Annotated in this window: 738 protein-coding genes, 27 tRNA genes, 3 rRNA genes, 1 other RNA gene, 26 pseudogenes and 2 other annotated features (2 of these 797 running past the window's edge); of the genes and pseudogenes, 461 read left to right on the top strand and 334 right to left on the bottom strand. The window is 49.1% G+C overall.

Features of this window, described 5'->3' with window-relative positions; genetic code table 11:
* Both lptE and leuS read right to left on the bottom strand, forming a co-directional pair.
* Positions 1-381: the 5' portion of an LPS assembly lipoprotein LptE gene (gene lptE / locus OK023_RS12690; RefSeq protein WP_317693074.1), read on the bottom strand. Its footprint begins 177 nt before the window's first position; the window shows 381 of its 558 coding nt (coding positions 1-381); the start codon lies at positions 379-381; the stop codon falls past the left edge of the window.
* Positions 382-395: 14 nt separating this feature from the next.
* Positions 396-2,978, bottom strand: a complete 2,583-nt coding sequence (gene leuS, locus OK023_RS12685; RefSeq protein ID WP_317693073.1) for a leucine--tRNA ligase — start codon at positions 2,976-2,978, stop codon at positions 396-398.
* A gap of 370 nt (positions 2,979-3,348) precedes the next feature.
* On the opposite strand from leuS, the gene OK023_RS12680 reads away from it, so the two are divergent.
* Both OK023_RS12680 and OK023_RS12675 read left to right on the top strand, forming a co-directional pair.
* A complete protein-coding gene (locus OK023_RS12680) occupies positions 3,349-3,831 on the top strand; it encodes a zinc ribbon-containing protein (RefSeq protein WP_317693071.1) in 483 nt (160 codons plus the stop codon).
* Positions 3,832-3,930: 99 nt separating this feature from the next.
* Positions 3,931-4,014, top strand: a pseudogene (locus OK023_RS12675) (IS6 family transposase); the annotation flags it as partial.
* 66 nt (positions 4,015-4,080) lie between these two features.
* Here the strand turns inward: OK023_RS12675 and lnt are convergent.
* The 6 genes from lnt to miaB form a co-directional block, all read right to left on the bottom strand.
* Positions 4,081-5,610, bottom strand: coding sequence for an apolipoprotein N-acyltransferase (gene lnt / locus OK023_RS12670; protein ID WP_317693070.1), 1,530 nt, complete (start codon positions 5,608-5,610; stop codon positions 4,081-4,083).
* A gap of 7 nt (positions 5,611-5,617) precedes the next feature.
* Entirely contained in the window at positions 5,618-6,496 is an 879-nt protein-coding gene (corC, locus tag OK023_RS12665) for a CNNM family magnesium/cobalt transport protein CorC (RefSeq protein ID WP_317693069.1), read from the bottom strand.
* A gap of 80 nt (positions 6,497-6,576) precedes the next feature.
* A complete protein-coding gene (ybeY, locus tag OK023_RS12660) occupies positions 6,577-7,050 on the bottom strand; it encodes an rRNA maturation RNase YbeY (protein WP_317693068.1) in 474 nt (157 codons plus the stop codon).
* The gene (locus OK023_RS12655) at positions 7,047-8,102 is read right to left on the bottom strand and encodes a PhoH family protein (protein ID WP_317693067.1); all 1,056 of its coding nucleotides are present in this window, start codon (positions 8,100-8,102) and stop codon (positions 7,047-7,049) included. Before OK023_RS12655 ends, ybeY begins: the two co-directional genes overlap by 4 nt.
* A 232-nt stretch (positions 8,103-8,334) precedes the next feature.
* Positions 8,335-8,670, bottom strand: a complete 336-nt coding sequence (locus OK023_RS12650; RefSeq protein WP_317693066.1) for a zinc ribbon domain-containing protein YjdM — start codon at positions 8,668-8,670, stop codon at positions 8,335-8,337.
* 402 nt (positions 8,671-9,072) lie between these two features.
* A complete protein-coding gene (gene miaB, locus OK023_RS12645) occupies positions 9,073-10,497 on the bottom strand; it encodes a tRNA (N6-isopentenyl adenosine(37)-C2)-methylthiotransferase MiaB (protein WP_317693065.1) in 1,425 nt (474 codons plus the stop codon).
* 251 nt (positions 10,498-10,748) lie between these two features.
* Between miaB and ubiF the strand changes: the two genes are divergently transcribed.
* Positions 10,749-11,930 (top strand): 3-demethoxyubiquinol 3-hydroxylase, encoded by a 1,182-nt coding sequence (ubiF, locus tag OK023_RS12640; protein WP_317693064.1) that lies wholly within the window; start codon positions 10,749-10,751, stop codon positions 11,928-11,930.
* Positions 11,931-12,069: 139 nt separating this feature from the next.
* On the opposite strand, the gene OK023_RS12635 is transcribed toward ubiF, so the two are convergent.
* The 7 genes from OK023_RS12635 to asnB form a co-directional block, all read right to left on the bottom strand.
* Positions 12,070-12,144 (bottom strand) — tRNA-Gln (locus OK023_RS12635).
* A gap of 22 nt (positions 12,145-12,166) precedes the next feature.
* Positions 12,167-12,243: transfer RNA gene (locus OK023_RS12630), tRNA-Met, on the bottom strand.
* Between the two features lie 38 nt (positions 12,244-12,281).
* A tRNA-Gln gene (locus OK023_RS12625) sits at positions 12,282-12,356 on the bottom strand.
* A 41-nt stretch (positions 12,357-12,397) separates the two neighbouring features.
* Positions 12,398-12,472: transfer RNA gene (locus OK023_RS12620), tRNA-Gln, on the bottom strand.
* A gap of 29 nt (positions 12,473-12,501) precedes the next feature.
* Positions 12,502-12,586 (bottom strand) — tRNA-Leu (locus OK023_RS12615).
* 6 nt (positions 12,587-12,592) lie between these two features.
* A tRNA-Met gene (locus OK023_RS12610) sits at positions 12,593-12,669 on the bottom strand.
* Between the two features lie 297 nt (positions 12,670-12,966).
* Positions 12,967-14,634, bottom strand: a complete 1,668-nt coding sequence (gene asnB, locus OK023_RS12605) for an asparagine synthase B (RefSeq protein ID WP_317693063.1) — start codon at positions 14,632-14,634, stop codon at positions 12,967-12,969.
* 595 nt (positions 14,635-15,229) lie between these two features.
* On the opposite strand from asnB, the gene OK023_RS12600 reads away from it, so the two are divergent.
* Complete coding sequence (locus OK023_RS12600) at positions 15,230-15,376, top strand: DUF4431 domain-containing protein (RefSeq protein ID WP_317697688.1); 147 nt, start codon at positions 15,230-15,232, stop codon at positions 15,374-15,376.
* 29 nt (positions 15,377-15,405) lie between these two features.
* On the opposite strand, the gene OK023_RS12595 is transcribed toward OK023_RS12600, so the two are convergent.
* The 4 genes from OK023_RS12595 to nagB all read right to left on the bottom strand — a co-directional run bounded on the left by OK023_RS12595 (position 15,406) and on the right by nagB (position 19,500).
* Entirely contained in the window at positions 15,406-16,158 is a 753-nt protein-coding gene (locus tag OK023_RS12595; protein ID WP_317693062.1) for an HAD-IIA family hydrolase, read from the bottom strand.
* 136 nt (positions 16,159-16,294) lie between these two features.
* Positions 16,295-17,515, bottom strand: coding sequence for a DNA-binding transcriptional regulator NagC (gene nagC / locus OK023_RS12590; RefSeq protein ID WP_317693061.1), 1,221 nt, complete (start codon positions 17,513-17,515; stop codon positions 16,295-16,297).
* Positions 17,516-17,541: 26 nt separating this feature from the next.
* The gene (gene nagA, locus OK023_RS12585; RefSeq protein ID WP_317693060.1) at positions 17,542-18,681 is read right to left on the bottom strand and encodes an N-acetylglucosamine-6-phosphate deacetylase; all 1,140 of its coding nucleotides are present in this window, start codon (positions 18,679-18,681) and stop codon (positions 17,542-17,544) included.
* An 18-nt stretch (positions 18,682-18,699) separates the two neighbouring features.
* A complete protein-coding gene (gene nagB / locus OK023_RS12580) occupies positions 18,700-19,500 on the bottom strand; it encodes a glucosamine-6-phosphate deaminase (RefSeq protein WP_317697685.1) in 801 nt (266 codons plus the stop codon).
* 335 nt (positions 19,501-19,835) lie between these two features.
* Here nagB and nagE point away from each other — a divergent pair, with 335 nt between their 5' ends.
* The 3 genes from nagE to OK023_RS12565 all read left to right on the top strand — a co-directional run bounded on the left by nagE (position 19,836) and on the right by OK023_RS12565 (position 26,635).
* The gene (gene nagE, locus OK023_RS12575) at positions 19,836-21,869 is read left to right on the top strand and encodes an N-acetylglucosamine-specific PTS transporter subunit IIBC (protein ID WP_317693059.1); all 2,034 of its coding nucleotides are present in this window, start codon (positions 19,836-19,838) and stop codon (positions 21,867-21,869) included.
* 188 nt (positions 21,870-22,057) lie between these two features.
* The gene (gene glnS / locus OK023_RS12570) at positions 22,058-23,722 is read left to right on the top strand and encodes a glutamine--tRNA ligase (protein ID WP_317693058.1); all 1,665 of its coding nucleotides are present in this window, start codon (positions 22,058-22,060) and stop codon (positions 23,720-23,722) included.
* 249 nt (positions 23,723-23,971) lie between these two features.
* On the top strand, positions 23,972-26,635 hold the full coding sequence (locus OK023_RS12565) for a family 20 glycosylhydrolase (protein WP_317693057.1): 2,664 nt from the start codon (positions 23,972-23,974) through the stop codon (positions 26,633-26,635).
* 196 nt (positions 26,636-26,831) lie between these two features.
* Here OK023_RS12565 and fur read toward each other — a convergent pair whose 3' ends face one another.
* The 4 genes from fur to ybfF all read right to left on the bottom strand — a co-directional run bounded on the left by fur (position 26,832) and on the right by ybfF (position 29,716).
* Complete coding sequence (gene fur, locus OK023_RS12560; RefSeq protein ID WP_317693055.1) at positions 26,832-27,278, bottom strand: ferric iron uptake transcriptional regulator; 447 nt, start codon at positions 27,276-27,278, stop codon at positions 26,832-26,834.
* 246 nt (positions 27,279-27,524) lie between these two features.
* A complete protein-coding gene (fldA, locus tag OK023_RS12555) occupies positions 27,525-28,064 on the bottom strand; it encodes a flavodoxin FldA (RefSeq protein ID WP_317693053.1) in 540 nt (179 codons plus the stop codon).
* 303 nt (positions 28,065-28,367) lie between these two features.
* Positions 28,368-28,655, bottom strand: a complete 288-nt coding sequence (gene ybfE / locus OK023_RS12550) for a LexA regulated protein (RefSeq protein WP_317693052.1) — start codon at positions 28,653-28,655, stop codon at positions 28,368-28,370.
* Positions 28,656-28,945: 290 nt separating this feature from the next.
* The gene (gene ybfF / locus OK023_RS12545) at positions 28,946-29,716 is read right to left on the bottom strand and encodes an esterase (protein WP_317697682.1); all 771 of its coding nucleotides are present in this window, start codon (positions 29,714-29,716) and stop codon (positions 28,946-28,948) included.
* A gap of 426 nt (positions 29,717-30,142) precedes the next feature.
* Between ybfF and seqA the strand changes: the two genes are divergently transcribed.
* Positions 30,143-30,682: a replication initiation negative regulator SeqA gene (gene seqA / locus OK023_RS12540; RefSeq protein ID WP_317693051.1), complete on the top strand. Its 540-nt coding sequence runs from the start codon at positions 30,143-30,145 to the stop codon at positions 30,680-30,682.
* 76 nt (positions 30,683-30,758) lie between these two features.
* The gene (gene pgm / locus OK023_RS12535) at positions 30,759-32,402 is read left to right on the top strand and encodes a phosphoglucomutase (alpha-D-glucose-1,6-bisphosphate-dependent) (RefSeq protein WP_317693050.1); all 1,644 of its coding nucleotides are present in this window, start codon (positions 30,759-30,761) and stop codon (positions 32,400-32,402) included.
* 62 nt (positions 32,403-32,464) lie between these two features.
* Here pgm and kdpE read toward each other — a convergent pair whose 3' ends face one another.
* The 6 genes and pseudogenes from kdpE to OK023_RS12505 all read right to left on the bottom strand — a co-directional run bounded on the left by kdpE (position 32,465) and on the right by OK023_RS12505 (position 40,384).
* A complete protein-coding gene (gene kdpE, locus OK023_RS12530; RefSeq protein ID WP_317693049.1) occupies positions 32,465-33,154 on the bottom strand; it encodes a two-component system response regulator KdpE in 690 nt (229 codons plus the stop codon).
* 18 nt (positions 33,155-33,172) lie between these two features.
* A pseudogene (gene kdpD / locus OK023_RS12525) lies at positions 33,173-35,865 on the bottom strand (two-component system sensor histidine kinase KdpD).
* Between the two features lie 11 nt (positions 35,866-35,876).
* On the bottom strand, positions 35,877-36,446 hold the full coding sequence (gene kdpC / locus OK023_RS12520) for a potassium-transporting ATPase subunit KdpC (protein WP_317693047.1): 570 nt from the start codon (positions 36,444-36,446) through the stop codon (positions 35,877-35,879).
* Between the two features lie 65 nt (positions 36,447-36,511).
* Positions 36,512-38,581 (bottom strand): potassium-transporting ATPase subunit KdpB, encoded by a 2,070-nt coding sequence (gene kdpB / locus OK023_RS12515; RefSeq protein WP_317693046.1) that lies wholly within the window; start codon positions 38,579-38,581, stop codon positions 36,512-36,514.
* Positions 38,582-38,606: 25 nt separating this feature from the next.
* Entirely contained in the window at positions 38,607-40,295 is a 1,689-nt protein-coding gene (gene kdpA, locus OK023_RS12510; RefSeq protein WP_317693045.1) for a potassium-transporting ATPase subunit KdpA, read from the bottom strand.
* Positions 40,295-40,384 carry a K(+)-transporting ATPase subunit F gene (locus OK023_RS12505; protein ID WP_317693044.1) on the bottom strand — a complete coding sequence of 30 codons (90 nt, stop codon included), beginning with the start codon at positions 40,382-40,384 and terminating at the stop codon, positions 40,295-40,297. The genes kdpA and OK023_RS12505 overlap by 1 nt, the downstream gene beginning before the upstream one ends.
* Before the next feature lie 403 nt (positions 40,385-40,787).
* On the opposite strand from OK023_RS12505, the gene OK023_RS12500 reads away from it, so the two are divergent.
* The 12 genes from OK023_RS12500 (at position 40,788) to nei (ending at position 51,577) form a co-directional block, all read left to right on the top strand.
* A complete protein-coding gene (locus tag OK023_RS12500; RefSeq protein ID WP_317693043.1) occupies positions 40,788-40,994 on the top strand; it encodes a YbfA family protein in 207 nt (68 codons plus the stop codon).
* 473 nt (positions 40,995-41,467) lie between these two features.
* Complete coding sequence (locus tag OK023_RS12495; RefSeq protein WP_317693042.1) at positions 41,468-42,421, top strand: 2-thiouracil desulfurase family protein; 954 nt, start codon at positions 41,468-41,470, stop codon at positions 42,419-42,421.
* 16 nt (positions 42,422-42,437) lie between these two features.
* A complete protein-coding gene (phrB, locus tag OK023_RS12490; RefSeq protein WP_317693041.1) occupies positions 42,438-43,862 on the top strand; it encodes a deoxyribodipyrimidine photo-lyase in 1,425 nt (474 codons plus the stop codon).
* 22 nt (positions 43,863-43,884) lie between these two features.
* The gene (locus tag OK023_RS12485; RefSeq protein ID WP_317693040.1) at positions 43,885-44,865 is read left to right on the top strand and encodes an MBL fold metallo-hydrolase; all 981 of its coding nucleotides are present in this window, start codon (positions 43,885-43,887) and stop codon (positions 44,863-44,865) included.
* A 15-nt stretch (positions 44,866-44,880) separates the two neighbouring features.
* Positions 44,881-45,624 (top strand): type 2 GTP cyclohydrolase I, encoded by a 744-nt coding sequence (locus OK023_RS12480; RefSeq protein WP_317693039.1) that lies wholly within the window; start codon positions 44,881-44,883, stop codon positions 45,622-45,624.
* A gap of 179 nt (positions 45,625-45,803) precedes the next feature.
* A complete protein-coding gene (gene pxpB / locus OK023_RS12475; protein ID WP_317693038.1) occupies positions 45,804-46,460 on the top strand; it encodes a 5-oxoprolinase subunit PxpB in 657 nt (218 codons plus the stop codon).
* Complete coding sequence (gene pxpC, locus OK023_RS12470) at positions 46,454-47,380, top strand: 5-oxoprolinase subunit PxpC (protein ID WP_317693037.1); 927 nt, start codon at positions 46,454-46,456, stop codon at positions 47,378-47,380. The genes pxpB and pxpC overlap by 7 nt, the downstream gene beginning before the upstream one ends.
* The gene (pxpA, locus tag OK023_RS12465; protein ID WP_317693036.1) at positions 47,377-48,144 is read left to right on the top strand and encodes a 5-oxoprolinase subunit PxpA; all 768 of its coding nucleotides are present in this window, start codon (positions 47,377-47,379) and stop codon (positions 48,142-48,144) included. The genes pxpC and pxpA overlap by 4 nt, the downstream gene beginning before the upstream one ends.
* A gap of 57 nt (positions 48,145-48,201) precedes the next feature.
* Complete coding sequence (locus tag OK023_RS12460; RefSeq protein ID WP_317693035.1) at positions 48,202-48,933, top strand: DUF969 domain-containing protein; 732 nt, start codon at positions 48,202-48,204, stop codon at positions 48,931-48,933.
* Positions 48,930-49,937, top strand: a complete 1,008-nt coding sequence (locus OK023_RS12455; protein WP_317693034.1) for a DUF979 domain-containing protein — start codon at positions 48,930-48,932, stop codon at positions 49,935-49,937. The genes OK023_RS12460 and OK023_RS12455 overlap by 4 nt, the downstream gene beginning before the upstream one ends.
* A gap of 8 nt (positions 49,938-49,945) precedes the next feature.
* Positions 49,946-50,590: a pyroglutamyl-peptidase I gene (gene pcp / locus OK023_RS12450; protein WP_317693033.1), complete on the top strand. Its 645-nt coding sequence runs from the start codon at positions 49,946-49,948 to the stop codon at positions 50,588-50,590.
* A gap of 195 nt (positions 50,591-50,785) precedes the next feature.
* Complete coding sequence (gene nei, locus OK023_RS12445) at positions 50,786-51,577, top strand: endonuclease VIII (RefSeq protein WP_317693032.1); 792 nt, start codon at positions 50,786-50,788, stop codon at positions 51,575-51,577.
* Between the two features lie 80 nt (positions 51,578-51,657).
* Here nei and OK023_RS12440 read toward each other — a convergent pair whose 3' ends face one another.
* Positions 51,658-52,947 carry a citrate synthase gene (locus tag OK023_RS12440; protein ID WP_317693030.1) on the bottom strand — a complete coding sequence of 430 codons (1,290 nt, stop codon included), beginning with the start codon at positions 52,945-52,947 and terminating at the stop codon, positions 51,658-51,660.
* Between the two features lie 632 nt (positions 52,948-53,579).
* Here OK023_RS12440 and sdhC point away from each other — a divergent pair.
* The 26 genes from sdhC to aroG all read left to right on the top strand — a co-directional run bounded on the left by sdhC (position 53,580) and on the right by aroG (position 77,266).
* Positions 53,580-53,969 (top strand): succinate dehydrogenase cytochrome b556 subunit, encoded by a 390-nt coding sequence (sdhC, locus tag OK023_RS12435; protein WP_317693029.1) that lies wholly within the window; start codon positions 53,580-53,582, stop codon positions 53,967-53,969.
* Positions 53,963-54,310, top strand: a complete 348-nt coding sequence (gene sdhD, locus OK023_RS12430; protein WP_317693028.1) for a succinate dehydrogenase membrane anchor subunit — start codon at positions 53,963-53,965, stop codon at positions 54,308-54,310. The genes sdhC and sdhD overlap by 7 nt, the downstream gene beginning before the upstream one ends.
* The gene (gene sdhA / locus OK023_RS12425; protein ID WP_317693026.1) at positions 54,311-56,077 is read left to right on the top strand and encodes a succinate dehydrogenase flavoprotein subunit; all 1,767 of its coding nucleotides are present in this window, start codon (positions 54,311-54,313) and stop codon (positions 56,075-56,077) included.
* A gap of 16 nt (positions 56,078-56,093) precedes the next feature.
* Positions 56,094-56,810 (top strand): succinate dehydrogenase iron-sulfur subunit, encoded by a 717-nt coding sequence (locus OK023_RS12420; protein ID WP_317693025.1) that lies wholly within the window; start codon positions 56,094-56,096, stop codon positions 56,808-56,810.
* Positions 56,811-57,081: 271 nt separating this feature from the next.
* On the top strand, positions 57,082-59,889 hold the full coding sequence (gene sucA / locus OK023_RS12415; protein ID WP_317693024.1) for a 2-oxoglutarate dehydrogenase E1 component: 2,808 nt from the start codon (positions 57,082-57,084) through the stop codon (positions 59,887-59,889).
* 17 nt (positions 59,890-59,906) lie between these two features.
* Positions 59,907-61,115, top strand: a complete 1,209-nt coding sequence (gene odhB, locus OK023_RS12410) for a 2-oxoglutarate dehydrogenase complex dihydrolipoyllysine-residue succinyltransferase (RefSeq protein WP_317693023.1) — start codon at positions 59,907-59,909, stop codon at positions 61,113-61,115.
* A 119-nt stretch (positions 61,116-61,234) separates the two neighbouring features.
* Entirely contained in the window at positions 61,235-62,401 is a 1,167-nt protein-coding gene (gene sucC, locus OK023_RS12405) for an ADP-forming succinate--CoA ligase subunit beta (protein WP_317693022.1), read from the top strand.
* Complete coding sequence (sucD, locus tag OK023_RS12400) at positions 62,401-63,273, top strand: succinate--CoA ligase subunit alpha (RefSeq protein ID WP_317693021.1); 873 nt, start codon at positions 62,401-62,403, stop codon at positions 63,271-63,273. Before sucC ends, sucD begins: the two co-directional genes overlap by 1 nt.
* Positions 63,274-64,315: 1,042 nt before the next feature.
* A complete protein-coding gene (gene cydA / locus OK023_RS12395) occupies positions 64,316-65,884 on the top strand; it encodes a cytochrome ubiquinol oxidase subunit I (protein ID WP_317693020.1) in 1,569 nt (522 codons plus the stop codon).
* Positions 65,885-65,899: 15 nt separating this feature from the next.
* The gene (gene cydB, locus OK023_RS12390) at positions 65,900-67,039 is read left to right on the top strand and encodes a cytochrome d ubiquinol oxidase subunit II (protein WP_317693019.1); all 1,140 of its coding nucleotides are present in this window, start codon (positions 65,900-65,902) and stop codon (positions 67,037-67,039) included.
* A gap of 17 nt (positions 67,040-67,056) precedes the next feature.
* Complete coding sequence (gene cydX, locus OK023_RS12385) at positions 67,057-67,170, top strand: cytochrome bd-I oxidase subunit CydX (RefSeq protein ID WP_317693018.1); 114 nt, start codon at positions 67,057-67,059, stop codon at positions 67,168-67,170.
* On the top strand, positions 67,170-67,466 hold the full coding sequence (gene ybgE, locus OK023_RS12380; protein WP_317693017.1) for a cyd operon protein YbgE: 297 nt from the start codon (positions 67,170-67,172) through the stop codon (positions 67,464-67,466). Before cydX ends, ybgE begins: the two co-directional genes overlap by 1 nt.
* A gap of 130 nt (positions 67,467-67,596) precedes the next feature.
* The gene (ybgC, locus tag OK023_RS12375; RefSeq protein WP_317693016.1) at positions 67,597-68,001 is read left to right on the top strand and encodes a tol-pal system-associated acyl-CoA thioesterase; all 405 of its coding nucleotides are present in this window, start codon (positions 67,597-67,599) and stop codon (positions 67,999-68,001) included.
* A complete protein-coding gene (gene tolQ, locus OK023_RS12370; protein WP_317693015.1) occupies positions 67,998-68,681 on the top strand; it encodes a Tol-Pal system protein TolQ in 684 nt (227 codons plus the stop codon). Before ybgC ends, tolQ begins: the two co-directional genes overlap by 4 nt.
* Before the next feature lie 12 nt (positions 68,682-68,693).
* Positions 68,694-69,122 (top strand): colicin uptake protein TolR, encoded by a 429-nt coding sequence (gene tolR, locus OK023_RS12365; protein WP_317693014.1) that lies wholly within the window; start codon positions 68,694-68,696, stop codon positions 69,120-69,122.
* Between the two features lie 78 nt (positions 69,123-69,200).
* Entirely contained in the window at positions 69,201-70,349 is a 1,149-nt protein-coding gene (gene tolA, locus OK023_RS12360; RefSeq protein ID WP_317693013.1) for a cell envelope integrity protein TolA, read from the top strand.
* A 126-nt stretch (positions 70,350-70,475) separates the two neighbouring features.
* A complete protein-coding gene (gene tolB / locus OK023_RS12355) occupies positions 70,476-71,768 on the top strand; it encodes a Tol-Pal system beta propeller repeat protein TolB (protein ID WP_317693012.1) in 1,293 nt (430 codons plus the stop codon).
* A 44-nt stretch (positions 71,769-71,812) separates the two neighbouring features.
* Entirely contained in the window at positions 71,813-72,328 is a 516-nt protein-coding gene (gene pal / locus OK023_RS12350; RefSeq protein ID WP_317693010.1) for a peptidoglycan-associated lipoprotein Pal, read from the top strand.
* Between the two features lie 9 nt (positions 72,329-72,337).
* Positions 72,338-73,126: a cell division protein CpoB gene (gene cpoB, locus OK023_RS12345; protein ID WP_317693009.1), complete on the top strand. Its 789-nt coding sequence runs from the start codon at positions 72,338-72,340 to the stop codon at positions 73,124-73,126.
* Positions 73,127-73,300: 174 nt separating this feature from the next.
* Positions 73,301-73,376, top strand: a tRNA-Lys gene (locus tag OK023_RS12340).
* Positions 73,377-73,402: 26 nt separating this feature from the next.
* A tRNA-Val gene (locus OK023_RS12335) sits at positions 73,403-73,478 on the top strand.
* Positions 73,479-73,482: 4 nt separating this feature from the next.
* Positions 73,483-73,558, top strand: a tRNA-Lys gene (locus tag OK023_RS12330).
* An 89-nt stretch (positions 73,559-73,647) separates the two neighbouring features.
* A tRNA-Lys gene (locus OK023_RS12325) sits at positions 73,648-73,723 on the top strand.
* A gap of 347 nt (positions 73,724-74,070) precedes the next feature.
* Positions 74,071-75,138, top strand: a complete 1,068-nt coding sequence (gene nadA / locus OK023_RS12320) for a quinolinate synthase NadA (protein ID WP_317693008.1) — start codon at positions 74,071-74,073, stop codon at positions 75,136-75,138.
* 130 nt (positions 75,139-75,268) lie between these two features.
* Positions 75,269-75,994 (top strand): nicotinamide riboside transporter PnuC, encoded by a 726-nt coding sequence (gene pnuC, locus OK023_RS12315; protein ID WP_317693007.1) that lies wholly within the window; start codon positions 75,269-75,271, stop codon positions 75,992-75,994.
* A 219-nt stretch (positions 75,995-76,213) separates the two neighbouring features.
* A complete protein-coding gene (gene aroG, locus OK023_RS12310) occupies positions 76,214-77,266 on the top strand; it encodes a 3-deoxy-7-phosphoheptulonate synthase AroG (RefSeq protein WP_317693006.1) in 1,053 nt (350 codons plus the stop codon).
* Positions 77,267-77,396: 130 nt separating this feature from the next.
* Here the strand turns inward: aroG and gpmA are convergent, their stop codons facing one another.
* The 9 genes from gpmA to modE form a co-directional block, all read right to left on the bottom strand.
* Positions 77,397-78,149 (bottom strand): 2,3-diphosphoglycerate-dependent phosphoglycerate mutase, encoded by a 753-nt coding sequence (gene gpmA, locus OK023_RS12305; protein ID WP_317693005.1) that lies wholly within the window; start codon positions 78,147-78,149, stop codon positions 77,397-77,399.
* A gap of 260 nt (positions 78,150-78,409) precedes the next feature.
* Positions 78,410-78,748, bottom strand: coding sequence for a PsiF family protein (locus tag OK023_RS12300; RefSeq protein WP_317693004.1), 339 nt, complete (start codon positions 78,746-78,748; stop codon positions 78,410-78,412).
* 204 nt (positions 78,749-78,952) lie between these two features.
* Complete coding sequence (gene galM / locus OK023_RS12295; RefSeq protein WP_317693003.1) at positions 78,953-79,999, bottom strand: galactose-1-epimerase; 1,047 nt, start codon at positions 79,997-79,999, stop codon at positions 78,953-78,955.
* Positions 79,993-81,144 (bottom strand): galactokinase, encoded by a 1,152-nt coding sequence (gene galK / locus OK023_RS12290; protein WP_317693001.1) that lies wholly within the window; start codon positions 81,142-81,144, stop codon positions 79,993-79,995. The genes galM and galK overlap by 7 nt, the downstream gene beginning before the upstream one ends.
* The gene (gene galT / locus OK023_RS12285; RefSeq protein ID WP_317693000.1) at positions 81,144-82,193 is read right to left on the bottom strand and encodes a galactose-1-phosphate uridylyltransferase; all 1,050 of its coding nucleotides are present in this window, start codon (positions 82,191-82,193) and stop codon (positions 81,144-81,146) included. Before galT ends, galK begins: the two co-directional genes overlap by 1 nt.
* 256 nt (positions 82,194-82,449) lie before the next feature.
* Positions 82,450-83,271 (bottom strand): CPBP family intramembrane glutamic endopeptidase, encoded by an 822-nt coding sequence (locus OK023_RS12280; RefSeq protein WP_317692999.1) that lies wholly within the window; start codon positions 83,269-83,271, stop codon positions 82,450-82,452.
* Positions 83,272-83,666: 395 nt separating this feature from the next.
* Positions 83,667-84,239, bottom strand: coding sequence for an isochorismatase family cysteine hydrolase (locus OK023_RS12275; RefSeq protein ID WP_317692998.1), 573 nt, complete (start codon positions 84,237-84,239; stop codon positions 83,667-83,669).
* A gap of 168 nt (positions 84,240-84,407) precedes the next feature.
* The gene (gene modF, locus OK023_RS12270; RefSeq protein ID WP_317697680.1) at positions 84,408-85,886 is read right to left on the bottom strand and encodes a molybdate ABC transporter ATP-binding protein ModF; all 1,479 of its coding nucleotides are present in this window, start codon (positions 85,884-85,886) and stop codon (positions 84,408-84,410) included.
* Between the two features lie 137 nt (positions 85,887-86,023).
* The gene (modE, locus tag OK023_RS12265; RefSeq protein WP_317692997.1) at positions 86,024-86,815 is read right to left on the bottom strand and encodes a molybdenum-dependent transcriptional regulator; all 792 of its coding nucleotides are present in this window, start codon (positions 86,813-86,815) and stop codon (positions 86,024-86,026) included.
* Between the two features lie 224 nt (positions 86,816-87,039).
* Between modE and OK023_RS12260 the strand changes: the two genes are divergently transcribed.
* The 4 genes from OK023_RS12260 to modC all read left to right on the top strand — a co-directional run bounded on the left by OK023_RS12260 (position 87,040) and on the right by modC (position 90,071).
* Positions 87,040-87,183, top strand: coding sequence for an AcrZ family multidrug efflux pump-associated protein (locus OK023_RS12260; RefSeq protein WP_317692996.1), 144 nt, complete (start codon positions 87,040-87,042; stop codon positions 87,181-87,183).
* A gap of 363 nt (positions 87,184-87,546) precedes the next feature.
* Positions 87,547-88,320 (top strand): molybdate ABC transporter substrate-binding protein, encoded by a 774-nt coding sequence (gene modA, locus OK023_RS12255; protein WP_317692995.1) that lies wholly within the window; start codon positions 87,547-87,549, stop codon positions 88,318-88,320.
* The gene (gene modB, locus OK023_RS12250; RefSeq protein ID WP_317692994.1) at positions 88,317-89,006 is read left to right on the top strand and encodes a molybdate ABC transporter permease subunit; all 690 of its coding nucleotides are present in this window, start codon (positions 88,317-88,319) and stop codon (positions 89,004-89,006) included. Before modA ends, modB begins: the two co-directional genes overlap by 4 nt.
* On the top strand, positions 89,007-90,071 hold the full coding sequence (gene modC / locus OK023_RS12245) for a molybdenum ABC transporter ATP-binding protein ModC (protein WP_317692993.1): 1,065 nt from the start codon (positions 89,007-89,009) through the stop codon (positions 90,069-90,071).
* Positions 90,072-90,226: 155 nt separating this feature from the next.
* Here the strand turns inward: modC and OK023_RS12240 are convergent, their stop codons facing one another.
* Positions 90,227-91,057: a pyridoxal phosphatase gene (locus OK023_RS12240; RefSeq protein WP_317692992.1), complete on the bottom strand. Its 831-nt coding sequence runs from the start codon at positions 91,055-91,057 to the stop codon at positions 90,227-90,229.
* A 161-nt stretch (positions 91,058-91,218) separates the two neighbouring features.
* Here OK023_RS12240 and pgl point away from each other — a divergent pair, with 161 nt between their 5' ends.
* Positions 91,219-92,214, top strand: a complete 996-nt coding sequence (gene pgl / locus OK023_RS12235; protein WP_317692991.1) for a 6-phosphogluconolactonase — start codon at positions 91,219-91,221, stop codon at positions 92,212-92,214.
* 286 nt (positions 92,215-92,500) lie between these two features.
* On the opposite strand, the gene OK023_RS12230 is transcribed toward pgl, so the two are convergent.
* Together OK023_RS12230 and mutH are read right to left on the bottom strand one after the other, a co-directional pair.
* A complete protein-coding gene (locus OK023_RS12230; RefSeq protein WP_317692990.1) occupies positions 92,501-93,217 on the bottom strand; it encodes a TerC family protein in 717 nt (238 codons plus the stop codon).
* Positions 93,218-93,371: 154 nt separating this feature from the next.
* The gene (gene mutH / locus OK023_RS12225; protein ID WP_317692989.1) at positions 93,372-94,058 is read right to left on the bottom strand and encodes a DNA mismatch repair endonuclease MutH; all 687 of its coding nucleotides are present in this window, start codon (positions 94,056-94,058) and stop codon (positions 93,372-93,374) included.
* 694 nt (positions 94,059-94,752) lie between these two features.
* Here mutH and rppH point away from each other — a divergent pair.
* The 12 genes from rppH (at position 94,753) to recD (ending at position 113,638) form a co-directional block, all read left to right on the top strand.
* Positions 94,753-95,280, top strand: a complete 528-nt coding sequence (gene rppH / locus OK023_RS12220; RefSeq protein ID WP_317692988.1) for an RNA pyrophosphohydrolase — start codon at positions 94,753-94,755, stop codon at positions 95,278-95,280.
* 12 nt (positions 95,281-95,292) lie between these two features.
* Entirely contained in the window at positions 95,293-97,539 is a 2,247-nt protein-coding gene (ptsP, locus tag OK023_RS12215) for a phosphoenolpyruvate--protein phosphotransferase (protein WP_317692987.1), read from the top strand.
* 168 nt (positions 97,540-97,707) lie between these two features.
* Complete coding sequence (gene lgt, locus OK023_RS12210; RefSeq protein WP_317692986.1) at positions 97,708-98,577, top strand: prolipoprotein diacylglyceryl transferase; 870 nt, start codon at positions 97,708-97,710, stop codon at positions 98,575-98,577.
* Positions 98,578-98,583: 6 nt separating this feature from the next.
* Positions 98,584-99,378, top strand: a complete 795-nt coding sequence (gene thyA / locus OK023_RS12205) for a thymidylate synthase (RefSeq protein WP_317692985.1) — start codon at positions 98,584-98,586, stop codon at positions 99,376-99,378.
* A gap of 285 nt (positions 99,379-99,663) precedes the next feature.
* A complete protein-coding gene (locus OK023_RS12200; protein WP_317692984.1) occupies positions 99,664-100,167 on the top strand; it encodes a prepilin peptidase-dependent protein in 504 nt (167 codons plus the stop codon).
* Positions 100,168-100,180: 13 nt separating this feature from the next.
* Positions 100,181-100,795 carry a prepilin peptidase-dependent protein gene (locus tag OK023_RS12195; RefSeq protein ID WP_317692982.1) on the top strand — a complete coding sequence of 205 codons (615 nt, stop codon included), beginning with the start codon at positions 100,181-100,183 and terminating at the stop codon, positions 100,793-100,795.
* Positions 100,768-101,244 (top strand): YgdB family protein, encoded by a 477-nt coding sequence (locus OK023_RS12190; protein WP_411569357.1) that lies wholly within the window; start codon positions 100,768-100,770, stop codon positions 101,242-101,244. The genes OK023_RS12195 and OK023_RS12190 overlap by 28 nt, the downstream gene beginning before the upstream one ends.
* The gene (locus tag OK023_RS12185) at positions 101,234-101,590 is read left to right on the top strand and encodes a prepilin-type N-terminal cleavage/methylation domain-containing protein (protein WP_317692980.1); all 357 of its coding nucleotides are present in this window, start codon (positions 101,234-101,236) and stop codon (positions 101,588-101,590) included. Before OK023_RS12190 ends, OK023_RS12185 begins: the two co-directional genes overlap by 11 nt.
* A gap of 29 nt (positions 101,591-101,619) precedes the next feature.
* Complete coding sequence (gene recC, locus OK023_RS12180) at positions 101,620-104,991, top strand: exodeoxyribonuclease V subunit gamma (RefSeq protein ID WP_317692979.1); 3,372 nt, start codon at positions 101,620-101,622, stop codon at positions 104,989-104,991.
* A gap of 363 nt (positions 104,992-105,354) precedes the next feature.
* A complete protein-coding gene (gene ptrA / locus OK023_RS12175; RefSeq protein WP_317692978.1) occupies positions 105,355-108,246 on the top strand; it encodes a pitrilysin in 2,892 nt (963 codons plus the stop codon).
* Entirely contained in the window at positions 108,243-111,794 is a 3,552-nt protein-coding gene (gene recB, locus OK023_RS12170) for an exodeoxyribonuclease V subunit beta (RefSeq protein WP_317692977.1), read from the top strand. Before ptrA ends, recB begins: the two co-directional genes overlap by 4 nt.
* Positions 111,791-113,638, top strand: coding sequence for an exodeoxyribonuclease V subunit alpha (gene recD / locus OK023_RS12165; protein WP_317692976.1), 1,848 nt, complete (start codon positions 111,791-111,793; stop codon positions 113,636-113,638). The genes recB and recD overlap by 4 nt, the downstream gene beginning before the upstream one ends.
* A 46-nt stretch (positions 113,639-113,684) precedes the next feature.
* On the opposite strand, the gene argA is transcribed toward recD, so the two are convergent.
* A complete protein-coding gene (gene argA, locus OK023_RS12160) occupies positions 113,685-115,010 on the bottom strand; it encodes an amino-acid N-acetyltransferase (RefSeq protein ID WP_317692975.1) in 1,326 nt (441 codons plus the stop codon).
* Between the two features lie 371 nt (positions 115,011-115,381).
* On the opposite strand from argA, the gene amiC reads away from it, so the two are divergent.
* On the top strand, positions 115,382-116,632 hold the full coding sequence (amiC, locus tag OK023_RS12155) for an N-acetylmuramoyl-L-alanine amidase AmiC (RefSeq protein WP_317692974.1): 1,251 nt from the start codon (positions 115,382-115,384) through the stop codon (positions 116,630-116,632).
* A gap of 95 nt (positions 116,633-116,727) precedes the next feature.
* Here amiC and OK023_RS12150 read toward each other — a convergent pair.
* From OK023_RS12150 to OK023_RS12140, 3 genes are all read right to left on the bottom strand, one after another.
* A tRNA-Met gene (locus OK023_RS12150) sits at positions 116,728-116,804 on the bottom strand.
* A 64-nt stretch (positions 116,805-116,868) separates the two neighbouring features.
* A tRNA-Met gene (locus OK023_RS12145) sits at positions 116,869-116,945 on the bottom strand.
* Positions 116,946-117,003: 58 nt separating this feature from the next.
* Positions 117,004-117,080: transfer RNA gene (locus OK023_RS12140), tRNA-Met, on the bottom strand.
* 221 nt (positions 117,081-117,301) lie between these two features.
* On the opposite strand from OK023_RS12140, the gene mltA reads away from it, so the two are divergent.
* Positions 117,302-118,450: a murein transglycosylase A gene (mltA, locus tag OK023_RS12135; protein ID WP_317692972.1), complete on the top strand. Its 1,149-nt coding sequence runs from the start codon at positions 117,302-117,304 to the stop codon at positions 118,448-118,450.
* A gap of 78 nt (positions 118,451-118,528) precedes the next feature.
* Positions 118,529-119,335, top strand: a complete 807-nt coding sequence (gene tcdA / locus OK023_RS12130; RefSeq protein ID WP_317692971.1) for a tRNA cyclic N6-threonylcarbamoyladenosine(37) synthase TcdA — start codon at positions 118,529-118,531, stop codon at positions 119,333-119,335.
* On the opposite strand, the gene csdE is transcribed toward tcdA, so the two are convergent.
* Together csdE and csdA are read right to left on the bottom strand one after the other, a co-directional pair.
* Positions 119,326-119,778: a cysteine desulfurase sulfur acceptor subunit CsdE gene (gene csdE / locus OK023_RS12125; protein WP_317697676.1), complete on the bottom strand. Its 453-nt coding sequence runs from the start codon at positions 119,776-119,778 to the stop codon at positions 119,326-119,328. The genes tcdA and csdE overlap by 10 nt on opposite strands.
* A gap of 5 nt (positions 119,779-119,783) precedes the next feature.
* Positions 119,784-120,989, bottom strand: coding sequence for a cysteine desulfurase CsdA (gene csdA, locus OK023_RS12120; RefSeq protein WP_317692970.1), 1,206 nt, complete (start codon positions 120,987-120,989; stop codon positions 119,784-119,786).
* 758 nt (positions 120,990-121,747) lie between these two features.
* Here csdA and OK023_RS12115 point away from each other — a divergent pair.
* From OK023_RS12115 to rlmM, 3 genes are read left to right on the top strand one after another with little or no spacing between them, the layout of a single operon-like run.
* Positions 121,748-122,665 carry a transcriptional regulator GcvA gene (locus OK023_RS12115; RefSeq protein ID WP_317692969.1) on the top strand — a complete coding sequence of 306 codons (918 nt, stop codon included), beginning with the start codon at positions 121,748-121,750 and terminating at the stop codon, positions 122,663-122,665.
* Between the two features lie 52 nt (positions 122,666-122,717).
* Positions 122,718-123,113, top strand: a complete 396-nt coding sequence (locus OK023_RS12110) for a DUF423 domain-containing protein (protein WP_317692968.1) — start codon at positions 122,718-122,720, stop codon at positions 123,111-123,113.
* Complete coding sequence (gene rlmM, locus OK023_RS12105) at positions 123,106-124,209, top strand: 23S rRNA (cytidine(2498)-2'-O)-methyltransferase RlmM (RefSeq protein ID WP_317692967.1); 1,104 nt, start codon at positions 123,106-123,108, stop codon at positions 124,207-124,209. Before OK023_RS12110 ends, rlmM begins: the two co-directional genes overlap by 8 nt.
* Before the next feature lie 56 nt (positions 124,210-124,265).
* On the opposite strand, the gene xni is transcribed toward rlmM, so the two are convergent.
* From xni to queF, 3 genes are all read right to left on the bottom strand, one after another.
* The gene (xni, locus tag OK023_RS12100) at positions 124,266-125,030 is read right to left on the bottom strand and encodes a flap endonuclease Xni (RefSeq protein ID WP_317692966.1); all 765 of its coding nucleotides are present in this window, start codon (positions 125,028-125,030) and stop codon (positions 124,266-124,268) included.
* Positions 125,031-125,107: 77 nt separating this feature from the next.
* A complete protein-coding gene (ppnN, locus tag OK023_RS12095) occupies positions 125,108-126,472 on the bottom strand; it encodes a nucleotide 5'-monophosphate nucleosidase PpnN (protein ID WP_317692965.1) in 1,365 nt (454 codons plus the stop codon).
* A gap of 259 nt (positions 126,473-126,731) precedes the next feature.
* A complete protein-coding gene (gene queF / locus OK023_RS12090; RefSeq protein ID WP_317692964.1) occupies positions 126,732-127,577 on the bottom strand; it encodes an NADPH-dependent 7-cyano-7-deazaguanine reductase QueF in 846 nt (281 codons plus the stop codon).
* Between the two features lie 63 nt (positions 127,578-127,640).
* Here queF and syd point away from each other — a divergent pair, with 63 nt between their 5' ends.
* Complete coding sequence (gene syd / locus OK023_RS12085) at positions 127,641-128,189, top strand: SecY-interacting protein (RefSeq protein ID WP_317692963.1); 549 nt, start codon at positions 127,641-127,643, stop codon at positions 128,187-128,189.
* Between the two features lie 724 nt (positions 128,190-128,913).
* Here syd and OK023_RS12080 read toward each other — a convergent pair.
* On the bottom strand, positions 128,914-130,152 hold the full coding sequence (locus tag OK023_RS12080; protein WP_317692962.1) for an MFS transporter: 1,239 nt from the start codon (positions 130,150-130,152) through the stop codon (positions 128,914-128,916).
* Positions 130,153-130,462: 310 nt separating this feature from the next.
* On the opposite strand from OK023_RS12080, the gene OK023_RS12075 reads away from it, so the two are divergent.
* From OK023_RS12075 to OK023_RS12060, 4 genes are all read left to right on the top strand, one after another.
* Entirely contained in the window at positions 130,463-130,792 is a 330-nt protein-coding gene (locus OK023_RS12075; RefSeq protein WP_317692960.1) for a YqcC family protein, read from the top strand.
* Positions 130,793-131,003: 211 nt separating this feature from the next.
* Positions 131,004-131,801 carry a DUF6933 domain-containing protein gene (locus OK023_RS12070; RefSeq protein WP_317692959.1) on the top strand — a complete coding sequence of 266 codons (798 nt, stop codon included), beginning with the start codon at positions 131,004-131,006 and terminating at the stop codon, positions 131,799-131,801.
* Between the two features lie 295 nt (positions 131,802-132,096).
* Positions 132,097-132,864 carry a tRNA pseudouridine(65) synthase TruC gene (gene truC, locus OK023_RS12065; protein ID WP_317692958.1) on the top strand — a complete coding sequence of 256 codons (768 nt, stop codon included), beginning with the start codon at positions 132,097-132,099 and terminating at the stop codon, positions 132,862-132,864.
* Positions 132,865-132,897: 33 nt separating this feature from the next.
* Complete coding sequence (locus tag OK023_RS12060) at positions 132,898-133,347, top strand: flavodoxin (protein WP_317692957.1); 450 nt, start codon at positions 132,898-132,900, stop codon at positions 133,345-133,347.
* Between the two features lie 86 nt (positions 133,348-133,433).
* Here the strand turns inward: OK023_RS12060 and OK023_RS12055 are convergent, their stop codons facing one another.
* The 5 genes from OK023_RS12055 to map form a co-directional block, all read right to left on the bottom strand.
* Positions 133,434-134,177: a 6-phosphogluconolactonase gene (locus OK023_RS12055; protein WP_317692956.1), complete on the bottom strand. Its 744-nt coding sequence runs from the start codon at positions 134,175-134,177 to the stop codon at positions 133,434-133,436.
* Positions 134,178-134,432: 255 nt separating this feature from the next.
* Entirely contained in the window at positions 134,433-134,822 is a 390-nt protein-coding gene (locus OK023_RS12050) for a DUF3461 family protein (RefSeq protein ID WP_317692954.1), read from the bottom strand.
* 204 nt (positions 134,823-135,026) lie between these two features.
* Positions 135,027-135,851 carry a 2,3,4,5-tetrahydropyridine-2,6-dicarboxylate N-succinyltransferase gene (gene dapD, locus OK023_RS12045; protein ID WP_317692953.1) on the bottom strand — a complete coding sequence of 275 codons (825 nt, stop codon included), beginning with the start codon at positions 135,849-135,851 and terminating at the stop codon, positions 135,027-135,029.
* Between the two features lie 42 nt (positions 135,852-135,893).
* A complete protein-coding gene (gene glnD, locus OK023_RS12040; protein ID WP_317692952.1) occupies positions 135,894-138,572 on the bottom strand; it encodes a bifunctional uridylyltransferase/uridylyl-removing protein GlnD in 2,679 nt (892 codons plus the stop codon).
* 68 nt (positions 138,573-138,640) lie between these two features.
* A complete protein-coding gene (map, locus tag OK023_RS12035) occupies positions 138,641-139,435 on the bottom strand; it encodes a type I methionyl aminopeptidase (protein ID WP_317692951.1) in 795 nt (264 codons plus the stop codon).
* A 366-nt stretch (positions 139,436-139,801) separates the two neighbouring features.
* Between map and rpsB the strand changes: the two genes are divergently transcribed.
* The 21 genes from rpsB to OK023_RS11930 all read left to right on the top strand — a co-directional run bounded on the left by rpsB (position 139,802) and on the right by OK023_RS11930 (position 164,445).
* A complete protein-coding gene (gene rpsB / locus OK023_RS12030) occupies positions 139,802-140,527 on the top strand; it encodes a 30S ribosomal protein S2 (RefSeq protein ID WP_317692950.1) in 726 nt (241 codons plus the stop codon).
* A gap of 117 nt (positions 140,528-140,644) precedes the next feature.
* The gene (gene tsf / locus OK023_RS12025; protein ID WP_317692949.1) at positions 140,645-141,496 is read left to right on the top strand and encodes a translation elongation factor Ts; all 852 of its coding nucleotides are present in this window, start codon (positions 140,645-140,647) and stop codon (positions 141,494-141,496) included.
* 152 nt (positions 141,497-141,648) lie between these two features.
* Positions 141,649-142,374: a UMP kinase gene (gene pyrH, locus OK023_RS12020; protein ID WP_317692948.1), complete on the top strand. Its 726-nt coding sequence runs from the start codon at positions 141,649-141,651 to the stop codon at positions 142,372-142,374.
* 311 nt (positions 142,375-142,685) lie between these two features.
* Positions 142,686-143,243, top strand: coding sequence for a ribosome recycling factor (gene frr, locus OK023_RS12015; RefSeq protein WP_317692947.1), 558 nt, complete (start codon positions 142,686-142,688; stop codon positions 143,241-143,243).
* A gap of 196 nt (positions 143,244-143,439) precedes the next feature.
* The gene (gene ispC / locus OK023_RS12010; RefSeq protein ID WP_317692946.1) at positions 143,440-144,636 is read left to right on the top strand and encodes a 1-deoxy-D-xylulose-5-phosphate reductoisomerase; all 1,197 of its coding nucleotides are present in this window, start codon (positions 143,440-143,442) and stop codon (positions 144,634-144,636) included.
* A 385-nt stretch (positions 144,637-145,021) separates the two neighbouring features.
* Positions 145,022-145,780: a (2E,6E)-farnesyl-diphosphate-specific ditrans,polycis-undecaprenyl-diphosphate synthase gene (gene ispU, locus OK023_RS12005; protein WP_317692945.1), complete on the top strand. Its 759-nt coding sequence runs from the start codon at positions 145,022-145,024 to the stop codon at positions 145,778-145,780.
* 9 nt (positions 145,781-145,789) lie between these two features.
* Positions 145,790-146,638, top strand: a complete 849-nt coding sequence (cdsA, locus tag OK023_RS12000; RefSeq protein ID WP_317692944.1) for a phosphatidate cytidylyltransferase — start codon at positions 145,790-145,792, stop codon at positions 146,636-146,638.
* 32 nt (positions 146,639-146,670) lie between these two features.
* Positions 146,671-148,026: a sigma E protease regulator RseP gene (gene rseP, locus OK023_RS11995; protein ID WP_317692943.1), complete on the top strand. Its 1,356-nt coding sequence runs from the start codon at positions 146,671-146,673 to the stop codon at positions 148,024-148,026.
* A 35-nt stretch (positions 148,027-148,061) separates the two neighbouring features.
* A complete protein-coding gene (bamA, locus tag OK023_RS11990; RefSeq protein WP_317692942.1) occupies positions 148,062-150,485 on the top strand; it encodes an outer membrane protein assembly factor BamA in 2,424 nt (807 codons plus the stop codon).
* 162 nt (positions 150,486-150,647) lie between these two features.
* Positions 150,648-151,145, top strand: a complete 498-nt coding sequence (skp, locus tag OK023_RS11985; protein WP_317692941.1) for a molecular chaperone Skp — start codon at positions 150,648-150,650, stop codon at positions 151,143-151,145.
* A gap of 3 nt (positions 151,146-151,148) precedes the next feature.
* Entirely contained in the window at positions 151,149-152,171 is a 1,023-nt protein-coding gene (lpxD, locus tag OK023_RS11980) for a UDP-3-O-(3-hydroxymyristoyl)glucosamine N-acyltransferase (RefSeq protein WP_317692940.1), read from the top strand.
* Positions 152,172-152,331: 160 nt separating this feature from the next.
* Entirely contained in the window at positions 152,332-152,787 is a 456-nt protein-coding gene (gene fabZ / locus OK023_RS11975) for a 3-hydroxyacyl-ACP dehydratase FabZ (RefSeq protein WP_317692939.1), read from the top strand.
* A 3-nt stretch (positions 152,788-152,790) separates the two neighbouring features.
* Positions 152,791-153,579, top strand: a complete 789-nt coding sequence (gene lpxA, locus OK023_RS11970; protein WP_317692938.1) for an acyl-ACP--UDP-N-acetylglucosamine O-acyltransferase — start codon at positions 152,791-152,793, stop codon at positions 153,577-153,579.
* A 3-nt stretch (positions 153,580-153,582) separates the two neighbouring features.
* Entirely contained in the window at positions 153,583-154,731 is a 1,149-nt protein-coding gene (lpxB, locus tag OK023_RS11965) for a lipid-A-disaccharide synthase (protein WP_317692937.1), read from the top strand.
* Positions 154,728-155,321, top strand: a complete 594-nt coding sequence (gene rnhB / locus OK023_RS11960) for a ribonuclease HII (protein ID WP_317692936.1) — start codon at positions 154,728-154,730, stop codon at positions 155,319-155,321. The genes lpxB and rnhB overlap by 4 nt, the downstream gene beginning before the upstream one ends.
* An 83-nt stretch (positions 155,322-155,404) precedes the next feature.
* The gene (gene dnaE, locus OK023_RS11955) at positions 155,405-158,893 is read left to right on the top strand and encodes a DNA polymerase III subunit alpha (protein ID WP_317692935.1); all 3,489 of its coding nucleotides are present in this window, start codon (positions 155,405-155,407) and stop codon (positions 158,891-158,893) included.
* 12 nt (positions 158,894-158,905) lie between these two features.
* Positions 158,906-159,865, top strand: a complete 960-nt coding sequence (accA, locus tag OK023_RS11950) for an acetyl-CoA carboxylase carboxyl transferase subunit alpha (protein ID WP_317692934.1) — start codon at positions 158,906-158,908, stop codon at positions 159,863-159,865.
* Positions 159,866-160,110: 245 nt separating this feature from the next.
* Positions 160,111-162,255, top strand: a complete 2,145-nt coding sequence (locus tag OK023_RS11945; protein ID WP_317692933.1) for a lysine decarboxylase LdcC — start codon at positions 160,111-160,113, stop codon at positions 162,253-162,255.
* A gap of 77 nt (positions 162,256-162,332) precedes the next feature.
* Positions 162,333-162,722, top strand: coding sequence for a VOC family protein (locus OK023_RS11940; protein ID WP_317692932.1), 390 nt, complete (start codon positions 162,333-162,335; stop codon positions 162,720-162,722).
* A gap of 76 nt (positions 162,723-162,798) precedes the next feature.
* Entirely contained in the window at positions 162,799-164,109 is a 1,311-nt protein-coding gene (tilS, locus tag OK023_RS11935) for a tRNA lysidine(34) synthetase TilS (RefSeq protein ID WP_317692931.1), read from the top strand.
* A 21-nt stretch (positions 164,110-164,130) separates the two neighbouring features.
* Entirely contained in the window at positions 164,131-164,445 is a 315-nt protein-coding gene (locus tag OK023_RS11930; protein ID WP_317692930.1) for a cytochrome c, read from the top strand.
* Between the two features lie 79 nt (positions 164,446-164,524).
* On the opposite strand, the gene rof is transcribed toward OK023_RS11930, so the two are convergent.
* Both rof and OK023_RS11920 read right to left on the bottom strand, forming a co-directional pair.
* On the bottom strand, positions 164,525-164,788 hold the full coding sequence (gene rof, locus OK023_RS11925; RefSeq protein WP_317692929.1) for a Rho-binding antiterminator: 264 nt from the start codon (positions 164,786-164,788) through the stop codon (positions 164,525-164,527).
* On the bottom strand, positions 164,775-164,975 hold the full coding sequence (locus tag OK023_RS11920; protein ID WP_317692928.1) for a YaeP family protein: 201 nt from the start codon (positions 164,973-164,975) through the stop codon (positions 164,775-164,777). The genes rof and OK023_RS11920 overlap by 14 nt, the downstream gene beginning before the upstream one ends.
* A gap of 210 nt (positions 164,976-165,185) precedes the next feature.
* Between OK023_RS11920 and OK023_RS11915 the strand changes: the two genes are divergently transcribed.
* The 3 genes from OK023_RS11915 to nlpE are packed head-to-tail and all read left to right on the top strand — an operon-like array spanning position 165,186 to position 166,880.
* The gene (locus OK023_RS11915; RefSeq protein ID WP_317692927.1) at positions 165,186-165,734 is read left to right on the top strand and encodes a YaeQ family protein; all 549 of its coding nucleotides are present in this window, start codon (positions 165,186-165,188) and stop codon (positions 165,732-165,734) included.
* Positions 165,735-165,737: 3 nt separating this feature from the next.
* Complete coding sequence (arfB, locus tag OK023_RS11910; protein ID WP_317692926.1) at positions 165,738-166,151, top strand: alternative ribosome rescue aminoacyl-tRNA hydrolase ArfB; 414 nt, start codon at positions 165,738-165,740, stop codon at positions 166,149-166,151.
* Positions 166,152-166,193: 42 nt separating this feature from the next.
* Entirely contained in the window at positions 166,194-166,880 is a 687-nt protein-coding gene (nlpE, locus tag OK023_RS11905) for an envelope stress response activation lipoprotein NlpE (RefSeq protein ID WP_317692925.1), read from the top strand.
* A 75-nt stretch (positions 166,881-166,955) separates the two neighbouring features.
* Here the strand turns inward: nlpE and proS are convergent, their stop codons facing one another.
* The 6 genes from proS to metN form a co-directional block, all read right to left on the bottom strand.
* Positions 166,956-168,674 (bottom strand): proline--tRNA ligase, encoded by a 1,719-nt coding sequence (gene proS, locus OK023_RS11900; RefSeq protein ID WP_317692924.1) that lies wholly within the window; start codon positions 168,672-168,674, stop codon positions 166,956-166,958.
* Positions 168,675-168,794: 120 nt separating this feature from the next.
* Positions 168,795-169,502, bottom strand: coding sequence for a tRNA (N6-threonylcarbamoyladenosine(37)-N6)-methyltransferase TrmO (tsaA, locus tag OK023_RS11895; RefSeq protein ID WP_317692923.1), 708 nt, complete (start codon positions 169,500-169,502; stop codon positions 168,795-168,797).
* On the bottom strand, positions 169,499-169,903 hold the full coding sequence (rcsF, locus tag OK023_RS11890) for an Rcs stress response system protein RcsF (protein ID WP_317692922.1): 405 nt from the start codon (positions 169,901-169,903) through the stop codon (positions 169,499-169,501). The genes tsaA and rcsF overlap by 4 nt, the downstream gene beginning before the upstream one ends.
* A gap of 115 nt (positions 169,904-170,018) precedes the next feature.
* Complete coding sequence (locus OK023_RS11885; RefSeq protein ID WP_317692921.1) at positions 170,019-170,834, bottom strand: MetQ/NlpA family lipoprotein; 816 nt, start codon at positions 170,832-170,834, stop codon at positions 170,019-170,021.
* Between the two features lie 73 nt (positions 170,835-170,907).
* A complete protein-coding gene (locus tag OK023_RS11880) occupies positions 170,908-171,561 on the bottom strand; it encodes a methionine ABC transporter permease MetI (RefSeq protein WP_317692920.1) in 654 nt (217 codons plus the stop codon).
* The gene (gene metN, locus OK023_RS11875; protein ID WP_317692919.1) at positions 171,554-172,585 is read right to left on the bottom strand and encodes a methionine ABC transporter ATP-binding protein MetN; all 1,032 of its coding nucleotides are present in this window, start codon (positions 172,583-172,585) and stop codon (positions 171,554-171,556) included. The genes OK023_RS11880 and metN overlap by 8 nt, the downstream gene beginning before the upstream one ends.
* Positions 172,586-172,771: 186 nt before the next feature.
* Between metN and gmhB the strand changes: the two genes are divergently transcribed.
* The 6 genes from gmhB to rrf all read left to right on the top strand — a co-directional run bounded on the left by gmhB (position 172,772) and on the right by rrf (position 179,001).
* The gene (gene gmhB, locus OK023_RS11870; RefSeq protein WP_317692918.1) at positions 172,772-173,335 is read left to right on the top strand and encodes a D-glycero-beta-D-manno-heptose 1,7-bisphosphate 7-phosphatase; all 564 of its coding nucleotides are present in this window, start codon (positions 172,772-172,774) and stop codon (positions 173,333-173,335) included.
* 401 nt (positions 173,336-173,736) lie between these two features.
* Positions 173,737-175,278, top strand: a 16S ribosomal RNA gene (locus tag OK023_RS11865).
* A gap of 73 nt (positions 175,279-175,351) precedes the next feature.
* Positions 175,352-175,428 (top strand) — tRNA-Ile (locus tag OK023_RS11860).
* Positions 175,429-175,577: 149 nt separating this feature from the next.
* Positions 175,578-175,653 (top strand) — tRNA-Ala (locus tag OK023_RS11855).
* Between the two features lie 204 nt (positions 175,654-175,857).
* Positions 175,858-178,767: ribosomal RNA gene (locus OK023_RS11850) — 23S ribosomal RNA — on the top strand.
* 118 nt (positions 178,768-178,885) lie between these two features.
* A 5S ribosomal RNA gene (gene rrf / locus OK023_RS11845) occupies positions 178,886-179,001 on the top strand.
* Together the 16S, 23S and 5S rRNA genes with 2 tRNA genes alongside form the textbook arrangement of a ribosomal RNA operon.
* A gap of 94 nt (positions 179,002-179,095) precedes the next feature.
* On the opposite strand, the gene OK023_RS11840 is transcribed toward rrf, so the two are convergent.
* The 5 genes from OK023_RS11840 to trxC form a co-directional block, all read right to left on the bottom strand.
* Positions 179,096-179,428 (bottom strand): YfiM family lipoprotein, encoded by a 333-nt coding sequence (locus OK023_RS11840; RefSeq protein WP_317692917.1) that lies wholly within the window; start codon positions 179,426-179,428, stop codon positions 179,096-179,098.
* Between the two features lie 73 nt (positions 179,429-179,501).
* On the bottom strand, positions 179,502-180,857 hold the full coding sequence (pssA, locus tag OK023_RS11835; protein WP_317692916.1) for a CDP-diacylglycerol--serine O-phosphatidyltransferase: 1,356 nt from the start codon (positions 180,855-180,857) through the stop codon (positions 179,502-179,504).
* A 151-nt stretch (positions 180,858-181,008) separates the two neighbouring features.
* Positions 181,009-183,663 (bottom strand): bifunctional acetate--CoA ligase family protein/GNAT family N-acetyltransferase, encoded by a 2,655-nt coding sequence (locus OK023_RS11830; protein ID WP_317692915.1) that lies wholly within the window; start codon positions 183,661-183,663, stop codon positions 181,009-181,011.
* A gap of 73 nt (positions 183,664-183,736) precedes the next feature.
* The gene (locus OK023_RS11825) at positions 183,737-184,441 is read right to left on the bottom strand and encodes a tRNA-uridine aminocarboxypropyltransferase (protein WP_317692914.1); all 705 of its coding nucleotides are present in this window, start codon (positions 184,439-184,441) and stop codon (positions 183,737-183,739) included.
* Positions 184,442-184,576: 135 nt separating this feature from the next.
* Positions 184,577-184,996, bottom strand: a complete 420-nt coding sequence (gene trxC, locus OK023_RS11820; RefSeq protein ID WP_317692913.1) for a thioredoxin TrxC — start codon at positions 184,994-184,996, stop codon at positions 184,577-184,579.
* Positions 184,997-185,193: 197 nt separating this feature from the next.
* Here trxC and OK023_RS11815 point away from each other — a divergent pair, with 197 nt between their 5' ends.
* Both OK023_RS11815 and OK023_RS11810 read left to right on the top strand, forming a co-directional pair.
* A complete protein-coding gene (locus OK023_RS11815; protein ID WP_317692912.1) occupies positions 185,194-186,270 on the top strand; it encodes a tRNA/rRNA methyltransferase in 1,077 nt (358 codons plus the stop codon).
* A 320-nt stretch (positions 186,271-186,590) separates the two neighbouring features.
* The gene (locus tag OK023_RS11810) at positions 186,591-186,845 is read left to right on the top strand and encodes a hypothetical protein (RefSeq protein WP_317692911.1); all 255 of its coding nucleotides are present in this window, start codon (positions 186,591-186,593) and stop codon (positions 186,843-186,845) included.
* A 47-nt stretch (positions 186,846-186,892) separates the two neighbouring features.
* Here the strand turns inward: OK023_RS11810 and emrB are convergent, their stop codons facing one another.
* The 7 genes and pseudogenes from emrB to OK023_RS11775 form a co-directional block, all read right to left on the bottom strand.
* Entirely contained in the window at positions 186,893-188,431 is a 1,539-nt protein-coding gene (emrB, locus tag OK023_RS11805) for a multidrug efflux MFS transporter permease subunit EmrB (protein WP_317697673.1), read from the bottom strand.
* A 14-nt stretch (positions 188,432-188,445) separates the two neighbouring features.
* Positions 188,446-189,618, bottom strand: coding sequence for a multidrug efflux MFS transporter periplasmic adaptor subunit EmrA (gene emrA / locus OK023_RS11800; RefSeq protein ID WP_317692910.1), 1,173 nt, complete (start codon positions 189,616-189,618; stop codon positions 188,446-188,448).
* Between the two features lie 76 nt (positions 189,619-189,694).
* Positions 189,695-190,964: pseudogene (locus OK023_RS11795) on the bottom strand (TolC family protein).
* Between the two features lie 22 nt (positions 190,965-190,986).
* Positions 190,987-191,508: a transcriptional repressor MprA gene (gene mprA, locus OK023_RS11790; RefSeq protein ID WP_317692909.1), complete on the bottom strand. Its 522-nt coding sequence runs from the start codon at positions 191,506-191,508 to the stop codon at positions 190,987-190,989.
* Between the two features lie 907 nt (positions 191,509-192,415).
* Positions 192,416-193,615, bottom strand: coding sequence for an MFS transporter (locus OK023_RS11785; RefSeq protein ID WP_317692908.1), 1,200 nt, complete (start codon positions 193,613-193,615; stop codon positions 192,416-192,418).
* A 200-nt stretch (positions 193,616-193,815) separates the two neighbouring features.
* Positions 193,816-194,616 (bottom strand): DeoR/GlpR family DNA-binding transcription regulator, encoded by an 801-nt coding sequence (locus tag OK023_RS11780; protein ID WP_317697670.1) that lies wholly within the window; start codon positions 194,614-194,616, stop codon positions 193,816-193,818.
* Positions 194,617-194,652: 36 nt separating this feature from the next.
* Entirely contained in the window at positions 194,653-195,549 is an 897-nt protein-coding gene (locus tag OK023_RS11775; protein ID WP_317692907.1) for a sugar kinase, read from the bottom strand.
* A 223-nt stretch (positions 195,550-195,772) separates the two neighbouring features.
* Between OK023_RS11775 and yihU the strand changes: the two genes are divergently transcribed.
* From yihU to ompL, 8 genes are all read left to right on the top strand, one after another.
* Positions 195,773-196,663, top strand: coding sequence for a sulfolactaldehyde 3-reductase (gene yihU, locus OK023_RS11770; protein WP_317692906.1), 891 nt, complete (start codon positions 195,773-195,775; stop codon positions 196,661-196,663).
* A 47-nt stretch (positions 196,664-196,710) separates the two neighbouring features.
* On the top strand, positions 196,711-197,574 hold the full coding sequence (locus tag OK023_RS11765) for a class II fructose-bisphosphate aldolase (RefSeq protein WP_317692905.1): 864 nt from the start codon (positions 196,711-196,713) through the stop codon (positions 197,572-197,574).
* Between the two features lie 47 nt (positions 197,575-197,621).
* Positions 197,622-198,665 carry an aldose epimerase family protein gene (locus tag OK023_RS11760; RefSeq protein ID WP_317692904.1) on the top strand — a complete coding sequence of 348 codons (1,044 nt, stop codon included), beginning with the start codon at positions 197,622-197,624 and terminating at the stop codon, positions 198,663-198,665.
* A gap of 27 nt (positions 198,666-198,692) precedes the next feature.
* Positions 198,693-200,036: an L-fucose/L-arabinose isomerase family protein gene (locus OK023_RS11755; protein ID WP_317692903.1), complete on the top strand. Its 1,344-nt coding sequence runs from the start codon at positions 198,693-198,695 to the stop codon at positions 200,034-200,036.
* Positions 200,037-200,092: 56 nt separating this feature from the next.
* Complete coding sequence (locus OK023_RS11750) at positions 200,093-202,132, top strand: alpha-glucosidase (RefSeq protein ID WP_317692902.1); 2,040 nt, start codon at positions 200,093-200,095, stop codon at positions 202,130-202,132.
* A gap of 78 nt (positions 202,133-202,210) precedes the next feature.
* Positions 202,211-203,602, top strand: a complete 1,392-nt coding sequence (locus OK023_RS11745) for an MFS transporter (RefSeq protein ID WP_317692901.1) — start codon at positions 202,211-202,213, stop codon at positions 203,600-203,602.
* 209 nt (positions 203,603-203,811) lie between these two features.
* A complete protein-coding gene (locus tag OK023_RS11740) occupies positions 203,812-205,248 on the top strand; it encodes an MFS transporter (protein ID WP_317692900.1) in 1,437 nt (478 codons plus the stop codon).
* A gap of 296 nt (positions 205,249-205,544) precedes the next feature.
* The gene (gene ompL / locus OK023_RS11735; protein ID WP_317692899.1) at positions 205,545-206,240 is read left to right on the top strand and encodes a porin OmpL; all 696 of its coding nucleotides are present in this window, start codon (positions 205,545-205,547) and stop codon (positions 206,238-206,240) included.
* A gap of 92 nt (positions 206,241-206,332) precedes the next feature.
* On the opposite strand, the gene OK023_RS11730 is transcribed toward ompL, so the two are convergent.
* Positions 206,333-207,925, bottom strand: a complete 1,593-nt coding sequence (locus OK023_RS11730) for a sensor histidine kinase (protein ID WP_317692898.1) — start codon at positions 207,923-207,925, stop codon at positions 206,333-206,335.
* 364 nt (positions 207,926-208,289) lie between these two features.
* Here OK023_RS11730 and asr point away from each other — a divergent pair, with 364 nt between their 5' ends.
* Positions 208,290-208,634: an acid resistance repetitive basic protein Asr gene (gene asr, locus OK023_RS11725; protein WP_317692897.1), complete on the top strand. Its 345-nt coding sequence runs from the start codon at positions 208,290-208,292 to the stop codon at positions 208,632-208,634.
* Between the two features lie 238 nt (positions 208,635-208,872).
* Here asr and OK023_RS11720 read toward each other — a convergent pair whose 3' ends face one another.
* Entirely contained in the window at positions 208,873-209,316 is a 444-nt protein-coding gene (locus tag OK023_RS11720) for a DUF1198 family protein (RefSeq protein ID WP_317692896.1), read from the bottom strand.
* 63 nt (positions 209,317-209,379) lie between these two features.
* Positions 209,380-209,718, bottom strand: a complete 339-nt coding sequence (locus OK023_RS11715) for an MbeD/MobD family mobilization/exclusion protein (protein WP_317692895.1) — start codon at positions 209,716-209,718, stop codon at positions 209,380-209,382.
* Between the two features lie 197 nt (positions 209,719-209,915).
* Between OK023_RS11715 and smrA the strand changes: the two genes are divergently transcribed.
* Positions 209,916-210,488 (top strand): DNA endonuclease SmrA, encoded by a 573-nt coding sequence (smrA, locus tag OK023_RS11710; protein WP_317692894.1) that lies wholly within the window; start codon positions 209,916-209,918, stop codon positions 210,486-210,488.
* A 100-nt stretch (positions 210,489-210,588) separates the two neighbouring features.
* Here smrA and OK023_RS11705 read toward each other — a convergent pair whose 3' ends face one another.
* A complete protein-coding gene (locus OK023_RS11705; protein ID WP_317692893.1) occupies positions 210,589-210,951 on the bottom strand; it encodes a DoxX family protein in 363 nt (120 codons plus the stop codon).
* A 28-nt stretch (positions 210,952-210,979) separates the two neighbouring features.
* Positions 210,980-211,685: pseudogene (locus OK023_RS11700) on the bottom strand (IS1 family transposase).
* 38 nt (positions 211,686-211,723) lie between these two features.
* Between OK023_RS11700 and OK023_RS11695 the strand changes: the two are divergent.
* A pseudogene (locus OK023_RS11695) lies at positions 211,724-212,422 on the top strand (IS1 family transposase).
* A gap of 149 nt (positions 212,423-212,571) precedes the next feature.
* Here the strand turns inward: OK023_RS11695 and OK023_RS11690 are convergent.
* The 9 genes and pseudogenes from OK023_RS11690 to smpB form a co-directional block, all read right to left on the bottom strand.
* Positions 212,572-213,369: an MltR family transcriptional regulator gene (locus tag OK023_RS11690; protein WP_317692892.1), complete on the bottom strand. Its 798-nt coding sequence runs from the start codon at positions 213,367-213,369 to the stop codon at positions 212,572-212,574.
* Between the two features lie 199 nt (positions 213,370-213,568).
* Positions 213,569-213,970 (bottom strand): hypothetical protein, encoded by a 402-nt coding sequence (locus tag OK023_RS11685; RefSeq protein ID WP_317692891.1) that lies wholly within the window; start codon positions 213,968-213,970, stop codon positions 213,569-213,571.
* Between the two features lie 33 nt (positions 213,971-214,003).
* Positions 214,004-214,534 carry a YPO3983 family protein gene (locus tag OK023_RS11680; protein WP_317692890.1) on the bottom strand — a complete coding sequence of 177 codons (531 nt, stop codon included), beginning with the start codon at positions 214,532-214,534 and terminating at the stop codon, positions 214,004-214,006.
* Between the two features lie 334 nt (positions 214,535-214,868).
* Positions 214,869-215,564 (bottom strand): IS6 family transposase, encoded by a 696-nt coding sequence (locus tag OK023_RS11675; protein ID WP_317692889.1) that lies wholly within the window; start codon positions 215,562-215,564, stop codon positions 214,869-214,871.
* 384 nt (positions 215,565-215,948) lie between these two features.
* Positions 215,949-216,254 carry a hypothetical protein gene (locus tag OK023_RS11670; protein ID WP_317692888.1) on the bottom strand — a complete coding sequence of 102 codons (306 nt, stop codon included), beginning with the start codon at positions 216,252-216,254 and terminating at the stop codon, positions 215,949-215,951.
* Positions 216,255-216,672: 418 nt separating this feature from the next.
* Positions 216,673-217,176 (bottom strand): annotated as a pseudogene (locus OK023_RS11665) (primase-like DNA-binding domain-containing protein); the annotation flags it as partial.
* Positions 217,151-217,363, bottom strand: a pseudogene (locus tag OK023_RS11660) (integrase arm-type DNA-binding domain-containing protein); the annotation flags it as partial. The pseudogenes OK023_RS11665 and OK023_RS11660, both read right to left, overlap by 26 nt.
* A gap of 193 nt (positions 217,364-217,556) precedes the next feature.
* Positions 217,557-217,920, bottom strand: a transfer-messenger RNA (tmRNA) gene (ssrA, locus tag OK023_RS11655).
* Positions 217,921-217,969: 49 nt separating this feature from the next.
* The gene (smpB, locus tag OK023_RS11650) at positions 217,970-218,452 is read right to left on the bottom strand and encodes an SsrA-binding protein SmpB (RefSeq protein ID WP_317692887.1); all 483 of its coding nucleotides are present in this window, start codon (positions 218,450-218,452) and stop codon (positions 217,970-217,972) included.
* A gap of 159 nt (positions 218,453-218,611) precedes the next feature.
* On the opposite strand from smpB, the gene OK023_RS11645 reads away from it, so the two are divergent.
* Entirely contained in the window at positions 218,612-219,058 is a 447-nt protein-coding gene (locus tag OK023_RS11645; RefSeq protein WP_317692886.1) for a type II toxin-antitoxin system RatA family toxin, read from the top strand.
* A complete protein-coding gene (locus OK023_RS11640; protein ID WP_317692885.1) occupies positions 219,039-219,323 on the top strand; it encodes an RnfH family protein in 285 nt (94 codons plus the stop codon). Before OK023_RS11645 ends, OK023_RS11640 begins: the two co-directional genes overlap by 20 nt.
* Positions 219,324-219,433: 110 nt before the next feature.
* Here the strand turns inward: OK023_RS11640 and bamE are convergent, their stop codons facing one another.
* From bamE to nadK, 3 genes are all read right to left on the bottom strand, one after another.
* Complete coding sequence (gene bamE, locus OK023_RS11635; protein ID WP_317692884.1) at positions 219,434-219,772, bottom strand: outer membrane protein assembly factor BamE; 339 nt, start codon at positions 219,770-219,772, stop codon at positions 219,434-219,436.
* Positions 219,773-219,885: 113 nt separating this feature from the next.
* Positions 219,886-221,547, bottom strand: coding sequence for a DNA repair protein RecN (gene recN, locus OK023_RS11630; RefSeq protein WP_317692883.1), 1,662 nt, complete (start codon positions 221,545-221,547; stop codon positions 219,886-219,888).
* 86 nt (positions 221,548-221,633) lie between these two features.
* Entirely contained in the window at positions 221,634-222,512 is an 879-nt protein-coding gene (gene nadK, locus OK023_RS11625) for an NAD(+) kinase (protein WP_317692882.1), read from the bottom strand.
* A gap of 124 nt (positions 222,513-222,636) precedes the next feature.
* Here nadK and grpE point away from each other — a divergent pair, with 124 nt between their 5' ends.
* Positions 222,637-223,221 (top strand): nucleotide exchange factor GrpE, encoded by a 585-nt coding sequence (gene grpE / locus OK023_RS11620; RefSeq protein WP_317692881.1) that lies wholly within the window; start codon positions 222,637-222,639, stop codon positions 223,219-223,221.
* Positions 223,222-223,268: 47 nt separating this feature from the next.
* Here grpE and ung read toward each other — a convergent pair whose 3' ends face one another.
* On the bottom strand, positions 223,269-223,952 hold the full coding sequence (gene ung, locus OK023_RS11615; protein ID WP_317692880.1) for a uracil-DNA glycosylase: 684 nt from the start codon (positions 223,950-223,952) through the stop codon (positions 223,269-223,271).
* 359 nt (positions 223,953-224,311) lie between these two features.
* Between ung and grcA the strand changes: the two genes are divergently transcribed.
* Positions 224,312-224,695 carry an autonomous glycyl radical cofactor GrcA gene (gene grcA / locus OK023_RS11610; protein ID WP_317692879.1) on the top strand — a complete coding sequence of 128 codons (384 nt, stop codon included), beginning with the start codon at positions 224,312-224,314 and terminating at the stop codon, positions 224,693-224,695.
* 235 nt (positions 224,696-224,930) lie between these two features.
* On the opposite strand, the gene srmB is transcribed toward grcA, so the two are convergent.
* Positions 224,931-226,247, bottom strand: a complete 1,317-nt coding sequence (gene srmB, locus OK023_RS11605) for an ATP-dependent RNA helicase SrmB (protein WP_317692878.1) — start codon at positions 226,245-226,247, stop codon at positions 224,931-224,933.
* Between the two features lie 131 nt (positions 226,248-226,378).
* Here srmB and trmN point away from each other — a divergent pair, with 131 nt between their 5' ends.
* The gene (trmN, locus tag OK023_RS11600; protein ID WP_411569356.1) at positions 226,379-227,128 is read left to right on the top strand and encodes a tRNA(1)(Val) (adenine(37)-N(6))-methyltransferase TrmN; all 750 of its coding nucleotides are present in this window, start codon (positions 226,379-226,381) and stop codon (positions 227,126-227,128) included.
* Positions 227,129-227,164: 36 nt separating this feature from the next.
* On the opposite strand, the gene nadB is transcribed toward trmN, so the two are convergent.
* Positions 227,165-228,766: an L-aspartate oxidase gene (gene nadB / locus OK023_RS11595; RefSeq protein ID WP_317692876.1), complete on the bottom strand. Its 1,602-nt coding sequence runs from the start codon at positions 228,764-228,766 to the stop codon at positions 227,165-227,167.
* 234 nt (positions 228,767-229,000) lie between these two features.
* Between nadB and rpoE the strand changes: the two genes are divergently transcribed.
* The 11 genes from rpoE (at position 229,001) to acpS (ending at position 238,726) form a co-directional block, all read left to right on the top strand.
* On the top strand, positions 229,001-229,576 hold the full coding sequence (gene rpoE / locus OK023_RS11590; protein WP_317692875.1) for an RNA polymerase sigma factor RpoE: 576 nt from the start codon (positions 229,001-229,003) through the stop codon (positions 229,574-229,576).
* A gap of 30 nt (positions 229,577-229,606) precedes the next feature.
* Positions 229,607-230,266 carry an anti-sigma-E factor RseA gene (gene rseA, locus OK023_RS11585; RefSeq protein WP_317692874.1) on the top strand — a complete coding sequence of 220 codons (660 nt, stop codon included), beginning with the start codon at positions 229,607-229,609 and terminating at the stop codon, positions 230,264-230,266.
* Complete coding sequence (gene rseB / locus OK023_RS11580) at positions 230,266-231,225, top strand: sigma-E factor regulatory protein RseB (protein WP_317692873.1); 960 nt, start codon at positions 230,266-230,268, stop codon at positions 231,223-231,225. Before rseA ends, rseB begins: the two co-directional genes overlap by 1 nt.
* A complete protein-coding gene (rseC, locus tag OK023_RS11575) occupies positions 231,222-231,698 on the top strand; it encodes a SoxR-reducing system protein RseC (protein WP_317692872.1) in 477 nt (158 codons plus the stop codon). Before rseB ends, rseC begins: the two co-directional genes overlap by 4 nt.
* A 349-nt stretch (positions 231,699-232,047) precedes the next feature.
* Entirely contained in the window at positions 232,048-233,844 is a 1,797-nt protein-coding gene (lepA, locus tag OK023_RS11570) for a translation elongation factor 4 (RefSeq protein WP_317692871.1), read from the top strand.
* 31 nt (positions 233,845-233,875) lie between these two features.
* Positions 233,876-234,853 (top strand): signal peptidase I, encoded by a 978-nt coding sequence (gene lepB, locus OK023_RS11565; RefSeq protein ID WP_317692870.1) that lies wholly within the window; start codon positions 233,876-233,878, stop codon positions 234,851-234,853.
* A gap of 313 nt (positions 234,854-235,166) precedes the next feature.
* A complete protein-coding gene (gene rnc, locus OK023_RS11560; protein ID WP_317692869.1) occupies positions 235,167-235,847 on the top strand; it encodes a ribonuclease III in 681 nt (226 codons plus the stop codon).
* The gene (era, locus tag OK023_RS11555) at positions 235,844-236,752 is read left to right on the top strand and encodes a GTPase Era (RefSeq protein ID WP_317692868.1); all 909 of its coding nucleotides are present in this window, start codon (positions 235,844-235,846) and stop codon (positions 236,750-236,752) included. The genes rnc and era overlap by 4 nt, the downstream gene beginning before the upstream one ends.
* A 5-nt stretch (positions 236,753-236,757) precedes the next feature.
* Positions 236,758-237,489: a DNA repair protein RecO gene (gene recO / locus OK023_RS11550; protein WP_317692867.1), complete on the top strand. Its 732-nt coding sequence runs from the start codon at positions 236,758-236,760 to the stop codon at positions 237,487-237,489.
* A gap of 125 nt (positions 237,490-237,614) precedes the next feature.
* Positions 237,615-238,346 (top strand): pyridoxine 5'-phosphate synthase, encoded by a 732-nt coding sequence (gene pdxJ / locus OK023_RS11545; protein WP_317692866.1) that lies wholly within the window; start codon positions 237,615-237,617, stop codon positions 238,344-238,346.
* Positions 238,346-238,726 carry a holo-ACP synthase gene (acpS, locus tag OK023_RS11540; RefSeq protein ID WP_317692865.1) on the top strand — a complete coding sequence of 127 codons (381 nt, stop codon included), beginning with the start codon at positions 238,346-238,348 and terminating at the stop codon, positions 238,724-238,726. Before pdxJ ends, acpS begins: the two co-directional genes overlap by 1 nt.
* Before the next feature lie 15 nt (positions 238,727-238,741).
* Here the strand turns inward: acpS and OK023_RS11535 are convergent, their stop codons facing one another.
* Positions 238,742-239,002, bottom strand: coding sequence for a YfhL family 4Fe-4S dicluster ferredoxin (locus OK023_RS11535; RefSeq protein ID WP_317692864.1), 261 nt, complete (start codon positions 239,000-239,002; stop codon positions 238,742-238,744).
* 237 nt (positions 239,003-239,239) lie between these two features.
* Between OK023_RS11535 and yfhb the strand changes: the two genes are divergently transcribed.
* Complete coding sequence (yfhb, locus tag OK023_RS11530) at positions 239,240-239,896, top strand: phosphatidylglycerophosphatase C (RefSeq protein WP_317692863.1); 657 nt, start codon at positions 239,240-239,242, stop codon at positions 239,894-239,896.
* 117 nt (positions 239,897-240,013) lie between these two features.
* Here the strand turns inward: yfhb and yiaY are convergent, their stop codons facing one another.
* Complete coding sequence (gene yiaY, locus OK023_RS11525) at positions 240,014-241,165, bottom strand: L-threonine dehydrogenase (protein ID WP_317692862.1); 1,152 nt, start codon at positions 241,163-241,165, stop codon at positions 240,014-240,016.
* A 423-nt stretch (positions 241,166-241,588) separates the two neighbouring features.
* Here yiaY and tadA point away from each other — a divergent pair, with 423 nt between their 5' ends.
* Complete coding sequence (tadA, locus tag OK023_RS11520; RefSeq protein ID WP_317692861.1) at positions 241,589-242,095, top strand: tRNA adenosine(34) deaminase TadA; 507 nt, start codon at positions 241,589-241,591, stop codon at positions 242,093-242,095.
* Here the strand turns inward: tadA and mltF are convergent.
* Complete coding sequence (mltF, locus tag OK023_RS11515; RefSeq protein ID WP_317692860.1) at positions 242,085-243,545, bottom strand: membrane-bound lytic murein transglycosylase MltF; 1,461 nt, start codon at positions 243,543-243,545, stop codon at positions 242,085-242,087. The genes tadA and mltF overlap by 11 nt on opposite strands.
* A 274-nt stretch (positions 243,546-243,819) precedes the next feature.
* Here mltF and purL point away from each other — a divergent pair, with 274 nt between their 5' ends.
* The 6 genes from purL to glnB all read left to right on the top strand — a co-directional run bounded on the left by purL (position 243,820) and on the right by glnB (position 254,658).
* Entirely contained in the window at positions 243,820-247,713 is a 3,894-nt protein-coding gene (purL, locus tag OK023_RS11510; RefSeq protein ID WP_317697667.1) for a phosphoribosylformylglycinamidine synthase, read from the top strand.
* A gap of 1,036 nt (positions 247,714-248,749) precedes the next feature.
* A complete protein-coding gene (locus OK023_RS11505) occupies positions 248,750-250,186 on the top strand; it encodes a HAMP domain-containing sensor histidine kinase (protein ID WP_317692859.1) in 1,437 nt (478 codons plus the stop codon).
* Between the two features lie 3 nt (positions 250,187-250,189).
* Complete coding sequence (gene qseG / locus OK023_RS11500; protein WP_317692858.1) at positions 250,190-251,122, top strand: two-component system QseEF-associated lipoprotein QseG; 933 nt, start codon at positions 250,190-250,192, stop codon at positions 251,120-251,122.
* On the top strand, positions 251,119-252,459 hold the full coding sequence (gene glrR / locus OK023_RS11495; RefSeq protein ID WP_317692857.1) for a two-component system response regulator GlrR: 1,341 nt from the start codon (positions 251,119-251,121) through the stop codon (positions 252,457-252,459). The genes qseG and glrR overlap by 4 nt, the downstream gene beginning before the upstream one ends.
* A gap of 224 nt (positions 252,460-252,683) precedes the next feature.
* The gene (locus OK023_RS11490) at positions 252,684-254,306 is read left to right on the top strand and encodes an NAD+ synthase (protein WP_317692856.1); all 1,623 of its coding nucleotides are present in this window, start codon (positions 252,684-252,686) and stop codon (positions 254,304-254,306) included.
* A 13-nt stretch (positions 254,307-254,319) separates the two neighbouring features.
* Positions 254,320-254,658, top strand: coding sequence for a nitrogen regulatory protein P-II (gene glnB, locus OK023_RS11485; protein WP_004847623.1), 339 nt, complete (start codon positions 254,320-254,322; stop codon positions 254,656-254,658).
* A gap of 186 nt (positions 254,659-254,844) precedes the next feature.
* Here the strand turns inward: glnB and hmpA are convergent, their stop codons facing one another.
* Positions 254,845-256,035: an NO-inducible flavohemoprotein gene (gene hmpA / locus OK023_RS11480; protein ID WP_317692855.1), complete on the bottom strand. Its 1,191-nt coding sequence runs from the start codon at positions 256,033-256,035 to the stop codon at positions 254,845-254,847.
* A 472-nt stretch (positions 256,036-256,507) separates the two neighbouring features.
* On the opposite strand from hmpA, the gene glyA reads away from it, so the two are divergent.
* Both glyA and OK023_RS11470 read left to right on the top strand, forming a co-directional pair.
* On the top strand, positions 256,508-257,761 hold the full coding sequence (gene glyA / locus OK023_RS11475) for a serine hydroxymethyltransferase (protein ID WP_317692854.1): 1,254 nt from the start codon (positions 256,508-256,510) through the stop codon (positions 257,759-257,761).
* Between the two features lie 160 nt (positions 257,762-257,921).
* Positions 257,922-259,070: a 3-phenylpropionate MFS transporter gene (locus tag OK023_RS11470; RefSeq protein WP_317692853.1), complete on the top strand. Its 1,149-nt coding sequence runs from the start codon at positions 257,922-257,924 to the stop codon at positions 259,068-259,070.
* Here the strand turns inward: OK023_RS11470 and csiE are convergent.
* Positions 259,067-260,338, bottom strand: a complete 1,272-nt coding sequence (gene csiE / locus OK023_RS11465) for a stationary phase inducible protein CsiE (RefSeq protein WP_317692852.1) — start codon at positions 260,336-260,338, stop codon at positions 259,067-259,069. The two genes, OK023_RS11470 and csiE, sit on opposite strands and share 4 nt — an antisense overlap.
* A 174-nt stretch (positions 260,339-260,512) precedes the next feature.
* Here csiE and OK023_RS11460 point away from each other — a divergent pair, with 174 nt between their 5' ends.
* The 3 genes from OK023_RS11460 to OK023_RS11450 all read left to right on the top strand — a co-directional run bounded on the left by OK023_RS11460 (position 260,513) and on the right by OK023_RS11450 (position 262,572).
* Positions 260,513-261,148 (top strand): DUF1007 family protein, encoded by a 636-nt coding sequence (locus OK023_RS11460; RefSeq protein WP_411569355.1) that lies wholly within the window; start codon positions 260,513-260,515, stop codon positions 261,146-261,148.
* The gene (locus OK023_RS11455; protein WP_317692850.1) at positions 261,139-262,161 is read left to right on the top strand and encodes a nickel/cobalt transporter; all 1,023 of its coding nucleotides are present in this window, start codon (positions 261,139-261,141) and stop codon (positions 262,159-262,161) included. The genes OK023_RS11460 and OK023_RS11455 overlap by 10 nt, the downstream gene beginning before the upstream one ends.
* Positions 262,162-262,353: 192 nt before the next feature.
* The gene (locus tag OK023_RS11450; RefSeq protein ID WP_317692849.1) at positions 262,354-262,572 is read left to right on the top strand and encodes a helix-turn-helix domain-containing protein; all 219 of its coding nucleotides are present in this window, start codon (positions 262,354-262,356) and stop codon (positions 262,570-262,572) included.
* Positions 262,573-262,748: 176 nt separating this feature from the next.
* On the opposite strand, the gene suhB is transcribed toward OK023_RS11450, so the two are convergent.
* The gene (gene suhB / locus OK023_RS11445; RefSeq protein WP_317697665.1) at positions 262,749-263,552 is read right to left on the bottom strand and encodes an inositol-1-monophosphatase; all 804 of its coding nucleotides are present in this window, start codon (positions 263,550-263,552) and stop codon (positions 262,749-262,751) included.
* A 125-nt stretch (positions 263,553-263,677) separates the two neighbouring features.
* On the opposite strand from suhB, the gene trmJ reads away from it, so the two are divergent.
* The 22 genes from trmJ to OK023_RS11335 all read left to right on the top strand — a co-directional run bounded on the left by trmJ (position 263,678) and on the right by OK023_RS11335 (position 284,221).
* Positions 263,678-264,418 (top strand): tRNA (cytosine(32)/uridine(32)-2'-O)-methyltransferase TrmJ, encoded by a 741-nt coding sequence (gene trmJ / locus OK023_RS11440; RefSeq protein ID WP_317692848.1) that lies wholly within the window; start codon positions 263,678-263,680, stop codon positions 264,416-264,418.
* A 181-nt stretch (positions 264,419-264,599) separates the two neighbouring features.
* Entirely contained in the window at positions 264,600-265,094 is a 495-nt protein-coding gene (gene iscR / locus OK023_RS11435; protein ID WP_317692847.1) for a Fe-S cluster assembly transcriptional regulator IscR, read from the top strand.
* Positions 265,095-265,150: 56 nt separating this feature from the next.
* The gene (locus OK023_RS11430) at positions 265,151-266,365 is read left to right on the top strand and encodes an IscS subfamily cysteine desulfurase (RefSeq protein ID WP_317692846.1); all 1,215 of its coding nucleotides are present in this window, start codon (positions 265,151-265,153) and stop codon (positions 266,363-266,365) included.
* Between the two features lie 24 nt (positions 266,366-266,389).
* Positions 266,390-266,776, top strand: a complete 387-nt coding sequence (gene iscU / locus OK023_RS11425) for a Fe-S cluster assembly scaffold IscU (protein ID WP_004952090.1) — start codon at positions 266,390-266,392, stop codon at positions 266,774-266,776.
* Between the two features lie 176 nt (positions 266,777-266,952).
* Complete coding sequence (gene iscA, locus OK023_RS11420) at positions 266,953-267,276, top strand: iron-sulfur cluster assembly protein IscA (RefSeq protein ID WP_317692845.1); 324 nt, start codon at positions 266,953-266,955, stop codon at positions 267,274-267,276.
* 68 nt (positions 267,277-267,344) lie between these two features.
* On the top strand, positions 267,345-267,866 hold the full coding sequence (gene hscB / locus OK023_RS11415; RefSeq protein WP_317692844.1) for a co-chaperone HscB: 522 nt from the start codon (positions 267,345-267,347) through the stop codon (positions 267,864-267,866).
* Positions 267,867-267,901: 35 nt separating this feature from the next.
* Positions 267,902-269,752 (top strand): Fe-S protein assembly chaperone HscA, encoded by a 1,851-nt coding sequence (hscA, locus tag OK023_RS11410; RefSeq protein ID WP_317692843.1) that lies wholly within the window; start codon positions 267,902-267,904, stop codon positions 269,750-269,752.
* A gap of 2 nt (positions 269,753-269,754) precedes the next feature.
* Entirely contained in the window at positions 269,755-270,090 is a 336-nt protein-coding gene (fdx, locus tag OK023_RS11405; protein WP_317692842.1) for an ISC system 2Fe-2S type ferredoxin, read from the top strand.
* 156 nt (positions 270,091-270,246) lie between these two features.
* On the top strand, positions 270,247-270,447 hold the full coding sequence (gene iscX / locus OK023_RS11400) for a Fe-S cluster assembly protein IscX (RefSeq protein WP_317692841.1): 201 nt from the start codon (positions 270,247-270,249) through the stop codon (positions 270,445-270,447).
* Between the two features lie 78 nt (positions 270,448-270,525).
* The gene (gene pepB / locus OK023_RS11395) at positions 270,526-271,821 is read left to right on the top strand and encodes an aminopeptidase PepB (RefSeq protein WP_317692840.1); all 1,296 of its coding nucleotides are present in this window, start codon (positions 270,526-270,528) and stop codon (positions 271,819-271,821) included.
* Positions 271,822-271,894: 73 nt separating this feature from the next.
* Positions 271,895-272,728 (top strand): enhanced serine sensitivity protein SseB, encoded by an 834-nt coding sequence (gene sseB / locus OK023_RS11390; RefSeq protein WP_317692839.1) that lies wholly within the window; start codon positions 271,895-271,897, stop codon positions 272,726-272,728.
* Positions 272,729-273,034: 306 nt separating this feature from the next.
* Complete coding sequence (ndk, locus tag OK023_RS11385; RefSeq protein WP_317692838.1) at positions 273,035-273,460, top strand: nucleoside-diphosphate kinase; 426 nt, start codon at positions 273,035-273,037, stop codon at positions 273,458-273,460.
* Between the two features lie 317 nt (positions 273,461-273,777).
* Positions 273,778-274,974, top strand: coding sequence for a bifunctional tRNA (adenosine(37)-C2)-methyltransferase TrmG/ribosomal RNA large subunit methyltransferase RlmN (locus OK023_RS11380; RefSeq protein ID WP_317692837.1), 1,197 nt, complete (start codon positions 273,778-273,780; stop codon positions 274,972-274,974).
* Between the two features lie 96 nt (positions 274,975-275,070).
* Positions 275,071-275,820, top strand: a complete 750-nt coding sequence (gene pilW, locus OK023_RS11375; RefSeq protein WP_317692836.1) for a type IV pilus biogenesis/stability protein PilW — start codon at positions 275,071-275,073, stop codon at positions 275,818-275,820.
* Positions 275,810-276,781 (top strand): cytoskeleton protein RodZ, encoded by a 972-nt coding sequence (gene rodZ, locus OK023_RS11370; protein WP_317692835.1) that lies wholly within the window; start codon positions 275,810-275,812, stop codon positions 276,779-276,781. Before pilW ends, rodZ begins: the two co-directional genes overlap by 11 nt.
* Before the next feature lie 47 nt (positions 276,782-276,828).
* Positions 276,829-277,953, top strand: coding sequence for a flavodoxin-dependent (E)-4-hydroxy-3-methylbut-2-enyl-diphosphate synthase (ispG, locus tag OK023_RS11365; RefSeq protein WP_317692834.1), 1,125 nt, complete (start codon positions 276,829-276,831; stop codon positions 277,951-277,953).
* Between the two features lie 196 nt (positions 277,954-278,149).
* Positions 278,150-279,424, top strand: a complete 1,275-nt coding sequence (hisS, locus tag OK023_RS11360; RefSeq protein WP_317692833.1) for a histidine--tRNA ligase — start codon at positions 278,150-278,152, stop codon at positions 279,422-279,424.
* Between the two features lie 13 nt (positions 279,425-279,437).
* Positions 279,438-280,058, top strand: a complete 621-nt coding sequence (locus OK023_RS11355; protein WP_317692832.1) for a YfgM family protein — start codon at positions 279,438-279,440, stop codon at positions 280,056-280,058.
* A gap of 11 nt (positions 280,059-280,069) precedes the next feature.
* Positions 280,070-281,251 (top strand): outer membrane protein assembly factor BamB, encoded by a 1,182-nt coding sequence (gene bamB, locus OK023_RS11350; protein ID WP_317692831.1) that lies wholly within the window; start codon positions 280,070-280,072, stop codon positions 281,249-281,251.
* Positions 281,252-281,431: 180 nt separating this feature from the next.
* On the top strand, positions 281,432-282,922 hold the full coding sequence (gene der / locus OK023_RS11345) for a ribosome biogenesis GTPase Der (protein ID WP_317692830.1): 1,491 nt from the start codon (positions 281,432-281,434) through the stop codon (positions 282,920-282,922).
* Positions 282,923-283,026: 104 nt separating this feature from the next.
* Positions 283,027-283,983 carry an AEC family transporter gene (locus OK023_RS11340; protein WP_317692829.1) on the top strand — a complete coding sequence of 319 codons (957 nt, stop codon included), beginning with the start codon at positions 283,027-283,029 and terminating at the stop codon, positions 283,981-283,983.
* Between the two features lie 13 nt (positions 283,984-283,996).
* Positions 283,997-284,221, top strand: coding sequence for a zinc ribbon domain-containing protein (locus OK023_RS11335; protein ID WP_317692828.1), 225 nt, complete (start codon positions 283,997-283,999; stop codon positions 284,219-284,221).
* A 61-nt stretch (positions 284,222-284,282) separates the two neighbouring features.
* Here OK023_RS11335 and OK023_RS11330 read toward each other — a convergent pair whose 3' ends face one another.
* Positions 284,283-285,365, bottom strand: a complete 1,083-nt coding sequence (locus OK023_RS11330; protein WP_317692827.1) for a LacI family DNA-binding transcriptional regulator — start codon at positions 285,363-285,365, stop codon at positions 284,283-284,285.
* A gap of 345 nt (positions 285,366-285,710) precedes the next feature.
* Between OK023_RS11330 and OK023_RS11325 the strand changes: the two genes are divergently transcribed.
* Positions 285,711-287,018 (top strand): MFS transporter, encoded by a 1,308-nt coding sequence (locus OK023_RS11325; RefSeq protein ID WP_317692826.1) that lies wholly within the window; start codon positions 285,711-285,713, stop codon positions 287,016-287,018.
* An 11-nt stretch (positions 287,019-287,029) separates the two neighbouring features.
* Entirely contained in the window at positions 287,030-289,393 is a 2,364-nt protein-coding gene (locus OK023_RS11320) for a glycoside hydrolase family 31 protein (RefSeq protein ID WP_317692825.1), read from the top strand.
* Positions 289,394-289,635: 242 nt separating this feature from the next.
* On the opposite strand, the gene OK023_RS11315 is transcribed toward OK023_RS11320, so the two are convergent.
* Positions 289,636-290,088, bottom strand: coding sequence for an IS6 family transposase (locus OK023_RS11315; protein ID WP_411569422.1), 453 nt, complete (start codon positions 290,086-290,088; stop codon positions 289,636-289,638).
* 376 nt (positions 290,089-290,464) lie between these two features.
* On the opposite strand from OK023_RS11315, the gene OK023_RS11310 reads away from it, so the two are divergent.
* Both OK023_RS11310 and OK023_RS11305 read left to right on the top strand, forming a co-directional pair.
* The gene (locus tag OK023_RS11310) at positions 290,465-294,724 is read left to right on the top strand and encodes an RHS repeat-associated core domain-containing protein (RefSeq protein WP_317692824.1); all 4,260 of its coding nucleotides are present in this window, start codon (positions 290,465-290,467) and stop codon (positions 294,722-294,724) included.
* A gap of 373 nt (positions 294,725-295,097) precedes the next feature.
* A pseudogene (locus tag OK023_RS11305) lies at positions 295,098-295,391 on the top strand (IS6 family transposase); the annotation flags it as partial.
* Between the two features lie 101 nt (positions 295,392-295,492).
* On the opposite strand, the gene xseA reads toward OK023_RS11305, so the two are convergent.
* Positions 295,493-296,869, bottom strand: coding sequence for an exodeoxyribonuclease VII large subunit (gene xseA / locus OK023_RS11300; RefSeq protein ID WP_317692823.1), 1,377 nt, complete (start codon positions 296,867-296,869; stop codon positions 295,493-295,495).
* 169 nt (positions 296,870-297,038) lie between these two features.
* Between xseA and guaB the strand changes: the two genes are divergently transcribed.
* From guaB to OK023_RS11265, 7 genes are all read left to right on the top strand, one after another.
* Complete coding sequence (guaB, locus tag OK023_RS11295) at positions 297,039-298,502, top strand: IMP dehydrogenase (RefSeq protein ID WP_317697663.1); 1,464 nt, start codon at positions 297,039-297,041, stop codon at positions 298,500-298,502.
* 97 nt (positions 298,503-298,599) lie between these two features.
* Positions 298,600-300,177, top strand: a complete 1,578-nt coding sequence (gene guaA, locus OK023_RS11290; RefSeq protein WP_317692822.1) for a glutamine-hydrolyzing GMP synthase — start codon at positions 298,600-298,602, stop codon at positions 300,175-300,177.
* Positions 300,178-300,667: 490 nt separating this feature from the next.
* A complete protein-coding gene (locus OK023_RS11285) occupies positions 300,668-301,573 on the top strand; it encodes a hypothetical protein (RefSeq protein WP_317692821.1) in 906 nt (301 codons plus the stop codon).
* Between the two features lie 816 nt (positions 301,574-302,389).
* A complete protein-coding gene (locus tag OK023_RS11280; protein ID WP_317692820.1) occupies positions 302,390-304,831 on the top strand; it encodes a glycogen/starch/alpha-glucan phosphorylase in 2,442 nt (813 codons plus the stop codon).
* A 130-nt stretch (positions 304,832-304,961) separates the two neighbouring features.
* Positions 304,962-306,251: a PP2C family protein-serine/threonine phosphatase gene (locus tag OK023_RS11275; protein ID WP_317692819.1), complete on the top strand. Its 1,290-nt coding sequence runs from the start codon at positions 304,962-304,964 to the stop codon at positions 306,249-306,251.
* A gap of 13 nt (positions 306,252-306,264) precedes the next feature.
* Entirely contained in the window at positions 306,265-306,603 is a 339-nt protein-coding gene (locus tag OK023_RS11270) for an STAS domain-containing protein (protein ID WP_317692818.1), read from the top strand.
* Between the two features lie 32 nt (positions 306,604-306,635).
* The gene (locus tag OK023_RS11265; protein WP_317692817.1) at positions 306,636-307,088 is read left to right on the top strand and encodes an ATP-binding protein; all 453 of its coding nucleotides are present in this window, start codon (positions 306,636-306,638) and stop codon (positions 307,086-307,088) included.
* Between the two features lie 92 nt (positions 307,089-307,180).
* Here OK023_RS11265 and OK023_RS11260 read toward each other — a convergent pair whose 3' ends face one another.
* The 5 genes from OK023_RS11260 to OK023_RS11240 all read right to left on the bottom strand — a co-directional run bounded on the left by OK023_RS11260 (position 307,181) and on the right by OK023_RS11240 (position 314,073).
* Complete coding sequence (locus OK023_RS11260; RefSeq protein ID WP_317692816.1) at positions 307,181-309,874, bottom strand: response regulator; 2,694 nt, start codon at positions 309,872-309,874, stop codon at positions 307,181-307,183.
* Positions 309,864-310,316, bottom strand: a complete 453-nt coding sequence (locus OK023_RS11255; RefSeq protein WP_317692815.1) for a Globin — start codon at positions 310,314-310,316, stop codon at positions 309,864-309,866. Before OK023_RS11255 ends, OK023_RS11260 begins: the two co-directional genes overlap by 11 nt.
* Positions 310,317-310,952: 636 nt before the next feature.
* Positions 310,953-311,849, bottom strand: a complete 897-nt coding sequence (locus OK023_RS11250) for a glutaminyl-peptide cyclotransferase (RefSeq protein ID WP_317692814.1) — start codon at positions 311,847-311,849, stop codon at positions 310,953-310,955.
* Positions 311,850-311,913: 64 nt separating this feature from the next.
* Complete coding sequence (locus OK023_RS11245; RefSeq protein ID WP_317692813.1) at positions 311,914-312,912, bottom strand: hypothetical protein; 999 nt, start codon at positions 312,910-312,912, stop codon at positions 311,914-311,916.
* A 498-nt stretch (positions 312,913-313,410) separates the two neighbouring features.
* Positions 313,411-314,073, bottom strand: coding sequence for a GntR family transcriptional regulator (locus tag OK023_RS11240; protein ID WP_317692812.1), 663 nt, complete (start codon positions 314,071-314,073; stop codon positions 313,411-313,413).
* 432 nt (positions 314,074-314,505) lie between these two features.
* On the opposite strand from OK023_RS11240, the gene OK023_RS11235 reads away from it, so the two are divergent.
* From OK023_RS11235 to OK023_RS11210, 6 genes are all read left to right on the top strand, one after another.
* Positions 314,506-315,747: an NRAMP family divalent metal transporter gene (locus tag OK023_RS11235; protein WP_317692811.1), complete on the top strand. Its 1,242-nt coding sequence runs from the start codon at positions 314,506-314,508 to the stop codon at positions 315,745-315,747.
* A 54-nt stretch (positions 315,748-315,801) separates the two neighbouring features.
* On the top strand, positions 315,802-316,002 hold the full coding sequence (locus tag OK023_RS11230; protein WP_317692810.1) for a hypothetical protein: 201 nt from the start codon (positions 315,802-315,804) through the stop codon (positions 316,000-316,002).
* Complete coding sequence (locus tag OK023_RS11225; RefSeq protein WP_317692809.1) at positions 315,999-317,606, top strand: 5-oxoprolinase/urea amidolyase family protein; 1,608 nt, start codon at positions 315,999-316,001, stop codon at positions 317,604-317,606. Before OK023_RS11230 ends, OK023_RS11225 begins: the two co-directional genes overlap by 4 nt.
* Entirely contained in the window at positions 317,587-319,320 is a 1,734-nt protein-coding gene (locus OK023_RS11220; protein WP_317692808.1) for an acetyl/propionyl/methylcrotonyl-CoA carboxylase subunit alpha, read from the top strand. Before OK023_RS11225 ends, OK023_RS11220 begins: the two co-directional genes overlap by 20 nt.
* Positions 319,321-319,829: 509 nt before the next feature.
* Positions 319,830-320,417 (top strand): DUF2913 family protein, encoded by a 588-nt coding sequence (locus tag OK023_RS11215; RefSeq protein WP_317692807.1) that lies wholly within the window; start codon positions 319,830-319,832, stop codon positions 320,415-320,417.
* A gap of 225 nt (positions 320,418-320,642) precedes the next feature.
* Positions 320,643-321,650, top strand: a complete 1,008-nt coding sequence (locus OK023_RS11210; protein WP_317692806.1) for a hypothetical protein — start codon at positions 320,643-320,645, stop codon at positions 321,648-321,650.
* A 356-nt stretch (positions 321,651-322,006) separates the two neighbouring features.
* Here the strand turns inward: OK023_RS11210 and OK023_RS11205 are convergent, their stop codons facing one another.
* Together OK023_RS11205 and OK023_RS11200 are read right to left on the bottom strand one after the other, a co-directional pair.
* Complete coding sequence (locus tag OK023_RS11205; RefSeq protein WP_317692805.1) at positions 322,007-322,447, bottom strand: hypothetical protein; 441 nt, start codon at positions 322,445-322,447, stop codon at positions 322,007-322,009.
* A gap of 92 nt (positions 322,448-322,539) precedes the next feature.
* Complete coding sequence (locus tag OK023_RS11200; protein ID WP_317692804.1) at positions 322,540-322,893, bottom strand: hypothetical protein; 354 nt, start codon at positions 322,891-322,893, stop codon at positions 322,540-322,542.
* A 417-nt stretch (positions 322,894-323,310) separates the two neighbouring features.
* On the opposite strand from OK023_RS11200, the gene OK023_RS11195 reads away from it, so the two are divergent.
* Both OK023_RS11195 and OK023_RS11190 read left to right on the top strand, forming a co-directional pair.
* Positions 323,311-323,628 carry a hypothetical protein gene (locus OK023_RS11195; RefSeq protein ID WP_317692803.1) on the top strand — a complete coding sequence of 106 codons (318 nt, stop codon included), beginning with the start codon at positions 323,311-323,313 and terminating at the stop codon, positions 323,626-323,628.
* 4 nt (positions 323,629-323,632) lie between these two features.
* Positions 323,633-323,818 (top strand): hypothetical protein, encoded by a 186-nt coding sequence (locus tag OK023_RS11190; protein WP_317692802.1) that lies wholly within the window; start codon positions 323,633-323,635, stop codon positions 323,816-323,818.
* Positions 323,819-323,943: 125 nt separating this feature from the next.
* Here the strand turns inward: OK023_RS11190 and OK023_RS11185 are convergent, their stop codons facing one another.
* The 4 genes and pseudogenes from OK023_RS11185 to OK023_RS11170 all read right to left on the bottom strand — a co-directional run bounded on the left by OK023_RS11185 (position 323,944) and on the right by OK023_RS11170 (position 327,009).
* Positions 323,944-324,402 carry a DUF943 family protein gene (locus OK023_RS11185; protein ID WP_317692801.1) on the bottom strand — a complete coding sequence of 153 codons (459 nt, stop codon included), beginning with the start codon at positions 324,400-324,402 and terminating at the stop codon, positions 323,944-323,946.
* A complete protein-coding gene (locus tag OK023_RS11180; protein ID WP_317692800.1) occupies positions 324,392-325,264 on the bottom strand; it encodes a YPO3983 family protein in 873 nt (290 codons plus the stop codon). Before OK023_RS11180 ends, OK023_RS11185 begins: the two co-directional genes overlap by 11 nt.
* A gap of 338 nt (positions 325,265-325,602) precedes the next feature.
* Positions 325,603-325,758 (bottom strand): annotated as a pseudogene (locus OK023_RS11175) (integrase); the annotation flags it as partial.
* 54 nt (positions 325,759-325,812) lie between these two features.
* Positions 325,813-327,009, bottom strand: coding sequence for a tyrosine-type recombinase/integrase (locus tag OK023_RS11170; RefSeq protein ID WP_317692799.1), 1,197 nt, complete (start codon positions 327,007-327,009; stop codon positions 325,813-325,815).
* A 241-nt stretch (positions 327,010-327,250) separates the two neighbouring features.
* Between OK023_RS11170 and thiM the strand changes: the two genes are divergently transcribed.
* Both thiM and thiD read left to right on the top strand, forming a co-directional pair.
* Positions 327,251-328,063: a hydroxyethylthiazole kinase gene (thiM, locus tag OK023_RS11165; protein WP_317692798.1), complete on the top strand. Its 813-nt coding sequence runs from the start codon at positions 327,251-327,253 to the stop codon at positions 328,061-328,063.
* Complete coding sequence (gene thiD / locus OK023_RS11160) at positions 328,042-328,842, top strand: bifunctional hydroxymethylpyrimidine kinase/phosphomethylpyrimidine kinase (RefSeq protein WP_317697661.1); 801 nt, start codon at positions 328,042-328,044, stop codon at positions 328,840-328,842. The genes thiM and thiD overlap by 22 nt, the downstream gene beginning before the upstream one ends.
* Positions 328,843-328,865: 23 nt before the next feature.
* On the opposite strand, the gene gutQ is transcribed toward thiD, so the two are convergent.
* From gutQ to yegS, 7 genes are all read right to left on the bottom strand, one after another.
* Positions 328,866-329,837 (bottom strand): arabinose-5-phosphate isomerase GutQ, encoded by a 972-nt coding sequence (gutQ, locus tag OK023_RS11155; RefSeq protein WP_317692797.1) that lies wholly within the window; start codon positions 329,835-329,837, stop codon positions 328,866-328,868.
* Between the two features lie 248 nt (positions 329,838-330,085).
* Entirely contained in the window at positions 330,086-330,859 is a 774-nt protein-coding gene (locus OK023_RS11150) for an FkbM family methyltransferase (protein WP_317692796.1), read from the bottom strand.
* 203 nt (positions 330,860-331,062) lie between these two features.
* Positions 331,063-331,749 carry a GntR family transcriptional regulator gene (locus tag OK023_RS11145; protein WP_317692795.1) on the bottom strand — a complete coding sequence of 229 codons (687 nt, stop codon included), beginning with the start codon at positions 331,747-331,749 and terminating at the stop codon, positions 331,063-331,065.
* Positions 331,750-331,970: 221 nt separating this feature from the next.
* Positions 331,971-333,368 carry an MFS transporter gene (locus tag OK023_RS11140; RefSeq protein ID WP_317692794.1) on the bottom strand — a complete coding sequence of 466 codons (1,398 nt, stop codon included), beginning with the start codon at positions 333,366-333,368 and terminating at the stop codon, positions 331,971-331,973.
* A gap of 93 nt (positions 333,369-333,461) precedes the next feature.
* Positions 333,462-334,475 carry a Zn-dependent oxidoreductase gene (locus OK023_RS11135; RefSeq protein ID WP_317692793.1) on the bottom strand — a complete coding sequence of 338 codons (1,014 nt, stop codon included), beginning with the start codon at positions 334,473-334,475 and terminating at the stop codon, positions 333,462-333,464.
* Positions 334,476-334,489: 14 nt separating this feature from the next.
* Complete coding sequence (gene manD / locus OK023_RS11130) at positions 334,490-335,704, bottom strand: D-mannonate dehydratase ManD (protein WP_317692792.1); 1,215 nt, start codon at positions 335,702-335,704, stop codon at positions 334,490-334,492.
* 182 nt (positions 335,705-335,886) lie between these two features.
* On the bottom strand, positions 335,887-336,786 hold the full coding sequence (yegS, locus tag OK023_RS11125) for a lipid kinase YegS (RefSeq protein ID WP_317692791.1): 900 nt from the start codon (positions 336,784-336,786) through the stop codon (positions 335,887-335,889).
* Positions 336,787-337,534: 748 nt separating this feature from the next.
* On the opposite strand from yegS, the gene OK023_RS11120 reads away from it, so the two are divergent.
* On the top strand, positions 337,535-337,903 hold the full coding sequence (locus tag OK023_RS11120) for a hypothetical protein (protein ID WP_317692790.1): 369 nt from the start codon (positions 337,535-337,537) through the stop codon (positions 337,901-337,903).
* A 48-nt stretch (positions 337,904-337,951) separates the two neighbouring features.
* Positions 337,952-338,665: a fimbrial protein gene (locus OK023_RS11115; protein WP_317692789.1), complete on the top strand. Its 714-nt coding sequence runs from the start codon at positions 337,952-337,954 to the stop codon at positions 338,663-338,665.
* 549 nt (positions 338,666-339,214) lie between these two features.
* On the opposite strand, the gene yegQ is transcribed toward OK023_RS11115, so the two are convergent.
* The 9 genes from yegQ to yegD all read right to left on the bottom strand — a co-directional run bounded on the left by yegQ (position 339,215) and on the right by yegD (position 353,308).
* Positions 339,215-340,552, bottom strand: a complete 1,338-nt coding sequence (gene yegQ / locus OK023_RS11110) for a tRNA 5-hydroxyuridine modification protein YegQ (protein ID WP_317692788.1) — start codon at positions 340,550-340,552, stop codon at positions 339,215-339,217.
* Positions 340,553-340,681: 129 nt separating this feature from the next.
* Positions 340,682-341,389 carry a two-component system response regulator BaeR gene (gene baeR / locus OK023_RS11105; protein WP_317692787.1) on the bottom strand — a complete coding sequence of 236 codons (708 nt, stop codon included), beginning with the start codon at positions 341,387-341,389 and terminating at the stop codon, positions 340,682-340,684.
* A gap of 11 nt (positions 341,390-341,400) precedes the next feature.
* Complete coding sequence (baeS, locus tag OK023_RS11100) at positions 341,401-342,771, bottom strand: two-component system sensor histidine kinase BaeS (protein WP_317692786.1); 1,371 nt, start codon at positions 342,769-342,771, stop codon at positions 341,401-341,403.
* Between the two features lie 112 nt (positions 342,772-342,883).
* Complete coding sequence (gene mdtC, locus OK023_RS11095; RefSeq protein ID WP_317692785.1) at positions 342,884-345,964, bottom strand: multidrug efflux RND transporter permease subunit MdtC; 3,081 nt, start codon at positions 345,962-345,964, stop codon at positions 342,884-342,886.
* The gene (locus OK023_RS11090; RefSeq protein WP_317692784.1) at positions 345,961-349,080 is read right to left on the bottom strand and encodes an MdtB/MuxB family multidrug efflux RND transporter permease subunit; all 3,120 of its coding nucleotides are present in this window, start codon (positions 349,078-349,080) and stop codon (positions 345,961-345,963) included. Before OK023_RS11090 ends, mdtC begins: the two co-directional genes overlap by 4 nt.
* A complete protein-coding gene (locus tag OK023_RS11085; RefSeq protein ID WP_317692783.1) occupies positions 349,080-350,333 on the bottom strand; it encodes an MdtA/MuxA family multidrug efflux RND transporter periplasmic adaptor subunit in 1,254 nt (417 codons plus the stop codon). Before OK023_RS11085 ends, OK023_RS11090 begins: the two co-directional genes overlap by 1 nt.
* Positions 350,334-350,623: 290 nt before the next feature.
* Positions 350,624-351,097 carry a DoxX family protein gene (locus OK023_RS11080; protein WP_317692782.1) on the bottom strand — a complete coding sequence of 158 codons (474 nt, stop codon included), beginning with the start codon at positions 351,095-351,097 and terminating at the stop codon, positions 350,624-350,626.
* A 280-nt stretch (positions 351,098-351,377) separates the two neighbouring features.
* Positions 351,378-351,914: a GNAT family N-acetyltransferase gene (locus OK023_RS11075; protein ID WP_317692781.1), complete on the bottom strand. Its 537-nt coding sequence runs from the start codon at positions 351,912-351,914 to the stop codon at positions 351,378-351,380.
* A 41-nt stretch (positions 351,915-351,955) separates the two neighbouring features.
* Entirely contained in the window at positions 351,956-353,308 is a 1,353-nt protein-coding gene (yegD, locus tag OK023_RS11070) for a molecular chaperone (protein ID WP_317692780.1), read from the bottom strand.
* Between the two features lie 265 nt (positions 353,309-353,573).
* Here yegD and alkA point away from each other — a divergent pair, with 265 nt between their 5' ends.
* Positions 353,574-355,082 (top strand): DNA-3-methyladenine glycosylase 2, encoded by a 1,509-nt coding sequence (gene alkA / locus OK023_RS11065; RefSeq protein ID WP_317692779.1) that lies wholly within the window; start codon positions 353,574-353,576, stop codon positions 355,080-355,082.
* On the opposite strand, the gene OK023_RS11060 is transcribed toward alkA, so the two are convergent.
* Together OK023_RS11060 and mgtE are read right to left on the bottom strand one after the other, a co-directional pair.
* Positions 355,050-358,391 carry a diguanylate cyclase gene (locus tag OK023_RS11060; protein ID WP_317692778.1) on the bottom strand — a complete coding sequence of 1,114 codons (3,342 nt, stop codon included), beginning with the start codon at positions 358,389-358,391 and terminating at the stop codon, positions 355,050-355,052. The two genes, alkA and OK023_RS11060, sit on opposite strands and share 33 nt — an antisense overlap.
* Before the next feature lie 195 nt (positions 358,392-358,586).
* Positions 358,587-360,020, bottom strand: a complete 1,434-nt coding sequence (gene mgtE, locus OK023_RS11055) for a magnesium transporter (RefSeq protein WP_317692777.1) — start codon at positions 360,018-360,020, stop codon at positions 358,587-358,589.
* A 1,184-nt stretch (positions 360,021-361,204) separates the two neighbouring features.
* On the opposite strand from mgtE, the gene OK023_RS11050 reads away from it, so the two are divergent.
* Positions 361,205-363,454: an EAL domain-containing protein gene (locus tag OK023_RS11050; RefSeq protein WP_317697658.1), complete on the top strand. Its 2,250-nt coding sequence runs from the start codon at positions 361,205-361,207 to the stop codon at positions 363,452-363,454.
* Between the two features lie 86 nt (positions 363,455-363,540).
* Here the strand turns inward: OK023_RS11050 and ppx are convergent, their stop codons facing one another.
* The 7 genes from ppx to purM all read right to left on the bottom strand — a co-directional run bounded on the left by ppx (position 363,541) and on the right by purM (position 371,016).
* Positions 363,541-365,091: an exopolyphosphatase gene (gene ppx, locus OK023_RS11045; protein WP_317692776.1), complete on the bottom strand. Its 1,551-nt coding sequence runs from the start codon at positions 365,089-365,091 to the stop codon at positions 363,541-363,543.
* A gap of 16 nt (positions 365,092-365,107) precedes the next feature.
* On the bottom strand, positions 365,108-367,165 hold the full coding sequence (ppk1, locus tag OK023_RS11040) for a polyphosphate kinase 1 (protein ID WP_317692775.1): 2,058 nt from the start codon (positions 367,163-367,165) through the stop codon (positions 365,108-365,110).
* A gap of 546 nt (positions 367,166-367,711) precedes the next feature.
* Positions 367,712-368,272 carry a polymer-forming cytoskeletal protein gene (locus tag OK023_RS11035; protein ID WP_317692774.1) on the bottom strand — a complete coding sequence of 187 codons (561 nt, stop codon included), beginning with the start codon at positions 368,270-368,272 and terminating at the stop codon, positions 367,712-367,714.
* A gap of 1 nt (position 368,273) precedes the next feature.
* Positions 368,274-368,402 carry a hypothetical protein gene (locus OK023_RS11030; protein ID WP_317692773.1) on the bottom strand — a complete coding sequence of 43 codons (129 nt, stop codon included), beginning with the start codon at positions 368,400-368,402 and terminating at the stop codon, positions 368,274-368,276.
* A 266-nt stretch (positions 368,403-368,668) separates the two neighbouring features.
* Positions 368,669-369,226 (bottom strand): spermidine N1-acetyltransferase, encoded by a 558-nt coding sequence (gene speG, locus OK023_RS11025; RefSeq protein WP_317692772.1) that lies wholly within the window; start codon positions 369,224-369,226, stop codon positions 368,669-368,671.
* A 114-nt stretch (positions 369,227-369,340) separates the two neighbouring features.
* Entirely contained in the window at positions 369,341-369,979 is a 639-nt protein-coding gene (gene purN / locus OK023_RS11020; protein WP_317692771.1) for a phosphoribosylglycinamide formyltransferase, read from the bottom strand.
* Positions 369,979-371,016: a phosphoribosylformylglycinamidine cyclo-ligase gene (purM, locus tag OK023_RS11015; protein ID WP_317692770.1), complete on the bottom strand. Its 1,038-nt coding sequence runs from the start codon at positions 371,014-371,016 to the stop codon at positions 369,979-369,981. The genes purN and purM overlap by 1 nt, the downstream gene beginning before the upstream one ends.
* A 406-nt stretch (positions 371,017-371,422) precedes the next feature.
* Between purM and OK023_RS11010 the strand changes: the two genes are divergently transcribed.
* From OK023_RS11010 to uraA, 3 genes are all read left to right on the top strand, one after another.
* The gene (locus OK023_RS11010; protein ID WP_317692769.1) at positions 371,423-374,230 is read left to right on the top strand and encodes a glycoside hydrolase family 3 protein; all 2,808 of its coding nucleotides are present in this window, start codon (positions 371,423-371,425) and stop codon (positions 374,228-374,230) included.
* 357 nt (positions 374,231-374,587) lie between these two features.
* Positions 374,588-375,214, top strand: a complete 627-nt coding sequence (gene upp, locus OK023_RS11005; RefSeq protein WP_317692768.1) for a uracil phosphoribosyltransferase — start codon at positions 374,588-374,590, stop codon at positions 375,212-375,214.
* A 134-nt stretch (positions 375,215-375,348) separates the two neighbouring features.
* Complete coding sequence (gene uraA / locus OK023_RS11000; RefSeq protein ID WP_317692767.1) at positions 375,349-376,638, top strand: uracil permease; 1,290 nt, start codon at positions 375,349-375,351, stop codon at positions 376,636-376,638.
* Positions 376,639-376,778: 140 nt separating this feature from the next.
* Here the strand turns inward: uraA and OK023_RS10995 are convergent, their stop codons facing one another.
* Complete coding sequence (locus OK023_RS10995) at positions 376,779-377,840, bottom strand: haloacid dehalogenase-like hydrolase (protein WP_317692766.1); 1,062 nt, start codon at positions 377,838-377,840, stop codon at positions 376,779-376,781.
* Positions 377,841-378,208: 368 nt separating this feature from the next.
* Positions 378,209-378,505: a hypothetical protein gene (locus tag OK023_RS10990; protein WP_317692765.1), complete on the bottom strand. Its 297-nt coding sequence runs from the start codon at positions 378,503-378,505 to the stop codon at positions 378,209-378,211.
* On the opposite strand from OK023_RS10990, the gene hda reads away from it, so the two are divergent.
* Positions 378,421-379,122, top strand: a complete 702-nt coding sequence (gene hda / locus OK023_RS10985) for a DnaA inactivator Hda (protein WP_317697656.1) — start codon at positions 378,421-378,423, stop codon at positions 379,120-379,122. The two genes, OK023_RS10990 and hda, sit on opposite strands and share 85 nt — an antisense overlap.
* A 213-nt stretch (positions 379,123-379,335) precedes the next feature.
* Here hda and OK023_RS10980 read toward each other — a convergent pair whose 3' ends face one another.
* The 3 genes from OK023_RS10980 to OK023_RS10970 all read right to left on the bottom strand — a co-directional run bounded on the left by OK023_RS10980 (position 379,336) and on the right by OK023_RS10970 (position 382,986).
* Complete coding sequence (locus OK023_RS10980; protein ID WP_317692764.1) at positions 379,336-381,051, bottom strand: SulP family inorganic anion transporter; 1,716 nt, start codon at positions 381,049-381,051, stop codon at positions 379,336-379,338.
* A 90-nt stretch (positions 381,052-381,141) separates the two neighbouring features.
* Positions 381,142-381,495, bottom strand: coding sequence for an arsenate reductase (glutaredoxin) (gene arsC, locus OK023_RS10975; protein ID WP_317692763.1), 354 nt, complete (start codon positions 381,493-381,495; stop codon positions 381,142-381,144).
* Positions 381,496-381,516: 21 nt separating this feature from the next.
* Complete coding sequence (locus OK023_RS10970) at positions 381,517-382,986, bottom strand: M48 family metallopeptidase (protein WP_317692762.1); 1,470 nt, start codon at positions 382,984-382,986, stop codon at positions 381,517-381,519.
* 399 nt (positions 382,987-383,385) lie between these two features.
* Between OK023_RS10970 and OK023_RS10965 the strand changes: the two genes are divergently transcribed.
* Entirely contained in the window at positions 383,386-384,450 is a 1,065-nt protein-coding gene (locus tag OK023_RS10965) for an AI-2E family transporter (RefSeq protein ID WP_317692761.1), read from the top strand.
* Positions 384,451-384,508: 58 nt separating this feature from the next.
* Here the strand turns inward: OK023_RS10965 and bcp are convergent, their stop codons facing one another.
* The gene (gene bcp, locus OK023_RS10960) at positions 384,509-384,973 is read right to left on the bottom strand and encodes a thioredoxin-dependent thiol peroxidase (protein ID WP_317692760.1); all 465 of its coding nucleotides are present in this window, start codon (positions 384,971-384,973) and stop codon (positions 384,509-384,511) included.
* A 2-nt stretch (positions 384,974-384,975) separates the two neighbouring features.
* Positions 384,976-385,581 (bottom strand): glycine cleavage system transcriptional repressor, encoded by a 606-nt coding sequence (locus OK023_RS10955; protein WP_317697653.1) that lies wholly within the window; start codon positions 385,579-385,581, stop codon positions 384,976-384,978.
* 109 nt (positions 385,582-385,690) lie between these two features.
* On the opposite strand from OK023_RS10955, the gene dapA reads away from it, so the two are divergent.
* The 6 genes from dapA to ypfH all read left to right on the top strand — a co-directional run bounded on the left by dapA (position 385,691) and on the right by ypfH (position 392,731).
* On the top strand, positions 385,691-386,572 hold the full coding sequence (dapA, locus tag OK023_RS10950; protein ID WP_317692759.1) for a 4-hydroxy-tetrahydrodipicolinate synthase: 882 nt from the start codon (positions 385,691-385,693) through the stop codon (positions 386,570-386,572).
* A gap of 16 nt (positions 386,573-386,588) precedes the next feature.
* Positions 386,589-387,641 carry an outer membrane protein assembly factor BamC gene (gene bamC / locus OK023_RS10945; protein WP_317692758.1) on the top strand — a complete coding sequence of 351 codons (1,053 nt, stop codon included), beginning with the start codon at positions 386,589-386,591 and terminating at the stop codon, positions 387,639-387,641.
* Positions 387,642-387,953: 312 nt separating this feature from the next.
* On the top strand, positions 387,954-388,667 hold the full coding sequence (purC, locus tag OK023_RS10940) for a phosphoribosylaminoimidazolesuccinocarboxamide synthase (protein ID WP_317692757.1): 714 nt from the start codon (positions 387,954-387,956) through the stop codon (positions 388,665-388,667).
* A gap of 336 nt (positions 388,668-389,003) precedes the next feature.
* Positions 389,004-389,879, top strand: a complete 876-nt coding sequence (locus OK023_RS10935) for a neutral zinc metallopeptidase (RefSeq protein WP_317692756.1) — start codon at positions 389,004-389,006, stop codon at positions 389,877-389,879.
* A 56-nt stretch (positions 389,880-389,935) separates the two neighbouring features.
* Positions 389,936-391,948 carry a tRNA(Met) cytidine acetyltransferase TmcA gene (locus OK023_RS10930; protein ID WP_317692755.1) on the top strand — a complete coding sequence of 671 codons (2,013 nt, stop codon included), beginning with the start codon at positions 389,936-389,938 and terminating at the stop codon, positions 391,946-391,948.
* Between the two features lie 99 nt (positions 391,949-392,047).
* Complete coding sequence (gene ypfH, locus OK023_RS10925; RefSeq protein ID WP_317692754.1) at positions 392,048-392,731, top strand: esterase; 684 nt, start codon at positions 392,048-392,050, stop codon at positions 392,729-392,731.
* 127 nt (positions 392,732-392,858) lie between these two features.
* Here ypfH and OK023_RS10920 read toward each other — a convergent pair whose 3' ends face one another.
* The 4 genes from OK023_RS10920 to OK023_RS10905 are packed head-to-tail and all read right to left on the bottom strand — an operon-like array spanning position 392,859 to position 395,207.
* Entirely contained in the window at positions 392,859-393,044 is a 186-nt protein-coding gene (locus OK023_RS10920) for a YpfN family protein (RefSeq protein WP_317692753.1), read from the bottom strand.
* Between the two features lie 2 nt (positions 393,045-393,046).
* Positions 393,047-393,721: a M15 family metallopeptidase gene (locus tag OK023_RS10915; protein ID WP_317692752.1), complete on the bottom strand. Its 675-nt coding sequence runs from the start codon at positions 393,719-393,721 to the stop codon at positions 393,047-393,049.
* Positions 393,718-394,845, bottom strand: a complete 1,128-nt coding sequence (dapE, locus tag OK023_RS10910) for a succinyl-diaminopimelate desuccinylase (protein ID WP_317692751.1) — start codon at positions 394,843-394,845, stop codon at positions 393,718-393,720. The genes OK023_RS10915 and dapE overlap by 4 nt, the downstream gene beginning before the upstream one ends.
* Positions 394,842-395,207: an ArsC family reductase gene (locus OK023_RS10905; protein WP_317692750.1), complete on the bottom strand. Its 366-nt coding sequence runs from the start codon at positions 395,205-395,207 to the stop codon at positions 394,842-394,844. The genes dapE and OK023_RS10905 overlap by 4 nt, the downstream gene beginning before the upstream one ends.
* A 362-nt stretch (positions 395,208-395,569) precedes the next feature.
* On the opposite strand from OK023_RS10905, the gene ypfM reads away from it, so the two are divergent.
* Positions 395,570-395,629 (top strand): protein YpfM, encoded by a 60-nt coding sequence (gene ypfM / locus OK023_RS19215; protein WP_138106377.1) that lies wholly within the window; start codon positions 395,570-395,572, stop codon positions 395,627-395,629.
* A 116-nt stretch (positions 395,630-395,745) separates the two neighbouring features.
* Here ypfM and acrD read toward each other — a convergent pair whose 3' ends face one another.
* Positions 395,746-398,883, bottom strand: coding sequence for a multidrug efflux RND transporter permease AcrD (acrD, locus tag OK023_RS10900; protein ID WP_317692749.1), 3,138 nt, complete (start codon positions 398,881-398,883; stop codon positions 395,746-395,748).
* A gap of 260 nt (positions 398,884-399,143) precedes the next feature.
* On the opposite strand from acrD, the gene OK023_RS10895 reads away from it, so the two are divergent.
* The gene (locus tag OK023_RS10895; protein WP_317692748.1) at positions 399,144-399,422 is read left to right on the top strand and encodes a helix-turn-helix domain-containing protein; all 279 of its coding nucleotides are present in this window, start codon (positions 399,144-399,146) and stop codon (positions 399,420-399,422) included.
* 26 nt (positions 399,423-399,448) lie between these two features.
* Here the strand turns inward: OK023_RS10895 and narL are convergent, their stop codons facing one another.
* Positions 399,449-400,081, bottom strand: a complete 633-nt coding sequence (gene narL, locus OK023_RS10890) for a two-component system response regulator NarL (protein ID WP_317697651.1) — start codon at positions 400,079-400,081, stop codon at positions 399,449-399,451.
* A gap of 197 nt (positions 400,082-400,278) precedes the next feature.
* Complete coding sequence (gene narQ, locus OK023_RS10885; protein ID WP_317692747.1) at positions 400,279-401,961, bottom strand: nitrate/nitrite two-component system sensor histidine kinase NarQ; 1,683 nt, start codon at positions 401,959-401,961, stop codon at positions 400,279-400,281.
* A gap of 423 nt (positions 401,962-402,384) precedes the next feature.
* Here narQ and napF point away from each other — a divergent pair, with 423 nt between their 5' ends.
* From napF to nudK, 6 genes are all read left to right on the top strand, one after another.
* On the top strand, positions 402,385-402,882 hold the full coding sequence (gene napF / locus OK023_RS10880) for a ferredoxin-type protein NapF (RefSeq protein ID WP_317692746.1): 498 nt from the start codon (positions 402,385-402,387) through the stop codon (positions 402,880-402,882).
* Entirely contained in the window at positions 402,869-403,135 is a 267-nt protein-coding gene (gene napD / locus OK023_RS10875; RefSeq protein WP_317697648.1) for a chaperone NapD, read from the top strand. Before napF ends, napD begins: the two co-directional genes overlap by 14 nt.
* Positions 403,132-405,618 (top strand): nitrate reductase catalytic subunit NapA, encoded by a 2,487-nt coding sequence (gene napA / locus OK023_RS10870; RefSeq protein ID WP_317692745.1) that lies wholly within the window; start codon positions 403,132-403,134, stop codon positions 405,616-405,618. The genes napD and napA overlap by 4 nt, the downstream gene beginning before the upstream one ends.
* A 262-nt stretch (positions 405,619-405,880) precedes the next feature.
* Positions 405,881-406,330 (top strand): nitrate reductase cytochrome c-type subunit, encoded by a 450-nt coding sequence (napB, locus tag OK023_RS10865; RefSeq protein WP_317692744.1) that lies wholly within the window; start codon positions 405,881-405,883, stop codon positions 406,328-406,330.
* An 11-nt stretch (positions 406,331-406,341) separates the two neighbouring features.
* Positions 406,342-406,959 carry a cytochrome c-type protein NapC gene (gene napC, locus OK023_RS10860; protein WP_317692743.1) on the top strand — a complete coding sequence of 206 codons (618 nt, stop codon included), beginning with the start codon at positions 406,342-406,344 and terminating at the stop codon, positions 406,957-406,959.
* A gap of 125 nt (positions 406,960-407,084) precedes the next feature.
* Positions 407,085-407,660, top strand: a complete 576-nt coding sequence (gene nudK, locus OK023_RS10855) for a GDP-mannose pyrophosphatase NudK (RefSeq protein ID WP_317692742.1) — start codon at positions 407,085-407,087, stop codon at positions 407,658-407,660.
* A 127-nt stretch (positions 407,661-407,787) separates the two neighbouring features.
* On the opposite strand, the gene tal is transcribed toward nudK, so the two are convergent.
* A complete protein-coding gene (gene tal, locus OK023_RS10850; RefSeq protein WP_317692741.1) occupies positions 407,788-408,738 on the bottom strand; it encodes a transaldolase in 951 nt (316 codons plus the stop codon).
* Positions 408,739-409,209: 471 nt separating this feature from the next.
* Here tal and maeB point away from each other — a divergent pair, with 471 nt between their 5' ends.
* Positions 409,210-411,489, top strand: coding sequence for an NADP-dependent oxaloacetate-decarboxylating malate dehydrogenase (gene maeB / locus OK023_RS10845; RefSeq protein WP_317692740.1), 2,280 nt, complete (start codon positions 409,210-409,212; stop codon positions 411,487-411,489).
* A 91-nt stretch (positions 411,490-411,580) separates the two neighbouring features.
* Here maeB and mmuM read toward each other — a convergent pair whose 3' ends face one another.
* The 5 genes from mmuM to amiA form a co-directional block, all read right to left on the bottom strand.
* The gene (gene mmuM, locus OK023_RS10840; protein ID WP_317692739.1) at positions 411,581-412,519 is read right to left on the bottom strand and encodes a homocysteine S-methyltransferase; all 939 of its coding nucleotides are present in this window, start codon (positions 412,517-412,519) and stop codon (positions 411,581-411,583) included.
* Positions 412,509-413,924 carry an S-methylmethionine permease gene (gene mmuP, locus OK023_RS10835; RefSeq protein WP_317692738.1) on the bottom strand — a complete coding sequence of 472 codons (1,416 nt, stop codon included), beginning with the start codon at positions 413,922-413,924 and terminating at the stop codon, positions 412,509-412,511. Before mmuP ends, mmuM begins: the two co-directional genes overlap by 11 nt.
* A 93-nt stretch (positions 413,925-414,017) precedes the next feature.
* Positions 414,018-414,473 carry a YaiI/YqxD family protein gene (locus tag OK023_RS10830; protein WP_317692737.1) on the bottom strand — a complete coding sequence of 152 codons (456 nt, stop codon included), beginning with the start codon at positions 414,471-414,473 and terminating at the stop codon, positions 414,018-414,020.
* The gene (hemF, locus tag OK023_RS10825; RefSeq protein ID WP_317692736.1) at positions 414,473-415,393 is read right to left on the bottom strand and encodes an oxygen-dependent coproporphyrinogen oxidase; all 921 of its coding nucleotides are present in this window, start codon (positions 415,391-415,393) and stop codon (positions 414,473-414,475) included. Before hemF ends, OK023_RS10830 begins: the two co-directional genes overlap by 1 nt.
* A gap of 69 nt (positions 415,394-415,462) precedes the next feature.
* Positions 415,463-416,353 carry an N-acetylmuramoyl-L-alanine amidase AmiA gene (gene amiA, locus OK023_RS10820; RefSeq protein ID WP_317692735.1) on the bottom strand — a complete coding sequence of 297 codons (891 nt, stop codon included), beginning with the start codon at positions 416,351-416,353 and terminating at the stop codon, positions 415,463-415,465.
* A gap of 307 nt (positions 416,354-416,660) precedes the next feature.
* On the opposite strand from amiA, the gene OK023_RS10815 reads away from it, so the two are divergent.
* On the top strand, positions 416,661-417,086 hold the full coding sequence (locus OK023_RS10815; RefSeq protein WP_317692734.1) for a GNAT family acetyltransferase: 426 nt from the start codon (positions 416,661-416,663) through the stop codon (positions 417,084-417,086).
* A 120-nt stretch (positions 417,087-417,206) separates the two neighbouring features.
* Here OK023_RS10815 and OK023_RS10810 read toward each other — a convergent pair whose 3' ends face one another.
* Positions 417,207-417,593, bottom strand: coding sequence for a YgiW/YdeI family stress tolerance OB fold protein (locus tag OK023_RS10810; RefSeq protein WP_317692733.1), 387 nt, complete (start codon positions 417,591-417,593; stop codon positions 417,207-417,209).
* 269 nt (positions 417,594-417,862) lie between these two features.
* On the opposite strand from OK023_RS10810, the gene OK023_RS10805 reads away from it, so the two are divergent.
* The 8 genes from OK023_RS10805 to cysM all read left to right on the top strand — a co-directional run bounded on the left by OK023_RS10805 (position 417,863) and on the right by cysM (position 425,196).
* The gene (locus tag OK023_RS10805; protein WP_317692732.1) at positions 417,863-418,327 is read left to right on the top strand and encodes a DUF2919 domain-containing protein; all 465 of its coding nucleotides are present in this window, start codon (positions 417,863-417,865) and stop codon (positions 418,325-418,327) included.
* Positions 418,328-418,430: 103 nt separating this feature from the next.
* Complete coding sequence (locus OK023_RS10800; RefSeq protein ID WP_317692731.1) at positions 418,431-419,015, top strand: RpoE-regulated lipoprotein; 585 nt, start codon at positions 418,431-418,433, stop codon at positions 419,013-419,015.
* A 169-nt stretch (positions 419,016-419,184) separates the two neighbouring features.
* Complete coding sequence (locus OK023_RS10795; protein ID WP_317692730.1) at positions 419,185-420,084, top strand: Dyp-type peroxidase; 900 nt, start codon at positions 419,185-419,187, stop codon at positions 420,082-420,084.
* 342 nt (positions 420,085-420,426) lie between these two features.
* Entirely contained in the window at positions 420,427-421,449 is a 1,023-nt protein-coding gene (locus OK023_RS10790) for a sulfate ABC transporter substrate-binding protein (protein ID WP_317692729.1), read from the top strand.
* A complete protein-coding gene (cysT, locus tag OK023_RS10785) occupies positions 421,449-422,282 on the top strand; it encodes a sulfate/thiosulfate ABC transporter permease CysT (RefSeq protein ID WP_317692728.1) in 834 nt (277 codons plus the stop codon). Before OK023_RS10790 ends, cysT begins: the two co-directional genes overlap by 1 nt.
* Positions 422,282-423,157, top strand: a complete 876-nt coding sequence (gene cysW / locus OK023_RS10780) for a sulfate/thiosulfate ABC transporter permease CysW (protein ID WP_317692727.1) — start codon at positions 422,282-422,284, stop codon at positions 423,155-423,157. The genes cysT and cysW overlap by 1 nt, the downstream gene beginning before the upstream one ends.
* Positions 423,147-424,235, top strand: a complete 1,089-nt coding sequence (cysA, locus tag OK023_RS10775) for a sulfate/thiosulfate ABC transporter ATP-binding protein CysA (RefSeq protein ID WP_317692726.1) — start codon at positions 423,147-423,149, stop codon at positions 424,233-424,235. Before cysW ends, cysA begins: the two co-directional genes overlap by 11 nt.
* 79 nt (positions 424,236-424,314) lie before the next feature.
* Positions 424,315-425,196, top strand: coding sequence for a cysteine synthase CysM (gene cysM / locus OK023_RS10770; RefSeq protein WP_317692725.1), 882 nt, complete (start codon positions 424,315-424,317; stop codon positions 425,194-425,196).
* Between the two features lie 149 nt (positions 425,197-425,345).
* On the opposite strand, the gene crr is transcribed toward cysM, so the two are convergent.
* The 5 genes from crr to cysZ all read right to left on the bottom strand — a co-directional run bounded on the left by crr (position 425,346) and on the right by cysZ (position 430,642).
* Positions 425,346-425,855, bottom strand: coding sequence for a PTS glucose transporter subunit IIA (crr, locus tag OK023_RS10765; protein ID WP_317692724.1), 510 nt, complete (start codon positions 425,853-425,855; stop codon positions 425,346-425,348).
* A 49-nt stretch (positions 425,856-425,904) separates the two neighbouring features.
* A complete protein-coding gene (ptsI, locus tag OK023_RS10760; protein WP_317692723.1) occupies positions 425,905-427,632 on the bottom strand; it encodes a phosphoenolpyruvate-protein phosphotransferase PtsI in 1,728 nt (575 codons plus the stop codon).
* Between the two features lie 46 nt (positions 427,633-427,678).
* Positions 427,679-427,936 carry a phosphocarrier protein Hpr gene (gene ptsH, locus OK023_RS10755; protein ID WP_024912576.1) on the bottom strand — a complete coding sequence of 86 codons (258 nt, stop codon included), beginning with the start codon at positions 427,934-427,936 and terminating at the stop codon, positions 427,679-427,681.
* A 399-nt stretch (positions 427,937-428,335) separates the two neighbouring features.
* Positions 428,336-429,304, bottom strand: coding sequence for a cysteine synthase A (gene cysK, locus OK023_RS10750; RefSeq protein WP_317692722.1), 969 nt, complete (start codon positions 429,302-429,304; stop codon positions 428,336-428,338).
* Between the two features lie 576 nt (positions 429,305-429,880).
* Entirely contained in the window at positions 429,881-430,642 is a 762-nt protein-coding gene (cysZ, locus tag OK023_RS10745; protein ID WP_317692721.1) for a sulfate transporter CysZ, read from the bottom strand.
* Between the two features lie 222 nt (positions 430,643-430,864).
* Here cysZ and zipA point away from each other — a divergent pair, with 222 nt between their 5' ends.
* The 4 genes from zipA to OK023_RS10725 all read left to right on the top strand — a co-directional run bounded on the left by zipA (position 430,865) and on the right by OK023_RS10725 (position 435,987).
* Positions 430,865-431,812 (top strand): cell division protein ZipA, encoded by a 948-nt coding sequence (gene zipA, locus OK023_RS10740; protein ID WP_317692720.1) that lies wholly within the window; start codon positions 430,865-430,867, stop codon positions 431,810-431,812.
* A gap of 204 nt (positions 431,813-432,016) precedes the next feature.
* Positions 432,017-434,038 (top strand): NAD-dependent DNA ligase LigA, encoded by a 2,022-nt coding sequence (gene ligA, locus OK023_RS10735; protein ID WP_317692719.1) that lies wholly within the window; start codon positions 432,017-432,019, stop codon positions 434,036-434,038.
* The gene (locus tag OK023_RS10730) at positions 434,038-434,253 is read left to right on the top strand and encodes a DUF3820 family protein (protein WP_317692718.1); all 216 of its coding nucleotides are present in this window, start codon (positions 434,038-434,040) and stop codon (positions 434,251-434,253) included. Before ligA ends, OK023_RS10730 begins: the two co-directional genes overlap by 1 nt.
* A 135-nt stretch (positions 434,254-434,388) precedes the next feature.
* Positions 434,389-435,987, top strand: coding sequence for an ABC transporter substrate-binding protein (locus OK023_RS10725; RefSeq protein WP_317692717.1), 1,599 nt, complete (start codon positions 434,389-434,391; stop codon positions 435,985-435,987).
* 56 nt (positions 435,988-436,043) lie between these two features.
* On the opposite strand, the gene OK023_RS10720 is transcribed toward OK023_RS10725, so the two are convergent.
* Positions 436,044-438,320: a TonB-dependent siderophore receptor gene (locus OK023_RS10720; RefSeq protein ID WP_317692716.1), complete on the bottom strand. Its 2,277-nt coding sequence runs from the start codon at positions 438,318-438,320 to the stop codon at positions 436,044-436,046.
* A 420-nt stretch (positions 438,321-438,740) separates the two neighbouring features.
* Here OK023_RS10720 and fes point away from each other — a divergent pair, with 420 nt between their 5' ends.
* From fes to OK023_RS10705, 3 genes are read left to right on the top strand one after another with little or no spacing between them, the layout of a single operon-like run.
* Positions 438,741-440,087 carry an enterochelin esterase gene (gene fes, locus OK023_RS10715; protein ID WP_317692715.1) on the top strand — a complete coding sequence of 449 codons (1,347 nt, stop codon included), beginning with the start codon at positions 438,741-438,743 and terminating at the stop codon, positions 440,085-440,087.
* Between the two features lie 10 nt (positions 440,088-440,097).
* On the top strand, positions 440,098-440,304 hold the full coding sequence (locus tag OK023_RS10710; RefSeq protein ID WP_317692714.1) for an MbtH family protein: 207 nt from the start codon (positions 440,098-440,100) through the stop codon (positions 440,302-440,304).
* Between the two features lie 41 nt (positions 440,305-440,345).
* Positions 440,346-444,287: an enterobactin synthase subunit F gene (locus tag OK023_RS10705; protein WP_317692713.1), complete on the top strand. Its 3,942-nt coding sequence runs from the start codon at positions 440,346-440,348 to the stop codon at positions 444,285-444,287.
* Between the two features lie 33 nt (positions 444,288-444,320).
* Here the strand turns inward: OK023_RS10705 and OK023_RS10700 are convergent, their stop codons facing one another.
* From OK023_RS10700 to fepD, 3 genes are read right to left on the bottom strand one after another with little or no spacing between them, the layout of a single operon-like run.
* On the bottom strand, positions 444,321-445,121 hold the full coding sequence (locus OK023_RS10700) for an ATP-binding cassette domain-containing protein (RefSeq protein WP_317692712.1): 801 nt from the start codon (positions 445,119-445,121) through the stop codon (positions 444,321-444,323).
* On the bottom strand, positions 445,118-446,143 hold the full coding sequence (gene fepG / locus OK023_RS10695; protein ID WP_317692711.1) for an iron-enterobactin ABC transporter permease: 1,026 nt from the start codon (positions 446,141-446,143) through the stop codon (positions 445,118-445,120). The genes OK023_RS10700 and fepG overlap by 4 nt, the downstream gene beginning before the upstream one ends.
* Before the next feature lies 1 nt (position 446,144).
* Positions 446,145-447,218, bottom strand: a complete 1,074-nt coding sequence (fepD, locus tag OK023_RS10690; RefSeq protein WP_317692710.1) for a Fe(3+)-siderophore ABC transporter permease — start codon at positions 447,216-447,218, stop codon at positions 446,145-446,147.
* 290 nt (positions 447,219-447,508) lie between these two features.
* Here fepD and entS point away from each other — a divergent pair, with 290 nt between their 5' ends.
* Positions 447,509-448,777: an enterobactin transporter EntS gene (gene entS, locus OK023_RS10685; RefSeq protein ID WP_317692709.1), complete on the top strand. Its 1,269-nt coding sequence runs from the start codon at positions 447,509-447,511 to the stop codon at positions 448,775-448,777.
* On the opposite strand, the pseudogene fepB reads toward entS, so the two are convergent.
* Positions 448,764-449,722: pseudogene (fepB, locus tag OK023_RS10680) on the bottom strand (Fe2+-enterobactin ABC transporter substrate-binding protein). The gene entS and the pseudogene fepB overlap by 14 nt on opposite strands.
* Before the next feature lie 192 nt (positions 449,723-449,914).
* On the opposite strand from fepB, the gene OK023_RS10675 reads away from it, so the two are divergent.
* From OK023_RS10675 to OK023_RS10655, 5 genes are all read left to right on the top strand, one after another.
* On the top strand, positions 449,915-451,123 hold the full coding sequence (locus OK023_RS10675; protein WP_317692708.1) for an isochorismate synthase: 1,209 nt from the start codon (positions 449,915-449,917) through the stop codon (positions 451,121-451,123).
* 7 nt (positions 451,124-451,130) lie between these two features.
* Positions 451,131-452,759: a (2,3-dihydroxybenzoyl)adenylate synthase gene (locus tag OK023_RS10670; RefSeq protein WP_317692707.1), complete on the top strand. Its 1,629-nt coding sequence runs from the start codon at positions 451,131-451,133 to the stop codon at positions 452,757-452,759.
* Positions 452,760-452,766: 7 nt separating this feature from the next.
* Positions 452,767-453,621 carry an isochorismatase gene (locus tag OK023_RS10665; protein WP_317692706.1) on the top strand — a complete coding sequence of 285 codons (855 nt, stop codon included), beginning with the start codon at positions 452,767-452,769 and terminating at the stop codon, positions 453,619-453,621.
* Positions 453,621-454,379: a 2,3-dihydro-2,3-dihydroxybenzoate dehydrogenase gene (gene dhbA, locus OK023_RS10660; protein ID WP_317692705.1), complete on the top strand. Its 759-nt coding sequence runs from the start codon at positions 453,621-453,623 to the stop codon at positions 454,377-454,379. Before OK023_RS10665 ends, dhbA begins: the two co-directional genes overlap by 1 nt.
* Positions 454,380-454,828: 449 nt before the next feature.
* Positions 454,829-460,771 carry an Ig-like domain-containing protein gene (locus OK023_RS10655; RefSeq protein WP_317692704.1) on the top strand — a complete coding sequence of 1,981 codons (5,943 nt, stop codon included), beginning with the start codon at positions 454,829-454,831 and terminating at the stop codon, positions 460,769-460,771.
* 228 nt (positions 460,772-460,999) lie between these two features.
* On the opposite strand, the gene OK023_RS10650 is transcribed toward OK023_RS10655, so the two are convergent.
* The 4 genes from OK023_RS10650 to OK023_RS10635 form a co-directional block, all read right to left on the bottom strand.
* A tRNA-Lys gene (locus tag OK023_RS10650) sits at positions 461,000-461,075 on the bottom strand.
* A gap of 7 nt (positions 461,076-461,082) precedes the next feature.
* Positions 461,083-461,158 (bottom strand) — tRNA-Val (locus OK023_RS10645).
* 40 nt (positions 461,159-461,198) lie between these two features.
* Positions 461,199-461,274 (bottom strand) — tRNA-Val (locus tag OK023_RS10640).
* A gap of 22 nt (positions 461,275-461,296) precedes the next feature.
* Positions 461,297-461,372 (bottom strand) — tRNA-Val (locus OK023_RS10635).
* A 304-nt stretch (positions 461,373-461,676) separates the two neighbouring features.
* Between OK023_RS10635 and gltX the strand changes: the two genes are divergently transcribed.
* From gltX to OK023_RS10610, 5 genes and pseudogenes are all read left to right on the top strand, one after another.
* A complete protein-coding gene (gltX, locus tag OK023_RS10630; protein ID WP_317692703.1) occupies positions 461,677-463,092 on the top strand; it encodes a glutamate--tRNA ligase in 1,416 nt (471 codons plus the stop codon).
* A gap of 220 nt (positions 463,093-463,312) precedes the next feature.
* Positions 463,313-463,388: transfer RNA gene (locus OK023_RS10625), tRNA-Ala, on the top strand.
* A gap of 61 nt (positions 463,389-463,449) precedes the next feature.
* A tRNA-Ala gene (locus tag OK023_RS10620) sits at positions 463,450-463,525 on the top strand.
* Between the two features lie 91 nt (positions 463,526-463,616).
* Positions 463,617-464,313, top strand: a pseudogene (locus OK023_RS10615) (IS1 family transposase).
* 126 nt (positions 464,314-464,439) lie between these two features.
* Entirely contained in the window at positions 464,440-465,678 is a 1,239-nt protein-coding gene (locus tag OK023_RS10610) for an Nramp family divalent metal transporter (RefSeq protein ID WP_317692702.1), read from the top strand.
* Between the two features lie 324 nt (positions 465,679-466,002).
* On the opposite strand, the gene mgrA is transcribed toward OK023_RS10610, so the two are convergent.
* Complete coding sequence (gene mgrA / locus OK023_RS10605) at positions 466,003-466,992, bottom strand: L-glyceraldehyde 3-phosphate reductase (RefSeq protein WP_317692701.1); 990 nt, start codon at positions 466,990-466,992, stop codon at positions 466,003-466,005.
* A 568-nt stretch (positions 466,993-467,560) separates the two neighbouring features.
* Here mgrA and OK023_RS10600 point away from each other — a divergent pair.
* The 3 genes from OK023_RS10600 to glk all read left to right on the top strand — a co-directional run bounded on the left by OK023_RS10600 (position 467,561) and on the right by glk (position 471,395).
* Positions 467,561-469,222: an alpha-keto acid decarboxylase family protein gene (locus tag OK023_RS10600; protein ID WP_317692700.1), complete on the top strand. Its 1,662-nt coding sequence runs from the start codon at positions 467,561-467,563 to the stop codon at positions 469,220-469,222.
* A gap of 306 nt (positions 469,223-469,528) precedes the next feature.
* The gene (locus tag OK023_RS10595) at positions 469,529-470,221 is read left to right on the top strand and encodes an aspartate/glutamate racemase family protein (protein WP_317692699.1); all 693 of its coding nucleotides are present in this window, start codon (positions 469,529-469,531) and stop codon (positions 470,219-470,221) included.
* 160 nt (positions 470,222-470,381) lie between these two features.
* Positions 470,382-471,395: a glucokinase gene (gene glk / locus OK023_RS10590; RefSeq protein WP_317697646.1), complete on the top strand. Its 1,014-nt coding sequence runs from the start codon at positions 470,382-470,384 to the stop codon at positions 471,393-471,395.
* Between the two features lie 95 nt (positions 471,396-471,490).
* Here glk and OK023_RS10585 read toward each other — a convergent pair whose 3' ends face one another.
* The gene (locus tag OK023_RS10585; protein WP_317692698.1) at positions 471,491-472,735 is read right to left on the bottom strand and encodes a DUF1479 domain-containing protein; all 1,245 of its coding nucleotides are present in this window, start codon (positions 472,733-472,735) and stop codon (positions 471,491-471,493) included.
* A gap of 200 nt (positions 472,736-472,935) precedes the next feature.
* Here OK023_RS10585 and OK023_RS10580 point away from each other — a divergent pair, with 200 nt between their 5' ends.
* Both OK023_RS10580 and alaC read left to right on the top strand, forming a co-directional pair.
* Positions 472,936-473,436: a GNAT family protein gene (locus tag OK023_RS10580; protein WP_317697644.1), complete on the top strand. Its 501-nt coding sequence runs from the start codon at positions 472,936-472,938 to the stop codon at positions 473,434-473,436.
* A gap of 116 nt (positions 473,437-473,552) precedes the next feature.
* Positions 473,553-474,785: an alanine transaminase gene (gene alaC / locus OK023_RS10575; protein ID WP_317692697.1), complete on the top strand. Its 1,233-nt coding sequence runs from the start codon at positions 473,553-473,555 to the stop codon at positions 474,783-474,785.
* Between the two features lie 239 nt (positions 474,786-475,024).
* On the opposite strand, the gene OK023_RS10570 is transcribed toward alaC, so the two are convergent.
* Positions 475,025-475,465: a hypothetical protein gene (locus tag OK023_RS10570; protein ID WP_317692696.1), complete on the bottom strand. Its 441-nt coding sequence runs from the start codon at positions 475,463-475,465 to the stop codon at positions 475,025-475,027.
* A gap of 413 nt (positions 475,466-475,878) precedes the next feature.
* Between OK023_RS10570 and OK023_RS10565 the strand changes: the two genes are divergently transcribed.
* The 3 genes from OK023_RS10565 (at position 475,879) to pip (ending at position 478,196) form a co-directional block, all read left to right on the top strand.
* A complete protein-coding gene (locus OK023_RS10565) occupies positions 475,879-476,088 on the top strand; it encodes a glycogen synthesis protein (RefSeq protein ID WP_317692695.1) in 210 nt (69 codons plus the stop codon).
* 606 nt (positions 476,089-476,694) lie between these two features.
* Positions 476,695-477,132 (top strand): TraR/DksA C4-type zinc finger protein, encoded by a 438-nt coding sequence (locus OK023_RS10560; protein WP_317692694.1) that lies wholly within the window; start codon positions 476,695-476,697, stop codon positions 477,130-477,132.
* Between the two features lie 110 nt (positions 477,133-477,242).
* Complete coding sequence (gene pip, locus OK023_RS10555) at positions 477,243-478,196, top strand: prolyl aminopeptidase (RefSeq protein ID WP_317692693.1); 954 nt, start codon at positions 477,243-477,245, stop codon at positions 478,194-478,196.
* Between the two features lie 28 nt (positions 478,197-478,224).
* On the opposite strand, the gene OK023_RS10550 is transcribed toward pip, so the two are convergent.
* Positions 478,225-478,455, bottom strand: a complete 231-nt coding sequence (locus OK023_RS10550; protein WP_317692692.1) for a DNA polymerase III subunit theta — start codon at positions 478,453-478,455, stop codon at positions 478,225-478,227.
* A gap of 525 nt (positions 478,456-478,980) precedes the next feature.
* Between OK023_RS10550 and ftnA the strand changes: the two genes are divergently transcribed.
* Together ftnA and OK023_RS10540 are read left to right on the top strand one after the other, a co-directional pair.
* Positions 478,981-479,490 carry a non-heme ferritin gene (gene ftnA / locus OK023_RS10545; RefSeq protein ID WP_317692691.1) on the top strand — a complete coding sequence of 170 codons (510 nt, stop codon included), beginning with the start codon at positions 478,981-478,983 and terminating at the stop codon, positions 479,488-479,490.
* A gap of 608 nt (positions 479,491-480,098) precedes the next feature.
* A complete protein-coding gene (locus OK023_RS10540; protein ID WP_317692690.1) occupies positions 480,099-480,446 on the top strand; it encodes a YebY family protein in 348 nt (115 codons plus the stop codon).
* Positions 480,447-480,721: 275 nt separating this feature from the next.
* Here OK023_RS10540 and OK023_RS10535 read toward each other — a convergent pair.
* Together OK023_RS10535 and OK023_RS10530 are read right to left on the bottom strand one after the other, a co-directional pair.
* Positions 480,722-481,191: pseudogene (locus OK023_RS10535) on the bottom strand (tyrosine-type recombinase/integrase); the annotation flags it as partial.
* Between the two features lie 175 nt (positions 481,192-481,366).
* Positions 481,367-481,441: transfer RNA gene (locus OK023_RS10530), tRNA-Arg, on the bottom strand.
* A 315-nt stretch (positions 481,442-481,756) separates the two neighbouring features.
* On the opposite strand from OK023_RS10530, the gene ccmA reads away from it, so the two are divergent.
* The 10 genes from ccmA to mlaA all read left to right on the top strand — a co-directional run bounded on the left by ccmA (position 481,757) and on the right by mlaA (position 489,618).
* On the top strand, positions 481,757-482,389 hold the full coding sequence (ccmA, locus tag OK023_RS10525) for a cytochrome c biogenesis heme-transporting ATPase CcmA (RefSeq protein ID WP_317692689.1): 633 nt from the start codon (positions 481,757-481,759) through the stop codon (positions 482,387-482,389).
* A complete protein-coding gene (gene ccmB, locus OK023_RS10520; protein WP_317692688.1) occupies positions 482,389-483,048 on the top strand; it encodes a heme exporter protein CcmB in 660 nt (219 codons plus the stop codon). The genes ccmA and ccmB overlap by 1 nt, the downstream gene beginning before the upstream one ends.
* A gap of 113 nt (positions 483,049-483,161) precedes the next feature.
* Positions 483,162-483,896, top strand: coding sequence for a heme ABC transporter permease (locus OK023_RS10515; RefSeq protein ID WP_317692687.1), 735 nt, complete (start codon positions 483,162-483,164; stop codon positions 483,894-483,896).
* A complete protein-coding gene (gene ccmD, locus OK023_RS10510) occupies positions 483,896-484,141 on the top strand; it encodes a heme exporter protein CcmD (protein WP_317697642.1) in 246 nt (81 codons plus the stop codon). The genes OK023_RS10515 and ccmD overlap by 1 nt, the downstream gene beginning before the upstream one ends.
* Positions 484,138-484,632: a cytochrome c maturation protein CcmE gene (ccmE, locus tag OK023_RS10505; protein ID WP_317692686.1), complete on the top strand. Its 495-nt coding sequence runs from the start codon at positions 484,138-484,140 to the stop codon at positions 484,630-484,632. The genes ccmD and ccmE overlap by 4 nt, the downstream gene beginning before the upstream one ends.
* Positions 484,629-486,599 (top strand): heme lyase CcmF/NrfE family subunit, encoded by a 1,971-nt coding sequence (locus tag OK023_RS10500; protein WP_317692685.1) that lies wholly within the window; start codon positions 484,629-484,631, stop codon positions 486,597-486,599. Before ccmE ends, OK023_RS10500 begins: the two co-directional genes overlap by 4 nt.
* Entirely contained in the window at positions 486,596-487,147 is a 552-nt protein-coding gene (locus tag OK023_RS10495) for a DsbE family thiol:disulfide interchange protein (protein ID WP_317692684.1), read from the top strand. The genes OK023_RS10500 and OK023_RS10495 overlap by 4 nt, the downstream gene beginning before the upstream one ends.
* Entirely contained in the window at positions 487,144-487,611 is a 468-nt protein-coding gene (locus OK023_RS10490; RefSeq protein WP_317692683.1) for a cytochrome c-type biogenesis protein, read from the top strand. Before OK023_RS10495 ends, OK023_RS10490 begins: the two co-directional genes overlap by 4 nt.
* A complete protein-coding gene (ccmI, locus tag OK023_RS10485; protein ID WP_317692682.1) occupies positions 487,611-488,822 on the top strand; it encodes a c-type cytochrome biogenesis protein CcmI in 1,212 nt (403 codons plus the stop codon). The genes OK023_RS10490 and ccmI overlap by 1 nt, the downstream gene beginning before the upstream one ends.
* Before the next feature lie 34 nt (positions 488,823-488,856).
* Positions 488,857-489,618 carry a phospholipid-binding lipoprotein MlaA gene (gene mlaA, locus OK023_RS10480; protein WP_317692681.1) on the top strand — a complete coding sequence of 254 codons (762 nt, stop codon included), beginning with the start codon at positions 488,857-488,859 and terminating at the stop codon, positions 489,616-489,618.
* A gap of 114 nt (positions 489,619-489,732) precedes the next feature.
* On the opposite strand, the gene fadL is transcribed toward mlaA, so the two are convergent.
* Positions 489,733-491,010 (bottom strand): long-chain fatty acid transporter FadL, encoded by a 1,278-nt coding sequence (gene fadL, locus OK023_RS10475; protein ID WP_317692680.1) that lies wholly within the window; start codon positions 491,008-491,010, stop codon positions 489,733-489,735.
* Positions 491,011-491,541: 531 nt separating this feature from the next.
* On the opposite strand from fadL, the gene OK023_RS10470 reads away from it, so the two are divergent.
* The 4 genes from OK023_RS10470 (at position 491,542) to sixA (ending at position 496,631) form a co-directional block, all read left to right on the top strand.
* Entirely contained in the window at positions 491,542-491,838 is a 297-nt protein-coding gene (locus tag OK023_RS10470; protein WP_317692679.1) for a YfcZ/YiiS family protein, read from the top strand.
* 319 nt (positions 491,839-492,157) lie between these two features.
* The gene (gene fadI, locus OK023_RS10465) at positions 492,158-493,468 is read left to right on the top strand and encodes an acetyl-CoA C-acyltransferase FadI (protein WP_317692678.1); all 1,311 of its coding nucleotides are present in this window, start codon (positions 492,158-492,160) and stop codon (positions 493,466-493,468) included.
* On the top strand, positions 493,468-495,633 hold the full coding sequence (gene fadJ, locus OK023_RS10460; protein ID WP_317692677.1) for a fatty acid oxidation complex subunit alpha FadJ: 2,166 nt from the start codon (positions 493,468-493,470) through the stop codon (positions 495,631-495,633). Before fadI ends, fadJ begins: the two co-directional genes overlap by 1 nt.
* Before the next feature lie 515 nt (positions 495,634-496,148).
* Positions 496,149-496,631, top strand: coding sequence for a phosphohistidine phosphatase SixA (gene sixA, locus OK023_RS10455; RefSeq protein ID WP_317692676.1), 483 nt, complete (start codon positions 496,149-496,151; stop codon positions 496,629-496,631).
* Between the two features lie 175 nt (positions 496,632-496,806).
* Here the strand turns inward: sixA and smrB are convergent, their stop codons facing one another.
* Positions 496,807-497,337: an endonuclease SmrB gene (smrB, locus tag OK023_RS10450; protein WP_317692675.1), complete on the bottom strand. Its 531-nt coding sequence runs from the start codon at positions 497,335-497,337 to the stop codon at positions 496,807-496,809.
* A gap of 388 nt (positions 497,338-497,725) precedes the next feature.
* Here smrB and prmB point away from each other — a divergent pair, with 388 nt between their 5' ends.
* From prmB to OK023_RS10420, 6 genes are all read left to right on the top strand, one after another.
* On the top strand, positions 497,726-498,658 hold the full coding sequence (gene prmB, locus OK023_RS10445; RefSeq protein ID WP_317692674.1) for a 50S ribosomal protein L3 N(5)-glutamine methyltransferase: 933 nt from the start codon (positions 497,726-497,728) through the stop codon (positions 498,656-498,658).
* A gap of 129 nt (positions 498,659-498,787) precedes the next feature.
* A complete protein-coding gene (aroC, locus tag OK023_RS10440; RefSeq protein ID WP_317692673.1) occupies positions 498,788-499,873 on the top strand; it encodes a chorismate synthase in 1,086 nt (361 codons plus the stop codon).
* 5 nt (positions 499,874-499,878) lie between these two features.
* Entirely contained in the window at positions 499,879-500,706 is an 828-nt protein-coding gene (mepA, locus tag OK023_RS10435) for a penicillin-insensitive murein endopeptidase (protein WP_317692672.1), read from the top strand.
* A gap of 204 nt (positions 500,707-500,910) precedes the next feature.
* A complete protein-coding gene (locus tag OK023_RS10430) occupies positions 500,911-501,711 on the top strand; it encodes a sulfite exporter TauE/SafE family protein (protein WP_317697640.1) in 801 nt (266 codons plus the stop codon).
* Positions 501,712-501,846: 135 nt separating this feature from the next.
* The gene (locus tag OK023_RS10425; RefSeq protein ID WP_317692671.1) at positions 501,847-502,392 is read left to right on the top strand and encodes an elongation factor P hydroxylase; all 546 of its coding nucleotides are present in this window, start codon (positions 501,847-501,849) and stop codon (positions 502,390-502,392) included.
* A 30-nt stretch (positions 502,393-502,422) separates the two neighbouring features.
* A complete protein-coding gene (locus OK023_RS10420; RefSeq protein WP_317692670.1) occupies positions 502,423-502,704 on the top strand; it encodes a YfcL family protein in 282 nt (93 codons plus the stop codon).
* Positions 502,705-503,020: 316 nt separating this feature from the next.
* On the opposite strand, the gene mnmC is transcribed toward OK023_RS10420, so the two are convergent.
* The gene (mnmC, locus tag OK023_RS10415; protein WP_317692669.1) at positions 503,021-505,042 is read right to left on the bottom strand and encodes a bifunctional tRNA (5-methylaminomethyl-2-thiouridine)(34)-methyltransferase MnmD/FAD-dependent 5-carboxymethylaminomethyl-2-thiouridine(34) oxidoreductase MnmC; all 2,022 of its coding nucleotides are present in this window, start codon (positions 505,040-505,042) and stop codon (positions 503,021-503,023) included.
* Positions 505,043-505,212: 170 nt separating this feature from the next.
* Here mnmC and fabB point away from each other — a divergent pair, with 170 nt between their 5' ends.
* Entirely contained in the window at positions 505,213-506,427 is a 1,215-nt protein-coding gene (gene fabB, locus OK023_RS10410; RefSeq protein WP_317692668.1) for a beta-ketoacyl-ACP synthase I, read from the top strand.
* 96 nt (positions 506,428-506,523) lie between these two features.
* Here the strand turns inward: fabB and apbE are convergent, their stop codons facing one another.
* Complete coding sequence (apbE, locus tag OK023_RS10405; RefSeq protein ID WP_317692667.1) at positions 506,524-507,555, bottom strand: FAD:protein FMN transferase ApbE; 1,032 nt, start codon at positions 507,553-507,555, stop codon at positions 506,524-506,526.
* 180 nt (positions 507,556-507,735) lie between these two features.
* Here apbE and OK023_RS10400 point away from each other — a divergent pair, with 180 nt between their 5' ends.
* Positions 507,736-508,851 (top strand): SLC13 family permease, encoded by a 1,116-nt coding sequence (locus OK023_RS10400; protein WP_317692666.1) that lies wholly within the window; start codon positions 507,736-507,738, stop codon positions 508,849-508,851.
* A 51-nt stretch (positions 508,852-508,902) separates the two neighbouring features.
* Here OK023_RS10400 and pepT read toward each other — a convergent pair whose 3' ends face one another.
* Together pepT and OK023_RS10390 are read right to left on the bottom strand one after the other, a co-directional pair.
* Positions 508,903-510,132, bottom strand: a complete 1,230-nt coding sequence (gene pepT / locus OK023_RS10395) for a peptidase T (RefSeq protein WP_411569354.1) — start codon at positions 510,130-510,132, stop codon at positions 508,903-508,905.
* An 89-nt stretch (positions 510,133-510,221) separates the two neighbouring features.
* On the bottom strand, positions 510,222-511,721 hold the full coding sequence (locus tag OK023_RS10390; protein WP_317692665.1) for a PLP-dependent aminotransferase family protein: 1,500 nt from the start codon (positions 511,719-511,721) through the stop codon (positions 510,222-510,224).
* A gap of 25 nt (positions 511,722-511,746) precedes the next feature.
* Between OK023_RS10390 and OK023_RS10385 the strand changes: the two genes are divergently transcribed.
* The 6 genes from OK023_RS10385 to OK023_RS10360 all read left to right on the top strand — a co-directional run bounded on the left by OK023_RS10385 (position 511,747) and on the right by OK023_RS10360 (position 517,792).
* Positions 511,747-512,199, top strand: a complete 453-nt coding sequence (locus OK023_RS10385) for a rhodanese-like domain-containing protein (protein ID WP_317692664.1) — start codon at positions 511,747-511,749, stop codon at positions 512,197-512,199.
* Positions 512,200-512,819: 620 nt separating this feature from the next.
* A complete protein-coding gene (locus OK023_RS10380; RefSeq protein WP_317692663.1) occupies positions 512,820-513,194 on the top strand; it encodes a copper resistance protein in 375 nt (124 codons plus the stop codon).
* A 50-nt stretch (positions 513,195-513,244) separates the two neighbouring features.
* Positions 513,245-515,275 (top strand): protein-disulfide reductase DsbD family protein, encoded by a 2,031-nt coding sequence (locus OK023_RS10375; protein WP_317692662.1) that lies wholly within the window; start codon positions 513,245-513,247, stop codon positions 515,273-515,275.
* Positions 515,275-515,991, top strand: a complete 717-nt coding sequence (locus tag OK023_RS10370) for a DsbA family protein (RefSeq protein ID WP_317692661.1) — start codon at positions 515,275-515,277, stop codon at positions 515,989-515,991. The genes OK023_RS10375 and OK023_RS10370 overlap by 1 nt, the downstream gene beginning before the upstream one ends.
* Entirely contained in the window at positions 515,984-516,484 is a 501-nt protein-coding gene (locus OK023_RS10365) for a protein disulfide oxidoreductase (RefSeq protein ID WP_317692660.1), read from the top strand. The genes OK023_RS10370 and OK023_RS10365 overlap by 8 nt, the downstream gene beginning before the upstream one ends.
* A 219-nt stretch (positions 516,485-516,703) precedes the next feature.
* Positions 516,704-517,792 carry a hypothetical protein gene (locus OK023_RS10360; RefSeq protein ID WP_317692659.1) on the top strand — a complete coding sequence of 363 codons (1,089 nt, stop codon included), beginning with the start codon at positions 516,704-516,706 and terminating at the stop codon, positions 517,790-517,792.
* A 179-nt stretch (positions 517,793-517,971) separates the two neighbouring features.
* On the opposite strand, the gene OK023_RS10355 is transcribed toward OK023_RS10360, so the two are convergent.
* The 3 genes from OK023_RS10355 to OK023_RS10345 are packed head-to-tail and all read right to left on the bottom strand — an operon-like array spanning position 517,972 to position 520,930.
* Positions 517,972-519,492: a tripartite tricarboxylate transporter permease gene (locus OK023_RS10355; protein ID WP_317697635.1), complete on the bottom strand. Its 1,521-nt coding sequence runs from the start codon at positions 519,490-519,492 to the stop codon at positions 517,972-517,974.
* A gap of 11 nt (positions 519,493-519,503) precedes the next feature.
* Positions 519,504-519,935, bottom strand: coding sequence for a tripartite tricarboxylate transporter TctB family protein (locus OK023_RS10350; protein WP_317692658.1), 432 nt, complete (start codon positions 519,933-519,935; stop codon positions 519,504-519,506).
* Positions 519,936-519,949: 14 nt separating this feature from the next.
* Positions 519,950-520,930, bottom strand: coding sequence for a tripartite tricarboxylate transporter substrate binding protein (locus OK023_RS10345; protein ID WP_317692657.1), 981 nt, complete (start codon positions 520,928-520,930; stop codon positions 519,950-519,952).
* A gap of 122 nt (positions 520,931-521,052) precedes the next feature.
* On the opposite strand from OK023_RS10345, the gene tctD reads away from it, so the two are divergent.
* Both tctD and OK023_RS10335 read left to right on the top strand, forming a co-directional pair.
* Entirely contained in the window at positions 521,053-521,727 is a 675-nt protein-coding gene (gene tctD / locus OK023_RS10340) for a transcriptional regulator TctD (RefSeq protein ID WP_317692656.1), read from the top strand.
* Positions 521,714-523,126: a sensor histidine kinase gene (locus tag OK023_RS10335; RefSeq protein WP_317692655.1), complete on the top strand. Its 1,413-nt coding sequence runs from the start codon at positions 521,714-521,716 to the stop codon at positions 523,124-523,126. Before tctD ends, OK023_RS10335 begins: the two co-directional genes overlap by 14 nt.
* Before the next feature lie 261 nt (positions 523,127-523,387).
* Here OK023_RS10335 and OK023_RS10330 read toward each other — a convergent pair whose 3' ends face one another.
* Positions 523,388-524,266 (bottom strand): DMT family transporter, encoded by an 879-nt coding sequence (locus OK023_RS10330; protein WP_317692654.1) that lies wholly within the window; start codon positions 524,264-524,266, stop codon positions 523,388-523,390.
* 108 nt (positions 524,267-524,374) lie between these two features.
* Here OK023_RS10330 and OK023_RS10325 point away from each other — a divergent pair, with 108 nt between their 5' ends.
* From OK023_RS10325 to hisP, 15 genes and pseudogenes are all read left to right on the top strand, one after another.
* Positions 524,375-525,148, top strand: a complete 774-nt coding sequence (locus tag OK023_RS10325) for a helix-turn-helix transcriptional regulator (RefSeq protein WP_317692653.1) — start codon at positions 524,375-524,377, stop codon at positions 525,146-525,148.
* 73 nt (positions 525,149-525,221) lie between these two features.
* Positions 525,222-526,343, top strand: a complete 1,122-nt coding sequence (pdxB, locus tag OK023_RS10320; protein ID WP_317692652.1) for a 4-phosphoerythronate dehydrogenase PdxB — start codon at positions 525,222-525,224, stop codon at positions 526,341-526,343.
* Positions 526,344-526,471: 128 nt separating this feature from the next.
* Positions 526,472-527,482, top strand: a complete 1,011-nt coding sequence (locus tag OK023_RS10315; RefSeq protein WP_317692651.1) for an aspartate-semialdehyde dehydrogenase — start codon at positions 526,472-526,474, stop codon at positions 527,480-527,482.
* Positions 527,482-528,303: a tRNA pseudouridine(38-40) synthase TruA gene (gene truA, locus OK023_RS10310; RefSeq protein WP_317692650.1), complete on the top strand. Its 822-nt coding sequence runs from the start codon at positions 527,482-527,484 to the stop codon at positions 528,301-528,303. The genes OK023_RS10315 and truA overlap by 1 nt, the downstream gene beginning before the upstream one ends.
* Before the next feature lie 79 nt (positions 528,304-528,382).
* Entirely contained in the window at positions 528,383-529,045 is a 663-nt protein-coding gene (locus tag OK023_RS10305; protein ID WP_317692649.1) for a DedA family protein, read from the top strand.
* Between the two features lie 234 nt (positions 529,046-529,279).
* Positions 529,280-530,188 (top strand): acetyl-CoA carboxylase, carboxyltransferase subunit beta, encoded by a 909-nt coding sequence (gene accD / locus OK023_RS10300; RefSeq protein WP_317692648.1) that lies wholly within the window; start codon positions 529,280-529,282, stop codon positions 530,186-530,188.
* Between the two features lie 152 nt (positions 530,189-530,340).
* Positions 530,341-531,604: pseudogene (gene folC / locus OK023_RS10295) on the top strand (bifunctional tetrahydrofolate synthase/dihydrofolate synthase).
* A complete protein-coding gene (gene dedD, locus OK023_RS10290) occupies positions 531,605-532,363 on the top strand; it encodes a cell division protein DedD (RefSeq protein WP_317692647.1) in 759 nt (252 codons plus the stop codon). It abuts the pseudogene before it with no gap.
* A gap of 188 nt (positions 532,364-532,551) precedes the next feature.
* Positions 532,552-533,052 (top strand): colicin V production protein, encoded by a 501-nt coding sequence (gene cvpA, locus OK023_RS10285; protein ID WP_317692646.1) that lies wholly within the window; start codon positions 532,552-532,554, stop codon positions 533,050-533,052.
* A 21-nt stretch (positions 533,053-533,073) separates the two neighbouring features.
* The gene (gene purF / locus OK023_RS10280) at positions 533,074-534,591 is read left to right on the top strand and encodes an amidophosphoribosyltransferase (protein WP_317692645.1); all 1,518 of its coding nucleotides are present in this window, start codon (positions 533,074-533,076) and stop codon (positions 534,589-534,591) included.
* Between the two features lie 136 nt (positions 534,592-534,727).
* Positions 534,728-535,300, top strand: a complete 573-nt coding sequence (locus OK023_RS10275; RefSeq protein ID WP_317692644.1) for a UbiX family flavin prenyltransferase — start codon at positions 534,728-534,730, stop codon at positions 535,298-535,300.
* Positions 535,301-535,732: 432 nt separating this feature from the next.
* Complete coding sequence (argT, locus tag OK023_RS10270) at positions 535,733-536,515, top strand: lysine/arginine/ornithine ABC transporter substrate-binding protein ArgT (protein ID WP_317692643.1); 783 nt, start codon at positions 535,733-535,735, stop codon at positions 536,513-536,515.
* Between the two features lie 105 nt (positions 536,516-536,620).
* Positions 536,621-537,307 (top strand): histidine ABC transporter permease HisQ, encoded by a 687-nt coding sequence (gene hisQ, locus OK023_RS10265; protein WP_317692642.1) that lies wholly within the window; start codon positions 536,621-536,623, stop codon positions 537,305-537,307.
* Complete coding sequence (locus tag OK023_RS10260; protein WP_317692641.1) at positions 537,304-538,011, top strand: ABC transporter permease; 708 nt, start codon at positions 537,304-537,306, stop codon at positions 538,009-538,011. The genes hisQ and OK023_RS10260 overlap by 4 nt, the downstream gene beginning before the upstream one ends.
* Before the next feature lie 16 nt (positions 538,012-538,027).
* Positions 538,028-538,801 (top strand): histidine ABC transporter ATP-binding protein HisP, encoded by a 774-nt coding sequence (gene hisP / locus OK023_RS10255; RefSeq protein WP_317692640.1) that lies wholly within the window; start codon positions 538,028-538,030, stop codon positions 538,799-538,801.
* 41 nt (positions 538,802-538,842) lie between these two features.
* On the opposite strand, the gene OK023_RS10250 is transcribed toward hisP, so the two are convergent.
* The 5 genes from OK023_RS10250 to OK023_RS10230 form a co-directional block, all read right to left on the bottom strand.
* Positions 538,843-539,748, bottom strand: coding sequence for a TIGR01777 family oxidoreductase (locus OK023_RS10250; protein WP_317692639.1), 906 nt, complete (start codon positions 539,746-539,748; stop codon positions 538,843-538,845).
* Between the two features lie 159 nt (positions 539,749-539,907).
* On the bottom strand, positions 539,908-540,285 hold the full coding sequence (gene folX / locus OK023_RS10245) for a dihydroneopterin triphosphate 2'-epimerase (RefSeq protein ID WP_317692638.1): 378 nt from the start codon (positions 540,283-540,285) through the stop codon (positions 539,908-539,910).
* A 138-nt stretch (positions 540,286-540,423) separates the two neighbouring features.
* On the bottom strand, positions 540,424-541,047 hold the full coding sequence (gene yfcG / locus OK023_RS10240) for a GSH-dependent disulfide bond oxidoreductase (protein WP_317692637.1): 624 nt from the start codon (positions 541,045-541,047) through the stop codon (positions 540,424-540,426).
* A 423-nt stretch (positions 541,048-541,470) separates the two neighbouring features.
* Entirely contained in the window at positions 541,471-541,794 is a 324-nt protein-coding gene (locus tag OK023_RS10235; protein WP_317692636.1) for a cupin domain-containing protein, read from the bottom strand.
* Positions 541,795-541,814: 20 nt separating this feature from the next.
* The gene (locus tag OK023_RS10230) at positions 541,815-542,981 is read right to left on the bottom strand and encodes an oligogalacturonate lyase family protein (protein WP_317692635.1); all 1,167 of its coding nucleotides are present in this window, start codon (positions 542,979-542,981) and stop codon (positions 541,815-541,817) included.
* A gap of 616 nt (positions 542,982-543,597) precedes the next feature.
* Here OK023_RS10230 and OK023_RS10225 point away from each other — a divergent pair.
* From OK023_RS10225 to OK023_RS10175, 11 genes are all read left to right on the top strand, one after another.
* Positions 543,598-545,172, top strand: a complete 1,575-nt coding sequence (locus OK023_RS10225) for an MFS transporter (RefSeq protein WP_317692634.1) — start codon at positions 543,598-543,600, stop codon at positions 545,170-545,172.
* 152 nt (positions 545,173-545,324) lie between these two features.
* Positions 545,325-547,388, top strand: coding sequence for a right-handed parallel beta-helix repeat-containing protein (locus OK023_RS10220; protein WP_317692633.1), 2,064 nt, complete (start codon positions 545,325-545,327; stop codon positions 547,386-547,388).
* Between the two features lie 282 nt (positions 547,389-547,670).
* Entirely contained in the window at positions 547,671-548,432 is a 762-nt protein-coding gene (gene kduD, locus OK023_RS10215; RefSeq protein WP_317692632.1) for a 2-dehydro-3-deoxy-D-gluconate 5-dehydrogenase KduD, read from the top strand.
* Between the two features lie 43 nt (positions 548,433-548,475).
* On the top strand, positions 548,476-549,117 hold the full coding sequence (locus OK023_RS10210) for an RpiB/LacA/LacB family sugar-phosphate isomerase (protein ID WP_317697632.1): 642 nt from the start codon (positions 548,476-548,478) through the stop codon (positions 549,115-549,117).
* A gap of 111 nt (positions 549,118-549,228) precedes the next feature.
* Positions 549,229-549,780, top strand: a complete 552-nt coding sequence (gene yfcE / locus OK023_RS10205; RefSeq protein WP_317692631.1) for a phosphodiesterase — start codon at positions 549,229-549,231, stop codon at positions 549,778-549,780.
* Positions 549,781-549,896: 116 nt separating this feature from the next.
* The gene (gene yfcD / locus OK023_RS10200) at positions 549,897-550,472 is read left to right on the top strand and encodes an NUDIX hydrolase YfcD (RefSeq protein ID WP_317692630.1); all 576 of its coding nucleotides are present in this window, start codon (positions 549,897-549,899) and stop codon (positions 550,470-550,472) included.
* An 810-nt stretch (positions 550,473-551,282) separates the two neighbouring features.
* Positions 551,283-552,173 (top strand): sugar ABC transporter permease, encoded by an 891-nt coding sequence (locus OK023_RS10195; RefSeq protein WP_317692629.1) that lies wholly within the window; start codon positions 551,283-551,285, stop codon positions 552,171-552,173.
* The gene (locus OK023_RS10190) at positions 552,166-553,080 is read left to right on the top strand and encodes a carbohydrate ABC transporter permease (RefSeq protein ID WP_317692628.1); all 915 of its coding nucleotides are present in this window, start codon (positions 552,166-552,168) and stop codon (positions 553,078-553,080) included. The genes OK023_RS10195 and OK023_RS10190 overlap by 8 nt, the downstream gene beginning before the upstream one ends.
* 14 nt (positions 553,081-553,094) lie before the next feature.
* Complete coding sequence (locus tag OK023_RS10185; protein ID WP_317692627.1) at positions 553,095-554,222, top strand: ABC transporter ATP-binding protein; 1,128 nt, start codon at positions 553,095-553,097, stop codon at positions 554,220-554,222.
* A gap of 17 nt (positions 554,223-554,239) precedes the next feature.
* Positions 554,240-555,529 carry an ABC transporter substrate-binding protein gene (locus tag OK023_RS10180; protein WP_317692626.1) on the top strand — a complete coding sequence of 430 codons (1,290 nt, stop codon included), beginning with the start codon at positions 554,240-554,242 and terminating at the stop codon, positions 555,527-555,529.
* 480 nt (positions 555,530-556,009) lie between these two features.
* Positions 556,010-556,705, top strand: coding sequence for an oligogalacturonate-specific porin KdgM family protein (locus tag OK023_RS10175; RefSeq protein WP_317692625.1), 696 nt, complete (start codon positions 556,010-556,012; stop codon positions 556,703-556,705).
* Positions 556,706-556,874: 169 nt separating this feature from the next.
* On the opposite strand, the gene pta is transcribed toward OK023_RS10175, so the two are convergent.
* Positions 556,875-559,022, bottom strand: a complete 2,148-nt coding sequence (gene pta / locus OK023_RS10170) for a phosphate acetyltransferase (protein ID WP_317692624.1) — start codon at positions 559,020-559,022, stop codon at positions 556,875-556,877.
* A 272-nt stretch (positions 559,023-559,294) separates the two neighbouring features.
* Positions 559,295-560,497 carry an acetate kinase gene (gene ackA / locus OK023_RS10165; RefSeq protein WP_317692623.1) on the bottom strand — a complete coding sequence of 401 codons (1,203 nt, stop codon included), beginning with the start codon at positions 560,495-560,497 and terminating at the stop codon, positions 559,295-559,297.
* 407 nt (positions 560,498-560,904) lie between these two features.
* Between ackA and yfbV the strand changes: the two genes are divergently transcribed.
* The 3 genes from yfbV (at position 560,905) to OK023_RS10150 (ending at position 564,192) form a co-directional block, all read left to right on the top strand.
* The gene (yfbV, locus tag OK023_RS10160; protein ID WP_317692622.1) at positions 560,905-561,360 is read left to right on the top strand and encodes a terminus macrodomain insulation protein YfbV; all 456 of its coding nucleotides are present in this window, start codon (positions 560,905-560,907) and stop codon (positions 561,358-561,360) included.
* Between the two features lie 348 nt (positions 561,361-561,708).
* Positions 561,709-562,203, top strand: a complete 495-nt coding sequence (locus OK023_RS10155) for a YfbU family protein (protein ID WP_317692621.1) — start codon at positions 561,709-561,711, stop codon at positions 562,201-562,203.
* A 156-nt stretch (positions 562,204-562,359) separates the two neighbouring features.
* Positions 562,360-564,192 carry an SLC13 family permease gene (locus OK023_RS10150; protein WP_317692620.1) on the top strand — a complete coding sequence of 611 codons (1,833 nt, stop codon included), beginning with the start codon at positions 562,360-562,362 and terminating at the stop codon, positions 564,190-564,192.
* A gap of 156 nt (positions 564,193-564,348) precedes the next feature.
* Here the strand turns inward: OK023_RS10150 and yfbR are convergent, their stop codons facing one another.
* Complete coding sequence (yfbR, locus tag OK023_RS10145; RefSeq protein ID WP_317692619.1) at positions 564,349-564,948, bottom strand: 5'-deoxynucleotidase; 600 nt, start codon at positions 564,946-564,948, stop codon at positions 564,349-564,351.
* Between the two features lie 111 nt (positions 564,949-565,059).
* On the bottom strand, positions 565,060-566,274 hold the full coding sequence (locus OK023_RS10140; protein WP_317692618.1) for a pyridoxal phosphate-dependent aminotransferase: 1,215 nt from the start codon (positions 566,272-566,274) through the stop codon (positions 565,060-565,062).
* A 1,058-nt stretch (positions 566,275-567,332) separates the two neighbouring features.
* Between OK023_RS10140 and lrhA the strand changes: the two genes are divergently transcribed.
* The 15 genes and pseudogenes from lrhA to OK023_RS10065 all read left to right on the top strand — a co-directional run bounded on the left by lrhA (position 567,333) and on the right by OK023_RS10065 (position 586,443).
* The gene (lrhA, locus tag OK023_RS10135; protein WP_317692617.1) at positions 567,333-568,268 is read left to right on the top strand and encodes a transcriptional regulator LrhA; all 936 of its coding nucleotides are present in this window, start codon (positions 567,333-567,335) and stop codon (positions 568,266-568,268) included.
* Between the two features lie 784 nt (positions 568,269-569,052).
* On the top strand, positions 569,053-569,493 hold the full coding sequence (locus tag OK023_RS10130) for an NADH-quinone oxidoreductase subunit A (RefSeq protein WP_317692616.1): 441 nt from the start codon (positions 569,053-569,055) through the stop codon (positions 569,491-569,493).
* A gap of 15 nt (positions 569,494-569,508) precedes the next feature.
* Positions 569,509-570,183 (top strand): NADH-quinone oxidoreductase subunit B, encoded by a 675-nt coding sequence (locus OK023_RS10125; RefSeq protein ID WP_317692615.1) that lies wholly within the window; start codon positions 569,509-569,511, stop codon positions 570,181-570,183.
* Positions 570,184-570,277: 94 nt separating this feature from the next.
* Positions 570,278-572,074 carry an NADH-quinone oxidoreductase subunit C/D gene (nuoC, locus tag OK023_RS10120; protein WP_317692614.1) on the top strand — a complete coding sequence of 599 codons (1,797 nt, stop codon included), beginning with the start codon at positions 570,278-570,280 and terminating at the stop codon, positions 572,072-572,074.
* Between the two features lie 2 nt (positions 572,075-572,076).
* The gene (gene nuoE, locus OK023_RS10115) at positions 572,077-572,607 is read left to right on the top strand and encodes an NADH-quinone oxidoreductase subunit NuoE (protein WP_317692613.1); all 531 of its coding nucleotides are present in this window, start codon (positions 572,077-572,079) and stop codon (positions 572,605-572,607) included.
* Positions 572,604-573,955, top strand: a pseudogene (nuoF, locus tag OK023_RS10110) (NADH-quinone oxidoreductase subunit NuoF). The gene nuoE and the pseudogene nuoF overlap by 4 nt, the downstream one beginning before the upstream one ends.
* Positions 573,956-574,053: 98 nt before the next feature.
* Positions 574,054-576,789 carry an NADH-quinone oxidoreductase subunit NuoG gene (nuoG, locus tag OK023_RS10105; protein ID WP_317692612.1) on the top strand — a complete coding sequence of 912 codons (2,736 nt, stop codon included), beginning with the start codon at positions 574,054-574,056 and terminating at the stop codon, positions 576,787-576,789.
* A complete protein-coding gene (gene nuoH / locus OK023_RS10100; protein WP_317692611.1) occupies positions 576,786-577,763 on the top strand; it encodes an NADH-quinone oxidoreductase subunit NuoH in 978 nt (325 codons plus the stop codon). Before nuoG ends, nuoH begins: the two co-directional genes overlap by 4 nt.
* A gap of 14 nt (positions 577,764-577,777) precedes the next feature.
* Complete coding sequence (gene nuoI, locus OK023_RS10095) at positions 577,778-578,320, top strand: NADH-quinone oxidoreductase subunit NuoI (RefSeq protein WP_021178518.1); 543 nt, start codon at positions 577,778-577,780, stop codon at positions 578,318-578,320.
* Positions 578,321-578,333: 13 nt separating this feature from the next.
* A complete protein-coding gene (nuoJ, locus tag OK023_RS10090) occupies positions 578,334-578,894 on the top strand; it encodes an NADH-quinone oxidoreductase subunit J (protein ID WP_317692610.1) in 561 nt (186 codons plus the stop codon).
* The gene (gene nuoK / locus OK023_RS10085) at positions 578,891-579,193 is read left to right on the top strand and encodes an NADH-quinone oxidoreductase subunit NuoK (protein ID WP_317692608.1); all 303 of its coding nucleotides are present in this window, start codon (positions 578,891-578,893) and stop codon (positions 579,191-579,193) included. Before nuoJ ends, nuoK begins: the two co-directional genes overlap by 4 nt.
* Positions 579,190-581,037: an NADH-quinone oxidoreductase subunit L gene (gene nuoL / locus OK023_RS10080; protein WP_317692606.1), complete on the top strand. Its 1,848-nt coding sequence runs from the start codon at positions 579,190-579,192 to the stop codon at positions 581,035-581,037. Before nuoK ends, nuoL begins: the two co-directional genes overlap by 4 nt.
* 209 nt (positions 581,038-581,246) lie before the next feature.
* Positions 581,247-582,776 (top strand): NADH-quinone oxidoreductase subunit M, encoded by a 1,530-nt coding sequence (gene nuoM, locus OK023_RS10075; protein WP_317692604.1) that lies wholly within the window; start codon positions 581,247-581,249, stop codon positions 582,774-582,776.
* A gap of 6 nt (positions 582,777-582,782) precedes the next feature.
* The gene (gene nuoN, locus OK023_RS10070; RefSeq protein ID WP_317692603.1) at positions 582,783-584,240 is read left to right on the top strand and encodes an NADH-quinone oxidoreductase subunit NuoN; all 1,458 of its coding nucleotides are present in this window, start codon (positions 582,783-582,785) and stop codon (positions 584,238-584,240) included.
* Between the two features lie 628 nt (positions 584,241-584,868).
* Positions 584,869-586,443 (top strand): BNR repeat-containing protein, encoded by a 1,575-nt coding sequence (locus tag OK023_RS10065; protein ID WP_317692602.1) that lies wholly within the window; start codon positions 584,869-584,871, stop codon positions 586,441-586,443.
* Between the two features lie 177 nt (positions 586,444-586,620).
* On the opposite strand, the gene OK023_RS10060 is transcribed toward OK023_RS10065, so the two are convergent.
* The gene (locus OK023_RS10060; protein ID WP_411569421.1) at positions 586,621-595,197 is read right to left on the bottom strand and encodes a GH36-type glycosyl hydrolase domain-containing protein; all 8,577 of its coding nucleotides are present in this window, start codon (positions 595,195-595,197) and stop codon (positions 586,621-586,623) included.
* A 341-nt stretch (positions 595,198-595,538) separates the two neighbouring features.
* Here OK023_RS10060 and menF point away from each other — a divergent pair, with 341 nt between their 5' ends.
* The 6 genes from menF to menE all read left to right on the top strand — a co-directional run bounded on the left by menF (position 595,539) and on the right by menE (position 602,779).
* Complete coding sequence (gene menF / locus OK023_RS10055; protein WP_317692600.1) at positions 595,539-596,822, top strand: isochorismate synthase MenF; 1,284 nt, start codon at positions 595,539-595,541, stop codon at positions 596,820-596,822.
* A 289-nt stretch (positions 596,823-597,111) separates the two neighbouring features.
* A complete protein-coding gene (gene menD, locus OK023_RS10050) occupies positions 597,112-598,785 on the top strand; it encodes a 2-succinyl-5-enolpyruvyl-6-hydroxy-3-cyclohexene-1-carboxylic-acid synthase (RefSeq protein ID WP_317692598.1) in 1,674 nt (557 codons plus the stop codon).
* Entirely contained in the window at positions 598,785-599,573 is a 789-nt protein-coding gene (gene menH / locus OK023_RS10045; RefSeq protein ID WP_317692596.1) for a 2-succinyl-6-hydroxy-2,4-cyclohexadiene-1-carboxylate synthase, read from the top strand. The genes menD and menH overlap by 1 nt, the downstream gene beginning before the upstream one ends.
* Positions 599,557-600,414, top strand: a complete 858-nt coding sequence (gene menB, locus OK023_RS10040; RefSeq protein ID WP_317692593.1) for a 1,4-dihydroxy-2-naphthoyl-CoA synthase — start codon at positions 599,557-599,559, stop codon at positions 600,412-600,414. The genes menH and menB overlap by 17 nt, the downstream gene beginning before the upstream one ends.
* Positions 600,414-601,397, top strand: coding sequence for an o-succinylbenzoate synthase (gene menC, locus OK023_RS10035; protein WP_317692591.1), 984 nt, complete (start codon positions 600,414-600,416; stop codon positions 601,395-601,397). The genes menB and menC overlap by 1 nt, the downstream gene beginning before the upstream one ends.
* Positions 601,385-602,779 carry an o-succinylbenzoate--CoA ligase gene (menE, locus tag OK023_RS10030; RefSeq protein WP_317692590.1) on the top strand — a complete coding sequence of 465 codons (1,395 nt, stop codon included), beginning with the start codon at positions 601,385-601,387 and terminating at the stop codon, positions 602,777-602,779. The genes menC and menE overlap by 13 nt, the downstream gene beginning before the upstream one ends.
* Positions 602,780-602,852: 73 nt before the next feature.
* Here menE and OK023_RS10025 read toward each other — a convergent pair.
* Positions 602,853-603,161, bottom strand: a pseudogene (locus OK023_RS10025) (catalase-related domain-containing protein); the annotation flags it as partial.
* Positions 603,162-603,294: 133 nt separating this feature from the next.
* On the opposite strand from OK023_RS10025, the gene OK023_RS10020 reads away from it, so the two are divergent.
* On the top strand, positions 603,295-603,837 hold the full coding sequence (locus tag OK023_RS10020) for a YfaZ family outer membrane protein (RefSeq protein ID WP_317692588.1): 543 nt from the start codon (positions 603,295-603,297) through the stop codon (positions 603,835-603,837).
* A gap of 40 nt (positions 603,838-603,877) precedes the next feature.
* Here OK023_RS10020 and tyrP read toward each other — a convergent pair whose 3' ends face one another.
* The gene (tyrP, locus tag OK023_RS10015; protein ID WP_317692586.1) at positions 603,878-605,026 is read right to left on the bottom strand and encodes a tyrosine transporter TyrP; all 1,149 of its coding nucleotides are present in this window, start codon (positions 605,024-605,026) and stop codon (positions 603,878-603,880) included.
* A 298-nt stretch (positions 605,027-605,324) separates the two neighbouring features.
* On the opposite strand from tyrP, the gene OK023_RS10010 reads away from it, so the two are divergent.
* Entirely contained in the window at positions 605,325-606,521 is a 1,197-nt protein-coding gene (locus OK023_RS10010) for a nicotinamide mononucleotide deamidase-related protein YfaY (protein WP_317692584.1), read from the top strand.
* Positions 606,522-606,550: 29 nt separating this feature from the next.
* Here OK023_RS10010 and yfaE read toward each other — a convergent pair whose 3' ends face one another.
* The 4 genes from yfaE to ubiG form a co-directional block, all read right to left on the bottom strand.
* The gene (gene yfaE / locus OK023_RS10005) at positions 606,551-606,811 is read right to left on the bottom strand and encodes a class I ribonucleotide reductase maintenance protein YfaE (protein WP_317692582.1); all 261 of its coding nucleotides are present in this window, start codon (positions 606,809-606,811) and stop codon (positions 606,551-606,553) included.
* On the bottom strand, positions 606,812-607,942 hold the full coding sequence (nrdB, locus tag OK023_RS10000; protein WP_317692580.1) for a class Ia ribonucleoside-diphosphate reductase subunit beta: 1,131 nt from the start codon (positions 607,940-607,942) through the stop codon (positions 606,812-606,814).
* A gap of 69 nt (positions 607,943-608,011) precedes the next feature.
* Positions 608,012-610,300: a class 1a ribonucleoside-diphosphate reductase subunit alpha gene (gene nrdA / locus OK023_RS09995; RefSeq protein ID WP_317692578.1), complete on the bottom strand. Its 2,289-nt coding sequence runs from the start codon at positions 610,298-610,300 to the stop codon at positions 608,012-608,014.
* A gap of 415 nt (positions 610,301-610,715) precedes the next feature.
* Positions 610,716-611,441, bottom strand: coding sequence for a bifunctional 2-polyprenyl-6-hydroxyphenol methylase/3-demethylubiquinol 3-O-methyltransferase UbiG (ubiG, locus tag OK023_RS09990; protein WP_317692577.1), 726 nt, complete (start codon positions 611,439-611,441; stop codon positions 610,716-610,718).
* Between the two features lie 233 nt (positions 611,442-611,674).
* Between ubiG and gyrA the strand changes: the two genes are divergently transcribed.
* A complete protein-coding gene (gene gyrA, locus OK023_RS09985) occupies positions 611,675-614,323 on the top strand; it encodes a DNA topoisomerase (ATP-hydrolyzing) subunit A (protein WP_317692576.1) in 2,649 nt (882 codons plus the stop codon).
* A gap of 141 nt (positions 614,324-614,464) precedes the next feature.
* On the top strand, positions 614,465-617,344 hold the full coding sequence (rcsC, locus tag OK023_RS09980; protein WP_317692575.1) for a two-component system sensor histidine kinase RcsC: 2,880 nt from the start codon (positions 614,465-614,467) through the stop codon (positions 617,342-617,344).
* A gap of 120 nt (positions 617,345-617,464) precedes the next feature.
* Here the strand turns inward: rcsC and rcsB are convergent, their stop codons facing one another.
* From rcsB to OK023_RS09965, 3 genes are read right to left on the bottom strand one after another with little or no spacing between them, the layout of a single operon-like run.
* On the bottom strand, positions 617,465-618,118 hold the full coding sequence (gene rcsB / locus OK023_RS09975) for a response regulator transcription factor RcsB (protein ID WP_317692574.1): 654 nt from the start codon (positions 618,116-618,118) through the stop codon (positions 617,465-617,467).
* Positions 618,111-620,816: a phosphotransferase RcsD gene (gene rcsD / locus OK023_RS09970; protein ID WP_317692572.1), complete on the bottom strand. Its 2,706-nt coding sequence runs from the start codon at positions 620,814-620,816 to the stop codon at positions 618,111-618,113. The genes rcsB and rcsD overlap by 8 nt, the downstream gene beginning before the upstream one ends.
* Positions 620,817-620,834: 18 nt before the next feature.
* Entirely contained in the window at positions 620,835-621,989 is a 1,155-nt protein-coding gene (locus OK023_RS09965; RefSeq protein ID WP_317692571.1) for an MFS transporter, read from the bottom strand.
* An 899-nt stretch (positions 621,990-622,888) separates the two neighbouring features.
* On the opposite strand from OK023_RS09965, the gene ompC reads away from it, so the two are divergent.
* Positions 622,889-624,001 (top strand): porin OmpC, encoded by a 1,113-nt coding sequence (gene ompC, locus OK023_RS09960; protein WP_317692570.1) that lies wholly within the window; start codon positions 622,889-622,891, stop codon positions 623,999-624,001.
* Positions 624,002-624,251: 250 nt separating this feature from the next.
* Positions 624,252-624,339: transfer RNA gene (locus OK023_RS09955), tRNA-Ser, on the top strand.
* Between the two features lie 561 nt (positions 624,340-624,900).
* On the opposite strand, the gene OK023_RS09945 is transcribed toward OK023_RS09955, so the two are convergent.
* Positions 624,901-625,920 (bottom strand): LacI family DNA-binding transcriptional regulator, encoded by a 1,020-nt coding sequence (locus OK023_RS09945; RefSeq protein WP_317692569.1) that lies wholly within the window; start codon positions 625,918-625,920, stop codon positions 624,901-624,903.
* 301 nt (positions 625,921-626,221) lie between these two features.
* On the opposite strand from OK023_RS09945, the gene ascF reads away from it, so the two are divergent.
* The 5 genes from ascF (at position 626,222) to OK023_RS09920 (ending at position 639,713) form a co-directional block, all read left to right on the top strand.
* Positions 626,222-627,658 carry a PTS cellobiose/arbutin/salicin transporter subunit IIBC gene (ascF, locus tag OK023_RS09940; RefSeq protein WP_317692567.1) on the top strand — a complete coding sequence of 479 codons (1,437 nt, stop codon included), beginning with the start codon at positions 626,222-626,224 and terminating at the stop codon, positions 627,656-627,658.
* A 35-nt stretch (positions 627,659-627,693) separates the two neighbouring features.
* Positions 627,694-629,124 (top strand): 6-phospho-beta-glucosidase, encoded by a 1,431-nt coding sequence (locus tag OK023_RS09935; RefSeq protein WP_317692566.1) that lies wholly within the window; start codon positions 627,694-627,696, stop codon positions 629,122-629,124.
* A gap of 321 nt (positions 629,125-629,445) precedes the next feature.
* On the top strand, positions 629,446-631,083 hold the full coding sequence (locus tag OK023_RS09930; RefSeq protein ID WP_317697628.1) for a ShlB/FhaC/HecB family hemolysin secretion/activation protein: 1,638 nt from the start codon (positions 629,446-629,448) through the stop codon (positions 631,081-631,083).
* A gap of 231 nt (positions 631,084-631,314) precedes the next feature.
* Complete coding sequence (locus OK023_RS09925) at positions 631,315-639,435, top strand: hemagglutinin repeat-containing protein (protein WP_317692565.1); 8,121 nt, start codon at positions 631,315-631,317, stop codon at positions 639,433-639,435.
* Between the two features lie 14 nt (positions 639,436-639,449).
* Positions 639,450-639,713 carry a MafI family immunity protein gene (locus OK023_RS09920; RefSeq protein ID WP_317692564.1) on the top strand — a complete coding sequence of 88 codons (264 nt, stop codon included), beginning with the start codon at positions 639,450-639,452 and terminating at the stop codon, positions 639,711-639,713.
* Positions 639,714-639,746: 33 nt separating this feature from the next.
* Here OK023_RS09920 and OK023_RS09915 read toward each other — a convergent pair whose 3' ends face one another.
* The 3 genes from OK023_RS09915 to OK023_RS09905 all read right to left on the bottom strand — a co-directional run bounded on the left by OK023_RS09915 (position 639,747) and on the right by OK023_RS09905 (position 640,823).
* On the bottom strand, positions 639,747-640,091 hold the full coding sequence (locus tag OK023_RS09915) for a hypothetical protein (protein WP_317692563.1): 345 nt from the start codon (positions 640,089-640,091) through the stop codon (positions 639,747-639,749).
* A gap of 22 nt (positions 640,092-640,113) precedes the next feature.
* A complete protein-coding gene (locus OK023_RS09910; protein ID WP_317692562.1) occupies positions 640,114-640,401 on the bottom strand; it encodes a SymE family type I addiction module toxin in 288 nt (95 codons plus the stop codon).
* Between the two features lie 77 nt (positions 640,402-640,478).
* Positions 640,479-640,823, bottom strand: coding sequence for a helix-turn-helix transcriptional regulator (locus OK023_RS09905; RefSeq protein WP_317697625.1), 345 nt, complete (start codon positions 640,821-640,823; stop codon positions 640,479-640,481).
* Between the two features lie 130 nt (positions 640,824-640,953).
* Between OK023_RS09905 and OK023_RS09900 the strand changes: the two genes are divergently transcribed.
* From OK023_RS09900 to OK023_RS09885, 4 genes and pseudogenes are all read left to right on the top strand, one after another.
* A complete protein-coding gene (locus OK023_RS09900; protein WP_317692561.1) occupies positions 640,954-644,163 on the top strand; it encodes a CHC2 zinc finger domain-containing protein in 3,210 nt (1,069 codons plus the stop codon).
* Positions 644,147-644,770, top strand: a complete 624-nt coding sequence (locus OK023_RS09895) for a tyrosine-type recombinase/integrase (protein ID WP_317692560.1) — start codon at positions 644,147-644,149, stop codon at positions 644,768-644,770. The genes OK023_RS09900 and OK023_RS09895 overlap by 17 nt, the downstream gene beginning before the upstream one ends.
* 631 nt (positions 644,771-645,401) lie before the next feature.
* Positions 645,402-647,228 (top strand): annotated as a pseudogene (locus tag OK023_RS09890) (VENN motif pre-toxin domain-containing protein); the annotation flags it as partial.
* Between the two features lie 4 nt (positions 647,229-647,232).
* On the top strand, positions 647,233-647,538 hold the full coding sequence (locus tag OK023_RS09885; protein ID WP_317692559.1) for a hypothetical protein: 306 nt from the start codon (positions 647,233-647,235) through the stop codon (positions 647,536-647,538).
* A gap of 316 nt (positions 647,539-647,854) precedes the next feature.
* Here the strand turns inward: OK023_RS09885 and OK023_RS09880 are convergent, their stop codons facing one another.
* The 3 genes from OK023_RS09880 to OK023_RS09870 all read right to left on the bottom strand — a co-directional run bounded on the left by OK023_RS09880 (position 647,855) and on the right by OK023_RS09870 (position 648,931).
* Complete coding sequence (locus OK023_RS09880) at positions 647,855-648,199, bottom strand: hypothetical protein (protein ID WP_317692558.1); 345 nt, start codon at positions 648,197-648,199, stop codon at positions 647,855-647,857.
* Between the two features lie 22 nt (positions 648,200-648,221).
* Positions 648,222-648,509 (bottom strand): SymE family type I addiction module toxin, encoded by a 288-nt coding sequence (locus tag OK023_RS09875; RefSeq protein ID WP_317692557.1) that lies wholly within the window; start codon positions 648,507-648,509, stop codon positions 648,222-648,224.
* A gap of 77 nt (positions 648,510-648,586) precedes the next feature.
* Positions 648,587-648,931 (bottom strand): helix-turn-helix transcriptional regulator, encoded by a 345-nt coding sequence (locus OK023_RS09870; protein WP_317697625.1) that lies wholly within the window; start codon positions 648,929-648,931, stop codon positions 648,587-648,589.
* 130 nt (positions 648,932-649,061) lie between these two features.
* On the opposite strand from OK023_RS09870, the gene OK023_RS09865 reads away from it, so the two are divergent.
* From OK023_RS09865 to OK023_RS09850, 4 genes and pseudogenes are all read left to right on the top strand, one after another.
* Positions 649,062-652,262 (top strand): CHC2 zinc finger domain-containing protein, encoded by a 3,201-nt coding sequence (locus tag OK023_RS09865; protein ID WP_317692556.1) that lies wholly within the window; start codon positions 649,062-649,064, stop codon positions 652,260-652,262.
* 158 nt (positions 652,263-652,420) lie between these two features.
* Positions 652,421-653,586 (top strand): IS3 family transposase gene (locus tag OK023_RS09860; protein WP_317692555.1). Its coding sequence is split into 2 segments (ribosomal slippage): positions 652,421-652,685 and positions 652,685-653,586, totalling 1,167 coding nucleotides; the frame shifts between segments, so codons are not numbered across the junction.
* A 398-nt stretch (positions 653,587-653,984) separates the two neighbouring features.
* A pseudogene (locus OK023_RS09855) lies at positions 653,985-654,809 on the top strand (hypothetical protein); the annotation flags it as partial.
* Entirely contained in the window at positions 654,810-655,193 is a 384-nt protein-coding gene (locus OK023_RS09850) for a hypothetical protein (RefSeq protein WP_317692553.1), read from the top strand.
* 214 nt (positions 655,194-655,407) lie between these two features.
* On the opposite strand, the pseudogene tnpC reads toward OK023_RS09850, so the two are convergent.
* Positions 655,408-656,175 (bottom strand): annotated as a pseudogene (tnpC, locus tag OK023_RS09845) (IS66 family transposase); the annotation flags it as partial.
* A 282-nt stretch (positions 656,176-656,457) separates the two neighbouring features.
* Between tnpC and OK023_RS09840 the strand changes: the two are divergent.
* Together OK023_RS09840 and OK023_RS09835 are read left to right on the top strand one after the other, a co-directional pair.
* Positions 656,458-657,420: a DUF6862 domain-containing protein gene (locus OK023_RS09840; protein ID WP_317692552.1), complete on the top strand. Its 963-nt coding sequence runs from the start codon at positions 656,458-656,460 to the stop codon at positions 657,418-657,420.
* A gap of 9 nt (positions 657,421-657,429) precedes the next feature.
* Positions 657,430-657,792, top strand: coding sequence for a hypothetical protein (locus OK023_RS09835; RefSeq protein WP_317692551.1), 363 nt, complete (start codon positions 657,430-657,432; stop codon positions 657,790-657,792).
* Between the two features lie 42 nt (positions 657,793-657,834).
* On the opposite strand, the gene OK023_RS09830 is transcribed toward OK023_RS09835, so the two are convergent.
* On the bottom strand, positions 657,835-657,975 hold the full coding sequence (locus tag OK023_RS09830; protein WP_317697843.1) for a hypothetical protein: 141 nt from the start codon (positions 657,973-657,975) through the stop codon (positions 657,835-657,837).
* A 150-nt stretch (positions 657,976-658,125) separates the two neighbouring features.
* Between OK023_RS09830 and tnpA the strand changes: the two genes are divergently transcribed.
* From tnpA to OK023_RS09820, 3 genes and pseudogenes are all read left to right on the top strand, one after another.
* Entirely contained in the window at positions 658,126-658,344 is a 219-nt protein-coding gene (gene tnpA, locus OK023_RS19210; protein ID WP_411569353.1) for an IS66 family insertion sequence element accessory protein TnpA, read from the top strand.
* Positions 658,298-658,447, top strand: a pseudogene (locus OK023_RS09825) (transposase domain-containing protein); the annotation flags it as partial. The gene tnpA and the pseudogene OK023_RS09825, both read left to right, overlap by 47 nt.
* 105 nt (positions 658,448-658,552) lie before the next feature.
* Positions 658,553-658,750, top strand: coding sequence for a hypothetical protein (locus OK023_RS09820; protein ID WP_317692549.1), 198 nt, complete (start codon positions 658,553-658,555; stop codon positions 658,748-658,750).
* 572 nt (positions 658,751-659,322) lie between these two features.
* Here OK023_RS09820 and yrIlm read toward each other — a convergent pair.
* From yrIlm to cstA, 6 genes and pseudogenes are all read right to left on the bottom strand, one after another.
* Positions 659,323-666,654 carry a YrIlm family inverse autotransporter adhesin gene (gene yrIlm / locus OK023_RS09815; RefSeq protein ID WP_317692548.1) on the bottom strand — a complete coding sequence of 2,444 codons (7,332 nt, stop codon included), beginning with the start codon at positions 666,652-666,654 and terminating at the stop codon, positions 659,323-659,325.
* 916 nt (positions 666,655-667,570) lie between these two features.
* Positions 667,571-667,645 (bottom strand): hypothetical protein, encoded by a 75-nt coding sequence (locus tag OK023_RS19205; RefSeq protein ID WP_411569420.1) that lies wholly within the window; start codon positions 667,643-667,645, stop codon positions 667,571-667,573.
* A 17-nt stretch (positions 667,646-667,662) separates the two neighbouring features.
* Positions 667,663-667,865: pseudogene (locus OK023_RS09810) on the bottom strand (IS1-like element transposase); the annotation flags it as partial.
* A gap of 136 nt (positions 667,866-668,001) precedes the next feature.
* Complete coding sequence (locus OK023_RS09805; RefSeq protein ID WP_317692547.1) at positions 668,002-669,030, bottom strand: GTP-binding protein; 1,029 nt, start codon at positions 669,028-669,030, stop codon at positions 668,002-668,004.
* 49 nt (positions 669,031-669,079) lie between these two features.
* A complete protein-coding gene (locus tag OK023_RS09800) occupies positions 669,080-669,277 on the bottom strand; it encodes a YbdD/YjiX family protein (protein WP_317692546.1) in 198 nt (65 codons plus the stop codon).
* Between the two features lie 78 nt (positions 669,278-669,355).
* Entirely contained in the window at positions 669,356-671,458 is a 2,103-nt protein-coding gene (gene cstA / locus OK023_RS09795) for a pyruvate/proton symporter CstA (RefSeq protein WP_317692545.1), read from the bottom strand.
* A 652-nt stretch (positions 671,459-672,110) separates the two neighbouring features.
* On the opposite strand from cstA, the gene OK023_RS09790 reads away from it, so the two are divergent.
* From OK023_RS09790 to OK023_RS09780, 3 genes are all read left to right on the top strand, one after another.
* Positions 672,111-673,205, top strand: coding sequence for a succinylglutamate desuccinylase/aspartoacylase family protein (locus OK023_RS09790; RefSeq protein WP_317692544.1), 1,095 nt, complete (start codon positions 672,111-672,113; stop codon positions 673,203-673,205).
* A gap of 277 nt (positions 673,206-673,482) precedes the next feature.
* Positions 673,483-673,558, top strand: a tRNA-Thr gene (locus OK023_RS09785).
* A 709-nt stretch (positions 673,559-674,267) separates the two neighbouring features.
* Positions 674,268-675,038 carry an N-acetylmuramoyl-L-alanine amidase gene (locus tag OK023_RS09780; RefSeq protein ID WP_317692543.1) on the top strand — a complete coding sequence of 257 codons (771 nt, stop codon included), beginning with the start codon at positions 674,268-674,270 and terminating at the stop codon, positions 675,036-675,038.
* Between the two features lie 939 nt (positions 675,039-675,977).
* Here OK023_RS09780 and OK023_RS09775 read toward each other — a convergent pair.
* A complete protein-coding gene (locus OK023_RS09775; protein WP_317692542.1) occupies positions 675,978-676,385 on the bottom strand; it encodes a GIY-YIG nuclease family protein in 408 nt (135 codons plus the stop codon).
* 593 nt (positions 676,386-676,978) lie between these two features.
* Positions 676,979-677,488: pseudogene (locus tag OK023_RS09770) on the bottom strand (IS5 family transposase); the annotation flags it as partial.
* On the opposite strand from OK023_RS09770, the pseudogene OK023_RS09765 reads away from it, so the two are divergent.
* The 3 genes and pseudogenes from OK023_RS09765 to OK023_RS09755 form a co-directional block, all read left to right on the top strand.
* Positions 677,478-677,582, top strand: a pseudogene (locus OK023_RS09765) (site-specific DNA-methyltransferase); the annotation flags it as partial. The pseudogenes OK023_RS09770 and OK023_RS09765 sit on opposite strands and share 11 nt — an antisense overlap.
* 280 nt (positions 677,583-677,862) lie before the next feature.
* Entirely contained in the window at positions 677,863-678,033 is a 171-nt protein-coding gene (locus OK023_RS09760; RefSeq protein ID WP_317692541.1) for a putative holin, read from the top strand.
* 219 nt (positions 678,034-678,252) lie between these two features.
* Positions 678,253-678,513, top strand: coding sequence for a tail fiber assembly protein (locus OK023_RS09755; protein ID WP_317697623.1), 261 nt, complete (start codon positions 678,253-678,255; stop codon positions 678,511-678,513).
* A 270-nt stretch (positions 678,514-678,783) separates the two neighbouring features.
* Here the strand turns inward: OK023_RS09755 and OK023_RS09750 are convergent.
* The 3 genes from OK023_RS09750 to OK023_RS09740 form a co-directional block, all read right to left on the bottom strand.
* A tRNA-Pro gene (locus OK023_RS09750) sits at positions 678,784-678,860 on the bottom strand.
* 77 nt (positions 678,861-678,937) lie between these two features.
* A complete protein-coding gene (yejM, locus tag OK023_RS09745) occupies positions 678,938-680,722 on the bottom strand; it encodes an LPS biosynthesis-modulating metalloenzyme YejM (RefSeq protein ID WP_317692540.1) in 1,785 nt (594 codons plus the stop codon).
* Between the two features lie 9 nt (positions 680,723-680,731).
* Positions 680,732-680,959, bottom strand: coding sequence for a YejL family protein (locus tag OK023_RS09740; RefSeq protein ID WP_317692539.1), 228 nt, complete (start codon positions 680,957-680,959; stop codon positions 680,732-680,734).
* A 169-nt stretch (positions 680,960-681,128) separates the two neighbouring features.
* On the opposite strand from OK023_RS09740, the gene yejK reads away from it, so the two are divergent.
* Positions 681,129-682,136 (top strand): nucleoid-associated protein YejK, encoded by a 1,008-nt coding sequence (gene yejK / locus OK023_RS09735; RefSeq protein ID WP_317692538.1) that lies wholly within the window; start codon positions 681,129-681,131, stop codon positions 682,134-682,136.
* 87 nt (positions 682,137-682,223) lie between these two features.
* Here yejK and rplY read toward each other — a convergent pair whose 3' ends face one another.
* Positions 682,224-682,508 carry a 50S ribosomal protein L25 gene (gene rplY / locus OK023_RS09730; protein WP_317692537.1) on the bottom strand — a complete coding sequence of 95 codons (285 nt, stop codon included), beginning with the start codon at positions 682,506-682,508 and terminating at the stop codon, positions 682,224-682,226.
* Between the two features lie 163 nt (positions 682,509-682,671).
* Positions 682,672-684,429: a DEAD/DEAH box helicase gene (locus OK023_RS09725; RefSeq protein WP_317692536.1), complete on the bottom strand. Its 1,758-nt coding sequence runs from the start codon at positions 684,427-684,429 to the stop codon at positions 682,672-682,674.
* A gap of 374 nt (positions 684,430-684,803) precedes the next feature.
* Here OK023_RS09725 and rsuA point away from each other — a divergent pair, with 374 nt between their 5' ends.
* The 3 genes from rsuA (at position 684,804) to OK023_RS09710 (ending at position 687,821) form a co-directional block, all read left to right on the top strand.
* Entirely contained in the window at positions 684,804-685,517 is a 714-nt protein-coding gene (gene rsuA / locus OK023_RS09720; RefSeq protein WP_317692535.1) for a 16S rRNA pseudouridine(516) synthase RsuA, read from the top strand.
* A 30-nt stretch (positions 685,518-685,547) separates the two neighbouring features.
* Complete coding sequence (locus OK023_RS09715; protein WP_317692533.1) at positions 685,548-686,744, top strand: Bcr/CflA family multidrug efflux MFS transporter; 1,197 nt, start codon at positions 685,548-685,550, stop codon at positions 686,742-686,744.
* Positions 686,745-687,476: 732 nt separating this feature from the next.
* A complete protein-coding gene (locus OK023_RS09710; RefSeq protein WP_317692532.1) occupies positions 687,477-687,821 on the top strand; it encodes a YejG family protein in 345 nt (114 codons plus the stop codon).
* Positions 687,822-687,834: 13 nt separating this feature from the next.
* Here OK023_RS09710 and yejF read toward each other — a convergent pair whose 3' ends face one another.
* The 8 genes from yejF to OK023_RS09670 form a co-directional block, all read right to left on the bottom strand.
* The gene (gene yejF, locus OK023_RS09705; protein WP_317692531.1) at positions 687,835-689,439 is read right to left on the bottom strand and encodes a microcin C ABC transporter ATP-binding protein YejF; all 1,605 of its coding nucleotides are present in this window, start codon (positions 689,437-689,439) and stop codon (positions 687,835-687,837) included.
* A gap of 1 nt (position 689,440) precedes the next feature.
* The gene (locus OK023_RS09700; protein ID WP_317692530.1) at positions 689,441-690,466 is read right to left on the bottom strand and encodes a microcin C ABC transporter permease; all 1,026 of its coding nucleotides are present in this window, start codon (positions 690,464-690,466) and stop codon (positions 689,441-689,443) included.
* Positions 690,463-691,557, bottom strand: coding sequence for a microcin C ABC transporter permease YejB (locus OK023_RS09695; RefSeq protein ID WP_317692529.1), 1,095 nt, complete (start codon positions 691,555-691,557; stop codon positions 690,463-690,465). Before OK023_RS09695 ends, OK023_RS09700 begins: the two co-directional genes overlap by 4 nt.
* Before the next feature lie 9 nt (positions 691,558-691,566).
* Positions 691,567-693,375, bottom strand: coding sequence for an extracellular solute-binding protein (locus OK023_RS09690; RefSeq protein ID WP_317692528.1), 1,809 nt, complete (start codon positions 693,373-693,375; stop codon positions 691,567-691,569).
* Between the two features lie 95 nt (positions 693,376-693,470).
* Positions 693,471-695,060 carry a cyclic di-GMP phosphodiesterase gene (locus OK023_RS09685; protein ID WP_317692527.1) on the bottom strand — a complete coding sequence of 530 codons (1,590 nt, stop codon included), beginning with the start codon at positions 695,058-695,060 and terminating at the stop codon, positions 693,471-693,473.
* A 378-nt stretch (positions 695,061-695,438) separates the two neighbouring features.
* Positions 695,439-696,014 (bottom strand): bifunctional murein DD-endopeptidase/murein LD-carboxypeptidase, encoded by a 576-nt coding sequence (gene mepS / locus OK023_RS09680; protein ID WP_317692526.1) that lies wholly within the window; start codon positions 696,012-696,014, stop codon positions 695,439-695,441.
* 395 nt (positions 696,015-696,409) lie between these two features.
* Positions 696,410-697,384 (bottom strand): GTP-binding protein, encoded by a 975-nt coding sequence (locus OK023_RS09675; RefSeq protein ID WP_317692525.1) that lies wholly within the window; start codon positions 697,382-697,384, stop codon positions 696,410-696,412.
* Positions 697,385-698,050: 666 nt separating this feature from the next.
* Entirely contained in the window at positions 698,051-699,532 is a 1,482-nt protein-coding gene (locus OK023_RS09670; RefSeq protein WP_317692524.1) for a fructuronate reductase, read from the bottom strand.
* A gap of 350 nt (positions 699,533-699,882) precedes the next feature.
* Between OK023_RS09670 and uxuA the strand changes: the two genes are divergently transcribed.
* Positions 699,883-701,073 carry a mannonate dehydratase gene (gene uxuA, locus OK023_RS09665; protein ID WP_317692523.1) on the top strand — a complete coding sequence of 397 codons (1,191 nt, stop codon included), beginning with the start codon at positions 699,883-699,885 and terminating at the stop codon, positions 701,071-701,073.
* 98 nt (positions 701,074-701,171) lie between these two features.
* On the opposite strand, the gene yeiP is transcribed toward uxuA, so the two are convergent.
* Together yeiP and mtr are read right to left on the bottom strand one after the other, a co-directional pair.
* The gene (gene yeiP, locus OK023_RS09660) at positions 701,172-701,744 is read right to left on the bottom strand and encodes an elongation factor P-like protein YeiP (RefSeq protein ID WP_317692522.1); all 573 of its coding nucleotides are present in this window, start codon (positions 701,742-701,744) and stop codon (positions 701,172-701,174) included.
* A gap of 179 nt (positions 701,745-701,923) precedes the next feature.
* Positions 701,924-703,168, bottom strand: coding sequence for a tryptophan permease (gene mtr / locus OK023_RS09655; protein WP_317692521.1), 1,245 nt, complete (start codon positions 703,166-703,168; stop codon positions 701,924-701,926).
* 329 nt (positions 703,169-703,497) lie between these two features.
* On the opposite strand from mtr, the gene OK023_RS09650 reads away from it, so the two are divergent.
* Positions 703,498-703,752, top strand: coding sequence for a YkgJ family cysteine cluster protein (locus OK023_RS09650; protein ID WP_317692519.1), 255 nt, complete (start codon positions 703,498-703,500; stop codon positions 703,750-703,752).
* An 8-nt stretch (positions 703,753-703,760) separates the two neighbouring features.
* Here OK023_RS09650 and OK023_RS09645 read toward each other — a convergent pair whose 3' ends face one another.
* Complete coding sequence (locus OK023_RS09645) at positions 703,761-704,939, bottom strand: sugar efflux transporter (protein WP_317692518.1); 1,179 nt, start codon at positions 704,937-704,939, stop codon at positions 703,761-703,763.
* Positions 704,940-705,386: 447 nt separating this feature from the next.
* Here OK023_RS09645 and fruB point away from each other — a divergent pair, with 447 nt between their 5' ends.
* From fruB to fruA, 3 genes are read left to right on the top strand one after another with little or no spacing between them, the layout of a single operon-like run.
* Complete coding sequence (gene fruB / locus OK023_RS09640; protein WP_317692517.1) at positions 705,387-706,520, top strand: fused PTS fructose transporter subunit IIA/HPr protein; 1,134 nt, start codon at positions 705,387-705,389, stop codon at positions 706,518-706,520.
* Positions 706,517-707,455 (top strand): 1-phosphofructokinase, encoded by a 939-nt coding sequence (fruK, locus tag OK023_RS09635; protein WP_317692516.1) that lies wholly within the window; start codon positions 706,517-706,519, stop codon positions 707,453-707,455. The genes fruB and fruK overlap by 4 nt, the downstream gene beginning before the upstream one ends.
* A gap of 15 nt (positions 707,456-707,470) precedes the next feature.
* Positions 707,471-709,147, top strand: a complete 1,677-nt coding sequence (fruA, locus tag OK023_RS09630; protein WP_317692515.1) for a PTS fructose transporter subunit IIBC — start codon at positions 707,471-707,473, stop codon at positions 709,145-709,147.
* Between the two features lie 55 nt (positions 709,148-709,202).
* Here fruA and nfo read toward each other — a convergent pair whose 3' ends face one another.
* Entirely contained in the window at positions 709,203-710,042 is an 840-nt protein-coding gene (gene nfo, locus OK023_RS09625; RefSeq protein ID WP_317692514.1) for a deoxyribonuclease IV, read from the bottom strand.
* A gap of 106 nt (positions 710,043-710,148) precedes the next feature.
* Positions 710,149-711,228 carry a YeiH family protein gene (locus tag OK023_RS09620; protein ID WP_317692513.1) on the bottom strand — a complete coding sequence of 360 codons (1,080 nt, stop codon included), beginning with the start codon at positions 711,226-711,228 and terminating at the stop codon, positions 710,149-710,151.
* 362 nt (positions 711,229-711,590) lie between these two features.
* On the opposite strand from OK023_RS09620, the gene yieE reads away from it, so the two are divergent.
* Both yieE and OK023_RS09610 read left to right on the top strand, forming a co-directional pair.
* Positions 711,591-712,463, top strand: a complete 873-nt coding sequence (yieE, locus tag OK023_RS09615) for a DNA-binding transcriptional regulator YeiE (protein ID WP_317692512.1) — start codon at positions 711,591-711,593, stop codon at positions 712,461-712,463.
* A gap of 138 nt (positions 712,464-712,601) precedes the next feature.
* On the top strand, positions 712,602-714,080 hold the full coding sequence (locus OK023_RS09610; RefSeq protein ID WP_317692511.1) for an amino acid permease: 1,479 nt from the start codon (positions 712,602-712,604) through the stop codon (positions 714,078-714,080).
* 66 nt (positions 714,081-714,146) lie between these two features.
* On the opposite strand, the gene OK023_RS09605 is transcribed toward OK023_RS09610, so the two are convergent.
* Positions 714,147-716,132: a ligand-gated channel protein gene (locus tag OK023_RS09605; protein ID WP_317697427.1), complete on the bottom strand. Its 1,986-nt coding sequence runs from the start codon at positions 716,130-716,132 to the stop codon at positions 714,147-714,149.
* Between the two features lie 132 nt (positions 716,133-716,264).
* Here OK023_RS09605 and OK023_RS09600 point away from each other — a divergent pair, with 132 nt between their 5' ends.
* On the top strand, positions 716,265-716,411 hold the full coding sequence (locus tag OK023_RS09600; protein WP_317697425.1) for a hypothetical protein: 147 nt from the start codon (positions 716,265-716,267) through the stop codon (positions 716,409-716,411).
* A gap of 283 nt (positions 716,412-716,694) precedes the next feature.
* On the opposite strand, the gene puuR (OK023_RS09595) is transcribed toward OK023_RS09600, so the two are convergent.
* Entirely contained in the window at positions 716,695-717,252 is a 558-nt protein-coding gene (puuR, locus tag OK023_RS09595; protein WP_317697423.1) for an HTH-type transcriptional regulator PuuR, read from the bottom strand.
* Between the two features lie 383 nt (positions 717,253-717,635).
* On the opposite strand from puuR (OK023_RS09595), the gene OK023_RS09590 reads away from it, so the two are divergent.
* A complete protein-coding gene (locus tag OK023_RS09590; RefSeq protein WP_317697420.1) occupies positions 717,636-719,051 on the top strand; it encodes a glutamine synthetase family protein in 1,416 nt (471 codons plus the stop codon).
* Between the two features lie 545 nt (positions 719,052-719,596).
* Entirely contained in the window at positions 719,597-720,967 is a 1,371-nt protein-coding gene (locus OK023_RS09585; protein WP_317697418.1) for an APC family permease, read from the top strand.
* A 248-nt stretch (positions 720,968-721,215) separates the two neighbouring features.
* Here the strand turns inward: OK023_RS09585 and OK023_RS09580 are convergent, their stop codons facing one another.
* The 4 genes from OK023_RS09580 to OK023_RS09565 form a co-directional block, all read right to left on the bottom strand.
* Positions 721,216-723,504, bottom strand: coding sequence for an autotransporter outer membrane beta-barrel domain-containing protein (locus OK023_RS09580; protein ID WP_317697415.1), 2,289 nt, complete (start codon positions 723,502-723,504; stop codon positions 721,216-721,218).
* 234 nt (positions 723,505-723,738) lie between these two features.
* Positions 723,739-724,740, bottom strand: coding sequence for a transporter (locus OK023_RS09575; protein WP_317697413.1), 1,002 nt, complete (start codon positions 724,738-724,740; stop codon positions 723,739-723,741).
* Positions 724,741-724,881: 141 nt separating this feature from the next.
* Positions 724,882-726,243 (bottom strand): glucoamylase family protein, encoded by a 1,362-nt coding sequence (locus tag OK023_RS09570; protein WP_411569402.1) that lies wholly within the window; start codon positions 726,241-726,243, stop codon positions 724,882-724,884.
* A gap of 62 nt (positions 726,244-726,305) precedes the next feature.
* A complete protein-coding gene (locus OK023_RS09565; protein WP_317697412.1) occupies positions 726,306-727,721 on the bottom strand; it encodes a glucoamylase family protein in 1,416 nt (471 codons plus the stop codon).
* Between the two features lie 317 nt (positions 727,722-728,038).
* Between OK023_RS09565 and OK023_RS09560 the strand changes: the two genes are divergently transcribed.
* The 8 genes from OK023_RS09560 (at position 728,039) to OK023_RS09525 (ending at position 739,746) form a co-directional block, all read left to right on the top strand.
* Positions 728,039-729,148, top strand: coding sequence for a sn-glycerol-3-phosphate ABC transporter ATP-binding protein UgpC (locus OK023_RS09560; RefSeq protein ID WP_317697410.1), 1,110 nt, complete (start codon positions 728,039-728,041; stop codon positions 729,146-729,148).
* Between the two features lie 129 nt (positions 729,149-729,277).
* On the top strand, positions 729,278-732,643 hold the full coding sequence (locus tag OK023_RS09555) for a cellobiose phosphorylase (RefSeq protein ID WP_317697408.1): 3,366 nt from the start codon (positions 729,278-729,280) through the stop codon (positions 732,641-732,643).
* A gap of 127 nt (positions 732,644-732,770) precedes the next feature.
* Positions 732,771-733,757 carry a LacI family DNA-binding transcriptional regulator gene (locus OK023_RS09550; protein WP_317697406.1) on the top strand — a complete coding sequence of 329 codons (987 nt, stop codon included), beginning with the start codon at positions 732,771-732,773 and terminating at the stop codon, positions 733,755-733,757.
* 137 nt (positions 733,758-733,894) lie between these two features.
* Entirely contained in the window at positions 733,895-735,139 is a 1,245-nt protein-coding gene (locus OK023_RS09545; RefSeq protein WP_317697404.1) for an extracellular solute-binding protein, read from the top strand.
* 179 nt (positions 735,140-735,318) lie between these two features.
* A complete protein-coding gene (locus tag OK023_RS09540) occupies positions 735,319-736,197 on the top strand; it encodes a sugar ABC transporter permease (protein WP_317697402.1) in 879 nt (292 codons plus the stop codon).
* A gap of 2 nt (positions 736,198-736,199) precedes the next feature.
* Positions 736,200-737,018 carry a carbohydrate ABC transporter permease gene (locus tag OK023_RS09535; protein ID WP_317697400.1) on the top strand — a complete coding sequence of 273 codons (819 nt, stop codon included), beginning with the start codon at positions 736,200-736,202 and terminating at the stop codon, positions 737,016-737,018.
* Positions 737,015-737,527: a hypothetical protein gene (locus OK023_RS09530; RefSeq protein WP_411569419.1), complete on the top strand. Its 513-nt coding sequence runs from the start codon at positions 737,015-737,017 to the stop codon at positions 737,525-737,527. Before OK023_RS09535 ends, OK023_RS09530 begins: the two co-directional genes overlap by 4 nt.
* Before the next feature lie 53 nt (positions 737,528-737,580).
* Positions 737,581-739,746, top strand: coding sequence for a glycoside hydrolase family 3 N-terminal domain-containing protein (locus tag OK023_RS09525; RefSeq protein ID WP_317697394.1), 2,166 nt, complete (start codon positions 737,581-737,583; stop codon positions 739,744-739,746).
* Between the two features lie 196 nt (positions 739,747-739,942).
* On the opposite strand, the gene sbcB is transcribed toward OK023_RS09525, so the two are convergent.
* Positions 739,943-741,370 carry an exodeoxyribonuclease I gene (gene sbcB / locus OK023_RS09520; protein ID WP_317697392.1) on the bottom strand — a complete coding sequence of 476 codons (1,428 nt, stop codon included), beginning with the start codon at positions 741,368-741,370 and terminating at the stop codon, positions 739,943-739,945.
* Between the two features lie 588 nt (positions 741,371-741,958).
* Between sbcB and OK023_RS09515 the strand changes: the two genes are divergently transcribed.
* The 7 genes from OK023_RS09515 to OK023_RS09485 all read left to right on the top strand — a co-directional run bounded on the left by OK023_RS09515 (position 741,959) and on the right by OK023_RS09485 (position 749,296).
* Positions 741,959-743,068: an SDR family oxidoreductase gene (locus tag OK023_RS09515; protein WP_317697389.1), complete on the top strand. Its 1,110-nt coding sequence runs from the start codon at positions 741,959-741,961 to the stop codon at positions 743,066-743,068.
* Between the two features lie 199 nt (positions 743,069-743,267).
* Positions 743,268-743,585 carry a PTS system regulator TmaR gene (gene tmaR, locus OK023_RS09510; RefSeq protein WP_317697387.1) on the top strand — a complete coding sequence of 106 codons (318 nt, stop codon included), beginning with the start codon at positions 743,268-743,270 and terminating at the stop codon, positions 743,583-743,585.
* 353 nt (positions 743,586-743,938) lie between these two features.
* Positions 743,939-745,084, top strand: a complete 1,146-nt coding sequence (locus OK023_RS09505; protein ID WP_317697385.1) for an ABC transporter permease — start codon at positions 743,939-743,941, stop codon at positions 745,082-745,084.
* Positions 745,078-745,878 (top strand): ABC transporter ATP-binding protein, encoded by an 801-nt coding sequence (locus OK023_RS09500; protein ID WP_317697382.1) that lies wholly within the window; start codon positions 745,078-745,080, stop codon positions 745,876-745,878. Before OK023_RS09505 ends, OK023_RS09500 begins: the two co-directional genes overlap by 7 nt.
* A 3-nt stretch (positions 745,879-745,881) precedes the next feature.
* Positions 745,882-746,820, top strand: coding sequence for an MlaD family protein (locus OK023_RS09495; protein WP_317697380.1), 939 nt, complete (start codon positions 745,882-745,884; stop codon positions 746,818-746,820).
* Positions 746,820-747,455, top strand: coding sequence for an ABC-type transport auxiliary lipoprotein family protein (locus OK023_RS09490; protein ID WP_317697377.1), 636 nt, complete (start codon positions 746,820-746,822; stop codon positions 747,453-747,455). Before OK023_RS09495 ends, OK023_RS09490 begins: the two co-directional genes overlap by 1 nt.
* A gap of 509 nt (positions 747,456-747,964) precedes the next feature.
* Positions 747,965-749,296 (top strand): D-serine ammonia-lyase, encoded by a 1,332-nt coding sequence (locus tag OK023_RS09485; protein ID WP_317697374.1) that lies wholly within the window; start codon positions 747,965-747,967, stop codon positions 749,294-749,296.
* A gap of 120 nt (positions 749,297-749,416) precedes the next feature.
* On the opposite strand, the gene OK023_RS09480 is transcribed toward OK023_RS09485, so the two are convergent.
* The 5 genes from OK023_RS09480 to puuD form a co-directional block, all read right to left on the bottom strand.
* Complete coding sequence (locus OK023_RS09480) at positions 749,417-749,578, bottom strand: YnfU family zinc-binding protein (RefSeq protein ID WP_317697372.1); 162 nt, start codon at positions 749,576-749,578, stop codon at positions 749,417-749,419.
* 257 nt (positions 749,579-749,835) lie between these two features.
* A complete protein-coding gene (locus OK023_RS09475; protein ID WP_317697370.1) occupies positions 749,836-751,116 on the bottom strand; it encodes an FAD-binding oxidoreductase in 1,281 nt (426 codons plus the stop codon).
* A 10-nt stretch (positions 751,117-751,126) separates the two neighbouring features.
* Positions 751,127-752,623 (bottom strand): aldehyde dehydrogenase PuuC, encoded by a 1,497-nt coding sequence (puuC, locus tag OK023_RS09470; RefSeq protein WP_317697368.1) that lies wholly within the window; start codon positions 752,621-752,623, stop codon positions 751,127-751,129.
* Positions 752,624-752,638: 15 nt separating this feature from the next.
* Positions 752,639-753,196 carry an HTH-type transcriptional regulator PuuR gene (gene puuR, locus OK023_RS09465; protein WP_317697366.1) on the bottom strand — a complete coding sequence of 186 codons (558 nt, stop codon included), beginning with the start codon at positions 753,194-753,196 and terminating at the stop codon, positions 752,639-752,641.
* Positions 753,193-753,954: a gamma-glutamyl-gamma-aminobutyrate hydrolase gene (gene puuD / locus OK023_RS09460; RefSeq protein ID WP_317697364.1), complete on the bottom strand. Its 762-nt coding sequence runs from the start codon at positions 753,952-753,954 to the stop codon at positions 753,193-753,195. The genes puuR (OK023_RS09465) and puuD overlap by 4 nt, the downstream gene beginning before the upstream one ends.
* 238 nt (positions 753,955-754,192) lie before the next feature.
* On the opposite strand from puuD, the gene OK023_RS09455 reads away from it, so the two are divergent.
* The 4 genes from OK023_RS09455 (at position 754,193) to OK023_RS09440 (ending at position 759,743) form a co-directional block, all read left to right on the top strand.
* Positions 754,193-755,611 (top strand): glutamine synthetase family protein, encoded by a 1,419-nt coding sequence (locus OK023_RS09455; RefSeq protein WP_317697361.1) that lies wholly within the window; start codon positions 754,193-754,195, stop codon positions 755,609-755,611.
* 128 nt (positions 755,612-755,739) lie between these two features.
* Positions 755,740-757,110, top strand: a complete 1,371-nt coding sequence (locus OK023_RS09450; RefSeq protein WP_317697357.1) for an APC family permease — start codon at positions 755,740-755,742, stop codon at positions 757,108-757,110.
* A gap of 532 nt (positions 757,111-757,642) precedes the next feature.
* On the top strand, positions 757,643-758,533 hold the full coding sequence (gene yddG / locus OK023_RS09445; protein WP_317697355.1) for an aromatic amino acid DMT transporter YddG: 891 nt from the start codon (positions 757,643-757,645) through the stop codon (positions 758,531-758,533).
* Positions 758,534-758,867: 334 nt separating this feature from the next.
* Positions 758,868-759,743 carry a nucleoside-specific channel-forming protein Tsx gene (locus OK023_RS09440; protein WP_317697353.1) on the top strand — a complete coding sequence of 292 codons (876 nt, stop codon included), beginning with the start codon at positions 758,868-758,870 and terminating at the stop codon, positions 759,741-759,743.
* Positions 759,744-759,834: 91 nt separating this feature from the next.
* On the opposite strand, the gene hutG is transcribed toward OK023_RS09440, so the two are convergent.
* The 3 genes from hutG to hutC form a co-directional block, all read right to left on the bottom strand.
* Positions 759,835-760,638: an N-formylglutamate deformylase gene (gene hutG / locus OK023_RS09435; RefSeq protein WP_317697351.1), complete on the bottom strand. Its 804-nt coding sequence runs from the start codon at positions 760,636-760,638 to the stop codon at positions 759,835-759,837.
* On the bottom strand, positions 760,638-761,855 hold the full coding sequence (gene hutI / locus OK023_RS09430) for an imidazolonepropionase (protein ID WP_317697349.1): 1,218 nt from the start codon (positions 761,853-761,855) through the stop codon (positions 760,638-760,640). The genes hutG and hutI overlap by 1 nt, the downstream gene beginning before the upstream one ends.
* Positions 761,856-762,049: 194 nt before the next feature.
* Positions 762,050-762,766, bottom strand: coding sequence for a histidine utilization repressor (hutC, locus tag OK023_RS09425; protein WP_411569418.1), 717 nt, complete (start codon positions 762,764-762,766; stop codon positions 762,050-762,052).
* Positions 762,767-762,981: 215 nt separating this feature from the next.
* On the opposite strand from hutC, the gene OK023_RS09420 reads away from it, so the two are divergent.
* Positions 762,982-764,352, top strand: a complete 1,371-nt coding sequence (locus OK023_RS09420) for a formimidoylglutamate deiminase (RefSeq protein WP_317697343.1) — start codon at positions 762,982-762,984, stop codon at positions 764,350-764,352.
* On the top strand, positions 764,352-764,924 hold the full coding sequence (locus tag OK023_RS09415) for a HutD family protein (RefSeq protein WP_317697619.1): 573 nt from the start codon (positions 764,352-764,354) through the stop codon (positions 764,922-764,924). The genes OK023_RS09420 and OK023_RS09415 overlap by 1 nt, the downstream gene beginning before the upstream one ends.
* A gap of 28 nt (positions 764,925-764,952) precedes the next feature.
* On the opposite strand, the gene OK023_RS09410 is transcribed toward OK023_RS09415, so the two are convergent.
* Both OK023_RS09410 and yniD read right to left on the bottom strand, forming a co-directional pair.
* Positions 764,953-765,162 carry a hypothetical protein gene (locus tag OK023_RS09410; protein WP_317697340.1) on the bottom strand — a complete coding sequence of 70 codons (210 nt, stop codon included), beginning with the start codon at positions 765,160-765,162 and terminating at the stop codon, positions 764,953-764,955.
* Positions 765,163-765,487: 325 nt separating this feature from the next.
* The gene (gene yniD, locus OK023_RS09405) at positions 765,488-765,595 is read right to left on the bottom strand and encodes a small membrane protein YniD (RefSeq protein ID WP_317697337.1); all 108 of its coding nucleotides are present in this window, start codon (positions 765,593-765,595) and stop codon (positions 765,488-765,490) included.
* 569 nt (positions 765,596-766,164) lie between these two features.
* Between yniD and OK023_RS09400 the strand changes: the two genes are divergently transcribed.
* The gene (locus tag OK023_RS09400) at positions 766,165-766,551 is read left to right on the top strand and encodes an ASCH domain-containing protein (protein WP_317697334.1); all 387 of its coding nucleotides are present in this window, start codon (positions 766,165-766,167) and stop codon (positions 766,549-766,551) included.
* A 7-nt stretch (positions 766,552-766,558) separates the two neighbouring features.
* Complete coding sequence (locus OK023_RS09395) at positions 766,559-767,164, top strand: hypothetical protein (protein ID WP_317697332.1); 606 nt, start codon at positions 766,559-766,561, stop codon at positions 767,162-767,164.
* Here OK023_RS09395 and rsmF read toward each other — a convergent pair.
* The 3 genes from rsmF to yebS form a co-directional block, all read right to left on the bottom strand.
* Entirely contained in the window at positions 767,161-768,612 is a 1,452-nt protein-coding gene (rsmF, locus tag OK023_RS09390; protein ID WP_317697329.1) for a 16S rRNA (cytosine(1407)-C(5))-methyltransferase RsmF, read from the bottom strand. The genes OK023_RS09395 and rsmF overlap by 4 nt on opposite strands.
* 121 nt (positions 768,613-768,733) lie before the next feature.
* Complete coding sequence (locus tag OK023_RS09385) at positions 768,734-771,367, bottom strand: PqiB family protein (protein WP_317697326.1); 2,634 nt, start codon at positions 771,365-771,367, stop codon at positions 768,734-768,736.
* On the bottom strand, positions 771,336-772,583 hold the full coding sequence (yebS, locus tag OK023_RS09380) for a membrane integrity lipid transport subunit YebS (RefSeq protein ID WP_317697616.1): 1,248 nt from the start codon (positions 772,581-772,583) through the stop codon (positions 771,336-771,338). Before yebS ends, OK023_RS09385 begins: the two co-directional genes overlap by 32 nt.
* A gap of 230 nt (positions 772,584-772,813) precedes the next feature.
* Here yebS and OK023_RS09375 point away from each other — a divergent pair, with 230 nt between their 5' ends.
* From OK023_RS09375 to htpX, 4 genes are all read left to right on the top strand, one after another.
* A complete protein-coding gene (locus OK023_RS09375) occupies positions 772,814-773,311 on the top strand; it encodes a GAF domain-containing protein (protein ID WP_317697323.1) in 498 nt (165 codons plus the stop codon).
* A gap of 84 nt (positions 773,312-773,395) precedes the next feature.
* The gene (gene proQ / locus OK023_RS09370; RefSeq protein WP_317697319.1) at positions 773,396-774,109 is read left to right on the top strand and encodes an RNA chaperone ProQ; all 714 of its coding nucleotides are present in this window, start codon (positions 773,396-773,398) and stop codon (positions 774,107-774,109) included.
* A 19-nt stretch (positions 774,110-774,128) separates the two neighbouring features.
* Positions 774,129-776,177 (top strand): carboxy terminal-processing peptidase, encoded by a 2,049-nt coding sequence (gene prc, locus OK023_RS09365; RefSeq protein WP_317697317.1) that lies wholly within the window; start codon positions 774,129-774,131, stop codon positions 776,175-776,177.
* Positions 776,178-776,442: 265 nt separating this feature from the next.
* The gene (gene htpX, locus OK023_RS09360; RefSeq protein ID WP_317697315.1) at positions 776,443-777,321 is read left to right on the top strand and encodes a protease HtpX; all 879 of its coding nucleotides are present in this window, start codon (positions 776,443-776,445) and stop codon (positions 777,319-777,321) included.
* Positions 777,322-777,401: 80 nt separating this feature from the next.
* Here htpX and OK023_RS09355 read toward each other — a convergent pair.
* A pseudogene (locus OK023_RS09355) lies at positions 777,402-778,203 on the bottom strand (MFS transporter).
* Positions 778,204-778,556: 353 nt separating this feature from the next.
* Between OK023_RS09355 and kdgR the strand changes: the two are divergent.
* Positions 778,557-779,348 carry a DNA-binding transcriptional regulator KdgR gene (gene kdgR / locus OK023_RS09350; protein WP_317697313.1) on the top strand — a complete coding sequence of 264 codons (792 nt, stop codon included), beginning with the start codon at positions 778,557-778,559 and terminating at the stop codon, positions 779,346-779,348.
* A gap of 181 nt (positions 779,349-779,529) precedes the next feature.
* Here kdgR and OK023_RS09345 read toward each other — a convergent pair whose 3' ends face one another.
* From OK023_RS09345 to hxpB, 3 genes are all read right to left on the bottom strand, one after another.
* Positions 779,530-780,921: an L-cystine transporter gene (locus OK023_RS09345; RefSeq protein WP_317697310.1), complete on the bottom strand. Its 1,392-nt coding sequence runs from the start codon at positions 780,919-780,921 to the stop codon at positions 779,530-779,532.
* 180 nt (positions 780,922-781,101) lie between these two features.
* Positions 781,102-781,650, bottom strand: a complete 549-nt coding sequence (locus tag OK023_RS09340; RefSeq protein ID WP_317697307.1) for a metal-dependent hydrolase — start codon at positions 781,648-781,650, stop codon at positions 781,102-781,104.
* A 519-nt stretch (positions 781,651-782,169) separates the two neighbouring features.
* The gene (gene hxpB / locus OK023_RS09335) at positions 782,170-782,835 is read right to left on the bottom strand and encodes a hexitol phosphatase HxpB (protein WP_317697304.1); all 666 of its coding nucleotides are present in this window, start codon (positions 782,833-782,835) and stop codon (positions 782,170-782,172) included.
* Between the two features lie 411 nt (positions 782,836-783,246).
* Here hxpB and OK023_RS09330 point away from each other — a divergent pair, with 411 nt between their 5' ends.
* Positions 783,247-783,807, top strand: coding sequence for a YniB family protein (locus OK023_RS09330; protein WP_317697302.1), 561 nt, complete (start codon positions 783,247-783,249; stop codon positions 783,805-783,807).
* A 52-nt stretch (positions 783,808-783,859) separates the two neighbouring features.
* On the opposite strand, the gene OK023_RS09325 is transcribed toward OK023_RS09330, so the two are convergent.
* Positions 783,860-784,729 (bottom strand): fructosamine kinase family protein, encoded by an 870-nt coding sequence (locus OK023_RS09325; protein ID WP_317697301.1) that lies wholly within the window; start codon positions 784,727-784,729, stop codon positions 783,860-783,862.
* Between the two features lie 235 nt (positions 784,730-784,964).
* Between OK023_RS09325 and OK023_RS09320 the strand changes: the two are divergent.
* A pseudogene (locus OK023_RS09320) lies at positions 784,965-785,367 on the top strand (N-acetyltransferase).
* Positions 785,368-785,391: 24 nt separating this feature from the next.
* Here OK023_RS09320 and OK023_RS09315 read toward each other — a convergent pair.
* From OK023_RS09315 to OK023_RS09300, 4 genes are read right to left on the bottom strand one after another with little or no spacing between them, the layout of a single operon-like run.
* A complete protein-coding gene (locus OK023_RS09315; protein WP_411569401.1) occupies positions 785,392-786,240 on the bottom strand; it encodes a metal ABC transporter permease in 849 nt (282 codons plus the stop codon).
* Complete coding sequence (yfeC, locus tag OK023_RS09310) at positions 786,240-787,103, bottom strand: iron/manganese ABC transporter permease subunit YfeC (RefSeq protein WP_317697299.1); 864 nt, start codon at positions 787,101-787,103, stop codon at positions 786,240-786,242. The genes OK023_RS09315 and yfeC overlap by 1 nt, the downstream gene beginning before the upstream one ends.
* A complete protein-coding gene (locus OK023_RS09305; RefSeq protein WP_317697297.1) occupies positions 787,096-787,992 on the bottom strand; it encodes a manganese/iron ABC transporter ATP-binding protein in 897 nt (298 codons plus the stop codon). The genes yfeC and OK023_RS09305 overlap by 8 nt, the downstream gene beginning before the upstream one ends.
* Positions 787,989-788,921: a metal ABC transporter substrate-binding protein gene (locus OK023_RS09300; RefSeq protein WP_317697295.1), complete on the bottom strand. Its 933-nt coding sequence runs from the start codon at positions 788,919-788,921 to the stop codon at positions 787,989-787,991. Before OK023_RS09300 ends, OK023_RS09305 begins: the two co-directional genes overlap by 4 nt.
* Before the next feature lie 480 nt (positions 788,922-789,401).
* Here OK023_RS09300 and OK023_RS09295 point away from each other — a divergent pair, with 480 nt between their 5' ends.
* Entirely contained in the window at positions 789,402-790,064 is a 663-nt protein-coding gene (locus OK023_RS09295; RefSeq protein ID WP_317697293.1) for a transglycosylase SLT domain-containing protein, read from the top strand.
* A gap of 219 nt (positions 790,065-790,283) precedes the next feature.
* Positions 790,284-791,168 carry a PHP domain-containing protein gene (locus tag OK023_RS09290; protein WP_317697290.1) on the top strand — a complete coding sequence of 295 codons (885 nt, stop codon included), beginning with the start codon at positions 790,284-790,286 and terminating at the stop codon, positions 791,166-791,168.
* A 117-nt stretch (positions 791,169-791,285) separates the two neighbouring features.
* On the opposite strand, the gene OK023_RS09285 is transcribed toward OK023_RS09290, so the two are convergent.
* Together OK023_RS09285 and OK023_RS09280 are read right to left on the bottom strand one after the other, a co-directional pair.
* Entirely contained in the window at positions 791,286-791,972 is a 687-nt protein-coding gene (locus tag OK023_RS09285) for a MarC family NAAT transporter (RefSeq protein ID WP_317697287.1), read from the bottom strand.
* 77 nt (positions 791,973-792,049) lie between these two features.
* On the bottom strand, positions 792,050-793,414 hold the full coding sequence (locus OK023_RS09280) for an MATE family efflux transporter (RefSeq protein ID WP_317697284.1): 1,365 nt from the start codon (positions 793,412-793,414) through the stop codon (positions 792,050-792,052).
* A 308-nt stretch (positions 793,415-793,722) separates the two neighbouring features.
* Here OK023_RS09280 and thrS point away from each other — a divergent pair, with 308 nt between their 5' ends.
* The 21 genes from thrS (at position 793,723) to OK023_RS09175 (ending at position 814,760) form a co-directional block, all read left to right on the top strand.
* On the top strand, positions 793,723-795,651 hold the full coding sequence (gene thrS / locus OK023_RS09275) for a threonine--tRNA ligase (protein WP_317697281.1): 1,929 nt from the start codon (positions 793,723-793,725) through the stop codon (positions 795,649-795,651).
* A gap of 3 nt (positions 795,652-795,654) precedes the next feature.
* Entirely contained in the window at positions 795,655-796,206 is a 552-nt protein-coding gene (gene infC / locus OK023_RS09270; RefSeq protein WP_317697613.1) for a translation initiation factor IF-3, read from the top strand.
* Positions 796,207-796,304: 98 nt separating this feature from the next.
* A complete protein-coding gene (gene rpmI, locus OK023_RS09265) occupies positions 796,305-796,502 on the top strand; it encodes a 50S ribosomal protein L35 (protein ID WP_037399812.1) in 198 nt (65 codons plus the stop codon).
* Between the two features lie 44 nt (positions 796,503-796,546).
* Entirely contained in the window at positions 796,547-796,903 is a 357-nt protein-coding gene (gene rplT / locus OK023_RS09260; RefSeq protein ID WP_004931417.1) for a 50S ribosomal protein L20, read from the top strand.
* Positions 796,904-797,015: 112 nt separating this feature from the next.
* Positions 797,016-797,141 (top strand) — a sequence feature (Phe leader region).
* The gene (gene pheM, locus OK023_RS09255; protein ID WP_317697611.1) at positions 797,022-797,066 is read left to right on the top strand and encodes a pheST operon leader peptide PheM; all 45 of its coding nucleotides are present in this window, start codon (positions 797,022-797,024) and stop codon (positions 797,064-797,066) included. (Overlaps the previous feature by 45 nt.)
* Positions 797,142-797,340: 199 nt before the next feature.
* A complete protein-coding gene (gene pheS, locus OK023_RS09250) occupies positions 797,341-798,324 on the top strand; it encodes a phenylalanine--tRNA ligase subunit alpha (RefSeq protein WP_317697276.1) in 984 nt (327 codons plus the stop codon).
* Between the two features lie 14 nt (positions 798,325-798,338).
* Complete coding sequence (gene pheT / locus OK023_RS09245) at positions 798,339-800,726, top strand: phenylalanine--tRNA ligase subunit beta (protein WP_317697274.1); 2,388 nt, start codon at positions 798,339-798,341, stop codon at positions 800,724-800,726.
* Positions 800,727-800,730: 4 nt separating this feature from the next.
* Positions 800,731-801,027, top strand: a complete 297-nt coding sequence (gene ihfA, locus OK023_RS09240) for an integration host factor subunit alpha (RefSeq protein WP_004943604.1) — start codon at positions 800,731-800,733, stop codon at positions 801,025-801,027.
* Between the two features lie 287 nt (positions 801,028-801,314).
* On the top strand, positions 801,315-802,322 hold the full coding sequence (btuC, locus tag OK023_RS09235; protein WP_317697265.1) for a vitamin B12 ABC transporter permease BtuC: 1,008 nt from the start codon (positions 801,315-801,317) through the stop codon (positions 802,320-802,322).
* Positions 802,323-802,393: 71 nt separating this feature from the next.
* Positions 802,394-802,945 carry a glutathione peroxidase gene (locus OK023_RS09230; protein ID WP_317697262.1) on the top strand — a complete coding sequence of 184 codons (552 nt, stop codon included), beginning with the start codon at positions 802,394-802,396 and terminating at the stop codon, positions 802,943-802,945.
* 16 nt (positions 802,946-802,961) lie between these two features.
* The gene (gene btuD / locus OK023_RS09225; protein WP_317697259.1) at positions 802,962-803,717 is read left to right on the top strand and encodes a vitamin B12 ABC transporter ATP-binding protein BtuD; all 756 of its coding nucleotides are present in this window, start codon (positions 802,962-802,964) and stop codon (positions 803,715-803,717) included.
* Between the two features lie 335 nt (positions 803,718-804,052).
* On the top strand, positions 804,053-805,207 hold the full coding sequence (arnB, locus tag OK023_RS09220; RefSeq protein WP_317697257.1) for a UDP-4-amino-4-deoxy-L-arabinose aminotransferase: 1,155 nt from the start codon (positions 804,053-804,055) through the stop codon (positions 805,205-805,207).
* On the top strand, positions 805,194-806,174 hold the full coding sequence (arnC, locus tag OK023_RS09215; RefSeq protein ID WP_317697254.1) for an undecaprenyl-phosphate 4-deoxy-4-formamido-L-arabinose transferase: 981 nt from the start codon (positions 805,194-805,196) through the stop codon (positions 806,172-806,174). Before arnB ends, arnC begins: the two co-directional genes overlap by 14 nt.
* Complete coding sequence (gene arnA, locus OK023_RS09210; RefSeq protein WP_317697608.1) at positions 806,174-808,156, top strand: bifunctional UDP-4-amino-4-deoxy-L-arabinose formyltransferase/UDP-glucuronic acid oxidase ArnA; 1,983 nt, start codon at positions 806,174-806,176, stop codon at positions 808,154-808,156. Before arnC ends, arnA begins: the two co-directional genes overlap by 1 nt.
* A complete protein-coding gene (gene arnD, locus OK023_RS09205; RefSeq protein ID WP_317697252.1) occupies positions 808,153-809,061 on the top strand; it encodes a 4-deoxy-4-formamido-L-arabinose-phosphoundecaprenol deformylase in 909 nt (302 codons plus the stop codon). Before arnA ends, arnD begins: the two co-directional genes overlap by 4 nt.
* Complete coding sequence (gene arnT, locus OK023_RS09200; protein ID WP_317697249.1) at positions 809,061-810,725, top strand: lipid IV(A) 4-amino-4-deoxy-L-arabinosyltransferase; 1,665 nt, start codon at positions 809,061-809,063, stop codon at positions 810,723-810,725. The genes arnD and arnT overlap by 1 nt, the downstream gene beginning before the upstream one ends.
* On the top strand, positions 810,725-811,066 hold the full coding sequence (gene arnE, locus OK023_RS09195) for a 4-amino-4-deoxy-L-arabinose-phosphoundecaprenol flippase subunit ArnE (RefSeq protein WP_411569400.1): 342 nt from the start codon (positions 810,725-810,727) through the stop codon (positions 811,064-811,066). Before arnT ends, arnE begins: the two co-directional genes overlap by 1 nt.
* On the top strand, positions 811,063-811,461 hold the full coding sequence (arnF, locus tag OK023_RS09190) for a 4-amino-4-deoxy-L-arabinose-phosphoundecaprenol flippase subunit ArnF (RefSeq protein WP_317697246.1): 399 nt from the start codon (positions 811,063-811,065) through the stop codon (positions 811,459-811,461). Before arnE ends, arnF begins: the two co-directional genes overlap by 4 nt.
* Positions 811,462-811,606: 145 nt before the next feature.
* On the top strand, positions 811,607-812,065 hold the full coding sequence (locus OK023_RS09185; RefSeq protein ID WP_317697243.1) for an NlpC/P60 family protein: 459 nt from the start codon (positions 811,607-811,609) through the stop codon (positions 812,063-812,065).
* 57 nt (positions 812,066-812,122) lie between these two features.
* Complete coding sequence (locus OK023_RS09180; RefSeq protein WP_317697241.1) at positions 812,123-813,136, top strand: lipoate--protein ligase A; 1,014 nt, start codon at positions 812,123-812,125, stop codon at positions 813,134-813,136.
* A 181-nt stretch (positions 813,137-813,317) separates the two neighbouring features.
* Positions 813,318-814,760 carry a protein adenylyltransferase SelO gene (locus tag OK023_RS09175; protein WP_317697239.1) on the top strand — a complete coding sequence of 481 codons (1,443 nt, stop codon included), beginning with the start codon at positions 813,318-813,320 and terminating at the stop codon, positions 814,758-814,760.
* A gap of 27 nt (positions 814,761-814,787) precedes the next feature.
* On the opposite strand, the gene OK023_RS09170 is transcribed toward OK023_RS09175, so the two are convergent.
* From OK023_RS09170 to ydiK, 11 genes are all read right to left on the bottom strand, one after another.
* Entirely contained in the window at positions 814,788-815,558 is a 771-nt protein-coding gene (locus tag OK023_RS09170) for a heme ABC transporter ATP-binding protein (RefSeq protein ID WP_317697237.1), read from the bottom strand.
* 7 nt (positions 815,559-815,565) lie between these two features.
* Complete coding sequence (locus OK023_RS09165) at positions 815,566-816,570, bottom strand: iron ABC transporter permease (protein WP_317697235.1); 1,005 nt, start codon at positions 816,568-816,570, stop codon at positions 815,566-815,568.
* A complete protein-coding gene (locus tag OK023_RS09160; RefSeq protein ID WP_317697233.1) occupies positions 816,570-817,400 on the bottom strand; it encodes a hemin ABC transporter substrate-binding protein in 831 nt (276 codons plus the stop codon). The genes OK023_RS09165 and OK023_RS09160 overlap by 1 nt, the downstream gene beginning before the upstream one ends.
* A complete protein-coding gene (locus tag OK023_RS09155; RefSeq protein WP_317697604.1) occupies positions 817,397-818,434 on the bottom strand; it encodes a hemin-degrading factor in 1,038 nt (345 codons plus the stop codon). The genes OK023_RS09160 and OK023_RS09155 overlap by 4 nt, the downstream gene beginning before the upstream one ends.
* Positions 818,435-818,500: 66 nt before the next feature.
* Positions 818,501-820,528: a TonB-dependent hemoglobin/transferrin/lactoferrin family receptor gene (locus tag OK023_RS09150; RefSeq protein ID WP_317697231.1), complete on the bottom strand. Its 2,028-nt coding sequence runs from the start codon at positions 820,526-820,528 to the stop codon at positions 818,501-818,503.
* 88 nt (positions 820,529-820,616) lie between these two features.
* The gene (gene hemP, locus OK023_RS09145; protein ID WP_317697602.1) at positions 820,617-820,787 is read right to left on the bottom strand and encodes a hemin uptake protein HemP; all 171 of its coding nucleotides are present in this window, start codon (positions 820,785-820,787) and stop codon (positions 820,617-820,619) included.
* Positions 820,788-820,961: 174 nt separating this feature from the next.
* The gene (locus OK023_RS09140; protein WP_317697229.1) at positions 820,962-821,447 is read right to left on the bottom strand and encodes a glutathione peroxidase; all 486 of its coding nucleotides are present in this window, start codon (positions 821,445-821,447) and stop codon (positions 820,962-820,964) included.
* 188 nt (positions 821,448-821,635) lie between these two features.
* On the bottom strand, positions 821,636-822,682 hold the full coding sequence (locus OK023_RS09135) for a 3-deoxy-7-phosphoheptulonate synthase (protein ID WP_317697227.1): 1,047 nt from the start codon (positions 822,680-822,682) through the stop codon (positions 821,636-821,638).
* Between the two features lie 776 nt (positions 822,683-823,458).
* Entirely contained in the window at positions 823,459-836,154 is a 12,696-nt protein-coding gene (locus OK023_RS09130) for an Ig-like domain-containing protein (RefSeq protein ID WP_317697225.1), read from the bottom strand.
* Positions 836,155-837,009: 855 nt separating this feature from the next.
* On the bottom strand, positions 837,010-838,218 hold the full coding sequence (locus OK023_RS09125) for an inverse autotransporter beta domain-containing protein (RefSeq protein WP_317697223.1): 1,209 nt from the start codon (positions 838,216-838,218) through the stop codon (positions 837,010-837,012).
* An 880-nt stretch (positions 838,219-839,098) separates the two neighbouring features.
* A complete protein-coding gene (ydiK, locus tag OK023_RS09120) occupies positions 839,099-840,199 on the bottom strand; it encodes an AI-2E family transporter YdiK (protein ID WP_317697220.1) in 1,101 nt (366 codons plus the stop codon).
* A gap of 244 nt (positions 840,200-840,443) precedes the next feature.
* On the opposite strand from ydiK, the gene OK023_RS09115 reads away from it, so the two are divergent.
* The gene (locus tag OK023_RS09115; RefSeq protein ID WP_317697217.1) at positions 840,444-843,500 is read left to right on the top strand and encodes an FAD-binding and (Fe-S)-binding domain-containing protein; all 3,057 of its coding nucleotides are present in this window, start codon (positions 840,444-840,446) and stop codon (positions 843,498-843,500) included.
* The gene (gene menI / locus OK023_RS09110; protein ID WP_317697215.1) at positions 843,497-843,913 is read left to right on the top strand and encodes a 1,4-dihydroxy-2-naphthoyl-CoA hydrolase; all 417 of its coding nucleotides are present in this window, start codon (positions 843,497-843,499) and stop codon (positions 843,911-843,913) included. The genes OK023_RS09115 and menI overlap by 4 nt, the downstream gene beginning before the upstream one ends.
* A 36-nt stretch (positions 843,914-843,949) precedes the next feature.
* Here menI and OK023_RS09105 read toward each other — a convergent pair whose 3' ends face one another.
* Positions 843,950-844,354: a hypothetical protein gene (locus OK023_RS09105; protein ID WP_317697212.1), complete on the bottom strand. Its 405-nt coding sequence runs from the start codon at positions 844,352-844,354 to the stop codon at positions 843,950-843,952.
* Between the two features lie 355 nt (positions 844,355-844,709).
* Between OK023_RS09105 and OK023_RS09100 the strand changes: the two genes are divergently transcribed.
* Entirely contained in the window at positions 844,710-845,738 is a 1,029-nt protein-coding gene (locus OK023_RS09100) for a L,D-transpeptidase family protein (protein ID WP_317697210.1), read from the top strand.
* A gap of 134 nt (positions 845,739-845,872) precedes the next feature.
* On the opposite strand, the gene OK023_RS09095 is transcribed toward OK023_RS09100, so the two are convergent.
* The 6 genes from OK023_RS09095 to OK023_RS09070 form a co-directional block, all read right to left on the bottom strand.
* Entirely contained in the window at positions 845,873-846,109 is a 237-nt protein-coding gene (locus tag OK023_RS09095; protein WP_005165631.1) for a major outer membrane lipoprotein, read from the bottom strand.
* A 304-nt stretch (positions 846,110-846,413) separates the two neighbouring features.
* Positions 846,414-847,826 carry a pyruvate kinase PykF gene (pykF, locus tag OK023_RS09090; protein WP_317697125.1) on the bottom strand — a complete coding sequence of 471 codons (1,413 nt, stop codon included), beginning with the start codon at positions 847,824-847,826 and terminating at the stop codon, positions 846,414-846,416.
* Between the two features lie 430 nt (positions 847,827-848,256).
* Positions 848,257-848,562, bottom strand: coding sequence for a cupin (locus OK023_RS09085; protein WP_317697123.1), 306 nt, complete (start codon positions 848,560-848,562; stop codon positions 848,257-848,259).
* Between the two features lie 112 nt (positions 848,563-848,674).
* Positions 848,675-848,751, bottom strand: a tRNA-Val gene (locus tag OK023_RS09080).
* Positions 848,752-848,771: 20 nt separating this feature from the next.
* Positions 848,772-848,848: transfer RNA gene (locus OK023_RS09075), tRNA-Val, on the bottom strand.
* Between the two features lie 192 nt (positions 848,849-849,040).
* Positions 849,041-850,417, bottom strand: a complete 1,377-nt coding sequence (locus OK023_RS09070) for an MATE family efflux transporter (RefSeq protein ID WP_317697121.1) — start codon at positions 850,415-850,417, stop codon at positions 849,041-849,043.
* A 494-nt stretch (positions 850,418-850,911) separates the two neighbouring features.
* On the opposite strand from OK023_RS09070, the gene OK023_RS09065 reads away from it, so the two are divergent.
* A complete protein-coding gene (locus tag OK023_RS09065) occupies positions 850,912-851,562 on the top strand; it encodes a riboflavin synthase subunit alpha (RefSeq protein WP_317697119.1) in 651 nt (216 codons plus the stop codon).
* A 111-nt stretch (positions 851,563-851,673) separates the two neighbouring features.
* Here OK023_RS09065 and cfa read toward each other — a convergent pair whose 3' ends face one another.
* Together cfa and punC are read right to left on the bottom strand one after the other, a co-directional pair.
* Entirely contained in the window at positions 851,674-852,825 is a 1,152-nt protein-coding gene (gene cfa, locus OK023_RS09060) for a cyclopropane fatty acyl phospholipid synthase (protein ID WP_317697116.1), read from the bottom strand.
* 321 nt (positions 852,826-853,146) lie between these two features.
* A complete protein-coding gene (gene punC, locus OK023_RS09055; protein WP_317697114.1) occupies positions 853,147-854,337 on the bottom strand; it encodes a purine nucleoside transporter PunC in 1,191 nt (396 codons plus the stop codon).
* Positions 854,338-854,457: 120 nt separating this feature from the next.
* Here punC and punR point away from each other — a divergent pair, with 120 nt between their 5' ends.
* Positions 854,458-855,402 (top strand): DNA-binding transcriptional activator PunR, encoded by a 945-nt coding sequence (gene punR / locus OK023_RS09050; protein ID WP_317697112.1) that lies wholly within the window; start codon positions 854,458-854,460, stop codon positions 855,400-855,402.
* A gap of 161 nt (positions 855,403-855,563) precedes the next feature.
* On the opposite strand, the gene purR is transcribed toward punR, so the two are convergent.
* On the bottom strand, positions 855,564-856,589 hold the full coding sequence (gene purR, locus OK023_RS09045) for an HTH-type transcriptional repressor PurR (RefSeq protein WP_317697109.1): 1,026 nt from the start codon (positions 856,587-856,589) through the stop codon (positions 855,564-855,566).
* A 289-nt stretch (positions 856,590-856,878) separates the two neighbouring features.
* Between purR and OK023_RS19200 the strand changes: the two genes are divergently transcribed.
* Both OK023_RS19200 and OK023_RS09040 read left to right on the top strand, forming a co-directional pair.
* On the top strand, positions 856,879-857,004 hold the full coding sequence (locus OK023_RS19200; protein WP_411569399.1) for a YnhF family membrane protein: 126 nt from the start codon (positions 856,879-856,881) through the stop codon (positions 857,002-857,004).
* A 196-nt stretch (positions 857,005-857,200) separates the two neighbouring features.
* Positions 857,201-857,275 (top strand): annotated as a pseudogene (locus tag OK023_RS09040) (IS200/IS605 family transposase); the annotation flags it as partial.
* 478 nt (positions 857,276-857,753) lie between these two features.
* Here the strand turns inward: OK023_RS09040 and sodB are convergent.
* A complete protein-coding gene (gene sodB, locus OK023_RS09035) occupies positions 857,754-858,335 on the bottom strand; it encodes a superoxide dismutase [Fe] (protein WP_317697107.1) in 582 nt (193 codons plus the stop codon).
* A gap of 341 nt (positions 858,336-858,676) precedes the next feature.
* The gene (locus OK023_RS09030) at positions 858,677-859,492 is read right to left on the bottom strand and encodes a C40 family peptidase (protein ID WP_317697105.1); all 816 of its coding nucleotides are present in this window, start codon (positions 859,490-859,492) and stop codon (positions 858,677-858,679) included.
* A 538-nt stretch (positions 859,493-860,030) separates the two neighbouring features.
* On the opposite strand from OK023_RS09030, the gene OK023_RS09025 reads away from it, so the two are divergent.
* Positions 860,031-860,375, top strand: a complete 345-nt coding sequence (locus OK023_RS09025) for a Grx4 family monothiol glutaredoxin (RefSeq protein ID WP_317697103.1) — start codon at positions 860,031-860,033, stop codon at positions 860,373-860,375.
* A 118-nt stretch (positions 860,376-860,493) separates the two neighbouring features.
* On the opposite strand, the gene rnt is transcribed toward OK023_RS09025, so the two are convergent.
* The 4 genes from rnt to OK023_RS09005 form a co-directional block, all read right to left on the bottom strand.
* The gene (gene rnt, locus OK023_RS09020; protein WP_317697100.1) at positions 860,494-861,141 is read right to left on the bottom strand and encodes a ribonuclease T; all 648 of its coding nucleotides are present in this window, start codon (positions 861,139-861,141) and stop codon (positions 860,494-860,496) included.
* A gap of 103 nt (positions 861,142-861,244) precedes the next feature.
* The gene (gene gloA, locus OK023_RS09015; protein WP_317697098.1) at positions 861,245-861,652 is read right to left on the bottom strand and encodes a lactoylglutathione lyase; all 408 of its coding nucleotides are present in this window, start codon (positions 861,650-861,652) and stop codon (positions 861,245-861,247) included.
* 161 nt (positions 861,653-861,813) lie between these two features.
* Complete coding sequence (locus tag OK023_RS09010; protein ID WP_317697096.1) at positions 861,814-862,911, bottom strand: alkene reductase; 1,098 nt, start codon at positions 862,909-862,911, stop codon at positions 861,814-861,816.
* Positions 862,912-862,990: 79 nt separating this feature from the next.
* Positions 862,991-863,596, bottom strand: coding sequence for a TetR/AcrR family transcriptional regulator (locus OK023_RS09005; protein WP_317697600.1), 606 nt, complete (start codon positions 863,594-863,596; stop codon positions 862,991-862,993).
* Between the two features lie 345 nt (positions 863,597-863,941).
* Here OK023_RS09005 and OK023_RS09000 point away from each other — a divergent pair, with 345 nt between their 5' ends.
* The 4 genes from OK023_RS09000 to slyA all read left to right on the top strand — a co-directional run bounded on the left by OK023_RS09000 (position 863,942) and on the right by slyA (position 867,393).
* On the top strand, positions 863,942-864,181 hold the full coding sequence (locus OK023_RS09000; RefSeq protein WP_317697094.1) for a DUF1289 domain-containing protein: 240 nt from the start codon (positions 863,942-863,944) through the stop codon (positions 864,179-864,181).
* Between the two features lie 96 nt (positions 864,182-864,277).
* Complete coding sequence (locus tag OK023_RS08995; RefSeq protein WP_317697091.1) at positions 864,278-865,174, top strand: aldo/keto reductase family oxidoreductase; 897 nt, start codon at positions 864,278-864,280, stop codon at positions 865,172-865,174.
* A gap of 571 nt (positions 865,175-865,745) precedes the next feature.
* The gene (gene sodC, locus OK023_RS08990) at positions 865,746-866,267 is read left to right on the top strand and encodes a superoxide dismutase [Cu-Zn] SodC (protein ID WP_317697598.1); all 522 of its coding nucleotides are present in this window, start codon (positions 865,746-865,748) and stop codon (positions 866,265-866,267) included.
* 694 nt (positions 866,268-866,961) lie between these two features.
* On the top strand, positions 866,962-867,393 hold the full coding sequence (gene slyA, locus OK023_RS08985; RefSeq protein WP_317697089.1) for a transcriptional regulator SlyA: 432 nt from the start codon (positions 866,962-866,964) through the stop codon (positions 867,391-867,393).
* 78 nt (positions 867,394-867,471) lie between these two features.
* On the opposite strand, the gene OK023_RS08980 is transcribed toward slyA, so the two are convergent.
* Positions 867,472-867,936, bottom strand: a complete 465-nt coding sequence (locus tag OK023_RS08980; protein ID WP_317697087.1) for a glycine zipper 2TM domain-containing protein — start codon at positions 867,934-867,936, stop codon at positions 867,472-867,474.
* A 505-nt stretch (positions 867,937-868,441) separates the two neighbouring features.
* On the opposite strand from OK023_RS08980, the gene anmK reads away from it, so the two are divergent.
* From anmK to pdxY, 5 genes are all read left to right on the top strand, one after another.
* Complete coding sequence (gene anmK / locus OK023_RS08975; protein WP_317697085.1) at positions 868,442-869,563, top strand: anhydro-N-acetylmuramic acid kinase; 1,122 nt, start codon at positions 868,442-868,444, stop codon at positions 869,561-869,563.
* 43 nt (positions 869,564-869,606) lie between these two features.
* The gene (locus tag OK023_RS08970; RefSeq protein WP_317697083.1) at positions 869,607-869,912 is read left to right on the top strand and encodes an MliC family protein; all 306 of its coding nucleotides are present in this window, start codon (positions 869,607-869,609) and stop codon (positions 869,910-869,912) included.
* A 91-nt stretch (positions 869,913-870,003) separates the two neighbouring features.
* Positions 870,004-870,657, top strand: coding sequence for a pyridoxamine 5'-phosphate oxidase (gene pdxH, locus OK023_RS08965; protein WP_317697081.1), 654 nt, complete (start codon positions 870,004-870,006; stop codon positions 870,655-870,657).
* A gap of 139 nt (positions 870,658-870,796) precedes the next feature.
* Entirely contained in the window at positions 870,797-872,074 is a 1,278-nt protein-coding gene (tyrS, locus tag OK023_RS08960) for a tyrosine--tRNA ligase (protein ID WP_317697077.1), read from the top strand.
* A 93-nt stretch (positions 872,075-872,167) separates the two neighbouring features.
* The gene (gene pdxY, locus OK023_RS08955; RefSeq protein WP_317697075.1) at positions 872,168-873,028 is read left to right on the top strand and encodes a pyridoxal kinase PdxY; all 861 of its coding nucleotides are present in this window, start codon (positions 872,168-872,170) and stop codon (positions 873,026-873,028) included.
* 58 nt (positions 873,029-873,086) lie between these two features.
* Here pdxY and gstA read toward each other — a convergent pair whose 3' ends face one another.
* The 8 genes from gstA to rsxD form a co-directional block, all read right to left on the bottom strand.
* Positions 873,087-873,692 carry a glutathione transferase GstA gene (gene gstA, locus OK023_RS08950; RefSeq protein ID WP_317697073.1) on the bottom strand — a complete coding sequence of 202 codons (606 nt, stop codon included), beginning with the start codon at positions 873,690-873,692 and terminating at the stop codon, positions 873,087-873,089.
* Between the two features lie 337 nt (positions 873,693-874,029).
* Complete coding sequence (locus OK023_RS08945) at positions 874,030-874,293, bottom strand: DUF3811 domain-containing protein (protein ID WP_317697071.1); 264 nt, start codon at positions 874,291-874,293, stop codon at positions 874,030-874,032.
* A 163-nt stretch (positions 874,294-874,456) separates the two neighbouring features.
* Complete coding sequence (gene bla / locus OK023_RS08940) at positions 874,457-875,350, bottom strand: class A beta-lactamase (RefSeq protein WP_317697069.1); 894 nt, start codon at positions 875,348-875,350, stop codon at positions 874,457-874,459.
* A 260-nt stretch (positions 875,351-875,610) separates the two neighbouring features.
* A complete protein-coding gene (dtpA, locus tag OK023_RS08935; RefSeq protein ID WP_317697067.1) occupies positions 875,611-877,125 on the bottom strand; it encodes a dipeptide/tripeptide permease DtpA in 1,515 nt (504 codons plus the stop codon).
* 539 nt (positions 877,126-877,664) lie between these two features.
* Positions 877,665-878,306: an endonuclease III gene (gene nth, locus OK023_RS08930; protein ID WP_317697065.1), complete on the bottom strand. Its 642-nt coding sequence runs from the start codon at positions 878,304-878,306 to the stop codon at positions 877,665-877,667.
* Positions 878,306-879,010, bottom strand: a complete 705-nt coding sequence (locus tag OK023_RS08925; RefSeq protein ID WP_317697063.1) for an electron transport complex subunit E — start codon at positions 879,008-879,010, stop codon at positions 878,306-878,308. The genes nth and OK023_RS08925 overlap by 1 nt, the downstream gene beginning before the upstream one ends.
* Positions 879,007-879,636 carry an electron transport complex subunit RsxG gene (gene rsxG, locus OK023_RS08920; RefSeq protein ID WP_317697061.1) on the bottom strand — a complete coding sequence of 210 codons (630 nt, stop codon included), beginning with the start codon at positions 879,634-879,636 and terminating at the stop codon, positions 879,007-879,009. Before rsxG ends, OK023_RS08925 begins: the two co-directional genes overlap by 4 nt.
* Positions 879,637-879,645: 9 nt before the next feature.
* Complete coding sequence (rsxD, locus tag OK023_RS08915; RefSeq protein ID WP_317697059.1) at positions 879,646-880,719, bottom strand: electron transport complex subunit RsxD; 1,074 nt, start codon at positions 880,717-880,719, stop codon at positions 879,646-879,648.
* A 465-nt stretch (positions 880,720-881,184) separates the two neighbouring features.
* Between rsxD and OK023_RS08910 the strand changes: the two genes are divergently transcribed.
* Positions 881,185-882,078 carry a helix-turn-helix domain-containing protein gene (locus OK023_RS08910; protein ID WP_317697057.1) on the top strand — a complete coding sequence of 298 codons (894 nt, stop codon included), beginning with the start codon at positions 881,185-881,187 and terminating at the stop codon, positions 882,076-882,078.
* A gap of 35 nt (positions 882,079-882,113) precedes the next feature.
* Here OK023_RS08910 and rsxC read toward each other — a convergent pair whose 3' ends face one another.
* The 6 genes from rsxC to OK023_RS08880 form a co-directional block, all read right to left on the bottom strand.
* A complete protein-coding gene (gene rsxC / locus OK023_RS08905) occupies positions 882,114-884,375 on the bottom strand; it encodes an electron transport complex subunit RsxC (RefSeq protein WP_317697054.1) in 2,262 nt (753 codons plus the stop codon).
* Complete coding sequence (gene rsxB / locus OK023_RS08900) at positions 884,368-884,943, bottom strand: electron transport complex subunit RsxB (protein ID WP_317697051.1); 576 nt, start codon at positions 884,941-884,943, stop codon at positions 884,368-884,370. Before rsxB ends, rsxC begins: the two co-directional genes overlap by 8 nt.
* Entirely contained in the window at positions 884,943-885,524 is a 582-nt protein-coding gene (gene rsxA, locus OK023_RS08895) for an electron transport complex subunit RsxA (RefSeq protein ID WP_317697048.1), read from the bottom strand. Before rsxA ends, rsxB begins: the two co-directional genes overlap by 1 nt.
* 145 nt (positions 885,525-885,669) lie before the next feature.
* Positions 885,670-886,107 carry a DUF2569 domain-containing protein gene (locus tag OK023_RS08890; protein ID WP_317697596.1) on the bottom strand — a complete coding sequence of 146 codons (438 nt, stop codon included), beginning with the start codon at positions 886,105-886,107 and terminating at the stop codon, positions 885,670-885,672.
* A gap of 148 nt (positions 886,108-886,255) precedes the next feature.
* Positions 886,256-887,668 (bottom strand): glycoside hydrolase family 1 protein, encoded by a 1,413-nt coding sequence (locus OK023_RS08885; RefSeq protein ID WP_317697046.1) that lies wholly within the window; start codon positions 887,666-887,668, stop codon positions 886,256-886,258.
* A 545-nt stretch (positions 887,669-888,213) separates the two neighbouring features.
* Positions 888,214-890,922 (bottom strand): tannase/feruloyl esterase family alpha/beta hydrolase, encoded by a 2,709-nt coding sequence (locus OK023_RS08880; protein WP_317697044.1) that lies wholly within the window; start codon positions 890,920-890,922, stop codon positions 888,214-888,216.
* 265 nt (positions 890,923-891,187) lie between these two features.
* On the opposite strand from OK023_RS08880, the gene OK023_RS08875 reads away from it, so the two are divergent.
* Complete coding sequence (locus OK023_RS08875) at positions 891,188-892,243, top strand: oxidoreductase (protein WP_317697042.1); 1,056 nt, start codon at positions 891,188-891,190, stop codon at positions 892,241-892,243.
* Between the two features lie 35 nt (positions 892,244-892,278).
* Positions 892,279-893,277, top strand: coding sequence for a bile acid:sodium symporter family protein (locus OK023_RS08870; RefSeq protein ID WP_317697040.1), 999 nt, complete (start codon positions 892,279-892,281; stop codon positions 893,275-893,277).
* A 165-nt stretch (positions 893,278-893,442) separates the two neighbouring features.
* On the opposite strand, the gene add is transcribed toward OK023_RS08870, so the two are convergent.
* Positions 893,443-894,450: an adenosine deaminase gene (add, locus tag OK023_RS08865; RefSeq protein WP_317697038.1), complete on the bottom strand. Its 1,008-nt coding sequence runs from the start codon at positions 894,448-894,450 to the stop codon at positions 893,443-893,445.
* A 493-nt stretch (positions 894,451-894,943) separates the two neighbouring features.
* Here add and OK023_RS08860 point away from each other — a divergent pair, with 493 nt between their 5' ends.
* Positions 894,944-895,435 carry a Dps family protein gene (locus OK023_RS08860; protein ID WP_317697035.1) on the top strand — a complete coding sequence of 164 codons (492 nt, stop codon included), beginning with the start codon at positions 894,944-894,946 and terminating at the stop codon, positions 895,433-895,435.
* Between the two features lie 82 nt (positions 895,436-895,517).
* Here OK023_RS08860 and trpA read toward each other — a convergent pair whose 3' ends face one another.
* The 5 genes and pseudogenes from trpA to OK023_RS08835 all read right to left on the bottom strand — a co-directional run bounded on the left by trpA (position 895,518) and on the right by OK023_RS08835 (position 902,076).
* Positions 895,518-896,324: a tryptophan synthase subunit alpha gene (trpA, locus tag OK023_RS08855; protein WP_317697033.1), complete on the bottom strand. Its 807-nt coding sequence runs from the start codon at positions 896,322-896,324 to the stop codon at positions 895,518-895,520.
* Positions 896,324-897,517, bottom strand: a complete 1,194-nt coding sequence (gene trpB, locus OK023_RS08850) for a tryptophan synthase subunit beta (RefSeq protein ID WP_317697593.1) — start codon at positions 897,515-897,517, stop codon at positions 896,324-896,326. Before trpB ends, trpA begins: the two co-directional genes overlap by 1 nt.
* Positions 897,518-897,552: 35 nt before the next feature.
* Complete coding sequence (gene trpCF, locus OK023_RS08845) at positions 897,553-898,914, bottom strand: bifunctional indole-3-glycerol-phosphate synthase TrpC/phosphoribosylanthranilate isomerase TrpF (protein WP_317697591.1); 1,362 nt, start codon at positions 898,912-898,914, stop codon at positions 897,553-897,555.
* Positions 898,915-898,917: 3 nt separating this feature from the next.
* Positions 898,918-900,514: pseudogene (gene trpD, locus OK023_RS08840) on the bottom strand (bifunctional anthranilate synthase glutamate amidotransferase component TrpG/anthranilate phosphoribosyltransferase TrpD).
* Positions 900,514-902,076 (bottom strand): anthranilate synthase component 1, encoded by a 1,563-nt coding sequence (locus tag OK023_RS08835; RefSeq protein WP_317697031.1) that lies wholly within the window; start codon positions 902,074-902,076, stop codon positions 900,514-900,516. The pseudogene trpD and the gene OK023_RS08835 overlap by 1 nt, the downstream one beginning before the upstream one ends.
* Positions 902,077-902,100: 24 nt before the next feature.
* Positions 902,101-902,205: a sequence feature (Trp leader region), on the bottom strand.
* Positions 902,206-902,438: 233 nt separating this feature from the next.
* On the opposite strand from OK023_RS08835, the gene rnm reads away from it, so the two are divergent.
* From rnm to rluB, 3 genes are all read left to right on the top strand, one after another.
* Positions 902,439-903,326 (top strand): RNase RNM, encoded by an 888-nt coding sequence (rnm, locus tag OK023_RS08830; protein WP_317697028.1) that lies wholly within the window; start codon positions 902,439-902,441, stop codon positions 903,324-903,326.
* A 48-nt stretch (positions 903,327-903,374) separates the two neighbouring features.
* Positions 903,375-903,995, top strand: coding sequence for an L-threonylcarbamoyladenylate synthase (locus tag OK023_RS08825; RefSeq protein WP_317697026.1), 621 nt, complete (start codon positions 903,375-903,377; stop codon positions 903,993-903,995).
* A gap of 152 nt (positions 903,996-904,147) precedes the next feature.
* Positions 904,148-905,053 (top strand): 23S rRNA pseudouridine(2605) synthase RluB, encoded by a 906-nt coding sequence (gene rluB / locus OK023_RS08820; protein WP_317697023.1) that lies wholly within the window; start codon positions 904,148-904,150, stop codon positions 905,051-905,053.
* A gap of 107 nt (positions 905,054-905,160) precedes the next feature.
* Here the strand turns inward: rluB and cobO are convergent, their stop codons facing one another.
* Positions 905,161-905,751, bottom strand: a complete 591-nt coding sequence (gene cobO, locus OK023_RS08815; protein WP_317697589.1) for a cob(I)yrinic acid a,c-diamide adenosyltransferase — start codon at positions 905,749-905,751, stop codon at positions 905,161-905,163.
* A gap of 13 nt (positions 905,752-905,764) precedes the next feature.
* Positions 905,765-906,526, bottom strand: a complete 762-nt coding sequence (locus OK023_RS08810; protein ID WP_317697021.1) for a YciK family oxidoreductase — start codon at positions 906,524-906,526, stop codon at positions 905,765-905,767.
* A gap of 466 nt (positions 906,527-906,992) precedes the next feature.
* Between OK023_RS08810 and sohB the strand changes: the two genes are divergently transcribed.
* Positions 906,993-908,039, top strand: a complete 1,047-nt coding sequence (gene sohB / locus OK023_RS08805) for a protease SohB (protein ID WP_317697019.1) — start codon at positions 906,993-906,995, stop codon at positions 908,037-908,039.
* A gap of 142 nt (positions 908,040-908,181) precedes the next feature.
* Here sohB and OK023_RS08800 read toward each other — a convergent pair whose 3' ends face one another.
* The gene (locus OK023_RS08800; protein WP_317697017.1) at positions 908,182-908,433 is read right to left on the bottom strand and encodes a YciN family protein; all 252 of its coding nucleotides are present in this window, start codon (positions 908,431-908,433) and stop codon (positions 908,182-908,184) included.
* Between the two features lie 419 nt (positions 908,434-908,852).
* Between OK023_RS08800 and topA the strand changes: the two genes are divergently transcribed.
* The 3 genes from topA (at position 908,853) to acnA (ending at position 915,681) form a co-directional block, all read left to right on the top strand.
* On the top strand, positions 908,853-911,450 hold the full coding sequence (gene topA, locus OK023_RS08795; protein WP_317697015.1) for a type I DNA topoisomerase: 2,598 nt from the start codon (positions 908,853-908,855) through the stop codon (positions 911,448-911,450).
* 300 nt (positions 911,451-911,750) lie between these two features.
* Complete coding sequence (cysB, locus tag OK023_RS08790; RefSeq protein WP_317697012.1) at positions 911,751-912,725, top strand: HTH-type transcriptional regulator CysB; 975 nt, start codon at positions 911,751-911,753, stop codon at positions 912,723-912,725.
* A 283-nt stretch (positions 912,726-913,008) separates the two neighbouring features.
* Positions 913,009-915,681, top strand: coding sequence for an aconitate hydratase AcnA (gene acnA, locus OK023_RS08785; protein ID WP_317697010.1), 2,673 nt, complete (start codon positions 913,009-913,011; stop codon positions 915,679-915,681).
* Positions 915,682-915,728: 47 nt separating this feature from the next.
* On the opposite strand, the gene ribA is transcribed toward acnA, so the two are convergent.
* Complete coding sequence (gene ribA, locus OK023_RS08780; RefSeq protein ID WP_317697007.1) at positions 915,729-916,322, bottom strand: GTP cyclohydrolase II; 594 nt, start codon at positions 916,320-916,322, stop codon at positions 915,729-915,731.
* 363 nt (positions 916,323-916,685) lie between these two features.
* On the opposite strand from ribA, the gene pgpB reads away from it, so the two are divergent.
* From pgpB to lapB, 3 genes are all read left to right on the top strand, one after another.
* On the top strand, positions 916,686-917,450 hold the full coding sequence (gene pgpB, locus OK023_RS08775) for a phosphatidylglycerophosphatase B (RefSeq protein WP_317697005.1): 765 nt from the start codon (positions 916,686-916,688) through the stop codon (positions 917,448-917,450).
* Positions 917,451-917,908: 458 nt separating this feature from the next.
* Positions 917,909-918,211, top strand: coding sequence for a LapA family protein (locus OK023_RS08770; protein ID WP_317697003.1), 303 nt, complete (start codon positions 917,909-917,911; stop codon positions 918,209-918,211).
* 6 nt (positions 918,212-918,217) lie between these two features.
* Positions 918,218-919,387, top strand: a complete 1,170-nt coding sequence (gene lapB, locus OK023_RS08765; RefSeq protein ID WP_317697001.1) for a lipopolysaccharide assembly protein LapB — start codon at positions 918,218-918,220, stop codon at positions 919,385-919,387.
* A 29-nt stretch (positions 919,388-919,416) separates the two neighbouring features.
* On the opposite strand, the gene OK023_RS08760 is transcribed toward lapB, so the two are convergent.
* Positions 919,417-919,710, bottom strand: coding sequence for an Arc family DNA-binding protein (locus OK023_RS08760; RefSeq protein WP_317696999.1), 294 nt, complete (start codon positions 919,708-919,710; stop codon positions 919,417-919,419).
* 158 nt (positions 919,711-919,868) lie between these two features.
* On the bottom strand, positions 919,869-920,129 hold the full coding sequence (bhsA, locus tag OK023_RS08755; RefSeq protein ID WP_317696997.1) for a multiple stress resistance protein BhsA: 261 nt from the start codon (positions 920,127-920,129) through the stop codon (positions 919,869-919,871).
* A gap of 326 nt (positions 920,130-920,455) precedes the next feature.
* Here bhsA and pyrF point away from each other — a divergent pair, with 326 nt between their 5' ends.
* Together pyrF and yciH are read left to right on the top strand one after the other, a co-directional pair.
* Complete coding sequence (pyrF, locus tag OK023_RS08750) at positions 920,456-921,184, top strand: orotidine-5'-phosphate decarboxylase (RefSeq protein WP_317697586.1); 729 nt, start codon at positions 920,456-920,458, stop codon at positions 921,182-921,184.
* Positions 921,185-921,194: 10 nt separating this feature from the next.
* Positions 921,195-921,521 (top strand): stress response translation initiation inhibitor YciH, encoded by a 327-nt coding sequence (yciH, locus tag OK023_RS08745; RefSeq protein ID WP_317696995.1) that lies wholly within the window; start codon positions 921,195-921,197, stop codon positions 921,519-921,521.
* Positions 921,522-921,581: 60 nt separating this feature from the next.
* Here yciH and osmB read toward each other — a convergent pair whose 3' ends face one another.
* Both osmB and OK023_RS08735 read right to left on the bottom strand, forming a co-directional pair.
* A complete protein-coding gene (gene osmB / locus OK023_RS08740; protein ID WP_317696993.1) occupies positions 921,582-921,797 on the bottom strand; it encodes an osmotically-inducible lipoprotein OsmB in 216 nt (71 codons plus the stop codon).
* 353 nt (positions 921,798-922,150) lie between these two features.
* Positions 922,151-922,746: the 3' portion of a DNA-binding transcriptional regulator YciT gene (locus OK023_RS08735; protein ID WP_317696991.1), read on the bottom strand. It continues 151 nt past the right edge of the window; 596 of the gene's 747 nt are visible here — the last part of the coding sequence; its start codon lies off the right edge, out of view; its stop codon occupies positions 922,151-922,153.

The raw sequence follows: 922,746 nt of genomic DNA, 5'->3' as shown, positions 1-922,746 counted from the left end.
AAACGAACGGAATACTTTGACGTTTATTGGATAAAGATCATGCCCAGGGATGAGCACCTGAGCTTGAACTGACATTATCATCTGGTATTCCGCTGTTTTACCATCTTGAAAGATGGAAACCGTATCTTGGCCTTGTGACGAACTGACAATGCGCAGAGAAGGGACATCCTTCTGTTGAGCATTGTAGTTGACGATCTTGGCACCGCTGAGGCGCAATTGTTCACGTATTGCGCGTGTCAAGGGGCCAAAAGGATCGTAACTATCCAACATCAGCGTCTGCAATTCAGTGGGCACCTGCGTGTTACCGCGCAGGTGAAAACCACAGCCAGCGGTAACCAGCACCGCCAACCCCAGCAACAACGTTATAATACGAAGCTGCACATAGCCTCCTTGGGTTAACCCACGACCAGATTAAGCAATTTGCCTGGAACATAGACCACTTTTCGCACTGTGACCCCTTCCAGATATTTAGCCACCAGATGTTCTTGGGAGGCGTATTCACGAACTTGTTCTTCTGTAGCATTGGCAGGTACAGTGATTTTGGCGCGTACTTTGCCATTAACTTGAACCACAACCAGTTTGGAGTCTTCAACCATCGCTGCATCGTCTGCCACCGGCCACGCAGCAGTATCTACATCTCCTCCGCCATTCAATGCTTGCCACAGATTGAAGCAGACATGTGGAGTAAACGGATACAACATACGGACGACTGCCAGTAAGGCTTCCTGCAACAGTGCACGATCCTGTTCGGTTTCCTGCGGTGCACGGCCAAGTTTGTTCATTAACTCCATCACCGCGGCAATCGCGGTGTTGAACGTTTGGCGGCGGCCGATATCGTCAGTGACTTTAGCGATAGTTTTATGCAAATCACGGCGCAAGGTTTTCTGATCTTCATTCAATCCAGCAACATTAAGCGGCTGAACGTCTCCTTTTGCTACATGATCGTAGGCCAGTTTCCAGACGCGTTTCAGGAAGCGGTTGGCGCCTTCAACGCCAGACTCCTGCCATTCCAGGGTCATTTCTGCCGGAGAGGCAAACATCATGAACAAGCGAACGGTATCAGCACCGTATTTCTCTACCATAACTTGTGGGTCGATACCGTTATTTTTCGATTTCGACATTTTACTCATGCCAGCATAGACCAGCTCATTGCCGTGAGGATCGGTTGCTTTGATAATGCGACCTTTCTCGTCACGTTCTACGTTGGCATCAACGGGGGAAACCCAGATACGTTCACCATTTTTACCGGTGTAGTAGAAGGCATCTGCCAGAACCATTCCCTGACACAACAAACGTTTGGCAGGCTCATCAGAATCAACCAGCCCAGCATCGCGCATCAGCTTATGGAAGAAGCGGAAATACATCAGGTGCATGATGGCATGTTCGATGCCGCCGACATACTGATCGACAGGTAACCAGTAGTTTGCCGCAGCGGGGTCCAGCATTCCTTCGTCGTACTGTGGGCAGGTATAGCGTGCGTAGTACCAGGATGATTCCATGAAGGTGTCGAAGGTGTCGGTTTCACGCAGTGCAGGCTGGCCGTTAACCGTGGTTTTTGCCCAATCGGGATCGGCTTTGATGGGACTCGTGATGCCATCCATTACCACGTCTTCCGGTAGGATCACGGGCAGTTGATCCTCTGGTGTAGGAATAACGGTACCGTCTTCCAGCGTTATCATCGGGATTGGCGCACCCCAATAGCGCTGACGTGAAACACCCCAGTCGCGTAGGCGATAGTTGACTTTACGCTGGCCAACACCTTTGGCTACCAGCTTATCGGCGATGGCGTTGAAACCAGCCAGATTATCCAGACCGTCAAATTCAGCGGAATTAAAGAGATTGCCCTTTTCGGTCATCGCTTCTGAACTAACGTCTGGTTCGCTGCCGTCAAGGTTGAGAATAACCGGTTTGATTTGCAGCCCGTATTTGCTGGCGAACTCCCAATCACGCTGATCGTGGGCCGGAACAGCCATCACTGCACCGGTGCCATATTCCATCAAGACGAAGTTGGCAACCCAGATTGGCAGTTTCTCTCCACTCAATGGATGTATGGCAAACAGGCCGGTAGCCATGCCTTTCTTTTCCATTGTGGCCATGTCTGCTTCAGCCACTTTAGTGTTGCGGCACTCATCGATGAATTCGACCAACGCTGGATTGTTTTTCGTACCAAGCTGCGCCAGCGGATGACCAGCGGCAACAGCGACATAAGTCGCCCCCATGAAGGTATCTGGTCGGGTGGTATAAACGGTGACTTTCTCATCGCTATTGGCCACATTGAAGGTGATCTCCACCCCTTCTGAGCGGCCAATCCAGTTGCGCTGCATGGTTTTAACCTGCTCTGGCCAACTTTCAAGCGTGTCCAGATCGTTTAGCAACTGATCGGCATAGTCAGTGATTTTAATGAACCATTGCGGGATCTCTTTACGCTCGACTTTGGTGTCGCAACGCCAGCAACAGCCGTCGATAACCTGCTCGTTAGCCAGTACGGTGAGATCGTGTGGGCACCAGTTAACCGCTGAGGTCTTTTTGTAAACCAACCCCTTTTCATACAGTTTGGTAAAGAACCACTGTTCCCAACGGTAGTAATCAGGCTTGCAGGTGGCAATCTCACGATCCCAGTCATAGCCGAAGCCCAGCAGTTTGAGCTGGTTCTTCATATATTCAATATTGTCGTAGGTCCAGGGCGCAGGGGCAGTATTGTTTTTCACCGCTGCCCCTTCTGCAGGCAAGCCAAAAGCATCCCACCCGATCGGTTGCAATACGTTTTTACCCAACATACGCTGGTAGCGGGAGATCACATCACCAATAGTGTAGTTACGAACATGACCCATGTGCAGGCGACCTGAAGGATAGGGCAGCATAGATAGGCAGTAATACTTTTCTTTGCTTGCGTCTTCGGTAACCTTAAAAGTTTGCTTCTCTTGCCAGTGAAGCTGTACGTTCGGCTCTATATCTTCGGGGCGGTATTGCTCTTGCATGGCGGCTGGTGGTCCTATAGGTGTAAACAGCTATCCTTTTATCTTTCAAGTTACAGCATGATTGGCTGTGTACGCTCAACCTGGTCGCGAATTTCACGTACTGGCGACCTCACGTGATTTGAAATCTAGCGGGGATATACCGTAGCACTTTGTTGATTACTGATAGATTCGCATAGCATAGCTGATAAGACCTCTCGGCAACAACACCAAGCCCCCAGACTCGGCGTATTAATGCAAAACCTTGGCATGATATGACTCACAATCTGCCGATCCCTCACCTTGTGAACGGCATCAGCGATTTACGGCTAAAGTTATAAAGAGTAGTTTGATATAACAAGTCCTGTCACTGTAGCTTATCAGGGGAGACGCTATGCATAAGGTTGCTCAGTATTACCGTGAGTTAGTGATATCACTGACAGAACGTTTGAAGAATGGGGAACGAGACATTGACGAACTGGTCGCCAGCGCAGAAAAGCGATTGCACGAGTTGGGGGAGTTGACCCAGACGGAAGTAGAACAACTGACCCAGGCTGTTCGTCGCGACCTGGAAGAGTTCGCTCGTAGCTACGGAGAAAGTCATGAGAAATTCACCGACAGCGTGTTCATGCGAGTAATTAAAGAAAGTCTGTGGCAAGAGCTTGCAGATATTACTGATAAGACACAGTTGGAATGGCGTGAGGTGTTCAAAGATGTTAGTCACCATGGCGTATATCAAAGCGGAGAGGTCGTCGGGCTAGGTAATTTGGTCTGCGAGAAGTGCCACCATCGCCTTGCTTTCTACACGCCTGAATTTTTACCACTCTGTCCCAAATGCGGGCACGATCAGTTTCATCGCCGGCCTTTCAAGCCTTAATGGCATTCGGGAGTAATCTATGCAGATAACCCCGCAGTGACGGTTGTGTCGCATTAAGGCACCGGCGCGTAATATACTGTTTTTTGATGTTACTTTCCGATGCCTTTGATCCGAAATGCCGTTAGTCGCCTGCATTCCCCCGCGGATGTCATCGCACAATGTGTTCGTGGATATCTGGCTTACATTTTTCAGCCATTGCAATAGATCGGGGAAACTTGGCATAAGGTCCCCCGATCTGCAGAATGGTTTTTATCTGCGGCGTAAACCAGCAAACAACACAATGACACCTAACAGAAAGGTAATTATCCATACCGGTATAGAGCCAAAACGGGCATAAGGCGTGACACCGGTGGTTGGTGTGACCTTCACTTCTAACACTTTCCGGGCGAATTGCGGGATGATTGCGATAACGTCACCTGTTGGTCCAACGGCTGCAGTGATGCCATTGTTGGTGCTACGTAATAGTGGTCTGCCCAGCTCCAGAGCGCGCATGCGTGCCATTTGGAAGTGTTGCCATGGGCCTATGGAGTGCCCAAACCAGGCATCGTTCGAAATGGTCAGTAGGAAGTTGGTATCTGGCCGGAAATTATCACGTACCTGCTGTCCAAGCACAATTTCATAGCAGATGGCTGCAGTCAGGTTGTAACCCCGCACGCTGAGTTGCGGTTGTATATAGCTACCGCGGCTGAATGAGGACATCGGTAAGTCAAAGAGCGGTGCTAATGGGCGTAATAGCGTTTCCAACGGGACAAACTCACCAAATGGAACCAAGTGGTGTTTGTCGTAACGATTGGCAGCAGGATAGCTATAGGGTGTTTCTTCACCAAGCACGATCATGCTGTTGAAGATTTTTGTCCCTTGAGGCGTGGCGCGAGCATCAACAATGCCCGTGATCAGGCTGCTATTATTGGTTCGCATCAGACCGTCCATCATGGTTAGAAACCCGTTCTGATTACCTTCAATATCCGGGACAGCTGACTCAGGCCAGATGATAATGGGAGCCTTGCCCATAAACGGACGGCTTTCATCCAAATAGGTTTGCAGTGTGGTCAGCAGCGCTTTTGGATCCCACTTCATCGATTGTTCAATATTGCCTTGGACCATGGCAATGTTTACCGCTTTTTCCTGTTGCGGTGTAAACCACTGCAGTTGGCGCAGTGGCCAAGGCAAGAGCAACATGGCTATGGCAATGATAGCTGGTGTGATGCGGCGCTGATGGATGGCAAAGACCAGCAATCCACTGAGAGACATCAAGATAAATGTGATGGCATCAACACCCAATAAAGGTGCAATACCTTTCAATGGCCCGTCTATCTGGCTATAGCCAAACTGTAACCAAGGGAAGCCGGTAAGCACCCAGCCACGTAGGAATTCGGTCAGTTGCCACAGAACGGGGGCGGCGATCGCCAGTCGCCACCAAGTGGTGCGCGGCCAGAACAATGCCAGTAAACCGGCAAACAGGCCGGTATAAAGTGAGAGATAAGCTGCCAGTAAAATGACCAGAAAGATATTTACGGCAAACGGCATGCCACCGAAGTCAGCAATGCTAACGTAAACCCAGTTTACCCCTGTGCCAAATAGCCCCATTCCCCAGCAGAAACCGAGTACGGCGGATTGTTTGGTGGTGCGGTTGAGAGTTACAGCCAGCAGGCCAAACAGGGAGACAATAGCCGCTGGCCACATATCGTACGGAGAAAACGCCAGCGTTCCGCAGGCACCTGACAATAACGCCAGCAGGGCGCGAACCCGCTGGCGTTCCAGTAATGAGGCTTTAGCCATGTGAGATTTAATCTTCCAGTTTCGGTTGTGGAGAATCGTCCGGAATTTTGACATGGACTTGGATGATGCGTCGACTGTCAGCTACTGCAACCTTAAACAGGTAACCTTCGATTTCAATGGATTCTCCGCGCGCAGGAAGATGGCCGAAGGCCTGCATCACTAGACCGCCAATGGTATCTACTTCATCGTCACTGAAGTTGGTACCAAACGTTTCGTTGAAATCTTCGATTGGTGCCAGTGCCCTTACGGTGAACATATGGCGGCTCAGTTGGCGAACATCGCGATCTTCTTCATCATCGTATTCGTCTTCAATTTCACCGACAATCAGCTCCAGAATATCTTCAATGGTGACCAGACCGGATACGCCGCCGAATTCATCAATAACGATCGCCATATGATAACGCTGGGAGCGAAACTCCTTCAGCATACGGTCAACCCGTTTGCTTTCTGGAACCACTACGGCAGGGCGTAATACTTTGTCGATGCTGAATGGTTCAGAATCTGTGCGCATAAACGGCAGCAAATCCTTGGCCATCAAAACGCCCTCGATGTGATCTTTATCTTCGCTAATCACCGGAAAGCGTGAGTGGGCGGATTCGATGATTACGTCCAGACACTCTTCCAGTTGTTGGTTACGCTTGAGCGTTACCATCTGGGAGCGCGGGATCATGATGTCGCGCACGCGCTGCTCGGCGATATCCATCACGCCTTCCAGCATGTCTCGGGTATCGGGATCGATCAGATCGTTTTGCTCGGAATCACGGATCAGCTCCACCAAATCGCCACGGTTTTTGGGCTCACCATGGAACAACTGGTTAAGGATTAGAGTAAAGAACCCCTTTTTGGGACTGGGGTTGTCATTGTTTTGTGAATGGTCGTCGCTCATGGCGTTTTAGTTAATATCACTCATGTCAGAGTTGTTAAAGTTAGCGGCAGCCCATGGGGCTGTGGGGTACTCAGCTAACATCAGAGAGGATCTTTTTCCGCGAGGTAAGGGTCGGGATATCCCATTTCCTGCATAATCTCGGTTTCTAAAGATTCCATTTCTTCGGCCTCATCATCTTCGATGTGATCATACCCTAGCAGATGAAGGCAGCCGTGAACAACCATATGCGCCCAGTGTGCTTCCAGCACTTTCTGTTGTTCAATCGCTTCGAGTTCAACCACCTGACGGCAAATGATCAAATCGCCCAGCAAGGGTAATTCGATTCCTGGCGGAGCCTCAAAAGGAAATGATAGCACGTTGGTAGGTTTGTCTTTGCCGCGGTAGGTTAAATTCAACTCGTTGCTTTCCGCCTCATCCACCACACGGATAGTCACCTCTGCCATTTCCTGAAACTGTGGCAACACGTTTTCCAGCCAACGCTGGAACGTGGTTTCAGCCGGTAATCCTTCCGCGTTGGCGCAGGCGATTTGCAAATCAAGAATGACCTGACTCATGGTATTTCCTGCCCTGAGGGGGATTGTGCTTCGTGTTTGCGCTGTTCTGCAATAGCATCTTTGCGTTTCTGTTCGGCGGCCTCCCAAGCTTCATAGGCGATAACGACTCGAGCGACGACCGGATGGCGTACAACGTCTTCGCTATGGAAGAAATTAAAACTGATCTCTTCGACTTCAGACAACACTTCCACGGCATGACGCAAACCGGATTTCTGGTTACGTGGCAGATCGATCTGGGTCACGTCCCCGGTGATTACCGCCTTTGAGTTAAAACCGATACGTGTCAGGAACATTTTCATCTGTTCAATGGTCGTGTTCTGACTTTCATCAAGAATGATAAAAGCATCATTCAGCGTACGGCCACGCATATAGGCCAAGGGAGCGACTTCTATCACATTACGTTCGATCAGCTTTTCCACACGCTCGAAGCCTAGCATTTCGAACAATGCGTCATACAGTGGGCGCAGATATGGGTCAACTTTCTGGCTTAAATCGCCCGGCAGGAAGCCCAGCTTCTCACCGGCCTCAACGGCTGGACGGGTTAAAAGAATACGCCGTATTTCCTGGCGTTCTAGTGCATCAACGGCTGCTGCAACGGCCAGATAAGTTTTGCCTGTTCCCGCTGGCCCAATGCCGAAAGTAATGTCGTGGGCAAAAATATTGGCGATGTATTGTGCCTGATTTGGAGTGCGGGGTTTGACCATACCGCGTTTGGTTTTTATGGTTACCGCTTTACCGTAATCGGGAATGCTATCGGCGGCTTGCTCCAGAACACGGCTCTCTTTGATGGCCAGGTGGATCTGTTCTGGATCGATATCTGGGATCACACCTCGGATGGGAGCGGTATCCACATACAGATGGCGAAGGATATCAGCGGCAGCGACGACACAAATGTTTTTGCCAACCAATTTAAAGCGGTTATCGTGGCGATTGATTTCAATCCCCAGCCGGCGCTCAAGTTGTTTGATATTGTCATCAAATGGGCCACACAGGCTAAGCAGGCGGTTGTTGTCTGCGGGCTCTAACAGAATTTCTTGTGTTGCGACGTTCAAATGATTCCTCAAGGCTCAAATAGGGCCTGGTTGATGTCACGTAACGCGTTTTCGTTACGTACGGTCAGGGTAAACCTGAAGCTCTCTATCTTGAATTATTCATGGAGTACTGCGTGGGCGCAAGTACACCCTGAACTATCTGTGCGTCTGAGGCGGAATTCAAGGGTAGGAAGTGATAACAGGCCAAATAGGTTGGCCTGTAGGTATGAAGTAACGTGGCGATCAGATGAGATCAGTTCTTTTTAACAAACTCGGATTTCAGCTTCATCGGGCCAAAACCATCGATTTTGCAATCGATGTTGTGATCGCCTTCTACCAGACGGATGTTCTTCACTTTGGTTCCGATTTTCAGCATTGAAGAACTGCCTTTGACTTTCAGATCCTTGATTACCGTTACGGCATCGCCATCGGCCAGCAGATTTCCGTTAGCGTCTTTCACGATCAGAGAGTCAGTGTCTTCCGCAAGTGAACTATCACCCCATTCATGAGCACACTCAGGGCAAATAAACAGGTCGTTATCCTGATAGGTGTATTCGGAATTGCACTTAGGGCAGTGTGGGAGTTGCATTATTGTGTTGCCTCATAAACAAAATAAAAAAGAAAATATACCCGTCATACTTCAAATTGCTTGGTTGTTGGCTGCCTTCGTTCACCCTAGTCACTTACCTGAGTAAGTGACTAGGGATCCGCTCAGTTGCCGCCTACAAGCAACTCGAATTATTTTGGGTATAGATATCCACAATAACCCGCGTTGCATGAAAGCAGAAAGACTGTGACAAATCTATCGCTAACAGATTTGAACAGCGCTTGCATTGGCCCTTAGGATGAACCTCATGGATGAGTCTCATCGTCCCCAGGAGCACAATCACTATGTGACTGGGGGAGCAAACAACTTGAACTATGGCGGGGCGCCGGACAGAAACTGTCCGGCAGAAAAAACGCGAAGGGACACAGCCTGGCTAAATTAGCCTTAAGGCTGGAAGGTACCGACGCCCAACTCATCTTCCTTACGAGTACGTGCGATCACTGATTGGGGAGATTCATGCACCCGCAGTTCCATTTGTTGTTCGGTACGTATCACCGTACCGCTCAGTGAATTGGTTCGAGCTTCGGTAATTTCGATATCCACAAACTGACCGATCATATCGGGTGTACCTTCGAAGGTGATCCCACGGTTGCACTCGGTACGACCAAACAGCGCCATGATGTTTTTGCGCGCAGGCCCTTCGACTAAAACGCGTTGCACGGTACCAAGCATGCGACGGCTATATTGCATCGCTTGTTGGTTGATTCGGTCTTGCAGAATGTGCAAACGCCGTTTTTTCTCCTCTTCGCTGACGTCATCGACCATATCTGCCGCTGGCGTACCAGGACGTTGAGAGAACATGAAGCTGTAACTGTTATCGAAGTTGACTTCAGCAATCAGATTCATGGTCTGTTCAAAGTCTGCCTGTGTTTCCCCAGGGAAGCCGACAATGAAGTCTGAACTGACTTGGATATTGGGCCGCGCTTTGCGCAACTTGCGGATAATGGCTTTATATTCCAGCGTGGTATGCGCACGTTTCATCATGGTCAGGATACGATCCGAACCGCTTTGTACTGGCAGATGCAGGAAGCTGACCAACTCAGGAGTATCTTCATAAACCGCAATGATATCGTCGGTAAATTCGATAGGATGGCTGGTGGTAAAGCGAATGCGGTCGATACCGTCGATCGCCGCTACCAAGCGTAATAACTCGGCGAACGAGCATATCCCACCGTCGTAGGTTGCCCCCCGATAGGCGTTAACGTTCTGACCTAGCAGGTTCACTTCGCGCACACCTTGTGCTGCAAGTTGGGCCACTTCGAACAGCACATCATCGCTTGGGCGGCTCACTTCTTCACCACGGGTATAAGGGACCACGCAGTAGGTACAATATTTGTTACAACCTTCCATAATCGAAATAAAGGCAGTAGGGCCGTCTGCTCGTGGTTCGGGCAAACGATCAAATTTTTCGATTTCCGGGAAGCTGATATCAACGATTGGACTGTGTGTGCCAGTAACGTGGTTGATCATTTCCGGCAGACGATGCAGCGTTTGTGGGCCAAAAATGATGTCGACACAAGGGGCTCTGCTACGAATAAGCTCACCCTCCTGTGAAGCTACGCATCCGCCAACACCGATGATTAGTGCCGGGTTCTTTTCTTTCAGCTGTTTCCAGCGACCAAGCATATCGAAAACTTTTTCCTGTGCTTTCTCGCGTATCGAGCAGGTATTCATCAGCAACACGTCAGCTTCTTCGACGTTTTGGGTCCATTCATAACCGTGTGTGCTTCCCAGTAAATCTACCATTTTTGATGAGTCATACTCATTCATCTGGCAGCCCCAGGTTTTGATATGTAGTTTTTTCGTCATTGACTTGCCATCACTCAGTGCGGAGAGGAAATTGCGTTACATGTCATGTAGGAGGCACATTGTAAACATTTGACGCGGTTGTGACCAGCGGGGTGAAAGCAGTATGCGACCTGAAGCCAGATTAAAAATCCGTTACACTAGGCTGTCTCTCTCAATTGCCAGCGGCGTTTGTGCGTAGTTGAGGGTGACAACCTAACAGACACGCCGTAACCAGTAGCACGGTTTTCAATTAACGAACAAGTATAACCAAAATGATGACTTATCAAAAACAGGTTGATGCCGTTGTAGTTGGCGGTGGGATGGTTGGTGCTGCAGCTGCGTTAGGATTGGCTCGTGCGGGGCTTTCGGTAGCGCTGTTAGAACATCAGGCACCTCAAAACTTCGATGCTCAAAGTCCTCCGGATCTGCGTATTTCCGCGATTGGTTGTGCTTCTGTTGGTTTGTTGAAGCAACTGGATGTTTGGTCGGCAGTGGAACAGATGCGAGTAGCACCTTATCGCAGGCTGGAAACTTGGGAATGGGAATCTTCACGCGTCGTATTTGATGCCGCGTCTTTAGGGTTGCCTGAACTCGGGTGTATGGTTGAGAACCGTATTTTACAACTAGCGCTGTGGCAGCAAGTTGAACAGTGCAAAAATATAGCGGTGTATTGCCCAGCCAAACTGCAATCTATGCATCGTGAGCCAGAGCACTGGCAAGTAACATTGAGCTCTGCAGAGGTACTTCAGGCACGTTTGGTAGTGGGTGCTGATGGTGCTCATTCGCAAGTACGGCAGATGGCGGCTATTGGGACGAGCGGTTGGCAATATCGTCAAACGTGTATGTTGATTACCGTGGAAACAGCAGCCCCGCAGCAGGATGTCACTTGGCAGCAATTTTTTCCTTCAGGACCACGGGCTTTTTTACCCCTTTATGATCAATGGGCGTCGCTGGTTTGGTATGACACACCAGAACGCATCCGCCAGTTGCTGGCGTTGTCCATGACGCAGCTTGAAAAGGAGATTGCTGCTGCTTTTCCCCCCCGCTTAGGAGCTGTAAAAGCTCATGCTGCTGGAGCGTTTCCTCTGGTGCGTCGTCATGCGCAACGTTATGTACAAACGGGACTAGTATTGCTCGGAGATGCAGCGCATACCATTAATCCACTCGCTGGGCAGGGGGTAAATCTTGGTTATCGTGACGTGGATGCGCTATTAGACGTTGTAACCGTTGCACGTGAGAAAGGCGAGGATTGGGCTTGTGAAGATGTTCTGATGCGTTATCAGCGTCGTCGTCGCGCAGATAACTTAGTGATGCAAAGTGGTATGGATCTTTTCTACGGCATATTTAGCAATAATTTGGCGCCGTTAGGGGTTGTGCGCAATCTGGCACTTATGGCAGCGCAACGGGCAGGTAAGCTAAAAGAGCGCGCGCTGAAATATGCACTCGGCCTGTAATAGGCTTGAGTCATCATTACTTAGAGCCTACCCCATGGCGAGTGAAAACGTCTTAATGAGGGAGTTTTATATAATATGGCTGATAGTGTTTGCAGGACCAACAAAGCAAAAAGCTCGCTTGAGCGAGCTTTTTTGAACTTGGCTGGGGTGCCAGGATTCGAACCTGGGTATGCTGGTATCAGAAACCAGAGCCTTACCGCTTGGCGACACCCCAATTGTAGTACAAATTTAAGTCATGGTGGCTACGACGGGATTTGAACCTGTGACCCCATCATTATGAGTGATGTGCTCTAACCAGCTGAGCTACGTAGCCATTATCTTGAATTATTTTTGTGGGTCAAGCGTGCTGTATGGCTGGGGTACCTGGATTCGAACCAGGGAATGCCGGTATCAAAAACCGGTGCCTTACCGCTTGGCGATACCCCAATAATACAATTGACTAGCAGCGTATCATTTTTATGAAAAAATGGCTGGGGTACCTGGATTCGAACCAGGGAATGCCGGTATCAAAAACCGGTGCCTTACCGCTTGGCGATACCCCAACTGCTGTATGCATGACAATGAAGGAAAATGGTGCGGGAGGCGAGACTTGAACTCGCACACCTTGCGGCGCTAGAACCTAAATCTAGTGCGTCTACCAATTTCGCCACTCCCGCAAATTATGGTGGCTACGACGGGATTCGAACCTGTGACCCCATCATTATGAGTGATGTGCTCTAACCAACTGAGCTACGTAGCCATCTTTTTTGCTCTACCTTCATCGGTGTTGCGGGGCGCATTATGCGTATATGGTCGTTTTGCGTCAACAAGTTTTTTCCCGAAAAAGCGACTGAACGTTCCATTTGTCTGGGTTGTGAACAGTGTGTCGATAAAATCATCAAATTACGCGACCGCTGGTGGTGAATATCAACAAAAAAGCGGGCCAGTAGGCCCGCCGAGTATTACACCCTATACCTTTTGTTTTTCAAGTTGCTGGGACTGTGTGACTGATCCCTGTGAAACCGGTGGCAGCAACAGTCTACCTGCATCTTGATATTTATTGATTATAGGCCGACTGATGTACGCCCACAGCTCGACCAGAAGGATCGTCCATTCTTTTGAAAGATTCGTCCCATTCGATGGCTTTCGCCGAAGAGCAAGCTACCGATGGGCCACCTGGGACACATTCTGCAGCGCTTGGCAGCGGGAACAGCTCTTCGAAGATCTCACGATACAGGTAGCCTTCTTTAGAGGTTGGTGTGTTGTATGGGAAACGGAAACCTGCAGTTTCAAGCTGTTTATCGCTAATCTGCTGCGCAGCGACTTCTTTTAAAGTGTCGATCCAACTGTAACCGACCCCGTCGGAAAACTGCTCTTTCTGACGCCAAGCCACGCTTGCTGGCAGGTAAGATTCAAAACACTCGCGGATAATATGTTTTTCCATTTTACCGTTACCGCACATTTTGTCCTGTGGGTTGATACGCATGGCTACATCAAGGAAATTCTTGTCCAGGAAGGGAACACGCGCCTCCACTCCCCAGGCAGACATGGCTTTATTGGCACGTGCGCAGTCGTACATATGTAGCGCGAGCAGTTTACGTACGGTTTCTGCGTGGAATTCTTTGGCATTTGGTGCTTTATGAAAATACAAATAGCCACCAAACACCTCATCAGCCCCTTCGCCAGATAACACCATCTTGATGCCCATAGCTTTAATTTTACGTGACATCAGGTACATCGGTGTTGAGGCACGGATAGTCGTAACATCATAGGTTTCGATGTGATAAATCACATCACGGATAGCGTCCAGACCTTCCTGCACGGTGAAATGGATCTCATGATGTACGGTGCCAAGGTGATTAGCCACTTCCTGTGCCGCATGCAGGTCCGGTGAACCCTCAAGGCCAACGGCGAAGGAGTGAAGCTGTGGCCACCAGGCTTCGCTACGTTCATCATCTTCTACCCTGCGTGCAGCATATTTTTTTGTGATGGCGGAAATGACGGAGGAGTCTAACCCACCAGAGAGCAGCACGCCGTAGGGCACGTCAGACATCAGGTGGCTTTTCACTGACTCTTCCAGCGCGTTACGCAAGGCGTTGGCATCGGTGACATTATCTTTGACATTGTCAAAATCAAACCAATCGCGCTGGTAATATTCACGGATTTCACCATCCTGGCTCCACAGGTAACTGCCAGCAGGGAATTCTTTGAGGGTACGGCATACAGGAACCAACGCTTTCATTTCGGAGGCGACAAACCGGTTACCGTGCTCATCAAAACCCATGTATAGCGGGATGATGCCGAGATGATCGCGGCCAATCAGATAGGCATCTTTCTCCGTATCGTACAGCACAAAGGCGAACATGCCCTGTAGCTCATCCAAGAAGCCCGGACCTTGCTCCTGATACAGCGCCAAGATGACTTCACAATCTGAACCTGTCTGAAATTCGTAACGATCCCCCAGCTTTTGACGTAATGCCTGGTGGTTATAAATTTCACCGTTAACGGCTAAAACATGCGTACGTGCAGCGTTGTAAAGCGGTTGGGCACCGTTATTCACGTCGACAATCGATAACCTTTCATGGACTAGAATGGCTTTGTCGCTAGCATAAACGCCGGACCAGTCCGGGCCGCGATGGCGCATCAGCCGAGACAACTCCAACGCTTTTTTACGCAGTTCAACAGAATCGGACTTCAGATCTAGCACACCGAAAATAGAACACATACAAACTCTCCTAGCGACTTTTTGTGGCTGTAATGTTGATGTGCAACATGCCAGTTTTAATCATAAAAGCGCGGCTTTGTTGCCTTCTGATTATGAAAATGCGGCAAAACATAAGGAGGATGCAAGCGATTTAGCATTGAGATGAAAAATAGTCAGAGGGAAGCCAGTAAAAATTAGGGAATATTCATTTTCCTACAACTTTTTTTGTTAAAAATTCATTTTTCGAATCATTGAGTTGAGCGACGAGGAAATTTTCTGGAAATTTACTGTATTCGCAGCGCGTGCTGGTGCATATCTTCGGCGCCAATAAATGCGCCTGCCCTCGCAACGGTTATTGACGAGGTTAAGTCAATTTGCATGACTGATACTTTGTCAGTTTATTGGGGCCGGATTAATTAGGTGAGCGTATATACTCGTCATACTTCAAGTTGCTTGGGTGTTGACTGCCTTCGTTCACCCCAGTCACTTACCTGAGTAAGCTCTTGGGGCTTCGCTCAGTTGCCGCCTACAAGCAACTCGAATTATTTTGGGTATATATATGATGCTGATAAACATCAACCGACATCAAGCAAATTGGAATGTGCAATGACAGCTTCTGCTAACGGTACAGGAGCGGGGATCGTTAAAGCGATTGTTAGGGGAAAAAGTTACCGTCGGTGGCGATATTCTATTAGCGTTAAGCCGTGAACATCACACACCGATGTTGTTGAATGCTATTTTTCGGTTGAATAACGGCTTCTGAAACCAGGTATCGATGCTGGCTGCTATAGATTAAAAAATCGTAATATCTGCAACAGAAGGGTAAATATGGCTGGGGCGGAACGGCATCTTTTCAACATCGTCGAGCGTAGAAACGCCTGATAGAACCAGAATGGTTTCCAGCCCGGCTTGGAAGCCCGCCAGAATATCGGTGCGCAGGTTATCACCGACAATCACTGTTTCCTCGGAATGTGCCTGCATCTTGTTTAGGGCGGCACGAATGATCCATGGGCTTGGTTTGCCGACGTAGAAAGGTTGACGGCCAGTGATTTTTTCAATCGGGGCGCATAGCGCACCACAGGCAGGAACCAATCCGTGGCCATGGGTATCTGGGTTGGTGGCGATAAAGCGCGCTCCTTGGTTCACGAAGTAGGCTGCTTTATGCATCATATCCCAGTTATAGGAGCGCGTTTCGCCGACGATGACGAAATCTGGATTGATGTCAGTAATAGTAAAACCGGCTTTATACAATTCGTGTATGAGCGCACCTTCACCAATAACATAGGCTTTTTTGCCTTCCTGACGACGCAGAAAATCGGCAGTCGCCATGGCAGAGGTATAAAACGCACTTTCTGGCACGTTCAGCCCAGCAGCCAAAAAGCGATTAGCCAGATCCTGCTCGGTTTGAGATGGGTAATTTGTCAGCACTACCAACGGCATCCCTTGTTCTTGGACCCGTGCGAGAAACTGGTCTGCGCCTGGAACCGGGGTATTGTCATGCAGTAGTACACCGTCGATGTCACATATTACGTTCTTAATAATCATTGTCGCGGTTTCTCATGATGAAAGCAGAGCAGCAAACACTGAGTGAGCCTCTACCAAAAAATAGCTTAACTACTTCTTAATAGCCTTAGTCCTGAGGGGCTGCGGCACAGCATTAAGTGCAATTGAGGTATGCAGCCTAGCCTTCCAGCAGTTGCTGTAAAAGTACACCGTTTAGCATTGCCTGTTTGACCAGGGCAAAAGCACCAATTGCCGAGCGATGATCGAGTTCAGAAGTTACTACTGGCAGATTCTTACGGAATTCTTTCAGAACCTGATTATTAATACAGCTTTGGATGGCGGGTAACAATACCTTATCTGCTTCGGTGATTTCACCCGCAATCACCACTTTTTGTGGATTAAACAGGTTAATGGCTATCGCTATCGCTTTCCCCAGATAACGCCCAACGTGCTCTATCACCTCGCTTGCCAATAAGTCACCCCGGTTGGCGGCTTTGCATATCGCATCAATGCAACAGTTTTCCAGTGTCATTTTGCTTGGATAGCCTTGAGTTAACAGGCGACGCACACGTTGTTCAATAGCGGCGTTTGCTGCCACGGTTTCCAGACAGCCAAAGTTACCGCAATGGCATCGTTCCCCTAGAGGATCTATTTGTATGTGGCCAATCTCACCTACGTTACCATTATTACCTATAAGTATCTGACCGTTAACGATGATCCCTGCACCCGTTCCCCGATGCAAGCGTACCAGAATCGAGTCTTCACAGTTACGCGTGGCACCGAAGTAATGCTCCGCCAATGCTAAGCTGCGGATATCATGGCCGACAAAACTGGTGACGTTGAAATATTGTTGAAGCTTATCGACTAATGCCCAATTGTTGACATCAATGTGTGGCATATAGCGTACGACACCCAAAGTTGAATCCACCAAGCCTGGTAGAATAACGGCAATGGCGATCAGTTCGCGCAGTTTGCGCTGATAGTTTGCGATAAACTGCGTAATGGCGTTGAACAATGCATTTTCCAGCGTTTCTTGAGTGCGCTCTGGTAAAAGGTAATGTTCCTCACCCAACGATTTGCCACTCATGTCATACAAAGTAATGGTGGCATCGCGACGGCCAAGACGAACGGCGACAGTATGGAATGGGCGTGTTTCTGAGACAATAGAGATAGCGCGGCGACCACCGGTGGAGGCTTGCTGATCGACTTCTTTGATCAGCCCGCGCTCCAACAGCTGGCGAGTAATTTTTGTGATGCTGGCGGGGGCAAGCTGGCTGAGTTCTGCAATTTGAATGCGCGAGATAGGGCCTTGTTGGTCTATCAGGCGATAAACTGCGGCGCCATTAAGTTGTTTAACTAAATCAATATTCCCTATTTGTGCTTGTCCGCTGGTACTCATCAATAATTTTGCTCGCTATTTTTGATTTAAACCTCGTCGCCATTCACGAAGGTTTTTATGATTTTGTAATCACGGGTAAATGCTGTCAGGTTAGCGACTTTACCGGTTTCTATTGTACCTAAGCGTTTTTCAACACCGATCGCTCGCGCTGGATACAATGAAGCCATCCGTAGTGCCTCATCCAGTGCGATCCCCGCGTATTCAACGCTGTTTTGCACCGCCTCGATCATGGTCAGTGCAGAACCGCTGAGAGTACCTTGTTCGTCAACGCAGAGCCCATCACGATAGTATATTGTTTTACCAGCGAAAATAAATTGGTCAATATCAGCTCCTGCCGGAGCGGTGGCATCGGTAACCAGAACCAACTTATCACCTTTTAGCCGCTTGGCATTACGGATACTCGCCCAGGCTACATGGTGCCCATCGGCAATGATGCCGGTATAGACCTCTGGCGCATCAAAGATAGCCCCTATCAGACCCGGTTCGCGGCCAGAAATGTAAGGCATCGCGTTGTAAAGGTGGGTGGCGAAGCGGATCCCCGCGGCGAAGCCGATACGTGCCTGATCGTAAGTGGCGTTGGAATGGCCTGCGGAGACCAAGATACCCGCTTGGGTCAACTGTTGGATAAAGTGTGGTTCTACCATTTCTGGCGCCAGTGTCACTTTGGTGATCACATCAGCATTGGCACACAGGTGCTCGATCATCTCACGGGTAGGTTTGCGGATAAAGGCAGGGTTGTGCGTGCCTTTTTTCGCTGGGCTGAGATATGGCCCTTCCAAGTGGAGACCAAGCGCTTGATTCGGATTGTTTTTCAGATATTCACGCATCACATCGATGGCATGCTTCATAACGTCGTCACTGCATGTGATCAGCGTGGGTAGATAACTGGTACAACCGGATTTTTCGTTGGCGTGTTGCATTATTTGCAGCGTTTTTTCCGATATGTCTTCCAGTGAATCGTTGAATTGTACGCCGCCGCAGCCATTAAGTTGAACGTCGATGAAACCAGGGGCTAGGATGGCACCACCCAGCTCGCGAGTTTCGATGCCAGCGGGCAATTCAGCCAATGTGCAGACGCTGTCAATCAGACCATCAGCAATCACAACCGCATGATTATCCAGCACATCGTAGCCAGTGAAAATCCTGCATTGGGTTAAAGCGAACATGTAGCCCCCTGAAAAAGATTAAAGACTATTAACGCTTGCCGCTTCTAATTCGCGGAAATATTTAACGGTTTTGACTTTCAGTTCCATAGTGGAAGGTTCATCACAAACGACCACGGATTTAGCGTGCAGTTGTAAACAACTGATGGTCCACAAGTGGTTGATGCAACCTTCAACTGCAGCTTCCAGGGCCAGAGCCTTACCACGGCCCGTTACCAGGATCATTACCTCTTCTGCATCCAGCAGAGTCCCTACACCTACGGTAAGAGCGAATTTGGGTACTAAGTTGACATCACCACCGAAGAAACGGGAATTGGCGATGCGTGTTTCTTCGGTCAACGTTTTGATGCGGGTACGTGAAGCCAGAGAGGAGGCGGGTTCGTTAAATGCAATGTGCCCGTCAACGCCGACGCCGCCCATGAAAAGGTGAACCTTGCCGTAGGATTTTATTTTCTCTTCGTAGCGTCGACATTCTTCATCAACGTCAGGTGTATTGCCGTTTAGCAGATTGATGTTTTCATGCGGAATATCCACGTGATCAAAGAAGTTGTGATACATGAACGTATGGTAGCTCTCTGGGTGTTCCTGCGGTAGGCCAACATATTCGTCCATATTGAAAGTCACAACGTGCTTAAAGCTGACTTCACCAGCTTTATGCATCGCAATCAGGTGCTTATAAGCTTCTAGCGGTGTGCCGCCGGTTGGCAGACCAAGCACAAAAGGGCGATCAGCTGTGGGTTTGAACGCATTGATACGCTGAACGATATGGCGTGCAGCCCATTTGCCAACTTGTGTAGTGTCTTTCAGTGGGATAAGTCTCATCATACACCTCTAGGTAGAATAAACTGTGGCTATACTGTAGCGAGCAATAACTTGAATTTTAAACGACACGCAGCTTTGCCGAGTTTGTGTTAGGTATTATTACCGGTAATTATTTTTAATCATAAAATAAGTTTTGTGCAATGGCTAGCATAGTGACGAATCAAGACTGACTTTTAGTGATTTAAATCACAGAATATAAGGTTTTAATTTGCGATACGAAATAATTTTTTTACACTCCACATGAGTAATTCGTGCCATATGCTATTTCTAAAAGGTAGTAAGCTTTCAAATAAACTACTTACAAAGGTCCGTTCGCGGACGAATAAGGGGAAAAGGTGAACATTCTTAGCTATTTACAAAAGGTGGGCCGGGCCTTGATGGTTCCGGTAGCCGTACTGCCCGCTGCCGCTATTCTAGTGGGCATCGGTTACTGGATTGACCCTGTCAGTTGGGGGGGGAGCAATGCCCTGGCAGCGCTGTTTATCAAATCGGGTTCCGCTATTATCGACAACATGGCCGTGCTGTTTGCCGTCGGTGTCGCTTATGGTATGTCAAAAGACAAAGACGGTGCGGCTGCATTGACCGGTTTTGTTGGCTTTCTGGTTTTAACCACCCTATGTTCACCTGCTGCTGTGGCAATGATCCAGAAAATCCCGGTTGATCAGGTTCCTGCTGCTTTCAGTAAAATCCAGAACCAGTTTGTCGGTATCTTGGTCGGTATTATTTCTGCTGAAATCTATAACCGCTACAGCGGTGTTGAGTTGCCGAAAGCCTTATCGTTTTTCAGTGGTCGTCGTTTGGTGCCAATCCTCATCTCTTTCCTGATGATCTTGGTTGCCTTCATCATGATGTACATTTGGCCACTCGTCTTCAGCGTTTTGGTGAGCTTCGGTGAGCACATTCAGAAACTGGGTTCTGTTGGTGCAGGCATTTACGCCTTCTTCAACCGTCTGCTTATTCCTGTTGGTTTGCACCATGCGCTGAACTCCGTATTCTGGTTTGACGTGGCAGGCATTAACGATATCCCTAATTTCTTAGGTGGACAACAGTCTATCGAAGCTGGCAAAGCGGTTGTTGGTGTTACGGGACGTTACCAGGCAGGATTCTTCCCAATCATGATGTTCGGTCTGCCTGGCGCAGCATTGGCTATTTATCACTGCGCGCGTCCAGAGAATAAAGCCAAAGTGTTGGGGATTATGATGGCGGGTGCTTTTGCCGCTTTCTTCACGGGTATCACCGAACCGCTGGAATTCTCCTTTATGTTCGTTGCGCCAGTGTTGTATGTGATCCACGCTGTGCTGACCGGGATTTCCGTATTCATCGCTGCCAGTATGCAGTGGATTGCTGGTTTTGGTTTTAGTGCTGGTTTTGTTGACATGTTCCTGTCAACCCGCAATCCGTTGGCGACTCATTGGTATATGCTGATCCCGCAAGGATTGGTGTTCTTTGTTATCTACTATGTTGTGTTCCGTTTTACGATCAGGAAATTCAATCTGATGACCCCAGGCCGTGAACTGGCGGTTGATGGTGACGAATCTGACGGTTATGACGTCAATACGAGTGCAGGTACAGATCACGAGGAGAGCGAAACGACTTCACTGGCTCGCCGTTACGTTTCAGTTATCGGTGGTTCTGAAAACGTGACCGGTATTGATGCCTGCATCACCCGTCTGCGCTTGAACGTGAAAGATTCCTCGCTGGTCAACGATACGCTGGCTAAACGCCTAGGGGCATCCGGCGTAATTCGTCTTAATAAAGAAAGTGTGCAAATTATCGTTGGGACACGTGCCGAACTGATTGCTAGTGCCATGCGCAATATTGTGGCTTCAGGCCCGATCGCAGCGGCTTCAGCGAACTCTAGCGTAGCGCCAAAAGTAACACCACAGGCGGTTGCTAATGCGCCTAAAGCCGTTTTCCAGACGTTAGTCGCACCGGTAACAGGTGATGTTGTGACTCTGGAACAGGTTCCAGACGAAGCTTTTGCCAGCAAAGCTGTGGGTGACGGTGTGGCGATTCGTCCAACCGAAAAAACAGTTGTAGCACCTGCTGATGGCACTGTCGTGAAGATCTTCAACACTAATCATGCTTTCTGCCTGGAAACAGTTAAAGGTGCCGAAATTGTGGTACACATGGGGATTGATACCGTCGCGCTGAAGGGCTTAGGTTTTAAACGCCTGGTTGAAGAGGGGGCAGAAGTCAAAGCAGGCCAACCGATCCTGGAAATGGATCTGGAATACCTGAATGCTAATGCGCGCTCCATGATCAGCCCAGTTGTTGTCAGCAATTCCGATGACTATGCCGGGCTTACAGCGTTGGCAACCGGTAAAGTGATTGCTGGCCAAACGAAACTGTTTGATATCCAAAAATAGGTCGCGCTTGGTGTTAAGCGATTAATGAAGTGATATGACCATAGCTGGCGGGAAAAGAGCGATCTTTTCCCGCTTTTTATTTTTGTACGGTAGCGGTGTGTTTTCGTGAAACTAACGGTTGTTTCCTGACGTGGCTTGTTGGAACATAGACGATTATGTGAAGCGCTTTGCATTTGAGGAAGAGTGATATGAGTGAGGCCGCAGCCCGCCCAACCAATTTTATCCGTCAGATCATTGATGAAGATCTGGCATCAGGGAAGCACACGTCAATACAGACGCGTTTTCCACCGGAACCTAACGGCTATTTGCATATTGGCCATGCCAAATCCATTTGTCTGAACTTTGGTATTGCTAAAGATTATCAAGGCCAATGCAATCTGCGCTTCGATGACACCAACCCGGCGAAAGAAGATATCGAGTTTGTTGACTCCATCAAACACGACGTAGAGTGGTTGGGCTTTAAATGGAGCGGTAATGTTCGTTATTCTTCTGATTATTTTGACCAGTTGTATCAGTATGCCGTTGAACTGATTAGTAAAGGTTTAGCCTATGTCGATGAGCTGACTGCTGAACAGATCCGGGAGTATCGCGGTACGCTGACGGCTCCGGGTGAGGACAGCCCTTACCGTAACCGTACGGTAGAAGAAAACCTGGCGCTATTTGAAAAGATGCGTAACGGTAAGTTTGCCGAAGGTGCTGCCTGCCTGCGTGCAAAAATCGATATGACATCGCAGTTTATCGTTATGCGCGATCCGGTGATTTATCGTATCAAGTTTGCAGAGCACCATCAGACGGGTAATAAGTGGTGTATCTACCCAATGTATGATTTTACCCACTGTATTTCCGATGCGTTGGAAGGGATCACCCATTCGTTGTGTACGTTGGAGTTTCAGGATAACCGCCGTTTATACGACTGGGTGCTAGATAACATCACTATTGCGTGCCATCCGCGTCAGTATGAGTTCTCGCGCCTCAATCTTGAATACGCCATTATGTCCAAGCGCAAGCTGAGCCAATTGGTTACAGAGAAGGTAGTGGAAGGTTGGGATGATCCGCGTATGCCGACCGTTTCGGGCCTGCGTCGCCGTGGCTATACCCCCGCTTCTATCCGTGAATTCTGCCTGCGTATCGGTGTGACCAAGCAGGAGAATAACGTCGAGATGATGGCGTTGGAGTCCTGTATTCGTGACGATCTTAATGAGAATGCACCGCGGGCCATGGCGGTATTGGACGCGGTGAAGGTGGTTATCGAGAATATGTCGGATGAAGTGGAAATGGTGTCCATGCCTAATCATCCTAACAAACCGGAAATGGGGAGTCGTCAGGTCCCTTTCAGTCGCGAAGTGTACATCGATCGTGCAGATTTCCGTGAAGAAGCCAACAAACAGTACAAACGTCTGGTGTTGGGTAAAGAGGTTCGTCTACGCAACGCCTATGTCATCAAGGCCGAACGTATAGAGAAAGATGCTACTGGTGAGATCACCACCATCTTCTGTACCTATGATCCAGAGACGTTGAGCAAAGATCCTGCCGATGGCCGCAAGGTAAAAGGGGTTATCCACTGGGTATCTGCCGCCCATGCCATACCAGCCGAAATCCGTTTGTATGATCGTCTGTTCAGTGTGGCTAACCCAGGGGCTGCTGATGACTTCCTTTCCACGATTAACCCGGAGTCACTGGTTATCAAGCAGGGTTTTGTCGAGCCAAGCCTGGCAGCAGCACAACCGGAAAAAGCCTACCAGTTTGAGCGCGAAGGCTATTTCTGCGCCGATAGTCGTTATTCTTCGGCCGAACGTCTGGTATTCAACCGCACCGTTGGATTACGCGATACCTGGGCGAAAATTAGCGAATAGCACTAATACAGTATTGTCCCAAAAGCAAGCGCAGCTTAGGCTGCGCTTTTATATCTGCTAAACCAGCCTCACTTTTCCTGTTTCTGAATAATCCAAAATAGCATCTATGCCCGAATTGGAGCGACTGCTACGGCGACATATTTCAGGATGAGAAAGATGTTAAATTCATCGTTACCGCTTTATTCACCGTCTTCTGATTTTGAAAAAATTTGTACTTACAACAACTGATCACACTATAGGTTGAAGAAGATGAACAAGTTTAAGATGAGTGTCTTTGCCGCCCTGATGGCAAGCGTTGAGTTCCTAGGAAGTACAGGACCGGCTATGGCGAACCCGCAGTTGGTTGACCGACTCAGTCAGTTGAAAGTAAACCTCAAGATGCAAGATAACCGTGCGGGTGAACGGGGTGTCGATTGCGCTAAGCTGGGGGCAGACTGGGCATCCTGCCATAAAGTGCTAATGACCTTGAGTAATGATGGGCAGGAAATCAAAGGTAAAGACTGGGCGATCTATTTCCATAGTCCACGTCAGACGCTGAAAGTGGATAACGAACAATTCAGAATTACCCACCTGACTGGCGATCTTTACAGACTGGAACCTACCGAAAAATTCACTCATTTCCCGGCGAATCGAGCGGTTGAAATCCCGATTACTGCTGAATATTGGCAACTGTTCCGCAATGACTTTATCCCTCGCTGGTATGCAACCTCAGGTGATGCCAAACCGAGGGTCTTGGAAAATACCGACACGGAAGATATAGAGCAGTTTGTATCCCCGTTCACCGGCGACCAGTGGAAACGCACCAAGGATGACAACAATATCCTGATGCAGCCGGAAAGCCGTTTTGCTAAAAACCAGGATTTGAGAGTGATGCCAATGGCGGCACTGCGCGGTCAGATCATACCTACCCCGATGGAGATCAAGATCCATCAACATGATGTTGATTTGGGTAACGGTGTTGCTTTGGAACCGAGTGCGTTACCCAGACCAGCTGCTGACGTAATCAGAGAGCGTTTTGAATTACTGGGTATTACCAATAATGTAACTGGTTATCCGATAAAAACCGATATTCAGCCTGGTATCTTTAAAGGTAATGTTGCAGTGTCGGGGGCTTATCAGCTCAAGATTGGTGAGCAAGGGGCCATGGTTACCGGTTTCGATCAGGCTGGGGTGTTTTATGGCCTGCAGTCCATCCTCTCTTTACTGCCATCTGATGGCAGCAAGAAGATTGCTACGCTAGAGGTTAAAGACGCCCCACGCTTCCAGTATCGCGGTATCTTCCTCGACGTTGCGCGTAACTTTCATCACAAAGAGACGGTATTGCGCCTGTTGGATCAGATGGCTGCATACAAGCTGAATAAATTCCATTTCCATTTGACGGACGATGAAGGCTGGCGCATTGAGATCCCAGGTATATCGGAGTTGACTGAGGTGGGAGGGCAGCGTTGCCATGATTTAAGCGAGACAAGCTGCCTGTTGCCACAGTATGGTTCCGGTCCAGAGCCGCACGGTGGTTTCTTCTCTCGCCAAGAGTACATCGACATCATTAAATATGCTCAGGCGCGTCAGATTGAAGTGATCCCCGAGATTGATATGCCGGCACATGCTCGTGCAGCGATAATCTCAATGGAAGCGCGTTATAAGAAACTGCATGCCGAGGGTAAAGAGAAAGAGGCGAATGAGTTTCGCCTGATTGACCCGACCGACACCTCCAATACCACCTCTGTCCAGTACTTCAACCGTCAGAGTTACTTAAACCCATGTCTGGATTCATCGAAGAACTTTGTCGACAAAGTGATCGGTGAAATCGCTCAGATGCACAAGGAAGCTGGGCAACCGCTAAAAACCTGGCACTTTGGCGGTGATGAAGCAAAAAATATCCGTTTGGGCGCTGGCTATACCGATGTTAAGAACCCAGAGGCTGGCAAAGGTATTTTGGATCTGAGCAAGCAAGATAAACCTTGGGCTAAATCTCAGGTGTGCCAGCAGATGATCAAAAACGGCAAAGTGGAAGACATGGAACATTTGCCTAGTTACTTCGGGCTGGAGGTCAGCCAACTGGTGAAATCACACGGCATCGACAGAATGCAGGCGTGGCAGGATGGGCTAAAGGATGCGAAAGATTCGCAGGCATTTGCCACCAAGCATGTTGCGGTGAACTTCTGGGATACGCTGTATTGGGGAGGTTTCGACTCGGCTAATGATTGGGCGAACAAAGGTTATGACGTGATTATCTCCAACCCCGATTACGTCTATCTGGACTTTCCGTACGAAGTTAACCCGAACGAGCGTGGTTATTACTGGGGAACTCGTTTCAGCGATGAACAGAAAATCTTCAGCTTTGCGCCAAATAACCTGCCGCAGAATGCTGAAACCTCGGTTGACCGCGACGGTAATTATTTTGCTGCCAAGAGCGACAAGCCATGGCCGGGCGCCTATGGTCTTTCTGCCCAGATGTGGAGTGAAACACAACGCACCGATCAGGAAATGGAATACATGATCTTCCCACGCGTTCTGTCCGTTGCTGAAAGAGCTTGGCACCGTGCAAATTGGGAACAGGAATATAAAGCTGGCCGTGAATATAAGGGTGGAGAAACCCATCTGGTGGATATCCGAACGCTGGAAAAAGACTGGATGCGCTTTGCCAACCTGATCGGGCAACGTGAACTAGCCAAGCTGGATAAAAGTGGTGTGGGCTATCGCTTGCCAGTACCAGGGGCACGTATCATCGGTGGTACACTGGAGGCAAATATTTCTCTGCCAGGCTTGGGTATTGAATACTCAACTGATGGGGGAAAACAGTGGCAGCGTTATGATGACAAGTCGCGTCCTGCCGTGGTGGGTAAGGTGATCATCCGTGCGGTTAGTCCGGATGGCAAACGCTTCAGCCGTGCAGAGCCAATTAAGGCGTAATACTCTAACCTAACCCATCTGCACCCTGGCGGTTGGGTTAGGTTGTAGTCGTAACAAGTATTGTATGAGCGCGCTGTTACTTTGTCAGATTTTTACCATCGCTATCCCAAGGGGGGCCGGGGATTTTTGGTAACTTGTAAAAACAAAAAAGCCGCCATGCAATGAAGGCGGTTTTCTCAATACGCTTGGCGTGAAGTTATTTTTTATCGTGTAGTGACTCATCTGCACGGCAGTCACCTGTTTCACAGTGGCCGTACAGATACAGACTGTGGTTGGTCAACTTAATACCGTGTTGTTTGGCGATATCACGCTGGCGTACTTCGATAGGCTCATCGCTGAATTCGATCACCTTGCCACAATCAAGGCAAATGAGGTGATCGTGGTGGTCCTGCTGTGTCAGTTCGAATACAGACTTGCCACCTTCAAAGTTGTGACGAGTGACAATGCCGGCGTCATCGAATTGGTTCAGCACGCGGTATACGGTTGCCAGACCTATCTCTTCACCCATGTCTATCAGTTTTTTGTACAGATCTTCCGCACTGACGTGATGGCATTTCGGGTCCTGCAATACTTCCAGGATTTTGAGTCGCGGAAGCGTGACTTTTAAGCCGGCCTTCTTCAATGCGTTGTTGTTGTCAGTCATGCGGGTTCAGTCCTGTTACTATGCAAATCAAGTTAAGGCGTTATCGCCTGTGGCAATCGGTTGGCACAAAGAGTTAACTGCGTCTCATTATAGAACCGGTTACTGTAAATAGTAACCTTTAGCCACTAACAAAGCTATCTTTGCACTGTCGCAGGCTGCTTTGTGGGGTTTGGCTGCGCCCCTTAATTGACCGACAGCGGTACAATTAAGGGGAAGGGGCTGTACGGTACAGGCCAAATGGCGTATTTATCCGACGATATCAGCCAAGCTCAGTTCTTCGCTGATCTGTTTAACCCAGGCTTCAACACGTTCGTTGGTCAGTTCAGGCTGGCGATCTTCGTCAATGGCAAGACCAACGAAATGATGGTCATCAGCCAGCCCTTTAGAGGCCTCGAAATGGTAGCCTTTAGTCGGCCAGTGGCCCACGATAGCAGCACCGTGTGGTTCAATGATGTCCCGAATCGTCCCCATGGCGTCACAGAAGTATTCCGCATAGTCTTCTTGATCGCCACAGCCGAATAAGGCAACCAGCTTACCGTTGAAATCGATATCTTCCAACGTTGGGAAGAAGTCATCCCAATCACACTGTGCTTCCCCGTAGTACCAGGTTGGGATACCAAGCAGTAAAATATCAAATGCTTCCAGATCTTCTTTGCTGCTCTTGGCAATGTCGTAAATTTCGGCGACATCGTTGCCGTATTTCTGGCGAAGAGTTTTTTGGATCATTTTGGCAATGTTTTCGGTATTGCCAGTATCGCTGCCAAAGAAAATGCCTACATGAGCCATATTACAGATAACCTTTTAATTCAATGGATTGTATTGCGTAAACGCGGTATGAGAACGTGCTTTCATCGTTCAAATTATCTGGGGTTGGCTGCGCACTACCTGTCGACATTGCATCTTAAGGCTAGCGTTTGCCGCCTTTATACACCCGGATTATCTTAAACATAAGGCACGGTTTCTCATCCGTAAATGCGTATCATGCCAGAAATTTGCCTCAAGGTTTTATCATGTTTATGCGATGCCTTGACTTATCTATACGTGCTGATTAGGCATGGCACCATCCTTAACGCCATGCCTTTAACAAGATCATTGTTCAGGATACTCTTCCGCCAACTGTGCTAACAGCATCTGTTCAATTAACTCACTGCGGCTGATATTGCGCTGACCAGCCAGTTGGTTAAGGGCATCTACCGCATCAGCGTTAATTTTTAGCTCCACACGCCTTAAACCACGTACTTTGTCACGCCGCAGTTGATTGCGCTTATTGATTCTGAGCTGTTCATCACGGGAGAGCGGGTTGGTCTTCGGGCGCCCCGGACGGCGCTCATCCGCGAACAGATCTATCGTCGTGCGATCCGTTTGTTCTTTTGCCATAGTAGGTAGCGGTACTGCAAGGGAGTTTGCATCCCAAAAATGCTATATCCGGAGCCTGTCAAATGGCAGGTTCTCAAGTGTATCGCGTTGTTGGAAAGCTTGATTAACACAATTCAGGCCAAAAAACCCTAACCAAATTCACCCCCAGCCTGCGCTGACTCACACGTTGGACTGGGCGGCAAAATTATAGCGCGTCATCTTACCCTAGCGGAGGGCGCACCGACAATGCCAAACTTGGCCACAAGCACGCTAAGCCATTATCTTTAGCACGTTTTTTCGCCATTACACGTTTATGAAACGTCAAGGAAGCGACGAATAACCCGTAATACGCTCTCTGGTTTCTCTGCATGAACCCAATGACCGGTACCAGCAACAACATGAGCACGAGCTTGTGGGAATTGGCGGATGATGCCTTCGCGATAGTTATCCTGTACGTAAGGAGAAAGCCCACCACGGATAAACAACGCTGGACGTGGCCAGGGAGGAATATCCTGCCAGCCGATAATATTTTCGTATTGTTCAATCAATACCGGCAGGTTGAATCGCCAGGTTCCCGCATGGAAGGACTTCAGCAGGAACTGGATCACGCCTTCTTCATCCAGATATTGGCGCATCAATAGGGCTGCTTGTTGACGTTGTGTGATGCCTGCATCGCTCACAGCTTGCAGAGCAGCAAAAATCCGATCATGACGACGGGTGTTGTATGCCACGGGGGCTATATCGATCACTATCAGTTTTTCAATGCGCTCGGGGGCTATTGCTGTTAATGCCATTGCCGCTTTCCCTCCCATAGAATGGCCAATAATGATGGCTTTATCTATCCGTAACGCATTCAACAGAGTTAACAAATCTTCTGCCATCGCTCGATAAGTCATCTCGGTAGAGTGCGGGGAAAGCCCATGATTGCGTAGATCGACTTTCAACACATCATAGTGTTGGCTCAGATCGCGTGCTAGCACGCCCAGGTTGTCCAGATTGCCAAAGAGGCCATGGATCAAGACGATGGGTAATGTTGCCGTGGTGGAAACCTCTTGGGGCAACAATTGATAATGTAGTTTCATGGTTAAGTTCATGACGTTGAGATATTTGGTTAAGGTATCATGATATTGATCTACTTGATGAGTCATGTGGGCTCTTCATGCCAAACCCAGAGTTCGCGAGTGCTGAAGTAGGAAACCTGAACTTGGATTTTCTTGTTTGATCGCCATCGCCGTATTGTTGTTCTCTGCTCTAGATGACCGTTCAATAGTGCTGGTGCGTAATTAGCGGATACAGCCTGATGTTAGATTTGCAGTTATCTGTACCAGCCACCCTTTTTCTAAACATTCCCCAAAGTCATAGCGGTAAAGTTGGCGGGTCCTCTAGAGTCTGTTAATCTAGCCAAAGGCAGTGAATTACAGTAAAACCAGATATATAAATATGTAGGTGAAAATTAAGTTTTTCTTTAAATACCATAAAAATCAATTGCATTATCGTTTTGGATAAAGATGAAAACTATAGAAGTTGACGAAGAACTTTACCGCTACATTGCCAGCCATACGCAGCACATTGGTGAAAGTGCGTCTGATATTTTACGGCGCATGCTGAAATTTACCGCAGGCATTCCTGCACGTAACATGTCAACTGTTGTTGAGGCGGCTCAGGCTAATATGCCTGTTGTTGCCGTTCCAGCAAAACTGTCGCATGAGCGTGTTGTGCATGAACTACTGTTGTCGAATGAGTATACCGAACAGAATAAAGCGATAAATCGTTTTATGATGATACTTTCCACTTTATATTCTATTGATCCAAAAGGGTTTTCAATAGCAACCGATGCGTTGCATGGGCGCACTCGTACCTATTTTGCTGGCGATCAGCAAACGTTGTTGGCAAACGGAACGCATACTAAACCCAAGCAGGTTTCAGGTACGCCTTATTGGGTGATTACTAACACTAATACTGGCCGCAAGCGTAGCATGATCGAACACATCATGCAGGCTATGCAGTTCCCGGCGGAACTGATCGAGAAAGTTTGCGGTACTGTCTAATTTAGCAAACAGCCTGTGACGGTGGTCGTAAGCGATATGTTGCCCGGCCGCGGTACTGGCATAAGGGAGAGAGTCGATGGCGAATGACCCACGTGCCGGGCAACCCGCTCAGCAAAGTGATTTGATCAACGTAGCTCAACTAACGTCACAGTATTATGTGCTTGAACCGGAAATCGGTAATGCGGCTCATGCTGTAAAATTCGGCACATCAGGGCACCGTGGCAGTGCTTTACGCCAGAGTTTTAATGAAGCGCATATCCTGGCGATAGCACAGGCTATCGCCGAAGTTCGCCGCGAGCAGGGCACCACTGGCCCTTGTTATGTAGGCAAGGATACTCATGCTCTCTCTGAGCCCGCCTTCATTTCCGTGCTGGAAGTTTTGACTGCCAATGGTGTTGAGGTTGTTGTACAAGAAGATAATGGCTTCACACCAACACCGGCTGTGTCACATGCTATCTTGTCGCACAACCGTAAAGGCGGAGCAGTCGCTGACGGCATTGTTATTACGCCTTCGCACAACCCGCCGGAAGATGGTGGTATTAAGTATAATCCGCCAAACGGTGGCCCCGCTGACACTAATCTAACTTCGGTGATTGAAAAACGCGCCAATGAGCTACTGACACTTAAATTACAGGGTGTTCAACGTCAATCGTTGGAAAAAGCCTGGAATAGTGGCTATCTTCATGCTCAGGATTTGGTACAGCCTTATGTCACTGGGCTGGTGGAAATTATTGATATGCCAGCTATTCAGCGGGTGGGGCTGAAGCTTGGTGTTGATCCACTCGGTGGTTCTGGCATTGCATACTGGCAGCGGATTGCCGAGCATTACAAACTTGATTTAACGTTGGTTAATGATTCGATCGATCAGACTTTCCGTTTCATGCACCTTGACCATGACGGTATCATTCGCATGGACTGTTCTTCTGAGTCGGCAATGGCCGGTTTGTTGGCTCTGCGTGATAAATTCGATCTGGCCTTTGCTAACGATCCAGACTATGACCGCCACGGTATTGTCACGCCAAAGGGCCTGATGAACCCGAACCATTATTTGGCGGTAGCCATCAATTATCTTTTCCAACATCGTCCGCAGTGGAGGGAGGATGTTGCTGTGGGCAAAACTTTGGTATCCAGTGCGATGATCGACCGTGTGGTTGCCGATCTGGATCGCCAACTGATAGAAGTCCCCGTGGGTTTCAAATGGTTTGTTGAGGGGCTGTTTGATGGTTCTCTTGGATTTGGTGGTGAGGAAAGCGCTGGGGCTTCATTCTTGCGTTTTGACGGTACGCCTTGGTCTACAGACAAAGACGGTATCATCATGTGTCTGCTGGCGGCAGAAATAACAGCAATCACCGGAGAAAATCCGCAGCATCATTATGATGATCTGGCTAAACGCTTTGGGGCACCGAGTTATAACCGTCTACAGGCACCAGCAACGTCAGCACAGAAGGCCGCCTTGTCGAAGTTGTCGCCAAAAATGGTAACAGCCAGCACGTTGGCAGGCGATCCGATTACTGCACGTTTGACCACCGCGCCGGGTAATGGAGCTTCGATTGGTGGCCTGAAAGTGATGACTGATAATGGTTGGTTTGCTGCTCGCCCTTCAGGCACCGAAGAAGCCTATAAGATCTACTGTGAGAGTTTCCTCGGGGTTGAACATCGCGAAAAGATAGAGCACGAAGCCGTTGAAATCGTCAGTGCAGTACTGGCCTCCGCAAAATAGTGTTTTCTTTTTATGCTCGCGCGAGTGGCTCCCTAGATCGTTGTTAGTAGCGTCCACATGAGTTATGGCATAAACCGGTAACCAACGCCGGTTTCTGTCAGTAAATGCTTTGGGCGTGCCGGATCTGTTTCCAGCTTTTGTCGCAGATGGCCCATATAGATCCGTAGATAATGGCTGTGTTCAACGTAATTGGGTCCCCAGACATGGCTCAGCAATTGGCGCTGGGTAATTACTTTGCCGGAGTTTGCCAGTAATTCTGCCAGCAAACGAAACTCGATAGGTGTCAGGTGCAGGTCTTCACCATCACGCAGTACCCTGCGGTTGATCAGATCGACAGTGATATCCGAGAAGGTTACCACAGGATTTTCTTGTGAGTTACCGGAGTGGCGACGTAGCGCAACTCGCACTCTGGCCAACAATTCCCCAATGCCAAAAGGTTTGCACAGATAGTCATCAGCACCGGCATCCAATGCGGAAATTTTGTCTTCTTCTGCATGGCGTGCTGAAAGCACGATCACCGGAATTGTGCTCCATTGACGCAAATCGCGGATGTAGTTTAATCCATCGCCATCAGGCAACCCCAAATCAAGGATGATCAGATCTGGTTTACGCGTGCCGGCCTCGATCAGCCCACGTTGCAGCGTTTCACTTTCAAACACCCGCAAACCCTCGCTCTCCAGCGCGGTTCTTACAAAGCGCCGGATCTCTTTTTCGTCTTCAACAATCAAAATATTGGTTGGCGATGTGGTCACGGGGCCTCTATCGTTCGATCATAGGTCAATATCATCTCCCTCCAGCTCAGGGACTTTTTCCAGCGGCAGCATAAAGCGGAAGCTGGCTCCGCCTTCTTTGCGATTTTCTGCCCAGATACGACCGCCGTGAACTTCAATAATGGCACGACAAATCGCTAACCCCAAGCCCACGCCAGGAATTGCTGACTCTTTATTGCCGCGAGAGAATTTATCAAAGATAAGCTGTGTTTGCTCAGCCGGAATACCTGGACCGTTATCCCAAACCTCGACCTCAAGCCATTCTGGTAGGCAATGCGCACGTATACCGATAGTTGCTTCGGAACCTGCATATTTATTGGCATTTTCCAACAGGTTAGTGAAAACGCGTTCAAGTAGGCTTCCGTCGCAATTGACCAGCACCATCTCTTTGGGTAGTTCAACTTTGATTTGATGCAGCATGAGTAGTGGTTCCAGCATATGCAGAGACGCCCCGACAATCTCCTCCAAGGATTGCCACTCTTTGCGCAGGTTAAAACCGCCGGATTGGATGCGTGCCATATCTAGCAGGTTGTTCACCAGGCGAGTAGTGCTCAACACCTGCTGGCGGATTTGGCTGGCTTGCGTTGCGTGCTTAGAGCCTTCAGCCGCCAAATCCAGTGTGAGTATTTCCGCCTGGCCAAACAGGACGGTGAGTGGTGTTCGCAAATCGTGCGAGAGTGCAGCCAGCAACGAATTGCGTAGCTGCTCCCGTTCCGCCTCTAGTTTGGCGACTTCTGCACTGCGCGCCAGGTGCAGACGTTCTAAAGCACTGGCAATCAGCACAGCGAAAGTCTGTAGCAAGCGCTGTTGTTCCGGCACCATAAGTTGGCGCAGATTATTTGGCTCAATAGCCAACAGACCAAACGTCTGTTTGGAGGTGCTTAGTGGCATCAATTGGTAATGGACACCGGGCAAGGTGTCGGTGCCCGCACCGGCAGGTAGACCTTTGCCATAACTCCAGCGTGCGATGGCTTCATCCACCGACAGTAGACCCCCTTCTTCAGCTACCACTTGTTTTAAAGAACCGTCTTCTTGTGGCAGTAGTAATGCGGCTTTCGCCTGAAAGCTGCTGGAAAGAAAATAGCGACTGGTTTTAGCAATATCTTCACTGCTTAATGCTTTACTGAGCCCACGCGACATTTCATACAAATGTCGTGCTCGTTGTTCGCGATAACGCGCAACTCTGGCTTGGTAGCGAACCCCAGCTGTCAGATTTCCTATAGTGATACCCACGGTTAGCATAACGGCAAACGTCAGCAGGTACTGCATATCGCTAATGGCAAACGACCATTTGGGTTGGACAAAAAAGAGATCGAAGCTGGCAACGTTGATGACTGCCGCCAGTACCGAAGGCCAGCGGCCATAGAATAACGCGATAATAGCCACACCCAACAGATAGACCATCACCAGATTAGCTTGATCAAAGCCTGGGAGTAACCATTGCGACATCAGCGTTATGATGGCGCATAGCGCTACGGCCACGCCACATCCTCGTAATTGAAAACGCCATTTTTCGCTAAAGGTACGGCTATCATGCTCTTTGATTTGTGGCAGCGGTGCATCGTTTTCCAATGCCACGATCACCAGATCGAGATCTGGTCCAAGGTGGCCAAGGCGATCGGCAAAGCTGCCACGTAACTTCCAACGTTGTTCACCTCGGCGGCCAATAATGATTTTCCCCAGATTATGTTCCCGCGCATAACGTAATACCGCGCGCTCTTCCGAGGGATCGGAAAGGGTGGCTGTTTCTGCCCCCAGCTCTTGTGCCAGTCGTAAAGCCCGCAGAATAGCTCTCCGCTGATTTTCCGGCAGGCGATGTAGTTTAGGTGTTTCGACATAGACCGCGTGCCAGTGGCAACCAAGGCGAGCCGCCAGCCGCGCAGCGATACGCACCAGTTTTTCGCTGCCGCTGGTATGGCCGACGCAGAGCAAGATACTGTCGCGCGTATGCCAGACTTTTTCACGCCCTTGGGTTTCGCGGAAGGCTCGCATTTGATCGTCGACGCGGTCAGCGGTGCGTCGCAGTGCCAGCTCGCGCAAAGCAATCAGGTTACCTTTGCGGAAGAAATGCTCAATGGCACGTTCTGCCTGGCCAGGAATATATACCTTCCCTTCATTTAACCTTTGACGCAGGTCGTCAGGGGGAGATCCACCAGCACTACTTCTGTTGCCTCATCAAAAACATGGTCGGGGACCGTTTCTCTTACTCTCACACCGGTAACACCGCCAACGATGTCGTTAAGGCTTTCCAGATGCTGGACGTTAACCGTAGTCAATACGTCGATACCGGCATCCAGTAACTCCTCCACGTCTTGCCAACGTTTCGGATGACGAGAACCGTGGGCATTGCTGTGTGCCAGCTCATCCATGAGGATCAATGCCGGATGGCGTGCTAGGGCAGCATCAAGATCGAACTCATGCAGCAGACGACCGCGGTGTTGGATGCGTTTTTGTGGCAGGATCGTCAACCCATCAAGCAGAGCTGCGGTTTCGCTGCGGCCATGTGTTTCCACCACGCCAACCAGAACATCAAGCCCCTGTAACCGCAGCCGTTGCGCCTCTTGCAGCATGGCGTAGGTTTTGCCAACACCGGCACAGGCACCAAAGAAAACCTTCAGCTTGCCACGCGGTTTTTCATTGGCTAATGCTAATAGGCTGTCAGGATCGGGGCGTAGCTGTTCCTCATCCACCATAAGGGTTCCCTTTATTTCAGCGCATCCAAGGCCATATTGAGTTTAAGCACGTTCACCACCGATTCCCCCATAAAATTTGGCGTCGCCTTATCTGTGTTTTCTTCTATCAGCTTGGCGACCTGTGCCTCAGGGAGTTGACGTGCTTGGGCGATACGGGCCAATTGGTATTGCGCGGCAGCAACGGAAATCTGAGGGTCAAGCCCACTCCCTGACGCGGTCAACAGATCAACAGGAATAGGGCCGCTCATTGTCGGGTTAGCCTGACGGAGTTGTTTAACCCGTTCGGCAATCGCTTTATCCAAAACCGGGTTGGTGGCAGCTAGATTGCTGCCGCCGGATGCTAAGGCATTATAAGCCGAGTCACCGATCGCGGAAGGGCGCCCCCAGAAATAGCCCGGTTGGGAAAAATTCTGGCCAATCGAAGCTGATCCTACCACTTTATCGCCCTGGTAGAGTAGTGAACCATTAGCTGCTCCGTTGAAGAGCAATTGTGATAACCCGGTGGTTAGCAATGGGTAGGCGATACCGGTGATCAGCGTTAGCAGGACCAACATAACCAGTGAAGGGCGCAAGTAAGACATGATGATTTCCTCGTTATTTTCTTCATACCTGCAAGTTGCAGGCTGATTGCCACGGCCTGAAAGCGTTAGTTCGCCATATTTATCGCGGTTAACAGCAGGTCGATCAGCTTGATCCCCACAAACGGTACCAGCAATCCCCCAGCGCCATACAGCCACAGATTTCGCCGCAGCAGTGCTGCGGCGCTCATCGCCTTATAACTCACGCCTTTCAACGCCAGTGGAATTAGGAACACGATCACCAATGCGTTAAAGATCACCGCCGACATAATGGCGGAGGAAGGGGAGTGTAGCTGCATAATGTTCAGCGCATTTAACTGTGGATAGGTTGCCGCGAAGGCTGCGGGAATAATGGCAAAGTATTTCGCTACATCGTTGGCAATACTGAAAGTGGTGAGTGAGCCGCGCGTCATCAGCATTTGTTTGCCAATATGCACCACTTCAATCAGCTTGGTAGGGTTGGAGTCAAGGTCAACCATGTTACCTGCTTCTTTTGCAGCTTGAGTGCCAGAGTTCATGGCAACCGCCACGTCGGCTTGTGCCAAAGCGGGGGCATCATTTGTCCCGTCACCGGTCATTGCCACTAGGCGACCCTCCGCCTGGTACTGCCGGATCAGCGCCAGTTTGGCTTCAGGCGTGGCCTCTGACAGAAAATCGTCTACGCCCGCTTCGGCAGCGATAGCAGCAGCGGTCAAACGATTGTCCCCGGTGATCATCACCGTTTTGATGCCCATTTTACGCAACTCGGCGAAGCGTTCTTTAATCCCACCTTTAACGATATCTTTCAGTGCGACCACGCCGAGCACCCGTGACCCTTCGGCCACGACCAGCGGTGTGCCACCGGTACGCGCGACGCTTTCCACCAGATCGTCTACGGCACGGGGGAAATGGCCATGATTGGATTCTACGTGGCGACGAATGGCATCTACCGCGCCTTTACGGATCAAGCGATCCTGCACGTTGACACCACTCATACGCGTTTGTGCCGAGAAAGGAACAAAGGTCGCGTTCAACGCCTGCAAATCACGTTCACGTAAATTGAAGCGTTGTTTTGCCAGTACCACAATACTGCGGCCTTCTGGTGTTTCATCAGCCAGTGATGAGAGTTGTGCGGCGTCTGCCAGCTCTTGCTCCTTGACACCTGGTGCAGGTAGGAACTCAGAAGCCTGTCGGTTACCAAGAGTAATGGTCCCGGTTTTATCCAACAGCAATACGTCTACGTCACCAGCCGCCTCCACTGCCCGTCCACTGGTGGCGATGACGTTGGCACCCAGCATCCGGCTCATTCCGGCGACACCAATGGCAGACAGTAGCCCTCCGATGGTGGTCGGGATCAGGCAAACCAGTAAAGCAACCAACACGGTGATTGATACTATGGTGCCGCTACCCGCGGCTTCTACGCTGTATTGTGAGTAAGGGAACAGCGTTGCCGTTGCCAGTACGAACACAATGGTCAACGCAACCAGCAAAATAGTCAGGGCAACTTCGTTAGGTGTTTTACGACGTTTGGCACCTTCTACCATAGCGATCATGCGATCGAGGAAGGTTTCTCCCGGATTGACACTGCATTGTACGATCAGCCAATCAGACAGGACGCGGGTCCCCCCCGTGACTGAAGAGAAGTCACCACCCGATTCGCGAATAACCGGAGCAGATTCGCCAGTAATGGCACTTTCATCGACCGAGGCACCCCCTTCAAGCACCTCGCCATCGCAAGGGATGGTGTCACCAGCCTCAACCAACACCATATCACCTTTACGCAGGCTTTCTGCCGATACTCTCTCGGTAGGGGCACCGTGCTTTGGCGAGACGAGTTTCTTCGCCCAACTGGTTTTTTTGGTTCCTTTCAGACTTTCTGCCTGAGCTTTGCTGCGCCCCTCTGCCAGGGCTTCGGCGAAGTTGGCGAAGAGTACGGTAAACCACAACCACAGTGAGATGCTGCCGGTAAACGCAGCGTTACCCTCGGTTTTACCTATCAAGATCGTCAGCCAGATGGCAGTGGTTAGGATACTGCCAATGTACACAACAAACATCACTGGGTTGCGCCACTGGACACGAGGCTCCAGTTTTTTCACCGCATCGATCAGTGCGGTACGCACCAGTGCAGGTTCAAATAGCGCACGTTGTTTGCGAGTCATCGTCTTTTTCTCTCTATTGTGACGGTTAGTTGGCCAACCAAAGCTGTAAATGTTCGGCTACCGGGCCCAGCGCCAGTGCTGGAACAAAGGTTAGTGCCCCGACCAGCAGGATGCTGCCGATCAACAGGCCGATAAACAGCGGCCCATAAGTTGGCAACGTTCCGTTACCTGCAGGCTGGCGTTTTTTGACACATAAGGAACCCGCAATGGCCAGAACCGGCAGGATCACCCCGAAACGGCCTACGAACATTACAAAGGCCAATAATAGGTTGTAAAACGGGGTATTCACGCTTAAGCCAGCGAAAGCGCTGCCGTTGTTGTTAGCGGCAGAGGAAAGGGCATACAGCACTTGACTGAAACCATGCGCACCTGGGTTGAGAATACCCGCGCGGCCGGCATCGGTGGCGATGGCTAATGCGCTTCCCAGTAGCACGAGAGTGGGTGTTACTAGGATGGCCAGAGCGGTCATTTTCATGTCATAGACATCAATTTTTTTGCCGAGGTATTCTGGTGTCCGGCCAATCATTAACCCGGCAATAAACACGGTCAGCAAAACGAACAACAGCATGCCATACAGACCGGAGCCCACGCCGCCGAATACCACTTCGCCAATCTGCATCAGCCACATAGGTATCATGCCGCCTACTGGCGTAAAGGAGTCGAGCATGGCGTTAACGGCACCGCAGGAGGCTGCGGTGGTTACTACCGAGAACATACTGCTGGCGAGAATACCGAAACGGGATTCCTTACCTTCCATATTGATGTTGCTACTACTACCTAGGGCACTTAAATGCGGATTGCCTGACAGTTCAGCGTTCATAACGACAATCACGGCAACGATAAAGATCAGGGCCATCGCCCAGATCAGGGCATGACCTTGGCGGTTCTCACCGGCAACCTGACCGAAAGAGAAGCAAAGTGCACAGGGGATCAGAAATATCGCTAACATTTGCACAAAATTGGTCAGTACCGTTGGATTCTCAAATGGATGTGCGGAGTTAGCGCCGAAGAATCCCCCGCCGTTGGTGCCCAGCATTTTGATTGCTTCCTGAGAAGCGACTGGCCCCATAGGTAAGGTTTGTTGCGCACCTTCTAATGTATTCAGATGCAGATAAGGCAGAAAGTTTTGCAATGAGCCTTGGCTGACAAAAAACAGCGCAATAATGAATGAGAGAGGCAACAGCACATATAAAGTAATACGTAGAATATCTATCCAAGGGTTACCAATAGTTGCGCTTGAATGACGTGCAAAAGCCCTGATCAGAGCGAATGCAACAGCGATACCGGTCGCGGCGGACAAGAAGTTCTGCACTGTCAGCCCCACCATTTGGCTGAAGTAACTCAGTGTACTTTCACCGCTGTAAGCCTGCCAGTTGGTATTAGTCACAAAACTGATGGCGGTGTTCAGTGCCAGGTCCCATGACAAACCAGGAAACCCCTGCGGGTTGAGTGGCAATGAACCTTGTGCCATCAACATTAGAAATAGCAGCACGATGCCAAGTAGGTTGAACCACATGATGGCCAGTGCGTACTGCCACCAGTTCATTTCTGCGGTGTCATTACCACAGCAGCGCCAGACAGCGTTTTCCAAATGGCGTAAGACTGGTAACAGTTCTCCATCGATCAGGCGCGCTAAAAAGGCACCGAGTGGGCGGGCCAGTAAAAGAAGCACCAGCATAAAACTGGCGATCAATAAGAAGGCTGAAGCTGCCATTAAAAGTCCTCCGCGTTAAACAGGGCATAAATCAGATAGCCCAGTAGTAAGAGAACCAATAGCGCGCCACCGATAACGCTGAGACTCATGGGACACCTCCCTTGGTGTGGTTTAGATAGTCTGAGTCTAGAGGCTAGATTGGAAAGAAACTGAAAAAATAGCAGCGATAGGTGTAAAAAAAGTATAAAAATGGCTGATTTTTAAGCTAAAAATAGCGTTTTTGTTCGCAGGATGAATGGAAGTGCCCACTTAATAAAAACCGTCTAAAAGACACGCTGCAACCAATGTTGAGTTTTTTATTAACCTATTTGTAACAAATTTACCTGTTCATGGGTATTTTTGCGATTTTTTTGTGCAATTTAGTGGTCGGATGAGTAGTAAAATTACACGAAATACGATAATATTTTGTTCAGTTTCCAATTTATCTTGTTTAACCGTTCATATTGCACTGTGCTTTGACAACACAGTGCGAATATTTTGAAGGAGGTTCGTATGTCTAACTATCACGCCTACCCGCTGCATCGGATCCTCTTGCGCCGAAGCGCAGTGATTCTGGTCGGTATTGTGGCTTTACCCGTGATGCTGTTCCGTAACGATCGTGCACGTTTCTACAGCTACCTGCACCGAGTATGGTCCAAAACGAGCGATAAGCCTGTCTGGTTGCAACAGGCAGAAATGGCAGCCTGCGACTATTACTGATTTTTACTTGCCGTCGTTTTTTCTAAACCCCTCGCTTCTATAGCGAGGGGTTTTTTATTTAGTATCCTCCCTTTATCCTTGCACTGTATGGTCGTATCCGCCTCCAATCTCTTCTATACTCGTTGCCATTCAAGCAGCAGTGCTGGCTATGGGAACTCGCGAAGTGTCGCTGTTAGCGGTGTTCAAACCTGCTACCTGCAGGTTTGAGGTTGATGACAAAGTCGCCTTCTAACCTGATATACCCAGGCTTGGCGCACTGAGGGGCACTACGGCGGCTTACGCCGTTACGACGCCATCGGTACGTTCTACCTAATAATGGGCTTTGTGAGCAGTCTGAAATCTGCGACCGGCAGGTTTGCGCTGCACCAGCTATATAGTGAGCTGAGTAGTTGTCACCAGTTGGCTACCTACCTGCAACTTGAATGAACTTGGGGATATACTCTCGACATTATCTGTGTTGCTGGAGGCGGGATATGAGTGACAAAATTACCATCGGCATCAGTGCTTGCCTATTGGGCAGCTCTGTGCGTTTTGATGGTGGGCATAAACGGTGTGAGTTTGCCGTTGAACAACTAGCGCCCTATGTACAATTTGAACCCATTTGCCCCGAGATGGCAATTGGTCTACCTACCCCTCGGCCTGCGCTAAGATTGATAAAAAGCGGGCAACAGACATTGCTGTGTAATAGCAGTGACCGTAATGTTGATTTGACCGATAAAATGCAACAATTCTCAGAGCAACGAGTGAGTAGCCTGCAACATTTATGTGGTTATATCGTTTGCGCCAAATCACCCAGTTGTGGGATGGAACGAGTCAAAGTCTACGATGAAAACGGTGCCGGGTCGCGCAAAAGTGGCGTTGGGTTGTTTACTGCCGAGTTGATGCGGCAGTTCCCTTGGTTGCCAGTGGAAGAAGATGGGCGTCTCAACGATCCTGTATTGCGGGAAAACTTTGTCGAACGCGTATTTGCCCTTTATGAACTGAATACGCTTTGGCATAAGGGGTTAACGCGTGGCGGGTTAATCGCGTTCCATAGCCGCTACAAGTTATTGTTGTTGGCGCACTCGCAGCCAGAGTATCGGGAGTTGGGGCGCTTTGTCGCGGGTATTGAAAAGTGGGATTCACTAGACGCGTTTGCCGTGGAATATCGCCAGCGCCTGATGACCTTGCTGGCGCACAAAGCCACTCGCCGTAATCACACTAACGTATTAATGCACGTTCAGGGTTATTTCCGTAACCAACTTAGTGGGGCACAACGCCAAGAACTGGCTCAGCTGATCGAACGCTATCGTCAAGGAGTGCAGCCACTGTTGGCACCGATTACATTGTTGAAACATTATATGGCTGAATATCCTGATAGTTATCTCGCACAGCAGCGCTACTTTGAGCCTTATCCAGAGGCGCTGCGTCTGCGTTACGGTCACTAAAACAGCAAGGAATGTTATGGCCACTCATCTGGTCTGGTTACGTAACGATCTGCGTATTACCGACAACAAAGCACTTCACGCCGCTTGCAGCGATCCTGAAGCTATTGTGTTAGCTGTGTTTATTGCAACACCTGACCAGTGGCAGAGTCATCATATGAGCAGCCGTCAAGCTGCCTTTATTTACGCCAATTTATTGCAGGTTCAACATGCCCTTGCGGAACGGGGGATTGAACTGATTACTCATCAATGTCACGATTTTGCTGAATCTGTTACTTGGCTATCAGCATTTTGTCAGCAACACCAGGTCACCACACTGTTCTACAACCGGCAATATGAAATCAATGAATTGCAACGTGACAGCCAACTCGAGAAGGCATTGACAGGGTACGTTACGTGCTACGGTTTCGACGATAGCTTGTTGCTACCACCAGGTAGTGTGCAGACAGGTAGTGGCGAGATGTACAAGGTTTATACGCCATTTCGTCGTGCCTTTCTCCAACGCTTGGCCGAAAGCGATGTGACCTCCTTACCAGCACCCCGCGCAAGGGGAAATGCTATCGAATATAGTGTCCCCAAAGTATTCGACTACCCATACGCTGAAATCGGTGATGCGTATCCTGCAGGTGAAGAGTCTGCGCTACACAGGTTGCGTACGTTTTGCCGTGAACAGGTACAAAACTATGCGAAACAGCGCGATCTGCCTGCTATCGCAGGGACCAGCAACTTATCACCGTATCTGGCGATCGGCGTACTCTCCCCCCGGCAGTGTTTTAACCGTCTGTATGTAGAATGTCCTGATGTGTTAGAAACACCGGAAAGCGGGGCGTTTTGTTGGTTGAATGAACTGATTTGGCGCGAATTTTATCGTCACTTGATGGTGGCATATCCATCACTATGCAAGCATCGTCCTTTTATCGATTGGACAGATAATGTCTGTTGGAACAGCAACGATGAAGCCTTACAAGCATGGCAAGAGGGGAAAACCGGTTATCCCATCGTCGATGCTGCCATGCGCCAACTGAATAAAACGGGTTGGATGCATAATCGGTTGAGGATGATCACTGCCAGTTTCCTGGTAAAAGATCTGTTGATCGATTGGCGTGCAGGTGAACGTTATTTCATGTCTCAACTGCTGGATGGTGATTTAGCTGCTAATAATGGCGGTTGGCAGTGGGCCGCTTCTACCGGTACGGATGCTGCGCCTTATTTCCGCATTTTCAACCCGACAACTCAAGGTGAGCGTTTTGATCCGCAAGGTGTTTTTATTCGTCAATGGTTACCCGAACTGGCGGAAATACCCGAAAAATATATTCATCAACCTCACCTCTGGGCGGAGAAACAGCGACGTGTGCTTGACTATCCGTTGCCGATTGTCGATCACAAGCAAGCCCGTTTGGATACGCTAGCGGCTTTCGAAGTTGCCAAGCAAAAGGGATCTTAGCGCAATAGCAAGGAACTTCCTGATGATGAAAAAAATACTGGCTCTTTGTTTAGGGGGATATTCCGCATGGGCATTGGCCGGTTTTGACGTAGTGGCACTCGGTGTTGATGGTGGTGTCAGTGATGGCAACCTGACCTCTTATCTGATCCGCAGTGACAGTCAGACACAGTATCTGGCATTGGATGCAGGGACACTGTTGCCTGGAATTGCCAGAGGGCTTGAAAAGGGCAGCTTTCCGCAGGTAACGCCTGAACTGGCGGCTCCCTATACGCCACAAGGGTACATATTTCGTAAATTAATCGACAGTTATTTTATCAGCCATGGACATCTTGATCATGTCGCGGGGTTGATTATCGCTTCACCGGACGATGAGAAAAAGACCGTGTATGCGCAGGCCGATACCGTACTGACTTTGCGTAATCATTACTTTAACTGGAAATCCTGGCCGAATTTTACCGATGCGGGTAATGGTACTCGACTCGGCACTTATCGCTTGCAGACTGTGCGGCCACAGCAACCTGTGACTCTGGGGCTGACTGGCTTGAGTGGGGTGTTGTACTCACTCAGCCACGATAATTACTCTTCCTCTATGTTGTTGGTTTCTGACCGTGAAGGGGCATTTGCTTATTTTGGTGATACCGGCCCTGATGTGTTGGAGAAATCGCGCAATTTGGACACCATCTGGCGCGTGCTTGGCCCACTGATTGAGCAGAAGAAGCTGAAAGGAATGATCATAGAAACTTCTTATCCTGACAGAGCGGAAGATCAGCATCTTTATGGGCATTTGACACCAACATGGTTACTGAAAGAGCTTAAAAATCTGCAACAGTACAGCGGCGGCGAGGGTTCATTGAAAGGTCTGCCGGTGGTAATCAGCCATATAAAACCAACCCTTAAACAAGGTGAGGATGTGCGAGCTATCATCAAGCAGCAACTGGAACAGGGTAATGATCTGGGCGTTAAATTTATCTTGATGGAACAGGGCGAACGGCAACAATTTTGAAAAAGTGAGATAAGTATGCGTAACATCGAACTGGAAAATCTGATCAATATCGAACTGAATTGTGCTGCTTTTCAGGACTATGCGCCTAATGGCCTGCAGGTGGAAGGGCGAGCGCAGGTTCAGCGTATTGTCACAGGGGTGACCGCGAGCCAAGCGTTACTGGATGCGGCGGTGGAACATCAGGCGGATGCTATTGTGGTGCATCACGGTTATTTCTGGAAAAACGAAGCGCCTGCCGTGCGCGGTATGAAGCGTAACCGGCTGAAAACGTTGTTGAGTAATGATATCAATCTTTATGCGTATCACTTACCCTTGGATGCGCACCCGGTGCTGGGGAATAACGCACAACTGGCGCAACTTTTGGGGATCCGTGTGCTCGGTGAGGTTGAACCTTTAGTGCCCTATGGTGAGTTTGAGCAACCGTTGGGCGGCAGCGAACTGCAAAGGCGCATAGAAAGCCGTCTTGGTCGTGCAGTATTGCACTGTGGCGATAATACCCCTGAGCATATACGCAAGGTCGCCTGGTGTACCGGTGGCGGTCAGGGATTTATCGATAGCGCTGCGTGTTTTGGTGTGGATGCTTTTATCAGTGGTGAGGTGTCTGAACAAACCATCCATAGCGCTCGTGAGTTGGGGGTACACTTTTTTGCTGCGGGTCATCACGCCACGGAACGTGGAGGTGTCAAGGCGTTGGGCGAGTGGTTGGCAGATCATCACGGTTTTGACGTAACCTTCATCGATATCCCTAATCCTGCCTGATCGCCTTCGGGTTCGGTTTGTTGAACCCGTTAATAATACTAACCCCCTTATTTACCAATAAGTTATTCTCTTGACAGTGGGCATGGTGCCACACATAACAGATAAACCTTACAAATAATAAATGTCAGATTAAGCCAACTACGCTGTGGTATGAAAGACGACGTTATAAGGAGATTAGGGTGCAACGAGCACGATATTATCTACTGGGGGAACGCGCTGTAGTGCTTGAATTGGCACCACCCGTGACGTTACACAGCCAACAGCGCATCTGGGCATTGGCGGAAAAATTAACCCAACACAGCGATGTGCAGGAAGTGGTTCCTGGCATGAACAATCTGACGTTACTGCTGCATACGCCAAAAGCAGATGCCGATGCGATGATTGCACTTTTGCGGCAGGGTTGGGAAGGAAGCGAAAGTCTGGAGCTCGAATCTCGTAATGTGGATATCCCGGTTATCTATGGCGGTGAGTATGGGCCTGATTTGGATGAAGTGGCTCAGCATACTGGCATGACGGCGAAGCAGGTTGTTGAATGCCATTCGTCGGCGCTCTATGTGGTTTACTTCCTCGGCTTCCAGCCTGGATTTACTTACCTTGGAGGAATGCCTGAAAGGCTTGCTACCCCACGTCGTGCAGAGCCACGTTTGTCAGTTTCTGCTGGTTCGGTAGGCATAGGCGGAGAACAGACGGGTATCTATCCATTGGTGACTCCTGGTGGTTGGCAATTGATTGGCCGTACCTCTCTGGCGTTGTTTAATCCTAAAGAAATGCCGCCGACGCTGCTGCGCCCGGGCGATAACGTGCGTTTTGTGCCACAGAAGGAAGGCGTATGTTGAAAATTTTGCGCGCGGGTATTTACACCACGATTCAAGATCTTGGGCGGAACGGTTTCCGGCAGTTGGGGGTCAGCCAAGGAGGTGTTCTTGATGTGCCTGCAATGAAAATCGCTAACTTGCTGGTGGGGAATGCACCTGATGCGGCAGGTCTTGAGATTACGTTAGGGCAGTTTAGTGCCGAATTTACCCGCCCCGGTTGGATCGCGTTAACGGGGGCAGGCTGCGATGCACAACTGGATGATAAGCCTGTGTGGACCGGCTGGCGTTATCCAGTGAAAAAAGGCCAACGGCTGACGCTGAAATTACCTAAACATGGGATGCGCAGTTATTTGGCGCTTTCCGGTGGGATCGCCGTCCCAAAAGTATTGGGGTCCTGCAGTACCGATATCAAAGCAGGTTTTGGCGGATTTGAAGGTCGGCAATTAAAAGAAGGCGATAGTTTGCCGCTGGGCAAGTCGCAAAAATTACCATCGCGCAGTATCGGCGTTAAACAACTACTGTCTAGTAACCGTATCCGTGTCATTCCCGGGCCTGAATATGATGAATTTAGTGTGAAAGCGCAGGAGGACTTTTGGCGAACGGCTTGGCAGCTTAGCCCCCAGAGTAACCGAATGGGTTATCGTCTGTATGGCAGCAGTACCCTAACGCGCACGACTGAACGTGAAATGCTTTCCCACGGCCTTTTGCCGGGAGTGATTCAGGTTCCCCATAATGGTCAACCTATCGTGCTGATGGCTGATGCGCAAACGACCGGTGGTTATCCGCGTATTGCCTGCGTTATCGAAGCCGATCTCTACCACTTAGCTCAGATCCGTCTGGGCGAGACAATTCGTTTTGTCTCCTGTACGTTAGTTGAGGCGCAGCAAGCCAAAGCTGAGCAGGACCACTTTATTCAACAGATTGCCTGGGGGATTAAATGATCGTCGATTTAAATGCCGATCTCGGTGAAGGTTGTGCCAATGATGAGGCGCTGCTGCAATTGGTGAGTTCTGCCAACATTGCCTGTGGTTTCCACGCGGGAGATGCTCAGACCATGCGTCAGTCAGTACGCTGGGCGATGCAGTACGGTGTAGCAATTGGTGCACATCCCAGTTTCCTCGATCGTGAAAATTTTGGCCGTACCCGTATGCAATTACCTGAGGAGACGGTTTATGCACAAGTTGTCTATCAGCTAGGCGCGCTGGCTGCGATTACGCATGCAGAGGGGGGAGTCATGACCCATGTTAAACCCCACGGTATGCTTTACAACCAGGCTGCAGTGGAACCTGCATTAGCCGACGCGATTGCCAGAGCTGTGCTGGCGGTCAGCCCGGCATTGTGTTTGGTTGGGTTGGCTGGCAGTGAGCTTATCCGGGCTGGCGAGAAACTGGGGTTAGCAACCAGGCAAGAGGTTTTTGCCGATCGCGGTTATCAGGCTGATGGCACTTTGGTACCTCGTGGGCAGCCTGGGGCACTGATCGCCAGTGACGAGCAGGCGCTGGAGCAAACCTTAGAGATGGTGCGTCACCATCGGGTGCGAACCATTAGCGGAAGTTGGGCTGCTGTTCAGGCAGAAACTGTCTGCCTGCACGGGGATGGCGAACATGCTTTGGTTTATGCTCGTAAACTGCGAGCGAGCTTTGCCCAACATAAAATTACTGTCAGTGCAGAATTAAGAAATACTCAAAGTGAAAATAAAATATAACCCAATGAATTTTAATTAATTGATTGGAAGGGAAAGGGATAATAGAGGGATAGTCATATGGAGCAAACCGTAAATCTCTGGCCGCTGATTGGTATTGTCGCGATAGTGGTTGGATTTCTTTTACGCTTTAACCCGGTGTTGGTGGTGATCGCTGCGGGTATTATCACCGGATTGTCGGCGATGATGCCTTTGGATGTGATTTTGGAAAAGCTGGGTGAAGGGTTTCTCAATACTCGCAACTTGCCTTTGATCTTGTTATTACCCCTGGCTGTTATCGGTCTGTTAGAGCGCCACGGATTGAAAGAACGGGCGCAGGCTTGGATTGCCAAAATCAAAAGTGCTACCGCAGGGCGTTTACTGATCGTCTACCTGTTTGTCAGGGAAGTGACAGCCGCAATGGGGCTGACAAGCCTGGGTGGGCATCCGCAAATGGTGCGTCCGTTATTGGCTCCGATGGCGGAGGGGGCAACTGAAAGCCGTTATGGTCAGTTGCCGGAAGCAGTACGCAATCGCTTGCGTGCGATGTCTGCCGCAACGGATAACATCGGGCTGTTTTTTGGTGAAGATATCTTCGTCGCTTTTGGTGCGATTATCTTCATGCATAACTTTATGCTGGAATCTGGTGGTATTCAGACTGAACCGTTGCATATTGCACTTTGGGGGATTCCAACGGCGATCTTTGCGTTCTTGATCCACGCTTTCCGTTTGTATCGTATGGATAAAAAATTATCGGTTGAACTTGCCAAACTCAACCGTGCTGCGCTGCAGGCGAAAGGGGATGGCCAATGAATTTCCAGCAGCAGTACTTATACTGGTTGGCGGGGATTGTATTACTGATCGTTGCTGTGATGTCTTTTCGCGATCGCGCTAACCCACGCCGTATTACAACAGGCCTGTTCTGGGCATTGTATGGACTGATTTTCCTGGTGGGAGATTGGACTTATGAACTACTGGGAAGTGGTGTAGAAGCTAAACGTCAATTGCACATTGTTGTGGGTGTATTTGTGGTGGCAATGGCCTTGATCGCCGGTTTTGGTGGCGTTCGTCTCGGCAGTTACCACCAACGTAGCCCACAAGAGAGAGAGGCTAGTGCCAAACGACTGGGGAATCGGTTGTTTATTCCAGCGCTGGCGATCCCGATAGTGACTGTGATCGGTGTGCTGTTGTTCAATAATATTCCAGCGTTGCAACTTGCCGTCTTTGGCAGCGGTAACCATGCGACATTGATAACGTTGTTCTCTATGACCGTGGGTTGCCTGTTGGGGCTAATTGTTGCAGTGAAGATGACCCATGAAAATGCATTACAACCGGTTCAGGAAGCTCGCCGCCTGTTGGACTCCATCGGTTGGGCATTTATCCTGCCACAGATATTGGCTACTCTCGGTCTCCTATTTACTACCGCTGGTGTTGGTACCGCTATTTCTCATTTGACGCAGGAATATCTGGCAGTAGATAACCGCTTTATTGCTGTGGCTGTGTATGCCGTTGGTATGGCAGTGTTGACGATGGTGATGGGGAATGCTTTTGCGGCCTTTCCGATTGTTACGGCGGGCATTGGTATTCCTATTCTGGTGCTGCAACACGGTGGTAACCCGGCGGTGATGGCGGCAATAGGTATGTTTTCCGGCTATTGCGGCACGTTAATGACCCCAATGGCAGCCAACTTTAATATTGTACCGGCGGCATTATTGGAGTTGCCGGACAAGAATGCGGTTATCAAAGCGCAGATCCCGACTGGGATCACGTTGTTGTTGGTTAACGTGTTCCTGCTTTATTTCATGATGTTTCTATAGGTGAACACATGCGGAAGGTATTGATTACCGGTTTTGAACCCTTTGATGGTGAGCATGTAAACCCTTCCTGGGAAGTGGTGAAACGGCTTAACGATCTGGAGCTTGCTGGTGTGCATATTGTTGTGCGTCAGTTGCCTTGTGTTTTTGGTGAGGCATTGGTGGTATTAAACGCGGCCATTGATGAGGTACAGCCGGCAATGATCCTGGCGATTGGCCAGGCAGGTGGGCGTACCGATATCACGCTAGAAAGGGTAGCGATTAACATTAACGATGCTCGTATCCCAGATAATCAGGGGCAACAGCCGATCGATCAGGCTATTGTAGAGGGTGGCCCCGCAGCCTATTTCAGCACGTTGCCCATCAAAGCGATGGTCAACGCCATGCGTGATGCCGGCATTCCTGCTACGGTATCGCAAACGGCGGGGACTTACGTTTGCAACCACGTCATGTACGGTCTGTTACACCGCTTAAGCGGGCAGAAACAGGTACGGGGTGGTTTTATCCATATCCCTTATCTACCTGAGCAGGCCACGTTACATCCCGGTGCACCAAGTATGTCTGCCCATACGGTATTAGTCGCTCTGGAATTGGCGATTTCTGTCGCTTTGCAGGTAGAGCAGGACCTAAAGCTAGAAGGAGGAGCCACACACTGAAGAATTGGAACCTATTCCAGTGGGTGCTGTAAGCGTTAGGCAGTTTGGATACAGCAGCATATAAGAACCGTTGCACACACAGTTTGCGAGGATCCTGGGTTATGTTCAGGAGCCAAATGAGTAGCGATATATCGCACTTAATGGATAGGTTTTTGTTTTTCAGTAAATTGGGCCTATGAATCAAGGAGCTACCCTATGCCGGAAGGACCAGAAATCCGCCGGGCTGCAGACCAACTTGCGGCGGTGATGATTGGTCAGCCGCTCACTACAGTCTGGTTTGCCTTTCCACAGCTGAAGCACTATCAGGCTGAATTGATCGGCGGCACTATTACTTCCATACAACCGCGTGGTAAAGCCTTGTTAACTCACTTTTCCACTGGGCTGACGATGTACAGCCATAACCAACTTTATGGCGTATGGAAGATTGCATGGGCAGGTGAAACGCCGCAAACCAAACGTGACCTGCGTGTTAGATTGGAAACTGCCGAGCGGGCAATCTTGTTGTACAGTGCTTCTGATATTACTCTCGCACCGAGAAGTGAGATCGAACAACATCCGTTTTTACAGCGAATTGGCCCAGATGTGCTGGATAGCGCTGTTACCGAGCAACAGGTGGAACAACGCCTGCTGTCTGCGGCATTTTGCAAGCGGCAACTGGGTGGCATGCTGCTGGACCAATCTTTTCTGGCGGGGTTGGGTAACTATCTGCGAGCAGAGATTTTGTGGCAAGCGCAATTGGCACCCGCGCATAAACCGCAGGATTTATCGCTGGATCAACGGCATAAATTGGCGCAGGCGTTACTGGAAATTCCTCGTATTTCTTACCATACTCGCGGGCAAGTGGATGGTGGCCATCATCATGGGACGGTGTTCAGTTTCAAAGTGTTCCATCGCAGTGGTGAGCCCTGCCTACGTTGTGGCGGTATGATAGAAAAGATATCGCTGTCGTCGCGGCCATTCTATTGGTGCCCGCTATGCCAGAAATGACTGATAAAAAACGCCGCCCAGTTGGGCAGCGTTGAGTTGGCGGTAAACCCTGTGGGGAAAGGGGGTTACCTCAGAACGGTTTATTTTTTAACCTGAGAAACGAACTCACGTTCTGCATACCCGGTGTACAGCTGGCGTGGGCGTGCGATCTTGATGCCTTCATCGTGCATTTCGTTCCAATGAGCAATCCAGCCAATGGTGCGGGCAATGGCGAAGATAACGGTGAACATTGAAGAAGGAATACCCATGGCCTTCAGAATAATTCCTGAATAGAAATCGACATTTGGATACAGTTTTTTCTCGATAAAGTAAGGGTCGTTGAGCGCAATGTGTTCCAGCTCCATCGCAACGTCTAACAGATTGTCGTCTTTCTTGTTCAGCTCTTTCAGTACTTCATGGCAGGTTTCGCGCATTACGGTAGCACGCGGATCGTAGTTCTTGTATACACGGTGGCCAAAGCCCATCAGGCGGAATGAGTCGTTCTTGTCTTTGGCACGTCTGATGAATTCCGGAATGTGTTCAACGGTTTTTATCTCTTCCAGCATTTTTAATGCGGCTTCGTTAGCACCGCCGTGAGCTGGCCCCCAAAGGGATGCGATACCCGCTGCAATACAGGCAAACGGGTTGGCCCCGGAAGAACCTGCAGTACGTACGGTCGATGTTGATGCGTTTTGCTCGTGATCGGCATGCAAGATCAGAATACGATCCATGGCACGTTCCAGTACTGGATTCACCACATATTCTTCACAAGGTGTTGCAAACATCATGTGCAGGAAGTTACCTGCATAGGATAGCTCGTTACGCGGGTAGACAAATGGCTGCCCTTGGGAATATTTGTAACACATTGCTGCAACGGTAGGCATTTTGGACAGCAGGCGGAACGCAGTGATTTCGCGGTGACGTTCGTTATTGACGTCGAGAGCATCGTGGTAGAAAGCAGCTAGCGCACCGGTCACACCACACAGGACCGCCATGGGATGTGAGTCACGGCGGAAACCACGGAACAGATGGGTGATCTGGTCATGGATCATGGTGTGGCGCGTCACGGTAGTTTTAAAGGTTTCGAACTCTTCTGCCGTCGGGGTCTCGCCGTATAAAAGGATGTAACACACTTCTAGATAGGAAGATTGCTTCGCTAACTGTTCGATAGGAAAGCCGCGGTGCAGCAAAATGCCTTTGTCGCCATCGATGAAAGTGATTTTGGATTCGCAGGAAGCGGTAGAAGTAAAACCGGGGTCGAACGTGAAGTAACCTTTAGAACCTAGTGCCCGTACGTCAATAACGTCGGGGCCCAGTGTTGGGGTGAGTACGCCCAGTTCGATCATAGCTTCGCTATTATTGATATGTAGCGTCGCTTTCTTATCAGTCATTTACAGTCTCCTTAAGCGCCTTATTTAAAAACCTCTAACAACTGAAATACCTTAAATCTCTGTAGGTTGCCCACAATAAAGTGGTACGGACGCTAACTCTGTGAGGAACAGCGCAAATGCGCAAAGTAAAATACAGAGTGCTACCCATGTAAATGAGACGGGTTACCAGCCGTTAATGATCCATCGGAATTCATTATTTTCTGTTAATCATTGCCTACGATAATTTTAGAGTTTTAACCAAATACACTGTTGCATAACTTGTGCTTAGGGGGAAGTGTACTGTTGACCGGTAGCGCATCATAGGATTGATTGCCATGCTATTTGTAATGTAAATGTTGAACTCTTGTCAAATCAGATAATTAATTTTGTATTAATTGTGGTAATCGTGATCTGAATCACTGTTCGAGGGAAATGTTACTAAAGGGATTGTATGGGAATTGTAATGGGAATGTGAACCTCCTATACTGCCGCCAGGTCTCCGGATTACCCTGAAGTAGGAGCACCCAGCGTATAAAACGCGCCGTTTGAACTCAAGGGATATTGATGTTTAAGCGTGTGACGTATGAGTGTTTTACTCTTGACGCTGTCTGATCCCCACCCAGGCCCGGAGGAAGGAAAATAATAAGAGCTGTGTGGGCAAAACTGTGAAAAAACAAAGACCTGTCAACCTGAATCTGCAAACGATTCAGTTTCCTGTAACTGCGATAGCGTCCATCTTACACCGAGTCTCTGGCGTAATCACTTTCGTCGCTGTGGGTATTCTTCTCTGGCTGTTGGGTATCTCTCTCTCTTCTCAGGAAGGTTTCCTCCAAGCTGCCGCCATCATGAATAGCTTCTTCGTGAAATTTATCTTGTGGGGAATACTCACCGCGCTCGCCTATCACATTTGCGGTGGCATCCGTCACCTGTTGATGGATTTTGGCTATATCGAAGAGAGTTTAGCCGCAGGTACCCGTTCTGCCCAGATAGCGTTCGGTCTTACCGTTCTGCTATCAATTCTGGCTGGAGTGCTCGTATGGTAAGCAACGTTTCTGCGTTAGGACGTAACGGCGTACACGACTGGTTGTTAATTCGTGCTTCCGCAATCGTTATCACCCTGTATGTTCTTTATATTCTGGGCTTTGTTGTTATGGCTCCAGATATGACCTATGAAATTTGGCGTGGTTTCTTCGCCGCTCCTATTACGAAAGTATTCACCTTGCTGACGTTGTTGTCGATTCTGGTTCATGCCTGGATTGGAATGTGGCAGGTGCTGACGGACTATATCAAACCACTGGCGTTACGCTTGGTGCTGCAACTGGTCATCGTTGTCGCATTATTGGTCTATTTACTGTACGGAACAATCGTAGTGTGGGGGGCTTAAATGAAACTGCCAGTCAGAGAGTTTGATGCAGTTGTGATCGGTGCGGGCGGCGCAGGTATGCGTGCAGCGCTGCAGATTTCTCAAGCGGGCTCAACCTGTGCTTTGCTTTCCAAGGTATTTCCTACCCGTTCCCATACTGTGTCTGCACAGGGGGGTATTACTGTTGCCCTAGGTAATAACCATGAAGACAACTGGGAATGGCATATGTATGACACGGTGAAAGGTTCCGATTATATCGGAGACCAAGAAGCCATTGAGTATATGTGTAAAACCGGCCCGGAAGCTATTTTGGAACTGGAACACATGGGGCTGCCGTTCTCACGCTTGGACGATGGCCGTATTTATCAGCGCCCGTTCGGTGGCCAATCGTTAAACTTTGGTGGTGAACAGGCGGCACGAACCGCAGCAGCGGCTGACCGTACCGGGCATGCGCTACTACATACGCTTTATCAGCAAAACCTGAAGAATCACACCACTATTTTCTCCGAATGGTATGCACTGGATCTGGTGAAAAATCAGGATGGTGCAGTAGTCGGTACAACGGCCATCTGTATCGAAACCGGTGAAGTGGTGTACTTCAAGGCTAAAGCAACCGTGTTGGCGACAGGCGGCGCAGGCCGTATTTATCAATCCACGACCAATGCCCATATTAATACCGGCGATGGCGTCGGTATGGCATTGCGCGCTGGTGTGCCAGTACAGGACATGGAAATGTGGCAGTTCCACCCAACGGGGATCGCGGGTGCCGGTGTATTGGTAACCGAAGGTTGTCGTGGTGAAGGTGGCTACCTGCTGAATAAACATGGCGAACGTTTCATGGAGCGTTACGCACCAAACGCCAAAGATTTGGCGGGTCGCGATGTAGTCGCTCGCTCAATAATGATCGAAATTCGCGAAGGCCGTGGCTGTGATGGTCCTTGGGGCCCGCATGCCAAACTGAAACTGGATCACTTGGGTAAAGATGTTCTGGAATCGCGTCTACCAGGTATTTTGGAACTGTCACGCACCTTTGCACACGTTGATCCGGTGAAAGAACCGATCCCGGTTATTCCAACCTGTCACTACATGATGGGCGGTATTCCAACCAAAGTGACCGGTCAGGCGTTGACCGTGAATGAAAAAGGCGAAGATGTAGTGATCCCTGGCTTGTTTGCCGTTGGGGAAATTGCCTGTGTATCAGTACATGGTGCTAACCGTCTGGGCGGTAACTCGTTGCTGGATCTGGTGGTGTTTGGCCGTGCCGCCGGTATGCACTTGCAGGAATCTTTGGCAGAACAGGGCGAAAGCCGCGATGCCAGCGAATCCGATGTGGAAGCCTCTCTGGAGCGTCTCAACCGTTGGAATAATACTCGCTCGGGTGAAGACCCGGTAGAAATTCGCAAGGCATTACAAGCCTGTATGCAGAATAACTTCTCTGTGTTCCGTGAGGGTGATGCGATGGCAAAAGGTTTGGAAGAGCTGAAAGTGATCCGCGAGCGTCTGAAGAATGCTCGTCTGGATGATACTTCGAGCGAGTTTAATACTCAGCGTATCGAATGCCTAGAGCTGGATAACCTGATGGAAACCGCTTATTCCACTGCGGTTTCTGCCAACTTCCGTACGGAGAGCCGTGGTGCGCATAGCCGCTTCGATTTCCCTGAGCGTGACGACGCGAACTGGTTATGCCATTCGCTGTATTTGCCGCAATCAGAGAGTATGACGCGTCGTGAAGTGAATATGCAGCCTAAACTGCGTGCGGCATTCCCGCCGAAAGTGCGTTCTTACTAATTGCGGAGCTCGATTGATGAAACTTGAATTCTCTATCTATCGCTACAATCCGGATGTTGACAACGCGCCGTATATGCAGGACTTCACTCTGGAAGCGGCAGAAGGTCGAGACATGATGCTGTTGGATGCGTTGATCCAACTGAAAGAAGGCGATCCGACGTTATCGTTCCGCCGTTCTTGCCGTGAAGGTGTGTGCGGTTCAGACGGTCTCAACATGAATGGTAAAAACGGTTTGGCCTGTATTACTCCGATCTCGTCATTGCGTAAGGGCAATAACAAGATCGTAATTCGCCCGCTGCCGGGGTTACCCGTTGTGCGCGATCTGGTGGTTGATATGGGGCAGTTTTATACCCAATACGAAAAGATCAAGCCGTTCTTGCTGAATGATGGTAAGAATCCGCCTGCGCGTGAGCATCTGCAGTCGCCGGAAAGCCGGGCCAAACTGGATGGTTTGTATGAATGTATCCTCTGTGCCTGCTGTTCAACTTCTTGTCCCTCTTTCTGGTGGAACCCTGACAAGTTTGTGGGGCCGGCTGGCCTGTTGGCAGCATACCGTTTCCTGATCGATAGCCGTGATACGGAAACGGAAGCACGCTTGGATTCTCTGGACGATGCATTCAGTGTTTTCCGCTGCCATAGCATCATGAATTGTGTCAATGTGTGTCCAAAGGGCTTGAATCCGACGCGTGCGATCGGTCATATCAAGTCTATGCTGCTGCAAAGAGGCGCATAAATAGCATGAGTTCGCGCCGGATATTTTCTTCCGGCGCAGTTCTCTTGGTGGAGGGAGTCTCTAAAAACTGACCCGTGATTGTGGCAATAAACAGTCAGGTTCGTCCCGCCAGTTTTTAGAGGTTCCTTGTAAGGGACCGCAAGGTCCAAAACAGAACGTGCATTTAAGGTTTTAAGCACGTCGAGTGAACCGTTTTTACGGCAAACCGTACCATTACGGTAATTATGTCAACCACGGCGAAAACTGAAGCTTTAAAGCTTAAGGGATCATAATGCAGAACGGCGCAATGAAGGCCTGGCTGGATTCCTCCTATCTGGCGGGCGCGAACCAGTCCTACATAGAGCAGCTCTATGAAGACTTTTTGACCGATCCGAGTTCCGTTGAAGATAGCTGGCGTTCCATTTTCCAACAGCTACCCACTGCGGGTGTTAAACCCGATCAGCTCCACTCCCAAACGCGAGATTACTTCCGCCGCATGGCGAAAGACTCTGCTCGTTACAGCACCACTATTAACGATCCTGATACCGATGCCAAACAGGTAAAGGTACTACAGCTGATCAATGCGTTCCGCTTTCGTGGGCATCAGCATGCAAATCTTGATCCTCTTGGGCTATGGAAGCAAGAGAGAGTTCCAGATCTCGATCTTGCCTATCACAATCTGACCGAGGCCGACTTCCAGGAAACCTTCAATGTGGGGTCTTTTGCTATTGGCAAAGAAACCATGAAGTTGGGTGACTTGTATGCAGCATTGAAGCAGACCTACTGTTGTTCGATTGGTGCAGAGTATATGCACATCACTAATACCGAAGAGAAACGCTGGATCCAACAGCGTATTGAATCGGTAGCGGGGCAAGCTAGCTTTACTGTTGATGAGAAACGCCGTTTCCTGAGTGAACTGACTGCTGCTGAAGGGCTTGAGCGTTACTTAGGGGCCAAGTTCCCTGGTGCAAAACGTTTCTCACTGGAAGGTGGTGACGCACTGGTGCCGATGCTTAAAGAAATGATACGGCATGCAGGTAAAAACGGCACACGTGAAGTGGTATTGGGTATGGCCCACCGTGGTCGTCTGAACGTGTTGATCAACGTTCTGGGTAAAAAACCAGCAGACCTGTTCGATGAGTTTGCCGGTAAACACAAAGAACACCTTGGCACCGGTGACGTGAAATACCATCAGGGTTTCTCTTCCGATGTGGAAACCGAAGGCGGTATGGTTCACTTGGCGCTGGCATTTAACCCATCGCATCTGGAAATCGTGAGTCCGGTTGTTATGGGGTCGGTCCGCGCTCGTCGCGATCGTCTTGATGAAGCACGTAGTAACATGGTGCTGCCAATCACTATCCATGGTGACGCAGCCATTGCCGGTCAGGGGGTGGTTCAGGAAACGCTGAACATGTCGCAGGCCCGTGGTTACGAAGTCGGCGGGACAGTGCGGATCGTCATTAACAATCAGGTTGGCTTCACCACTTCCAATCCGCTAGATGCACGTTCTACACAATACTGTACCGATATCGGCAAGATGGTACAGGCACCTATTTTCCACGTAAACGCTGACGATCCTGAAGCGGTAGCCTTTGTCACCCGTTTGGCATTGGATTTCCGTAACACCTTTAAGCGTGACGTCATGATCGATTTGGTCTGCTACCGCCGTCATGGGCACAATGAGGCCGATGAGCCAAGTGCAACCCAACCGGTGATGTATCAGAAGATAAAGAAACATCCGACGCCACGTAAACTCTATGCTGATGTTCTGACCGGCCAGAGTGTCATCAGTCTGGAAGATGCCACGGAAATGGTCAACCTGTACCGTGATGCGCTTGACCGTGGCGACTGTGTGGTTGACGAGTGGCGGCCAATGAATCTGCATTCCTTTACTTGGTCGCCTTACCTCAACCATGAGTGGGATGAGGAGTATCCAAGCAAGGTTGAGATGAAGCGCCTTCAGGAATTGGCTCGCCGCATCAGTAGTGTGCCAGAGGCAATAGAGATGCAGTCGCGTGTCGCCAAAATTTATGGTGACCGTGCTGAAATGGCCGCAGGTAACAAACCGCTTGACTGGGGAGCCGCTGAGACATTGGCTTATGCCACACTGGCAGATGAAGGCATTCCGATCCGAATTTCGGGTGAAGATGCTGGCCGTGGCACCTTCTTCCATCGCCATGCCGTTATACACAACCAGCAAAACGGTTCTGTCTATGTGCCGCTATCTAATATCCACAGTGGTCAAGGCGAGTTCCGCGTTTGGGACTCAGTGCTGTCGGAAGAGGCCGTGTTGGCATTCGAATATGGGTACGCTACCGCAGAACCGCGCACTTTAACCATTTGGGAGGCGCAATTTGGCGATTTTGCTAACGGCGCACAGGTGGTTATCGACCAGTTCATCAGCTCTGGTGAACAGAAATGGGGCAGGATGTGCGGCTTGGTTATGTTGTTACCACATGGTTACGAAGGGCAGGGGCCTGAACACTCCTCTGCACGTCTTGAACGTTACCTGCAACTGTGTGCTGAACAGAACATGCAAGTGTGTATCCCATCTACCCCTGCGCAGGTTTACCACATGCTGCGCCGTCAGGCATTGCGTGGTATGCGCCGTCCACTGATTGTCATGTCACCTAAATCGCTGTTGCGTCATCCGCTGGCTGTTTCCTCATTGGATGAACTGGCAAGTGGCACTTTCCAACTGGCTATCGGTGAAATAGACGATCTGGAGCCGAAAGCGGTCAAACGAGTGGTGTTGTGTTCCGGTAAGGTTTACTACGATCTGCTGGAACAGCGCCGTAAGAATGACCAGAAAGATGTGGCGATTATCCGTATCGAACAACTGTATCCGTTCCCACATCAGGCTGTTCAAGCCGTATTGGAACAGTATGCCCATGTGCATGATTTTGTCTGGTGCCAAGAAGAGCCGCTGAACCAAGGGGCATGGTATTGCAGCCAGCACAATTTCCGTGAAGTGATTCCGTTTGGCGCTTCTTTACGTTACGCCGGGCGTCCAGCTTCCGCCTCTCCTGCGGTTGGTTATATGTCCGTACACCAGAAGCAGCAACAGGCCCTGGTGAGTGACGCATTGAATATTGAATAAAAATTAAGGGAAAGCTGATGAGTAGCGTAGATATTCTGGTGCCAGATCTTCCTGAATCAGTTGCCGATGCAACAGTGGCCACTTGGCATAAAAAGCCAGGTGATACTGTGAATCGTGACGAAGTTTTGGTTGAAATTGAAACTGACAAGGTTGTTTTGGAAGTCCCCGCCAGTGAGACGGGTGTCCTTGATGCGCTTCTGGAAACTGAAGGCGCGACCGTTACTTCACGTCAGATCCTTGGTCGTATCCGTCCGGGTGATAGTTCTGGCAAGCCAACCGAAGTGAAAAGCCAAAGCGTTGAATCTACCCCTGCGCAGCGTGCCACCGCGAGTCTGGAAGTTGGGAGTAATGAAGCACTCAGCCCGGCTGTCCGCCGCTTGCTTGCAGAACATGATCTCGATGCCGCCGCGATTAAAGGCAGTGGAGTCGGCGGCCGGATTACGCGTGAAGACGTAGAAACTCACATCGCCGCTGACAAAAAGCCTGCCGCTGCTCCTGCCGTTGCACCACAGCCGGTCTTGAGTGGTCGTAGTGAAAAGCGTGTGCCAATGACGCGTCTGCGTAAACGCGTGGCTGAGCGTTTGTTGGAAGCGAAGAACAGCACAGCAATGCTGACGACCTTCAACGAAATCAACATGCAACCGATTATGGATCTGCGCAAGCAGTATGGTGAGGCTTTCGAAAAACGTCATGGTGTGCGTCTGGGCTTTATGTCCTTCTACATCAAAGCCGTAGTCGAAGCGCTGAAACGCTTCCCTGAAGTTAATGCCTCCATCGACGGTAGCGATGTGGTTTACCACAACTACTTTGATATCAGTATCGCGGTATCTACCCCGCGTGGCTTGGTAACGCCAGTATTACGTGATGTAGATGCGCTGGGAATGGCTGATATCGAGAAAAAAATCAAAGAGCTGGCAATAAAAGGCCGTGATGGAAAATTGACAGTGGAAGAGCTGACTGGTGGAAACTTTACTATTACCAACGGCGGCGTATTCGGTTCACTGATGTCAACTCCGATCATCAACCCACCACAGAGTGCCATTCTTGGCATGCATGCGATCAAAGATCGCCCGATGGCGGTTAATGGTCAGGTTGTGATCCAGCCAATGATGTACTTGGCTCTGTCTTACGATCATCGTCTGATTGATGGGAAAGAGTCTGTGGGTTATCTGGTGACGGTAAAAGAAATGCTGGAAGATCCGGCTCGTTTGCTGCTGGACGTTTAATTCCTGCACGGGCGCGGCGATGCTGCGCCCACTCAGTGTGCTATGTAGCCGACAAGTGATGCGGGCATTCCGCTAAAGTGACTCGGCTGAAATTTTCTGACCTGAATGGATACAACATCATGAATTTACACGAATATCAGGCAAAACAGCTGTTTGCTCGGTATGGTATGCCTGCACCAACCGGTTACGCCTGTACCACACCGCGTGAAGCAGAAGAAGCTGCATCTAAAATTGGTTCCGGCCCGTGGGTAGTGAAATGTCAGGTTCATGCTGGCGGCCGTGGCAAAGCGGGTGGTGTTAAGGTCGTTAACAGCAAAGAGGATATACGTGCTTTTGCTGAAGCTTGGCTGGGTAAACGCCTGGTGACTTATCAGACGGATGCTTTGGGGCAACCTGTTCATCAGATCCTGGTGGAAGCGGCAACCGACATCGATAAAGAACTCTACTTGGGTGCAGTGGTTGACCGTGCAAGCCGCCGTGTCGTGTTTATGGCTTCCACCGAAGGTGGTGTTGAGATTGAGAAAGTTGCGGAAGAAACCCCGGAACTGATCCACAAAATGGTTATTGACCCGCTGGCAGGTCCACAGCCTTATCAGGGACGTGAGCTGGCATTTAAACTGGGTCTGACGGGCAAGCAAGTTAGCCAGTTTGCCAAGATTTTCATGGGGCTTGCCACACTATTCCTTGAGCGCGATCTGGCTATGGTTGAGATTAACCCGTTGGTGATCACCAAGCAGGGCGATCTGGTGTGTCTGGATGGTAAACTGGGCGCTGATGGCAACGCACTGTTCCGTCAGTCTGAACTGCGTGAAATGCGAGATCCTTCTCAGGAGGATGAGCGTGAATCTCGTGCAGCTCAGTGGGAACTGAACTACGTTGCACTCGACGGTAACATTGGTTGTATGGTTAACGGTGCCGGCTTGGCCATGGGTACCATGGACATCGTTAAATTGCATGGTGGCGAACCAGCTAACTTCCTCGATGTGGGCGGTGGTGCAACCAAAGAGCGTGTGACCGAAGCCTTTAAAATTATCCTGTCTGATGACAAGGTGAAAGCGGTACTGGTGAATATTTTTGGTGGTATTGTACGCTGCGATCTGATCGCTGACGGCATTATTGGCGCAGTCGCTGAAGTGGGCGTGAATGTCCCGGTGGTGGTGCGTCTGGAAGGAAACAATGCCGAGCTGGGAGCCAGAAAACTGGCAGACAGTGGTTTGAATATCATTGCTGCGACCAGTCTGACTGATGCTGCTCAGCAAGTTGTTGCTGCAGTGGAGGGGAAATAATGTCCATTTTAATTGATAAGAACACCAAAGTAATTTGTCAGGGTTTCACCGGTAGTCAAGGGACCTTCCACTCTGAGCAGGCTATCGCGTATGGCACCAAAATGGTTGGAGGCGTAACGCCTGGCAAAGGTGGCACTAAACATTTGGGCTTACCGGTGTTCAATACCGTGCGTGAAGCCGTCGAAGCAACGGGCGCTACCGCATCGGTGATTTATGTGCCAGCACCTTTCTGTAAAGACTCCATTCTGGAGGCAATCGATGCTGGTATTAAACTGATCATCACGATTACTGAAGGTATCCCAACCCTGGATATGCTGACGGTGAAAGTGAAGCTGGACGAAGCGGGTGTACGCATGATTGGCCCGAACTGCCCAGGTGTGATCACCCCAGGTGAATGCAAGATTGGCATCATGCCAGGTCACATCCACTTGCCAGGCAAGGTGGGTATTGTTTCGCGTTCAGGCACACTGACTTATGAAGCGGTTAAACAAACGACCGACGCTGGATTAGGGCAGTCTACCTGTGTTGGTATCGGCGGCGACCCGATTCCTGGCTCTAACTTTATCGATATTCTGAAGATGTTCCAGGAAGACCCGCAGACAGAAGCGATTGTCATGATCGGTGAGATTGGCGGGAGTGCGGAAGAAGAGGCGGCAGCCTATATCAAAGAGCATGTAACCAAACCGGTTGTTGGTTATATTGCTGGCGTAACTGCGCCTAAAGGTAAGCGTATGGGCCATGCTGGAGCCATCATAGCGGGTGGGAAAGGGACCGCAGATGAAAAATTTGCGGCTCTTGAAGCGGCAGGCGTTAAAACGGTTCGTAGCCTGGCTGACATTGGTGACGCAGTGAAGGCGATTCTGAGTCGTTAATCCGCGTTACAAGCAAACTAGGCCATGTCCCTCAATTTACCGCCAGTGGCGCTTGCGTGCAATTGAGGGACACAGCCTAGAACGATACGTTTGGCCACCTTTAGGGTGGCCTTTCTATACCAACGAAATAGCAAAACAACGGTGGTAATACAAAATTGTCGTATTTGCTCCAAAGTATCGACCACACCCATCGCCTTTTAAGCGTCATCTGTGTTGTCTACCTGCTGTTACCCCAATCACTTTGTCTATCAAGCATCTGGAGGTTGCCTACACGTAACTTGAAGTCACGTGGGTACAACGATACGATTAAATTTTTAATTTGATTTATGAATGCTTAACAAATAATGAATTGGGCATTGAGCTGCTGAAATTTCCTTGAGGAAATAAAAAGTTAATAAATATCGAGTAAATAAATTTAATTAATACAGTTAAGGTTATATTTAATTACATATCATTAACACAATGATATTGATAAAAAATAATTAAACTTTCGTGTAACATATTCTTAGATGAATTATGCAGAAATATGCAATGAATCTGGAAATAATACGCGGATAATATTAAATTGTTTGAGATCAAAATAAACCAAAACAGCTATCAGGGCCGTTTCTTGACCTATAGCCAGAAGTCTAACCCACTTCACACAAAAACCTATTTATCGTGTGGGATTTGACGAGTATCATGCCATCGTGTAATTAGGGATGGTTTATCTTGTTGCATTTCTTACCCGCTCTCGGTTTTCATTGGTGCATTTGCGTTGGGTCTCTGCGGCCCTGCTAAGAATGTGTGGTTGAAAGCAGAGAGTTTGAAAATTTGTTGTGTTTAAGAGCATTCACTGCGGGACGTTACTGGTTACTCCATACAGGGCTTTATCCTTGATAATTTGAGTTGCAGAATGGTGGCAGGTTCGTAACCTCTAAAAGCATATAAAAACATGCGGTTGGAGTGAGCGAATACGGTCATCATATGCAAATTTAAGTATGAGGGGGTAAATACCGATAACCGCAAGTCGGAGTCTTCCTGCGAGGAGCAAGGAGTCAAGATGTTTGATATTGTCGAACTGTCACGTTTACAGTTTGCTTTAACGGCGATGTATCACTTCCTATTTGTCCCATTAACGCTCGGCATGGCGTTTTTGCTGGCAATCATGGAAACGGTATATGTGTTGTCTGGCAAACAAATTTATAAAGATATGACCAGATTCTGGGGAAAGTTATTCGCAATCAACTTTGCTCTGGGTGTGGCTACCGGGTTGACCATGGAGTTCCAATTCGGGACTAACTGGTCATATTTCTCTCATTACGTCGGTGACATCTTTGGGGCTCCATTAGCCATCGAAGGTTTGATGGCGTTCTTCCTTGAATCGACACTGGTCGGCCTGTTCTTCTTCGGTTGGGATCGCCTAAGCAAGATACAGCATATGACGGTTACTTGGCTTGTGGCTCTCGGTTCAAACCTTTCTGCATTGTGGATACTGGTTGCTAACGGATGGATGCAGAACCCGATCGCATCTGATTTTAACGTTGAAACCATGCGTATGGAGATGGTGAGCTTCTCTCAACTGGTTCTCAACCCGGTAGCTCAGGTGAAGTTTGTTCACACCGTAGCTTCAGGCTATACCACTGGTGCTATGTTCATTCTAGGTATCAGTTCCTACTATCTGCTGAAAGGGCGTGACGTTGCTTTTGCTAAACGTTCGTTTGCCATTGCTGCCAGTTTCGGTATGGCGGCGATACTTTCCGTTATTGTGCTGGGTGATGAATCCGGTTACGAAATGGGCGACGTGCAAAAAACCAAACTTGCTGCCATTGAAGCTGAATGGGAAACTCAGCCACCTCCGGCTGCTTTTACGCTGTTTGGTATTCCGAATCAGGAAAGGATGGAAAACTCCTTTACGATTCAGATCCCATGGGCACTTGGCCTGATTGCAACTCGTTCCATTGATACACCGGTTATTGGCTTGCGGGATCTGATGGCACAGCACCAGGTACGTATTCGCAACGGCATGAAGGCTTACCAGCTTCTGGAAGAGTTACGCAGTGGTAATACTGATCCAGCAGTTAGAACCGCGTTCAACGATGTCAAGCAGGACCTGGGCTATGGGATGCTGTTGAAGCGTTATACTGATAACGTTCCCAATGCAACAGAAGAACAGATCCAGCAGGCAACCAAAGATTCGATCCCGCGCGTTGCTCCGCTGTACTTTGCTTTCCGTATCATGGTGGCGTGTGGCGTGATCATGCTGTTCATTATTGGTATGTCATTCTGGAGCGTAATGCGTAACCGGATCGGTGAGAAAAAATGGCTGCATCGTGCTGCGCTGTACGGCATACCATTACCGTGGATCGCAGTAGAAGCTGGTTGGTTCGTAGCTGAATATGGCCGTCAGCCGTGGGCTATTGGTGAAGTATTGCCAACTGCAGTTGCAACCTCTTCACTCACCACCGGGCATGTTCTCTTCTCGATGGGGCTGATTTGTGGTTTGTATACCCTGTTCCTGGTGGCTGAATTGTACCTGATGTTCAAATTTGGGCGCATGGGGCCAAGTAGCCTGAAAACTGGCCGCTATCACTTTGAACAACCGACTGCCCACGTGCAGGAAGCTCGCTAAACAGGAGTCCACGATATGTTTGAATATGAAGTACTACGATTTATCTGGTGGGTTCTGGTTGGCGTTTTGCTGATCGGTTTTGCGGTTACCGACGGTTTCGATATGGGGGTCGGTATTCTGGTGCGCATTATCGGTAAAACCGATACCGAACGCCGGATAATGATCAACGCTATCGCTCCACATTGGGACGGTAACCAAGTGTGGTTGATTACTGCAGGTGGTGCATTGTTCGCCGCTTGGCCGATGGTTTATGCTGCTGCGTTTTCTGGCTTCTACGTTGCCATGATCTTGGTACTTGCCGCTTTGTTCTTCCGACCGGTCGGTTTTGATTACCGTTCCAAGTTGGAAAACAGCCGCTGGCGTAACATGTGGGACTGGGGCATCTTTGTCGGCAGTTTCGTGCCAGCACTGGTATTTGGTGTAGCATTCGGCAATTTGCTTCAAGGTGTGCCATTTCATATAGATGAATACCTGCGTCTGTTCTATACCGGCAATTTTTTCCAGTTGCTTAATCCGTTCGCCTTGTTGGCCGGTATCGTGAGCTTAACTATGTTGTTGACTCAGGGGGCGACCTATCTTCAGATGCGAACCACGGCTGAGATTCATCTGCGTTCGCGCGCGGCTGCGCAGATTTCTGCCTTAGTGATGGCAGTATGTTTTCTGTTGGCAGGGATCTGGCTGGTGAAAGGCATTGACGGTTTTGTTGTGACTTCAGTTCTGGATACAGCGGCGGAATCTAACCCACTGCGTAAAGAAGTCGCACATCAGGCTGGCGCTTGGCTAATTAACTACAACAAGTATCCGATCCTGTGGGTGTTACCGGCGTTAGGCGTTATTTTGCCATTCGTCACAATCCTGTTCTCTCGTTTGGAGAAAGGGGCGCTTGCATTCTTGACTTCATCACTAACGATCGCCTGTGTGATTTTGACGGCAGGGGTAACCATGTTCCCGTTTGTGATGCCTTCAAGCACTGTGCCTAACGTTAGCCTGACAATGTGGGATGCGACTTCCAGCTTACTGACGCTGAAAGTGATGACCATTGTCGCGATTATCTTTGTGCCTATCGTTCTGGCGTACACCATCTGGTCGTACTACAAAATGTTTGGGCGTCTGGATAAGAACTTCATTGAAAACAACAAGCATTCACTGTACTAAGCCAAAGGAGCTAAACCATGTGGTATTTTGCCTGGATCCTCGGAACGCTTCTTGCCTGCGCGTTTGGTATTATCACTGCGCTGGCACTTGAGCACAGTGAAGATTCAAAAGCACAGCACGACGGTAAGTGATGAGTTCTTCGCTCGCTGATAAGCTCTACGCGCTCACTGATAAGGGCCCTGTGCGGGCCCTTTCATTGGTGATGGCATTAACTTTGGCTGGGTTTGTTTTTTGGGACCCTACCCGTTTTGCAGCGCGCACCAGTTCATTGGAGATATGGCAAAGTATATTCCTTATCTGGGCGGTGTGTGCTGGCATGGTTCACGGCGTTGGGTTTCGCCCACATAGCCCGTTCTGGCGAGCGTTTTTTGCGCCATTACCTGCCATTGTCATCTTGGCAGCAGGATTACTTTACGTTTCTTTATAATCTGCTGTACGTGCCATTCTATGGGCCATTCTGGCCCATAATTATTTTCATTACCATCTGGTTACCCATTCCCAACCCGATCTGTCTTGCGTATAGTAACAACGTTAAATCGCATTGGTTTGGAAGTATCGTGAGTAATACGTTGTTTCGATGGCCGGTCCGTGTCTACTATGAGGACACCGACGCCGGAGGTGTGGTTTACCATGCCCGCTACGTCGCTTTTTATGAAAGAGCGCGCACAGAGATGCTGCGTCAACATGATTTTCATCAACAGCAGTTGCTCAGTGAACATATCGCTTTCGCCGTCCGGCGTATAACGGTGGATTATCTGCTTCCGGCTCGCCTTGACGATATGCTGGAAGTGCAGAGCGAAATCACCTCAATACGTGGGGCATCTCTTACGTTTGCTCAACGCATTGTTAATTCTGACGGTACTCTTTTGAGTCAGGCCGATGTATTGATTGCATGCATTGATCCACACCAAATGAAGCCGATAGCGCTTCCTAAGTCTATTGTCGCGGAGTTTAAGCAGTGACTGACATGAACATCCTAGATTTATTCTTGAAGGCGAGCCTGCTGGTTAAGCTTATCATGTTGATTCTGATATGTTTCTCAGTGGCGTCCTGGGCGATTATCATTCAGCGTACTCGCATCCTGAATGCGGCAACGCGCGACGCAGAGGTTTTTGAAGACAAATTCTGGTCGGGTATCGAGCTTTCGCGTCTATATCAAGAAAGTCAGGCGCGTCGAGATAGCCTGACGGGTTCTGAACAGATTTTCCATGCCGGTTTCAAAGAGTTTGCCCGCCTGCATCGTGCTAACAGTAATGCACCTGAATCGGTGATCGAAGGTGCTTCACGTGCTATGCGCATCTCTATGAATCGTGAACTGGAAACATTGGAAACCCATATTCCTTTCCTTGGAACCGTCGGTTCTATCAGCCCGTATATTGGTCTGTTTGGAACGGTGTGGGGGATTATGCACGCCTTTATCGCACTTGGTGCCGTTAAGCAGGCTACTTTGCAGATGGTAGCGCCAGGTATTGCTGAAGCGTTGATCGCAACAGCGATCGGTCTGTTTGCCGCAATCCCTGCCGTTATGGCCTATAACCGCCTTAACCAGCGTGTTAACAAGCTTGAGCAGAATTACGACAACTTTATGGAAGAGTTTACCGCTATTCTGCATCGCCAGGCTTTCTCTAGGGATAGCAAATAAGTAGGAGGTTGCATGGCGAAAGTTCGTGGTCGTAACCGTCGTGAGCTGAAGTCGGAAATCAACATTGTTCCCTTGTTGGACGTATTGCTGGTGTTGTTGCTGATTTTTATGGCAACTGCCCCCATCATTACGCAAAGTGTTGAGGTTGATTTACCTGATGCCACCGATTCAAAAACGGTATCTAGCAGCGACAATCCCCCAGTCATTCTGGAGGTTTCAGGTGTGGGGCAATACACACTGGTAGTAGATCACAATCGTATGGAGTGGTTACCGCCAGAACAGGTTGCCGCCGAAGCCAGATCGCGTTTGGCTGCTAACCCTAAGACGATCTTTTTGATCGGTGGAGCAAAAGAAGTTCCTTATGATGAAATTATTAAAGCATTGAATATTCTTCGTGAGGCAGGTGTCGCTTCCGTTGGGTTGATGACCCAGCCAATTTGACAGTAAGGTGAGTGGCAATCCGGCTTCAGTATCTCTGATGCTGAAGCCTATTTAAGCACCAGTTTTTGGGACTCTATTTTGGTAAAGGCAACTGAACAAAACGATAAGCTGAACCGCGCCGTTATTGTTTCGGTAGTTCTGCACTTCATATTGATTGCCCTGTTGATTTGGGGATCGCTGCATGAAAACGCTGAAATGAGCGCAGGTGGAGGAGGCGATGGTTCCGTCGTTGGTGCAGTGATGGTCGATCCTGGTGCTGTGGTGGAACAGTATAATCGCCAGCAGCAGCAGAGCAGCGATGCAAAACGAGCCGAAAAGCAGCGCCAAAAAAAGGCGGAGCAACAGGCGGAAGAGCTACGACAGAAACAGGCTGCAGAGCAGCAGCGTCTAAAAGAACTTGAGCAAGAACGTTTAGCTGTGCAGGAGAAAGCAGCACAGGACGCTAAATTGCAGGCGGAGCAGCAAAAGAAAGCGGCAGAACAGCAGCGGCAGGCTGTAGAGCAGCAAAAAGCAGCAGAAGCAGCTGCAGCGAAAGCTAAAGAACAGCAGAAAGCCGCTGAACAGGCGTTAGCTAGCGCTAAAGCTGAGGCGGAAAAAATAGCCAAAGCGCAGGCTGAGGCACAGAAACAGGCCGAAGCTGAAGCCAAGAAACAAGCCGCAGCCGCTGCAGCTAAGAAACAAGCTGAAGAGGCTAAAAAAGCCGCGGAAGCTGCCGAGAAAAAAGCTGCTGCTGAGGCTGAAAAGAAAGCCGCCGCAGCAGAGAAAGCCGCTGCTGCCAAGAAAGCTGCTGAAGAGAAGAAAAAGGCCGCCGCTGAAGCAGCCAAACAGTCTGCGGAAGTGGATGATTTGTTTGGTGGTTTGGCGGATGGTAAAAATGCACCAAAAGGTGGTGGAGCCAAAACCCAAGGTGATGGCAAGCCTGCTGGACAAGGTAATGCTAAAACTGCAGGGGCAAGTGGTGCTGATTTGGACAGCTATGGTAGCCAGATACAGAATGCGGTGAAAAATAAATTCTACGACTGGACGTCCTATAAAGGGCGTACGTGCAGATTGAGAATCAAACTTGGCCCGGATGGTTTCTTGATCGATGCGAAAGTTGAGGGCGGAGATCCTGCACTTTGCCAAGCGGCTCTGGCCGCTGCTCGGCAAGCGAAAATACCTAAACCACCAAGTAATGAAGTGTATGAAGCATTTAAGAATGCACCAATTGACTTTAATCCTCAGTAAGTTGTAGAAGTTGTTTGAGTAAAGTTTACACGACGCCGCCAACAGGGAGCAGGTAGTTTTGTTGGCGTTGATTTGTTAAAATTCTGCTATTTATCGTAGGCATCCTGCCTGGGTAAGGGAGATGAGATGAAGCAGGCATTTCGAGTAGTGCTAGGTTTTTTAGTACTGTGGGCCGCAGTGTTGCACGCGGAAGTTCGCATTGAAATCACCCAAGGGGTCGACTCAGCTCGCCCGATTGGTGTGGTACCGTTTAAATGGGCGGGGCCAGGCACCCCTCCTGAAGACATTGGTCAGGTTGTCGGCGCAGATTTGCGCAACAGCGGAAAATTCAACCCAATTGATGTTGCACGTATGCCGCAGCAACCCGCAACCGCTTCTGAAGTAACGCCAGCAGCTTGGACTGCACTGGGTATTGATTCTGTCGTTGTTGGTCAGGTGCAACCTGGTGCTGATGGTAGCTACCTTGTTTCCTACCAACTGGTAGATACGTCAGGTTCTCCGGGTACTGTTCTGGCACAAAACCAGTATAAAGTCACTAAACAGTGGTTACGTTATTCCGCGCATACCGCCAGTGATGAAGTGTTTGAAAAGCTGACAGGCATCAAGGGGGCATTCCGCACACGTATTGCGTATGTTGTACAGACCAACGGCGGGAAATTCCCGTATGAGTTGCGCGTCTCTGATTACGATGGTTACAACGAGTTTGTTGTTCATCGTTCACCTGAACCACTGATGTCACCAGCTTGGTCTCCAGATGGCAGCAAATTGGCTTATGTCACCTTTGAGAGTGGTCGTTCAGCATTGGTGATCCAGACGCTGGCCGATGGTGCTATTCGTCAGGTTGCTTCATTCCCGCGTCACAACGGAGCACCCGCTTTTTCACCAGATGGAAGCCGCCTTGCTTTTGCATTGTCGAAGACCGGTAGCCTTAATCTGTATGTGATGGATCTAGGCTCAGGCCAGATTACGCAAATCACCGATGGTCGCAGCAACAATACGGAGCCAACTTGGTTCCCGGACAGCCAGTCTCTGGCATATACTTCTGACCAGGGAGGACGCCCGCAGATTTATAAAGTCGGTGCTGGCGGCGGTGCACCGCAACGTCTCACTTGGGAAGGGTCTCAAAATCAGAACTCTGATGTGAGTTTCGACGGCAAGTTTCTGGTGATGGTCAGTTCTAATAATGGTAACCAGCACATCGCCAAACAAGATCTTGGATCGGGGGCCGTTCAAGTATTAACGGATTCGTTCCTAGACGAAACGCCTAGTATTGCGCCAAACGGCACGATGGTGATCTATAGCTCCACGCAAGGTATGGGCTCTGTGTTACAGTTGGTATCGACTGATGGGCGTTTCAAAGCGCGTCTTCCGGCGACAAATGGACAGGTCAAATTCCCTGCTTGGTCGCCGTATCTGTGATGCATGTGTGAATATGTATGGCAAACTCTAAAAGGATCAAAGAAATGCAACTGAACAAAGTGCTGAAAGGGCTTATGCTGGCACTGCCAGTTCTGGCTGTAGCAGCTTGTAGTTCTAACAAAAGCGCAAACAATGATCAATCTGGTATGGGCGCTGGCGCTGGCACTGGTATAGAAAATGGCAGCAGCAATCTCTCTTCTGAAGAACAAGCCCGTTTGCAGATGCAAGAACTGCAGAAGAGTAACATTGTTTACTTCGGTTTTGACAAATATGACATCAGCTCTGAGTTTTCTCAGATGCTGGATGCTCATGCTGCATTCCTGCGCAGCAATCCATCTTACAAGGTGACCGTTGAAGGTCACGCAGATGAGCGCGGTACACCAGAGTACAACATTGCTTTGGGCGAACGTCGTGCAAACGCAGTTAAAATGTATCTGCAAGGTAAAGGCGTTTCAGCCGATCAGATCTCTATCGTTTCTTACGGTAAAGAAAAACCAGCAGTACTGGGCCATGACGAAGCCGCTTATGCTAAAAATCGTCGTGCCGTTCTGGTTTACTAAGAGAATTGCATGAACAGTAACTTCAGACATCACCTGTTGAGTCTGTCGTTATTGGTTGGCGTAGCGGTCCCATGGGCCGCTACTGCCCAAGCGCCAATCAGTAATGCCGGCTCTGGCTCGGTCGAAGACCGTGTCACATCACTTGAGCGTATCAGTAATGCTCAGGGGCAGCTTTTAAACCAACTCCAGCAGCAACTCTCCGACAATCAACGCGATATTGATACTCTCCGCGGGCAGATCCAGGAAAATCAATATCAGTTGAATCAGGTTGTTGAACGTCAGAAACAGATCTATCAACAGATAGATAGTATTAGCCAAGGTGGTAAACAGAATGCTACAGGTGCCACGGTGGATAATACCGGTGATTCTGCCAAGGTGCCTGCTGAAAGCGCTGTAGGTGCAACAACCGCGCCAGCGAGTGCCGGGGATGAGAACAGTGACTACAACGCAGCTGTTTCTTTAGCACTGGAAAAGAAACAGTATGACCAAGCTATTTCTGCTTTTCAATCCTTTATAAAGCAGTATCCGAATTCGACTTACCAGCCTAATGCCAACTATTGGCTTGGTCAGATGTACTACAACAAAGGCAAAAAGGATGATGCTGCATACTATTATGCCGTAGTGGTGAAGAATCATCCAAAATCACCTAAGGCGCCGGACTCTATGTACAAGGTCGGCGTGATTATGCAGGAAAAAGGCCAGCTAGATAAAGCTAAAGCCGTTTATCTGCAGGTAGTAAAACTCTATCCGAACAGTGATGCAGCTAAGCAGGCAAAGAAACGCGAGGCTAGCTTATAAGTATAAAATGAGCCTAGAAGTTAGTCGATTTGACCGAGTTCTGGGCTCATTCGAGTGAAGAACAAGCAGTTGAACCAGTATATCCAAAATTTAGGTTGCGCTGTCGGGAGAAGTTAGTAATATATGCCGCCGTTGCCAAGACATCTTGCGAGATGCTAAAGCAACAAGAAAATTGGGTCGTTAGCTCAGTCGGTAGAGCAGTTGACTTTTAATCAATTGGTCGCAGGTTCGAATCCTGCACGACCCACCAGTTTTCTATGTAGTACCCACGACTGTGGGTGATTAGCTCAGTTGGTAGAGCACCTCCTTTACACGGAGGGGGTCGGCGGTTCGAGCCCGTCATCACCCACCACTTCGGGTCGTTAGCTCAGTCGGTAGAGCAGTTGACTTTTAATCAATTGGTCGCAGGTTCGAATCCTGCACGACCCACCAATTTTAAAGAATCGGAAACGCCAAGGTGATAGAACCCTGGTTAATAGAGTAGCCAATTCTGTGTTTGTCGTTCGGTAAATCCCATCAATGGGTCGTTAGCTCAGTCGGTAGAGCAGTTGACTTTTAATCAATTGGTCGCAGGTTCGAATCCTGCACGACCCACCAATCTTAAAGAGTTTCCACGTGATAAAATCGTGAATGGTAATAACCTTATAGGTTTGAACCAAACGATGATTGAAAGTTGCAAAATCCATTCTATCGTTTTGCCTTTTTTGACAGCACTGAGACAAATATCCCCTGCATCTGTTTTTGAAAGTGATCCTGGAAGTTTTTCGACAATCATCTGAGTGTTAAATTTTTAATAAATTAAACAATTTATTTGTTAAAAGAAAAATAACGGCGACTTTTTAGTTTTATTTCTGTATTTTGTTTAGCATATAAAACAAAGGTGTTTGCAAAAGACGCGATGTGTCTGAGTTACAGGTAAACAGCCTAGCACAGAGATGACAGCGATGAGTGAAATGTTTGATGCTAATGCATTGATATACCCGTTCCCGCCGAAACCGACGCCATTAGATGAAAAAGAGAAGTATTTTTATCGGCAGAAAATTAAAACTCTGCTTAAACAGCGTGATGCCGTCATGGTGGCCCATTACTACACCGATCCAGAGATCCAGGCTCTGGCTGAGGAAACCGGTGGTTGCGTAGCCGATTCACTTGAGATGGCTCGTTTTGGCAGCCAGCACCCTGCCTCGACTCTGTTGGTGGCTGGTGTCCGTTTTATGGGAGAAACAGCCAAAATACTCAGCCCAGAAAAGCAAATCCTGATGCCGACACTGAAAGCCGAATGCTCGCTGGATATTGGCTGTCCTGAGGCTGAATTTACCGCGTTTTGCGATAGCCATCCAGAGCGCACCGTAGTGGTTTATGCTAATACCTCTGCTGCAGTTAAAGCTCGGGCTGATTGGGTAGTGACCTCCAGTATTGCAGTTGAATTAATTGAACATCTCGACAGTTTGGGTGAGAAAATTATTTGGGCTCCTGATCGGCACCTCGGACGTTATGTACAAAAGCAAACCGGAGCGGACGTATTGTGTTGGCAGGGAGCGTGTATTGTTCACGACGAATTTAAAACACAAGCGTTGATACGTATGAAGGCTTTGTATCCTAGTGCTGCAATACTGGTACACCCTGAATCGCCACAGGCTATTGTCGAGCTGGCAGATGCCGTCGGTTCTACCAGCCAGTTGATTCAGGCTGCAGTAACGCTACCTAACCGGCAACTTATTGTCGCTACAGACCGAGGTATCTTTTACAAGATGCAGCAGGCCTGCCCAGACAAAGAATTATTCGAGGCTCCAACAGCAGGTGAAGGAGCCACTTGCCGCAGTTGCGCTCATTGTCCTTGGATGGCTATGAATGGTTTGAAGGCGATTGCCGAGGGATTGGAACAAGGTGGAATCAAACACGAGATTTTTGTTGATAGCGTATTACGCGAAAAGGCACTTGTTCCACTTAATCGCATGTTGAATTTTGCTGGTAAATTGAAGCTGCAGGTGAAAGGGAACGGGGATAGTTGACAGGAATTGTCAGTGTGGGACGTTTAACCGTACGTCGATGCTCCGCATTTTTTGTACCTGTCTGAAATTTAAAGTGGAACCGTGTTAAGCGCTATTTAGGCGTTTGGAACATAAAGTTAAGGAAAGCAAGATGAGTTTTTTCAGCACTGGCAACATATTGATTCATATTCCGCTGGGGGCAGGGGGATACGATCTATCGTGGATTGAAGCCATTGGGACACTGTTTGGATTATTATGCATCTGGTATGCCAGTAAAGAAAAAATCATCAACTACCTGTTTGGCTTAGTTAATGTCACACTGTTTGCCGTGATTTTTTTCCAGATTCAGCTTTATGCCAGCCTGTTGTTGCAACTGTTTTTCTTCGCCGCAAATATATACGGCTGGTATGCTTGGAGCCGTCAGACCCTGTATAACCAGGCAGAACTGAAAATTCGTTGGTTATCGCGTTCTAACGTATTGTTATGGGGCACGGTATGCGTAGTTGGTATTGCGTTGATGACGTATAACATTGACCGCGTATTTGCCTATCTGACGCAGGTTGCGGTTGTTGTGATGCAGGGGGTGGGTCTTAACGTACAGATGCCAGAGTTACAACCTGATGCTTTCCCGCTATGGGATTCAACAATAATGATCCTGTCTATGGTCGCTATGCTCCTGATGACGCGTAAATATGTTGAAAACTGGTTATTGTGGGTTGTTGTTGATGTTATTAGTGTGGTTATCTTTGCCTATCAGGGCGTGTACGCAATGGCTCTGGAATACGTTATTCTCACCCTGATTGCGCTTAACGGTTCTTGGTTATGGGTTCGCAGTGCTGCCCGTAACCACTCCCGGCCATTATCCTCTGTGAAATAAGGTGAACAGAGTAACTGCCAGGCTTGCTATGCCGATAAATCAATAAAAAGTACTAATTGGCTATAGGTTAAGAACTGGGCCGTAGTACCTTCCATAGGATGGATATGATGGTAATCCGCGCCTTAATCTAAAGGTGATTTACAGCACTAGCTTCACAGGCTAAATTGGTAAAAATTATTTGCTGCGAATTGCACTTACTGAATACCGAATGGAAAAGTTATGAATTATCAAAACGACGATTTACGTATTAAAGATATCAAGGAGCTTCTGCCTCCAGTGGCTTTGTTAGAGAAATTTCCTGCTACGGAACAGACTGCACAGACGGTCTCACAGACTCGCAATGCTATACACAAAATTCTTAGTGGCAATGACGATCGCTTATTGGTTGTGGTTGGGCCTTGTTCCATCCACGATACCCAATCAGCAAAAGAGTATGCTGCGCGTCTGTTAAGATTACGCCAGGAATTAAGTAGTGAGTTGGAAGTGGTAATGCGCGTCTACTTTGAAAAGCCGCGTACCACCGTTGGCTGGAAAGGTTTGATCAACGATCCTCATATGGATAATAGCTTCCAGATTAACGACGGTTTACGTTTGGCGCGTAAACTACTGCTGGATATTAACGATAGTGGCTTACCTGCAGCGGGCGAATTTCTGGATATGATCACTCCGCAATATATGGCAGATTTAATGAGCTGGGGGGCGATTGGTGCGCGTACCACTGAGTCCCAGGTACACCGTGAACTTGCCTCCGGTCTGTCGTGCCCTGTAGGCTTCAAAAATGGTACTGACGGTACGATCAAAGTTGCGATTGATGCTATCAATGCTGCCAGTGCACCGCACTGTTTCCTGTCTGTCACCAAGTGGGGTCATTCCGCGATTGTTAACACCAGCGGCAATAGTGATTGCCATATTATCCTTCGTGGTGGCAAAGAACCGAACTACAGTGCTGCGCATGTGAGAGAAGTGAAGGATGGGCTGACAAAAGCTGGCTTACCTGCGAAACTGATGATTGATTTCAGCCACGCCAACAGCTGTAAACAGTTCAAAAAACAAATGGACGTAAACGAGGACGTTTGTAAGCAAATCCGTGCCGGTGAGAATGCTATTATTGGTGTGATGATCGAAAGCCATCTGCTAGAAGGTAATCAGAATCTGGAAAGTGGCGAGCCGCTGGTTTACGGTAAAAGTGTTACCGATGCTTGCATTGGCTGGGAAGATACTGAAACCGTACTGCGTGAACTGGCCGCTGCAGTGAAGGTGCGTCGCGGGTGATCGTTCGTTCTACTAGACCATATTAATGGTATAGACTCACCTTCTTCATCTGAGCCTCATCCGTGAGGCTCACCTCTCAGTACAACGTTTGCTGTGCAGCAACTTGAGTTGTTTTATTTCCTGAGTATGATTATTTTGCCTTGCCTTGGTTTGCTACTGCGGCTGCTTTTGCTGCGATTTCATCGGCATTACCCAGGTAGTAACGTTTAATGGGTTTGAAGTTCTCGTCGAACTCATATACCAATGGTACGCCGGTTGGGATATTCAGCTCAAGGATTTCATCTTCGCTCAAATTATCCAAGTATTTAACCAGCGCACGCAGTGAGTTGCCGTGAGCTGCAACGATGACTCGTTCGCCGCTTTTTATGCGTGGCAAAATTTCTTGGTCCCAGTAAGGGATCACACGATCAATAGTGAGTGCCAAGCTTTCTGTTAGTGGCAGTTCCTTTTCTGTCAGTGCAGAATAACGTGGATCGTGACCTGGATAGCGTTCATCTTCTTTGGTTAGTTCTGGAGGCGTTACTGCGAAACCGCGACGCCATTGCTTAACCTGCTCGTCACCGTATTTCTCAGCGGTTTCTGCTTTGTTCAGGCCTTGCAGAGCGCCGTAATGGCGTTCGTTCAACTTCCAGGATTTTTCTGTTGGCAGCCAAGCTTGATCCAGCTCGTCCAGAATGTTCCACAGCGTATGGATAGCGCGCTTCAGTACGGAAGTATAAGCGAAATCAAAAGAGAAACCTTCATCTTTCAAAAGTTTGCCCGCCGCTTTAGCTTCGGTACGGCCTTTGTCAGACAGATCGACATCATACCAACCGGTGAAGCGGTTTTCGTTGTTCCACTGGCTTTCGCCGTGACGCACCAGAACCAGCTTAGTTACAGCCATAGCTTAACTCCTTAATAATCTGATATTTCAATGATAACGCAAATCATTATATTACCGCAGCCTGTAACTCGGCAATCGATATACCCGTGAGTGTAACCCGACCAAAATGCCCTGCCAAACAGACATTGGGTGTCGTGTTTAACCATAGTCAATTTATGGTAACAAGGTAAATACGGTTGTAAGGTGATGGTTAATCGTTCAATCGGATTGAGCAGTGAATAAGGACGCGAATGAGATTAATACAATCGCGCCAGGGAGAATCAAGAGGTTTTTTTCAAACAGTGACTCATAAAGGTTTTACGTTCGTCACCTTTCAGGCTCTGTTTAGCGGCATCAGCGTTACAGTTTTTCATTTTCTGCTGCTGTGGAGTCAGGTTTTTTTCTGGTTGATGGCTTTCCGCCTTCAGGCAGGCACTCATGAATGTGCTGCGGTCAGCGCCTTTTAATGATTGGCTGGAGGCCTGTTTATTACAATCGGTCATTCGCTTCTGTTGTGCGGCTTGAGCCGGAGAGGGGGTTTTTGCCGTGTTTTCTGCGGCCATAAGATTGGTGCTAAGTATGAAACCTACCAGTAATGGAAGTGCGGTAATCAGACGCATAGGTGTTCCTTCAGCTATTGTTCGGCCCGAATGGCCGAAAATTATGACATTGCACAGCATGTTGTGCTTATCACACTAGGCTGATTTTAGTGCGGGGTTTGGAATAAGGGAAGGGTGTTTACAGTGATAACCGTTTGTAAAACAGTAATCATTTATATCCACCCGTCTCCTTTCCGTACAGCAAAAGAGCGACAATTCAGAGAATCAAAGGGTTTCTCTGAATTGATAATGCGTTGCGCTTCGGTAATGTTGGCCGGGTTGCAGCCAACAGTCTGGCTGAGGCCATTCGGGATGGTGCGGGCTATCGGGCAGAAATTCACTTTCAAGCGCTACTCCCGCGTAATTGTCGTAGGTACCACCGTTACGCGAAGGGGTCCCCTTAAGATAATTGCCGCTATAAAATTGTAGGGCTGGGGCTGTGGTAAAAACCGTTAGTTCAATGTGGCCATCAGCAGACCACAGATAGGCTGCCGGGGTCGTCAATTCGTTACAGGCTGAATGCAACAGATAAGCATGGTCATAACCATTAACGCACTGTTGATCGGCGTCACGTAATAAATCTAGGTACAGGGGTTTCGGTTGACGGAAATCCATACCGCTATCCGCAACGGTCGTCAGAGCGGCGCAGGGAATACCTTCACTGTCTACCGGCAGATAATAGTCTGCAAACAGCTGCAACCGCTGTTGCATTGCGTCATGCCCCGTACCATTCAGGTTAAAGTAAGCATGATTGGTCAGATTAACCGGGCAGGCGCGATCGGTTTGAGCCTGGTAGCTTATTTCCAGTCGGTTATCTGGGGTTAGCAAGTATGTCGCTGTCACATCAAGGTTACCCGGAAAACCTTGATCGCCATCAGGCGAATGCAGCTGATACACTACCTTCCGCTCATCATGGGTCACAATCTTCCAGCGCCGAGCATGGAATCCGCCTGGCCCACCGTGTAGCTGATGTAATCCTTGATTGGGTACTAGCGGATGATGTTTACCGTCTACCAGTAGACTGGCATGTGCAATTCGGTTGGCGTAACGCCCGACGGTAGCTCCTAGGTAAGCCCCTTGACGTAAGTAATCCGCAGCGGTGCTACAACCAAGCAGCAATTCACGTTTTTCGCCCGATCTCAACGGCAATTTGGCGGAAAGCCAGGTAGCCCCCCAATCCATTAATGTGATAGTCATTCCCTTGGTGTTACATAGTGTAGTAAGAATCAAGGGCTGGCCGTCAGGGGCAAGTGTAGTTGTGTCCGTTAACATAGGCCCGACCCCTGAGATGCTTTGCACAGGTAGAAAGTTTCTTTCAGTCCATTGGTTTTCAAAGGGTACTGTTGGGCTACGGCTACCCGAACAGGCTCAACCAAATTGAGAGGCATCAGTGCAACGATGCAACCGCCAAAGCCTCCACCGGTCATGCGCACACCTCCCCGATCGCCAACAACACTTTTAACAATCTCAACCAGCTTATCGATAGGGGAGACGGTGATCTCAAAATCGTCACGCATTGAGGCGTGCGATTCGGCCATAAGTTCCCCCATTAATTTTAGGTCACCAGCGGCCAACGCATCGGCAGCAGCCAGGGTACGTTCGTTTTCGGTAATCACATGGCGTGCTCGTTTGGCTATAATGGGGTCGAGTTCATGTTGATTCTGCAAGAATAGCTTTAGACTAACGTCACGTAATGACTTGACACCAAAGAAGCGTGCAGCGTCCTCACATTGTTGGCGGCGGGTATTGTACTCACTGTCTACCAAACCACGTTTCACATTAGAATGTATGATCACCACCGCCGCATCTTCGGGCATCGGCACTGCGCGGGTCCTCAGCGTTAGGCAGTCGATCAGCAAGGCGTGATCCTTTTTGCCCAATGCTGAAATCAACTGATCCATAATTCCGCAATTACAGCCAACAAACTGGTTTTCCGCTTCCTGACCATTCAGCGCGAGTGCGACGCCGTCTAACGGTAGCTGATAGAGTGCCTGTAATGCCTGTCCGACAGCGACTTCCAGGGAAGCAGAAGAACTTAGCCCTGCTCCCTGTGGTATGTTACCGGTGATCACTAAATCTGCTCCGCCAAAGTTATTGTCGCGCGCCTGTAGGTATTTCACTACGCCACGCACGTAATCAGCCCAGCGCTGAGTGGGATGGTTGACGATAGGGGCATCCAAAGAAAAAAAGTCCTGTTGCTTCTCATAATCTGCTGCTAGAACACGGATCTGCCGATCGTTACGAGGGGCGCAACTGATGACAGTCTGAAAATCGATCGCACAGGGTAAGACAAAACCATCGTTGTAATCGGTATGTTCACCAATCAGGTTGACCCTACCTGGAGCTTGCACGGTGAGGGCAGGCGCGTAGCCAAAATGATCGGTAAAGATAGTTCGGGTATGTGCTTTCAAACTCATTATTTCACTCCGGCTTCACGATAATGGATGTCGCTGACCGCTCTCAGACGCTCAGCTGCCTGTTCTGCTGTGAGATCCCTCTGTGTTTCTGCCAGCATTTCGTAGCCCACCATAAATTTGCGCACCGTAGCTGAACGCAGTAACGGTGGGTAGAAATGGGCGTGTAACTGCCAGTGGCGATTATCTGCATTATTGAACGGTGCCCCGTGCCAGCCCATCGAATAGGGGAAAGAGCATTTAAACAGATTGTCATACCGGCTGGTGAGCCTCTTTAGTGCGAGGGCCAGGTCGCTGCTTTGTGCCTGTGTGAGTTCTGTAATACGCTGTACAGCTATTTTCGGCAGTAACAGGGTTTCAAATGGCCAGGCTGCCCAATACGGGACTACGACTAGCCAGTGCTCGGTTTCCAGCACTGTCCTGTTGCCATCTGCCAGCTCCCGCAGTGCATAGTCGAACAGCATTGCAGAGTTATGCTGATTAAAATAGTCCCGCTGTAGGCGATCTTCCCGTTCGGCTTCATTAGGTAAAAAGCTGTTAGCCCATACTTGACCATGCGGGTGGGGATTGGAACACCCCATTGCAGCACCTTTATTTTCAAAGAGTTGTACCCAAGGGTAATGGCGACCCAGCTCGACCGTCTGCTCCTGCCAGGTGGCGACGACCTGCTCCAATTCGGAGAGCGAAAGTTGCGGTAGCGTTTTGCTGTGATCAGGGGAAAAACAGATTACTCGGCTGGTACCGCGTGCGCTTTGGCAACGCATCAGTGGGTCATCACTTTCTGGTGCCTGCGGGGTATCTTGCATCAGAGCCGCAAAATCGTTGGTAAAAACGTAGGTACCTAGATAATCAGGATTGTTATCTCCGGTTACGCGTGCGTTACCTGGGCAAAGGAAGCAGTCGGGATCGTGTGCAGGAAAAACCTCTTGCGCGGGTAATTCTTGCTGTCCTTGCCAAGGACGCTTGGCGCGATGAGGTGATACGAGTACCCATTGACCACTGAGCGGGTTAAAACGGCGGTGTGGGTGATCTATAGAGTTAAAATTAGGCATTATGCTTCCTTCATCCATCTACCTGCTTGGTTAATTGTAATCGTTTTCACTTTTTTCATGGCAGCCTCAGGCTCGGCATGTTAAAGAAAATATTTGTGATAAAGATAGCATGGCAGTGGTTATGAAAAGGTGATCTAGTGCGAAAAATGGAATCGTTTACACTAATTGATACAGTGGATTGGAAGCATCTGCAGGGAAGATTATTGGTAACGCTTTCAAAGTTCTGACCGGCATAATAATACGCCGGCCATAAGCATTATGGATGTTGATAAAGCGGGTAGGTAAAAAACAGTAGGTGGATCAGATTCAGGCCAAAATGAAAACAAATCGGTACCCAGAGGCGTCTGCTCCACATCCAGGCCAGACCATAAATCAATCCGGCTAATGCAGCAAATGCCACCATCAGTATGCCACCAGCAAGATGGGCTGCTCCAAACAGCAAGGCCGTAATAATCAGTGCCGGATAAGCTCCCAACCACTGATGGAGACGTTGCTGTAAATATCCTCGAAACAGAGCCTCTTCGGCCATAGAGACAAAAAATAAATTGGCCATCATGAATGCCAGCATCCAGTGGGGCATGTGCAGTTCAATTTTTAGCCCCCCCAATAGCACTGCCAATAACAACAAGGCTGGTACACTCAGTGCCAGAGTTACCCATGCGCGGACACCGACTTTTCTATCACGTTTGCCTGCATTGAACAGCGTTGGTAGGCAGATAAACAATAGGAATGGCACCAGTGCTTTATCGAAGTTGTAATACAAAGAATAAGGAGAACTCAGTGGCCCTAACTTATCTTGATTAACCATTAAGGGATTATTAAATCCAGGTATCAGGTGATAAAACAGGGCGATTGAACAGGCAACTAAAAATATCTCTACCAGCAACCTGATAATGCGTTGATGGCTATATTGGTGGCGGAGCCAAATGCTAATAGCGATGATTGCCAGGCAAGCTAAACTGAGAGGAGTCAGTACTTGATGGTAAACACCCATTCCAACGGCGGCGACTAATATGACCGAAGCAATAAGCCGATTAAATGGCAAAAAAAACAAGGAAGCCGAAAGTACGCCCCACATAATGGTTATCCCTTAAAATAGACACACGATACTTATACCCATTGCCATTCAAACTACTTCAGTGTTGGCTAGGTTACTTGGCCCGTCAATAGGGCTATTTCACTGGTCATTTTGGTCTTGGCAATAGGCGTTTACTTTGTGAGTTCCGCGTATTGCCTGTGTCAAACTGACTGTGCCAACAGCATTCGTTGGAATAGGTTCTTAGTACCGAAAATCTGAAGTGTTAAAGATTCGTAAAGCGAGTAATTGACCGCCAGCAGTGCTCATTTGAAATTCAGAGGCACAGTCTGAGTGAAATATTAGCATACGCAAAGACAAATATAAGATCGGGCCAGTTGCTTAAAAATCTTCCTATCATCAATGATGCTGCCGTTCACTTGTGAAACACAATCTAACTAGTCTTTCATCCAGCTTCGTGAGTGGATAATTTCCCCTAGGTTCTGCAACGTGTCCAGGCTTTGTTGATGGATCTCTTCGGTTTGAGCAGCGCACAGGTCCTGTAACACCGTCACTTTAAATCCAACATCGTGCGCCTGCCGCACCGTACCTTCTATGGCAAACGATGTACTGACGCCACACAGCAACAGATGATGGCAGCGGTTTTGTTGTAACCATACTAACAAATTGTTACCCGCAAAAGCGCAAACTGCCTTTTTTTCGAATTGCAGATCCTCCGTTTTCATCTCTAATCCCTCCAGCCAACGACAACCCCCGTTACTTAAACGGAGCGCACCGATTTGTTTAAGGTGAGTGAATAACGGTGAGTGTGCTGGAATATCGTGGTAATCATCGGCAAAACCTGTACGAACCCAAATCACTGGAATTTTGCGTACTCGAGCGTAGGCAGTAGCGGTATTGATGCGCGCTACCACGCCCCGCTTGACTATCTGTTCACGGCAGTAATTGGCTCTCCCTTTAGGGCCTGCCAGGTCTTCAATCAAGTCAATAAGGATCAGTGCTGCAGTCATACCTTACCCCAGAAAACAACCCTGCATGCTTTAATGATAAAAGACCAAATGTGATGTGCTGCGGGGAAGTGTTGCTGGATATGTCCTCGGTTGAATAATGATGTTTCCAACAGAGGGCATTTAGCCTGCAAAATTGCACGTTGACTCCACCCATAGGCTCATAGGCAATTAAGAGATACAGCCTAATTTCTCCTGCTGATAGCGATAACCATCATCTTCCGGTACGAAAGTCAGGCGGTGAGTAATACACTGCGGGGCATCTTCTGCATGATGAGAAACAAAAAGCAGCTGAGTTGCGCCTTGTCGAATTAAGATATCAACGAAGCGCCGCACCAGTTGGCGATTAAGCGGATCCAAACCTTGTAAAGGCTCATCGAGAATTAATAGCGCAGGGTGCTTGACCAGCGCTCTGGCGATTAGGGCTAGCCGCTGTTGGCCCCAGGAAAGGCTGTGGAAGGGGGTTTCTCCCTGCGTATTCAAACCGAGCAATGTCAACCATTGTGTTGCTAACTGTTGTTGGCGTTCTGAAACAGCCTGATAAATACCAATCGAATCAAAAAAGCCAGAAAGGATAACGTTACGAATGCTGCTTTTGACACGGTAGTCCAGATGTAAACTGCTACTGACGTAGCCGATATGGCGTTTGATGTCCCAAATTGTTTCACCGCTTCCGCGTCGGCGGCCAAATAGCGTCAGGTCATTACTGTACCCCTGTGGGTGATCGCCGGTGATCAGGCTGAGAAGCGTGGATTTACCCGCACCGTTTGGGCCGACTATTTGCCAGTGTTCGCCGGGATTAACCTGCCAGGTAAGCGGGTGCAGTATCGGACGATCGTCATAGCTCACTACGCAATCCCGCAAAACGATCAAGGGTTGTTGGGGGGGAAGCTGAGTGATTTGCGCCGGGTCTTCGGTTTCGGGTAGCGTCAGCCCGACCAGGCTTTCACTGTGTGCTAATTGAGCGACGAGTGCATCGGCCATGACTTGCTCTTTTGGCCCTTGGTGGGTAAGGATACAATCCGCCAGTACGCCAACCTGTTGGACAAACCCCGGTATTTCATCAAAGCGGTTGAGCACCATTACCAGCGTATAACCTTGCTGTGAAAGTTCCGCGAGCATTGTGGCCAGTTGAGCACGTGAGTTCACGTCCAATCCATCGAATGGTTCATCGAGGATCAACAGATCGGGTTGAGGCATCAGTGCACGGCAAAGCAGAGTTTTGCGCGTTTCACCGGTAGAAAGATATTTAAAACGGCGTGAAAGTAACGGGAAGATACCAAACAGGGCGGCAAGCTGTGCGCAACGGGCGGGATCATTAATTTCCTCCTGGATGATGTCTGCCGCAGTACGGCCAGTATCTTCTTCATCAGGGCTGAGCATGTCAGTGTTGTTACGTTGCCATTCATCACTGACCAGTTTTTGCAACTGCTCGAACGAAATCCGAACGGTGTTGCTGAAGTGATTGTGGCGTTCACCTTTCAGTAAAGTTAACTCATTGGCCAAAGCTCGAGCCAGAGCAGATTTACCGCTGCCGTTAGCTCCGACGAAAGCCCAGCTCTCTCCTGACTGAATGTGCAAGTGGTCTAGCGTTAGTGTACGTGTGTCACTTAAACGAAATGAACCTTGCGAAATTTGCAACGACGACATCATTTATTCCCTGTTCAGTTATGATTTGTTTAGGCCACCCTCAATATGCATCGTAGAAAAGCCACCGTGCATAGCCTAGAGAAATAGGCGTATCAAAAAAAGATGTCAATCGGTAATACTGCAACGTGACATTGCGTTTAACACAATGTAGCGATAATCACCCGGTCGGCATTGAAAAAAGCCTGTACTTCACAGCCAGGACACAGTTTTAACTGTGCAAGTTCCTGGTTTCTGAGTGTGGAGCACAGCGTTTCTCCACTGCTTATTGTGACCAGAACCTCGCTGTGTTCAATGCCTGGCTGAATGCTGGCCACGCTGCCCTCCAACACATTATCCACCAAGCCGGTCATCATTGAGGTGGTAGTCAGTTTCACCCAAGGTGCTTTTATGAGTGCTAAAACCTCTCTCCCTGGCGTCAGCCGCAACCGTTCGGCACTTTGCTGAGTGACGGCGGCGTTAATACGGGTTTGACCATCGGCCAGTAATAGGCTGATATGCTGCTGTACTCGTTGATGGTCGCGTTCAATAACGGTGCCGAAGAACTGGTTGCGTGCGCTGGTTTGCAGTGAGAAACGGGCAATTGCCGCAAGCAGGCTGTCGAGCGGTAAATTATCCTGCTGCAATATGTCGAAGGCCTTTTGCTGGATTTGGCCCATTAAGTCATAAAGCTGGATCAGTCGCAGCCCGTAGTGGGTAACCTGTGCGCCTCCCCCCCCTTTACCCCCCGTCGCTCGTTCCACCACTGTCTGGTCAGCCAGCAGGTTCATCTCATTGATGGCATCCCAGGCGCTTTTATAGCTGATCCCCGCCAGTTTAGCTCCCTGACTGATTGAGCCGGTATGCACAATCTGTTTAAGCAGCGAAATACGGCGCGGGTCAGCGAATAGCTTCTGCTGAAGTTTTAAGGTAAGAAGGATCTCTGCCTGCATAATTAACCCCGATTAGTAGTACGCCGTTCGTTTTTCAAGCCGCAGTTTGAAACTCATGGTGATAAAACCCGTTATTGTCGCTGATTTCGCCAAAAGCACCAAATGAGCACGTTTAGCAGGTTACAAATTTCACACTGTCCTTAAAATAAACACGTTTTTGCCTGCATTTTGGTTTAGAGTAAACTTAATGTAGTCGTTTAAATAGGCCGTAAAAGAGAGGTTCCATGTTGGAATTATTGAAAAGTCTGGTGTTTGCCGTAGTGATGGTACCCGTTGTGATGGCTATCATCTTAGGCTTGATTTATGGCTTGGGGGAAGTGTTTAACGTGTTCTCCAAAATTGGCCATCCAAAAGAAAAGCGTAGATAATTCCCTCAATCTCAAAGCTCCGTCGATAGCGTTTGGGGCTTTGTCGCGTTAAGCGCACGTCGGGTAACATTCTGTTTTATGGTGTTACCTGTCATGTTTCTGATAAAAAGCGTTCAAATGTCCGCACGATCATTCCATTTATACCAGCACACAGTTCGCTTGTTGGTACCTGACTTGTACCCTACGTTTTCTCGCCAGGATTTTTGTCAACAGTGTAACGAGTGATAAAAGCGGGGCAAATATTGCCACCTTGGCTCAGTTCAATAAGCAATGTGGTTATAAATTGCATGACAAGCTTTCACATTGCGTTATATTATAAAATATATAACGATCGATAGTATTGGCTAACGTGCGGAGAAAATAATGAAAAAGCAATGGTTCAAGTGGGGTGTTGGCGTCGCGCTGGCTTCAGGGCTGATGGCACAGGCGTCTGCGGCAGAGAAGATAACTGTTTTTGCCGCCGCCTCACTGACTAATGCGTTGCAGGAGATCGCCACTGAATATCAGAAAGATCATGATGTACAGGTCGTTTCTTCTTTTGCATCCTCTTCAACTCTGGCACGGCAGATTGAGCAGGGTGCTCCGGCCGATCTGTTTATCTCTGCCGATCAGCAATGGATGGATTACGTCATCGATAAGCAACAGATGGTGAAAGACACGCGCTATACCCTATTGGGTAACAAGCTGGTACTGATCGCAGCCAAATCCGTTCATCAAGACAAAATCGACGTTAACAAAAAAACGGATTGGGTCAGATTGCTCAATGGCGGTCGTCTGGCGGTTGGAGACCCGGATCATGTTCCTGCGGGGCTCTATGCCAAGGAAGCGCTACAGCACCTAGGTGCCTGGACGGCGCTGGAATCACAGTTAGCGCGTGCCAACAACGTGCGCAGTGCCATGGCGCTGGTTGAACGTGAAGAGGCTCCTTTAGGAATCGTTTACGGCTCTGATGCTATCGCCAGTGATAAAGTGAACGTTGTAGGCATATTCCCTGAAGAGAGCCATAAGCCAGTCGAATATCCAATGGCGATAGTTAAAGATCACCACACACCTGCTGTCACTGCTTTCTATAGCTATCTGAAAAGTAAAGAAGCGGCGGCTATTTTCGAACGTTATGGATTCGCTCCGCATAAATGATATTGAGTGAGTATGAATGGCAAGCGATTGAGCTTAGCCTGAGAGTTTCCAGCCTGGCAGTGATCTGCAGTTTACCTCTGGGGATCTTGATGGCTTGGATCTTGGTGCGCTGCCATTTTCCTGGCAAATCACTGTTGGATAGTATTATTCATCTGCCGTTGGTACTGCCACCGGTAGTGATCGGTTATTTACTACTGATTGCTATGGGGCGCCGAGGTTTTATCGGCGAAGGGTTGTATGCGTGGTTTGGATTCAGCTTTAGTTTCAGTTGGCGTGGTGCAGCGCTTGCCTCCGCCGTAGTGGCATTTCCGCTGATGGTGCGAGCTATCCGTTTAGCCCTTGAAGCGATAGATATTCGCTTGGAACAGGCAGCTCGCACCTTGGGTGCGCATCCGTGGCGAGTGTTTTTCACTATCACTTTACCGCTTTCACTCCCCGGTATTATTGTTGGCACCGTATTAGCATTTGCCCGTTCTTTAGGGGAGTTTGGCGCGACTATTACCTTTGTTTCCAATATTCCCGGTGAAACTCGAACCATTCCTCTGGCAATGTATACCTTGATTGAAACTCCGGGGGCTGAAACGGCGGCGGCACGTTTATGCGTGATTGCCATCCTTCTTTCGCTAGCGGCGTTGATGGTTTCCGAATGGTTGGCTCGCTGGGGCCGCAAACGTATGGGCCTGTAAATGTTAGAACTGGATTTTTCCCAGCAGCTTGGCGAGCTCAGTCTGAATGTGCAGGCTAATCTGCCTGCACAGGGCATCACTGCACTATTTGGGCTTTCCGGTGCGGGTAAAACCTCGTTGATCAATGCCATCAGTGGCCTGACGCGTCTGCATCAGGGGCGGATCGTACTCAATGGCCGCACGTTGGTAGATACCTCCAGCGGTGTGTGTTTACCCCCGGAAAAACGCCATATTGGCTATGTTTTTCAGGACGCGCGTCTGTTCCCGCATTATCGGGTGCGAGGTAATCTGCAATATGGTATGGCAAGCAGCATGCATAACCAGTTCGATAACATTGTTGAACTTTTGGGGATCGCGCCGTTGCTCAATCGTCTGCCATTGACCCTCTCTGGTGGTGAAAAACAGCGCGTGGCTATTGGTCGGGCGTTGCTTACTGCACCTGAGTTGTTGCTGATGGATGAGCCTCTTGCTTCGCTCGACCTACCGCGTAAACGTGAGCTGTTACCCTATCTGGAACGGCTGGCACAAGACGTGAGTATCCCGATCCTTTACGTTAGCCACAGCCTGGATGAGATCCTGCGGTTGGCGGATCAGGTAATGATCCTAGATAATGGCCAGATAAAGGCGTTAGGAGGGCTGGAGGAGGTCTGGGCCAGCAGTGCGTTGCGGCCATGGCTGCAGCGTGAGGATCAGAGCAGCGTGGTGAGTGTTAGTGTGATCGCACAGCATCCGCACTATGCCATGACGGCCTTGGCTCTTGGCGATCAGCGCTTGTGGGTTGGCGGCATAGACGCTCCATTAGGGACAAAGCTGCGTATTCGTATCAACGCTGCCGATGTCTCTTTAGTGCTCCAACCACCGGTTAACACCAGTATTCGCAACGTTCTGCCAGCCAAAGTGCTTGAGTGTCTAGACGTTGACGGTCAGGTTGACGTGAAATTGGCGGTAACGGGAAGCATTCTCTGGGCACGCATTTCGCTTTGGGCGTGCGACGATCTGGCTATCAAGCCTGGTCAGTGGCTTTACGCACAGGTCAAAAGCGTCTCTATCAGCCGTGAAGGTTAAGGGGAACGGGTTTCCTTTTCTAACGTGAGCACGTTGCTGCGTTGTTCGCGGAGCAAGCTCCAAAACTGGACCTTGCTCAACATCCAAATAACCGCCAGCGGCGATAGCGCGCCACTAAAGGACAATAGCGGCCTGAAGCTTAAAGTTAAGCAACATTAAGTGTAGCTATTTAGAATCCTGGAGTGGATCACCTCTGCAATACCCGGCTGCTGGTTATCGGCGATCACCATATCTGCACGCTCCTTGACGGCGTCATCGGCGTTACCCATAGCAACCCCTAACCCAGCGGCTTCGAGCATGCTCAGGTCGTTATAGTTATCGCCAAACGCGACCACTTGATCCATGCTTAACCCCTGAGATTCGACCCATTGTTGCAAGCGCTTGCCTTTGCTATTACCCGTTTGTGCAATGTCTACCTGATCGTGCCATGACCATTCACAAGCCAGCCCTAATTCTTTCTCAACCGTTTCGGCAAAGTCACGTAGCGCTGGAATATCGGCATGCGAAGTGGCGAACTTCCAAATGGACTGCGCTTCATCCGCTGCTTGAACCAAGCTGCTCACTTGTTGAAGTATTGGGCGTTGGGCTAGTGGCAACGTTTCTGCCCAAGCTAATGAACGGGTCACATGTCCATTGGTTTGCTGGTACAACATAGCGTCATCCACGTACATAAGACCGTGAATATTGTTTTGCTTGAGCATCTGTAACACCAGCTTGGCTTGCTCTTTTGCCAGCGGGTCGGCAGCCAGTACCTTTTTCTGTTCGAAATCATAAAGGTAGGTTCCATTACAGCAGATGGCAGGAGTGTCGATCTGCAACGCTTGATAGAAAGGGTGAATAGCAACGTGATGGCGGCCAGTGACTATCACCACCTTCACTCCTGCGGCGCGTGCTTTGACCAGTGCGGTCAGTGACTGGGGCAAGATTTGTTTTTGGTTGTCCAACAGGGTGCCGTCTAAATCGAGGGCAATCACACGGTAGCTCATAGCATTCTCATAAGGGTTAGCAAGGAAATTAATCTGATGGTACACCTGATGAGCGTTTGATAAAACAGCATAGCCTAGGGTTGTTATGGCGCAGATGTCAGGTAAGCTAGCACAAACAGCAAAACTGAAACCGGTTACTCTTTCTCAGTTAAGGAGAGAAAATGAAGCAAATCGTTTATGTCGCTAGCCCTGAAAGCCAGCAGATCCATGTTTGGCAGTTAGACGGCAATGGAGCATTGACACTATTACAAACGGTCGACGTACCTGGGCAGGTGCAACCTATGGTCATCCATCCTGACCGAACCCATCTTTACGTCGGGGTTCGCCCGGTATTCGGTATTGTCAGTTACCGTATTAAAGCTGATGGCCAGTTGGAGCAAGCGGGTATGGCACCGCTCCCTGGGAGCCCGACCCATATTTCAACCGATTTGCAGGGCCGCTATTTGTTCTCGGCTTCTTACAGCGGTAATTGTGCGAGCGTCAGCCCGATTGGTCATGATGGCGTGGTTGTAGCACCTATTGAGCAAATAGAAGGGCTGACTGCACCCCATTCGGCAAATATTGATCCAACCAATCAACTGCTGTTGGTACCTTGTCTAAAAGAAGATCGCATTCGGTTGTTTAACCTGAGTCTGGAAGGCAAGTTGACGCCACACAGTCAGGATGCCGTATCAACGGCTACCGGCGCAGGGCCACGCCATATGGCATTCCATCCGAACAGCCAGTTTGCTTACTGTGTTAACGAACTAGATGGTACGGTGGATGTTTTTGCCATCAGTAAAAACGGTGGCAAATATATGCTAGTACAAACTCTGGATGCGATGCCTGCTGATTATAGCGACACTCGCTGGGCTGCAGATATTCATCTTACGCCGAATGGCCGCTTCCTTTATGTCAGCGAACGTGCTTCCAGTACCCTAACGATTCTCAGCGTGTCTGCAGACGGAGGGAAAATTGAAGTGATGGGGCATCACGCCACAGAAGCACAACCACGTGGTTTTAATATTGATCATAGTGGTCGTTTCGTGATTTCAGCCGGTCAGAAATCCGATCATATTGAGGTCTGTGAGATTGACCAGAACAGTGGCGAGTTGACAACATTGGCACGTTACCCAGTGGGTAAAGGTGCCATGTGGGTGAGTATTCTGGCGAAGTAATATATCTATACCCAAAATAATTCGAGTTGCTTGTAGGCGGCAACCGAGTGAAGCTCTAGGAGCATATAGATAAACTGTGTGACTAGGGTGAGCGAAGGTAGCCAACACCCAAGCAACTATGTAGCCCTTTAACATGCAGGGGAGGTTGATCGACTGGTTATTGCTTTGCTTCTTACCTGCAATTTGAACTAAGGGCGGGTATCGAGTCATGCTTGGTGAGAGTAGGATGTCAAGCACAATAGGACGCAGTAAAACAGGGGCACTGTAGGTGTGCCCCAAGGTAAAATCAGTTCGCGGTGCGGTTTTTCTTGCCGCGCATCAGATTGAGCACTTCAACAGCCATTGAGAAGAACATGGCGAAGTAGATGTAACCCTTCGGTATATGGACCTGAAAGCTTTCCAACATCAGTGTAAAGCCAACCAGGATCAGGAACGCCAATGCCAGCATTTTCACCGAAGGATGGCGGTTGACAAACTCGCCAATCGGTCTTGCGGAAAACATCATCACGCCTACGGAAATAATCACTGCAGCCATCATGATGAACAGATGGTCTGAAAGGCCCACAGCGGTAATCACAGAATCTAGGCTAAAGATAATATCAAGCAGCATGATCTGCACAATAGCGCCAAAAAAACTGTGAACTTTCGTGCTCTGCTCTTCAGCCGAACCTTCGATCGTTTCATGGATTTCTTTACTGGCTTTCCAAATCAGGAACAGACCACCCAGCAGCAAAATCAAATCGCGGGCCGAGATGCTGTGCTCCATCACGGTAAAGAGTGGATTAGTCAGGCTGATCACCCAGGAGATTGATGCGAGCAATCCTAAGCGCATTAGCATTGCTGCAGCTAGGCCGATACGACGCGCCTTGTTCTGTTGTGCTTTTGGTAGTTTTGCGACCACCAAAGAGAGAAAAATAATGTTATCAATACCCAATACAATTTCAAGAATAGTTAGCGTAGCTAGTGCTAACCAAGCATTCGGGTCCACAATCCATTCGAACATTGCCGTAACACCTAAATAAAAAATAAAGCGGGATTATACGCCTTTATTCAGCATGCGATAGCGCTAGTTAAACCTTGTCTAAACATATTGCTAAACGTGCGAAAAATTCGATTGTTTCACTTGCAAAATAGTGAGGGCAGTCATTGGGATGGAATCAAATCGTAAAGTGCCTGGCGAGTAACGCACCAGTGAAGTTTTTCTTTAAATAAAACCCGCGCGGCAGCGTAAGAATGGGTTGTCCTTGCTCTCCGATGGCTTCTGTCAAAGCCCGGCTGTTAGCAGCTTTGGGCCGTAATTGTAATACTTCGCCATGGCGTGCGGTGATGCGCTCAACTTGCCCAAGAACAATCATGTCCATCAGTTCTTCCCAATCGCAGCGAAGCAACTCTTCCTCTTGTTGACTGGGTTGCCACAATAGCGGTGAACCTATGCGGCGCTGTGACAAAGGAATTTGTCGTTCGCCTTCAACCGGGATCCAGAGTACACGAGCCAGTTTATGGCGCACATGGCTGCTTTCCCAGGTTACGCCGCAGTTACCGGTGAGTGGTGCCACACAAACGAAGGTCGTTTCCAGTGGTTTCCCGGTGGTATCGACAGGGATCGTTTTCAACTCAATACCTAACTCAGGGAAATCTTGTTCAGGTTTGCTGCCAGCCATAGCCCCTAGGTACAACTCCAGCAGCATCCCCACCCAACCTTTATCACGTTTTAGATCGTTTGGAATGGGAACCTGTGCACGTACTGCCAACTCGCCAAGGTTAAAGCCGGACAGTGCCTGTGCGCGTTCAAACAGCTGTTGTTCAGTTTTTGGCGGGAGGGAGAGCGAGGTTAAAAACGCCATAAATCAAGCCCATGAATTCTGATTAAAAAACATACCACACATACCCACAACCCAATGTATTGATGTGAAGCAGGGGGAAATAATAATAGTAGCATGATTTTACATGACTTTTTTTTGCAATCAGCAGTATAAAAAAAAACCGTGTGGTGCTTGTTCACCTATAGCCACCGACAATGAACAGGATCTTACCCCTATTTATCCACAGATTTATGGGATAACCCAGCTTTTTGCCGATCACTGGTTTGATTTACAGCCTTGACGTAAGGGTTTTTTTACGAATTTGCTGATTTTATGCGTCACAATGACGAGGAAGCTGTGGATAAAATCCTTGTTGATGGATCTTTCACCAGGAAAAGATCTAAATCGTACATAGGCCATATCCCCCCCTTGTTTACAACTGATTATAATGATCTATCTTTATGTATTTAATGATTTTTTATGAATATAAAAATACGGGTGCTTTTAACGTCCACCGAGTTTTACAGGCTTATCCCTGGAGTTCTTCACACACCTATCCACAGAAAAAGTGAATAAAACTGCCATAACAATTCGCCATGTGTTTATAACTTTGCCTTTATCTGTGAATTATCCCAATGTTATTCGGAGTGCGCTCTGTAAAGCAGTGGTTTACCGACTCTAGCTTGTGTGAAACAATCAGGTAATCAATACAATTTATGCTTATCGAGGTAGTCCGGTGATCGATGATGATGGCTACCGCCCGAATGTTGGTATCGTAATCTGTAATCGTCAGGGGCAGGTCCTATGGGCCCGCCGCTTTGGTCAGCACTCCTGGCAGTTTCCCCAGGGAGGAATAAACCCTGGCGAAACGCCTGAGCAAGCAATGTACCGTGAGCTGTTCGAAGAAGTCGGGTTGAGTAAAAAAGATGTCCGTATTCTTGCTTCAACTCGTAGCTGGTTGCGCTATAAATTGCCAAAACGTTTGGTGCGTTGGGACACAAAGCCGGTTTGTATCGGCCAAAAGCAGAAGTGGTTTCTATTACAGTTAACTTGTAATGATGCGGATATCAATATGCAACGCAGCAGCACGCCAGAGTTTGACGGCTGGCGTTGGGTGAGTTTCTGGTATCCAGTGCGCCAGGTGGTATCGTTTAAACGTGACGTTTACCGTCGGGTAATGAGAGAATTCGCCGCGACCGTTATGCCAATGCATGAGCAGACAGCACAGCGGCAGCTACCCGCTTATCGCCGAAAAAGAGGTTAAGTTAAACGGATTATGCTCACGCGTTTGCGAGAAATTGTTGAGAAAGTGGCCGCTACAGCTAGTCTTTCAGAAGCCTTGGATCTTTTGGTCAATGAAACCTGTTTAGCGATGGGCACAGAAGTCTGTTCCATTTATCTAGCAGACAATGATCGTCGTTGTTACTACCTAATGGCGACGCGTGGCTTGAAGAAACCACGGGGTAAAACTATTGCGCTGGCTTTTGACGAAGGCGTTGTCGGTTTAGTGGGGCGCAGAGCAGAGCCAATCAACCTGGCTGACGTGCAAAAGCACCCCAGCTTCAAATATATTCCGCAGGTAAAAGAAGACCGTTTCCGCGCCTTCCTTGGCGTGCCGATTATCCACCGTAGACAGCTACTTGGTGTATTGGTCGTACAGCAACATGAGCTGCGCCAGTTCGATGAGAGCGAAGAGTCTTTTATGGTTACCCTGGCTACGCAACTGGCCGGTATCCTCTCTTTATCTCAGCTGAATGCCCTTTTTGGTCAGTATCGCCAAACTCGAATTCGAGCACTGGCGGCTTCCCCTGGAGTCGCGGTTGCACAGGGTTGGCAGGATTGTAGCCAACCCTCGCTTGAGCAGGTGTACAAAGCTTCTACGTTGGATACCGTCAGTGAACGCGAACGGCTCACTCAAGCATTGGAAGAAGCAGGGGCGGAGTTCCGTCGTTTCAGCAAACGATTTGCTGCCAGTTCACAAAAAGAGAGCGCTGCGATTTTTGATCTCTATTCCCATCTGCTCAACGATGCACGCCTCAAGCGTGAGCTTTATGCGGAAATAGATGCTGGCTCGGTGGCAGAATGGGCAGTAAAACAGGTGATTGAAGCTTTTTCAGCCCAGTTTGCCTCTTTGAAAGATACTTATATGCGCGAGCGGGCCAGCGATCTGCGCGCGCTTGGTCAACGCTTGTTATTCCATCTTGATGATACTACGCAAGGGGCAACACAATGGCCTGCGCGTTTTATTCTGGTCGCCGATGAGTTGACGGCGACCCTGTTGGCTGAAGTACCGCAGGATCGTCTGGCTGGCGTCGTGGTAAGGGATGGTGCCGCCAACTCTCATGCCGCGATCCTGGTGCGTGCAATGGGCGTTCCGACGGTTATGGGGGCGGATATTCAGCCCGCTCTGCTGGCTCAGCGGATGCTGATCGTCGACGGTTATCGTGGCGAATTGCTGGTGGACCCAGAACCGGTTCTGGTGCAGGAATATCAACGCCTGATCAGCGAAGAACTTGAGCTGAGCAAACTGGCAGAGGATGATGTTGAGCAACCCGCACAGTTGAAAACCGGAGAACGGATCCAAGTGATGCTAAATGCTGGGTTGAGTCCTGAGCATGAGCAGTTACTCGGTGGGCGAGTTGACGGGGTTGGTTTGTACCGCACAGAGATCCCGTTCATGCTGCAAAGTGGTTTTCCGTCTGAAGAGGAGCAGGTAGCGCAATATCAGGGTATGTTGCAGCTTCATCCGCAAAAGCCGGTAACGCTGCGTACGCTGGATATTGGTTCAGATAAGCAGTTGCCTTACATGCCGATCAGTGAAGAAAACCCCTGTCTCGGTTGGCGTGGGATTCGTATTACGCTTGACCAGCCAGAAATTTTTCTGATCCAGGTTCGTGCCATGTTGCGTGCCAATGCGGGAACCGGCAATCTGGGGATCTTGCTGCCAATGATCACCAGCCTGGAGGAGATTGATGAGGCTAAGCGCCTGATCGATCGTGCTGGTCGGGAAGTCGAGGAGATGCTGGGATATGAAATTCCCAAGCCCAGGGTCGGCATCATGTTAGAAGTGCCTTCGATGATCTTTCTGATCCCGCATTTGGCAACGCGTATCGATTTTATCTCTGTGGGTACTAACGATTTAACCCAATATCTGCTGGCAGTAGATCGCAATAATACCCGCGTAGCTTCGCTTTACGACAGCCTGCATCCGGCCATGTTACAAGTACTCAAGTTGATTATCGTGCAAAGTACAGTTGCTGGATTACAGGTTGGTGTGTGTGGTGAACTGGCCGGAGACCCGATGGGAGCAGTGCTGTTAGTAGGGATGGGGTACCGTAATCTGAGCATGAATGGTCGTAGCGTAGCGCGTATTAAGTACCTATTGAGACATATAGAGCTTGCTGACGCGCAAACTCTTGCTCAACGGGTGCTGAGTGCTCAGATGACCACGGAGGTGCGTCATCTAATGGCGGCATTTATGGAACGCCGTGGCATGGGGGGATTGATTCGTGGCGGACGATGATCAGACCTACTTTTTACAGAACTTTTCCCAGTTGGCAAGCTTGGACGCGGGCAAGCCTATGCTATGATGCGCAACCTCGATGCGGTGTTCGCGTTTATGGGTTTTGCACAGCGTTTGGCACCTGCCGCCCCCTAATGGGGAAGAATAACAGACATGTTGTGGTGATAGATGAGTAGCTATCTGGCGTTTCCTGAATTTGATCCGGTAATTTTTTCTATCGGTCCAGTCTCTTTACACTGGTACGGCTTGATGTATCTGGTTGGCTTTGTGTTTGCCATGTGGCTTGCGGTACGCCGCGCCAACCAACCGGGAAGTGGTTGGACCAAAGATGAAGTTGAAAATCTGCTTTATGCGGGTTTCCTCGGGGTATTTGTTGGTGGTCGTGTCGGTTACGTGCTGTTCTACAACCTGCCGCTGTTCCTTGATAACCCGCTCTACCTGTTCAAGGTTTGGGATGGCGGTATGTCGTTCCATGGTGGACTGGTCGGTGTGATCCTCGTGATGTTGTGGTTTGCCCAGCGTACTAAGCGCACTTTCTTCCAGGTTTCTGATTTTATGGCTCCCCTCATTCCATTTGGTTTGGGCGCCGGGCGTTTGGGTAATTTTATCAACGGTGAACTTTGGGGGCGAGTGACTACTGATACCCCTTGGGCGATGCTGTTCCCTGGTTCACGTACAGAAGATATTGCTCTCGCAGCAGCAGACCCCAAACTGCTGCCGTTGCTGAATCAATATGGTGTGCTACCGCGCCACCCTTCGCAACTGTATGAAATGGTGCTGGAAGGCATCGTGTTGTTTATTATCTTGAATCTGTTTATCCGCAAGCCACGCCCGACGGGGGCTGTATCTGGCCTGTTCCTGATTGGCTACGGTGCATTTAGGATTATCGTAGAGGCATTCCGTCAGCCGGATGCTCAGCTTGGCCTGTTTGAAGGCCTTGTCAGCATGGGGCAAATCCTGTCTGTACCAATGGTAATAGCCGGTATTATGATGATGTTTTGGGCGTACCGTCGTCGTCCACAGCAACAGTTATCGTGAGGAAAAATGAAACAGTATCTGGATTTGATGAAGAAAGTGCTCGCCGAGGGAACCCCAAAAGCCGACCGTACTGGCACCGGCACATTGTCGATTTTCGGCCACCAGATGCGTTTCAATTTGCAGGAAGGTTTCCCGCTGGTAACCACTAAAAAATGTCATCTTCGTTCGATTATTCATGAACTGTTGTGGTTCCTGAATGGCGATACTAATGTGGCCTACCTGCGTGAAAATAACGTCACTATCTGGGATGAATGGGCCAATGAAAATGGCGATCTGGGTCCAGTTTACGGTAAGCAATGGCGATCATGGGGAGCCGCAGATGGTCGTCAGATCGACCAGTTAAGCTCTGTGTTGCAACAGCTGAAACAGGACCCAAACTCACGTCGGATCATAGTATCGGCCTGGAATGTAGGGGAGTTGGATAAAATGGCGCTGGCACCGTGCCACGCTTTTTTCCAGTTTTACGTGGCTGAGGGCAAGCTTTCATGCCAACTGTATCAACGCTCGTGCGACGTATTCCTTGGTTTACCATTCAATATTGCCAGCTATGCCTTGTTGGTACATATGATGGCGCAGCAGTGTGATCTTGGCGTGGGTGATTTCGTCTGGACGGGTGGAGATACTCATCTTTACAGCAATCATATGGAACAGACACAGTTGCAATTAACACGTGAACCGCGCCCGCTGCCAACGCTTGTGATTAAACGCAAACCGGAATCGTTGTTCGATTACCGTTTTGAAGATTTTGAGATTGAAGGCTACGATCCACATCCGCCAATTAAGGCACCTGTAGCAATCTGATTTATTGTTGTATTGGGCTGTGTCCCTCTGACCGCAGTACCGTCGTCGACCCAAAAACTCGCCAGCGGTGCTCGCGTACAGTTAAAGGGGCACCGCCTAGGTAAGTTAAGACTCAGCGTCCGCTGGGTTTTTGGTTCTTTGCTCCTTCCTCGTTAGTGCCAACAATGCGCTGCCGCTCGCAATTTATCTTGCTGGATTACTCTGTGGGATAAGTTTTTGCTCGCTATTTTCCAATCTTAATAAAAGCGACTCACACCATCTTGTTCAGCGAATTACACTCATCCGATGAACAAGCATCGAGATAACCCCGATTGCCAGCAAGGTCTGACGCTGATCGAGTTATTGGTTGTGATCCTGCTGGCCTGCATGTTGACGTCCTGGGGGGTTGGCCAATGGCATCAATACCAGCAGGCACTGCGGTTAGAGCAAACGGCGCAGCAATTGCTGGCATTCCTGACGCGCCTACAGGCAGATGCCAACTGGCGCAATCGCAATGCCTTGCTGTGGTTTCGGCCAGGAAAAGACTGGTGCGTAGGAAGTGGTGTTCCAATCACATCCTGTAGCGTTCAGGAAAACTGGGTGTTTAAGCCTGAGTATCATGATGTGGCGTTGCGTGATTACACTCAAAAAGAGATGGGATTCTATGGCGTGCGTAACAATGCTCAGGCAGGGAGTATTCTGCTGGGAAATCAGGCGGGTCAGATACGTTTAGTGCTGTCCGCGAAGGGCCGTTTACGATTGTGTAGCCAAGGGACAGTGATTAGGAGTATTGCCTTATGCCAACCTTAGGCGGTATGACGTTATGTGCTTAAATCAACGCTCTTGTCGCTCAGATGGAATAGAGAGAAACCGCCTGGAACGAGGTTTTACTCTACCCGAAGTACTGCTGGCGATGACTTTTGGCAGTCTGATTGCGCTGGCAGCGGCAAAGTTCATGCCTATTTTACGTCAGCAAACCGTGGATATGGGCCGCTATTACCGCTTGGAGTTGGTTCTGCGCCAGTTGGCATTCGCTATTGAAAAGGATCTGCACCGTGCCGGTTTTTGTGCTGGTCAATGCCAGGGAACAGCCATGCTGATCGCGGGTGCTGTGGGTGAATCCTCCGATAGCTGCGTGATCGTTGCTTATGACCTTAATCTGAACGGGCGTTGGGAAATGGCTGGTGAAGCAGAATATTTTGGCTACCGTTTGCGCGCAGGAGCCTTAGAGGGGCAGCGTGGCGTCACTCACTGCCGTGGTACCGGCTGGGAACGACTACTCGACCAGGAAGAAGTGAGAATTGAGTCTTTTTCTGTCAGCCATCAGCCACAAAGCAATGGAAAATCTCTGGTGACGTTCCGTTTAAGCGGGCGTTCAACGGTACAACAGAATATACAGCGGAGTCTGGAATGGGCGGTGAGTATCGAAACGCCATAAACAGGCGAAAACAACAGGGCGGAAGTACATTGGTTGTCGTTATGATGCTGCTGGTTGTGGGGTTGATGATGCTTACTGCCCAGCATCGGCAATTAGACAGCGCATTACTACTGGCAGCCGATCAGCAACGTTATCTGCGTGCTTACAATCAGGCGGCTTCAGCATTGAGCTGGGGGCTGGCACAGTCGTGGCCTCGTACTTCTTTGCAAACTCGCCACTGGCACTGCCAAGAGTGGCAGGATGAAGCTCTACTCGCTTGTGTCAAGCGTTTGGGACTTGGTGGTGTTGTGATGGTGCGTGGTGCCGGGCAAATCCCTGGTGCAGAGCCACTGTGGTTATATCAACTGGCTACAGAATTTGGTGGTGAAGGCGGTATTAATCTGAAAGCTCAGAAAGGGGGTTGGTTAGATTTTTGTCCGGCAAAGAGAGAAAGCGATTGTGTCGAATAACCAGGCTAAGCGATGCCATCAACAAGGTTTTAGTTTACTGGAAGTATTGATCGCTGCACTGTTGTTCGCTGTGTCATTGCTGGGGCTGTTGCACTATCATCAGGTTTTATTGCAGTCTTTCCAACGGCAATGGCAATATCAGCAGGCATGGTCTCTGGCGCACCTGCAGTTGGAAATGCTTGATGCCAATTTACAAAAGCCAGGCGATAGCTCGGCATTGCCGCTAGGTTGGCGCAGCGAAGTTGATACCCTGATGGCCCTACAGTCTTGCCTTCGGTACGCCGTAATAATAGAAACGCCGCTGCAGCAACGGGCTGAACTCAGCCGATGGTATTGTAGTCGGTAACGTGCACTTTTTCGGTTTAAAGGAGCCTCATGTTTACGGTTTACCATTCCAATCAGTTGGATTTGTTAAAAACGCTGACGAGTGCGTTAATAGCCAGAGAGCCCTTGGCCGATCCATTCCAGCAAGAGGTCGTGCTGGTACAGAGCCCTGGTATGGCGCAATGGCTACAGATGCAACTGGCCGATCAATTTGGTATTGCCGCCAATATCCTGTTCCCATTGCCAGCGACATTTATCTGGGAGATGTTTACCAGGGTATTACCGGGGATACCTAAAGAAAGTGCCTTCAGCAAAGACGCTATGACCTGGAAGTTGATGTGGTTGTTGCCAGAGATGCTGGTACAGCCTGAGTTTGCTCCTTTGCAGCATTACCTGCGTGATGATGGTGACAAGCGTAAGATCCACCAGCTTGCTGGACGGGTTGCTGATCTTTTTGACCAATACCTCGTTTACCGTCCACAGTGGCTTGAAAGCTGGCAACGAGGGGAACAGCTTGAGGGATTGGCGGAGGCCCAGGTTTGGCAGGCTCCTTTATGGCAACGATTAGTAGCGTATACCCATGAGCTTGGTCAACCGGAATGGCACCGGGCCAATTTATATCAGCATTTTATCAACACGCTGGGAAGTACCACTCAATGCCCCTCCGGTTTACCTACACGGGTATTTATCTGCGGAATTTCCGCTTTGCCGCCTGTCTATTTGGATGCCTTACAGGCACTTGGCAAGCATATTGATATTCATCTGATGTTCACCAACCCTTGCCGTTACTACTGGGGAGACATTCAGGACTATGCTTTTCTGGCACGATTACAGAGCCGCAAACGTCGTCATTATCATCTGGCTCGCGAGCAGGGATTATTCCGCAAACCGGAGCAGGCTGCCGCTTTGTTTGATGCGGAGGGGGAACAACAGTTGAGTAATCCACTGTTGGCTTCATGGGGTAAGTTAGGGCGTGATCATTTGTACCTGCTGTCTCAGATGGAAGCGGTACAGGAAGTCGATGCATTTGTGGATATTCCGGCAGATAACTTGCTGCATGCTATCCAACACGACATGCTGGAGCTGGAGGATCATGCGGTTATCGGTACAACGCCAGCAACGTTGGAACGCAGTGACAATAAACGTCGCCTTGATCCTCTTGATCGCTCACTCAGTTTTCATGCTTGTCATAGCCCGCAGCGCGAGGTTGAAGTGTTGCATGATCGGTTGCTTTCCATGCTGGCTGAAGACGCACAACTGACAACACGCGATATTATTGTCATGGTCGCCGATATCGACAGTTATACCCCCTATATCCAGGCTGTTTTTGGTAATGCGCCAACTGCGCGTTATCTGCCCTTTGCTATTTCTGATCGTAAAGCTCGTCAGGCACATCCTGCATTGCAGGCATTTATCTCTTTGCTGGATTTACCACAAAGCCGCTTCACTTCAGAGCAGGTTTTGGCATTGTTGGATGTGCCAGCGCTGGCGGCTCGTTTCTCTATTCAGGAGGAAGGATTGACGTTGCTACGGCGCTGGACTGGGGAATCAGGGGTGCGTTGGGGGCTGGATGATGAAAACGTACGCGAGCTTGATCTGCCAGCAACAGGCCAGCACACCTGGCGATTTGGTATTACTCGTATGTTACTCGGGTATGCAATGGACAGTAACGCCGGCGAGTGGCAGGGGGTATTGCCCTACGATGAATCGAGTGGTCTGGTAGCCGAACTGGCTGGTCAGTTGGCCGATTTGTTGGCGCAACTCAGCCGTTGGCGGCAAATATTGAGCCAGGATCGTCCTGTGACCGAATGGTTGCCGCTGTGTCGTCAATTGTTGGAAACCTTCTTTAAGGCAGACGGAGAAACAGAAGAAGCGTTAGCACTGATAGAAGATCTGTGGCAGAGAGTTAACAGCTTTGGTCTGGAGGCCCGTTATCCAAATGCGGTGCCATTGACGTTGCTGCGCGATGAACTGGCAGCTCGGCTCGATCAGCAACGTATCAGCCAGCGTTTTCTTGCTGGTCAAATCAACTTCTGTACTCTGATGCCTATGCGTTCCATCCCGTTCAAGGTAGTGTGTTTGTTAGGGATGAACGACGGAGTATATCCACGAACTCTGCCACCGCTTGGTTTTGACCTGATGGCCCAGCAGATTAAACGGGGCGATCGTAGTCGTCGCGATGATGACCGCTACCTGTTTCTGGAAGCTATTCTTTCTGCCCAACAGCGGCTGTATATCAGTTTTATCGGTCGTTCTATTCAGGATAACAGTGAGCGTTATCCCTCAGTGCTGGTCACTGAATTGCTGGAATACCTAGAGCAGAGTTATTGTTTGCCTGGTGATGAAGAACTTGATGCAGATAGCAGTGCACGAAGGGTAGGTGAGCACTTGCTTAATCAGCATGCCCGTATGCCGTTTGCAGCTGAAAACTTCCTGCCAGCAACAGAGGAACAGAGCTATGCTGCGGAATGGTTACCTGCCGCAGATGGTCGCGGAGCCGTTCATCTTTCATTTAATCAACCGTTAGCCGTAGAAGAGAAAACAGAGGTTTCTCTAGATGAATTGTTGCGTTTTTATCGTCATCCGATCCGTGCTTTTTTTCAGCTTCGTCTCGGGGTTAACTTTATTCTAGAGGAAACTGAACTGCCTGAAGAGGAGCCTTTTACGCTTGATAATCTCAGACGTTATCAGTTGAGCAACCAATTACTGAATACGTTGATTGAGGGAGAGGATGCTACGCGATTATATCAGCGGGTGCGTGCATCCGGTGAATTACCCTACGGTGCTTTTGGTGAAATTTTTTGGCAAAAACAACAGCAAGAAATGGCTGAACTGGCTGAGTTGGTGCGCGAGCAACGCCAGGAGAATGGTAGTTTGGAGCTGGATATTCATGTCGCAGATATGCACATTACCGGCTGGTTGCATCAGGTCCAGCAGGATGGGTTGCTGCGTTGGCGCCCAGCCATACTCTCAGCCGTAGACGGTATTTCGCTTTGGTTGGAACATGTGGTGTATTGCTGTGCAGGGGGGCAGGGAGAAAGCCGCATATATGGTCGCAATAACTCAGTATGGCGTTATGCCAAGCTTTCTTCTGAAGAAGCTTATGAACAGTTAGCTGAATTGATTGCCGGATACCGTCGCGGTTTGTCACAACCGTTGATGTTGCTGAATAAAAGCGGTTGGTCATGGTTGAGCCAGTGTTATCAGACGGAAACGCAGCAAATTGATTGGGATGACGCTGTGCAGGCCAAGGCGCGTGCCAAACTGTTGCAAACCTGGCAAGGGGATCAGCGGGTACCGGGGGAGGGAGCCGATCCCTATGTACAGCGCGTTTTACGGCAGATGGATAATACATACCTTGAGCAAATTCTAAATGAAACCGAACGTTATCTGTTACCGTTGGCACGCCATAACCTTGGGTAACGTTTCTTTGTAGTGTTGTTTTATTCAGGGATGATAAAAATAAGCTGCTTCATACTCAACCATTCCGGCTATCCCCGGTCATATATCTCGTACAGATATCTATCCGCTGTTTTCAATCTGTAGCTAGGTGGTTAGCTTGAAATACGTCGTAGATACGTAGAGTTGAGTGTTTATCACCGTAAGATAAGCAAGCGCAGCATATAATTTTACGGGTATGACTTCTACTACGTTGCTATGTACAGAGTATTAGGCGGTCCCCCTCCGTAGTCCAAACCCAACGGACATCAATACGGTAATTAAGGGGCCCAGCCTAGACTTCAGGTATTAACCTGACAGTAAAAGAAAAAGGGGTTTATTTTGGATATGCGTAGATGGCTGGCCCGCATGACCGGGTTTGCGTTATTAATTATGTTTTGGGTTCCGTTAAGCTTCGCTTCGCAAGGATGGCAACCGTTGGCGGAAAAAATCAACAAAAGCGAACGTGACCCACGTCAGTATCAGGCAATCACGTTAACGAATGGAATGACCGTGTTGCTGGTTTCCGATGCAAAAGCGCCCAAGTCATTGGCTGCGTTGGCGTTGCCTGTTGGTTCGTTGGAAAATCCTGACAGCCAACTTGGCTTGGCCCATTACCTTGAACATATGGTGCTGATGGGCTCAAAGCGTTACCCAGAACCCGAAAGCTTCGCTGAGTTTCTGAAAAAACACGGCGGCAGCCATAACGCTAGCACCGCTTCTTACCGCACAGCTTATTATTTGGAAGTGGAGAATAATGCATTTGACTCGGCAGTCGATCGCCTTGCTGATGCTATTGCAGAACCTATTCTGGACCCCGACAATGCCGATCGTGAACGTAATGCGGTCAATGCCGAATTAACCATGGCACGCTCCCGTGATGTCATGCGTATGGCACAGGTTGGATCAGAAACGCTCAATCCTGCCCACCCTAGTGCCCGTTTTTCTGGGGGTAATCTTGAGACATTGAAAGATAAGCCTGGCAGCAAACTTCATGATGAATTGACGGGTTTTTATCAGCGCTATTATTCCGCCAATCTGATGGTAGGTGTGTTGTATGGCAACCAGTCGTTGCCTGACCTAGCCGCGCTTGCGGCCAAAACCTTTGGTCGTATACCTAATCGCGACGCTAAAGTACCACCGATAACTGTACCTGCGGTCACACCCGAACAACAGGGCATCATTATTCATTACGTACCAGCCCAGCCGACGAAACAGCTGAAAGTTGAATTCCGGATTGATAATAACAGCGCCGAATTTCGTAGCAAAACAGATACCTTTATCAGTTATCTGATTGGTAACCGCAGTAAGAATACGCTTTCGGACTGGTTGCAACAGCAAGGGTTGGCTGATGCCATTAGCGCGGGTGCCGATCCGATGGTAGATCGTAACGGGGGCGTATTCGTTATTAGCGTTTCATTGACCGATAAAGGACTGGCAGAAAGAGATCGAGTGGTTGCAGCCATCTTCAGCTATTTACAAATGCTACGTACAGAAGGGGTTAAGCAAAGTTACTTTGATGAGATTGCTCGCGTTCTGAATTTGGGTTTTCGTTATCCAGCGATTACGCGCAACATGAACTACATTGAGTGGTTAGTGGATACTATGCTGCGGGTGCCGGTTCAGCACACGCTTGATGCCTCTTATCTTGCAGACCGCTATGATCCGAAGGCCATTTCGCAGCGTCTGGCGCAGATGACACCGCAAAATGCACGGATTTGGTTTATCAGCCCTAATGAACCGCATAATAAAACGGCTTATTTTGTTGATGCTCTCTATCAGGTAGAGAAAATCACCTCGGAGCGCTTTGATAAATGGCAGCGGTTAGGTCAAGGCATTACGCTTTCTTTACCTGTGCCGAATCCCTATATTCCCGATGACTTTAACCTCAATAAGTCCTCACGTGAACTCAGCAAACCGGAAATAGTGGTAAATCAACCTGGGTTGAGGGTGTTATATATGCCGAGCCGCTATTTTTCTGATGAGCCTAAAGCCGATGTTAAGGTGGCTTTCCGTAACGCTAAAACCCTTGATTCTGCGCGTAATCAGGTTCTTTTTTCTTTAATGGATTACCTGGCGGGGATCTCACTCGATCAGTTGGGATATCAGGCTTCGGTTGGGGGGCTTAACTTTTCAACTTCTTCTAACAACGGTCTGATGTTCAGTGCCAATGGCTTTACGCAGCGCTTACCGCAGTTGTTGACTTCGCTGATTGAAGGATACTCCAGTTTTACTTCAACTGAAGAACAATTTGAGCAAGCCAAATCATGGTATCTGGAGCAGTTGGATGCTGCGGAGAAAGGTAAGGCTTATGAATTGGCGATCCAGCCGGTGCGGGGGCTTTCCCCTGTGCCTTATTCAGAACGCAGTGAACGTCGTGAGGTGCTGAAAACCCTGACGCTGAAAGATGTTCTGGCTTACCGCGATAGCTTGATAGTTGGGGCCACGCCAGAGTTATTGGTAGTGGGAAATATGAGCAAGCAACAGGTCGAATCACTGGCATCTTCTTTGAAGCATAGTGTGGGTTGTACCGGCGTTGACTGGTGGCATGGTGAAAATGTGGTGATCGCGAAAAACCAATTTGCCAACCTGCAGCGCCCTGGTAGCAGTACTGACTCTGCGTTGGCGGCAGTGTACGTACCTATTGGTTATGATGAAATTACCAGCATGGCGTACAGCTCTTTGTTGGGGCAGATCATTCAGCCCTGGTTCTACAGCCAACTGCGCACGCAAGAACAGCTTGGTTATGCGGTGTTCGCTTTTGCAGAGCCTGTTGGCCGCCAGTGGGGTATCGCTTTCCTGTTACAAAGCAATAGCAAACAGCCAGCTTATCTTTACCAACGCTATCAAGATTTTTACCAGAATACTGAAAAGCGTCTGCGTGAGATAAGTGACTCAGATTTTACCCAGTACAAACAGGCAATGATCAATCAGCTAAAACAGCGTCCTCAAACACTGAGAGAGGAAGCTGGCCGTTTCAGCAACGATTTTGATCGTGGCAATTTTGCCTTTGATACCCGGGAGAAGCTGATTGCTCAAGTAGAGGCGCTGACGCCAAGCAAACTGGCAGATTACTTCCATCACGCGGTAATACAACCACAAGGGTTAGCCGTATTATCCCAGGTGAGCGGTAACAACCAAGAGAAAGCAGACTTCGCGACACCGGGTGAAGGCTGGGTAACTTATCCTAATGCATCTTCGCTGCAAAAAACGCTGCCACGTGAAGTCGCTATGCCATGACTGGGTGCATTCCTCAACGGCTAGAACCATTGGCATTGCCGCTGTTTGGTGAACGGTTGATTGAAGCCTCGGCGGGGACGGGTAAAACCTTTACCATCGGGGCACTTTACCTGCGTTTGCTGCTAGGTTTGGGTCAGGCTGCTGCTTTTCCACGGCCGCTGACGGTGGAAGAAATTCTGGTGGTGACTTTTACCGAGGCCGCCACCGAGGAACTGCGTGGGCGTATTCGCAGCAATATCCATGCGTTACGTATTGCTTGCGTACGTGGCTGTAGTAAAGATCCGCTGTTCGCTGCTTTGATAGCGGAAATTGATGATTTGTCTGAGGCCGCAGCGCAATTATTGGCTGCGGAGAGACAGATGGATGAAGCGGCTATCTACACGATTCACGGCTTCTGTCAGCGCATGCTCACACATAACGCATTCGAGTCCGGTATTCTGTTTGAGCAGACACTGGTACAAGATGAGTTGCCGCTGCGTCGTCAGGCCTGCGCGGATTTCTGGCGACGTCACTGTTACCCGTTGCCGATCGGTGTTGCCCGCGCTGTCAGTCAAGAGTGGGATGGCCCGGAAGCGTTGCTTAAAGATCTTTCTGGCTATCTGCACGGTGAATCGCCAGTTTTGCGTCAATCGCCAAAAGACGACGAAACTGTGTTGATGCGTCATGAGCAGATTGTTGCCCGCATTGACGACATTAAGGCGCAATGGCGTGAGGTAGCCAGTGAGCTAGAAGCGTTAGTGAGCCAGTCTGGTGTCGATAAGCGCAGCTATAGCAGCAAACACTTGCCCAACTGGCTTAACAAAGTCGCTGAGTGGGTAGCGCAGGAAACACAGGATTATCAGCTACCTAAAGAGCTGGAAAAGTTCCGCCAGTCGGCGTTACTTGAGAAAACCAAGAAAGGTGAAGCACCGCGTCACAGTCTGTTTGTGGCAATTGATGCGTTGTTCTCTGAACCGCTGACGCTACGTGATTTGATTATGGCGCGGGCACTAAGCGAAATTCGTCATTCCATTCAGCAAGAAAAACGGCAACGCGCCGAGTTGGGGTTTGACGACTTGCTCAGCAGGCTTGATGCTGCACTGCAAAGTGCTTCAGGTGAACAACTGGCTTTGGCTATTCGCCAGCGTTACCCGGTGGCAATGATCGATGAATTCCAAGACACCGACCCACAGCAGTATCGTATTTTCCAAAAACTTTATGTTGGTCGGTCAGAATGCGCATTACTACTGATTGGCGATCCTAAACAGGCCATTTACGCTTTCCGTGGCGCGGATATTTTTACCTATATGCGAGCGCGGTCAGAAGTAGACGCCCACTATACGTTGGAAACCAACTGGCGTTCATCCCCCGCGATGGTTAGCAGCGTAAACAGACTATTTACGCAGGTTGAAAAACCATTCCTGTTCAGCCAGATCCCTTTTGTCAATGTTGCGGCTGCCCCTAAGAATCAGGGGCTGGTTTTTGAGTTGTTCAATAAACCGCAACCGGCGATGAAATTCTGGCTGCAGCAAGGGGAAGGCGTTGGAGTCAGTGATTATCAACAACTGATGGCACGCCAGTGTGCCTCACAAATCCGTGATTGGCTCAGTGCTGGGCAGGCAGGTAAGGCATGGTTGGTTGCTGGAGAACAACGCTGTTCCGTACAAGCATCGAATATTACCATTCTCGTACGCAGTCGTGCTGAGGCTGCGTTGGTGCGAGATGCGCTTAGCGCTTTGGCTATCCCCTCGGTTTATCTTTCCAACCGCGACAGTGTCTTTGATACGCCAGAAGCCAAAGACGTGCTGTGGCTGCTTCAGGCTGTTTTGGCCCCAGAACAGGAGCGTACTTTACGCAGTGCAATGGCGACCAGCTTGCTGGGGCTGGATGCATTGACATTGGACGAGCTGAATCGTAATGAGCGAGCCTGGGATGCATTAGTCGATGAGTTTGATGCATATCGCACCCATTGGTTACGCCGTGGGGTCTTGCCGATGTTACGTGAAGTGATGTCCCGGCGGCATTTGGCAGAGGATCTGCTGGTCAGCCCCGGGGGGGAGCGCCGTTTGACGGATGTTATGCATCTGGGAGAGTTGTTACAAGAGGCTTCTGCTCAACTTGACGGTGAGCATGCTCTGGTACGCTGGTTGGCACAACAGATCGCACAGCCAAACCGTCAGGCGGATAACCAACAGTTGCGACTGGAGAACGATCGCCATCTGGTACAGGTGATTACCATCCACAAGTCGAAAGGGCTGGAGTTCGATCTGGTATGGTTGCCTTTTATCGGCAATTTCCGTCAGCAACAGCAAGGGATTTACCACGATCGCCAAACGTTCCAGGCGTTGTTGGATCTTAATGCCAACGAAGAAAGTATCGCCTTGGCAGAAGAGGAGCGATTGGCAGAAGATTTGCGTCTGCTGTATGTGGCACTGACTCGTTCGGTTTATCACTGTAGCATTGGTATTGCACCGCTGTTCCATGGGACGCGTAAAAAGCAGGGAGAGACCGATCTGCATCGGAGTGCGCTGGGATATCTGGTGCAAGCAGGCCAGGCGGGGGATGCTGTCTATCTGGAAGACTGTTTACGGCGCTTGGCAACGCAAGATATCGCGCTGTCGCTGGTGGATGCCCCTGATGAAGATGTCTGGCAACCATCACAGGTATCAACGGCTGCGCTGGCTGCTAAACAGTTCTCGCGGCAGATGCAGGATTTCTGGCGGGTAACCAGTTATACCGGCTTACAACAGCAGGGCTCAGGCAGTATGCAGGAGCTGTTACCGCGCTTGGATGTTGATGCGATTGGTGAGCAGGCGCAGGGTATGGTTCCTGCCCTAACACCCCATACGTTCCCACGTGGTGCTGCACCTGGGACTTTCCTGCATAGTCTGTTGGAAATGTTGGATTTTGCCAAGCCGATTGACGAACTTTGGTTGCAAGAACAGTTGCAAACGCAAGGGCTTGAAGAGCATTGGTTGCCAGTATTGCGCGACTGGATGCATGTGTTACTGAATACGCCGCTAAACGATAGTGGGGTAGCGCTTTGCGCTCTGTCAGCCGAGAGCAGGCAAGCCGAACTGCAGTTTTACCTTCCTATCAACGGCCTGTTACAGGCCAGTGAGCTTGATAAACTGATAAAGCGTTACGATCCTCTTTCTGCAATATGTCCGAAATTAGACTTTCAGCGAGTGCAGGGCATGCTGAAAGGATTTATCGATCTGGTATTCCGCTGGCAAGGGAAGTATTACCTGTTGGATTACAAGTCCAACTGGCTGGGGGAAGGCAGCAGTGCCTATACCCAACAGGCGATGGCACGTGCGATGGCCGAACATCGTTACGATCTGCAATATCAGCTTTATACCCTGGCGCTACATCGTTATCTGAAGCATCGGTTGGCTGATTATGATTACAGCCGTCATTTTGGTGGCGTAATTTATCTGTTTTTACGTGGTGTTGATGCTGAGCATGCCGGTAACGGTATTTTTGCTTGCCGTCCCGAAGAAGCGCTGGTCGATGGTATGGACCGTCTTTTCAGCGGCGAAACGGTAGAGGCGAGGAACGGGCAATGATTGATATTTTGGAGCAGGCACTGGCGCTGGGGATACTACGTCCATTAGATGTGCAGTTTGCTCAAGTGGCCGCAAGTAATGAACAGCCTGAAATCCTGTTGGCAGCTGCTTGTCTAAGTGCGGAGGCGAGGGCAGGTCATGTTTGTCTGCTGCTCGAACAGTTATTGCCGGAAAACCTGTTTCAGGGGCGTTATCCCGAGTTGGCAATGGCCGCATGGCAAGCTTGTGGGCAACTGGATCTTGCTGGTTGGCAGCGGCGTCTGATGGCAAGCCCTGCCGTGAGCGATGGCAGTATGGCAACACCGCTGGTACTGTGGCAGCAACGGTTATATTTACAACGGATGTGGCAGAGTGAGGGTGAAATTGCCGATTTCATCAGCAGCGGCAGCGTTCCCCACATGATTGACGAAGTGCAACTGCGTTCCATCCTCGACCAGCTTTTTGGTGAAGCGGTTGGTGAGACGGATTGGCAAAAAATTGCTGCTGCGGTTGCGGCAACTCGCCGTATCGCGGTGATCTCCGGTGGCCCCGGTACTGGTAAAACTACCACCGTGGCTAAACTGCTGGCAGCCTTAGTGCAGTTGGGGGAAGGAGAGCGCTTACGTATCCAGCTTGCAGCACCTACTGGCAAAGCAGCGGCACGCTTGACCGAGTCTCTGGGTACTGCCAGCCGCCAATTACCGTTAACGCCAGAGCAACGAGCACTGTTCCCCACCGAAGCCTCAACCTTGCACCGTTTGCTCGGTGCGCAGCCCAATAGCCAACGTATGCGCCACCACCGGGGTAATCCGTTACATTTGGATGTGCTGGTGGTCGATGAGGCTTCAATGGTGGATTTACCCATGATGGCACGTTTGATTGCCGCCTTACCGGCCAAGGCGCGGGTCATTTTTCTGGGCGATCGCGATCAGTTGGCTTCGGTGGAGGCAGGGGCTGTGTTGGGTGATATCTGCCGTTTTTCTGAACAAGGGTATAGTGAGGTGCGTGCGGCGCAACTGGCTCGTTTGACCGGTTACTCATTGCATGGGCAGGCGGTTGCAGCTGGTACAGCCGTGCGCGATAGCCTCTGCTTATTACGCAAAAGCTACCGGTTTGATGTGACCTCTGGAATTGGTCAATTGGCTTTGGCTGTTAATGCTGGTGACGGTAAATGCGCTATGGCGGTCTTGAAAGAGCGTTATGAGGATGTATCCTGGTATCCATTGGCTGAGACCGAAGATTACCAACAGCTGTTGGAAGCTTGTGTTGAAGGTTATCGTGACTATCTCGCTAAGGTCATTGAAGGTGCTGATGCGGTTACTGTACTGGCTGCATTCGGTCGTTTTCAAGTGCTATGTGCCCTGCGTGAAGGGCCATTTGGTGTTGCCGGGTTGAACGAGCGTATTGAAAATGCTTTACAGCGCGCAGCGTTGATCCGGCGTAACCCCGGCCCAGCCGGGCGCTGGTATTTAGGTCGCCCGGTCATGATTGGGCGCAACGACAGTGCGTTAGGATTGTTTAACGGCGACATTGGCATAGCTTTGCCAGACGAGGGGGGCGATCTGCGAGTGTATTTCCAATTACCTGATGGCAGCATTAAATCGGTGCAGCCTAGCCGTTTGCCAGCGCATGAAACCGCCTTGGCGATGACGGTACATAAATCTCAAGGCTCAGAATTTGAGCACACGGCGTTGGTGTTACCTAATCAGTTTCTCGCGGCGCTGACTCGTGAACTGGTTTATACCGCTATCACTCGGGCGCGCAAACGACTTTCACTTTACGCTACAGAGAAAGTGTTAATCAGCGCTATTCGTACCCCTACCCAGCGCCGCAGCGGGCTGGCAGAGCGTTTGCAGGTTAGTTGATATACAAAAAAATCATAAGCGCTGGCTGAAGCCAGCGTCTTGCCGACTACAAATCTGCCAACAGAATTTTTGAACGGCGTTGGTAGTTGTACAGTGCCTGTTTTTTCATCGGTAGCACTTCGACTTCTGCAGGTGAAAAACCTCGCTCTTGAAACCAGTGAATGCTACTGGTCGTCAATACGAACAGTTTCTGCAGCCCCATTTGGCGAGCTTGGCTTTCTACGCGCTGCAATAGCATTTCTCCGCGCGATGAACTGCGGTAATCAGGGTGAACAGCCACACAGGCCATCTCGCCAATCTTCTCTTCCGGGAACGGGTAGAGTGCTGCACAGGCAATGGTCAGGTTATCGCGCTCGATAATCGTGAACTTGTCGATTTCCATTTCCAGTTGTTCGCGCGAGCGGCGTACCAAAATACCTTGTTGCTCGAGGGGACTGATTAACTCGAGTATCCCACCGATATCGTTGATCGTCGCGCGGCGAACCTGCTCGGCGCTTTCCATAACGATCTGAGTACCGATACCATCACGCGAGAATAGCTCTTGTACTAAAGAGCCATCTTTCTGGTAGCTGAGCAGGTGGCTGCGGCGCACCCCGCTGCGGCACGCTTTTACTGCCCCACGTAGAAATCTCACTGTACCGGAATAGTAGTCGCCAGACTCTTCCAGTTGATCGATTCGTTTTTGTGCGTCGTTGGGGAACATTTCGGGAATGATATTGCCTTCCTCGTCAGTGACCCCTTGTGATGAGCAAAAACCAATCATCTTCTCTGCTTTCAGTTTGATCGCCAATTGGGTAGCAACCTCTTCCGAAGTTAGGTTAAAACTTTCACCAGTGACCGATACGGCCACCGGGCCAATCAGCACGATGGCATTGCTGTCTAACTGACGATGGATCGCTTCTTCATCGATGCGACGGATACGGCCGCTGTGGCAATAATCGATGCCTTCATCTACACCCAATGGTTGAGCAATAATAAAGTTGCCGCTAACCACGTTGATATGAGCACCTTGCAACGGGGTATTGTTCAGACTCATTGACAGCCGTGCGGTAATATCCAGCTGTAACAGCCCAGCAGCCTGTTTGACTAGCTCCAAGGTGGCGGCGTCGGTGACACGAGTATGCTTATGGTAAATTGGCTGGTACTTATGCAGTGCAATGTTGTTATCAATCTGTGGCCTTGCACCGTATACCACCACTAAACGGATACCCAGGCTGTGTAACAACCCGATATCGTTGACGATGTTGGAAAAATTCTCATGCTCGATGGCTTCACCACCCAACATGACGACAAATGTCTTGCCACGGTGGGCATTGATATAGGGAACTGAGTGACGGAATCCTTGGACCAGCTCTGTACTACGCTCCTTCACGGCATATCCTCTTTTGCATATTTATACGGTATTTATGTATTTTTATTCTTTTGTTGCTAAAAAGGCAAGCGGGAAGTGATGCTAATCTATTTGCTGAGAAGGTTATGCTGGTCATACTTCAAGTTACCTGGACGTTGACTGCGCGCGGTTACTCTGCCCGTCCATAGAGCTTGCCCTTCGGGAGCAGCACAGGCACTGTTCAAAAACGCATTGCGTTTTTGTCATGTAACTCGCGCTATTTCGAGTATAAATAATTAATAAATTGAAAAATCATAAAATGATTTTCTAATGACAGCGCCGTAGGGATTCGTTAAAGTTTTCCATTCTCATTTCTTTGGTGTTTTTATAATCTTTACCGTTGCTGGAGCTGCATGTCTAACGCCGATCACAATCTGGGGCGCCGCCGGTTTTTGCAAGGGGTAGCCGCAACCTGGTTGCTAAGTGTGAGCCGCGTCGGGTTCGCTGCGGCTTCCCATGTGATTGCCGTACGCGTTTGGCCCTCTTCAACCTATACCCGGGTAACGCTGGAATCCAATGTTCCACTCAAATACAAACAGTTTGCTCTGACTAATCCAGACCGCATTGTCGTCGATGTGGAAGGCGTTCAGCTCAACAGTGTGCTCAAAGGAATTGCCGGGAAGGTTCGTAAGGAAGACCCTTATCTGAAACAGGCTCGAGTCGGCCAGTTTGATAAAAATACCGTTAGGTTGGTACTGGAACTCAAGCAAGCGGTGAGTCCGAATATGTTTACCCTGAAGCCGGTTTCTGAATATCGCAACCGTTTGGTGGTGGATCTTTATCCTGCTAATAGGCAATCCGGTGAAGACTATGATCCATTATTGGCGTTATTAGAGGATTATAACCAAGGCGAGCTGGAGCGTTCGTTACCATCTGAAGTACCGCAGGCAGGTAAAGCGGGGCGCGATCGACCTATCGTTATCATGCTTGATCCTGGGCATGGAGGTGAAGACCCTGGCGCTATCGGTAAAAATAAAACGCGAGAAAAAGATATCGTATTGCAGATTGCTCGTCGTCTAAGCGCGCTCATAAAGCGTGAGCCAAACATGAAAGTCTTTATGACGCGTAATGAAGATGTGTTTATCCCGCTTAAAGTTCGTGTTGCCAAAGCGCGTAAGCAGCGGGCTGATTTGTTTGTCTCGATCCACGCTGATGCCTTTACCAGCCGTTCGGCAAGGGGCTCTTCTGTCTTTGCTCTGTCAACCAAGGGGGCAACCAGCAATGCTGCCAAGTTTCTGGCTCAGACCCAAAATGCTGCTGATGAAATTGGTGGGGTTAGCAGAAGTGGCGATCGCTATCTTGATCACACCATGTTTGATCTGCTTCAGACAGCAACAATTAATGACAGTCTGAAGTTTGGTAAGGAAGTGCTGAGCAGAATGGGTAAAATAAACCGTTTGCACAAAAATCTTGTCGATCAGGCAGGTTTTGCAGTGTTAAAGGCACCAGATATCCCATCAATTCTGGTAGAAACCGCATTTATTAGCAATATTGAAGAAGAACGAAAGCTGCGAACCAGCCATTTCCAGCAGCAGGTAGCCGAATCAATTCTAGCAGGGATTAAAGCCTATTTTGCCAATGGTGGAGCACAGGCACGTAGGTAAAACAGATTGTGATATAAGGAAGTGTTAAGGCAGCGACAGGGAATTTCAGATACAAAAAAACACCCGCTAAGGTGTTTATCTGTGTCTATCAAGTTTGGTTGCGGAGGCCGGATTTGAACCGACGACCTTCGGGTTATGAGCCCGACGAGCTACCAGGCTGCTCCACCCCGCGTCCGTCTTGATACTGGCATTATTGAGACTCCAACCTTGCATATGATACTGCTTATAGTATCGGTTGGTTGCGGAGGCCGGATTTGAACCGACGACCTTCGGGTTATGAGCCCGACGAGCTACCAGGCTGCTCCACCCCGCGTCCGTATAACACCTTTTATCGAATCCAACTTTTTATCTGATACTACTTTAGTATCGATTGGTTGCGGAGGCCGGATTTGAACCGACGACCTTCGGGTTATGAGCCCGACGAGCTACCAGGCTGCTCCACCCCGCGTCCGATGGAAGCGCACTATACTCTCCAACTACATTGTTGCAACCCCTTTTTGCAAATTATTCATCGAAAGCTATTTTTCTGCTGAATTAGTCCTCAATTTGTTCTCTTTTTCAGCGTCATCATCCCGTCGAGAATTTTTTTCCTCACCGATTCCTTTATCAATAGCCGTTTGTTATCTTTCGGCATTAGAACTGGAACATACCTGTCGAAGAGAGTACGTGATGAAAGGACGTTGGGTTAAATACTTGCTGAGTGGGGCTGTGATTGCTGTACTGGCTGGGTGCTCATCGAAACCGACCGATCTGGGGCAACAGTATAAAGATGGCCATCTGGATCAACCACTAGAGTGGGTTAATCAGCCCAATGCGCGTGGGGTACCGGTCAACGGTAAGGATTACTCTGATCAGTTGATGGAGATTAAGTCTGCTTCCCCATCGTTATTTAACCGCAATAATAATACTTATCAGGCGGTACAAAACTGGATGGCTTCAGGCGCAGACACCCGCCAACTGAGTCAGTTCGGCCTCAGTGCTTACCAGATGGAGGGCGTGGATAATTACGGAAACGTGCAGTTCACGGGATATTATACTCCTGTGGTGCAGGCGCGTCGCACCCAGCAAGGTGAATTCCGTTATCCCCTGTATAGAATGCCGGCCAAAGGTAAACGGCGTTTGCCGGAGCGTGCAAGTATCTACGCTGGGGCGCTCGATAGCCGTTACATTATTGCTTACAGCAATTCCCTCATGGATAACTTTATGATGGAAGTGCAGGGTAGCGGTTATGTTGATTATGGTAATGGACAACCGCCTGTGTTCTTCGGTTATGGTGGTAAGAATGGCCACGCTTATCGCAGTATTGGTAAGGTGCTGATTGATCGTGGTGAAGTGGCCAAAGAAGATATGTCTATGCAGGCCATTCGTCATTGGGCAGATACCCATAGCGAAGCCGAGGTCCGCCAACTGTTGGAACAGAATCCGTCGTTTGTATTCTTCCGCCCAGAATCCTCAATGGCCCCGGTCAAAGGAGCCAGCGCGGTTCCATTGATTGCAAAAGCTTCTGTGGCTTCCGATCGCTCCTTGATACCCGCAGGTACGACGTTGTTAGCCGAAGTGCCGCTACTAGACAATAAGGGTAAATTCACGGGAAAATATGAAATGCGCCTGATGGTCGCTTTGGATGTCGGCGGTGCGATCAAAGGCCAACACTTTGACATGTACCAAGGAATTGGGCCTGAAGCGGGTCACTCTGCAGGTTATTACAATCACTATGGTCGGGTATGGGTGCTGAAAGGGGCCAACGGTGAAGCACCAATGTTTAGTACTTACCAACCAAAATCTTCTTCTGGTGGTTCGCAACTGGTCACTCGTTGAAGAGAAACGGCATTTCTGCCAACAAGGGCCGGATCTTCCGGCCCTTGCCATTTGCAACGTTAAGGTAATGAAAAAGAGATGAGTACGCCCTATTCAGAGGCTTATTTACAGCGTTTCGGTGGTACGGCACGTTTGTACGGACAATCTGCACTAGCTCTGTTTGCTCAAGCACACGTTTGTGTGATCGGTATTGGCGGAGTGGGCTCGTGGGCAGCTGAGGCGCTGGCAAGAACCGGTATAGGCGCTATTACACTGATCGACATGGATGACGTTTGTGTCACCAATACCAACCGTCAGATCCACGCATTACGCCAGCATGTCGGCCAGTCTAAAACCGAGGTGATGGCTGAGCGGATCTTAGCGATAAATCCAGAATGCCGCGTGACCTGCATTGATGATTTTATTACCCCAGACAATGTGGCTGAATTACTCGATGGTAGCTTCAGTTATGTCATTGATGCCATCGATAGCGTACGGCCAAAAGCCGCGTTGCTGGCGTATTGCCGCCGTTTCAAAATCCCGGTAGTGACAACCGGTGGAGCAGGAGGCCAGATCGACCCGACACGTATTGAAGTTGCTGATTTGGCGAAAACCATTCAAGACCCACTGGCTGCCAAGCTGCGTGAAAGATTGAAAAATGAGTTTAACGTAGTGAGAAACAGCAAAGGCAAATTGGGGATCGATTGCGTTTTTTCCAGTGAGCCCTTGGTCTATCCTCAGCCTGATGGCTCAGTCTGCGCATCCCGTAACACGGCTGAAGGCCCCAAAAGAATGGACTGTAGTGCCGGTTTTGGCGCTGCAGCCATGGTCACTGCCACCTTTGGTTTTGTTGCCGTTTCCCATGCGCTGAAGAAGATGCTGGCAAAAGCTGCGCGTCAAGCATAGTGAGCTGCGATAGCGTTGATCCTGTCAGCCAGCGCAGTTAGACCGTTGGCTCGGGTAGCACTGAGCTGGGCACGAAGCGCCAATTGGTCAAACAGCACTAATGGATCGCTGGCTAATAGCTGTTGTGGCGTTTTGCCTTCCACTGCGGTGAGTAAGATCGTCAGCAGGCCGCGTACAATTCGGCCCTCGCTATCACCATAGAAATGTAGTGAACCATCTGCCAGCAGTTGGTGCCCCAGCCAGACACGATTTTCGCACCCTTTCAATTCTATCTCCGCCTGTTTTAGTTCGTCTGGTAGCGGTGGTAACTGTTTTGCCAACATGATCAACTGGCGGTAGCGCTCTTCCCACAGTTTTAACGCGCTAAATTTTTCGATCAATTCAGTGGCGCAGATCTCTTTGCCGAAAAGGTGGGGGACCAGTACGTTTTCTTCGCTTTTCATCATAGTCATTCTGCCAGCAGTGTGATGGCATTCTCCAGCGCCTGTATCAAGGCATCGACATCTTGTTGTGTATTGTAAGGTGCAAATGAAGCGCGCAGCGTTCCACTAACACCTAAGGCTTTCATCAAGGGTTGTGCACAGTGTTGGCCAGCGCGCACAGCGATGTTTTGTTCTGCTAACAATGTGACGATATCGCTATGGTGGATCCCGGCAATATCAAACGCCAGCAGGCTAGAGTCGGAACAGCGGAAACTTCGGGAACCAGGTAACTGTAATAGTTGTTGCTCGGCGTTTTGTGCCAACTTGCGGCTGTGGTTTTCGGCAGCGATCTTATCTTGAGTATCTAACCAGCTCAGTGCGGCAGAAAGCCCAATTACGCCAGCAATATTAGGCGTGCCTGCTTCAAAACAGTGTGGGGGCTTTTGTGCCGTAAAACCGTTAAATGAGGCCTGAGTCAGCATTTTACCGCCACCTTGCCAAGGCCCCATTTCAGCCAAGAGCGCAGTCTTACCATACAATGCGCCAATTCCGGTCGGCCCATATAATTTATGCCCAGAGAAAGCATAGAAATCAATATCGAGCCGTTGGACGTCGGCTGGGCAATGCACAATTCCCTGTGCTCCGTCGATCATTACCACTGCGTTAACCGAATGTGCCCAGTTAATCGCCAGAGACAGATCGGGGCAGCCCCCTGTAACGTTCGACATTTGGCCAAGGGCTAGAATGCGGGTTTTTTTGTTGAGCAGGTGCGGTAACTGAGTCAAATCCGGCAAGCGGTCTTCACCCAAAGGTAGTTTAACCACCTGGGCACCGGTCTGTTCTGCCACCATTAGCCAGGGGATCAGGTTGGCATGATGTTCGGCTTCGCTGACCACGATCTGATCGCCGGGCTGCAAACGGGGGCGGGCATAGCTTTGTGCGACAAGATTGATGGCTTCCGTGGTACCTCGCACCCAAACGATATCATCCGAGCTGGGAGCATTAATCAACGTGGCGACCTGCTGGCGGGCCTGTTCAAAACGGTGGGTCAGTTCCTGTGCTGCACGATGCTGACTACGATGCACCGTAGCGGCATTGGCGCTGTAAAATTGTTGTGTGGCGTCAATCACTGCTTGTGGTTTTAGCGTGGTGGATGCACTGTCCAGATAAACTCCCTCTTGTTCAAGAGCTGGAAACTGGCTGCGAAAAAAGATGGGGTTAAAAGGCTTCATAGGTCGTCCATTACTGGCTTTTGCAAAAAGCGATCCTGTCTTATTTTTTTCGTTGAGACAAGGTTTACCCATTCAGTACTTTGCAATTGCCATTAACCCCGATAGGCACTTGGATAACTGTGTGGAGTAGACCTATCAGAATCTAAATGAGGGAAATTACCGACAAAAAAAGCACCACAATAAGTGCGGTGCGACATAAATCACCATGGACAGACAGGGTAAAATGTACAGGAAGTGAAAAATAGTAGTCTAGCTACCGTGTCCGGACAGTCGGACAATTGCAAACACAACATCACAACCACGAAGCCAAAAGTTCATCGGTGCTTTTGACACCCAATCCCTTTTCGTTCCGGCTCGGGAAGTGGGGCTACTATAGGTATTTACTGGCGTACGCTCAACGGACAATTTATAATGTCTCGGATTAAAAAAACTAATGACGAATGTTCATTCAATAGTCCATATCACATTATTCATAAAGTTAATTTATCTGCCATGTCAGGCCGTTGAACAAGGATTACATGAATAGGGCTAAGCTCAATAGAGTACTAGTTATACTCTAAATAATTCGAATTGCGGGAACGCTGCTTACAGTTGCCACAAAAGAGAGGGCTCACCGACATGCCGAGTAACAAAGCCCATAGATATGCAACTTGAAATATGACGTGTGTATAACCAAACAAAAACCGCTAAGGCAGCGCTAAGGTTAACGGGACATGGCCTAAGAACCGCAAGTAGCCAACAATACTAAGGTATGATTGATGTCCAAACGTTTACCACCACTTAACGCGCTGCGAGTTTTTGATGCGGCTGCACGTCATTTGAGTTTTACCAAAGCGGCAGATGAATTGTTTGTTACTCAGGCTGCGGTCAGCCACCAGATTAAGTCACTGGAGGATTTCCTTGGGTTGAAACTGTTCCGGCGGCGCAATCGTTCGCTGCTGTTGACAGAAGAAGGGCAAAGCTATTATCTCGATATCAAAGAGATTTTTACTTCAATCAATGAGGCTACGCGAAAACTTCAGGCGCGTAGTGCCAAAGGGGCACTGACGGTCAGCTTACCACCCAGCTTCGCTATTCAGTGGTTGGTGCCACGCCTTTCAGGTTTTAACTCAGCTTATCCAGGAATTGATGTTCGTATACAGGCCATTGATCGTGAAGAGGATAAACTGGCGGATGATGTGGACGTAGCTATCTTTTATGGGCGTGGCAACTGGCCTGGGGTACGAGCTGAACGCCTGTATGCCGAATATCTGCTGCCTGTTTGTTCGCCAAGCCTGTTGACTGGCGATCATGCTCTAAAAGTGCCGGGCGATCTGGCTTATCATACGCTGTTACACGATACTTCACGCCGAGATTGGTTGGCTTACACGCGCCAATTAGGATTACAAAATATCAATGTGCAACAAGGACCTATCTTTAGTCATAGCGCCATGGTGGTTCAGGCTGCAGTGCATGGTCAGGGAATTGCTTTGGTTAATAACGTAATGGCGCAAACCGAGATGGAAGCCGGTCGGTTGGTGTGCCCTTTCAACGATGTGCTGGTGAGCAAAAATGCTTTTTATCTAGTATGCCATGACAGCCAGGCAGAACTGGGTAAAATAGCCGCTTTTCGGCAATGGATCCTGGCGCGTGCAGCCAGTGAACAGGAAAAATTTCGTTTTCGCTATGAACAATAAAGCAGTTAGCGGTAATGCTGTGGCTGGTTAACCTCGATTAAGGTGAATACCTATGGGTACTCGTTCTATGCTGGTCTTTGCCGCTATCAGCGGTTTTATATTTGTTGCTCTTGGGGCGTTTGGCGCTCACGTTTTTGCCGGTGCCCTTGGGCCGAATGAAATGTCCTGGCTCCGAACCGGGCTTGATTACCAGGGGTTCCACACTCTGGCGATCTTTGCCTTGGCCGTTGCGATGCAGCGTCGGATCAACCTCTGGTTCTACTGGAGTGGAGCGTTGTTGGCACTCGGCACGGTTTTATTTAGCGGCAGTCTGTATTGTCTGGCGCTGTCACACCTGAAGTTCTGGGCCTACATCACGCCTGTTGGCGGCACGTGTTTCCTGGTCGGTTGGGTATTGATGTTGATTGGCGCTTTGCGTCTGAGGAAAAAGGCCGAGGGCCATGAATAAAATCGCGTTGTATTGCCGCCCTGGTTTTGAAAAAGAGTGTGCGGCGGAAATGACTGATAGGGCTGCTCAGTTAGAAGTGTTTGGCTTTGCCCGCGTGAAAGATAACAGCGGTTATGTGCTGTTTGAATGTTATCAGCCAGATGATGCCGATCGTTTGGCGCGGGAAATTCCGTTTCGTGAGTTGATCTTCGCGCGTCAAATGATTGTGGTCGGTGAGTTGTTACGTGATCTACCGCCAGAAGATAGGGTTTCTCCGATTGTCGGTATGTTGATTGGCGTTGTCGACCGCGGTGGTGAATTGCGTGTGGAAGTGCCGGATACTAACGAGAGTAAAGAACTGATGAAGTTCTGCCGTAAACTGACGGTGCCATTGCGCGCCGCCATGCGCGAGCAGAAAGTGATGATGGCACGTGAAAATCCGACTCGCCCGGTAGTTCATGTATTCTTTATTGCCCCTGGCTGTTGTTATGTTGGTTATTCTTACAGCAATAATAACTCCCCGTTCTATATGGGTATTCCGCGTTTGAAATTCCCTGCTGATGCACCAAGCCGTTCCACACTCAAATTGGAAGAGGCTTTTCACGTTTTCATCCCCGCTGATGAGTGGGATGAGCGTTTGGCGAGTGGTATGTACGCGGTTGATTTGGGAGCCTGCCCCGGTGGCTGGACTTATCAATTGGTCAAACGCAGTATGATGGTACATTCAGTGGATAACGGTCCTATGGCGCCAAGCTTGATGGATACTGGGCAGGTCACCCATCACCGAGTCGATGGTTTTAAATTCGAACCAGATACCAGCAAAATCTACTGGCTGGTATGTGATATGGTTGAGAAACCAGCACGAGTGACCGGTCTGATGATTAAATGGTTGGTTAAAGGTTGGTGCCGTGAGGCGATCTTCAATCTGAAGCTACCGATGAAAAAGCGTTACGAAGAGGTGGCTCAGAATCTGCAAAGTATCCGCGAGGCATTAGCCGCAGCGGATATTAGTGTAGAAGTGAATGCCAAGCAGCTTTACCACGATCGTGAAGAGATAACTGTGCATGTGCGGCGAATGTGGTCGGCGATACCTGGCCGCCGAGACGAGCGAGAATAAGATAAGTGGACGCTGTTTACAGCGATCCGTTTATTGATCGTTAGCTGTCAAATTAATCAAGCCTGGTTCGACGGCAGGCGCAGTTGTTGCAAGTTGCCGTTTAGCGCCAGGTCTGTACGCAAGCTGGCCACTCGTTTGCTGATATAGGCCAGTTCACGGTGCTGCAATAGCTTACCTTGCCACTTTTCAGGTACTTCTTCCAGATGCTGATACAGACTATCCAAATCCTCCCTCTGCTGTAAAAGCAATGTCGCGGTTTTCGGCCCAATACCTGCGACGCCGGGGATCTTGCTACTACTAATCCCCACCAGCCCCCAATAGTCAGGCAATTGTTGCGGTAACACCCCGAACTCCTCTTGTACAAAGGGCATATCCAACCAGCGTTTCTGGAAGTAGTCGCGTATCTGTATGTTGGGAGCCAATAACTGGCAGTAACCTTTATCCGTTGAAATAATCGTTACCTGATGGCCAGCACCTGCAATTCTCATTGCCAGTGTGGCGGCCAGATCGTCAGCTTCGTTTCCTGGCGAATGCCAGCTTTCAACGCCCAGTTCGGAAAATGCCTGACGCAGTAGCGGCATTTCCTGATGCAGGTTTTCCGGCATAGGTGAACGCCCGGCTTTGTAATCAGGCAGAATTTGGTGACGCCAACTTGTGCTGCGATCATCTTCGTCGAACACTGCCACGGCATGGGTGGGCAGGCTGTGCTGGATCAATTGTTGTAGTGCATGTCGACAGGCATTCAAACAAGGTGTTCCCTGTACCGCATGAATGCGGCGAATCAGATTTAGGGCATCAACAATCAGGAGATGTATCGGCATAGACTTATTGGCTTTCAAACTGAGACAGTGGTATCAACAAAAGAAAGGCGGCAAACAAGGCCGCCCGGAATTGGCAATCAGGCTACGATTTCGTAGCAGGGAACGTAGGCCGTTCCTGGCAGTTTCATGCGGTGCTGGGCAACAAAGCCCTGCAACAGGCTATCCATCTGCTTCATCATCCCCGGTTCGCCATGCAGTTTGTACGGGCCGTACTGTTCAATTGCATGAATACCATTTTCTTTTACGTTACCCGCTACGATCCCTGAAAAAGCACGCCGCAATGCCGCCGCTAACTGCTCTGCGGGTTGATCTGGGTAGAGGTTGAGATTAGCCATATTTTCATGGGTTGGCTCAAACGGTAACTGCAAGTCTGGTGCGATACGCATAGACCAGTTGAAGCTATAGGCATCGCCGGTATTGCGGCGATTCTCTTTCACCAGTGGCATGGCTTTCTTCATCTGACGTGCCACCTCTGCCGGATCGTCGATGATGATGGTGTAATGACGACGAGCTTCATCCCCCAGCGTATTCATAATGAACTCATCCAACACGCGGAAATAATCTGCACTTTCTTTTGGCCCAGTTAAGATAAGAGGCAGCACCTGCTCGCTGTTTTCTGGATTCATCAGGATGCCAAGCAGGTAAAGTAGCTCTTCTGCAGTACCGACCCCGCCAGGGAAAATGATAATTCCGTGAGCGATGCGCACAAAAGCCTCCAGACGCTTTTCGATGTCTGGCATGATCACCAGTTCATTCACCAGTGGGTTTGGTGGTTCAGCGGCGATGATAGAAGGCTCCGTCATACCGATAAAGCGGCTATTGTGATAGCGCTGTTGGGCATGGCCAACGGCTGCACCTTTCATCGGCGCTTCCATCGCACCCGGCCCACAGCCGGTACAGATGTTCAGTTCACGCAGACCCAGTTGGCTTCCCACCCTTCGAGCATAGAGGTACTCATTCTCATTGATTGAGTGGCCTCCCCAGCACACCACCAGATTAGGATCTTCATCAAGGTGTAGGATACGGGCATTGCGCAGGATGGAAAATACCAGGTTGGTAATGTGGCTGGGGTTTTCTAGATTGAGATGCTGGAAGCGCCCAGGACTGACAAACAGGCTATGAACGAACAAAATATCGCGCAGAACGGCAAACAGGTTTGCCTGCAGTGAACGAATGATACGGCCATCGACAAAGGCTTCTTCTGGTGGATTAACTAACTCTAGCTTTACGCCACGTTCGCGACGGAGAATATTGATATCAAAGTTTTCATAGCGTGATAATAATTGTTTACTGTTATCTGTCTGGCTGCCCGAGTTCAATACGGCTAAAGAGCAGTTACGGAATAATCGATATAGATCGCTGCTGGCAGTGCGTTTCAGCATGTCGACTTCAAGCTGAGACAAAAGATCCATTGAGCCAAGCGGACTGACATGTGTAATCAAAGTAGCTCCTTTGCGCTGATTGTGAGCGCTGTAATAGACCGTGTGGCTGCAGGTTAGCCTTTTAGCTTTGTGTGTATTTCCCTTTCGCGCCCGACGGTTAGAATATTGGAGTGTCTGCCAATGTAGCAGAGGCTCTTGATTTAACCTTACCGCTGTATCCGGTTTTTTACCAATATAAACCGTTTGTTAGCTCAGATGTTGAGCAGCTATCCAGGTCTAAGATTGCGGACAGTGCTTTCATGCACAGCTAAAAGCCCCCTTATTGACGAGCCAGGCGGCCAGAAGCTGGTTCAAACGCCACATTGCTGCGCCATGGATTGATATCCAGGCCACCGCGGCGAGTATATCTGGCGTAAACACTCAGTTGTTCCGGTTCGCAGAACCGTAGTAGGTCGTTGAAGATACGTTCAACACACTGTTCGTGAAATTCGTTGTGGTGGCGAAAGGAAACCAGGTAGCGTAACAGAGACTCACGGTTTATCTGCGGCCCACGGTAGCAGATTTGCACCGAACCCCAATCAGGTTGGTTGGTGATAAGACAGTTAGATTTGAGCAGATGACTCACCAGTGTCTCTTCAACCAGGCGTCCACTTGTTGAATTTTGCAGATAGTCGGCATTGAACTCATAGCTTTCAATGCTTATATCTTGCTGATCAAGACACTCACCTTCCATACTGACGATTGGCTGTCCTTCAATTTGGTCGAGACTAAACAAGGTAATGTTGACATCCCCTTGCGCGCAGTCTGAGAGATCTCTCAGTAGCGTAGTACGGACACTCTCCCAGTCAGGAAAAATCGTTTGGTTAAAGCTATTGAGATAAAGTTTGAAGCTTTTGGATTCAATCAGATTGATACTGTTGGCATTCAGGCTGATTTCGCCTACGGCGACCTGGGGTAGGCCTTTGGCATTGAGCCAGGACAGTTCATACATTGTCCAGATGTCGGCACCATGAAAAGGCAAGTTGTCTGGGTAGAGACCAAGAGGTTCCCTATTCATACTGCGCGGAACCGCCTGTAACAATGTGGCATTGTAGCTGTCATGATAAGCGGTTGGTTTACCGAGAGTCAGCGTTGACAGAGCCTGATGATCTTGATAATTGGGCATGGGCTGTCACCTTGGTTTTAGATAGGTACAATGGCAGTCAGTTTACCGTATGTGAGAAAAAATATGGAACATGATGTATCGAGCGCGTTGCGGGAGTTTACTCAACGCTATGTTGATGTTTGGCAACTGCAACGCCAACATGCTCCCCTCAGCCAGGAATTGTATGGTGTCGCTTCCCCCTGCATAATCGAAAATCGTGATGATGCCGTATTATGGTTACCGCAACCCTTTACACCAGCAGCAACCTTGGAAAGGGTAGAAAAGGCACTGGAAATACAGTTACAACCGGATAGTCATACTTTTTATACCCGGCAATATGCGGGCGACATGGCCGCACAGTTTGCTGAGCATCACCTGACGCTTTTACAGGTTTGGAGTGAGGATGATTTTATTCGTTTACAGGAAAACCTGATCGGGCATCTGGTTACCCAAAAGCGCCTTAAATTATCCCCAACGATTTTTTTGGCAACTACTGAGTCAGAAATGGCGCTGGTGTCATTATGTAATGTCAGTGGCAAGGTAGTTCTTGAGCAGTTTGGCACTAATAAAAGAACGGAATTATCCGCTTCTTTGGCGAAGTTCCTCGATGGTTTACAGCCAACATTAGGATAGGCACCGTTTTTTTCTTCAGATTGTGTGAGAGATCTCTCACAAAAGCTGTGAGAGATTGCGCTTAATTTTTTAGAGTAGGTGGCTTAGATTGGACTTATTGCTATCCAGATCAATTGGTTAAATCGAGCTAAAGATAATGTTTGATTGAAGTTTGTCGCAATCTTTTCTACATGCTCTTGTGATCAAGAAGGAATTAAGCGATCTTATACCTACCGGACAGGAGTCGGGTGGAGCAGGAAAGCATCAGGATGATGCAGCTTCAGGAAGAAGAAAGGGACGCACTCAGGAAGAGTGGAAAGGATTGGTGTCAGGATGACGCTCAGGATGTTTCAGGATTGAAACCAAGGACACCTCCAGGAAGGAGATTGGGAGCCGGTACTGGATTGCTGGTGGGTCAGGAAGACTGAGGAACCGCGTAAGGAATACGCTATAGGATTTAGCAAGGATTGTTTGGTCAGGATGGCCGAAGGAAAAGTTTTCAAGGATTGAGCAGGGAGCACACTTTGTAGCAGGATAGCTATAAAACGAACTGGGGGCACTGTTAACGCAGTGCCCCTACTTTTTTATCTGGGTATAACCAATCAATAACCCGTTTAGCCAATATCACTTTCTTGGCGTAAAAGGCTTCACCTTGCTGGCAAAGCGACTGACTTCGAGTGACTGAGTCTCCGAAGGGTTAAACGGTGTAATCAATAATTCAGTAACTTGAAAGATGGCGTGCAACTCAACCAATCGCCCCCAAGGTGTCACCCATGGTCTGTTTCTTCGGTAGCAAGAACAGCGTAGCGTAAATATCCAACAGATAAATGCCAGCAAGCAGGCTGATAGCCGCAGTAAAAGAAACCTGCGTGACCAAAGCCCCTATCACTAATGGTCCCAGCCCACCGACACCACGACCAAGATTGAATAGGATATTCTGTGCCGTCGCACGCGCTTGTACTGGATAAGTGTCAGAAATCAGTGCACCGTAGCCCCCAATCATACCGTTAACAAATACCCCCATCAACGCACCTGCAAACAGCATCAGGGTAGGATCACTAAGTTGCGCGTAGCAAATAACCATCACTACAGCGCCACTCTGGTAAATCACAAAGATGATCCAACGAGGAAAACGGTCGGCGAGTATTCCGAATAGCCAAATACCAAAGGTCATTCCGATGACCGTAACGCCAGTCCAGATGCCAGATTTAGTCAACGAAAAGCCAAAATTTTTTGCCAGGTAGGTTGGCATCCAAATCATCAACCCGTAATAACCAAAATTTTGCACCGAGCATAGAATAAAAATCCCTATGCTGGCCCTTCCAGTAGCACGATCCTTGAATAACAGCTTTATTCGTTGGATGAATGACAGGTGTAGTTCACCGGTTATTTGCTGAGTAAATTCTTCGGTCTCTCCCATTGTACGGCGTATCAGGAAGGAGATAAGTGCTGGCAGTAAGCCAACCAGGAACATGCCACGCCAGCCGATATAAGGTAACAATAATGGTGTCAGGAAGGCTGCGGCGAGTACGCCGAGCTGCCACCCCATACCTACATAGGCTGAAGCACGGTTACGTTTATCGGCAGGCCAGGCCTCTGCGATGAGAGCCATACCGATACCGAATTCGCCACCCAATCCTATGCCAGCCAATGTACGGTAAGCGAGGAGATCCCAATAACCAACTGCTAAGGCACATAGGCCAGTGAAGAGAGAGAACATAAGAATGGTGATTGTCAGTACTCGTATGCGGCCAAAACGGTCGCTGAGATGGCCGAAAATCACGCCGCCAATTACTGCACCGATGAGTGTCCAGGTTACCAGAGAACCGGCTTCCGATGAGGTTAGGCCCAACTCAGAGGTGATCACCGGCAACATAAAACCGAGAATCAGTAAATCGAAGCCGTCCATAGCATAACCGGTCACCGAAGCCAGCATGGCTTTACCGGGTGTTGCGTAATTTTTAGTTGGTGAGATTACGGGCATGTCTTTCATCATAGGTTGTTTATTAGAGGCACGTATTTTGCCGCGCTAGGCGCAGCAGTACCACCAAATAAAATATGCAGATATACTCGCTGCCTTTCAATTTGCAGTTAGATGGCAAGCGAGCCAGTCCCAAGGAGCATAGTTAGCTATGTGTTCTGGGCGTTACGCAGGGTAATGGAGATAGCTACATCTTGATGTAATTTGGGTGGATAACCATAACCAACACGGTCTGTGCTGAGAGCGTTTAAGCGTTATGCTCTATCCCATAACCCTTAACCGATAATCCGTGATAAACAGTTTGAGAACACGAATGAATATAAAAAACCAGGTTCGTCAGATTTTACGAGCGATTGAGAAGTCAATGCAGGATTTAACTTTGTGGCAGGCTTCACCGCCTGAGCCAGCCGCTTTTTCCAGCACGGAACCTTTTTGCGTTGATAGCATGCTGGCTGAAGAATGGTTGCAGTGGGTGTTGTTACCACGGATGTATGCACTGCTGGAAAGTGATACGCCTTTACCCACGCGTTTTGTTATTGCGCCTTACTTTGAGGTGGCGTTGAAAGACAGGCAACCGAGCAGTATGCGATTGTTAGTCTTGCTACAACAGTTGGATTCATTGCTGAATAAAGAACCACAATAGTCAATCTGGTAGATTGCCGCTAGATTACGCTGCCCATTTTATCGTAGGTGGCTCAGTACTATTTCACTCAACATGCAATCGTTGTACTAATCAGAGGCAAGCAGCGAGATACCGTTGACATATCGAAAAGCAATAAATTGATTTATCCTATAACAACAAAATCACGATATTGAACGAAGTGCTCGTTGATAGCATGGAAGGGCGTTGATCAATGATTACCATTAACTGTTCTCTGGCGGCGGCAGAGCATCTGTGCAAAGGCTTCAAAAAAGGCAGCAAAGAGGGATTTTTTGAGCCTGTTACACCTCAGAGTATTGCTGAAACGCAGGCAGAACGGGAAAACGCAAATCAACCCTGTTTTCAGTGGGTAGTACATGCCATAAAACTTGGGCGCTCAATCTGCCTGATTGCTGTGGAGTTTGAGACTCGCTATTGTCATGTGATCCACCAGGTCAAAAAAGGTGATATGCAAGGCTTCTTCAGTCGGTTGCAAGAACGCCTGATGAACGGTTTGGAATGGCAAGGTCAAGACTATTCACTGTTTGACTCGATGCAGATGGAACAAGGGATCGAACGCTATTTCTCCCAGCACGAAGATATTCGGTTCTACCAACGCACTGACAGAAGCGTTATGGGCCATGTCAGCCAGATCGCCGCTGAATACAGTGATGTTTATCATAATACTGGATGCTTTCCGCCCGATGAGGAAACCGCGTTAGAGTTTGATATCAGGCTCAATCAGACTTGGCGAACCCGTAAAGGTGAGAAATGCGCTCTACAGGCCAACGAGAAAATGCTCCAACACTGGCTGACTGAGTATCTACGTTTTGCTCCTCAGAAGATCACTGATGCAATGGCAAAGATAAAAGCCGTACAACAGGAACAGTTGAATACGCGTCTAGCGGCTATGGCGGCGACTCGTCAGCAGTTGGAGAGTGCCAACATCATTGATGCTGACAGCCACGATAATGTCATTGATTTTAGCCGCTATCAACAGAGGAAAAAGTGATCCAGGTACACCAGTGCAGGGGGCAAACACTCAGGCGTTCAATGTATCGAGATAATCCGCCCATTTTTGCAGCCAAACCTTACACTCAGTCTCGTAGCGGTAGAGATCGTAGGTGCCTTCGTACCCTTGCGGGAATGGCCTAAATACCATTTAGGCCTACATTAAAATGTAGGATTTAGCGGTTTCAAATGGGATTGGATGAGACAACAAGAAACAATAACTATATGATTAAATTTAATAAAATTAAATAGTTATTTTTAGTGTAATCACTAAAAACAGATGGAATTGGTTATATATGATAGTTTTGTATCAGGATGAACACCTGATTGCCGTCAACAAGCCCGCTGGTTGGTTGGTACACCGTAGTTGGTTGGATCGGCATGAAAAGCAGTTTGTGATGCAGACCGTACGGGATCTGATTGGTCAACACGTATTTACCGTTCACCGCCTCGATCGCCCCACTTCTGGCGTATTACTTATGGCGCTGTCCAGCGATGTCGCGCGTTTGTTGTCGCAGCAGTTTGAACAGCATAGGGTAGAAAAAACTTATCATGCAGTGGTACGTGGTTATGTCTTGCAGGGGGGGACTATTGATTACGCGCTGACGGAAGAGCTCGATAAGCTGGCAGATAAACATGCTAACCCTGATAAAGGCCCCAAAGCGGCGGTCAGTCATTATCAGCCCCTAGCAACGGTTGAAATGCCAGTGGCTATTGGCCGTTATGCTACTTCACGCTATAGCCTGGTTGAACTAAAGCCCGAAACGGGTCGTAAACACCAGCTACGCCGTCATATGACGCATATCCGTCATCCTATTATTGGTGATACTGCTCATGGTGATCTACGCCAAAACCGCGGAATGGCTCAACATTTTTCTTGTTCTCGCCTTATGCTACATGCGACCCATGTTCAACTGACTCATCCTGTTACCGGTGAACTTCTGAATATTTCTGCCCCGTGGGATGCTATTTGGCAAGATGTTATGGTTCAGTTCGGCTGGCCTGATGTTGCCCCTGAATTTGTCGGGGTTGAGTTTCCTCTGGCTAACGGTCAGGATAACTGAACACTATTCGCTATGCTCAAAGGAGCAGATTAGATGGCTCAGATCGGTATTTTCGTAGGAACGGTTTACGGTAATTCGTTGCTGGTTGCAGAAGAAGCAGAAACTATCCTTCAGGAGCTAGGCCATGAGGTCAAGGTATTCGAGGAAGGTGCGTTAGAAGCTTGGCAGTTTTATCGCCAGCATTATGCATTGGTGATTACTTCCACGACCGGGCAGGGGGACTTACCTGATAGTATTGCACCGTTATTCCATGCGATCCGTGATCGTGTTGGTTATCAACCGGAACTGCATTATGGCCTAATTGCTCTTGGTGACAGCAGCTACGATAATTTCTGCGGTGCCGGGCGCGCTTTTGATGCGTTGTTGCAAGAGCAAGGGGCAACGCGTGTAGGTGAAGTATTAGAGATCGATGCGATGGAACAGCCAGAGCCTGAATTGGTCTCTCGCCCATGGATAGAACATTGGGGGACATTGTTAAAGTAATGCCCTCTAACCTTGTGCTTGGTGGCCTGCAATCAAGCACATTTCAAATTCCCCCTAAGGCATTGATTTTATCGTCTGCTTATAATTCAAAGCCTTTGTATTGAATCGACTTCCTGTAAGCGTTGCGCTGCAGTAATATCAGCAAACAGCGTGCATGCTGGATGAAGGCGAAGTATTGAAGCGGGAATATCTTCCGTCAGTGGGCCTTCCAGCGCCTGCTTGAGTATTTGCGCTTTTTTCTCCCCTGTCACCAGCAGAAGAATATTTTTAGCCTGCATGATGGTTTTGATACCTAATGAGAAATAGGCGTCAGGGACTCGTTCTTCATCACCAACTTCATTTGCCAATAGTGCCATCAGTGCGGAATTTTTACGATCGATGGCAATTTTGTGTGCTTTGCTGTCAAAGGGGGTACCAGGCAGGTTGGCAGCGATATGTCCATCGCTGCCAAGGCCAAGCAATAACAGATCGATGCCACCATTCTTCGCTATCTGCCGATCCGCATGAAGATAATTACTTCCGTTCAAGGCGTGGATACGTTCATCAGGTATACCGGCAGGTGCGAAAAGATGACGTTGCAAATGGTGATAAATAGCACCTTTATCGTTTTCGAAAGGATGGAAAGGAACTTCATCCTGAGTGTAGTAATGAACGTGTTGGTAGCGTTGGTCTTTACGCAGGTTGGGAATGAGTAACTGGTACAAAGCTAAAGGCGACGAACCACCTGTGGGTGCAAAGTTGAAGTGAGGATATTGGCGCATTGCGTGTAGTATGTGATTTGCCGCTTGCCGATTGAGCTGTTCTACATTGGGAAATATTTCTATTTTCATCAATTTTCCTTAGGTGGTTCGGGTTCCTCGTTGCAAAGGCAAAAAAAAACCTAATCCGTTAACGACTCAAAGTTATAAGCGTTAAGGAATTAGGTCTTGCCTGCGTGAGCAGTAACAATCCATTTGGGCTATCCCCCCCTTTAATGACTCGTTTATTACGTCATTGAGGGCGGCAGCCTGACTACCAGCTCACCCTATCACAGAGTCGATAAGTAAAAATGTGAGTCTCTTGGCACACAGTAAACAAGTCGCCTGTTATCTACTGCGAGTCAGTTTTTCCAGGTCGGACTCGATCTCGGCAATTTTGTTGGAAACGACGCTTTCCAAATGGCGGAGGTCATCCAGGATCTTACGTTTCAAATCTACTTCTATCTGGTCTCGATGGCATAGCTGATCAAGTTCATCAATCACATAACGCAGGTTTGGGTTGATTTCATTGATTTCTTTATAACCCTGACCGGCATTGTCAGCCACAATGGTCTTACGTTGGCGCGGATATTTGAATTTCACGCTTTTGGCAAAGAATTCGCCTTTGTCTTTGCGAAAGTAAATTTTAAGTATGTCGTTATTGGCCTCCTGACGCAGGCTATAGCGATCAATATCTTCCGGTTGGTTGATTCCTAAGCTTTTCAGGTTGTCATACATAATCGCGCCACCTCTTAATTAACTTTACATCGCTGCTGTTTTTTCAAGCTGTAACGATGTTGACTTTTTCCATTCAGCCTAGTCACTTACACAGGTAAGTTTATAGTGCCCCTACATTTGGCACCGCATACCGTTACCAAAAATGGTGACAGTTCGCGTACTAGAAGGTAAAAGAATGGCGGATGATTAACCCGCCATTTCATATTAGTCGATTGAGCGTAATAACTCGTTAATCCCGACTTTTCCGCGCGTTTTAGCATCAACCTTCTTGACGATAACCGCGCAATACAGACTGTATGAACCGTCTTTGGAGGGGAGATTGCCAGAAACCACTACTGAACCAGCAGGCACTCTGCCATAGTGAACTTCCCCCGTTTCACGATCGAAAATACGGGTACTTTGCCCTAGGTAAACCCCCATGGAAATCACGGATCCTTCTTCAACGACCACCCCTTCAACCACTTCTGAGCGAGCACCGATGAAGCAGTTGTCTTCAATGATCGTTGGATTGGCCTGTAGTGGTTCCAACACGCCACCGATGCCAACACCACCAGACAGGTGAACGTTTTTACCAATTTGTGCACAGGAACCGACGGTTGCCCAAGTATCTACCATGGTGCCTTCATCTACATAAGCCCCAATGTTGACGTAAGATGGCATCAGTACACAATTGCGAGCAATAAATGCGCCCTGACGAACGGTGGCTGGCGGCACCACACGGAATCCCTCTTTCTGGAAGCGTGCTTCGTCGTAGTCAGCAAACTTCATCGGTACTTTGTCGTAATAGCGGGTTTCAGAACCCTCCATGACTTTATTGTCGTTGATGCGAAAAGAGAGCAGCACGGCTTTTTTCAGCCACTGATGCGTTACCCACTGATCGTCGATCTTCTCGGCAACGCGCAGAGCACCGCTGTCCAGTAGAGCAACCACCTGGTTTACCGCTTCACGCGTCACAGTGTCTACGTTAACCGGAGTAATATCTGCACGGCGTTCGAAGGCGCTTTCAATAATGTTCTGTAATTGCTGCATTCTGATCTCTGTCCTGATTTTATTTACGAAAGGTTGCTTGTATCACATTTTATCGGTTGGATTGAGGGCCTGTGTCAACCGTTGTTCCAAGTTTATGCGCATTTCAGGGCTTAGAGCACGCCGATCGCCGTCGGCGAGGATGAACAAATCTTCAACACGCTCACCGATAGTAGTAATGCGAGCACCATGTAATGAAATTCCCAGGTCGGCAAAGACTTCCCCTACTCGAGCCAACAGCCCAGGTTGGTCGAGGGCCGTCAATTCCATATAGCTGCGACGTTCGTTGTGGGTTGGCAGAAAGCTGACGGTGGTTAACACACTGAAATGGCGCAGCTTGGATGACGGACGACGCCCTCGTGGTGGCTGGTACTCTCGTTGGGTGATGACCTGTTCCAGGGCATGGCGTATGGTTGCATGGCGGTCTTGTGCCAATGGGTTGCCATCTGGCTCCAGTACAATAAATGTATCCATGGCCATACCATCACGGTTGGTGAAAATTTGCGCGTCATGCACGCTGAGGTTTCGCCGATCCATTTCACCGGCAACGGCGGCAAACAGGTAAGGGCGATCAGGACTCCAAATGAAGATCTCAGTTCCTCCGCGCGTTGCCTGATGGCTGACTAATACGAGAGGTTTAGTCAGGTCATGAGCCAGCAGGTGGCGCGCGTGCCACGCAAGCTGGTTAGGCGAATGCCGCAGGAAGTAATCGGCGCGGCAACGGCTCCAGATATGGTGCAGCGCTTCTTCATTGATATTATCCATGCGCAACAGAGCCAGTGCCTGCAAACGATGATGACGGACGCGTTCGCGCAGATCCGGGGTGTTTTTCATGCCACGGCGCAGCTGTTTCTCTGTGGCAAAATACAGTTCGCGTAACAGGCTCTGCTTCCAACTGTTCCACAATGTTTCGTTGGTGGCACAGATGTCGGCCACTGTCAGACAAATAAGATAGCGCAGACGTGTTTCACTTTGCACTTCGCTGCTGAATTGCTGAATAACGGCAGGATCCTGAATATCGCGTCGCTGTGCCGTTACAGACATCAATAGGTGGCTGCGCACCAGCCAGGCGACCAACTGAGTTTCACGCGAGTTCAAGCCATGTAATTCCGCGAACTCTAAGGCATCCTGAGCACCAAGTATGGAATGATCGCCATCACGACCTTTGGCGATATCGTGAAATAAAGCAGCCAGCAACAGCAATTCAGGCTGAGGCAGACGAGGATAAAGCTCTACACACAAGGGGTGGTGAGAGCGTGTTTTTTCATCGGCAAAACTTTCCAGTTTTTGCAACACGCGAACGGTATGTTCATCAACGGTGTAAGCATGGAACAGGTCGAATTGCATTTGGCCGACAATATTGCCCCATAGAGGCATGTAAGCCCACAGTACACTGTGGCGATGCATCGGAACGAGTGCTCGTGAAACCGCGCCGGGGTGGCGCAGAATGGCCATAAATAATTCTCTGGCTTCAGGAATAGTGCATAAAGGTTGCACCAAGTGGCGACGTGCATGGCGTAACTGACGCACGGTTGTGGAGTAGATACCCTTGATCTCACGGTGGCGTACCATCAGGAAAAACATGCGCATGATGGATTCAGGTTGACGTATGAACAATGTTTCATCGCGCAGATCGATCAGATCGCCACGTAATTGAAACTCATCGTTCAGCGGGCGTGGTTTTTCCGTGGTCTCCAGTGCCAGGATCGCTTCATCAAACAGTTGAAGCAGCATGTGGTTTAACTCGCTGACACGGCGCGTCATGCGATAGAAATCCTTCATCATACGCTCTACCGGCGCATTGCCTTCCCCCTGATAACGCAACAGTTGGGCTACGCTGAGTTGGCGATCAAATAACAGGCGATTGTCATAACGTGTTAATACCAAGTGAAGCGCAAAGCGAATTCTCCAAAGGAAACTCAGGCATTCGTTCAATTCGCCGCGCTCAGTCTGAGTCAGGAAACCAAAACCAACCATTTCATCCAGAGACGTTGCCCCGAAATGACGACGAGCAACCCAAAGCAAAGTATGGACATCGCGGAGCCCTCCTGGGCTGCTCTTGATATCGGGTTCAAGGTTATAGCTGGTACCGTGGTAACGTTGGTGACGTTCCTGTTGTTCAATCACTTTGGCATCAAAAAATTTTGGTGAAGGCCAAAATCCGTCGCTGAAAATGTGCATTTGCATCTGTAGAAACAGGGCAACATCGCCACAAATCATACGTGACTCGATCAGGTTGGTGGCGACAGTCAAGTCAGCTAACCCTTCCAGTAGACACTCTTCTAGCGTTCTGACACTGTGGCCAACCTCCAGTTTCAGATCCCATAGCAGAGTAATGAGTTCGCCAACGCGAGCAGCTTGCTGTTCATTCAGATGAAACTGGCTGAGTACCAGTACATCAATGTCAGACAGCGGGTGCAATTCTCGTCGGCCATAACCGCCCACCGCAACCAGCGCGGTTTCAGGAAAATCCTCAAAGCCGTAGAACAACCATAACCGCCGTAATAATCGATCGATAAACTCGCTGCGAGCTTTGACCAGATTCTCTACGCTTAAATCCGCCTCGAAAGCCGCCGCTAACCATTGTTGGAACTGTTCGAGGCGTTGTTTCAGCGTAATCAGGTTAATTTCTTCGTCGCTGTAAGCCGTGGGATATTCCGGTTGCGGAGGAACGGTCTGTTGCACAATGACGGTTTTTTCTGGCTCATGATGATTTTCAGACATGATTTTCAGCCCATAAAAAAGCCGGCAGAAGCCGGCTTGTCACAAGAGTGGCAGCATTAGCTGCGTTCTTACTGTTCGTGCGTAATGATATTGGGGATAGTGTCATCCTTGCGCAATGTCATTATTTCGCAGCCGTTATCAGTGACCACAATAGTATGCTCATACTGTGCCGACAAGCTGCGATCTTTGGTTTTCACCGTCCAGCCATCTTTCATGATGCGGATGCGGTAGTCACCAGCATTGACCATCGGTTCGATAGTAAAGGCCATGCCTGGTTGCAACACCACGCCACCATCATCAGCGTCGTAATGCAGTACCTGTGGTTCCTCATGGAACACTTCACCAATGCCGTGGCCGCAGTACTCGCGTACTACGGAGAATTTCTCGGCTTCAACATATTGCTGAATTGCCTTACCCAAGGTCCGTAACCGAATACCTGGTTTTACCATTCTCAGTGCCAGATAGAGACTTTCCTGAGTAATACGGCACAAGCGCTCCCCAAGAATAGTGGGTTTGCCGACGATGAACATCTTGGACGTGTCGCCATGAAAACCCTCTTTGATCACGGTGACATCGATATTGACAATATCTCCATCTTTCAAAATTTTGTCGTCGCTCGGAATACCATGGCAAACAACTTCGTTTACCGAAATGCATACAGACTTGGGGAAACCGTGATAGCCCAGACAGGCGGATATGGCCTGTTGCGTATTGGTGATATGTTCGTGACAGATTCTGTCGAGTTCACCGGTTGTTACGCCTGGTTTAACGTACGGTTCGATGATTTCCAGTACTTCCGCAGCCAGCCGGCCCGCAATGCGCATTTTCTGAATGTCATCGGGTGTTTTAATTGAGATTGCCATGAAATTAGTCCACAGGTGCCTGTATCGTCGACAGTATAAGGAAGGGCTTTTGCTTATGGTATCAGCCCTTCTCAAGGCTGCCAAATTTCATTTCTGAATACCATACTTAATACAACAAAAATTGGTGCTGAGGGCTGATTTATGGTATAAAGCGCGCCGGCAGATCCGCATCTTTGTTTTGTTGGCTCTTAAAAAGAGCTGGGTTCGGATACAGCCAAAGTACTTTAACTGCACTCACATTGTGTAAATAACACACACGTATCGACACATCCGCCGGGGTGCCTTGAGGTGGTTCATACCATTATCCGGGTCGGCGTTATGGGATACGTGGAGGCATAACCCCAATCAATCTATAGAGGTTTAATCATGGCAACTGTTTCCATGCGCGACATGCTCCAGGCTGGTGTACACTTTGGTCACCAAACTCGTTACTGGAACCCGAAAATGAAGCCTTTCATCTTCGGTGCTCGTAACAAGGTTCACATCATCAACCTGGAAAAAACCGTACCAATGGCCAACGCAGCACTGGCTGAACTGACCAAGATCTCTTCCCGTAAAGGCAAGATCCTGTTTGTTGGTACTAAGCGCGCAGCAAGCGAAGCGGTAAAAGAGTATGCTAACAGCTGCGATCAGTTCTTCGTGAACCATCGTTGGTTAGGTGGCATGCTGACTAACTGGAAAACTGTTCGTCAGTCAATCAAACGTTTGAAAGATCTGGAAGTTCAGTCTCAAGACGGTACCTTTGACAAGCTGACCAAGAAAGAAGCGCTGATGCGTACCCGTGAGTTGGAAAAACTGGAAAACTCTCTGGGTGGTATCAAGGACATGGGTGGTCTGCCAGACGCTTTGTTTGTTATTGATGCCGATCACGAACATATCGCGATCAAAGAAGCCAACAACCTAGGTATCCCGGTATTCTCTATCGTTGATACCAACTCCGATCCAGACGGCGTTGACTTCATCATCCCTGGTAACGACGACGCAATCCGTGCAATCAAACTGTACCTGGATGCTGTTGCTACCGCCGTCCGTGAAGGTCGTTCTCAAGATCTGGCCGTTCAGGCGGAAGAAAGCTTCGTAGAAGCTGAATAATAAGGTCAAGCCCTTATTAACCAGGTATTGAATATGTTGGTTAGGGGGGCCTGTAAAGGCCCCTTTTGCTTATCTGAATGAGAACTATCTCTGCGTGAGATAACCGAGGAAAAATAAATGGCTGATATTACTGCTGCTCTGGTAAAAGAACTGCGTGAGCGTACTGGCGCTGGCATGATGGATTGTAAAAAAGCCTTGATCGAAGCCAATGGCGACATCGAGCTGTCAATCGAAAACATGCGTAAGTCTGGCGCTATCAAAGCGGCTAAAAAAGCAGGCAACGTTGCTGCTGACGGCGTCATTAAAACCCGTATCGCAGGTAACTACGCCATGATCTTGGAAGTTAACTGCCAGACTGACTTCGTTGCCAAAGATGGCGGCTTCCAGGCCTTTGCTGAAAAAGTGCTGGATGCTGCTGTTGCAGGCAAAATCACTGACGTTGAAGTACTGAAAGCGCAGTTCGAAGAAGAACGTATAGCCCTGGTGGCAAAAATCGGTGAGAACATCAATATCCGCCGTGTTGCTGCCCTGGAAGGCGAAGTGCTGGGTAGCTACCTACACGGTGCGCGTATCGGTGTCCTGGTTGCAGCTAAAGGCGCTGATGAAGAGCTGGTTAAGCAACTGGCTATGCATGTTGCGGCAAGCAAGCCTGAATTCGTGAAGCCTGAAGATGTGTCTGCTGAAGTGGTAGAAAAAGAGTATCAGGTTCAGTTGGACATCGCCATGCAGTCTGGTAAGCCGAAAGAAATCGCAGAGAAAATGGTTGAAGGCCGTATGAAGAAATTCACCGGCGAAGTTTCTTTGACTGGTCAGCCTTTCGTTATTGACCCGAATAAAACCGTTGGTCAATTGCTGAAAGAGCACAATGCTGATGTGGTCAACTTCATCCGCTTTGAAGTGGGTGAAGGTATTGAGAAAGTTGAAACCGATTTTGCTGCTGAAGTTGCAGCAATGAGCAAACAGTCTTAATACCTGTTAATGGAACCGCCGTTAGGGCGGTTCCATTCTATCTAGCCAGAGATAAACCGATGACCGTCTTGTGCGACTATACTGAGCATAGTATAGCGTATTGCATAACCTGAACCCTCAATACTATTACTGCTTCATTAGGACAGAACACCATGGCAACCAATGCAAAACCCGTTTATCAGCGTATTCTGCTCAAACTGAGTGGTGAAGCCCTGCAAGGGGAGGAAGGTTTCGGAATCGACGCCAGCGTTTTGGATCGCATGGCTCAGGAAATCAAAGAGCTGGTCGAATTGGGCATTCAGGTCGGTGTAGTTATTGGTGGTGGTAATCTTTTCCGTGGTGCAGGTTTGGCTCAAGCCGGCATGAACCGCGTAGTGGGCGACCACATGGGAATGCTGGCTACCGTGATGAACGGCTTGGCTATGCGTGATGCACTGCACCGTGCCTATGTGAACGCCCGCCTTATGTCTGCAATTCCATTGAATGGTGTGTGTGATAATTACAGTTGGGCAGAGGCGATTAGCCTATTACGCAATAACCGCGTGGTGATTTTCTCTGCGGGTACGGGTAATCCGTTTTTTACCACCGATTCCGCGGCTTGCTTGCGTGGGATAGAAATTGAAGCCGACGTGGTATTGAAAGCAACTAAAGTCGATGGTGTATACTCCGCTGATCCGATGAAAAACCCGGATGCAACGCTGTTCGAGCAGTTAACCTATCAGGATGTACTGGAGCGGGAACTGAAAGTGATGGACTTGGCTGCTTTCACGCTTGCGCGTGATCACAGCTTGCCAATCCGCGTGTTCAATATGAACAAACCCGGTGCGCTGCGTCGTGTGGTAATGGGTGAAAACGAAGGCACGCTGATCACCAAATAACGGCTGTTCGGCCAAATTTAGCGGGAGCAGATAACGCCAAGCGAAATTTGCTCCTCTTGAGTAAAATATACTCTAAATAATTCGAGTTGCGTGAAGATGGCGACGCGGCGAGTCCCTGGGAGCTTACTCCAGTAAGTGACTTGGGTGAGCGATTAAAGCCAGCGTACAGGCAATTTGAAGTATGTTGAGTATAAACGGGTTGTACTTTAACCTTATGAATTTCAAACTGTTGTCAACAAAGCAGTAGTTTGAAAGTCGAAGGGAATATTGAGTATTACCTGCCAAGTAACCAGCTTCCAAGGGTTCGCAACGTGATTAATGAAATCAGAAAAGATGCCGATACACGTATGGAAAAAAGTGTAGAAGCATTCAAAAACCAAATCAGCAAGATCCGTACTGGCCGTGCTTCTCCAAGCATCCTGGATGGCATTATGGTTGAGTACTACGGGTCTGCGACGCCATTGCGCCAATTGGCTAACGTGACCGTAGAGGATTCCCGTACTCTTGCGATCAACCTGTTTGATCGTTCTCTGGGTTCAGCAGTAGAAAAGGCGATTATGTCTTCCGATCTTGGTCTGAATCCTAGTTCTGCTGGTAGCGTGATCCGTGTTCCGCTTCCTCCGTTGACGGAAGAACGCCGTAAGGATTTGATCAAAGTCGTCCGCGGCGAAGCTGAGCAAGGCCGTGTTGCTGTGCGTAACGTACGTCGTGATGCTAACGATAAAGTTAAAGCGCTACTGAAGGACAAACAAATCAGTGAAGACGAAGACCGTCGTTCGCAAGAAGACATCCAGAAAATGACAGATGCCTACATCAAGCTGCTTGATGCAGCTCTTGCAGATAAAGAAAAAGAGCTGATGGACTTCTAAGTCTTTATCGCGCATGAATAAAGCGTCGCTTGAGCGGCGCTTTATTTTTTGTGCGTATACCCGTCATACTTCCGATTGTCTGTACGCACAGATAATAGGGTTGCAGTTTGAAGGACAAGAGGTATGGACAAGCGGTGATTACAGTTACACACTGGAGCACCTCCGACCTCATTATACAGTGATTCAGAGCGAACTCATGAAGCAACTGACTATTCTGGGCTCCACCGGTTCTGTGGGCACCAGCACTCTGGCTGTTGTCAGGGCGAATCCCGACCTTTTTGCGATCAAAGCGCTGGTAGCTGGCCATAATGTGGCGGCAATGGCGCAACAGTGCATCGAGTTCCATCCTGACTATGTGGCAATGGCCGATGACAAATCCGCGAGTGAGTTACGAGCAGTGCTGGCGGAATACGGTGTGAAAACTGAAGTGCTGGCGGGGGAGCAGGCCGCCTGCGAGCTGGCTGCGTTAGATGATGTTGACCAAGTGACTGCGGCTATTGTAGGTGCTGCGGGTCTTTTGCCTACGTTGGCGGCTATTCGTGCCGGAAAACAGGTCCTGTTGGCAAACAAAGAATCATTGGTCACCTGTGGTCGTCTTTTTATAGACGCGGTACAAAAAAGCCAAGCACAATTGCTGCCGCTCGATAGTGAGCACAATGCCATATTCCAGAGCCTACCGGAAAGTATCCAGCGTCAATTGGGTGCCGTCTCACTGGAAGAACATGGCGTCTCGCGTATTGTTTTGACAGGGTCGGGCGGCCCATTTCGCACCACACCGTTAGAGCAATTGGTGACGATGACACCGAATCAAGCCTGTGCTCATCCTAACTGGTCGATGGGGCGAAAAATCTCCGTGGATTCAGCCACCATGATGAATAAAGGTCTGGAATATATAGAAGCACGTTGGTTATTTAATGCCTCTGCTGCACAAATGGAAGTTATCTTGCATCCTCAATCGGTGATCCATTCCATGGTGCGTTACGCTGACGGTAGTGTCTTGGCTCAACTGGGAACGCCCGATATGCGTACTCCGATTGCCCATGCCATGGCTTATCCGCAGCGGGTCAATTCCGGTGTTGCCGCGCTAGACTTCTGCCGCATGGGGGCGTTGACTTTTTGTGAACCAGAACGTGAGCGCTATCCTTGCCTGTATTTGGCGATTGATGCTTTCGAAGCTGGCCAAGCTGCAACAACGTCGCTTAACGCTGCCAATGAGATCGCTGTAGCGGCATTCTTACAAGAACAAATTCGGTTTACTGATATATTCGTAGTTAACCAAAAAGTTGTTGAATGTTTGGCGCTGCAAGAGCCGACAGGTATTGATATGGTTTTAGATATCGATCGTCAGGCTCGTGAGGTGGCTAGCGGTTTTGTTCGTTCATTACGTCGTTAATCAAAAAGCTGTGTTTTGTTATACCTGGGGTGTGAATTTTTGTAGCACGGTTTGATACATTGTCTGAATTTGCTTGCAAAGTGCGCGCACGGCAGTGGGGCCGTTTGTTCAGCCTTCTCGGAGGTGATATAGTCTGTCTCATCTCTCAGCGGTATACCGTTGAATAATGGCTTGATTGGTGTCCTCGTCCATCTTGCAAACTGCGGTTAACGAGGTTCGTAGTGTGTCAGATAACAAGGATACTTATGCTAATCATTTTCGGCAGTCCTCAGGGCGCAAGGCGAGCAGACTGAAAAGCTGTGTCAGGCACACGGCTTTTTTTGCGCGTAAGGTCCGATGTTCCGGAAAGGCTGTTGCGTTTACATTGAGGAAATAAGTACCAGTTATGTCGTTAGCAAACCAGCAAGAAGCTAATCTATTGTCTCAAGGGCCACGGCATGTTGCCATTATTATGGACGGCAATGGACGTTGGGCCAAGCGTCAGGGCAAGTTACGTGTCTTTGGTCATAAAGCAGGAGTGAAATCGGTTCGGCGTGCGGTTAGTTTCGCTGCCAGTAACCATTTGGATGCACTCACGCTTTATGCCTTTAGCAGCGAAAACTGGAACCGTCCTGCCCAAGAGGTGTCCGCCTTGATGGAGCTTTTTGTACGTGCTCTGGACAGTGAAGTAAAAAGCTTGCATAAACATAATGTCAGGCTTCGCGTGATTGGCGATATCAGCCGTTTCAGTATGCGTTTGCAAGAGCGAATACGCCGTTCAGAACAATTGACAGAAAATAACGATGGTCTGACACTCAATGTTGCCGCCAATTATGGCGGACGTTGGGATATCATTCAGGGTGTAAGAGAACTTGCTGAGAAAGTTCGGCAAGGCATATTACGCCCGGAACAAATCAATGAAGAGTTGCTGAGTGAAAATGTCTGTATGAGCGATCTGGCACCCGTGGATTTAGTGATCCGCACAGGGGGCGAACATCGCATAAGTAACTTCCTGCTCTGGCAAATTGCTTATGCTGAGCTTTACTTTACTGATGTACTCTGGCCAGATTTTGATGAACTTGTCTTTGAAGGTGCGCTGAATGCATTTGCACAACGTGAGCGCCGCTTCGGGGGAACAACACCTATTGACGCCAATGTGTCCTAGGGGGAACTTTTGCTGAAGTATCGCCTCATAACGGCTCTGATTTTAATTCCGATAGTTATTGTTGCGCTGTTTTTCCTGCCACCGCTGGCTTTTGCCTTGGTTACACTCGCTGTGTGCATGTTGGCTGCCTGGGAATGGGGGCAGTTGGCTGGGTATGCTGCACGTTCCCAGCGCATCTGGTTAGCAATAATATGTGGCTTTCTGCTGGCGTTAATGATGCTCAGCATTCCTTCTTATCACCACTCTGTTCACCAAATGATGATTGGCGGCCCACTGTGGCTGTCATTGATATGGTGGCTGACTGCTTTACTATTAGTGCTATTCTATCCGGGTTCCACAGCACTATGGCGTGATTCACGCCCTTTGCGATTGGTATTTGGTTTGTTGACGATTGTGCCGTTTTTTTGGGGGATGTTGGCATTACGTCAGCTAGATTATGCGAACAATCATTTTACCGGTGCATGGTGGTTGCTGTACGTTATGGTGCTTGTGTGGGGGGCTGATTCTGGCGCCTATATGTTTGGCAAGCTGTTTGGTAAGCATAAGTTGGCACCGAATGTCTCACCAGGTAAAACCTGGGAAGGGCTGATAGGGGGATTAGCGACTTCCGCGGTAATTTCTTGGTTATTTAGTCATTATGCTCCATTGAGCATAGAATCTGTGCAGCTGTTGGTCTGTTCAATTATCGCTGTGCTCGCTTCGGTTTTGGGTGATCTCACTGAGAGCATGTTCAAACGTGAAGCAGGGATCAAAGATAGCGGTCACCTGATCCCCGGACATGGCGGAATACTGGATCGTATTGATAGTCTGACCGCTGCAGTGCCTGTATTTGCCTGCTTGATGTTGTTAGTGTTTTAATCCGTCATCGGCGGGGGGAGTGAAAGGATTATATGATCGGCGTACTCTGGAACTTGGTCGCATTTATTATCGCTCTTGGGATATTGATTACTGTACATGAGTTTGGACATTTTTGGGTAGCTCGCCGCTGTGGTGTTCTTGTAGAGCGTTTCTCGATTGGTTTTGGCCGCGCTTTGTGGCGACGAACCGATCGCCAGGGTACAGAGTTTGTTATTGCCATGATCCCTCTTGGTGGCTACGTAAAAATGCTGGATGAACGTGTAGAAACGGTCGCACCGGAGATTCGGCATCAAGCATTTAATAATAAAACGGTTTGGCAGCGTGCGGCGATTGTTAGTGCTGGTCCTATCGCCAACTTCCTGTTCGCCATTTTTGCTTATTGGATTGTGTTCGTAATCGGAGTGCCTAGTTTTCGTCCGATCATTGGTGAAATCGTCCCGCAATCAATTGCTGCGAAAGCAGAAATTTCTGCAGGTATGGAACTTAAGTCCGTTGACGGTATCGAAACGCCTGATTGGGAATCAGTTCGTTTGGCGCTGGTTAGCAAAATTGGTGATGCGCAGACCGAGGTTGGCGTTTCAGCATTTAGTGCCTCGGCAGTAGCGAAGAAAATCCTGGATTTACGTCAGTGGAGCTTTGAACCGGATAAAGAAGATCCAGTCCGTTCTTTAGGTATGATACCGCGTGGCCCACAGATAGAATCGGTGTTGGCGGAAGTGCAACCAGGCTCTGCTGCACAAAAGGCGGGTTTACAAGCAGGGGATAGGATCGTTAAAGTCGATGGTGAGTTGCTTGGGCGTTGGGCAACGTTAGCCAAGCGGATCTACAATGGACCCGGTCAATCACTTGTTTTAGGGATCGAAAGAAACGGAGCCCCCTTGTCTTTAACGCTGATACCGGATACAAAACCGGTGGGAAAAGATAAAGTAGTGGGCTTTGCTGGTATCATTCCGAAAGTGTTGCCTATACCGGACGAGTATAAGACGATTCGCCAGTATGGACCGTTCTCGGCGCTTTATGAGGCTGGGGAGAAGACCTGGCAACTGATGCGGCTTACGGTCAGTATGCTGGGTAAATTAATTACCGGTGATGTAAAGCTGAACAACCTGAGTGGCCCGATTTCCATTGCACAGGGAGCAGGGGCGTCAGCAGAGGGTGGGTTTATCTATTATGTGATGTTTCTTGCGTTGATTAGTGTCAACCTTGGTATCATCAACCTATTCCCATTACCGATATTAGATGGTGGGCATCTTCTCTTCCTGGCGATAGAAAAGCTGAAGGGAAAGCCAGTTTCTGAGCGGGTACAGGACTACAGTTACCGCATTGGTTCGATCTTGTTGGTACTGTTAATGGGTCTTGCACTTTTCAATGATTTTTCTCGCCTTTAGCGGCGGGAACAGGTTAGGAAGAACGCATAACAACGATGGCGATTAAAAAGTTGCTCATAGCGTCGCTGCTGTTTGGCAGCGCCACCGTATACGGTGCAGACGGGTTCGTAGTGAAAGACATTCATTTCGAAGGCCTGCAACGAGTCGCCGTCGGTGCGGCGTTACTCAATATGCCGGTTCGCGTAGGCGATACCGTCTTTGATGATGATATCGGTAATACCATTCGTGCCTTGTTTGCCACTGGCAACTTCGAGGACGTTCGTGTATTGCGCGATGGTGATACGTTGATTGTTCAGGTTAAGGAGCGCCCTACCATTGCCAGCATCACTTTCTCCGGTAACAAGTCGGTGAAAGATGACATGCTCAAGCAAAACCTCGAGGCTTCAGGCGTACGGGTTGGCGAAGCACTCGATCGCACCACCTTATCTAGCATTGAAAAAGGGGTGGAAGATTTTTATTACAGTGTAGGCAAATATAGTGCCTCGGTGAAAGCTGTTGTTACGCCATTACCGCGTAACCGTGTTGATCTAAAGCTGGTTTTCACTGAAGGGGTTTCCGCCAAGATTCAACAAATCAACATTGTTGGCAACCATGCCTTTACTACCGATGAACTGATTTCACGTTTCCAACTGCGTGATGAGGTACCGTGGTGGAACGTGGTTGGTGATCGTAAATATCAGAAGCAAAAGCTGGCAGGGGATCTTGAAATCCTGCGTAGTTTCTATCTTGATCGCGGCTATGCACGCTTTACCATTGATTCAACACAGGTGAGCTTGACGCCTGATAAAAAAGGTATTTACATCACTATCAACATTACCGAAGGTGAGCAGTACAAGCTTTCCGGTGTGGTGGTGAATGGTAACTTGGCTGGTCACTCGGCTGAAGTGGCTCAGTTGACTAAAGTTGAACCGGGTGAGCTGTTTAATGGCACCAAAGTGACCAAAATGGAAGACAACCTCAAGAAGATGTTTGGCCGTTATGGTTATGCTTACCCCCGTGTACAGACTCGTCCTGAAATCAACGATGTCGATAAAACCGTTAAACTTTTCATCGACATTGACGCGGGTAATCGCTTCTACGTTCGTCGTATCAAGTTTGAAGGTAACGATACCAGTAAGGACAGCGTATTGCGCCGTGAGATGCGTCAGATGGAAGGTGCTTGGCTGGGGAGCGATCAAGTTGAGCAGGGTAAAGAACGTCTAGACCGCCTAGGTTACTTTGAAACTGTTGATGTTGAAACCCAGCGTGTTCCAGGAACTGCCGATCAGGTCGATATTGTCTATAAGGTCAAAGAGCGTAACACCGGTAGCCTGAACTTTGGTGTTGGCTACGGTACTGAAAGTGGTATCAGCTTCCAGGCTGGCGTTCAGCAAGACAACTGGCTAGGCACAGGTTATTCTGTGGGCATCAGCGGCACCAGGAACGACTACCAGACTTACGCTGAACTTTCGGTTACCAACCCTTACTTCACCGTTGATGGTGTAAGTCTGGGTGGCCGTATCTTCTACAATGACTTTAAGGCCAATAACGCTGATCTGTCAGACTATACCAACAGTAGTTACGGTGTAGATGGAACGTTAGGCTTCCCGATCAACGAAAACAATTCGTTGCGTGCTGGCTTGGGTTACGTTCATAACTCCTTGTCCCAAATGCAGCCGCAGATTGCCATGTGGCGTTATCTGAATTCAGTCGGTGAGGATCCTGATTATCTCAATCGTGCCAGTTATACCTCAGACGATTTCACGTTGAATTTGGGGTGGTCTTATAATGACTTGGATCGTGGTTTCTTCCCAACCTCGGGTAATAAGAGCTCGTTTAACACCAAGGTAACTGTCCCTGGTTCGGACAACTCGTACTATAAGTTCACGCTGGATAGTTCGCAGTACTTACCAATCAATGAGGATAAGACTTGGGTGTTGTTAGGTCGTGGTCGTTTGGGCTATGCCGATGGCTTTAGCGGTAAAGAAGTTCCGTTCTACGATAACTTCTACGCGGGGGGCTCAAGCACTGTGCGTGGCTTCCAGTCGAATACCATTGGTCCTAAGGCTGTGTACTATAACTCCAACTCGTATACCTGCCAGAATGCACCAGGTAGCAGCACGCCTCAGGCAATTTGTAACTCGAATGATGCTGTCGGCGGCAACGCTATGGCGGTGGCAAGTCTTGAATTGATTACGCCGACCCCATTCCTGAGTGAAAAATATGCCAATTCGGTTCGTACCTCACTGTTTATCGATGCGGGTACCGTATGGGATACCAAATGGGAGAATACGGATCAGACACGTATGTTTGATGTGCCAGACTACAGCAAAGCAGGCAATATCCGTTACTCAGCAGGTATTGCTCTGCAGTGGATGTCACCGTTGGGGCCGTTGGTCTTCTCTTATGCTGATCCGCTTAAGAAATTCGATGGCGACAGATCTGAACAATTCCAATTTAATATAGGGAGAACCTGGTAATAGGGTTCACTTTTGGGCATAACGAGTAAGAAAGCATCACAAATGCCAGACTGACCTCAAATCAATAGAGAGAGCATTCTCATTGTGTTATGTGATAAGTCTGGCAAATTGTGTAATTCAAAGTGTCATATGACACAAACGAGTGATGGTAAGGAGTTTATAGTGAAAAAGTTGTTGTGTGCCGCAGGCCTTGGTTTAGCAATGGCTGCTTCAGCCAGCGTTCAGGCAGCTGACAAGATTGCTGTTGTCAACGTTTCCAGTATCTTCCAACAGCTGCCAGCGCGTGAAGCTGTGGCTAAACAACTGGAAGATGAGTTTAAAGGCCGCGCGAGCGAACTCCAGAAAATGGAACGCGACCTGCAAACTAAAATGCAGAAATTGCAGCGTGACGGTTCTACCATGAAAGCCAGCGATCGCTCTAAGATGGAAAAAGATCTGATGGCTCAACGTGAGCAGTTCTCTCAAAAAGCGCAGGCTTTTGAGCAAGATAACCGCCGTCGCCAGATGGAAGAGCGTAACAAAATCCTGAGCCGAATTCAGGATGCAGTTAAAGCCGTTGCCAGCAAAGAAGGTTACGACGTAGTCATCGACGCAAACGCGGTTGCTTATGCAGACTCTGCCAAAGACATTACTGCTGCTGTGCAGAAACAGGTTAAATAAGGCATGCCTTCGATTCGACTGGCTGATTTAGCGCAGCAGTTGGATGCACAATTGCACGGTGATGGCGATATTGTCATCACCGGCATTGCTTCTATGCATTCTGCACAGTCTGGGCAAATTACTTTTTTGTCAAACAGCCGCTACCAAGCTCAGTTGGCCTCTTGCAAGGCAAGTGCTGTTGTGCTCACTGAAGCAGATTTACCGCACTGCCGTTCTGCTGCTCTTGTAGTTAAAAACCCTTATCTGACCTATGCGCGCATGGCGCAATTGATGGACACTACTCCGGCACCTGCGGTCGATATCGCGCCAAGTGCAGTGGTGTCACCCGACGCTCGGCTGGGTAAAAATGTTGCCGTAGGGGCCAATGCGGTTATCGAATCCGGTGCGGAATTGGGCGATAACGTCATCATTGGTCCTGGTTGTTTTATAGGTAAACATGCCCGGATTGGCGTGGGGACTCGTCTATGGGCGAACGTAACGATTTATCATGAAGTTGAAATTGGCCAGCATTGTCTTATCCAGTCGGGAACGGTGATTGGTGCAGATGGCTTTGGCTATGCTTTTGATCGTGGTAACTGGATCAAAATCCCACAGTTAGGGACGGTCATTATTGGCGATCGTGTTGAGATTGGCTCCTGTACCACTATCGATCGCGGTGCGTTGGATAACACCCGGATTGGGAATGGTGTTATCATTGATAACCAGTGTCAGATTGCACATAACGTTGTGATTGGTGAGAATACCGCGGTCGCGGGTGGTGTGATCATGGCAGGTAGCTTGAAAGTTGGTCGTTATTGCCAGATTGGTGGTGCCAGTGTGATCAATGGTCATATGGAGATCGCTGACAAGGTTGTCGTTACTGGGATGGGGATGGTTATGCGACCAATCACCGAACCTGGGGTATACTCCTCTGGCATTCCGTTACAACCCAATAAAGTTTGGCGCAAAACAGCTGCGTTGGTGATGAATATCGATGAGATTAGCAAACGCTTGAAAGCTGTCGAACGAAAAATCGGGAAAGACTAATCACCACTGCCCGCCATGCTGGGTATAAAACGAAACGCGTTGGCGATAACGCCAAAAGCGCAGAGAGTTATATATTTGCGGCCTGCCTGATGATCTCCTTTTTGGGTCAACGCAGGCCGTGTTGTTGATGCCATCAGTTTTTAGAAACAGGAAGAGTATTTTGACTACTGACACTCATACTCTGGATATTGCAGAAATTTTGGAGTTACTTCCTCACCGTTACCCGTTTTTGCTGGTCGATCGTGTGTTGGAATTTGAAGAACACAAGTATCTGCGGGCGGTGAAGAACGTAACTGTTAATGAGCCGTTTTTCCAGGGGCATTTCCCTGGTAAACCGATTTTACCAGGTGTACTGATTCTGGAGGCGATGGCCCAGGCCACTGGTATTCTAGCATTCAAGAGCGTGGGTAAGCTTGAGCCAGGTGAATTGTATTATTTTGCTGGTATTGATGAAGCCCGCTTCAAACGCCCTGTAGTACCTGGCGATCAGATGATTATGGAAGTCACTTTCGAAAAAACTCGCCGTGGCCTGACGCGCTTTAAAGGGGTAGCAACCGTTGACGGAAAAATTGTCTGCGAAGCAACCATGATGTGTGCCCGCAGCCGGGAGGCATAATCTGTGATTGATAAAACCGCCTTTATCCATCCTGGGGCAATCGTTGAGCAAGGTGCCGTAATTGGCGCTGGTGCGCACATTGGTCCTTTCTGTTACGTCGGATCCCAGGTGGAAATCGGCGCGGGTACAGTACTGAAATCGCACGTTGTAGTGAACGGTATCACTAGGATTGGCCGCGATAACGAGATTTATCAATTTGCCTCTATTGGAGAGGCGAATCAGGATCTGAAATATGCGGGCGAACCTACAAAAGTTGAAATCGGTGATCGCAACCGTATTCGTGAAAGCGTGACTATCCACCGCGGCACCGCTCAAGGTACAGGTGTGACCAAAGTTGGCAATGACAACTTGCTGATGGTTAACGTACATGTTGCTCATGATTGTGTGGTGGGGAATTCCTGTGTACTTGCGAACAACGCAACGCTTGCTGGACACGTGGAGATTGATGATCATGCCATTATTGGTGGTATGACCGCTATTCACCAATTCTGTATCATCGGTGCTCATGTCATGGTCGGTGGCTGTTCCGGCATAGCACAAGACGTACCTCCTTTTGTTATCGCCCAAGGTAACCACGCCACTCCATTTGGTATAAATGCTGTTGGTCTGAAACGCCGTGGTTTTGACAAGGATGAAATGCATGCGATCCGTAATGCATACAAAATCCTTTATCGCAGCGAGAAACCCTTGGAGGAAGCTAAAGAAGAAATTAAAGCTATGGTGAAAGAAAACCCTGTGCTAAAGCAATTTATTGATTTCTTCGCTCGTTCCACCCGAGGGATCATTCGCTGATATATGATAAATCGTCCATTAACTATCGGGCTGGTTGCCGGTGAAACTTCCGGTGATATTCTTGGTGCCGGATTAATCCGTGCACTCAAGAAGCAACATCCTGACGCACGTTTCGTTGGCGTAGCAGGTCCGCTGATGCAGGCCGAAGGGTGTGAAGCCTGGTATGAGATGGAAGAGCTGGCGGTAATGGGCGTGGTCGAAGTGCTCGAGCGTCTACCACGCCTGTTGAAGATCCGTAAGGAGCTTACCCGCCGGTTTAGTGAATTGAAGCCTGACGTATTTGTTGGTATTGACGCACCTGATTTCAATATCACACTCGAAGGCCGCCTCAAGAAACGTGACATTCGCACTATACACTACGTCAGTCCTTCAGTGTGGGCTTGGCGACAAAAGCGCGTTTTCAAAATTGGTAAAGCGACCGATCTGGTCCTGGCGTTTCTCCCTTTCGAAAAAGCGTTTTATGATCGTTTCAACGTTCCCTGCCGCTTTATCGGCCATACCATGGCTGATGCGATGCCATTGCAGCCAGACAAACAGGCCGCACGCATGATGCTGGGTATCCCCCTTGATGTACAGTGTTTGGCTTTGTTGCCAGGAAGTCGCGCTGCTGAAGTGGAAATGTTGAGCGCTGATTTTCTCAGGACTGCACGTCTACTGCGTGCGCATTACCCGGAGCTGGAGGTGGTAGTTCCACTTGTTAACGCTAAGCGGCGCGAGCAATTCGAACGTATCAAAGCTGAGGTTGCACCAGAACTTCATGTTCATCTGCTGGATGGCAAAGGGCGTGAGGCGATGATTGCCAGCGATGCTGCTCTGTTGGCTTCAGGTACTGCAGCGCTGGAATGCATGTTGGCTAAGTGTCCGATGGTCGTGGGATATCGCATGAAGCCATTGACTTTTTGGTTGGCGGAACGCCTAGTGAAAACGCCGTATGTATCGTTACCGAATCTTCTTGCCGGGCAAGAAATCGTCACGGAGTTGCTACAGCACGATTGTGTACCAGATAAGCTGGCTGCGGCTTTATTACCGTTGTTAGAAGAGAGTCAGGAAACGGCACTGTTGAAACACACTTTTCTTGAACTGCACCACAGCATTCGCTGTGGTGCCGATGAACAGGCCGCTCAGGCTGTATTGGAACTAGCAGTATCATGATACAACCCTTTGTTTACCCCTCTGCGCTGCTGATCGCTGGTGTGGATGAAGTAGGGCGAGGTCCTTTGGTTGGTGCCGTAGTGACCGCTGCAGTGATACTTGATCCAGCAAGACCTATCGCTGGTTTGGCTGATTCAAAGAAACTTAGCGAGAAACGGCGTTCGGCGTTGTACGACAAAATTGTTGATAACGCACTATCATGGAGCCTGGGACGCGCTGAACCTTATGAGATTGACCAACTTAACATCTTGCATGCTACCATGTTGGCGATGCAGCGTGCGGTTGCTGGTTTGCATATCGAGCCTGACATGGTGCTAATTGATGGCAACCGTTGCCCAGCACTGCCGATGCGTTCTATGGCGGTGGTGAAAGGCGACAGCCGGGTTGCAGAAATTAGCGCGGCATCTATTCTGGCAAAAGTCACACGCGATCGGGAAATGACCGAGTTGGATCGGTCTTTTCCCGAATATGGTTTTGCCAAACATAAAGGCTATCCCACCGCATTTCATTTAGAAAAACTGGCGGTGTTGGGAGCAACCAAACACCACCGACGTAGCTTTGCACCTGTAAGACAGGTGCTGGAGCGGTAATTGACTTCTTGGCCCTGCCGGGCTGCTCAACTCGAGTTAACCCAAGTTCATTAAGTTGAACCCCAACACCTTGGTATTTGGATATGGCTGAACCTCGTTTTATTCATCTTCGCGTCCACAGCGACTACTCCATGGTTGATGGATTAGCCAAGGTCGGCCCGCTGGTGAAAAGAGCCGCTGCGCTTGGTATGCCTGCTTTGGCAATCACCGATTTCACCAACCTGTGTGGCTTGGTAAAATTCTATGGCAGTGCACATGGAGCAGGGATTAAGCCGATTATCGGTGCTGATTTCAATGTGCAAAGCGAAGTATTGGGTGATGAGCTTGCGCAACTGACCATACTGGCTGCTAATAATGACGGTTATCAAAATCTTACCTTACTGATCTCAAAGGCTTATCAACGTGGTTATGGTGCTGCAGGGCCGATTATAGACCGTGATTGGTTGATTGAACACCGAGCTGGGTTGATCCTGCTTTCTGGTGGTCGGATGGGGGATGTCGGTAAGTTTTTGCTACGCGGTAATCAGGTTCAAGCAGAACAATGCCTTGCGTTTTATCAGGAGTACTTTCAAGACAATTATTACCTCGAATTGACCCGCACCGGTCGTGCAGACGAAGATAATTATCTGCATGCAGCCGTTGCGCTAGCAACCGAACTTAGGTTACCTGTGGTTGCGACCAATGATGTACGTTTCTTGGAAGAAGATGATTTTGACGCCCATGAGATCCGTGTCGCGATTCATGATGGTTTTACACTCGACGATCCGAAACGCCCACGAAATTACAGCCCACAGCAGTACATGCGTAGCGAAGATGAGATGTGCGGGCTGTTTTCTGACATCCCTGAGGCACTGATCAATAGTGTTGAAATTGCTAAACGTTGTAATGTGACTATTCGCCTTGGTGAATACTTCCTGCCTCAATTCCCCACCGGCGATATGACTACTGAAGATTTCCTGGTGGCCAAATCTAAAGAGGGATTGGAAGAACGTCTTGAATTCCTGTTCCCAGACCCTGAAGTTCGTGCCCAGCGTCGTCCTGAATATGACGAGCGTCTGGACGTTGAACTTAAAGTGATCAACCAGATGGGATTCCCGGGTTACTTCTTGATCGTAATGGAGTTCATTCAGTGGTCGAAAGATAACAACGTCCCTGTTGGACCGGGACGAGGTTCAGGTGCCGGTTCATTGGTCGCGTATGCGCTGAAAATTACCGATCTTGACCCACTGGAGTTTGACCTGCTGTTCGAACGCTTCCTAAACCCGGAACGTGTCTCGATGCCTGATTTTGACGTCGATTTTTGTATGGAGAAACGCGACCTGGTAATCGAACACGTGGCGGATATGTATGGCCGCGAAGCGGTATCGCAGATCATCACTTTCGGCACCATGGCGGCGAAAGCGGTTATTCGCGACGTGGGTCGTGTTCTGGGGCATCCTTATGGTTTCGTTGACCGTATTTCCAAACTGGTGCCGCCCGATCCCGGCATGACGCTGGAAAAGGCCTTTGCCGCCGAACCGCAACTGCCGGAAATTTATGAGGCTGACGAGGAAGTTAAAGCGCTGATCGACATGGCGCGTAAGCTTGAAGGCGTAACGCGTAACGCCGGGAAGCATGCTGGGGGTGTGGTGATTGCACCAACCAAGATCACTGACTTTGCGCCGCTCTATTGCGATGCTGAAGGCAACCACCCGGTAACCCAGTTTGATAAGAATGACGTTGAATATGCTGGGCTGGTGAAGTTTGACTTCTTGGGCCTGCGAACGCTGACCATTATTGATTGGGCACTGGCGATGATTAATGCCCGCCGTGCCAAGAGTGGTTTGGAGCCGATCGATATTGCGGCAATTCCACTCGATGACAAGAAAAGTTTCGACATGCTGCAGCGCTCAGAAACCACAGCGGTGTTCCAGCTTGAATCACGCGGCATGAAAGATCTGATCAAACGGCTGAAACCTGACTGCTTCGAGGATATGATCGCATTGGTGGCTTTGTTCCGCCCGGGCCCACTGCAGTCTGGTATGGTGGATAACTTTATTGACCGCAAGCACGGGCGTGAAGAGATCTCCTACCCTGATATCCAATGGCAGCATGAGTCGCTGAAACCGGTATTAGAACCAACTTACGGTATTATCCTGTATCAAGAACAGGTGATGCAGATCGCCCAAGTACTCGCAGGTTATACCTTGGGAGGCGCGGATATGTTGCGCCGTGCGATGGGGAAAAAGAACCCAGTCGAGATGGCTAAACAACGTGGTGGTTTTGAAGATGGGGCCAAGGCACGCGGTATTGATGGTGAACTGTCGGTAAAAATCTTTGATCTGGTAGAGAAGTTCGCTGGATACGGTTTTAACAAATCACACTCAGCAGCTTATGCGCTGGTGTCATATCAGACGCTCTGGCTGAAAGCGCACTACCCGGCAGAATTTATGGCCGCAGTGATGACTGCCGATATGGATAACACTGATAAGGTGGTTGGGTTAGTTGACGAATGTTGGCGCATGGGCCTGAAAATACTGCCGCCGGATATCAACAGTGGGCAGTACCATTTCCACGTGAATGATGAAGGTGAAATTGTCTACGGTATTGGGGCAATCAAAGGTGTTGGGGAAGGGCCGATTGAAGCCATTATCGAGGCTCGCAATGCCGGAGAACAAGGATACTTCAAAGATCTGTTTGACCTATGCGCACGTTCTGATATCAAAAAACTGAATCGTCGCATACTGGAAAAGCTGATCATGTCCGGGGCATTTGATCGCTTGGGGCCGCACCGTGCTGCGCTGATGAACTCCCTGGGCGATGCGCTTAAAGCGGCGGATCAGCACGCCAAGGCTGAAGCGATTGGGCAGGCGGATATGTTCGGGGTATTGGCTGAAGCCCCCGAACAGGTAGAACAGTCTTATGCTAATGTTCCCCCTTGGCAGGAGCAAGTGGTACTGGATGGGGAACGTGAAACGCTAGGGCTGTATCTCACTGGCCACCCAATTACCCAGTATCTCAAGGAAATTGAACGCTACGCCGCTGGCCAGCGTTTGAAAGATATGCACCCGACGGAACGGGGAAAAATGACTACTGCCGTAGGACTGGTAGTTTCTTCGAAAGTTATGATGACCAAACGGGGTAATCGTATCGGTATTTGCTCGCTGGATGACCGTTCCGGCCGTCTGGACGTTATGCTTTTCACCGATGCTTTGGAAAAATATCAGCATTTATTGGAAAAAGACCGTATCCTGATTGCCACTGGACAGGTAAGCTTTGATGATTTTAACGGTGGGCTTAAAATGACGGCCCGCGAATTAATGGATATCAGTGAAGCTCGTGAAAAATACGCTCGTGGGCTTGCTATCTCGCTGACGGACAGGCAAATTGATGACCAGCTTTTGAACCGTCTCCGTCAGTCTTTGGAACCCCATCGCTCGGGGACGATTCCAGTGCATCTCTACTATCAACGGGAAGATGCACGGGCAAGATTGCGCTTTGGTGCAACTTGGCGTGTAACACCGACTGACCGTTTGTTGATAGACTTGCGGACCCTGGTAGGTAATGAGCAGGTGGAACTGGAATTTGACTAAAATAGGAATACTATGAGTCTGAATTTTCTTGATTTTGAACAGCCGATTGCAGAGCTAGAAGCGAAAATTGATTCGCTGACCGCAGTTAGCCGTCAAGACGAAAAATTAGATATTAATCTGGACGAAGAGGTTCGGCGCCTGCGTGAAAAAAGCGTTGAGCTGACGCGCAAGATTTTTTCCGATCTTGGGGCTTGGCAGATTGCCCAATTGGCACGCCACCCACGCCGTCCTTATACCCTGGATTATATCAAATATATCTTTACCGACTTTGAAGAACTGGCTGGCGATCGCGCCTATGCTGATGACAAAGCCATTGTCGGAGGTATTGCGCGCCTTGATGGCCGTCCGGTGATGATCATCGGCCATCAGAAAGGTCGTGAAACCAAAGAGAAAATCCGTCGCAATTTTGGTATGCCTGCGCCAGAAGGTTACCGCAAAGCGCTGCGTCTGATGGAAATGGCATCACGTTTTAAAATGCCTCTTATTACTTTCATTGACACACCTGGTGCTTACCCTGGTGTTGGTGCTGAAGAACGTGGTCAGTCTGAAGCGATAGCTCGTAACCTCCGTGAAATGTCTCGCTTGAATATTCCGGTGATCTGCACCGTGATCGGTGAAGGCGGCTCCGGCGGTGCATTGGCGATTGGCGTGGGCGATAAAGTGAATATGTTGCAATACAGCACCTATTCGGTTATTTCGCCGGAAGGTTGCGCCTCGATCTTGTGGAAAAGTGCCGACAAGGCGCCGATTGCCGCAGAAGCAATGGGCATCACAGCACCGCGTTTGAAAGAGCTGAAGCTGATCGATTCTGTCATCCCTGAACCTCTGGGCTCTGCGCACCGCGATGTACCGGTGATGGCTGCTTCGTTGAAGGCGCAACTGTTGGTGGATCTGGCAGAATTGGATGCGATGAGTAATGAAGAGTTGCTCAACCGCCGTTATCAGCGCCTGATGAACTACGGTTACTGCTGATACTGTGATACTCAAGTAACTTCAAGTTGCAAGTGGGCGGCAACTGAGAGAAGCCCGAGAAGCTTGGTAAAGCAAGTGACTGGGGGATGAGGGCAGCCACTACCGCTGCAGCTTGAGGCACAACGAGTAGACCTGCTTTATGTGAGATCCCCTGCCGGTTAATACTAGCGGGGGATTTTTTGTTTCTGCAATCTTTATCCGTGACTTTTCTCTTTATATAAGAGTTCACTGACAGGAATAGCCCAATGAATATTATTGCGATCATGAGCACGACAGGTGTTTATTATAAAGACGAACCTATCCGCGAACTCCACGACGCACTAGCCTCAATGGGCTTTCAACTGGTATATCCGAAAAACAGTGGTGATCTGCTGAAGCTGATTGAGCACAATGCGCGTATCTGTGGGGTAATTTTCGACTGGGATGATTACAGTCTTGAATTATGCAGCGAAATTAACGATCTCAATGAGTATCTCCCTTTATATGCGTTCATCAATACGCATTCCACATTTGATGTAAATCTGCATGAAATGCGAATGGTGTTGTATTTCTTTGAGTATGGTCTTAATGCTGCTGATGATATTGCCCAACGGATTAGGCAGTATACTGATGAATACATTGATACCATCACTCCTCCGCTGACCAAAGCATTGTTCACCTACGTGAAAGAGGGAAAATACACGTTTTGCACGCCAGGCCATATGGCTGGCACCGCGTTCCAGAAAAGCCCGGTGGGTTGTCTATTCTATGATTTCTTTGGTGCCAACACCTTAAAGGCAGATATCTCGATTTCGGTGACCGAATTAGGTTCACTGCTTGACCACACGGGGCCACATTTGGAAGCGGAAGAATACATTGCCCGCACGTTTAACGCAGAGCAGAGTTATTTGGTCACTAACGGGACTTCAACAGCCAATAAGATTGTCGGTATGTATTCATCCCCCGCAGGAAGTACGGTGCTGATAGATCGCAATTGCCATAAATCCCTGTGTCATCTGCTCATGATGTGTGACATTGTTCCGATCTATCTACGCCCGCTGCGTAATGCTTACGGTATTCTAGGGGGGATCCCTCAAAACGAATTTACCCGCGATAGCATTGCTAAACGCGTAGCGGAAACCGCTAATGCCAGTTGGCCGATTCATGCGGTGATCACCAATTCAACTTACGATGGTCTGTTATATAACACTGATTACATCAAACAGACGCTTGATGTCGCATCAATTCATTTTGATTCCGCCTGGGTGCCTTACACCAATTTTCATCCGATTTATGAGGGGAAAAGTGGCATGAGTGGCGATCGCATTGCGGGCAAAGTGATCTACGAAACGCAGTCGACACATAAATTGTTGGCAGCATTCTCACAGGCTTCGATGATCCACATAAAGGGTGATTACGATGAAAACACCTTCAATGAAGCCTATATGATGCATACCACCACCTCACCGCATTATGGCATTGTTGCTTCTATGGAAACGACAGCAGCGATGCTGCGTGGTAATTCCGGGCGGCGCATGATCCACCGCTCGGTAGAGCGTGCATTGCATTTTCGCCGTGAAATGCAGCGTTTGCGTGATGAAAGTGACAGCTGGTTTTTCGATATCTGGCAACCGGAGGTCATTGATGAGGCAACGTGTTGGCCTCTGGACCCAGATGATAACTGGCATGGTTTTGGCCATACCGATAGCAACCATATGTATCTAGACCCGATAAAGGTTACGATATTGACGCCGGGTATGAACGAGCTGGGAGAATTAGAGCGTTCAGGTATTCCCGCTGCATTGGTGGCTAAGTACCTGGATGAACGCGGGATCGTGGTGGAAAAAACCGGTCCATATAATCTGTTGTTCCTATTCAGTATAGGGATAGATAAGACGAAGGCGATGAGTCTGTTGCGTGGCCTCATTGATTTCAAACGCGCGTACGATCTCAATCTGCGGGTAAAAAATATGCTGCCGGATTTGTACGCTGAGGATCCGGATTTTTATCGTAATATGCGCATTCAGGACCTTGCTGCCGGGATCCATCAGTTGATCGCCCAGCACGATCTGCCGCGCTTGATGTTACGTGCGTTTGATGTATTGCCAGAAATGAAGCTTACCCCCTATGAAATGTTTCAACAGCAGGTACGCGGTAATGTTGAAACCTGCGAGATTGGTCAACTGATTGGTAAAGTTGCCGCAAATATGATCCTGCCTTATCCACCAGGAGTGCCGCTGGTGATGCCAGGTGAAATGATCACCGAAGAGAGCCGTGCCGTACTTGATTTTCTGTCGATGCTTTGTTCCATTGGTGAACGTTATCCTGGTTTCGAAACCGATATTCATGGTGCAAAACTGACTGAGGATGGACGTTATCTGGTAAAGGTGTTGAAAGTATCAGACGTTTGATGCTGTATCGAATAAAATTCAGGTATTGGGGTAGGGCAGCTCACTGTTTTTATCCGCAAAAATAACGGGGTCCACTTATGTTGGGATTACGGCAGATTCATCATATTGCGGTGATCGGGTCTGATTATGCCGCCAGTAAACATTTTTATTGCGATATTCTCGGGTTTACCCTGCTCGCAGAGTTTTACCGTGAAGAACGGGACTCGTGGAAAGCCGATTTGGCGTTGAATGGCCAATACACGATCGAGCTATTTTCGTTCCCTTCTCCGCCAGCCAGGAGCAGCAGTCCAGAAGCTTGTGGTTTACGCCATCTGGCGTTCAGCGTGGAGGATATTGAAGCATCAATTATGTATCTACAAAAGGCGGGTATCATGTGTGAACCGATAAGGGTCGACCCATATACCCAATCTCGCTTCACCTTTTTTAATGATCCTGACGGACTGCCGCTTGAGCTATACGAGGCCTAATTCCGGTGTTTACGGCCTGAGTTTTGGGCCGTTGATTTTAACATGCTGTTATGCAGACAGGTCTCTAAGCTAATAAATGAAAAGCAATCAACTTATTGCGCATGTTACCGAACAATTGGCGGGTGAAAACCAACTGCTGGTCGCGTTTAGCGGTGGATTGGATTCCAGCGTGCTGTTGCATTTGCTGATGCTTTTACGTCAGCAGCAGCCAGATATCACGTTACGCGCGGCACACGTTCACCATGGACTGAGCCGTTTTGCTGATGATTGGATGGTTCATTGCCAGCAGCAGTGTGCGCAGTGGCGGATACCGCTGGTGGTGCATCATGTCAAACTTGATGGGCACTCGGGGGGGATAGAAGCAGCGGCCAGGGCCGCCCGTTATGCCGCTTTTAATAAGACACTGGTTGCGGGAGAGGTTTTGCTGACAGCACAGCATCTCGATGACCAATGTGAAACTTTCCTCTTGGCACTGAAACGAGGCAGTGGCCCAGCGGGTTTGTCTGCGATGGCCGCACAAACCAGGTTGGCTAAACATTCTTTACTCCGTCCCTTGTTGGCGATCTCTCGTCAGCAATTGGAAGAGTACGCCATGCTGCATCAACTTCACTGGATCGAAGACGATAGCAATCAGGACTCCCGTTTTGATCGCAATTTTTTGCGTTTGAACATCCTACCTTTACTCAATCAACGTTGGCCGCATTTCGCGTTGGCAACGGCACGAAGTGCCAGCTTATGTGCCGAGCAAGAACAATTGCTTGATGAATTATTGGCAGAACAATTGGCCCAATTGCTGGATCATGAAAACACGTTGTCAATAAATGAGTTACAAGCTTGCTCAGTAGAAAAACGTTATGCGTTGTTGCGCCGCTGGATTGCGCTGTTTGATGTACCTCTGCCTGCGCGTGATGGTTTGCACCGGATTTGGCATGAAGTTGCCCTTAGCAGGGAAGATGCTGAACCGCAATTACAACTTGGTGATTATCAAGTTCGCCGTTTTCGGCAACGCCTATATTTGTTGCCATTGATGGAAGACCTTAGCGGCGTAGAGTTATCCTGGATGATCAGTGCTCCTTTGATATTACCTGATGGGCTAGGGACTTTACTTACAGATGAAGGTGACTTTTTGATACGGGCACCGCAGGCTAATGAACAAGTCAATGTTCGTTTTACTGCCAGTGGCAGAGTGCGTATTGTTGGCCGTGCAGGTTCAAGGCACATAAAGAAATTATGGCAGGAATTGGCGATCCCTCCCTGGCAGCGTGGGCGAATTCCACTAATCTACTATGGCGAGCGTTTGATCGCTGCCGTTGGTGTATTTGTGACTGAAGATGGGCGAGTGGCTGGCAGCGAACCTGGTTGGCAATTGGGCTGGAAAAAACAATAGCAGCTGTTGTGAGGAGTATTCATGAAATTTTCTGGTGTAATTCTAATGATGGCGGCATTGCTGAGTTTTTCCGCTTGGGCTGTTGGCGATCCGGCCGCAGGTAAAGACAAGTCGGCACGCTGTATGGCTTGTCATGGAGTCGATGGCAAAGTTTCTGTGCCGTTGTATCCTAATCTTGCTGGGCAGAATGCTGCGTATCTTGAGCACTCTTTGCAGGCTTATAAAAAGGGCGAACGTTCAGGAGGACAGGCTGAAGTGATGAAAGCTTTTGTGTCAGGACTATCCGATCAGGATATTGCCGACCTGGCTGCTTATTACGCCAGTCTAAAACCTTAAGCCAGGGCGGTTAATCCTGCATCTCAAATGACGAGGGCAGCTATTGAGCTGCCCTGTAAAGATGGGGTTACCGAGGTTATTAGTCGGAAAGACTCACAACGATGGTACCAATGTCCGGGTGGCTAAAACTGCCGATGTGGTCCAGCCGCACATCGCGTTGGTTACCATTCAGCTCGATTGTTAGGTATTCAACACGTTTTTTTTGCAGCAGATCGATGGCTTTTGCTTCAATCACTTCTCCGTCGCGTAATTCCAGCTTCAGGATCAGTTTATGCTGACAGGCGAGTTCCAGGTTGTCATAGTCATCGCAATTGATGGGTTGATATTCATCATTCATCAACATAGTCGCTCACCAATAAGTTAGCGGCGGCAAATGCCGCCTGTTCACTAACGGAGGACGGCAGCGTACTATTCGCTGCAACCTCGTCCAATGCCTTTAAAACACATGCCAGTGGGTCAGAGACGTAGCCTCGATTTCCACTGCCAATCTCGGCGTAAAAACGGCGTACTAACTCACAGTATTGCTGCACAATTTCCTCCCTTCGGGATCTTTGCCTTGCTGTCAAAATTGATAACCTGACAAAGATACTCGGGCTTAAATCCAATTGTAGTCGACTATATCACAGGTGTTATGGAGTTATTAGCTCCTCTTATTGGCTTTCATTGCTTACATCCCCCTAGTGCTGGCTGTAGACCAATCTTATCAAGTACACTGTTGCTTGCTAATAATGAGGTTACCCATGGCGCTGAAAGCAACAATTTACAAAGCCACGGTCAATATCGCTGATATGGACCGTCATTTCTACCACCAGGCAACGCTGACACTGGCTCAACATCCCTCAGAAACCGAACAGCGCATGATGCTTCGTTTGTTAGCGTGGATTTGCCATGCAGATGAACGTCTGGTGTTTACCAAGGGACTGAGCGCTGAAGATGAGCCGGAAATCTGGCAGCGTAACGATCATAATGGATTGGAAATGTGGATTGAGCTGGGTCTCCCAGATGAGAAAAGGATTAAAAAAGCGTGTAATCAATCGCCACGAGTTATGCTCTATACTTATGGTGAACGCGCTGGACATGTCTGGTGGCAGTCGATGCAAGGGAAGTTGGCAAACCACAAAAATTTAAGCATTCGCTTTCTCGGCGATGAACAATTATCCCGCTTAGCGGCGTTTGCCAGTCGTAATATGACATTGCAGGCAACGCTGCAGGAAGGGACTATCTGGCTTTCTGATGATAAGAATAGTCTGGAAATTCAATTCATCGAATGGCAACAGGCACAGGAATAGTCAGTGCTGGAATTATCAAAAAATGTAGCCATAGCGGACTATGAGATAGAATTGACGGCGATTCGCGCTCAAGGTGCTGGTGGGCAGCATGTAAACAAAACCTCTACAGCGATTCATTTGCGCTTTGACATCCGGGCATCTAGCCTGCCAGAGTATTATAAGGAAAGGCTGTTGGCGTTTAATCATCATCTGATGACCGGTGAAGGTGTGGTGATTATCAAAGCGCAAGAATATCGTAGTCAGGAATTGAATCGTGAAGCAGCGCTTGCCCGTCTGGTAGCGTTGATTAAACAGGCGATGGTGGTTGAAAAACCACGCAGGGCAACCAAGCCCAGCAAAGGGGCTAAATTACGCCGTCTTGAAGGTAAGGTACGTAAAGGCGTGACCAAAGCGCTGCGTGGTAAGGTTCGTCCTTAGGGCACTCTGTGAGTACAAATACAACACAGCAGGAGAATATGTGTGCAGAAAATTATAATCGCCCTGTTATTGGTGGCAGGTGGCCTTTCATTGCTGGGATGCAATAACCAATACCAGCCAAAAGAATTGTCTCTGCAGCCGATGCAGCAGAGTTATCAAGGCGTACTACCTTGTGCTGACTGTAGTGGCTTAGATACATCGTTGTTTCTGGATGAAGACGGAACATTCGTTCTGCAGGAAATATATCGCGATACCAAAGAAGGGGATAAAACTTTTGCCAGTTATGGCAAATGGGCGCGGACTGCCGATAAACTGGTGCTGACAAATGCCGACGGTGAAAAACGCTATTTCCGCCCGGTAGGTAAAGACCTACAAATGCTCGATCAGAACGGTTTACCGATTGAGTCAAAGCTCAATTATGTTTTGTCTGCGGTGAGTAAACCGTTACCAAAAACGCCTATGCCGCTGACAGGCCTCTATACCTACATGGCCGATGCGGCAGTCTTCCAGGACTGTGCCACCGGTAGAACTTTCCCTGTCGTGAACAATATCGCGTTGGAGAAAGGCTATTTGCAGGCTCGCGTTGCTCCTGGGGAACCGGTATTTTTGATGCTGAATGGTCATTTCAGTGTGCAACCGTCGATGGAGGAAGGGCTGATGCAAAAAGCGTTGGTGCCAGAGCCAGAAGGGAAAATTGTTTTTGATCGTAACAAGGATTGTGGTAAGTAATGTGATTGGATTAAAACGCGTTTTATCAAAAAAACACCCTGCTTGACAGGGTGTTTTTGATTGTTATTGATAATTTCAGCGTTTGATTTGTGCTAACAGGAAATTTACGATTTCGCTGGTTCTAATCATCTGCTTCTCACCAATACGGCGGTTTTTGTACTCGATTTCTTCACTGTCAAGGTTACGATCGCCGATGACAATGGAATGAGGAACGCCGATCAGCTCCATGTCTGCAAACATCACGCCTGGGCGTTCTTTACGGTCATCGAGGATAACGTCGATACCATGTGAACGCAGCGTGTCATATAACTCTTCAGCCAGCGCATGCACACGGAACGATTTGTGCATGTTCATTGGCAGAATGGCAACTTGGAATGGAGCAATAGCGTCTGGCCAGATAATGCCACGTTCGTCGTGGTTTTGCTCGATGGCTGCAGCAACGACGCGGGTAACACCAATGCCGTAGCAGCCCATGGTCAGCACTTGGTTGCGTCCATCCTCACCCTGAACCGTCGCTTTCATTGCTTCCGAGTACTTGGTACCCAGTTGGAAAATGTGTCCAACTTCGATGCCACGTTTGATCAGCAACGTCCCTTTACCATCCGGGCTGGCATCACCTGCAACCACGTTACGAATATCGGCAATTTGGGGCAGCGGCAGGTCGCGTTCCCAATTGATACCAAAGTAGTGTTTACCATCGACATTGGCACCCGCGCTGAAATCATTCATAGCGGCTACGCTACGATCTATGATCACAGGAATTGCCAGGTTTAGTGGGCCAAGAGAACCAGGACCTGCACCCACGATCGCACGGATCTCTTCATCAGCGGCGAAAGTCAATGGCGCAGCCACTTGTGGCAGCTTCTCAGCCTTGATTTCATTAAGTTCGTGGTCACCACGTACCAACAAAGCAACCAGCTTGTGGCCACTTTCTTCATGAGCGTGAACTATCAGAGTTTTCACCGTTTTCTCTACCGGCAACTGGAATTGTTCGACCAGCTCGGCGATAGTTTTGGCATTTGGCGTATCGACAATCCGCAGTTCTTCCGTAGCCGCGCCGCGAGATTGAGCAGGGGCCACCGCTTCCGCCAGCTCGATATTGGCGGCATAGTCTGAATCAGTAGAGAATACGATATCGTCTTCACCGCTGTCTGCCAGTACCTGGAACTCGTGTGAAGCACTGCCACCGATGGAGCCGGTATCGGCGAGCACTGGGCGGAAATCCAGCCCCATGCGATTGAAAATTTTACTGTAGGCATCGTACATTGCATCGTAGGTTGCCTGCAGAGACTCCTGGGATGTATGGAATGAATAAGCGTCTTTCATCAAGAATTCACGTGAGCGCATAACGCCAAAGCGTGGACGAACTTCGTCACGGAACTTGGTTTGGATTTGGAAGAAATTCAACGGTAATTGCTTGTAAGAACTGATTTCGTTACGGATTAGATCGGTGATCACTTCCTCATGCGTTGGGCCAAGCACAAAAGGACGTTCGCCACGATCGACAAAGCGCAGTAACTCTGGACCGTATTGTTCCCAGCGGCCACTTTCCTGCCACAAATCAGCAGGCTGGACTACCGGCATGGAAACCTCGATCGCATTAGCATTGTTCATTTCTTCGCGAACGATATTTTCAACCTTCTTTAGAACACGCAGGCCGGTTGGCAACCAGGTATAAAGGCCTGAGGCCAGCTTGCGGATCATCCCGGCGCGTAGCATCAACTGGTGGCTGATCACTTCGGCATCGGCAGGAGTCTCCTTTAGAGTGGAGAGCAGATATTGGCTAGTACGCATGGTGTTCGGTTCCGTTAGGACTGCAAATTTCTTCGTGCTACCAAGGGCGGCAGTCAAAGTTGATAAAAGTGGTTTAGTTTACCAGCGTGAGCCAGTTGTCAAAAGAGAGAGGGTGGAATTTTAACGGGTATCAAGCGATAACACCTCTGTCTGATCCCCAACGATACGCCAGCATACGTTGAACTCCAACAACCACACTGCGTATTGTCGGCTACTTTTTTCCTCTTTTTGATAGGCAGGACGTGGATCTTGGGCCAAAACCTGGGTCACAAAGCGGCGTAGATTCGGGTAACGACGCTGGTGTTGCTGTAGTTGTTGTTCCGCTTGTGTAGAAAAGAATACAGGCATATCCCCTGCCGGCGCGGTTTGTGCAAATCCAGCTCGCGCCTGTGGATGACTTTCGGCAAACGGCAGGTAGGGTTTGATATCAACTACCGGAGTACCGTCAACAAGATCGAGGCTACCTAATTCCAACACCACTTCACCTCCAAGAGTACGTATACCTTTTAGTTCGATCAGTGACATCCCGATAGGGTTAGGGCGAAAGGTCGAGCGTGTAGCAAAAACACCCATGCGCATATTGCCTCCCAGACGTGGGGGACGTACCGTCGGGCGCCAGCCTCCTTCCATGGTTTGATGGAAAATAAACATCACCCACAGATGGCTGAATTCATTAAGACCACGCACGGCTTCTGCCTGGTTGTAGGGCGGCAGTAGCACCAGTTCTCCGTTACCGTCTTCAACTAACCCCGGTTGGCGGGGAACGGCGAACTTTTCTTTATAGGGTGAGCGTATAGTGCCGATCTGGTTAAAGATAAATTCGCTCATTTATGCGAGACGTTAAGTGCAGAACCTTGGCAAATACCCTGTTGATAACAGCCAGCTAAACCCCTGATCATCTGACAATCATGCAGTAATACGGCATTGGCCTTCATCTGTGAAGCACGGACTTGCATCTGCCTGCGTGCGGTTGCCAGATTTGGTGGTGGATCCTGAATGCTCAGCTGGCAGACACTACCAGCAACTTCCCCTAAATCTCGGAATGGTTTACCCACTAATTCTTCTGCATTTCTGTATAGGGTTGCTGGTGCTTGACGTGCTGCCGGTTCAGCTTTTACCTGTGTTGCAGGTGCTTGGGTGCTGATGCTTTCTGTTGTGGGTGGAGCAGTATGCTGCGTAGAACATCCAGCCAGCGCAAGCACTAACATACAGAGAGGTAAAACACGCATTTAAATTCCCCTAGCTCATAGTAAAAGTGGCGCTATTGAAGCAATCTCTTGCATAAATAACAAGACGGGCATTAACGCCCGTCTTATTTTTATCAGGAAAAAAGCAGATTAATCTTTACCAGCCCTTGACTGCACCACCGTTGAAAATTTTGTTGGCTGCTTCGCTAACCTCATCAGATTGATAAGCCTGAACGAGTTTCTTGACGTTATCGGCATCTTTGTTGTCTTCACGGGCGACCATGATATTGACATAAGGTGATTCTTTATCTTCCACAAACAGGCCGTCCTTCGCTGGCGTTAAACCAATCTGGCTGGCGTAGGTGGTGTTGATGACGGCCAAGGCGATTTGTTGATCATCCAAAGAACGAGGTAATTGTGGGGCTTCTAGTTCGACCAATTTCAGATTTTTAGGATTTTCTGTCACATCTAACACGGTTGGTAGCAAGCCAACGCCGTCTTTCAACTTAATCAACCCATGTTTCTCTAACAGTAACAGCGAGCGACCCAGGTTAGTCGGGTCGTTAGGCAGGGCGATTTGTGAACCTTCCTGTAGTTCGTCCAAGGATTTAATCTTTTTAGAATAACCTGCGATAGGGTAAACAAAAGTGTTGCCGACTGAAACCAGCTTATAGCCACGATCTTTGATTTGTTGATCCAAATATGGTTTGTGCTGGAAAGCATTAACGTCGATATCACCTTTGCTCAAGGCTTCGTTTGGCAGAACATAGTCGTTGAACGTTACCAATTCAACATCCAAACCGTATTTCTCCTTAGCTACTTTCTGTGCAACTTCGGCGACTTGCTGTTCAGCGCCAACAATAACACCTACTTTGATGTGGTTCGGATCTTTTTCATCCTGACCGCAGCCAGCGAGAGCCAGAGTACCGATCAGTGCGCCGATTGCCGCAATGGATTTAAATTTTAACGACATATCTCTTCCTCTATTGGGCTTGCTTAGGTATTGCGCTTGCCGCAGGGCAAATTGAAGCGCGTTGCAGTAAAAATTATTTATGTGTAACGGCCTTAACAATACGGTCGCCGCAGAACTGAATAAGATAAACCAAAACGACCAGCAATATTAATACTGTATTCATAACGGTTGCGTTATAACCAATATAACCGTACTGATAACCAATCTGACCTAAGCCGCCGGCACCTACAGCGCCGCCCATCGCGGAATAACCTACTAGCGTAATCAATGTGATGGTGGCGGCGTTGACTAAACTAGGCAGCGCTTCCGGCAGCAATACTTTTTTGATGATTTGCATTGGCGTTGCTCCCATGGCGCGTGCTGCTTCAACTAACCCTGATGGGATTTCCAACAGCGCGTTTTCAACCATACGCGCAATAAACGGTGCAGCACCCACGGTTAACGGAACGATAGCTGCCTGCAAACCAATAGATGTTCCTACGATCATTCGAGTGAATGGGATCATCCATACCAGCAAAATAATAAACGGGATGGAGCGGAAAATGTTCACCAAGCCGGACAGTACCTTATATAAGGTATTATTAGCGATAATTTGCCCCGGACGAGTAACATATAACAATACGCCGACTGGCAGACCGAGTACAAAGCCGAAAAAGCCTGAGACAAAGGTCATCGTGACAGTTTCCCACACGCCACGCGCCATTAACCACATCATTGCCTCAGACATAACCTAAAACCTCTACTTTTACTTGATTTTCCTGAAGGAACTCGATTGTTGCTAGTGCATTTTCGGCGGAGCCATGCAGTTCGGCCAACATTACGCCGAATTTTACACCGCCAGCGTAGTCCATTTGCGCACTGATAATATTGTTATTGACATTAAAGCGCCGAGCAGCTTCGGATAACAGCGGGGCGTCAACAGATTGACCCGTGAATTCTAAGCGTAATAGCGGCTGAAGACCAAGCGTCTGGTCTGCAACCAGACGCTTGGCGTAATCATCAGGAATGTCCAAATGAAGAGTAGATTGAATAAATTGCTGTGCTAGTGGTGTTTTGGGATGTGAGAACACTTCGCTAACACTGTCTTTTTCAATCAGTTTGCCCTGGCTGATTACTGCAACCTGATCACAGATACGTTTAACCACGTCCATTTCATGTGTGATCAACAAGATGGTCAGCCCCAGACGGCGGTTAATGTCTTTTAGCAGCTCTAGAATAGAACGCGTCGTCGCCGGGTCTAATGCGCTGGTTGCTTCATCACAAAGTAGAACCTTGGGATTGCTGGCCAAGGCACGCGCGATAGCTACTCGCTGTTTCTGCCCACCAGAAAGGTTCGCTGGGTAAGCATCGTGCTTATCTGACAGCCCAACCAACTCTAGTAATTCGGCGACACGTTTTTTGATTTCTGCACGTGGTGTGTTATCCAACTCCAGCGGTAGGGCAACGTTGCCGAATACCGTGCGCGAAGACAGTAGGTTGAAGTGTTGGAAAATCATACCAATCTGACGGCGTGCGCGCGTCAGTTCGCTTTCAGACAAGGAAGTCAGTTCTTGCCCATCGACCAGAACGGTACCTGATGTTGGGCGCTCAAGCATATTGGCGCAACGGATAAGCGTACTTTTACCGGCACCAGAAGCACCGATAACGCCATAAATCTGCCCGGCAGGAACGTGAAGAGTCACATCAGAGAGTGCGCTGATAGTGCGAGTTCCCTGCTGGAATACCTTGGTGATGTTAGAAAGTTTAATCATATTCTTCTTATTTTTAGTGTTATTTCCGCGGCTGGATAAAAAGTAAACCTTGGCAAGGCCAAGGTCTTAATCAGATGTTAAGGTGTCTAGACGTCCAAGTCAACGTTAACGCAGTTCTTTGCCGTTCTCAGTCGCCGCTAAAACATGCGATACTGTGCAGGTTTTCAGGTCTTTAGGAGCATACCGGTGACAGAACGCGTTCCAGCAATATTCTTAGATCGTGACGGCACGATTAATATCGATCATGGGTACGTCCATGAAATAGATGACTTCCAGTTTATAGATGGTGTGATTGACGCATGTCGTGAACTGAAAAAAATGGGTTTTGTATTGGTGCTTGTCACCAACCAGTCCGGTATTGCTCGTGGCAAATTCAGCGAAGACCAATTTATGCGACTGACTGAATGGATGGATTGGTCATTAGCCGATAGAGATGTCGATCTCGACGGCATCTATTTTTGCCCACACCACCCTGACGCAGTAGTAGCTGAATACCGTCAAGTGTGTGATTGTCGCAAACCGCAGCCCGGTATGTTGTTACAGGCGCAAAAAGAATTGAATATCGATTTGGCGGCTTCTTATATGGTGGGTGACAAAATTGAAGATATGCAAGCCGCTATTGCAGCAGGTGTTGGGACCAAAGTATTGGTACGTACTGGCAAACCGGTGACGGAAGAAGGTGAGAAGGTGGCGGATTGGGTTCTAAATAGTCTGCAAGACTTGCCAGAAGCCATTAAAAAGCGGGTTTAGTAGACGTTATGCGCGAATAGTGAGCGGTTGGCAGGAAAATGAATATTATCTCTTGTTATTCTGAAAGCGCTCCCTATAATGCGCCTCCATCGACACGGAACAGGTGAATAAGTTCACAATTTTTCCGAAGTCAGCAGAAAAAACCTAAAAATAAGGTTGACTCTGTAAGAGGAAAGCGTATTATACGCCACCTCGAGTTAGCAAGCGAAAGCGCGTAACTCACTGCTCTTTAACAATTTATCAGACAATCTGTGTGGGCACTCACAAGACGATATCCAGCTGCTTAGGCAGCAAAAAAATATCAAGTCTTGAAGAGTGACCAAGCAGTAATTCATGCGAATGAATTATTACGAAAGTTAATTTTCGAGCATCGCTTCACGAGTTGAAGCAAATCAAGCTTTTAATTGAAGAGTTTGATCATGGCTCAGATTGAACGCTGGCGGCAGGCCTAACACATGCAAGTCGAGCGGTAGCACAGGGGAGCTTGCTCCCTGGGTGACGAGCGGCGGACGGGTGAGTAATGTCTGGGAAACTGCCCGATGGAGGGGGATAACTACTGGAAACGGTGGCTAATACCGCATAACGTCGCAAGACCAAAGTGGGGGACCTTCGGGCCTCACACCATCGGATGTGCCCAGATGGGATTAGCTAGTAGGTGGGGTAATGGCTCACCTAGGCGACGATCCCTAGCTGGTCTGAGAGGATGACCAGCCACACTGGAACTGAGACACGGTCCAGACTCCTACGGGAGGCAGCAGTGGGGAATATTGCACAATGGGCGCAAGCCTGATGCAGCCATGCCGCGTGTGTGAAGAAGGCCTTCGGGTTGTAAAGCACTTTCAGCGAGGAGGAAGGGTTCAGTGTTAATAGCACTGTTCATTGACGTTACTCGCAGAAGAAGCACCGGCTAACTCCGTGCCAGCAGCCGCGGTAATACGGAGGGTGCAAGCGTTAATCGGAATTACTGGGCGTAAAGCGCACGCAGGCGGTTTGTTAAGTCAGATGTGAAATCCCCGAGCTTAACTTGGGAACTGCATTTGAAACTGGCAAGCTAGAGTCTTGTAGAGGGGGGTAGAATTCCAGGTGTAGCGGTGAAATGCGTAGAGATCTGGAGGAATACCGGTGGCGAAGGCGGCCCCCTGGACAAAGACTGACGCTCAGGTGCGAAAGCGTGGGGAGCAAACAGGATTAGATACCCTGGTAGTCCACGCTGTAAACGATGTCGATTTGGAGGTTGTGCCCTTGAGGCGTGGCTTCCGGAGCTAACGCGTTAAATCGACCGCCTGGGGAGTACGGCCGCAAGGTTAAAACTCAAATGAATTGACGGGGGCCCGCACAAGCGGTGGAGCATGTGGTTTAATTCGATGCAACGCGAAGAACCTTACCTACTCTTGACATCCACGGAATTTGCTAGAGATAGCTTAGTGCCTTCGGGAACCGTGAGACAGGTGCTGCATGGCTGTCGTCAGCTCGTGTTGTGAAATGTTGGGTTAAGTCCCGCAACGAGCGCAACCCTTATCCTTTGTTGCCAGCGATTCGGTCGGGAACTCAAAGGAGACTGCCGGTGATAAACCGGAGGAAGGTGGGGATGACGTCAAGTCATCATGGCCCTTACGAGTAGGGCTACACACGTGCTACAATGGCGTATACAAAGAGAAGCGACCTCGCGAGAGCAAGCGGACCTCATAAAGTACGTCGTAGTCCGGATTGGAGTCTGCAACTCGACTCCATGAAGTCGGAATCGCTAGTAATCGTAGATCAGAATGCTACGGTGAATACGTTCCCGGGCCTTGTACACACCGCCCGTCACACCATGGGAGTGGGTTGCAAAAGAAGTAGGTAGCTTAACCTTCGGGAGGGCGCTTACCACTTTGTGATTCATGACTGGGGTGAAGTCGTAACAAGGTAACCGTAGGGGAACCTGCGGTTGGATCACCTCCTTACCTAAAGATATTAGTTGAGTGCAGTGTCCACACAGATTGTCTGATGAAAAGTAACGAGCAGAAATACCTTTATAGGCTTGTAGCTCAGGTGGTTAGAGCGCACCCCTGATAAGGGTGAGGTCGGTGGTTCAAGTCCACTCAGGCCTACCAAATTTCTTCTCATGCTGCGTTATGTGCGCGGTCGTTTACGCCAGTAAACTTCCCTTCCACATGCCTTGCGTGAAAAGAAATTACATTCGCACTTCAAATCGAATGTAACTCTCCGAGTGGTACATAAAGGTCTCTGCGAGTGACTGTATGGGGCTATAGCTCAGCTGGGAGAGCGCCTGCCTTGCACGCAGGAGGTCAGCGGTTCGATCCCGCTTAGCTCCACCATACCGTCCTTGATAATACTTCAGAGTGTACTGGCAACAGTATGCTGCGAAGTATTTTGCTCTTTAACAATCTGGAACAAGCTGAAAATTGAAACCTGACAGCTGAAACTTATCTCTCCGTAGAAGTATTGAGATAAGGACTAACCTGTCAGAGAGTCTCTCAAATGTTTGCAGCACGAACGATGGAAACATCTTCGGGTTGTGAGGTTAAGTGACTAAGCGTACACGGTGGATGCCTAGGCAGTCAGAGGCGATGAAGGGCGTGCTAATCTGCGATAAGTGTCGGTAAGCTGATATGAAGCGTTACAACCGGCAATACCCGAATGGGGAAACCCAGTGCAATTCGTTGCACTATCCTGTCATGAATACATAGTGGCAGGAGGCGAACCGGGGGAACTGAAACATCTAAGTACCCCGAGGAAAAGAAATCAACCGAGATTCCCCCAGTAGCGGCGAGCGAACGGGGAACAGCCCAGAACCTGAATCAGGGTGTGTGTTAGTGGAAGCGTCTGGAAAGTCGCGCAGTAAAGGGTGATAGCCCCGTACACTAAAATGCACATTCTGTGAGTTCGATGAGTAGGGCGGGACACGTGACATCCTGTCTGAATATGGGGGGACCATCCTCCAAGGCTAAATACTCCTGACTGACCGATAGTGAACCAGTACCGTGAGGGAAAGGCGAAAAGAACCCCGGCGAGGGGAGTGAAATAGAACCTGAAACCGTGTACGTACAAGCAGTGGGAGCCTTCTTAATGGGGGTGACTGCGTACCTTTTGTATAATGGGTCAGCGACTTATATTTTGTAGCAAGGTTAACCGAATAGGGGAGCCGTAGGGAAACCGAGTCTTAACTGGGCGTCTAGTTGCAAGGTATAGACCCGAAACCCGGTGATCTAGCCATGGGCAGGTTGAAGGTTGGGTAACACTAACTGGAGGACCGAACCGACTAATGTTGAAAAATTAGCGGATGACTTGTGGCTGGGGGTGAAAGGCCAATCAAACCGGGAGATAGCTGGTTCTCCCCGAAAGCTATTTAGGTAGCGCCTCGTGAACTCATCTTCGGGGGTAGAGCACTGTTTCGGCTAGGGGGCCATCCCGGCTTACCAACCCGATGCAAACTCCGAATACCGAAGAATGTTATCACGGGAGACACACGGCGGGTGCTAACGTCCGTCGTGAAGAGGGAAACAACCCAGACCGCCAGCTAAGGTCCCAAAGTCATGGTTAAGTGGGAAACGATGTGGGAAGGCACAGACAGCCAGGATGTTGGCTTAGAAGCAGCCATCATTTAAAGAAAGCGTAATAGCTCACTGGTCGAGTCGGCCTGCGCGGAAGATGTAACGGGGCTAAACCATGCACCGAAGCTGCGGCAGCGACGCTTAGGCGTTGTTGGGTAGGGGAGCGTTCTGTAAGCCGTTGAAGGTGGACTGTGAGGTCTGCTGGAGGTATCAGAAGTGCGAATGCTGACATAAGTAACGATAAAGCGGGTGAAAAGCCCGCTCGCCGGAAGACCAAGGGTTCCTGTCCAACGTTAATCGGGGCAGGGTGAGTCGACCCCTAAGGCGAGGCTGAAAAGCGTAGTCGATGGGAAACAGGTTAATATTCCTGTACTCGGTGTTACTGCGAAGGGGGGACGAAGAAGGCTAGGCTAGCCGGGCGACGGTTGTCCCGGTTTAAGCGTGTAGGGGGTGTGACCTGGTAAATCCGGTTGCATATCAACCCTGAGGCGTGATGACGAGTCACTACGGTGGCGAAGTAGTTGATGCCCAGCTTCCAGGAAAAGCCTCTAAGCATCAGGTAACACAGAATCGTACCCCAAACCGACACAGGTGGTCAGGTAGAGAATACTCAGGCGCTTGAGAGAACTCGGGTGAAGGAACTAGGCAAAATGGTGCCGTAACTTCGGGAGAAGGCACGCTGGCACGTAGGTGAAGAGACTTGCTCTCGGAGCTGAAGCCAGTCGCAGATACCAGCTGGCTGCAACTGTTTAATAAAAACACAGCACTGTGCAAACACGAAAGTGGACGTATACGGTGTGACGCCTGCCCGGTGCTGGAAGGTTAATTGATGGGGTTAGCGGCAACGCGAAGCTCTTGATCGAAGCCCCAGTAAACGGCGGCCGTAACTATAACGGTCCTAAGGTAGCGAAATTCCTTGTCGGGTAAGTTCCGACCTGCACGAATGGCGTAATGATGGCCAGGCTGTCTCCACCCGAGACTCAGTGAAATTGAACTCGCTGTGAAGATGCAGTGTACCCGCGGCAAGACGGAAAGACCCCGTGAACCTTTACTATAGCTTGACACTGAACATTGAGCCTTGATGTGTAGGATAGGTGGGAGGCTTTGAAGTGTGGACGCCAGTCTGCATGGAGCCAACCTTGAAATACCACCCTTTAATGTTTGATGTTCTAACTCTGCCCCATAATCTGGGGTGAGGACAGTGTCTGGTGGGTAGTTTGACTGGGGCGGTCTCCTCCCAAAGAGTAACGGAGGAGCACGAAGGTTAGCTAATCACGGTCGGACATCGTGAGGTTAGTGCAAAGGCATAAGCTAGCTTGACTGCGAGAGTGACGGCTCGAGCAGGTACGAAAGTAGGTCTTAGTGATCCGGTGGTTCTGAATGGAAGGGCCATCGCTCAACGGATAAAAGGTACTCCGGGGATAACAGGCTGATACCGCCCAAGAGTTCATATCGACGGCGGTGTTTGGCACCTCGATGTCGGCTCATCACATCCTGGGGCTGAAGTAGGTCCCAAGGGTATGGCTGTTCGCCATTTAAAGTGGTACGCGAGCTGGGTTTAGAACGTCGTGAGACAGTTCGGTCCCTATCTGCCGTGGGCGTTGGAAGATTGAGAGGGGTTGCTCCTAGTACGAGAGGACCGGAGTGAACGCACCACTGGTGTTCGGGTTGTCATGCCAATGGCACTGCCCGGTAGCTAAGTGCGGAAAAGATAAGCGCTGAAAGCATCTAAGCGCGAAACTTGCCTCGAGATGAGTCTTCCCTGGGCCTTTAAGGTCCCTGAAGGAACGTTTAAGACTAAGACGTTGATAGGCTGGGTGTGTAAGTGCAGCGATGCATTGAGCTAACCAGTACTAATGATCCGTGAGGCTTAACCTTACAACACCGAAGGTGTTTTGGATTTGAGAGAAAAGAGTCGGTTTCAGCGAAAGTTCCGGATTGGTTCTGATGGCTGCACGTGAGAGAAGCGTGAGCGGTTGGGATGAAACAGAATTTGCCTGGCGGCAATAGCGCGGTGGTCCCACCTGACCCCATGCCGAACTCAGAAGTGAAACGCCGTAGCGCCGATGGTAGTGTGGGGTCTCCCCATGCGAGAGTAGGACACTGCCAGGCATCAAATAAAGTCAAAAGCCCCATGCGAAAGCATGGGGCTTTTTGCTTTATGAAAAATATAAATTCTGCTGGCTAGCGCATATTTATAAATCTCTTAGCGAGCGAGATGATAGATACTGTAACCCGTGGCAGCACCTGCAACATCCCAGGCAAAATCCTTCCAACTCCAGCCTGTACCCCCTTCGCGACTGTCATACAGTTCTTTAGCTGCCCCTAGACCAATCGAAAACAGCAGGCCAAAGCTGCGGCTACGAGCCTCGTTCCAGTTCTGATGATCGCCATAGGCGGTGCCAACTGCAGCAAGCGCTGCAGAAGCAACAAAGTGCTGGGCTTTGTCCTTACCCGTCCAACTGTCATTGGCCATATGTGCGCAGCCACTGGAGAAAAACAGAACCGGAACGAGGGGCAGTACATGGAGTGAGCGCATAATGAAAACACCTGTTATTACGTACGAAAAAGCCCGGCAAGTGCCGGGCTACGCTGGAAGTATTATAGCGATGCTACAAAATACGGCTAATTAATCGGTCAATACGGATACGGAGTAGGCGGCGGATCAGCTTGCGGACTTTAACCGGATATTGCTGAATACTTTGTAGTTCGAGATAGTTACCGACCACGGTAGTATGCGTGCGGATCGTCTCAAGCTCTTTGTGGCGCTGCTCTCGCAACTCCTGCTTAGGGTCATGGATCAGAACAGCGTTCTCGAGATCCAGACGCCAGGCACGGGGATTAAGGTTGTTACCGGTGATCAACTGCCATTCGTCGTCTACCCACATCCCCTTCAGGTGATAGCTATTATCGCCATCTTTCCACAGACGCACAATCAATTGACCTGTATCCACATAACGCTGCAAACGGCTTAAAAAGCGACGCAGGTTGATCTCATAAAGATAAGGTAATGCACCGATAATTTTGAATGGCTCATCTTCAGGAATATAAAAATCATTGGCTGTCTTATCACCCACGATGATTTCTACCTGCTTCCCTTGGCGCAACAGATAAATAATATTACGCACCAGTAAGGCTGGCAGATTGAAATAAGGCGTACATAGCGTCAGTTTTTGATCTGCGCTAGCCATCAGATGATGAATGGTTTTGTTCAGTATGCTCCGCTTGCCCAGCCCAACTAGAGGGGTTACCGCCAACTCATCGTTACCCGCACTACCATGGAATTGGTACCCTGCATGGCGTAGACCCAAACGGAACATACGGGTTTCGCTTTTGATTTCTGGGCTTTTGGGCCTGTCATTACGATCGAGGCGTTGCACTGCACCGGCAGTTAAAAGATGTTGTTTGATGTAATCGCACAAGGTTACAGCCAGTACAGCGTTCGTGATTAACTGGTAGCGGTCATAGCGGTATTTATCGTGCCGGTGCAGATAAACATCATTAATACTGGCACCACTGTAGATAACGGTATCGTCAATAACGAAGCCCTTTAAATGCAAAACGCCCAAGGCTTCACGCGTATTGACTGGAACCCCGTAAACTGGCACGGAAAGATGTGGGTGCTGTGCCGCCATTTCACAATACCAGTCCGCATTGGTATTGGCAGTGGCGGCACCGATGCGCCCGCGTTGAGCACGATGCCAGTCAACCAATACATAGATCTCTAACTCTGGGCGACGCTGCTTTGCTTGGTATAGTGCGTTGAGTATATCCCTACCCGCATCATCATGCTCTAAATAGAGTGCAACCAGATAAATACGTGTTGTGGCGTTAGCAATCGAGTCCAGCAGTGTGGTACAGAACTCGGAGGGCGCATATAGGGTGCGGATATCAGCACCCGTCTGTTGGAGTTTGGGCAGTTGTGCAAGGTGTTGTTGATGTTTGCTACGTTTAAAATTTGACAACATCACAGTGCGCTTCTTCTCTCATATTAGAATGGCTGGAACGCCACTTACAATAAAAATTCTTCGAATAAGCTGGTGATAATACCACTAGTTGTAAAGATTGTGCGTATGTTTTGATGTTAAGTGGAGGATTGTCATTGCATTGCGACTAATCTTACTGAATTACGTCATCTTGCTGCAGTGGCAGGATCAAATTGACAATTCCTTCATCAATTTGCACATCTACAACAAAACCTAGTTTTTGTGCTAATGTGACCATGCCCCGGTTATTCGGCATAGTAATTCCAGTTAACCTGTCCAAGCCATGCGTGCGGGCATAACCGATCAATTTCACCAGCAGTTGTCTTCCTAACCCAAGGCCTTTCAGATCGGAACGCACCAGAACGGCGAATTCAGCGTCGGTGTTGTCGGGGTCAGACAGAGCACGCGTTACACCAATAATCTCATCACCATTACGCACTGCCACGAAAGCCATTTCTCGATCGTAGTCGATTTGAGTCATATTAGCCAAATCATCGTGGCTAAATTCGTTGATCTCACTAAAGTAGCGATAGTAGAGATCTTCCTTGGTGACGCGATCAATAAAGTGCTTCAGCGCCGGTTCATCTTCTGGCAGGATCGGCCGGAACAAGCACTGAGAACCATCTTTCAATTTGATTGTTTCTTCAAGCTCATGGGGATATGGGCGAATGGCTAACCGTGCTTGTGGATCACCGCAGAAAGTGGCTATTTGCATTGAAACATCCAGCAGAGTGAACTCGCTACCGGATGCTAGAACTGGATGAATATCCAGACGTGAGATCTCCGGGCAGTCGAGGATAAGGTTGGAAACTTGGACCAACAAGCGGCTCAAACCGAGAATGTCGAGCGGACGTTGTGCACTTTGGTCACGGATCTTTCCGCCTTTAACCGCCTGTAACACAAGATAACGGGCCAACGCCATATTAAGTGGAGGTAGTGCCACTGCAACCTGATTCTCTTGCCGCCATTCGATTCCCCCTTCACCTAGCATGATCAGTGGGCCGAAAATGGCATCTTGTTCGACAGCAATTCGCAGTTCCTGGGCTCCAGCGCGGTTGGCCATACTCTGTACCAGCAGGCCATGTATACGTGCTTGCGGATAGGTGCGTTTTACCCGGTCGAGGATGGCCTCTGCGGCGCGCTGAACTTCAGTCGCGGTACGTAGATAGAGCATTACCCCTTGAACTTCGGATTTGTGTGAAATATCCGGAGAACGCAGTTTCAATGCGACCGGATAACCAATTTGTTCGGCAATATGTACCGCTTCGGCGCTGTCACCTGCGATCCAGGTGGGCAAGGTGCTTAGGCCATAGGCTTGCAGGATAGGCTGAACCTCATGTGTATCGAGCTGGCTAGCTCCTTCTGCCAGAGCATCGCCGATCAGCTTGTGCGCATCTGCAGTATTGGCGGTCAGCCCAATCGGTAGCGCAGGGGTTTCTTTCAGCTGTTTCTGGTTACGGCGGTATTCCACCATATGCATAAATGCGGTTATCGCGCCTTCTGGTGTGCGGTAAGTCGGGATCCCAGCTTCGGTAAACAGACGGCGAGCTTCCTGCGAAGAATATTCGCCACACCAGTTTGTCAGCAGAGTAATACGTTTGCCACGCGGGTGCTGACGGATGGCTTCGATCAGACATTCAGCAGTTGGCGTTCCTGGCGAGGCTGCACTCGGCGCATGGATCAGTAACAGGGCATCGTAGTCGTGGCTGTCGAGCAAGGGCTGAAGAGCTGCCAGATAGCGCTTGGGGGTCGCGTCATCGCGCAAGTCGATAGGATTACTTACATGGATAAATTCGGGCAGCAATGTGCTAAGTTTTTTCTGCGTTTCTTCAGTCAGTACCGCCAGTTTGCCATTGCGGGAAAGCAGTTCATCCAGCGCCATTGCAGCAGGAGCAGCACCATTGCTGATGATCATTAGCCGTTCGCCACGAAGTGGCTGCATATGGCTCAAGGTTTCCACGGCAGAGAATAGCTCATGGGTATCTTGCACGCGTAGTAAACCGGCCCGCTGAATGGCGGCATCGTAGGCGGCGTCCAATCCCTGCTGGCTGTTAAGCAGCAACTGCGCTTGCTTACTCCGGCCACTTTTAATAACCAGGATGGGTTTGTTGCGGGAGGCGCTTCGGGAAGCGGAAAGGAAACGCCGGGCATCACTGATGTTTTCCAGATACAACAGGATCGCACTGGTCTTGCTGTCACGGGCTAAGAAATCGAGCAGGTCGTCAACGTCGATATCCAGGCTGTCGCCCAGCGCGATGAAATAAGAGAACCCAACTTCCCTCTGTTGCGCCCAGTCTAAAATAGTATTAGCTACGGCGGCAGACTGTGAGATAAACGCCAACTTACCTTTCTGAATGGGAACCGGAGAAAAGCTGGCGTTGATGCCTTGCCACGGGGCTAATAACCCAAGGCTGTTTGGCCCGAGCAGACGCATCGAGTAGCGTTGTGCGGTGGCCTTAAGTTCGGCAAATTGCTCTTGGGGAGAGGAAAGCACGATCGCGGTTTTACAGCCAAGTTCTCCCAAAGCCTTAATCAATGACAGGTTGCGTTGCTGATTGGTGCATAAAACGGCTAAATCCGGGGTCAGCGGCAGGCTGGCAACATCGGGATAAGCCATCACGCCGCACACCGCCTTATAGCGTGGGTTCACCGGCAGAATTGGGCCGGTAAATCCCCCGGCTAACAGATTACGCATCATCAGATAGCCTGCACGGCCAGGTTGTTGCGAAGCACCGAGTACGGCAATCGATTTGGGGCGTAACAGCGCTTCTAACCCTCTCTGGCTCATGTACTGCTCCTATTGCTGATGGGCCTTCCTCTTCCAAGTCGTAAACCTGAAAGAGGCAAGTTATAGTCTGATTTTAGGCACTTTGTGGTGTGTTTGTTGTGACCGGTGCCTCTGGCCGATAAGGTTTTCCGATCAGATACTGCTCGCGGAAATAGCTAAAGTGTTCACTAAGCCCTCTAGCTGCCTGCTCGTCTCCTGCCTGTTGCAGTAGTGCTGCGGCCACTTCTGCCGTGCAGTGCTGCTCGGTGCGGCTTGCTTCACGTAGTTGATAACCGGATGCCGCCAATACATTCAGCGAAAACACTGGAAACTGATCCAGATAGGGGCTCTTACGGAACATCTTACGAGCTTCAGACCAAGTACCATCGAGCATGATAAACAGTGGGGCTTTCCCATTGGTTGGCAGGCTGCTGAATACAGGGCGTTCAGGATCGGCATAGGATGCTGGGAATACAACGTAAGGCTGACGTGAGGGATCGTTGATCACGTCCAGCAGGTCGGGGGCAACGTGGGTGCGGGACCAAATAAATGCCTGGGTATTTGGCAGAATGTCTGCGATCAGACGGCCTGTATTACTGGGCTTCAAGGGTTCAGTGCCGAACATGATCAGGCAGAAACGGCTGTTGGCGTGCTGGGGTTTGATCGTGGCACATAAGCAATTTTGCTGCGGCAGTAAGCAATTCTGACAGCGCACTACGCGACAGCCACGAGCCCGATAGGGGCGGGTAGCATTATCTAAACGGAATTGGCGCAGACGGAGTACGGCATTGTCAGTCATAACGATCCTGAGAAAAGGCGCCATTGTAGCGCAGAAAAAAGCCCGACGGGAGAGTCCCTCGGGCTTTTACCGCCGTCGCTGTTTATGGTTCTAGCCTACCAGCCAATAAGCAGCGGCATCATAACCGTTTTTGCGTTAGACTTTCTGATTGAGCCAGTCATCAAATGGGCCTTTCGGCATTGCACCATTAAGCATATTGACCATTTTGCCGCCGTGAAACACCATTATGGTCGGGATGCTACGAATATTGAATCGTGCCCCTAGTTCTGGTTCGGCTTCGGTGTTGACTTTGACAAACCGCATCTTGCCTGCACGCTCTTCAGCCACGTCTTCAAAGATTGGGGCGAAGTTGCGGCATGGGCCGCACCATGGAGCCCAAAAATCGATCACTACCGGCAAATCATCCTGTAGCAGTTGGTTCAGAGTAGTGGCAGTCGCATTTATGACTTCTCCGTGAAACAATTCATGGCCGCAGCGGCCACATTTAGCGCCATCAGTGATGCGCTCGTCAGGAACGCGGTTGGTGGCATGGCAAGCAGAGCAAACTGTATTCATGGTGACCTCAGGGGCTAACGCAGCGTTACAGGCTGCAAATATATATCATCAATGTTGCTTATTATCGGTAAAAGCGTAGCACTCGACTAGGTGATTTATTCGATGAATTTGATAGTTGCTAGCTTTTATTGCAAGTTGGTGGCTTAGCGCACCAACATCAGGTACTCTTCGCGCCCAGCGCGTTGGTGGAGAAGACAATGAACGATTCATTTAGTGGCAAGAACGGTAAAGTCAAAGTGATGTACGTCCGTAGTGACGACGACAGCGGTGACAATCGTAGCAAGAATAAACGTACGGACGGTAAAGGCCGTCCTACAGACAATACACGCTCTGGCCAGAATAAGTCACGGGGTGGCGATCGTCGGGGCTCTGATCCCCGCCGCAGTGAGAGCGATCGCCCTCGCCGCTCAGCGCGCACGGAAGAACGAGGTGGTTACGATTCACCCTGGAAAACCGTATCCCGTGGTCCCGAAGAAGAACCCGCGTTCGATCATGGTGGGATCAGTGGTAAAAGCTTTATCGATCCGGAACAGTTGCGCCGTCAGCGCGCTGAAGAAACCCGGGTTTACGGTGAAAACGCCTGCCAGGCATTATTCGCCAGCCGACCGGATGCCATTGTGCGCGCCTGGTTTGTACAATCGGTCACCCCGCGTTTCCGTGAAGCGCTGCGCTGGATGGCTGCAAATCGCAAGGCTTACCATGTGGTGGATGAAGAGGAACTGGCGAAAGCGTCCGGTACTGAACACCATGGAGGCGTGTGTTTCCTGATCAAAAAACGGCAGGGCCTGGATGCGCAGGCTTACCTGAAAAATGCACCAGCCAAAGATTGCGTGCTGGCATTGGAGGAGGTAGGTAATCCCCATAATCTGGGCGCAATTGTTCGCTCTTGCGCGCACTTTGGTGTGAATGGCGTGTTGCTGCAGGATCCAGCGGTTCTTGAGTCTGGTGCTGCTGTACGAACCGCAGAAGGTGGCGCTGAACATATCAAGGCGATTAATGCCGATGATTTCCTGTCAGTGCTGGATACGTTCCGCAAGGCTGGGTACACCATTGTGACGACATCCAGTCACAAAGGTACTCCGTTGGCGAAAGCCGAACTCCCAACCAAGATGGTATTGGTGCTGGGGCAAGAGCGCGATGGTTTGAGCGACAGTGCCTGGCAACAGGGCGACATGAGCGTGTCCATCGGTGGTACTGGCAAAGTAGAAAGTCTAAACGTTTCCGTTGCGACCGGCATTCTGTTGGCCGATTGGTGGCGTCAGAATCAAGCGTGATTTATTACGCTACAGACGGACACATTGTGCCTAATGTTTGTCAGTCAAGTTTTGGGTGGAAGTCGCAACGGAAAACGTTGTGACTGAGCCTGCATACAAAATTGTGTCATTGCCTGACTTTGATATGTTCAATATCACATTAAAAATCAGGTTAACTGACGGGCGAAAATAATTATAGGCTCCGGCTAGCAGGGTAAAAACACGATCATTTCAATTGGTTGATTTTTCAACTAAGCTGCTCGTTATTCTCAGATAAACCAAAAACGGGCGATATCTCACCGAAAAAAACGTGGTGGCGGTACAATTATATTTATCCTGCCGTGTCGTGGATCAGTGGTCAGATAATATCACCTTCAGGCTATTCCTTAGCGCTACTCTGGTGGTTTGAAGTTGCATCTCTGCTGGCCTGCAACTTCAAACTTGATATCGATTCCAACATTTGCAACATCAACCCGCAGAGTTATCGGGGGCGCGTGAGTGCACTAAACCTGCTTTCAGATACGGTCGCCACGCTAGAAATCACCCTGGACGAGGGATCGCCGGAACTGCGCTATCGTCAACTGATCCTAAATTAAGGCGCTCACTCTGGACATATTGAGCAGCCCTTTTGTTTACTGTTCGATCAGTGGGCACCGCTCCCGCCGCCGCCAGAGCTAAAAGGCGGTTTGGCGAACCACACGAGTGCCAACAGGATCAGGAACACTCCCGCAGAGAGCCAGAAAATCTCGTTCGCCGAGATAATCAACCCCTGCGCGGTGATTTCCTTAGCGATATACGCTGAAGCTTGTTGCTTGTCCATGCCAAGATTTTCCAGCTTGGTGTACATCTCTTGCGTCTGCGGATTGAACGGATTAACAAACTCTGACAAATGCGCATGGTGCATGGATTCACGCTGAGTCCATAACGTTGTTGTGATCGAAGTACCGATAGAACCCGCTAATGTTCGCAGAAAGTTTGATAGACTCGAAGCTGCCGCCATACGTTCGGGGGGCAGTCCGGACAAGGTGATTGTGGTCAGTGGCATAAAGAAGCAGGCGATAGCAAAGCCCTGAATAAACTGCGGCCATGCTGAAGCACCAAAGTCCATTCCTGGTTCAAAGGTATAGGCCCGCCAATAGAAACACACGGCATACATGACAAAGCTAAAGGTTACCAAACGGCGCATATCCAGCCGGTTGCCAAAGCGGCCGATAATCGGTGACAAGACTATCGGTATTAACCCCACTGGCGCGGAAGCGAGGCCTGCCCAGGTGGCGGTGTAACCATAAACCTCTTGCAATAATTGGGGCAAGAGGACGATTGCCCCGAAATACAGCATATAGGCCAAGCTTATACATAGACAGCCAATGGTAAAGTTACGCGATTTGAACAGAGATAGATCCACTACCGGATGGTCATCGGTCAATTCCCATACCACCAGGAACACCAGCGCCACCACCGCCACAACGGTAAGGACGATGATCTCGGTAGAGTTGAACCAGTCTAACTCTTTCCCTTGATCAAGCATGATTTGCAGTGAGCCAATACCTACAACCAGCAAAACCAATCCGACAGTATCGATGGGTTTGATCTCTGTTTGCGTTTCCCTGCCTTTAAGCGTCGACCTGGCTACCAGGATCACGAACAGCCCAATTGGAATATTGATGAAAAAGATCCAACCCCAGTGATAGTTGTCACTGATATAACCGCCCAGGATTGGGCCAAAAATAGGCGCCACAATCACGGTCATCGACCATAGCGCCAGGGCCATTGCGCGCTTGGCTGGAGGGTAGTTGTTCAGCAGCAAACTTTGCGATAGGGGTATCAAAGGCCCTGCGACCACACCCTGGATCACCCGGAAGAAGATCAACATTCCCAAGCTATTGGAAATACCGCACAACCAAGAAGCCAGGGCGAACAGCGCTGTGGACCATAGAAACAGGCGTACTTCACCTACGCGTTTTGCCAACCAGCCGGTGATCGGAATCGAAATGGCATTTGCCACACCAAATGAGGTGATCACCCAAGTGCCCTGTGAGCTGGAGGAACCAAGGTTACCTGAAATGGTCGGTATCGCAACGTTGGCAATGGTTGAATCCAGTACCTGCATAAAGGTCGCCATCGCCAGCGCGACCGTCATCCAGGCGAGCTGGGCACCTTCAAGCGGTTTTTGTGCCAAGATAACCTCCCGAGCGCTTAACCGGCATTTGCATGGATCACATCGGCGATCATCTGATTAACCGGTGTCAAGTCCAGCGCCAGTGCACTGGTTTCATACCGAGGTTTTTCACGCACTGTATTAGCCAGTACCAAACCTTCCTGATCCGTGGTGTCTACAGTAACACGTGTGGAAAGACCGATGCGTAGAGGATGCTCGGCAACCTGTTGTGATTCCAACTCGATGCGCACTGGCAAACGTTGAACCACTTTTATCCAGTTTCCTGTTGCGTTCTGCGCTGGCAGCAGTGAGAAGACGCTGCCTGTTCCCATATCAATACCGACTACTTTACCTCTGAACACCACATCGTTACCGTAAACGTCAGTGATAACCGTTGCTGGTTGCCCGATCCGCATATTAGCGATCTGCGTTTCTTTAAAGTTGGCATCTATCCAGATAGGGTCAGCAGGTACCACGGCCATCAGAGGCATTCCCGGCGATATTTGTGCTCCTACTTGCACACTGCGACGTGAAACAAAGCCGGTGATTGGACTGACTACTCGAGTGCGCTGTAACGCCAACCAAGCATCACGCATGTGGGCTGCCGCTTGCAGAATGGCAGGCTGTTCTGCCAACGGGGTATTGAGCACCATTGCCTGATTGGCATTGTATTGCTGTACCGCGACTTCCAGTGCCGCTTTGGCATTGTCTACCGCCTCTCGGGCGTGTTGCAACTCTTCACGACCAATCGCATCTGCATTCCCCAGTATGACGCGACGTTTGAGATCGTTTTCGGCTTTACTCAGATCTGACTTGCGCAACGCAATATTCGCCTGATACTGCTTACCATTTATCACCAATTGATGCGTTTGGCGCACGCTATTGGCCAGTGCGGTTTTAGCTCGCTCTAACGCCTGTTGTGCATCGGTAGGATCGAGCGTTAACAATACGTCGCCTTTCCTGACGAAGTCTGTATCGTCAAATGTCACACTGTTTACGCTGCCGGATACCTGTGCCATGATTTGTACTTGATTACCTGACACATAAGCATTATCTGTTTCCTGATGATGACGAAGTACCTGAAACCAATACACTAAATAGGCAATTCCAATAACAATAAAAATAATCGTCAGTAGCGATAGCCAGAACTTACGCTGTTTTTTTCTGCCTGTCGGTTGCTGCGAGGTTTGAGCTTCCGCGCCTGTACTCATGGCGTTCTCCACGTATAAACTTTGAATAGTTCGAGTTGCAGGCAATACGCATGCAGCTTGTAATATGATGAGAATGTTATGCTGTTAAATCCGCTGCAGTAGGGGCCTGATAGCCGCCTCCTAGTATGCGTATCAATGCTATTTTTGCCTGTATAAGAGTGCTGTTGGCATTCAGTTCCGCCTGTTGTTGCTGTCGTAATTTTGTTTGACTGCTCAACAGTTCGTCACGTCCAATAATTCCTGCCCCAACGTGCGGCGTAACGCACCAGCATGGAAAATTGGCAGTGAAATAGCGGGGATTACCCCCATGCCTGACTGGTTGCTTCCAGTAAGTTAGTGCTGGTACCAGCAACGTTGGTCGTTGCCAGCCCAGCAAAGGCTGATATAGACAGGCTAGGATAAAATGCTTTGCGCTCTGCACTCACCCGCTGATTGTACGACCCCACTAACTGTCGCTGAGCGGCCATATCTGGGCATTTACCCAACAAATCGGCGGTCAGTTCACTTTTGGGAATCAAGATGCCTTCTGCGGGAAGGGTTACTGGGTGCAACGATTGCATCGCATTAAAGCCAAAGCCTGCCAACGAGGCTAATTGGTGCTTAAGTTGTTCAACGCGGGGTTGTAACTGAATGAGCTGCTGTTTGGCACCGTCTGCTTGCGCCTGCGTTTGCTGAGGGACTTCGTTCCCATAAAGCCCGGCCTCATATTGTCGTTGACGTAGTTCAGACAAGTGTTGATTGTTTTCTACCTCCTGTTGTAGAACTTTTTCCAATGCATAATTCGCCTGCAGTTGGTAATAAGTTAAGGCTACAGTATTCGTCAGTGCTAAAGCCGTCTGAGCCTGTTCGGCACGAGCGGCGTTAACCTGAGCTTTTGCTGCATTCACCTGATTACGATATTTACCGCACCAATCAAACTCATAGGTCAAATTGCCCCCTAATGAGTTTGAGGATTCAAATATTGGGTTGAGGGGATAACCAAAACCCTGATTGGTATTTTGCGCAATACGCTGATGGTTGATGCTGGCATTCATATCCAGATTCGAGCCATTGGCAGCACTGGGCTCACCGACAACACTCTGCGCTTCCCGCACGCGGGCGGCAGCCTGTTTCAGCGAAGGTGAGCTTTGCAGTGTCTGGGTCATCAAGGCATCAAGCTGCGGATCATTAAGCGTAAGCCACCATTGATGTCTTAATGACAGCGAGCTGACTTTAGATTGTCCAAGTTGCAAGCTTTGTGGACCCAACAACTCGGATTGGGATGTTATAGGGTCAGTTGATGCGCACCCTACCAGCAATTCGACGGTGAACAGTGGGGGGAATCTCCAGTTTAACGGGGATTGCATAAATTAATTACCCGAACAGAAATTATTGGGATAACTGTTCTGAAACTTCCATGTGTTCCAAACGTGCCAAAAGCTTACGCATCAGTACTTCAAGATGCTGCTGTTCCTCTTGGCTCAGTGTAGACCACAGGAAATGCAGAGATTTGTGCTGCGGTGGCAGCATTTGTTCCAGAAACGCTTTGCCTGGCTCGATCAGATGAAGATGGAGGCATCTACGGTCATTCTCGCTTTCACGGCGCTCAATCCAGCCGCGCTTCTCAAGTTCGTCGGCAATACGTGTTGCATTAGTACGCGATGAACCCAATGCTGAGCTTAGCTCAGAGGGTTGAATACTATGGTTTTCTTGCGCATCTAATGTAATTAGAGCCATAAACAATGTTTCGTTGATTCCTTGTGCTTTGAGCATTTTATTGCGATTTTCCAGCAATTTGCTCTGCATATGCATACAAAGTCGTGTCAGTAGAATTTCCTGGTAAGGGAAGTTTTTCTGGCGCTTGGCGCGGAAATTAAGCATGTCCTCTATGGGTGTAAAAGAATTTTCCATAATTTATGGCCTCATTAATTTCATTTGTTATGATAACTATGGTTACTAAAGATGTAAATCTTTAGTGAAGGATTAATTTAGCGATTTGTGTCATTTGTAAGTTTGGAATGGTACAAATCGTGTGTTTCTGCCAGTTATTGCAAAAGCTTATGTTTTTATATAGGCCTGAGGAAGAATATTGAATCATTACTTCAATGGGTTATTTGTTATTTATATGTCGATATATAAAGTATAAGAAAAAGAAACACAAGGTAACTATAGATTTAAATTTACAATGCTGTGAGTGGGAAATATACAGGAACCCAGTCTCTGTTGCTAATCAGATTATCAGGGGTTGAGTTAAAATATTTTTATACCCTTCATTCTTCAAGTTGCCTCGGTGTTGGCTTCGTCCGTTCTCACCCGTCACATAGTGAGCTATGTAACGGGTGACTCTCAGACTTGGCATCTGCATGCAACTCGAATTATTTTGGGATATACCTGTCGTCATTCAAGCTAAAGTGATGTTTGTTGATACGGGCTGTACAAGCGCTGTTCCTGATCGATTTTTCGCTCAGTTGCCGCCTGCTAAAATTTGAATGGGCTTAAGTATATATCTGTTGCTATTTAATCAGCTGTAATATCTGATGAGCTCAGTGACTTGGCTCAAGTCTGTACCTTGCCCTTCTGCGGTTACACACTTACTATTGAAAAACATTGCATTTTCATCATGTAACTCAAATTATTAAAATTCTGCAATCAGCATATTAAAAATAAATTCCCCCATCATTGATTTGCTAATTGGATATATAAATACCATTACGTATAATTACCTCTGGCGGTTATTTAGGTGTGCGGCAAGTGCATAAACTAAGTGATATTCCTCAAATAACCACCATCAGCACTTGCATACAACGGGGAATACAGCCTAAAGGGAGGAAGCCTCTTGTGGGTCATGTTGTTTTCCGCGCCACCAGGTCAGCAGATTTAAGACGCACAATACGCCTCCTGTAGCAGCTACACCGTTCCAGCCTGTGTGTTGGTAAGCCGCAGCAGAAAGTACCGATCCCAAAGCTCCGCCAACGAAGTAACTGGTCATGTAGCCTGCGGTCAGGCGGTTACGTGCTTCGGGCATGATCCGGTAAATCACACTCTGGTTGGTAACATGGACCGCTTGGACGGCCAAGTCCAGCACAAGAATACCCATGATTAAAGCCCAGAGAGAGTGTTTGGCCAGCGAGATAGGGATCCATGATAACAGCAGCAGTATCAGCCCGACACTGGTTGTCAACCCAGCTTTACCTTTATCGACAAGATGACCCGCGCGTGATGCTGCAAGTGCGCCAGCCGCACCGACTAAACCAAACAACCCGATTACCCCTTCCGAATAATTGAATGGTGGGGAAGCGAGCAAAAAAGCCATTGATGTCCACAATACGCTGAAGTTGGCGAATGACAGCGCACCGAGGAGCGCACGCGTGCGCAATAACGGAGTGAAGCAGAACAGGGAAAAGATCGATTTCAGCAGTTGCGGATAATTCAGTCCTGAATGCACTTTGTAGCTTGGCAGAGCTCGCCATAGGATCACTGCCATCATAATCATCAACACGCTGGCAACCCAATAAATAGTTTGCCAACCGCCAATAGCGGCCAGAGCACCGGAAATGGTGCGTGCTAGTAGAATGCCGAGTAACAGCCCACTCATGATCATGCCAACAGTTTTACCGCGTTTTGCTGGATGTGCTAGCGTCGCGGCAAGGGGGACCAACAATTGTGCTACGACAGAAAAGAGCCCGGTAAGAGCTGTGCCAAGGATCAACATTGATAACGTACTGGAGGTGGCCGTGACCAGCATACCGCCAGCGGCGAGTAGGGTCATAAATACAATCAGACTACGGCGTTCAAACATATCGCCTAAAGGAACCAGTAACAGCAAGCCGACGGCATACCCTAGCTGCGCTGCCGTGACGATAAAACCAGCTTGGTTAACCGACAGATTAAAATTTTGTGCGATTGTCTCCAATAGCGGTTGTGCGTAGTAGTTACTGGCCACTGCTAGCCCGGTAGCAGTGGCGATAATAACAGTGAGTAAAGGGCTAAGGCCTGAGTGTTCGGGTTGTTGTTTCATGAGTTTTCAATAACAAAAAAGGTAGGCGTAGGCAGAGTATCGGGCAGAACGCTATGTTAAGCCAAGGTATAATTTTCATCTCTAAATAGTGGTGCGCAATAGTGCTACGGGTGTGAGTGATGCAGGTTAGCCGACCGTTGAACGCAGGGATGCGCGATACGCCCCCTCAGGGTGGGGGGCACGGCGTGTCGGGTTTGTGCTCAAAGAGTGGGCTCCTCGTTGCCTGTTGAAGCAACGATCAATTCCACCTGCTGCTGTTGCAGTAGGGTTGCCAATGCTGCGGGTGGCGGCGAATCGGTAAATAATGCGGTGGCCTGCCGAGTATTGCCAATTTCAACTGCTGCAGAGGTATGGAACTTGGTGTGGTCTGCTGCCAAAAGAATGTGGCGTGAGTGTGCCATCATTGCTTTCACTACGCTGGATTCATTCACATCGAACTCCAACAGGTCGCCATTAGGCTCAATTGCGCCAATACTCGTAATGAGATAGTCAGCGCGGAAGCCCTCTACAAAAGTGACTGCACTAGGGCCAATGATGCCGCCGTTATTGGGGCGCAGTGTACCACCGGGTACCATGACCTCAAACTCGGTGTTTTTATACAAGATATGCGCCACCCGTAAACTATTGGTTATGATGCGCAGGTGGCTATGGCCCATCAGTGCCCTGGCTATATGTTCAACGGTGGTGCCGATGGTGATGAATACCGTGGAACGGTCTGGAATATAATCGGCAATGGAGCCGGCTATGGCGACTTTTTCTTGCGTATAAGAGAGTTCCCGCTGCTCAAAGGCAGTATTTACCACGCTTGAGGCACGACCTGCTCCACCATGATGACGAGTAATCAACCCCTGTTCGCTCAGTTTACGAATATCACGTCTTACCGTCTGTGTTGAAACCTCCAGCAATTGTGCCAGTTCGTCGATATTCATGTAGCCACGCTTGGCGATCAACTGAATCAGCTGATCGTGGCGTGGGTTGCCGGTAAGTTCAGTCAGACTCATGTTCAGTTCTCTTAATATTGACATCAGTTGATCATTTTATACAAAACTGGCCAGGAAAGAGTTTGTTTGATCACAATCGGGGATGCCAGCTCGTCCTCCAGGACGCGTACACTTCAGCGCGGCAACTGCATTTGCATAACGTACCGCTTCGGCAATATCAGTATAAGATCCCAGAGTTACTGCCAATGCACCATGAAAAACATCTCCTGCTCCTGTGGTATCGACCACTTTTACCTTAAAGCCAGGCTGATGTTTCAGTTGACCATTTTCCAGCCAGAAGCAACCTTGTTTTCCTTGAGTGACATAAACGTGTCCATTTTTGTCATTTTTGGCTGCTCGAAGACTTTTCTCGACATTGTTTTCTCCTGTTATGCGTAGTAAGCCGGGTTCGGAGAAAGCCGCATGATCGGCCAGAGCTACCAATGGGCGGATATCCTGCGGCGTCACGTCAGCATCTAACAAGGTTGTAACCCCTGCCTGACGGGCCAGGGTAAAGGCGGTTAGTGCCCCATGATGCCAGCGTACGTCAGCCAATACCACGTCGTATTGGCTGAAGTCGATCTGGTTTAGCCAGCCGGCTTCTTCTGGCAAGTCAGGACTGGGGTGGTTGACAATAATGCGTTCCCCCTGTGCATCCACCAGCACTGCTGATTGTGACGAACGGGCTTGCGGGTAGCGGCGTGTGTAACCGACATTAACGCCATAACTGGCTAATTCATCCAACAGCGTTTGCCCGGTATTATCCCCCCCGACACGGCCAATAAAGTCCACTTTGGCCCCTAGTTTGGCTGCAGTTACCGCTGCCGTTGCCGCTGGCCCTCCGCCTATTTCTCGATAATCGTTAGCAACATATTTGCCGCCGCCTTGCGGTAGTTTCTCCACGTAATACAAACGGTCCTGCACTGTAATACCTACACATGCGATTCGAGTCATGGTCTGGATCCTTGTTGTTCATTTGCTGTTGCCAAAACGGTTTTCACCAAAAAGTGGTGGCCGATCACGATGCAGCCATTTTAATTTTCTTAAATGTTAAAAGAGTGATGGTTGTCAATTTTTTGACTATAAATTACAAATACGATCAAAAACAGACAAGTAATTCTATTATTTACCGTTTGATTGTCATAAAGATGACACTCTAAACCAACAGGAGAACACCATGGCACAGATCGCATTTATCGGGCTAGGGCAAATGGGGGCGCCTATGGCCAGCAATCTGATCAAACAAGGTCATCGGTTGAGCGTTTTTGATATCAGCTCGGCGGCGGTCAGTAGCCTGGAAGCACAAGGGGCTAAAGGGGCCGCCAGTCCGGCACAGGCAGCGCTGGATGCCGAGTTCGTGATTACCATGTTGCCTAACGGCGATTTGGTACGTGAAGTATTGTTCGGTGCTGACGGGGTGTGTTCTGCGTTATCACCCGAGGCCCTCGTGATTGACATGTCCACTATCCACCCACTGCAAACCGACCGCTTGATCGCAGAGATGCAGGCGCGTGGTTTTAGCCTGATGGATGCACCGGTAGGGCGTACTTCAGATCACGCACAGGCTGGCACATTGTTGATCCTGGCTGGTGGTAACGCCAAGCAGGTAGAACGCGCTACGCCAGTGTTGATGGCAATGGGCTCTGAACTGATTAATGCCGGCGGGCCAGGCATGGGTATCCGCGTAAAACTGATCAACAACTACATGAGTATCGCTCTGAATGCATTGTCTGCTGAGGCAGCCGTGCTGTGCGAGGCTTTGGGGCTATCGTTCGACGTAGCGCTGAAAGTAATGAGTGGCACACCGGCAGGTAAAGGCCATTTCACCACAACGTGGCCTAACAAAGTGTTGAAGGGCGATCTCAGCCCGGCATTCATGATCGATCTGGCACATAAAGATTTAGGAATTGCGCTGGATGTGGCCAATCAGCTTCATGTTGCGATGCCTATGGGGGCAGCTTCACGGGAGGTTTACAGCCAGGCGCGTGCCAGCGGGCGTGGAAAACAGGATTGGAGCGCCATTCTGGAGCAGGTTCGTTTTACTTCAGGCAGGGCGAACACTAAGTAGGTTTACTGCAGAAGCGCCTGATATTCAGTGCGCAAAGGGGAGAGAAAATGCCTTATTTATCCGGTAATAGCATGATTCAGCACGCATGGGAAAACGGCTATGCCATTGGCGCGTTTAGCGCACATAACGCTGAAACTATTCGCGCCATCTTGCTGGCGGCAGAACAGGAGCAAGCACCCATCATGATACAGGTCGGCCAGAAAGTGATCAGTGTGATGGGGTTAGAGCCGATGAAAAAAATGATCGATGCGTTTATGCACGACATTACCGTGCCGGTATGTATTCACCTCGATCATAGCCGCAGCTTTGAGCAAACCCTGCGGGCAGTGCAGGCTGGGTTCCAATCGGTAATGTTCGACGGCTCACATCTGCCGTTCGAAGAAAATGTTCGCGTAACTCGCGCTGTAGCGGATGTCGCCCATGTGCTGAATATCGGTGTGGAAGGTGAGATCGGCAAAATTGGTGGCACCGAAGATGATATTTCGGTTGATGAAAAAGATGCACTTATTACCAGCAGTGATGAGGCTCTGAAGTTTGCAGAATTGACGACTGTGGATTATCTGGCTGTATCCATTGGAACAGCCCATGGACTGTACAAGCAAGAACCCAAGCTGGCTTTTGAACGCCTGCAGGAGATCCGAGAGATCGTCAAGAAGCCGATTGTGCTGCACGGAGGGTCCGGTGTGCCGGACGAGCAGATCCGCAAAGCGGTCTCGTTGGGGGTAGCAAAAATAAATGTGGATACCGAACTGCGGCAGGCTTTCACTCAAGGGATAGCTGAAGTACTCAACAAGGATCCGCAAGAGTTCGTGTTGGCTGTTTCACTGGGCAATGGCCAAAATGCGATGCAAGCCAAGGTAGCCGAAAAAATCAGATTGTTCGGCAGCAATGGTAAAGCCGCTCAATTTTAACCCTCTGTTGCGCGGTAATATGCCACGCTGATCATAAGGTTCAGATTATGACAACCATCCAACGCCAACATTTTGGCGAACATCAAGGACAGGCCGTTTCCCTTTTCACGCTGACTAATGTGAACGGTATGCGGTTATGTGTGACTGATTACGGTTGCATCATTACTCAACTCTGGGTGCCTGATCGTCACGGGCAGACGGAGGATATCGTATTGGGTTTTGACGAGCTGGCTTCCTATCAGGCCGGGCATCCATTCTTTGGTGCGATTGCCGGGCGCTGTGCCAATCGTATTGCGGGTGGACGTTTCAGCATTGATGGCGATGAGCATATTTTAGCCACTAATGAATTGACGACAGGGCAGCACTTACACGGAGGACTTCGGGGTTTTGACAAATATATCTGGCAGGCGCAGCCAGATGGTGACGGTATCATCTTCAGCCGAACTTCTGCCGATGGTGAAGAGGGTTATCCAGGGAATCTACGGGTTTGCCACCGTATTGGTCTGACCGAAAACAACGTAATGACGCTGAGTTTTTCAGCGGAAACGGATAAGCCGACATTGGTCAATCTGGTCAATCACAGTTACTACAATCTGCTGGGCCACACGCACCTGATCCATAACCAACAGCTCAAGATCGAAGCCGATTTCATTACGCCAGTGGACGAAGTCACCATGCTGCCAACCGGTGAAATTCGCCGTGTTGCCGGAACGGCATTTGATTTTCGCAATGCCCGTCGCTTAGGGGACGCCATGCTGCATCGGCCAGCACAGGATTTTGATATGAATTATGTGCTCAAGCCAGGGCAAGGTGAACTGCATCCTGCCGCGACGCTTATCTGCCCGCAGAGTGGACGTGTGATGGAAGTTCATACCTCGCTGCCAGGTGTGCAGTTCTATAACGCCTTCAAACTTTCCAACAAGGTCTGGAACGGTAAGGCCGGTCATCGCTATCAGGCCTTTTCCGGCCTCTGCCTTGAAACACAGGCATTCCCGGACAGCATCCACCATGCCCATTTCGGCAATGTTGTGTTGCGCCCAGGGGAAAAATACCACAGCCGGACTGAGCACCGTTTCAGTACTGTTGCATAGATTTATTCGATCACTGGAAGTCATAAAATGAAAAATAAAGCAAAAGTTGGTGTGCTGGCACTGGGCCGCACAACCTTTGATGTTCCCTACGCGCAGGAAATGCTGGCACAGGCTTGGCAAATACTTAACAGCATGGATTTTGATCTGGTTGGTGACCCGGTGTTGCAGTTTGATGCGGAGTCGGCCCTACAAGCGTTACCCGCACTCAAACAGGCCGATCTCGATCTGTTAATGATCTTACAGGTCACCTTTACAGATGCTTCACTTACCCTGGAAGTGGTGCGTGATTTTCCCGTACCTACGGCAATGTGGTCATTCCCGGAAGCGCGTACCGGTGGCCGTTTACGTCTGAACTCATTCTGCGGTGTGAATCTGGCGTGCCACGCATTGAGCCGTGAAGCGCTCAACGTGCAGACATTGCATGGTTTACCGGACGATAGCCGTGTGGTTCACGAACTGCTGCAGTTGGCGCAGGCGGCAGCGATAGTCAAACGCTTCAAACAGGCCAAGGTGATGGTGATTGGCGAACATCCGTTGGGTTTTGATGCCTGTAACTATAATCAGCAACAGTTGAAGCAGCACTTTGGTGTTGAAATCACCCGTCAGCCGGTGTTGGAGTTTATCGATGAAGTGAAAGAGCTACCCGACAGCGTAGCCGATGCGCCTTATGCCCGCCGAGCCAAAGATTTCTCCAATCTGGCGGAGATGGACCAGACCGCCACCCGCAAAACCCTCAAGGTTTATTCTGCCCTGCGTGAAAAAGCGCAGCGTGAAGGTTACACCGGCATTGCTGTGCGTTGCTGGCCGGATTTCTTCACCGACTACGGCTGTGCTGCCTGTGGTGCATTGGCACTGATGAATGAAGACAAAGTGCCGTGCGGCTGTGAAGCCGACATGTTTGGCGTGCTCTCTTCACTGATGGCGCAATGGGCGTCTGGCAATGCGGCATTCAATACTGACCTGGTGGATATCGATCCGCAAGATAACAGTGTGGTGTTCTGGCACTGTGGACAGGCACCGATCGAAATGGCCGATTGCGACGGCCCAGTGCAGGCCACCATCCACTCTAACCGTAAGCTCCCACTGCTCTCCGAATTCGCCCTCAAACCGGGGCGCATCACGCTGTGCCGCATCACTCAGGGCGAAGGCAAACTGCGCCTGATGCTGGCGGGTGGCGAGATGATCAAAGCCCCGTTGGCCTTTTCTGGCACTGCGGGGACGGCACGACTGGATGTGGATGCTGACACTTACCGCCAGAGGCTGATCGCGGCGGGCATGGAGCATCACACCTCACTGGTATACGGCGAACACCGGCCGCTACTGCGTAAAGTCGCCAATCTGCTTGGCCTGGACGTGATTGAGCTAACCTGAGCCTGATGTAAACGTTTGGGGAAAATACGGCAATTAACCTTTTGGGAGAATGGAGTATGGCTTCTCAGCAAGGCGGCCTGAATGGCCTGGAACTGACGCAGCACCAAGGTGGATTTACGCTGAGGTTTCACAATAGAGTGCTGTTGCAACACAGTACACAGGCTCCCTGCCTGTGGATCGGACGTGGTAAAGCGGATATTGATATGTTCCGCGGTAACTTCAGCATCAAAGATCAACTTAGTGAAAAACTGGCACTGACAGAGGCCTGCATTACCCCACAAAACGGGGGCTGGGTGATCCGCTTCAGCCGGGGTGATGTGGCACAAAGCACGCTGGAAGTCGGCACAGATAGCGCCGGGCGGTTGGAGATGCAACTGCGCAATGACGATGAGCATAACAACCGCATGTGGCTGCGTCTGTCTGCTCAGCCTGAGGATCACGTTTATGGCTGCGGCGAGCAGTTTTCCTATTTCGATCTGCGTGGAAAACCTTTCCCACTATGGACCAGCGAACAGGGTGTTGGCCGTAACAAGCAGAGTCTTGTTACCTGGCAGGCTGACTGCAAAGAAAATGCGGGTGGTGATTACTACTGGACCTTCTTCCCACAGCCGACGTTTGTCAGCAGCCAGAAGTATTACTGCCATGTCGAAAACAGCTGTTATATGAACTTTGATTTCTCTGCACCAGCCTATCATGAACTGGCGATCTGGCAGGATCAGGCGGTGCTGCGTTTTGACTGTGCTAGCACCTATATCAGCCTGTTAGAAAAGTTGACCGCATTGTTGGGGCGCCAACCTGAACTGCCTGACTGGGTTTACGACGGCGTGATCCTCGGTATTCAAGGGGGAACCGAAGTCTGCCAACATAAGCTGGATCTGATGCGTGAACATGGCGTCAAAGTCAGCGGTATTTGGGCACAGGACTGGGAAGGCCGTCGTATCACCTCTTTCGGCAAACGTCTGATGTGGAACTGGCGCTGGGACAGCGAGCTGTACCCGGATCTGGATAAGCGTATCCCGCAATGGAAAAAACAGGGCGTGCGCTTTCTCGGTTACATCAACCCGTATGTCGCCATCGAGAAAGAACTGTATGCCGAGGCCGCTGAACATGGCTATCTGACCAAAGATTACAGCGGTAACGATTATCAGGTCGAATTTGGCGAGTTCTATGCAAGCGTGGTGGATCTCACCAAACCTGAGGCATATGACTGGTACAAAAATGTTATCAAAAAGAACCTGATCGAGTTTGGTCTCGACGGTTGGATGGCCGATTTTGGTGAATATCTACCCACTGATACTGTGATGTATAACGGTGTAGATGCAGAAATTATGCATAACGCCTGGCCAGCACTATGGGCCAAGTGTAACTACGACGCACTGGTAGAAAGCGGCAAACTGGGTGAGATCCTGTTCTTTATGCGTGCAGGTTACACCGGTAGCCAGAAGTATTCGGTGATGATGTGGGCGGGCGACCAGAACGTCGATTGGAGCCTAGACGACGGACTGGCCTCGGTGATCCCGGCAGCACTGTCGCTGGCGATGACCGGCCACGGTTTACACCATAGTGACATCGGCGGTTACACCACGTTGTTTGATATGAAGCGCAGTAAAGAACTGTTGATGCGCTGGTGCGAGTTCTGCGCCTTTACCCCGCTGATGCGTACCCACGAAGGTAATCGCCCGGATGATAACTGGCAGTTTGATCATGATGTGGAAACGATCCGTCAGTTTGCACGTATGAGCCAGGTGTTCAGCACCCTTAAACCCTACATCAAACAGGCGGTAGCACTCAACGCACAGTCAGGTTTGCCGGTAATGCGCCCACTGTTCCTGCATTACGAAGACGATGCCCATACCTACAGCCTGAAATACCAATATCTGTTCGGCCGCGATCTGTTGGTGGCACCTGTACACGAAGAGGGCCGCACGGATTGGACGCTCTATCTGCCAAGGGATAGCTGGATCAATCTGTGGACCGGTGAAGCGCACGAGGGTGGGAGCGAAGTGACGGTTGCTGCACCTATTGGCCAACCACCGGTGTTCTACCGCGCGGGTAGTGAGTGGGCGGCGCTATTCGCTTCTCTTCGTACATTGTAATAACCCACTGTCAGCCGCTATTGCCTGTTCGGCGTGGCGGCTATCTCTGGGAACGGGTGTTTTCCAAGGAGAAGTACTATGAGTGAAACCAATCAGGACCCGGTCAAACTGATATTGCCGTTGCGCGAGAAATTTGCCTACGGTATGGGAGATGTCGGTTCCAACCTGCTGTTATGCGTGGGAACCTTGTATTTGCTTAAATTTTATACCGATGTGCTGGGTATCCCGGCTGCGTGGGGCGGGGTGATCTTTCTTGTCTCGCGCTTTTTTACCGCGTTTACCGACATGGGGACTGGGTTGATGCTGGATTCCCGGCGCAACATTGGCCCGAAAGGCAAGTTCCGTCCATTTATCCTCTATGCTTCGATGCCGGTGGCCTTGCTGGTGGTGGCCAACTTCGTCGGCACCTCGTTCGATATCACCATTAAAACGGTGATCGCTACGTTGCTCTTTATGGCATTTGGCCTGTTCTTCAGCATGATGAACTGTTCCTACGGTGCCATGGTTCCTGCGATGACTAAAAACCCGCAAGAGCGCGCGCAGCTTGCCGCTTGGCGTCAAGGGGGGGCAACGGTTGGGCTGCTACTGTGTACCGTAGGTTTTGTGCCGATCCTATCGCTGTTTGAAGGTCGTGCGCAGGTGGGTTATCTGGTGGCTGCGGCAATCTTTGCTTTCGCAGGGATGTTGTGCATGTGGTGGTGCTATTCCGGGGTAAAAGAACGCTATGTTGAGTTGCCTAAACCAGGAGCACCAAAACCGGGCTTGCTGCAATCTTTTAAAGCGATCACGGGTAACAAACCGCTGTTCGTTCTTTGCGTAGCCAATCTTTGCACGCTTGCCGGGTTTAACATCAAGCTGGCGATCCAGATTTACTATACCCAATACGTACTCAACGATATTACTTTACTGTCCTACATGGGGTTTTTCAGCATGGGTTGCATCCTGTTGGGGGTACTCCTCGTGCCGACGGTCGTAAAGCGTTTTGGTAAAAAGAATGTCTATCTCGGCGGTTTGTCATTATGGGTTCTTGGCGACGCCATGAACTACCTGTGGGGCAGTACCTCAACGCTCTTCGTGTTGTTCTCTTGCTTGGCATTCTTTGGCACGGCGTTCGTCAATAGCCTTAACTGGGCGCTGGTATCGGATACCGTGGAATACGGTGAATGGAAAACCGGCGTGCGTTCAGAAGGCACGGTTTATACCGGTTTTACTTTTTTCCGCAAGGTTTCTCAAGGATTAGCCGGTTTCTTCCCAGGGGTAATGCTGGCTTATATCGGCTATATCCCGAATGTAGAACAAGCGGCCGGAACGTTGGAAGGTTTGCGGCAATTGATTTTCGTCTACCCGTGCGGACTCGCGGTGCTGACCGCGTTGACCATGGGGTTGTTCTATCAACTGACAGAGACAAATTATCTCAAGATTGTCGGTGAACTGGAAGACAGAAAACGTACCGTAAGCCCGGTAATGTAAAAAGGTAATAACCTATAACCCGTTTATGGCAGGCCATGAACGTAATGGATATACCCAAAATAATTCGAGTTGCTTGTAGGCGGCAACTGAGTGAAACCCTAGGAGCATAGATAAGCTATGTGACTAGGGTGAACGAAGGCAGCCAACACCCAAGCAACTTGAAGTAGGAAGGGTATAAACGTGTTAAAACAATAATAAGGACCTGTCAAATGGCTAACGCTACATCCTACGAAAACCCCGTTACGCTTCGATTGCCGCTGCGTGAAAAATTTGCCTACGGAATGGGGGATTTCGGCTCTAACCTGATGCTGTGCATCGGCACACTTTATTTGCTGAAATTTTATACCGATATCCTGGGTCTACCTGCTATCTACGGCGGGATAATCTTTTTGATTGCAAAATTCTTTACCGCCTTCACAGATATACTGACCGGTGTATTGCTGGACTCACGGCGTAATATCGGTGCCAAAGGTAAATTCAGACCATTTATCTTTTACGCCTCACTGCCGGTAGCATTGCTAGCGGTGGCAAACTTTTTGAATAGCGACTTCGGCCTGAATATCAAAACCGTACTGGCAACCGTGCTGTTTATGCTGTTTGGGTTGTTCTACAGCTTAATGAACTGTGCCTATGGGGCGATGTTGCCAGCAATCACCAAAAACCCACAGGGGCGTGCACAATTGGCTGCATGGCGACAAGGAGGGGCAACGTTGGGCCTACTACTTTGCACCGTAGGCTTTGTACCGATTCAAATGCTGTTCATATCATCGCCAGAAATAGGATATCTGGCTGCCGCAGTCGTATTTTCGACCTTTGGCCTGTTTTGTATGTGGTGGTGCCATGCTAACGTTAAAGAACGTTATGTTGATGTAGTGCCCGCACATCATAAACCGGGAATTTTTAAATCTTTCCGCGCCATTTTCCAAAATCCGCCACTGTTGGTGTTATGCATTGCTAACCTGTGTACGCTGGCGGCGTTTAATATCAAGCTGGCGATCCAGGTTTATTACACCCAATACGTATTGCATGATATTCACTTGCTGGCATACATGGGTTTCTTCAGCATGGGGTGCATTCTGATTGGTGTATTGATGGTTCCGGCAGCGGTGAAACGTTTTGGCAAGAAGAACGTTTACCTCGGTGGCTTGCTGCTTTGGTGCTTAGGCGATCTGTTCAACTATGCTTGGGGCGACAGCTCAGTTTCTTTCGTTGCATTTTCCTGTATGGCATTTTTTGGTACGGCTTTTGTCAATAGCCTTAACTGGGCATTGGTGCCTGACACAGTCGATTACGGTGAATGGAAAACGGGTATCCGTGCGGAAGGTTCTGTTTATACTGGATACACCTTTTCTCGCAAAATTTCTGCCGCGTTGGCGGGATTATTACCAGGTATTATGTTAACGAAAATCGGTTATATTCCGAACATTGAGCAGTCTGATGCGGTGTCGGAAGGCCTGCGCCAGTTAATTTTTATTTACCCCTGTGTATTAGCGATATCTGCTGCCGTTATGATGGGCGCTTTCTATAAGTTAAATGAGCAGCTATTTATGAGAATAATAGAGGACATTAATATGAGGAAAATTAATCCAAGTAAGAATTCAGCATTTCTCCCAAAAATTGATACGGAAATAATAAAAGAAACTTAATTGTAATATTAGAGCTGTTAGTGTAATTTTTATACTGGCTGCCTCGCAGTGTGTCGTGCTTTCCATATTTATTATTGTGTATAGGTCGATGGTTTGTCTTTTTGTAATTCAAATTCATTATGGTGTATTTGATAATTAAATACATAATGAGGTTATGCTTTGTAAATTCCTTGTAACCTGATGGTTATACCGTAGCCCTTACTTTAAAATAAAAACATGGAGTGCTTGACCTTGCTTTTTTATCAAGGTTAATGTCATGAAGGAAATAATAATACATGCTTAATTAGGGACGACTAATGAATAAATTATATTCAATTCTATTGATTTCAGCGTTGGCAACATCAGTCAGTGCTCAAGCTGGGAGTGCTTTTCTGGAAGCGCGTCAAGCCTACAATACGGTTTCTGAATTAAGTGAAATCGCCTTGCGTGGTGGTTACAACTTTGATATCGGCGCTGGGATAATGGTGACTAATGCCTATAATATTGGCAAGTTCGATCAGTTCAAGCACAGTTTTAACGAACTGGAAGGTTGGTATCCACTGTTTCACCCTACTAATGAATGGACAATTTCGTCTGGCGGGTTGATAAACTCTAACAGTAATGGTTCAGGTGGTGCACTCTACTTGGACAACAACTATAAATTCCTGCCTTCTTTCAACTTGACGATACGCTATCGTTATAACCGTAATAACTATGACTCAATCGATTTTAACGGGCAGCCGGCGCGTAATGATACGCATGAAATTGCCAGCTATCTTAATTTTAGCGTCACCGATAAGTTGAGTTATACGCTTGAACCTCATTATTTTATTCGTGTGAATGATTTTCAAAGCAAAAACGGCAAAAGCCACCATTGGGAACTCACTAATAAGTTCAGTTATAAAGTAGACGCGCATTGGATGCCGTATTTAGAACTGCAGTGGTTGGACCGTTGGAATGATTACAACAAAGAGCAGTACCGTATTCGTTTGGGAGCGCGTTATACCTTCTGATATGCAGTAGGAAAACTCGGCCGTATAAATCGGCCGGGTAAAGTTTTCAGCTTAATACTAGGAATAATTACCAGAGTTGTGAAAGAGGTTACTTAAGCTTTTGGTATAAACAGTGAAAAAATAGCACCTCGTGGGTCGTTATCCGACACTTCAATGTTGCCGCCTGCTTGGGCTACGTAGTTTGCCACTAAGTGCAGACCAATACCGTGGTCGCCTTTTTCTTTGGTTGTTATGCCCTGTTTAAACAACGTGTCACGGATCTGTGGCGCAATACCGGTACCGTGATCGGCAACCTCGATGACCAGTTCTTTTCCACTATCATTGATATAGAACTCCACCACGCCATGCGGTGCAGCGCAGCACAATGTCGCATCGACAGCGTTATCCAGTAGGTTGCCGATAATCGACATCAGTTCAGTTTCATTCAAAGTTGGCGGGATTTGACGCAATTGGCAGGCAGGATCGAAGCGTAAGATGATACCTTTTTCACGTGCGCTAGCATATTTACCCAACAGCAGACCGCACAGTGCGGCATAACTGAAACGTTGCGAAATAAAATCGAGGATCTCCTGAGCACCTTCAGACTGGGCTTCCACGTAACGGATAGCTTCATCATAGCGCTGCATATGCAATAAACCTGCGAGGGTGGCGGTCCAGTTTAACTGTTCATGGCGCATGATACGCAGGCTATCAGCATAACGTTTCACCTGGCTTAGTTGGCTACTGAGCGTGTTAATGTCGTTTTTGTCACGGAAGCTGATTACCCAGCCTTGTGGTTCATCATCCTGCATAATACGGACTCGGCTGGCAATCACTCGGATATGGTTGAAACGGCATACTTCATCGTGAATATCGTGATCCCGCTGTGAAGCCGCAAAGAAGTCAGGTTGGGCTCGGATCACTTGGTTGATAGGTTGTCCTAACAAGTTATTGGCTGGTTGGTGTAGATCCAGGCGCTCACGGGCAGCATGATTGATGGTGGTAATGCGTAATTGTGGGTCTACCGCGATTACCCCTTCATAAATAGCTTCTAGCAGAGCTTTTTGTTGACGTACTAACAGAGCAATTTCTTTAGGTTCCAATGAGAACATCTGACGCTTTAGATTTTTCGATAGCAGCCAGGAAAAAATAAACAAAGCTATCAATAACAGAACGATGGAGCCAACAATCTGTGTCAGGATACGAGAATTTAAACTATCGATGTGTGATTTGAGATAACCAACAGAAACAATGCCAATAACCTGGTTATTAGCATCGAGAATCGGTGCTTTGCTGCGTAATGAAATACCGATCCCACCTTCACGGATGGAAATAATGCTTTTACCTGCCAACACGTCTTCATTATCGCCCCCAACCATCGGTTTGCCGAGTCGTTCTGGGTGTTCGGAATGATAAAGATGGATAGTATGGCGATCGCCGATCACGATATAACTTGCGTCACTGCTGGCACGAATTTTTTTCATCAATGCAGCAATTTCACTGGTATTTTTATTCTCTACTGCGTTGACGAGCGTTGGGATCAATGCAATCTCACGGGCTTGCACTTGAGCTCGAACCCCCAGATCGCGGTGTAACTGGGCATCCAATTGGTAATAGGTGTAACCCCCAATCAGCGATAATAACACACAGGAAAAGGCCACCAGATATAGAAATAGTTTGATTTGAAACGAGAGCTTGATCTGCATGGTCTGCTATTGATCTCAAAGTTTTCACAGAGGCTAACCCTATCATAATAACCCTTGAAAATAATATGGGTTATGGTCGAACGGTAGCGGCATCAGCAGTGGTGTTTGTTGCTATTTACTGTGATTGAATGCGGCCATGGATAGTTAAAGGACACAGCCTAGGGTCCAAATCGAGCAAGACATCTTACGCCACGATAAAAGGTATCTAGGTGTATGACCTCTCGATATCGACCGCGATCACAAGTTATGTACATTTGGTTACTCAGCGAAACCAATCACTCACGGAAGCCTGCGATTGATTCCTTTATTATTTTTTCAACGGCCCAATCGGGGCTTACCGAAAACACTCTCTGAGGATTTAAAAATGAAAAAAGTATTAGCGCTGATCGTTGTTGCCACTATGGGTCTGTCTTCTGTTGCTTTCGCTGCTGATACTGCAGTGAAAACTGCTGCACCGGCTGCGACCACTGCAACAACAATGACTGCTGCTCCAGCTAAAGCGACCCATCATAAGAAAGCAACCAAAAAAGCCCCGGAGCAAAAAGCTCAGGCTGCTAAAGAGAAAAAGCACGACAAGAAAGCCCCAGAGCAGAAAGCTCAGGCCGCTAAAGCTAAAAAGCACGACGAGAAAGCCCCAGAGCAGAAAGCCCAGGCCGCTAAAAAACACCACAAATCAAGCAAAAAAGACGCTGCTCCAGCTGCTAAATAAGTGAATGTAGCGGAGTGATAAAAGAGTTCCGCATTATTGGTACATACTCTGACACCCGGAAATCCGGGTGTCTTTTTTTTTGGGGGGGCTACCATAGTAGCCAATCTACTCAACCCGGAAGTGGGTTTAGTGAAGATAGAGTCAAATAGAATTGTTAACCAGAATTAATCCCCACACGGCCTTGACCTCATGATAGTATTACAACATGAATGCCACATCAAAAAGTGGCGCGTAATCATCAGTTGGCAATCGCTTCCTGGTTGTAGCGTTCGTTATAGGCGCGGCGAAACTGTGCCAATTCAAACGCATCCAGCTCGAAATCCGCAAAATAGAACAGTGCCGCTTCGGTATGCTCGGCATGCAGTTCCGGCGATAACCCAGCGCGCAGCAATGTTTCACGCCATAAACCGATCTGTCTATCATCTGCCTGTTTGATAAAGGTCAAATAGATAAACAGCAAATATGCTGCCTGGTGCATCTCATCGGTATAACCATTGTTCAGCATACGTGTAAACGTTTGGCTGTGGCGGCTACCCATTTCCTGCAACATTGATTCGACCAACATCGGCTTTACTTTCAAAAAATGTGCCAGCGAGTCTATCGCTTTCCGTGTATCGGAGGTCAGAATGCGATAACCAATAATAAACACCACGATTAGAGCGGCGATGATGATCCATGTCATTTATGATGTCTTTACCGTCTTAGTTAGCTAGTGCCTGGCAGAAACGCTGTAGCCTTGAAATCATCAGCGTTGCTCGCCGCTAAAATTGCCTGTGGCACGCTGTTGATTACTGACGTAGTGATTGAAAGTGGCAGCATCCTTTGCCAGCGCATCCAGATGTGCGCCCAGCATCCTGATTTGCTTAATCAGAGCATGTTGTTCTGGCAACGAACTGGCGGTATCCAGTTTATGTGCTAATTGTTCATTCTGCACGCGCAGCGACATTTCACGCTGCCTGGCTTCCGCTAACTGCTGTTGCAGAAGCTGATAGCCTCGCTGCCATTCACGGTGCTGCTTTTCAAAACTGGCTTGTAACTCATTCATTGCATTCTGAAACTGGATTTCCAGCTCACGCATAGTCATGGGTTCGATCCTCTGCGGCACTCAATAATATTCTGCAGTATAACGAAAACTGCTCATAAGCTCACCCGTTGCCGTAAACTCTGCTGAGAATCACGACTTGCAACCTTGCCACTGCGTCTTACAATCAACCCAACCCCCTGCAACAGAAAATCCCTAGTAAGTTTTAGGCCGGCATAATCTCCTGAGAGTGGCGCGAAATGAGCAACGAAGAAAAAGGTTTTTTTGAGCAGGCAATGGCCGATGTAATCCCATTATCGGATAGGCAACAAACGCTGTACCTTAAACCACAGAACCCTATTGATAAAAGTGCGCGCCGTGAAGCGCGGGTTTTGCAACTGGATAATTTCCTCAGTACTGACTTTCTTGACATCATTCCGTGCGATATCACATTGGAATATAAGGGCGAAGGCATTCAACAAGGTGTATTAGACAAATTGCGTAATGGGCACTATCCGCCGCAGGCGAGTTTGAATCTACTGCGGCAACGGGTAGAGACCTGTCGCCAGATGTTATTTCGCTTTATTGTGCAAGCACAGCAAGAGAACCTAAGGTCGTTGTTAATTGTTCATGGTCGCGGCCGAGAAGATAAGAGCCATCCGAATATCATTCGCAGCTATGTTGCTAAATGGCTTGGGCAGTTTGAGCAGGTACAAGCATTTTGCCGGGCTTTGCCACGCGATGGGGGAGAGGGCGCCTGTTATGTGACTCTGCGTAAGTCTGCAGAAGCTAAGGCCGATAATTTCGAACGTCATGCGAAACGCAGCCGTTAACCTTCCATTTTCTTTACAAAAACAATTGATTGATCAGCTGCAGCACAATCGTGATGTCAAAAAAATGGCGGCGCTTTGCACCGCCGCCATTATTGTTGAATTAGCGGCTCAACCACTTATAATCCAGAAAGAAACGCCCGGCACCGGTGACTGAAAGCAGCAGTAGCCCTGCTACTATGCTGATATTTTTGAAAAAATTAATCTCGTTACCGATCATTTCTGCCCCATCCATTCTCCAGAAAGGATGACCGATAAAGGCTGTGCCTAATACATAGACAGCATAAATGATGGCCAATGGTTGTGTGAATGCCCCAAGTATAATGGCGATACCGAAAATAAATTCCACCACCACAGAGATAATTGCTGCCAGATAAGGGAACGGCGTAGCGTAGCCCTCCATCGACGTCACTGTGGCACCGAAGTTTGTTAATTTCATCCAACCGAAAATAATAAACAGGATCATCAACAGAATTCTGGGTCGTGACGCAGATTTATTGATAGTGATGAATAGTAAAATACCCACCGATGATCTTATCGTACATTTCGTCTGACTTCGAAAAGCAAAATGTTCTGCGGGTCAGTCGTTTGATATATGTACGAAGATTAAGATTATGTCATTCTATCCTTTGGGTATATTTCTTGCTCACCTCGTGGCTGGTTGCACTTAACAGGACCTTATAAACCGGCCAGGCATCTGTCATATAAAAGGCAATATTAAATTTGCTTAGCAGGGCCAGCAATCGTTGCAGAGTCGAGGCATTTCTCGGGCCGAAGACGTGGGCCAGAGCCCGTTTGCTGATACGGTCATCAGCGTAGAACAGCCACCGGGGATTGGCTTTACACCGCACGTAAGACCACTGTTGATCGGCTTCACCGCAGATAACAACTTCCGCTTTGGCGGTCGATATTCTCAGCTACCTGTTTTGGCAAAATTTTTTAAGGGTCTCAGAACCGTGTTGAGGCTGATGCCGAGACCCCGTGCGGTATCGCGACATCCGGAACCGTTCATCGCCATATTAACAATGCGTTGGGTGTGTTTGGTTTGGCACCAGAGTAGCTAAAGTTGAGCTGAAAGGTCTTTGAGCAGCGCTTGCAGATGTCACGTTGGGCACTGGATACTGAATGTCCTTTACATCGTACCCTCTGAGTTTCATTGCACTGAGGGCAGACGACATCAACTTTTGGGTCGTGACTCAGATTTAGTGTTGTTGTATTCTTTGCCCTTTGGATGATTGATGGCAAAGATTGATGTGGTTTGTCCCCGTTGCTCTGACACTCAGGGGGTTATCCGAAACGGCCATTCCCGTTCAGGATCGCAGCTCTATCGCTGTAAGCAGTGTCTGAAGACCTTCCAGCTCCACTATCGCTACAACGGAGCTAAACCCGATATCCATCAAACCCTTGTTGATATGGCGATGAACGGCTCCGGATGCCGTGATACGGCGAGGGTACTGCGGATAAGTCTCAACACCGTTCTCCGTCATCTAAAAAACTCGCACCGCATCAGGTAGCGCAAAACGTTGAGCCAGGGGGCAGAAGTCGTTATTTGCTGTGAAGCCGATGAGCAGTGGTCGTATGTCCGCCGTAAAGGCAATCCACGCTGGCTGTTTTATGCCTATGTTCGTATCCGAAAGCGCGTCATCGCCCACGTATTTGGCCCGCGCAATGCACTGACACTCCAGCGTCTTCTGGTTTTGCTGGACCCGTTTACCCTCGCCTTCTACATGACAGATGCCTGGCCGGTATACCGGACTTTATTGTCTTCAACCAGCCATGTTATCAGCAAGAAATACACGCAGCGGATTGAGCGACATAATCTGAACTTGCGGACCCATCTTAAGCGGCTTACCCGCAAGACCATTTGTTTCTCAAAGTCAGAAGAGATGCACGATAAGATCATCGGATGGTATCTGACAATCAACCACTACCACTAAATCTGCGTCACGACCAAAGATATTCTCTCTAAATGCCTTAATACTAAAACTGATAACCATTGGTGTAAGTACTAATTTGGTAATGAATATTTTTAAAGTAAAGTCAATAAAACACTACCCATTAACATATAGATTAATGGGTGATGTTTTTATTTTGCTCTATCTTTGTTTTTTTCAATAAACTCTGCTTGCTCTATAATGCTCTCTATTTCTTGCTTTATCTTAATGCTTTCTAATAATTCATTATTGAAAGACTCTGAACTTTCATCACTAAAATTAACCAATACTCTTCTGTTACATAATTCTCTAGCCTTGTGCAAGGTGAATTTCCTTAGTTCACTGTTGTCTGATAGTAAATCTTTCTTAATATCTTCAATACTTTTCCATATATGTTCAATCTGAGATGTATAATCTCTAGTGCTGAATCCAGAGACAAGATGTGTTCCTATCAACTTAACTTTTTGATTTTTTTTCACTATTTGAGAAGAAATAACCCTCAATTCAATTAGCAACGAACTTATGGACGTTCTTACTTTTTTTAACTCGGAATCAGGAAATTCAAAGTTCAAGCTACTATAATTAAGTTTTGATATCTGTTGCGATATATCTTTATCAGAAAATGATACCTTCTCCCAAGTATGAGAGAATTTGTTTCTTATTTTCCTGAGAATTTCCAAATCAGAATATTGCTTTTCCGTTATTAGCCCAAGAGAATAGCAAGCTTTAATTCTAGAGGAAAAAGTACCTAATGGAGAGTTAAAACCCTCAAGTAATTGTTTTGATGCTTTATTGTCTAACATAAAGTTAGATAGTATTATCCTCAAGGAATCTTCGGAGAAAGCTGATAATGATAATATCAAACCTCTTTCATCAAGACTATCTAAATAAGAGGTCAGCCTATTTAGACTTCCAAACTCTTCATTATTCATCGCTTCAGCGTTTCCCATGCCCTCTCCATATATAATAATTAATATTAAAAAGTAATCAATATATATGCTAGTAGTTAATTTTTCAACCAAAGAGCGAAAAAACATGCTTAGAATGTGTTGTTAAGTTAATATCCCTTTGTAATCAATGTGTTATTCTGTTTCTTAAATAAGAATCTCTTTATATAATTGTTAGCCATGTACCGTATGTGAAATGTTTTTATATAAAAATATAATACTTTCCATCTACTTTCTCCAATTTATTTCCCTTCACTAATGATGCCAATGCTACCTTCAGCACCTTGTTTAATACCTTTACTTCATCATCTACTATAGATTTGACTGTTGCTATCTCTTGTAATAATTCATCATAATCCATACTCTTAATTCGTACAGTTTCTAATACCAATTTACTTAACTCCCCACGTGCAAATAATTTATTGTTTTTATATACTCGTTTACCTCCTAACTTCCGTAAATCAATGTCATTATCGAAAATCTTTAACGCTACATCCAACGCAGATACCTGTTCTTCTAATAACTTGATCTCTTTCTGCTTTAATTCAATAATACCTACCAACTCACTACGCTTACTCAGTATCCCAGAGACTACATGACTCATAAATCCCTCCAACTATCTGTTAATATTGAAGTATTATACAGGGATAGGGCGGAAAATTATTGTGCTACTGGTGCATAATGCCGCCTTTTTCAGCAGTAAATACGTACTATTGTCTGAGCTGTCATCAAGTATTTGCTCTTTTAAGGCTGCATTTAACAACATATCCCTAAACGGCACACCATTACCTTTCTGCATATGGTCAATCATCTTTCCGATAAGTTTCTGGTAGGGACCGTAAAAAGAAACTTGCTTTGAGAGGCTACGAAACTCATCAAAAAGGATATTCGCGCATTCCTGCCGTGTTATCTTCTTGCTTTCCAGATCCGTATCAGCTTCAAAGCCATAACCATAAGATCGGAGTTTTAGCTGTTTAGCCAACGTTAGGGTGTACGGGGTAACCTTGCTGGACACAGCATTCAGTTTAAAATCATTTTTTAACTGCGTTTCGCTGAGATCACCACACCGCATATCATCAGCACCGTAATCATCCATGCGTCTTTGCGTTCTGAATACAGTACAAGGAAAGCGCAACGCTTCTACAGTTGATTGGGCGGTTTCCAACATAGAAAATTCCTTTTTGTTGTTAACGGCTTCCCATCTTCCAAATCAGACCAAGGGTTTAACTTAAACTGGGCTGTGGGAATGACTAGAAATGGAGTTTTATCAGGATATTATAATAAAAAAATAGTTCAAGTTGCAGGAAGGTAAAGAAATTGTACATGCAGCTCGAAGTATGAAAATTATATACCTGCATCCATCCAATGCAAGAATATTCAATCTTTCCATCAACGCCTTGTGATAAGAACTACTGAAGGGCTAATGGTGTGCTTAACCCATTAAATTAAAGGTTCCGTGGCATTAACGACAGTGGGTCAGCAGAAGTTGCGCTGCCTGTTTTTCAGGCAGCCAACAAATAGAATTGTTCCGCTGGCGATAAACTCCCTCCAGCCGGAGGCTGATATTGTCCTTTGCGTATCATGTGGATCAATTCTATACCCGCCAACACGGTCTGTGCCCGTAGAAAGGATTTGAATCCCAGCATCGGTCGACTTCGGCATTTGATGTTCCTATGGTCTTGCTCAATCAGGTTGTTCAGATACTTGCTCTGCCTGATGGTAATCGCTTCCTCATCAGGTTTGTCGGCGTTGAGTGTGGCGAAAGCCGCGGTGTTGGCACCATTTTTATCAAGGGTCACGACCTCCGGTTCGCCGTGATGACGAATGGCCTTGCGAAAAAAGCGCAAGGCGGCTGCCGCATCCCGTTTGGCCGTCAGCAGGAAGTTGATGGTCTGGCCTGAAGTATCCACCGCGCGGTACAGATATTTCCACTGGCCTTTGACTTTGATATCGGTTTCATCCATTCGCCACCGCCGACCCACTGTGCGCTTATGTCGGCGAAAGGCCTTATCAAGCAAGGGCACCAGACGGATAACCCTGCGATGAAGCGTGGAATGGTCAACGGCAATACCGCGCTCGGCCATCATTTCTTCCAGGTTGCGTAAACTCAGTGAGTAAGCCAAATACCAGCGTACACACTGAGCGATAATATCGACGGGATAATGCAGGCGACAGAAGGCTTTTCGGATAAGAGACATGAGCAGGCAACATCGTAAAAAAAACAGCATATTACCTGACCAAGCCTTAATGCGACACAACCGCCTAAAAGGTTCGGATTTAATTAGTTCTCTTCGGACTTCGCGGGACAAATTTAAGGCACAAAAAAGCCCGCAGGGCTTGCGCCATGCGGGCTTCTAGGAATTCGTTGGCGGTTGGGAATCTGAATAAAATGATTAGTTGATTGTATTTATTGATAAAAATTGAATTCAGATTTGTCGTGTATACCTAAACGTATACCAATGCGGAAAAGTGATGGTCTTGTGCGACTGATTTTTAAACAAATATCTCTGTGCATGAATGCGTAGGAAAAACCATCAGGAGCATTGCTGGAATGGTAACCCCTTCATGCTGATGCACATAGTTTAATTAGTAAAACTTCCAGATTGGAAAATAACTTTTTGCTTGTAATTCGTTTCTTCTATGACGCGATAAACACTACCTGACTTGCTTGCAAGAATGTTATTAACTGCCATTGATGCACAGTTTTTCTCATAAGCTATTTGACAATCAGCCTTATCGAAGAAGCGGCGTAGATAATGTTTTATTTGTTCAATAACCACTTGGTGGGGGCACTTGATATAAAAAGTGACATTATCCACCTGATCGGTCATTTCACGATACAGATCTGCAATGAAGTAGGTATCTGTAAGTTGTGATGATTTGAACACCAGAATGTCGCCAGTCCCTACCGCAATATCGTCAAAGTAGTAATCGCATAGACCACAGAGATTAAGATTGATGTGTATGGCTTCCAGCGCTGCTTTTAAATCGGCATTGGGGAAGAAAGGGCCGTACTCGTCAGGGCAACATGTTCAGTCAGTCATAGAGACACAGACAGTAAAAACTGTGCTTGGTATTTGTGCTGTCATCATCAATCCTTGGGGATGGGACGTTAATATTACGTTACGGTAAAACTGCCAAGAAAAAAAGATTTATAGAAAAACTAGTCATACTGTTCACCGAGTTGTTTTATCCAGTAAATTCATATTTTTACGTCGTGAAGGGTCTGTGAACAGTGAACACTTTACTGTTCATTTTTGATGATTGGCAGGCAAAAAAAGACCGGCAAGCGCCGGTCTGGGTAGGTTAGTTCGCGGTGGGGGCATCACATTTTGGCAGCCAGTCGGCGTTGCTTTCCTCCCTGAGCGCAAGATTGGTCTGCATCCCCTGATTAGTCCGTCGCTTCTCGTAATTCAGCCCGTACTCTTTCAGCATGGCCGACAGCACCTTACCGAACATGGTCAGGCTGAGGGTGTTTTTATAGCCGTGGGCCTCCATATAGACCAGATAGGCGTGGTACAGGTAAACACGCGGCTGGCGCGGGATAATGTTGCCGTTCCCCATATACATTCCATCAGGCCTCGGTAACGTCTCCAGATAACCGCAAAAATCAAAGGCCGGGTCGGCATCACGCTTGATACTGAGCGCCTCATCGGAGTTCTGCTGCGACTGGAGTAGCGTGCGGGCGTTCATCGGGTCGCTGAACCGCTGCATAAGCTGGCGCACAATCACAGCCAACTCACGGGCGATTTTGTCCTTAAGTTGCGGGTCGCGCTCCTCAGGGGCTATCTGCTCGGGAAAGTGCAGGATATGCGCCAAGGCCGATCATGGTGCGTGAACTGGTGCCAGGGCGAAGGTAACGGAAACGCCAGAGTTTCTTTCCAGAGGTTTTTACTAACAGGAACAAGCCGTCACCGTCGTGTAGGGTGAGGTCTTTATCGGTGGTTTTGGCTTTTTGTACTTCGGTATGTGTGAGGGGGCGTGTAGTGCGCGCCATGCGTAGATTCTTCCGTCTATTGGTATACGTCATTGGCATACATTTTAGCGTATACCTAAACGTATACCAATAAGCACCGGATTCAGCCGGACATGCTCGGATTGTTACAGACACAAAAAAGCCCGCAAACCTAGGTGGGATGCGGGCTTTCCGTACTTCTCCGGACTTATCTGGTAATACCCGGATCATCATTTGGTGGAGCTGGGGGGATTTGAACCCCCGTCCGAAATTACTACACCGTCGGCACTACATGCTTAGTCCAATCTTTACATTCGCCTGCCAGCTGCGGATGGACACGCTACTAACAAACTAGCCTGATTAGGTTTAACGCTTCAGCCCCAGGCAAGGCATCCACGCGATCTCTTTTAGTTTTGACCTCTCTTGATCCCCGTCCTAAGAGCGGAGGCTAGGGAGAGAGGGCTCTGAGCAGGTTATTAAGCTGCTAGTGCGTAGTTTTCGTCGTTTGCGACTATTTTTTTGCGGCTTTTAACGAGGCCAACCGCCCCTCGGCATGCTCCTTGGGCTTCGCAAATCCCGTCGAATCCAGAATCAGCCCCAAGTAACTTTGTGCAGTATACCAGAAGGATAACCTGTTAAGCCAGCAACTTAACGATTGGCATGCTTCATGATACGAGCTTTCGCTGTCTGCCACTCGCGATCTTTAATGTCATCGCGTTTATCGTGTTCTTTTTTACCTTTGGCAACACCAATTTTCACTTTGCTCCAGGCATTTTTCCAATACATGGAAAGCGCGACTACGGTGTAACCTTCGCGGTTAACGCGGCCAAGCAGTGAGTCCAGCTCACGTTTTTTTAGCAGCAGTTTGCGGGAACGTGTCGGATCGCATACAACATGAGTTGAAGCGACGTTCAACGGCGAAATAGTAGCGCCAAACAGATAGGCTTCTCCGTCGCGGAACATCACATAACTGTCGCTGATGTTAGCTTTGCCAGCACGTAGTGATTTTACTTCCCAACCTTGCAGAGCCAACCCCGCCTCGATCTCTTCTTCAATGAAGTATTCGAAACGTGCTCGCTTGTTTTGTGCAATGGTAGCGGAACCGGGTTTGTATGCTTTTTTCTTTGTCATAGTCTGTTCATTATACTGGATGCCGCCACGAAAGAAATCCTTTCCCGTTCAGCACCTGCGCAATTTTTCGTATTTTTATCTGTCAAATGAATAGCAGATTTTTGTCTGAAGACAGATAAATGGTATTATCTATACGTTTTATGCCTCTCAGGAAATGATATGCCCCAGATCCATCGGTCTGCATTGGTGCCTTTTAGCGCCGAGCAGATGTACCAGTTGGTTAATGATGTTAATTCTTACCCCGAGTTTTTGCCTGGTTGTACTGGCAGCAGGGTGCTTACCTCTACCCCTAACGAAATGACAGCCGCTGTTGAAGTGGCTAAAGCTGGTATCAGTAAAACTTTCACCACGCGTAATACTTTGCTTAATAACCAAAGTATTAATATGCAATTGGTTGATGGTCCGTTTCGTAAACTGATGGGGGGATGGCAGTTTACCGCGTTAAGTCCAGAAGCGTGTAAGATTGAATTTCATCTGGATTTTGAGTTTACCAATAAGCTTATCGAACTTGCCTTTGGTAAAATTTTTAAAGAGCTTGCGGGCAGTATGGTGCAAGCCTTCACTCAGAGAGCAAAAGAGGTCTACAGTGTCTGTAATACGCGTTGAAGTTGTCTACGCGTTACCGGAACGTCAGTATGTTCGCCAAGTCCAATTGGCCGAAGGATGTAGCGTTGAGCAGGCCATAAAGGTTTCAGGTCTGTTAGAGTTGCGTAGAGATATCGATTTAGCCAATAACAAAGTGGGTATCTACAGTAGGCCAGCCAAACTGGACGATCTGTTAGCTGATGGTGATAGAGTAGAAATTTACCGGCCATTAAGCGCTGACCCTAAAGAGTTACGCCGTCAGCGAGCGGAAAAGGCAAAAAAATAAGGCGCTCAATGCGCCTTATTTCATAAGAAAACCCTCTCCCGAGTTGCAGCCTTTGACTGTCATGAAGAGTTCTATATATCCCCACGGGCCGGAAGACCGTTCCTGTAAGGCTAGTTATCCAGCGTTTGTTTGTTCTGTATATCGGTTAAAACACCAGAACTGTCGAATGTCAGAGTCAGCGTTTGCTGAGTGATCTTTTCGTGGCCTGGCTGTTGGCGGAAAACATAGAACCATGTCTGAGTACCAAATGGATCTTGCATCATTGGTGTACCCAATGTGTAAGCAACCTGCTGTTGTGTCATCCCTTTGTGGATTTTCGCCACGTCGGTTGGGGTCAGGTAGTTACCCTGATTGATATCAGGCCGGTAAACCAATTTCTCAAAAGTAGAACAGCCTGCAGTCAGCATCACAACAACCACAGCAGCAGCTGCCAGTATTTTACAGCGCATAGTAATCATATTCCTTTAGGGCATAGGGTACCGATGATAATAGACCTTGCAGCAGTTGGGAACCTTTACAGGGCTTCAATATGACCTCAAGGAAGCAAAAAAGTTGTTCTTTTTTATGCGGCAAGCAGTTCTTTTGCATTTGCCAACGTATTTTTAGTCACTTCACTGCCACCAAGAAGGCGTGCCAGCTCATGCAATCGAGCACGTTTGTCTAATGGTAACATTTGTGTTTCGGTTTCTGTGCCATCGGTTTGTTTGCTAACAAAGAAATGCTGGTGACCACAACCCGCAACCTGCGGTAAGTGGGTAACACACATAACCTGGGTTGATTCACCTAACTGACGCAACAGGCCCCCGACAATAGCGGCTGTTGGACCACTGATGCCAACGTCAACTTCGTCGAAGATAAGCGCTGGGGTTTCCATTTTTCGTGCGGTGATCACCTGAATGGCCAACGCAATACGGGAAAGTTCGCCACCAGATGCGACCTTTGCCAGAGATTGTAACGGTTGCCCAGGGTTGGTTGAAACGCAGAACTCTACGCGGCTGGCGCCCTCACTGCTTAAATGTTCTGGTTCAAAACGCACGTCGATATTGAATTTACCGTGTGGCATGGAGAGGGCGTTCATACTTTCAGTAATCAGTGTTGTTAACTCAGCTGCGTAATGTTGCCGCTTTTGATGAAGTTTTTCTGCAAGACTTAACGCGTGTTGGTGATGCCGTGTGACAGCTTCCGTCAAATGTTGGTGATCGTTTTCTTGCTGGGAAAGAAGTTGCTGCTCTACCAACAGTTGCTGATGAAGGTGAGGTAGTTCTTCTGGTGACACATGATGCTTGCGTGCCAGGCTGATTTGGCGCGATAAACGTTGTTCCAGTTCATACAGACGGTTTGGGTCGAGATCCATGCGGTCTGCGTAATGACGTAACTCATCACTGGCCTCACTGATTTGGATCGACGCTTCTTCAAGCATATCCAGCAGTCCGCTCAGATTTTCATCCATACTCACAAGCTCAGCCAACAGGTGCTTGGCGCTATAGAGTTGGCTGAGCATGTTGTGTTCATCGTTGTCTGCCAGGAGTTGTAGAGCTTGCTGGCTGATAGTCAATAATTGGCCGCTGTTGGCAAGACGTTTGTACTCTGCGTCAATTTGTTCGAATTCACCAGCCTGTGGAGCGAATTCATTTAACTCTTTCAACTGATACTGCAACAGTTGTTTACGGGCATCACGTTCGATGGATTGTTGTTGATGATGCGCTAACTCTCTGCAGCTCTGGTGCCATTGTTGATAAGCCTGGTGCATGGATGTTTGCAAGGTAGGTTGACTTGCATAGGCATCCAGCAACTGTTTTTGGTGTTCGGGTTTTAGCAACAACTGATGAGCGTGCTGGCCGTGGATTTGGATCAAGTGTTGGCCAAGTTCACGCAGCTGAGAAAGAGGAACGGCTGTACCGTTGATAAAACCACGAGAGCGGCCATCTGCGCCAATCACCCGGCGCAAGAGGCATTCATTGCTATCGTCTAGCTGATTGTGCTCTAGCCATGCGCGAGCGGAAGGGGTATCTGTCAGTGAGAAACGGGCACAAATATCGGCTCGTGTGGCACCAAGGCGAACGACATTACCGTCTGCACGGTTGCCAAGGCATAGACCCAAAGCATCAATGGCAATCGATTTACCGGCACCCGTTTCACCGGTAATCGCTGTCATACCAGGTTGAAAGTCGATCTCCAACTCACGAACGATAGCAAAATTGCTGATGGTTAACTGTGCCAGCATAGTGTTTTCCCTGTTTATAAATACATTACTGTAATTTAATACAGTATAAACTGGTTTTATACACAGTAAAGTGGCTGGCACCATTTTTAGAATAATTTTTTTGACCACCCTAATTTGCTACTTAATGTATTGAAATAGCTATAGTCCTTCGGATGAATCAAATTCAGATAGAAATCACTGCGCCGAATCAGTACTTCTTCCCCGTCCTGAATAGGCAGTGCTATTTGACTATCACAACTAATTTCAAGGTCACTGCCAGTACGGGAAAATTTTAATCGAATGGTACTGTCGCCATTGATTACCAGTGGCCTTGCGGAAAGTGTATGCGGGAACATCGGTACTAGAGCAATGGCCTCCAAGGAGGGCGTTAATATTGGTCCGCCTGCGGAAAGTGAATAGGCGGTTGAGCCTGTAGGTGTGGCAATAATCAAGCCATCTGAACGTTGGGAAAAAGCGAAACTATCGTCAATGTAGACTTCGAATTCGATCATGTGTGCTACCTTGCCAGGGTGCAAAACAACCTCGTTGATTGCCGTGCTGACACGACACTGTTGATGCTCCTTATGAACGATAGTTTCCAGTAGAAAACGCTTCTCGTCGATATACTCGCCTTCAAGAACGTCTGCCAACTGCTGGAGAGCATTATCTGGATCAAGGTCGGTCAGAAAGCCCAGATTGCCACGGTTAACCCCAATAACCTTAATATCATAGCGCGCCAGTACGCGTGCAGCGCCAAGCATATTGCCATCACCACCGACAACAACGGCCAGATCGGCTTGTTGACCAATTTCTGCCAGGCTACCTGTTCTCACATCCTTCAAGCCAAGCTCATGGGCAATTTGGTTTTCAAGGATCACCGGATAACCGCGTGCGACTAACCACTCAAATAACATCTCATGTGTTGCCAGAGCAGAAGGGTGGCGCGGGTGTCCAACTATGCCAATACAGGCAAATTTTTTCTTCATTGCTGTGTTTTTCCTCACTGGGGGCGCTTTATGCCCCACATTGTGACTGCTCGACTTGAAACCCCGATTTTGATCCCCATAATAAGCGAAGTTGCGAGATTAATGCTAAAACGCGGAGATATTCATGAGTAGTAAAGAACAGAAGACGCCAAACGAGCAAGTCTCGGAAGAAATGGAACAGCAAGCACAGCGCGCGGAAGCAACGCCAGAGTTAGCGGAAAGTGTCGATCTGCGCGATGAACGCATTGCCGAACTGGAAACCCAACTGGTCGAAGCTCAGCAACGTGAACGCGATAGTTTGCTGCGTTCCAAGGCCGAAATGGAAAACGTCCGCCGCCGCAGTGAGCTTGATGTCGAAAAAGCACACAAGTTTGCGTTGGAGAAATTCTCTGGCGATCTGTTGCCAGTAATCGACAACCTTGAGCGTGCACTTGAGTTGGCGGACAAGAACAACCCTGAACTGGTTTCAATGATCGAAGGTGTTGAACTGACACTCAAATCGTTGCTTGATGCTGTTCGCAAGTATGGTATCGAAGTGGTCGGCGATACCCATGTGCCTTTTAACCCTGATGTTCATGAGGCCATGAGCATGATGGAATCTGCCGAACATCAGCCAAACCACGTAATGATGGTTATGCAGAAGGGCTATACCTTGAATGGCCGTTTACTTCGCCCAGCGATGGTTGCGGTATCTAAAGCGAAGTCCTGATTAGGCTTAGCGAATAAAAGGCACTTTCCAGTGCCTTTTGAGTCATATCACTCCTGTGGCAATCTTGGCACCCAGTCTATTGGGGTCAATCCTTGTCGTTCAAGCAACTGGTTAGCCTGAGAAAAGTGCTGGCATCCGAAAAAGCCGCGATGTGCCGAGAGCGGTGACGGGTGTGGTGATTTCAGCACGTGATGTCGATGGCGATCGATAAAATTCCCTTTCTTTTGCGCATGTGAACCCCAAAGCAGGAATACGACTCCTTCACGGTTTTCATTTAGTGCGGCTATAACACTGTCGGTGAAGGTTTCCCAACCTAGATTGGCATGAGAGTGTGCCCTACCAGCTTCTACCGTTAACACTGTATTGAGCAGCAGAACGCCTTGCTCAGCCCAACTTTGCAGGCAACCGTGGCTGGGGCGCTCAAAGCCAGGGATATCTGTCACCAACTCTTTATACATATTGACCAGTGAAGGTGGAGCTGGGATTCCCGGACGCACAGAAAATGACAGGCCGTGAGCCTGATTAGGGCCGTGATAAGGATCTTGACCGAGTATCACCACTTTGACATCCATAAACTCGGTAAAACGGAAGGCATTAAAGACGTCTTTCTGTGGTGGGTAAATGGTCTTACCAGATTGACGTTCTGCGGCAACAAAGGCGAGCGTATCAAGAAAATAGGGCTGCTCTTTCTCTTTGCCAATAACGTCATGCCAGGTGAGAGGGGTGGACATAAACGCTCTCCTTTGTTTTTTTTAGCATTTCATTACGTATAGCTTACCGTTAACTATCGTTCGACGAAACCTACTTCTGTGGTCAATCAACTAAAGCACTATTGGCACTTAATATAAATTTTTTTGAAAATTTACAAAAATATTTTTAAGTCATCAGAATGAGAAAATTGATGTAAAACATAAATTTGCCTTTGAAGGCTAAAAAAACGCACCTAGAAAATTGACTTCAATCAAAGAATCGACCAGTTCACACTGGTATACAGAACAACAAGATAGCATTGGTTTTACCAAATAGCCGGAACACCAACTGGGTTTTCGGTGATGTAGAGATTTTTCTTCCCTATTACGGAGGTAACAAAATGATTACAGGTATTCAAATTACTAAAGCGAACAACCAAGCACTGGTGAACTCTTTCTGGTTGCTGGATCAAGAGAAGTCAGAAGCGCGTTGTGTATGTGCCAAAGCGGACTATGCAGAAGATCAAATCGTACCTGTCAGTGAGTTGGGGCAGATCGAATACCGTGAAGTACCCATGGAAATGCAGCCTACCGTTCGTGTAGAAGGGGGTCAGCATCTGAATGTGAACGTACTGCGCCGTGAAACTCTGGAAGATGCTGTTAATAATCCAGAAAAATATCCGCAGTTGACTATTCGCGTTTCTGGCTATGCGGTACGTTTCAACTCACTGACGCCTGAGCAGCAGCGTGATGTGATCGCTCGTACCTTTACAGAAAGCCTGTAATCACGAGCCAGCTTAAAAGTTCCCTTCAGATTATCCAAGAGCCTCACTTTATTGCTGGGGTTCTTTTTTGGGGTGTCTATCACCAATTATGCCACGAGGTATTGCTAACGACTTTATTACATGATCTGGCTGAATTGGTTGATGTGGTTCAACCGGTCAAAATAGTGAAAAGTCCTGGCGAGTTGCCAGGACTTTGCGGGTAGTATGAAGAGATGATTTTCGGAGGCTGAAGGGATTACTCAGTGCCGGGTTTGGCATTCGGCTGGCGACGTTTGCCGACGTTTTTTGCATCACGGTGGCGAACCTTCACTTTAGCCTTTTCTTTACTTTTCATTTTGTCTTCAGCGCGTTTGGCCATCACTTTCTTCGAAGGCTTACCATTACTCTTTTCGCTTGGGACTTTTGTCGTTGGGCGCAGTTCGTCAATTACTCGTGCTTTCAGTGGTTCATTGAGGTAACGCCCCACTTTTCCTAGCAGCAGATGATCGTGTGCCTCAACCAGAGAAATTGCTGTCCCCTTACGCCCGGCACGGCCTGTACGGCCAATTCGGTGCAGGTAGGTATCTGCTGTGCGTGGCATGTCGAAGTTGAATACGTGGGTAATATCCAAAATGTCCAATCCGCGAGCAGCGACGTCTGTGGCAACCAGTACGTTTACTCGACCATCCATCATGCGTTTTACGGCTTCATTGCGCTTGGCCTGCACCATTTCGCCTTCAAGATAGCAAGTGTTGATACCCGCTTCGCGCAACCAGGCTGCTAATTCATGCACGCGCTCGCGTTTGCGGACAAAAATTACCGACTTCTGTACATCCGGTTGTTTAAGCAGGTGGACCAGGAGGGCGGTTTTATGCTTTACATCATCAGCCCGATAGTACCATTGGAGAATTTTTTTACGCTCGCGACGTGATGGATCGGCTTCAACCTCAACCGGGTCTTTCAAGATTCGCTCGGCGAACTCGCGGATGGCTTCACCTTCCAGCGTGGCGGAGAACAGTAAAGTTTGTGTGCGCCAGCGCGTTTCGGCAGAGATTGTTTCGATATCCTGTGCAAAGCCCATATCGAGCATGCGGTCGGCTTCGTCAAGGATCAATGTTTCAACGGCGCGGCAGTCAAAGTTTTCTTCTTTGATGTATTGAAGCAAACGGCCGGTCGTGGCAACGACCACATCCTGGTTCTCGCTGAACACTTCGGCATGGTTCATATAAGCCACCCCGCCGGTGATAGTGGCAATATCCAGCGAGGTATGCGCAGCCAATTCACGCGCCTGATCGGCCACCTGCATTGCCAGTTCACGTGTTGGAGTGAGGATCAGTACACGTGGTGGGCCAGACTTCTTACGTGGAAAATCCAGCAGATGCTGTAATACAGGGAGCAAGAAAGCGGCCGTCTTGCCAGTGCCGGTTGGCGCCGAACCTAATACGTCACGCCCATCCATTGCCGGCGGGATCGCTTCGGCCTGAATAGCCGTGGGTCGATCATAGCCTTTGTCACGTAGTGCAGTGATCAGACGTTCATCGAGTTCGAGTTCGGAAAAATTGCTTGCTGTCATGGTCTACCTCTACTTGGGGCACCGATTATAGACGGGTTAGCTTCAGGCTTCACCTTTTTTAAAGAAAGCATCGCTTTTCCCCTGAATCAGATTGCCTTATGCTACGCCAGTTTTGTTTTCAGGTGGTCATTGTGAGTAATCAATCCAGCATTAAACCGAAAATGCGTCGTGGCGGTTTTACTTTTAAACAGTTCTTTGTTGCCCACGATCGTTGCGCCATGAAAGTGGGGACCGACGGCGTGCTTCTCGGCGCATGGGTTGCAGTGGAGGGTAAGCAACGAATGCTGGACATTGGATGTGGCAGTGGGCTGATCGCTCTGATGTTAGCCCAGCGCTCGGCAATGGGAGCGCTCATCGATGCCGTTGAACTTGACAGTGATGCTGCCGCTCAAGCACGGGAAAATGTCCAGGAGTCACGCTGGCGGCAAAAAATTCAGGTACATCATCAAGATATTCACCTTTTTGCTCAGCAGCATGCGCATTGTTATGATCTGATTGTCAGTAATCCCCCTTATTTTGAACCGGCTGTTGCCTGCCGCGATCTGGCACGAACCAACGCGCGTTATACGGAAACGCTGACTCACGATGCCTTACTGAATTGCGCTGAACGGCTGATAACGGAGAATGGTCATTTTTGTGTGGTTTTACCTTACGAGATCGGTAAAGCATTTGAAGTGAACGCGCATCAACGTGGTTGGCACACTTCTCGACGGTTGAATATCAGCGATCGTGCTGATACGCCAAAACATCGTCTTTTGCTGGCATTGACGCAGGGAGGGGGGAGGCATAAAGAAGAGGCTGAGTTAGCGATTAAACTGGCCGACGGTAGTTACACCGCCGACTTCTGCCAGTTAATCACGGACTTTTACTTGAACTACTGAGTTTGTCCCTTTCTAAGCACGGAAAAGGGGATAGATTCAGGGGTGCAGAATAGTTGGCTTTGCTTCTGGTAACATGTGTGGGTAGTCTAGTGTGTAGTGTAATCCCCTGCTTTCTTTGCGCTCCATGGCACTGCGAACGATCAATTCGGCCACCTGTACCAGATTGCGTAATTCCAGCAGGTTGTTGGATATGCGAAAGTTAGCGTAATACTCGTCGATCTCCTGTTGTAGCGTATTGATACGGCGCAAAGCACGCTCCAGACGTTTGGTGGTACGCACGATGCCCACGTAATCCCACATGAATAACCGCAATTCATGCCAGTTATGCTGGATCACGACACGTTCATCTGAATCATCCACCCGGCTTTCATCCCACTGCGGCAGTTGTTTGGTCAGTTTGATTGTAGGGAGGTGCGTCAGAATATCTTCTGCAGCAGCCCAGCCATAAACCAAGCATTCCAGCAGTGAGTTCGATGCCATTCGATTGGCACCATGTAGACCGGTATAGCTGACTTCGCCGATAGCGTAAAGGCCGTCTAGATCGGTACGACCATGCTGATCGACCATCACTCCGCCACAAGTATAATGTGCGGCAGGGACGATAGGTATTGGCTCTTTGGTGAGATCAAACCCTAACGTCAGCAGTTTTTCGTAGATCATTGGAAAATGCTGGGTGATGAATGCTGCAGGTTTATAGCTAATATCCAGATACATGCAGTCAGCACCTAGACGTTTCATTTCATGGTCAATGGCTCGTGCGACGATATCGCGTGGAGCAAGTTCTCCGCGTGGGTCAAAGTCTGACATAAAGCGGCTGCCGTCGGGGCGTTTCAGGTAGGCACCTTCACCGCGTAAGGCTTCTGTCAGCAGGAAATTACGCGCATGTGGATGAAACAGGCAGGTTGGGTGAAACTGGTTGAATTCTAGATTGGCAACCCGACACCCGGCACGCCATGCCATTGCGATCCCATCACCTGAAGAAATGTCCGGGTTTGTCGTATACTGATAAACCTTAGCAGCACCACCTGTAGCCAGAACCACTGTTTTGGCGCGATAGGTCTCCACTTGTTCACGTTTTCGGTTCCAGACGTAAGCACCGACCACTCGTTTTGTGCCAGCTAGACCGATTTTATTAGAGGTAATCAGGTCTACCGCATTGTGACGTTCCATAACGCAAATATTGGGATGAGCGTTCGCCTTTGCGACAAGCGTCGTCTCTACTTCTTTACCTGTTGCGTCGGCTGCATGCAGAATACGGCGGTGGCTGTGCCCCCCTTCTTGCGTTAGGTGATAACGTTTTTGACCCAAGGCGTTAGTTTCTGTATCGAATAATACGCCTTGATCGATCAACCACTGTACACAGTGGCGTGCATTGTTGGCAATAAACTCGACGGTGTTTTTATCGCATAGGCCGGCACCAGCGATCAACGTATCCTCAACGTGTGAGGCGATGCTGTCAGTTTCATCAAATACTGCGGCGATACCGCCTTGAGCATAGAAGGTCGCACTTTCATTAAGTGGGCCTTTGCTCAGTACTGTAACCTTGCAATGTTGCGCCAGGCGCAACGCCAGTGACAACCCAGCAGCGCCGCTGCCGACGATCAGTACATCGCTAACATATTCAGATAATGGTGGCATAACGTATGATGTGTGCAGAAGAAGAGTGAAAATCATGTTAGCCTACTTGCCCTGGCAAAAGCCACGGACAAGATAACATCAACAGAAAAACAATGGCGATATGGAACTTTATGTTCTATATGGAACTTTAATGTTCTATATGAACTCCAAGCGAGTGCTTGCTCAGGAAAATAATGTTATGGCTGGCAGTACAATTTTACGCGTGGAGACAGGTTTGGGGAGAGTTTACCTCGGATGAGCGAGCAGTTGACGGATCAGGTTTTGGTAGAACGGGTCCAAAAGGGCGATCAGAAATCGTTTAACTTACTGGTAGTGCGCTATCAGCATAAAGTGGCGAGCCTTGTTTCGCGTTATGTACCGCAGGGCGACGTACCGGATGTGGTGCAGGAGTCGTTTATTAAGGCCTATAGAGCACTGGAATCATTCCGGGGTGATAGCGCTTTTTATACCTGGTTGTACCGAATCGCTGTGAATACAGCAAAAAATTATCTCGTTGCTCAGGGGAGGCGTCCACCATCAAGTGATGTTGATGCCAATGATGCTGAAAATTACGAAAGTGCTGGTGCGCTGAAAGAAATTTCGAACCCTGAGAATTTAATGTTGTCAGAAGAACTGAGAAAGATAGTTTTCCGTACTATTGAGTCACTTCCGGAGGATCTTCGCATGGCGATTACCTTGCGGGAGCTGGATGGTTTAAGCTACGAAGAAATAGCAGTCATCATGGATTGCCCCGTAGGAACGGTACGTTCGCGTATTTTCCGCGCTCGGGAGGCTATCGATAATAAAGTTCAACCGCTGATCCAACGTTAGCGATGGCGGACACTGGAAGGGTACTTAGGCATGCAGAAAGAAAAGCTTTCCGCTCTGATGGACGGTGAAATGCTCGACAAGGAGCTGTTAGGTTCGTTGTGTAGAGATAGAGCACTTCAAAAAAGTTGGCAGGGCTATCACCTGATTCGTGACACATTGCGAGGTGATATTGGACAAGTAATGCATCTCGATATTGCAGATCGTGTTGCAGCTGCGTTAGAAAAAGAACCGGCTCGATTGGTTCCTTTGGAAGTTTCTGAGTCTCAGCCTCATCCCCACACTTGGGAAAAACTGCCGTTCTGGCACAAGGTTCGTCCTTGGGCAAGTCAGATTACACAGGTGGGCATTGCGGCTTGTGTTTCTTTAGCTGTGATTGTCGGTGTGCAACACTACAATCAACCAGATGTGTCGCCTGGAAACATTGAATCGCCAGTGTTTAATACGTTACCTATTATGGGACAAGCTTCTCCAGTTAGCCTTGGTGTCCCTGCTGACAGTTTCTCGACGGGTACTGGTAGTGGCCAACGGCAGCAGGTACAAGAACAACGTAAGCGCATTAATGCTATGTTACAGGATTATGAACTACAGCGCCGTTTACATTCTGAACAGCTGCAGCTTGAGCAAAGTCCGTCAAAACAGGCGGCTATTCAGGTTCCTGGAACTCAGTCTTTAGGAATTCAGCAGCAGTAATGAAGCAAATCTGGTTTTCTGCTTGTTTACTAACAACGGTCAGCTTGTTCAATTCAAATATCGCCTCGGCGCAACCTGCGTCCGGGGCGATATTGCAACAGATGAGCATTGCCAGCCGTTCACTCAATTATGAACTCGCCTATATCAGTATCAGCAAACAGGGCATCGATTCGTTACGCTATCGTCATGCGGTAATCGACAACCAGCCTTTAGGCCAACTGCTGCATATGGATGGCCCACGCAGGGAAATACTGCAACGCGGCGGGGGCATCAGCTATTTTGAACCCGGATTAGAGCCTTTTACGCTATCTGGCGATCATATTGTCGATGCAATGCCAGCTATCGTTTTTGCTGATTTTGACTATCTTGCAAAGTATTACGACTTCATTTCCGTCGGGCGCACCCGCATTTCCGATACACCATGTGATGTCTTTCGTGTCGTGGCTCGAGATGGTTCCCGTTACAGCTATATTGTCTGGATGGATATTGAATCCAAGCTGCCGTTGCGTGTTGATTTGCTTGATCGTGATGGTGAAACACTGGAGCAATATCGCGTTATTTCGGTATTAATAGGCGATCAGGTGAAGCACGTTATGCAAGGTTTACTCAAAGCTAACCTTCCACCGTTACTGTCTTTACCCGCTGCTGAAAATGTGAAGTTGGCTTGGGATACCGGTTGGCTTCCTGAAGGGGTAAATGAAGTTGCTCGAAATCGCCGTAAGTTGCCAAATGTGGCAGATCCGGTAGAGTCGCGCTTGTATAGTGATGGCCTATTCAGTTTCTCGGTCAATGTTAGCCCTTCGGGCAATAATGTTGGGCAACAGTTTTATCGTCAGGGGCGCAGGACAATCCAGACTGAAAGTCGTAATGGCAATGAAATTACCGTCGTTGGTGAGTTGCCACCGTCAACGGCCAAACGTATTGCCGACAGCGTTTCCTTCAAGGTATCACCGCAATGATGAAAGAGTGGGCGACTGTTGTTTCGTGGCAACAGGGTGTAGCTTTGCTGCGCTGTGAACCCAAATCTGGGTGTGGCAGCTGTTCCGGGCGTTCAGGGTGTGGCGTTCATGCACTGAACGAGTTAGCTCCGGGAAGTGAACATTATTTGCAGCTACAAATTGCACAACCTCTTGAACCTGGTCAGCGTGTAGAAATAGGCATTGCCGAAGGTAGTTTGTTACGTTCAGCAACGTTGGTCTACATGGTACCGCTCTTCGCTGTCATTCTGGGGGGGGGACTATTACAGTGGTTGTTGGGCAGTGACGCCGCTGCCTTACTTGGTGCTGTCCTGGGAGGAATGGGCGCTTTTACGGTGGTTCGCTTGTTGACACCGTATTTTGATAAACAAGCCGATTTTCAACCCGTTGTCTTGCAGATTGGTTTGCCGCCTGGAGCCATACGTTTGCATACTCAAACAGAAGACCCCGTTTAAACTTGCTGCCACCTTTAGATTCCCAAAATTATTTAGCGAACGGTGGCCGTTTACTCATGTTTATCAAGCTGTTGTCTCGTCTATACTTTATGCAATAAGTTTAAATCACATTAAAAGTATGGTTTTTATCATATAAAGATCTGCTTTCATAAACTGTGTCTCTCTGTAACACTAAAGCATGCATAATTGAATGCCTTCACTGAACCGATCTCTAGGTTTTCAGTGTCATGGCATGTAGAATGCAGCGATTCAGGCGAAAGACGGCCGAACCCATTCACTGTCGCTTTATGTCCATGCGGGTTTCCATAGGCGAGTAATTCAGAAATACCAAGGCAGAAAAACATTTATAATGAAGCATATACGAAATTTCTCCATTATTGCCCATATTGACCACGGTAAGTCGACGTTGTCTGACCGTATTATTCAAATTTGCGGTGGCCTGACCGAACGTGAAATGGCTTCCCAGGTGCTGGATTCGATGGATCTGGAGCGTGAGCGTGGTATTACTATCAAAGCGCAAAGCGTAACACTCGATTACAAAGCGTTAGATGGCCAGACTTATCATCTGAACTTTATCGACACGCCTGGACACGTTGACTTCTCTTATGAGGTTTCCCGTTCATTGGCTGCCTGTGAAGGTGCGTTGCTGGTGGTGGATGCAGGGCAGGGGGTAGAAGCACAGACATTGGCCAACTGTTATACCGCGCTAGACATGAATCTGGAAGTTGTCCCGGTCTTGAACAAGATTGACCTGCCAGCCGCCGATCCGGATCGTGCCGCACAGGAAATTGAAGATATTGTGGGCATAGATGCTACTGACGCTGTGCGTTGCTCAGCGAAAACCGGCCTAGGCGTACCTGATGTGCTTGAACGTTTGGTACGTGACATTCCTCCACCGGAAGGTGATCCGGATGCACCGCTGCAGGCACTGATTATTGACTCATGGTTTGATAACTACCTTGGTGTCGTTTCCCTGATCCGCGTGAAAAACGGTACGTTGCGCAAGGGAGACAAAATCAAGGTAATGAGTACTGGCCAAACCTATAACGCCGATCGTCTGGGGATTTTCACCCCTAAACGTATCGATCGCGATGTATTGAACTGTGGCGAAGTGGGTTGGCTGGTTTGCGCTATTAAAGACATTCTCGGCGCACCAGTTGGTGATACTTTGACATTGGCACGTCAGCCAGCAGACAAAATGCTGCCAGGTTTCAAAAAGGTAAAACCACAGGTCTATGCTGGCCTGTTTCCAATCAGTTCTGATGATTATGAAGCGTTCCGCGATGCCTTGGGTAAGCTGAGCCTGAACGACGCCTCTCTGTTTTATGAACCGGAAAGTTCCACTGCGTTGGGCTTTGGTTTCCGCTGTGGTTTCCTGGGGTTGTTGCACATGGAGATCATTCAGGAACGTTTGGAGCGTGAATACGATCTGGAATTGATCACTACGGCACCAACGGTGGTGTATGAAGTGGAAACCACCAGTAATGAAACCATCTACGTCGACAGCCCTTCCAAGTTGCCAGCCTTGAATAACATTGCCGAGTTGCGTGAGCCTATTGCTGAATGTCATATGCTAATGCCACAGGAATATCTGGGTAACGTTATCACGCTATGCGTTGAGAAGCGCGGTGTGCAGACCAATATGGTTTACCACGGTAATCAGGTGGCGCTGACCTACGAAATTCCAATGGCTGAGGTGGTGCTCGATTTCTTTGACCGTCTAAAATCTACATCGCGTGGTTATGCTTCTTTAGATTATAACTTCAAACGTTTCCAGGCTTCGGATATGGTGCGTGTCGACGTATTAATCAATAACGAGCGTGTTGATGCACTCGCGCTGATTACTCACCGTGATAATTCGCAGTATCGGGGTCGTGAGTTGGTTGAAAAAATGAAAGACCTGATCCCACGTCAGCAATTCGATATTGCCATTCAGGCAGCGATAGGCAACCATATTATTGCTCGCTCCACGGTGAAACAGCTGCGTAAAAACGTTCTGGCAAAATGCTATGGCGGTGACGTTAGCCGTAAGAAAAAGCTTTTGCAGAAACAGAAAGACGGTAAGAAGCGTATGAAGCAGGTGGGTAACGTTGAGTTACCACAGGAAGCGTTCCTGGCTATTCTGCACGTTGGTAAAGACAAGTAAGAGCGAGAGCTCACGCAACTAGGGAGTTTGCATGGCGAATATGTTTGCCCTGATCTTGGCAATTGCAACGCTGGTGACTGGGATCATCTGGTGCTTTGAGCGCTTTAAATGGGCGCCTGCACGTCGGGCGAAAATTGCTGCGGTCAATGAACAGGCCGCAGGTGCAGTTGACGAAAAAACGCTGGCCAATATTGCAAAGCAGCCGGGTTGGGTTGAAACCGGTTCTTCGGTCTTCCCTGTATTGCTGCTGGTATTTGTGGTGCGTTCATTTATTTATGAACCATTCCAAATCCCTTCTGGCTCGATGATGCCGACGTTGTTAATTGGTGATTTTATTTTGGTGGAAAAATTTGCTTACGGCATTAAGGATCCTATCACCCAAACGACGCTCATTGAAACGGGGCATCCTAAACGTGGCGATATTGCCGTATTTAAATATCCACTGGATACGAAACTGGATTATATCAAACGTGTTATCGGCCTGCCTGGTGATCGTGTCACCTATGATCCCGTCAGTAAGCGCGTGACTGTCCAACCCTCTTGTAATGATGGGCAATCATGCGATAACTCGTTGGCAGTTACCTACAGTGATATGCAGCCAAGTGATTTTGTGCAGATGTTTAGTAGCACCAATATGGGGGAAATCAGTAAAGGTTTCTTCCAGACCCCATTGAATGAGAACGTGCCACAGGGAGGCGTTCGCTTGGTCGAGCGCAAAGAGACGCTGGGTAACGTTACACATCGTATTCTCACTGTGCCAGGCGCACAGGATCAGGTCAGGGGCTACTACCAGCAACCGGGAAAACCATTTGCCGAATGGGTCGTTCCGGCAGGGCATTACTTCATGATGGGTGATAATCGCGATAATAGTGCGGATAGCCGTTATTGGGGCTTTGTTCCTGAAAGGAATCTGGTGGGTAAAGCCACGGCCATCTGGATGAGTTTCGAGAAACAGGAAGGTGAGTGGCCAACGGGCGTAAGACTTAGCCGTATCGGCGGGATTCATTAATAGATTTTATTAGCCTTCGTTTTTACTGCAGCCAGTAATGGCTGCAGTTTCAAAATCCAGAGCCCTACGCGGTCTTCTAATCTGTTGTAACTCCAGTGTTAAACATCACTTGCCTGCAACTTGAAATACATCCGGTATATATATAAACGCAGCATTATATTTCCACTCGTTGTAGAATAGCCTCTCGAGCGATAAAAGTTGGCTCCCTTTTGGGCGCTACTGCAAACGAAACAGCTTTGAGTTGATTTTTGGCGAAGCAGGCCTGTTCCGTATGCTGCAAGTTTTTGGCGCATTATTGAACTATTGGTAACTCATGAATCCCATCGTAATAAATAGGTTGCAGCGTAAGCTGGGCTATACTTTTCAACAGCAGGAGCTCTTACTGCAAGCGTTAACTCACCGTAGCGCCAGCAGCAGACACAATGAACGTCTTGAGTTTCTGGGCGACTCTATTCTTAGCTTTGTCATCGCTAACGCGCTTTATCAACGTTTTCCTCGTGTTGATGAAGGGGATATGAGCCGTATGCGTGCCACCCTGGTGAGAGGGAATACGCTGGCGGAGATGGCGCGTGAGTTTGATCTCGGTGAATGTTTGCGCCTGGGGCCAGGTGAGCTTAAAAGCGGTGGATTCCGCCGTGAGTCAATCTTGGCGGACACTGTAGAAGCATTAATCGGCGGCGTGTTTTTGGATAGCGATATTCAAACCGTCGAGCGCCTGATTTTGGATTGGTATCGCAGTCGGTTAGACGAAATCAGCCCCGGTGATAAACAAAAAGATCCAAAAACTCGCTTGCAGGAGTTTTTACAAGGTCGTCATCTGCCGTTGCCATCCTATCTGGTGGTGCAGGTTCACGGTGAAGCGCACGATCAGGAATTTACTATCCACTGTCATGTGAGTGGGTTGAACGAGCCCGTTGTGGGAACTGGTTCAAGCCGCCGTAAAGCCGAACAGGCAGCAGCAGAACAGGCGCTGAAAAAGCTGGAGCTTGAATGAGCGAAGAAAAACAATACTGTGGTTTTATCGCGATCGTTGGTCGTCCTAACGTGGGCAAATCGACGCTGTTGAACCAGTTGCTAGGGCAAAAAGTCTCTATCACCTCGCGTAAACCACAGACGACACGTCACCGTATTATGGGGATCCATACCGAAGGGCCTTATCAAGCCATCTATGTAGATACCCCTGGGCTGCATATTGAGGAAAAACGAGCCATCAACCGTTTGATGAACCGCGCTGCCAGCAGCTCGATTGGTGATGTGGAATTGGTGATCTTCGTGGTGGAAGGCACTCACTGGACTGCCGATGATGAGATGGTGGTCAATAAACTACGTAGCCTGAAGTGCCCGGTACTGTTGGCAATTAACAAGGTCGATAACGTTACCGATAAATCACGTTTGTTGCCGCATATCTCTTTCCTCAGCCAGCAGATGAATTTCCTTGATGTGGTGCCAATCTCCGCTGAAAAAGGAACGAACCTGGATACGATTGCTGCTATTGTTCGTAAACTCCTGCCGGAAGCAGGACATCACTTCCCTGAGGATTATATTACCGACCGTTCCCAGCGCTTTATGGCTTCGGAGATTATCCGCGAAAAGCTGATGCGTTTCCTCGGTGAAGAACTGCCGTACTCGGTCACGGTGGAAATCGAACAGTTCGTTGCCAACGATCGCGGAGGTTACGATGTCCACGGTTTGATCTTGGTAGAGCGTGAAGGTCAGAAAAAAATGGTCATCGGCAACAAAGGCTCGAAGATCAAAACGATTGGTATCGAAGCACGTCAGGATATGGAACAGATGTTTGAAGCCAAGGTACATCTGGAACTATGGGTTAAAGTAAAATCCGGCTGGGCGGACGATGAGCGTGCGTTGCGCAGTCTGGGCTATGTTGACGATCTGAAGTAACTTCGATGGAAGGCTGGGAACGCGCTTTCGTCCTGCATGGGTGGCCGTACAGTGAAACCAGCTTGATGCTGGATCTATTCACTGAAAGCCAAGGGCGAGTACGTTTACTGGCAAAAGGCGCGCGTAGTCGCCGTTCCAATCTGAAGGGCTGCTTGCAGCCCTTTACCCCTTTGCTAGTACGCTGGGGCGGGCGTGGTGAAGTAAAAACGCTGCGTAACGCCGAAGCGATCTCTCTTGGTTTACCCCTCACTGGCACGATGCTTTATAGCGGCCTTTATGTAAACGAACTGCTGTCACGGGTGCTGGAGCAGGGAACCAACTATTCAGTCCTATTCTTCGACTACCTGCAGTGTCTACAGGCACTGGCAGCAGAGGAGAGCTCACCAGAGGTGGCCCTGCGACAGTTTGAGCTGGCCTTGCTAAGGCATCTGGGGTACGGGCTCGATTTTCTCCATTGTGCTGGCAGTGGTGAGCCGGTAGATGACGGAATGACGTATCGCTACCGTGAAGAGAAAGGGTTTATCGCCACGTTGGTCGTGGACCATCACAGCTTTACCGGTCGTGAGTTACGAGCGCTGGCCGCACGTCAATTCCCTGATGCAGAAACTCTGCGTGCCGCCAAACGTTTTACCCGCATGGCGCTAAAACCCTATCTCGGTGGTAAACCACTAAAGAGCCGTGAGCTGTTTCGCCAATTTGTGCGTAAACAACCTAATCACCTTGTTGATGAAACCTAGGTCGTAACCTAATTGCCCATGGTGTTCGCTCGCAATGAAGGGATACAGCCTGCTATCTTTCTGCTTTTGTCGATTTCGGCTGGCGTGTAAACTGCGGCTACTGAAATCACTTTCTAGAGGTCGTCATGGCTGATTTGCTGCTGGGTGTTAATATCGATCATATTGCCACGTTACGTAATGCGCGTGGAACCAACTACCCGGACCCGGTGCAGGCGGCGTTTATTGCTGAGCAAGCGGGGGCTGATGGTATCACCGTTCATTTGCGTGAAGATCGTCGTCACATCACCGATCGTGATGTACGTATTCTGCGCCAGACCATTCAAACGCGTATGAATCTTGAAATGGCCGTCACCGACGAAATGCTTGATATTGCGATTGAGCTGAAACCCCAGTTCTGTTGCCTGGTTCCGGAAAAGCGTCAAGAGGTTACTACTGAAGGCGGATTGGACGTTGCGGGGCAATTGGACAAAATGACCGTAGCGGTTGAACGCTTATCACAGGCCGGTATCTTGGTATCATTGTTTATCGATGCCGATCATCGCCAGATTGATGCTGCTGTTTCCGTAGGTGCCCCCTATATTGAAATTCATACTGGCGCCTATGCTGAAGCTGAGGGCGAACTGACCGTTCAGGCTGAGCTGTCGCGCATTGCCAAAGCGGCGACCTACGCAGCTGGTAAAGGGCTGAAAGTCAACGCAGGTCATGGTTTGACCTACCACAACGTGCAACCGATCGCTGCTTTGCCAGAGATGCACGAATTGAATATCGGCCATTCTATTATTGGTCAAGCGGTGATGACTGGCTTACCTGCGGCGGTGGCCGATATGAAACTGCTGATGCGGGAAGCACGGCGCTAATGGCGGTTCTTGGTTTAGGCACCGATATCGTTGAGATAGCGCGCATCGAAGCGGTGGTCGAACGTAGCGGTGATCGTTTGGCCCGTCGGGTGCTGAGCCAGCCAGAATGGGAGATATATCAACAGCATCAGCAACCGGTGCGCTTTCTGGCTAAACGTTTTGCGGTGAAGGAAGCGGTAGCTAAAGCATTTGGTACCGGTATCCGTAATGGTCTGGCATTCAATCAGTTCGAAGTTTTTAATGATGCTTTAGGCAAACCGAATATCCGGTTACATGAGCGTGCTGCCGAAACCGCTAAGGAAATGGGGGTCAAGTCAATCCACGTTTCTCTGGCGGATGAACGGCGTTATGCTTGTGCGACGGTGATCATGGAGGGATAAGGCCTAATAGTTGATTTACAGGCTATCGGCGTGATGCAGTACAACAAACTTTTCCCACAGTTGTTCCTGGCTCTCTATATGTTGTGGATCGATAATGATGGTGTTATCGATCGGGCACACTTGCTGACAGGTTGGAGTATCGTAGTGGCCTACGCACTCGGTGCAGCGGTTAGCATCGATGTGGTAAATATCATCTCCCATCGAAATGGCCTGATTTGGGCATTCTGGTTCGCACATATCGCAATTGATACATTTATGTGTGATTAGCAGGGCCATGATGACTCTCTCATTATCTCTAGGGATATTTTTTGGAGCGCAGATTATACGCCTTGAAACCATTTTTTCACTAGCTGTTTGACCTTACCGCAATAGTGCAATAACCAGCGGATCTAACCGGATAACTGTGTCGTGATAAAGGTAGCGTTCTACAAAAAGGTTATAGCGGGCTTATCACTTGGCTGAAACTGATATTTCCCCAAATAATGGGGGCTTAACGATCCTAAGGAGTAACGCTTGACAGACAAACCAAACCAAGAGGCCGAGCACGGCTGTCGGGTAGTGTTTTTCGATCTGGATGGCACCTTGCATCAGGAAGACATGTTTGGCCGCTTCCTACTTTATTTGATTTGTCATTTACCATTAAATCTGCTGTTGGTTGTGCCGTTACTGCCGGTTGTTGGTTTAGGCATGTTGCTTGGCGGAAGAGCAACGCGCTGGCCGATGAGTTTGCTGCTATGGTCTATGACTTTTGGCCGTTCGGAGAGCAAGCTGAAAGCGCTTGAATCGCAATTTGTGACTCATTTCCGCAACAAAGTGACCGCATTTCCTGTGGTACAGATGCGATTGCGCCAGTATCTTGATGCAAAAGATACGCAGGTATGGCTGATCACCGGCTCACCTGAAAGGTTGGTGACGCAGATTTATCAGGATTCGGCGTTTCTATCACGTGTGCGTTTAGTGGGAAGCCAAATGGCACGTCGCAATGGCGGCTGGGTGTTGCCGATGCGCTGTCTCGGGGTGCAAAAGGTTGTGCAACTTGAGCAACGTTTGGGTGCACCACTCAAACTATTCAGTGGCTATAGTGATAGCAAACAGGATAATCCGTTGTTGTATTGCTGCGAGCATCGTTGGCGTGTCAGTAAAGAAGGTGAGTTACATCAGTTGGAATAAATGCATATTTCCCACATCCTAGCCAGGCTGTGCCCCTTAATTGCACGCTAGCGGCACTTGCGTAAAATTAAGGGACACAGCCCAAGTTTTTTAGAGCACTCTGGACAGAGGGGAGGATTACATTGCTGCTTTAAAGATAGCAACAATCTGTTCGTGGCTAGCCTGGATCGGATTGGTGAATCCGCAGGCATCTTTTAATGCGTTAGCAGCAAGCACATCAAAATCCTCCTCTTTGACGTTCAGTTCGTGTAAACCCGCAGGGATGCCCACGTCTTTTGCTAACTGGCGGATGGCAGCGATACACTGAGATGCTCCTTGCTGATCGTTTAGCTCTGTAACATTCACTCCCATAGCAGCGGCAATGTCTTTCAAACGTCCTGCGGCGACGGTCGCATTGAACGTTTGTACGTGCGGCAACAAGACGGCATTACATACGCCGTGTGGCAAATTGTAGAAACCACCGAGTTGGTGCGCCATGGCATGTACATAGCCTAGCGAGGCATTATTGAAGGCCATACCTGCCAGGAATTGGGCATAGGCCATATTCTCTCGTGCCTGCATGTTCTGCCCATCGGTAACGGCATCACGGAGTGACTCCGCAATCATGGTCGCGGCTTTCAGTGCGCAGGCGTCAGTAATAGGGTTCGCCGCACTGGATACATAGGCTTCGATAGCGTGTGTCAGCGCGTCCATACCGGTGGCTGCGGTAAGGCCTTTTGGCATGCCAACCATCAGATCCGGGTCGTTGACCGAAATGATTGGGGTGACATGTTTATCAACAATTGCCATTTTGATATGGCGTGTTTCGTCAGTAATAATACAAAAACGCGTCATTTCGGAAGCAGTGCCCGCGGTGGTATTAATAGCGACCATGGGTAACTGTGGCTTGGCTGAACGATCAACCCCCTCATAATCCCTGATTTCTCCACCGTTGGCAGCGACTAGAGCAATCCCTTTAGCGCAATCGTGAGGTGAACCACCACCGAGTGAAATCACGCAATCACAGCGATACTCATGCAGTAAAAGGAGACCTTGTTTTACATTCTCTGTTGTTGGATTGGGGTGAGTACCATCATAGACACAACTTTCGATTTGTTGTGTTGCCAGTAGCTGTTGTACTTGAGCAACGACACCAATACCGTTCAAAACCTTGTCGGTAACAACCAGCGCGCGACACAGACCATGCTCTTTCATGGTTTTTACTGCGTCTTCCAGACAGCCGGAACCAATCATGTTAATGGAGGGGATAAAAAATGTTGAGACAGCCATAAACAACTCCTTATAAAGGCTTTTATGTACATAAAACCTACCCTGCTAATCATTAACTTAATATGATCTACCTCAACTTTGTTAGTGAAAGCCATTAATATATTATATATTGATTATTAACGTTTTTTTAAATTTCTAGCATGTTGATTGCAAAATGTTCTCTTTTTAATCATCACTTAATTTAATGTTATCTGTCTATTGTTGTTTGTATGTGACGTGGTTCCTGCAAGCCGATTTTTCCCAACAGGTTTGGTCGTAACAAAATGAACGTTGAGCATGCGGCTTGAGGAACGCTGGAACAAATTGCAATGCAAATGAGTTGCGAATAAGCCAAAACAAAGCCGCATAGCATCTCTCATCACGCTTCAGTCATAGGCAGATGCTCAGTATAATGCTCGCCGCTAAGCGCACGAGGATTGAGCAATGAACGAATATAATGATGAGTATTGGATGCGTCAGGCGTTAAGTCTGGCTAAGCGTGCGCAGGAGGAAGGTGAGGTACCGGTAGGGGCGTTACTGGTACTCAACAATCAGGTCATTGGTGAAGGGTGGAATCGGCCGATTGGGCGTCATGACCCAACTGCTCATGCAGAGATCATGGCGTTACGTCAGGGGGGGAGTGTGCTGCAGAACTATCGGTTACTCGATGCGACACTTTATGTCACTCTTGAACCTTGTGTGATGTGTGCCGGTGCGATGATACATAGCCGCATAAGTCGCTTGGTGTATGGCGCGGCTGACGAAAAAACCGGTGCGGCTGGCTCGCTGGTTGATATTTTGCGCCACCCAGGAATGAATCACCAGGTGGAAATTGTCTCAGGAGTGTTGGCTGAAGAGTGTTCAACAACCCTGAGTAATTTTTTTCGCTTGCGTCGTGAACAGAAAAAAGCGCTTAAACTGACGCAACAAACCGGGATAATTAAAAGTTGAGTGCCAGTTTGGCATCGACTGCTGGGTATCCCTTATTTGACTCTGTGTGTTTTGATGCATTTAGCGTTGCCTTTTTCTCTTTTTCCTGCAAATAACCTACGAGGCTGACCTGATAACGGCGGATATTTTCCACATACTTATAAGCTTCGTGGCCACGCGCATAGCCGTAGGTGAGTAATCGGGAATAGCGTTTTTGGCTGAGCATCGGCAACCGTTGTTTCACATCGACCCAACTGTCAGGGTTACCTCGCTGACTTTTAGTTAGTTTGCGGGCATCCAACATATGGCCCCAGCCCATATTGTAGCCAGCGAGGGCGAACCAGATACGCTCATCTTCCGGTACACTCGCAGGAACTTTTTCCATCAAGTGTTGCAGATAACGTGCTCCACCTTGAATACTCTCTTCTGGATCGAGCCTGTCGCTAACGCCAAGACCGTCAGCCGTGGCCCGTGTCAGCATCATCATACCTCTTACACCCGTTGGAGAAGTGGCTTGGGGGTCCCAGTGTGACTCTTGATAGGCGATAGCCGCCAAGAGTTTCCAATCAATCTCTTTGGCATGTTTTTCAAACAGCGAGCGGAAGCTGGGTAATACAGCGTCTATTGCCGAAAGAAACGTTTTGGTATCGACGTAATCAAAGCTCCTTACGTGGCCAAGGTATTTCTCTTCCAGCCTGGCAAGCGTACCGTCCTCTACTTTTTGACTATAAAAATCCAGTAATGCGGCATAAAGACTGTCATCATGCCCACGTTTCAAATACCAGGTTACCGGCTCTTCTTCAGTCACATCAAAGGCGACTGCCAGTTGCGGATTGATCCGTTGCTGGAGAGCAACGGTGACGGAATCTCCGATAGTGTAATCCAGTTTACCCTCGGTCACTTTTTCTAATAGTTCTTTGGATGTGAGTTCGTTTGAGGATTCCCAACGGAGGTTTGGATATTTCTCCTTCTGGAGTTTTTTTAGCGTGCTGACGTGCGCTGAGCCTGCAGCAACCGCTAACTTGCCTTTCATATCTGCGAAGGTTTTAGGTCGCGGAGTTCCTAAGCTGTAGACGACCTGCTGGGATACAGAGTAATAAGCTGGACCTGCTTTGAAGCGATGAAGACGGTCCCGGTTGTAGATCAAACCAGCGGCAAGCAGGTCGGCATTACCATCTTCTAAAGCGTCAAACAGGTCATTGATATTTTTATGCGGTATCACCACCAGTTTTACCCCGAGATAATTGGCAAAGCTTTTGGCCAATTCATAGTCAAAGCCACGTGGCCCCCGCTTGGTACTGAAATAGGTCAGCGGTGAGTTTAGTGTGCTGATACGCAGTTCTCCCCGTGATTTTATGGCTTCAAGTTGATCTCCTAAACCACCACGCCAGGCAATGTTAGACCATAGGGCAACAGCCAAAAGTACGGTGGCAATACCGATTAGGATGTAACTTATTTTAAATATTTTCAAATAGTTATCTCAAATAAGTGCACGCTTCATGCTGGTCGGAATCTTAGTTTTATCATGGTTAAATCACCAGTGTCAGGGCATTTTGCTCAACAAAATGGCAGCGTGCAACTTTATTGACAGGCTATGGCAATTCGGTGGAGAGAATAGCTTTTATGAATAATAGCCACGCAAACGGTTTCGTCGGCGGTGAGGATTATCTATAATGGCGCGCGTTTTCCCCTGTTGCGCCCAATGAAGCACTGAGTTCAGTGGCTTCGAAGACGAGAGAACTCTGATTATGGAAATACTGCGTGGTTCGCCCGCTTTGTCGGCTTTTCGTATTACCAAACTACTGTCACGCTGCCAGGAGGCTCAACTGCCGATTGGCGATATCTACGCCGAATACGTTCATTTTGTCGATATCAGCGCACCACTCAGTGCTGAAGAACGCGCAAAATTGCAACGGCTACTAAAGTATGGCCCTTCTCTCGCTACACATGCCCCTGAAGGCCGTTTGATGCTGGTTACGCCGCGCCCGGGTACAATTTCCCCCTGGTCTTCTAAAGCGACAGATATTGCTCACAACTGCGGTTTGACTCAGATCGTCCGTATTGAGCGCGGCTTGGCATTTTATGTTTCCGCACCAGAGTTAGGTGATGCTCAGTGGCGGACATTAGCCTCGTTACTACACGATCGCATGATGGAAACGGTATTCAGCGAACTGCAACAAGCAGAAAAATTATTTTCTCACCATCAGCCCGCCCCTTATCAGGAGGTCGACGTGCTCGGCCAAGGTCGCAGCGCCTTGGAGCAAGCCAATAGCAAACTGGGCTTGGCACTGGCACAGGACGAGATCGACTACCTACTGGCAGCCTTTACCGGCTTGGAACGTAACCCGACGGATGTCGAACTGTATATGTTTGCCCAGGCTAACTCTGAGCATTGCCGGCACAAAATTTTCAACGCTGATTGGATCATCGACGGCGAACAACAATCCAAGTCGCTGTTCAAAATGATCAAGAATACCTTTGAGCAAACGCCGGACTATGTACTTTCTGCCTATAAAGACAATGCTGCGGTGATGGAAGGCTCAAACGTTGGGCGTTTCTTCCCCTCACCGGAAAATGGCCAGTATGACTATCATCAGGAAGAAACACACATCCTGATGAAAGTAGAAACGCATAACCACCCGACAGCAATTTCCCCATGGCCGGGTGCTGCTACTGGTTCCGGTGGTGAGATCCGTGATGAAGGCGCGACGGGGCGTGGTGCCAAGCCGAAAGCCGGTCTGGTGGGCTTCTCGGTTTCCAACTTGCGCATTCCTGGTTTTGAACAGCCATGGGAAGAGGATTTCGGTAAGCCGGAACGTATTGTTAGTGCTCTGGATATCATGACTGAGGGGCCATTGGGGGGGGCTGCATTCAACAACGAATTTGGACGCCCAGCGTTGCTAGGGTACTTCCGTACTTATGAAGAACGCGTCAATAGCCACAATGGTGTTGAACTACGTGGTTATCATAAACCCATCATGCTGGCAGGCGGACTGGGCAATATCCGTGCTGACCATGTGCAGAAAGGGGAGATCAGCGTAGGTGCCAAACTGGTTGTGTTGGGTGGCCCGGCGATGAATATCGGTTTAGGCGGAGGAGCGGCATCCTCTATGGCTTCAGGGCAGTCTGATGCCGATTTGGATTTTGCCTCTGTGCAGCGTGATAACCCGGAAATGGAACGCCGTTGTCAGGAAGTGATTGACCGTTGCTGGCAGCTAGGAGATCACAACCCGATCCTGTTCATCCATGATGTTGGTGCGGGGGGACTATCGAACGCCATGCCAGAACTGGTCAGTGACGGTGGGCGAGGTGGCCGCTTTGAACTGCGTGAGGTTTTGAACGATGAACCGGGCATGAGCCCGCTGGAAGTGTGGTGTAACGAATCGCAAGAGCGTTATGTCCTGGCTGTTGCGCCAGAACAGATGGCTCAGTTTGATGCTATTTGTCGTCGTGAACGTGCGCCCTATGCGGTGATTGGTGAAGCGACGCAAGAACGTCATTTAACGCTTAACGACCGTCATTTTGGCAATCAACCTATAGATATGCCGTTAGACGTCCTGCTGGGTAAAACGCCTAAAATGACCCGCGATGTTCAGAGTCAGCAGGCACGTGGCGAGGCATTACAGCGTTCAAATATTACCCTCGCCGACGCGGTGAAACGCGTGTTACATCTGCCAGCCGTGGCGGAGAAAACCTTCCTAATCACCATTGGTGACCGTACCGTCACCGGAATGGTGGCACGCGATCAGATGGTTGGTCCATGGCAGATCCCGGTAGCAGACTGTGCGGTGACGGTAGCCAGTCTTGACAGTTACTACGGTGAGGCGATGTCGATAGGTGAACGAGCGCCTGTTGCATTGTTGGACTTTGCTGCTTCAGGGCGCCTAGCGGTGGGCGAAGCGCTGACCAACCTGGCTGCGACGAATATAGGTTCGCTCAAACGTGTCAAATTGTCCGCCAACTGGATGGCAGCAGCCGGCCATCCCGGGGAAGACGCCGGCCTGTATGAGGCTGTGAAAGCGGTGGGTGAGGAACTGTGTCCAGCGCTCGGTATTACCATTCCGGTGGGTAAAGACTCAATGTCGATGAAAACTCGCTGGCAGACAGGTAATGAGCAACGTGAGATGACTTCACCGTTGTCGTTGGTGATCACTGCATTTGCCCGTGTTGAAGATGTTCGTCATACCGTAACGCCGCAGCTGCGCACCGACAAAGGTGATACGGCGTTAATGCTGATCGACCTGGGTAATGGCCATAATGCTCTGGGGGCAACGGCACTGGCGCAGGTGTATCGCCAACTCGGTGACACACCAGCCGACGTGCGTAATGTCGGACAGTTAGCGGATTTCTTCAATGCCATGCAGCAACTGGTGGCAGATGGCGCGCTATTGGCTTATCACGATCGTTCAGATGGTGGTCTGTTGGTCACCTTGGCTGAAATGGCGTTTGCAGGACATTGTGGCGTCGATATTGATATCCAGGCTTTGGGGCAAGATTCTCTTGCTGCATTATTCAACGAAGAGTTGGGGGCAGTGATCCAGGTGCCTATTGCACAATTGGAAGCCGTAACTCAGGTATTTGCGCTTCATGGCCTAACAGACAACGTACATCATTTAGGCCAAGTCCAGCATGGAGATCGGTTTGTGATCACTTGCGGTGGCGAAACGGTATATAGCGAAAGCCGTAGCACCTTGCGTACCTGGTGGGCTGAAACCACCTGGCAGATGCAGCGTCTACGTGACAACCCTGATTACGCCGATCAGGAACACCAAGCCAAGCAGGACGAATGCGATCCGGGTCTGAACGTTAAACTGACTTTTGCTCCGGATGAAGATATTGCGGCCCCTTATATTGCCAAGGGAACACGTCCTAAAGTTGCCATACTACGTGAACAAGGGGTTAATTCTCATGTAGAAATGGCAGCCGCGTTCCACCGCGTCGGCTTTGATGCGGTTGATGTACACATGAGCGATTTGCTGGAAGGACGCAGCGACCTGCAAGCCTTTCATACTTTAGTTGCCTGTGGCGGTTTCTCTTATGGTGATGTATTGGGCGCGGGTGAAGGTTGGGCAAAATCTATCTTGTTTAATGACCGAGTGCGTGACGAGTTCGCTGCGTTCTTTCATCGGCCACAAACTTTAGCATTGGGTGTTTGCAATGGTTGTCAAATGATGTCCAATCTGCGTGATCTTATCCCTGGAGCTGAACACTGGCCACGCTTTGTGCGAAACCTGTCTGAGCGTTTTGAAGCTCGCTTCAGCCTGGTTGAAGTGGATAATAGTCCATCTCTGTTCATGCAGGACATGGTGGGTTCGCGCATGCCTATTGCTGTTTCCCATGGTGAAGGTTATGTAGAAGTGCGTGATGCTGCTCATTTGGCTGCCTTGGAACATCATGGCCTGGTTGCTCTACGTTTTGTTGATAATCGTGGCCAGGTGACTGAAGTTTATCCGGCTAACCCTAACGGTTCACCAAATGGCATCACGGCAGTGACCAGCATTGATGGTCGTGCCACGGTGATGATGCCACATCCAGAACGTGTCTTCCGTACCGTCAGTAACTCCTGGCATCCGAAAGAGTGGGGCGAAGATAGCCCGTGGGTGCGTATGTTCCGTAACGCCCGTAAGCAACTGGGATAACTTTCCGGTATTGATGAAGCAAGACATGTTGGGGCACAGCTATTGTGCCCTTTTTATTGTCTTATTTTTTAATGTGTTACAAGTTTGTCGGTTTTCCGCGACAATCCCCTAACAGCCTGTCTCTAATAGGTGACATTTAACTTATTGATTTAAATGTTAATTAATGCATTCATCTTATCTTGTCGGTTATTGGCGACGGTGAGGCTGATTATTATCCACCGTTGGCCATTTTTGAAGAGGCTATAGCGAAGTGTTGTTATAAAAATATAATAAAAACATATGTTTAATTTTAATTTAAAAAGTTGGCACGGATAGTGCATTTATATGGCAAGTTGCTCATTCAACTTTTTATGATCGGCCCCGTAATAGACGGAACAGCGCCTCATAAGCCCCGAATGATGCCAAAGTAATGGTGCCTATCGTCCAACTAAACCGATAACAGGAGCGTAAGCGACTTTATCAAGCATCGGACGACACGTTGAGTGAGGCACCGCCTTGTATCCAACTGTGATGAAGTGTTCATCAATCCAGGATACATATGGATGCTATTCGTCCTGATTCGATGCCAGCCTTATGCTACATCACCCTGGGGACGACGCGTAAGGGCATCCGCATTTTCCTTGCGATGGGGCGAAAGCCCCAGCGTCAAAGTCATTATCAACACTTTCATCCCCCATTAAAGCTTTGGCACATAGGTTAGCGTGAAAATAAAGCTAAATACGCCTGCTAAGGGATACTCAAATTTCTTTTTGTAATACATCTGTTTTTTATTGGCAGTTAATACTTATTGATTTATCGAGCACTGAGTCTTGTGACCAGTGCTTTTTTTTTTGCCCTTGATGCAGCGTTTTGCGAATTGACTCGAGGATTATCACCCGACGGGCTTTTTTCTCCTCGTCGTCTCAGTTAGCATCACAGCAGAGAATAAGATGGTGCCGCTAACTTTGCAGATCCCAAAGCCTATTGTTGAAGCACGGGACAGAGTGTGATCACGCTCGCTTTGTACATGACGAGCCATTACCCGATAGAGAATGAGATGATTTTTTTGAAAAGATGGCGTCTATTTCCGCGTTCGTTGCGTCAGTTAGTGATAATGGCATTCCTGCTGGTACTGTTGCCGCTATTGGTATTGGCTTATCAGGCCTATCAGAGTCTGGATCATCTCAGTGCTCAGGCAGCAGATATTAACCGCACTACGCTGGTTGATGCCAGACGCAGTGAAGCGATGACCAGTGTGGCGCTGGGAATGGAACGCAGTTATCGACAGTATTGTGTACTCGTGGACCCAACGCTGGAACGCTTATACCAAAACCAGCGCAAACAATATTCACAGATGCTAGATGCTCACGCCCCTGTCCTTCCAGATGAACGCTATTACCAAAAATTGCGAAATCTGTTGACTGAGCTTGCGATTGTCAAGTGTCAAAGCAGCGGTCCAGATAAAGACGCTTCTAAATTATTAGAATTATTCTCAATATCGAATGCTGAAATGGTTCAGGCTACTCGTAACGTTGTCTTTTCCCGTGGTCAGCAGCTACAGCGTGCGATTGCTGAACGTGGCCAATACTTTGGCTGGCAGGCGTTGATACTGTTTCTGGTCAGTGTGCTGTTGGTTATGCTGTTTACCCGCATGATTATTGGGCCAGTCAAAGCGGTTGAGCGTATGATTAACCGTCTGGGAGAAGGACGAGCTATCGATATGACTGTTTCTTTCAAGGGACCACGTGAGCTGCGCTCGTTGGCTCAGCGGATTATCTGGTTAAGCGAGCGTTTGGCATGGCTGGAATCACAGCGTCATGAATTTCTGCGCCATATCTCTCATGAATTGAAAACACCCTTGGCCAGTATGCGTGAAGGAACCGAACTGTTGGCCGATGAAGTCGCGGGTTCGTTGACCTCTGACCAAAAAGAAGTGGTGGCAATCCTCGATCATAGTAGCCGCCATCTGCAACAACTGATCGAACAATTGCTGGATTACAATCGCAAACTGGCAGATGGCCCCGCGCAGCACGAGAATGTCGAACTGGAAGAGTTGGTTGATATGATCGTCGCTGCCCATAGTTTACCTGCGCGAGCCAAGATGATCCGCACAGAAGTAAAACTTGAGGCGGAAATCTGCTGGGCAGAGCCGACCTTATTAATGCGTGTACTGGATAATCTCTACTCCAATGCGGTGCACTACGGCATGGAATCCGGTAACATTTGGATCCGTAGCCGTCATATTGGTCAACAGGTGCAGATCGACGTCGCTAATACCGGTCCACCGATCCCTGAAACAGAACAAGCCATGATTTTTGAGCCCTTTTTCCAGGGAAGTCACCAACGGAAAGGGGCTGTTAAAGGAAGTGGGCTGGGATTGAGTATCGCGCAAGATTGTATCCGTCGCATGCGCGGAGAATTGAAACTGGTTAACATTCCAGATGCCGATGTTTGCTTCCGAATTGAATTGCCATTAACTGCCGAGAATGAATAAAAAATGCACACAGAGTCTAAATGCACTCATCTACCAGAGAACGAAGGTTTACCGTGCTCCTCTCAACGCGAAACGCTTGGCAAATGTCCGTTTACTTTCATCAGCGCGATCCTGTTAGCGCCATTTCTACTGATAGGGTGTGCCGATCGCTCCGTCAGCAGCGGTTTGACACAGCTGCAGGAGAGCATTCCTGAAACTAAAGTTGTGGACTACCGTATTGCCCGTTGCGACGTGCTATGGGGGCTTGATGATGAAGAAGTATTGGAAAATTCACTTTATTGGCTTAGAGCAATGGATTGTTCTGAGCGCATCGGTACCACGGATGCTCGCGCACTGGCAAAAAACTTTCCAGAGAGCAACTGGTACAATATTTTCAAACAAAGTATTTTGCTCGATAGCGCCGAACCGACACTGGCCGAACGTCGGCAGATGGTTGAGCGCCTAAGCAGCTATCGTCTCGAATCCCCTAGTGTACTACGCCCGTTGCTGCAATTGTGGCGTCAGCAGCAGATGTTACAAATTACTTTGTCCGACGAACGTGCACGTTATCTGCACCTGCAGGAAGCCTCAGACAGTCAGATAGATGTATTGCGTCAGAGTAAGAACCATTTGCAGGAGCAACTGCGTGAAACCTCGCGTAAGCTGGAAAACCTGACGGATATCGAGCGTCAGCTCTCGTCACGTAAGCCGATTCAGAGTGAAATGCCGGAAAATAGTGCCACACAATCCAAAATAGATGCAGCAGGCAAACCCGCAGCTCCAGCTAAAATGGCTGAACCAGAACCTGAAACCCCTGCTGAACCCAAGCCCGTAGCCCCTGCTAAATCGCCTAAACCGGGATCCACACCGGTAAAAGAGTCAGGAACCGCTTTGCCTGTGGAGCCGGAAGACACCTACGTTCCGCTTCCCGTTCATAAGGAGTCTCCAGCACAATGACAGCTCGCAAACCGGCCAACCTTTTGTTGGTTGATGACGATCCCAGCTTGCTCAAATTGCTGGGAATGCGTCTGACCAGCGAAGGTTTTCATGTTACAACGGCAGAAAGTGGCCAAGAGGCTTTACGCTTGCTGGTACGAGAAAAAATAGACTTGGTGATCAGCGACTTGCGTATGGATGAGATGGACGGCATTGCGCTGTTTGTTGAAATCCAGAAATATCAGCCGGGAATGCCGGTGATTATTCTGACCGCGCATGGTTCAATTCCGGACGCGGTTGCGGCAACCCAGCAGGGCGTTTTCAGCTTCCTGACTAAGCCCGTCGATCGTGATGCATTGTATAAAGCGATCGATGAAGCGCTATCGCTTTCGGCACCTGCCGCCGGAGATGACAGCTGGCGTGAGGATTTTGTCACTCGTAGTCCGATCATGTTGCGGTTGCTTGAACAAGCAAAGATGGTGGCACAATCGGACGTGAGCGTGCTGATCAACGGCCAGAGTGGTACCGGTAAAGAAGTATTGGCGCAGGCCATCCACAGCGCCAGTCCGCGGGCGAAAAAAGCATTTATCGCCATCAACTGCGGTGCGTTGCCGGAACAACTGCTGGAGTCGGAACTGTTTGGACATGCCAAAGGGGCATTTACCGGCGCTGTCAGTAGTCGTGAGGGGTTGTTTCAGGCGGCGGCAGGGGGCACGTTGTTCCTGGATGAGATTGGCGATATGCCACTTTCGCTCCAGGTGAAGCTGCTACGCGTGCTGCAAGAACGTAAAGTACGCCCTTTGGGCAGTAATCGCGATTTAGATATTGATGTACGGATCATTTCCGCCACTCACCGTGACCTGCCCAAAGCGATGGCAAAAAACGAGTTTCGGGAAGATCTCTATTATCGTCTGAACGTGGTTAACCTGAAAATCCCTGCACTCAATGAACGTGCCGAAGATATTCCGCTGCTGGCAAACCATCTGCTGCGTGGTTCGGCGCAGAGGCATAAACCGTTTGTGCGCAGTTTTTCCTCCGATGCCATGAAACGCCTGATGACCGCCAGTTGGCCAGGAAACGTTCGTCAGTTGGTTAACGTTATCGAACAGTGCGTAGCATTGACCACTGCACCGGTAATCAGCGAGGCGCTGGTTGAACAGGCGCTGGAAGGGGAAAATACTGTACTGCCAACCTTTGTCGAGGCACGAAACCAGTTTGAATTGCACTATCTGCGTAAGCTATTGCAGATCACCAAGGGCAACGTAACCCAGGCCGCACGCATGGCTGGCCGTAACCGTACTGAATTCTATAAATTGTTGTCGCGCCATGAACTGGATGCCAACGATTTCAAAGAATGATGTTTTCTTTTCCGAGCCTGTATACACAGGTTCTCAACAAATTAACCGGGATGATTTATACCCAAGTTCATTCAAGTTGCAGGTAGGCGGCAACAGAACGAAGCCCCAAGAGCTTACTCAAGTAAGTGACTGGGGTGAGTGAAGGCAGCTAACAACGCTGTAGCTTGAATGGCGACGGGTATACACTCCTCTTTCTTTGTTGTGGCATGGCAGACCATAGAGATATGAGCAGATCACTTTCCATCGCATTAGCCCAACTGAATTTGCTGGTGGGCGATATTGAAGGCAACAGCGAGCGCATGTTGCAAACGGTGCAAGAGCAGCAGAAGGCAGGGGCCGATCTGGTTATGTTCACAGAGCTGGCGCTGTCTGGCTATCCGCCGGAAGACTTGCTGTACCGTGATGATTTCTATCAGCGTTGTGATATTCAACTGAACCGTTTGCAGCAGGCCTCTGTCGATGTGGCTATTCTGGTGGGCCATCCGTGGCGTGAAGATGGCAAATTATACAACGCGCTATCTCTGTTTTCCGCAGGGCAGTTACAGGCGCGTTATTTCAAACAACAGCTACCGAATTATGGCGTTTTCGACGAGAAGCGCTATTTCCACGCGGGTGACAAAAGCGGTGTGATTGAACTGAAAGGCTATCGTCTGGGGCTGTTGATTTGTGAAGATCTTTGGCTTCCGGGGCCAGTGGATGCAGCAAAGGCTGATGGGGCAGAAATCCTGCTGGCGATCAATGCTTCCCCCTATAACCGCGAAAAACCGTATATCCGCAAAACCCTGATGGCTGGGCATTGCCAGCGCACCGGTTTACCACTGGTATATCTTAACCAGATCGGTGGGCAGGATGAGCTGATTTTTGACGGCTGCTCCAAAGTGTTTGATGCTGCCGGTAATATGACCCATCGCCTTGCGGCCTTTGCCGAACAGGTCACTTTGTTGAAATTCAACGGCCTGGAAGTGGTGCCTATGACGGCACCTGCGGCGGAATTACCGCAGTTGGCGCAGATTTATGAAGCGCTGGTGCTGGCGGTGCGTGACTATGTGACCAAAAATGGTTTTAAAGGTGCGGTACTTGGCCTGTCTGGTGGCATCGACTCGGCGCTGACTCTGGCGATTGCCGTTGATGCACTGGGTAAAGACAAGGTACAGGCCCTGATGATGCCGTTCCGCTATACTGCGGATATCAGCATCATTGATGCTAAAGAAGAGGCGGACATTCTCGGGATAGAATTTGATATCGTTTCTATTGAGCCGATGTTCGATGCCTTTATGAATCAACTGTCACCGATGTTTGCCGGTAGCGAACGCGATACAACGGAAGAAAACCTGCAGGCTCGTTGCCGTGGTGTGGTGTTGATGGCTCTGTCTAACAAACGCCGTAGCATCGTACTGACTACGGGTAACAAAAGCGAGATGGCGGTAGGGTATGCCACGCTGTATGGCGATATGGCCGGTGGTTTTGACGTATTGAAAGATGTTCCCAAGACGCTGGTATTTAAACTGTCGGAATATCGTAATACCGTCTCCTATGTTATCCCACAACGTGTAATTGACCGTCCGCCTTCTGCCGAATTAGCGCCGGATCAGCTCGATCAGGATAGCCTGCCACCGTATGACATTCTTGATGCAATACTGGAAGGCTATGTCGAGCACGACAAGTCTGTTGCCGATCTGGTTGCTGATGGTTTTGAAGAGGCTGTGGTGCGTAAGGTGATCCGCCTGGTGGATATCAACGAATACAAACGCCGTCAGGCTGCCGTTGGGCCGCGTATTACTGCACGTAACTTTGGTAAAGACCGCCGCTACCCAATCACCTCCGGCTTTGGCCGTAAAAATTGGTAATTAAGGAACAACGATGAAAAAGATTGATGCCATTATCAAGCCGTTTAAATTGGATGATGTGCGTGAAGCGCTGGCCGAAGTCGGTATTACCGGGATGACGGTGACCGAAGTTAAAGGCTTTGGTCGCCAGAAAGGCCATACCGAACTTTACCGTGGTGCGGAATATATGGTCGACTTCCTGCCCAAGGTAAAAATCGAAATTGTAGTGGCTGACGACATCGTGGATACCTGCGTGGAAACCATCATGCAGACAGCCCAGACCGGCAAGATTGGTGACGGTAAGATCTTTGTGTTTGATGTTGCACGCGTGGTGCGTATCCGTACCGGTGAGCAGGACGAAGAAGCGATTTGATCTGAATCCTTCCTGGTTAATTATTCAATATTTCGATTGCAGTGTAAAATCTCCGAACAGGTGAAAGCTGCCCGAGCGCTGAAGCTGCAGTAACGCTTCAGGAAGACAGGCTGACGGGCGCCCATCTCGATAAAAAGATGGGCTCCCTAAGCATTACAATTTGCTGCTGTCTTAGTCTTTCGATCTTTACAATACTTTATATGGGCCGAAACATTCGTAATGGATCTGTTCGGCTTGTACGCCAATAGCCAGCAATTGTTTACCAACCGATTGCATAAAGGGGACCGGGCCACACATGTAGTAATGCATCTGCGGGTTGTTCAGCATGCTGCGCATGGTGCTGAGGTTCATTAGCCCCTGGCTGTCATAGTCGCGGCCTTTTGCATCATCGGCGTTTGGCTCACGGTACCAGACGTGGCTACGCAAGGCAGGCATATGCCCAGCGATAGTAGTGACTTCGTCGCCAAAGGCGTGCACTGCGCCGTTCTCAGCCGCATGAAGCCAATGAATTTCAGCCTGATGCTGATTTTCATGCAAGGTATTCAGCATCGCCAGCATTGGCGTCTGGCCCACGCCAGCCGAAATCAACGCCACTGGAGCGGTGGTTTCCACCTGTAAGAAGAAATCACCGCGAGGTGGCATGATTTGAATGACATCGCCTTCTTTGGCTGTTTGGTGCAGGAAGTTAGATACTACACCCTGTTCCTCACGTTTTACGGCGATGCGATAGGACTTCCCGTTAGGTGAGGTAGTGAGTGAATATTGACGGATCTCCTGATGTTCTAGGCTGCTGTCGTTAATGCAGACTGCCAGATACTGGCCCGGTTTATAGTTGGCTACCTGGCCACCGTCAACGGGGGCCAATACAAAGCTAACGATCGCCTCGCTCTGCCGCTGTTTTTTTATAATGCTAAACGCACGTAAATCGCGCCACCCCCCCTTACTTTGTTCACTTTCCTGATAAATTTGCTCTTCGCGTTGGATAAACACGTTTGCTAGCACCCCGTAGGCTTTTTCCCAGGCATCCAGTACTTCCTGACCCGGGCTGAACATTTCATCCAACGTTGCTAGCAGGTGATGGCCAACAATTTGATACTGTTCGGGTTTGATATTAAAGCTGGCGTGCTTCTGGGCAATGCGTTCCACTGCTGGGAGCAAGGCACTCAGGTTTTCCAAGTTGCTGGCATAGGCACAGATAGCATCAAACAACGCTTGGCGCTGATCGCCATTGCGCTGGTTACTCATATTGAAGATATCTTTTAATTCTGGGTGATGCACAAACATGCGCTCGTAAAAGTGGGCCGTCAGTTTGGGACCGGTTTCCGTTAGTAAAGGTATGGTGGATTTTACGGTAGCGATAGTATGACTATCCAGCATGGCGGGGGCTCCTTTTAATAGATGTACAATGCCGCTCTTTAAATTGCATTTAAAATGCATATTATAGGGTTATTTTAAACCTGTAAATGTTCTTGCCTTTGTCACAGCGCTTTCAATCCAAGGCTACGCTTGCTGAACATGAATAAACCGTATTACCACCATGAGTAAATATCCGTTGCAAAATTAGGGGTAAAAAACAAGGGAAAGCCTTGTGCTATCTGTAGCCAATCGTTTGCGTAAAAACCTCTGTCAAGACCTATCTTCGATGGGGGTAAACGGTTTACACTGTTACCCAGAGCCCCAGAGGGTGATTTTATATCCGTCGTTTTTCAAGCCGCAGCGTTGTTACCTACACTCGCTCATCTCAGTCACTGACTTGAAGTCAGCGGTTGACCATGAACGAACTGGGTGTCTGGGTGCAGTTCGAAATCCATAGGGTATAGTGAGCCGATTTAAGTCAGGAGATGCCGGGATGTTAAAGCGTGAAATGAACATTGCTGATTATGATGCCGAACTGTGGCATGCAATGGAGCAGGAAGTCGTGCGTCAGGAAGAGCATATTGAGCTGATTGCGTCTGAGAACTATACCAGCCCACGTGTAATGCAGGCTCAGGGTTCTCAACTGACCAACAAATACGCAGAAGGCTATCCGGGCAAGCGTTATTATGGCGGCTGCGAGCATGTTGATGTTGTTGAGCAACTGGCTATCGATCGTGCCAAGGAACTGTTTGGTGCCGATTATGCTAACGTGCAGCCGCATTCTGGCTCCCAGGCCAACTTTGCCGTCTATACCGCCTTGCTGCAGCCGGGTGACACTATTCTGGGGATGAACCTGGCGCATGGTGGTCATCTGACGCATGGTTCGCCGGTAAACCTGTCCGGCAAGCTGTATAACGTGGTGCCTTACGGTATCAATGAATCTGGGCAGATCGACTATGACGATCTGGCTAAACAGGCGCAAACCCACAAGCCTAAAATGATCATCGGTGGTTTCTCTGCATACTCTGGCCTGGTTGACTGGGCAAAAATGCGTGAAATTGCCGACAGCATTGGCGCTTACCTGTTTGTGGATATGGCGCACGTTGCTGGCTTGATTGCCGCTGGCGTTTATCCGAACCCGCTTCCCCATGCGCATATCGTAACCACCACTACCCACAAAACGCTGGCTGGCCCGCGTGGTGGTCTGATCCTAGCCAAGGGCGGTGATGAAGAACTGTACAAAAAACTGAATTCTGCCGTATTCCCTGGTGGCCAGGGCGGCCCTCTGATGCACGTGATCGCCGGTAAAGCGGTAGCACTGAAAGAAGCGATGGAACCAGAGTTCAAGATTTACCAGCAGCAAGTAGCTAACAATGCGAAGGCCATGGTAGACGTATTCTTGGCGCGTGGTTACAAAGTGGTTTCTGGCGGTACCCACAACCATCTGTTCTTGCTGGATCTGGTGGATAAAAATCTTACCGGTAAAGAAGCCGATGCGGCGTTGGGACGTGCCAACATCACTGTTAACAAGAACAGCGTACCCAATGACCCTAAGAGCCCATTTGTGACCTCGGGGATCCGTATTGGTACTCCTGCTGTGACTCGCCGTGGTTTCAAAGAAGCAGATGTGCGTGAACTGGCGGGTTGGATCTGTGACGTGCTTGACAACGTCAATGACGAAGCGACGATTGAACGCACCAAGAAGAAAGTGCTGGATATTTGCGCTCGCTTACCTGTCTACGCGTAATTCGCCCTTCTTCTGTACTCCAAAACCCGCTACGGCGGGTTTTTTTATCCTGCATATAGCTAAACTGTGAACTGCTTTGTACTCCAGTGCTTTAAGTTTGAATGATCATTGCTGCGCAGTGTGATGTATGTCAGGGTGTTGCGCTTATTCAGGAGGGGATATGGTTCTACAATCAACGCATTGGCTGGCTCTCAGCTATTTCACCTACTTCTTTTCTTATGGCATTTATCTGCCGTTTTGGAGCGTTTGGCTGAAAGGTGAGGGTGTTTCCCCTGAAACTATCGGCATTTTGCTCGGTGCTGGCTTGGTAATGCGCTTTTTAGGAAGTTTGTTGATTGCGCCACGCGTTAAAGACCCCACGCATTTAATCACCGCGCTGCGTCTTCTCGCGCTACTCTCTCTGGCTTTCGCTATCGGGTTCTGTTTCGGTAACGGTTGGGCCTGGCTGATGTTGGTTATTGCCGGTTTCAACCTGTTTTTTTCGCCGTTGGTGCCGTTGACCGACGCGTTAGCGGCCACATGGCAGCGGCAAATTACGTTGGATTATGGCCGGGTGCGGCTGTGGGGATCGCTTGCTTTTGTGATTGGTTCTGCGTTAACCGGTAAACTGGTTTCCGTTTGGGGCCATAATGCCATTTTGTTCAGCCTGTTGGTCAGTATCCTGGCTATGTTACTGGGGATGTTACTGAAACCTAGCGTAATGCCGCAAGGGTATATCAGTGTCCAGAATGACTCCAACCGTTCTTGGCGTGAATTGCTCAGCGAGGGGGCAGTCTGGCGCTTTTTGCTCTGCGTCACCTTACTGCAAGGTGCGCATGCCGGGTATTACAGCTTTGCCTCAATTTATTGGCAGGACGCGGGTTACTCTGCGGCGACCATCGGCTATCTATGGTCATTAGGCGTCGTGGCTGAGGTGATCATCTTTGCCAGCAGCAATTTTCTGTTCCGCCGATGGAGCGCCCGTAACCTGTTGTTACTTTCGGCTGTCTGCGGGCTGTTGCGTTGGGGGCTGATGGCCTCTTCGACCGAAATGAGCATGCTACTGTTAGCTCAAGTGCTGCACAGTGGCACTTTCACCGTATGTCATCTGGCAGCGATGCGTTTTATTGCGGCACGCCAGGGAGCTGAAGTGATCCGTTTACAGGCGGTCTATTCTGCACTTGCAATGGGAGGTGGTATTGCCATTATGACTGTGTTGGGCGGTTTCCTGTTCGAACTTTTGCAAGGGGGAGTATTCTGGGTGATGGTTGCGGTGGTAGTACCTGTATTCTTTGTTCTTCCCCCCGCGGTAGCTGACCGTCGTCGTTAGTGTTTTTCCAGCAGCGCGCACAGCACTTGGCGCTGTTGGTGCGTTAATGGGAGTTCGGTCTGCATCAGCGGTGGGTGTTGCCCATAGGGTATTGATACGTAAGGAGTGATGACCACAGTGATACCTGGTGGTGCGCCAGATCGCTGATAGTCACTTAAGGGGAGATATTTGATATTGAGCGGTAAAAGCGTAAGTTCCCGGAGTTGATCTTCCACCTTTGCTTCCAATTGCGGATTGTCCCGGGTAAGCAATAGTATCTGTGTTTCCTGTACGGCATTGTCTTGCATCATCCAGGCACCAAAACTGATCGCCAACAACCCGACTTCTTCACGCGAAAAGTGGATTTCGTACTCTTGTTCAAAGGGGAGCAATGCTTTCTGTGTGGTTCGCATTAGACGCGGATACTTGCGTAACAGCTCCTCCAGTACCGAATTGTCTACACCGATATTAAAACGGCAGCGCTCTAGCGCGTGTGCAAGATGGGCAAACAGTTGGTTATTCAACTCTTCTTGGCTGTTAAAACTCATCCCTGAGATCTGCTGGAAATAAGCCACCATTTTCTCGATTGTGGCCATCAGCCGCCTATCTTCTGGCGAACCGTTGGTCTGATAACTGTGGTTTTTTAATAGGGTAAACATCAAGGTCAGAAAATTACCTTCACGAATATTGGCATGAAAATCAAATGATTGGCTTAGCGTTTGCTGTAGTTTAGCCGCTGCTCGTTGTTCCGGTTTACGCCGTAGCCACTGACGTTGGGTTTGATCAAAATGGAGAGGGGGCTGATGTTGGCGAGCCCAAACGCAGTAACACAAATAGTGATACAAAAATTGCCGATCGCGTTGGCTAAAATGGCGGTTAAGCTGTTGTTCACATTCGTTGATGCACAATTCCAGTGTTGCAATCTGCACCTGATTGAGTGATAAGGCCTGCTGATACCGTAGGGCAAAATTTTGTTCAACAAACTGTGGGCTGCAGCGTAAAGTGCGGCGCAGCCACTGAAACAGGCAGAGTCGCTGATTCAGTGCGCTTCCCTGAATTTGCAAGGTATCTTCGGCGCTACTGCTAATTTTTAGATGGTAGAGCCGCTGGATTTCAGTGGCAACCTCAGCTATATCTTGCCGGGTGACAGATTGCCCAACACCATTGATTTGGCTGATTGTCTCTAGTTGAACCTTGGGCTTGGGCGTCGGTGCAAACAGCATCAGCAGCAGATGACAGCGTCGCTGTTGGCCGGAGAGCGCAGGCGCAGAAGAAATATCCGTGCTCATATCACCTCAGGCAGGTCATGTTTAAATTATCTTAAGCATAGCAAAGGGCTTTGTACTAAGGCCGTGCTGCCTCTGTTTTTGCTTGGGCTTATAACTTTCGTCACATTTATTTCACTCTCAAAGTTTGTTTAGATGAGATATATGTTACTTTATAACAATGTTGAGTATGCTTTGATGACGAGATTACGCTTACTGGCGGCCTTTTTGTTCATTCTTTTTAGCGTTGGAGTGGGAGCGCACCCACACAGCTTCATTGATATGAACACCACTTTTGTCGCCAAGGATCAGAAATTGATGGGTTTAAAAATGGTTTGGGTTATGGATGAAATCACCTCTGCGGACCTTCTGTATGATGCGGAAAATGCTAAAAGCGATTCCGAAATCTGGAAAAAATTGGCGGCAGAAGTGATGGCCAACGTTTTGGGGCAACATTACTTCACTGACATTTACCGTGATGGCAAGCCACTGAAATATCTGAATCTGCCAACCGAATATCAGCTTTCACGTCAAGGCCATAAGGCGGTATTGGAGTTTGTGTTGCCATTGGCTCAAGCGCAGCCGTTGGCCGGTAAACCGTTTGAAATCTCAACTTACGATCCTACCTATTTTGTTGACATGAGCTATCAGGATAAAAAGGCACTGCACCTGCCACCTGAAATGAATAAACAATGTAAAGTCAGCCTGATGACACCAAAACCGGACAAATCATTGCAGGCTTATGCTCTCTCGCTCGATAAGAATGACTCTCCTGGCGAGGATTTGGCCTTGGGGCAGCAATTTGCACAACGGGTGATGCTGTCATGTCAGTAGTGTTTAGTCAGTACCCTGCGAATAAGCGCCATTGGGTGCTCAGTTTGTGGCCATTGCTGTTGTTTTTTATTGCGCTAGTGGCAGGTGTGCAATTGGTATGGCACTACTGGCCGCAATTAGTGATGCAGAGTGTGGTGTGGCAGAAAGATTTACACCAGCAGATGGCAACATTGTTGCAACAGGTAAAATCGGCACCTCACGAGGCCGGCGCGGCGCTGATGTTGTTCAGCCTAGGCTACGGCATATTACATGCTCTTGGTCCTGGGCACGGTAAAGTGGTGATTGCAACCTATCTGGCCACTCATCCTTCCCGGCTTAAAAGCAGCCTGAAATTAACCTTTGCTGCTTCATTGATGCAGGGGATCGTCGCTATTGCTTTGGTAACGATGGTATTAGTAGTGTTACAACTCTCTTCGCGCCAATTACATCAGAGTGGATTCTGGTTGGAAAAAGGCAGTTTTATTCTGGTGATGCTGCTTGGTGTGCTACTAAGTTGGCGGGCGATTAAACGCTTGTATCTGGCAGTAAAAGCGATGCGGCCAACTCCTAGATTGCGGATCAACGGTTTACAACCGTTGGCGGTGGCTCACGTACATAGCGCTAGCTGTGGCTGCGGCCATCGGCACATGCCAAGTGACGATGAATTACAGGCGGGAAATGACTGGCGTACCAAAGCGACGATCGTGCTGGCTATGGGGATGAGACCCTGCTCTGGGGCACTCCTGGTGTTGCTGTTTTCCAAAGTCATTGGCGTTTTTATCTGGGGCGTATTTTCTGCGCTTGCGATGGCGCTGGGAACGTCAATGACGATTTCTTTGTTGGCGCTGTTGGTACACCTCAGCCGCAAGCTGGCGGTCCGTATCAGCCGCCAACGCGCCCCGGCAGCCTGGAGCAGCGTTGCATGGGGATCGCTGGCGTTGGCGGGCGGGTTGATTCTGTTGTTTGCTGGTGTGTTGCTATATTTCAGTGCCCAACCCGAGTTTGGCGGCGGGATCCGCCCATTTGCCCGCTAACTCTTCCGTTGCTGGCCCCGAATGCAATACGAGAAGACGATAATCGCTGTCAAAACAGCTTCGCTTGTCAACATAATGCCACCACCGTGACTTAGCCAGGTTCCACCGATGATCAACACATTCATCACAATGGCAAAGCCCGCCAGCCAAGGGAACAGCGGCGATCGGAACGGAATGGACTCTGGCGGATAGGTGCTTACGATACAAAAGCAGGCGGAAAATTCGGTGGTTGAACTGCCGCATGGTGAGCTGAATCAACTGGTGGAAGAGTATGAAAGGCAACTGATAGTGAATGCGCTGAACCGTTCAAATGGTCGCGTAGTTGGAGCGGCCAACTACCTACGTATTTCTCGCACCACACTACATTATAAAATCAAGAAATATGGCATTAAGCTGGGGGTGATGGAGTAATAGCCGCCCTAGGCGTATGGGCGGCTATATTCGTCATATTTTCAAGTTGCCTGAGTGTTGGCTTGCCGCGTTAGTCGGCTCAAGTCTATACCGCGGTCTTTCGGGGCCAGCGTAAGGGCTGTTCAAAAACGCCATTGCGTTTTGTCCTGCAACTTAAATGAACTCGGGAATATAAATTAACGCTTCAGTGCTTCACTCAGTTCTTCACGCATGGCGGAAAGTAAAGATTTCACTACGCGTGGGTTTCCGGCAACCACGTTGCCAGAACTTAAGTGGTTGTGCCCGCCTACAAAGTCGGTGACCAAACCACCGGACTCACGAACCAGAAGTTCGCCAGCGGCAAAATCCCACGGCTTCAGGCCAATCTCAAAGAAACCATCAACGCGACCAGCGGCGACGTAAGCCAGGTCTAGCGCGGCAGAACCGGTGCGGCGGAAGTCTGCGCACTGGGTAAACAGTTTGCCAAGCAGGGTGATATAAGCCGGAGCATGTTGTTTGACTTTGAATGGGAATCCGGTAGCAAGGATGGTACCGTCCAGATCTTTGGCATTGGTACCGCGCAGGCGATAACCGTTGAGCTGCGCACCTTGACCACGGGTAGCGGTGAACAGTTCATTGCGCATCGGATCGTAAACTACAGCGACTTCTGTACGGCCTTTGATGCGTACGGCGATAGAGACAGAGAAGTGTGGGAAACGTTTTATGAAGTTAGCAGTGCCATCCAGTGGATCAATTACCCATTGCACATCTTGATCTTCGCCCACCAACTCACCGCACTCTTCACCAATAATGGTGTGTTTTGGGTAAGACTTACGGATGATTTCGATAATTAGACGCTCTGCATCGCGATCGACATTCGTAACAAAATCATTTAACCCTTTTTGGGTCGTTTCTACAGCGTCTGGTGTCTCGTAATTTTTGGCAATCAGGTTACCAGCCTTGCGCGCAGCGCGCACGGCGATAGTCAGCATCGGATGCATGGGTATCTTCCACAGAATGTTAAAGAACAGGAAACGGCGCGAAGTATAGCAGGTGTTCGGCAAAATACCTAATACCTTCCTCTTGTGTTAAGATACTATGATTTTCCGCAAAACTTAGAGTTTGTATGTTGCACAATATCCGCATTGTCCTGGTTGAAACCTCTCATACCGGTAATATGGGCTCGACGGCCCGTGCCATGAAAACCATGGGATTAACCAATCTTTATCTGGTCAATCCACTGGTTAAACCCGATTCTCAGGCGATTGCCCTAGCTGCAGGTGCCAGCGACGTTATTGGTAACGCTACTCTTGTTGATACCTTTGATGAAGCCATTGCAGGTTGTCGTCTGGTGGTTGGCACCAGTGCCCGTTCGCGCACTTTGCCCTGGCCGATGTTGGAACCTCGCGAATGTGGAGTGCGTGCGGTACATGAAGAGGTGCAGGGGCCCGTTGCCTTGGTTTTTGGCCGCGAGCGTGTTGGTTTAACGAATGATGAATTGCAAAAGTGTCACTATCATGTCGCCATACCTGCCAACCCGGACTATAGCTCGTTGAATTTGGCTATGGCGGTGCAGATCCTGGCGTATGAAGTGCGTGTTGCTTATCTTGAGCGTCAGCAGGCAAAAGAGCCAGTATTGGAAGAGCCAGATTATCCGTTGGTAGACGATCTCGAACGCTTTTATCAACATCTGGAGCAGACGCTTGTCCATACTGGTTTTATCCGAGCTGCGCATCCCGGGCAGGTGATGAGCCGTTTGCGCCGTCTTTTTGCCAGGGCTCGTCCGGAGACGCAGGAATTGAATATTTTGCGTGGTATGCTGACGTCGATTGAAAAGCAGGACAAACAGCAGGGTAATGGATTTTAGAGCTCTCAGAAGAGGGTTAGCATTAGTTGTCCGCTAATTGTAAGATGTATTTTATATGCATCGATTGTGACAAAGCATAAAAGCGCTAATACTTGAGTAAATTACTAGGGTAAATAGTTGACTGTTTTACTCAGGAATGTCAAACTTTCTACATATTTGACCAACTGGTAACCATTTAGCTATGAGATTGACATCCAAAGGCCGTTATGCCGTAACCGCAATGCTCGATGTGGCATTACATTCCCAGGAAGGGCCGGTACCACTGGCAGATATTTCTGAACGCCAAGGTATTTCGCTCTCTTATCTGGAACAACTGTTTTCGCGTCTGCGCAAGAATGGCTTAGTGGCCAGCGTACGTGGGCCAGGTGGTGGTTATCTGCTGGGTAAAGACGCTGGTGAGATCGCCGTTGGAGCGGTTATATCGGCTGTTGATGAATCTGTAGATGCTACCCGTTGCCAAGGCAAAGAAGGTTGTCAGGGAGGTGATCGCTGCCTGACGCATACACTATGGCGCGATCTGAGTGAGCGCATTAGCGGCTTTTTGAACAACATTACGTTGGCTGAACTGGTGAACAACCAGGAAGTGTTGGACGTGGCAGATCGTCAAAACAACGACACACGCCGCACGGCCAAAGGGCGCCAGCAGGAAACGATCAACGTTAATCTGCGCGCATAAGTCGCTGGCGATAAATCTTACTCGTTTTTGGAAGTGATGTACGGAGCAAAAGAGCAATGAAATTACCGATTTATCTGGACTACTCGGCAACAACTCCGGTCGATCCGCGTGTAGCCGAGAAGATGATGCAGTGTTTGACCCTGGACGGTACTTTCGGTAACCCAGCTTCCCGTTCCCACCGTTTCGGGTGGCAGGCGGAAGAGGCTGTCGATATCGCCCGTAACCAAGTCGCAGAACTGGTTGGGGCAGATCCGCGTGAAATTGTTTTCACCTCCGGGGCAACCGAATCCAACAATCTGGCGATCAAAGGCGCTGCCAATTTCTATCAGAAGAAAGGCAAGCACATCATCACCTGCAAGACTGAACATAAAGCCGTGTTGGATACTTGCCGCCAGCTTGAGCGTGAAGGTTTTGAAGTGACCTATCTGGCACCACAGAGCAACGGGATTATCGACCTTAATGTGCTCAAAAGCGCAATGCGTGAAGACACCATTCTGGTTTCCATCATGCATATAAACAACGAAATTGGCGTGGTACAAGATATTCAAACGATTGGCGAAATGTGCCGTGCGCACGGGATCGTTTTCCATGTCGACGCCACCCAGAGCGTAGGTAAACTGCCAATTGACCTGAGTACTCTGAAGGTTGACCTGATGTCCTTTACCGGCCACAAGATTTATGGTCCGAAAGGCATTGGTGCTCTCTATGTGCGCCGTAAACCGCGCATCCGTATTGAAGCCCAGATCCACGGCGGTGGTCATGAGCGCGGTATGCGTTCTGGAACATTGCCAGTTCACCAGATTGTCGGCATGGGTGAAGCCTACCGTATTGCAAAAGAAGAAATGGCGACTGAAATGCCACGTCTGCGTGCCTTACGCGATCGTCTGTGGAACGGCGTGAAAGATATGGAAGAAGTGTATCTCAACGGCGATCTGGAACACGGTGCACCGAACATTCTCAACGTTAGCTTCAACTATGTTGAAGGCGAATCGTTGATCATGGCGCTGAAAGACCTCGCGGTATCCTCTGGTTCTGCTTGTACTTCTGCCAGCCTCGAACCTTCCTACGTGTTGCGTGCATTGGGTATGAATGACGAGTTAGCACACAGCTCGATCCGTTTTTCTCTGGGGCGATTCACCACCGAAGAAGAGATCGATTACGCCATTTCGCTGGTGCGTAAATCCATTGGCCGTCTGCGTGATCTTTCCCCATTGTGGGAAATGTTCAAACAGGGCGTGGATATCAACAGCATCGAATGGGCACATCATTAATTCTCAGTATTCAGGAGTCACGTTATGGCTTACAGCGAAAAAGTAATCGATCACTACGAAAATCCACGCAATGTGGGATCTTTTGATAACGAAGATCCTACCGTCGGTAGCGGCATGGTGGGTGCACCAGCCTGTGGTGACGTAATGAAGCTACAGATCAAAGTCAATAATGAAGGCATTATTGAAGATGCTCGCTTTAAGACCTATGGTTGTGGGTCAGCAATTGCATCCAGTTCTCTGGTGACCGAGTGGATGAAAGGCAAATCACTCGATCAGGCCGAAGCAATCAAAAACACTCAGATCGCTGAAGAGCTGGAATTGCCACCGGTTAAAATTCACTGCTCAATCCTGGCAGAAGACGCTATTAAAGCAGCTATCGCTGACTATAAGAGCAAACACAGCGCCAAGTAGTTATACTCGTCGTACTTCTAGTTGCATGTGCGTTGGCTGAACCTGTTCACCCCAGTTGCCTAGTTTATCTATGTTACTGGGGACTCACGACTTTGCCATCTTCCTGTAACTCGAATTGCCTAGAGTCTATTCATGAGCTATTTAGCCCGGCTAAACGGGCTTTGAATGAGGTTGTTATGTCGATTACCATGAGCGACAGCGCCGCGCAGCGTGTTCAGGCATTTTTGCATCACCGCGGCAAAGGTCTCGGCCTACGTTTGGGTGTACGAACTTCCGGTTGTTCAGGAATGGCGTATGTGCTCGAATTTGTTGATGAAACGAACGATGACGATGTCGTTTTTGAAGACAAGGGTGTCAAGGTGATCATTGACGGCAAGAGTCTGGTCTATCTTGACGGTACCGAGCTTGATTTTGTCAAGGAAGGTCTGAACGAAGGCTTCAAGTTCAACAACCCGAACGTCTCAAGCGAGTGTGGCTGCGGCGAAAGTTTTAACGTCTGACAGTCCGTCGTGCTCCCCCGTGGTGTACGGGGGAATCTTAATCATCACGATAACGCCCAGAGCACGCTATGGATCACTTTACCTTATTCGGGTTGCCAGTTCGCTTCAGTGTAGATGGCAGCCTGCTTACCTCGCGCTACCAGGATTTGCAACGTCAATTCCACCCCGATCGTAATGCCCTCCAACCTGAGCGTGAACGCCTGATGGCGTTACAACAGGCAGCAACCATAAATGAAGCCTATCAATCGCTGAAGCACCCATTAAAACGCGCCGAGTATATGTTATCTTTGCACGGTTTTGATTTGGGTAATGAGCAACATACAATGCGCGACACTACATTCCTTATGGAACAACTGGAGTTGCGTGAAGAACTTGATGCTATTGAACGTAAGCCAGATGCCGAAAGTGCACTGGCCGCTTTTTCTGCGCGCTTGGATAACTCGTTTAAACAGCGTAGTACACAGATGGTTCAAGAACTGGACAGCCAGCAATGGTCACAAGCGGCCGATACTGTACGTAAACTGCGTTTCTTGGACAAACTCCGGCAACAGGTTGAACAACTCGAAGAAAAACTGCTGGGTTTTGAGTAACACGTTTTTGAATCTGATTTTGGAAGTTTCAATATATGGCTTTATTACAAATTAGTGAGCCTGGCCTCAGTGCAGCACCACATCAGCGTCGTCTGGCTGTGGGGATTGACTTGGGCACTACCAATTCGCTGGTAGCCACGGTGCGCAGCGGGCAGGCTGAAACGCTGGCTGATGCTGAAGGGCGGTATTTGTTGCCCTCCGTTGTGCACTATCAGACCACCAAACGCGACGTCGGTTGGGCTGCACGTGCGCAGGCTGCACAGGATCCTACTAATACGATCAGTTCCGTGAAACGAATGATGGGCCGCTCTCTGGTTGATGTACAACAACGCTATCCAAATCTGCCTTATCAGTTTCAGGCCAGCGAAAATGGTTTGCCGATGATCGCAACTGCCGCGGGTTTGCTTAATCCGGTTAGCGTGTCTGCCGATATTCTCAGAGAACTCGCCTCACGCGCCACCGCCGCTTTGGAAGGCGAACTCGATGGCGTTGTGATCACCGTGCCTGCCTATTTTGATGACGCTCAACGGCAGGGAACCAAGGATGCCGCACGTCTTGCGGGTCTGCATGTATTGCGTTTGTTGAATGAACCAACGGCAGCGGCGATTGCTTATGGGTTGGATTCTGGTCAGGAAGGGGTCATTGCTGTCTACGATCTGGGCGGTGGTACCTTTGACATTTCTATACTGCGTCTCAGCCGTGGTGTGTTTGAAGTGCTGGCTACCGGTGGCGACTCTGCACTTGGTGGTGATGATTTCGATAATTTGCTGGCTGACTGGTTACGTGAACAGGCGGAGATTGTGGATCGCAGCGATCACGCTCTGCAGCGCCAATTGCTGGATGCGGCAGTGGCAGTCAAGATTACACTCAGTGAGGCGCAAAGTGCACAGGTCGATATTGGCGGTTGGCAAGGTGACGTCACCCTTGCGCAATTTGAAACGCTGATCGCTCCGTTAGTAAAACGCACCTTAATGGCTTGTCGCCGTGCGTTAAAAGATGCAGGAGTCAGTGCCGAAGAAGTGCTGGAAGTGGTTATGGTTGGTGGCTCCACGCGTGTTCCCTTGGTGCGTGAACAAGTCGGTGAGTTTTTCGGCCGTATGCCGCTGACGTCAATCGATCCGGATAAAGTGGTGGCTATCGGTGCAGCTATTCAGGCAGATATTCTGGTAGGTAATAAGCCGGATAGCGATATGCTGCTGCTTGATGTGATCCCGCTATCGCTCGGGTTAGAAACTATGGGCGGACTGGTAGAAAAAGTGATCCCACGTAATACCACTATTCCGGTTGCACGTGCCCAAGAGTTCACGACCTTTAAAGATGGCCAGAGTGGCATGATGATCCACGTATTGCAGGGCGAAAGGGAACTGGTACAGGACTGCCGTTCACTGGCTCGTTTTACTCTGCGAGGTTTACCCCCACTGCCTGCGGGCGGTGCACATATTCGGGTGACTTTTCAGGTAGATGCAGACGGTCTGCTGAGCGTCACGGCGATGGAAAAATCTACCGGCGTTGAAGCCTCTATCCAAGTGAAGCCGTCTTATGGTCTCTCCGATACCGAAATTGCCAGTATGCTCAAGGATTCCATGGCTAATGCACAAAGTGATATTGGGGCACGCAAACTGGCTGAACAACGGGTTGAGGCCTCGCGTGTGCTGGAAAGTTTGCAAGGGGCTCTAGCCAGTGATGCCGCTCTGCTGAGTGAAGAAGAACGTCAGGCGATCGACGGCGCGGTAGCAAATCTGCAAGCGAGCATGCAGAGTCATGAGCCTACAGTGATCGAAGACGCAATAAAGAAAGTTGATGCAACAACCCAAGATTTTGCCGCGCGCCGTATGGATGCCTCCATTCGCCGTGCGCTGGCTGGCCATTCTGTGGATGAGGTTTAACCATGCCTAAAATAGTTTTCCTACCCCATCAAGATCTTTGTCCTGAAGGGGCTGTACTGGAAGCGGAGAAAGGGGAAACCATCCTCGATGTTGCGCTGCGAAACGGTATTGAAATCGAGCATGCTTGTGAGAAGTCATGTGCATGTACCACCTGTCACTGTATTGTACGTGAAGGGTTTGATTCCCTTGATGAAAGCAGCGAACTGGAAGATGACATGCTGGATAAGGCTTGGGGATTGGAACCGGAAAGTCGCTTGAGTTGCCAGGCTCGCGTCACTGATGAAGATCTGGTGGTGGAAATGCCGCGTTACACCATCAATCACGCGCGTGAGCACTAAAAAGTATCTCATTAGGCTGCTGCGCTTAGCATTTTAGCCTAGGGCAGTGCTCTGGAGCCTTTTGTACTTGCTGTACACCCCGGTTCCTTTGCGCTGCCTATGGTAAAACAGCTTTCGCTACGCCACTGAAGCACTTTCCTTGAGGAGATGACTATTATGGGACTGAAGTGGACAGACAGCAGGGAAATCGGCGAAGCACTCTACGATGCCTATCCAGATACCGATCCGAAAACCGTACGTTTTACCGATATGCACCAATGGATCTGCGATCTCGAAGAGTTTGATGACGATCCGCAAGCATCCAATGAAAAAATATTGGAAGCGATCCTGCTGGTCTGGTTGGATGAAGCGGAGTAACTAACTTAATGGGCTGCCTATGGCGGCCCATTTATTTTTTTAGGAAAGATTAGGAAAATAATATTCCGGAGTAAGGCTATGACAACTGAAATCATGCAGATCACGCTATCACTGCAACCCGCTGATGCTCGCTGGGGTGAAAAGGCAATACTGAGTAGCCAAGATAAAGGCATGACTATTCATCTGACAGCTAATGACAAATTGAGCACTATACAGCGTGCAGCTCGTAAGATTGATGGTCAGGGGATCAAAAAAGTGAAACTGGCCGGAGAAGGCTGGGGGCTGGAGCAAAGCTGGGCATTCTGGCAAGGTTTCCGTGGGCCAAAAGGGCTGCGTAGCGTTGATTGGGCAGAATTGCCGGAAGTTGAACGCAAAGAGCTGGAACAGCGTTTGAAAATTATCGACTGGGTACGCGACACTATCAATCTGCCAGCCGAAGAACTGGGGCCAGAGCAATTAGCCACCCGAGCTATTGACTTGATGTGTGATGTTGCCTGTGATGCGGTCAGTTACCGGATTACCAAAGGTGAAGATCTGCGCGAGCAAAACTACGCCGGTTTGCACACCGTGGGCCGTGGTTCTGATCGTTCACCTGTTCTGCTGGCGTTAGACTTTAACCCAACGGGGGATCCTGATGCACCGGTGTTTGCCTGCCTGGTCGGTAAGGGTATTACGTTTGACTCTGGTGGCTACAGCCTAAAACAGAGCGCGTTTATGGACTCGATGAAGTCTGATATGGGTGGGGCTGCGACTATTACTGGTGCGCTGGCATTGGCTGCAGCACGTGGCCTTCAGCAACGCGTTAAACTCTATCTGTGTTGTGCAGACAATCTGGTAAGCGGGAACGCGTTCAAACTGGGTGATATTATTCGCTACCGCAATGGCAAGACTGTTGAGGTGATGAATACTGATGCGGAAGGGCGTTTAGTGTTGGCCGATGGTCTGATCGATGCCAGTGAGCAAAATCCGACGCTTATCATCGACTGCGCAACGTTGACCGGCGCGGCTAAAATGGCTGTTGGCAATGACTACCACGCGTTGTTCAGTTTTGACGATGCATTGGCGCAACAAGTGTTGGCCAGTGCCGATGTTGAACACGAGCCATTCTGGCGTTTGCCGCTGGCGGAGTTCCACCGTAACCAGTTGCCATCCAATTTTGCCGATCTGAACAACGTTGCCGGAGCTGCTTATACCGCAGGTGCCAGTACCGCAGCTGCATTCCTATCGCATTTTGTGAAAAACTATCAAACAGGCTGGTTGCACATCGATTGCTCCGCAACTTACCGTAAAGGCGCTGTTGAACAGTGGTCTGCGGGGGCTACCGGATTGGGTGTGCGCACCCTGGCTAATCTGCTGTTGAGCAAAGCCAGATAATAGCAGGCAGGTTAAAACAACATTTCCCCATAAGGGTTCAGCATGCTGAACCCTTAATATATTGGAGTTGGCAATGAGTTCCCACCACCACGATGACGCCGTTCCGGGCGAAAATGAGCTTGAACGCCTTCTGAAACTGGCGGTTTCGGGGCCGGCACACCGTCCGGCATTTTTCCGCGAGTTATTGGATTCAACGGTATACATTCTGGGTGACAGTGAGCAGGTGCAGCAGGAAGCTGAGACTATCTTGAATGCTGAAACGCCGGTGAATATTCAGCACTGGGAAAAGCAGGATGGTAGTAGCATTATTCCTTTTTTCACTTCGCTGAAAATGTTGCAAAAAGCGGTCGAAGATGAGCAGCCTTTTATCGCTATGCCCGCGCGCGTCCTCTTTGAGATCACGCAAGGGGCTGATCTGTTCCTCAACCCTAAGGCAGAGTACGGTAAAGAATTCTTTCCAGATGAAATTACCATGCTGTTGGCTACAGGAGGCGTTATAAAACCGGGAGAGCGTTATATCGACAAGGAAACCCAGATCCTGCTGGGGCAGCCGCAAGAGTATCCTTCAGCGATGGTAGACGCGCTCACCACCTTGTTCAGCCAACGTAAGCCGGTTCGTCGAGCTTTTCTAGCGTTAATGCACGATCGTGCCGTTGACGAGAAACCGAATCTGCTGGTCGGGCTGGAAGTGGATGGTGAACAGGCCGAAATTGAAATCCTGATCAACGAAGCGGGTAGCGTAGCCAGCGAGACAGCGCCGAACGATGAGCCGGTTGATTTTTGTTTGGTCTCCGAAAAGGATCGCGGCGTCAGCCACTATATGATCACTCACACCCAGCCTTTCTACCAGCGCCGCTGGGGAAGCTGGTTGCGTAATGTGATCCCATCGACCGATACCACTCAGTAACTGTTGCAAAGACCTATACTCGTCATACTTCAAGTTGCTTGGGTGTTGACTGCCTTCGTTCACCCCAGTCACTTACCTGAGTAAGCTCTTGGGGCTTCGCTCAGTTGCCGCCTACAAGCAACTCGAATTATTTTGAGTATAGATCAGCAATTGTCACCGAATATAACGACTTCAGATAGTTTTTTTAATGAAATGTTGATTTTCCCGTAGGCAAGCGTTAACAGCACACATATAATCTGCGTCAATTGAGAAGGCCGGCACACCACTTTTCGTCCGGCCTGTTTTGGAAGTCATATAGAGGCCATCATGACCGTAGAACGTACCTTTTCCATCATTAAACCAAACGCTGTTGCTAACAATGATATCGGCGCCATCTATGCTCGTTTCGAGCGCGCTGGTTTTAAAATCATCGCTGCTAAAATGCTGCGTCTCACTCGTGAACAAGCCGAAGGCTTTTATGCCGAGCACAAAGGCCGTCCTTTCTTCGATGGTCTGGTTGAGTTCATGACCTCTGGCCCGATTGTGGTTCAGGTTTTGGAAGCGGAAAACGCAGTACAGCGTAACCGTGACATTATGGGGGCAACCAACCCGGACAACGCACTGGCAGGTACGCTGCGTGCTGACTATGCAGATAGCTTCACTGCTAACGCCGTTCACGGTTCAGACGCAGTGGAATCTGCTCAGCGCGAAATCGCTTACTTCTTTACCGAAAGCGAAATCTGCCCACGTTAATCGTCCTAACGTTTTTCAAACTGTATAGGGTTTGAAATTCATCAGGTTCGAGAGGTTTTTACCCAGTAGAGACGGTCACTTACCGGCTGATGAAATATAAATGCCGTGAAAGGCGTTAAGACGTGGAAACCTGCTCACAAAATTTGTACAATGCTGCGCCCCGGGTGAGTCATCTTATCTGGGGCGTGTTTTATACTCGCCATGTAGCTTGAATTGTTTAGAGTATATCACCGTTGCTATTCAAGCCGCGGGGAGTAACACACTTACTTTCCATTCCTTTGAGCCATAACGTGTAACAACGAGGCCAAGAGATCATTATGTTAGAAACCATCGCATCCGAGCACACCTTGTCTGAAGATCATTCACTGACTGAGCAATCCGCTCAAACGGAACAACCGGCTACGGCCAAAATTAACCTGCTGGATTTGAATCGTCAGCAAATGCGTGAGTTTTTCGCCAAGATGGGTGAAAAACCGTTCCGTGCCGATCAGGTCATGAAGTGGATGTATCATTACTGCTGTGATGATTTCGAGCAAATGACCGATATCAATAAAGTCCTGCGCAATAAATTACAAAGCGTGGCTGAAATTCGTGCGCCGGAAGTGGCCGAGGAGCAGCGTTCTGCCGATGGTACTATCAAATGGGCTATCAGAGTTGGCGATCAACAGGTCGAAACCGTATATATCCCTGAGGCTGATCGTGCTACCTTGTGCGTTTCATCGCAGGTGGGATGTGCCCTAGAGTGCAAATTCTGTTCAACAGCACAGCAGGGCTTTAACCGCAATTTGCGAGTGTCTGAAATTATCGGCCAGGTATGGCGTGCTGCTAAAATCATTGGCGCCCTGAAAGTGACGGGTCAGCGCCCAATCACCAACGTGGTGATGATGGGCATGGGAGAGCCGTTGCTCAACCTGAATAATGTGGTTCCGGCCATGGAGATCATGCTGGACGACTTTGGTTTCGGTCTGTCAAAACGCCGTGTCACCTTGTCGACTTCTGGCGTTGTTCCTGCACTGGATAAATTGGGTGATATGATTGATGTGGCGTTAGCTATTTCACTTCATGCACCGAATGACAAAATCCGCGACGAGATCGTACCGATCAACCGCAAATATAATATTGAAACTTTCCTGGCTGCTGTACGCCGATATTTAGATAAATCCAATGCCAATCAGGGTCGTGTTACCGTAGAGTACGTGATGTTAGACCACATCAACGACAGCACCGACGATGCGCATCAATTGGCGGAAGTATTAAAGGATACGCCCTGCAAGATCAACCTGATCCCATGGAACCCGTTCCCTGGCGCACCTTATGGCCGTAGTTCCAACAGTCGTGTAGATCGTTTCTCTAAGGTGTTGATGGAATATGGCTTTACGACTATTGTTCGTAAAACCCGTGGTGATGATATTGATGCAGCTTGCGGGCAGTTAGCGGGAGATGTGATCGATCGTACCAAACGCACCCTGAAAAAAAAGATGGTCGGGGAACCTATCAATATACGAACGGTCTGATTCCTATATTGTAAATTTTTGTTATCTAACAGCCTGTTATGTGAGAATTATTCCTCAGGGTAATCGGGTAACATTAGGTGAGGAAGTGAGTGCAGCATGAAGCTGAAATGGTGTTGTGTGTTATTGGCATCCAGTTTGCTTGCAGGTTGTTCGAGCTCGGTGCCGGATAAAGACGCGTCATCGGTAGCCGCTGGCCAGACGCGATTACAATTGGGGCTGGAGTATCTGAAACAGGGAGATATGCAGGCAGCGTTACCGAATCTACAAAAAGCGCTTGATGCAGCTCCCGAGGATTATCGAGCCCAGCTGGGTATGGCACTCTACTCTCAGCAGATAGGCGATGATGTTGCTGCTGAACAACGCTATCAACAAGCACTTAAACTTGCGCCAGGTAATGGTGCAGTATTGAATAATTACGGTGCGTTTCTCTGCAGTTTAGGGCAGTATGTATCGGCACAACAGCAGTTTAGCGCTGCCGCACAAGCGCAAGATTATAACCATGTTGCCGACAGTCTGGAAAATGCAGGTTACTGTTTCCTAAAAGCTGGTCAGAACGATGAAGCACGCAAATTATTAACGCGTGCTTTGAAAATCGATCCGGACAAAGGGGCACAACTGCTTCTAGAAGCAGAAAAGCAATTTGGAGAAGGGAAACGCGCGCAGTCGCAACTTTTATTAGACAGTTACCAACATGTACTACCGGCCAGTGCCGATAGTTTATGGTTACAGATTCGTTTCGCCGCGTTAGCGGGCCGTCAGGATAGCGTTCAGCGCTATGGCAAACAGTTAGCGCGAAGTTTTCCACAATCCAAACAGTACCAGCAGTTCTTAGCTAATGAATACTGAAGACTCTCAAGATAAAACCGTCTCTATGACGACAGGCCAACGCCTGCGACAGGCTCGTGAACAGCTCGGGCTGAGTCAACGAACTGTTGCGGAACGTTTGTGTCTCAAATTGTCTACCGTGCGTGACATCGAAGAAGACAACATTGAAGCCGACCTTGCTTCAACGTTCTCGCGTGGTTATATCCGCTCCTATGCCAAACTGGTGCATTTACCCGAGGATGAATTGTTGCCGGCTATTGCCGGGTATGCACCTGTTAAAGTCGCTAAAGTGGCTCAGATGCAGAGTTTTTCTCTGGGCAAGCGCCGTAAAAAGCGTGATGGTTGGCTGATGAGCTTTACCTGGCTAATTTTCCTTGTAGTTATAGGATTAACAGGTGCTTGGTGGTGGCAAAATCATAAGGTTCAGCAGGAAGAGATCGCCACCATGGCCGATCAATCTTCGGCTCAGCTTTCCCAGAATAACGAAGGACAACCCGTTTCTTTGGCTAGTAATAGCCTTGATAACGATGCTGTTACGGTTGATTCCCATACTGCATCAGAAAGCCCTGTAGAGGCCAGCGCTAGCGCTGCGACGCCTCAACAGATACCCGCTGCGTTGGCGCAGCAACCGGACGTCGTTGCACCAAGTCAGGCCACTATTCCAGAGATAACGGCGCCAACGATCCAGACTCAGTTGCCTACCGGCGAGGCTGGCGTAGCTGCTTCTGCGGAAGATGCCAATGGATTGATGCTGGATTTTTCTGGCGACTGTTGGTTGCAGGTGACAGACGCGACGGGCAAGACCTTGTTCAGTGGTATCCAGAAAGGGGGGGCAAGGCTGAATTTGTCGGGAACTGCACCTTATAAACTTACAATCGGTGCACCGGCCGTAGTACAGATCCAATTTCAGGGTAAGCCGGTCGATTTAAGCCGGTTCGTTAGTTCAAACCGTGTTGCTCGTCTAACCATTCCCGCGCAGTAATTGGGTGGCAATTGTCGTTATGTCAGAGCAGCAGTGGAGAGTGAGTAATGCATAACCAAGCTCCCATTAACCGTCGCAAATCAACACGCATTTACGTCGGTAATGTACCTATTGGAGATGGTGCGCCGATTGCAGTGCAATCGATGACCAACACCCGCACCACCGATGTTGAAGCGACGGTTAATCAGATCAAGGCGCTTGAACGTGTGGGTGTCGACATCGTTCGCGTTTCAGTTCCTACCATGGACGCCGCCGAAGCGTTTCGTTTGATTAAGCAACAGGTAAATGTGCCGTTGGTTGCAGATATCCATTTCGACTACCGCATTGCGCTGCAGGTTGCCGAGTACGGCGTTGACTGCCTGCGTATCAACCCCGGTAATATCGGAAACGAATCGCGCATTCGTTCAGTGGTTGATTGTGCGCGTGACAAAAACATTCCGATTCGTATCGGCGTAAATGGTGGTTCGCTAGAAAAAGATATTCAGGAGAAATACGGCGAACCTACGCCAGAGGCGTTGCTGGAATCAGCCATGCGCCACGTTGATATTCTTGATCGTCTCAATTTCGACCGGTTCAAGGTGAGTGTAAAGGCGTCTGATGTGTTTCTGGCCGTGCAATCATATCGACTGTTGGCCGCACGTATCGATCAACCGTTGCATTTGGGCATAACTGAGGCCGGTGGTGCCCGCAGCGGCTCTGTAAAGTCAGCGATTGGCCTTGGTATGCTGTTGGCTGAAGGGATTGGCGATACGCTGCGCATTTCGCTAGCGGCCGATCCTGTAGAAGAAGTAAAGGTGGGTTTCGATATTCTGAAATCATTGCGCATCCGCGCCCGTGGTATCAATTTTATTGCATGCCCAACCTGTTCACGTCAGGAGTTCGATGTTATAGGCACCGTCAATGCTCTTGAGCAGCGCCTGGAAGACATTATTACCCCGATGGATGTTTCCATCATTGGCTGCGTGGTGAATGGGCCGGGCGAAGCGTTGGTGTCTACTCTGGGTGTGACGGGGGGACACAAGAAGAGTGGTTTTTACGAAGATGGCGTACGCCAGAAAGATCGCTTTGATAACGAACAGATGATCGACCAATTGGAAGCCAAGATCCGTGCCAAGGCAACGATGCTCGACGAATCAAATCGTATAGCGATTAACCTGCTGGAAAATAAATAAGCCATAATTAACTGCATTCGCGATACAGGCAGTTCTAACCCTGTAGCGTTTGAAAGCGATATATAATCGGTACTGCGGTTTTTTTAGCCCTCCGATTCATGTGTCCGGGGACTTTAACTGCGCATCCACGTTGAACAGCGGATGAAAAAGTCCCTATAATCAGATTCATTTTATTTAAAACGGACAGAGAACTCACGTGGCAAAAAACATTCAAGCCATTCGCGGCATGAACGATTACCTGCCGGAAGAAACGGCACTGTGGCAGCGGATTGAAGGCACACTTAAGCAAGTGCTGAGCGGCTATGGGTATAGCGAAATCCGGTTGCCGATTGTAGAGCAGACTCCGTTATTTAAACGCGCCATCGGTGAAGTAACCGACGTAGTTGAAAAAGAGATGTATACCTTTGATGATCGCAATGGTGAAAGCCTGACGTTGCGTCCAGAAGGAACGGCTGGTTGTGTACGCGCCGGTATCGAACATGGTCTGCTGTACAATCAGGAACAGCGTCTATGGTACATCGGCCCGATGTTTCGTTATGAGCGCCCGCAGAAGGGGCGCTATCGTCAATTCCATCAGTTAGGAGCAGAAGTTTTTGGTTTGCAGGGGCCTGACATTGACGCTGAACTGATCCTGCTGAGTGCTCGTTGGTGGAGAGCATTGGGCATTGCTGAACACGTCAAATTGGAGCTGAACTCCATCGGCTCGCTGGATGCGAGAGCCGAGTATCGTGAAGCATTGGTCGTTTTTCTGGAGCAGCATCAGGAAAAACTGGACGAAGACTGCAAGCGTCGCATGTATAGCAACCCGTTGCGCGTACTAGACTCTAAAAATCCCGAAGTGCAAACCTTGCTAAACGACGCACCACGTCTTTCCGAATATTTAGACGAAGGATCTAAAGCTCACTTTGCCGGATTGTGTGAACTTTTACGGCATGCCGGCATCCCATATACCGTTAACGAACGTCTGGTGCGTGGCCTGGATTATTACAACCGCACGGTCTTTGAGTGGGTAACGACCAGCTTGGGTGCTCAGGGGACAGTTTGTGCCGGTGGTCGTTATGATGGTTTAGTCGAACAGTTAGGAGGGCGTGCCACACCTGCTGTTGGTTTTGCCATGGGGATGGAACGCCTTGTGCTGCTTGTTCAAGCCGTGAACCCAGATTTCAAAGCAGCTGCAACGGTCGACGTTTATATGATCTCTTCCGGTGCGGGTACTCAGAGTGCTGCTATGCTCCTGGCAGAGCAGGTGCGTAATGCAATACCGCAGATTAAGTTGATGACCAACCACGGCGGCGGCAACTTTAAAAAACAGATCACCCGAGCGGATAAATGGGGGGCGCGCATTGCCCTGATCCTGGGTGAAAATGAAGTGGCAGCGCAGCAGGTTGTGGTTAAAGACCTGTGCAGTGGTGAACAAGAAACGCTGGCGCAAAGTGAAATCGCTGCGCGTCTGGCTTTGATGTTAGGTTAAGGAGAAGGACACCGTGGAAGTCTATACCACTGAAAACGAACAGCTTGACGCCGTGCGCCGGTTCTTTGCTGAAAATGGCAAAGCCTTGGCTGTGGGGGTTGTGCTCGGTATTGGTGCCCTGCTTGGCTGGCGTTATTGGCAGAGCCACCAAAACTCCAGCATGATAGCCGCCTCCCAGTCTTTTGAACAGGCGAGCACTGCACTGGGATCCGGTAAGGCCGAAGGTGTTGCTGTAGCAGAGACGTTTATCCAGGCTAACAGCAACAGTTATGGTGTATTTGCTGCATTGCATTTGGCGCAGCATTTTGCCCAGCAAAATGATTTTGCCAAAGCGGAGCAACAATTGGTGATGGCGCAAAGCCAGGCCAAGGATGAAAACTTGTTGGCTATGGTTAACCTTCGCTTGGCTCGTGTGCAGTTGCAGCAGAAAAAACTGGATGAAGCCCTGAAAACGCTGGATGGCGTGAAAGGTGAAGGCTGGATAGCAATGCTGCAAGATGTGCGTGGAGACGTACTGCTGGCGAAAGGCGATGTCAAAGGTGCGCGCGAGGCTTACAGCAAGGGTATTGAATCCAATAACTCTCAGGCGCTTACAGCAGTAATGCGCATGAAACTGAATAACTTGTCCAGCTAAGGGGAATTCCCATGCAATTGCGTAAAACACTCTTGGTCGGGCTGATTTCCGTTGCCATGCTAAGTGGTTGTTCGCTGTTCGGCGGCGAAGAAGATGTGGTTACCATGTCACCGTTGCCAAAAGTTGAAAATCAGTTCACACCTAACAAGGTGTGGAGCACGTCTGTTGGTAATGGTGTTGGTGAGTATTATTCCCATCTACGTCCAGCCTATCAGAATAACACCGTTTATGCAGCCGATCGTCGTGGCATAGTGAAAGCATTGGATCTAACCGACGGTAAAGAAAAATGGAAGGTTGACCTTTCTGAAAGTAAAGGGATGCTTTCCAGTAATCAACACGCACTGCTGTCTGGTGGAATGACTGCTTCTGGTTCCAACGTCTATGTCGGCAGCGAAAGAGCGATAGTCTATGCGCTTAATGCTCAAGACGGTAAAGTGGCATGGCAAACCAAAGTAGCCGGTGAGTCGATTTCTCGTCCGGTGGTTGCCGATGGCATGGTATTGATCCATACCACTAATGGTCAACTTCAGGCATTAAATGAGGCTGATGGTACCATCAAATGGACGGTCAACCTGGACACTCCTACGTTGTCATTGCGTGGTGAGTCAGCTCCAGCAGTCGCCTTTGGTGCCGCAGTTGTCGGTAGTGATAATGGTCGCGTTAACGCCGTGCTGATGCAGCAGGGTCAGTTGATCTGGCAGCAACGTATTTCCCAGCCGAGTGGTGCAACTGAAATTGGTCGCTTGAACGATGTTGATACAACCCCAGTAATTGTTGATAACGTCGTTTATGCAGTGGGTTACAATGGTAACCTTGCCGCGTTGGATCTGCGTTCAGGCCAAATATTATGGAAGCGTGACATGGGTTCCATTAACGATTTTATCGTTGATGCGGGCCGTATCTATGTAGTCGATCAAAATGATCGCATCGTTGCTTCCAATGCCGAAGGTGGGGTGAATCAGTGGACTCAGAGTGATCTACTGCATCGTAATCTGACCGCGCCTGTGTTGTTTAACAGCTATCTGGTGGTTGGGGATGCGCAAGGCTATCTGCACTGGGTCAATACGACAGATGGCCGCTTTGTGGCACAGGTGAAAGTGGATAGCTCCGGTTTCCTTTCTGCACCAATCGTTGCGGGCGACAAGTTGCTGATCCAGGCGCGTGGTGGCAAAGTTTATGCCTTCAGTCGTTAGCAGGTTGTATACCCGGTAGATCGCAAATTTGTGGCTCCTGATTCATTGGCGCTGCAATTTGGAAGATTTAGGGGATAACGGCTCCTGACATTCAGGGGCCGTTTCGTATTTAAAACTATGTTGCCGTTGCCTATTGCGCTGCATAGTAATGCTTTGATTATCAAGTAATGAGGCTTCAACATGATACCTGTCGTCGCGCTGGTCGGGCGCCCGAATGTGGGTAAATCCACCTTGTTCAACCGTTTAACACATACGCGCGATGCGCTGGTGGCGGATTTTCCCGGGCTAACACGAGACCGCAAGTATGGTCGTGCTGAAGTAGAGGGCAACGAATTCATCATTGTTGATACTGGTGGTATTGACGGAACGGAAGACGGCGTAGAGACCCGAATGGCTGGCCAATCGCTGTTGGCGATTGAAGAAGCCGATATAGTGCTGTTCATGGTGGATGCCCGTGCCGGATTGATGCCCGCAGATCTGGGCATTGCACAGCATTTGCGTAGCAGAGAGAAAGCGACGTTTGTGGTCGCCAACAAAACCGATGGTATTGACCCTGACACAGCTACTGCTGACTTCTACTCACTGGGGTTAGGAGAGGTTTATGCCATTGCTGCTTCCCATGGTCGAGGTGTCGCGCAACTCATTGAACATGTTTTGGTGCCCTTTATCCCCGCAAAGCCAGAAGAAGTTGAGCTGACAGAAGAAGAGGCTAATGCTGCCTACTGGGCAGAGCAGAATGGCGAAACCGATGAAGATGATGAAGGCGAAGAACCTGAGGATGATTTCAACCCACAGGATCTGCCGATCAAACTGGCGATTGTAGGCCGCCCTAACGTAGGCAAATCTACACTGACTAACCGCATTCTTGGCGAAGAGCGTGTTGTGGTGTATGACATGCCGGGTACCACTCGCGACAGTATCTATATTCCGATGGTTCGTGATGAGCGTGAATACGTGTTGATCGATACTGCAGGGGTGCGCAAACGTGGCAAAGTGACCGAAACCGTTGAAAAGTTTTCTGTCATTAAGACGTTACAGGCGATTGAAGACGCTAACGTTGTTTTGTTAGTCATTGATGCACGCGAAGGTATTTCCGATCAGGATCTGTCATTGCTTGGTTTTATCCTCAATAGTGGGCGTTCACTGGTGATTGCGGTCAATAAATGGGACGGCATGAGTGAGGAAGATCGTGAGCACGTAAAAGAGATGCTCGATCTGCGTTTGGGCTTTGTCGACTTCGCTCGTGTGCACTTTATTTCCGCGCTGCATGGCAGCGGCGTGGGTAATTTGTTCGAGTCGGTACAGGAAGCCTACGAGTGTGCGACTCGTCGTGTTAATACCTCGATGCTTACCAAAATTATGCAGATGGCTACTGATGACCATCAGCCGCCGTTGGTACGTGGCCGCCGCGTGAAGCTGAAATATGCACATGCTGGTGGATATAATCCGCCGATTGTAGTGATCCACGGTAATCAGGTAAGCGATCTTGCTGATTCTTACAAACGTTACCTGATGAATTACTTCCGTCGTTCACTTAATGTGATGGGTACACCGATCCGCATTCAGTTTAAGGAAGGTGAAAATCCGTTTGCGGGTAAGCGCAATACCTTGACTCCGAATCAAATGCGTAAGCGTAAACGTTTAATGAGCCATTTGAAAAAGTCAAAATAATAAAAACAGGGCGCAGAAATAATTCTTCGCCCTGTTTTTATCCGGTTTAATTCGTTCTATTATTTGCCGATTATTAACTCTTTATTACCTCACGAAGGAACGTAATGTCCTGGGAAACATGGAGTTTTGCATTCAACGTTACCGTCCCTAATTTATTGATGATGTTATTGGGTATTCTGCTGCGCCATTTGCGGCTGATGGACGACCTTTTTATCGATGGGGCCACCAAGCTGGTATTCAATATAGCTTTACCTTGTCTGCTATTTTTCGGCATTGCTACCAACCATCCACAGCTGAGCGATAATCTTTTTCTGGTGATTTATGGCGCTATAGGGACGATTGTTACCTTCCTGTTGTTGGAAGTATCTGCCAAGTGGTTGGTGGCAGATCCACGTGAGCGCGGTGTGTTTGTCCAGGGGGGATTTCGCGCCAATACCGGAATACTTGGTTTGGCTTATGCAATGACTGCCTATGGCGATGAGGGCGTTGCCATAGGTTCTCTGTATCTGACAGTGACGGTACTCTTGTTTAATGTGCTGTCGGTTATTACGCTGACACGCAGCCTGCATAGTGGTGAGGGTAAGAAAATACAGCACCTTCCGCTGCTGCGCAGTATCGTGACTAACCCGCTTATTTTGGGGCTGCTCAGCGGATTGGTGTATTCACAAACCGGGCTTGGTATTCCACAGATGATTGAACAGACGGGCGGTTATATCTCCGGTCTTTCATTACCTTGGGCTTTATTGTGCACGGGAGCCAGCCTGGATCTGCGAACTTTTCTCCGCTCTTCTAACGTCGCAATGTTGTCGTCATCCGCTAAACTGTTTTTTGTGCCAGCGTTCATGACGCTCGGTGGATGGTTGTGTGGTTTCCATGGTGTTACGTTGGGGATCATTTTTATGTTTTCAGCGACGCCAACCGCAGCGGGCAGCTACGTGATGACACGCGCTATGGGTGGGAATTCAGCACTGGCGGCGAATATTATTGCAATCACCACCGTGGGTTCATTTTTTACCACCGCATTGGGGATTTACTTTTTACGCTTATGGAACCTAATTTAGAACGGGATGAAAAATGAACGTCTTATGCCCGGTGTGCGCTCATCCGATGAATTGGGTGAATGACCATTACCATTGCCAAAGCTGCAACTGCGATTACCGGCAGTTTGCCGACTGCCCCGACTGTGGTCAGCCATTGCAGGTGTTGAAAGCCTGTGGGGCTGTGGACTACCTATGCCAAAATGGCCACGGGCTGATTTCCAAAAAACGGGTGAAGTTTAGGTTAGATTGTCTCCCTTAATTGTTCATGCTGTTAGCATCTAGCTCAGGGGCAAAGTCTATCACCCGCCATGCTGAAAGCATCAGGCGTCATAAAGCTTGTGGTGGTGCGTGCTCACTGCGGGGGTCACTCTATTCGGGCTGAGGCGTTTGACAGAGGCCTGCACCACTAGCCTCCCGTGTAATAACATATTGCACGGTGGTGCGTTTGGGCGCAGCATCCGACGCTGCAGGAGAGCGATAGCCTCAACGCCTAACTCATCACGGGGTACATGGACGGAGGTTAGCGCGATATCGTGGATCTCTGCCAGATTAAAGCCATCGGTACTCATGACGGAAATATTCCCAGGCACGTTAATTTGCATTTTCCTCAGTGCATTGACTGCACCAACAGCCATATAATCGCCACCAGCCAGGATTGCTGTGGGTAATTGTGCACGATCGCTAATACCGTTAATAAAAGTGTTAATCGCCTGTTCGGCTTCTTCGCTGCCAAAACCGGAAGTCGTCACCAGATATTGGCTATCGTCAAACGGAATATTATGCCGAGCATAGGCTTGCTTGATACCTGCCAGACGCAGTTCCATCGTGTTACGCCGTAGGCATTGCAAATTAAGGATACGGCTGTGGCCCTGTTGGAAAAGATAGTTGGCCGAGTATTCTCCAATCAGCTGGTGATCCGGCGAAACACTATCCAGCCGCATTTGGCTGTCAGTGCAGTTAATCAGGATACAAGGTTTATTCAGGTCTGCTGCGAGGGTGTGAATGTGTTCATCATCAATGCCGATGATAAGCACCGCTTCAGTTTGCGGATCATTCATTTTTTCCAGAAACAGTGCGCTATTACTGTGCATTTCTTCTAACCCGCAATAGCGGATCCTCACATCATGGTCTGCCAGTGCTAACGCGATACCCTGGATCACTTTGTAGTAAAAGATATCGGTACGCACGTCGAAGGCACGTTGAGGAGCAAATACTGTTACGTTGTTCAACATCAGTCTACCGTTAGAAATGCCTTGCAGAATACCGTTCTGCTGCGCGCACATCAGTACCTGATGCCGTGCTTTTGCACTGGTATTGGATTTGCCTGCCAGTACACGTGAAACAGTGCTGATTGAAAGCCCTGTCTGGCGGGCAATTTCTTTTATTTTCAGCTTTCCGTTCATTTTGTGATCCCCTTCAAATTAGGCTGTGAGAATATTTTCATGTTGCTCATCTACACTACAGACGGCTTTCTATGGCCATAATGATGAGATTTTAACTCGCTTGTGAAAATTTTTGCAAAAATCGCCATTTCGCTTGTTCATTCCGCTGGTTAGGCTGCTTTGGTACACCAATTTTATAGATTTATCAGTCCAATCCCTGGTCTGTAATACAAATAAAACAATATTAAATCATAGGGTTGTCATAGCAATTGACGTCGCATCTTTGACTGTTGTTGCCAAAACGCTGTTAACACAACCTAAAAGTGTGCTCTACCTAAAAGGCGCATCGTCGCCACGGAGAAAAATATGAGTGTAGAAATCAGTCAAACGGTTGCACAAAGCACCCGGCGTAAATTTAAATCGCTACGCTGGTGGATGTTGGCTTTATTTCTGTTGGGCGTGACGGTCAACTATATTACCCGCAACTCACTGGGTATTTTGGCTCCAGAGCTGAAAACTAGCCTCAATATGACCACCGAACAATACTCTTGGGTGGTTGCCTCATTTCAACTGGCTTATACCGTGTTTCAACCGATCTGCGGCTGGTTAATCGATGTTATCGGTCTGAAAATGGGGTTCCTGATTTGTGCCAGCATTTGGGCCGTAGTGTGTATGTTGCATGCCGGAGCGGGAACCTGGTTTCAACTGGCAATCCTGCGTTTTTTCATGGGGGGAGCGGAAGCGGCCGCTACACCCGGCAACGCCAAGGCGATCTCTGACTGGTTCCCGAAAAAAGAGCGGCCGATTGCCGCTGGCTGGGCGGGTGTGGGTTTCTCGATTGGCGCTATGTTGGCACCGCCAATTATTGTTATTGCTCATGTTTCTTTTGGTTGGCAGGGGGCTTTCCTGTTCTCCGGTGGTTTGGCGCTGGCTTGGGTCGTTCTGTGGTGGGCGTTTTATCATTCACCACAGCAGCACCCGAATCTGAGCCAAAAAGAATTTGATCTGATTAATGAGGATAACGAACCGGTACTGCCAAAACTGCCTTTCTTCAAATCTTTAGCGATCTTGTGCAAAAACAAAAAATTTTACGGTATTGCTATCCCGGCATTTCTTGCCGAACCGGCCTGGGCGGTTTTCAGCTTCTGGGTACCGCTGTATCTGGCCACCGAGCGCGGTATGGATCTCAAGCAGATCGCCATGTTTGCTTGGCTGCCGTTCCTGGCAGCAGACATCGGTAGTGTTGCCAGTGGCTATCTCACTACCCTGTATCGCAAATGGTTTGGCTGCTCCCGTGTTAATTCGGTGGTGGCCAGCTCGGTAACAGGGGCTTTCATGATGGTATCACTGGCATTTGTGGCGATCACTAAAGACCCTTACATTGCCATTGCGCTGATTTCCGTTGGTGGTTTTGGTCATCAGGTGATCTCCTGTATGTTGAGCGCGCTGGTAGTGGAATCTTTCGATAAGAACCAAATGGCAACGGTGAACGGTATGCGTGGCTCCAGTGCCTGGATCGCCAGCTTTCTGTTTACGCTATTGATTGGTGCTGTCTCTGACACCATCGGCTTCAATCCACTTTTCGTCGCTATGGGTTTCTTTGATCTGATTGGTGCTCTGTTCCTGATTGGTTTGATCGCGGAACGCGGCAAAAAACCATCACCTTCTGTTTAAGTTGGATGCATATGAAAACGTTAAAAAACTGGACATTGGCGGGGGAGTACGCCGATCGTGTAGAACTGCTGGTGGATGAGCGCCACCTGTTCTGCCTGTATGTCCTGGAAAACAATCTGTTCCGCGTGCTGATTAAGCGCAATGGTGAGTTAGCTCTGGACCGAACCTGGAGTATCGCTCCGCAGGAGGATGTGCCATGGGAAGGGCGTGAACGTCTCAGTGTGGCTGGTTTCGGCTTACCGGGTTACCACCTGCAACAGCAGGGTGAAACCATGACGGTGGCAACTGCGCAGCTGCGGGTGACCATACACCAACCGCTGTGGCTGGAGTGGGAATATTGTAACCCTGCGGGAGAATGGTTGCCGTTGGCGGCGGACCGTCCAACCAGCGCTTACTTGCTTAATGCGCATGGCGACGGTGTGGCGCACTACCAGCGTCGATTCAACGGTGAGCGTTACTACGGGCTGGGTGAGAAAACCGGCGATCTGGAACGTTCTGGTCGCCGCTTTGAGATGCGTAATCTCGATGCTATGGGGTATAACGCCGCGAGCACCGACCCGCTGTATAAACATATTCCGTTCACTATCACGCACCGTGAAGACGTCAGCTTCGGGGTATTCTACGACAACCTGAGTAGCTGTTGGCTGGATCTGGGTAATGAGATCGACAACTACCATTTGGCTTACCGCCGTTATCAGGCCGAAGCGGGCGACCTGGATTATTACCTGTTCCTTGGCCCACGTGTACTCGATGTGACTAAAGCGTTTGTGCGCCTGACCGGTAAAACGCATTTTGGGCCCAAATGGAGCCTGGGTTATAGCGGTTCCACCATGCACTATACCGATGCACCGGATGCGCAACAGCAACTGCAAAAGTTTATTCAGCTTTGCCGTGAACACGCTATCCCGTGTGATTCGTTCCAGCTCTCTTCCGGTTATACCTCGATTGCTAACAAGCGTTACGTTTTTAACTGGAACTACGACAAGGTGCCGCAGCCGAAACAATTGAGCAAGGCGTTCCACGATGCCGGACTGAAACTGGCGGCGAATATCAAACCCTGCCTATTGCAGGATCACCCACAGTATCAGCAGGTGGCTGAACAGGGCTTGTTTATCCGTGATTCAGAAAGTGATAGTCCTGAGCGTTCCAGTTTCTGGGATGACGAAGGTTCACACCTCGACTTTACCAATCCGGAAACGGTGCGTTGGTGGCAGCAGGGGGTGACTGAACAATTGCTTGAAATGGGGATTGATTCAACCTGGAACGACAACAACGAATACGAAGTATGGGACGGTGAGGCACGCTGCTACGGTTTCGGCAAACCGATTGCCATCAAACATATTCGCCCGGTTATGCCGTTACTCATGATGCGTGCTTCCCTTGAGGCGCAGCAACGTTTCGCACCGCACTTGCGGCCTTATCTGATCTCTCGTTCAGGCTGTGCCGGTATGCAGCGCTATGTGCAGACCTGGAGCGGCGATAACCGTACCAACTGGCAAACCCTGCGTTACAACACCCGTATGGGGTTGGGGATGAGCTTATCTGGATTATATAACGTCGGGCATGACGTAGGTGGATTCTCCGGCGATAAACCGGATGCGGAACTATTCGTACGCTGGGTACAAAACGGGGTAATGCACCCTCGTTTTACCATCCACTCGTGGAATGATGATGCGACCGTTAACGAACCCTGGATGTATCCATCAGCAACACCAATGGTCCGCGAAGCGATCAATCTGCGTTACAGCCTAATGCCTTATTTTTATACGCTGTTATGGCAAGCCAGTGCCGACGATGAGCCAATGCTGCGGCCAACGTTCCTCGATCATGAACACGACAAGCGTACTCTGCGCGAGTGCGATGATTTCCTGATTGGCCGCGATCTGCTGGTGGCCAGTGTGGTAGAGCAGGGACAGCGCCAGCGTGAGGTTTATCTACCCGATAACGGTGACGGTTGGTACTGCTTCTATAGTGGCCAATGGTACAGTGGTGGTCAGAGCATTGTTCTTGATGCGCCACTGGAACGCTTACCACTGCTGGTTCGCGCCGGAGCTGGCGTGCCGCTGTCACAACGTTTAGGGCATGTGGATAACGCCGCAGATGATAGCCGCCAGTTACGGCTGTTCCCCACCAAGGGGGCTGGGCGCTCTTCAGGGTTATTGTTTGAAGATGACGGTGAAAGCTATGATTGGCAGCAGGGTAACGCGCTGTGGCTGCGCTGGGAGGCGGTGAGTGACAATCAGCGTATTACGTTGAGCATCACAACCGAGGGTGACTTTAAGCCAGCGTGGCAAACGCTGAGTATTGTTCTGCCCGATGGCGAGACGCGTGAATTGTGGGTCAACGGCGTTTGCCGGGATGTCTATAGGCTGTGATTTAGGTTGATTCACAACTCTACTATTGAGCAGTCTCTGAATATACCACGTCTTACGTATGCAACGCTTTCGTCTATGTCAGGCTGATATAATGGGAATTGCCGTAAAGATGGTAGTGTTGTCTGAAACCACAATTAACGGCGGGGGGAGGGATCAAGGAGGAGCTCTGCACCTGCCGTCTATGCTTACACGCTCTGTCCACTACGTGGATACCCTCGCTGAGTCAGCCCGCCAATGATAGGTCACCATCCTTTTACTGAAACATAAAATAACGTTAGGCTGTGTCCCTTAACTGTTTGGGTTCGTCGAAAGGATTTGAATCCCAGTATCGGGCGTATCTGCCGTTTAATATTTCGGTGATCTTGCTCAACCAGGTTGTTTAGGTATTTACTCTGCCTGTCCGTAATCGTTTTCTCATTGGGTTTGTCGACGTTGAGCGCAGCCAACGCTGTGGTGTTGGCACCACGTTTATCGATAGTGACCACCTCGGGTTCGCCATGATGACCAATAGCTTTGCGAAAGAAGCGCAATGTAGCTGCAGCGTCCTGTTTGGCGGTTAGCAGGAAGTCAATGGTCTGGCCGGTGGAATGGTCAACGACAATACCGCGTTCGGCCATTATCTCTTCCAGGTTACGCAAACTCAGTGAGTAAACCAGATACCAGCGAACACATTGCGCGATACCGGCAAGTGAAATCGCAGATCAACATATTCGTATTCAGATCCCGGTAGAAACCGTGTTTATTTTTTCAATATAGAATTTAGGCTTGGAATTACCAAGGATAGGATACTTGATACGATAATTATCGACATGAATGCCCGCAAAGTGTTCTTATCGAATCACACTGGCAGAAGAACTTAATGTTACGGAGATTCAGTTGCACTATATCGCAGCGGACCATTATGACATTCTCCTTCAGTGGGCTGCAGAATATTCCAGAGGGTAAGAAAAAATGAGTATGGGTGAATGAAGTTATACCCCCGGTGTAATAATACCAAATTGGCAAAATATGTGATATGTGAGAAAAACCTGTTCAACATAAACAGCAGTTTCAGAGAGAATAATTGACAGTATGGCTGAAGGAAACACAATAGGAACACTTGTCAACCAATCCAGCCCCAACTCATCGGGCGGTGACACTAATCCTCCTGTAGGCAGAGAAGACCTCCATGTTCCGTACTCTAATATCATGAGGATACCGCCCAGTACAAAACCGAAATTAACACGAGCGGAACAAGACTCGCTTGCACGGGATCGTCAAGCAGAGATACAGGCACAACTCTCTAAAATTCCAACGCCAGAGGAAGTGACAGACCCTATACATACAGGGTTGGATCTCGCTTCTCTTATTCCTGTTGCAGGCTCTGTCGCCGACATTTTCAACGGTTCACTTTATTATGGAGAGGGTCGCTATGGTGAGGCTACCTTGTCGTATCTTTCCGCACTGGTGGATTGGTTTCCAGGTGCGGCAGAGATAACAAAAGGTGTTAAGTATGGCTATAAAGGGATTAAAGCAGGGATCAAGACATTCGTAAAAGAGGAAAAGTTTGTTGTAAAAGAGGAAAAGTTTGTTGCAAAGGCAGTGAGAAAAACGGAAAGAAATACTAAGAGTAAAACCAGCAGAACAGATGAGGGCTTTCAGGTCAAGGATAACAAGAAGGGAAAACCCGGTAACCGCAAGGACTGTCCGAGAGCTGGCAACCCGGTCAACCCGGTGTTGGGCATCAAGTTTATGGCGGGTGAAACCGAACTTGATTTTTTTTTACCGGCCGCCTTACCACTTTTCTGGCAGCGTAGTTACTATTCTGACCAAATCGGTAATGGCTGGTTCGGGCAAGGTTGGTCGTTACCCTTCTCAATGCGTTTACTACGCAAGGATAATGACATAGTTTTAGTGAATGAGCAGGGGAGAAAAATTAAATTACCTCATCTTGACATAGGGCAAAATCGATTCGACCGCCATGAGCAATTCTTTTTTGCACGGGAAGAGAATGGCTGCTATTGTGTCACAACGTCAGACCGCCAACTACAATATCTATTTTCTCCACTTGACTTAGGAGAAGACGACCCACAGGGAAATAGAGCACCATACCTTCCTCTGATTGCCATACAGGACACCAATGGCAACCTTATTCGGTTATTCTATAACGATGTCGGATTGCCAGTGATAATTCAGGATGCCGCAGATCGCTGGCTAGAGCTGCGGTTTATCACGCTTCAACTGTCTGATGGCAACAAAACGCATCGCCTGCAAAGCGTCGTTTTATTAAGTGACAGGGTGAACCCGGCAGAAAAGAATAATAAATCACAACCAGAAACATTGGTAAGTTATCAGTATTCAGCCGAAGGCGATCTAATCGGGGTTTATGATGAACGAGGGCAGATTAGACGCAATTTTTCATATTTTAATCACATGCTTACCGAACATAGCCAGCCTGGTGGTCTGGTTGCCCGTTACGAATATGATGTCTATACCCTTAAAGGCAAGGTCGTTCGGCATACCACTAATTTGGGACAAGTCTGGCTGTTCGATTATCGTGATGGGGAAACAAGAGTTACTGACCCCCTACAACGTGTTACGTGCTATCAGTACAATGCCGATCAGACATTCACCGGTTTTGTCGATGCTCAGGGGCATGTTACCCAAGCAAAGCTGGATAATCTCAACCGCCCCGTTACTTTTATTACACCCGGTGGGCAGCAGACACACTATACTTATAATCAATACGGCAAAGTAACTACCTTTACCGACACTGCTGGTCACCGTACAACCTTCTGCTACAATTCTCAACAACAACTCACGACCATAACCGATGTGATGGGCCATACTACTTATTATGAGTATCACCCAGAAAACAACTCGAAAAGTATTATTAACCCACAAGGGCAGCGCACGAAATATATTTATGAGCACCGGGGATTAGCTACGGCAATAAAAAGTAGTCAGGGTTTATTACGTCAGATGAGCTATAACTCTGCAGGGCTGCTGACTTCTTGGACCGATTGTTCCGGCAATACGACACACCTGACTTATGACGCCAGAGCGTGTATCGCTACTATTACCTCCCCAGATGGCACATTGGCGGATTTTACCCATAATCTTCAGGGAAAACGGCTCACGAGTTTATTTGCTGATGGTTCGAAAGAGTATTGCACCTATGACTCATTGGGTCGTCTAATAGGACGACGGGATGCATTGGGTGCACAGACTGCCTGGCAATTGGATATTGATGGACTACCGCTTAAACGTATTAATGCTAGTGGTGAAAGCTTTCATTATCAATACGATCTCGCTCGCCGATTGGTTAAGTTAATCAACGAAAACGGGTCTGAATATCGTATTAACTATGATGAAAATGATAACATTATTTGTGAAAAAACCTTTGATAACGCGGTTATCCGCTACCGTTATAACGCTAATGGGCAATTGATTGAAAAAAAAGAACTTGGTTTGCCAGTACCAGGAAAACAAGAGAAAGGGATACTTACAACCCTGCGATATGATGCATTGGGGCGTGTTGTTGAGAAAATCATCTGGAATGAAGCCCTAAATTCCAAGGTTCATAACTATTTCGAATATAACGCCGCTGGGCTACTGACACGAGCTCAAAATGCCCACAGCATTATCAAGCGCCACTACAATACATTGGGGCAATTAGTATCGGAAACCTGTGAAGTCATGGGGCAAAGTCAAACTATACAGCATGAGTATGATGATAATGGCCAACGCAGTCGAACTCTGCTGCCCGACGGGACACAATTAGATTATCTCTATTATGGGCCCGGCCATTTGCTTCAAATTAACGTCGATGGGGAGATAATGTGTGAAATTGAGCGGGATAACATGCACCGTGAAATCAATCGTACCCAAGGAAAGCTGACGAGCCATTTTCGTTACAGTCCGACAGGACAACTAATTAGTCAGCACGCTGTAGCTAACATCGGCGACACAGATTTTATATCCCCGAGCATATTGCGGCGCTATCAGTACGATAAAGCAGGAAATTTAAAAATAATGTCCGACATGTACGGAGGAGAAACACTCTACCAATATGACTTGTTAGGCAGATTAACTAAATGTGGCGAAGAAAGCTTTGCATTCGATCCCACGCATAATCTGATTGATTCTAGTGCTAAATTTGATAATCAAAAACTGGAAAATAACCACCTCATTCGCTATCAAAACAATCATTATATTTATGATTGTTTCGGAAACCTTAGTGAAAAAATTACAGATGGCGGGAAGTATGTTTACTTATATTATAATCCTGAGCATCAACTTGAACGCATCGAGGTAATTGAGGACGGAAATCATAACCGTACAACAGAATACGGTTATGATGCATTAGGAAGACGGATTTACAAGAAAAATCAAGATAATCTGTTTATATTTTTATGGGATAACGATCATTTGGTGAATGAGAGTAGCGCGGATCAAACTATCACATATTTGTATGAAAAAGACAGCTTCATACCGCTGGCACAAATTGTAACACACCCCAAAATGGCGAAAAAAATTTACTATTATCATAACGACCAAATCGGTACCCCGCGGGAAATGACGACGCAAGATGGTCAAATAATTTGGAGAGCATGCTACAAAGCATGGGGAAAAATGCAGCAGCAGGAATTACCATGGCAGAAGAACCCTAGCGTGTCACTGCCTCAACCGCTGCGTTTCCAGGGACAATATCACGATGAAGAGAGTGGATTACATTACAACCGATATCGTTACTATGATCCAGATATTGGACGCTTTATTACTCCTGATCCCCTCGGCTTAGTTGGCGGCGAAAACCCTTATCACTATGCGCCTAATCCCACTGTATGGGTTGATCCCTTAGGGTTGATGAATGAACCGGGTAGATCGTCAGGCATAAGCTCAGGAAATATCGGGGCAGCAAGCTATGCATTTGATCAGCGGACTAAAAATATGACGGTAAAAACGCACGGTATGCCTTTTGCTACCCAAACTGACAAACTGGCATCCGGTTCATCACTGACAAAACAAGTTCAAGACGTTGTTAATAAAAATGGCGGCCATGTTAACCGAGTCACCTTACAGAGTTGTTATAGCGCAGTCGGAGGTCCAGCATCCCAAGCTCAACAATTAGCCAACAAACTTGGTAAACCGGTTACCGGTTATACTGGAAAATACACCGATGAGATTAGGGGAGGTGCTACCCGAGCACTGGACGGTTCAGGTGGAAATACCAAAATGTTTCAACCTTCAAGCTCAGACATTGGTAAAACTATGAGTTCCGCCTTAAATAAGGCAGGAAATTCTGTATCGAAGGGAGTTTATAACGCTTCCAAGATATTTAAAGGGTAAATACTGATTCTGTCGCATTAACGCGTTGTTAGGGAATATAAAGCTAAGTGATATCATTGGCGCTAACAACGACAAACAATGGTTCGGTTCCGGTGATAGCGTCATCGATGTTTGCTGAAGATAGGCGATTCATTGGGGTTCAGGATGTGCGCCTGGTACAGGCGGGACTTTGCCCGCCACCGGCGAATTGGAACAAGGTCATTACCCGGGGTTCCAAGCTCAGCATGCTATAGCTGAAGAGCAACGTCGGTTTGATGCTGGATAGGATAGGCAATCGGATGACAACCATGACGCCTGGCAGGTTTATATAGCAGTTGTGTCGTATTAAGGCATCGTCGGGTAACATGCCGTATTTTTATGGTGTTACTTACTCATGCCTTTGATCCGAAATGCCTTTAGTCGCCCACGTTACCCTATCTATGTTATCGCGCTATGTGTTCGCTGGTATCTGGCTTACTCACTGAGCTTGCGTAATCTGGAAGAGATAATGGCCGAACGCGGTATTGTCGTCGACCATTCCACGCTTCACCGATGAGTAATTCGCAAAGCTATTTGTCATCATGGCTAACCCAAGGTGATCACCATCGATAAACAAGGTGCCAACACCACGGCGTTGGCTACGCTCAACGTCGACAAACCCAATGAGAAAACGATTACGGTCAGGCAGAGGCTTTGTTGAATAAATCGAACTTCTGACTGCAATCAGGATCAGATCACCACATTTCTGATCCTTAGGCACTCTTAATGTCCGATTCATTGAGTAGGTTCTTATTTTACCACACGTTTCTTGCGCGTTTTTTTCGCTACTTTGATGCTTTTCACTTCGCTTTCTACCCAACCATCCTGCAGGCGGGTGGTTAACATTTCCCCGACCTGTGCCTGTTTGGTGGTTTTCAGCAATTCCCCCCGCGGCGTTTGCGTCACGCTGTAACCCCGCGCTAATGTCGCCAATGGGCTGACCGCTTCCAATTGGCTACAGGCGACGCCAAAGCGCTGGCGATAGGCATTGAGCTGACGTTCCATCCCTTGCTGCAAGCGGTATTCCTGCTGCTGAATACGCTGTTGCAAACGGTGAATTCTGTTCATCGGCTGTGACTGCGCCAAACGTTGCTGAACGCGCTCGCTTCGCCTTGATGAGAACCGCAGTTGCTGCTGCATGCTCTCTTCTAGGCGGCGCTGTAACTTTAATAACAGTGTCTGTTGCCGAGCCAGTCGTAGGTGAGGATGTTGTTGCTGTAAGCGATGATTGAGGCGGGTGAAGTGCTGTTGGCGTTGCGCCAGATAATAGTCCATCACCATTTCCAGCCGCTGTTGTTGTGACTGCAACTGTCGCAACAGCTCCAACTGATTGCGGCTCACCAGTTCAGCGGCGGCAGAAGGGGTTGGCGCACGCAGATCGGCAACAAAGTCGGCAATGGTAACGTCGGTTTCGTGGCCGACGGCGCTGACAATGGGAATACGGCTGGAGAAAATTGCCCGTGCGACGCGTTCGTCGTTAAAGCTCCACAAGTCTTCCAGCGATCCCCCACCGCGGCCAACGATGAGTACATCACATTCAGCACGGCGGTTAGCGGTTTCTATCGCTTTCACAATCTGCAATGGCGCTTCTGCACCCTGCACGGAAGTGGGGTAAATCACAATTGGCAGGGAAGGATCACGCCGTTGTAACACCTGCAAAATATCGTGCAGTGCAGCACCGCTGGAGGAAGTAATGACCCCAATGCACCTAGCCGGGCTTGGTAACGGCTGCTTGAATTGCTGATCAAATAGCCCTTCTGCGGCAAGATGCTGTTTAAGCTGTTCGAACTGCTGTTGTAAGAGGCCGTCACCGGCAGGTTGCATGCTTTCGGCGATCAGTTGGTAATCACCGCGGGGTTCATACAACGTGATACTGGCACGAACCAGAACCTGTTGGCCATTTTGTGGGCGAAAGGTGGTGCGGCGATTAGTGGTGCGGAACATGGCACAACGCACCTGAGCACGGTCATCTTTCAGTGTGAAATACCAATGGCCTGAGGAGGGCTGAGAGAAGTTAGAGATCTCGGCAGAGAGCCAGATCTGCCCCATTTCCATTTCCAACAGTTGTCGAACCGTCTGGTTAAGGCGGCTTACGGTAAAAATGGACGGCGAAGTAGGTAGTGACATGTGACTCAGGTCAAATTCCGAAACAACAACTTAATTTTTCGATACTACAGCGCTTTTGAAGGTAATCAAGAAGTTTTGCGAGAAAGTGCTGGAGGCAATCGATTACGCTCTGTATAATGCCGCGGCAATATTTTATCTTTTCCGCATCCACCCTGGTGAGATATTGCCCATGCTACGTATCGCTAAAGAAGCTCTGACGTTCGACGACGTTCTCTTGGTTCCAGCCCACTCTACTGTCCTGCCTAACACGGCAGATCTCGGTACTCAACTGACCAAAACCATCCGCCTGAATATCCCTATGTTGTCCGCCGCCATGGATACCGTAACCGAATCTCGTCTGGCTATTTCGCTGGCGCAGGAAGGTGGATTGGGCTTTATTCATAAAAATATGCCGATTGAGCGCCAAGCGGAAGAAGTTCGCCGCGTGAAAAAGCATGAAAGTGGCGTAGTTACGGACCCACAGACCGTAACGCCATCAACTACGCTTGCAGAAGTTAAAGAACTTACCGTGCGCAACGGTTTTGCGGGTTACCCGGTGGTGACCGAAGACAATGAACTGGTTGGGATCATTACTGGCCGTGACGTGCGCTTCGTGACCGACCTGAACCAACCGGTTACTGCGGTGATGACGCCTAAAGAGCGTTTAGTGACCGTCAAAGAAGGTGAGGCACGTGAAGTCGTGCTGCAGAAAATGCACGAAAAACGTGTTGAAAAAGCGTTGGTGGTAGACGACAGCTTCCACCTGCTTGGTATGATCACCGTAAAAGATTTCCAGAAAGCAGAACGTAAACCCAACGCTTGTAAAGATGAGCATGGCCGCCTACGTGTAGGCGCAGCGGTAGGGGCTGGTGCCGGTAACGAAGAACGTATCGATGCTTTAGTTGCTGCGGGTGTTGATGTCCTACTGATCGACTCTTCCCACGGCCATTCCGAAGGTGTGCTGCAACGCATCCGCGAAACCCGCGCCAAGTACCCCGATTTGCAAATCGTTGGTGGTAATGTTGCCACCTCCGCCGGAGCTAAAGCTCTGATGGAAGCCGGTGTTAGCGCGGTAAAAGTGGGGATCGGCCCGGGTTCTATCTGTACTACACGTATCGTGACTGGCGTGGGTGTTCCCCAAATCACCGCGATTGCTGATGCAGTGGAAGCGCTGGAAGGAACCGGTATTCCGGTCATTGCTGACGGTGGTATCCGCTTTTCTGGCGATATCGCTAAAGCCATTGCTGCCGGAGCTTCCTGCGTGATGGTCGGCTCCATGCTGGCAGGTACAGAAGAGTCCCCAGGTGAAATCGAACTGTATCAAGGCCGCTCATTCAAGTCTTATCGCGGTATGGGTTCTCTGGGCGCGATGTCCAAAGGTTCCTCCGATCGTTACTTCCAGACCGATAATGCCGCTGATAAATTGGTACCTGAAGGTATCGAAGGCCGAGTGGCTTACAAAGGCATGTTGAAAGCGATCGTACACCAGCAGATGGGTGGCCTGCGCTCCTGTATGGGCTTGACCGGTTGCGCTACCATCGATGAGTTGCGTACCAAGGCTGAGTTTGTTCGCATTAGCAGTGCCGGTATTCAGGAAAGCCACGTGCATGATGTGACCATTACTAAAGAATCACCTAATTACCGCATGGGTTAATGCTCTGCTCCCCTGAGGGGAACATGGGATAAGAGAACGTATTCTTGTCCCAAAAATCTTTTTTGCTCTTTTTATCTGTTGCTGGAATTTGCCCCACATGACAAAAAATATTCATAAACATCGTATCCTTATCTTGGATTTCGGTTCGCAATATACCCAACTGATTGCCCGCCGTGTGCGTGAGATCGGTGTTTACTGTGAACTTTGGGCCTGGGACGTCAGCGAAGAGCAGATCCGCGAATTCAATCCTAGCGGCATCATCCTTTCCGGCAGTCCGGAAAGTACCACTGAGCTAAACAGCCCACGGGCACCCGAATATGTGTTTACCGCCGGTGTGCCAGTGTTTGGTATCTGCTACGGCATGCAGACCATGGCGGTGCAACTGGGTGGCCACGTGCAGGGTTCCAATGAGCGTGAATTTGGTTATGCGCAGGTAGAACTCATCACACAAAGTGCGCTGACCCGTGATATTGAAGACGCTATCGGTTCGGCAGGAAAACCTGTATTGGACGTATGGATGAGCCACGGTGATAAAGTCACTGCTATTCCATCTGACTTTGTGACCATTGCCAGCACCGATACTTGCCCGTTTGCCATTATGGCCAACGAAGAAAAACGTTTTTACGGTGTGCAGTTTCACCCAGAAGTTACGCACACCCGCCAGGGGCAGCGTCTCTTAGAACGTTTTGTCCTGGATATCTGTGGTTGTGAAGCGTTATGGACGCCAGCTACCATCATCGAAGACGCTGTTCAGCGCATTCGTGAACAGGTTGGCGAGGATCACGTGATCCTCGGTTTGTCTGGCGGTGTAGATTCTTCTGTTACCGCTATGCTGTTGCACCGTGCCATCGGTAAGCGTCTGACCTGTGTGTTTGTGGATAACGGTCTGCTACGCCTTAACGAAGCCGACCAGGTACTAGCAATGTTTGGCGATCATTTCGGCCTGAACATTGTTCACGTTGCGGCAGAGAATCGTTTTTTGAGCGCCTTGGCTGGGGTTGATGAACCTGAAGCTAAACGCAAGATCATTGGCCGCGTATTTGTCGAAGTGTTTGACGAAGAAGCGTGCAAGCAAAGCGAAGTGAAATGGTTGGCACAGGGGACAATCTACCCGGATGTGATTGAGTCGGCCGCTTCTGCTACCGGTAAGGCGCATGTGATCAAATCACACCATAACGTGGGCGGTTTGCCGAAAGAGATGAAACTGGGTCTGGTTGAACCGCTGAAAGAGCTGTTCAAAGATGAAGTGCGCAAGATTGGTCTGGAACTGGGCCTGCCATATGACATGCTCTACCGTCACCCTTTCCCAGGGCCGGGTCTGGGCGTACGCGTATTGGGCGAAGTGAAAAAAGAGTACTGCGATCTGCTGCGCCGTGCCGACGCGATCTTCATCGAAGAATTGCACAAAGCCGATCTTTACAACAAGGTGAGTCAGGCTTTCACCGTGTTCCTGCCGGTGCGTTCTGTTGGCGTGATGGGCGATGGCCGTAAATACGATTGGGTGGTTTCACTGCGTGCAGTAGAAACCATCGATTTTATGACCGCTCACTGGGCACACCTGCCTTACGATTTCCTAGGCCGCGTCTCTAATCGTATCATCAACGAAGTGAATGGCATTTCCCGCGTCGTTTATGATATCAGCGGTAAACCACCCGCGACGATTGAGTGGGAGTGATCCTGAACTCGGCATAGACCGTAACATGATTGCAGTTGGCGACCAAACGGGATACCTCAGCCGCCTTGCGTTTCTTCCGCAAGGCGTTTTGTCACTAGGGTCGATACGAGATCTCGTCACTAAAAATAGTGTTGTCTTGATGAAAATCTACACACCGAAATGTCAAGTGGCGAATACGCCTGATCCGGAGATTCAACTTCTTTTCGGCAAGCCTAAACGGTATTGACCGGGGCGAAGTGGTTAATATGCTATGTAAAGAGCAAATTAAGTATTCGGAAGAAGAAGTGGTATCTTCGGCAGACATGTTTTATCTTCTGGTAGCTTAAAAAATCCACCAAATTTTCGCTAAGTCAGGTGCCTTAGTAGGAAAAAACAAAATTCGATTAATTATTAAATAATTGGTTCACCTATCTGAAATATACTTCAGTAAGTATCTGATAAAAATATTGTTATACGGAAAGGCGACGAATGCAAATGAGGAAAGTCAGCAATGACCATGCAGGATAAAAATTTAGGCATCATGATGTATATTGACAACTCGCAGAGGATGCTAAAAGAATTTGACTGGATTTATAAAAGCTGGATTTATAGTGGTTGTTGGGCAACATCAGACCTGATTGTGGTTCATCATCCTGCACTGAGTGAGCAACTGCCGAAAGAACCCGGTATTATCTTGATCCCTCAGGAGCCATTTTCACAAGGCTCTCCCCAGTTTCATGGTTATAATTTTATCAATTCCATTGCTTGTCTCATAGGCCCACACATTGATCCGATACTGAAACAGTATCAATGGTTGCTACGCACAGATGCCGATGTTTTCCTAACCCCTAATATGGCAAACTTTAAGCCGAATTTTCCGGTATATGGCCGAGGTAATTACTATTTCTTGGCAGAGTTCCGTGAAAAAATGCTCGATTTTTGCCACCGACATGGCGTTGAACATAGGCACCGCTTTGGGTGTGGTCACTCAGTAATCCTAAGTACTGAATTAATGATTCCATTCCTGCAACGCCAGATGTATTGGTGTCAACAGTTAGTTGAGGAGTTTGGAACCGATAAAACAAACTGGGGGACTTGGCCAGGATGGTACCGTGGTGTGTTATCGATGTATGCTGCTGAAATTACTGCCAACGAACGTTGGGAAGACTATCTGAGAAACAGTCGCGAGCGCATTTTAGATATGGAAAGCTTCAACGATAATGTTATCGATACTCTAACGCTACATATTCATGCATCCCAAGTCGACAATGATTTTTCCAAGTACCGTTACTTCGAGGGTAAATATGACGGTATCGACCCCGACACGCTTGATCGTAACCGTATCCCCCAATACTGTATGTGGATCTGTCTGACATCTATTGAAGACATCAAAGCACAGGCTGGTTATCCTTGGTAAAAGTCTAAATCACTTTTCACAATAGTGGTCCACTTTACGCTATGCCTTGAACTGTGAGAATTCGCAGCCTCAAACCACAGAGGCAAGTATTTGCACAGTTTTTAAGTACATAATAATGGTTTTATAAAAAAACTAAAATTATCAACGGCATAGCTATGGTGAAGTGGACACTATGCTGTCAGTGTGTGCCAACAGAAAAATGAAAGAGGTGTTCAACGGATAATTATCGGTATTCATCTGATAAAGCCAATCTTTCAGGTTTATATCGTTTCTCTACAGGGTGAGGATAAAGCTAACAACATACTTACCCGTGAGAAACTGATGGATTGTATCGTTCAACCGCCACCGTCCATGGTGATCAAGTATTCATATGTTGATCACTGGATGGTTAGGAGACTGGAAAGGAGTTTTAAAAATTACCTGACCATGAATTCTGTTACTCTGTTGTACCGAACCCTATCCAATGAGGGTGAAAAGTCTGATGCCTTTTGTAGGTAAAATACCTTTTTTGCCTATTTTTTAAGCTTAAATCCATTTTCCAGACCAACGTGCAAAGCATAGGCGATCAGCCAGTCTGGTTCACGAGCGTTTTTTTGATTTTTACTCTGTGGTTTTGCATTCTGTCGGGCAGCGCGAACACCCCGGTAATGCAAAATGTGACGAACTTATATACGTCTGAATTATTTCAACTTGATGTTTCGCAAATTCACCCTTGAAAACTGAAAGCCGTCTACACTTGACAGAGAATTTTTCCTGTTACCCATCTTCACGTGTCATGGATAACGACTCGGATATCCAGCTTAGATAGGGATTACCATGAATACAAAGCAAACGCCTGTTGAAATGCCCGGAGTTGAAGAGATTAAAAATAATTTAATCAGCAAGCTGCGATACAGCTTATGTCTTGAGCTCAAAGATGCAACTCATGCCGATATTTTCAATGCGCTAGCCTTAACGGTAAGAGATTTCCAGTTAGACAGTTTCTTTACTACCAAGAGTAGCCAGAAAGAAGCGAAATCGAAGCGGCTCTATTATCTCTCCATGGAGTTTCTACTGGGTCAGTCGTTGCGTAATAACTTAATGAATTTAGGGCTTTTTCCTGCTGCTCATCAAGCGCTCAGCGAGTTAGGGTTTGATTTTGGGGATATTATCGCAGAGGAACCGGACGCTGCATTGGGTAATGGGGGCTTGGGCCGTTTGGCTGCCTGCTTTATTGACTCTATGGCAACGTTGGATATTGCGGCTTCGGGGCACGGTATTAAATATGAATACGGGTTATTTAAACAGTCCATCCATAATGGCAGGCAGGTTGAACAACCAGACGATTGGCATTCTATCCATTCACCTTGGCTGATTGATCATTATTCGCAATTGATGTTGATCCCTATTGGTGGGCATATAGAGGAAAGCAAAGATATTGACGGCAATTACAATCCCATGTGGATGGACTGGAAGGTGATTGTTGGCGTACCTCATGATTATTTTGTGACAGGCTACGGTGGAAAAACGGTTAACAAGCTGCGCTTATACAGCGCAAGCGCCTCTGATTCATTCGATGTTCATATTTTTAACCGTGGAGACTATTTGCGAGCAGTGAGCCAAAAAATAGCCTCTGAAAATATCTCAAAAATATTGTATCCGGCAGATGAGATCCAATCGGGAAAAGAATTACGCCTGACCCAAGAGTATTTTTTAGTTGCTTGTACCTTACGTGATGTTTTTCAGGAATTTGCCGAGAAGTCAGACGATATTACTGCATTGCCAGATGCGGTTGCGATACAGTTAAATGATACGCATCCTGCTCTGGCGATTGTAGAGATGATGCGCATTCTGGTTGACGAACATCGCTTGGATTGGTCTACCGCCTGGGATATTACACAGAGAACCTGTGCATTTACCAACCACACACTGATGCCTGAAGCACTCGAAACCTGGCCAGTCACCCTGTTCGAGAAACTATTGCCGCGCCACCTGCAAATTATCTACGAAATCAATCACCGGTTCCTTGCCGATGTGGCCAAAAAATGGCCAAAAAAACCAGAGTTGCTGACGTCATTATCGCTGTTTGAAGAGCAGGGGGAAAAGAAAATTCGCATGGCACATCTTGCTATCGTTGGCAGCCATAAGGTGAACGGAGTCGCTAAATTGCACTCTGAGCTGATTAAGCAGGAACTGGTGCCAAACTTTTATTTTATCTCGCCTGAGAAATTCACCAATCAGACTAATGGTGTCACGCCAAGGCGTTGGATACAACAAGCTAACCCGAGACTGGCAGCGTTTCTCACTCGTCAGTTAGGCGCTGGCTGGGTGACCGACCTTGATAAATTGCAACGGCTGAAGAAATTAGTGAACGATAGCGGTGCCGTGGAAGAAATTCAAAATATCAAGCTTCAGAATAAACAGGCACTTTGCCAGCTTATCTCCTCTCGCCAAGGTATTAAAATCGATCCGCTTGCGATGTTTGACAGCCAAGTGAAGCGTATTCATGAATACAAACGGCAATTGCTGAATATTCTGCATGTTATACATCTCTATCTGGGGATCGTGGAGTCAGGTAATACGTTAATACAGCCGAAGGTACATCTGTTCTCAGGAAAAGCGGCACCAGGTTATGCAATGGCCAAGCTGATCATTCAACTGATTAACGAAGTCGCGAGAACGGTGAATAACGATCCACGTACCAAAGGGCAACTGCGAGTACTCTTCCTAGAAGATTATAAAGTTTCCCTGGCTGAACATATTATTCCCGCCACCGATCTTTCTGAACAGATCTCGACTGCCGGAACGGAGGCGTCGGGGACAAGTAATATGAAGTTTTCCATGAATGGTGCTTTGACCATAGGCACCATGGATGGAGCGAATATTGAGATCCGTGATGCTGTGGGCGCTGAGAATTTTTACCTGTTTGGGGCCACTGCGGCTGAAATCAGCGCCAACCGGGCTTCAGGTTGCCATAACCGAATTTACCACAGCAACCCGATTATCCGAGAAACCGTGGATGCGCTGGTATCGGGCAGGTTCAATCTTGATACTTCTCTCTTTCAACCGATTTATCGCATGCTGGTAGAAGGGGATCACTATTGTCATCTGCTCGACTTTGACAGCTATTGCCTTGCCCAGCATCAGGTGCTCACCGATTTCTCTCAACCACAACAATGGCACCAAAAGGCACTGTTAAATATTGCAGGTATGGGGGGATTCTCGAGCGATCGTACAATCAAAGGGTATGCATCGGAAATTTGGGGGATTAGCTGTTGAGGCTAAGTACCACTTCTGCAAGGTCGTCGAACGTTAAATCGATACTCTTGGCGGGGCGAATAGCGTTCTCTGTCAGAGGTATCATCAAGCTGAGCTGAATACAGCCTTTTCAGGTAAAGGATCATCATGTATGGAGCTACTTACTCAAAGTCCTCCAGCGGAACCGCTGCAGGTGACCGTGCTGATTGTTGATGATTCAAAAAGTTATCGACATCTGATGGCGGCGGCGTTGATAAAATGGGGGTTTAATGTCTGTGAGGCGGAAGATGGCCAACAGGCATTGCAAAAGCTGGCGCAACACCCTATCCATATCGTTATCAGTGACTGGGAAATGCCCGTTATGGACGGCGTGGCATTGTGTCGAGCCATACGCAGTGGCGATTTTGGTCATTATATCTACTTGATTTTACTGACGGCCAGACAATCCATTGAGGATTTGCTGACAGGGATGGAGTCCGGTGCCGATGATTTCTTGTCAAAGCCGGTTAACCACAGCCAGCTTCGTGCACGGTTGCATGCGGCAGAGCGTGTATTGTTATTGGAAAGCACGTTGGCGGCTCGTAATGAAAAACTCTCCTATGCTTACCGCCAGATAGAATCCGACCTGCAAGCCGCGGCCAAACTGCAACACAGTTTTTTGCCAACCCACAATCTGTTTTTGTCCGGGTTTGAATTCGATTGGATGTTTTTACCTTCGGCTTATGTGTCGGGCGACTCACTGAACTATTTTCCTTTAGGGGAGCAACATATTGCTTTCTTTAGCGTTGACGTTGCAGGCCATGGCGTCAGTGCAGCCATGCTTTCGTTGGCGGTGGCCAGGGAGTTTCTTGCGGGTCGTATTAGCAACCATCTGTTGCTGAATCAAACGGCGGATGGTGAGCGGATGCCGGTTGCGCCGCATCGAGTTGTTGAGGAATTAAATCAACGTTTCTGTTTGGATAATGAACAGGTGGTCAGCTACTACACGCTGATTTATGGCGTGATCCATACTGCGACGGGTGACGGCGTTCTCTGCCAGGCAGGACATCCGACCCCCTTTATTATCCGCGCTAACGGTGAATTATCTTCTGTTGGGGAAGGGGGAATGCCAGTGGGGTTGTTTGCTGATGCGGAATACCAGGACACTCCTTTTACCCTTGAGATGGGAGATAGGCTCTATCTTTATAGCGATGGGATTATTGAATGTGAAAATCACCTTCAGGAACTTTACGGCGAGCAGCGTTTGCAGGCGTTGCTGATTGAATGCCGTGACCTAGCGAAGGATCGGGTATTCGCGCGGGTGGAAAATGCGCTTAATGCCTGGTGCTGTAGTGAATATGAGAATAGTCGGGAGTCAGGGGTAATATCACCCCAACCTTTTGCTGATGATATTTCGCTGATGGCGATTGAACGTATCAGCCTTTCAACGGTTGCACAGTAAATAAGGAGCTGTCATGAACTTTGAGATCCAGTCTGAGAACGGCGTTGAAATTATTACTCCTCTAGTACGTCGCTTGGATGCCTCGGTGGCGGGGATATTCAAACAGGATATCTTATCTTTTATCCAACAGGGAAAAAACAGTATTTTGCTGGACTTCAGCCAGGTCGATTTTATTGATAGTAGTTGCCTCGGTGCTCTGGTTTCCATGCTCAAAATGCTCAACGAACGTGGTGATTTAGCCCTTTGTTCTCTTAACAGCAATATTCAGAACATGTTCAAACTGACGCGAATGGACCGCATTTTCACGATTGGTAGCGATCGCGAAGCGGCGCTTGAAATAATGAATCGCTAAATATCGCTAACGGTGTATTAAGGAGAAACCGTATGGCAAGTGCCAACACTACGCTGTGTTTACCGGCATCATTGGCGAGTCTTGCGAAACTGAGTGAAGGGCTGCATGATTTTGTGGCACCTTTCTCATTGGATCCAGCCGTTGTTTTTCAGGTTGATCTGGCTTCAAGCGAAGCATTTACCAATATTGTCAGGCATGCCGTGAATTATGATGATAATCAGAATGTTATTGTTAATTTGACCCTTGATGGTCAACAACTGATATTAACGCTTTCCGATCCGGGCTTACCGATCCCTGCTGATATTTTACAGAATTCGGCAAAATCCCCCGGCTTTTCTCTTGATCCGCTTAATCCCTCTGGATGGCCAGAAGGGGGAATGGGGCTAATATTTATCCAGTCGGTAATGGATAGTGTGCATTATGAAACCGTGAATGGGCGAAACCTGCTCACGTTGAGCAAAAGTTTAGCAAGTAACAGCGTATGAGATTACGGCCATGGCCTTTTAAGCACTTGGGGGACCACCGCTTAGGTTGTGCCCCAACCTATCACAGGGTAACGTTATCACCATGCTGCTGGTCACCTTTGCTGTTTTAGCGCTATCAGTGCCGCCTGCAACCGCTGGCATAATTCATTTAGACCATGATATTGCTCTAAGATATCGTCCATCCTCCCTAGCGCAGCTGCTTTTTCGATATGGTCCAGTTTACTTTCCAATGGTTGACACACAAAATGGAGACATTCCCCTTTGAGTCGGTGTGCATTACGCCGAATGGCTTCTATATCCTGTTTTTCAATAGCCTCATTCAGCGCGGCTTGCAGGGAAGGGAGTTCCTCAAGGAAAATGGTTGTCAATTCATCGAACAACGTCTTATCAGCCCCTAACTGAGCCAGTGCCTGAGCATAGTCAAAAATATCTTCATCAAGAGGCTGCGGACTGTTAGTCATCATCCGCTGGATTTCGCTGCCCAGATTATCTAACAGGATAGGTTTACTGATATATCCATCAAATCCCTGAGACAGACATCTTTCCCGGTCGCCTTTCATGGCATGTGCCGTCATGGCAATAATCGGTAGATGCTTGCACGATTGCTGCGATTCAGCGGCGCGTAGATGTTGGACGGCTTCAATACCATCCATCTCGGGCATTTGTAGATCCATTAAAACCACGTCGTAATGGTTTTGCTGAAGTTCTAATAGCGCCAGTTTACCATTTCCCACCACTTGGCAAGTATGGCCGAGTTTACGGACAAAGTTGATCGCCAATTGTTGATTTATAAGATTATCTTCGGCAATCAGAATATGTAAACCATTACTTGGAGCTTGTACTGGTGCGTCAATAATGGGTTTGGGAAGTGGGACGTCTTCGGGGTTAAAAGCTGAAATGATAGCCTCTAATAATTCTGCGCCATCAATGGGCTTGGTTAAAAAACTTGAAACACCGACTTTTCGCAGAACACCTGTATCAATTCGGTTTCCCATTGAGCTTAACATGATCAGTTTGCACTGACGTAAACTTGGCGTGGACATGATTTCCAACGCAAGCGCCATGCCGTCCATTTCTGGCATTTGCGAATCCAGTAAAATTAACGGAAAACGCTGGCCTGTGTTCAATAATTCAAGAGCGGCTTTACCTGAATTGACCGTATAGGGTTTAAGCCCAGTATTGCGCAACATATCAAACAGCAAGCGTAAATTGGTTTCGTTGTCGTCCACCACCAAAACATCCATTCCCTTTAACCAGTCAGGCAATGCGATCGCCGGACGGGAAGATGAAGTGCCGTTATCGGCATTGATGGGCAGAGAAAAATAGAAACGGCTACCGTGCTGAGGCTGGCTGGAAACCTGTAATTTGCCCCCCATCATTTCAACCAACCGGGCTGAAATGGTCAATCCCAGCCCTGTCCCACCATATTTGCGAGTCGTTGAGCTGTCTGCCTGGCTGAAAGATTCAAAGATGATTGCCTGTTTATCTTCCGCGATACCAATTCCCGTATCGATAATACTGAACGTCAGCATATCCGGTGCGGAGAGGGCCGGTGCAACGCGCAAAACGACTTCACCGGTATGGGTGAACTTAAGGGCATTACCAATCAAATTGGTAATGACCTGCCGTAGGCGCAGTGCGTCACTGTGTAGAAGTGTGGGTACGTTCGGATCAATATCGACAATCAGCTCAAGCCCTTTCTCGGAGAATTTAGGCATCAAAGGACGTGTAATTTCGTGTATCAGGGTGCGCAGAGCAAAGTCTTCAAGCTCAAGGACGATTTTACCCGCTTCAATTTTCGAAAAATCGAGAATATCATCGATAATCTTTAATAAAGCGCGCGCTGATGAGTACACCATATTGATGTAATCACGTTGTTCTTTATTAAGATTAGTTTCCAGGCACAACTGTGTCATGCCTAGAATACCGTTCATTGGTGTGCGGATTTCGTGGCTCATGTTAGCCAGAAACTCACTTTTGGCCTGATTGGCGGCGTGGGCCAGTTCGACTGCCTGTTGAGATGAGGCTTCTGCCTCTTTACGCTCGGTGATGTCTTGTAGGGTACCGATGGCTCGCTGTACTTCCCCTTTGATTCCCAAGCTGACGATTTGCCCTTGTATTAGAACCCATCGTTCGTGCCCGCTTTGGTGTTTAACGCGCACCTCACAGGCAAAAACCGGCAATACTGCATTATTGGCTTCATGAACGCAGTTTAGTATCAGGGATAAGTCATCGGGGTGGATCACTTGTTGCCAAAGTGCCGAGGAAAACTCGCCACTTTGACGGTTAACTCCTAACAACAATAACAGTGCATCATTAACCTGCAACTTATCCTGAGAGCATTCCCAATCCCAAATCCCGATACGTGAAGTTTCTGCTGCCAGAATGAAGTTGTTATTTAACACTTGTCTGGCGCTGTTCATATCAGCGAAATGGGTAATATCGGTATGCAGACTGATGATGCCACCATCGGCTATCCGATGGTGCTGAATGTAAAATGTACGTTTGGCTAGGTGACGGACCTCAGAGTGCGCTTCCTGCCGATATTGATGAAATAAAGCCTCTGCAAGTTTCGACTTTCTTTGTTCGTCTAAAGCGGGATGGTCGGTTTCGAGAATGAAATCGATCATCTCTTTCAGAGTAACACCTTGCCTGATCCTGCCATGTAAATCAGGATAATACTCTGTAACTTTGCTATTCCAATAACGCAACCGTTCATCCGCATCGTAGATTAGCAATGCTGCATTGGCTGCATCCAGCGCAGGCAACAACAGATTAGCGTTCATTATACCTGCCTTTATTGGCATCATGGTGCAACTCAGCCTGACGCCGCATGAATTCCAATCCAGGGGCCATAAAAATAGCCCATGCAGTGAGCACCTCTTCATTCCACAGCGGATCGAGTTCACGCACTGTCTGCAATACTGCCCTACGCCAGTAGGCAAAAACCGAGGCTGGAAGATTCAGCCCTTCGGAACTTTGTTCTCTGGCAACATGCTCCAGATAGTCGGAAACGATATGGGTGTTTGCCACCGAGAGCATGTAGAAAAAGGATTTATAGATAATTTTTTGTTGCTTTTGATGAAGCTCGGCGTTGGAAAGGATTTTCAGTTCCTGCGTGCTTTCAATAAACAATCTGTAGAAATGAGAGAAAAAAGCGTCTCCGTGATCTTTGGCTGTGATCCGATCGTAACTGTTATTGAATAACGCTTCATAATTGGTACTCACATCATTCTCTCTTAGCCTCTCGAAGGCATGGCCCTGAGGATTTGGCCAAATTACAGCAAATATTTTGTTGCCGTTCTTTTGATTTTCAAGCGATGAAAAAACTGTCAGTACATTTGTTGTGACGCATAGGGAAAATGCAGTTTTTCTCAATCAAGTCTAGTTAACAACAAGGGAAGCGCAAGGCTTGAATACCAGGGATAGCAAACCCTGAATGAAGAGGGCACGGCGTATCGGCGTTTCTCATCACTGCCACCCGTCAGAAGCGTAAAATGCAGCGGTGTGGAGCAGCTTAATTAAGAGGAGGTATGTTAAAAGGGGACTGTGATGCGCGCCATAATCCTCAGAGCGTGAGTTCAAGGTGTCTTGGGCTAAAAAATGGCTTAACACGGTGCGCAATGACCTCGGCCTTGAGGGATACTACCCTTAGGGCTGAGGTCATTTGGACATATTACGGCGCTGCTTTGTTGACCGTTTTATTTAGCCCACTAAACTTTACGGTTAACGCCTTGCCCGCACTAATCACCAGCGGTTCTCGCGTGCAATAAGGAGGCACTGTTAGGACTATTATTGGACTTTTGGCATATAGTTTCCGGCAGTTGCTGATTGAAAAATGGCAGAGTACAGATCAAATAAATCCTATTGACCTGGACATTTCGCTGGCAAAAGTTCTGGATCAGCGGGATTTGTTGCGTTAGATAAACATATTTCAAAAAGATTAGGCCAGAGTTTCCCTGTTACAAATAATCTGTTCTCTTTTGCATCGTAGGCAATACCATTAAGAACTTCATTTGTCCTCTCGATTTCTCCGGTATACATTGGCAGGCCAGCCATATTAATCCAACGTTTAATATTACCGTTATCCCGCGGGTCAATAATGACGATCATATCTGTTTTCCAGACGTTGGCATATATTTTCCCATTTATCATTTCTAGCTCATTGAGTTTACCTACCTCAATGCCATTGATTTTTGCATTGATAGCTTTGGAGGGGTTCTCTGTAATCGTTATTGTCTCATCATTAACGGAAAAATAACGTACCGTGGAAGAACCATCGGTAGTGATAAGGTCAGTACCATCCGTTGTTATTCCCCAGCCTTCATAAGGGTAATCTATTTCTTTTATTTTTACACAATCTTTACCGTAGACGTATAACTTCTTTTCTGTATAAGTGAGTACGTAAATTTTATCTCCTAATACTGTCATGCCCTCACCAAATGCCTCATCGGGCATCTTGGCTTCGCATATTTCATCTCTGTTATTGCCTATTCTATATTTAACCAGTCTTGCGAATCCATTACGTCCAGTTGTTTCATACATATAACCCTGTTCTTTTCCTTCACGGTCTAGCTCATAGACATATTGTAAACCTTGCGTGTAATCATTTTTATCATGAAAAAATGTATTAAGGGCTTTGTAATTAAAGCTTGGAATAGGAACACTTGCAGCCAGCGTATTCTGACTGTAGGTTGTTATAATGCAGGAAAACAAAACAAAGCGTACGGCAGTTATGGTACTTGTATGTAAAAAAGTCATAGATATCATCCTAAAAATAACCGAGTTTGTATATATGCGATAAGCAAATGAATGACTTCAATGATTATTTTTTAGAGAGTGGGGTAATACTAACCCCATGCAAACTCAGAAATCTTTCATCCGTTATCCAGAAGTTATTGGTGTTCGCGTCATACGATAACGTCCCCAGAAAACCATCTGATTTCACTATTGGCTTATCATATTGATAAAGATCCTCAAGATGGAAACCAGCGAAGTTTGCAAAGTCAGTGACTCTGTAAATCTGTGCTTCATTGGTTTTAGACCATTCCCATGCTAAAACCATGTCTGATTGCCAGACCTGTCCATAAGCTTTGTACCTATCCCCCCCTTGGGGAACAATCTGTATTGCGCTAAATTTTCCTGCTTTTGTCTCTGGCGTTCCGACGCCTCTATAAACAACAACGGTACTTGGTGTCGTTTGTTGTATGCCATCAAGCCTCATCAAGCGAATACCATTACCATTAAAGTCACTCATCACTAATGGATAACTAGAGGCCGTATCCGGGTTTGGAGATAAAGCCATTCCATTAGATAATAACGGAGCAGATTCTCTAATAAAACTGAGCGTATTTTTGTTATAAAATACGAGTTTTTGCCGAACAATGTCATTAATTTTAGAACCTACTAGTACTATTACCTCGTTACCGACTACGGCCATGCCTTTGATAGGGTCTTTTTCAGGCGGAAATATTTCTCTATAATCGTTTATTTGCGACTCTTGCAAAAAAACAACCCCGCCACTACTGTTTAATTCATATTTTTCTAAAAAAGAAATCCAATTATTATCAGGTTGTTGTCTAAGAACGCGTAAGTATATTTGTGTGACGCCGCTCTCATTAACGTATTGTGAGGCTAAGACTCTTCTAAGTTTTCCATCATTTTGAGCGTTTACACGATTCAGTATTTTATATCCGTACTCAGCCACTTGAGGCACAGGAGCCTGACCTTGTGCTAATGAACTTTGTTGCCATGCAATAGAAATGAGAGATGAGTAAAACATATATCTCACGAAAATCATTGAATTATGACAAAAGCGCTTCATGCAACTCTCCTTGAGAAAGGTTATGATATTTCTTCCCCTTTAACCTTCAAGCCGCATTATATCTGCATTCTAAAGGTTGCAGAGGTAGAGTGTGATACATTTTTCTTGCAAACTACTCTTACTATTTTTTTTGATAGAAATATTCAAAAAATAATGGATAAAAATATGTACTTTGGTTGTGTCTGGGCATAACTATTGCTGAAAAAAAAGAATAAAACAAATAAATAAATAAAAAATTAAGTTAATTAAAAAATAATTAGAGTGCTAATTGTTTTTTGTGGTGCTCAATCAATACCCGCATTACTCGGAAATATTTAAATTAATTCAGGCTTATATGGTAATTCAGGAATTGAATGTAGATGGTTTTTTATGGCATTATATAGTGTTTAATGCGGGAAATGAGAATGTAGCCAAGGGACATAGTCTAAAATACAAGCCGTCACTCAGTTGGCAGTGTTTTGATAATAATAAACTGTTTGAAAACCATGCAGTTTGAACTCACGTGGACTGTTTTTGGCGTGCCCATGCAGCGAGTACTGTTCGCTCAGAAAGCTCGATATATTCTGCCATCGCCTTGGCGGCTTTTTCATTTTGCCCTTCTTTCAGTAAAGTCAGAATATGGGCATTTTTCTCAACGTAGGGCGCGTAGAATAATTCTAAATCGTTAAGATAGCTGAATGCCAGACGCAACTCGGCAGAAATATTGCAATACAGCCGTGTAAGCCGCTCGCTATCGGCAAGTTCAACAATCGCAATATGGAATTTCATATTGGCTGTGCCGACGTTTCGCCAGTCACGGGCATGGCTGTATTCTCGGGCTTCCTCAAGAGTTTTTTCCATTTGCGTTACTGATGGATGAAAAGGGTATGCGTGTATCAGGGCATCACACTCAATCAAACGGCGAATGCGATAGATATCACGAATAGCAGCCATATCCGGCACGGCGACACAAACGCCACGATTGGGTTCGTAATGTAACAATCTTTCCTGAGTTAACAGGCGAAACACTTCACGCAATGTATTGCGTGAAATATTGAGTTGTTCACTGAGAGAAGTTTCAGATAACCGAATACCTGGTGTCAGCTCACCCGCGATGATTTTTTGGCGGATGGTTTCTGCCATTTTCTCGTTCAGCAACTGCGGGGGGGCATCTTTTTTCATGAAGTTTTACACGACACTGTGATTATATGAACGGCGATTTTTGCATATTAATTTATTTAATTCAATGGGTTATTGCTTATTTTGATTGTTTTTTTGAACGAGAGTTATCCATTTCTGTGAGATAAGAAATGACAAAAAGTGATCAACATCAATTTTTAATTCCCTGCCGCCTGATTGGGCTTGCCTAATTGATTAACAATGCATAGATTATTGTTCAACAATAATTAAATAAATGATTAACAAAATGCATTAACCAATGATTCGCTGGCTACATGCTGTGTCTCTCAAATGCCTTAGCTCCGCGGATCAGCCCCCAAAAGCTTGTGTCTGTGTTTTTGAACTTGAACATAAGGCCGCTTTGCTCTCAGCGTGGATGACAGATTTTGGGGACTGCGGTGACACCAGTCTAAATAAAAACCGGAGTGAGTTCAGATGGCAGAACAAGAAATCGAAATTAAATCCTTTGCTAAGAAACGACGCTCATCGTTGATTGCGGCAGTTTTTTTAATGGCAACCTCGGCCATTGGTCCTGGTTTTATCACCCAGACAGCGGCTTTTACCGCTGTCATGGGCGCATCATTTGCCTTCGGTATTTTGGCTTCGATCATTATCGACTTTGTAGTCCAGCAGAATATCTGGCGTATGGTGACGGTAACGCAGATGCGAGCTTCGGATATTGCCAACGAAGCCCTACCAGGTAGTGGTTACCTATTGGCCGTGTTGGTAATTTTGGGGGGGCTGGTGTTTAACGTCGGGAATATTGCCGGTGCAGGGCTGGGACTAAACGCCATGTTTGGCCTCTCCCCAAAATGGGGTGGAGGACTTAGTGCGCTGTTGGCCGTTTATATTTTCTCTTCACGAAGTGTCAGTACTGCCATGGATCGTCTGATGATTGTTCTTGGGTTAGCCATGATCGCTCTGACACTGTACGTAGCTTTTGTCTCTCATCCCCCGGTTGGTGAGGCGCTTCGCCAAAGCATACTGCCCGATGAGATTAATTTCGCCATGATCACCACTATCGTCGGTGGTACGGTTGGTGGGTATATTTCTTATGCGGGCGCGCATCGACTGTTGGATAAAGGCATGGGGGGCGTGGAAAATATTAAGGCCGTTTCCTCTGGCGCGACCAAAGGGATACTGGTGGTTGGCTTGATGCGTTATATCCTTTTCCTTGCGGTACTGGGTGCGATGTCTAGCGGTGTGGTATTGGATCTTTCAAGCCAAGAGTCTAACCCTGCTTCGCAGGCTTTTGAGTACGCAGTAGGTTCCTTCGGCGTCCGCATTTTTGGTTTTATTTTCTGGGGAGCAGCGATCACCAGCGTGATTGGTGCCGCTTACACTTCGGTTACCTTCATGACGGTATTTCACAAGCAAATGACTGAACGTCAGCGGAATATGGCCACAGTGATTTTCATTGCCATTTCGTTGGCTATTTTTCTGATGCTTGGCACTGCGCCTGCTGGGTTACTGGTCTTTGCTGGCGGTTTCAATGGGTTAATTCTTCCTCTCGGTATGACCCTATTTATTTATGTGGGCTGGAAACGTGCTGATTTGATGAAGGGTTACCGCTATCCGCGCTGGTTATTGTGGGCAGGACTAATAACTTGTGCGTTCACCTGGTACATGGGTGTGCAATCCGTTAGCGCGATTTTCGATTTCCTTAACATTGTTTAAAAAATACAAGATATTGATTTGTTTTTACCTTCGATAGGTAAGTCATGGTTCGTGATGCCTCAATACCAAAACGGGTTAGTGGCGCCGAAGCGATTCTGCCGTTTTCACTTGTGTTCGCCAGCACAATTTCCTGAAACCTTGTGCAATTGGTATCAGGTAAGCCTGTTTCCTACCCGGACGGACCTGCTTGATTTGGCGAACGATCATATGACCGCTTTCGATACACCTGATGCGTTTGCTCTGGGGGAAGAATGAGATTTTTAACGGTAAACTTAAGCAGTTTTTTAGTAGAGCTCGTGTCTCTTGACGATACCTTGGCGCTGTTCGAGTCTCTCACGACACTTCCTGAGCCTGGTATTGAGGAAATTATTCCAGCAGCGCGCACATTGCTGATTTGTTTTCATCCTGAACAAACCAGTATGTTCAAGCTGTCCAAACGGATCGCCAGCCGACCACTGACGCCAGGTAATTCGCATAGCTCCCAACTTATGGTGATCCCGGTTCATTATAATGGTGAGGATCTCCCCTTTGTTGCCGAAGAAATGGGTATCAGCATCAGAGAGGTGATCTGCCGACATCAGGAAGCGACTTGGCGTGTGGCATTTACTGGATTTGCACCAGGCTTTGCCTATATGGTCTCAGATTCTGGAGGATGGCAAATACCTCGCCGCCGTATCCCACGTACTCGTATACCTGCCAGTTCTGTCGCTCTGGCAGGGGAGTTCAGCGGCATCTATCCGCGGGCCAGTCCTGGAGGCTGGCAACTTATCGGCCAAACGCTGTTAAAAATGTGGGACATGGCACGCCAACAACCCGCGTTGTTGCTACCCGGCATGCAGGTGCAGTTTGTGAGTAATAACTCTGGAGGAAAAACAGTTTTCTTACCTGTACAAACTGTCCCGAATGTTCAGTCCATTGTGGAAGGCCCAACGCTTACAGTGCTTGCTACTGGTCTGCAAACCTTATGGCAGGATGCGGGACGCGTTGGCAAATCATCAATGGGATTGTCAAGATCTGGGGCGACAGATACAAGAGCGTTACACACGGCCAACCGTATTGTAGGAAACCCAATTAATTCTCCATGCCTGGAAATCACTCAGGGGGGGTTCCAGGCACGTGCTAACGGCGATGTAGTAATCAGTGTCACGGGGGCTCCTTGCCCTTTAACTCTCTATGACTCATACGGCAAATGTTATCCCGTTGACAGTTATCGCCCACTTAACTTGGCCGACGGGGACGAGATCCATTTTGCTACACCACCTAGTGGTTTACGTAGCTATCTCGCGGTGCGTTATGGGTTTGTAGTGCAACAAAGCCTGGGCAGCGCATCGCGGGATACGCTGGCTCAAATTGGTCCTGCTCCGCTTTGCACTGGAGATATTTTGCCGGTTTGCCCTCGTCAGCATGATACAGCGGTACTACTCGATGAACATCCTATAACGGAGCTGCCAGCCATTGATGAGACTGTCACACTGGATATTATCCTTGGCCCACGCACCGATTGGTTCACTTCGGAGGCTGTTGAATATTTGCTTACGCAAGCTTGGCTGGTGACACCACAGTCCAATCGCATAGGTTTGCGCCTAACAGGGGAACAACCATTGGTACGCAGTCAACGTCAGGAGTTACCGAGTGAAGGGGCCTGTTGCGGGGCAATCCAGGTGCCGCCAAGCGGTCAGCCAGTTTTGTTCCTTCGCGATCATCCCCTTACTGGTGGTTATCCGGTCATCGCTACCGTAGCAGAATATCATCTCGACTTAGCCGGGCAGATCCCTCCTGGAGCGGCAATCCGGTTTAATGTTATTCAACCCTTTATCGAATTAACAAGGAACAACATCAGTGACTACCTCTCCGCATAAAGTCCTGATCGCCAATCGTGGCGAGATCGCTGTCCGTATAATTCGTGCCTGCTGGGACTACGGCGCTAAAGCTGTGGCTGTGTATGCCGATCCAGATGCCGAAGCGTTACATGTCAGCATGGCCGACGAAGCTTGGGCTTTGCCTGGGGTCAGCCCGGCAGACACTTATCTGAATATCGATGCACTGTTGGATATTGCCAGACGTAGCGGTGCGACCATGGTACACCCTGGTTATGGGTTCCTTTCCGAGCGGGCAGAATTTGCTCGTGCGGTACAGGCCGCTGGGCTTATCTGGGTTGGTCCTCAGCCGGAAACGATCGAAAATCTTGGCGATAAAGTACAGGCTCGAAAAATCGCTATGGCGGTTGGTGCGCCTTTGGTAACGGGTACGCCTGGCCCGGTAAGCGGCGTTGCTGAAGTATTGGATTTTGTTGCGATGCATGGTTTACCGGTAGCAATCAAAGCGGCTTTTGGCGGAGGTGGGCGCGGCCTGAAGGTTGTCTGGCAGCGGGATGAAGTGGAGGAGCTTTATCATTCTGCTGTGCGTGAAGCACAGACTGCTTTCGGACGCTCGGAATGCTATGTGGAACAATATCTTGATCGCCCACGCCATATTGAAGCACAAGTTATTGCGGATAAGCAGGGTAACGTTGTGGTTCTCGGCACGCGTGATTGCTCTTTGCAACGCCGTAATCAGAAGTTAGTTGAAGAGGCTCCCGCTCCCTTTATTAGTGATGAGCTGCGTCTAAAAATCCATAATTCGGCGCGAGATATCTGTATTCGGGCCGGTTACATAGGTGCGGGAACGGTGGAGTATTTGCTGAGCCGCGACGGTACTCTATCATTCCTCGAAGTGAATACTCGTCTGCAGGTTGAACACCCGGTCACGGAAGAGACCACCGGATTTGATATTGTCTTAGAGCAGCTCCGTATTGCCGAAGGATTGCCGCTCAGTATTCAGGAAACCCCCAAGCCGAGTAGCCATTCCTTTGAGTTTCGCATAAACGCTGAAGACGCTGGGAAAGGCTATTTACCAACCCCTGGTATAGTCACGCGGTTTCGCGCGCCGAGCGGTCCAGGTATTCGTTTTGATAGCGGCGTTAGGACGGGTTCAAATATCCCAGGTAGCTATGATTCATTGATGGCCAAACTGATTGTTACCGGCAGTACCCGCGAACAGGCGATAGTCAGGGCACGCCGTGCACTACGTGAGTTTGAAATTGAGGGGGTAGCTTCGGTGCTGCCATTCCATCGTGCAGTGATGGCTGATGCCGATTTCACGGAACAATTTGCTGTCCATACCCGCTGGATTGAAACCGATTTTGCGGAACGTATCGAATTTGCTCCGCGTCAAATACCAAAATCTGATGAAGCTTTAATCCGTAACTGGATTGAACTGGACGGTCGTCGTGTTCAACTAGGGTTACCTGCAAACTGGTTCCGTGGTCTAACATCAATGCCATCAAGTAAAGGGGAGGATATATCCACAACGACCCTGAATAATGAAACCCATATCAAGGCCCCTATCTCCGGTGTATTTCACAGCTGGATTGTAGAGGAGGGTAAAACGGTTCAGGAAGGGCAAGCGATCGCCGTTATGGAAGCGATGAAAATGGAAGTTCAGGTCATAGCGCATTGTGCCGGGTTACTGAAGCAACAAGCTGAGATAGGGAAGAGCTTGGTAGCGGGCGCTTCACTGGGTGAGATAACTTGATTGTGATCCTGTTATCTTATTCAAAAGCCTTGATTGACCTAAATCGTTACAGCTCTAATAATAGCAAGCATTGACTCGGGGTGCCCTTCTTCGTGAAGGCTGAGAAATACCCGTACCACCTGATCTGGATTATGCTCTAACTAGTGTTTATAAAGGTTAGGAAATACATGTACCCATCTGCGTACCCAGATCGATTTTTATGCAAATTATCCATCATGCTTTGCTCAATTCCAAGCTACTTACCCAGTAAGGATGTATAGGAGCTTAGGTTTGCATTACTGACGCCTTAAATTTTTATCTTTGATTTTAATAGTGTTTTTAGGATCTTTAGTTGAAAGTTGAATTTTAACCTACACTTTATTAAGTGTCTGATTTTCAGATAGTTACTAATAGCACCAGCTTAACAGCTACCAGTAGATGCGCCTAGCTTACCCTCACTCATTTGAGGTTGCCACTGCCACCAAGCCTAGATACCATTAACATCAATTTTAACCCGTTTAGTGGCATAAATGGTAACACCTCCTGACCAAACCACCCACGACCTTGCTCACCTTGCTTTCTGTGCTCTCGTTGCATTACAGACCGCTATTCAGGACGGTGCTGTAGCTTCTCCAATGGCAGAGCACCTTTTTATCGTTCGTTGGCTAGCGACTGCTCAAAAACAGAAGCGTTTTCCCAAAACAGTGGCGATTGATATTCAACTGTTGTTGGACAAAGGCCGTAAACAAGGCTTAGGAGCCAAGCTTAAATCTCATCTTGAGTATGTTTGGCGCTCATGCAGTGGCGATCTGCGGCAACAAAATGATCTCTTTAGGCTGACTTATACACTTGAGAGCCTAAAAACGTTGGGTTGGCGTAATGAGTTGGTAACGTCTGTTGAATGGGATTCCGGGACTCTTGATGACGTTGAGCCTGCATTGTGTGTAGTCAAGGTCGCGTTACAATCAGCTTTCACAAGTGATGGGCGTCTAATTACACAGCTTGCATTTAAGGTCACTGGTGATACACAGATCGTTGTTGATGCGCTGACAGCCAGCAGTCTAACCGCTGATTGCAGAGGGAATGTGGTAACGTTACTACCTCAACATTGTCAATGAGGTTTTAGCTTAGATTGGACTTGTATAGCGCCTGCAAGCCAGTTAGACGTGTTAAACCTGTCAACGAATGCAACTGACAACGCAATGTAGATCAACACTACTCGGTTGCATATGTGTACATAAATGATAAAACATGTCCTCAAGTTACCCAAACCCATCAACAAATTTAATTCAATCGACACCATTGATACGACTGATTTCAAATTTTAGGAGTACGAGTATCCCATGTTGCAGCAGAAAAAACATGAGCAAGAAATTGTTGCGGCTGTAAAGCAATTTGCCAACTCAACCAATTCGAATGATAGCGTTGTAATAGACATATCTATGTTGGTGGCTGCAACCTCGAAGCTACCTTTAACAAACCTGGAAATTTGGGAACGTTTGATTCGCTGGCAGCTCAATACTGCACTTCAAGTTCCTAAACAGTCAAACTGGAAATTTTGGGACAGACCTAAGCTTTCTTTCCCTTGGGTAGACCTATGCCACGGTGATGGCTTCATACGAGAAAAGGCATTAAAAAACCTATCAGAAGCCGCGCCAAATAGTTTTTTCTTTGCTTTGGCTGTGCGTCGCCTTAATGATTGGGTTCCCGAGATAAGAAAAGCCGCATGTGACGCACTGCCATTGATAGCAAAAACCTCAAATCCAGAGATCATCGTCGATGTATTATTTATAACACTCCCCTATTGGGACTCTTGGGGCAGAATGGGCGATGCTGAGAAACAGGTGCTAATGCAGATTATATCATTAGAAAAAGTGGCAACATCTCTTAAGAAGCGGCTTATAACATCCACATCAGGACCAATGTCTTCTATACTGGCACAAGTTGGTCGTACTAATGCACTAGATCATTCTCTAATAGATATTGCGGAATCAGCTATTCAACCATCCTTGCGGGCAAAAGCATATCGCTGCCAATTTGAAGGTAGATTCGTTTGGAGTAATGGAAAAAAATGGCTGTGGACAGATAAAGTATACGGCGAAGGAAAGTTCATTCCTTCATTAGAAGAACGTTCAATTCCTGTTTTAAAACCGTTCATGGATAACTTAAAAATGGCAACAATTGACAGATCACCAATTGTACGCCGTGTTGCTGGAGAAATGCTTATCAGGGAGTTGGAAAACCTGGGGGATCAAGCCATTATATTTGCCAAAATACTGGCGTCCGACCCATCACCTTCAGTAGCTGAACGAGGCAAATTTGCACTTAAAGAGCTCGGTACTTCCTTGTAATCGGTTTACTCATTAATTTTAATTGAAAAATTTATCGGATCATTATATTTCTTGGGTGGTATAAAAACACTACCCAGATACTTTCTATTCAAACTGGATCGTTGACTTCTTTGATCATGGTTGTACTTTGCAAGGGATTTCAGTAGATGCCGACTTTTTACTGTCCAATATAGGCGTAATAATCGCCCGACATTCACCGGGGGAGTTTGATTGAACGTAGAGGGTACTATTGTCTGTATGTGGTGCTTTTGGCGCTTCATCGTCTGATTGAAATAACCATAATAAAACAACAATGATAAGCGTGATGAGAACTGCGATTATGGCTTTTACTTTTATTGAGAGCATAGTGTTTCACCTTAATCAATATTGGATACTTTCTTAAGCACACCAGCATAAAATGCAACACAGACAGCATGATACAATACACTCGATGTATTATCCCAACATTTGATTACATATGTACCCTTAACATCTCTATTGAAGTCATAACCTTTACTTACCAGAATAAAACTGATGGCTTTCGATGCGTCGACAAGATCAATAAAAACCTCACTTTCTTTGCTGTCTATGACGATAACATTTAAATCCACGTAATAATCATAGGATGTATACTCGTCTGCGGAAGATATTTTTTCATATAAAACACCACTATTGATACCGGGTAGCTGGCTTTCATCTATCATTTCTGGGTTACAAGTGAATATATTCACTTCAAGATCGCCCCCTGGAATTTTTAGTGACGTAGGTAATCGAAAATCCAAATAGCAAACATTACCATCCACATAATAGGTTTTCATAGGATTTATCTCAACATTACTAGAAAAAGTGAAATGAAATTCAGAGGGGTATAAATGAACTGACGGCTATCCAATGGACAGCCGCCTATAAACTATAATCCTAATACGTTAATATAAAACTGACCGTTATTGTCATCGGTCTTTTGAATACGGTAGGTTATCGGTTTAGATGAGTTAAGCGCGGTGTATTTTGCATAATTTAAACTAATATCAGCCTCACACAAGTAAATATCTAACTTGGCGTTATACTGTTGTGTCCTCATATTATTAATGGTGATTGATGGCATATCATAGTCAGATTCCCGTTGACTGGCTGCTATGTAGGGTTTTCTGGCAATATCAACCACCAGATTTTTAGCATCATCACTGTTGCATTTAGGTGTGGCGGTATCGCAGCCAGACAGAGCAAGGATAGCAATACAGCTCAAAAATACCCTCATCATCATGATATTGACTCCAGATAAGCGTCAAATTGCTTATGAAACACATCTAAAAGCAATACAAGTAAATTGAATAGCAAGGAAGTAGTAATAACGATTAACGCGGTTATTCGCCATTTCTTACTCTCTGTCACCACGTTCTTGATAGCAATAAGAGCCGTTGCACTGACGTAAGTAGGCGTAGATCTGATTTCAGACACGCCCTTGGTTGTTGCGTACCGACAATCATACAAATCAGCTAAAATTGGCGGTCGCTCGTTCGAAATCGGGACTGGCTTCCAAAACCTACCATCCAAAATGAAATGGGCGTGTCTTGCCAAGGGTTACAACTACGATATAAAGGGGTGCCAGCTTGAGATCCTGCGCCATGAACTGCGGTCTATCGACTTTTCAGACCGTAGCTTACGGCTTCTGGATTCAAAAGTGATCTGCAAGAAATTGAGGGTAGATGAAGCGTTGGTTAAGCAGTTTAGGTATGCCAGTGTGTTCAACTCTGGGTATGTCAGCCTTTCCTTCAAAAGTGCGACTGTCCGCCTGTTAACAAAGGAGTTCGGACGCTCTAAAGCCAAACGTATGATCCTGCGCTGGCGTGAGCACCTAGAGCCACTCAAGCACGATCTGGCTAGATTACTGGACACTTATGAAGCTACTGGTAAAACTAACCGCTACGGGCGCTGTGTTACAAATGCGGTGGAGCAGACCTTACAAGTGCGTGGCAACGGGTACACGGCGGAGGAGTGATGTAATGCGCCGTAAGCTGCTGGCTCATATGCTGCAAGGCTTGGAAAGCTTGGCGGTCTACCAATTTGTACGCGATCATCCAGGTCTGATATGCGCGTTAGAGCATGATGGGTTTATTTCTTACCGCTTGATTGATGAAAGTTGGCGGCATCCATATTTGAAGATTGTCTTGAAAAATCAAGCATCGTAGCAATTTACCTTGGATGAGCAGCGGCTGGTGCATCTATTGTCGCTTAGCCGCTTTTAATGGCATTATGATACAATAAAATTTCGTATATTTAGTATTATAATATTGTTGAAATAAGCAGCCTATCCTTAATTTTCATATGATTGTATCTTGATTAGTTTACTATCTTCTTGCAGCAAATATTTCCCATCATCCAAAATAAAAATAAGACCATTATCCCTAGTGCTCCTTACAGAGAAAATCGAATTTTTATCTATGCAGTTTTTATCGGTTTTCATATCATCGAAACATAGTCTATCATATTTATCTTCTTTATAACCATCACCATAATCCCAAAAAGTAACAGAAAAGAAGCCTTCCTTATCAGGATTAGGGATATTATATTTATCTTTTAAAATACTTTTATTTTCTAACCACCAATCGATTTTCCCTTTATTTGTAAAGGGAAAGCTTCTTACCAAAACATCACTATACTTATTTCTTTGATGGACATCGACAATATCTACCGGGCGTCGTAATAACCATAACCACGTAGCCAACAGAACACTACCAATAAGTAATGCGCTAATATAAATTTTACCTTTCATTACGAACTCCTGTAATCTCTACAGTGGCTTCCATGTTAGTCATGAATGGTTTATAAGCAAACTGATTGAATCGCTGTAGTACGAACCAAATACGAAATAATAAAGAGTAATTGCGAAATTTTTTAATATCATCGTCATCTAGTCCAAAGTGATCTTGAACATTATAATGGACAACAGCCCGGTAACGGTCATTATCAATCTGTAGAGATCTTATAGTGATATGTGCTGCATATATATCGTGTACGGTAATACCTAGTCCGTTAACTCTATCCTGCAACCTGTCAAATTTTGGCAGCATACCACCACTTATAGCTCCTGTGATGTCGATCTTATTATCTGCCGGATAACACTTGTTTTTCCAATTAATATGTTCACTTAGAGCATCTTTGATACGTAGAAAGGAGCTATTTTTCGTTTTATCCTCAAGAATTTGCTCTTTTAACGCTGCATTTAACAACATATCCCTAAACGGCACACCATTACCTTTCTGCATATGGTCAATCATCTTTCCGATAAGTTTCTGGTAGGGGCCGTAAAAAGAAACTTGCTTTGAGAGGCTACGAAACTCATCAAAAAGGATATTAGCGCATTCCTGCCGTGTTATCTTCTTGCTTTTCAGATCCGTATCAGCCTCAAAGCCATAACCATAAGATCGGGGTTTTAGCTGTTTGGCCAACGTTAGGGTGTACGGGCTAACCTTGCTTGACACGTCATTCAGTTTAAAATCATTTTTTAACTGCGTTTCGCTAAGGTCACCACACCGCATATCATCAGCACCGTAATCATCCATGCGTTTTTGCGTTCTGAATACAGTACAAGGAAAACGCAACGCTTCTACAGGTGATTGGGTGGTTTCTGACATAGAAAATTCCTTTTTGTTGTTAACGGCTTCTCATCTTCCATATCAGACCAAGGGTTTACCCTAAACTGGGCTGAGGGAATGACTAGAAATGGAGTTTTATCAGGGTATAATAATCAAAAGCAATTCAAGTTGCAGGAAGGTAAAGAAGTTGTACACGCAGCTCGAAGTATGAAAATTATATACCTGCATCCATCCAATGCAAGAACATTCAATCTTTCCCATCAACGCCTTGTGATAAGTACTGCTGCGAGCCAATGACGTGCTTAACTCATTGACTGAGGCATATCGACAGAAAATCACGCTTTCAACGTATCGAGATAATCAGCCCATTTTTACAGCTACTCTTTACACTCAGCCTCATAGTGGTGGAGGTCATAGGTGCCTTCAATGCCCTTGCGGGAATGGCCTAAAACGGCCTCTGCGACCTCACTGGGGCATCCAAGACGTGCCAAGCCAGTACGCACTGTTCGGCGCAGGTCGTGCGGTGTCGAGTGATACGTTGCAAGAGAAAAAATGCTCTCATATCAAGTGGGAGCGTTAATACATTATTATTCATCTTGGTTATGTTTTTTTTCTATAATATTAATCTGAAACCACTTAAACCAAACAGGCCAAGCAGCATTAACATTATCCTGAAAAGCCTTCGGCTGATAAGTCGCAAGAATCTTGGACGTTACTGCCTTAACACTATGCCCCAGCAGCAAATCAACAACCATCGGATCAATACCTGCCTCACCACTCATCAATGATGCCGCGCTGCGGCGAATATCATGTGTCGTGAAATCATTGTTAACCACCGGGCGTAAGCGTTCTGCTGAATGTGCCATCGTTGTCTCACCAATGTAGCCCCAAACAAGGCTATCGCTGCCTTTTCGAGTCCAAGACCATTCCTTTAACAACTCAATGAGTACCGCTGGGAGTGGATAGATGCGTTCTTGCCGGGTTTTTGTCCTCGTGGCAGGCAGAGTCCAGATTTGAGCGTCCAGATCCAGCTCGGACCATGTCATCTTCGTTACTTCACTCTTCCTCGCCCCTGTAACCATCAGAAAACGCATTGCTGCATGTGATGGAGTATCACCAAGGCTGTGCCAGAGAGTGTAGTACTGCTTTGTACTCAGGCAGTTTTCACGAACTTTACCGATAACGGCAGCCACGGTTTTTCGATCATGTGCTTCAGATAATTTCTGAGGAACGTATACTGGCTGCCCTGGTTGGCCTTCTATACCATGAGCTTGGAAGGCGTATAACATCATGGCACGAACAATCTGGCATGCTCTATGTGCCGCATTGGTTGGCCCCAGAGCGATGAGCAATGAGTACACATGCTGATAGGTCAGGTTGTTAGGCGGAAGTTCGTAAAGGGGTTTACAGTGCTTGTTCCAGATGGATTGCCTATTTGCTTTCGAGGCTTCTGGGCATTTTGTTTTCAGCCAGTCAGTGAAGAGGGCATTCATGTCTACTGGTAGACTAGCGTCTCCTCTGCCCGGAGCTATGCCTCGTTTCACTTTAGCAACTTGCAGGCAGTGCCATTGGCGAGCGTCTTCTAGAGTATTTGCAGGGAAGGTGCCTAACGTAATGTCGAACTTGCCATGAATGTATCTCCAACTTTTGGTGATAACGCCAGAGGGGTTTCGGCGAGCGACCAGATACAAACCGGTTAGCCCGTTGTTGAACACGTTTTCCTTTTTCATGGTTTTGCTTTCTGGAACAGAGAAACGCTGAACTTCGGTTTTTGTTTTTAGCATTGGTATAATCCAGTTTTTCCTATGTACCCAAATTATACCAAAAGGCTGTTGGGATTTTTAGAGTTCTCATGAGACACATTGATATAGCATCTATCTGTTTTAGTGTTGATTTTATTGGTATTTGAGACGTTTTGGTGTTTCATGAGACAACGCCAAATGACTTGATCTGGATAATGCCAGCGTAGGGAAGTCTTGGTGTCTCAACCGATACCTGCCTTCTTGAACGCCGGTTGGGAGAAACATGTTTATTCGACCCGATGAATTGCCCCGTACCCGCGCTACGGCCTGCTTTAGTCTATTTAAAAAACACGCCCCGTTAATACACTGTCTAACCAATGAAGTGGTACAGGAACTGACCGCCAATGTGCTGCTTGCATTAGGTGCTTCTCCCGCAATGGTAGTAGAGCCCCAGGAAGCAGCGCAGTTCAGTCGCGTGGCTGATGCTCTATTGGTTAATATCGGCACCCTACATCAGTCTCGAGCCGAAGCCATGCTAGCTGCGATAGACGCAGCTAATCAGGCGAAGAAGCCCTGGGTACTCGATCCGGTTGCTGTTGGTGGTCTCGAGTATCGCACTCGCTTTGCCCAACATCTGCTCACTCTGAGGCCAGCGGCAATTCGTGGTAATGCCTCGGAAGTGATGGCCTTGAGTGGTTTGCCAACCCAGGGGCGTGGTGTCGATAGCCAAGATGATCCGCTGGAGGCATTACCTGCAGCACGTGCATTGGCACTCAGCAGTGGGGCGATAGTGGCAGTGAGCGGTGCTGTGGATTATATCACCGACGGTGAGCGCGATTGGGCCTTCACCGGCGGTGATCCGTTGATGACGCGCGTGGTTGGAACGGGGTGTGTTTTGTCAGCCGTGGTAACGGCCTTTTGTTGTTTGCCGGGAGAACGGCTGGACAACGTGGCGACCGCCTGCCGCGTGATGGCGTTGTGTGGTGAAAGAGCAACGGCCAGTTGCTCTGGACCAGGAAGTTTTACTGCTGCTTTTCTGGATGTGCTTTACCAATTACGAGAGGAGGATTTGTCATCAAACGGATTAATGCCTTAACCATTGCTGGTACCGATCCAAGCGGCGGAGCAGGAATTCAGGCAGACTTGAAAGCCTTCTCTGCGTTAGCGGCTTACGGCACCAGTGTGATCACAGCTTTGGTTGCACAAAATACCCGTGGTGTGCAGTCGGTATATCATATCGATCCAGCGTTCGTTGCTGCCCAGTTGGATTCTGTACTTAGTGATGTTCGTATCGACAGTATTAAGATAGGCATGTTGGCGAACGCAGATATCGTCAGGGTTGTGGCTGAACGGTTGCGTCACTACTTGCCTCCTTATGTGGTATTGGACACCGTCATGCTGGCAAAAAGCGGTGATGCATTGCTAGTGCCTGAAGCGGTTATATCGATCCGTCACGAACTTTTGCCTTTGGTTTCTATTATTACCCCTAACTTGCCGGAGGCTGCCGCGTTGTTGGGCTGTCGGCCCGCGGAGAATGAACGACAAATGCGTGAGCAAGGGCAAGCTTTGCTGGCAATGGGCTGCCAGGCGGTGTTAATGAAAGGAGGGCATCTCAGCCAAGAGGAAAGCCCCGATTGGTTATTCACATCTGATATCGAGCAGCGCTTTAGTGCGCCTCGTGTGGCAACTCGGCATACACATGGTACGGGTTGTACTTTATCGGCTGCACTGGCTGCTCTACGCCCGCGCTATAATGATTGGGCAGAAACTGTCGCGGCAGCCAAAGACTATCTGCAGCATGCTCTACAACAGGCAGACAGTCTGGAAGTTGGGCAGGGGATTGGGCCGGTGCACCACTTTCATGCCTGGTGGTAGGGCCGTTTTCAGTGAAGCCAAGCCTAGCTAATTCCGGCCTGATGCAGATCGTGCAAGTTGATTGCGCCTACCAGAACGCCGTCGATGTTGACAACTGGAGCTGCGCTGATGTGCTGTTCATGCAGTGCTTCTAGCGCTTCTCCGGCTCGCCATTGCTCGGGTAAATGGTAACCGGGGCGGGTGATCGCCAGATCCAGGCGGTCATTGAGGCTATTGCCCTTCACCAGCCAGCGGCGCAGGTCACCATCGGTAAATACGCCGACCACTTTTTGCCCAGAATTGCATACAGCCACTAATCCTAAGCCGGTTCGGCTTAATTCCAGCATCGCATCCACCACATTGGCATTCTCACTGACCACAGGTAGGCGATCGCCGGTACGCATCAAATGATGTACGCGATTGAGTAGCCGAGCGCCTAAGTTTCCGCCCGGATGGGAGCGAGCGAAATCTTCTGCGTTAAATCCCCGCTGACGCATCAGTGCCATTGCTAGAGCATCCCCCATCATCAAGGTGTTGACTGCACTGGACGTTGGGGCTAAACCCATTGGGCAGGCTTCACGCTCAACGCTGATATCTAACGTACAGGCTGCTCCTAATGCCAGTGGTGATTCTTTACCACCAGTGAGGGCGATCACCGGGACCTTGCTTTCTGCTAGTAGAGGAAGGATCAGATCCAGCTCTTTGGCGCGGCCAGAATAAGAGATGAAAATTACCACGTCATCACTGCCAATCATGCCTAGATCGCCATGTAACGCTTCCGCAGGGTGAACAAAGAATGAGGGTGTGCCTGTGCTGGCAAGCGTTGCGGCTATTTTCTTGCCAATATGACCAGATTTGCCGATACCTGAGATCACCGCTTTACCACGGCATGCAAGCAGTAACTCGCAGGCATGGACAAAATTGTCATCCAACCGAGCCAGCAGGCGCTGTGCTTCGGCCAATTCAATCTCCAACGTTTCACGGGCGAAACTGAGCAGAGCTGTGCTGTTACTCATCAGAGTCTCCTGCCTGAATGTTCTTGTGACCTTGTCCCTGTCGTGTGGCAAGGTCATCTGGACTGATATACTTACTGTGTGACCAAGTTATCTCCATCGGCCTTTGACTGTGATATGCGTGTTATTTGTGCGTATCCCCAGATGATGAAGTGCGGGGTAGTCGACGATACTGCCGAGTAAAATTCGGCAGGAGGTTTGAACCCTGACTTCCCTGATCGCGCTAAGATGTTTATCAAGCCGGTGGCAATTTATTCCAAGGATAATTCCTGCAATGTATCAGTGACGCCTTCAATTGAGTCCGTTGACAGTAACAAATTAAATGAATACGTATTATCAAATACATTTTCTGTATTTTTTCGGTAATTTTCTGGCGAAAATAGAGGTTCATCGAATGTCCAAGCACGGTAAGGAAAAAGCCTGAGTACTTTGTTAATCTCTTCCCTCATGTGATGGTTATACTCAAGAAATATTGGAGGCAAAAGTCGTTCGATGGTTTCGTAAGCACCTAGTAAAACCTGGGGTTCATAATCTTCTGCATCAATTTTCAGTAAATCTATCTTTTCTAGCTCGAGTGAGTCCAGCGTGACTATAGGCGTTTTTGTACCATTCTTGGAACCTACTCGAATGCAACCGAAATTACACGTGGCCCCAAGATCAATTTCAGGCACTGTTACTGTACCCGTCGCTCTTCCGACCGCTGAGTTATATGCCCAGACATTCGTCAATCCATTGTTGACCAAGTTGGCACACAGTAATTGAAAAATCATTCGTTGTGGCTCAAAAGCAATAACGGAACCACTCTCTCCCACCATCCGTGCCAGGGGGACTGTATGTGTACCTAAATTACTCCCAACCTCCACAACGCAATCTCCGGGTGAGATAAGGCGCGACATCATCGTTACCTCACCCTCACTCCACTCGCCATATAAATCCATCGATCGGCCGACGTAAAGATCATTAGCAGGAAAAGAAAACGAACCATGACGACATTTGTTTGATTTGATTTTTACCATAGGTTCCATCTAGTACACCTTTTCATTTACTCTGTGCTTGATACGCCAAGACTATATACCAAGTTCACTCAAGTTTCAGCTAGGCGACAACGTAACGAAAAATGGGTCGTAGACCGATTTGAACAGCACTTGCGCCGGCTATCTGGAAGCTTGTTATCTCTTGCCTCTCGTCTGAACCAGTTTGCTCCCGGTCAACATGCCCTATAAAGTCGTTATTCAGCCTCAAACCAGTCGCTATTTTTCAGGGTAATCGGCGCTATCGAATAAATCATTTCCTGCAAATGTTCATGAATAGCGCGCTCTGCTGCATCTGGTTCGCGTGCTTTCAAGGCTTCAAAGATAAGGTAGTGTTGCTGAATCAGACCGTCAGGGGGGGATACTTCACTGAGACTGAGGAAACGGACTCGGTCCATCGTCGCCTTGATGGTTTCGATAGTGTCCCAAGCCAATGTGCAATTGGCGATCTGCGTCAGTAGACGATGGAATTCATCATCCAGTGCCAAAAACTCTTTGATCTGAGCATTCTGCGCAGCCAACGTTTGGCGATGCAGGTTATGTTCCAGTACCATCAATTGTTCTGGTGTGATATTCGTGGCCGCACGTCGTACGATGGCACACTCCAGCGCTTGGCGAATGAAGCGTCCATCAGCCACCCTTTTGGCAGAAATCTTCATCACAAAAGTACCGCGCTGGGGTAAGATTTGCACCAGTCCAGCTTCTGCCAGTTTGATAAATGCTTCCCGTACCGGCTGACGCGATACGCAAAATCGAGTAGAGATCTCTTTTTCTGAAAGCAGCGTGCCCGGAGGAATAGTGCAATCGACGATATCTTTACGCAATAAATGATAGATTTGTTGATTGATGGGTAGGCTATTCGTGAAGTTGTACGGTTCTGACATGGCGACAATCTGAGTAGGCTTAAGAGATAAGTTCCACCATACTAGCAGATAAGTAATAAACTACGCAGTAACGTCTTTCAAATTGCCTTGCTAGGTGCCGTTATGGCACCTAGTCTAGCCGGGTTAGCCCTAAAAGTCCGGCCTCGGGCTTGAACAGAGAGCCATTCCGCATTATCTCATCTGTCTCAAGCGTAAGGTGAAGCGCTATTAAGCGTAGCTATTTAGAGGCTGTGCAGGCTGGTCGCTGCCGTTAACACTGTACTTTCTGCAGCATCTTCAACCTCGCTCAAATCACGGTCTTTTACTTCTGGCATCATAATCGCTGCTAATAAACCGATAATTGAATAAGCAATTATCATTATCGCGATTGGCCACCAAGAACCGGTGACATTGCAGAAAATACCGGCTAAAACGGGGCCGAAGCCGACAGCAACCAAACCACCGGCTTCTTTGGAAATTGCCATGCGAGTAAAACGGTTACGTGAGCCAAACATTTCTGCCATGGTGATGTTTTCCAGCGCAAACAGGCCGAGTACCGCGATATTATGAATGACAATAATGGAAACCATAATCGTGCTCACGCTATGGCTTTTGTCCACAATCATCGAAATCATTGGATAAGCTAAAATAATGGCCGAGAGGTTAATCAAAATATAGGGTATCCGGCGGCCGAACTTGTCTGAAAGCCAACCGAGTAAGGGTATGGTAATAAAGCCGATAATGGAGCTGATCATTAACGCATCGGTAGGGATGGCTTTCTCAAACAGCAGTGTTTGAACCAGATAGCCGGCCAGGAAAGTTTGTATCAAACCGGAATTGCCAGCCTGCCCAAAACGCAGCCCGGTGGCTAACCAGAAAGATTTACTGCTGAACATTGCCGATAGCGAATAGGTGTTGTCGGTTACAGTGGCGTGCTGACTGGAGATGGTTTTATCGTCATTGACTTTCTCAAATACTGGACTTTCTTTCAGATTCATCCGTAACCAGATGGCAAACAGCATGACCACCACGCTGGCCAGGAAAGGGACGCGCCAGCCCCAGACCAACAGATCTTCCTTGGTCAGGAAGAAGAACATCATGGCCCAGATCGCGGTTGCGGATAACGTACCGCAGTTGGTGCCCATCGCCACCAATGAGGAGATAATCCCGCGTTTACCTTTAGGGGCATACTCCGCCAGCATAGTCCCGGCACCAGAGATTTCTGCCCCAGCCCCCAGCCCTTGGATAATGCGCAGTAACACCAACAGTAAAGGGGAGAAAATCCCGATCTGGGCATAGGTCGGCAGTGCACCGATCAATGTGGTGCAGATCCCCATCAGGGTAATGGTAATAAACAGGACTTTCTTACGGCCGATGGTGTCCCCCATGCGGCCAAAGATAAACGCACCGATAATTCGGGCAATATAACCTGCTCCGTAAGTCCCCATTGCCAGTATTAATGCCATAGCGGCCGACTGCTCAGGGAAGAATATTTCATGAAAGACCAATGCCGCACCGAGTGAGTAAAGTTGGAAATCCATAAATTCCAGTGCAGTGCCCAACCAGCCAGAAACGGCTGCCTTGACCAGATCCGAAGTACTTCTTTCAGGCTGAATATAATCAGTGTGAGTATTTATCATTATTCTGTTCCCGCAATGGTTGTCCTGAGTACAGCAAGTTTTGGCAGCGCCGTTCCCCGTTAGGTTAAGGCGCAGGCAGGTAAAAGTGGTTGACTAGAACTTCAATAGAACCTTGCAGCACTGCCTTTGGTCATTTTCGAAAATCTTCATTGCATCAAGTACCTGAGAAAAGTCGAACCGGTGAGTGATCAGTTTCTCAGGGTGGACCTTGTGGTTAGCCATCCACTCGATGACTTGTGGAAAACGGTTACTGTTGAGCCGTGAACTGTAAATAGTGATTTCTTTACTGGTGATCGCTTGTTGGCTAAGGACACAAGGCTCGGCAGAGAAGCCCATAATGCCGATACGCGCAGCGGGAGAGGCGAGGGCAATCGCTTCAGGCAGAATGGATGGGTGGCAGGCGGCATCAATGATTAACGTTGGCTGAATAGCAAACTTATTGAGTTCGCTGGCCAAGTCGATATGGCTGTTGTTGATCGCCCGATCGGCACCGTTGGTTGTTGCCATAGCAAGGCGTTCGTCAATGCGATCGACAGCGATAATCGTTTTTATGCCGTAAACGCCGCGTAAGGCCTGTATGGTAGTTAACCCCATCGGCCCTGCGCCATAGACCAAGGCAACATCCAGCGGACTGGGTGCCATCTGCTGGCAAATGTTGGCAGCAATAGTGAAGGGCTCAACCATAGTCGCATTATCGTCAGGGATACTGTCCGGTATCCGGTGTGCATTTTTGGCCGGAAGAGTTATATATTCGCTGAAGCCACCATCACGGTGTACCCCGATAACGCTCAGTTCGCTGCAAACATTCGGGCGGCCTACCTTGCAGGGGTAGCAGTGGCCGCAACTGACCACCGGGTCACCGACAACCCGCTCACCGATACGCGAAGGTGCAATCCCTTCGCCAGTGGCATCAATATGGCCGAAGAACTCATGGCCGATAACGCGTGGATATTTGGCAAACGGATTATGACCATGATAGATATGCACATCAGAGCCGCAGATCCCGGCGCTAACAATGCGAATACGCACTTCTCCTGCTTGCGGTTGTGGCAGCGCACGATCTTCGATAACCAATTGTTCTGGCTGTTGAATGGTAATACTTTTCATTGTTACTCCTCGATTTACCAGTTCCATAGGGTGCCGTCTTCCAGGCGTGCGACAGGCAGGTAAGCGGGATCATACGGATACTTAGCCGCCAGCTTTTCGTCGAACTCGATGCCTAACCCTGGTTTTTCCCCTGGATGCATATAGCCGTTGTCAAAGGTCCAACTGTGTGGAAAGACTTCCAGCATTTGTTCGGAGTAACCCATGTATTCCTGAACGCCAAAGTTCGGCACCCAGAGATCAAAGTGCAACGCGGCGGCCATACAGATGGGGGAGAGATCTGAAGGACCGTGTGAGCCGGTACGAACCTGATAAAGTGAGGCAAAGTCGGCGATGCGGCGCATCCCGGTGATACCGCCGGCGTGGGTGATGGTGGTACGGATATAATCGATCAACTGTTCTTCAATCAGTTGCTTGCAATCCCATATGCTGTTGAATACTTCACCAACGGCAATCGGAGTGACCGTATGCTGGCGGATCAGGCGGAAGCATTCCTGATTTTCTGCTGGGGTGGGATCTTCCATCCAGAACAGGCGGTATTGTTCGACGCTTTTACCAAAACGGGCGGCTTCGATAGGCGTGAGACGGTGGTGCATATCGTGCAGTAAATGTTGTTCAAAGCCGAATTTTGTGCGTACGGCTTCAAATAGCTTCGGGGTGAAATCGAGATACTTTTCTGTCGACCAGCTTTGTTCTTCTGGCCATAGGCCTTTAGCTGCGGGTTCATACGCCAACCCTTTCCCTTTGGCCATACCATAGGTGGTTTTCATTCCTGGAACAGCACACTGCACACGGATGGCCTTGAACCCCATTTCCTGGTGTTTGGCATAATCGTCCAGCACTTCTTCTATCGAGTGACCCGTAGTGTGGCAATAGACCATGACGCCGGAGCGGGAAGCGCCACCTAGTAGCTGGTAGAGCGGCATATTGGCCGCTTTGGCTTTAATATCCCACAGCGCCATATCTACCGCTGAAATTGCCGACATGGTGACTGGACCACGCCGCCAGTAGGCACCCTTGTAAAAAAATTGCCAAATATCTTCAATCTGATGGGCGTTACGCCCGATGAGCTGCGGGCAGAGATGGTCTTTCAAGTAAGATGCAACCGGCAGTTCACGGCCATTCAAGGTGGCATCACCAATACCGATCAGACCATTTTCTGTGGTGATTTTTAGTGTGACAAAGTTCCTTCCCGGGCAAGTGACAAACACCTCGGCTTTAATGATCTTCATGACATCCTCATCCTGTTTTAAGGCGATAAGCTATACCCGAAAATAAATGTGATATTACTACCATACAAGTATGATTTTTGAAATTTGCCAATGAGGATCACATTAATGGCTTGATCGGTAGGAGAATAGAAATAAAGGAAAGAAAGGACAGCCCGTGTTTCTGTGCTGCGCTTAAGCTGTCATTATTTCAATAAGGCACAGTCTGGAGGTAGGCGGCACGCGATGGCATTGGGCAGCACTTCAATACGAAAATGTTTGCCTTTTAGGGGTTCACCATCTAGGTTGAAGGCGATTTCATGGGGAGCATTGATCTCCAACCAGGGCAGCGAAACATCAATTATGTTGCTGTTCTCTTCACCGCTGAATAGGGAGTTGACCAGTGCAGGCAGCAGTTCTTCGGTGGTCAACAGGCGCACTTGCAGTAAACCATCGTTAATCAGGGCGCCGGGACATAGCTGCTGCCCACCTCCTGCCTGCTTGCCGTTGCCGATACCGATGACCAACGCTTCTCCAGACCAATAGAAATCTGGGCCTTTGATCTCGCAGCTATCGGCTTTTAGCGCATCCAGACGCAGCAGGCCATGAATAAAGTAGGAGACGGCTCCTAAAGTTGATTTGAGTATTTCTGGGGTTTCGGTGGTGATGCGTGTACCAAAACCTCCGGTCGCCATATTGACGAAGCAACGATCGTCGTTCACTTTTGCCAAGTCGATGGGGACTGCCCGGCCCTTGATAGCCAGTGCGAGTGCCAACTCGGGCTGTGCGGGAATTGAGCAGGCAGTGGCAAAGTCGTTGGCTGTGCCAAGCGGCAAGATACCCAGTTTGGGGCGTTCTTCTATCGGCAGTGTTAGCAGCGCGGTAGCCACTTCGTTAATTGTGCCGTCACCGCCACCAGCAATCACGGTTTCCGCTTTCAACCGTTGGGCTTCTATGACAAAGCGGGCTGCATCCCCTTGTTCCCAGGTTACGCGAACATGCAAGATCAGGCCTTCACTCCGAAACTTGTTCACAGCGGCTCGGACTTGCTCGTTGCTGGCTCCTTTACCATTGATGATAAGCAGTGAAGGGGGGTATGGGTTCATTCCTGACCGCCTCTGGTGAAGAACTGTGTGGTATTTAATGGGTTCATATAGCCTATCCGGGTGAGTTATCTCAATGGGCGTGAGTCATTGTAGATCATTTTTAGGGCACTCAACCTGGTATTAGCTAACTGGACGATCGCTCACTCCGCAAACGGCACGTAGCATGGATGCCGATTGCCTTCATTATTTATCGAATCAGTCACCTAGGCCGTGTCCCTCAATTACCGGTGGTTCCGTCGAAGACCCAAAAACCCGTTATCAAGGCGGCTCACGCCTTGCTCTGCGCGCAAATTACCGCCAGCGTGGCTCGCATGCAATTGAGGGACACAGCCTAGCTTACCTATGTCACTCAACTGTCTACCAGTAACCCAAACTTTTTGGGTATATACCCTTCAGTCTTCAAATTGCATGGGTGTTGGCTTTATCCGTTCGCACCCGTAACATAGTGAGCTATGCTCCTGCCGACTCTCAGACTTACCGCCTACATGCAACTCGAATTATTTTAGGCATAGCTGTTTATATTTAATTTATGGACGGTGCTATTCATTTTTTAATGTACTATTTTTATTGGATACGGTAATTTTTTTTGTTATTATGCAATTTATATTTATTCATATAACTTCAATTTTCATATGGGGCACTAAACAAAGCTGTTTTAGTTCGGTAAACTAAGCGATTGAGCTAAGTGAATTCGATTAACCTTCATGTGACTTGACGAATAATGGAAATATGTATGCTGAGGATGATTATGCTGATTCCGTTAGGGAATTATAGAATATTCTGTGGGATGAAAATAGAAAAGTTCTTTATTTATTTTATAGTGTTTTACTCCCTATTAGGTAACATAAAAAATGTTCGTTCAGTTGAGGTGCCATTCACATATTATGGGGTTGATAATGTTGATGCTATTGTAGATCTTAGCGGTCTTCCCATTCGTAGCCTGAGTGCTGGTACAATAATTTTGGATAATGTGAAACCTTATTTTAATTATACAGTAAAATATTATTTCCTTAGTAATCCTAGAGATAGAGATAGAGATAGAGATAGAGATAGAGATAGAGATAGAGATCAGTCTGTGTATTTTTACCTAAATGGGGAAACAAGTTTACCGCCCTAAAATATTAACCCAGGGTATTTGAAACTTAATGACGATATTGATGTGAAAATGGAATTCATTATTCCTAATGGGCTCACTGTGGCGAAGACTCAGCCCCTGCCAGCAAGCTGGTTTTCAATAGGTCGCTCGATTCCAGCAAGCTTTTACTTGCAAGCACCTATCAAATTTATAGTATTTGTAACGGTTCATGTGATGGTTAAGCTAAGACGGGATATTATCGGTGGAGCGATAATGACGCCGACAAATCTAACAATTTTAACCATGTATGGTGGATTGGTAACTGAAAGTAATCCATTGCCTCAAAATAAAAATCCGCAACCGGTTGTACGTGTTATTTTAACAGGGAGAATATTACCAGTTCCGGCGAAATGTGTTATTAGCATCAATAATAAAAATGAATATAATATAGACTTTGGTGATGTGAATAGCGCTGAAATTAGTAGCGATGATAACCGATATGGTAAAAGCATAGCAGTCGATTACCGTTGTGATCAAAACTACAATATACCTGTGAAAATCAACTTGGTTGCTGCGCAAAGTGCTTTTTCCAGTAATTATATTGCCAGCAGTAATCGTGATTTAGGCGTGGTAATGAAGTACAATAAAAATATTGTGAGGCCTAACAGCAGTTTTAATACCCGATTACAAAATGGACAAGGTCATGACGTTATTTATTTTGCGCCTGTCAAAAATCCAGCACAAAAAAAGGCCATTGATGGTAATTTTACCGCAAACGCAGTTTTGATTATATCTATGCAATAATTGTCTTTTTCACACCAATCTGTATGGACATTGGCAGAGTCCGTTACTCGCCCCAAATCCCTTAGTGCAAGGATAACTGGTATTCAAAAATGTACTTAAAATATAAAGGGTATATAAATTTTACGTTTTTATGTGGACTGGATTTTTAATTTTCCGCCATACGGTATTACCACTATGAAAACATTTATCCAGCGGACATGAATTGTGATGGTAGTATTTTTTAGTAATAGGAAAATGTTCCTATCAGGTGACCCGTTAACTGTTATTACTTAATTAATATATGGCAAAAAATCACCAAATCATTCAACGGGTAATTACCCCATTAATTAATCTCAATTGTGTGATTAATAATTTATTTAAAATAAAAAGAAAATGCCAACCCAAGGGAGATTGGGTTGGCTAAGGAGGTGGTTCCTATTATTGCTATGTAAATACTTTTATTCTTAATTTTTAAGCAGCATGATAATAACCAAGCTATCCTAAGATTGATGTGATCAGATTCTAATATTTGTTAAAATCTGCCGCCTTAAAAATTTCACTGAATCTACGTCAATCTTGCGGCAAATTACGGAGCAACAATGCGTAATTGAGGTCTATGTCCTCTGGGATCGGCAAATAAACGATATGGCCATTACCGGGTGCGACGTCGATATCTGCACCTTTCTTGCTTTTCATATTTTCTATAGTAAACATTATGTTACCTGAAGGTGTCATTATCTCCACGCTATCACCGAGCAGGAATTTGTTTTTAACATCAACCTCGGCAAAGCCGTTGAGACGAACGCCGGTGAATTCACCAACGAATTGCTGACGTTCAGAAATCGAAGAGCCGTAATCATAATTCTGATGCGTTTCATGCGTATGGCGGCGCAGAAAGCCCTCGGTATAGCCACGATGTGCGAGACCTTCCAGCGTGGTGAGCAGGCTTGGATCAAAAGGCTTCCCGGCAATGGCATCATCTATAGCTCGGCGATAAACCTGTGCAGTCCGTGCGCAGTAGTAAAATGATTTGGTGCGGCCCTCTATTTTCAACGAATGTACGCCCAACTGGGTAAGGCGTTCAACATGCTGGATGGCGCGTAGATCCTTTGAGTTCATGATGTAAGTGCCATGTTCATCTTCAAAGGCGCTCATGTACTCGCCGGGTTTCTGTGCTTCAGAAAGCATAAACACTTTATCGGTTGGGGTACCTATCCCCAGCGTTGGCTCAACGTTTTGCACCGCGACAGGTTCATGCATGTGGACAATGTTACCCGTATCATCCTCTTTACCTTCTTCCGCCTTGTACTGCCAGCGGCAGGCGTTAGTACAGGTTCCCTGATTGGGGTCACGCTTGTTGATATAGCCTGAAAGCAGGCAGCGGCCTGAGTAGGCCATGCAGAGTGCGCCATGAACGAAAATCTCCAGTTCCATTTCTGGCACTTGGCTACGGATTTCCGCAATTTCATCCAGTGACAATTCGCGGGAAAGAATGACGCGCGACAGCCCCATTTGTTGCCAAAACTTAACCGTGGCCCAGTTGACCGCATTGGCCTGTACCGAGAGATGAATGTCCATATGTGGGAAAGCTTCCCGCACCAACATGATTAAGCCGGGATCGGACATAATCAGCGCATCTGGCCCCATATCGATGACGGGCTGCAGGTCACGCAGGAAAGTTTTCAGTTTGGCATTGTGCGGCGCGATGTTCACGACTACATAGAATTTTTTGCCCAGCGCATGGGCCTCGTTTATTCCTTGCGCCAGATTCTCGTGGTTAAACTCATTGTTACGTACCCGCAGACTGTAGCGTGGCTGGCCAGCGTATACCGCATCTGCGCCATAGGCAAAGGCATAACGCATGTTTTTCAAGGTTCCAGCAGGGGAAAGCAGTTCTGGTGTAAACATAATCATTCTCGGTCTGATTTCAGGTCAGTGCTGCGTCACTCAATGGCGCAGTGAAAGCGTGAAATTGTAGCGGTAGAACGGCAGGAAATCAGCAATTAACCGGGGTTTTTTAGGGGCTATTGATGTTCATCATGTCAGTTTGCATTTCTCAGCCTCCCAACGGTAACCCACGCCGTACACGGAGCGGATAAACGCTTTATCGCCTTCGAGCAGTTCCAACTTACGGCGCAGATTCTTGATATGGCTGTCTATGGTACGATCGGTGACCACGCGATAATCGTCGTACAGATTGTCTAGCAACTGCTCGCGTGAAAATACGTTGCCCGGTTGGCTGGCCAATATTTTCAGCAATCGAAACTCTGCTGGCGTCAGATCCAGAATTTGGCCCTGATAGCTAGCTTGAAAGCGCGGTTCATCAATATGCAGCGGGGACTCGTCATTGGCCTGTTCCTGACGCCGTAAGCAACGACGTAAAATAGTTTTTACCCTAGCGACAACTTCGCGCGGGCTATAGGGTTTGCAAATATAATCATCTGCACCGATTTCCAGCCCCAGTAGCCGATCGATTTCCTCAATTTTGGCCGTCACCATCATAACCGGAATATCGGTAAACCGACGCAGTTCGCGGCAGATCGTCAGTCCGTCACAGCCTGGTAGCATCAGGTCAAGCAAGATCAATGCGGGTGGATGCGCATGTACAGCGGGGATAACGTCGTTGCCGTTGGTTAGCCAGTGTGTGGTGTACCCTTCAGCCTGAAGATAATCGACCAACAGTTGGCCTAACTTGGGCTCATCTTCCACAATCATAATCTGCTGGGGCTGATTGATATTTTCCATCAAAAACCTTGTTATTCTCCCGTATTTGGGAAGTCTACCGTAACGCGCACACCACCGAAAGGTGAGTGTCCTGCCTGGATCTTACCACCGTGTGCTTCGACGATGTTTTGACAAATCGCAAGCCCCAATCCCGAGCCGCCACTAGCGCGGTTACGCGATCCCTCAGTACGGTAAAAACGTTCGAAAATGCGAGCGAGTTGTACATCGCTTACGCCAGGGGCACTATCCTGCCAGTAAATTCGAATGCTTCCTGGCAGGTGCTCAAGACCGATCTCTAGCTTACCGCCTGCATCGGTATAGCGCAGACTGTTTTCCAGCAGGTTATTGAACAACTGATTCAGGCGGTCAGGATCACCAAACAGCGTGGCCTGTTGCGGCAACTGTGTGATGATCGTCAACTGTTTAGCGTGAAAACGCTCACGAAAGGCGGCTACGGCGATCTCCAGCAGATGCACGCAATCAACCTGTGATTTGCGGTAGGCGAGAGCGCCAAGGTCGGAAAGGGAAAGCTGGTGCAGATCGTCAACCAGTTTAGTGAGTGTTGAGACTTCCGCTTGCAGTGAAACAAGTGAGGCAGGCGTAGGCTGGCGTACTCCATCTTGTAATGCTTCTAGCTCGCCGCGCAGGACTGCTAATGGAGTCCGTAACTCATGGGAGATATCCGCCATAAAAGCTCGCCGCATCTGTTCGTTTTTTTCCAGTGAGACAGCGAGATGATTGAAGTCTTGCGCTAGTCTGCCTAGTTCATCTTGGCTGCTCACGGCAACCCGCGTGCTGAAGTCTCCCGCAGCTAACCGGTGTGTTCCTGCCACCAGCCGTTTGACCGGGGCCAGCAACCCGCGCGACATCAGCCAGGTGACGGCTGCAGCCAGTAATGTGGACAGCGCAACGATCATCCAACTGGTCTGGCGTTGCTGGCGATCAAAATTGATATCGGCGTTACGTGTCAGTTTCTCTGGAGGCGTCGCCATTACCCAGCCGACGATTTGATCGTTATAACGGATAGGGTGGCGGGTCGTCTCTTGGGGAATAGGGCCACCATGCCCAACCAATCGATTGTATTGGTCATCCACCACCCAGAACTGGGTTCGCCACCCTTTGGGCGGTAGGCTCTGGTTACTGTCATTGCTCCGTTCAAAAGAGCGCATGATCCGGTAGATCACCTGATCGTTGTTACGCAGAAATGCCCAGCTACCGTGTTGGTGATATTGTTCCTCCAGCGCATCGCCCAGCATCGAGATACGTTGTTCATTGCTGTGCTTGATATAGTCGATGAAACCGCGCTCAAAGCTGATACGCACCCCCCAATGCATGGTAAGCAAGGCCAGCATGCAGGTAGCGAAAATGGCCATGAAAAGCTTACTGGTGATAGTTAGTCTCATTGCGTCCTCGTTGAGCCGGTGTCCAGTTCTTTTTTAAACTTGCGATTAGTGGCGGTATCTGGCTGCTCGTACTCGCCCCAGTCACTTGGCTAGAGTAAGCTCCTAGGGACTTTTACTCAGGCAGCGGTGCCAGTTTCTTGCCACGTCGCAACTTCATCTGCAACCGGTCGAAGTAGAGATACACCACCGGAGTGGTATACAGCGTTAGTAACTGGCTCATGATCAGTCCACCTGCGATGGTGATCCCTAAAGGTTGACGTAATTCAGCACCATCCCCGCTGGTTATCACTAAGGGCAACGCGCCAAACAGTGCTGCCAGCGTGGTCATCATGATCGGGCGGAAACGCAGCAGGCAGGCCTGGAAGATGGCATCTTGAGCGCTAAGCCCGCCATTGCGTTGTGCGTTCAAGGCAAAGTCCACCATCATGATGGCGTTCTTTTTGACGATGCCAATCAGCAGCATAATTCCAATTAAGGCGATCAGGCTGAACGGGGCATTAAACAGTTCTAGCGCCAACAATGCGCCCACGCCAGCTGAAGGTAGCGTAGACAGAATAGTCAGCGGATGGATGTAACTCTCGTACAGCATACCCAGCACGATATATACCGTAGCTATAGCGGCAGCGATAAGAAACAGTTGCGAGTTCAGCGTTTCCTGGAACAACTGAGCGGTGCCAGCAAACGTGCCGCGCACGGTAGACGGGACGCCAAGCTGGGTCATGGCACGTTCGATAGCCGCCGTTGCCTCAGAGAGACTTCCACCGTCCGGCAGATTGAATGAGATGGTTGACGCGGCCGATAACCCCTGATGATTAACCGCCAGTGGCGCATTGGCCGGCCGCCAATGGGCAAAGTAAGAAAGTGGGATCGCTTGGCCGCTGCCGTTAATCACAAACATTTTTTCCAACGCACTGACATCCTGGGTATAAGGTGGAGCCACTTCCATGACCACTTTGTACTGGTTCAACGGCTGATAAATAGTGGATATCTGGCGCTGACCGAAGGCGTTATTGAGCAGGTTGTTGGCATCGGTGACTGAAATGCCCAAACGAGACATGGTTTCACGATCATAGGTCAGATCCAGCTCAGACCCTTTATCCTGCTGGTCGGAGTTAACGTCGGCCAGTTCTGGCAACGCGGAGAGTGCAACACGGATTTTCGGCTCCCATTCACGGAGTTCGCGAAGATCGTCTGCCAATAGCGTGTACTGATAACTGGCATTAGATTGCCTTCCACCAGCGCGGATATCCTGTACTGCAATCAGGAACAGGCTGGCACCAGGTTCTTTAGCCAGTTTGGCACGCAGCCGTGCGATCACCTTTTGTGCATCATCGCTTCGTTCCGAGAGAGGTTTTAGTGAGATAAACATCGAACCGCTATTGGTGCGTGAACCGCCGGTAAAACCGGTGACGTTATCGACATCTTTGTCATCCTGCACGATCTTCATAAAGTCTTCCAGTTTACCGCGCATCGCCTGGAACGAGATGCTTTGGTCAGCCTGGATAAAGCCCAACAGACGGCCGGTATCCTGTTCCGGGAAGAAGGTTTTCGGGATACTGATATAAAGCCAGACGTTGAGCGCGATGGTGGCTAAAAACAGTGCCAACACCCAGCGAGCATGTCCCAAAACCCACTTGAGCGAACGCCCGTAGCCCTGTTGTAAGGCGATCAGTACTCGTCCAAAACCGCGCTTGCGTCGTGGCTCACGAGTTGGTTGATAACGTAATAGATAAGCGCACATCATCGGCGTCAGCGTCAGCGAAATCAGGAGTGAAAGCCCGATAGAAACCGAAAGCGTGACGGCAAACTCGCGAAATAACCTGCCGGATAATCCGCCCATAAACAGTAATGGAATAAATACCGCGACCAGCGAGATACTCATGGAAAGGACGGTAAAACCGACTTCACCCACCCCTTTCAGTGCGGCGTTAATCGGTTTCATACCGGCTTCAACATGGCGCGAAATATTTTCCAGCACCACGATGGCGTCATCTACCACGAAACCGGTGGCGACGGTGAGTGCCATCAGCGACAGGTTGTTGAGGCTGAAACCGCACAGGTACATGGCAGAAAAAGTACCGATCAGCGAAACGGGAATAGCCACCGCCGGGATCAAGGTTGCGCGGCCAGAACGCAGAAAAATAAAGACTACCAGGATCACCAGACCGATGGCGATCATCAAAGACTGCTCCACCTCAGCCAGCGATGCACGAATGGTGGGGGAACGATCCTGGGCGATATTCAACTCAATGGATGCAGGGATATTCTCCCTTAGAGTTGGCAATTCCGCACGGATACGGTCGACGGTTGCAATAATATTGGCAGCAGGCGCACGGCTAATGGTCAGAACGATTGCCGGTTTGGCGTTGGTCATCCCAGCGTTACGCACATCCTGTACCGAGTCGATAACGTTCGCTACATCACCGAGGCGCACTGCCGCGCCGTTATTATAGTGAATAACCAATGGCCGGTAGGCGTCAGCCGTTTTCAGTTCATCATTAGCCTGTATTTGCCAGCGCTGTTGCGGGTCATCCACCGCACCTTGCGGGCGGCGCACATTGGCGTTGGCAATAGCTTTGCGCACCGTATCCAGCGAGACCCCCTGATTAAACAGCGCCCCAGGGTTAAGCTCCACACGTACAGCAGGCAAGGAACTGCCGCCCACAGACACATCGCCCACCCCTTCGGTTTGGGCAATTCTCTGTGCCAGCTGGGTGGAGGCGAAATCATAAAGCTGACCCTGGCTATAGGTATCCGAGGTTAACGTCAGGATCATGATCGGCGCATCAGAGGGATTGACCTTACGGTAGGTGGGTCGGTTAGGCATGCCGGTGGGTAAAAGACTCTGGGCGGCGTTGATGGCAGCTTGAACGTCACGTGCTGCGCCGTTGATATCGCGGTCGAGATCGAACTGTAAAATCACCCGTGTGCTGCCAAGGGAACTGGTCGAGGTCATTTCATTGACCCCCGCGATACGGCCTAACGCCCGCTCCAGCGGCGTTGCCACTGAAGAGGCCATGGTTTCCGGATCCGCCCCTGGTAATGCTGCGCTAACGACTATCACTGGCAGGTCAATCTGTGGCAGGGGTGAAACCGGCAGAAGCCGAAAGCCAATCATTCCAGCGATAGTGATGGCCAGCGTTAGCAGGGTTGTTGCCACTGGCCGATGGATAAATAGAGCAAAAAATTTCACGGCAACTCCTGCTGAGCCGCTTGCCGGCGGGTATTACGTGCCAGTTTGTCAAACAGCAGGTAAATCACCGGGGTGGTAAACAGCGTGAGAATTTGGCTCACTACCAGACCGCCAACCATACACACGCCCAGTGGTTGACGCAGTTCTGCCCCTACGCCAGTGCTCAGCATCAGAGGCAGCGCCCCCAGCAATGCCGCTAGCGTGGTCATCAGGATCGGGCGAAAACGCAGTAGGCAAGCCTGATAGATAGCATCGTAGGGCGTTAGCCCTTGTTCACGCTCGGCGGCCAAAGCAAAGTCGATCATCATGATGGCGTTCTTTTTGACGATGCCGATAAGCAAAATGATACCGATGATGGCGATCACATCCAGCTCATGCCCAGAAATCATTAGAGCTAGTAAGGCTCCTACACCTGCGGTCGGCAAGGTGGAAAGAATAGTGACTGGATGAATAAAGCTTTCATACAGTACGCCCAACACAATATACATCGCCACTATCGCTGCCAGGATCAGCCAGAGCGTATTACTCAGTGAGGCTTTAAAGGCTAGCGTTGCCCCTTGGAACTGGGTGGTAATGTCTTTCGGCATATTGAGGTTTTTCTCGGCCAGCGTAATCGCATCCACGGCTTCACCTAGCGAATAATTATCGGCAACGTTAAACGACACGGTAGCCGATGGGAACTGAGCGAGATGGTTGATCGACAGAGGGCCAAAGCGTTCTTCCACTTTGGCAAGGGTACTCAGTGGCACAGTGGTGCCGTTACTGCTGGTCAAACGAATATCGTTTAATGCCGCCAGCCCAGGCGTGTGGGTAACATCATGTTCCAGCACTACCCGATACTGATTGGCCTGGGTGTAAATGGTGGAGATCAGACGCTGACCAAAGGCGTTGTAAAGCGCGTTATCGATATTGCTCATGGAGATCCCCAGCCGGCTGGCACTGTCACGATCCACATTGACATAGGCAACCAATCCTTGATCCTGCCAGTTGCTGGTGACATCCGACAGTTGCGGGGCCTGTTGTAATTCAGCCATCAATCTGGGCACCCATAGGCTGAGTTGATCAAGCGACATGGCCTGCAAGGTGAACTGGTATTGCGTTCTGCTGACCTGGGTGTCGATGGTCAGGTCTTGAACCGGTTGCAGATACAGTTTTACGTCGGGGAATTGCGATGTCTGTTGCTGCAGGCGGGTAATAATCGCCGGAATACGCTCGCTGCGTTCACTGAGAGGCTTCAGGTTGATCTGCAAGCGTCCGCTGTTGAGGGTGGCATTGCTGCCATCAACCCCGACAAATGAAGTCAGGCTGGCAACTGCCGGATCTTTCAGAATTTCAGCGGCTACCTGCTGCTGGCGTTCCGCCATATTACTGAATGACACGCTTTGCGGCGCTTCCAGCGTTCCCTGAATGATGCCGTTATCCTGTACCGGGAAGAACCCTTTCGGGATAAGCAGGTACAGTAAAACCGTTAGCACTAGCGTGCTCAGCGCCACGGTTAGCGTCAGTCTAGGGTGGTTCAGTACCACTTTCAGCCAAATACCATAGCGTGCAATTACGCGTTCAAAGAATCGCTCAGAGGCACGGGAGAAACGGTTTTGTTTACGTAATGACTCGTGGCTTAGCATCCGTGCGCACATCATTGGTGTTAGCGTCAGTGATACCAGGGCGGAAATCAGGATAGCAACTGCCAGGGTTACGGCAAATTCGCGAAATAAACGTCCAACGATATCACCCATAAACAGCAAGGGGATCAGCACGGCTACCAGAGAAAAGGTGAGCGATATAATGGTAAAACCGATCTCTCCAGCCCCTTTTAACGCGGCATCAAGCGGTTTTTCCCCTTTCTCTATATAGCGTGAGATGTTTTCGATCACCACGATGGCATCGTCCACCACAAAGCCGGTGGCAATAGTGAGCGCCATTAACGTCAGGTTATTGATCGAGAACCCCAGAAAGTACATGGCAGCAAAAGTGCCCACCAGTGATAGCGGTACCGCTACGCTCGGGATAATCGTCGCGGGTATGTTACGTAGGAAGACGTAGATCACCATAATGACCAGCACAACCGCCAGTAACAGCTCGAACTGCACGTCGCTGACTGACGCCCTTATGGTGGCGGTGCGATCGGTTAATATTTTTACATCTACCGACTTGGGCAGGCTCTTGATCAGTTCCGGTAACATTTCGCGGATACTGTCGGCGGTGGCGATCACGTTTACACCAGGTTGGCGCTGAATATTCAGCACAATCGCCTGTTCTTTATTGGCCCATGCGGCCAGACGGTTGTTTTCTGCTCCCTGTTCGATAGTTGCAATATCTTGCAGACGAATTGCAGCACCGTTGCGGTAGGCGACAATCAGTTGCCGGTAATCCTCGGCGGTTTTCATCTGATCGTTGGCAGAGAGCGTGACTGAACGTGTCGGGCCGTCCAGATTGCCTTTCGCTGAATTGACGTTGGCATTGCTGATGACGGTACGAATGGTTTCACTGTCGAGCCCGTAGGCGGCCACCGCATTAGGGTTGAGCTTCACGCGAACTGCCGGGCGCTGGCCACCGGAAAGGGTCACCAGGCCTACGCCGGTTACCTGCGAAATCTTCTGCGCTATTCGGGTTTCCACCATGTCTTGCACTTCGGTCATCGGCATGGCGTTTGAGGTAACGGCCAGCGTCAGGATCGGCGGATCGGCCGGGTTGACCTTGCTGTAAATCGGTGGGTAGGGCAGATCGTTGGGTAACAGGTTGGTGGCGGCATTAATTGCGGCCTGCACTTCCTGCTCGGCAACATCCATTGGCAGTTCAAGCTGAAACTGGAGTGTAATAACGGACGCGCCGCCGGAACTCTGTGATGCCATCTGTTTTAGGCCGGACATCTGCCCGAACTGGCGCTCCAACGGGGCGGTGATCGCCGAAGTTACCACATCCGGGCTAGCGCCTGGATACAGCGTGACTATCTGAATGGTGGGGTAATCCACTTCCGGCAGAGCTGAAACCGGCAATGAGCGGTAACCGATAATCCCCGCTAGCAGGATGGCCAACATAAACAGCGTGGTGGCGACCGGGCGTAGAATAAACGGGCGAGAAGGGCCACCGCCGCTATGGTGAGGCATCGATGACATCAAGATTTCCCCTGAGCTTTGACTTGGTGTCTGGGGAGTGGTGCTACAGCGGGGGACAGTGGTTCAAGAACTTCAACCTGCATGCCTTCTGTCAGACGGTCAATACCGTCGGTTACGACACGGTCACCAGCGTTGACTCCTGCACTGATGACCACTTGCTGGCTGTCTTGAATACCCGCTGTAACCGGATGTTTGCTGACTTTGTTGTCTTCGTTCAGTATCCAGACAAAGTGGCCCTCATTCCCCATTTGCAGAGCAGCGCTTGGGATCACAATTGCGTCATGCAGAGTGTCTACCTTTAGCCGGGCGTTAACAAACTGGTTTGGGAACAGCGTATCTTCTTGGTTGTCAAAACGGGCTTTCAGTTTAATGGTACCGGTAGTGGTATCGATCTGGTTATCCAGGCTTAATAAATTGCCACTGGCTAATTGCTGCTGATGGGTACGATCCCAGGCTGTGACGTTGACTACACCGGCTTTCTGCGCTTTCACCAGATCGGCAATATTGCTTTCCGGTAGGGTAAATATGACATCAATGGGATGGGTTTGGGTGATAACGACAATGCCAGTACTGTTGCCACTGGTAATGTAATTCCCCACATCGACCAGCTTCAGTCCTACTCGTCCATCGATAGGTGCGGTGATTTTGCTATAGGTAAGTTGCAGTTTTGCACTGTCGACGGCACCTTGATCGGCCTTGATCGCTCCCTCAGTCTGTTGTACCAGCGATAATTGGGTATCAAGCTCCTGCCGCGACACCAGATTGTTTTTTACCAGTTGTTGGTAACGGGCCAAGTCTCGTTTTGCATTGGCTAATGTGGCCTGATCTTTTGCCAGTTGCCCCAAGGCTTGGGTTAATTGTACTTGGTAAGGGCGTGGGTCGATCTCTGCCAGCAAATCACCGGCTTTTACCTGCTGGCCTTCGGTGAAGTGGATCGCCATCAATTGGCCTTCAACGCGGCTGGTGACGGTGACAGTATTGGCCGCGATGGCCGTTCCTAAGCCAGAAAGAAAGCGTGGCACGTTTTGCTGCTTGGCCGTTGCCGCTTGCACAGGTGACATGAAGGCGTTACGTCTGCCACCCGCTCTTCCGTCAGGACTAGCGCTTCCTGAACCCATATGACGCGCACCTGGTGCCGTATCAGCAATCTGGGGTGTGCTGAAATGACGCCAAATCAGTATGGCTGCAGTGACCACAACAACGGCAGTTATCAGGCGGAGCATCAGTGAACGGCGTTTTGGTTTTGCATTCATAGTGGTGAACATTCTCTCAAGAGGCTGGCGTGTAGGCAGTTATTGCCAACAGTGATACTCCTCACAGGATACTATTTTAGCGAATGTTAGAGAGACAAAAGTGAAGGAAATATGGAATAAATGTCAGGTTTTTTAGGAAAGGATATCTTTGCGCTGCGGTAAGCTATTTTGAGTCGGTGGAATAACGATGCCAGGTGCCCATCCTTGGCGCGTTTCTCTCCGTTTGTTTAAACAGTTTATAAAGAAAATGGCGTAATGTCTGAAGCGCTTTGTAAGTTGAAAATCCGCTATTATTTTGCACTGCTGCAATGTTTTGCGAAGGTGCGATCGACTCCCCATGGCCCGCAACCCTGTACGATCAGCATAATGCACATAAGGATATAACATGATTCTGGCAAGTAGAGCAGCCAACTATACCAAGTGATAAGATTCAAGCCGCTGGGAATGTGGTGTAGCCCAACGGTAAATAATGCCACCAGGTTGATAACCAGAAGTACCAATGCGCTTAAACGGGTGAATAAACCAAACGCTAGCAAGAGACCAAACAGCGTTTCGCAGGTTGCGACAAAAACGGCCATAAACGCCGGGAAGAAAATACCTGCCTCGGTAATGGTTTCCAGCATTATCGCTTGATTGGCTGGCACAAACACTTTGTTAAAACCTGAGGAGAAGAAAAAAAGACCAAAGGCGATCCGCATGAGTGTGAGCGGCAGAAAGCTAGCGTTTCCGGGGGAACGGAACAACAGTGACAAGTATTGTGACATAGAGAACTCCTTATTTTTCAGTAAGTATCAGCTTATAGGAAAATCATGCGAGTTGCATCAAGACGTCAGCTCGCAGATCGGTTCTCTAGGCTGTGTCCCTCAATTGCGCGCCAATGGCCCCAGCCCGAAGGGTCGCGCCCCAGAAGCACGTTCTCTTTGTTGTCGGGCTTGGCTTGAACAGAGGGCCACTCTGCCCTTCACCCTCCGCCTTGATAACGGGCTTGTGGGTCTGCGATGGTGCCACCGGCAATTGAGGGACACAGCCTAGTGATTAAGGTGTTTACCGTTTTTTGCGATACAGCACATGTTTACGCAGGGGGTGACCTGGTGGCAAGCGAGGGTGCTCGAAGGTTTCACCGCTGAACGTCATGCCGATCCGAGTCATCACCCTGCGAGAGGGATGATTGCTTTCGGCGGTAAAAGCGACCACTTCTGCCAGATTAAGCGTATTAAAAGCCACTTCCAGTGCGCAATTTGCCGCTTCGCTAGCATATCCTTGGCCCCAATGCTCAGCGGCCAGCCGCCAGCCAATTTCTACACAGGGTGAACAGGGCAGGTCATTGCTAGGGATAGTCAACCCGACAAAACCAATAAAAGGGCTGCCGCCCTTTACCTCTATGGCCCAAAACCCCCATCCCTGTTGCTGTATCAATGTACGGATACGCTCGGCCATTGTGTCACTTTCTGCGCGGCTCAGAGGTGCTGGAAAATATTTCATTACGTTGGGGTCGGCATTGATTGCGGCAAAGGCTGGCAGATCGCTGTCTTGCCAGCTTCGTAGCAGTAGTCTTGGTGTTTCGCGGAAAATGCTAGCCATGGTGTTCCCTTATCAGGGACGTAATCGCCCCCTGGTTCAAATTAACGAAACAGTGTTTGCGCCCAGCGGCCCAAACCGGCTGTAACCGAACCAAAATCGTTACCGCCAACGATCGGTATTCCCGGCAGTTGTTGTTGCAGCGCACTGCGCAGCAAAGGCGAACGCGCGCTGCCGCCTGTCAGGTAAATGACCTGCGGCGTACTCTTGCTGGTAGTCAATGCGGCGCTAACCTGTTCCTGAATACGCATCAACGGCTGAGTAATCGCATCGGCTAGTTGATCCTGACTGAGCGTTATCGCCAGTTCCGGTTGCACAAAAGCCAATTGAGCACGAAAACTCTCTTGCTCTGACAGCGCGATTTTACTCTCTTCCGCTGCCCGTACCAGCCTGTAGCTCAGGCGTTGCTGGTAGACTTTCATTAGCCGTTTAACTTTCTCTGGTTCAGCAGCATCGCGGATCAGGTCACGTAATAGGCGGCCATTGGCAGAGCTGTAAAAATCGTTTTGTGCGGGAACATCGTTAGTTGCAACCGCATTCCAGTAAGGCAGTGCAGGCAGAGCGATGCCTTTATCAGTTTCTCCGCCCATGCCGAACAGAGGCATCAATTGTTTGAAGGCTAACATGATGTCCAGGTCGTTGCCGCCCACGCGGCAACCACTGTGCCCTAGCAGACTGTGTTGACGATCGACACGATCGCGCCATTGTGGGCCCATTAGCAGTAATGAACAGTCGGTGGTCCCGCCGCCGATATCGACCACCAGTACGGTTTTTTCTTCGCGCAGGGTTGCTTCAAAGTCCAACCCGGCGGCAACCGGTTCGAATTGGAACACGATCTCTTTAAAACCGGCTCGTTTTGCGGCACGTTGCAGAATGCCGAGGGCTTGCTGGTTGGCTTCTTCCCCGCCCATGCCTTGAAAGTTGATGGGCCTGCCAATCACGGTCTGTTCGATGCTGTCTTGCAATATTTCTTCGGCCTGATGCTTAATGTGAAACATCATAGCGCACACCAAATCCTCAAACAGCGCGATTTGCTGAGGCTTCAGACCGTTAGCCCCCAGGAAAGATTTTGGCGAGCGTACGAAATAGACTTCTTGCGGATCTTCAATATATTTTGCCAGAGCCTGCAGGCCAAACATCACACTGCCGCCGTTAACCGGAATATCTTCTTCACGATTGAAGGTTATGGCACGTCTTAATAGCTGTTGGTTTTCTTCGCTGCCGGTTGGGATCTGCCAGTGGCGATGCAGCCATTCACTGACTGCCTCACGGGTTGGTGCGCAAAGCATTGAAGGCAGATACGGTTGGTTATTTTCCAAAGTGAGTAATTCCGGGATGTTGTCCCGCATTACCGCAACAGAACAGTTAGCTGTTCCATAATCGAAGCCAATAAACATGTTATTTATGTTTCCCCATGCCAATGAAGGGAGGCGACTTTACCCGAGACGGAAGCGGTGAGCAACGTGTGTGCTCGTAACCGATGAAAAATTTACCGGTAGATGTTTGGGCATGCTTTGCAACCTAACGCCTCTTTAACGCCTATTCTAATTGGCACAATCTCTTAAAGGGGATATTTCAGATAGATGACGGTAGCACCTGAATTTTGAAGGTGATGGATCTATGTCCGATTTCCGCACGTCAGGCACAAACGCGAGTTACATAATGAAGAAAAAACCGACGCAGAGCGATACCATGAATAATCAAAACCAAGCGCTATATGCTGCGCTGAGCGCGCGTGACCGTAAATTTGATGGGCGTTTTTTTGTCGGCGTTTCCTCTACCGGTATTTATTGCCGGCCTGTATGTAGCGCCCGTACACCCAAAATCGAAAACTGTACCTTCTACCCCAGCGCTGCAGCTGCCGAATTAGCTGGTTTCCGGCCTTGTTTGAAGTGCCGCCCAGAATTGGCACCGGGATTGGCACTTATCGATCTGGGTAATCGTTACGCCCAGGTAGCCGTGCAGTTGATTGAGCAGGGCTATTTGTCAGAATATAGCTGTGAACAGCTTGCAACCCGGTTAGGTATTTCCGATCGTCATCTGCGGCGCATTTTTGCCGAGCAATTTGGCGCCTCGCCTATTGATTACGCCCAGTCACATCGGTTGTTACAAGCCAAGCGCCTGTTGGTTGACACGGATTTGCCACTGAGTGAGGTGGCATTTGCTGCCGGTTTTCGCAGCCTGCGTCGTTTCAATGAACTGTTTAAGGCCCGTTATCGTTTGATTCCTTCGGTGTTGCGCAGCACGGCAGGGCGGCATGAGCAGGCCACCCATGGGGGATTGGTTTTTCATCTAGGGTATCGGCCTCCCTACGATTGGCCACGTATGCTCGGCTTTTTACAGGCCCGTGCTGTCAGCGGCGTCGAAAGTGTGGTTGATCAGCAATATCAGCGTTCAATTGCCGTTAATCAAGGAGGGATTGAGTATCGCGGTTGGGTCAGTGTGCAGCCGGAGGCGTCACATAACCGGGTGCGCGTCGAGATTTCCGCCTCGTTAAGCCGGGTCACGACCGAAGTCTTACGCCGCATTCGTCAATTATTTGATCTGGATGCCGCTCCTGACCACATTGTTGATACGTTAGGAGAGCTGGCCGCAGGGACACCTGGTTTAAGGTTGCCAGGCTGTGTTAACAGCTTTGAACAGGCTGCAAGGGCAGTGTTGGGGCAACTGGTCAGTGTCAAAATGGCGGCGACCTTTGCAGCTCGGATGACCGAACGTTGGGGAACGACTCTGGAGCAGCCTTATGGTCACGTTACTCACTTGTTTCCCGATGCGGCGTGTGTGGCACAGCTGCAACCTGAAGAACTACGTTTAGCTGGGGTCCAACTAAAACGCGCCGCCGCATTGATTGGCATTGCGCGAGCAATGACGGAAGGACGTTTGCAGTTGGATAACGTGCTAGATATTGGGCAGGGTATTCAGGACTTGACCTCCCTGGCGGGTATTGGCAGTTGGACGGCTAACTACATCGCGATGCGAGCCTGGTCGTGGCCGGACGTTTTCTTGTCAGGCGATTATCTTATCAAACAGCGTTTTCCCGGAATGACCCCACGTCAAATTGAACGTTATGCCGAACGTTGGCGGCCATGGCGTTCTTACGCCACTCTACATCTTTGGCACAACGATCGCTGGGTTCCTTCATCGGATACCAAAGTAACCACTATCGAGTAAATGGTTTAATGGCTGTTCAACCGCAACGGTGTCGCCATCTACCAGATCGACACCAATCGTTCTCAGTGCTTCCAATGTGACCTGCTGATGTGCCGGGCCTGCTAGCGTTTGTATCTGAATTCTGTGTGCTGCGCCATTGAGCATAGATACCATCAGTTCATCCATTTGGTTACAGTGCACATCGGTGATGAAGCGCTCGTCGATGCGGATGTAATCAACCGTTTGGCCGTTCAATTGTTCGAACACATGCAGATTGCTTCCAAAGCCGTTGACGATGAGTTTGCAACCCATCGCTTGCAAACGACGGATAAAGGCAGCGCCATCGTGAGGGTGATCGAGAATGACCGTTTCATCCACCATCAGATACAGTGCTTGGGCCGGAAGTTTTGAGGCGGCCAGTGTTTCCTGCATAAAGTGTTGAAAGTCAGCGTCTATTACGCTGTTTGTTGCCAAAGGCAACGAAATAGAAATCCCTTTGAGGCGAATGGCTTCGGCGTATCTTTCCAAAATTTGGCTAACTACCCAGCGATCAACGTTGGGTAGCAGACCGTAAAGTTGCGCTGCAGCAAAAAAAGCCTCGGATGTCAGCATACGTTCGTCTGAATAGGTGATACAGGCCTTGACCTGATAAAAACAGATTGCCTGTGGGGTTTTTGGGGGGGAGACTGCGCTGACGCGCAGTTGTAATTGTTGTTTGCCAATAATATCGAGAACTTCCTGCTGCGTTAGCAATTCATGCCGATGTGCCATTTGCTGTTTCTGCCGGCCCTCATAAACATGAACTTGTCCACGGCCACGGTGCTTGGCGGTATAGCAGGCGATATCTGCCTGAGCCAGCAACTCGCTACTCTTATTGCTTGTGGCATTAATCTGTGTGATACCGGCACTGGCACCCACACGGTAAATTTTTCCCTCCCAATAAAAAGAATATTCGCTTATCAGTGTAACCATTTGCTGCATCAGCGTTTTGGCTTGTGTTAATGAACAATCGAACAGGATCAGACCAAACTCATCGCCACCCAGACGAGCCAGACAGTCGCTGTTACGGAGTTGTCGCTGCATTAGCTGGCTTATTTCCTTGAGCAATGCGTCACCGGCGGCGTGACCCGCTGTATCATTGACCGCTTTGAACCTGTCGAGATCGAGGAATACCAAGGCGTGTTGCTGCTCGTTGTCTATCAGGTTGGTAATGGCAGTCTTCAACCGCTTTTCAAAACTGGTTCGGTTTAGCAGATTGGTCAGGGCATCGTGAGAGGCGTTATAACTGAGTTTCTTCATCAGTTCCCGCGATTCAGTGACATCTTGCAGCACCATGACGACACCCATAACTTCACCCTCAAGTGTTTTCAATGGTGATATCGATTCTTGGACATCAAAATAACGGCCATCACGATTGTGGAGTACCAGAGCATAATCTTGTGGCAAGTGTTTACCTTCTTGTAAACATTGTTGCACCAGGTTTTTGATCTCAGGACCCTCTTTACCATCGGTCATGCGCACAACGTCATTGATCTGCATCCCGAGCACCTGTTCTAACTGCCATCCACACATCTTTTCAGCAACCGGATTCATAAAGGTAATACGCATTTCTTTGTCAGTAGAAATCACGCCTTCACCGATGGCATCAAGTGTGATGTGTAAACGTTCTTTTTCTTCATGCAGTGCTTCGGTCAGTGATTTGATTTCCGTCATGTCGATATTAGTACCTATAATCCTGATGGCTTTGCCGTGCTCATCAAAAATAGTATTCCCTTGGCCTCGAATATGACGTATGCCGCCAAAACGGGTTTTGATGCGAAACTCCATCACAAATGGTCTAGGGCTGACGATAATGGCAGACATATGTTGTTCGACACGTTCACGATCATCTGGCAACAGCAATGAACGCCAAAACTTTATGGTAGGAGTCTGGTCTTGACTTAACTCGTATATTTCAAACATACGCTTGTCCCAGGTGAGGTGTTCTCTATCCAGCACCCATTCCCATACGCCAATCCCGCCCGCTTCATTAGCCAGCGTAATCCGCTCCATCAGTCGATGGTTTTCTGCTTCAGTACGTTTTAATTCATTGATGTTTTCTATCTGAATAATAAAGTATAAAGGTTGTGTTTGAGCATCGCGCACCAGCGATACCGCTAACAGTGTCCACACGCTTTCACCATCGCTGCGGATATAACGCTTTTCCATTGAATAGCTACTAATATTGCCATCCAGAAGATCGTGCAATTGCATCTGGTCGGTATCTAAATCATCAGGGTGGGTTATAGCTTGTAACGTTAGGCTGCTAAGAGCTTCGGGTGAATAATGCAATAATTTGCAGAGTGCTTTGTTGACCTTTAACCAGTTTCCAGTAGGGGAGACTAAAGCCATACCGATAGCCGAGTATTCCAATGCGTTGCGGAAACGGGCCTCGCTTTCGACAATACGCTCCTTTTCCACTCTGAGGGTATGCATGAGCATTGTCATGGCGTGTGCAGGGATCAGAATCAGTAGTAGAGGCAGGTAGATTTCAACGTTAGGGAAATAATGCCCACTTTGTTGAAAACGCAACAACCCAAGTGAGATCATGACCGTGATCATCAGTGTGGTGGTAAAGTAAGTAATGAAGGCTTCTAGCCTTTTCAGGCTGATTGCTGCCCAAAGCAGCGGCAGAATAACAAAATTAAATGGATATGGCATGCTGAACAGCGCTAGATAGCTGAAGGTGAGTGTGCCTGTCAGCACGAACAACAGTTTCAGCATGTTCAGATTTTTTAATGTCGAACGGCGGTAGAGCAGCCCAACCGGGGCGAGAGCAAGCACGCCTATCGCCTCAGAAATAAACCAGGTGGCAAAGGGTTCCCAGAATGATTTCCCCGGTTCAAGTACTAGTGATGTTGCAAGTAGTGCACTGAACATAGGGGTAAAGATCACGGCGCAAAACACAAACTTCAGCCAGTTTGTCAAACTGCCAAGAGGATCGTTGGGAGGCAAAGTTTGCCTTAACAGCAAGGTGCAGACAATGGCTTCCAGTAAGTTAATCAGCGTAAGTTTGACCGGGAACCAACTGAAACCGAATAGCACGAAGCTGGCTGTACAGATACTGAGCCCACTTAATAGTAACGGTACTGACCAACTGTGGGGTGGCCGATGGTACAGTATCATTATAATGGCGGCGGTAGGGAACCATAATGGCGTAAAGTGGTTGGATTTTGCCGCCAGTGACAAGCAAAGATAGGCTAGCAGGAATATCATCATTACGGTCAGTAGCGAATGAGCGAACACGTAGCCTCTTGGGCTCGTTGGGTGATTCACTGTGCTGATGTCCATGGGTAACCTTACTTGTGCAGCCATTGGTAAACATTGGGCAACGGATGGTCGAGAACTTTCTTTATAGAGGGTAGTACAGTGTTTGGCGAATTCCTATGCATATATATTCATCATGTTATGAACCATAGTCCTGTTACTGGGATGATGAGATCGCCCATCAGTGCTCCCCACTCCCTCATTCGTGGATTTGCTATTTTAAAGCAGGAAGAGGGTGGCTAATCCAAGAAAAATAAAAAAACCACCGGTATCAGTCAGAGCGGTAATTAATACGCTGGAACCTACAGCAGGATCCCTGCCTGTTTTGAGCATAACCATCGGTATGACGACACCCATCAAAGCCGCTACCAGCAGATTTAGCAGCATGGCCAACATCATCACGCCTCCCATCGCCAGATTACCGTACAACAAATAGGTGACCAGCCCCATAATACTGCCCCAGACGATGCCGTTAATTACAGCGACGCCGAGCTCTCTGAGTAACAGCCTAGAAATATTACCCACTTCGATTTGGTGCAGTGCCAGAGCACGCACAATCATGGTAATGGTCTGATTACCGGTATTACCGCCAATACCCGCAACAATAGGCATCAGGGTTGCCAGCGCCACCAGTTGCGAAATTGTGTGCTCAAATAGACCAATCACTCTTGAGGCAATAAATGCAGTGCAAAGGTTTATCGCCAACCATGCCCAGCGTGTTTTTACGGCTTTACTGACAGGGGCAAAAACGTCTTCTGCCGGGCTTAATCCCCCCATACGGCGCAGTGTGGTATCGCTTTCTTCGTTAACGGCATCGACGATCTCTTCAATCGTCAGACGGCCTAGCAGTTTGCCTTTTGCATCGACGACCGGTGCGCTGATCAGGTCGTAGCGTTCGAAAGCGCTTGCCGCTGCTTCTGCTTTGTCTTCTGCCTGGAAAGTGGTGGGATCGCTGTCCATAACGGCGGAAACGGGGGTTTGTGGATCGTTGAGCAAGATCGCTGTTAGCGGCAGCTCGCCTAACAATGTGTTTTTGCGATCGGTAACGAAAAGTTTGTCAGTGGCATCTGGGATCGTTTTGCGTTGACGCAGGAGCTGATGTACATCCCCCAACGTCACCTCCGGACGTACCGAAATCAGTTCGAAGTCCATCATCCAGCCGACGGTATCCTTAGCATAATGGACCATCTCACGGATCTGAGCGCGTTTATCCTGCTCAAGGGAAGTGAGCAGGCGCCCCATTAGATTACGTGGCAGGTATTGAGCCAGATAGGCCTGTTCGTCAACATCCAGCGTTTTGATTGCCTTGAGAAGGTCTTTATCGCTCATCTCTTCAATCAAACTATCCCAGACAGGTTCTGCCACCTCAACCAGCGTTTGACCGCGTTTGCTAGTATTGACTAATCGCCACAGTGCCAGTCGCTCGTCCCGAGGTAATGCTTCTAGCAAGTCTGCTAGGTCAGCAGCGTGCATGCTTTGCAGCAGATGAGTGATTTCTTCGATACGATTCAGCAATTCCTGTTTGCTGAGTTCTTTTTCATTCCCTGTATGGCCGAGAATACCCTCTACCAGCGGTTTATTATTTAGCAGCAGGTTAAGGACACGCTGACGATATTCAGCGACTTTTTTAACGTTATGTGTTGCGGCAAACATGGTATTCCTTAATGCTGATTGGAGATACAGGGCGTTGGTTCAACTCTCTTTTCAAGATAGAGCATAGCCGTGATTAAGGTCATTTTTATCAGTTTTACACATGAGATATGAGGCCAGTAATAACCACCTGCGTTATGCCTACGTTACCTCGTGTTGCCGGAGCGGCGGTAACTGAGTGACATATAGGGCAGTAAGCGATTTTAATGTAACTAACACTGATGCAATTTGAAGGGCATAGGTATATTTGTGGCCTTTGCTATCACAGTGGCAAAGTCAAGATTATGCTCAGTCTGTGTCTCTCAATTGCCTATCGTGCCGTCGTAGTCCCAAGAGCCCATCATCAAGATGGAGATTTAAGGGTTAATGTTTTTCAACCTCTTGATGGGGCTTTGGGATGCTTCTCTTCAGACTGGGGGCATTGAGCGTATAACTGCTTTTGTTGCTCAATTATCACCTCTCTGCAACTTGAAGTCACTTGGATATATACCCAAAATAATTCGACTTGCGTGTAGGCGACAAGATCGCGAGTCGCCAGGAGAATAGTTCACTATGTGACTGGTACGAAAGGACGTAGCCAACACCCAAGCAACTTGAAGTATGACGGGTATAAAACGGTTCAGCAGTACTGTCTTTGTCATGCACTTGGTTATTTTTTCTCATATTGTGTAATTTGCAATTACTTATTTTGCTACCAGGAAATGACAGTACCTATTTTTTTGAGTATGTTTTCGGCAATCCATCCATTAGCATATTGAATGTTATATGGTGATGACGAGAAGTGACCATACCTGCTGACTTTCAAGTTTTTATGGTATTGATGGCTCTTATGCCGCAATTTGCCGTTTTACCCTCATCATTAGGGTATGTTTATTTCATCCTATTGATAAATCTATTTAATCATTTTATGGAATTTATCTGATTTTTTGTTGTGTATTAATAGGTTATTATTAAGATGAAAGTGTCATAACCATGCTTATTCGTCTTTTACTTATTAATAGCCGGTGGTCAAATCTTAAGCTGTCGCAGTGAATAACATTCACAGCCATTCTTGATGCTGGATCCGCAGTGTCTGCTGACTTTTTGAATGGTTTGGGGCCGGTTTGCAGCTAGCCTTGTCTGCGATGTCAATACGCTTGAGCGACTAGATGAATCACGCCTTAGCGGATAGCGGATACAGTATCTTGATGGGTATTTTAAATTTCTGGAATAAATTACGGGACCGTTGGTGGGGGCAGCCTATGTTGCTGAGCCTGATATTGTTGCCCATTGCGGGGTGGCTCTCGCCACGTCTGATGCTCCCTGAGGGAAAAGCTTACCTCGTCTTCCTACCTCTGGCTGTCTGCTTTTCTTTGTTGATGGTATATGACTGGCGTGCTCTGCCAGGCCTTGCCGTTGCCATTATTATCCGTTACTCAGATGGTAATATGGCCTACGACGTTATCATGACCTTGATTTACCTGTGGTGCTTGAGCGTTTGTTGGTTAGGGTACCGTTGTCAATCACAACGCCGTTGGAGTGCTGGGCTGACTGAGCTGAAACTCGGCAAATACCGGCTTATTTGGCTAACGCTAATGCCGCCTACGCTGTTTATTTTTACTTTACAGTTGGTGATTAGCCTTGATTTATTGCCTGATGAATTTGGCTTTCTTACTGGCAGAGGGGTTAACCTACATACATTAATCAACTTTCAGGCAGTTTTGATTGGCTGTCTGTCTTCCATGAAGCTGTTTTACTTTGCGTTGCGCATTATTAATAATCCCAATTTCGCCAAAGTACTGTTAGGGCGCATTCGCCGGGAGATGGCGCCATCAGTTAAAAAAGGCGAGTTACAGCTGTGGTTTGCCGTCCTCAGTGTGCTGATCTTGGTGCTTGGCTACCACACGGCAGATACTAACTCGATGCAAGTACCTGATTTTACTCTGACGCTAATACTGCCAGTTATGCTCTATAGCGCCATGCGCTTCGGTTTTCAGTTCAATAGCATCATTTGGGCTATAGCCCTGCTGGTGTTGTTCTTTAATTATCCTGGTTACGTGCAGTGGAATAATTTGTTGCATAACCTGACGATGATTTCTTCAATGATGCTTGCTTTCACGCTTAGCATCCTTTTGGCTTCAGCGATACACACTCGCCAGCGTATGGATCATGCCAAGGCTCAGAACGCATCGTTGAAGGATCCGGTCATCGGGTTGCCAAACTTGCTTGCTTTGAAACGCGATATAGCGAAATCCCATCGTTCCATACTCTGTTTTCTGCGTGTTTCAGAGTTGGATTTGCTCAGTCGTAACTATGGCATGCAGTTGCGTATCCGCTTTAAACAGAAGCTGGCAGAAGCCTTGAACACGTTGCTAGAAGAGGGGGAAAGCGTTTACCACCTGCCTGGTTATGACTTGGTGTTACGCATGAATGGTTCTGATAGCGAGGCAAAGGTCGCTAATATCCAGAGTGTGCTTGAGAAGTTCCGGCTGATGTGGAATGGTTTGCCCATTCATCCCCCATTGGGGATAAGTTACTGTGGCATTTATTCGGAAGTGGAACATCTGCATTTATTGCTGGGTGAATTGAGTTCGTTGGCAGAAATGTCACTGACCAGTGGCCGGCCAGAGAACATGCTCAACGATCATCACGTTGCACAAGGTGAGATTAAGCGAAAAGTTTCATTATTACATTGGGTTCAACGTTCGCTGGATAACGATAGTTTTGTGCTGATGGCACAGCCTATTGTGGGTGTTCGAGGTGATACCTATCATGAGATCCTTTTGCGGATGCTGGATGATGAAGGTAATACACTATTACCAAACGAGTTTATGCCGGTTGTACATGAGTTTGGTTTGGCTTATCAGCTAGATCGGTGGGTGTTGCAGCAAACCCTTCAGTTTATGGAATGTAACCGTGAAGTTTTGCCCAGTGCGCGTTTTGCCGTTAACTTTTCTCCGTCTTCGCTATGCCGTCCTGGCCTTTGTCATGACGTGCGTGATGCGTTGCGAAAATACCAGATTGAGCCTTATCAACTCATTTTGGAAGTGACTGAGTCGCACCTGGTTCAGGATATTCGGTATGCCAAAAATTCGCTGAAAGAGCTACATGAACTGGGTTGCCGTATTGCCTTGGATGATTTTGGTACAGGCTATGCCAACTACGATCGTCTAAAAACGTTGCCAGTGGATACGCTGAAGATCGATGGCAGCTTTGTGAGTAGAATGCTCACCAATAAAGTGGATTACCAGATTGTTTCGTCAATCTGTAAAGTTGCTTTAATGCAACGACTATCAATTGTGGCTGAGTATGTGGAAACGGCTGAGCAACGCGATGTGCTTAAAAGCTTCGGGGTGGATTATATGCAAGGATATTTTATTGGTGAACCCCGACTGCTCACATCGTTGCTTCCCATGGTTTCATCTTCCAGGCAAGTTATAGTGCCAAAGTCTAGCTAACACTGGGAGAGATGCCTGGTTTTAGTTCGGGGCATCATGAAGGATGCTGGGTAACTCGGCCTGTAAACAGGCCGAGTACGGCTCTGCTATGCGAGGGGGTCTTCGCTTTGTGTAATCTCTTCTTCAATGATCAATTTCCAGCCGACAACATCATTCCAGTTCGCCTGTTCTTGCTCTAAATCCAATTGAACCAGGTTGTTTTGGGTCAAGTAGCCGGCAGGGAAGCGCAGCGTCCAGTGGTTATCATCGGTGTTCAGGCGCAGAGTCTCAGGTGTGGTGGTAGCTTGCCGCTGGTTGTTAAGCAACGTACTTAAGCGCAACAGTTGAATCAACGGCAGATAATGTTTTTTCTTGAACAGATTCAGCCTTGGTAATTCCTCAAGTTTTATTGCTTTACGATGGAAACGTACAAGTGTGGCCAACAATGTTTGCTGCTCCTGATTGAAGCCAGGCAGGTTGGTATTTTGCAGAATATAGGCAGAATGGCGATGCATGCCGCTATGATTGATGCTCAACCCGACCTCGTGCAGCATAGCGGCCCATCTTAATAGTGCTGCGAGTTGTGGCTGTACTAATTTGGTATTTTGCGCCATCCACTGAGCGTACAGTAGTTCGGTTGTTTGCAAGACGCGTTTAGCTTGTTCACGGTCGATATTATAGTGTTCAGCCAGACTTATTGCCGTGCGACTACGAATATCCTGATGGCGGAAGCGGCCTTCCATCTCGTACAGCACACCTTCACGCAACGCACCATCGGACAGCCGCAAATCGCGAATGGCCAACGCATCGAATACACCGCACAAAATTGCCAGCCCGGATACAAAGACTGATTGACGTTCTTCAGACAGCCCTGGCAGGCTGATGGCACTGAAATTTTTAAACTGCAACACTTGCTCTACCAGCATCTCAAGGCGGTCAAGGGTAATCAAACCGTCTTTTTCGCCTATTGCTACCAGAACCTCATAGGTCGCTTTGATGGTGCCAGAAGCGCCTAATGCATATTGCCAGCCTTGAATGCGATACTGCCAGGCCAAGGTTTCCAGCTTTTGTGCCGCAGCCAGACGAGCGCGCTTGAAGTTGGTCTTATTGATTTCCCCTGTAGGGAAAAACTGTTGTGCAAAGCTCACACAACCCATGCGCCGGCTTTCCGCCAGCAAAGGCTCAAAGTCTTCACCAATCACCAATTCAGTAGAGCCACCACCGATGTCTATCACCAATTTACGGCCTTTCTCTGGTTGAGTGTGTTCTACTCCCATAAAGATAAGGCGAGCCTCTTCCTGACCTGCAATAATCTCGATCGGATAAGGGATCACTTTTGCTGCTCGTTTTAGAAACACCTCTGCGTTGACTGCCTGGCGCAAAGTATGAGTACCGACTATGGTGACGTTTGCAGCGGGAAAACCTTGTAGCCGTTCAGCAAACAGCGTCAGGCAGGCCAAGCCTCTTTCCATTGCCTCTTCACTAAGCACATTATTGCTGTCTAAACCATCGGCAAGGTGTACGCGCTGTTTTAAACGGCTTAATACCTGTAAAGCGCCGTTCACGATCCGTGCGATCACCATGTGGAAGCTGTTTGAACCGAGATCGATGGCAGCGATCTCTAACGGTTTATTGGTTGTGGTGTTTTTTAGTGGCATAGTTGCTGGCCTAGTTTCATGGTTGTTCCAGAGCTTTTAAATACTCATAAATAGCCACCTGTGCACGTACTTTGCGGCGATTACCGCGCGGCACATACTGGTTGCTCAGTTCTTTATCAATGTAACGGGCTTTTACTGTATCGCTGAACAGGATCTCCAAAATATCAAGAACACGCTGTCTTAACGTTGGGTCCAACAGGGATACGGCCACTTCGATGCGGTAATCTATATTTCGCGTCATCCAATCTGCAGAAGAGAGATAGACCCGCTTGTCACCTTTGTTTTCAAATACATAAACCCGATCATGTTCCAGAAAGCGATCTACGATGCTGATTACTTGAATATTTTCGCTGACTCCTGCTTGGTTAGGGATCAAAGAACACATGCCGCGAACTAACAGACGGACTTTAACGCCAGCGGCGGAGGCGGTATATAACCTATCTACCAGCCCAGTATCCACCAGATTATTCACTTTCAGCATAATGCTGGCATTTTCACCCGACAATGCGTTGGCAATTTCGCGGTCGATCAGCTCATATAACATCCGGCGTGAATTCTGTGGTGAAACCATCAAATTATCGAAAGTGACTGGTCGGTATGGATTTTCAATGAAATTGAATACTCGACGTACCTCATTAGTGATGCGCGAATCAGCAGTAAGTAACGAGTAGTCGGTATAAATACGGGCCGTTTTCTCGTTAAAGTTTCCGGTACCTATATGAGCGTAGCGCACAATATCATCGCCTTCACGGCGGGAGATCAGGAATAGTTTGGCGTGGATCTTTAGCCCTGGTGCGGAGAAAATGACATGTACGCCAGCCTCTGTCAGTCGTTTCGCCCAATGGATATTGGCGGCTTCGTCAAAACGTGCCTGCAGTTCTACTACAACGGTCACCTTTTTGCCGTTATGCGCAGCGTGGATCATCGACTCAATGATGCGTGAGTCTTTGGCTACGCGGTAAATATTGATTTTGATTGCTAACACGCTCGGATCGAATGATGCTTGGCGCAGTAGTTCCAGTACGTGTTCGAAAGTATGGTACGGATAGTACAGTAATACATCCTTTTCGCGGATTGCATCGAAGCCATTACGGAATTTATCGAACCAGATATGGCGCAGACGGGGCATTGGCGGATTGACAAGATTGGCTTTGCCAACGTTAGGGAAACTGATGAAGTCTTTAAAATTATGGTAACGGCCACCAGGAATGACGGAGTCATAGTTGGAGATGCCTAATTTATTGCGTAACAGTTCCACCATTTCATTTGGCATGTCGCGCTGATAAACAAAACGTACCGGTTCGGCGGTCAGACGCTGTTTCAGGCTGGAGGACATAAGTTCCAACAGGCTGGACTCCATTTCAGTCACCAGGTCGTACTCCGCATCGCGGGTCATTTTCATCGAATAGGCGTTGAGTGCATCGTAATCAAAGAAGCCTTTGAAGATATCACCTAAGCAATAACGAAGGATATTATCTAAAAGAATCATTGGTTTGCGGCGGCGGGGGGCTTCTGGTGGCAAATTAACGAAGCGAGGTACTTTATCGGAAGGAATTTCCAGTAATGCATAATCGGTGCGTATACCACGAATAATCTCTACCGCAAGATAGGTGTAATCGTCTTTCAGGAACTGTACCAGGTTAGTATCGTGGTTGATCACAATCGGGGTTATGTGTTGGCGCAGATGTTGCTTAAAGTATTGCCGCAACCAGATTTGCTGGTTCTCAGACACTTGGCGTTCGTTGATCAGGAAGATTTGATTACGAGCCATTTCTAACAGCAAATCGTTATACAGGCTGTCGAACTCCTGATCGGTTTTTAATACTTTGGCCTGGATTTTTTTCAGCAAATGACGTGAAGTACCGGCTGAGCCTTGTTCTTCGTTGATCAATATACGCCGCTTCAGGTCGGCAAAACGGACTTTGTAGAACTCATCGAGGTTATTGGAGTAAATACCCAGGAATCTCATCCGCTCTATTAACGGATTACCTTTATCAGCGGCCTCCTGTAATACTCGTTCATTAAAAGATAACCAGCTTAATTCTTTGTCGATATAGCGCTTTTCCTGACCCATTGCCACTCCAGTTCAGTTTCAGAAAAGGATCCGGGACATGGCGCCCGAATACTGCTCCAGGTTGTGTTCCTTAGACTGCCTCACTTTATTATGGTCTGGAGTGCTGTCGCAGACCTAACAGCCTGTTATCAAGTTGAAAGGCACAACCTAATCTCTTATTTCATTATTGCGAGAGATTGACTGGAATGTCCAACATATCTCCGGTGTTATCAATGCAGGCTTCACAGCCTGGCGTTATTAATTTTGCCGGTAGTAACAGAAGAGACCGTCTATCGGATACCGATTTCACGGCGACAAAGTTCGTTAGCGCTGTGGGCTTACTCATGCACAGATGCTGTAGTGGATTGTGTTGTCGAGTTTTACGTCGCTGCGCAACGGCGAACGGAAGATGATATTGTGGCTGAAGGTGTGTTATCTCTGTTGCCATGCCGTTGAAAGCGGCTGCATTATTCGGCCCATCCATGGGCCCGCTACAACGAGCGGCCCCAAATTGGTCTATCGCTCAGAGACCGTTTTTTATCGGCGTCTGAAGTTACTCGGGTGTCGTTATTTTGATGGTTTGTTTTGCAAAATATCCAGTATTTCGACGGCATCGCTGGCAGTTTTGAGTGAAGTAACTTTTGTTGGGGCAGGTTGAGACTGTTGGGAGGTTTTTTGCATGAGTTGTGACTGGCCAATGAAGATACCACCTTTTTCAATGGAGATTTCGTCGGCAAAAATATCACCACGGATGCTGCCTTTGGCTTGAATTGACAGTGTATCAGCGTAGCAACGCCCCTCGACTGAACCATTAATCGTGATCTGTTGAGCACGGATTTCGCCTTTGACATGGCCGCTGTTTTCAATGCGAACCATATGCGTGCAAATGATATTTCCTTCCACCTTTCCTTCTACAACAATGTTACCGTCGCCTTCTATCACACCGGTGAACTGGGACCCATTAGAGATAAACGTGTCTTTTTTGGCGCGAACCGGTTTGATAGCGTCAGCAATCTCTGCCAAGGCTACCGTTTCGGCAGGAGAGATGGGTTGTGAGGCAGGATTTTCAAGCGTTTCCTGTATATTGGGTTCATTAATGGCTTTTTTTTGCTTACTGAATGACAACATTTTATTCATCCTTGCTATTTTGTAGATAATCACGATGGTCACCAACAGCAAAGCTGCCGGTAACACGCTGTTTAAGTTGTACTCGGTGAAGCTGAACCCCGTCAGCCAGAGTATTATAAACAAGGCCCATAATACCCATAGACACCATAATAAGTTGTAATTGCGCATGTTTTCAGGCCGTTTGGATTCCATTCTGCAACAAATTGCGGTATGCCTGCGTTATCTGCTAGCAACCAACATCATTGTTTCTTTGGAGCGAGCCGTCTTGCACAGGATGATACTCAATAATATGCACTAATTCATCACTCAGTTTACTCATAAAGGTTAGTGAGTAGCGAGGGTGAGAAATCGCAACGTCACTGTGCTCCTAGAGAGGCTATCCTCCTTGTCTTTCTGTTACTGACCCCGAGGATTACCGCCTTGCTGTCGGGGTCTGAATTTTGCCATATACTGTGGTTGGAAGATGCACATACGCAGTACGGTACGGTATTCACCATTCACAAAGAATTCGTCAATCAACTCGCCTTCCACTTCAAATCCCAGTTTACTGTAGATATGAATGGCTTTCGGGTTCTCTTTGTCGACTATCAGATACAGTTTGTAGAGGTTTAGCACCGAGAAACCGTAATCCATCGCCAGTTTGGCGGCAGTGCTGGCATAGCCTTTGCCTTGATGTGCCGGGTCGATAATGATTTGAAATTCGGCACGGCGATGAATATGGTCTATCTCTACCAGTTCAACCAGCCCTACCTTGGCATCCTCATGTTCAATGATAAAACGCCGCTCACTCTGATCGTGAATATGTTTGTCATATAGGTCGGCAAGCTCAACAAAGGCTTCATACGGCTCTTCAAACCAGTAACGCATAACACTGGCGTTGTTATCCATCTGGTGGACGAAAGACAAATCATCGCGCTCCAGTGGGCGAAGTCTGACGCTGGCATTGCTGGGCATGCATGTTTCTCCATATCGTAAAAGTGTGAAAAGTATAACTTCAGATAATAGATTCTGGTGAAAAAAAACGGTGCCTTGCAGGACACCGTTTGATAAACCTTCAGAGTACAGCCATTAGTCCGCTGCATATCCTTGCAAGGGCAAGCGTTTTCCGTCCAACCAGGCTGCGTTGTCACGCATTGCTAATCTGCCCTCAATGAACCAATTTACTACTAATGGGTAAATAGTATGTTCCTGAGTTTGCACCCGCTCAATCACGTCATCTTCTTCATCGTCTTGGAAGATAGGTACTTTGGCCTGCAGGATCACTGGGCCACCGTCGAGTTGCTCAGTGACGAAGTGCACTGAAGTACCGTGCTCACTATCGCCATTGTCAATAGCCTGACGGTGCGTATGCAATCCAGGATATTTTGGCAGCAGAGAAGGGTGGATATTCAGCATGCGCCCTTGGTAGTGCTGCACGAAGGCGTTACTGAGGATACGCATATAACCAGCCAGTACCAGCAGGTCGGGTTGGTATTGATCAATGGCCTGTGCCAGCGCGCTGTCAAACGCTTCGCGATCGGCAAAGGTTTTGGCATCCAGGGTATGGGTGGCAATACCTGCTTCCTTGGCGCGCTGTAGTCCGTAAGCTTGAGCCTTATTGCTGAATACCGCCATAATGTTGGCGGCAATACGGCCTTGCTGGCAGGCATCAATCAGTGCCTGGAGATTGCTCCCTTGGCCAGAGATCAATACCACAATATTTTTCATCACTGAATAACCACTTGTTGCTCGTCTGAAGAAGCCGACAGTTTACCGATCTTCCAGGCTTTTTCACCTGCAGCAGTCAATAAGGTAAGCGCTTTTTCTACTGATTCTTCTGGCAGCGCAATGACCATACCGACACCACAGTTAAACGTGCGATACATTTCGTGGTGGCTGACGTTACCGGTTTGCTGTAACCAACCGAAAATGTCAGGCCACTGCCAGCTTGATTCGTCGATCACCGCTTGTATTCCTTCTGGTAGCACGCGCGGGATATTCTCCCAGAAACCGCCACCGGTCAGGTGTGCTATGGCGTGAACGTTGACGTTTTCAATCAGTTTAAGTATGGATTTGACATAAATCTTGGTAGGTGCGAGCAGATGGTCGGCTAACGGTTTGCCAGAAAGCATTACCGTGCTGGGGTCGGTATCGCTTACTTCCAGAATTTTGCGTACCAACGAGTAGCCGTTAGAGTGTGGCCCCGACGCTCCCAAGGCAATCAACACATCACCAGATTGTACTTTACTACCATCGATAATTTCGGATTTCTCAACCACGCCCACGCAGAAACCTGCCACGTCGTAGTCTTCCCCGTGATACATTCCCGGCATTTCAGCGGTTTCTCCCCCCACTAATGCACAGCCGGCTTGTTTACAGCCTTCGGCAATCCCCGTTATGACGCTGGTAGCCGTCTCTACATCCAGTTTGCCTGTGGCATAGTAATCTAGGAAAAACAAGGGTTCTGCACCTTGAACTACCAAGTCGTTAACACACATCGCCACCAGATCGATACCGATGGTGTCATGGCGTTTTAGATCCATTGCCAAGCGCAGTTTGGTGCCTACGCCGTCGGTGCCTGAAACCAGTATTGGTTCGCGGTATTTCTGCGGTAGTGCACATAGAGCACCAAACCCTCCAAGACCACCCATAACTTCTGGACGGCGGGTCTGTTTTACTACACCTTTGATGCGATCTACCAATGCGTTGCCAGCATCGATATCGACACCTGCGTCTTTATAGCTGAGAGTGGTTTTGTCGGTCACTGCGCGATCCCCACGACGGTTTGCGGTTTGAAAATGGTGCTTCCGGTGGTGATACCGGAACAAGGCGCAGCAATTCTAACAGTGTAAGCAAACGTTTGCGAGAACCTTGTGGAACAGCGCTAATTTTCAGACTGCCCTCTGTAGCGCATGTCTCGCGGGCAAGTAGATTGCTGGCAGAAAGTTTGGTCATAGGGTTCGGCTGTGCCCCTGAGGAAAATCACACGTTCTCACCGGAATGAGGACTTGCTGAAATTCGATTTATTTAATTAAAACTAAAAACGTATTTATTTCGATCTGTGAAATATATCTTAGTATTTTTTTTTGTGTGTTGTTAACGTTATTCACGAATTTTAAAGGTTAGGAACATTCTGCTTATAGCTATATTTTTCACTCAGAGAGGAACGTCGTGATCAAAACGAATAATGTATTTATTGGTGTGTTTATTTCTCTTGCGCTAGTTGGTTGTGACGGTGGTAGCAATAATATTGGAAGTGCTACTAACAGAAACAGTACTACCTCACCAAATAGTACTACTTTACCTTACTTCTCCGATTGGGAAAATGTTAATAGCGTAATCAAAAAAGATCCTGCTATGGAGGCGGAAATACAGCGTATTGTTTCTATGATGACGCTAGAGGAAAAAATAGGGCAGATGGTACAGCCAGACTTACGCGATGTTACCCCCGAAGAGGCTGAGAAATTTAAACTGGGTTCGATCTTGAATGGTGGCGGTGCATTTCCTGCAGGCAATAAGTACGCTACGGCTGAAGACTGGGCGAAGGAAGCAGACAAATATTGGTTAGCGATCGAACGTGCTTATGAAGGGCGTGGATTCAGGGTTCCATTTATGTGGGGAACCGATGCGGTACACGGCCATAACAACGTATTTATGGCGACTGTTTTTCCTCACAATATTGGTTTGGGAGCAGCCCGTAACCCAGATCTGATTGAAAAAATCGGTGAAGTGACAGCGCGAGAGGTTGTTGCTACCGGGTTAGACTGGACTTTTGCACCGACGGTTGCCACGCCGCGTGACTACCGTTGGGGACGGGTATATGAAGGGTATTCTGAAGATCCTGAAATCGTTTATGAGTATGCAAAACGCATGGTCCAAGGTATTCAAGGGGGCGAGGAGGGATTAAAGGGGGAGTATAACGTTATTTCTAACGTGAAACATTGGCTCGGCGATGGCGGAACGCTTCACGGTGTCGATCACGGGCAAAACCGCTATACAGAAGAGTATCTGCGTAATATCCATGCCATGGGATATATCGGTGGTTTGAATGCAGGTGCGCAGGTTGTGATGAGTTCCTTTAACTCTTGGTGGAACCCTGCCAACTACGATCCAATGGTGGGTAATAAAGATTATCAGGCTTCAAGTAATGGGTCTGACTATATGCAAAACCAGAAAATCCATGGGTCTAAGTACCTCATCACTGATGTTCTCAAAGGTAAAATGGGTTTTGACGGTTTGGTCGTGACTGACTGGAATGGCCAAGCTGAAATTAATGGTTGCTCCGCTGCTAACTGTCCGCAAGCCGTTATTGCAGGCAACGACATTTTCATGGTGACATCTCGTAATGATTGGCATGCCTTTTATCAAAACGTTATCGATCAGGTTAAATCGGGCATTATCCCGATGGAGCGCATTGACGATGCGGTAACGCGTATTCTACGTGTGAAGATGCGTGCAAATTTGTGGGAAAAACCGATGCCAAGCCAGCGTGCTTTGGCTGGTAAGCAGGAAATACTCAGTGCTCCTGAACACGTTGCGATAGCGCGTCAAGCGGTCGCTGAATCGCTGGTACTGTTGAAGAACGAAGCACAAACACTGCCTCTTAAGAGAGGGGGGAAATACCTGGTTGTGGGGTCCGCTGCCAATGATATCACCAAACAAACAGGAGGATGGTCACTATCTTGGCAAGGGGATGGTAACACCATTGAAAAAGACTTCCCGAATGCGCAAACCATGCTTATGGCAATGAAAAGCGTGGTAGGTGAAGATAATGTCATTACCGATATTGCAGCTGCCAAGCCTGAAGAAGCATTGGCAGTAGTGGTTATTGGTGAAGATCCCTATGCTGAAATGTTTGGCGATATTACAAAATCTCAGTCACTTGAGTTTGCTTCACTCAAATCGGAGTATAAGCAAGATTCAGAACTGATTCACTCCCTCAAAAAGCAGGGGTTTAAAGTGGTCACGGTGTTCTATTCCGGGCGCCCTTTGTATATCAATGAAGAGATCAATAATTCTGACGCTTTTGTCGCGGCATGGTTACCCGGCACGGAGGGGTTGGGAATTACGGATGTTCTTTTCGGTGACAAAGATTTTAAAGGCAAATTATCCTATACATGGGGAGCCACCAAGTGTTCAACTACGATTAACCGTGCGGCTCCAAATATTAAAAATTATGCTACGCCTGTCGATGGGATCACAGGAGAAGTGATAGAGCAAGAACTTGATGGTGAATATAGACAACTCTTTCCATACGGTTATGGTCTGAACTATGCGGGCAAAACAGACGTTTTGGCAACGGAAAAGGACTTAAATAATCTTCCACTTGATCCACGTGATTACGGCTGCGGAATGTCTGCTCCAGATATAGGGACAGCCGATACTCCCTTGGAGATCTACGGTAAGGATGCTAAAGGCGAGTTTGTGGCTGCCATGTCAGGCGATATCAACGGTTGGTCTAAGGTCGAGATAACGAAAGGCGAAACGACCATTGGTGCCGTTACGACCAAAGGTATCGACTATCAAGGTATGCAACAATCAGCACTTAACGTTAATTTCACCGGGGAAACCGGAGAGTTTGTAGGTAAGTCGGCTGCTCAAATCTATATGCAAACACCTGACGGCAAGGGGGCTGATTACAGCCGCTATGTAAATGCTAACGCGACTATCGAGTTTGATATGCGTGTCAATTCGGGTCACCCAGCGCTTGTGAATTTGTCTACGCATTGTGAGTACCCTTGTCGTGGTGAAGTGAACATAGCCGATGTTCTCCCTGAACCCTCAAGCAACTGGTCTACAATTAAGATCCCTGTTCAGTGTTTGGTAGAAACGGGTATGTCTTACCAAATGATGAGCACACCTTTCCTCATTTATACTGCCGAGGCGATAAATTTCGACATAGGGGCAATCCGTTATGTCCCTCAACCGAACGGTTTACCTAAAGATGCGATCTCATGTGAGACTTTCCACAAAGGTTAATGCTATGACTGGAAGGTGTGGTCTAGAGACGCTAATTTTATCAACGGGTTGGTAACGTCGGTAAAACTGAACCCATTGCCTGTTCCTGTCCTGGTGATTGCTATGAAAATTAGGCTCAAAAGGAACAGGCATTAACTTCAATAATGTTTCATTTCGTTAAACGTTGCCAATAGGGGAACCTCAAAGCCTCTTGGCGCAGGCAATTTGAGTACTCCACCGTCTGACCCGTATAAGGAGCGCACTGGATAGTCAGCGTTTTGTTGATCTTGATCCGGCTAATGGTAGTGGCGTGATGACAAAAAGGCGTTATAATCCCGCGGTTTTTTGGCCGTCAATCGCCTTAATAGGAGAAAAATAATGAAGATCGTTGAGGTGAAACACCCGCTGGTTAAACACAAGCTTGGTCTGATGCGTGAACATGATATTAGTACTAAACGCTTTCGTGAGCTGGCTTCCGAAGTGGGTAGTTTGCTGACCTATGAAGCGACTGCCGATCTGCTGACGGAAAAAGTGACCATCGAAGGTTGGTGCGGGCCAGTTGAAGTTGAACAGATAAAAGGGAAAAAAATTACCGTTGTGCCAATTCTGCGTGCAGGGTTAGGCATGATGGAAGGGGTACTTGAGCACGTGCCGAGCGCACGCATCAGCGTGGTTGGTGTGTATCGTGACGAAGAAACCTTGGAGCCGGTGCCGTATTTCCAGAAACTGGTATCCAATATTGCTGAACGCATGGCGTTGGTTGTTGACCCGATGTTGGCTACTGGCGGTTCGATGATCGCGACTATCGATCTGCTGAAAAAAGCCGGTTGTAGCAGTATCAAGGTATTGGTATTGGTTGCTGCTCCAGAAGGGATCGCTGCACTGGAGAAAGCACACCCTGATGTTGAGTTATATACCGCCTCTATTGACCAGTGCTTGAACGAAAAAGGTTATATCGTTCCTGGTTTAGGCGATGCGGGCGATAAGATATTTGGGACTAAATAAATATAAGCCGACCAGAGAGTCGGCTTTTTTACGTTCTTTTTTCAGGTTTCTGCACCATTGGTGGCGCCCTGAAATTAGTAGAACATTTATTACTACGTTTACACGACTGAAAATAACTCAGAGGAAAAGACAACATGACCCGTCGCGCCATTGGCGTTAGCGAACGTCCGCCGCTGTTACAGACAATTCCACTTAGCTTCCAGCACCTCTTCGCCATGTTTGGCGCGACGGTACTGGTGCCAATCTTGTTCAAGATCAACCCGGCGACCGTCCTGCTGTTTAACGGCATTGGTACGTTGTTGTATTTATTCATCTGTAAGGGCAAGATCCCGGCCTATCTCGGTTCCAGCTTTGCATTTATATCACCAGTGCTGCTGCTGTTGCCGTTGGGTTATGAGGTTGCTCTCGGCGGCTTTATTATGTGCGGTGTACTGTTCTGTCTGGTAGCTCTGATCGTCAAGAAGGCGGGTACAGGCTGGCTGGATGTGATGTTTCCACCTGCGGCGATGGGCGCAATTGTTGCCGTGATCGGTTTGGAATTAGCCGGTGTGGCAGCCAATATGGCCGGATTGCTGCCTGCTGAAGGTACAGCAGCAGACAGCACTACTATCACAATTTCACTGGTGACGCTGGGCGTAACGGTATTAGGTTCGGTGTTGTTCCGTGGTTTTCTGGCCATTATCCCGATCCTGATTGGCGTATTGGTGGGTTATGGGTTGTCGTTCTTTATGGGCGTGGTAGATCTAACGCCAATTCGTGAAGCACACTGGTTTGCCTTGCCAACCTTCTATACGCCGCGCTTTGAGTGGTTTGCTATCTTTACTATCCTGCCAGCGGCACTGGTAGTGATTGCCGAGCACGTTGGCCATCTTGTAGTAACAGCAAACATCGTCAAGAAAGATTTGCTGCGCGATCCTGGTTTGCATCGTTCAATGTTCGCTAATGGTATCTCGACCGTGATTTCCGGTTTTTTTGGGTCAACCCCCAATACTACCTATGGAGAGAATATTGGTGTTATGGCGATCACCAAAGTTTACAGCACCTGGGTGATCGGCGGTGCGGCCATTCTGGCTATTCTGCTTTCTTGTGTGGGCAAGCTGGCGGCGGCGATCCAGGCCGTACCTGTGCCGGTTATGGGCGGCGTTTCTCTTCTGCTTTATGGTGTGATTGGTGCTTCGGGGATACGTGTCTTGATTGAATCCAAAGTAGATTACAACAAAGCACAAAACCTGATCTTGACTTCGGTGATCCTGATTATCGGCGTTAGCGGTGCCAAGGTGCATATTGGTGCGGCAGAATTGAAAGGTATGGCGCTGGCAACGATCGTTGGGATTGGGCTGAGCCTGCTGTTTAAACTGATCAGTCTGTACCGTAAGGAAGAAGAGGTAATCGATGTGCCAGAAGAGCGGTCAGATCATAAATAACGTGTAACATTGGCATATTAACGGCGGGTATATATAAAAATAATTCGAGTTGCTTGATGAAAAACGCAATGAAATTTGTCAAGCAACTTGAATTATGACAAGTATACAGCTAAAAAAGGTGAATGCCCGCCTTTATCGATTTATTCAATATCTTGTTGGTTAACGATGATCCAGTTTTTATCGGCGGTGGGTTGTTGGCCTAATGTTTTTTGCTGTTTTATCGCTTCCTGCTGTAATTGCGAGAGTTTTTTCAGGGTTTCTGGATTTCTGCTGATCCACAACCGTTTCCCAATTTGAGCATCGGTGCTGTTCAATAGCATATAGGTATCGGAGTAAAGCGTATCACCACCCACTAAAACCGGTTTTTTCCATTGGTCAATGTAGCCGATAATACTACCAGCTTTGCCTTCGAACCAGGTCATTGGGTTAACAATATAAGGTGTGATAGTCAGGTCTTGGTTTTTTTCCGGAAGGTAATTGTTCGTTTTTATCTGCTTGCGTGCGGTGGTCAGCTCGCCTGTTTTTGGGTTGAGCAACAGGGTATTGATGCCGATAACATTTTGCGGTTTTACGTTATAGCCATATTTAGGGTTGCTGGCTACCATGCGTACTAACTCTTCGTGCGCAGCGCTCATAATGTATACTTCAATACCGTTTTCCTGCAATTTTGCAAAGAGTTGCTGCATACCTGGTAATGGGCGTGGAGGTTCAACATTCTTTTCTTCTAATTTATTTTTTTTTATGTATTTAACGGGTATTTTACCCTTAAGTGACATAAGCTCATCAACCTGCTGATTTAATTCCCTTAAGGTAAAACCTGAAAAAATCTGCGCAGCCCAAGGGTAACAGATTAAATCATCCATTTCACAAAGGCGATGATAGTAGCTATATAAGCTTTCTGCCTCACCGAGACTGTCATTAAATGGTATTAATATTAACGAAGGATCTATTTTCTCTCTTTTCAAAATACCTTTGTTTTCCATGTAGGGAATGAGCGACTCCTCCAAGTCATTTTTATAAGTGGTATTATCCATATCGAAAACGGCAAAGTCACCTTTATTAGCCCTTTCACCGATCATTTCACTCAGCTGTTTGGCTTGTTCCTTAGGCCAATGAGTTAACTCTGTTGTGTGTGCGGTGAAGCTGAAAAAAGCCGTTAAAAAAGCTATCGACAAATACATTCTTTTTTTGATTTTAAACATGAATACTCCCTCTTTTATTAATTTAACATTTTAGTGATTATATATAGAGATTTAGACGAAATGTGGGGGTGGATCGCAAATTTAGTGACTTAATCGTTCGGTGATTTAATATTAAATTGAGCGTGTGAATATGTTTGTTTTAATATATATACCCAAAATAATTCGGGCCGCATGTAGGCGGCAAGTCTGAGAGTCGCCAAGAGCATAGTTCACTATGTGACTGGTGCGAACAGGACGAAACCAACCCCCAAGCAACTTGAAGAGTGAAGGGTATACTCAGGTTTGCTCAATGTGTTAACCGGACGACAAACCGGTCAAGGCCGATTTGAATAGCACATGTGATTTTCCAAGCGCCGCCGCCGAGTAACTCAGCTTACACCGCTGTAGCTTGAATAGGATATCGCTGAAATATAGTTGGGTGGTGGAAGAGCGAACGAGAACCGGGATTGTTTTAGCTGGATAGGCAGGTTTTGGGGTAAAAATTGTATTGGTGTCATTGTTCTCACTGCGGGTTCAACAGCACTTGGTTTATGTGGTAGACTTGCCGTGTTTTTATGCCAGTTTTGGTTGAGGTGCTTTTCTGAATACGCCGGCACAGCTTTCACTGCCACTTTATCTTCCTGATGATGAAACTTTTGCCAGTTTTTATCCGGGCGAAAACCCATCCTTATTAGCTGCGCTTCAATCCGCCATCCATCAGGAATATGGCGGCTATATCTATTTCTGGTCACGCGAGGGCGGGGGACGCAGTCATCTGTTGCATGCATCCTGTGCCGAACTTTCGCAACGTGGTGATGCGGTAGGTTATGTTCCTCTGGATAAACGGGCTTACTTCGTGCCAGAAGTACTGGACGGCATGGAACAGCTGGCTTTGGTGTGTATCGATAACATCGAGTGTATCGCCGGTGATGAAGCGTGGGAAATGGCGATTTTCAACCTCTATAACCGTATTTTAGAGACAGGCCGCACCCGCTTGTTTATTACTGGCGATCGCCCACCTCGCCAGTTAAATCTGCATCTGCCCGATCTGGCTTCACGTCTTGACTGGGGGCAAATCTATAAGCTTCAACCTCTGTCCGACGAAGAGAAACTTTTGGCATTGCAATTGCGTGCCAAGTTACGTGGTTTTGAACTGCCTGAAGACGTTGGGCGTTTTTTGTTAAAGCGCTTGGATCGTGAAATGCGTACGCTATTTATGACACTGGATCAACTTGATCGGGCCTCTATTACCGCTCAGCGCAAATTGACTATTCCGTTCGTAAAGGAAATCTTGAACTTGTAAGCGCCCTGCTTATGGCCGTTTCAGGTATTCACCTTTCTTATTATACTCGTCATACTTCAAGTCGCATGGGCGTTGGCTTTTTTACTCCGCTCCTTCGAGCTCAGCACAAAAGACGATGTCTGACATCTTGTTGGGGCAAACTGCCCCTCCCATTGTAGGGATTTAAAGGGGGCAGTTCAGCCAACAGGCTTCACCGGCAGGAGTTGCAAAGAGTTATTCCGGGTTTGTTTCCCCTTCCTCCTTGCTCTCTTTGCTTTGAATAAGCCCTAATGCCAGATACAGGTCAGGAACCAGGATCAGATCCTGTTCCTTATCTTCTGAACGATTAATGCGAAACCACCGGGTCAATTCGGTTCGACGACCTGCAAGTACCAGGCTGATACCACGTAATTTGAGATCTTGTTTCAACTCGTCGATAGCCGCGAGCACGCTGACATCGGCATGGGTGAAGCTGGCTACGGCATCAATCACCACCCAGCGAGGTTGCAAAGGTGAGCTTTCCACCAGACTGATGATCCGCCGTTTGAAATAGGCGACGTTAAAATAAGTTAATGGGGAATTAAAGCGGTACATCATGACGCCGTCGACCGGTTTAATGCCGTTACTGCTGTCAATCGAGTGGATCAAGCCTTGATCATTTACCCCAAGCAACTGTTCTGTAGGCCGGAAGACAGTCTGTAGAAACTGCAGCAAACCCAGTAGAACCGCCAATCCAATGCCGGGAATGATCCCCACCAAAAGTACGCTCAAGAAAGTAAACAGTGCAAGACTGAACGCGCGGCGATTGCGCTTACGTAACCGGAAGATGCTACGCATATCCAACAGCGACCAAGAGGCGTAAATCAGAACCACCCCGAGCACGGCAATAGGAATAAATTGCAGCGGTTTGCTAAAAAAAACGACCACCAGAGAAATTGCCAAAGCAGCAATCACCGAAACTAATTGGCTCTTGCCCCCGTTGGCATCGTTCACGGCGGTACGGGAATTGGCTCCACTAATAGCAAATCCCTGTGAAAGCCCGGAGACGATATTCACTAACCCTAGAGCCCGAAACTCATGATCAGCATCAACCTCATAGCCATTTTTTGCCGCAAAGCTGCGTACGGTCAGCATCATACTGACGAAACTAACGACCGCGAGGTTTAAAGCGGGGATTACCAAATCACGCAGTAACCCTGGCTTAAAGTCTGGCCATTCCACCATTGGCAACCCTCCACCGGTATAGGCTGAAACCGTTTCTACACCAAAACGCGGTAAATTAGCGCCCCAGGTCAAACAGGTAATCAGCACAACGGCGAAGAGGGGGGCTGGCCAGTTGGGCCGGCAATAACGAACACCAAGCAGGATCAGCAGTGTCAGCAGCGAGACTCCGACCGTCGGTAAATGGCTGTTGAGTAAGTTTCCTGGTAGCGCGTAAATGCGTTCAATCAACTCACTTGAAGGGGATGCATACCCAAACACCTTGCTAATCTGGTTAACGATAATCGTCAATGCCACGCCGTTCAATAACCCGTTCAAGATTGGACGTGACAGTAGGTCGGCAATTGCTCCCAGTTTGAAGCGGCTGGCAATCAGGCACCATGTTCCCATCATCAGGGTCATAACGATAGTCAGTTGCCAGTGGAGTTCGGTATTGCCAGCGGCAAGTGGCGCCACAACGGCGGCAATAACTGCGCATGTTGCTGCGTCTGGGCCGACGATCAGTTGACGTGAAGATCCAAAAATAGCGTAGGCGATCATCGGCAAAATGCAGGAGTAAAGGCCGACAATTGCACTCACACCGGCCAACTCGGCGTAAGCAATCGCCACTGGCAATGCAACCGCAGCCACCGAGAGGCCCGCGCGGATATCAGGTTTCAACCAACTACGTTCATAAGCCAACAGGTTCATCAGGCCTGGGGCAATACTTTCAAGGGATTTCCGCTGCATATATCTTCCATCAGACAAGGTAATAGGAATGTATACTCGTCACCATTCAAACTGCAGCGGTGTTGGCTGCGTTACGCGTCCCCTGCGTAGTTAAATAATTTCCAGCACTTGCTCCGGTGGCCTTCCAATACGCACTTTGCTACCGTTCACAACAATAGGGCGTTCAATCAGTTTTGGATTTTCCACCATCGCAGTAAGCAGTTGCTCTTCGTTCAGGGTGTCATCAGCCAGTTTCAGCTCTTTGTAGAGCTCTTCTTTTGTGCGCATAAGCTGTCGTGCCGTGTTGAAACCCAGTTCTTTCAACAAATTCTTTAATTCACCTACCGAAGGAGGTGTTTCAAGATATAAAACCACTTGTGGTTCTATACCATGTTGCTCTAGCAACGCCAGCGTTTCACGGCTCTTTGAACAGCGAGGGTTGTGGTAAATAGTGATGTTGTTCATTTCAATCATTCCTTGTTCAAATCAGTTACGCTGGAATTTACTGAAGGCCATTTGCAACTGGCGCAGTTGGTCTATGCGTGCATCATAACGAGCCTGATTAAGGCTACCGAGTTTTTGCAATGAACTGGCGTTGCTGAGTAAGTCGATCGCCTGATCAAAACGCCCCTCTAATGCTAGGCTTTCTGCTCGAGCAGACAGTTCTTCGTCGCGTAATCCTTGCGCGGCATTAGCCTGAGCCAGCAGGTTCCAACCGTTGGGATCGTCCGGGTAGGTAAAGGTGTAGCGGTTGAGGATCTTTGATGCCTGAGCAGGTTGATTACTCTCAACGTAAGCATTGGCCAGGTTGAGCAGTAACACCGGATTTTTGCTTTGTGCGGCGTTGACGGCTTCCAGGCGGGCAACTGCCTGCGAGGACATATTCTGACCGAGATCGATGTCGGTCATCAGATCTAGCAACCAGACGTTTTTCGGATCTTTTGCCAGCAAGGGTTGAATAGTATTACGTGCTTCAGCGTACTTTTTCGCATCGTAGAATTGGAGCGCACGGCCATACTTCGCTGCCATTTGCTCTCTTACATTACCTTTGCTGTATCTTTCCAGTCGTTCATCGGTCAATCCGTAGTCTTTCGAACTGTACATGCCAAGAGTACGTACCTTGGCCAGCAGGTAGTCCTGGCTGGATTGCACGATATTGCGTGTCATCTGATTAGCACGGTTCCGCGCGTCAGAGAGGCGGCTGTCAGGCAGAGGATGTGTCAGCAACATCTCTGGCGGTTTTGAAGAATAACGGGACTGATCGGCCAGTTTTTGCAGGAAGTCAGGCATGGCTTCCGGATCAAATCCTGACCGCTGCAATACCTGAATACCAATACGATCGGCCTCTTGCTCATTGGCTTGGGTGAAACTGATAGCGCCCTGTTGCGCTCCAGCCAAGGTACCACTCAAGGCGGCGATTCCCATGGTAGGATTCGCCATCGCCAAGAATATAGAACCCAGCGCACCAACCCAAGTCAGTGGCGCATTACGCTGCTGATCCTCTATGGCTCGAGCCAGGTGGCGTTGGGTTACGTGTGAGATTTCGTGTGCCAGCACCGAGGCCAGTTGGCTCTCGGTGTCGGTTTCACGAAATAATGCCGAATGCAGTACAACATTACCGCCGAAGAAGGCGAAGGCATTTATTGCATCGTTACGCACCAGAAAGAAATGAAATGGTGTTCTTACCGAATAGGCATTTGCCACCAGCCGTTTACCCAACTGGTTGATATACTGGGTTAATAAAGGATCGGTGATTAATGGAGCATTGGCACGCATTTGGCGTAAATAAAAATCACCCATAACTTGTTCTTGTGCAATGCTCAATGTTCCTCCGGCGGTTGTACCTATATCCGGTAGCTGGTCTTGTGTTTGTGCATTAACCGGCGCCAGTGCAGAAGCACTCAGGGTGCCGAGCAGTAAAACGACTAAAACTGTTTGGGTGAACCGGGTGTCCATAGTTAGGAGTTTCCCTCAAATAAATCATCAACTACCAAAGTGTCATCATCACATAAGAGTTATTCTTCCGTGCCTGACTCTCTAGTACAATCCGTGCGAGAGTGCATTAGCTCACCAGATAATCTTCTTGTGGGCCTTACGCCTAAGTGGCGCTATCAGATCATAATAGCCAGCCACCGCCGACAATGAAATGTTTGTCCGGCGATATAATTGTCGTCTCTCGAACTGGCTACTTTGCGGTCTCTTTCAGCTCACGGGTATAAGCTATTTGAAATTGTGTCAAAACAAACAAATAGGGCAACATAATAAATCGCCGTGCGTACATAGAGGCACAGGCTGGAGTGATGCCCCTAAACGGCAGTCGCCCACTTGTATTGATAAAATAAGGAGTAATCTCTGATGTTAGAGATGTTGTTACAGTGGTATCGGCGCCGTTTTACCGATCCGCAGGCCGTTGCATTGTTGGTCATCCTGATAGCCGGTTTCTGCATTCTCTATTTTCTGCATGGTATCTTGGCACCTTTGCTGGTGGCGATTGTGCTCGCTTACCTGCTGGAGTGGCCTACGGCGCGCTTGCAGCGACTGGGTTTTTCGCGTACTTGGGCGGCGAGTATGGTGTTGATCGTGTTTGGCGGAATTACCTTATTGTTGGTCTTTGTGGTTGCGCCAACTGCTTGGCAGCAGGGGATCAATCTGATGACCGACTTACCCAGTATGCTCAACCAGTTCTATGACTATGCGACGACCTTGCCGAAACGTTATCCGGCACTGGTGGATGTAGGCATTATTGATATGATGGCAGAAAACCTGCGTGGGCGGTTGTCTGGCATGGGGGAGTCAGTGGTGAAATTCTCGCTGGCCTCCTTGGTAGGGTTACTGACCTTGGCTATCTATCTGATCCTGGTGCCGTTGATGGTGTTCTTCCTGTTGAAGGATAAAGAACAGATGATCAATGCGTTACGCCGGGTCTTGCCGCGTGACCGTGGGCTTGCCGGACAGGTATGGACCGAGATGAATCAGCAGATCACCAACTATATTCGCGGTAAGGTGATGGAGATGCTGATTGTAGGCGTTGCAACCTATCTGGTGTTCTTCATCTTGGATATGCGTTACTCCTTGTTACTGGCCGTGCTGGTGGGTGTTTCTGTTTTGGTCCCTTATATCGGTGCCGTTCTAGTGACGATACCGGTGGTCGTAGTGGCGATGTTCCAATGGGGGATAGGTGCTGATTTTTGGACGCTGATTATTGCTTATCTGGTGGTGCAGGCATTGGATGGTAATCTGTTGGTACCGATCCTGTTCTCTGAAGCGGTCAACCTGCACCCGTTGGTGATTATTCTTTCGGTTATTATTTTTGGTGGTTTGTGGGGATTCTGGGGAGTTTTCTTTGCTATTCCTTTGGCAACGTTGGTGAAAGCAGTGATCCACGCGTGGCCGGATGAGTTGCTGGTTGAAAGTCATTAAGGTGCACAGCCTAAAATAAAGCGCAGCAAACCTGTTTGCTGCGCTTGGGATAGGATTATTACTGTTTGAGGTAATCCATCACGATATCGTGATGGTTAGTGGTCTTGAAATCATCAAACACTTTTTCAACTTTGCCGTTGGCGTCGATCAGGAAGCTGATACGATGGATGCCATCATAGGTTTTGCCCATGAAGGTTTTTTCACCCCATACCCCAAACTGCTGTGCGACCTGATGATTTTCATCAGATAACAATGTGAAGTTGAGCAATTCTTTCTCGGCAAAACGTGACAATTTTTCAGGTTTATCGGTACTGATGCCAAGCACTTCGACACCCGCCTTTTTAAACTCATCCATGTTGTCCCGCAACCCACAGGCCTGTACGGTGCAACCCGGCGTCATGGCTTTAGGATAAAAATAAACAAGGACTCGTTGTCCTTGGAAGTCTGCCAAACTAATTTCCTCGCCATCCTGGTCTGGTAAACTAAAGCTTGGCGCTGTATCACCGGCTTTCAATGGGCTCATCACTACTCTCCATCTTTTTCGTCATGCTGCGGATAATTCGCAACGCTAATACTGCCTTGTGCATTCAATTCTGTACATAGGCGATAGAAAGCTTGTTCAATATTTGATGCATTCTGGTCCCCAGAACTATGGGCGGTGATCTGGATATAGAGTTGGGGAGGCAAGCCTTTTTGTGCCGGTTGGGTTCGAGACACTAATTCAGCGATGTTCATCTGTTTAGTGTCAAACAGACCGGTAAAACGCTCAATAATATGCGGGGAGTCTCTAACTTCGACTTGTACCCATACCGTTGCCGGCATCGGTGGCCTTTCTTGCGAGTTTGTGCGTTTCATCACGATCAGTAAATCCAACTCTGCTCCTTTTTGCGGCAAAGTTGACTCAATCAGGGTGATTGCGTTCCAACCGCCGGAGAGCAGCATGATGAAGGTAAACTCTTCACCCAGCATGGCCAGACGGCTATCTTCGATATTGCACCCACAGCTGCTGACGTGGCGGGTGATGGTATTGACGATACCGGGGCGATCCGCACCCAGTGCAGTAATCACAAGATAGTGTTCATCTGGCTTAGGCAAAATATAGCTTCCTGTCGTGCTCAATGGGGTTATCATGGTAAACATAAAAAAAACCGCCTGCCAAGCGCTTACAACACGTTGTTTGCTTGCTTTTGGATAGGTGTCAAAAGTACCATGAGTAACTTGTTTGTAGAGGAGACGGCCAATGTTTACGGGAAGTATTGTTGCACTAGTGACGCCGATGGATGACAAAGGTGCTGTCGATCGTGCGAGCCTCAAAAAACTGATTGATTACCATGTAGCCTGTGGGACTGCAGCTATCGTTTCCGTCGGGACTACCGGTGAGTCTGCTACGCTTGCCCATGATGAACATATCGATTTGGTATTGCAGACTCTGGAACTGGCCGACGGCCGAATTCCAATCATTGCCGGGACCGGCGCCAATGCCACCAGCGAAGCCATTTCACTGACTCAACGTCTCACTAATACGGGCGTAGTAGGTTGCCTTACGGTAACTCCTTACTACAACAAGCCTACTCAAGAAGGTCTGTATCAGCATTTTAAAGCCATTGCTGAAAGTACCGATCTGCCACAAATCCTTTATAACGTGCCTTCACGTACCGGTTGTGATCTGCTCCCGCCAACCATCGCACGTTTAGCCAAAATCAGAAATATTGTCTCTGTGAAAGAAGCCTCAGGGAACTTAAGTCGTGTTAGTCAGATCCAACTGCTGGTTGATGATGAAGATTTCACTTTACTGAGCGGTGACGACGCCAGCGGTTTGGACTTCATGCAACTGGGGGGCAAAGGGGTGATCTCAGTGACTGCCAACGTGGCCGCGCGCGAAATGGTGGAACTTTGCCGCTTGGCAGCGCAAGGCAACTTTGCCGAAGCTCGCCGCTTGAATCAGCGCTTGATGCCGTTGCATCAGGATTTGTTTGTAGAAGCAAACCCAATTCCGGTGAAATGGGCCTGTAAAGCATTGGGATTGATGGCAACAGATACGATGCGTCTGCCTATGACGCCGTTGACTGACGCTGCTCGTCCTGTTGTGGAACGTGCGTTGAAAAGCGCCGGTTTGCTGTAACTCTTAGGAAAATTTGATGGCTTATTCATTGCAAAAGTCGATGGTAGCAAAAGTCGTGGGCATAGCGCTTGTCATGACGCTGGCGGCGTGCTCTTCCGATCAGCGTTACAAACGCCAGGTCAGTGGGGATGAATCATACCTTGATGCTGCCCCCCTAAAACAGTTAAACGCACCGTCCGGCCTTATTCTGCCGGTACAAACGGGTGACTATAACGTGCCGGTAAGTGCGCAGAAAGGCCAAACAGGCAAGCAACTGGATATTCGTCCTCCTGTACAGCCGCTTGCTCTATTGAGTGGTTCTCGCGGGCAAAATACGAGTGATAGCGGTACGTTGCTGTTTGAAAATAGCCCGAAAAACCAGAATCTATGGCCACGCGTAGCCAGTTTGATTCAGGCGAAAAATATGCCTATTGCTTCTCGCCAGGACGCTGACCAGACGTTGACGACCGATTGGGTCAAGTGGAGCCGGCTGGATGAAGATGACCAGTACGAAGGCCGCTATCAGATCACGGTGGAGCAACAAGGCTATCAACAGGCGCTGGTAGTGAAAACCCTCGAACTTCGCCAACAGGGCAAGACCGATAAGGTGACTAACCCTGTTGAAGTTCAGCGTTACAATAGCATGATGATTAATACTATTGTTGAAGGTTTGGACAAGCAGGAAAATCTGACCAGCAGCCAGACAGCCAAGCGTACAGAAACGCTGGATGTACAAAATGGTACTAACGATGCTGGCCTGCCGATGCTCATCGTGCGTGCACCGTTCCCGGTAGTATGGGAGCGCCTGCCAGCAACACTGGAAAAACTCGGTATGAAGGTACGCGACCGTAGTCGTTCCAAAGGCTCTGTTTCTGTGACCTATAAATCTCCGAGCGCTAAAGATTGGGGTGCAATGGGCGTTAAAGCTCCTGGACTGAAAGATGGCGATTATAAACTGCAGCTCGGTGATTTGAATAACCGTGTCAGTTTGCAATTGCTCGACTCCAAAGGTAAACCGTTGTCTCAGGCGCAAAATGATGCACTGATGCCGGTATTCCAGGCGGCTTTCAGTCAAACAAGCGTTAAATAGTTATCTTGAAGGGGCTATGGCCCCTTTTTGTTTTTTTGCTACGGTATCGTTTGCGTTCCTGATTTATCACAATCTATCCGTTGTTTTTGAAGACGCAGAGTTGATGATTGCATTAATCGCGCCCTTCCAACGGCTGCTTGCATTCATTGGGCAAGTTGGTTTCTGACCGCTTCAGCATTGGGTTGCCGTAAAGCGATTGGGGATAATGATCAGCACGCTAAAGAATTAAATCAGTCAATTTCATACCCGGTAGGTAAGCCATCGACCCACCTTTTGGCCACCGGAAGGTATAACCTTATTGGAGTCACTAAGATGCAAAAGCTAGCTGAGCTGTATCGCGGAAAGGCAAAAACTGTCTACACCACTGAAAACTCGGATCTGTTGGTGTTGGAATTCCGTAACGATACATCAGCATTGGATGGTCAGCGTATTGAACAGTTCGCTCGCAAAGGGATGGTGAACAACAAGTTCAACCATTTCATTATGAGCAAACTGGAAGAGGCGGGGATCCCCACGCAGATGGAGCGCCTGCTGTCAGACAATGAAGTGCTGGTAAAAAAACTGGATATGGTTCCGGTTGAGTGCGTGATCCGCAACCGTGCTGCGGGCTCACTGGTGAAGCGTCTTGGTATTGAAGAGGGTTTGCCACTCAATCCACCGCTGTTTGATCTGTTCCTGAAAAATGATGCCATGCACGATCCTATGGTGAATGAATCCTACTGCGAAACTTTTGGCTGGGTGAGTAAAGCGCATCTGACACGCATGCGTGAGCTGAGTTACAAAGCCAACGAAGTTTTGAGCAAACTGTTTGATGATGCTGGCCTGATTCTGGTCGATTTCAAACTGGAGTTTGGATTGTTCAAGGGAGACGTTGTGTTGGGGGATGAATTCTCGCCAGATGGTTGCCGCCTGTGGGACAAAAAAACGCTGAATAAAATGGATAAGGATCGTTTTCGTCAGAGTCTCGGGGGCTTAATTGAAGCCTACGAAGAAGTCGCTCACCGTATAGGTGTCAAGCTCGACTGATGGTCGTTTAGGCGTTGTTCGCTTATTGCACGCGAACAACGCCGTAATACGCTCAAATACCTGCAATCCTCCGGAACGTTTCCTAAAAGCTTGACCTTTGTATGGTCTGGCTTGATGGTGGACGACGTTATCATTGGTAATTAAAGGGCGCAGACAGGGTGGTCTCTTGTGCGGATATTCTGAGCAATGAGCCTCTAGTGGGTGAAAATCATCCAAGCGCGTCCTTCGCAGCATCGTTTCTGACTATTTCGCTGAATTACTCTCTTTCCGCTGTCTACAACACCTTATAATGATAATCAGTGAGCGATTGTTAGAAATCTAATTTGGAGTTTATGTATGCGTTGGCAAGGGCGTCGGGAAAGTGACAATGTTGAGGATCGTCGCGGTCAGTCTTCTGGACTTGGCGGCGGTATAGGCGGGGGCCGTGTTCCGATCCGCGGCAAAGGGGGGCTCGTCGTCCTGGTTGTGGTACTGGTTGCTGGCTATTATGGCGTCGATCTGAGCCCATTGCTGAATGGCGGCGATCTACCACCGCAGCCACAGCCACAGCAGCAAAGCGTTAGGATCAGCCCGAAGGATGATGAACAGGCTAAATTTACCTCGGTGGTACTGGCATCTACCGAAGATACTTGGCAAGAAATATTTCAGCAGATGGGGAAACGTTATCAAGATCCCAAGCTGGTGATGTACCGGGGAGTTACGCGTACCGCTTGCGGGACCGGCCAATCTGTTATGGGACCATTCTATTGCCCTGCGGATGGTACGGTATACATCGATCTGTCTTTCTATCAGGATATGAAAACCAAACTGGGAGCTGGGGGCGATTTTGCTCAAGCTTACGTGGTGGCGCACGAGGTTGGGCACCATATTCAGAATCTTCTGGGGATTGAGCGTAAGGTACGCCAAATGCAGCAGGGTGCGAGCAAGGTGGACATTAATCGTCTATCGGTGAAAATGGAGTTGCAGGCTGACTGTTTTGCTGGCGTTTGGGGCCATTACGCAGAGAAGCAACAAATGCTGGAAGCCGGTGACTTGCAGGCTGCACTGAATGCTGCGCAGGCGATTGGCGATGATCGCTTGCAGCAACAGAGTCAGGGGCGCGTTATACCAGACAGTTTCACCCATGGCAGTTCAGAACAGCGATATACGTGGTTCAAGCGGGGATTCGACAGTGGCGATCCTAATGTCTGTAATACTTTTGCTTACCGCTGATCCTTCTAAGTGCCGGTATTTATTATCGGTACATTTCTTTCAGGTCTGACATTCCAATGTTACAGGCAATGCAAAAACGTATGCAGCGACAGGGCATACGCCGCTTGTTGGTGATGAGTGGTGAAACACAATGGAGCCATGCTCAAGCTCGGCAACTCATGGCACTGTTGCCTGGTGATTGGCCATGGGTGGGGAGCGATGCTCCTGCTGACGTTAAGGCCGGGCCAAGCAGCAGTGTGAAAACGCTATTGGGGCAAGAGCGGTTACATGCGGTTTTTGACGCATCACAAGCGCTGGATGTAGAGGCGCTGGCTCAGCTTTGCGGAACGTTACGTGCTGGCAGTTGGTTACTATTACTCGTGCCAGCTTGGCGGCATTGGGCGCACCAACAAGATGGAGATAGCCTGCGTTGGAGTGACTGTTCGCAACCTATCCCGACACCGAATTTTATCCACCATCTGCAAAGGCAGCTTTCGGCTGACAGTGAAGTGTCTGTTTGGCATCAAGGTCAACCATTGCAGTTGGCGCCTTTGCCAATACGTCCAGACTGGCAAGCGCCACAGGGCGAGCCTAGCGAGGAACAACAGAAAATATTGGCCCGGCTGCTTGAGGCAGAGAAGGGGATCTGGGTACTGACTGCTGCACGTGGTCGAGGGAAATCAACGTTGGCAGGCATGTTGATGGCCGCCAGCAAGTCGACCTGTTGGATCACTGGGCCGAGTAAAGCGGCTACCGAAGTTGCCGCTGAGTGGTCTAAGGGCAAGGCACAATTTTGGGCTCCTGATGCGTTATTACAACATTGTGCTGAACACGCGGCGGCTGATGCCGATTGGTTGCTGGTGGATGAAGCTGCGGCGATCCCTAGCCCTCTGTTACAACAACTGGTTAGTTATTTTCCGCGCGTATTGTTGACTACAACGGTGCAGGGGTATGAAGGCACTGGACGAGGGTTTCTATTGAAATTTTGTGCTGCTTTGCCGCAGTGGCAATCGCTAAGCTTACAGCAGCCAATGCGTTGGGCCGCAGGGGATGCTTTGGAACGTATTATCGATAATGCGCTGTTGTTCAATGAAGAATCCGTCTGGCGAGCCACCAGCTCCTCATTGGCTATACAGCATATTGAACAGGCCGAATTGTGTGCCATCCCACAGCGTTTGCAGCAATTTTATGCGCTGCTTTGCAGTGCTCATTACCGCACCTCGCCACTGGACTTGCGTCGATTGATGGATGCCCCAGGCATGCATTTCAGCGCGGCATCGCAAGGGGAAGATATTGTGGGGGCGTTGTGGTTGGTGGATGAGGGCGGATTATCTGATGAATTAGCCCACGCGGTGTGGGCGGGCAGAAGAAGACCGCGTGGTAGTCTGGTGGCGCAATCCCTTGCTGCGCACAGTGGGCAATGGTGGGCACCGACGTTACGTTCGCGTCGTATAACCCGCATTGCGGTATTACCTGAATTACGCCAGCAAGGGGTTGCCAGCCGTTTAATTGAACAACAAAAACAACGCTCACAGGGGCTAGATTTTCTCTCTGTCAGTTTTGGCTATACCGAAGCTTTGTGGCGTTTCTGGCAATCTAATGGGTTTACCCTGGTGCGCATTGGTAATAAACCTGAAGCCAGTAGCGGTTGCCATACAGCCATGGCACTGCTGCCACTCAGTGAGCAAGGGGATAATCTGTGTCGTGCGGCGAGCAAACAGCTGGCGCGTGACTGGCGGTGGTTGCAGCAGCACAGTAGCCTCCAACTCACTGTTGTTGATGATAATAGCGATCACTATTTGAATCAGGAAGACTGGCGGGAACTGGCTGGCTTTGCTTTTGCTCATCGGCCATTAGAAGCCAGTCTAGGGGCCCTACAGCGCTTGCTGATGGCAACTGAATTGCACTGCGCGGCATTGCGCAACTATTTGCAGCAAAAGCAGACTGTCGCGCAATGTGTTGTCTCTCATGGTTTAAGTGGCCAAAAAGCACTGTTACATCTCTGGCGGCAAGAGACAGCCCAGGCTTTGCAACAACTCAATGCTCAACATTGTCATTATTGGTATCAATGGTCGCAGTCATTGCAATAAATGGAACGAGTTGTTCAATAAAAACCGATTTTCCGGATTTGTCAGTGGCGTATAGTTACCGGCAGACGCTTGGTATACGGTCCGGCATAAGGAGTTTCCATGAAACATGAATATTTTGTTGTCCAAAGCCCTGCCACACCGGCGGAACAATTGATCCTGCTATTTCATGGTGTTGGGGATAATCCGGTGGCGATGGGCGAGATAGGCAGTTATTTCGCCAAAGAATTCCCACAGGCATTGGTTGTGAGCATTGGTGGTCCTTTTGTTTCCGGTCCTGGCCGTCAGTGGTTTTCTGTTCAAGAGATCACGGAAGCCAACCGTGTGCAACGCATAACCGAGGTAATGCCAACGTTTGTTGAAACCGTGCGTTACTGGCAACAGTACAGCGGTGTGAGTTATGCAGGAACGGCACTGGTAGGGTTTTCTCAAGGCGCGATTATGGCGTTGGAAGGTTTGAAGGCGGAATCGCAACTGGCTGGGCGCGTTGTGGCCTTTAGTGGCCGGTTCGCCCAACAACCAGAAACGGGCTTTGGCGAAACAGTGGTTCACCTTATTCATGGTGAAACAGATACCGTCATTATGCTGGAGCATGCCCGCGCGGCAGCTGCCGGATTACAAGCGGTTGGCTGTGACTTTACTTTAGATGTTGAGGACGGAGTCGGCCATGCGATTAATCAGGGAATGATGAACAAGGCTTTGGAACGTTTGCATTACTATGTGCCACAGCGTTATTGGGAAGAGGCAATGTTTGGCAAGCGTGGTGATTTGATCGCATTCAGATAAACGTCAGGGCGCAGCAGGCGCCCTGACATTGATGACAGAATCGTTTTCTAACCCGAGATACATTGGAGTGGGCTCTCCCTCATCATGGGTTTCGTCACAAACTGAGAGTGCAATATGCGTCCTAAGGTTATTTCTTCTTCGGCCAATCGTCCTCATCATCCCATTGAGCATTATTATCGCGGTGAGGCGGGATTTTGGGTTTATGAGTGAGAAATTTTTTATGGTCAAGGCGGCGTAATTCCTTGATCCCATTCAGGACCATGCCAACCAATATAACCAGAATGATCCACCAATAGTCAGCTAACCATTGCATATTTATGCCTTTCCCTCATGGTGTATAAAACGCGTAAATATCGATGGTAAATGCTCTTCGAGCCATTGTGCACCGGCCACGTCCTTGTCCCGCCAGGATGCTAGCAGTAGCTCAGGCGTTAATAAATGCTCGGCCTCCTTTGCCAGTGGGCGGTAGCTCAGGTGCCAAGGTTCTACGGCGACGCCACCTTGGTTTTCGGTAAATGGGCGGTAGAAACCAAACTCGGCCATATGCGCAGCCATCCACTGATCCAGTAGATGGAAATAGCCGCCTTCTTGATATTCCCAAGGCTCTAACTGCAATTTTTTCCCTTCCGGCAGTAATGATGGGGCGTAGACATCCAGATCGCTGCCCCAGTGATGGCGGCTTGCGCCTGGCAGTGCCGACCAACGCAGGATAGCTTCACAACGCTCGGCCACCGGTAGCTGCATAACATCTATTGGTCGGCAATGTTCATTTAACACAGGGCGTTTACCGCAGAACTTGTCGTTCCAGATGGCCAATTGCCTGTCGAAATCACGAAAGGTACTGGCCGGTTGCAGATCCAAACCGGCTGCCTTTGCCGCCTGCTGCATGTGTTCAAAGGCGGCGACGGCAGCGGGTTGCAACCGATGGTGACCACTCAGCACGGCCAAGTGTTCCGTTGACTGGCCGGTCAGCATTTCCGGTGTCATCATGCGACCAATTGCTCCATGATACGTTGATACATGCGGCTGAGCAGTTGCAGATCTGCAGCGTGCACACACTCATTCACTTTATGGATGGTGGCATTAACCGGCCCCAACTCAACCACTTGGGCTCCCATTTGTGCGATGAATCGGCCATCTGAAGTTCCGCCAGTGGTCAGCAACTGCGGGGCTATTTCCCCATAGTGCTCCACCGCATTGACCACAGCGTCGACCAGAGCACCGCGTTCGGTAAGGAATGGTTGACCGGACAACCACCATTCGAGGCTGTAGTTTAATTGGTGGCGATCTAGCAGCTCCTGCACACGTTGTTTGATCATGCTGTCGGTGAGTTCAGTACTGAAACGGAAATTAAACTGAACAAGCATCTCGCCAGGGATCACGTTATTACTGCCAGTACCTGCCTGCACGTTAGCAATTTGCATGCTGGTTGGTGGGAAAAACTCGTTCCCTTTATCCCATTCAATAGCAACCAGTTCGTTTAGTGCAGGTATTGCGCGATGTACTGGATTATCTGCCAATTGTGGGTAGGCCACGTGCCCTTGAATGCCATGAATACGCAGATTGGCGGTGATAGAACCACGGCGGCCATTTTTCACCACATCCCCTACGCGCTCGGTGCTGGAAGGCTCGCCTACCAGACAATAATCAAGGCGCTCATTGCGTGCCATCAGGGCTTCGACCACTTTTACGGTACCGTGAGTGGCGCTGGCTTCTTCATCTGATGTGATCAGGAATGCCAGGCGGCCTTTGTGGTTGGGATTTGCTGCAACAAAACGTTCAGCGGCAACCAACATGGCAGCCAATGAACCTTTCATATCGGCAGCACCACGGCCATACAGCATGCCGTCTCGGATTGTTGGTTCAAACGGCGGGTGATCCCACTGCTTTTCATCCCCGGCTGGCACGACATCGGTGTGGCCGGCAAACGCCAGCGTTGTGCCATGACCACGCCAGGCCCAAAAGTTTTGTGTATCGCCAAAGTCCATCGGCTCAATGGTAAAACCAATAGCTTGCAGGCGAGCGATCATCAGTGCCTGACAACCTTCATCATTCGGACTAAGTGAAGGGCGCTTGATGAGTTGCTGTGCCAGTTCAATAACAGGGCAAATCATGAACTAACCTCGGAAATATATTGCTGATAGCTATCGGTACTGAATCCTAGCAGGGTATTGCTCTTGCCATCATCCAGCAGGGGACGTTTGATGATTGCCGGGTGTTCCAGCATTAGGGCAATGGCAGCATCGGGATTATTACACGCGGTGCGCTGCGCTTCGTCCAGTTTGCGCCAAGTGGTGCCACGTGTATTGAGCAGCGGCTGCCAGCCAAGACGTTCAACAAAACGCCGTAGGCGCTGCTCATCCAGGCCATCTGCGCGATAGTCGTGAAACTGGTAAGCAACTCCCTGTTCTTCCAGCCAACGGCGTGCTTTTTTAATGGTGTCACAATTTTTGATACCATACATGGTTAATGTCATAAGAAAAGCCTTCTGTGCATAAAACACCGGTAATGGCCGATGATAAACCGCGCGTGGCGGAAAAATGAAAACCAGCGGTCAGCATGCCGAAAAAAAGCAATGAGTTCCATACAGAATGACTTCGTTACGAGCTAAAAGCCAAAAATCATGACCGAGGAGCACAATTAATGGCGATACTCACCATTTTTCGAATGTTCCTGGCATTGACCACATGAGGGGATTAAATGCGTCTAGCTTGCTGATCAATCTAAAAAGGTACGTCATCCACGTTTTAATGGCGGGTATGGTTCCTAAAATGCTTCTTTTGGTTAAAAAAACAGCGTATAATTCTAGCCTCCAATGAAGGAGGTAGTTAAATTATTATGGTTGATCGTGAGTTAACAAACTGGAAAGACTTCATCGATGAGATGTTAGGCAACTAACACCGCGTTGGAGCTTAAATCAAGGCTGATTGTTTTTTATTTTAAACACCTTGGGTACAAAATTAAGTTTGTAATAAAGCAGCACCGGTTCCCCGATGCTGCTTTTTTTACGTCTGCTATTTGGCTTTTTTATCGTTAGATAGCGTTATCGCCTGTTTGCCTGGGAAACGTCGGCGTACTAAAACAAAGAATAGCGGTACGAAGAAAATAGCCAGTATGGTTGCAGAAATCATCCCCCCCATCACACCGGTTCCTACCGCATGTTGGCTGCCTGAACCTGCACCAGAACTGATCGTCATCGGTAATACCCCGAATATGAAAGCGAGCGAGGTCATCAGTATTGGCCGTAAGCGCATGCGCGAGGCCTCTAGCGTTGCTGCCATCAGATCCTTGCCTTTGTGGTTGAGTTCGCTGGCAAACTCAACGATCAGGATGGCATTCTTGGCTGACAAGCCAATGATCGTCAGCAGCCCAACTTGGAAATACACATCGTTTTCAAGCCCGCGCAGCCAGGTTGCGGTTACGGCCCCAATAACGCCTAACGGAACGACCAGCATGACCGAGAATGGAATGGACCAGCTTTCATACAGCGCGGCCAGGCACAAGAAAACCACCAGCAGTGAGATAGCGTAGAGGGCCGGGGCTTGGGAACCTGACAGACGTTCCTGGTATGACATTGCTGTCCATTCCAGGCCAAATCCGGCTGGCAGTTGGTGGACAAGTTTTTCCATTTCGTCCATGGCGGTTCCAGTACTGACACCGGCAGCTGCCTCCCCCACAATCTCTACGGCTGAACTGCCGTTATAGCGTTCCAGACGTGGCGAACCATATTCCCAGTGTGAAGAGGCAAAAGCGGAGAAGGGCACCATGCCACCGTTACTGTTGCGTACATACCATTTGTTAATATCTTCCGGCAACATGCGGAATGGAGCAGCAGCCTGCACATACACCTTTTTTACCCGACCACGATCAACAAAGTCGTTAACGTAACTGGAACCCCAGGCTGTTGACAGGGTGTGATTAATATCACTGATGGAAACACCTAAGGCTTGTGCTTTGCGCTGATCGATATCGATTTGCAGCTGTGGGCTATCATCAAGGCCGTTATGACGAACGCGTGACAGTTGGACGTTTTGTCCTGCCAGCCTTAGCAATTGATCCCGAGCTTCCATAAGCTTGGTGTGCCCCAGACCAGCGTGATCTTCCAACTGCATGTCAAAGCCAGAAGCATTACCCAATCCGGTTATTGCCGGTGGACTGCTGGCGAAAACCCGTGCTTCATTGATTCGGCTAAAAGCTTTGGTAGCTCGCTCTATAATATCGAATGAGCTATTGGCACCCGAGGTACGAAGCTCCCAATCTTTGAGACGAATGAACATTCGAGCAACGTTTTGCCCATTGCCTCCAGGTCCAGATCCGATAGTCGCGAAGACCGACAATACGTCTTCTTTTTCTTCGTTTGTGAAGTAGTGCTCAATTTTTTCCACCACTTTTGTGGTTTGTTGCAAAGTGGAGCCGACAGGTAACTGTACTTGTACAGTGAATACTCCGCGGTCCTCCTGTGGCAGAAATGAGGTTGGCAACTTAAGGAATAGCAGTGCCATACCGCCAAGCAGCAACAGATAAATGATCATGTAGCGTATACTGTGGTGCAGTACTCGTGCAACGCCCCGTTCATAGCGTTCGGTATTGCGTTGAAACATACGATTAAACCAGCCAAAAAAACCACGCTTGCCATAATGGTGGCCCTGAGCGATAGGTTTTAAGAGGGTGGCACACAGGGCGGGGGTGAGGATCACCGCCACCAGTACCGAAAGCACCATGGTAGACACGATAGTGATCGAGAATTGACGATAGATAGCTCCAGTAGTGCCGCCGAAGAAAGCCATAGGAATGAATACCGCGGAAAGCACTAGGGCAATTCCCACTAACGCGCCCTGGATCTGCCCCATGGATTTACGTGTTGCATCCCGTGGAGAAAGGCCTTCCTCACTCATCACTCGTTCGACGTTTTCTACTACCACAATCGCATCGTCCACCAACAGGCCAATGGCTAACACCATGGCAAACATCGTCAAGGTATTAATACTGTACCCGAAGATTGCTAGGATAGAGAAAGTGCCCATCAGTACCACAGGTACGGCGATGGTTGGGATCAATGTAGCACGGAAATTTTGCAAGAACAGGTACATCACCAGAAACACCAATACAATGGCTTCCAGCAGGGTTTTTACCACATCCTTAATTGAGGCTTTGACGAATGGCGTGGTCTCATAAGCAATTTTTGCCTCTAATCCAGGAGGGAAGTATTGTGAAAGTTCGGCAATTTTATCTTTAACCAATTGGTCGGTACGCAATTCATTAGCGCCAGAGGCCAGCTTGATGTTCATCCCAGTGGCCTGGAGCCCGTTATAGCGGCTGAGAAAATTGTAGTTTTCACTCCCCAATTCAATTTTCGCGACATCATCCAGCGTCACCAGGGAACCATCCTGGTTAACGCGCAGTGTAATTTGACCAAACTGCTCCGGTGTTTGTAATAGGGTTTGGGCGTTGATGGTGGCGTTGAGCGCCTGCTTATCGACAGAGGGGGTACCTCCTAACTGGCCCACTGCCACCTGAGCATTTTGTGCGTTGATGGCATTGACAATATCCTGTGTTGTGAGTTGATAACTGATGAGCTTGTCAGGGTCCAGCCAAATACGCATTGCATATTGCGAACCGTAAACGTCCATACTGCCAACACCATCGATACGGCTGAGTGGGTCCTGCAGGTTAGAGACGATATAATCTGCGATGTCTTGTTTGTCCATACTGCCGTCAGTGGAAACAAAAGCCAACATCATCAGCGTGGTATCGCCAGATTTAGATACTGACACGCCTTGTTGCTGAACCGCTTGAGGCAGGCGCTTTATGGCTGTCTGCAACTTATTTTGTACTTGTTGCATAGCTTGGTTGGGGTCGGTGCCGGCTTGGAAAGTCAGCGTGACTGAGGCCTGACCGGTATTGGTGCTTTGTGACGACATATACATCAGATCGTCGAGGCCGGTCATGTTCTGCTCAATAATCTGGGTAACCGTGTTTTCCAGCGTTTGCGCTGATGCCCCAGGGTAGGTAGCACTGATCCGCACGTTCGGCGGTGCCAGGTTCGGATACTGTTCAACAGGCAGAGAAAAAATCGCCAACGTTCCTGTAAGGCAAAGAATAATTGCCAAAACCCAGGCAAAAATCGGGCGGTCAATAAAAAAATTGGCCATGCGGCATGAACCTCGTTATGACTTGTTCTATCTTTGTCAGCATCAGTTAGGGGAATATCCATTGCCTGGAACTATCCAGACACTATTGCACTTTACTCGGGATACCAAGTGAAAGCGTGGAGAAAAAAAGGAGATAGTGTAAATAACCGTAGTAGAAATGCACACTTGCATACCCTATACAGAGAAAAAAATAACGTAGCTCGCGTTTTGCGTGCTCTGTGGGGAAATCGTCATGAAGTTCTGTCCAGCAGGAGTTTCGCATGGAAATTAACCCGGTATTTGCCCGTCGTCTTTATCTTTGCTGGCTTATCAGCCATTGCGAACGGCCCAATGTTCCTCACTTGATGGAGCTGACTGGTTGGCCGCGTCGTACTTTGCAGGATGTATTGAAAGCGTTGCCTGGTCTTGGTGTAGAGTTACAATTTGTTCAGCAAGGTATTCGTAACAATGCCGGTTATTATCAGTTGGCAAACTGGGGGCCGCTAAACAGAAGCTGGATTGACCAGCATCATCAGTATCTGTGCGCGGCCATCGGATAAATGTTCCCCGGCAAGCCGGGGCAGCATTATTGACTTTTATATTGCAGATACATCACCGTTGCTGCCACGCGTGAGCGCACGTCGAGTTTGCGCAACATATTGCGGATATGCACTTTCACCGTTTCTTCAGAAATATGCAGTTGTGTCGCGACCTGTTTGTTTGACAAACCACGTGCGACTTCCTGCAACACGTCGAGTTCACGCTCGGTGAGATCGGCAAAGGGATTGTGCTGTTCAGTGCGTGATGAAAGATAATCCGCGATTGCGGAGCTTATTACGTTCTTGCCTTCGGCAGCCGCACGGATCTGTTGCAGCAGTTGTTCAGGTTCGCTGTCCTTCAGCAAATACCCGTCAGCCCCAGCGTCGAATAACGCATAGACATCGTTGCGTGAATCAGAAACCGTTAATACGATAATGCGTGCATCCACGCTTTCGTCGCGCAGGGCTTTTAAGGTATCCAATCCTGAAAGGCCTTTCATATTCAGATCGAGCAAGACGATATCCGGCGTCAATTGCCCAGCCAGAGCAATGGCTTCGGTACCGTTGGTGGCTTCAGCCACCACGGTAAAAATCGGATCTAACCCAAGTAACTGCTTGATGCCTTGTCGCATCAGTGGATGGTCGTCAACGATCATGACTCTGTAATTTTTCATCACAATGAAACATGCCCCTTTAGCGAGTAAGACGAACCTGTGCCTATAAAGCGGAACCCATGAGTCCCTTAATTACCTCAGCCCTGAAGCATGCATACAATTAAGGGACACAGCCTAGTAATACTTATCGCAGCGGATCTGCTTGGCTGGGTACGGCACTGGTAATGAATAATAATCAGTGATAAACCATGCTGTAGGTGCTTTTATGGCGGAAAGTTCAGGCAAACTTCGGTGCCTCCTGCATTGCCATGCCTGATACTTAACGTTCCACCGAGACGAACAGCCCGTTCGTTCATAATGGTCAATCCATAATGGCCTTGCGGCTCGTTGAGATCCTCTATGCCAGAGCCATCGTCGCAAATTGTGACTTGATTATCTCCTGTCGGTGAGGCTTGGCAGTGGATGATAATGTTCTGCGCGTTGGCGTGTTTAATGGCATTGAGCACTGCTTCACGTACGATTTGTAACGTATGAACCTGTTGTTGTGCATTCAGTGCTTGCGAAGCGAGCTGACAGTTTACCTGGATCCGAGCACGAGTAAGAAGCTTTAATGGCTCTAACATCTGTTGCAATGCGGTGTTTAGATTAGCATCCTGAATGTTTAGGCGGAAGGTAGCCAGCAGTTCACGTAATTGGCGATAGGCGTCAGCTAATGCTCGATCAAAGTCATCAATAATCTCTCCTGCTTGTGCGGAATTTCCAGCCATAGTGCGTTTTAGCAAGGTTAGCTGGATACGAAGGAAGGTGAGCGCTTGTGCCAGTGAGTCATGTAGTTCACGGGCAATGGTGGCTCGCTCCTCCATCAGTAAGAGTTGCATATGCTCTTTCTGCGCTCGGTTAAAGTAAATTCCCCGGCTGAGCATATTTGCCACGCTTTGCATCAGATGTGGGTGTGGCGGATGTTGGTCATGTTGCCAACTCATGTTGCCCAGCAGTTTATTGTCCTGTGTAATGGCTAACTCATGCCAAGGCCAGTCATACTGTGGTTCACCAATGCTGAATTGCCATTGGTTGAGGTTGTCTTGCACATTTAACCGAATGCATTGCAGTTTTTCGCTTGCTCGAACGATATCCAAGACTTTTTCGAATGCAGATTGTTCGAGCTGTCCAGCTGTCAGTGCCTGAGAACATCGGAACAGAACTTCCAGTGTACGGTTGGCTTGCTGTAAACGTTCGGTTTTTTCCTGCACCTTTTGCTCTAGTGATTGATACAGTTTGGCTAACTCACCGGACATGGCAGTGAATGTCTGCGATAGCACACCCAGTTCATTGGGTAATGAAACATAAAGCGTTGGATGATTGAAATCGTGTTGTTGCATGCGCAGGCTAGCATCGACCAGATGTTTCAGCGGCGTAACGACCTGTCGGCGCATAAAACGAATACAAAACAGTACTAGGGCAATGATCGCAACGTAGCCCATTACGCTGATTGCCGCCACAATAGTCAGTTTACGTTCAGAATAACGCTGTAGTGCCAGCACAAAATGGTCGATCTGATTGACATAACGGGCTACGTTCTCTTGATACTTTTCTGGTGGGCCTTGTTGAATCTGCTTTTCCAGCGCTAGCCAGGATTGACGAAGCAACAGATATTTCTGTCGTACCTCCGCAGGGACGTAAAACCGATCTAGCTTGACCAGAGCAGGTGCCAGCAACGATTGCTGATATTGTACCAGATGTTTACGCAGTTCGCTGGAGCCGTTGGCGAGTTCATAAGCTAGACGATAACTCTGCATACGTAGCGAACCGGCAATATTTACTGCTTCAGCATCACGCAGGCTGCCGGCTACGGTAGTCAGCGCCAGCCCCGTAGACAGCACCGAAAGTATGACGATGCCGATCAGTGCTTTCGCCAGACTGCTGGTCACTGAACGTTTTACGAGCAAGGTATGTTTCCTTATTCTGTTGTCGGACTCAGTTTACAGGATTTTATTCGACGCAAAATTATAATGTTTGCAACCGAAATGTACCGTGATTTTCTCCAAATAGTCCTTAACCGAACAGTTGAGCCTCCGTTATATGGTTACGTAAATAACGAGGGGACGGAATAAAGTGGCTATAAACCTGCCAGAGGTTGATCTGGCGCAACTTCTCCTACTATTTACCTATTAAGAGTGATTATCGCTATTCGAGTTTTCAGCCTATTTTATATTTACCCATATTAGACTGTGTCCCTCAATTGACACCCATTGAGCGTCAGCGGCGCTCGCGCATAATGAAGGAACACAGCGTGGTGATCAGAGAACAATAAAAAATTATCGCTTTACTTTATACATCCTATATGTTCCTAACATTTAAGGAAAAACCCTATGGCCGAATTGTCGCGACGCAGATTGCTCAGCGGACAATGGCGTCATCGTTCCGATGTAATCCGCCCCCCGTGGTCGTGCGAACCCTCCCTTTTTACTGCTGGCTGCACCCGATGTCAGGATTGTATTAATGCCTGTGAAACTGGCGTGTTGATCGCAGGCAGTGGTGGTTTTCCCGAGATCAATTTTCAGCTTGCCGAATGTACTTTTTGCCGAAAGTGTGCAGATGCCTGTGAGGTTCAGCTGTTTTATCCGCCGCAGTATCAACCCTGGCAGCATGTGGTGACCTTTACCGCCCTTTGTCTGGCGTTGCAGGGGGTAGAATGCCGGAGCTGTCAGGATAGCTGTGAAACGCAGGCAATCCGTTTCCGCCCTCGTTTAGGGGGCATCGCCCAACCAACCTTGGATACGGCAGCATGCAATGGCTGCGGTGCTTGTGTTGTCGGTTGCCCAACCATGGCAATAGTCATAACCCGGAGTGAGAATAATGAGCAATGAATGGCATGTCAGTGGGTTGATGGTCCAGGCCCGGTCAGAAAAATTCCCCGCGCTTATTCCAGCGCTGTTGGCGATCCCTGAGACCGAAATTCCGGTTTCAGACCAGCAGCAGGGCAAACTGGTCGTGCTTATGCAGGCAGAACGCTCTCAGGCGCTGTTGGAAAAAATTGAGTCGGTACGCAACCTTGACGGTGTGCTGGCAGTGTCGCTGGTTTATCACCAGCAGGATGAGCAAGGTGAGGTAACACCATGAAACTCAGTCGTCGAGACTTCATGAAAGCCAACGCAATAGCTGCGGCTGCGGCAGCTGCCGGGCTGACGATCCCAACGGTGGCACAAGCCGTGGTCGGCAGTGCCGACGAAATTAAGTGGGATAAAGCGCCTTGCCGTTTCTGCGGCACTGGCTGCGGTGTTCTGGTTGGTACGCAGAATGGTCGTATCGTTGCCTCACAGGGCGATCCTGAATCTCCAGTAAACCGTGGCCTCAACTGCATCAAAGGCTATTTCCTGCCCAAAATCATGTACGGCGAAGATCGTCTGACGCAGCCTATGTTGCGTATGAAGAACGGCCAGTACGATAAAGAAGGCGAATTTACGCCTATTAGTTGGGATCAGGCTTTTAATGTTATGGCCGAAAAGTTCAAAGGGGCACTGAAGGAGAAAGGCCCTGGGTCAGTAGGGATGTTTGGCTCCGGTCAGTGGACGGTATGGGAAGGCTATGCTGCTGCCAAGCTGTTCAAAGCCGGTTTTCGTTCGAACAATATTGACCCGAACGCACGCCATTGTATGGCTTCTTCAGTGGTTGGCTTTATGCGTACCTTTGGTATGGATGAGCCGATGGGTTGCTATGATGATATCGAGCACGCCGATGCATTTGTGCTTTGGGGCTCCAATATGGCGGAAATGCACCCTATTCTGTGGTCGCGTATTACCAATCGCCGTCTTGGTAACGATAAGGTCAACGTTTCGGTACTTTCTACCTTTGAACACCGTAGTTTCGAACTGGCGGATAATGCCATGGTGTTTACCCCACAGACCGATCTGGTGATTATGAATTATATCGCCAACTACATTATTCAGAATAATGCGGTCGATCAGGCGTTTCTCAAACAACACGTCAATATCCACAAAGGTGCCACCGATATTGGTTATGGGCTGCGCCCAGCGCACCCTTTGGAAAAAGCAGCGAAGAATCCAGGCAGCGATGCTTCGGAGCCGATGAGTTTTGAAGACTACAAAGCGTTTGTAGCGGAGTACACGCTGGAAAAAGCCTCAAAAATGAGCGGAGTACCCAAAGATCAACTGGAAGCGCTGGCAAAACTGTATGCCGATCCCAAAGTGAAAGTGGTCTCTTACTGGACCATGGGTTTCAATCAGCATACTCGCGGCGTCTGGGCTAATAACCTGTGTTACAACCTGCATCTGCTGACCGGTAAGATATCTAAACCTGGTAGTGGACCGTTTTCTCTCACTGGACAGCCTTCCGCCTGCGGTACCACGCGTGAGGTGGGAACTTTCTCACACCGTCTGCCGGCGGACATGGTAGTCACCAATGAGAAACATCGCCAGATTGCTGAACAAAAATGGCAGCTGCCTGCCGGTACTATCCCGGACAAAGTCGGGCTGCATGCGATCGCACAGGATCGTGCGTTGAAAGACGGCACGTTGAACGTTTATTGGGTGATGTGTAACAACAACATGCAGGCTGGCCCAAATATCGACCAAGATCGTATGCCTGGCTGGCGCGATCCTCGTAACTTTATTGTGGTCTCCGATCCCTATCCCACGGTGAGTGCGTTGTCTGCTGACCTGATCCTGCCAACGGCAATGTGGGTCGAAAAAGAGGGTGCTTATGGGAATGCCGAGCGCCGTACTCAGTTCTGGCGTCAGCAGGTGAAGGCACCAAGCGAGGCTAAATCTGACTTATGGCAACTGGTGACATTCTCCAAGCGTTTTAAAGTGGAAGAGGTTTGGCCAGATGAGTTACTCAATAAAAAGCCAGAATACCGTGGCAAAACGTTGTACGACGTCCTGTTTGCCAATGGTGAAGTCAATAAGTACAAGCTAGACGAGATACCGGCTGAACAGCTAAACGATGAATCGCGTGAGTTCGGTTATTACATCCAGAAAGGGCTGTTTGAGGAGTATGCCGGTTTTGGGCGCGGCCATGGTCACGATTTGGCACCGTTCGATATCTATCATCAGGTGCGTGGTCTGCGCTGGCCGGTGGTTGATGGTAAAGAGACGCTGTGGCGTTACCGCGAAGGTACCGATCCTTTTGTGAAGGTGGGGGAAAGCGTGCGCTTTTACGGTAAACCAGACGGTAAGGCAGTGATCTTTGCACTGCCGTACGAACCCGCAGCGGAAAGCCCGGATCAGGAATATGATTTATGGCTGTCAACAGGCCGTGTACTGGAACATTGGCATACTGGGTCAATGACCCGCCGCGTACCGGAATTACACCGGGCCTTCCCTGAAGCGGTGCTGTTTATCCATCCGCTGGATGCCAAGAGTCGCAACCTGCGCCGCGGTGACAAAGTTAAAGTCGTCTCACGCCGTGGTGAAATGGTGAGTATTGTCGAAACTCGTGGCCGGAACCGCCCACCGCAAGGATTGGTGTTTATGCCATTCTTTGATGCGGCGCAGTTGGTTAACAATCTGACGTTGGACGCAACCGATCCTCTGTCTAAAGAAACTGACTTCAAGAAGTGTGCCGTAAAACTGGAGAAGGTTTAAGTCTTAGAAGGTGCCAGCAACGAGATAAGGCATCAGCGCGGTGAGAAGCCGTTGCAGTCATTGAGGGATACGGCCAGTCGCGGATATTGCTGCAAAGTCTGCTGGTTGTGTGCATCGCTGATGTGGCCATTTTGCCACATCAGCACCTTGTATTGAGTGTTTGGCAGAGGTGCTTGCGTTGCCTGCAGACGTTGTGTCCGCGGTTGTGCTGAACACACGTATGCGAAATCAAGACCAAATTTTATTATTCGGGAGCCAAAAAATGAAAAGCCCTGTCCTGAAAAAGCACCTTTCCCTATGGGGGGCGCTGTTAACACTGGTGGTTGCCAGCATCGCTTTTGCTGCCAGTGATGTGGACCTCCAGAAATCGCCTGAGGTTTCCGGTACCGCAGAAGGGAAAGTTAACATGCCGAAACAGCAAGAGAAAATGGCGCTGAACTACGTGAATCAGCCACCGTTGATCCCGCACAGTATTGACGGCTATCAGATCAGTAGAAACACCAACCGCTGTTTACAGTGTCATGGTGTTGAACACTATCGCACCACGGGCGCACCACGGGTCAGCCCAACACACTTTATGGACAGCGATGGCAAGGTGTTGGGAGAGGTGTCTCCACGTCGTTATTTCTGTCTGCAATGCCACGTACCACAAACCGATGCTGCACCCATCGTCGGTAACAATTTCAAGCCGATGCCTGGCTTTGGTCACTAAGCGGGGGAGCTATGGCCGAACGTAATAATGAAACATCAGAGAAAAAGGTCGGGCCGATCCGCCGTTTATGGCGTTGGTGGCGTAAGCCAAGCAGGCTGGCTCTGGGGACGTTGTTGTTGATAGGGTTTGTTGCGGGGATCGTCTTTTGGGGCGGTTTTAATACTGGAATGGAAATGGCTAACACTGAAAAATTCTGTATCAGTTGCCACGAAATGCGTGAAAACGTCTATCAAGAGTATATGCACACGGTGCATTACAGTAACCGCAGTGGTGTGCGTGCAACCTGCCCGGATTGCCACGTACCCCATGAGTGGGGGCCGAAGATGTTACGTAAGATGAAGGCCAGTAAAGAACTGTATGCCAAGGTGTTTGGCCTGATTGATACGCCGCAGAAATTCGAGGAACACCGTTTAACTATGGCCAACAATGAATGGGCCCGCATGAAAGCCAATAACTCGCAGGAATGCCGTAACTGCCATAACTTTGAGTATATGGACTTTACCGCGCAGAAAACGGTGGCGGCTAAAATGCACAACAAAGCGATCGATGAAGGTAAAACCTGCATTGACTGCCATAAAGGTATAGCGCACAAGTTGCCAGATATGCGCAATGTTCCTACCGGCTTCTGATGCCTGACTCATAAAACCCCCGCAGTGCTGAAGAGCCTGCGGGGGTTTTTGTTGCAAATCACTCTGTGCTGCGTTTTGCTATCAGCATTCGGTTGATCGCCCTCAAGCAACGGAAGATAAATTTTATGCCATCAAAAATTACAAATATCAGAAAACAGCTGTTATCGAACAATTGGTATGTACTGAACAAATACACCTTTGATTTAAAACGCAAGGACGGTGGATGGGTTGAACAGGAGCGTGAGGTTTATGACCGGGGCAATGGAGCAACGATCCTGCTGTATAACCGTGCTATGGGAACGGTGGTGTTAACCCATCAATTCCGCATGCCAACCTATTTGAATGGCAACGCCAATGGCATGCTGTTGGAAGCCTGTGCAGGGTTGCTGGATAATGATTCACCGGAGCAGTGTGTCCGCCGTGAGGCGGTAGAGGAAACCGGTTTCCAGGTATCACAGGTGAAGAAAGTTTTTGAAGCCTATATGTCGCCGGGCGGGGTTACGGAGTTGATACATTTCTTTATTGCTGAATATCAGAGTAATGAACGCCAAACGCCGGGAGGCGGCATTGAAGATGAAGATATTGAGGTCGTAGAATTGCCATTCAGCGAAGCGGTAGCGATGGTTGCTGATGGCCGAATCAAGGACGGTAAAACTATTATGCTGTTGCAGTATTTGCAGATCCATCGGGTGATGGAATAGGTTTTCTCTTTCGGCATCAGCGAACTCCGTTGTTACACCCTAACAGACATTTGCCGATTGTCTTTAGCAAAAAGCCCTCGTCAGAGGGCCGTAAACTCAACGTAGGGGAGCGGGAAACCGTCCGGAATTACAGCTCAGCTGCCAGCATGTCTTCCAGTTTTTGCTGGTCGACGGCAAACAGACGGATACCTTCGGCCAGCTTTTCTACTGCCATAGCATCCTGATTATGCAGCCAGCGGAACTCTGCTTCAGCCAGCGGTGCCGGTTGGTAAAACGCTTCGGTTGACGGTGTGAGTTTACGCTCAACCGGTTGTTGATTTTGTTTGAGTTGTTCCAGTAGATTCGGAGCGATCGTCAAACGGTCACAACCTGCTAGCGCCAGGATCTGCTCTACTTTACGGAAGCTGGCACCCATGATCACGGTTTGGTAACGATGCTGTTTGTAGTATTCATAAATGGCGCGAACAGATTTCACACCTGGGTCCTGCTCTGCATCGTAGTCAGTCATCGGTTGCTTTGCCTGATACCAATCATAGATCCGGCCAACGAATGGAGAGATCAGGAAGACACTCGCTTCGGCACAGGCTCGAGCCTGAGCAAAAGAGAACAGCAGCGTCAGATTGGTATTAATACCTTCTCTTTCCAATTCTTCAGCGGCCTTGATGCCTTCCCAGGTTGCTGCCAGTTTGATCAAAATACGGGATTTATCGATCCCTTGTGCTTTATACATCCCGATCAGCTTACGCGCTTTTGCTACACACATACCGCGATCGAAGGACATACGGGCATCCACTTCAGTGGAAATACGCCCTGGAACGCTTTTCAGGATTTCTACACCGATATTCACTGCCAATTTGTCACAGGCGTTAATCAGTTGAGTTTCTTTGCTACCGCCCTGCTGGCGTGCGTAGTTCAGTGCTTCAGCAATTAGAGGTCTGTATTGAGGCAGCGCGGCTGCTTTTAGGATCAAGGACGGATTGGTCGTGGCGTCTTGCGGTTCGAACTGGCGTATTGACTCAATATCACCGCTGTCTGCTACCACGACGGTTAGCTGTTTGAGTGCGTCTAATTGGTTCATTTGTAAGCTCCTTGCCCAACGTCATTACAAGTAAATGAGAACAATTTTCATCATAGGGATTACACTGCACCAAATGTTCAATAAATGAAATGATCCTTTCTTGATTATTACAATTGGTAACATCAATAAACACTATTCGGAAGTGTATTCAAACTGCAGCTAGAGGGCAACTGAGCGAAAAATCGGTCAGGAACAGATTTAACGCGGTTTGGGTGACACGCTGGTTTTTGTCTGAAATATCGGTTTTTGCAGCAAAGAAATGTGGTACAGCAACTGACAGCTGACGATTTTTTGTTCTGTCCAGCTTTGTTTAAGGGGGCATCTGCAAATTTCGCTCAAGGTTATGGCGCGCTTCAAAGTTTGTGATTATTCCCCCACTATACTAGTTTGGCGTTATTTACCGCCATATTTCGAATTATCTAGGGTATAGCCTTACCTCAACATAAAAGCAGAAAAGCAAAGGAATCCATAATGGACGAACAGCTCAAACAGAGTGCTCTTGATTTCCATCAGTTTCCTGTCCCAGGGAAGATACAAGTGTCACCAACCAAACCGTTGGCAACCCAGCGCGATCTGGCTTTGGCCTATTCGCCGGGTGTGGCAGCGCCCTGTCTGGAAATTGCTGCCGACCCTCTGGCTGCCTATAAATATACGGCAAAAGGTAACTTGGTTGCGGTGATCTCCAACGGTACGGCCGTGTTGGGGCTGGGTAATATAGGGGCACTAGCCGGTAAACCGGTGATGGAAGGCAAAGGTGTTCTGTTTAAGAAGTTTTCCGGTATTGACGTGTTCGATATCGAAGTTGATGAGCATGATCCTGACAAACTGATTGACGTGATTGCGGCGCTGGAACCGACTTTCGGCGGTATCAACCTCGAAGATATCAAGGCGCCAGAGTGTTTCTATATTGAGAAAAAATTGCGCGAACGTATGAATATTCCGGTATTCCATGACGATCAGCACGGGACAGCCATTATTACGACCGCCGCGGTGCTGAACGGCCTGCGAGTGGTGAAAAAGAATATCTCTGACGTTCGTCTGGTGGTTTCTGGGGCGGGTGCTGCTTCTATTGCCTGCCTTAACCTGTTGGTCGCACTGGGCTTGGGCAAGCATAACATTACCGTTTGTGATTCCAAGGGCGTTATCTACAAAGGTCGTGACGCCCAAATGGAGGAAACCAAAGCGGCGTATGCTATCGCGGATAATGGCCAGCGTACGTTAGGGGATGCTATCCCAAATGCCGATATTTTCCTGGGATGCTCAGGCCCAGGCGTATTGACGCAGGATATGGTGAAAACCATGGCGCGAGATCCGTTGATCATGGCGCTTGCCAATCCAGAACCAGAAATCCTGCCACCGTTGGCCAAAGCAGTACGCCCGGATGCGATCATTTGTACCGGGCGTTCCGATTTCCCAAACCAGGTGAACAACGTTCTCTGCTTCCCATTCATTTTCCGTGGTGCACTGGATGTTGGGGCAACGACCATTAACGAAGAAATGAAGCTGGCTTGCGTACATGCGATTGCCGATCTGGCGTTGGCAGAGCAGAGTGATGTAGTTGCTTCGGCATATGGCGATCAGGATCTCTCCTTTGGCCCAGAATACATCATTCCTAAACCCTTCGATCCACGTCTGATTGTTAAAATTGCGCCTGCGGTGGCCAAGGCCGCTATGGATTCCGGCGTAGCGCTGCGTCCAATCGAAGACCTCGATGCTTACGTTGAGAAACTGACAGAGTTCGTCTACACAACCAACCTGTTCATGAAACCGATCTTCTCGCAGGCCAAGAAAGAGATGAAGCGCGTAGTGATGGCTGAGGGTGAAGAAGAGCGTGTACTGCATGCCACGCAGGAAATGGTATCACAAGGGTTGGCTTACCCGATTTTGGTTGGGCGTCCGAACGTGATCGAAATGCGTTTGAAGAAACTAGGCCTGCAATTGACACCGGGCAAAGATTTTGAAGTGGTGAATAACCAATCTGATCCGCGTTTCAAGGAATACTGGGGTGAGTATTACCAGATTATGAAGCGTCGTGGCGTTTCACAGGAACAGGCCCGCCGTGCGGTGATCGGCAACCCAACGCTAGTCGCTGCCATCATGTTGCACCGTGGGGAAGCCGACGCCATGATCTGTGGCACTATCGGTAGCTACCATGAACATTATGAGGTGGTCGAAAAAGTGTTTGGTTTCCGCGAAGGATCGAACGTTGCTGGCGCAATGAATGCTTTATTGCTGCCTAGCGGCAATACATTTATTGCGGATACTTACGTTAATGACGACCCGACTCCGGAGCAACTGGCAGAAATTACGCTCATGGCGGCGGAAACGGTACGCCGCTTTGGTATTGAACCTAAAGTAGCGCTGTTGTCGCACTCAAGCTTTGGATCATCCAACGGTGCGTCGGCGAACAAGATGCGCAGAACGCTGGAGCTGGTAAATCAGATGGCTCCGAATCTGGAGATCGACGGTGAAATGCACGGCGACGCTGCGCTAGTGGAAAGCATCCGTCATGATCTGATGCCGGACAGTCCGCTGAAAGGGGCTGCCAACGTGCTGATCATGCCGAACGTGGAAGCAGCACGTATCAGTTACAACCTGCTGCGCGTCTCATGTTCTGAAGGGGTAACAGTCGGACCGGTATTGATGGGGGTAGCCAAACCAGTACACATTCTGACGCCGATCGCTTCGGTGCGTCGCATTGTCAATATGGTGGCTCTGGCGGTGGTAGAAGCACAGACTCAGCCACTCTAAATAACGGTATGAAAAAGCCCCCAGCAACCGTGTCCGAAGGGGGCTTTTTTTGCTTACTTTTGATTCTGACGCTACAAACGGTTGGGATATTTTATGCCTTGCAATGTTCGACAATGGCTCGAATGTCAGCCGGTGTGGTGCGGCAGCAACCACCGATTAATCGGGCACCTGTACTTTGCCACCCTGCAATCTGACCAACCAGATGGCCCTGTTGATTGTCACATTGATGCCAGGTTTTACTCACCGGATCGTACTGCTCACCAGAATTAGGGTAAACCAGTAACGGTTTCTTACTCAGCGTAGCGAAGTGCTGCAAGGCAGAGGCTACGTTTTCCAAGGCAATGCAGTTGATCCCGATGGCTAATGCTTGCGGGTTGGCTTCCAACACGGTCACCACGTTTTTCAGTGGTGTACCGTCACTCAGATGTTGACTATCTCGCAGCGTGAAAGAGAACCAGGCACCCAACGTCGGAAATTCTTTTAATAGCGCCAGCAGAGCAAGCAACTCCGCAAAAGAAGGCAGCGTTTCGCATGCCAACAGGTCAACCCCGGCCTTGGCTAGCGCATTAATTCGTGGGCGATGGAAAGCCATCATCTCTTCTTGTGGCAAGTGATAATCACCGCGATACTCGGAGCCGTCAGCCAGATAGGCCCCATAAGGCCCAACAGAACCTGCGACTAACAAAGGTGATGTTTGCGGGTGTAGAGCCAGATAATCGCTACGTGCCTGTTGCGCCAGTTGTACACTCTTGGCGATCAGGGTTAATGATTGTTGCTCATCCAGGCCACGGGCTAGAAAACCTTGTGGCGTTGCTTGATAGCTGGCGGTAATGGCGCATTGGGCACCAGCTGAGAAGTAATCCAGATGTACCTGATAAATTAACTGTGGGTTTTCAATCAGTACTTTTGCCGACCATAGCGGGTCGGTGAGATCGCAACCGCGAGCTTCCAGTTCGGTAGCTAATGCGCCGTCTAAGATCAAGGTGCGATTATCAGCCAGTAGTGGGATTAGGGGATTATTAACCGACATGCTTTTCTCCAGTATTCAGTGGTTTTCTCTCCCCGACGCTGCGGGTTAAGTAATAGGCTAGATAACAAATCGCAATAAATGGCAGGCCACAGTACAACGCAATGCGTTGTTCAGGATCGAACGCCAGGCCAATACAGGCCAGTAAACACAGGACAAAACCGACGATTGGCGTCAACGGGTAACCTGGAGCACGGTATTTCAGCCCTGTGATGGGTTGACCGCTGCATAGATATCGGCGGCGGAAGGCGTAATGCGCAGCACAGATACTTAGCCAGACGGCAACAACCGCAAAGCCGGAAATAGCGGACAGTGCCACAAATACCGTGTCGGGAGCAATCACGCTGGTCAGCAGAGCCAACACGCCACCGAGCATACTGAACGTCAGTGCATTAATTGGGATACCGCGTGCGTTTATGCGGGAAAAATAAATCGGTAGCGTGCCTTGATTTGCCAGTGACCATAGCATGCGTCCCGAAGCGTAAAGTCCTGAGTTAGCAGCTGAGAGAATAGCCGTTAGGATCACGAAATTGAAAATATCGGCGGCGTAAGGAACCCCGATACGTTCAAATACCAACACAAAAGGACTTTTGACCACCCCGGCCTGTTCCATTGGGATGAGAGCAGCAAGCACAAAGACCGTGCCAATGAAGAACAGCATCAGGCGGACCACTGTGGTACGGATGGCTAAAGGCACGACCTTCTCAGGATTTTTGGTTTCGCCTGCTGCAATGCCGATCAGTTCGGTTCCAGAAAAGGCAAAATTGACGGCTACCATGGTCATCAGGATTGGCAGTGTGCCATTTGGCAACCAGCCCGATGCCATAAGATTATGCAGGAAAGGGGCGGGTGTGCCGTCCTTCATCGGTATCAGGCCAAATATGGCACATCCCCCCAAGACAATAAATGCCAGGATAGTGATGACCTTGATCAGGGAAAACCAGAATTCGCTTTCGGCAAAGAATCGGCTGGTCACGACATTCAGCAGGAAAATGGTCAGGCAGAAAATCAGGCACCACAGCCATACTGGGGATTGTGGAAACCAGTATTGCATGCAGAAACCGGCAGCGGTTAGGCTGGAGCCTAGCGCAACGGTCCAGGTCAGCCAATACAGCCAGGCCACAGTATAGCCGGTTGCAGGGCCAAGATAACGCGCTGCATAGACGTGAAAAGCCCCGGTTTCTGGCATAGCGACAGCAAGCTCACCCAGACATAACATCACCAGATACACCACCAACGCGCCGATTAAATAGGCTAACAGGGTGCCCAGCGCTCCGGTGGTGGAAATAATATAGCCAGTGTTGAAAAATAGCCCGGTGCCGATCACGCCGCCTAACGACAGCATTACCAAGTGCCGTGCTTTCATGGTGCGTTTGAATTGACCTTCAGAGGGAGCAGCCGATTGCATAACATTCTATCTATGTAGACGTCTAAATGGCTAACTTTATACCCCTAATCCTACTTGAAATCAACGCAAGTATCGCAATGATACGATGGGCCATTAAGTGGCTTGTTTCGCCTGTTGCAACCATTTATCTAATTCATTGGCGAACTGCTGACGGTCGCGTTGGTTAAGCGTGTTTGGCCCACCGGTCTGTATCCCGCTGGAACGTAGGGTATCCATAAAGTCACGCATATTCAGGCGTTCACGAATAGTGTCTGGCGTGTAACGCTCACCGCGCGGATTGAGTGCAATGGCGCCTTTTTCTATCACTTCTGCGGCCAGAGGAATATCAGCGGTGATCACCAGATCGTTGGGTTGACAACGATGCACAATTTCATTGTCTGCCACATCAAAACCTGCGGCGACCTGCAACGTGCGAATAAACTTAGACGGTGGCGTACGCAGCGGCTGATTGGCAACTAACGTTACGGGTATGGAGGTACGCTCGGCGGCACGGAACAGCACTTCTTTAATCACGTTCGGACAGGCGTCTGCATCTACCCAAATCTGCATTATTTTTGCTCCTGTAACCAGTCGCGTACGGGAAGAAAATCACGGTACAGCGCTGCTTCATGGCTGTTTTCATCAGGCTGATAGTTGTATTCCCAACGAACCAGTGGGGGCATCGACATCAGAATGGATTCGGTGCGGCCACCGGTCTGCAGGCCGAACAAGGTACCGCGGTCCCAGACCAGATTAAACTCTACGTAACGGCCACGGCGGTATAATTGGAACTGGCGTTGGCGATCGCTCCAGGGTAGTGCCCGGCGTTTCTCCACGATAGGTAGATAAGCATCCAAGAAGCCTTCGCCAACCGCGCGGGTAAAGGCAAAACAGGTATCAAAATCGGGAGTATTCAGATCGTCAAAAAATAGTCCCCCTATGCCGCGTGCTTCGTTGCGGTGTTTGATAAAGAAATAATCGTCGCACCATTTCTTGTATTTGGGGTAAATATCGTTACCAAACGGTTCACAAAGTTGATGTGCTGTGTGATGCCAGTGTATGGCGTCTTCCTCAAAACCATAAAACGGTGTCAGATCGAATCCACCACCAAACCACCACACAGGTTCCTCCCCCGGCTTTTCGGCAATAAAGAACCGCACGTTAGCATGACTGGTAGGAATGTAGGGGTTGAGAGGATGGATCACCAAGGAAACCCCCATGGCTTGGAAACTGCGACCGACCAGCTCGGGGCGATGTGCGGTAGCAGAAGCGGGAAGCGTACTGCCGGAAACGTGGGAGAAATTCACCCCTGCCTGCTCGAACACGGCACCCTGGGTAAGCACCCGACTGCGGCCTCCACCCCCTTCTTCACGCGTCCAGCGATCTTCGTTAAAACTTGCTCCGCCGTCGGCTAGCATCAATTGGTCACAAATGTGATCTTGCAGCGCCAGCAAAAAGGATTTTACTGCAGCAATGGAGGGGAAACTCATACGGTTTATTCACAACATATGACTGAACAGGGCAACAAGTATATATGTTTCACCCGGCAAATAGCAGGATTAGCGTGGTTTTCGTTGGTGTGCATCGTAATAATGGAGAAAATCGATCACGCCGTCGGCAATGGCGCGTGCGATTTTTTCGCGAAAAGCCGTCGTACCCAGCAAGCGTTCTTCATGGGGATTGGTAATAAACGCCGATTCAATCAGCACTGAAGGAATAGAAGGGGATTTCAATACTGCAAATGCAGCCTGTTCGGTATATTCACTGTGCAGATGATGTACTGGGCGGATTTGCCCCAGTACATGGCGACCAAGCGTCAGGCTGTTATTGATGGTGTCGGTTTGTACCAAATCAAATAGCACCTGTTGCAGGTAGTTGTCCTGGTGTTTGTATTTGCTGCCCGCTATCTGGTCGGCGGCATTTTCTCGTTTGGAAAGGTAACGTGCCATGGTGCTACTGGCACCGCGATTGGAGAGAGCAAAGACCGAAGCCCCCGTAGCTTCTGGGCGGGTAAAACCGTCGGCATGAATCGAAATAAACAGATCTGCCTGATGGTGGTGGGCGATCTCTACTCGCTGGAACAGCGGAATAAACTCATCCTTTTCCCGTGTTAGACGAGCTTCCACATGGTTGTGCTGGTGTAAAAAACGGCGCACGTGGTTAGCGATTTCCAGTACTACGTGTTTTTCCTGCGAGCCTTCGTGCCCAACGGCACCGGAATCTATACCTCCGTGACCGGGGTCGATCATCACTAATCTCTTACTGCCGCTGGTTTTCGGTGCTAGCTTATCGTGTGGGCTATGCAACATATTGCCGTGGTGGGCGGCAAGGGCTTTTGGCATTTTCCCCGCTAGCAAGGTGAGCGCTATTGCTGACGTTAAAAACTGACGGCGTGTTGTTGACGCAGTGAAGGGGAGGAAATTGAGAAAAGATTGACTCTTTTTGTTCATTACATACGTTTTCCACACAATAAGCTTACTTTTCTGGTTATAACGTATAGAACGCGATTAATCGACGTGATAAATATTGCTATTTATTACTTCATCACTCAATACAGTATGGAAATCGGCGGCCTGAAGGGAAATCACAACGATGTGATTTCAAATAGATTTGATGCGGCTAGCGGCAGCCTCGAATCAGGTAGCTACTACCCTACAGCTTGAAAGGCAACGGGTATAAATGACAGTTTGATATTGCGTAACGGAATAATCCCGTGATAATCACATAATCCTATTAAAAGAACATTGGCGAACATGAATGGAAATTCGCATATTTAGACAAGACGACTTTGAAGAGGTCATTACCTTGTGGGAGCGTTGTGACCTACTGCGGCCATGGAACGATCCTGAAATGGATATTGAACGGAAACTGAATCACGATCTGGACTTATTTTTAGTTGCTGAAGTAGGGGGCGAAGTCGTGGGTTCCGTGATGGGGGGCTACGATGGGCATCGTGGTTCGGCCTATTATCTCGGTGTTCACCCTGACTACCGGGGGCGTGGTATCGCCAATGCATTGATTAGCCGGCTTGAGAAAAAGTTGATTGCTCGAGGTTGCCCTAAAATTCAGTTTATGGTGCGTGAAGATAACGACGCCGTTATCGAAATGTATGAAAAACTTGGCTATGAAATACAGGGAATGACAAGCCTGGGTAAACGCTTGATCGAAGATCAGGAATACTAAATAGCCTGATAAACGTGAGTGATGCAGAGGCGGTATTATGCATCACTTTCGTCTGCCTGAAGCGTAAATAAAGCGCTGCTAAAGGGTTCAGGCGGCCGTTTTCACCGCCTAGACAATCAGTTAGTTTACTTTTTTAATGTTTTTTACATCGATTTCCACATTGCTCCACTCTTTATCTACTTTCCCTTCTATCTGTACCTTGTCTTTTGGGCCGACGCTCAGACCGTTCCAACGCTTTTGATCGATCTCTACCGTGATCGTACCGGTAGCATCACGGAAGGTATAGAGTTCATCGCCGACACGCTGTTCGATGTTGCCTTGCAACATTACCCAAGTATCATCGCCCATGGATTTAACCTTATCCACGGTGGTCAGTGTTGCACTTGGGCCGGAAAACCCGCCTTGTTGCTGTGCTTGCGGTGCGTTGTTATCGACGAAGCCGCCTTGCTGGGCGAAAACCGCCGTACTGCACAGCGCAAGCAGTGTTACTAAAGCTATTTTTTTCATCTGAATATTCCTTATCGATGGATAAAAACAATTCCTTCGCGTCCAGTATGGTTCAAACTGACAGCGATGTAGGATTTACTGGGTAAGTTAAGACATAACGGAATTAAAACATAAAGTTCTTAAGAACATCTTAAGTTAAGCAGAAGATTGAAAACCGGGAGAATCGTCTCCATCTCTGACCAGGCTATGCTCCTGAATTGCCAACGGCGCCGCGTACAATTTTGGGGCAGAGGCTGCCACCTATATATAGTATGAGCAAGGAATAGTTTTTGAAGGCATCTGCACACCGGTTTTCACCGGACGATTATGATCAACATGGTTTACTGCGTTTGCCGCTGTGGTTTTGGGCGGTGTTAATTCTGCAGGCCCGTACCTGGATACTGTTTGTAATAGCGGGGGCATCTCGCGCACAGGGTGCCGGTTTGTTGCAACTGTTTTACCCCGATACCCTACGTTTTTGGTACGGTATTTTACTGGGGCTTCCCGCTTCGCTGGCCTTTCTTATTTGTGGCCGTCGGCAGCATTGGCCACGCCTGTGGCGGTTTTGGCGTTGGGGGCTGGCAATGTCCCTTGGGGTAGCATTATTGGTTTCACTTTACACGCTATGGCATCAGGACAGCAACGAGCCTCCCGTCGATATCATATTGGTAATGCTGGATGCACTGGCTCTGAGATATTTGCTACTCAACCAACGTCTGAAAGCCTGTTTTATGTTGCCGGAAGATCGGGATTAATTGCCTGGACGAATGGCACTTTTTCTAATGTATGGACTCCAAGTTGGCAATTAATGACACCGCCTAGAGGCATGCTAACCATTTTGAACTTAAGGAGTTATAAATGAATATTCGCCCGCTGTTATTAGGGCTACCGTTGCTACTGACAGGGTGCTCGACCATATCGAATTTCTCTTGGTCCAGCTTATCGCCCTTTAACTGGTTCGGCAAAAGTGTGCAGGTAAGTGCCAAAGGGGTTGGTGGTATCAATGCGGAAACCCCGATGGTAGAAACGGCGATCGGCGAAGGGCTGCATAACAACTATCGTATGCGCAGCGGGATGGCGACCAGCAAGGGCCAGATTATTTCTTACTACCAGGCAATGCGCGACAGTGATGTGAAGCTGGTGATCTCGGGGGAACCTAAGGGTTATGTTCAGCGTGTTGAGGTGTTGGATGCTAAGGTGGCCACCGAATGGGGCAGTAATCTAGGCACGCCGTTCAGTGATTTATTCAGTAAAGCTTATGGAGCCTGCAAGTTGACGGAGGGTGATGATGCCGGGCATGTGGAATGCGTGGCTCCACAGAGCCGCCATGTTAGCTATATCTTCAACGGAAAATGGGCAGGCCCACAGGACATCATACCGCCAGACGATACGTTGCAAGGTTGGACGGTGAGTAAAATCATCTGGTATGCCAAAGCACAGTAATCTCTGTTTCGGGCATGCGTTTTGCGTTGTGCCCGGTTTTCTCTGCGACCCCTTTTACCTTTGCGTTCTTGCAAGGTCATTTTCTTCTCATACGCTATGATAATGCGCGTTTATAACAGGAAAGCCACTGCTTAACCTGTTACCCGATTAAGGTAATGAGGATAACAACATGATACAGGTTCAGAGCGGTATTCTGCTGGAACACTGCCGGTTCGGTATTTTTTTGGAAGCCATCGTACAGGGCGAATTTGCTGGGTTGCGTCAGGGGTGCAAGCAGTTTTGTGAAAAGCTTGCCGATCTACAACAGCAATTTCCAGATGCTCGCTTAGGCGCAGTGATTGCTTTTGGTGCCGACGTCTGGCATGACCTTTCCCACGGTCAAGGTGCCAAAGAATTGAAACCTTTTACGCCGCTGGGTAAAGGCCTGGCACCTGCTACCCAACGTGATGTGCTGATTCATATTCAATCACTGCGACACGACGTCAATTTCTCACTGGCGCAGGCTGCGCTGGCTGCGTTTGGCAATACCATCCGTATCGAAGAAGAGACACATGGTTTTCGCTGGGTGGAAGAACGCGATCTCAGCGGTTTTATTGATGGGACTGAAAATCCACAAGGGGAACAGCGACCGTTGGTTGCGGTGATCGGCGAAGGTGAAGAAGACGAGGGGGGGAGTTATGTACTGGTGCAGCGTTACGAGCACAATTTGCGCCAATGGCAACGTTTCACCACCGAGCAACAGGAGCAGATCATTGGCCGCACTAAACATGATAGTGAAGAACTTCCTCCTGAACAACGACCAGAGACTTCGCATGTCAGCCGTGTTGATCTGAAAGAAGAGGGTAATGGACTGAAAATTTTGCGTCAGAGTCTGCCTTACGGGAGCGTCAGCGGAAAACATGGCCTTTATTTTATTGCCTACTGCGCACGTTTGCACAACCTCGAAAAACAGTTGTTAAGCATGTTTGGTGAACTTGATGGTAAACATGATGCCATTTTGCGTTTCAGCCGTGCAGTTACCGGGAGTTACTACTTCGCCCCTTCATTGACACGTTTGCTGTCACTTTGATACCGGAGTGTGTCTTCTAAATGAGTCGCGAGGTTTAGTAGACTAAATAAACGGCGAATAATACAACCTTGCCCTTAATGGCCCTTGCCAAGGGGCTGAGAGAAGGCTTCCAACGTTTGTCATCGGGGGCTATGGCTGCCAGTTATAGGGGATAATGCCGCAACTCGGGGCCAGTGATACTGGCTCTGATGTCGCCTCCCTCCTACCTTATAGCATTTGATGCTTGAAAATCACTAAATGGTATATAAAAGCGTTACAGTTCTGCATCAAGTTATAAATACACTGGTCACTGTTAAGGCGCTAGCCTGGCTGTTTGGCTGAGTGATAATAATAAGGTGCAGAATGAAACATATCCTGGTTAGAAATCGTATTCTTAAAGGCTGGCTAGCAGCAATGTTATTAGCTAGTGGCACCGTTTCTGCAACGGAATTGCTCAATAGCTCTTATGATGTCTCCCGTGAATTATTCAGTGCGTTGAATCCTGGTTTTCAACAGCTTTGGGATCAGCAGCATCCGAATGATAAACTGACCATTAAACAATCTCACGCAGGCTCGTCTAAACAAGCTCTCGCCATCCTTCAAGGTTTGCGTGCCGATGTAGTGACCTATAACCAGGTGAGTGATGTGCAGATCCTGCACGATCGTGGTCAATTTATAGCTGCCGATTGGCAGCAACGCTTGCCAAACAATAGTTCTCCTTTCTATTCCACCATGGCGTTTCTGGTTCGCAAGGACAACCCAAAAGCTATCCATACTTGGAACGATCTGGTTCGTGACGACGTGAAGCTGGTATTTCCGAATCCCAAAACATCCGGTAATGGCCGCTATACCTATCTTGCGGCCTGGGGGGCGGCCAGCCAAGAGAATGGTAACGATGAGGCTAAAACCCGTGAGTTTATGACGCATTTTCTGAAAAACGTTGTCGTTTTCGATACCGGAGGGCGCGGTGCAACCACAACTTTTGTAGAACGTGGTCTGGGGGATGTACTGATTAGTTTTGAGTCTGAAGTGAACAATATTCGTAAGCAGTATGGTGAGGATAAATATGATGTGATCGTCCCGCCGGTCGATATTCTGGCAGAGTTCCCGGTGGCTTGGGTCGATAAAAACGTTGAGAAAAACGGCACTGAACAAGTGGCTAAAGAATACTTGAACTACCTCTATAGCCCGGCAGCGCAGCAGATAATCACTAACTTCTATTATCGGGTCAATAATCCGCAAGCGATGGCAGCGGCGAAAAGCCAGTTCCCTGACACCAAGTTGTTCCGAGTTGAAGAGCAGTTTGGTGGTTGGCCGCAGGCCATGAGTACACATTTTGCGACCGGCGGTGAGTTGGATCAACTATTAGCGGCAGGGCATAAGTAATGTTTTTATTGGCTAGCAAGCGTGTTTTGCCCGGATTTACCCTTAGTTTGGGCTGTAGCCTGCTATATACCTGCCTGATTTTATTATTACCGCTCAGTGCATTGGTGATGCAACTCGCACAAATGAATTTGGCACAATATTGGTCAGTCATATCCAATCCACAAGTGGTAGCCGCTTATCAGGTGACGCTGCTTGCAGCGGGTGTTGCTAGCATTTTTAACGCGGTATTTGGCATGCTGATGGCCTGGATACTGACTCGTTACTCGTTCCCAGGCCGTACGTTACTGGATGGTCTGATGGATCTGCCATTTGCGTTGCCTACAGCCGTGGCTGGGCTGACGTTGGCTGGGTTGTTTTCAACTACCGGTTGGTATGGTCAGTGGTTAGCCCAATTTGACATCAAGGTCTCTTTCACCTGGTTAGGCATTGCGGTGGCTATGGCGTTTACCAGTATTCCGTTCGTGGTGCGCACGGTGCAACCGGTTCTGGAAGAATTGGGGCCAGAATATGAAGAAGCTGCCGAGACACTCGGGGCAACACGTTGGCAGACTTTTCGCCGGGTGGTACTGCCGGAAGTTGCGCCGGCTCTGATTGCGGGTACGGCACTTTCGTTTACTCGCAGCTTGGGTGAGTTTGGCGCAGTGATCTTTATTGCCGGTAATATTGCTTGGAAAACAGAAGTAACCTCGTTGATGATTTTTGTTCGTTTACAGGAGTTCGACTATCCGGCAGCCAGTGCGATTGCTTCGGTGATCCTGGCGGCATCACTGTTACTGCTGTTTGTGATAAATACCTTGCAAAGCCGTTTTGGACGAAGGATTGGAGGGAACTGATGGCCGATATGACCACCTTTCACGGTGCGGAGCGTCCACGTATCAACTGGGGAAAATGGGCGCTGATTGCTATTGGTGTTCTGTTCTCATTCTTACTGTTGGTCGTGCCGATGGTAATGATTTTTATCGAAGCATTTTCCTCTGGTCTAGGGGCTGTGTGGCAGAACTTATCTAACCCGGACATGCTGCATGCTATCTGGTTGACCGTGTTGGTGGCATTGATCACCGTGCCGGTCAATCTGGTGTTTGGTACTTTGTTGGCCTGGCTAGTGACACGTTTTGATTTCCCTGGCCGTCAGTTGTTGCTGACGTTGTTCGATATGCCTTTTGCGGTTTCGCCAGTGGTCGCCGGGCTGCTTTATCTGCTGTTTTACGGCAACAATGGGCCAATTGGTGGCTGGCTTGAAACCCATAACATCCAACTCATGTTTGCCTGGCCCGGCATGGTTTTGGTAACGATGTTCGTCACTTGTCCTTTTGTAGTCCGTGAACTGGTACCACTCATGATGAGTCAAGGCAGCCAAGAAGATGAAGCCGCCGTATTATTGGGCGCATCAGGCTGGCAGATGTTTCGCCGGGTTACCTTACCCAATATTCGCTGGGCGCTTCTGTACGGTGTCGTGTTGACTAATGCTCGTGCAATTGGTGAGTTTGGTGCGGTATCGGTAGTTTCCGGCTCTATTCGCGGAGAAACCTATACCTTGCCACTGCAGGTTGAATTACTGCATCAGGATTATAATACCGCAGGGGCATTCACCGCCGCTGCATTGCTTACTCTGATGGCGATAGTGACCCTATTTCTGAAAAGTGGACTGCAATGGCGTCTAGCGCGGCAGAACGTGCGTCTTGAGCGGGAGGAAAATAATGAGCATTGAGATTAATGGTATCAACAAATTTTTCGGTCGTACCAAGGTATTGAACGATATCTCGCTCGATATTCCTTCCGGCGAAATGGTGGCGTTACTCGGGCCATCTGGTTCGGGTAAAACGACGTTGCTGCGGATTATTGCCGGACTGGAAAGCCAGAACGGGGGTAAATTAGGCTTTCACGGTACGGATGTGAGCCGTATGCATGCGCGCGATCGCCGGGTGGGCTTTGTGTTCCAACATTACGCTTTGTTCCGTCATATGACCGTATTTGACAATATTGCTTTTGGTCTAAGCGTATTGCCACGCCGCGAGCGGCCCAACGCCCCCGAAATCAAACAGAAAGTTGAACAGTTACTCGATATGGTCCAATTGGGGCATTTGGCGAATCGCTATCCTTCGCAACTTTCCGGTGGACAAAAACAGCGTGTTGCCTTGGCTCGGGCATTAGCGGTTGAACCACAAATTCTACTGTTAGATGAGCCCTTTGGAGCCTTGGATGCTCAGGTTCGCAAGGAGTTACGCCGTTGGTTGCGCCAACTGCATGAAGAGCTGAAGTTCACCAGCGTATTCGTGACTCACGATCAGGAAGAAGCCATGGAAGTGGCCGATCGTATCGTGGTGATGAGCCAGGGTAATATCGAGCAGGTTGGTTCACCTATCGAGATCATGCGCGAGCCAGCGACTCGCTTTGTTCTGGAGTTTATGGGGGAAGTGAACCGCCTAAATGGTGAAATCCGTGGTTCGCAGCTTTTTGTAGGGGCACACCAATGGCCGCTATCATTCCAGCCAATGCATCAGGGCAGCGTAGAGCTGTTTCTGCGCCCCTGGGAAATGGAGATTAGCACTGAAAGTAGCGCCCGTTGCCCATTACCGGTGCAGGTGTTGGAAGTGAGCCCACGCGGCCATTTCTGGCAGCTGACCGTACAACCTATTGGTTGGCATCAGGAACCGATCAGTGTGATCTTATCAGAGGATAACGCTGCGCCGGTTCGCGGCAGCCGTTATTACGTTGGTAGCCTCAATGCACGCCTTTACGCTGGTGAACAACGCTTACAACCTGTTGCGTTAGCCAAAAGTGCCTGATAGTTTCTAGTCTATTATTCCCATTTTAAGGCAACCTTCCTTGGGTTGCCTTTTTTACATTATGTACAGGCAATAGAACGTGACAACCTTGGAACAATGCATCGGTAATACGCCATTAGTAAAACTACAACGGATGAATGACGAACTGGACTGTGAGGTCTGGGTCAAACTGGAAGGCAATAACCCGGCGGGTTCGGTAAAAGATCGCGCTGCGTTAGCGATGATACAACAGGCAGAGTTGCGTGGCGAAATCAAGCCGGGTGATACCTTAATTGAGGCGACCAGTGGTAATACCGGCATCGCTCTTGCAATGATCTGTGCGATGAAGGGCTATACGCTTAAACTATTGATGCCGGAGAATATGAGCTCTGAACGTCAGGCCGCGATGCGTGCTTATGGTGCCGAGCTTATTTTGATCAGCCGTGAGCAGGGGATGGAGGGCGCTCGCGATCAGGCGTTGGAATTGCAACAACAGGGGAGAGGCAAGGTACTAGACCAGTTTAACAACCTGGATAACCCTTTTGCTCACTTTACCACCACTGGTCCGGAAATCTGGCAACAAACTGCCGGTCGTATTACTCATTTCGTTTCCAGCATGGGGACTACCGGCACCATTACGGGGGTGGGTGGGTACCTGAAAAGCCAAAATCCGCAAGTCAAAATCATTGGGCTACAGCCTGCTGAAGGCAGTAGTATTCCAGGGATCCGTCGTTGGTCACCGGCCTATTTGCCAGGTATTTTCCGCCCTGAACTGGTAGATCAGGTATTGGATATGTCCCAGTCGGTAGCAGAACATACCATGAGGCTATTGGCTCAGCGTGAAGGTATTTTCTGTGGCGTCAGTTCTGGTGGTGCTGTGGCTGGCGCGTTACGTGTCGCTGCGGTTAACCCAGGCAGTGTGATTGTGGCGATTATCTGCGATCGTGGCGATCGTTATTTATCTACTGGGGTATTCAACTAACGTTGTTATTTTCGACAATATGGCAGGGGGATTTGGGGCACGGGATACTGCGGTTTTGTTGGTTTCATCGTTTTTAGTCGAGTAACAAACAACGTATACCAAGTATAAAAACGGCGCATAAAGCGCCGTTTTTGATGTTCAAACCACACTTACTTCTTGATGCGGATAATCGGGGTTTCGCCAACGGTAACGCTGCCAGAGAGTTTGGTCATCTCTTTGATCTCGTCCATGTTGGAGATAACGACCGGAGTCAACGTTGACTTAGCTTTTTCTTCCAGCAACGCCAGGTTGAACTCAATAACCACATCACCTTTCTTGACGCGTTGGCCTTCTTCAGCGATACGCTTGAAGCCTTCACCTTTTAGTTCTACGGTGTCGATACCAAAATGTACAAACAGTTCAATACCACTGTCAGATTCGATAGAAAATGCGTGGTTGGTTTCGAATATTTTGCCGATAGTGCCGTCAACCGGAGCAACCATTTTGTTGCCTGAAGGTTTGATAGCAATACCATCGCCAACGATCTTCTCTGCGAATACTACGTCTGGTACATCTTCGATATTGACGATTTCGCCAGAAAGCGGAGCGACGATCTCGATACTGCCTGTGTCTTTTTTGTCATCAGAAACCAGAGACTTCAGTTTATCGAACAAACCCATGATCTTCTCCTAAGCATTTAATTGGGCGGCGTTCCAGTGTCGTGGGAGTTTAGCAGAGAGTCTTTTCTTCGATGAATTTATTTACGCAATTCATCAAATCTTCAGCCGTGGGTTGTTCCAAAGCTTGCACTGCTAACGCCTTCACATCTTCGAAGTTGGTATTACGGATAATTTTCTTGATGCGCGGGATTGAAATCGCACTCATGCTGAATTCATCCAGTCCCATGCCCAATAACAATAGTGTAGCACGTTCATCGCCAGCCAGTTCACCGCACATGCCGGTCCACTTGCCTTGCGAATGAGATGCATCAATAACCTGCTTGATCAGGCTAAGTACCGATGGGGACATTGGGTTGTAGAGATGAGAAATCAGCTCGTTACCGCGATCTACCGCCAGAGTATACTGGGTAAGATCGTTTGTCCCAATACTAAAGAAGTCGACTTCTTTCGCCAGATGGTGAGCAATCACTGCCGCAGCGGGGGTTTCCACCATTACGCCTACTTCGATCGATTCGTCAAAGGCTTTGCCTTCTTCACGCAGTTGGGCCTTCAGCGTTTCTAACTCGCCTTTCAGATCGCGCACTTCTTCAACCGAGATAATCATTGGGAACATGATGCGCAGTTTGCCAAACGCAGAGGCCCGCAGAATAGCTCGCAGCTGGGCGTGAAGGATTTCCCGACGGTCCATGGCGATACGGATTGCACGCCAGCCAAGGAATGGGTTTTCTTCTTTTGGTAGATTCATGTACGGCAGGTCTTTGTCACCGCCGATATCCATAGTTCGAACGATAACTGCCTGCGAGCCCATGGCTTCCGCAACGGCTTTATAAGCCTGAAACTGTTCGTCTTCGGTCGGTAGAGAATCTCGGTCCATGAACAGGAATTCGGTGCGATACAGGCCGACACCCTCAGCGCCATTGCGCTCTGCACCGGCTACGTCACGCACGGTACCGATGTTGGCGCACACCTCAACCTGATGTCCGTCGAGCGTGATTGCTGGTAGATCTTTCAGTTTGGCCAGTTCGTTTTTTTCGTTGACGTATTGGGTTTGAGCCGCTTTCAACCGCTCGATAACGTCAGGGGTTGGATTAACATGAATCTGGTTGTTCACAGCATCAAGGATCAGGTAATCACCATTTTTTACCTGTTTTGTTACGTCGCTGGTGCCTACGATAGCGGGGAGTTCCAGTGAACGCGCCATGATTGAGGTGTGAGACGTACGTCCACCTAAATCGGTGATGAAACCCAGCACTTTATCCAGATTCAGTTGTGCTGTTTCTGATGGGGTCAGGTCGGACGCAACCAGGATGACTTCATCTTGGATGGCGCTCAGATCGACGATCGCCATACCTAGAATGTTTTGCAACAAACGTTTACCGATGTCACGCACGTCAGCTGCACGTTCCTTCAAATATTCGTCATCCAACTCTTCTAACGCTTTAGCCTGACCTTCAATCACAGTGTAAGCTGCGCTATCGGCAGATGCCAAGTCGTCTTTTATATGGGCTATGATTTCCTGCTCAAGCTCTTCGTCTTCCAGCAACATGATGTGGCCTTCGAAGATAGCTTCTTTCTCTTCGCCAAAGGTTTCGCCCGCTTTGGTCTTGATCACTTCCAACTGTGCAGACGCCTTGGCACGACCTGCCAGAAAACGTGAAATTTCCTGCTCCACAAGGTCAGCGGAGATTTTTTTCCGGTTGATGACAATCTCGTCTTCTTTCAGTAGGAGAGCCTTACCAAAAGCGAAACCCGGTGATACTAAAATGCCTGAAATCATAACCCTACCTTACTCTTGACTGGTGTTAACTAAAAAGACGGGCCTATTATTCAAGCTCTGCCATCAGTTTTACCAAGTGCTCAACGGCTTTTTGCTCGTCTTCACCAACAGCCTCAATGGTTACTACGGTCCCTTGGGTCAGGCCCAGCGTTTGCAACTTGAACAGGCTTTTGGCGCTGGCGCTTTTGCCATTAGACGTCACAGTGATATCAGACACAAAGCCTTTGGCTTCTTTGACAAACTGAGCAGCTGGACGAGTATGCAGACCATTCGGAGCGGTGATAGTAACTTCTTGCTGGAACATTAATGTTTCCCCGACTTATTCGATTTAAGGTTATGGAGCTAAAGTTTAGCGCAAGGGCGTGATTTTAGCTTGTCCGGTTAGCGCCTGACTATGGTACAGGGGCGAGCGTTGATGCAACATAAAACGACACTTTAGGCATTTCAGATCAAAAAAAACAGGCTTCTGACGTCGTTTCAACCAGCTTCCTATTATGCCGTGTTTTTTAGCTTGGCGACAAACGAGTAAATCGATTCAGCTCAAACAATAGCAGGATGTGATTAATTTTGTGCACCGAAATAATTTTCCGCTTAAATACTAAAGCCAGCAGCTAAAATCAATCTGTAAGTAGAGTAAACTTTGATCCAGTCCACAAAAAAACACCCCGAAAGGTGCTTTTTAGCTTTTTATGCACGGTTTGCATCATTGCTGTAACTCTTGTTCCGTGAACAGATTGGCAAACAGCGCTGTGCTTAAATAGCGCTCACCTGAGGACGGCAGAATAACTACAATAGTTTTATCAGCAAAGTCCGCTTCTTCTGAAAGTCTAACGGCTGCTGCAACGGCAGCACCTGATGAAATTCCAGCCAGTATCCCTTCTTCTTCCATTAACCGGCGTGCCATGCTGATGGCCTCGTCGTTGGTGACTTGCTCAACGCGGTCAACCAGACCAAGGTCTAGGTTATCAGGAATGAAACCTGCGCCAATACCCTGTATTTTATGTGGGCCGGGTTTGATTTCAATACCCGCTAATGCTTGGCTGATGACGGGGGAATCCGTCGGTTCAACGGCGACGGTGGTAAGGTGTTTTCCTTTGGTGTTCTTGATAAAACGGCTCACGCCTGTCAGCGTACCGCCGGTACCGACACCTGCAATAAACACATCTATGTCACCATCGGTATCTGCCCAGATTTCCGGGCCAGTGGTTTTTTCATGGATTTCCGGGTTAGCTGGATTGCTGAACTGTTGCAATAGGATATAACGGTTTGGATCGGTGGCGACGATTTCTTCTGCTTTTACGATGGCACCTTTCATCCCTTTCGCACCTTCCGTCAGGATCAGATTAGCGCCCAGTGCCTTGAGCAGTTTACGTCGTTCGATACTCATGGTTTCAGGCATGGTCAAGGTCAACTTATAGCCACGAGCTGCGGCAACAAAGGCCAAGGCAATACCGGTGTTGCCACTCGTTGGTTCCACCAACTCTTTACCTGCGCTAAGAATGCCACGTTTTTCGGCATCCCAGATCATACTAGCACCGATACGGCACTTTACGCTGAAGCTCGGGTTACGAGATTCAACCTTGGCGAGAATGCGCCCGTTGCCGATACTGTTCAGACGAACCAGCGGCGTATGGCCGATTGTTAATGAGTTGTCTTCATATATCTTGCTCATAACCCGTCCTTTAACTCTATGAAAATGTAGAGAACATCGAAAGCATACGCGAACCGGTTCTGCAGGGAAGTAAGGAATTAGTATATCTATATGTTATTAGGAAATAAGTAGATTGAAGATGAGCTTGGTTGTTTTATAGTCAAATTAAATTGACTATGGCGATCCCGAATTCCTTCTGCAAAACAGTATAAACAACAACTTGGGGTACAGGGTTGACATTGTGAACATGGACAACACGGGTAAAGCGGAGCGTACACGCAGTTCGTGAGGATGACTTATTACGTTTGCTTTTCGGGATCGCCCGTGCTGGTACTTAAAGCTGAAAGCCTTGTCTGAGACATTTCAGCCCAGTTTTTGCCACATATAAAGTAACTTGACCTAAGACGTACATAGCTATGGGTGATTATAACTGTATCCACAAGCCTGTGCTGGCAAATACCTTTGACCCAAGAAATCATTAGGTGAGGAGGTCGACAATAACTACTCCATAAACAATTAGTTATTGTCGAAATATTATCACTTTTGTGCAACTCGGTGTATTTAGAGTATCAAGCACCGTATGGGTAATGAATTCAATTAATGGGGTACAAATTGCAAACGGTAACGATCTACCCACATTGCTGTTGCACCACAAACAGCGACGGGCAGGATCACCAGATTAACGATGGGGATCATGGTGAACAGGCTGATAAGAGCACCAAACTGAAGGTTGGGGCCTTTGTGTTCACTTAAAGCACGGCGCATATCGGCGAAGGCGACTTTGTGGTTGTCAAACGGATAATCGCAGTACTGAATAGCTAGCATCCACGCGCTGAACAAGAACCACAAGACCGGTGCCAGCGTTTGTCCGATTCCCGGTATAAAATAAAGCAACAATAGTACCAGTGCGCGTGGTAGGTAGTACATCAGCTTTCGCCACTCGCGTGACATGATACGGGGAAGGTCTTTGATAATGCCTGCAATGCCAGTGTCCGGTAGCGCTTTACCGGTCAGACTGCCTTCAAGCTTCTCGGCTAGCAGCCCACAAAATGGCGCGGCGATCAGATTCGTGATGGTGCTAAATAGATAACTGAACACCAACAGCACAGAGATGACTGCTAATGGCCAGAGTAAATAGCTCAACCACTGTAGCCAGTCTGGTACATGGCTCATTATGCGTGGGATCCAATCGCCCAGTTGATTGAACAGCCACCAGAAGGCAGAGCCCATCAGCAGCACGTTTACTAATAGCGGCAAAATGACGTAGCGTCTGATCCCCGGGCGCGAAATCAGTCGCCAGCCTTCGGCAAAATAATGAATGCCGTTAGCGGGTTTTGAAGGAGGCTGCATATAGGACATATCTTAAGGTTATCTCATTGTCTGAACAGGCTTCACCATCATATAGGTATCACTAACCACTGGCTAGGGTGTCATTGGCTGAAAAAACAGCAAAAAAATGCACTGTAATCATCTTTATTGGTATAAAGTTCAGTGCGGACTTGCACTTGTGCGTTCTGGCAAATAGAGTTACAGAGTGAATGTTTGCCGCGGTGGCAATGTATCGGAACAACAGAGATAGCAATGATGCAAGATTTGCGTCTGATATTAATCGTTGTTGGCGCGATCGCCATAATAGCGTTGTTATTGCATGGCCTTTGGACCAGCCGTAAAGAACGCTCTTCGCTCTTTCGCGATCGCCCAGCCAAACGCTCGAAAATAGACAGTGAAACAACTTCACTTAATGATTCTGCTGAAGGCGTGGGAGAAGTGCGTGTTCGTGCCATTCGTCCCCTAGATGAACCGTCATTAGGTAATTTTGAAACTTCACGCGAAGAGCCTGCTTTGGCGTGCGAAGTTCAGCCAACGCTCCTCTCGCAGCGTCAGGATTACGATGACATCCTGCTTGAGGATTATGAGCAGGATGTAAATGACGATGAGCCGCAACAATCAGATTTGCGTCGTAAACCGCAGACTGAAAAAGTTGTGCCGTTTCAGGCTGATGAGCATAAGCCAGTGGTGCAGTCGTCAGAGCATTTGCATCAGCCTGAGTCTGCGGTAGCTGTTCGGCCTGTACACGAAACTCAGGTAGACAGTGAACCGGTGAAAACGAATGAAACCGTGTTGGTGTTGCATGTTGCTGCGCATCATGGCTGTGTAATCGGTGGTGAGGTGTTGTTACAGAGCGTCCTGCATGCGGGCTTTCAGTTTGGTGAAATGAGTATTTTCCACCGTCATATTAGCCCAGCAGGCAGTGGCCCTGTGTTGTTTAGCCTTGCCAACATGGTCAAGCCGGGTTCGTTTGATCCCGAAACAATGTCTGATTTTTCAACACCGGGGGTATCAATGTTTATGATGGTGCCGTCTTATGGCGATGCCAATCAAAACTTCAAGTTGATGCTTCAGTCTGCTCAACGTATTGCTGATGATGTCGGGGGTGTGGTACTTGACGACGAGCGTCGCATGATGACGCCGCAGAAGCTGGAAGCCTACAAATCACGTATCCGCGAAGTGTTGGAAAAGAAGGCTTGACCCATCATCTGCTCGATGGATTCCAAGAGGGGTCTTTAGGTCTTACTCAATTCTATTGGCTGATGAGGGAGATAGTCATCAGCCTCTTATATCCTGCTAATTTGAAGGGTTTAGGTATCTAAAAAGTTGGAGTGTGTCACACTCCTCAAATCCGCCAAACTACACCCCCCGCTAGCCGGGGTTTTTTATCTTTGATGATGAGCCATGAAATCGATTAACGAAACAATCAATCAACTGCGAACTTCACTGCGCCATCACGAATATCAGTATCACGTGCTCGACGCACCGGAGATCCCGGATGCGGAATATGATCGTTTGATGCATGAATTGCGTGAACTCGAAGCGGCTCATCCTGAACTGGTAACGGCAGACTCTCCAACACAACGAGTGGGTGCGGCTCCTTTGCCAGCATTTGAGCAGGTACACCATGAAGTACCGATGCTATCGCTGGACAACGTATTTGATGAAGAGAGCTATCTGGCATTTTACAAACGCGTTCAGGATCGTTTGCAAAGCAGCGAGCCTTTAACGTTTTGTTGTGAGATGAAACTTGATGGTTTGGCAGTCAGCCTGCTTTATGAAGACGGTGAGTTGAAACGCGCAGCGACACGTGGTGACGGTACTACAGGGGAGAATATTACCGCTAATGTGCGTACCATCCGAGCAATCCCGCTGCGATTAATAGGGAAAAATATCCCTCGGCGGTTGGAAGTGCGTGGCGAGGTATTCATGCCACAAGCCGGTTTTGAAAAGATGAACGAAGAAGCGCGCCGCAAAGATGGCAAAATCTTTGCTAATCCGCGCAATGCTGCCGCAGGGTCGATCCGTCAGCTTGACCCGCGTATTGCAGCCAAACGGCCATTGACTTTTTTGTGCTATGGCGTCGGTCTGCTTGAGGGCGGAGAATTGCCGCGTAGCCATTGGGAACGTTTGATGCAGTTTAAAACCTGGGGGTTTCCGGTAAGCGATCGCATCAAACGTTGTACAGGTAGTGATGAAGTGCTGGCATTTTATCGTCAGGTAGAGCAAGACCGGACTCACCTCGGTTTTGATATTGACGGTGTGGTGGTGAAGATCGACGATATCGATCTGCAGGAGGCTCTCGGTTTTGTCGCGCGAGCTCCGCGTTGGGCGACAGCATTCAAATTTCCCGCACAAGAACAGATCACGCTGATTCGAGATGTTGAGTTCCAGGTGGGGCGGACAGGGGCGATTACTCCGGTTGCACGTTTGGAACCTGTACAGGTTGCTGGTGTGGTTGTCAGCAATGCCACGTTGCATAATGCTGACGAAATCGAACGCCTTGGCCTGCGTATTGGCGATACAGTGATTGTGCGCCGCGCCGGTGACGTGATCCCAAAAGTGGTTGGCGTGTTGGAAGAACGTCGTCCGCAGGATGCGCGGGTAGTCGAGTTTCCTGTTCATTGCCCAGTTTGCGGTTCTGATGTGGAGCGTATTGAAGGCGAAGCGATCACTCGTTGTACCGGAGGATTGTTTTGCGGTGCTCAGCGCAAAGAAGCGTTGAAACACTTTGTTTCTCGCCGTGCCCTGGATGTTGATGGCATGGGAGACAAAATCATCGAGCAGCTCGTTGACAAAGAATATGTTAAAAATCCGGCAGACTTGTTCCGGCTTTCCCCTGGCATACTTACCGGGTTGGATCGGATGGGGCCAAAGTCCGCTCAAAACCTTGTCAACGCGTTAGAAACGGCTAAACAAACAACGTTTGCGCGTTTCCTGTTTGCATTAGGGATACGTGAAGTGGGTGAGGCTACGGCGGCTAACCTGGCTGCACACTTTGGTTCATTGGATAAATTGCAAGCTGCCCATGTTGATGAGCTAAAGCAAGTGCAGGATGTGGGTGAAGTGGTTGCCAAGCAAGTTGTGAATTTTTTTGCAGAAGCCCATAACCAACAGGTGATTGCTGAGCTGATTAGTCCAGAAGTGGGGATCAACTGGCCTGCACCGGTTGTGGTGATGGCTGAAGAGATAGATAGCCCCTTTGCAGGTAAAACCGTGGTGCTGACTGGCTCCCTAAGCCAACTTTCCCGTGATGAAGCTAAAGATCGCTTGACCGCGCTTGGTGCTAAAGTCAGTGGCAGCGTTTCCAAGAAAACCGATCTGGTGATAGCGGGTGAAGCTGCTGGCTCCAAGCTAGTAAAAGCACAGGAGTTAGGTATCAAGGTGATCGACGAGGCAGAAATGATTCGTTTGCTGGGTGTTTGATGGAAAAAGAGAACCTGATAGAGATCGCCAATACTGTGATGCCTTTTGGAAAATACCAGGGCAGGCTACTGATTGATTTACCAGAGGAGTATCTGTTGTGGTTTTCTCGCAAAGGCGAATTCCCCAACGGTAAATTGGGAATGCTAATGGAAATGACACTGGCAATCAAAATTGAAGGGCTTGATCATTTGGTCAAGCCACTCAAACGCAGTTAATTAATACGGCCTGGTATTTTCCCCTTGGTTATCCTTTGCAGGAACAAGGGGTTGTAATTTGTGCTTTACATCCCTAACTGGCTGATTTATTAGTGTTGATGCAGTAAATAATTCAATACAACTGGGGATGGAGCAATGCATAAAAAGGTAGCCAAGATTACGCTGGGCCTGTTGGCTCTGGCGGTCATAGGAAGTGCACAGGCCAGTACGTTAGTCTACTGTTCTGAAGGTTCGCCGGAAGGGTTTAACCCGCAGTTATTTACCTCTGGTACCACGGTGGATGCCAGCTCAGCAGCAATTTACAACCGCCTGGTGGATTTTAAAGTAGGAACGGTCGATCTGATCCCCAGCCTGGCGGAACGTTGGGAAGTGAGTGACGACGGTAAAAACTACACTTTCCATTTGCGCAAAGGTGTGAAATTCCAAAGCAATAAATTCTTCGTGCCGACACGCGATTTTAATGCAGATGATGTGATCTTCTCTTTTATGCGCCAAAAAGACCCTAATAACCCTTATCACAAGGTATCCAATGGCGCTTATACCAACTTTGAGTCAATGGAGTTTGGTTCACTGATTAATAATATCGTCAAGATCGACGATCACACCGTCCGCTTTGAACTCTCTCGCGCTGAAGCGCCTTTTGTTGCCGATTTAGGTATGTATTTTGCCACTATTTTGTCGGCGGAATATGCCGATGCAATGTTAAAAGCGGGAACACCGCAGCGTGTTGATAACGATCCGATTGGTACCGGGCCTTTCCAATTACAACAGTATCAAAAAGATTCGAAGATCCTCTACAAAGCGTTTGATAATTACTGGGAAGGTAAACCGAAAATCGACCGGTTGGTGTTTTCTATAACGCCAGACGCGGCTGTCCGTTACGCCAAGTTGCAAAAGAACGAATGTCAGGTGATGCCATTCCCGAATCCGGCTGAGCTAGCGCGTATGCGCGAGGACAGTGACCTGAAGGTGATGGATAAATCTGGCTTGAACATCGGTTTCCTGGCATTTAATACGCAAAAAAAACCGTTGGATAATGTCAAGGTACGCCAGGCATTGGCTATGGCCGTCAATAAATCGGCTATTATTGAGGCTGTTTTTCACGGAGCAGGCCAGCAGGCTAAAAATCTGTTGCCGCCAACCCAATGGGGTAATAATGCCGGGATAGAGGATTACCCTTATGCCCCGGAAAAAGCCAAACAGTTACTGCAGGAGGCAGGTTTAGGGCAGGGGTTTACCATAGATTTGTGGGCGATGCCGGTGCAACGGCCCTACAACCCGAATGCCAAGCGTATGGCCGAGATGATCCAGGCAGACTGGGCCAAAATTGGCGTACAGGCCAAGATTGTCACGTTCGAATGGGGGGAATACCTGCAACGGGTGAAAAACGGTGAGCATCAGGCTGCACTCATGGGTTGGACTACCGCGAATGGCGATCCGGATAACTTCTTTGGCCCGTTGTTTACCTGCACCTCAGCCAATGGCGGTTCTAACTCGGCAAAATGGTGTTATAAGCCGTTTGATGAATTGATCACTCAGGCAAGGGAAGAGAATAACCATCAGAAACGCGTGGCAATGTATGAACAGGCACAGGTGATGATGCATGAGCAAATGCCTGCGCTGATGATTGCGCACTCCACCATTTTTGAACCGGTGCGTAAAGAAGTGAAAGGCTACGAAATCGATCCGTTTGGTAAACACATTTTTAAACAGGTTTCGCTGGAGAAAGAGTGACACCTGCAAGTGAAGAAGAGCGCGGCCAAGTGCCGCGCTTGTTCAACGCTTAATCATCAGAACTGGGTGTTCAGACTCATAAAGTAAGTGCGCCCTGGTTCGTTAAACGTAGCCGCACCTGCGCCATACATATAGGCACCGGTGTTGACATTACCGGTAGTCTGGGCGTTACCGGCACGGAACTGGCGCTTGTCAAACAGGTTTTCGATACCTGCCGTTAAGCTCACGTGTTTGGTAAACTCATAGGTACCGCTCAAGCCAAAGACAGCATAAGGGCTTACTTCGTGCTTCTCGCTACCGGTGACGGGTTCCTCTTTATAGTTGTACTTCTTCGGTTTCTGACGGCCATACCAAGTAGCAGTAGCCTGCATCGACAGCGCTTGAGTTGCTTGCCAGCTCAAGGTTGAGTTAAGGGTAAATTTGGGAATAATAGACAGGTAATCTCCTGTGGTCTTATTCTGGTTCTCGATCATATAGGTGGCGTTGTTGCTCCAGGTCACAGTTTCGCTAACCGGCACATTCAGCGTACCTTCCAGACCTTGGATCACCGCCTTGGGTACGTTATCCCAGCGGTAGATATCGGTGCCCTTGGCGGTTTTTCCTGTTGGTGTATAACCCGCTTCGATCTTGTTTCGATAATCGTTACGGAAATAGGTTAGCCCCGCCAGCCAGTCGTCATAGTGGAATTCCAGCCCGATCTCTTTATTGATGCTGTTCTCGGCCTTAAGATTGTCGTTGCCGATTAGATAGCATGCACCTCCGCTGGCGGCACAACCCTGACCACGACTATACAGCACGTAGTTGCCGTTGTTCTGGAACAGGTTAGGCGCTTTGTAAGCACGTGCGATGCCCATTTTAAGGGTGAACATATCCCCTAATTCCTGCGATAGATTGAGGGATGGGCTCCAGTTATCGCCAGCTTCCGAATGATGATCAAAACGTAAACCCGTTGTGAGCGTTGTGCTGTCGGTTACCTCGGCGTTGTTCTCGGCAAACAGTGAGAAAATTTTTGCTGAAGAGTAAGGGCTACGATTGGTCGCATCAATACCCGGTACTAAACCGCCTTCCGTTAACGATTGGGTTGAAGAGGAAGGATCTTTCATACGCTGCCTGTTCCACTCGGTGCCCAATGTGGCCGTCTGTGGTACCCACATATCGAAGGGAATACTTACTTCACTGTGTGCCAGGATGTTATCCAAACGCGTGGTATTAAAATCGTCGCTGGCGAAGATCCCCTCCGTTCCTCCTGCTAGCCCTTCGGCCAAACGGGTATTACGCGTGCGCTCTAATTGTACGTAGTTGGTGGTGCTGACACCGTTATCCCACGCACCACGATAGTTGAGCGTATAGGATTGACGGTAAATACGGTTGGTTTCCTTGCCGTAATTTTTGAGTACCAGCGGATTGGTATTGGTGTTCTGGGTATCTCCGGCATACAGGTTACCCTGGCGACCATAGGTATATTGGAGCTCTAATGACTGCATGGGCGCAAAGTCCCAATGCAGCAACGCGTCGATATCTTTTTTGATTACCCCTTCGCGTCCGGCGGGTAGAGTATTGGCATAGTTGCCAGTGCGTTCGGACTGATGACCCTGATTAATATCCCAGGCGTCTGCCTGTGTTTTGCTGTATCCCCCAAACAGGCGGAAGCTTAACTGGTCGTTCAGCGGCCCGGAGAGACTGAAGTTGGTGCGCTTAGTTGCCCCTTCTTCTTTGTGTTGCGGCACATTGAAATATCCGCTTAATGTACCATGCAGATCTTTGTTAGCTTTCTTGGTGATGATATTGACCACACCGCCCGCTGCACCGTTGCCGTAGCGCGCCGCGGCAGGACCACGCAGCACCTCAATACGTTCGATCATCTCTGGTGGTACCCAAGCGGTGTCGCCACGGGTATCGCGCTCGCCGCGCCAACCTTGACGCACTGCGTTACGGCTGCTGACAGGAATACCGTCGATTAGGAGCAGGGTATTTTCAGGCCCCATACCGCGTATATCAAGCTGGCGATTGTTGCCGCGCTGTCCGCTGGTAGAATTACCCGTGAGGTTAACGCCTGGCATAGTACGTATTAGTTCGCTGATATCACGAGAAGGGGGGCGTCTTTGGATTTCTTCGGCTGTAATGGTGGAAACGCCGGGGGCCTGAAGGTTTTGTTTAGCAGCCGTTACCACAATCACATCTTTGGCTGCGGTTTCTTTTGGGTTTTTCTCTGGCAACGTAGCGCTTGATGTGCTGGTGGTTTGCTGTGCGTGAACAGCGCTGACGAAGGAAGATGAACCCAGTCCTAACCCGATAAGTGTTGCTAAAGAATAACGCGATAACTTCCGATTCATTTTAAGATCCCTACCTGACGACCATTCGTTACTCGGTGTTGTGTGATCTCCCCTTCGGGCTGTCGCTTTGCGGCACTCAAAGCAGTTCCCGCCCGATTTGGCACTCAGTTGTCGCCTACCTGCAATGTGAAGCCACTTTCGGTATCGCGAGCTGCAGAATGGCCAGTCGTAGTTTTATTGTGTGGTCGAAAATAACTGCGATTCCAGAGGAACCATGGCAAGCCCGTTTGTGGTTATGGCTTTATACAAGAGATTAGGCATCGCTCCCTGTTGAATAATACCAGTCCTGTTTCCGAGCCAAAACAGACTATTGCAAATACAAATAATTATCAATAGTATTCGTCATTGCGTTTTTTTTGACACGGCACGGCGCAACACGCCGTCCGGTGCGTTCTGGCAATTACAACGGTGGGTGGTGTATTGAAAACAGAACAACAGTTAGAAAGCAGTCAGTTATTAACGAGCAAATATGCCGGTAACCCTAGCTGGTGGCTGGATATTGCGCGCCGTGGAACACCGTTAGTGGAATCACTAGCAAACGGAAAATGGAGAGTCACATTTCTCTGGCGCGATCCTCAGGGAAGTGAATTAACCTCAGCTTATCGACGCGTTTGGATCCATATCAATTGCCTTACCGATCACCATCAATCCTCCTTGCCGCAAAGCTTGCTGCGGTTGAGTGGGTCGGATGTCTGGTATTGGCAAACCGAGCTGAAAGGCGATTGGCGTGGCAGCTATTGCTTTGTTCCCTCTCTCGACGATTGCCCATTAGAGCGGCATGAAGAAAATGAGCACGCCAATATGCATGCCACCCGCAACTGGTGGCAGCGGGTTTTTGCCAATGCTACACACGATCTGCTTAATCCTTACCGCGCTTGGCGTGGTTTTGGTGAGCATTTCCTTTCCGGCCTGCATATGCCCAAGGCACCGCTCCAGAATGCCTGGCGAGGTTTTGACAATTACGCTATCGCCAGCGCGCGCTGTACGCCTCCGCCTCCGGCTAAACTGCAACGGCATACTTGGCACAGTCCACGGTTAGGCAATACGCGTCGGGTCTGGGTTTATTCCACCGGAGAACGTCTTCCTGCATCCCGTCCGTTAGCGATACTGCTGGATGGCCAGTTCTGGGCTGGGCAAATGCCAGTGTGGGAACCTCTGATGCAACTGACTCGTGAAGGCAAGCTACCGGAGGCGGTCTATTTGCTGATTGATGTTATTGATCAGAAACACCGAACGCAGGAACTGACCTGCAAAGAGGAATTCTGGTTGGCGTTACAGGAAGAACTACTTCCTCAGCTTGCTGCCTGGGCACCATACAGTCGTGAGGCCAAGAACACAGTGGTTGCCGGGCAAAGCTTCGGTGGTCTGTCATCGCTCTATGCTTGTCTACGCTGGCCTGAGCGTTTTGGTGCGGCGATCAGCCAGTCAGGTTCCTTTTGGTGGCCTCGCCGTGACCTGCAGCACTTACCCACGATCCCGGATGACGCTTGCTGGTTGATTCGCCAAATAGAACAACACCGATTAGGGGAACACGGCAAACTGAAGGTGTTTTTGGAGGCAGGAGTGCATGAAGCGCTTGTCCATCAGGTCAATGAGCGTATGGCTGAACTTTTAAGTCAGTTCGGGCATCACGTTCGGTACCGTACTGTTGAAGGCGGGCACGATGCACTGTGTTGGCGAGGAGGCTTGCTGGATGGTTTACAGGCGCATTGGATGAGCAAAACGGATAACTATCATGGAATAAAACCGATCTCTATTCATGCCTAAGGAGCCTGTTATGCAATCTCTCAACCCATTCGACGACGAGCGGCAAACGTTCCTTATCTTGCGTAACCACGAACAGCAATACAGCCTGTGGCCAGATTTTAGCCCAGTTCCTCGGGGATGGACCCACGTTTTTGGCCCTGCACCGCACGGACAGTGTGTCAGTTGGCTCGAACAGCATTGGCAGGATATGCGGCCTGCATCACAGCGTAAGGCGTGACGTTACTGGCGAAGCGATTAGCGACCACGGGAGTGAATACTGTGTCAAAAACTTCTATTTTACCCACCGAGCAGCAGGCGATTATTGAGCTGCCGCTGGTGGCAGCACAACCCGGCATTTGGGTAGCCGATCAAATCTCACCTTATGGCAATGCCTATGCTGTGGCTCACTTTATTGAATTCAATGGCAAGATTGACCAAGAGATCATGCTGCGGGCGATTACGCTGGGACTGGCAGAGGTCGATACGCTACGGTTGCATTTTGAAGAGCGTGATGGTGTACCGATGCAATGGTACGACGTCAAAATGCCGATAATGCCACCGGAATCGATTGATTTGCAGGGTTATGCTGATGCGGAGGCGGCGGCCAATGCGTTGATGCAGATCGACCTCGATGCCGAGTTGCGAGTAAACAGCGGTAAACCATTGTACCGTCATATATTGATGCGCTTGGCTGACGATCGTTGGTTCTGGTATCAGCGCTATCATCATCTGGTCGTCGATGGCTTCAGCTTTACCGCGATTGCCCGTCGCATCGCCCATATCTACACCCGTTTGACTAAGCACCAGCAGCCTGAGCCCACACCGTTCACGCCGTTCAGTGATGTGGTTGCTGAATATCAACAGTATCAATACTCTTCGGGCTATCAGCGGGATGCCGATTTCTGGTTGAATAAGGCACAGCAACTGCCTACCGCTGCCTCCCTTTGCCCACAACCACTGGCCGGCCAGGTCCCCTCTGCGCGTATTCACCGGTTGGCGCAGTTTTGTCGCGCTCAGGATTTTGCACTGCTGGTCAATGCTGGTCAGCAGCAACAGTTGAGTGCTGCAGATATGGCAATGGCGCTGGTTGCCGTATGGGTTTCACGCCTGAGTGGCCATGCCAGTTTCAGTGCCGGGTTTATATTTATGCGTCGTATGGGTTCAGCGGCACTCTGTGCCAATGGGCCAGTGATCAATGTGTTACCTGTAGAAATACATGTGTTGCCATTGGCAACGCTGGTTGATATTGCTGAACAAATCAGCCGCGAACTGAAGATTGCCCGTCGTCATCAGCGTTACGATGCCGAACAGATACAGCGCGATCTGGGGCGTGTGGGTGATAACCAGCCGCTTTATGGCACCGTATTCAACTTCAAAATGTTCGATTATCAACTCGACTTTGCTGGCATCAATGGTATTACCCACGATCTGGCCTCCGGCCCGGTACGCGATCTTGAAATTGCGTTGTTTATCGATCAGTCCGGCGAACTGAAAATTGAATTACTGGCTAATGTCGAGCGTTATCAGCGGCAGGAATTGCAAGAACACTTGCAGCGTCTACCGCTGTTGCTGCGACAGTTCGCCGCACAACCTCAGTTGCCGGTCGGTGAGGCAAATTTGCTGACCGCGAAAGATCACGCCTTGCTGGAGCGAGTGAATGATACCGCGTACCCCGTGGCGGCACAGACGCTCAGTAGCCGACTGGCGAAACAGGCGCATAAAACACCGGCTGCCCCGGCGCTGGCGGATAAACATTATCAATTCAACTACCGTGAAACCCGTGAGCAGGTTGTTGCTCTGGCTCAGCGTCTGCTGGAATACGGCGTGCAGCCGGGGGATATCGTTGCCGTTGCGCTGCCGCGCTCGGTTTTCTTGTCGTTGGCACTGATGGCGATTGTCGAAGCAGGGGCGGCCTATCTACCACTGGATACCGGCTACCCTGATGAGCGCCTTGGCATGATGCTGGAGGATGCCAAACCGCGTCTGATCGTGACTGAGGCACTTCGACGATCACGCTTTACCGACTTTGGGGACGTGCTGGTATACGATGCCCCCTTGCAACCAGTGACCTCTGCAAATATTCAAGGCCCTACGCCGCATCATCCTGCCTATGTCATTTTTACGTCCGGTTCAACCGGCCGGCCAAAAGGCGTGCTGGTCGGGCATCAGGCCATCGTCAACCGTTTGTTGTGGATGCAGCATCAGTATCCGCTAGCGGCAGACGATGTTGTGCTACAAAAAACACCATGCAGTTTCGACGTTTCGGTTTGGGAGTTCTTCTGGCCGTTAATGGTGGGTGCACAATTAGTGATGGCCCCCCCAGAGGCTCACCGCGACCCTCAGCAGTTGCTCGCGCTGATAGCTCATCACAAGGTGACTAACTTGCACTTTGTACCGTCTATGTTGGCAGCTTTCGTTAGTGCGTTAGACAGTGAACAGGCGACGGCTGATTGTCAGCCGCTGCGGCGCGTGTTCTGCAGTGGTGAAGCATTGCCCGCTGAGCTGTGTCGACAGTGGCAGAGCCGCACGCGTATACCCTTGCATAATCTGTATGGCCCAACCGAGGCGGCTGTCGATGTAACTTGGCATTCGGCCTCCGGGGGATCACTGGCGGCCGTTACCGGGGCGAATGTGCCAATCGGCCAGCCAGTGTGGAATACCGGTTTACGTATTCTGGATAACCGCTTGCAGCCTGTGCCACCCGGTGTGGCGGGGGATCTCTATCTTACCGGGGTTCAACTGGCCCATGGTTACTTGGCCAGGCCGGATCTGACCGCCAGCCGTTTTGTGGCCGATATTGCCGGCAATGGTGGCCGGATGTATCGCACCGGCGATGTCGCTCGTTGGTTACCCGATGGTACGGTGGAATATCTTGGCCGTAGTGACGATCAGCTGAAAATTCGTGGCCAGCGTATTGAATTAAGTGAGATCGACCACGCCTTATTATCACTACCGGGGGTCTACCAGGCGGTTGCCCATGCATTGGTAATTGAAGGCACGGTTGCCGATACCCTGGGTAGTGATGCGCGCCAACTGGTGGGCTACCTGGTGGCGCAGCCCGGCGTTCGGTTGGATAGCGAAGCACTGCGTACAGCATTGGCAGAGCGTCTGCCACCGCATATGGTACCGGTTGCGTTGGTGGAAATGGCGGCTTTGCCATTAAGTGCTAACGGTAAGTTGGCACGTAACGCCCTACCGCAACCACTAACCCGTGTCAGGAAAGCTGGGCGAATGGCAGAGCCAGGGCTGGAAAGTGCGATTGCAGCGGTATTCGCCCGCTTGTTGCAACGTGAGCAGGTGTTTGCCGACGACGATTTCTTTGCCTTGGGCGGTCATTCATTATTGGCTATGCGACTGGCGGCGGAATTGCGTCGGGATCTGGGTAAGGCGGTGTCGGTAGGGCAGGTGATGGTTGCGTCAAAAGTGGAACAATTGGCGCGGCTACTGGCGGAGGAGCGCTCGCAGGAGGAGGCTGACCAATGTGGTTTCGACAGTATATTGCCCCTGCGTGTTACCGATGGCCCGACGCTGTTTTGCTTGCATCCCGCTTCTGGGTTTTCCTGGCAGTTCAGCGTCCTAACGCGTTATATCGATCAACATTGGTCGCTTGTAGGCATTCAGTCCCCACGGCCTCACGGGCCTTTAGCCGTGAGCGAAGAGATGGATCAGGTCTGTGAGGCGCATCTGGCCACGGTCTTGCAGGTGCAACCACACGGCCCATATCATTTCATTGGTTACTCGCTGGGAGGAACGCTGGCGCAGGGCATCGCGGCTCGTTTGCAGGCACGTGGTGAGGAGGTCGCTTTCCTCGGCTTGCTGGATACCTATCCGCCAGAAACCCAGAATTGGGACGTGATGTTGGACGACAATGTGTTGAAAGAAGTACAACGCGAACGTGAGCAATTCCTGGCGGTATCGGAAGATACGCTCGATCCGGCGTTGGGAGAAACACGGGTGGCGATGTTCGATAATATAGAAGCTAATTATGCGGATTCGGTCAGGCTGTTAGCCCATACCCACACCGCGCGTTTTAACGGTAAGGCGACGTTGTTCGTGGCCAAACGCACGTTGCAGCAAGGGATGGATGTACAAAAAACCTGGGCGAGATACGTCGATGGACTACAGGTGCATGAGCTGGATTGCGCACATGTGGATATCGTTTCACCGGCATCGTTCAAAGTGCTCGGCCCGCTGTTGAACCGGGTACTGAGGGTACTTTGATGCTCGTCAGCAGCTCTATATAGGCGCTGCTGGCTACTTACCTAACGGTACCACCAACGGGGTGTGAGAGACCGGATCATCAATAATCACGCATTTGAGCCCGTAGACTTCCTCGATGAGTTGTGGCGTTACGATACTTTTCGGTGCGCCCTCTGCAATGACTTTTCCTTCACGCATGGCGATCAGATGTGTGGCATAGCGGCAGGCGTGGTTGAGATCGTGCAATACCACGACCAAGGTATAACGGCTCATTCGATTCAACTGGCGTAGTAGTTCCAGTAGATCGATTTGATGGGTGATATCCAACCAGGTCGTAGGTTCGTCTAGCAGCAGAAGAGGCGTTTGCTGAGCCAGAACCATGGCGATCCATACCCGCTGCCGTTGCCCACCGGATAGGGTATCTACAGGGTATTCTGCGAACTGGGCCACACCGGTTGAGCTCATAGCCTGTTCAACCGCTTGCTGATCTTCTTCCCGCCAACGGCTAAACAGGCGTTGATGGGGATAACGACCACGGGCAACCAGATCGAATACGGTAATATCCCCTGGGGCGATTGAACTTTGCGGTAGCAGCCCTAATTGACGTGCTATTTCTTTGGTTGGGTATTCACGAATTTGTCTACCGTTTAACCACACAGAACCTGCTTGTGGCTGCATTAATCGGCTAAGGGTACGCAACAGTGTTGATTTACCACAGCCGTTTGGCCCAATAATCACCGTTAGTTCACCTTCAGGGATGGAAACGGAAAGATCTTGTGCGATGATTTTTTTGTCATAACCCAGTGTCAGGTTCTCGGCACGCAGTGGTGCAGTTAACAATGATCCAGTATTCATTTTTTTCGTGACTCACGAATTAACAACCAAATCAGATAGATGCCGCCTAGGCTGACGGTCAATACACCGACTTGCAGTTGGTAGGGGGAAAATATACGTTGTGCTGCGACATCCGCAGCCAGCAGTAATAAGGCACCGGTTAATCCAGTCAACAGAAGGACGTTTTTGTTTGCACATAAGCGGCGGGCAATCTGCGGAGCAACCAGGGCAATAAAGGAGATTGGGCCAGCTACGGCGGTGGCCGCAGCGGTGAGCACTACCCCGATCATTAACAGCAGCAGGCGCGAGCGTTCAACGTTAACACCCAGAGCGCGGGCAGTGTCATCGCCCATTTCCAGCATATGCATGCGGCGAGTCAGGGACAGCAACAGCAGTACTGCCAGCAATATCACCGCCAGTACTGGTAAGCTTTTGGCCCAGGTAGTACCGTTGAGGGAGCCTGCACTCCATAAACCAGCGGACATGGCAGACTCCAGCGAAGCTTTGACAATCATCCAGGTATTCACGGCTACCAGCAGGGCGCGCACTGCGATACCGACAATAATCAGCCGAAAGGTTTCTATGCCGTTGTTCCAGGCCAGTAAATAGACCAATCCGGCGGTCAGCATGCCACCAGCCAATGCGCCAGAAGTGATGCCGACAATGCTGCTATTGAAGAGCACGATAGCGGTCAGGACACCGCAATAGGCGCCGGTATTAAAACCGATAACGTCTGGGCTGCCGAGGGGGTTACGCAGCAGGGACTGAAAAATAGCACCACTGAGGCCTAATGCCGCTCCCAAAAGCATAGCCATGGTGACCCGTGGCAAACGCCACTGGGTAACAATCACCGACAGATTAGCCGGACCTTCACCGCGCACTGCATCGATAACTTGCGCAATGCTCAACTGCAATGTACCCGAGCCAAGGGCGTACACGGCTAATGCCAGGCAGGCGAGCAACAACATCAGTGCAGTAATCAATGGACGTGTCAGTCGAAAAGGTGCTTTGACTCGAGGCAGTCGGGAAACCAGTTGGCTCATTTCATCCCCTCCGCTGGAACATGCGGCGCTGACGTACCAGCATAATTAACATCGGTGCGCCAATGAGTGAAAGCACGATAGAAACCTGTAGTTCACCTGAAACCAGAAAACGGCCAATCAAATCGGCGCTTAACAGCAGGATCGGGGTTAAGACCAGGGTCCAGGGAAGTATCCATTTCAGTTCTGACCCCGCCAACCACCGAGCGATATGAGGCATCATCAACCCGACAAAAGCGATTGGCCCCACTGCGGCGGTGGCAGAACCACACAGTAAGGTGATCGCTAATAAACCCAGTAACTGGGTGCGAATAATCCCGGTTCCTAATGCTGCTGCTAGCTCATTCCCCATATTCAGGCTGTTGAGTGCTTTGCTAAGCCACAGGGTAATCAGCGTGCCTAACAGGATTGGCAGCGCCACGGTGCGCACGATAGCCATGTTTTGAATATCGAGCGAACCGGCTTGCCAGAAACGCAACTGATCGAATACCAACGGATTGAGCAAGGAAATGCCGGATGTCATTCCTTCCAGCACGGCGGCAAGCGCAACCCCTGCCAGTGTTAGACGGACGGGGCTGATGCGGCTACCTCCCAGAGCACCAACCAGTGCCACGACCAGTGAAGCAAACAGCGCACCGGTAAACGCGAACCACAAATAATGACTGATGTTGGTGGCACCAAAAAAAGTGATCCCCAATACCACGGCGAAGCTGGCACCGAAGTTAACCCCAAGAATACCGGGATCGGCCAACGGGTTACGTGTGAGAGTTTGCATCAGCGTGCCAGCCAGACCCAGTGCGATACCTGCCAGTATCCCGATCAGCGTTCGCGGTAATCGGGCATCGATAATGATGATGCAGTCTGCACTGGTACATTGGCCGCTCAGTGCTTCGACTATGTGAGCAAAAGGAATGGATTTGGCCCCGAGAGAAAGGCTAAGTATCACCACGAACAACAGCACGACAATAGCACACAGAAGAGCGAACAGACGCGACCAGAATGAGGGGGATAAACCCGATAACAATGAACCCTTTGTGGAGAGTAATGACGGCGAGCCATTACGTATAAGTCTGAACATGACAATCCGCTATTAAATGAATATAAATGATATTTATTATCATTATTGATTGTATTCGTCTATGGTAACATGGCAAAAACAGCAGCGCCAGCGCTGTTGTTGATGAGTTTAATTTGTTGTTTATTATAGTTATTCGATCGTTATCCTTCAGGTTGCATAGGTGCTTGCTGTATCCATGAAAGGGGGCGTTTAGGGGCTTTTCCCCCTAGGGGTTAGCACTAGTACTATTCGAAAGCTGTTATGCAACTCGAATTATTAGAGTCCAGGAGTTAAGTCGTGGTGGTAATAAGATGAATAAACCCTCTATTTTGCTCGATGTTGGTTTGCTGAAGACCAATCCCGCTTTTCGCGCCGTCTTTTGCGCGCGCTTTATCTCCATTATCGCATTAGGGCTGATGGCGATAGCCATTCCGATACAAATTCAGGCGCTAACCGGTTCAACCCTATTGATCGGTCTTGCGGTAACTTTGGCTGGTAGCGGTATGTTTGCCGGGTTGTTAATGGGCGGCGTGTTGGCAGATCGCTACGAGCGCCGTCGCCTGATTTTGTTTGCCCGTTCTACCTGCGGTCTCGGGTTTGTTGGCCTTTGCCTGAATGCTGTCTTGCCTGCACCGTCACTGACTGCCATTTACCTACTGGCAGTATGGGACGGTTTTTTTGGCGCAGTGGGGGTGACCGCATTACTGGCGGCGACACCGGCTATCGTTGGCCGCGAAAATGTCGTTCAGGCTGGGGCGATCAGTATGCTCACGGTGCGCTTTGGCTCGATCCTGTCGCCAGCGCTTGGCGGTGTGGTGATCGCTAGCGCCGGAGTGAGTTGGAACTACGGGTTGGCCGCTTTGGGGACGTTGTTAACATTGATCCCGCTATTACAGTTACCGCAGTTACCTCCACCGCCACAGCCTCGGGAGCACCCGTTACGTGCGTTGATTGGAGGTTTCACTTTTCTTTTTCAGAACAGAGTGATCGGCATGGTGGCGCTGATTGGTGCGCTGATGACGATGGCGAGTGCGGTGCGCGTGTTGTATCCGGCAATATCGAGCGTATGGCAGGTTAACACCAGTAGCTTGGGGATTATGTATGCGGCGGTGCCACTAGGCGCAGCGATAGGGGCATTCACCAGCGGACGGGTGGCACGGGTGGCGCGGCCGGGGTGGATCATGCTGTTGACGGCGATTGCAGCTTTCGTTGCCGTGGGGCTGTTTGGCCTGATGCCGTGGTACGGTATGGCGCTCTTGTGTCTGGTGGTGTTTGGTTATCTCAGTGCATTGAATTCCCTGCTGCAATACGGCTTGATACAAAACCTGACACCGGATGCGTTTCTAGGCCGCATCAATGGATTATGGACCGCTCAAAACGTAGTGGGGGATGCTCTTGGCGCACTACTGTTGGGAGCAATGAGCGCATTTATGTTGCCAGCAGTGACTTCAAGCAGTTTTGGCTTTGGCGCCGCGATATTGGCCGTAGCGCTGGCGTTTGCCATGCGAGGTTTGCGCAGGGTGAGTATGGGCGGGAAGAATGAGGAGTTGCAACCCGCCACGGCATCTACGGGGAAATAAATAACTTTTCCAGACGCGTCAGCAGATTGTTGGCGCTGTAATAATCTAGGCGAAAAGTATCGTTACCGAGTGCATAAACCCGTTTGTTTTGTACCGCAGGCAGATGAGCAAGGAAATTGTTGCTCATCAATTGTTGAACATCACTTTCATCATTGGCGAACAACAGTAAGGTTTCGCCATTCAGACCTCCGGCGAGGTTTTCGCCCCCAGTTGGACAATATCGCTGCGTGTTCCCTGGCTGGTGCTGGCGTTAAATTTCTCAGGCAAGGTTGCCAGCGTAAAGCCTAATTGTTGTAGGAATTGTCCCTGCGATGAGTTGGCTGTCCAAAGGTTGGCACTTTTACCATCGCTACGGAATACCAGTGCTGATACAGGTTGAGGCGGTAATGCTATCTGCTGCTTCAGTGCGGTTTCCCGCCGTTTAAATTCGGTGACGATTTTTTCCGCCTGCGCTTCATGGCCAGTCGCTATTCCCAGTGTTGTGGCAAGCTCCTGCCAGCTTTTATCGTCGTAATTAACCACTAAGACGGGGGCGATAGCTGATAACTGATCGTAAAGGCGGATCGCTGAGTCGGCACCGTTTGCCGACATCACAATCAAGTCCGGTGCAACACTGGCAATAGCTTCTGCATTGGGTTCACCGATGTACAGCTGTTGCACTCCGCGTTTTGCGGCTATATCTCCCCACTGAAGAAAGAAACCTTGCTTATCAGACAACCGGTTATTTGGCGTTGTCGCCCCACTGGCGATTACCGGCGCATCAATGGCCAACAGCGTACCGGTGACCGTCACGCTAGTGGAAACAATTCGCTCAGGAGGATGAGCAATGGTGATCACACCGTGTGAGGTTTCAATACTGCGCGGCCATGCCTCAGTGGCTGCTTGAGCCTGACTCAGGCCTAGCATTCCCAGCAGCATTAGGCAAAGTCGTAGGGTATTCTTCATCGTTCCGCCCCTCTTTACATTAATAATTATCATTTACTTTAAGGTGCTGCTGAGTTTATACGCAAAAATTCCCGTAAAGAAGCCTTGATCTTTATTGACATAGAAAATGGAGGGGGCTAATTTATCGATATTGAATATAAATGATAATCATTACCATAATTAATTGTGTTTAATGATCGAGAGGAAGTGCCGATGGACCTTGCTGTTAAGGGTGCCGAACAGAAGAATGTGCAATACAGTGATAGCCAGCAAGCCGGTACGCTAATGCCAACTTCCGGTTTCTTTTTTACGTCTCCTTTTCATAGCCTGAATACTCAGGGATGTTTTGCCAAAATCACTCTTCCAGCCGTTGACGGTGATGACCTGCAAGGTCAATTTCAGCAGGCAATCTGGCAGGCTTTTGCGCAAGCACGATTGGCCGGTATCAAGACGCCTATCTTATGTGGCGCACTTCCTTTTGATACCCGTCAACCCTCTGCACTCTTCATTCCTGAAAAGACACAATGGTTTGAACGTGAAGCATTTATGGCGGGCATCGACCCAGATGCCGGTGTGATCCCCGATATTGTCCAGCGAGTAGAGCTGCCAGAGCAGCCGCAGTTTATCAAAATGGTTACTGATGCCGTGCAAGCCACCGCAGGTGAGAAACTGGATAAAGTGGTACTTTCACGCTTGCTGGATATAAAAACCCGTGAACCGATAGACCGCCAGGCATTGATGGCGTGCATTATTGCTCAGAATCCACACAGCTTCCATTTCCATGTACCACTGGAGCAGGGTGCGCTGGTAGGAGCCAGCCCAGAGTTACTGTTGCGCAAATCTGGTCACCAGTTCCATTCTAATCCGCTGGCAGGATCGGCTCGGCGCGAAAATGACCCGCTACGTGACCGCCAAGCTAGCGAACGACTGTTGGCTTCAAACAAAGATCGTTACGAACACCAGATTGTGACCGAGAGCATGCATCAGGTATTGGCTAATCGTTGCAGCCATTTGCACATTCCGGCTAGCCCGGAACTGCTGAGCACCTCGACGCTATGGCATCTCTCTACGCCGATAGACGGCGAGGTGGCAGATCCAGCGGAAAATGCCCTCTCGCTGGCCTGTCTGTTGCATCCAACACCCGCATTGTGCGGGACACCTACCTTGGTAGCTCGCGATCTTATCAGACAACTTGAACCCTTTGACCGTGGCCTGTTTGGCGGCATCGTCGGATGGTGTGATACCGAAGGCAACGGTGAATGGGTGGTGACTATCCGCTGTGGCATCGTCAATGCCAACCGGGTACGTCTGTTTGCTGGTGCAGGCATCGTCAAGGATTCTTCTCCGCAGTCTGAATGGCTGGAAACCGGCACTAAACTCAGCACTATTCTGCGTGCTTTTGGTCTTAATCAAGGACAATGAAATCCCCATGAACATTGCTTTTACCCCTTGGCCTGAAGAGTTCGCTCGCCGCTATCGTGAGCGTGGTTATTGGATCGAACGGCCATTGACCGACATTTTGTCCCGCCAGGCAGAAAACGACGACGTTGCACTGATTGATCCGCAACGTAGTTTGAGTTACCGCCAACTGGAACAACTTTCCAATTGCCTGGCAGCTGCTTTGGTGCGCCGTGGATTACTACCTGGAGATACGGCATTGGTACAACTAGGCAATGTCGTTGAATTCTACGTGGTGTTTTTTGCTCTGCTGAAAATTGGTGTTGTTCCTGTCAATGCCTTGTTCAGCCATCAGCGCAGTGAACTTAATGCTTATGCCAGCCAAATAAAGCCTGCGTTACTGATTGCAGATCGTGAACATACGCTTTTTGCGCAACAACAGTTCTTGAATGTGTTCAGAGAACAACATCCTTCTTTACGCGTGGTGGGGTTGCATAACCAGGCAGACGGTGAACAGGCTTTGTCTCTCTGGCTGGAAGAAGAGAGCGGTGCCTTTGAGCCAACGCCCACCGCTGCCGATAGGGTGGCTTTTTTTCAGCTTTCCGGGGGTAGCACGGGCATCCCGAAGCTTATCCCGCGTACCCATAATGACTATTACTATAGCATTCGTCGCAGCGTAGAGATTTGCCGCTTCGACAGTACTACCCGTTATCTGTGCGCCTTACCGGTTGCCCACAATTATCCAATGAGTTCGCCGGGTGTTCTGGGGGTGTTCTACGCGGCTGGCATGGTGGTCTTCGCCACCGATCCGGCAGCCGCACAGTGCTTCAAACTCATCGAACAATATCAGATCACGGTAACGGCATTGGTTCCTCCTGCAGCGGCGCTATGGTTACAAGCACTCGATGAATGGGAGTGTAAACATCAATTAGCTAGCCTGACGTTATTACAGATTGGCGGTGCCAAACTGGGGGAAACCTTGGCTGCTCGAGTCCGCAATGAAATTGGCTGCCAGTTGCAACAGGTATTCGGTATGGCCGAAGGGTTGGTCAACTACACCCGGCTTGATGATGATGACCCGCATATTCTTACCACCCAAGGTAAACCCATGTGCCCGGATGATGAACTCTGGGTAGCCGATGAACAAGGCAACCCGCTGCCGATTGGTGAAACGGGCCGTCTGATGACTCGTGGGCCCTATACGTTTCGCGGATACTATCAAAGCCCTGTTCATAACGCCGAGGCTTTTGATGAGGACGGTTTCTACTGTTCGGGCGATCTGATCAGCCTGACGGAAGACGGCTATGTTCGCGTTGAAGGGCGTCAAAAAGACCAGATTAATCGTGGTGGGGAAAAGATCGCCGCTGAAGAAGTGGAGAACCTTTTGTTGCGCCATCCACAGGTGATCAACGTTGCGCTAGTTTCAATGCCGGACGTGTTGATGGGGGAAAAAAGCTGTGCCTTTGTGGTGGCACACAGCGTGGTGAAACCCGTCGTTTTTCGTCGTCATTTGCGTGAACAGGGAATTGCCGAATTTAAATTGCCCGACCGTTTTATTCAGGTTGAATCGCTGCCGTTAACCCCGGTCGGTAAGGTTGATAAAAAACGGCTGCGTGAACGTTTAGAAGCGCAACTGCAGGCTCAGGCCCAGGGAGAATAAGTTTGCTATGACCATTCCTAAACTTAATGATTATGCTCTGCCTACGCAGGGGGAATTGCCCATCAACAAAGTAAGTTGGGCTTTTGAACCACAACGGGCGGCACTACTGATCCACGATATGCAGCAGTATTTCCTTAATTTCTGGGGAGCGGACAGCACGCTTGTTAAGCAGGTGGTCGATAACATCGCAGCTCTACGCAGTTACTGCAAGCAGCAGGGGATCCCGGTGTTTTATACCGCACAACCCAATCAACAAAGTGATGAAGATCGTGCCCTGTTAAACGATATGTGGGGACCTGGATTGAATAAGCATCCAGAGCAGCAGGCTGTCGTCAGCGCTTTGACGCCAGATGCGGAGGATATGGTATTGGTAAAATGGCGTTATAGTGCCTTCCATCGCTCACCGTTGCAGGAAATTTTGCAGGAAAGCGGCCGTAACCAACTGATTATCTGTGGTGTATATGCTCACATTGGCTGCATGACCACGGCTATCGACGCATTCATGCGCAATATCAAACCCTTTATGGTGGCTGATGCTCTAGCGGACTTCTCTCTGGATGAACATCTTATGGCGTTACGCTATACCGCAGGGCGTTGTGGCCGTGTGTTGATGACTGCCGATCTGCTACCGGGTATTGCCAGTATTGAGGCTCTACGCCAACAGATTATTCCGTTACTTGATGAAGGTAGCGAGGATATTGGTAACGACGAAAACCTGATCGATTACGGTCTGGACTCGGTGCGAATGATGGAACTGGCAACCCGATGGCGCAAAGTGCGTGAAGATATTGACTTTATTATGTTGGCAAAATCACCCACGATCGACAACTGGTGGGCACTGCTTTCCGAGGGTAAATCCTGATGGCAACTATGGATGATTTTACCGGTAAGCGTGTTTGGGTGACCGGCGCTGGTGCGGGGATCGGTTATCAAACCGCTTTGGCATTTGTGAAGAACGGTGCTGAAGTGGTCGGTTTCGACTTACGCTTTGGCGATCTTGACTATCCATTTCATACTGTAGTGCTGGATATTTCCAATGGTACGCAAGTGGATAGCGTCTGCCAGCGGTTGTTGGCTGAGCAACAACGGTTAGACGTGTTGGTCAATGGGGCAGGTATTTTGCGTATGGGGCTGACCGATGAAACCAGCAGTGCAGATTGGCTGGCCTGCATGGCGGTAAACGCGGGGGGCGCATTTAATATGTTTCGCCATACGTTGCCGATCTTCCGCAATCAACGGCGGGGCACTATCGTGAGTGTGGCATCTAATGCGGCCCATGTCCCTCGCGTTGGTATGGCGGCATATTGTGCTTCCAAAGCCGCTTTGCGTAGCCTGTGTCAGACGGTGGGGTTAGAGATGGCACCCTTTGGCGTGCGTTGCAATTTGGTGTCTCCCGGTTCAACCAATACGCCGATGCAGCGAGGTATGTGGCAGGATGAAAGCGGTGAATGCGCGACCATCAATGGATCCCCAGAGCAGTTCAAGCTAGGTATTCCGTTAGGTAAAATTGCGCAACCGCAGGAGATTGCCGATGCAATCCTGTTTTTGGCATCAGATCGTGCCAGCCATATCACCATGCAAGATATTGTGATTGACGGTGGGGCGACGTTGGGAGCTTAGGCGTGCCCATTGATTACCCTCGGTTTCACCTATCCCGCGGTTTAAGCTCGACAAGGTCTAAGGTGGGCTTTGATAAACACCCTATCGTGTTAGGTGCAATAAAAGGGGGGATATACCTCCCTTGTCCTGCCACCTTTAATCGATTCAATCTGCTGCTTCACATCGCACTTGGGTACAGCGTTACCGTAGGGTGCTTACCGCTTAGGACGACCAGAAGTCCTTCAAGCCTGTCATAACTCTATTTACAACTAGTAACAATGCAAAAATGTAAAATTCTGCTCTAAATGAATTCGAGGTTACGTGTGTTCGACTACACTGAAAACTAGCACTTATTGCTATTGTTTTTTCAGTAAGTCCGATTTGAAGGAAGATTTTGACTGCAAATTACGCTGTTCTACAATGGATATGAATGACGGTGCCTGTTTACCTTAAGCGATAGGATAAGCAAGATGAAAAAACGCCGCATATCAGCATTTAACGCTAAGAAAAAAGCGTTGTTCAACGAAAAGAAAGCTCACTTCAAGGCTAAAAAAGCACAATTCAGAAAGTCAAAACTGTCGGTTTCCTTGGCTTGGGCGAATATCCTGACGCAGGCGCTATTTCCTATGGGGATCGCTTTCACCCCTGCTGTTATGGCGGAAACCTCCGATAGAAAACGCGTATCTGCATCTACAGCATCAAAGGGCGAGCAGCAGACCGCAACGGCTGCTACTCGTTTGGCAGGTGTGTTGTCGAGTAATGATGCAGCACAGTCGGCTGAATCGATGGCGCGTGGTATCGTGACCAGTAAAGGTAATCAAGAGGTGGAACAATGGCTGAATCAATTTGGTTCATCCAAGGTGCAACTGAATCTTGATGATAAGATGAACCTCAACGGTAGCCAGGTCGACGCACTGTTTGCCCTCGAAGATACCCCTAGTGCTCTGCTCTTTAGTCAGATGGGGGTGCGTGTACATGAGGACGATAATGATCTCACCGTCAACCTGGGGGTGGGGAAACGCCATTTCTTTGAGCATCAGACATTTGGCTATAACGTTTTCCTTGACCGCGATATTGACGGGCAACATACCCGAGGGGGGCTGGGTGCTGAATACATGCGCGATAACCTGCGTCTCTCCACCAACAGCTATCTCTCTTTAGGGGGCTGGAAGAATTCACACCATCTAGATGGTTATGATGAGAAAGCCGCGAATGGGTTTGATGTACGAGCTGAAGGCTATCTCCCCAGTATGCCCCAGTTAGGGGGCAAACTGATGTACGAAAAATACTTTGGCGATAATGTGGGATTGTTCGGCAAAGACAAATTACAAAAAGATCCTTCCGCTATCACCCTGGGGGTAAACTATACCCCAATCCCCTTGATCACTATGGGCGTGGATCGTAAACAGGGTAATTCTGGTGTGGGAGATACGCATTTTAATCTTTCCTTCAATTATGCTTTCGGCACGCCATTCTCAAAACAGATCAGCGCATCAAATGTTGCAGCCAAACGCAGTCTGGCAGGTAGCCGTTATGATCTGGTTGATCGTAATAATGAAATCGTCTTGCAATATCAGGAACAGACACCGCTAAAGGTATCGCTACCCGCTACCCTGCAGGGTAGCGCTGGTCAGGCACTGTCGTTACAGGTTCAGATCTACAGTAAAAATGGCATAGATCGTTACGAATGGGATGATGCTCTGCTGACCGCGGCCAAGGGTAAAATTATCGGTAGTGGTGATAATTGGCAGGTAGTCTTGCCTTCTTACTCTTTCGGAGGGAACAACAGTTATCCTGTCAGCCTGGTCGTCTACGATAAAGCGGGTAATAAATCTCAAGTTGCTCAGACCATGGTTACAGTGACGGGGTATGGGATCAACGGGCAATATTCTACTTTGCAATCAAGCAAAAGTACTATGGTCGCCGACAAGCTTTCTACAACCACTATTGAATTGGTGTTGAATGATGCCAATCAAAAGCCTATCAGCGGAATTGCCGATCACATCCAGTTTGTTACCGAGCAGGCGTCGGCAGCTGCGCCCGTCGCTGCCCTCGCCAGTCGGCAGAGTAAAGCCATTATTCCGGGAAAACAACCACATACACTCAGCAATATTACCGAGTTGAAAGAAAAGCCTGGAACCTACCAAGCTACGCTAACAAGCGGTAGTGAACCTGGGATGATCACCATTACGGCAAAAGTGGATAACACCGTTTTGGGCAGCATCAGTAGCAAAGTTATGCTCACTTCCATAATGGATACTGCCAATATCGACACCAACGGGCTTAAGGCTAATAATGATGGCAACACAGTGGCGGATGGCAAGACCAGTAATACCGTCGAATTGCCGGTCAAAGATGCTAATGGCAATCCATTACCCGGTTACGATGTCACTTTTGTTGTCACCGATGCTAACGGTAATAAAACGACGGTCGTCGTACGGACCGACGAAAATGGTGTGGCAAAATTACCTGTTACCAGTGATAAAGCAGGCAAAGTGAATGTCAGTGTCAGTATAGGTGGCAACACCTCCAGCATTGATATGAACTTTGTCGCCGACAGTAGCACTGCCACCATTGCTGAAGGGGCTTTTGTGGTGGTGAGTGATGGTGCCGCTGCCAATGCTTCAGCGACTAACAGCGTTCGGGTGACCGTCACTGATGCGCAGGGCAATGTGGTACCGAACCAGACCGTCACTTTTGCAGCAGATAACGGTGCCATTATTACCGACAGTGTATCAACCGACGATCAGGGGGTTGCTACTGTTACCTTGACTAGCCCAAAAGCGGGCACCAGCCAAGTCACTGCCACGGTGAACGGCAACGCATTCAATCTCGATGTTAACTTTGTAGCTGATAGCGCTACTGCCACCATTGCAGAAGGCGCCTTTGTGGTGGTCAACGACGGAGCCGCCGCCAATGGCTCTGACACCAACAGTGTCCGCGTAACCGTTACCGATGCGCAGGGCAACCCAGTACCCAATCAGACCGTCACCTTTGCTGCGGATAATGGAGCCACCATAACAGGTAGTGCCTTGACCGACGATCTGGGGGTTGCCACCGTTACGCTGACTAATCCGAAATCGGGTACCAGCCAGGTCACTGCAACCGTTAACGGCCAGTCGTTTAATATCAATGTGAAATTTGTCGCTGACGCGGCTACCGCAACGATTGCAGAAGGTGCTTTTGTGGTGGTAGATGATGGAGCAGCGGCTAACGGAAATGCGACCAACAGCGTTCAGGTAACCGTTACCGATGCACAGGGTAACCTGGTACCAAACCATATGGTAACCTTCTCAGCAGACAACGGTGCCACGATAACCGGCAGCGCGTCTACCAACGATCAGGGTATTGTCACCGTCACGCTGACCAGTCCGAAGGCCGGTACCAGTCAGGTCACCGCAACAGTGAACGGCCAGTCGTTTAATATCGATGTGAAATTTGTGGCCGACACCGCCACCGCTACGATTGCTGACGGTGCCTTTGTGGTGGTCAACGACGGAGCCGCCGCCAACGGTACTGCCACTAACAGTGTGCGAGTGACTGTCACCGATGCACAGGGTAATCCGGTACCAAACCAAACAGTAAGCTTTGCTGCAACTAATGGTGCTGCGATTGTCGGCAGTGCTGCAACTGACGATATGGGTGTAGTGACCGCTACCCTGAGCAGTCCAAAAGCGGGTGTCAGTCAGGTTACCGCAACGGTGAACGGCAAACCGTTCAATATTGACGTCAATTTTGTGGCTGATACAACGACCGCTACCATTGATGCAGGAGCCTTCGTGGTGGTGAATGACGGGGCTGCCGCCAACGGTAGTGCCACGAACAGTGTCCGTGTTACCGTTACCGACGCACAGGGTAACCCGGTGCCGAATCAGACGGTGGCCTTTGCAGCAGATAACGGTGCCATCATTACCAGCAGTGCTTCGACCAACGATCAGGGTATTGTTACCGTTACTCTGACCAGTCCAAAAGCGGGCACCAGCCAGGTCACTGCAACGGTGAATGGTCAGCCGTTCAATATTGATGTTGAATTTGTGGCTGATACGACGACTGCCACGATTGCTGACGGTGCCTTTGTGGTGGTCAACGATGGTGCTGCTGCCAACGGCACGGCTACCAACAGTGTTCGTGTCACTGTTACTGATGCACAAGGTAACCTGGTGCCGAACCAGACCATAACCTTTGCTGCAGATAACGGTGCTACCATTACTGGCAGTGCTTCAACCAACGACCAGGGTATCGCCACCGTTACCTTGACCAGCCCAAAAGCCGGTACCAGCAAGGTCACTGCAACGGTGAACGGTGTTCCGTTCGACATTGACGTCAAATTTGTGGCTGACACGACGACAGCCACCATTGCTGCTGGAGCCTTTATCGTTGTGGATGATGGGGCTGCAGCCAATGGTAAAGCGACTAACAGTGTCAGAGTGACTGTTACCGACAAACAAGGTAATCCTGTACCAAATCAGGCAGTGACCTTTGCGGCAGATAATGATGCCACCATTACCGGTACTGCTTCAACCAACGACCAGGGTATCGCCACCGTTACCTTGACCAGTCCAAAAGCGGGTACCAGCAAGGTCACGGCAACCGTGAACGGTAACCCTTTCAATATTAATGTGAACTTTGTGGCCGACACCGCCACCGCTACGATTGCCGAGGGTGCCTTCGTGGTGGTCAACGATGGGGCAGCGGCTAACGGTACGGCAACTAACAGTGTCCGTGTCACCGTTACCGATGCGCAGGGCAACCTAGTACCCAACCAGGCGATAACCTTTGCGGCAGATAACGGTGCTACTATTGCCGAAAATGCATCGACAGACGATCTGGGCAAGGTGACTGTTCCCCTTAGTAGTCTAAAGGCGGGTACCAGCCAGGTTACCGCTACGGTGAATGGACAGTCGTTCAATATCAATGTCAAATTTGTGGCTGACACCACCACGGCCGCTATTGCTGCAGGTGCCTTTGTGGTTGTGGATGATGGTAGGGCTGCCAATGGTACGGCAACCAACAGTGTCCGAGTGACTGTCACTGATAAGCAAGGCAACCCTGTACCAAACCAGGTTGTGGCCTTTAAGGCAAATAACACTGCGACCATTACCAGTAGTGCTTCGACAGATGCGCAAGGGGTTGTGAACGTTACCCTAACCAGCTTGAAAGCGGGCACCAGTCAGGTCACTGCAACGGTGAACGGCAAAGCATCCAATGTCGATGTTAGCTTTGTGGCTGATACGGCTACTGCCGCTATTGCCAGCGGTGCTTTTGTGGTGGTAACTAACGGGGCTGCCGCTAATGGTTCTGCGACTAACAGCGTGAAGGTAACTGTCACAGATAAACAAGGCAATCTGGTGCCAAATCAGACCGTCACTTTTGTCGCAGACAATGGCGCTACCATTGCCAGTAGTGCAACGACAAACGATCAAGGTATCGCTACCATCACTTTAATCAGTACCAAAGCAGGCACCAGTCAAGTGACCGCGACGGTGGGGGGGAATGGACAAACTATTGCGACGAATTTTGTTGCAGATACGGCGACAGCTGAGCTTACGGCTGATAATTTTACGGTAGAAGTGGATGGTCAGGTGTCTGGAGTTGGGAAAAACAAAGTACAAGTCCTTGTTACCGATAAGTATGGTAATCCTGTCCCTAACATGGCAGTGACTTTTGCCGCCACCAATAGTGTGACAATCAGCGCCAGTGCAACAAAAACGGATAGTGCAGGTAAAATAACCGCCGATCTCTCTCTCGCCAACACGGTAGGCACGGTTAGTACAATAACGGCCACGATGACCAACACAGCGAGTGTGAAAAGCGTTCAAAATGCTACAGTGACGTTCTATCCAGACTTTACTAAAGCAGCCTTGAATACGCCGACAAATACGACTACTGCATTGAGTATCAGTAGCGGCTTTCCTACGACCGCATTCAAGAATGCAAATTTCCAATTATCACCACACGGGGTTGCCGCGACTAACACTAATTATGACTGGGAAAGCAGTGATGCTAATGTGGCAGTGAGTTCCGCAGGATTAGTGACTTTTGCGGATAACCCAAGCGGAGAAGTGACCATTACGGCAACGTGGAAACAGGACAACAGCAAAGTTTTCACCTACAAGTTTAATGTAGGCCTCTGGGTTGTGTCCTCCAGTAATGCTGCAGTGAGTCAAGCTGCTGCCATTACGGCGTGTCAAAGTGCTGGCGGGAGATTGGCCACTAGCAGTGAGTTGGCATCTGGTGTTTCGGTCCGTGGTACGGGATCTTTATTCGCCGAATGGGGTAATTTAGGGAGCTATTCAGGAATGGTAGTTGCAAGCACTGTTTGGACTGCGGAAACGGGCTATGATTTCCACCCCGCTGATGGCACAGTTCATAGTGTAGGCAATGCTACATCTGGTTATATATGCGTCAAGTAAAGACGGGATAAAAATCAATGCTTGGTGGCTTAAATGAAACGCGCGGACAGGCCTTGCTTTTGTAACTTTAATAGAAGTATGGAGCATGGGCAAAAGCAGAGTGATATCCGCAATTGCCCATAGTTCCAAAATTGCAGGGTTGTGATGAGCAGTTGGTCTTGTTCTCGGCAGAATTCTGTGTTGCAGAACTTCAAACGAAAAAGCGCCGTAAGGCGCTTTTTTCTATATTGGTGGGTCGTGCAGGATTCGAACCTGCGACCAATTGATTAAAAGTCAACTGCTCTACCGACTGAGCTAACGACCCGCAGAAGTGGTGGGTGATGACGGGCTCGAACCGCCGACCCCCTCCGTGTAAAGGAGATGCTCTACCAACTGAGCTAATCACCCACTTCAGGACTTCCAGATTGTTACTAAACAAGATAATGGGTGGTGGGTGATGACGGGCTCGAACCGCCGACCCCCTCCGTGTAAAGGAGGTGCTCTACCAACTGAGCTAATCACCCTCATTTCTCTCATTTAACAAGATGGTGGGCGATGACGGGCTCGAACCGCCGACCCCCTCCGTGTAAAGGAGATGCTCTACCAACTGAGCTAATCGCCCCGTCTTGTTGGAGTCGCATTATAGGGATAGTTGAAAGTGAGTCAACGCTTTTTAAAACGTTTTCATCTGTTCGCCGCAAATTTAGGCAGGCGCGATTTAAGGGACATTGCTGAACTGTCAGCTATGCTGATTTTTTACACCTTATCATGCGAAACGTGCCGCCAACTTCTCCTAATGCCGCTTGGCAATAGTGTGTCAGCGTTGAGGAATTGCTATGGAGTGGTAGAATGTAGGCCACTTTTCCAATTCCTGGCAATCGTCGGCACCCTGCCGATACGCATTGTGTAATAAGGCAGTGAGCTTAATGAAAATAAAAACCCGTTTTGCACCAAGCCCAACCGGCTATCTTCATGTCGGCGGAGCTCGTACTGCGCTGTATTCCTGGTTATTTAGCCGTCATGCTGGCGGTGAGTTTGTACTGCGTATCGAAGATACCGATCTCGAACGCTCAACCCAGGATGCGATCGACGCAATTATGGATGGCATGAACTGGTTGAATCTGGATTGGGATGAAGGCCCTTATTTCCAGACCAAGCGTTTCGATCGTTACAATGCAGTGATTGATGAAATGCTTGAAAAAGGGACTGCCTATAGATGCTATTGCTCTAAAGAACGCCTTGAAGCCTTACGCGAACAGCAGATGGCGAATGGCGAAAAGCCACGTTATGACGGCCACTGCCGCGATAGTCAGTGCAGTCATACCGAAGGTCAGCCGCATGTGGTGCGCTTTTGTAACCCGCAGGAAGGCTCGGTAATTTTTGATGATAAAATCCGTGGCCTAATTGAATTCAGCAATCAGGAATTAGACGATCTAATCATTCGCCGCACTGACGGTGCGCCAACCTATAACTTCTGTGTGGTGATTGACGATTGGGATATGGAAATTACCCACGTGATCCGCGGTGAGGATCATATCAATAACACGCCGCGGCAGATTAACATCCTGAAAGCACTGGGGGCTCCAGTACCGGAGTATGCCCATGTATCTATGATTCTGGGTGATGATGGTAAAAAATTGTCTAAACGCCACGGTGCGGTTGGGGTAATGCAGTATCGTGACGATGGCTATTTGCCGCAGGCGTTGTTGAACTATCTGGTTCGTCTGGGTTGGTCCCACGGCGATCAGGAAATCTTCACTGTTGATGAAATGAAAGCGTTCTTCACGCTGGATGCAATTAGTAAGTCGGCAAGCGCATTCAATACCGAGAAACTACAGTGGCTGAATCATCATTATATCAACCATATGCCAGCAGAAGAAGTCGCAGTGTATCTTGCTTGGCATATTGAACAGCAAGGTATTGAAACCCGTAACGGCCCGGAGCTGAAAGACCTGGTTAAACTGCTGGGCGAGCGTTGTAAAACGCTGAAGGAAATGGCGCAATCCTGCCATTACTTCTATCAGGATTTTAGTGAGTTTGATGCGGATGCGGCTAAAAAACACCTGCGCCCTGTAGCACGTGAGCCGCTTGAGGCTGTACGAACCAAGTTGTCAGCAATCAGCATCTGGACACCTGAAAATGTTCATAACGCTATTCAGGGTACTGCCGATGAACTGGGTGTCGGCATGGGTAAAGTGGGGATGCCTTTGCGTGTTGCTGTTACCGGTGCCGGGCAGTCACCGGGTATGGATGTTACCGTGCATGCCATAGGGCAGGCCCGTTCTTTACAACGTATTGATCAAGCGTTGGCCTACATTGCAGAGCGTGAAGCTCAGGCTTGATCCTACGCGACCCTAGTGAAACAGGCAGAGCCCCGCTAAGTAATTTGCGGGGCTTTTGCTTAGCGGTTTACTTCTACCAAAAAAGGCGTTTTTTTAGCTTTAAACGTGCTGACTTGGCGGCTTTTTCAGCGCTTGATCGAGGAATTCAATTTAGCCGTTGACAGGGTTTCAGGGGTTTCATATTATGCGCCCCGTTCACAAGCTTTTGTGATTGTGGATCGGGGCTATAGCTCAGCTGGGAGAGCGCTTGCATGGCATGCAAGAGGTCGACGGTTCGATCCCGTCTAGCTCCACCAACCAAATGTAACATAAGGTTGGTTTGTACCGTAACGCGCGGTTAACGCGTGCTACTTTTGTGGGGCTATAGCTCAGCTGGGAGAGCGCTTGCATGGCATGCAAGAGGTCGACGGTTCGATCCCGTCTAGCTCCACCACCATTTAAAAAGCCGATCTTATTAAAGATCGGCTTTTTGCCGTCGTGACGCAAACTTAGTGTTGTTGTACTCTTTACCCTTTGGATAATTGATGGCAAAGATTGATGTGGTTTGTCCCCACTGTCCTGAAACTCAGGGGTTATCCAAAACGGTCATTCTAGTTCAGGGGCGCAACTCTATCGCTGTAAGCAGTGCCTGAAAACCTTTCAGCTCCACTACCGCTACAACGGGGCGAAACCTGAAACCCATCAAACGATTGTTGATATGGCGATGAATGGCTCTGGATGCCGCGATACGGCAAGAGCACCGCGGATAAGTCTCAACACCGTTCTTCGTCACCTAAAAAACTTGCACCGCATCAGGTAGCGCAAAACGTTGAGCCAGGCGCAGAAGTCGTTATCTGCTGTGAAGCCGATGAACAGTGGTCGTATGTCCGCTGTAAAGGCAATCAGCGCTGGCTGTTTTATGCCTATGACCGCATCCGAAAGCGCGTCACCGCCCATGTATTTGGCCCGCGAAATGTTTTGACATTAAAGCGTCTTCTGGTTTTGCTGAGCCAGTTTAGCATTGCCTTCTACATGACCGATGCCTGGCCGGTATACCGAACTTTATTGTCCTCAACCAGTCATGTTATCAGCAAGAAATACACTCAACGGATAGAGCGACATAATCTGAACTTGCGGACCCATCTTAAGCGGCTTACCCGCAAGACCATTTGCTTCTCAAAGTCAGAAGAAATGCACGATAAGATCATCGGCTGGTATCAGACAATCAACCATTACCACTAAATTTGCGTCACGCCCCCTTTTTTGGCTATTACAACGATAAATATCACCGCTTTAAATGCACTTGATAATTATTATCATTTAATTAAGGATAAAGGTAAGCTTAATACTTGGTAAGGGGTTTGCAGTATGCTGAACAGCCGTATGGCCAACAGTACAATTTCTAGTCGCTCATCCGGGAAGATTAAACTTTCTTTGATGGGACCTGCTTTTATTGCCGCTATCGGTTATATCGACCCCGGCAATTTCGCAACTAATATTCAATCCGGCGCTTCTTTTGGCTATACGCTGCTTTGGGTGGTGGTCTGGGCCAACGTTATGGCGATGTTTATTCAACTGCTTTCCGCCAAGCTCGGCATTGCTACCGGTAAAAACCTGGCTGAACATATCCGTGATCGTTTCCCGCGTCCAGCCGTATGGGCCTATTGGGTACAGGCGGAGATTATCGCTATGGCGACCGATCTGGCAGAATTTATCGGTGCTGCCATTGGTTTCAAATTGTTGTTAGGCGTCACGCTACTGGAAGGTGCGATCCTCACCGGTATTGCCACCTTGCTGATCTTGACGCTGCAAAATCGTGGGCAAAAGCCACTGGAGTTAGTGATTGGCGCTCTACTGGTGTTCGTGGCGGCAGCCTACATTGTCGAAATGGTCTTTTCCCAACCACAATTGAGCGGGTTGGTGAGAGGGATGGCAATACCGGATTTGCCAAATGGTGATGCGGTGTTTCTTGCTGCCGGGGTGCTGGGAGCAACTATTATGCCCCATGTGATTTACCTCCACTCTTCATTGACTCAGACTGCAGATAAGAACACCAAATCGGAGCGCTATGCATCGACAAAATTGGATGTTGCGATTGCGATGACGATTGCCGGTTTCGTTAACCTAGCGATGATGGCAACGGCTGCTGCCGCTTTCCATTTTAATGGCTATACGGGTATTGACGATCTCGATCAGGCTTATTTGACGTTGCAGCCTTTGCTGGGTAATGCCGCGGCCACGATATTTGGCCTGAGTCTGGTAGCAGCGGGGTTGTCTTCCACTGTGGTGGGAACTTTGGCAGGGCAAGTGGTAATGCAGGGGTTTGTAAGCTTCTATATTCCCATCTGGGTTCGTCGCGTTGTTACCATGATGCCCTCTTTTATCGTCATTATGCTCGGTATGGATGCAACACGTATTCTGGTGTTGAGCCAGGTATTGTTGAGTTTTGGTATCGCACTGGCATTGGTACCACTGCTGGCATTTACTGCTAACCGTGAGCTAATGGGGAATATGGTCAACAGTCGTACCATGCAGAACATGGGCAAATTGATCGTGTTGGTGGTAGTAGGGCTGAATGGCTATCTATTAGTAACCAGCCTGTTCTGATATCCAACTAAGCGAAATAATAGGCCTGTATTTTACTGGCCTTAGGCTGTCACAAAGTCACCTTCTAGCCTGAGATACCGGGCCTAGCGCACCAAGGGGGCTATTATGGAGCACATGCCTGTGCTCCCATCCTCAAGGCAGACGTAACGTCGTTACGACCCCATTGGTACGTTCTCCCTAATAATGGGCTGTTTTCCTCAATTACATGTGAGTGCCGTTGCAGGACTTGATGACGTGTTTGGGGGGCTGCGACAGTTTGAGACACACATCCTCGTATCTGATAAAAAAGAGATATGTTAGGTGAAAGCAGACTTTTGTAAGCCGTTACAGCAAAATCTGCTCGATTTGTGCGATCTCCTCGGCAGTGAAAGTACGATGGGCAAGCATACCTACCGCATCCTCGATCTGGTTGCTTTTGCTGGCACCGATCAACACCGAAGTAACCCTGTCATTACGAAGTACCCAAGCTAACGCCATTTGTGAAAGTTTCTGCCCACGTTGTTCAGCTAATGCGTTCAACAGGCGAACTTTGTGCATTTTCTGCTCTGTAAGATGTTCGGGCGTCAGGAATTGGCTGCCGTTGGCAACACGGGAATCTTGCGGAATTCCATGAAGGTAACGATCGGTTAATATTCCCCCGGCTAGCGGTGAGAAGGCGATGGAGCCTACTCCATGTGTTTCTAACGTATCCAACAGTTCAGCTTCAACCCAACGTTCTAACATGGAGTACTTTGGCTGATGGATCACACAGGGGGTTCCAAGCTGTTTCAGAATGGTGAATGCTTGCTTAGCTTGCTCTGTAGGATAATTTGATAGCCCCACGTACAGCGCTTTTCCCTGACGCACCAGTAAATCGAGTGCAGTCATGGTTTCTTCGAGAGGAGTATCTGGGTCCGGCCGATGATGATAGAAGATATCGACGTATTCGGTCTGCATACGTTTTAAGCTTTGATGCAGACTGGCGACCAGATATTTTTTCGAACCCCAATCACCATAAGGGCCCGGCCACATGGTATAGCCTGCTTTGGAAGAGATAATCAGCTCATCGCGATAGGGTTTTAGATCGTGTTGAAGAATACGGCCAAAATTCTCCTCGGCTGAGCCCGGCGGTGGTCCGTAGTTATTCGCTAGATCAAAATGAGTTATGCCGAGGTCGAAGGCACGAAGTACCAGGTTGCGTGCATTGTCATTGAGCGCGTTATCTCCGAAGTTGTGCCACATACCAAGTGAAACAGCGGGGAGTTTTAGCCCACTGTTACCACAGCGGCGGTATTCCATACTCAAATAACGTGCAGAGTCGGCTTTGTAGACCATAAAAATCCTTATCGGTGCAAGAAAACGGCGTTGTTTTGTTTGCTTTTAATTAGCTGCCCGTGGTTAGGTTATCTCCCTTCACTTTCCGTGGCGCCGTTGCAACCCCAAAAGCCCGTTATCAAGGCGGAGGGTGGGGGCAAAGTGGCCCACTGTTCAAGCTCAACAACACAGACAACGGGCTTTTGGCGCGCTCCTCCGGATTGGGGCCACTTACGCGCATTGCTGCGTTGCTCACCGTTTATTGGGCCCACTAAACCTGGCGGTTTACGCCTTGCTCTGCACACAAATGATCGGCAGCGGTACTCGCGTGCAGTTAGGGATACAGCCTAGTGACGATTAAAAAGAATACAGACGTCTAGTGTATGCGCTTCCATTTGATCTGTCAGAGTGCACGATCACGCAAGTAGCACTCAAATTACAAATACTACTTATGGGGTATCTTTCTTATCTGCTGGTGCTTGGCAGATGTAAAGCTGGGTTTCCAGTGCCTTTTTAGCGATTAAGTTCGAAATTTGTACCGCACATTCAATACTTAGGCTGTATCCCTACTTTTTTGCAGGTGATGATCATGAGCAGAAACTACACCGTCGCAGATTACCTCCTTGACCGTTTAGCCCAAATTGGTATTCGACACTTTTTCGGTGTACCAGGGGATTATAATCTGCAGTTTCTTGACCATGTTATCGACCACCCACAAATAACCTGGGTAGGGTGCGCAAATGAATTGAATGCGGCCTATGCAGCTGATGGCTATGCGCGTTGTAAACCCGCAGCGGCATTGCTGACCACTTTTGGTGTCGGGGAGTTGAGCGCGATAAACGGCATTGCGGGCAGTTATGCCGAATATTTGCCGGTGATCCATGTTGTTGGTGCTCCCGCCTTACGTGCCCAGCATGCGGGAGATTTACTTCACCATTCTTTGGGTGATGGCGATTTTGGTCATTTCGCGCGAATGGCGAAAGAGGTTACTGTCGCTCAGGCAAGCCTGACTGCCAGCAATGCTGAGGCAGAAATCGATCGTGTATTAACCTCTGCACTGTTTGAACGTCGTCCGGTTTACCTGCTGTTACCGAGCGACGTAGCAGAAGCTCCGCTAGCTTCAAGACCTTCCCCTCTTATATTGCGGCAGCCTGACCTCTCTGACGATTCGCTGCAGGCGTTCATTATTGCTGCGCAGGAAAAATTACAGGCCGCGCAACGCGTTTCTCTATTGGCGGACTTTCTTGCCGAGCGATTTGGTGCAGAAACCGTGCTGGAAACTTGGATGAATGAAGTGAATATCCCCCATTCAACATTATTACTGGGGAAAGGGGTGTTGGATGAATCTCATCCCTGCTTCACTGGCACCTACGCCGCTGCTGCCAGCGCTCCACAGATAAAACAGCTGATTGAGGGGGCTGACGTCATCATTAACGTTGGTGTGCGTTTTACAGATACGATCACAGCAGGGTTCAGCCATAATTTACCCCGTCAAAAATGTATCGAGATACAACCTTTTGAGGCTAGAGTTGGGGAGCAGGTGTTCAGTCAGATACCGATGTGTGACGCAGTAAAGGCGCTTCATCAGTTGACGTTGCCGTTGACTAGGTTTTGGTCATTACCTTCGTTCAAGAGTCCATCGCTGCCTGACTCGAGTGGGGGAAGTCTGGATCAACATAGTTTCTGGCAGCAGATACAAAGCTTTCTGCAACCGGGGGATATTCTGATTGCCGAACAGGGAACCTCATGTTTTGGTGCCGCCGCGTTGACATTGCCAAGTGGGTGCCGATTTATTGTACAGGCATTGTGGGGCTCGATCGGCTATACGTTGCCAGCCGCTTTTGGGGCACAGACCGCTGAACCTCTTCGCCGTATTGTATTGCTGATAGGTGATGGTGCTGCCCAACTGACCGTTCAGGAATTGGGAACCATGTTGCGCGATGGTCAAAAACCGGTGATCTTCCTGTTGAATAATGATGGTTACACTGTTGAGCGGGCAATCCACGGGCCAGAGCAGCGTTACAACGATATTGCTCAATGGGATTGGACGCGGTTGCCGCAGGCACTGGCAATCGATCATCATATGACCTGTTTACGTGTGAGCGAACCAGAACAGTTACGCCTGGCTCTTGAAGATATTGGCGGTCGGGAACAATTAATTTTTATAGAAGTTGTGTTGCCGAAGATGGATATCCCAGAACTACTGGATACGGTTTCCAAAGCTCTCCAATCACGTAATGCAGCAGCTTGATGGGCGGCGTTTTCAATAGTTGAACCAATCATTGCAATCCCGCAGGTTTGAACTGCACCTCAAAAGTTGGATACCAACTGATTAAGGTGCAGTTTTTTATGTTCAAACTAAAGAAATCTCTTGAGCTAAGACTGGCAGTCGTCAATGACTAGCTGTCAGATAATGGTGGTGCACGGCGTCGAGCATTTTGATATTGAACGCATGTCTGTTAGGTAACATCACAGCGAGTAAAATAACCTATCGCCAGTTGGCAGGTTCTCAGATAATGTCTGGTCGACGAGATTAACCTGCGTAGGGAGAACAAGGATGAAAGTGTTGGGCTTACTGGGAGGAATGAGTTGGGAGTCAACCATTCCTTATTATCGCATCATCAATGAGCAGGTAAAACATCAGTTAGGTGGGTTGCATTCAGCTAAAATCGTGCTCTATAGCGTTGATTTTCAGGAAGTAGAGCGTTTTCAACACCAGGGAGATTGGGAAAAGGCTGGCTGTCTATTAGCCAGTGCTGCCGTTTCACTGCGCGCTGCCGGTGCTGAGGCAATCGTTATTTGTACGAATACCATGCACAAAGTGGCTGATGTTGTGGAGCAAGCCAGTGGTTTGCCGCTGATTCATATTGCCGATGCTACTGCAGTGCAGGTAGGTCAGCAAGGTCTACGCCGTATTGGGCTTCTGGGCACACGTTTTACCATGGAGCAGGATTTTTACCGTGGGCGTTTGCAGGAGCGATTTGGCATTGAAGTGTTCACTCCGCTGGAGGCCGATCGCGAGATTGTACACCGTATCATTTATGAAGAACTGTGCTTGGGCAAGATCCTCGATGCTTCCCGTGATGAATACTGCAGAATTATCAGTAATCTTGAACAACGGGGTGCACAAGGGATTATCTTTGGCTGTACCGAGATAGGTCTGTTGGTTGGCGCACAAGATGCTGCGGTACCTGTTTTTGACACCACGGCAATTCACGCACGTGCTGCTGCGGAGTTCGCGCTGGCTTAACTGACACACTGAGGTGTGTGTGCTCGGCAGTATCAGTTCCTCTATTTTGTAATCCAGAAGAAATAAATCTGCAAAAAATACATGTTCTTAAATGTTTTTGTGACCAGGCTCGCTATTGTACTGTGGACAATAGAATGGTGATTGTTGTTTTAGTGGCGTGATTTTAAAGTGTACGCCGTTTTGCATTATTCATCTTATGGAGAAAACAGCGATGACCTATGCTCTCGTAGGCGATGTTGGCGGTACTAATGCTCGCTTTGCTCTGTGCAGTATCGAGACGGGTGAAATCACTCAGTCAAAAACCTATTCCGGCCTGGAGTTTGATAGCCTGGAAGCGGTGATCCGCCAATACCTCGGTGAGCAACAGCTTCAGATCCAGGATGCCTGTATTGCTATTGCTTGCCCGGTAACTGAAGATTGGGTTGCAATGACCAACCACTCTTGGGCTTTCTCTATCAGTGCAATGAAAACCAGCCTTGGGCTGAAGCATCTGGAAGTGATTAACGACTTTACTGCGGTTTCGATGGCCATTCCAATGTTGTCTGAAGCCGATGTGCTTCAGTTCGGTGGAGCAAAAGCGCAAAAAGATAAACCAATAGCGGTTTATGGGGCAGGTACTGGCCTTGGCGTTGCTCATCTTGTCCATGTTAACCGCCGTTGGGTAAGCTTACCGGGTGAAGGGGGGCATGTGGATTTTGCGCCAAACAGTGAAGAAGAGGATATCATTCTCAAAGTACTGCGCAGTGAAGTTGGGCATGTATCCGCAGAGCGCGTGCTGTCAGGCCCAGGACTGGTAAATCTGTATCGTGCTATCGTCAAGGCAGATAACCGTTTACCGGAGAAATGGGCACCTAAAGATATTACAGAACGTGCGTTGGCTGAAAGCTGTACGGATTGTCTGCGTGCCTTGTCACTGTTTTGTGTGATTCTGGGGCGTTTTGGCGGAAATCTGGCGTTGAATCTTGGCACCTTCGGTGGTGTATATATCGCTGGTGGGATTGTGCCGCGCTTTATGGAGTTTTTTAAAGCATCCGGGTTCCGTGCTGCTTTTGAAGATAAAGGCCGGTTTAAGGACTACGTTAAGCCGATCCCGGTGTTTATGATCACCCATTCCCAACCGGGGTTATTGGGAGCAGGAGCCCACCTGCGTCAGACGATGGGCATAGATCTGTAAGGCACAGACACTCAGCATGCCAAGGGCTGGTCATGACAGCAGATTGGTAAAAACCGGAATGTGCGGTGGCTTGGTGCCACCGCAGAATGCTGACCTTATTTGATACCGAGTTGCGTTTTACCTAATGGGGTGAGTATTTCGGCAGTTGCACGGCCGCTAAAGTCCACCTCAAAATCATCTGGGGCGAAGTCTGGCGGCGTTTTTCCCGATAAGAAGCTGGGTAATTGTCGTTCCAGATAGGCGTCATTCTTGTCGCAACCCGGTGCTGCAGCGATGTACATCACGTTGCTGTCAAACTCGCCATTATGCTCGTTTTCCACCGAGTGGATCACATCGCAATGCCAGAACACGGTATCCCCTGGCTCCAGATCGGGAATAGGGGATAATCCTTGTAATAAAAGCGGATGCCATTTTTCCGAGATGGATAAAGCGCGGCCAGGCGCAGCACCACAGAGATCATCTTCAGCCACATCATCCTGCAGCGCGCGCAACAGAATATAGGCCATTGCGTTAGCAATCGGTACCACATTGAGCGTACCGGCGTTAGTTCGCTGTGGCGTTAGTGCCGTCCATCCTTGGAAAGTACGGAACATAGAACAGACGGCGGGTGAGGCGATTTCACGCACTTCGGTACGACCATCTGCAGCAAAGGGGTCATATTGTTGCCAGTTACCGGAGAAGACGTGGCGATATACATAGCGGAAATTTTCATCCAGCCAGCGTTCAATTGTTCCACTGTCTACATGTGGCGAAAGGCCCAATGAAGACGAGTTTGGCGGGCGGCGGCGAGTACGATCGGCATAAGAGGCTACACGTGTAGGGTCAAAATGCTGCTTACCGTTACTTTCGGTATCCCAAAGACTGTTAAGAAACACCTGCACAGCGTGCATGCGTTGATCTTGGCGGGCTTCAACTTGCGGCTTGGACCAGTAAATGCCATATATCTGCGGTTTACTGGCTGCCAATTTGCCAAAGTAGTTATCTTCGGCGGCATTTTTCAGATGTTCGATGAAATTATTGCGTTCGAGATAATTACCGATTTCCTGGTTCCAGGCTTCTGCCTGACGGCGAGGGAATACACCGCGAATAGCGCAGGTGCCACGTTGTTTTATGATGGCTTTTTGTTGTTCACTGACACGCTGTAGCAGAATATCCTCGGCATCAATCTGCGGTACCGGATCCTGACCGTTAGCTAATTCCAGGCGGATTTGTTCAACCTGCTGACGAATATTTTCTTCTAGGGCTAGGAATACTTGTTGATAATTGGGTAGTGTTCGGCGCAGTTGCTGTTTAACGCTTTTTATTGCGGAAGGAATATCATTGATAACTAATGAGGCCATGGTGTTCTCCTGATACCGCTATTGGGTAACCGTTGGGTAGGGCTTAGGTTGTTTTATTGTTTTAAAGACGTTAAAGATTATCTGTGTTTGAAAGGGATAAATAAAGGATTAAGTTTCATTCGAAACTTATTTGTTTTCGTTTTTCGGAGAAGACTGTGTTAAAGCTAGAAACCGCTCGCTTGCGACTTAACTCTCTTACAATGTATGACTGGCCATTATTTCTGCGCTTATATCAAGATCCTCAGGTAATGCGCTATATCGCAGATTCGCTGTCAGAGGACGAGATCCGAGCTCGCTTTGAGGCCCGATTGCCCGAATGGGATAAACATGGGGAACGTTGGTTGTGTTTGGTACTGAGAGAGAAGACTACGGGAAATGCTGTGGGGATAACGGGTTTTCGTCCTGAGTGGCATCCTTTTCGGCAGGCCGAAGTCGGTTTTGGCAGTTTGCCTGAAGAGCAGAGGAAGGGGTACGGTAAAGAGTCACTTTTGGCTTTGTTGGACTTTGCTTTCAATACCTGCGGTTTTCACAAAATGACAGCGACCGTTACGGAAGGAAATATCGCGTCAAGGTCTTTGCTAGAGAGCAGCGGTTTCCAGTTGGAAGGGACGCTGCGTGATAATTATCGCCTGGCAGGCCAATGGTGTGATGATTGGCGACTGGGGCTATTGCAAGCCGAGTTCGTGGCGCAAGGCCGGTAAAGATTGTTATCAAAAGTGCTCGACAGCCAGATAGGGCTGCGCTATTTTCGAGATCTGGCCACAAACTGGCCAACGTCGCTCGGATGGTCCGGGCGCTAACGTCTCTTGAGGGATCTATGTCTGATAACAACCCACGCCGTTTCACGCGAATTGAACGTCTTCCCCCTTACGTTTTTAATATCACCTCTGAACTGAAAATGGCTGCGCGCCGTCGCGGTGAAGATATTATCGATTTCAGTATGGGCAATCCGGATGGTCCAACTCCGCCACACATCGTTGAAAAACTCTGTGCAGTAGCACAACGCGAAGATACTCATGGTTACTCCACGTCGCGCGGTATACCTCGTTTACGCCGCGCAATCTCGCAATGGTATCAGAAACGCTATCAGGTCGACATTGACCCAGAAAGTGAGGCAATTGTCACCATCGGTTCCAAAGAGGGGCTGGCTCACCTTATGTTGGCGACGCTCGACCATGGAGATACGGTACTCGTGCCAAACCCAAGTTATCCAATCCATATTTATGGGGCGGTGATTGCCGGTGCTCAGGTGCGCTCTGTGCCGTTGGCGGAAGGTGTAGATTTTTTTGGTGAACTGGAGCGAGCTATCCGCGAATCCATTCCTCGACCCAAAATGATGATCCTGGGGTTCCCGTCTAACCCGACGGCGCAATGCGTGGAATTGGATTTCTTTGAGCGCGTGGTGGCGTTGGCAAAACAGTACGACGTATTGGTAATACACGATCTGGCTTATGCTGACATTGTCTATGATGGCTGGAAAGCGCCTTCTATTATGCAGGTGCCGGGAGCGAAAGACATTGCGGTAGAGTTCTTCACACTGTCAAAAAGTTACAATATGGCAGGGTGGCGTATTGGTTTTATGGTTGGTAATCGGCAACTGGTCGGCGCATTGGCGCGCATTAAAAGTTACCATGACTATGGTACGTTCACCCCATTACAGGTGGCGGCTATTGCTGCATTGGAAGGCGATCAGCAGTGTGTGTTGGACATTGCCGAACAGTATCGCCAGCGTCGTAATGTATTGGTGAAAGGCTTGCACGAAGCCGGTTGGATGGTGGAGAACCCGAAAGCCTCCATGTATGTGTGGGCGAAAATTCCTGAAGCATATGCCCACTTGGGTTCGCTTGAGTTCGCCAAGCGTCTGTTGGCGGATGCGAAAGTCTGCGTATCCCCTGGGATAGGCTTTGGTGATTATGGTGATACCCACGTGCGATTTGCGCTGATCGAGAACCAGGACCGTATCCGTCAGGCAGTGCGTGGTATCAAAGCTATGTTCCGTGCTGATGGTTTAATCAAACAACCAAAAGCCGCTGAACCCAAGATAAAATAATCGTTATAACGGGAGGGAACAAACCGTTCCCTCCTTTTGAGACCGATGGGCATTTGCAGTGTTCTTGTCCCTGCCTTCCCAAATCGGTGGTCATGCAATGCCACATTGGTGAAAATCAGTGAAGGTTTAGCCTATTGGAAATATCTACAGTCAGTGGGCAATGATACATAAGGGAACCCCCAACAATACGTCACACCCATGGCGAGTATTATTGCGAGGAGGACCATACTTAATCAATTTTAAGTGCCACGGATCGCCGTTACTGAAGTATGCACCTCATAGCCGAGTAGAAACAAGGCTTGTTCTAGAGCTTCTACCTTCGAAGCATAAGCGACATCAAGAAGCCGATCAATTTGTGCGCCGTTAAGGCCCATTTGTCGTGCTAACAAGACTTTTGAAGTGCCAGAACTCACCATAAGATTATGCAGCGACAACTTCAATTTAACCAATACGGGTAAGTGGATGGCGATTTCGCCAGGCTGCAGTGCCGAAGGCGGCGAAACCTGACGGCCTTCTTCTATTTCAGTAGCAATCGCTATTAATAGGTTTTCCTGTGCTTCAAGTTCAACATCTTCGCGTTTATAGCAGGCGGCTTGCTGTTGGGGAAAATCACGAAAAGTAATTTTCCAAACGTCGCTTTCTTTATCAAAAGTGTACTGAGCGGGGTAGTCGCAAGGCATGATATTTCCTGCTTGATAGAAGAGTAAAGCGGCATTGTGAGCGTTTGGCGGCAATAATGCCAGGTTGTGATCTATAAGCTGAGTTCATTCACGTTGCGGGTTAGCAGTGATATCCCTCTATTTGAGTACGTTATAGCGTCGTTATATACTTATTTTCCACATTTTGCTACGTGGTTCATGAGTTGCCTGCGTTCAATTTTTCTTCCAGATTTCGCGCAAATTCCTAGGCGAAAAGAGGCATAGATATTTTTATACCTGAGTAGGCGCATATAACATTTATGCACTAGACTAGAAAGTGTGCGTGTACTTTTTAAGCACCCAAGCATATTTAAGAGTAAAGCTCATTTTATGTATGGGCCACTCTATTCTTGATTGTAGCACGTCATTTTCGGTGAAACGTTCAGGAGGAGCCAATGGAGGCTTTAGAAAAGTGTTATATCTATGCGAAGAATACGAGCAATATGGATTTTCTCGCTTCTACAGTCGCATTCTTAGAGTTCCAGGGACGTGAAGTCAATGCTCTTAATGTGGCAGGAAACATGCCACGTGAACAAAGCGATAGTTTTTTTGAAAGGCTAAATTACTATCGTGCTATTTATAAAAAGCAAACTGAACCCGCTTAACGTATCTAACAGTGCCGGTGCGAATGGAGGGCACCGGCGTGGTATAAAACTGTTCCCCTAATTGCCCTATGCGCCGTCATCTCCCCCGAAATACCGCCTAGACGAGGATAATTCTTACATTTGTAGGGATAATAACAAGCTTATGCGGGTGAGATAACCAGAGTTACGTGAAAACGTTACTGCCCCCCAAGGACTCATCCTCAGTGAGGAGCCCCACGACTCCACGTGCTTACGAAGATCAAGCGACTGGGTAGAGCGGCAAATCCCTCAGGGCTTCAGTGTGGATTCAACTTCTAATGAAATCTGATTATTTATTCACCGGATTTTTGCCCTTTTTTAGTGCGTCTATCTGCACGTTTCTCGGCTGGGGTTTTTAAAGGCTTTTTTTTCGTATTTTTCTTGCTATCCATTCCCTTACTCATGATGGCCTCTCTGTTACCTATGATTGGGTGGGTTGCCAAGCTATTAACCCCCTATAGTCAATCATGTGCAAGCAACAAAACAGGTATTGGTGCTAATGCATTGTTAATAAAGTGATTGTTTATTATTAACATTTTAAGATGGATAAATGTTACTATATAACGAATTTTAGTGTCGGAGAGTCCCATGACAGTATTAACGTTGTTAAGTGAGCAGCAACTGCTGGCGATGCCTGAATCTGATTACATGAATGCTGAACAGTTGGCATTTTTCCGTCAACGGTTGTTGGAGGAACAGCAAAAACTCTGGCAACACATTGAGCGACTGAAATGTGATATCAATGGCGGTGATCTAAGCGGTGATGAAGCTGATAAGGCCGCACGTGAGGAAGATCTTCGATTGTTGTTTCGCCAATTAGATCGCGAAAGTCGCTTGTTACCAAAGTTAACAGCTGCATTGGCACGTTTGGAAAATGGTGATTATGGCTACTGTCTTGAAACAGGAGAGCCGATAGGATTACCGCGTTTGTTATTACGCCCCACTGCGGAGTTGGGCATTGAGGCCAAAACGGCGCAAGAAATGCGAGAACCTCACTTACGTAAAAGCAAGTCGACTTCATTTTAAGCAAACTCGCGCCAACATGTCGACATACGTGACGGTTTTATCGTTTTATCGTTGACCTGATGAGCTGCTTCAGCTTTGATGAGTAAATCACTCACAGAGATGGAAGTACCATGGAGCAATTAAGAGGTTTGTATCCTCCGCTGTCAGCATATGACAGTGGATGGCTGGATACTGAGGACGGCCATCGGATCTACTGGGAACTGAGCGGCAACCCGAGCGGTAAACCTGCGGTGTTTATCCATGGTGGACCTGGCGGTGGTATTGCACCTTATCACCGCCAACTATTCGACCCTAAGCATTATAAAGTGTTGCTGTTTGATCAACGAGGTTGTGGTCGTTCAAAACCTTATGCCAGCTTGGACAATAACACGACATGGCATTTGGTCGAAGATATTGAAAAATTGCGTAATATGGTAGGCGTTGATAAGTGGCTAGTCTTTGGTGGTTCATGGGGTTCTACGCTGGCTCTGGCATATGCTCAGGCATATCCTCAACACGTTAGTGAGATGGTACTGCGGGGTATTTTCACACTGCGTAAGCAGGAACTCAGTTGGTACTATCAGGATGGCGCATCACGATTTTTTCCTGATAAATGGGAAAAAGTAATATCAATTCTTTCAGAAGAAGAACGAAAGGACGTTATAGCTGCTTACCGCCAGCGTCTTACTTCGTCGGATGTGAATGTGCAACTTGAAGCAGCCAGACTGTGGAGCTTGTGGGAAGGCGAAACCGTGACGCTGTTACCAAGCGGTTCTTCTGCGTCCTTTGGTGAGGATGAATTTGCGCTGGCTTTTGCCCGTATAGAGAATCACTACTTTACGCATCTAGGTTTTCTGGACAGTGACGACCAGTTACTAAGGAATGTCTCGCGGATCCGCCATATTCCCGCTGTGATTGTCCATGGGCGTTACGATATGGTCTGCCAAGTGCAAAATGCGTGGGATCTGGCGCAAGCATGGCCGGAAGCTGAACTGCATATTGTCGAAGGGGCTGGGCACTCAACCGATGAACCAGGTATTCTGCATCATTTGATGCTGGCGACAGATCGCTTTGCGGTGAAATAAGTCAAAACCTGCCGCAACGGCAGGTTTATTATTTCACTTTTGGTTCGTACGGTAGACGGGAAAACTTGTATGATTCGGTTCGGTAATGCGCTACACGTTCACGAAAGTAGTCTCGTAGGTGGGGGAGTTGTTCACGTTCTATCATTTCCGGGATCACTGGCATATTGTAGCGTTCTTTGAAAGCTACGCCTGACGCAGCCAGGTCGACGTTAACTTTATCCATCTCATTTTGTGGCAATTCTGCCAGATTGTAACCCACTCTATTTCCCTTTACTTTGTAGCAACGAATAGGCGCAAAAGGTAATCTACCTCATGAGGTTTAGCAAGTTCCAAACCTCACAATTCACTCATTACTTTTGCGCTCAAATGAGCAGCCAGCGACTCCCGTAGTCTACCTATATTCTGAAATAACTTAGGTATATAAGGTTGTTCGGCTTGTGATTACTATATAATTATTTTTCACCTAAAAGGTAAGCTCTCTTATATAACCATAAAATTTCAATTTTATGGTTATATAGCGTTCTAGGCTCGTATAATTTATTGAGTAATCGTAACTCACTATGATCACTCATTTGTTCTCTATATGTATCTCTAACATTATTGTGAAAATATAACATAATGATAATTAATAGTTTTATTTTATAATATGCATTAATGTATCAACGGATCGTAAGTTTACACAATTAAACAAATTTAAATTAACAGTGTTGTAGTAGGGGTTTTTATTTTACTTAATCAATGTATAATGCAGAGGCTGAATTTTGACCTGCAAAAAGGAATTATTATGCTGAATCAAGAAATGATAAATAAGTTGAATGAGCAACTTAATCTGGAGTTCTACTCTGCAAATATGTATTTGCAAATGAGTGCCTGGTGCAGAGATCAAGCTTTCGAAGGAGCTGCCAAGTTCCTGAAAGATCATTCTCAAGAGGAGATGCAACATATGCAGCGTCTCTTTGACTATCTTAGCGACACTGGTGCATTACCGCTGCTCGGTACGATAGATGCGCCGCCAGTAGCCTTTGGGTCCCTGGCGGAAGTTTTCCAGAAAACCTATGAACATGAGCAAATGATCACCAGTAAAATTAATGAACTAGCGCATGTGGCAATAACGTCTCATGATTATTCTACTTTTAACTTTTTGCAATGGTATGTTGCCGAACAGCACGAAGAAGAGAAACTGTTTAAATCAGTGCTCGATAAGATGGCTTTAGTAGGAAATAGCGGCGAGGCATTGTTCTTCATCGATAAAGACCTGAGTAAAATGGGTAATTCTGAAAGTAGTAACGGCTAAGCCCCATATAAAATTTTTTATACCCAAGCCACTCAAAACTGCAGTTTGCTTGTATCTTGAAGTGACTTGGGTAAATCTGGATATAGACTTTTTTACCAAAATTCAACCCATGTTGACAGAGCTATAATGGTTTTGTTCACGCCATTTTCGGGCATTGCTATGTTGTTTGCTACTTATTTAGTCAAACAAACTTCACTGCTCATGCCTAGCTCCGCGTATAAATAGGCGCCAGCGGTGCTCGCGTGTAGTTAAGGGATGCAGTCTAACATTGTGAATAAATATAGCGACCATCAAGAGCGTTACTGATGCATTACAGCACTGAGCTGTCACAGGTTCAATTCCGATAATTTTTCTATTCTACATCTCTGACCTGCCGTTGGCAGATACTGACAAGATGGTTTATCAAAGCTGATTTTAGAAAAGTGTTCATTTCATCAGTGGCATGTTCGACTTGTGTCATAATTTAATTTTTATAATACAATTGGTTATAATATTTCCAGCTTTATTGGTCAGTTGATTAACAACTTATTCCCCTATTTGATATTGTATCTTGCCTGCTCCCCTTGAGTGGGGGAAAATGAGTATCATCTACACTGTAAGGCCATAATATGAAATCGATAATTCTGGGTACTGCACTGCTGGTAACGGCGACCGGCACATTGGCAGCAGATAAACTGGTCAACGTTACTAAACTTGAATACGGCAAGCAGTGGGCTTTCTCCAAGGAGGAAGTTACACTACAATGCCGCAGAGGGGGAGCACTATTTGTGTTGAATAACAGTACATTGATGCAATATCCACTCAATAAAGTTGCAGAGCAGCAGGTTAAAGCTGGGCAACAGCGGGCTCAACCGCTGCAGGTTATCTTGCTTGATGATGTCAATAACCCTGGTCAAAAGATGAGTGTGCAACCTTTTTTGGAAAGAGCGACAAAATTGTGTGTTGATGGAAACTAACAGCTTGTTCATTATAAAGTTATTCTGTCGTTAGCTTTTCGTGATTCATTATTTAAAAATAATTTACTTATGTGACTATCACTATCTGTGCTGTTGGCTGGCAAAACCAATACATTACGCTACTCTTAAAGTGCATGGCTGAACAAGCTCTGCAAATGCCAACTTTTAGCGCACGGCTCTTTCCCAAGAGCCATTTCCCTAGACCGAATATAGGATTCGTATTCGGTCTTTTTTTATGTTATTGATTTTAATGATAAAATTTCGCGAAGCTCGAATTTTTCTATGCGCTGTAATAAAGATAGTAACTCAAGTGGCTTGATCTCATTGATAGGTCGAGAACCTATGTATGGGAACACATTGTTTTTGAAGGCTCTGTTAACGTAATCTGCATAATTCTTTGACCAACCCGAAACTTTTGCCGTGTACCATTCAGTTGCAATAGCTTCGAACGTATTCTCAACAGATAACTTTTTGGTAAGTTGATCTGCTTTTTTTACTTCTCCAGGATCATTGCCCGCAGCAAGAATTTTTCTTGCATCTTCACGCTTTGAACGAGCATCTGCTGGTGGGATATCTGGGTAGGTACCAAATGATAATTTTTCTCTTTACCGGCAAATCAATATTTCATACGCCAGTATTTAGAACCATTAGGGTTGAGCTGAAGATAAAGTCCTCCTCCATCTGCGAGCTTATAGGACTTATCTCTGGGTTTGGCAGTGTCAACCTGACGAGCATTAAGTGGTATATGGGGGCCTCGCTTTTTATTGAACACGAAAAGCCCCCACTTAGGCCCCCAAACATCTATTGATGTACATTTAGTTGGGTAGATATCGGTTGATATCATTTTGCCTTAACTGTGGGGTTTAAACTGATTATACTGGGCTTTTATTGAGTTTGGGGGAGTGCAGTGGAGGTATGTATGGTGTCCCCTGCAGGAATCGAACCTGCAACTAGCCCTTAGGAGGGGCTCGTTATATCCATTTAACTAAGAGGACCGTATGGGTAAAGAGTTTTAGCCTATTTGCCAAAGCAGTATACCTTTTTTCACACGTAAAATAAGCGCTTAGCAGTGCGTTTGCTTATTCTCTCGCCAAAATGCAGTAAGTTTTATGCTAGAAGACAGACCAATGACCTTTTTATGGGACATCAGAGCGTTTTCTCCTTTCTGGAACATTGCTGTTTTTTCTTCGCAATTTTGATCTGGTGCCGAAGATTACCCCTAATGGAGTATATTCGCTGTGAGTTGCGGACTACGGGCGTTTATTGGCTTGTGGTATTATCTCGAATCCCGAAGAAAATATGAGTTGCCCATGCTGCAAGCCAAAAATCTTAGATGTGTCCGTGACGATCATATACTTTTCGATGGGTTGAGCTTTGTGGTGAACCAGGGCGACATTATTCAGGTCGAAGGGCAAAATGGTTCGGGTAAAACCAGCTTGTTGCGGATCATTGCCGGACTGGCTCAGCCAGATAGCGGTGAAGTGTTATGGCAAGGGGAAAACACGCGGGGTCACCGTGAAAAGTTTCAGTTGGACTTGCTGTTTCTTGGGCACCAGCCAGGCATAAAATCCATGCTGACTCCATTTGAAAACCTGCAATTTTATCAGGCTGTGTGTCAACCACCTAATGTCAAGGCTATCTGGCTGGCGTTGGAGCAGGTGGGGTTGGTCGGCTATGAAGACGTACCAGTGGCGCAACTTTCAGCTGGGCAGCAACGGCGTGTTGCGCTAGCGCGCCTTTGGCTAAGCAAAAGTCTGCTTTGGCTCCTTGATGAACCCCTAACGGCAATAGATAAACAAGGTGTAGTGGAATTGACAGCGTTATTTCAACGCCATGCACAACAAGGGGGAATGGTGCTGTTAACCACGCATCAAGATTTGGTGGGTGCTCAACGGGTAGTTAGCAAGATACGCTTGGCAGATACTCGCGCGGAGATCGTCTGATGTTCTTTATCGTGCTGCGCCGGGAACTGAAAATAGCTTTTCGCAAAGGTTCGGAAATTGTTAATCCGTTGTGGTTCTTTCTGATTGTGATCACACTATTCCCATTAGGTATTGGGCCTGAACCACAATTGCTGGCGCGTATCGCTCCAGGGATTATATGGGTAGCTGCATTACTGGCCTCATTACTTTCACTGGAACGTCTGTTCCGGGACGATTTCCTTGATGGTTCATTGGAACAATTACTGTTGTTACCTGCGTCGTTGGCAATGACGGTATTAGGCAAAGTCTGTTCTCATTGGATAGTGACGGGGTTGCCGTTGCTAATTCTATCGCCTTTGGTGGCGTTACTGTTGTCACTGGATGTAAATACCTGGATAGCGGTGGTATTAACGCTGCTTTTGGGAACGCCGATCTTGAGCCTGATTGGCGCTATTGGTGTGGCGTTGACCGTGGGGCTACGCAAAGGTGGGGTGTTACTGAGTTTGCTGGTACTACCGCTTTATATTCCGGTGCTGATATTTTCTACTGCGGCTATCGACGCGGCATCTATGGGCATGCCGATAGACGGTTACCTGGCGATCTTGGGTGCCATACTGGCTGGCAGTATAACGCTGGCGCCTTTTGCTACCTCAGCGGCATTGCGCGTGAGCATTCATTAGGTTTGTGTTTGCGACAATTCAGGCCAGCATGTTTTTTACTGCACGAGAGAAGCTCGCCATTTTACAAAAGCGGGTGGTTACTGAACGATTTTTTACCGTGAGCAATGAAGACAATGTGGAAATGGTTACATCAGTTTGCCCGCCCTGAGCGGTTGTACCATGTCTGTGGCCGTTTTGTTCCCTGGTTGGGGATTGCGGGCGCTTTCTGTCTCCTGTTGGGATGGGTATGGGGTTTTGGTTTCGCTCCCAAAGATTATCAACAAGGGGACAGTTTCCGTATTATGTATATTCATGTCCCAGCGGCGATGTGGTCGATGGGGGTCTATGGTTCGATGGCGATAGCGGCCTTTATCGGCTTGATCTGGCAGATGAAAATGTCTGATACCTTGGTGGCCGCCATGGCACCTGTGGGCGCGGTTTTCACCTTCATTGCCTTGGTTACCGGTTCCGCCTGGGGCAAACCAATGTGGGGCACTTGGTGGGTGTGGGATGCCCGCTTAACATCTGAATTGGTGTTGCTGTTTCTCTACATGGGGATCATTGCGCTCTACAATGCTTTCGACGATCGCCGCCTTGCCGGGCGTGCAGCCGGTATTCTGGTGTTGGTCGGTGTGATAAATATTCCTATTATTCATTTCTCTGTTGAATGGTGGAATACCCTTCATCAGGGATCAACTAATATGCAGCAAAGCATTGCACCCAGTATGCGTACCCCATTGCGTTGGGCGATCCTCGGTTATTTATTGTTCTTTATCACGTTGACGCTGATGCGTTTACGTAATCTGATCTTGATCCAAGAGCGTCACCGCCCTTGGGTGGCTGAATTGGTTAGTAAGGAGCGTCCATGATGAGTGCGGCATTCGGTTCTTGGCAGTCGTTTTTCGCTATGGGCGGTTACGCGTTTTACGTCTGGCTGGCGGTTGCTGCAACGGTGTTCTCGCTGCTTGGATTATTGCTCCATACCTTGTGGCAGCGTAAACAACTGCTGGCTGAATTTCGCCGCCAAGCGTCGCGTGAAAGGCGTATCCGTCAGTCAAAACAAAAATTAGTCACACCGCAACAATCCGATAATCCGCCGGGGACATTATTGTGAATCCACGCCGCAAAAGCCGCCTTTATATGGTCACTGCCATCTTGATTGGCATCGGGCTGACTGCAACGTTGCTGCTGTACGCTTTGCGTTCCAATATCGATCTGTTTTATACCCCCACTGAAATTTTGCAGGGTAAAGGTGAAAATCACGAGAAACCGCAGGTCGGCCAGCGGTTGCGTATCGGTGGGATGGTGATGCCGGGTTCAGTCAAACGCGACCAGCAAAGCCTGCGGGTGAGTTTCAAAGTATACGATGCTCATGGGGCGATTAATGTCACGTTCGAGGGCATTCTGCCGGATCTGTTCCGTGAAGGGCAGGGGGTTGTTGCACAGGGTGTTTTGGGGGAAGGCAACGTGGTTAATGCCCGCGAAGTATTGGCTAAGCACGACGAGAAATACACGCCGCCTGAAGTTGCTGATGCTATGAAAGAAAATCATAAGGGTCCGGCTTCAGCTTATGCTAGCCCACAGCAAGGGGGCAGTAAGTCATGATGCCAGAAGTTGGAAGTTTTCTGTTGTGTCTGGCGTTGGCAATTTCGCTGTTGCTAAGTGTTTATCCACAATGGGGGGCCGCGCGCCAGGATACGCGCATGATGGCGGTAGCTCGGCCTCTAACCTATGGCATGTTTTCCGCCATTATCTTTGCGTTTGCCTGTCTGGTTTATGCTTTCGTCACCAACGACTTCACCGTCGCTTATGTGGCGGCTAACTCCAATACGCAACTGCCGGTGTACTACCGCATTGCGGCGACCTGGGGAGCACACGAAGGTTCCTTACTGCTGTGGGTATTGTTGTTGAGTTGTTGGTCACTCGCTGTTGCTCTTTGCAGTCGCACTATGCCACAGGATGCGGTGGCGCGAGTGCTTTCAGTGATGGGCATGATCACCGCAGGTTTTTTGCTATTCATCATTCTGACTTCTAACCCATTCACCCGAACCTTACCAAGTTTCCCTATTGAGGGGGCCGATCTTAATCCGCTGTTGCAGGATATTGGTCTTATCTTCCACCCTCCTTTGCTGTATATGGGCTATGTTGGTTTTTCTGTGGCTTTCGCCTTCGCTATTGCATCGTTGATGGCCGGGCGGCTCGATACTGCCTGGGCTCGCTGGTCACGTCCATGGACCACTGCCGCTTGGGTATTCCTGACGTTGGGGATTGTGCTGGGTTCTGCTTGGGCTTACTACGAGTTGGGCTGGGGCGGTTGGTGGTTCTGGGACCCGGTGGAGAATGCCTCCTTTATGCCATGGCTGGTCGGCACTGCGCTGATCCACTCGCTGGCGGTGACAGAGAAACGCGGTACTTTCAAAGCGTGGACGGTGTTGTTAGCAATTAGCGCGTTCTCATTATGCCTGCTGGGCACCTTCTTGGTTCGTTCAGGTGTATTGGTTTCCGTACATGCTTTTGCCTCCGATCCGGCGCGAGGGATGTTTATTCTTGCCTATCTGGTGCTGGTGATTGGCGGTTCTTTACTTCTGTATGCGGTGAAGGGCGGCCAGGTACGTAGCCGGGTGCAACATGAAACCTTCTCGCGCGAAACTTTCCTGCTGGGGAATAACGTTCTGCTGATTGCCGCTATGTTGGTCGTGTTGCTCGGGACCTTGTTACCGTTGGTGCACAAACAGCTTGGATTGGGCAGTATTTCGATTGGCGAACCTTTCTTCAATACCATGTTTACCTGGCTTATGGCCCCGTTGGCACTTTTATTGGGTATTGGACCACTGGTCCGCTGGCGTAAGGATGAACCCTCGAAGCTTTGGCGTCGCCTTGGTGTGGCGTTGTTTGTCACTCTTGCATTGTCAATGTCGTTACCTTGGTTGCTACAAGATCGGATCATCGGGATGACGGTGGTTGGGCTGATTATGGCAATCTGGGTCATTGTACTGACGCTGATGGAACTCCATGAACGGGCGACACATAGGCATGGCTTCTGGCGCGGTCTGACGCACCTTTCACGTAGCCACTGGGGGATGGTTTTAGGCCACCTGGGTGTTGCGGTGACGGTGATCGGTATTGCTTTTAGCCAGAATTACAGTGTTGAACGCGATGTGCGTATGAAAGCCGGTGATAGCGTAGAAATACATGATTATCGTTTTATTTTCCGCGATGTTCATGATATTCGCGGGCCTAATTATACCGGGGCTGTCGGGATTATTGATGTGACCCGCAACGGTAAGGCGGAGGCTATTCTGCATGCAGAAAAACGCTACTACAGCGTGGCGCGTAGCGTAATGACCGAAGCGGCTATCGATGGTGGACTGACGCGCGATCTTTACGCAGCGTTAGGGGAAGAACTGGATGATGGTTCTTGGGCTGTGAGGCTTTATTACAAACCTTTTGTGCGCTGGATTTGGTATGGCGGCGTGTTTATGGCGATCGGTGGTGTGCTGTGTATTCTCGACCCGCGTTATCGCATGAACAAAAAACTCAAACGTGCAGCTAAGCAAGAGGGAACAGCATGAACCGAAAATTACTCTTTATTCCATTAATCCTGTTTCTATTGCTGGTGGTGGCATTGTTGGTGCAATTGACGAGAAATGCTAAAGGGGAAGACCCTACGATGCTAGAGTCTGCGTTGATTGGTAAACCGGTACCCACCTTTAAGCTAGAGTCACTCGAACACCCGGGTAAAACTTTCGATCAGGCAGTGCTGCATAACGGCAAACCCATGTTGCTTAACGTCTGGGCAACCTGGTGTCCAACCTGCCGTGCGGAGCACCAGTATCTCAATACGTTAGCTGCGAAAGGGATCCGTGTGGTAGGGCTGAATTACAAAGATGACCGAGTCAAAGCGGTGAGTTGGTTGAATCAGTTGGGTAACCCTTATGCACTCAGTCTGTACGATGGCGATGGCATGTTGGGATTGGATCTTGGCGTTTATGGTGCGCCAGAAACCTTCCTGATCGACGGTGATGGGATCATTCGCTATCGCCATGCCGGGGACATGAACGAACGTGTCTGGCAACAGCAGGTATTGCCGCTGTACCGTCAATACGGAGGTGAGGCATGAGGCTAATAACCTTGCTGTTGGCAGCATTATTAAGTTGGAGTGCGGCTGCAGCGATCGATACTTATAAATTCAATTCGCTAGCGCAGGAGCAACAGTACCGCCAGTTGACCGAGCAGTTGCGTTGCCCTAAGTGTCAGAACAACAGTATTGCGGATTCTAATGCCATTATTGCTGCGGATATGCGTACCAAAGTGTATGAGTTACTGATGCAGGGGCAAAGCAAGCAACAGATTATTGACTATATGGTAGCGCGTTACGGCAACTTTGTTACCTACGAGCCGCCGGTGACACCGGCAACGCTGATCCTGTGGCTTGGGCCGCTGCTCTTTCTGCTGATTGGTGGGGCGGTGGTGATACTGCGAACTCGCTATCGCCGTGTGGAGCTGGACAGTGAAGCGTTCTCCGAACATGAGCAACGGCGTCTTGCAGCGCTATTGGCAGAGACCGACAGGAAGAAACCCTAATGGCTTTTTGGCTGATGATGATTGTACTGTTGGTTGGCAGTGCCGCCTTACTGGTAGTGCCTGCGATGTGCCAAGGTATAAGGAGTAATACGGCTAGTCGCGATGCTTTGAATAAAGCGTTCTATCAGGAGCGTCTCGGTGAACTTGAACAGGATGAAGAACAGGGGGTAATCGCTGAACGCCCTGAATTGGTGAAAGAGTTGCAGCAGAACTTGTTGAACGATATCCCGGTACAGCCGGAACAACGGATTCAACCTATTAATCGTTGGGCTCTGGTGCCCGGTGTTGTGGTTCTGGTCGTGGTAGCCGTTGGTTTTTATCTAAAAACGGGGGGCTTATCCCAAGTCATGGCTTGGCATCAGGTGATGTCACAAATGCCTGAGCTACGTGAACGAGTCACCAATGAACATGCCAAGCCGTTGAGTATGGAAGAAATTGCCCGACTTGGTCTTGGGCTACGAACTTCGCTGCAGGACGATGATAGGAACATCAACGACTGGATGATGCTCGGCCGTGTCGGCATGGCGATGAATAATGCCACCACGGCAACGCAAGCTTTTGCAAGAGCCTACAGTTTGGACCAGAATAATACAGATGTACGTTTGGCCTATGCCGAAGTGCTGACGCGTTCCAACGATCCGGAAGACAACAAGCAAGCGGCCAAGATACTGCGCAAAATGGTTACCGAGGATCATACTAATCTTCGTGTGTTAAGCCTGTTGGCGTTTAATGCCTTTGAGCAGGAAAATTACTCACAGGCGATTGGGGCTTGGCAAGTGATGCTTAAGTTGCTTCCAGCAGACGATCAGCGTGTTGAGGTAATAAAGCGTAGTATTGAACAAGCCAAGGTTCAGGCGGGGGAAGAAAATGTTAAACTTTCCGTCAATGTTACCCTGTCGCCACAGGCAGCAAAAGCGTTACCACAACAGGGAATGCTGCTCGTTTCGGTGACCGACGGAACAAATCCGGTGCCGGTAGCAGTTAAACAGCTTCCGCTGAGCCGTTTTCCGCTGTCCTTTTCTCTGGATGACAGTAACGTTATGATGCCTGAACGTCTTTTATCGTCATTGCATCAAGTGAAAGTGCGAGTCCGCCTCTCTCAGGATGGTCTGGCTACGCCGCAGGCGGGGGATTGGTTTGGTGAGAGCGGGTTGCAGGTGTTTAACGGCAAGGAACAGGTCAGCGTTCAGATAGACAAACAGGTTCCCTAATAAAAAGAATCAATAGACTTTCATGGAGAAATATATGAATTTTCGCCTGACTGGGCTGGCTTTCGCAACGGTGTTACTGGTGGGGTGTGCCAGCACACCGGGTAATGATCCGCAAGGGCGTTCCGATCCTCTTGAGGGCTTTAACCGTGCGATGTTTAACTTCAACTTCAATGTGATGGATCCCTATGTGCTTCGTCCGGTTGCAGTTGCATGGCGAGATTATGTGCCTCAGCCGGCGAGAAACGGCTTGAGCAATTTTACTTCTAACCTAGAAGAACCTGCCAGCATGGTGAACGAATTCCTGCGTGGCAACCCATATCAAGGCATGATCCACTTCAACCGCTTCTTCCTCAATACCCTTTTGGGAATGGGCGGGCTGATCGATGTGGCCGGCATGGCGAACCCAAAACTGGCGCGTGAAGCACCTCGCCGCTTTGGTGGTACGTTAGGAACCTACGGTGTAGGCTATGGTCCTTATGTACATCTGCCGATATACGGCAGTTTCACTGTTCGTGAAGATGGTGGGGACTGGGCCGATAGCGTTTATCCAGTGTTGAGCTACCTCACTTTCTGGATGTCTGCTGGCAAATGGGTAGTAGAAGGGATTGAAACTCGTGCTCAGCTGCTGGACTCCGATGGCTTACTGCTTAACTCTTCCGATCCTTATCTGATGGTGCGTGAGGCTTATTTCCAGCGTCATGACTTCTTGGCTAGCGGTGGGCGGCTCCAGCCTCAAGAAAACCCAAATGCCAAGGCAATCCAGAACGACCTTGATGAGATCGACTCAGCGAACTAATAATGTTGTGCTTAAAATAACGAGCTATTATTTTCGTTTATTTTTACAGGCTGAACTGGTGGTTAGTAAAAAAGCCCATGTAAATCATGGGCTTTTTTATATTTAATAAAAAGATTAGAAGCGATAATTAAAGCCAGCGCCGTACAACCAGGCAGTACCTTCGGAGTCGAAAGTATAAGGGCCTTCTTTTATGGTGACTTTCTGACCATGCATATAAGCAATACCTGCATCGATGGAGGCATCTTTATTGATTGCATACGACGCACCGACAGTTAGCCAGGTACGGTTCTGATCCGGGATAGAGATAGAACGGTTTTGCGCAGGAACTGGACTCTGATCGAATGCGATACCACTACGGAAAGTCCAGTTAGCATCATGTGTATAGGTTGTAGCCAACCCCATACGGTAGGAGTCGCGGAAGCCTTCGTGTTTTACGAATAGGGTTCTACCATCGTTGCCATTCGCGCGTAATTCTTGGAACCGGCTCCAGCTATTGTAGGCCATGCTGTACTGGATCGCCCACTGTGGAGCCACTTTGTTATAGCCGGAGAGTTCCCACATTTCAGGCAGGTGCAGATCCAGTTTGCCAGGAATGACCGCGCCATTGGTTCCCCAAGGTAATCCGGTTGAAGGCTGCAATGGATTCAGGCTTGAAGACAGCTGACTGCTGTAATCGCCTTTGAACTTAATTTTCACTTCTGAGCGATAGGTAAAGCCGTAGCGGTTATTTTCATCAACTTCATACAGTATGCCAGCATTCCAACCGTAGCCCCAGTCATTGCCTTCAAGCTTGGAAATCTGTGTATTTGCTGGCAGCCCCAGGCGAGCACCGCTTTCACCCGCATAGCGCTCAAGCTTGGCGTCAGCATTAACCGCATTAAAGCCTAAACCAAAACTGAATTGTTTGTTCAGACGATAAGCACCACTCAGGTTGAGGTTGATGGTGGTGAGTTCGGTTTTACCCGCGAAAGGGCCTGCGGTATAAGCTTCATCAAACTCGGTGGATAAACCAAAGTTACTGGTTGCGGAAGCACCTACAGCCCATTGATCATTGATTGGATGGACATAATGCAGGTTAGGAACCCAAGCAGTTGGTGCAATATTATCGGCATCCAGGCTGGCACCTGAAGGGGATGTACCAGAAATATTAACGTTTGGATTGATAAAGACGGCACCAGCAGAGAGAGAAGGGCGATCAAACATCATCATTGTTGCTGGGTTACGACTTGCTGACGCAGCCGTATCCGCTACTGCACCCTCACCAGAATAGGCTCTACCCAAACCAATGGCTGAAAACTCGTTCAGTTGGAATCCGGCTGCATAGACGTTGGAAGAGATAATTGCCACTGCAGCTGCGAGAGCTGATTTAGTGAACAGGTTTTTCTGGCTCATGACCAAAACCTCGTTTTATATGTTTGTTGTTTAAATAATGCTACGCAAAGTAACATGTAATGCGCAATTGCATTGATCTGTTATCACCATGACAAAGCAGATCAGTGGCTGAATTATAGGTCTGACCTGCAAAAGTGTTACAACTTTGTTCGGAATATTTTGTGATTGGTATCAAAAAAGAGATCTGCATTCCAGAAAAATGGTTTCATATAACAAATTAATAACGAATTTTTAGCAGTTAGTGATTTTCATCCGTTATTTCCATCACTTAAAACACCTAATAAAAGTAAGGCTAGTGATTAGTTGATCCGAGGCGTAAAATAAAAAAGTATTTTGTATATTTATGCCAGATCATAAATATACCCTTCATTCTTCAAGTTGCATGGGTGTTGGCTTTGTCCGTTCGCACCCGTCATAGAGTGAGCTATGTTCCTGGCGACTCTCAGACTTGCCGCCTACATGCAACTCGAATTATTTTTTGGGTATAGCTATTGGGTGGGTTTAACAGCCGCCTGTGAGGAGAGTTCAAATATGTCAGATGCAATCAATAAGTGTAACGCTCAGGAAACCGCAGCTTGCTGCTGTGTGGATGTCGGTACTGTGATGGATAACACGGATTGTACCGCTTCCTATAGCCAGGTGTTTATCAATCAGCAAGATGCTGAGAAAGCGTTGGCGGCATTAACTGAAAAGGCTCGTGGCGTTGAGTCTGATCCCTGTGATATCAGCAGTAGTATTAAACCCGTTGATGGTGGGGTAAAGCTGGATGTCCATTTCACCTTCTGCTGTCAGGCAGAAACGCTGATATTCCAGTTAGGTCTGCGTTAATCTTTACTTGACTCGTTATCAAGTTTTCCGTGCTTTTTTGTGCTCAGTTCCTCCTCCTGCAGGCCCGTGCTTGCAGCCTTAAAGCACGTTAATCATTAAACGTATACGTGCTGTGTTTTTCACGCTGGTCAGGTGAAAGACCCTGCGTGTAAGCCTGCGTGAAGATTACCACGCAGGTTCATCACTTCCCCGAAATTTGCTTACGCTCCCAGTTTTCACTTTTCTCGGTTTGCCAAATATAAACATTTGGTTAACAATGGCCTCATCAGGTCAGACCTCTTTAGGCTGTTATGTTAACGGCCTTCATTCAGGAGTGCTTATGAGTAAGCCATTACCGTTGGTTACACGTCATGGGGATCGCATCGCGATTGTTCGGGGATTACGTACACCTTTTGCCAAACAGGCGACCGTCTATCACGGCATTCCTGCAGTGGATCTTGGCAAAACGACGGTAAGCGAATTACTGGCACGAAGCAACATCGATCCTGCATTGGTCGAGCAACTGGTGTTTGGCCAGGTGGTTCAGATGCCAGAAGCGCCAAATATTGCGCGGGAAATTGTGCTCGGTACCGGTATGAGCGTCAGTACTGATGCTTACAGTGTTTCGCGCGCTTGTGCTACCAGCTTTCAGGCAATCGCTAACGTAGCTGAAAGCATTATGGCAGGCAGTATCAGTATCGGTATTGCTGGCGGAGCTGACTCTTCTTCTGTGCTGCCGATAGGTGTCAGCAAAGCCCTGGCAAGAACGCTGGTGGATGTGAACAAGGCGCGTAGCCTATCACAACGGTTGAAGCTGTTTAGCAAGCTCAGATTTCGCGATTTGTTGCCGGTTCCACCCGCTGTAGCCGAGTATTCCACTGGTTTGCGCATGGGAGATACCGCGGAACAAATGGCTAAAAGCCATGGTATAACCCGTGAACAACAGGATGCCTTGGCGCATCGTTCGCACCAGTTGGCTGCCAAAGCCTGGGAACAAGGGCTACTGCAAGACGAAGTGATGATCGCCTATGTGCCGCCTTACGAAACGCCTCTACATGAAGATAATAATATCCGTAAAAACTCAAGTCTTGATTCTTATGTCAGGCTGAAACCGGCCTTTGATCGCAAGCATGGTAGCGTCACAGCGGCTAACAGTACGCCATTAACCGATGGTGCAGCTGCGGTGCTGATGATGAGTGAGTCCCGTGCCAAAGAACTGGGTCTGGAACCGTTGGGGTATCTACGTAGTTTCGCTTTCGCTGCTATTGATGTTTGGGAAGATATGCTGCTCGGGCCATCGTATGCCACGCCACTGGCGTTAGATCGTGCTGGCATTACCCTAGCCGATCTCACCTTGATCGATATGCACGAGGCCTTTGCCTCACAAACGCTGGCTAATCTGAAAATGTTCGCCAGTAATGAGTTTGCCCAACAGAAATTGGGTCGTGAACAGGCGATTGGTGAGGTCGATATGGAAAAATTCAATGTATTGGGGGGATCTATTGCCTACGGGCATCCTTTTGCTGCGACGGGAGCGCGTATGATTACCCAGACTTTGCGTGAGCTTAAACGTCGCGGTGGTGGATTAGGATTGGCCACGGCCTGTGCGGCCGGGGGATTGGGTGCTGCGATGATCGTAGAGGTAGAATAATGAGTATCGATAACACATTGCATGATCAGCAAGCCACGCCTTCGGCGTTTCATCTAACGCTACGTCCAGACAATATTGGCGTTATCACCATAAATGTACCCGGGGAGAAAGTTAATACGCTGAAAGCGGAGTTTGTCGAACAGGTCAACGATGTACTGTTGAAAGCGCAGCAACTGACCACGCTTGAAGGATTAGTGATCTTGTCTGGTAAGGCTGATTCTTTTATCGCTGGCGCAGATATTACTATGATCGCTGCCTGCAATACGGCCAAAGAGGCAGAGGCACTGGCGAAGAAAGGGCAGAAGACGTTGGCACAGATTGCCGCATTCCCAGTGCCTGTCGTTGCAGCTATTCATGGTGCTTGCTTGGGGGGCGGTCTAGAGTTGGCGCTGGCTTGTCACAGCCGCGTTTGCTCGCTGGATGATAAAACGCAGCTCGGCCTGCCAGAAGTACAACTTGGTCTGTTGCCAGGGTCTGGCGGTACTCAGCGTCTACCTGGCTTGATTGGCACCAGCAAAGCGTTGGATATGATCCTGACTGGAAAATCTGTCCGTGCGCGTCAGGCGTTAAAGATGGGGTTGGTGGATGATGCTGTGCCACACGCTATCTTACTGCAAACTGCGATTGAACGCGTGAAGCAAGGCAAGCAATTACGCCGCGCTTTGCCGTGGCAGGAACGTTTGCTCAACGGCCCATTGGGTAGAAGGTTGCTGTTTAGCCTGGTGCGTAAGAAAACGCAGGAGAAAACCCACGGCAATTACCCGGCAACAGAGCGTATTATTCAGGTCGTTCTTACCGGTCTGGAACAGGGCAGTAAAAGCGGATATGAAGCCGAGTCCCGTGCTTTCGGTGAACTGGCAATGTCACCACAATCGGCAGCATTGCGCAGCCTGTTCTTTGCTTCAACCGCGTTGAAAAAAGAGTATGGAAGTGACGCTAAACCTCGCGATCTGCATCGTATCGGTGTGCTGGGCGGAGGCTTGATGGGGGGCGGCATTGCCTGTGTCACTGCCACCCGCGCCGGGTTGCCGGTGCGAATTAAAGATGTGAATGAGCAGGGTATCAACCAGGCGTTAAAGTATACTTGGGATCTGCTGAGCAAAAGGGTACGCAGTAAGCGTATGCGGACAGCAGAACGCCAGAAACAGATGATGCTTATCTCTGGTTCAACCGACTATAGCGGTTTTGCTGGTGTAGACATTGTTGTGGAAGCCGTATTTGAAGATATTGCACTCAAACAGCAGATGGTAGCTGAGATTGAACACTATGCTGCGCCGCACACTATTTTTGCCTCTAATACATCGTCTTTACCGATTGGCCAGATTGCGGCTAATGCTATCAGGCCACAGCAGGTTATTGGTCTACATTACTTCAGCCCGGTTGATAAGATGCCGTTGGTAGAGGTTATTCCGCATGCCACGACCAGTGAAGAAACCCTCGCGACGACGATTGCACTAGCACAAAAACAGGGGAAAACGGCGATAGTGGTTGCCGATCGGGCAGGTTTTTATGTGAACCGAATTCTGGCTCCCTATATTAATGAAGCTGCGCGCTGCCTGTTGGAGGGGGAGCCAATTGAATCCTTGGACCAAGCATTAGTCGATTTCGGTTTTCCTGTCGGCCCAATGATGCTGTTGGATGAAGTCGGTATAGATGTGGGCACCAAAATTATCCCAATATTGACGGCGGAGTTGGGGCCGCGGTTTGCTGCCCCGGCTGCGTTTGAAGCCGTACTGAAGGATGGCCGTAAAGGACGCAAGAATGGACGCGGTTTTTATCTTTACCCAGCGCAAGGGAAACAGCGGCAGAAGCGCAAACGTGCCGATAGCACGATTTATGCACTGCTGGGGGTAACCGCCAAAGCACATATGGAGCATAAGGTGATTGCACAGCGCTGTGTGATGATGATGCTCAATGAGGCTGCTCGTTGCTTGCACGAAGGTGTCATCCGTAGTGCACGTGATGGGGATATTGGCGCTGTGTTTGGGATTGGTTTCCCGCCTTTTCTCGGCGGCCCCTTCCGTTATATGGATCAACTTGGAGTAGAGAAACTGGTGCAAACCCTACGGTATCTGCAGCAGCATCATGGCGAGCATTTTGCCCCGTGCGAACGCCTGCAATACATGGCCCAGAAAGGGGAACGTTTCTACCCACAAGGAAGTTAGCCGGCATAGCGGCCCTGTTTGCGCTACAGTTTGATCAGGGGCGCACTGTGATCGTTATCACTCCTTGCAACTAAGGGCAATCTTGAATGCTGTACAGAGGGATCGGCGAGGGGTAACGTAACCCCCTGTTGGTAAAAATCAGACACTATACCCAAATTCATTCAAGCCACAGGCAGTGAACGATAAATCGGTCATACAGTGGCTCCGAAGGGACAAGGGAGAGTCATGCAGCTAACACCCTAGAAACTTGAATAGTGTCGGGGTAAAAATGATTAATAACGACAGATTTTAAATTTATCTCGTTAAGCAGGTTGTTTTTTTGAGAGATGACTTACCTGAGGGCGTCGTTCATGTGAAAAAAACAGCGTTTTCTTTACGTAAACTTTCAGGCAAAATGCCCGGTCGCCTTAGAAACGATGGATAATCGTTTTTGAAGCCTTTTCTTCGGGCTTATGCTTTTGAGAGTACTTCGGCGTTTCTGTAAAGCGTTATTTTGTCAACAACAGCGGTGCAATATGCAAGTTTTGATTATGCGTCATGGAGAGGCGGCACTTGATGCAGCCAGCGATTCAGTAAGACCCCTTACTGTTTGTGGCCGTGATGAGTCACGCCAGATGGCAATCTGGCTGAACAGCAAGTCAGTAGATATTGAACGGGTGCTTGTCAGCCCTTATTTACGGGCCGAGCAGACGTTGGAAACAGTACGCGAAGCGTTAATACTGCCAGAAGGCCAAGAGGTCATGCCTGAACTGACGCCAAGCGGCGATGCAGAGCTGGTGAGTTGCTATCTGCTTGCACTGGCCAAAGAGGGAGTGAGGGCAGTACTGCTTGTCTCTCATTTACCATTGGTGGGCTATTTGGTGGCTGAACTGTGTCCAAGCGAATGCCCGCCAATGTTTGCTACCTCTGCGATTGCCAGCGTCGAAGTTGATTGTGATAGTGGCAGCGGTAAGCTGGAATGGCAGGTTAGCCCATCACAGATTGTTGCCAAGGTTTGATGCCTGCTATAGCGGAAGGGGGATGACAACGTCGCTTTCTAGCCTGAAATCCCCGGGCCTAGTGTTCTGACAGCTTACGGTGTTACGCCTCCAATCGGCACGCTCTCTCTCATAATGGGCTTTGTCAGCAGTCTGAGGGCGATGTTAAACATCGTCCTTTATCATTTTTGCCTGGTTAAATGGCCAACTCTATCAATACCAACACTGCTGCGTCCCCTCCCCACTCTTTAGGTGCTTGGTGAAATGCGAGCACATCAGGGTGTTGCGCCAACCATAGTGGTGTCTGCTGTTTAAGAACATGTTTACCGTGGCCATGCATCACACAGGCGCAATGGACGTGTTCACGTTTGCAGGCGGCAATTAATGCTCCTAATTCCTGTTTGGCTTGTAGTTGCGTCAACCCGTGCAGGTCAAGGAACAGATCAGGGACATAATCACCTCTGCGAAGTTTTTTCAATTCAAAATGGCTAAAGCCAGGGCGCACGAAACGTGTAGGGCCTTCATCATCCAGTTGTGGCTGATATTCGTCAGAAAAGTAAAAGCTGGCGTCTACCTGTTCTTGTAGCAAACGCTGTGGTGCCATCTGCCTGTTTTTCATTTTAGGTTTTGGGTGGACAATGGTGTCCTGCCGCAATTTTCTTGCCCCGGATACCGACTCTTTAAAGAGCTGTAACTCATCTTTGCTCAAAGGGTGCTTATTTTTCATTAATGATCTCATCAAATATCAACCAGGCCGCAAATTTTGCCTTACAAATCCCAGGCAGTGTCCCTTAATTGCCCGTGGTGTCGTCCCAGGCCCAAAAGTTGGCCATTTTAGCGCATTGTTGCCTTATTTGTCGCTTTTTGGGGCGTTCAGACTGCGTGATTCACGTCATTCTCATGGGTTCAAATGGCCGCTAACGGTACGAGAGACCATAAAGAGAACCTCTTGGTAAACATTCTATCGATGTGAAACTCGACAGGTAAACAATGACAATCAGTCTATCTGCGGGTGATGAGGTAGCCTGCCAACGTCATATAGCTGCTGATTTGTCATAGGCTTCGTGGCAAACTAGGCAGCTGAATCATGAATCATCGAGCTTGCCGGGGGCAATGTGGACAAAATTTTCGTCGAGGAAGCAGTAAATGAACTGCACACCATTCAAGATATGCTGCGCTGGACCGTAAGCCGCTTCAATGCTGCCAATATCTACTATGGCCACGGAACGGATAATCCGTGGGACGAAGCTGTGCAATTGGTTTTGCCCAGTCTGTTCCTGCCGTTAGATATTCCTGAAGATATGCGCACCGCACGTTTGACCTCCAGCGAGCGTCAACGCATCGTTGAACGTGTTATTCGCCGTGTCAATGAACGTATCCCGGTCGCTTACCTCACCAATAAAGCCTGGTTTTGCGGTCTGGAGTTTTATGTTGATGACCGCGTACTGGTGCCACGTTCACCGATTGGCGAATTGATTAACAATCGTTTTAGTGCACTGCTTCCTCACTCGCCGCGCCATATTCTGGATATGTGTACCGGCAGTGGCTGTATTGCCATCGCATGTGGTTACGCTTTTCCTGAAGCAGAAGTGGATGCAGTGGATATTTCTAGCGATGTGTTGGCAGTGACCGAACGTAATATCCAGACGCATGGAGTTGAAAATCAGGTCATCCCGATCCGCTCCGACCTATTCCGTGATGTCCCAGCAATCCAGTATGATTTGATCGTCACCAATCCACCTTACGTTGATGCGGAAGATATGGCCGATCTGCCCCAAGAGTTCCGCCGTGAGCCTGAGTTGGGCTTGGCTGCGGGTACTGATGGCCTAAAACTGGTTCGCCGTATTTTGGCCTGCGCTCCAGATTTTTTGAGCAATGATGGCGTGTTGATTTGTGAAGTAGGCAACAGCATGGTGCATCTGATGGAGCAATATCCTGATATTCCTTTCACCTGGCTGGAGTTTGATAATGGCGGCGATGGCGTATTTATGCTGACTAAACAACAGTTAGTTGATTGTAAAGATCATTTCAGTATCTACCGTAGCTAAACAATAATCCGAGTCCCGTTCAAACGTTGAACGGGAAAATAACCAGCAATGCCCCAGTGACTTCGCGATACAGGTCGATATCTAATACACCTGTAACTTGAAGGGCGACGGGGTTAATAAGGAGCCGTGATGGCAGGGAACAGTATTGGGCAGTTTTTCCGCGTCACTACATTTGGTGAATCTCACGGTGTGGCGCTGGGATGTATCGTAGACGGTGTGCCACCGGGCATCCCACTGACAGAAGCCGATTTGCAAAAGGATCTCGATCGTCGCCGTCCGGGTACTTCACGCTATACCACACAGCGGCGTGAACCGGATCAGGTGCGCATTCTCTCCGGGGTGTTTGAAGGCATTACCACAGGCACCAGTATCGGTTTGATTATCGAAAACACCGATCAGCGTTCTCAAGATTACAGTGCCATTAAGGATGTATTCCGTCCGGGGCATGCTGATTATACCTATGAACAGAAATATGGCGTGCGTGATTACCGTGGCGGTGGCCGCTCTTCGGCACGTGAAACCGCTATGCGTGTTGCTGCTGGTGCTATCGCCAAGAAATATCTGGCGCAGAGATTCGGTGTTAATGTGCGTGCATATCTTGCGCAGATCGGTGACGTATGTTGTGAACTGAAAGATTGGGAACAGGTTGAACAAAACCCGTTCTTCTGCCCGGACCCAGACAAGCTAGAGGCGCTGGACGAACTGATGCGTGCGCTGAAGAAAGAGGGCGACTCCATCGGCGCTAAAATTACTGTGGTGGCTGAAAATGTCCCTGTGGGCCTGGGTGAACCGGTGTTTGATCGTCTGGATGCCGATCTGGCACACGCATTGATGAGCATCAACGCGGTGAAGGGCGTAGAAATTGGTGATGGTTTTGCCGTTGTCGCCAAGCGTGGTAGCGAAAACCGTGACGAAATCACCCCAGCGGGTTTCCAGAGCAACCATGCCGGCGGGATCCTCGGCGGGATCAGCAGTGGCCAACCGGTGATTGCTCACCTGGCATTGAAGCCAACCTCCAGCATCATGGTGCCGGGCAGGACCATTAACCGCCAAGGTGAAGCCATAGAGATGGTAACCCGCGGTCGTCACGATCCCTGTGTAGGGATCCGCGCAGTGCCGATTGCCGAAGCAATGACGGCGATTGTGTTGATGGATCATCTGCTGCGCCAGCGTGCACAAAATGGTGATGTAATTTCAGACGTTCCACGCTGGTAATCACGATGAAGAATGGGATATTTGGTCTTATTGCCCTTATGGTGTCAGGCTCGGTAATGGCATTGACGCCGTGGCAAAAAATCGATCATCCGGTCAGCGGTGATCCACAGGCCGTGGGGGGCTTTTCTAACGGCTGTATCATCGGCGCCCAGCCTCTGCCGTTGAATTCACCGGATTATCAGGTGATGCGTACCGATCAGCGGCGTTACTTTGGTCACCCGGATCTACTAGCATTCATTCAACGCTTAAGTAACAAGGCTAACCAAAAAGCCTTAGGGACTGTGTTGATCGGTGACATGGCGATGCCAGCAGGTGGGCGCTTCAGTAGTGGCCATGCCAGCCACCAATCCGGGTTGGATGTGGATATCTGGTTGCAGTTGCCGCGTCAGCGTTGGAGCGAGCAGCAACTGCTTAAACCGCAGCCAATCGATCTGGTGTCTGCTAACGGCAAACAGGTGGTAGATCGCCACTGGCAGCCGCAGATAGAGTCGTTGATCAAGATAGCGGCGCAGGACAGTGAAGTTACGCGTATCTTCGTCAACCCGGCGATCAAACTGCGTTTATGTCAGGATGCGGGAGCCGATCGCAGTTGGTTGCATAAGGTTCGCCCGTGGTTTGGTCACCGAGCGCATATGCACGTGCGTTTACGCTGCCCGGTGGGTAACCCGGAGTGTTTGGATCAGGATGCACCGCCAGCGGGTGACGGCTGTGGCGCTGAATTGGTCAGTTGGTTTAAACCACCGCAACCCAATGCTAATCCAACCAAGACTGAGCCACCACCGCTTCCACCATCCTGCCAGGCGTTGCTGGACAACCACTTTAACCGACGTTGACGCCAGACCGTGCCCTTTAATTGAACGGTGAACCGCTCCTCCCCCCAGTCTTGGCGACTGGTTTTTGGTGCGATGTTATCACGTGCAATTAAGGTGCACGGCCTCGACGGCGAGGTTCTGTTTGCCCCAAATCACGGTATTGATGGTTGCAGGCACAACTTTAAAGCCGCAGGGTATGACTTCACTTTTACAGGTAGGCGTTTTATGGATGGGCTGGTGTTGGGTCCTGAATTACTCGGGATACTGTTTTTTGTAGCAATGTTTGCCGGGTTTATTGACTCTATTGCAGGCGGTGGTGGGCTTTTGACCGTACCTGCTCTGCTGGCTGCCGGAGTCCCCCCCGCTCAGGCGTTGGCCACCAACAAATTGCAGGCGGTTGGCGGATCGTTTTCCGCTAGCCTGTATTTTATCCGCCGTGGTGCTGTGGATCTTAATACTCAGAAACTCACCATTTTCCTTACGCTGTTGGGCTCTGTAGTGGGGGCGATGCTGGTTCAGCACATAAGAGCCGACTTGCTGCGTCAAATGCTGCCTTTGTTGGTGATCGGGATTGGCCTCTATTTTCTACTGACCCCAAGGCTGGGAGCCAATGACCGCCAACGTCGATTGGGTGCTTTGCCATTTGGCCTGGTTGCAGGTGCTTGCGTGGGTTTTTATGACGGCTTTTTTGGTCCAGGAGCGGGTTCCTTTTATGCATTGGCTTATGTGACGCTGTATGGTTTTAACTTGGCGAAAGCGACCGCTCATGCCAAGGTTCTGAATTTCACGTCCAATGTGGGCAGCCTGGTGCTGTTTATTATTGGCGGCAAAGTAATATGGACCATTGGTTTAGTCATGTTGGTGGGTCAGGTTTTTGGCGCCCGCATGGGGGCCCATATGGTTTTGACGCGCGGCCATAAACTGATTCGGCCAATGATCGTAATGGTTTCACTGGTCATGAGTTGCAAGTTGCTTTATGACAATCACGGCAGCGAAATCCAGCAGTGGTTGGCGTTGCTCTTTTAATAGGTGCAAAGGCAATGCGGTGAAAGGCATACTCATCATACTTCAGGCTGTCTGTGCAGCTTGAATGGTGACGGATATAGCGTTTTCGGGGTACAATTCCCATCTGAATTTTGTGGTTAATTGGGTTTCTTTTTTATGTCAGATAGACACCAATATACGCAACTGATTGAAATTTTTAATCAGTGCTTTAGCGAAGATTACAATACCCGCCTGGTGAAAGGCGATGATGAGCCCATCTATCTACCTGCTGATGAACAATATCCCTATCACCGTATCGTCTTTGCGCACGGATTCTACGCCAGTGGAATGCATGAGATTTCCCACTGGTGTATTGCTGGGGCTGAGCGGTGCAAGCTAGTGGACTTTGGTTACTGGTATTGCCCGGACGGGCGTGATGCTCAGACGCAAAGCGAATTTGAGGCGGTTGAGATCAAACCACAGGCTTTGGAATGGATGTTCTGCGTTGCCGCAAATTTTCCGTTCAACGTAAGTTGTGACAATCTTAATGGCGATTGTGAGCCAGACCGTATTACCTTTCAGCGCAAAGTGCGTCTGCGCGTATTGGAACTACTGGAAAAGGGAATACCCACACGGCCTGCGCGCTTTATTCGAGCGTTACAATCGTTTTACAATACCCCTCCGTTGGTGGCTGAGCATTTTCCTTACCCGGAAGACCTCTGACTTCAGTCCGTTTTTTAACGAGGAAATTTAATGATCGCAGAATTCGAGGCGCGCATTCTCGCGCTGATTGATGACATGGTAGAACACGCCAGCGATGATGAACTGTTTGCTGGTGGCTACCTGCGCGGTCATCTGACGTTGGCAGTAGCGGAATCAGAAGAACAGGGAGAGCACAGTGCCGAGCAGCTTAAGAAGCGTGTATTGAGCAGCCTGGATAACGCTATTAGAGCGGGGGAACTTTCTCCTCCTGACCAAGTACTCGTATTGGGTATGTGGGAAACCCTTTATCAGGCAGCGTTACCCGCCGCCTAATCTATGCTCGTGATACTTCAAGTTGCATAGGTGTTGGCTTGCGTCGAGTTACTCGCCCGTTCATTGGCCTCGCCCCTGCGGGGCCAGCGTAAGCGCTGTTCAAAAACGCATTGCGTTTTTGTCAAGCAACTCGAATTATTTATACCCAAAATAATTCGAGTTGCTTGTAGGCGGCAACTGAGCGAAGCCCCAGGAGCTTACTCAGGTAAGTGACTGGGGTGAACGAAGGCAGTCAACACCCAAGCAACTTGAAGTATGACGAGTATAGAGTCTATTTTGTTGTGACCAGTTTGCTGGTCACAACGTGCAAATGTCATCAGACTTCCCGCCCCTTCAGTAGCTTTCTGACCCAAAAGCGGTTCGGATTCAACGCCGCCAGCATTTCGCTATCGCCCGGTAAGGGTTCGCCAAACAGTTGTGCTGCCAGTATTTCTGCGGACAAGGGAGCTGAACACAGTCCCCGAGAGCCCAACCCACCAATCATGAACAGTGCGGGATACACCGGTGCGCTGGCAATCTGTTCCCCACGTTGGCGTTGTTGCCGTAAATCTCTGTACTGCGTCACTGTTGCCTGATAGTCAGGCACTGCGCCAACCATCGGCAGATGATCCCGTGTCGCGCTACGCACACCACACCGGGCCTGATGTTCACTAATATCGACCTGTTGCGGCCAGCTCTGTTCTGGCAGGCAGCGCAGCAGGCGCTGACGATTCTCCTGCTGTTCAGTTTCGCGATATTCCGTTCCGGTTTCCCCCCTTTGGTAGCTGGCACCAATGCAATGTTGCTGACTGCGAGGATTTACTGGCGTCAGATAACCGTCGTAGCAAAGGACTTGCTTTAACTCACTGAGAATTGGCGTGGTAGGGATATGGGAAACCTGACCACGTACGGCATACATCGGCAAAGCAGCACTCTGTGCCAAGGCGGTTAATTGATATCCATTAGCCAGGATAACCGTTGCGTGATCCCGAGTTTGCCCTTCAGCGAAATGAAGTTGCCAGTTTTCGGTGCCGCAACTCAGGCCGTCAAGGGTGTGATTAAAATGGCAGGTCAGCCCCTGCTGCTCGGCAAAGGCAATCGCGGCCTGCGTGAGTTCTGCCGGACATAGCCAGCCACCTTGAGGATAATGAATACCGCCAAACCCGCTATCAACGCCGCAAATGGTGCTAAGCGCAGCGCGATCGGCGGGTTGTACCAACAATTCCGGCCATGCAACAGCCAGAATCCTGGCAATTTTACTTCCGCTCTTCTCGTCGTAGGCCAATTGACTGACGCCACACCATTGATGATCAAACTCAACACCCTGTTTGAGCAACGAATCGTACAGGCGGCGGGCAAAGGGGAACGCGGCGGTGAAGAAGCTTTCCAGCACATCGCCACGGCCATTCAGCAGTGGGTAAAGTGCACCCTGACGGTTGCCTGATGCACCTTCCGCAGTTTGTAAATCGGTACAATACAGCGTGACTTTGGCACCTCGGCGCAATAGGGCCAAGGCAGTAAGTGCACTGGCGATGCCACCGCCGATAATGGCGATATCATCGGTATTGCCCGCTGCCGGGCGCAAAAACCACGGCGCTTTATGACTGGTCTGTTGGGCATTGGCTGGCAGTGTCCCGGTGAGCATTTCGCGTTTCTGGCCAAACCCCTTGCATCTGACAACATCAAAACCGGCTTGTTGCAAGCCACGGCGGACAAAACCTGCCGCGGTAAAAGTGGCAAAACTCCCTTCAGGACGGGCAAAACGTGCCATGGCAGCAAACAATGCTTCTGTCCACATATCAGGATTTTTTGACGGTGCAAAACCATCAAGAAACCAGGCGTCAACCTGACCATCCATACTGGCATCAAAATCGGGCAATAAGGTATTAACGTCACCGAACCACAGATCGAGGGTGATACGTCCTTCCGCCAGCAGCAGGCGATGACAGCCCGGTAGTGGTAACGGCCACTGTGCGCGTAGTTCTTCAGCGAAAGCGGCTAACTCAGGCCACTGGGCATGAGCCGTCCCCAGATCGGCCAACTGTAAAGGGAATTTTTCGAAGCTGATAAAATGCAGGCGTTGTAAGCAGGCCGCCGGGGTATCTTGGCGGAATCGGTCGAAGGCCTGCCACAGCATAAGAAAATTCAAGCCAGTGCCAAAGCCGGTTTCTGCCACAATAAACAAGGGGCGTAGATGTTCACTGAAACGATCGGGTAGCCGGTTGCCAGCAAGAAATACATAACGGGTTTCTTCTAGCCCATCCTGATTAGAAAAATAGACGTCATCAAACTGTTTAGAAACAGGTGTACCCTGTTCATTCCAACTTAATGTTGCGGTTTGGATGAGGGCGTTGCTCACAGTGTATTGCTCATAACTCAAGGGGTAATGCGATTTTAACGGTCGGCCCCTCGGGGTGCAAACCTCATGAAGATAATCTGGAATTACTCTGATCGGACTTGTTCGGCGTACATCTGTACGCTAAAGTGCGTTGCAAAATCCCGAATGTGAATTGTGGAAGAGGTACTTGAATGAAACGTGCAGTGATTACTGGCTTAGGAATCGTCTCCAGTATTGGTAACAACCAGCAGGAGGTTCTGGCAAGTCTGCAGGAAGGCCGCTCTGGGATCACCTTCTCTCAGGAGCTAAAAGATTCCGGTATGCGTAGTCACGTGTGGGGAGACGTTAAACTGGACACTACCGGTCTGATAGACCGTAAAGTGATGCGCTTTATGAGCGATGCGTCAGTTTATGCTTATCTTTCCATGGAACAGGCAATTCAAGATTCCGGTCTGAAACCCGATCAGGTTTCCAACGATCGTACAGGGCTGGTAGTCGGCTCTGGTGGTGGTTCTCCGCGTAACCAGGTTGCTGGTTCTGATGGCATGCGTGCCAAGGGCCTACGCGGGGTTGGTCCATACATGGTTACCAAAGCGATGGCTTCTGGTGTTTCTGCCTGTTTGGCAACCCCATTCAAAATTCGTGGTGTGAACTATTCCATCAGCTCCGCCTGCGCAACGTCCGCGCACTGTATCGGCCACGCTATGGAACTGATCCAACTGGGCAAACAGGATGTGGTTTTTGCCGGTGGTGGTGAAGAACTGTGTTGGGAAATGGCCTGTGAATTTGATGCCATGGGTGCACTGTCTACCAGTTACAATGACACACCAGAAAAAGCATCACGTACCTATGACGCTGCGCGTGACGGTTTCGTTATCGCAGGTGGCGGCGGCATGGTTGTTGTTGAAGAATTGGAACACGCTCTGGCGCGTGGTGCACACATTTATGCGGAGATCATCGGCTACGGTGCAACTTCTGATGGTGCCGATATGGTTGCTCCTTCTGGTGAAGGTGCAGTGCGCTGCATGAGGATGGCATTGCAAGGTGTTGATACGCCGATTGACTACATGAACGTACACGGAACTTCTACGCCAGTCGGCGACGTGAAAGAACTGGGTGCCATCCGCGAAGTCTTTGGCGATAACACGCCAGCAATTTCCTCTACCAAGGCTATGACTGGGCACTCTTTGGGTGCTGCAGGGGTGCAGGAAGCGATCTACAGCCTGTTGATGGCAGAGCACGGTTTTATCGCCCCAAGCATCAACATCGAAAATCTCGATGAAAAAGCGGCGGGTATGAATATCATTACCGAGCCAACCCAGCGCGAATTGACCACCGTCATGTCTAACAGCTTCGGTTTTGGTGGCACGAACGCCACGCTGGTAATGCGTAAACTGCAAAAATAAGTATCAGAAACTCAAATTACCAGCAAGCGGGCACAACAACATGTGCCCGTTTTCTATTATGCCAGTTATCGCGCGATACAGCCTGCCAGATTAAGCTTACTGCACCAAAAACGCTTTGAACTGTGGTGTCATCACCGCACTAAATCCATCTTCGGTTTTGGTAATCAAATAGACAGCCAATCCTTTCTCTTCCGCCAGTTTCAAGGCTTTTTCTGTGCCCAATACCATCAGGCCAGTGTCCCAGCCATCGGCTTCTAGCGCGGTCGGTGCAATAACGGTGGCTGAAACCAGTTTATGGGTGATTGGCCGTCCTGTAAGAGGATCGATCACATGGGAATAACGCTGCCCGTCCTTCTCGAAATAGTTACGGTAACTTCCGGCGGTGCTGATGCCATAGCCTTGTAAATCAACCAGCGCCTGCACGGCATTTTCTCTGTCTGTGGGTTTTTGGATGGCGACTCGCCAAGGTTTGTTCTGTCCATTCACGCCACGTGAAGAAACGGCTCCCCCCACTGAAACCAGATAGTTGGTAATTCCCTTACGCGCCATCAGTTTGACGAGCTGATCCACGCCGTAGCCTTCACCAAGCGTAGAGAGGTCGACATACATCCCAGGCAGATCTTTTTGTAACCATTCGCCTTGGTGGTCGCTAAGCAACTTTAGATGTTGCAGGCCGGTATAACTGCGGGCGTCGTCGATCTGCTGCTGACTTGGTATTTTAGCCACATGTTTATCCGGCCCGAATCCCCATAGATTAACCAGTGGGCCGACGGTAATATCCATTGCTCCGCCAGTATCACGACCGATCCGTTGGGCAGTCAGGACGATATCTGCCATACCGCGCGGAATAGGTTGAGGATCTTTACTGGCATTCTGGTTGAAGCGGGAAAGCACTGAATTGGGACGATAAGTCGAGATGTCATCATTGGCCTGTTCCAGCAACGCGTCGATCTCCTGCTGCAATTGCTGTTTATTTTGTGAGATAACACCACTGACCTTCACACTGTAGAAAGTACCCATAGTTTTGCCCTCAATATCGAGTTGTGGGCGTGTTTCAGGCTCGTTGCAAGCAGTCAGCAGGAAGAATGCTGTCATCAATAGCAGACGTTTGGCAACAGGGTGAGTCATTGAAAACTCCTTAAAAGTAAGCAAAGGCGCTACAAATAGAGCAAAGTCTGGCAAATGAAAAGAGGAAATTGGTAATAAATGCTTTTTTCTGGCCTAATTTGCACGCGTCGGCTAACGTCATTCGGCAGCAAAGTCAAAGCCATAAAGTTGTCAGCAGGCTTAGAAGGTGAGAGTTATAACATGAGTTCAAATGCTGTTATTGGTCTGTTGAGGCCATTTATGCGTGATCGTTTTCTACACATGCTGGTGTTAGCGGGCATACTACTGTTTGCGATTGCGCCACAGCCGCTGGTGGTCGTATCTAATTTAATTGATTGGCGTACCATAGTGACACTGCTGGGGCTAATGCTATTGACCAAAGGTGTTGAAATCAGCGGTTATTTTGACTTTATTGGTCGCCGGATCATCAACACCTTACGCAGTGAACGCGGGTTGGCAATGTTTCTGGTGTTCTCTTCCGCATTTTTGTCTTCTTTTCTCACCAACGATGTGGCACTTTTTATTGTTATTCCTCTTACACTCACGCTGAAAAAACTCTCCTCTCTGCCTGTGGGCCGGTTGATTATTTTTCAGGCTTTGGCGGTGAACGCCGGATCGTTGCTGACACCGATAGGAAATCCACAAAATATATTGTTGTGGAGCAAGTCATCACTGACATTTATGGGGTTTGTGGCGCAGATGGCTCCTTTATGCCTAGTGATGATGCTGAGTCTGTTGGCTTTAACCTGGTTGAGCTTCCCGGCACGGAATATCAGTAAAGTGCCTAATACTCCGGCTTATCCCTACCAGACACGCCTGTTGCTGAGCTGTGTGGCATTGTATGTGGTCTTTCTGCTCTGCCTGCACTTTAACGCACCGCTGTACGGTGTGCTGGTGGTATTGATCTGTTTTCTGATTATGGCTCGCAAGGTGTTGTTACAGATAGACTGGAGCCTGATCTTGGTATTTATCGCCATGTTTATCGATATTGGGCTGCTGACACAATTACCCGCTGTGCAGCCATTACTGACGAGAATTGCCGCTTTGCCTGATAGCAGTGTCTACGTATTGGGGGTCGCTGTGTCTCAGGTGATCAGTAATGTTCCCGCTACTATATTGTTACTGAACTATGTGCCCTCCAGTACGCTGGTGGCTTATGCCGTCAATGTCGGAGGATTTGGCTTGGCAGTGGGTTCATTGGCCAACCTTATTGCTTTACGCATGGCTGGAGAACGTATGATCTGGCTGCGGTTCCATTACTATTCGTTGCCGTTTCTTGTTTGGGCTGCGTTGGTAGGTTGGGGCATGCTGCGGTAATGACTCTCATGCCGCAGCATTTCGGCTACAGCATGAAATAAAAAAACCGGGTTAACCGCGTGCGGCAAGTAAGCAGATGCTGCGGGTGACTTGATAAGACTTCACAAATGAGCTGACCGGCAGGAATTCAAAGCGTGAATGGAAATTGTGTGCACCGGTAAAGTAGTTTGGCGTAATCAAGCCACGACTGGAGAGAGCTGCGCCGTCCGTACCTCCGCGCATTGGGATCACTTTCGGAGTAATACCATGAGCGGCAAGTGCCCCGAAGATCAGTTCAATGGCACGTTTGTCCTCACCAATTGAGTTGCTGATATTGCTGTAAATATCCTGCACGGTGCAGCTGACTTTAGCTCTTGGATAGTTTGCCGCGACCTGTTGCACCACTTCTTGCAGCCGTGCTTTACGGCTATTGAAAGCGGCGAGGTCAAAATCTCTGATCGATACTTTTAACGTTGCGTTGTTAGCATTGGCGACCATGTCGTTGAACCAGAAATAGCCTTCACGTCCCTCGGTGTGCTCCGGGGTATCCTTAATATCAAACTGGTTGATAATATCAGTAGCGATTCGGATTGGGTTGATCAGCACATTTTTGGCTGACATCGGGTGTGCAGTAACGCCTTCGATCAGGATTTCTGCCCCGGCGGCGTTAAAGTTCTCATAGACCACTTCGCCCAGTTCACAGCAATCAATGGTATAGGCAAAATCCACGTCAAAACGTGCCAGATCCAAGGCTTTGGCACCACGCAGGCCAATTTCTTCATCCGGTACAAATGCGACGACAATATCGCCATGACGATCGGTGGCACTCAGGTTAGCCAGTAGAGTCATCACCACGGTGATGGCCGCTTTGTTGTCTGCACCAAGTACGCTGGTGCCGTCACTGAAGATAATATCTTGGTTCATATAGGCCAGTATTTCTGGGTGCTCGGCGGTACGTAACCAGATATCCTGCTCGGCATTCAGACACAAATCCTCACCCGTGAAGCGCAGACATTGCGGGTGGATCTCGGCAGACAGGCCAACATCGACGGTGTCGATATGAGTAATAAAGCCGATTCGAGGAGCACCGGGCTGGTTACCTGGCTTACGTGCGGTGACTGTAGCATGTTCGTCGACCTCTACGTCCTTCAGCCCAAGCTGGCGGAGTTCAGCGGCTAACAGCTGTGCCATGTCATGCTGACTCGCCGTACTGGGGAGCGTAGTTGCGGAGGCATCACTTTGGCTGGTAACGGCCAGATAACGGAAAAAACGATCGGTAAGTTGTTCGGTAATGCTGCTCATCAGTGTTCCTCGTATTAGATTTACCATGGTTTTAAAGCCAAATTTGTTTACTGTCCAATCCTGCAAGATGTGGCACGAAATAAAAGGGCTTAAGTTAGCCTGATTTTACCAAGCTGTACTACCGCTTGGGTAATTTCTCCTGGTGTTAAGGCTGAGAACCCGAGTAACCAACCGTCTCGCAGTGCTGTGGCGGTCTGATACTGGGCCGCCAGACCTGGTGTAATGACGCCTAACTTTTGCGCTTGTCGGGTTAATTCTTTTTCTTGGCCCACAGGGAGCCAAATGGCCAGTTGCAACCCTCCACCTGCAGGTTGTGGTGTAGCAAAGTGGCTCAGGTTCTGTTCTATCTGCAAAAGCAGCCAGTCTCGACGGCTGCGGTAGAGCTGGCGCATATAGCGGATGTGAGAGGCAAAATATCCTTGCAGAATAAACTCTGCCGTCACTGCCTGCGTCAATTGGGCACAGTGTCCATCATACACGGTACGTGCTTTGGTAAATGCGGCAACCAAGGCGGCAGGTACAATCAGGTATGCTAGCCGCAGTGAAGGGAACAGCGCCTTAGAAAAGGTCACGATATACGGTACATTGCCGTGGCGATCCAGACCCTGCATGGAGGGCATCGGTTGACCATCGTAATGAAATTCGCTGTCGTAGTCGTCTTCAATGATCCAACTGCGCGTGCGATGGGCCATTTCCAACAACGCTAGTCGTCGCTCCAGACTCAACGGAACACCGGTAGGATATTGATGTGATGGTGTCAGATAGGTCAACCGTGGTACAGGCAATGTGCGTTCTGGCAGAAGCCCACACTTATCAACTGAAACGGGGATCAGGCTTGCACCAGCGCTGATAAACGCATTTCTGGCACCGCTATAACCAGGTTCCTCCATCCAGACGTTGTCACCGTTATCGATTAACAAAGTGGCGATTAACTGCAATGCCTGCTGTGAGCTGGTCAGAACGATAACCTGTTGTGCATCGCAGTTCACACCTCTAGTCTGGCCAACATAACGGGCAACCGCTTCACGTAATGGCAGATAACCTTGTGGGTCGCCATACCCCAGTAGTTTTTCTCCTTGGGTTCGCAGTTGTTGAGCGGTGATCTGTTTCCACACCTTTAGCGGGAAGGCGCGTAGGTCGGGCGTTCCAGCAGCAAACGGTAAAGGGGATTCTGGGTCACGACACCCACCGGTTTTTACAATCATGCTACCCCGCTGGGATAGCCGTAATTGACCCGTGGTTTTGCGTGCAGGCATCGGTTTATTCATCTGAAGCGCGACATAGGTTCCGCGGCCCATCATGCGTTGCAGATAGCCTTCGGCTTCCAGTTGTGCATACGCCGCTTCGGCAGTGATGCGTGATACTTGCAAGTCTGCGGCCAGAACGCGGGAAGAGGGCAATTTCTGGCCTTCCTTCAGAGCGCCGTCAAGAATAGCGTTCCGTAACGTATTGCAAACGCGCTCACGCAGTGTGCCTTTGGCATTTCCGCTTTGCTGAAAAAGGGTCAGCAAGACTTGGGACATAATCGGTCTTATAGCAACGATAAAATAGGTATCAACTATAAGGCCAAAATCCAGCACTATTGTCATCAACCTTTTGCATAGGAGTATGATTATGACAGCAACTTCATTGGTGTTAGTTTTTCCCCCGGTGACCGCACAACAGAGCATGGATTATCTGCGGGAAAAGCTCAGTTATTACGCTGACTCTGCCGATGTTGCGGAAGATCTGCGCAACGGTATCAGTGAAATTGTGGTGATCGACACACGAGTAGCAGCGCGATATGCCGCTGGACATATCCCCGGAGCGGTGAGTTTCCCTCATGGTTTAATGGACGAAAACAGCACACAGATGCTCGATCGTGGCAAAGTCTATATCACCTATTGTGATGGTATCGGCTGCAACGGCTCAACAAAGGGAGCTTATGCGCTAGCAAAGCTCGGCTTTCAAGTTAAGGAGTTGATCGGTGGGTTGGATTTCTGGCTACGCGATGGCCTACCTTTGGCTATCGGCGATGAAAAAGGCACGATGCAAGGGCAGGCAAAAACGCCAGAATGCGGTTGCTAAGCGGTTAAAACACCCAGAACAATAGCAACGGGCAACCAGTACCTGCGGTTTACTGAGTGTAGATTGCACAGGGCTGCTTTGCTCGGGTTGAGTGGCGGTTGTTGTACCGCGTGGCTTTCGCCAGGCCTGAAGGTTGAGGTTGTTTTATCCAAACGCCGGATAAAAAGTTGTTGGATAACATCATTCAACTGTGCGGGAGTTAATGGCGCATCAAAGGTTGCATATCACCAGTCCTTCGCTGAGTAAAGAATCGGCTAACCCGACGAAAAGCTCAGGCTCAATCCAGGTAGCCCTTTAATTGACCGCCAGCGGTGTTAAATAAAGGGCATTGCCTGGTATACGCTAGACAATTCGAGTTGCATGTAGGCAACATACCGAGAGTCGGCAGGAGTCGATTTGAACGCTGATTGCAGCATCCCCTTGCGGCGAGGCCTATAGATAGCTCGAGGAACGGACGCAGCTAACAACCATACACACCATGCACCTTGGAGCGTCACGAGTCTATGATAGCTGTAATCTTAGGCCATCAGTACCGTCCGCAAGACATTTCTTTACAGGCAAATCGTTGCTTATCCTGTTTGCGCCGCTAAGATAAGCGCAGATAACGTGTTGGGGGTGCAATGATTAATCGACAGCGGATTGCAAAATGGTTTTTATACCTGACTTGCCTGGTTGTGCTGACTTGCGTCACGCAGCGTATGGCAGGCTTGCATTCGTTGCAACTTGCGCTGGGGTCGCCCAACGTCAACGTTAGCCAGCCCACGCTTAGCGGAGATGACAAATCCGAACCGACTTCCTCCACTTCATGTGAACTGAGTGCTAAATCGTTGTTGGCAGCATCACCCGTGATGTTCGAAACCGTCTTATTCGGGATGGGAATGCTGCTGGCACTTCTAACCCCGATCATTGCAGCACGTCTGCGCTTCCCTCCACCGCGAGCTATCTCCCCAACCACCCTGCGGGTACATCTGCGATTATGCGTGTTCCATGAATGAGTTAATCCCTCGTTATACGTGGTGATTAATTTATTTACGGAGAAAAAAATATGTTTAATTTCATTAGGCTGGCGTTTTTTTGCCTGCTACTGTTGTGGCTGCCTGCGCTTCAGGCGGCAGACAGCGGTTGGTTACAAAACCCACAAAACGATCATGCCAAGGTCAGACTGCGTGCGGACAACAGCAGGGGTGAACAAACTCGTATGCTGTTATCCGTCGAGTTGGATAAAGGGTGGAAAACCTACTGGCGTTCACCGGGTGAGGGCGGTATTGCACCAGCCATTTCCTGGCAAGGGGAGCCGCCACCAGCAACCTGGTATTGGCCAACGCCACAACGTTTCGAGGTGGCAGGGATCTCCACCCAAGGTTATCAGCATCGGGTAACACTTCCCGTGGTATTCAACGGTACGTCAGATAAGTTGGCAGGAACGCTCACGCTATCGACCTGTAGTAATGTCTGTATCCTGACTGACTATCCATTTACTCTGGATCTGACGACACCCACGGATCCCCTGTTTGACCATGATTTTGCCCAGGCAATGGGGCAGGTACCGATTGCCGGCGGCTTGGTAGATAGCATTCGTGCCGGTTATCAACGTGGTGAGTTGCAGATCAGCGCTGAACGAGCGGCGGGCTGGCAACAACCTGAACTGTTTTTCGATACTCTGGCAGAGGCGGACATTGGCAAACCTGTGATAAGCAGTGACGGTACGCACATGCATGCACGTGTTCCCGTCAGCGATGGTTGGGGGGAGAATGCACCCGACTTGCGCGGCAAGCAACTGCGGTTGGTGATCAGTGATATGGGCGTTGCACAGGAAACCACGCTGACCATTGGTGGGCCTCTCGGTTTGTCCTCATCTTCCGCTTTCTCATTGTGGCAAGCGGTGTTGATGGCATTGGTGGGGGGATTCATTCTTAATCTGATGCCTTGTGTGCTGCCTGTGTTGGGGATGAAGTTAGGTTCTATTTTACAGGTTGAACAGCGCGATAGGCACAGCGTACGTTGGCAATTCCTGGCTTCGTCACTGGGCATTGTCCTGTCGTTTATGGCACTGGCCTTGTTGATGACGTTGCTCAGGCTGAGTAATCATGCATTGGGGTGGGGGATCCAGTTCCAAAACCCGTGGTTTATCGGTTTTATGGTTCTAGTCACCTTGCTGTTCAGTGCCAACCTGTTTGGCTTGTTCCATCTGCAACTCCCTTCTTCGCTGAATACCAAACTAGCTACCCATAATGGGCAAGGCTTGGGTGGCCATTTCTGGCAAGGAGCATTCGCCACCTTGTTGGCAACACCATGTTCCGCCCCCTTTCTCGGTACTGCCGTCGCATTTGCGTTAGCGGCTTCACTGCCAGTGCTTTGGGGGATGTTTGTGGCGTTGGGTATTGGCATGAGTTTGCCGTGGTTGTTGATTGCCGCCTGGCCTGCACTGGCCTTGCGTTTACCGCGCCCGGGCCGCTGGATGAATGGCGTTAGGTGCGGACTTGGTCTGCTGATGTTAGTGTCTTCGTTTTGGCTACTCAGCCTGATGACGAACCACATTGGCGAGATGCCAACGCTGATTGTTGGCGTTTTGCTGCTAATGGCACTCTTGTTGGCAATCGGGATACGGCTAGGCTGCCGCGCTGCGGGTATTGCTACAACCAGCACGTTGGCGATTGTGGGCCTGGTCTTGCTGGTCTATTCGCTGACCGTTGGGGCAGGGCGGCACCCCTTGCACGACAATGTCGTTTGGCAGCCTCTTTCTGAACAGGCGATTGCCCAAGCGTTGGCGCAACACAAGCGGGTATTTGTCGATGTGACTGCCGATTGGTGCGTAACCTGCAAGGCCAATAAATTCAATGTGTTGCTGCGTGACGATGTGCAAAAGGCGCTCAGTGCCGATGATGTGGTGGCACTGCGTGGTGATTGGAGCCGTCCATCGGTAGAGATTTCGGCCTTCTTACAGCGGCGTGGCAGCGTAGCCGTCCCCTTTAACCAGATTTATGGTCCCGGTACGCAGGAGGGCGAAGTGTTGTCACCATTGTTAACGCGCGAAGCCGTACTGAAAGCGCTATCCGCAGCCAAAGGAGTTCAATAATGAAAAAGTTACTGATTTTACTGATGCTGATTGTTACCCCCGTCTGGGCTGCAGCGCCGTTTACCGCTGAGCAAGAGGCTCGCATCAAAGCGCTAATCCGCGAAACATTGGTATCTAACCCAGACATTCTGGCGGAAGCCGCAGATGCCTGGCAACAGCAAAACGCTAGCCAACAGATTGGCCAAGTGCTTAAGCAAAATAGCAAAATCCTGTTTGATGATCCGGCTAGCCCGCGCTTGGGAGCAAAAAATGCCAAGCTGACGCTAGTCGTCTTCACCGATTACAACTGCCCCTACTGCAAGCAGTTTGATCCCAATCTGGAGAAGATCGTCAACAATTATCCCGATGTGGCATTGGTAGTAAAATTGTTGCCGTTCAAGGGCGACAGCTCGGTGAGTTCTGCCCGCGTAGCCTTGACCACCTGGCAGCAGCACCCTGAACAGTTCTGGTCGTTGCATCAACGCCTGATGGCCAAAAAAGGCCTCCATGACAGTACCAGCATCGCTGCCGCACAACAGAAAACCGGGGTGCAGCCGGTGGCACCAACCGAACAGAGCATGACCTCGTTGCGAAGCAATATGAAGCTGGCAGAGCAGTTGGGTATACAAGGCACGCCAGCCACTCTGGTTGGCGATCAATTGATACCTGGTGCAGTACCTTATCAGGAACTGGAGACGCTGGTGCAGCAGCAACTGGCTAAGATAAAAAATGGCTAAGCTAAAACGCTGGGCGCGTGAATTACTGATCTTGCTGCTGCTTGTGGCGAGCGTCATATTTGTTATCGACTGGTGGCGCGCACCCCAGGCTCCTCCGTCATTTAACCAACAACTGCTGCAGACGCTGGACGGAGAGTCGGTATCATTGGCTCAACTCAGTCAGGATAAACCTCTGCTGGTCTATTTTTGGGCCAGCTGGTGTGGTGTTTGTCGTTTTACCACACCCTCTGTCAGCAAATTGGCAGCAAACGGCGGCAATGTATTGACCGTTGCATTGCGTTCAGGAAACGACCAGCAAGTTGAGCAGTGGCTGGCACGTAAAAGGCTAAAACTGCCCGTGGTGAACGACGAGCAAGGGGAAATCGCGTCACGCTGGCAGGTTGGTGTGACGCCAACCTTTGTTGTGATATCAAGGGGTAAGCTGGTGCAGAGTACGACCGGCTGGACCAGTGAATGGGGGATGAAGCTACGGTTATGGTGGGCCAGTCTTTGATGGCTTGGCCTAAACCTTTAATTCTTTGACACTCTCAATCGCCCGGCCTAGCCGGGCGATGCTTTTCTTGATGGTTAGGAAATTCAATTACCTCTTTTTGGCGTTTCCTAACGATGAATAGTGGTGAGGTTTGTCGAGAGTTAATGCGTAAAAATACCTATTTTTATGTGCTTTAAAGCTAAAACACCTTTTTTAGACGTACTCATTCAGAAGCGCGGTTTGCAAACGTTGTTTTTTCGCTATCTTATGCAGCCTGTCAGCCACCAGTTTGGTGGCGTGCTCGCCCGCTATGACACCGACAAAACAACATGCCACACGGCCCCTATTGTTACACCTAATATTCTTGCATACACTGTGCTTACGGCGAATCATTGCAGATTGGATATGACAGGAATGACAGGAACAACCTCTAAGAATAAACAGCTTGGCATAATGACCTATATCGATAATTCTCAGAGAATGCTGGAAGAGTTTAGCTGGTTATATAAAAGCTGGATCTACAGTGGCTGCTGGAAAACATCAGACCTGATTGTTGTCCACCATCCTGCATTGACTAATCAGTTGCCGAGAGAACCCGGTATTGTGTTGATATCTCAGGAATCGTTTTCACAACATCATCCTCAGTTTCATGATTATCCCTATATCAATTCAATTGCCTGCCTAAGTGGTCCACATATTGATTACATAATTCAACGTTACCAATGGGTGCTGCGCACGGATGCAGATGTTTTTCTCACTCGCCATTTGGCAAATCTTACCCCTCTTTTTCCGATACATGGTCGCGGCAACTACCATTTAAATGCCAAGTTCCGAGAAAAAATGCTCGATTTTTGCCGTAGGCACGGCGTTGAACATAGATATAGCTTTGGCTGCGGGAGCTCGCTACTACTCCGCACCGAGTTGATGATCCCGTTCTTGCAACGTCAGATATACTGGTGTCATAAGTTGATCGAAGAGTTCGGTACAGATCAAGCAAACTGGGGGGTTTGGCCAGAGTGGTGTCGCGGTGTGTTGTCGATGTATGCGGGTGAAATTGCCGCCAATGAACGCTGGGACTGTTATTTAAGGGATAGCCGTGAACGCATCTTGGATGTGGAGAGCGAGAAGAGTGGCCTCATCGACATACTCACGCTACATATTCACGCAACCCAATACAAAGTTGGCTTTTCCAAGTTGCGTTATCACGCGGGTGATTATAAGGATATCGATCCTGAAACACTCGATCGCAACCGTATAGATCATTATTGCACGTGGATTTCCCTGACTCCGGCTAAGGTGATCAAAAAACTCTCGGGTTATATCTGGTAAATGCCTGTCGTTGGCTGAGAATATGAACCCGTTGCCAATGCCAAGCAGTGCGGGTGATGGACGGGGTCTTGATGCTGAGAAAAGCGACTTGAGCTTGCCTGCTCGTACTCATTTGTGATAATTCGGGCAGGTAAACCTGCCCGTTATACCCAACAAATCTCAAGATACAGGGTATGTTGTTATTTGCTGTCGGTGGCGTCAGCGGCGACGCTACGGCGTCGGCGAAGTTTGCGTAGCACGGGTGGCAATACCAGTACGGCCACGGCTAACACCAACAGACATTGTGCAATGCTGCTGCTCCATAGGATGCCAAATTCACCGTTGCTGATAGACAACGCTCTGCGCAGGTTTTGTTCCAGCATTTCTCCCAATACGAAACCCAGGATCAGCGGTGACATCGGGAAGTGCATTTTCCGCAGTATATAGCCAAACACCCCCAGCCCAACCATCAGCAGCAGGTCGAACGTGGTGCTGTGAACCGCGTAGACACCTACGGCGGAAACGGCCGCTATGGCGGGTACCAAGAACCAGAGTGGCACGGTTAACATACGGGTGAACAGGCCGATCAACGGAATGTTCATGATCAACAGCATGACGTTGGCAATCAACAACGCAGCGATCAGGCCCCAGACAATGTCAGGTTGTTCGGTAAACATGCCCGGTCCTGGTGTGATGTTATACAACGTCAGTGCGCCCATCATAACCGCTGTTGTCCCAGAACCCGGTACGCCCAACGTCAACATCGGAATAAATGAACCACAGGCTGAGGCGTTGTTGGCGGCCTCGGGTGCCGCGACGCCACGAATATCCCCTTTACCGAAGGTATCGCTGTTGCCGCTGATCCTCTTCTCCGTCATGTAAGTGAGTGCGCTCGCAATCGTTGCCCCTGCTCCTGGCAAGATACCAACGAAGAAACCAACCACAGATGAACGTAGGGTAGGGCCAACGCATTCGGCAGCTTCTTTGCGGTTAAACAGCATACGGCCTGTCTTACGGATTAACTTCTGTCCGGTGCTGGTCGTCTCCAGCATCAGTAGAATTTCGCTGACTGAAAACAGGCCAATGACCACCACGATGAACTGAATGCCATCAGAGAGATGCACACTGTCGAAAGTGAAGCGGTAAACACCGGTATTAGCATCCACCCCTACCGTGGCCAATCCTAGGCCAATCAAGGCAGCCAACAGCGATTTGATCGGGTTTTCGCTCATCATGCTGCCAAGGCAGGCAATCGCGAACACCATCAGAGCGAAGTATTCCGCCGGGCCAAATGCCAGCGACCAGCGAGCCAGCAAAGGAGCGAAAAGAATAATCCCGGTAATGGCAATCAATGACCCCACAAAGGAACTGACCGCAGAGATGGATAGTGCAGCTCCGGCTCGCCCTTGTTGTGCCATCGGGTAGCCATCCAAAGCGGTCATGATTGCGGCTGCATCACCCGGAACGTTGAGCAGGATCGAAGAGATACGCCCACCGTATTCGCAACCGATATAGACCGTAGCCAGCAGGATCAGGGCAGACTCTGCGGGTAGTTTCAACGCGAAAGCCAGCGGTAACAGGATCGCTACACCGTTGATTGGGCCTAAGCCCGGCAATAGCCCGACAATGGTGCCAACGAAACAGCCGATCAAGGCAATCATCAGGTTCTGTGGCACCAGTGCCACTTCGAACCCTTGAGACAAATACATCCAGGTTTCCATCATCGTCCCCGTTAACTCAGCCAAGCGCCAAGTGGCAGTGTGACATCCAGCAAATAATCAAAGGCGTAGAACAATGAAACGCCCATCACTGCGCCAGAGATCAGCGCGGCCAAGATAGTGGCCTGGAACAGTAGGCCGATGCTGATGGTCAGCAATGCGGTAGCCAGAGGAAAACCAAGCCACTCGAATCCCCAGGCATAAAGCACCAGTGTGATTATCAGCACTAACAGACGCTGCAATACTTTGTTATGTGGCCATTCGACGATCTGCGGCTTACGCAATAACAGCAGTGCGGCACACAGCGCCATCAGGCCAAGAATGGCCAGGGGGAAGGGGCGTGGTCCCAAAGGTTCGTAACTGTACTCGCTCTGTATGCCCCAACCGATAAACAGTCCCCCGATACACAACAACAGCCATAGGCCAGCAAAAATGCGATCGCTCATGGAGTGCCCTTTGTTTATTTGGCCAGCCCGAAGACTTTTGCCTGCTCACGATATTGGGTAACCTGGTTTTTCACGTAGCTATCCAGTTCTGTACCGGTCAGATTGAATTCAAACAGGCCGCGCAGGTCGCGTTGTTTTTTGAACTCTTCGGTAGCCATCATTTTTTTGAACGTATCGGCCCACCACTGATACTCTTCCTCGCTGACTTTAGGCCCAACGTAGAAACCACGGATGATCGGCCAGATCAGATTGAACCCTTGTTCTTTGGCGGTAGGCACGTTGGCCAGTTCACCTGGCAGGCGCTCCTCGGCATATACCGCTAATACACGTAATTTGTCGCTCTTCAGGTGAGGAACCATCTCACTCAGATCGCCTGACACCGCTTGAATGTGATTACCTAGCAGGGCCGTCACCGGTTCACCCCCACCTTCGAACGCGACGTAGCGCATTTTGTGGGGATCAACACCAACCTGGCGTGCCAGCAAGGCAGTTTTCATCCAATCCTGGCTGCCAATTGAGGCACCGGCACCAAACACCACGCTGTCAGGATTTTTTTGGAACGCATCCATCAGATCTTTCAACGTCTTGTAAGGTGAATCGGCACGAACGGCGATCATGCCGTAGTCAGTCCCTACTGCGGCCAACCATTTCACATCATCCACGTTGTAGCGGCCAAACTTGCCTTGTGACAGATTCAGCAGCGAGCCACCCGAAAAGGCGACTACGGTGCCAAATTCAGCTGGACGTTGTGCCACAATGGCGTTGTAAGCAACGGCCCCTACGCCACCAGGCATATAGGTTACGCGCATCGGCTTGTCTATAGCTTTGGTTTCCTGCAATGAAACTTGGATCAGCTTGCAGGTGAGATCGAAACCTCCGCCAGGCTTGGCGGGAGCGATACATTCAGTGCGGTTTGGCGGTTCTACGGCAAATACCTGATTGGCGGCAAGTAACAGCGCTGTAGCGCTAAGTGTACGGGTAATTATTTTTTTCATATCCTTTCCCATCGGTTTTCTTTCAGATTGTGAGTGCACCCGCTGACAAGGGGTTGTTGAATTGTTAAAACAATAACCTTTCATTTACCTTTCAGTGCCCGGAAAAGTTTACAGGATGTGACATGCGTCTCTTGTTAGTTGAAGATCACCCCGAGCTATCCCATTGGTTACAAAAAGCGTTGACCAACCTTGGCTTTGCCGTGGATGTCGCGGCAGACGGTTTGGCTGCTGACCATCTGTTATTGAACGAAAATTATGCTTTGGTGGTGTTGGATGTGGCCTTACCACGGCTAAATGGTTTGGAGTTGTTGGCTAGGTTGCGCAAGCGTGGGCAGACTCTGCCAGTACTGTTGTTAACGGCACGAGCAGAAGTAGCCGATCGGGTTAAGGGACTGAATTTGGGAGCAGACGACTACCTTACCAAGCCGTTTGAGCTTGATGAGCTGGAGGCACGTATTCGCGCTTTACTGCGGCGTAGCGTCGGCGTGACGCAACAAGCACTTGAGTATGGTGGGCTGACCTACCATGATGAAGGCTATTTTTTGTTGGAAGACAAGCCATTGCAACTCACGCCCCGTGAACTGGCGGTCTTGACCACGTTGATGCATCGCCGTGGCCGTCCTGTTGCCAAGCAACAGTTGTTTGAACAGGTATTCACACTTTCTGAGCAGGCAAACCCAGAAAGCATCGAGCTTTACGTTCATCGGTTACGCAAGAAACTGCAGGGTAGCACAGTGTCAATTATGACCTTGCGTGGTTTGGGGTATAGCCTGGAGTTGTGTAATGAGGTGGTTTAACGCACCCCGTTCACTGTTCTATCAGTTGTTGCTGTTCTTTGGTTTACCGTTGTTAGTATTGGGAAGCATTTCAGTCTATACCCACTATTTTAGCGCCATGCGTGCTGCAACACTGGCTTACGATCGAACACTACTGGCGTCTGCACGCACCGTGGCAGAACGATTAGTGGTACGTAATCAACGGTTGGAAGTGGATGTTCCCTATGTGGTGTTAGACAGTTTCGAACGTAATATGAACGACCGGCTCTACTATCAAGTGATTTCGCCAGAGGGGAAAAGTATCTCTGGGTACAATGATTTACCTCAATTGCCGTCATCGACTACCCGTTCTACCCTTTATCCCGCCTTGGTACATTTTTATGACGCGGATTATCTTGGTGTCCCCATCCGTGTCGCCGCGTTGTTCCAGCCGGTCAATGATGCTGGAGTCGAAGGGATGGCCACCATTCTGGTGGCGGAAACCCTGGAATCAAGGCGCTACCTGGCGCGGCAAATGTTGCTGGCTGCATTACTCAGTCAGGGAACCGTAGTGCTGTTGACGCTGATATTGGCTTATATCCTGTTGAAAAAAGTACTCAAACCCTTACGTAAGCTTTCCAGCATCATGCTAAGGCGAGATCCCGGAGAACTCACGCCGCTACCTATGGTGTTGCCATGGTCTGAAATGCAGCCACTGTTACGGGCCTTTAATCGCTATATTGAGCGACTTCGGTTGATGGTAACCCGTCAGGAACGCTTCAGTGCTGATGCCTCTCACCAATTGCGTACGCCGCTGACGGTACTGAAAACCCAGGTTGGCGTGGCACTGACCAGTGATAAGCCAGAACAATGGCGAGAAAGCCTGGAAGGTATGAGCACGACACTGGATAGCACGATAGCGTTAACCGACCGCCTTTTGTCTCTTTCCCAGCTTAAAGCTCATGAACGCCGTGCCGATCATAAACTGCACCCGGTTAACTTGGCACAGATACTAAAGGATGCCTGTTTTTCACGATTATCGCAGGCACGTAGTAAACAGATCGATTTAGGATATGAGGGCGCGGAGGTATGCCATATCGCAGGTGAAGTGCTGTTGTTGGCGGAGCTTTGTGCCAACCTATTGGATAATGCACTGAAATATACCCCTAATCGAGGGATAGTCACTGCGCGTCTGCAACTAGAGGAAGGGCAGGTGTTGCTGGAAATAGAAGACAGCGGACCGGGTATTTCACAGGAACAAACGTTGGCTGCGCTTCAGCCGTTTCATCGGCTGGATAACGTTGGTGAACAGCCGGGGGCAGGCTTGGGGTTGGCACTGGTGAAAGACATCACAGCTTATCATGGTACTCGCCCGGAGTTGCTGAGTTCCGCAGAATTAGGCGGTCTGTTGGTAAGGGTCCGGTTTAATTTACTGTCCTGATTATGTTTTTAAAGGGGGACCTCCCTCATTTCGATGTTTCGCATAACGGCCATTGAGTAGTGCCGCTTTTCGGCGCTACTCAATGGTTACAACACTTGCGTTCGTCTAAATAGCTGAGCGTAATATTGCTACAGGTGGGTGTGATGCAGGTTAGCCGACCGTTGAGCGCAGGGATGCGCGATACCAGCCCCCAATGTGAAGGGCACGGCGTGTCGGTATTCCTCATTATTCCACCGTCTGAAAGCGTGATGTGGAGCGGTATTAACAACGCTTGTTTAGAGGTGTACGCAGGCGTTGTGACAGAATAACCCCCAGCAGTGTGATCCCACCGCCGATGAGGTGATAACTGTGTAAATGCTCATGCAGGAACAACACGGCGATAATGGCGGTGAACACCGGGGCCAGGTTCATAAAAATGGAAGCTTTGTTAGCTCCCAGACGCATTACCCCTTGGATCCACAAGAATGGCGCGAGGATAGAGGCGGGAATGCCGGCAAACAGCACCAACGGAATATTCTGGCCATTGAGCTGGACGTCCTGTGTCATCAGGAAGTTTGGCAGCAGCAATATCACACCAAATAGGATCTGCATATACAGTGATTGCCAGTTAGGCAACGCGATTGCCCAGCGTTTAGTCAATACGCCGTATAGTGCATAGGACGCTGAAGCGCCGAACATCAGCCATTCACCCTTACCGATACCGTGCTGCAATAACAACCCCGGTTGACCGCCGCTGACTAGCCAGACCAACCCAGCTAAAGAAAGCAGGGTGCCCAAGGCGATGCCAACAGTGGGTACAACACGTAGCACTAAAATGCTGATCAAAACCGTCAAAAGTGGGATTAATGAGTTAAGTATCCCCATAAACAAAGCGCTGACGCTGTGTGCGGCGTAGTAAGCTAAACTCTGGTATAACACCATACCAAGTAACCCAAGGATCATCAGCTTCCACCCGTTGGTGCGGATGGTCGGCCAGTTACGGATCGTTCCCGGCAGCATGAAAGGGGTTAGAACGATTAATGCCAGTAACCAGCGGTAAAAAGAAATAGCTGCAGGATCGATAGCGGTTGCCGACACTTTACTGACTATCGCGTTGATCGACCAGATAAGTACAGCCAGCAGGGGAAAAAGTGCATTCATGATAATTATTCTCAACAATATAGCGCAAGCTGGCTAGTCTAACCGTGTCTGATTTATTATATATAGTGATAATCAGACAGGATCTCGCGAATACAAGACAACATCATTATGGCTGAAACCCGTCATTCCCCCAGTGCTAACATAAAAGCACCGCACACGCTGTTTATCTGTTGCGAAGAAACCAATGCGGATACTGAGTATCTGCCACACAGTCATGACTGGGGACAATTGGTTTGTGTCAAAACGGGGGTGATCGCCCTGAATATTGCTGGTCAGCGTTTTCTTGCTCCGCCAGAGTTTGCCGTCTGGGTACCAATAGGTACGGAACATTCCAGCTATAACCGCAAACCCGCACTGTTTCGTACCATTAACATCGCCAAGGACTGCTGTTCGGGGCTGCCAGAACAAGCTTGCTTGATTAATGTTTCCCCGGTGTTTAGTGCCATCGTCGAAGACTGCCTGGTACGCAAGATGCTGGAACCGCACACCGAGGAAGATTTACGCTTGTGTCTGGTGATGATAGACCAGTTACGTATTTCGCCAATCCAGCAGACCTATCTGCCTACCTCGAAAGACAAATTCTTGGGTCCAGTGCTTGAAGCGCTGGAGCGTTGTCCGGCAGATAATACGCCGCTGGCGCTTTGGGCTCGGCGAGTTTATACCACTGAACGCACCTTATCGCGCCGTTGTCAGCAAGAGTTGGGGATGTCATTTAGCGAATGGCGCCAACGTCTGCGTTTTTTGCACGCACTTTCATTGCTTGAGCGGGGGAAAACCGTACAGGATGTGGCTCTTGATGTTGGTTACAGTTCGGCTTCAGCATTTATTGTCATGTTCCAGCAAATCGCGGGAACCACGCCAGAACGCTTTCGCCGTACATAACAACATTGGGTTTCTGTACCATTCAGTGGCAAACTATTTTCTGCTTGAACGTCACCTATTCTTGGAGAACAACGTGAAGATCCTGGTTGATGAAAATATGCCCTACGCGCTAGACCTGTTTGGTCGCCTGGGTGAAGTACAGGCCGTGCCTGGCCGACCTATTCCGCGTGATGCATTGGCAGATGCTAACGCACTTATGGTGCGTTCTGTGACTAAAGTGAATCAGGAATTATTGGCCGGTACGGGTATTAGTTTTGTGGGTACTGCGACAGCAGGGACAGACCATGTTGACCTCGCTTGGCTACAACAGATGGGGATTGGTTTTTCTGCTGCACCAGGCTGCAATGCTATCGCCGTCGTGGAATATGTGTTCTCCGCGCTGTTGACGCTGGCAGAGCGCGATGGCTTCCACTTGCTTGATAAAACCGTGGGGATTGTTGGTGTTGGCAATGTCGGCTCCCGTTTGGATGCACGTCTCAAAGCGTTGGGGGTTCGCACATTATTGTGTGACCCGCCGCGCGCTGCGCGTGGCGATGCCGGGGAGTTTTGGCCACTGGAAAAATTGGTGGCAGAAGCCGATATCCTGACCTTCCACACTCCACTGAACAAGACTGGTCCGTACAAGTCATTGCATTTGGTCAACGCAGAGCTGCTTGACGCTATGCCGGAAGATCGGATCCTGATCAATGCCAGCCGAGGTGCGGTAGTGCACAACGCGGCATTGCTCAACGTGTTGGAGCAGGGGAAAAGGTTGAGTACGGTGTTGGACGTATGGGAACCTGAGCCAAACCTCTCCTTAGCACTACTGGACTGGGTGGATATTGCTACCGCGCATATTGCAGGCTACACGTTGGAGGGTAAAGCACGCGGCACCACGCAGGTATTTGAAGCCTTTGCTCAGCATATTGGGCAACCACAGTCGATCGAACTGGCTTCGCTGTTACCGGTGCCTGAATTCAGCGAAGTTCGCCTTAATCGGCCACTGGATGAAGGCATGTTAAAACGATTGATGCACTTGGTGTATGATGTGCGCCGCGACGATGCCCCTCTGCGCAAAGTTGCCGGTCTGCCGGGGGAGTTTGATCGCTTGCGCAAGCATTACCAAGAACGTCGGGAGTGGTCTTCATTGCAGGTGTTATGTGATGACAGCGCCAGTGCTGAACTGTTGCATAAGCTGGGTTTTGGTGTTCGGTAAGAGGTAGCGTAAGGTTACCTGATTTCCCCTTTTTATATCCGGGTGCTGTATCTATCTGTTGTCTTTAAGGCGATGGTCTGAAACTGACACCCGTTTGCCTTTGAATGAATCATTCAGGAGAACCCCCAATGTCTGATGGCTGGAATATCGCTCTGCTTGGCGCCACTGGCGCAGTCGGTGAAGCGTTACTGGAATTGTTACAGGAACGCCAGTTCCCGGTGGGGGAGCTTTTTCCTTTAGCCAGTGAACGCAATGCTGGTGCCACTGTGCGTTTTAACGGTAAATCCCTGTTGGTACAAAATGCGGAGGAGTTCGATTGGTCTCAGGCGCAATTAGCTTTTTTTGCAGCGGGTACTGAGGCGGCAGCCCGTTATGCCGAAGAGGCTGGCAACATGGGGTGCCTGGTTATCGATACCAGTGGCCAGTTTGCATTGGAGCCGGATGTGCCGCTGGTGGTTCCTGGTGTTAACCCGCAGGTGCTGGCAGATTACCGTAACCGAAATATCGTCGCGGTGGCAGATAGTATGGTGTGCCAACTGCTGACGGCGATAAAGCCCCTAACGGAGCAGGCGGGGCTATCTCGTCTGCATGTGACTACCCTAATGTCGGTTTCGGCCCGGGGTAAAGTTGCGGTGGACGATCTTGCAGGCCAGAGTGCGCGCCTGTTAAACGGTATTCCTGCTGAACCAGGGGTATTTACCAAGCAGTTGGCGTTTAACCTGTTGCCATTGCTGAACGATGAGCAGGGCAGCGTACGGGAGGAGCGTCTGATCGTCGATCAGGTGCGCAAAGTACTACAGGATGAAGGATTACCTATCTCGGTTAGTTGTATCCAATCGCCGGTATTTTATGGTCATGCACAAGTGGTGCATTTGGAAGCGTTGCGCCCTATCGCGGCAGAAGAAGCTCGCAGTGAGCTTGAGCAGGCGGAAGATATTCAACTGAGTGAAGAAGACGATTATCCGACACAGGTGACGGAGGCGTCCGGCAGCGATGTTTTAAGCATAGGTTGCCTGCGTAACGACTACGGCATCCCGGAAATGTTGCAGTTCTGGTCAGTGGCTGACAACGTTCGCTTTGGCGGTGCACTGATGGCGATCGAAACCGCAGAACGCCTGTTGCAGGAGCAGATGTACTGATGTCTGAGGTGGAGTTACCAACCCAGCCAATGCTGAAAATTGCGTTGGGGATTGAGTATGATGGCAGTCGCTATTATGGCTGGCAGCGTCAGCAAGAGGTTGCCAGTGTGCAGGCTTGCCTGGAAAAGGCCCTGAGTAAAGTAGCGGATGCGCCGATAGGCGTGTTCTGTGCAGGGCGTACCGATGCGGGCGTGCATGCTACTGGGCAAGTGGTGCATTTTGAAACGCTTGCGCGTCGCAAAGACGCTGCCTGGACGATGGGTGTGAATAGTCACTTGCCCCCGGATATCGCCGTACGTTGGGTGAAAGAAGTGAACAGCGATTTTCATGCGCGTTTCAGTGCTACCGCTCGGCGTTATCGCTATATCATCTATAACCATCGCTATCGTCCGGCAGTTTTACAGCAGGGAGTGACCCATTTCTATCACCCGTTAGATGCGGGCCGTATGCATCGAGCGGCGCAGGCCTTGTTGGGCGAAAATGATTTTACTTCATTCCGGGCGGTACAGTGTCAGTCACGTACTCCTTGGCGTAACGTAAAACACGTTAAGGTTACACGCTACGGTGAATATATCGTGGTAGATATAAAAGCCAATGCCTTTGTCCACCATATGGTTCGCAATATTGTTGGTAGCCTGATGGAAATTGGTTGCGGCAATCAGAACGAAAACTGGATGGCCGAACTACTGGCGTTGAAGGACCGTAATCTGGCTGCAGCCACCGCCAAGGCTGAAGGGTTGTATTTGGTCGCCGTTGATTATCCTGCATTGTTTGATTTACCCCGACCCCCGTTGGGGCCACTGTTTTTAGCCGACGATTAAACAGCCTGATGGCAGATTAATGCGTTGTTCATCGATGCTTGTAGTCGGGTGAGTGAGTCACCCGGAGAAGAGAGAGTTTATGGAAGTCATTAAGTTTCTGATTGATTTTATTCTGCATATTGATGCACACCTGGCGGAGTTGGTTGCCCAATACGGCGTGTGGGTTTACGGCATTCTTTTCCTGATCCTGTTTTGTGAAACAGGGTTGGTGGTAACGCCTTTCTTGCCGGGGGATTCTCTACTGTTTGTTGCCGGTGCACTGGCGGCTTTACCTTCTAACGATCTTAACGTACATACTATGGTGGCACTGATGCTGGTTGCTGCCATACTTGGGGATGCGGTCAACTATACGATTGGGCGGCTGTTTGGCGAAAAGTTGTTCCGCAACCCAGATTCAAAAATTTTCCGCCGTAGTTATCTGGATAAAACGCATCAGTTTTACGAGAAGCATGGGGGTAAAACCATTATATTGGCACGATTTGTGCCTATTGTGCGTACTTTTGCGCCATTTGTTGCCGGTATGGGGCATATGTCTTATCGGCATTTTGCAGCCTATAACGTGATAGGTGCGCTACTTTGGGTGCTCTCGTTCACTTATGCTGGTTATCATTTTGGTGGGTTACCGGTGGTGCAGGAAAACCTGAAATTGTTGATCGTTGGGATCATCTTTGTTTCAATTCTGCCGGGCATTATTGAAATATGGCGCCATAAACGTGCGGCTGCGCGCCAGCAAAAACAATAAAAAACATCGCTTAGCACATCGGTTCGACCAGTTTTTTGTCCACACTATCGGGCCGATATGCTTTAATGAGCGACATTTATGGTCTGTTCCTGCGAACAACCCTGAAACCAGTATCAGGAAGGCGTACTTGCTGGCCCTGAAACGTGCATTTTCATGGGGGTATGTTTTCAGGGGGATTGTTTAAAGCATGAACAGCGGACTGGCGTGTGCCAGGTTCAGACAGAAAGGTCATCGATGAGCTGGATTGAACGAATTCTTAACAAAAGTAACGTTACTCAAACCCGTAAAGTGAGTATTCCTGAAGGGGTCTGGACTAAATGTGATAGCTGCGGCCAGGTTCTTTATCGTGCCGAACTGGAGCGTAATCTTGAGGTGTGCCCCAAGTGTGACCACCATATGCGTATGCCAGCCCGTATGCGTTTGCATACTGTGCTGGATGACGGCAGTGGGGTGGAGCTGGGCAGCGAACTGGAACCAAAGGACGTTCTTAAGTTCAGGGATTCCAAGAAATACAAGGATCGCCTGGTTGCGGCACAGAAAGCGACCGGCGAAAAAGATGCGCTGGTGGTGATGAAAGGCACACTATACGGAATGCCTGTGGTGGTTGCCTCCTTTGAGTTTGCCTTTATTGGTGGTTCTATGTCTTCCGTTGTGGGCGCTCGTTTCGTCCGTGCGGTTGAACATGCACTGGAAGATAACTGCCCGCTGGTCTGCTTTTCAGCTAGTGGTGGTGCGCGTATGCAAGAAGCGTTGATGTCGCTGATGCAGATGGCGAAAACCAGCGCCGCGCTTGCCAAGTTGCAAGAGCGTGGTTTACCGTACATTTCTGTTCTGACCGATCCTACCATGGGAGGGGTTTCTGCCAGCCTGGCTATGTTGGGTGATATCAATATTGCTGAGCCAAAAGCCTTGATCGGTTTCGCGGGGCCACGCGTTATTGAACAAACCGTACGCGAAAAACTGCCACCGGGATTCCAGCGCAGCGAATTCCTGATCGAAAAAGGTGCGATAGATATGATCGTCCGTCGCCCTGAGATGCGCAAAACGTTGGCAAGCATCCTTTCCAAACTGACGAACCAGCCGCAGCCGTATTTTGACGATGCTGTACCGGTAGTCGTTGAGGAAAATCATACGGAAGCTTGATCAGCGCAGGAATGCACCAGCCACCGGCTGGTGCATTTTTCCAACCGTTACTTTGCGGCAAAACGGCGGCTGGAGAATGCAAAGCATCGCCTTAACCGCAGCGAAGGTGATGCACCATACGGATTTTGAACCCAAAGTCAGTGACGGTACTCATGCAAAACCACCAAATTCCCCAAGCCACGTCGCCCTTGAGCTCGTGGCTTTATTATCTGGAACGTCTTCACAGCCAGGCAATAGAACTCGGTCTGGAGCGTGTACAGCGCGTTGCGGCACACCTCGAATTACTTACCCCTGCTCCAATGGTGTTCACCGTTGCTGGTACCAACGGCAAAGGGACAACCTGCCGTACGCTTGAAGCGATCCTGATGGCTGCCGGATTGCGGGTTGGCGTTTACAGTTCCCCGCACCTAGTGCGCTATACCGAACGCGTGCGTATTCAAGGTGAAGAACTCAGCGAAGCCGAACATTGCCGCTCGTTTGCTGCGATTGAAGCAGGCCGTGGTGAAGTCTCACTGACCTATTTCGAGTTCGGTACTCTCTCTGCATTACAGCTGTTTAAACAGGCTAAACTCGACGTTGTGATCCTGGAAGTCGGGCTTGGAGGGCGTCTTGATGCCACTAACATTGTGGATCCAGATGTTGCCGTAGTAACGAGCATCGCTTTGGATCATACAGACTGGCTAGGTAACGATCGTGAAAGCATCGGCCGCGAAAAAGCGGGTATTTTCCGTGGAGGCAAGCCAGCCGTGGTGGGGGAACCGGAGATGCCGCAAAGCATTCGGCAAGTAGCAGAAAGTCTGGGATCGCCATTGTATTGCCGGGGGATGCCTGGGCATTCAGCGAGCAAGGTGAACGTTGGCAGTGGCTGTGTAACGACACTCACTTGAAAGATTTGCCGATCCCTAATGTACCACTGGCTAACGCTGCTACGGCACTGGCCGCGCTACATTATTCGTCGTTAGAAATTGATGAGAAGGCGATTTTTAACGGGCTGCAACAGGCCACATTACCAGGCCGCTTCCAGATTATTCAGCATAACCCGTTGTTGATCCTAGATGTTGCGCATAATCCGCATGCAGCCGCCTATCTGGCTGAAAGGTTGGCGAAATTACCGCGAGAGGAAGGTAAGGTGCGTGCTGTGTTGGGTATGCTTTCCGACAAAGATATTGCTGGAACTCTGGCTTGCCTGAATGGGCAAGTCGATGAGTGGTATTGTGCACCTCTTGAGGTGCCTCGGGGGCTAGCGTTGAATTACTGGCGCAGTACCTAGAGGAACCGCAGCAGTTTGCTGATGTTGAAACGGCTTGGCGTCAAGCTATGCAGGATGCAGGTATTCAGGATATTGTGATCGTCTGTGGTTCGTTCCACACCGTTGCACATGTGATGACGGCGTTAGACGAGAGGCGGAGAGTGTGAGTGGCAAGTAAATTTCAGAATAGACTAGTTGGGACGGTTATCCTGGTTGCCTTAGGGGTGATTATCCTACCGGGGTTGCTGGACGGTAAAAAGAAACACTATGAGGATGAGTTTGCAGCTATTCCTCTGGTTCCTAAGCCGGGAGATGCCCATGAAACGGATTTAATATCGCCGGTAAATCAACCTTTGCCATCGCAGCCACCCGAAGGTGCCGGGGCATTGGTACAGCAACAGGCAAATGCGGAGGCAACTGCACAACAAGCAGTCAATCAGGCAGCACAACAGCGTCAGCAACAGCAACAGTCCCCCGTAGTTGTGTCACCGCAGACCGAAACTAAACCATCTCAACCCGTTAAGCCAAAACCAGCGGAAGTGAAACCAGAGTCGGTAGCGATCAAGCCGGTAGAAGTGGCACCTAAACCGGTACAACCCCCCAAGGTTGAGCCGACTAAACCACCTGTGAAGCCCGAACCTAAACTCGAACCTAAACCGGTTGTGGAAGAAAAAGCCCCTGCTGGACAGGCCTATGTGGTGCAATTGGGCGCTTTGAAAAATGCTGCCAAGGTTAACGAGATCGTTGCTTCGCTTCGCTTGTCTGGCTATCGGGCCTATACCGTGCCATCGACACCGGTTCAAGGGGAAATTACCCGGATTTTTGTCGGCCCTGATGTGTCAAAACAAAAGTTGCAGTCATCGTTGCCCGACCTGAATACCATCAGTGGGTTGAGTGGGCAAATCAAGACCTATGCTGTGCGTTAAGGTTGATGTCGGTTATGTTAGAAACCTCAAAAAAACTGTGCTTTTCGGTTCATACGGCTGTGACGGTAAATTTTTTCACCGCCATTTTTTTGTTTTGCTCGGTGGGAAATCCGCTACGCAAACGTTTTCTTTTTCTGTTAGAATTCGCCGCGAATGAGATGCAGGGCGATTTATTATTGGAATAGTTCATGGTTTGGATTGATTACGTCATTATAGCGTTGATTGGGTTTTCGGCTGTGGTAAGCCTGATCCGAGGTTTTGTTCGCGAAGCGTTGTCACTTGTAACATGGGGATGTGCGTTCTTTGTTGCCAGCCACTTCTATCCTTACCTTGCAGCTTACTTCACTCGTTTCGAAGATGAACTGGTGCGCAACGGCATTGCGATCGCCATTTTGTTTATTGCAACGCTGATTGTGGGTGCTATCGTCAACTATGTGATTGGTTCATTGGTAGAGAAAACCGGTTTATCGGGCACCGACCGGGTGTTGGGCGTGTGCTTTGGCGCACTGCGTGGCGTACTGATTGTAGCGGCGATACTGTTTTTCCTTGATACCTTTACCACGCTGTCACAAAGCGCAGATTGGAGACAATCGCAATTAATCCCCCAGTTTAGCTACATTATCAGGTGGTTCTTTGACTACCTGCAGAGCACGTCGAGTTTCTTACCGACCCAATTACCAGGGCGGTAGCGGCTTAGAGGAAAAGACAACATGTGCGGTATTGTCGGTATCGCCGGTTTCACGCCGGTAAACCAGTCGATTTATGATGCGTTGACGGTGCTTCAGCACCGTGGACAAGATGCCGCAGGCATCGTCACCATTGATGCCCATAACGGGTTCCGCCTACGCAAGGCAAATGGCTTGGTGAAGGATGTGTTTGAAGCACGGCATATGCAGCGTTTACAGGGCAATATGGGCATCGGCCACGTGCGCTACCCGACGGCTGGCAGCTCCAGTGCTTCCGAAGCCCAGCCTTTCTACGTTAACTCACCGTTCGGCATTACGCTGGCACACAACGGCAACCTTACTAACGCGAATGAATTGCGCCAGAAGCTGTTTGAAAGTGGCCGCCGCCACATCAATACCACTTCTGATTCCGAGATCTTGCTGAACGTACTGGCGACTGAACTTGATCGTTTTCAGCATTATCCGCTGGACGCTGACAACATTTTTACTGCGGTCGCAGCGATGCATCAGCAATTGCGTGGTGCTTATGCCTGTGTAGCAATGATAATCGGCCATGGTTTGGTTGCTTTTCGCGATCCGAATGGTATCCGTCCGTTGGTGATTGGTAAACGAATGCTTGAAGATGACCGTTGTGAGTACATGGTTGCTTCTGAGAGCGTAGCACTGGATACCTTGGGGTTTGAGTTCTTGCGTGATGTTGCGCCTGGCGAAGCGGTGTATATCACCGAAGCAGGTCAACTGTTCACTCGCCAGTGTGCAGAAAATCCCAAAACCAATCCATGCCTGTTCGAATACGTTTATTTTGCCCGCCCTGACTCTTTCATGGACAAGATTTCTGTCTATAGCGCCCGCGTGCGAATGGGGCAGAAATTGGGTGAGAAGATCGCTCGCGAATGGGAAGATCTGGATATTGACGTGGTGATCCCGATCCCTGAGACGTCTTGTGACATCGCGCTGGAAATAGCGCGGATATTGCATAAACCCTACCGCCAGGGTTTTGTTAAAAACCGTTATGTTGGCCGTACTTTTATCATGCCGGGTCAGTTGGCCCGCCGTCAGTCAGTGCGTCGCAAACTCAATGCCAATCGTGCGGAGTTTCGTGACAAGAATGTGTTGCTGGTCGACGATTCTATTGTGCGTGGAACCACGTCTGAGCAGATCGTTGAAATGGCACGTGATGCAGGAGCAAAACGCGTTTATCTTGCCTCAGCCGCCCCGGAAATCCGCTTTCCTAACGTTTATGGCATAGATATGCCGAGCGCTACCGAGCTGATTGCCCACGGGCGTGAAGTGGATGAAATACGCCAGATCATTGGTGCTGATGGTTTGATCTTCCAGGACTTGAATGACTTGATCGAAGCGGTGCGTGAAGATAATCCGGATATTGTTCAGTTTGAATGTTCGGTATTTAACGGTATTTATGTGACTAAAGATGTCGACCAGAGCTATCTGGAATATCTTGAAGCACTACGTAACGACGATGCTAAGGCGTTGCGCGGCCAGACAGAAGTTGAAAATCTGGAAATGCATAACGAGGGATAACCCGTTACCAATGTTGTGCACCGAGGCATCCGTTGCGGTGCACAACTTCCCCCACTTGCTAATCTGCAAAGGTTGCTGCAAAGTCTGCCCCGATTCTATTATTCTAACTTGATATTTCCCGGCAGAGGCGAGCTTGATGAAAAAACTGATTATCGGTATTTCTGGTGCCAGTGGCGCCATATATGGCGTGCGTTTGCTGCAAGTTTTGCGTGGTGTTGAAGGTGTCGAAACCCATTTGGTGATGAGTAATGCAGCGCGACAAACGCTGGCGCTGGAAACCGAGTTGAGTTTGCGCGACGTTCAGGCTTTAGCCGATGTGGTATATGACGCTCGTGATATCGCTGCCAGCATTTCCTCTGGCTCTTTCAAAACGATGGGGATGATAATTTTACCCTGTTCAATCAAGACACTCTCGGGCATTGTGAATAGCTACAGCGATGGGTTATTGACTCGGGCGGCCGATGTGGTGCTCAAAGAGCGTCGAATGCTGGTGCTGGGTGTGCGTGAAACGCCATTGCACTTGGGGCATTTGCGTCTGATGACCCAGGCGGCAGAGCTTGGCGCGGTCATTATGCCACCCGTTCCCGCTTTCTACCATCGTCCGCAAACGCTGGACGACATTATCGATCAAACGGTTAACCGAGTACTCGACCAGTTTGATATCAAGCTCCCGCAAGATCTTTTCACTCGCTGGCAAGGTACTCACTGAGCTGTATTTTAACTACCCCTGGTGTTGTCGCCCCCAAAAAAGCTTCGCATTAAGGTGAAAGACAGAGTGCACTTCCGTTCAAAATAGACTTTTCCTCGTGGCGTTTTGAATCGCTAGCATAGCTCTAACATACGAGTCCTTAAGTTTAAACATTTTTGCAACACCGCACTGATTTAGTGGGGGTTATGCACCATAATGATCGTCAGGCTGTGTCCCTTCATTGATTTTTGCTGCGCCCAAGGTGCAATTGAGTGACGCAGCCGAATCTTCTCACGCACGCCATCTCCAGTTTCTGCCGGTAATTATGGTGTTTTAACGTTGTGGCGTCGTTCAATTAATGCATTCATCGGCCTAGGGAGATTTGGCACGATTACTGCTGATTGAATAAAGTAGTGCCCGTAGTGGCATCGGAAAATCAATTTGAGGGTGATTATGAAAAAGCGAGTTTTGGCTCTTCCTTTGATCTTTGCTTTGAGTGCGACAAGTAGTTCATTCGCGGCTCTACCAACAACGCTGAAAATTGGTACCGATCCAACATATGCGCCTTTTGAGTCAAAAAATGCGCGGGGTGAGTTAGTCGGATTTGATATCGATTTGGCTAAAGAGTTATGCAAACGCATCAATACTGAATGCACTTTCGTTGAAAGCGATTTTGATGCGCTCATCCCTTCTCTGAAAGCGAAAAAGATCGATGCCATCATCTCTTCCTTGTCTATTACTGAAAAACGTCAGCAGGAGATTGCCTTTACAGACAAGCTCTACGCGGCTAACGCTCGTCTGATTGCGCTAAAAGACTCGAAGATCTTGCCTACGGCGGAATCATTGCAGGGCAAGAGAGTTGGTGTGTTACAGGGTACCACTCAGGAAGCCTATGCCAATGCCATGTGGCAGCCGAATGGAGTCACGGTAGTACCGTATCAGAACCAGGATATGGTCTATGCCGACCTGGCATCCGGGCGTATTGATGCCTCTTTTCAGGATGAAGTGGCTGGAAGCGACGGCTTTCTGAAACAGCCGCCAGGGAAGTATTTTGCGTTTGCTGGTGAAGCGGTTAAAGATGACAAATTCTTTGGTATAGGGACTGGGATGGGGTTACGCAAGGATGATACTGAATTGAAAGCGGCTTTGGATAAAGCTTTTGCTGACATGCGTAAAGACGGTACTTACGACAAATTTGCAAAAAAATACTTCGATTTTGACGTCTACGGTGGCTAAAACCCGTTCAGTAGCGTGGTGTAGTTACGTGGCCGGCTAGCTGGCCACGTGCGAACCAAGGTTGCCCCCGGTGGTTCGAGATCCAATGACGACAGGATGAAGTAAATGCTGCAAGGCTATTCCCAACTGATAGTAGAGGGAGCTCTGGTGACGCTGGAGCTGGCCCTCGGTTCCGTTCTGCTGGCGGTGGTGATTGGTTTAATCGGTGCTAGCGGTAAACTTTCAAAAAATTCCTTTATATCAACGATATTTGGTGCTTATACCACGTTAATTCGTGGCGTACCCGACTTGGTATTGATGTTGCTTATCTTCTATGGCCTGCAAATTGTCTTGAACAGCCTCACGGAGTTATTCGGATTTGCCCAGATTGACATCGATCCATTCAGTGCTGGCATGATTACTCTTGGTTTTATCTACGGAGCCTACTTCACCGAAACGTTTCGTGGTGCCTATTTGGCAGTGCCTCGTGGACAAATCGAAGCAGCCACCGCTTTCGGTTTCTCCAATCAACAGATTTTTCGCCGCATACTGTTTCCGGCAATGATGCGTTTTGCTTTGCCAGGCATCGGTAATAACTGGCAGGTGATCCTGAAAGCCACGGCTCTGGTGTCTATTCTTGGCCTGAATGATCTGGTAAAAGCGACACAATTAGCAGGAAAAGGAACCTATCAGCCTTTCTTTTACGCCATTGTCGCCGGTGCGGTATATCTCATTTTCACCACCGTTTCCAACGGTGTGCTGTTGTGGCTTGAACGTCGTTATTCCTTGGGCGTAAAAAGGGCCGAATTATGATCGATATCCTTCATCAGTACTGGCAGTCTTTGTTGTGGAGCGATGGCTACCGTTTTACTGGCTTGGCGGTGACGCTATGGCTGCTGATTTTATCGGTTGTAATGGGGGGGTTATTGGCGATCCCGATGGCGGTGGCGCGGGTTTCTTCCGCTCGCTGGTTACGGTATCCCGTGTGGTTTTATACCTATGTTTTTCGCGGTACACCACTGTACGTACAATTGCTGGTGTTTTACTCCGGTATGTACAGCCTGGAGATTGTACGTGGCACGGAATTTCTCAATGCGTTTTTCCGCAGTGGTTTTAACTGCACTATCTTAGCGCTTACGCTAAATACCTGTGCTTATACCACGGAGATTTTTGCGGGGGCTATTCGTTCCGTCCCCCACGGGGAAATTGAAGCGGCTAATGCCTATGGCTTTTCTCGTTTTAAAATGTATCGCTGTATTATTTTACCTCCGGCATTGCGCTCGGCATTACCGGCTTACAGTAATGAAGTCATTCTAATGCTGCATTCAACAGCCTTGGCTTTTACTGCCACTGTGCCGGATTTGCTTAAAATCGCGCGCGATATTAATGCTGCGACCTACCAACCGTTTTATGCTTTCGGTATTGCTGCCGTGTTGTATCTGATTATCTCTTACACATTGATCAGCCTATTTCGTAAGGCTGAGAAACGTTGGATGGCTCACGTAACTCATCGATGAATGGCGGGAATAGACAATGTCGGAAAGTAAATTGGCCGTCACCAAACTACATAAATGTTATGGCGACCATGAGGTGCTTAAAGGAGTTTCTCTGCTGGCTAAAGCAGGTGATGTGATCAGTATTATTGGTTCTTCTGGTTCTGGTAAAAGTACTTTTTTGCGCTGCATTAACTTCCTTGAAAAACCCAGTGAAGGTTCTATCAGCTTGAACAACCAGGATATCCGCATGGTGCGTGATAAAGATGGGCAGCTAAAGGTGTTAGATAAGAAACAGCTACAACTTTTGCGCACCCGTTTGACCATGGTATTCCAGCATTTCAACCTGTGGAGCCATATGACGGTGTTGGAAAACGTGATGGAGGCACCGGTTCAGGTTTTAGGGTTGAGCAAGGCAGAGGCGCACGAGCGTGCGATACGCTATCTGGACAAGGTGGGCATCGATCAACGTGCGCGTATCAAGTATCCGGTGCATCTCTCTGGTGGACAACAGCAGCGGGTATCGATTGCACGGGCATTGGCAATGGAACCGGAGGTGTTGTTGTTTGATGAACCGACCTCGGCCTTGGACCCTGAGTTGGTCGGTGAGGTACTGCGTATCATGCAGAAGCTGGCCGAAGAGGGGAAAACCATGGTGGTGGTGACACATGAGATGGAATTCGCGCGGCATGTGTCTAACCACGTTATTTTTCTGCATCAAGGATTGATTGAAGAACAAGGGCCACCAGCAGAAGTCTTTGGCAACCCTAAAAGCCAACGTCTGCGACAATTCCTTTCGGGCGCCCTCAAATAGAGGGCGCAAAATGTCTTAAAAAATCTGCAACAACAGGCCGTTCATGCCTGTTGGCTGATCACATCATCCAGTGCCTGTTCTAATTCGAAGAAGCGGAAGCTGAAGCCTGCATCCTCGAGTTTTCTTGGTACCGCCCGTTGACCGCCAAGCACCAATACGGCAGCTTCTCCCATCAGCAAGCGCATGGCAAATGCAGGAACACGAAGAAAGGCTGGGCGATCGAGTACCTTTGCCAGGGTCGCAGTGAACTGCTCATTATGCACCGGATAAGGTGCAACCATATTGAAAGGGCCATTAAGAGAAGGATGGTCAAGCAAGTAAATAATGCCGTTGACCATATCTTCGATGTGGATCCAGGGCAGATACTGGCGACCATCACCGATCATCCCACCAATCCCTAAACGAAATGGAGGCAGCATTTTGGCCAATGCTCCCCCTTTAGGTGCGAGAACCACGCCGGTACGCAGCAGGCAGACACGCGTCTGGTTACTTTGCGCATTGAGTGCCAATGATTCCCAGCGTTGGCAAAGCTGGTGCGTAAACTCATCACGTGGTGACTCATCTTCTGTCACCACTGCCTGCCCTTGATCGCCGTAATAACCGACAGCAGACCCTGATATCAGCACCGAAGGCGCTATTGTGCTGGCGTTGATCAGGTTAGCCAAGCGTTCGGTCAGTTCCCAGCGGCTGCGGCATAGGCGATTTTTCTGCGCTTTGCTCCAGCGTTTATCAGCAATAGGTTCTCCCGCAAGGTTAATAACAGCATCGAAGCCGTCCAGAGAGCGTAGTTCGTTGAGTGAAGATAAGTAGCTGACTTTTTCACCGAACTTGTAGCGAGCTTTGGTAACATTGCGGGATAACAGAGTAATCTCGTGTGACAGATTGAGTAGCTGCATTGTCAGGCTGCTACCGATCAACCCTGTTGCGCCGGTAATCAGGATCCTCATAGTCTACCTCCCTGATGGATGTGGATGCTAGGCTGTGTCCCTCAATTGCACGCGAGTGCCGCTGGCGGTCATTTGCGCACAGAGCAAGGCGTAAGCCGCGAGGTTGGGTGGGCCAAATAAGCGGCGAACAACGCAGCAATGCACGCCAATGGCAACAGCCTAAGCAGTATCCCTACGATAGCTCATCGTCATCGAAACCGAATCGGCATAACGCAGGGCCAGCAATTTATCTATCTCTACTTCAGCATAGGTTACCCACGGATGTTCTTTGGCTATTTCGAGCACATCCTGGGTTAATTTTTCCAGCAAAGCGAAGCGGTTATCCTCGACATGGCGAATGATCGCCTTGGTAATAGTGCGATAGTTGAGAGCATCTTCAATATCTTCACTGTTACGCGCTTTATCCGCTGGATAATGGATAGCAACGTTGATTAGGAGATCCTGGCGGTTATTGATCTCTTCTTCTTTGATACCGATAAAAGTACGTAACCGTAGGTTTTTGATACGTATAATGGCGTCTGGTTGGCTAAGTGGCATCAGAAATTCTCCAGATGTCTAAATATTGCTAACAAGAATACACGGAAAGTGAAGAAGATATAATGTAGTCAGAGCGTTAAAAGTCTCAATAAGGCGTTATAACAGGCTGCATCCACAATAAGGGATGCAGCCTGTTAATTAATTCGAAAGATTATAAGCTCGTTTTGTTGCAGGGCGGTTTTTTATGCGTTCAAACCAGTTGCATACCGCCGGATAGTCGGCAAGATCGATGCGTTGACGTGGGTGAGAAACCACCCATGGATAGGTGGCTATATCAGCGATACTGTAGAGATCGCCCCCTAGATAAGGATGCTTTTGCAGTTCTTGATCCAGTACGGAGTACAAGCGTTTAGTCTCTGCCTGATAGCGTTCTATAGCATAAGGCACGGGTTGCGGAGCGTAGTGATTAAAATGGTGGTTTTGCCCGAGCATCGGGCCAAACCCTGCAACCTGCCAGAATAGCCACTGCAGCGTTGCTGCACGCTCACGCAGTTCTTTACTCAGAAATTTACTGGTTTTTTCTGCAAGATAAAGCAAGATTTCACCTGACTCAAACAGACTGATCGGTGTTCCACCATCCACTGGGTTTTGGTCGATGATCGCTGGGATTTTGTTATTGGGGGATATGGAAAGAAAATCTGGACTGAACTGTTCACCAGCATTGATATTGATTCGGTGGATACGGTAAGACAAACCGGCCTCCTCCAGGAACAGGGTAATTTTGTGCCCGTTAGGAGTCGGTGCGTAATACAGATCAATCATATTATAATTTTCCTTATACATTACTACGGTAAGGTTTTTTGGTTCTGTCGAGGTTATAGGAACGTTCCCATGCTTCTTTCAACTAATACAACATCAAGGCAAAAATGATGCAATTAACATCGTAGACGCCAGATAAAAACGGATGTCTTTGATGGTATTAAACAGTCATTTAGCTTAGACGATCAGGGGTGGTTTGATCTAGGGGCTTGAATTTTCACTGGTGCTGTCGCAGAGCCATAAAGCCACCGTTAATGCTGATGGCACAGGGGACTCTGCCTCTACGTAGTTACTGCTCCGAGGAGTTTAGTGAGCCTGGTAAAATCAATTTTTGAAATACGGTTAGTGGTTATTAGCGACAACAATGGTAAACATGTGGGAGGCGATCCCCCAGTGAAGTAAAACCGGGGGACGAAAAATAAAGACTCAGCTCAGGAAGTCTTCACGCTGCGGGGTAAAGGTATCGAGCAGTGTCCCGGCTTCAAGACACACACACCCATGGATCACGTTGGGTTTTTTGTACAGAGTGTCACCTGCACCCACTTCTTGGGTAATGCCATCAATAGTGAAATTAAAACGACCAGAAAGTACGTAAGTCAGTTGCTCATGCGGATGGCTGTGCAAAGTACCGATAGCGCCTTGTTCAAAGTTGACCTCTGCCGCCATCATAGTTCCACCATGCGCGAGGATCCGCCGTGTAATCCCCTCACCTAAGTCTTCCAGCAAGCATTCTTGTTTGTAGATAAACATAGTTTCTCTCCTTAGCGATATCAGGCAAAAAGATCTTCTGGCAACCGAGCCAGATAAAGTGCAGGTTGGCCTTCAAAATCAGAAGTAAACAGCACCTGCTGGTTGTCTGGGGTAAAGGATGGATGCGGATGTGTAACCTGTCGATCGCCGTTCAATACACGCCATGAACTATTATGTGCCGCCAATCGTGCCTGGCGTTTCTGTTTGGCATCAAACACGTACAGCCAAGGATCGTTATGGATGGTGTAACCTTGCGCATCTTTAATATCTACAGGGGATGCAGAACCATCACCCACCAGCATACTGCCATCGTGATTGCTCATTAGATGCGAGCAGGCTGGCATTTTCATCACGATCTCATCTTTGCCCGTTTCAGGGACATATCGACAGATATTACGTTCTTGCTGGCCTTTCATATAGGAGACATACATCAGTGCAGAACCATCGGGTACCCAGAATTCGTGAGTACAGCTTTCACCTTCTGCATGGGTTTTTACTTTACGCATGTTGCTGCCGTCTTCGTTAATCAACCACATTCGTGCATCGACCAGATCGTGCGGACCTTCGTGGCAAAATGCGACGCAGTTGTCATGGTAAGGGCGATAGATTGGGTGGCCCAACCAGAGATTATCCTGATAGATCACGCGAGATTCACCGTTAACGAGATCGACGCGTAACAGACGACAATGAGGATTTTTGGTAAAGAAAGTATGGAAAATCTTCCAGTCTGTCAGGGGTTCCCAGTCTTTTCGGGAAATTTCGATACCCACCAGACTGGTACACTCGGTATTGGCAACCCAGGTACCGTAACCGACCCATTCTTGAGGAACCTGATAGATTATTTGTTCCTGGCAATTACTCAATTCTACCCGGCGCAGTTCACGTTCGTTTTTTACATAATAGAGAAAGCGGTCGTCTGGCGATAAAAAGCCACCAAACGCGTTATCACCGGCACCTTCAGTCAGCTGTATCGCTTGCTGTTTTTGCAGGTCTAACAGGTAGTAATTGCGGTTACCGTCAAACTCCCCGGCGAAGAGCAGCTTGTGCCCGTTGTTAGTGAAGCATTTTTGGTAAAAGTAATTCCGATGACATACCACATCAGGCGGTGTTAAGCGGGTGATCTCCGCGCCAGTGGTTTCATCGGTCGAGCGACGAAAATTGAAATTCAGGACTGAACCCTTAGCCATAACGGCCTCCCTTAAACTTAGCGATGAATCGATCAAATCTGAGGAAAATCATTTTTAATAAAACGCTGTTTCATAAATTTAGGAAAATGATATCAAAGTAAGACTACAGGCCAACCGGGTCGCATGATTTCTGCGATCAATATCTCATAACCTATAAATTTTTCCTCGGGTTAGTGATGAGTAGTCGTTTCAGCATGATCAACGAGTAGATAACCGTTGCATTATGTTTTAATAACTTAAAGTAATTATTCAATTCACAACAATACCTGTTGAGGGTGTTGCGTACAGGTTATTGCCGTTATCCGCGTTGGCGCTGAAATCTCACGGATCTGCGTTAACGTGGAACGTCATTAAGCACCGGCATTTAGAGAAATAGCTGCAACACTACGATTCATCAGAGGACATGAGTTTCCCGGGACGTGCTCACAAAGCCCGACCGCGTAGAAAACGGATTTTTTATCTGTAACGGTACTACGGACCATGAAGGATTCAGTTAAATAATAAAACCTTACTTTTTATGTGATTTATGTCACATCAAGTTACCTCACCAATAAAGTATAAAACATCATTCCTTTAAAAATGAAATATTGGTTCATTTTAATATAGAGAAGAATCGATGACAATAAACAGTAGTAAACCTTTGGAAAAAGGACGTACGGTTACCCTGGGACACCAGTTAGCTTATGGTGGAGGCAATCTGCTTGGGAGTGGCGCTCTGGCAATCAGTGGCGCCTGGCTATTGTACTTTTACACCACGTTCTGTGGACTGACGTTGCTAGAAGCGTCATTCATCTTCTCCGTAGCAAGTGTCATCGATGCAATCAGTAACCCCATCATGGGATATCTTACCGATAACTTTGGTAATACCTGGCTTGGCAAGCGTTTTGGCCGGCGGCGTTTCTTTGTGCTGATTGGTGCACCACTGATGGTGTTTTACCCGTTACTTTGGGTTGAGGGTTTTGGTTTTTGGTATTATCTGACCACATACGTCATTTTTGAACTCATTTATACCTCGGTTATGGTGCCTTATGAAACGCTGGCAACCGAGATGACCGATGACTTTGCTACACGCTCCAAACTGACCGGTTACAAAGCGATTTTTGGCAAAATGGCTAATTTCCTGGCAGCATTTATTCCTGGGCAATTCATCCTGATTTACGGTAAAGAGTCGGCTCAGCCGTTCCTCTATACGGGTATAACTTATGGTGTGATCCTGTTTATTGCCATCGCGACCCTTTACCTGTTCTCTTGGGAACGTAAAGATGACGTAGCGGCAGCGGTCAAGCCAAAACAATCTTTGATGAAAACACTGGTTTCTCTAGCACGCGATATGCAGTCAACTTTCTATCTGCGCGTGTTCCGTAAGCATCTGGGAATGTATTTGTTCGGATTTGGTGCCGAATGGCTGTTTGCTTCGGTGTTTACCTATTTCGTGATCTTTGTTCTGCAGTATGACCCTGCCATTCTCGCTGGATTGAACAGCCTTAACGCCATATTGCAGTTGGTCTCTACAGCCATTTTCATTGGTCTTTGTGTCAAGAAAGGCTTTAGTAAACCTTACTGCTGGGCACTGGGGATCGTGATGTTCGCCGTCTGCTGTTACTCGCTGCTGCATTTCTTCAATTTGCCTGCGCACTATGCCACTGCTGCCATCATTGGCATCACAGTGATATTCGGCTTGGGTACTGGCGGGGTCTACTATATTCCCTGGACCGTTTATACCTTCCTCGCTGATGTCGATGAAGTCTTTACTGGTCGCCGCCGTGAAGGGATCTATGCTGGGGCGATGACATTCTCAGGGAAAATTGTTCGCTCAATTATTGTTTTCACGATGGGTGCGATCCTCAGCTATTACGGTTTCCAGTCTAAATCCCATACCCAGCCAGAAACCGCGATTACTGCCATTTCCTGGGTGTTCTTTGCCGGTGTGATTTTATTGGCATTGGTGGCAATTGTTTTCAGCAACCAAATGACGCTTAACCGTCAAACTCACCGCGTGGTGTTATATGAAGTTGCCCGTATTAAGGCGGGCGGCAAGATCGCCGATATTCAACCAGAAGTTCGTCTGGTGATAGAGAAACTGGTGGGTATGCCTTATGAACAGTGCTGGGGCAATAGCAAGATCTGCAAAAAAATGAATATTGAACCCGTAACGCCAACCACCGTTTATACGCCGGCCTCACAGGCTTAAACCCCAAAAATAAGTGTTCGGATCGTCTTGCCTCAGGGTGAGGCGATCTATTGGCGTCAATGTAATCACGTACTTCAAGTTGCCTGTGTGTGAGCGACGCTGTCTGTTGCTTACAAGCAATTGGAATTATTTAGAGTAAAAAGGAAAGGGAAATGAAGATTATTCCTCTGTCATTTTTTGTTGCATTGGCTGGCATCAGTCATAGCAGCATCGCTGAGTCATTGCCAACTGCCAATGAGTTAGTCTGGCAGGCTGTCACTTTTGGTCAGTCTACAGATGTCAATTTCGCGACCAACGTGCTACCAGACAAAGTTGGTACTAACAAGGTGACGTTGACTAATGGTGAAATACTGCAAGCAGGGCCGCTAAAAACGCCTTTTCATCTGGAAAGTCGAGGCGGCAAAATTGCTAACAGCCACGATGGGCTGACTTTCTATTACACACGTATTCCTGCTAATGCCAATGCATTACTGGAAGCAGAGATTACCGTTGACCAATTCGGTCCTGAAAACGAGGCGCTCCCTGCGGGACAGGAAGGTGCTGGGTTGCTTATTCGCGATATTGTTGGTAAACCGCGACTGGAGAAGATACAGCCGGGTTACGAAGAATTCCCTGCAGCTGCCAATATGGTGATGAATGCCATTATGACGCAGGATAAGAAAGACCATTATCGGGTCAAAATGACCATGATCTCCCGTAATGGCGTGCTTAACTCTTGGGGCAATGATGGCGTGGAGATTAAGCGTGATGGTTATCAACCGGAAGTTGACCTTCGTAAAACCCCGAGCTTCCGGCTCCGTTTGGCTCGCACGGATCAGGGGTTTATGGCTGCCTATGCGCCGCAAGGCAGTGATAACTGGGTGACTCAGACGACCGGTGACCCACACCGCGTCACTAAACTCGATCCTGACGGCTACTACATTGGCTTTTTTGCTTCGCGAAATGCGCGTATCACGGTGAATCAAGCCCGTTTGACACTGAGTAATGGCAAGTTACCGGCAGCAGAGAAGTTCGTAGCCAAAGCGCAACCCTTACAGATAGAGATTGCCTCGGCCACGCTTTCTGCTTCGGATGACTATATTTTTCAGCTGCGCAGCAGTGAAAAGGGCACATTGACGCTGATCAAAGACGGTGTTGTGGTTGCGGCAGAACGAGCAGTGCGAGTGGGAGAAATGTTAGCATGGAAAGTGCCACTGAAGCAGGTGGATACAAGGTTGGAATACCGTTTTACGGCGCATAATGGTAAGACCCTGAGTGATAGCTTGGTCGTACATAAAACGCGCTACGCCGATAGCAACAATCTTTATGCCTCTCCCCAGGGTAAAGCCGATAATGATGGCAGCAGGCAGCATCCGTTAGATTTAGTGACCGCAGCTCAAGCATTGGCACCGGGTGGTGTGTTGTGGTTAGAGGAGGGTGATTACCCGTTCAGCGTATTACCTGCCTCTGCAAGCGGTACATCCACGCATCCTAAAAAGCTTAAGCCAATGGGTAAGAACGTGGTTTTGCGTGGGCTGACTCTTGAAGCCAGTTATTGGGATATTCAGGACATTACGGTAACAGAGAAAAGCTTTCGCATTGAGGGGAGCCACAACCGGATCGAGCGGGTTGTTGCACATCATGCAGACGATACCGGGATTACCATTTCCTCAACGGCCAAAACCGCAAGACCACTTTGGGCAAGCCATAACCTGGTCGCCCACTCTGAGTCCTATAGCAATAAGGATCCTGGCATGATCAATGCCGACGGCTTTGCGGTTAAAATGCGCGTGGGTGATGGAAACCGGCTTATTGGTTGTTTCTCACATGACAACGCAGATGATGGTTTTGATCTGTTCAACAAGATTGAAGATGGTCCTAATGGGCAGGTTGTCATTGAGAACAGCGTTGCACTTCGTAATGCGAATAACGGTTTTAAACTGGGGGGCGAAGGTTTGCCGGTAGCTCACCAGGTTTCTGACAGCCTAGCCATGGAAAACGGCATGGATGGTTTTACCGACAACTTTAACCCCGGAGCCCTGAAGCTGACTAACAATAAAGCTTTGGATAATTTGCGGTTTAACTATATTTTCCGCCCAGGGCCATACACCACCGAGGATAAGCAAGGGATATTCAGCGGGAATATTTCGTTGCGAACAAAACCGGGAGAGTATGCAGATGCCGTAGTGGGGCAGATTGCTGAGGATAACGCCTTTATTTTCACCGCTAAAAAATAATGACAGGCCGGTTTTTAAAAAACCGGCCTGTTTCATAATCCTGTGCCTAATAGCATCAGATGTCAGGTCTAGACAAATAAAAATATCTTTCAATTAAATCAAAACATAGTTTCAATTTAATTGATCACTTCAAAGATAAGCGCTAGACTTGCCCATATCATGATGACAGGGGGGAGGTAATACTGCCCCTATACGGCAGCAGGCTGCGGATATTGACGGGATTGCAACGCATCCCCACTTTTGGCAAGGGCCGGTGATGCCCTGAGTACTAAGGACAAAAGCATGATTCTCGAAAATTTTTCATTGAAGGGTAAAGTTGCGATTGTAACCGGCTGTGATACCGGTTTGGGACAGGGAATGGCTGTTGGTTTGGCGCAGGCGGGTTGTGATATCGTCGGCATCAACGTGGTTGAACCGGATGAGACTATCGCTAAAGTCGCTGAGTTGGGGCGCCGTTTCCTGAGCTTGAAAGCAGATTTGAGCAAACTTGATGTGTTACCTGGGTTGCTGGATCGCGCGGTGTCTGAGTTTGGCCATATCGATATACTGGTTAATAACGCAGGTATTATTCGTCGTCAGGATGCATTGGAATTCAGTGAGAAAGATTGGGACGATGTGATGAATCTGAACATTAAGACGGTGTTCTTTATGTCTCAGGCTGTTGCCCGCCAATTTATCGCTCAAGGTACTGGCGGTAAGATTATCAACATCGCTTCCATGTTGTCTTATCAAGGGGGTATTCGTGTACCTTCTTATACCGCATCAAAAAGTGCAGTCATGGGTGTCACGCGTCTGTTGGCTAACGAATGGGCCAGCCACGGGATTAACGTCAATGCTCTGGCTCCTGGCTATATGGCAACTAACAATACGCGTCAGTTACGTGACGATCAGGCTCGCAGTGAGGAAATTCTTGGTCGCATTCCTGCTGCCCGTTGGGGCCAGCCAGAAGATTTGATGGGGCCTGCCGTATTCCTGGCTTCATCTGCCTCGGATTATATTAATGGCTTCACCATCGCTGTGGATGGCGGTTGGCTGGCGCGCTGAGTCTGAAGAATAATCGATGGGTTCTATTTGCAGAGAGGAAGAGATGAATATTGCACTGATGATGGAAAACAGCCAAGCCGGTAAAAATGCGGTGGTTCTCGAACAACTGCAGGCCGTTGCAGCGGGTAATAACGACGCAGTGTATAACGTCGGTATGAACAATGAGCAGGATCACCATCTGACCTATATCCATTTGGGTATTATGGCCAGCATTCTGTTGAATGCAGAGGCGGTTGATTTTGTTGTCACTGGCTGCGGTACTGGGCAAGGCGCGTTGATGTCTTTAAATATCCACCCAGGCGTGGTTTGTGGGTACTGTATCGATCCTGCTGATGCTTTCCTTTTCGCTCAGATCAACAACGGTAATGCGCTTTCTTTGCCGTTTGCCAAAGGCTTTGGCTGGGGTGCAGAGTTAAACGTCCGCTACATCTTTGAGAAAGCCTTTACCGGGCGTAAAGGTGAAGGTTACCCAGCTGAGCGTAAAGAACCTCAGGTGCGCAATGCGGGTATCCTCAATCAGGTAAAAAGCGCGGTTATCAAAGATAATTATCTTGATACACTGCGGGCGATTGATCCAGAGCTGTTGAAAACGGCAGTCAGCGGTCCTCGTTTCCAGGAATGCCTGTTTTCACAGGGTAAGAAGCCTGAAATTGTTTCCTTCGTAAGAGAGATCCTCAGCCGCTAACATTGCCACTGATTCAGATGACCGATCATCGGTCATCTGTTTTACCCATTAACTTGCCGTAAACCCCTGCTACAATAAAATGCTTTCATACTCTGTGTTAAAGGAAAGATTATGAAGCTGATGTTTGCCTCAGATCTGCATGGTTCTCTCTCCGCTACTGATAAAGTCCTCGAATTGTTTGAACAACGCCAGGTTGACTGGTTAATTCTCTTGGGTGATTTGCTCAATCATGGGCCGCGTAATGCGTTGCCGGATAATTATCAACCGGCGCAGGTTGCCGAAAATTTGAACCGATATCACGACAAGATCATTGCTGTTCGCGGCAATTGTGATAGTGAAGTCGATCAGATGTTGCTCTCATTCCCTATCACTGCCTCTTTTCAACAGGTTTTGCTGCCCAAAAGGCGATTGTTTTTAACCCATGGGCACCTTTATCATCCCAATAATTTACCTCCTTTAGCCTGTGGTGATGTATTGGTTTACGGCCATACGCATTTACCTCAGGCGGAAGTACAAGGAGATATTTATTGTTTTAATCCAGGCTCGGTCAGCATTCCCAAAGGAAGCTTTCCTGCTAGTTATGGCATACTGGAAAACGGCACTTTAAGCGTGATCGGTTTGCACTGTGGCAAGGCAGTTGCAGAGGTGGCATTGACGCACTAATTTGTATCAGCAGGGGCTGTACAAAGGTAAAAATATACAAGAAGAATCATTGAAGCACACTCATTGATCAACCCGTGCGCGGTTTCCAACGCGCCCAAAATAGAAGGTTATAGAGGATGGCGGAACAGGTTCAAGCAGAAGATACCGAGTGGGTTGATATCGTCAACGAGCAAAATGAAGTGATTGCTCAATCCAGTCGGCAACAGATGCGTGCTCAAAGACTGCGTCACCGTGCTACCTACATTGTAGTACACAATGGGATGGGGAAAATTCTGGTGCAACGTCGTACTGGCACCAAGGATTATTACCCAGGCTATCTGGATGCCACCGCTGGTGGGGTGGTGCAAAGTGGGGAAAGCGTGTTGGATTCTGCCCGTCGTGAAGCGGAAGAGGAACTGGGTATTGCCGGTGTACCTTTTGCAGAACATGGTCTGTTTTATTTTGAAGAAAAGCAATGCCGTATTTGGGGGGCTCTGTTTAGCTGTGTATCCCACGGGCCGTTTGCGTTGCAAGAGGAGGAAGTATCTGAGGTGTGTTGGATGAAGCCAGAAGAAATCACCGCTCGTTGTGACGAATTTACGCCTGATTCCTTGAAGGCGTTGTCACTATGGTTGACGCGCAATAATGGTCAAGATTATGGCAAGCCTCTGCCACCGGATAGAAATACCGAATCTGAAACAGAACAGCTATGACAGTAGCACCGCCTTTCTGCCCCAGATTGGGGCCCTGAATTTCACGGCAATGTTGCTAGTGTGCATCCTTACGTTGCAACCTGTATGTACTGCTTTGCCATTTAAGCTGCCACTTATCTTACGTGGCCTTCAGATTGGCGCGTTATATACTGGTCATACTTTAAATTGCTTGGGTGTTGACTGCCTTCGTTCACCTCAGTCACTTACCTGAGTAAGCTGTTGGGGCTTCACTTTTGGTGGCACAGCCGAATACGATTGACTAACCAATCTGGTTCACATTCCTATCCTGAATGGCATAATCAGCATTAATAATTTAATTATTATATATCAATGCGTTGCATTGTTTTTTTTGGTTTTATCATCAAGAAAACAAAAAAATCAAAACAACGTTTCTACTTTCATCACACTTTTGCCATCCATTGAATGACGCTAGAAGAATTTCAGATATAATAATTTGAAATGTTGTTTCATTTTATTGATTGGTGCTAGCTCGGTTTATCGTGGAGGTCGCAAGAATGGAATTCGCCCATTGTTTCAAGATGTTCGGCGGCTTGGTAGCTGCTTTGTTGTCGGGGAATAGCCAGTGTTTGAGCCAAGCATCAGGGCATGGGCAAGCGCGCTCTTTATCTGTGTGCCGATTTCCACTTTGCAGATTGGCATTCTTGGAGATATTTGCCGATTTTGTTCCGAGCCGACGCTACGGCGGTAGGTTACTTAACGGAGATTAAAAGTCCGGATTTCATCTCTATCTTTAATATTATAAAAATTTAACCTTACTTACTTTTATTGCTATTAATATGGGTAATAACCATGAATGAAAACAGAATGCTGGGGTTAGCCTATATATCACCTTATATTATAGGGTTGATAATATTTACTGCATTTCCCTTCGTGTCATCATTTTTACTCAGTTTTACGGAATATGACTTGATGAATCCCCCTATATTTAATGGGGTGGAAAACTATCGTTTTATGTTTATGGAAGACCACCTTTTCTGGAAATCGATGGGTGTCACCTTTGCCTACGTATTTCTTACCATTCCATTAAAATTGGCGTTTGCACTGGGTATTGCTTTTGTTCTTAATTTTAAATTGCGGGGGATCGGTTTCTTCCGAACTGCATATTATATCCCTTCCATTCTTGGCAGTAGCGTAGCCATCGCTGTTTTGTGGCGAGCACTATTTGCGATTGACGGTCTGCTAAACAGCTTTATTGGTGTCTTTGGTTTGGAGCCGGTTAACTGGTTGGGTGAACCTTCTCTGGCATTGATGTCGGTAACTTTGCTGCGGGTATGGCAATTTGGGTCTGCCATGGTTATTTTCCTGGCTGCGCTACAAAATGTTCCTCAATCACAATATGAAGCGGCAATGATAGACGGCGCCTCTAAATGGCAAATGTTTATGAAGGTGACTGTGCCGCTGATTACGCCGGTAATTTTCTTTAACTTTATTATGCAGACCACACAGGCGTTTCAGGAATTCACTGCTCCGTATGTTATTACTGGCGGTGGACCGACACATTACACCTATCTTTTCTCACTTTATATTTACGATACTGCCTTTAAATATTTTGACATGGGATATGGCGCAGCGTTGGCGTGGATCTTATTCCTGGTTGTGGCCCTGTTTGCTTCAATCGCCTTTAAATCATCGAAATATTGGGTCTTCTACTCTGCGGATAAGGGGGGGGAAAATGGCTGATATGCAACAGAACCAATTAACTATGCTCAGCGCTCAGGAGATTGCTGAGCAAGAAGTACAGCGAACATTACGCAAGGAAAAAGTGAGTGCGGCTATTCGCTATATTATACTGCTGCTGGTTGGCTTGCTGATGTTATATCCACTGGTCTGGATGTTCTCGGCATCGTTTAAACCTAACCATGAGATCTTCACAACGCTGGGCCTATGGCCTGCGAATCCTACGTCGGATGGCTTTGTCAATGGTTGGAAAACGGGTACAGAATATAACTTTGGACACTACATGCTTAATACATTTAAGTTTGTTATTCCTAAAGTTTTACTGACCATTATTTCTTCAACCATTGTTGCTTATGGCTTTGCTCGCTTCGAGATCCCTTGGAAAAAGTTCTGGTTCGCTACATTGATAACCACTATGTTGCTGCCAAGTACGGTGTTACTGATCCCTCAATATATCATGTTCCGTGAAATGGGCATGTTGGATAGCTATCTGCCTCTGTATTTGCCGTTGGCATTTGCAACGCAAGGATTCTTCGTCTTTATGCTGATCCAGTTCCTAAGGGGTGTACCACGTGATATGGAAGAGGCGGCACAAATTGACGGTTGCAACTCTTTCCAAGTGCTGTGGTATGTCGTGGTACCTATTCTTAAGCCTGCGATTATTTCTGTTGCCCTGTTCCAGTTTATGTGGTCGATGAATGACTTTATTGGCCCGCTGATTTATGTCTACAGCGTCGATAAATACCCGATTGCGCTAGCGTTGAAAATGTCTATAGACGTTACAGAAGGTGCTCCGTGGAATGAAATTCTGGCTATGGCAAGTATTTCCATTCTGCCTTCTGTCATCGTGTTTTTCCTAGCCCAACGTTATTTTGTGCAAGGCGTTACCAGCAGCGGAATTAAAGGTTAATTGAGGATTTTATCATGGCTGAAGTCGTATTTAATAATCTGCAGAAAGTGTATACCAATGGTTTTCAGGCCGTTCATGGGATCAATCTGACCATTGCTGACGGTGAATTTATGGTGATTGTTGGGCCTTCCGGTTGCGCCAAGTCGACTACGCTGCGGATGTTGGCTGGGCTTGAAACTATCAGCGGTGGCGAAGTGCGTATTGGCGATCGAGTGGTTAACAATTTGGCCCCTAAATCCAGGGGGATTGCCATGGTATTTCAGAACTATGCACTGTATCCGCATATGACAGTGAAAGAGAATCTGGCTTTTGGACTTAAGTTGAGCAGATTGTCTAAAGAAAAAATTGAAGAACAGGTGAACGAAGCAGCAAAAATTCTTGAACTGGAAGAGTTGCTGGATCGTTTACCGCGTCAACTCTCTGGTGGACAGGCACAGCGTGTTGCAGTTGGGCGCGCTATTGTAAAGAAACCTGACGTATTTCTGTTTGATGAGCCATTGTCAAACTTGGATGCCAAGTTACGTGCTTCAATGCGAATTCGTATTTCCGATCTTCACAAACAACTTAAGAAAAGTGGCAAACCGGCGACCACGGTTTATGTTACGCATGATCAGACAGAAGCGATGACGATGGGCGACCGTATCTGTGTGATGAAACTCGGTCATATCATGCAGGTTGACACACCTGATAATCTCTATCATTACCCTAAAAATATGTTCGTCGCTGGGTTTATTGGTGCACCAGAGATGAATATCAAACCTAGCAAACTGGTTGAGCACGACGGCAAGATTGGCTTAACGGTGGGTAATTACACCTTAACATTGAACCAACATCAGCAAAACAAAGTGGCAAGCTTTATTGATGAAGAGGTATTTTTCGGCGTTCGTCCAGAGTTTATCAGTATTTCAGAGTCGCCTTTTGAGGGTAACCACTCCCAAGGGGAATTAGTTCGGGTAGAAAACATGGGGCATGAGTTCTTTGTTTATCTAAAGGTTAACGATTTTGAGCTCACTTGTCGTATTCCGTCAGATGAAGCCAAACCTATCCTAAAAAATGGGTTGCATCGCCCTGTTTATTTTAAGTTTGACATGAACAAATGCCATATATTTGATGCAAAAACAGAAAAAAACATCTCTCTTTGACAGGAGTTTTTTCGATAATGAAAAAAACAGTATTACGCCCTTTAGTTGCTTTGTCTTTGCTCGTTTTGACACAGACATCATTTGCTGAGGAACAGGTTGATCTGCGTATGTCCTGGTGGGGCGGTAATGGCCGTCATCAGGTAACATTAAAAGCAATTGAGGAATTCCAAAAGCAATATCCGAATATCAAAGTTAAATCAGAATATACCGGTTGGGATGGTCATCTTTCACGTCTGACCACACAGATTGCTGGTGGCACTGAACCTGATGTGATGCAAACCAACTGGAACTGGTTACCTATTTTTTCAAAAAATGGTGACGGATTCTATGATTTGAATAAGGCCAGTCAATACCTGGACCTGTCCCAATTTGATCCGAAGGAACTACAAACCACGACAGTGAATAGCAAGCTGAATGGTATCCCTATTTCAGTGACCGCACGCGTTTTTTATTTTAACGATGTTACCTGGAAAAATGCTGGCGTTGAATATCCTAAAAACTGGGATGAGCTGCTAGCTGCAGGTAAAACGTTTAAAGAAAAACTGGGAGAAAAATACTACCCAGTCGTATTGGAACATCAAGATACGTTCGCTTTGATACGTTCTTATATGATCCAAAAATATAACGTTGATATTATCGATGAAAAGCAGAAAAAATTTGGTTATACCGAAGCGCAATGGTTAGATTTCTTCCAAATGTATCAAAAATTGGTAGAAAGCCATGTCATGCCTTCCTCTAAATATTACGCTTCCTTCGGTAAGAGTAATATGTATGAAATGAAGCCGTGGATTGCGGGTGAGTGGGCAGGAACTTACATGTGGAACTCTACCATTAACAAGTATGCAGATAACCTGAAACCCCCGGCCAAGCTTGAATTGGGCCAATATCCGATGTTGGAAGGTGCTACGGATTCTGGATTATTCTTCAAACCGGCACAGATGTTCTCGATCGGCAAAAGCAGTAAACACCCGCAGGAAGCCGCTATGCTCATCAATTTCCTACTCAATGGCAAAGAAGGGGTTGAAGCTCTCAAGCTGGAGCGCGGTGTGCCACTGAGTAAAGGTGCAGTGAGTCAATTGCGTGCAAGCAGTGTGATCCAAGATCACGATCCGGCGGTTTCAGGTTTAAACCTAGCATTATCCTTACCGCACAGCATTAATGCTTCACCTTACTTTGATGATCCTCAGATTGTCGTGTTGTTCCTAGATGCTATTCAATCCATCGATTATGGCAAGAAAACGGTGCAAGAGGTGGCATCTGATTTCCAACGTCAAGGCGATCGTATTTTGAAACGTGCAATGAGGTAATTAACCATTATGCCTAGGTTGATTCAGGTTACAGATAGACAATAACCGAGTGGCAAGTCGGTCAAGAACCTGCTTTGTTAAAAAGCAGGTAGCCTAAGGATGGGCCAAACAAGCAGCCAACACCGCTGCAGTTTGCAGGGGCTGTGTATAAAATATCAATGTATTAAGTGGGAATAATCAGTTAAAACGACGCTAATAAAAAGTTTTTATTTTTTAATGACAGGGGATGCCTTCAAAAATATCATTTTAACAAAAAATAGTTCTTATAGATAAATCTGTTTTATATATCCTGGCAATAAATGGTGATTTATTTTGTCTTTACCCTTCATATTTTTAGTTGCATTTTTTTGGTTTAGTTACTCAGCCCTTGCCAGGGCTTTTGTATCACTGTCTTCATGCAGCTCGAATTATTTAGAGTGTAACAAGTCTTTATATAAATATTGAATTGAGAATTACAGTTAAATGACAAGGATAGAAAGAATGAAATTTAAATCATTAATATTGGTGATGTCGTCTGTTGTCAACTTTAGCGCAATGGCAATGTCGGTTGATTTGCGACATGAGTGGATGGACACGAGTAAAGGTGACCATAAAAATCGCATGTTAATTTCTCACCGCTTTGATAACGGCTTTGGTTTCTCTCTAGAAGCAAAATGGAAGCAAGACTCTACAGATTCTACGCCTGATAAACCGTTTCATGAACAAGTGAGTGGTGGTACTGAGGCGGTTGTCAGCTATCAGTATAAAGTAAACGATGTTTTCAATTTACAACCAGGCTTTTCTATTGAATCAACCAGTAATAATAATGGCTATCGTCCTTTTTTACGTACGCAGTATAATTTAACTAAAGATGTTTATGTTGCGGCCAGATATCGCTATGAATATAAGCGAACTACGTCAAAAGGTTCAGAGGGTGATGAGAAAACTAATCGTGGTGACTTTTGGTTAGGATATAAATTCTTTAAAGACTGGCAGGTAGAGTATAACTATGTTTATAAGAACAGTAATAAAGTTATCTTTGATGATGGGAAAACAGATTACGAGCATAACGTTAAGCTGGCTTATAAATGGGATAAAAATTGGAAGCCTTATATTGAGGTAGGAAACGTGAAACAAGATAGTAAAAATGATAACCGCCAGACGCGTTTCCGTGTCGGGGTAAATTATAGCTGGTAGTGACTGTTAAGCTTATTGCGCTGACAGTGAAGTATATTGTCATATACTCGTCATACTTCAAGTTGCTTGGGTGTTGACTGCCTTCGTTCACCCCAGTCACTTACCTGAGTAAGCTCCTGGGGCTTCGCTCAGTTGCCGCCTACAAGCAACTCGAATTATTTTGGGTATATCAGGCGTTTTCCGCTTGGGCTGCTTGGATTGCTGTTAGTGCAACGGTGTAGACTATATCGTCAACCAAGGCCCCACGAGACAGGTCGTTCACCGGCTTGCGCATGCCTTGCAGCATTGGACCGATGGAGACCAGGTCGGCAGAGCGCTGGACCGCTTTATAAGTCGTGTTACCGGTATTCAGGTCTGGGAAGATAAATACTGTCGCTTTACCTGCCACCGGAGAATTAGGCGCTTTCGACTTGGCGACGTCAGCCATGATGGCGGCATCATATTGCAGTGGGCCATCGATGATCAGGTCTGGGCGTTTTTCTTGCGCCAGGCGCGTGGCTTCACGCACTTTTTCAACGTCACTACCCGCTCCAGAATTCCCGGTAGAGTAGGAGATCATTGCTACACGTGGTTCGATACCAAATGCAGCGGCAGAGTCGGCAGATTGAATAGCGATTTCAGACAGTTGCTCGGCCGTAGGGTCTGGGTTGATCGCGCAGTCACCATAGACCAAAACCTGGTCCGGTAACAGCATGAAGAACACAGAGGATACCAATGAGCTGCCCGGTGCGGTTTTTATCAGTTGTAACGGTGGACGAATGGTATTAGCTGTCGTATGAACGGCACCAGAAACCAAGCCGTCAACCTCACCTTTCTCTAGCATCAGAGTGCCTAGAACCACATTGTCTTCCAACTGCTCACGAGCGACGACTTCGGTCATGCCTTTGCTTTTACGCAGTTCGACAAGGCGTGGGACATAGTGTTCTCTCACGGCGACAGGATCAACAATCTCGATGCCTTTGCCCAGTTCAATACCTTGTGCAGCGGCAACGCGTCTGATTTCATCCGGATTACCCAGTAGCACACACTCGGCAATGCCGCGCTCTGCACAAATCGTGGCTGCTTTGACAGTGCGCGGTTCGTCACCTTCTGGCAGTACAATACGTTTGCCTGCCTTGCGTGCCAGTTCTGTCAATTCGTAACGGAAAGCAGGTGGAGACAGGCGGCGTGAACGCTCTGAAGTGGCAGTCAGAGAGTCGATCCATTCTGTGTTGATATGGCTTGCTACGTAGTTCTGTACTTTTTCGACACGCTGGCTATCGTCTGAAGGCACCTCAAGATTGAAGCTCTGTAGGCTAAGTGAAGTCTGCCAGGTATTGGTGTCGACCATGAAGACCGGCAGACCGGTTCCAAATGCACGTTCACACAGTTTCTTGATAGGTGCATCGATCTCATAGCCGCCTGTTAATAGAATGGCACCGATCTCTACGCCGTTCATCGCCGCTAAGCAGGCAGACACCAGCACGTCTGGGCGGTCTGCGGAGGTGACCAACAGAGAGCCGGGACGAAAATGCTCTAACATATGCGGGATGCTGCGTGCACAGAAGGTCACAGATTTTACACGGCGAGTCATGATGTCGCCTTCGTTGATCACTCGAGCTTTCAGGTGGCGCGCCATGTCAATAGCGCGAGTAGCGATCAGGTCAAAGCTCCACGGTACACAACCCAATACCGGCAATGGGCTGTTGGTGAACAACTGAGCGGGATCGATGTTGGAAACGTTGGCTTTGGTGGAATCGTCAAAAATCTCTGATAGATCCGGTCGAGTACGCCCTTGTTCATCCACCGGCGCGTTCAGTTTGTTGATAATCACGCCAGTAATATTTTTGTTCTTGCTGCCACCAAAACTGGAGCGGGCAAGTTCGATGCGCTCTTTCAACTGTGCGGGTGAATCGTTGCCTAGAGAGATGACAAAAACGATTTCTGCATTCAGTGTTTTAGCGATCTCATAGTTCAGCGCTGATGCAAACTGGTGTTTGCGCGTTGGCACCAAGCCTTCGATCAGGACAACTTCCGCATCTTTGGTATTCTCGTGGTAACGTGCCACGATCTCTTCCATCAGCACATCCTGCTGGTTGGAGCTTAGCAGACTTTCAACATAGCTCATACGCAGTGGTTCTGCTGCGGGAATGGTGGAGTTGCTACGGATGATTGCTGTAGTCTGGTCCAGAGAGTCTCCGCCGGTACGTGGCTGGGCAATCGGTTTGAATACGCTCAGGCGAACGCCTTTCTGCTCCATGGAGCGGATGACGCCCAGGCTGACGCTGGTCAGGCCAACGCTGGTACCTGTTGGGATCAACATAATTGTACGTGACACAGAATAGTCCTCTTCACGATTGATATGAGGTCATATACCTTCGTCTTTCAAGATGCAGCGGAGTTGAGCTACCTCCGTAGGCAGATTTCAAAAGCTGTACAAATCGATTGTTGACCGATTTGCCACTCAATTGCTGCCTATCTGCAATTTGATGTCGCTTGGGTATAGCCAAAAAATAATTGAAGTTATTACAAGGTGGTAAATGCACACGCGGCTTCAAGTATGAAGGCTAAAACAGTACCGCCAGCCTGCGCTGGCGGCATGTAACGTTTTTAAGCTGTCAGACGGCAAGCATCTTGTGCAATCACCAACTCTTCGTTGGTTGGGATCACCAGCGCCGGACGGCTGCCGTCTTTGCTGATGTTGCCTGATTTACCAAATCGGGCTGCCAAGTTACGTGCATGGTCGACTTCAAAACCGAGTAGGCCAAGTTTGTTCAGCGTCAACTCGCGTACCAGTGCTGCATTTTCACCAATGCCACCGGTAAAGATCACTGCATCCAAACGGCCTTCCATCAGGGCGCTATAGGCACCGATGTATTTTGCCAAACGATGGCAGAATACATCCATAGCGCGCTTGGCATCGTCTTTGGTCGCGTAGTTGTCTTCAACATAACGGCAGTCGCTGGTCACTTCGGTTAATCCTTGCAGACCAGATTCTTTGGTTAGCATTTTGTTGATCTGGTCAACGCTCATTCCCAGGGCATCGTGCAGGTGGAAGATGATTGCCGGATCGATATCACCGCTACGAGTACCCATCACCAGACCTTCCAGCGGTGTCAGCCCCATAGAGGTATCCACACTTTTACCGTTGCGAACAGCAGTAACAGATCCCCCGTTACCCAAGTGGCAGGTAATGATGTTAACGTCTTCAACCGGCTTGTTCAGCATCTTCGCTGCTTCTTGTGTGACATAGAAGTGGCTGGTGCCATGTGCGCCGTAGCGACGTACGCCATGGTCGCGATACAGGCTGTACGGCAGAGCGTACAGATAAGACTCTTCGGGCATAGTCTGATGGAATGCGGTGTCGAAGACAGCAACGTTTTTGTCCGCCAAATTCGGAAATGATTTCAATGCTTCAGCAATGCCGATCAGATGAGCTGGATTGTGTAATGGTGCAAAGGGAACAGAATCTTTGATACCTTGCAGCACTTCGTCGTTGATCAAGGCAGAAGCGGTGAACTTCTCGCCGCCGTGAACGATACGGTGGCCGATAGCGGTCAACTGTGCGGAAAGCTCAGGTTTTTGTGCCAGAATAGTATTAACAATGAAGTTCAGCGCTTCGCTGTGCGCTGCGCCAGCACCCAGCGCGGCCTCTTGTTTACCGCCATCTATTTTCCATTTGATGCGGGCTTCAGGAAGGTGGAAACATTCTGCCAAACCAGAGATATGTTCTTCACCGTTGATCGCATCAATGATAGCAAATTTCAGGGAAGAACTGCCGCAGTTAAGAACCAGTACTAGCTTACTCGACATGGAAGTACCTATTTGATAGTTCGTGTTGTTATATGGAAGACCAAAAACACGTGGTGAATAAATCGTCAATTACACAACAAGCGTAGCGCATAATGCCGTTGACATTTATGATTAACATCATGTCAGTTTAAAGAAAGGTCATGATGATGAAAAAACCGATGATTTCTTATGCGGTTTAACTAATTTCATTTTCTCTACCCGTTTTGAGATCGTAGCTGAGAAGTCAAAACGGGTAGTTAATGGGCTGAAAAAAGTTGACAGATTTTATATTATCTTCTAGCGGCCAAAAGGCCAACTTAGGATACCGACAGCCCATCGTAAACACAAAATAAATTTAAAAAATCAACTTTTTTGTTGGTGTGTTTGCAAGGATATTTTATTTTTCACACGTCGAGTTGAGGTAAGCGATGACGAGCAGACCATCCGGTTCTGTAAGCTGGTTTCAAATCTTCCAGCGCGGGCAACACTACATGAAAACTTGGCCAGCAGATAAACGACTGGCATCGGTTTTCCCTGAAAATCGCGTTGTACGTGCGACCCGTTTTGCCGTTCGCTTTATGCCTCCGTTGGCGGTATTTACCCTTACTTGGCAAATCGCGTTGGGCGGTCAACTTGGCCCAGCGATTGCTACAGCGCTGTTTGCCTGCAGTCTGCCAATGCAGGGGCTGTGGTGGTTGGGGCGTCGTTCGCTCACTCCGCTACCGCCTACGTTGCTGCAATGGTTCCATGAGGTACGTAATAAGCTTGCTGAGGCGGGGCAGGCGATGGCACCGATAGAGGGGACGCCTACCTATCAGGCGCTGGCGGATGTGCTGAAACGTGCGTTCAAGCAATTGGATAAGACCTTCCTGGACGATCTCTGAATCTTTAATGGCTGAGTTTTATACTCGTTTTAACTTTAATTTGTCTGCATGTTGGCTGATTTCAGTAACTCGGCCTATCAATGGGCCTAGCCCGTTCGGGCTACTGAGCTGCTGCATCCAAATTCGATTTATTTCTCAGTGACTGAGCGAGCCCTATGCTTGAGCCTCACTTTATGGATCTGCGCTCGCCCCCTTCATGGTACAAGAAATTATTTAGTGCTTAGTGAACCGTGGTGTGGCTGATCGCGTCATTACCCCTGTCAAATCAATAAAAGGCTGAGTTGTGATTCCGCTACATAATGAAGTCATGCGATGCTTTGGGCAATTTGCAGAACTGAGGAAGATGAAATGGAAATGACTAATGTCCAAAGGTTGATCCTGTCGAATCAATACAAAATGATGACAATGCTCGACCCAGACAACGCCGAACGTTATCGCCGTCTACAGACCATCATTGAACGCGGTTTTGGTTTACAAATGCGTGAACTGGATCGTGATTTTGGTGATATGAGTGAAGAGGTGTGTCGCACCATTATCAATATTATGGAGATGCACCATGCCCTGCAGGTATCTTGGGAAAATCTCAAGGGTCGTCAAGAATTGGATGTACGTCGTATTGCGTTTCTGGGATTTGATGCGGCGACTGAAGCGCGTTACCTGAGCTATGTTCGTTTCTTGGTCAATACGGAAGGACGCTATACACATTTCGATTCTGGCAGTCACGGTTTTAATGCTCAAACTAAAATGTGGGATAAGTACCAGCGCATGTTAGCAACCTGGCAATCCTGTCCGCGTCAATATCATTTGAGCGCCGTTGAAATTACACAAATTATTAATGCTTGATTGAACTCCTGCGCATGATTATCAACATTGAGCAGGGTATGTGCATCGAACCCGTTGCTTAACCGATGTTTTCTCGCCCCAAATTGATTAGGCCCCGCATGTGCGGGGTTTTTTGTGCTAGCTTTTAAGGCCTAGATCACTACCGGATGAACGCGTTTGAACAGCGAATTGCTTTGGGTCTTACTTTTATTGTTGATAGCCATCGTGCTGTTTACTACCAACAAGTTACGCATGGACGTGGTGGCTCTGTTGGTGATCATCGCATTTGTGTTGAGCGGCACTTTGAGCCTGCAAGAAGCAACCGTGGGGTTCAGCGACCCTAATGTCATTCTGATTGCTGCTTTGTTTGTGATAGGAGAAGGATTGGTAAGAACGGGGGTAGCCTATCAGGTGGGGGATTGGCTGGTGAAAGTAGCGGGTAGTAGTGAAACCAAAATGCTGGCGCTACTGATGTTCACCGTTGCCGGATTGGGTGCTTTTATGAGCTCTACTGGGGTAGTCGCTATTTTTATTCCTGTCGTGTTGAGCGTTGCCATACGAATGAAGATTTCACCAGGACGTTTGATGATGCCGCTGAGCTTTGCGGGGTTGATCAGTGGCATGATGACGTTGGTGGCAACGCCTCCGAATATGGTGGTGAACAGTGAACTGGTGCGTGAGGGGATTACCGGTTTCGGTTTCTTTGGTGTTACGCCAATTGGTTTGGTGGTTTTATTGCTGGGGGTTGGCTACATGTTGGTTGCACGCCGCTGGATGGGCGACAGCGGTAGTGCGAAGACTAAAGTCAGTTGGCAGCGCAGGACATTCCGCGATTTAATCCGTGATTATAGGTTAACTGGGCGGGCGCGCCGTTTAGCTATTCGCCGTGGTTCACCTTTAATAGGACGCTCACTGGATGAATTGCATCTGCGAGCCCGCTATAGCGCTAATGTTATCGGTATTGAGCGTTGGAAACGCTTTCGTCGTGTCATGGTCAGTGCCTTCGGTAGTACTGAACTTCGTGAAGGGGACGTACTGCTGATTGATATGTCGGATTGCGATATCGATCTGCGTGAGTTCTGTAGTGACCAACAGTTGGAGCCAATGGTGTTGAGAGGTGAGTATTTCTCTGAACAGTCGCGAAATGTGGGAATGGCTGAAGTTTCGCTCATTCCTGACTCTGGATTGTTAGGCCTAAGTGTGCGAGATGCCAGTTTCCGCAGCCGTTATGATCTTAATGTGGTAGGTATTCGTCGCGATGGTGAAGCCTTGGTAGGCAAGTTGGTCGATGAACCGATGGAACTTGGTGATATTCTATTAGTGGTTGGCGACTGGAAAGCCATTCGTCAATTGCAGGGCAAAACGCATGATTTCATCGTATTGAATCTGCCCGCCGAGGTGGACGAAGTTGCGCCAGCTATCAATCAGGCACCGCATGCGCTGTTTTGTCTGGCGCTGATGGTCGCAATGATGTTGACTGACGAGGTGCCCAATCCCATTGCTGCATTGATTGCCTGTCTCTTGATGGGGTACTTCCGCTGCATCGATATGGAAAGCGCTTATAAGGCTATTCACTGGCCAAGCATTATTTTGATTGTTGGTATGATGCCATTTGCGCAAGCACTACAGAAAACCGGTGGGGTAGACTTGATTGTTCGGGGGCTGATGGATGTTGCTGGCGATGCAGGGCCGCGTGTCATGCTGGTTTGCCTGTTTGTACTCTGTGCCAGCATTGGGTTGTTTATCTCCAATACTGCCACTGCGGTCTTAATGGCACCGATCGCTATTGCCACCGCTCGGGAAATGGGGGTATCACCTTACCCGTTTGCGATGATTATCGCGATTGCTGCCTCGGCTGCCTTTATGACACCGGTGTCATCGCCGGTAAATACGCTGGTATTGGGGCCGGGTAATTACAAGTTTGCTGATTTTGTCAGGATTGGTGTGCCTTTTACCGTGTTGGTTATGATTGTCAGTGTGATAGTCGTGCCGTGGTTATATACATTTTAGGCCCGGATCTACGCGAAATCATTCGAGTTGTATGGAAGCAACAAGTTGGCGATAAGTCTGATTGGAACAGCAGAAATAATGTTTACAACGGCCCTAAAGGACTACAGTAAACGCTTATGCAACTTGAAATATGACGAGTAACCGGGTCATCAATGATCAAAGTGGGGAATCGATACTGATCTCATCCAGCGACAGGCTAAAGCTTGGAACAAACACGTCCATAAAATAGTCCATTTCCGGGCTATGACGCAGTTTGAGGGTCTTCTCGAGACGTGCTTTTGCCAGCTTGAATTCATTATTGCCAGCCGACAATTCCTCGAGACATTTCAGATAGGCGCAAAGAGCATCTGCTTGTTTCACAATCAGTTTTTCATCCTCGCTGTAATAGTGCTCGTCGAGGATCGGGCGGAAATCGTTTTGTAACTCTTTCGGGATCATCTCCAACAATTTTTGTTGGGCAATTTTTTCTATTTTCTTGTATTCGTGGGCAATCTGCGGATTGTAATACTTGATGGGCGTTGGCATATCTCCCGTAAGTACTTCGCTGGCATCATGGTACATTGCCAGCAGTGCAACGCGCTCAACGTTCAGATTCCCGTTAAACTTGCGGTTCTTGATCACCGCTAACGCATGGGCAACAAATGCAACTTGCAGACTGTGCTCAGAAACATTTTCGGTTCGCACGTTGCGCATCAGTGGCCAGCGACTGATCAGCTTTAAACGTGACAAATGGGCAAAAAAGTGGCTTTGGCTCATAGTGTTCCCTTTAGATAACGGCTAGTGGAGACGGTTATTGTGAGCAGTGTAGGCGGGTTATGCAAAGCGATTTGTGCGCGATGCAGGCGCAGCGAACTGCGCCTTTAAACATTATTGGCAGTAGGTTTCGAGGAAGCGGCCCAGTTTCCCCACCGCCATTTCAAGTTCATCCACACGTGGCAGAGTCACAATGCGCACGTGATCAGGATGCGGCCAGTTGAATGCACTGCCTTGTACCAGAAGAACTTTTTCCTGCAACAGCAAATCCAGTACCATTTTCTGGTCGTCACGGATGTTAAAACGTTTGGCGTCGATGCGCGGGAACATATAGAGCGCCCCCATCGGTTTCACACAAGAAACGCCAGGAATATCGTTCAGCAGCTGCCAAGTACGCTCGCGCTGTTCATACAGACGACCACCCGGCTGGATAAATTCGCTGATGCTTTGATATCCCCCGAGTGCCGTTTGGATTGCATGCTGCATGGGTACGTTGGCGCACAGACGCATCGAAGCCAGCATTTCCAGCCCTTCAATGTAGCCTTTAGCATGTTTCTTTGGTCCATTGAGCACCATCCAACCCTGGCGGAAACCGGCGACGCGATAGGTTTTTGACAAACCATTGAACGTGACAGTTAGCAAGTCGGGTGCCAGTGTAGCGATGGAGTGGTGTTCGGCGTCGTCGTAAAGGATCTTATCGTAGATTTCATCAGCAAAAATGATCAGGTCATGTTGACGAGCAATCTCAACGATCTGTTCCAGTAATGCTTTGCTGTAGACCGCACCGGTCGGGTTATTCGGATTGATAATCACAATACCACGGGTACGTGGAGTGATTTTACTACGAATATCATCCAGGTCAGGGAACCAGCCCGCTTCTTCGTCACAGATATAGTGCACAGCCTTACCGCTGGAAAGAGAAACCGCTGCTGTCCACAAGGGATAGTCTGGAGCAGGGACTAACATCTCATCACCCGCGTTAAGCAGTGCCTGCATGGATTGCACAATCAATTCAGATACGCCGTTGCCAATGTAGATATCCTCAACCGTAACGTCGCGCATGTTGCGTGCCTGATAGTGCTGCATGATCGCTTTGCGAGCAGAATAAAGCCCTTTGGAGTCGCAGTAACCTTGTGCGGTTGGAAGATTACGAATCACATCAACCAGGATTTCGTCTGGGGCTTCGAAACCGAAAGGAGCGGGGTTACCAATGTTCAATTTCAGGACTTTATTGCCTTCTTCTTCAAGGCGTTTCGCTTCTTTGAGCACTGGGCCGCGAATATCGTAGCAGACGTTGTCCAGCTTGCTGGATTTCTCAATGGGGGACATAGAAAGTTGAGCCTTTTGCTTAGTAGGTAGGTGGGTGTCCCTACCGTGGAACACCTCAATCCGTTCAATGTACTCCTGGATGCACTGATTTTGAAGGGGTAGGAAAAGCTTTGGTGAAAACGAGCAGGCAATACGTATTTAAAGATATTTAAATCAAATTAAAATCAATTAAATGGCATTTAATTTTAGTTAAATTCTAAATTTTAGTTTTTAAAACTAAATCTCAGGTTGAGAAAAAGCAGTAGAGCTGTGCGGCAACAAGCAGAGCCTCCCTGACATTGGATGGAGAGTCAGATGGCAATAAAATTGTAACAAAATAATAATATGAACGTTATCGGGTGGATGTGTGCCGCAGACAATACCACACTTTAGTTAAACAAAAATTGCATTAAAGAATTTTGAGTATACGACTTAAGTTCTTTTTCAAGCGAGAGTGAACTATTAGGATAGTGAAAGTTCTTACTGTTAAAAGTTATTAATTTGGCTAATGAATATACTATGCTTAAGTGATTCAGACAGATCGGTAAATTAATACTGAATGCTAATCGACAAATCGGTTTTTTTAATCGAAATGAACGTTTTTTCGGCATGTTGTGTTGAAGTTATGGCGAGGTTGGTCACACGTAGCTGGTGACACGTAATCGACGAGTCAATTAAAGCAGTGAATGGGATAATGCAAGGTAATCGCCCTGAAGGAAGGCAGACAAATGGCGTTCTGCATTAGGGTTGATGTTATGAGAAGCAACAGCATTGAAGCATAGGAAATGTCACATATTGTGAAGTACGATGCGTGAAGAAAGTACTGGGTGTTAACACTTGACATCACACATTATTCTTAAGCGTAGTCGTTTTTTATTGCAATTTTCATCCATATTAACCAACCGTTAAGATAGTAGTGGATAAAAAGCGATATAGAAGAGATGACAATTATAAGTAATATTTTTGCCCTCCTCTGATGAGTGGGGTAATGTCGTGCCTGACGCTTGGCTCTCTAGCTGCGTCTTAGAAATACACCAGGGTAGTTTGTAAATTAGAATTTAAAAAGTGAAGAAAACACTATGACAACTGCAAATCGTCCGATAATTAATCTCGACCTCGATCTGCTTAGAACTTTTGTTGCTGTTGCTGATTTGAATACCTTCGCGGCGGCAGCGGCTGCCGTGTGTCGCACGCAGTCGGCGGTCAGTCAACAAATGCAGCGGTTAGAGCAATTGGTTGGCAAAGAGTTGTTTGCACGCCATGGGCGCAATAAGTTATTAACCGAACACGGAATACAGTTTCTCGGCTACGCTAGGAAAATCCTTCGTTTCAATGATGAAGCCTGTACGTCACTGATGTTCAATAATATCAATGGTGTTCTGTCGATCGGGGCTTCTGATGATAGTGCCGATACTATACTTCCTTATCTGCTAAACCGCGTCACGTCGGTTTATCCCAAGCTGGCGATTGATGTCCGGGTAAAGCGTAGTCCATTTATGGCAGATATGCTGAAGAATGGAGAAGTGGATTTGGCTATTACTACAGTGGATACCGGAGGGCATCCCCATATTGTTTTGCGCACATCACCAACGTTGTGGTACTGCGCTGCCGATTATAATTTCCAATCAGGGGTACCTATCCCACTGGTTGTGCTGGATGAACCAAGCCCGTTTCGAACTATGGCAATCAAACATCTTGATGCGGCTGGCGTTGCCTGGCGTATTGCCTACTCGGCTTCAACGTTATCCGCAGTACGGGCAGCGTGTAGGGCCGGTTTAGGGGTTACAGCCAGGCCAGTAGAGATGATGAGTCCAGACTTGAGGGTTCTGGGGGCCGCTGAGGGTTTACCACCGCTTCCCGATACGCAATATGCGTTATGCAAAGATATGGCGTGTGAAAATGAACTAGCTAGGGCAATCTTTAATGCAGTACAGAATGGAGGTGCAACGTACCATTTCGACGAAATATCACCAGTGATTGAAGAGAGTTCTTGCTTGTTTGAAGAAGAAGAATAACGTTCAAACAGATTTTTGTATAAACCTCTGCTATTGCAGGGGTTTTTTTATGCCTACTCTACGTAGGTTACTTCCCATTGTCAGTTCGTAGATCGTACTATTTGCCTTTTATTGCTCACCAAAGGCTAACCTAACTCGTGAAATGCTGCCCCTGATCTCACTAACATAGAGTAGAGACGAAATTAATTGTTCGAAAGTGTTATTTACTTCTTTTTTGCGAATAAACACTGCGGTGGTTTGAACAAATCTAGTCTGTATTTCTTTACGCAGTAAAAACAACAGAGAGTAAAGGACTTGAAAAGAGTGGGTCTATTAGGTGATTTGCTGTCTTATTTTTACTCACAATTGAAAAAAATTGTTAAACTACTGTAGTTTATTTGAAGCTTTCTGCATGAAACGTGTTCTGGATCAAAAAAATACCCCTAGGTAGTGAGTGGAACAACAGGGAAATCCTGAGACAATGATATAGTAAAACTGAAATATACACATTGGTTTATATTTTTCCGTTTTTGCACAACAACGGACTGACACGATTTAGCCGCTGCTGGCGCATCATATGTTAATCAAATAATACATATGTAAACTAATGTGTGGATACTTTTGTCAAAGTTGACAAAAGGTTATAGATAGGAGTAAAAAGCCCACAGAAAAATGCTGCCTAACTCTCTGTAAAAGCAGTATGTTTGTGTGGATATTTATCCTTCCCTTAAATCGATGTGGTGCACTAACTGCCAGAAACAAGAGCAGAGCGTTCGACGCCACTTTTGATGAGTAAGCATAGAGTATGTCTACAACCACTGAAGTTATCGCTCATCACTGGGCATTCGCTGTATTTCTCGTTTTGGCTCTTGGGCTTTGCGGGTTCATGCTGCTAGGTGCGTTCTTTCTGGGTGGGAGAGCCCGGGCTCGTGCTAAAAATACCCCTTATGAATCAGGGATAGACTCGGTCGGTTCGGCGCGTATGCGTCTTTCCGCCAAGTTTTACTTGGTTGCTATGTTTTTCGTTATTTTCGATGTTGAAGCCTTATACCTGTATGCTTGGTCGATCTCTATTCGTGAGAGCGGTTGGGTAGGCTTTATCGAAGCCGCCATTTTCATTTTGGTGTTATTGGTTGGGCTGGTTTATCTGGTGCGTATTGGCGCATTGGATTGGACTCCGGTGCGCTCCAGGCGCCTGAGCAAACCAGGCACAATCAAGAACGCCAGCAACAGTCATCCGCAGTAACAGCGAGGCATTAAGATGGACTATACGCTCACCCGCATAGACCCGAACGGTGAGAATGACCGTTATCCCCTGCAAAAACAGGAGGTCGTTGGCGATCCCCTGGAGCAGCAGGTTCACCGCACAGTTTACATGGGTAAACTCGAACATGCTTTGCATGACATGGTGAACTGGGGGCGTAAAAACTCTCTTTGGCCGTACAACTTCGGCCTTTCGTGCTGTTATGTGGAAATGGTGACCTCTTTTACCGCTGTTCACGACGTAGCGCGTTTTGGTGCAGAAGTATTGCGTGCTTCTCCTCGTCAGGCAGACTTCATGGTAGTTGCAGGCACCTGTTTTACCAAGATGGCACCGGTCATTCAGCGCCTCTATGAGCAAATGTTGGAACCTAAGTGGGTAATCTCTATGGGAGCCTGTGCCAACTCAGGCGGCATGTATGATATCTACTCTGTCGTACAAGGCGTGGATAAATTCTTGCCGGTTGATGTATATATTCCAGGTTGTCCGCCGCGGCCAGAAGCTTACATGCAGGCTTTGTTGCTGTTGCAGGAGTCGATTGGTAAAGAACGCCGCCCACTATCTTGGGTTGTAGGCGATCAAGGGGTTTACCGTGCCAATATGCAGTCTGAAAAAGAACGTAAGCATGCCGAGCGTATTGCGGTAACCAACCTTCGGACGCCTGACGAGATTTAAGACGTTCATTCAACGTCCATCTTAGTGCGCTATTGGTTAACACAGCGAAAGTCGAACTTGCGGCGAAATGACCCTTTAGTGTGGTGAAAAAATTATGACAGATTTAACGACGCACGAAGCCCTGCCTGCCTGGCAGACCCGCGATCATCTAGATGATCCGGTGATTGGTGAACTGCGTAACCGTTTTGGGCCGGAAGCCTTTACTGTTCAGCCTACCCGTACCGGAATGCCTGTGGTATGGGTAAAGCCCGACCAGTTGCTGGAAGTCATGACATTCCTGAGAAAACAGCCTAAGCCTTACGTCATGCTGTTTGATTTGCATGGCGTTGACGAGCGTCTTCGTACTCATCGACAGGGCTTGCCTGCTGCTGATTTCTCTGTTTTCTATCATCTTATCTCCATTGAACGTAACCGTGACATCATGCTGAAAGTGGCGCTGTCTGAAAAAGACTTGCATGTGCCCACAGCAACCAAAGTGTTTCCCAATGCCAACTGGTATGAGCGCGAAACCTGGGAAATGTTTGGTATTACCTTTGATGGTCATCCCCACCTAACGCGCATCATGATGCCTCAAAGTTGGGAAGGTCACCCGTTACGTAAAGATTACCCGGCGCGTGCCACAGAATTCGATCCCTTCGTGTTGACCAAACAGAAAGAAGATCTCGAAATGGAGTCGTTGAAATTCAAGCCGGAAGAGTGGGGCATGAAGCGTGGCACCGAAAATGAGGACTTCATGTTCCTGAACCTCGGTCCAAACCACCCTTCTTCGCACGGTGCGTTTCGTATCATTCTTCAGTTGGACGGCGAAGAGATTGTCGACTGTGTGCCGGATGTGGGATATCACCACCGGGGTGCCGAGAAGATGGGCGAACGCCAATCTTGGCATAGCTACATTCCTTATACCGACCGTATTGAGTATCTTGGCGGCTGTGTAAACGAAATGCCTTACGTTCTGGCGGTTGAAAAACTGGCTGGGATCGTGGTGCCAGATCGTGTTAATACCATCCGTGTGATGCTCTCTGAACTGTTCCGTATCAATAGCCACTTACTTTACATCAGTACCTTCATCCAGGACGTCGGGGCGATGACTCCGGTGTTCTTCGCCTTTACCGATCGTCAAAAAGTATATGATGTGGTAGAGGCGATTACTGGCTTCCGTATGCACCCGGCCTGGTTCCGTATTGGTGGTGTAGCACACGACTTGCCACGTGGTTGGGACCGTCTACTGCGCGATTTCCTCGACTGGATGCCAAAACGTATCGATTCTTATGTTAAGGCAGCATTGAAAAACACCATTCTGAAAGGGCGTTCCGTAGGAGTAGCTTCTTACAATGCAAAAGAAGCATTGGAGTGGGGGGTGACAGGTGCAGGCCTTCGCGCTACCGGTATCGAATTTGATGTGCGTAAATGGCGTCCATATTCCGGTTACGAAAACTTCGATTTTGAAGTGCCAGTCGGTGATGGTAACAGTGACTGTTACACCCGCGTGATGCTGAAGGTAGAAGAGCTGCGTCAGAGCCTGCGTATTCTGGAACAGTGCCTGAACAACATGCCCGAAGGGCCGTTCAAGGCCGATCATCCTTTGACCACTCCACCGCCTAAAGAGCGTACGCTGCAGCATATTGAGACGCTGATCACCCACTTCCTCCAGGTTTCGTGGGGGCCGGTGATGCCAGCCAACGAATCATTTCAGATGATTGAGGCGACAAAAGGGATTAACAGCTACTACTTGACCAGCGACGGCAGCACCATGAGCTATCGCACCAGGATACGAACCCCAAGCTATGCGCACCTGCAGCAAATCCCGGCAGTTATTCGTGGCAGCCTGGTTTCGGACCTGATCGTCTATCTGGGTAGTATCGATTTTGTAATGTCAGATGTGGACCGCTAACTATGCATGATCTCAAAGATAATCACGCGACTGATGCCTCCGTACCGCAGAGCGGCGCGGAGGCATTTGTGCTGAGCGTGGAGGAACGTGATGCGATCGAGCATGAAAAGCATCATTACGAGGATCCGCGAGCTGCTTCCATTGAAGCACTGAAAATTGTGCAGAAGCAGCGTGGTTGGGTTCCGGATGGAGCAATTTATGCCATCGCAGAAGTGCTGGGCATACCTGCCAGCGACGTAGAAGGCGTGGCCACGTTCTACAGCCAGATTTTCCGTCAGCCCGTGGGGCGTCACGTAATACGTTATTGCGATAGCGTTGTTTGTCATATCAATGGCTATCAGGGCATTCAGGCCGCATTGGAAAAAAAGCTCGACATCAAGCCGGGTCAAACTACCTTTGATGGCCGTTTTACACTGTTGCCGACCTGCTGCCTGGGTAACTGTGACAAAGGCCCAAGCATGATGATCGATGACGATACGCATGAACGGTTGACGCCCGAAAACGCAGTTAAACTGTTGGAGCAGTATAAATGATGATAGATATCAAACGTACTGCCGAAATGCATCCGCTGACCTGGCGCCTGCGTGATGACAACCAGCCTGTGTGGCTGGATGAGTATCGCAGCAAAAATGGTTATCAAGGGGCAGAAAAAGCCCTCAAAGGAATGGCTCCCGATGAGATTGTCAATCTGGTAAAAGACGCCGGGCTGAAAGGCCGTGGCGGCGCAGGCTTCTCTACCGGTTTGAAGTGGAGTTTGATGCCAAAAGATGAATCTATGAACATCCGTTATCTACTGTGTAACGCTGATGAGATGGAGCCTGGCACCTATAAAGATCGCTTGCTGATGGAGCAACTGCCGCACTTGTTGGTCGAGGGGATGTTGATCTCTGCATTCGCTTTGAAAGCTTATCGTGGTTACATTTTCTTGCGTGGTGAATACGTTGAGGCTGCCGTGCATTTGCGTCGTGCAATTGCCGAAGCAACTGAAGCGGGCTTGCTGGGTAAAAATATTCTGGGCAGCGGTTTCGATTTTGAACTGTTCGTGCACACCGGTGCAGGTCGCTATATCTGCGGTGAAGAAACGGCACTGATCAACTCGCTAGAAGGGCGCCGAGCCAACCCACGTTCAAAACCGCCATTCCCTGCCTCCGCAGGCGTATGGGGCAAACCTACGTGCGTGAACAACGTTGAAACCCTGTGCAACGTACCCGCGATTCTTGAACATGGTGTTGAGTGGTACAAAGGGATTTCTGCCGGTAAGAGTAACGATGCTGGAACCAAGCTCATGGGCTTCTCTGGTCGGGTGAAAAACCCTGGCGTTTGGGAATTGCCATTTGGTACTACCGCACGTGAAATATTGGAGGATTATGCGGGTGGTATGCGTGACGGCCTGAGGTTCAAAGCTTGGCAGCCGGGGGGGCTGGTACAGACTTCTTGACCGCCGACCATCTTGATCTGCCGATGGATTTCGAGAATATAGGCAAGGCGGGTAGCCGTTTGGGTACGGCGCTGGCGATGGCAGTAGACCACGAAATCGGCATGGTTCCTTTGGTGCGTAATCTGGAGGAGTTTTTTGCCCGTGAGTCCTGCGGCTGGTGCACGCCGTGCCGCGATGGTTTGCCTTGGAGTGTGAAGATCCTACGTGCGTTGGAGAAGGGGGAAGGTCAACCGGGGGATATTGAAACCCTTGAGCATCTATGCCGCTCCCTTGGGCCAGGCAAGACATTTTGCGCCCATGCGCCAGGTGCCGTAGAGCCACTGCAAAGCGCGATTAAATATTTCCGTGACGAGTTTGAAGCCGGTATTGCTCCCCAGTATTTGGGCAACGTCCAGGCGATTGGCGGCATTCAGCCAAACAACTTGCTGAAGCAGCGCTGGTAATCCCAGGTTGCCTGGGTGCGGTGAGCGCGCCCCGAAACACGGCCAGAATTTTTGATTAATGCCTGCCATATGGCAGGTCACTTGGAAGCATGCTGACTATGGCTACGATTCATGTAGACGGCAAAGAATACGACGTGGAAGGAGCCGACAACCTGTTGCAGGCGTGTCTCTCTCTCGGACTCGATATTCCTTACTTTTGCTGGCATCCGGCGCTTGGAAGCGTCGGCGCTTGCCGCCAATGTGCGGTAAAGCAATACCAAAACGCGGACGATACGCGTGGCCGTTTGGTGATGTCCTGTATGACACCAGCATCAGATGGAACCTTTATCTCCATCGACGATGCAGAAGCCAAACAGTTCCGTGAGAGTGTTGTTGAGTGGTTGATGACTAATCACCCACATGACTGTCCGGTATGTGAAGAGGGCGGTAACTGTCACCTGCAAGATATGACAGTCATGACCGGCCACAGCTTCCGTAAATACCGTTTCAGTAAACGCACTCATCAAAATCAGGAGTTGGGGCCTTTTATCTCTCATGAGATGAACCGCTGTATTGCCTGCTATCGCTGTGTGCGTTATTACAAAGACTATGCTGACGGCACTGATTTTGGTGTATACGGCGCACATGACAACGTCTATTTTGGTCGCCCCGAAAGTGGCACACTGGAGAGCGAGTTTTCTGGCAACCTGGTAGAGGTTTGCCCGACAGGCGTGTTCACCGACAAGACCCATTCAGAGCGCTATAACCGCAAGTGGGACATGCAATTTGCCCCGAGCATTTGCCAACAGTGCAGTATTGGCTGTAATACCAGTCCTGGTGAGCGTTATGGTGAGCTGCGCCGTATCGAAAACCGCTACAACGGTAGTGTAAACCACTACTTCCTTTGTGACCGTGGTCGGTTTGGTTACGGGTATGTGAATCTGAAAGATCGCCCTCGCCAGCCACAACAGCTGCGTGGTAAAGATTGGGTCACTCTTAACGCCGAGCAGGCGATGCAAGGCGCTGCCGACATTCTGCGTCAGGCTAAGAAAACCATTGGTATCGGTTCACCGCGAGCCAGCTTGGAAAGCAACTTTGCGTTGCGTGAGCTGGTAGGTGCAGAGAACTTCTATACCGGCATAGCTCAGGCAGAACAGCAACGCTTAAGCCTGATGCTCAACGTATTGAAAAATAGCGGTGTTCACACCCCTAATCTGCGTGAAATCGAAAGTTATGATGCGGTGCTGGTGTTGGGTGAAGATCTCACCCAGACCGGAGCTCGTATCGCGCTCTCTGTCCGTCAGGCCGTGAAGGGTAAAGCACGTGCAATGGCCGCTGCACAACGTGTTGCCGACTGGCAGATCGCGGCAGTGCAGAACATTGGTCAGCACGCCAAGCACCCGTTGTTTATCACCAATGTTGACAGTACCCGCCTTGATGATATTGCAGCCTGGAACTATCGTGCACCGGTTGATGAGCAGGCCCGTTTAGGTTTTGCCATTGCCCATGCGCTTGACGATTCGGCTCCTGCTGTCACCGATCTTGCCGAAGGTCTGAATAAGAAAATTGACGTGATTGTGCAGGCTTTAGCAGGTGCACAGAAACCCCTGATCGTTACCGGCAGTAATGCGGGCAGCGAGGCAATTATTGAAGCTGCCGCCAATATCGCTAGGGCGCTTAAAGGGCGTGGTTCCAACGTCGGTATCACCTTTGTTGCCTCTGCGGCTAACAGCCTCGGCCTGGCGATGATTGGTGGCGGTTCCCTTGATGATGCATTGATGCAGTTGGAAAGTGGTGCAGCCGATACCGCCATCGTGATGGAGAACGATCTCTATCGCCATGCTCCTGCGTCGAAAGTAGATGCCGCGTTAGCTAAGGCTAGTAACCTGATCGTTGCTGATCATCAGCGCACAGCCATCATGGATAAAGCCAATTTAATCCTTTCCGCAGCCAGTTTTGCCGAGAGTGATGGTACGTTGGTTAATCAGGAAGGTCGTGCTCAGCGTTTCTTCCAGGTGTATGACCCGGCTTATTACGATGATGCCAAGAAAAATGTCCACAGTGTGATGTTGGAAAGCTGGCGTTGGATGCACGCGTTGCACTCAACCTATATTAGCCGGCAGGTTGACTGGACTCAGCTTGATGATGTTATTGCGGCATGTGTGGCTGCGTTACCGCAGTTGGAAGGGATCGTTGAGGCTGCTCCAGATGCTAATTTCCGTATCCGTGGCCAGAAGTTGGCTCGTTCTCCACACCGCTCCAGCGGGCGTACTGCGATGCGTGCCAACATCAGCGTGCATGAACCACGTCAGCCACAGGACAAAGACACTATGTTTGCCTTCTCTATGGAAGGTAATAACAGTCCACTAGCGGATCGTCAGCAGATCCCATTTGCCTGGGCACCAGGTTGGAACTCACCACAGGCATGGAACAAGTTCCAGGCTGAGGTCGGAGGTAGCCTGCGTCATGGCGATCCAGGCATTCGCCTGATTGAAGCAGGGGAGGCTAATCTTGGCTATTTCACTAACATCCCGGCTGCTTTTAAGGTTGATGGCTGGCGTGTTGCGCCTTACTACCATCTGTTCGGCAGTGATGAAATGTCTCAGCGTTCAGCTGTGATCCAACAGCGTATGCCGCAAGCCTATGTGATGGTTAACCCTTCAGATGCTGTCCTGTTAGGTGTAAAAACGGGAGCATGGCTGGAATTTAGCTGTGCGGGGCAGTTGCTACGCTTGCCGGTTCGTTTGAGTGAAACACTGGGACAAGGCCAGGTTGGTTTACCGCTCGGCTTGCCAGGGATACCGCCAGTGCTGGTGGGTGCAACGGTTGAAAATCTGCGGGAGGCGGCACAATGAGCTGGTTTACGCCTGAGGTGATCGACATCCTGATCGCCATTCTGAAAGCGGTAGTGATCCTGCTGGTCGTTGTAAGCTGTGGCGCTTTCATGAGTTTTGGTGAGCGCCGTCTGCTGGGGTTGTTCCAGAACCGTTACGGGCCTAACCGTGTCGGCTGGGGCGGGTCACTGCAATTAGTCGCTGACATGATCAAAATGTTCTTCAAGGAAGACTGGGTTCCGACCTTCTCCGACAGGATGATCTTTACCCTGGCACCGATGATCGCCTTCACTTCCTTATTACTGGCATTTGCCATTGTACCTGTCAGTCCTAGCTGGGCGGTGTCCGATCTCAACATCGGTATTCTGTTCTTCTTGATGATGGCGGGCTTGGCAGTGTATGCGGTGCTGTTCGCCGGGTGGTCAAGTAATAACAAATACTCCCTGTTAGGTGCGATGCGTGCTTCTGCGCAGACTCTGAGCTATGAAGTGTTTCTCGGCCTGTCATTGATGGGGGTAGTCGCGCAAGCTGGTTCGTTTAACATGCAGGCGATTGTGGAGTCACAGGCCCACGTCTGGAACATTATTCCACAATTCTTTGGTTTTATTACCTTTGCAATTGCTGGGGTGGCAGTATGCCATCGCCATCCGTTTGACCAGCCTGAAGCTGAGCAGGAATTGGCCGATGGTTACCATATTGAATATTCCGGTATGAAGTTTGGTCTGTTCTTTGTCGGGGAATACATCGGTATTGTTACCGTTTCAGCACTGATTGTGACGTTGTTTTTTGGCGGTTGGCAGGGGCCATTCTTGCCTCCATTTATCTGGTTCGCGCTGAAAACGGCTTTTTTCATGGTGATGTTTATTCTGATCCGTGCCTCTTTGCCGCGCCCACGCTATGACCAGGTAATGGCCTTTGGCTGGAAAGTGTGCTTGCCGCTGACATTGCTTAATCTGCTGGCAACTGCCGCGGTTATTTTGTACAACGCTCAATAAGGGGTGAATAAACCATGACATTGAAAGAGTTAGTGGTTGGTTTCGGCACCCAGGTGCGCAGCCTTTGGATGATTGGCTTGCATGCCTTCGCCAAACGCGAAACCCAAATGTATCCAGAGGAACCGGTATATCTGCCGCCTCGCTACCGTGGTCGCATCGTGCTGACGCGCGATCCTGATGGCGAAGAGCGTTGTGTGGCATGCAACTTGTGTGCGGTTGCTTGCCCGGTAGGCTGTATTTCTCTGCAAAAGGCGGAGCAAAAAGACGGGCGCTGGTATCCAGAGTTTTTCCGTATTAACTTTTCGCGTTGCATTTTTTGTGGCCTGTGCGAAGAAGCATGTCCAACCACAGCGATCCAGTTGACGCCGGATTTTGAAATGGGTGAATTCAAACGCCAAGATCTGGTGTATGAAAAAGAAGATCTGTTGATCTCGGGGCCGGGTAAATATCCGGAATATAACTTCTACCGGATGGCCGGTATGGCAATTGACGGCAAAGCCAAAGGCGAAGCCGAAAATGAAGCCAAACCGATCGATGTCAAAGGTCTGTTGCCGTAGGAGCAAGCAAAGCATGGAAATTGCCTTTTATCTGGCAGGTTTGATTGCGATTGTCGCGACGATTCGTGTTATTTCGCACACCAATCCTGTGCATGCGCTGCTGTATCTGATCGTTTCTCTATTGGCGATCTCGGCAGTCTTTTTCTCTCTAGGTGCCTATTTTGCAGGTGCGCTCGAAATCATCGTTTATGCCGGTGCGATTATGGTGCTGTTCGTATTTGTGGTGATGATGCTGAATCTTGGCAGCGCGGTGCAACAGCAGGAACGTGACTGGCTGAAGCCATCTGTCTGGGTTGGCCCTGGTTTATTATCACTGGTTTTGTTGGTAGTACTGATTGTCGCTATCCGCAGTGTGTCCGATGAGGGGATCAGCGGCGATATGGTTGATGCCAAAGCGGTTGGGATAAGCCTTTTCGGCCCTTACGTTCTGGCAGTTGAACTGGCTTCAATGCTGTTGTTGGCAGGGCTGGTTGTTGCCTTCCACATTGGTCGTGAGCACAAGCCGGGGGAAGTTCTGAGTAAAACCTCAGCGAGTGCTGAAATGGCGAAAAGAAAATCGGAGGAGCAAGCATGATCCCTCTTCAACATGGGCTAATCTTGGCGGCCATACTGTTCGTTCTTGGGCTAACAGGGTTACTGATACGCCGTAACCTGCTGTTTATGCTGATTAGCCTGGAAGTGATGATAAACGCTGCTGCGTTGGCGTTTATTGTGGCGGGAAGCTATTGGACTCAGGCAGATGGGCAGATTATGTATATTCTGGCGATCAGCTTGGCTGCAGCAGAGGCCAGTATCGGTCTGGCACTGTTACTCCAGCTCTACCGTCGTCGTCATACCCTGAATATTGATACTGTCAGTGAGATGCGCGGATGAACCTATTATATTTAACAATTCTGCTACCGCTGATCGGGTTCCTGCTACTGGCATTTTCCCGTGGTCGTTGGTCTGAGAACACAGCGGCTACCGTCGGTGTGGGCTCTATTGGTTTGGCGGCACTCGTTACAGTATATGCAGCGATTGATTTCCTTGGTCAAAAAGCCGCTGGCGTTGAACTGTTTGAGCAAAATCTATGGAACTGGATGACCGTTGGTAACTTCAATATTGGGGTGACCCTAGTACTGGACGGCCTGTCACTGACTATGCTTTCGGTGGTTACTGGCGTCGGTTTCTTCATTCACATGTTTGCTTCCTGGTATATGCGTGGAGAAGAGGGTTATTCACGTTTCTTTGCCTATACCAACCTGTTCATCGCTAGCATGGTGGTACTGGTATTGGCAGACAATCTGCTGCTGATGTACCTTGGCTGGGAAGGCGTTGGCCTGTGCAGTTATCTGTTAATCGGTTTCTACTACAAAGATCCGGCTAATGGTGCTGCGGCGATGAAAGCTTTCATCGTTACTCGCGTTGGTGACGTATTCCTGGCTTTTGCACTGTTTATCCTCTATCACGAACTGGGTACCTTGAACATTCGTGAACTGATGGTGCTGGCACCGCAGAAACTGGCAGTAGGAAACACTGCAATTACCTGGGCAACGCTGATGCTATTGGGCGGCGCCGTTGGTAAATCAGCACAGCTTCCACTACAAACCTGGTTAGCAGATGCGATGGCTGGTCCAACGCCGGTATCAGCATTGATCCACGCAGCTACCATGGTGACTGCGGGTGTCTACCTTATCGCCCGTATGAATGGTCTGTTCCTGATGGCACCGGAAGTACTGAACTTGGTGGGTGTTGTTGGCGGGGTAACGTTGCTGTTGGCGGGTTTTGCCGCGTTGGTACAAACCGATATCAAACGGGTGCTTGCCTATTCAACGATGAGCCAGATTGGATATATGTTCTTGGCTCTGGGAGTACAGGCCTGGGATGCAGCGATTTTCCACTTGATGACTCATGCTTTCTTCAAGGCGTTGCTGTTCCTCTCTTCTGGCTCCGTGATCCTGGCTTGTCATCATGAGCAGAACATCTTCAAAATGGGTGGGCTGCGTAAGAGTATTCCGCTGGTTTATGTCTGTTTCTTGGTTGGTGGCGCGGCATTGTCTGCTCTGCCTATGGTTACTGCGGGTTTCTTCAGTAAAGATGAGATCTTGGCGGGTGCAATGGCGAACGGCCACGTCAACCTGATGATTGCTGGCTTGGTTGGCGCATTCTTGACCTCTCTGTATACCTTCCGCATGATTTTCATCGTGTTTCACGGCGAAGAGAAAATCAAAGCTCATGCAGGTAAAGGCATCACCCACCACTTGCCGCTGCTGGTTTTGCTGGTACTCTCAACCTTTGTTGGTGCGATGATCGTTCCACCGTTGCAGGGTGTTTTGCCTGATACCACGGAACTTGCTCATGGCAATGTACTGATGCTAGAGATGGCTTCTGGTGCCGTAGCTATCGTAGGCATCTTGCTGGCGGCAGCCCTCTGGTTGGGGAAACGCAGTCTGGTGAACAGCATAGCGAAAAGTGCTCCTGGGCGTTTCTTCTCAACCTGGTGGTTCTATGCTTGGGGTTTCGACTGGCTGTATAACAAGGTGTTCGTCAGGCCATACCTGCTTGTTGCCAAGCTGCTGCAAAGCGATCCGCTTAACTCTATGATGAATCTGCCAGCGCAGTTTTCCCGTTGGGGGAACCGTGGTCTGACGTTGAGCGAGAACGGCCAGATACGCTGGTATATCGCGTCTATGGGTGTAGGGGCAGTGGTCGTATTAGCTCTGTTGATGTTGGTTTAACAGAACAATTCGAATACAGTTATCGGGCGTAGCGCTTGTAAATTCAGCGCTATGTACAATGTTTTATACCTAAGAATTTCAAGTTGTGGCTAGGTGGCAACTGTGCAGCTCCTCGGTAGCTTACTGAAGTAAGTGACTGAGGAGGGCAAACGTAGTCAGCAACGTCGCAACTCGAAAGGCGAAGGGTAGAATAAGGGACACAAAACGCCATGCTATTACCTTGGCTAATTCTTCTCCCCTTTATCGGCGGTCTGCTGTGTTGGCAGTTCGAGCGTTTCGGTACTAAGTTACCGCGCTGGATAGCGTTGATCGCAATGGGGTTGACACTGGTGCTCTCTTTGCAACTGTGGTTGCAGGGCGGCTATTCGTTAACAAAACCGCTAGGTATTCCACAGTGGCAATCTGAATTCGTGTTGCCGTGGATCCCGCGCTTTGGTATCAGTATCCATCTGGCGCTGGATGGTCTATCACTGCTTATGGTTGTGTTGACTGGCCTGTTAGGCGTTCTGGCAATCCTCTGTTCCTGGCGTGAAATCCAGAAATATCAGGGTTTTTTCCACCTGAACCTACTGTGGATCTTGGGTGGTGTTATCGGTGTGTTCCTTGCCATCGACATGTTCCTGTTTTTCTTCTTCTGGGAAATGATGTTGGTGCCGATGTATTTCTTGATTGCTCTATGGGGGCACAAGGCATCGGACGGTAAAACCCGTATTACTGCTGCAACCAAATTCTTCATCTACACCCAGGCCAGCGGTCTGGTGATGTTGATTGCAATTTTGGGTTTGGTGTTCGTGCACTACAATGCCACTGGCGTGTGGACCTTCAATTATGAAGATTTGCTGAAAACGCCAATGCCGTATCACGTTGAGTATCTGCTGATGCTGGGCTTCTTCATCGCCTTTGCGGTGAAAATGCCCGTGGTGCCTTTACATGGCTGGTTGCCAGATGCGCATAGCCAGGCACCAACGGCGGGCTCTGTCGACCTGGCGGGGATTTTGCTGAAAACCGCGGCCTACGGTCTGTTGCGTTTCAGTCTGCCACTTTTCCCTAGCGCTTCGGCCGAATTTGCACCTATCGCTATGTGGCTGGGGGTGGTAGGTATCTTCTATGGTGCCTGGATGGCGTTTGCGCAAACCGACATTAAACGTCTGATCGCTTATACCTCTGTTTCGCATATGGGCTTTGTGCTGATCGCTATCTACACCGGCAGCCAACTGGCCTACCAGGGTGCAGTGATACAGATGATCGCGCATGGCCTATCTGCTGCCGGTATGTTCATCATTTGTGGTCAGTTGTATGAACGCTTGCATACTCGTGATATGCGGCAAATGGGTGGCCTGTGGGGGCGGATCAAGTTCATCCCAGCGCTGTCCCTGTTCTTCGCTGTGGCAACGTTGGGGATGCCGGGTACCGGTAACTTTGTCGGTGAGTTCATGATACTGTTCGGCAGCTTCCAAGTTGTGCCAGTGATCACCGTAATTTCTACTTTCGGCCTGGTGTTTGCTTCGGTTTACTCGTTGATTATGATGCAGCGTGCCTACTACGGCGCACCCAAATCCGATCAACCGTTGCCAGGCATGACCGCGCGTGAATTGTTCATTATCTTGTTGCTCGTGGTTCTATTGGTTCTGTTGGGTGTTTACCCTCAACCGATCCTGGATACCTCAAGTGCGGCGATGAGCAACGTGCAACACTGGTTTGGTCCGTCAGTTTCAGCAATTTTAACAACAAGGCCGTAATTCGCCATGACAATAACTCCTCAACAACTGATCGCACTGTTACCGCTGTTGATCGTCGGATTGACGGTGGTGGTTGTGATGCTGTGCATTGCGTGGCGACGCGACCACTTTATCAACGCTACTCTGACCGTGATCGGTCTTAACCTGGCGCTGCTTTCGCTTTACTTTGTTGGACAGGTAGGTCCAATGGACGTCACTCCACTAATGCGGATTGACGGTTACGCGATGTTCTATACCGGTTTGGTGCTGCTGGCGAGTCTGGCAACCTGTACCTTTGCCTATCCATGGTTGGTAGGTTACCCGGATAACCGCGAAGAGTTTTACCTGCTGGTATTGATCGCTGCCATGGGTGGTATTCTGCTGGCGAGCGCCAATCATCTTGCTTCGCTTTTTCTCGGTATTGAATTGATCTCGTTACCGCTGTTTGGTCTGATTGGTTATGCCTATCGCCAGAAGCGTTCACTGGAAGCGGCGATCAAGTACATGGTACTATCAGCAGCAGCATCCAGCTTCCTGCTGTTCGGTATGGCGTTGCTTTATGCCGAGTCTGGTGACTTGTCACTGGCGGGTCTTGGCAAGAGCCTACAGGATAGTATGTTGCATCAACCGCTGATCTTGGCGGGGATAGGCATGATGGTGGTTGGACTGGGCTTTAAACTGTCATTGGTGCCATTCCAGCTATGGACCCCAGATGTGTACCAAGGTGCTCCGGCACCGGTGTCCACCTTCTTGGCAACTGCCAGCAAGATTGCCATATTTGCGGTGGTGATGCGCTTATTCCTCTATGCGCCGGCTGTCGACAGCGAAGCATTGCGCATGGTGCTGTCGATTATCGCCTTCTGTTCTATCCTGTTTGGTAACCTAATGGCGATCAGCCAGAGCAACATCAAACGGCTGCTGGGGTACTCTTCAATCGCTCACCTTGGTTACCTGCTGGTTGCTCTAATAGCAGTGCAAACGCATCAGCTTTCTCTGGAGACTGCGGGTGTCTATCTGGCAGGTTATCTGTTCAGCAGCCTAGGTGCTTTTGGTGTGGTTAGTCTGATGTCCAGCCCTTACCGGGGCCCTGATGCAGATTCACTGTTCTCTTACCGTGGGCTGTTCTGGCACAAGCCAATTCTTTCTGCGGTGATGACGGTAATGATGCTGTCGTTGGCTGGTATTCCGATGACGCTGGGCTTTATTGGTAAGTTTTTCGTCATTGCAATGGGCGTTAGTGCGCATTTATGGTGGCTGACCGGTGCGGTGGTGGTAGGAAGTGCAATTGGTTTGTACTACTACTTGCGTGTGACCGTCAGTCTGTTCCTGAGCGCACCTGAGACTCTGGTGCGTGATACGCCGAACAACTGGGCATTGACTGCTGGCGGTGTGGTGGTCTTGATCTCAGCTGCGTTGGTGCTGTTGTTGGGCCTCTATCCGCAACCGCTGATTACGCTGGTGCAGATGGCACAACCGATGTTCTGATTAGCATACAGCTAACACCAAAGGCCGCCTTGGCGGTTCTATTTATAAACCCCTCCATTTTTCGGCAGGGGTTTATTTTTTCTGGGTGGTTATTCCAGTGCGCGATTGCGCGATTATTTGTAAAAAAGTTGTTTGCTTTTCCATCTAACCTGAATTCGCGTCCAACGTAGGTCTCTACCTGCTTCAGATGGCTAAAGCGTCACTTGTCACTTCTGCCTATCTATAAATAACGGGTTGTCATCCTCATAGCCAGAGGCAGCGGGGATTATTGATGATGCTGAGTTTACCGTTACTGTGCAGTGATCCAAGTATAAAGAGGCCATGCCGTTTGCTATCCCATCCTATTAAAGTCGCTTTCCTGAGGAAACTTTAGTGTTTTTAACGGTGCAGTTTAAGGTTTTTTCTATGAGTCATTCTGTCAGCTCACAGCTTCGATTGACTAAATAATTGTGCCAACCAGACGTTGCCCAGTCAGGTTCTTACGGGATTAGCATTGGCGTTAATGCACTACAAAAAATAAATTTTATTAACATTAATAATCAAAAAAAATACAACTATCACTCAAATGGTTTACATTCACCCATTGAAAATCCATTGCACATTAGGGAAATAACAAAAAGGAGTTGATATGAATAAAGTGATACAAAGTTCGTCATGGGTAACCAAAATAAAGCAGAATCTGACCTGCAATTCCAGGATGTTGGGAGCAGCGTTGATAGCTACAATCTGGAGTGGTCCTATTTTGGCGGATGGTACGGAACGTACGCGTAGCAATATTTCATGCCCGTTCGAAAACCAAGAAACCTTTACCATTGAACCGCAAAAACCATGGGCTGTAACTGCTATTGAAACGGTTGCCGATCAATCTGGTAAACAAGCTAAAATGTGGGCTGGATATGCAACCAACCCATCGATAGTTGAACACGGCGATACCAAATATATCGGTTATTTCGACGTAAATAAGGAGTTTACCGTCGCTAAACGTGCTGCTCATGAGGCGAGTTGGACCATCATTACTATAGGGGAAAAACTTGAACATGATTCACACTCCAACGTTGCGATGGCTATTGATACCAATGGCAACCTGCACGTCGTAGCTCGCTTACGTTTTGCCGACAAGCTTAATTATTGGATGACAACTACGCCTGGTGAACTCTCGACACTTACTCGTACGGGTATGATCCCTCAGTGGAAAGATAACGGTAACTCTTTTGAAGCATGGGTGAGTTACCCGACGTTTTATACCGGTGTGAACGGTCAGTTGTTCTTCCGTTACCAGCATGGCCTGCCTGGCGCTGCCTATTCCAATATCTATCAGTTCAACGCAATGAAACGTGCTTGGGAGTTATGGGATCCGAAGACGGAATACCAGGGGTTGGCAAAGGTTTTTGGTGGGTGGTACACAAACCCCTCAAAAAGTGCCTATCCTAGCGTGCCTAAAAAAGGGCCGGATGGTCGTTATCATATGATTTGGACTTGGCGCGGTGGTGAAGGGGCTGATTCAAACTCTGAAGTACACTATGTTGTGAGCGACGATATGCACGTTTGGAAGAACGTTAAAGGTGATATCGTATCAAACATCGCCTTTATGTACGGGGATCCACGCACAGTTGTCGATCCTGTACCAATGGGTGGGGGTCTACTGAACAACAGCGGCATGGCCCTTGGTTTCGATACTGAAGGCAAACCTATCGTCTCTTATTTTAAATACGCTGTTGAAAATAATGAAAAAACCACACAGTTATTCACGGCTCGCCCCGGCGGTTCAGCAACAGGAAACGGCTGGGTATTGAAACAAGTCTCAGCGTGGACTGGTCTGTACGATCTATCAAACAACATCGTTGATTCTGGCTTTCTTGATACACATGAAGGGGTCAAACCGATTGGAAATTATCTCGGTATCCAATATTTGTGTCAGTCAAAAATACATAGGCTTTATTTGGATCCAATCACGGGTGAACGCGTTGCCGATGTCCTGGTACCGGTAAATGACATAATGCCTATCGAAATTGAAAGATCGGCTTTCGCACCCGGCAACTTTATTTGGGGGCAATATACTTTTACTGAGGATTCAACAGACTCCAAAGCTGTATTGCTCAAATGGGAAGCCGGCCCTTATATCGTCAATGGCGATACCCGTGTTAATTGGACATACCCAATTGAAGGGTCCCCTCTCACCGTTTCTTCTATAGAGCGTAAATAACTCGTCACTGACCAAGTTAGCTTAAGCGTGATGATCTGACAGCTACCGGCCATTTATGCAGGCGGCTGTCAGATTAAGTTCGGCTTAAATGCTTCTCAGCCTAGAGGCATTTCATCAACTCATGTTTCAACTTGCGCTCGTACACAGCAAATTTACGGAACCAGCCGCGACAGAGTCTCAGCGGCCCAGTATCACCTGGACCCTATGATCCTTCCCCTCATCGACCAAGGGAATCACTGGGTTAGACTGTTGCTCTCCATCAATAATCACCTCAGTTTTACCCTCTCCCTGGCGCAGGGTTAAGTGATATAGGCTACTTCCTTCTTGATAAGTGATGGCGATCGGTGGCCAATTCTCGGGTAAGCGCGTGTGGATTGAGAGTGTGTTACCTTGGCGCTTAAGTCCAAGCAGCGACTCTATAATCAACCGATACATCCAGGCTGCTGAGCCGGTATACCAACTCCATCCTCCACGCCCAACATGGGGAGCCACTGCGTAAATGTCCGCAGTGGCAACATAAGGTTCGACCTTGTAGCGCTCTGCAGAATTGCTGTCCAGGCTGTGATTTATCGGGTTAATCAGGGCCATTAATTCCCAGGCGTGTTCAATATTATCCATTTCTGCAAATGCCATTACTGCCCATACCGCTGCGTGAGTGTATTGGCCACCGTTCTCACGTACTCCGGGCAGGTAACCACGGATATAACCGGGATTTGGGCCGTTGCCATCAAATGGCGGGGTTAGCAGCTTGATAATACCTGCCTGATTATCGATCAGATGTCGATCCAGAGATTGCATCGCCTGCGCGCTATAAGTTTTGTCACCAGCACCTGAAATAACCGACCAGCTCTGAGCAATGGCATCAATGCGGCACTCAGCCGCGTTGTTTGAGCCAAGGGGTTCTCCATTATCGAAATATCCACGACGATACCATTCACCGTCCCATGCGTGGTCGTGTAGATTAATGCGAAGCTTTTCCGCTTCTATACGGCATAACTCAGCCAGTTCCTGATCATCGCGGTAAGTCGCCAGTTTCCCAAAACGTTGCAGAATGTAGAACAGGAAGAAACCGAGCCAAACACTTTCACCACGGCCTTCAATGCCAACCCTATTCATGCCATCGTTCCAATCACCAGCCCCGATCAATGGCAGGCCGTGTTCACCGAACCTCAGACCCTGTTTCAATGCCCGGACACCATGCAGATATAAACTTTCCTTTTCTGGACTGACGACGGGTAGTTCATAGGTCGATTCCTCACCGAGTAAGAGCCTACGCGCTTCCAGATACCCCACCTGTTCTTCGAGGATCGTTTGATCGTCAGTTCCGTCAAGGTAATGGCAGATTGCCAGTGGCAACCACAGGTAATCATCGGAACAACGGGTACGAACGCCATTCCCTTGTGGCGGATGCCACCAGTGTTGAACATCCCCCTCGACAAACTGCCGTGAAGCACAGAGCAGGATTTGTTCGCGCATGCGTTCAGGCATGGCGTGCGTTAACGCCAAGGTATCCTGAAGTTGATCGCGAAAGCCAAATGCACCACCGGACTGGTAATAACCGCTGCGTGCATGAATACGACAGGAAATGGTTTGATACAGCAACCAGCCGTTTGCCAGTAAGTTGACTGCAGGAAACGGTGTTGTGATTTGTATTTTGTTAAGCAGGCTATTCCAGTATTCCTCCACCTGTTGTCGTTCATCGTGCAAAGTATCTTCCTGCAGGTAGTGTTGCATGAGGGTTTCGGCTTGTTCTGCGTCCTGCCCTAGACCCAGAACGAATACAAAGCTGCGCTGATCGCCATCAATGATGCTGATAGCCGATTGCACTGCACCACAGGGGTCTAGCCCTGCACCTGTTTTGCCGGACAACCTGCGCAACTTCAGAACAGCAGGGTCGGCCAGCGTACCGTTGCGGCCGATAAACTCCCGCCGATCGCCGCTGACTGAGCAATGTACACCTGTGACACCAAAGAAAGCGGTGCGTGTTGAACCGTTGCCAATATAGTGGTTGGTGGCTAGGACTCCACTGCCCCCTGGCAAAGATGCTGTTCTTGTCACCACATGCATCGCCGATTTTTGACGCAAATCACCGAGAACAAACTCGACATAACCGGTAGTAGAGAGTTTCCGCGTACGGCCAGAATTATTGGTGAGCGTCAGCAGGAACAATTTTACCGGTGCCTCTTTGGCAACCAGCATGGTTAACTGGCTGTCGATGCCACTTTCACGGTGCTCAAACACGCTATAGCCAAAACCATGCCGTGTCAGATAGTGACCACGTCCCCGTGCTGGTAATGGGGTGGGTGACCAAACGTGTCCACTCTCTTCATCACGTAAATAGAACGCTTCGCCACTGCGATCGCTTACCGGATCGTTTTCCCAGGGTGTCAGGCGATATTCGTGTGCGTTTTCATACCAGGTATAGGCTTGACCACTTTCCGAAATAACCGAACCGAACATCGAATTAGCAATCACGTTTGACCATGGTGCAGGCGTGACTTTGCTTTCGTTTATGGTAATCACGTATTCACGCCCATTTTCCGAGAAACCACCAAAGCCGTTGTAGAACTGGAGGTTATCGAGGTCCGGTAATTGAGGTGAATGCAGATTGTGCGGCAGGTTGGCCACGGTTACCAGCTTGGATGATGCCGTTGGTAGTCCTAATTTTTGCTGCATTCGTTGAGACGTTTGCAGCCGCTGGTTGAGCTGTTCAGCCAGCCCTCCGCGCTGATCGTTAAGATAAATACGCGCTACGCTTATCAGCAGGGTATGATCCTCTGGCGACATACGTTCACTGGAACGCACGAAAATCCCGCCGGGTTTGTCTGTTTGGGATGATGCCATTCCAGCAGCAATCATTCCCATGATCTGATTTTGCAGTTCTTGTCGATAACCGCCAGCATCCTCATTGAGGATCACCAGGTCTACTTTCAGCCCTTTCAATCGCCAATAGTTATGCGCCTGGATCAACTGGCGTACCAGCGCGATATGCTCGTGGCTGGTTACGGAAAGCAGAACGATCGGTAGATCGCCAGAGATAGAGTATCCCCATAATCCTGATTGTCCCCGGCGATTTTTAACGATCTCGCTCGCCGCGCGCATTTCCTGCGCAGGGAAAACGATTGCGCTGGCCAGCCGATTAAACAGATTAGCATCCTCTTCGCTGGCGTTAAGCTGGCGTAACACCACCTGGCTGTGTGACCAGGCGAGTTCGAAAATGCGATCTGCCATGAAGCGATCGCGATATTTCTCCAGCATGGTCAGGCTGCTGGCGCGGTTTTCACAGACCCCGTAGAAGATATCCACCGTCAGCGGGATATTTGGCTCAAGCTGAACTCGTTGACGTATGGCGATAATTGGATCGATCACCGGGCCGGCAGTGTTGCTTAATGGTTTATTTTGTTGCATTGCCTGTGGATTAGCCGGGGTATGACCACGGCCGATAAATTTGGCACGATCGGTTTCAAAGGATGTTTGGCTACTTTTACCCCTTACGGTCATGGCATGTAGTAACCATGGTGAAACATCTTTGGGCTCTCGTGGGCGGCGGTGGCACAGAATGGCATCTTGCTCGGTCAACAACTCAGTTTGTACAAATAGGTTGCTGAAAGCAGGGTGCGCTAAATCGTTGCTGGCAGGAGCCAAGACGACCTCAGCGTAGCTGGTGATTTCAATAATGCGTGGCTGCTTACTGTGGTTGACCAAGGTTAAACGCCGCAGTTCGATGTCATCTTCTGGTGAAATAACCACTTGAGTCTTTACTGACAGCGTTCCCTGCTTACGTTGGAACTCTGCTCCGGCATCGCTAAGCACAGCATGATAAGCTTTTTCTGTCCCGCCACTGGGTTGCCAGGTATTGCTCCAAACTTCACCGGTCTGCGGATCACGCAGATAGCAGAACGCCCCCCAGTTATCGCAGGTGGCATCTTCACGCCAACGTGTCAGCGCCAGATTTTGCCAATGGCTGTAACTACCGCCACTGTGGGTGATCATCAGATGGTAATTGGTATTAGACAGTAACTGCACTTCTGGAACGGGTGAGTCAACACGAGTGAATTCGCGTGCGGGGACGCTGGCTGGCTTGATCGTCTCTTCGTGAGCTTCAAAGTGGCGTCGGGTGCTATAAACCTCAACGGCATCTGGAACCCGCTCTTGTAGTAACAGACGTGATGATTGAAAAACGGGATAATTGGTAAAACGTTTTACCATCGGTGCATCCAGCAACAGGTGTGACAATGCCAGGAAACTCATCCCCTGGTGGTGCGCCATATAGGAGCGGACAATGGCATACAGCTGTCCACGGTTAAGGCGTGACGTGGTGTAGTCCAGCGCTTCGTAGAAGCCATAATTACCTTTGGCTCCCCTTTTTTCTAGTTCAATCAGATTGTTGCAGGCCCTGCCAGGGGCGATAATCAACGCCATGATGGTGGCGTAAGGCGCGATCACCATATCCTCCCCCAATCCACGTCTCAGCCCCAGGCCAGGAACGCCAAAGGCGTGATATTGGTAGTTTTGTAACGTATCAAAACCAAAATAACCAGATTCAGAGATCCCCCACGGGACGCCTCGTTCCTTACCCCAGGCAATTTGCCTATCCACGGCGGCGCGGCACATTTGCACCAATAGGGTATCGGGATAGGCAGGCATCACCAACTGTGGCATCAAGTATTCAAACATTGAGCCACTCCAGGACATCAGGGCAGGTTCTTTGTCGATAACCGTAAACAGACGTCCCAACGCAAACCAGCTGCGTTGGGGGATCTGATTAGTCGCAATCGCAACATAATGGGTCAGGCGAATTTCTGATGCCAATAGATCATATTTACCACTATCAGCTCGATTCTGGTCACAGTTGAACCCTACTGTCAGCATATGTGTGGCTTCGTCGTACAGGAAACGGAAGTCCATCTGCGCCAGGTTTTCTAGCCGTTGCTGTAATTGTGCCAACTGGGATAGGCGTTCGGTAGCAAGTTGCGATACGTTGTCGAGCTGTGTTTGTTGCTCTTTTGATAGGATCAGCCGTTGCGGTGGATTAGCCAGCCATTGCAAACTAGGAATTTGTCCCAGTTCAGCCATGCTTATGCTTAGCCAGCCAAACCATTGCCACCATTCATTACAAAGCGTATTAATTTGGTGATGCAACGCGTCTGCCCAGCGTTTAGTCTCTTCGCTGTGTTGCAGCGCCGCTTCTTGCAGGTTGTTACTGTGATGACGCATTGCATCAAACTCAGTTTGCAGCATTGCTGGTTGAACATATTGCGCTTGTTCCCAATGCTGATGCAGCCTGTGTAATCCCTTTGGTGCGGCGTCACCCCAGTGCATTTCCACTAGCAATAACGTATCTTCCAGACCTGCCAGCACAAGTGCTGGGGTGATGACGGGTTGCATGGCTAATGCGGGTAATCCGGCGCGCAGCGTCAGCAAGTGGCCTGCAAAATTGCCGCTATCTACGCTGGAAACGTAGCGTGGGGGAAGGGGCTCTAGCGTCCGCGTATCGTACCAATTATAAAAATGACCACGGTAACGCTCCATCTGATCAAGTGTGTTCAGCGTAAGCGTGATGCGATGCAAAGCTTCGCTAAGTGTTATATAGCCAAAATCATAAGCGGTCAGATCTGCCAGCAGGGCCAAACCAATGTTGGTCGGAGAAGTGCGATGCGCAATGATGGGTTGCGGGATCTCTTGAAAATTATCGGGCGGCAACCAGTTTTCTTGTTGATTGACAAAGCGGGTGAAAAATGACCAGGTTTCACGGCTGGTCTGGCGTAGGAAGCGGTGTTGCTGAGTATTGAGAGCCGTTGCGTGGCGTACTGGCTGATGGCTGAGAGTACATAGCAGCAATGGAGACAGGATCCACAGAGTAGCAAAGGGGAGTGTCACCATCAGGGCCACTGGGCCAGAAAGTATCGCCAGCAGTAGTAAGAGCACACCAGCAAACGGGTTGACCCAGAGGCTGCGGTAGAAATTCTCTACTGTCACAGTGTGAGAACGTTTGGTTTGATCGAAGCTGGCCCATTCCTGCAGATTACGTTTGCTCACCAATAATCGCCACAGCGTAATGCTAATGGCTTTCAGGCTGTATAAGGCCCCATGAGGTAATACGGCTAAATATAGGCCCACTTGTGCCAGTCGGTGCAATGAACCCTTTAATACAATCTGCATGTGCTGAATAAACGGTCGACGGGATGGTTTGCAGACCAGATCTTGCATCAATGCCAGTAACGTAGGCAGGAGCAGAATAATGGTAAACACCGTCAGCCAATAAGAGGGGGCTGATAACCAGGTAAAACCTGAGAACAGCAGCAGCAGGAAACATGGGGCCACCAAGCTGCGGCGCAGGTTATCGAACAGCTTCCAGCGAGACAGGTGGCTCAGCGGATTGGCAGTGCGCGTGCCATCTTCGGTTGCTACTCGTGGTAAAAGCCAGTTGAATAATTGCCAATCTCCCCTGATCCAGCGAGAACGGCGCGCCACGTCGACCAGATAATTACTGGGGTATTGCTCATAAAGTAGAACATCACTCAATAAACCCGAGCGGGCGTAGCATCCTTCCAACAGGTCGTGGCTCAGCACCAGATTTTCCGGGCAGATGTTTTTCAGGCTGGAAGAGAATATGTCGACGTCATAAATCCCTTTACCAATGAATGAGCCCTCACCAAACAGATCCTGATAGATATCGGAAGCCATCATGGTGTAAGGATCGTTACCGGGCGTACTGCTACAGAGTGCTGCATAGCGGCTTTGGCCGCAGGGCGGTATCTCCTCTGCCATTCGGGGTTGCAGGATGGCATAACCGGCTACAACGCGCTGTAATTTAACGTCATATTGTGGCTGATTCAAAGGGTGAGCCATGGCGGCGATCAATTGATGGGCTGTCTCGCGCGGCAAAACGGTATCACTGTCCAGTGTGATCACATATTTGACGTTTTTCAGCACCTCCAGATCTTGGCCAATCTGAGTAGTGAATGTGTTATCGCGGTTACGCAACCAGTCATTCAGTGCGCTCAGCTTACCGCGTTTACGCTCCAACCCCATCCATGTCTGTTGTTGTTCATTCCATTGACGTTCTCGGTGAAAAAGAAAGAAATAACTGGGCCCTGCACAGATATAACGCGCATTCAGCTCAGTGACCTTCTGGATTGCGTAAGTCAACAGGCTCGCATCCTCAGGGCACCGCTGCTGTTGTGCATCATTAAAGTCGGTGAGCAGGGCAAAATGCAGGTGTTCCATTTTGTTACCCAGATAACAGACTTCTAACGAATTGAGCAATTGATCAATGCTGTCCTTACTGTTAAGTAAGGTTGGCATCACCACTAGCGTTCGGAATTCCGCTGGAATAGCATGGGAAAAATCGAGTTTTGGTAACGGCAGTGGTGAGCGGCTACGCGTGGTGACCTCACTCAGCATGCTGAGAATAAACTGGCTAATCACGATCGCCAGTGGGGGTAACAGTATCAGTAATGCCCAGGTAATACCGGTGTTATAGGTATCACGCAGCAGCACTGCACAACCGGCAGTGGTAAGCAGGCCTAGACTACCGATCCAGGAAAGCAGTGGGGCGTGACTCAATGCATAACGAATGTGAGTGATTCGTCCAAATCGCACATCGAGTTGTTGTTCCAATGGTAGACGACCAGCGTCGATCAGGTAATAGCCGATATGGTGGGTACGCGGATCGCTGTCCGGGGTTTCTGCCGCGACACGTGCCATATTTAAGACGTACTTAGCTACCTCAACCTCATTATGTGGGCAAGAGCGAGCGAGCAGTTCAATCATGTGGCGATAGTTGTCACGGGTATCGAAATGCATTAACGGATAAACCCCAGCGGGGTCTTTGCACAACGTGTGTTCAACCTGGCTCATGGTTTCGACAAATTCAGCCCAGTCCATTTCAGTCAATTGGCGCAGGCCTGAAATGCTGTTGCTAACGGAAAGTTGGCTGGCGGCCAGTTGCTGATTGAAAAGGTGGATCAGTTCTTCGGATGTCATGTTGACTTCGGCGAGGCGCTGTTCCACCCAAGTGAGCGGCAGGGCCAGCATTGAGCCGTGGCCTTGCAGACGTCGTACCAACTCTGCAACAAAGGCGCTGGTTCGAGGAGGATTAGAACGCGCCATGTCGGCGATCACGATAATCAGGTTAGCCGGATCGTTTTCCGCCGACTCCAGCATTTTAGTGACCCAGCTATCGGCTAGGTTGCGTTCTTGTTCTGCCTCTGCGACTTCTACTGCTACCCGGCGTAGATTTTCAATTAGCGCCAGTCTTAGCATACCCGGTAATGCCCAAAGTTCGCCTAGAGTCAGAGTCGCTTGTTTTTGATAAGCGGCAATGTAACGCGTCAGGCTTTCTGTGTCCCACCGTCCGTGCCCATGGGCGATGGCCTCGGTGGCGATATCGTAGATACGTGGGCAGCTGTACGGTGCGGTTAATTGCGGCAATCCACGGCCAAATGTTTTTGGAAGATGATGCCTGACAACACGAATTTGTTCCTCAATAAGGTAAAAGTTATCAAGCAACCAATCTCCCGCAGGGGTCATGATGCTTTTCTTACCCTTACTCAACAGTAGACAACATTCAGCCAAAACCTTTTCGTTGTTATCTAACCGTTTAAGTAAAAAGTAGGGTGTTTTACGCGTAGCCAGTTTATGCGAGCGCGCTAGACGCTCGCCGTAACGTTCCATTTGATCAACAGAGAACAGCTCCGCTTTGATGTTGTTGGCGGGAGGTATTTCGACGGTGGTATGCTTATGCGCTATTGGCTGCGGGGAGGCGTTAGCGCCTGCATTGCTTTTTCTTAACCAGCGGATGAGTTTTTTTTTCACGGAAGATTTCCTTGTACCCGGCCAAAAGAAGAGTCGGTCATTACCATAGTGAGGCGGCTAGTCCCCTTGATTAATCCGCTATTGATACGAGTTCATTCTCGGTTGAAACAAAATCTCCAGCAGGATTTCGCTACAGGGGCAGTGGTGACTTGCAAAATTTAATGCCCTGTCTTAATAAATCATTTTCTGTGTTGCCTCATTGACGGTATTTTTCCGCCCGCAGAGGTTGATTTACCGTATAATTCCCTATTCAGAGCTTGATGAATGAGGTGGTAGTGGAACAACTTTCGGGATTGCTGCTACAGCTAAACCAGCAACTTGGGCAAGACTTTCCCTCAGAAGCCGGGTTTCGGCAGATAACATTAACGATACGCCATCGTCTGACGGTGATGCTGCTCGAGTGGTTGGCTGCACAGACGGTGTTCCCTCAGTTTTTTTGGCATCATCGCGAAGGGCTACAAGAGGCCGCAGTGTGTGGCTCAGCAAAGCAGTTTTCGCACCCGACACAGGCTCAGGCATTTGTGAATGTTCATCCTGAAGCACGACTATGGGGACTTAACGCTTTCGACGGTGATGCACTGCTGTTATTGCCGCGGCTGGAAATTATCAGCCGCAAGGGCAAGGGCGAATTAATACTCAATCTGTTTTCTGAGCATTCTTTGCGTAAAGACGCCGAGGCAGCACGCGCCTGGCTGGAAAATTTGGTGGTAGCTAAACCGATCGCAGATTTACGAGTAAAAGTACGTTCGGTACAGCATCAACCGGAGCGTTCCGGGTGGGAAATCATGCTGCACGATGCGCTGAAGGCGATAGATCGGCAACAGATGGATAAGGTGGTACTGGCTCGCAGCTCGTTGCTGACGCTGGATAGCCCGCTGTTTGCGCCAGCGCTGATGGCAGCCAGCCGCAGAGTGAATCACCGATGTTACCACTTTATGATGCGTATTGATGCAAATTCCGCCTTTCTCGGTTCCAGCCCAGAAAGATTGTACCTGCGGGAAGGTCATCACCTTGTTACCGAAGCGCTTGCGGGGACCACGGCCAATCACACCAATGAACATAAAGCACGGGTTTTGGCACAGTGGTTGCTGCAGGATGTCAAAAACCAACAGGAAAATCTGCTGGTGGTCGATGATATATGCCAGCGTCTGCAAGGTGGCGCCGATGCAGTGGATGTTTTACCGGCTGAAGTTGTACGTTTGCGTAAGGTGCAACATTTGCGGCGGCGTATTGAAGGGCGACTTAAACGTTGTGATGATGCCGATTGTTTGCAGCGGCTCCAGCCTACTGCTGCAGTAGCTGGATTACCACGTCAGGCCGCACGCGATTTTATCCGTGAGAATGAACCTTTCCAGCGTCGTTGGTATGCCGGTGCGGCTGGTTATCTTTCCGCTGAACGCGCAGAGTTTTGTGTCACATTGCGTTCCTGTCAAATTGATGGATCACAGGTTCAGTTGTATGCCGGCGCTGGCATTGTTGCCGGTTCCGATCCGGCTGATGAGTGGCAGGAAATTGAAAACAAAGCGGCGGGTTTACGTACTTTACTTCAACCTGAGTAATTGCCGTTGAGCTATATCGCTCAGACAGACGTTGAGTTTTATGTGTAAATTTTTCATTGTATGTTAAATTTTTGTTTTATTTTGGCGTGTTATTACGCTTTTATAAGTTGGAATAGGTTCTTATTCAGCCACAAAAAGACCAGATGCAGGGATTACCGGCTTTTTGCGCCAGCGCAAAAGCCGGAAAGATGATTACTAATATAATTCAGAGTTATGTCTCCAGATACGATATCGCCGTTTGGGTAATCTTAGACACGTAACCTCTGTACACTCATTTTGTGAGCGAATTATGTCGACAAGTATTTTTAATCGTCGGTGGGCAGCCTTATTGTTGGAAACGCTAGCTCGCCATGGAGTGCGACATGTCTGTATCGCTCCAGGATCGCGCTCAACGCCTCTTACGTTAGCTGCTGCTGCAAACACGTCTTTTGTCTGTCACACGCACTTTGACGAGCGAGGATTAGGCCATCTGGCACTCGGTTTGGCAAAGGCCTCCCGCGAGCCTGTCGCGGTGATCGTCACCTCAGGAACGGCGGCTGCCAATCTCTATCCCTCTCTTATTGAAGCTGGACTTACCGGCGAACGGCTGATATTTCTTACGGCCGATCGGCCACCTGAATTGATTAATTGCGGGGCCAATCAGGCGATTCATCAGCCTGGACTCTATTCAAGCCATCCAACCTTGAGTATAGACCTGCCACGTCCCAGTCCTGATATTCCTGCCCGTTGGTTGGTTTCAACGCTTGATAGCGCTATGGCGCGTCTGTTACAAGGCGCTTTGCATGTCAATTGCCCGTTTGCTGAACCACTTTATGGTGGTGATGAACAGCAGTATGCGGAATGGTCAGCAGCTTTGGGGGACTGGTGGCAAGACTCCCATCCTTGGCTGCGTGAAGAAGATCCCCATCAGGTGTTGAAACAGCCAGACTGGTTTCTCTGGCGACAAAAGCGTGGCGTGATCATCGCCGGACGAATGCGTGCTAAAGAGGGTATAAAGCTCGCTGAATGGGCACAGATGCTCGGATGGCCACTGATTGGTGATGCCCTTTCACAAACAGGCCAACCTTTGCCCTGTGCCGATTTGTGGCTTGCCCATCCGCAAGCACGTCATGTGTTGGAAGATGCGCAGTTAGTGGTGCAATTTGGCAGCAGTCTGACAAGCAAACGCTTGTTGCAATGGCAAGGGCTTTGCCGACCCGAAGAGTACTGGTTGATAGATGCTCTACCCGGCCGCCTAGACCCGTCACATCATCGTGGGCGTCGTATTCGTTCTTCAGTAGATGAATGGCTCGACTTACATCCGGCACAACCTCATTCATCGTGGGCTGCTGATTTTCATTCGCTGGCGAATGGCGCGTATGAACTGACATCGGAATATTTGCTCCACAGATTTGGCGAGGCGCAACTGGCTCACCGCTTGCCTGAACTGTTACCAGAAAATGGTCAACTGTTTCTCGGTAATAGCCTGATTGTCCGCCTGATTGATGCATTCGCCCAATTACCCGCGGGTTATCCCGTATTCAGTAATCGTGGAGCCAGTGGTATTGATGGATTAATCTCCACGGCCGCCGGTGTTCAGCGAGCCACAGGCAAACCGACGTTGGCGATTGTTGGCGATCTTTCGGCATTGTATGACCTGAATTCTCTTGCGCTATTACGCCAATGTTCCGCGCCGACGGTGTTGATTGTTGTGAATAACAATGGTGGGCAGATTTTCTCGCTGTTACCAACGCCGGAAGCGGAACGTCAACGTTTTTACTGTATGCCACAAAATGTCGCTTTCAATCATGCAGCGGCGATGTTCCAACTGGGTTATGCCTGCCCAGAAAATTGGCAGCAATTGCGCCAGGCGTTAGAAAACGCCTGGCGTCATGACGGTGCCACGCTGATAGAGTTGCGGGTGTCTGCGGGTGACGGTGCAGAAACGTTGCAGCACCTGGTTGAAAACATGGCGGCCAACTGATGCTGGCCTCACGCGTTTTACAACAGGGCGAACACCATCGTCCCTGGCTGGTCTGGTTGCATGGCCTGTTAGGGAATAACAATGAATGGCGTATGATTGCCTCTCGCTGTGAGCAATGGCCATCTTTGGCAATCGACTTACCCGGCCATGGTGATTCAGTCTCACAATCCTGTCAGGATTTTGCCGATCTCAGCCGGCAAATCATGGCGGTACTGCATCAGCACAATATTGAGCGTTACTGGCTGGTGGGGTATTCGCTGGGGGGGCGCATTGCTATGCATCATGCTTGTCATACTCAATTACCGGGCCTGCAAGGTATTGTGATCGAGGGGGGAAACCCTGGATTGGACAGCGACGAGCTACGCCTCCAGCGCCGTGAACATGATGCCGCCTGGGCTCGCCGTTTCCGTTCTGAACCTATTAGGACAGTGCTGGCGGATTGGTATCGGCAACCGGTATTTGCCGATATCACACCGGTAAACCGTGAGGCACTGATTGCAGCGCGCGCTAATAATCATGGCCCGGCGGTTGCCGATATGCTTGAAGCGACCTCTTTGGGTCGACAGCCTTGGCTTGTGCCTCAATTACAACGTTTGGCACTGCCGATGCTGATGCTGTGTGGGGCGGACGACCAAAAGTTTATGGCGTTGACGCGTGAAGCCAGTTTGCCATTACGCACTGTGCCAATGGCGGGTCATAACGCTCACTTGGCAAACCCGGCAGGTTTTGCTGTCGTGCTACATGAATTTCTTGAACATAAAGGAACCGAACATGCTTTATCCCAATGAAGAACAACTGTATGCCGCTATTGATTGGCAGGACTGTTCAGGCGACTTCGAAGACATCCTGTATCACAAGTCCAGTGACGGTATTGCCAAAATTACCATCAACCGCCCGCAGGTGCGTAACGCTTTTCGCCCACATACGGTAAAGGAAATGATTGAAGCACTGGCGAACGCGCGTTATGACGATGGGATCGGCACCATCATTCTGACCGGTGCTGGGGACAAAGCATTCTGTTCTGGCGGCGATCAGAAAGTGCGTGGTGACTACGGCGGCTATCGCGATGATAGCGGTGTGCATCATTTGAACGTGCTCGATTTTCAGCGCCAGATCCGCACATGCCCTAAGCCCGTTGTGGCGATGGTGGCTGGGTATTCTATTGGTGGTGGTCACGTGCTGCATATGATGTGTGATTTGACCATTGCGGCAGATAACGCCATTTTTGGCCAGACAGGGCCGAAAGTCGGTTCCTTTGACGGTGGCTGGGGCGCATCTTATATGGCGCGCATTGTTGGCCAGAAGAAAGCGCGTGAGATCTGGTTCCTTTGCCGCCAGTACGATGCAGCAGCGGCGCTGGAAATGGGGTTGGTTAACACGGTAGTACCGCTGGCCGATCTGGAAAAAGAGACCGTGCGCTGGTGCCGCGAGATGTTGCAGAACAGCCCGATGGCTCTGCGTTGTCTGAAAGCCGCACTCAACGCCGACTGCGATGGTCAGGCGGGATTACAGGAGTTAGCGGGTAATGCCACCATGCTGTTCTACATGACCGATGAGGGTCAAGAAGGGCGCAACGCCTTCAACGAGAAGCGTCAGCCTGATTTCAGCAAATTCAAGCGCAATCCGTAATGACAGTGCAAACGCGGAGTGCCGAGCTTTATCGCTACAGTCTGCCTATGGAGGCGGGGGTAATATTGCGCAATCAGCGGCTGAAAACCCGCGACGGTTTGCTGGTCTATCTGCAGCAAGGAGAACAGCAAGGTTGGGGAGAAATTGCGCCTTTACCTGAGTTCAGCCAGGAGACACTGGAACAGGCGCAGCAGGCTACTTTGCTGTGGCTGCAGGCCTGGCTTGCGGGTGAACCCCCTAGGTTGAGTACCTGGCCCTCAGTAGCCTTTGGCACCAGTTGTGCCTTGGCCGAGTTGGAACAGCAGTTGCCGCTAATGGCCGATTACCGCAAAGCCCCCTTATGCACGGGCGATCCCGATGAGCTATTTGATGTGTTAGCCGCGTTACCGGGTGAGAAAGTGGCTAAGGTGAAAGTTGGCCTTTACGAAGCGGTACGCGATGGAATGATCGTTAATGTGCTGCTGGAGGCGTTGCCAGATCTAAAGCTGCGGTTAGATGCCAACCGCAGTTGGACGCGAGCCAAAGCCGATGGTTTTGCCAAATACGTCAACCCTGCTTGGCGCGACCGCATTGCGTTCCTGGAAGAGCCTTGCAAAACGCGCGATGAGTCGCGCGATTTCGCTCAGGCAACCGGGATCGCTATCGCTTGGGACGAGAGCGTTCGTGAGGCGGATTTTGTGGTGCAGGCAGAGCCTGGCGTGGCGGCTATTGTTATTAAACCGACGTTAGTCGGTAGTCTGACACGTTGCCGTGAACTGGTAGCGCAGGCTCATCAGGCAGGCCTGTCGGCAGTGATCAGTTCCAGCATTGAATCCAGTCTAGGGTTGACGCAGTTGGCGCGAATTGCCCATTGGTTAACGCCTGACACGGTGCCTGGGCTGGATACGTTAAGCCTGATGCAAGCTCAGTTACTACGCCGCTGGCCGGAGAGCAACTTACCACTGCTGGGTATAGAGGCTTTGGAGTGTGTATGGCGCAGTTGAATGATTGGCCTTGGCGGCACTGGGCGACTCAACGACCCGAAGCGACGGCTGTCATCTTTGGTCGGCAGCAGGTCAGTTGGTGGGTATTGCAACGACAGGTAGAGGCTTTGGCGGCTGAGTTTCAGCATCAGGGGGTTTTGCCCGGTCATGGCGTAGCGTTGTGCGGTAAAAACAGTTATTTCCTGTTACTGGCTTATCTGGCATTACTGCAGTGTGGGGCACGGTTGTTGCCGCTTAATCCAAAGTTGCCTGAGGCACTGTTGGCAACATTATTGCCGGACCTGGATATCGCTTTTGCTTTCAGCCCTGACGATATGCCAACTCTACCTTCTTCAGTGATCGTCCTTTCCTCATCGGGGCAATGTGAAAGTAAGTTGCATTGGCAGCCTTGGGATGTAAACCGTCTGGCGACCCTGACGTTGACTTCCGGTTCTAGCGGTGTGCCGAAAGCTGCTGCTCATAGTTATGCCGCGCACCTTGGCAGTGCTGAAGCCGTATTGCACCTTATGGATTTTCAACCGCATGACAGTTGGCTGCTCTCCCTGCCGCTATTCCATGTTTCTGGTCAGGGCATTGTCTGGCGCTGGCTGACTGTAGGCGCAACCTTGGTAGTGCGTGATATGCAACCTTTAGCTGATGCATTGGCTGGTTGTACCCATGCATCCCTGGTGCCTACCCAGTTGTGGCGGCTGCTGTCTGAACCGATGATAGAACACGCCTTGAAAGAGGTTCTGCTTGGTGGTGCGATGATCCCAGTTTCTCTCACTCAACAGGCCGAGTCGATGGGGGTTCGCTGTTGGTGCGGTTATGGTCTGACGGAGTTGGCTTCGACGGTATGCGTCAAGCGAGCAGATGAACTCCCGGGAGTCGGTCTGCCACTGCCAGGGCGTGAAATACGGCTGGTGGAGCAAGAGGTGTGGATACGTTCAAACAGCCTGGCGTTGGGGTATTGGCATCAGGGCCAGTTAAGGCCTCTCGCCGATGCAGAAGGTTGGTTTCACACTCGAGATCGTGGCGCTATGGAACATGGAGAACTGCGCATTATTGGTCGCATGGACAATCTGTTTTTTTGTGGTGGAGAAGGCGTACAGCCGGAGGATGTCGAACGCATTCTGACGGCACACCCGCAGGTAACCCAGATTTTTATTGTCCCCGTTGAGGACCCCGAATTTGGCCAGCGTGCTGTCGCGGTAATTGAGTCGGAAGGTGAACTGACATTGGCGGCTTTACTGGCATGGGCAGAAGACAGGTTGGTGAGTTTCCAGCGGCCGATTGCTCTTCTTCCTCTACCAGCAGAGTTAAAAAGTGGTGGCATCAAGATTTCACGTCGTCGTCTGCAGCAATGGGCTAGCAAGCAGTTGGCTGAGTCACCGGATTACTGAACCACAAAGGCCACTCAGTTTTCATCAAACTCAGGCCACCACTGGGGTGGCCTTTTGGTATGAAACAAGAGGGTTATTTCAATCCCAATACCTTAGCGACACTGGCACCGTAGTCGGGATGAACGTTGGTGAACAGATCAACCTGACGACGTTGTATCTGCTCCGGTACCTGCGAGAGTTCCTTTGCAATTCGGGTAAACATACGCTGATGTTCTTCAGCGCTAAGAAGACTAAATAGCGCACGCGGCTGGCTATAGTAATCGTCATCTTCCCGATGATTCCCGTGGTCGGCTGCGCCTTCAATGCTTAATGGTGGCTCGCTGAAATCCGGCTGTTCCTGGAACACACCAAAACTGTTTGGTTCGTAGGTGACGCCATTCCCGATACACTTTATTGTGAGCTGAAAAATGGAGGGAATAGCTTTAAATCACCTCTGATGCTTAGGATAATTCGGTTACACTCATCGCTGCTATTTCCGGGGGTCCCCTGATGATGAAGAGTGAGAAGGCACAATAATGAGTAAATCTTTAGTCGCGTGCGCTGCAGGCCTGCTGTTTGTGATGGGCTCTGCCAATGCAATTAGCGTGAGTGGTGAGGTTGGGCAACATTACACCAATATGGGCTTTGGGCTAGGTTCCCCTATACCAGGGTTGGGGATTAGCGGTAACTGGCTGCGTAGTGATCATAATGGCAGTGTGGGTAGTCTGGGCCTGGATTTTAGCATGCCGTTGGGACCTTTGATGGCAACAGTCGGAGGGAAAGCGCTTTATCTCAGTCCACAAGATGGTAAGAGTGGTGCGGCATTGGCATTAGGAGGCGGCCTCAAATGGACACTGAACCGCTATATAAGCCTGTATGGTGAAGGCTATTTTGCCCCAGAATCACTGACCAGCGGCGTTAAGGCTTATAATGAAGCCAGTGGAGGGGTACATTGGAATGTTTTCCGGCCACTCAGTGTGGATGTCGGCTATCGTTACATCAATATTAAAGGCAAAGACGGACATCGGGATAATACCGTAGCCGACGGTCCTTATGTTGGTGTAGGGCTGAGTTTCTGATTTTGGTTTACGATGGGGGCTTGTTAAGCCCCCATATCTTCTATCCCACGGCCGGTAGTAGACCACTGGCGATGCCTATCTGAATAGCAATCACCCCTATCCCACAGATAAACACCAGCGCTAATGCGGGGGTACCGCCCCAGACTCGATAGTGGCCTTGGCATTGTTGGCGGGTTTTCCATGCCAGCAAAGCAGGTAATAGCAGTGCCAGAACAGAAAGTGCGATTGCCGCGAAACCCAGCGCTAGCACAAAACCACGTGGGTAGAACAGGGCAAATGCCAGTGGTGGCAGGAAGGTTATAGCACCGGTCTGCAATCGGCCACGGACATTATCCTGGCGTTTAAACAGATCGGCCAGAAAGTCGAATAACCCAAGTGAAACGCCGAGAAACGATGTAGCCAGAGCCAGATCGGCAAACAGATGCACTGCCAACTCGACATTTGGGGAGGCGACGACATCACGAACGGCCTGCAGTAACCCATTGAGTCCTGCCTCTTGAGCCAGAATGCCAACGAAAGTCGTGGAACTGATGCTGCCGAGAGTCGCTAACTGCCAGAATATATAGGCAACCAACGGAATAGCGCTGCCAATAATAAAGATCCAACGTAGTTTGCGGATGTTCCCACCCATATAGCTGACCACACTTGGCACACTGCCGTGGAAGCCAAAAGAAGTGAAAATGACCGGTATAGCCGAAAGCGCCAGCCCTTGTTCTAAGGGGAGTGTCATCAGATTGGTTTGATTGATGTGGGGCATCATTAAGCCAAGCATCACGATCAAGAAGATGGCTTTGGCGCTAAACAAAATACGGTTTAATAGATCAACCGAGTGAGTGCCAATGCAAACCACGCCACCCGCGATCAAAGTAAAGAGTAATACACCGAGATAGGTAGGAAATTCTTGGGCTGTCCACTGGGTGAGACTTGTCGCCAACAGCTCGCCAGCTCCGCTGATATAGGCAGCGGTCAGGGCATACATTAGGAACATCATACTGAAACTGGTGAGCCATTTGCCACTGCGGCCGAGATAGCGTTTGGCTATCGTTCCCAACCCCATATCCGCCTGCTCATGTTGATAAACCTCCACCAGCAACAGCGCGGTATAGCACATTAATAGCCATAATCCGACGAGGAGCACTAGCGTCACGCCAAAGCCAACTCCTGCCGCTGCTAGAGGCATGGCGAGCATTCCTGCGCCTATAGTGGTGCCTGCCACGATAAAAATACTGCCCAGAGTGCGATTCTTCACTGATTTCTCTGCTAATTGGTGATTTTAATGAATATTAGATGCTTAATTTTTAGTGCGGCAGAATAGTTCATTGCCGCTATTATGTCAATATGGTGTTACAATTTTCGTAAACTTAAGTTTACGTAAAAATACGATGTTTAGGCTGTAAAAATATCGCTGATCATAAATATTGCCAGGTAATTGATGAAAAGTTGTTGGCTGGCTTCTATAGTGGCTGAAATAAAAACGGGAGAGAGCAATGTTAAGAGTGGAGATGCTCAGTACCGGCGACGAGGTGCTGCATGGGCAAATTATAGATACCAATGCTGCCTGGTTGGCCGATTATTTTTTCCAGCAAGGGTTACCGATCAGCGCACGTGAAACGGTGGGGGATAGCCTCTCTGCTCTGGTTGACGTTTTACAAGAACGCAGCTACATCGCCGATGTGCTGATCGTTAATGGTGGTCTGGGGCCAACCAGCGACGATCTTAGTGCACTGGCGGCAGCCAAAGCATGCGGTGTCGAACTGGTTGAGCATCCTGAATGGGTTGCATACATGGAGGCATTCTTTGCTGAGCGCGGTCGCTCAATGGCAGCTTCTAATCGCAAGCAGGCGCAAATTCCCGCCAATGCCGAGATGCTCGATAATCGTGTTGGTACCGCCTGTGGTTTTGCATTAACTCTAAATAAATGTCAGATGTTCTTCACGCCGGGAGTGCCTTCAGAATTTAAGGTGATGGTGAAGGAACAGATCCTTCCGCGTTTGAGCCTGCGTTTTACATTGCCTGAGCCGCCGTTGTGCCTGCGTCTGACGACCTTTGGCACATCGGAAAGCGATTTGGCGGCCCAGCTAGATGGGATACCTCTTCCGCCGGACGTTGTGCTTGGCTATCGTTCTTCCAGCCCCATAATTGAACTGAAATTGACTGGGCCAGCGACGCATCGAGCCGCAATGGAACAGACATGGCAACGCATTCGAGAGGTTGCTGGCGATAACACGATTTTTGAAGGAACGGCAGGATTACCGGCGGAGCTGGCGCAAAGCTTACAACAGCGTGGCATGAAACTGGCTTTGAGTGAACAGTTTACCGCGGGACTCATCAATCTGCAGTTGCAGAACGCAGCAGCGCCTTTGGCGGGTGGGGAACTGTTACCGGCATATTGTTCTGAGACATTAGAAGCCTTACTGATGCGAGCGCAGTCCCTGGCTCAGCTTACTGGGGCACAGTTAGCCTTGGCGGTCAGTTCAATAGAGGGCGATCGTGTCAGTATTGCTTTGCATACCCCGAAAGGTGGTATCGGTCAGACCGTGAGTTATCGAGCGGCTCGTCACGACTTGCGTTTGCGTCAGGAATCGGTGGCTATGCTGGCGTTGGATATGCTTCGCCGCTGGCTGAACGGCGGAAAAGCATGTGGTAAAAACAGCTGGTTGGAAATTATTCAGGTCATTGAGTAGTCAATATTTACAGGGCGGAGATGCTCCGCCTAAATTTCAATTTCTATATCCATCAATGGCATACAGCAGCAAGGCAGGATTTCCCCGTCATTGATAAACGCCAACGGTTGTTGCTGGTAGGCGACTTTACCTTTTACCAACTTCAGACGGCAAGCGCCGCAGTAACCTGAGCGGCACTGGTACTCCACCGCCACATCGTGAAGTTCTAGTACGTCCAGCAGGCAGTTTTCACCTTCAGGGCAGGAGAGCTGCGTACCGGTAGTACGCAGTGTTACGGTTGATGTAGCCACCTATAGCTCGAAATCACTCAGGTCGTCAGCATTGACTTCAGAGTCAATCTGCCCAACCAGATAGGAACTGACTTCTACTTCCTGCGGTGCCACTTGCACATTGTCGGAAACCAGCCAGGCGTTAATCCAGGGAATAGGGTTCGAACGCGTCTTAAATGGCAACGCCAGTCCGACCGCCTGCATACGGATATTGGTAATATATTCAACATATTGGCAAAGAATGTCTTTGTTCAAGCCAATCATCGAGCCGTCACGGAACAGGTACTCGGCCCATTCTTTCTCTTGTTGTGCCGCTAATACGAACAGATCGTAGCACTGTTGCTCGCATTCTACGGCAATCTCGGCCATTTCCGGATCATCGGCGCCAGAACGCATCAGATTCAGCATATGCTGAGTACCGGTTAGATGCAGGGCTTCGTCGCGGGCGATCAGCTTGATGATTTTGGCGTTCCCTTCCATCAACTCACGTTCAGCGAAAGCAAATGAGCAAGCGAAGCTGACATAGAAACGGATGGCTTCCAGCGCGTTAACACTCATCAGACACAAATACAGCTGCTTTTTGATGGCGCGCAGGTTCACAGTAACGCTTTTACCGTTTACCTGATGGGTGCCTTCGCCGAGCAGATGATAGTAGCTGGTCATCTCGATCAGATCGTCGTAGTAGCTAGAGATATCTTTGGCGCGTTTGAGGATCTCTTCGTTTGTTACGATGTCATCAAACACTAGTGCCGGATCGTTAACGATATTACGGATAATGTGCGTGTAGGATCGAGAATGGATGGTTTCAGAAAATGACCAGGTTTCCACCCAAGTTTCCAGCTCTGGAATTGAGATCAGCGGAAGAAACGCGACATTAGGGCTACGGCCTTGGATTGAGTCCAGCAACGTTTGATATTTCAGGTTACTGATGAAAATGTGTTTTTCGTGTTCTGGCAGCGCCTGATAGTCGATTCGATCGCGCGAGACGTCAACTTCCTCTGGACGCCAGAAAAAAGAGAGTTGTTTTTCGATCAGTTTTTCGAAAATTGCATGTTTTTGCTGATCGAAACGCGCCACGTTGACTGACTGGCCGAAGAACATCGGCTCAAGCAACTGGTCGTTTTTGTTTTGCGAGAAAGTGGTATAAGCCATGAGCTTGTGTCCATTAATGCCGTACTGAATTGAAGGGGCCAGAAGAACGCTGGCCCGCAGTGTCTTACGTTAGATCTTGCAAGCGCCGCCTTCGCAGTCATCATCACTGCCTTGTGTCGGCTGCAAATCTTCCTGGATATCTTCTGCACCATCGCGGGTATTCTGGTAATACAGCGTCTTCACACCGAACTTGTAGGTGGTAAGCAGATCTTTTAGCAACTGTTTCATCGGCACTTTACCGCCAGGGAAACGGGTTGGGTCATAGTTGGTGTTAGCCGAAATAGATTGGTCAACAAACTTTTGCATTAACCCTACCAGTTGCAGGTAACCGTCGTTGTTCGGCATTTCCCACAGTAGCTCATAATCATTTTTCAGACGTTCATACTCAGGAACGACCTGGCGCAAAATACCATCCTTTGAGGCTTTTATACTGACATGACCGCGCGGCGGCTCAATACCGTTAGTGGCATTGGATATCTGTGACGACGTTTCCGACGGCATTAAGGCAGACAGCGTTGAGTTGCGCAGTCCGGTCTCTTTAATCTCTTTACGCAGCGTTTCCCAGTCATAATGCAAGGGTTCGCTGCAGATCATATCCAAATCTTTCTTGTAGGTATCTATTGGCAGAATGCCTTTCGCATAGGTGGTCTGATTGAACCATGGGCAAGCCCCTTGTTCCTGAGCCAAACGGTTCGATGCTTTCAGCAGGTAATATTGGATAGCTTCAAAAGTTCTGTGGGTCAGACTGTTGGCACTGCCATCGGAATAGCGTACACCATTCTTCGCCAGATAATAGGCATAGTTGATTACGCCGATACCTAATGTGCGACGGCCCATTGCGCCATGCTGAGCGGCTTTGATCGGGTAATCCTGGTAATCAAGAAGCGCGTCGAGAGCACGAACGGCCAAGGTTGCCAGCTCTTCCAGATCGTCAAGGCTATTGATGGCGCCAAGGTTGAATGCAGACAGCGTACACAGCGCGATTTCGCCGCTGTCGTCGTTGATATCATTCAGCGGCTTGGTTGGCAGAGCGATCTCCAAGCACAAATTTGACTGGCGCACTGGTGCGATCTGTGGATCAAACGGACTGTGGGTGTTGCAGTGATCGACGTTCTGGATATAGATACGCCCGGTAGAAGCACGCTCCTGCATCATCAGTGAAAACAGTTCCACCGCTTTCACACGCTGTTGACGAATGCTGTCATCTTGCTCATAACGCGTGTAAAGGCGCTCGAATTCATCCTGATCGGCGAAGAAGGCGTCGTAAAGACCAGGAACGTCAGACGGGCTGAACAGGGTGATCTCTTCGTTTTTGATCAGGCGCTGATACATTAAGCGGTTAATTTGCACGCCATAGTCCATGTGGCGTACGCGGTTACCTTCAACGCCACGGTTGTTTTTCAGTACCAGTAGGCTTTCCACTTCCAGATGCCACATTGGGTAAAACAGCGTTGCGGCACCGCCACGAACCCCACCCTGAGAGCAGGATTTTACTGCGGTCTGGAAATGTTTATAGAACGGGATACATCCGGTGTGAAAAGCTTCACCGCCACGGATTGGACTACCCAATGCGCGAATACGGCCAGCGTTGATGCCGATCCCGGCGCGTTGTGAAACGTATTTTACAATAGCGCTCGATGTCGCGTTGATGGAATCCAGGCTATCACCACACTCGATCAATACACATGAGCTGAATTGGCGGGTAGGGGTACGCACGCCGGACATAATGGGTGTCGGCAATGAAATCTTAAAGGTGGAAATCGCGTCATAGAAACGTTTTACGTAATCCAGACGGGTGTCACGCGGGTAGTTGGAAAACAGACAAGCTGCGACCAGGATATACAAGAACTGTGCGCTCTCGTAAATCTCACCGCTCACGCGGTTTTGCACCAGATATTTCCCTTCCAACTGCTTAACGGCGGCGTAGGAAAAGTTCATATCACGCCAGTGATCGATAAAGGAATCCATCTGCTCGAACTCTTCAGCGGTGTAGTCTTCCAGCAGATGCTTATCGTATTTCCCCATGTCAACCATGCGTGCTACATGGTTATATAACTTGGGGGGCTCAAACTGACCGTAAGCCTTTTTCCGCAGATGAAAAATGGCAAGGCGAGCAGCAAGATATTGATAATCGGGTGCGTCGCGAGAGATCAGGTCGGCGGCGGCTTTGATGATGGTTTCATGGATATCGGCAGTTTTGATGCCGTCATAAAACTGAATATGTGAACGCAACTCTACTTGAGATACCGAGACGTTGTGTAAACCTTCGGCTGCCCAGTCGATGACACGGTGGATTTTGTCGAGATTGATGTGCTCTTTACTGCCATCGCGTTTAGTTACAAGTAGGATTTGGTTCATTTTTACCTGTCCGTATAATTCCCCTTAGCAGAAAGTGTAGTCGCTTTGCTTAGTATATAAACACTATATATAGGGGGTGTGTGTCGGTGTGGTAACAAGATAGTGATAAAGTAGTGGGTTTGCAAGTGAACAAAATCGGTCTGTTTTGTGGATAACTTGGGGGTGAAATTTGATAGCCCATTGCAAGAGCCCACTGCGACTGGCATGACAAGGTTGTCAATAAGCAGGATAAGATTTTGACGAATTATAGAAAATTACGATCGTTTGCCGCTTTATTAAACGTTAGAAAAAAACGGCATATTGACCTGTTTTAATATTCTTAAAAACGGTTTAACCAATATTTATGTTCGAAACCGGTAAATAGGGAGTTATCTTAATGATCTTGTAACACCGAGGGTTCCTCGGTGCTGTACAGTTACCCTTCGTGCTGTGTATGAACCATATAGTTCACATCGACATTACTGCCGAGCTTGAAATGGTTAGTAAGTGGATTGTAATGCAGGCCAATTATGTGTTTTTCACGTAATCCAGTGTTGTCGAGCCAGCCAATCAGTTCGGAAGGCCGGATAAATTTCTTATGATCATGTGTGCCCTGAGGAACCATCTTGAGAATATACTCCGCGCCGATAACCGCCATCAGCCAGGCCTTGGTATTACGGTTAATGGTGGAGAAAAACACGTGACCGCCAGGTTTTACCAGATGAGCGCAGGCACGGACCACGGAGGCGGGATCGGGGACGTGTTCGAGCATCTCCATACAGGTGACAATGTCATATTGTTGTGGATAAGCTTGTGCGTGGCTTTCTACCGTTTCCTGAACGTAAGTCACATCCATACCACTCTCCAGCGCATGTAGACGTGCTACCTGTAGAGGTTCGGTTCCCATATCCAGCCCAGTAACCTTGGCACCCTCACGCGCCATGCTTTCTGCTAGAATGCCACCACCACACCCTACGTCGAGTATCTGCTTGTCGAAAATGCCTTCTGCACGTTGCATGATATAATTCAGACGCAGCGGATTAATCCGATGCAGTGGTTTGAATTCGCCTTCCAGATCCCACCAGCGTGAAGCGACAGCCTCAAACTTGGCGATTTCCTGGTGATCGACGTTTTGTTTTTGGTGGGGTGATTCAGCATTCATAGACAGTGTTGGCTCCTTGTTCTTTATTGCGCGGATTATACATGCTCTGACGTGGTTAGCGCAGTGCTGTCGATGTTGATGTTGATGTGTTTTTACCCTTGCTACAGGCACCATTAAGCATAAATGAAAAAAAGGCGGTTATTTCCACGTAAAGCGTGCTTTGTGGTATAGTTTTATCCCTTTGGCACTATGCCAGGGCAGATGAATCATTCAGTATGAGGGATAGCAGCTCCATGAGCGACCTTGCCAGAGAAATCACACCGGTAAATATCGAAGAAGAGTTGAAAAGCTCGTATCTGGATTATGCGATGTCCGTTATTGTCGGGCGTGCGCTGCCAGATGTTCGTGATGGACTGAAGCCGGTGCACCGTCGCGTTCTGTTCGCGATGAATGTACTGGGTAACGACTGGAACAAACCCTATAAAAAATCGGCTCGCGTCGTCGGGGACGTTATCGGTAAATACCACCCGCACGGTGATAGCGCGGTATACGATACGATTGTCCGTATGGCACAACCGTTTTCACTACGTTACATGCTGGTGGATGGCCAGGGTAACTTTGGTTCAGTTGATGGCGATTCCGCAGCGGCAATGCGATATACCGAAGTGCGCATGTCGAAAATCGCCCACGAACTGTTGGCGGATCTTGAAAAAGAAACCGTCGACTTCGTGCCAAACTATGATGGTACCGAGCAGATCCCAGCCGTCATGCCAACCAAGATACCTAACCTGCTGGTAAACGGCTCGTCGGGTATCGCTGTAGGTATGGCAACCAACATTCCACCCCATAACCTGTCAGAAGTGATCAACGGCTGTCTGGCCTATATCGATGATGAAAACATCAGCATCGAAGGGTTGATGGAACACATTCCTGGCCCAGACTTTCCTACTGCGGCGATCATCAATGGCCGTCGTGGGATTGAAGAAGCCTATCGCACAGGCCGTGGCAAAGTTTACATTCGCGCCCGCGCTGAAGTGGAAACTGACGCTAAAACGGGCCGTGAAACCATTATTGTTCACGAAATTCCGTATCAGGTGAACAAAGCGCGCCTGATCGAGAAAATCGCTGAACTGGTGAAAGAAAAGCGTGTTGAGGGCATTAGTGCGTTGCGTGACGAGTCTGATAAAGACGGTATGCGCATCGTTATTGAGGTCAAGCGCGATGCCGTGGGCGAAGTGGTACTGAATAATCTGTACTCGTTGACCCAGCTTCAGGTGACTTTTGGCATCAACATGGTGGCACTGCATCAGGGGCAGCCGAAGTTACTGAACCTGAAAGATATTTTGTGTGCATTTGTTCGCCATCGCCGTGAAGTGGTTACCCGTCGTACCATTTTCGAACTGCGCAAAGCTCGTGACCGCGCACATATTCTTGAAGCATTGGCCATTGCCCTGGCTAATATCGATCCGATAATTGAACTCATCCGCCGTGCGCCGACCCCGGCTGAAGCAAAATTGGCGTTGATTGCGCAACCTTGGGACCTGGGCAACGTAGGTGCGATGCTGGAACGTGCTGGCGACGATGCTGCACGACCCGAATGGTTGGAACCGCAGTATGGCATCCGTGACGGTAAATATTATCTGACCGAGCAACAGGCTCAGGCGATCTTGGATCTGCGTCTGCAGAAACTGACGGGTCTGGAGCACGAGAAGCTACTGGACGAATATAAAGAACTGCTGAACATTATTGCTGAGCTGATCTTTATTCTGGAAAACCCAGAGCGCTTGATGGAAGTTATCCGAGAAGAGCTGGTCGCGATGCGCGATCAGTTTGGTGACCAGCGCCGTACCGAAATTACAGCTAACACCTCTGATATCAACATTGAAGATCTGATTAACCAGGAAGATGTCGTGGTCACATTGTCGCATCAGGGCTATGTGAAGTATCAACCACTGACTGATTATGAGGCGCAGCGTCGTGGTGGGAAAGGCAAATCCGCCGCCCGCATAAAAGAAGAAGACTTTATCGATCGATTACTGGTTGCGAACACACACGATACAATCCTGTGTTTCTCCAGCAGAGGTCGTCTGTACTGGATGAAGGTGTACCAACTACCGGAAGCCAGCCGTGGTGCCCGTGGCCGGCCGATTGTCAATTTGTTGCCGTTGGAAGCCAACGAACGGATCACCGCTATCTTGCCGGTACGTGAGTATGAAGAAGGTCGCCACGTCTTTATGGCTACTGCTAGCGGTACGGTGAAGAAAACTGCATTGACCGAATTCAGTCGTCCACGTAGCGCTGGCATCATCGCCGTCAATCTTAATGAGGGTGATGAACTGATAGGCGTTGACCTGACCGACGGTAGCAACGAAGTCATGCTGTTCTCTTCCAATGGTAAAGTAGTGCGCTTCCCTGAAACTCAGGTTCGTTCAATGGGACGTACCGCCACAGGTGTTCGTGGTATCAATCTGGGGGAAGGTGACTGCGTTGTTTCCCTGATTATTCCACGTGGTGAAGGCGATATTCTTACCGTGACGCAAAACGGTTACGGCAAGCGCACTGCGGTGACCGAATATCCAACCAAATCGCGTGCTACCCAGGGGGTTATCTCCATCAAGGTCAGCGAACGTAATGGTCGGGTTGTTGGTGCTGTTCAGGTCGAAACTACCGATCAGATCATGATGATTACCGATGCTGGCACGTTGGTACGTACCCGTGTCGCGGAAGTTAGTGTGGTGGGGCGTAATACTCAAGGGGTCACACTGATCCGCACTGCAGAAAATGAAAATGTCGTTGGCTTGCAGCGTGTTGCTGAACCGGTTGAAGATGAAGATCTTGATAGTATTGAACCGGGTTTAGAAGAAGTGGAAGAAGATACCACACCACTTGATGATGGTGACGATATCGATGTTGCAACCGATCTAGATGACGAAGACGCTTAAGGATCACCTTTTTTGGTTAATGATGAACCTTAAGTGAACAGGGCCTGGCAGCGATGCTAGGCCCTTTTTCAGTTATATGGTTTAATTACCATAATTATCCAGCGGCCTTTCCCGGGGTTATCGTTCAGTTATGGTATCAGATTGAAATATCTAACGTCCTTCCGTACAACGTTAAAAATTTCTCGCTACTTGTTTCGGGTATTGGCGCTCATGCTATGGTCTCTCGGGGCGCTGCTGACGACTTTTTATATCTTGAATATTTTGCATGAGAAAGAGTCTGATATTCTGCAAGAATACAATCTTAACTATGATCAGGCACAAGGCTACATTCGCCACTCTGCGGACATTCTCCGTGATATCAAATATGTGGCTGAGAATCATCTCAGTGGTGCGGCTGCTAGTTTGGATATGTTTAGCGGGGAGATGACGGACAAGGATGAGCCGTTGGAGCTTATGCCACTGAATACAGAATCAGACTGTACGCAGGATATCGCTTATCGTGATTCGCTAATTTTTCTGAACCGCTTTATCAAATACTGGAAAGAAAACTTTGTCGCAGCTTATGACCTTAATCGCGTATTTTTAATCGGTGGTGACAGCCTGTGTATGACCGAATTTGGCAGCAGCAATAGCATCATTGACCGGCAAAATGTCTTGAAACAGCTGCACGAAAATATTCTTAAGTACCGAACTGCCAATAGCCTAGAGAAAAATATCAATATCTACTGGATCCTCCCTAATGCAGAGCAGCCAAATGTAGGGTCTCTGTATGTGATGACGGCACTCTATGCCGGTAACAGATTAGAAGCGCTGCTAGGAATTGAACAGACAATTCGTATGGAAGATTTTGCTGCTTTAGGCAATCTACCTTTGGGGACGACGCTGCTCGACAAAAACAACGAGCCGTTATTGCACCTTACAAATGGCGATCGTTATACTCCCTCACTTAATGTATACCCTCAGGATCACACCTATTTTGGTTATGTAGACAACTACTACTACCTAATCATGAAAAAGGCATTACCGCCTTCATCTCTGAGCATCGTGTATTCGCTCCCTCTGGGGAATATTCTGGAGTATCTAAAAAGTTTTATTCTCAAAGCACTGCTAATTAACCTGCTGACGGCTGCCGTATTGTTTAGTCTGGCATTGCTGTTTGAACGCCGTATATTCCTGCCAGCCGAAGAGAATGCCTTTCGGCTGGAAGAACATGAACAGTTCAACCGCAAAATTGTGGCTTCGGCACCGGTAGGTATCTGTATCTTGCGTATCAACGATGGCGCTAATATTTTGAGTAATGAGCTGGCGCATAATTATATCAATTTGTTGACCAACGAAGATCGTGAGCGAATCACACGAATTATTTGCCAGCAGCAAGCTAATTTTGTTGATGTAATGACAAGTAATAACAATAACTTGCAAATAAGTTTCGTTCATTCTCGTTATCGCAATGAGGACGTTGCCATCTGCGTGCTGATGGACGTGAGTGCCCGCGTGAAGATGGAGGAGTCACTACAGGAGATAGCGGCGGCAGCGGAGTTGGCCAGCCAGTCTAAATCAATGTTTCTGGCTACGGTCAGCCATGAATTGCGTACGCCTCTGTACGGTATTATCGGGAATCTTGACCTATTGCAAACCAAAGCGTTGCCACAGGGGGTGGATCGCTTGGTCAATGCAATGAACAACTCGTCGGGATTATTGCTGAAAATCATCAGCGATATCTTGGATTTCTCCAAGATCGAGTCAGAGCAGTTGAAGATTGAGCCTACGGAATTTTCCTGCCTTGATGTGATTACTCATGTTGCGGATAACTATCTGCCCCTCGTGGTGAAAAAGCGTCTTGGTTTGTACTGCTTTATTGAACAAGGGGTTCCAGAGCGTATCAATGGTGATCCTGTCCGCTTACAACAGGTGCTCTCCAATCTGTTAAACAATGCCATAAAGTTTACGGATACCGGCTGTATTATTCTGCAGGTGTATACACGTGATCGTTATCTCGCGTTCAGCATTCGTGATACTGGCGTCGGGATCCCGGAAAAAGAAATTAATCGCCTTTTTGATCCTTTCTTCCAAGTTGGTAGTGGTGTACAGCGTCATTTTCAGGGGACCGGTTTGGGTTTGGCGATCTGTGAAAGGCTGATAAATTTGATGGATGGTGATATTGCCGTGGAGTCTGAAGCAGGGCTTGGCAGTATGTTCACTATCCGTATTCCTTTGTTTGGCGCACAGTTTCCATCGCTACAGGCCAGTGATGCCTGGCAAGGGAAAAAGATATGGTTACAAATCCGTAATCAGAAACTGGAAAGTTATCTGATGGTTATCCTTACTGGCTATGGCGCTACGGTACAACGCTATGAGGAGCAGGATACATCTGAAGATGATCTTCTCATTAGTGATTACCCTTTAAACGCAGTCACTCCTTTGTTGGCGCAAATTGAGTTTTCCATTGTGCACATCGGTCCATCGCGTGAGGCATTGCCGGGTTATTGGTTGCATAGTACCTCTACACCAAGGTGTATTATCAGGTTGATTAATCGTTTGTTTGGTGTGGAAACAGCAGCCGACAATGCCGACAATACTGCGGTACAATTACCGTTACCGACTAAAGTCCAAACAACAGAAAATGAGGATATTCACTTACTGGTGGTAGATGATCATCCCATTAATCGTCGGCTGTTGTCCGACCAGTTGACTTCATTAGGCTATCAGGTCATCACAGCCACTGACGGTATTGATGCTCTCGGTGTCCTGAGGCGTAATACTGTCGATATCGTGCTTACCGACGTCAATATGCCTAACATGGATGGCTATCAGTTTACTCAGCGTTTGCGCCAGCTTCACTTCGTTAACCCGGTAATAGGGGTGACGGCTAATGCATTGGCGGAAGAGGAGCAGCGTTGTATTGAGGCAGGAATGGACAGTTGTCTTTCAAAACCGGTAACGCTTGAAATACTTGGGGAAGAGTTACATTATTACAGCCAACACGTACGCCGCAATCGAATCAAATCTAAGCAGATTTAAAAAGTATCATAGAACTTGTTAAAATTGTTGTGCTATAGAAGAGGGGCTCTTACGGCTTACGCCGCTGCGAGCCCTTAGGTATCTGTTCTCGAATCCGTTCAGTCGTCTGCCTAGCCGGATTTAGTCTTTATCAGGCTGCATCATATTTACGGAGGAAAGATAGTTAAGCAGCGCAATATCATTATCAACGCCTAGTTTTGTCATTGCCGATTTTTTTTGGCTACTGATGGTTTTGATGCTGCGGTTCAATTTTTTGGCAATTTCAGTGACCAGAAAACCTTCAGCAAACAGGCGCAAGACTTCACTCTCTTTAGGTGAAAGACGTTTATCACCACCAAAACCGCTGGCACTTATTTTTTCCAGCAGCTTCGAAACGCTCTCAGGTGTAAATTTCTTACCTTTTTGTAATGCAGACAGTGCTTTTGGCAAGTCTGTTGGTGCGCCTTGTTTTAATACTATCCCATCGATATCCAACTCCAACACCGCACTGAGAATGGCAGGGTTGTTGTTCATGGTCAGAACGATAATTGATAATTGCGGGTAGTGTCGTTTGATATACTTAATCAGCGTAATACCATCGCCGTATTTGTCGCCAGGCATCGAAAGATCTGTGATCAGTACATTTGCATCCAGCTTTGAGATATTGTTGATCAGTGCTGTCGAGTCTTCAAATTCCCCAACGACATTCACCCATTCAATTTGCTCGAGTGACTTCCGGATGCCAAACAGTACTATAGGATGGTCATCAGCAATAATTACGTTCAGGTTATTCATGTGGTTGGCTACCTTGCTGCAGCAGTCTAGAGACAAAAAAATCAATCTGACTGATGTTATTCTCGATCTTAAACGCATCGCCGTCCGCGATGTGCTGTTCTAACGATTCACACAGTTGCTTGGCGGGGAGCAGATTTAACATTGCAAACACCCCCTTTAGGCGGTGTACAGTCTGAGACAGCGCTGTAAAATCAGCACCGTTTGCCAGAGTATACAGTTTTTTTACATCATCAGGTACTGTATCGATAAACAGACTATAATAATCTGTTGATTCCAGTTTTCTTTCAAAGTATTGACCGTCATTTGTGGTGGGGTTCAATAGACTATTTGCATCCTGTTCAAGAACAGTGAGGCGCTGCTCAATAAGGGCTAAAATAGCGTCAATCATGGCACTGTGCAGGTTGTAATTTGCTTGGACATAATGTTGATTGAGTTTTTGCCAGCCAAGTACATCGTTGGTTACCAGCAGAGTATAATCACTGGTCTGTTGCGGATCGTCGGTAATCATGAAATCAAAATTTTTGCTGTTCTGACTGTCAGCAGCAACAATGCAACTTGCTCCGTAGGCATCCAACAGGTTTGTAACGATACTACGGATTTCCTCCGAGGTGATCTTTAAAAGTACAGTGACATCGTCAAGTAATCTTTCCGTTGTCTCCTCTTCTTTTTTTTGCAACTCCATGGCTATACGCACGGTATACCGTGTACCGATATCAATTTTGCTACGGATCTCTAACTGACCATTAAGTTTTCTACAGAGTTGGTTACACAGAAAAAAAGTTAGCCCTGAAGCATGGCTGAAACGATCAGCCTGGGGTTGTCTAACGAAGGGATAAGTCAAGTTATCAATTTCTTCATTGGTCATTCCGGCACCAGTGTCATTAATATGAATGACCAGCTGTTCTGGCTTAGTCGCTTCATGTTTGACTACCAGTGAAACCTTGCCAAAGGCGGTAGTGATGACGGCATAGTGAAGTAGCAATGAAATTATTTTACCTAGCGCGGTGGTATCACCGACATATTGTTGGTCCATACTCAGATGGAAATGGTTGAACAAAGTGAGCCCTTTCTGGTGTATCGCAGGCAGGATCTCCAACAGTAATGCCTCTATAAGTATTGAGGGGGTGAAGGAGTGGTTGGCGGGCTGCCAATTTTGAGTTTCCAGGCGCGTTAGTAGAGTGATATTGTCAATCAGTCCCAAAACTGACGAAGAGACAGAATGCAGTTGTTTGACTATTGTCTTTTGTTGTTCTTCATCAGTTTGCCCATGCAGGCTACCGATCAAACTGTGCATCTGATACACAGGTTGGTTGAGTTCTGTTCCGAGATTATGCAGCATCAATTTACGTGCCTGAACGTTTTTATCGTACTCACGGCTAGCCTGTTGCAACCTTTTGTTCATTATCACTTCTTTGTCTTGATCGCTCATTATAAATAGGTATGTTTCTGTTGAGCGTAGGCTGCTGAAGAGACGGACTTCATAGACTTCATTGTTTACCGTTGCTTGAATCACGCCATGATGCTGTTCTGCCATATGGGTAATTTTTTGTAGGTTAAGGTGTGGCATCAGATGTTCGGCGATCTTGTTACTGGCAATAACGCTATTATTGGCAAAATCATAAACCAGTAAACCGCAAGGAAGACTGGAGACTATCTCTCTATTCAGAGCCTGCTCTTCTTCCAGCTTGGCTGCCATATTCTCACTGGGGCGAATGTATTGCTGCCGAATGAAGTAGAGCCCCGTCATTGAGAGTACCAGCAACAGCAAATTGCCCATTAACAGCCATAGGTTGTTGCGCAACAAATCTAGCACCAGATTAATGACGGAAACGCGATAAACCAATTTCAGCGGGGAGTTTAGCAATGAGGTATTGAATTCAACCCAACTTCTTTTCAACACGACGACGGTATTAGCTGTGTTTTCGGTTGCAGAATCATCGCCGTCTAACCCATTTTCATCGGGGAGAAGCAGAAAATTGGAACTTGCCATATTAAGAGGAACAATATCGTTAATCGGCAGGTCGAAGGCGATCACCGTAGCCAGATGCCCTGGTTGATTAAAGGTAGTACGGATAGAGAATGAATAGGTATTCTGGAAGCGATGCTTCCGCAAGTTAGAGAAACTCTCCCGTTGATCCAGCATATTGACCTGTTGCAGCATTTCAGCGCGTAGCTCTGATGCTGATGCAGTGAGGTAGTTTTCTTTCAATCGTGAAGTCAATTCTTTGAACGATTGGGTTGTTACCAGGCTCAGACTATTATCTTGTCCGTTGAGGTAATACATCGAATAGTTTTCAGCTTTCTCTCCCCAGCGGGAATCAAGGAAGTCCGAAATATTGGCAATCATGGTCGATGTAGTACTGTCGTGATTGCCAAAAATCACGGCATCGCTTCTTCCCAGCCTTTCAACATAATAAACATCTGGGCGCAGACGTGTTTCTTGCGGCATTTGGTCGATAGGTTGTGATGCTAAGTTGCCGAATCTGTCATAGATCTGATCGGTAAGATAACGATAGCTATCAATACGTTTTTGCAGGGCAGCAGCCACGCTATTAACGGCGTATTTTTTCTCTGTCAGATAGGCATTGGTATAATTATATCCGTACAAGCCGATGACAATGACTAGCAGCACAATAAACAGCCAAAAACTGCGAGTGATGTAGTTGGCGTCGATGTTTCGCTGTTTGATTTTTAACATGGCAGTACGTCCCTGAAATTAGCGGGTTATTGCTTTTGCACTGACGGTAACAATCATCAGCAGTGCGGCAACACAGGCAAAAGCAAACGTTAGGCTGGAGATCTGTGCGATAAACCCGATTAATGCAGGGCCAGCAAGAATGCCGGTGTAGCCGACCGTCGTGACTGAGGCGATAGCCAGATTGGCAGGCATGGTTGTTTGATTACCTGCTGCGGTGAACAAGATAGGCACGACATTGGATGCACCGAGGCCGACCAGCATAAAACCCGTCAATGAAGCCGTTACGTTATCTAAGCTGATGGCCAGTACCAGCCCTAATGCAGCACACAGGCTGCCCATTATCAGTACCTGATATCTTCCTACGGTATTAACAATCCGGTCACCATTCAACCTGCCTAATGTCATAGCAATAGAAAAGAGAGCGTAGCCTAATCCCGCCTGATTGTGATCCATTCCTCTCTGTGTGGTGAGAAACAGTGCGCTCCAGTCAAGCATAGAACCCTCGGCGAGAAACATAATAAAACACAGCAGACCTATCAACATCACCCAACCACGCGGCAGAACAAACATTGAGCCTTCTTGATCTCCGCCATTTTCGCGCAGCAAGTTTTTACTGGCAATCGAAAGCAGTGTCAGAATGATAACAACGGCGCACAGTGTGGCTTGCAGTGGGCTGACGCCAAGCCACAACAGTGCACTAACCCCACCAGCTCCTACAATTCCTCCAATGCTGAAGAAACCATGAAAACCAGACATCATGGCTCGCCCGCTAGTACGTTCAACCACGACAGCTTGAATGTTCATTGCTACGTCAACCATACCGATAGCGGCGCCGAAGAACAGCAGCGCTAAAGCCATGCCTAAGGCCGAGTCCATCAAGGCCAACAGTGGCAGGTCGATACAAAGTGCGATTCCTGCCAACAGGATCACGCGTTTGCAACCGAATTTACTCGTTAATAACCCGGTTAGGGGCATAGCCATGATTGAGCCAACTCCGATGCATAGCAAGAGCATACCTAGCGAAGCGTCGTCAATATCGATACGTGTTTTAGCGAAAGGCACCAACGGTGCCCAAGCAGCCATGCCAAGACCGGCAATGAAAAAAGCCAAACGAGTGGCGACCTGTTGTGGCACGTTAGGCTGTGGTTTTTCGGTACATAGAGTGAATGTCATGTGGGTATCGAGAGCGGTTCTGTATGATGTTTGGAATGATCCTCCGTTTCTATCACAATCTGCGATTAGGGTCGAAGAGATTCGTACTCGGCAGTGCAGGCCGTGTTCCTTGATTGCACATGAACGCCCAACAGCCCTCGTCAAGAATTGTTATGGAGGCCTGTGGCAGCGCAACCTACTGGGCACGGTAGTTCGGTCAATACGGACATGAGGTTAAACAAATAAGCTGGCTGTCAGAAGCCATGGCGCTAATGAGGGCAGAGAGTACGGATGTTCATCAGGGCTCACGAAGCCGAATATATGTTTGTGACTACCTTGTCAGAAAAAGGTCTGCCCACACTTGCAGTTATGCGGTGTCCATATAGCTATTTAGGCTGGTTACGTGTAACTCATGTTATAAAAATGAAGGTTTTCGTTTTTAAAATGTTATTTTTAAATGTATGCAAGTATGAATAAATAAAAAACCGGCCAGAGGCCGGTGATGAATAAAGATAAGTGAGACAATTACCTTGCAGATAATGAAGGTGATAATGAAAAAATGATGAAAGCGTAATCATTTTAAAGCCAACTTTTTAAGTTTCACACACATATCGTTTGCCAATTATTAACTAAGTGTAAGTTTTTATTTTTATTTTAAATCAAAAGATTACTTTTTGTTTGATCGGTATTATGTTTAATTTTCTACTAAAATCATGTAGTTACTGGTAATTCCCGGTGTTTACTTTACATTGTGAAACTATTAATTATTAAAGTGAAACACTATTGGGTGCTTAGTATCATTTTACTTATAGATTAATACTACCGTTAACCCCAAAATGGTTATGCATTGTTGCATTAATAATGCACGCAAGAGCAGTGGCAGTGGCTGTGGTTTGATATAAATTAAGAGGATAATAACGATGAAACTTCGAGTACTTTCCCTGATCATTCCTGCAATACTGGTTGCAGGGACAGCGGGGGCGGCAGAAATATACAACAAAGACGGCAACAAACTGAATTTAAATGGTATGATTGACGGTCTTCACTATTTCTCTAACGACCGCAGTAACGATGGTGATAAATCGTATATGCGCATTGGATTTAACGGTGAAACCCAGATCAATAATCAACTGACGGGGTATGGTCAGTGGGAATATGAAGTCAAGTTGAACCAGACTGAAGCCCAAAATAATTCATTTACTCGGTTGGGTTTTGCCGGTCTAAGATTTGGTGATTATGGTTCACTGGACTACGGTCGCAACTATGGCGTGATGTATGACGTTGCTGCTTGGACCGACGTTTTGCCTGAATTTGGTGGCCCGAATTACACTGAAGACAACTTCATGTTTCAGCGTGCTGGCGGTGTCCTTACCTACCGTAATAATAACTTCTTTGGTTTGGTTGATGGCCTGCATTTTGCCATGCAGTATCAGGGTAAGAACGGCAATGCTAAAGAAAGCAACAATGGCCGTACTGTATTAGGCCAAAATGGTGACGGTTATGGTATGTCCGTATCCTACGATCTGGGTTACGGTATCAGTGCTGCGGGTGCATTCTTTAACTCTAAACGTACCGACGACCAGAATGGTGCTGGGATCAATGCCGCGATCCTGGGCCGTGGTAACAAGGCTGAAGCCTACACTGGCGGCTTGAAATACGATGCCAATAACCTCTATCTTGCAGCATTGTACACCCAGTCTTATAATGCAACCCATTTCGGCAGTGGCACTAACCGTGCTTATGGTTACGCGAATAAAGCTCAAAACATTGAGCTGGTTGCACAATATCAGTTCGATTTTGGTCTGCGTCCTTCTATTGCTTATCTGCAATCTAAAGGTAAGGATATCGAACGCGATTACGGTTCCCAAGATCTGGTTAAATTCGTTGATCTGGGTGCGACATACCACTTCAACAAAAATATGTCCACCTATGTTGATTACAAAATCAACCTGCTGGATAAGAACGAATTCAACCAAGCAGCTGGCATCGCCACTGACAACGTGGTTGGTGTAGGCATGGTCTACCAGTTCTAATCTACAGGTGTGGATCTGATAAAGCGGCCTCCGGGCCGTTTTTTAATTGCCTGCTTCCGACCACTGGCAGTTAAGTTATCGGTATCGAAACAGGGGACACTGGATTGATTGAAAAAACCTCACCTGAACCAGTTTCATTATTTTTTGAACGCCATTGGTGCGAAATTTAAGCGGACGGATGTGGTGACACACTTTTTTGCATCAAAACGATAGACATTCCATGGCTGCATCGTTAATATCTGCGCCCATTGGAAGGATGGCCGAGTGGTTTAAGGCAACGGTCTTGAAAACCGTCGACGGGCGACTGTCCCAGAGTTCGAATCTCTGTCCTTCCGCCAAATACAGACCCCATGCTTATAAGAAGCATGGGGTTTTTTGTTTTTAGTGATTCTGGTATGTCATCCAGTATGCTATTGGATGTTGACTGCAGTTGTCCTCGATTGCCTTGTATTGGGCAAGTATTTGAAGGGGCTATTATGCACGGTGTGATCTTACGGCTCAGGGTATGAGACGAGTGTAATCTATTACGTTCCGCAACCCGCATCGTGGCCCATTGGTGACGTCGTACCACCATCGCGGTCAGGACTTGCCTTTCTGCATTAGGCAAGGCACGAATAAGCCGTTCCCGTTCTGCATGTTTTTCAATGACCCCAGCCAATTGCGCCAATATTTCGGCGTTATCCTAGATACAAAGGACACAGCCTAGTGGCCTCTGTGCAGGCGATGCGACACCACGATGTGCTGCATCAACCTTATTGCGTGCATCAAGCAAGGTTGGTGACACCGCGCTTAGTCCAGTTAGCTGTGCTTTAGAAGGTGTTATACCGCAGCATTGGCAAAAGGTGGCGTTGAGCGCGCCAGAGGGTCCTCTCGCCAGCGGCTCTGATCGAACAGAGATATTACTGACCCCAGAAGGGCCCATGGCTAACAGAATCCCTGAGCATCAGCTCTGAGGTAAAAACGTTAACTTTTGATAAATAACCACCGTCGAGCATGGAAATCAACCGGTCAATCACTTCATTCATCATATCGCTAACCGGATCTTTAACGCTGGATAATGCAGGTATCAGGTATGGCGCGGTAGGAATGTTATCGAAACCGATAACAGAGACGTTACCTGGTACGGTCATGCCCGCCTCGTTTAATTGTTTGATAGCGCCAATGGCCATGTCATCATTGCTGGCTAAGACTGCGCTAAAGACGACCTGCTGGTCTAGCAACGATTTGATTGCTGTGGCACCGCTGTTCGGTGTCCATTTTCCCTTTATGATCAGGCTATCCTGCGGCGTAATACCATAATGAATTAACGCCTCTTTGTAGCCAGAAAGTCGTTCGATGGCAGTGGGCGAATCCAGCGAGCCGGTAATAAAAGCAATATCGTGGTGGCCTTGCTCAATCAGGTATTTTGCCGCGTTAAAACTGGCACCTTTATGGTTGCAGCGAATACAGTGGCTCTGATGCTTTTTTAGCCTGCGGTTAACCACCATTATGGGTTGTTTATATTGCTCAATAATATCATCCATCACATCGACGGTGAGGAAACGGGGATAGATGATGATGGCATCACAGCGTAAATCGAGCAGAAATTGGATCGCCGCCTGCTCTTCCTCTGCGCTGTGTTTCCCGTCAACCAAAATGAGTTGGCGCCCATTATTTTCCAGCTTTTGCGCCGCCTGAGAGATTAACTCGCCAAAGTAATTACCGTTGTACAGCGTATTGGTCACCACCAGACCGATACATTGAGATTTATTGGTTGCCAGATTTCTTGCCAGCAAATTAGGGCGGTACCCTGCCTCTTCGATCGCTTTGTATACCTGGTTTTTGGTTGCTTCGCTGACGTACCCCTTACCGGAAAGAACACGTGAAACAGTGGCTTTTGACACGCCCGCTTTCTTGGCCACTTCCTGCATTGTAGACATAGCTTTTTCCCGGTTCCTTGAAAACTAGTCATATTCTACACGCTAAAGAGTTCGAGTTGCAGAAAGGCGGCAACGCAACAACCAATCGTTCTTTGGCTAACGCGGCCCCGAAAACCAACATACAAGCAGCTCGAAGTATGGCGAGTATATACACACTGGCAGAGGCTAGGCAGGCCAATGCGCAGATTATCGAAAGATCACCATCACATATCTGATAATTTAAAAATTTATATATTGATATTTAAATATGCATTTAACAATTATATGTGAAACCGGTTACCTATTTATGAGAGTTGTCCTCATGTCTAAGAATTATGCGACGGTATCACAATCAATAGTGGATGCAGTGGGGGGCGCGAATAACATCGCAGCGGTAACTCATTGCATGACGCGGCTGCGCTTTGTGCTTAACGACGATAGCCTTATCGATAGTGCCAGGCTGAAGGCGATCAGCGGCGTGCTGGGTGTGGTGAGAAGCGAGAAGCAGTGTCAGGTGATCATCGGAAACACGGTTTCGCAGGCGTATGCCGAAGTACTGAAACGACTACCTGACGGTGCTGTGGAACAGCAATCTGCACCAGTGAAAAACCGCATCACCTTGAAACGCATTGGTGCCGGGATTTTAGATGCACTGATCGGCACCATGTCACCGTTGATCCCTGCGATTATTGGTGGCTCGATGGTTAAACTGCTCGCGATGATACTGGATATGACCGGTGTATTTAGCAAAGGCTCTTCGACACTTATTATTCTTAACGTGATCGGCGATGGCGCTTTCTTCTTCTTACCGGTGATGGTTGCTGCTTCCGCGGCCATAAAGTTCAAAGCCAATATGTCGTTAGCTATTGCGATTGCCGGGGTGCTGGTTCATCCAACTTTTATCGATTTAATGGCCAAAGCGGCGCAGGGGCAGCAAGTTGAATTTGTCGGCTTATCCGTTACCGCAGTGAAATACACCTACACGGTTATTCCAGCGCTGTGCATGACCTGGTTACTCTCCTACATTGAAAGATGGGTCGACCGCATCACGCCAGCCGTAACCAAAAACTTCCTCAAACCGATGCTGATTGTACTTATCGCTGCCCCAATCGCCATCATGCTGATTGGTCCATTAGGGATCTGGATCGGCAGTGGCATTTCTGCACTGGTATTCACCGTGCATAACTATCTGGGTTGGCTATCCGTCGCCATTATGGGCGGACTATGGCCGCTGTTGGTGATGACAGGGATGCACCGCGTGTTTACCCCAACCATCATTCAGACTATTGCAGAAACCGGCAAGGAGGGCATGGTGATGCCATCAGAGATTGGTGCCAATCTCTCTCTGGGAGGCTCATCGTTGGCGGTTGCCTGGCGCACCAAAAATCCGGAGTTGCGCCAAACTGCGTTAGCCGCAGCGGCGTCAGCCATCGTTGCCGGTATTTCTGAACCCGCACTTTACGGTGTGGCAATACGCCTGAAACGTCCACTGATTGCTGCACTGATCAGTGGTTTTGTCTGTGGTGGTGTTGCCGGAATTGCCGGATTGGCAAGCCACTCGATGGCTTCACCGGGGCTATTTACCAGCGTACAGTTTTTCGATCCATCAAGTCCAATGACCATTGTCTGGGTATTTGGCGTAATGATCCTGGCCGTTATGCTTTCCTTTGTACTGACGCTGCTACTGGGATTTGAAGATATTCCTGCCGAAGAGGTGGAAAGTGAAACCGCCAAGCCGGCCCCCGCATTATCTATGTAACCTATTGTAAAAAAACAATTATGAAGAGGTATCTTATGCCAGCATCTGTTTTCCCCGCGGATTTTTTATGGGGTGGTGCGTTAGCGGCTAACCAGGCTGAAGGCGCTTATCTGGAAGGTGGCAAAGGGCTGACGACGGTTGACATGATCCCTCATGGTAAAGCGCGGCTAGCGGTAAAACTGGGTCAGGAAAAACGCTTTACCTTGCGTGAGGATGAGTTCTATCCCAGCCATCTGGGTATCGATTTTTACCATCGTTATAAAGAAGACATAGCCTTAATGGCGGAGATGGGGTTCCGCGTATTTCGAACCTCAATCGCCTGGAGCCGTATATTCCCTAACGGCGACGAAATGGTGCCCAATGCGCAGGGTATCGGCTTTTATCGTGGCGTGTTTGCCGAATGCAAAAAGTATGGCATTGAGCCGTTGGTGACGCTGTGCCATTTTGATGTGCCAATGCATTTGGTTCGCGAATACGGTTCGTGGCGTAACCGGCAAATGGTGGAGTTCTTCATCCACTATGCCCGTACCTGTTTTGAGGCTTTTGATGGACTGGTGAAATACTGGCTAACGTTTAATGAAATTAATATTCTCCTGCACAGTCCGTTCTCTGGTGCGGGACTGGTTTTTGAGCCAGGCGATAATCAAGAACAGGTGAAATATCAAGCGGCTCATCACGAACTCTTAGCGAGCGCCTTGGCGACTAAAATTGCCCATGAAGTTAACCCAGAAAATCAGGTTGGGTGTATGTTGGCGGGCGGGAATTTCTACCCGTGGTCATGCAAGCCAGCAGACGTGTGGGCCGCGCTGGAAAAAGACCGCGAAAACCTGTTTTTCATCGATGTGCAGGCTCGTGGGGCCTATCCCTCGTACACCAAACGTCTGTTTAGCGAAAAGGGCATCACGGTACAGATGGAGGAGGGGGATAGCGAGATCCTCAAAAACAGCGTCGATTTTGTCTCTTTCAGTTACTACGCATCCCGCTGTGCCTCGGCTGAGATGAATGAGCAAAACAGCATTGCAGCCAATGTCGTCAAGTCTCTGAGAAATCCACATATTCAGGTCAGCGAGTGGGGGTGGGGGATCGATCCTTTAGGCCTGCGTATCACTATGAACATGATGTATGACCGCTATCAGAAACCACTATTTCTGGTAGAAAACGGTTTGGGTGCGAAAGACAAAATCAATGAGCTAGGGGAAATTGACGATGAATACCGTATCAGCTACCTACGTGAGCATATCAAAGCTATGGCAGAGGCTATTGAGGATGGCATCCCGCTGATGGGCTACACCTCTTGGGGCTGTATTGATCTGGTCTCGGCTTCCACCGGGGAAATGAGCAAACGTTATGGCTTCGTCTATGTCGATCGCGATGATCAAGGGAAAGGGTCTTTAGCCAGAACGAGAAAAAAATCATTCTACTGGTATAAGAAGGTGATTGCCAGTAATGGCTCAGATTTGAGTTAGCGATACAAGCCAGTAGCGACGGCTACTGGCTTGTTGGTTGGCATACAGAAAACGGCCCGTTAAGCTGGGTTACATTAAGCGTCTAGTGATAAAAACTCCTTGTGATTCGTTAAAAATTTTGCAGTTTGGTAACTTCTTGTTACCCAGAGCTGTCTTGAGCAAACATGAGGATTTATATTGCAAACACCCCCTTACATGGTTAATATTCGCGCGAATTTTCACACGTGAATAATAAGCGTTTTCTCGCAAGGATTGTTTGATGTTGTCCCCCGTTTTCTGCGCGGTTCTCATGCCTGCGTGATGGTTACCCCTTTGCTTTTGATGGTTTCACCTCTGGCATTCTCTGCCGCTGATACCAATAACAACGAACAACTTATTCTGCAACAGCAACGCCAGCGTGCTTTAGAGCAACAGCTGCTGCCGCCTACGCCCGATGTGCGTCTGTCACCCCCGGTTTCGCGATTGGGGCGTTTGGTATTCCCGTTGGAAAAACCCTGTTTTAACATTGATCGCGTGGAGCTGAGTGGTCAAGAAGCCCTGCCGCGTTGGTTGCCATTACAGCGCATCGCCAATCAGGCACAGGGTCAGTGTCTGGGTGGCAAGGGCATCAACCTGCTGATGAGCACGATGCAGAACCGTCTGGTGGATCACGGCTATATCACCACCCGCGTGCTGGCTCCGCAGCAGGATTTAAAAAGCGGCACGCTGCAATTGAAAATCCTGCCCGGCTTTATCCGACAGGTGAAAATGACCCCCGACAGCGGCCAGTATGTCAGCCTGTTTACTGCTTTCCCGCCGCGTGCGGGTCAATTGCTGGATTTGCGCGATATCGAACAGGGGCTGGAGAACCTGCAGCGCCTGCCGACCGTGCAGGCCGATATGGAAATCGTCCCCGGTGAACACCCGGGGGAAAGTGACATCCAACTGCGCTGGAAGCAGGCCAAAATCTGGCGTTTGGGCGCCTCGCTGGACGACTCGGGTTCAAAAAGCACCGGGCGTTATCAGGGGGGAATGACCCTGTCGCTGGATAACCCGTTGTCACTGAGTGACCTGTTCTATCTCTCCGGCACGCGTGCGTTGCAACCGGGTAATGACAAGAGCAGCAAAAACGTCACTGCCCACTACTCGGTACCGTTCCGTTACGCGATGCTGTCGGTGACCGGCAGCCGTTTTGATTATCACCAGACCGTGGCCGGGTTGAATGGGGATTATCTTTACCGTGGTGACAGCCAGAACCTGACGGTGCAACTGAGCCGCGTTCTGCACCGCAGCGCCAGCCAGAAAACCACCTTTACCTACGACATCCTGATGCGTGGGTCGAAGAACTATATCAATGATACCGAGGTTGAAGTGCAGCGCCGCCGCACCGCAGGCTGGCGCATAGGGCTGCAACATCGCCACTTTATCCAGCAGGCGACGCTGGACGCCGGTATCAGCTATCAGCGCGGCACCCGTTGGTTCGGTGCGCTCCCGGCCCCGGAAGAGTTTTTTGGTGAAGCCACGGCGTTGAGCAAAATCATTCAACTCTCCAGCCAGTTGAATGTGCCGTTTACGCTGGGCAAGCAGAGACTCCGCTACCAGGTGCAGTATCAGCGCCAGATGAGCAACACCCCCTTGACGCCGCAGGACCAGTTTGCGATTGGTGGGCGCTTTACGGTGCGCGGCTTTGACGGAGAACGTACCCTGAATGCCAATGCGGGCTGGACGGTACGCAATGAATTGGCCTGGAGCACACCGGTGCCGAACCAGGAGCTGTATCTGGGGGCGGACTACGGCCACGTTAGCGGTCGCGGCACGGAAGAGCTGCTCGGGACTAACCTGGCAGGTAGCGTGATAGGCGTGCGCGGCAGCGTTTTTAAAACCCGTTATGACCTGTTTGCCGGGGTGCCTCTCTCTAAACCCGACGGTTTCAAGACCAGCCCGGTCACGCTGGGCTTCAATCTGAACTGGGATTTCTGAGGTACGGACGATGCAGACAGGTGCGTGCGACGTACATGCCCCACTGTATGTGTTACCCATTGTGCTGTTTCAAGAGCGGGATCGGTTACCGCTTCTGATAAGTACGCATCCCGGTTTCGGCCGGGATATCTCCCAATGACCTGAATCGACAGCGTTATGGCCTATCGATTCAGGTCATTGGGGTATGACACCCAAAAACTTACTTTTTCGCTTTTTAGCAGGAACATCGTCATGAACAAAAATCGCTACCGCCTCATTTTCAACCCCGCTCGGGGCATGATGATGGTGGTACCCGATATCGCCGGGGCAGGTCGTGCTGGTGCCGCCTCGCCCGCCTCCGGCTTCGGGCAGACCCTTAGCCAGTGGAGAGGCAAGGTTCATGGCGTGTGCTTTGCGCTGCTGTTGGCCCTCGGGGCCGTTCAGCCGGTGCAGGCGCAGATTGTCGCTGACGGCAGCGCACCCGGTAACCAGCAGCCGACCGTCATCAGCAGTGCCAACGGCACGCCGCAGGTCAATATCCAGACCCCCAGCGCCGCCGGGGTGTCGCGCAACGTCTACAGCCAGTTCGATGTCGATAATAAAGGCGTGGTGCTCAACAACAGCCACCTCAACACCCAGACCCAGATTGCCGGCATGGTCACCGCCAACCCCTGGCTGGCGCGCGGCGAAGCCACGGTCATTTTGAATGAAGTCAACGCCCGTGACCCCAGCCAGCTGAACGGCTTTATCGAAGTCGCCGGGCAAAAGGCCCAGGTGGTGATTGCCAACCCGGCCGGCATCACCTGCAGCGGCTGCGGTTTTATCAACGCCAATCGCGCCACCCTCACCACCGGCCAGCCCCAGCTGTTCAATGGCCAACTGACCGGCTATGACGTCGCGCGCGGCGAGATTGTGGTGCAGGGCGGCGGGCTGGACAGCAGCCGTCAGGACCATACCGACCTGATTGCCCGCGCCGTCAAGGTCAACGCCCGCCTGTGGGCCAACGACCTTAACGTCACTACCGGGCGCAACCAGGTGGATGCGGCCCACCAGACGGTGAGTGCCAAAACCGCCGACGGCAGCCCACGGCCCACCGTGGCGGTGGATGTCGCCCAGTTGGGCGGCATGTACGCCGGTAAAATCCGCCTGATAGGCACCGAAAGCGGCGTGGGCGTCCACAATGCCGGGGAGATAGGCTCGACCGCCGGGGATATCGTCATCACCGCCGACGGCATGCTGGTCAACAGTGGCCAGGTCAACAGTGCTCAGCACCTGACCGTCAACACCCCGGCCGGGATAGACAACCGCGGTGCCCTGTACGCCGGGGCCAGCAACCGGCTCACCACCGCCGGCACTCTCACCAACCAGGGTACCATTGCCGCCGCCGGGGACACGACGTTGCGCGCGGCCGAGGTGGACAGCAGCCGCACCGCGGTGCTGGGGGCCGGGGTGCAGTCCGGCAACAGCAACCTGACCCCGGCCACCCTGCGCGTCGACGCCAGCGGCACCCTGCGTGCACAAGGTAAAAACCTCAGCGGCAGCGCGTTGCAGTTCACCGCACAACGCCTCGACCTCAACGGCAGCCAGACTCAGGGGGACGCCCTGACCCTCAACGCGTTGGGCGGCGATATCGACCTGAGCAACAGCCAGCTGCAGGGCACCACCCTGGCCTTTACCGCCCAGGCGGGGGGTATCCACCTCGACAACGGCCAGACCCGGGGCGGCGACGTCACGCTCAACGCGCACGGGGGCGATATCACCCTCACCGGCAGCCGGGCGCAAGTGAGAGACCTCACGCTTAACGTTGATGGCGGGACTATCACCGCCCGCCACAGCCAGACCCAGGGGCGAGACCTGGTGTTCAACGCCCGCGACGGCGCCCTGGATTTCACCGGCAGCCAGACCCAGGGCAGCCACATCACGTTCACTGCCCCGGGGGAGATTACCCTGACGGGGGCCACGCTCTCTGCCAGCACGCTGGCGGCGTCGACCGCCTCGCTGTTACGCAGTGACAACGCCCGGGTGATGGCCGAGCAGGTCGGGCTCCATGCTCAGGCGCTCTCCAACGTGGGTGGCCTGATAGCCCAGACCGGCACCCCCGATTTTACCCTGGACCTGACCGGCGACTTCGATAACCGGGCGGGCACCCTGCTTTCCCAGGGCAACCTGACCCTCAACGCCCAACGCCTGCTGAGCGACAGCCAGAGCCTGCTGGCCGCCGGGGTACAAAACAACGGCCGCCTGGCCGACCGCGGTGACCTGCGCGTGGCGACCCGTCAGGACCTGCAGGCGGTCGGGCAGACCCTGGCCAGCGGCACCCTGGCGCTCAGCGGCAGCCAGCTGGAGATGAACGACAGCCAGCTCCAGGCGCGTGAGATGCACCTCACCGCGCGTGAGGGCGACATCAATACGCAACGCGCCACCCTGACGGCGCTGGACACCCTGAGCCTGACGGCGAACGGCAACGCGGGGCAAACCCTCGATAACCAGGGCGGCACGCTGAGTGCCCGCACGGTGTCGCTTGCGCTGGGGCAGTTGAATAATGACGCGGGCCGCATCACCGCCAGTGAAGACCTGACCCTGGGGTTGCAAGGGGACTTCACCCATCAGGCGGGGGCATGGCTGCAGGTCGGGCGAGACCTCACCCTGACCACCCCCGGTGCGGTGACCAACGCCGGGCAGATTATCGCCGGCGGTACGCTGAACACGCACACCGGCAACCTGGAGAACAGCGGTTCGCTTGTCGCCACCCAGGCCAGCCTGACCAGCGCGGGCGCGTTGACCAACCGCGGGGAGGTGCAGGTCAATGGCCGGCTGGAGACCGATGTCACCACCCTGTTCAATACCGGCACCCTCATCAGCGGCGACGGGACGCTGCGGGCCCGCGAGCGCATCACCAACAGCGGGCCACAGGCCCTGATAGGGGCCACCGATGAGAACGGCACCCTGGCGCTGCTGGCCCCGGTGATTGAAAACAGCGACACGGTGACCGACACCGACACCGCCCCGAGCACCACGCTCTTGGGCATGGGCAACTTGGTGCTGGCCGGGGGCCAGGATGAGGACGGACAGTATCGAGCCGCCGCCCAGGTGTTGAACATTTCTGGCCTGATTGAGTCCGGTAAGGACCTGCGGGTTGAGGCCACCACTCTGACCAACCGCCGCCACATCCTGACCGCCGACAGCGATTTTGTGGTGGCCGATACCCAGCACGGCTCGGCGTTCTGGACGCCGGACACCCCCGATATCCCGGGGGGGCGCTACGCGGAGCCGCCGCACGGCGGGTCGATGAACAGCGACTATATCGGCACGGATTACACCTCGACGCTCGCCTATAACCACATCGACCGCATCAGCCCGGAGGCCCAACTGCTGGCCGGGGGTGACCTGACGGCACGGGTGGGCACCCTGGAGAACTACTGGAGCAAGGTGAGCGCCCAGGGGGCGATTGACCTCACCGGGGTGACCCTGCTGCAGGATGGCTGGGGCAGTGCCCAACGGCTGATGGAGCGTACCACCTCCACCGGCCAATGGAACTACCGCACCTACAAGGGTGAGTTGTGGAGTACCGCCTGGGGCCCGGAGGTGAAGGAGCAGGCCACCTCGGCGTACGCCTCCAGCCTGACCGCCCACACGATAAGCGGCAGCGGGGTCACCCTCAACAACGGGGCAACCCCGGGCACGGTGGCGCCACCGTCGGTGCGTGACAACACCGGCAAGGCCTTCAGCGTGGAGTTCAACGGCCTTTCCCTGACCCCGCCGAGCGGCGGTCTGTACCGGTTTAGCGTGGACCCCAGCGTCAACAGCCACTACCTGATAGAGACCAACCCGGCGTTTGCCAACCTGAACCAGTGGCGCGGGTCGGACACGGTGCTGGCCCAGTTGAGCACCGACCCGAACCGTATCCTCAAGCGCCTGGGGGACAACGCCTATGAACAGCGTCTGGTACGCGACCAGGTTCTGGCGCTGACCGGGCGCGCGGTGATGGCGGATTACCGCGACGCGCAGGCGCAGTTCGAACAGCTGTTTGCCGACGGCCTGCAATACAGCCAGGCCTTCAATATTGCCCTGGGCACCGGCCTCAGCGCCGAACAGATGGCGACCCTGACCCACAACATCGTGCTGATGGAGACCCGCGAGGTGGCCGGGCAAACCGTGCTGGTGCCGGTGGTCTATCTGGCGGGCGTCAAACCGGGGGACCTGCGGGCTAACGGGGCGGTCATCGCGGCAGAGGATATCCGGTTGACCAACATGCAGGGGTTCACCAATGCGGGGGCGGTGACCGCCACCCGGAACCTGAGCCTGGACATGGCCAAAGACGTGACGCTGGACAACCGGGGCGGGTTGCTGCAGGCGGGCAACACCCTGCAGCTTGGCACGTTGAACAGCGACATCGACCTCAGCGGGGCACGGCTCAATGCCGGCAGCCTGCGGCTCGACAGCGGGCGTGACGTGCTGCTGCGCACCGAGACGACGCTCTACGGCAGCGACAACGGGGCGGTACAGCGCACCGACTCGCAGCTCGGGCCGCTGGCCAGTATCACCGTCAGCGACGGTGCGACTATCAACGCCCAGCGCGACTTCATTCAGCAAGGGGCCAGCCTGACGGTCGGCCAGGACCTGCAGGTCACCACCGGCGGTGACTGGGTGCTGAACACCACCCAGACCCGCGACCGGATAGACACGCAGTACGGCGGCGGCAGCGCCACCAGTGAACACCGGCGCCATCTGGGCAGCACCGTGACGGTCGGGGGGGCACTGAACGCCGACGTCACCCACCTGACGGCCACCGGGGCCAACCTCAAGGCCGACACGGTGAACGTGCAGGCACAGGGCATCACCCTGCAGGCCGCCACCGACAGCCTGCAGGTCACCGGCGAGTCATCCAGCCAACGCCATACCAGCGCGGTGAACCTGTATGATGAAACGCTGCAGGGCAGCCAGCTGAGCGCCAAGGGCGACGTGCGGCTGAACGCCGCGCAGGACATTGCCCTGAGCGCCAGTGCGATACGAACCGACGGGGCCTTGAACCTGGCGGCCGGTGGCAATGTCACCCTGTCGACACAGAATGAGCAGCATGACGCCTACCGTCAGCACACCGGCACCAGCAAAGGTGTGCTCTCCAGCACCACCACCCACACCGAGGACAGCCTGAGCCAGACGTGGGCGGTGGGGTCCCTGCTGTCGGCGGGGGCCATCGACGTCAGCGGCAAAAACATTGCCGTCAGCGGCAGCCAGGTGGTGGCGGATAACGACCTGGCCCTGCGGGCCAAAGAGAGCCTGACGGTCACCACTGCGCAGCAACGGGAGAGCGAGTCTCACCGTTATGAACAGAGCAAGTCGGGGGTGATGAGCACCGGCGGTCTGGGCGTGATGGTGGGCAGCAGCAAGACCACGATGACGGACACCGGCAGCACGCTGAGCAGCGTGGGCAGCACCGTCGGCAGCCTGATGGGCAATGTCACCCTGAGCGCCGGGGAGGACCTGACGGTGAAAGGGTCTGACGTGATGGCCGGCAAAGACCTCAGCCTGAGCGGCAGCAGCGTGTCGGTACTGGCGGCCGAGCACCAGAGCGCCCAGCGCCACACGGTTGAACAGCAGCAGAGCGGGCTGACGGTGGCACTGTCGGGAGCGGCCGGCGGTGCGGTGAACACCGCGGTGACCACCGCCCGGCAGGCGAATAAAGAGACCGACAGCCGCCTGGCGGCGTTGCAGCACACCCAGGCGGTGCTGTCCGGGGTGCAGGCGGGTCAGGCGGTGGGGGTCGAGCTGGCCAAAGGCGGCGATGCCCGCGCCACCGTGGGGCTCAGCGCCTCGCTGGGCAGCCAGACGTCCGCCTCCGACAGCCAGTCACAATCGACCACGGCGGCCGGCTCAACGTTGACGGCGGGCAATAACCTCTCCATCACCGCCACCGGCAAGGGCACGGGCAGTCAGAAGGGGGATATCACCGTCCTGGGCAGCCAGCTGAAGGCCGGGGGCGATACCACCCTGAGCGCCGAACGGGATGTGTTGCTCGGCGGCGTGGCCAACACCCAGCAGACCACCGGCAGTAACAGCGGCAGCGGTTTTGGGGTGGGGCTTGACGTGTCGACCGCCGGGGTGATGGCCTCGGCGAATGCCAACAAGAGCCAGGGTGCGGAGAACGGCAACGGCACCCAGTGGACAGAAACCACGATTGACAGCGGCAACACCGTACGCATCACCAGCGGACGCGACACCACCCTGACCGGCGCGCAGGTGAGTGGCGACACGATAAACCTGGACGTGGGGCGTGACCTGACGCTGCGCAGCCAGCAGGACAGCGACCGTTATGACGCGCACCAGAGCAGTATGTCCGGTGGGCTGTCGGTGCCGGTGGGGCCGGGTGCCGGTAGCGGGGTACAGTTCTCGACCAGCCGAGACAAGGTCAACAGCAACTATGACAGCGTGCAGGAGCAGACGGGCCTCTTTGCCGGCAAAGGCGGCTTTGACATCACCGTGGGCAATCACACCCAGCTGGACGGGGCGGTGATAGCCAGCCAAGCGGACACGAGCAAGAACCGCCTGGACACCGGCACGCTGGGCTTCAGCGATATCGACAACAAGGCGGACTTCAAGACCGAACATCAGGGGGGCAGCTTCAGCACCGGGGGCAGCCGGCTGGGCAACGTGCTGTCGAACAGCAACAACCTGGCGCTGTCGGGGGCCAACCACAGCGGGAGTGCTGAGGGCACCACCCAAGCGGCCATCGCCGAGGGCACCATCACCATCCGCGATAAAGACAACCAGCAGCAGGACATCGCCGACCTGAGCCGCGACACCGAGAATGCCAACGGCAGCATTGCGCCGATTTTTGATAAAGAGAAGGAGCAGAACCGGTTAAGGGAAGCGCAGCTGATTGGGGCGATTGGGGGTCAGGCGATGGATATTGCGCGGACGCAAGGCCAGATAGCCGGTCTGAATGCCCAGAAAGACCCGGCAGCGTTGCAGGCGGCCAGAGAACAACTGGTCGCGAAAGGCAAGCCGTTCACCGAGGCGGATGTGCAGCAGCAAGCGTATAACACGGCGATGGCGCAATGGGGTACGGGCAGCGCGATCCAGCAGGGTATCCAGGCGGCCACGGCAGCGATCCAAGGTCTGGCGGGTGGGAATATGGCGCAGGCGCTGACCGGGGCGAGCGCACCGTATCTGGCGGGGGTGATAAAGAAAGCGACCGGGGACAATCAGGCGGCTAACGCGATGGCGCATGCGGTGCTGGGTGCGGTCACGGCCTATGCCAGCGGTAACGGTGCGCTGGCCGGAGCGGCGGGAGCCGCGAGTGCCGAGCTGTTGGCCCCGCATATCCTCGCGGGACTGGGCTGGGACAAGGATAAGCTGACGGAAGAACAGAAACAGACCGTGAGCCTGTTGGCCACCTTGGCGGCGGGCATGGCCGGTGGTATTGTGGGCGACAGCACGGCGAATGCGCTGGCGGGTGCGCAAACCGGCAAGAACGCGGTGGAGAATAACTATCTGAGCGTTCAGGAGAAGACAGAGCTTGAGTTAGCGAAACAGAAACTCCAGAACAGCAAAGATCCGGCAGAGCGTGAGCAGGCACAACAGAAAATCAATGAACTGCGTGAAAAGGATATCGCCAGCGACAAGGAAGTGATCGATGCCTGTGGCAATGGCAACGCAGGAAGTGCGGCTTGTGCGAGTGCAAGACTGAAGGTTATCGCGGCGAAAGGTGAGTACGAAACCGGGCAGTACAATAATAAAGTCAGTGATATGTACTCTGATGCCTATGGTCAGATATTGAACCTGCTGAATATCACCAGTGTTGATGCGCAGAATCAGCAGCAGGTGAAGGATGCGATGGTGAACTATGCCATGGTGCAACTTGGCGTAGATAAGGCGACAGCAGAACAATACGTCTCTACTTACGATGGGATGAAGATTGTGGCGGCTTCGATGACACCAGTATTGGGTGGTGCTGCCGCTGCAAAACTCAAGGGCCTAATGGCTGAGAGTTCCATCAGTCCGGCAAATCAGAAATATGTCGATATTCTTTCACCAGAAGCTAAACAGCATATTTTGTATGGGGACAGCTTAACGAGCGGAGGACATCTTTACCCAGGAAATCCAGGGAAAACTGTTTTCCCGCAAAACTGGTCTGCTGACAAAGTAGTACATGCTGTTGGCGATATTGCTACATCTCCTGATACTCAATGGTTTGCCCAAACGGGTACCGGTGGTATCTATACCAGTAAAGGAAAACCTGCTAACTGGGTGTCCTATGAAACCAGAGATGGGGTAAGGATTAGAGTTGTTTACCAGCCAGCAACGGGCAAAATTGTTACAGCTTTTCCTGATAATGCCCCAATTCCGAGTAGCTATAAGAAAACCAAATGATCTGAGGTGGTTAAGTGAACGAGTTAGATAAAAAAATAACATATTTTGGCGGCCTTTTTAAGGAACGCTTAGATGATGAAATGCTTCAGGATGCAATTGGTTATGTAGGGCATGGTGAAAGAGGGTTAGCTTTCGAAACGATTTGTGATCATTTAAGCGAATATGAAGTACCGATTAGTCAGACTGAATATGATTTAGCTATAACTATTTGTAATGAACTTAAAATGGATGTTAGTGATGTTAGTTTAAAACATTTAAGAGAATTAATTATCCGGTGATAGATCCCGGCCAACTGGCCGGGGTTCCTACATCTAAGCCTTGAACATACCATTTTCCCGCCGCTGCAACCGGATAACACCGGGGGCGGTGGTGACTTCCAGTTGTTCAGCGGCAGTAATGCCGGACTCGGTCAGCCAGTCGCCAGCAATCACCAACTCGCCGTTCTCCCGCACCCAATCCGCGCCAAGATCCGGGCGGTGTTGGCTGGCTTCGCAGAGTTGTTCCCAAACGGCTTCGTCGGTGACGGGGGTGATCCACAGCGTGTGGTTCTGGAGCGTCAGTTGTAACGGCGTGCCACAGGTAAAACCGAATGTCGCCAGCGTATCGCCTGCCAATATCAGCTCCGGGATCGGTTCAGGGGTAAAAGTGATGTTCATCAGCATCTCTCCTTAGTCGCTATCACTCAACAAACATCAGGCCACCGGGGTAATGCTTGAGCCAGTTGGCCGCTGCTGCATCGTCAAACGGTTCAATGCTGAGTCCTTCCAAACAGCTCCATAGCTCGCGGGTGTTCTGCGCAGTGATCACCATGCAGCCGGGCATGATGCGTATTTTTAACGGCATCCCTTCGGTAAATCCGGCCTCGGTGAGCCACTTCCCTCGCAGACTGATCGCCTGAAACCGTGCGCGTGAATAGCGCTCGGCTTGGGAAATGCGTTGTATTGCTTTATCATCGCTTGCAGCCATGATCAACTCCTTGCTAGTTGGTTGTGGTTAGCAGTAACAGCAGGGTGCAACCTGTTGTTACTGCGCTAAATCTGGTGTTATCCCTTCATCTTCGATGACCATCGTTCAGCTTCATACTTGATAATCATCCCTTCCAGCAGTTGCTTGATAACCTGCTGCTGTTCTGGTGCCATGCCGGAAATAGCCTGAAACTGTAACGCCAAATCAGCATCAGGAGCCAGTTCTCCTTCTTCAAAAATCAGCGAGTCAGTGGTAACGCGTAAGGTCTGTGCAATCTTCTTAATCGCTTCAAGAGAAGGTTGAGAGGTTCCAGCTTCGTAACGCTTAATCTGCGTGACATGCAAACCGATAGCATCAGCCAGCGCCTGCTGGGTCAAACCTTTACTCTTACGGATATGGGCTAAACGTGTGGAAACACTCATGGACATCAACCAGTGAGAGAACAATCCCGTCATCTTAACCTCCGTATAAAGTGTGCTTGACAATGGTAGCATATCGGATACTAAAATAACGCACAATAGAATCTTGACCGGTTTTTATAGGAGCAGCGGAATGGGCAAAATGACCCCGGCAGAGCTGGAGCAGTTAAAGCGTGACGTGTCGCTGTTGAACGTGGCACATAGCCAACGGCGTGAGCTGAAACGCCAGGGCAAGGACTATGTCACGCTATGCCCGTTCCACCGGGAGAAAACTCCCTCTTGCGTTATCTCGCCTGCCAAAAATCTTTATCACTGCTTCGGCTGTGGCGCGGCAGGTTCGGTGCTGGACTGGCTGCAACAGACCGAGCGCCTCACCTTCCCCCAAACTCTGGTCCGGCTGCGGGAACTGGCGGGAACGTCCTCCGTTGCTGCTACTGCTGCCCCTTCTTCTTCGCCGCCTGCGGTGCGGCCCACGCTCGCCGATCTGGACGACGATGGCCAGGCACTGCTTAATCAGGTGATCGACTTCTATCACCAACAGCTGCTTGAGTCGCCCGAAGCCCAGGAATGGCTGATCAGCCGTGGGCTGACACACCCCGAACTGGTGAGTCACTTCCGGTTGGGGTTCGCGGGTCATCATGGCGTTGGCGGCAGTGCCGGGGTGTTGCCCTCAAAATCGAGCAAGGAAGGCAGGCGGCTGCGTGAACGGTTGGCGGAAGTGGGTGTGTTGCGGGAAACGACCCGACAAGACCACTTCCGGGGCTGTGTGGTGATGCCGGTGATCGGTTGGGCGGAGTCGGCCAACGTGGCGAACCGTGGCCGGGTGCTGCAACTGTACGGGCGGCGTATCAAGCCGGATTACAAGATTATCAAGGGGAATCCCAAACACCTGTATCTGTCGTCGCCGCTGGTCGGGGTATGGAATGAAGCCGCGCTGAAAGCGTCCTCGGAAGTGATCCTGTGTGAAGCGCTGATCGACGCCATGACCTTCTGGTGTGCCGGGTTCCGCAACGTGATCGCTGCCTACGGGGTGAACGGCTTCACGGCGGAGCATCTGGCGGCGTTGCAGTATCACGGCGTGAAACGGGTGTTGATCGCCTTCGATCGGGACGAGGCCGGGGATCGGGGCGCGGAAGCGGTTGCCGAGCAGTTGCAGGCGGCAGGCATAGAAGCATGGCGGGTGCGGTTCCCGCAAGGGCTGGATGCGAACGAATACGCACTAAAGAGCGGCAATCCTGAAAGGGCGCTGGGCTTGTCGTTGGAGCAGGCGCAGCGGCTCGGTGCGGCGTTGGAGCATGACACCGCCAGCGCAGAAACCCCTTCTTCTTTAGCCGCCCCTGCGGTGTCACACACGGAGGCGGTGGCGGGAGAAGTCACCGCGTCCGGTGAACTGCTGATGCACTGCGGCCCCCGCGTGTGGCGGGTGCGGGGCTGGCAGAAGAACAGCGTACCCGATGTGATGAAGGTTAACGTTCAGGTGCGGGATGAGTCTACCGGGGCGTTCCACGTTGACCAGTTGGACATGTACCACGCCAAACAGCGCCAGAGTTATATCAATGTGGCCACGGTCGAGCTGGGCTGTGAGACTTCTGTTATCAAGCGGGAGTGTGGGCGGTTGCTGCTGTTGCTGGAGCAGAAGCAGGACGAGGCGCGGCAGGCGGTAGAGCAGGCCACGCCTGCGGCGGTGGCGTTGAGTGCAGAGGATGAAGCGGCGGCGCTGGCGTTGTTGAAAGATGGGGCGTTGGCTACACGTATCGTTGATGACCTGGCCACCTGTGGCGTGGTGGGGGAATCGTCGAATCTGCTGACCGGGTATCTGGCGGCGACGTCGCGCAAGCTGGATAAACCCTTGGCGGTGCTGATACAGAGCAGCTCGGCGGCGGGTAAATCGTCGCTGATGGACGCGGTGCTGGGGCTGATGCCGGAAGAAGAACGTATCCAGTACAGCGCCATGACCGGGCAGAGCCTCTACTATCTGGGTGAAACCAGCCTGCAACACAAGATACTGGCTATCGCAGAAGAGGAAGGTGTTAGGCAAGCGGCGTATGCACTCAAGCTGTTGCAGTCGGACGGGGAGTTAAAGATAGCCTCAACGGGCAAGAACGAGCAGAGCGGCGAACTGGTCACGCGGGAATACAAGGTTCAAGGCCCGGTGATGCTGATGTTGACCACCACGGCCATCGATGTGGATGAAGAGTTACTGAACCGCTGTCTGGTGCTGACGGTGAACGAATCGCGGGAGCAGACGCAAGCCATCCACGCCATGCAGCGGCACGGTCAAACGCTGGAAGGACTGCTGGCGGCGAATGAAAAAGGGTATCTGACGCGGCTGCACCAGAACGCGCAACGGCTGTTAAGGCCGCTCCGGGTGGTGAACCCGTATGCGCACCAACTGACCTTCCTGAGCGATAAAACCCGTACCCGGCGCGACCATATGAAATACCTGACGCTGATACAGTCGATAGCGCTGTTGCACCAGTACCAGCGGGAAGTGAAGCGGGTACAGCATCGCGGTGAATGGCTGGAGTATATCGAGGTCGAGCGGTCTGATATCGAGTTGGCGAATCGGCTTGCTCATGAAGTGCTGGGGCGAACGCTGGACGAAATGCCGCCGCAAACGCGCAAGCTGTTGCTGCTGATACAGGACATGGTGAAGGGTATGGCAGCGCGTCAGGGTTGCCAGAGCGCGGAAGTGCGCTTTACCCGGCGGGATATCCGGGGTTACACCCACTGGAGTGATAACCAGCTCAAGGTACATTGCTTGCGCTTGAGCGAAATGGAATACCTGTTGCTGCACGGCGGTAGCCGTGGGCATCTGTTGCAGTATGAACTGTTGTGGGATGGCCAAAACGGTGATGAAAACCATCTGTGCGGCCTGCTTGATGTGGATGAGCATGCAGGCAGTAAGTGCAAGTTGGACTCAGAAGAAAGCAAGTTGGTGCCAAGTTGCTCCCAAGTTGGGGCCAGGTTGGAGGGTGACAAAGCGGCTTTAACCGAGGCAGAGCCAGGCTTGGCGGCTGATGTGGTTGGGGTTGAGCCAAACGCAGTAATCAAGGTGAAAAATAAACGGGCTGCTTCCCCCTCGCCCACGATGAATGTTGTGAATGGGGGCAGTGAGTGCAAGTTGGACTCAGAGGAAAGCAAGTTGGTGCCAAGTTGCCCCCAAGTTGGGGCTAAGTTGGAGGGCGAAAAAGTGGCTTCAACCGAGGCAGGACAAGGCTTGGCGGCTGATGAGGTTGGAGTTGAGCCAAACGCAGTAATCAAGGGGAATAAAAAATCGCCTGCCACCGCCCCCGGTCAGCAGGGGAGGGAACAGGAGGTGCTAAATGGCGCTGAGAGATAAAAAGACAGTCCCGCTGTTACAGGTTGGGCGCTGGCCTCACGGGAGTCTGGGGTACTGGATGGCCCATTATCTGCTGTGGCTGCAACAGCATAACCTGTCGACAGGCGTGGCGTTACGCACCACCTCGCACCCGTTGGAGCGGCTGCATGAGTGGTGTCACCTGCGCGGGTTGGAACAGCCTGAGGCCATCACGCTGGCGGCCCTGGAGAGCTACCAGCAACGGCTTTATTACTGGCGTAAAAGCAACGGTGAGCCGCTGGCGGTGAGTACTCAATGTACTCACCTGGCGCAGATAAAGCGCTTCTTTGCCTGGTTGGCCAAGCGGCATATCCTGAAAGCCAATCCGGCCTCCGAGCTGGAGTTGCCTAAGGTGGGACAACGGTTGCCACAGGACGTGCTCAGCCCGGAAGAGGTCGAGAAAGTGTTGAGGCAACCCGATATCCATACGGTTCAAGGGCTGCGTGACCGGGCGATACTGGAAGTGCTCTACGGCAGTGGGCTACGCCGAACCGAACTGTGCCAGTTGACCGTGAACAGCATCAATATGGAAAAGGGAACGGTCATGGTTCGCCAGGGCAAGGGGAAAAAGGCTACGAAGGTGTCCTGATTTTGTGATCCACTACAACGCGCCAGTCGCAGGCTCCTGCCGCTGTTGGCTCCGGTGTTCACAAAGTCCGGTGCAGCGCGCCGCTCGCCAGCTCCCGCCGCTTCCAGGTATCCGCGTTCCCTCAGCAACCCCCTCATCTGTTGTCGGCCTTCGGCCTCCGCTTAAAAAGTTAATGCCCGCCCGGCTGCGTCTGTCCGTAACGGCTCGCAGTCGCCCGCTCCTTGCTCGTTCCCGTTCCGGCCAGCTTCCGCGCCCGCCCTGGTTCTGTGTGGTCATGCAAAATCAACACCCGGCTTGGCAGGTGTGCTACAGAGCGCCGTTCCGGCCCTTGTGGGCCTCGCCAGCCCACGCCCGGCAGGCAGCGCGGCACGGCCCAGCCAAAAGCGGCTGTCCCGCCCCGCGCCGCCGCGATGTGGTGCTTCGACTAATGGCAAAGCGATAAAGCACTGCTATGATGTTGCGGCGGTTGCTCTTTAACAGTGCTGGGGAAAATGGCGTTACGGGCTAAAAAAGCGCGTCGGGGCAAAAAGTTGGCGGTGTGAAAATGCACTGGTGAAAATGGGTTGTAACTGGCTGACCGCACAGGGAAAAATGGTGTTCAGTTGGAGATCGACCGTCCGGGGCCATCTTCAGCAACTATGATAGCGTGCAGGAGCAGACGGGCCTCTTTGCCGGCAAAGGTGGGTTCGACATTACGGTGGGGAACCACACGCAGTTGGACGGCGCGGTTATTGCCAGCACCGCCCCGGCAGACAAGAATAAGCTGGATACCGGTACGCTGGGCTTTAGTGATATCAAGAACCAAGCGGAGTTCAAGGCCGAGCATCAAGGGGGCAGCTTCAGCACCGGCGGCAGCCTGCTGGGTAACGTGCTGTCGAACAGCAACAACCTGTCGCTGGCGGGGGCCAACCACAGCGGGAATGCCGAAGGGACAACACAGGCGGCGGTGAGTGACGGCACGATCATCATCCGTGACCCGGCCAACCAGAAACAGGATGTGAACGACCTGAGCCGCGACACCGAGAATGCCAACGGCAGTATCGGGCAAATATTTGACCGCGAGAAGGAGCAGAACCGGTTAAGGGAAGCGCAGTTGCTGGGTGAAATCGGTGGTCAGGCGATAGACATTGCGGCGACGCAAGGCAAGATCCTGGCGACGAATGCCGGTCGTGCAGAACTGGAAGCCAAGGGCATCAAGGCACCGGGGCCGAATGCGACAGCGGAAGAGCGAGCGGCGTATGATAGGTTACTGACGAGTTCGTCTGCCTATAAAACCACGCAAGCGCAATGGGGCACCGGCAGCGCGATCCAGCAGGGTATCCAGGCGGCCACGGCAGCGATCCAAGGTCTGGCGGGTGGGAATATGGCGCAGGCGCTGAGTGGTGCAGCAGCGCCATACCTGGCAGAGCAGATCCATAAACTGGCCCCGAACGAAGCCAGCCGAGCGATGGCTCACGCGGTAGTGGGTGCGGTCACCGCCTATGCCAGTGGCAATAATGCAGTGGCTGGGGCTGCGGGTGCCGTCAGTGGCGAACTGATGGCGCAGCTTGTCTTGAAACAGTTGTATCCAGGGCGTGACGTCAGCGATCTGAGCGAAAGCGAGAAACAGACGATCAGTATGCTGGGAACGCTGGCGGCAGGGCTTGCCGGAGGCGTGACGGATGACAGCACGGCGGGTGCTGTGGCAGGAGCGCAGGCAGGCAAGAACGCGGCGGACAACAACCTACTTGGCGGAAATGAGGAAACTCAAACCCAGTTCGTGCAGGATCATGGTAAGAACATTGCTTCTTGCAGCACTGACCCAAGTTCCGCGTCCTGTCAGAAAGGGCTTGCGATGAACGATGCGCTGATGGTAGCGCTTCCGGCTGGTCTTGGAGGTGGCGTACTGGCAGCGGCCACACCTGAAATCGCAGCGGCAGCGAAAGCCGTGATACAGGCTTGTGCGGGTAATGTGGTGTTGTGTCTGAATAATGCCGGTATCCAGATGTCGGAGGCTATCGTACCGGGTGGCGTAGGGGCCGGTGGTGCCATTGGTATCGGTAAGACAGCGGCAGAGGCGACTGCGGCGAAAGCTGAAGCTGCGGCGGCTAACGCTGCTAAGGAAGTGTGGAAAGACTCTATTGTTCAGTCCAGAGTTAACCTCAGAAATGGTGATGGTTCGACAGCTTCAGGGCTAGAATATGCTTGGAAGAAACATGGTGGGGAATGGGGATCTAATAAGTCACACTTCACTGTAACGAAGGATGAACTGAAGACGATCTTGCAATCAGATACTGTAGTGAAGACATCAGTGCAATATTCACCTTCTACTGGTAACTATATTCGTACTGTGGATATGGGGAAAAATATTGGGGTTGATGCAATGAACAACAGTACGCCAACGTCAATTATGACTGTCATCACTGATAAGCAAGGTAATTTGGTCAATACGTTCCCAGGTAAAGCGGTGGTAAGGTAACTATATGTTTATTGTTTACTTATGGGATAAAGTTATTGGTGAAAGCATTACTTCATTGGAAGACTTTCCGGGAAATGAAAGCTTTTTAATCAGGGGTGATCACTGTAAATACCCATTGTTATCTGAGTTATCTAACTGTGACATGGAGCTTTTTAGTGACGAGCAACTTGCTGATCTTCGTAAGGAGATTAATAACTTAATGAAAGATGTGCCATCAGAGCAAGATGTTCATGATTACCTATTATCTGTGATTGCATTAATAGATCAGGCTGATCGTGATAATAAGAGTATTTTATTTTCGCCGTTCTAATGAACTACCTCGACCGATGGCCGAGGTGGTTGATCTCAAATCCTAACCCCTCTTAAATCCCGCTGCTGCAACCGAATCACATTGGTTGCAGCGGTGGCTTCCTGTTGTTCCACAGAGTGACGGCGGTTCGTCTTCTCTCTTAGCTGCCCAATGTCCGAAGGTGAGCCGTTAATCAGACGAAATCGTCGGACAGGAAATGTTTTGTACTTACCGCCATGCGGTGGCGGTGCGACAAAACAACCGGGTCAGGGCTACGCCCCGACACCCCACGCCGATAAAATAACCCCCCGGCTTAGCTGTCGGGGGGTTACTGTATCTATGCCCTGAAAACGTCCTCTTCTCGCCGCCGTAATCGGAGCACACCGGGGGCGGCGGTCACTTCCAGTTGTTCAGCATCGGTGATGCCGGACTCGGTGAGCCAGTCGCCAGCAATCACCAACTCGCCGTTCTCCCGCACCCAATCCGCGCCAAGATCCGGGCGGTGTTGGCTGGCCTCACAGAGTTGCTCCCAAACGGCTTCATCGGTGACGGGGGTGATCCACAGTGTGTGGTTCTGGAGCGTCAGTTGTAACGGGGTGCCGCAGGTAAAACCGAGTGTCGCCAGCGTATCGCCTGCCAATATCAGCTCCGGGATCGGTTCAGGGGTAAAAGTGATGTTCATCAGCATCTCTCCTTAGTCGCTATCACTCAACAAACATCAGGCCACCGGGGTAATGCTTGAGCCAGTTGGCCGCTGCTGCATCGTCAAACGGTTCAATGCTGAGTCCTTCCAAACAGCTCCACAGCTCGCGGGTGTTCTGCGCAGTGATCACCATGCAGCCGGGCATGATGCGTATTTTTAGCGGCATCCCTTCGGTAAATCCGGCTTCGGTGAGCCACTTCCCCCGCAGACTGATAGCCTGAAACCGAGCGCGTGAATAGCGCTCGGCTTGGGAAATGCGTTGTATTGCTTTATCATCGCTTGTAGCCATGATCAACTCCTTGCTAGTTGGTTGTGGTTAGCAGTAACAGCAGGGTGCAACCTGTTGTTACTGCGCTAAATCTGGTGTTATCCCTTCATCTTCGATGACCATCGTTCAGCTTCATACTTGATAATCATCCCTTCCAGCAGTTGCTTGATAACCTGCTGCTGTTCTGGTGCCATGCCGGAAATAGCCTGAAACTGCAACGCCAAATCAGCATCAGGAGCCAGTTCCCCTTCTTCAAAAATCAGCGAGTCAGTGGTAACGCGTAAGGTCTGTGCAATCTTCTTAATCGCTTCAAGAGAAGGTTGAGAGGTTCCAGCTTCGTAACGCTTAATCTGCGTGACATGCAAACCGATAGCATCAGCCAGCGCCTGCTGGGTCAAACCTTTACTCTTACGGATATGGGCTAAACGTGTGGAAACACTCATGGGCATCAACCAGTGAGAGAACAATCCCGTCATCTTAACCTCCGTATAAAGTGTGCTTGACAATGGTAGCATATCGGATACTAAAATAACGCACAATAGAATCTTGACCGGTTTTTATAGGAGCAGCGGAATGGGCAAAATGACCCCGGCAGAGCTGGAGCAGTTAAAGCGTGACGTGTCGCTGTTGAACGTGGCACAAAGCCAGCGGCGTGAGCTGAAACGCCAGGGCAAGGACTATGTGACGCTCTGCCCGTTCCATACCGAGAAAACTCCCTCTTGTGTTATCTCGCCTGCCAAAAATCTCTATCACTGCTTCGGCTGTGGCGCGGCGGGGTCGGTGCTGGACTGGCTGCAACAGACCGAGCGCCTCACCTTCCCCCAAACTCTGGTGCGACTGCGTGAACTGGCGGGAACGTCCTCCGTTGCTGCCACCGTTGCCTCTTCTTCTTCGCCGCCTGCGGTGCCGCCCACGCTCGCCGATCTGGATGACGATGGTCAGGCACTGCTTAACCAGGTGATCGACTTCTATCATCAGCAGTTACTGGCGTGGCCAGAGGCACAAGAGTGGTTGGTCAGCCGTGGCCTCAATCATCCTGAACTGATGAGTCACTTCCGGCTGGGGTTCGCCGGTGCGCATGGGATCGCCGGGGCGTTACCCTCCTCACAATCGAAAGCGGGTAGGCGGCTGCGGGAACGGCTGGTTGACGTGGGTGTGTTGCGGGAAACGACCCGACAAGACCACTTCAGGGGCTGTGTGGTGATGCCGGTGATCGGCTGGGCGGAGTCGGCCAACGTAGCGAACCGTGGCCGGGTGCTGCAACTGTACGGGCGGCGTACCCAGCCGGATTACAAGATTATCAAGGGGAATCCCAAACACCTGTATCTGTCGTCGCCGCTGGTTGGCGTATGGAATGAAGCCGCGCTGAAAGCGTCCTCGGAAGTGATCCTGTGTGAAGCGCTGATCGACGCCATGACCTTCTGGTGTGCCGGGTTCCGCAACGTGATCGCCGCCTACGGGGTGAACGGCTTCACGGCGGAGCATCGGGCGGCGTTGCAGTATCACGGCGTGAAACGGGTGTTGATCGCCTTCGACCGTGACGAGGCCGGGGATCGGGGCGCGGAAGCGGTGGCGGGTGAACTGCTGGAGGTGGGGATCGACGCATGGCGGGTGCGGTTCCCGCAAGGGCTGGATGCGAATGAATACGCACTAAAGAGCGGCAATCCTGAAAGGGCGCTGGGCTTGTCGTTGGAGCAGGCGCAGCGGCTCGGTGCGGCGTTGGAGCATGACACCGCCAGCGCAGAAACCCCTTCTTCTTTAGCCGCCCCTGCGGTGTCACACACGGAGGCGGTGGCGGGAGAAGTCACCGCGTCCGGTGAACTGCTGATGCACTGCGGCCCCCGCGTGTGGCGGGTGCGGGGCTGGCAGAAGAACAGCGTACCCGATGTGATGAAGGTTAACGTTCAGGTGCGGGATGAGTCTACCGGGGCGTTCCACGTTGACCAGTTGGACATGTACCACGCCAAACAGCGCCAGAGTTATATCAATGTGGCCACGGTCGAGCTGGGCTGTGAGACTTCTGTTATCAAGCGGGAGTGTGGGCGGTTGCTGCTGTTGCTGGAGCAGAAGCAGGACGAGGCGCGGCAGGCGGTAGAGCAGGCCACGCCTGCGGCGGTGGCGTTGAGTGCAGAGGATGAAGCGGCGGCGCTGGCGTTGTTGAAAGATGGGGCGTTGGCTACACGTATCGTTGATGACCTGGCCACCTGTGGCGTGGTGGGGGAATCGTCGAATCTGCTGACCGGGTATCTGGCGGCGACGTCGCGCAAGCTGGATAAACCCTTGGCGGTGCTGATACAGAGCAGCTCGGCGGCGGGTAAATCGTCGCTGATGGACGCGGTGCTGGGGCTGATGCCGGAAGAAGAACGTATCCAGTACAGCGCCATGACCGGGCAGAGCCTCTACTATCTGGGTGAAACCAGCCTGCAACACAAGATACTGGCTATCGCAGAAGAGGAAGGTGTTAGGCAAGCGGCGTATGCACTCAAGCTGTTGCAGTCGGACGGGGAGTTAAAGATAGCCTCAACGGGCAAGAACGAGCAGAGCGGCGAACTGGTCACGCGGGAATACAAGGTTCAAGGCCCGGTGATGCTGATGTTGACCACCACGGCCATCGATGTGGATGAAGAGTTACTGAACCGCTGTCTGGTGCTGACGGTGAACGAATCGCGGGAGCAGACGCAAGCCATCCACGCCATGCAGCGGCACGGTCAAACGCTGGAAGGACTGCTGGCGGCGAATGAAAAAGGGTATCTGACGCGGCTGCACCAGAACGCGCAACGGCTGTTAAGGCCGCTCCGGGTGGTGAACCCGTATGCGCACCAACTGACCTTCCTGAGCGATAAAACCCGTACCCGGCGCGACCATATGAAATACCTGACGCTGATACAGTCGATAGCGCTGTTGCACCAGTACCAGCGGGAAGTGAAGCGGGTACAGCATCGCGGTGAATGGCTGGAGTATATCGAGGTCGAGCGGTCTGATATCGAGTTGGCGAATCGGCTTGCTCATGAAGTGCTGGGGCGAACGCTGGACGAAATGCCGCCGCAAACGCGCAAGCTGTTGCTGCTGATACAGGACATGGTGAAGGGTATGGCAGCGCGTCAGGGTTGCCAGAGCGCGGAAGTGCGCTTTACCCGGCGGGATATCCGGGGTTACACCCACTGGAGTGATAACCAGCTCAAGGTACATTGCTTGCGCTTGAGCGAAATGGAATACCTGTTGCTGCACGGCGGTAGCCGTGGGCATCTGTTGCAGTATGAACTGTTGTGGGATGGCCAAAACGGTGATGAAAACCATCTGTGCGGCCTGCTTGATGTGGATGAGCATGCAGGCAGTAAGTGCAAGTTGGACTCAGAAGAAAGCAAGTTGGTGCCAAGTTGCTCCCAAGTTGGGGCCAGGTTGGAGGGTGACAAAGCGGCTTTAACCGAGGCAGAGCCAGGCTTGGCGGCTGATGTGGTTGGGGTTGAGCCAAACGCAGTAATCAAGGTGAAAAATAAACGGGCTGCTTCCCCCTCGCCCACGATGAATGTTGTGAATGGGGGCAGTGAGTGCAAGTTGGACTCAGAGGAAAGCAAGTTGGTGCCAAGTTGCCCCCAAGTTGGGGCTAAGTTGGAGGGCGAAAAAGTGGCTTCAACCGAGGCAGGACAAGGCTTGGCGGCTGATGAGGTTGGAGTTGAGCCAAACGCAGTAATCAAGGGGAATAAAAAATCGCCTGCCACCGCCCCCGGTCAGCAGGGGAGGGAACAGGAGGTGCTAAATGGCGCTGAGAGATAAAAAGACAGTCCCGCTGTTACAGGTTGGGCGCTGGCCTCACGGGAGTCTGGGGTACTGGATGGCCCATTATCTGCTGTGGCTGCAACTGTAGTGGATCAGTAATACCGGACACCTCAATAGCCTGTTAATTTAATGACAGCCAATTGAGGTAATTGATAATGACTCAACCTAAACAGACCAAACGCCGTTTTTCTCCTGAATTCAAACTGGAAGCTATTGAGCAGGTCGTTAAGTATCAGCGGTCAACCATCGAGGTTGCACGCGCTCTGGAGTTGGACCCCAGCCAATTGCGTAAATGGATACGCCAGCACAAAGAAGAAGTCAGCGGGGTGACGCCGGACAATCCTGCACTGACACCAGAGCAACGTGAAATCCAGTCGCTCAGAGCGCAGATTAAACGGCTAGAAATGGAAAAAGAAATACTAAAGCAGGCAGCCGTGTTGATGAGCGAGCTCCCCATCAAATCTTTGCGTTAATCACACGGCTGAAAACAAAATGGTCGGTGGTCGAATTGTGCCGCCTGCTCAAAGTAACGCGCAGTGTTTACTATGCCTCGCTGAATTCGCGGGTTGATGTAAAACGTCTGCAACTGCGTGCTCAGGTGCGGAAATTGCATCAACAGAGCCGGGGAGCAGCCGGCAGCAGAACACTGAGTCTGCTGATGCGTCAGTCGGGTTATAACGTGGGGCGCTGGCTGGCCCGCAGGCTGATGCAGGAATGTGGTCTGGCGAGTCGCCAACCCGGCAAGCCTCGTTACCGTGGTGAACGGGAGACGTCACTGGCATCGCCAGACTTACTGAAAAGGCAGTTTAAGCCGTCGGAGCCCAATCGTGTGTGGAGTGGAGATATCAGCTATATCAAAGTCAATGGTGGCTGGTGCTACCTGGCACTGGTGATTGACCTTTACTCCCGTCGGATAGTGGGCAGTGCCATATCGTCATCCCCGGATGCCGAGCTGGTGTGTCGAGCCCTGCGTAATGCACTGGAGACGCGACCAAAGGAAAAGAGGCTGCTGTTTCATTCGGATCAGGGAGGGCAGTACAGGAGTAAGAAATACAGGCAGTTACTGTGGAGGAACGGAGTGATGCAGAGTATGAGCCGCAGGGGTAACTGCCTGGATAACTCACCAATGGAAAGAGTGTTCCGAAGCCTGAAAAGTGAATGGCTGCCTGTCGGGGGTTATATGGATATCCATCATGCGGTACGAGATATCGGTGAATGGATACAAAGTTATTACAACACGGTACGCCCCCATCGGCACAATGGTGGATTACCGCCCTGTGAATACGAAGAGCAGTGGAAAAAGGCTACGAAGGTGTCCTGATTTTGTGATCCACTACAACCCGCCCTGGTTCTGTGTGGTCATGCAAAGTCAACACCCGGCTTGGGCAGGTGTGCTACAGAGCGCCGTTCCGGCCCTTGTGGGCCTCGCCAGCCCACGCCCGGCAGGCAGCGCGGCACGGCCCAGCCAAAAGCGGCTGTCCCGCCCCGCGCCGCCGCGATGTGGTGCTTCGACTAATGGCAAAGCGATAAAGCACTGCTATGATGTTGCGGCGGTTGCTCTTTAACAGTGCTGGGGAAAATGGCGTCACGGGCTGAAAAAGCGCGTCGGGGCGAAAAGTTGGCGGTGTGAAAATGCACTGGCGAAAAGTTGTTGTAACTGGCTGACTGCACAGGGAAAAAGGGGTTGCGGCGGTAAACTTCACGACGGAGCACGTTGTTCTCGAGAATAACTCGCTGAGTGGTGATGCGGCGCGTGAAACAGTTAAACAGGTGACGGCCAACCTGAAAGATCAGGTCAGGGATAAACTTGGCGAAGGGACATTGTCTGCTATCGTTAACAGCATTATCGGTGCGGCTGCAGATACCGGTGATGCGGTATTAGGCGGGGCGGATTACGGTGCTGATGCGGCAATGGCGCTTACCTCTTGCGCAATGGGAGACAGTTACTGTACCCAAGCATTAAACGATCTAGCAGGTAAAAATCAGGCAGCGGCAGATACGCTGAAAGCTCTGATGAAGAGTGAAACCTGGGAAGCGGTTGCCGGGCAGGTTAAAGAAGCCGCACAAGGTAACCAGCTTGCTCTGGAAGCCACGGGCGGAATGCTGGCGGGTATGTTCCTGCCAGGTAAGAAACTACCTGATGGTGTTGGTGGTAAGGCCGAATCAATTGCTGCTGATATAGGCAAAACTGGTACTGTATTTGATTCTATAAAAGGAACCCAGCCTGTTTATCCTGGTTCTGTTATCCCTAAATCTTTTGAAATGACACTACCTAACGGTCAAAAAGTGTGGGTGCATGGCAATGCTACAGAACACATGGCAGAATATGCGGCATCTAAAGCCGTAACTAATACGCCAGAGGCGGTCAGACTTGCCAGCCAGACAGAACTCAGAAGTTTTCAAGCTGCGTTAGATACCGCGACAAAGAACGGTATGTCATATGGGCGCATAACAGTCGATGGTTGGCAACTGGAAATCAAACCTCCGCGCGCTGCTGGTGAGTTGCCAACAGTCATTCATGCTCGTTATCTAGGGGCAAATTAAATGGACATAGAAATTACAAGTCCGATCAATATCACATTGGACGTAATAGAGCTTGATGAACATATTCCATCATTGAAGTTTAATTTGGTTATTCAAGTAAATAAATTTAGTTATAGCTTGAATGTCAGTTCCCAGGCATGGCTTGAATGCCAATGCTTTGATGAATTTATCGACAATATGCGGAATGATGATATAGCTCATCTTAAAGATATGAATGGATGTTTTGAGTTGATTTTAAATCCAGTTTTAGGATGGCTTGAATGGTCATGTGCTAAGGAAGATCTGCATGGATATGTCACAGTATCAAAAGGCAGAGAAAAGTTAACGGACGAGGCAAAATCTGCAATATATGCAGCGTTTAATAATTATCCTAAATGGTGGTGACTGTTAGGTCCGGTCTAAGCTACTACAACTAAAACAAGTAACCCCAGCCTTGGCTGGGGTTACTGCTTCTAAGCCCTGAAAACCTCCACTTCCCGCCGCTGCAACCGGAGCACACCGGGCGCGGCGGTTACCTCCAGATGTTCAGCGCTCGTAAGTAAGCATGCGGTGAACTCACATTGACGCAACTCACCGGTTCTGCCTCACACAGAATCGGTCAGTCGGTGAAGGTATTTTCCGGGAAGGGAAGCAGTTCGTGCAGACGTTCTTCTGGCCACTCAGGCAAGCGCGTCAGTACAGACTTTAACCACACATAAGGCTCAAGACCGTTGAGTCGAGCGGTTTCCAGCAGGCTCATGATTTTTGCAGCGCGTTGGCCTGCCGCCAATGATCCAGCAAACAGCCAGTTGGATCTCCCCATCACCACAGGACGGATCGCTCTTTCGCATCGGTTGTTGTCCATCGGCAACCCGCCGTCATCCAGGAATCGGCAAAGTTCAGTTTTGTGATTCAGCGCATACTGGATGGCTTTATATAATGCCGAGTTCGGCGGGCAGGCTTCAACCTGCCGCTCCAGCCAGGTCCACAACACCTCCAGTTTGCGCTTCGAGTACCGCTGTCGCCACTGCCGGATCTTATCTACCGGTCGGTGCCGGATCTTCTTTTCCAGCTTATACAGTTCACCGATCATCTTCAGCGCCGTTTCTGCCCACGGATCCTGATTCGCTTTAAACAGATCGGCAAAGCCCCGGCGGGCGTGGGCCCAACAGGCTACGTTGACTACGTCGCCACCTTTATTCAAGGAATGATAAGCCGCGTATCCGTCACTCACCAGACTCCCACTCCAGCCGCTCAGGTACGCTTGCGGATACGTCGCTGAACGCCCCGGCTGGCTGTCGAAGCAGACGATGGCGGGGCCGGTTTTTTCACCACTGACGTAGGCCCAGAGGTAACCTTTACGCGTTTTGCCACCCTGCTGTGCATCTCCCCAGCCCACACCCGGCAGGCTCTTCGTCGGTCACGGCAAGCCGTGACCTCCTCAGTGCCGCGCTTAAAACGACTAATGGCAAAGCGATAAAGCGCTGCTATGATGTTGCAGCGGTTGCTCTTTAATAGTGCTGGGGAAAATGGCGTCACGGGCTAAAAAAGCGCGTCGGGGCAAAAAGTTGGCGGTGTGAAAATGCACTGGCGAAAAGGGGTTGTAACTGGCTGACCGCACAGGGAAAAAGGGGTTGCGGCGGTTAACTTCACGATGGAGCACGTTGTTGTGGAGAATAACTATCTCAACGCCAGCGATAAGATCCGCCAACAGCAACTGGAAACCACACTGGCCAATGGCACGATTACCGACAGTGAAGTGAAAGATCTGGCTAACCTGACACAAAAGGATCTTACCAGTGACGCGAATCTGAAGGATGCCTGTGCTAATGGAGCCAGTGCGGGATGTATCCATGAACTGAAGCTGGCACAGGCAGCTAAAGAAAGCTATCAGGGTTATGCGGAATACCAGACCTATTACGACTTACGCGACCAGTTCCCGGAGGAAATGGCGAAATTCGGTGATTTAATCGGGGACTACTCGCGTGATCTGCTCAAGCTGGTAGATCAGGGTTATACGCCTGAACAGGCCAAGGCCAAGATGTCTCAGGATGCGGCCTACTCTGCAAAATATCAGCAAGCTTTGGAGGATGTTCCCGGCTGGGCCAAGATAGCGATCACCATCCAGGATACGGTGGGAATAGTTTACGGTGCCAAGGCAGCGGGTGTCAGTCTGGAAAAATTGGCTGCGAATGGGGCAACTAGCGCAACCAAGAGTACAGGCCAAGGAACAACGGGGTCTTTAACAGGTTCACAAACTAAATTACCCCCTAATGCAACACCTGAGAATATACGTTCTTTGGTAAGAGAAAATGAAAGTGCAAAAATACTCTCGGAGAATGGTTTTCACGTTGAACAAAACCCATTCACATCGGGAATAAAGAACCCTGATTATAAAATTAATGGTGAAATTTTCGATAACTATGCTCCAAGCTCTGGAAATATTAGAAATATATGGAGAGAAGTAAAGAAAAAGGTAGAAAAAGGGCAAACAAATAGTGTTGTTATTAACCTAGCGGATACAAAGGCAAGTGTTAGTGATCTACAGAAACAATTTAGTGATTGGCCTGTTAAAGGATTGAATAAAATTATTGTTATAGATCAATCGGGTAAACCGATAAGAATCAAGTAGGAGAATGGGATGGCAATTGATATAACATGTTATACCAAGTTAGGTGTTGAGTCATTGCAGCCTAAACTAGATGTAATTAAGTTAAATTATGGTTATTTATTTGAGCAGTCATATCTTATGTATGCTGCTGATGAAGTGTTAACTCATGAACAGTTAAAGTTTATTGAGGATCGAGTTGAAAAATATAAAAAGGAAACAGATCTACTAATAGCGGAAGAGTTTGGCCTTGAAGAACCTAGGTCATATTTTATGATGTCAGTCAATGATAAATCATTCCCTGAGTTGAACACTTCTGAAGTAGCAGACATGCTCAGGAAAGAGCTAGGGGAGGAAAATATTATTGTGCTTTTAAATGGTGAAGATCTAATCTAAATCTTGTAATAAATCCCGGCCAACTGGCCGGGATTTTTGCTTTTAAGCCCTAAAAACTTCCACTTCCCGCCGCTGCACCCGGAGCACTCCGGGTGCAGCGGTCACTTCCAGTTGTTCAGCATCGGTAATGCTGGACTCGGTGAGCCAGTCGCCAGCAATCACCAACTCGCCGTTCTCCCGCACCCAATCCGCGCCAAGATCCGGGCGGTGTTGGCTAGGTATACTCGACCCATCCAGGGCCTCGCCCCTTCGGGGCCGCTGCAAGCAGCGTTCAACTGTAATGGTGCGGTGAACTCACATTCCAATTGATTTTCGTCTAGGTAACATGCCGTTATGTTCATCATACGGAGAAATAAAATGCCTAACCGATACACCTCTGAGTTTAAAAAGCACCATGTTGAAGCCTGGTGGGCCAGCGGCCTGACTCGTCGCCAGTACTGTGAATCACAAGGCATCAACGAAGGGACCTTTAAGCACTGGCCTTCTCAGAGTAAGGCCAGCCATCGCTCAAATCATGAGCCTGCTGGAAACCGCTCGACTCAACGGTCTTGAGCCTTATGTGTGGTTAAAGTCTGTACTGACGCGCTTGCCTGAGTGGCCAGAAGAACGTCTGCACGAACTGCTTCCCTTCCCGGAAAATACCTTCACCGACTGACCGATTCTGTGTGATGCAGAACCGGTGAGTTGCGTCAATGTGAGTTCACCGCATGCTTACTATATTTCTAACAATCATGTTCCATATAAAGACTAAGTAATCAAAATGATCTTAAAGAAAGGTGTTGTTAATGAGGGGGAGTATGTTGGGTGGGAAATCGAGATTGTTGATGATAGAGCAGGCCAAACAGGAGGCTTCTACCTGATTTTACGCAGTAAAGAGGGTGAGGTTTTTGACTATTGGTTTGAGAAAAAACAGTTTCTAGATAATCAGTTAGCTGATTTTAATGTGCAATGGCACTGAAAACTTTAGTCTCGAATAACATTGGTTGCACCGGCGGCGGTTTGTCTTCTCTCTTAGCTACCCAACGCCCGAACGTAAACAGCTAATAGGCCTACATCGTCGGACAGGAAATGTTTTGTACTTACCGCCATGCTGTGGCGGTGCGACAAAACAACCTGGTCAGGGCTGCGCCCCGACACCCCACACCGATAAAATAACCCCCCGGCTTAGCTGTCGGGGGGTTACTGTATCTATGCCCTGAAAACGTCCTCTTCTCGCCGCCGTAATCGGAGCACACCGGGGGCGGCGGTCACTTCCAGTTGTTCAGCATTGGCAATGCCTGAGTCGGTGAGCCAGTCGCCACCAATGACGATCTCGCCGTTCTCCCGCACCCAATCCGCTCCCTTCGTCAATGTGAGTTCACCGTAGCATTACAAACGGCTCACCGAAGCCGAGGAGGTTTTCAGGTTCACCAGGCGCGGAACTCATCGTGGCGCGGGCATCCTTGCCCACATAGACGCCGGATAGATTTAAGCAAGCCCAGCATTAATCAAAAATCAGTGTTGCAAAAATGGGGGTGACCATAGATTTTTTCATCTGTCTGAATCCCCTTGCCTTATCCACTTACCCGAATCGAAAGCAAAGCTAACAGTTTGATTCGTAGATATCGTCAGGTTGGCAGAAAGATTTGTATTAGCGCTTGACACGAAAGCATCAAAGATGGCCTGTGAAGTAATTGTGATTTTATTACCATCTTTCGCTCCAGTTGCTGGTAAAACTACCGGGTTATTGAACCAGTTTCCATTATAAAAACTAAACACGACCAGATCGTATCCAGCAGGAATATTAGGACTACCCAGAACGTTAGGTGAAGTATTTAATATCGTCGTTATTGGTATGTCTACAGCCGTTACATTAAATGCCGTCGAATTTACATTCACACTCACTCTCACGGTTCCTGATGCAACTTTAGAAGTAAATGTAGCGCGATATACACCAGCACTTATTTCTGTTACTGAACCTATAGTGCCTAATGAGCTGGAGGAACTATTAAAGGTTACAGCCTGTCCTCTAACCAAGTTGTTGTTGGCATCTTTAAGGGTAAAGGCTAGCGTTGACGTGGTAGCGACGTTATTAGTCACCACTAAGCTGGTTGGAGTTGCAACTAGGCTTGATAAAGAAGGGCTCAGGTTGTGGCTGTCACCGTTGATGGTTACTGTCGCTGGCGTGACCCCCAGCGCAGTGCCGCCGACGGTGGTGGTCAGGCTGGCCACGCCGGCCACGGTGCCCGCGGTCAGCGTCGCGGTATACACCCCGTTGGGGCCTTCACTCACCGCGCCGAGGGTGCCGAGCGTGGTGGCCAAGGCCACGCTCTGGCCAGTGACCGGGTTGTCGTTGCTGTCGCGCAGCGTCAGCGTTACCCGGGCGGTGTCGCGGCCGTTGGCCTCGATCGCCCCCGGCGCCGCCGTCAGGGTGGACTTGGTGGGGCTGAGGTCGCCGCTGTTGCCGTTCAGGGTGACGGTGGCCGGGGTGACCTCCAGCGCAGTGCCGCCGACGGTGGTGGTAAGGCTGGCCACGCCGGCCACGGTGCCCGCGGTCAGCGTCGCGGTATACACCCCGTTGGGGCCTTCACTCACCGCGCCGAGGGCGCCGAGCGTGGTGGCCAAGGCCACGCTCTGGCCGCTGACCGGGTTGTCGTTGCTGTCGCGCAGCGTCAGCGTCACCCGGGCGGTGTCGTGGCCGTTGGCCTCGATCGCCCCCGGCGCCGCCGTCAGGGTGGACTTGGTGGGGCTGAGGTCGCCGCTGTTGCCGTTCAGGGTGACGGTGGCCGGGGTGACCCCCAGCGCAGTGCCGCCGACGGTGGTGGTCAGGCTGGCCACGCCGGCCACGGTGCCCGCGGTCAGCGTCGCGGTATACACCCCGTTGGGGCCTTCACTCACCGCGCCGAGGGCGCCGAGCGTGGTGGCCAAGGCCACGCTCTGGCCGCTGACCGGGTTGTCGTTGCTGTCGCGCAGCGTCAGCGTCACCCGGGCGGTGTCGTGGCCGTTGGCCTCGATCGCCCCCGGCGCCGCCGTCAGGGTGGAGTTGGTGGGGCTGAGGTCGCCGCTGTTGCCGTTCAGGGTGACGGTGGCCGGGGTGACCCCCAGCGCAGTGCCGCCGACGGTGGTGGTCAGGCTGGCCACGCCGGCCACGGTGCCCGCGGTCAGCGTTGCGGTATACACCCCGTTGGGGCCTTCACTCACCGCGCCGAGAGCGCCGAGCGTGGTGACCAAGGCCACGGTCTGGCCAGTGACCGGGTTGTCGTTGCTGTCGCGCAGCGTCAGCGTCACCCGGGCGGTGTCGTGGCCGTTGGCCTCGATCGCCCCCGGTGCCGCCGTCAGGGTGGACTTGGTGGGGCTGAGGTCGCCGCTGTTGCCGTTCAGGGTGACGGTGGCCGGGGTGACCCCCAGCGCAGTGCCGCCCACGGTGGTGGTCAGGCTGGCCACGCCGGCCACGGTGCCCGCGGTCAGCGTCGCGGTATACACCCCGTTGGGGCCTTCACTCACCGCGCCGAGGGTGCCGAGCGTGGTGGCCAAGGCCACGCTCTGGCCGCTGACCGGGTTGTCGTTGCTGTCGCGCAGCGTCAGCGTCACTCGGGCGGTGTCGTGGCCGTTGGCCTCGATCGCCCCCGGCGCCGCCGTCAGGGTGGAGTTGGTGGGGCTGAGGTCGCCGCTGTTGCCGTTCAGGGTGACGGTGGCCGGGGTGACCCCCAGCGCAGTGCCGCCGACGGTGGTGGTCAGGCTGGCGACGCCGGCCACGGTGCCCGCGGTCAGCGTCGCGGTATACACCCCGTTGGGGCCTTCACTCACCGGGCCGAGGGTGCCGAGCGTGGTGGCCAAGGCCACGCTCTGGCCGCTGACCGGGTTGTCGTTGCTGTCGCGCAGCGTCAGCGTTACTCGGGCGGTGTCGCGGCCGTTGGCCTCGATCGCCCCCGGCGCCGCCGTCAGGGTGGAGTTGGTGGGGCTGAGGTCGCCGCTGTTGCCGTTCAGGGTGACGGTGGCCGGGGTGACCGCCAGCGCAGTGCCACCCACGGTGGTGGTCAGGCTGGCCACGCCGGCCACGGTGCCCGCGGTCAGCGTTGCGGTATACACCCCGTTGGGGCCTTCACTCACCGGGCCGAGGGTGCCGAGCGTGGTGGCCAAGGCCACGCTCTGGCCGCTGACCGGGTTGTCGTTGCTGTCGCGCAGCGTCAGCGTCACTCGGGCGGTGTCGCGGCCGTTGGCCTCGATCGCCCCCGGCGCCGCCGTCAGGGTGGAGTTGGTGGGGCTCAGGTCGCCGCTGTTGCCGTTCAGGGTGACGGTGGCCGGGGTGACCCCCAGCGCAGTGCCGCCGACGGTGGTGGTCAGGCTGGCCACGCCGGCCACGGTGCCCGCGGTCAGCGTTGCGGTATACACCCCGTTGGGGCCTTCACTCACCGGGCCGAGGGTGCCGAGCGTGGTGGCCAAGGCCACGCTCTGGCCAGTGACCGGGTTGTCGTTGCTGTCGCGCAGCGTCAGCGTTACTCGGGCGGTGTCGCGGCCGTTGGCCTCGATCGCCCCCGGCGCCGCCGTCAGGGTGGAGTTGGTGGGGCTGAGGTCGCCGCTGTTGCCGTTCAGGGTGACGGTGGCCGGGGTGACCGCCAGCGCAGTGCCACCCACGGTGGTGGTCAGGCTGGCGACGCCGGCCACGGTGCCCGCGGTCAGCGTCGCGGTATACACCCCGTTGGGGCCTTCACTCACCGGGCCGAGGGTGCCGAGCGTGGTGGCCAAGGCCACGCTCTGGCCAGTGACCGGGTTGTCGTTGCTGTCGCGCAGCGTCAGCGTCACCCGGGCGGTGTCGCGGCCGTTGGCCTCGATCGCCCCCGGCGCCGCCGTCAGGGTGGAGTTGGTGGGGCTGAGGTCGCCGCTGTTGCCGTTCAGGGTGACGGTGGCCGGGGTGACCCCCAGCGCAGAGCCGCCGACGGTGGTGGTCAGGCTGGCGACGCCGGCCACGGTGCCCGCGGTCAGCGTCGCGGTATACACCCCGTTGGGGCCTTCACTCACCGCGCCGAGGGTGCCGAGCGTGGTGGCCAGGGCCACGCTCTGGCCACTGACCGGGTTGTCGTTGCTGTCGCGCAGCGTCAGCGTTACCCGGGCGGTGTCGCGGCCGTTGGCCTCGATCGCCCCCGGCGCCGCCGTCAGGGTGGAGTTGGTGGGGCTCAGGTCGCCGCTGTTGCCGTTCAGGGTGACGGTGGCCGGGGTGACCCCCAGCGCAGTGCCGCCGACGGTGGTGGTCAGGCTGGCCACGCCGGCCACGGTGCCCGCGGTCAGCGTCGCGGTATACACCCCGTTGGGGCCTTCACTCACCGCGCCGAGGGTGCCGAGCGTGGTGGCCAAGGCCACGCTCTGGCCGCTGACCGGGTTGTCGTTGCTGTCGCGCAGCGTCAGCGTCACCCGGGCGGTGTCGTGGCCGTTGGCCTCGATCGCCCCCGGCGCCGCCGTCAGGGTGGAGTTGGTGGGGCTGAGGTCGCCGCTGTTGCCGTTCAGGGTGACGGTGGCCGGGGTGACCCCCAGCGCAGTGCCGCCGACGGTGGTGGTCAGGCTGGCCACGCCGGCCACGGTGCCCGCGGTCAGCGTTGCGGTATACACCCCGTTGGGGCCTTCACTCACCGGGCCGAGGGTGCCGAGCGTGGTGGCCAAGGCCACGGTCTGGCCGCTGACCGGGTTGTCGTTGCTGTCGCGCAGCGTCAGCGTCACCCGGGCGGTGTCGTGGCCGTTGGCCTCGATCGCCCCCGGCGCCGCCGTCAGGGTGGAGTTGGTGGGGCTGAGGTCGCCGCTGTTGCCGTTCAGGGTGACGGTGGCCGGGGTGACCCCCAGCGCAGTACCGCCGACGGTGGTGGTCAGGCTGGCCACGCCGGCCACGGTGCCCGCGGTCAGCGTCGCGGTATACACCCCGTTGGGGCCTTCACTCACCGCGCCGAGGGTGCCGAGCGTGGTGGCCAAGGCCACGCTCTGGCCGCTGACCGGGTTGTCGTTGCTGTCGCGCAGCGTCAGCGTCACCCGGGCGGTGTCGTGGCCGTTGGCCTCGATCGCCCCCGGCGCCGCCGTCAGGGTGGAGTTGGTGGGGCTGAGGTCGCCGCTGTTGCCGTTCAGGGTGACGGTGGCCGGGGTGACCCCCAGCGCAGTGCCGCCGACGGTGGTGGTCAGGCTGGCCACGCCGGCCACGGTGCCCGCGGTCAGCGTCGCGGTATACACCCCGTTGGGGCCTTCACTCACCGCGCCGAGGGCGCCGAGCGTGGTGGCCAAGGCCACGCTCTGGCCGCTGACCGGGTTGTCGTTGCTGTCGCGCAGCGTCAGCGTCACCCGGGCGGTGTCGTGGCCGTTGGCCTCGATCGCCCCCGGCGCCGCCGTCAGGGTGGAGTTGGTGGGGCTGAGGTCGCCGCTGTTGCCGTTCAGGGTGACGGTGGCCGGGGTGACCCCCAGCGCAGTGCCGCCGACGGTGGTGGTCAGGCTGGCCACGCCGGCCACGGTGCCCGCGGTCAGCGTCGCGGTATACACCCCGTTGGGGCCTTCAGTCACCGCACCGAGGGTGCCGAGCGTGGTGGCCAAGGCCACGCTCTGGCCAGTGACCGGGTTGTCGTTGCTGTCGCACAGCGTCAGCGTCACCCGGGCGGTGTCGCGGCCGTTGGCCTCGATCGCCTCCGGCGCCGCCGTCAGGGTGGACTTGGTGGTATCAATGTTGTCGGCGGTCATGGTGACCTGAATCGGGGCAACACTAAAAGCATTACCGTCCACCAGAACCGTGATATCGAACGTGCCTGCCTTTGTGCCCGTCAACGACGCGGTATAGGTACCGTCACCGTGATCGGTGACTGGACCCACATTAGTGGTCGCGGCACGAGCATTGACATTGGTGAGGTTGCTGGTAAAGCTCACGTTCCGCCCAGGGACCAAATTCTTATTCCGGTCCTTCAGCGTGAGTTTCAGGGTGGATGCACTCGTCCCATCGGCGATGATGGTGGTGGGGACCGCAATGAGCGACGAAATGGTGGGATCCAGGTTGTCAGGATCGCCAAGGAAATTGACGCTGACAACTTGGCTGCTATCGTTTACGCTGGCAGTGATGTGGCTGACACCGGCCCGGGTACTGCTGATTTCGGCGATTGCTATACCATCGGGACCTGTCTTTCCTACGATCGTATTCACGTTGGCGTTATTATCAGCAGTGAAGATTACTGTCTGGTCAGGCATGGGGTTATTAGCCCCATCTGTCACGATGGCATGCACCGCGTCGGTTGCAACTCCGTTGCTTACAGCATTGTCGCGGCTGACAGTCAAATTGCCACGATTAATCACTGCACTCCCTGGTATTACGTTTAATTGCATGGACGCACGAGGGGACATATTCCCCTGGCGATCGTAAGCTACAGCACTCAAGGCATAGAGATTAATGCCGTGCGCTTTTTGATACGCAGGTAGTGTGATAACCACTGTTTGCGGCGATACTGGTACTAGGGTTCCCCCGCTTGCAACCAACTCGGCACTGTCCCACTCAATTCGATCAAGCCCGTATTTGCTGGTTACCTGTGCAGTCACCGTGACGGTGGAATGCGCTTCACCGGTCATGGATTCAGGTAGTGATAAACGGATCAGTTCCTGTTTTTGATAATCCAGCACAATGTTATTGTTGCGTTCAACCAAATCGTGTCGGCTTGCCGACAAGGTGCGGCTTGCTGCTACGCTTGATGAGTCGAAATGGGATTGCCAGGATTGCCCCAAGCGGTAGTTAAATTGGATATTCAGGCTGTCGTCAGATTGCCCACCTTTCCCAGCCCGATGCTCGATGCCAAAAGTCAGTAAGGGGAAAGGGGTGTAATTAATTCCGACAGTAAGCGCACGCGGATCTTTTTGACGACTATCTTTGCCCAATAACGCCACCTCATCACCAAAATACTGTTCATACATTAACTTACCCCCCAGTTGTGGATAGGCGGGTAAATAGGCTTCGGCACGCACATCATAACCGTTGGCAGGACGTTCGTTGTAGTCGGCAAAATCACGGGACTGATGCCAGTCTGTCAGGCCGAAATAGCTATTAGCGGATAGCTTGAAGTAGTTGGTCCAGGCTTCTGCACCCAAGCCAAAACGGTGGTTGTTACCGCTCATGTCGTTATCAAAAAAGGCGTTGATACCATACATCCATTGATTCTGAAGAGTACGAAATCCCGCACCGATATTCAGTGTATTACGGTTGTCTTTATTACGAAGACCTAACTGAGTAAACAGCAGGTTTTGCTGATTATCAAACGCAGGAACCAAAACATCCAGAGCACTGCCATCAAGATGAAAATTATCGTTAATCCCCAACTGGACTCTTGCGGTACCAAATTGGTTAAGCCATTGCTGTACGGAATCGTTGAATTGGTTCGTGACCACAGAGCGGGCCAACTGCTCTGCCGACTTGCTGGTGTTGCCATTGGCAAGAGCAGTTCCCCCGGTGATGGCATAACCAGCCAGTTTGTTTTCGTTTGGTAGGGAAGGATGATTATCTACTAACAAGGGCGAGCGCTTGCGCGGCACATCAATTTCATCCCCCACGGTCAATGCGACAAAAGGTTTGGAAAACGTCCGGTACTGGTTAAGTTTTTTTAGTTCATCAACGGACAGACCGTATTTCTTAGCCACCGTTTCTACATTTTCACCGCTGCTCAAAACATAAGGCGTCGTAGCAACATAGGAGGAAACTGAATGAGAGTTAACAGAAGCGGCTATGGCTGGTGAAAACGATAGGCAAAGCGGAAAAAATAATTGGAAAAAAAGGGTGAACCATGCAGTTAACCTAATTCTGTAAGGCTGAGTGCTTATTGTTTTGGCTCTTCTTGATTTTGGGCTCGTATTATTTGATTTTTTTATAAAAAGGTTCCGCATATCCATGCTCCCAAACTGACTGCTTTATTGATCAAAGCACAGTGTAAAATATAGGATATGTTTATTTAACTAATTTAGTTTAAATAAATGTAATGTAATGGTTCAAGGAGTTACATATACACCGTTCACTGCTGTGAAATGGTATGTATTACTGAGTGAAAGAAAATAGACGAGAAATGATAAAAATAGGGAACGTAGCGCCACAATATAGTTGTAATACTGCCCCATACTGGCTTCGTAATGTTTCTTCAGGGTTGGGGATCGGGGGGGGATATTGTACCAGTATATTAAACATCAATCTGGTGAGTGCTAGTCGTCACATTTTATTTATTTTTTGGATTGTAATAATAATATTAAGATGGATTTCCGTTGTCTTCTGGTAGATCCTGTCGCATTTTTCATAATTCCCCATTTTCGAGTATGAAATAGCATTTATACTCGTCATACTTCAAGTTGCATGTGCGTTGGCTTTCCTCACTCACCCCAGTCACTTACTTGAGTAAGCTCCTAGGGATCCGTTGCGTTGCCGCCTTCCTGCAACTCGAATCATTTTGGGTATACACCATAGTATTCCACTTTACGCTAGGTCTTGAGCTGTAAAGGGCACAATCCTTAAAACAGCAAGAACGTGAACTGGTGCAGGTTGCGAACACATCGTGACGTTATGGTAAAAATAAAAATATTAACTCTAAATAAACGCGCTTAATACCGCTTCACTGTAAGCTTCAGGTAGGTGGGAATAATGCGGAACGCCGACACGCCGTGAACCCATCCCTAGGGGCTCGTATCGCGCATCCATGCGCTCAACGGTATCACTCCCACCTGTAGCACTATTAGACGCATCTATTTAGTGGTATTGCGAAATGCTATTTAGTTGTTCTGGTCGAGTATTCAATATGGTGAATGGGTCATGTATTTAATGTGTAGATTTTGTCATTGCAGGTAGGTAATACTCACGTTCGATGAATGTACCGATAATTTTGTCATGCATTTCTACTGATTTTGAGTATCCGAGAGTCTTGCGATTAGTTGAATTTGCAGGTTATCCAGCGGCAATGTTGTTAAATTCCGCGGCGAGAGTTTTTTAAGGTGCGCACAACAGCATTGAGACTGATATGCAACGCCCGTGCGGTATCGCGGATACCTGAGTTGTTCATGGCTATGTCAACGATTTGCTCTTTCATCCCCGGGTGGCAGGTGCGATAAGCGTAAACCTGAAGAGAACATAGAGCATGGGCGCTATTTTTATTGCAGAGCAACACATTGAATACTTGCCCCAGATAGGCTAGGGCTTTTTGCTTGCTGAGTTATACCGTTGCAGCTTATTGAACAAGCTTTGGGACTGCTTCAAAATTCAGTAGCCATAAATCCTTCACGTAAAGACGCAATTGGCAGATACCTGCCAATGACCACTAAACGCGACCGTCGATGACTATTTACTTCCCATTCTGAACCGTAATCAAAGCCAACCACTTTGTGAATGCCTTGAACGATCAGTCGTTGCGAATTACCTGCAATGGCCAGCACGCCTTTATATCGCAGCATATCATTCCCGTGCAGCTCAATGATGCTCTCCATAAATACGCCAATTTTTTTTAAATCCAGCTCTCTGGCTTCAAAAATGTGGGCCTGAATGTCATCACTCCAGGATTGTTCAGCCGTTTTGGGCACTGGTCGAAAAGCCTGAAATTTCATCGGTTGCGGTTCTGCGGGACGGATCGCATATGTTCCCATGCTGATGTCGATGTTGTCATTCAGCTCGAACGCATGGATATCCAGCCACAGCGACGGCGGGCATTTTCCTTGCACGATCTCAAAAATTTCCGCCTTGCTGTTTATCTGGTGAATACGTTGAATAGTTTGTGCTTTCAACGACTCATCCACTCGATCGGTCTTGGTCAGTAGTATGCGATCGGCAAAACCAATTTGTGCCGCAGCTACGCGGTGTTCACTGAGTTGACGTTGGATATGCTCACAGTCCGCGAGAGTAATAACCGCATCGAGGTGCATGGCGTCACGCAAACGTTCATCAACAAAAAAGGTTTGAACAATCGGCGCAGGGTCTGCAAGACCGGTAGTTTCAACGATTAACCGATCAAAACTCAGTGTCCCTTGCGCACGTTTATCGAGCATTTCATGCAAGGCTTCGGTGAATTCCCCGCGTACGCTACAGCAAACACAACCATTACTTAGCTCGACGATACTGACGTTTTCCCCGCCGCGTAGCAGGTCTCCGTCAATGCTGACAGCACCAAATTCATTTTCTAAAATTGCGATGGGTTGGTTGTTGTTATGTTCGAGAAGATAATTAATCAACGTCGTTTTGCCTGACCCCAAAAAGCCGCTCAGGATTGTAACCGGTACAGCATCGTTCATTGTGTATTCCAAGGTTAGAGGTGCTCTGCCAGGATTATCGATGCTATTATTAGCAGCATCGTGCACCGCCTTTGCCTCCGTAGCGTGCATCCTGACGTTCGCGGAAGAACTCTTCGTATGTCATCGGTGTCTGTTCAGGATGCGTCAACCGCATATGCTGAACATAATTATCATAATCAGGCACGCCAACCATCAATTTCGCGGTCTGCCCAAGATATTTCCCCGCTTTGGCGAGAGTATCAAACATTTTATCACTCCAACAAATCTGAAAGACTGATGGGACAACCCCATCAGCCTCGTCTCGCTACAAAGTATGACGCCAGTATCAGTGAGCTGTTTTGGCGTTGCTCACTATATCTTTATAGTTCTCCGGCATGGGTTCGTATGGTGTTTCGTTAGCCGTAGGTTTGTCGATTCTTAATGACAGAAGGGCCGTTTTTATCGAGAAGAACGCTATAACCACCACGACAACCATAAAGAACATGGTCAGCCCAGCATCAAGCCGATTGTTGAACACCAATTGGGCCAGTTGAGATTCAGTGTATTGTGGTGGGATCTGGCCACTATCAATCATTGCCTGGAATTTATTGGCAATAGCCAGGAACCCTACGCGAGTATCTTCACTGAATGATTTTTGCCATCCTGCGGCGAGGGTGCAAACTAGCAACCATGAGGTCGGAACTAGAGCTACCCACGCGTAACGCTGCCTTTTCATCTTGAACAACACAACAGCACACAACGATAGCGCCATTGCTGCCAGCATCTGGTTAGCAATCCCGAACAGAGGCCACAGGGTATTAATCCCACCGAGTGGATCCACTACGCCCTGGTGCAAGAAGTATCCCCAAGCCATGACGCAGAGTGCCGTTGCAATCAGGTTGGCTGGCAATGAGTCTGTTTTTTTCATCGAAGGGGCTACCACGCCTAGCAAATCCTGCAGCATAAATCGTGCCGCTCGCGTTCCTGCATCAACAGCGGTCAGGATAAACAGTGCCTCAAACAGGATGGCAAAGTGATACCAGAAGGAGATCTCCATGAGTCCCCCCAGCGCACCGTGTAAGATATAGGCCATTCCGACAGCCAAGGTTGGTGCTCCGCCAGCACGGGAGATAATGCTTTGTTCTCCCACTTCATTAGCGATGGTTTGCAGAGTTTCAGGTGTGACTTGAAAGCCCCAACCGCTTACTACTGCAGCGGCAGAAGCCACAACATCGCTAGTACCTGCCGGAGCCAGAACTGCCAGCGGGCTATTCATGGCAAAGTACACGCCGGGATCGATCACACAGGCGGCAACCAGTGCCATAATAGCTACGAAAGACTCCATCAACATGCCACCGTAACCGATAAATCGGGCCTGATTTTCATTGGCGAGCATCTTTGGTGTCGTCCCGGAGGCGATCAGCGCGTGGAAACCTGAAACTGCGCCACAGGCGATGGTGATAAACAGGAATGGGAACAGGTTGCCTGTCCATACGGGGCCAGTACCGTCAACAAACCGGGTTAGTGCGGGCATTTCCAGCGTGGGGCTAACCACCAGAATACCGATGGCCAAACCTACAATCGTCCCGATTTTTAAGAAGGTGGAGAGATAATCACGTGGTGCTAATAGCAACCATACCGGCAGTACTGCAGCAACAAAACCATAGCCGACCAAAATCCAGGTCAACTGTACTCCGGTAAAATCAAAGTAAGGTGCCCAAGTTGCACTTTCGGCAACCCAACCACCCGAAATGATTGCAAATACCAGGAAGATCAATCCAATAATGGAGACTTCACCGATACGGCCTGGGCGGATATACCGGGTATAAACCCCCATGAATATCGCTAGCGGGATGGTAAAGGCAACCGTATAAGTTCCCCATGGGCTGTGAGTGAGAGCTTTAACGACGATCATCGCCAGCACGGCCAAAATGATCACCATGATCATAAAGCAGGCTATCAGGGCGATAACCCCTGCCGTATTACCCATCTCATCTTTGATCAGTTCCCCTAAAGAACGTCCATCGCGACGGGTAGATACGAACAGCACCATAAAGTCCTGCACGGCTCCGGCGAAGACCACCCCGGCTAACAGCCAAAGCATTCCCGGTAGATAGCCCATTTGTGCAGCGAGTACCGGACCGACCAACGGCCCAGCACCTGCAATTGCCGCAAAGTGATGGCCAAAGAGAACTTTCTTGTCGGTAGGGACATAATCCAAGCCATCATTATGACGAATGGCTGGTGTCATACGGGTGGAGTCTACCGAAAGAACGCGTTCTGCAATAAACAAAGCATAATAGCGATAGGCGATGAGATAGACGCATACCGCAGCAACGACTATCCACAAAGCGTTGATTCGTTCACCACGGTTTAGTGCTATATAGCCAAGAGCGAACGCACCCACGAGTGCTAGCACTATCCATGTCGCGTGTTTTTTAATGTTCATGAGTGTAAGCCTAACGTTGTTATTACAACAAAATGCGTATTATGTTCTAGGTTGTACTCAAGTTACTTGAAGGTGTAGACTCGGCCTCGAGGACCCAAGCCAAGCCATCTGTATCTTGAAGACCTACGAGTATAAAAACCTAGAGATTCTATATCGTTAACGTCTGCTATGCAGAGCCTTCCTGTCATCTAAATGTTCATATTGATACGTTCATCACTCGAATTGTAATAATTATGTATTTTTAACACTTTTCATACGTGGTATGCACGCGTTATACGAAAACAGGCAAGATGACGGCATTACCTTCAATTGAAAAGATAGGTTTTATACCCACGGTTTAAAGAAGGCTTGAGCATCGGGGGGAGGGCGAGGATATTCAGGTAACTCTGATGGTTCTGCCATGTGCTCAACTGGCTGCCAGTTTGACGTGTTTTTGCTTTGTTGAGGGTTATAACTTACTGACAAATTTAAGATTGTTGCTAGCTTGAAAAGCATCTGCGCATGTTATTCTTTTGACCGCAGATTGGAAGGGACCGTTCAGGAAAGCTTTCAATCAACCTCCGGCATGTGAGGTAGCGCACTGTTTGCTTGTAGTTTGGTCAATGACCTAGGAAATTTTTTACGTGTTTCAATAATACCAATGGGGATGCTGATGTATAAAGTGACGATGTTTGCTGTGCTTCTCGCAGGAGCGCTTAATGTCCAGGCAGCAACGGTTTATACCGGGGACAAAATTGATGGTAATCCAGTTATTAGTAAATTGGATGTAGACGATTTGGAGGCAGGGAAGGTTTATCGCTTTATGTTCCAAGGGGCTAGTAACGGGATTGGGCAGCATTGGTATGTGCCTGTTCTAGTGGCTAAAGGGGCGAAAACAGGACCAAAGTTGGGTCTGCAAGCAGCGATTCATGGTGATGAATTGAACGGAACGCGGGTTATTCAGCAGGTGTTCGAAAAACTGGATCCTACACGGTTGAAGGGCAGTGTTGTGGGTGTGGTTGGTGCGAATCCTTCCGGTATGTTAGCCAATAATCGTAATTGGCAATTAGCCAATGACGGTGGCTATATGGTCGATTTTAATCGTATTTGGCCAGGAAAAGAGAAAGGCAATACCGCTGAACAACATGCTTGGTTGCTGTGGAACAATTTGTGGGCAGGTAATGCTGCAATGTTCGTAGATATGCATACGCAGAGCACGGGGACGGAATATCCACTATTTATTTACGCTGATTATAGCAACGCGCAGGTAAAGCAAATGGCTGAGTTATTTCCTGCAGACCAGATTAAAGCTGACCCGGGTGAGAAAGGTTCTGTGGAAACCACTTTCGTCGAAAATAAGATACCAGCCATTACGTTGGAAATTGGCCAACCCAAGTTATACCAGCCTGAACTGATCGCTCGCAGTCTGGTTGGGGTAAATAACCTTATGATCCAACAGGGCATGATTGAGGGAGAGTTAGGAGCAACGGCTAAAGAGCAAAAAACCTTTGTTGGTAATGAAATGGACTCTATTCGTGCCGAGGTAGGGGGATTTTCCGAGATTTTGGTGAAAGTCGGTGATTCTGTGGTGAAAGGTCAGAAGGTGGCGATTCAACGTAATGCCTTTGGCGATACTCTTCGTGAATACACCGCTAGCCACGACGGCAAAGTGTTGGCGATTGGTAACGACCCATTGCGTGAACCTCGAGCGTTGCTAGTTCGCATCCTGTTTAATAACCCGGCCCCACAGTGTGTTAATGGTTGCTAATTGACGCAGATATCTATCCCTTTGCATAAATCGTCGAGGGGTAGATATTTCTAATCGTGCGGTATAAAAAGCTATCTACCAGCCAGTAGGCCGCATAACAGGATCCTATAGCGGCTTGCATCAGTTTCCTGATGAGAATAAACAGGCTAACTGTGCGTATAAAATTTGGTCTATAAGCTATTTTTTAGACGAAACGACAAATAATTTTTTGATTACCCTTGATTGTTCTCATAACGCTGTATTATATTGCGCTCCATAGAAAGCACGCTTCCTATTAGCCGGCTTAGCTCAGTAGGTAGAGCAACTGACTTGTAATCAGTAGGTCACCAGTTCGATTCCGGTAGCCGGCACCAAATTAAAAACGTAACTATGCGTCATCCCTGTTTTAAGACCACGCTACTTCCCTTAACGCGCATTGAAAACGTGTCTAAAAAAAGATGCACTTTTCCCCACTCGCCTATTTAGCCCTAGTATCTTTCTGTAAAACATTTCTGCACACCCGATAGGTAACGAAAAACACTAAAGGTCTTCTTTATGTTTTATATCGTCTCTCAAGGTAAACCGCTGCATTTGTACTTCGATAGGTCTAAAAACGCTATATAGATACTGTGGTGCTAAACCTCCTTACTGTTTCTTTGTGATTGTACGATCCTTCCCCTTTTCCTAAATAGGTGTTTTTTAATACCGCGACACATCACGCTTCTGCTAGGTGGGAATGATGAGGAACGCCGACATGTCTTGAACCCCTTCTTGGGGCTGGTATCGCGCACCCCTGCGCTCAATGGTCGGCTAATCTGCATCACTCACTATCATGCGCTAATGAAATGGACACCTCCCCATAGGGAGATAGGCTCGTTATTCATACGGTAATAAGTTTGACTGTGTTGATCGGTAGGTTGAGTCTGAAAGTGAGTGATTCGCTCAAATCTCAGATCGATAAATCAGAGTTGAGAGCAAGATTTGTCAATATTTTTTATGGGTCGACAATTAAAATGCTGTATTTATATACAGTAATCATGCTAACTTTAAAACTCCAAACCTACTGAACAACAGGAGTTACCTATGTATCATATTGATTATAATAGTTATCGTACGGTTAAGGGTTTTAATCGTCGCGTTCGTTTTCTTGTTATGCACTACACGGCTATCGACTTTAAGGCATCTACTGATGTACTTACGGGGGCATCGGTAAGCGCGCATTACCTTGTGCCTGACCCGTCAGATAAAACGTACATCGATGCGGGCTTTAAGGACATGCGCATTTTTAATTTGGTTGATGAGAATGAGCGAGCTTGGCATGCGGGTGTCAGCTCGTGGGCCGGACGGAGTAACCTGAATGATACGGCGATTGGGATCGAGACGGTTAACTTGGCTATTGATAATAATGGGGAATTCACCTTTCCTCCGTATAATCCGATCCAGATAGATGCAATCAAAGCATTGGCTTTGAATATCCTTCAGCGTTATCCAGACATTACGCCAACCAACGTTGTTGGGCACAGTGATATCTCCCCAGGAAGAAAAAGTGATCCAGGAGCAGCTTTTCCGTGGAAGGCGCTTTATGATGCAGGCATCGGGGCCTGGTATGACGATGCGACCAAGCAACATTACCAGTCACAATTTTGCAATACTCTACCGGTTAAAGCCGTAGTCATCGAGAAACTGAAACGCTATGGATATGACATATCTAGTGCGAATTCCGATCGCGGGTATAACGAGCTTCTCCGGGCATTTCAGCTCCACTTTCGTTCACAAAAATATGACGGTGTATTGGATTCTGAAACTGCAGCAATCCTTTATGCTTTGGTAGATAAGTATTTTCCTGCAAAGTAATTTATCAAACTCTAGTAAAACATGGAGTGACTCGGCAATAGGCTGTACCAGAAGCCGAATATGGCACGAAGATTAAAGCATATAATGGATTGGTTGATTTTTTCTGGTTCTGAAAATCATGTACTTTGCAATTGGCTTGATGACATTACAGAGCGCCTATCTGTGGGCGCTCGATAATGCCTCATGTGTAGAGGTATTAATTAAACGGCGGGTAACTGTCATATAAATAAAGGAATCAATGATGGAAAAATAATTTCGGTGAGCGATACCACAATCATAATTAGCGAGAAAACAGACGGTTGTGTCAATGTTAAGGTGTGCTGTTGCAAGCCGCCAACACCAACGCTGGCGCCAATATCTTTAAATAAGCTCATTTCAGAGTCATCAGGTTCTGACAGTCAATGGCATCGAAATAGTCTAGGATCTTGCTACTTGGTGTTAAGTACGTGTTGTAAAAACGTTGGCTTTAGTTCTAGGTATTTTTTGAGATCTCAGACCGATCATTTATCAGCATGAACTTTCCAGTGTCCGATTGCTCAGCGATTTATTAGTGGTTACGATTGGGGTGTACCCCTAAATGGCCGCAGCTCTGTGGGTTTGCGACGGCACCACGGATAATTGCGTGATACCGCCCAGTGCATGGTCTTTTTGATTTCTAACTTGGCAATAGTTCCAGTGATTCTGCTGTTTTAGAGCTGGCTAAGGCATTACACATGGCTCACGATGAACACCATTTCAGACTACTGACAAACCCATTATTAGGGAGAGCGTGCCGACGGCGTCGTAATGACGTTACGTCGGCCCGAGGGGTATTATGGAGCACAGGGATGTGCTCCATAATACCCCTCGGTGCACTAAGCCCGGGTATCTCAGGCTAGAAGACGACTTTGTCATCAACCTCACATGGATCTCAATGAGTGCCATGTGTAGTGATAAGTACTATTTTATCGTGAACGGCGTTGTTAAGTGTGCAGTCACGCCATTTAACGTAATAGTCGTTTCTGGAAAATGGAATTCAACAGCATCTTGAATATTGCAACGAGGCTGATGTTCGTAGATTAACGCTGCTTCTGCGCGTTTACGATCAACAGCCTTGATAGTAGAATAACTATATCCTAAGACTTCATCGTGGCTTAAGCAGTTCTTCCAGTTACTTAATTTGTTATGATCAGATATGCGCTCATAAATATTTTCTGACTCGCCAATATAGATCAATTCTTTTAAGTCACTTTTTTTCTTAGGGTTTAACGTGGTTCGATAAACGCAATAAACCCCAGACTCTTTTGGAAAATTAGTTGCTTGTTCGCCTTGCCATACAAAATTTAACTCAATGGATTTTCGTGACATATACATACTCCTATTAAATCCATATAGACGAATGTTAAATTTACGTTTATACCCAAAATCATTCGAGTTGCTTGTAGGCGGCAACTGAGCGAAGCCCCAAGAGCTTACTCAGGTAAGTGACTGGGATAAACGAAGGCAGTCAACACCTAAGCAACTTGAAGTATGACGAGTATAGACATCTCTATTTACAAAGATGTGAAAGACAGTTTAGAAGGCAGTTAGCGATTTGCAAATTTTTATGGTGATACTTTATAGAGCATCACAAAATAGCCTTACGAGACTGTCGTGTGATGCAGCACAACTGATGACCCGGTATATAGTCAGGATGAGTAATCCAAATCCCTATGGCGCAGGTGGCAGGCTACTTTCTTGGGGGGCTTACGGTTAATCCTCTGTGCATGATGTGTGATACTACATAGCCGCATAGACCCTAAAACAGCCATGGGTCATATCGATCCTCGCGGAATGAAAAAGGCGAAGACATCGTAAGCATTCGGTGATCTCACCTTGAACGAATAGAATTATCGGTTACTCTGTTGGCGCTGGTTAGGTGAAGGTATTTTTTACGAAGGTCCCGTTGGCTGTTTGAACTTATCGTAAGCTCTATCCGCTGAGGCCACCTTTATTTACGGGGTGTCTGTCTAATAAGGCCCGGAGAGGCTTCCGTATCGGTTGATATTGCTCAATGACAGGTCTGCACAGATGACTTCATGCGTTTTCGCATCTACCGCCAAGTGCAGTTTTCGCCAGATACGCCGTTTCTCCTGACCGTGTTTTTTCACCTTCCACTCCCCTTCACCAAAGACTTTGAGGCCGGTGGAGTCGATAACGAGGTGTGCAATTTCACCCCGTGTTGGGGTTTTAAACGGGATATTCACGGATTTCGCCCGCTTGCTGATACAGGTGTAATCAGGACAGTTTAACGGCACTTTCATCAGTGCGAACATGGAGTCGACGAAGCCCTAGAGGGCACGAAGTGTCAGGCCGAAAACACGCTTCAGCATCAATACCGTGCTGATGGCCATAGAGGAATAATGTTGCGGGCGACCCGGCATAGACAATGTTGCCTCGTCGTGCCAGGCATGGATTGCTGTTTCATCCAGCTCAACAATCAAAGCCGCAATAAAGCTTGGTCGTATTGGCTTGGATGTTGAGCTTGAGAAGGATCGATTCGATCAAACTGTTCGGGAGATATAAACAGAAAAGTTGAAGATTTGACATCGCCAAAACGGGCTGACTCAAAAAAAACCACTACCCTCTGCAGGGTAGTGGCAGTCAATGCGACCAACACCAGGGAAATATTACGGCGTCATGCAGATAGCGAGGCGGCAAAAACTAATATCTGCAAGACTTTTATATCGTAAGTACATGACAGGACTATTACTGTCTGAAAATAACAGGTTCAAACGGCTCACTTCGGTGAGCTTTTTCATTTCTAACGCCCGGTGTTCGTCGAGCGACGAACAAAGGAGAAAACATGCCAGAGCCTGTAACTACCACAACGGTGGCAGGCGTAACGGTAACAGGGGTTGCAATCATGACGTTTTTTGCCAGATTACCGGCTGGCGTTGTTTTAGGCGCTTTTGCTGGCGCGATCCTGTTTGTTGTTTCCGCTTCCGAGTACGGCATCCGTTCCTGCGTACGTTGACAGATGCTGCAACAGGCATGACTGCGGCGAAAGGCGGGATTCAAATCACATCAAGGGACAAGCGCTACCGGTGTGCTGTCGTTGTACATCGCGGGGATGCGCACTCAGTTGACTGTTGTTGCGTCAGATGCGCCTGCCGCTGTTGCTGTTGCAATCGTTACTACGGTGAATGCACAGAGCCAGTTAGCCAAGATGACTACATAAAACCCGGCGACCCCTATCAGCGAGGAGGAGGCGAAAATACTTGCAAATCCACCGCCCTCTAAAGAGCAGCTTGTGGCATTTGCTAATGCAGAAAAAACACAGCGATTTACAACAGCGACATACGAAATCGCGTGGCGGCAGGATGCTTTAGATCTAAGCGTGGCAACCGATGCTAACAAAAAGGAGTTAATCAACTGGAAGAAGTATCGTCTGGCTCTAAGTCGCGTTGATATCGAAAAAGCACCAGACATCGAATGGCCAGTAGTGCCGGACTAGTTATGGGGCATATATGGGGCATGAATAGTGCTTGAGTGAGCATTATTGAGCATGAGAAGGAAAAACAAACATCCTAAAAAAACCATTTAAAACATAACCTAAGCAGGCTTGAGCGCGTGTGTAATAAACTGACTCAGTACTGTGTAGACGTATTGATGTGCATTACTCACTTTGTCGGGGGTTTTACCAGAGTTTTACCATTGTTTTACCATGTTAAAATTGCAGGCATAAAAAAACCAACCGTAAGAGGTTGGTTTTTCTAGGGTTACTTGGTCGGCATGAGAGGATTCGAACCTCCGACCCCCGACACCCCATGACGGTGCGCTACCAGGCTGCGCTACATGCCGAATCAGTGAGGTCTATACTACATTTTCTTGTCGCGATTTCAAGCCACGCAAACACTGTTCGCTTTAGATTTAAGCAGTTAGTTAGCAATAAAACGCTTAACATCGGTCAACACCTGCAATAGTAGCGTTAGCTGAGGTTTTTCGTCTTTTATTTCTTTGCCGTGCTCATCATAGGCATTATAACTGCCACTACCATTTAGCGTCAGAATATGCGTTGGGGTTATGATCACTAAATTGCTGCGATTACCTGTGGCAATCCAGTTATTTTTACGCTGTGCTGCAAACAGATCCTCTGCTTGTGAGTAATCGTTGGCGTTGGTTTTGACATGCAATAGACGTTGCATCAACGTGCGCATCACATCATTGTGACTAGTCAGCCTATTGATGGCTTGCGAGGGCGCGCCAGGCCAGTGGATCACTAAAGGAACTTGCAACTGAGGGCGGTTAAAATTACTGTCTGCCCCCCAGTCTCCGTTGCCGGTATCATTGAATTCCACACCGTGCTCAGCGGTAATGACCACCACGGTTTTATCAAGCATCCCTTTCTCTTCAAGTGTTGTCAGCACTTGAGCAATCTGAGCATCGACATCTTTTATACCAGCACGATAGCGCTGTACGAAAGCATCAGGGGTCAGTTTTGCCTGTGCATTTTGCAAATCATTACCACTGAAATTGATGTAAGAGAACCAAGGGGAATTATGGCTCTTTTCGGTCAACCAACGTTGCCATTGATATGTGGTTGTCGCATCGCTTTGTGCAAAAGGTTCAGTTGGCAACGAGAAATCAGCCAACAATGCCTGACGATAAAGCGCAGCGTTGAAGCCGTTAGATGAGAACAGGCCAAATTGATAGTCTTGATCACTCAGTGCACTGATCAACGCTGAAGGCTTACGTCCGGCAAGGACTCCATCCAGATAAGTCGATGAAATACCGTAAAACAAACCAAATAATCCGCTATCGGCATTATTGCCAGAACTGTAATGATCGTTGAAACGAATATTATTTTGCGCAAAATGTGTCAGAGCTGGCATATCTTGCGCAATATCTTTGGCCCGGATGCCATTTACCACAATCATCAGCAAGTTATAACCACTGCCTTTATCGCTGTAGTTTAGGTCACTGAGTGGATACTCAACTGCAACGGCATCAGGATTACCTTGTTGTACCAAACGGCGTTCATACTCTTGGGGGTCGAGCAAACCATGTTTTTCTAGGAATTTGCGCGCAGTCATTGGGTAAGAGAGTGGAAGATTGGCTCGTTGCATGGTAATCGGGCGGTAGAAGTTAGCATCCGCCCAGATATAAATCAGATGCGAGGCAAAAAAAGAGCAGATAAACAGTATCGCTAACGGTTTGCCAAAGCTGTGTCGGTTAAGACTGCGTAGTTTCTGCCAACTCCAGGTGGCGAAAAGCATTTGGATCAGAAATATGATGGGTACGCCGATAAATACCCATTGCCACTCACGAGCCGGTTCGCTCTGATCTGGATTGATCACCAGTTCCCAGACTACCGGGTTAAGATGCAGGTGAAACTGGGTAAATACCTGACTGTCGACCAACAGTAACGTTAGCCCGGCTGTCGCTAAGGCGGCAGAAATAAATCGCAGCAGACGTTGCCACGTCACCACAAAGGTGAGTGGGAAGATAATCAGCAGATAGACGGCAAACACGATAAAACTGAACTGACCAATCAGGCTGACAAACGCATAGACGCGGCCCAACAGTGAAGAGGGCCAGTCGGTGACAAACAGGTAGCGGCTACCCAACCCAATACTGAGCAAAATGTTAAATAAGGCGAACCAGTGCCCCCAACTGATCATTTGGGAGACTTTTTCACGATATCGCTGACCGTTTGTCACCATAAATAATTATTAATGTGCTTTATCTTCACTAATAGAAGCCTGTAGAGCTTCAGCGAACGATCTGGCCAGTGGTTTCCGCTGGTCAGGAGAGATACTGGTATTGATCAGATTGGTTACCATATTACCCAGTACCATCAATGAGAGATCGGTAGGAGTATGGTGTTTTTCCAAAACATTGACCAGCTCAGAAAGCAATTGTTCAACGTGTTCGTCACTGTAACGGGATGATTGTGGCATAAATATTGTGCTCAAAGCCTGACAAAGTTCGATATCTTACCGTATAGGGATGTTATTTTCTGCTCTTTTATAGCATTAAGATGGTCAAGAAAGTGACTAGGCTGCTTTTGTGTTGCAGCCTGTCTTCTTCAGTGCTTGAATACCTGCTCAAAGAACAGGAGGAGTGATCATGAGTCTGGATATCGAGCAGATTGCACTGCACCAGTTGGTAAAACGTGATGAACAAACGCTGGACGTGGTGCTGCGCGATTCCCTACTTCCCAGCAACGCTGCGGTGGAAGAGATGATGGCAGAGTTGCACCGCGTTTACAGCGCTAAGAGTAAGGCTTATGGTTTGTTCAATGAACAGAGCGAATTGGCGGATGCATTGCGGAGTTGTCGCAAGGGTGAAGAAGATTTCCTTGCTTTTAGCCGTGCAGCAACTGGCCGCCTGCGTGATGAACTGGCCAAGTATCCCTTTGCCGAAGGGGGGGTTGTGCTGTTTGGCCACTATCGTTATCTAGCAGTTGAATATTTGCTGATTGCGGTTCTTAACAGTTGTAACAGCATGCATGTTAATGATGACTTGGATATCAGTACCACGCATTATCTGGATATCAACCATGCGGATATTGTGGCACGTATCGATCTGACCGAGTGGGAAACCAACCCTGAATCCACACGCTATCTGACTTTTTTGAAAGGACGGGTAGGGCGAAAAGTTTCAGATTTCTTTATGGATTTCCTAGCGGCGGCTGAGGGGCTTGATACCAAAGCGCAAAATCGCGGTCTGTTGCAGGCGGTAGATGATTACTGTGCAGATGCGCAACTGGATAAAAACGAACGTCAGTCTGTGCGTCAACAGGTTTACAGTTACTGCAAGGAGCAACTACAGGCAGGCGAAGAGATTGAGTTACAGACGTTATCAAAAGAGATCGCGCCACTGGGGGACAAAGATTTCTTGCAGTTTTCCAGTGAACAGGGTTATCAGCTGGAAGAGAGTTTCCCAGCGGATCGTGGCACATTGCGTCAGCTGACCAAATTTGCTGGCAGTGGCGGGGGGATAAGCCTGAATTTTGATGCAATGCTGTTGGGAGAACGAATTTTTTGGGACCCTGCGACAGATACACTGACTATCAAAGGTACGCCACCAAACCTGCGGGATCAGCTACAACGCCGTTGGAGTGGGGGAAAATAAACTTTTTTCGCCAAATGTAGCCAATAAAAAACGCCACTATAGCGGCGTTTTTTACTTCGGTGTCCCGAAAGGTCGATGACGTAGCGATTAAACGCGAACGAAGTCGATATGGGCCAGTTTAGGCTTGAATACGTGACGCTGGACAGCCTGGACCTTAACTTTGGTTTCTTTACCGTCGATTACCAGAATGATAGCTTCATTGTAGAATTCTGGTTTAATTTCCATGTTCTTCACAGAATCATGGTCCAATTCGATGGAAACTGCAGCTTCTTTGCCACCGTAAACGATAGCTGGGAATTTGTTGGCTGCACGCAGGCGGCGGCTCGCACCCTTACCCTGGTCTTTACGTACTTGTACATTGATAGTAAACATTGTTTTTTCTCTTAAAAGAAAATTTACCCTGCTACAGGCGACCCAGTAACAGGTTCGATAACCTGCTTTTACCCCAGGCGAACCTGGGTAAAGCGGGCGGCATTTTAACGGAAAGCCGCCCTATGGGCAATGAAAACCTGCCTTTCTACCTTAGAGATTAAGGCTAATAAAGTTCGTTAGCACGGCGGAAGCGCCCCTGATAATCAAAAACTTTTTCACGCACTTGCCAAAATTGACCGCGTTTACGCGCAACAACAAAGTCCGGATGACGAAGCCGTGTTTGTTGGGCAATGATATCCGCCGCACTTAGCCAACCGAAGGGAACGCCAGGCGCTCGCTGATGAGGGCGCAGGAAAAGCATCTCGAAAGCTTTACGCTGCGCCGGGGTTTGCAGAAGGAAACGCTCGCTAGTACTGGTACCGTCTTCATCATAATAGGTAGCCTTAAGCCACTCTCCTTTTTCATCCTTACCACTTTGCAGTTCCATACCACCGCAGCGTAGCACCAAGGCATCTTTTAACTTCAACGCAGCTTTTAACATATCATCGGGATCGACCAATATTTCTTGGCACTGATGGCAACGGCGTGCCGCGATATCATTCTCACCCCCGCAATGCGGGCAACTTTTGAATCGGAAACGGTAATCGCATTGTTCGCGCTTTCCTTCATCGTCCTCTAGCCATCCTTGGCAACGGCGACCATAATGCTCGATAATTTCGCCGCTTTCCGTACATTTCCCCCAAAACAGGTTGGCAAAACCGCAGCTTGGGCAAAAAACTTGCACCGGCTGACTGTCTGCATGAGGTTTACTGGTACCCACTTCGGGGGTGAACAGATCGTGAGGGTTTCCGGCGTAGTCGAGGATTAGGCAATCTGTCTTGCCGGGAGAAAGTCGCAATCCGCGCCCAACAATCTGTTGATACAGGCTGACGGATTCCGTTGGTCGCAAAATAGCAATCAAATCGACATGTGGCGCATCAAAGCCAGTTGTTAACACTGCCACGTTTACCAGGTAGTGTAAATTTTGTTGCTTGAAGGCTTCGATCAGTGCATCGCGCTCTGCTGGTGGCGTGTCGGCATTCACCAATGCGGCCTCTCCTTTGGGCAACAAACTCTGGACTTCGCGGGCATGTTCGACCGTGGAGGCAAAGATCATTACTCCCTTACGTGTTTCGGCGTACTCAACGATCTGGCTGATAATGTGCGGTGTAATACGACTTTGCTTTTTCAACTCGCAATTGAGATCAACTTCGCTAAAAAGCCCGTTACTTCTGGCTTGTAACCGGCTGAAATCGTACTGCACAATTGGCATATCCAAGCGTTCTGGCGGGACAAGGAATCCCTGTTTAATCATGTAACGCAAGGGTAACTCATAAATACAGTCGCGAAATAAACTGTTGCTGTCGCCGCGCATCATTCCGTGGTAGTGGAATTGATAAATCCAGCCTTTCCCTAACCGATAGGGTGTAGCCGTGAGGCCTAGGAGGCACAGTTGCGGGTTGGTTTTTTGCAAATGCTGGATGATCTGCTGGTATTGACTATCGTCATCGTCGCTGATGCGGTGACATTCGTCGATGATCAGCAGCGAGAAAGCACCGTCAAACAAGGGAAGGTTACGTGCTACCGATTGCACACTACCAAAGACGACCTTACCCGTGCTTTCTTTTTGTTGTAAACCGGCGGCGAAAATATCGGCTTCTAGGCCATAAGCACAATATTTGCTGTGGTTTTGTGCTACCAGTTCTTTGACGTGGGCCAGTATCAATACCCTGCCACGAGCGCGTTTTGCTAGTTCGGCAATCACCAGGCTTTTGCCTGCACCGGTCGGTAGCACGATCAGTGCTGGTTCAGGGTGTTGCCGAAAATGAGCGATGGTGGCTTCGACCGCTTCTAACTGATAAGGGCGCAGGGTAAAGGCCATAGTTAGTACCGTCCGCTGAATTTGGCCACTGTGTGCACATTTTGCTTTATAATATCCCACTGAAACTGTGTCATTCTGCTCCTCAGATGGCAGAAAAATTTCTATTATTATGCCTTCTGCTCATAAGCAGTGCGAGGAACATAGAAATTACCCCTGTTATGCTATCGTTTACGCGGCTATACTGGCGCATCTCCCTTAATTGCGCGTGAGTAGTGCTGGCGGTCAATTAAAGGGCACAGCTTAGGCTGTTTCCCACGTAATTATACTTAGTCATCCTCTCCGAACCTGTTCGCTTTCACCTAGTGCAAAGGCAGGGCTTCATATTGAGCAACATGATCGGTACGATCATAACAACAGCAGGCAAAGCAGATTCAATGCGACTGGACAAATTTTTATCTCAACAGTTAGGTATCAGCCGTGCGCTTGTAGCGCGTGAACTCCGTGCAAAACGTGTCACCGTAGATGGGGAATTGGTAAAAAGCGGGGCAATTAAATTGGCACCTGATCAGGTTGTTACATTTGATGGTAACGTATTGGCACAATTGGTCGGGAATCGCTACTTTATGCTTAATAAGCCACAGGGTTATGTGTGTTCTACTGACGACCCCGATCATCCAACGGTACTCTATTTCCTTGATGAGCCTGTGGCTTACAAGTTACATGCGGCTGGGCGGTTGGATATTGATACGACAGGCTTGGTGCTGATGACCGATGACGGCCAGTGGTCGCACCGTATCACATCCCCGAAACATCACTGTGAGAAAACCTACTTGGTCACCTTGGAGCATCCGTTGGCAGCTGATACGGCTCAACAATTTGAGCAAGGAGTGCAACTGCATAACGAAAAAGATCTGACCAAACCTGCCCGTTTGGAAAAAATCGAAGACAACTTGGTGCGTTTGACACTGAGTGAAGGGCGTTATCACCAGGTGAAACGGATGTTTGCCGCCGTGGGGAACCGGGTGATTGAGTTACATCGTGAACGTATTGGTGCTATTACGCTGGATGATGATTTGGCTCCCGGAGAATACCGCCCGCTGACTGAAGACGAGATTGCCGGTGTGGGTGCGCCTCACCTGCAGGATTGATTTTTACGGTTGACTAAGGAGTAGTTGAGCGTGCAACAGAACCGAACCTCTCATCTTGGTTTGATTTTTATCCTGGGCTTACTTTCTATGCTGATGCCATTGGCGATCGACATGTATTTGCCCAGTATGCCGATAATCGCCAAGGAGTTTGGCGTGGAGTCAGGCCGTGTACAGATGACACTCAGTGCTTACATGCTGGGGTTTGCTGTTGGGCAGCTCTTTTATGGCCCAATGTCAGACAGTATAGGCCGAAAGCCAGTGATCCTTTGGGGGACACTGATCTTTGCTATCGCGGGCGGAGCCTGTGCGATGGCTCAATCGATTGAGCAGTTAATCAACTTGCGATTCCTGCATGGCCTGGCTGCCGCTGCTGCCAGTGTGGTGATCAACGCTTTGATGCGGGATATGTTCACCAAAGACGAATTCTCACGCATGATGTCATTTGTGATCTTGGTGATGACTATTGCACCGTTGCTTGCCCCAATGATTGGTGGGGCCTTGCTGCTATGGTTCAATTGGCACGCGATTTTTTGGACGATGGCGGCAGCTGCATTATTCGGTTCATTGCTGGTAGCGTTCTTTATCAAAGAAACACTGCCTAAAGAACGCAGACAAAAGTTTCATCTGCGTACCACGTTGAGGAATTTCGGTTCGTTATTTCGCCACCGGCGAGTACTGAGCTATATGTTAGCCAGTGCCTTTTCATTTGCCGGTATGTTCTCTTTCCTTAGTGCCGGGCCGTTTGTCTATATTGAGCTGAACAACGTATCGCCTCAGCATTTTGGTTACTATTTTGCGCTCAATATTGTGTTTCTGTTCCTGACGACGTTGATCAACAGTCGTAATGTGCGTAGGGTCGGTGCGGTTAACATGTTTCGCTTCGGCTTGTTTGTCCAGTTAGCTATGAGCGCGTGGTTATTACTCGCTAGTGCCTGTGGGCTTGGGTTCTGGGCGCTGGTATTAGGGGTTGCGGTTTATCTTGGTTTTATTGCGATGATTTCATCCAACGCAATGGCAGTGATTCTGGATGGTTTTCCGCATATGGCGGGAACAGCCTCTTCTCTGGCTGGAACACTGCGTTTCAGCATTGGTGCACTGGTTGGTGCGATACTGTCGCTGGCACCGGGTAAGAGTGTATGGCCGATGGTTTCATCAATGGCGCTGTGCAGTGTCATTTCGGTTTTGTTCTATATTTATGCCAGTCGTCCTCGTCATAATACAGCCTGATACTTAGCATCAGTTGCAATCTAAAAGCTCGTCATACTGAGCTTTTAGATTGCAGGAAAAGCCAGAGACTGAAGGCTAAAAACTCTTTTTGATCAGCTCTTAAGCTGAACTTTTTACTGCTATACTCGCCGTGTATTTTGCCCACCAAACTTTGTGCCTACACCTTCTTTTTTGCTCAAAGTATCGCCAGCGGTAGTCGCGTTCATTTAATAGATAGAGTTAAGGCCTGGTCATTGAAAACGGTGCCTGACTCTCTAAATGGTAGCCAAACAAACTGTATTTTTTTGTTAAAACCCATCGGCCAATTTGCGAGGTTATCAGATATGTACCCACTAAGAGATAAACATTGCTTAGCGAGAGTTTTTAATAAATTACGATATTTTTCAATATGTTAAATTTCATCACCAGCATGCTAATCGAGATGAATGTATGGATATTGTAAAAATATAACGTATGTAAAGTAACTGCATTGCAAGAAAAAAGAGTTGAGTTAAAGGTAGTTAAGGGTTAAATATAGCGAAAAAATGAGAACTACATCGCATTTCACTGTAAGAGGATATCCTACGGTGGTTGAAAATTGCGTGATGGTAGTAAGTACAGAGTGTGGCTAAGTTTTGTTATATATTTAACTTTTAGTTAACATTTTTGGCGGCAAAATCGTCATTTTATGGCTATAACTTAAATACACCTGTTATTTAAAAGTATTTGATCTTTTCATTCTAGGGATTTCATGTGGGTAGTTGCCAACTTTCGGTCGTACATCGATTGCCGCAAAGTTATCGTTGGTCAACAGGTTTTACCGGTATTAAGGTTGAACCGATCCCGTTTAATGGGATAGACGAGGATAACAATCTTATTGGCTTGAAATTGCTCAGCCATGACGGAGACGATGCTTTGCAAGTAATGCAACAGCTTAACCTTTCTTTGCAGGAGATACAGGTTGATTGTGCTGTTGTTGAATGGGAGGGAGAACCTTGCCTGTTTTTGAGCCACTGTGATGAAAGTGCAGCCATGTGTCGGCTCAAAAATATGGGCGTGGCGATTGCCGAGAAACTCAGTGCGCGATATCCCTTTTGAATTATAATGCTGACTAATCAACCAATTGCAATAATTGCTGTGTGTAAGCAGCCGAGGGCGCATTGAAAATAGTCTGACAATCGCCCTGTTCCACGACTTCCCCTTGGCGCAGAACAATCACTTTATGGCAGAGTGATCGAACCACTTGAAGATCGTGGCTGATGAACAAATAAGCCAGCCTATGCCGTTGCTGCAAAGACTTTAACAGTGCCAGGATTTGTGCCTGTACCGATTTATCCAACGATGACGTTGGTTCATCGAGGACCAACAGTTGTGGTTGTAGGATCAGGGCTCGGGCAATCGCAATACGCTGACGTTGCCCACCGGAAAACTCTGTTGGATAACGGTGGCGTAGTTCGGGGTCCAACCCCACTTCTTTCAAGGCTTCCATTACCCGCTCTTCGCGCTGTTCGACTGTTAGCTGCTGATGTACTTCTAGCCCCTCGGAGATGATTTGCAGCACGTTCAATCTTGGATTCAGCGCTGAATAAGGGTCCTGAAAAACAATCTGTATCTTGCTACGGTAGGGCAGCATTTGCTGGTTATTAAACTCATGCAACGGCTGCCCGTTAAACCAGATAGCCCCTTTGGAGCTGAGTAATCGTAGCAACGCCAAACCGGTGGTACTTTTCCCTGAACCGGATTCACCGACCAAACCAACGCTTTCACCTGGCTGCAATTCAAAACTCAGATCCTTAAGTGCGTAATTTTGATCAACAATCCGCTTTAGCAGGCCGCGTTTGATCGGGAAACTGACCTGCAAATTCTCTACTTTCAACAATGGCGCAGTCTCTCCCTGCTTCTGATTGGCGAGCAATGGCAGTGGCTCACCCATATCCTCTGCAGCCAGCAGTTGCTGCGTATAGGCATGCTGTGGAGTATGGAAAAGGTTTTCGCGGCTGTCCTGTTCCACACATAGGCCTTGGCGCATGACCGCCACGTTATCGGCCAAACGACGTACAATATTCAGGTTATGTGTAATGAACAGTAATCCCATCCCCATTTCCTGTTTTAACTCTTTTAATAGCACCAGGATCTGAGCCTGAATAGTGACATCGAGTGCGGTTGTCGGCTCATCGGCAATCAGTAGTTTTGGCTGGGTAAGGACTGCCATGGCAATCATCACACGCTGACGTTCACCGCCGGATAGCTGATGTGGATGATCTTTTAGCCGCCCTTTGGCATTACGGATCCCTACACGATCCAGGCACAGAATGATTTCAGAACGGGCGCTTTCTCGGCTCATGCCTCGGTGCAGCATCAAGACTTCGGCAAGTTGTGTCTCAATGGTGTGCAGCGGATTGAGCGATACCATCGGCTCTTGAAAGATCATAGAGATCAGGTTGCCCCGCACTTCGCGCAGTTCGGTTTCGGGAGCATGCAGGAGAGATTTACCGTTAAACAGAATATCACCACTAGGGTAACTTACCGGTGGAGACGGTAATAAACGTAATACGGAGAGGGCAGTGACGCTTTTACCCGAACCGGACTCACCGACCAGAGCTAAGGTTTCACCTTGCTCAATCGCGAGTGAAACGCCATTAACCACTTGATTTAATTGCCCCCCTTGGCGGAAAACAATACGGAGATCCTGAATGGCGAGAAGAGGAGTGGTCATATTAATGCGCCTTGCTAGGGTCGAAAGCGTCGCGTACTGCTTCGCCGATAAAGATTAACAGTGAGAGCAACACGGCCAACGTTAGGAAAGCAGTAATGCCTAACCACGGTGCCTGCAGGTTATTTTTGCCCTGTAACAATAATTCGCCCAATGATGGTGAACCTATCGGTAAGCCAAAACCAAGAAAATCGAGAGAGGTGAGTGTGGTAATCGAGCCGCACAGAATAAACGGCAGGAATGTTAATGTGGCCACCATCGCGTTGGGCAACATATGGCGATACATAATCACCGTATCCGTTACTCCCATGGCGCGTGCCGCGCGAATGTAATCGTAATTGCGGGTGCGTAGGAATTCGGCACGTACTACGCCGACCAGACTCATCCAACCAAATAGAATGGTGATCGCCAACAGCCACCAAAAATTCGGTTGCACAATACTGGAAAGCAGAATGATCAAGAACAGGGTGGGCATGCCAGACCATACCTCAATAAACCGTTGTCCCCATAGGTCGAATCTACCGCCGTAATAACCTTGCGTTGCGCCTGCACAGATACCGATCACACTGGAAAACAGTGTCAGTGCGAGCCCGAAAAGCATCGAGATACGGAACCCATACAGTACTCTTGCAAGAACATCGCTGCCATTGCTGTCTGTTCCGAGCAGATTTTGTCGCGATGGCGGAGCAGGGAAGGGGACCTCGGTAGCAAAGTTGATGGTATTGTAACTGAAGCGTATCGGTGCCCATATCGCCCAGCCAGATCGTTCTATCTGCTTGAGTACAAAGGGGTCTTGAAAATCTGTGGCGGTATTCAATTTACCACCGAAAACGGTCTCGCTGTAGTTGACCATAAAAGGTACATACAGACGGCCTTCATAGCGAACCAACAGCGGTTTATCGTTAGCGATCAGGTTAGCGGCCAGGCTGAGAATGAAGGCGGCCAAAAAAATCCAAAGTGACCAGTAACCGCGGCGATTGCTGCGAAAACGCGCCCAACGGGCCTGATTAATTGGGCTTAAACGGCTCATTGACGTGCCTCGAAATCAATGCGCGGATCGACCAGAGTATAGGTGATATCACTAACGATATTCAGCAACAGGCCGATCAGGGTGAATATATACAACGTACCGAACATCACTGGATAGTCTCGTTGCAGGGTGGCGTCATAGCCCAGCAATCCTAAGCCATTTAACGAAAACATGACCTCGATTAACAAGGAACCAGTGAAAAACATGCTGATAAAAGTGGCTGGGAACCCGGCAATCACCAGCAACATGGCGTTACGGAAGACGTGACGATAAAGGATCTTTTTTTCGTCTAGCCCTTTGGCTCGGGCAGTAACCACGTATTGTTTGCGTATTTCATCCAGAAACGAGTTTTTGGTCAACATGGTCAGCGTGGCGAATCCACCGATCACCGTCGCCAGTACGGGGAGGGTGATATGCCACAGATAATCGACGATCTTGCTATACCAGGGCAGGGCATCGAAATTACTGGACACTAGCCCGCGTAGTGGAAACCAATCAAGGTAGCTTCCCCCAGCAAACAGGACGATCAACAAGATGGCAAACAGAAAAGCCGGTATGGCATAACCGACGATGATCAGTGTGCTGCTCCAGGTATCAAAGGCACTGCCGTTGTGGATCGCCTTGCGTATTCCCAGTGGGATAGATACCAGGTAAATAATCAGTGTGCTCCACAAACCCAAGGTAATAGAAACGGGCAAGCTTTGGCCGACAAGCTGCATGACAGAAGCACCTCTGAACAAACTTTCGCCAAAGTCAAACCGGGCGTAGTTCCATAACATGGAAAAGTAACGTTCGTGCAAGGGTTTGTCGAAACCGTAACGTTTGGTGATCTCTGCGATCACCTCAGGGTCTAGCCCACGTGAGCCACGGTATTGGCTCTCTCCTACATTACCAACACCGGCTTTGGCATGCCCAAGGCCATCCCCTGCGCCCCCACCGGTAAACCCGCTGGTTTGCCCCAGTTCAATGCTGGCAATGGCCTGATCGACTGGTCCACCTGGGGCGACTTGCACAATGAAAAAGTTGATAGTGATAATCGCCCAAAGCGTAGGGATCACTAATAATAATCTGCGTATCAGATAAGCTGCCATCACGATTCCTTATTGCCGTTGTTCGGGCAAACGTGACGCTTTGTTTACGTCATACCACCAGTTATCAAAGCCGATAGAGTAGGTTGGGCGTACCGCTGGTGAAGAAAATTTATCCCAGTAAGCGTAGCGATCATGGTTGGAATACCACATTGGTAGCATGTACATATTCCAGGTTAGTACTCTATCCAACGCTCGGCCTAGAGAGAGTAAGGCTTTTTCATCACCTTGATGTTTCATGATTTGCCGTACCAGCGCATCTACCGCTGGATCGCTGACGCCGGGCGTATTCCAACTGGAGTCGATATAGTCTGAATCCCAACGGGTTTGTAGTGCAGAATCGGGGAACGGCATGGCGAGATACACCGTGGGCATCATATCAAAATCACGTTTACGCAGCCGGCGAGTGAATTGGCTGGCGTCGATCTCGCGGATTTGCATGTCAATACCCAATCGCTTCAGATTGTGCTGGAATGGCAAAACATATTGAAAATTGCTGCCACTCAATAACATCAGCTCAAAGGTAAAAGGCTTGCCGGTTTTGCGGTTAACCAACTGCTGATTTTTCACTTCCCAACCGGCCTGCTGCAGCAGTTCGGTGGCTTTCAACAGGTTTTCACGGTTGTTACCGCTACCATCAGAGGTTGGTGGCTGATAAACAGCAGTAAAAACCTCTTCTGGTACTTTACCTTTTAGTGGGCCCAGCCAGGTAAGTTCTGTTGCGTCGGGATATCCACTGGCGGCGTAAGCGGTGTTTTGGAAGTAGCTGTTGGTTCGTTGATAAGCGCCGTAATAAAGCGCCTTATTCATCCAGTCAAAATCAAATGCCAGGGTAATGGCTTCCCGTACCCGTCGATCGGCAAATATCGGGCGCTGGATATTGAATGCCAACCAGCGCGTATTCTGCGCCGCTTGATTGGCCTCATCCTGTTTAATGATGAAGTTGCGCGCAAAGTTGCCGCCTTCATACTGCGTAAACCAGCTTTTGGGTGAACTCTCTAGACGAAAGTCATACGCACCAGCTTTAAAGGCCTCAAGTGCTACTTTATCATCCAGATAGTAATCATAACGTAGGCTATCGAAATTATAGCGCCCGCGATTGACGGGCAAATTGGCAGCCCAATAATCGCGTATACGCTCATAGGTAATAAACTGTCCTAGGCGGTAGCTACCCACTTTATAGGGTCCGCTACCGAGAGGAGGAATGCTCAAAGGCTCATTCAGCTTGTGATTTTTCCAGAAATTTTCAGGCAAGATCGGAAGGCCAAAAAGGCCCAGCAGTCGATCTCTATCCGGTTCTGGAAGTTCGATGCGTACGGTCAGGCGGGAAATGGCTTTGACCGTAACACCTTTGTATAACGAACGGAATTGTGGAACACCTTCAGTCATAAATTTGTTGAAGGTAAATGCCACATCGGCAGCTGTAATCGGGCTACCGTCATGAAAACGGGCGTTTGGATTGATATCCAACTCCATCCAGCGCATGTCTGCCGGGTAACGTGCTGATTCTGCGATCAACGGATAATAACTTGAAGGTTCATCGTCGGAGGTGGTAAACAGCGTGCCATAGAGTTCCCCTGTTCTTTCTCCAGGTACGCCACGTGAGGCAAAGCGGTTAAAATTATCGTAGGTGCCTATAGCTGCCAGCCGAATATCTCCCCCCTTTGGGGCCGCGGGGTTGACATAGTCAAAATGGCTGAAGTCGTTGGAGTATTTCGGTTCGCCGAGCGTAGCGAACGCGTAGCTTTCATTGAGGGTTTCGGCCTGTAAGCTAAAACTGAGTGCCGAAAGCACCAAGGTAGCAAAAATGCGCACAGACATCTCTACGGTAAGCTCCTGTGGGGTACTGACTAGTTATTAATCCGATCAATAGCATAGCATTCCAAACGGGTTTTCAAGATAAAGAAGTTTAAATATCATGCTTTAAACGGCTCAAGGTGTTCAAAAACGCAATTTTTTTGGCAAAATGCGACTAATGCCTCAATGCCGAGTGGCTTACTCAGATAATAGCCTTGCATAAAGTTAACTCCTTGTTGTTGCAAAAATTTAACCTGTTCAACCGTTTCTACCCCTTCAGCGATGGTCTGCATCTTCAGCCTTTTTGCCAGCGAAATTATCGCGTTAAGCACTGGCGCAGTTATCGTCTCTTGGCTAATGGAGTTGACAAATCCCTGGTCTATCTTCAGGTAATCCAGATTAAACCGTTGCAGATAGACTAATGCGCTGTGACCGGTACCGAAATCATCTACAGCGATTTGAATGCCTTGCTGATGTAGCCAGCCAAACTCCTTAACCGCATTCTTTTCTTCCACCATACCACGCTCAGTGATTTCAAAGACTAAAACGAAATGGTTTTGTGGTAACCGTGTCAGTAAATCATTGACATCGTCATGAAATGAACGTGCTTTGAGATGAGAAGGTGCAAGATTGATATTCAGCTTGGTACCTCGTGGCAACACTTGCACCAATAGTGTGAGTTCTGCCACCACCATGTTAAACAGGTGACGTGTCAATGGCACGATCAACCCTTCACTTTCCGCGAAGGGGATAAATAGGTCCGGTGGTATGCGCCCTTCGGTCGGATGTTGCCAGCGGATTAATGCCTCGATACCGGAAATTGACTTATCCACAGCATGAAATACGGGCTGATACTCTACAAAGAACTCATTACGTTTGATCCCTCTCATCAGAGCGCGTTCAGGGCTTTGGCGTAACATCAGGATTGAGTAAAACAGCATACCTATCATCAGGGATAACACTAAGCTGGCCAACAAAGTTAAACGTATATCGTCTGCGGTCAAGTTCCGGTGATAGAACATGATTTTTACTGGGTAGTTCGGGATTGCCAGTTGGCTGGCATGGCTTTGGGGTAACTTACCAAATGGGATCAGGTTTGTACTGAAAGTTGTTACTACCTGTTTGCCCATTATGATAGCCATTCCCGAGGTATCGCTACTATGTGATGTTAGCAATAGGTAAGGCGTCAGGCTAAGATCCAACGTTGCCAGTACACCGGTATTACTCTGACCCTGTTGACGCAACCACACGGCTACCACAGGCTTTTCTGGTACTATTGGCGTACCCTGCTGTAGTTTCATATCCAGCTGTTTGTACCAGTCAATCTCAGGATAAAGATGGTTAACCTCTAGCCTCATCTTGCCGGTCGCCGAGGAGCAGTGAGCTATGCCATCGTTGACCAGAATAAAGGTACGAACACCGCTGGTGAAAGCAGCACGGTATGCCAGATCGGGGAAGGTCGTTTCACAAGACTTGTCGGCAAGCGGCATTATCTGCAGCATGACGCTTTTTAGATTATCGAGGTAGTTAACAGTAAACTCTTGTGTGCGTCTTTCGACCTCAAGTTGATGTTGGGTACGTTGATGGTAAATCAGAAACAATGAAACAGCGGTGGAGATGGCAAAGAAAGCTAGCGCTGTGAGACTACTTTTAGTCAGGTTACGCCGTCTGTATGAGGCATGGTGTGCAAATGCTTTCTTTAGGCCCATAGCTTCCCCTCCTGATCAGGGCATAAAACCGCACTGACAGAAAAATGCCCTTCACCACATGCGAATAACGTAACCATGCGTAAATTGCACCAGCCCTGCGGATCGCGTTGGTACAACGAGTAATTAAGACACAGTCTAGACTATCGAACTGACACGGGTAATACTCAGGAACGATTGGTTTTGCACTAAGGCTATAACCTTAAAATTAATCTGATTGCAGGGCGAGTGGTTGCAATCTATTCCTTCGTTACTCTCCAAGAGCTGAAACGGAAATGCATGCAGTACCACGTTAAGCTCAAATGAAAAAACGCTGCACAACGGCAGCGTTTCTTATCTCTATCTGTTTGGTACTCAGGACGACATTAAGATTTTGCGCTGTTAGCTACTGCCGAGTAGGCGGCGACCTTCGTGGTAACGCTTATTCCAGTAGTTATCCGTCATGTTAGAAATTGTTACACCATTACTGGTGGACGCATGAACGAACTTGTTGTTACCCAAATATATGCCGACATGACGGCCAGTAGAGCCAGCACGAAACGATACCAAATCACCAGGGCGAAGTTTGGCTCGTGGGATTTTCTTGCCCATGTCTTCTTGCTCGTAACTTGAACGGGGCAAATCCATACCAAACTGTTCGCGGAAGGTTCTCTGCACAAACCCAGAGCAGTCAATACCACGCTTGGTATCACCGCCTAAACGATAACGTACGCCTTTCCAACTTGCATACTGGCTCATAATCTTTGACTTGACGTCAACGCTATTCACCATGGCTTCGAATTCATCCTGAGAGGCTTGCAGTAAAAGACCGTTATTGTCATTAACTGCATGCATATCAGTTTGTGAGTTATCTAACTTCGAAGTATTCGTAGAGCTACAAGCTGAGAGCATAACCGTTACTGCTATTGCAGGGAGCACCCGCAAAAAATATCTCAGAAAAGGTTGAGACTTGACCATTATAATTAATTTCCTTTGAAGTCCTTAACGACCAAGGTCGCTATCTAAAAAATACCAAACAGATCTGATTTGCACAGGCAGGAAGGACAATCAGTTATCGTTGATAATGCCTTGGAACACACAAATTCCAAGCATTGGTTACTGAAACAACCTTAAACCAAGCACAAACGCAACGAAGACTACCGGAATGTAAGAAAGATTGCGAGTTTTTTCGACATTGGTTATGCAATTTTTTGATGTAACATAATGTAAACGCTGATTTAAAGAATGATGTTTTCTCGTTATGTTAAGTTTGCGCTAATCGTTACACATAAGGCAACTATAACCTGAACTAGGTTGTTGCCTCTCCGATAAATAGTTTCTGGTTCAGAATAACTGAAAAAAGGTCAAGTCCTTCAGCTTAAGCGGATCTTGAACAGTGATGATTGCAGTGAATTCCAATTCGCCTCACCGCTATGTATCAGCTCAATACGGCTATCTAGCGGTGCTGTAGGGCGTGTTTCAATATTGAGGTCTTGCCCTTGTCGGTTAATCAATAAACTGCCTTCTGCTATGCGCACAACGGCTTTTGCGCGATCAACGGGCGCTAATCTGATCCACTCCATCATGCCAACGGTGTCAAATAGTGTATTGCTATCAAAAATCCAACCACAGCTGATAAATCCTTGACCTTGGTTCAATGCCCGGCGCCAGCGCGAGTTTTCTGGCAAACGTAATGCTGCCAATCCTTGAGTCTTGCTCTGAGTATGATGATGCAGGGCGTCAGGTAATTCCGTGTGGTTTGTACGTGGTAAATCCAACAGCCCGCTCTCCATACGCCCATGTTCTATCCTGTAAAGTGGCCGCCCATACCCGTTTTGTGTCTGCCATTCTTCCAAGGCTTGAACATCGTGTGACTGCCAAGTATCCATTTTGCTGGCGATGATAATATCTGCTGCGGCAAGTTGATCGCGGAAATTTTCATTTTCGCGATATCGGGGTTCATTGAGTTGGCGGGCATCAAGCAGGCAGATCGTCGCTAAAAGTTCGATCCATCCGCTGTAGGTTTCCTGTGACAAAAGCGTAAGGATCTGTTTTGGATGACCTAAACCTGTTGGTTCGATCAACAACCTGTCGGGTTTTTCCTGCTGCAATAACATATTCAAACCCACCTGCATTGGCAGGCCGTTAACACAGCACATACAGCCACCAGGAATTTCTTTAAGTACTGCACCGCTATCTGCCAACAACGCACCGTCAATCCCAATCTCACCAAATTCGTTGACTAAGACAGCCCAACGCTCGTTTTGTGGTTTATTGGCCAATAGGTGCCGGATAGTTGTTGTTTTGCCACTACCAAGAAAACCGGTGATCAGGTTAGTTCTAGTCATTCAAATATACTCTCTATGTATGATTTAATTCTTGAAAGATATTAAATATTTTTCAGTCAGGGCAGTGAGTTATTTGTTGTGTCGATGGCATAAATCGCACATTGAGGATCGGAAATATTTCAACTCTTCTTTTTCTCATGAAATCTAAATAATTCTCAATTAAAACTGATAGCTAAAGAAAAGATGACTCTCTATTCGCTTGTTTTTAAAAATTTTATTCCCTAACCCACCACAAAAAAAAACCTCTCACATGAAGTTAATTCCTAAAAAATCTTCTATGTTTAAATTGGCTGAACATAAAGTGAGGTTGCCATGAATAGCTTACGGTTATTTTTGATCGCAGGAGCGTTGTTTTCATGGACGGCAGCAAGTCAAGCAGGCACCACAAGTGGGACAATTACCTTTGTCGGTGGGATTGTTGAAAGCCCTTGTGTGGTAAGTGTTGTCAACTCAACCGCGAATACAGAGTGTTATCGCAATGGGAAAAACCATACCGCGTCCCAGCCCATAGCAAGTTATAATTCAAATAGTAAAGAACTCCCACAGAACGTTGGGACCACTGAAATAAAGTGGTTAGACCAGCAAAAAAAGACCGGGATAATGACAGTTGCGTATAGATAAATTACTCGACCATGCCGAGTGAGGCTCGGCATGGTCAGTTGGTTGTCAACCCATTTGCGTCACAACCCACGCTTTAACCGTTTGACGAGCGCCATGATCGCGCAACGACAGGTAGGCGCGCGTGACCGCAGCCACAAATGCCTTATCTGTTGGTAACTGTTCGCCAAAAATACTTTTTACTGCCAGTAGCGCAATGACACGTTGTTCATCGTCTCGTGAATTACTAACCGCATCTCGTAACACTGCCAGCATAGGATCGCGAATATCAATCTGTTGCCCATTATCATCAACACCACTGACATAGCGCATCCAGCCTGCAATTCCCAGAGCTAAGCCTGCATAGCATCCACCGTGTTGCAGATGCCAGCGGAGATAGTCTAGCATACGCTGTGGTAATTTCTGAGAGCCATCCATAGCGATTTGCCAAGTACGGTGTTGCAATGCTGGATTGCTGAATCGCTCAATAAGCTGTTCGGCGTAGGCGGCCAAATCGATATTTTTCACCTGTAGCGTTGGCGCTTGTTCGTGCAGCATCAGGTAAAACGCGGCACGTCGGTAATCTTCGTCTGCCATGCACTCATTAATGTAGCGGTAACCGCCCAGATATCCCAGATAGGCTAAGAATGAGTGGCTCCCATTGAGCATACGTAATTTCATCAATTCGAATGGCAAGACATCATCCACCAGTTGCACACCGGCAACCTCCCAGTCTGGACGTCCTGCAATGAAGTTATCTTCCACCACCCACTGAATAAATGGTTCGCAAGCGATAGCACATTCATCATGAACACCGCCCAAAGCGGCGGAGATCTCATCCAATATTTCCGGTGTTGCTGCTGGAACAATGCGATCGACCATTGTGCAGGGAAAGGTGACACTTTCGGCGATCCATTGAGCCAGTTCTTTGTCTCGCGCTTTAGCTAGCCCAATGACGGCGTTACGTACCACATGACCATTCTCAGGAATATTGTCGCAGGAGAGCACACTGAAGGCGGGGAGATTACGCTGGCGGCGCCGGTATAGTGCTTCAACCAAGATACCCGGCACGGTAGCCGGTTGAGTCGGGTTGGCCAGATCGGCTCTGATGGTTTCATGGTTCAGGTCTAACTGACCCGTACCTGGCTCAATGCAATAACCTTTTTCCGTAATCGTCATTGAAACGATCGCCACCTGCGGTTCGGCAAGTTTTTCCAGTACAGCGTCGATGCCTTCAAGCTTGCGGTGCACGCTTTCACAGACTGCACCTACCACGATAGCTTGATTACCTGCAGCCCCTTTTTCCAACACGGTATAGAGGTGATCTTGCGCGCGTAGTGTCTGGAAGAGTTTATCGTTACCGAACAGACTGATCTCACAAATACCCCAATCACCTCCTTTACGGTTGAGCACACGGTCAGTAAGCAGTGCCTGGTGTGCTCGGTGGAAAGCACCAAATCCCAAATGGACAAGGCGGCTGCGAAGGCTGTGGCGCTCGTACTGTGGCTGCTGCGTGCCTATGGGCAGCGGTGAATTGGCGATGGTCTTCATCAATGGCTCCATGGTAAGAGAAAAGACCGATCTGTAGCTTGCGGAAAGTTATCAGACCAGTTAAACGCGTGCAGATTTTGTTTGATGCACTGATTCCAGATTGTGTTATCTACCGCCAGGCAAATAGCCTTAAGGAGGGTGAAAAACGGTCGTTTCAAAATAAGCCTAAAGCGTGCGTTTGATCAACCTGTTATCGTTTTTGTTTTGACAGCATTCAGCTTAATAGTAAGGTTAAATGTGAATGATATCTATCTCAATGTGGTATAACAAGATTGGTTGAATTTTGCGATCTATCTCACTATTGGTACATTATCTCTGATGAGTGAGCGACTTTATACAAGGATAAATTAATGGAACAAACATGGCGTTGGTATGGGCCGAATGATCCGGTTTCACTGGATGACGTGCGTCAGGCAGGGGCGACTGGCGTAGTAACCGCATTGCACCATATTCCCAATGGGGATGTATGGCCGATTGAAGAGATCAAGGCTCGGCAGAAGTTGCTAGCTGAGAAAGGGCTGGTGTGGTCAGTGGTTGAGAGTATTCCTGTGCATGAGGAAATAAAAACCCAAAGTGGGCATTGCCAACGTTATATCGCCAACTACCAGCAGTCGATACGCAATCTGGCAGCTTGTGGTATTGATACGGTGTGTTACAACTTTATGCCAATCCTCGATTGGACGCGTACCGATCTAGAATATCAATTGCCGGATGGTTCGAAAGCATTGCGCTTTGATCAGATTGCTTTTGCTGCGTTTGATCTTCACATTCTGCAACGCGTAAATGCAGAGAAAGATTACACGGAAGATGAACAGGCGCAGGCCAAAGTCTATTTTAACGCGATGAGTGCGGCGGATATTGCCAAGTTGACCGGCAACATTATTGCAGGTTTACCAGGCGCAGAAGAGGGTTATACTCTCGACCAATTCCGTGCTCGTCTTGCAGAGTATGACCATATTGATAAAGCGCGATTGCGTGAAAATATGGCCGTTTTCCTTCGCGCTATCGTACCCGTTGCCGAAGAAGTTGGTGTGCGGCTGGCCGTCCATCCTGACGATCCTCCTCGTCCCATTCTCGGGTTGCCGCGTATTGTTTCTACCATTGAAGATATGCAGTGGCTGAAGGAAACGGTCGACAGCATTCATAATGGCTTTACCATGTGCACGGGTTCCTATGGCGTCCGTGCAGATAACGATCTGGTCAAGATGATTGAAACCTTTGGTGACCGTATTCACTTTACCCACTTGCGGGCGACCTGTCGTGAACAGAACCCGAAGACCTTCCATGAAGGTGCGCATTTGCAAGGTGATGTGGATATGGTAGCGGTGATCGAAGCCATTCTGACCGAGGAACAACGCCGCAAAAAAGCGGGCGATAAACGCGCGATCCCGATGCGGCCTGATCATGGTCATCAGATGCTGGACGATCTGAAGAAAAAAACTAACCCGGGGTATTCAGCTATCGGGCGTCTGAAAGGGCTGGCGGAGATCCGCGGTGTAGAGTTGGCGTTGAAAAAGCGTTTTTTCCCGGAACTTATTTAGGCCGTATCTCTTAAATTGTGTGTAAGAGCAGTCGGTGCTTATAAGAACGTTGTATAGATTGTTGAAAGGGGGGTAATAACAGCCCCCTCTGTAGATAATTAGTCAGCACGACCCATATAGCGGCGTTCTGCAATGTGAATGCGGATTTTGTCGCCAGCGCTCAGGTATTCCGGCACCAGAATAGTCAGGCCAGTGGCCATAGTGGCCGGCTTGTTACGTGCACTGGCAGAAGCACCCTTGATACCTGGGGCTGTATCCACAATTTCCATATCGACAGTTTGTGGTAATTCCAGTGCCAATACCTGGCCTTCCAGCGTCAGTACCTGCATACCCGGTAAGCCACCTTCTGGGATAAACAACAATTCATCCTCGATTTGCTCTTTCTTGAAGATATACGGCGTATAGTCTTCATCATCCATAAAGACGTATTCTTCACCGTCGATATAGGAAAAGTTCACTTTGCGCCGCGATAGCGTGATGGTATCCAGGATGTCATCGCCTTTGAAACGCTCTTCGACCTTCAATCCGGTACGCACATCGGAGAAACGCATTTTATACAGTGTGCTGGCACCACGTGCGCTCGGGCTTTGCACATCAATATCTTTCACCAGCAGTAGTTTGCCATTGTAGTTGATTGCCATACCGCGCTTGATTTCGTTAGCTCTTGCCATTCGAATTACCTGCCGATAAAAATTTTAGAAGTTGCGACAAGTTACTCGTGCCGTGCTTTTCAGGCAAGAGCAACGGGAAAAAAGAGTACCGAAAAGCGAGGTTGTGTCCCTTAAGGGTAATTTGCTCTACGGGTAAGGGACACTGTTTAGGTAAGGACTACCAAGATCGCTCTGGGATTTTACTGAAATACCGGCAGCAGATTTAATAGCGTAAGAATGTGTGCGACGGCGTTGATCAGTCCGAATAACATGATGAACAGGATCATACCGTTGCCGCCAGGCGCTTGATATTTAGCTTGGGGAAAACGCTGACGACTTGCGCGAGCCATCATCGCTGGAACGATCACCGCCCAGATGGTGGCGGCAAGACCGGCAAAACCAATGGCGTAAAGAAAACCATTTGGGAACACCATCGCTGCCAACGTGGGGGGTAAAAAAGTCACTAGCGCCGATTTGGTGCGGCCCGCAGTGTTATCGCTGAATTTGAAAAAATCGGCAAGATAATCGAACAACCCCAGAGAAACGCCCAAAAATGAGCTGGCCAGTGCCATGTAAGAGAAGGCATCTAGCAACTTGCCAGCAGTATAACTGCTGGAGGCATTGCCCATCTGTTTCAGCAGGCTACCGATGTTCCCCCCATCGGCAATAACCTGTTTAAAAGCATCGCGTGCAATGTTTCCCTGAATCACATACTGCCACAGGATATAAATTCCTAAAGCCAACAGAGTGCCATAGAGAAGGCTGCGTACCACGGCACTGCTGTCTTTGTGATAATACTTCACTAATCCGGGTACATTGCCATGGTAACCGAAAGATGCCAGCAAGTAAGGCAGTGCAGCTAAGGCATAGGGCAGATAATAGGGATCGCTTTCGTCCTGGTTGAATAAAATAGCGGGTTGCACATGGGTAAACATATTGCCAACCGACATCACAAAAGTAATCACCATGCCGCCAATCAGAATGGTACTCAAACGATCAACTGCGCGAGTGGATAACCAGACAATAAAGGCAACCAGGATGGCGAATACCAAGCCGGATATAGTCTGACTGCCGCTGACAATGTTTCCTAAGCTATGAGCAATAATTGAACCACCAGCGGAGATATAAGCATAAGTCAGAATGTACAAAACGAAGGTAATGGATAGGCCGTTCAGCGTATTCCAGCCTTTCCCGAGCAAGTCTTTTACCATGGTATTAAAGCTGGCACCGGCGGGGTAATTAAGCGTGGCTTCCAGAATCATCAGGCCAGAGATCAGCATACAGACCCAAGTATAAACCAGCAGCGCAATAGAACCGCTGAACCATACGCCAGACGTCGCAATCGGGATAGAGAACATTCCGGCACCAACGGCAGTACCGGCAATAATCATAGCACCACCGAGTACGGAAGGGCGGGACAGTTTCTGAAGGGTGTCCGTAGACATTATTACTCCTGATGGGGTTTAGCAGTCTTTGACTTATTGTACTAGCTTAATGGTACATTTTGCAGTGCATGCATGTAAAGACGATATTTTTGTATTCTGCGGTATTTTATCGTTCGCTGGTGGCGGGAATGGGCAATTGAAGGGCGTAGCCTAAAATTAAATCAGCATTTTTGAACAGGATAAGTGCTTTTTCCGCAGCATTGGCTGAGCAACGGGCAGATTAAAAAATAGATGAAAAAATACCCAGATAATGGATTCCCCTAGCGGCAATCTTGGCGGACTGCTATTGTCCAGCATCTATTATTGCCTGCCCACCAGGAGAAGCGCTGATGGACTGCCGTCCCGATTGTGGTGCCTGCTGTATAGCACCCTCCATTTCCAGCCCGATCCCCGGTATGCCAGATGGTAAACCGGCCAATACCCGTTGTATTCATCTGGATCAGCAGTTGCGCTGTGGGTTGTTTCATTCCCCTCTGCGGCCTAGAGTGTGTGCAAGTCTGCAGGCTAGCCGTGAGATGTGTCACGAACACCGTGACCAGGCGTTGATCTATTTGGCAAAACTGGAAGCTGATACCGCCCCCTAGCACACTTTTTAGGCATTCTTGAGCCGCCACAGGCAAACTACAGCGCCTACGACCATGGCCAGTGCAGAGTAAAATACCGCATGGTAGCTCCACAATTCGGCTATGGGGCCAGCTATCGAACCGGCAATAATCCAGCCAACGCGAGTTGTGTTGGCAAAAAGCGTGGTTGCTGCCCCAGCCTGACCAGGCATCAGATCCTGGAAATAAAGCATACCAATACCAGCCAGTACACCGATAAATAGTGCATTAAGCAATTGTAGGGCGATCAGTTGCCAACTACCGTTGATAAACAGTAGCCCAGCGTAAAACAATACTCCGGCAATTACCGCGCAGCGCATCAGGAAGCGTTTGCCAAAGCGCTTGGCAACCATGCCGGCGAGCAACATCGTCGGGATCTCCAACCCGGCGGCGGTACCCATCAGGATGCCAGCCAGTTTTTCTGGTAGGTTTAGTTCTCGCACTACGTAGAGCGGCATGTTGATTAAGTAAATGCCATTGGCTGTCCACATTAATGTGCAGGCGATGAACAGCAATAAGGCGTCACGGCGGTTTCGACGTGGTGCTTCAAGCAGTTCCTCTTTGGTTACCTGTTTTTTGGGCATGGAAGGCAACATTTTCCACACCAACGCTCCGCATAAAATAAAAGTGGCGGCTGCGGCTAAATACATCACCTCGAATCCAAAACCCAGTGCCAGTGCAAAGGCGAACGGTGGGCCAATTACCCAAGCAAGCGATATCTGGGCACGCAGCAGAGAACTGAACATCACCGCTTCCCGTCCTGTGCGTTCAGCATGTTCGCGTGCCAGCGCAAACATCTGCGGATTGGCGGTGGAGCCAAAGCTGCTTAACACGACACCGACAAAAAGCAGTAGAAAGTAGTTTCTATTCCAGGCAAAGAGTACACAAGATGCCGCACCTAGCATACAGCATAGAAAAATCAGCGATTTACGGTCGCCTTTTTTATCCGAACGGCGGGCAAGAAACTGGCTGACGAAAATGCCGATCACAGCGCTGCCGGTAAAAAATAACCCCACCATCGTGGGGCGAACGTTGACTTCTGTAGAGAGGAACAGGCTCAGGGTCGGCGTTTGCAAGGCACCGGCGATCCCCGTCAGAAAAGCCACAACGATAAATGCCAGTGAGGTGAGGTTAGGCAGGTGGCGCATCGCCGTAGTTGAAGTTCGCATAGTGGTGAGTAAACAGCCAAAGAGAAAAAAGTCACGGATACAATACGCTCGTTTAAAAAAAACAAAAACATGTTTCAATCAACGAAGTGCTAAAAAGAATCTATTGGTGACAATTAAGAGCAATAGTGATGCGTTACACCTATGTTTATCAAGCGGATACTTTGTATCCTTATGCCGTTTTCGATGACACTTATTTGCCGTAGGTAACGGCCTTCAGCAAAGTTTCAGCACGGTTTGTTATTTCTCCCTTATAGCGTAATCTTCAGGTGAAAATGTGCGTGAAGTCAAAAATTGTTTACGCCAAGATCTAGAAGACTTGCATTTAGTCATAGCTGCTCACACACTATTTGAAACGTTTCAGCTCTATTTCCCTCCCAGCCTCAGAAGAGATAATGCGCTTTTTTCTGAGTGAGCTGAAACGATTCAATTCAGCAGGAGAAGAGAATCATGTTCAAGTTTTCTCAGCAAGATATCCATTTGGGCGCTGCCGCCAGCGGTAAGCAGGATGCCATCAGACAGGTTGCTGCAGCGCTCACCGCCGTTGGGTGTGTTGACGCAGAGTATGTTGATGGCATGTTGCAGCGTGAGTTGCAAACATCTACCTATCTGGGCAATGGCATTGCGATCCCGCATGGAACTACCGATACCCGCCACTTGGTGTTGAATACCGGTGTACAGGTATTCCAATTCCCGCAGGGTATTGAGTGGGGGGAAGGCCAGACGGCCTACATTGTGATCGGCATTGCCGCCCGTTCCGACGAACACTTGGCTTTACTGCGCCAGTTGACGCATGTACTTAGCGATGAGCATGTGGCTCAGCAACTGGCTAAGACGAATTCAGCTGAGGAGCTACGGGGTCTGCTAATGGGTGAAAAACAGACGGCTGAATTTCAGTTTGATATCTCACTGATTGCTCTCGATGTTGCAGCAGATTCTCTTATGACGCTGCAAGCTTTGAATGCGGGCCGTTTGCAGAAAATCGGCGCAGTCAATGCTCAATTTGTCAGTGATGTGATCACGCGCAAACCGCTGAACCTGGGGCAGGGGATTTGGCTGAGTGATAGCACTGAAGGCAACCTCATCAGTGCAGCAACGGTCAGTCGACCAACACAGGCCTTTGACGAAAATGGTGAACGGGTAGCGTTTTTGCTGACCGTTGCTGTGGCAGACCAACAACCGCTGGGGGTGCTGAACTACCTGGGCGATCTGTTGATCAACCATAAAGCTGAACGCTTGCTTAACGCGGATGCAGCGGGTGTGCTGGCGCTTCTCTCCAGTGAAGTTGCTGAAGAGAGCACGGCCTTGAGTGCGGAATATGTGGTGCGCAATGAGCACGGCCTGCATGCGCGTCCAGGTACGGCATTGGTGAATGTGATCAAACAGTTTTCAAGTGAGATTACCGTCACCAATCTTGATGGTAGTGGTAAACCCGCTAATGGCCGTAGCTTGATGAAAGTGGTGGCATTGGGGGTGAAAAAAGGCCACCGCCTGCGTTTTACCGCGAGTGGTAGCGATGCAGAAACCGCGCTGCAAGCTATTGGTGAAGCGATAACCCAAGGTCTTGGTGAGGGGGCCGCATGAGCAGAAGAGTCGCAACTATTACCCTTAATCCTGCTTATGACCTGGTGGGTTTTTGCCCGGAGATCGAGCGGGGTGAAGTCAATCTGGTAAAAACCGCTGGATTACACGCGGCAGGTAAAGGGATCAACGTTGCCAAAGTACTCAAAGATCTGGGTATAGACGTCACCGTGGGGGGATTTCTGGGGAAAGACAACCAGGATGGTTTCCAACTCCTGTTCAGCGATCTGGGCATTGCCAATCGTTTTCAGGTCGTCCCTGGCAGGACGCGAATTAATGTAAAACTGACCGAAAAAGACGGAGAAGTTACCGATTTCAACTTTTCCGGTTTTGACGTTACGCCGCAGGATTGGGAACGTTTCGTCAGTGACTCTTTGAGCTGGCTGGGGCAGTTCGACATGGTAGCGGTCAGTGGTAGTTTACCTGCCGGTGTCCCTCCTGAAGCTTTTACTGAGTGGATGGTTCGCCTGCGTTCACAGTGCCCTTGCATCATTTTTGACAGTAGCCGTGAAGCTTTGGTCGCCGGTTTAAAAGCATCGCCATGGTTGGTTAAGCCGAATCGTCGCGAGTTGGAGATTTGGGCCGGCCGGCCATTACCGCTATTAGACGACGTTGTAGAAACCGCTCATGCACTGCGTGAGCAAGGTATTGCCCATGTGGTGATCTCTCTGGGAGCTGAAGGTGCGTTGTGGGTTAATGCTTCGGGCGCCTGGATAGCCAAACCGCCAGCCTGTGAAGTGGTGAGCACCGTAGGTGCCGGTGATTCTATGGTTGGTGGCCTGATTTATGGCCTGCTGATGCGTGAATCCAGTGAGCATACTTTGCGTTTAGCCACTGCCGTGGCGGCCCTGGCCGTTAGCCAGAGCAACGTTGGCGTCACCGATCGTCCGCAGTTGGCTGCGATGATGGCGCGTGTCGATCTGAAACCTTTTAACTGAATAATAGAAGGCATCATGAAAACATTGTTGATGATTGACAGTTCCCTCGGGCAGGCTCGTGGTCACCTGGCGAAACACATGCTTGAAGCTGCCGCCGCCAAACTGAGTTTATCGTTGGTTGAGTCGCTCAACGAAGCTGAGCTGGTCGTGGTCGCGGGACATTCCGTTCCTGCGGACTCGGCGCTGAATGGCAAACGCGTTTATAACGGTGATGTGGAACAGGCGGTGCGCGAACCAGAACTATTCCTGACCTTGGCTTTGGCTGAAGCCAAGCCTTATCAGGCACCAGCAGCTGCGGTAAAAGCTGCTAGTCCAAAGCGTATTGTGGCGGTGACGGCGTGTCCTACCGGCGTAGCGCATACCTTTATGGCAGCAGAAGCTATCGAGAGCGAAGCCAAGAAGCGTGGCTGGTGGGTGAAAGTCGAAACCCGAGGTTCTGTAGGGGCGGGAAATACGATCACCCCCGAAGAAGTGGCGGCCGCCGATCTGGTGATTGTGGCTGCTGATATTGAGGTAGATCTGGACAAGTTTGCTGGAAAGCCGATGTATCGTACTTCCACCGGTTTAGCGCTGAAGAAAACAGTGCAGGAGCTGGACAAAGCGCTAGCAGAAGCCGAAATTTTTCAACCGCAAAAAAGTGGTAGCGCTCAGGTTGGTAAGAAAAAAGAAGGCACTGGGCCTTATCGTCACCTATTGACCGGCGTGTCGTACATGCTGCCAATGGTGGTCGCGGGGGGATTGTGTATTGCGCTGTCATTCGTTTTCGGTATCAAAGCGTTTGAAGAGAAAGGAACGTTGGCTGCCGCTTTAATGCAGATCGGCGGTGGGTCCGCCTTCGCGTTGATGGTACCGGTGCTGGCGGGCTATATCGCATTCTCTATCGCAGATCGCCCTGGCCTAACACCGGGTTTGATCGGCGGTATGCTGGCGGTGAGTACTAATGCGGGTTTCCTGGGGGGGATTATTGCCGGTTTTCTGGCTGGCTATATCGCTAAGGCGATCAGCGGTAAATTACGACTGCCGCAGAGTATGGAAGCGCTGAAGCCGATTTTAATTATCCCATTGGTGGCAAGTCTGGTCACCGGTCTGTTGATGATTTATGTCGTTGGTACCCCTGTGGCAAAAATCATGGAAGGGCTGACTCACTGGTTGCAATCGTTAGGAACTGCCAATGCGGTACTTTTGGGTGCAATTCTTGGGGCAATGATGTGTACCGACATGGGGGGGCCGGTGAACAAAGCCGCTTATGCCTTTGGGGTTGCACTGTTAAGTTCTTCGGTTTACGCACCGATGGCTGCCATTATGGCCGCAGGTATGGTGCCGCCGTTGGCAATGGGGCTGGCAACGATTCTGGCACGGCGAAAGTTTGAGAAATCCGAGCAGGAAGGGGGAAAAGCGGCGCTGGTGCTTGGTCTGTGCTTTATCTCTGAAGGCGCGATCCCTTTTGCTGCCCGCGATCCGATGCGTGTTCTGCCGTGTTGTATCGCAGGTGGAGCATTGACCGGTGCGTTATCGATGGCTTTTGGCGCGAAACTAATGGCACCGCACGGCGGCCTGTTCGTTCTGCTGATCCCAGGGGCGATTTCTCCGGTATTACTGTATCTGCTGGCGATTGTCGCGGGTACGTTATTAGCGGGTGTTGGCTATGCGGTACTGAAACGTTCTGAAGTCTCGGCTGCGACAGTTGCTTAACGGCTAACAACAAAAACCGGCTTATCAGGCCGGTTTTTATTTTCAAAGTAGACTGTTATTGCTGAGCCTTTAACCAGGCGATTTCCTCTGCCCAAATATCCGGGTTCACCGTTTCTAGAATCAGAGGAATATCATCAAAACGCGCATCGCGCATAATATAGCTGAAGACGGTTTTCCCGATGTTGCCTTCCCCCAGGCTATGGTGACGGTCAACACGGCTATCAAAACCGCTCTTGGCATCGTTAAGGTGCATACCGCGCAGATAGTTAAACCCGACAACCTCGCTAAATTCTTTGAATGTCTGCTGGCAATTCTCTTCGGTACGTAAATCATAACCGGCAGCGAAAGCATGGCAGGTATCAATACATACACCGACACGGCTCTTGTCTTCCACGCCGGCGATGATTGTCGCCAGATGTTCAAATTTGAAGCCCAGATTGCTGCCTTGGCCTGCGGTATTTTCGATTACGGCGGTCACACCCTGGGTTTTATCCAACACGATGTTAATAGACTCGGCGATCCGTGCCAGACACTTGCCTTCATCGATCTGCTTCAGATGACTGCCCGGATGGAAGTTGAGCAGCGTTAGCCCCAATTGCTCGCAGCGCTGCATCTCGTCTAAAAATGCATCGCGAGATTTTTCTAGCGCTTCAATCTCTGGATGGCCGAGGTTAATCAAATAACTGTCGTGCGGCAGGATTTGTCCAGGACCGAAGCCATATTGCTCGCAGGCTATTCTAAACTTGTCAATCACGTCGCTGGTGAGTGGTGCCGCCTTCCATTGGCGCTGATTTTTAGTGAACAGGGCGAAGGCAGTCGCCTCTATTTCGTGTGCGCGGATAACGGCCTGATCCAGACCGCCTGAGGCGCTGACATGTGCACCGACAAACTTCATTTTCATTCTCCTGTGTTATCGCGCTCATTATGGCATTGATAGACGGAGGATTGAATGGCAAGCAAGAAGAAGCAGACCTATCGATGAAGATAGGTCTGCAAAGGGGTTACAGCAAATTCAGGACGACTTGATTAATCGCTGCGCCGCCGATGACGAGCCAGACAAACAGCAAGGTTGCCAACAGAATGGGTTTTACGCCGGCTTGGCGTACAGCACTGATATGGGTAGTCAAACCCAAGGCCGCCATTGCCATCGCCAGCATCCAGGTATCGATGGTGACAATATGCTGTACTAGCGCTTTCGGTATCAGATTGAATGAGTTCAATCCGGCTACGGCGATAAACAATACGGCAAACCAAGGAATAGTAATGGCCGATTTTTCGGTTTTGCATTTGTTCTCTGTACTGCTGCTGACGTAGCCGGATAACAGTAACAGGAACGGAGCGAGCATCATGACGCGGATCATTTTAGCGATTACTGCAGCATTTTCAGCGTCAGGGCCGATGGTATGACCGGCAGCGACAACCTGAGCCACCTCATGAATAGTCGAACCTGCATAGACACCGAAGGTTTGTTGAGTAAAGGGCATCCATTGGAAATGCGCATTCAGCTGATAGAGCCATGGATATGCAAAGATAGCCAGCGTACCGAATACCACCACGGTAGAGACGGCGACTGCGACCTTACTGGAATCGGCTTTCAGTACCGGTTCTGTTGCCATGATCGCTGCTGCACCACAGATGCTGCTGCCAGCACCAATCAGCATGGTAGTCAGGCTGTCGAGTCCAAACACTTTTTTTCCTAGCCAACAGGCCAATAAGAAGGTACTACTCAGGGTCAGGGCATCAATCAGGATGCCTGTCATACCGACGTCAGCAATCTGCTGGAAGGTCAAACGAAATCCATACAGAATAATACCCAGACGCAACAAACGTTGCTTGGCAAGCTGTACGCCAGAATGGCAAGTGGGTTGTAGTAATGGATAAAGAGTATTACTGACGACAATACCAAACAGGATCGCTAGCGTTAGGGCACCTAATCCCAACTCGGCAATCCATGGTATGTTCCCCGCCCAAACTGCTAATGCGGTCAATGCTCCGGTCAGCAATAAACCCGGTATCAATCGTGGTAATCCAAACAGTAGGAAACGTTGTTCGGGACAGCTCAACGGGGTCTCGATCGTCATTTATCAGTCCTCTTTTATCTTCTTGACGCCATGATAAAAGGGTGGGGTTTAAAAGAGAAATTGATTATATATTTATAACTAACCAGAATAACTGGTAAATTGTTATTTAGGATGTGCCTCAGGTTGAATGTGTCAAACGTGATAGCCTTAACGATGAAAGAATAAGTTGGATTACATCAGTTTGCGGATTTTTTAATATCAACGTGTTTATACGACGTCTAGCTCTAACTCACTCGATTTGTATGAGAGTGCTGCAACAGCCCTGAGTCACTGAGCGCAGCCAATATACGGACGGTTTTAAGGCGATAGGAATACCGTGATACTTGATGTCGGCTGGCCGTACTATCTAAATAGAGAACGTTATGCATATCACACTTCGCCAACTGGAAGTTTTTACTGAGGTTCTGAAAAGCGGTTCAACCACTCAGGCTTCGGTAGAATTGGCTTTATCACAATCTGCGGTCAGCGCGGCGCTGTCCGATCTGGAAGGACAACTGAAAGTGCAGTTGTTCGACAGAGTAGGTAAACGATTGGTGACCAATGAACATGGTCGCTTGTTATACCCTAAAGCCTTGGCATTGCTTGAACAGGCAGGAGAAATTGAACAGCTGTTCCTTGATGACAGCGGTGCATTGCGCATCGCCGCCAGCAGCACTATTGGCAACTACATGTTGCCGGAAATGATTGCTCACTACCGCAAAGATTTTCCCTCAACACCTTTGGAGCTTAACGTAGGTAACAGCCATGAGGTGATTGTCGCTGTTGCCGATTTCCGTGTTGATCTTGGGCTGATAGAAGGGCCGTGTCATATGCCGGAATTAGTGACGCAGTCATGGCTTGAGGATGAATTGGTTGTGTTTGCTGCTCCTGATAATCCGCTAATAGACAAGCCATTGTCCCTGGAGGCGTTGTCAAGTGCACCTTGGATCCTGCGTGAGCGTGGTTCTGGTACACGGGAAGTGCTTGATCATTTGTTATTGGCGCACTTGCCCAATTTTCATTTGGTCATGGAGTTGGGAAATTCTGAAGCGATTAAGCATGCGGTTCGTCACGGTATTGGTATCAGTTGTTTATCACGCCGTGTGATAGAGGAACAACTTGAGAGCGGTGTATTGGTGGAATTGAAAATACCCTTACCTCCCCTTAAGCGGACCCTATACCTTATCCAGCATCGGCAAAAGCACATTTCAAACGCATTGCAACGTTTTCTCAGCTACTGCATTGAGCCTGGGTAATATGAGGGATTAAGTACATTACCCACTAATAATTGTGGCTGGATTATGAAGCTATCTTATATCAGAGCGATGTCACTAGTGCACTCAACGGTATTTGCTACAATCCGGCCTCATTTTTTAAGAGCAGATAGGGTAAGAATGGCTCAGCAAGATATAAAAACAGTGGGGCAGCAAGCCCCCGGATTGCGGCGCGAGTTGAAAGCGCGCCACTTAACCATGATTGCCATCGGGGGTTCCATTGGTACCGGCTTGTTTGTTGCTTCGGGGGCTACGGTTTCCCAGGCAGGCCCTGGAGGGGCGCTCCTTTCTTATGCCTTGATCGGCTTGATGGTCTACTTCCTGATGACCAGCTTGGGTGAGTTGGCTGCGTTCATGCCCGTTTCCGGTTCGTTCTCTACCTATGGTGCCAAGTATGTTGAGGAGGGCTTTGGCTTTGCACTGGGGTGGAACTATTGGTACAACTGGGCGGTTACCATTGCGGTTGACCTGGTGGCATCGCAATTGGTGATGAACTATTGGTTCCCTGAAACGCCGGGCTGGATCTGGAGTGCGTTGTTCCTGGGCTTGATGTTTATGTTGAACTACATCTCGGTCAAGGGCTTTGGTGAGGCAGAATATTGGTTCTCACTGATCAAAGTGAGCACGGTCATTATCTTTATTGTACTTGGTGTACTGATGATTTTCGGTATCCTGAAAGGCGGGGAGAATGCTGGCTGGCAAAACTGGACTATCGATGATGCGCCCTTTGCCGGGGGATTTTCGGCAATGATAGGGGTGGCAATGATCGTTGGCTTTTCTTTCCAGGGGACCGAACTGATCGGTATTGCGGCAGGGGAGTCTGAAGATCCGGGCAAAAATATTCCCCGTGCGGTGCGTCAAGTCTTTTGGCGTATTTTGTTGTTCTATATTTTTGCCATTTTGATCATCAGCCTGATCATCCCTTACACCGATCCAAACCTGCTGCGCAATGACGTGAAAGATATCAGCGTTAGCCCGTTCACGCTGGTATTCCAACACGCTGGGCTGTTGTCTGCGGCGGCGGTGATGAACGCGGTGATCTTGACCGCGGTACTGTCTGCCGGAAACTCAGGCATGTACGCTTCTACTCGCATGTTGTTCACGCTGGCTTCAGAAGGTAAAGCTCCGCGCATTTTCGCCAAACTGTCGAAAGGCGGGGTACCGCGTAATGCGTTGTATGCTACCACCGTAGTTGCTGCGCTGTGCTTTCTCAGCTCCATGTTTGGTAATCAGTCTGTCTATCTATGGTTGTTGAATACCTCAGGTATGACGGGTTTTATCGCTTGGTTGGGGATCGCTATCAGCCATTACCGTTTCCGTCGTGGCTATGTGCTGAAAGGGCTTGATCTTAACGATCTGCCATACCGTTCTGGTTTCTTCCCGCTAGGGCCGATGTTTGCTTTCGTGCTGTGTTTGATTATCACATTGGGGCAAAACTACCAGGCATTCCTGGAAGACAAGATTGACTGGTATGGTGTGACAGCAACCTACATTGGCATTCCTCTGTTCCTGATTATCTGGTTTGGCTATAAGTTTACACGTGGTACCCGCGTGGTGAAGTACAGTGAAATGGAATTCCCGAAAATGGATATCAAGTAAGCTGCTACTTAGCGTCAACAATATAAAGGGCCGCAATTTTGCGGCCCTTATCTATGCGGCTAGCGATTAGAAATTGTAAGTCAAACCGACGGTGTAGCGGCGGCCATCCAACGTGGTGTTGAAATTCTCATAATCCACTGTCTTATCCAGAATGTTATAAACACCGCCGCTGACCTGCAGGTTTTTGTTTACCTTATAGCTCATGCCTGCGTCGACAAAGGTGTAGGACGGAGTACTGGTTGCCATTGAGGTACGGCTAAGGTATTCAGAAGTCTCGCTACGGAAGTTGACCCGTGACCATAGGCTGACATTTTGCGTTGCTTGCCAGTCCAGCACGGTGTTAATCATGTGCTTCGGCATTTGGTTCAGTGCCTTACCCTTGAACGGCCCACTTTTTTGTTCAGAGTCTGTCAGGGTATAGTTGGCCGTTAACGTCCAATCTTGAGTAATGTCCCATCCTGCGGTGGCTTCAATCCCACGCATATTGGCTTCATCCACGTTAACGCGATCGCTGATGAAATCATAATGGGTATTACCAATGGTACAGGCAGGGTCGTTCACGTTATTGCAACGACGTACTTCGGTGATTTTGTCTTTAAAATCGGTGTTAAACAGCGTGATACCCGCGTTCAGCCCCTGTTGATTATCCCATAAAAGCGCAATTTCCTGGCTCAGACTTTTTTCTGGTTTCAACTCCGGGTTGCCGACAATAATCCCCCGGCTTACTCCGCCTCCCGTTATTTGCCCCCAGTAAGCGGAGGATTGACGCAGATCCGGTGAACGATAACCTGCAGATAAGCCGCCTTTAAGTGTCCACCGCTCGGTCAGGTGCCATACACCGTAGACTCTTGGTGTCCAATGATTGCCGTAGTTCTCATCCTGGTCCATGCGCAGCCCGCCAGTCAGGCTAAAATCATTGGTTAAGGCCCATTCGTCCTCGGCAAACAGTGCCCAACTCCAGCGAGTTAGCTGGTTTAACCCGTCGGCAGCTTCAAGCTGATTACCGCCATCGGCAAGTTTTTCATAACGATACTGACCGCCAAGGTTAAGTAGGTGTGCACCAAGATCAAATTGCGTCTGAGTATTGAAGATGGTGTTGTACATCATCATATCTCGTCCTGGATTATTACTTTCTTCACGCTGAATGTAGCTGGTACTGTTACCGAAATCGTAATAACCGTTATGGGTAAGGGAGTAGTGGGTTCGGGTGTAAAGATTTTCGCTAGAGGTATTTGGCTTGCATATACCCCTATTGCATTGTTCCAGTCTGACGGATTTACCCGGATTACTGTTACGATCTTGCAGCGAACGACCAATTTCAAAGTCAAAGTCATTCTTCTCGTCCGGCGTCAGACGGAACACGGCAGTGCCACTGCGCATTTGTTGTTCGTTAAAACCGTTAACAATGTGATCTTCAACACGTTTTGAGAGCAGGCCATTAATCCTCAGGCCAAGTAATCCTTCAATTAACGCTCCAGAGGCAAAGGCGTTAGTCTGGAAAATATCCCCAGAATCACGATGTTCCTGGAAGGTGGTTTCACCTTGAAGAGAACCTGTCCAGCCTTTGGTCGTGGAGGTTTTGCGTGTGATGATGTTAATCACGCCGCCCATGGCATCAGAGCCATAGAGGGAGGACATGGGGCCACGTACAACTTCAATACGCTCAATCGCTTGTAGCGGAGGCAGCCAGCCTTGCTCGATGCCTGAGTTATCGCTGTTTGGGCGTGTACCTCGGGTATCCACGCGTTTGCCATCCACTAGGATAAGTGTGTACTTGGAGGACATGCCACGAATGCTGATATCGCTGCTGCTGGCACCGCCAGTAATGACAACGCCTGGTACGTCTTTCAGTGCATCGGTTACGTCGCGATAAGCTCTGGTTTCAAGCTGCTGACGTGGTATCACTGAAATCGATGCCGCTGAATCTTGAATTCTTTGCTGGAAACCGGAGGCGGTGACCACCATTGTATCTTGCTGAGCCGCAATCACGCCGCTGCTGGCAAGTGTAGCGAGGACGAGTGCCAACAACGTGTTGTAGTTTGTTTTTTCCATGATAGAAACATTCCTGGCCTGAGGTTAACAGAGACTCTGTTAGTTAATTGATTTAAAAGTAAATTATTTAACGCTACCCAATAGGGTTTCTATTCCACAGGTAAAGCGTCAGGGCATTGTAAGGAATTTAATATGAATGTAAATGCAAATGATAACTCATATCATTTGCGTAACCGTTTTTTAATGGCTTGGAACTACAGAGAAAGTCAGGAAAATAAATCAGCACAACAGGTTTGTGTACTGGGGCGTTTGTCCCTTTTTGATGTAAGTGAATGTTGAGTCTGTTTTTACAACATTTCTCAACATGGCGATCTGCGACAAGACGAATCACCATCACGCCGCTGGTTTATGGTGTCAGAATAGTTCCGTTACACAAGGACAGGGCTCTTTAATTGTACGAGAGCGCTGCTGGCGATAAGACAAGACGTGAGGTTTGGTGGACAAACAACGCAGCAACGCATTGAAATGGACTAGCCTGGAGGGATGCGCCAAAAAGCCCGACGGCACAGAGGACGGGCTTTTTTACTTCTGCTTGGTTTCTTCCCCGTCAATGTGACGGGTTTCAGAAAGTGGTTGGCGTGTGGGCGCTGATAATTTTGCAAACCTGTGTTGAAGTATTGCTAAAGCTATGGGGCATACTGGTATTGATCGCATAGCTTTGGCCCGCTCTCAGCAGATAGCTTCGGCCGTTAACCGTCAACATGATTTCCCCTTCAAGCAGCGTACCTATCTCTTCACCCTGATGTTTTAGTTTCTCGCCAGTGGTTGTACCTGGCTGATAGGTTTCTAGCATCATAGCCAGGCTGCGTGTTGGACTGCCATTATGCACCAACCTCATGGAAACGCCTTGGCTACCAATCTCGATCAGATCCTCCGGCTCGATTACCACTTTGGGTTCATCGAGTGGCTCAGGTTCTGCAAAAAACTCAGACAACGATAACCCATAGACCTTTAGCAGTTTCTGCAGCGTGCTGATAGCAGGGCTCACTTTATCCTGTTCAATCGTACTGATGGTACTGTGGGTTAATCCGGACAGTTCGGCGACCCTACGCTGCGACAAACCCAACTGTTGACGGATCTGAGACAGGCGCTTGCCTGGTGCCAAGCTGACTTCGCTCATAGCGGTAGTTCCTTTTGATTGGAGTGACAGACGGCAGTAATCCCCGGAGTAGGCTATCTGCCGGGGGAGTATCAACACGGCATGATACCGTCAGTTTGAATACGATTGGAAAATATATTGCCCATAGCCAGCGCTTCGGTGCTCTAAATTCGGTGTGATAAAAATGCAAATAACGCCTTTTTGGTCAATATATTATAAATTTAGCAGTGTGTGGCGGATAAATAAACGTATTTGCAATATTTGCAAAGCGTTTATGTTAAAGCTATGTTTCATAATGTGGATGTTATTTCGAGCGCCTGATTTTGGCGCATTTTGCAGAAAAATAAACTATGTATTGAGTCGGGCAGTTAAAGCATTCCCAAGAGCACAATGGCGGGTGATGTATGCAAACCAATAGCGCAGTAGTTAAAGATTTAGCACAGCATGAAGAAAGGCGAAGTAGCGCGTTCCAACTTGAGGTGACTCACTATTTGGAACGCCATCCTGCAACACAATACATCGATATCCTTCTCACTGACCTTAATGGTTCCTTTCGCGGTAAACGTATCCCCGTCTCCGGTTTAAAAAAAATAGAAAAGGGGTGCTATTTCCCTGCTTCGGTATTCGCCATGGACATTCTTGGCAATGTTGTTGAAGAAGCTGGTCTAGGACAGGAATTAGGGGAGCCTGATCGGATCTGTATGCCTATTTCTGGCACGCTAACGCCTTCTGCAGCAGACCCAGAACACATTGGGCAGGTGTTGCTGACCATGCTGGATGAAGATGGTACGCCATTTGATGTTGAACCCCGCAACGTTCTCAACCGAATATGGCAGGCTTTACGCCAACGCGGATTATTCCCTGTGGTGGCGGTAGAGTTAGAGTTTTATCTGATCGACCGACAGCGGGATCCACAAGGTGACCTGCAACCACCTTGCGCACCGGGTACTCAAGAGCGTAGCGTGCAGAGCCAGGTTTACTCGCTGGATAATCTGAATAATTTTGTGGACGTGTTGAACGATATTGATACCTTGGCTAAGTTGCAAGGTTTACCTGCGGATGGGGTGGTGGCTGAAGCTTCTCCGGGCCAGTTCGAAGTGAATCTGAATCATACCGATAATGTGTTGCAAGCTTGCGATCATGCCTTAGGGCTGAAGCGGTTGGTACGGCAGGTTGCTGAACATCACGGCATGCATGCAACCTTTATGGCCAAGCCTTACGCTGACTATGCGGGCAGCGGAATGCATGTCCATATCAGCATGATAGACAGTGCAGGCAAGAATCTGTTTGCCGACAGTGAGGGAGAAGATTCGGCGCTGCTTAAACGGGTGCTAGCTGGAATGATCACCCTGATGCCTGCCTCAATGGCCCTGTTGGCGCCTAATGTGAATGCTTTCCGTCGGTTCCAACCCGGCATGTATGTGCCCTGTCAGGCTTCTTGGGGGTATAACAATCGTACAGTGGCACTGCGAATTCCCTGCAGCGATGCGGAAAATCACCGCGTTGAATATCGTGTTGCAGGTGCGGATGCCAACCCTTACCTGGTGGTTGCAGCGATCCTGGCAGGTATGCTGTACGGGCTAGATACGGAATTACCGTTGCCTAAACAGGTTAATGGCAATGGATTAGAACAGGAAGGATTAGCATTTCCGATCCGCCAAAGCGATGCTCTGTATGAGTTCCAGCATCAAAAAGAACTGACACATTACCTGGGCGAACGTTTCTCGTACGTTTATCACGCTTGTAAAATGGGGGAATTGATGCAGTTCGAAAGGTTGGTGACGGAGACCGAAATTGACTGGATGCTAAAAAATGCGTGAAGTCATTTCTGTCTTTGAAACAATTCGTTGAACCTGTCTTCTACCTAAACCTCGCAGGAGGAAAGACGCGTCCTGTAATCTCAGAGGTGGTGGACGGGGCTTAGCCAAAAAAATTTGCATAAGAAGGTATTCAAAGCTTGTTTTTTTGGCACGTAATGGTGCAAAATAACCGATATGAAAATAGCCGACGTTTCAACGCGTCGGTTATTTTTTTGCATTACGTTTTACACCAGTGAATTTCACACACCAAGCGAGGCCGGACATCGAGCCGGATAGATAAATAGTTTCGTTGCGATCAACCAAAACTCTATGGTCGTGACTCATGAGGATAAGAAAGATGGGGCAATTTTTCACTTTAGCACCGGTGCCCGCCGGTTTCCGCTGCGGTCGCAGCGATTATGGAGCAACTCAGGCAGCTTTGCCTCGTTATCCAGCTTCCCTCATCCCTTTTTTAGAATTTAGTCGCAAGTTGCGAAGTTTCCCCGCAACCTTAAGTCTAGGCGTGTCTACTATCCGCAAGGCTGAAGGTAAGGGGGGGCTTTGCGATGTCCGATAACATCACCACCTCCGCATCTTCTAGCCAACGCGTCCAACTGCGTAAAACGCTGACTTTAGTTCCAGTTGTCATGATGGGATTGGCCTATTTGCAGCCAATGACTATCTTTGACACTTTCGGTATCGTATCAGGCCTGACTGATGGTCATGTCGCGACTGCTTATGCTTTTGCTTTGTTGGCGATCCTGTTTACCGCTCTGAGCTATGGGAAACTGGTACGGAAATTCCCATCTGCCGGTTCTGCTTATACTTATGCCCAGAAAGCGATAAACCCACATGTCGGTTTTATGGTCGGTTGGTCATCTTTGCTGGACTATTTGTTCATGCCAATGATCAACATTCTGTTGGCAAAAATTTACCTGGAAGCCATTTTCCCTGGTGTTCCTTCGTGGATTTTTGTCTTGGCATTGGTTGCCTTGATGACGTTTTTCAACCTGCGAGGTATCAAACTGGTTGCTAACCTGAACTCCATTATTGTGGTAGTGCAGGTGGCTATCATGGTTGTTTTCCTTTGCCTGGTCGTGCATGGCATTTCAAACGGTGAAGGTGCGGGTACGCTGGTCAGCAGCCGTCCTTTCTGGTCTGAAAATGCGCATATAGTGCCGATGATAACGGGGGCGACAATCCTGTGCTTCTCGTTCCTTGGTTTTGATGGCATCAGTTCGTTATCTGAAGAAACTAAAGACGCAGAGAATGTCATTCCGAAAGCGATCTTCCTGACCGCATTAATCGGTGGCATTATCTTTATCGTGGTGTCCTATTTTGTACAGTTGTACTTCCCGGATATTTCGCGCTTTAAAGAGCCTGATGCTTCACAGCCGGAAATCATGCTGTATGTTGCTGGTAAGTTCTTCCAGTCAGTGATCTTGGTGTTCTCCTGTGTCACCGTATTGGCTTCTGGCATGGCTTCACACGCAGGCGTGTCACGCCTGATGTATGTGATGGGGCGTGATGGCGTTTTCCCTGAGCGTTTCTTCGGTTATGTACACCCGAAATGGCGCACACCGGCACTGAATGTATTGTTAGTCGGAGCGATCGCCTTGTCTGCTATCTCATTTGATTTGGTGACAGCAACAGCATTGATTAACTTTGGCGCACTGATAGCGTTTACCTTTGTTAACCTGTCAGTAATTTCGCAATTCTATATTCGCGACAAGTTGAACCGCACGGTGAAAGATACTTTCAATTATCTGATCCTGCCAGTGATGGGGGCTCTGACCGTTGGGGCGCTGTGGATCAATTTGGAATCCAGTTCGATGACGTTGGGGTTGATTTGGGCGGCGATCGGTCTGCTTTATCTGGCTTTTGTTACCCGTAGCTTCCGCTTGCCTGTACCACAGGCCAGTGAAGACGCGGTTTAACTGAATACCCACCAAAAATAGAGTAAAAGGGCGCAATGCGCCCTTTGCTACTGATAAGCCTGGTAGGAAGAAGAATAGAGTGAGCAACTTGCTCGGTACTTCCTGATAATCATGCAGACGTTTCGGCCGCTAAACTGTCTTGTCCTCTTTAATACCAGTGACTGCGGCCGAGCCATGGGCCGCAGACAACCTACACCCTTGACAAATCCAGCGGGCGCTACGCCTCCCCTTGCTCCGTGGTATTGCCCTTAGAAAGACCAAGTAATATTTGCCCAGCCGGTAAAGTCCTGACGCTCACCATTTGCCGAACCAGATACCCTGAGATCAGAAGACAAACTGTTATTGCTTACCAATGACATACCGAGATCAAACGTACCTTGTGTCGTTTTATCTTTGGTACTCACCCCCACAACCGGTGAATTGACAACCTGTTGGTCAATAACAATCTCGTTACCATAAAGCATTTGTTGCAACCCAATGCTCACAAATGGCTTCAGCAATGTATCCTGGGTGATGGGATAACGGCCATCAAGGCGTAATCCAACGTGGCCAGCCACAGCGTTATCACTGTAGCGGCTATAATGCGTATCCAGCAGGTCATAATCACTGTTATTCGATGAAATAATATAGCCATCACGTTGCTGCCAGATATGCGTCAGACCTGCCATCGGTGTTACCGTATAATTACGATTCAGTTGCCAACTCTGGCCGATGGAGACATCACTGTACACGCCGTTACTGTCATAACTGCCGCTCTGGCTGCCGACACCGTAATAGGTATTGCTGTCATGATAATCTGTTTTACTGTGGAACCAGGAGCTCGTCGCCGCGATAAACAGATCTTTAGAAAGATGTTTTCCTCCCTGAAACCCCAGTATCAATGTGTTTACGTCTTCCTTTCGCCCTGCGGAGGCACCATTAAAGTTGGTGCTGGCACTTTCATAACCACCATGCCACCCCAACTGCCAATCGTTTAGCTGATAATCCTGGCCCATCATGATGCCAGCACGTTGACCGGTGTAACCCGCCGTGTCCTGATTACGGCGATACTCTCCGGCATAAGGATTAATAAACAGGCAGTTATCTGCTTCCGACAGGGTTTGATTACAACCGGTATTGTCCACCATTTGCCCATACAACCGAGAAGAGATAATAGTAGACGCCTGCTCCATGGTAGAACGCTGAGCCAATGCGGATATTCCCGCATGGGAAACCTCCGGCGCATAGACCAGCGCTGCCGTACCCAGGCTACCTCCGCTACTTGAACTGATGTAATTGACTTTGAAATCTGGCGAAATGCTGCGCATGGAAGCAATAGTTCCTCCTACTAACGCAGGGGTATTCTGTGTGGTATCGTACGCCAGTGACGCCAGATTGTAGGCTTTACCATAAGCGAAGCCCTCGCTGAAGGTTCCTGCCATGAATACCAGGTCGGCACCTTGGTCGTTATTCCCGAGTGTGATTGTCCCTCCATGACTGACCGCCCAAGGTATGCTACCGTCCAGCGTGAGGACATATTGCGTGATATTGACCATCGAGCCATTTGCCATCACTTCATAGGATTGCCGCTGAGCACCACCAGAGGCGGATGTAAGGATTTTTCCGCTAGAATTTAGCGTTGCGCTGCCATTCACGACATTAACTCCATAGGCGGCGGCAATCCCACTGGTGCTGTTGCCGACAGCATTAATCAGCAGTGTCCCGCTATTATTGATGGTGACACCTTCTGCTTCGGTATGGATACCGCTGGCGGTGGCATTACTGCCGGTGGCGGACACCGTTAACAAACCATTGTTGCTCATTAAATAGGTCGGGTTATTCTGATTCCCTGGCTCGGGTTCGACGCTAGGGTTGGCAGAAATGGTATACAAGCCAGTGGCGGCCGCATTGCCTCCGGCTGATTGTGCAGTAACCAGCAAATTGCCGTTATTGATGAGACCGTTGCCAGCATTAGAGTAAATGCCAAAAGCATCAGCCCCTTGGCTCGCCGCTGCATTAACCTGCATACTGCCATCGTTGCGTAGCATCATGTGATCGCCATAGTGATCGCTGGCACTGTCAGAGAAAGCCAAACCAGAATTAATACCATAAGCTGCTGCACCGGCTGATAGGCTGTCAGCGTTAGCATTGACGTTGCCACTGTTGATCACCGTAGACCAATAGGCATCGGTTGGCTGTAATCCGCTGGCAGTTGCTTGCCCATCCAGAGCATTGGCCCTGATGGTGATCCTGCCCGCAGCCTGATTAGCAAAAGTACCCGAGGTAATGAGTACTCCACTGGCTTGTGCATCGCCCTGAGTGGGGGCAACCGTGAGTGACAATGCGCCTGAATTGGTTGCATCCACCGGTTTGCCTTCGGCGCTGGCCATTAGGTCCGACAGCTGAAATTGATTGATCCCAGTGGCTGTGGCCACCGTATGATTACCGTTATTATTCGGCTGCTGAGCGAAGTGGAATGTTTCATCGGCATAGTTATTGCCGCTAGCTAATAATGCCATAGTCATGGCAGATAATCGCCATGTTATAAGGTTGCTCATAGTAGTCCTTAATCCTCTATATACGAAATTTTGCAATATTCTGGAATTTTTATATTTTCAATAAAAATACGATACCTTAAATAATTCGAGTTGCAGGAAGGCAACAAACGGGTCATAGACCTATTTGAATAGCACTTACACTGGCTACGCGGTGAGGCTCATAGTCCCCAACTGTTTGATAGAGGTTAATTTAACCTGCCAGTACACATGCAACTTGACGTTTAATGGGGATATTTAGAAATTAAAAATAAAGCCAACTTTGCCGAATGTGTCTTTTTTATTCCCCCAAGACCATTCATTGCCTTGATGTTGCTTTTGATCTTTATATTTTAAGTCTGCCATCAATGACAGGCTTTTATTAAAGGGTATTTCGGTATACAAAGCATAATTATTGTAGTTATAGCCGCTGCCATCATTGGTACGAATGCCACCATGTTCCAAGCGCAGCTCTAAATACGTATCATTAGCAAAGCGAAACTGTACCAAAGGCCGAATTGCCGTTTCCCGCCATCTGAAATCATTATCCTCTGCGTGATAATAAGCTTTAAAACCGACATTAAAGTTATTTGTGACGCGGTATAAATACAAAGGCTCAGTTTCGATATAAGCACCACGATCGGTACGCTCTATCCACCCAAACTCAGTATCAAGGTGCAGAAAGTTACGGCCAAAACCCAGGTTGATTTCCGGGCGAATATGGTACATCAATTTTTCGGGTACATCCTTAGCCTCTGTGGTACGTTCATAGCCGAGTTCAGCCCCATAGCTTAGGTTTTCATTTACCCAGTTAAGATATTTTGGCAGCAGTTCCAGATGTGAAAAGGTATCACGACGTACTTTGTCTGAGCCTACATATCGATTTTTTTCTAAACCATCATAAATCGAGGAACTACGTAATACATAACCCATGTTGAAGCTATCGGTAATTTTGGTCGTTCCATCTGCAATAACAAAGCTGCGATACAGCTGACCAGGATGATTAGAGAATTTTATATTCTCATATTCGTAACCACTAAAAAGACGCGTTCTTTTAGGTGCTGTGTTTTGCCGTATTGGGTCATCATCAACAAAAATAATGTCTCCGAAATTTCTTGATACACCAAATAAATCTAGGTTGGAATTCCTAATCGTCACTGTATCACCGCGGCTAGGGGCTGATAGTGTTTCAGTGGTATCAGCCGCCAATAATAAACCACTGTGCGACACGATCAATGCTGACAATAAAAGTCTCTTCATGTTTATAAGCTCACGCTGCTATTACAAAAAGTTGTTATACCCATCATGCGACTAGAATTATTTAGGGCGCATGCCAAAAAATAATTAGAACCTCAGCCGACAGGGTTTTATCTCGTAGTCATTTGGGTATAGATAAATTACCTAGTGTATGACCGTATTAGGCACGTAGGAGTGATACATCTGTTGTAATAGCGGCATATAGCCTTTCCTTTGCAGATATTTATCAACATCGGCATTAATATCCTTAGCCATAAAAGCAGCGACAAACATTCCTACATCCAGGGAGAGGATGTTTTTTGTCATATTTCCGTTGCGATCTATAGCGTCATACCAGCCATAAGGGGACTGAATCTGTGGGTTATCCTCTTTGAGCTTAATTAGTGCGCTCAGCGCTGCCGCAGGATCAACAATATAAGACAGCGCGGTTGCATAAGGCGTGCCGGTAAAATCCTCTTGAATATAGCCATCTAAACGAACTTTATTTTCAGACAGTTCAGGCACCCCGTAAGGATAATAACTATCATCCACGGTTGCAGACGAAGAGATCATCGGAATGCTATAGGTGGCAGCATAGATTGCTTGCATTACCGTGTGATCTTCTACCATCTGATAGTCTGGCATCAGCTTACGTTCATCCAGCCAGATTTGTGGCAGCATCATCTGAAAATAGGCGCCATCCCAGGTCAGTAATGGAGTATAGGTTTTGCCGTTGATGACATACTCTTTGGTATAAAGCTCCATGTTATTGAATGCAGTGATGGGTACTGCTTGATCGCCCATATCCTGTGTGACCAGAACAGCCCAGGCAGCGGATAACCTGCTTTCGTTGGCTTTGCGATCGATTGAGTAGCTCAGTAACGCATTCTCTTTTGTTGACCAGGCACCAGAAAGCAAACCCGTCTCTACATTGTAGAGTGCAGCCCAGCCCTCTTTCTGCGCATCCAGCAGTGTTTCAATACGTTGCACAATCTCCTTCTTATCGGCATCATCGGCATCCATAAATGCGCCAGCCACGCCGGCCAGTGCAAAAGCGAGGTTACCGTTATCCACTGAAGGTACTAACCCTTCTGTAGGGATCGTCAACGCACCTTCATTAATAAAATAGGGCCAGTAAAACAAGCCATTCCACTTGGGGGCCTGTTCCAACGTTGTCAGGGTTTCTTTAATTCGCAACAGGGCTTTGCGATCCCCTGTCTTGGTCGCTTCGGTTAAGATACTCAAATATAGGCCGATTTCTGTGGTATTGGTTTCATACTTTTTTACGATCTCATCGCCCTCTACCTGGATCGTGTCGTACGGCACCTTGGCTTTTTCATCGACACCGACCCCATCAATGAAAAAATTGAGATTGTTTTGTAACTCATCAGCAAAGCCCGTTGGGTAGAATTGTGCAGGGACGTTGAGCTGTGTGATGACCATATCCTGTGCCGTTGTGCTGGCAGGGGCTTGGGTTGATTGATCACAGCCGCAAAGCAAAAGTGTCGCTAGCAATAGTCTCTTCATATCTGTCGTCCTTTTTTCATCAGTTGCTATACCTGTCCTTTTCAACATTGAGGGAATGGGTGTTACAGCCTATCGCTCTCGGTACGCAGCATACCGTCCAGTTGTTTATAATTGTTCGGGGTGTAAGATTGATACATCTCTTGCAGCAGTGAGGTATAGCCTTTGCTTTGTAGATAGGTGTCTACATCAGCATTAATCTCTTTGGCAAGAAAAGCCCCAACAAACATGCCGGTGTCCAGAGAAAGAATATTTTTTGTCATCCGGCCACTGCTATCGACAGCGTCATACCAGCCGTAAGGGGATTCAATATGTGGATAGATTGCTTTCAGTTTTTTTAACGCACTGACAGCATCTACAGGGTCAACAATATAAGAGAGTGCTATTGCATGAGGTGTACCTGTCACACTCTCGTCAACTTTATTATTGAAGCGAACTTTACTCTCTGAAAGATGTGGTACGCCGAAAGCGTTATAGCCGTCATCCACGGTGGCAGAAGAGGAGACCATTGGAATACCATTCTTGGTGGCATAAACTTTTTGAATAAAAGTATGGTCTTTTACTATGCCGTAATCCGGCACCAGCTTGCGTTCGTTCAACCAAATCTGCGGTAACATAAGCTGAAAATAGGCCCCGTCCCACGTCAGTATCGGATTGTAGCTTTGATCTTTTACTTTGTAGTGTTGAGTATAGAGCTCCATTTTATGGAAAGCCTCTATCGGAACTGACTTTGCCCCCATATCCTGTGTCACCAGAATAGCCCAAGCAACGGCAAGCCGACTTTCGTTGGCTTTGCGGTCGATATAATAGCCCAGTGGGGCATCATTCTTCGTTGACCACCCGGAAGAGAGCAACCCTTTCATCTCATCATACAGCGCAGCCCATCCTGGCTTTTGTCCATCGAGCAGCACCTGAATACGCTGCACAATCTCTTGCTTATCGGTGTTATTCGTATTCATAAATGCGCCAGCGACTCCAGCCAACGCAAAAGCGAGATTCCCATTATCTACTGCAGGAACAATCTCATCTTTATTGATCAATAATTTGTCACCACGAATATCATAAGGCCAATAAAATAACCCTTTCCACTTAGGGGCCTGTTCCAATGTAGAAAGAGTTTCTTTAATTCTCAGCAACGCATTATGATCACCGGCCTTAGCTGCCTCGGTTAATATATTAAGATATAAACCGATTTCTGTCGTATTGGTATAATACCCTTTTACGATTTTATCGCCTTCAATACGGATATTATCGTAAGGCACTTTGGTTTTTTCATCGACGCCAACCCCGTCACGGAAAAAATCGAGATTGTTTTGTAACTCGCTTTTAAATTCCTTTGGGTAGAGGTTTTCTGCGACGGTTAATTGCGTGATAACCACATTTTTAGTGGGTATTTTGTCACTTGACAGCGGCAGACTTAAGACACTGCAACTGAATGTCATCAGCATAGCGTAAAATAAAAATTTTATTTTATTATTCATGCAAATATCCTTTTTGATTCTGGCTAGAGGTAGATTACATATCTAATAGAAACGTTTCTATTATTCTGAGGGTTTTCATCATGGGTCAATAGCTTCATCAAGCATTTATTTAAAATGTGACCCAGGTGACGCTTTTGATTACAAATGGATACAAAAAGATAGGAAAAATATTTTTATCTTTTAAATCAATTAGTTGTGTTTTGAATTCATAAAATGTGATGATTATCTCATAAATAATCACAATGGAAATTCCCTGTTGACAGTGAAGTAGATCAAATCATAGTTTAGTGAAACGTTTCTATTGAAGGGGGTTCGTCATGGCCAGTGTGAAACTGCGTGACGTCAATAAGATCTACCCGAATGGCTTGCATGCATTACACGATATCAACCTGGATATTGAAGAGGGCGAGTTTATGGTGGTAGTCGGTCCGTCTGGTTGCGCAAAATCGACCATGCTACGCATGATTGCTGGTTTGGAGAATATATCCAGCGGTGAACTGACCATTGCCGATAAAATATGTAACGATGTTCAGCCGAAAGATCGTGGTATTGCAATGGTATTTCAAAACTATGCTCTCTATCCCCACATGACCGTGTATGAAAATATGGCATTTGGGTTGAAAGTCGCTAAGAAAACTAAAGCAGAAATTGCGTTGAGAGTGCATGAGGCGGCTGAATTGCTGGAGATCACAGAACTGCTGCAACGTAAACCTAAAGAGATGTCTGGTGGGCAGTGTCAGCGGGTTGCGCTGGGGCGTGCCATGGTTAGAAAACCGGCGGTGTTTTTATTCGATGAACCGCTTTCTAACCTAGATGCCAAGCTGCGCGTTTCCATGCGCCTACGCATCAGCAAACTGCATCAGCAACTGCGTGAAGCCGGTAAACCAGCCACGATGATCTATGTCACTCACGATCAGGTAGAAGCCATGACGATGGGTGAGCGAGTCTGTATTCTGCGCAAAGGGGAGATCATGCAGGTGGATCGCCCGTTAAATGTCTATCACCACCCCCGCAATAAATTTGTCGCTGAATTTATCGGTTCACCAGCAATGAATCTGTTTACTGCCCGCGTTGAGCGTTTCGGTGATCAAATCGTGCTCCGTTGTGGTGAACATATTTTTTCACTGCCGGAGGATAAAAGTACCAAGGCTCAGCATTATTTAGGGCAGGAGATTTATTTTGGTATCAGGCCAGAGGATATAAACATCAACGCTAAAAACACCATCAATAGTTTATCATCAAAAATAACCAGAGTTGATGCTATGGGGGCTGATGAGTATATCCATTTCACTATGGCAGGGCAGCAAGTGATTTGCAAACAGCCAAATCCCGAGGGGGAAACCAATATTAATAGTAACTACCAATTTTATTTTAATATGGACAAGTGCCACCTATTTGATAGAGAAACAGAAAAAAACATTCTCTAGAATTTACTCTAAATAATGCAAGTTGTAGCGGTTCATCAGGGGCAAGGCACACGAACGGCATTGACCATGCAGCCAGTTCATACACAACTTTAAGTTTGACGAGTATTACTCATTTTCAGAGTGCATAACATGATAACTACATCAGTAACCGATATTGTATACAGCGCTCAGAGTGGTCTGCTGCGATTTAATTTCATGCAGGGTAATATGCTGAAAAATATGCTGGCAGACAGCATCATGATCAACCTGTTTGAAACCCCCAGACAGGATGCGGCCATTGCTAATATCTATCTGCGCGAGTGGGATAACAATGGCATTGTACAGGTTACTCCGTTGCTGTTTCACAATGAGGGGATAAAAACATATAAAAATGCCCAAGGTGAGGTTATTTGGCAAACCACCTCTCCGCGTTTTGTGGCCACGGCTATGCTTTCCTTTGCTACCGGGCAAGGAAACACCTATTACTACAGTGTGCAGGTAGAGAATAAAAGCTGTGATGCCTTACGCTACGATCTGATCTACGGTCAAGATCTCTCGTTATGCGATCTCTCTGCCACCAAAACCAATGAATCTTACTGTAGCCAGTATCTGGACCATAAGGTATTTAACCTTGAAGAGTACGGCTATATCCTCTCATCAAGGCAAAACCTGCCGCAAAGTTGTGGTAACCCCTTGCTGCAATTGGGGAGTTTTTCGCCGGTGATCGGTTTTTCTACCGATGGGTATCAGTTTTTCGCCAAACAATACAAGTTCACTCACCAACCCACCATTATCAACACACCACGGCTGGAAAATAAAAACTATCAGTACGAAATGGCCTATGTTGCACTTCAGCTACAGCCAGTGACGCTCTCCAGCGGTGAGCAAGCCAGTCAGGTATTTTACGGCAGTTATCTCAGCCATCAACCGGGTGCCAATCTTGAACAGCCATTGGATATTGCGCAGATCCGCGCGACTTACCGGCCACCGGAGACGTTACCGACCACCGAGGCGGAAGCACCGGTTGAGTTAGGATATGCCCAGCGTCCTCTGTCAGGTGAAACCTTGCGGTCGGATGAGATTGAACACCTGTTTGCGGGTGAGAAACGCGTCATTGAAGAATCTGACGGTCAATTACTGTCATTTTTCTATCAGGATGCCAATTACGTCACTCTGGCAGCAAAAGAGCATTATCTGGAGCGAGCAACCGGGCACATTATTTCTTCCGGTAATAATCTTGATTTCAATAACCCGATTATGAACTCCACCCATTTTATCTATGGCGTGTTTAACTCACATTTGACGTTGGGTAATACGACACTCAACAAACTGTTGGGGATTAATCGTAATCTGCTCAATCTGTTTAAAAGCAGCGGACAGCGAATTCTAGTACAGATAGAGGGTGAATACCGCCTGCTGGCCATGCCTTCTGCATATGAAGTTGGCACTAATTTTTCACGCTGGGTATATAAACTCGCGGGGGGGCTGATCCTGATACGTGCCTTTGCCAGCCAGAGCCAGCCAGTGATCCAACTGGATATAGAAATCTCTGGTTTCGCGCGGCCACTGAACGTTATCGTCAGTCACCAACTGGTTATGGGGGATCTGGAAGAGGCGTCGCTGATCGAGATCGAGCAGCAGGACAACCTGTTGCTGATCAGTCGACAGCATGATGACACCGGCCCCCAATTCAGCATGATTGCCAGCACGGCTTTCACCGGTGTCGAGAAGCGGGTTGATAGTGACAGCCAGAGTCCCCTGTATTTGCTGCTAAAAGGCCAGATCGAGCGGCAGGCCAGTATCGCGTTTGGTGGTGTGTTAAAGGGTGTAGACAGTCGCGGTTCATGGCTGGATTTTCACCATGAGAGACAGCAGTATCATGCCCAGTTCAGGGACCTGATGAATGACTTCTCGATACACTTCTCCGCCGCACCTCAACAGGCAGTGAAACTCAATCATGCGATGCATTGGTTTACTCACAATGCGTTAGTCCACTACAGTTCTCCCCACGGCTTGGAGCAAGCTGCAGGAGCTGCCTGGGGCACTCGTGATGTTACCCAAGGGCCGCTTGAATTCTTTATGGCAATGGGCCGCTATCAGCAGGTGGAAGCGATCCTGTGCCAGACCTATCGTCATCAGTATCTGGAAACCGGCACCTGGCCACAGTGGTTTATGTTTGATGAGTACGGGCAAAAACAGCAGCAGGAATCACACGGTGATGTCGTGGTCTGGCCGTTGAAGGCACTGGCGGATTATCTGCAGGCAACGGGCCACCTTGCTCTGCTGGATACCCCATTGCCCTATACCAGCATAGAGCATGGTTTTGCTTTCACACAGCAGCAGGAAACATTGCTGCAGCACGTTCAACGCCAGATAGACCATATCGTTGAACATCTGGTACCAGGGACTTTTCTCTCCAGTTACGGTGATGGTGACTGGGATGACACCTTACAACCGGCCAATCAGTCGCTGCGGAAAAATATGGTTAGTGGCTGGACTATCCCGCTGACCCTGCAGGCATTGAAAACCATGATGCAGGCTTTGCAGGGCCATGCAAAATTTGCCGACATTATCGCTCGCATGTCCCAACTTGCGGCCAGCATGCAGGCGGACTATCACAAATATCTGATTAAAGATGGCGTTATCAGTGGGTTTATTCACTTCAATCAGGGCGAAGCTGAATACTTGCTGCATCCTGTGGATCAGACAACCCAAATCAAGTATCGCTTGCTCCCTGCGAAACGTTCGATTATTTCAGAGTCGTTCGATAAAGAGATGGCCGAGCAACACATGAAAATCATTCTGGAGAATCTGATGTTCCCGGATGGTGTGCGGCTGATGGATAAGATGGCGGAGTATAAAGCGGGTCGCCAGACCTATTTCAAACGCGCTGAGTTATCCGCCAATCTGGGGCGTGAAATCGGTTTGCAATATTGTCACGCGCATATCCGCTTTCTTGAAGCACTCTGCAAAATGGGGATGGCGCAAGAATTGTACGACAATCTGTTTAAAACCGTACCGGTCGGTATTCAAGAATGTGTGCCTAATGCGGAACCACGCCAGGCAAACTGCTATTTCTCCAGCTCCGATGCAAAATTTGATGATCGCTATCAGGCCTACAGCGACTTCCAACAATTGAAAACCGGTGATGTCGCAGTAAAATCGGGCTGGCGCATCTACTCGAGCGGCCCTGGGATCTACATCAACCAGATTATCTCTAGCCTGTTAGGGCTGCGCTATCAATGTGGCGACCTGTTGTTGGATCCGGTTATCAGCCGCCAGTTTGGTGATGTCACTGTTCAGTATCAAGTCTACCAACGTCCGATAACGCTGCGTATCCACCCGCTCCAGGGGGAGTTTACACCGAAGCGGGTGTTACTCAACGGCCAACCGCTGGCATTTAGCCTGCAGGCTAACCCTTACCGCAGTGGTGCGGCGTTGATTCGTCGCCAAGACATTGAAGCAGGAATGATGAAAGAAAATTCATCTGATAATCAGTTGGTTATTTACCTGTAGTGAAGTAATTGTAGAGCGGCATACTGTGCCGCATACAGCCAGAATGGTTCAGACTATATACCCGTCATACTCAAGTGGCAGGGGGACGGGTATAGTAGGGTTCTTTTTTGTCATTAGAGAGTGAGTTGTGAAAGTAACCATAAAAGATGTTGCTAAAAGGGCCAACGTTGCAATCTCTACGGTTTCCTACGCCATCAATGGCAGTTCGAAGATCACAGAGAAGACCCGGCAACGCGTGTTAAAAATTGCGCAGGAGATGAACTACACCTCCAACAATAATGCGAAAATGTTAAAAGCCAAACGCAGCGGTGCTATTGGCCTGTTTTTCAACTCTTGGTCTGGGCCGATCTATAGTGAACTGATACGTGGCATTGAGCAAACGGTGCACAGTGAACACTACGATCTGGTGGCTTGTAGTTTGTACGGTGGTGAGCATTCCACCGCGCATAAGTATCTTAGAGATCGCTCTGTGGATGGCGCGATTGTGCTCACCAGCTCTTTTGATAATAGCTTTTTGCACTCTATCGCTGCTGAAGATCTGCCGATAGTGGTGCTGGATCGTGAGTTGGAAAACCCGCATATCTACAATGTATTAATTGATAATTTTGGCGGTGCATTTAAGGCTGTGAATGCATTATTGGCTAAAGGTTGCCGGGATATCTGTTTCTTCAGTGGCCCTGCCCAGTCTTACGACAATCAGAAACGGTTGGAGGGCTTTATCGCTGCGCTGGGCTACCATAATCTGCAGCCCAAGCAGGACTATATTATTCATTCTGATTTTACCGAAGCAGATGCCTATTTAAAAATGAAAGCGTTAATTGCTGAGGGTCGAGTGCCATCGGCTATTTTTTCCGCTAATGATGAAATGGCCATTGGTATTTTACGCGCAGCAAAAGAGCATCATATCCAGGTTCCGGATGATATAAAAATAGTGGGCTTTGATAATATTTACGCATCCAGTGTATTAACACCATCACTGACAACGGTTGATCATCATAAATATGAAATGGGTATGATTTCCGCCACCACGCTACTCAAAGCAATAAGGAAAGAGGCGGATATTGATGCGATTACTCTGCTACCAACACAGTTAATTGAGAGAGAGACATTATAGCGACTGAGTCGTTATTAAAAAATACCGTAGCGAAATGTAGTAATGATTAAACTTAGCGGTGATTAAATGGTTCCTGTGATCCTGAATTAATCATGGCTATTCCTTCATATATTGATATTTTTAGGGTAATGATCGTAATGAAAATACTCTATGCTATTGCTATCGCAATAATCTCTCTGCCCCTAATGGCGGAAGAAAGGCTGGAAATAATGGTGCCGAGTGGCAACTATGTTTCATTCATGCGTAATACCGTCGTACCTGAATTTAAAAAATTACATCCCGATGTAAATGTCACGGTTTCTAACGATGAACGGTTGGATACTCGTATGGCTGCGGGAGATAATCCCAATGTCTATATTGGGGTTTTTGGTTATCAGCCAGCAAAGTTGGCTAAACTCGGTAAGCTGGCATTTCTGGATAAATTCCCCGGTTTTGCATCACTGACTGAACGTATTGAACCTCACTTTTTACGCGAAAATTTTGGCCGCACCTATTACATTCCCTGGAATGCCACAACACAAATGATGATATATAACAAAGCATTATTTGTTGAAGCGGGTTTGGATCCTCAACATCCTCCGGAAACCTGGGACGAGTTTTTACTTGCGGCAGAAAAGATCTCCGCGCTACCTGCGCGTAAAGATGGCAGTAAAGTCTATGGCACCGTTTTCTGGAATGACGTGCTGTCATCAGGTAGTTGGTATTGGAATATGCTTGCGCCACTCTACTACAACACCAATCATGGGAAGTATCAGTTACTGAACCGCTACGGTACAGGCATTGTTTTCGATCATCCCGCCGCCAGTATGGCGACGTTTATGCAAACGATGCAGCAGGCGCAACGCTTTGCTCCATTGACCATGGAGACCAGCTTTTTCTCACGCCATATCGGCATCTGGTTACAGTTCGGTTTTGGTTGGAAGTCCACACTCACCTCTGCGGCAGATCACCCAATGGTCATTGGCCAAGACGTGGCTGTGGCACCTATTCCTGTGCAAACCAAAGGTGATACCCACTACTCGTTGCTGGATGGACGGGCGATCATGATCTTCAAGGAGACACCCGAGAAAGAGCTGCTCAGTTGGGATCTGCTGATGCTTCTGATGCGCGACGATATCAATCTACAAGCCAATATTGCGTTGGGGCAATTGCCTACGCTGAAAGCGCTGCAACAAGACGCTTATTTTCAGTCTGATGAGGCAAAACCCTTTGTACAGCAGTTACAACACACCCTCATGAGCGAACCTTCGGCCCTTTCAGCAGACGTGGCAAATATTATCCTGGCCAACTATAGCCGTGTGGTACTGAAAGGTGAGATATCGCCAGAGCAGGCCGTGGCCGAATCGGCAAAGGCGGCCAAAAAATTACTGAACGAGCACTAAAAATCTATACCCAAAATAATTCGAGTTGGTTGTAGGCGGTGAAAGAATGAACCCCTGGGCTCATAGCCTACTCTGTGGCCAGGGTGAACGAGTACAGCCAATAGCCAAGCAACTTGAAGTATGAATGGCATATACCCAAGTCACTTTAGGATGTAGGCAGGGATCTCTAAGGAGCTACAATGAAAAATAACAATCTCATGATAGGGTATCTATTCTTAGCGCCCTGGATTATCTATTTCTTGATTTTTATTCTTTATCCTTTTGCACTCTCTTTTCAGAACAGCTTTTTAGACATTAATATATTGAGCTTGGAGAGTACGAAGTTTGTTGGGTTGAACAACTGGATCGCTGTTGCTACAGATATCCTATTCTGGCGTTCGCTATTCAATGTGCTTTTTAACCAGGTTATTTTTATTTTTCTTAGCTTTGTGCTGGCTATAGGCTTAGCCTTGCTATTACATGAAATCACCCATTTTGGCGGCCTGTTTAGAACCATCATGTTTATCCCAGTGATCACCTCAATTACTGTAGCGATGGTTATTTTTAACTTTCTTTCCAGCCCGACCGGGCCGATACAGAGTTTATTGCTAGAGTGGGGTTGGCTTAAAGGACCTATTTTCTGGAAGTTTGATCAATGGTTACCGATGCCGCTAATTGCCTTATTCAGCACTTGGAAATGGTTTGGTATTCAGATGATCATTTTTCTTGGCGGCATCGCGGGGATTAACCCATCACTGTATGAAGCTGCAAGTATTGATGGCGCAAGCTGGTGGAGAAAAACCTGGAGTATTACCCTGCCTTTGCTGAAACCACAGATTATTTTTGTGATGACCATGAATATTATTAATGGGATGCAGATGTTTGTTGAGGTCTTAATGAATTTCGATCTGTATGGTGGCCCTTATAACTCCGCGTTAACACCCGTGCTCTATCTGTATAAAACCGGTTTCTCTGATATGAGAATGGGTGCGGCCTCGACTATCGGCCTGCTGCTGGCAGCGGTGATCTATCTCTTTACGGTAGTGCAGTTGAAACTCACTCAGGAAAAGGATGCGTGATAATGCGTATTAGTCTAAAGGGTCTATTTATCTACAGCTTGCTGATTGCGGGCAGTTTAGTGGTGTTATACCCGTTTTTCTTCATGGTGATGAATTCATTTAAAACGGGAACCGAGATTATTAACAACCCTAACTCGTTGCCAACACATTTTTCGTTTAACGGATATATTCAGGCATTTCTCAGTTTGAATCTGGGACGAATTTTTCTGAATACTCTGTTTATTTCCATTACAGTGACGGTCACGAATACCCTGTTTTCATCAATGGTTGCCTACGCCATCGTGAAAATGAACCTCCCAGCCCGGGAGTTCTGGCTCAAACTGATCCTAACTTCCATGATGGTGCCTGCCGTGTTATTCACCATACCTACGTATATGATGCTGTACTCCTGGGGGTGGGTGAATACTTTCCAGGCATTAATCGTCCCCGGCACTATCAGTGCCTATAACATCTTCCTGTTGGTGCAGTTTTTAAAACAGGTAGATAACGCCTATATCGAAGCCGCCAGAATTGATGGTGCCGGTGAGTTCACCATCTTCTTCAAGATAGTTCTCCCGATGATCAGACCCGCGTTAGCCACCGTGTCTATTTTAACCTTTATGGCGACCTGGAATGATTTTATGGGGCCATTACTATATGTCCGCGATGACTCGCTGATGACCCTGCAACTGGCGTTATTTAAATTCGTCAACGATATTCCCACTGAAAACCTTGAGCAACTTTGGGCGATGACGACCATGATCGCCATACCTGTGGTGCTGGTTTTCTTTTTCTTACAGCGCAATTTTATTCGAGCATTCACAGGGATTGGAGTGAAATAATGAAGGTAAAAACCGGTTTAGCTGCCTTGTTACTGATTATTCTCCTGGCCTATTGCAGCGCATGGCTTATGGTCTATCAACAGTCCAAACGCTATTTTGACTTTGCAGAACAGCAATATGCCGCAGGCAACTACATTCTGGCATTGAAGGGCTTAAATAAGATCGAGCTTTATAGCCAGGATGCGTACTCCGGCGGCTATCAGCAGGTTATTGATGGCTGGCGCATGGGGTTGCTGGTCTATCGCCCTGATTTCTATTATCAGGCATTGGCGCGCAGTACGGATCTGCTGTCTTATGCCAGCAATCAGGAGTTGAAAGAATTTATCCGTACTTACACTGAGATAGATACCCGCTTTATTGCCGAAGCCGCAACCTGCTTACTGGCTCGCTATCAGCAGCAAGATCTCTCTGGGCAGCAAGCAATGGAAGCTTTTCTCAATGAAGCATTCCCTGCCTATCAGTGGCGTTCTGCGCCAGAATTCACCACTGGCTGCTTGCCTCGGCGGTAACGCACGCTGGGCATTGTCCCTGACTTTTGGTTATCGGAAATTTGGAGCTCTTAATGAATACCGCCTACCGTAATGCCACTCTGCCGATTGAAATGCGCATTAATAGTCTGCTCAACCAGATGACGCTGCAAGAAAAAGTGGGCCAGCTTTGCCAGCACCCGATGCTGAACTATCAGCAACACCGCGACAGCTACCTTGCCAGTGTTCGCGATGGTTGTTGGGGCTCGCGTATTCTGGCCGATACCGCTTGGGCTGGGAATGCGCCCGGAGAACGTGTTGATCCACGTCAGTTGAATGAGATCCAGCGCGTTGCCGTGGAGCAAAGCCGCTTGGGTATCCCACTGCTGTTTGCCCGTGATGTTATCTACGGGCAGGCGACCGTGCTGCCGATCCCGCTGGCGCAAGCCGCATCCTGGAACCCTGAATTAATCAGGCAGGCCTATCAGATGATTGCGTACGAGGCCGCATCACTGGGTATCCATTGGACCTTCGCCCCAATGCTGGATATTGCTCGCGATCCGCGCTGGGGAAGAACGATCGAAACCTATGGCGAGGATCCCTGGCTCACCAGTCAGTTTGCTGCGGCTGTTGTTGCGGGCTTTCAGGGGGAAGATCTCAGCGCGTTGGGCAGTCTGTTAGCCTGCGCCAAGCACTTTATCGGCTACGCCGCTGCCGAAGGTGGCCGCGATTATGATACCAGTGAGATCTCGGAGAATACGCTGCACAATGTTCATCTGCCCCCGTTTAAAGTTGCTGTCACCGCCGGTGTGGGGTCGGTGATGACCAGCTTTAACGATCTTGGTGGTATGCCGGTGACGGCAAATGGCGGTCTGGTCACCGACTGGCTGAAACAGCAACAGGAATTTGATGGTTTGGTGATCAGCGACTGGGGTTCGATTCTTGATCTGACCTATTTCGGTGTTACACAGGATCCCTTGCACGCCGCTGAACAAGCATTACGAGCCGGTGTGGACATGGCGATGCCTCATGAAGCCTATCAACATAATCTGGAAAAACTGGTGCAGCAGGGGCGTATTGATACAACACTGTTGGATGATGCGGTGCGTAGGGTTCTACGGGCCAAATTCCGCACGGGCCTGTTTGAAAACCCTTATGTCGATGAAGAGTGGCATACCATTGCACTGCGCCGCCCAGAACATCTGGCGAAAGCGTTGGAAGTGGCAGAACAATCGATTGTGTTATTGAAAAATAACGCAAACCTACTGCCGATTAGCCGGACATCTGGCCCTCTAACCGTGGCGGTGATCGGCCCTCATGCACATTCACAACGTCAACACCTCGGCTCATGGTGCCTGGACGGTGATGCCAGTCATGTGACCTCCATTTATCAGGGGATCTGCGCCCTTGCGGGTGAGGTTAACGTCATCACTGAGCCGAGTATTTTTAGCGATGAGATGATTGAGTGCGCTCACCGGGCAGATATTGTCATACTTTGCACCGGCGAAAGTCATCGACGCACAGGAGAGGCACGCAATATTGCCGAACTACAGCTGCCACCAGGGCAAGAGGAATTGATTGCTGCTGTCGGGCGCACAGGTAAGCCCTTGGTTGTAGTGCAGTGTACGGGGCGCCCGCTGCCTTCCGCTGCTACGGAGCAGTATGCCGATGCACTGTTGTATGGCTGGCAGTGTGGCACAGAAGCGGGGATGGCCATTGCCCGTATTATCTTTGGCGAGCAGGTGCCCAGCGGCAAACTGCCGATGACAATCCCACGCAATACTGGCCAGATCCCCATTTACTATGGCCGTAAACAACTGGGTAAAATGCGTGACTACCGTGAGTACCAACCTTATAAGGACTTGGCGGATACACCGCTCTATCCCTTCGGTTTCGGCTTGAGTTATACCCATTTTAGCTATGCCGGTCTGCGTTTGAGCCATAAAACATGTTCAGTGAGTGAATGTCAACGTGTGACCGTCACGGTGACCAACGAAGGCAAGCTGGCCGGATCTGAGGTTGTGCAGTGCTACATTCAGCAGCATCTTGCCAGCACGACGCGTCCAATGCGTGAGCTGAAAGGGTTTCTGCGAATTACGCTGCAGCCAGGAGAGTCACGCGAAGTGAGCTTCGAATTAGGTGAAAAAGAGCTGGAATTCTACGGCCAGCGGCGTTGCTTTGCGTTGGAACCTTCGCGCATCAGTGTGTTTGTCGGTGGATGTTCCGACACGTCACATAGCATACATTTTGATCTGGTTTAGGTTTGTCTGTCCAAAGGCTGGCACCAGGCCTAACAACCATTCAGCTAACGCGTTTTGGTACAGGTTTACCTCAATCCTTATGATGAACCTTTACCAAGAGAATTAATTTTCGAGACTGCTATCTTGCGCTAATGCTGTGGGCAATTGACTTACAGAGAGCAGACAAAGTCATTGTCTGCTCTCTTTGAGGTTCTTGCTAGCCGACTAATTGTTTGCCATATTCAAACAGCGCTTTCAGCAGCGCTGTTTTATCTTTATTACCTTCATGTAGGTTATACAGTGTTTCTAACCGCAACAGATAGTTTTGAACCTGCTCGGCGTTGAGTACTGTTTGACGATGTTCTAACCAGCGGCGCTGTTCGGCATCATCCAACGTATTCGGATAGTTGCGCGCACGATAGCGGAATAATAATTCCTTCATTCTGTCGTCGTTAAAGGTTAAATCCAAAGCAGGCAGATTTTGTGGTTTCGTTTGCTGAATAATTTTCATGGCAGCTCTGTCGGCATCACTAAAGAAACCGTCGTAGAGTCTTGCATCTACATCATCGGGTGGGGTGAAAGGCTCGGCTTCTGCAAACAACGCTACCACTTTCTCGCGGATTTCTGGATGTTGACGTAGCACTTTCAGATTCTCAAGACACGCCTGACGATCGATCCCTAAACGTTCAGCATTTTCTGGCAACAACGTCTTGGCCGGTGCCAGCACAGGGCATTTATTGATATGTACCAGCTTGATGGGTACCGGTGCCTGATCTGTAGCCATTCGATCGCGTCGCGTGTAGAGTCGTTCACGGAGTCCATCGGCGTCAAGTTCCAGCAGAGGCGTTATATCTCCCGCCAAATCACACATAATAACGGCATTTTTGTTATCTGGGTGCCAAGCCACAGGTGAAACCCAACTGGTATTACCGCGCGCTGCGCCGAACATACCAGAAACATGAACCAGCGGCGTCATATCCGCGATATCGATAAGCTGATTCAGTTTATGTTTATTGCGATGTTGTAATAGATAATCGAACAGTCTTGGCTGTGCCTGTTTAACCAGTTTGGCCATAGCAATCGTAGCGTACACGTCAGACATTGCATCGTGTGCGTGTGCGTGTTCTATACCGTTAGCTTTTGTCAGATGCTCTAAGCGGAAACTGGGAAACCCCTCGTCATTCTCTGGCCATAGGATCCCTTCCGGACGCAGAGCATAACAGGCGCGCATAACGTCAAGCAGATCCCAACGTGAATTACCGTTTTGCCAACTGTAAGCGTAAGGATCGTAGAAGTTGCGGTAGAAGAGGTTACGACTGACTTCATCATCAAAACGAATATTGTTGTAACCCAGAATACAGGTGCCCGCAACGCTAAATGCTTCATGAACCCGACGGGTAAACTCTACCTCATTAACCCCTTTCGCCAATGCTTGTTGCGGCGTGATACCCGTTATCATCACTGCTTCTGGGTCAGGGAGATAGTCATCGGCCGGCGCACAGTAAAAAATCTGCGGTTCTTCGATAATATTGAAATCCATATCGGTGCGTACACCCGCAAATTGTGCTGGGCGATCCATCGACGGGCTTTTACCGAAGGTTTCGTAATCGTGAATGTAAAATGTGGCCGGTGCCTTGCTGCTCAAAATTGTATCTCTTCTTTGGCATAGGGAATTGGCTTCTATTGTAACGGCGCGATAAGCGATGCCAAGCACAGGTTCACTTTAAAACGGAAAAACGAGCAGGATCATGATTTATTGATAGTGTCTTACATACCGATCAAGCTGCCACATCATTTGCCGTTTATTTGGCCTGCCCAACCTCACAGCTTACGCTTTGCCCTACGCTCAAATGACCACCCGCAATGCTCGTATACAATTAAGGGACACAGCCGAGTTCAGTCTTTGCCTGGCTATACCCTCCATTCTTCAAGTTGCATGGGTGTTGGCTTCGTCCGTTTGCACCCGTCACAGAGTGAGCTATGCTCCTGACGACGCTCAGACTTGCCGCCTACATGCAACTCGAATTATTTTGGGTATATAGTTTAAATAAAATTGGATATGTAAACCAACCAGAACAGCGGAAATGGCATCTAGAAGCACATTGGTGACTTATTTTTTGTTCAGTTAACTAGGTGAAAAGAATGTTCGGAAGTCATCGGGTTTTATTTAATTCTGGTTTATAAGTGCAGGCATACAATCCGTTATATTCAATACTAATAATGGGTGTCCAGCATGAAAACACTGTTGTTGACTGGTGCTACCGGTTTTCTCGGTGGTGCAGTTCTTGAGAAATTACTTATTGAAAATCAATGTATTAAATTTATTTTTTTGGTGCGTGCAGAGAATGAACAACAGGGTCTAAACCGTATTCGTAGTAATATGGAAAAATTTAATATAGATAAGAACATTCTAGATAAGCTAACTACGGAAAATATTTTACTGGGTGACTTAAGTGAGCCAGAGTTATTTTTATCCGACACGCGAATTAATCAAGTAACTCATGTGCTGAATTGTGCTGCGGTGGCTTCATTTGGTAACAACCCGCTTATTTGGAAGGTAAATGTTGAAGGTACACTGCGTTTTGCACAAAAAATGGCTCGAGTTACAGGGTTAAAAAGATTTTTGCATGTTGGGACGGCAATGTCTTGTGCCCCGGAACCGGGTGCACTGGTGGAAGAAAGCGCCGAGTTTGAAGAAAATGCCGAACATCTGGTGGAATATACCCGTTCCAAGTCTACCATTGAGCAATTGATGCGGAAAACATGTCCACAGTTGCCACTTGTGATTGCACGGCCTTCGATCGTGGTTGGGCATACCCGTTTAGGGTGTAAACCATCAAGCAGTATTTTCTGGGTGTTCAATATGGCGTTGATGTTGCAGAAATTCATGTGTTCATTGCAGGACAATATTGATGTGATCCCGGTTGACTATTGTGCTGATGCGTTAGTGATGTTGCTAAACAGTGATAGCCTAGATAGTGATGTTTATCATATTTCAGCGGGTGAAGAGCGTAGCGTCAGCTTTGCAGAAATTGATGACGCTATCGCTGCTGCTTTACAAAAAGCCCCCGTAGGTGACCACTATGCGCAGGTCAGTTATGACGCTTTACTGCATATGCGTAGACAGCTGAAAGACATTTTTGGCCCCTGTAATGAACGTTTGATGTTAAAGGCGATGCGTTTGTACGGTTCATTCGCTATGCTGAATGTGCGTTTCAGTAACGAAAAACTCCTTAGTCTTGGCATGGCAAAACCGCCGCGGTTTACCGATTATATTGCGCGCTGTGTACAATCAACGCGTGGGCTCTCCATACCGCAACAAATGGTAGTGGATTTCAAATAGTCTGTGTTTCTTGCTCTGAGGATGCAGCCTAAATAGCGGGTCAGATCATGAAGCAGGCGCTTTGGTATAGGGAACAGGCGCTAAAGTGAGTAAGATAGAGGCATTGGCAGTTGTGTCTTATGGTCACAAACCTGTATCTTGGTATCTATTGTGAGCGTCAGCAAATGAATCTGTGTATTACTAAAGCAAGGGTCTAAAGATGGATAATCCAATTAAGCCGAGTTTTCAGGACGTTCTGGAGTTTGTGCGTATGTTTCGCCGTAAAAACAAATTACAGCGTGAAATTGTTGACAACGAAAAGAAAATTCGTGACAACCAGAAACGCGTGCTGCTGCTCGATAACCTGAGCGAGTACATCAAGCCGGGTATGAGCATTGAAGATGTCCAAGGCATCATTGCCAATATGCGTAGCGACTATGAAGATCGCGTCGATGATTACATCATCAAAAATGCCGATCTGTCGAAAGAGCGCCGCGATTTGTCGAAAAAACTGAAAGCAATGGGTGAAGTGAAGTAACCTGCGCTGGCAGGGTTTGGCATTACCGGCCCTGCACATTCGTTTACCTGCCTAGTCCCAGAGTTAATCCCCTGTCCCACCATCAATAATGACGCCGTTACGCATTGATATTACGCGATGAGATAGCAAATCAGCGTAGACCCGCTACGCTTATTGTATTGTCCGTTGGCAGTTTTTTGCCGCTGTCGACGAATTTAGGGGATTGACCATGATTATTTGTGTAATAAACCTGCAATCAAGCTGATATTAATAAGCTTTATGAGCAAGAAATAGTGTTTTTTTGCTGATGACGTCAGTGTTCTTTTTTCAGGTTGCTGGGTATGACAATACAAATATCCCGCTAAAGGGTCTTTATGACAGAACAACAGATCGGTGCATTGCTCAATTTTGACGAGACCGTTAATCCACCCTGTGTATCGGTATCTGGGGATTGGGTTCTGGCTCATTATCGTCAGTTGGAATCGAAGGTTAAAAAATTGCAACCCCGCGTGCCTGCAAATGCCGTTTTCGATCTGAAACAACTGGGTATTCTTGATACCGCAGGGGCGAAGTTACTGGCCAATCTGCTGGGTGAACAGCGTCTATTCGATCTTGAAAACACGGCACCGTCACTTCCAATAGAACGTCGTATTCTACTGGAAACGGTAGCCCATGCCTTAAAAGGTTTTGAACCTCCACCACCAGAAAAACCCCCAGGGCTGATTGTTGAGATGCTGTCTACCATTGGTAAAGCGATGGTCGATTTCTGGCAAGATCTTCTTTCTTTATTAGGCTTTGTTGGTCTGACTCTACAAACCCTGATTAGTAATTTATTACGCCCTTCACGTTGGCGCATGACGTCGTTAGTCGCTAATATCCAGCAAATAGGCCTGAATGCGGTTCCCATTATTATGTTGCTGACCTTTCTGGTTGGTGCCGTTATCGCCTTTCTTGGCTCAACGGTTTTGGCTGCCTTCGGAGCCGGTATTTTTACCGTGCAGTTGGTCGTGTTTTCCTTTCTGCGGGAATTTGCGGTGCTGCTTACCGCGATATTAATGGCAGGTCGAACTGCCAGTGCATTCACTGCGGAAATTGGTCTGATGAAGGCTAATGAAGAAATCGACGCTATCCAGGCTTTAGGGCTTAACTCTGTCGAGTTGCTGGTGCTGCCACGGGTTTTGGCGTTGTTGCTTGCGTTACCCATATTAACCTTCATCGGCATGCTCAGTGGAATTTTTGGCGGTGTCGTGGTTTGTGCTTTGACACTGGATATCTCGCCAACCATGTTCCTGAACATTATGCAGAGTAGCGGTGGTCTCCAGCACTTTTTGGTTGGGATGAGCAAAGCGCCTATATTCGCCTTTCTGATTGCCATTGTCGGTTGCCTGGAAGGGTTCAAAGTCACCGGGAGCGCTGAGTCGGTAGGCACGCATACTACCGCGAGCGTAGTGCATTCAATCTTTGTGGTGATCCTGCTGGATGCCGTTGCCGCACTGTTCTTTATGGAGATGGGATGGTGAGCCAGGCAACCCCAAAAGCCATTATCAGCATTCGTAAATTGCGTAACTGTTTTGGCAAGCAGTGTGTGCATGAAAATCTTGATTTAGATGTGCGCCGTGGAGAGATCTTGGGCATCGTTGGTGGTTCAGGCACCGGAAAGTCGGTCCTGTTACGCAGCATTGTAGGTTTGCGTCGCCCAACGGCGGGCCAGATACACGTTTTTGGCGAGGACCTGATGGCGCTTTCAGGAACACGCCGCTCCGCCTTGGAAAGGCGGTTTGGCGTACTGTTTCAGCGTGGTGCATTGTTCAGTTCGTTGACCGTGACTGAAAACGTGGCGTTGCCGTTAATAGAGTATAACGGTTTGCCGCGCCGAGATGCAGAAGAGCTGGCACAGGTCAAACTTGCATTGGCAGGCTTACCCGCCAATGCCGGTAATAAGTATCCCGCTTCACTTTCCGGGGGCATGGTAAAGCGTGCGGCTCTGGCAAGGGCGTTAGCACTGGAACCTGAAATTGTGTTTCTGGATGAACCGACCGCGGGCTTGGACCCTATTGGTGCCGCCGCATTTGACAACCTTATCCTGACACTGCGAGATGCTCTGGGGCTGACAGTTTTTCTGGTCACCCACGATCTGGACACGCTTTATACCATCTGTGATCGGGTAGCAGTGCTCTCGCAGAAAAAAGTGCTGGTGGTTGATACGCTGGATGCCGTGGCAGCTACCGACGATGCCTGGATCCAAGAGTATTTCCATGGCCCACGTGGGCGAGCGGCGCAACAGGCCGTAACGAACAGTCGAGAGAGGCAATAAACAATGGAAACCCGTGCTCACCATGTACTGATTGGTTTTTTTACTCTCATTATCTTCGCTGCCGTGCTGTTATTCAGTTTGTGGCTGACTAAATCTGGTAGCGATCGCCAGTTTAAACTGTACGACATTATGTTTGAGGAAGCGGTCAGTGGTCTTTCGCAAGGCAGTTCGGTGAATTACAGTGGCATCCGTGTCGGGGAAGTGGTCCAATTGCGGCTGGACGAAAATACGCCGAGTAAAGTCTGGGCGCGTATACGTGTTACTGCCTCAGTGCCGATTCGTCAGGACACCCAAGCTCGGCTAGCGGTTGCTGGGGTCACCGGTTCTTCCAATATCCAACTTAGCGGTGGCAGTGAGTCCAGCCCATTGTTGATGGATAGGAATGATGAGATACCTGTTATCGTAGCGACGCCATCGCCACTGAGCCAATTAGTAAGCAATGGTGAAGATCTGGTCATGAATATCAATGAAGTACTGATCCGCCTCAATCAGGTACTGACACCAGATAATCAGAAACGCTTAACCAATACCTTGGATAATTTAACTAAAATAACCGACACAGTAGCCGGGCAACGTGAAGATATTCGCACCATCATTCAGCAACTGGCATTGGTGACTAAACAGAGTAATGAAACGTTGGCGCAAACCAATCAGCTAGTGCGTACGGCTAATGGATTACTGAACGGGCAGGGGAAACAGTTGGTTAGTAATGCAGCGAATACAATGGCATCGCTTGAGAAAACGTCAGCATTACTCAATAAGTTGATTAGCGAAAATCAACAGTCACTCAACAGTGGCATGCAGGGTTTGAACGATCTTGGCCCGGCAGTGGATGAACTACGTAGAACGTTACTGGCGTTACGCAATTCCGTGAGTCGCCTAGAAGAAAACCCCTCAGCCTTGCTAAGGGGCCGTGAACGCACCAAGGAGTTTACACCATAATGATTAATCCCAACGCAATTCATGGCTCTTTACGCCGCCATATTTTACCCATGTTGGCTTTGATATTGTTTCTGCCACTGGCGGCTTGCACCATTTTACCTGAAAGCCCGATATCGCAGGTGTATTTGCTGCCAGCACAACCGGCAGCTTCTGCCGGTGGACAAGCAACGGGTAAATCGCTGCGTATTGTCCAGCCTAATACCAGCCAATTTCTGAATGGCACGCGTATTGCCGTTCAGCCTCAGGGGGCAGAGATCACTTCTTTTAGTGGCTCTCGTTGGAGCGATCCGGCACCGATATTGTTGCGAAATCGCCTGATTCAGGAGTTTCGTGCCAACGGCAGTTTCCGTTCAGTGGGTAGTGATGAAGATAATCTGCTGGCGGATATTGAAATCAACGGCGATTTGGCCTCATTCCAAGGTGTATACCATGGAGAGAAAGGGGAAGTTGTGATCCGCTTTGATGCACGTCTGGTACGTATGTCCGATCGCAAGGTGATGGTAAGCCGCAGCTTTGAGATACGCCAACCCATAGAGGGCAGAGGAATGGATCAGGTTGTCAAATCATTTGGTTTGGCGAGCGATCGGCTTGCAGCACAAATGCTGGAATGGACACGCCAGCAGGCGGTCAATTAGGCTGTGGGACACAGTCTGGTAGCCTAATCGTGCATCAGATGTACTATGTTCCAACCCCGCCATGGCTATAGAGGCATGGCGGGAATTTAATTTGGAGTTACTGGCGGCTATATTCCATTGCCCATTCCTATAGACAAATTTAAGGACGAATGCTTGGTAGTTGAAGGGGCATTATCTGCATTTTTTGGTAATAGCATCATGTCGAACCCATCTATTTATTTGTCCGCATAGTCAATGACATCTTTGACTTGAGGAATATATTCCCCATCCGTATATCAAACTCGCGGGTCTCATTATCCCCGGCATCATAAGCCATGCAACTCATGAGGCTAGAGAGTACGGATGTTCATCAGGGCTCACTAAGCCGAATATATGTTCTTGACTACATTGTCAGGAAAAAAGTTGCCCCTACTTGCATCGGGGCGGTGTCCATATAGCCTATTTAGCTTATAGGGCTGGGTATAACCCCCCATGCTTTCCTGTGTTATTTGGTCGAAAAGAGAATATTTATGAACACGCTAGAAATTGAAAGATTGGTGGCGAATTATCCCTTAGTGCAACGACTGATCGACTTGGAAGAAGTGACATGGTTTAACCCCATTACGGTAACGCTAGAAGAAGGGCTACCTTATGTGGGACTAACGTCAAAAGAGGTGGCTGAGGCAGAAGCGCGTCTGAGACGTTTTGCGCCTTATCTGTGCCTGGCCTTTCCAGAAATGCAAAAATCGAACGGTATCATCGAGTCTGAAGTTGTCGAAATCCCTGCGATGCAAAAAGCGCTTGAACAGCGTTACGAGCAAGCTATTGCGGGCAGAGTCTGGTTGAAAAAAGATAGCCATCTGCCGATTTCCGGTTCAATCAAAGCACGTGGTGGAATTTACGCAGTGCTGACTTATGCAGAAAAACTGGCCATCGAAGCGGGAATACTCGATGTTGAGGATGATTACAGCATCATGTTTAGCGATAAATTCCGTCAGTTCTTCAGCCAATACAGTATTGCTGTGGGTTCAACAGGAAATCTGGGGATGTCGATTGGCATTATCAGTACCAAACTGGGTTTTAGCGTGAATGTGCATATGTCGGCCGATGCGCGTGAATGGAAAAAACGTAAACTGCGTGAACATGGTGTCAACGTGGTGGAGTATGTGCAGGATTACGGTGTTGCTGTCGCTCAAGGCCGTAAGCAGGCGAGTTCCGATCCACGCTGTTTCTTCATTGATGATGAGAACTCAAAGACGCTTTTTCTTGGCTATGCAGTGGCAGGTGGTCGTCTGAAAAAACAGTTTGAACAGATGAACATTACGGTTGATAAGAATCATCCATTGTTCGTCTATCTGCCTTGTGGCGTGGGTGGTGGGCCGGGGGGTGTGGCTTTTGGTTTAAAACTGGCGTTTGGTGATGACGTTCATTGCATTTTTGCTGAACCGACGCATTCCCCTTGCATGCTGTTAGGTGTTCATACTGGATTGCACGATAACATTGCGGTACAGGATCTTGGCATTGATAACGTCACGGCAGCAGATGGCTTGGCGGTTGGCAGAGCCTCTGGGTTTGTTGGCCGAGCAATGGAGCGCCTTTTGGACGGATTCTATACGCTGGACGATCGGGAGATGTATGAGTTACTCGGTATGCTAGCCAGTGAAGAAAACATTCAACTGGAACCCTCCGCGCTGGCGGGAATGGCAGGGCCAGCACGAGTATGTATGCACCAGCACTACCTGGACAACCATCATATTGGCGAAGAACAGATAGCTAACGCGACACATCTGGTTTGGGCCACCGGTGGTGGAATGGTGCCCGCAGAAGAGATGGCCAGATATATCGCAGCGGCAAAAAACTAAGTTGTGCTCAAAATTGACCGAGTTATCGCCTATCCAAAAGCGCGGTCATACTAGGCTTTGAGGTAGTGACAGCACCGTGAGTGAATTAAACATTTCCTGTCCATACTGTGGAATACACCTTTAATCTTCCGTTTGGCGGAAGTAGTGCCCACAGTGCGGACAAATCAATGTGATATTTCGTTTTACTTTTCGTCGTTCCTGCGGCGAACTTTTAGCGCATTCTGGGCAAGTGACGTTGACTGATGTGTCACTAAACATCTTAAAGGCATCAAAGATAGACATATCTTTCACCGGATAGATGTATGGGAGTTCAGTATATCCTCTTAAGCCGCACATAGCTCATGATATAGCCGCCGCTTTGTAAATTGCAGCCTTCACTCGCCGGAGATGGTGATCTAATCGATGTTGCGCCGAGCCGCTCGGCGCACTTGCGATGGGTATAATAGGCTATCGCGATCGCCTAGGCTGAACTTTGATTGGCCGTGAGCTTGTGGCTTACGTGCAATCAGGGGCGCAACCTGTGTTACGCTTTTGGTGGCCTAAATGCCGATCCGATCCCGTAACGTATAGTAGGCGGCGCCAATCGCCGTGAACGGGATTTGCAGATTACGTCCGCCAAAGAACGGCAGGTGTGGCAGTTTGGCAAAAGCATCAAAGCGTTCTGCGTCACCACGCATCAGCTCTGTGATTAACTTCCCTGCAAGATGAGTACAGGTGACGCCGTGGCCACTATAGCCTTGCATATAGTAGACATTGTTTTCCAACCTACCAAATTGTGGCATACGCGATAGCGTCAGTAGGAAATTACCTGTCCAGCGGTAGTCGATGCGAATGCCTTTTAACTGTGGAAAGGTTTTCAGCAGTTTAGGGCGGATCAGGTTATCGATATCGTCTGGATCGCGGGCACCGTAAACCACACCGCCACCGTAAAGCAGACGATTGTCAGCTGTAAGACGGTAATAATCCAAAAGGTAGTTACAGTCTTCGACGCAATAGTTTTTTGGGATCAGTGATGCGGCCACTTCTGGGGTCAGTGGCTCAGTCGTGACGACTTGGGTGCCACATGGCATGCTGCGTTTTGCTAATCTTGGTTCCAGTTTATCGCCCAAGTAAGCATTTCCCGCGACGATAACGTAACGTGCCTTTACCTGCCCGTTGGCAGTGCTGACCAGAGCAGGTTCACCATAACGGATATCAATGACCGCAGACTGCTCGAATATACGCCCACCTTGTAAGCGTATAGCCTCAGCTTCGCCAAGTGCCAGGTTGAGGGGATGCATATGGCCCCCACGGTGATCGAGCAAGGCACCGACATAACGTTCGCTGGCGACTTCCTGACGGAGACGGTCGCCGTCTAGCAGTTCAAGTTGAGTATTGCCGTAACGTTCCCAGTTCTGTTTCTGCTCGATCAGGGCATGATATTGTTTGTTATTGAGAGCAGCAAAAATACCGCCCGGACGATAATCACATTGGATAGCATATCGCTCGATGCGGCTGCGGATGATATCTGCTCCTTCAAACATCATGCTGCCAAGCATTTTGGCGCTATCTGCCCCATAACGAGCTTCGATAACATCGATATCGCGGCTGTAGGAGTTGACCAATTGTCCCCCGTTACGACCGCTGGCGCCAAAACCGATACGTGCTGACTCCAACAGCACTACGTCATAGCCTGCTTCTACCAGAAACAGTGCCGAAGACAATCCGGTGTAACCGCCACCAATGATGCAAACGTCACACTCGATCGATTCGTTCAACTGCGGATAAGGCTGATGGGCATTAGCCGTTGCCGCATAATAACTTTTCACGTGCTCAGTCATGATTCAGTCCTTATTCCAGTGAAATCCAGGTGGTTTTCAGTTCGGTGAATTTATCGAGCGCATGTAAGGATTTATCGCGCCCGTTGCCGCTCTGCTTGTAACCACCAAAAGGCACTGTCATATCACCATCATTATAATTGTTGACGAACACGGTCCCCGCTTTTAACTGGCGCGCCACGCGATGAGCCCGTGACAGGTTGCTTGTCCAGACGGCAGCACCAAGCCCATACTCACTGTCATTAGCCAGTTTTAGCGCCTCTTGCTCGCCGTTGAACGTTGTTACCGCGAGCACAGGGCCGAATATTTCGTCGCGCGCAACGCTCATGGCATTGTTCACTTGGGTGAGGATCGTGGGGCCGAGATAGCTGGGGTGTTGCCCTTGAGGATGTTGGCGTCCATCAAGGAATAGCGAGGCTCCTTGTGACAAACCTTGCTCGATATAGCCAGCGACCTTTTCACAGTGTTGATCATCGATAAGCGTGCCCATTACCGTTTGCGGATCAAGAGGATTGCCGGGTGCAAAGGTTGCTGCATGTTTACGTAATGCCTGCAAAAACGGCTGTTGGATACTCTCTTCTACCAGCAAGCGGGTTCCTGCGATGCAAACCTGTCCCTGATTGTAGAAGATGCCTGCGGCTGCGTTTTGCGCCGCCTTATCCAGATCTTCGCAGTCGGCAAAAATGATATTGGCGCTCTTGCCACCGGCTTCCAGCCAGACACGCTTCATGTTGGATTCGCCGGCATACTTCATCAATTGTTTGGCTACCAACGTTGAGCCGGTGAAGGTGAGAGCATCGACATCGTTGTGCAGCGCCAATGCTTTGCCTGCATCAAAACCATAGCCGGGAATAATGTTCAGGACGCCGTCCGGTAAACCTGCCTGTTGTGCCAATGCGCCCAAGTAAACTGCCGTCAGTGGTGATTTTTCTGACGGTTTTAATACCACGCTGTTACCGGCGGCCAGTGCGGGTCCCAATTTCCAACAGGCGAGCAGCAGTGGGAAATTCCACGGAATAATGGCACCGACTACGCCAATTGGTTCTCTGTGGATCAGGGCTAGCGCATCATGAGCAGTGGGTGCAATCTCGCCATAAACTTTATCGATGGCCTCTGCGTACCAGCGAATACTACGGATCGCGCCAGGAATGTCGTCACGAAGACTATGGCGGATGGGTTTACCGGTATCCAGTGTTTCCAACAATGCCAGCTGTTCCTGATGTTCTTCCATCAGCATGGCTAATTTGAGTAGGATTGATTTGCGTTGGGTTGGGGCCGCCTGTGACCAGTCTCCGCGTTCGAACACCTCGCGTGCTGCTTTGACCGCTAAATCGACATCAACGTGGCTGCCACAGGCCATTTCAACGAGTTTGCGCTGTGCTGCAGGGTCATACACTGCGAAAGTTTTACCTTCAGCGGCTTGGAGATAGTGACCATCGATGAACAGCCGATTCTCAATCTTTAGGGCTTGCGCCCGCTGTTGCCAATACTGCAAGTGGTGGAAGTCCATACCTTGCTCCGTTAATCAGAATGTCGTCGGCGTATGCGCGCTGATAATCCGGCAGATTCGTGCCGAAGTGTTGCTGAAACTATGAGGAATACCGGTATTGATGGCATAACTTTGCCCTGCATGCAGATGATAGGTTTGCCCATTGATCTGCAGCATGACTTCACCCTCCAGTAAAGTACCGATCTCTTCCCCCTGATGTTTGAGCCTTTCGCCAGTCGTTGTTCCTGGCTCATAGGTTTCGATCATCATTGCCAGAGTTCGATTAGGATCACCATTGTGGATCAGCTTCATCGAAACTCCCTGGCTACTAATTTCGATCAGGTCTTCATGATTGATGATGATCTGAGGCTCGTCCGGTTTATCCGGTTCGGCAAAAAAAGCCGATAATGAAAGCCCATAAACCGTCAGTAATTTTTGCAGCGTACTGATGGCTGGACTGACTTTGTCCTGTTCAATGGTGCTAATAGCGCTGTGTGTTAATCCAGACAGTTCGGCGGCTCGGCGCTGTGATAACCCTAATTGCTGACGGATCTTTGACAAGCGTTTCCCCGGTGCCAAGCTGACGTCGCTCATAGGCGTTTTTCCTTCTGATAGTTCTTGCAAGCGGTGATAAACCCTTCGAACAGCAGGCGGGATAAAGCATATTCTTCGCTGTTCCACTCCGGGTGCCACTGTACGCCGAGTGCGAAGGGCTGGTCGCGGATACTGATGGCTTCCACTAGGCCGTCTGCGGCCTGTGCCTCAATGCGTACGCTTGGGCCGAGAGCTTTTGCGCCTTGCCCATGCAATGAGTTCACCCAGAATTTGTTGCAATCCGGCAGTAGTTGCGAAAGCAATCCTCCTTCGTGCACGGTAACTTCATGTGCTGGAGCGTATTGCTGTTCCAGCGGCAGGTCCTGGTCCTCTCGGTGTTCAAGTAATGCAGGCAGTTCACATAAACGGCGGTAAAGCGAGCCTTGGGTGGCAACGACCATCTCCTGCATACCGCGACAAATGGCGAAAAGGGGAATGCGCCTGTTGAGTGCCTGGGTGATTATCGCCAGGCTCAATTCGTCTCGCCCAGGATCGGCGTCAGGCTCATCGCCGTTTTCACCATAAAGGTGCGGCTGTACATTACTTGGGCTTCCCGGCAGCATGATGCCGTCAAGGTGTTGCAGTAGTTCTTCCAGAAGTTCAGGCTCCGCCAGTGCGTGCGGTAATGCTATGGGTAATCCTCCGGCGGTTAATACTGCGTTTAGGTACTTTTCCTGCAGGGTTTGAGTTAAGTGCTGATTTAACCTGTACCTACACATCACCACACCGATAATTGGTCTGTTAAATATATTGGCCATGCTATCCCCTTGGTATGTTCGAAATTATGACCGTCAAATCGTCATGTCGCCTTTTCTGTTTCAATATCAATTAAATTTAGCAGTCGAGTGGACAATATTCAAACCAAAAGTAACATTTGCAAAACAAATTTGTTGCATCTATGTTTCATTAGTGGACATTATATTGAGCAAGATTATCAGAAAACATCGCAAACAATAAGTGTGAGAACCACAGACAACTCATAACGGTAGGTGAACCATGCAAACCAACATCGTAGAAGTGGAAAACTTTGTTCAGCACAATGAAGAAAGGCGAAGTAGCCTGTTCCAGCGAGAAGTGAAAAACTATCTGGAACGTTATCCATTAACCCAGCATATCGATGTACTGTTGACCGATCTTAATGGTACTTTCCGCGGCAAACGTATTCCTGTGTCTGGCTTGAGCAAGCTTGAAAAAGGCTGCTATTTTCCTGCCTCGGTGTTTGCGATGGATATCCTGGGTAACGTGGTCGAAGAGGCGGGTTTAGGGCAAGAACTTGGCGAACCAGATCATATCTGTGTACCCGTGGCGGGTACCTTAATGCCATCTGCGGCCGATCCTGAATACATCGGCCAAGTGTTGCTCACTATGGTCGATGAAGATGGTACTCCCTTTGACGTTGAGCCGCGCAATGTGCTGAACCGAGTCTGGCAGCGTTTGCGTCAGCGGGGGCTTTTCCCCGTGGTAGCGGTAGAGTTGGAGTTCTATCTCATTGATCGTAAGCGCGATTCAGAAGGTGACTTACAGCCACCCTGTGCGCCAGGTACACAGGAGCGTAATACCCAGAGCCAAGTCTATTCTGTGGATAACCTAAACCACTTTGCTGACGTATTGACAGAGATCGATGAACTTGCACGCCTGCAAGGGATCCCCGCTGATGGTGCGCTGGCAGAGGCTTCGCCAGGGCAATTTGAGGTTAATTTATATCACACTAGCGATGTGTTGCAGGCCTGCGATCATGCTCTGTCGTTGAAGCGACTGATACGCATGGTGGCTGAAAAGCACAATATGCAAGCGACATTTATGGCCAAACCTTATGAGGAACATGCGGGAAGTGGTATGCATGTGCATGTCAGTATGTTGGATAACAAAGGCAATAATGTCTTTGCTGATGATGATGGCGAAGATTCAGCACTGCTGAAACAGGCTTTGGCCGGCATGATCACACTGATGCCTTCTTCTATGGCTTTGTTAGCACCTAACGTTAATGCTTACCGCCGTTTTCAACCCGGTATGTATGTTCCTACCCAGGCTTCTTGGGGGCATAATAACCGTACCGTAGCATTGCGTATCCCCTGTGGCGATCGCGATAACCATCGTGTTGAGTATCGTGTTGCGGGAGCTGATGCTAATCCCTATCTGGTCATGGCAGCGATCCTGGCGGGTATCGTGTATGGCCTCGAAACGTCTTTACCTTTACTTGAACCTGTAACGGGTAATGGGCTGGAGCAGGAAGGGTTACCTTTCCCGATCCGTCAGAGTGATGCACTCTATGAATTTGAACACCAGCCTGTGCTGAATGCGTTGTTGGGTGAACGATTCAGCCGTGTCTATTTGGCCTGCAAAACGGATGAGCTAATACAGTTTGAACGGCTGATCACCGAAACTGAGATTGAATGGATGCTAAAAAACGCCTGACGCGTTTAGCCTGACTCTGCCGCGCGCTGGCGTATTCCCGCGGGCTACCTGTGGCTCGGCGAAGCCGTGCGCATGCGGTACAGACTTTCTCCCAATTCGGCGTACAGGGCGCCGTTGAGGAATACCCCATGGCGATAAGTGCCATCGACTGTAATGGCGCGGGCAAACCGCAACTGCGTAAAACACTAAAACTGTGGCAAGTGGTGATGATGGGCTTAGCTTATCTGACGCCGATGACCGTATTTGATACTTTTGGTATCGTTTCGGGTGTAACGGATGGTCATGTTCCGGCCTCTTATCTTTTTGCGCTGGCTGGTGTGCTGTTTACCGCGATCAGTTACGGTAAGCTGGTGCGTCAATTCCCAACGTCGGGGTCTGCCTATACCTATGCACAAAAAGCGATTAACCCACATGTCGGGTTTCTAGTGGGCTGGTCTTCGTTATTGGATTATCTGTTTTTACCGATGATTAATACGCTGCTGGCGAAGATTTATCTGACGGCATTATTCCCAGAAGTTCCTCCATGGGTTTGGGTTGTTGGCTTTGTCGTGATCATGACATCGATCAATCTGAAAAGTGTCAATCTGGTAGCCAACTTCAATACTTTGTTTGTCCTAGCACAAGTGGCGATTATCGTCGTATTCATCTTTCTCGTGATCCACGGGCTACGTGATGGTGAAGGGGTGGGGACAGTGTGGAGCCTCAAGCCTTTTGTCAGTGAAAATGCGCAATTGCTCCCCATCATTACCGGAGCCACCATCCTGTGCTTTTCATTTCTTGGGTTTGACGCCGTCACCACGCTCAGCGAAGAAACGCCAGATGCAGCCAGAGTGATCCCCAAGGCAATCTTCCTCACCGCATTGTACGGTGGCATAATTTTCATCAGCGTCTCATTCTTTATTCAGCTGTTTTTCCCAAGCATAGAACGATTCAAAGAGCCTGATGCAGCATTGCCTGAAATCGCCTTGTACGTGGGGGGGAAATTGTTCCAAGCGATCTTCCTTTGCACCACGTTCATCAATACCTTGGCTTCTGGCTTAGCTTCTCACGCCAGCGTTTCCCGCTTGCTGTACGTGATGGGACGCGATAACGTTTTTCCTGAAAAAATTTTTGGTTATATCCACCCTAAATGGCGCACACCAGTATTAAATGTATTACTTGTTGGGCTGGTGGCTTTATCTGCATTATCTTTCGACTTAGTGACGGCGACCGCGCTGATTAACTTCGGTGCTCTGGTCGCCTTTACCTTCGTTAATATTTCGGTCATCAGCCATTTCTTTATACGTGAAGGACGTAACAAGACGTGGAAAGACCGTTTCCATTTTCTGTTCTTGCCTTTGGTGGGAGCCTTCACCGTGGGGGTATTGTGGTTGAATCTGGAGAAAAGCTCGTTAACGATGGGGCTGATTTGGGCGGCCCTGGGATTTGCCTATCTGGCTTACCTGACTCGCCGATTCCGTCAGCCGCCACCGCAGCTTGAACGTCAACCACAACAGTAATTTGTCCTCAGGCAAATGACCTATACTCGTCGTACTTCAAGTTGCATGTGCGTTGGCTTTCCTCACTCACCCCAGTCACTTACTTGAGTAAGCTCCTAGGGATTCGTTGCGTTGTCGCCCTCCTGCAACTCGAATTATTTTGGGTATGTACCTAAAATTATTCAAGATGTATCAAGGCGGTCAGTGAACACATCCCCAGGAGCAGACCTACTATGTGACTGGGGCGAACAGGCATAGATAACAAAGAAGCAGAGTAAAGGATATAAACAGCTAAGGTTCACAGCCTAAATCGGTGTTCTTAATACCGCTATGTATCACGCTTCTGGCAGGTGGGAATGACGACGAGCGCGAGCGCCTACACGCCGTGCCCCCTATTTGCGCATCCATGGGTTCAACGGCCATCACTCCCACCTGTAACACTATTACGCGCAGCGAGTTATAAGACAGGACATTGCCACAGAGCCTATCTTTTTCCCTGGCAGGTCAGTAGAGTTAAAATCTAATAAAAAATAAATGATTAGGATTTACTCTGATGCTCCATTTGTCTGTTTCCCATAAAGCCACTTTGCTTGGCCTGCTGGCGATTGTGTTATGGAGCAGTGTTGTCGGTCTGATCCGCAGCGTTAGCGAAGGTCTTGGACCGGTTGGGGGGGCAGCGATGATCTACAGTGTAGGAACGCTGTTTCTGTTTGCTGTGATGGGGATCCCAAAGCTGGCTGAGTTTCCCCGTGGTTATCTGTTCACAGGTAGTCTACTGTTTGTGCTTTATGAGATTTGCCTGTCATTGTCACTAGGATATGCCAACAATCGTATGCAAGCGATTGAAATAGGGATGATTAACTATTTATGGCCTTGCTTTACCATACTAATGGCGATTTTGTTCAACGGTCAAAAGGCTAGATGGTGGATGACCCCTGGTTTGCTGCTTTCGCTGGTTGGCATTGGCTGGATTATGAGTGGTGATGGTGGATGGTCCCCTGCGCAAATGTTAGCCAATGTACACAGCAATCCGTTGAGTTATGTACTCTCCTTCAGCGGTGCTGTGATATGGGCTGTCTATTGCAATGTGACTAAAAAATTAGCCCAAGGCAAAAATGGAGTGGTGCTATTTATCGCTTTTACAGCATTGGCCTTGTGGCTGATCTATCCCTTCAGCCATGAGAGTATGCATTTTAGCTGGTGGGTTACTTTGGCTTTATTGTGCGCTGGTGTAGCGATGGGGGCAGGGTATGCCGTATGGAATGTGGGGATCTTGCACGGTAATATGACTTTGTTGGCTACAGCCTCTTACTTTACTCCGGTGTTGTCAGCGGTATTCGCCGCCGTGGTTCTCAGTACCTCTTTGTCTGTCAATTTTTGGCAGGGAGTGATCATGGTGACTTTAGGTTCGCTGATTTGTTGGCATGCCATCCGCGCTGTTTAGCGTCTATTTTACGGCTGCGTGCAGCCAAGTGATGAATCTCAGCTAATTTTCCAGTTGTGCTGTTCCCGGCTAGGTTGCTGGGTGGTTTTGTTTTCTTGAAATCGCACCAAAAAATGTTTTTTTCTGAAACTAAATGTTTAAAATGTGAAGGCAATCGATTACCTGGCGGTAAAAATGTAACTAGAGCACGGTTTTTGTGCTCTGAGGTTTTTATAATGCGTGCGTCGTTCGGAAGGTAAACTTACCTTCCGTTCGTATACCGCAACCGTGTCGTTTGACTCAGTATCATCTTTCTTACTGGCAGGGAATGGCCCATAAGCATTTGGTAACAAAAATGGAAAAATCAACTCTCGCAGCAGGATTACTTCTTGCTGCATCCTTCAGCACGTCATCAATAGCCGATAGTAAAAATAGCCAGTTTGTTTCAGATTGGTGGCATCAGAGTGTCAACGTGGTAGGTAGCTACCATACTCGCTTTGGGCCACAGCTGAATAATGACGTTTATCTCGAATACGAAGCTTTCACACGTAAGGATTGGTTAGATTTTTACGGCTATGTTGATGTGCCGAAATTCTTCGGCACCGGTAATACGCCCAATCGGGGGATCTGGGATAAGGGTTCTCCGTTGTTTATGGAGATTGAACCTCGTTTCTCCATCGACAAACTGACCGGCACCAGTTTGGGTTTTGGGCCATTCAAAGAGTGGTACTTTGCCAATAACTACATTTACGACATGGGGCGTAACAGCGCTTCTCGGCAGAGCACCTGGTATATGGGGTTGGGAACCGATATCGATACCGGCTTGCCACTCAGCCTGTCGATGAATATTTATGCTAAGTACCAGTGGCAGAATTACGATGCTGCCAACGAGAACAGCTGGGATGGTTATCGCTTTAAAGTCAAATACTTTGTTCCACTGACCCAGGTTTTGGGGGGGGATCTGAACTATATTAGTTTTACCAACTTTGACTTTGGTTCCAATCTGGGCAGAGATGACTTCTCTGTTGATGGCCGTCAGGCACGTACCAGCAATTCTATTGCATCCAGTCATATCCTGGCGCTGAATTACGATCATTGGCATTACTCATTCGTTGCTCGTTACTTCCATAATGGTGGTCAATGGCAGGACGGCGTTGATATTGGTACACCACAAGGGCCAATAAAATCAACCGGTTGGGGATATTATCTGGTCGCTGGTTATAATTTCTGATTGTTGGAAATAGTAAAAATAGAAAGAAAACCCCGTTTGTCGGGGTTTTCTTATATTCAGCGCAGTACCGGAGCGAAAGGTAAAGTCTGAGTTAACGGCGTTGCTCTCCCCAGGCAAGCATGCTTTCAAGCAGCCGTTGCAGCAGATGTTGTAAAGGGGCTGCGCGCTTGGCATCAAATGCAAAGGGATACTGTTCAGACATATAATTTATTTGTGCCAGCTCCAACTGCACCGCGTGTACATCTTCTTTTGGCTGCCCGTAAGCGCGAGTGATGTAACCTCCTTTAAAACGCCCGTTGAGCACATGCGTGAATTGCTGTTGCCGTTCGCAACAGTTCATCAATCCATTGCTCAACTCAGGTGCACAACTTTCACCGTCGTTGGTGCCTAAATTTAGGTCTGGCAGCTTGCCATCAAACAAACGTGGTATCACTGAGGCGATGGAATGTGCGTCCAACAGCAATGCATAGCCGTGGATGGCTTTCAAACGCGTCAGTTCATTTTGCAACTGCTGATGATAAGGTTGCCAGACCTCTTGTAGATATCGTGCCCGCTCTTCAGCAGATGGGGCGGCATCAGGGCGAAAACTGGGCCGACCATCGAACAACACGTCAGGAAAGAGGCCAGTGGTGGCTGTGGTGTAGAGTGGTTTATCATCCGCCGGACGATTAAGGTCGACCACAAAACGAGAATAGTTACCGATCAGAATGCTCGCGCCTAAATATCGCGCAAAATCATAGAGCTGTGGGATATGCCAATCGGTATCCGGGAGTAGCCAGGCATCCTCGGTCAGGCCAGCCTCTACCGCAGGGGTCAACTGGGTTCCGGCATGAGGAATACTGATCAGCAGGGGTAGGTGACCGCGTTGAAACTCAAAAGGATTAAGGATCGCCATTAACGAATTTCTCCTCGGAAAATGACTGTGCAGGGCAGTTGCCCACCTAACCAATAAGCCAGTTCTGCTGGACGAACCAGTGGCCAGTGGATAAAGTCGGCTACTTTACCAACCTCTAGGGAGCCATGACTTTCGTGCAACCCCAATGCGTTAGCAGCGTGCACCGTTACGCCTGCCAGAGCTTCCTCTGGTGTCAGGCGGAACAATGTACAGGCCATATTGAGCATTAAACGTAGTGACAGCGCCGGTGAAGTGCCTGGGTTTGCATCGCTGGCAATTGCCATCGGTACGCCATGTTTTCGGAATAAATCGATCGGTGGGCACTGAGTTTCACGCAGTAGATAGTAAGCACCAGGCAATAGGACTGCAACGGTGCCCGCAGCAGCCATGGCGATAGCATCTTGTTCAGTCGCGTATTCCAGATGATCGGCGGAAAGGGCATGATGCCTTGCAGCCAGTGAGCTGCCACCCAACGCTGAGAGCTGTTCTGCATGGAGTTTCACCGGAAGCCCTGCCTTTTGTGCCGCGGTAAAGACCCGTTCAACCTGTGCCGGTGAAAACGCCAAATGTTCGCAAAAAGCATCAACCGCGTCCGCCAACCCCGCAGCTGCAGCTTCAGGAATGAGGGTGTTACACACGAGTTCGATATAGTCGTCACTACGTCCGGCATATTCTGGCGGCAAAGCATGCGCTGCCAGGCAAGTCGTTTTAACCTCAACAGGTAATAATTCGCCAAGTTGACGTGCTACACGCAACATTTTCAACTCGCTCTGTGGGGTTAGTCCATAGCCTGACTTGATTTCTACACAGGTAATGCCTTCAGCCAACAGGGGTTGTAGACGAAAAAGTGCCTGTTCCAGCAGTTTTTTTTCTTCGGTATCGCGCGTAGCTCTTACCGTGGAGATAATACCGCCACCCTGTGCGGCAATCTCTGCATAACTTACACCGTTTAGTCGCTGTTCGAACTCACCACTGCGATCACCGCCAAACACCAGGTGGGTGTGGCAGTCAATCAGGCCAGGGGTGATGATCCCAGCGTCAAACTTGACCGTTTCTGCCGCTGTGAACGCGGGCATTGAAAATTGTTCACCTATCCAGACAATTTTCCCATGGCTTACAGCGATAGCGCCATCTTTGATGATGTGATATTTGCCGTTACGCATGGTCACAATATCGGCGCCGTGCCACAGGCTATCGCAGTGGATCTCAGACGTCATGTTGTTCAGCTCCCACATGGTTGTATATACAATCAAGACCAAGCTAGCGCATTCAACGTAATGCTACAAGTAAGAGGCTAAAAATTTGTTATCACTATGTGACGAATCGAGAGAAAGCGTGATAGGGGACAAAGTTGTTCAAGTAAGGCCATTCTCTCCCTAACGGGAAAGAATGGGGTACGTCAGTAGAGTGCTCAGCGCTGATGAGTAAAACGACCGAACAGCTGATAACGACTGCCTGGATAGAGTAAGCGTGCAGCGGTGACAACCGTTTTTCCTGACCAGGTTCTTCGATGGATCACCAAACCCGGTTCTTGCTCATCTAATTGCAGCAATTCACGTTCCTGAAGAGTTGGAACAACCGCCTCCACAATATGTTCACCCGCTGTCAGAGGGGCTGCCTGTGTCAGATAAATATAGGGCGTGACCTGATCAAAATCCTGCTTCATGTAATCAGGGGCGGCAGAGGGGTTGACGCAACGATCTTCTATTTGCACGGGTACATCATTTTCGTAATGAACAATCTGCGAGTAGAAAAGTTGTTGTCCCGGCTGAATATCCAATGCAGCGGCTTCTTCATCGTTGGCAGCTCGCGCTTTCAATTGCAGAATTTTGCTGCTGTGACGGTGTCCGCGTGCAGCAATCTCATCGGCAATGTTATGGACTTCTAGCAAGGCAGTATGTGCCTTGGCTTCGGCAACAAACGTTCCGACCCCCTGCATACGGATCAGGAAACCCTCACTAGTGAGTTCACGCAATGCACGGTTGATGGTCATGCGGCTGACGCCGAGTTCTGTCACCAGTTCACTTTCAGAGGGAACGCGTTGATGCGGTTGCCAGTGACCGGCACGGATTTGGCTGATTATCGCTTGCTTGACCCGCTGATAGATCGGGGCTGGAGTATCGCTCATTGCTGCTGCCAACTGCAATACGGTTTTTTGACCTACCACGACGTTAACCTCGTCAAATAAAAAAATAATAACATTAGTTTACTGTTGATGTTTGAGTACGTATATGTATATACAAGTAAGTGTCAGTTTACAGTGAAATAATACTGGCCCACATTTTATTAACTTGCGCGCTTTTTGCGCGTTCTTAGCTGTTAAACCTACTTTGGAATACCGCTATGCCTGCTTATTTTGCCTCTCGTGCACTGCTTCCATCCGGCTGGGCGCAGAATGTACGCCTTGATGTGGATGCTTTCGGTCAACTAAGCCAAGTGATGCCAAATGCCCAATCTGCGGGTTGTATCCACCTGCATGGCGATGTGGTGCCCGGTATGCCAAACCTGCACTCCCATGCTTTTCAGCGAGCAATGGCCGGACTGGCAGAAGTGGCGGGTGATCCGCAGGACAGTTTCTGGACATGGCGTGACTTGATGTATCGTTTGGTTCAGCGCTTAACTCCAGAACAGGTTGGGATTGTTGCACGCCAACTGTATATCGAAATGCTTAAGGGAGGCTATACCCAGGTTGCCGAGTTCCACTATTTGCATCATGCTCCAAACGGACAACCCTATGCCGATCGTGGCGAAATGACAGGGCGTCTCAGCCTGGCTGCACAGGAAGCTGGAATTGGTATGACATTACTACCCGTGCTCTATAGCTATGCCGGTTTTGGGGCGCAACCTGCACAGCCGGGGCAAAAGCGTTTTATCCAAAATGTAGAAAGTTACCTTGAACAACAACAGGTGATTGCCCGTCAGTTGTCCGAGTTGCCTTTGCAGAATCAGGGGCTTTGCTTCCATTCCCTACGGGCGGTGGAACTGAGCCAGATGCAGCAGGTTTTGGCGGCCTCTAACCAAACACTGCCGGTGCATATTCATATTGCAGAACAGCAAAAAGAAGTGAATGACTGCCTTGCCTGGAGTGGTCAGCGTCCCGTTGCCTGGTTGTATGAGCATTTGCCTGTGGACAGCCGCTGGTGTCTGGTGCATGCCACTCATCTGGATCGTGAAGAGTTGCAGCAGTTGGCAAGCAGTAAAGCGATTGCTGGCCTGTGTCCGACAACAGAGGCTAATCTGGGGGATGGCATTTTCCCAGGTGACAGCTATTTACACCACCAGGGGCGTTGGGGGATCGGTTCAGATAGCCATGTGTCGTTGAACGTTGTGGAAGAATTACGCTGGTTTGAGTATGCGCAAAGGCTTCGCGACCAGCGACGTAACCGACTGACCACCGCGCAACAACCAGCGGTGGGCGATGTCCTTTATCAGCAGGCACTTCAGGGAGGGGCACAAGCCTGTGGCGTGGCAATCGGTAAATTGGCGGTGGGATACCGTGCAGATTGGCTGGTACTGGACGGTGAAGATCCTTATCTGGCCTCTGCACCAGCGGCTTCTATTCTCAACCGCTGGTTGTTCGCTGGTGGAAAGGAACAGATCCGTGATGTGTTTGTCGCAGGGCGACAGGTTATCGAACAAAGGCGTCATGCGTTGCAAGAAAAGAGCCGAATCGAGTTTTTGCAAGTACTAAAAACCTTTCAACAGGAGGCATGATGAATCTCATCCGTTTTGACTTCGCCACTCTGCCGGTCAGCCCATGGCGTAATGGCGGTGGTGAAACACGCGAAATTATCAGCCAGCCTTTGGGGGACGAAGAATTCAGTTGGCGTGCCAGCATTGCAACTATTGCTCAGAATGGCCCGTTCTCTGTATTTAACGGTATCGACCGATCGATCACCCTGTTGGAAGGTGACGGTGTGCATTTGTTCAGTGAGGGGCAGATAGATCACTGTCTACAGGAGATTGGAAAACCGTTTGCATTTCCTGGAGATGTACCGGTAAAGGCGGCGTTACTTGGCGGCAGCAGTCAGGATTTCAATATTATGACGCGCCGTGGGTACTATTCTGCACATGTGCAGCGTGTGGTGGAAACCTTTGGTTTGTCATTGTTGCATGCCGGTGTGTTTTATGTCCTACAAGGGGAATGGCAGTTACCAAACGGGAGTCTTTTGGTTGCGCGTCAGGGATGCTGGTGGCAGCCAGGAAGTGGGCCGCTAAGATTGGTCGTAAAAGGGAACAATGCAATTGCCCTATGGGCTGATATCGTACCGGTAAAGGCGGCATAGAGCAGAGTAGGACGTTTGGGGGGACGATTTAGTATCCCCCTTTCAGCATGTTGATCGCTGTACTAATCAGGATCCGCTGTTCGACATCGTGATTTGTTGTTAACTGTTTTGTCAAATGGTCGGCTAGGGTGTCCACCGACAAAACTTCGCCACGATGGCGCAGTTGCATCACGCTGTCGCCAATCAGCCTGGCAACTTCATCCCATATTGGTTTTATCTCCTGCTCTGAGAACTTCATCGCATATCCCCCATGGCTGATTTTTGCTCAAATGTAGCAGTTGACTTAATCGTTCGCCACCTCACGTAATGTGTAGAACCGGAAGCATAAAAAAACAACCGTCAGTATTCGGACAGCAGAGAAATCTACCTATGAGCGGTGTGTGTAAAAGAGAGTATAGCCGGTAGCGGATTTCAAAGCGGTTTACCTGGCAAGCGTGCTACGGCGTGCAGTAACGTAGCAACTGCCTGTATTTGGGAGGGCAACGGTTATACCATTAAAGAATGAGCGGGTTGTATAAAACAACGCTCAAACAAGCGGATGGCTTTTCAGAAAAAGGCATGGACTAACCGAAGATGATAGCTGCCCATCGCAGTAATAGCAGGGCTCCGCAGATCAGTAACAAGATCACGAACATTTTCCAATGCTTGGTTCGCATACGTTTGCTTGGCAATTTAGTTTCCCCCATTCCGTTTTTAGGTGCAGAGCTATCAAGTGCCTAAACTGACGAACACGCTGGCAGTAAAAACAACAATTTTCGATAACTCACTGAATGCGTTATCAGAACTTCTCCATACGTTATTCACAATGGCCGTTTTAATTGGCAACCTTGAGCACATTTTGACTGAGAGTATGCATACAGCAAAGCATTACACACAGAAATTTACCATGAATACCACAAAAAGCCTGTGATCGAGGCTGTAAGCGATAACGCCGTAGATGCGGACAAAGGAGGATGCGTTATACTAGGCTACGTTCTTTAACAGCACATGAGCGCTATTTTCTTGTTTTTTTATTGTAAGGCAAGGCGTGAGTTGCGAAGTTTGGTGTGGCCCAAATGAGCGGCGAACAACTTAGCAATGCGTTCAAATGGCTCTAGCCCGAAGGGGAGCCCAAAAACCGTTCACAGTGTTGGCTTAACACTACGCCAGTATGCCCTTCGCTTCGATGACAGGTTTTTGGCAGTTAAGGGACATATCCCTATCACCGTAGATTTAAGGTCAATTTAATTAAGGTAAAGTCATGGCATTTGCTGAAAAATATGAAAATGTAGAACGTTGGGCGTTTGGGGATACTGAACAGCAGGCGGATGAACTGGCAAAACGGGTTGTTGACGGGGTAAAGACTGCTACTTGCTCCAACCTTGACGGTGATGGAATTCCTCAGCCTGGTGACATCTTTGTGGTAGTGGATGGTCAAAATGAACCGGTATGTGCCATAGAACTCACAAAGGTTGATATCAGCACTTATGAACAGGTAGATGAATCGCATGCATTAGCTGAAGGAGAAGGGGACCGCACACTTGCCTATTGGCGCAAGGAGCATAAGCGTTTTTTTGAAGAGTACGGCCTGTTTTCACCGGATATGACATTGGTATTGATGTACTTTAAAGTTATCGAAAAGTTTTGAGTCAATAATGGCACAGTCGACAGTTCCCTATTTTTGCCAGTGGGCCACCCCCGAGTTGGCTGCTGACCTGATTACAGGGCGTACAGTTTTGGCCGATGATGCTAATTGGGCGGATAGTGGTGCCGCCGATCTGACCGAGTATTGTGAATGGGCGAATCATGTTTGTGGTATGGCCTGCCTCAAAATGGTTCTCACGCATCGTGATGGTAACGCGCCGTCTCTCCTTGAACTAGCGCGCCGCAGTATACCTTATGGCGCTTATGTGCGAGAGGGAACACGAATCAAAGGGTTGATTTATGCGCCATTTGTTACATTTGTTGGCGAGCAATTCTCACTGAAGGCACGGGTTCATATTGGCCTAAGTGCTGATGAACTTCCGCAGTTGTTGGCCCTGTATCGTTATTTTATTGCCTCAGTACACCCCTCTATCCGGCAACCTCAGACGACGCCGCCAACGCGCGGCGGGCATCTGGTTTTGCTGATTGCGGCGGGTAAAGATACGGTAACTTTTCATAATCCATCGGGTGACAGTGCCGAAACTCGGCAGCATGTTACGATGAAATTGAATGACTTCGGGCGCTTTTTTGCCGGGCGTGGTATCTCTATCAGCTAATCGCTGTGGGTTGATTGATGAAAATCCAGGGTGCCGTTACGAACCAACTCTCGTGGCAGACTGTTTTTTATCCGGCTGCCAATACGCTTGGCCAGTCCTAAAGGCTGTTGTTGATAGGTGACGATAAACTCGTCCCTTTGTGGTAGTTCAGATGGGTACAAATCGCGGCCATGAAACCACTCATGCGCCAGCGTGGCGTCGAGTTCAAAAGTATATTTTTGGTCACTTGCGCCTAAGGCGATCACCGCTTCATGTTGCCAGCGAAATCCTTTTGGGAAACATTCAGCTAATTTAATGCCAATACGCGAGAAACGTACTTTACCGATAAGTGGCTCCAGTTCGGCAGGAAACAGCCAGATTTCCTTATCGCGTGCCCACAATTTACCTGTTTCATTCCACACTAATCCAGACGCTTTCGCTGCCTGCGTTACCTGCGCTGAATCTTTGGCGGAAAGCGGTGCAAAAGGAAACTTTCCTAGGGTGTAGCCAGGCTTGGCCAACGGTATGACGCTATGGTTTTTACGCAGGCGGGCGACAAAAAAACCTTCACTGTCGTAAATCTGTGGGAATACGTGCAGGAAGCCTTCGGTAGTTGATGCCTTGTGTGCATCAGGGAAGAGTTCTCTCAGCGGCTCAATGCTGACGGCATCGCCATACGTGGCCAATAAATAGCCCACCACGTCCTGATTCTCTTGGGCATTCAGTGTGCAGGTGGAGTAGACCATCACGCCGCCGGGGGCCAAAGCATGAAACGCACTGTCGATGAGTTCCCGCTGGGTCTGCGCAATACGTGTGACGCTTTCGGGGGACCAGTTACCCATGGCTTCCGGATCCTTACGCACGACGCCTTCACCAGAACAAGGAGCATCCAACAGAATGGCATCGAAGCTTTCGGGTAATGCGGCACCAAATACCCGGCCATCAAAATGTGTTAACGCGACATTCTTGACACCACAACGGCTAATGTTGGCATGCAGAACCTTGACTCTGCTAGCGGAATATTCGTTAGCAACAATGCCCCCTTGATTATCCATCAATGCAGCGATCTGGGTAGTTTTGGAACCTGGTGCCGCGGCGACATCAAGTACTTTGCGCAGCCCTGGACGGTCGGCAAACAATGCAGTCACTGGTAACATAGAGCTAGCTTCTTGAATGTAAAACAAGCCACTTAAATGCTCAGCAGCATTCCCCAGACGTAACTCTTCATCTTCGCGTTCTATCCAGAAACCTTCAGAGCACCAGGGGATAGGTTCTAGTTGCCAGTTGTAGTCTTTTACCAACGACAGAAAGTCAGTGACGCTGATTTTTAGCGTATTAACACGCAGGCTACGGCGTAAAGGCCGTTGGCAAATGGTAATAAAGTCATCCATCGATAAATGGTCTGGCATGATGGCGCGGGTAGCGTCGAGAAAAGCGGGGGGCAGGAATGCAGGATCAGATTTAGCCACTTTAGGGCTCTCAGAAAAAAAGACAAGGGGCTAGTCTAACATAAACTGTTGCCCTGAGAACATCCGTAGGGTTTGCTATATTTCGAACCCTACGGATGGTAAGTCATTAAAACAGCACAGCCTAGTTTTTAGGGATCGCGGTTCCCCATTCACGCCAGTCTTTTGGCTCTTCTGCGTTTAGCCGAAAGTGTTTATTTGGTGTTGCTTTGGGCGCCAATGGAATGCTAGGAGGAGTGGCAAAGGCAATACCACCGCGAATAAACTGTTGGAAGGTGCCGCTTTTGAGCACCCCCCCTGTCAGACCGAACTGCAGGTTGTAGCCTGACGCCTGCCAGAATATAGTGTTGTTGCGAACCAGATGCTGGAACTTCTTGCTGATACGTAGTTTAACGTGAACGCGATCCGACATTTCCCCTAGTGAGAAACCTGTAACGGTTCCGACTTCTAAACCACGGAAAAATACTGGCGTACCGATTTGCAGTGAACCTGTATCTGTCGCATCCAGTATGACGCCCAAACCATCCTGATAACGTGAATCAGAGATGCTTGCTTCTTGCAATTCAAATGTGCGCGAAGGGCGGCCATGACCGGGTTCCGCATTGATATAGGGTTGCAGTAGAGTCTCAAGGTTGTTGACTCCAGTGGCCGATATTTCGGGTGAGACAATAGAGAAACGGCTGCCAAAACGCGCGAAGGTTCGAACAAACTCAGGATAAAGCACGGCTGTGGCCAAGACTTCGCTTTGTTCATGAGCTAACTTGAGTGACTCGACCTGGCCGATATCAATGCCAAGATACCGCAGTGGCATACCTTGAGACAGTTTACTGGCATCAAATGTGCGCAAGGTAATCTGACTGCCCACGGCACGCGCAGCAGTTTCAGAAGCATAAAGTACGCGTTTCGTCCCTTTTTCCAGCTTGACGCCCTGTAAATTGTCAAAACTGATCGCACCTTTCAATGCGCGGTTGAGAGGTGAAGCCTGAACGGCAATACCACTGCCGTTCAATTGGATTTTGGCTCCACCCTCAGCCCAGAAAATGCTTTCATTGGTCAGCAAATTTCGGTATTGCGGATTGATATAGACATCAACTTCGAATTCGTTGGCTTTAGGCCGCACGCTGATAATCTCACCGACCTGGAACTTACGGTATAATATAACCGAGCCTGTCTGCACGTCGGGCAAGCTACTTGCCTTAAGCGTTAGCGTCGGTTTCGGTGTACTGTCAACAATACCGTTTTCGGCATTTTCCAGGTTACTGTAAAGAGGATAATACGGAGCTGGGACGCCTCCTGAGTTACCGGGGATAATGCGCACGCCGCCGTCAAGCCATTCTTGTGCGCTGGCACCCAATACTCGTACGCCATCCAGCCCAAATTTGACGTCCAAACGGCTGTTGACCACGAATTTACTGTCTTGATGCACTAAATGCCGATACTGCGACTCAATCGCTACCGTAAACATCACGCCATCATCTGTTAACTTTCGTGTCAAAACCTGTCCGACGTTGATGCCGTGTACAATCAGCGGTTGGCCAGCGTCAATGCCATAACTTTGTGGGGCATGTAAAGTGATTGTCAGAACCCCCGGCTGCTGCAGCAACGTTCTGTTGCTGTCGAGAACGATAAAATGGTGTTGCGGTTTACCTTCGCCAGGCACCAGCTCTAGCGTATTACCGGTCAACAACCGGCTGAGTTTTGCGTCACTGAGGCTGATTTTGGGGCTGTGCATCTCAATGCGAGTACCGCTACGCATTAAGTCGACAATAGAAGGGTCAATGGTCAGTTCGCCCGTGACTTTACTGTCCGGTTGTAAAGTCAGACGCGTGAGAGTACCCACTTGTAATCCCTGATAAATGAGTGGGGTTCGGCCCTCACTGAGGTTGTTACCGCTGGGAAGCTCCAAGGTAACGTTGACTCCTCGTTGGCTACGGGCCAGATCGGGGTAAAGAGTAAAGTTTTGGTTGGCTTTGGCCTGTTTGCCATCGGCCGGGGAGTCTAGGGCTATTGCGCCATTAACCAGTGCTGCCAGACTTTCCATCTGTATTGACGCCCCTGAGAGGCTGAAGTCGCCTTTAAAACCTGAGACGTTCCAGAAACGGCTACTTTCTTTCACTAGATTGGCGAAACGGTGTTCGATCAAAACATCAATAGTTACGCCATCGTTTCCTTCAGAAATCGTGTAGTCATACACTTTACCAATCGGAATTTTGCGGTAATAAACTAACGAACCGGAATTCAGTGAACCAAGATCGTTGGCATGCAGGTGGAGCATCAGCTCGCCAGTATCCAGGCGATATCTTGGCTGGGTATCCAATGCCGTGAAATGGTCTTGAGGTTTACCCGGGCCAGGCATCATGCCAATATAATTGCCACCTACCAGCGCGTCGAGGCCGGAAACACCGGCCAGTGAGGCTTTTGGTGTGACGAGCCAAAATTGCGTTCCTTCACGCAATGCATCTTCAAGATCGTTTTTGATGCTAGCTTCAACGACGATGTTGCGTAGATCTTTACTCAACGAAATGCTTTGCACAGTACCGACATCGACCCCCTGATAGCGGACTGGCGTTCTGCCAGCAACGATACCGGCCGCTGATTTGAAGTCGATAGTAATAGTCGTGCCGCGCTCCTCGAAATTGTTGTAGACCAGCCAGCCCGCTATCAACAAGGCGATAAACGGCAATAACCAGAATGGAGAAATACGGCGTTTGCTTGTGATTCGAGCCTCAGTCGGCGTACTTGGCGTTTCCTGTTGCATGTGCATCCCAAATCAATCGGCTGTCTAGCCATTTAACGGCAAGGATAGTCAAAATAACCGCAGAGCCAAAGTAAAAAGCGGCAGCTCCCATAGTGAAAGATAACAGCTGGTCACGGTTGACGAGCGACATCATTAACGAAATAACAAACAGATCAAGCATTGACCAACGACCAACCCAGGCTACCAGACGCAACAATCGAATGCGTGTTTTTAGACTGTGTGACGTTTTGAAATGAATGCTGAGCAGAATCATCAATAGTACGATCACCTTGGTGAATGGCACCAAAACGCTGGCGATAAACACGATGGCTGCTATCGGTATATTACCTGAGGTAGCCAAAGACACCACGCCAGAGAAAATAGTATCCTGCAGGCGGGCACCATTGGCATAAATAATCGAGATGGGCAGCAGATTGGCGGGGAACAGTAGTACCATTGCGGCTATCAGTGCAGCCCAGGTTTTTTGCAGACTATGAGGTTGGCGGTGATGTATCGGAACATGGCAGCGGGGGCAACGCCCGCGTTGGTCCGGGAAACCGGTAAAATGGCATGCAAGGCAGGCGGTCAACGCTTCTGAACAACCACTGGATTGCTCCTGGGAATAGTAGCGTTCCCACAGTTGCTCTAAATTCAAATGGATCAATGTCAGAATGCTAAGCAGAGTAAGCGCCAGATAGGCAATCATCGCGTTGCCTGCTTGAATATATGCGTATTCATTAATTTTGATTGTCGCAACAGCCATGCCGATCAAATAGATATCCAGCATTACCCACTCTTTGAGGCGTTCTAGCATCAGCAACACTGGCCGAAGGTTCATACCTAATGCATGACCTAATCGCAGATATAACAACGATAACGCCAGCGTTAGTGGTGCCCCCATAGTGCAAAATGCCACCATACTGGCGGTTATTGGCTCCCCTTGATGGCTCATTTGCCAGATCCCTTCTAGCAGACTTGCGCTAATATTGGTGCCAAGTAGCCTGATATTGATTAAGGGGCCGGCGAAAGCAAATGGCATAAGCAATAACATGGCGACAGCCATTGCTGTCAGGCGTGTCATTGACCAGTCACGGCCAAGTACCACTTTGGCATTGCAGCGTGGGCAGTAGGCGGCTTGCTTTCTGCTAAGGGGAGGCAGAGTAAACAACAAGTCACATTCGCAACAGCGTTGATAGCGTGCTTTGGATAACGGGCCTGTAATGGCGTTTATCTTCATCATGGAATGCTATTTGCACCTTGGGTTTACTTGGTATCATTAAAGGTAAAGATTTTCTTAGTCTTTATGCGGCTGACACCGCCGGTTAAAAATGCTTTTAAGAGGGCAAACATACCGCGTGAGGTACTGTTTTGTGAAGCAACAGATGATTCACCTTGTGGGTATAGGCATTTAATGCTTATTTTATACGGGTCAAGTTTGGGCTATCCAATAGTAAGAACGGTTAATAGATGACTAGAAAACAATTCTACGCGGAATTAAAACGTGATTTGCAGGCGCTGCTTGAGGGGGAAACCCATTTTATCGCTGCTTTGGCTAACGCTAGCGCGCTTCTCAATGAACGTTTGAGTAACGTTAATTGGGTGGGGTTCTACCTGATAGATGATAATCAACTGATACTTGGTCCGTTTCAGGGTAAGGTTGCCTGTGTGCGTATTCCTGTAGGCAAAGGTGTGTGTGGTACCGCTGTAGCGGAAAAACGGGTGCAACGTGTTGCTGATGTGCACGCTTTTCCCGGCCATATCGCTTGCGATGCTGCCAGCAATGCAGAAATTGTGTTGCCGTTAGAGGTTAATGGCCAAGTTATCGGTGTTTTGGATATTGACAGCACCGTTTATCAACGTTTTGATGAACAGGACGAAATTGGCCTGAAATCAGTGGTAGCGGGGCTTTGCGGGCAGTTGGCACTGTGCGGTTGTGCGAAATACGGTACTGTAGCATACGGTTAACGTGGTATTTAGCGATAGCGTCATTATAATGACGCCTGTTCATGCCTGCGGCTTGTTGGCAACCCGTTGTAATCAGGAAATTTCATGGAAAATCAACACAAGTTGAACTCAGTTAAAGAAATCATTGCTTTTCTAGCAGAGCGTTTCCCTCTCTGCTTTAGCGCCGAAGGCGAAGCGCGTCCCCTGAAAATTGGTATTTTTCAGGATCTAGTAGAACGTTTGCAAGAGGAAGAGAACCTCAGTAAAACGCAGTTACGTTCTGCTTTGCGTTTATACACTTCAAGCTGGCGCTACCTTTACGGTGTTAAGGTCGGTGCACAGCGTGTTGACCTTGATGGAAACCCTTGCGGTGAGCTGGAACAGCAGCATGTCGATCATGCTCGCCAGCAGCTTGAAGAAGCGAAAGCGCGTGTGCAGGCTCAGCGTGCCGAGCAAAACGCTAAAAAACGTGAGGCTGCGGGTGTATCTGCCGTTGCTGAGCCTCGTCGTCCGCGTCCTGCCGGTAAAAAACCAGCCGTTCGTCGTGAAGGTGCGCCATCTTCAGAAAACCGCAAACCACGTCCACAAACTCGCCCACCACAAGCTCGTGAACCTCGTGCTGTAAAAAAAGAGGAGAGCCAGCCGCGTCATGTGCCAGTCACTGATATCTCTAAACTGCAAATTGGCCAAGGAATTAAAGTCAGAGCAGGTAAGAGTGCAATGGATGCAACCGTACTCGAAATCGCTAAAGATGGCGTACGTGTACAGCTTTCTTCCGGTCTGGCGATGATTGTGCGCGCAGAACACTTGCAGTTCTGATACGGAGGCCAACCAAGGCATGAACAAATTTATTAGATTAACGGCAGTTGCAATACTGCTGTGGGCGGGAGTCAGTTATGGTGTAGATACAGCCAACATCCGTATCGATCAATTGCCCCAGCTTTCACAGGAACCGCAGCATACAACCGTAAGTGAGCGTGTAACTTCGCGTTTCACGCGTTCTCATTACCGTCAGTTTAACCTGGATGCTGATTTTTCAGGCAAAATTTTTGATCGTTACCTGAATATGCTGGACTATAGCCATAACGTATTATTGGCCTCAGACGTTGCCCAATTTGCCGATAGACGGCATACGTTAGGTGAAGAACTGAAATCCGGTAAGCTTGATACTCCTTATGCATTGTTCAACTTGGCACAGAAGCGCCGTTTTGAGCGTTATCAATATGCATTGTCATTACTGGAAAAACCGATGGATTTTACCGGTACTGACACCATTGACTTGGACCGCAGTAAAGCCCCGTGGGTTAAAGATAAGGCTGAGCTGGATCAGCTTTGGAATGCCAAGGTCAAATATGATCAGCTGAACCTCAAGCTGACCGGCAAAACGGATAAAGAAATTCGTGAAACGCTGACTAAACGTTATCAATCAGCCATCAAGCGCCTTGCGCAAACCAACAGTGAAGACGTTTTCTCTCTGATCATGACCGCTTTTGCGCATGAGATAGACCCACACACCAATTACCTGTCACCGCGAAATACCGAACAGTTCAATACTGAAATGAGTCTCTCTCTTGAAGGGATCGGTGCGGTATTGCAAATGGAAGATGACTATACGGTAATAAACTCGTTGGTTCCGGGTGGCCCCGCAACCAAGAGTAAGGCTATCTCTGTCGGTGACCGTATTGTTGGTGTTGCCCAGGCGGGCAAACCAATGGTTGATGTGATTGGCTGGCGTCTGGACGATGTCGTATCGCTTATAAAAGGGCCCAAAGGTAGTAAGGTTCGTCTGGAGATCCTGCCTGTGGGCAAGGGCACGAAAACCCGTATCGTTACGCTGACGCGTGAACGTATCCGCCTTGAAGATCGTGCGGTGAAAATGACCATCAAGACCATTGGTAATCAGAAGGTTGCGGTGCTCGATATTCCTGGTTTCTATGTTGGCTTGACCGATGATGTTAAAGTCCAGCTACAAAAGATGGCCAAGCAAAATGTAGACGGCCTGATTATTGACCTGCGCGCTAATGGTGGCGGTGCGCTGACCGAAGCAGTATCACTTTCTGGTCTGTTTATTCCAAGTGGTCCTGTTGTACAGGTGCGTGATAACAACGGCAAGATCCGTGAAGATGCTGATACCGATGGCGTTGTTTATTACAAAGGTCCGCTAGTGGTTCTGGTCGACCGTCTGAGTGCTTCTGCGTCTGAGATTTTCGCTGCGGCAATGCAGGATTATGGCCGTGCGTTGATCGTAGGTGAGCCGACCTTCGGCAAAGGTACCGTGCAGCAATATCGCTCGCTAAACCGTATTTACGATCAAATGCTGCGCCCTGAATGGCCTGCTTTGGGCTCTGTACAGTACACCATCCAGAAGTTTTACCGTGTTGATGGAGGCAGTACCCAACGTAAGGGGGTCACTCCCGATATTCTGATGCCAAGCAGTATCGATCCGGAGGAAACGGGAGAAAGCTTTGAAGATAACGCAATGCCTTGGGATAGTGTCAATGCGGCTGCCTATACCAAAACGGGTAATTTAAAGCCGTTTGAAGCGGAGTTGCTGAAGGCACATGAGCAACGCATTGCTATAGATCCGGAGTTTCAATATATCGTTCAAAATATTGCGCACTATAAAGAACTGAAGGAAAAACGTAATATCGTTTCTCTCAATTTGGCGATACGAGAGAAAGAGAACCATGATGATGATGCGACGCGTCTGAAACGTATCAATGAACGCTTGCAGCGCGAAGGGAAAAAGCCTCTGAAATCTCTTGATGATGTTCCAAAGGATTACAAAGAACCAGATCCGTATCTTGACGAGACAGTCAAAATCGCACTGGATCTTGCTAACATTGAGAAGCAGCAACCATCGCAACAAACGTCTGCGGTTAAATAACGCGGGATTTTGATAAAACAAGGCGCGCCTTAGGGTGCGCTTTTTTAATGCTTGAATATCCACTAGAAATAATCTTTGTAAAATCTCGCTCTTTTACGCAACGATCAATTACAATTTGTAAAGCTACGGCTCGTTGTTGATTTTGTAAAGTTTCGTATTTTTAGTGGGTTAATAGCATGCAATGCTTGAAATTGTGACAACTACCCATACGATCTGCGTATATCAAGCGGCTCTTTATTAACATTAATGAGGAAGTAAATATTTTATGATGCGTATAGGTCTGTTCCTGATTACCAACCTGGCGGTGATGTTGGTTTTTGGGCTGGTACTCAGCCTGACAGGTATCCAATCCAGTAGCGTGCAGGGCCTGATGATTATGGCTGGCCTGTTCGGTTTTGGCGGTGCGTTCGTCTCGTTGCTGATGTCCAAATGGATGGCGTTGCGCTCGGTGGGAGGCGAAGTCATTGAACAACCCCGTAACGAAACTGAAAACTGGCTGTTGCAAACGGTACGTAATCAGTCGCAGCAGGCTGGCATTGCTATGCCGCAGGTTGCTATCTATCATGCTCCTGATATTAACGCCTTTGCAACCGGAGCTCGCCGCAATGCTTCACTGGTCGCCGTGAGCACCGGTTTGCTACAAAGCATGAGTCGCGATGAGGCTGAAGCCGTTATTGCACATGAAATCAGTCATATAGCTAATGGTGATATGGTCACTATGACGTTGATCCAAGGAGTAGTGAATACCTTTGTGATCTTTATTTCGCGTCTCATTGCGCAGGTGGCTGCGGGTATCTTAGGGAACCGCGATGGGGAAGGTGAAGGCAATGGCAATCCGATGATCTATTTCGGCGTGTCGATGGTTCTAGAACTGGTGTTTGGTATTCTGGCCAGTATTATCACCATGTGGTTTTCACGCCATCGCGAATTTCATGCAGATGCGGGTTCAGCGAAACTGGTTGGACGTGAGAAGATGATTGCCGCCCTGCAACGCTTGAAAACTAGTTACGAACCGCAGGAAACAGGTAGCATGATGGCGTTTTGCATTAATGGGAAATCCAAGTCCTTTAGCGAACTGTTTATGTCACATCCACCGCTTGATAAGCGTATAGAAGCGTTGCGTTCTGGACAGTACTTGAAGTAGTTGACGGTTTAAACTGTACCCCAAAAGTTGAGGGTTGACTGATTAAGGTGCAGTTTATGTATCGAACTCATTATTTATTGCTAGTCTGCTGTACGCGCTTGTGTAACACGAAAATAACTCACCACTGCGGCAGCACAGGCAAAAACTCCCGCCAGCACCAGCGATGCATGTGTACCGCTTGTGGGAAACAGGTTAAATACCAAGGCTGCACCAGAAGTTTGCCCTAACAGGCGTGCTGTTCCAAGCATGCCACTCGTTCCCCCCGCTGCGGTGGCGAGGTGCGGCAGAGATAATAGTGTGGTTATTGGGCGATTTGAATAACCCGAACCCAACTCCGCAAACGATCATACGCCAAATGATATCCAGATTTGTTGGGTCATCAGGCAGTAGCACCAACAAAAACAGACCGAGTGCGAAGGTCGTCAGACCAATTCCTCCAAGTAGCCCAGCGTGAATATGCTCCACCAATCGGCCTGCAATCGGTGCCACTATGATGATCGCCAGTGGCCAGGCAGTTAACAGTAGACCTGTTGCCACTTCGTCACGACCCAATGCACTTTGTAAGAAAAATGGCAGCGATACCATTGCCAACATTTGGGCGGTAAAGGAGCAAATTGAAGTACCCATAGATAAGGCGAAAATTACTAACCCGGCCAGATAAATCCGACGATAGCCAACAAGGCCAAAGAAAGTAATGAAATTGTGACAGCTAACTGGTAGGCGTTAACAATCCAAATCGAACTTGCCGGGCTTGCTTACAGGTCGTGAGCAATTGTTGGCAATAGCTCCATCAAGCACTGAAACGGCAATTCCCAGTGCGATAGCAAGGATTGCCCCATAACGTTGCGGGAGAGGTAAACCGTCGGAACAAGGGTGTGTCATAGTGGAGGTATTTATTAAAGGGAATATTAACATGCTAATCATATTTGTTGCTGAATGCATCTGCAGTTTATGAGCCCAGCATGAAAAGGTAGGTTGCATGGAGTTAGTTAATTCATAAAGAGCAATTATTACGTAACTTCCATTGCACGAAATGAAACGTTCCGATTATACTGAAACCATTGTTCAAATTTCCTAAAACAAAAATATACCTAATAGATTTCAGTATACAGGCGGTTGATAACGAAGCGAGTCCAGGGAGTGGGTTAACTCAATGAGTTATGTGGTTTTGTAGGCCGAAGACTCCATTTCTGTAAATTGAAAACTGGAGGGTATAGTTGAGTAAGGTAGTTACCATGGCTAACGCAGATCTAGACAAGCAACCGGACTCGGTTTCATCCGTATTGAAAGTGTTTGGCATTCTGCAGGCACTGGGCGATGAACGTGAGATCGGCATTACCGAGCTTTCCCAACGAGTTATGATGTCTAAAAGTACAGTATATCGCTTTCTCCAAACGATGAAGTCTCTTGGATATGTCTCTCAGGAAGGAGAATCGGAAAAATATTCTCTCACTCTAAAGCTGTTTGAGCTTGGAGCTAAGTCACTGCAAAACGTGGATTTGATTCGTAGTGCTGATATTCAGATGCGTGAACTATCAAATCAGACGCGCGAGACAATTCACCTAGGGGCACTAGACGAAGATAGTATCGTCTATATCCACAAAATCGATTCAATGTACAATTTGCGTATGTATTCGCGCATCGGACGGCGTAACCCATTGCACAGTACTGCTATCGGTAAAGTGCTATTGGCGTGGCGTGATCGTGACGAAGTTAATGAAATCCTTTCTCATGTCGAATTTACGCGCAGCACGCCGCATACATTCACCAGTGCTGCTGAGTTAATGCCAGTCTTAGATAAAGTACGTGAACAAGGATTTGGTGAAGATATCGAAGAACAAGAAGAGGGATTACGCTGTATTGGCGTGCCTGTGTTTGACCGCTTTGGTGTCGTCATTGCTGGTTTAAGTATTTCCTTCCCAACAATCCGTTTCTCTGAAGAAGCTAAAGAAGGATACGTCGCGCAGTTGCATACTGCTGCACGTCTGATCTCGGAGCAGATGGGTTATCACGACTACCCGTTTTAGCCAATAATACGCGCTATCTGGGTACGGAATAAATGTCTTTGCCGGTGGACATAATCTTTTTGCGTCGTGCTTTTAAACTAAAACACCCTGTTTGTGTCGTGTTCACAGGGTGGGGGATATAGTAATACCACGGGTTCAGATTGCGCTAAAAGTCAGAGTACGTGGCCGTACTCTGACTAAATCAATGCTGTGCCAAGTCGACTTCGTCATCGCCATTCATAATGGTTTTATCGGTCTGCTTCATTAATTGGCTGGTAACCGTACCCGCTGTCATTGACCCACTGACGTTCAATGCCGTACGGCCCATATCGATTAATGGTTCAACAGAAATTAGCAGAGCAACCAAAGTAACGGGCAGTCCCATTGCAGGAAGAACGATCAGCGCTGCGAAAGTTGCGCCACCGCCGACACCAGCAACCCCTGCGGAACTGATGGTTACAATTCCAACCAGGGTGGCGATCCAAATGGGGTCTAGTGGATTGATGCCTACTGTCGGTGCAACCATCACTGCCAACATTGCCGGATAAAGGCCCGCACAGCCATTTTGGCCGATAGTGGCACCAAATGATGCAGAAAAGCTAGCGATGGATTCTGGTACGCCCAGACGGCGAGTTTGTGCTTCAACGTTCAATGGAATACTGGCAGCGCTGGAACGGCTGGTAAAAGCAAAAGTTAGCACAGGCAAAACTTTGCGGAAAAATTTCAGAGGGTTAACCCCGACAATACTCAATACAATGGCATGAACGACGAACATAACTGCCAGACCGAGATACGAGGCAATAACAAAGCCGCCAAGCTTGAGGATGTCGCTAATATTAGAACCCGCAACGACCTTCGCCATTAAAGCCAGTACACCGTATGGGGTCAGTTTCATTACCAGACGTACCAACTTCATTACCCAAGCTTGTAGGGTATCAATAGCGGCTAATACACGCTGGCCTTTATCGTGCTCATCTTTGAGCAGTTGCAGTGATGCAACCCCGAGGAAGGCAGCGAAAATGACAACGCTGATGATAGATGTTGGATTAGCCCCGGTTAAATCGGCAAATGGGTTTTTGGGAATAAATGACAGCACCAATTGCGGGACGCTGAGATCTGCAACCTTGCCCACGTAGTTGCTTTCAATCGCTGATAATCGTGCTGTTTCCTGTGTACCTTGAACTAAACCATGTGCCGTTAACCCAAACAGGTTAGTGACCAGAATGCCCACAAGTGCAGCGATTAGTGTAGTGAAGAGCAGAGTACCAATAGTTAAAAAACTTATTTTGCCTAATGAGGAGGCCGTATGCAGCTTGGCTACTGCGCTCAGGATGGAAACGAAAACCAACGGCATGACAATCATTTGCAGCAGTTGTACATAGCCATTACCGACGATGTTAAACCAACTGATGGATGTTTTTAGAATCGGATTATCTGCGCCATAAATCAACTGCAGTGCTAAGCCAAACACCACACCAATCACCAATCCTACTAACACTTTCTTTGCCAGACTCCATTGCTTACGGCGGGTTTGCGCCAGCAGCAAAAGGAGGGCAATAAAAACCACCACGTTTAATACGAGCGGTAGATTCATACCCATTTCTCCAATCTTTTTCTTTTAGTCAATGAGCTACTCATTCATGCGTAGCGATGTAAATATCGTAACAGTTTGCTGTAAAGCTCATTTATAACCAAATGGAATTTAATATAATTTTCTTTGCGGTTTTGTTCAAAAAATCGACTTAAAGAGTAATAAATCAACATTTTTTTGTGATCACAGTCGAATATTTTTTATTTGTTCGAGATAGGAGTGTACGGGCAAGGTATAGCCGCCTTGCCAATAGATGGCAAACGCAACCAGGCACAGGCACAGCAGACGCTCCATCTGGTTACTTTTTTGTGAATGTAATAATGGTATGCAGAAACGCCAACGACAGGGCCACAATAGTGGGACTCCCGCAGGAGTGAGCATGTCGGCCAAAAGATGGCTGAAGTAACCTACGATCATGGCGTGTAGTACATCAGCAGGTATTGGCCAACTGCGCGGCACGTCTAGCTGAAATAGCATCATGCCACCGGCTATGGCCAGCAGGCTATGAGTGAATCCACGATGGCCAAAAGCACGTGATACCGGTACGGCTATCCAACGCAAGCGCTGACCTAATACGGATTTTGGATGGTCTATGTCGGGTAACAATGAGGTAAGAATTGCTGCAGGAATGATATGCCACCAGTCGCCAGTGGTGAGTTCAGGTGTCACCTCTGCTTTCTTGGCGAAGATCGCGCAAGCAACTGAGAAAATGAGATGTCCTTCCGCGGTCATTAGTGTACTACTCTGGATATTAATCTGTTGATTTATCCAGTATATGGTAATTTTCACAGTTATGAAAGTAGTTACCCTGTAACGAAAAGCAATTTTATGTCAGAGATACAATGAGTTGTATAAAATACGGACTATACAGTCTAGGTTTATAAAAAAGAGAATCGTTAAGGAGGGAACTGGCTGTTTAGATTAGTGAAGAAAACACCAGGTAACCGCTTGGCTCTGTGTGGCAGTGACATTGCCATAGTATGCCTGGAGTTTTCTTCATTATGGCAGCATATTTAAAATGACATAACAATTCAATTAAAATGAAACTAAGTTTTATTTATTGGTGCTGTACGGTTTTTATAGCACAATGGCAATTTCTAAATAGCGCATAATAGTGCTACAGGTGTGAATGATGTAGGTTAGCCGGCCGTTGAGCGCGGATGCGCGATACGAGCCCCTAGAGAGGGTTCACGGTGTTCATCATTCCCACCTGCCAGAAGCGTGATGTGTCGCGGTATTAAGAACGCCTATTTAGGACAAATGAATGGCTCTCAAGTGCTCAAGACTCTGAAGCTTATAGTCAGCCAGGGCCCAGCGAGGGTCCTGACGGTACGCTTGTGCAGGAATAACAATGGAGCGCATACGTGCAGCCTTGGTTGCAATCATACCGTTGAAAGAGTCCTCAAGAGTAATACAGTGCTGTGGTTCGCTACCTAAACGTTCAGCAGCAATCAGATAAACTTCCGGGTGTGGTTTGCTGTAGGGCAAGAATTCTGCTGAAACCAACTGATCAAAATAGTTTTCCAGACCAAACATTTTCAATACTTGCTGTTGCATATGTAAAGGAGATGCTGAAGCGAGGCCGATATTCAGGTCTAGGCTACGGCACAGCTCTAAGGATTGTTGTACACCGGGTAACAGTGGACGTTTTTCCTTAACCAGTTCGAGAGTACGTTCAATTATTCGCTCAGACACTTCTTGTTTAGAGACTCCTTGCCATGGCATTGCCTGGTACCACATGTTAACGACCAAATCGATGCGCAGACCAAGCGTATCTGGCAGCTTATTGCGGTCCGACAGATCCAGTCCTAACGCACCAAAAATATCCAGCTCCGCTTGTAACCACAGGGGTTCGGAATCTATCAACAAACCATCCATGTCAAAAATAGCACTGTCGATATGTTGCAAATAAGCCATTAACTTCTGCTCCTCCAATAAAGAAAATTTTATTCACTGTACCATTTTTAACCCTAGAGCCTGTACTACTAACGATTTACTTATTTTGCCAAAACACGGGTTATTCTAAAGTCTAATCAATTTAACGCTTTCGCGATGTAGTTTGGAGAGAAGGGGCGCAAAATTAACTGGTTTTGTAAAAAGAAAACAGTGGGTGAGTTTCGTCAACTGAAGGTAGACTTAGACACCTATCCCATTAGGGCTATTTTACTGCTGGTCATTTGGCACTGGGACTGTGTAGGTGGCAGTTATTTCACGCAGCCAGGGTCCAAAGTATTTGTGCCAACAACGCAGATAACCAAGTTCATCCAAGTCGCTTCGTTACAGCCTAACTGTACTTGGATATCGGTATATTACTTAAAAGGGAAGCGCATGACGTATCAACAGGCTGGGCGTATTGCCATACTAAAACGTATCTTCGGATGGGTTGTTTTTATCCCTGCATTACTCTCAACGTTGGTTTCACTGTTGGGCTTCTTGTATCAGCACGGTGATAAATCAAAAGGAATTAATACAGTGATGCTGGATTTTGTGCACGTCATTGTTGATATGGTGCGTTTCAATACGCCGTTCCTGAATATTTTTTGGTACAACTCGCCAGTACCTGATGCAGGAAAAAACTTATTTGGTGGCGCTAACATGATGTTTCTCATCATCTATTTTTTGATCTTTGTGGGGTTGGCATTACAAGCTTCTGGAGCCAGGATGTCACGCCAGGTTAAGTTTATCCGCGAAGGGTTGGAAGATCAGATGATTCTGGAAAAGGCCAAGGGAAGTGAGGGATTGACACGCAAGCAGTTGGAAGAACGACTTTCATTGCCGCACCATACAATATTCCTGCAATACTTTCCGCTGTATATCCTACCGATTATGATTGCCGTTGTGGCTTACTTTGTGCTCAAACTATTGGGCCAAATGGCTGGTACAGTCTGATTGCCGATAATTTATCGGGGCGCTGCGTACAACGCCCTAGTCATTTTACTGATTAGCATTTTTCTGGGTGCATCAGCATTTCAACCGCTCGCTGTGCTGCGACCAGATGTTGGCCACCAAACAGATTGCTGCGATTAAGCATATAGTAAAGTTGATACAATGGTTGGCGCTCAATAAAACCTGGCTCTAATGGCCAGATGCTCTGGTAGCCATCATAAATTTGAGCAGGTAAATTGGGATAGAGCGGTAACATTGCCAAATCGCACTCTCGATCGCCCCAGTAGCAGGCCGGGTCAAACAGGATTGGCGACTCTGCCGCTAATGCGCAGTTGGCAGGCCAGAGGTCGCCGTGCAAAAGAGAAGGCTGTGGTTGGTGGTTTTGCAATCTTAAGTAAACAAGATCGATAATTTCATCGATGTCCCCAAAAGTCATACCTTTCTCGGCTGCCAGCTGTAGCTGCCAGCCGATACGTTGTTCCGCAAAGAATTCAGCCCAGCGGCGTTGCCAAGCGTTGGGTTGTGGCGTAGTTGCCAAGTCATTGTCGAAATCAAGACCGAATTGGGGTTGCTCACTCCATTGATGCAGGCGGGCTAATTGCTGGCCCAAACAGTGCGCGTTATGTGCATCTAATGGTTTAAGTGCTTGATACTCTAATAACAGGAAACTGTAGTCGCGATCGCTGCCAACGCCGTACACTTCGGGGACATGCACGGTTTTACTGCGTGCCAGCAATGCTAACTGATCGGCCTCTGCGGTGAATATAGGTAACATTTCGCGTACGTTGCATTTCACAAACACCTCGCTGTCACCGTAACTCACACGCCATGCAGAATGAACTTCCCCCCCTGGCAGTTCAGTCCTTTCGCGGATTTCTGCGTTGCCAAGATGCTCACTGAGCAGACGGCTAACGGCTTGCCACATAGTAATCCCCTTATGTTGCCTGCGATTTCATTAGGTTAGCGTATTTCCTGCTGCGAAAACCCGATGTGACGCACAGTGGCATCATCTTTGGTAAAAATATTGCCGCTGGACATCAGGTCAAAGTATATACGCTATTGGTTATTTTAAGAACAAAGTAACTTGCCCGCTATTCAGTAATTTCAATCGGGTTGTCACATCTAACATGATCATCAGTATGGCTTAATAGAAGTAGCGAATGGACTTGAGTTTAGATTGGCAGTGTGGTGAATTTCATATCATCAGCACCAATAAAAGCGAGTTGGGTCTGCCCCTTACTCATGCATTTCTAACCACTACCCGCTGGGCGAAGGGGATTTTTTGGAAACGGTGCGTCTCTCAATAGATAACAGCTTGTGTTTTGGTCTCTATCTTTGGTTATTTGTGTGACGTCTTTGTGGTGCCAGAATTTGAGGGGGGGCGGGTTGGCAGTTTGGTTGTTGAATTGTTCGTTGAAACATCCTGTATTACAGCGTTTACGCCGTATTATACTGGTGACCAGCAGTGTCCCTTGGCTGTATCAAAAAGTGGAATATGAGCCGACCAACCAGCAGAACTTTGTCTGGCATATCGCTAGGCCCAATATTTACCAGCGGCAATAAAGCCCGGTGATGCCGGGCGAAAGGTTATTGATCTTTGGCGAGGGTGGCCTGGAATGGCTTAAAATGAGTGTAGAGCAGGGTGGCTACAAACAGGAACGCCTGAACGATTACGATACATGGGCCGGTTGCACCATCGATATGGAAACTGATTAACGTTCCCAGAACTGAGGAAAAGACGGAAACCAAGGTTGCAACGATCAGCATACGCTCAAAGGTGCGGCATAGCATAAAGGCAATAATCCCTGGCGCGATCAGCATTGCGATCACCAAGATCACCCCTACAGCTTGTAATGAAGCCACAATGGTTAATGCCAATAAACACAGTAAGCCGTAATGCAGCAATTTTACCGGCAAGCCAATAACTCGCGCATGACTGGCATCAAAACAGTAAAGCATCAGGTCTTTGCGCTTGGTTATCACGATTGCCAATGTGATGCCGGCAATCCAGAGCGTCTGTTTCAATTCATCATTGGTGATACCCAGCATGTTACCGAACAGAATGTGGCTAAGGTGCTGGTCGGTGTCTATGCGGGCAAATAGCACCAGTCCAAAAGCAAACATACCGGAAAACACGATCCCCATGACCGTATCTTCTTTTACTCGGCTATTTTCTTTCAGGTAACCCGTTGCGACAGCACAAAAAATACCGGAAACGAATGCGCCAATTGCCAGTGGAATTCCCAGTATAAAGGCCAGAACAATCCCGGGTAGAACGGCGTGTGAGATAGCATCCCCCATTAGTGACCAGCCTTTCAGCACCAGATAGCAGGACAAGATGGCACATACCACGCCTGTGACGATCGCTGCGATGATCGCCCGTTGCATAAATGGATAAGCAAACGGCTCAGAAAACCATTGATAAAGGATCCCCATCAGTTACTCCCTGCAGGATTAGCGCTTGCTGCACGACGCCTAGCTGCAAATAGCCCGTGTTTGGGGGCAAACAGAAAAGCAACTAAAAAGACCAACGTTTGTAACGTTACAATCACGCCACCGGTTGCGCCATCAAGGAAGAAACTCAGATAGGCTCCAATACCGCTCGTCATTGCACCAATCGCAATGGCGATAAGGACTAGCCGACTAAAACGGTCTGTTAGCAAATAAGCGGTGGCACCGGGAGTGATAACCATGGCGATCACTAAAATTGCTCCGACAGTCTGCAGCGCGGCAACGGTACAGGCACTGAGCAGGGTAAAAAACAGAATCTTCAATTTTAGCGGTGAAAGGCCTATCGACACCGCATGGCTTTCGTCAAAAAATACTGCCAACAGATCTTTCCACACCAGAAAGAGGACCACTAATGAAACACCAATAATTATCTCAACCTGCAGTACGTCCTCGTCAGCGATACCGAGAATATTGCCAAAAATAATCGACTGTACGTTTACCGAGGTAGGGTTAAGTGAAATGATCAGTAACCCGACAGCGAAGAAAGTAGAGAAAATGAACCCGATAATCGCGTCTTCGCGTAGGCGGGTGATGTGACGAACCAGCGTCATCGCCAAAGCTGCCAGCATACCGGTAAAAAATGCTCCCGCAGCGTAAGGTAAACCGAGCGCATAAGCGCCTGCGACACCAGGTACAACAGAGTGGGAAAGCGCATCCCCCATCAACGACCATCCTTTCAGCATCAGATAGGCTGAAAGAAAAGCACAGGTTGCACCTACGATAGCGCTAACCCATATAGCTTTGACCATATAGTTATAAGTAAAAGGTTGCAGCAGAAGCTCAAGCATCAGGTTTTTTCTCCTTTTGCTGGCTCTGTGCGGGAGGGTCGCTTTTAGTATGCCCGTAAAACACTGCGGGACGTTCATCGTCGGTGAGTACCGTCACCGTGCGAGGATCGTTATCGTCGTGCAGATCGGTAGCGGAAAGGTTGATATGACGCAAAACGCCACCAAAGGCCAGCTCTAGATTGCTTTGCGTAAAGGTGGTTTCAATAGGTCCGGTGGCGAGTACCGTTCGATTAATCAGGATAACCCGATCACAGAATTCTGGTACGCTGCCAAGGTTGTGGGTTGAGACTAAAATGAGATGGCCTTCATCGCGCAAGGAGCGTAACAGCTCGATAATGGCGTTTTCGGTTTTGACATCAACACCGGTAAAAGGCTCATCAAGGAGTAAGACGGTGCCTTGCTGGGCCAAAGCGCGTGCCAGGAAAACACGTTTCTTCTGTCCACCGGAAAGTTCACCAATCTGCCGTTTGCGCAACTCATTCAGACCAACACGTTCCAGGGCTTTGTCAACCCGCAAACGATCCTCTTTTTTTGGTATTCGCAGGAAATTCATCTTGCCGTAACGGCCCATCATTACCACATCTTCTACTAATACCGGAAAATTCCAGTCAACATCTTCAGTCTGCGGTACATAGGCTATGACATTTTTTTTCAGTGCATCGACAACGGGTTGTTCATTCAAACGCACCTTTCCTGAAGTTGGCCTCACTAATCCCATGATGCTTTTGAACAGAGTAGATTTGCCGCTGCCGTTCACACCAACCAAGGCACAAATTGAGCCGCCACTAAGCGCAAAGCTGGCATTATGGATCGCCGTATGGCCATTGTTATAGGTTACAGTGACGTCCTCTACGCTGAGTTCTGGGCGGATAAAAGCCTCTATGCTCATTGATTAAATCCCTTAGCGATAGTTTGTACTGTGGCATTAAGCAGGTCGACATAGGTTGGCACTGGCCCGTCTGGAGCAGACAGTGAGTCGACATATAGGATGCCACCGTACTGAGCACCGGTTTCTTTTGCTACTTGCTTTGCAGGTTTATCCGAGATAGTGCTTTCACTGAATACGACCGGAATATGGTTGGCTCGAACAGTATCAATGACACGACGCACTTGTTGAGGCGAACCCTGCTCATCAGCGTTGATTGGCCAAAGGTAAACTTCTTTTAACTGATAGTCTTTAGCCAGATAACTGAAGGCTCCCTCGCTGGTGACTAACCAGCGTTGGTTTTCTGGAATGCGTGCTAAACGTGCGCGAAGTGGGGCATCCAGCGCAGCAATTTTTTTAGCGTAGGCTTTGGCATTCTGATTATAAGTTTCTTCATTGACAGGATCATACTGAACCAGTGCCTTGCGAATATTCTCTATATAAATTAGAGCATTGGTCGGTGACATCCATGCGTGAGGGTTAGGGTTAGCGTTATAGGGGCCTTCATGGATTGGCATCGGAACAATGCCTTCAGTGACAACGGCTGCGGGGACTTGTTTTATATTTTCAAAGAAACGTTGGAACCAGCGTTCCAGATTCATTCCGTTCCATAAAATCAGGTCGGCATGTTGCGCTTTTACGATATCTCGCGGCGTGGGTTGATAGTCGTGGATTTCAGCACCCGGCTTGGTGATAGATTCTACGACTGCGGCATCACCCGCCACGTTTTGAGCGATATCTTGAATAATTGTAAAGGTGGTCACTACGCGCAGCTTTTCTTTTGCCATTGTCAGTTGGGGAGTGGCAAAAGTGCTTAGCAGCAGGCAACACAAAGCAAAGGGACGAAGAAAGGTTGATGTAAAATTATGAAATAAAATACTTTTCATTGGCATTGTGACGTTTTTCCCCTTAAATGAGAATCATTATCAATATCGTAAGTGGCGAAGTCAAGCGTCAATAACTTCTGGAAGAGGGTTATTTTTTGTCAAAAAATACTGCTGGGAGAGTTATAGCATTTTACGTATCAGTATGTAACTTAACTGCTTAATTTAGTTACTGTAGAACGCTTTCTGCATTTCGGTAATTTTCCCAAAGAGATTCGCGTAAGGTTTTGAGAAGTTTTTTATATATGTCAAGCAACTCTAAGTTGCCGATAGGTGGCAATTAAGCAATAAATTGTTCCAGAACCGATTTGAAAAACCCTTGATGGGGGGTATTAGCATTAAGTCGCCAGCTCAACGGTGGATGGAGGTTGACTCATAAATCACATCTTGGTATATGGATAGCCTGAAAAGAAGGTAAAAAAGTTATGGCAGGCATCCTTACAAGTTGTACATGCTGCGCGGCTCAGAGACTTAGGAGTGAGGGATTCTGTGAAAATAAAAATAGGTTGCCTAACGGCATTTATCCTGTTGGCTGGTTGCGCTGAGAAACCGCAAACAAGTGATAATGTAGTAGTTAATGGTACGTCAGGTGGTTGGTTGAAACCTCCATCAAAAATACCAAGCAATCGTACCGGAACACCTGTTGCCTATAGCGACTATATCCGCAATGCTGCCAACAGTTATGGTGTTGATGAAAATCTGATCAAAGCGATTATTCAGGTAGAGTCCGGGTTTAACCCCAATGTTGTTAGTACGTCGAATGCGGTGGGATTAATGCAATTAAAACCCTCCACTGCTGGGCGAGATGCTTACCGTATGAAGGGAAAAAACGGCCAGCCAAGTTCACGTGAGTTGAAAGATCCGGCGGTTAATATTGATTTAGGAACAGCCTATATCAATATTCTTCAAAGGCAGCAGTTAGCCGGGATCTCCAATCCACAAACATTACGCTATGCCACTATTGTTTCTTACGTTAATGGCGCAGGCGCTATGTTGCGAACCTTCTCACCGGATAAACGCGTGGCAGTCAACCGAATTAACCAGATGAGCCCGGATGAATTTTATCAGCATATTCAAAAGAAACATCCGGCTCCGCAAGCACCGCGTTACTTGTGGAAAGTCACCACAGCTTATCAAGCGATGCTCGAATAGCAACAAATTCACTGAAACCGGCTCTGAATGCCGGTTTTCTTTTTTAGGTACAGAATGCGGCTGTGCTTTTCGCAAAGCGCAGGTCCACAGCTCGATAGCGACAGTCAAATTCTTATCTTCATTGAGCACCGATAACAGAGGGGTTCATGAGACGATAAGATCTCACCCTCAGCATTCATCTGGATTTAATCACCGTGCGTTTTCAAAAGGATATTTCCAATGGAAAAAATTGACCTGCATATGCACTCCAACTACAGCGATGACGCGGATTTTCCGGTTGAGGTCCTTATTGCACGCTGTAAGGCGAATGGTATTGATACGCTGGCAGTAACGGATCATAACAATGCCCATTCTGTGCCTGAAGCCAAGGCGCTGGCATCGTCCAGTTTAAATGTATTGTCTGGCATTGAGATTGACTGCACCTTTGGTGAACGTAATTACCACCTGCTTGGTTATGGCTTCAAGCCCAGTGATGATTTTGTTGATATCCACAATAACTTCAGCGCGATCCAACGTGAGCTGACGCCTAGAAAATTTGAAAAGTTGCGAGGGCTTAACTTTTACCTTGATGAACAACGTTTGGAACAGGTGTGCGCCGGCGCCATTCCACAAGAAGAACAGATGGGCGAAGTGATACTTGAAGATGAGCGTAATCACGATCATCCATTATTGATTCCATACCGCGCTGGTGGTAACAGATCAGATATGCCATTAATCAACTTTTACTGGGACTTCTTTGGTCCTGGAAAGGTGTGCTACATGCCAGTCACTTATCCTGCAATGAGCGATACGGTTGATGTGATCCGCCATAATGGTGGCATACCCGTATTGGCACACATTGGCGCTAATATTAAACAGGGCCACACGCAGGTGATTAATGATATTTTAAAAGCGGGGGTGATGGGCGTAGAGGTCTTCTCAAGTTATCACTCGCCCGCCTTGGCCAGTCAACTGTATGAGTTTGCTGTTGATCGTTCGGTCTTTGTTACCTGTGGTAGCGACTTTCATGGTCGAAACAAACCAAAGATCGAGGTTGGGCAATGCGCTTATGGTGCACAGCATATTGCGGAAATACGCCGTTTCGTTGCTGCAGCCAGTGCATGATACTAAGCCGCAGGAATCTTTGGACAATAGGTCCAATGCTGGTTTTTAGCCTTGTACTGAGCTTTTTAGGAAGAGGGCAGCTCCGCAGTGGAAAACTTGGCTGCGGAGCCGGGAAGGCTAATTGACCGGAACATAAGTGGTGATCAATTCAAACACACCATTGATAATAAACTGGACGCCCATACAGACCAGCAGAAACCCCATCAAACGTGATATCGCCTCGATGCCGCTTCTGCCAACCAGCTTCATGATCCCTGTAGAACTGCGTAAACACACCCAGAGAATGATTGATATGGCGAAGAATGTCGCCACAGGCGCGACCAGTAAAACCCAATGCGTAAAGCCCAACATATTTTCTTTAATGCTGGATGCCGAACTGATAATCATGGCGATGGTACCTGGCCCAGCAGTACTCGGCATAGCCAAGGGAACAAAGGCGATATTGGCAGAGGTTTTTTTGCGCAGCTCTCGACTTTTGCTTTCTACTTCAGGTAGTTCATCGGTACTTTGTTGCGGGAACAGCATGCGAAAACCGATAAAGGCGACAATTAACCCACCGGCGATGCGCAAGCCAGGAATGGAAATGCCGAAGGTTTTCATCACTAACTGGCCGGCGTAGAAAGCCACTGTCATGATAGCGAACACGTAGACTGACGCCATCAATGATTGTTTATTGCGTTCTTCACTTGTCATATTGCCCGAAAGGCCAAGTAATAACGCCACGGTTGTGAGTGGATTAGCCAGCGGTAGCAGTAAAACCAGTCCCAGCCCTATGGCTTGAAACAACTGCAAAATAGTCGACATAAAAACAAACCCCAACAAAGATGATGAGCGACAGGTTTAATCAAAACCTTAATAAAGAACATGTAATTTAAACAGTGCTAGACCAAACGCTCAATTTTTCTGTGTCTCCATACCAGGCAATAGAACGCTGTCTGTAGCGCAAGCATGGCTAGATAAGCGATGGGGAACGCCATCCATACACCTTCCAGACCAAATCTTTGGCTCAACAGGTAGGCCGCTGGTAACTGAATGGCGGCAATACATAAAACAGAGATAGCCACTGGTACCAGGACAACACCGCTGGCGCGCATGATACCACTGACAATGGCCTGGAAACCAAATACCAACATGCTCCACAGCATGATATGCAGGAGGTGTTGAGCGTCGGCCAGTACCTGCAAATCAGTAAGGAATAGGCTTAATAGCCAGTGTGAAAGCAAGTATACAGCGATAATCAGGGTGCCTGTCAGCCAGAAATTTATCAATAGGCCTGTGCGCAGGATCGGAGCGATACGTTCTGTGTGGCCTGCACCGATAGCCTGAGCACCAAGGATCGAAGCTGTGATGGCAATTGATAGTGCAGGGAATTGTACATAATTGACGATTTGTGTCACTGCACCGTACGCGGCTGTTGCATTTGAACCGTGATGGTTAACGAGTGTTAGGATCACCAGTTCAGATAACGAAATCACCACCATCTGTAAGCCAGTTGGCAAGCCGATGCGTAAAACTTTGCGTAATACCTCGGCGTTTAACTTCAGGGCGAGAAACATGACACGGTCAGGGGCTAATACATGTTTTTTTCGACGCAGGCGTAATGCCAGATAGAGCATTGCCATAATATTACCGAGCATACCAGCCAGTGCTGCGCTCTGTATACCCATAGGCATTAGGCCCAACCAGCCACGGATCAGTGCGGGGGTAAGCAGCAAGCCGATAAAGGTGGACAATAGGAGTGCCAACAGTGGGGAAACAGTGTCACTAACGCCACGTAACAGCTGAGTGAAAAGAATAAACACCAACAGCAGTGGCATAATCAGCATCATAATACGTGCGTAAGCAACGGCTTCTTCAAACACGTCAGCCGGTGTTCCCAACAGCCGTAACGCTTGTGGTGCAAACAGGCTACCAAATACGGCAGTCAGCAAACCAATCAGTAAACCTAACATCAGCGCCGTACCGGCAATGGTTTTCACTTTCTCTGGTTCATTGGCGCCCCAAGCTTGCCCCACCAGCACCGATGCACCAGCACCGATACCAATCACTAATGAAATAAAGAAAAAAACAATCGGAAACATGCCAGATATAGCGGCCAGTGCCTGTGTGCCGAGCATTTGGCCGATGTAAATCCCATTGAGCGTACCAGAAAATCCTTGCAAGAAATTAGATAGCACCATCGGCACTAAGAAAATTAGATAGATACGCCATAAGGGCGTTTGTTTTTGTGGCGAAAGGGGTTGCATTATTACTATTTCCTTGGCCTGAAGGTAATTTATGGTCTTGATCTGAGGTAGATGCACTGAGACGCCGAGCAGGCAGTGTCATTAAACGTTATGTCACCGATTAAGAGACGGCCTGTGCTTTATTTATCCTCAACAAATTTAATGTTACTATTCGCAATGCCTAACAAGCTATTTACCGGCAAGACAAGCTTTGTACCAATCTGGCAATTGTGGGCAAGATATGGTGCATAGTTTACTTGATACTAACAAGATATCTGTACTGCATGTGATCTGTCGTGTGGGTCACCACTGTAGATAAGGAATTATGAATGCCTGTTATTACTCTTCCTGACGGAAGTCAGCGTCATTACGACCATGCCGTTTCCGCTATGGATGTTGCCCGAGATATTGGCCCTGGCCTAGCCAAAGCCTGTATAGCAGGCCGTGTAAACGGTGAATTGGTGGATGCTAGCGATCTAATCGAATCCAATGCTCAATTGGCAATTATCACCATCAAAGACGTTGAAGGCCTGGAAATCATGCGCCACTCTTGTGCGCACCTACTGGGCCATGCGATCAAACAATTGTGGCCGAATACTAAAATGGCCATTGGCCCGGTGATCGATAACGGTTTCTACTATGACGTTGACATCGACCATACTCTGACGCAGGAAGATCTGGATCTGCTGGAGAAGCGGATGCATGAATTGGCCGACAAAGATTATGATGTCATCAAGAAAAAAGTGAGTTGGCAAGAGGCCCGCGATACCTTTGTTGCCCGTGGTGAAATCTACAAGGTAGCGATTCTGGATGAAAACGTCAGTCGTGATGACCGTCCCGGACTGTATCACCACGAAGAATACATCGATATGTGCCGTGGCCCGCATGTACCGAATATGCGTTTTTGCCATCATTTCAAACTGCAAAAAACCTCAGGTGCATACTGGCGGGGCGACAGCAAAAACAAAATGTTGCAACGTGTCTATGGCACCGCCTGGGCAGACAAGAAGCAGTTGAATGCTTATTTGCAACGTCTGGAAGAAGCTGCCAAACGTGACCACCGTAAGATCGGCAAACAGCTCGACCTGTACCATATGCAGGAAGAAGCTCCGGGTATGGTGTTCTGGCACAACGATGGTTGGACCATTTTCCGTGAACTGGAAGCTTTTGTACGCATGAAGCTCAAAGAGTACCAGTATCAGGAAGTGAAGGGGCCGTTCATGATGGACCGAGTGCTGTGGGAAAAAACCGGGCACTGGGAAAATTACAAAGATGCCATGTTTACTACGTCGTCGGAAAATCGTGAATACTGCATCAAGCCGATGAACTGCCCTGGTCATGTGCAGATCTTCAATCAAGGGCTAAAATCTTACCGTGACCTGCCGCTTCGTATGGGGGAGTTCGGCAGTTGCCACCGTAATGAACCATCGGGTTCGCTGCATGGCCTGATGCGCGTACGTGGCTTTACCCAGGATGATGCACATATCTTTTGTACTGAAGATCAGGTTCGTGCCGAAGTAAACGACTGCATTAAAATGGTTTACGACATGTACGGTACTTTTGGCTTTGAAAAGATTGCGGTGAAACTTTCTACCCGTCCCGAGAAGCGCATTGGTACCGATGATATGTGGACTCGGGCTGAAGACGATCTGGCGGCTGCGCTGACTGAAAACGGGATTCCGTTTGAATATCAGCCGGGTGAGGGAGCGTTCTACGGACCTAAAATTGAATTTACCTTGCATGATTGTTTGGATCGCGCATGGCAATGTGGTACCGTGCAACTCGATTTCTTCTTACCGGGCCGTTTAGGCGCGTCGTATGTCGGCGAAAACAACGAACGCGTGGTTCCGGTGATGATTCACCGTGCGATTCTTGGCTCCATGGAGCGTTTTATCGGTATTCTTACCGAAGAATATGCCGGTTTCTACCCAACCTGGATTGCTCCGGTGCAGGTAGTGGTGATGAATATCACCGACAGTCAGTCTGATTATGTCCAGCAATTGACCAAAAAACTGCAAGATGCAGGAATTAGAGCAAAAGCGGACTTGAGAAACGAGAAGATTGGCTTTAAAATTCGCGAACATACTTTACGTCGAGTTCCCTACATGCTGGTGTGCGGTGATAAAGAGGTCGAAGCAGGCAAAGTTGCCGTTCGTACTCGCCGCGGCAAAGACTTGGGAAGTCTGGATGTAAACGAAGTCGTAGACAAGCTGCTTAAAGAGATCCGCAGCCGTAGTCTTCATCAACTGGAGGAATAAAGTATTAAAGGCGGAAAACGAGTTCAACCGGCGCGTCCAAATCGCATTAACAGAGAAATTCGCGCGCAAGAAGTTCGCCTGACCGGCGTCGATGGCGAGCAGATTGGCATAGTCAGTCTGAATGAAGCTCTTGAAAAAGCTGAGGAAGCGGGCGTCGATTTAGTAGAGATCAGCCCAAATGCCGAACCGCCAGTTTGCCGAATCATGGATTATGGCAAATTCCTCTATGAGAAGAGCAAGTCGACCAAAGAACAGAAGAAGAAGCAAAAAGTTATTCAGGTCAAGGAAATCAAATTCCGTCCTGGTACCGATGATGGCGACTATCAGGTCAAACTACGCAACCTGACTCGCTTTCTGGAAGATGGCGATAAAGCCAAGATCACCCTGCGTTTCCGCGGGCGTGAAATGGCGCACCAGCAGATCGGTATGGAGGTGCTTAATCGCGTCCGTAAAGATTTGTGTGAAGATAGTGATCTGGCAGTGGTCGAATCCTTCCCTACGAAGATTGAAGGCCGTCAGATGATTATGGTGCTCGCACCCAAGAAGAAACAGTAAGGCTTCCAAGTAATATGACCCGCACAGCGCTTGCATTGTGCGGGTTTTGTTCGCCTTACCGATTCGTTGTTTAACAATGCGAAGTGGATTTAATTAAAATGCCAAAGATTAAAACTGTACGTGGTGCAGCCAAGCGCTTCAAAAAAACCGGCAGCGGTGGTTTTAAGCGTAAACATGCCAACCTGCGTCATATTCTGACCAAAAAAGCAACCAAGCGTAAACGTCACCTGCGTCCGAAAGGCATGGTGTCTAAAAACGATCTGGTCCTGGTTAGTGCGTGCCTGCCGTACGCATAAGCTATATTTTTTTGAATCAAGAATAAGACTTTAGGAGAGAGCATATGGCTCGCGTAAAACGTGGTGTAATTGCACGCGCACGTCACAAGAAAATTATGAAGCAGGCGAAAGGCTACTACGGTGCCCGTTCGCGCGTTTATCGTGTTGCCTTCCAGGCAGTAATCAAAGCAGGACAGTATGCTTACCGTGACCGTCGTCAACGTAAGCGTCAGTTCCGTCAGCTGTGGATTGCACGTATCAACGCTGCTGCTCGTCAGAACGGCCTATCTTACAGCAAGTTCATTAATGGCCTGAAAAAAGCCTCTATTGAAATTGATCGTAAGATCTTGGCTGATATCGCGGTATTCGACAAAGTGGCCTTTGGCGCACTGGTTGAAAAAGCGAAAGCAGCTCTGGCGTAAGAAAGTCAGAAGAGGGGGCTTGCTCCCTCTTTTACTCATTGTTTTAGATAGATATATTGACTTTGATTGGCTTACGCAGTAACACTGATAGTCACTAAATCGGTAAGGTAATGCAAACATGCACGCTGCTATTTCCCGTTTCTTTTTTTACTTTAGCGCCTGATTTCAGGAGGCTTTGCGCGTAAGAAAAGAAACGGAAAGTTGCGCCTAAGCCTCCCATCGTGGAGGCTTTTTTGTTTTTGGTCATGCCCTTTGTCTTTGAAGCTACAACTGTGTTAGCTGCGTATATTCGCCTCGGTCACTTGCTATCTAAGCTCCCGGGGGATTGCCCACTTGCTGTCTGTAACTTGAAGTCCTGTGGGTATGAGCCAAGGCCATAGAAAATAAATTACCTAATCATTACTTAGGGCCGTACCGGCCAGAGGAAGGGGAAAGCAATGTCACATCTCGCAGAACTGGTTGCCAGTGCCAAGGCCGCCATAGAAGATGCCCAAGATGTTGCCGCGTTGGATTTAGTACGCGTCGAATATTTAGGCAAGAAAGGCCATTTTACCTTGCAGATGCAGTCACTGCGTGAAGTACCTGCAGAAGAACGTCCGGCTGCAGGTGCTGTGATTAACCAGGCGAAGCAAGAAGTTCAGGAAGCACTGAACGCGCGTAAGAATGCGTTGGAGTCTGCGCTCCTGAACGCACGTCTTGCTGCTGAGACCATTGATGTCTCACTGCCAGGGCGTCGATTAGAGAATGGTGGCTTGCATCCAGTTACACGTACTATAGATCGTATTGAAACTTTCTTCGGCGAACTGGGTTTTTCGGTAGAAACTGGTCCTGAAATTGAAGACGATTACCATAACTTCGACGCTTTGAATATTCCAGGGCACCACCCGGCACGTGCCGATCATGATACCTTCTGGTTTGATGCAACACGTCTGCTGCGTACTCAGACTTCTGGGGTGCAGATCCGTACCATGAAGAACCAGCCGCCGCCGATCCGTGTTATCGCGCCTGGCCGGGTGTATCGCAATGATTACGATCAAACGCACACCCCAATGTTTCACCAGATGGAGGGACTGATTGTTGATAAAGACATCAGCTTTACCAACCTGAAAGGCACGCTGCATGATTTCCTGAACAACTTCTTTGAAGAGGATTTGCAGGTGCGTTTCCGTCCTTCCTATTTCCCATTTACTGAGCCTTCCGCTGAAGTAGACGTCATGGGCAAAAATGGTAAGTGGCTGGAAGTGTTGGGCTGCGGCATGGTGCATCCGAATGTATTGCGCAACGTAGGAATTGACCCTGAAGTCTATTCTGGCTTTGCTTTCGGTATGGGGATGGAGCGTCTGACAATGCTGCGTTACGGTGTCACCGATCTGCGTGCGTTCTTCGAAAACGATTTGCGTTTCCTCAAACAGTTTAAGTAAGGCGGGAATATCACATGAAATTCAGTGAACTCTGGTTGCGCGAGTGGGTAAACCCGGCCATCAGCAGTGAGGCATTATCAGAACAAATCACCATGGCCGGCCTGGAAGTAGACGGTGTTGAATCAGTATCTGGCGACTTTCACGGTGTGGTAGTAGGCCACGTAGTGGAGTGTGGGCAACACCCCAATGCTGACAAGTTGCGCGTAACAAAAGTGGATGTCGGTGGTGAAAGGCTGCTGGACATCGTTTGTGGCGCGCCGAACTGCTGCACCGGTCTTAAAGTTGCGGTTGCGACGGTAGGTGCAGTGTTACCAGGTGATTTTAAAATCAAAGCTGCCAAATTGCGCGGAGAGCCTTCTGAAGGCATGCTGTGTTCGTTTTCCGAACTGGCAATATCAGATGATCACAACGGCATTATAGAACTGCCGGAAGACGCGCCTATCGGTACCGACATTCGTGAATATTTGAAGCTTAATGACAATACAATCGAAATCAGTGTCACGCCAAACCGTGCTGATTGTTTGGGCATCATTGGTGTAGCGCGTGATGTTGCCGTGCTGAACAAGTTACCGCTCAATGAACCTGATATGAGCCCGGTAGCGGTAACGATCGCCGATACCTTGGCTATTCGTGTTGAAGCGCCAAATGCGTGCCCACGCTACCTGGGGCGTATCGTTAAAGGTATTAACGTGAAGGCTCCGTCACCTCTCTGGATGCGTGAAAAGCTGCGTCGTTGTGGCCTCCGTTCTATTGATGCAGTGGTTGATGTCACCAACTACGTGTTGTTGGAGCTTGGTCAACCTATGCATGCCTTCGATTTGAACCGTATTGAAGGCGGTATTGTGGTTCGGATGGCCAACGACGGAGAAACATTACGTTTGTTGGATGGCAATGAAGCCAAATTGAACGCAGATACCCTGGTTATTGCCGACCACCAGAAAGCCTTGGCAATGGGGGGCATTTTTGGCGGTGAGCAGTCTGGCGTGAATGCTGATACGCAGGATGTACTGCTGGAATGTGCTTTCTTCAGCCCATTGTCCATCGCTGGACGCGCCCGTCGTCATGGATTGCACACGGACGCATCCCATCGCTATGAGCGTGGTGTGGATCACGCTTTGCAGTATAAGGCCATGGAGCGAGCAACACGTTTATTGATCGAAATTTGTGGCGGCCACGCAGGACCTGTTATTGACGTAACTGATGCGAACTCACTGCCGAAACAAGCAACAATTTCGCTGCGTCGTGAAAAGCTTGACCGCCTGATAGGCCATGCAGTTCCGCATGCGCAAGTGAGCGATATTCTGCGCCGCCTGGGTTGCCAAGTGACAGAACAGGGTGATAACTGGCTGGCGGTAGCGCCGAGCTGGCGTTTCGACATGGAAATTGAAGAGGATCTGATAGAAGAGGTTGCCCGCGTCTACGGCTACAACAATATTCCCGATGTACCGGTACGTGCCGATCTGGTCATGACACAGCATCGTGAAGTTGAATTAACACTGAAACGCGTGAAAACCATGCTGGTTGATCATGGTTTTCAGGAAGCGATCACCTATAGCTTTGTTGATCCTAAGGTACAGGCGCTTTTGCATCCAGGCGAAGACGTTTTGATCCTGCCAAGCCCTATCTCGGTTGAGATGTCTGCCATGCGTCTATCGCTATGGACTGGCTTATTGTCCGCAGTGGTTTATAACCAGAATCGTCAACAGACTCGCGTACGTCTGTTTGAAAGCGGTTTGCGCTTTGTCCCTGATACTCAGGCATATCTTGGTATTCGGCAGGATGTCATGCTGGCGGGGGTGATTGCCGGGCATACTCATGAAGAGCATTGGGATCTGGCGAGAAAGCCCGTTGACTTCTATGATTTGAAAGGGGATCTAGAATCTGTATTAGAACTGACGGGTAGATTATCTGAAATTCAGTTCAAATCAGAATCTAATCCGGCACTGCATCCGGGGCAAAGTGCCGGAATTTACTTGTGTGGTGAACGTGTTGGTTTCATCGGTGTTGTTCACCCAGAACTTGAACGTAAACTGGATCTTAATGGCCGTACTGTAGTTTTTGAACTGGAGTGGAACAAGGTCGCAACCCGCGCTGTGCCTCAGGCGCGTGAGATTTCACGCTTCCCTGCAAACCGTCGTGATATCGCTGTTGTCGTGGCTGAAAATGTCCCAGCAGAAGATATTTTGGCAGAGTGTAAGAAAGTTGGCGTAAATCATATAGTTGGCGTAAACTTGTTTGATGTGTACCGTGGCAAGGGTGTAGCAGAGGGTTACAAGAGCCTGGCTATCAGTTTGGTATTGCAGGATACCGCCCGTACACTGGAAGAAGAGGAGATTGCCGCTACCGTATCAAAATGTGTAGAGGCTCTAAAACAGCGATTCCAAGCATCCTTGAGGGATTGAACCTATGGCGCTTACTAAAGCTGAAATGTCAGAACATCTGTTTGAAAAGCTTGGGCTTAGCAAACGGGACGCAAAAGACTTGGTAGAGCTGTTCTTTGAAGAGGTCCGTCGAGCTTTGGAGAACGGTGAACAAGTCAAACTGTCTGGTTTTGGCAATTTTGATCTACGAGACAAAAACCAACGTCCGGGACGCAATCCGAAAACCGGTGAGGACATTCCGATTACGGCGCGCCGTGTGGTCACTTTCCGTCCGGGACAGAAGCTGAAAAGTCGGGTGGAGAACGCCAGCCCTAAAGAGTAAATGGTATAAAACCCAAAAAGCCATATTGGGCCAATGTTTATTGGCCGAGCTTTTGAAGATGGTCGCGATGTATCACATTGCGGCCTCTTTTTTTGCTGTTTTTAGGCAGAAAGAGACATTCATGCTGCTCTATACAAAAATATTTTTGAGGGTAGCTGGTGCCTGTCGTGCTTTAACCTCCTTAATATCCGTCCCGGCACTTCCCCTCTTGGCACTAACCCCCTAATATTCGCTTCAAGATATCGATGAATAGGGCAATTCTGCGGCCCTCAGGGAACCTGTGTACTATGCCTGCCTGTCAGACCTTCGCTCAATTACAGCAAAATCAGCACCAACGAGATAAACGGCATATTGTGTTGCTGTTGTTGGGCGTCATAGTCGCGTTTGTTTTCAGTTTGAGTGCTGGCGATATGTGGTTCTGGCCCTCTCAGTGGTTGAGTGAGTCGGCACGGTTATTTGTCTGGCAACTCCGCTTGCCGCGTGCATTAGCCGTAATGTTAGTTGGAGCGAGCCTGGCGGTTGCTGGCGCGGTAATGCAAGCACTCTTTGAAAACCCATTGGCAGAACCAGGTTTGCTTGGAGTAGCAAATGGCGCAGGTGTTGCCTTGGTATTAACCGTATTGTTAGGCCACAGCCTGTTACCTGTAGCCTTGATGAGTCTGAGTGCTATCTTTGGCGCGTTACTGATGACGTGCTTGCTACTGAGTTTTGCCCGTCGTCGACTGTTGAGCAATGCACGCCTACTGCTTGTGGGGGTTGCATTAGGGATTGTGTGCAGTGCCATCACGACTTGGCTGGTATATTTCAGCTCCAGCTTCGATCTGCGACAGTTAATGTATTGGATGATGGGGGGATTTGGCGGGGTAGATTGGCGACAGAAGTGGTTGATGCTAATACTTTTACCTGTGTTGTTATGGTTATGCTTTCAAGGTAAAGCATTAAACTTAATGGCGCTTGGTGAAGTCCAGGCATGGCAGTTAGGGCTGTCGCTTCATCTATGGCGCAATTTGCTGGTTCTGGCTATTGGTTGGCTAGTTGGCAGCAGTGTGGCATTGGCGGGAGTTATCGGTTTTGTCGGGCTGGTCGTTCCTCATATATTGCGCTTAATGGGGTTGACCAATCAACGTTTCCTATTGCCCGGTTGTGCGCTGGCTGGTGGTGGTGTTTTGCTGGTAGCGGATGTGGTGGCCAGAATTGCGCTTGTTTCATCTGAATTACCTATTGGTGTAGTTACAGCGACGATGGGGGCTCCCTTGTTTATCTGGTTGCTTGCTCGGACAAAAAGCGTAAGGTGACAACGTGTTTAGTGTTAAAGAATTGTAATTTTTCGTCGTTACCTGCATATAAATTAATAGGATAAAATCTGATGAACAAATCAATCTATACCATTCCATTGAAAACCATTGAAAACCAGGCCATCACCCTTGAAACTTACATGGGTAAGGTGTTGTTGGTAGTGAATGTTGCGTCGGAATGTGGCCTGACCAAGCAGTACGAAGGTTTGGAAAAGCTTTATGAAACGTGGCATGAGCAAGGTTTTGAAGTGTTGGGTTTTCCATCCAATGAGTTTCTCGGCCAGGAGCCCGGCACCAACGAGGAAATACTGGCATTCTGCCGTGGCACCTTTGGCGTCAAGTTTCCGATGTTCGCTAAAATTGAAGTGAATGGTCCCAACCGTCATGCGCTTTATCAGGCACTTATTGCGGCGCAACCGCAGGCTGTAGAACCTGCTGGAAGCGTATTTTTTGAACGAATGAAAAGCAAAGATCGTGCGCCAAAGCAAGTTGGTGATATCTTATGGAACTTTGAGAAATTCTTGATTGGCCGCGATGGGCAGGTGATACAGCGTTTCTCTCCGGATATGACGCCGGAAGACCCCATCTTGTCCGAAGCTATCAGATTGGCCCTGGCTAAGTAACGGAGTTTAGAGAATCATGCTGCAACTCTGTCAGGTTGGCGTTAAAGGGCGCTTAGAACCCCTTTCAGGGCAAGTTGCTGCTGGTGTACAGGTCCACCTGATTGGTCCTAACGGTGCAGGTAAGAGCACACTGCTGGCGAGAGTGGCAGGAATACTGCCAGGGCTTGGTGAAATCCGTTTATCTGAGAAACTGCTTGGCGACTATTCAGGTATGGAGTTAGCAAAGCGTCGAGCCTATCTCAGCCAGCAACAGTCCGCGATGTCATTGATGCCTGTATTTCAGTATCTGGCCCTACACCGCCCCGTAGGGTGTGGAGAAAGCGTGTTGGAAAGCACCATTACTTACCTGTGTCGACGCCTGAAACTTACGGATAAATTGTCACGTATGTTGAGTAAGCTATCTGGAGGTGAGTGGCAACGGGTACGGTTAGCTGCTGTTTTGTTGCAGGTATGGCCGACGGTGAATCCGCAAAGTCAGTTACTATTGCTTGATGAACCGACAAATAGCTTGGATGTAGCTCAAAAAGCGGCACTTGATCATTTGTTGCGTGAGTTTTGCCACAGTGGCCGTAGTGTCATGATTTGTGCGCACGATCTTAATCATACCTTGCAACAGGCAGATGAAGTTTGGCTATTGCAAGCGGGCCGCCTGATAGCAAAAGGTTCTACGCTTGATGTCATGGTGCCGGAATTATTATCTCGAGTATATGAAATTGATTTTCATCTGCAATCGTCGGGTAGTCAGAGATGGATTATGACTAAAAGTGTATAAAGTACCTGAATTCTGTTTTAGGTAAATAAAGATTAGGTTTTCTATCTATAAAAACTTTTTATCTGTTGATAAGGAGCACTTTCGTGCTACGCTATTCTTTCTGCGTTCTAAATAAAGATAACTTTATCAATATAATACGCTGATTGCACAATGGTTTTCATCGCTGGTGCGGGCCATGGCTTAAGGATATATCCCTAAGCTAAATTATATGATAATGCTTACCGATTAAAGCTGTAGATAAACCACGAGCATGCATTCTCTCGGGTGTTTAACTTCTATTAAATATCTGAGTTTTACAGTGGCAGAAAAATTTCGAGACGTTTGGGGTCTTAACTATGGATCAATTCCTGCCTTTTTCACGCCCGGCGATTGGTGATGAAGAAGTGGCTGCGGTAGAAAAGGTATTGCGCTCTGGCTGGATCACCACGGGGCCGCAAAATCAGCAGTTGGAGAATGAGTTTTGTAAAACCTTCGGGTGTAAGCATGCCGTGGCGGTATGTTCTGCGACTGCCGGTATGCATGTCACCTTGATGGCATTGGGTATAGGCCCAGGAGATGAGGTGATAACCCCCTCACAGACTTGGGTTTCCACTCTTAACATGATCGAATTATTGGGGGCTACCCCGGTAATGATTGATGTTGATCGTGATACGTTGATGGTCAACGCCGCTGATGTAGAAGCCGCAATCACTCCGCGGACGAAAGTTATCATCCCTGTTCACTATGCCGGTGCGCCATTACACATGGACGCTTTGCGCGACGTCGCGCAGCGCCATAGCATTCCTCTGATCGAAGATGCAGCACACGCTGTAGGCGCTCGTTTTAACGGCGAGTGGGTCGGCGCTAGAGGGACTGCCATTTTCTCCTTCCACGCAATTAAAAATTTGACCTGTGCTGAAGGTGGGCTGATTGCCACCGATGATGATGTGCTTGCCGATCGGGTTCGTTGTCTGAAGTTTCATGGCTTGGGTGTTGATGCTTTTGACCGCCAGTTGCAAGGGCGCAAACCACAGGCTGAAGTTGTTGAGCCTGGTTACAAGTACAACCTTTCAGACATTCATGCAGCGATTGCTGTCGTACAACTCGCACGTCTACCGGCGTTAAATGCCCGCCGTAAGGCATTGGCCGAACGCTATCTTGTCGCACTGAAAGACTCGCCATTCCAACCTTTGGGCTTGCCGGATTATCCGCACGACCATGCATGGCATCTGTTTATGGTTCGTGTCGATGCGCGCCGCTGCGGTATTGAACGTGACCAGCTGATGGAACGCTTGAAAGAGTTTGGTATTGGCACTGGGTTGCATTTTCGCGCTGCCCACACGCAAAAGTTTTACCGTGAACGCTACCCACAACTTTCTCTGCCGAATACCGAATGGAACTCGGCATGCTTATGTACCCTACCGCTATTTCCTGATATGACCAACGCCGATGTTGACCGCGTGGTCAGCGCCTTATTCTCAGTTTTGGAGTCTTCCAGTGTCTCGCGCTGAACCGATTAAAAAAGTCTCTGTGGTAATCCCGGTATTCAACGAGCAGGAAAGTTTGCCGGCTTTACTGGAGCGCACCACAAACGCTTGTAAACAACTCCTGCAACCTTATGAAATTATTCTGGTTGATGATGGCAGTAGTGATAATTCTGCTGAAATACTCAGTGCTGCGGCGAACCAGCCCGGCAGCTGTATTATTGCAGTATTGCTTAACCGCAATTACGGGCAACATTCGGCGATTATGGCGGGGTTCAATCAGGTTAGCGGTGATCTGGTGATCACTTTAGACGCTGACCTGCAAAACCCACCGGAAGAAATTCCGCGTTTAGTCAGTGTGGCAGAGGAAGGATATGATGTTGTAGGCACCGTGCGTGCCAATCGACAGGATTCCTGGTTTCGCAAAACGGCTTCCCGCATGATCAATATGATGATCCAAAGCGCTACCGGTAAATCGATGGGTGACTACGGTTGCATGCTGCGCGCCTATCGCCGCCATATCGTTGATGCCATGCTGCACTGTCATGAACGCAGTACCTTTATTCCGATCTTGGCAAATACTTTCGCTCGTCGCACCACGGAAATCGAAGTACGGCATGCCGAGCGTGAATTTGGTGATTCCAAATACAGCCTAATGCGACTGATCAACCTGATGTATGATCTTGTCACCTCCCTGACCACAACGCCCCTGCGTTTATTAAGTGTGGTAGGTAGTGTGATCGCGTTATCAGGATTTATATTGGCGGTATTGTTGATTACTCTGCGTTTGATTTTAGGGCCGGAATGGGCTGCTGGTGGCGTATTTACGCTTTTTGCTGTGCTGTTTACCTTCATTGGGGCACAGTTTGTCGGTATGGGTTTGTTGGGGGAGTATATCGGCCGCATTTATAATGATGTCCGTGCTCGCCCGCGCTATTTTATTCAGAAAGTGGTCGGCGAGAAGCAGACCCAAAACACTCAGGAAGAAGAATGATGAAAGCTATCGTATTTGCTTACCATGATATTGGTTGTGCAGGGCTGAAAGCACTGACTGAAGCGGGCTATGATGTGCAGGCTGTGTTTACGCATACCGACGATCCTGGTGAGAACAACTTCTTTTCTTCCGTTGCCCGCTTGGGTGCTGAGCTGGATTTACCGGTATATGCGCCAGAAGATGTTAACCATCCGCTCTGGGTGGAACGAATTCGTGAACTACAACCTGATATCATCTTTTCATTCTACTACCGCAATATGCTGAGCGAAGAAATCCTGTCCTTGGCACCGAAAGGCGGTTTTAATCTGCATGGCTCGCTACTTCCTCGCTACCGTGGCCGTGCCCCGATAAATTGGGCACTGGTCAACGGCGAAACCGAAACCGGAGCAACGCTGCATAAAATGGTAAAACGCCCGGATGCAGGGGATATTGCTGGTCAAAAGAAAGTCGCTATTCATGAAACCGACACTTCGTTGACGCTGCACAAGAAAGTGTTAGAAGCTTCACAGGCGTTACTCGAAGAACAACTGCCGAAATTGAAAAACGGCACGGCGACTTTTACCGCCCAAGATGAAGCGAGTGCCAGCTATTTTGGTCGTCGTACTGCGGCAGATGGTGAGATCCATTGGCACAAATCGGCCCATGAGATTAACAATCTGGTCCGTGCGGTTACCGAACCGTATCCAGGTGCATTTAGTTATCTAGGCCAGCGCAAATTGATCGTATGGCGTTCACAAGTTCTGGATACGCAGCATAGCAAACAGCCTGGCACCGTATTGAACACTTCTCCTCTGGTGATTGCTTGTGGCGAGGGTGCCTTAGAAATTATGGCCGGTCAAAGCGAGTCTGGTCTGTATGTGCAGGGTAGCCGTTTGGCGCTGGAAATGGGCATTGTTACCGATGTTCGATTGGCGCCAAAACCCAGTGCTATCATGAAGCGCAGAACCCGTGTATTGATCCTTGGGGTTAATGGCTTTATCGGTAACCACCTGACTGAGCGTTTATTACGAGATGATCGTTATGATATCTACGGTTTGGATATCGGTTCTGATGCCATCAGCCGTTTTCTGGACAACCCTCGCTTCCACTTTGTGGAAGGAGATATCAGTATTCATTCAGAGTGGATCGAATATCACATCAAGAAATGCGACGTGGTATTGCCGTTGGTGGCGATCGCTACGCCGATCGAATACACCCGCAACCCGTTGCGTGTATTTGAACTGGATTTTGAAGAAAACCTGAAAATTGTCCGCGACTGCGTGAAATACAACAAACGCATTATCTTCCCTTCCACTTCAGAAGTTTATGGAATGTGTGACGATAAAGAGTTTGACGAGGATAGCTCGCGTTTGATCGTTGGGCCAATCAGCAAGCAGCGTTGGATTTACTCGGTATCCAAGCAGCTACTGGATCGTGTTATCTGGGCTTATGGTGCTAAAGAAGGTCTGAAATTCACGCTGTTCCGTCCATTTAACTGGATGGGGCCGCGGTTGGATAATCTTGATGCGGCACGTATCGGGTCTTCGCGCGCTATCACTCAGTTGATCCTTAATCTGGTTGAAGGTTCACCAATCAAATTGATGGATGGTGGCGCACAAAAACGTTGCTTCACTGATATCAACGATGGCATTGAAGCGCTGTATCGCATTATTGAAAACCGTGATGGGCTTTGCGATGGCCAGATTATTAACATCGGTAACCCAACCAATGAAGCAAGCATTCGTGAACTGGCTGAAATGTTACTGGCCAGCTTCAACGAACACCCGCTGCGCGGTAATTTCCCTCCGTTTGCCGGTTTCAAAGATGTGGAAAGCAGCAGCTACTATGGTAAAGGCTATCAGGATGTTGAGCACCGTACGCCAAGTATCAAAAATGCGCGCCGTCTGCTCGGCTGGCAGCCGACGATTGCCATGCAACAGACCGTTGCCGATACATTGGACTATTTCCTGCGTACCACAGTAAAGGAAGGTAGCGGTGAATGAAGAAAGTCGGTCTGCGAGTTGATGTAGATACCTTCAGCGGCACTCGTGAAGGCGTGCCGTGTTTGCTGGACCTGTTTGATAAATATGACATTCAGGCCAGTTTCTTCTTCAGCGTAGGGCCGGACAATATGGGGCGCCACTTGTGGCGCCTGCTTCGACCTAAATTCCTGATGAAAATGCTGCGTTCAAACGCTGCATCACTCTATGGCTGGGATATCCTGTTAGCCGGTACCGCTTGGCCTGGGCGTAACATTTCTCATGCTTTTGGCGCGTTGATGAGGCGCACTTTAGAGATGGGACATGAAGTGGGGCTACATGCCTGGGATCATCAAGGTTGGCAGGCACGTGTTGGGCGCTGGTCTAAAGAAGAGTTGACGCATCAGATCCAATTGGGCCTTGATGCATTGACTGCGTGTATCGGGCAACCGGTTAAATCGTCGGCAGTTGCTGGATGGCGCGCTGATCAACGTGTCGTAGATGCTAAGCAAGGTTTTAACTTTGATTTCAATAGCGATTGCCGGGGCACACATCCGTTTCGTCCTTTATTAGATAATGGGCAGCCTGGAACAGTACAGATCCCAGTGACACTTCCTACGTTTGATGAAGTGATTGGCAGCGAAGTCAGTGTCGAAAACTTCAACGATTACATTCTGCATGCAATCGAGAATGATCGTGGTGTACCTGTGTATACCATTCATGCTGAAGTTGAGGGAATGTCTCAATCTGCCATGTTCGAACAATTATTGCAGCGTGCGCGCCAGCAGGGCATAGAGTTTTGCCCGTTAAGCGCGCTGCTACCAAAAGATACGGCATCATTGCCGTTGGGCCGCATCACGCGAGCGCCGTTTCCTGGCCGTGAAGGCTGGTTAGGTTGTCAAACCGAGATAGAGGGAAAAGACGTTTAATGAAAGCGCTGAAAGGAACCTGGGCCATTGTATTGGCCATTTTTTTTGTTCTGGTGTATCTGATCCCGCTCAATGGGCGTCTGCTATGGCAGCCGGATGAAACCCGTTATGCGGAAATCAGCCGCGAAATGGTGGCAAAGGGGGATTGGGTTGTGCCCAATCTGCTCGGCCTACGTTATTTTGAAAAACCCGTTGCAGGTTATTGGTTTAATAACGTAAGCCAGTTATTGTTCGGCGAGAATAATTTTGCCGTACGCTTTGCTTCGGTATTCAGTACAGCTCTCACCGCGCTGTTGGTCTTTGCATTGGCGTGGCTGATGTGGAAGAACGCGCGCCGTGCGTGCCTGGCCGCGTTAATCTTCCTGTCGATGGTACTGGTATTCAGCGTTGGCACTTACAGCGTACTGGATCCTATGATCTCATTGTGGCTAACGGCGGCGATGGTGAGTTATTACCTGACACTGAAAGCCAGCACTGCCAAGGGGAAACTGGCGGGATACGTATTGCTTGGGCTTGCCTGCGGTATGGGATTCATGACCAAGGGGTTCCTGGCGCTTGCCGTGCCGGTGATTTCAGTGATACCGATTGTTATTCAACAGCGGAAAATCAAGGAATTGTTCTGCTACGGCCCTGTAGCGGTCGTTGTTGCTGCGCTGTTAAGCCTGCCGTGGGCACTGGCAGTGGCACGAAGTGAGCCTGATTACTGGAATTATTTTTTCTGGATTGAGCATATTCAACGCTTTGCCGATGACAATGCTCAGCATAAGGCACCATTCTGGTACTACCTGCCAATATTGGTCGCAGCGGTGCTACCGTGGTTAGGACTGCTGCCTGGATCGCTGCTCAAAGGATGGCGTGAGCGTGTGCAACGACCAGAGCTGTTTTTTCTGCTGAGCTGGGTGATCATGCCCTTGATTTTCTTCAGTATCGCTAAAGGTAAATTGCTCACCTACATCTTACCCTGTATGGCGCCGATGGCGCTGCTGATGGCGGCATACGCCGAGGATTGTGTTACACAGTTGCGAACTCGCGTTTTCAAAGTCAACGCTTTGTTGAACGGCCTATTTGGTCTGACAGGCATTATTGGATTGGTGTTGATAGGAACAGGGGTATTACCTAACGTAGAACTGTTTTCTGCAAATGAATGGCCGAAAATCATTTTTGGCATCATTGCTTTTGCTGGCTGGATGCTATTTGCGGTTGTTTCGGCACGTAACAATGCACAACGTTGGACCTGGGCGGCTGCATGTCCGCTACTGCTTTGTCTGTTGATCGGCTATGCCATTCCACAACAGGTGATAGATTCCAAGCAGCCGCAGCACTTTATCCAAAACAACATTTCGGTGTTGAACCAGAGCCGTTTTGTCATGACAGACAGCGTGGGTATTGCAGCTGGTCTTGCCTGGGAATTGAAACGCAGTGATATTCTGATGTTCAGCGAGAAAGGTGAGGTTACCTACGGTCTGGCTTATGAGGATTCTCGTAACCGCTACGTTAGCTATGAGGATTTCCCTCAGTGGTTGGAACAGGCGCGCAAACAAGGCGATGTATCACTTGTACTGCAACTTTCGCGAGATGAACGTGTGCCGCAGAGTTTGCCAACACCCGACAGCGTTTACGAGACGAGTCGTTTAGCGTTGTTGTGGTACAAGCAACTGCCCTGATGGCTTACTTATTGGTAATTATGGTCAGCCTGTTGACCTGTGCAGGGCAGCTCTGCCAGAAACAGGCTGCCCAAGTCTGGCAACAGGCTAGCGAACATAGACTGGTTGTTACGCTGCGCTGGTTAGTGCTGGCGATAATATCATTAGGCCTAGGCATGGCCATATGGTTAATTGTTTTGCAGCGCCTTCCTCTCAGCTTGGCTTACCCGATGCTCAGTTTCAACTTTGTTCTGGTGACGTTAGCGGCAAGCTGGTTGTTCAACGAGACGACGACGCTACGCCATTGGCTTGGCGTGGGCGCGATTGTGCTTGGGATCTTGCTGATGAGTTTTAATCCATGAAAGGTTATGCATGGGGCACAGCCAGTGTTTTGTTGGTGACAATAGCCCAGTTGCTGATGAAATGGGGTATGGTGCAGATCCCTCTCCTGTCATTTTCCGATATCACTTTGCAACTGCTCAGTCACTATTGGCTGGCATTACTGGCTGTCAGTGGTGGTATATTCGGTTACGCGTTATCAATGCTGTGCTGGTTCTTTGCACTGCGCTATTTACCGTTAAACCGCGCTTACCCCTTGTTGAGCGTCAGCTATGCGCTGGTGTATTTGGCTGCCGTGATCTTGCCGTGGTTTAATGAATCGGCCACGTTGCTGAAGACGTTGGGCACGCTGTTGATATTGTTTGGCGTTTGGCTGATTAATACCAACAGTTCAGTAAAGCCTCACCAACAAGATTGATGCAATTATCTCTTTTATAAAGATTGTCTTTATCCTGCCTTGAGAGATAGATTAACCCAAAGCATTCTCCTTACACCGTAGCAGCATAGTGAAAATGTTGTTACGGTGTGATCCGAAAGCGTTTTTCAGTAAAGGGAACAATGTGATGCGGAAGTGGTTTTTATTAGCTTGCTTGATCCTTGCCGGTTGTAGTAGTCATACGCCACCACCGAGTGGGCGTTTATCAGATTCAATTGTGGTGGTAGCGCAATTGAATGAACAGCTGCGTCAATGGTATGGCACGCCGTACCGCTACGGTGGGCTTGATAGAAATGGTATAGACTGCTCGGGTTTTGTTTATCGTACTTTCCGCGATCGTTTTGACCTGCAATTACCACGTTCTACCGCACAGCAAACCGCGATTGGTAATAAAGTATCGCGTGATGAACTGATGCCGGGCGATCTTCTGTTCTTCAAAACCGGTAGCGGTGAAAATGGCTTACACGTCGGCATTTACGACACTAACGATCAATTTATTCATGCTTCTACCAGCAAAGGTGTAACGCGCTCTTCTCTGAATAATGGCTATTGGCGCAAAGTTTATTGGCAGGCTCGCCGTATCTGACGCTCCACGATGTATCTAGTGTATGATGATCTCATCGCAATATTTCCGGTGACCTCCATGAATTCCTTACGTTTATTGATTTCTGACTCTCACGATCCCTGGTTTAATCTGGCTGTGGAAGAGTGCATCTTCCGCGAAATGACAACGCAAAAAATTCTCTTCTTGTGGCGCAATGCGGAAACTGTCGTCATTGGCCAATCACAAAACCCCTGGAAGGAGTGTAATACTCGGCGTATGGAGCAGGATGGCATCCGTCTGGCTCGTCGCAGCAGTGGTGGTGGGGCAGTGTTCCACGATTTGGGAAATACCTGTTTTACTTTTATGGCTGGCAAACCAGGTTACGATAAGTCCGTTTCGACTGGCATCATCTTGCAGGCGTTGAAAAACGTCGGTATCGATGCATCAGCCTCCGGGCGAAACGACCTGGTGATCGAGACTGCGGATGGAATACGCAAAATATCAGGCTCCGCCTATCGCGAAACGCAGGATCGCGCGTTTCACCATGGTACGTTGTTACTGAATGCCGACCTCAACCGTTTGGTGGATTATCTTAACCCCGATCCTAAAAAGTTGCAGGCCAAGGGGATTACCTCGGTTCGTTCACGGGTCGCTAACCTGGCTGAGTTTGTCCCCGAAATTGATCACCAACAGATCTGTGAAGCAATTATTGAGGCATTCTTTACTCACTATGGAGAAACTGCGCAGCCAGAGGTGATCTCTCCAGATGTGTTTCCCGACCTGCCAGATTTTGAAAAACAATTTGCCAAGCAAAGTAGCTGGGAATGGAACTTTGGCAAAGCGCCTGCGTTCAGTCATCTGCTGAGCGAACGTTTTATTTGGGGGGGGGTCGACATTTTTTTCGATGTCGATAAAGGCAAAATTACACGAGCACAAGTCTTCACAGACAGTCTTAATCCTGCACCATTGCAGGCGCTAGCCCAGATGCTGGTGGGATGCGTTTATCGCAGCGAATGGGTGGCAGCCTGCTGTGAACCACTGTTACTGCAATACCCGCAACAGGCGGTTGAGCTTAACGAATTGCGGCTATGGCTATGGGACACTATTAAGTAGTACTGATTGCTTCGTGGATTTCTCATGCAGGTTTTCCCTACAGTTACTCGGTGTTAATCGTTCTCTCCTGGCTCTACACTAGGTTATGTCACTTAACGGTTAAGCTCGCCTTCTGCCTTTCAGGACGGTGAGGTTAACTCGGGCCATTAAGGGACGCCGGCTAAATAGAAATGGAGTGGCTATGCTGCAGTTTCAGAATGCTTATCATCAACAATTACCGGGTTTCTATACAGAGCTGAATCCAACCCCTCTGAGCAAGGCTCGCCTGCTCTATTTCAGCCAACCGTTAGCATGTGAGCTAGGGCTGGATAACAGTTGGTTTACGCCAGATAAAACGTCTGTATGGTCTGGCGAAACTCTGCTTCCCGGTATGCAACCGTTAGCACAGGTCTACAGCGGTCACCAGTTTGGTGCTTGGGCGGGGCAGTTGGGTGATGGGCGAGGGATCTTGCTGGGTGAGCAGAGACTCGCGGATGGTCGCGTCATGGATTGGCATTTAAAAGGGGCTGGATTGACACCCTATTCCCGCATGGGGGATGGTAGAGCCGTATTGCGTTCGGTGATCCGTGAGTTTCTTGCATCAGAAGCCTTCCATCATTTGGGGATCCCCACCACACGTGCGCTGACGATTGTGACCAGCGAGCATCCGGTTTTTCGTGAACAGCCAGAGCGTGGCGCTATGTTGCTTCGTGTGGCAGAGAGCCATGTGCGCTTCGGTCACTTCGAACATTTTTACTACCGTAAACAACCTGACCAGGTCAGACAACTTGCTGACTTTGTGATTACCCGCCACTGGCCACAGTGGGCAGAGGAAGAGGATCGCTATCCGCGCTGGTTTACCGATGTTGTTGAACGTACGGCACGTATGATTGCACATTGGCAAACTGTCGGTTTCGCCCACGGGGTGATGAATACAGACAATATGTCGATCCTGGGGCTAACGATGGACTATGGTCCCTACGGTTTTCTGGACGACTATCAACCCGATTTTATCTGCAATCATTCTGATCATCAGGGCCGTTATGCTTTTGATAATCAACCGGCAGTGGGGCTGTGGAACCTACATCGCTTGGCACAATCGCTTTCCGGCTTGATGGCAGTGGAACAGCTACAGGAGGCCTTGGCAGCTTACGAACCTGCGCTGATACAGGCATATGGCGAACAAATGCGTGCCAAGCTGGGATTCTTTACACAATCTGAATCAGATAACGATCTACTCGCCGGTTTATTAAGCCTGATGGCACAAGAAGGGCGTGACTATACCCGAACGTTCCGCTTGCTATGTGACGTTGAGCAGCAACATAAAGATACGCCACTGCGCGATGATTTTATCGACCGAGCGGCATTTGACACCTGGTATCAGCATTATCGTCAGCGTTTGCAACAAGAGGGTGTGAGCGATGCTGAACGTCAGCAAGCCATGAAGAAGGCCAATCCCAAACTGATTTTGCGTAATTATCTAGCGCAGCAGGCGATAGAGGCGGCGGAACAGGATGATGTCAGCAAATTGGCCCGCTTGCATCAGGCTTTGCAGAGGCCTTTTGACGATAATACAGAGTATGAGGATCTGGCCGCTTTGCCTCCCGACTGGGGTAAACACCTGGAAATATCCTGTTCAAGCTGATGAGTATATGCCTTCCTTGGCCCAATGCTATTGCCGTAAATAAACCTGCGGCAATGCCGTATCTGGGTGAAGAGTGACACCCAGATCTGCCTGGTACCAACGCAGCAGACACTCCTGTTGCAGCACTTCGTGTGGTGTACCGGAAGCGACTAACCGCCCTTGGTGTAACAAGAAGATGCGGTCAGCATATAAGGCGGCCAGATTGAGGTCATGGAGGATACAGCACACGGCTAATGGTTGTTGACGTGTCAACGATCGTAGTAGACGTAACGTATGTTGCTGATGATAAAGATCGAGCGCGGAGGTGGGTTCATCAAGGAATAACCATGCTGGGGCTGGTTTTGGTTGCCACAGCTGCACCAGTACCCTAGCCAGTTGAACACGTTGTTGTTCCCCACCAGAAAGCTGTCGGTAATCGCGTCGAGCCAGCGCCGTGCAACCGGTTTGTGCCAATACCTGCTTAATCGCCTGTTGCTCATCACGCCCGCCATAAGGTGAACGCCCCATGGCTACCACTTCTTCTACACTAAATGGAAATGCCAGTTCGCTGTGTTGACGCATGACTGAACGGACTTTTGCCAATTGCTGTGGATGCCACTGTTCGAGCGGTTTGCCAAGCAGGCGACATTCACCGCTGTCCGCTGCCTGATAGCCGGTAAGCAAGCGCAGTAAGGTTGATTTACCGGCACCGTTGGGGCCAATAATCGCCACCACTTCACCGCTGGCTATGCTCAGCGAGATATTGGTCAGCAGCTTGCGGCCTCCACGGCTGTAGTGAAGTTGCTTAGCCGTAAGCATGGGTAAATTATCCACCTGACCGTTCCCGCTGGCATATGACCAGCCACAGAAAGTAGGGACCACCAATCAGACTGGTCATCAAGCCAACCGGCATCTCTGCCGGTGCGACCAGCGTTCGTGCCAGCGTATCACTGACCAACAGCAGGCAAGCGCCACCCAAGGCAGAAGCAGGGAGTAACCAGCGATGATCACCGCCAAGGCGTAGACGTACCAAATGTGGAATAACCAAGCCGATAAAGCCAATCACACCACTCATGGCAACCGCAGCGCCGATCAGCAGTGCGCTGAGTAACAACAATTGCAGTTTGGTTCGTTGAACATTGACGCCGAGATAATGCGCTTCTTCATCACCGAGCTGTAGCAAATTCAGGCGACGGGCTTGCAATAAGGTCAACAACGCCGTCGGCAACACCAGTGATGCAGCTACGATCAGCGTTGGCCACTGTGACTGGCTGAGGCTGCCCATCATCCAAAGTGAAAATTGACGAAGTTGCTGGTCGCTACTGAGGTAAGAGAGCACGCCAATCGCTGCCATGCACAACGCATTAATCGCAATGCCTGCCAGCAGCAAGCGTGCGAGGCTACCGTGGCCACTGCGGCTAATACCATAAATGACAATTGAGACTAACAGGCTGCCTAAAAAGGCGGCAAACATATGGCTGTATAATGCGATAACCGGCGGTAAGGCGATAGGCATGACGATGATAAGGGCTACAACCAATGCGCCACCGCTGCTGATACCCAACAGGCTGGGATCGGCTAACGGATTACGGAACAATCCCTGCATCACTGCGCCTGACACGGCCAATGCACAGCCGATGACGATGGCCAGCATGACGCGCGGCAAGCGGATATTCAGCCAGATATGCCAGGCGGTATCACTCAACGGCAACTGCCATAAGGTATGAAAAGAGAGAGTCAAAGCCCCCATATTGGTGGCTCCGAGGGTCAACAGCGTTAGCAGGATCAGCAAACAGCCGATTGCCAGACGGGGTGAGCTCCTTAAACGCATTACTTTTGCTCCGCTGCGATACGCAGTAAGCCAAGGGCTTTGGGTGTTTGCAGGCCGAATCCTAGTAGTGCCATATCATCAACGGTGAGAACTCGGCGTTTTTTACCGGCGGGTGTTAGTGCGATACCCGGCAATTGCCATAAATGCGCCAGGCCACCCATTGAGCGAACCGTATCGGTGGTGACTAATAATAAATCCGGGGCGCTGGCAATCACGCCCTCTTGTGAAAGAGGGCGGTAATTATTGAATCCTTGCATCGCGTTTTTCAACCCGGCGGCACGGATAATGGCGTCTGCCGCGGTATTCTGGCCGGCCGCCAGTGGGGTGATCCCACCGTGGCTCATAACAAACAATACTTTCACTGGCAGTGGCGTAGTGTCTATTGCCGCCAGTTGCTGTTGATAACGCTCGGCTAGCTGCGTACCTTGGTTGTTGCGGTTTAACGCCTTGGCAATAATATGGATTTTCTTTGCTACAGCTTGCAACGTCGTATCACCGGGGATCCGCACCACGTTGACGCCACTTTCCTTCAGTTGTTCGACAGCCAGAGCGGGTTCCGCCAGTTCGGATGTCAGAACCAAGGTCGGCTTTAGTGCCAGAATACCTTCAGCATTCAGTTGGCGCATATAGCCGATGTTCGGTAATTTCTCTGCGGCAGCAGGATGAAGGCTGGTGCTGTCACGTGCAATAACCTCATCCCCGACACCCAGAGCGAAAGTAATTTCGGTCACATCACCGCCGATGGAGACAATTCGTTCAATGGCAATGCTTGTCAATGAGACCGTCAGTAGGCTACAAAATGCCAGTTTGCCGAGTAATGAAACCTTCATGCGGCGATATCCTTAGGCTCAAGGCGGGCAATCTGCTGACGCCATTGGGTTTGTTCTGGTTGTCCCTCGGTCCGCTGCCCATAAAGTTGCGCGATTTGTGTACCATCTGCGGCAAACAGCTCCAGACTGGTGACCATGCCATCTGTGGTCGGTTTACGGGTGATCCAACTTTCCGCAATAGCATCTTCGATCAGGTGCAGGACAAAATGGCGGTTGAAGATATTCAGCCAACCATCTTGTGGCATCAGGCGCTCAATATGACCGGTAAATATCTGAACACATCCCCGGTTGCCAACGAAAATCATAATTTCGTTCCGTTCGGTTTGCGCAGCTTGAAGAATTTGTGACAGTGCGTGGTTGTCGACGCGATAGGCCAGATCGTTACCCACGGCACGGAATGCCTGTTGGCGGGACAGATTATTGCGGCTTAACAGTTGAAAAAATTGGTGTACGTCGGTCATTGCACGCCATTCAGTGTCGATTTTGGTGGTATCCACCCCCTCATGGACCATGTTGTTCTCTTCAGGCTGACGGAGTTCCAATCGAGGATTTTCAGCACTTTGGTAACGTTCGATCAGTGTTTGCCAGGTAGCCAGATGGGTTTCATCGGTGGTGTACACCTTATGCAATGCTTCCCCTTGATGATCAAAGAACTGAATGCTGTGGCGAACGCCGCGCTTATTGGTTTCAGTTAACGCGAAAGCGCTGGCCCAGTGATTGAGAAACAGGCGTAGATCCAGTTCGCGCGGGTTAAGGATCAGACCCGCGTGGCCATTAAGGTATTGGTTTTGATAGCGGCCTATTTGTTCATGAACCGCGAAACGGTTACGCGTGATTGACTTGGTGATGCCGACTTGTTCAAGCGCCGCCAGCAATGTACGCGCATCGGCCTGCAAGCGCTGCGCGTCATGCCCGACACGGGCGTGAATTAATTCTGCCTCACTGACATTGAGCAGTGATGCTAAATCTCTAGCATACTTACCTGGATTATCGTTCTTTGCCATTTGATAACGCTGATACAGAGTTTCGTTCATCATTTTTGCTCCTTTACTTAGGTTAAATGCGGGCTAATGACTTGCCCGCAAAAGTTCAAAAAAGAGTTACCACTGATAGCTGATCAGCAGTCTGGCATCACGACCAGCGCGTGGAATACCTTGTGAAGTAGAATATTCCTTATCAAAAGCGTTCCCCAGCACCACGGAGGTGGTGACATTCTTCAACTTATCGCGGCCTTGGTAGCTTAGATAGAAATCGTGTACACCATACCCGCCTTGTTCAGCGGTACCTTCGCGTACACGGTTTGAGCGCTCAGCAAGAGTAGCGATCCAGCCAGCAGCAAGACTGGTTCCGGGAACGGGGATGTCCAATGTACTGGTGACGGTGTCTGGTGAGATATCTGATAGCCATTGACCGCTTTTGCCATTGAGTTCACCTTGATTGGAGCGATCTTTACCACGGGTGCGGTTGTAAGCCAGATCCCAACGGAACCAGTAACTCTGGTAACTTAATGTGGTGTCCCAACCCCAGATTTTGGCGCGAGAAATATTTTGTGAGTAGGATTTACGGCCTCGAATATCAACGTATTGGCTGATGTAATCGTGGGCATCCGTATCGAAATAGCTGGCTTTGAACTGAAGCGTGTCATCTGTGAGCAGCAGGTCATCGAAGCGTAGGCCAAAACCGAATTCAGTCGTACTGTTAGTTTCCGGTTTCAAATTAGGATTAGATATCCAATAGTTACCGGGGAAGTGCATTGAGTCGTTGTACATTTCCCCCATGGTTGGAGCACGAAATGCCTGGGAATAGGAACCGAACAGCATCAACCAATCCGTTGGGGATAACGTAATCGCGCCTCGGGATGACCATTTGTCAGCGTTGACATCGGCATGTCCCTGACTTGTTCCCTTATAGTCGTCGTAGCGTGTTCCTGCGATGATAGAAATAGGCAGATCACGCAAGGTGATCTCGTCTTGTAACCAACCGGAAGAGAAGTTGATCTTTGCCTCAGGAAAGCTGGTGGTGCTACCGTCTGGTCGTTGTTTTTGCTGGTAAGTTTCTGTGCCGTAAGTCAGTAGATGAGGAGCAAAACTGTTGCTAAACAGCTGAGTACGGTTCTCCAGTTTTGCACCATGAGTGGTTTGCTTACGGAACTCGTCAATTTTGCCGGTATTATGCGCGTTGATTTTCACTTCCGAGGTATAAAGCTTTGCTACCGCATCAATCCAATCTTGGTCTTCGGGTTTCAGCTGATAACCTAGTACGGCGTCACGCTGGATTGTGGAACGATCGGTAAACGGATTAGCTTTGCTCGCCGTCGGTTCTTGTGGGTTCTTGGGCTCCCGTGCACTGTTATTGTAGTAGCGTAGATCGCCACTTAATGACTGATTATCGTCTATTTTCCAGGTACCTTTGGCCAGAATATTGCTTATGGTTTCGTCATTTGGTGCGTCAAAGCCGTTGCCTTGGCGAATGTTGCCGATGTCACGAGCACCAAACGAAAGCAAACCATCAAGGTTATCGGTCTTACCGTAGGCACTGGCCCCCATACCCAGGCTGTGATCGCCAGTGGCAGCATTGCCGAAGACGCGGAAACCCTGTTTATGACCCGGCAGCAGCAGGTCGGCGGCGTCGACGGTTTCGAAGGCGACAACGCCACCTAGAGCTCCACTGCCATACAGTAAGGCGGATGGGCCGCGTACCACCTCAATGCGTTTTACCAGCCAGGGATCTAGGAAAACGCTATTGAGGTGGCCGGTATCCGTTCCCTGTCGGATGCCATCAACCAGTGTCAGAACCCCATTTTTGCCATAGCCGCGTAGCGTGAAATCTTGGCCGTTGGTACGGCCCCCGCCGGTAACAGTGAGACCTGGAACATGGCGTAACATATCTGCCGCAGAAGTTGCCGTTTGGCTCTGGGGACTATCACCGTCGATCACGGTGACCATCATGGGGGCTTCGAAACTGTTACGTGGGTTACCGGTGGCAACCACGGTTATAGGGGCATTCTTATTTACCTTGGTGTCGGAAACGTCGGTGTTGGTTTGTGCAATAACCACCGTTGGCAGAGTGCAGGCAATCGCCAAACTTACTGCGGATAAACGCAGTTGGGTGGATAAAAAGGCAGGCATGTTGCAATTCTCCGTATGTTTTAAACATATCAATAGATTTGCTGGCTGCCTGGATCACGAGATCGGGGTGGCTGGCGGTAATTAGCGGTTATTTAGTCAGGATCAATTTCCCTGCTTTGGTTTGGCGCAGCTGATAGCGCTGTCCTTGATGTGTAATCACAGCCAAACCATCTTGCCCCAGCAATTCTGCGCTATCGAAGCAAGGAGGCAGTGCTGTGTCTGCACTGCTTTCTGAAGCGCTGTAGTAACTCTGGAGCATATGGGAATTATTGTGTTTGTCCATGAAGTCAACCATCAAAAGTTAATTCTGTATTGATAATCATTATCATATTGACAGGAGGTTACATCAAGTTAAATTTTGTGTCGAGAGCATCTTCTTAAGATGGACGGTATAAACACATGGACGTATTGGTTTGACAGTTTTAATGAAACACTATGACAACAGGGTGGTGATATACTCACGCAGGCTCTCTGGGCCTATCGTGGGTGAAAAACGTTTAATTTTTTCACTATCAGCACGAAACAGAAATTTCGTGAAGTTCCACTTGATACGCTCACTGCCTAACAGCCCCGGTGCTCGACGTTTCAATTCAATAAACAAGGGGTGTGTATTCGCTCCGTTAACATCGATTTTGCTGAATAACGGAAAACTGACACCGTAATTCAGACGACAAAAATTGGCGATTTCTTCTGAATTACCCGGCTCTTGTCCGCCAAACTGGTTACAGGGAAAACCCATAACCATCAAGCCGCGTTCGCGATATGACTGCCATAGGTTCTCTAAACCGAGGTATTGTGGGGTAAAACCGCACTTGCTGGCTGTGTTGACGACAAGGTAAACCTGTGCTGGAAAATCAGCGAGTGTTTTGTATTCTCCTTGCAGGGTAACGCAGGGAATGGAAAGCATGGGATTACTCATCGGCAAAGCTCCAAATGTTGTTAATACACGCCGTCTTTCAAGCCGCTGTGGCGCGATTCTCTTACCGATCATCTTGCTGCAACGTGAATGTACTTGGGTATAACAGATATAAGGATTTCATGCCAGCTAGGTAAGTATAGGCGAAGGAGAACATTGAAAACCGGGGCGACCGTACCCCCGGTTAAAAATCAGAAGCGGGTATCTACCGCATCAGCCAGCATAGCTAACAGTTGTTCGCTATCAGACCAGCTCAGGCAAGGATCAGTGATGGACTGGCCATAGATCATGGCTTGGTCGGATATAATTTTTTGCGCGCCTTCAACCAAGAAGCTTTCCGCCATAACTCCGGCGATGGCCATAGAACCGGCACGGATTTGTTGGCAGACATTTTCGGCGACTTCTAACTGACGGCGGTGCATTTTCTGGCAGTTGCCATGACTAAAATCGATCACCAAGTGTTCCGGCAGATCAAATTCGCGCAGGCTATCGCAGGCAGACACGATATCTTTGGCATGATAGTTCGGTTTCTTTCCACCACGCATGATGATATGGCCATAAGGATTGCCGCTGGTCTGGTAAATCGTCATTTGGCCACGTTTGTCTGGCGACAAGAACATATGGCCCGCTCGTGCGGCCCGGATCGCATCGATGGCAATGCGCGTATTACCGTCTGTGCCATTTTTGAAGCCCACTGGGCAGGAGAGTGCCGAAGCCATTTCACGATGGATCTGGCTTTCAGTGGTACGAGCTCCAATGGCCCCCCAACTTATCAGGTCGGCGATGTATTGGCCGATCACCATATCCAGAAATTCGGTAGCCGTAGGTAATCCAAGTTGGTTGACTTCCAGCAGTAATTTGCGGGCCATCTCAATACCGCGGTTGACTTGATAGCTGCCATTCAATTCGGGATCAGAAATCAAGCCTTTCCAGCCGACGACAGTGCGTGGTTTTTCAAAATAGGTGCGCATTACAATTTCCAGACGATCCTGATAACGTACTCGCAGCGTATTCAGACGCCCAGCATAATCAATCGCAGCATCCAGATCGTGGATAGAGCAGGGGCCAATTACCACCAATAGACGACGGTCTTCACCGCAAATAATTTTTTCAATGCGTTTGCGTGACACTGTAACGTTACTGGCAACCATTTCAGAAATCGGCAGCTTCTCCGCGAGTGCTTCAGGCGTAATAAGGCTGTCGATACGCGCGGTCCGCAGTTCATCTGTTTTATGCATGTTTTTCTCTAAGGCTGTTCTTCGCAGCGGCTGAAGTGCCGGGAAGTGATTGCGATCACAATAACGTAAAAACGGATGAATTCAACCGTAGAAAGGGGGTTCTGCTGACTAAATCGGCTAAAAAAGGAAAAAGTCAGGGGAGTATGGCCGTTTTCTCGCCATCCAGAATTGGCTAAAAGAAGATTATGCCGCTAGCGTTCCAAATGGCGTTATGTGTTGGGTTTTATGTGTATACTCGCTCAACTTCAACTTGCCTGTGTGTTTGCTGCGAGGCAACTTCGGTCGCAGAGTTGTCGATACGATCGAAGTTACTCGCTGTTTTCATGCGGTCTGCATAACACGTCGAGTGATTGATAACGGTGCAAACTCTTATACCGCTTCGCTTATTGGAAGTTAATTCTTCACTTATATCGCAGCATTGGCCACACTTGCGGGAAGTGATGATCAATTATTCAATATGTTGATTGCAGTGTAAAATCTCCGATTTTGGATCTGGGGATAGAATGGCTAGAGTTGATGTAAGGTGTCCGTTTTGTGAACAAGAAAACATCAACTCATTGAATACACGACCTATTCGCTCAAGGTGAGAACACCGGATGCTTACACTTGTCCGGCCCGCAGGCATTGCTCCTTCGGAGCTAACAGATGTAACTCGAATTATTTAGAGCAGAGAATGTTCGATCAAGGCTTAACGGCACGGCAGCAAATTGCGCCGCGCCGTGCCCCTCGGTGGTCGCTGACTCACCGAGGTAGTTCCTTATCATCTGCTTAAAAAACTACTGATAGATTATTTGTAAACCTGTGACATAACCAGATCCCTTCGCCGCTGAAGTATAAACGATAAGTCCATGGACTTTATCGGTCACGGTTATACTTGACGTACTGGAATTACTGGTTACGGTAACACCGGAGCCTATACTTTTTTGCGTTGTTCCTTCTTTCCAGCTCAATTTTCCTAACAGGATTGTGTTGGGCATTCCACTCAGGAACCCACTTGTTCCTGATAATGAAGAAATACTATTCAAATCCATTGTGGAACCCTTATTTGATCCCCCGGTCCCTCCAGCAAGCAATACGTTAGATGATGAGTAAATACCATCAATTGCCCACCCTTCCTGGAAGTAAATACTGGGCGTATCGTCAGCATTCACGGCAGTAGTAAACGAAGATGTTGTACCGATAATTGCACTGGTTCTCGCTACAATAACGGTAACTTTTGCGGTTGCTGTGAGACCTCCAGAGGTTATTGTGATATTGCCCGTGGCTCCTTCCGTGGTCGATGAGAGCTTCCCTGCACTGTTAACATTGATTTTAGCATTATCACTACTCCAAGCGCCTGTTTTGGTGATGTTGACGCTGCTGCCATCCGAATAGTTGGCCGCAGCGGTAATATTTTTACTGAAGTATTTAGTCAGCGATACATCTGCACTGCTTAACGTAATACCGGTCATAACAGTTTTAAAGTTTGCGGAGACGGTATTGGAGGTTGCCCCATTCACTTTGGCACTGACGGTTGTTGCCTCCTGCTTAGTATTCACCAGTCCTATAACTGCTTGTCCATTATTATCAATTGGAACAATGTTGGAGGTGGTAAATGTGGCACTTCCGGTAGTGGTAAAAGTGACATTGAGTTTCCCTGCCTGATTTTTTATTACGTTCCCGTTTTTGTCTGTCACGGTCACAACCAGATTATGGGTAGAAAGTGCTGTTGGCGTATCTCCGGCCTTGCTCGTGGTAACAGTTTGGTCCGCTGTGCTCAGAACCAACCCGTTTGTTGCATTGACTGTTGCACTGGCGAGATCGGCTATGAACTCCAACGGGATACTACTATTTTTGCTTCCAACGTTGACAGCAACGGTGCTGGTACCGTCTTTTAGGCTGGTCACCGGTAGAGTCGCAATCCCGTTGACATCGGTTTTCACTTTGATAGTGGTTGGATTCCCCTGGGTATCGGTGACGGTAAATGTGACCTCATAGTTCGGCAGTGGGTTGCCGTTGGTATCGGTAACCGGCAGCGTAACGGTGTTAGCGGTCTTGCCATCGGCCACGGTAGCGCCACTATTGCTGGCTTTCAGCGCATTGTCTGCAATCGTAGCAGTGGTAATGTCGGCAATGAAAGTGACATTTTTATTAGTTCCTGTAGGGCCTGTCCTTGGTGACCACGTATCCGCGTTAATTTTAAAGGTACCCGCTTTGGTATTGGCAAATTCTAGCGTGGCCAGTCCGTCAGGACCCGTAGCGACCTTCTGGTTATTAACGGTATTTGCAAGCGTTGTCTCCGTGGTGCTAAAGGTGACCTCAACACCCGGTACGGGGTTCTGATTGACATCAGTGACTTTGGCCTGCACCTTGTTTTTGGCCGAGTTATTGGCCACGGCGTTATCGATCACTACGGTTAGCCCATCACTGGCAATCATTGCGATGGAGCTGTCTGCAATGAAGGTAACATCTTCATAATCCGAGGTAGTGCCTGCTGTTGGTGACGTCACGGTCGCAGTAATTCTAAAGGTGCCCGCCTTGGTCGTGGCAAAATCCAGTAGTGCCATGCCGTCGGTGCCTGTGGTGACCTTTTGGTTATTGACGGCGCTCGCAAGCGTTGTCTCCGGTGTGGTGAAGGTGACGTCAACGCCCGACACAGGATTACCATTTGCATCAACGACTTTGGCCTGCACCTTGTTTTTGGCCAAGTTATTGGCCACCTGATTACTCGTCAGCGAGGTCAATCCACTGGCAACGATTTTCGCGGTGCTCACATCGGCAATAAAGGTTGCTTTGGTGGTAGCCTGTTTACTGTTATCACTGGTTAGCACCGCGATGACGGTAAATCTTTCGGCATTTTTGCTCTTAAAGCGAGCGGTTACCTTACCTTCTGCGTTTGTCTCTCCGAGGCTTTGTGCCTCAAGCACAATACCGGAGGTGTCACCCTTGATGCTAAAGGTGACTGCCTGATCCGGTAGTGGATTATCATTTCCATCTAGCAGTGTGAGCTCTACCTCGTGTTCAGCCGTGTTATTTGCGACCTGATTATCCGTGCCTTTAAGTACCAGAGCGCCATTCATCTTCACCGTGGAGATATCGGCGATAAAGTCGATGCCGACGCTGACGTCTTCGCCGCCGACGTTGGTGGTGACGGTCACGGTACCGGCTTGTTCACTGGTGACTGGTAGAGTGGCAATACCGTTGGCGTCGGTTTTCACCGTGACGGTGCTGTCGCTGCCGTCCGGCTGGGTCACGGTAAAGGTGACCTCGAAGTCCTGTAGCGGGTTGCCGTTGGCGTCGACCACCGGCAGGGTAACGGTATTGCTGGTTTCTCCGTCGGCGACGGTGGTGCCAGCGTTGCCGGCTTTGAGCGCATCGTCAGCAATGGTGGCGGTGCTGCTGTCAGCGACAAAGTTGAGCGTGACGCTGGCGTCTTTGCCGTCGATCTGGGTGCTGATGGTGACGTTACCGGCCTTGCTGCTGGTGGTATTTTCCGCCGGCAGGGTGGCGATGCCGTTGGCATCGGTCTTGACCACCACATCGGTGGTGGTGCCGTTGGCATCGGTGACTTTAAAGGTGACCTCGAAGTCCGGTACCGGGTTGCCGTTGGCATCCACCACCGGCAGGGTAACGGTATTGCTGGTTTCGCCGTCGGCCGGGGTATTGCCGCTGTTGGCGGCGGTCAGGCTGTTGTCGGCAATGGTGGCGGTGCTGCTGTCAGCGACAAAGTTGAGCGTAACGCTGGCGTCTTTGCCGTCGATCTGGGTGCTGATGGTGACGTTACCGGCCTTGCTGCTGGTGGTATTTTCCGCCGGCAGGGTGGCGATGCCGTTGACATCGGTCTTGACCACCACATCGGTGGTGGTGCCGTTGGCATCAATGACTTTAAAGGTGACCTCGAAGTCCGGTACCGGGTTGCCGTTGGCATCCACCACCGGCAGGGTAACGGTATTGCGGGTTTCGCCGTCGGCCGGGGTATTGCCGCTGTTGGCGGCGGTCAGGCTGTTGTCGGCAATGGTGGCGGTGCTGCTGTCAGCGACAAAGTTGAGCGTGACGCTGGCGTCTTTGCCGTCGATCTGGGTGCTGATGGTGACGTTACCGGCCTTGCTGCTGGTGGTATTTTCCGCCGGCAGGGTGGCGATGCCGTTGGCATCGGTCTTGACCACCACATCGGTGGTGGTGCCGTTGGCATCGGTGACTTTAAAGGTGACCTCGAAGTCCGGTACCGGGTTGCCGTTGGCATCCACCACCGGCAGGGTAACGGTATTGCGGGTTTCGCCATCCGCTGGGGTACTGCCGCTGTTGGTGGCGGTCATGCTGTTGTCGGCAATGGTGGCGGTGCTGCTGTCGGCGACAAAGCTGAGCGTGACGCTGGCGTCTTTGCCATCGATCTGGGTGCTGATGGTGACGTTACCGGCCTTGCTGCTGGTGGTATTTTCCGCCGGCAGGGTGGCGATGCCGTTGACATCGGTCTTGACCACCACATCGGTGGTGGTGCCGTTGGCATCAATGACTTTAAAGGTGACCTCGAAGTCCGGTACCGGGTTGCCGTTGGCATCGACCACCGGCAGGGTAACGGTATTGCGGGTTTCGCCGTCGGCCGGGGTATTGCCGCTGTTGGCGGCGGTCAGGCTGTTGTCGGCAATGGTGGCGGTGCTGCTGTCAGCGACAAAGTTGAGCGTGACGCTGGCGTCTTTGCCGTCGATCTGGGTGCTGATGGTGACGTTACCGGCCTTGCTGCTGGTGGTATTTTCCGCCGGCAGGGTGGCGATGCCGTTGGCATCGGTCTTGACCACCACATCGGTGGTGGTGCCGTTGGCATCGGTGACTTTAAAGGTGATCTCGAAGTCCGGTACCGGGTTGCCGTTGGCATCCACCACCGGCAGGGTAACGGTATTGCGGGTTTCGCCGTCGGCCGGGGTATTGCCGCTGTTGGCGGCGGTGAGGCTGTTGTCGGCAATGGTAGCGGTGCTGCTGTCAGCGACAAAGTTGAGCGTGACGCTGGCGTCTTTGCCGCCGACGTTGGTGGTCACGGTGACGGTGCCGGCCTGTTCACTGGTGACCGGCAGGGTGGCGATCCCGTTGGTGTCGGTTTTCACCGTGACGGTGCTGTCGCTGCCGTCCGGCTGGGTCACGGTAAAGGTGACCTCAAAATCCGGTACTGGGTTGCCGTTGGCATCGACCACCGGCAGGGTAACCGGGTTGCTGGCCTGGCCATCGGCGACGGTGCTGCCGGCGTTGCCGGCTTTAAGCGCATCGTCGGCCACGGTGGCGGTGCTGCCGTCGGCCACAAAATCGATGCCGACGCTGACGTCTTTACCGCCGACGTTGGTGGTCACGGTGACGGTGCCGGCCTGTTCACTGGTGACCGGCAGGGTGGCAATCCCGTTGGCGTCGGTTTTCACCGTGACGGTGCTGTCGCTGCCGTCCGGCTGGGTCACGGTAAAGGTGACCTCGAAGTCCGGTACCGGGTTGCCCTTGGCATCGACCACCGGCAGGGTAACCGGGTTGCTGGTCTGGCCGTCGGCGACGGTAGTGCCGACGTTGCCGGCTTTAAGCGCATCGTCGGCTACGGTGGCGGTGCTGCCGTCGGCGATAAAGTCGATGCCGACGCTGACGTCTTTACCGCCGACGTTGGTGGTCACGGTGACGGTGCCGGCCTGTTCACTGGTGACCGGCAGGGTGGCAATCCCGTTGGCGTCGGTTTTCACCGTGACGGTGCTGTCGCTGCCGTCCGGCTGGGTCACGGTAAAGGTGACCTCGAAGTCCGGTACCGGGTTGCCGTTGGCATCGACCACCGGCAGGGTAACCGGGTTGCTGGCTTTGCCATCGGCGACGGTGCTGCCGGCGTTGCCGGCTTTAAGCGCATCGTCGGCCACGGTGGCGGTGCTGCCGTCGGCCACAAAATCGATGCCGACGCTGACGTCTTTACCGCCGACGTTGGTGGTCACGGTGACGGTGCCGGCCTGTTCACTGGTGACCGGCAGGGTGGCGATCCCGTTGGCGTCGGTTTTCACCGTGACGGTGCTGTCGCTGCCGTCCGGCTGGGTCACGGTAAAGGTGACCTCGAAGTCCGGTACCGGGTTGCCGTTGGCATCGACCACCGGCAGGGTGACCGGGTTGCTGGCCTGGCCGTCGGCGACGGTGCTGCCGGCGTTGCCGGCTTTGAGCGCATCGTCGGCTACGGTGGCGGTGCTGCCGTCGGCGATAAAGTCGATGCCGACGCTGACGTCTTTACCGCCGACGTTGGTGGTGACGGTGACGGTACCGGCCTGTTCACTGGTGACCGGCAGGGTGGCGATACCGTTGGCGTCGGTTTTCACCGTGACGGTGCTGTCGCTGCCGTCCGGTTGGGTCACGGTAAAGGTGACCTCGTAGTCCGGTAGCGGGTTGCCGTTGGCATCGACCACCGGCAGGGTGACCGGATTAGTGGCCTTGCCATCGGCGACGGTAGTGCCGGTGTTGCCGGCGGTGAGGCTGTTGTCGGTCACGGTGGCGGTGCTGCCGTCGGCGATAAAGTCAATGCCGACGCTGACGTCTTTACCGCCGACGTTGGCGGTAACGGTAACGGTGCCGGCCTGTTCACTGGTGACCGGCAGGGTGGCGATACCGTTCTGGTCGGTTTTCACCGTGACGGTGCTGTCGCTGCCGTCCGGTTGGGTCACGGTAAAGGTGACCTCGTAGTCCGGTAGCGGGTTGCCGTTGGCATCGACCACCGGCAGGGTGACCGGGTTAGTGGCCTTGCCGTCGGCGACGGTAGTGCCAGCGTTGCCGGCTTTAAGCGCAGCGTCGGTCACGGTGGCGGTGCTGCCGTCGGCAGTAAAGTCAATGCCGACGCTGACGTCTTTACCACCGACGTTGGTGGTCACGGTGACGGTGCCGGCCTGTTCACTGGTGACCGGTAGAGTGGCGATCCCGTTGGCGTCGGTTTTCACCGTGACGGTGCTGTCGCTGCCGTCCGGCTGGGTCACGGTAAAGGTGACCTCGAAGTCCGGTACCGGGTTGCCGTTGGCATCGACCACCGGCAGGGTAACCGGGTTGCTGGTCTGGCCGTCGGCGACGGTAGTGCCGACGTTGCCGGCTTTAAGCGCATCGTCGGCCACGGTGGCGGTGCTGCCGTCGGCGATAAAGTCGATGCCGACGCTGACGTCTTTACCGCCGACGTTGGTGGTCACGGTGACGGTGCCGGCCTGTTCACTGGTGACCGGCAGGGTGGCAATCCCGTTGGCGTCGGTTTTCACCGTGACGGTGCTGTCGCTGCCGTCCGGCTGGGTCACGGTAAAGGTGACCTCGAAGTCCGGTACCGGGTTGCCGTTGGCATCGACCACCGGCAGGGTGACCGGGTTGCTGGCTTTGCCGTCGGCGACGGTGCTGCCGGCGTTGCCGGCTTTAAGCGCATCGTCGGCCACGGTGGCGGTGCTGCCGTCGGCCACAAAATCGATGCCGACGCTGACGTCTTTACCGCCGACGTTGGTGGTCACGGTGACGGTGCCGGCCTGTTCACTGGTGACCGGCAGGGTGGCGATCCCGTTGGCGTCGGTTTTCACCGTGACGGTGCTGTCGCTGCCGTCCGGCTGGGTCACGGTAAAGGTGACCTCGAAGTCCGGTACCGGGTTGCCGTTGGCATCGACCACCGGCAGGGTGACCGGGTTGCTGGCCTGGCCGTCGGCGACGGTAGTGCCGGCGTTGCCGGCTTTGAGGGTACCGTCGGTCACGGTGGCGGTGCTGCCGTCGGCGATAAAGTCGATGCCGACGCTGACGTCTTTACCGCCGACGTTGGTGGTCACGGTGACGGTGCCGGCCTGTTCACTGGTGACCGGCAGGGTGGCAATCCCGTTGGCGTCGGTTTTCACCGTGACGGTGCTGTCGCTGCCGTCCGGCTGGGTCACGGTAAAGGTGACCTCGAAGTCCGGTACCGGGTTGCCCTTGGCATCGACCACCGGCAGGGTAACCGGGTTGCTGGTCTGGCCGTCGGCGACGGTAGTGCCGACGTTGCCGGCTTTAAGCGCATCGTCGGCTACGGTGGCGGTGCTGCCGTCGGCGATAAAGTCGATGCCGACGCTGACGTCTTTACCGCCGACGTTGGTGGTCACGGTGACGGTGCCGGCCTGTTCACTGGTGACCGGCAGGGTGGCAATCCCGTTGGCGTCGGTTTTCACCGTGACGGTGCTGTCGCTGCCGTCCGGCTGGGTCACGGTAAAGGTGACCTCGAAGTCCGGTACCGGGTTGCCGTTGGCATCGACCACCGGCAGGGTAACCGGGTTGCTGGCTTTGCCATCGGCGACGGTGCTGCCGGCGTTGCCGGCTTTAAGCGCATCGTCGGCCACGGTGGCGGTGCTGCCGTCGGCCACAAAGTCGATGCCGACGCTGACGTCTTTACCGCCGACGTTGGTGGTCACGGTGACGGTGCCGGCCTGTTCACTGGTGACCGGCAGGGTGGCGATCCCGTTGGCGTCGGTTTTCACCGTGACGGTGCTGTCGCTGCCGTCCGGCTGGGTCACGGTAAAGGTGACCTCGAAGTCCGGTACCGGGTTGCCGTTGGCATCGACCACCGGCAGGGTAACCGGGTTGCTGGTCTGGCCGTCGGCGACGGTAGTGCCGACGTTGCCGGCTTTAAGCGCATCGTCGGCTACGGTGGCGGTGCTGCCGTCGGCGATAAAGTCGATGCCGACGCTGACGTCTTTACCGCCGACGTTGGTGGTCACGGTGACGGTGCCGGCCTGTTCACTGGTGACCGGCAGGGTGGCGATCCCGTTGGCGTCGGTTTTCACCGTGACGGTGCTGTCGCTGCCGTCCGGCTGGGTCACGGTAAAGGTGACCTCGAAGTCCGGTACCGGGTTGCCGTTGGCATCGACCACCGGCAGGGTGACCGGGTTGCTGGTCTGGCCGTCGGCGACGGTAGTGCCGGCGTTGCCGGCTTTAAGCGCATCGTCGGCCACGGTGGCGGTGCTGCCGTCGGCCACAAAATCGATGCCGACGCTGACGTCTTTACCGCCGACGTTGGTGGTCACGGTGACGGTGCCGGCCTGTTCACTGGTGACCGGCAGGGTGGCGATCCCGTTGGCGTCGGTTTTCACCGTGACGGTGCTGTCGCTGCCGTCCGGCTGGGTCACGGTAAAGGTGACCTCGAAGTCCGGTACCGGGTTGCCGTTGGCATCGACCACCGGCAGGGTGACCGGGTTGCTGGCCTGGCCGTCGGCGACGGTGCTGCCGGCGTTGCCGGCTTTGAGGGTACCGTCGGTCACGGTGGCGGTGCTGCCGTCGGCGATAAAGTCGATGCCGACGCTGACGTCTTTACCGCCGACGTTGGTGGTCACGGTGACGGTGCCGGCCTGTTCACTGGTGACCGGCAGGGTGGCAATCCCGTTGGCGTCGGTTTTCACCGTGACGGTGCTGTCGCTGCCGTCCGGTTGGGTCACGGTAAAGGTGACCTCAAAATCCGGTACCGGGTTGCCGTTGGCATCGACCACCGGCAGGGTAACCGGGTTGCTGGCTTTGCCGTCGGCCACGGTGCTGCCGGTGTTGCCGGCGGTGAGGCTGTTGTCGGTCACGGTGGCGGTGCTGCCGTCGGCGATAAAGTCGATGCCGACGCTGACGTCTTTACCGCCGACGTTGGTGGTCACGGTGACGGTGCCGGCCTGTTCACTGGTGACCGGCAGGGTGGCAATGCCGTTCTGGTCGGTTTTCACCGTGACGTTGGTTTCGCTGCCGTCCGGCTGGGTCACGGTAAAGGTGACCTCGAAGTCCGGTAGCGGGTTGCCGTTGGCATCGACCACCGGCAGGGTAACCGGGTTGCTGGCCTGGCCGTCGGCGACGGTGCTGCCGGCGTTGCCGGCTTTGAGGGTACCGTCGGTCACGGTGGCGGTGCTGCCGTCGGCGATAAAGTCGATGCCGACGCTGACGTCTTTACCGCCGACGTTGGTGGTCACGGTGACGGTGCCGGCCTGTTCACTGGTGACCGGCAGGGTGGCAATCCCGTTGGCGTCGGTTTTCACCGTGACGGTGCTGTCGCTGCCGTCCGGCTGGGTCACGGTAAAGGTGACCTCAAAGTCCGGTACCGGGTTGCCGTTGGCATCGACCACCGGCAGGGTAACCGGGTTGCTGGCTTTGCCGTCGGCGACGGTGCTGCCGGTGTTGCCGGCTTTGAGGGTACCGTCGGCTACGGTGGCGGTGCTGCCGTCGGCGATAAAGTCGATGCCGACGCTGACGTCTTTACCGCCGACGTTGGTGGTCACGGTGACGGTGCCGGCCTGTTCACTGGTGACCGGCAGGGTGGCGATCCCGTTGGTGTCGGTTTTCACCGTGACGGTGCTGTCGCTGCCGTCCGGCTGGGTCACGGTAAAGGTGACCTCAAAATCCGGTACCGGGTTGCCGTTGGCATCGACCACCGGCAGGGTAACCGGGTTGCTGGCTTTGCCATCGGCGACGGTGCTGCCGGCGTTGCCGGCTTTAAGCGCATCGTCGGCCACGGTGGCGGTGCTGCCGTCGGCCACAAAATCGATGCCGACGCTGACGTCTTTACCGCCGACGTTGGTGGTCACGGTCACGGTACCGGCCTGTTCACTGGTGACCGGCAGGGTGGCGATCCCGTTGGCGTCGGTTTTCACCGTGACGTTGGTTTCGCTGCCGTCCGGCTGGGTCACGGTAAAGGTGACCTCAAAGTCCGGTACCGGGTTGCCGTTGGCATCGACCACCGGCAGGGTGACCGGGTTGCTGGCCTGGCCGTCGGCGACGGTGCTGCCGGCGTTGCCGGCTTTAAGCGCATCGTCGGCTACGGTGGCGGTGCTGCCGTCGGCGATAAAGTCGATGCCGACGCTGACGTCTTTACCGCCGACGTTGGTGGTCACGGTCACGGTACCGGCCTGTTCACTGGTGACCGGCAGGGTGGCAATGCCGTTCTGGTCGGTTTTCACCGTGACGTTGGTTTCGCTGCCGTCCGGCTTAGTCACGGTAAAGGTGACCTCAAAGTCCGGTACCGGGTTGCCGTTGGCGTCGACCACGGGCAGGGTGACTGGGGTGCTGGTCTGGCCGTCGGCCACGGTGCTGCCGGTGTTGCCGGCGGTGAGGCTGTTGTCGGCCACAGTGGCGGTGCTGCCGTCGGCCACAAAGTCAATGCCGACGCTGACGTCTTTACCGCCGACGTTGGTGGTGACGGTCACGGTACCGGCCTGTTCACTGGTGACCGGCAGGGTGGCGATACCGTTGGCGTCGGTTTTCACCGTGACGGTGGTTTGCTTGCCGGCAGTGTCGGTGACAGTAAAGGCGACCTCGAAGTCCGGTACCGGGTTGCCGTTGGCGTCGACCACCGGCAGGGTGACCGGGTTACTGGTTTTGCCATCGGCCACGGTGCTGCCGGAGTTGCCGGCTTTGAGGGTACCGTCGGTCACGGTGGCGGTGCTGCCGTCGGCAGTAAAGTCGATGTCGACGCTGACGTCTTTACCGCCCACGTTGGTGGTGACGGTAACGGTACCGGCCTGTTCACTGGTGACCGGCAGGGTGGCAATGCCGTTCTGGTCGGTTTTCACCGTGACGGTGCTGTCGCTGCCGTCCGGCTGGGTCACGGTAAAGGTGACCTCGAAGTCCGGTAGCGGGTTGCCCTTAGCGTCGACCACCGGCAGGGTGACCGGGTTGCTGGTTTTGCCATCGGCCACGGTGCTGCCGCTATTACTGGCGGTAAGAGCGTTGTCGGCAATCGCCGCCTCAGGCAGGCTGGAAACCAGGGTCACTTTGGCATTGGTGTTAGCGAGAGGCGTTCCTTCTACGATAGCCGTCATATTGACGACGCCCATCAGGTTGCCTGCCGTCAATGTGGCCAGGTAAGTACCGGGTTGCTCGGGGGATTCCGTCACGCGACTCAGCGTATATTCTTGTGTCGCAGGGGTAGTTACCGCCGTTACCTTCCCACTGGACTTGCTCTGCTTACTCATCCGTGCGGCACGGGGTGTGACGGGTACCGATTGCTGGGCCTCAAACTCGCCTACCAACTGTATGGATCCTGCAATGCCTGTGACAGGCTGCTGATTCGGATCGCTCAGGGTCAAGACAATCGTAGTATTCGATTGGCTGTCTGCGGGCAGTGTCGTTTGGCTAGACTGCAACGTGGCCTGCATGCCGTCAATCCCATAGCCGGTTACCAAGATCTGCGTCTGGGCCACCTGGGATTTGTTGCCGGCTTTATCGTAGACCACCAGGCTGAGTGGGTAACTGTTGTTGCCGCCGGGAATGTAAGCAGGCAGGGTGACCTGCCAGTGACTCCCGCTCCCCGTAACCTTGCCCTTGGCGGCGGCCAACAGGCTGTCATCCCATTCATACCGTGTCACTCCGTTTTTACTGGTGGTTTTAACCTGTAACGAGAGGGTCTGCCCGGCGTTTCCCTGCAATGAGGGGGGCAATGAGACGCTGAGTTGGATTTGTTCCTGATACTGCAACACGATTTCGTTATTACGATCGACCAGATCATAACGGCTCCCTGCCAGGCTGCGTTTGGCCGCCACATTCGAGGCCTGAATCTGTTTTGAGAATGCCGTGCCGAAGGCATAATTAAAGGCAAGATTGAATTGGGTGTCCTGCATCCCTTGAGTGCCTTGTTTATGGTCAACGCCGAATGTCACCAACGGGATGGGGGTGTAGTTGACGCCAAAACTTATGGCATGCGGATTAGACTGGAGTTTGTCTTTGCCAAACAGCCCGACATTCCCACCAAAATACTGTTCGTAGGCCACTTTTGCGCCCAATTGGGGCAGTGCGGGAATGTAACCTTCGGCACGTACGTCAAAACCGCTGGCGGCTTTTTCATTGTATCCGGCGAGGTTTTTAGAATCCTTCCAGCCATCCAGAGCCAAATAGGTGTTGGTTGAGAGCCGCAGGTTATCGCGCATATATTCGGCCCCTAACCCCCCGCGGGAATGCTGCCCCTGAATATCGCGGTCGAGAAACAGGTTATAGCCGAACATCTGGGTGTCAAGGAAATGACGTTTCCCAACCCCCAGGTTCAGGGTGAGGTCGCCATCCGCATCGCTGCGAAGCCCCAACTGGCTGAAGGTCAGGGCGCTTGGGGTATCTTCGAGGGCAAAAAGCGCATCTACCTGGCTGCCGTTGAGCGCTAGGTCATTGTCGAGGTCCAGCTGGACTTTGGCACTGCCGAATTGATTCAACCATTCTTGCACGGCTTCATTGCCCTTGCTGGTCGCGACCCCCCGGGCGAGGTTTTCCGCTGATTGTGTGGCATCGTTGCTGGTGAGTACGTTAGCTAGGCGAGAGGCGGCGGTTGCCGTTGCCTGTTCTCCACGTGAGGCCATGCGTTTTCTATCGGTTGTTTCGGCCATGACAGCGGGCGTAAATGCGACCCCTAACGGGAACAGAGCCTGTGTGACAATATTGGCCCAGGCTAATGAAACGGACACTTTGGATTTTCTGAAGTTTTTTCTGGTGAATTTGGATTTTTTGAAGGATACCAGTGCGTCTTTAGCTTTTTGAAAACGACGTTTTTTCATTTTTATTGTCCTATTTGTTATTAACAGGAACTAGGGTCATTTAATACCACATTAGATATCCCAACAATGCCTGAAGCTCGATTCGAGTGGCTGAAATCATACTCATTGTAATTAATTCAAGCATGCTTGAAAGTATAGACTCAATTAACTCACTCTGCATGTGTCAGGGAAAAATTGTGTGTTGAGCTTTTTTACATTAACACACTGTTTTTTATAAAAACCTTGAGTTTCTCAGAAGGTAAACTCAAGGTCACTCGGCCAATAAATATATCTCTACGTTACCGTTACTCTGAGTTGCTGTATTAAAGTAGGGGGGGCGACCTAGCCAACCGTGTATTTGAAAGATAGGATAGACTTAGTTTTGAGTTGTAAGAATATTCTTTATATGTGTAGATTTTTTGGGGGTTATTGAAATAAGTGCCTACTTTTATTATCTGAGATGCTTAGAGCTTTATAACCTTTGCTGGTATCTTTTTGATCTAAGATGATTCTGTTTTCCATACATTTTGGTGTGTAGACTGCAAATAAATTCACGCGGTTTATCTTGGTTAACTCAAAAAATAAATGACTTTGCATTCAAAAGTTAATGCCATAACTTCGCTAAATATTATATCCCTCTAAAGGGAATCAGGCTGAGTTGAATATTTTGAACAATGTTTTTCCTTTGCGTTTCGTGTGGTGGTAACCACAGTAACGTTATTGTATTCAGTCATAATGACTAAGTTGGTAAGAATATAGAGATGCTGCCGTATTCTGCAATGCCAGATAAAGGCTATGGGCAGGTTTGTAACGTTCGAGGTGCAAGTAGCTGATAGTGGTCCATGTACAGTGGAGCCTGTTAGCCTCTCAGGTGGTCTACACGTTATCAGCCCGATATTCTGTTACTAGAATTTGCGTCTGGGCAGACCGTGATTTGTTTCCGGCCTTATCGTAGACCACCAGACTGAGTGGGTAGCGGTTGTCGCCACCAGGTACGTAAGCAGGCAGAGTGATTTGCCAGCTATCCCCATTACCAATAATTTTGCCGTTGGCGGCGGTCAATAGGCTGTCATCCCATTCATAGTATGACACCCCATTTTTGCTGGTGGCTTTAACCTGTAATGAGAGTATCTGCCCGGAGTTTCCTTGCAGCACTGGGGGCAATGAGACGCTGAGAGAGCTTTGTTCCTGGTATTGCAAGACCATTTCGTTATTACGATCGACCATGTCATAACGGCTGCCAGCCAGGCTGCGTTTTTCGGCTACATTCGAGGACTGTATCTGTTTTAAAAGCGGTGTACCGAAGGAATAATTAAATGCAATATCGAAGTGGGTATCCTGCATTCCTTGTGTTCCTTGCTTGTGGTCAACGCCAAATGTTACCAACGGGATGGGGGTATAATTTACGCCAACGGTGATCGCATGAGGGTTGGTCTGGAGTTTGTCTTTGCCGAACAGCCCGACGTCATCACCAAAGTATTGTTCGTAGGCCAATTTGCCGCCTAATTGAGGCAACGTAGGGATATAGGCCTCTGCACGTACATCGAAGCCGCTGGCGGCTTTCTCATTGTATCCCGTCTGTTTTTTAGAATTCATCCAACCATCTAGGGATAAATAAGTATTCATTGAGAGCCGCAGGTTATCGCGCATATATTCGGTGCCTAATCCGCCGCGGGAATGTTGCCCCTGAATATCGCGGTCGAGAAACAGGTTGTAGCCGAACATCTGGTTTTCAAGAAAATGACGCTTGCCCAATCCCAGGTTCAGAGTGAGTTCGCCATCAGTATCGCTGTGAAGCCCTAACTGACTGAAGGTCAGGGCGGTTGGGGTATCTTCAATGGCAAAGAGTGCATCCACTTGACTACCATTGAGAGCCAGTTCATCGTCAAGAGCCAATTGGACTCTAGCACTGCCAAACTGATTTAACCATTCCTGCACGGCCTCATTTCCCTTGCTTGCAGCAGCTCCGCGGGCGAGGTCTTCAGCAGATTGTGTGGCATCATTACTGGTGAGCACATTAGCCAAGCGGGAGGCGGCGGTTGTTGTCGTCTGTTCTCCTCGTGAGGCTGTACGCTTTCTATCCATTGTTTCTGCCATTACAGCGGGCGTAAATGCGACACCTAACGGGAATAAAGCCTGTGCAACAATGTTGACCCAACTTAATGAGAGAGATAGTTTTGATTTTTTGAAGTTTTTTTTCGTGGTCTTTGATTTTGAAAAGCGACGTTTTTTCATGCTTATTGTCCCATTCTTATTAATAGGAACTAAAGTCGTTTAATACCACGCTAGGCTGTGTCCCTAAATTGCCTGTGGTGCCGTCGCAGACCCAAAAGCCCGTTATCAAGGCAGAGGGTGAAGGGCAGATAGCCCTCTGTTCAAACGCGACAACACAGAAAATGCCTCCTTTGGGTTGAAGCCATTGGCGTGCATTGCTGGGTTGTCCGCCGCTTATTTGGCCCACCCAAGCTCGCGGTTCACGCCTTGCTCTGCACGCAAATGACCTTCAGCGGTGCTAGCGTGCAATTGAGGGACACAGCCTAGACTTTCAAACAAACGCTTACGCAAGATTAAAATTGCTGAAAAGAGATACATCAAGCTAATTTGATTTTAACGGGTCTTTAAAAATTGTAGACTCGAATAGTTTACTCTGCATGGATTGTGGTTGTGTCATTTTAAGAAAAAAGAGGATGTCCTGATGTTCAGCTCACTATCAGGTGGAAATCTCTATACTTCAGTTCATTCAAGTTGCTGGTAGGCGGCAACTGAGAGAACCCAAGAGCTTGGTAAACCCAATGTATTAAGTTCACTTATTCTTTTGCATAAGAAGAGAATAACCAGCGGTTCTCATCTGATGCTCTTCTATATATTGAGGGAGTTGCACGCCTCGCTACTTGCAGAGGCCGTCTGCAAACGACTGATGGCCTCCCTGGAGGCCCCAACGTACCCCTCCCTCTTGTGGGCTCGATTAATTTTGTTCTGAATTTTTTGCTATTTCTTCTGTATCGATATCTGGCACAGGCGCTTCATTGACCCAAGCGCTGAGCAAACGGTAGGAAACAGCGAGCACGACCGGGCCGATAAACAGACCAATCATACCAAATGCCAGCAACCCTCCGATAACGCCTGACAAGATCAGAATCAAGGGCAAGTCGGCACCCATACGGATCAGCGCAGGCCGCAGGACGTTGTCCAGTGTGCCTACTACGCAGCTCCATACTAACAATACAGTGCCCCAGGTAGTGTCACCGCTCCAGTAAAGCCAGATAATCGCCGGGATGAGTACCAGCAACGGCCCTAATTGTGCAACGCAGAAAACGAACATCAGCACGGTTAGCAAGGTAGCGGCAGGAATACCGGAAACAGCCAGGCCAATCCCCCCGAGTACGGATTGCACTAATGCTGTTACTACTACTCCCAGAGCAACTGCCCGAATCGCTTGCCCGCCAAGTACCACAGCTGCATCACCACGCTCTGCGCCAAGACGCACCGCAAAATGTCGTATTGCCATAGCAACCTGTTCGCCACGGGCATACAGCAAAGCACTGAACAACAACATCAGCGTACAGTGCATCAGGAAGCGGCCAATGTGCGCTGCTTGGGTGACGAACCAGGTCGCTGTCTGGCCGAAATAGGGTTGTACTTTGGCGATCAAGGCAGCTCCACCTGTATTGACTAACAGATGATAGCTGTTAAAAACTCTGTCTCCGATCAGCGGGATAGACCGCAACCATTCTAGGTTAGGGATGTGGATCTTCCCTGGCGCGTTTACCCAGGTCACAATGGGAGCACTGTTGTCGACGACGCTACTGATCAGTAGCGCAATAGGCAGAACAAAAAGCAGGAGCAGCAAAAGCGTCATAGCCAGAACGGCCAGTGAGCGACGCCCCCAAAGCAAACGCTGTACCTTAATCAGTAGTGGCCAGGTCGCAATTACCACCATGCCCGCCCAAGCAAAGCCAAGAATAAAGGGTTGAACAACCCAAAAACTGGCAACGGTCATGATGGCAATAAATAGCACGCCAAAAAGAATTGTGGGCAAATCGTATCGGCGATCCGGTTGTATCATGGATATGTTTTCATCCTATTAAAATTAAGTTCTTTGTAGGTTGGCATCATGAAGGATTTTTAGCAATTTTCACAGTTGAACGCAGGTTTTACTGTAGGGCAGTTCTGTTACCACGACTTTGTGATAATGTGAATGTGTTGACTTAACAACGTTTATCTCGGGTGGGTCTGAATTTGGGCCTGATGCAGCAATTAAAAACTTAGCGCCTATGTAAATAGGCGAGACAGACAGGGTCAAAAAGCGAATGATCCCACAGATTTCTCAGGCGCCTGGACTTGTTCAACGGGTGCTGGATTTTTTGGAAGCATTAAAAAAAAATGGATTCAGCGGTGATACTGCCACCAGTTATGCCGATCGCCTGACCATGGCGACGGACAACAGCATTTATCAGCTCTTGCCAGAAGCCGTCGTGTTTCCACGCTCAACCGGCGACGTGGCTTTACTTGCCCGCCTGGCTGATGAAGAACGTTTCAAGGCATTGACCTTTAGCCCGAGAGGCGGTGGTACCGGTACCAATGGCCAGTCACTGAATAGCGGCATCGTGGTTGATATGTCACGCTATATGAACCGCATTCTGGAAATTAATGTCGAACAGGGCTGGGTGAAGGTTGAAGCCGGAGTGATCAAAGACCAGCTTAACCAATATTTACAGCCATTCGGCTATTTCTTCTCCCCAGAGCTTTCCACCAGTAATCGCGCCACGCTTGGCGGCATGATTAATACCGATGCATCTGGCCAAGGTTCCCTGGTTTATGGCAAAACCTCTGATCATGTTATTGGGCTGCGTGCAGTATTGCTGGGGGGGGATATCGTCGATACCCGCGCGATGCCAACGCTATTAGCTGAAACGATCGCGCGGGAAAATACGCCTGAAGGTCGTATCTACGATACTGTGCTTAACCGTTGTCGCGATCAGCGGGCACTGATCCTGGAGAGGTTCCCCAAGCTCAACCGGTTCCTTACCGGTTATGATTTGCGCCATGTACTGAGTGACGATCTAAAAAATTTTGATCTGACACGTATTCTCACCGGTGCTGAGGGGACCTTGGCATTTATTACCGAAGCACGGCTCAATATTACGCCATTGCCGAAAGTGCGCCGTCTGGTTAACGTAAAATATGACTCTTTCGACTCTGCACTGCGTAATGCGCCATTCATGGTAGAAGCCAAGGCACTGTCGGTTGAAACCATCGATTCAAAAGTACTCAATCTGGCGCGTGAGGATATTGTTTGGCATTCAGTGAGTGAATTACTAAGCAATGTGCCGAATAAAGAGATGCTCGGGCTGAACATTGTTGAATTTGCCGGTGATGATGAAGCATTGATCGACTCACAAATGACTTCCCTTTGTGAACGCCTGGATGAGTTGATTGCCACACAACAATCAGGGGTGATTGGCTATCAGGTTTGTAGTGAACTTGGGGCTATTGAACGTATCTATGGAATGCGTAAAAAAGCGGTTGGGCTGTTGGGCAATGCCAAAGGGCATGCCAAACCGATCCCGTTTGCTGAAGATACCTGTGTGCCTCCTCAACATTTGGCTGATTATATTACTGAGTTCCGTCAACTGCTTGATAGCCATAACCTGAGTTATGGCATGTTTGGGCACGTTGATGCTGGCGTGCTGCATGTACGCCCTGCGCTGGATATGTGCGATCCGCAGCAGGAAGTGCTGATGAAGCAACTTTCCGATCAGGTGGTTGCTCTGACGGCCAAATACGGCGGTTTGCTATGGGGGGAACACGGTAAAGGTTTTCGTGCTGAATACAGCCCGGCATTCTTTGGCGAAACCCTGTATGAGGAACTGCGGCGAATAAAGGCGGTGTTTGATCCGCACAATCGTCTCAATCCAGGTAAAATTTGCCCGCCATTGGGACTTGATGCGCCAATGATGAAAGTAGATGCGGTGAAACGAGGCACCTTCGATCGCAGGATCCCTCTCGGCACCCGTACCTCTTTCCGTGGGGCGTTGGAGTGTAACGGCAACGGCTTGTGCTTTAACTTCGATGTCCGTAGCCCAATGTGCCCATCGATGAAAATTACTGGAAATCGCATCCATTCGCCCAAAGGCCGTGCGGCGCTGGTACGCGAGTGGCTTCGATTGCTGGCAGAGCAAGGCGTCGATCCTATCGAGCTGGAAAAGCAGCTGCCACAGCAGCGCCTTAGTTTCCGCACGGTGATCGCCAAAACACGAAACAGTTGGCGTGCCAACAAGGGGGAGTACGACTTCTCACATGAAGTGAAAGAAGCGATGTCGGGCTGTCTTGCCTGCAAAGCTTGTTCAACCCAGTGTCCGATTAAGATCGATGTACCAGGGTTCCGTTCGCGCTTCCTGCAACTCTATCACACTCGTTATTTACGCCCGGTCCGTGACTATATGGTTGCCGGCGTGGAAAGTTACACTCCGCTAATGGCGAAAGCGCCGAAAGTATTCAATTTCTTCTTTAAGCAGTCATGGGTACGTGAATTGAGCCGTGCCAGCATAGGTATGGTGGATTTACCGCAGCTCTCTAGCCCGACGCTACGTCAAACATTGGCCGGGCATAGTGCTTTTAATATGACACTTGAACAGCTTGAAACACTCAGTCAGGCGCAGCGCGCACAGTATGTGTTGGTGGTGCAAGACCCGTTTACCAGCTATTACGACGCGCAAGTGGTAGCAGACTTTGTCCGGTTGGTGGAGAAGTTAGGCTATAAGCCTGTCGTGTTGCCATTCTCACCAAACGGGAAAGCACAGCACATTAAAGGATTCCTGACACGTTTTGCCAAAACGGCACGGAAAACAGCCGATTTCCTTAATCGAGTGGCCAAGCTTGGTCTGCCTATGGTCGGAGTAGATCCTGCGCTGGTACTGTGTTACCGCGATGAGTATCAGGAAATTCTTGGCGATTCACGTGGTAATTTCCAGGTCTATTTGGTGCACGAATGGTTGCAACCGTTGCTGGAAAAACGGGCGGTACAACCTACCTTAGGGGATACTTGGTATCTGTTTGGTCATTGCACAGAAACAACTGCACTACCCACTAGTGCTCAGCAATGGGCCGCCATTTTTGCCCGTTTTGGGGCAAAAATGGAAAATGTTAGCGTGGGTTGTTGTGGCATGGCTGGAACTTACGGTCATGAAGCCAAGAACCAGCAAAATTCGCTGGGTATTTATGAATTGTCTTGGCACCAGGCGCTGCAACGCTTGCCTCGGCAACGCTGTCTGGCGACCGGTTATTCTTGCCGTAGCCAGGTGAAACGTGTTGAAGGCAATGGTGTGCGGCATCCGCTGCAGGCTCTTCTGGAGATCATTGTGTGAAACTTTGGAAACGAGAAACAACGCTGGAGCAACTTAACCAAACGGGTGAAGGGTGTATGGTTGGGCATGTTGGTATTCAATTCACCTGCATGGCGGATGACTATCTGGAAGCGGTTATGCCCGTTGATCAGCGTACTACACAACCTTTTGGTTTGTTACATGGCGGTGCCTCTGTCGTATTGGCTGAGTCGATGGGCTCAATGGCGGGTTATCTGTGTACCGAAGGGGAACAAAAGATCGTTGGATTAGAAATTAATGCTAATCATATTCGGGCAGTATTCAAAGGGCAGGTGCGCGGTGTTTGCCGTGCCTTGCATATTGGCAGGCGCAATCAGGTCTGGCAGATAGAGATTTTCGACGAACGAGATCGTCTTTGTTGTACTTCACGGCTGACTACCGCTGTGCTGGAATGATAGAACTTCCCCGCAGCCCTTAACCTGTGGGGATTTTCATAGTTGAAAGGGAACTCGCTTTGCAAAATCTTGTTGTAGAGCATTCGCTTTTTCCCACACGCCTTCCATCGAATATTTCTGACAAATCAGTGTCAACGAGTAACGCGAAAAATGGTAGCTTTGAATCCGGAATAGCTGGCAGCGTTGAGAATTGTTAATCTCGAGAATCAGTCTGTTATGCAGTTTGCCAAGTGTGAGCAGGTAACTTTCGTCATCGCCATTTTCCAGACACAAATTGGCTAGGGTGAGGCTCACGTTGTTGTAATGTCTTAGATGGTTGACGTTACACTCAGGTCTTCTTAACGCGGTTTCAGCCATATAAAAATCTACTGTGGTATCACGTAGGCTAAACTTGTATTCATCAATTTTGCTCAGCAACCACGCTTTTATAGAAATATTCATTTAGCTACACCCATTTAATGATAATAATAATCATTATCATAATTTTAAATAAAGTAATGATCAATGCCGACGTACGCTTTATGTTGTGTTCGCTCGGCCTATGGCCAGGTAAAAATTTGTCAGTGAACCTTTACAAATGAACTGAAATTTTCCGTTTTTCAAACCAAATTATTGGCATTTCAGCGAGTTAGTCATTGACAGTGATGCGTGCTGATTGCGTTATAACATATTGATTTTTAGACAACTTATTGCCTTTGACCTGGTTCTTGTTACTATTGTTGAGAAAATGTCAGGATCTACCTGACCGTAAGTGCCGATGGTCGTGCAATAAACTGAAATATGAATAGGGATAACAATGAAACATGCGTTGACTTTAGTGGGGATGTTATTCGCGGCTGTACTGATAGGGACACAAACTGTCAGTGCGACGGAATACCCTTTGCCTCCGCCAGGCAGCAGCCTGATAGGTGAGAATATAATCTATGAGGTGCCGAATGATGGCCGTTCGCTGGAAGCCATAGCTGCCGATCATAAAATTGGGTTGTTAGGGATGCTGGAAGCCAACCCAGGTACTGACCCTTATCTGCCTACCCCCGGTTCTGCACTGACGATCCCATCGCAGATGCTATTACCAGATACGCCGCGTGAAGGCATAGTCATCAATCTGGCTGAACTGCGCTTGTACTACTATCCAAAAGATGAAGATAAAGTGGTTGTCTACCCGATTGGTATTGGTCAGACCGGCATGAATACGCCACTTAAGGTAACCTCAGTTAGCCAGAAGGTCGCCAATCCCACCTGGACACCCACTGCTAATATTCGTAAGCGCTACCAATCGCAAGGGGTCACACTACCTGCGGTAGTACCCGCAGGCCCAGACAATCCGATGGGGTTATATGCTATGCGTCTTGCTATGGGACGGGGGGAATATCTGATCCACGGGACCAATGCAAATTTTGGTATTGGGATGCGAGTGAGTTCTGGTTGTATCCGTTTACGTCCTGACGATATCGAAGCACTGTTCAATAAGGTTCCACAGGGAACTAGGGTACAGATTATCAATCAGCCGCTGAAAGTATCAGTTGAGCCGGACGGTAAACGCTATGTAGAAGTGCACCAGCCATTATCGAGACTTGCCAGTGATGACCCACAGACTATGCCCATTTCTCTTTCTAAAGCACAAAAAGCTTTTGAGACTGATATAGAAACCGATAAAGTCATGTTCGACAACGCTATGGTAAGGCGTTCAGGCATGCCTGTACTTGTTAGCGTAGGTGAGCCATCGGTTGAGGATGCAGTACCTTACTCAACGCCTCAAAATATTGGTAATGGGGTTATTGATGGGGCTGCACCTATCAGCTCTGTAAATCAAACTGGCTTGTAGGGGGCTAGCATCGTGTTTGGCTTTGTTGCAACGTTAGCAGAGGCGGGGCATTGAATAACATCTATTGATGGTTATAAACTGCTTGCAAAAAAAACGGTGCACTTTGTGCACCGTTTTCAATAACCTAAGCTATCTTACTTTTTGTAAGCGTGAGCTTGGTTGTCCAAACGCTGGTTAGCGCGCGCTGCGTCATCTTTAGCTGCTTGAACGTCAGAACGGATTGCGTTCACGTCGTTGCTCAGCTGATCAACTTTAGCGTTCAGAGTCTGAACGTCAGAAGACAGTTGATCAATTTTAGCGTTGCTTGAGCAACCAGCCAGCATAGTTGAAGCCAGAATTACCGCGCCCAGTACCAGTTTAGTACGATTCATTATAACACCCTCTAGATTGAGTTAATCTCCATGTAGCGTTACAAGTATTACACAAACTTTTTTCGAAAGAGAATAATTTTTTGTATTAGTGCCCTTTATTTTGATCGTTCGCTCAAACTTGCATCTTCTTTTGCAAAATAGTTAAAAAACGAAGCAAAACAGGCTGATTTCATGAGACTACTCTTAATTGGAATTAGCTAAATAATGAGCAGTTAACGATTGCGGTATCGGAAAACTGGTTGAAGAAACAAAAAAACGCCGCAGGGCGACGTTTTGAACAGTGAATAGCTATGGTGTTTGTTTATTACAGTACATGAACCGATGCTGTATTGGTCGTACCGCTCGGAACCAGTGCACCAGAAACCATCACGACGACATCGCCTTTCTGTGCAAGGCCACTGGCCAATGCGGCTTCTTTGCCAATGCGGTAGAAATCGTCTGTAGAAGCGATCTCTTTGACTATTTTGGTAACGACTCCTTTGCTCAGGACCAACTGACGAGCGGTGACTTCGTTGGTGGTCAGCGCCAAAATAATTGCGTTAGGGAAGTATTTACGCACGGATTTGGCTGATTTACCACCGCTGGTGGCCACAACGATCAACGGAGCATCCAGCTTTTCTGCTGTTTCAACCGCGCCACGGCAGACGGCTTCGGTTATGCGCAGCTTGCGGCTATCGTTTAGTGTATCAATGCGGCTAGGCATTACGCGATCGGTACGTTCACAGATGGTTGCCATAATGGTCACGGCCTCCAGTGGGTATTTACCTTTGGCGCTTTCCCCAGACAACATAACCGCGTCTGTGCCATCAAGAATGGCATTCGCTACGTCCCCAGCTTCCGCACGGGTAGGGCGAGGGTTTTTGATCATCGAGTCCAGCATTTGAGTGGCGGTGATAACCACTTTACGTGCGCGGTTACATTTCTCGATCATCATTTTCTGTGCAAAGATCACTTCTTCAACTGGAATTTCCACACCCAGATCGCCACGAGCGACCATGATTCCATCGGAAGCCTCGAGGATTTCGTCGAAATTATTCAGACCTTCCTGGTTTTCAATTTTAGAAATGATCTGGATGCTTTCACCACCGTGTGCCTTCAGATGCTCGCGAATTTCCAACACATCTGAACGCTTACGGATGAAAGAGGCAGCAATGAAGTCCACGCCCTGCTCGCAACCGAAAATCAGGTCAAGTTTGTCTTTCTCTGCCAGCGCTGGCAATTGGATGGAAACACCAGGCAGATTAACACCCTTGTTCTCACCCAAATCACCGTTGTTCAATACTTTACAAACCACCTCGTTTTCCGTTATAGAGGTGACTTCCATGCCGATCAGGCCATCATCGACCAGCACCGTATTGCCAACTTTAAGGTCAGAGGCAAAGCCAGAATAGGTCACTGCAACACGATCTTTGTTGCCAATGACGCTTTGATCGGTCGTGAAGGTGAATGTCTGGCCCGCGACCAATGATGCATCTACAGAACCTTCCAATTTCATGGTTCGAATTTCTGGACCCTTGGTATCCAGCAGGATACCTGCAGTTTTGCCAGTTTTTGTCATCACGGTGCGAATATTCTTGATGCGGTTACCGTGTTCTTCGTAATCGCCATGTGAGAAGTTGAGGCGCATCACGTTCATGCCAGCGTTAAGCAGGTTGGTCAGCATTTCTTCTGACTCGGTTTTAGGGCCGATGGTACAAACAATTTTTGTCTTTTTCATGACGATTTTTTCTGCAAGTTGTAATGGAAAATGAAAAGAACGGTACCGAAGGTCTTAGCATCGGTAAGGAATTTGAACTGCGCCTGGTAATGCAAAATATAGTTAAGGATAGGCGACCATGGTCTAAATGGTGTTGAAAAATTCGGCCTGCGCCCTAAAGTGGGTGTGCTGCGTGCAAAGAATATATGAGAATTTGTTGTTGCGTTTTCGCAGATCAAGGGCTGAAACCATTCAACTTAAAGACGTTGCGCATTATAAAGGCTCTAAAGCGGGAAACAAAATAAAAAACCGCTATGTAATGATTAGGTTTAATTTTGACAAGGTTAAATATGGCATAAATGGAAATCGTTAGTATGGCATTGTTGCGCAATTGGAACGTCTGTAAGCGATTGTCGCAACAGCCTGGCGACTATAACACCAAAACGGGGAGTCACGCATTTTGCGGGATTTCTAGCAGACTACCTTCAACAAGACAGAAACAGCCAAATAGGGTGGCTGCGGGAATATTCCTATTTTCCCCAGCGACAAGAATATGTATGTCATTGCCAATAGTAAATTCAAACTCGCCAGAAATGACACATACTTGCTGCGGACGGTGCAACTTGCGTAATTGACCGAATGCCCCTGCCATGAACGTTAACTCGCGGGCACAAGTATTATCATCTACACGCACTTGGCGACTGGCAGTGCCGTTGCCGAGATCTTCAAATAAGCTTTCTGCTTTAAATACCAACATTAAGGTTACCTCGGAGGACTTATAGTATTGATAAAATACGTGTTTTTTATACCATCTGATATGAACCTAAAAAGAAGAGTCTGAAGTATGGAGGGGATTGAAAACTGAGAATTGGTGCGTCCGAATGGACTCGAACCATCGACCCCCACCATGTCAAGGTGGTGCTCTAACCAACTGAGCTACGGACGCACTGAGTTGCTTCAGGAAATTGGTGCGTCCGAATGGACTCGAACCATCGACCCCCACCATGTCAAGGTGGTGCTCTAACCAACTGAGCTACGGACGCATCTATATCCTGCCTGTCATGGCTGACAGCGGTGACGAATATTAGCGAGCTACCTGCTCGCTGGCAAGGGAAAAAACACAATTTTATTTGGTATTTCACGTGATTGCTGAGCTTATGTGCAGTAAGGTGGTTTTTTCTGCAAAGTTTGATGACCAACTCGCCGATTTGCAGTAACCAAACCAGCGAGCAGGTTTAGCGGGTGGAGCGCCGCAAGATAATATCGGCGGGTTGCCGTTGTAGCCAGCGCATGCGCAATGCCATCATAAGGGCTGCGAAGGTTAGGCCGATAATAAAGCCAATCCAGAAGCCGCTTGGCCCCATAGCCGGTACAATATAGTCCGTCAATGCCAACATATAGCCGCTTGGCAATCCAAGTATCCAATAGGCGATGAACGTGATGTAGAAGATCGCTCGAGTGTCCTTATAACCTCTCAGGATACCGCTACCAATCACTTGCACAGAGTCAGAAATTTGGTAAATAGCGGCCAGTAGCATTAGATGTGAGGCCATAGCAACCACCTCAGGGCTGTCGTTGTAAAGCAGTGCTATTGGGTGGCGGAATGCCGCAGTAAACAATGCGGAACAACTGGCCATAGCAATACCTACAGCAATTGCGGAATAGGCAGCGACACGTGCGCCTTCGACTGAACGTTCTCCGAGACGGTGCCCAACCCGAATGGTTGCTCCAACACCCAATGACAGGGGCAAAACGAACATTAATGAACTGAAATTCAGCGCAATCTGGTGCCCTGCTACTGATACAATTCCAAGTGGTGAAACCAGTAACGCAACAACGGCAAATAGGGTGACTTCAAAGAACAATGCCAGCGCTACCGGCATGCCAATCCCGATCAAACGTTTTAAGACTTGCCAATCTGGGCTACGGCGCGCACCTGCTGCCAATTTGATATCACGCTGTCCTGGTGCATGTTTCGCGTACCAACGCATCATCAGGAACATAATCCAATAAACGCTACCGGTGGCAACGCCACATCCGATCCCGCCAAGCTCCGGCATACCTAGTTTGCCGTAGATGAAAATGTAGTTGATCGGAATATTGACGAGCAGGCCAATAAAACCAATTACCATACCTGGCTTGGTTTTTGATAAACCCTCACACTGGTTACGTACCACCTGAAAGAATAGGTACCCTGGTGCCCCCCACATAATGGCACGTAGATAGCCCACGGCTTTATCAGCCAACGCTGGGTCGATGTTATGCATCATATCGATGACAAACTTGCTGTTATAGATCACCACAAGAATTAATACCGAAACGCCAGATGCTAACCAGAAACCCTGACGCACTTGGTGAGCAATACGGTCACGGCGTCCAGCTCCGTTAAGTTGTGCAATTACCGGTGTTAGGGCCAGCAACAAACCATGGCCAAACAAAATAGCAGGCAGCCAGATTGATGTTCCTACAGCAACCGCTGCCATATCTGTAGCGCTATATGCTCCCGCCATAATGGTATCGACCACACCCATTGCGGTTTGAGATATTTGCGCGATGATCACTGGGATCGCGAGGGCCAATAAACTACGCGCCTCAATGAAGTACTTCTGCACGTATTACACCTTTTTATCATTATTTACTGAGGAAGGCTGTTGCTATCAAAGCAAGCGCAGCAAGAAAAAGCGGAAATCGTCAAAAAGATTGTACCTGCTCAGTGTCGTTAAGCAAATGTTGTGATTATATAATATCCGAGTTTGTTCTGCCCGAGCATAAAGTCATCGATGCTGCTGCTGGCTCATGAGTTTTTAGCCTTCGTGTAACTCTGGTTATTTAGGGTATATGCTTGTTTTATTCAAACGCTATCACTGCGACGCACATGGTGTTATGCGCCATCGATTCTTGAGTCAAAGTCTCTGCATACTGATTACGTTGTTTAACACAGTGACCGGCAGATACGTTACTCTTTTATGGATTGATTAGAGACTGAAGTTTGCGGGTTACAGCAAATGTGCAAGTGTGTTTTTTTACTATTGTGAATTTGGTTTTCTGCCTCAACTGGGGCAAACTGCGCTCAGTGAATTGAACTTATTCAAAAGAAGAGGCCAACATGTTTACCGGTATCGTACAAGGCATCGCTCCGCTGGTTGCCGTTGATGAAAAACCTAATTTTCGCACTCACATTATTGAAATGCCTGATGACCTGCTATCGGGTTTAGAGTTAGGGGCTTCTGTATCCCATAATGGCTGTTGCCTTACCGTTACGGCGATAGCGGGCAATCGTGTCAGTTTTGATCTGATCAAAGAAACGTTGAGGTTAACCAATCTTGGCGAACTTGCCGCAGGGGATGTCGTTAACATTGAGAGAGCTGCTAAGTTCAGTGATGAAATTGGTGGTCATTTGATGTCCGGTCATATCATCGGTACAGCAGAAATTGCCAAAATTTATACTTCAGAAAATAACCGTCAGATATGGTTGCGAATGCCAAATGTAGATCTGATGAAATATATTTTGCATAAAGGGTTCATTGGCATAGACGGTATTAGTTTGACAATCGGTGAGGTAATTAATAACCGTTTCTGTGTCCATTTGATCCCGGAAACCGTTCAGCGCACGACACTAGGTAAAAAACGTCTTGGCGATAAAGTCAATATCGAAATCGACCCACAAACCCAGGCAGTGGTTGATACCGTTGAGCGCGTATTGGCCAGTCGTGAAGCGGCAATTGCTGAGGATGTCGTATCAGTGCCGAAAGTTTAAATACCAAACGGCTGATGTTTTTATTGGCGCGTTTTGATAAAAAAGCCGCAATCTTATTTGCGCGTTTGCGGCTTATGTTGGCTAATTTAGTGATGAATTAAGGATTCGTACTCAACGAGGAACACGGATCCCTCCTTCTACGCCTTCCGGGCTGAACACGATTTGCCAGAGTTGTATATCACGCGCACGGAATGCACCAGCGCAGGAGTTAAGGTAATAGCTGAACATCCTTCCGAAACGTTCGGAGTAATTTGCTGTCAGTTTTGACCAGCTTTGCTTGAATCTTTCATGCCAAGCCATCAGGGTGCGATCGTAGTCAGCGCCAAAGTTATGCCAATCTTCCATCACAAAGTAGCGTTCGCTAGCTTGCGCAATATGCTTAACAGAAGGTAAGCAACCATTCGGGAAGATATATTTGTTGATCCATGGATCCACATTCATATCTGTCCGATTTGAACCGATCGTATGTAATAGGAAAAGTCCATCAGGCTTCAAATTGCGCCTAACGACGTTGAAATAGGTATGGTAATTTTTAGGGCCGACATGCTCGAACATACCAACGGAAACAATGCGGTCAAACTGTTGGTTCAGATCGCGGTAATCTTGTAGCAGGATCTCCACGTCCAATCCTTCGCAACGTGCTTGCGCCAGTTTCTGTTGTTCTGCGGATATGGTTACACCCACCATGGAGACACCGTAGTTTCTTGCAGCAAAGGCGGATAGACCTCCCCAGCCGCAGCCGATATCCAATACTCTCATACCTGGACGAAGACCCAGCTTTTCGCAGATCATCCGCAACTTGGCTTCCTGCGCTTCTTCCAGAGTAGTGGCCGTTTTCCAATAGCCACAGGAATACTGCATATAACGGTCAAGCAGTAAGGTAAAAAGATCGTTTCCGAGATCATAATGTTCTTTACCAACAATCCAAGCGCGTTTCTTGGACTGTAGATTGGTCAGACGAGCTACAGCAATGCGCAGTATGTCTTTCAGATGATTAGGAAGTTTCTTTTCAAGCCCAGCACTGAGAATTCGCTGAAAGAAGATATCCAGTCGTTCACACTCCCACCAGCCATCCATATAACTTTCGCCAAGCCCTAACGAGCCTTGTTGTAATACACGTTTGAAAAAATTTGGATTGTAAATCTGAATATCGAAAGGACGTGAACCATTGATTTCAATATCGGCCATGTTGAGCATTTCATGCGCGATACGATACCACTGGTTGTCTTGAATGCTCAGATCTTCTATACACGATGAACTCATAGTTTCTCCATCACCTTCTTCTGACTTATGAACTCGTAAAAATGCTCAGAGGACTTTTACAAGCGCATACATATACCTACGGCAACTTGCCGTAGCGTCTGATGTTCGACTTTAACCAGAGGAAATTTAAGAGGTTCTCTACGCATCAGCGTAGGTAAATAATTCCTTAAAAGAGTATGATTCCGTTCGTGTAAACAATAATTACTTGTGATAAAAGTTTATGAGAAATGTTATTTTTAGAAGCTCTTTCGAGTATAGGCTTGCCGAGACACAGACTCAATAGCAAATTGCACCCTGCCAGCATTCCCGTTAACTTATTATTTATAATAATTTCTGCTTGGTAGGCTGTTTTTTATTCGAGCTCTCTCTGAGTTGCATAATATACCCAAAAGCTGCAAAAAATACGGTACCAACCATCACGCTTACTGTAGCCAATAGTGGCTGGGTGATGAAGGCTGATACTAACATGCTGGCAATAAAACACCCTCCCAGTTGCAGCGTATTCTGTAAGGCAGCTGCTTTACCACTGCTTTCCGGGAATGGCATTAAGGCATTTGCTACCAGAATCGGGTAGCTAGCACCATTAACTAATGCCATGAAGCAAAAAGGGATCAGCAAAGCTGTCAGTGTTGGTTTGCTCAGGGTAGCGACCAGATAGAGAGCGACCATGCTGATGGCATAAGCTAACAACAGCCAAGGCAGCAGTGTTTTGCCAGAAATATGGCTTAATGCACTCCGACAACTGTAACCCCCTAACAAAAAAGCCAAAGTCTGTGGGACATAGCTTAAACCAATATCATTTGGGCTATATCCCATGTTGCCGAGAATAAAGGGTGACCCGGTCAGCCAGGCAAAAAAACCGGCAGAGCAGGCGGCAAAGACCATAACGTTGCCACTGAACATCGGGGATCTCAAAATCTGCAAAAAGCTCACCCCGGCCTTTTTGTCCGCTGAAGGCACAATTCTGGTATCTTTTAGCAATAGAGTGGGAATGAGCAGTAATGCCGTTATGCCAAGCAGTACGGCAAAGATAGCCCGCCATCCCATGTGATTGAGCAGCCAGGCACCCAACAAGGGGGCTAATGCGGGAGAAAGGGCGACCAGTGGCATAATGGAAGCAAAAACACGGTTTGCCTTACCTTCACGATAACGATCTACTACGATGGCTTGCCAGGTCACCGCGGCTGAACATACGCCAATTGCCTGTAGAAAACGTAAAGACCACAGTTGTGTTCCGTTTTGCACCCATAGCATGCCCAAACAGCCAAACGCAAAGAGTGTCAGGCCGAGCAAGAGTACCGGTTTGCGGCCTAGATAATCGGATAGCGGGCCCCAAAGCAGTTGGGCAAAAGCAAAACCAGCAAGGAAAATACTCAAGCTGGCGCTGATTGCGCCTGCGGAAATTTGCAAATCCTGCTGCATAGCGCCGAAGGCTGGTAGATACATATCGGTTGCTAAGTACCCCAACATACTCAGTCCTGCAAGGTAAAACATAAATCCAAAGTTTCGCATGCTTTTCTCGTTAAATTTTTATTGTCGCAGGTTTTAGCGTCCGCAAGTGTACTCGGCTGGATCTTTGCTTGTGAAACGGTAATATTTGCAAGGTGTTGTTAAAAAATTTGAAGGCAAATCATGTGGTCAGAATACTCGCTTGATGTCGTAGATGCTGTTGCGCGAACGGGTAGCTTCAGTGCGGCTGCACAAGAGCTTCATCGAGTTCCTTCTGCAATAAGTTATACGGTGCGTCAGTTGGAGCAATGGCTGGCTGTGTCCCTTTTTGAACGCCGTCATCGTGATGTTGTATTGACCCCTGCTGGTGCCCTGTTTATCAAAGAGGCCCGGAAGGTTGTCAAAAAAATGCTTGATACCCGGCGTCAGTGCCAGCAAGTTGCCAACGGTTGGCGCGGGCAGTTAAGAATTGCGGTCGACCTTATTGTAAAACCACAGCGTAGTCGTCAGTTAATCACTGATTTTTATCGTCATTTTTCGGATGTTGAATTGATTGTGCAACACGAGGTGTTTAATGGCGTATGGGATGCACTGGCTGATGGGCGCGCAGAGATGGCTATCGGTGCAACACGAGCAGTGCCGGTTGGTGGGGGTTTTGCTTTTCGCGATATGGGCTTTGTGAATTGGTTGTGTGTGGCAAATGCAACCCATCCCTTAGCGGGGCTAAAGGGCACACTGAGTAACGATCAGCTGCGGCCTTATCCCTCACTATTGCTCGAGGATACGTCACGAAATTTGCCGAAACGTGTAACTTGGGCGCTGGATAACCAACGACGCCTTACCGTGCCGGACTGGGCTTCTGCTGTGGATTGTCTGCGTAATGGATTATGTGTGGGAATGGCACCCGCGCATTGTGTACTGCCATGGGTACAAAGTGGTGAACTGGTTGTTCTGCAACTGCAAGAAGCATTCCCCCCTAGCGCCTGTTGCCTGACATGGCAGCAAAATGCGCAGTCACCAGTAATGACCTGGTTATTAGATTATCTGGGAGACAGTGAAACGCTTAATCAGGAGTGGTTGAACGAAGGCGTATCCGGTGTCTCGAAAGCCTCCGATAACAATTATTAGGCTATATGTCTGTGGGGCGTCGCAGCCCTCATCAAGCCACAGAGGGAAGCGTGCCGCGTGGTCGAGTCCTTGCCTCCCGCGCTGTGGCCATCATAGTACGTGTTGGGCTCATAAAACTGTGCAGCTCACGTTTTGGTTTGTGTCTAATCAAGGGGGACATGCTAGCGGCGATAATCGATGAAAGGCCCATCAGCCACCGAACGGCGTTCTATCAGTTTTGGATGGACTTCAATGACCTGAGATTCTTCACGTTTACTGATAATACGATCCAGCAACATCGTGAAAGCCATTTCTCCCAGACGTTCTTTAGGCTGGTGGATAGTGGTTAATGCTGGGGTAAAATAGCGTGCATTTCGGACGTTGTCGTAACCGATCACTGAGATGTCTTGCGGTACACGAAGCCCCAATTCGTCTGCAGCACAAATTGCACCCATAGCCATAATGTCTCCACCGCAAAATATGGCTGTGGGGCGATGCTTTTGCGACAATATTTTGTACATGGCCTTATAACCGGACTCAGGTTCAAAATCACCCTGAACGATCCATTCTTCGCGGATCTCAATATTGGCTTCCTGCAGCGCTTTAAGGAAACCGTGATGACGGCCACCACCGGTATTGCGCGATAACTGGCCGGGAATGGCACCAATATCGCGATGACCACGTTCGATAAGATAACGACCAGCCAGATAGCCACCCTCAAAGGCATTATCGATAATTGTATCGGTAAAATCACCACGAGCAGCTCCCCAGTCCATAACCACCATGGGAATATTTCGGTAATCCTCCAACATACCCAGCAACTTTTCTGGGTACTCTGAGCACATAACCAGCAGACCGTCGACGCGCTTTTGCGCCAACATTGCAAGGTAGGCCTGTTGTTTATCGAGGTTATTATGTGAGTTACACAAGATCAAAGTATAACCTTTACTATAGCAACTGTTTTCAACAGCTTCGATCACCTCAGCAAAGTAGGGTGCTTCGCTTGATGTTGCAAGCAGACCGATCGATTTAGTGTGGTTAACTTTCAGGCTGCGGGCAACGGCGCTGGGCGAATAGTGTAGTTGTTTAATGGCTGCCCAAACGGCCGCTTTTGTCTCTTCGGCGACGAAACGCGTTTTATTAATGACGTGCGAAACGGTGGTGGTGGAAACGCCAGCGCGCTTGGCCACATCTTTAATCGTTGCCATATAAAGAATGACTCCTGAACTCACATGTTACAGCATGTAAGTATGATGTTAATCGTTTGCCTGCGTAAATTTTATCCCCTGATAAGCAAAAACGGGATTTTTAGTGCTGAAGCCGTAAGATCCTATAGCAGGAGGGGGCATCTTGGGGTACGCAGTTGTGAACTGCGGATTTTGTCGCATATTTATGAAAAGTGGAAGAGCTAATCGGTATTATAAGACGGCAAATGATAACAAGATTTTAATCACGAACTGTAGGAAAATGAGTTGACGTATTAATTGTGTGGCTTTTATGCTTGAGAGCACAAATCTGCAAGGGAATTACGTTATGGATACGAATTTGAAAATGTCATTGTTTACTACGGTATGTGCGTTGGCAGTGATTATCATCTTTGGTCTCATTGCTGTATCTAACTGATTTAAATTATAAAAAGTGCAATATGTTGCACCTTTGCTATTTTCTATAGAAAACCCCCAGAGCTAGGCTGGGGGTCGTAAAGCTTTCAGCCTTAAGCCGATTATAAAGACCCCCTTTCAATTTGTTAAAACACCTTGCGGTTTGGCAATTGCAAAAGTTAAACAAGAAATCAAAAGGGGTCCAATGGGGGACGAAAATGGGCTTAGCGCATAACCGATGGAACTGTAAATATCACATGGTTTTTGCACCTAAACACCGAAGGCAGGTTTTCTAGGGAGAGAAACGCAGGGTGATAGGTGGCATATGGCCATTAATTCCAATTTTTTCAACCAGATATCACTTGTTATATCGAGCCGTAGCAAGATCTGTTCTCTCACTCTACCGATAAAATCCCAGCCTAACGAGTTAATATGGCTAAACCAGGTATTTTGAAAATCGGCGTCGGTTACGATAGTCACTTTAGTCTTGGCATTAATGGCTTAGGCAAGTGTATCCAAAAATTCGTTTTGGATCTGAGTATTGTTTTGCTGTTTTGAATGAACAATACGGCTCAACATCGCGTCCGATACTGGTGAGAGTCAGTGAAGCGCCACGGTTACATCAAGAAGCGTTACGGGCTGTAAGTAATCCATAAATGCAAATGTCAGATCACAGTGCGTCTGTTAGGGCGCGGCTGGCAAGAGAGGCTAATAGGCACATATGAAAAACCCCCGGCTTTGCCGGGGGGAGCTTACTTGTTCATCTATCTGCTATTGGGTCAGATTTTGTTCCGCGAATGACCAGTTAACCAATGCCCAAAAGTTTTCCAGGTATTTTGGGCGCGCATTGCGGTAGTCGATATAATAAGCATGTTCCCAAACATCAACGGTTAACAGAGGTTTGTCTTCACTGGTGAGTGGGGTCGCTGCGTTTGAGGTATTAACGATCGCAAGTGATCCATTAGGTTTTTTCACCAGCCAAGTCCATCCTGCTCCAAAGTTTTTCACTGCTGCATCGGTGAATTGTTCTTTGAAAGCAGCGAAAGAACCGAAGGATTTATTGATCGCCTCAGCTAAAACGCCAGTTGGTTCATTGCCCCCCTGAGGCGACAGACAGTGCCAGTAGAATGTGTGATTCCATACTTGCGCAGCGTTATTAAACACGCCACCGCTAGAGGTCTTGATGATATCGACTAGAGACTTGCCTTCAAACTCGCTGCCTTTCACCAGATTATTCAAGTTAACCACGTAGGTGTTATGGTGCTTACCATAATGGTATTCCAGCGTTTCTGCAGAAATATGCGGTTCAAGGGCATTTTTCTCATACGGTAATGCAGGTAATTCAAACGACATTGCTTTCTCCTTTTTATACAGCACTTTTCTTCTCTTCCGATACCGCCAGCCCATTAGCTGAGGGAGGAAACTGAGTTGTTATAGTTATTCTGTGGTTATCAATCTTAACAACTTCCTACCTGAAAAAAAGGTCCAAAGCGTGCAAATCAGTTAATTGTCTAAAGTGTGGGCAAGGGGAGACATCCTGGCTGAGCCTTAAACTCAGTCGTATATACTCTTCATTCTTCAAGTTGCATGGGTGTTGGCTGCGTCCGTTCACACCCGTCATAGAGTGAGCTATGCTCTTGGCGACTCTCAGACTTGCCACCTACATGCAACTCGAATTATTTTGGGTATAAATGTCAACGAATGGTTGTAGGTGTGACTACGCGGCGAGCACCTATGTAATGGTTTTGCCAATAGTTATTATCCAATTGACTGATGCGTATTTCTTCGCCAGTTCGGGGAGACTGGATAAATTTACCGTCCCCGAGATAAACACCAACATGATCGGCAGTGCCGCGGTTGTTGATACGAAAAAAGACCAAGTCACCCTTTTCTAGCTCACTTCGTTTGACCGGTGCTGCATCTCGCAGATGGTACATTTCGTTAGCGGTACGAGGTATTTTGATTTTAACCACGTCTTTGTAGGCGTAATAAATCAGGCCACTACAATCGAACCCAGTGGTAGGAGAAGTACCGCCCCAACGATAAGGCTTGCCCATTTGGTGCATCAGCTTTGTCAACGCAGTTTGCTTGGCATGTTGAAAACGCTTTTTGTGTGCTGGAGTTAGTTTCAACGTTTTATCATGTACTGCCATTTTCTTGGTGGTAAATCCCCTTGTACGATGGCGTCCATAAGCTTTTTTATGCTCTTTTTTCGGCGGGTTGGGTTTAACTTTGCTAGTTTGGCTCGTTTTGGTTTTTGATTTTACGCTGTTGGTTTTCTTGTTTGCTTTCACTGCCAGCTTTTTTGTTTTTGCCGTTTTATGCGGGGGTATCATCTTCACCTTCTTGCTGCTTTTATCCACTTTCTTTCTTTTGCGTTCATTTGGCTTGGTATCATTGACATGGCTTCTAGGCTGCTCAGCAGAAACATGTGCTTTTGGCGCAGCATGTGCCAGGTTAAAGAATAGCTGTGCGAAAAAGAGTACAAAAAGCGTGATAATTAACCGCATGTTGATGTTACCAACCTTGACCCCGAAACATATATTGAATGAAAGACAGTATTCCTTAAATTCGCCATATAAAACAGAACTTAACTTGTAAATATTAATCCATATTGTGAGAAAACGTTAATGAGATTAAATTTTATTATAAAATCAATCAAATGATGAGTTGGATATCACTAATAGGGGCATTCTTTTTATTATTAATTGTCTTGTAAAGGTCAGAATATAATAGTGATATGTTAGAGTTAACAATGTTATTCCGAGTCTATCTTTTAGCCGGTTATACTCGTCATACTTCAAGTTGCTTGGGTGTTGGCTATGTCCGTTCGCACCAGTCGCATAGTGGGCTATGCTCTTGGCGACTCGCGATCTTGTTGCCTACAAGCAACTCGAATTATTTTGGGTATAGATGTGTTTTTCGCAACGTATCTGTAACAAAAAGATACCCCTTCAAAAGATGGTGTTTTCTTGCCCTCTACCTACAGCTACAATAAGTCAATATGATGCATGTTTTAGCCATGATGTGGTTTTGAGGAAGCAATGAATGAAAACGATTGAAAAAATCCAGCAGCAGATTTCAACCAACCCGATCCTGCTGTATATGAAAGGCTCACCTAAGTTACCAAATTGCGGTTTCTCCGCACAGGCGGTTCAAACACTTTCAGCTTGTGGTGAACGTTTCGCCTATGTTGATATTTTACAAAACCCGGATATTCGCGCTGAGTTACCAAAATACGCCAATTGGCCTACTTTCCCTCAACTATGGGTAGATGGCGAATTGGTTGGTGGGTGCGATATTATCATTGAAATGTATCAGCGTGGTGAACTACAACAGTTGATTAAAGAGACGGCTGAAAAATATAAAAATCAGGAAGATCAACAGCCTTGATCCTTAATGAAGAAAGGTTCCCTGAATAAAATTGTGCGGTATTGATAACGGTGCCGCACAATTTTCACTCAGCATATTTCACACTTAAGATACGAAATACACATGTAAATAGCCGTGATCAGTCTATTAGGCTGCCAGCTAACGGCCATCCACCAAGACGTTTCCAGCGGTTTACTAACTCGCAAAACAGTAGAGCTGTTTGTTCCGTATCATAAAGAGCGGAATGGGCTTGGCTGCTGTCAAAAGGGAATCCCGCGGCGATACAGGCTTTTGCCAATACGGTTTGTCCTAAAACTAATCCGCTCAGTGCCGCAGTGTCAAAAGTAGCGAAAGGGTGGAATGGATTGCGCTTGAGTCCCGCACGTTCTGCAGCCGCCATTAGAAAACCGTGATCAAAATTGGCATTGTGCGCTACGATTATTGCCCGGTTGCAATCTTTATCTTTAATACCTTTGCGCACAGCCTTGAAAATTGCATGTAATGCATCATATTCACTAACTGCTCCACGCAGTGGGTTATGTGGGTCTATGCCATTAAAGGCCAACGCTTCCGGTTGTAGTATCGCACCTTCAAAGGGCTCAACATGGAAATGCAGGGTTTCGTCTTGAAGCAACCAGCCATTCTCATCCATTTTCAGCGTTATTGCGGCAATCTCCAATAGCGCGTCCGTTTTGGCATTAAAACCTGCGGTTTCTACATCAATAACAACGGGATAAAACCCACGAAAGCGGCCACTCAGGGCGTTAAGATCACTTTTCTCGGCCATCAGTTTCTTATCTTAATCGAACATAGTGTTTATTATGACAAATTTATTGCTTTAGTGCAGCGGAGATAATAAAGAAGGGCGCTAGACGCGCCCCTTAGGAGTCTCAGTTACCGAGGCCTTGCCCAGCATGTTTATTTTCGATCAACTCAATTTTGTAACCATCAGGATCTTCAATAAAAGCAATCACGGTAGTGCCACCTTTAACCGGGCCTGCCTCACGGGTTATTTTACCGCCAACTTTGCGAATGTTGTCGCAGGTTGTAGCAACATTATCAACACCCAAAGCCAAATGGCCAAATGCTGAACCCATCTCGTAGCTGTCTACGCCCCAGTTGTAGGTAAGCTCGATCACTGAACCTTCACTTTCATCACTATAACCGACGAATGCCAGTGAGTATTTGTACTCGGTGTTTTCACTGGTACGAAGCAAACGCATGCCTAACACTTTGGTATAAAAGTCGATGGAGCGTTGTAGGTCACCGACACGGAGCATGGTATGGAGCAGGCGCATAATTCCCTCTGATTGGACTGGCCGCGGTTAACGGCGATAAGTTGTTGCAGATAACAGTATAGTCTTGCAGCATAAGGCAATTCAACGCAACTGATAATCTGGCGGTACTACGGTATTATCAAACCGGATTTCAGCCCGGCTTGATTGACGAGTGAAATGCCTCAAAGAGTTGGATAGTCGGTGTAGCCTTTGGCATCGCCGCCATAGAACGTCTCTGGATTTGGCTCATTCAACGGTGCATTCTGCTTAATTCGCTCTACTAAATCCGGATTGGCAATGTAGGTTCGACCAAAGGCAACTGCGTCGATAAAGCCTTTTTGGATCAAATCCTCTGCTTTCTCTGCGGTATAGGCCCCAGCACCGATAATCACACCATTAAAGTGCGCGCGAACGGCATCGCGGAATGCTGTAGAGTAAGGTTTGCCTCCAGCCCAATCAGGTTCAGAAATATGCAAAAACGCGATGCCGCGCTTATTCAACTCTTCAATCAGATAAAGTGCTGCAGCCTGTTGGTCTTCGCCGTTATCGAGCCCATTAAATGGACCCAACGGTGAAATACGGATACCAACATGGTCTGCGCCAATTTCGGCGATGCTAGCGTCAACCACTTCCAGCGTTAAACGGGTGCGATTTTCAATGCTGCCACCGTATTGGTCGGTTCGTTGGTTGGATGCTGGTGACATAAATTGATGCAATAAATAACCATGCGCTGCGTGTAATTCAACATAGTCAAAGCCTGCTTCTCGAGAGTTAGCTGCCGCTTGACGGAATTCGTTTATAATTCCTGCAATTTCTGTGATTTCCAACGCGCGGGGCGTTGATGTTGGCACTCTGACCCAGGTTCCTGTTTCATCACGAACGGTAGTGCGTGTTTCGGCATTGATCGCTGAAGGCGCTACCGGAGCTTGTCGGTCTGGTTGCAAGCTGGAATGAGAGATGCGACCTACATGCCAAAGTTGTACGGCGATATGTCCTTTTTTCTCATGAACCGCTTGGGTAACTTTTTTCCATGCGGCGATTTGCTCATCAGTATGTAAGCCGGGTGCTCCAGCATAGCCCTTCGCTTGAAAAGAAATTTGAGTGGCTTCGGTTATCAGCAAACCTGCGCTGGCACGCTGCGCATAATATTCTGCCATTAAGGGGGTAGGGATATCTCCTGGCTCAATACTGCGCAGACGCGTCAGTGGCGCCATAAATATACGGTTTGGTAATGTTGCATGACCAACTTTTAGTGGCGAGAACAATGTTTCAATCTTCATAATGCATCCTGTTGTAGTAGACCAGTCGACTATAAATCAAGTACAGTAAAAAATATGGTATTTTCAGACAAAAAAGTGATTAAGACTGCGTTGGGCGTAACAGTAACTCGATACTTTCAAGCGCGCTGGTAAGTGGTGCCACTGAATGGCGTATTTTGGCGCGCAGTGATGCGCCAAGCCATAATGCGTAGAGTGTTTCTGCGGTAACCGTTGGAGGCATGTTTGTAACCAGTGAGCCTTCATCCATTCCGCGTTGAATAGCATTCTGCAAATGGCTGATAATACGTGAAGTCCCTGTTTCTAAAGCATGTCGCATAGGTTCAGACAGATCACTGACCTCGGCAGAAAGTTTTACCGCTAAGCATGCATTATGACACTCACTAAGGCAGTGAGAGTTTATAGCCTGACTGTAATAACTGAGCAATTGCTGACGTGCATTAGTGGTTTCATCACTAAATAATGCTTGCATTTCGGCATTATAGCGTTCGAAATAACGTTGCAACATGGCTTCTCCAAAGGCTTCTTTTGAACGGAAGTAGTGATAAAACGACCCCTTGGGAACGCCTGCCGTTGTCAATAATTCACTAAGGCCCATCCCGGTAAAACCAAGACGTAGGCTCAAAGCTTCGCCTGTAGCGAGCAGATGTTCGCGAGTATCCCCGCTGCAGTGCACGTGTTTTTTCATCATGGAAAATACTATAATAGACCGACCGGTCTAAATCAATGCTACATTAAAAAATTTGGCCAGACGCACTAACTCGTTTGTCGCCGTCTTTTAATTGCATCTGGAGAACGCGGTAATATGCCCACATGTCACCCGTCCTGAGGTCGTTAAAAGCCAACTATCAAACTGGATGAACTAGAAGTTGTTTTTTGCTTGTCACGACACCGCGTAAATGCAGGGGGAGAGTCAGGGGTACCTTCAATTAACTTATTGTAATTATAATTTCGCCGTTTCTCCTATAATAACAATGACCACCGCGGCGCACAGCTGCCAGTGCAAAACTGCAAGTCGTGTTCAGGAGGATGTGTGGAGCAGCAACTTGAATTTTTTGACATTCCCAGTCCATGCCGTGGCATATGCCAGGCAGATGAACGTGGTTTTTGCCGTGGCTGTTTACGTAGTCGTGGAGAACGTTTTGGTTGGATGCAAATGAGTGACGCACAAAAACGCGATGTGCTACGCCTTTGTCGCCAGCGTTATCTTCGATTGCAGCGGGCTAACCGGCCGCCAGACGAATTACCTCCAGAACAGCCTTCGCTATTTTAATCTGTACGGCTCTACAGTATGTTCAATCACTCTACCATTTCCCTCTTGTTAAATGCTTGTGTATGCTTGCGCTAAATACTCTCATGAGGTTTCAAAATGCTTAATCGTATTAAGTTGGCACCACAGGGGCCTGAGTTTTCGCGCCTGATTTGTGGTTATTGGCGTTTGCTGGAGTGGGGAATGTCTCCGCAAAAGTTGCTGACGTTTATCGAACAACATATCGAGCTGGGTATAACAACGGCAGACCATGCTGATATTTATGGTGATTATGCCTGTGAGAAAGCATTCGGTGATGCAATCAGATTGAAGCCTTCGCTGCGTCAAAGAATGGAGCTTGTATCTAAGTGCGGTATTGCCACTACCGCTAAGCCAGGTAATCCAATTGGGCATTACATAACCGATCGTAATCATATTGTGCATAGTGCGGAACAATCATTATCCCACTTGCATACCGACTATCTGGATTTGTTGTTGATCCATCGGCCCGACCCATTGATGGATGCTGATGAAGTGTCAGAGGCCTTTGTAGCGTTGCATAAAAGTGGCAAAGTACGTCATTTTGGTGTGTCAAACTTTACCCCTGCTCAATTTACATTGTTGCAATCACGTTTGCCGTTTTCTCTGGTCACCAACCAGGTGGAGATCTCACCGATTCATCAACCAGCAATCCTCGACGGTACGTTAGATCAATGCCAACAGCTACGTATCAAACCTATGGCCTGGTCCTGTCTGGGAGGCGGGCGGCTGTTCAGTGATTCAGAATTCCAACCATTACGGGATGAACTTCAGTCTGTAGCGCAAGAGATTGGTGCAGAAACTATTGAGCAGGTGGTATTTGCATGGATTATGCGTTTGCCGTCTTCGCCATTACCGATCATCGGCTCCGGCAAAATCGAGCGTGTGAGCTCGGCATTGAAGGCGCAATCGCTGGTGTTGAACCGCCAACAATGGTTCCGTATCCGTAAAGCAGCATTGGGTTATGATGTGCCGTAAGATGCAATTTGTGTTTCCTGATGGTCATCTAGGCTGTGTCCCTTAACTGTCCGTGGTGCAGTCGCAGCCCCAAAAGCCCATCATCAAGGCGTAGGATGAAGGGCAGAGTGGCCCTCTGTTCAAGCCCGATAACACAGAGAATGGGCTTTTTGGGCGCGACCCTACGGGCTGACGCCATTGGCGTGCATTGCTGCGTTGTTCCCCGTTTATTGGGTCCATCCAACCTCGCGGCTCACGCCTTGCTCTGCGCGCAAATGACCGCCAGCGGCGCTCGCGTACAGTTAAGGGACACAGCCTAGTGTGAATCATGAGGTTTGGCTGAAAAAGCAACATAGCATTGTGCCAGATTGGCGCAGATATAAAGACGAGGCCCCAAATACTGCCTTGGGGAGCTCGGTAGTCGTGATGAAACTCACCTCATTTTAGGTTAGGCCATGAGCCTCGGATCGTTGGAATAGGTTCCTTCCAGCATTAATAAACTTTTCAGATGTGCTTTGAAGCGCGATGGCGAAGATTTTATTCACCCTCTATACTGCAATTTCTCTTATATCCATCGCAAGGAAGATGAATGATGAAAAACTATTTGTGTGCTGCATTAGGCTTGATGGCTTGTGGTGTTGTCCAGGCCGCTTCAGTTGATGTTGAAATGAATCTGGTAACTGCCCAGGGAATTAGACAAAACATCGGCAAGATTACCATCAGTGAAACACCTTACGGCCTGCTGTTTACTCCGCAGTTGAAATCACTACCTGGTGGGTTACATGGTTTTCACGTGCACGAAAATGGCAGTTGCGAACCAGGAATGAAAGAGGGTAAAGCCGTTGCTGCATTGTCGGCTGGTGGTCATTTAGATCCACAGAAAACCGGTAAGCATTTAGGACCTTATGCTGATGGGCATTTGGGCGATCTGCCCGCCATTTATGTGATGAATGACGGTATGGCCAGTTATCCCGTCCTTGCACCAAGGTTGAAGAATATTAGTGAAATAGAGGGTAAGGCATTGATGGTCCATGCCGGGGGGGACAACCACTCCGACCATCCGAAACCGTTGGGCGGTGGCGGTGAACGCTTTGCTTGCGGCGTAATCAAGTAATTACGTCCTGCTCTAGTTGGCGGGTTCTGGTTATATCCGGCGGCAAAATAACATGTTGCAATTGCTGTAGCCGAGAGTTGCACCGCCAATTCAAGCCTATAAAATTCAGTGCGTCTTGTTCCAAATAGTGTGCTAGAGGCGTATTCATACCAGAGACATGGACGCAGTTAAATAGGTTCTGGTGCATTAAGTCATGGTGTACAGTGATGCCGTTGTTCCAAACCTAAAATTTTTAAGTGTCTTTCTTACCTAGTCTCTGTTTCCCTTAAAGCTGTAATAATGCCCTATCGGTGATGGCTTACCTTGTGGTACGGCACAAACATGGTTCAAATCGGTTGCCGCCATCTCCATAGTGAAAACAATTACATGAATAGCCAATATATTAAGGTATTCAGAGTGAAAAATAATCTACATTAGATGGATTTGGTGGCTGTCCTTGCAATATGGATTATATACATTTGTATTTTTAAAATGACTTACTCAGAATGCTTCAAGCTGTATCCCTGAACCTTAGTCGACAGGGCATTTGCCCGAATATCTGCTTTTTGGTGCTGTGGAGTGGCATCAGCCTACATAGCACGTAACCTTTCGGCCTGACGACAGGCTTTCGGGTCTTCAACGGTATCCAGGTTAATTAAGAGACACAGACTATGTCTGAGGATAATGTCAGCATACTAATTAAAAGGAGGTGATAGTGGAATCAACACTAGGTTCAGATTTAGCACGATTGGTTCGTGTATGGCGTGCGTTAATCGATGATCGGCTCAAGCCGCTGGAATTGACACAAACACATTGGGTAACATTGCACATTATCAACCGATTACCGCCCGATCAGTCGCAGATCCAATTGGCAAAAGCGATAGGCATTGAGCAGCCTTCTCTCGTTCGTACATTAGATCAGCTTGAGGAAAAAGGCTTGATTACGCGCCACATCTGTCCTAATGATCGGCGCGCAAAACGTATAAAGCTGACAAAAGCGGCTGAACCTATTATTTACGAAGTCGATAGTGTGATCAACGATACAAGAAGTGAAATTCTTAGTGGGATCTCGACGGAAGAGGTAAGTATTTTAGTGGGCTTGATTGGCCGATTGGAACAGAACATTATTGAACTGCAAGAAAAATAACTAATTTTTTATACATTTAGGACATTACAAACAAAAACCGGAGGCATAGGCCTCCGATCTGCATTATTCAGGTAACTATCACAGTGGAGATACTGTGATGGTACTACCGTCTTTAGCCATACGTACACGCTGACCTGGGGTGAACTGGGTTTTACCAGCACGTTGTACCACAGCAATGTTTTCTTTATTATCGGTTTTGATTTCAAGTTCAACGCCATTAGTGCGACCAGCAACGCTACCGATGCTGTTACCCACTACGCCACCGGCTACCGCACCTGCTGCAGTTGCCAAGCTACGTCCAGTACCACCGCCGACTGTATTGCCTAAGAATCCCCCTAGTACTGCACCACCGATGGCGCCGATAGTGTTAGCCGTGTCATTGCCCTGAATTTGTACCGGTCGTACAGAAACAATGGTACCAAATGAGACGGTCTGTACACGTTTGGCCTGATCGGCTGAATAAACATCACCGGACGTTGTAGGGTCTGCACATCCTGCCAGCGTGATTCCGGCGAGAACAACGACGAGAAAACGCTTGATCATATAAAGCTCCTGCGGTTAGTAATCCCGACCTGAGAAATCACTCTAAATCGGGTTAAATTAAAATGTTTCAACAAGTATGACTGAACCTAAGCGGGTAAACCATATTTTACTGCTAGGCATAACATAACTTTTTTCTCTTCAACTGATAATAAACGGTGGTTTAGGTTTATAACAGAGTAGAGGAGAAATAAACGTCATTATTTGGGAATTTTCTTACTTCCTCCGCCAATGAGCAACATGTATACGCAAGTTGCAGATAGACGGCACAGAGTAGTAAATCGGTTGTGACACAGTTTGAACACTGTCTGCAATGGCCCTAAAGAGGACGGGAACTACTACGGAGAGCCACGTAGCCAACACCACTGGCGCTGGAATAGTGACGAGAAAAATCAAGGTTCCCCTGATGCGAAGCGCTAAATAAATAAAATAATCCATGCGTTAATCACATGATTCTGGTTTATTAAATGAAGGTAATGGTTACCCCACATAGGTCAAGGATATTGCTATGAAATCAGGTCGCTATATCGGTGTTATGTCTGGCACCAGTCTGGATGGAGTTGATGTGGTTCTTGCCGCAATTGATGGTCGTATGGTGGCGCAGCAGGCTAGCTATAGCCATCCGATGCCAATACAACTTAAGAACGATATCCTGGGAATGTGCCAAGGGCAGCAAACTTCACTTTCCGCGGTTGGAAGGTTAGATGCGCAACTGGGTACGCTGTTTGGCGAAGCCGTATTAGAGTTGCTCAGGCAAACGGGGGTTCCGTCCAATCAAATTACAGCTATTGGCTGCCACGGCCAAACTGTTTGGCATGAGCCCGAAGGTGAAACACGTTTCTCTATGCAATTGGGAGACAACAACCGGATAGCTGCTTTGACGAATATTACCACTGTTGGCGATTTCCGCCGGCGCGACATGGCCTATGGTGGACAGGGAGCACCGCTGGTTCCAGCATTTCATCAGGCACTGTTAGCTCATCCAACTGAAAGACGGATGGTGCTGAATGTAGGAGGGATAGCCAATCTTTCTTTATTGCTGCCTGGTTTGCCGGTTCGTGGGTTTGATACCGGGCCGGGAAATATGTTGCTGGATGCTTGGATATGGCGCCATCGTGCACAACCGTATGATAAAGATGGCCTTTGGGCAATGGAGGGACGTGTTTGTCTGCCGTTAATGCAACAGATGTTGTCAGACCCCTATTTTGCCTTACCCGCGCCAAAAAGTACCGGGCGCGAATACTTTAACAATAGTTGGCTGGAAACACAGTTATCGCGCTTACCCCAAGTAAAGGCTGTAGATGTAATGGCTACCTTGGTGGAATTGACCGCGACAACGATTTGCGAGCAGGTATTGTTGGCGGGCGGATGTGAGCGTTTGCTGGTATGTGGCGGCGGTGCACGTAATCCGTTACTGATGGCGCGGCTGTCGGCTTTGTTGCCAGGTATTGAGGTTTCGACTACAGACAACTTCGGAGTAAGCGGTGATGATATGGAAGCATTGGCCTTCGCTTGGTTGGCATTTCGCACGCTTTCTGGACAACCGGGCAACTTGCCTTCTGTAACAGGTGCCCGTTGCGAAACTTTGCTGGGCGGGATCTATCCGGTTTTACCTCTACCTCAGAATTAATACTGCGACGGCAGACATGAAGCTAATATTGAGGAATCAAGGCGTGAATAAAATATTGATTACCGTTGTTGCCTTGTTGTTGTTTGGCTGCAGTCATTATGTTACACAGCAGGAAAATCAGACGTACCATTATCAATGTGGTACGACTCCACTAACGATTGATTTCAATGGTGTAGCTAAAACGGCCAGCCTGGTTATGGATGGTGAACAATTGAAACTTAAGCAGATACCCTCTGTATCGGGGGAAAAGTACAGCAATGGTAAATATAGCTTAAGGACAACAGGGCAACATGCGATCCTTGAACGAAATGATAAAACGATCATGAATGACTGCGTGCTGGCCAAATAACCCCCTCCCTAATAGCGTTAGACGCAATTGAGAACCTTATGCAACAGGCGCAGAATGAAAAGGTTAATTTACCCATTGGTTGATAATTCTGATGACTGAAAATAATGAATTTGATGTAGCGGACCTACGTCGTGAATATACTCGAGGTGGTCTCCGTCGTAACGATTTGACCGCCAATCCCCTTGATTTGTTTGAACGCTGGTTGAGGCAGGCATGTGATGCGCATCTGGCTGACCCCACAGCCATGTGTGTGGCGACAGTCGATGAGCATGGGCAGCCTTTCCAACGCATCGTATTACTGAAGCATTTTGACGATAAAGGCTTAGTGTTTTACACCAACCTTGGTAGCCGCAAGGCACAGCAATTGGCACAGAATCCGCACATAAGTTTGCTGTTTCCATGGCATATGCTTGATCGTCAGGTGACTTTTCTTGGTCAGGCTGAGCGCTTATCCACGTTTGAAGTGATGAAGTATTTTAGTAGTCGTCCTAAAGATAGCCAGATTGGTGCTTGGGTTTCCCAGCAATCGTCACGCATATCCGCGCGCGGTATCCTTGAAAGCAAATTCTTCGAGTTGAAGCAAAAATTTCAACAGGGGGAAGTACCTCTGCCCAGTTTCTGGGGGGGATTTCGTGTCAAATTTGATTCTGTTGAATTTTGGCAGGGAGGGGAACACCGCTTGCACGATCGTTTTTTCTATCAGCGTGATGGAAATGACTGGAAAATTGACCGACTGGCACCCTGACAGATAGAAAATCTCCGTTAAGCGCTAGCGCTGGTACTGCTGGCGCTTTATTCTATGCACTATCTCAAATTTGTTATTTCGCCATTGGGCGAAAGCCGTGTACCGGCAAAGGTGCATTCGTTTATACATGGAGAAATTGATGGCTAGCATCAACCTGATTCAACAATTGCAAGAGCGTGGCTTGGTGGCCCAGGTGACGGATGAGGCAGCGTTAGCGGAGCGACTGGCGCAAGGGCCAATTGCTCTGTATTGCGGCTTTGATCCGACCGCTGACAGCTTGCATTTGGGCCATCTGGTACCATTGCTGTGCCTGAAGCGTTTTCAACTTGCTGGTCATAAGCCTGTGGCTCTGGTGGGAGGTGCAACCGGATTAATCGGCGATCCTAGCTTCAAGGCTGCGGAGCGCAAGCTGAACACAGCTGAAACGGTTAACGAATGGGTTGAGAAGATCCGTACGCAGGTATCACCGTTCCTTGATTTTGATTGTGGGGCTAACAGTGCCATTGCCGCCAATAACTATGATTGGTTTGGTAACATGAACGTGCTGAGTTTCCTGCGTGATATTGGTAAACACTTCTCTGTCAATCAGATGATCAACAAGGAGGCGGTGAAGCAGCGTCTCAATCGTGACGATTCCGGGATCTCCTTTACCGAGTTTTCCTACAACCTGTTGCAAGGTTTTGACTTCTCTGAACTTTATAACCGACATCAGGTGGAATTGCAGATCGGCGGTTCTGACCAATGGGGCAACATCACATCGGGTATTGATCTCACGCGTCGTATGCACCAGAAACAGGTATTTGGCCTGACCGTTCCGTTAATTACCAAGGCAGACGGCACCAAGTTTGGTAAGACTGAAGGCGGTGCAGTCTGGTTGGCTCCAGAAAAAACCAGCCCATATAAATTTTACCAGTTCTGGATCAACACCGCGGATGCTGATGTTTATCGCTTCTTGAAATTCTTCACCTTCCTGAGCTTGGAAGAGATTAATGCATTGGAAGAAGAAGATAAAAACAGTGGCAAAGCCCCTCGAGCGCAGTATGTACTGGCTGAGGAAGTGACGGGAATGGTGCATGGGGCAGAGGGTCTTGCTGCTGCGAAGCGTATCACCGAAAGCCTATTCTCTGGCGCATTGCATGAAATGACAGAGGCGGACTTCGCGCAGTTAGCACAAGATGGCATGCCAAGCATCAAACTAGAGGGCGATGCAGATCTGCAACAGGCTCTGGTCAATGCTGAGTTGGTGCCTTCACGTGGGCAGGCTCGAACTATGATTGGGTCCAACGCAGTGACGGTAAATGGTGAAAAGCAATCGAATCCTGAATATCTGTTCACTGACAGTGATCGTCTTTTTGGTCGTTACACGCTGTTGCGTCGCGGTAAAAAACATTACTGTCTGGTCGACTGGAAGTCATAATTTTGACAAGCAGGGGCCGAAAGAGGCCCCTTTATTTTTTGACGGTCGGGGATGTTCTTCCCCTATTGTTGTATTTATGGTTAGGCTGTTTCGATGAAAAATATTCTCTCTATACAATCACATGTGGTGTTTGGGCATGCAGGAAACAGTGCGGCAGAGTTTCCTATGCGCCGTATGGGTGTCAACGTCTGGCCGTTAAACACGGTGCAATTTTCTAATCATACACAATATGGCCATTGGACCGGTTGCGTAATGCCAGCCAGTCACCTGACTGAAATAGCACAAGGCATAGCGAATATTGATAAATTAAAAGAGTGTGATGCTGTGCTGAGTGGCTACATCGGTTCGCCAGAACAGGGTGACCATATTCTAGAGGTAGTACGGCAGGTCAAGCAGGCTAATCCCAATGCTTGGTATTTTTGCGATCCCGTCATGGGACACCCAGAAAAAGGCTGCATCGTTGCGCCGGGGGTGGCCGAGTTTTTGTGCCAACAGGCGTTACCATGCAGCGATATGGTGGCACCAAACCTACTGGAGCTGGAACAACTGAGCGGGCGTGAGATCCACAATGTTGACCAAGCGATTGATGCGGCGCGTGAGCTGACGCTAAAAGGCCCTAAAGTGGTGTTAGTGAAACATCTTAGTCGTGCGGGCTATAATCAGGACAGCTTTGAAATGTTGCTGGTAACGGTTGATGATGCCTGGCACATCAGCCGCCCATTAGTTGATTTTGGCGCGCGTCAGCCGGTGGGAGTAGGTGATCTGACCAGTGGTTTACTCTTGGTAGACTTGCTTAAAGGTGAGCCGCTAGATAAAGCATTGGAACATGTCACTGCCGCTGTGTATGACGTCATGCTGACTACCCAGGCGATGGGCGAATATGAGTTGCAGATTGTTGCCGCCCAGGATTGTATTGTTAATCCAAACAGTAAGTTTCAGGCGATAAAATGCTAAAAAACCGGCCGTTAAGGCCGGGTTGCAGAGGTTTTATGGTCCCGCGTTTAGGCGTGTATTAATTGAGACCTTCTGCACTCAGGGTTGCTTGCACCGCAGGGCGAGCAGCTACGCGGTCGAAGTAGGCGTGCAGGTGCGTATATTTATTGAGATCAAACTGCATCGCCAGTGCCCAACGCAGTACGGTGAAAAGATAAGCATCTGCAACGCTAAAGCGTTGATCTAGAACATAATGTTGTTTCTCTAGAACGGAATTCAGATAGCTGAACTGACTTTCTAGTTTGTCCCGAACGATAGACTTGTATTCATCGGGTGTTTTCGGGTTAAACAAGGGACTGAACCCTTTATGCAATTCCGTTGAGATATAGTTCAACCACTCAATTGCGTGATAGCGAGGAAGCGTGCCCACTGCTGGGATCAGGTTACGATCCGGTACGCGGTCTGCCAAGTATTGCACAATTGCCACACCCTCGGTGAGCAAACTGCCATCGTCAAGCACCAAAGCCGGGACTTGTCCCTTCGGGTTGATCGCTAAGTAGTCAGCTCCACTTTCTGTTATTTTCTTCGCCAAATCGACCTTTTCCACAGTGAAATCCAATCCGGCTTCACGTAACACGATGTGCGGTGACAGTGAACACGCACCGGCTTTGTAGAACAATTTCATCGAAAGCTCCTTTGTAGTGATGAATGACCGCCTAGGCCTATAGTGTAAAAATGATAACGTCTTTGCCAGCAATTTTTTATTAAACTACAAGCTTTTTCGTAGAGGCATAATAAAAGAATGTTGATATGTGGATAAAGCAGATTGAGCCTGCTTTAGACGAACCGCTCGCTAATGTCACACTAACTGCCACTTCTGCTTCTTGTTTAGTGAAATATCAGGGTTATAAGACATTAACTTCAAGTAACTCGGAAATAAACCAACCCTGTTGGAGTGGGGCGCCTTCGAATCCTTGGTATTGATTGATTCAAGAGCGGCGCAAACAGCAGGGTTTTTACTATCAACGATGTGGTCGGGTGCTGATGGAAGCTGTCCAACTAAACGTAGCATTAGTGGGTTGTACCCGATTAGCTTTACGTCCAGCACGTGTTACTTTGGCAATTTTTTCTCGGGAGGCCATTATGCGCTCAATAGCCTCATCTTTTACTTTGTTCTGTTCGGCGTTAGTCAGTGGGCGACCGTGGCTTTTGCGTGCTCTGTCCAACTCGGTTTTTACTTCACGTTGTTCACTTTCTGTCATGTCTTTTAGCGTAAGTTTTTTCATTTTGGCAACCCGCGTTGTGAAGTTGGCTTTCAGTGTACAGGATTTTTTGAAAAAATATTGCAGCATAGCTACCAAATAAGTTTAGTACGCTGTTGAGCGATAAACGACCATAAAACGAGTCAACGTCTCAAATTTTGAGTAATTCGGCGAGTTTATGAACGGCCTAGGCTAACGCCTGAGTGACAATACGTGTTGCAGAGGCAATCACATCATTTCTGGCTTTCGCATCCTGCTGAGCGTACGTAGAGTAAATGGCGATCACCAGCGGAGCACTGTCTTTTATCCAGACAACACCAATGTCATTGGCAGTGCCATAATCACCGCTACCGGTTTTATCGGCGACGATCGCTCCCGAAGGGACACCTGCTCGAATGCGCTGATCGCCCGTAGTATTCCCTTTCATCCAACTGTTCAACAACTGACGTTGTTCGTTTGGTAAAGCGTCCCCCAACGTTAACTTCTGTAAACTTGCAGCCATGGCTGCTGGTGAGGTGGTATCCCTCTCATCGCCTGGAATGGCACTGTTCAGTTCGGTTTCCCAACGATCCAGACGAAAGGTCGTATCGCCGATACTGCGTGCATAGGCGGTAACAGCGGCAGGTCCACCTATCAGTGCCATCAACAGATTAATGGAGGTGTTATCGCTATATTGAAGCGCGGCGGCACAAAGTTCGGAAACCGTCATACCACTGTCTAAATGTTTTTCGCTGATGGGTGAATAGGCTGCAAGATCGCTTTTTTTGTAGTGAATGCGCTGATCCAGGAACCCTTGGTGGCTGAGGCTGTGGCGCAGAATGGCACCGGCGGCAATCACCTTGAATGTGCTGCAAAACGGAAAGCGTTTTTCGCCATTCAATTGCACTTTTTGACCATTGGCGGTGTTGTAGGCGTAAACCCCCAGTCGCCCTCCAGAATCTTTTTCCAGATTGGCGAGCTTTTGTTGTGCCAGCGCTAATTTATCATCGGCGGCAAAAGTTAGCAGTGGATTGAGAGCCGCGAACGCAGGTATGGCAGCAGCGGCGAGGAGAATTTTACGACGTAGAGGAGAAAAGGACATGGAATGTCATCCTTGTGAGTGATTTGTATACCCCATTATACATAAATTCATGAGACTATTTGCCATAACAGCGGCAAAAACTGTTTGTATTTATTATCAAAACTAGGCTGTGTCGCAATTAGCTGTAGCACCGTCGTAGACCCAAAAAACCGTCATCGAGGCGAAGGGCGATCAAGCCCGCGTCCAATTAAGTGGCATAATCTTATGATAGAGGTGCGATAAAAAATAGCGGGGCTTATTGCCCCGAAACGTTCATGTGGTTAGTGCATTGCACCAGTGGCTTGGGCTTTCTGTTGCGTATCTTCTATGGTGTCCAAGGTCATGCGGTACAGTTTTGGGGCGGTCAGCAGCATCAGTACTGCAATAACTGCGGTTGCGATACCAATCTGTAAAAACACATGGCTGTATATTGCCAAGGAAGCATGCGCATCTTTAATATCATTTGGCACTGCGGTTAGTCCGGCGACTTTACCCGCAATTAACGCCGCCGCCGCTGTGGTCAGGAACCAAGAGCCCATGATAAAACCCATCAGTCGCTGTGGAACTAACTGTGCCACCATTGCCAGACCCAAGCCGGAGATCATCAGCTCACCGATACTCTGCAACGCATAACTTAGGATTAACCAGTTGACGGAAACAATGCCCTGCTGATTAGCAAAGCTTGCTCCCCACGGCAGTACCAGAAAGGCTGCGGAACACAACAACATACCGAAGGCGAATTTGTGTGGCATAGGCAGACGATCGCCCATCTTGTTGTATAGGGCAGCAAGCAGAGGGCTTGCTAACATGATCCAGAATGGGTTGAGTGCCTGATACTGTTCCGGTTCGAAGGTGATTCCTAGAATATTGTGCTCAACATTATGAATAGCAAAGAAGTTCAGCGAGGTTGGCATCTGGCTGTAAAGCACGAAAAACACGATGGCTTCGAGCATGAGCAGGAAGGCCACGATCATCTTGCGTCTTGCGGTACCCTGTAGTGCAAAGGTTGCTTTGGCAAACACGATGACAATACCAATAGAAATGATAGCCAGTGCCCAGCGTGCGATGATTTGGTTATGCAGCAACCAGCTTGAAAGTGCCACTAATGCCACTACACCCAACAGAACCATGAGGAGTTTCTGAATATGCAGGGGTTTAAAGTCGGGTCTTGACCCGTATTGTTTTACCCAGCCGTGACAGATCATAAAGTTGACCAGGGTGATCAGTATCCCTACCATGCTAAGAGAGAAGGCGATGCTCCAACCGTATTTTGCGGCCAACCAAGGCGTTGCCAGCATAGAACAGAATGAACCGATATTGACGGACATGTAATACATGGTGAATGCACCGTCTAAACGCGGATCGTCTTTTTCATAGCATTTCGACAATAGTGATGAGGGGTTCGCTTTGAACAAACCACTACCCACCGCGATTGTCGCCATGCCCAGATAAACCCAGAAGATGTCATGCCCGGAATATGCCACCATGGCGTAGCCAGCGGCAAGCACAAAGGCTCCCAAGACGATCACACGCTTTGCACCGAGGACCTTATCTCCCAGCCACCCACCGATGGCGACAAAACCGTAAACCAGCGCACTGAAAGAAGAAAACAGCGTGATGGAATCGACTTCACTCAGGCCAAGCATTTTGACCAGGTAGACGGCCATAATGCCTTGCAGTCCGTAATAACCGAAACGCTCCCAGAGTTCTATAGAGAAGATCAGGTAGAACGCTTTAGGCTGTTTGAAAGCGTTAAGACTTATGTTTTCCGATGGTTTGTTTTTTGCTGTCGACACTGGTACCTCTGGTTTTTTCACTACCCGTATTTTCAATACGGAAATTACATTAGGTGATGCAGATTGCATCTTTATGCATTGTTATAAGATTATTAGGGCGGTTAATGTTCACTATCTTTATCAATGTGGCAAGCTTTCTGACATATACCGTTACATATAACTTTTTCATTAACATATAACTATGTTGCGAAATTTATTCAGTATTAACGTTCGAGAATCTTTATTTTATCGGGTTTTTATTTTGCCATGAAATTCTTATTGATTAATTTTAGTTATATATCCTGACTTTTTACAGCTAAGTAGCCCATATTGATGATTATTTGGGTTTAAGTTTTTAGATTATCTGGTATGGGCGGAGTTCTATGAAATTATACAAAATTAAAATAATGAACACTTTCGTTAAAGAAATGTAATCGCGAGGATATCGTGCTTATCGAGATTTTTGGTTAATTTTTCAATGAAAAATATCTCGATGAAAATGCCTTATTAAGCCAAATAGGAGAAGGCGGCTGGGCGCTGAGTTGCGCCCGATAGGATGTTTATTCAAGCGGGTAGACTTTCTCTTTATACTCGCATAAGTCTTCAATCAGGCATGAGCCGCAGCGTGGCTTACGTGCGACGCAAGTATAGCGACCATGAAGGATAAGCCAATGGTGACAGTCTACCTTAAACATGGCCGGAACGACTTTTAGCAGTTTCTCTTCCACTTGATCAACGTTCTTTCCAGGGGCGAAATTTGTGCGATTACAAACCCGGAAGATGTGTGTATCAACAGCAATGGTTGGCCATCCAAATGCTGTATTTAAAACGACATTCGCTGTTTTACGGCCCACACCAGGCAGAGCTTCGAGCGCCGCGCGATCCTCAGGGACTTCACCTGCATGCTCATCCAGCAGGATCCTACAGGTTTTAATGATGTTCTCGGCTTTGCCATTAAACAGACCGATGGTTTTAATGTACTCCTTTACGCCATCCACACCCAGAGCCAACATCGCTGCCGGTGTATTGGCAACGGGGTACAGCCTGGCCGTAGCCTTATTCACACTGACGTCGGTGGCCTGTGCAGAAAGTAACACCGCAATGAGTAACTCAAATGGTGAAGAAAAAACCAACTCAGTGGTTGGGTGAGGGTTGTTATCCCGTAAGCGAGTCAGAATTTCTAGGCGTTTCTCTTTATTCATTACGCTTTCTCTGCGTGTTCTTGCTTCGTTTCAGCCTCAACCTTAACCAGCAGGGCTCTGTCTTGGCGCACTTGCATTTTTTCATCGATCACATATTTGGCTGCCAGCATCAATCCTAAACCGATAAAAGCGCCCGGCGGAAGCATAGCCAATAGGAAGGGGCTGTCAAAGTGCACGACTTCTATGCGTAATACCCTTGCCCAACGGCCTAACAGCATGTCCGCACCATCAAATAGCGTGCCGTTGCCAATCAGTTCACGCAGAGAGCCCAATACGAACATGGCGCAAGTCGCTCCCAATCCGATAGCTATGCCATCGATAAGCGCCAGGCCGACAGGTTTTTTTACTGCTATCGCCTCGGCACGCCCTACCACGATACAGTTGGTGACGATCAACGGAATAAAAATCCCCAGAGACTGATAAAGACCAAAGGCATAAGCGTTGATCAGCATTTGAACCACACTGACTGCGGCGGCAATGATCATCACATAAATGGGAATACGAACTTCGCTGGGTATCCAACGACGTAAGGCTGAGATTGAACCATTGGTAATCGCCAGAACTAACGTGGTTGCCAGCCCAAGACCTAGGGCGTTGGTTGCGGTTGAAGTCACAGCCAGCAATGGGCACAGGCCCAATAGTTGCACCAACGCAGAGTTGTTTTTCCACAATCCTTGAACAATCAGAGTCTTCGCTTCACTCATTCGCTGGCTCCACAGGTAGGTAAAGTGTCGATTTTAGTCGGCAACGTTTCGATATATAACGTGGTACGATGCACGGCATTGACAACGGCTCTTGGGGTAATAGTTGCACCGGTGAATTGATCAAATATACCTCCATCCTTTTTCACCGCCCAGCGTGTGTCGTCTTGGCCATTGACTTTCTGACCTCTAAAAAGAGTGATCCAGTCGGAGAGACGCAACTCAATTTTATCGCCTAACCCTGGCGTTTCGTGATGTTCCATGACTCGTGTACCTAACACTGTACCGTTAAAGTCAGCACCGACCAGCAGTTGAATAGCCCCGGAATAACCATCGGGTGCCGTCGTTTCCAGCGCGGCTGCAACCGGCTGACCATTCTTACGCGCCAGATATAAATGATGAGGAGCAGAGTTACCTAATGCCGGGTCGCTAACCACATAGCATTCATCCTGCATATCATTGTCGTAGTTTTCCGCCGGAACGACCTGATCTAATAAGGCTTTATGCTGCAACGCCGCCTGGTGGGCAATCGTACCTTTTGTTAGCTGATACACCACGGCAGTCAAGCCGGTCGTCACCGCGGCAAATACGGCCAGTGTGATACCATGCTTTTTCATTGAATTAAGCATCTTGGCTCCTTAGCGATGGCCATACACGCGCGGCTGCGTATAGTGATCGATTAATGGCACAGTAATGTTTGCCAACAGCACGGCAAAGGCTACACCATCAGGATAACCGCCATATACGCGGATCAACCAGACCAACGAGCCAATAAGGGCTCCATAAATCAAGCGCCCCTTCGGTGTGGTGGAGGCACTGACCGGGTCAGTAGCGATAAAGAAAGCACCGAGCATGGTTGCTCCGGAAAATAGGTGGATCAGCGGTGAGGCTTGATGAGCAGGGTCCAACGACCATGCCAACCCAGAGCAAAGGGCAATGGCACCGAGCATGCTAAGGGGGATCTGCCAGTGGATAAGCTTACGGCTCAACATAAATGCCCCGCCGAGAAGAAAACCCAGGTTCACCCATTGCCAACCGATGCCTGCCAACACACCGTCAAACAACGGTTGTTGCAGCACCTGCTGCACAGAATGGCCGCTGCGCAGGCCAGTTTTGAACGCGTCAAGCGGTGTAGCCTGGCTAATACCGTCGCTTCCCATCTGCATGGCACTTTGGGCACTGTGCCCATTGAAGATAGCCTGCAGAGTATCTTGTAGCGGCAGCATGGCGGTATTCAACGTGTCGGGTGGTAACCAGCGGGTCATTTGTACCGGGAAGGAGATCAGCAATACCACATAACCGACCATCGCTGGGTTGAAGGGATTTTGCCCTAATCCTCCGTACAGCTGTTTAGCGATAACAATAGCGAAAACGGTGCCGATAACAACCATCCACCAAGGAGCCAGTGGTGGTAAGCTAATACCTAACAGCAATGCAGTGAGCAGCGCAGAGTTATCTGCCAACCTGGTTTTTACCGGTTGTTTTCGCAGCGCAAGAACAGCGGCTTCAGCGAGCAGTGCGGTTACCATGGCTAATGCCGTTTGAACGAGGCTACCGTAACCAAAGAACCAAACTTGTGCGGCTATACCGGGAATACAGGCCAGCATAACCCAAAGCATGATGCTGCGAGTGTTTTGCTGGTCATGAGTAAAAGGAGAACTGGCGACGCGTAAGCTAATGACGTTTTTTTGCCTAACTGGTCTGAACTTCATAGAATAACTACCATTTCTTTACCACACTTTACCCAAATTGCTTCAATTTGCATGTATATTGACAGCACCATCCAACCTTCCTAGGTACTGCGCTACTTTTATATAACCTGATTTATTCAAGGGGGTATATACCCAAAATAATTCGAGTTGCATGTAGTTGTGAAGGGTATAGGTGTAACAGATGAAAAAACATAGCGCAGTATTCTACCTTAATCAGAGCTTGGGTAATACGTGCTGATCATAGGGATATGTATATATTGAGCTATGTACCTCTTAGTTGCGTGCAAATAGCGGCAGCAAAGAAAAGGGGTCCTTGAAGTGATGGAGGGGAAACCCAAGTGTGAGTCTGAATCTTGCCAATCCACGCTGATGAAATAGCAAAATTCATATAACCAATATTGGTTATTATCCTGGCAGCGTTCAACGTGCCATCCAACTAGGATCTAAGTGGGTGAATGAACAATAATGACTAATGAAGACATGCTTTTCATTGAAGAACTGATTGAGTGGGTAGAGATTCACTTGGAAACGCGGCCAAATCTAGATGAAGTTGCACGGATTTCGGGCTACTCCAAGTGGTACTTACAGCGTAAGTTTAAGCGTATCACTGGCCTCCAGCTTGCTACCTATATACGTTCTCGCATCCTTACCCGTGCTGCGGTAGCGTTGCGTATCACTAATCGCTCTATTATTAATATCTCTGACGAATTGGGATTCGACTCTCAACAAACTTTTACTCGTATGTTTAAACAACGCTTTGGTACAACACCAAACCGTTATCGCACGATGAGCAAATGGGACGTCAAAAATCTGATGCCTCGTTTCAACTTTGAAGCCAACTATGAAGCCGATTTTTACCCTGAGATCAAACGGCTGGTATTACCAGAAATGCATCTGGTTGGTCTTTCACGGGAACTGGAACTAGAGACTGAACAAGAGATTGCCGTTTCTTCCTGCATCGCTGTGAAGGGGGAGATTTTTAATAACTTCTTTAAAGGGTTAAATGTCGAGTGCCGCAAGGTTTTCAGTATTCATTCCTTGCGAGAGCACAGTAATGGTGAATGCTCTGGCACTCACATCATGGCGGTAGCACCAGAACATAAGAAAGATATTCTTTCCGGCCATCAAATCGATAATATTCACCTGCCAGCGCGTGAATACATTGCTATCAACCATCAAGGAACGGCAAAGGAGTGCGGGCAATTTGTTTCCTTTCTGCTTGCCCATGTGGTACCCACATTACGTAATGAAGTGGAAGGGAGCATTGAGATGGAGATGTTGGAAACGAAAGAGTGGAATCAGTCTGCAAAACTGCGTCAGATAGATGTGAATTATACCTATCTGATTTCTATTGATTAAACGGGGGGATCGGCAAAAACCCCCGTTTAGGTCTGCTATTCATCGATTGGAACTGGTTGTGACTCGGCCTTTTTGGCTTTAACGCGCGCTAGTGCGGCGGCAACGGCGGCTTTGCGCGGGTCTTCCTGTTCTGCATCCGTCACTGGTTCAGCATTTTGTGTAAGTTGTGCTGCTTTCTTGGCTTTAACTCGCGCTAGTGCGGCGGCAACGGCGGCTTTGCGGGGATCCTCCTGTTCTGTATCCGTCACTGGTTCAGCATTCTGTGCAAGTTGTGCTGCTTTTTTGGCTTTAACGCGCGCTAGTGCGGCGGCAACGGCGGCTTTGCGCGGGTCTTCCTGTTCTGCATCAGCCGCTGGTTCAGCATTTTGTGTAAGTTGTGCTGCTTTCTTGGCTTTAACGCGCGCTAGTGCGGCGGCAACGGCGGCTTTGCGCGGGTCTTCCTGTTCTGCATCAGCCGCTGGTTCAGCATTTTGTGTAAGTTGTGCTGCTTTCTTGGCTTTAACGCGCGCTAGTGCGGCGGCAACGGCGGCTTTACGGGGGTCTTCCTGTTCTGCGTTAGTCACTGGTTCAGCACTTTGTGCGGGTTGTGCCGCTTTCTTGGCTTTAACGCGCGCTAGTGCGGCGGCAACGGCGGCTTTGCGCTGGTCTTGTTCGTCAGTGACGGTGACTTCGATTGTTTGCAGTGCTTTACGCTCTCTGGCCAGTGCTTTACGTGCTTCGCGGGCAGCGATAGCTGCACTATTGTCAGGTTCCTGACCAATAATCGTTATCGCGCTGGCTTCGCCATTTTTGCTACGAACTCGCGCCAGCGCGGCTTGAACGGCATTTTGGTCGTTTGTGGTCAGTTTTACCGCCGCTTTTTTGTGACGCTCTTCACGGGCGCGTTTCTCTCGTTCCAGACGTGTCTGCTTCGCCTCGAAGCGAGCTTTGGCTTCCGCTGTACGTGCAGCTTCTTGATCCAAAGTTTTGATATCTGCCTTTTCCTGGCGATAGTATTGCACCAGCGGAATATTGCTGGGGCAAACATAGGCACAAGCACCACATTCGATGCAATCGAATAGGTTGTGGTTGCGTGCTTTTTCATGCTCTTTGCCGCGGCTGAACCAGTAAAGCTGTTGTGGTAACAGCCCCGCAGGGCAGGCATCGGCACACAATCCGCAGCGGATGCATGAGAGCTCTGGCTCCTGTGGTGCCATTTCATTTATCGTCGGTGCAAGCAAACAGTTGCTGATCTTGACAATAGGAACATCCAAGGCAGGTAGGGTGAATCCCATTAAAGGTCCCCCCATGATAACCATTGGCTGTGGCTGTGGTCGATACCCTCCCAAAGTCAATAAGTGTTGTACGGGAGTGCCGAGCCGTGCCCAGACGTTACCAGGCTTGCTCATAGCCTCACCGGTCAAAGTGACGACACGCTCTATCAACGGTTCACCGTCAACGATGGCCCGCTTGATGGCAAAAGCGGTACCCACATTTTGCATCAATACACCGATAGAGGAGGAGTGCATGCCATGGGGAACTTCTTTGCCTGTCAGGATCTTGGTTAATTGTTTGGCACCACCGGATGGGTATTTGGTGGGGATCACACGCAGCATAACGTCATTTTGCCCGCGCAAAGCGAGGGCTAACGCGCTGATAGCCTGTGGTTTATTGTCTTCAATGCCTATCAGGGTCACTTTCGGTTTCAGAAGGTGACGCAGGATCTGGATACCTTCAATAATTTGGGCAGCGTGTTCTTGCATCAACCGATCGTCGGCAGTGATATAGGGCTCACATTCAGCTGCGTTAAGGATCAGGGTTTCTACTTGCTGATCGCCGCCTTGCAATTTGCTGGCAGTAGGAAAACCGGCTCCTCCCAGACCAGCAATACCAGCCTGATGAATACGCTGGAGTAGTTCTTCCGTGCTGAGTTGATGATAATCCGTCACTGGAGTCAGATTGCACCAGCGATCCTGTCCGTCTGGTTCAATGATCACACACAGCTCAGCCAAGCCAGAGGGATGTGCGGTTACGCGAGGTTCAATTGCACGTATTCTTCCAGAAGTCGGCGCATGTACCGGTAATGTGCGACCATGTCCGAAGGTAAGGGGCTGGCCTTTTAATACCGCGTCACCGGCTTTCACGCACAGTTCGCCCTCAGGGCCTAAATGCTGTTGCAAAGGCACGATGAAAATATCTGGCAGAGGAACGGCTCGCAGTGGTACACCGCTGGACTGGGTTTTCATTTCCGGTGGATGAATACCGCCATCGAAATCCCAAATCCGATCTTTTTTAAAGGCGGCGAATAAACTAAACATGTTGCTCCACTTGGATCACTTGCACCGGAATTGTTTTCATATCCCACTTCCAGCTAGCGGTAGTGGTAGCGACCGGTTTCATTTCAATACAGTCAGTTGGGCAAGGAGCAACGCACAGGTCGCAGCCGGTACAAAGATCAGTAATCACTGTATGCATGGCGCGCGTGGCACCAACAATGGCGTCAACAGGGCAGGCTTGAATACATTTGGTACAACCGATACATTCGGCTTCGTGAATAAAGGCGACCTTGCGTATCGGCGCGGCGACGGCTGCGCCGCCATCTAACGGTTGAGGTTCAACATTAAGCAACTCTGCCAGCCTGAGCATCACCTGTTCTCCGCCGGGTGCACATTTGTTGATCATCTCACCATTGGCCACGGCTTCAGCATAGGGGCGGCAACCAGGGTAGCCGCATTGACCACATTGGCTTTGTGGTAGGATCTCATCGACCTGTTCGGCAAGCGGATCTTCCTCCACTTCAAAACGACGTGCAGCAAAACCCAGCACGAGACCAAACAGTAGCCCTAACGTGCTTAATGCGGCAATGGCTATCCACAACGCAGTCATTAGAATTTCACCAGCCCGGTAAAGCCCATAAAGGCAAGTGACATCAATCCAGCGGTGATCAATGCGATAGAGGAGCCACGAAATGGCGCTGGCACATCGGCGACAGCCAACCGTTCACGAATGGCGGAAAACAGCACCATCACCAACGAAAAGCCCGCAGCGGCACTAAAACCATAAATCGCAGACTGCATGAAGTTGTGACCAAGGTTAATATTGAGTAATGCAACCCCCAGTACAGCACAGTTGGTTGTTATCAGGGGCAGGAAAATCCCTAACAGGCGGTAGAGTGCCGGACTGGTTTTACGCACCACCATTTCGGTGAATTGCACCACAACGGCGATCACCAGAATGAAAGAAAGAGTGCGCAGATACACTAAATCCAACGGGATCAGGATAAAGCTGTTGATCAGCCATGCGCAGATAGAAGCCAGCGTCATGACGAAAGTTGTAGCCATGCCCATGCCGATGGCACTTTCCAGTTTTTTGGAAACACCCATAAATGGGCACAGGCCCAAAAACTTAACCAGGACAAAGTTATTCACCAGCACTGTGCCGACAAACAAAAGCAGGTATTCGGTCATTACATAGCCTACAAAAGTGAAAGCCGCCTATTATCGGGAATTGGCGTCGTTACGACAACACACTAATAGCAAGGGTACTGCGTTTTTTTGCCTATTTTGATGAAAATTTACACAACTCTACGTGCAGAACGTGCTTTCGTTGTGGCTACTCGGTGAAAGTGCCTTTAACTCGCGTTGAACGCTTAACGTAAGGGACCAGTAATGCAGCCAGCAGCAATGGCCAAAGGAGGCTGCGCACCGCAACGTCGTCAGGTACTTGAGCAAAAGCGAAAGCTTTGATTGCCAATAATACGGTGATCAGTAACCAGACCAGAAACAGCTTGGGGAAACGCTGTGAACGTTGGCAAAACAGCCACAGCAGGTAAATCGTAAAACACCACATAGCCAAGGTGGTGAGCACAGAAAAATACCATTGCAGAGTGAATGCCTGAGCATTGGTGAGTAAATATTCGCGCGATTCTGGCATAAATATGGCCATAGCGTACAGCATCAGCATCAAACTGGCGCTCAGTAGGGTTACGATAAGATAAGCCATTGGGGCCAGTAACCAGCCGCCGATGCGGGAGTATTGAGCTTGGGTCATCATAATGTCCGGAGTATTATTCATTATCGCCGCATAGCTTAAACAAATATCAACTCACACGCGAGGCAATGATAGCTATCTGTGATGACTAAAAAGAAAAATGCCAGTAAAAACTGGCATTTAGCTGTTTCGCAATAAAGTTATAGGGTTAGCGTTCAGCGCCGTTGCTGGCGATCAGTTTCTGGTACCAGAAGAAACTCTTCTTGCGCTGACGTGCCAGATCTTTGTTATGATCAACATAAACAAAGCCATACTGTTTCTGGAACCCGTTGAGCCAACTGAGTAAATCGATAAATGACCACGGATAGTAACCACGTACATCCGCACCTTGTTTGATGGCATCTTCGATGGCGCCAATATGCTGACGCAGATATTCGATGCGATCATCATCTACCACTTCGCCGTTGATAATCGGATCTTTGGCACCTAGCCCGTTTTCAGTGATATACATAGGAATATCACCGTAACGTGCTTTGATATTCATAATACCTTCGGTAAGACCTTGTGGATAAATCTCCCAGTCCCAATCGGTATACACGCCATTAGGATTGCGAACGAATTTAAACAACCCTTTAAAGCCGAATTCATTCCCTTGCTGGTGGCCACTGCCTTTCTCACCGGTCGTGTTGATAGTGAGACGAGATTCCTGATTGTTTGCCGCGATGGTTTCACGCTTGTAGTAGTTAAGACCAATAAAATCGCAGATATTGTCATGCAATAATTGCTCGTCGCCTGGTGCAAACTGTGGCACTCCCCACAGCGCCTGAGCCTGTGCCAACAATTCCGCAGGATATTCACCTTTCAGCACCGGATCATAAAGCCAGTGGGTAAAGATCCCCTCGGCTAACTGATACGCTGCCAGGTCTTCAGGCGACTGACTCAGTGGTGTGTGAGTCTGCAACACGTTGACGAAACCGATTTTGCCATCGATGCCGCTGGAGCGGAAAGCCGCCACCGCCTTGGCATGAGCGACAAACACATGATGGCACGCCTGAATCGCGCGGGCTGTATTTTGCAAGCCTGGTGGATGACCACCGGTGACGTAACCGAAACCGATAAAGCACACGGTTTCATTGAACGTTGACCATAACTTGACGCGGTCACCGTAGCGCGCATAACACAGGCGAGCATACTCTTCGAATGCTTCTGCAGTACTGCGTGCTTCCCAGCCCCCTTCGTTCTGCAAAGCCTGCGGCAGATCCCAATGGTAAAGGGTGATCATCGGCTCAATGTTGTGTTCTAACAGCGCATCGATCAGGTCGCTATAGAATTTGATCCCAGCCTCGTTGATTTCACCACGCCCTTGCGGTAGCAATCGCGGCCATGAAATGGAGAAGCGATAGCTTTGCATACCCATTTCAGCCATCAAGGCGACGTCTTCGCGGAAACGATGATAGTGATCGACAGCGACATCGCCATTGGTACCTTGATAAGTAGTGCCAGGCAGATGGGAGAAGGTGTCCCAGATGGAAGGGCCTTTGCCATCAGCATCATGGGCACCTTCAACTTGATAGGCTGCTGTAGCGGCACCCCATAGGAATTCTTTTGGGAAAGCAGACATAACGATCCTCGCTCTAGATGTAAAAACTAAGCATAGTCTAGGTTGAGTCTTAAGGTGTTTGCAACCGGTTTCTGAAACCGGTTGCATAAATGTAATATGTTGGAGAGCGGGCTGGTATGAGAAATTCGACTGGGTGTCATATGCTATCTTGTGTTCCAGTGTGAACCTTGACAATCCAAATCACCGCGAGAATGTTGCAAAAGCTGCAGATATATAACCCGTTAATCCTCTAAAGATCCTGTAAAGTAAAATAACGCCCCAGACAGCCACCGAACCCTATACAGGTCGATGGCTGTGACTATTTTCAGCCTGTCATTACGAGTAAAACCATCAAATAATCAATAAATTACTTAATTTTTTTGCTTAGTGCAGGTTTTTCCCACTAGTCTTTTATACCCAAAATAATTCGAGTTGCTTGTAGGCGGCAACTGAGAGAAGCCCTAGATGCATAGATAAACTCTGTGACTAGGGTGAACGAAAATAGCGAACACCCAAGCAACTTGATGTATTAAGGGTAATTGACTGGCATTATTATTGGACATCGTTTAATACAACAGTCCCAGGCCAAAACTGTCATCCGTGATGAGTGAAAGAATGCCGCCATTGGTGGTGTAACTGCCAATAATCGTTCCTGCTGTGTTTATTACGCCGAGTACGGGTTGGTTATAGGTCAGTTCGCCATAAGTATTCCCCTGAAAGACCGTGCTCCCACTCAATTCAATATCAAACTGGTCCACCTCTGTGGTCATTACGTGGTAATTACCATCCGCAGCACCGGTTGCTAGGGGCAGGGCTGAAGGCTGAGGCGCATAAAATTCCATGCCGTAGTAGTAATCTGAACGGGTTAGAACCAGTGGTACCGGTTTGCCATTGACCATACCGCTAATGATGCTCCCACTTAATTTGCCGTCTTTATTGGCCGGTGTTCCACCGATGAAATAGTCAAAAGCGTTACGGTCGTTATTCCAGGCGATATAACCTTTGGCGCTCAGCGAACAGTTTGCATCGTAAATGATAAACCCTTGAGTGTTCGGGTCGCGGCAGGTTTGCCAGGTAGCCGCGGAGGAGCGAAGCCGGGCTGAGCCGCTCAATGGTATGCCATTGTCGTTGCTGAGGCTGTACTGGATACCCGTCACATTGTAAATATCGGCGATAGCTTTGTAATCGTCACTGACATTCTGGAATGCCACCAGTGGCAGGAACTCCGATTCTGATACTTTTGCTACGCCACCGGATAGTACCCCACCTCCGGTAAAGGTGAACAACGCGCCATTCTCGTCACTACTGAAGGTACAGCCATTCTGGACAATCAGAGTACCACTGCGCAGCGTACCCGCCGGACGTTGCAGGCTGGCATCAATGGTAATGCTGTAGTTCATGGTTGTAGGATCGAAGTTTATGGTCAATTCTTCACCAAACGTATTGCCTCCTTTGTAGGTTGTCGCGGTCGTAGGCAAGTTGGAGCAAGCCTGTGGAAGAATGTTGGTGCTATCGGTGCAGCTGTAGTTTATTGCCGCATCAAGACTGCCGGAACCGTGATATTTTGGCCATGAAGGATACTGGCAGAGTGGTCTGGTTCGCCCAAAGGTTTTCGCGTTAATATCCATTACCCAGCGATTACCGGGGGCCACACCATGCTCGACCCAGTTTTCCAACGCTGCTAATGAGTTCCACGCAGGCAAAAAGCTGCCTGTACCATGCCCCATACCCGGGACAGTATAAAAACGAATTCCCTGATGGGTAGCCTCCTGCCCGACCTGATTAATCACAGCCTGGTACCAGGCGATAGTGGAATTTGGACTGATGACTTCGTCAGCAAGGCCGTGCAGCAGGATAAGACGATGCCGATGACCTAGAAATTCTGAGATGTCTGGGTTGGTGGCATCGGTCAATGCAGAGACCTGTTGTACTCGGGAAGTGTAACTATCTGGATCAGCGGGATTAAAGGTCAGTGCATTGAAGGAGGCGTCGCGAGTGATGAAATATTTTACCCACTGATCGCCAGTCACATACATATTTGCATCCGCCTTAACGGCGGGGTTACCGGGGGTCGAGCGAGTTCCCAGATTGCGCGTGGTGAAAGAGCCGGCAACGAGTGTACCTTCTAGCAGATTATAACCTCCAGCGACTGTTACGCCATTAGCCAGCGCATAGTTCAGCTGTAATGGCGACTCGATAACCTTGACGGTAGCAATCTGGGCATCCGAGAGGCAGGTATCACCGCTATCTATACCACCAGGACAGCGTAGATTAGCTAAGACCTGTGCGCCCCCCGCACGGCATCCTTCCACATTACTGATGACATTATCCGTAGCCCCATCCAGTCGATCGCAGGCTGCCATTGCTGCCTGTTGTACTAGCAGGGTTTTATTGATATTCAGCCAGCCCGCCCCACCATCAAGATACAGAGCCCGGCCCACCGCCACGTTTGACAGCCGAGTAGCGCTGTAATTTAGCGCCGGTTCATTAGCAATCACGCCGTCATAATCAAGCGGCCAGCGCTGGATATAGGCCAATGCATCGCGCCCACCGGTAGATGTGCCAAGAAAATAACTATATTGTGGCAATGTGTTGTAACGCTGTTTTAGCAGCAGTAATGCAACATCATGGGTTTTTTTCAATGTGTCGCCGCCGTAGTTGGCTAACGCCTCATCATCCATGGCAAAACTACCATCGGTAATACTCCCGCTCTGGTGGCCAGAATCATCACCCCAGGTGGCATAGCCTTGTGCAAGCGGAGCTGGATTACTCGGTAGGGAAAAACGTACTGTTTCCGTGCCATCAATCAGCCGTCCATTAAACCCTCCACCACCAAAGTGGATCGCTTTATTGTTCCAATGTGTGGGGAGATTAACGGCAAAATTGATCTCTGGCGCACTGCCCGTCGCGGAAAAAATTTTTCCGCGTACCTGACAATACTCACCTAAGGTATTTCCAATAGTATCAGTGAGGATCAGCGTGGCTGAAACCACGTGAACTTCCCCTGTGGGCAAGATTAAGGATGAGGCTGGTAGGGTGAAATCATTGAGTTTATCGCAGGCTTGTTGTGCGGTAAGGGGCTCAGGCGTCGGCTCCTCGGTAGGCGTTGGGTCTACGGGCGTTACGGGATCGCTTGAAGTGCCAGTGGCTGTTGCCAAATCTTGTGTTGAGGTTGGATTACAGGCTGTCAGTAATGTGCAAACTAAACCGGTAAGTAGCGGATATTGTATTTTATTTATTATATGGTTAAGCCAAAGCTTAGGTGGGGTGTTCATGGATTGAGTGACCTTATAGCATCATTGCTGGATATAACAAAATTGAAACTACATTTAAACATTCGAAACAAAATAACGGTTTGCACTCATGCACTAAATTAATATTTTTCATGTTAGGAGCGCTATCGAGTCAGGTGTTTCCGTTTTACCCGTCAATAGTTAATTTACTTGTTGTTCCTGCTGGCATCATAGTGTCAAATTATTTTATGCCTTTCACACAGCGACATACCTGGGTGAAAATCGTTACTCTGAACGAGGAAACAAGATGACTGAAAAAATCCGGGTAGGCTTGGTAGGTTATGGGTTTGCCAGTAAAACATTTCATGCTCCATTGATAGCGGGAACGTCTGGTATGGAGTTGGCCGCTGTTTCCAGCAGCGATGCGGCTAAAGTCTACGCCGACTGGTCGTCAGTAACTGTTGTAAATGATCCGCAATCGCTGTTTAGCGATCCTTCGATTGACCTGATTGTGATCCCAACGCCAAACGATACGCATTTCCCGCTGGCTCAACAGGCACTGGCGGCGGGTAAGCATGTGGTGGTGGATAAACCATTTACCGTGACGTTGTCACAAGCACACGAGTTGCAACATCAGGCGGAACAGACTGGACGATTACTTTCAGTATTTCATAATCGCCGTTGGGACAGTGACTTCTTGACCTTGAAGGCTTTGCTCAATGAGAACTTACTCGGTGACGTCGTCTATTTTGAGTCCCATTTTGATCGCTACCGCCCGCAAGTGCGTCAACGTTGGCGTGAGCAAGGCGGAGTAGGGAGCGGTATTTGGTATGATTTAGGACCGCACCTGTTAGACCAAGCGTTGCAGTTGTTTGGTAAACCACAGACATTATTCGTCGATCTGGCGGCACTGCGCTCAGCTGCCCAGTCGGTAGATTACTTCCATGCGGTACTTAATTATGGCCAGCGTCGCGTGGTACTGCATGGGACGGTGTTGGCCGCAGCGGAAAGTGCGCGCTATATCGTTCATGGAACGGAGGGGAGCTTTATCAAATTTGGTCTAGACCCGCAAGAGGATCGTCTGAAAGCCGGTGAGCGCTTGCCACAGGCGGATTGGGGTTATGACATGCGTGACGGAGTCGTGACATTGTCACGTGACGGTGAGTTGTTCGAAAAGCCACTGTTGACTATTCCAGGGAACTATCCCGCCTACTATGCCGCCATTCGTGATGCGATTAACGGTGAAGGTGTTAATCCCGTACCGGCTAGTGAAGCGATTGAAGTGATGGAATTGATCGAGCTGGGTATCGAATCGGCTAACCAGCAAAAAGCGCTAGCTGTTGCTTCGAACCTAGGTTCTTAGCGTTTAAACGGTCTAAATCTAAGGAATTCTGCATAATGTCTTGGTTGCAGCGTCTGCGTATTGATAATTTCTTGCTGGTGTTGGTTATTGTTGTTCTATTAGCTTCGTTTTTTCCCTGCGAAGGGAGTTGGAAGATCTTTTTTCAACATCTGACCACTACTGCCATTGCTTTACTGTTTTTTATGCATGGGGCAAAGTTGTCCCGCCAGGCGATTATTGCTGGGATGAGCCACTGGAAACTGCATTTGGTGGTATTTCTGAGTACTTTTGCGCTATTTCCACTTCTTGGCCTGGCGATGGATCTGCTAGTACCCGACATATTGACACCCACTGTTTACCTGGGCTTTCTTTATTTGTGTGCTTTACCTGCCACAGTTCAGTCTGCAATTGCGTTCACCTCTGTTGCGGGGGGCAATGTAGCTGCTGCGATCTGCAGTGCTTCTGCATCCAGTATTCTTGGTGTGTTTCTCTCACCACTGCTGGTGGGAGCATTGATGAAAAATCAGGGTGATGATACCGATGTGTTGCATGCCATAGGGGCGATTATTCTACAGCTGATGGTGCCATTTATTGTGGGGCACCTGGCGAGGCCACTGATCGGCAAATGGGTCGATCGTCATCGCCAGTTGATCAGTATGACTGACCGCTCATCGATCCTGCTGGTGGTTTATACCGCCTTCAGCGCGGCAGTGATTGAAGGGATTTGGAGCACTATTGATGGTGCTTCGTTACTGACGATCCTGTTGCTGTCATTGGTGTTGTTGATGGTGGTGCTGATTATCAATACCTGTACCGCGCGTTGGATGGGCTTCAACACCGCTGATGAAATCGCCATTGTGTTTTGTGGTTCGAAAAAGAGCCTGGCAAATGGTATTCCCATGGCTAATGTTTTATTCCCTGTCTCAGCCGTTGGCGCTATGGTTTTACCTCTGATGATTTTCCATCAGGTACAGTTAATGGTGTGCTCTGTCCTTGCGCAGCGCTATGCACGCAAAATGGCTCAGCAACGGGAAACCGCTGCATTAACCAAATAAAACAACAAGCATGAGAAATAATCCAAGTTGTCGGCGTTTTGCAATATTAGCTGATGCTAGGCGGTAGTGACCTATTTCCCACAATTCAGTGGTGTAGGCCATTGAATTGGGACTGTATAAGTCGGTCTAGACTTTATGCCTTAGCATGTGAGCATGCATGGTCAATCAGAGCGCATAGCTTAATACTTTTTCTCGTAATGCTTTCTTTTCCTGTTCGTTGAGGAAGGCCATTTTCAGGCCGTTTTCCTGTGCGGTACGGATCTCTTGTGCGGTCAGCCCGGCTTTCGGTGCTGCTACGAGATATTCATGTTCGATCTCAATGCCTTGAACAGCAGGGTCGTCGGTATTGATGGAGGCGAGTACACCGTGACGCAGAAAGGTAGCCAGCGGATGCTGCGCTAAAGAAGACACTGTACTGGTTTGAATATTTGACGTCAGACAGGATTCAATACCTATAGCGTGTACCGCCAGAAAATCCATTAGCGCCGCGTCATTGACTGCTTTAACTCCGTGGCCGATACGTTCAGCTCCCAGCTCGCGAATAGCCTGCCAAATGCTTTCTGGGCCGGCTGCTTCACCCGCATGTACCGTAATGTGTAAGCCTGCATCACGGGCACGGTTAAAGTGGTTGAGGAACAGGTTGCCGGGTGATCCCAGTTCATCACCGGCCAGATCCAGTGCGGTAATGCTGTCACGGTGGTTCAGCAAACTTTCAAGCTCTTTCATTCCAGCCTGTGCGCCAAAGGTACGGCTCAAAATGCCAATCAGGCGCACATCAAGATCATGGTCGCGACAACCGGAATGAACCCCTTCAATCACGGCTTCGACGACGCCCGCCAACGGTAGCTGGTGTTTCATTGCCATATAATAAGGGGAAAAGCGCAGTTCTGCGTAGTGTATGCCAGCGTTTGCTGCATCTTCGACGTTTTCATAGGCTACGCGACGGCAGGCATCCAGATCGCCTAATACCGCTACACCCCAATCCAGTTTCCGCAGAAAACTCATCAGGTCAGGTTCTGCATGGGTAATTTGTACATGCGGGCACAAGGCGGACAAATTATCTGCGGGTAAGGTGATATTGAATTGGCGACCAAGATCGAGAATAGTTTGCGCGCGTATATTGCCGTCCAGATGGCGGTGAATATCGGTAAGAGGCAGGCGGGGATCAATCATGATATGCACTCGTTATACAGTTATAGGTAAAGTGCATATCAGTATAAAAACAAAACGATGAAAATAGCCATCATGTTGCATGAAAAGGTGACATTTATCACATTTAATTATTCTGCTGCAATAATGACTCACCTTTTATATTTGTAACCCTGCTTCCTATTTATTGAAATTTGTAATACATAGACAAGCCTATTAGAAATCATCTCCTTGAGATTTCCTGGTAGGCTGCTACTTTGCGGCATTCAAATCGGTTCCCGACTAATTTTTTCCGGTAGACTTGTCACTCTCCCCTGTTACTGACTCGGGTTGGTTTCAGTGGCGCTCTTCAGTTGCTGTTTACCGGCATATTGAAGTAACTTGGTATAACTTCATTGGTTTAAACGATTATATTGATGCATTCTACCGTCTTTTTCACCATGAAATGTCCGGTTATTCTATGTACATGGCTATCACTCTGTAGACAATCGAAACAAATAATCAGGAGAAGATTATTATGGCAACGAACAAGAAAACAGCAAAAACGCATATCGGCCTCGATACCAAACAATCTGCAAAACTTTCAGAAGCTTTGAACGCCTTACTGGCAAACTATCAAGTGCTATATATGAATGTTCGTGGCTACCATTGGAACATATCCGGGCCACAATTCTTTGAGTTGCATGCTAAATTTGAAGAAACCTACAACGACCTGCTGACTAAGGTTGATGAATTGGCCGAACGTATTCTGACGCTAGGTTCGCAGCCTATTCATGCTTTTAGTCACTATCTGAAAACGGCAGATATCAAAGAAGATACTAATGTCACCGACGATAAAGGCACTCTACGCGGTTTGTTGGATGGTTACGGCATTTTGTTGAAGCAGCAGCGTGAGCTGTTAACGTTAGCGGCAGATGCTGGAGATGAAGGCACATCCTCACTGATGAGTGATTATATTAAAGAGCAGGAAAAACAGGTTTGGATGCTTAACGCCTACCTAGGTAAATAATCATTGCTCTTAGAGTCACAGCCCCAATCTGGGGCTGTCAGACTACTGACAATGTCCTGGCTTTTGGTCAGGACATTGTTTTTTAAACTCGGGTTGCCGCTTTCATTTCGCGAACAAATTCTCCCAGTTTTGCCAGCATTTCTGTCGGTTGTGCCAGATTTTGTTCAATTATTCGAACGATTGCTGAACCCGAGATGGCCCCTGCAGCACCCGCGGCTAATGCCTCTTTTACCTGCGAAGGCTCTGAGATGCCAAAGCCCTGTAACGCCGGTGCTGCATGATATTCGTGCAGTTTATTGATTAAGTGATCAAGTGGCAGCTGCGCACGGCTTTCGGTACCGGTCACTCCCGCACGGGAGAGAAGGTAAGTGTAGCCACGGCCATGTGAAGAGATCTCTCGCAGTAAATCCTCTTCTGCATTAGGCGGGCAAATATAGATAGGCGCAATGGCGTGGCGAGTCGCCGCTGCACGAAAAGGTGCGGACTCTTCGAACGGAACGTCGGCAATCAGCACTGAATCAACCCCAACTTCCGCACAGCGCTGATAAAAAGCATCGATGCCTCGGTGGAACACCAGATTGGCATACATCAGCAGACCGATAGGGATAGTGGGGTGCTTTTGACGAATGGTCGCCAGCATTTCAAAACAGTGCGTTGGCGTGACGCCGGAGGAAAAAGCCCGTAATGTCGCATTCTGAATGGTAGGTCCATCAGCCAGTGGGTCAGAGAATGGGATCCCCAGTTCTAAAGCGTCAGCGCCGTTTTCTACCAATGTATCGATAATCTGCAAAGAGAGCGTCGGGTTTGGATCGCCCAGAGTAACAAATGGAACAAATGCGCCTTCTTTATTGTTTTCCAACCGTTTGAACAGTTGCTGATAACGATCCATTACATCTCTCCCCGAGCTTTCAGAATATCGTGAACGGTAAATATATCTTTGTCGCCGCGACCAGACAGGTTAACCACCAGGATCTGTTCTTTCTGCGGCGTTTCACGGATCATTTTCAGCGCATGCGCCAGGGCATGAGAAGACTCAAGTGCCGGAATAATCCCTTCGTGGCGAGAAAGTGCTTTAAACGCTTCTAAAGCTTCATCGTCGGTGATGGAGACGTACTCTGCGCGCCCAATACTGTTCAGATAGGCGTGCTGTGGGCCAACCGAAGGGAAATCCAGACCCGCAGAAATTGAGTAGGATTCCTCGATCTGTCCTTCAGCGGTTTGCATCATTGGCGATTTCATACCGAAGTAGATGCCCACATGACCGTGCTTCAGAGGGGCGCCATGCTGGCCAGTTTCAATACCCAGACCCGCCGGTTCAACACCGATCAGGCCAACTTGGGTATCATCAATAAAGTCGGCAAACATGCCAATGGCGTTGGAACCGCCGCCGATACAGGCCAGAACGGCATCCGGCAAACGACCTTCACGCTCTAGCATTTGTGCTTTAGTTTCTTCACCGATCATCCGCTGGAATTCGCGCACGATGGTCGGGAAGGGATGTGGTCCGGCGGCTGTACCCAGCATATAGTGGGCTTTTTCGTAGGTACCAGACCAGTCGCGCAGTGCTTCGTTACAGGCATCTTTCAACGTAGCAGAACCACTGTGTACCGGGATCACTTCTGCACCCATTAGACGCATACGGAAAACGTTGGGTGACTGGCGTTCGATATCTTTAGCGCCCATATAAATACGACATTTCAGGCCAAGCAGCGCACAGGCAAGTGCAGAAGCCACGCCGTGTTGACCCGCACCGGTTTCAGCAATGATCTCTGTTTTACCCATACGCTTGGCAAGTAAAGCCTGACCTAATACCTGATTGGTTTTATGCGCGCCGCCGTGAAGCAGATCTTCACGCTTCAGGTAGAGCTTGGTTTTTGTTCCCGCAGTCAGGTTCTTACATAATGTGAGCGCTGTGGGACGTCCCGCGTAGTTTTTCAGCAGGTCGATAAACTCTGCTTGAAACTCAGGGTCACGTTGGGCACTCACGAAGGCTTCTTCGAGTTGTTTCAATGCTGGCATCAATATCTGTGGCACATACTGACCACCAAATTCGCCGAAGTAGGGGTTAAGCAACGTCATTATTTTTCCCGTTATTATCCGTTAAATTGTGTTCGCAATCAGTAGGTGCGCAAAGCTTCAAAGGCCTTGTTCAAGCGCGAGGCATCCTTGATGCCGGGTTGGCTTTCTACGCCGGAATTAAAATCGAGCCCTGCACAACCGAGGTGGGCCGCATCCATACAATTATCTGCATCCAAACCGCCAGCCAGCATCACATTGTCCAGCGTTTGCCCTTGCAACAGTGACCAATTAAATTGTTTACCCGTGCCACCCGCACCGTTATCCAAAAGATAACGATCAACATATTTCAGGTTGCGTGCTGGCAGTTGCTCTTTCACGCTTAAGGCTTTCCAGATTTGGCAATGGGCCGGTAGTTCAGCTCGTAGGCTGTCGATGTAGCTCTGATCTTCTGCGCCATGTAACTGCACGGCATACAGGCCCAGGTGCTCTGCGGTCTGTATTACCGTCTCTATCTGGTCATCACAGAATACGCCAACGTATTGTAATGGCGCACCGGAAATCACTTCCCTTGCGCGGGCCAGGTCGACATAACGAGGTGAACGGTCAACGAAAATCAAACCGCCGTAATTGGCTCCAGCCTGATAGGCTGCGGCGGCATCCTGCGCCCTGGTGAGACCACAGACTTTGTTATCACCCAAGATCACCCTGCGAACGGCACTGCGCAGGTCATTCTCTGACATCAGGGCACTGCCGATCAGAAAGCCGTTAGCATAACGGCTGAGCTGACGGATTTGAGCATAATTGTTAATACCTGACTCGCTGATCACCGTAACACCCTGAGGGATCAGAGGCGCTAGGGTTCGGGTACGATTAAGATCGATAGAGAGATCGCGCAGGTCACGGTTGTTGATACCGATGACGTGGGCATCAAGTTGTACCGCACGCTGCAATTCATCAACGCTGATGACTTCGGTTAGCACACCCATATTCAGGCTGTGCGCGACGGCAGCCAATTGACGGTACTGCTCATCATTCAATACCGAGAGCATTAGCAGAATAGCGTCAGCCTGGTAATGACGTGCTAGATAGATCTGATACGGGTCGATGATAAAGTCTTTACACAGTACTGGCTGATGGACGTTTTGGCTCACCAGTGGCAGAAAATCGAAACTGCCCTGAAAATATTTTTCATCGGTCAATACCGAGACTGCAGAGGCGAAATCTTTGTAGATTGAGGCGATTTCTACCGGATTAAAATTCTCACGGATTAATCCTTTGGAAGGCGATGCCTTTTTACACTCAAGAATAAATACCGTTTTATCTCCTTGCAGAGCATGATAAAAATTACGATTGCTGGGTTCGATCTTATGTTGAAAGCTCGCAAGCGGCTGTTGTTGGCTTCGTGCTGCGACCCATTGCGCTTTATCACGAACAATTTTGTTAAGCACGGTTTCCTGCATCATTTATCCTCTCGCTGCCAAAGCAGTGACACGCTGGTAAGCTTGGCCACTGTGGATCATATCCAATGCCTGCTGCGCGTTATGGCGCAGGTCTTCTTGTCCAAATAGTTTCAACAATAGCGCGACGTTGGCGGCTACTGCTGAGGCGTGAGCACGTTCGCCCTTACCTTGTAACAAGCTTGCCAGAATATCACGATTTTCTTCCGGTGAGCCGCCTTGCAATGATCCCAGGGGGTAGGTATCAAGCCCGAAAGATTTGGGTGTCAACTGATAGCTCTCAATTTCACCCTGATTAAGTTCAGCCACATGTGTCACCGTATGGATAGCGACTTCATCCATGCCGCCACCGTGAACTACGGCGGCACGTTGATAACCCAACACACGCAGTGTCTGAGCAATCGGTAGCACCAGTTCTGAACTGTATACACCAATCAATGCTAACGGTGGACGGGCCGGATTAATCAGTGGCCCGAGGACGTTAAACACCGTGCGGGTCTTTAACTGTTGACGCACGGGCATCGCGTGACGAAAACCACTGTGATATTGCGGTGCAAACAGGAAACAAACGCCAAGTTCGTCTAATGCTTTGCGCGAGGCTTCCGCTGGAAGATCCAGCTTAATGCCGAAGGCTGCCAGAAGGTCGGATGAGCCAGACCGGCTGGAAACACTGCGGTTGCCGTGTTTGGCGATCTTGGCCCCACAAGCGGCAGCAACAAAAGCACTGGCAGTGGAAATATTGATGCTGTTAGTGCCATCACCGCCAGTACCGACAATATCAGCAAAGGCGTAATCAGGCCGTGGAAACGGCAGGGCATCAGCTAATAGCGCTTTTGCAGCACCGGCGATTTCCTCAGGGCGCTCACCGCGGATCTTCATGCTGATCAGCGCTGCCGCCAATTGGCTGTGCTCCAACTCACCGCGGATGATGGCGCTAAACAGTTGCTGGCTCTCTTGCTGGTCCATCGGCTCTGCACGATACAGTTTTTCAAGAATAGATTGCATGGTTATTTATCCTTAATTATTTCGCCAGTGCCCAGGCCAAAGTCTGCTCGAGCAAACGTGCTCCTTGGGTTGTTAAAATCGATTCTGGATGGAATTGGAAACCGCATACACGGTGTTGATCATTGCGAACTGCCATCACCATGTCGCCAAAACGGGCATTAACGGTCAATTCTGCAGGAATGTTGCTGCCTACAAGCGAATGATAACGGGCAACAGGCAGTGGGTTGGTTATCCCTGCAAACATGGCTTCACCATCGTGAGTGATGGATGAGGCTTTGCCATGAAGGATCTCGCCCGCTTGACCCACTTTTCCACCATAGGCTTCTACAATAGCCTGATGCCCTAGGCATATACCGATAATCGGCATTTGGCCGCGTAAGCGTTGCAGCAGCTCAGGCATACAGCCGGCTTCAGCGGGTGTGCCTGGGCCTGGTGACAGCATCAATACGGGCTGTTCCATTTGCTGAAGGCGTTCAATGATGATATCGGCGGCAATCTGGTTACGATAAATAACCACTTGATGGCCGCTGGTGCGCAGTTGGTCGACTAGGTTGTAAGTAAAAGAATCGACGTTGTCGAGCAGTAAAATATCGGCCATCAGAATGTCTCCTTGGCCTGATGCGCACTGGCTATTGCGCGCAGCACGGCTCGTGCCTTATTAAAGGTTTCATCGGCCTCAGCCTGAGGAATGGAATCCAACACCACACCGGCACCTGCTTGAACGGTGGCAATGCCATCCTCAACATACGCAGAGCGAATGACAATGCAGGTGTCCAAATCGCCGTGAGCGGTAAAATAGCCCACGGCACCACCGTAGCTACCGCGGCGTGAACCTTCCGAGGCCGCAATTAACTGCATAGCGCGTACTTTGGGGGCACCACTCAGTGTGCCCATATTCATGCAAGCCTGATAAGCGTGCAGAACGTCAAGATCGGCACGCAGTTCGCCGATCACACGAGAAACCAGATGCATCACGAAAGAATAGCGGTCAACTTTAGTCAAGTCGGCAACATAGCGGCTACCAGCGGTACAGATACGTGCAAGATCGTTGCGTGCAAGGTCAACCAACATCAAATGTTCTGCCAGCTCCTTCTGGTCGGTACGCATTTCCAGTTCGATACGGCTGTCGAGATCCCGATCTAAAGAACCATCAGCGTGGCGGCCACGTGGTCGGGTTCCTGCAATAGGATAGATTTCAATCTGGCGGCTGGTGGCGTCATACTTCAACGCACTCTCCGGCGAGGCCCCGAATAGAGTAAAATCGTTATCCTGCATAAAGAACATGTAAGGGCTTGGATTATTCTCTTTTAATGTCTGGTAGGCGGCTAACGGGGTTGGGCAGGGAAGTGAGAAACGGCGTGAAGGTACCACCTGAAAAATTTCTCCCTGATGAATCGCCTGTTGCAATTTGCTCACTACCGCACCGTATTCTTCATCACTCTGGTTACAACTTAACTGCATATCTTCCAATTTCTGATGAGGAATAGCCTGTGGTGCCTGTTGTAATTGCACCTGAAGCTGTTCAAGGCGCTGTTGCAAACGCATCGTTTCTGTAGGTTCACCAGTAAAGACACTGGCTTGCAAATGGGCAACGCCGCGTTGGTGATCCAAGACCAACAGGGTTTCTGCCAGATAGAAGCAGAAATCCGGGCAGCGTTGTTCTTGGCGTAGTTCGGGCAAATCTTCAAACCCTGCCACCAAATCATAGGCAAACAGGCCGCCAAGTAACATGGCTTCACGTTGTTCAACCGGTGATTCCACTAGTGTCAGCATAGTCCGCAGGGCATCAAAGACCGACAACGAACGCAGACGTGCATCTTCGTCTTGCATAACGTCAGTGTCCGGAAAGGTTAATTCACGGCCATTGGAGTGAACTTGAATATGAACTTCGCGTGGCAGCGCTTTATCCAGTAGTGGCAGCAATGTTACGCCGTTAACCGTCAGCGCTTGAATGCTGACTTGACGGCCCAATGCAGTAATGCGCAGGGCACTGTCTACAATCAGTAAGCTTTTCAGATTCTGCTTGCTGTTGATTTCGGCTGAATCTAACAACAGCGTGGCTGGGCGAGCACCACACAGCTGATGGAATACTGCTGTAGTATCACACCGATAATTGGCCTGTGTAGTGAGGAGTTTCAGTTGTGGTTTATTGTTGTTCATCGGTTATTCCAGTTAAATCTTGTCCAAAAAAAACCCGCTATCATCAGCGGGCTTGAGCAATCTACAGTGCCAGTTGACAAATATGCGTGATTACACCGCCCTTGATTGGGAGGTATGCCACCAACGAAGAAGAGAATTTTGCTTGGTCATCATAGGCTCTCTGTATGTCATCCAACACGGCGATCGCCGTGAACTTATGTACTAGTTAACTAGTTCGAGAGATTAAAGTCAAGTCCCTTTTTGCACAATACGTTAGCGGGCAACGTGATGGGGGAGATAAATATGGCGAAAGCAGAATAGATTTCCGTCCAGTAAGTTATAACGGTTATGATAAAAGGCCAAGCCATTGCAGGATATTTCTTTTGACAGACAGCAGCCCACAATCCTCTGTTTTTACCCTATATGACCTCCATAGCCATACCACGGCTTCAGACGGCTATCTGACACCGGGCCAATTGGTGCAGCGCGCGGTTGAGATGCGCGTTGGTGTGTTAGCGATCACCGATCACGACACAACCGAAGGTTTAGGTGAGGCGGCTGCGACAATTGCCGCTTTGGCACTCCCGCTTCAGCTTATCAACGGCGTTGAGATTTCAACCTTGTGGGAAAATCATGAGATCCACATTGTCGGACTAGGGATCGAAATTACACATTCCTCTATGCGGCAATTATTGATAGAGCAGACTATTCGACGGAATGAACGCGCATTGGAAATCGGTGCTAGGTTGGCAAAAGCACGTATTCCTGATGCTTATGCCGGAGCACAAAAACTGGCAGGGAATGGGGCAGTCACTCGCGGGCATTTTGCACGTCATTTGGTGCAAGCGGGGGTTGCAGACAATCTGTCTCAAGTATTCAAGAAATATCTTGCCAAAGGGAAAATCGGCTACGTTCCGCCACAGTGGTGTACAATAGAACAAGCTATTGATGTGATTCACCAATCCGGTGGTCAAGCCGTTATGGCACACCCAGGGCGTTACGATTTAACGGCCAAGTGGCTTAAGCGTTTGCTAGCGTATTTTGCTGAAAATGGGGGCGATGCAATGGAAGTGGCACAATGCCAGCAAGCCCCCAATGAGCGTGCGTTGTTGGCTCGATATGCACAAGAACATCAATTACTGGCGTCTCAGGGGTCCGATTTCCATCAACCCTGTTCGTGGATAGAGTTGGGACGCAAGCTGTGGTTGCCTGGCGGTGTAGAGCCGGTATGGCGTGATTGGCCACAACACCAACAGGCTAAAGCATGTTGATTTTACGCGGCATTTGTCGTGCGCGTGCATTACATTCAGGAGTATCAGATGAGTCAGCTATTTTATATTCACCCGGACAATCCTCAGCCACGGTTGATTAATCAGGCCGTAGACGTGCTGCGTAAAGGGGGGGTGATTGTCTATCCAACGGACTCTGGCTATGCGTTAGGCTGCAAGTTGGAAGAGAAAAACGCCATGGAACGCATTTGTCGTATTCGCCAGTTGGATGGAAACCATAACTTTACCCTGATGTGCCGCGATTTGTCAGAGTTGTCGACGTATGCCTACGTGGATAATACATCATTTCGACTTATCAAAAATAATACACCAGGCAATTACACTTTCATCCTTAAAGCGACCAAAGAAGTGCCTCGCCGCCTGATGAATGAAAAACGTAAAACCATCGGTCTGCGTGTTCCTTCCAATCCGATTGCTCTTGCTTTGCTGGAAGTATTGAATGAACCGATGATGTCGACAACGCTAATGTTGCCGGGTAACGATTTTGCTGAATCCGATCCGGAAGAGATCAGCGAGCATCTTGGAAAGCAGGTAGACTTGGTGATCCATGGTGGTTTTCTCGGGCAGCAGCCTACAACAGTTATCGACCTGACAGAATCAGCACCGGAAGTGGTTAGGGAGGGAGCGGGCGATCCCTTTCCCTTTCGATGAACTGCCTGATGAAGTCGGTGCCAATAAGGGATAAAGCCTTTATAATGGATGACTGATTATTACCAAGAGATAATCTTTACCGCTACGGTTCTCACTCGTGCAGCGGTAAAGTCCCCCCCGACGCCTGTGAAGGCGACACTAGAGGTTGCTCAATGAGCGAAAAGTTACAGAAAGTTTTAGCGCGTGCTGGTCATGGTTCGCGTCGTGAAATAGAAACCATCATCGAGGCTGGCCGTGTCAGTGTAGACGGCAAAATTGCCAAACTGGGTGACCGCGTAGAGGTTAATCCTGCGATGAAAATTCGTATAGATGGCCATGTGGTTTCAATCAAAGAATCTGAAGAGTCCGTTTGCCGCGTGTTGGCTTACTATAAACCTGAAGGTGAGCTTTGTACTCGCAGCGATCCTGAAGGCCGCCCGACGGTATTCGATCGGTTGCCAAAACTGCGTGGTTCACGTTGGGTGGCAGTAGGGCGTTTGGACGTGAATACCTCCGGCTTATTGTTGTTTACCACGGACGGCGAGCTGGCTAATCGCTTGATGCACCCAAGCCGTGAGGTTGAGCGTGAATACGCTGTGCGAGTGTTCGGTCAGATTGATGATGAGAAAGTGAAACAACTTAATCGTGGTGTACAGTTGGAAGATGGTCCTGCTGCATTCCGTACCATCAGTTTCCAAGGTGGTGAAGGGATTAATCAGTGGTACAACGTTACGCTGACAGAAGGGCGGAACCGTGAAGTTCGTCGCCTGTGGGAAGCCGTCGGTGTTCAGGTGAGCCGCCTGATCCGTGTTCGTTATGGCGATATCGACCTCCCCAAAGGATTACCTCGTGGCGGTTGGACTGAACTCGATCTGCCAGCCATCAATTATCTGCGGGAGCTGGTGGAATTGAAGCCGGAAACCGTCAGCAAATTACCTGTAGAGCGTGAACGTCGCCGGGTAAAAGCCAATCAGATCCGCCGAGCGGTAAAACGTCACAGTCAGGTTGCTTCCGGCAATCGACGTGGTACACCGGGCAGCAAACCCGGTAAACCGGCAAAATCCTTAAAACGCAGCTAAGCGGTTTGCATGGCCGTGCCTGATATCAGGCACGGCCATGGCATGTTTTGCTTCTCAAACGCCTGACAATCTAGAATACGGGCTTCAGAGCTTGCGGTAAGGTCTGACTACCAATCAATACCTTGTTGCGCTTTGATTCCGGCCTCAAAGGCATGTTTCACTGGGCGCATTTCCGTCACGGTATCTGCCAGTTCCAGTAAGTCGCGATGGCAGCCACGGCCGGTAATGATCACAGTTTGGTGTGCGGGCCGCTGATCCAACGCCTCGACTAACTCCTCCAACGCCAAGTAGCCATAACTTACCATATAAGTGAGTTCATCCATCAAAACCAGGTCCAGAGTGTCATCGGCTAACATGCGTTTAGCGTGCTGCCAAACCGCCTGACAGGCTGCTTTGTCACTCTCTTTATCCTGTGTTTCCCAAGTAAAACCGGTTGCCATCACTTGAAATTCAACACCATGCTGTTGCAGTAAGTTTTTTTCGCCATTTGGCCATTGCCCCTTGATGAACTGGATCACGCCAGCTTTCATGCCATGACCTATTGCGCGCGTGACGGTACCAAAGGCGGCGGTTGTTTTTCCTTTGCCATTACCGGTAAAAACCAGTAACAAACCACGGACTTCTTGTGCGGCGGCAATACGGGCATCCACCTGTTCTTTGATACGCTGCTGACGTTGTTGGTGACGATTTTCCGCCATATTCAACTGTTCCTTATTCGGCTGCACCGGGTTGACGATTGGGTTGTGCATCGAAGCTTATACCGGTTTTTTTACAGCTATCATCACCCATTAAATACAAATAAAGTGGCATGATATCGGCGGGTGTTTTCAGTCTGTTTTTATCTTCGTCAGGAAATGCAGATGCGCGCATTTGAGTACGTGTGCCACCGGGATTGATACAGTTTACGCGCAAATTGAGGTTTTTATACTCGTCGGCTAATACCTGCATCATACCTTCGGTAGCAAATTTGGAAACGGCATAAGCGCCCCAATTGGCACGCCCTTTACGACCAACGCTGGAACTGGTAAAGACCAAAGATCCTGAATTTGATTTCAGCAGTAGCGGTAATAGCGCTTGGGTTAACATAAATGTTGCATTAACGTTGACTTGCATGACTTCGTCCCAGACTTTCATCGAAAGTTCTGCCATCGGGATAATATCACCCAGCAGACCAGCATTGTGCAGTACGCCATCAAGACGCGATACATGCTGCGCCAAATCATCAGCTACTTTTTGGCAGTTTTCAGATGAGGCTTCCAGCAAATCGAAAGTAATGATGTGGGCCTGAGGGCCACCATAGGTGGCAATTTCAGCTTGCACGGCCCGAAGTTTACCTTCACTTCGTCCCAACAACACCAATTGCGCTCCAAAACGTGCGTAAGTCAGCGCGGCTTCGCGACCGATACCGTCACTCGCTCCAGTGACCAGAATAATACGTTGTTTGAGCAAATCGTGTTTGGGTTGGTAATGCACAGATGTTCCTCACGTTATGATTCAGGATGTACCAGATGAAAGTGTGCTGCCAGCAAAAAGCTCCCAGCCTTGACGACTGCGGTGCACTACTGTGAATTAATTTTTTAATTCACAACAGGCATTGTATTGCCTGAAAAAATTCATCTCCAATATCAAGCCTACAGGGTCGTGATTCTTATGTCACAAGAAATATACTTGGCTCACCCTTTGGCTCTATTGTCAATAGCCTTCAAATTGATTCCTAGCCTACTTGTTGCTGCGTTACTTATAGGCAGTACTCTTACTACAACTTAACGCAAGCGTCACTGGCGATTAAAGGACACAGTCTAGAGGCCATTTGGGTATCACTTAGTTACCGTAGACGGGAAAGAAAACAAGTAATTTTCATTTGACCGCGACAGTCGCAATACAGATTGGTTAAAATAAGTTAAGTCACTCAAACAAACTGTAAATTAAGGCGGGATCTGTGGAGTTTATTTCTATTTATGGCCTGTTTCTGGCTAAAGTTGCCACGGTGGTGATTGCCATTGCAGCGCTGGCATTACTGGCGGTCAGTCTTGGGCAGCGCAAAGCCCAGCAAAAAGGGGAACTGCAACTTACCGATCTGGGTGAACAGTATCGTGAAATGCAGCGTGAAATGCGTCTTTCACGTATGGGTGCCGCGGAGCAAAAAGCTTGGAGCAAGCAGTTTAAAAAGCAAAATAAGGCTGACGAAAAACTGAAGAAACAGCGTGCGAAATCTGGTGCTGTAGAGGTCACAAAACCTTGTCTTTATGTTATTGATTTTAAAGGTAGTATGGATGCGCATGAAGTCACCTCATTACGTGAAGAGATATCTGCTGTTTTGGCCGTTGCAACAACCAAGGATGGGGTGTTACTGCGTCTTGAAAGCCCGGGAGGTGTTGTGCACGGTTATGGCTTGGCAGCCTCTCAATTGGAACGTTTGCGTAAAGGTGGCATTCGCCTTACGGTTGCGGTGGACAAGGTTGCGGCCAGTGGTGGCTACATGATGGCGTGTGTTGCCGATCGTATTGTGGCGGCTCCTTTCGCCATTATCGGGTCGATTGGTGTGGTGGCACAAATACCCAATTTCCATCGTTTGCTGAAAAAGAACGATATCGATGTTGAGCTGCACACCGCTGGGCAATTCAAACGGACATTAACATTGTTTGGTGAAAATACGGAACAAGGACGTGAAAAATTCCGTGAAGACTTGAACGAAACTCACGAACTGTTCAAGCAATTTGTTCATCAGCAACGCCCTTCTCTGGATATTGACAGCGTAGCAACCGGCGAACACTGGTTTGGTTCGCAGGCAAAAGACAAAGGGTTGATCGATGCAGTGGGGACCAGTGATGATTTACTGATTGCTGAAATGGAAAACCATGAGGTCATTGGTGTGCGATATGCGCGTCGTAAACGTATGGTTGAACGTTTTACTGGCAGTGCGGCGGAAAGCGTCGATCGTTTGTTGTTGCGTTGGTGGCAACGTGGTGAAAAACCTCTTATCTAAATCGTGTTATATACCGTTGCTATTCAAGCTAGAGAAGCGTTAGCTGTGTGAATCGGCAAGTCTGTGGGCTTCGCTCTTTGTTGCCGAATGTGCGTGGCGATAGACAATTTTACGGAGGGTAAATGCCCCCCGATTTTGATGTTCAATCAGACAGGTGATATTTCTCTGAAAGCATATGGGCCAGATGTTTAAACATATTAAATACGGCGGTAGTCTTTATCGTTGGTAATCCATCAGGATCTAAAAAAAATTCACCGCTAAAAACCAAAACGCTGCCTTTTTGTTCAACACCGGTAGCTATCATGCCATGAAGATAATCCTCGTGTTGACGGATGATGTTATTTGCTTCTGTTAACAGCGCTTCGCGTTCAATTGGCTGAGTATTGGCTCGCATTTATTCTACTCCAGACAAAAAATCTCTATGCATTCTACCGCTGGTTCGCGTTTATCCGCAAACCGACTAAGGTTTACTTAATACCTTCATGGTGAGTGATTTCGGTTGTTATCGGTGAAATGCCGTTTCCCGAGTTAATTAGGTTGCGCGTCGTTTTTTATCAGGTAGAGTGTGGGATTTTGTGACTCTGGGGGGGTGTTTACGCTCTGTGGGGTCTTAAGACGAGAAAGAGTTGTGGATGCGAATTGAGCAAGTAGAGTCGACAACTTGCGTTTAGGTTGACCAGTTGGGCAACCGTTATAAAAAATATGTTGATCTCCAGCCAGAGTACCGCAATATAAAAAAGAGATATGATTGCCGCGGTACGGCGAGATAAACGGCTTCTTTAATATGAAGCAATAAATCAGGTAAAGGTAAATATGGGTAAAGCTCTCGTAATAGTTGAGTCCCCGGCAAAAGCCAAAACTATTAATAAATATTTAGGAAGTGACTACGTGGTGAAATCCAGCGTTGGTCATATCCGTGATTTACCAACCAGTGGCTCAGCGAGCAAAAAGAGCGCTGATTCGAGCGAAGACAAAGCAAAAAAGAAAGTCAAGAAAGACGAAAAGACGGCGCTTGTCAATCGTATGGGCGTTGATCCTTACCATGGTTGGAAAGCGCATTACGAAATTCTCCCCGGCAAAGAAAAAGTTGTTGCTGAGCTGAAACTGTTGGCAGAAAATGCCGACCATATTTATCTCGCAACTGACCTTGACCGCGAAGGAGAGGCCATTGCTTGGCACCTGCGGGAAGTGATCGGTGGAGACGAAAAACGATTTAGCCGCGTTGTGTTTAACGAAATCACTAAAAACGCCATTCAGCAGGCGTTTGAAGCGCCTGGTGAACTGAATATAAACCGTGTCAATGCACAACAGGCGCGTCGTTTTATGGATCGCGTTGTGGGTTACATGGTTTCACCATTGCTGTGGAAAAAAATTGCCCGTGGTCTTTCTGCTGGCCGGGTACAGTCAGTTGCGGTGCGTCTGGTTGTGGAGCGAGAGCGCGACATCAAAGCGTTTGTGCCGGAAGAGTACTGGGAGTTGCATGCCGATCTGTTGGCGAAGGGTGAAACCGCGTTGCAGATGGAAGTGACTCACGTCCACGATAAGCCGTTCAAACCTGTTAATCGTGAGCAGACTCATGCAGCTATAGCGTTGTTGGAAAAAGCGCGTTATACCGTACTGGATCGTGAAGACAAACCGACCAGCAGTAAGCCGGGAGCGCCTTTCATCACCTCTACCTTGCAGCAGGCAGCCAGTACTCGTCTGAGCTTTGGTGTAAAGAAAACCATGATGATGGCTCAGCGTTTGTATGAAGCGGGTCACATCACCTATATGCGTACTGACTCCACCAACCTTAGTCAAGATGCGCTTAACATGGTACGCGGTTATATCGGTGACAATTTTGGTGACAAATACCTGCCGAAGGCCGCCAATCAATACAGCAGTAAAGAAAACTCTCAGGAAGCGCACGAGGCTATCCGTCCTTCAGATGTTAGCGTACTCGCCGAACAATTGAAGGACATGGAAGCGGATGCACAGAAGCTTTATCAACTTATCTGGCGTCAGTTTGTGGCCTGCCAGATGACGCCTGCGCAGTACGATTCAACCACCTTGACAGTGAAAGCAGGGGATTTCCAGCTTCGTGCTAAAGGCCGAACATTGCGTTTCGATGGTTGGACCAAAGTGATGCCAGCACTGCGTAAAGGTGATGAAGATCGCACTTTGCCATTTGTTGAAGTGGGTACCGTTCTGGATCTTCAAAAACTGATCCCAAGTCAGCACTTTACCAAGCCGCCGGCGCGTTACAGTGAAGCTTCATTGGTTAAAGAACTTGAAAAGCGTGGTATTGGTCGGCCTTCAACCTATGCGTCGATCATTTCCACTATTCAGGATCGTGGTTATGTTAGAGCTGAAAATCGGCGTTTCTATGCTGAAAAAATGGGTGAAATCGTAACCGATCGTTTGGAAGAAAACTTTCGTGAACTGATGAACTATGATTTTACGGCGCGCATGGAAGACAGTCTTGATCAGGTCGCTAAAAATCATGCTGAATGGAAAGTGGTGCTTGACGAATTTTTTGCAGAATTCAGCGAACAGCTAGAGACTGCAGAGAAAGATCCTGAAGAGGGTGGAATGCGCCCTAACCAGATGGTGATAACCAGTATTGGCTGTCCAACCTGCAGCCGTCAAATGGGGATACGTACTGCCAGCACCGGTGTGTTCCTCGGGTGTTCTGGTTATGCGTTATCGCCAAAAGAGCGTTGTAAAACCACCATCAATCTGGTGCCTGAAGCAGAAGTTCTCAATATTCTAGAAGGGGATGATGCCGAAACTAACGCCTTGCGTGCACGCCGTCGCTGCCAGAAATGTGGCACTGCTATGGACAGCTATCTTATCGATAGCCAGCGTAAGTTGCATGTGTGTGGTAATAATCCGGCTTGTGATGGTTACGAGATTGAAGAGGGCGAATTCCGACTGAAGGGCTACGATGGTCCAATAGTCGAATGTGAAAAATGTGGCTCTGAAATGCACCTGAAAATGGGACGTTTCGGTAAATACATGGGATGTACCAACGAAAACTGTAAGAATACGCGTAAGATCCTTCGCAATGGTGAGGTTGCTCCGCCAAAAGAAGATCCAGTACCACTGCCTGAATTGCCATGTGAAAAATCTGATGCCTACTTCGTATTACGCGATGGTGCAGCAGGCGTTTTCCTCGCGGCCAATACCTTTCCTAAATCTCGCGAAACCCGCGCCCCGTTGGTGGAAGAGCTGGTAAGATTTAAAGATAGGTTGCCGGAGAAGTTGCGTTATTTAGCCGAAGCACCGGCTAACGACCCAGAAGGTAACAAAGCAATGGTGCGCTTCAGCCGTAAGACCAAACAGCAGTATGTTTCCTCTGAGAAAGAGGGTAAAGCTACTGGGTGGTCTGTTTTTTACATCGATGGTAAGTGGGTAGAAAGTAAAAAGTAATCTCGATTTGTTTTCCCCATGACAAGACCAGCTCAAAAAGCTGGTTTTTTTTGGTCCAACTCTTCTACTGCTAAATATTCTTTACGGAGAAAGGTTTGCCGTTGATCGTTATATGAAATAATCGTTATCATGACATGGCACCTACCTATACTTGATGTTGCGACGTGATATAGTAGTTATATAAAAAATTTTCTTATGATTAAAGCTTATTAACAACGGCGTTTTCTTCGGCACCTATGTGAAATCGCTGTGATGAGGCTTGTTACTGTTCGCAGTGATTACCCTAGGATGGTCTAAGATATGAAATTGCAGCAACTTCGTTACATCGTGGAAGTCGTCAACCATAACCTCAATGTTTCCTCTACGGCCGAAGGTCTCTATACCTCGCAGCCTGGCATCAGTAAACAGGTGAGAATGTTAGAAGACGAACTGGGTATTCAGATTTTTGCGCGTAGTGGCAAACATCTAACCCAGGTCACTCCAGCAGGGCTTGAAGTCATCCGGATTGCCCGTGAAGTACTGTCCAAAGTAGAGGCTATAAAGGCTGTTGCTGGCGAGCATACTTATCCTGATAAAGGATCACTGTACGTTGCGACCACGCATACGCAGGCACGTTATGCGTTGCCTACAGTAATAAAGGGCTTTATTGAACGTTATCCGCGAGTGTCGTTACATATGCATCAAGGTTCACCGACACAAATTGCTGAAGCTGTTTCTAAAGGCTCCGCCGATTTCGCCATAGCGACAGAAGCGCTTCATCTTTACGATGATTTAATTATGCTTCCTTGTTACCACTGGAACCGTTCAGTGATTGTGAAACCCGATCATCCGTTGGCGGCTAAGGGCAACATTACTATCGAAGAACTGGCTGCTTATCCGCTCGTCACTTATACTTTCGGTTTCACTGGACGATCTGAATTAGATACTGCTTTTAACCGCGCTGGGTTGACGCCACATATTGTCTTTACTGCTACCGATGCCGACGTTATCAAAACTTATGTTCGTTTAGGTCTTGGCGTGGGTGTTATCGCTAGCATGGCAGTAGATCCGGTGCAGGATCCTGACTTAGTTAGCGTGAATGCGCAGGACATCTTCACATACAGCACAACTAAAATCGGTTTTCGTCGTAGCACATTCCTACGTACCTATATGTACGATTTCATTCACCGCTTTGCTCCTCACTTAACGCGTGATGTTGTAGATACTGCGGTAGTGCTTCGCTCCAACGAGGACATTGAAGCAATGTTCAAAGATGTCAAGCTGCCTATTAAATAACATTTTTCGTAGAGGAGGCACTTGCTTACATCCCTTCATTTTATTTTTACACATAAGATATTAGGCTTTGTCATTTAACTATTTGTACCAGAAGATACAAGCCTGATTATTTTTTCTCTGTCAGATATTCCGCATTACTAACCCTATCTTGTCTTCTGTTTGAATTGCATCATCTCTTGTTACGATGAAATCACATTGTTAAATAAATGATGCATAATGTTTGTGTTATCTTTAAATGTAATCTCAGTAATTATCCTGTCGTTGCATAATTAATGGAGAAGCTATGTCGCCCGATCTTCGTAAACCGAGTATGGAGAAGTTGGTTGTACTGAATAGTGAATATTACTATTACAGTTTACCACTCGCTGCCAGAGAGTTAGGGGATATTGACCGGCTGCCCAAATCATTAAAAGTATTACTGGAAAACTTACTGCGCCATTTAGATGGTGACACCGTACAGGAGGAGGATCTCAAAGCGATTGTCGGTTGGTTGCAAACCGGTCATGCAGAGCGCGAAATCGCCTATCGCCCAGCACGAGTATTGATGCAAGACTTTACCGGTGTACCCGCTGTTGTTGACCTTGCTGCCATGCGTGAAGCGGTACTACGCCTTGGCGGTAAAGTCGACCAGGTAAATCCACTATCTCCGGTGGATCTGGTAATCGACCACTCCGTAACAGTTGATGAGTTTGGTGATAACGATGCGTTTGCCGAAAACGTTCGTATCGAGATGAAACGCAATCATGAGCGCTACACTTTCTTGCGGTGGGGGCAAAAAGCCTTTAATCGTTTCCGGGTGGTACCTCCTGGTACAGGTATTTGTCACCAGGTTAATCTGGAATATTTGGGAAAAACCGTCTGGCATACTGAAGAAAATGGTAAACGTATTGCCTATCCTGATACCTTAGTCGGTACTGATTCCCATACAACGATGATCAATGGCCTCGGTATTCTTGGGTGGGGAGTGGGCGGTATAGAGGCTGAGGCAGCCATGCTCGGCCAACCCGTTTCCATGCTAATTCCTGATGTTGTGGGTTTTAAACTTAACGGTAAGTTAAGGGAGGGGATCACTGCCACTGACTTGGTGTTAACCGTGACACAAATGCTGCGTAAGCACGGAGTAGTGGGTAAGTTTGTTGAGTTTTATGGTGATGGATTGGCTGATTTGCCATTGGCCGATCGGGCGACTATCGCCAACATGTCACCAGAATTTGGGGCAACCTGTGGTTTCTTCCCGGTAGATGATGTCACGCTGAGTTATCTTAAGCTAAGTGGCCGGACTGCCGAACAGATCGCGTTGGTAGAGGCTTATGCCAAGGCACAGGGCCTGTGGCGTAACCCTGGCGATGAGCCGATTTTCACCAGTACTCTTACGTTGGATATGTCTACGGTTGAAGCCAGTCTGGCTGGACCTAAACGCCCACAAGATCGCGTTGCACTGACACTGGTGCCAAAAACATTCAGTTCCGCAGTTGAACTGGAAAGGGGGGATAAAAAAGAGCAGCAAGATGTGAAAAACTTCACGTTGAATGGAGAAAACCACGAGCTAAGTACCGGTGCAGTCGTAATTGCTGCCATTACATCCTGTACAAATACCTCCAATCCTAGTGTGATGATGGCCGCGGGGCTGGTGGCAAAAAAAGCGGTGGAAAAAGGCTTAAAGAGTAAACCTTGGGTAAAAACGTCGTTGGCCCCTGGTTCTAAGGTCGTGACCGAGTACTATAATCGAGCAGGTTTAACTCCCTATTTGGAACGATTGGGTTTTAACCTCGTCGGCTATGGTTGTACTACCTGTATCGGTAACTCTGGGCCACTTCCCGCCCCCATTGAGCAAGCAATCAGGGAAGGCGACCTCACGGTGAGTGCGGTACTTTCCGGTAACCGTAATTTTGAAGGTCGGATCCATCCATTGGTGAAAACCAACTGGTTAGCCTCACCACCCCTAGTGGTCGCCTATGCCTTGGCTGGTAACATGAATATTGATCTTACTCATGAGCCGTTGGGGGAAGGCCGCGCAGGTGAACCTGTCTATCTGAAAGATATCTGGCCTAGCACTCAGGAGATTGCTCAGGCTGTGGAACAAGTTCGTACCGAGATGTTCCACAAAGAATATGGGGCCGTGTTTGACGGCGATGCTAGTTGGCAATCGATCGAGGTCACGAGGTCAGCGACTTATCCATGGCAACCGGATTCGACCTATATCCGCCATCCTCCTTTCTTCAGCACAATGAAAGCACAACCTGAACCTCTTCAAGATATTAAACATGCACGTATTCTTGCGATCCTTGGGGATTCAGTGACCACCGATCATATTTCTCCTGCAGGTAACATCAAACGGGAAAGCCCTGCCGGCAGGTATCTGAGTGAGCATGGTGTAGAAGTAAACGACTTCAACTCTTACGGCTCGCGCCGAGGTAACCACGAAGTGATGATGCGAGGCACATTTGCCAACATCCGTATTCGTAACGAAATGGTGCCTGACGTTGAAGGGGGATATACCCTTCATCTTCCTTCACAGAATCAGATGCCTATCTATGATGCCGCTATGCGTTACCAGCAAGAACAGGTAACGCTGGCGGTGATTGCCGGTAAGGAGTATGGTTCCGGTTCGAGCCGTGACTGGGCTGCCAAGGGGCCGCGTTTATTAGGGGTACGAGTGGTGATTGCCGAGTCCTTTGAGCGCATTCATCGTTCCAACTTGATTGGTATGGGGATCCTACCTCTGGAGTTTCCGCAAGATGTGACGCGTAAAACGTTGGGGTTGATAGGGGACGAAAAAATTAGCGTCAGTGGTTTACAAACGTTGCAACCCGGGCAGAAGGTGCCGGTCAATATCACCTATGCGAATGGTCGGCAGGCCGTGGTTAACACTCTTTGCCGCATAGATACCAGTAATGAACTCACTTATTACCAGAATGACGGCATTCTTCACTATGTGATTCGGAAGATGCTGTAGAAGGAACAAGGGCGCTAATTTAGCGCCCTTGTGATTTTTAGCCGTTTTTATTTCTTATCCAGCAAGTGCCCCATTTTAGCAGCCTTGGTGGCAAGATAATGCTCATTTTTGGGATTCCGGCCAACGAGTAAGGGGACTCTCTCCGTAATATTGATACCCGCCTCACTCAGAATTTCGACTTTTTTCGGATTGTTGGTTAACAACCGAACCGCCTTAACACCCAGTAACTTGAACATGTCAGAACACAAAGTAAAGTCGCGTTCATCGGCAGCGAAACCGAGTTGATGGTTAGCTTCTACGGTATCTGCCCCTTTATCTTGTAAAGCATAGGCTCTAATCTTGTTCAGCAGCCCGATATTACGACCTTCCTGCCGGTGATAAAGCAGAATGCCACGTCCTTCTTCAGCGATATGTTCTAGAGCGGCTTCCAGTTGAAAACCGCAGTCACAGCGCAGGCTGAATAGCGCATCGCCGGTCAAACACTCAGAATGGACTCGAGAGAGTACTGGCGTATCGCCAGAAATATCACCGAATATTAGCGCTAGATGATCCTGCCCGGTTGCCAGTTCTTCAAATCCTACCATGAGGAAATCACCCCAGGGTGTTGGCAGTTTGGCTTCTGCCACACGTTTAAGCTGCATGTCACTCTCCACAAACACATCCGGTCAAATCATTGTGTGCATCCTATGTCTGGACCAGGAAACAGACCAGCACTGAAAAACACAGTTATGAGCTATTTAGATTCATTATTCCTCATTTTGCCATAATTTCTTGCTGAGCTGTGCTTATTAAACCCGCATACAGCGTCTTGATTTGGCTATTATTGCAATAGGCCTTTTTATTTATGAAAAAAATGGATGCGGATCGCTGTCAGTAAAATGGAAAAACAGTCATTATTAACGCGTTGCTGTTTATAGATGGGTACATAGGCTTAATTTTAGTGACATTTCTGAAATTATAAAATTGTTACACTGTGAGTGGTTTCCGGTTGAAGGATAAATTGAATGTTAGAGGTAGCAAAGCGCACAGCTGCTGGGGCCATTGTGCTTCTGTTGATGCCGCTGCTGGTATGGTTTGCCGGCTGGCAGTGGCAGCCGGGTGGTGATAACCGTCTACTGAAAGGAATGTACTGGATAACAGAAACGGTCTCTTCACCTTGGGGGGGCATCTCTAGTTTGCTTCTATCTGGATGGTTTCTGTGGTGTTTGCGTGTTCGCATTAAATCGGCAATAGGTTTGTTTATCTTGCTTTCTGCCGCAATTGTTATCGGTCAAGGTATCAAGTCAACGATAAAAAACCAAGTGCAAGAGCCACGTCCGTTTGTTTTGTGGTTAGAGTCAACCTATCACGTCGATGAAAAATATTTTTATTCACTCTCCCGTAAAGAGCGAAGCACGTTAGTAAAAGAGCAACTTCAGTCGCAGACGCAGGTGCCATCATGGCTGAGTAGACACTGGCAATCAGAGACCGGCTTTGCTTTTCCTTCTGGGCATACTATGTTTGCTGCAAGTTGGGCACTGCTTGGTCTGGGATTGCTTTGGCCACGTCGACATTATAAGACGGTGACGGTATTGATGGTTTGGGCGTTTGGTGTCATGGCTAGCCGCTTGTTACTTGGCATGCATTGGCCGCGTGATCTGGCGATGGCGGTAGCTATTAGTTGGCTGTTGGTTACCATGGCCAGTTGGTTGGCACAGCGCTGGTTTGGTCCCCTGACTATTCCACCACAGGAGTCTCAGAAGATGACTAAACGAGAGCACAAAGAATAATAACTTGTTAGGTGTCATTCAAGCATCTGTGCAGATGCTGAGAACGAATAAGGCCAGCCACTACCCAAACGTGATTTTCAATCGGTATTATTGATAGCGGTTTACCGGTTTTTATTTGAAGTTGGAAGGGAGCGCTATGAATAGCATAAGTGATGTTGTCACTTGCACAAAGGATTATCCCTCGTGCTGGATATACCCAAAACCAAGAGAGAATGGAAAAGTTGAGAAGTCTTATCACTAACTCCTCTATGTAGTTCCATTTCCTGCTGAATATACCAACAGATGTGTGGTTTTATGGTGCTTCAGGGTTTCCTTGCTACGTTGGGAAATGCTAACTTAGGTGGCTGGGAGCCAGCTATGGCAGATATCCTTTGTATTGTAAATTTATGTTACTGCGCAGTAGATTGTGGAACATGGGCTAGAACCCATCCTATTCACTCGGCATTGCAGGAAGGAATGTGAAATATTTGCTGATTTTTTTGTTAGTTCTGGTGATATTCGTGATTTCAGTCACGCTAGGTGCACAAAATGACCAAATAGTGGCTTTTAATTATTTAGTTGCTCAAGGGGAATTTCGTGTATCAACCCTATTGGCTACCTTGTTTGGCTGCGGATTTCTGTTGGGCTGGATCATTTGTGGGGTATTTTATCTTCGTGTACGCATTGGATTAGGCCGTGCCGAACGGAAAATCAAAAAGTTGGAACTTCAACTTGCAACGCCTACCGAGCTTCCGCCTTTGCCAGCTGTCAGCAAGGAATAATCTCTTATGTTAGAACTGCTGTTTCTGTTGCTGCCCGTAGCTGCCGCATACGGTTGGTACATGGGGCGCAGAAGTGCTCAGCAGGATAAACAACATGAAGCCAACCGTCTCTCACGCGAATATGTGACTGGTGTGAACTTCTTGCTTTCCAATCAGCAAGATAAAGCAGTCGAGCTGTTTCTGGATATGCTCAAAGAGGATAGCAACACCGTTGAAGCTCATCTGACGTTGGGTAATCTGTTCCGCTCTCGTGGTGAAGTTGATCGCGCTATTCGAATCCACCAGGCACTGATGGAAAGTGCCTGCCTTACCTTCGAGCAACGTCTTTTAGCAATACAACAGCTAGGTCGCGATTATATGGCGGCAGGGCTGTATGACCGTGCTGAAAACATGTTTAGCCAACTGGTCAATGAAGAAGAGTTTCGCATTTCCGCATTGCAACAGCTGTTGACCATCTACCAAGCGACTAGTGATTGGCAGAAAGCTATTGATGTTGCTGAAAGACTGGTTAAGCTAGGGAAAGATAAGCAACGATTTGAAATTGCACATTTTTACTGTGAGTTAGCTTTGCAGGCGATGGGCAGTGACGATTTGGATAAGGCCATGAGTTTGCTAAAACGTGCAGCTTCAGCAGATAAACAATGTGCCCGTGTGTCAGTCATGGTTGGACGTATTTTCATGGCACAAGAGGATTTTGCCAAAGCAATAGAGGTATTGAAGCGCGTATTAGATCAAGACAAAGAATTTGTCAGCGAAAGCTTACCGATGTTGCATGAGTGTTACAAAAATTTACCGCAACAGAAGGGATGGACTGAGTTCCTCAAGCGCTGTGTTGAAGAGAATACTGGGGCTACGGCGGAGCTGATGTTGGCTGAGCTGATCGAACAACGTGAAGGGCGTGATACGGCGCAGGCTTACATCAATCGTCAATTGCAGCATCACCCAACCATGCGCGTGTTTTATCGTCTGATGGATTATCACTTGGCCGATGCAGAAGATGGGCGTGCCAAAGAGAGCCTGCTATTATTGCGCGATATGGTGGGGGAACAGCTCCGTACCAAACCGCGTTATCGTTGCCACAAATGTGGTTTTACTGCGCATTCACTCTATTGGCACTGTCCTTCGTGTCGTGCATGGGCTTCGGTAAAACCTATTCGCGGTCTTGATGGCCAATAAAATGGGGCCTTGAAGTTGCCCCGATCCCGTTAGGATTGTTTTTTCTTGCCAGCTTTCGCATTACCTTTTAGCAACTGACGCAACTTTTTCAGTTCCTTCTGGCTAAGGGGTTGTTCGATTTCCTCTTCAATACCTTGATTGTCGATTTCGCTATGATGTAAAGGAACGACTTTTTTTCCGGATTTTACTGGCAGATTAAAACTGTTTTCCAACCGCTGGCAAACCTCAGCACTTAAGGAGACTTGGTTCTCGACAGCGATAGTTTTAATTTTTTCTTTCAATGCCAGAGGAATTTTTATGGTTAGTGTAGAGATCTCACTCATTTTGCTGCCTTTTATGCAAGAAGTAACCATCAGATTAAGCCATAAGCCAGTTACACAAGTGCTTCTATAGTGTAATAAAAAATTTAATATTTTTCTAATATTTAGGGGAATAATAAAAAAATGGCCCGAATTATCGGGCCATTAATATGATCGAGTATTTATTTGTAGATGATGGCACTACCGTGGATCAAGTTATTACCATTCACGGAAACAACACGATAACTGCTGGCTCCTTGAGCTTTTGCTTTTGCTGCTAAGTCTGCTTCTAGACTCGCTAAGGTGGTTGCATGCCCGGCAGTAATTACGCCAGATTCTGTTAATGTCATAGCTTTTTGCATATCGACCGGTACTGCGGCAAAAGCTGTGAATGAAGTTAACGCTAGGGTAATAACTGCTGCAGTATATTTGATATTTTTCATGATTAGCTCCAGACGGTTTTTCTAAAGGGATGAGGTATTTCCTTCTATGTATACAATAATAGGTCAGCTAATTCATTTTTCAAACCTGATAAGCTTGAGTATCTATTTCAAATTTTTTGATGGTGTTTTTACATAAATTTACTACGGTTTACTTAACTTTGGCTAGGTGTTTGAATGCATTCTGACATTTAATGACAAACATTGACTGAACATGATTTATTGCCTTTCTCTGTGGCTGGGATTTTCCGGGGTTGGCATGTAGAATATTGCGGTTAGCTGTGCCGGTAGTTAATTTGCGTTTATCTATTTTACAGAAGGTAGAAGAAGTGAAGTCTGAGAATAATCTTAATAACAATGACTTAAAATCATCTCCAATTATTGTGGCGTTAGATTACGCTGATAGGAATGCTGCTCTGGCATTTGTTGATCGTATAGACCCCAGAACTTGCCGGCTAAAAGTAGGTAAAGAGATGTTTACCCTGTTCGGCCCAAGTGTCGTGCATGACTTGCATCAGCGGGGATTCGATGTTTTCCTTGATTTGAAATTCCATGACATTCCTAACACTACGGCGCACGCCGTGGCAGCAGCGGCAGAACTGGGTGTGTGGATGGTAAACGTCCATGCTAGCGGTGGTATGCGGATGATGATGGCTGCCAAAGAGGCATTGCAGCCTTATGGTGCGCATGCGCCATTGCTGATCGCTGTCACCGTACTTACAAGTATGGAGGCGGATGATCTGCGTACCATTGGTATTGATCTCACACCGGCAGAACAAGCAGAAAGGTTGGCGCGTCTAACCCGAGAGTGTGATTTGGACGGTGTAGTTTGTTCGGCGCAAGAAGCTTCGCGTCTCAAAAATGTCTGCGGAAGTGAGTTCAAACTGGTGACGCCAGGTATTAGGCCAGAGGGAAGTGCCGCAGGAGATCAACGGCGAGTGATGACTCCGAGAGAAGCGCTGGCAGCTGGGGTTGATTATATGGTGATTGGTCGTCCAATTACGCAATCTACCGATCCAGCCGCAGCGCTTAGTGCAATAAGAGCATCATTAAGCTAAGGATATAGACATGAGTCAGGATAACAGTCGTCTGGTTTACTCTACCGAAAGTGGTCGTATTAAACAGGAAGAAATCAAACCGCAGCGTGCCAAAGGTGATGGCATTGTACGTATACAGCGTCAAACCAGCGGGCGAAAAGGCAAGGGTGTGTGTCTGATTAGTGGTCTCGATCTGGATGATGCAGCGTTGGAGAAGCTGGCGGCTGAACTCAAAAAGAAATGTGGTTGCGGAGGGGCCGTTAAGGACGGCGTGGTCGAGATCCAAGGCGACAAACGTGAGTTGCTCAAACAGTTGCTCGAAGCCAAGGGCATGAAAGTTAAGCTGGCAGGAGGGTAAAAAAATAACGCCCCAATATCTCTATAGTACGTATGGGGCGTTGAGAATAGCGACGGTTGTTTATTTTCCTACTTGGCGACCAATAAGACCACCTACAGCTGCACCGCCCACTGTACCCACTGCACTACCGTTTGTCAGCACAGCGCCACCAACCGCACCAGCGCCTGCCCCAATAGCGGTGTTACGATCGCGTTTAGACATATCTGCACAACCGCTCGCGAGAACTGACAGGGTGATCGCCATAGTTGCTATAGCAAAACGTTTATTAATACTCATATTTATCATCTCCACTGCATGGGCTAGATGGAAACACTTTCGAGTGTGGCAATCCCTTGCAGCCTAACGGGTCGTATTAACCGTGGACCTTACCACTTTGGTGCCGCTACCATGAGATTTGTGATGTTCACGGGGCTCCTCTTAGGAGCCATCTATCTGAACCTTGCAATAACCTTTATGTAACCAAGTATAGGCATTAACTAGGATCCTGACCTGTCTCTTGGTATAGCATTTTATTAAAAGAAAAAATTAATTGTCATTATAAAATAGGATAATAGAAAGAGAAATTAGGATTTTTTACTTATAATCAGTATAAATCGCTGTCTAAAAATATATTCCTCATGGCGGGATCTTTATTCGTTGACCAGATCCAATTTGATCCCCTGACGTTTGAGCAAAAATTGATAGTCAAGCGCCAAACGTGAGTCGGTAATAACGCGCCCGATCTGATCCATTGGTTGTAGCGGATTGGGCTGGATCTGGCCAAACTTTGATGAATCAGTCAGAACAATGTTTTCTACCCCCTTGGCCAGCACCGAATTGACCACATCGGCACGCATCATATCGCGGCCAGTAAAGCCAGTTTCAGCTTGATAACCGTCAACGCCAATAAAGGCTTTGCTAAAATGCACCTGTTGGATACACATGCGCGTTAACGGCCCCACCACGGTTTCGCTCTTTTTCTGGTACATCCCGCCGAGTACGATCACATCACAATCTGTCTCTTTCAGCAGATGAGCGATATAGTGACTGACGGTGATCAGCGTAACGCGCTTTCGTTCGGCCAAATAGCGCGCCAGCAAGGCGTTGGCGCTACCACTTTCGACAAAGATGGTTTCACCATCGTCGACCAGTGAGGCAGCATATTGAGCCAGTTTCTGTTTGAGCACAAAATTGGACATCATGCGGGCATCTACGTCGTCACTCTCAAGTGCTACCGCAGAACCGT

This window comes from Serratia sp. UGAL515B_01 (assembly GCF_033095805.1).
GTDB lineage: Bacteria > Pseudomonadota > Gammaproteobacteria > Enterobacterales > Enterobacteriaceae > Chania.
Note: the sequence above shows the minus strand (reverse complement) of the source record. Positions and strands in the feature narration are given on the sequence as shown.

Bases quoted from the DNA above. Each gene is read 5' to 3' on its own strand.
- leuS (WP_317693073.1), bottom strand. From the start codon at position 2,978: ATGCAAGAGCAATACCGCCCCGAAGATATAGAGCCGAACGTACAGCTT.
- OK023_RS12680 (WP_317693071.1), top strand. From the start codon at position 3,349: ATGCATAAGGTTGCTCAGTATTACCGTGAGTTAGTGATATCACTGACA.
- lnt (WP_317693070.1), bottom strand. From the start codon at position 5,610: ATGGCTAAAGCCTCATTACTGGAACGCCAGCGGGTTCGCGCCCTGCTG.
- corC (WP_317693069.1), bottom strand. From the start codon at position 6,496: ATGAGCGACGACCATTCACAAAACAATGACAACCCCAGTCCCAAAAAG.
- ybeY (WP_317693068.1), bottom strand. From the start codon at position 7,050: ATGAGTCAGGTCATTCTTGATTTGCAAATCGCCTGCGCCAACGCGGAA.
- OK023_RS12650 (WP_317693066.1), bottom strand. From the start codon at position 8,670: ATGCAACTCCCACACTGCCCTAAGTGCAATTCCGAATACACCTATCAG.
- miaB (WP_317693065.1), bottom strand. From the start codon at position 10,497: ATGACGAAAAAACTACATATCAAAACCTGGGGCTGCCAGATGAATGAG.
- ubiF (WP_317693064.1), top strand. From the start codon at position 10,749: ATGATGACTTATCAAAAACAGGTTGATGCCGTTGTAGTTGGCGGTGGG.
- asnB (WP_317693063.1), bottom strand. From the start codon at position 14,634: ATGTGTTCTATTTTCGGTGTGCTAGATCTGAAGTCCGATTCTGTTGAA.
- OK023_RS12595 (WP_317693062.1), bottom strand. From the start codon at position 16,158: ATGATTATTAAGAACGTAATATGTGACATCGACGGTGTACTACTGCAT.
- nagC (WP_317693061.1), bottom strand. From the start codon at position 17,515: ATGAGTACCAGCGGACAAGCACAAATAGGGAATATTGATTTAGTTAAA.
- nagA (WP_317693060.1), bottom strand. From the start codon at position 18,681: ATGTTCGCTTTAACCCAATGCAGGATTTTCACTGGCTACGATGTGCTG.
- nagB (WP_317697685.1), bottom strand. From the start codon at position 19,500: ATGAGACTTATCCCACTGAAAGACACTACACAAGTTGGCAAATGGGCT.
- glnS (WP_317693058.1), top strand. From the start codon at position 22,058: ATGAGTGAGGCCGCAGCCCGCCCAACCAATTTTATCCGTCAGATCATT.
- OK023_RS12565 (WP_317693057.1), top strand. From the start codon at position 23,972: ATGAACAAGTTTAAGATGAGTGTCTTTGCCGCCCTGATGGCAAGCGTT.
- fur (WP_317693055.1), bottom strand. From the start codon at position 27,278: ATGACTGACAACAACAACGCATTGAAGAAGGCCGGCTTAAAAGTCACG.
- fldA (WP_317693053.1), bottom strand. From the start codon at position 28,064: ATGGCTCATGTAGGCATTTTCTTTGGCAGCGATACTGGCAATACCGAA.
- ybfE (WP_317693052.1), bottom strand. From the start codon at position 28,655: ATGGCAAAAGAACAAACGGATCGCACGACGATAGATCTGTTCGCGGAT.
- ybfF (WP_317697682.1), bottom strand. From the start codon at position 29,716: ATGAAACTACATTATCAATTGTTGCCCCAAGAGGTTTCCACCACGGCA.
- seqA (WP_317693051.1), top strand. From the start codon at position 30,143: ATGAAAACTATAGAAGTTGACGAAGAACTTTACCGCTACATTGCCAGC.
- pgm (WP_317693050.1), top strand. From the start codon at position 30,759: ATGGCGAATGACCCACGTGCCGGGCAACCCGCTCAGCAAAGTGATTTG.
- kdpC (WP_317693047.1), bottom strand. From the start codon at position 36,446: ATGTCTTACTTGCGCCCTTCACTGGTTATGTTGGTCCTGCTAACGCTG.
- kdpB (WP_317693046.1), bottom strand. From the start codon at position 38,581: ATGACTCGCAAACAACGTGCGCTATTTGAACCTGCACTGGTGCGTACC.
- kdpA (WP_317693045.1), bottom strand. From the start codon at position 40,295: ATGGCAGCTTCAGCCTTCTTATTGATCGCCAGTTTTATGCTGGTGCTT.
- OK023_RS12505 (WP_317693044.1), bottom strand. From the start codon at position 40,384: ATGAGTCTCAGCGTTATCGGTGGCGCGCTATTGGTTCTCTTACTACTG.
- OK023_RS12500 (WP_317693043.1), top strand. From the start codon at position 40,788: ATGTCTAACTATCACGCCTACCCGCTGCATCGGATCCTCTTGCGCCGA.
- OK023_RS12495 (WP_317693042.1), top strand. From the start codon at position 41,468: ATGAGTGACAAAATTACCATCGGCATCAGTGCTTGCCTATTGGGCAGC.
- phrB (WP_317693041.1), top strand. From the start codon at position 42,438: ATGGCCACTCATCTGGTCTGGTTACGTAACGATCTGCGTATTACCGAC.
- OK023_RS12485 (WP_317693040.1), top strand. From the start codon at position 43,885: ATGATGAAAAAAATACTGGCTCTTTGTTTAGGGGGATATTCCGCATGG.
- OK023_RS12480 (WP_317693039.1), top strand. From the start codon at position 44,881: ATGCGTAACATCGAACTGGAAAATCTGATCAATATCGAACTGAATTGT.
- pxpC (WP_317693037.1), top strand. From the start codon at position 46,454: ATGTTGAAAATTTTGCGCGCGGGTATTTACACCACGATTCAAGATCTT.
- pxpA (WP_317693036.1), top strand. From the start codon at position 47,377: ATGATCGTCGATTTAAATGCCGATCTCGGTGAAGGTTGTGCCAATGAT.
- OK023_RS12460 (WP_317693035.1), top strand. From the start codon at position 48,202: ATGGAGCAAACCGTAAATCTCTGGCCGCTGATTGGTATTGTCGCGATA.
- OK023_RS12455 (WP_317693034.1), top strand. From the start codon at position 48,930: ATGAATTTCCAGCAGCAGTACTTATACTGGTTGGCGGGGATTGTATTA.
- pcp (WP_317693033.1), top strand. From the start codon at position 49,946: ATGCGGAAGGTATTGATTACCGGTTTTGAACCCTTTGATGGTGAGCAT.
- nei (WP_317693032.1), top strand. From the start codon at position 50,786: ATGCCGGAAGGACCAGAAATCCGCCGGGCTGCAGACCAACTTGCGGCG.
- OK023_RS12440 (WP_317693030.1), bottom strand. From the start codon at position 52,947: ATGACTGATAAGAAAGCGACGCTACATATCAATAATAGCGAAGCTATG.
- sdhD (WP_317693028.1), top strand. From the start codon at position 53,963: ATGGTAAGCAACGTTTCTGCGTTAGGACGTAACGGCGTACACGACTGG.
- sdhA (WP_317693026.1), top strand. From the start codon at position 54,311: ATGAAACTGCCAGTCAGAGAGTTTGATGCAGTTGTGATCGGTGCGGGC.
- OK023_RS12420 (WP_317693025.1), top strand. From the start codon at position 56,094: ATGAAACTTGAATTCTCTATCTATCGCTACAATCCGGATGTTGACAAC.
- sucA (WP_317693024.1), top strand. From the start codon at position 57,082: ATGCAGAACGGCGCAATGAAGGCCTGGCTGGATTCCTCCTATCTGGCG.
- odhB (WP_317693023.1), top strand. From the start codon at position 59,907: ATGAGTAGCGTAGATATTCTGGTGCCAGATCTTCCTGAATCAGTTGCC.
- sucC (WP_317693022.1), top strand. From the start codon at position 61,235: ATGAATTTACACGAATATCAGGCAAAACAGCTGTTTGCTCGGTATGGT.
- sucD (WP_317693021.1), top strand. From the start codon at position 62,401: ATGTCCATTTTAATTGATAAGAACACCAAAGTAATTTGTCAGGGTTTC.
- cydA (WP_317693020.1), top strand. From the start codon at position 64,316: ATGTTTGATATTGTCGAACTGTCACGTTTACAGTTTGCTTTAACGGCG.
- cydB (WP_317693019.1), top strand. From the start codon at position 65,900: ATGTTTGAATATGAAGTACTACGATTTATCTGGTGGGTTCTGGTTGGC.
- cydX (WP_317693018.1), top strand. From the start codon at position 67,057: ATGTGGTATTTTGCCTGGATCCTCGGAACGCTTCTTGCCTGCGCGTTT.
- ybgE (WP_317693017.1), top strand. From the start codon at position 67,170: ATGAGTTCTTCGCTCGCTGATAAGCTCTACGCGCTCACTGATAAGGGC.
- tolR (WP_317693014.1), top strand. From the start codon at position 68,694: ATGGCGAAAGTTCGTGGTCGTAACCGTCGTGAGCTGAAGTCGGAAATC.
- tolB (WP_317693012.1), top strand. From the start codon at position 70,476: ATGAAGCAGGCATTTCGAGTAGTGCTAGGTTTTTTAGTACTGTGGGCC.
- pal (WP_317693010.1), top strand. From the start codon at position 71,813: ATGCAACTGAACAAAGTGCTGAAAGGGCTTATGCTGGCACTGCCAGTT.
- cpoB (WP_317693009.1), top strand. From the start codon at position 72,338: ATGAACAGTAACTTCAGACATCACCTGTTGAGTCTGTCGTTATTGGTT.
- nadA (WP_317693008.1), top strand. From the start codon at position 74,071: ATGAGTGAAATGTTTGATGCTAATGCATTGATATACCCGTTCCCGCCG.
- pnuC (WP_317693007.1), top strand. From the start codon at position 75,269: ATGAGTTTTTTCAGCACTGGCAACATATTGATTCATATTCCGCTGGGG.
- aroG (WP_317693006.1), top strand. From the start codon at position 76,214: ATGAATTATCAAAACGACGATTTACGTATTAAAGATATCAAGGAGCTT.
- gpmA (WP_317693005.1), bottom strand. From the start codon at position 78,149: ATGGCTGTAACTAAGCTGGTTCTGGTGCGTCACGGCGAAAGCCAGTGG.
- OK023_RS12300 (WP_317693004.1), bottom strand. From the start codon at position 78,748: ATGCGTCTGATTACCGCACTTCCATTACTGGTAGGTTTCATACTTAGC.
- galM (WP_317693003.1), bottom strand. From the start codon at position 79,999: ATGTTAACGGACACAACTACACTTGCCCCTGACGGCCAGCCCTTGATT.
- galK (WP_317693001.1), bottom strand. From the start codon at position 81,144: ATGAGTTTGAAAGCACATACCCGAACTATCTTTACCGATCATTTTGGC.
- galT (WP_317693000.1), bottom strand. From the start codon at position 82,193: ATGCCTAATTTTAACTCTATAGATCACCCACACCGCCGTTTTAACCCG.
- OK023_RS12280 (WP_317692999.1), bottom strand. From the start codon at position 83,271: ATGTGGGGCGTACTTTCGGCTTCCTTGTTTTTTTTGCCATTTAATCGG.
- OK023_RS12275 (WP_317692998.1), bottom strand. From the start codon at position 84,239: ATGACTGCAGCACTGATCCTTATTGACTTGATTGAAGACCTGGCAGGC.
- modF (WP_317697680.1), bottom strand. From the start codon at position 85,886: ATGTCGTCGTTGCAAATTTCGCAAGGTTCATTTCGTTTAAGTGACACA.
- modE (WP_317692997.1), bottom strand. From the start codon at position 86,815: ATGCAGGCAGAGATCCTTCTTACCTTAAAACTTCAGCAGAAGCTATTC.
- OK023_RS12260 (WP_317692996.1), top strand. From the start codon at position 87,040: ATGTTGGAATTATTGAAAAGTCTGGTGTTTGCCGTAGTGATGGTACCC.
- modA (WP_317692995.1), top strand. From the start codon at position 87,547: ATGAAAAAGCAATGGTTCAAGTGGGGTGTTGGCGTCGCGCTGGCTTCA.
- modB (WP_317692994.1), top strand. From the start codon at position 88,317: ATGATATTGAGTGAGTATGAATGGCAAGCGATTGAGCTTAGCCTGAGA.
- modC (WP_317692993.1), top strand. From the start codon at position 89,007: ATGTTAGAACTGGATTTTTCCCAGCAGCTTGGCGAGCTCAGTCTGAAT.
- OK023_RS12240 (WP_317692992.1), bottom strand. From the start codon at position 91,057: ATGAGCTACCGTGTGATTGCCCTCGATTTAGACGGCACCCTGTTGGAC.
- pgl (WP_317692991.1), top strand. From the start codon at position 91,219: ATGAAGCAAATCGTTTATGTCGCTAGCCCTGAAAGCCAGCAGATCCAT.
- OK023_RS12230 (WP_317692990.1), bottom strand. From the start codon at position 93,217: ATGTTCGAATGGATTGTGGACCCGAATGCTTGGTTAGCACTAGCTACG.
- mutH (WP_317692989.1), bottom strand. From the start codon at position 94,058: ATGGCGTTTTTAACCTCGCTCTCCCTCCCGCCAAAAACTGAACAACAG.
- ptsP (WP_317692987.1), top strand. From the start codon at position 95,293: ATGCTCACGCGTTTGCGAGAAATTGTTGAGAAAGTGGCCGCTACAGCT.
- lgt (WP_317692986.1), top strand. From the start codon at position 97,708: ATGAGTAGCTATCTGGCGTTTCCTGAATTTGATCCGGTAATTTTTTCT.
- thyA (WP_317692985.1), top strand. From the start codon at position 98,584: ATGAAACAGTATCTGGATTTGATGAAGAAAGTGCTCGCCGAGGGAACC.
- OK023_RS12200 (WP_317692984.1), top strand. From the start codon at position 99,664: ATGAACAAGCATCGAGATAACCCCGATTGCCAGCAAGGTCTGACGCTG.
- OK023_RS12195 (WP_317692982.1), top strand. From the start codon at position 100,181: ATGTGCTTAAATCAACGCTCTTGTCGCTCAGATGGAATAGAGAGAAAC.
- OK023_RS12190 (WP_411569357.1), top strand. From the start codon at position 100,768: ATGGGCGGTGAGTATCGAAACGCCATAAACAGGCGAAAACAACAGGGC.
- recC (WP_317692979.1), top strand. From the start codon at position 101,620: ATGTTTACGGTTTACCATTCCAATCAGTTGGATTTGTTAAAAACGCTG.
- ptrA (WP_317692978.1), top strand. From the start codon at position 105,355: ATGCGTAGATGGCTGGCCCGCATGACCGGGTTTGCGTTATTAATTATG.
- recB (WP_317692977.1), top strand. From the start codon at position 108,243: ATGACTGGGTGCATTCCTCAACGGCTAGAACCATTGGCATTGCCGCTG.
- recD (WP_317692976.1), top strand. From the start codon at position 111,791: ATGATTGATATTTTGGAGCAGGCACTGGCGCTGGGGATACTACGTCCA.
- amiC (WP_317692974.1), top strand. From the start codon at position 115,382: ATGTCTAACGCCGATCACAATCTGGGGCGCCGCCGGTTTTTGCAAGGG.
- mltA (WP_317692972.1), top strand. From the start codon at position 117,302: ATGAAAGGACGTTGGGTTAAATACTTGCTGAGTGGGGCTGTGATTGCT.
- tcdA (WP_317692971.1), top strand. From the start codon at position 118,529: ATGAGTACGCCCTATTCAGAGGCTTATTTACAGCGTTTCGGTGGTACG.
- csdE (WP_317697676.1), bottom strand. From the start codon at position 119,778: ATGAAAAGCGAAGAAAACGTACTGGTCCCCCACCTTTTCGGCAAAGAG.
- csdA (WP_317692970.1), bottom strand. From the start codon at position 120,989: ATGAAGCCTTTTAACCCCATCTTTTTTCGCAGCCAGTTTCCAGCTCTT.
- OK023_RS12115 (WP_317692969.1), top strand. From the start codon at position 121,748: ATGTCCAAACGTTTACCACCACTTAACGCGCTGCGAGTTTTTGATGCG.
- OK023_RS12110 (WP_317692968.1), top strand. From the start codon at position 122,718: ATGGGTACTCGTTCTATGCTGGTCTTTGCCGCTATCAGCGGTTTTATA.
- rlmM (WP_317692967.1), top strand. From the start codon at position 123,106: ATGAATAAAATCGCGTTGTATTGCCGCCCTGGTTTTGAAAAAGAGTGT.
- xni (WP_317692966.1), bottom strand. From the start codon at position 125,030: ATGCCGATACATCTCCTGATTGTTGATGCCCTAAATCTGATTCGCCGC.
- queF (WP_317692964.1), bottom strand. From the start codon at position 127,577: ATGCCCAATTATCAAGATCATCAGGCTCTGTCAACGCTGACTCTCGGT.
- syd (WP_317692963.1), top strand. From the start codon at position 127,641: ATGGAACATGATGTATCGAGCGCGTTGCGGGAGTTTACTCAACGCTAT.
- OK023_RS12080 (WP_317692962.1), bottom strand. From the start codon at position 130,152: ATGCCCGTAATCTCACCAACTAAAAATTACGCAACACCCGGTAAAGCC.
- OK023_RS12075 (WP_317692960.1), top strand. From the start codon at position 130,463: ATGAATATAAAAAACCAGGTTCGTCAGATTTTACGAGCGATTGAGAAG.
- OK023_RS12070 (WP_317692959.1), top strand. From the start codon at position 131,004: ATGATTACCATTAACTGTTCTCTGGCGGCGGCAGAGCATCTGTGCAAA.
- truC (WP_317692958.1), top strand. From the start codon at position 132,097: ATGATAGTTTTGTATCAGGATGAACACCTGATTGCCGTCAACAAGCCC.
- OK023_RS12060 (WP_317692957.1), top strand. From the start codon at position 132,898: ATGGCTCAGATCGGTATTTTCGTAGGAACGGTTTACGGTAATTCGTTG.
- OK023_RS12055 (WP_317692956.1), bottom strand. From the start codon at position 134,177: ATGAAAATAGAAATATTTCCCAATGTAGAACAGCTCAATCGGCAAGCG.
- OK023_RS12050 (WP_317692954.1), bottom strand. From the start codon at position 134,822: ATGTATGACAACCTGAAAAGCTTAGGAATCAACCAACCGGAAGATATT.
- dapD (WP_317692953.1), bottom strand. From the start codon at position 135,851: ATGCAGCAATTACAGAACATTATTGAAAGCGCCTTCGAACGCCGTGCA.
- glnD (WP_317692952.1), bottom strand. From the start codon at position 138,572: ATGTCTGAAAATCATCATGAGCCAGAAAAAACCGTCATTGTGCAACAG.
- map (WP_317692951.1), bottom strand. From the start codon at position 139,435: ATGGCAATCTCAATTAAAACACCCGATGACATTCAGAAAATGCGCATT.
- rpsB (WP_317692950.1), top strand. From the start codon at position 139,802: ATGGCAACTGTTTCCATGCGCGACATGCTCCAGGCTGGTGTACACTTT.
- tsf (WP_317692949.1), top strand. From the start codon at position 140,645: ATGGCTGATATTACTGCTGCTCTGGTAAAAGAACTGCGTGAGCGTACT.
- pyrH (WP_317692948.1), top strand. From the start codon at position 141,649: ATGGCAACCAATGCAAAACCCGTTTATCAGCGTATTCTGCTCAAACTG.
- ispC (WP_317692946.1), top strand. From the start codon at position 143,440: ATGAAGCAACTGACTATTCTGGGCTCCACCGGTTCTGTGGGCACCAGC.
- ispU (WP_317692945.1), top strand. From the start codon at position 145,022: ATGTCGTTAGCAAACCAGCAAGAAGCTAATCTATTGTCTCAAGGGCCA.
- rseP (WP_317692943.1), top strand. From the start codon at position 146,671: ATGATCGGCGTACTCTGGAACTTGGTCGCATTTATTATCGCTCTTGGG.
- bamA (WP_317692942.1), top strand. From the start codon at position 148,062: ATGGCGATTAAAAAGTTGCTCATAGCGTCGCTGCTGTTTGGCAGCGCC.
- lpxD (WP_317692940.1), top strand. From the start codon at position 151,149: ATGCCTTCGATTCGACTGGCTGATTTAGCGCAGCAGTTGGATGCACAA.
- lpxB (WP_317692937.1), top strand. From the start codon at position 153,583: ATGATAAATCGTCCATTAACTATCGGGCTGGTTGCCGGTGAAACTTCC.
- rnhB (WP_317692936.1), top strand. From the start codon at position 154,728: ATGATACAACCCTTTGTTTACCCCTCTGCGCTGCTGATCGCTGGTGTG.
- dnaE (WP_317692935.1), top strand. From the start codon at position 155,405: ATGGCTGAACCTCGTTTTATTCATCTTCGCGTCCACAGCGACTACTCC.
- accA (WP_317692934.1), top strand. From the start codon at position 158,906: ATGAGTCTGAATTTTCTTGATTTTGAACAGCCGATTGCAGAGCTAGAA.
- OK023_RS11945 (WP_317692933.1), top strand. From the start codon at position 160,111: ATGAATATTATTGCGATCATGAGCACGACAGGTGTTTATTATAAAGAC.
- OK023_RS11940 (WP_317692932.1), top strand. From the start codon at position 162,333: ATGTTGGGATTACGGCAGATTCATCATATTGCGGTGATCGGGTCTGAT.
- tilS (WP_317692931.1), top strand. From the start codon at position 162,799: ATGAAAAGCAATCAACTTATTGCGCATGTTACCGAACAATTGGCGGGT.
- OK023_RS11930 (WP_317692930.1), top strand. From the start codon at position 164,131: ATGAAATTTTCTGGTGTAATTCTAATGATGGCGGCATTGCTGAGTTTT.
- rof (WP_317692929.1), bottom strand. From the start codon at position 164,788: ATGTTGATGAATGATGAATATCAACCCATCAATTGCGATGACTATGAC.
- OK023_RS11915 (WP_317692927.1), top strand. From the start codon at position 165,186: ATGGCGCTGAAAGCAACAATTTACAAAGCCACGGTCAATATCGCTGAT.
- proS (WP_317692924.1), bottom strand. From the start codon at position 168,674: ATGCGTACTAGCCAATATCTGCTCTCCACTCTAAAGGAGACTCCTGCC.
- tsaA (WP_317692923.1), bottom strand. From the start codon at position 169,502: ATGAGCGAATTTATCTTTAACCAGATCGGCACTATACGCTCACCCTAT.
- rcsF (WP_317692922.1), bottom strand. From the start codon at position 169,903: ATGCGTGTTTTACCTCTCTGTATGTTAGTGCTTGCGCTGGCTGGATGT.
- OK023_RS11885 (WP_317692921.1), bottom strand. From the start codon at position 170,834: ATGTCGTTAAAATTTAAATCCATTGCGGCAATCGGCGCACTGATCGGT.
- OK023_RS11880 (WP_317692920.1), bottom strand. From the start codon at position 171,561: ATGTCTGAGGCAATGATGTGGTTAATGGCGCGTGGCGTGTGGGAAACT.
- metN (WP_317692919.1), bottom strand. From the start codon at position 172,585: ATGATTAAACTTTCTAACATCACCAAGGTATTCCAGCAGGGAACTCGC.
- OK023_RS11840 (WP_317692917.1), bottom strand. From the start codon at position 179,428: ATGCGCTCACTCCATGTACTGCCCCTCGTTCCGGTTCTGTTTTTCTCC.
- pssA (WP_317692916.1), bottom strand. From the start codon at position 180,857: ATGTTGTCAAATTTTAAACGTAGCAAACATCAACAACACCTTGCACAA.
- OK023_RS11830 (WP_317692915.1), bottom strand. From the start codon at position 183,663: ATGAGCCAGAGAGGGTTAGAAGCGCTGTTACGCCCCAAATCGATTGCC.
- OK023_RS11825 (WP_317692914.1), bottom strand. From the start codon at position 184,441: ATGACTGACAATGCCGTACTCCGTCTGCGCCAATTCCGTTTAGATAAT.
- trxC (WP_317692913.1), bottom strand. From the start codon at position 184,996: ATGAATACAGTTTGCTCTGCTTGCCATGCCACCAACCGCGTTCCTGAC.
- OK023_RS11815 (WP_317692912.1), top strand. From the start codon at position 185,194: ATGAACGATTCATTTAGTGGCAAGAACGGTAAAGTCAAAGTGATGTAC.
- emrA (WP_317692910.1), bottom strand. From the start codon at position 189,618: ATGAGTACAGGCGCGGAAGCTCAAACCTCGCAGCAACCGACAGGCAGA.
- mprA (WP_317692909.1), bottom strand. From the start codon at position 191,508: ATGGAAAATTCTTTTACACCCATAGAGGACATGCTTAATTTCCGCGCC.
- OK023_RS11785 (WP_317692908.1), bottom strand. From the start codon at position 193,615: ATGAAACAACAACCCGAACACTCAGGCCTTAGCCCTTTACTCACTGTT.
- OK023_RS11780 (WP_317697670.1), bottom strand. From the start codon at position 194,616: ATGAGTCTGACTGAACTTACCGGCAACCCACGCCACGATCAGCTGATT.
- OK023_RS11775 (WP_317692907.1), bottom strand. From the start codon at position 195,549: ATGACTCGAATCGCATGTGTAGGTATTACAGTGCAGGACCGTTTGTAT.
- yihU (WP_317692906.1), top strand. From the start codon at position 195,773: ATGGCACAGATCGCATTTATCGGGCTAGGGCAAATGGGGGCGCCTATG.
- OK023_RS11765 (WP_317692905.1), top strand. From the start codon at position 196,711: ATGCCTTATTTATCCGGTAATAGCATGATTCAGCACGCATGGGAAAAC.
- OK023_RS11760 (WP_317692904.1), top strand. From the start codon at position 197,622: ATGACAACCATCCAACGCCAACATTTTGGCGAACATCAAGGACAGGCC.
- OK023_RS11755 (WP_317692903.1), top strand. From the start codon at position 198,693: ATGAAAAATAAAGCAAAAGTTGGTGTGCTGGCACTGGGCCGCACAACC.
- OK023_RS11750 (WP_317692902.1), top strand. From the start codon at position 200,093: ATGGCTTCTCAGCAAGGCGGCCTGAATGGCCTGGAACTGACGCAGCAC.
- OK023_RS11745 (WP_317692901.1), top strand. From the start codon at position 202,211: ATGAGTGAAACCAATCAGGACCCGGTCAAACTGATATTGCCGTTGCGC.
- OK023_RS11740 (WP_317692900.1), top strand. From the start codon at position 203,812: ATGGCTAACGCTACATCCTACGAAAACCCCGTTACGCTTCGATTGCCG.
- ompL (WP_317692899.1), top strand. From the start codon at position 205,545: ATGAATAAATTATATTCAATTCTATTGATTTCAGCGTTGGCAACATCA.
- OK023_RS11730 (WP_317692898.1), bottom strand. From the start codon at position 207,925: ATGCAGATCAAGCTCTCGTTTCAAATCAAACTATTTCTATATCTGGTG.
- asr (WP_317692897.1), top strand. From the start codon at position 208,290: ATGAAAAAAGTATTAGCGCTGATCGTTGTTGCCACTATGGGTCTGTCT.
- OK023_RS11720 (WP_317692896.1), bottom strand. From the start codon at position 209,316: ATGACATGGATCATCATCGCCGCTCTAATCGTGGTGTTTATTATTGGT.
- OK023_RS11715 (WP_317692895.1), bottom strand. From the start codon at position 209,718: ATGACTATGCGTGAGCTGGAAATCCAGTTTCAGAATGCAATGAATGAG.
- smrA (WP_317692894.1), top strand. From the start codon at position 209,916: ATGAGCAACGAAGAAAAAGGTTTTTTTGAGCAGGCAATGGCCGATGTA.
- OK023_RS11705 (WP_317692893.1), bottom strand. From the start codon at position 210,951: ATGATCCTGTTTATTATTTTCGGTTGGATGAAATTAACAAACTTCGGT.
- OK023_RS11690 (WP_317692892.1), bottom strand. From the start codon at position 213,369: ATGGGAAACGCTGAAGCGATGAATAATGAAGAGTTTGGAAGTCTAAAT.
- OK023_RS11685 (WP_317692891.1), bottom strand. From the start codon at position 213,970: ATGAGTCATGTAGTCTCTGGGATACTGAGTAAGCGTAGTGAGTTGGTA.
- OK023_RS11680 (WP_317692890.1), bottom strand. From the start codon at position 214,534: ATGTTGGAAACCGCCCAATCAACTGTAGAAGCGTTGCGCTTTCCTTGT.
- OK023_RS11675 (WP_317692889.1), bottom strand. From the start codon at position 215,564: ATGTCTCTTATCCGAAAAGCCTTCTGTCGCCTGCATTATCCCGTCGAT.
- smpB (WP_317692887.1), bottom strand. From the start codon at position 218,452: ATGACAAAGAAAAAAGCATACAAACCCGGTTCCGCTACCATTGCACAA.
- OK023_RS11645 (WP_317692886.1), top strand. From the start codon at position 218,612: ATGCCCCAGATCCATCGGTCTGCATTGGTGCCTTTTAGCGCCGAGCAG.
- bamE (WP_317692884.1), bottom strand. From the start codon at position 219,772: ATGCGCTGTAAAATACTGGCAGCTGCTGCTGTGGTTGTTGTGATGCTG.
- recN (WP_317692883.1), bottom strand. From the start codon at position 221,547: ATGCTGGCACAGTTAACCATCAGCAATTTTGCTATCGTTCGTGAGTTG.
- nadK (WP_317692882.1), bottom strand. From the start codon at position 222,512: ATGAAGAAAAAATTTGCCTGTATTGGCATAGTTGGACACCCGCGCCAC.
- grpE (WP_317692881.1), top strand. From the start codon at position 222,637: ATGAGTAGTAAAGAACAGAAGACGCCAAACGAGCAAGTCTCGGAAGAA.
- ung (WP_317692880.1), bottom strand. From the start codon at position 223,952: ATGTCCACCCCTCTCACCTGGCATGACGTTATTGGCAAAGAGAAAGAG.
- grcA (WP_317692879.1), top strand. From the start codon at position 224,312: ATGATTACAGGTATTCAAATTACTAAAGCGAACAACCAAGCACTGGTG.
- srmB (WP_317692878.1), bottom strand. From the start codon at position 226,247: ATGACAGCAAGCAATTTTTCCGAACTCGAACTCGATGAACGTCTGATC.
- nadB (WP_317692876.1), bottom strand. From the start codon at position 228,766: ATGCCACCATTATCTGAATATGTTAGCGATGTACTGATCGTCGGCAGC.
- rpoE (WP_317692875.1), top strand. From the start codon at position 229,001: ATGAGCGAGCAGTTGACGGATCAGGTTTTGGTAGAACGGGTCCAAAAG.
- rseA (WP_317692874.1), top strand. From the start codon at position 229,607: ATGCAGAAAGAAAAGCTTTCCGCTCTGATGGACGGTGAAATGCTCGAC.
- rseB (WP_317692873.1), top strand. From the start codon at position 230,266: ATGAAGCAAATCTGGTTTTCTGCTTGTTTACTAACAACGGTCAGCTTG.
- rseC (WP_317692872.1), top strand. From the start codon at position 231,222: ATGATGAAAGAGTGGGCGACTGTTGTTTCGTGGCAACAGGGTGTAGCT.
- lepA (WP_317692871.1), top strand. From the start codon at position 232,048: ATGAAGCATATACGAAATTTCTCCATTATTGCCCATATTGACCACGGT.
- lepB (WP_317692870.1), top strand. From the start codon at position 233,876: ATGGCGAATATGTTTGCCCTGATCTTGGCAATTGCAACGCTGGTGACT.
- rnc (WP_317692869.1), top strand. From the start codon at position 235,167: ATGAATCCCATCGTAATAAATAGGTTGCAGCGTAAGCTGGGCTATACT.
- era (WP_317692868.1), top strand. From the start codon at position 235,844: ATGAGCGAAGAAAAACAATACTGTGGTTTTATCGCGATCGTTGGTCGT.
- recO (WP_317692867.1), top strand. From the start codon at position 236,758: ATGGAAGGCTGGGAACGCGCTTTCGTCCTGCATGGGTGGCCGTACAGT.
- pdxJ (WP_317692866.1), top strand. From the start codon at position 237,615: ATGGCTGATTTGCTGCTGGGTGTTAATATCGATCATATTGCCACGTTA.
- acpS (WP_317692865.1), top strand. From the start codon at position 238,346: ATGGCGGTTCTTGGTTTAGGCACCGATATCGTTGAGATAGCGCGCATC.
- OK023_RS11535 (WP_317692864.1), bottom strand. From the start codon at position 239,002: ATGGCCCTGCTAATCACACATAAATGTATCAATTGCGATATGTGCGAA.
- yiaY (WP_317692862.1), bottom strand. From the start codon at position 241,165: ATGGCTGTCTCAACATTTTTTATCCCCTCCATTAACATGATTGGTTCC.
- tadA (WP_317692861.1), top strand. From the start codon at position 241,589: ATGAACGAATATAATGATGAGTATTGGATGCGTCAGGCGTTAAGTCTG.
- OK023_RS11505 (WP_317692859.1), top strand. From the start codon at position 248,750: ATGATTTTTTTGAAAAGATGGCGTCTATTTCCGCGTTCGTTGCGTCAG.
- qseG (WP_317692858.1), top strand. From the start codon at position 250,190: ATGCACACAGAGTCTAAATGCACTCATCTACCAGAGAACGAAGGTTTA.
- glrR (WP_317692857.1), top strand. From the start codon at position 251,119: ATGACAGCTCGCAAACCGGCCAACCTTTTGTTGGTTGATGACGATCCC.
- OK023_RS11490 (WP_317692856.1), top strand. From the start codon at position 252,684: ATGAGCAGATCACTTTCCATCGCATTAGCCCAACTGAATTTGCTGGTG.
- glnB (WP_004847623.1), top strand. From the start codon at position 254,320: ATGAAAAAGATTGATGCCATTATCAAGCCGTTTAAATTGGATGATGTG.
- hmpA (WP_317692855.1), bottom strand. From the start codon at position 256,035: ATGCTGGATAGTCATACTATCGCTACCGTAAAATCCACCATACCTTTA.
- glyA (WP_317692854.1), top strand. From the start codon at position 256,508: ATGTTAAAGCGTGAAATGAACATTGCTGATTATGATGCCGAACTGTGG.
- OK023_RS11470 (WP_317692853.1), top strand. From the start codon at position 257,922: ATGGTTCTACAATCAACGCATTGGCTGGCTCTCAGCTATTTCACCTAC.
- csiE (WP_317692852.1), bottom strand. From the start codon at position 260,338: ATGAGCACGGATATTTCTTCTGCGCCTGCGCTCTCCGGCCAACAGCGA.
- OK023_RS11460 (WP_411569355.1), top strand. From the start codon at position 260,513: ATGACGAGATTACGCTTACTGGCGGCCTTTTTGTTCATTCTTTTTAGC.
- OK023_RS11455 (WP_317692850.1), top strand. From the start codon at position 261,139: ATGTCAGTAGTGTTTAGTCAGTACCCTGCGAATAAGCGCCATTGGGTG.
- suhB (WP_317697665.1), bottom strand. From the start codon at position 263,552: ATGCATCCGATGCTGACTATCGCCGTGCGCGCTGCGCGCAAGGCTGGT.
- trmJ (WP_317692848.1), top strand. From the start codon at position 263,678: ATGTTGCACAATATCCGCATTGTCCTGGTTGAAACCTCTCATACCGGT.
- iscR (WP_317692847.1), top strand. From the start codon at position 264,600: ATGAGATTGACATCCAAAGGCCGTTATGCCGTAACCGCAATGCTCGAT.
- OK023_RS11430 (WP_317692846.1), top strand. From the start codon at position 265,151: ATGAAATTACCGATTTATCTGGACTACTCGGCAACAACTCCGGTCGAT.
- iscU (WP_004952090.1), top strand. From the start codon at position 266,390: ATGGCTTACAGCGAAAAAGTAATCGATCACTACGAAAATCCACGCAAT.
- iscA (WP_317692845.1), top strand. From the start codon at position 266,953: ATGTCGATTACCATGAGCGACAGCGCCGCGCAGCGTGTTCAGGCATTT.
- hscB (WP_317692844.1), top strand. From the start codon at position 267,345: ATGGATCACTTTACCTTATTCGGGTTGCCAGTTCGCTTCAGTGTAGAT.
- hscA (WP_317692843.1), top strand. From the start codon at position 267,902: ATGGCTTTATTACAAATTAGTGAGCCTGGCCTCAGTGCAGCACCACAT.
- fdx (WP_317692842.1), top strand. From the start codon at position 269,755: ATGCCTAAAATAGTTTTCCTACCCCATCAAGATCTTTGTCCTGAAGGG.
- iscX (WP_317692841.1), top strand. From the start codon at position 270,247: ATGGGACTGAAGTGGACAGACAGCAGGGAAATCGGCGAAGCACTCTAC.
- pepB (WP_317692840.1), top strand. From the start codon at position 270,526: ATGACAACTGAAATCATGCAGATCACGCTATCACTGCAACCCGCTGAT.
- sseB (WP_317692839.1), top strand. From the start codon at position 271,895: ATGAGTTCCCACCACCACGATGACGCCGTTCCGGGCGAAAATGAGCTT.
- ndk (WP_317692838.1), top strand. From the start codon at position 273,035: ATGACCGTAGAACGTACCTTTTCCATCATTAAACCAAACGCTGTTGCT.
- OK023_RS11380 (WP_317692837.1), top strand. From the start codon at position 273,778: ATGTTAGAAACCATCGCATCCGAGCACACCTTGTCTGAAGATCATTCA.
- pilW (WP_317692836.1), top strand. From the start codon at position 275,071: ATGAAGCTGAAATGGTGTTGTGTGTTATTGGCATCCAGTTTGCTTGCA.
- rodZ (WP_317692835.1), top strand. From the start codon at position 275,810: ATGAATACTGAAGACTCTCAAGATAAAACCGTCTCTATGACGACAGGC.
- ispG (WP_317692834.1), top strand. From the start codon at position 276,829: ATGCATAACCAAGCTCCCATTAACCGTCGCAAATCAACACGCATTTAC.
- bamB (WP_317692831.1), top strand. From the start codon at position 280,070: ATGCAATTGCGTAAAACACTCTTGGTCGGGCTGATTTCCGTTGCCATG.
- der (WP_317692830.1), top strand. From the start codon at position 281,432: ATGATACCTGTCGTCGCGCTGGTCGGGCGCCCGAATGTGGGTAAATCC.
- OK023_RS11340 (WP_317692829.1), top strand. From the start codon at position 283,027: ATGTCCTGGGAAACATGGAGTTTTGCATTCAACGTTACCGTCCCTAAT.
- OK023_RS11335 (WP_317692828.1), top strand. From the start codon at position 283,997: ATGAACGTCTTATGCCCGGTGTGCGCTCATCCGATGAATTGGGTGAAT.
- OK023_RS11330 (WP_317692827.1), bottom strand. From the start codon at position 285,365: ATGAACGGAAAGCTGAAAATAAAAGAAATTGCCCGCCAGACAGGGCTT.
- OK023_RS11325 (WP_317692826.1), top strand. From the start codon at position 285,711: ATGAGTGTAGAAATCAGTCAAACGGTTGCACAAAGCACCCGGCGTAAA.
- OK023_RS11320 (WP_317692825.1), top strand. From the start codon at position 287,030: ATGAAAACGTTAAAAAACTGGACATTGGCGGGGGAGTACGCCGATCGT.
- OK023_RS11310 (WP_317692824.1), top strand. From the start codon at position 290,465: ATGGCTGAAGGAAACACAATAGGAACACTTGTCAACCAATCCAGCCCC.
- xseA (WP_317692823.1), bottom strand. From the start codon at position 296,869: ATGTCACTACCTACTTCGCCGTCCATTTTTACCGTAAGCCGCCTTAAC.
- guaB (WP_317697663.1), top strand. From the start codon at position 297,039: ATGCTACGTATCGCTAAAGAAGCTCTGACGTTCGACGACGTTCTCTTG.
- guaA (WP_317692822.1), top strand. From the start codon at position 298,600: ATGACAAAAAATATTCATAAACATCGTATCCTTATCTTGGATTTCGGT.
- OK023_RS11285 (WP_317692821.1), top strand. From the start codon at position 300,668: ATGACCATGCAGGATAAAAATTTAGGCATCATGATGTATATTGACAAC.
- OK023_RS11280 (WP_317692820.1), top strand. From the start codon at position 302,390: ATGAATACAAAGCAAACGCCTGTTGAAATGCCCGGAGTTGAAGAGATT.
- OK023_RS11275 (WP_317692819.1), top strand. From the start codon at position 304,962: ATGGAGCTACTTACTCAAAGTCCTCCAGCGGAACCGCTGCAGGTGACC.
- OK023_RS11270 (WP_317692818.1), top strand. From the start codon at position 306,265: ATGAACTTTGAGATCCAGTCTGAGAACGGCGTTGAAATTATTACTCCT.
- OK023_RS11265 (WP_317692817.1), top strand. From the start codon at position 306,636: ATGGCAAGTGCCAACACTACGCTGTGTTTACCGGCATCATTGGCGAGT.
- OK023_RS11260 (WP_317692816.1), bottom strand. From the start codon at position 309,874: ATGAACGCTAATCTGTTGTTGCCTGCGCTGGATGCAGCCAATGCAGCA.
- OK023_RS11250 (WP_317692814.1), bottom strand. From the start codon at position 311,849: ATGACTTTTTTACATACAAGTACCATAACTGCCGTACGCTTTGTTTTG.
- OK023_RS11245 (WP_317692813.1), bottom strand. From the start codon at position 312,912: ATGAAGCGCTTTTGTCATAATTCAATGATTTTCGTGAGATATATGTTT.
- OK023_RS11240 (WP_317692812.1), bottom strand. From the start codon at position 314,073: ATGAAAAAAGATGCCCCCCCGCAGTTGCTGAACGAGAAAATGGCAGAA.
- OK023_RS11235 (WP_317692811.1), top strand. From the start codon at position 314,506: ATGGCAGAACAAGAAATCGAAATTAAATCCTTTGCTAAGAAACGACGC.
- OK023_RS11230 (WP_317692810.1), top strand. From the start codon at position 315,802: ATGCCTCAATACCAAAACGGGTTAGTGGCGCCGAAGCGATTCTGCCGT.
- OK023_RS11225 (WP_317692809.1), top strand. From the start codon at position 315,999: ATGAGATTTTTAACGGTAAACTTAAGCAGTTTTTTAGTAGAGCTCGTG.
- OK023_RS11215 (WP_317692807.1), top strand. From the start codon at position 319,830: ATGGTAACACCTCCTGACCAAACCACCCACGACCTTGCTCACCTTGCT.
- OK023_RS11210 (WP_317692806.1), top strand. From the start codon at position 320,643: ATGTTGCAGCAGAAAAAACATGAGCAAGAAATTGTTGCGGCTGTAAAG.
- OK023_RS11205 (WP_317692805.1), bottom strand. From the start codon at position 322,447: ATGAAAACCTATTATGTGGATGGTAATGTTTGCTATTTGGATTTTCGA.
- OK023_RS11200 (WP_317692804.1), bottom strand. From the start codon at position 322,893: ATGATGATGAGGGTATTTTTGAGCTGTATTGCTATCCTTGCTCTGTCT.
- OK023_RS11190 (WP_317692802.1), top strand. From the start codon at position 323,633: ATGCGCCGTAAGCTGCTGGCTCATATGCTGCAAGGCTTGGAAAGCTTG.
- OK023_RS11185 (WP_317692801.1), bottom strand. From the start codon at position 324,402: ATGAAAGGTAAAATTTATATTAGCGCATTACTTATTGGTAGTGTTCTG.
- OK023_RS11180 (WP_317692800.1), bottom strand. From the start codon at position 325,264: ATGTCAGAAACCACCCAATCACCTGTAGAAGCGTTGCGTTTTCCTTGT.
- OK023_RS11170 (WP_317692799.1), bottom strand. From the start codon at position 327,009: ATGCTAAAAACAAAAACCGAAGTTCAGCGTTTCTCTGTTCCAGAAAGC.
- thiM (WP_317692798.1), top strand. From the start codon at position 327,251: ATGTTTATTCGACCCGATGAATTGCCCCGTACCCGCGCTACGGCCTGC.
- gutQ (WP_317692797.1), bottom strand. From the start codon at position 329,837: ATGAGTAACAGCACAGCTCTGCTCAGTTTCGCCCGTGAAACGTTGGAG.
- OK023_RS11150 (WP_317692796.1), bottom strand. From the start codon at position 330,859: ATGGAACCTATGGTAAAAATCAAATCAAACAAATGTCGTCATGGTTCG.
- OK023_RS11145 (WP_317692795.1), bottom strand. From the start codon at position 331,749: ATGTCAGAACCGTACAACTTCACGAATAGCCTACCCATCAATCAACAA.
- OK023_RS11140 (WP_317692794.1), bottom strand. From the start codon at position 333,368: ATGATAAATACTCACACTGATTATATTCAGCCTGAAAGAAGTACTTCG.
- OK023_RS11135 (WP_317692793.1), bottom strand. From the start codon at position 334,475: ATGAAAAGTATTACCATTCAACAGCCAGAACAATTGGTTATCGAAGAT.
- manD (WP_317692792.1), bottom strand. From the start codon at position 335,704: ATGAAGATCATTAAAGCCGAGGTGTTTGTCACTTGCCCGGGAAGGAAC.
- yegS (WP_317692791.1), bottom strand. From the start codon at position 336,786: ATGAACCCATACCCCCCTTCACTGCTTATCATCAATGGTAAAGGAGCC.
- OK023_RS11120 (WP_317692790.1), top strand. From the start codon at position 337,535: ATGCTGATTCCGTTAGGGAATTATAGAATATTCTGTGGGATGAAAATA.
- OK023_RS11115 (WP_317692789.1), top strand. From the start codon at position 337,952: ATGGAATTCATTATTCCTAATGGGCTCACTGTGGCGAAGACTCAGCCC.
- yegQ (WP_317692788.1), bottom strand. From the start codon at position 340,552: ATGTTTACACCAGAACTGCTTTCCCCTGCTGGAACCTTGAAAAACATG.
- baeR (WP_317692787.1), bottom strand. From the start codon at position 341,389: ATGGAAAATATCAATCAGCCCCAGCAGATTATGATTGTGGAAGATGAG.
- baeS (WP_317692786.1), bottom strand. From the start codon at position 342,771: ATGAGACTAACTATCACCAGTAAGCTTTTCATGGCCATTTTCGCTACC.
- OK023_RS11090 (WP_317692784.1), bottom strand. From the start codon at position 349,080: ATGTCATCGATGCCTCACCATAGCGGCGGTGGCCCTTCTCGCCCGTTT.
- OK023_RS11085 (WP_317692783.1), bottom strand. From the start codon at position 350,333: ATGAATGCAAAACCAAAACGCCGTTCACTGATGCTCCGCCTGATAACT.
- OK023_RS11080 (WP_317692782.1), bottom strand. From the start codon at position 351,097: ATGTCACAATACTTGTCACTGTTGTTCCGTTCCCCCGGAAACGCTAGC.
- OK023_RS11075 (WP_317692781.1), bottom strand. From the start codon at position 351,914: ATGGCTAGCATTTTCCGCGAAACACCAAGACTACTGCTACGAAGCTGG.
- yegD (WP_317692780.1), bottom strand. From the start codon at position 353,308: ATGTTTATTGGCTTCGATTATGGAACAGCTAACTGTTCTGTTGCGGTA.
- alkA (WP_317692779.1), top strand. From the start codon at position 353,574: ATGAAGAAAAAACCGACGCAGAGCGATACCATGAATAATCAAAACCAA.
- OK023_RS11060 (WP_317692778.1), bottom strand. From the start codon at position 358,391: ATGGACATCAGCACAGTGAATCACCCAACGAGCCCAAGAGGCTACGTG.
- mgtE (WP_317692777.1), bottom strand. From the start codon at position 360,020: ATGTTTGCCGCAACACATAACGTTAAAAAAGTCGCTGAATATCGTCAG.
- OK023_RS11050 (WP_317697658.1), top strand. From the start codon at position 361,205: ATGGGTATTTTAAATTTCTGGAATAAATTACGGGACCGTTGGTGGGGG.
- ppx (WP_317692776.1), bottom strand. From the start codon at position 365,091: ATGCCACTAAAAAACACCACAACCAATAAACCGTTAGAGATCGCTGCC.
- ppk1 (WP_317692775.1), bottom strand. From the start codon at position 367,165: ATGGGTCAGGAAAAGCGCTATATCGACAAAGAATTAAGCTGGTTATCT.
- OK023_RS11035 (WP_317692774.1), bottom strand. From the start codon at position 368,272: ATGTTGTCATTCAGTAAGCAAAAAAAAGCCATTAATGAACCCAATATA.
- OK023_RS11030 (WP_317692773.1), bottom strand. From the start codon at position 368,402: ATGGGCCTTGTTTATAATACTCTGGCTGACGGGGTTCAGCTTCACCGA.
- speG (WP_317692772.1), bottom strand. From the start codon at position 369,226: ATGCCCAGCAATGCCAGCGTCAGACTTCGCCCACTGGAGCGCGATGAT.
- purN (WP_317692771.1), bottom strand. From the start codon at position 369,979: ATGAAAAATATTGTGGTATTGATCTCTGGCCAAGGGAGCAATCTCCAG.
- upp (WP_317692768.1), top strand. From the start codon at position 374,588: ATGAAGATCGTTGAGGTGAAACACCCGCTGGTTAAACACAAGCTTGGT.
- uraA (WP_317692767.1), top strand. From the start codon at position 375,349: ATGACCCGTCGCGCCATTGGCGTTAGCGAACGTCCGCCGCTGTTACAG.
- OK023_RS10995 (WP_317692766.1), bottom strand. From the start codon at position 377,840: ATGTTTAAAATCAAAAAAAGAATGTATTTGTCGATAGCTTTTTTAACG.
- OK023_RS10990 (WP_317692765.1), bottom strand. From the start codon at position 378,505: ATGGGTTTTCGCCCGGATAAAAACTGGCAAAAGTTTCATCATCAGGAA.
- OK023_RS10980 (WP_317692764.1), bottom strand. From the start codon at position 381,051: ATGCAGCGGAAATCCCTTGAAAGTATTGCCCCAGGCCTGATGAACCTG.
- arsC (WP_317692763.1), bottom strand. From the start codon at position 381,495: ATGAACAACATCACTATTTACCACAACCCTCGCTGTTCAAAGAGCCGT.
- OK023_RS10970 (WP_317692762.1), bottom strand. From the start codon at position 382,986: ATGGACACCCGGTTCACCCAAACAGTTTTAGTCGTTTTACTGCTCGGC.
- OK023_RS10965 (WP_317692761.1), top strand. From the start codon at position 383,386: ATGTTAGAGATGTTGTTACAGTGGTATCGGCGCCGTTTTACCGATCCG.
- bcp (WP_317692760.1), bottom strand. From the start codon at position 384,973: ATGAGCCCATTGAAAGCCGGTGATACAGCGCCAAGCTTTAGTTTACCA.
- OK023_RS10955 (WP_317697653.1), bottom strand. From the start codon at position 385,581: ATGATAACCCCATTGAGCACGACAGGAAGCTATATTTTGCCTAAGCCA.
- dapA (WP_317692759.1), top strand. From the start codon at position 385,691: ATGTTTACGGGAAGTATTGTTGCACTAGTGACGCCGATGGATGACAAA.
- bamC (WP_317692758.1), top strand. From the start codon at position 386,589: ATGGCTTATTCATTGCAAAAGTCGATGGTAGCAAAAGTCGTGGGCATA.
- purC (WP_317692757.1), top strand. From the start codon at position 387,954: ATGCAAAAGCTAGCTGAGCTGTATCGCGGAAAGGCAAAAACTGTCTAC.
- OK023_RS10935 (WP_317692756.1), top strand. From the start codon at position 389,004: ATGCGTTGGCAAGGGCGTCGGGAAAGTGACAATGTTGAGGATCGTCGC.
- OK023_RS10930 (WP_317692755.1), top strand. From the start codon at position 389,936: ATGTTACAGGCAATGCAAAAACGTATGCAGCGACAGGGCATACGCCGC.
- ypfH (WP_317692754.1), top strand. From the start codon at position 392,048: ATGAAACATGAATATTTTGTTGTCCAAAGCCCTGCCACACCGGCGGAA.
- OK023_RS10920 (WP_317692753.1), bottom strand. From the start codon at position 393,044: ATGCAATGGTTAGCTGACTATTGGTGGATCATTCTGGTTATATTGGTT.
- OK023_RS10915 (WP_317692752.1), bottom strand. From the start codon at position 393,721: ATGATGACACCGGAAATGCTGACCGGCCAGTCAACGGAACACTTGGCC.
- dapE (WP_317692751.1), bottom strand. From the start codon at position 394,845: ATGATTTGCCCTGTTATTGAACTGGCACAGCAACTCATCAAGCGCCCT.
- OK023_RS10905 (WP_317692750.1), bottom strand. From the start codon at position 395,207: ATGACATTAACCATGTATGGTATCAAAAATTGTGACACCATTAAAAAA.
- acrD (WP_317692749.1), bottom strand. From the start codon at position 398,883: ATGGCCAATTTTTTTATTGACCGCCCGATTTTTGCCTGGGTTTTGGCA.
- OK023_RS10895 (WP_317692748.1), top strand. From the start codon at position 399,144: ATGGAAATTAACCCGGTATTTGCCCGTCGTCTTTATCTTTGCTGGCTT.
- napF (WP_317692746.1), top strand. From the start codon at position 402,385: ATGGCCGAATTGTCGCGACGCAGATTGCTCAGCGGACAATGGCGTCAT.
- napA (WP_317692745.1), top strand. From the start codon at position 403,132: ATGAAACTCAGTCGTCGAGACTTCATGAAAGCCAACGCAATAGCTGCG.
- napB (WP_317692744.1), top strand. From the start codon at position 405,881: ATGAAAAGCCCTGTCCTGAAAAAGCACCTTTCCCTATGGGGGGCGCTG.
- napC (WP_317692743.1), top strand. From the start codon at position 406,342: ATGGCCGAACGTAATAATGAAACATCAGAGAAAAAGGTCGGGCCGATC.
- nudK (WP_317692742.1), top strand. From the start codon at position 407,085: ATGCCATCAAAAATTACAAATATCAGAAAACAGCTGTTATCGAACAAT.
- tal (WP_317692741.1), bottom strand. From the start codon at position 408,738: ATGAACCAATTAGACGCACTCAAACAGCTAACCGTCGTGGTAGCAGAC.
- maeB (WP_317692740.1), top strand. From the start codon at position 409,210: ATGGACGAACAGCTCAAACAGAGTGCTCTTGATTTCCATCAGTTTCCT.
- mmuM (WP_317692739.1), bottom strand. From the start codon at position 412,519: ATGTCGGTTAATAATCCCCTAATCCCACTACTGGCTGATAATCGCACC.
- mmuP (WP_317692738.1), bottom strand. From the start codon at position 413,924: ATGCAATCGGCTGCTCCCTCTGAAGGTCAATTCAAACGCACCATGAAA.
- OK023_RS10830 (WP_317692737.1), bottom strand. From the start codon at position 414,473: ATGCAGATTTGGGTAGATGCAGACGCCTGTCCGAACGTGATTAAAGAA.
- hemF (WP_317692736.1), bottom strand. From the start codon at position 415,393: ATGAGTTTCCCCTCCATTGCTGCAGTAAAATCCTTTTTGCTGGCGCTG.
- amiA (WP_317692735.1), bottom strand. From the start codon at position 416,353: ATGAACAAAAAGAGTCAATCTTTTCTCAATTTCCTCCCCTTCACTGCG.
- OK023_RS10815 (WP_317692734.1), top strand. From the start codon at position 416,661: ATGGAAATTCGCATATTTAGACAAGACGACTTTGAAGAGGTCATTACC.
- OK023_RS10810 (WP_317692733.1), bottom strand. From the start codon at position 417,593: ATGAAAAAAATAGCTTTAGTAACACTGCTTGCGCTGTGCAGTACGGCG.
- OK023_RS10800 (WP_317692731.1), top strand. From the start codon at position 418,431: ATGAATATTCGCCCGCTGTTATTAGGGCTACCGTTGCTACTGACAGGG.
- OK023_RS10795 (WP_317692730.1), top strand. From the start codon at position 419,185: ATGATACAGGTTCAGAGCGGTATTCTGCTGGAACACTGCCGGTTCGGT.
- OK023_RS10790 (WP_317692729.1), top strand. From the start codon at position 420,427: ATGAAACATATCCTGGTTAGAAATCGTATTCTTAAAGGCTGGCTAGCA.
- cysT (WP_317692728.1), top strand. From the start codon at position 421,449: ATGTTTTTATTGGCTAGCAAGCGTGTTTTGCCCGGATTTACCCTTAGT.
- cysW (WP_317692727.1), top strand. From the start codon at position 422,282: ATGGCCGATATGACCACCTTTCACGGTGCGGAGCGTCCACGTATCAAC.
- cysA (WP_317692726.1), top strand. From the start codon at position 423,147: ATGAGCATTGAGATTAATGGTATCAACAAATTTTTCGGTCGTACCAAG.
- crr (WP_317692724.1), bottom strand. From the start codon at position 425,855: ATGGGTTTGTTCGATAAACTGAAGTCTCTGGTTTCTGATGACAAAAAA.
- ptsI (WP_317692723.1), bottom strand. From the start codon at position 427,632: ATGATTTCAGGCATTTTAGTATCACCGGGTTTCGCTTTTGGTAAGGCT.
- ptsH (WP_024912576.1), bottom strand. From the start codon at position 427,936: ATGTTCCAGCAAGAAGTTACTATCACCGCTCCGAATGGTCTGCATACT.
- cysK (WP_317692722.1), bottom strand. From the start codon at position 429,304: ATGAGCAAGATATATGAAGACAACTCATTAACAATCGGCCATACGCCG.
- cysZ (WP_317692721.1), bottom strand. From the start codon at position 430,642: ATGTCCTATATGCAGCCTCCTTCAAAACCCGCTAACGGCATTCATTAT.
- zipA (WP_317692720.1), top strand. From the start codon at position 430,865: ATGATGCAAGATTTGCGTCTGATATTAATCGTTGTTGGCGCGATCGCC.
- ligA (WP_317692719.1), top strand. From the start codon at position 432,017: ATGAAATCGATTAACGAAACAATCAATCAACTGCGAACTTCACTGCGC.
- OK023_RS10730 (WP_317692718.1), top strand. From the start codon at position 434,038: ATGGAAAAAGAGAACCTGATAGAGATCGCCAATACTGTGATGCCTTTT.
- OK023_RS10725 (WP_317692717.1), top strand. From the start codon at position 434,389: ATGCATAAAAAGGTAGCCAAGATTACGCTGGGCCTGTTGGCTCTGGCG.
- OK023_RS10720 (WP_317692716.1), bottom strand. From the start codon at position 438,320: ATGAATCGGAAGTTATCGCGTTATTCTTTAGCAACACTTATCGGGTTA.
- OK023_RS10710 (WP_317692714.1), top strand. From the start codon at position 440,098: ATGCAATCTCTCAACCCATTCGACGACGAGCGGCAAACGTTCCTTATC.
- OK023_RS10700 (WP_317692712.1), bottom strand. From the start codon at position 445,121: ATGAATACTGGATCATTGTTAACTGCACCACTGCGTGCCGAGAACCTG.
- fepG (WP_317692711.1), bottom strand. From the start codon at position 446,143: ATGAGCCAACTGGTTTCCCGACTGCCTCGAGTCAAAGCACCTTTTCGA.
- fepD (WP_317692710.1), bottom strand. From the start codon at position 447,218: ATGTTCAGACTTATACGTAATGGCTCGCCGTCATTACTCTCCACAAAG.
- entS (WP_317692709.1), top strand. From the start codon at position 447,509: ATGAATAAACCCTCTATTTTGCTCGATGTTGGTTTGCTGAAGACCAAT.
- OK023_RS10675 (WP_317692708.1), top strand. From the start codon at position 449,915: ATGGACCTTGCTGTTAAGGGTGCCGAACAGAAGAATGTGCAATACAGT.
- OK023_RS10670 (WP_317692707.1), top strand. From the start codon at position 451,131: ATGAACATTGCTTTTACCCCTTGGCCTGAAGAGTTCGCTCGCCGCTAT.
- OK023_RS10665 (WP_317692706.1), top strand. From the start codon at position 452,767: ATGACCATTCCTAAACTTAATGATTATGCTCTGCCTACGCAGGGGGAA.
- dhbA (WP_317692705.1), top strand. From the start codon at position 453,621: ATGGCAACTATGGATGATTTTACCGGTAAGCGTGTTTGGGTGACCGGC.
- OK023_RS10655 (WP_317692704.1), top strand. From the start codon at position 454,829: ATGAAAAAACGCCGCATATCAGCATTTAACGCTAAGAAAAAAGCGTTG.
- gltX (WP_317692703.1), top strand. From the start codon at position 461,677: ATGAAAATAAAAACCCGTTTTGCACCAAGCCCAACCGGCTATCTTCAT.
- OK023_RS10610 (WP_317692702.1), top strand. From the start codon at position 464,440: ATGCTGAACAGCCGTATGGCCAACAGTACAATTTCTAGTCGCTCATCC.
- mgrA (WP_317692701.1), bottom strand. From the start codon at position 466,992: ATGGTCTACAAAGCCGACTCTGCACGTTATTTGAGTATGGAATACCGC.
- OK023_RS10600 (WP_317692700.1), top strand. From the start codon at position 467,561: ATGAGCAGAAACTACACCGTCGCAGATTACCTCCTTGACCGTTTAGCC.
- OK023_RS10595 (WP_317692699.1), top strand. From the start codon at position 469,529: ATGAAAGTGTTGGGCTTACTGGGAGGAATGAGTTGGGAGTCAACCATT.
- OK023_RS10585 (WP_317692698.1), bottom strand. From the start codon at position 472,735: ATGGCCTCATTAGTTATCAATGATATTCCTTCCGCAATAAAAAGCGTT.
- OK023_RS10580 (WP_317697644.1), top strand. From the start codon at position 472,936: ATGTATGACTGGCCATTATTTCTGCGCTTATATCAAGATCCTCAGGTA.
- alaC (WP_317692697.1), top strand. From the start codon at position 473,553: ATGTCTGATAACAACCCACGCCGTTTCACGCGAATTGAACGTCTTCCC.
- OK023_RS10570 (WP_317692696.1), bottom strand. From the start codon at position 475,465: ATGCCTTGCGACTACCCCGCTCAGTACACTTTTGATAAAGAAAGCGAC.
- OK023_RS10565 (WP_317692695.1), top strand. From the start codon at position 475,879: ATGGAGGCTTTAGAAAAGTGTTATATCTATGCGAAGAATACGAGCAAT.
- OK023_RS10560 (WP_317692694.1), top strand. From the start codon at position 476,695: ATGACAGTATTAACGTTGTTAAGTGAGCAGCAACTGCTGGCGATGCCT.
- pip (WP_317692693.1), top strand. From the start codon at position 477,243: ATGGAGCAATTAAGAGGTTTGTATCCTCCGCTGTCAGCATATGACAGT.
- ftnA (WP_317692691.1), top strand. From the start codon at position 478,981: ATGCTGAATCAAGAAATGATAAATAAGTTGAATGAGCAACTTAATCTG.
- OK023_RS10540 (WP_317692690.1), top strand. From the start codon at position 480,099: ATGAAATCGATAATTCTGGGTACTGCACTGCTGGTAACGGCGACCGGC.
- ccmA (WP_317692689.1), top strand. From the start codon at position 481,757: ATGCTGCAAGCCAAAAATCTTAGATGTGTCCGTGACGATCATATACTT.
- ccmB (WP_317692688.1), top strand. From the start codon at position 482,389: ATGTTCTTTATCGTGCTGCGCCGGGAACTGAAAATAGCTTTTCGCAAA.
- OK023_RS10515 (WP_317692687.1), top strand. From the start codon at position 483,162: ATGTGGAAATGGTTACATCAGTTTGCCCGCCCTGAGCGGTTGTACCAT.
- ccmD (WP_317697642.1), top strand. From the start codon at position 483,896: ATGAGTGCGGCATTCGGTTCTTGGCAGTCGTTTTTCGCTATGGGCGGT.
- OK023_RS10500 (WP_317692685.1), top strand. From the start codon at position 484,629: ATGATGCCAGAAGTTGGAAGTTTTCTGTTGTGTCTGGCGTTGGCAATT.
- OK023_RS10495 (WP_317692684.1), top strand. From the start codon at position 486,596: ATGAACCGAAAATTACTCTTTATTCCATTAATCCTGTTTCTATTGCTG.
- OK023_RS10490 (WP_317692683.1), top strand. From the start codon at position 487,144: ATGAGGCTAATAACCTTGCTGTTGGCAGCATTATTAAGTTGGAGTGCG.
- ccmI (WP_317692682.1), top strand. From the start codon at position 487,611: ATGGCTTTTTGGCTGATGATGATTGTACTGTTGGTTGGCAGTGCCGCC.
- mlaA (WP_317692681.1), top strand. From the start codon at position 488,857: ATGAATTTTCGCCTGACTGGGCTGGCTTTCGCAACGGTGTTACTGGTG.
- fadL (WP_317692680.1), bottom strand. From the start codon at position 491,010: ATGAGCCAGAAAAACCTGTTCACTAAATCAGCTCTCGCAGCTGCAGTG.
- OK023_RS10470 (WP_317692679.1), top strand. From the start codon at position 491,542: ATGTCAGATGCAATCAATAAGTGTAACGCTCAGGAAACCGCAGCTTGC.
- fadI (WP_317692678.1), top strand. From the start codon at position 492,158: ATGAGTAAGCCATTACCGTTGGTTACACGTCATGGGGATCGCATCGCG.
- fadJ (WP_317692677.1), top strand. From the start codon at position 493,468: ATGAGTATCGATAACACATTGCATGATCAGCAAGCCACGCCTTCGGCG.
- sixA (WP_317692676.1), top strand. From the start codon at position 496,149: ATGCAAGTTTTGATTATGCGTCATGGAGAGGCGGCACTTGATGCAGCC.
- smrB (WP_317692675.1), bottom strand. From the start codon at position 497,337: ATGAAAAATAAGCACCCTTTGAGCAAAGATGAGTTACAGCTCTTTAAA.
- aroC (WP_317692673.1), top strand. From the start codon at position 498,788: ATGGCAGGGAACAGTATTGGGCAGTTTTTCCGCGTCACTACATTTGGT.
- mepA (WP_317692672.1), top strand. From the start codon at position 499,879: ATGAAGAATGGGATATTTGGTCTTATTGCCCTTATGGTGTCAGGCTCG.
- OK023_RS10430 (WP_317697640.1), top strand. From the start codon at position 500,911: ATGGATGGGCTGGTGTTGGGTCCTGAATTACTCGGGATACTGTTTTTT.
- OK023_RS10425 (WP_317692671.1), top strand. From the start codon at position 501,847: ATGTCAGATAGACACCAATATACGCAACTGATTGAAATTTTTAATCAG.
- OK023_RS10420 (WP_317692670.1), top strand. From the start codon at position 502,423: ATGATCGCAGAATTCGAGGCGCGCATTCTCGCGCTGATTGATGACATG.
- fabB (WP_317692668.1), top strand. From the start codon at position 505,213: ATGAAACGTGCAGTGATTACTGGCTTAGGAATCGTCTCCAGTATTGGT.
- apbE (WP_317692667.1), bottom strand. From the start codon at position 507,555: ATGACTCACCCTGTTGCCAAACGTCTGCTATTGATGACAGCATTCTTC.
- OK023_RS10400 (WP_317692666.1), top strand. From the start codon at position 507,736: ATGAGTTCAAATGCTGTTATTGGTCTGTTGAGGCCATTTATGCGTGAT.
- pepT (WP_411569354.1), bottom strand. From the start codon at position 510,132: ATGAGCAGCATTACCGAACAACTTACCGATCGTTTTTTCCGTTATCTG.
- OK023_RS10390 (WP_317692665.1), bottom strand. From the start codon at position 511,721: ATGACAATAGTGCTGGATTTTGGCCTTATAGTTGATACCTATTTTATC.
- OK023_RS10385 (WP_317692664.1), top strand. From the start codon at position 511,747: ATGACAGCAACTTCATTGGTGTTAGTTTTTCCCCCGGTGACCGCACAA.
- OK023_RS10380 (WP_317692663.1), top strand. From the start codon at position 512,820: ATGATTAATCGACAGCGGATTGCAAAATGGTTTTTATACCTGACTTGC.
- OK023_RS10375 (WP_317692662.1), top strand. From the start codon at position 513,245: ATGTTTAATTTCATTAGGCTGGCGTTTTTTTGCCTGCTACTGTTGTGG.
- OK023_RS10370 (WP_317692661.1), top strand. From the start codon at position 515,275: ATGAAAAAGTTACTGATTTTACTGATGCTGATTGTTACCCCCGTCTGG.
- OK023_RS10365 (WP_317692660.1), top strand. From the start codon at position 515,984: ATGGCTAAGCTAAAACGCTGGGCGCGTGAATTACTGATCTTGCTGCTG.
- OK023_RS10355 (WP_317697635.1), bottom strand. From the start codon at position 519,492: ATGGAAACCTGGATGTATTTGTCTCAAGGGTTCGAAGTGGCACTGGTG.
- OK023_RS10350 (WP_317692658.1), bottom strand. From the start codon at position 519,935: ATGAGCGATCGCATTTTTGCTGGCCTATGGCTGTTGTTGTGTATCGGG.
- OK023_RS10345 (WP_317692657.1), bottom strand. From the start codon at position 520,930: ATGAAAAAAATAATTACCCGTACACTTAGCGCTACAGCGCTGTTACTT.
- tctD (WP_317692656.1), top strand. From the start codon at position 521,053: ATGCGTCTCTTGTTAGTTGAAGATCACCCCGAGCTATCCCATTGGTTA.
- OK023_RS10335 (WP_317692655.1), top strand. From the start codon at position 521,714: ATGAGGTGGTTTAACGCACCCCGTTCACTGTTCTATCAGTTGTTGCTG.
- OK023_RS10330 (WP_317692654.1), bottom strand. From the start codon at position 524,266: ATGAATGCACTTTTTCCCCTGCTGGCTGTACTTATCTGGTCGATCAAC.
- OK023_RS10325 (WP_317692653.1), top strand. From the start codon at position 524,375: ATGGCTGAAACCCGTCATTCCCCCAGTGCTAACATAAAAGCACCGCAC.
- OK023_RS10315 (WP_317692651.1), top strand. From the start codon at position 526,472: ATGTCTGATGGCTGGAATATCGCTCTGCTTGGCGCCACTGGCGCAGTC.
- truA (WP_317692650.1), top strand. From the start codon at position 527,482: ATGTCTGAGGTGGAGTTACCAACCCAGCCAATGCTGAAAATTGCGTTG.
- OK023_RS10305 (WP_317692649.1), top strand. From the start codon at position 528,383: ATGGAAGTCATTAAGTTTCTGATTGATTTTATTCTGCATATTGATGCA.
- accD (WP_317692648.1), top strand. From the start codon at position 529,280: ATGAGCTGGATTGAACGAATTCTTAACAAAAGTAACGTTACTCAAACC.
- cvpA (WP_317692646.1), top strand. From the start codon at position 532,552: ATGGTTTGGATTGATTACGTCATTATAGCGTTGATTGGGTTTTCGGCT.
- purF (WP_317692645.1), top strand. From the start codon at position 533,074: ATGTGCGGTATTGTCGGTATCGCCGGTTTCACGCCGGTAAACCAGTCG.
- OK023_RS10275 (WP_317692644.1), top strand. From the start codon at position 534,728: ATGAAAAAACTGATTATCGGTATTTCTGGTGCCAGTGGCGCCATATAT.
- argT (WP_317692643.1), top strand. From the start codon at position 535,733: ATGAAAAAGCGAGTTTTGGCTCTTCCTTTGATCTTTGCTTTGAGTGCG.
- hisQ (WP_317692642.1), top strand. From the start codon at position 536,621: ATGCTGCAAGGCTATTCCCAACTGATAGTAGAGGGAGCTCTGGTGACG.
- OK023_RS10260 (WP_317692641.1), top strand. From the start codon at position 537,304: ATGATCGATATCCTTCATCAGTACTGGCAGTCTTTGTTGTGGAGCGAT.
- hisP (WP_317692640.1), top strand. From the start codon at position 538,028: ATGTCGGAAAGTAAATTGGCCGTCACCAAACTACATAAATGTTATGGC.
- OK023_RS10250 (WP_317692639.1), bottom strand. From the start codon at position 539,748: ATGAGGATCCTGATTACCGGCGCAACAGGGTTGATCGGTAGCAGCCTG.
- folX (WP_317692638.1), bottom strand. From the start codon at position 540,285: ATGCCACTTAGCCAACCAGACGCCATTATACGTATCAAAAACCTACGG.
- yfcG (WP_317692637.1), bottom strand. From the start codon at position 541,047: ATGATTGATCTGTATTACGCACCGACTCCTAACGGGCACAAAATTACC.
- OK023_RS10235 (WP_317692636.1), bottom strand. From the start codon at position 541,794: ATGTTTATCTACAAACAAGAATGCTTGCTGGAAGACTTAGGTGAGGGG.
- OK023_RS10230 (WP_317692635.1), bottom strand. From the start codon at position 542,981: ATGGCTAAGGGTTCAGTCCTGAATTTCAATTTTCGTCGCTCGACCGAT.
- OK023_RS10225 (WP_317692634.1), top strand. From the start codon at position 543,598: ATGACAATAAACAGTAGTAAACCTTTGGAAAAAGGACGTACGGTTACC.
- OK023_RS10220 (WP_317692633.1), top strand. From the start codon at position 545,325: ATGAAGATTATTCCTCTGTCATTTTTTGTTGCATTGGCTGGCATCAGT.
- kduD (WP_317692632.1), top strand. From the start codon at position 547,671: ATGATTCTCGAAAATTTTTCATTGAAGGGTAAAGTTGCGATTGTAACC.
- OK023_RS10210 (WP_317697632.1), top strand. From the start codon at position 548,476: ATGAATATTGCACTGATGATGGAAAACAGCCAAGCCGGTAAAAATGCG.
- yfcE (WP_317692631.1), top strand. From the start codon at position 549,229: ATGAAGCTGATGTTTGCCTCAGATCTGCATGGTTCTCTCTCCGCTACT.
- yfcD (WP_317692630.1), top strand. From the start codon at position 549,897: ATGGCGGAACAGGTTCAAGCAGAAGATACCGAGTGGGTTGATATCGTC.
- OK023_RS10195 (WP_317692629.1), top strand. From the start codon at position 551,283: ATGAATGAAAACAGAATGCTGGGGTTAGCCTATATATCACCTTATATT.
- OK023_RS10190 (WP_317692628.1), top strand. From the start codon at position 552,166: ATGGCTGATATGCAACAGAACCAATTAACTATGCTCAGCGCTCAGGAG.
- OK023_RS10185 (WP_317692627.1), top strand. From the start codon at position 553,095: ATGGCTGAAGTCGTATTTAATAATCTGCAGAAAGTGTATACCAATGGT.
- OK023_RS10180 (WP_317692626.1), top strand. From the start codon at position 554,240: ATGAAAAAAACAGTATTACGCCCTTTAGTTGCTTTGTCTTTGCTCGTT.
- OK023_RS10175 (WP_317692625.1), top strand. From the start codon at position 556,010: ATGAAATTTAAATCATTAATATTGGTGATGTCGTCTGTTGTCAACTTT.
- ackA (WP_317692623.1), bottom strand. From the start codon at position 560,497: ATGTCGAGTAAGCTAGTACTGGTTCTTAACTGCGGCAGTTCTTCCCTG.
- yfbV (WP_317692622.1), top strand. From the start codon at position 560,905: ATGACGAGCAGACCATCCGGTTCTGTAAGCTGGTTTCAAATCTTCCAG.
- OK023_RS10155 (WP_317692621.1), top strand. From the start codon at position 561,709: ATGGAAATGACTAATGTCCAAAGGTTGATCCTGTCGAATCAATACAAA.
- yfbR (WP_317692619.1), bottom strand. From the start codon at position 564,948: ATGAGCCAAAGCCACTTTTTTGCCCATTTGTCACGTTTAAAGCTGATC.
- OK023_RS10140 (WP_317692618.1), bottom strand. From the start codon at position 566,274: ATGTCCCCCATTGAGAAATCCAGCAAGCTGGACAACGTCTGCTACGAT.
- lrhA (WP_317692617.1), top strand. From the start codon at position 567,333: ATGACAACTGCAAATCGTCCGATAATTAATCTCGACCTCGATCTGCTT.
- OK023_RS10130 (WP_317692616.1), top strand. From the start codon at position 569,053: ATGTCTACAACCACTGAAGTTATCGCTCATCACTGGGCATTCGCTGTA.
- OK023_RS10125 (WP_317692615.1), top strand. From the start codon at position 569,509: ATGGACTATACGCTCACCCGCATAGACCCGAACGGTGAGAATGACCGT.
- nuoC (WP_317692614.1), top strand. From the start codon at position 570,278: ATGACAGATTTAACGACGCACGAAGCCCTGCCTGCCTGGCAGACCCGC.
- nuoE (WP_317692613.1), top strand. From the start codon at position 572,077: ATGCATGATCTCAAAGATAATCACGCGACTGATGCCTCCGTACCGCAG.
- nuoG (WP_317692612.1), top strand. From the start codon at position 574,054: ATGGCTACGATTCATGTAGACGGCAAAGAATACGACGTGGAAGGAGCC.
- nuoH (WP_317692611.1), top strand. From the start codon at position 576,786: ATGAGCTGGTTTACGCCTGAGGTGATCGACATCCTGATCGCCATTCTG.
- nuoI (WP_021178518.1), top strand. From the start codon at position 577,778: ATGACATTGAAAGAGTTAGTGGTTGGTTTCGGCACCCAGGTGCGCAGC.
- nuoJ (WP_317692610.1), top strand. From the start codon at position 578,334: ATGGAAATTGCCTTTTATCTGGCAGGTTTGATTGCGATTGTCGCGACG.
- nuoK (WP_317692608.1), top strand. From the start codon at position 578,891: ATGATCCCTCTTCAACATGGGCTAATCTTGGCGGCCATACTGTTCGTT.
- nuoL (WP_317692606.1), top strand. From the start codon at position 579,190: ATGAACCTATTATATTTAACAATTCTGCTACCGCTGATCGGGTTCCTG.
- nuoM (WP_317692604.1), top strand. From the start codon at position 581,247: ATGCTATTACCTTGGCTAATTCTTCTCCCCTTTATCGGCGGTCTGCTG.
- nuoN (WP_317692603.1), top strand. From the start codon at position 582,783: ATGACAATAACTCCTCAACAACTGATCGCACTGTTACCGCTGTTGATC.
- OK023_RS10065 (WP_317692602.1), top strand. From the start codon at position 584,869: ATGAATAAAGTGATACAAAGTTCGTCATGGGTAACCAAAATAAAGCAG.
- menD (WP_317692598.1), top strand. From the start codon at position 597,112: ATGTCGACAAGTATTTTTAATCGTCGGTGGGCAGCCTTATTGTTGGAA.
- menH (WP_317692596.1), top strand. From the start codon at position 598,785: ATGCTGGCCTCACGCGTTTTACAACAGGGCGAACACCATCGTCCCTGG.
- menB (WP_317692593.1), top strand. From the start codon at position 599,557: ATGCTTTATCCCAATGAAGAACAACTGTATGCCGCTATTGATTGGCAG.
- menC (WP_317692591.1), top strand. From the start codon at position 600,414: ATGACAGTGCAAACGCGGAGTGCCGAGCTTTATCGCTACAGTCTGCCT.
- menE (WP_317692590.1), top strand. From the start codon at position 601,385: ATGGCGCAGTTGAATGATTGGCCTTGGCGGCACTGGGCGACTCAACGA.
- OK023_RS10020 (WP_317692588.1), top strand. From the start codon at position 603,295: ATGAGTAAATCTTTAGTCGCGTGCGCTGCAGGCCTGCTGTTTGTGATG.
- tyrP (WP_317692586.1), bottom strand. From the start codon at position 605,026: ATGCTCGCCATGCCTCTAGCAGCGGCAGGAGTTGGCTTTGGCGTGACG.
- OK023_RS10010 (WP_317692584.1), top strand. From the start codon at position 605,325: ATGTTAAGAGTGGAGATGCTCAGTACCGGCGACGAGGTGCTGCATGGG.
- nrdB (WP_317692580.1), bottom strand. From the start codon at position 607,942: ATGGCTTATACCACTTTCTCGCAAAACAAAAACGACCAGTTGCTTGAG.
- nrdA (WP_317692578.1), bottom strand. From the start codon at position 610,300: ATGAACCAAATCCTACTTGTAACTAAACGCGATGGCAGTAAAGAGCAC.
- ubiG (WP_317692577.1), bottom strand. From the start codon at position 611,441: ATGAATGCTGAATCACCCCACCAAAAACAAAACGTCGATCACCAGGAA.
- gyrA (WP_317692576.1), top strand. From the start codon at position 611,675: ATGAGCGACCTTGCCAGAGAAATCACACCGGTAAATATCGAAGAAGAG.
- rcsB (WP_317692574.1), bottom strand. From the start codon at position 618,118: ATGAATAACCTGAACGTAATTATTGCTGATGACCATCCTATAGTACTG.
- rcsD (WP_317692572.1), bottom strand. From the start codon at position 620,816: ATGTTAAAAATCAAACAGCGAAACATCGACGCCAACTACATCACTCGC.
- OK023_RS09965 (WP_317692571.1), bottom strand. From the start codon at position 621,989: ATGACATTCACTCTATGTACCGAAAAACCACAGCCTAACGTGCCACAA.
- ompC (WP_317692570.1), top strand. From the start codon at position 622,889: ATGAAACTTCGAGTACTTTCCCTGATCATTCCTGCAATACTGGTTGCA.
- OK023_RS09945 (WP_317692569.1), bottom strand. From the start codon at position 625,920: ATGTCTACAATGCAGGAAGTGGCCAAGAAAGCGGGCGTGTCAAAAGCC.
- ascF (WP_317692567.1), top strand. From the start codon at position 626,222: ATGTCTAAGAATTATGCGACGGTATCACAATCAATAGTGGATGCAGTG.
- OK023_RS09935 (WP_317692566.1), top strand. From the start codon at position 627,694: ATGCCAGCATCTGTTTTCCCCGCGGATTTTTTATGGGGTGGTGCGTTA.
- OK023_RS09930 (WP_317697628.1), top strand. From the start codon at position 629,446: ATGGTTTCACCTCTGGCATTCTCTGCCGCTGATACCAATAACAACGAA.
- OK023_RS09925 (WP_317692565.1), top strand. From the start codon at position 631,315: ATGAACAAAAATCGCTACCGCCTCATTTTCAACCCCGCTCGGGGCATG.
- OK023_RS09915 (WP_317692563.1), bottom strand. From the start codon at position 640,091: ATGAACATCACTTTTACCCCTGAACCGATCCCGGAGCTGATATTGGCA.
- OK023_RS09910 (WP_317692562.1), bottom strand. From the start codon at position 640,401: ATGGCTGCAAGCGATGATAAAGCAATACAACGCATTTCCCAAGCCGAG.
- OK023_RS09905 (WP_317697625.1), bottom strand. From the start codon at position 640,823: ATGAGTGTTTCCACACGTTTAGCCCATATCCGTAAGAGTAAAGGTTTG.
- OK023_RS09900 (WP_317692561.1), top strand. From the start codon at position 640,954: ATGGGCAAAATGACCCCGGCAGAGCTGGAGCAGTTAAAGCGTGACGTG.
- OK023_RS09895 (WP_317692560.1), top strand. From the start codon at position 644,147: ATGGCGCTGAGAGATAAAAAGACAGTCCCGCTGTTACAGGTTGGGCGC.
- OK023_RS09885 (WP_317692559.1), top strand. From the start codon at position 647,233: ATGTTTATTGTTTACTTATGGGATAAAGTTATTGGTGAAAGCATTACT.
- OK023_RS09880 (WP_317692558.1), bottom strand. From the start codon at position 648,199: ATGAACATCACTTTTACCCCTGAACCGATCCCGGAGCTGATATTGGCA.
- OK023_RS09875 (WP_317692557.1), bottom strand. From the start codon at position 648,509: ATGGCTACAAGCGATGATAAAGCAATACAACGCATTTCCCAAGCCGAG.
- OK023_RS09870 (WP_317697625.1), bottom strand. From the start codon at position 648,931: ATGAGTGTTTCCACACGTTTAGCCCATATCCGTAAGAGTAAAGGTTTG.
- OK023_RS09865 (WP_317692556.1), top strand. From the start codon at position 649,062: ATGGGCAAAATGACCCCGGCAGAGCTGGAGCAGTTAAAGCGTGACGTG.
- OK023_RS09850 (WP_317692553.1), top strand. From the start codon at position 654,810: ATGGACATAGAAATTACAAGTCCGATCAATATCACATTGGACGTAATA.
- OK023_RS09835 (WP_317692551.1), top strand. From the start codon at position 657,430: ATGGCAATTGATATAACATGTTATACCAAGTTAGGTGTTGAGTCATTG.
- tnpA (WP_411569353.1), top strand. From the start codon at position 658,126: ATGTTCATCATACGGAGAAATAAAATGCCTAACCGATACACCTCTGAG.
- OK023_RS09820 (WP_317692549.1), top strand. From the start codon at position 658,553: ATGATCTTAAAGAAAGGTGTTGTTAATGAGGGGGAGTATGTTGGGTGG.
- yrIlm (WP_317692548.1), bottom strand. From the start codon at position 666,654: ATGCGGAACCTTTTTATAAAAAAATCAAATAATACGAGCCCAAAATCA.
- OK023_RS09805 (WP_317692547.1), bottom strand. From the start codon at position 669,030: ATGAACGATGCTGTACCGGTTACAATCCTGAGCGGCTTTTTGGGGTCA.
- OK023_RS09800 (WP_317692546.1), bottom strand. From the start codon at position 669,277: ATGTTTGATACTCTCGCCAAAGCGGGGAAATATCTTGGGCAGACCGCG.
- cstA (WP_317692545.1), bottom strand. From the start codon at position 671,458: ATGAACATTAAAAAACACGCGACATGGATAGTGCTAGCACTCGTGGGT.
- OK023_RS09790 (WP_317692544.1), top strand. From the start codon at position 672,111: ATGTATAAAGTGACGATGTTTGCTGTGCTTCTCGCAGGAGCGCTTAAT.
- OK023_RS09780 (WP_317692543.1), top strand. From the start codon at position 674,268: ATGTATCATATTGATTATAATAGTTATCGTACGGTTAAGGGTTTTAAT.
- OK023_RS09775 (WP_317692542.1), bottom strand. From the start codon at position 676,385: ATGTCACGAAAATCCATTGAGTTAAATTTTGTATGGCAAGGCGAACAA.
- OK023_RS09760 (WP_317692541.1), top strand. From the start codon at position 677,863: ATGCCAGAGCCTGTAACTACCACAACGGTGGCAGGCGTAACGGTAACA.
- yejM (WP_317692540.1), bottom strand. From the start codon at position 680,722: ATGGTGACAAACGGTCAGCGATATCGTGAAAAAGTCTCCCAAATGATC.
- OK023_RS09740 (WP_317692539.1), bottom strand. From the start codon at position 680,959: ATGCCACAATCATCCCGTTACAGTGACGAACACGTTGAACAATTGCTT.
- yejK (WP_317692538.1), top strand. From the start codon at position 681,129: ATGAGTCTGGATATCGAGCAGATTGCACTGCACCAGTTGGTAAAACGT.
- rplY (WP_317692537.1), bottom strand. From the start codon at position 682,508: ATGTTTACTATCAATGTACAAGTACGTAAAGACCAGGGTAAGGGTGCG.
- OK023_RS09725 (WP_317692536.1), bottom strand. From the start codon at position 684,429: ATGGCCTTTACCCTGCGCCCTTATCAGTTAGAAGCGGTCGAAGCCACC.
- rsuA (WP_317692535.1), top strand. From the start codon at position 684,804: ATGCGACTGGACAAATTTTTATCTCAACAGTTAGGTATCAGCCGTGCG.
- yejF (WP_317692531.1), bottom strand. From the start codon at position 689,439: ATGACCACTCCTCTTCTCGCCATTCAGGATCTCCGTATTGTTTTCCGC.
- OK023_RS09700 (WP_317692530.1), bottom strand. From the start codon at position 690,466: ATGAGCCGTTTAAGCCCAATTAATCAGGCCCGTTGGGCGCGTTTTCGC.
- OK023_RS09695 (WP_317692529.1), bottom strand. From the start codon at position 691,557: ATGGCAGCTTATCTGATACGCAGATTATTATTAGTGATCCCTACGCTT.
- OK023_RS09690 (WP_317692528.1), bottom strand. From the start codon at position 693,375: ATGTCTGTGCGCATTTTTGCTACCTTGGTGCTTTCGGCACTCAGTTTT.
- OK023_RS09685 (WP_317692527.1), bottom strand. From the start codon at position 695,060: ATGGGCCTAAAGAAAGCATTTGCACACCATGCCTCATACAGACGGCGT.
- mepS (WP_317692526.1), bottom strand. From the start codon at position 696,014: ATGGTCAAGTCTCAACCTTTTCTGAGATATTTTTTGCGGGTGCTCCCT.
- OK023_RS09675 (WP_317692525.1), bottom strand. From the start codon at position 697,384: ATGACTAGAACTAACCTGATCACCGGTTTTCTTGGTAGTGGCAAAACA.
- OK023_RS09670 (WP_317692524.1), bottom strand. From the start codon at position 699,532: ATGAAGACCATCGCCAATTCACCGCTGCCCATAGGCACGCAGCAGCCA.
- uxuA (WP_317692523.1), top strand. From the start codon at position 699,883: ATGGAACAAACATGGCGTTGGTATGGGCCGAATGATCCGGTTTCACTG.
- yeiP (WP_317692522.1), bottom strand. From the start codon at position 701,744: ATGGCAAGAGCTAACGAAATCAAGCGCGGTATGGCAATCAACTACAAT.
- mtr (WP_317692521.1), bottom strand. From the start codon at position 703,168: ATGTCTACGGACACCCTTCAGAAACTGTCCCGCCCTTCCGTACTCGGT.
- OK023_RS09650 (WP_317692519.1), top strand. From the start codon at position 703,498: ATGGACTGCCGTCCCGATTGTGGTGCCTGCTGTATAGCACCCTCCATT.
- OK023_RS09645 (WP_317692518.1), bottom strand. From the start codon at position 704,939: ATGCGAACTTCAACTACGGCGATGCGCCACCTGCCTAACCTCACCTCA.
- fruB (WP_317692517.1), top strand. From the start codon at position 705,387: ATGTTCAAGTTTTCTCAGCAAGATATCCATTTGGGCGCTGCCGCCAGC.
- fruK (WP_317692516.1), top strand. From the start codon at position 706,517: ATGAGCAGAAGAGTCGCAACTATTACCCTTAATCCTGCTTATGACCTG.
- fruA (WP_317692515.1), top strand. From the start codon at position 707,471: ATGAAAACATTGTTGATGATTGACAGTTCCCTCGGGCAGGCTCGTGGT.
- nfo (WP_317692514.1), bottom strand. From the start codon at position 710,042: ATGAAGTTTGTCGGTGCACATGTCAGCGCCTCAGGCGGTCTGGATCAG.
- OK023_RS09620 (WP_317692513.1), bottom strand. From the start codon at position 711,228: ATGACGATCGAGACCCCGTTGAGCTGTCCCGAACAACGTTTCCTACTG.
- yieE (WP_317692512.1), top strand. From the start codon at position 711,591: ATGCATATCACACTTCGCCAACTGGAAGTTTTTACTGAGGTTCTGAAA.
- OK023_RS09610 (WP_317692511.1), top strand. From the start codon at position 712,602: ATGGCTCAGCAAGATATAAAAACAGTGGGGCAGCAAGCCCCCGGATTG.
- OK023_RS09605 (WP_317697427.1), bottom strand. From the start codon at position 716,132: ATGGAAAAAACAAACTACAACACGTTGTTGGCACTCGTCCTCGCTACA.
- OK023_RS09600 (WP_317697425.1), top strand. From the start codon at position 716,265: ATGAATGTAAATGCAAATGATAACTCATATCATTTGCGTAACCGTTTT.
- puuR (WP_317697423.1), bottom strand. From the start codon at position 717,252: ATGAGCGAAGTCAGCTTGGCACCAGGCAAGCGCCTGTCTCAGATCCGT.
- OK023_RS09590 (WP_317697420.1), top strand. From the start codon at position 717,636: ATGCAAACCAATAGCGCAGTAGTTAAAGATTTAGCACAGCATGAAGAA.
- OK023_RS09585 (WP_317697418.1), top strand. From the start codon at position 719,597: ATGTCCGATAACATCACCACCTCCGCATCTTCTAGCCAACGCGTCCAA.
- OK023_RS09580 (WP_317697415.1), bottom strand. From the start codon at position 723,504: ATGAGCAACCTTATAACATGGCGATTATCTGCCATGACTATGGCATTA.
- OK023_RS09575 (WP_317697413.1), bottom strand. From the start codon at position 724,740: ATGAAGAGACTTTTATTGTCAGCATTGATCGTGTCGCACAGTGGTTTA.
- OK023_RS09570 (WP_411569402.1), bottom strand. From the start codon at position 726,243: ATGAAGAGACTATTGCTAGCGACACTTTTGCTTTGCGGCTGTGATCAA.
- OK023_RS09565 (WP_317697412.1), bottom strand. From the start codon at position 727,721: ATGAATAATAAAATAAAATTTTTATTTTACGCTATGCTGATGACATTC.
- OK023_RS09560 (WP_317697410.1), top strand. From the start codon at position 728,039: ATGGCCAGTGTGAAACTGCGTGACGTCAATAAGATCTACCCGAATGGC.
- OK023_RS09555 (WP_317697408.1), top strand. From the start codon at position 729,278: ATGATAACTACATCAGTAACCGATATTGTATACAGCGCTCAGAGTGGT.
- OK023_RS09545 (WP_317697404.1), top strand. From the start codon at position 733,895: ATGAAAATACTCTATGCTATTGCTATCGCAATAATCTCTCTGCCCCTA.
- OK023_RS09540 (WP_317697402.1), top strand. From the start codon at position 735,319: ATGAAAAATAACAATCTCATGATAGGGTATCTATTCTTAGCGCCCTGG.
- OK023_RS09535 (WP_317697400.1), top strand. From the start codon at position 736,200: ATGCGTATTAGTCTAAAGGGTCTATTTATCTACAGCTTGCTGATTGCG.
- OK023_RS09525 (WP_317697394.1), top strand. From the start codon at position 737,581: ATGAATACCGCCTACCGTAATGCCACTCTGCCGATTGAAATGCGCATT.
- OK023_RS09515 (WP_317697389.1), top strand. From the start codon at position 741,959: ATGAAAACACTGTTGTTGACTGGTGCTACCGGTTTTCTCGGTGGTGCA.
- tmaR (WP_317697387.1), top strand. From the start codon at position 743,268: ATGGATAATCCAATTAAGCCGAGTTTTCAGGACGTTCTGGAGTTTGTG.
- OK023_RS09505 (WP_317697385.1), top strand. From the start codon at position 743,939: ATGACAGAACAACAGATCGGTGCATTGCTCAATTTTGACGAGACCGTT.
- OK023_RS09500 (WP_317697382.1), top strand. From the start codon at position 745,078: ATGGTGAGCCAGGCAACCCCAAAAGCCATTATCAGCATTCGTAAATTG.
- OK023_RS09495 (WP_317697380.1), top strand. From the start codon at position 745,882: ATGGAAACCCGTGCTCACCATGTACTGATTGGTTTTTTTACTCTCATT.
- OK023_RS09490 (WP_317697377.1), top strand. From the start codon at position 746,820: ATGATTAATCCCAACGCAATTCATGGCTCTTTACGCCGCCATATTTTA.
- OK023_RS09485 (WP_317697374.1), top strand. From the start codon at position 747,965: ATGAACACGCTAGAAATTGAAAGATTGGTGGCGAATTATCCCTTAGTG.
- OK023_RS09480 (WP_317697372.1), bottom strand. From the start codon at position 749,578: ATGTCTATCTTTGATGCCTTTAAGATGTTTAGTGACACATCAGTCAAC.
- OK023_RS09475 (WP_317697370.1), bottom strand. From the start codon at position 751,116: ATGACTGAGCACGTGAAAAGTTATTATGCGGCAACGGCTAATGCCCAT.
- puuC (WP_317697368.1), bottom strand. From the start codon at position 752,623: ATGGACTTCCACCACTTGCAGTATTGGCAACAGCGGGCGCAAGCCCTA.
- puuR (WP_317697366.1), bottom strand. From the start codon at position 753,196: ATGAGCGACGTCAGCTTGGCACCGGGGAAACGCTTGTCAAAGATCCGT.
- puuD (WP_317697364.1), bottom strand. From the start codon at position 753,954: ATGGCCAATATATTTAACAGACCAATTATCGGTGTGGTGATGTGTAGG.
- OK023_RS09455 (WP_317697361.1), top strand. From the start codon at position 754,193: ATGCAAACCAACATCGTAGAAGTGGAAAACTTTGTTCAGCACAATGAA.
- OK023_RS09450 (WP_317697357.1), top strand. From the start codon at position 755,740: ATGGCGATAAGTGCCATCGACTGTAATGGCGCGGGCAAACCGCAACTG.
- yddG (WP_317697355.1), top strand. From the start codon at position 757,643: ATGCTCCATTTGTCTGTTTCCCATAAAGCCACTTTGCTTGGCCTGCTG.
- OK023_RS09440 (WP_317697353.1), top strand. From the start codon at position 758,868: ATGGAAAAATCAACTCTCGCAGCAGGATTACTTCTTGCTGCATCCTTC.
- hutG (WP_317697351.1), bottom strand. From the start codon at position 760,638: ATGGCGATCCTTAATCCTTTTGAGTTTCAACGCGGTCACCTACCCCTG.
- hutI (WP_317697349.1), bottom strand. From the start codon at position 761,855: ATGACGTCTGAGATCCACTGCGATAGCCTGTGGCACGGCGCCGATATT.
- hutC (WP_411569418.1), bottom strand. From the start codon at position 762,766: ATGAGCGATACTCCAGCCCCGATCTATCAGCGGGTCAAGCAAGCGATA.
- OK023_RS09420 (WP_317697343.1), top strand. From the start codon at position 762,982: ATGCCTGCTTATTTTGCCTCTCGTGCACTGCTTCCATCCGGCTGGGCG.
- OK023_RS09415 (WP_317697619.1), top strand. From the start codon at position 764,352: ATGAATCTCATCCGTTTTGACTTCGCCACTCTGCCGGTCAGCCCATGG.
- OK023_RS09410 (WP_317697340.1), bottom strand. From the start codon at position 765,162: ATGAAGTTCTCAGAGCAGGAGATAAAACCAATATGGGATGAAGTTGCC.
- OK023_RS09400 (WP_317697334.1), top strand. From the start codon at position 766,165: ATGGCATTTGCTGAAAAATATGAAAATGTAGAACGTTGGGCGTTTGGG.
- OK023_RS09395 (WP_317697332.1), top strand. From the start codon at position 766,559: ATGGCACAGTCGACAGTTCCCTATTTTTGCCAGTGGGCCACCCCCGAG.
- OK023_RS09385 (WP_317697326.1), bottom strand. From the start codon at position 771,367: ATGCAACAGGAAACGCCAAGTACGCCGACTGAGGCTCGAATCACAAGC.
- yebS (WP_317697616.1), bottom strand. From the start codon at position 772,583: ATGAAGATAAACGCCATTACAGGCCCGTTATCCAAAGCACGCTATCAA.
- OK023_RS09375 (WP_317697323.1), top strand. From the start codon at position 772,814: ATGACTAGAAAACAATTCTACGCGGAATTAAAACGTGATTTGCAGGCG.
- proQ (WP_317697319.1), top strand. From the start codon at position 773,396: ATGGAAAATCAACACAAGTTGAACTCAGTTAAAGAAATCATTGCTTTT.
- prc (WP_317697317.1), top strand. From the start codon at position 774,129: ATGAACAAATTTATTAGATTAACGGCAGTTGCAATACTGCTGTGGGCG.
- htpX (WP_317697315.1), top strand. From the start codon at position 776,443: ATGATGCGTATAGGTCTGTTCCTGATTACCAACCTGGCGGTGATGTTG.
- kdgR (WP_317697313.1), top strand. From the start codon at position 778,557: ATGGCTAACGCAGATCTAGACAAGCAACCGGACTCGGTTTCATCCGTA.
- OK023_RS09345 (WP_317697310.1), bottom strand. From the start codon at position 780,921: ATGAATCTACCGCTCGTATTAAACGTGGTGGTTTTTATTGCCCTCCTT.
- OK023_RS09340 (WP_317697307.1), bottom strand. From the start codon at position 781,650: ATGACCGCGGAAGGACATCTCATTTTCTCAGTTGCTTGCGCGATCTTC.
- hxpB (WP_317697304.1), bottom strand. From the start codon at position 782,835: ATGGCTTATTTGCAACATATCGACAGTGCTATTTTTGACATGGATGGT.
- OK023_RS09330 (WP_317697302.1), top strand. From the start codon at position 783,247: ATGACGTATCAACAGGCTGGGCGTATTGCCATACTAAAACGTATCTTC.
- OK023_RS09325 (WP_317697301.1), bottom strand. From the start codon at position 784,729: ATGTGGCAAGCCGTTAGCCGTCTGCTCAGTGAGCATCTTGGCAACGCA.
- OK023_RS09315 (WP_411569401.1), bottom strand. From the start codon at position 786,240: ATGGGGATCCTTTATCAATGGTTTTCTGAGCCGTTTGCTTATCCATTT.
- yfeC (WP_317697299.1), bottom strand. From the start codon at position 787,103: ATGCTTGAGCTTCTGCTGCAACCTTTTACTTATAACTATATGGTCAAA.
- OK023_RS09305 (WP_317697297.1), bottom strand. From the start codon at position 787,992: ATGAGCATAGAGGCTTTTATCCGCCCAGAACTCAGCGTAGAGGACGTC.
- OK023_RS09300 (WP_317697295.1), bottom strand. From the start codon at position 788,921: ATGCCAATGAAAAGTATTTTATTTCATAATTTTACATCAACCTTTCTT.
- OK023_RS09290 (WP_317697290.1), top strand. From the start codon at position 790,284: ATGGAAAAAATTGACCTGCATATGCACTCCAACTACAGCGATGACGCG.
- OK023_RS09285 (WP_317697287.1), bottom strand. From the start codon at position 791,972: ATGTCGACTATTTTGCAGTTGTTTCAAGCCATAGGGCTGGGACTGGTT.
- OK023_RS09280 (WP_317697284.1), bottom strand. From the start codon at position 793,414: ATGCAACCCCTTTCGCCACAAAAACAAACGCCCTTATGGCGTATCTAT.
- thrS (WP_317697281.1), top strand. From the start codon at position 793,723: ATGCCTGTTATTACTCTTCCTGACGGAAGTCAGCGTCATTACGACCAT.
- rpmI (WP_037399812.1), top strand. From the start codon at position 796,305: ATGCCAAAGATTAAAACTGTACGTGGTGCAGCCAAGCGCTTCAAAAAA.
- rplT (WP_004931417.1), top strand. From the start codon at position 796,547: ATGGCTCGCGTAAAACGTGGTGTAATTGCACGCGCACGTCACAAGAAA.
- pheS (WP_317697276.1), top strand. From the start codon at position 797,341: ATGTCACATCTCGCAGAACTGGTTGCCAGTGCCAAGGCCGCCATAGAA.
- pheT (WP_317697274.1), top strand. From the start codon at position 798,339: ATGAAATTCAGTGAACTCTGGTTGCGCGAGTGGGTAAACCCGGCCATC.
- ihfA (WP_004943604.1), top strand. From the start codon at position 800,731: ATGGCGCTTACTAAAGCTGAAATGTCAGAACATCTGTTTGAAAAGCTT.
- btuC (WP_317697265.1), top strand. From the start codon at position 801,315: ATGCCTGCCTGTCAGACCTTCGCTCAATTACAGCAAAATCAGCACCAA.
- OK023_RS09230 (WP_317697262.1), top strand. From the start codon at position 802,394: ATGAACAAATCAATCTATACCATTCCATTGAAAACCATTGAAAACCAG.
- btuD (WP_317697259.1), top strand. From the start codon at position 802,962: ATGCTGCAACTCTGTCAGGTTGGCGTTAAAGGGCGCTTAGAACCCCTT.
- arnB (WP_317697257.1), top strand. From the start codon at position 804,053: ATGGATCAATTCCTGCCTTTTTCACGCCCGGCGATTGGTGATGAAGAA.
- arnA (WP_317697608.1), top strand. From the start codon at position 806,174: ATGAAAGCTATCGTATTTGCTTACCATGATATTGGTTGTGCAGGGCTG.
- arnD (WP_317697252.1), top strand. From the start codon at position 808,153: ATGAAGAAAGTCGGTCTGCGAGTTGATGTAGATACCTTCAGCGGCACT.
- arnT (WP_317697249.1), top strand. From the start codon at position 809,061: ATGAAAGCGCTGAAAGGAACCTGGGCCATTGTATTGGCCATTTTTTTT.
- arnE (WP_411569400.1), top strand. From the start codon at position 810,725: ATGGCTTACTTATTGGTAATTATGGTCAGCCTGTTGACCTGTGCAGGG.
- arnF (WP_317697246.1), top strand. From the start codon at position 811,063: ATGAAAGGTTATGCATGGGGCACAGCCAGTGTTTTGTTGGTGACAATA.
- OK023_RS09185 (WP_317697243.1), top strand. From the start codon at position 811,607: ATGCGGAAGTGGTTTTTATTAGCTTGCTTGATCCTTGCCGGTTGTAGT.
- OK023_RS09180 (WP_317697241.1), top strand. From the start codon at position 812,123: ATGAATTCCTTACGTTTATTGATTTCTGACTCTCACGATCCCTGGTTT.
- OK023_RS09175 (WP_317697239.1), top strand. From the start codon at position 813,318: ATGCTGCAGTTTCAGAATGCTTATCATCAACAATTACCGGGTTTCTAT.
- OK023_RS09170 (WP_317697237.1), bottom strand. From the start codon at position 815,558: ATGCTTACGGCTAAGCAACTTCACTACAGCCGTGGAGGCCGCAAGCTG.
- OK023_RS09165 (WP_317697235.1), bottom strand. From the start codon at position 816,570: ATGCGTTTAAGGAGCTCACCCCGTCTGGCAATCGGCTGTTTGCTGATC.
- OK023_RS09160 (WP_317697233.1), bottom strand. From the start codon at position 817,400: ATGAAGGTTTCATTACTCGGCAAACTGGCATTTTGTAGCCTACTGACG.
- OK023_RS09155 (WP_317697604.1), bottom strand. From the start codon at position 818,434: ATGAACGAAACTCTGTATCAGCGTTATCAAATGGCAAAGAACGATAAT.
- OK023_RS09150 (WP_317697231.1), bottom strand. From the start codon at position 820,528: ATGCCTGCCTTTTTATCCACCCAACTGCGTTTATCCGCAGTAAGTTTG.
- hemP (WP_317697602.1), bottom strand. From the start codon at position 820,787: ATGCTCCAGAGTTACTACAGCGCTTCAGAAAGCAGTGCAGACACAGCA.
- OK023_RS09140 (WP_317697229.1), bottom strand. From the start codon at position 821,447: ATGAGTAATCCCATGCTTTCCATTCCCTGCGTTACCCTGCAAGGAGAA.
- OK023_RS09135 (WP_317697227.1), bottom strand. From the start codon at position 822,682: ATGCATAAAACAGATGAACTGCGGACCGCGCGTATCGACAGCCTTATT.
- OK023_RS09130 (WP_317697225.1), bottom strand. From the start codon at position 836,154: ATGAAAAAACGTCGTTTTCAAAAAGCTAAAGACGCACTGGTATCCTTC.
- OK023_RS09125 (WP_317697223.1), bottom strand. From the start codon at position 838,218: ATGGATAGAAAGCGTACAGCCTCACGAGGAGAACAGACGACAACAACC.
- ydiK (WP_317697220.1), bottom strand. From the start codon at position 840,199: ATGATACAACCGGATCGCCGATACGATTTGCCCACAATTCTTTTTGGC.
- OK023_RS09115 (WP_317697217.1), top strand. From the start codon at position 840,444: ATGATCCCACAGATTTCTCAGGCGCCTGGACTTGTTCAACGGGTGCTG.
- OK023_RS09105 (WP_317697212.1), bottom strand. From the start codon at position 844,354: ATGAATATTTCTATAAAAGCGTGGTTGCTGAGCAAAATTGATGAATAC.
- OK023_RS09100 (WP_317697210.1), top strand. From the start codon at position 844,710: ATGAAACATGCGTTGACTTTAGTGGGGATGTTATTCGCGGCTGTACTG.
- OK023_RS09095 (WP_005165631.1), bottom strand. From the start codon at position 846,109: ATGAATCGTACTAAACTGGTACTGGGCGCGGTAATTCTGGCTTCAACT.
- pykF (WP_317697125.1), bottom strand. From the start codon at position 847,826: ATGAAAAAGACAAAAATTGTTTGTACCATCGGCCCTAAAACCGAGTCA.
- OK023_RS09085 (WP_317697123.1), bottom strand. From the start codon at position 848,562: ATGTTGGTATTTAAAGCAGAAAGCTTATTTGAAGATCTCGGCAACGGC.
- OK023_RS09065 (WP_317697119.1), top strand. From the start codon at position 850,912: ATGTTTACCGGTATCGTACAAGGCATCGCTCCGCTGGTTGCCGTTGAT.
- cfa (WP_317697116.1), bottom strand. From the start codon at position 852,825: ATGAGTTCATCGTGTATAGAAGATCTGAGCATTCAAGACAACCAGTGG.
- punC (WP_317697114.1), bottom strand. From the start codon at position 854,337: ATGCGAAACTTTGGATTTATGTTTTACCTTGCAGGACTGAGTATGTTG.
- punR (WP_317697112.1), top strand. From the start codon at position 854,458: ATGTGGTCAGAATACTCGCTTGATGTCGTAGATGCTGTTGCGCGAACG.
- purR (WP_317697109.1), bottom strand. From the start codon at position 856,589: ATGGCAACGATTAAAGATGTGGCCAAGCGCGCTGGCGTTTCCACCACC.
- OK023_RS19200 (WP_411569399.1), top strand. From the start codon at position 856,879: ATGCTTGAGAGCACAAATCTGCAAGGGAATTACGTTATGGATACGAAT.
- sodB (WP_317697107.1), bottom strand. From the start codon at position 858,335: ATGTCGTTTGAATTACCTGCATTACCGTATGAGAAAAATGCCCTTGAA.
- OK023_RS09030 (WP_317697105.1), bottom strand. From the start codon at position 859,492: ATGCGGTTAATTATCACGCTTTTTGTACTCTTTTTCGCACAGCTATTC.
- OK023_RS09025 (WP_317697103.1), top strand. From the start codon at position 860,031: ATGAAAACGATTGAAAAAATCCAGCAGCAGATTTCAACCAACCCGATC.
- rnt (WP_317697100.1), bottom strand. From the start codon at position 861,141: ATGGCCGAGAAAAGTGATCTTAACGCCCTGAGTGGCCGCTTTCGTGGG.
- gloA (WP_317697098.1), bottom strand. From the start codon at position 861,652: ATGCGCCTGCTCCATACCATGCTCCGTGTCGGTGACCTACAACGCTCC.
- OK023_RS09010 (WP_317697096.1), bottom strand. From the start codon at position 862,911: ATGAAGATTGAAACATTGTTCTCGCCACTAAAAGTTGGTCATGCAACA.
- OK023_RS09005 (WP_317697600.1), bottom strand. From the start codon at position 863,596: ATGAAAAAACACGTGCACTGCAGCGGGGATACTCGCGAACATCTGCTC.
- OK023_RS08995 (WP_317697091.1), top strand. From the start codon at position 864,278: ATGCTTAATCGTATTAAGTTGGCACCACAGGGGCCTGAGTTTTCGCGC.
- sodC (WP_317697598.1), top strand. From the start codon at position 865,746: ATGAAAAACTATTTGTGTGCTGCATTAGGCTTGATGGCTTGTGGTGTT.
- OK023_RS08980 (WP_317697087.1), bottom strand. From the start codon at position 867,936: ATGATCAAGCGTTTTCTCGTCGTTGTTCTCGCCGGAATCACGCTGGCA.
- anmK (WP_317697085.1), top strand. From the start codon at position 868,442: ATGAAATCAGGTCGCTATATCGGTGTTATGTCTGGCACCAGTCTGGAT.
- pdxH (WP_317697081.1), top strand. From the start codon at position 870,004: ATGACTGAAAATAATGAATTTGATGTAGCGGACCTACGTCGTGAATAT.
- tyrS (WP_317697077.1), top strand. From the start codon at position 870,797: ATGGCTAGCATCAACCTGATTCAACAATTGCAAGAGCGTGGCTTGGTG.
- pdxY (WP_317697075.1), top strand. From the start codon at position 872,168: ATGAAAAATATTCTCTCTATACAATCACATGTGGTGTTTGGGCATGCA.
- gstA (WP_317697073.1), bottom strand. From the start codon at position 873,692: ATGAAATTGTTCTACAAAGCCGGTGCGTGTTCACTGTCACCGCACATC.
- OK023_RS08945 (WP_317697071.1), bottom strand. From the start codon at position 874,293: ATGAAAAAACTTACGCTAAAAGACATGACAGAAAGTGAACAACGTGAA.
- bla (WP_317697069.1), bottom strand. From the start codon at position 875,350: ATGTCCTTTTCTCCTCTACGTCGTAAAATTCTCCTCGCCGCTGCTGCC.
- nth (WP_317697065.1), bottom strand. From the start codon at position 878,306: ATGAATAAAGAGAAACGCCTAGAAATTCTGACTCGCTTACGGGATAAC.
- OK023_RS08925 (WP_317697063.1), bottom strand. From the start codon at position 879,010: ATGAGTGAAGCGAAGACTCTGATTGTTCAAGGATTGTGGAAAAACAAC.
- rsxG (WP_317697061.1), bottom strand. From the start codon at position 879,636: ATGCTTAATTCAATGAAAAAGCATGGTATCACACTGGCCGTATTTGCC.
- rsxD (WP_317697059.1), bottom strand. From the start codon at position 880,719: ATGAAGTTCAGACCAGTTAGGCAAAAAAACGTCATTAGCTTACGCGTC.
- OK023_RS08910 (WP_317697057.1), top strand. From the start codon at position 881,185: ATGACTAATGAAGACATGCTTTTCATTGAAGAACTGATTGAGTGGGTA.
- rsxC (WP_317697054.1), bottom strand. From the start codon at position 884,375: ATGTTTAGTTTATTCGCCGCCTTTAAAAAAGATCGGATTTGGGATTTC.
- rsxB (WP_317697051.1), bottom strand. From the start codon at position 884,943: ATGACTGCGTTGTGGATAGCCATTGCCGCATTAAGCACGTTAGGGCTA.
- rsxA (WP_317697048.1), bottom strand. From the start codon at position 885,524: ATGACCGAATACCTGCTTTTGTTTGTCGGCACAGTGCTGGTGAATAAC.
- OK023_RS08890 (WP_317697596.1), bottom strand. From the start codon at position 886,107: ATGACCCAAGCTCAATACTCCCGCATCGGCGGCTGGTTACTGGCCCCA.
- OK023_RS08885 (WP_317697046.1), bottom strand. From the start codon at position 887,668: ATGTCTGCTTTCCCAAAAGAATTCCTATGGGGTGCCGCTACAGCAGCC.
- OK023_RS08880 (WP_317697044.1), bottom strand. From the start codon at position 890,922: ATGAACACCCCACCTAAGCTTTGGCTTAACCATATAATAAATAAAATA.
- OK023_RS08875 (WP_317697042.1), top strand. From the start codon at position 891,188: ATGACTGAAAAAATCCGGGTAGGCTTGGTAGGTTATGGGTTTGCCAGT.
- OK023_RS08870 (WP_317697040.1), top strand. From the start codon at position 892,279: ATGTCTTGGTTGCAGCGTCTGCGTATTGATAATTTCTTGCTGGTGTTG.
- add (WP_317697038.1), bottom strand. From the start codon at position 894,450: ATGATTGATCCCCGCCTGCCTCTTACCGATATTCACCGCCATCTGGAC.
- OK023_RS08860 (WP_317697035.1), top strand. From the start codon at position 894,944: ATGGCAACGAACAAGAAAACAGCAAAAACGCATATCGGCCTCGATACC.
- trpA (WP_317697033.1), bottom strand. From the start codon at position 896,324: ATGGATCGTTATCAGCAACTGTTCAAACGGTTGGAAAACAATAAAGAA.
- trpCF (WP_317697591.1), bottom strand. From the start codon at position 898,914: ATGCAGGAAACCGTGCTTAACAAAATTGTTCGTGATAAAGCGCAATGG.
- OK023_RS08835 (WP_317697031.1), bottom strand. From the start codon at position 902,076: ATGAACAACAATAAACCACAACTGAAACTCCTCACTACACAGGCCAAT.
- OK023_RS08825 (WP_317697026.1), top strand. From the start codon at position 903,375: ATGAGTCAGCTATTTTATATTCACCCGGACAATCCTCAGCCACGGTTG.
- rluB (WP_317697023.1), top strand. From the start codon at position 904,148: ATGAGCGAAAAGTTACAGAAAGTTTTAGCGCGTGCTGGTCATGGTTCG.
- cobO (WP_317697589.1), bottom strand. From the start codon at position 905,751: ATGGCGGAAAATCGTCACCAACAACGTCAGCAGCGTATCAAAGAACAG.
- OK023_RS08800 (WP_317697017.1), bottom strand. From the start codon at position 908,433: ATGCGAGCCAATACTCAGCCAATTGAACGCGAAGCGCTGTTAACAGAA.
- topA (WP_317697015.1), top strand. From the start codon at position 908,853: ATGGGTAAAGCTCTCGTAATAGTTGAGTCCCCGGCAAAAGCCAAAACT.
- cysB (WP_317697012.1), top strand. From the start codon at position 911,751: ATGAAATTGCAGCAACTTCGTTACATCGTGGAAGTCGTCAACCATAAC.
- acnA (WP_317697010.1), top strand. From the start codon at position 913,009: ATGTCGCCCGATCTTCGTAAACCGAGTATGGAGAAGTTGGTTGTACTG.
- ribA (WP_317697007.1), bottom strand. From the start codon at position 916,322: ATGCAGCTTAAACGTGTGGCAGAAGCCAAACTGCCAACACCCTGGGGT.
- pgpB (WP_317697005.1), top strand. From the start codon at position 916,686: ATGTTAGAGGTAGCAAAGCGCACAGCTGCTGGGGCCATTGTGCTTCTG.
- lapB (WP_317697001.1), top strand. From the start codon at position 918,218: ATGTTAGAACTGCTGTTTCTGTTGCTGCCCGTAGCTGCCGCATACGGT.
- OK023_RS08760 (WP_317696999.1), bottom strand. From the start codon at position 919,710: ATGAGTGAGATCTCTACACTAACCATAAAAATTCCTCTGGCATTGAAA.
- bhsA (WP_317696997.1), bottom strand. From the start codon at position 920,129: ATGAAAAATATCAAATATACTGCAGCAGTTATTACCCTAGCGTTAACT.
- yciH (WP_317696995.1), top strand. From the start codon at position 921,195: ATGAGTCAGGATAACAGTCGTCTGGTTTACTCTACCGAAAGTGGTCGT.
- osmB (WP_317696993.1), bottom strand. From the start codon at position 921,797: ATGAGTATTAATAAACGTTTTGCTATAGCAACTATGGCGATCACCCTG.